At 36.5% G+C, this 812,085-nt stretch carries 686 protein-coding genes, 6 tRNA genes, 2 rRNA genes, 1 other RNA gene, 15 pseudogenes, 3 riboswitches and 5 other annotated features (2 of these 718 running past the window's edge); of the genes and pseudogenes, 210 read left to right on the forward strand and 500 right to left on the reverse strand.

The features are described 5' to 3' along the window. From Bccel_RS20705 to Bccel_RS20795, 20 genes and pseudogenes are all read right to left on the reverse strand, one after another. Positions 1 to 113, reverse strand: partial view of a phage tail tape measure protein gene (locus tag Bccel_RS20705; protein ID WP_050753688.1) — the start only. Its footprint begins 1,720 nt before the window's first position; only the first 113 of its 1,833 coding nucleotides appear in the window; the start codon lies at positions 111 to 113; the stop codon falls past the left edge of the window. 33 nt (positions 114 to 146) lie between these two features. Then, positions 147 to 410, reverse strand: a complete 264-nt coding sequence (locus Bccel_RS20710; RefSeq protein WP_036937285.1) for a phage tail assembly chaperone — start codon at positions 408 to 410, stop codon at positions 147 to 149. Positions 411 to 427: 17 nt separating this feature from the next. Then, positions 428 to 769 (reverse strand): hypothetical protein, encoded by a 342-nt coding sequence (locus tag Bccel_RS20715; protein ID WP_036937283.1) that lies wholly within the window; start codon positions 767 to 769, stop codon positions 428 to 430. Between the two features lie 5 nt (positions 770 to 774). Then, a complete protein-coding gene (locus tag Bccel_RS20720; RefSeq protein ID WP_036937279.1) occupies positions 775 to 1,392 on the reverse strand; it encodes a hypothetical protein in 618 nt (205 codons plus the stop codon). Then, positions 1,392 to 1,553 carry a hypothetical protein gene (locus Bccel_RS30405; RefSeq protein ID WP_154673423.1) on the reverse strand — a complete coding sequence of 54 codons (162 nt, stop codon included), beginning with the start codon at positions 1,551 to 1,553 and terminating at the stop codon, positions 1,392 to 1,394. Before Bccel_RS30405 ends, Bccel_RS20720 begins: the two co-directional genes overlap by 1 nt. 13 nt (positions 1,554 to 1,566) lie before the next feature. Then, the gene (locus tag Bccel_RS20725) at positions 1,567 to 1,953 is read right to left on the reverse strand and encodes a phage tail tube protein (protein ID WP_050753689.1); all 387 of its coding nucleotides are present in this window, start codon (positions 1,951 to 1,953) and stop codon (positions 1,567 to 1,569) included. Positions 1,954 to 1,958: 5 nt separating this feature from the next. Next, on the reverse strand, positions 1,959 to 2,360 hold the full coding sequence (gene gp17, locus Bccel_RS20730) for a tail completion protein gp17 (protein WP_036937276.1): 402 nt from the start codon (positions 2,358 to 2,360) through the stop codon (positions 1,959 to 1,961). A gap of 271 nt (positions 2,361 to 2,631) precedes the next feature. After that, a complete protein-coding gene (locus tag Bccel_RS20735) occupies positions 2,632 to 2,811 on the reverse strand; it encodes a hypothetical protein (RefSeq protein WP_036937274.1) in 180 nt (59 codons plus the stop codon). Then, positions 2,811 to 3,203 carry a phage head closure protein gene (locus Bccel_RS20740; RefSeq protein WP_050753690.1) on the reverse strand — a complete coding sequence of 131 codons (393 nt, stop codon included), beginning with the start codon at positions 3,201 to 3,203 and terminating at the stop codon, positions 2,811 to 2,813. The genes Bccel_RS20735 and Bccel_RS20740 overlap by 1 nt, the downstream gene beginning before the upstream one ends. Before the next feature lie 3 nt (positions 3,204 to 3,206). Then, positions 3,207 to 3,491, reverse strand: coding sequence for a head-tail connector protein (locus Bccel_RS20745; RefSeq protein ID WP_050753691.1), 285 nt, complete (start codon positions 3,489 to 3,491; stop codon positions 3,207 to 3,209). A 29-nt stretch (positions 3,492 to 3,520) separates the two neighbouring features. Beyond that, positions 3,521 to 3,745, reverse strand: coding sequence for a hypothetical protein (locus Bccel_RS20750; RefSeq protein ID WP_036937270.1), 225 nt, complete (start codon positions 3,743 to 3,745; stop codon positions 3,521 to 3,523). Between the two features lie 10 nt (positions 3,746 to 3,755). Further along, positions 3,756 to 4,931: a phage major capsid protein gene (locus tag Bccel_RS20755; protein WP_036937269.1), complete on the reverse strand. Its 1,176-nt coding sequence runs from the start codon at positions 4,929 to 4,931 to the stop codon at positions 3,756 to 3,758. A gap of 5 nt (positions 4,932 to 4,936) precedes the next feature. Next, positions 4,937 to 5,749, reverse strand: coding sequence for a head maturation protease, ClpP-related (locus tag Bccel_RS20760; protein WP_081926765.1), 813 nt, complete (start codon positions 5,747 to 5,749; stop codon positions 4,937 to 4,939). A gap of 95 nt (positions 5,750 to 5,844) precedes the next feature. Continuing rightward, positions 5,845 to 7,076 (reverse strand): annotated as a pseudogene (locus tag Bccel_RS20765) (phage portal protein). Between the two features lie 97 nt (positions 7,077 to 7,173). Beyond that, complete coding sequence (locus tag Bccel_RS20770) at positions 7,174 to 8,754, reverse strand: terminase large subunit (protein WP_036937267.1); 1,581 nt, start codon at positions 8,752 to 8,754, stop codon at positions 7,174 to 7,176. 118 nt (positions 8,755 to 8,872) lie between these two features. Continuing rightward, positions 8,873 to 9,094, reverse strand: a complete 222-nt coding sequence (locus tag Bccel_RS20775; RefSeq protein ID WP_036937265.1) for a DUF4314 domain-containing protein — start codon at positions 9,092 to 9,094, stop codon at positions 8,873 to 8,875. A 290-nt stretch (positions 9,095 to 9,384) separates the two neighbouring features. After that, positions 9,385 to 10,152 carry a hypothetical protein gene (locus Bccel_RS20780; RefSeq protein WP_036937263.1) on the reverse strand — a complete coding sequence of 256 codons (768 nt, stop codon included), beginning with the start codon at positions 10,150 to 10,152 and terminating at the stop codon, positions 9,385 to 9,387. 200 nt (positions 10,153 to 10,352) lie between these two features. Further along, positions 10,353 to 10,817 (reverse strand): hypothetical protein, encoded by a 465-nt coding sequence (locus tag Bccel_RS20785; RefSeq protein ID WP_036937261.1) that lies wholly within the window; start codon positions 10,815 to 10,817, stop codon positions 10,353 to 10,355. Between the two features lie 44 nt (positions 10,818 to 10,861). Then, positions 10,862 to 11,152, reverse strand: coding sequence for a hypothetical protein (locus Bccel_RS20790; protein WP_036937259.1), 291 nt, complete (start codon positions 11,150 to 11,152; stop codon positions 10,862 to 10,864). Between the two features lie 130 nt (positions 11,153 to 11,282). Continuing rightward, the gene (locus Bccel_RS20795) at positions 11,283 to 11,615 is read right to left on the reverse strand and encodes a DUF6329 domain-containing protein (protein WP_081926764.1); all 333 of its coding nucleotides are present in this window, start codon (positions 11,613 to 11,615) and stop codon (positions 11,283 to 11,285) included. A gap of 299 nt (positions 11,616 to 11,914) precedes the next feature. Between Bccel_RS20795 and Bccel_RS20800 the strand changes: the two genes are divergently transcribed. From Bccel_RS20800 to Bccel_RS20810, 3 genes are read left to right on the forward strand one after another with little or no spacing between them, the layout of a single operon-like run. Further along, positions 11,915 to 13,141 carry a tyrosine-type recombinase/integrase gene (locus Bccel_RS20800; protein WP_242853061.1) on the forward strand — a complete coding sequence of 409 codons (1,227 nt, stop codon included), beginning with the start codon at positions 11,915 to 11,917 and terminating at the stop codon, positions 13,139 to 13,141. Next, positions 13,138 to 14,118, forward strand: a complete 981-nt coding sequence (locus Bccel_RS20805; RefSeq protein ID WP_010244634.1) for a tyrosine-type recombinase/integrase — start codon at positions 13,138 to 13,140, stop codon at positions 14,116 to 14,118. The genes Bccel_RS20800 and Bccel_RS20805 overlap by 4 nt, the downstream gene beginning before the upstream one ends. Next, a complete protein-coding gene (locus Bccel_RS20810; RefSeq protein WP_010244636.1) occupies positions 14,115 to 15,137 on the forward strand; it encodes a site-specific integrase in 1,023 nt (340 codons plus the stop codon). Before Bccel_RS20805 ends, Bccel_RS20810 begins: the two co-directional genes overlap by 4 nt. A gap of 15 nt (positions 15,138 to 15,152) precedes the next feature. On the opposite strand, the pseudogene Bccel_RS20815 reads toward Bccel_RS20810, so the two are convergent. The 28 genes and pseudogenes from Bccel_RS20815 to Bccel_RS20945 form a co-directional block, all read right to left on the reverse strand. Next, positions 15,153 to 16,691, reverse strand: a pseudogene (locus tag Bccel_RS20815) (DNA cytosine methyltransferase); the annotation flags it as partial. Between the two features lie 96 nt (positions 16,692 to 16,787). Then, positions 16,788 to 17,801: a site-specific integrase gene (locus Bccel_RS20820; RefSeq protein ID WP_036937256.1), complete on the reverse strand. Its 1,014-nt coding sequence runs from the start codon at positions 17,799 to 17,801 to the stop codon at positions 16,788 to 16,790. Then, positions 17,788 to 18,765: a tyrosine-type recombinase/integrase gene (locus Bccel_RS20825; RefSeq protein ID WP_050753692.1), complete on the reverse strand. Its 978-nt coding sequence runs from the start codon at positions 18,763 to 18,765 to the stop codon at positions 17,788 to 17,790. The genes Bccel_RS20820 and Bccel_RS20825 overlap by 14 nt, the downstream gene beginning before the upstream one ends. Beyond that, positions 18,762 to 19,994 carry a site-specific integrase gene (locus tag Bccel_RS20830; RefSeq protein WP_050753693.1) on the reverse strand — a complete coding sequence of 411 codons (1,233 nt, stop codon included), beginning with the start codon at positions 19,992 to 19,994 and terminating at the stop codon, positions 18,762 to 18,764. The genes Bccel_RS20825 and Bccel_RS20830 overlap by 4 nt, the downstream gene beginning before the upstream one ends. 145 nt (positions 19,995 to 20,139) lie before the next feature. Further along, positions 20,140 to 20,508 (reverse strand): annotated as a pseudogene (locus tag Bccel_RS20835) (DNA cytosine methyltransferase); the annotation flags it as partial. Between the two features lie 15 nt (positions 20,509 to 20,523). After that, positions 20,524 to 21,783: a site-specific DNA-methyltransferase gene (locus tag Bccel_RS20840; protein WP_010244640.1), complete on the reverse strand. Its 1,260-nt coding sequence runs from the start codon at positions 21,781 to 21,783 to the stop codon at positions 20,524 to 20,526. 23 nt (positions 21,784 to 21,806) lie between these two features. After that, complete coding sequence (locus Bccel_RS20845) at positions 21,807 to 22,682, reverse strand: radical SAM protein (RefSeq protein ID WP_050753695.1); 876 nt, start codon at positions 22,680 to 22,682, stop codon at positions 21,807 to 21,809. A 175-nt stretch (positions 22,683 to 22,857) separates the two neighbouring features. Further along, entirely contained in the window at positions 22,858 to 24,219 is a 1,362-nt protein-coding gene (locus tag Bccel_RS20850) for a site-specific DNA-methyltransferase (RefSeq protein WP_010244643.1), read from the reverse strand. After that, positions 24,200 to 25,135, reverse strand: a complete 936-nt coding sequence (locus Bccel_RS20855; protein ID WP_010244645.1) for a phosphoadenosine phosphosulfate reductase family protein — start codon at positions 25,133 to 25,135, stop codon at positions 24,200 to 24,202. Before Bccel_RS20855 ends, Bccel_RS20850 begins: the two co-directional genes overlap by 20 nt. Before the next feature lie 31 nt (positions 25,136 to 25,166). Then, entirely contained in the window at positions 25,167 to 25,673 is a 507-nt protein-coding gene (locus Bccel_RS20860; protein ID WP_010244647.1) for a hypothetical protein, read from the reverse strand. 269 nt (positions 25,674 to 25,942) lie between these two features. After that, positions 25,943 to 26,713, reverse strand: coding sequence for a sigma-70 family RNA polymerase sigma factor (locus Bccel_RS20865; RefSeq protein WP_010244648.1), 771 nt, complete (start codon positions 26,711 to 26,713; stop codon positions 25,943 to 25,945). A 67-nt stretch (positions 26,714 to 26,780) separates the two neighbouring features. Beyond that, entirely contained in the window at positions 26,781 to 27,155 is a 375-nt protein-coding gene (locus Bccel_RS20870) for an HNH endonuclease (protein ID WP_085946246.1), read from the reverse strand. Further along, positions 27,133 to 27,594, reverse strand: a complete 462-nt coding sequence (locus Bccel_RS20875; RefSeq protein ID WP_010244652.1) for a hypothetical protein — start codon at positions 27,592 to 27,594, stop codon at positions 27,133 to 27,135. Before Bccel_RS20875 ends, Bccel_RS20870 begins: the two co-directional genes overlap by 23 nt. Positions 27,595 to 27,755: 161 nt before the next feature. Further along, entirely contained in the window at positions 27,756 to 28,256 is a 501-nt protein-coding gene (locus Bccel_RS20880; protein ID WP_010244654.1) for a helix-turn-helix domain-containing protein, read from the reverse strand. 13 nt (positions 28,257 to 28,269) lie between these two features. Next, positions 28,270 to 28,605: a hypothetical protein gene (locus Bccel_RS20885; protein ID WP_010244656.1), complete on the reverse strand. Its 336-nt coding sequence runs from the start codon at positions 28,603 to 28,605 to the stop codon at positions 28,270 to 28,272. After that, positions 28,602 to 29,960, reverse strand: a complete 1,359-nt coding sequence (locus Bccel_RS20890) for a DEAD/DEAH box helicase (RefSeq protein WP_010244658.1) — start codon at positions 29,958 to 29,960, stop codon at positions 28,602 to 28,604. The genes Bccel_RS20885 and Bccel_RS20890 overlap by 4 nt, the downstream gene beginning before the upstream one ends. Continuing rightward, positions 29,957 to 30,271: a VRR-NUC domain-containing protein gene (locus Bccel_RS20895; protein WP_409372119.1), complete on the reverse strand. Its 315-nt coding sequence runs from the start codon at positions 30,269 to 30,271 to the stop codon at positions 29,957 to 29,959. The genes Bccel_RS20890 and Bccel_RS20895 overlap by 4 nt, the downstream gene beginning before the upstream one ends. 202 nt (positions 30,272 to 30,473) lie before the next feature. Further along, complete coding sequence (locus Bccel_RS20900; RefSeq protein ID WP_010244662.1) at positions 30,474 to 32,846, reverse strand: virulence-associated E family protein; 2,373 nt, start codon at positions 32,844 to 32,846, stop codon at positions 30,474 to 30,476. Further along, positions 32,843 to 33,112, reverse strand: coding sequence for a sporulation transcriptional regulator SpoIIID (locus tag Bccel_RS20905; RefSeq protein WP_010244665.1), 270 nt, complete (start codon positions 33,110 to 33,112; stop codon positions 32,843 to 32,845). Before Bccel_RS20905 ends, Bccel_RS20900 begins: the two co-directional genes overlap by 4 nt. Continuing rightward, the gene (locus Bccel_RS20910; RefSeq protein ID WP_010244670.1) at positions 33,113 to 34,189 is read right to left on the reverse strand and encodes a DUF932 domain-containing protein; all 1,077 of its coding nucleotides are present in this window, start codon (positions 34,187 to 34,189) and stop codon (positions 33,113 to 33,115) included. A gap of 14 nt (positions 34,190 to 34,203) precedes the next feature. Next, positions 34,204 to 36,153 carry a DNA polymerase gene (locus Bccel_RS20915; protein WP_010244674.1) on the reverse strand — a complete coding sequence of 650 codons (1,950 nt, stop codon included), beginning with the start codon at positions 36,151 to 36,153 and terminating at the stop codon, positions 34,204 to 34,206. Next, a complete protein-coding gene (locus Bccel_RS20920) occupies positions 36,150 to 36,707 on the reverse strand; it encodes a DUF2815 family protein (RefSeq protein WP_333783856.1) in 558 nt (185 codons plus the stop codon). Before Bccel_RS20920 ends, Bccel_RS20915 begins: the two co-directional genes overlap by 4 nt. A gap of 15 nt (positions 36,708 to 36,722) precedes the next feature. Continuing rightward, entirely contained in the window at positions 36,723 to 37,847 is a 1,125-nt protein-coding gene (locus Bccel_RS20925; protein ID WP_010244678.1) for a DUF2800 domain-containing protein, read from the reverse strand. Further along, a complete protein-coding gene (locus Bccel_RS20930; protein ID WP_010244682.1) occupies positions 37,848 to 38,201 on the reverse strand; it encodes a hypothetical protein in 354 nt (117 codons plus the stop codon). Further along, positions 38,185 to 38,520, reverse strand: a complete 336-nt coding sequence (locus Bccel_RS20935) for a DUF7768 domain-containing protein (RefSeq protein ID WP_010244684.1) — start codon at positions 38,518 to 38,520, stop codon at positions 38,185 to 38,187. The genes Bccel_RS20930 and Bccel_RS20935 overlap by 17 nt, the downstream gene beginning before the upstream one ends. A gap of 76 nt (positions 38,521 to 38,596) precedes the next feature. Beyond that, entirely contained in the window at positions 38,597 to 38,761 is a 165-nt protein-coding gene (locus Bccel_RS30410; RefSeq protein ID WP_154673422.1) for a hypothetical protein, read from the reverse strand. Next, entirely contained in the window at positions 38,762 to 39,046 is a 285-nt protein-coding gene (locus tag Bccel_RS20940; protein WP_010244688.1) for a hypothetical protein, read from the reverse strand. A gap of 21 nt (positions 39,047 to 39,067) precedes the next feature. Beyond that, on the reverse strand, positions 39,068 to 39,271 hold the full coding sequence (locus Bccel_RS20945) for a helix-turn-helix domain-containing protein (protein ID WP_010244691.1): 204 nt from the start codon (positions 39,269 to 39,271) through the stop codon (positions 39,068 to 39,070). Positions 39,272 to 39,512: 241 nt separating this feature from the next. Here Bccel_RS20945 and Bccel_RS20950 point away from each other — a divergent pair, with 241 nt between their 5' ends. From Bccel_RS20950 to Bccel_RS20960, 3 genes are read left to right on the forward strand one after another with little or no spacing between them, the layout of a single operon-like run. After that, positions 39,513 to 39,971, forward strand: a complete 459-nt coding sequence (locus Bccel_RS20950; RefSeq protein ID WP_010244694.1) for a helix-turn-helix transcriptional regulator — start codon at positions 39,513 to 39,515, stop codon at positions 39,969 to 39,971. Positions 39,972 to 39,991: 20 nt separating this feature from the next. Then, on the forward strand, positions 39,992 to 40,351 hold the full coding sequence (locus tag Bccel_RS20955) for an ImmA/IrrE family metallo-endopeptidase (protein ID WP_010244697.1): 360 nt from the start codon (positions 39,992 to 39,994) through the stop codon (positions 40,349 to 40,351). Positions 40,352 to 40,383: 32 nt separating this feature from the next. Then, positions 40,384 to 40,737, forward strand: coding sequence for an MmcQ/YjbR family DNA-binding protein (locus tag Bccel_RS20960; RefSeq protein WP_010244700.1), 354 nt, complete (start codon positions 40,384 to 40,386; stop codon positions 40,735 to 40,737). A gap of 196 nt (positions 40,738 to 40,933) precedes the next feature. On the opposite strand, the gene Bccel_RS30415 is transcribed toward Bccel_RS20960, so the two are convergent. Continuing rightward, positions 40,934 to 41,077, reverse strand: a complete 144-nt coding sequence (locus Bccel_RS30415) for a hypothetical protein (protein WP_154673421.1) — start codon at positions 41,075 to 41,077, stop codon at positions 40,934 to 40,936. 75 nt (positions 41,078 to 41,152) lie between these two features. Further along, the gene (locus tag Bccel_RS20965; RefSeq protein WP_010244702.1) at positions 41,153 to 41,344 is read right to left on the reverse strand and encodes an aspartyl-phosphate phosphatase Spo0E family protein; all 192 of its coding nucleotides are present in this window, start codon (positions 41,342 to 41,344) and stop codon (positions 41,153 to 41,155) included. 200 nt (positions 41,345 to 41,544) lie between these two features. Between Bccel_RS20965 and Bccel_RS20970 the strand changes: the two genes are divergently transcribed. The 4 genes from Bccel_RS20970 (at position 41,545) to Bccel_RS20985 (ending at position 44,168) form a co-directional block, all read left to right on the forward strand. Further along, positions 41,545 to 41,799, forward strand: a complete 255-nt coding sequence (locus tag Bccel_RS20970; RefSeq protein ID WP_010244704.1) for a helix-turn-helix domain-containing protein — start codon at positions 41,545 to 41,547, stop codon at positions 41,797 to 41,799. A gap of 168 nt (positions 41,800 to 41,967) precedes the next feature. Continuing rightward, on the forward strand, positions 41,968 to 42,219 hold the full coding sequence (locus Bccel_RS20975; protein WP_010244708.1) for a helix-turn-helix domain-containing protein: 252 nt from the start codon (positions 41,968 to 41,970) through the stop codon (positions 42,217 to 42,219). A 193-nt stretch (positions 42,220 to 42,412) separates the two neighbouring features. Next, positions 42,413 to 42,856: a helix-turn-helix transcriptional regulator gene (locus tag Bccel_RS20980; RefSeq protein WP_010244710.1), complete on the forward strand. Its 444-nt coding sequence runs from the start codon at positions 42,413 to 42,415 to the stop codon at positions 42,854 to 42,856. A 151-nt stretch (positions 42,857 to 43,007) separates the two neighbouring features. Then, complete coding sequence (locus Bccel_RS20985; RefSeq protein ID WP_010244713.1) at positions 43,008 to 44,168, forward strand: HD domain-containing phosphohydrolase; 1,161 nt, start codon at positions 43,008 to 43,010, stop codon at positions 44,166 to 44,168. A 58-nt stretch (positions 44,169 to 44,226) separates the two neighbouring features. On the opposite strand, the gene Bccel_RS20990 is transcribed toward Bccel_RS20985, so the two are convergent. Both Bccel_RS20990 and Bccel_RS20995 read right to left on the reverse strand, forming a co-directional pair. Beyond that, positions 44,227 to 44,682, reverse strand: coding sequence for an Hsp20/alpha crystallin family protein (locus Bccel_RS20990; protein ID WP_010244715.1), 456 nt, complete (start codon positions 44,680 to 44,682; stop codon positions 44,227 to 44,229). Positions 44,683 to 44,723: 41 nt separating this feature from the next. Further along, positions 44,724 to 45,113: a hypothetical protein gene (locus tag Bccel_RS20995; RefSeq protein WP_010244718.1), complete on the reverse strand. Its 390-nt coding sequence runs from the start codon at positions 45,111 to 45,113 to the stop codon at positions 44,724 to 44,726. 254 nt (positions 45,114 to 45,367) lie between these two features. On the opposite strand from Bccel_RS20995, the gene Bccel_RS21000 reads away from it, so the two are divergent. From Bccel_RS21000 to Bccel_RS30420, 4 genes are read left to right on the forward strand one after another with little or no spacing between them, the layout of a single operon-like run. Next, positions 45,368 to 47,146, forward strand: coding sequence for a spore germination protein (locus tag Bccel_RS21000; RefSeq protein ID WP_036937249.1), 1,779 nt, complete (start codon positions 45,368 to 45,370; stop codon positions 47,144 to 47,146). Next, on the forward strand, positions 47,143 to 48,240 hold the full coding sequence (locus Bccel_RS21005; protein WP_010244723.1) for a GerAB/ArcD/ProY family transporter: 1,098 nt from the start codon (positions 47,143 to 47,145) through the stop codon (positions 48,238 to 48,240). The genes Bccel_RS21000 and Bccel_RS21005 overlap by 4 nt, the downstream gene beginning before the upstream one ends. Further along, the gene (locus Bccel_RS21010) at positions 48,231 to 49,499 is read left to right on the forward strand and encodes a Ger(x)C family spore germination protein (RefSeq protein ID WP_242853058.1); all 1,269 of its coding nucleotides are present in this window, start codon (positions 48,231 to 48,233) and stop codon (positions 49,497 to 49,499) included. Before Bccel_RS21005 ends, Bccel_RS21010 begins: the two co-directional genes overlap by 10 nt. After that, positions 49,499 to 49,660: a hypothetical protein gene (locus Bccel_RS30420; protein WP_154673420.1), complete on the forward strand. Its 162-nt coding sequence runs from the start codon at positions 49,499 to 49,501 to the stop codon at positions 49,658 to 49,660. Before Bccel_RS21010 ends, Bccel_RS30420 begins: the two co-directional genes overlap by 1 nt. A gap of 24 nt (positions 49,661 to 49,684) precedes the next feature. On the opposite strand, the gene Bccel_RS21015 is transcribed toward Bccel_RS30420, so the two are convergent. The 18 genes and pseudogenes from Bccel_RS21015 to Bccel_RS21100 all read right to left on the reverse strand — a co-directional run bounded on the left by Bccel_RS21015 (position 49,685) and on the right by Bccel_RS21100 (position 68,557). Beyond that, a complete protein-coding gene (locus Bccel_RS21015) occupies positions 49,685 to 50,260 on the reverse strand; it encodes a 50S ribosomal protein L25 (protein WP_010244729.1) in 576 nt (191 codons plus the stop codon). Positions 50,261 to 50,310: 50 nt separating this feature from the next. Continuing rightward, entirely contained in the window at positions 50,311 to 51,396 is a 1,086-nt protein-coding gene (locus Bccel_RS21020) for a type I phosphomannose isomerase catalytic subunit (protein WP_010244733.1), read from the reverse strand. Positions 51,397 to 51,442: 46 nt separating this feature from the next. Further along, positions 51,443 to 51,958, reverse strand: a complete 516-nt coding sequence (locus tag Bccel_RS21025; RefSeq protein ID WP_160317750.1) for a GlgC family sugar phosphate nucleotidyltransferase — start codon at positions 51,956 to 51,958, stop codon at positions 51,443 to 51,445. Positions 51,959 to 52,029: 71 nt separating this feature from the next. After that, the gene (locus Bccel_RS21030; protein ID WP_010244739.1) at positions 52,030 to 52,779 is read right to left on the reverse strand and encodes a hypothetical protein; all 750 of its coding nucleotides are present in this window, start codon (positions 52,777 to 52,779) and stop codon (positions 52,030 to 52,032) included. A 328-nt stretch (positions 52,780 to 53,107) separates the two neighbouring features. Beyond that, positions 53,108 to 55,698: pseudogene (gene clpB / locus Bccel_RS21035) on the reverse strand (ATP-dependent chaperone ClpB). 21 nt (positions 55,699 to 55,719) lie between these two features. Then, complete coding sequence (locus tag Bccel_RS21040; RefSeq protein ID WP_010244744.1) at positions 55,720 to 56,658, reverse strand: DnaJ C-terminal domain-containing protein; 939 nt, start codon at positions 56,656 to 56,658, stop codon at positions 55,720 to 55,722. Positions 56,659 to 56,724: 66 nt separating this feature from the next. Next, entirely contained in the window at positions 56,725 to 57,408 is a 684-nt protein-coding gene (locus tag Bccel_RS21045) for a zinc metallopeptidase (RefSeq protein WP_010244747.1), read from the reverse strand. Positions 57,409 to 57,516: 108 nt separating this feature from the next. Continuing rightward, the gene (locus Bccel_RS21050; protein WP_010244750.1) at positions 57,517 to 58,791 is read right to left on the reverse strand and encodes a S1C family serine protease; all 1,275 of its coding nucleotides are present in this window, start codon (positions 58,789 to 58,791) and stop codon (positions 57,517 to 57,519) included. Positions 58,792 to 58,893: 102 nt separating this feature from the next. After that, the gene (locus Bccel_RS21055) at positions 58,894 to 59,358 is read right to left on the reverse strand and encodes an Hsp20/alpha crystallin family protein (protein ID WP_010244753.1); all 465 of its coding nucleotides are present in this window, start codon (positions 59,356 to 59,358) and stop codon (positions 58,894 to 58,896) included. A 45-nt stretch (positions 59,359 to 59,403) separates the two neighbouring features. After that, the gene (locus Bccel_RS21060; RefSeq protein ID WP_010244757.1) at positions 59,404 to 59,859 is read right to left on the reverse strand and encodes an Hsp20/alpha crystallin family protein; all 456 of its coding nucleotides are present in this window, start codon (positions 59,857 to 59,859) and stop codon (positions 59,404 to 59,406) included. A gap of 215 nt (positions 59,860 to 60,074) precedes the next feature. Next, positions 60,075 to 60,659, reverse strand: a complete 585-nt coding sequence (locus tag Bccel_RS21065) for a putative ABC transporter permease (RefSeq protein WP_010244760.1) — start codon at positions 60,657 to 60,659, stop codon at positions 60,075 to 60,077. Positions 60,660 to 60,761: 102 nt separating this feature from the next. Beyond that, complete coding sequence (gene groL, locus Bccel_RS21070; RefSeq protein ID WP_010244763.1) at positions 60,762 to 62,384, reverse strand: chaperonin GroEL; 1,623 nt, start codon at positions 62,382 to 62,384, stop codon at positions 60,762 to 60,764. Between the two features lie 15 nt (positions 62,385 to 62,399). Next, positions 62,400 to 62,684, reverse strand: a complete 285-nt coding sequence (locus Bccel_RS21075; RefSeq protein ID WP_010244766.1) for a co-chaperone GroES — start codon at positions 62,682 to 62,684, stop codon at positions 62,400 to 62,402. 66 nt (positions 62,685 to 62,750) lie between these two features. Beyond that, entirely contained in the window at positions 62,751 to 64,115 is a 1,365-nt protein-coding gene (locus Bccel_RS21080; RefSeq protein WP_010244769.1) for a phosphomannomutase/phosphoglucomutase, read from the reverse strand. A gap of 18 nt (positions 64,116 to 64,133) precedes the next feature. Beyond that, the gene (locus tag Bccel_RS21085) at positions 64,134 to 65,168 is read right to left on the reverse strand and encodes a prenyltransferase/squalene oxidase repeat-containing protein (protein ID WP_010244773.1); all 1,035 of its coding nucleotides are present in this window, start codon (positions 65,166 to 65,168) and stop codon (positions 64,134 to 64,136) included. Continuing rightward, on the reverse strand, positions 65,165 to 66,340 hold the full coding sequence (locus Bccel_RS21090) for a glycosyltransferase family 4 protein (protein WP_010244776.1): 1,176 nt from the start codon (positions 66,338 to 66,340) through the stop codon (positions 65,165 to 65,167). Before Bccel_RS21090 ends, Bccel_RS21085 begins: the two co-directional genes overlap by 4 nt. Before the next feature lie 99 nt (positions 66,341 to 66,439). Next, the gene (locus Bccel_RS21095; protein ID WP_010244779.1) at positions 66,440 to 67,483 is read right to left on the reverse strand and encodes a nucleotidyltransferase family protein; all 1,044 of its coding nucleotides are present in this window, start codon (positions 67,481 to 67,483) and stop codon (positions 66,440 to 66,442) included. Positions 67,484 to 67,549: 66 nt separating this feature from the next. Next, complete coding sequence (locus Bccel_RS21100; RefSeq protein WP_476748365.1) at positions 67,550 to 68,557, reverse strand: glycoside hydrolase family 130 protein; 1,008 nt, start codon at positions 68,555 to 68,557, stop codon at positions 67,550 to 67,552. 376 nt (positions 68,558 to 68,933) lie between these two features. On the opposite strand from Bccel_RS21100, the gene Bccel_RS21105 reads away from it, so the two are divergent. After that, entirely contained in the window at positions 68,934 to 69,212 is a 279-nt protein-coding gene (locus Bccel_RS21105; RefSeq protein WP_010244785.1) for a hypothetical protein, read from the forward strand. A gap of 383 nt (positions 69,213 to 69,595) precedes the next feature. Here Bccel_RS21105 and ssrA read toward each other — a convergent pair. The 4 genes from ssrA to Bccel_RS21120 form a co-directional block, all read right to left on the reverse strand. Beyond that, positions 69,596 to 69,976, reverse strand: a transfer-messenger RNA (tmRNA) gene (gene ssrA, locus Bccel_RS29160). Positions 69,977 to 70,022: 46 nt separating this feature from the next. Beyond that, positions 70,023 to 70,487: an SsrA-binding protein SmpB gene (gene smpB / locus Bccel_RS21110; protein ID WP_036937233.1), complete on the reverse strand. Its 465-nt coding sequence runs from the start codon at positions 70,485 to 70,487 to the stop codon at positions 70,023 to 70,025. A gap of 109 nt (positions 70,488 to 70,596) precedes the next feature. Continuing rightward, positions 70,597 to 71,454 (reverse strand): PHP domain-containing protein, encoded by an 858-nt coding sequence (locus Bccel_RS21115; RefSeq protein ID WP_036937231.1) that lies wholly within the window; start codon positions 71,452 to 71,454, stop codon positions 70,597 to 70,599. A 76-nt stretch (positions 71,455 to 71,530) separates the two neighbouring features. Beyond that, a complete protein-coding gene (locus Bccel_RS21120; protein WP_036937228.1) occupies positions 71,531 to 72,013 on the reverse strand; it encodes a ribonuclease FAU-1 family protein in 483 nt (160 codons plus the stop codon). Between the two features lie 307 nt (positions 72,014 to 72,320). On the opposite strand from Bccel_RS21120, the gene Bccel_RS21125 reads away from it, so the two are divergent. Beyond that, positions 72,321 to 72,638, forward strand: coding sequence for a hypothetical protein (locus Bccel_RS21125; RefSeq protein ID WP_036937226.1), 318 nt, complete (start codon positions 72,321 to 72,323; stop codon positions 72,636 to 72,638). Positions 72,639 to 72,737: 99 nt separating this feature from the next. After that, positions 72,738 to 73,436, forward strand: a complete 699-nt coding sequence (locus Bccel_RS21130; RefSeq protein ID WP_036937224.1) for a lytic transglycosylase domain-containing protein — start codon at positions 72,738 to 72,740, stop codon at positions 73,434 to 73,436. A gap of 172 nt (positions 73,437 to 73,608) precedes the next feature. On the opposite strand, the pseudogene tsaD reads toward Bccel_RS21130, so the two are convergent. The 12 genes and pseudogenes from tsaD to Bccel_RS21190 form a co-directional block, all read right to left on the reverse strand. Continuing rightward, positions 73,609 to 74,636 (reverse strand): annotated as a pseudogene (gene tsaD / locus Bccel_RS21135) (tRNA (adenosine(37)-N6)-threonylcarbamoyltransferase complex transferase subunit TsaD). 51 nt (positions 74,637 to 74,687) lie between these two features. Further along, positions 74,688 to 75,476: an undecaprenyl-diphosphate phosphatase gene (locus Bccel_RS21140; RefSeq protein WP_036937221.1), complete on the reverse strand. Its 789-nt coding sequence runs from the start codon at positions 75,474 to 75,476 to the stop codon at positions 74,688 to 74,690. A 395-nt stretch (positions 75,477 to 75,871) separates the two neighbouring features. Continuing rightward, positions 75,872 to 77,551 carry an ATP-dependent protease LonB gene (gene lonB, locus Bccel_RS21145; RefSeq protein ID WP_036937219.1) on the reverse strand — a complete coding sequence of 560 codons (1,680 nt, stop codon included), beginning with the start codon at positions 77,549 to 77,551 and terminating at the stop codon, positions 75,872 to 75,874. Between the two features lie 224 nt (positions 77,552 to 77,775). After that, positions 77,776 to 79,071, reverse strand: coding sequence for an ATP-dependent Clp protease ATP-binding subunit ClpX (gene clpX, locus Bccel_RS21150; RefSeq protein ID WP_036937217.1), 1,296 nt, complete (start codon positions 79,069 to 79,071; stop codon positions 77,776 to 77,778). A gap of 16 nt (positions 79,072 to 79,087) precedes the next feature. Next, on the reverse strand, positions 79,088 to 79,669 hold the full coding sequence (clpP, locus tag Bccel_RS21155) for an ATP-dependent Clp endopeptidase proteolytic subunit ClpP (protein WP_036937215.1): 582 nt from the start codon (positions 79,667 to 79,669) through the stop codon (positions 79,088 to 79,090). Between the two features lie 107 nt (positions 79,670 to 79,776). Further along, complete coding sequence (gene tig, locus Bccel_RS21160) at positions 79,777 to 81,063, reverse strand: trigger factor (RefSeq protein ID WP_036937213.1); 1,287 nt, start codon at positions 81,061 to 81,063, stop codon at positions 79,777 to 79,779. A gap of 209 nt (positions 81,064 to 81,272) precedes the next feature. Then, positions 81,273 to 81,983: a metallophosphoesterase gene (locus tag Bccel_RS21165; RefSeq protein WP_036937211.1), complete on the reverse strand. Its 711-nt coding sequence runs from the start codon at positions 81,981 to 81,983 to the stop codon at positions 81,273 to 81,275. 85 nt (positions 81,984 to 82,068) lie between these two features. Then, the gene (uvrC, locus tag Bccel_RS21170) at positions 82,069 to 83,904 is read right to left on the reverse strand and encodes an excinuclease ABC subunit UvrC (protein WP_036937209.1); all 1,836 of its coding nucleotides are present in this window, start codon (positions 83,902 to 83,904) and stop codon (positions 82,069 to 82,071) included. A 47-nt stretch (positions 83,905 to 83,951) separates the two neighbouring features. Further along, complete coding sequence (gene ptsP, locus Bccel_RS21175) at positions 83,952 to 85,685, reverse strand: phosphoenolpyruvate--protein phosphotransferase (RefSeq protein ID WP_036937206.1); 1,734 nt, start codon at positions 85,683 to 85,685, stop codon at positions 83,952 to 83,954. Positions 85,686 to 85,687: 2 nt separating this feature from the next. Continuing rightward, positions 85,688 to 85,957, reverse strand: coding sequence for an HPr family phosphocarrier protein (locus tag Bccel_RS21180; protein WP_036937204.1), 270 nt, complete (start codon positions 85,955 to 85,957; stop codon positions 85,688 to 85,690). A 276-nt stretch (positions 85,958 to 86,233) separates the two neighbouring features. Further along, positions 86,234 to 86,797 (reverse strand): anti-sigma factor family protein, encoded by a 564-nt coding sequence (locus Bccel_RS21185; protein WP_036937200.1) that lies wholly within the window; start codon positions 86,795 to 86,797, stop codon positions 86,234 to 86,236. Further along, on the reverse strand, positions 86,794 to 87,354 hold the full coding sequence (locus Bccel_RS21190) for an RNA polymerase sigma factor (RefSeq protein WP_242853057.1): 561 nt from the start codon (positions 87,352 to 87,354) through the stop codon (positions 86,794 to 86,796). The genes Bccel_RS21185 and Bccel_RS21190 overlap by 4 nt, the downstream gene beginning before the upstream one ends. A gap of 233 nt (positions 87,355 to 87,587) precedes the next feature. On the opposite strand from Bccel_RS21190, the gene Bccel_RS21195 reads away from it, so the two are divergent. Then, positions 87,588 to 87,929 carry a DUF192 domain-containing protein gene (locus Bccel_RS21195; RefSeq protein ID WP_036937197.1) on the forward strand — a complete coding sequence of 114 codons (342 nt, stop codon included), beginning with the start codon at positions 87,588 to 87,590 and terminating at the stop codon, positions 87,927 to 87,929. A gap of 119 nt (positions 87,930 to 88,048) precedes the next feature. On the opposite strand, the gene tuf is transcribed toward Bccel_RS21195, so the two are convergent. The 24 genes from tuf to Bccel_RS21315 form a co-directional block, all read right to left on the reverse strand. Continuing rightward, positions 88,049 to 89,251, reverse strand: coding sequence for an elongation factor Tu (tuf, locus tag Bccel_RS21200; protein ID WP_036937194.1), 1,203 nt, complete (start codon positions 89,249 to 89,251; stop codon positions 88,049 to 88,051). A 93-nt stretch (positions 89,252 to 89,344) separates the two neighbouring features. Continuing rightward, positions 89,345 to 91,435, reverse strand: coding sequence for an elongation factor G (fusA, locus tag Bccel_RS21205; protein WP_036937192.1), 2,091 nt, complete (start codon positions 91,433 to 91,435; stop codon positions 89,345 to 89,347). 87 nt (positions 91,436 to 91,522) lie between these two features. Then, entirely contained in the window at positions 91,523 to 91,993 is a 471-nt protein-coding gene (gene rpsG / locus Bccel_RS21210; protein ID WP_036937189.1) for a 30S ribosomal protein S7, read from the reverse strand. A 149-nt stretch (positions 91,994 to 92,142) separates the two neighbouring features. Further along, positions 92,143 to 92,571, reverse strand: coding sequence for a 30S ribosomal protein S12 (rpsL, locus tag Bccel_RS21215; protein ID WP_036937186.1), 429 nt, complete (start codon positions 92,569 to 92,571; stop codon positions 92,143 to 92,145). Between the two features lie 57 nt (positions 92,572 to 92,628). Next, entirely contained in the window at positions 92,629 to 92,871 is a 243-nt protein-coding gene (locus Bccel_RS21220) for a ribosomal L7Ae/L30e/S12e/Gadd45 family protein (RefSeq protein ID WP_036937183.1), read from the reverse strand. 223 nt (positions 92,872 to 93,094) lie between these two features. Further along, on the reverse strand, positions 93,095 to 96,595 hold the full coding sequence (rpoC, locus tag Bccel_RS21225) for a DNA-directed RNA polymerase subunit beta' (protein ID WP_036937180.1): 3,501 nt from the start codon (positions 96,593 to 96,595) through the stop codon (positions 93,095 to 93,097). 17 nt (positions 96,596 to 96,612) lie between these two features. Next, complete coding sequence (rpoB, locus tag Bccel_RS21230; RefSeq protein WP_036937177.1) at positions 96,613 to 100,350, reverse strand: DNA-directed RNA polymerase subunit beta; 3,738 nt, start codon at positions 100,348 to 100,350, stop codon at positions 96,613 to 96,615. Positions 100,351 to 101,171: 821 nt separating this feature from the next. After that, positions 101,172 to 101,558: a 50S ribosomal protein L7/L12 gene (rplL, locus tag Bccel_RS21235; RefSeq protein ID WP_036937173.1), complete on the reverse strand. Its 387-nt coding sequence runs from the start codon at positions 101,556 to 101,558 to the stop codon at positions 101,172 to 101,174. Positions 101,559 to 101,629: 71 nt separating this feature from the next. Continuing rightward, positions 101,630 to 102,163 carry a 50S ribosomal protein L10 gene (rplJ, locus tag Bccel_RS21240; protein ID WP_036937170.1) on the reverse strand — a complete coding sequence of 178 codons (534 nt, stop codon included), beginning with the start codon at positions 102,161 to 102,163 and terminating at the stop codon, positions 101,630 to 101,632. A gap of 35 nt (positions 102,164 to 102,198) precedes the next feature. Further along, positions 102,199 to 102,332 (reverse strand) — a sequence feature (ribosomal protein L10 leader region). A gap of 122 nt (positions 102,333 to 102,454) precedes the next feature. Then, positions 102,455 to 103,150 (reverse strand): 50S ribosomal protein L1, encoded by a 696-nt coding sequence (rplA, locus tag Bccel_RS21245; protein ID WP_036937167.1) that lies wholly within the window; start codon positions 103,148 to 103,150, stop codon positions 102,455 to 102,457. A gap of 105 nt (positions 103,151 to 103,255) precedes the next feature. Further along, positions 103,256 to 103,681 (reverse strand): 50S ribosomal protein L11, encoded by a 426-nt coding sequence (gene rplK / locus Bccel_RS21250; RefSeq protein WP_036937164.1) that lies wholly within the window; start codon positions 103,679 to 103,681, stop codon positions 103,256 to 103,258. A 159-nt stretch (positions 103,682 to 103,840) separates the two neighbouring features. Continuing rightward, on the reverse strand, positions 103,841 to 104,359 hold the full coding sequence (nusG, locus tag Bccel_RS21255; RefSeq protein WP_036937161.1) for a transcription termination/antitermination protein NusG: 519 nt from the start codon (positions 104,357 to 104,359) through the stop codon (positions 103,841 to 103,843). A 38-nt stretch (positions 104,360 to 104,397) separates the two neighbouring features. Then, positions 104,398 to 104,631, reverse strand: coding sequence for a preprotein translocase subunit SecE (secE, locus tag Bccel_RS21260; protein WP_036937158.1), 234 nt, complete (start codon positions 104,629 to 104,631; stop codon positions 104,398 to 104,400). A 19-nt stretch (positions 104,632 to 104,650) separates the two neighbouring features. Continuing rightward, positions 104,651 to 104,800 (reverse strand): 50S ribosomal protein L33, encoded by a 150-nt coding sequence (gene rpmG / locus Bccel_RS21265; RefSeq protein ID WP_036937155.1) that lies wholly within the window; start codon positions 104,798 to 104,800, stop codon positions 104,651 to 104,653. A 261-nt stretch (positions 104,801 to 105,061) separates the two neighbouring features. Next, the gene (ilvB, locus tag Bccel_RS21270; RefSeq protein ID WP_036937152.1) at positions 105,062 to 106,729 is read right to left on the reverse strand and encodes a biosynthetic-type acetolactate synthase large subunit; all 1,668 of its coding nucleotides are present in this window, start codon (positions 106,727 to 106,729) and stop codon (positions 105,062 to 105,064) included. A gap of 38 nt (positions 106,730 to 106,767) precedes the next feature. Continuing rightward, positions 106,768 to 108,435 (reverse strand): dihydroxy-acid dehydratase, encoded by a 1,668-nt coding sequence (gene ilvD, locus Bccel_RS21275; RefSeq protein WP_036937149.1) that lies wholly within the window; start codon positions 108,433 to 108,435, stop codon positions 106,768 to 106,770. A 278-nt stretch (positions 108,436 to 108,713) separates the two neighbouring features. Continuing rightward, positions 108,714 to 109,400, reverse strand: a complete 687-nt coding sequence (locus tag Bccel_RS21280; RefSeq protein WP_036937146.1) for a CvpA family protein — start codon at positions 109,398 to 109,400, stop codon at positions 108,714 to 108,716. A gap of 262 nt (positions 109,401 to 109,662) precedes the next feature. Then, positions 109,663 to 110,784: a DUF5711 family protein gene (locus Bccel_RS21285; protein ID WP_050753698.1), complete on the reverse strand. Its 1,122-nt coding sequence runs from the start codon at positions 110,782 to 110,784 to the stop codon at positions 109,663 to 109,665. A gap of 68 nt (positions 110,785 to 110,852) precedes the next feature. Next, the gene (locus tag Bccel_RS21290; RefSeq protein WP_036937137.1) at positions 110,853 to 111,908 is read right to left on the reverse strand and encodes a YkvI family membrane protein; all 1,056 of its coding nucleotides are present in this window, start codon (positions 111,906 to 111,908) and stop codon (positions 110,853 to 110,855) included. A 263-nt stretch (positions 111,909 to 112,171) separates the two neighbouring features. Then, complete coding sequence (locus Bccel_RS21295; protein ID WP_036937134.1) at positions 112,172 to 113,569, reverse strand: DUF4340 domain-containing protein; 1,398 nt, start codon at positions 113,567 to 113,569, stop codon at positions 112,172 to 112,174. Then, positions 113,566 to 114,978 (reverse strand): GldG family protein, encoded by a 1,413-nt coding sequence (locus tag Bccel_RS21300; RefSeq protein ID WP_036937131.1) that lies wholly within the window; start codon positions 114,976 to 114,978, stop codon positions 113,566 to 113,568. The genes Bccel_RS21295 and Bccel_RS21300 overlap by 4 nt, the downstream gene beginning before the upstream one ends. 5 nt (positions 114,979 to 114,983) lie before the next feature. After that, positions 114,984 to 115,715, reverse strand: a complete 732-nt coding sequence (locus Bccel_RS21305; protein ID WP_036937128.1) for an ABC transporter permease — start codon at positions 115,713 to 115,715, stop codon at positions 114,984 to 114,986. A gap of 1 nt (position 115,716) precedes the next feature. Next, complete coding sequence (locus Bccel_RS21310; RefSeq protein ID WP_036937125.1) at positions 115,717 to 116,739, reverse strand: ABC transporter ATP-binding protein; 1,023 nt, start codon at positions 116,737 to 116,739, stop codon at positions 115,717 to 115,719. A gap of 387 nt (positions 116,740 to 117,126) precedes the next feature. Further along, positions 117,127 to 119,799, reverse strand: a complete 2,673-nt coding sequence (locus Bccel_RS21315) for a calcium-translocating P-type ATPase, SERCA-type (RefSeq protein ID WP_050754067.1) — start codon at positions 119,797 to 119,799, stop codon at positions 117,127 to 117,129. Between the two features lie 245 nt (positions 119,800 to 120,044). Here Bccel_RS21315 and Bccel_RS21320 point away from each other — a divergent pair, with 245 nt between their 5' ends. From Bccel_RS21320 to ytaF, 4 genes are all read left to right on the forward strand, one after another. Further along, positions 120,045 to 121,190 carry a copper amine oxidase N-terminal domain-containing protein gene (locus tag Bccel_RS21320; protein ID WP_036937123.1) on the forward strand — a complete coding sequence of 382 codons (1,146 nt, stop codon included), beginning with the start codon at positions 120,045 to 120,047 and terminating at the stop codon, positions 121,188 to 121,190. A gap of 152 nt (positions 121,191 to 121,342) precedes the next feature. Then, positions 121,343 to 122,191 (forward strand): class I SAM-dependent methyltransferase, encoded by an 849-nt coding sequence (locus Bccel_RS21325; protein ID WP_036937120.1) that lies wholly within the window; start codon positions 121,343 to 121,345, stop codon positions 122,189 to 122,191. A 421-nt stretch (positions 122,192 to 122,612) separates the two neighbouring features. Further along, positions 122,613 to 124,376, forward strand: coding sequence for a LamG-like jellyroll fold domain-containing protein (locus tag Bccel_RS21330; RefSeq protein WP_036937118.1), 1,764 nt, complete (start codon positions 122,613 to 122,615; stop codon positions 124,374 to 124,376). A 358-nt stretch (positions 124,377 to 124,734) separates the two neighbouring features. Further along, the gene (gene ytaF, locus Bccel_RS21335) at positions 124,735 to 125,382 is read left to right on the forward strand and encodes a sporulation membrane protein YtaF (RefSeq protein WP_050753700.1); all 648 of its coding nucleotides are present in this window, start codon (positions 124,735 to 124,737) and stop codon (positions 125,380 to 125,382) included. A gap of 218 nt (positions 125,383 to 125,600) precedes the next feature. Here the strand turns inward: ytaF and Bccel_RS21340 are convergent, their stop codons facing one another. Then, positions 125,601 to 127,058 carry an aminotransferase class I/II-fold pyridoxal phosphate-dependent enzyme gene (locus Bccel_RS21340; protein WP_036937115.1) on the reverse strand — a complete coding sequence of 486 codons (1,458 nt, stop codon included), beginning with the start codon at positions 127,056 to 127,058 and terminating at the stop codon, positions 125,601 to 125,603. A gap of 495 nt (positions 127,059 to 127,553) precedes the next feature. Then, entirely contained in the window at positions 127,554 to 129,731 is a 2,178-nt protein-coding gene (locus Bccel_RS29785; protein ID WP_050753701.1) for a dockerin type I domain-containing protein, read from the reverse strand. Between the two features lie 259 nt (positions 129,732 to 129,990). Here Bccel_RS29785 and Bccel_RS21350 point away from each other — a divergent pair, with 259 nt between their 5' ends. The 6 genes from Bccel_RS21350 (at position 129,991) to Bccel_RS21375 (ending at position 134,237) form a co-directional block, all read left to right on the forward strand. Continuing rightward, positions 129,991 to 130,212: a hypothetical protein gene (locus Bccel_RS21350; RefSeq protein WP_050753702.1), complete on the forward strand. Its 222-nt coding sequence runs from the start codon at positions 129,991 to 129,993 to the stop codon at positions 130,210 to 130,212. After that, positions 130,209 to 130,571, forward strand: a complete 363-nt coding sequence (locus Bccel_RS21355) for a spore coat protein (protein WP_036937112.1) — start codon at positions 130,209 to 130,211, stop codon at positions 130,569 to 130,571. Before Bccel_RS21350 ends, Bccel_RS21355 begins: the two co-directional genes overlap by 4 nt. Before the next feature lie 297 nt (positions 130,572 to 130,868). Then, positions 130,869 to 131,894 (forward strand): copper amine oxidase N-terminal domain-containing protein, encoded by a 1,026-nt coding sequence (locus Bccel_RS21360; RefSeq protein ID WP_050753703.1) that lies wholly within the window; start codon positions 130,869 to 130,871, stop codon positions 131,892 to 131,894. A gap of 83 nt (positions 131,895 to 131,977) precedes the next feature. Beyond that, complete coding sequence (locus Bccel_RS21365; protein WP_036937110.1) at positions 131,978 to 132,949, forward strand: AAA family ATPase; 972 nt, start codon at positions 131,978 to 131,980, stop codon at positions 132,947 to 132,949. A 3-nt stretch (positions 132,950 to 132,952) separates the two neighbouring features. Continuing rightward, entirely contained in the window at positions 132,953 to 134,020 is a 1,068-nt protein-coding gene (locus tag Bccel_RS21370; protein WP_050753704.1) for a DUF58 domain-containing protein, read from the forward strand. 37 nt (positions 134,021 to 134,057) lie between these two features. Then, a complete protein-coding gene (locus Bccel_RS21375; protein ID WP_036937108.1) occupies positions 134,058 to 134,237 on the forward strand; it encodes a hypothetical protein in 180 nt (59 codons plus the stop codon). Between the two features lie 42 nt (positions 134,238 to 134,279). Here Bccel_RS21375 and Bccel_RS21380 read toward each other — a convergent pair whose 3' ends face one another. The 4 genes from Bccel_RS21380 to Bccel_RS21395 form a co-directional block, all read right to left on the reverse strand. Next, positions 134,280 to 135,278 carry a hypothetical protein gene (locus Bccel_RS21380; RefSeq protein ID WP_050753705.1) on the reverse strand — a complete coding sequence of 333 codons (999 nt, stop codon included), beginning with the start codon at positions 135,276 to 135,278 and terminating at the stop codon, positions 134,280 to 134,282. Position 135,279: 1 nt separating this feature from the next. Further along, a complete protein-coding gene (locus Bccel_RS21385) occupies positions 135,280 to 136,170 on the reverse strand; it encodes a copper amine oxidase N-terminal domain-containing protein (protein ID WP_050753706.1) in 891 nt (296 codons plus the stop codon). 329 nt (positions 136,171 to 136,499) lie between these two features. After that, positions 136,500 to 137,495: a hypothetical protein gene (locus tag Bccel_RS21390; RefSeq protein WP_050753707.1), complete on the reverse strand. Its 996-nt coding sequence runs from the start codon at positions 137,493 to 137,495 to the stop codon at positions 136,500 to 136,502. A gap of 1 nt (position 137,496) precedes the next feature. Then, a complete protein-coding gene (locus Bccel_RS21395) occupies positions 137,497 to 138,387 on the reverse strand; it encodes a copper amine oxidase N-terminal domain-containing protein (RefSeq protein ID WP_050753708.1) in 891 nt (296 codons plus the stop codon). A gap of 247 nt (positions 138,388 to 138,634) precedes the next feature. Between Bccel_RS21395 and Bccel_RS30425 the strand changes: the two genes are divergently transcribed. Then, the gene (locus tag Bccel_RS30425; protein ID WP_154673503.1) at positions 138,635 to 138,790 is read left to right on the forward strand and encodes a virulence RhuM family protein; all 156 of its coding nucleotides are present in this window, start codon (positions 138,635 to 138,637) and stop codon (positions 138,788 to 138,790) included. Positions 138,791 to 138,875: 85 nt separating this feature from the next. Beyond that, a complete protein-coding gene (gene rhuM / locus Bccel_RS32645; protein WP_409372135.1) occupies positions 138,876 to 139,109 on the forward strand; it encodes a RhuM family protein in 234 nt (77 codons plus the stop codon). Here rhuM and Bccel_RS21400 read toward each other — a convergent pair. Then, positions 138,997 to 141,438 carry an EAL domain-containing protein gene (locus tag Bccel_RS21400; RefSeq protein ID WP_050753709.1) on the reverse strand — a complete coding sequence of 814 codons (2,442 nt, stop codon included), beginning with the start codon at positions 141,436 to 141,438 and terminating at the stop codon, positions 138,997 to 138,999. The genes rhuM and Bccel_RS21400 overlap by 113 nt on opposite strands. 341 nt (positions 141,439 to 141,779) lie before the next feature. Between Bccel_RS21400 and Bccel_RS21405 the strand changes: the two genes are divergently transcribed. Continuing rightward, entirely contained in the window at positions 141,780 to 143,039 is a 1,260-nt protein-coding gene (locus Bccel_RS21405) for a hypothetical protein (protein ID WP_036944854.1), read from the forward strand. A 90-nt stretch (positions 143,040 to 143,129) separates the two neighbouring features. Here Bccel_RS21405 and Bccel_RS21410 read toward each other — a convergent pair whose 3' ends face one another. The 4 genes and pseudogenes from Bccel_RS21410 to Bccel_RS31740 all read right to left on the reverse strand — a co-directional run. Then, entirely contained in the window at positions 143,130 to 144,011 is an 882-nt protein-coding gene (locus tag Bccel_RS21410; protein WP_050753710.1) for an alpha/beta fold hydrolase, read from the reverse strand. A gap of 55 nt (positions 144,012 to 144,066) precedes the next feature. Further along, a complete protein-coding gene (locus tag Bccel_RS21415) occupies positions 144,067 to 145,800 on the reverse strand; it encodes a MutS-related protein (RefSeq protein ID WP_036944855.1) in 1,734 nt (577 codons plus the stop codon). Positions 145,801 to 145,991: 191 nt separating this feature from the next. Continuing rightward, positions 145,992 to 146,474: an extracellular solute-binding protein gene (locus tag Bccel_RS21420; RefSeq protein ID WP_082225157.1), complete on the reverse strand. Its 483-nt coding sequence runs from the start codon at positions 146,472 to 146,474 to the stop codon at positions 145,992 to 145,994. 233 nt (positions 146,475 to 146,707) lie between these two features. After that, positions 146,708 to 147,355 (reverse strand): annotated as a pseudogene (locus tag Bccel_RS31740) (extracellular solute-binding protein); the annotation flags it as partial. A gap of 599 nt (positions 147,356 to 147,954) precedes the next feature. Here Bccel_RS31740 and Bccel_RS21430 point away from each other — a divergent pair. Further along, on the forward strand, positions 147,955 to 149,793 hold the full coding sequence (locus Bccel_RS21430; protein ID WP_036944858.1) for a YceG family protein: 1,839 nt from the start codon (positions 147,955 to 147,957) through the stop codon (positions 149,791 to 149,793). Between the two features lie 178 nt (positions 149,794 to 149,971). On the opposite strand, the gene Bccel_RS21435 is transcribed toward Bccel_RS21430, so the two are convergent. After that, positions 149,972 to 150,157 (reverse strand): H-type small acid-soluble spore protein, encoded by a 186-nt coding sequence (locus tag Bccel_RS21435; RefSeq protein WP_036944860.1) that lies wholly within the window; start codon positions 150,155 to 150,157, stop codon positions 149,972 to 149,974. Positions 150,158 to 150,441: 284 nt separating this feature from the next. Here Bccel_RS21435 and Bccel_RS21440 point away from each other — a divergent pair, with 284 nt between their 5' ends. Further along, positions 150,442 to 159,312 carry a glycoside hydrolase family 94 protein gene (locus Bccel_RS21440; protein ID WP_036944861.1) on the forward strand — a complete coding sequence of 2,957 codons (8,871 nt, stop codon included), beginning with the start codon at positions 150,442 to 150,444 and terminating at the stop codon, positions 159,310 to 159,312. Between the two features lie 195 nt (positions 159,313 to 159,507). Here the strand turns inward: Bccel_RS21440 and Bccel_RS21445 are convergent, their stop codons facing one another. After that, positions 159,508 to 160,347: a helix-turn-helix transcriptional regulator gene (locus Bccel_RS21445; RefSeq protein ID WP_036944862.1), complete on the reverse strand. Its 840-nt coding sequence runs from the start codon at positions 160,345 to 160,347 to the stop codon at positions 159,508 to 159,510. Between the two features lie 182 nt (positions 160,348 to 160,529). Between Bccel_RS21445 and Bccel_RS21450 the strand changes: the two genes are divergently transcribed. Continuing rightward, positions 160,530 to 160,898, forward strand: coding sequence for a VOC family protein (locus Bccel_RS21450; RefSeq protein ID WP_036944864.1), 369 nt, complete (start codon positions 160,530 to 160,532; stop codon positions 160,896 to 160,898). 131 nt (positions 160,899 to 161,029) lie between these two features. Here Bccel_RS21450 and Bccel_RS21455 read toward each other — a convergent pair whose 3' ends face one another. From Bccel_RS21455 to Bccel_RS21520, 14 genes are all read right to left on the reverse strand, one after another. Continuing rightward, positions 161,030 to 163,750, reverse strand: a complete 2,721-nt coding sequence (locus Bccel_RS21455) for a leucine-rich repeat protein (RefSeq protein WP_036944865.1) — start codon at positions 163,748 to 163,750, stop codon at positions 161,030 to 161,032. A 619-nt stretch (positions 163,751 to 164,369) separates the two neighbouring features. Further along, entirely contained in the window at positions 164,370 to 166,535 is a 2,166-nt protein-coding gene (locus tag Bccel_RS21460) for a substrate-binding domain-containing protein (protein ID WP_036944866.1), read from the reverse strand. Between the two features lie 211 nt (positions 166,536 to 166,746). Then, positions 166,747 to 167,817, reverse strand: coding sequence for a methyl-accepting chemotaxis protein (locus Bccel_RS21465; protein WP_036944867.1), 1,071 nt, complete (start codon positions 167,815 to 167,817; stop codon positions 166,747 to 166,749). Between the two features lie 34 nt (positions 167,818 to 167,851). Beyond that, positions 167,852 to 168,979, reverse strand: coding sequence for an FIST signal transduction protein (locus Bccel_RS21470; RefSeq protein ID WP_036944868.1), 1,128 nt, complete (start codon positions 168,977 to 168,979; stop codon positions 167,852 to 167,854). 200 nt (positions 168,980 to 169,179) lie between these two features. Next, on the reverse strand, positions 169,180 to 171,726 hold the full coding sequence (locus Bccel_RS21475; protein WP_036944870.1) for a tetratricopeptide repeat protein: 2,547 nt from the start codon (positions 171,724 to 171,726) through the stop codon (positions 169,180 to 169,182). A gap of 2 nt (positions 171,727 to 171,728) precedes the next feature. After that, positions 171,729 to 173,429 (reverse strand): molecular chaperone HscC, encoded by a 1,701-nt coding sequence (locus Bccel_RS21480; RefSeq protein ID WP_036944871.1) that lies wholly within the window; start codon positions 173,427 to 173,429, stop codon positions 171,729 to 171,731. 250 nt (positions 173,430 to 173,679) lie between these two features. Then, positions 173,680 to 174,453 (reverse strand): TatD family hydrolase, encoded by a 774-nt coding sequence (locus tag Bccel_RS21485; protein ID WP_036944872.1) that lies wholly within the window; start codon positions 174,451 to 174,453, stop codon positions 173,680 to 173,682. A 20-nt stretch (positions 174,454 to 174,473) separates the two neighbouring features. After that, positions 174,474 to 175,631, reverse strand: a complete 1,158-nt coding sequence (locus Bccel_RS21490; RefSeq protein WP_036944874.1) for an AAA family ATPase — start codon at positions 175,629 to 175,631, stop codon at positions 174,474 to 174,476. Then, positions 175,618 to 176,703 carry an RNA ligase family protein gene (locus tag Bccel_RS21495; protein ID WP_036944875.1) on the reverse strand — a complete coding sequence of 362 codons (1,086 nt, stop codon included), beginning with the start codon at positions 176,701 to 176,703 and terminating at the stop codon, positions 175,618 to 175,620. Before Bccel_RS21495 ends, Bccel_RS21490 begins: the two co-directional genes overlap by 14 nt. Positions 176,704 to 176,716: 13 nt before the next feature. Next, entirely contained in the window at positions 176,717 to 177,511 is a 795-nt protein-coding gene (locus tag Bccel_RS21500) for an RNA ligase family protein (protein ID WP_036944876.1), read from the reverse strand. A 352-nt stretch (positions 177,512 to 177,863) separates the two neighbouring features. Continuing rightward, positions 177,864 to 178,637, reverse strand: coding sequence for a tRNA(His) guanylyltransferase Thg1 family protein (locus tag Bccel_RS21505; protein WP_036944878.1), 774 nt, complete (start codon positions 178,635 to 178,637; stop codon positions 177,864 to 177,866). Beyond that, the gene (locus tag Bccel_RS21510) at positions 178,627 to 179,076 is read right to left on the reverse strand and encodes an AAA family ATPase (RefSeq protein ID WP_036944879.1); all 450 of its coding nucleotides are present in this window, start codon (positions 179,074 to 179,076) and stop codon (positions 178,627 to 178,629) included. Before Bccel_RS21510 ends, Bccel_RS21505 begins: the two co-directional genes overlap by 11 nt. Before the next feature lie 98 nt (positions 179,077 to 179,174). Further along, on the reverse strand, positions 179,175 to 180,242 hold the full coding sequence (locus Bccel_RS21515; RefSeq protein WP_036944880.1) for a DUF4419 domain-containing protein: 1,068 nt from the start codon (positions 180,240 to 180,242) through the stop codon (positions 179,175 to 179,177). Positions 180,243 to 180,358: 116 nt separating this feature from the next. Continuing rightward, positions 180,359 to 181,078, reverse strand: a complete 720-nt coding sequence (locus Bccel_RS21520) for an HAD family hydrolase (RefSeq protein WP_036944882.1) — start codon at positions 181,076 to 181,078, stop codon at positions 180,359 to 180,361. Positions 181,079 to 181,516: 438 nt separating this feature from the next. Here Bccel_RS21520 and Bccel_RS21525 point away from each other — a divergent pair, with 438 nt between their 5' ends. Further along, on the forward strand, positions 181,517 to 181,804 hold the full coding sequence (locus Bccel_RS21525) for a hypothetical protein (protein WP_036944883.1): 288 nt from the start codon (positions 181,517 to 181,519) through the stop codon (positions 181,802 to 181,804). A gap of 75 nt (positions 181,805 to 181,879) precedes the next feature. Here the strand turns inward: Bccel_RS21525 and Bccel_RS21530 are convergent, their stop codons facing one another. Then, entirely contained in the window at positions 181,880 to 182,128 is a 249-nt protein-coding gene (locus tag Bccel_RS21530) for a hypothetical protein (RefSeq protein ID WP_036944885.1), read from the reverse strand. A gap of 316 nt (positions 182,129 to 182,444) precedes the next feature. Here Bccel_RS21530 and Bccel_RS21535 point away from each other — a divergent pair, with 316 nt between their 5' ends. Then, complete coding sequence (locus Bccel_RS21535; RefSeq protein WP_036944886.1) at positions 182,445 to 183,314, forward strand: cation diffusion facilitator family transporter; 870 nt, start codon at positions 182,445 to 182,447, stop codon at positions 183,312 to 183,314. Positions 183,315 to 183,328: 14 nt separating this feature from the next. Here the strand turns inward: Bccel_RS21535 and Bccel_RS21540 are convergent, their stop codons facing one another. From Bccel_RS21540 to Bccel_RS21550, 3 genes are all read right to left on the reverse strand, one after another. Continuing rightward, positions 183,329 to 183,826, reverse strand: coding sequence for a hypothetical protein (locus Bccel_RS21540; protein ID WP_050753713.1), 498 nt, complete (start codon positions 183,824 to 183,826; stop codon positions 183,329 to 183,331). Between the two features lie 188 nt (positions 183,827 to 184,014). Then, positions 184,015 to 184,665: a peroxiredoxin gene (locus Bccel_RS21545; protein WP_242857040.1), complete on the reverse strand. Its 651-nt coding sequence runs from the start codon at positions 184,663 to 184,665 to the stop codon at positions 184,015 to 184,017. Positions 184,666 to 184,731: 66 nt separating this feature from the next. Then, entirely contained in the window at positions 184,732 to 185,163 is a 432-nt protein-coding gene (locus Bccel_RS21550) for an EamA family transporter (RefSeq protein WP_036944888.1), read from the reverse strand. Between the two features lie 389 nt (positions 185,164 to 185,552). On the opposite strand from Bccel_RS21550, the gene Bccel_RS21555 reads away from it, so the two are divergent. The 9 genes from Bccel_RS21555 to Bccel_RS21590 all read left to right on the forward strand — a co-directional run bounded on the left by Bccel_RS21555 (position 185,553) and on the right by Bccel_RS21590 (position 198,341). Then, a complete protein-coding gene (locus Bccel_RS21555) occupies positions 185,553 to 186,593 on the forward strand; it encodes a S8 family serine peptidase (RefSeq protein ID WP_050753714.1) in 1,041 nt (346 codons plus the stop codon). Continuing rightward, complete coding sequence (locus Bccel_RS32195; RefSeq protein WP_276326170.1) at positions 186,590 to 191,233, forward strand: S-layer homology domain-containing protein; 4,644 nt, start codon at positions 186,590 to 186,592, stop codon at positions 191,231 to 191,233. The genes Bccel_RS21555 and Bccel_RS32195 overlap by 4 nt, the downstream gene beginning before the upstream one ends. A 99-nt stretch (positions 191,234 to 191,332) precedes the next feature. Continuing rightward, positions 191,333 to 192,235, forward strand: coding sequence for an IS982 family transposase (locus tag Bccel_RS21565; RefSeq protein WP_050753351.1), 903 nt, complete (start codon positions 191,333 to 191,335; stop codon positions 192,233 to 192,235). 71 nt (positions 192,236 to 192,306) lie between these two features. Continuing rightward, entirely contained in the window at positions 192,307 to 192,513 is a 207-nt protein-coding gene (locus Bccel_RS21570) for an S-layer homology domain-containing protein (protein ID WP_036944450.1), read from the forward strand. Between the two features lie 333 nt (positions 192,514 to 192,846). After that, the gene (locus Bccel_RS21575; RefSeq protein WP_036944448.1) at positions 192,847 to 194,661 is read left to right on the forward strand and encodes a carbohydrate-binding domain-containing protein; all 1,815 of its coding nucleotides are present in this window, start codon (positions 192,847 to 192,849) and stop codon (positions 194,659 to 194,661) included. A gap of 33 nt (positions 194,662 to 194,694) precedes the next feature. Continuing rightward, positions 194,695 to 195,477, forward strand: a complete 783-nt coding sequence (locus Bccel_RS21580) for a phosphodiester glycosidase family protein (protein WP_276326231.1) — start codon at positions 194,695 to 194,697, stop codon at positions 195,475 to 195,477. 44 nt (positions 195,478 to 195,521) lie between these two features. Next, entirely contained in the window at positions 195,522 to 195,644 is a 123-nt protein-coding gene (locus Bccel_RS32200; protein ID WP_276326244.1) for a phosphodiester glycosidase family protein, read from the forward strand. Between the two features lie 15 nt (positions 195,645 to 195,659). Beyond that, entirely contained in the window at positions 195,660 to 196,703 is a 1,044-nt protein-coding gene (locus tag Bccel_RS21585) for a bifunctional glycosyltransferase family 2/GtrA family protein (protein ID WP_036944445.1), read from the forward strand. Between the two features lie 189 nt (positions 196,704 to 196,892). After that, positions 196,893 to 198,341 (forward strand): amino acid permease, encoded by a 1,449-nt coding sequence (locus Bccel_RS21590; RefSeq protein WP_036944444.1) that lies wholly within the window; start codon positions 196,893 to 196,895, stop codon positions 198,339 to 198,341. 196 nt (positions 198,342 to 198,537) lie between these two features. On the opposite strand, the gene Bccel_RS21595 is transcribed toward Bccel_RS21590, so the two are convergent. Together Bccel_RS21595 and Bccel_RS21600 are read right to left on the reverse strand one after the other, a co-directional pair. Continuing rightward, complete coding sequence (locus Bccel_RS21595; protein WP_036944441.1) at positions 198,538 to 200,388, reverse strand: AMP-dependent synthetase/ligase; 1,851 nt, start codon at positions 200,386 to 200,388, stop codon at positions 198,538 to 198,540. A 34-nt stretch (positions 200,389 to 200,422) separates the two neighbouring features. Next, positions 200,423 to 201,787, reverse strand: coding sequence for an MATE family efflux transporter (locus Bccel_RS21600; RefSeq protein WP_036944437.1), 1,365 nt, complete (start codon positions 201,785 to 201,787; stop codon positions 200,423 to 200,425). Between the two features lie 196 nt (positions 201,788 to 201,983). On the opposite strand from Bccel_RS21600, the gene Bccel_RS21605 reads away from it, so the two are divergent. Further along, positions 201,984 to 204,026 (forward strand): LTA synthase family protein, encoded by a 2,043-nt coding sequence (locus Bccel_RS21605; protein WP_081927110.1) that lies wholly within the window; start codon positions 201,984 to 201,986, stop codon positions 204,024 to 204,026. 145 nt (positions 204,027 to 204,171) lie between these two features. Here the strand turns inward: Bccel_RS21605 and Bccel_RS32860 are convergent. From Bccel_RS32860 to pflB, 7 genes and pseudogenes are all read right to left on the reverse strand, one after another. After that, positions 204,172 to 205,596 (reverse strand): annotated as a pseudogene (locus Bccel_RS32860) (DNA translocase FtsK); the annotation flags it as partial. A 1,206-nt stretch (positions 205,597 to 206,802) separates the two neighbouring features. After that, the gene (locus Bccel_RS21615; RefSeq protein WP_036944435.1) at positions 206,803 to 208,875 is read right to left on the reverse strand and encodes a beta-glucosidase; all 2,073 of its coding nucleotides are present in this window, start codon (positions 208,873 to 208,875) and stop codon (positions 206,803 to 206,805) included. Between the two features lie 28 nt (positions 208,876 to 208,903). Further along, complete coding sequence (locus Bccel_RS21620) at positions 208,904 to 209,671, reverse strand: SDR family oxidoreductase (protein ID WP_036944434.1); 768 nt, start codon at positions 209,669 to 209,671, stop codon at positions 208,904 to 208,906. 268 nt (positions 209,672 to 209,939) lie between these two features. Beyond that, complete coding sequence (locus tag Bccel_RS21625) at positions 209,940 to 211,970, reverse strand: carboxylesterase/lipase family protein (RefSeq protein WP_036944433.1); 2,031 nt, start codon at positions 211,968 to 211,970, stop codon at positions 209,940 to 209,942. Positions 211,971 to 212,184: 214 nt separating this feature from the next. Further along, positions 212,185 to 213,024, reverse strand: coding sequence for a formate/nitrite transporter family protein (locus tag Bccel_RS21630; RefSeq protein WP_036944430.1), 840 nt, complete (start codon positions 213,022 to 213,024; stop codon positions 212,185 to 212,187). A gap of 91 nt (positions 213,025 to 213,115) precedes the next feature. After that, positions 213,116 to 213,835: a pyruvate formate-lyase-activating protein gene (gene pflA, locus Bccel_RS21635; RefSeq protein ID WP_322787009.1), complete on the reverse strand. Its 720-nt coding sequence runs from the start codon at positions 213,833 to 213,835 to the stop codon at positions 213,116 to 213,118. A gap of 5 nt (positions 213,836 to 213,840) precedes the next feature. Beyond that, complete coding sequence (pflB, locus tag Bccel_RS21640) at positions 213,841 to 216,060, reverse strand: formate C-acetyltransferase (RefSeq protein ID WP_081927108.1); 2,220 nt, start codon at positions 216,058 to 216,060, stop codon at positions 213,841 to 213,843. 448 nt (positions 216,061 to 216,508) lie between these two features. On the opposite strand from pflB, the gene Bccel_RS21645 reads away from it, so the two are divergent. From Bccel_RS21645 to Bccel_RS21665, 5 genes are all read left to right on the forward strand, one after another. After that, complete coding sequence (locus Bccel_RS21645) at positions 216,509 to 217,291, forward strand: tryptophan-rich sensory protein (RefSeq protein ID WP_036944425.1); 783 nt, start codon at positions 216,509 to 216,511, stop codon at positions 217,289 to 217,291. A gap of 228 nt (positions 217,292 to 217,519) precedes the next feature. Then, positions 217,520 to 218,041, forward strand: coding sequence for a hypothetical protein (locus tag Bccel_RS21650; protein WP_036944423.1), 522 nt, complete (start codon positions 217,520 to 217,522; stop codon positions 218,039 to 218,041). 52 nt (positions 218,042 to 218,093) lie between these two features. After that, complete coding sequence (locus tag Bccel_RS21655; RefSeq protein WP_036944421.1) at positions 218,094 to 219,329, forward strand: glycosyltransferase; 1,236 nt, start codon at positions 218,094 to 218,096, stop codon at positions 219,327 to 219,329. A 107-nt stretch (positions 219,330 to 219,436) separates the two neighbouring features. Continuing rightward, positions 219,437 to 220,873 carry an SWIM zinc finger family protein gene (locus Bccel_RS21660; RefSeq protein ID WP_036944420.1) on the forward strand — a complete coding sequence of 479 codons (1,437 nt, stop codon included), beginning with the start codon at positions 219,437 to 219,439 and terminating at the stop codon, positions 220,871 to 220,873. A 90-nt stretch (positions 220,874 to 220,963) separates the two neighbouring features. Then, positions 220,964 to 222,832, forward strand: a complete 1,869-nt coding sequence (locus Bccel_RS21665; protein WP_036944417.1) for a HEAT repeat domain-containing protein — start codon at positions 220,964 to 220,966, stop codon at positions 222,830 to 222,832. Positions 222,833 to 222,902: 70 nt separating this feature from the next. Here Bccel_RS21665 and Bccel_RS29175 read toward each other — a convergent pair whose 3' ends face one another. Next, positions 222,903 to 225,623 (reverse strand): family 43 glycosylhydrolase, encoded by a 2,721-nt coding sequence (locus tag Bccel_RS29175; RefSeq protein ID WP_081927106.1) that lies wholly within the window; start codon positions 225,621 to 225,623, stop codon positions 222,903 to 222,905. A gap of 55 nt (positions 225,624 to 225,678) precedes the next feature. Continuing rightward, positions 225,679 to 228,369: a beta-L-arabinofuranosidase domain-containing protein gene (locus Bccel_RS21675; protein WP_081927104.1), complete on the reverse strand. Its 2,691-nt coding sequence runs from the start codon at positions 228,367 to 228,369 to the stop codon at positions 225,679 to 225,681. A 494-nt stretch (positions 228,370 to 228,863) separates the two neighbouring features. Here Bccel_RS21675 and Bccel_RS21680 point away from each other — a divergent pair, with 494 nt between their 5' ends. The 3 genes from Bccel_RS21680 to Bccel_RS21690 all read left to right on the forward strand — a co-directional run bounded on the left by Bccel_RS21680 (position 228,864) and on the right by Bccel_RS21690 (position 234,518). Further along, a complete protein-coding gene (locus tag Bccel_RS21680; RefSeq protein WP_036944416.1) occupies positions 228,864 to 229,892 on the forward strand; it encodes a glycoside hydrolase family 5 protein in 1,029 nt (342 codons plus the stop codon). Between the two features lie 523 nt (positions 229,893 to 230,415). After that, positions 230,416 to 233,100, forward strand: coding sequence for a putative bifunctional diguanylate cyclase/phosphodiesterase (locus Bccel_RS21685; protein WP_036944414.1), 2,685 nt, complete (start codon positions 230,416 to 230,418; stop codon positions 233,098 to 233,100). 98 nt (positions 233,101 to 233,198) lie between these two features. After that, entirely contained in the window at positions 233,199 to 234,518 is a 1,320-nt protein-coding gene (locus Bccel_RS21690; protein ID WP_036944413.1) for an ABC transporter substrate-binding protein, read from the forward strand. Between the two features lie 197 nt (positions 234,519 to 234,715). Here the strand turns inward: Bccel_RS21690 and Bccel_RS21695 are convergent, their stop codons facing one another. The 3 genes from Bccel_RS21695 to Bccel_RS21705 form a co-directional block, all read right to left on the reverse strand. Further along, positions 234,716 to 238,540: a carbohydrate binding domain-containing protein gene (locus Bccel_RS21695; protein WP_050753716.1), complete on the reverse strand. Its 3,825-nt coding sequence runs from the start codon at positions 238,538 to 238,540 to the stop codon at positions 234,716 to 234,718. Between the two features lie 1,275 nt (positions 238,541 to 239,815). Continuing rightward, positions 239,816 to 240,442 (reverse strand): type 1 glutamine amidotransferase family protein, encoded by a 627-nt coding sequence (locus Bccel_RS21700; protein ID WP_036944411.1) that lies wholly within the window; start codon positions 240,440 to 240,442, stop codon positions 239,816 to 239,818. Between the two features lie 119 nt (positions 240,443 to 240,561). Beyond that, positions 240,562 to 241,524 carry a helix-turn-helix transcriptional regulator gene (locus Bccel_RS21705; protein ID WP_036944410.1) on the reverse strand — a complete coding sequence of 321 codons (963 nt, stop codon included), beginning with the start codon at positions 241,522 to 241,524 and terminating at the stop codon, positions 240,562 to 240,564. A gap of 889 nt (positions 241,525 to 242,413) precedes the next feature. Between Bccel_RS21705 and Bccel_RS21710 the strand changes: the two genes are divergently transcribed. From Bccel_RS21710 to Bccel_RS32650, 4 genes are all read left to right on the forward strand, one after another. After that, positions 242,414 to 242,791, forward strand: coding sequence for a DUF1016 N-terminal domain-containing protein (locus Bccel_RS21710; RefSeq protein WP_036944408.1), 378 nt, complete (start codon positions 242,414 to 242,416; stop codon positions 242,789 to 242,791). A gap of 726 nt (positions 242,792 to 243,517) precedes the next feature. Then, a complete protein-coding gene (locus Bccel_RS21715) occupies positions 243,518 to 243,742 on the forward strand; it encodes a hypothetical protein (RefSeq protein ID WP_036944405.1) in 225 nt (74 codons plus the stop codon). Between the two features lie 54 nt (positions 243,743 to 243,796). Beyond that, complete coding sequence (locus tag Bccel_RS29790; RefSeq protein ID WP_050753717.1) at positions 243,797 to 244,942, forward strand: hypothetical protein; 1,146 nt, start codon at positions 243,797 to 243,799, stop codon at positions 244,940 to 244,942. Positions 244,943 to 245,596: 654 nt separating this feature from the next. After that, a complete protein-coding gene (locus Bccel_RS32650; RefSeq protein ID WP_081927100.1) occupies positions 245,597 to 245,869 on the forward strand; it encodes a tyrosine-type recombinase/integrase in 273 nt (90 codons plus the stop codon). Between the two features lie 269 nt (positions 245,870 to 246,138). Here the strand turns inward: Bccel_RS32650 and Bccel_RS21725 are convergent. Next, a pseudogene (locus Bccel_RS21725) lies at positions 246,139 to 246,570 on the reverse strand (tyrosine-type recombinase/integrase); the annotation flags it as partial. Between the two features lie 112 nt (positions 246,571 to 246,682). Here Bccel_RS21725 and Bccel_RS21730 point away from each other — a divergent pair. Continuing rightward, positions 246,683 to 248,401, forward strand: a complete 1,719-nt coding sequence (locus tag Bccel_RS21730; RefSeq protein ID WP_036944402.1) for an S-layer homology domain-containing protein — start codon at positions 246,683 to 246,685, stop codon at positions 248,399 to 248,401. Between the two features lie 175 nt (positions 248,402 to 248,576). Here Bccel_RS21730 and Bccel_RS21735 read toward each other — a convergent pair. The 10 genes and pseudogenes from Bccel_RS21735 to gltX all read right to left on the reverse strand — a co-directional run bounded on the left by Bccel_RS21735 (position 248,577) and on the right by gltX (position 256,553). After that, a tRNA-Thr gene (locus tag Bccel_RS21735) sits at positions 248,577 to 248,649 on the reverse strand. A 7-nt stretch (positions 248,650 to 248,656) separates the two neighbouring features. After that, a tRNA-Gly gene (locus Bccel_RS21740) sits at positions 248,657 to 248,727 on the reverse strand. A gap of 142 nt (positions 248,728 to 248,869) precedes the next feature. Next, positions 248,870 to 249,514 (reverse strand): RNA polymerase sporulation sigma factor SigH, encoded by a 645-nt coding sequence (gene sigH / locus Bccel_RS21745; RefSeq protein WP_036944400.1) that lies wholly within the window; start codon positions 249,512 to 249,514, stop codon positions 248,870 to 248,872. Between the two features lie 316 nt (positions 249,515 to 249,830). After that, positions 249,831 to 249,974 (reverse strand): annotated as a pseudogene (locus tag Bccel_RS32655) (hypothetical protein); the annotation flags it as partial. A gap of 112 nt (positions 249,975 to 250,086) precedes the next feature. Further along, positions 250,087 to 250,956: a 23S rRNA (guanosine(2251)-2'-O)-methyltransferase RlmB gene (rlmB, locus tag Bccel_RS21750; protein WP_081927097.1), complete on the reverse strand. Its 870-nt coding sequence runs from the start codon at positions 250,954 to 250,956 to the stop codon at positions 250,087 to 250,089. 81 nt (positions 250,957 to 251,037) lie between these two features. Beyond that, positions 251,038 to 251,457 carry a Mini-ribonuclease 3 gene (locus Bccel_RS21755; RefSeq protein WP_036944396.1) on the reverse strand — a complete coding sequence of 140 codons (420 nt, stop codon included), beginning with the start codon at positions 251,455 to 251,457 and terminating at the stop codon, positions 251,038 to 251,040. A gap of 199 nt (positions 251,458 to 251,656) precedes the next feature. Then, positions 251,657 to 252,019 (reverse strand): response regulator, encoded by a 363-nt coding sequence (locus Bccel_RS21760; RefSeq protein ID WP_050753719.1) that lies wholly within the window; start codon positions 252,017 to 252,019, stop codon positions 251,657 to 251,659. Positions 252,020 to 252,569: 550 nt separating this feature from the next. Continuing rightward, positions 252,570 to 253,973, reverse strand: a complete 1,404-nt coding sequence (gene cysS / locus Bccel_RS21765) for a cysteine--tRNA ligase (protein ID WP_036944393.1) — start codon at positions 253,971 to 253,973, stop codon at positions 252,570 to 252,572. A gap of 22 nt (positions 253,974 to 253,995) precedes the next feature. Beyond that, positions 253,996 to 254,700 carry a serine O-acetyltransferase EpsC gene (epsC, locus tag Bccel_RS21770; RefSeq protein WP_036944391.1) on the reverse strand — a complete coding sequence of 235 codons (705 nt, stop codon included), beginning with the start codon at positions 254,698 to 254,700 and terminating at the stop codon, positions 253,996 to 253,998. A gap of 112 nt (positions 254,701 to 254,812) precedes the next feature. Next, positions 254,813 to 255,042: a binding site (T-box leader), on the reverse strand. A gap of 50 nt (positions 255,043 to 255,092) precedes the next feature. After that, a complete protein-coding gene (gene gltX / locus Bccel_RS21775; protein WP_036944388.1) occupies positions 255,093 to 256,553 on the reverse strand; it encodes a glutamate--tRNA ligase in 1,461 nt (486 codons plus the stop codon). A 249-nt stretch (positions 256,554 to 256,802) separates the two neighbouring features. On the opposite strand from gltX, the gene Bccel_RS21780 reads away from it, so the two are divergent. From Bccel_RS21780 to Bccel_RS21805, 7 genes are all read left to right on the forward strand, one after another. Further along, the gene (locus Bccel_RS21780) at positions 256,803 to 257,165 is read left to right on the forward strand and encodes a phage holin family protein (protein WP_036944387.1); all 363 of its coding nucleotides are present in this window, start codon (positions 256,803 to 256,805) and stop codon (positions 257,163 to 257,165) included. A gap of 662 nt (positions 257,166 to 257,827) precedes the next feature. Then, positions 257,828 to 258,001, forward strand: coding sequence for a Spo0E family sporulation regulatory protein-aspartic acid phosphatase (locus Bccel_RS29795; protein WP_160317752.1), 174 nt, complete (start codon positions 257,828 to 257,830; stop codon positions 257,999 to 258,001). A 48-nt stretch (positions 258,002 to 258,049) separates the two neighbouring features. Continuing rightward, the gene (locus Bccel_RS21785) at positions 258,050 to 259,873 is read left to right on the forward strand and encodes a stalk domain-containing protein (RefSeq protein WP_050753720.1); all 1,824 of its coding nucleotides are present in this window, start codon (positions 258,050 to 258,052) and stop codon (positions 259,871 to 259,873) included. 199 nt (positions 259,874 to 260,072) lie between these two features. Beyond that, positions 260,073 to 260,453 (forward strand): GntR family transcriptional regulator, encoded by a 381-nt coding sequence (locus Bccel_RS21790; RefSeq protein WP_036944386.1) that lies wholly within the window; start codon positions 260,073 to 260,075, stop codon positions 260,451 to 260,453. Between the two features lie 5 nt (positions 260,454 to 260,458). Continuing rightward, complete coding sequence (locus Bccel_RS21795) at positions 260,459 to 261,367, forward strand: ABC transporter ATP-binding protein (protein ID WP_242853166.1); 909 nt, start codon at positions 260,459 to 260,461, stop codon at positions 261,365 to 261,367. Further along, positions 261,336 to 262,379 (forward strand): ABC transporter permease, encoded by a 1,044-nt coding sequence (locus Bccel_RS21800; RefSeq protein ID WP_036944385.1) that lies wholly within the window; start codon positions 261,336 to 261,338, stop codon positions 262,377 to 262,379. Before Bccel_RS21795 ends, Bccel_RS21800 begins: the two co-directional genes overlap by 32 nt. After that, positions 262,376 to 263,512 (forward strand): ankyrin repeat domain-containing protein, encoded by a 1,137-nt coding sequence (locus tag Bccel_RS21805; RefSeq protein WP_036944383.1) that lies wholly within the window; start codon positions 262,376 to 262,378, stop codon positions 263,510 to 263,512. Before Bccel_RS21800 ends, Bccel_RS21805 begins: the two co-directional genes overlap by 4 nt. Before the next feature lie 120 nt (positions 263,513 to 263,632). Here the strand turns inward: Bccel_RS21805 and Bccel_RS21810 are convergent, their stop codons facing one another. Next, on the reverse strand, positions 263,633 to 264,589 hold the full coding sequence (locus Bccel_RS21810; RefSeq protein WP_036944380.1) for a hypothetical protein: 957 nt from the start codon (positions 264,587 to 264,589) through the stop codon (positions 263,633 to 263,635). Then, the gene (locus Bccel_RS21815) at positions 264,540 to 265,178 is read right to left on the reverse strand and encodes an RNA polymerase sigma factor (protein WP_050753722.1); all 639 of its coding nucleotides are present in this window, start codon (positions 265,176 to 265,178) and stop codon (positions 264,540 to 264,542) included. The genes Bccel_RS21810 and Bccel_RS21815 overlap by 50 nt, the downstream gene beginning before the upstream one ends. Before the next feature lie 230 nt (positions 265,179 to 265,408). Between Bccel_RS21815 and Bccel_RS21820 the strand changes: the two genes are divergently transcribed. The 4 genes from Bccel_RS21820 (at position 265,409) to Bccel_RS21835 (ending at position 269,921) form a co-directional block, all read left to right on the forward strand. After that, complete coding sequence (locus Bccel_RS21820) at positions 265,409 to 266,134, forward strand: ABC transporter ATP-binding protein (RefSeq protein ID WP_036944377.1); 726 nt, start codon at positions 265,409 to 265,411, stop codon at positions 266,132 to 266,134. Then, positions 266,131 to 267,177: an ABC transporter permease gene (locus Bccel_RS21825; RefSeq protein ID WP_036944374.1), complete on the forward strand. Its 1,047-nt coding sequence runs from the start codon at positions 266,131 to 266,133 to the stop codon at positions 267,175 to 267,177. Before Bccel_RS21820 ends, Bccel_RS21825 begins: the two co-directional genes overlap by 4 nt. Before the next feature lie 113 nt (positions 267,178 to 267,290). Further along, complete coding sequence (locus Bccel_RS21830; RefSeq protein ID WP_036944373.1) at positions 267,291 to 267,944, forward strand: TetR/AcrR family transcriptional regulator; 654 nt, start codon at positions 267,291 to 267,293, stop codon at positions 267,942 to 267,944. A gap of 282 nt (positions 267,945 to 268,226) precedes the next feature. Then, positions 268,227 to 269,921, forward strand: coding sequence for a cellulose binding domain-containing protein (locus tag Bccel_RS21835; protein WP_036944371.1), 1,695 nt, complete (start codon positions 268,227 to 268,229; stop codon positions 269,919 to 269,921). Between the two features lie 18 nt (positions 269,922 to 269,939). Here the strand turns inward: Bccel_RS21835 and Bccel_RS21840 are convergent, their stop codons facing one another. Both Bccel_RS21840 and Bccel_RS21845 read right to left on the reverse strand, forming a co-directional pair. Beyond that, positions 269,940 to 271,382: an esterase/lipase family protein gene (locus Bccel_RS21840; protein WP_036944369.1), complete on the reverse strand. Its 1,443-nt coding sequence runs from the start codon at positions 271,380 to 271,382 to the stop codon at positions 269,940 to 269,942. Between the two features lie 231 nt (positions 271,383 to 271,613). Continuing rightward, on the reverse strand, positions 271,614 to 273,329 hold the full coding sequence (locus Bccel_RS21845) for a flavin monoamine oxidase family protein (protein WP_036944368.1): 1,716 nt from the start codon (positions 273,327 to 273,329) through the stop codon (positions 271,614 to 271,616). A gap of 640 nt (positions 273,330 to 273,969) precedes the next feature. Between Bccel_RS21845 and hpf the strand changes: the two genes are divergently transcribed. Next, complete coding sequence (gene hpf / locus Bccel_RS21850; protein ID WP_036944367.1) at positions 273,970 to 274,500, forward strand: ribosome hibernation-promoting factor, HPF/YfiA family; 531 nt, start codon at positions 273,970 to 273,972, stop codon at positions 274,498 to 274,500. A gap of 208 nt (positions 274,501 to 274,708) precedes the next feature. On the opposite strand, the gene Bccel_RS21855 is transcribed toward hpf, so the two are convergent. Beyond that, positions 274,709 to 276,331: an IS1182 family transposase gene (locus Bccel_RS21855; RefSeq protein ID WP_050753179.1), complete on the reverse strand. Its 1,623-nt coding sequence runs from the start codon at positions 276,329 to 276,331 to the stop codon at positions 274,709 to 274,711. 231 nt (positions 276,332 to 276,562) lie between these two features. Here Bccel_RS21855 and Bccel_RS21860 point away from each other — a divergent pair, with 231 nt between their 5' ends. Beyond that, positions 276,563 to 279,055 (forward strand): UvrD-helicase domain-containing protein, encoded by a 2,493-nt coding sequence (locus Bccel_RS21860; protein ID WP_081926714.1) that lies wholly within the window; start codon positions 276,563 to 276,565, stop codon positions 279,053 to 279,055. 120 nt (positions 279,056 to 279,175) lie between these two features. Here the strand turns inward: Bccel_RS21860 and Bccel_RS21865 are convergent, their stop codons facing one another. The 4 genes from Bccel_RS21865 to Bccel_RS21880 all read right to left on the reverse strand — a co-directional run bounded on the left by Bccel_RS21865 (position 279,176) and on the right by Bccel_RS21880 (position 284,272). Continuing rightward, positions 279,176 to 279,712, reverse strand: coding sequence for a tetratricopeptide repeat protein (locus Bccel_RS21865; RefSeq protein ID WP_036935848.1), 537 nt, complete (start codon positions 279,710 to 279,712; stop codon positions 279,176 to 279,178). Positions 279,713 to 279,750: 38 nt separating this feature from the next. Next, the gene (locus Bccel_RS21870) at positions 279,751 to 280,371 is read right to left on the reverse strand and encodes an HAD-IA family hydrolase (protein ID WP_036935846.1); all 621 of its coding nucleotides are present in this window, start codon (positions 280,369 to 280,371) and stop codon (positions 279,751 to 279,753) included. A 317-nt stretch (positions 280,372 to 280,688) separates the two neighbouring features. Further along, positions 280,689 to 283,535 carry a phosphodiester glycosidase family protein gene (locus Bccel_RS21875; RefSeq protein WP_036935844.1) on the reverse strand — a complete coding sequence of 949 codons (2,847 nt, stop codon included), beginning with the start codon at positions 283,533 to 283,535 and terminating at the stop codon, positions 280,689 to 280,691. Positions 283,536 to 283,552: 17 nt separating this feature from the next. Continuing rightward, a complete protein-coding gene (locus Bccel_RS21880; RefSeq protein WP_036935842.1) occupies positions 283,553 to 284,272 on the reverse strand; it encodes a tRNA 2-thiocytidine biosynthesis TtcA family protein in 720 nt (239 codons plus the stop codon). A 283-nt stretch (positions 284,273 to 284,555) separates the two neighbouring features. Here Bccel_RS21880 and Bccel_RS21885 point away from each other — a divergent pair. Continuing rightward, positions 284,556 to 284,628 (forward strand) — tRNA-Pro (locus tag Bccel_RS21885). A gap of 202 nt (positions 284,629 to 284,830) precedes the next feature. Beyond that, a complete protein-coding gene (locus Bccel_RS32865) occupies positions 284,831 to 287,074 on the forward strand; it encodes a copper amine oxidase N-terminal domain-containing protein (protein ID WP_050753724.1) in 2,244 nt (747 codons plus the stop codon). A 102-nt stretch (positions 287,075 to 287,176) separates the two neighbouring features. Here Bccel_RS32865 and Bccel_RS21895 read toward each other — a convergent pair whose 3' ends face one another. Continuing rightward, positions 287,177 to 288,922 (reverse strand): CotH kinase family protein, encoded by a 1,746-nt coding sequence (locus Bccel_RS21895; protein ID WP_050753725.1) that lies wholly within the window; start codon positions 288,920 to 288,922, stop codon positions 287,177 to 287,179. Between the two features lie 356 nt (positions 288,923 to 289,278). Here Bccel_RS21895 and Bccel_RS21900 point away from each other — a divergent pair, with 356 nt between their 5' ends. Further along, on the forward strand, positions 289,279 to 290,532 hold the full coding sequence (locus tag Bccel_RS21900; RefSeq protein WP_036935839.1) for a TerD family protein: 1,254 nt from the start codon (positions 289,279 to 289,281) through the stop codon (positions 290,530 to 290,532). 200 nt (positions 290,533 to 290,732) lie between these two features. On the opposite strand, the gene Bccel_RS21905 is transcribed toward Bccel_RS21900, so the two are convergent. From Bccel_RS21905 to Bccel_RS21935, 7 genes are all read right to left on the reverse strand, one after another. After that, a complete protein-coding gene (locus Bccel_RS21905) occupies positions 290,733 to 291,428 on the reverse strand; it encodes a response regulator transcription factor (RefSeq protein WP_036935837.1) in 696 nt (231 codons plus the stop codon). 37 nt (positions 291,429 to 291,465) lie between these two features. Beyond that, a complete protein-coding gene (locus Bccel_RS21910) occupies positions 291,466 to 292,902 on the reverse strand; it encodes a sensor histidine kinase (protein WP_036935834.1) in 1,437 nt (478 codons plus the stop codon). A gap of 11 nt (positions 292,903 to 292,913) precedes the next feature. Then, positions 292,914 to 293,666, reverse strand: coding sequence for an ABC transporter permease (locus tag Bccel_RS21915; RefSeq protein WP_036935832.1), 753 nt, complete (start codon positions 293,664 to 293,666; stop codon positions 292,914 to 292,916). Next, positions 293,653 to 294,378: an ABC transporter ATP-binding protein gene (locus tag Bccel_RS21920; RefSeq protein WP_036935830.1), complete on the reverse strand. Its 726-nt coding sequence runs from the start codon at positions 294,376 to 294,378 to the stop codon at positions 293,653 to 293,655. Before Bccel_RS21920 ends, Bccel_RS21915 begins: the two co-directional genes overlap by 14 nt. An 87-nt stretch (positions 294,379 to 294,465) precedes the next feature. Further along, positions 294,466 to 295,710, reverse strand: coding sequence for a hypothetical protein (locus tag Bccel_RS21925; protein ID WP_050753726.1), 1,245 nt, complete (start codon positions 295,708 to 295,710; stop codon positions 294,466 to 294,468). Positions 295,711 to 295,827: 117 nt separating this feature from the next. Further along, complete coding sequence (locus Bccel_RS21930; protein WP_036935827.1) at positions 295,828 to 296,466, reverse strand: cyclase family protein; 639 nt, start codon at positions 296,464 to 296,466, stop codon at positions 295,828 to 295,830. Positions 296,467 to 296,725: 259 nt separating this feature from the next. Further along, a complete protein-coding gene (locus tag Bccel_RS21935; protein ID WP_036935824.1) occupies positions 296,726 to 296,983 on the reverse strand; it encodes a hypothetical protein in 258 nt (85 codons plus the stop codon). A gap of 802 nt (positions 296,984 to 297,785) precedes the next feature. Between Bccel_RS21935 and Bccel_RS21945 the strand changes: the two genes are divergently transcribed. Further along, positions 297,786 to 299,423 carry an anti-sigma factor domain-containing protein gene (locus Bccel_RS21945; RefSeq protein ID WP_036935820.1) on the forward strand — a complete coding sequence of 546 codons (1,638 nt, stop codon included), beginning with the start codon at positions 297,786 to 297,788 and terminating at the stop codon, positions 299,421 to 299,423. Between the two features lie 84 nt (positions 299,424 to 299,507). Here Bccel_RS21945 and Bccel_RS21950 read toward each other — a convergent pair whose 3' ends face one another. The 3 genes from Bccel_RS21950 to ilvN form a co-directional block, all read right to left on the reverse strand. Beyond that, the gene (locus Bccel_RS21950) at positions 299,508 to 301,040 is read right to left on the reverse strand and encodes a 2-isopropylmalate synthase (RefSeq protein ID WP_036935818.1); all 1,533 of its coding nucleotides are present in this window, start codon (positions 301,038 to 301,040) and stop codon (positions 299,508 to 299,510) included. A 204-nt stretch (positions 301,041 to 301,244) separates the two neighbouring features. Then, on the reverse strand, positions 301,245 to 302,240 hold the full coding sequence (gene ilvC / locus Bccel_RS21955; protein ID WP_036935815.1) for a ketol-acid reductoisomerase: 996 nt from the start codon (positions 302,238 to 302,240) through the stop codon (positions 301,245 to 301,247). A gap of 6 nt (positions 302,241 to 302,246) precedes the next feature. Further along, positions 302,247 to 302,756 (reverse strand): acetolactate synthase small subunit, encoded by a 510-nt coding sequence (gene ilvN, locus Bccel_RS21960; RefSeq protein WP_036935813.1) that lies wholly within the window; start codon positions 302,754 to 302,756, stop codon positions 302,247 to 302,249. A gap of 159 nt (positions 302,757 to 302,915) precedes the next feature. Then, positions 302,916 to 303,161: a binding site (T-box leader), on the reverse strand. 652 nt (positions 303,162 to 303,813) lie between these two features. Between ilvN and Bccel_RS21970 the strand changes: the two genes are divergently transcribed. From Bccel_RS21970 to Bccel_RS30760, 3 genes are all read left to right on the forward strand, one after another. Beyond that, the gene (locus Bccel_RS21970; RefSeq protein ID WP_036935808.1) at positions 303,814 to 304,572 is read left to right on the forward strand and encodes an exodeoxyribonuclease III; all 759 of its coding nucleotides are present in this window, start codon (positions 303,814 to 303,816) and stop codon (positions 304,570 to 304,572) included. A 127-nt stretch (positions 304,573 to 304,699) separates the two neighbouring features. Next, complete coding sequence (locus Bccel_RS21975) at positions 304,700 to 307,918, forward strand: DEAD/DEAH box helicase (RefSeq protein ID WP_036935806.1); 3,219 nt, start codon at positions 304,700 to 304,702, stop codon at positions 307,916 to 307,918. A gap of 86 nt (positions 307,919 to 308,004) precedes the next feature. Then, a complete protein-coding gene (locus tag Bccel_RS30760; protein WP_162838936.1) occupies positions 308,005 to 308,142 on the forward strand; it encodes a hypothetical protein in 138 nt (45 codons plus the stop codon). Between the two features lie 190 nt (positions 308,143 to 308,332). Here the strand turns inward: Bccel_RS30760 and Bccel_RS21980 are convergent, their stop codons facing one another. Further along, a complete protein-coding gene (locus Bccel_RS21980) occupies positions 308,333 to 309,310 on the reverse strand; it encodes a hypothetical protein (protein WP_036935803.1) in 978 nt (325 codons plus the stop codon). Between the two features lie 303 nt (positions 309,311 to 309,613). On the opposite strand from Bccel_RS21980, the gene Bccel_RS30765 reads away from it, so the two are divergent. Beyond that, positions 309,614 to 309,754, forward strand: coding sequence for a hypothetical protein (locus Bccel_RS30765; RefSeq protein ID WP_154673412.1), 141 nt, complete (start codon positions 309,614 to 309,616; stop codon positions 309,752 to 309,754). 240 nt (positions 309,755 to 309,994) lie between these two features. Here Bccel_RS30765 and Bccel_RS30435 read toward each other — a convergent pair whose 3' ends face one another. The 4 genes from Bccel_RS30435 to Bccel_RS21995 form a co-directional block, all read right to left on the reverse strand. After that, positions 309,995 to 310,156, reverse strand: a complete 162-nt coding sequence (locus Bccel_RS30435) for a hypothetical protein (protein WP_154673411.1) — start codon at positions 310,154 to 310,156, stop codon at positions 309,995 to 309,997. A 157-nt stretch (positions 310,157 to 310,313) separates the two neighbouring features. Then, positions 310,314 to 311,420 (reverse strand): TMEM165/GDT1 family protein, encoded by a 1,107-nt coding sequence (locus Bccel_RS21985; RefSeq protein ID WP_050753727.1) that lies wholly within the window; start codon positions 311,418 to 311,420, stop codon positions 310,314 to 310,316. 45 nt (positions 311,421 to 311,465) lie between these two features. Then, on the reverse strand, positions 311,466 to 312,356 hold the full coding sequence (locus Bccel_RS21990; RefSeq protein WP_036935801.1) for an EamA family transporter: 891 nt from the start codon (positions 312,354 to 312,356) through the stop codon (positions 311,466 to 311,468). A 58-nt stretch (positions 312,357 to 312,414) separates the two neighbouring features. Beyond that, the gene (locus tag Bccel_RS21995) at positions 312,415 to 312,933 is read right to left on the reverse strand and encodes a nitroreductase family protein (protein ID WP_036935798.1); all 519 of its coding nucleotides are present in this window, start codon (positions 312,931 to 312,933) and stop codon (positions 312,415 to 312,417) included. 177 nt (positions 312,934 to 313,110) lie between these two features. On the opposite strand from Bccel_RS21995, the gene Bccel_RS22000 reads away from it, so the two are divergent. From Bccel_RS22000 to Bccel_RS22025, 6 genes are all read left to right on the forward strand, one after another. Continuing rightward, positions 313,111 to 313,185 (forward strand) — tRNA-Ala (locus Bccel_RS22000). A 264-nt stretch (positions 313,186 to 313,449) separates the two neighbouring features. Further along, positions 313,450 to 314,001: a MarR family winged helix-turn-helix transcriptional regulator gene (locus tag Bccel_RS22005; RefSeq protein ID WP_036935796.1), complete on the forward strand. Its 552-nt coding sequence runs from the start codon at positions 313,450 to 313,452 to the stop codon at positions 313,999 to 314,001. A 17-nt stretch (positions 314,002 to 314,018) separates the two neighbouring features. Continuing rightward, positions 314,019 to 315,296, forward strand: a complete 1,278-nt coding sequence (locus Bccel_RS22010; protein WP_036935794.1) for an acyl-CoA thioesterase/bile acid-CoA:amino acid N-acyltransferase family protein — start codon at positions 314,019 to 314,021, stop codon at positions 315,294 to 315,296. Positions 315,297 to 315,311: 15 nt separating this feature from the next. Beyond that, positions 315,312 to 315,986 carry a DNA alkylation repair protein gene (locus Bccel_RS22015; RefSeq protein ID WP_036935792.1) on the forward strand — a complete coding sequence of 225 codons (675 nt, stop codon included), beginning with the start codon at positions 315,312 to 315,314 and terminating at the stop codon, positions 315,984 to 315,986. A gap of 215 nt (positions 315,987 to 316,201) precedes the next feature. Then, on the forward strand, positions 316,202 to 316,684 hold the full coding sequence (locus tag Bccel_RS22020; protein WP_036935790.1) for a DUF6530 family protein: 483 nt from the start codon (positions 316,202 to 316,204) through the stop codon (positions 316,682 to 316,684). A 185-nt stretch (positions 316,685 to 316,869) separates the two neighbouring features. After that, entirely contained in the window at positions 316,870 to 317,226 is a 357-nt protein-coding gene (locus tag Bccel_RS22025) for a GIY-YIG nuclease family protein (protein ID WP_036935788.1), read from the forward strand. Between the two features lie 57 nt (positions 317,227 to 317,283). Here Bccel_RS22025 and Bccel_RS22030 read toward each other — a convergent pair whose 3' ends face one another. From Bccel_RS22030 to Bccel_RS22095, 14 genes and pseudogenes are all read right to left on the reverse strand, one after another. Continuing rightward, positions 317,284 to 317,850, reverse strand: a complete 567-nt coding sequence (locus Bccel_RS22030; RefSeq protein WP_036935786.1) for a spore coat protein — start codon at positions 317,848 to 317,850, stop codon at positions 317,284 to 317,286. Positions 317,851 to 317,920: 70 nt separating this feature from the next. Next, positions 317,921 to 318,327: pseudogene (locus tag Bccel_RS22035) on the reverse strand (DUF3842 family protein). 24 nt (positions 318,328 to 318,351) lie between these two features. Next, a complete protein-coding gene (locus Bccel_RS22040) occupies positions 318,352 to 318,783 on the reverse strand; it encodes a Fur family transcriptional regulator (RefSeq protein ID WP_050753728.1) in 432 nt (143 codons plus the stop codon). Between the two features lie 65 nt (positions 318,784 to 318,848). Then, positions 318,849 to 319,688 (reverse strand): metal ABC transporter permease, encoded by an 840-nt coding sequence (locus tag Bccel_RS22045; protein ID WP_036935782.1) that lies wholly within the window; start codon positions 319,686 to 319,688, stop codon positions 318,849 to 318,851. Between the two features lie 3 nt (positions 319,689 to 319,691). Next, on the reverse strand, positions 319,692 to 320,501 hold the full coding sequence (locus Bccel_RS22050; RefSeq protein WP_050754069.1) for a metal ABC transporter ATP-binding protein: 810 nt from the start codon (positions 320,499 to 320,501) through the stop codon (positions 319,692 to 319,694). 11 nt (positions 320,502 to 320,512) lie between these two features. Then, positions 320,513 to 321,424: a metal ABC transporter substrate-binding protein gene (locus tag Bccel_RS22055; protein WP_036935780.1), complete on the reverse strand. Its 912-nt coding sequence runs from the start codon at positions 321,422 to 321,424 to the stop codon at positions 320,513 to 320,515. A 184-nt stretch (positions 321,425 to 321,608) separates the two neighbouring features. Next, positions 321,609 to 322,544, reverse strand: a complete 936-nt coding sequence (locus Bccel_RS22060) for a magnesium transporter CorA family protein (protein ID WP_036935778.1) — start codon at positions 322,542 to 322,544, stop codon at positions 321,609 to 321,611. A 256-nt stretch (positions 322,545 to 322,800) separates the two neighbouring features. After that, positions 322,801 to 322,926: riboswitch (M-box (ykoK) riboswitch) on the reverse strand. 83 nt (positions 322,927 to 323,009) lie between these two features. Next, a complete protein-coding gene (locus Bccel_RS22065) occupies positions 323,010 to 323,414 on the reverse strand; it encodes an arsenate reductase ArsC (protein ID WP_036935775.1) in 405 nt (134 codons plus the stop codon). 27 nt (positions 323,415 to 323,441) lie between these two features. Further along, positions 323,442 to 324,209 (reverse strand): energy-coupling factor ABC transporter ATP-binding protein, encoded by a 768-nt coding sequence (locus Bccel_RS22070; RefSeq protein WP_036935772.1) that lies wholly within the window; start codon positions 324,207 to 324,209, stop codon positions 323,442 to 323,444. Beyond that, a complete protein-coding gene (gene cbiQ / locus Bccel_RS22075) occupies positions 324,210 to 325,019 on the reverse strand; it encodes a cobalt ECF transporter T component CbiQ (RefSeq protein WP_036935770.1) in 810 nt (269 codons plus the stop codon). Positions 325,020 to 325,027: 8 nt separating this feature from the next. Then, positions 325,028 to 326,107: an energy-coupling factor ABC transporter permease gene (locus Bccel_RS22080; RefSeq protein WP_036935768.1), complete on the reverse strand. Its 1,080-nt coding sequence runs from the start codon at positions 326,105 to 326,107 to the stop codon at positions 325,028 to 325,030. 248 nt (positions 326,108 to 326,355) lie between these two features. Then, a complete protein-coding gene (locus Bccel_RS22085; RefSeq protein WP_050753729.1) occupies positions 326,356 to 327,351 on the reverse strand; it encodes a M23 family metallopeptidase in 996 nt (331 codons plus the stop codon). A gap of 110 nt (positions 327,352 to 327,461) precedes the next feature. Next, complete coding sequence (locus tag Bccel_RS22090) at positions 327,462 to 328,238, reverse strand: ABC transporter permease (RefSeq protein WP_036935766.1); 777 nt, start codon at positions 328,236 to 328,238, stop codon at positions 327,462 to 327,464. Beyond that, positions 328,222 to 328,872, reverse strand: a complete 651-nt coding sequence (locus Bccel_RS22095; protein ID WP_036935765.1) for an ABC transporter ATP-binding protein — start codon at positions 328,870 to 328,872, stop codon at positions 328,222 to 328,224. Before Bccel_RS22095 ends, Bccel_RS22090 begins: the two co-directional genes overlap by 17 nt. A gap of 214 nt (positions 328,873 to 329,086) precedes the next feature. On the opposite strand from Bccel_RS22095, the gene Bccel_RS22100 reads away from it, so the two are divergent. Next, the gene (locus Bccel_RS22100) at positions 329,087 to 329,464 is read left to right on the forward strand and encodes a BPSL0067 family protein (protein ID WP_036935763.1); all 378 of its coding nucleotides are present in this window, start codon (positions 329,087 to 329,089) and stop codon (positions 329,462 to 329,464) included. A 47-nt stretch (positions 329,465 to 329,511) separates the two neighbouring features. On the opposite strand, the gene Bccel_RS22105 is transcribed toward Bccel_RS22100, so the two are convergent. Next, entirely contained in the window at positions 329,512 to 331,044 is a 1,533-nt protein-coding gene (locus tag Bccel_RS22105) for a serine hydrolase (protein ID WP_050753730.1), read from the reverse strand. A 213-nt stretch (positions 331,045 to 331,257) separates the two neighbouring features. Further along, on the reverse strand, positions 331,258 to 332,175 hold the full coding sequence (locus tag Bccel_RS22110) for a hypothetical protein (RefSeq protein ID WP_050753731.1): 918 nt from the start codon (positions 332,173 to 332,175) through the stop codon (positions 331,258 to 331,260). A 413-nt stretch (positions 332,176 to 332,588) separates the two neighbouring features. Between Bccel_RS22110 and Bccel_RS22115 the strand changes: the two genes are divergently transcribed. After that, positions 332,589 to 333,287, forward strand: a complete 699-nt coding sequence (locus tag Bccel_RS22115; RefSeq protein WP_036935762.1) for a response regulator transcription factor — start codon at positions 332,589 to 332,591, stop codon at positions 333,285 to 333,287. A gap of 4 nt (positions 333,288 to 333,291) precedes the next feature. Beyond that, positions 333,292 to 334,758, forward strand: a complete 1,467-nt coding sequence (locus tag Bccel_RS22120; RefSeq protein WP_036936061.1) for a HAMP domain-containing sensor histidine kinase — start codon at positions 333,292 to 333,294, stop codon at positions 334,756 to 334,758. A gap of 89 nt (positions 334,759 to 334,847) precedes the next feature. Here Bccel_RS22120 and Bccel_RS22125 read toward each other — a convergent pair whose 3' ends face one another. The 8 genes from Bccel_RS22125 to Bccel_RS22160 all read right to left on the reverse strand — a co-directional run bounded on the left by Bccel_RS22125 (position 334,848) and on the right by Bccel_RS22160 (position 342,652). Then, entirely contained in the window at positions 334,848 to 335,663 is an 816-nt protein-coding gene (locus Bccel_RS22125; protein WP_036936057.1) for a CheR family methyltransferase, read from the reverse strand. Positions 335,664 to 335,852: 189 nt separating this feature from the next. Next, the gene (locus Bccel_RS22130; protein ID WP_036935759.1) at positions 335,853 to 337,706 is read right to left on the reverse strand and encodes a methyl-accepting chemotaxis protein; all 1,854 of its coding nucleotides are present in this window, start codon (positions 337,704 to 337,706) and stop codon (positions 335,853 to 335,855) included. A gap of 46 nt (positions 337,707 to 337,752) precedes the next feature. Further along, a complete protein-coding gene (locus Bccel_RS22135; RefSeq protein WP_036935758.1) occupies positions 337,753 to 338,244 on the reverse strand; it encodes a chemotaxis protein CheW in 492 nt (163 codons plus the stop codon). Between the two features lie 304 nt (positions 338,245 to 338,548). Continuing rightward, on the reverse strand, positions 338,549 to 338,884 hold the full coding sequence (locus tag Bccel_RS22140; protein WP_036935756.1) for a hypothetical protein: 336 nt from the start codon (positions 338,882 to 338,884) through the stop codon (positions 338,549 to 338,551). A gap of 33 nt (positions 338,885 to 338,917) precedes the next feature. Beyond that, positions 338,918 to 339,328 (reverse strand): YjdF family protein, encoded by a 411-nt coding sequence (locus Bccel_RS22145; RefSeq protein ID WP_036935754.1) that lies wholly within the window; start codon positions 339,326 to 339,328, stop codon positions 338,918 to 338,920. 273 nt (positions 339,329 to 339,601) lie between these two features. Further along, positions 339,602 to 340,783, reverse strand: coding sequence for a macrolide family glycosyltransferase (locus Bccel_RS22150; RefSeq protein ID WP_036935752.1), 1,182 nt, complete (start codon positions 340,781 to 340,783; stop codon positions 339,602 to 339,604). A gap of 22 nt (positions 340,784 to 340,805) precedes the next feature. Then, positions 340,806 to 341,354 carry a PadR family transcriptional regulator gene (locus Bccel_RS22155; RefSeq protein WP_036935750.1) on the reverse strand — a complete coding sequence of 183 codons (549 nt, stop codon included), beginning with the start codon at positions 341,352 to 341,354 and terminating at the stop codon, positions 340,806 to 340,808. A 179-nt stretch (positions 341,355 to 341,533) separates the two neighbouring features. Continuing rightward, entirely contained in the window at positions 341,534 to 342,652 is a 1,119-nt protein-coding gene (locus Bccel_RS22160; protein ID WP_036935748.1) for a phosphoserine transaminase, read from the reverse strand. A 372-nt stretch (positions 342,653 to 343,024) separates the two neighbouring features. Between Bccel_RS22160 and Bccel_RS22165 the strand changes: the two genes are divergently transcribed. From Bccel_RS22165 to Bccel_RS31755, 5 genes are all read left to right on the forward strand, one after another. Beyond that, the gene (locus Bccel_RS22165) at positions 343,025 to 343,501 is read left to right on the forward strand and encodes a MarR family winged helix-turn-helix transcriptional regulator (RefSeq protein WP_036935746.1); all 477 of its coding nucleotides are present in this window, start codon (positions 343,025 to 343,027) and stop codon (positions 343,499 to 343,501) included. Then, positions 343,498 to 344,010, forward strand: a complete 513-nt coding sequence (locus Bccel_RS22170) for a flavodoxin domain-containing protein (protein WP_036935744.1) — start codon at positions 343,498 to 343,500, stop codon at positions 344,008 to 344,010. The genes Bccel_RS22165 and Bccel_RS22170 overlap by 4 nt, the downstream gene beginning before the upstream one ends. A gap of 84 nt (positions 344,011 to 344,094) precedes the next feature. Continuing rightward, entirely contained in the window at positions 344,095 to 344,976 is an 882-nt protein-coding gene (locus Bccel_RS22175; protein WP_036935742.1) for a hypothetical protein, read from the forward strand. Positions 344,977 to 345,004: 28 nt separating this feature from the next. Continuing rightward, on the forward strand, positions 345,005 to 345,541 hold the full coding sequence (locus Bccel_RS31750; protein ID WP_242857041.1) for a DUF6544 family protein: 537 nt from the start codon (positions 345,005 to 345,007) through the stop codon (positions 345,539 to 345,541). Continuing rightward, positions 345,517 to 345,873 carry a DUF6544 family protein gene (locus tag Bccel_RS31755; protein WP_242857042.1) on the forward strand — a complete coding sequence of 119 codons (357 nt, stop codon included), beginning with the start codon at positions 345,517 to 345,519 and terminating at the stop codon, positions 345,871 to 345,873. The genes Bccel_RS31750 and Bccel_RS31755 overlap by 25 nt, the downstream gene beginning before the upstream one ends. A gap of 21 nt (positions 345,874 to 345,894) precedes the next feature. Here the strand turns inward: Bccel_RS31755 and Bccel_RS22185 are convergent, their stop codons facing one another. From Bccel_RS22185 to Bccel_RS29195, 6 genes are all read right to left on the reverse strand, one after another. Continuing rightward, on the reverse strand, positions 345,895 to 346,170 hold the full coding sequence (locus Bccel_RS22185) for a TfoX/Sxy family protein (protein WP_036935738.1): 276 nt from the start codon (positions 346,168 to 346,170) through the stop codon (positions 345,895 to 345,897). 25 nt (positions 346,171 to 346,195) lie between these two features. Continuing rightward, positions 346,196 to 346,822 (reverse strand): hypothetical protein, encoded by a 627-nt coding sequence (locus Bccel_RS22190; protein ID WP_242853034.1) that lies wholly within the window; start codon positions 346,820 to 346,822, stop codon positions 346,196 to 346,198. Between the two features lie 165 nt (positions 346,823 to 346,987). After that, positions 346,988 to 347,290 (reverse strand): Dabb family protein, encoded by a 303-nt coding sequence (locus tag Bccel_RS22195; RefSeq protein ID WP_036935736.1) that lies wholly within the window; start codon positions 347,288 to 347,290, stop codon positions 346,988 to 346,990. A 133-nt stretch (positions 347,291 to 347,423) separates the two neighbouring features. After that, positions 347,424 to 348,107 carry a class I SAM-dependent methyltransferase gene (locus Bccel_RS22200; protein ID WP_036935734.1) on the reverse strand — a complete coding sequence of 228 codons (684 nt, stop codon included), beginning with the start codon at positions 348,105 to 348,107 and terminating at the stop codon, positions 347,424 to 347,426. Between the two features lie 32 nt (positions 348,108 to 348,139). After that, positions 348,140 to 348,601, reverse strand: a complete 462-nt coding sequence (locus Bccel_RS22205) for a pyridoxamine 5'-phosphate oxidase family protein (RefSeq protein WP_036935732.1) — start codon at positions 348,599 to 348,601, stop codon at positions 348,140 to 348,142. A gap of 48 nt (positions 348,602 to 348,649) precedes the next feature. Further along, positions 348,650 to 350,665 carry a sensor histidine kinase gene (locus Bccel_RS29195; RefSeq protein ID WP_081926710.1) on the reverse strand — a complete coding sequence of 672 codons (2,016 nt, stop codon included), beginning with the start codon at positions 350,663 to 350,665 and terminating at the stop codon, positions 348,650 to 348,652. 277 nt (positions 350,666 to 350,942) lie between these two features. Here Bccel_RS29195 and Bccel_RS22215 point away from each other — a divergent pair, with 277 nt between their 5' ends. Beyond that, positions 350,943 to 352,013 carry an HD-GYP domain-containing protein gene (locus Bccel_RS22215; RefSeq protein WP_036935729.1) on the forward strand — a complete coding sequence of 357 codons (1,071 nt, stop codon included), beginning with the start codon at positions 350,943 to 350,945 and terminating at the stop codon, positions 352,011 to 352,013. A 32-nt stretch (positions 352,014 to 352,045) separates the two neighbouring features. Here the strand turns inward: Bccel_RS22215 and Bccel_RS22220 are convergent, their stop codons facing one another. Next, positions 352,046 to 352,444 carry a hypothetical protein gene (locus Bccel_RS22220; protein WP_242853033.1) on the reverse strand — a complete coding sequence of 133 codons (399 nt, stop codon included), beginning with the start codon at positions 352,442 to 352,444 and terminating at the stop codon, positions 352,046 to 352,048. A 151-nt stretch (positions 352,445 to 352,595) separates the two neighbouring features. Between Bccel_RS22220 and Bccel_RS22225 the strand changes: the two genes are divergently transcribed. Beyond that, positions 352,596 to 353,729 carry a zinc-dependent alcohol dehydrogenase gene (locus Bccel_RS22225; RefSeq protein WP_036935725.1) on the forward strand — a complete coding sequence of 378 codons (1,134 nt, stop codon included), beginning with the start codon at positions 352,596 to 352,598 and terminating at the stop codon, positions 353,727 to 353,729. A 128-nt stretch (positions 353,730 to 353,857) separates the two neighbouring features. Then, complete coding sequence (locus Bccel_RS22230) at positions 353,858 to 354,076, forward strand: heavy-metal-associated domain-containing protein (protein WP_036935724.1); 219 nt, start codon at positions 353,858 to 353,860, stop codon at positions 354,074 to 354,076. Positions 354,077 to 354,138: 62 nt separating this feature from the next. Here Bccel_RS22230 and Bccel_RS22235 read toward each other — a convergent pair whose 3' ends face one another. Then, positions 354,139 to 357,681: a PAS domain S-box protein gene (locus Bccel_RS22235; RefSeq protein ID WP_050753733.1), complete on the reverse strand. Its 3,543-nt coding sequence runs from the start codon at positions 357,679 to 357,681 to the stop codon at positions 354,139 to 354,141. A 154-nt stretch (positions 357,682 to 357,835) separates the two neighbouring features. Then, positions 357,836 to 358,039, forward strand: a riboswitch (cobalamin riboswitch). A gap of 140 nt (positions 358,040 to 358,179) precedes the next feature. On the opposite strand from Bccel_RS22235, the gene Bccel_RS22240 reads away from it, so the two are divergent. The 3 genes from Bccel_RS22240 (at position 358,180) to Bccel_RS22250 (ending at position 361,065) form a co-directional block, all read left to right on the forward strand. Continuing rightward, positions 358,180 to 359,124, forward strand: a complete 945-nt coding sequence (locus Bccel_RS22240; protein WP_036936045.1) for an ABC transporter substrate-binding protein — start codon at positions 358,180 to 358,182, stop codon at positions 359,122 to 359,124. Positions 359,125 to 359,188: 64 nt separating this feature from the next. Further along, positions 359,189 to 360,244 (forward strand): FecCD family ABC transporter permease, encoded by a 1,056-nt coding sequence (locus tag Bccel_RS22245; protein ID WP_036935722.1) that lies wholly within the window; start codon positions 359,189 to 359,191, stop codon positions 360,242 to 360,244. Then, a complete protein-coding gene (locus Bccel_RS22250) occupies positions 360,244 to 361,065 on the forward strand; it encodes an ABC transporter ATP-binding protein (protein ID WP_036935720.1) in 822 nt (273 codons plus the stop codon). Before Bccel_RS22245 ends, Bccel_RS22250 begins: the two co-directional genes overlap by 1 nt. Here the strand turns inward: Bccel_RS22250 and Bccel_RS22255 are convergent. After that, on the reverse strand, positions 361,045 to 361,365 hold the full coding sequence (locus Bccel_RS22255; protein ID WP_050753734.1) for a BlaI/MecI/CopY family transcriptional regulator: 321 nt from the start codon (positions 361,363 to 361,365) through the stop codon (positions 361,045 to 361,047). The genes Bccel_RS22250 and Bccel_RS22255 overlap by 21 nt on opposite strands. Positions 361,366 to 361,438: 73 nt before the next feature. Between Bccel_RS22255 and Bccel_RS30440 the strand changes: the two genes are divergently transcribed. Continuing rightward, a complete protein-coding gene (locus Bccel_RS30440; RefSeq protein WP_154673410.1) occupies positions 361,439 to 361,582 on the forward strand; it encodes a hypothetical protein in 144 nt (47 codons plus the stop codon). Positions 361,583 to 361,908: 326 nt separating this feature from the next. On the opposite strand, the gene Bccel_RS22265 is transcribed toward Bccel_RS30440, so the two are convergent. Further along, a complete protein-coding gene (locus Bccel_RS22265; RefSeq protein WP_050753736.1) occupies positions 361,909 to 362,874 on the reverse strand; it encodes a polysaccharide deacetylase family protein in 966 nt (321 codons plus the stop codon). Between the two features lie 257 nt (positions 362,875 to 363,131). On the opposite strand from Bccel_RS22265, the gene Bccel_RS22270 reads away from it, so the two are divergent. Continuing rightward, positions 363,132 to 364,655 carry a DUF4153 domain-containing protein gene (locus Bccel_RS22270; protein WP_050753737.1) on the forward strand — a complete coding sequence of 508 codons (1,524 nt, stop codon included), beginning with the start codon at positions 363,132 to 363,134 and terminating at the stop codon, positions 364,653 to 364,655. 100 nt (positions 364,656 to 364,755) lie between these two features. Here the strand turns inward: Bccel_RS22270 and Bccel_RS22275 are convergent, their stop codons facing one another. Continuing rightward, the gene (locus Bccel_RS22275) at positions 364,756 to 365,232 is read right to left on the reverse strand and encodes a DUF5362 family protein (RefSeq protein ID WP_050753738.1); all 477 of its coding nucleotides are present in this window, start codon (positions 365,230 to 365,232) and stop codon (positions 364,756 to 364,758) included. 248 nt (positions 365,233 to 365,480) lie between these two features. Between Bccel_RS22275 and Bccel_RS22280 the strand changes: the two genes are divergently transcribed. Continuing rightward, positions 365,481 to 367,730: a WG repeat-containing protein gene (locus tag Bccel_RS22280; protein WP_036935716.1), complete on the forward strand. Its 2,250-nt coding sequence runs from the start codon at positions 365,481 to 365,483 to the stop codon at positions 367,728 to 367,730. A 183-nt stretch (positions 367,731 to 367,913) separates the two neighbouring features. On the opposite strand, the gene abc-f is transcribed toward Bccel_RS22280, so the two are convergent. The 3 genes from abc-f to Bccel_RS22295 form a co-directional block, all read right to left on the reverse strand. Continuing rightward, positions 367,914 to 369,413: a ribosomal protection-like ABC-F family protein gene (gene abc-f / locus Bccel_RS22285; protein WP_242857043.1), complete on the reverse strand. Its 1,500-nt coding sequence runs from the start codon at positions 369,411 to 369,413 to the stop codon at positions 367,914 to 367,916. A gap of 589 nt (positions 369,414 to 370,002) precedes the next feature. After that, a complete protein-coding gene (locus Bccel_RS22290; protein ID WP_036935712.1) occupies positions 370,003 to 370,377 on the reverse strand; it encodes a CoA-binding protein in 375 nt (124 codons plus the stop codon). Positions 370,378 to 370,483: 106 nt separating this feature from the next. Further along, positions 370,484 to 371,131 carry a CPBP family intramembrane glutamic endopeptidase gene (locus Bccel_RS22295; protein WP_050753739.1) on the reverse strand — a complete coding sequence of 216 codons (648 nt, stop codon included), beginning with the start codon at positions 371,129 to 371,131 and terminating at the stop codon, positions 370,484 to 370,486. 169 nt (positions 371,132 to 371,300) lie between these two features. On the opposite strand from Bccel_RS22295, the gene Bccel_RS22300 reads away from it, so the two are divergent. The 3 genes from Bccel_RS22300 (at position 371,301) to Bccel_RS22310 (ending at position 373,827) form a co-directional block, all read left to right on the forward strand. Further along, on the forward strand, positions 371,301 to 371,801 hold the full coding sequence (locus Bccel_RS22300; protein WP_036935711.1) for a DUF6323 family protein: 501 nt from the start codon (positions 371,301 to 371,303) through the stop codon (positions 371,799 to 371,801). Then, positions 371,798 to 373,180, forward strand: coding sequence for a DUF6179 domain-containing protein (locus Bccel_RS22305; RefSeq protein WP_036935709.1), 1,383 nt, complete (start codon positions 371,798 to 371,800; stop codon positions 373,178 to 373,180). The genes Bccel_RS22300 and Bccel_RS22305 overlap by 4 nt, the downstream gene beginning before the upstream one ends. A 71-nt stretch (positions 373,181 to 373,251) precedes the next feature. Next, complete coding sequence (locus Bccel_RS22310) at positions 373,252 to 373,827, forward strand: hypothetical protein (protein ID WP_081926706.1); 576 nt, start codon at positions 373,252 to 373,254, stop codon at positions 373,825 to 373,827. Between the two features lie 64 nt (positions 373,828 to 373,891). Here Bccel_RS22310 and Bccel_RS22315 read toward each other — a convergent pair whose 3' ends face one another. The 4 genes from Bccel_RS22315 to Bccel_RS22330 all read right to left on the reverse strand — a co-directional run bounded on the left by Bccel_RS22315 (position 373,892) and on the right by Bccel_RS22330 (position 375,546). Next, complete coding sequence (locus Bccel_RS22315; protein WP_036935705.1) at positions 373,892 to 374,191, reverse strand: spore coat protein; 300 nt, start codon at positions 374,189 to 374,191, stop codon at positions 373,892 to 373,894. Between the two features lie 41 nt (positions 374,192 to 374,232). After that, positions 374,233 to 374,499, reverse strand: a complete 267-nt coding sequence (locus tag Bccel_RS22320; protein WP_050753740.1) for a spore coat protein — start codon at positions 374,497 to 374,499, stop codon at positions 374,233 to 374,235. Between the two features lie 144 nt (positions 374,500 to 374,643). Further along, the gene (locus tag Bccel_RS22325; RefSeq protein ID WP_036935703.1) at positions 374,644 to 374,829 is read right to left on the reverse strand and encodes a type Z 30S ribosomal protein S14; all 186 of its coding nucleotides are present in this window, start codon (positions 374,827 to 374,829) and stop codon (positions 374,644 to 374,646) included. 27 nt (positions 374,830 to 374,856) lie between these two features. Continuing rightward, on the reverse strand, positions 374,857 to 375,546 hold the full coding sequence (locus Bccel_RS22330; RefSeq protein ID WP_036935701.1) for a manganese catalase family protein: 690 nt from the start codon (positions 375,544 to 375,546) through the stop codon (positions 374,857 to 374,859). Positions 375,547 to 375,992: 446 nt separating this feature from the next. Here Bccel_RS22330 and Bccel_RS22335 point away from each other — a divergent pair, with 446 nt between their 5' ends. Further along, positions 375,993 to 377,015 carry an S-layer homology domain-containing protein gene (locus Bccel_RS22335; protein ID WP_050753741.1) on the forward strand — a complete coding sequence of 341 codons (1,023 nt, stop codon included), beginning with the start codon at positions 375,993 to 375,995 and terminating at the stop codon, positions 377,013 to 377,015. A 68-nt stretch (positions 377,016 to 377,083) separates the two neighbouring features. Here the strand turns inward: Bccel_RS22335 and Bccel_RS22340 are convergent, their stop codons facing one another. The 3 genes from Bccel_RS22340 to rbr form a co-directional block, all read right to left on the reverse strand. Continuing rightward, positions 377,084 to 378,442 carry a TerD family protein gene (locus Bccel_RS22340; RefSeq protein WP_036935699.1) on the reverse strand — a complete coding sequence of 453 codons (1,359 nt, stop codon included), beginning with the start codon at positions 378,440 to 378,442 and terminating at the stop codon, positions 377,084 to 377,086. 118 nt (positions 378,443 to 378,560) lie between these two features. Further along, on the reverse strand, positions 378,561 to 379,379 hold the full coding sequence (locus Bccel_RS22345; RefSeq protein WP_160317753.1) for a sulfite exporter TauE/SafE family protein: 819 nt from the start codon (positions 379,377 to 379,379) through the stop codon (positions 378,561 to 378,563). Between the two features lie 153 nt (positions 379,380 to 379,532). Next, a complete protein-coding gene (rbr, locus tag Bccel_RS22350; protein ID WP_036935694.1) occupies positions 379,533 to 380,126 on the reverse strand; it encodes a rubrerythrin in 594 nt (197 codons plus the stop codon). A gap of 172 nt (positions 380,127 to 380,298) precedes the next feature. On the opposite strand from rbr, the gene Bccel_RS22355 reads away from it, so the two are divergent. The 3 genes from Bccel_RS22355 to Bccel_RS22365 all read left to right on the forward strand — a co-directional run bounded on the left by Bccel_RS22355 (position 380,299) and on the right by Bccel_RS22365 (position 381,699). Continuing rightward, positions 380,299 to 381,045 carry a YhcN/YlaJ family sporulation lipoprotein gene (locus Bccel_RS22355; RefSeq protein WP_036935692.1) on the forward strand — a complete coding sequence of 249 codons (747 nt, stop codon included), beginning with the start codon at positions 380,299 to 380,301 and terminating at the stop codon, positions 381,043 to 381,045. 12 nt (positions 381,046 to 381,057) lie between these two features. Further along, positions 381,058 to 381,312 (forward strand): hypothetical protein, encoded by a 255-nt coding sequence (locus Bccel_RS22360; RefSeq protein WP_036935690.1) that lies wholly within the window; start codon positions 381,058 to 381,060, stop codon positions 381,310 to 381,312. Between the two features lie 72 nt (positions 381,313 to 381,384). Continuing rightward, on the forward strand, positions 381,385 to 381,699 hold the full coding sequence (locus Bccel_RS22365) for a demethoxyubiquinone hydroxylase family protein (protein WP_036935688.1): 315 nt from the start codon (positions 381,385 to 381,387) through the stop codon (positions 381,697 to 381,699). 94 nt (positions 381,700 to 381,793) lie between these two features. Here the strand turns inward: Bccel_RS22365 and Bccel_RS22370 are convergent, their stop codons facing one another. The 6 genes from Bccel_RS22370 to thpR form a co-directional block, all read right to left on the reverse strand. Then, a complete protein-coding gene (locus tag Bccel_RS22370) occupies positions 381,794 to 382,453 on the reverse strand; it encodes a VTT domain-containing protein (RefSeq protein WP_036935686.1) in 660 nt (219 codons plus the stop codon). Positions 382,454 to 382,724: 271 nt separating this feature from the next. After that, positions 382,725 to 383,261: a carbonic anhydrase gene (locus Bccel_RS22375; RefSeq protein WP_036935684.1), complete on the reverse strand. Its 537-nt coding sequence runs from the start codon at positions 383,259 to 383,261 to the stop codon at positions 382,725 to 382,727. A 36-nt stretch (positions 383,262 to 383,297) separates the two neighbouring features. Continuing rightward, a complete protein-coding gene (locus tag Bccel_RS22380) occupies positions 383,298 to 385,178 on the reverse strand; it encodes a DUF4914 family protein (protein ID WP_036935682.1) in 1,881 nt (626 codons plus the stop codon). 173 nt (positions 385,179 to 385,351) lie between these two features. Next, the gene (locus Bccel_RS22385) at positions 385,352 to 385,726 is read right to left on the reverse strand and encodes a Na-translocating system protein MpsC family protein (RefSeq protein WP_036935680.1); all 375 of its coding nucleotides are present in this window, start codon (positions 385,724 to 385,726) and stop codon (positions 385,352 to 385,354) included. Between the two features lie 224 nt (positions 385,727 to 385,950). Further along, the gene (gene zupT / locus Bccel_RS22390) at positions 385,951 to 386,757 is read right to left on the reverse strand and encodes a zinc transporter ZupT (protein WP_201782035.1); all 807 of its coding nucleotides are present in this window, start codon (positions 386,755 to 386,757) and stop codon (positions 385,951 to 385,953) included. 259 nt (positions 386,758 to 387,016) lie between these two features. Beyond that, the gene (thpR, locus tag Bccel_RS22395; RefSeq protein ID WP_036935677.1) at positions 387,017 to 387,577 is read right to left on the reverse strand and encodes an RNA 2',3'-cyclic phosphodiesterase; all 561 of its coding nucleotides are present in this window, start codon (positions 387,575 to 387,577) and stop codon (positions 387,017 to 387,019) included. Between the two features lie 134 nt (positions 387,578 to 387,711). Between thpR and Bccel_RS22400 the strand changes: the two genes are divergently transcribed. Beyond that, positions 387,712 to 387,784: transfer RNA gene (locus Bccel_RS22400), tRNA-Thr, on the forward strand. A 169-nt stretch (positions 387,785 to 387,953) separates the two neighbouring features. Here the strand turns inward: Bccel_RS22400 and Bccel_RS22405 are convergent. Further along, a complete protein-coding gene (locus Bccel_RS22405) occupies positions 387,954 to 389,744 on the reverse strand; it encodes a phosphoenolpyruvate carboxykinase (GTP) (RefSeq protein WP_036935675.1) in 1,791 nt (596 codons plus the stop codon). Positions 389,745 to 390,197: 453 nt separating this feature from the next. On the opposite strand from Bccel_RS22405, the gene nfi reads away from it, so the two are divergent. Next, positions 390,198 to 390,872 (forward strand): deoxyribonuclease V, encoded by a 675-nt coding sequence (nfi, locus tag Bccel_RS22410; RefSeq protein ID WP_036935673.1) that lies wholly within the window; start codon positions 390,198 to 390,200, stop codon positions 390,870 to 390,872. 45 nt (positions 390,873 to 390,917) lie between these two features. Here the strand turns inward: nfi and Bccel_RS22415 are convergent, their stop codons facing one another. Together Bccel_RS22415 and Bccel_RS22420 are read right to left on the reverse strand one after the other, a co-directional pair. Beyond that, a complete protein-coding gene (locus Bccel_RS22415) occupies positions 390,918 to 391,352 on the reverse strand; it encodes a toxin-antitoxin system YwqK family antitoxin (RefSeq protein ID WP_036935671.1) in 435 nt (144 codons plus the stop codon). Positions 391,353 to 391,363: 11 nt separating this feature from the next. After that, positions 391,364 to 392,242, reverse strand: coding sequence for a YwqJ-related putative deaminase (locus tag Bccel_RS22420; RefSeq protein ID WP_036935669.1), 879 nt, complete (start codon positions 392,240 to 392,242; stop codon positions 391,364 to 391,366). Between the two features lie 236 nt (positions 392,243 to 392,478). Between Bccel_RS22420 and Bccel_RS22425 the strand changes: the two genes are divergently transcribed. After that, the gene (locus Bccel_RS22425; protein WP_036935667.1) at positions 392,479 to 393,915 is read left to right on the forward strand and encodes a sensor histidine kinase; all 1,437 of its coding nucleotides are present in this window, start codon (positions 392,479 to 392,481) and stop codon (positions 393,913 to 393,915) included. On the opposite strand, the gene Bccel_RS22430 is transcribed toward Bccel_RS22425, so the two are convergent. From Bccel_RS22430 to Bccel_RS22440, 3 genes are all read right to left on the reverse strand, one after another. Continuing rightward, complete coding sequence (locus Bccel_RS22430; protein ID WP_036935665.1) at positions 393,901 to 394,527, reverse strand: response regulator transcription factor; 627 nt, start codon at positions 394,525 to 394,527, stop codon at positions 393,901 to 393,903. The genes Bccel_RS22425 and Bccel_RS22430 overlap by 15 nt on opposite strands. Positions 394,528 to 394,894: 367 nt before the next feature. Beyond that, complete coding sequence (locus Bccel_RS22435) at positions 394,895 to 396,274, reverse strand: hypothetical protein (RefSeq protein WP_152966072.1); 1,380 nt, start codon at positions 396,272 to 396,274, stop codon at positions 394,895 to 394,897. A 166-nt stretch (positions 396,275 to 396,440) separates the two neighbouring features. Next, positions 396,441 to 397,079 (reverse strand): response regulator transcription factor, encoded by a 639-nt coding sequence (locus Bccel_RS22440; RefSeq protein WP_036935663.1) that lies wholly within the window; start codon positions 397,077 to 397,079, stop codon positions 396,441 to 396,443. Positions 397,080 to 397,309: 230 nt separating this feature from the next. Here Bccel_RS22440 and Bccel_RS22445 point away from each other — a divergent pair, with 230 nt between their 5' ends. The 4 genes from Bccel_RS22445 to Bccel_RS22460 all read left to right on the forward strand — a co-directional run bounded on the left by Bccel_RS22445 (position 397,310) and on the right by Bccel_RS22460 (position 403,461). After that, positions 397,310 to 397,792 carry a signal peptidase II gene (locus tag Bccel_RS22445; RefSeq protein ID WP_036935661.1) on the forward strand — a complete coding sequence of 161 codons (483 nt, stop codon included), beginning with the start codon at positions 397,310 to 397,312 and terminating at the stop codon, positions 397,790 to 397,792. Positions 397,793 to 397,822: 30 nt separating this feature from the next. Next, positions 397,823 to 399,298: a TraB/GumN family protein gene (locus tag Bccel_RS22450; RefSeq protein ID WP_036935659.1), complete on the forward strand. Its 1,476-nt coding sequence runs from the start codon at positions 397,823 to 397,825 to the stop codon at positions 399,296 to 399,298. 438 nt (positions 399,299 to 399,736) lie between these two features. Then, positions 399,737 to 401,176, forward strand: a complete 1,440-nt coding sequence (locus tag Bccel_RS22455) for a dockerin type I domain-containing protein (protein WP_036935657.1) — start codon at positions 399,737 to 399,739, stop codon at positions 401,174 to 401,176. Between the two features lie 344 nt (positions 401,177 to 401,520). Beyond that, entirely contained in the window at positions 401,521 to 403,461 is a 1,941-nt protein-coding gene (locus Bccel_RS22460; protein WP_036935655.1) for an ATP-binding protein, read from the forward strand. A gap of 586 nt (positions 403,462 to 404,047) precedes the next feature. Here Bccel_RS22460 and Bccel_RS32205 read toward each other — a convergent pair. The 3 genes from Bccel_RS32205 to Bccel_RS22470 form a co-directional block, all read right to left on the reverse strand. Further along, positions 404,048 to 404,170 carry a hypothetical protein gene (locus Bccel_RS32205; protein ID WP_276326123.1) on the reverse strand — a complete coding sequence of 41 codons (123 nt, stop codon included), beginning with the start codon at positions 404,168 to 404,170 and terminating at the stop codon, positions 404,048 to 404,050. 242 nt (positions 404,171 to 404,412) lie between these two features. Further along, entirely contained in the window at positions 404,413 to 405,657 is a 1,245-nt protein-coding gene (locus Bccel_RS22465; protein WP_050753744.1) for a hypothetical protein, read from the reverse strand. 224 nt (positions 405,658 to 405,881) lie between these two features. Continuing rightward, positions 405,882 to 407,048, reverse strand: coding sequence for an ammonium transporter (locus tag Bccel_RS22470; protein ID WP_036935653.1), 1,167 nt, complete (start codon positions 407,046 to 407,048; stop codon positions 405,882 to 405,884). 354 nt (positions 407,049 to 407,402) lie between these two features. Here Bccel_RS22470 and Bccel_RS22475 point away from each other — a divergent pair. Both Bccel_RS22475 and Bccel_RS22480 read left to right on the forward strand, forming a co-directional pair. Further along, positions 407,403 to 407,770: pseudogene (locus Bccel_RS22475) on the forward strand (ArsR/SmtB family transcription factor). 33 nt (positions 407,771 to 407,803) lie between these two features. Continuing rightward, positions 407,804 to 409,939, forward strand: coding sequence for a heavy metal translocating P-type ATPase (locus Bccel_RS22480; RefSeq protein WP_036935649.1), 2,136 nt, complete (start codon positions 407,804 to 407,806; stop codon positions 409,937 to 409,939). A gap of 168 nt (positions 409,940 to 410,107) precedes the next feature. Here the strand turns inward: Bccel_RS22480 and Bccel_RS22485 are convergent, their stop codons facing one another. From Bccel_RS22485 to Bccel_RS22500, 4 genes are all read right to left on the reverse strand, one after another. Continuing rightward, on the reverse strand, positions 410,108 to 412,153 hold the full coding sequence (locus Bccel_RS22485) for an MFS transporter (protein ID WP_036935647.1): 2,046 nt from the start codon (positions 412,151 to 412,153) through the stop codon (positions 410,108 to 410,110). Between the two features lie 96 nt (positions 412,154 to 412,249). Beyond that, positions 412,250 to 412,792: a TetR/AcrR family transcriptional regulator gene (locus Bccel_RS22490; RefSeq protein WP_050753745.1), complete on the reverse strand. Its 543-nt coding sequence runs from the start codon at positions 412,790 to 412,792 to the stop codon at positions 412,250 to 412,252. 209 nt (positions 412,793 to 413,001) lie between these two features. Then, positions 413,002 to 414,174, reverse strand: coding sequence for an NAD(P)-dependent malic enzyme (locus Bccel_RS22495; protein ID WP_036935645.1), 1,173 nt, complete (start codon positions 414,172 to 414,174; stop codon positions 413,002 to 413,004). 74 nt (positions 414,175 to 414,248) lie between these two features. Then, positions 414,249 to 415,199, reverse strand: coding sequence for an L-lactate dehydrogenase (locus Bccel_RS22500; protein WP_036935643.1), 951 nt, complete (start codon positions 415,197 to 415,199; stop codon positions 414,249 to 414,251). 365 nt (positions 415,200 to 415,564) lie between these two features. Here Bccel_RS22500 and Bccel_RS22505 point away from each other — a divergent pair, with 365 nt between their 5' ends. The 6 genes from Bccel_RS22505 (at position 415,565) to Bccel_RS22530 (ending at position 421,969) form a co-directional block, all read left to right on the forward strand. Next, positions 415,565 to 416,185 (forward strand): diguanylate cyclase, encoded by a 621-nt coding sequence (locus Bccel_RS22505; protein WP_036935641.1) that lies wholly within the window; start codon positions 415,565 to 415,567, stop codon positions 416,183 to 416,185. A gap of 26 nt (positions 416,186 to 416,211) precedes the next feature. Beyond that, positions 416,212 to 416,265: a sequence feature (sodium ion sensor (DUF1646 type); this cis-regulatory element may regulate processes involved in with the transportation of sodium ions), on the forward strand. A 122-nt stretch (positions 416,266 to 416,387) separates the two neighbouring features. Then, positions 416,388 to 416,520, forward strand: a riboswitch (cyclic di-AMP (ydaO/yuaA leader). Positions 416,521 to 416,675: 155 nt separating this feature from the next. Beyond that, positions 416,676 to 417,542, forward strand: coding sequence for a 4-hydroxy-tetrahydrodipicolinate reductase (gene dapB / locus Bccel_RS22510; RefSeq protein WP_036935640.1), 867 nt, complete (start codon positions 416,676 to 416,678; stop codon positions 417,540 to 417,542). A gap of 52 nt (positions 417,543 to 417,594) precedes the next feature. Continuing rightward, complete coding sequence (gene kamA / locus Bccel_RS22515) at positions 417,595 to 418,872, forward strand: lysine 2,3-aminomutase (protein ID WP_036935638.1); 1,278 nt, start codon at positions 417,595 to 417,597, stop codon at positions 418,870 to 418,872. 90 nt (positions 418,873 to 418,962) lie between these two features. Then, complete coding sequence (ablB, locus tag Bccel_RS22520) at positions 418,963 to 419,706, forward strand: putative beta-lysine N-acetyltransferase (protein ID WP_338053634.1); 744 nt, start codon at positions 418,963 to 418,965, stop codon at positions 419,704 to 419,706. Positions 419,707 to 419,873: 167 nt separating this feature from the next. Then, the gene (locus Bccel_RS22525) at positions 419,874 to 420,938 is read left to right on the forward strand and encodes an asparaginase (RefSeq protein ID WP_036935634.1); all 1,065 of its coding nucleotides are present in this window, start codon (positions 419,874 to 419,876) and stop codon (positions 420,936 to 420,938) included. Then, complete coding sequence (locus Bccel_RS22530; protein ID WP_036935631.1) at positions 420,926 to 421,969, forward strand: asparaginase; 1,044 nt, start codon at positions 420,926 to 420,928, stop codon at positions 421,967 to 421,969. Before Bccel_RS22525 ends, Bccel_RS22530 begins: the two co-directional genes overlap by 13 nt. Before the next feature lie 55 nt (positions 421,970 to 422,024). Here the strand turns inward: Bccel_RS22530 and Bccel_RS22535 are convergent, their stop codons facing one another. The 6 genes and pseudogenes from Bccel_RS22535 to Bccel_RS22560 all read right to left on the reverse strand — a co-directional run bounded on the left by Bccel_RS22535 (position 422,025) and on the right by Bccel_RS22560 (position 427,208). Further along, a complete protein-coding gene (locus Bccel_RS22535) occupies positions 422,025 to 423,488 on the reverse strand; it encodes a hypothetical protein (protein ID WP_036935629.1) in 1,464 nt (487 codons plus the stop codon). A gap of 121 nt (positions 423,489 to 423,609) precedes the next feature. After that, a complete protein-coding gene (locus Bccel_RS22540; protein WP_036935627.1) occupies positions 423,610 to 424,350 on the reverse strand; it encodes an NAD-dependent protein deacylase in 741 nt (246 codons plus the stop codon). Positions 424,351 to 424,509: 159 nt separating this feature from the next. Beyond that, positions 424,510 to 424,808 (reverse strand): annotated as a pseudogene (gene hgcB / locus Bccel_RS22545) (mercury methylation ferredoxin HgcB). Positions 424,809 to 424,818: 10 nt separating this feature from the next. After that, positions 424,819 to 425,955, reverse strand: a complete 1,137-nt coding sequence (hgcA, locus tag Bccel_RS22550; RefSeq protein WP_081926702.1) for a mercury methylation corrinoid protein HgcA — start codon at positions 425,953 to 425,955, stop codon at positions 424,819 to 424,821. Continuing rightward, positions 425,948 to 426,331 (reverse strand): ArsR/SmtB family transcription factor, encoded by a 384-nt coding sequence (locus Bccel_RS22555; protein WP_036935623.1) that lies wholly within the window; start codon positions 426,329 to 426,331, stop codon positions 425,948 to 425,950. The genes hgcA and Bccel_RS22555 overlap by 8 nt, the downstream gene beginning before the upstream one ends. A 103-nt stretch (positions 426,332 to 426,434) precedes the next feature. After that, entirely contained in the window at positions 426,435 to 427,208 is a 774-nt protein-coding gene (locus tag Bccel_RS22560) for an EFR1 family ferrodoxin (protein WP_036935621.1), read from the reverse strand. 192 nt (positions 427,209 to 427,400) lie between these two features. Here Bccel_RS22560 and Bccel_RS22565 point away from each other — a divergent pair, with 192 nt between their 5' ends. Both Bccel_RS22565 and Bccel_RS22570 read left to right on the forward strand, forming a co-directional pair. Further along, entirely contained in the window at positions 427,401 to 428,000 is a 600-nt protein-coding gene (locus tag Bccel_RS22565; protein WP_036935619.1) for an RNA polymerase sigma factor, read from the forward strand. Continuing rightward, positions 427,990 to 428,922, forward strand: coding sequence for a DUF4367 domain-containing protein (locus Bccel_RS22570; RefSeq protein ID WP_036935617.1), 933 nt, complete (start codon positions 427,990 to 427,992; stop codon positions 428,920 to 428,922). Before Bccel_RS22565 ends, Bccel_RS22570 begins: the two co-directional genes overlap by 11 nt. Before the next feature lie 78 nt (positions 428,923 to 429,000). Here the strand turns inward: Bccel_RS22570 and Bccel_RS22575 are convergent, their stop codons facing one another. Continuing rightward, entirely contained in the window at positions 429,001 to 430,080 is a 1,080-nt protein-coding gene (locus tag Bccel_RS22575) for a PRK06851 family protein (protein WP_036935615.1), read from the reverse strand. Between the two features lie 272 nt (positions 430,081 to 430,352). Between Bccel_RS22575 and Bccel_RS22580 the strand changes: the two genes are divergently transcribed. Next, entirely contained in the window at positions 430,353 to 430,568 is a 216-nt protein-coding gene (locus Bccel_RS22580) for a hypothetical protein (RefSeq protein WP_036935613.1), read from the forward strand. Positions 430,569 to 430,753: 185 nt separating this feature from the next. Next, a complete protein-coding gene (locus Bccel_RS22585) occupies positions 430,754 to 431,182 on the forward strand; it encodes a hypothetical protein (RefSeq protein ID WP_036935611.1) in 429 nt (142 codons plus the stop codon). 94 nt (positions 431,183 to 431,276) lie between these two features. On the opposite strand, the gene Bccel_RS22590 is transcribed toward Bccel_RS22585, so the two are convergent. Together Bccel_RS22590 and Bccel_RS22595 are read right to left on the reverse strand one after the other, a co-directional pair. Then, positions 431,277 to 433,808, reverse strand: a complete 2,532-nt coding sequence (locus Bccel_RS22590; protein WP_036935609.1) for an AMP-binding protein — start codon at positions 433,806 to 433,808, stop codon at positions 431,277 to 431,279. Positions 433,809 to 433,959: 151 nt separating this feature from the next. Next, positions 433,960 to 434,224, reverse strand: a binding site (T-box leader). Positions 434,225 to 434,333: 109 nt separating this feature from the next. Then, entirely contained in the window at positions 434,334 to 435,224 is an 891-nt protein-coding gene (locus Bccel_RS22595; RefSeq protein ID WP_036935607.1) for a site-2 protease family protein, read from the reverse strand. A 447-nt stretch (positions 435,225 to 435,671) separates the two neighbouring features. On the opposite strand from Bccel_RS22595, the gene Bccel_RS22600 reads away from it, so the two are divergent. After that, positions 435,672 to 440,375: a carbohydrate-binding protein gene (locus Bccel_RS22600; protein ID WP_036935605.1), complete on the forward strand. Its 4,704-nt coding sequence runs from the start codon at positions 435,672 to 435,674 to the stop codon at positions 440,373 to 440,375. 168 nt (positions 440,376 to 440,543) lie between these two features. Here Bccel_RS22600 and Bccel_RS22605 read toward each other — a convergent pair whose 3' ends face one another. Then, complete coding sequence (locus tag Bccel_RS22605; RefSeq protein ID WP_050753746.1) at positions 440,544 to 442,085, reverse strand: right-handed parallel beta-helix repeat-containing protein; 1,542 nt, start codon at positions 442,083 to 442,085, stop codon at positions 440,544 to 440,546. A 231-nt stretch (positions 442,086 to 442,316) separates the two neighbouring features. Between Bccel_RS22605 and Bccel_RS22610 the strand changes: the two genes are divergently transcribed. Then, positions 442,317 to 443,288, forward strand: a complete 972-nt coding sequence (locus tag Bccel_RS22610; protein WP_036935603.1) for a dockerin type I domain-containing protein — start codon at positions 442,317 to 442,319, stop codon at positions 443,286 to 443,288. Positions 443,289 to 443,429: 141 nt separating this feature from the next. Here Bccel_RS22610 and Bccel_RS22615 read toward each other — a convergent pair whose 3' ends face one another. The 5 genes from Bccel_RS22615 to Bccel_RS22635 form a co-directional block, all read right to left on the reverse strand. Then, positions 443,430 to 444,170, reverse strand: a complete 741-nt coding sequence (locus Bccel_RS22615; RefSeq protein ID WP_036935601.1) for an acyl-[acyl-carrier-protein] thioesterase — start codon at positions 444,168 to 444,170, stop codon at positions 443,430 to 443,432. Between the two features lie 126 nt (positions 444,171 to 444,296). Further along, positions 444,297 to 445,790, reverse strand: a complete 1,494-nt coding sequence (locus tag Bccel_RS22620) for a phytoene desaturase family protein (protein ID WP_036935598.1) — start codon at positions 445,788 to 445,790, stop codon at positions 444,297 to 444,299. A gap of 228 nt (positions 445,791 to 446,018) precedes the next feature. Then, positions 446,019 to 446,450: a hypothetical protein gene (locus Bccel_RS22625; protein WP_036935596.1), complete on the reverse strand. Its 432-nt coding sequence runs from the start codon at positions 446,448 to 446,450 to the stop codon at positions 446,019 to 446,021. A 188-nt stretch (positions 446,451 to 446,638) separates the two neighbouring features. Continuing rightward, positions 446,639 to 446,971 carry a L,D-transpeptidase gene (locus tag Bccel_RS22630; RefSeq protein WP_050753747.1) on the reverse strand — a complete coding sequence of 111 codons (333 nt, stop codon included), beginning with the start codon at positions 446,969 to 446,971 and terminating at the stop codon, positions 446,639 to 446,641. Positions 446,972 to 447,077: 106 nt separating this feature from the next. Beyond that, positions 447,078 to 447,983 carry a methyltransferase domain-containing protein gene (locus Bccel_RS22635; RefSeq protein WP_036935592.1) on the reverse strand — a complete coding sequence of 302 codons (906 nt, stop codon included), beginning with the start codon at positions 447,981 to 447,983 and terminating at the stop codon, positions 447,078 to 447,080. 196 nt (positions 447,984 to 448,179) lie between these two features. Here Bccel_RS22635 and Bccel_RS22640 point away from each other — a divergent pair, with 196 nt between their 5' ends. From Bccel_RS22640 to Bccel_RS22650, 3 genes are all read left to right on the forward strand, one after another. Next, positions 448,180 to 448,767 carry a flavodoxin family protein gene (locus Bccel_RS22640; protein ID WP_242853039.1) on the forward strand — a complete coding sequence of 196 codons (588 nt, stop codon included), beginning with the start codon at positions 448,180 to 448,182 and terminating at the stop codon, positions 448,765 to 448,767. Between the two features lie 606 nt (positions 448,768 to 449,373). Beyond that, positions 449,374 to 452,367 carry a cohesin domain-containing protein gene (locus Bccel_RS22645; protein ID WP_050753749.1) on the forward strand — a complete coding sequence of 998 codons (2,994 nt, stop codon included), beginning with the start codon at positions 449,374 to 449,376 and terminating at the stop codon, positions 452,365 to 452,367. A 214-nt stretch (positions 452,368 to 452,581) separates the two neighbouring features. Beyond that, positions 452,582 to 453,481 (forward strand): PLP-dependent cysteine synthase family protein, encoded by a 900-nt coding sequence (locus Bccel_RS22650; protein ID WP_036935588.1) that lies wholly within the window; start codon positions 452,582 to 452,584, stop codon positions 453,479 to 453,481. A gap of 96 nt (positions 453,482 to 453,577) precedes the next feature. On the opposite strand, the gene Bccel_RS22655 is transcribed toward Bccel_RS22650, so the two are convergent. After that, entirely contained in the window at positions 453,578 to 453,907 is a 330-nt protein-coding gene (locus Bccel_RS22655) for a late competence development ComFB family protein (protein ID WP_242853031.1), read from the reverse strand. A gap of 153 nt (positions 453,908 to 454,060) precedes the next feature. Here Bccel_RS22655 and Bccel_RS22660 point away from each other — a divergent pair, with 153 nt between their 5' ends. The 5 genes from Bccel_RS22660 to Bccel_RS22680 all read left to right on the forward strand — a co-directional run bounded on the left by Bccel_RS22660 (position 454,061) and on the right by Bccel_RS22680 (position 460,555). Beyond that, a complete protein-coding gene (locus Bccel_RS22660) occupies positions 454,061 to 455,578 on the forward strand; it encodes a DUF2167 domain-containing protein (RefSeq protein ID WP_036935586.1) in 1,518 nt (505 codons plus the stop codon). 453 nt (positions 455,579 to 456,031) lie between these two features. After that, positions 456,032 to 457,981: an endonuclease MutS2 gene (locus Bccel_RS22665; protein WP_036935584.1), complete on the forward strand. Its 1,950-nt coding sequence runs from the start codon at positions 456,032 to 456,034 to the stop codon at positions 457,979 to 457,981. A gap of 2 nt (positions 457,982 to 457,983) precedes the next feature. Continuing rightward, positions 457,984 to 458,970, forward strand: a complete 987-nt coding sequence (locus Bccel_RS22670; RefSeq protein WP_036935583.1) for an ABC transporter ATP-binding protein — start codon at positions 457,984 to 457,986, stop codon at positions 458,968 to 458,970. Beyond that, positions 458,967 to 459,761: an ABC transporter permease gene (locus Bccel_RS22675; protein WP_036935581.1), complete on the forward strand. Its 795-nt coding sequence runs from the start codon at positions 458,967 to 458,969 to the stop codon at positions 459,759 to 459,761. Before Bccel_RS22670 ends, Bccel_RS22675 begins: the two co-directional genes overlap by 4 nt. After that, on the forward strand, positions 459,758 to 460,555 hold the full coding sequence (locus Bccel_RS22680; protein ID WP_036935579.1) for an ABC transporter permease: 798 nt from the start codon (positions 459,758 to 459,760) through the stop codon (positions 460,553 to 460,555). Before Bccel_RS22675 ends, Bccel_RS22680 begins: the two co-directional genes overlap by 4 nt. 11 nt (positions 460,556 to 460,566) lie before the next feature. On the opposite strand, the gene Bccel_RS22685 is transcribed toward Bccel_RS22680, so the two are convergent. The 3 genes from Bccel_RS22685 to Bccel_RS22695 are packed head-to-tail and all read right to left on the reverse strand — an operon-like array spanning position 460,567 to position 465,711. Continuing rightward, the gene (locus Bccel_RS22685; RefSeq protein ID WP_050753751.1) at positions 460,567 to 462,516 is read right to left on the reverse strand and encodes an HlyD family efflux transporter periplasmic adaptor subunit; all 1,950 of its coding nucleotides are present in this window, start codon (positions 462,514 to 462,516) and stop codon (positions 460,567 to 460,569) included. 1 nt (position 462,517) lies between these two features. Next, positions 462,518 to 463,189, reverse strand: coding sequence for an ABC transporter ATP-binding protein (locus Bccel_RS22690; protein WP_036935577.1), 672 nt, complete (start codon positions 463,187 to 463,189; stop codon positions 462,518 to 462,520). A 14-nt stretch (positions 463,190 to 463,203) separates the two neighbouring features. Next, complete coding sequence (locus tag Bccel_RS22695; RefSeq protein WP_036935575.1) at positions 463,204 to 465,711, reverse strand: FtsX-like permease family protein; 2,508 nt, start codon at positions 465,709 to 465,711, stop codon at positions 463,204 to 463,206. A gap of 420 nt (positions 465,712 to 466,131) precedes the next feature. Between Bccel_RS22695 and Bccel_RS22700 the strand changes: the two genes are divergently transcribed. Together Bccel_RS22700 and Bccel_RS22705 are read left to right on the forward strand one after the other, a co-directional pair. Continuing rightward, the gene (locus tag Bccel_RS22700) at positions 466,132 to 466,845 is read left to right on the forward strand and encodes a DUF4652 domain-containing protein (RefSeq protein ID WP_050753752.1); all 714 of its coding nucleotides are present in this window, start codon (positions 466,132 to 466,134) and stop codon (positions 466,843 to 466,845) included. 80 nt (positions 466,846 to 466,925) lie between these two features. After that, on the forward strand, positions 466,926 to 468,356 hold the full coding sequence (locus Bccel_RS22705) for a PA2928 family protein (RefSeq protein ID WP_050753753.1): 1,431 nt from the start codon (positions 466,926 to 466,928) through the stop codon (positions 468,354 to 468,356). A gap of 75 nt (positions 468,357 to 468,431) precedes the next feature. Here Bccel_RS22705 and Bccel_RS22710 read toward each other — a convergent pair whose 3' ends face one another. The 10 genes from Bccel_RS22710 to Bccel_RS22755 all read right to left on the reverse strand — a co-directional run bounded on the left by Bccel_RS22710 (position 468,432) and on the right by Bccel_RS22755 (position 480,258). After that, the gene (locus tag Bccel_RS22710) at positions 468,432 to 468,773 is read right to left on the reverse strand and encodes a hypothetical protein (RefSeq protein WP_036935571.1); all 342 of its coding nucleotides are present in this window, start codon (positions 468,771 to 468,773) and stop codon (positions 468,432 to 468,434) included. A gap of 135 nt (positions 468,774 to 468,908) precedes the next feature. Beyond that, the gene (locus Bccel_RS22715; protein WP_050753754.1) at positions 468,909 to 473,228 is read right to left on the reverse strand and encodes a leucine-rich repeat protein; all 4,320 of its coding nucleotides are present in this window, start codon (positions 473,226 to 473,228) and stop codon (positions 468,909 to 468,911) included. Between the two features lie 991 nt (positions 473,229 to 474,219). After that, the gene (locus Bccel_RS22720; protein ID WP_036935569.1) at positions 474,220 to 474,549 is read right to left on the reverse strand and encodes a hypothetical protein; all 330 of its coding nucleotides are present in this window, start codon (positions 474,547 to 474,549) and stop codon (positions 474,220 to 474,222) included. A gap of 126 nt (positions 474,550 to 474,675) precedes the next feature. Continuing rightward, on the reverse strand, positions 474,676 to 474,864 hold the full coding sequence (locus Bccel_RS22725) for a VOC family protein (protein WP_050753755.1): 189 nt from the start codon (positions 474,862 to 474,864) through the stop codon (positions 474,676 to 474,678). A gap of 146 nt (positions 474,865 to 475,010) precedes the next feature. Next, a complete protein-coding gene (locus Bccel_RS22730) occupies positions 475,011 to 475,919 on the reverse strand; it encodes an AraC family transcriptional regulator (RefSeq protein ID WP_036935568.1) in 909 nt (302 codons plus the stop codon). A 107-nt stretch (positions 475,920 to 476,026) separates the two neighbouring features. Further along, positions 476,027 to 476,473 (reverse strand): histidine phosphatase family protein, encoded by a 447-nt coding sequence (locus Bccel_RS22735; protein WP_242853030.1) that lies wholly within the window; start codon positions 476,471 to 476,473, stop codon positions 476,027 to 476,029. A gap of 2 nt (positions 476,474 to 476,475) precedes the next feature. Continuing rightward, positions 476,476 to 477,225 carry an AAA family ATPase gene (locus Bccel_RS22740; protein WP_036935564.1) on the reverse strand — a complete coding sequence of 250 codons (750 nt, stop codon included), beginning with the start codon at positions 477,223 to 477,225 and terminating at the stop codon, positions 476,476 to 476,478. 12 nt (positions 477,226 to 477,237) lie between these two features. After that, positions 477,238 to 478,137 (reverse strand): GNAT family N-acetyltransferase, encoded by a 900-nt coding sequence (locus Bccel_RS31760; RefSeq protein ID WP_242853029.1) that lies wholly within the window; start codon positions 478,135 to 478,137, stop codon positions 477,238 to 477,240. Positions 478,138 to 478,576: 439 nt separating this feature from the next. Next, complete coding sequence (locus tag Bccel_RS22750; RefSeq protein WP_036935562.1) at positions 478,577 to 479,359, reverse strand: flavodoxin family protein; 783 nt, start codon at positions 479,357 to 479,359, stop codon at positions 478,577 to 478,579. Between the two features lie 17 nt (positions 479,360 to 479,376). Continuing rightward, positions 479,377 to 480,258, reverse strand: a complete 882-nt coding sequence (locus Bccel_RS22755; protein ID WP_050753757.1) for a hypothetical protein — start codon at positions 480,256 to 480,258, stop codon at positions 479,377 to 479,379. A 191-nt stretch (positions 480,259 to 480,449) separates the two neighbouring features. On the opposite strand from Bccel_RS22755, the gene Bccel_RS22760 reads away from it, so the two are divergent. Beyond that, positions 480,450 to 480,956, forward strand: coding sequence for an RDD family protein (locus Bccel_RS22760; protein WP_050753758.1), 507 nt, complete (start codon positions 480,450 to 480,452; stop codon positions 480,954 to 480,956). A gap of 49 nt (positions 480,957 to 481,005) precedes the next feature. Here the strand turns inward: Bccel_RS22760 and Bccel_RS22765 are convergent, their stop codons facing one another. After that, on the reverse strand, positions 481,006 to 483,783 hold the full coding sequence (locus tag Bccel_RS22765; protein WP_081926693.1) for a glycoside hydrolase family 9 protein: 2,778 nt from the start codon (positions 483,781 to 483,783) through the stop codon (positions 481,006 to 481,008). Between the two features lie 169 nt (positions 483,784 to 483,952). Beyond that, the gene (locus Bccel_RS22770) at positions 483,953 to 484,453 is read right to left on the reverse strand and encodes a DUF1648 domain-containing protein (protein ID WP_036935560.1); all 501 of its coding nucleotides are present in this window, start codon (positions 484,451 to 484,453) and stop codon (positions 483,953 to 483,955) included. 249 nt (positions 484,454 to 484,702) lie between these two features. Here Bccel_RS22770 and Bccel_RS22775 point away from each other — a divergent pair, with 249 nt between their 5' ends. Then, complete coding sequence (locus Bccel_RS22775; protein ID WP_036935558.1) at positions 484,703 to 485,176, forward strand: DinB family protein; 474 nt, start codon at positions 484,703 to 484,705, stop codon at positions 485,174 to 485,176. A 36-nt stretch (positions 485,177 to 485,212) separates the two neighbouring features. Here Bccel_RS22775 and Bccel_RS22780 read toward each other — a convergent pair whose 3' ends face one another. Further along, entirely contained in the window at positions 485,213 to 485,575 is a 363-nt protein-coding gene (locus tag Bccel_RS22780; protein ID WP_036935556.1) for a VOC family protein, read from the reverse strand. A 407-nt stretch (positions 485,576 to 485,982) separates the two neighbouring features. Between Bccel_RS22780 and Bccel_RS22785 the strand changes: the two genes are divergently transcribed. Beyond that, on the forward strand, positions 485,983 to 487,305 hold the full coding sequence (locus Bccel_RS22785; RefSeq protein WP_036935554.1) for a prolyl oligopeptidase family serine peptidase: 1,323 nt from the start codon (positions 485,983 to 485,985) through the stop codon (positions 487,303 to 487,305). A 48-nt stretch (positions 487,306 to 487,353) separates the two neighbouring features. Here the strand turns inward: Bccel_RS22785 and Bccel_RS22790 are convergent, their stop codons facing one another. The 41 genes and pseudogenes from Bccel_RS22790 to Bccel_RS22985 all read right to left on the reverse strand — a co-directional run bounded on the left by Bccel_RS22790 (position 487,354) and on the right by Bccel_RS22985 (position 522,800). Continuing rightward, the gene (locus Bccel_RS22790) at positions 487,354 to 488,598 is read right to left on the reverse strand and encodes an MFS transporter (RefSeq protein ID WP_152966075.1); all 1,245 of its coding nucleotides are present in this window, start codon (positions 488,596 to 488,598) and stop codon (positions 487,354 to 487,356) included. 390 nt (positions 488,599 to 488,988) lie between these two features. Further along, complete coding sequence (locus tag Bccel_RS22795; RefSeq protein ID WP_036935552.1) at positions 488,989 to 489,444, reverse strand: GyrI-like domain-containing protein; 456 nt, start codon at positions 489,442 to 489,444, stop codon at positions 488,989 to 488,991. Between the two features lie 76 nt (positions 489,445 to 489,520). Next, positions 489,521 to 490,114, reverse strand: a complete 594-nt coding sequence (locus Bccel_RS22800) for a DNA-3-methyladenine glycosylase I (RefSeq protein WP_036935550.1) — start codon at positions 490,112 to 490,114, stop codon at positions 489,521 to 489,523. 14 nt (positions 490,115 to 490,128) lie between these two features. Continuing rightward, entirely contained in the window at positions 490,129 to 491,487 is a 1,359-nt protein-coding gene (locus tag Bccel_RS22805; protein ID WP_081926691.1) for an alpha/beta fold hydrolase, read from the reverse strand. Between the two features lie 287 nt (positions 491,488 to 491,774). Next, positions 491,775 to 492,659, reverse strand: a complete 885-nt coding sequence (locus Bccel_RS22815; RefSeq protein ID WP_036935546.1) for an SPL family radical SAM protein — start codon at positions 492,657 to 492,659, stop codon at positions 491,775 to 491,777. Between the two features lie 15 nt (positions 492,660 to 492,674). After that, positions 492,675 to 493,460, reverse strand: a complete 786-nt coding sequence (locus tag Bccel_RS22820) for an N-acetyltransferase (protein ID WP_036935544.1) — start codon at positions 493,458 to 493,460, stop codon at positions 492,675 to 492,677. 51 nt (positions 493,461 to 493,511) lie between these two features. Then, a complete protein-coding gene (locus tag Bccel_RS22825; RefSeq protein WP_036935542.1) occupies positions 493,512 to 494,132 on the reverse strand; it encodes a GyrI-like domain-containing protein in 621 nt (206 codons plus the stop codon). Positions 494,133 to 494,395: 263 nt separating this feature from the next. Continuing rightward, positions 494,396 to 495,511: a copper amine oxidase N-terminal domain-containing protein gene (locus Bccel_RS22830; RefSeq protein WP_036935540.1), complete on the reverse strand. Its 1,116-nt coding sequence runs from the start codon at positions 495,509 to 495,511 to the stop codon at positions 494,396 to 494,398. 364 nt (positions 495,512 to 495,875) lie between these two features. Beyond that, positions 495,876 to 496,100: a hypothetical protein gene (locus Bccel_RS22835; RefSeq protein ID WP_036935538.1), complete on the reverse strand. Its 225-nt coding sequence runs from the start codon at positions 496,098 to 496,100 to the stop codon at positions 495,876 to 495,878. A gap of 119 nt (positions 496,101 to 496,219) precedes the next feature. Further along, positions 496,220 to 497,092 (reverse strand): AraC family transcriptional regulator, encoded by an 873-nt coding sequence (locus Bccel_RS22840; protein ID WP_036935536.1) that lies wholly within the window; start codon positions 497,090 to 497,092, stop codon positions 496,220 to 496,222. Positions 497,093 to 497,328: 236 nt separating this feature from the next. Further along, positions 497,329 to 497,505: pseudogene (locus tag Bccel_RS29810) on the reverse strand (nitroreductase family protein); the annotation flags it as partial. Between the two features lie 250 nt (positions 497,506 to 497,755). Continuing rightward, positions 497,756 to 498,583 (reverse strand): metal ABC transporter permease, encoded by an 828-nt coding sequence (locus Bccel_RS22850; protein ID WP_036935532.1) that lies wholly within the window; start codon positions 498,581 to 498,583, stop codon positions 497,756 to 497,758. Next, positions 498,576 to 499,346: a metal ABC transporter ATP-binding protein gene (locus tag Bccel_RS22855; RefSeq protein WP_036935530.1), complete on the reverse strand. Its 771-nt coding sequence runs from the start codon at positions 499,344 to 499,346 to the stop codon at positions 498,576 to 498,578. The genes Bccel_RS22850 and Bccel_RS22855 overlap by 8 nt, the downstream gene beginning before the upstream one ends. A gap of 8 nt (positions 499,347 to 499,354) precedes the next feature. Beyond that, positions 499,355 to 500,230, reverse strand: coding sequence for a metal ABC transporter solute-binding protein, Zn/Mn family (locus Bccel_RS22860; RefSeq protein ID WP_036935528.1), 876 nt, complete (start codon positions 500,228 to 500,230; stop codon positions 499,355 to 499,357). Positions 500,231 to 500,320: 90 nt separating this feature from the next. Further along, on the reverse strand, positions 500,321 to 501,175 hold the full coding sequence (locus tag Bccel_RS22865) for a damage-control phosphatase ARMT1 family protein (RefSeq protein WP_036935526.1): 855 nt from the start codon (positions 501,173 to 501,175) through the stop codon (positions 500,321 to 500,323). A gap of 88 nt (positions 501,176 to 501,263) precedes the next feature. Then, positions 501,264 to 501,755 carry a flavin reductase family protein gene (locus Bccel_RS22870; protein WP_036935524.1) on the reverse strand — a complete coding sequence of 164 codons (492 nt, stop codon included), beginning with the start codon at positions 501,753 to 501,755 and terminating at the stop codon, positions 501,264 to 501,266. 49 nt (positions 501,756 to 501,804) lie between these two features. After that, positions 501,805 to 502,224, reverse strand: a complete 420-nt coding sequence (locus tag Bccel_RS22875) for an acyl-CoA thioesterase (RefSeq protein ID WP_036935522.1) — start codon at positions 502,222 to 502,224, stop codon at positions 501,805 to 501,807. A gap of 464 nt (positions 502,225 to 502,688) precedes the next feature. After that, complete coding sequence (locus Bccel_RS22880) at positions 502,689 to 503,162, reverse strand: DUF134 domain-containing protein (RefSeq protein WP_036935520.1); 474 nt, start codon at positions 503,160 to 503,162, stop codon at positions 502,689 to 502,691. Positions 503,163 to 503,373: 211 nt separating this feature from the next. Then, entirely contained in the window at positions 503,374 to 503,694 is a 321-nt protein-coding gene (locus Bccel_RS22885) for a DUF5320 domain-containing protein (protein WP_036935518.1), read from the reverse strand. A 127-nt stretch (positions 503,695 to 503,821) separates the two neighbouring features. Next, positions 503,822 to 503,959 (reverse strand): P-loop NTPase, encoded by a 138-nt coding sequence (locus Bccel_RS31765; protein WP_242853027.1) that lies wholly within the window; start codon positions 503,957 to 503,959, stop codon positions 503,822 to 503,824. A gap of 30 nt (positions 503,960 to 503,989) precedes the next feature. Beyond that, the gene (locus Bccel_RS22890) at positions 503,990 to 504,379 is read right to left on the reverse strand and encodes an iron-sulfur cluster assembly scaffold protein (protein ID WP_036935516.1); all 390 of its coding nucleotides are present in this window, start codon (positions 504,377 to 504,379) and stop codon (positions 503,990 to 503,992) included. After that, entirely contained in the window at positions 504,372 to 504,860 is a 489-nt protein-coding gene (locus Bccel_RS22895) for a Fur family transcriptional regulator (protein WP_081926687.1), read from the reverse strand. The genes Bccel_RS22890 and Bccel_RS22895 overlap by 8 nt, the downstream gene beginning before the upstream one ends. A 189-nt stretch (positions 504,861 to 505,049) precedes the next feature. Beyond that, on the reverse strand, positions 505,050 to 505,436 hold the full coding sequence (locus Bccel_RS22900; protein WP_036935514.1) for a NifB/NifX family molybdenum-iron cluster-binding protein: 387 nt from the start codon (positions 505,434 to 505,436) through the stop codon (positions 505,050 to 505,052). Between the two features lie 41 nt (positions 505,437 to 505,477). After that, a complete protein-coding gene (locus Bccel_RS22905) occupies positions 505,478 to 506,332 on the reverse strand; it encodes an ATP-binding protein (protein ID WP_036935512.1) in 855 nt (284 codons plus the stop codon). Next, the gene (locus tag Bccel_RS22910) at positions 506,329 to 507,159 is read right to left on the reverse strand and encodes a nucleotide-binding protein (RefSeq protein ID WP_036935510.1); all 831 of its coding nucleotides are present in this window, start codon (positions 507,157 to 507,159) and stop codon (positions 506,329 to 506,331) included. The genes Bccel_RS22905 and Bccel_RS22910 overlap by 4 nt, the downstream gene beginning before the upstream one ends. Then, positions 507,156 to 507,530 (reverse strand): NifB/NifX family molybdenum-iron cluster-binding protein, encoded by a 375-nt coding sequence (locus Bccel_RS22915; protein WP_036935507.1) that lies wholly within the window; start codon positions 507,528 to 507,530, stop codon positions 507,156 to 507,158. The genes Bccel_RS22910 and Bccel_RS22915 overlap by 4 nt, the downstream gene beginning before the upstream one ends. A gap of 180 nt (positions 507,531 to 507,710) precedes the next feature. Further along, the gene (hydE, locus tag Bccel_RS22920) at positions 507,711 to 508,760 is read right to left on the reverse strand and encodes a [FeFe] hydrogenase H-cluster radical SAM maturase HydE (RefSeq protein ID WP_050754070.1); all 1,050 of its coding nucleotides are present in this window, start codon (positions 508,758 to 508,760) and stop codon (positions 507,711 to 507,713) included. Positions 508,761 to 508,828: 68 nt separating this feature from the next. Beyond that, complete coding sequence (locus tag Bccel_RS30450) at positions 508,829 to 508,969, reverse strand: hypothetical protein (protein ID WP_154673409.1); 141 nt, start codon at positions 508,967 to 508,969, stop codon at positions 508,829 to 508,831. 12 nt (positions 508,970 to 508,981) lie between these two features. After that, positions 508,982 to 510,355, reverse strand: coding sequence for a thioether cross-link-forming SCIFF peptide maturase (scfB, locus tag Bccel_RS22925; protein WP_201781976.1), 1,374 nt, complete (start codon positions 510,353 to 510,355; stop codon positions 508,982 to 508,984). 17 nt (positions 510,356 to 510,372) lie between these two features. Further along, positions 510,373 to 511,215, reverse strand: coding sequence for an MBL fold metallo-hydrolase (locus Bccel_RS22930; protein WP_050753759.1), 843 nt, complete (start codon positions 511,213 to 511,215; stop codon positions 510,373 to 510,375). Between the two features lie 85 nt (positions 511,216 to 511,300). Beyond that, entirely contained in the window at positions 511,301 to 512,419 is a 1,119-nt protein-coding gene (locus Bccel_RS22935) for an iron ABC transporter substrate-binding protein (protein ID WP_036935504.1), read from the reverse strand. A gap of 53 nt (positions 512,420 to 512,472) precedes the next feature. Next, entirely contained in the window at positions 512,473 to 513,225 is a 753-nt protein-coding gene (locus Bccel_RS22940; RefSeq protein ID WP_036935502.1) for an ABC transporter ATP-binding protein, read from the reverse strand. Continuing rightward, entirely contained in the window at positions 513,222 to 514,262 is a 1,041-nt protein-coding gene (locus tag Bccel_RS22945) for a FecCD family ABC transporter permease (RefSeq protein WP_036935967.1), read from the reverse strand. The genes Bccel_RS22940 and Bccel_RS22945 overlap by 4 nt, the downstream gene beginning before the upstream one ends. Before the next feature lie 70 nt (positions 514,263 to 514,332). Further along, positions 514,333 to 514,863 (reverse strand): FmdE family protein, encoded by a 531-nt coding sequence (locus tag Bccel_RS22950; protein ID WP_036935500.1) that lies wholly within the window; start codon positions 514,861 to 514,863, stop codon positions 514,333 to 514,335. Between the two features lie 194 nt (positions 514,864 to 515,057). Next, positions 515,058 to 515,882 (reverse strand): undecaprenyl-diphosphate phosphatase, encoded by an 825-nt coding sequence (locus Bccel_RS22955; protein WP_036935498.1) that lies wholly within the window; start codon positions 515,880 to 515,882, stop codon positions 515,058 to 515,060. A 198-nt stretch (positions 515,883 to 516,080) separates the two neighbouring features. Further along, a complete protein-coding gene (locus Bccel_RS22960) occupies positions 516,081 to 517,859 on the reverse strand; it encodes a recombinase family protein (RefSeq protein WP_050753760.1) in 1,779 nt (592 codons plus the stop codon). Between the two features lie 68 nt (positions 517,860 to 517,927). Continuing rightward, positions 517,928 to 518,065 carry an SHOCT domain-containing protein gene (locus Bccel_RS22965; protein WP_036935496.1) on the reverse strand — a complete coding sequence of 46 codons (138 nt, stop codon included), beginning with the start codon at positions 518,063 to 518,065 and terminating at the stop codon, positions 517,928 to 517,930. Positions 518,066 to 518,174: 109 nt separating this feature from the next. Beyond that, the gene (locus tag Bccel_RS22970; protein ID WP_036935494.1) at positions 518,175 to 518,633 is read right to left on the reverse strand and encodes a DNA N-6-adenine-methyltransferase; all 459 of its coding nucleotides are present in this window, start codon (positions 518,631 to 518,633) and stop codon (positions 518,175 to 518,177) included. A 34-nt stretch (positions 518,634 to 518,667) separates the two neighbouring features. Further along, complete coding sequence (locus Bccel_RS22975) at positions 518,668 to 520,953, reverse strand: ATP-dependent DNA helicase (protein WP_036935492.1); 2,286 nt, start codon at positions 520,951 to 520,953, stop codon at positions 518,668 to 518,670. A gap of 524 nt (positions 520,954 to 521,477) precedes the next feature. Next, complete coding sequence (locus Bccel_RS22980; protein WP_036935490.1) at positions 521,478 to 521,903, reverse strand: sigma factor-like helix-turn-helix DNA-binding protein; 426 nt, start codon at positions 521,901 to 521,903, stop codon at positions 521,478 to 521,480. 321 nt (positions 521,904 to 522,224) lie between these two features. Then, complete coding sequence (locus Bccel_RS22985; protein WP_036935488.1) at positions 522,225 to 522,800, reverse strand: hypothetical protein; 576 nt, start codon at positions 522,798 to 522,800, stop codon at positions 522,225 to 522,227. A 178-nt stretch (positions 522,801 to 522,978) separates the two neighbouring features. Between Bccel_RS22985 and Bccel_RS22990 the strand changes: the two genes are divergently transcribed. Further along, positions 522,979 to 523,395, forward strand: a complete 417-nt coding sequence (locus tag Bccel_RS22990; RefSeq protein ID WP_036935486.1) for a helix-turn-helix domain-containing protein — start codon at positions 522,979 to 522,981, stop codon at positions 523,393 to 523,395. Positions 523,396 to 523,461: 66 nt separating this feature from the next. Continuing rightward, a complete protein-coding gene (locus tag Bccel_RS22995) occupies positions 523,462 to 523,971 on the forward strand; it encodes an ImmA/IrrE family metallo-endopeptidase (protein ID WP_036935484.1) in 510 nt (169 codons plus the stop codon). Positions 523,972 to 524,032: 61 nt separating this feature from the next. Here the strand turns inward: Bccel_RS22995 and Bccel_RS23000 are convergent, their stop codons facing one another. From Bccel_RS23000 to Bccel_RS23145, 31 genes are all read right to left on the reverse strand, one after another. Beyond that, complete coding sequence (locus tag Bccel_RS23000; protein WP_036935482.1) at positions 524,033 to 526,801, reverse strand: phospholipase D-like domain-containing anti-phage protein; 2,769 nt, start codon at positions 526,799 to 526,801, stop codon at positions 524,033 to 524,035. A gap of 33 nt (positions 526,802 to 526,834) precedes the next feature. Then, positions 526,835 to 529,747 carry an anti-phage-associated DUF1156 domain-containing protein gene (locus tag Bccel_RS23005; protein ID WP_036935480.1) on the reverse strand — a complete coding sequence of 971 codons (2,913 nt, stop codon included), beginning with the start codon at positions 529,745 to 529,747 and terminating at the stop codon, positions 526,835 to 526,837. An 18-nt stretch (positions 529,748 to 529,765) separates the two neighbouring features. After that, positions 529,766 to 530,335: a DUF3780 domain-containing protein gene (locus Bccel_RS23010; RefSeq protein ID WP_036935478.1), complete on the reverse strand. Its 570-nt coding sequence runs from the start codon at positions 530,333 to 530,335 to the stop codon at positions 529,766 to 529,768. After that, complete coding sequence (locus Bccel_RS23015) at positions 530,332 to 533,442, reverse strand: DUF499 domain-containing protein (RefSeq protein WP_036935476.1); 3,111 nt, start codon at positions 533,440 to 533,442, stop codon at positions 530,332 to 530,334. Before Bccel_RS23015 ends, Bccel_RS23010 begins: the two co-directional genes overlap by 4 nt. 275 nt (positions 533,443 to 533,717) lie before the next feature. After that, positions 533,718 to 534,221: a helix-turn-helix domain-containing protein gene (locus tag Bccel_RS29210; RefSeq protein WP_081926683.1), complete on the reverse strand. Its 504-nt coding sequence runs from the start codon at positions 534,219 to 534,221 to the stop codon at positions 533,718 to 533,720. 41 nt (positions 534,222 to 534,262) lie between these two features. Continuing rightward, positions 534,263 to 535,306, reverse strand: a complete 1,044-nt coding sequence (locus Bccel_RS23025) for a hypothetical protein (protein WP_036935474.1) — start codon at positions 535,304 to 535,306, stop codon at positions 534,263 to 534,265. Then, positions 535,284 to 535,436: a hypothetical protein gene (locus Bccel_RS30770; protein WP_162838937.1), complete on the reverse strand. Its 153-nt coding sequence runs from the start codon at positions 535,434 to 535,436 to the stop codon at positions 535,284 to 535,286. Before Bccel_RS30770 ends, Bccel_RS23025 begins: the two co-directional genes overlap by 23 nt. After that, on the reverse strand, positions 535,429 to 536,277 hold the full coding sequence (locus Bccel_RS23030) for a C39 family peptidase (RefSeq protein WP_036935472.1): 849 nt from the start codon (positions 536,275 to 536,277) through the stop codon (positions 535,429 to 535,431). The genes Bccel_RS30770 and Bccel_RS23030 overlap by 8 nt, the downstream gene beginning before the upstream one ends. 65 nt (positions 536,278 to 536,342) lie before the next feature. Then, positions 536,343 to 538,181 (reverse strand): VirB4 family type IV secretion system protein, encoded by a 1,839-nt coding sequence (locus Bccel_RS23035; RefSeq protein ID WP_036935470.1) that lies wholly within the window; start codon positions 538,179 to 538,181, stop codon positions 536,343 to 536,345. Continuing rightward, entirely contained in the window at positions 538,178 to 538,861 is a 684-nt protein-coding gene (locus Bccel_RS23040; protein ID WP_036935468.1) for a hypothetical protein, read from the reverse strand. The genes Bccel_RS23035 and Bccel_RS23040 overlap by 4 nt, the downstream gene beginning before the upstream one ends. 163 nt (positions 538,862 to 539,024) lie before the next feature. Next, positions 539,025 to 539,342, reverse strand: a complete 318-nt coding sequence (locus Bccel_RS23045) for a DUF3846 domain-containing protein (RefSeq protein WP_036935957.1) — start codon at positions 539,340 to 539,342, stop codon at positions 539,025 to 539,027. 17 nt (positions 539,343 to 539,359) lie between these two features. Further along, a complete protein-coding gene (locus Bccel_RS23050) occupies positions 539,360 to 541,078 on the reverse strand; it encodes a DUF8193 domain-containing protein (RefSeq protein ID WP_036935466.1) in 1,719 nt (572 codons plus the stop codon). Positions 541,079 to 541,355: 277 nt separating this feature from the next. Next, on the reverse strand, positions 541,356 to 541,940 hold the full coding sequence (locus tag Bccel_RS23055) for a DUF6550 family protein (RefSeq protein ID WP_050753761.1): 585 nt from the start codon (positions 541,938 to 541,940) through the stop codon (positions 541,356 to 541,358). Positions 541,941 to 542,085: 145 nt separating this feature from the next. Further along, on the reverse strand, positions 542,086 to 542,631 hold the full coding sequence (locus Bccel_RS23060) for a hypothetical protein (protein WP_050753762.1): 546 nt from the start codon (positions 542,629 to 542,631) through the stop codon (positions 542,086 to 542,088). Further along, entirely contained in the window at positions 542,628 to 543,008 is a 381-nt protein-coding gene (locus Bccel_RS23065) for a DUF4320 family protein (RefSeq protein WP_242853026.1), read from the reverse strand. The genes Bccel_RS23060 and Bccel_RS23065 overlap by 4 nt, the downstream gene beginning before the upstream one ends. Before the next feature lie 31 nt (positions 543,009 to 543,039). After that, positions 543,040 to 543,927, reverse strand: coding sequence for a secretion protein F (locus Bccel_RS23070; RefSeq protein WP_081926681.1), 888 nt, complete (start codon positions 543,925 to 543,927; stop codon positions 543,040 to 543,042). Beyond that, positions 543,915 to 544,685 carry a JAB domain-containing protein gene (locus tag Bccel_RS23075; protein WP_036935464.1) on the reverse strand — a complete coding sequence of 257 codons (771 nt, stop codon included), beginning with the start codon at positions 544,683 to 544,685 and terminating at the stop codon, positions 543,915 to 543,917. The genes Bccel_RS23070 and Bccel_RS23075 overlap by 13 nt, the downstream gene beginning before the upstream one ends. Beyond that, positions 544,669 to 544,968, reverse strand: a complete 300-nt coding sequence (locus Bccel_RS23080) for a hypothetical protein (RefSeq protein WP_036935462.1) — start codon at positions 544,966 to 544,968, stop codon at positions 544,669 to 544,671. The genes Bccel_RS23075 and Bccel_RS23080 overlap by 17 nt, the downstream gene beginning before the upstream one ends. A 20-nt stretch (positions 544,969 to 544,988) precedes the next feature. After that, the gene (locus Bccel_RS23085; RefSeq protein WP_457920549.1) at positions 544,989 to 545,915 is read right to left on the reverse strand and encodes a type II secretion system F family protein; all 927 of its coding nucleotides are present in this window, start codon (positions 545,913 to 545,915) and stop codon (positions 544,989 to 544,991) included. Between the two features lie 3 nt (positions 545,916 to 545,918). Further along, positions 545,919 to 547,304 (reverse strand): CpaF/VirB11 family protein, encoded by a 1,386-nt coding sequence (locus tag Bccel_RS23090; RefSeq protein WP_036935458.1) that lies wholly within the window; start codon positions 547,302 to 547,304, stop codon positions 545,919 to 545,921. Beyond that, the gene (locus Bccel_RS23095) at positions 547,297 to 548,049 is read right to left on the reverse strand and encodes a ParA family protein (protein WP_036935456.1); all 753 of its coding nucleotides are present in this window, start codon (positions 548,047 to 548,049) and stop codon (positions 547,297 to 547,299) included. Before Bccel_RS23095 ends, Bccel_RS23090 begins: the two co-directional genes overlap by 8 nt. Before the next feature lie 11 nt (positions 548,050 to 548,060). Further along, the gene (cpaB, locus tag Bccel_RS23100; protein WP_050753763.1) at positions 548,061 to 548,831 is read right to left on the reverse strand and encodes a Flp pilus assembly protein CpaB; all 771 of its coding nucleotides are present in this window, start codon (positions 548,829 to 548,831) and stop codon (positions 548,061 to 548,063) included. Positions 548,832 to 548,845: 14 nt separating this feature from the next. Beyond that, positions 548,846 to 549,301, reverse strand: coding sequence for a prepilin peptidase (locus Bccel_RS23105; RefSeq protein ID WP_036935454.1), 456 nt, complete (start codon positions 549,299 to 549,301; stop codon positions 548,846 to 548,848). Positions 549,302 to 549,326: 25 nt separating this feature from the next. Next, complete coding sequence (locus Bccel_RS23110; RefSeq protein ID WP_338053613.1) at positions 549,327 to 549,662, reverse strand: hypothetical protein; 336 nt, start codon at positions 549,660 to 549,662, stop codon at positions 549,327 to 549,329. Between the two features lie 16 nt (positions 549,663 to 549,678). After that, positions 549,679 to 549,891: a hypothetical protein gene (locus Bccel_RS23115; protein WP_036935450.1), complete on the reverse strand. Its 213-nt coding sequence runs from the start codon at positions 549,889 to 549,891 to the stop codon at positions 549,679 to 549,681. Between the two features lie 50 nt (positions 549,892 to 549,941). Next, a complete protein-coding gene (locus Bccel_RS23120) occupies positions 549,942 to 550,775 on the reverse strand; it encodes a conjugal transfer protein TrbL family protein (protein ID WP_036935448.1) in 834 nt (277 codons plus the stop codon). Between the two features lie 32 nt (positions 550,776 to 550,807). Then, on the reverse strand, positions 550,808 to 551,062 hold the full coding sequence (locus tag Bccel_RS23125; RefSeq protein WP_036935446.1) for a SpoVG family protein: 255 nt from the start codon (positions 551,060 to 551,062) through the stop codon (positions 550,808 to 550,810). A 68-nt stretch (positions 551,063 to 551,130) separates the two neighbouring features. Then, a complete protein-coding gene (locus Bccel_RS23130; protein ID WP_036935444.1) occupies positions 551,131 to 551,394 on the reverse strand; it encodes a DUF6133 family protein in 264 nt (87 codons plus the stop codon). A 79-nt stretch (positions 551,395 to 551,473) separates the two neighbouring features. Further along, the gene (locus tag Bccel_RS23135; RefSeq protein WP_036935442.1) at positions 551,474 to 551,737 is read right to left on the reverse strand and encodes a DUF6133 family protein; all 264 of its coding nucleotides are present in this window, start codon (positions 551,735 to 551,737) and stop codon (positions 551,474 to 551,476) included. A 160-nt stretch (positions 551,738 to 551,897) separates the two neighbouring features. After that, positions 551,898 to 552,194: an Mbov_0395 family pilin-like conjugal transfer protein gene (locus Bccel_RS23140; RefSeq protein ID WP_050754071.1), complete on the reverse strand. Its 297-nt coding sequence runs from the start codon at positions 552,192 to 552,194 to the stop codon at positions 551,898 to 551,900. A 105-nt stretch (positions 552,195 to 552,299) separates the two neighbouring features. Beyond that, positions 552,300 to 553,829 (reverse strand): VirD4-like conjugal transfer protein, CD1115 family, encoded by a 1,530-nt coding sequence (locus Bccel_RS23145; RefSeq protein ID WP_036935438.1) that lies wholly within the window; start codon positions 553,827 to 553,829, stop codon positions 552,300 to 552,302. A gap of 106 nt (positions 553,830 to 553,935) precedes the next feature. Here Bccel_RS23145 and Bccel_RS23150 point away from each other — a divergent pair, with 106 nt between their 5' ends. Next, positions 553,936 to 554,235 (forward strand): hypothetical protein, encoded by a 300-nt coding sequence (locus Bccel_RS23150; protein WP_036935436.1) that lies wholly within the window; start codon positions 553,936 to 553,938, stop codon positions 554,233 to 554,235. A gap of 12 nt (positions 554,236 to 554,247) precedes the next feature. Further along, positions 554,248 to 554,388: a hypothetical protein gene (locus Bccel_RS30455; protein WP_154673408.1), complete on the forward strand. Its 141-nt coding sequence runs from the start codon at positions 554,248 to 554,250 to the stop codon at positions 554,386 to 554,388. A 120-nt stretch (positions 554,389 to 554,508) separates the two neighbouring features. On the opposite strand, the gene Bccel_RS23155 is transcribed toward Bccel_RS30455, so the two are convergent. The 19 genes from Bccel_RS23155 to Bccel_RS23250 all read right to left on the reverse strand — a co-directional run bounded on the left by Bccel_RS23155 (position 554,509) and on the right by Bccel_RS23250 (position 579,606). After that, entirely contained in the window at positions 554,509 to 556,536 is a 2,028-nt protein-coding gene (locus Bccel_RS23155; RefSeq protein WP_036935434.1) for an AAA family ATPase, read from the reverse strand. A gap of 235 nt (positions 556,537 to 556,771) precedes the next feature. Beyond that, positions 556,772 to 557,236 (reverse strand): MGMT family protein, encoded by a 465-nt coding sequence (locus Bccel_RS23160; RefSeq protein WP_036935432.1) that lies wholly within the window; start codon positions 557,234 to 557,236, stop codon positions 556,772 to 556,774. 59 nt (positions 557,237 to 557,295) lie between these two features. Then, on the reverse strand, positions 557,296 to 558,765 hold the full coding sequence (locus Bccel_RS23165; RefSeq protein ID WP_036935430.1) for a PIN-like domain-containing protein: 1,470 nt from the start codon (positions 558,763 to 558,765) through the stop codon (positions 557,296 to 557,298). A gap of 22 nt (positions 558,766 to 558,787) precedes the next feature. Further along, positions 558,788 to 559,252: a VOC family protein gene (locus tag Bccel_RS23170; RefSeq protein WP_036935428.1), complete on the reverse strand. Its 465-nt coding sequence runs from the start codon at positions 559,250 to 559,252 to the stop codon at positions 558,788 to 558,790. After that, positions 559,242 to 559,724 carry a DUF4365 domain-containing protein gene (locus tag Bccel_RS23175; RefSeq protein ID WP_338053614.1) on the reverse strand — a complete coding sequence of 161 codons (483 nt, stop codon included), beginning with the start codon at positions 559,722 to 559,724 and terminating at the stop codon, positions 559,242 to 559,244. Before Bccel_RS23175 ends, Bccel_RS23170 begins: the two co-directional genes overlap by 11 nt. A gap of 33 nt (positions 559,725 to 559,757) precedes the next feature. Next, positions 559,758 to 560,789, reverse strand: a complete 1,032-nt coding sequence (locus tag Bccel_RS23180; protein ID WP_036935426.1) for a hypothetical protein — start codon at positions 560,787 to 560,789, stop codon at positions 559,758 to 559,760. Between the two features lie 145 nt (positions 560,790 to 560,934). Then, positions 560,935 to 561,330 carry a hypothetical protein gene (locus Bccel_RS23185; RefSeq protein ID WP_036935424.1) on the reverse strand — a complete coding sequence of 132 codons (396 nt, stop codon included), beginning with the start codon at positions 561,328 to 561,330 and terminating at the stop codon, positions 560,935 to 560,937. After that, positions 561,327 to 561,707 carry a hypothetical protein gene (locus Bccel_RS23190; RefSeq protein ID WP_036935422.1) on the reverse strand — a complete coding sequence of 127 codons (381 nt, stop codon included), beginning with the start codon at positions 561,705 to 561,707 and terminating at the stop codon, positions 561,327 to 561,329. Before Bccel_RS23190 ends, Bccel_RS23185 begins: the two co-directional genes overlap by 4 nt. Continuing rightward, a complete protein-coding gene (locus Bccel_RS23195; RefSeq protein WP_036935420.1) occupies positions 561,697 to 561,981 on the reverse strand; it encodes a hypothetical protein in 285 nt (94 codons plus the stop codon). Before Bccel_RS23195 ends, Bccel_RS23190 begins: the two co-directional genes overlap by 11 nt. Before the next feature lie 3 nt (positions 561,982 to 561,984). Then, entirely contained in the window at positions 561,985 to 562,710 is a 726-nt protein-coding gene (locus Bccel_RS23200; RefSeq protein ID WP_036935418.1) for a hypothetical protein, read from the reverse strand. A gap of 239 nt (positions 562,711 to 562,949) precedes the next feature. After that, entirely contained in the window at positions 562,950 to 564,185 is a 1,236-nt protein-coding gene (gene mobP3 / locus Bccel_RS23210; RefSeq protein WP_036935414.1) for a MobP3 family relaxase, read from the reverse strand. Further along, positions 564,166 to 564,663 carry a hypothetical protein gene (locus Bccel_RS23215; protein ID WP_036935411.1) on the reverse strand — a complete coding sequence of 166 codons (498 nt, stop codon included), beginning with the start codon at positions 564,661 to 564,663 and terminating at the stop codon, positions 564,166 to 564,168. The genes mobP3 and Bccel_RS23215 overlap by 20 nt, the downstream gene beginning before the upstream one ends. A 288-nt stretch (positions 564,664 to 564,951) precedes the next feature. Next, positions 564,952 to 565,350 (reverse strand): hypothetical protein, encoded by a 399-nt coding sequence (locus Bccel_RS23220; protein WP_036935408.1) that lies wholly within the window; start codon positions 565,348 to 565,350, stop codon positions 564,952 to 564,954. Then, a complete protein-coding gene (locus Bccel_RS23225; RefSeq protein ID WP_036935403.1) occupies positions 565,319 to 566,074 on the reverse strand; it encodes a hypothetical protein in 756 nt (251 codons plus the stop codon). The genes Bccel_RS23220 and Bccel_RS23225 overlap by 32 nt, the downstream gene beginning before the upstream one ends. Before the next feature lie 133 nt (positions 566,075 to 566,207). Beyond that, positions 566,208 to 569,462, reverse strand: coding sequence for a DEAD/DEAH box helicase (locus Bccel_RS23230; RefSeq protein ID WP_036935401.1), 3,255 nt, complete (start codon positions 569,460 to 569,462; stop codon positions 566,208 to 566,210). Between the two features lie 629 nt (positions 569,463 to 570,091). Then, the gene (locus Bccel_RS23235; protein WP_036935398.1) at positions 570,092 to 571,144 is read right to left on the reverse strand and encodes a DUF3991 domain-containing protein; all 1,053 of its coding nucleotides are present in this window, start codon (positions 571,142 to 571,144) and stop codon (positions 570,092 to 570,094) included. A 20-nt stretch (positions 571,145 to 571,164) separates the two neighbouring features. Continuing rightward, positions 571,165 to 577,806: an Eco57I restriction-modification methylase domain-containing protein gene (locus Bccel_RS32375; RefSeq protein ID WP_036935395.1), complete on the reverse strand. Its 6,642-nt coding sequence runs from the start codon at positions 577,804 to 577,806 to the stop codon at positions 571,165 to 571,167. Further along, positions 577,803 to 578,831 (reverse strand): ParB N-terminal domain-containing protein, encoded by a 1,029-nt coding sequence (locus Bccel_RS23245; protein ID WP_036935392.1) that lies wholly within the window; start codon positions 578,829 to 578,831, stop codon positions 577,803 to 577,805. Before Bccel_RS23245 ends, Bccel_RS32375 begins: the two co-directional genes overlap by 4 nt. Next, positions 578,821 to 579,606, reverse strand: a complete 786-nt coding sequence (locus tag Bccel_RS23250) for a ParA family protein (RefSeq protein ID WP_036935389.1) — start codon at positions 579,604 to 579,606, stop codon at positions 578,821 to 578,823. Before Bccel_RS23250 ends, Bccel_RS23245 begins: the two co-directional genes overlap by 11 nt. A gap of 172 nt (positions 579,607 to 579,778) precedes the next feature. Between Bccel_RS23250 and Bccel_RS23255 the strand changes: the two genes are divergently transcribed. Beyond that, on the forward strand, positions 579,779 to 579,994 hold the full coding sequence (locus Bccel_RS23255) for a helix-turn-helix transcriptional regulator (protein ID WP_036935386.1): 216 nt from the start codon (positions 579,779 to 579,781) through the stop codon (positions 579,992 to 579,994). Positions 579,995 to 580,127: 133 nt separating this feature from the next. On the opposite strand, the gene Bccel_RS23260 is transcribed toward Bccel_RS23255, so the two are convergent. From Bccel_RS23260 to Bccel_RS23285, 6 genes are all read right to left on the reverse strand, one after another. Continuing rightward, complete coding sequence (locus Bccel_RS23260; RefSeq protein WP_036935383.1) at positions 580,128 to 581,003, reverse strand: hypothetical protein; 876 nt, start codon at positions 581,001 to 581,003, stop codon at positions 580,128 to 580,130. A 23-nt stretch (positions 581,004 to 581,026) separates the two neighbouring features. After that, complete coding sequence (locus Bccel_RS23265) at positions 581,027 to 581,953, reverse strand: hypothetical protein (protein ID WP_036935380.1); 927 nt, start codon at positions 581,951 to 581,953, stop codon at positions 581,027 to 581,029. Positions 581,954 to 582,219: 266 nt separating this feature from the next. Continuing rightward, complete coding sequence (gene rlmD, locus Bccel_RS23270) at positions 582,220 to 583,569, reverse strand: 23S rRNA (uracil(1939)-C(5))-methyltransferase RlmD (RefSeq protein WP_036935378.1); 1,350 nt, start codon at positions 583,567 to 583,569, stop codon at positions 582,220 to 582,222. A 29-nt stretch (positions 583,570 to 583,598) separates the two neighbouring features. Continuing rightward, positions 583,599 to 584,288 (reverse strand): class I SAM-dependent methyltransferase, encoded by a 690-nt coding sequence (locus Bccel_RS23275; protein WP_050753764.1) that lies wholly within the window; start codon positions 584,286 to 584,288, stop codon positions 583,599 to 583,601. Beyond that, complete coding sequence (gene helD, locus Bccel_RS23280) at positions 584,281 to 586,584, reverse strand: RNA polymerase recycling motor HelD (protein ID WP_036935373.1); 2,304 nt, start codon at positions 586,582 to 586,584, stop codon at positions 584,281 to 584,283. Before helD ends, Bccel_RS23275 begins: the two co-directional genes overlap by 8 nt. Before the next feature lie 192 nt (positions 586,585 to 586,776). Next, on the reverse strand, positions 586,777 to 588,108 hold the full coding sequence (locus tag Bccel_RS23285; RefSeq protein ID WP_036935370.1) for an FAD-dependent oxidoreductase: 1,332 nt from the start codon (positions 588,106 to 588,108) through the stop codon (positions 586,777 to 586,779). 358 nt (positions 588,109 to 588,466) lie between these two features. Here Bccel_RS23285 and Bccel_RS23290 point away from each other — a divergent pair, with 358 nt between their 5' ends. Continuing rightward, the gene (locus tag Bccel_RS23290; protein ID WP_050753765.1) at positions 588,467 to 589,195 is read left to right on the forward strand and encodes a lecithin retinol acyltransferase family protein; all 729 of its coding nucleotides are present in this window, start codon (positions 588,467 to 588,469) and stop codon (positions 589,193 to 589,195) included. A gap of 136 nt (positions 589,196 to 589,331) precedes the next feature. On the opposite strand, the gene Bccel_RS23295 is transcribed toward Bccel_RS23290, so the two are convergent. The 13 genes from Bccel_RS23295 to Bccel_RS23355 form a co-directional block, all read right to left on the reverse strand. Beyond that, positions 589,332 to 589,691 (reverse strand): response regulator, encoded by a 360-nt coding sequence (locus Bccel_RS23295; protein ID WP_036935368.1) that lies wholly within the window; start codon positions 589,689 to 589,691, stop codon positions 589,332 to 589,334. Between the two features lie 14 nt (positions 589,692 to 589,705). Continuing rightward, a complete protein-coding gene (locus Bccel_RS23300) occupies positions 589,706 to 590,179 on the reverse strand; it encodes a chemotaxis protein CheX (protein WP_036935365.1) in 474 nt (157 codons plus the stop codon). Continuing rightward, on the reverse strand, positions 590,179 to 590,556 hold the full coding sequence (locus Bccel_RS23305; protein WP_036935363.1) for a response regulator: 378 nt from the start codon (positions 590,554 to 590,556) through the stop codon (positions 590,179 to 590,181). The genes Bccel_RS23300 and Bccel_RS23305 overlap by 1 nt, the downstream gene beginning before the upstream one ends. Next, on the reverse strand, positions 590,553 to 591,410 hold the full coding sequence (locus tag Bccel_RS23310) for a CheR family methyltransferase (RefSeq protein WP_036935362.1): 858 nt from the start codon (positions 591,408 to 591,410) through the stop codon (positions 590,553 to 590,555). Before Bccel_RS23310 ends, Bccel_RS23305 begins: the two co-directional genes overlap by 4 nt. Before the next feature lie 6 nt (positions 591,411 to 591,416). Next, positions 591,417 to 592,493, reverse strand: coding sequence for a chemotaxis-specific protein-glutamate methyltransferase CheB (cheB, locus tag Bccel_RS23315; protein ID WP_036935361.1), 1,077 nt, complete (start codon positions 592,491 to 592,493; stop codon positions 591,417 to 591,419). A gap of 16 nt (positions 592,494 to 592,509) precedes the next feature. Continuing rightward, the gene (locus tag Bccel_RS23320) at positions 592,510 to 594,582 is read right to left on the reverse strand and encodes a methyl-accepting chemotaxis protein (RefSeq protein ID WP_036935359.1); all 2,073 of its coding nucleotides are present in this window, start codon (positions 594,580 to 594,582) and stop codon (positions 592,510 to 592,512) included. Between the two features lie 31 nt (positions 594,583 to 594,613). Beyond that, entirely contained in the window at positions 594,614 to 596,620 is a 2,007-nt protein-coding gene (locus Bccel_RS23325; protein WP_036935357.1) for a methyl-accepting chemotaxis protein, read from the reverse strand. A 72-nt stretch (positions 596,621 to 596,692) separates the two neighbouring features. Beyond that, positions 596,693 to 597,130 carry a chemotaxis protein CheW gene (locus tag Bccel_RS23330; RefSeq protein ID WP_036935355.1) on the reverse strand — a complete coding sequence of 146 codons (438 nt, stop codon included), beginning with the start codon at positions 597,128 to 597,130 and terminating at the stop codon, positions 596,693 to 596,695. A gap of 14 nt (positions 597,131 to 597,144) precedes the next feature. Continuing rightward, the gene (locus Bccel_RS23335) at positions 597,145 to 600,225 is read right to left on the reverse strand and encodes a hybrid sensor histidine kinase/response regulator (RefSeq protein ID WP_050753766.1); all 3,081 of its coding nucleotides are present in this window, start codon (positions 600,223 to 600,225) and stop codon (positions 597,145 to 597,147) included. Between the two features lie 11 nt (positions 600,226 to 600,236). Continuing rightward, entirely contained in the window at positions 600,237 to 600,983 is a 747-nt protein-coding gene (locus Bccel_RS23340; protein WP_036935353.1) for an STAS domain-containing protein, read from the reverse strand. Between the two features lie 257 nt (positions 600,984 to 601,240). Then, entirely contained in the window at positions 601,241 to 603,379 is a 2,139-nt protein-coding gene (locus Bccel_RS29815; RefSeq protein ID WP_036935350.1) for a DNRLRE domain-containing protein, read from the reverse strand. 207 nt (positions 603,380 to 603,586) lie between these two features. Then, complete coding sequence (locus Bccel_RS23350) at positions 603,587 to 606,349, reverse strand: S-layer homology domain-containing protein (protein WP_050753767.1); 2,763 nt, start codon at positions 606,347 to 606,349, stop codon at positions 603,587 to 603,589. A gap of 519 nt (positions 606,350 to 606,868) precedes the next feature. Then, positions 606,869 to 607,048, reverse strand: coding sequence for a hypothetical protein (locus tag Bccel_RS23355; RefSeq protein ID WP_036935347.1), 180 nt, complete (start codon positions 607,046 to 607,048; stop codon positions 606,869 to 606,871). Positions 607,049 to 607,172: 124 nt separating this feature from the next. On the opposite strand from Bccel_RS23355, the gene Bccel_RS32210 reads away from it, so the two are divergent. Then, on the forward strand, positions 607,173 to 607,307 hold the full coding sequence (locus Bccel_RS32210) for a hypothetical protein (RefSeq protein WP_276326121.1): 135 nt from the start codon (positions 607,173 to 607,175) through the stop codon (positions 607,305 to 607,307). 174 nt (positions 607,308 to 607,481) lie between these two features. Here Bccel_RS32210 and Bccel_RS23360 read toward each other — a convergent pair whose 3' ends face one another. Beyond that, on the reverse strand, positions 607,482 to 607,703 hold the full coding sequence (locus Bccel_RS23360) for a DUF378 domain-containing protein (RefSeq protein WP_036935344.1): 222 nt from the start codon (positions 607,701 to 607,703) through the stop codon (positions 607,482 to 607,484). 252 nt (positions 607,704 to 607,955) lie between these two features. Next, entirely contained in the window at positions 607,956 to 608,612 is a 657-nt protein-coding gene (locus tag Bccel_RS23365; RefSeq protein WP_081926671.1) for a hypothetical protein, read from the reverse strand. Between the two features lie 195 nt (positions 608,613 to 608,807). Between Bccel_RS23365 and Bccel_RS23370 the strand changes: the two genes are divergently transcribed. After that, on the forward strand, positions 608,808 to 609,452 hold the full coding sequence (locus Bccel_RS23370; RefSeq protein WP_036935341.1) for a response regulator: 645 nt from the start codon (positions 608,808 to 608,810) through the stop codon (positions 609,450 to 609,452). A gap of 177 nt (positions 609,453 to 609,629) precedes the next feature. Here Bccel_RS23370 and Bccel_RS23375 read toward each other — a convergent pair whose 3' ends face one another. From Bccel_RS23375 to Bccel_RS23405, 7 genes are all read right to left on the reverse strand, one after another. After that, positions 609,630 to 610,175 carry a cellulose binding domain-containing protein gene (locus tag Bccel_RS23375; RefSeq protein WP_050753768.1) on the reverse strand — a complete coding sequence of 182 codons (546 nt, stop codon included), beginning with the start codon at positions 610,173 to 610,175 and terminating at the stop codon, positions 609,630 to 609,632. Then, positions 610,172 to 611,530 (reverse strand): PA14 domain-containing protein, encoded by a 1,359-nt coding sequence (locus Bccel_RS23380; RefSeq protein ID WP_050753769.1) that lies wholly within the window; start codon positions 611,528 to 611,530, stop codon positions 610,172 to 610,174. Before Bccel_RS23380 ends, Bccel_RS23375 begins: the two co-directional genes overlap by 4 nt. Further along, positions 611,446 to 620,484: an IPT/TIG domain-containing protein gene (locus tag Bccel_RS23385; protein ID WP_036935335.1), complete on the reverse strand. Its 9,039-nt coding sequence runs from the start codon at positions 620,482 to 620,484 to the stop codon at positions 611,446 to 611,448. Before Bccel_RS23385 ends, Bccel_RS23380 begins: the two co-directional genes overlap by 85 nt. Before the next feature lie 36 nt (positions 620,485 to 620,520). After that, positions 620,521 to 624,102, reverse strand: coding sequence for a M6 family metalloprotease domain-containing protein (locus Bccel_RS23390; RefSeq protein ID WP_036935332.1), 3,582 nt, complete (start codon positions 624,100 to 624,102; stop codon positions 620,521 to 620,523). Between the two features lie 318 nt (positions 624,103 to 624,420). Next, positions 624,421 to 625,095 carry a P-loop NTPase family protein gene (locus Bccel_RS23395; protein WP_036935329.1) on the reverse strand — a complete coding sequence of 225 codons (675 nt, stop codon included), beginning with the start codon at positions 625,093 to 625,095 and terminating at the stop codon, positions 624,421 to 624,423. Between the two features lie 59 nt (positions 625,096 to 625,154). Then, positions 625,155 to 626,417, reverse strand: coding sequence for a GGDEF domain-containing protein (locus Bccel_RS23400; RefSeq protein ID WP_050753770.1), 1,263 nt, complete (start codon positions 626,415 to 626,417; stop codon positions 625,155 to 625,157). Positions 626,418 to 626,486: 69 nt separating this feature from the next. Beyond that, positions 626,487 to 627,677 carry an FIST signal transduction protein gene (locus Bccel_RS23405; protein ID WP_036935326.1) on the reverse strand — a complete coding sequence of 397 codons (1,191 nt, stop codon included), beginning with the start codon at positions 627,675 to 627,677 and terminating at the stop codon, positions 626,487 to 626,489. Between the two features lie 235 nt (positions 627,678 to 627,912). Here Bccel_RS23405 and Bccel_RS23410 point away from each other — a divergent pair, with 235 nt between their 5' ends. From Bccel_RS23410 to Bccel_RS23420, 4 genes and pseudogenes are all read left to right on the forward strand, one after another. Next, positions 627,913 to 630,039 (forward strand): dockerin type I domain-containing protein, encoded by a 2,127-nt coding sequence (locus tag Bccel_RS23410; RefSeq protein WP_036935323.1) that lies wholly within the window; start codon positions 627,913 to 627,915, stop codon positions 630,037 to 630,039. A gap of 55 nt (positions 630,040 to 630,094) precedes the next feature. Continuing rightward, positions 630,095 to 630,433 (forward strand): annotated as a pseudogene (locus tag Bccel_RS23415) (LamG domain-containing protein); the annotation flags it as partial. Between the two features lie 279 nt (positions 630,434 to 630,712). Beyond that, positions 630,713 to 630,856 (forward strand): hypothetical protein, encoded by a 144-nt coding sequence (locus Bccel_RS32870; RefSeq protein WP_476748377.1) that lies wholly within the window; start codon positions 630,713 to 630,715, stop codon positions 630,854 to 630,856. Positions 630,857 to 631,051: 195 nt separating this feature from the next. Then, on the forward strand, positions 631,052 to 631,276 hold the full coding sequence (locus Bccel_RS23420) for a transcriptional coactivator p15/PC4 family protein (protein ID WP_036935317.1): 225 nt from the start codon (positions 631,052 to 631,054) through the stop codon (positions 631,274 to 631,276). Between the two features lie 69 nt (positions 631,277 to 631,345). On the opposite strand, the gene Bccel_RS23425 is transcribed toward Bccel_RS23420, so the two are convergent. The 7 genes from Bccel_RS23425 to Bccel_RS23450 form a co-directional block, all read right to left on the reverse strand. Beyond that, on the reverse strand, positions 631,346 to 632,527 hold the full coding sequence (locus Bccel_RS23425) for a M20 metallopeptidase family protein (protein ID WP_050753771.1): 1,182 nt from the start codon (positions 632,525 to 632,527) through the stop codon (positions 631,346 to 631,348). Positions 632,528 to 632,589: 62 nt separating this feature from the next. After that, positions 632,590 to 632,754, reverse strand: coding sequence for a hypothetical protein (locus Bccel_RS30460; RefSeq protein ID WP_154673405.1), 165 nt, complete (start codon positions 632,752 to 632,754; stop codon positions 632,590 to 632,592). A gap of 543 nt (positions 632,755 to 633,297) precedes the next feature. Further along, complete coding sequence (locus Bccel_RS23430; RefSeq protein WP_036935314.1) at positions 633,298 to 633,990, reverse strand: response regulator transcription factor; 693 nt, start codon at positions 633,988 to 633,990, stop codon at positions 633,298 to 633,300. Continuing rightward, on the reverse strand, positions 633,965 to 635,449 hold the full coding sequence (locus tag Bccel_RS23435) for a sensor histidine kinase (protein ID WP_036935311.1): 1,485 nt from the start codon (positions 635,447 to 635,449) through the stop codon (positions 633,965 to 633,967). Before Bccel_RS23435 ends, Bccel_RS23430 begins: the two co-directional genes overlap by 26 nt. Before the next feature lie 66 nt (positions 635,450 to 635,515). Then, entirely contained in the window at positions 635,516 to 636,265 is a 750-nt protein-coding gene (locus tag Bccel_RS23440; RefSeq protein ID WP_036935308.1) for an ABC transporter permease subunit, read from the reverse strand. A gap of 14 nt (positions 636,266 to 636,279) precedes the next feature. Then, positions 636,280 to 637,020: an ABC transporter ATP-binding protein gene (locus tag Bccel_RS23445; protein WP_036935305.1), complete on the reverse strand. Its 741-nt coding sequence runs from the start codon at positions 637,018 to 637,020 to the stop codon at positions 636,280 to 636,282. A 104-nt stretch (positions 637,021 to 637,124) separates the two neighbouring features. Further along, a complete protein-coding gene (locus tag Bccel_RS23450; protein WP_036935302.1) occupies positions 637,125 to 638,039 on the reverse strand; it encodes a hypothetical protein in 915 nt (304 codons plus the stop codon). Between the two features lie 212 nt (positions 638,040 to 638,251). Here Bccel_RS23450 and Bccel_RS23455 point away from each other — a divergent pair, with 212 nt between their 5' ends. The 7 genes from Bccel_RS23455 to Bccel_RS23485 all read left to right on the forward strand — a co-directional run bounded on the left by Bccel_RS23455 (position 638,252) and on the right by Bccel_RS23485 (position 646,583). Continuing rightward, on the forward strand, positions 638,252 to 639,169 hold the full coding sequence (locus tag Bccel_RS23455; protein WP_036935300.1) for a PadR family transcriptional regulator: 918 nt from the start codon (positions 638,252 to 638,254) through the stop codon (positions 639,167 to 639,169). 175 nt (positions 639,170 to 639,344) lie between these two features. Next, the gene (locus tag Bccel_RS23460) at positions 639,345 to 640,655 is read left to right on the forward strand and encodes a S1C family serine protease (RefSeq protein ID WP_036935297.1); all 1,311 of its coding nucleotides are present in this window, start codon (positions 639,345 to 639,347) and stop codon (positions 640,653 to 640,655) included. A 180-nt stretch (positions 640,656 to 640,835) separates the two neighbouring features. After that, positions 640,836 to 641,531, forward strand: coding sequence for a response regulator transcription factor (locus tag Bccel_RS23465; protein WP_036935294.1), 696 nt, complete (start codon positions 640,836 to 640,838; stop codon positions 641,529 to 641,531). Continuing rightward, positions 641,522 to 642,937 (forward strand): sensor histidine kinase, encoded by a 1,416-nt coding sequence (locus tag Bccel_RS23470; protein ID WP_050753772.1) that lies wholly within the window; start codon positions 641,522 to 641,524, stop codon positions 642,935 to 642,937. Before Bccel_RS23465 ends, Bccel_RS23470 begins: the two co-directional genes overlap by 10 nt. Before the next feature lie 115 nt (positions 642,938 to 643,052). After that, complete coding sequence (locus Bccel_RS23475) at positions 643,053 to 643,658, forward strand: hypothetical protein (protein WP_036935291.1); 606 nt, start codon at positions 643,053 to 643,055, stop codon at positions 643,656 to 643,658. Positions 643,659 to 643,878: 220 nt separating this feature from the next. Further along, the gene (locus tag Bccel_RS23480; protein ID WP_036935289.1) at positions 643,879 to 644,643 is read left to right on the forward strand and encodes a DUF6873 family GME fold protein; all 765 of its coding nucleotides are present in this window, start codon (positions 643,879 to 643,881) and stop codon (positions 644,641 to 644,643) included. A 341-nt stretch (positions 644,644 to 644,984) separates the two neighbouring features. Next, positions 644,985 to 646,583 carry a bifunctional diguanylate cyclase/phosphohydrolase gene (locus tag Bccel_RS23485; protein WP_036935286.1) on the forward strand — a complete coding sequence of 533 codons (1,599 nt, stop codon included), beginning with the start codon at positions 644,985 to 644,987 and terminating at the stop codon, positions 646,581 to 646,583. A gap of 12 nt (positions 646,584 to 646,595) precedes the next feature. Here Bccel_RS23485 and Bccel_RS23490 read toward each other — a convergent pair whose 3' ends face one another. Both Bccel_RS23490 and Bccel_RS23495 read right to left on the reverse strand, forming a co-directional pair. After that, positions 646,596 to 647,096, reverse strand: a complete 501-nt coding sequence (locus tag Bccel_RS23490) for a hypothetical protein (protein WP_050753773.1) — start codon at positions 647,094 to 647,096, stop codon at positions 646,596 to 646,598. Between the two features lie 70 nt (positions 647,097 to 647,166). Next, a complete protein-coding gene (locus Bccel_RS23495) occupies positions 647,167 to 647,958 on the reverse strand; it encodes a DUF1287 domain-containing protein (RefSeq protein ID WP_050753774.1) in 792 nt (263 codons plus the stop codon). Positions 647,959 to 648,089: 131 nt separating this feature from the next. Between Bccel_RS23495 and Bccel_RS23500 the strand changes: the two genes are divergently transcribed. Next, positions 648,090 to 650,711: an RCC1 domain-containing protein gene (locus tag Bccel_RS23500; protein WP_050753775.1), complete on the forward strand. Its 2,622-nt coding sequence runs from the start codon at positions 648,090 to 648,092 to the stop codon at positions 650,709 to 650,711. 88 nt (positions 650,712 to 650,799) lie between these two features. Here the strand turns inward: Bccel_RS23500 and Bccel_RS23505 are convergent, their stop codons facing one another. Next, entirely contained in the window at positions 650,800 to 651,837 is a 1,038-nt protein-coding gene (locus Bccel_RS23505; protein ID WP_036935283.1) for a hypothetical protein, read from the reverse strand. A gap of 373 nt (positions 651,838 to 652,210) precedes the next feature. Here Bccel_RS23505 and Bccel_RS23510 point away from each other — a divergent pair, with 373 nt between their 5' ends. Further along, a complete protein-coding gene (locus Bccel_RS23510; protein WP_036935281.1) occupies positions 652,211 to 653,068 on the forward strand; it encodes a hypothetical protein in 858 nt (285 codons plus the stop codon). 137 nt (positions 653,069 to 653,205) lie between these two features. Then, entirely contained in the window at positions 653,206 to 653,961 is a 756-nt protein-coding gene (locus tag Bccel_RS23515) for a DUF1287 domain-containing protein (RefSeq protein ID WP_050753776.1), read from the forward strand. Positions 653,962 to 653,996: 35 nt separating this feature from the next. Here Bccel_RS23515 and pnpS read toward each other — a convergent pair whose 3' ends face one another. Genes pnpS through Bccel_RS23550 form a run of 7 tightly spaced genes read right to left on the reverse strand, consistent with a single transcriptional unit; the run spans position 653,997 to position 660,768 of the window. Continuing rightward, positions 653,997 to 655,787, reverse strand: a complete 1,791-nt coding sequence (pnpS, locus tag Bccel_RS23520) for a two-component system histidine kinase PnpS (RefSeq protein ID WP_036935278.1) — start codon at positions 655,785 to 655,787, stop codon at positions 653,997 to 653,999. Continuing rightward, complete coding sequence (locus tag Bccel_RS23525; protein ID WP_036935276.1) at positions 655,788 to 656,498, reverse strand: response regulator transcription factor; 711 nt, start codon at positions 656,496 to 656,498, stop codon at positions 655,788 to 655,790. Positions 656,499 to 656,542: 44 nt separating this feature from the next. Next, the gene (gene phoU, locus Bccel_RS23530; protein ID WP_036935274.1) at positions 656,543 to 657,220 is read right to left on the reverse strand and encodes a phosphate signaling complex protein PhoU; all 678 of its coding nucleotides are present in this window, start codon (positions 657,218 to 657,220) and stop codon (positions 656,543 to 656,545) included. Between the two features lie 35 nt (positions 657,221 to 657,255). Continuing rightward, a complete protein-coding gene (pstB, locus tag Bccel_RS23535) occupies positions 657,256 to 658,014 on the reverse strand; it encodes a phosphate ABC transporter ATP-binding protein PstB (RefSeq protein ID WP_036935272.1) in 759 nt (252 codons plus the stop codon). 18 nt (positions 658,015 to 658,032) lie between these two features. Then, positions 658,033 to 658,926: a phosphate ABC transporter permease PstA gene (gene pstA / locus Bccel_RS23540; protein WP_036935909.1), complete on the reverse strand. Its 894-nt coding sequence runs from the start codon at positions 658,924 to 658,926 to the stop codon at positions 658,033 to 658,035. Between the two features lie 2 nt (positions 658,927 to 658,928). Continuing rightward, the gene (gene pstC, locus Bccel_RS23545; RefSeq protein ID WP_036935270.1) at positions 658,929 to 659,876 is read right to left on the reverse strand and encodes a phosphate ABC transporter permease subunit PstC; all 948 of its coding nucleotides are present in this window, start codon (positions 659,874 to 659,876) and stop codon (positions 658,929 to 658,931) included. A 34-nt stretch (positions 659,877 to 659,910) separates the two neighbouring features. Continuing rightward, the gene (locus Bccel_RS23550; protein WP_201781977.1) at positions 659,911 to 660,768 is read right to left on the reverse strand and encodes a phosphate ABC transporter substrate-binding protein; all 858 of its coding nucleotides are present in this window, start codon (positions 660,766 to 660,768) and stop codon (positions 659,911 to 659,913) included. Positions 660,769 to 661,156: 388 nt separating this feature from the next. On the opposite strand from Bccel_RS23550, the gene Bccel_RS23555 reads away from it, so the two are divergent. From Bccel_RS23555 to Bccel_RS29225, 6 genes are all read left to right on the forward strand, one after another. After that, entirely contained in the window at positions 661,157 to 661,780 is a 624-nt protein-coding gene (locus tag Bccel_RS23555) for a DUF47 domain-containing protein (protein ID WP_036935268.1), read from the forward strand. Then, entirely contained in the window at positions 661,773 to 662,756 is a 984-nt protein-coding gene (locus tag Bccel_RS23560; protein ID WP_036935266.1) for an inorganic phosphate transporter, read from the forward strand. Before Bccel_RS23555 ends, Bccel_RS23560 begins: the two co-directional genes overlap by 8 nt. Before the next feature lie 492 nt (positions 662,757 to 663,248). After that, positions 663,249 to 665,243, forward strand: coding sequence for an NUDIX domain-containing protein (locus Bccel_RS23565; protein WP_081926667.1), 1,995 nt, complete (start codon positions 663,249 to 663,251; stop codon positions 665,241 to 665,243). Next, positions 665,240 to 666,106 carry an alpha/beta hydrolase gene (locus tag Bccel_RS23570; protein ID WP_050753777.1) on the forward strand — a complete coding sequence of 289 codons (867 nt, stop codon included), beginning with the start codon at positions 665,240 to 665,242 and terminating at the stop codon, positions 666,104 to 666,106. The genes Bccel_RS23565 and Bccel_RS23570 overlap by 4 nt, the downstream gene beginning before the upstream one ends. A 51-nt stretch (positions 666,107 to 666,157) precedes the next feature. Further along, entirely contained in the window at positions 666,158 to 666,595 is a 438-nt protein-coding gene (locus Bccel_RS23575; protein WP_036935264.1) for a hypothetical protein, read from the forward strand. Positions 666,596 to 666,607: 12 nt separating this feature from the next. Then, the gene (locus Bccel_RS29225) at positions 666,608 to 667,696 is read left to right on the forward strand and encodes a stalk domain-containing protein (protein WP_081926665.1); all 1,089 of its coding nucleotides are present in this window, start codon (positions 666,608 to 666,610) and stop codon (positions 667,694 to 667,696) included. Between the two features lie 14 nt (positions 667,697 to 667,710). Here Bccel_RS29225 and Bccel_RS23585 read toward each other — a convergent pair whose 3' ends face one another. Together Bccel_RS23585 and Bccel_RS23590 are read right to left on the reverse strand one after the other, a co-directional pair. Then, a complete protein-coding gene (locus tag Bccel_RS23585; RefSeq protein WP_050753778.1) occupies positions 667,711 to 669,885 on the reverse strand; it encodes a M56 family metallopeptidase in 2,175 nt (724 codons plus the stop codon). A gap of 2 nt (positions 669,886 to 669,887) precedes the next feature. After that, complete coding sequence (locus Bccel_RS23590; protein ID WP_036935261.1) at positions 669,888 to 670,256, reverse strand: BlaI/MecI/CopY family transcriptional regulator; 369 nt, start codon at positions 670,254 to 670,256, stop codon at positions 669,888 to 669,890. 367 nt (positions 670,257 to 670,623) lie between these two features. Here Bccel_RS23590 and Bccel_RS23595 point away from each other — a divergent pair, with 367 nt between their 5' ends. The 6 genes from Bccel_RS23595 to Bccel_RS23625 all read left to right on the forward strand — a co-directional run bounded on the left by Bccel_RS23595 (position 670,624) and on the right by Bccel_RS23625 (position 675,938). Next, positions 670,624 to 671,292, forward strand: a complete 669-nt coding sequence (locus Bccel_RS23595; RefSeq protein WP_050753779.1) for a phosphotransferase enzyme family protein — start codon at positions 670,624 to 670,626, stop codon at positions 671,290 to 671,292. Positions 671,293 to 671,384: 92 nt separating this feature from the next. Next, positions 671,385 to 671,981 (forward strand): hypothetical protein, encoded by a 597-nt coding sequence (locus Bccel_RS23600; RefSeq protein WP_036935259.1) that lies wholly within the window; start codon positions 671,385 to 671,387, stop codon positions 671,979 to 671,981. Positions 671,982 to 672,456: 475 nt separating this feature from the next. Beyond that, positions 672,457 to 672,816, forward strand: a complete 360-nt coding sequence (locus Bccel_RS32665) for a sensor histidine kinase (RefSeq protein ID WP_036935258.1) — start codon at positions 672,457 to 672,459, stop codon at positions 672,814 to 672,816. 157 nt (positions 672,817 to 672,973) lie between these two features. Continuing rightward, positions 672,974 to 673,921 (forward strand): putative sporulation protein YtxC, encoded by a 948-nt coding sequence (ytxC, locus tag Bccel_RS23610; RefSeq protein ID WP_036935255.1) that lies wholly within the window; start codon positions 672,974 to 672,976, stop codon positions 673,919 to 673,921. A gap of 346 nt (positions 673,922 to 674,267) precedes the next feature. Continuing rightward, complete coding sequence (locus tag Bccel_RS23620) at positions 674,268 to 674,999, forward strand: hypothetical protein (RefSeq protein ID WP_036935251.1); 732 nt, start codon at positions 674,268 to 674,270, stop codon at positions 674,997 to 674,999. 93 nt (positions 675,000 to 675,092) lie between these two features. Continuing rightward, entirely contained in the window at positions 675,093 to 675,938 is an 846-nt protein-coding gene (locus tag Bccel_RS23625) for an Asp23/Gls24 family envelope stress response protein (protein ID WP_036935248.1), read from the forward strand. 26 nt (positions 675,939 to 675,964) lie between these two features. On the opposite strand, the gene Bccel_RS23630 is transcribed toward Bccel_RS23625, so the two are convergent. Beyond that, positions 675,965 to 676,741, reverse strand: coding sequence for a DUF6062 family protein (locus Bccel_RS23630; protein WP_036935246.1), 777 nt, complete (start codon positions 676,739 to 676,741; stop codon positions 675,965 to 675,967). Positions 676,742 to 676,947: 206 nt separating this feature from the next. Between Bccel_RS23630 and Bccel_RS23635 the strand changes: the two genes are divergently transcribed. Continuing rightward, on the forward strand, positions 676,948 to 677,832 hold the full coding sequence (locus Bccel_RS23635) for a DNA-3-methyladenine glycosylase family protein (RefSeq protein WP_036935243.1): 885 nt from the start codon (positions 676,948 to 676,950) through the stop codon (positions 677,830 to 677,832). 124 nt (positions 677,833 to 677,956) lie between these two features. On the opposite strand, the gene Bccel_RS23640 is transcribed toward Bccel_RS23635, so the two are convergent. Beyond that, complete coding sequence (locus tag Bccel_RS23640) at positions 677,957 to 679,981, reverse strand: carboxylesterase/lipase family protein (RefSeq protein ID WP_036935240.1); 2,025 nt, start codon at positions 679,979 to 679,981, stop codon at positions 677,957 to 677,959. Between the two features lie 229 nt (positions 679,982 to 680,210). Between Bccel_RS23640 and Bccel_RS23645 the strand changes: the two genes are divergently transcribed. After that, positions 680,211 to 682,646 (forward strand): dockerin type I domain-containing protein, encoded by a 2,436-nt coding sequence (locus Bccel_RS23645; protein ID WP_036935236.1) that lies wholly within the window; start codon positions 680,211 to 680,213, stop codon positions 682,644 to 682,646. Between the two features lie 104 nt (positions 682,647 to 682,750). Here Bccel_RS23645 and Bccel_RS23650 read toward each other — a convergent pair whose 3' ends face one another. The 3 genes from Bccel_RS23650 to msrB all read right to left on the reverse strand — a co-directional run bounded on the left by Bccel_RS23650 (position 682,751) and on the right by msrB (position 685,722). Continuing rightward, entirely contained in the window at positions 682,751 to 683,800 is a 1,050-nt protein-coding gene (locus Bccel_RS23650; RefSeq protein WP_036935233.1) for an HD-GYP domain-containing protein, read from the reverse strand. Between the two features lie 210 nt (positions 683,801 to 684,010). Continuing rightward, on the reverse strand, positions 684,011 to 684,625 hold the full coding sequence (locus Bccel_RS23655) for a PH domain-containing protein (protein WP_036935230.1): 615 nt from the start codon (positions 684,623 to 684,625) through the stop codon (positions 684,011 to 684,013). A gap of 98 nt (positions 684,626 to 684,723) precedes the next feature. Then, a complete protein-coding gene (gene msrB, locus Bccel_RS23660) occupies positions 684,724 to 685,722 on the reverse strand; it encodes a peptide-methionine (R)-S-oxide reductase MsrB (protein ID WP_036935228.1) in 999 nt (332 codons plus the stop codon). 278 nt (positions 685,723 to 686,000) lie between these two features. Here msrB and Bccel_RS23665 point away from each other — a divergent pair, with 278 nt between their 5' ends. Then, positions 686,001 to 686,609, forward strand: a complete 609-nt coding sequence (locus Bccel_RS23665) for a class I SAM-dependent methyltransferase (protein WP_036935225.1) — start codon at positions 686,001 to 686,003, stop codon at positions 686,607 to 686,609. 76 nt (positions 686,610 to 686,685) lie between these two features. On the opposite strand, the gene Bccel_RS23670 is transcribed toward Bccel_RS23665, so the two are convergent. From Bccel_RS23670 to Bccel_RS23815, 30 genes are all read right to left on the reverse strand, one after another. Continuing rightward, positions 686,686 to 686,877 carry a helix-turn-helix transcriptional regulator gene (locus Bccel_RS23670; protein WP_036935222.1) on the reverse strand — a complete coding sequence of 64 codons (192 nt, stop codon included), beginning with the start codon at positions 686,875 to 686,877 and terminating at the stop codon, positions 686,686 to 686,688. 2 nt (positions 686,878 to 686,879) lie between these two features. Further along, positions 686,880 to 687,098 (reverse strand): hypothetical protein, encoded by a 219-nt coding sequence (locus Bccel_RS23675; protein WP_036935219.1) that lies wholly within the window; start codon positions 687,096 to 687,098, stop codon positions 686,880 to 686,882. 171 nt (positions 687,099 to 687,269) lie between these two features. After that, positions 687,270 to 687,749: a 23S rRNA (pseudouridine(1915)-N(3))-methyltransferase RlmH gene (gene rlmH / locus Bccel_RS23680; RefSeq protein ID WP_036935216.1), complete on the reverse strand. Its 480-nt coding sequence runs from the start codon at positions 687,747 to 687,749 to the stop codon at positions 687,270 to 687,272. Next, positions 687,746 to 688,537 (reverse strand): MBL fold metallo-hydrolase, encoded by a 792-nt coding sequence (locus Bccel_RS23685; protein WP_036935214.1) that lies wholly within the window; start codon positions 688,535 to 688,537, stop codon positions 687,746 to 687,748. Before Bccel_RS23685 ends, rlmH begins: the two co-directional genes overlap by 4 nt. 173 nt (positions 688,538 to 688,710) lie before the next feature. Further along, on the reverse strand, positions 688,711 to 689,976 hold the full coding sequence (locus Bccel_RS23690) for a UDP-N-acetylglucosamine 1-carboxyvinyltransferase (RefSeq protein ID WP_036935211.1): 1,266 nt from the start codon (positions 689,974 to 689,976) through the stop codon (positions 688,711 to 688,713). A 299-nt stretch (positions 689,977 to 690,275) separates the two neighbouring features. Beyond that, the gene (locus tag Bccel_RS23695) at positions 690,276 to 691,103 is read right to left on the reverse strand and encodes a two-component system regulatory protein YycI (RefSeq protein ID WP_036935208.1); all 828 of its coding nucleotides are present in this window, start codon (positions 691,101 to 691,103) and stop codon (positions 690,276 to 690,278) included. 10 nt (positions 691,104 to 691,113) lie between these two features. After that, positions 691,114 to 692,667, reverse strand: a complete 1,554-nt coding sequence (locus tag Bccel_RS23700; RefSeq protein ID WP_036935205.1) for a hypothetical protein — start codon at positions 692,665 to 692,667, stop codon at positions 691,114 to 691,116. Positions 692,668 to 692,691: 24 nt separating this feature from the next. Then, on the reverse strand, positions 692,692 to 693,252 hold the full coding sequence (locus tag Bccel_RS23705; RefSeq protein WP_036935202.1) for a hypothetical protein: 561 nt from the start codon (positions 693,250 to 693,252) through the stop codon (positions 692,692 to 692,694). A gap of 260 nt (positions 693,253 to 693,512) precedes the next feature. Next, a complete protein-coding gene (locus Bccel_RS23710; protein ID WP_036935199.1) occupies positions 693,513 to 695,366 on the reverse strand; it encodes an ATP-binding protein in 1,854 nt (617 codons plus the stop codon). Between the two features lies 1 nt (position 695,367). Continuing rightward, a complete protein-coding gene (locus Bccel_RS23715; protein ID WP_036935196.1) occupies positions 695,368 to 696,066 on the reverse strand; it encodes a response regulator in 699 nt (232 codons plus the stop codon). A 512-nt stretch (positions 696,067 to 696,578) separates the two neighbouring features. Then, complete coding sequence (locus Bccel_RS23720) at positions 696,579 to 698,447, reverse strand: polysaccharide biosynthesis protein (RefSeq protein ID WP_036935193.1); 1,869 nt, start codon at positions 698,445 to 698,447, stop codon at positions 696,579 to 696,581. 47 nt (positions 698,448 to 698,494) lie between these two features. Further along, positions 698,495 to 699,100, reverse strand: a complete 606-nt coding sequence (locus tag Bccel_RS23725; protein ID WP_036935191.1) for a sugar transferase — start codon at positions 699,098 to 699,100, stop codon at positions 698,495 to 698,497. A gap of 150 nt (positions 699,101 to 699,250) precedes the next feature. Beyond that, positions 699,251 to 700,423 (reverse strand): glycosyltransferase family 4 protein, encoded by a 1,173-nt coding sequence (locus Bccel_RS23730; protein ID WP_036935186.1) that lies wholly within the window; start codon positions 700,421 to 700,423, stop codon positions 699,251 to 699,253. A 100-nt stretch (positions 700,424 to 700,523) separates the two neighbouring features. Then, positions 700,524 to 702,398, reverse strand: a complete 1,875-nt coding sequence (asnB, locus tag Bccel_RS23735; RefSeq protein WP_036935182.1) for an asparagine synthase (glutamine-hydrolyzing) — start codon at positions 702,396 to 702,398, stop codon at positions 700,524 to 700,526. A gap of 57 nt (positions 702,399 to 702,455) precedes the next feature. Then, a complete protein-coding gene (locus tag Bccel_RS23740; protein ID WP_036935179.1) occupies positions 702,456 to 703,598 on the reverse strand; it encodes a glycosyltransferase in 1,143 nt (380 codons plus the stop codon). 28 nt (positions 703,599 to 703,626) lie between these two features. After that, positions 703,627 to 704,667, reverse strand: a complete 1,041-nt coding sequence (locus Bccel_RS23745; RefSeq protein ID WP_036935168.1) for a CgeB family protein — start codon at positions 704,665 to 704,667, stop codon at positions 703,627 to 703,629. Positions 704,668 to 704,716: 49 nt separating this feature from the next. After that, positions 704,717 to 705,601 carry a glycosyltransferase family 2 protein gene (locus Bccel_RS23750; RefSeq protein ID WP_050753780.1) on the reverse strand — a complete coding sequence of 295 codons (885 nt, stop codon included), beginning with the start codon at positions 705,599 to 705,601 and terminating at the stop codon, positions 704,717 to 704,719. Then, positions 705,573 to 706,484, reverse strand: coding sequence for a glycosyltransferase family 2 protein (locus Bccel_RS23755; protein ID WP_081926720.1), 912 nt, complete (start codon positions 706,482 to 706,484; stop codon positions 705,573 to 705,575). The genes Bccel_RS23750 and Bccel_RS23755 overlap by 29 nt, the downstream gene beginning before the upstream one ends. Positions 706,485 to 706,488: 4 nt before the next feature. After that, positions 706,489 to 707,148 carry a class I SAM-dependent methyltransferase gene (locus tag Bccel_RS23760; RefSeq protein WP_152966081.1) on the reverse strand — a complete coding sequence of 220 codons (660 nt, stop codon included), beginning with the start codon at positions 707,146 to 707,148 and terminating at the stop codon, positions 706,489 to 706,491. Between the two features lie 2 nt (positions 707,149 to 707,150). Further along, on the reverse strand, positions 707,151 to 708,431 hold the full coding sequence (locus tag Bccel_RS23765) for a flippase (protein WP_036935163.1): 1,281 nt from the start codon (positions 708,429 to 708,431) through the stop codon (positions 707,151 to 707,153). A 43-nt stretch (positions 708,432 to 708,474) separates the two neighbouring features. Next, entirely contained in the window at positions 708,475 to 709,923 is a 1,449-nt protein-coding gene (locus tag Bccel_RS23770) for a dockerin type I domain-containing protein (protein WP_050753782.1), read from the reverse strand. A gap of 5 nt (positions 709,924 to 709,928) precedes the next feature. Next, positions 709,929 to 711,260: an ArnT family glycosyltransferase gene (locus Bccel_RS23775; RefSeq protein ID WP_036935155.1), complete on the reverse strand. Its 1,332-nt coding sequence runs from the start codon at positions 711,258 to 711,260 to the stop codon at positions 709,929 to 709,931. Between the two features lie 42 nt (positions 711,261 to 711,302). Beyond that, a complete protein-coding gene (gene rfbC, locus Bccel_RS23780) occupies positions 711,303 to 711,839 on the reverse strand; it encodes a dTDP-4-dehydrorhamnose 3,5-epimerase (RefSeq protein ID WP_036935152.1) in 537 nt (178 codons plus the stop codon). Between the two features lie 2 nt (positions 711,840 to 711,841). Continuing rightward, positions 711,842 to 712,900 carry a dTDP-glucose 4,6-dehydratase gene (gene rfbB, locus Bccel_RS23785; RefSeq protein WP_036935151.1) on the reverse strand — a complete coding sequence of 353 codons (1,059 nt, stop codon included), beginning with the start codon at positions 712,898 to 712,900 and terminating at the stop codon, positions 711,842 to 711,844. A gap of 86 nt (positions 712,901 to 712,986) precedes the next feature. Continuing rightward, positions 712,987 to 713,709, reverse strand: coding sequence for a sugar phosphate nucleotidyltransferase (locus tag Bccel_RS23790; protein WP_036935149.1), 723 nt, complete (start codon positions 713,707 to 713,709; stop codon positions 712,987 to 712,989). 2 nt (positions 713,710 to 713,711) lie between these two features. Then, the gene (rfbD, locus tag Bccel_RS23795; RefSeq protein ID WP_036935146.1) at positions 713,712 to 714,557 is read right to left on the reverse strand and encodes a dTDP-4-dehydrorhamnose reductase; all 846 of its coding nucleotides are present in this window, start codon (positions 714,555 to 714,557) and stop codon (positions 713,712 to 713,714) included. Positions 714,558 to 714,597: 40 nt separating this feature from the next. Next, positions 714,598 to 715,515 carry a Wzz/FepE/Etk N-terminal domain-containing protein gene (locus Bccel_RS23800; protein WP_036935144.1) on the reverse strand — a complete coding sequence of 306 codons (918 nt, stop codon included), beginning with the start codon at positions 715,513 to 715,515 and terminating at the stop codon, positions 714,598 to 714,600. A gap of 16 nt (positions 715,516 to 715,531) precedes the next feature. Then, the gene (locus Bccel_RS23805) at positions 715,532 to 718,546 is read right to left on the reverse strand and encodes an O-antigen ligase family protein (RefSeq protein WP_081926661.1); all 3,015 of its coding nucleotides are present in this window, start codon (positions 718,544 to 718,546) and stop codon (positions 715,532 to 715,534) included. Between the two features lie 129 nt (positions 718,547 to 718,675). Further along, on the reverse strand, positions 718,676 to 722,326 hold the full coding sequence (locus Bccel_RS23810; protein ID WP_036935136.1) for a hypothetical protein: 3,651 nt from the start codon (positions 722,324 to 722,326) through the stop codon (positions 718,676 to 718,678). Between the two features lie 372 nt (positions 722,327 to 722,698). Then, positions 722,699 to 725,011 (reverse strand): dockerin type I domain-containing protein, encoded by a 2,313-nt coding sequence (locus Bccel_RS23815; RefSeq protein WP_036935133.1) that lies wholly within the window; start codon positions 725,009 to 725,011, stop codon positions 722,699 to 722,701. A gap of 212 nt (positions 725,012 to 725,223) precedes the next feature. Here Bccel_RS23815 and Bccel_RS23820 point away from each other — a divergent pair, with 212 nt between their 5' ends. Continuing rightward, complete coding sequence (locus Bccel_RS23820; protein ID WP_036935130.1) at positions 725,224 to 725,718, forward strand: hypothetical protein; 495 nt, start codon at positions 725,224 to 725,226, stop codon at positions 725,716 to 725,718. Between the two features lie 197 nt (positions 725,719 to 725,915). Here the strand turns inward: Bccel_RS23820 and Bccel_RS23825 are convergent, their stop codons facing one another. From Bccel_RS23825 to Bccel_RS23845, 5 genes are all read right to left on the reverse strand, one after another. Further along, positions 725,916 to 727,274: a cache domain-containing protein gene (locus tag Bccel_RS23825; protein ID WP_036935128.1), complete on the reverse strand. Its 1,359-nt coding sequence runs from the start codon at positions 727,272 to 727,274 to the stop codon at positions 725,916 to 725,918. 197 nt (positions 727,275 to 727,471) lie between these two features. Next, entirely contained in the window at positions 727,472 to 728,455 is a 984-nt protein-coding gene (locus Bccel_RS23830; protein WP_036935125.1) for a hypothetical protein, read from the reverse strand. Positions 728,456 to 728,460: 5 nt separating this feature from the next. Further along, positions 728,461 to 729,033, reverse strand: coding sequence for an RNA polymerase sigma factor (locus tag Bccel_RS23835; protein WP_036935122.1), 573 nt, complete (start codon positions 729,031 to 729,033; stop codon positions 728,461 to 728,463). 170 nt (positions 729,034 to 729,203) lie between these two features. Beyond that, complete coding sequence (locus tag Bccel_RS23840) at positions 729,204 to 730,655, reverse strand: glycosyl hydrolase (protein ID WP_050753783.1); 1,452 nt, start codon at positions 730,653 to 730,655, stop codon at positions 729,204 to 729,206. 275 nt (positions 730,656 to 730,930) lie between these two features. Next, on the reverse strand, positions 730,931 to 731,716 hold the full coding sequence (locus Bccel_RS23845; protein WP_036935119.1) for a hypothetical protein: 786 nt from the start codon (positions 731,714 to 731,716) through the stop codon (positions 730,931 to 730,933). Positions 731,717 to 732,461: 745 nt separating this feature from the next. Between Bccel_RS23845 and Bccel_RS23850 the strand changes: the two genes are divergently transcribed. Further along, positions 732,462 to 733,016, forward strand: coding sequence for a hypothetical protein (locus Bccel_RS23850; protein ID WP_036935116.1), 555 nt, complete (start codon positions 732,462 to 732,464; stop codon positions 733,014 to 733,016). A 227-nt stretch (positions 733,017 to 733,243) separates the two neighbouring features. Here Bccel_RS23850 and Bccel_RS23855 read toward each other — a convergent pair whose 3' ends face one another. Next, positions 733,244 to 734,668 (reverse strand): dockerin type I domain-containing protein, encoded by a 1,425-nt coding sequence (locus tag Bccel_RS23855; protein WP_036935113.1) that lies wholly within the window; start codon positions 734,666 to 734,668, stop codon positions 733,244 to 733,246. 519 nt (positions 734,669 to 735,187) lie between these two features. Between Bccel_RS23855 and Bccel_RS23860 the strand changes: the two genes are divergently transcribed. From Bccel_RS23860 to Bccel_RS23885, 6 genes are all read left to right on the forward strand, one after another. Then, on the forward strand, positions 735,188 to 736,636 hold the full coding sequence (locus tag Bccel_RS23860; RefSeq protein WP_036935110.1) for a Wadjet anti-phage system protein JetA family protein: 1,449 nt from the start codon (positions 735,188 to 735,190) through the stop codon (positions 736,634 to 736,636). Further along, a complete protein-coding gene (locus tag Bccel_RS23865; RefSeq protein WP_036935108.1) occupies positions 736,617 to 737,351 on the forward strand; it encodes a DUF4194 domain-containing protein in 735 nt (244 codons plus the stop codon). Before Bccel_RS23860 ends, Bccel_RS23865 begins: the two co-directional genes overlap by 20 nt. Then, complete coding sequence (locus tag Bccel_RS23870; RefSeq protein WP_036935105.1) at positions 737,348 to 740,755, forward strand: ATP-binding protein; 3,408 nt, start codon at positions 737,348 to 737,350, stop codon at positions 740,753 to 740,755. The genes Bccel_RS23865 and Bccel_RS23870 overlap by 4 nt, the downstream gene beginning before the upstream one ends. A gap of 108 nt (positions 740,756 to 740,863) precedes the next feature. Then, positions 740,864 to 741,943, forward strand: coding sequence for an ATP-dependent Clp protease proteolytic subunit (locus Bccel_RS23875; protein WP_201781978.1), 1,080 nt, complete (start codon positions 740,864 to 740,866; stop codon positions 741,941 to 741,943). Between the two features lie 71 nt (positions 741,944 to 742,014). After that, positions 742,015 to 743,799 carry a family 16 glycosylhydrolase gene (locus tag Bccel_RS23880; protein ID WP_050753784.1) on the forward strand — a complete coding sequence of 595 codons (1,785 nt, stop codon included), beginning with the start codon at positions 742,015 to 742,017 and terminating at the stop codon, positions 743,797 to 743,799. Between the two features lie 13 nt (positions 743,800 to 743,812). Further along, positions 743,813 to 744,841 carry a nucleoid-associated protein gene (locus Bccel_RS23885; RefSeq protein WP_036935102.1) on the forward strand — a complete coding sequence of 343 codons (1,029 nt, stop codon included), beginning with the start codon at positions 743,813 to 743,815 and terminating at the stop codon, positions 744,839 to 744,841. 64 nt (positions 744,842 to 744,905) lie between these two features. Here Bccel_RS23885 and Bccel_RS23890 read toward each other — a convergent pair whose 3' ends face one another. Continuing rightward, entirely contained in the window at positions 744,906 to 745,919 is a 1,014-nt protein-coding gene (locus Bccel_RS23890) for a phosphodiester glycosidase family protein (RefSeq protein ID WP_050753785.1), read from the reverse strand. 198 nt (positions 745,920 to 746,117) lie between these two features. On the opposite strand from Bccel_RS23890, the gene Bccel_RS23895 reads away from it, so the two are divergent. Next, positions 746,118 to 748,127: a methyl-accepting chemotaxis protein gene (locus tag Bccel_RS23895; RefSeq protein WP_050753786.1), complete on the forward strand. Its 2,010-nt coding sequence runs from the start codon at positions 746,118 to 746,120 to the stop codon at positions 748,125 to 748,127. 47 nt (positions 748,128 to 748,174) lie between these two features. On the opposite strand, the gene Bccel_RS23900 is transcribed toward Bccel_RS23895, so the two are convergent. Beyond that, on the reverse strand, positions 748,175 to 748,408 hold the full coding sequence (locus Bccel_RS23900; RefSeq protein WP_036935099.1) for a DUF896 domain-containing protein: 234 nt from the start codon (positions 748,406 to 748,408) through the stop codon (positions 748,175 to 748,177). A gap of 152 nt (positions 748,409 to 748,560) precedes the next feature. After that, entirely contained in the window at positions 748,561 to 749,148 is a 588-nt protein-coding gene (gene yyaC, locus Bccel_RS23905) for a spore protease YyaC (RefSeq protein WP_081926655.1), read from the reverse strand. 286 nt (positions 749,149 to 749,434) lie between these two features. Here yyaC and Bccel_RS23910 point away from each other — a divergent pair, with 286 nt between their 5' ends. After that, the gene (locus Bccel_RS23910; protein ID WP_036935093.1) at positions 749,435 to 750,559 is read left to right on the forward strand and encodes a PP2C family protein-serine/threonine phosphatase; all 1,125 of its coding nucleotides are present in this window, start codon (positions 749,435 to 749,437) and stop codon (positions 750,557 to 750,559) included. 59 nt (positions 750,560 to 750,618) lie between these two features. Here the strand turns inward: Bccel_RS23910 and Bccel_RS23915 are convergent, their stop codons facing one another. From Bccel_RS23915 to Bccel_RS23945, 7 genes are read right to left on the reverse strand one after another with little or no spacing between them, the layout of a single operon-like run. Continuing rightward, positions 750,619 to 750,960, reverse strand: coding sequence for a hydrogenase maturation nickel metallochaperone HypA/HybF (locus Bccel_RS23915; RefSeq protein WP_036935090.1), 342 nt, complete (start codon positions 750,958 to 750,960; stop codon positions 750,619 to 750,621). Positions 750,961 to 750,974: 14 nt separating this feature from the next. Then, positions 750,975 to 751,358, reverse strand: coding sequence for a 4Fe-4S dicluster domain-containing protein (locus tag Bccel_RS23920; protein WP_036935087.1), 384 nt, complete (start codon positions 751,356 to 751,358; stop codon positions 750,975 to 750,977). Between the two features lie 10 nt (positions 751,359 to 751,368). Continuing rightward, positions 751,369 to 752,445 (reverse strand): hydrogenase large subunit, encoded by a 1,077-nt coding sequence (locus tag Bccel_RS23925; protein WP_036935085.1) that lies wholly within the window; start codon positions 752,443 to 752,445, stop codon positions 751,369 to 751,371. Between the two features lies 1 nt (position 752,446). Beyond that, complete coding sequence (locus Bccel_RS23930) at positions 752,447 to 752,827, reverse strand: NADH-quinone oxidoreductase subunit C (RefSeq protein ID WP_036935082.1); 381 nt, start codon at positions 752,825 to 752,827, stop codon at positions 752,447 to 752,449. A gap of 47 nt (positions 752,828 to 752,874) precedes the next feature. Beyond that, positions 752,875 to 753,309 carry an NADH-quinone oxidoreductase subunit B family protein gene (locus Bccel_RS23935; protein ID WP_036935080.1) on the reverse strand — a complete coding sequence of 145 codons (435 nt, stop codon included), beginning with the start codon at positions 753,307 to 753,309 and terminating at the stop codon, positions 752,875 to 752,877. Between the two features lie 29 nt (positions 753,310 to 753,338). Then, on the reverse strand, positions 753,339 to 754,205 hold the full coding sequence (locus Bccel_RS23940) for a respiratory chain complex I subunit 1 family protein (protein ID WP_036935078.1): 867 nt from the start codon (positions 754,203 to 754,205) through the stop codon (positions 753,339 to 753,341). Then, the gene (locus Bccel_RS23945) at positions 754,205 to 756,178 is read right to left on the reverse strand and encodes an NADH-quinone oxidoreductase subunit 5 family protein (protein ID WP_036935075.1); all 1,974 of its coding nucleotides are present in this window, start codon (positions 756,176 to 756,178) and stop codon (positions 754,205 to 754,207) included. The genes Bccel_RS23940 and Bccel_RS23945 overlap by 1 nt, the downstream gene beginning before the upstream one ends. Positions 756,179 to 756,774: 596 nt before the next feature. On the opposite strand from Bccel_RS23945, the gene tadA reads away from it, so the two are divergent. Further along, the gene (gene tadA, locus Bccel_RS23950) at positions 756,775 to 757,281 is read left to right on the forward strand and encodes a tRNA adenosine(34) deaminase TadA (protein ID WP_276326120.1); all 507 of its coding nucleotides are present in this window, start codon (positions 756,775 to 756,777) and stop codon (positions 757,279 to 757,281) included. 12 nt (positions 757,282 to 757,293) lie between these two features. Here tadA and Bccel_RS23955 read toward each other — a convergent pair whose 3' ends face one another. Continuing rightward, positions 757,294 to 758,331: an acyltransferase gene (locus Bccel_RS23955; RefSeq protein WP_036935073.1), complete on the reverse strand. Its 1,038-nt coding sequence runs from the start codon at positions 758,329 to 758,331 to the stop codon at positions 757,294 to 757,296. Between the two features lie 149 nt (positions 758,332 to 758,480). After that, a complete protein-coding gene (locus Bccel_RS23960) occupies positions 758,481 to 759,815 on the reverse strand; it encodes a PTS transporter subunit IIC (RefSeq protein WP_036935071.1) in 1,335 nt (444 codons plus the stop codon). Between the two features lie 228 nt (positions 759,816 to 760,043). Here Bccel_RS23960 and Bccel_RS23965 point away from each other — a divergent pair, with 228 nt between their 5' ends. Next, positions 760,044 to 760,937, forward strand: coding sequence for a hypothetical protein (locus Bccel_RS23965; protein ID WP_036935069.1), 894 nt, complete (start codon positions 760,044 to 760,046; stop codon positions 760,935 to 760,937). A gap of 272 nt (positions 760,938 to 761,209) precedes the next feature. Then, a complete protein-coding gene (locus tag Bccel_RS23970; RefSeq protein WP_036935066.1) occupies positions 761,210 to 762,808 on the forward strand; it encodes a dockerin type I domain-containing protein in 1,599 nt (532 codons plus the stop codon). Positions 762,809 to 762,844: 36 nt separating this feature from the next. Here Bccel_RS23970 and Bccel_RS23975 read toward each other — a convergent pair whose 3' ends face one another. Then, positions 762,845 to 763,165: an S-layer homology domain-containing protein gene (locus tag Bccel_RS23975; protein ID WP_050753787.1), complete on the reverse strand. Its 321-nt coding sequence runs from the start codon at positions 763,163 to 763,165 to the stop codon at positions 762,845 to 762,847. After that, positions 763,165 to 766,818: a fibronectin type III domain-containing protein gene (locus tag Bccel_RS23980; protein ID WP_050753788.1), complete on the reverse strand. Its 3,654-nt coding sequence runs from the start codon at positions 766,816 to 766,818 to the stop codon at positions 763,165 to 763,167. Before Bccel_RS23980 ends, Bccel_RS23975 begins: the two co-directional genes overlap by 1 nt. A gap of 280 nt (positions 766,819 to 767,098) precedes the next feature. Between Bccel_RS23980 and Bccel_RS23985 the strand changes: the two genes are divergently transcribed. Then, entirely contained in the window at positions 767,099 to 768,217 is a 1,119-nt protein-coding gene (locus Bccel_RS23985; RefSeq protein ID WP_081926651.1) for a glycoside hydrolase family 43 protein, read from the forward strand. Between the two features lie 135 nt (positions 768,218 to 768,352). Here the strand turns inward: Bccel_RS23985 and Bccel_RS23990 are convergent, their stop codons facing one another. Beyond that, entirely contained in the window at positions 768,353 to 769,516 is a 1,164-nt protein-coding gene (locus Bccel_RS23990) for a hypothetical protein (RefSeq protein WP_050753789.1), read from the reverse strand. 601 nt (positions 769,517 to 770,117) lie between these two features. Between Bccel_RS23990 and Bccel_RS31780 the strand changes: the two genes are divergently transcribed. The 6 genes from Bccel_RS31780 to Bccel_RS24025 all read left to right on the forward strand — a co-directional run bounded on the left by Bccel_RS31780 (position 770,118) and on the right by Bccel_RS24025 (position 776,087). Beyond that, entirely contained in the window at positions 770,118 to 770,684 is a 567-nt protein-coding gene (locus tag Bccel_RS31780) for a hypothetical protein (protein ID WP_242857044.1), read from the forward strand. Between the two features lie 321 nt (positions 770,685 to 771,005). Then, positions 771,006 to 772,169 carry an MFS transporter gene (locus Bccel_RS24005; protein ID WP_036935060.1) on the forward strand — a complete coding sequence of 388 codons (1,164 nt, stop codon included), beginning with the start codon at positions 771,006 to 771,008 and terminating at the stop codon, positions 772,167 to 772,169. A gap of 73 nt (positions 772,170 to 772,242) precedes the next feature. Then, positions 772,243 to 773,415: a DUF4272 domain-containing protein gene (locus Bccel_RS24010; protein ID WP_036935058.1), complete on the forward strand. Its 1,173-nt coding sequence runs from the start codon at positions 772,243 to 772,245 to the stop codon at positions 773,413 to 773,415. An 88-nt stretch (positions 773,416 to 773,503) separates the two neighbouring features. Further along, a tRNA-Ser gene (locus Bccel_RS24015) sits at positions 773,504 to 773,594 on the forward strand. A gap of 399 nt (positions 773,595 to 773,993) precedes the next feature. Further along, positions 773,994 to 774,668: a DUF2726 domain-containing protein gene (locus tag Bccel_RS24020; RefSeq protein WP_050753791.1), complete on the forward strand. Its 675-nt coding sequence runs from the start codon at positions 773,994 to 773,996 to the stop codon at positions 774,666 to 774,668. Between the two features lie 222 nt (positions 774,669 to 774,890). Beyond that, positions 774,891 to 776,087, forward strand: coding sequence for a carboxypeptidase regulatory-like domain-containing protein (locus tag Bccel_RS24025; protein ID WP_036935054.1), 1,197 nt, complete (start codon positions 774,891 to 774,893; stop codon positions 776,085 to 776,087). Between the two features lie 138 nt (positions 776,088 to 776,225). On the opposite strand, the gene Bccel_RS24030 is transcribed toward Bccel_RS24025, so the two are convergent. The 3 genes from Bccel_RS24030 to Bccel_RS24040 all read right to left on the reverse strand — a co-directional run bounded on the left by Bccel_RS24030 (position 776,226) and on the right by Bccel_RS24040 (position 782,228). After that, the gene (locus Bccel_RS24030; protein ID WP_036935052.1) at positions 776,226 to 777,347 is read right to left on the reverse strand and encodes a dockerin type I domain-containing protein; all 1,122 of its coding nucleotides are present in this window, start codon (positions 777,345 to 777,347) and stop codon (positions 776,226 to 776,228) included. 59 nt (positions 777,348 to 777,406) lie between these two features. Continuing rightward, positions 777,407 to 781,762: a DNA polymerase III subunit alpha gene (gene polC, locus Bccel_RS24035; RefSeq protein WP_036935050.1), complete on the reverse strand. Its 4,356-nt coding sequence runs from the start codon at positions 781,760 to 781,762 to the stop codon at positions 777,407 to 777,409. Positions 781,763 to 781,967: 205 nt separating this feature from the next. Next, on the reverse strand, positions 781,968 to 782,228 hold the full coding sequence (locus Bccel_RS24040) for a hypothetical protein (RefSeq protein ID WP_036935048.1): 261 nt from the start codon (positions 782,226 to 782,228) through the stop codon (positions 781,968 to 781,970). A gap of 197 nt (positions 782,229 to 782,425) precedes the next feature. Here Bccel_RS24040 and Bccel_RS24045 point away from each other — a divergent pair, with 197 nt between their 5' ends. From Bccel_RS24045 to Bccel_RS24075, 7 genes are all read left to right on the forward strand, one after another. Then, the gene (locus tag Bccel_RS24045; protein WP_050753792.1) at positions 782,426 to 785,137 is read left to right on the forward strand and encodes a methyl-accepting chemotaxis protein; all 2,712 of its coding nucleotides are present in this window, start codon (positions 782,426 to 782,428) and stop codon (positions 785,135 to 785,137) included. A gap of 213 nt (positions 785,138 to 785,350) precedes the next feature. Beyond that, on the forward strand, positions 785,351 to 788,164 hold the full coding sequence (locus Bccel_RS24050) for a methyl-accepting chemotaxis protein (RefSeq protein WP_050753793.1): 2,814 nt from the start codon (positions 785,351 to 785,353) through the stop codon (positions 788,162 to 788,164). A 165-nt stretch (positions 788,165 to 788,329) separates the two neighbouring features. Continuing rightward, positions 788,330 to 788,752, forward strand: a complete 423-nt coding sequence (locus tag Bccel_RS24055) for a single-stranded DNA-binding protein (protein WP_036935046.1) — start codon at positions 788,330 to 788,332, stop codon at positions 788,750 to 788,752. Positions 788,753 to 789,250: 498 nt separating this feature from the next. Further along, entirely contained in the window at positions 789,251 to 789,520 is a 270-nt protein-coding gene (locus tag Bccel_RS24060; protein ID WP_050753794.1) for a pro-sigmaK processing inhibitor BofA family protein, read from the forward strand. 352 nt (positions 789,521 to 789,872) lie between these two features. Next, entirely contained in the window at positions 789,873 to 790,136 is a 264-nt protein-coding gene (locus Bccel_RS24065; protein ID WP_036935040.1) for a hypothetical protein, read from the forward strand. A 157-nt stretch (positions 790,137 to 790,293) separates the two neighbouring features. Next, positions 790,294 to 791,520 carry an ArnT family glycosyltransferase gene (locus Bccel_RS24070; protein WP_050753795.1) on the forward strand — a complete coding sequence of 409 codons (1,227 nt, stop codon included), beginning with the start codon at positions 790,294 to 790,296 and terminating at the stop codon, positions 791,518 to 791,520. A gap of 187 nt (positions 791,521 to 791,707) precedes the next feature. Further along, entirely contained in the window at positions 791,708 to 792,700 is a 993-nt protein-coding gene (locus Bccel_RS24075; protein WP_036935037.1) for a CotS family spore coat protein, read from the forward strand. A gap of 114 nt (positions 792,701 to 792,814) precedes the next feature. Here Bccel_RS24075 and Bccel_RS24080 read toward each other — a convergent pair whose 3' ends face one another. Further along, entirely contained in the window at positions 792,815 to 794,485 is a 1,671-nt protein-coding gene (locus Bccel_RS24080) for a formate--tetrahydrofolate ligase (RefSeq protein WP_036935035.1), read from the reverse strand. Between the two features lie 134 nt (positions 794,486 to 794,619). Between Bccel_RS24080 and Bccel_RS24085 the strand changes: the two genes are divergently transcribed. Continuing rightward, positions 794,620 to 794,835, forward strand: coding sequence for a sporulation peptidase YabG (locus Bccel_RS24085; protein WP_036935033.1), 216 nt, complete (start codon positions 794,620 to 794,622; stop codon positions 794,833 to 794,835). A 63-nt stretch (positions 794,836 to 794,898) separates the two neighbouring features. Here Bccel_RS24085 and Bccel_RS24090 read toward each other — a convergent pair whose 3' ends face one another. The 5 genes from Bccel_RS24090 to Bccel_RS24110 form a co-directional block, all read right to left on the reverse strand. Further along, positions 794,899 to 795,708 carry a hypothetical protein gene (locus Bccel_RS24090; protein WP_036935031.1) on the reverse strand — a complete coding sequence of 270 codons (810 nt, stop codon included), beginning with the start codon at positions 795,706 to 795,708 and terminating at the stop codon, positions 794,899 to 794,901. Positions 795,709 to 795,797: 89 nt separating this feature from the next. Beyond that, the gene (locus Bccel_RS24095; protein WP_036935028.1) at positions 795,798 to 796,526 is read right to left on the reverse strand and encodes a PspA/IM30 family protein; all 729 of its coding nucleotides are present in this window, start codon (positions 796,524 to 796,526) and stop codon (positions 795,798 to 795,800) included. A 232-nt stretch (positions 796,527 to 796,758) separates the two neighbouring features. Beyond that, complete coding sequence (locus Bccel_RS24100) at positions 796,759 to 798,393, reverse strand: ATP-binding protein (RefSeq protein WP_050753796.1); 1,635 nt, start codon at positions 798,391 to 798,393, stop codon at positions 796,759 to 796,761. A gap of 123 nt (positions 798,394 to 798,516) precedes the next feature. Continuing rightward, positions 798,517 to 798,978: a chemotaxis protein CheX gene (locus tag Bccel_RS24105; protein WP_036935026.1), complete on the reverse strand. Its 462-nt coding sequence runs from the start codon at positions 798,976 to 798,978 to the stop codon at positions 798,517 to 798,519. 2 nt (positions 798,979 to 798,980) lie between these two features. Then, a complete protein-coding gene (locus Bccel_RS24110; RefSeq protein WP_036935023.1) occupies positions 798,981 to 799,457 on the reverse strand; it encodes a chemotaxis protein CheX in 477 nt (158 codons plus the stop codon). Between the two features lie 195 nt (positions 799,458 to 799,652). Here Bccel_RS24110 and Bccel_RS24115 point away from each other — a divergent pair, with 195 nt between their 5' ends. Further along, entirely contained in the window at positions 799,653 to 799,859 is a 207-nt protein-coding gene (locus Bccel_RS24115) for a heavy-metal-associated domain-containing protein (RefSeq protein WP_036935020.1), read from the forward strand. A 112-nt stretch (positions 799,860 to 799,971) separates the two neighbouring features. Here Bccel_RS24115 and Bccel_RS24120 read toward each other — a convergent pair whose 3' ends face one another. From Bccel_RS24120 to Bccel_RS24165, 10 genes and pseudogenes are all read right to left on the reverse strand, one after another. Then, positions 799,972 to 800,649: a GntR family transcriptional regulator gene (locus tag Bccel_RS24120; protein WP_036935018.1), complete on the reverse strand. Its 678-nt coding sequence runs from the start codon at positions 800,647 to 800,649 to the stop codon at positions 799,972 to 799,974. Between the two features lies 1 nt (position 800,650). Beyond that, positions 800,651 to 801,517, reverse strand: coding sequence for a 4-(cytidine 5'-diphospho)-2-C-methyl-D-erythritol kinase (gene ispE, locus Bccel_RS24125; protein ID WP_036935851.1), 867 nt, complete (start codon positions 801,515 to 801,517; stop codon positions 800,651 to 800,653). A 197-nt stretch (positions 801,518 to 801,714) separates the two neighbouring features. Next, complete coding sequence (locus Bccel_RS24130; protein ID WP_036935016.1) at positions 801,715 to 803,289, reverse strand: DUF3794 and LysM peptidoglycan-binding domain-containing protein; 1,575 nt, start codon at positions 803,287 to 803,289, stop codon at positions 801,715 to 801,717. Between the two features lie 364 nt (positions 803,290 to 803,653). Continuing rightward, positions 803,654 to 803,920, reverse strand: coding sequence for a Veg family protein (locus Bccel_RS24135; protein ID WP_036935014.1), 267 nt, complete (start codon positions 803,918 to 803,920; stop codon positions 803,654 to 803,656). A 349-nt stretch (positions 803,921 to 804,269) separates the two neighbouring features. Beyond that, positions 804,270 to 805,103: a carboxylating nicotinate-nucleotide diphosphorylase gene (gene nadC / locus Bccel_RS24140; RefSeq protein WP_036935011.1), complete on the reverse strand. Its 834-nt coding sequence runs from the start codon at positions 805,101 to 805,103 to the stop codon at positions 804,270 to 804,272. 61 nt (positions 805,104 to 805,164) lie between these two features. Continuing rightward, positions 805,165 to 806,738 (reverse strand): annotated as a pseudogene (gene nadB / locus Bccel_RS24145) (L-aspartate oxidase). A gap of 50 nt (positions 806,739 to 806,788) precedes the next feature. Then, positions 806,789 to 807,700, reverse strand: a complete 912-nt coding sequence (nadA, locus tag Bccel_RS24150; protein WP_036935007.1) for a quinolinate synthase NadA — start codon at positions 807,698 to 807,700, stop codon at positions 806,789 to 806,791. A 523-nt stretch (positions 807,701 to 808,223) separates the two neighbouring features. Then, complete coding sequence (locus Bccel_RS24155; protein WP_036935005.1) at positions 808,224 to 808,877, reverse strand: accessory gene regulator ArgB-like protein; 654 nt, start codon at positions 808,875 to 808,877, stop codon at positions 808,224 to 808,226. A 180-nt stretch (positions 808,878 to 809,057) separates the two neighbouring features. Beyond that, positions 809,058 to 809,174: ribosomal RNA gene (gene rrf, locus Bccel_RS24160) — 5S ribosomal RNA — on the reverse strand. A gap of 339 nt (positions 809,175 to 809,513) precedes the next feature. Further along, positions 809,514 to 812,085, reverse strand: a 23S ribosomal RNA gene (locus tag Bccel_RS24165); it runs 478 nt beyond the window's last position.

Consider the following 812,085-nt stretch of genomic DNA (forward strand, 5'->3'; position numbering starts at 1 on the left):
CCCGACAGCTGGCTGCTTACATTCGCCATGGCATCCTGCGCCTCTTGGAGCCCTTTTTTCAAAGCACCGATGTCTGCCGTTATCTTGACTACCAGATTTCGTATGACTGCCATACCCACACCTCCCCACAGGCAGCAAAAAAGGCATTACCATGGTCCGGCAAGCCCTTTCTTCTTTGCAATAAATATTAACTGTTCTTTTGTTAATGTTTGATTTTGAGATTTTGGTTTCCGTTTTTTAAGCAAGGTCTGAAGCTTTGGCAGCCTCTTGGATCTTGCGAAAGCCTCCACATGCCATGCAAGATAGAGAATGTCATTAGTCTTCCGCTCCTCCCTTGCAAGGAAACCTTCAATCATAAGGTTAAACTCATAGGGGGTCAGCTTCCAGAATTCATCCGGTGAAAGCCCCATAATGCCGACAGCGGTTTTTAAGAGCCGGTCCCAGTCCCAGTCTTCTCCTTTCCCGCTGTCAGCTTTTTCCCGTTTTTTCTTCCGAATGCCTCCGTCATTGCCTCGCTCAGCTTTTCAGCAACCGTGTTTATGTCGCTGAAATCATCAATCAGCTCACCCACCTTTTCAGGGGTCAGGTTCTTGTCATCATAAAAAAGTCCAGCATAAATGATGGTTCTCATATCCTTTACACTGATGTTGTCAAGGTCAAGCCTGCTGATAGGCTTTCCTATCATTTCCTCTATACGGACCAGGGCATTAAGCCCGAAGCGAAGGCTTCTCGGTCTGTCCAGCTCCAATATTACGCTTTGTTTTGCCATTTAGTTCAACCCTCCCTATAATACAACGGTCCAACTCCCTGTATCTCTATTGAATCATTCACCACATCATCGGCTGCCGTTTCAATTCCATCCGAGCTAATAATCCCATAGCCCTCATACCGGGTCTTTGAGGCTGTGGTATCAATATATAGTGCAATGATTACCTCCTGACCCAGCCTTGAAAAGAATTCTTCATCGCCCCAGTAGCTCTCCGCTGATGCTGAGTATTCTTTGACAGATGAGATATATTCCTTCCAGCCGTTTGACATAAAGGTTGTGGTCTCAGGTGTCTCCATACCCAGTTCGGCAGACCAATTAAAGAACCCGCCGTGCTGCTCTACGACCAGAGCGCTTCCACTGATTAAAACCACATCATCTCCGTCCTTTGCCTCGTCAAACACAACCACTCCGCCGCAATGCTCCAGCTGATAGCCGGAAAACTGCACCTCCCCGTTTACCTTTACGGTAACAGGTAAGTTTTTATCCCAATAGCGCTTTGCACTATCACTGATTGTGTACCTTGTAAGGCTAAGGTCGGGTGCAGCAGCTTCATCAGTAAATACTTCCGGTGCATCCTCTGTCTGTACAAATACACCGCCAACCCTTCCCGCAACACTCCCCATCACCCATCACCTCCCAAAAGCTCCTTCAGTTTTAACTTGTATTCATCCCGCACATCCTTTGCAATGCGTTCATCCTCAAAAAGCCTTTTTAAAAGCTCTGCAATGTCATGAAACAAATCTGTATCCTTCAGCGAGACGCTTAGTTTAACTCCGTTCTGCATTCAACAGGCCTCCTTATGTGTATGCCAGAGCGCCATTCCCTTGAAACTCAATGGATATGGTTACAATGTCATCCACCGGGTCTTCAATAGACAGCCCTGAGATTAGTGCCTGGCCGCTGTAATAGTTGGTGTTGTTTACATATAGCTTCAAATCCACATCGGTGCCGTTCAGGAACGCATTCTGCAGCGCCGCCTGGCCGTTTGCATCGGTATGAACGTTATATGCGCCTTCTGCGCTTGCCGACCATTCCTTTAAGCCGGATATAAAGTTCTTCCAATCATCCCCGAACGCCGTGGTGTCCAGAGTGTCAATCCCAAGCTCCAGCGACCAGCTGTTCAATGCTGTCACTGAATTGGCTCCGATCATTACCTTTCCTTTCTTTCCTGCTGTCCCAGCCATCCGTGTCACATCCTTTCCTCATAATGAAATTTAAAATCCATATGGTTATACCAGCTGTTTGTATCCGGCTCGTAGCCTTCAACCTCTCCCATTAATAAAACAGCACCGATATCCACTCCATCGGTGCCGCCCATTATTCCTGTAAAATTCTGAAGGCTCAAGCGGATTTTATCTGCAAGCGCCTTGCACTGTGCATAGGTATCAGCCCTTGATGTAACCTGAAAAACAGGAGTTGTGTACCCTGTGTCCCCCTGCAGCGAATGCAGCCGGTCTCCTGAAATCTTTTGATAGGTCACTGCAGGAAGAGTACAGTTTTGGGGCAGCATAAGCGGGTAAACCCTGTCACCAGCCAGTTCATGAATACCCGCATTGTTTATTAAATAGCCGCACAGCACTTCTTCAAACATGGCTGTCACCTTGCCTTTCCCACTGCCTTGCTGATTTCCTCTGTTACAGTATCTGAAATTTTTTTAAGGTTTTCATCCACCGCAGGCCTTAGGTACGGAGTCGCAGGCCGTTCCTTGGTTCCAAGCTCGACAGGTGCAAAATGCCTCGCCTTTCCGCTTTCCCTCGTAACATAGTAAGCTCCCTTGATTTTACGGTTTATGTTCTCAATATCCCCGCCCTGCTTTTTTATACCGCTTTTGAGTATAAGGCTGTTCCGAAGCTCACCTGTGTCTACAGGCGCTTTCTCTTTGCTGCCGCCAATACAATCTCCGCACCCTTCCTGGCAGCCTGGTCAAGCACATTTACAGCGGCATCCCCCATATCCTGAAGCAAATCCATAATTTCTTCCGCTCCTTCAATGTCAATGCCGCCCTTCATTTTTTTTGCCCTTGCCGAATATGACCTTGCCATCAGACCACCTCCCCGTTCTCTTTGCAGAGCAGATATATGGCAATATTCCTTTCCTCCTTGTTTGAAACATGAAGGATGTCATAGATTTTATTGTTAAACAGAACCCTCATGCTGGTGTTTAACCCACCAAGGTACCGGAGGATAATCTGCGTTGTGGTTTCTGCATGAAGCTGCTGCGCCGTAAAAAGCTCCTTGCCCGACATCGGTTCAACACTTGCAGAAACAACAGCGTAGTCAGTCCATACCTTTACCTCTTCACCAAAGCTGTTTTTTATCGTTGAGTATGACTGGATAGTTATGCGATGTCTGAGCTTGCCGATAGAAAGCAGGGGCTTTACCATGTTTCCCTGTCCTGCATACTGCCTTCTTTGGTTGTTGTTCCTCCATGCCATTCATCACCACTCCTTCCTTCGATAAGATGTTAGGAGCAGGGATGCCGTTTCCGTCAGCTTTCTTATGTCCACATTTTCTCTGAATTCATAAAACTGTGAGACCACATACCACACCGTTGTTTTCACAAGCTCGGGAAGTGTACCGCCGTCAAGAAGAAAATCTGACAAGGGATAGCGGAGGACGCTCTCCACAATATCCTCCGCAGAAGTAATAAAGCTTGTGATAAGAGCATCCTCATGGCTTGAATCAATCCTTAGAAATGCTTTTGTTTCATTAAGTGAAACCAAATCCACCGCCTCCCCTTGTCTTGCGTCCTTTATTCATCGTCCAGCATCAAGCCTGCCGCCTTTAGTTTTGAAAGTAAAGCGTTAAAGTCGGTTTTCAAGTCAGCGATTGTGCTTGCTGTGCTATTGGTCTGGTTTGCCGCAGGCTTTAGTTCTATTCCGTCAAAGGTCACTTTCCCATCGTCAACAACCCTGATTTCGCCACCGACTACAAAAACATCGCCGCCATCCTTATGATAATTTTTAGTTATATTCATCAGGCTTCACCTACGCTTTCATCTGCAGTACCTTGACCGCTTCAGCAAGTGTCAGCTTTCCGTCAACCCTCTGTGTCGCCCTGAAGCCCACCTGACCGTTTACAGCATAAAGCTCATTGAGTCTTTGAAAGCTCCTGCCCTGCCTGTCGGCAATCCAGTAATATTTAAAATCACCAAAGGCAATCGTCTTGGCTGCTGCCTGAATTGTAGGAACAGAAGACGATGTTTTTACAGGCCTGTTTAAAATGGTATCGGGCTGACCTGCCTGTAATGCAGGCTGCCATAGGTACTGCCCGTTTCCATCCTTCAGCTTTCTTATAGCCTTTATGGTAGCATCGTTCATAAGCCATGCCGCATTATTCCTGTAAGGCTCACGCAGTGAGTAATAAAGGTCGATAACTTCATCTAAGGTAAGGACGGTGGAGGATGCGGCTGTTACTCCCACTTCTCCGCTTCCTATAACTCCAGTGGGTTTTGCTGTCCCGTTGCCGTTTATAAAAGCGGCTTCCTCTGCAGCTCCGATCCTTCTGGCAAACTCCTTGGAAATATAGCCCTCAAGGTTGAATACATTGTCATTCAAAAGCTCCTCCGACACCTTGATCATGGTAGCCAGCTTGTGCGCACCAAGGGTGATAAGCCCGAAGCTGTCATCACTTTCAGGGATTGCCCCTTCTTCAGCCACCCAGCTTGCGGTACCTCTGGATGCTACAACAGGAATCTGCTTGTCACCTGATGAGGTGTTAATGATGGTAGCAAGACCTCTCATTATGTTTACATCCTCAAGTGCTGAAACAAGGGTTTTCTCATACTCATCAGGCACGAGATAGCCGCCCTCCGAGTCGGTCCCAATATGCAATGCATTTAAAACATCATAGCTGTTTTTGCTTCTCATGTTCTTCCAGAAGGCGTCATTGTAACCTTTGGAAGCTCTGCCTGTTTTCTCCGACTCCTGCTGAACAATTTCCGGCTTTACGGCGCTCCTTACAGGCTTTGTAAGCTCCATCTCCATTTTCTGCTGGCGCTCCAGGGCTTCAATCTCCCTGCCCATCAGTACGATATCCTCCTCCATTTTCTCGTACTGGCTCAAATTTTCAGCGGTCATATTGCCTTCATGCTCATTTAAAAAAGCCTTGGCATCCTCCCAAAGCTTGCTTCGTTTTTCCCTCAGCTCTAAAATTTTCGACATTATTTTTACCTCCATATTTTTGTAGTTTTGTTTAACAGGTCAAGTCTTTTGCGCAGGCTTTCCACATCGACCTTCCCTTTGAGCTCCTCTGCGACTATCTCCCTCACTGCATTCAAAAGCCCTGCAACATCAAGCTGTTTTTCCGCTTGTATTGCAGGGCTTTTCTTTTCAGGCTTTACCTTTTCCAATTTGCTTGCAAGATTTAATGCCACCGTCCTTTTGTCAAACATATAGCTGTCCATAAGAATCGGCGGTTCCCCACCTCCCTGGTTTTCCACCTTTTCCTTCTGATACAGAATCTTGTCTGCAAAGCCGAGCTCAACAGCCTTTTTAGCATTGAACCAGGTTTCATCGTCCATCATGCGTGATATTTTCACCCTGGACAGTCCTGACTTAAGCTCATAGGCGTTGATAATGCTTTCCTTCACCTGGTTTAACATTTCAATGGCGCCTTCAAAGTCGCTTGCTTCACCGAACGCAATGGTCATGGGGTTATGGATCATCATGAGCGACGGGGGAGACATTTCTATTGTGTCTCCAGCCATGGCAATAACTGATGCAGCGCTTGCAGCAATACCGTCAATCCTTACTGTTACACTGCCGTTGTACTCCTTTAGCATGGTGTAAATTTGGGACGCTGCAAAAACATCCCCTCCAGGACTGTTAATCCAGAGGGTTATATCTCCCTTGCGGCTTACAAGCTCATCCTTGAACAGCTTTGGTGTCACCTCGTCACCAAACCAGCTCTCCTGTGCAATGTATCCGTCAAGGTACAGAGTGTTTTCATCCTCCATCCAGTTCCAGAACTTCCTTTTCATCGGTTTTCTCATCTCCTTCCTGCGTTAACATTTCATATATGTCTTTAAAATGCCTATAAGTGAATCACCACCCTTCATTTCTGTTATACCGTTTTCTATTGCTTCTTTTGAGTGCTGTATTTATCAGCCCATTTACCCACATCCTTCAAGTCAATCATGCTGCCGTTTATCATGTGCCGGTTGCCTCCAAGCTCGTCTGGAATAAGGTTCAAGTCCTCAAGCTCACGCACATCGTTGGGGCTTAAAAAGCCGTTCTGGATTCCAATGCTGTAGCCCTCCTGCCTTGTTTTGAAATCACCCCGGAGGAGTCCGTCAACATTGAAGCGGATAAAGTATTCCTTCTTCTCATCCGGCAGCAGCAATTGATTCTTCATGGCCTGCTCCCACCTCACCAACCACGGTCTTATGGTATGCACAACGAATTCTATGGACTGGTACTCAATATTGCTGAAGGTGGCCCTTTCCAAATCACCGACCATGTGTGGCGGCACCCTGAATATCCTGCAGATTTCATTGGTCTGGAACTTGCGGGTCTCTAAGAACTGCGCCTGCTCTGGAGGTATTGCAATGGGGCTGAATTTCATCCCCTCCTCAAGGACAGCTATCTTATGGGCATTGCTGCTTCCGCGGTAAACCGACTCCCAGCTTTCCCTGAGCCGCTTCGGGTCTTTTACAACACCGGGATGCTCAAGCACTCCGCCGGGATTTGCACCGTTGGCAAAGAAAGTGCTTCCATATTCCTCAGCCGCCAGCGACATCCCTATGGCATTTTTGGCATAGGATATGGGTGACTGGCCTGTAACCCCGTCAAAGGCAAGGCCCGGAACATGAAGCACTTCATCTCGTCTGAAGCTCTGTGTACCATCCTTCGTATCATAGCTGTAAAACAAATCCCGCCTTCAAGCCTGCCCACCTGCATCTTTTCAGGTCTTAACGGCCAGAGCTCAAGCACCTTCCCATTAGCGTCACGGACAACAAAGGCATAAGCGTTACCCCATATAAGGATTTGTGCCATCATAGCTTCAAAAAATGTGAAGGCTGATATCTCAGAATTGGGTTGGCTGTGAAGGAGCTCGTAAAGATAATGGTCATATGCTTTTTCCTTGCCCCCGGCGGTCCTTCTGTAGGTGTGCAGCGGAAGGCTTGCTATGGTTTCAGCCAGGATTTTAACGCAGGCATATACCGTAGCTGCCTGCATGGCTGTCTGTTCATTCACCTGCTTTCCGCTGGATGAACGTCCGAACAAAGCTCCCATTCCACTCTGGCTTCCGGTTTCCTGCGCAATTTTCCGTGGTATTTTATTGAATATTATCTGAAAAAGGTTCATATCCCGTTCACCGCCAATCGTACTGTTAATTTGATGATTATATCTTTTGGAGAATCCCTGCTCATTCTTTGCCTCCTTTCCATACTCCCATCTTTAGTTAGAGGATTAATAATCCTCTTTCGTTATACACACTCTCACCGCCGCCATCGCTCTTATGTCTGAGTGCCCTGTCAAGCGCCATGATGGCGGCAACCGCTCCGTCAATTCGTTCTGTGGACTTTTCCTTATCGGGCTTGATGTTCCCGGCAGGATCGGTTTTCACAGTTACATTGTCCATCATCCATGCAAGGGCGGGATGGCCGCCATGCGCAATTTTCTTTTCAAGCACCAGCTTCATAAGCTCCTTGGTAGGCGGTGACATTGACGCAAACCCCTGCCCGAATGGTACTACTGTGAATCCCAGCCCCTCAAGGTTCTGCGACATCTGTACCGCTCCCCAGCGGTCGAACGCAATCTCTTTGATGTTATACCGCGTCCCCAGTTCTTCAATAAAGGCTTCTATAAAGCCATAGTGGACTACGTTTCCTTCTGTGGTTTTCAAAAACCCCTTCTTTTCCCACACATCATACGGAACGTGGTCACACCGTACCCTTAGCTCCAGGTTGTCTTCGGGAATCCAGAAGAAGGGAAGCACAATATACTTATCTTCATCATCTAAAGGAGGAAATACCAGCACAAAGGCAGTAATATCAGTAGTGCTTGAAAGGTCAAGCCCGCCATAGCACTCCCTTCCCACAAGCGAGTCTGCATCCACATAAAAGGCACAGGCGTTCCATGCCTCCATTGGCATCCAGCGGACGGTCTGCTTCACCCACTGGTTGAGTCTCAGCTGACGGAATATGTTCTCCTCTGCCGGGTTTTCTCTTGCAGATAAAAAAGCATCCCTTATCCTGTCCAGCTCTATGGTGTATCCAAGGGATGGGTTTGCTTTTTTCCATACCGCTTCATCCGTCCAGTCATCATCATCTGCTGCACCATAAATAACCGGGTAGAAGGTGGGGTCAATCTTTTTGCCCGCAATAATATCAACGGCTTTCTGATGCACCTCCCAGCAGATGCTGTTCCTGTCGGTACCGGCAGTGGTGATTACAAAGTTTAAAGGCTGCTTTCTCGCATCCCCGGAGCCCTTGGTCATTACATCATAGAGCTTTCTATTTGGCTGGGCGTGGAGCTCGTCAAAGATACAACCATGCACGTTATATCCATGCTTTGATGCAACCTCGGAGGAAAGCACCTGATAGAAGCTGCTTAAGGGCTGGTACACCAGCCTTTTTGTTGCAATCAAAGGTTTTATCCTTTTCTTAAGCGGAGGGCACTGCTCAACCATGTCCACGGCGACATCAAAAACGATGGAGGCCTGCTGCCTGTCACAGGCACAGCCGTAAACCTCCGCACCCCATTCGTTGTCTCCGCAGGTGAGAAGCAGGGCAACCGCCGCTGCAATTTCACTTTTACCGGATTTCTTCGGAATTTCAATGTATGCCGTATTATACTGCCTGTAGCCGTTTGTCTTCATTGTTCCGAATACGTCCCTGATGATTTTGTCCTGCCAGGGAAGGAGGTCGAAGTCAACACCGTGCCAGGTACCTTTTGTATGCTTTAAAGAATTAATGAACCGAACCGCATGCTCAGCTTCCTTTTTATCAAAATATGGACCCTGTCTGCCTCCAATTGCCATCCCCTCCCTTCAGAAAAGCATAAAAAAAGAACCCCGTTTCCGAAGCTCTCAATATGTGAACTGTGAATTTTATATTTATTTTTTTGTCAGTGGATTTTGACTTTGTTATTTACCATCCCTATATTGGCCTGCACTTATCTTCTCCATATGCAATCCCAAGGCTTGAACCGCAATCCCAGCTCACATGAATGGTTCCAATATCATCGACCGACAATACCGTTCCCGTTGCACCCTTTGGCAGCTGCGTGTATGGGTCGTTCATGCTAACCAGCTCCACCCGTGTTCCTGAAGGATATTTTTTACGGAGTAAATCCAGTAGTTCCTTTGAAATCATTCTCATTGAAAACACCTCCTGTTTTTCGGGTTTGTTCCCGTAGTACATTAATCACTCTGAACGCACAGGAAAGCAAGTCAATTCTACACTTTAAAGGCACTTTTTCAAAAGCATCCCAGCCTCAAAACCCTTATAAACACAGAGTTTGAAGTCAGTCATCAACACACTTGGCTTTGTGTCCGCGTGTATGGCCCCACGTTCCGACAAAAGCTTTATTGCCTATAAATATGCGTTGAAATTTATATATGGGGCATTTAAGCCCCATATATAAAACATTTATTTCATCTAAAGTCTGTTCATGCGCCAACAGCCTCTTTTTCACCCTTTCCGTTACGGAACGCCGCATTTCCTTCAAGGGACTTCAACAGGGTCTTTCGCGCCTCCTTATATTCATAACCCACAAAACCAAGCCGTATCAGCCAAACCCTCATGGTAAACTTCATATTGTCATCGGCGGAAGGCTTAAAGGAAGCATGCTTTTGTTCCTTTGCGCTTTTATTCAAAAGCGCCACCAGCTTTGTGGCTGCATCCACCTTATCAGATTCTTCAGATCGTATTCCAAACTTGAAAGCTATTGTGTTTTCATCAAAATCAAAGCTTATGCCATGGCATTTGCCTGTGCCTATCCTTCCAGCAAGTTCCTTGAACTGCTCCAGGGTTTTAACGCCCTCAGCATTTAGTACTTCTACAAATTCCGTGCTTACAATATCCGTTTCAATTCCAAAAGCCTTTTTAAGATGCTCCTGCTTGCTGTATACCATGTTCACGATATTGCGGAGTGTTTGTCCTGTGTGGCCCTCCATGGGCACCGATATTTCAAGCAAAACATCCTCTTGGGTTTCTTCTGCGGTAAAGTTATCCTCCGGTATTCCCTCAACAGTCAGCTGGAGTACCGCTTCAAAATCAACCTCGTTTCCAACTCCGTCTTTCATTACACCGTTTTTTGCTATCCTGTAGGTTTCGCCTCTGATTTCAATCTGGTAGTCGAAGCTTGGCGCTCCCATATATTTAGCTTTTGTTCCGCTGTGAGCCTCAAGCAGCCTTATCATTTCTTTACGGTCCATATTGAATCCCTCCTGTACTTATTTGGGTTTCCCCTTAGTACATTAATCACTCTGAATGCACAGAAAAGCAAGTGAATTCTGATTCTTTTTTATACTCAAGACCCTTTATATCAAAGCATTTCAGCACATAATCAAAGGAGTCCTTTAGACCCCTTAATTATCCCAACTATTAATTATTCTGTTTTCAGAAATGCCGTTGGTCAGCTGTTTGAGATTGAAGGCTTCTTGCAGTTCATCAGCGCCCATTCAAACCAGAATTCGTACCATATAAGCCTTGCGTAGAACCAATCATATTGATTGCCTTCCCGTTCATCATTACGATTCAAAGTCGGCTCCTTATCTTTTGTCGGCAGTAATTCCTTGCAGTTCGGATGCCCTTCTTCCCATTTCTCCTTGGCTTTTCTGATGGACTCAAGGTGTTCCTGCCCAATAGGACAGCAACCGGGATGAGTACGCAGCAATCCAGTGTTTTTATCAAAGAATAGTTCATATAACCCTGTTGCTTTACAAAACTCGGTCATCTGAGAATACCCAGGATGCCTGCTGTTACCCCTGCCGCTGATATCTCCAAATCCAAATTCAGGAGCAGCAGCTTGTATAGCTCTTTTAATCCGTATTTCCCCATTTATTGTTTCCGCTTCGCCAATATAAATGTCATAGCCCACTTTCAAAACCCTCCTTTATTTCAACACTCCCGGTCCGTCAACATTCACTTTGCATGCACCGCATAAATAACCTCAGTGCCTGCGCTGTATTCCATATCCGTGAGCTTTATAAATTCCTGTTCATCATCAATGGGGGTAAGCCCGAAGTTAAAGTATTGGCCTTCATGCCTTCTTATGCCGTACACCACATGCTTGTGTCCTTCCTTGAGAAGCTTTTCAGCCTCTAACCTGAATTGCTCCTTTATCATGTTTACTTCCGTCATGGAAAGCCTTTCTGTATATAGCCGTCCCGGAAGCCCAACATCCACAATTTTAATATCAGCCGCTCCGCTCATAAGGCACCTCCAAAAGTTTATTTTGTAGTTACATTAATCACTCTAAAAGCACACAAAGTCAAGCGGTTCCTGCTGTTTATAAAGATGAAGGGAAGACCTTTTTCAGTCTCCCCTCCATCCAAGCCTTTTTTTATTTTTTTATTTCCTCAACGCTTTCTATGTAGCTGGTGTACCTCGGGTAGGAATATCCCTCTGCCTCAACCAATATTCCGTCTGCTCCGTCTTCGGCTTTTATAAGGATACAGTGCCATACTCTATATTCATCCACATACATTAGCGCTTTGTTTTCCTCTATAAAATCGAAGTCCCTGAGAAGGTTGTTTATAAAAAATTCGTATTGGTCTTTTGGCAGCTCCACAACCTTTTCAACCGTAAAGTCTACCTTGTCTCGTTCCAGCCCCGTCCTGTTCTTAAGCTCCTCGATGTTTACCGCTTTCCTTGTAATCAGAACCTTTTTTAACATTGAAACCCGCTCCTTTCATTTTCAGGTGATTCCCTGGTAGTACATTAATCACTCTGAACGCACAGAAAAGCAAGCTAATTATCGATGGAAATGTCTTTTTAAATTACCCATGCAATTCCTGCCAGAACAAAGCAAACACAAGGAAGCGCGACACCATTATGTTTTGCAACACATAATGGCGTTTGTGTAAACATAGTGATTATGGTAATGGCGGCTATAAAGTTCGCGGCAGAAGGCGGTTTTGAAGAAAAATAGCTTTCCATAATGTATAGATAATACCAATAGTGGGCAGTATCCTTTTGAAAGGAAGTGGTATATTGCCTACTATTGAAATTACCGATTTAATCGCCGAAGCGACTAAAACCCTTTATGACCTGGAATATTCGCCCAGAGTCATAGAATACACGGTCGCCACTTGGAAGCAATTTGAAAATTACTGCCTTCATATGCAAATTTCATATTACAGTTCTGCCATGAGCGAAGCGTTCTGTAATGATTTAAATTCACCTAATCCGCTTTTTAAACATAAAACTATTCTGCGGAAAATTTCATGCATGAAGAAATTTGATGCTTTTGCAAAAACCCGAGGATTTAAAAAAGGTATTGTAAAACAAAAAGAACCCTTGCCTGAAAATTTTACTGCCTTTCTCACTGCCCAAGATGAAATGTTTATAAAAAAAGCATATTCAGAAAGCACACGTGAGACAGCATATAAATTCTGCAATAGATTCATGGCTTTTTTGCTGAGTATGGGCTTAGACAAACTGTCTGGGGTTACTTGGGAACTGGTATCCAAGTACCTACTCACCCTAAACGGGCATGCTAAAAGTACTGTTCGCGGGGAACTAAGCCGTCTCAGGCAAACACTGAAGTACATGTATCTTTTACAATATAATTCCAAAGACTTCTCAAAAGAGGTTCCTTCGTACAATTTAGGGCAAGCAAACAGCATGTCAAAAATATGGGAATCCAAAGAGCTTGATCAGGTGCTCCAAACAATTGACAAGTCCAGCACTAAAGGCAAAAGAGATACAGCGTTTATTCTAATCGCCTCTGAATTGGGTGTTAGAAGCGCCGATATCCGAAACTTAAAACTAACAGACATTAATTGGGAAAGCTGCTCCATATCTTTTGTGCAGAGCAAAACTGGAAAACCCAATGTATTGCCATTAAGCGAGAAACTCGGTACAGCTATTATTGATTATCTTAGGGTACGCCCTGAAACAGATTCACCTTATATTTTTGTCAGCTTAATTCCTCCATATGGACAGATGGCTAAATTCAACTCATCCTTTCACAATTATGTCCATCGGGCAGGGATTGAAGTTAAACGTGAGGCTCATTATGGACTCCATTCGCTTAGGGCGACCGTTGCAACTAAACTTTTAGCTGCCGATGTTTCTCCAGATGTTATCGTCCCTTTCTTAGGACATTCGGGGAATCAAACGCTCCATGCCTACATTCGCATGGACATTGAAAACCTGCGCGAATGTGCACTTTCTTTTGAGGATGGTGCACTGATATGAACAAAATTTACAATTATCAGAGCAAACTGGCAAAACCAATACAAGAATATATTTCCACCAAGCGTGCACTCGGTCACAAATACGATAAGGAGAGTAAAACATTTTATGAATTTGATATGTTTCTACAAAAGCACTCTCTCCAAGATGCTGAACTCCCAAAAAGTATTGTCGAGGACTGGATAACGAAGCGACCAAACGAAAAACGTAAAAACCAGCGATACAGACTCAACTTCACCAAAAGGTTTATACTTTATCTCAATAAAAACGGATTTACTGCTTATTTTCCGAACTTAACAATCACTGCCCGTGATGATAGCGATTTTACCCCATATATCTTTAGCAATGATGAAATATGTAAATTGTTTTCATATTTCAACAATATGAAGCCCAGTCGACAATATCCTAATGGTCATCTTGTGATTCCACTGCTCTTCAGAACACTGGCTTGCTGTGGACTTCGGGTTTCTGAAGCAACTAATCTTAAGCTAAAAGATGTTGATTTTACAAAAGGTGTTCTGTTAATCCGTGAAGCCAAAAATGACAAAAAGAGGTATGTGCCGCTGTCTCCAAAATTGACAAATGACTTTTTGGACTTTTACGAAACAATCCACAAATGCAGTGAACAAGAAGACTACTTCTTTCCCAATGCAAGGAAAAGTGTATATGCCTCAAATCATTTTTACAATAGATTCCGAGAAGCCTTATGGCACTGCGGAATCGAACACAAGGGGCGTGGTTTCGGTCCCAGAGTCCATGATTTACGCCATACATTTGCGGTTCGCTGTATGCAGAAGTTTGATAAAAACAAAAAGGATATTGTACTGTCACTACCCTACCTTTCAGCATATTTAGGGCATTACGATATATCCAAGACACAGAAGTATCTGCATCTAATTGCAGAGCACTACCCGGAAATCATACAAAAGCAGTGCGAATATCTCGGTGACACAATCCCGGTTTGGGAGGTGGGTGTATGAAGTCTAAGGATTTTGCTGCATATTTAACAGAGTTTTTAAGCCAGTATCTGCCAGAACTAAAGAATGTCAGCAGCAATACCATTTCCTCCTATTGCGATACATTCCGATTGTTCCTTGAATACTGCAGAGACACTGAGGGAATGAAAATCCACAAAATGTCACTCTGTGATATTAAGCCAGAGCTTGTTGCCAGCTTTCTTGAATGGCTTGAAAACGAGAGGAAAAACAGCATCTCCACTCGTAATCAGAGATTGGCAGCAATACATTCTTTTGTTAGATTTGTCCAGACCCAAGACCCTAAGTTGCTTCTTAACTTTCAGAAGATACTGGATATCCCTATTAAAAAGAAGGCAAGTAAACCGCCACGGCATTTGACGAAGGAGGAAGTTGCTGTTATCCTTCGTCAACCCGATATTTTAACTCTCCATGGCAGGCGAGATGCTACAATACTGTGCGTTCTTTATGACACAGCAGCAAGAGCACAGGAATTATGCGATCTACGTGTCGCTGATGTTCGATTGGAACATCCTGCAAACGTTAGGATTACAGGCAAAGGGCGAAAAACCAGAGTGGTTCCTTTACTCCCGGCAACCATGCAGAATTTGAAAAATTATTTATCCGAAAATCGTCTGCTTGACCCCGAGAAAAATCATTGCCCCTTGTTCCCTAACCGTGAGGGAAACCACCTTACCCGTGCTGGATTAAGATATATCCTGACAAAATATGTTCAGCAGACAGAGGAAAATGGTGATGTGATATCTAAAAGGATATCTCCCCATGTTTTTCGTCATACCAAAGCCATGCATGTTTATGAATCAGGCAACAACCTAATCTATGTCCGTGATTTCTTAGGTCATGCCGATATCAGTACGACTGGGGTATATGCAAGAACAAGCCTTAACATGAAACGCCAAGCACTTGAAAAGGTATCGGATTCACCTGTGCCGGATCTCCCATCGTGGGTGCAGAACAATGATATGCTTTCATGGCTGAAAAACTTTGGTTCGCAGAAAAATTGATTTTATTATGGAAAGCTATTTTTCTTCAAACCCGCCCTCTGCCGCAAATTTTATTGCTGCCATTACCATAATCACTATGTTTACACAAACACCGTTGCCCCACATTTTATATTCAGCAGCATCCGAGTAAGGATTCCTAAGCCATTTAATGATCTGGCTTCTGCTTTTGGGCTTTGTACTTGTTCCCATAATTATACGGTGTTCTTCAAAGACCTTGCTCCACCAGTTTATTTCATCTTCTGTTGGATTTTTAGTTTCCAATCTTGAACACCAATCGGCAGGAAAGCCTTGGAGCAATGCACACTCAGTGGGTGTTAATCTTCTTACTGTATATTCAGTTCCTACAACTCCGTTATGGCAGCCGGGATTTGTGCCGTTAACAAGGGTGTTAGCTTTTCCGTCCTGACGAAAGCACTGGCTTTCCGCTTTCATTTGAGGATAAAAGCTGGCCGGCTCGGTTACAATCTGTGCATCCTTGTAATCCCTTGCCATCAGCGGTGCAACAACTTCCTCATTGACTTCTGCATAACAGCCAGTAGTCATGGCAAATGCCACGGCATGCCGGTCTATTGTATTTAAGGTGAAGCTTATATCCTCATTGATTCCATCACCCCGCGGGCCATTTTTATCTTCTCTGCCGATCATGTTCCCCTGCAGTGCAACCACTGCTATCCCTCCCTGGTTGCATGCCGGATTTCCACCCGTACCGTCAAGTGTCCTGCTGGTGTCCGCTTCATAGATACCGCTGTTCGGATTATCAGAAAGCATCGAATTGCTCTTGTCGGAGCAGATGCCGTAAGCTTTGACAATAAGTTCATTCGCCCTTTGCTCCCCTACATCAAAGGTATTTATTGTGTTTGCCTTTTTAGCATGATCCCATTTTTGTGCTTCTTCCTTATTATGAGGTCTTGTTCCTTTGCAGAATGGAATATTAACACACTGCTCATTGTGAATGGGAGGAGCAATTTTATCATTTTCCTTGCATTCATTCATGACAAGGGGAACATTCCCGCCTCCAGTTCCCATCCGTCCGGTCAGGGTTTGGATGGTTCCGCTGTCATCAATGCCTACTCTGCTATCAGAAGGATGATTTTCAATTGCAACAGCAAGCTGATTGTCACCCATTTGCGCCCGAAGGCTGCAGGTGGAATTATCCCAATAGTGTCCTCCTAATCTTGAGGCGGCTCCAGGTTCAAAGCTGACTGGCATTCCAATGCAATCCTCAGCATTTCGGGAAGCTGTTTCCCACGGGCAGACGCCCTTCGGAGAATACCCTGACAGGCCTTCGAACTCAAATAATATTTTTCCGGCACATCCTTCTGCAAAATCTGCGACAAGGTAGATTCTACGGCGTCTCTGGGCGACTCCCCAAAATTGGGCGTCAACAGTTCGCCATGCAATGGAAAAATCATCTCCCAAGACCTCTCCTGCGCACAGCCATTTATTTTTGTCAGGCAAAGGAACATGAGCGGCTTCATCCTTGATTTTTGCGATTTCGTCAAGGACTGCCCTAAAATCCTCTCCCTTTCCGCTTGAGAACGCGCCCGGCACGTTATGATCAGAAAAAAATTATGCACTCCACCTCCATAAAAACAGCGAAACAAGCAATAATTAGCCTGTTTCGCTGTTCATAATATTTTTGGATTTTGTTCAGCCAAGAGATGAGAGCCAATCAATAAGTTCTTCATCATGCTCCCATTTTGACGGCTTTGGTAACCCCAATTGTTCAGATGCCTTTTCTAAAGCGGACCGTTTTGCTTCGTTGTCTGCTCTTGCGTAAATTTCGGTGGTCGAAAGGTTGGCGTGGCCCAAATAATCCTTGATATAAATAGGATTCACGTTTGCCTGAACCAGATGCATTGCCTTGGTATGCCGAAAGATGTGAGGAGATATTTTAGGAGACTCTCCTGTAGCTCCAAGCTTTGCCTCATCCGCATATTTCTGCACAATATAGGTGATGCCGGAGCGTGTTAATTTTTGTCGGCGAGAATTCCAAAACAACGGCATATCAAAATGGATCTTGGGATCAATACGATTCTCTGCAAAATAATCCTTGAGCAGTGCCATGGTCTGTTTCATAATCGCCACAGTACGCTCCTTGTCGCCTTTACCATGAAGCGTTACGGTTGCTGGAAACTCCAAACGCACATCTCGGACACGGACATCGGCAAGCTCGCTGACCCGCGCACCGGTATCGTACAAGACAGTCAACAGTGTCAGATGCCTTCTCCCGCGCCTGGTAGAAGCATCCGGTGATAATAAAATACTCTTAAGGTCGGTCTCAGTCAAGTACCGTGCGGGCTTGTCAGGCGTTTCCATGCTTGTGATCTTAAGAATCCGTTGACAGTGTTCCATATATCCCGGTTCTTCCGTCATAACATAATCAAAAAAGGCATGGATCGCATAAAGACGCTGGTTATAGGTTGCTGGTGAGGCGTTTCGGGCGGTAGAAAGCCAGAGAAGGAAATCCTCGATACACTTTTTATCAAGCTGCTTTACGGTCAGTTTAGAAATGTTCAAGCATTTCTCGTCTCTGCAAAACATCAGCAGCAGTTTGAAGGTGTCCCGGTATGACCGGATGGTGTTGCCACTTAAGTTGCGTTGCACCGGCAAAAAATGTGTCAAATAGCGTGTCAGAAGGGCTGGGAAATCATTTTGCTTCATGTTGCACCTCCATAGATGGAATCAAGTTTCCGAATTTTTCTTCCAAGCGTGTTACAATATCTGGGTACATTTCTGCTGTAAGCTGAAGGTACTTTTGAGTGCCATTAATTCCTGAATGTCCCATATATCTTGATAAGACAGGAAGTGCCGCTGTCAAGTCAACATCGGATAGAACCCAATTGTTCAGGCAGTGTACTGCAAAAGTATGCCGCAAATCGTGTGGCCGCGGTCCGTGTCCATGCCCGCCGTGCGGGATGCCTGCTCTTCGGAGAATTTCACGAAAAAAAGCGTTGACCATATTGCCGCTGTACCTGTCTCCGGTTTTAGGGCTTCGGAAAAGCCAGTCGTTTTCATGTCGTGGCTTTACCTTGGATAAATACAGCTTCAATGCGTCGGCTACCGCATTGGAAAAGGGCACAAATCTGTTCTTATGAAATTTGGTATCCAGCACTGTAAAAGCATTTTCGTTCAAATCGACATCACACATTCGGAGATTAAGCAGCTCAGCGGTTCGAAGTCCACAATTAATCAGAATGCGAAACATGATAGGAATCTGATAAATCCTATCCAGATTTTGTATTATGAACGGTATGGAATCCGCAGCAGCCAACAGACGTGCTATTTCATCATCAGTGAAAATCCGTGCCTTAAAGTCCTTTTTCTCTTTAGGGAGAACTTTTACAGGGATAACATAAGCGCGAATACCCTTGCGAATTGCAAAGTTGAGGAAGCAGTTGACCGCTGAAACATAACGGCGAACAGTGTTAACGCTTTGGTTTGGCTGTCGGTGAATGTGTTCAAGCACATAATCCTTGGTGAATTCAGTGTTACCGTCAGCGGGCTCCTTAAAATCCCGAAGGAATCGCTTAATGGAGCATTCGCCGGATTTGTAGATAAAGCCTAACGCGTGCCTTTCGGCCATGAATGCTTCTAAAAGTTCCTGCGCAGTATACCTCATGTTCATTCAGCCAGCACCCCTCTTCCATATGATAGCGAACACTTTTTTAATGAGGCCAAATCGACCTTGATATATCCAACTGTCGTTGCTGGATTGTAATGCCCAAGAACATTAGAAATAGTCATGAGGGGCGTTCCCTCACGCAAAAGAGAGCTTGCCAGTGTGTGGCGAAGGGAGTGAGTTACCTTTCGATTTTGTACTTTCAGGCCAGCGTAACGCATATATCGCTTGATGTTTTCTGCAAGCGCCGAACTGGAAGTGATAGCTCCATACGGATGAATGTGTTTTACAAAAACATTATCACAATCCGTATCGATCCTGCCGTTCTTTAGGTAATCAATAATGGCATCCCCAATCTCCGGCAATATGGGTAGAGCGTTGCTCTTGCCAGTTTTCTGCTGAACGAAGGTAATGAGCTTAGCCTTCCAGTCAAGATTCATAAACTTCAATGCGCATATGTCACCAACCCTCATCCCAAGGATAACCGCCAGCAAAATCATCGCATAATCGCGTTTCCCAATATTACTTGTACGATCAATGGCTTTTAAAAGCTGTCGGACTTCTTTAGGCGTCCACGTCTTTGGGATGCTCTCCTCGGTATAAATTCTTGGCTTCGGGATGAGCGGTGACAAATCATCCTCCAGCGTGCCAACCTCTTGAAGATAACGCAGGAAGCAGCTAAGCACACTTGTAAAGATGTGAAGCGTTGGTCTGCTATAGCCGGCAAGCGTAACGATAAACTCAGAAATATCCTTCGGAGATATGTCAGACAAGTGGATGCCTTTGGCTTGAAGAAATTCAAAGAATCTCCGCAATTTTGTTCTTTTGACACGCAGTGTCCCCTCGGAAGCCTTGTTCTTGGAACAGTAGGATAGATAGGCATTCAGAACTGCTTGATATTCTCTTGGCATTTGATAGTCGTGGTGGCTGTTCCGTCTTGCATACCCGAATTCATAGATATCATCCAAGAATCGAAGAGAGCAACGTGTGTTTAACTGTGCTCTCGTTAGCTTATGGTCCAGCTCTCTAATATCTAAACCATACATGTCACGGAAGTATGCCTGACCGATTCCATCACGATAATGCATAATTTTATTGCTCTCGCAATACCTGGCAAACACCCTCATTTCTTTGTCATGAATGCCAATACGTGATCTTTTGTATTGCAGCCTGACAATTTCAGACTGTGCTGCATTGATCAACTCAGTAATTGTTGTAGAGTTATTGTTATCCATAATTTCCCTCCAATCTACTTACTCAGATTATTGGCAGATTATGTGCAGTCTAATCCGTTCATCTGCGGATAAATTCAAACATTCTGGGGAGGTCTGTTCATAAGTGCTTACAACTCATAATGTCCCTTATGAACTTCAATACATAAGGGACATTTTCCCACACGATGAATCTTGGATACATTCCATTGGTTTTACACCTCATTTCCTTGATGATTCTGATGGCTTCATGGAAAAGCACCGACTGCTTTCCGTCAAGCCCGGCTCTTTTCCCAGCTACCGACATATCGGTACAGGGTGAGCCGAAGGTTATAATGTCCACTGGCTCTATCTCCGCACCGTTTATTTTTCGTATATCACCATAGTGTTTGACAAACGGAAGTCTCTTTGTTGTCACCCTTATAGGAAATGGCTCAATTTCACTTGCCCATATGGGGACGATACCGTTTAGCAGTGCCCCTAGAGGAAAGCCTCCGCTTCCATCAAACAAACTACCCAGTGTCAGCTTATCACTCATATCCTCACCACCCACTTACTGTTTAATTGTCTGTTTTTCTTTTTCAACTTCATCCCATGAAAGCTTACTTCCATTCCTTAGTAGGAAAACATCATCGGTTCTCTCAGCTTGGTTGATAAATCTTTTTACAATTACATCGCAGTATTTCTCATCAAGCTCCATGGTGTTGCAGATACGCCCCAACTGCTCACTGGCAATCAGAGTTGAACCGCTACCTCCAAAGGGGTCCAGCACGATACAGTTTGAAAGGCTGCTGTTTTTTATAGGGTAAGCTACCAAGTTAACAGGCTTCATTGTCGGATGCTCCACATTCTTTGACGGTCTGTCAAAGTTCCAGATAGTGGTCTGCTTCCTGTCTGAATACCACTTATGGCTACCTGTCGGCTTCCAACCATACAACACAGGCTCATGCTGCCACTGGTAGTCGCTCCTACCGAGTACCATGGACTGCTTAACCCATATACATACATTGGCAAGGTGGAATCCAGCATCCTTGAAAGCCTTCCTGAAGTTCAAACCTTCGGTGTCCGCATGGAACACATAAATGCCTCCGCCGTTATCCAATACTTCAAATACATTTTTAAAAGCCGAAAGCAGAAATTCATAGAATTTTCCGTCCTCCAGCCTGTCGTTCTTTATTTTCAGAGCATCCTTGGTAGCCCCGGTGTAGTCTACATTGTACGGAGGATCGGTAACACAGGTATTAGCCTTTTTACCGTCCATCAGTGTAAGCACATCCTGTAAAATGGTGCTGTCTCCGCACATCAGCCTGTGCTTCCCGAGAAGCCAAATGTCTCCATTTCTTGTAACAGGGTTTGATATTTCCTCCGCAGCCTTATCCGCGTCAAAATCGTCCTCCTTGACTTCTTTGTCACCGCCTTTTCCGAACAGCTCGTCAATATCGGCGGCATCAAAGCCGGTAAGTGAAACATCAAACATTTCTTTGTCCAGAGAATCAATCAATTCTTTCAAAAGGGGTATGTCCCATTCGCCGGAAATCTTGTTGAGGGCAATGTTTAGCGCCTTCTCCTTTGTCTTGTCAAGCTCCACCACCACACAGTCAATTTCCTTGTATCCCAAGTCCTTGAGAACCTTCCAGCGCTGGTGGCCCCCTACAATTGTAAGGTCGCTGTTGACGATCACAGGGTCCAAATATCCGAACTCCTTTATACTGCGCTTTATCTGTTCATACTCCCTGTCTCCCGGTTTAAGGTCTTTTCTCGGATTGTATTCTGCAGGCTTTATTTTCAATGTTTCAATTTTCCGTATTTCCATATCACAAGTCACTTCCTTCGAATTTAAATATATAGCTCTATCAAATCTCTGTAGGCTTTTTCATTTTCTGGCCGTTTCAAAAAATCCTCAAAGCTGATTGCCTGAAACCAGCTGTGGTTATTCGCCCATCTTGCGATGGGAATATACACCCTTTCCCGTTTGTACCGCATGACATAGGCATTTTGCTTAAGCTCCCTCAATACCCTGAGCCGGTGCAAATCCTCTTGTATGGTTGTGTTATAGCCTACAAGGACATAAAAGGTGCTTCTTTTGATACCGTTTCCTATAAGAGTGGCTGTCTTTTCTCTGATTACCGGCTCAAGTCCTGGATAATCAAATGCAAAATGATACTCTTCATGTTTGATTGAGGCAAGCTCTCTCGTCATTTCCTTTGTTATGAGCCGAATATCCAGACCCTGGTTGTAGTCAACCTTGAGATTTTCCTTGCGTATCTGCCCGCATATTTTGTAAAACTGCTCGGGCAGTGCGGTGAGGTTGTTGTCTAAAATAATGATTTTCTTTGACACACCGTCCCAAAAATCGTAGATATCTCCCACCGCCCGAATTGCACCTTCCTTTTTCGGCACCACACAAAAACCACAATTCCGTATACAGCCCCGTGTGGTAAAACCAATATTCAGCTTTGGTTTCATCTCCTCAACCTCAGGAGGCAGCCTGCTTGTAATATCAAATCCCGTGCCGCCGCATACGGCATCCGTGGGAACTTGGGTTTTGTCGGTAAAGCTGAAAATGCTGCTGCAGTAAATTTTGTCATAACAGTCCCTGCTTTCCGGCATATAGTCCTCCACGCTGTCTCCGCTGCATTGATGGAACAGCCTCAGCTTTTCTATTGCAATATTGATGTACTGCGGCTCCATATTAATCAAGCCCACCCTCAAAGCATCCACCTCCCCCGGCGCAAAATAAAAAGAACCCACCAAATAAAAGTGAGTCCCCTTCATATGTCCGCAGGTCTTTTTGAGGACACAGTGGGAAAAGGAGTAAACCAGCACCCGCCCGGAGCGGTTGGCGGTGTGTTTGCACTGTGTCCCCAAAGAGACCTGCGGCGGTCTCCTATTTTAATTCTGAATACGGAATTTTATCATTGCCTCGAAGCAGAAATACTTCATCCTCCCCGCCGGTAAACTGTACCCAGCGCTTAACCGCAAGGTCGACATATAACGATTCCTTCTCCATGGCATGGCAGACCCTGTCGGTCTGCTCACAGGCAATAATTACCGTACCGTTACCTGAGAACGGCTCAAGCACTATTCCGCCCCTGTCACTGTGAAGCTTGATGCACCGCCATGGCAGCTCCACCGGAAATGTTGCAGGCTGACCCTCCCTCTTTTGCACAACAGCAATCTGCCATATCTTCTTAAAGCCCCAGGCTTTACGCTCATCCTTGGTCAGCCTTTTAACAAACCTGTATGCATGCCCGGCAAAGCCATAAACCCCGGCATACTCATCAACCGCACACTCCACTGTTTCGCCGTTCATGGTAAAGGCAATGATATCCTCGCTCTGCGGCTGCGGCTTATTGCTCACAGTATGGTAGGAAGGCATGCCTGACGATATACCCTGCTTCTGCCAGATACGCTTCCATATGGGACGAAACCCGTTTTCCCTAAACAGCTGTATGCTGTAGTCACTGGTCGGCTCTATGAACTGGCTTCCCGTCACCATTAAATCGTCAATGCTTATAACTGCGATATCCGAATGCCTACATATGTTGCCTATGGCTGGCCGCATTGCTTCAAACCAAGCATCAATACCTTTTTCCTCATAATCCTTTATACATCCCACTGGTGGAGAAGCCACACAAAGCTGTGCATGCTTTCCATCCATCAGCCTTATAACATCCTCCTGGCTGCCGCTGTATCCACACATCAATCTGTGCCTTCCAAGCATCCAAATATCACCCGGCTTTGTTTTAGCACCCTTTGCCTCTATTTCCGATTTGGCTTTCCCAGTGTCAAAGTCATCCTCCACTGCATGATCTGCAGAAGCACCGTTCAGCAAATCAAATATTTCCTCCTCCGAGAAGCCTGTCAGGGACACATCAAATCCCGTTTCTTCAAAGCCTGTAAACAGTTCAGCCAACAGCCCTTCATCCCAAAAGGTCTCATCCTGCAGGCGGTTGTCTGCAATCAGATATGCTGTAGCCCGTTCACCCTCCAGGTCTAAAAACAGCGCAGGAACCTCGGTGATTCCCATCCGCTGTGCAGCCTTTACCCTGGCATGACCTGCAAGAATGTATCCGTCCTTACTGACAAGGACGGGATTTGTCCAGCCGAACTGTGCAATTGACACCTCAAGCTTTTTTAGTGCCGAGTCGGGATGCACCCTTGGATTTTTGGGATGCTCTTTCAGTTCGGATATTTTTATTGTTTTTAATTCCATATCTCCAGCTCCTTTACAGCATATAGTTTTCATAGGGTACTCCCATATAGTCAAGCACCTGTCGAAGTCCAAGACCGCCGTCCTCCCAGTCCCGCATACAATAGCGCCATAGCTTTGGATGAGTTTTCTGCAATTTTTGAAAGCGGTTGGGCTGTTCCTCAAGGTGGACACCGAACATGCAAAAAACACATCCAGTCCTTAAATAGCCTCCGAATTCGGGTTTATATATTTTGCAGTACGGCACATCAAATATATTGATGTATTTCCATATGTCATCTTCCATCCAGAATGAAAGCGGCTTTGATGAAATTTTATTTCCGTCAAACACATTACATCCGGTTTGAAGCCAGGAGGTCTGCCTGAGCATACTCTCACATGCCATGGTCCCAATATAGGGAAATGTACCGCTTTCCTTGTAGAAGCTGTCCATAGGCATTTTTTTAGTTATCTTGCAGCATTGGCAGCTTATCTTAAATGGTGCCGACAGCAGGTACTTCCACTGCTCGGATATCTTGTACTTTGTGGGACTCCCATCCTCATTAAGCCCTGTTAATGCCTGCCGTATCTTTTTGCCTGTTGCCCCATTCCGTACCCTTTCAATAAGGTCGGCCTGTTCCTTGCTCACAACAGGGTAGCCATATTTCTCTATTACCTGCCGAAAGCTCATGTCAGGACGAACCCATGTTACATTTTCAATTGTCTTTACAAATTCTTTTATTTCTATAAATTCAAGCCCGGTATCCGAGAACACTGCACCCACCTCTGGATATATACTCCGCACCAGATGGAGGAGCACGGTGCTGTCTTTCCCGCCGCTGAAGCTTACCGTAACCTTGCCGTTGAAGTGTTCATAAAACTCCCGGATGCGGAGCCTACTCTTTTCTATCTTCACTTCCAAAGGCAGGCTCTGCATCTGCCGAAGTTCCCACAGTTCATGCCTGTTACCCATTGCATCGGCCTGCCTTTCAATATTTTTTTGGTTATGCCTTTTTCCTTGAGAGCAGGGCTTCCATTACACTGTCATTCGGTGTATAGCCGTCATATTGCTTAAGCTTGCTTTCCCTTACAACCGCATAAATTTTTGTCCACACCTCGTTGGTAAGCTTAAGGTACTGATGCGCCATCTGTACATATGGAGAGGTTGTTGCCTGGCCCGTTACAGGGTTTTTCACAAGAAAGCCGTGCTTGGTGTTCATTTGCTCCAAAGCCATCCATCTTGCCTTGAGGAATGCGTACTCTTCAAGATTGTACGGCAGTATCCCCTTGGTGCAGCCTATCTGCTTAAGCCACTCCAGCACCTTTGAATAAATCGCCTTTGCATCATCCGGCAGATAATCAGGCGGTGTTTCCGGCAGTTCCGGCAGCTCCGCCCCCTGACCGAAATCAAGTATATGTATAGGACGCTTGCCGCGATTCCCCTCCAGTATTTTTTCCGTAGCTGCCTTTTTAGGTCTCCCGGCACCGGGTCTGCTTCCTCCGCTCCCCATTTCTCTTCATCCTCTCTATGAAATCAAAAATAAATCAAATATTTTTGATTGTTTTGATTTTATTTTCAAAACTCCAATGTGTTTATGTCCTGCCAAATTACTCAAAACCTCTGCTATGCATCGCCCGAAGGTTTCATTTTGATTTTTCCTTTTTGATTTTTGATTTTGCGAATTTATTTGTTTGAGGGGCCGCCCGCCTTACAGGCTCAAAAGTTGTAGCTTTTTGACCCGGTGGGGGCTTATCAAAATATGCATAAATATTCCATTTATTAGCCAGCTTTTGGAATAGAATTCAATCCTCTTATATTCTTAAGACTCAAGCCTTTATCATAGCAATCCTTTACATACCGGCAGAGTTCCTTTATCTTTCTAATCCGTCTGCTTATATTCGCCTGGGACATTCCAAGCATTGTTTTCATTTGGGTTTGTGTTTTCTTTTGCAGATAAAGGTTGAATATTTTACGGTCTGACTCAGAAAGTATATTTTTTACATGCCTCAGTATTTCTTCAAGCTCCAACCAGTCCATAGCTTCTTCTTCAAGATTAAAATCATCGGCAGTGATATCCCCTCCGGTTAACGGAGTTCCGCTGTCATTGTCATATATAACTGCATCCAACGAATAGCCAGGCTCCATTGCATTTATCACCTTATTCAACTCCGCTGAATCCACCCCCAGCTCCCTGCATGCCTCAGCCTCAGCAACTCCTCTATTCCTTAACGCTTGGTACCTATAATATTTATCCTTGATATTCCTTGATGAATGGATGCCGCTTGCACAGTAGTCCCTTCTATACCGCATGATCTCACCCGCTATCAATGACACCGCATAGGTTGAAAAAGCCGTTCCGTATTCAGGCTTGAACCGTTTTGCCGCGTTGACAAGCCCGATGCATCCCGACTGGAAGTAATCCTCATATTCAGCTGTGTTGTATACATAGCTGAATTGCTTCCTGATAACCATACTAACCAGTCTCTGATTTTCCCTGATAAACTCCTCAAGAAGGCTTTCGTCCTTTTTCAAATCGTTAATTGTAATCATACTACAGCTCCCTTCTCCTCTTTCAAAGCATAAAAAAAAGCACTCGACCTTGTTTAAAGTCAAATGCTTATTTCCTGTTGAACCGCTCCATTGCACCTTTTCGTTCATGGCATGTCTTGCAAAGGCTCTGCATGTTCTCCAAATCCCAAACCTCTCCGCCGTCCTTGATGGGAATAATATGGTCAACAACGGTTGCTGCAGCCAGCCTTTCCTCTTTCATGCAAAGCTCACAAAGTGGGTTTATCATAAGCTTCCTTTCCCGCACCTTCCTCCATGCCCTGCTGCTATAAAACCTTTTACTGAACTCATCTCGATAAAACCTATTATATGTCTGCCATTCCTCCCGTTGATGCTCCTCGCAGAACCTCTCATGGGTAAGCCTTGGACATCCCTGCTTTGCACAGGGCTTCGGTGGTTTCTTAGGCATCCTTACCAACCCCATTAAAAAAGTCCCCTGAAATTTTCAGAAGACTCTTATCAAACAGCTTTTCATATGCTTTATCCAAATAATGTCCAACTTCCTTTTTTTCAGCCTCTTCAATCAAAGCACGGAACTGGTGTATGATTGCAATATACTGATCTCTCTTTTGAACTTCCTCATCGGCAAGCTTCTCCAATGCTTTGTTAAAATCCTCTAGCTCTCGCCGAATAAAGCTTTTCCTGGCAAATATGTAATGGCAGTCTCCTCCGCCTTTACTATAAGCAATATAGTCGGGGTCAACCCAGAAGGTAAAATTGTCAACAGATATTTTCACAGGACATTCCATGATTCTGTTCAGCCTGCGCCTTATCTTCGGTTCATTTATGTCTTTGCCCGCAAGCCCTTTTACAGCCTCACGCGTAATCAGCATCACATCATCATTTCCTATATGCCTCTTCATAAAATCCCCCCAAAAACAAAAACCCCTCGATTGTCAGTCGAAGGGCTGCTCTTTTTTGATTATAAAATTCGATACTAAAATCATATCACATTTAAAAGCTCATGAAAAGGCCGCAAAAAGACCGCAAAAAGTTCACAAAAAGACCACTTTTATTTTCCTCTTTATGTGGCATCGCCCCCGAATATAGCCACTTTCAAGGCATTTACCAGCCTGTTGCGATTCCTCTTGACAGTGCTTTCCCCACAGCCTAATTCCAATGCTATTTCCTCTACCGATAAAGGCTCAAATTCTGCCAGCCTTTGTGAAAGATTTTCTCCTTCCCAGTCAAAATTCTCGGGAGGTATGCCGTATTTTAGCTCTACAATCCGAAAGTACCTGTCGGAACGGAATCGATCAATGCCTCTTTCAATTTCCTTCACTCTTAGCTTTGTCCTTTCCATGCTGGCTCTGCGGCTTCTGTAATACTCCTCAGCCACCTGGTCTTCCGGCGGCTTTGCTCCTCCATTCCCGGAAAAACGAATAATGTCCTTTGATTTTTCCTTTAGACGGATTTCGCCCTCTTGTATATCCCTTTCATCTTCAATCACCTTCTGCTTTAAAACCGAGTATTTGTAAAGCAGGCTCTCGGTTTCCTTGTAGTAATCCCGACTTGCCTTGTTCACTGCAGAGGTCAGCTCAACAAGGACTCTTTTGAAGCTCCGGCTGCATCCTTTTTCTACGATTGTTTCCAGTGCTTTTTTGTCCACAGTGCTTCTCCTCCTTCCTGCTTTCAAATCCTGTAACTTCCCATTTCCTTTCATCCACCCGGTTCAGAAGTACAGTCCTTTTATAATCTAAGTTTAGTTTAAGACTATCGCCAAAAACTCTGCCTGCCTCTTCATGTTTTCGGATGAAATAGGTCAACTCGCACTCAATCTCCATTCTGGGAAGCCTGCCAAAAAGCTTCCTGCATTGCTTTACTGCCTCTTCGGATATTCTTATGCATACCGGGTATTCGCATCTTGGTATCATACAGCCACTCCTCCTTTCATCCTTGCCCTCACTGCATTTATCAAAGCCGTTTGCCCTGTCTCCTTTCGGTTTAAGGCCGCCATCACCTGTTCATCCATTGTTCCTGCCGTTATGATGTGGTTCACTATCACTGTCTCGGTCTGTCCCTGTCGGTGGATTCTCCCGTTGGCCTGCTGATATAATTCAAGACTCCATGTAAGCCCGAACCATATGATGGTGCTGCCGCCTGCCTGAAGGTTCAAACCGTGTCCGGCAGATGCCGGATGTGCAATTGCAATTCCGATCCTTCCATCATTCCAGTCGCTGATATCCTTTGGTGTATCTATATCCCTTGCCTTAAAAGCTTTTAGAATCCTTTCCCTGTCATGCTTATATGCATAATATACAAGCACGGGTTTTCCGTTTGCTGACTCTATCAAGTCCTCCAGCATTTCAAGCTTTCTTCTGTGAATGCTGCGTACCCCACCGTTTTCATCATATACCGCTCCATTTGACATCTGCAGAAGCTTTCCTGCCAGAACCGCCGCATTTACCGCATCAACATCACCGTCTACAAAAGGCAAGAGTGCTTCCCTTTCAAGCTTTCTATACAGTTCTTCCTCCTTCTCGGACATATGAACCGGTACAAAATTGTCTATCCGCTCCGGCATTTTCAAATGGTCACAGGCCTTCATGCTGATACAGATGTCGGATATCTTCCTGTAAATCTCCCTTTCTGCACCATCTTTGGGCTTGTAGCTGAATATTACGTTTTGACTCCGCTTGTCAGGAAGGAAGTACTTTTCACGGTAACCGCCCAGTGTTTTTTCAAGCCGCTCCCCTCTGTCAAGGAGATACACCTGTGACCACAGGTCGATTAATCCGTTGGGTGCCGGAGTTCCTGTAAGCCCCACAATCCTCTTGATATATGGCCGCACCTTCCGAAGCGCCCGGAATCTTTTTGCCGTTGCCGACTTGAAGCTTGAAAGCTCGTCTACCACAACCATATCATAAGGCCAGCTACCCTTGTACAAATCAACCAGCCATTCAACGTTTTCACGGTTGATAATATAGATGTCAGCTTTGGTGTTTACAGCCTTAATCCTCTTTTCTTCGTTTCCTAGAATTTTGGATATCCTAAGCTGCTTCAGATGGTCCCACTTTTGGCACTCCCTTCCCCATGTGTCCTGTGCCACCCGAAGGGGCGCGATTACCAATACTCTTTTCACCTCAAAGCTGTCATACAGAAGTTCGTTTATGGCAGTCAATGTTATTACTGTTTTTCCAAGCCCAAGGTCAAGCAGAAGCGCTGATGCCGGTTTGTCTATAATAAAATCGTGTGCGTATTTCTGGTAATCATGAGGTTCGTAAATCACAGTCCCACCTCCCGAAGGAAGCCTTCAAGGCTGCTTGCAGAATCAATACAGTAAACCTTGAAACCAAGCATCTCAAGCTGTTGCTTCCTCTTTTGCTGCAAAGGCCGCAGTTTCTCTCCATGCCTTTTCAATTCAGAGAAGTATATTCTACCGTTAGGCAGAAGCACCATTCTATCAGGTACCCCTGCCATACCGGGTGATACGAATTTAAGAGCCAGGCCTCCTATTGCTTTTACAGCTGTTCTCAATTTTTTCTCAAGTTCTTTTTCCAGCATGTTTATCACCTCGCATCTGGTAAAAAAACAGTTCATTTTCAGTTGCTGCTTAAATGCAGTATTTTCAGTGCTTTTATTCTTATTGCAACTGTTGAACTCAAAAATCCCTATTATATATATACGTGTATATGTGTGCATGCCCGTGTGCCTTATTCTTATAAATATACATATTTTATTTATATATATATTTGGTTTCGTTGGTTTCACACAACTGCTAAAGCACTACCGTTATTTACTTTCACGGTTTAATGCTTTTTGCTTCCGGTTGCGCCCGTTCAAACACCTTCTGCCTGCCATAGGGTCCACAGGTAACAATCCTTCCTTTGTATTCCCAGCCCTTCAGCTTCCTCATAATACCGAATATTTCATAGGAGTCTGTACGCTTTAAGGTTCCGGGAACATTCCCAAAGGCCTCGCACCATATTTCAAGGACACTTGCTGTCTTTCTTTCCGTTTTTCCCTTTGGCAGTACGGAGTCCTTCTCGTCATATTCACGGATATACTCCTTGCGCCTGTACATATCCCAATTCTGCCAGTTTTCAGGCAAAAGCTTGTCAAGGTACGCTTCGATCACACCCTCACGTTCATCTGTTTCCATAGCCTCACGCTGCATCTCTTCCGCATACCTTTCAGCTTCTCCCTTTAGGCACAAAAGTTCATTGGCTCTATACCTCACCATGACCTCGGCCCATACCTGCCTTACTTCCTCCAGCGTTATATCCCTGGGGTCCTTCTTTCCCATTTGAACCTTAACAGGCCAAAACCTCCTGTTTCCGGTGATATCCCGCAGGAATCCCCTGTCACTGTTGGTAGTACCGACAAATATACACTGTCTTGGGTGCGGTACCGCCCTTTTTCCGAAGGTGGCACGGTACACATCCTCCTGCCTTGTGATAAAGGCCTTCAGCGTTTCAATGTCGGTCTTTTTCATTCCCGCCATCTCGCTTACCTCAAGTATCCAGTATCCTTGGAGTTTCTCCGCAGCGGTCTTGTCATGGGTGTCCGAAAGCTGCAGGGAGTCGCAGAACCATGGACTGCCCAGCTTTCTAAAGAGCGTACTTTTCCCGATGCCCTGCTTGCCGTTCAAAACAAGCATATAGTCAAACTTTATCCCCGGTTCAAACACCCTTGCTACCGCTGCACAAAGGGTTTTTCTTGTAACCTCCCTGACATATTCGTTATCCTCTGCATCGAAATACTCTATGAGAAGGGTGTCCGCCCTCGGTACCCCATCCCATTCCGGCAGACCGTTTAAGAAATCCTTTATCGGATGGTACGAGCGATCATCACTAACCTTGGTAACCGCAATGTTATACTTGCCTTTTGAAAACAATCCGTAGGTTCTGTCAATGTAGCTTATTAGCTGGGCGTCATCAGCGTCCCTCCACCAGCGCTCTGGATGTTTCCAAGGAACCTCTCCCGTGATTTCCATGCCGTCAATATGCTGGTTGAACACGATGTTTTTCAGCATAGGATCGTGGCTTAGTATGAGGATGAGGTTGGTGAGAGAATCCACTACCGTTCCCTTTTTGTTAAGCTCCAATGCATCCTGCCAGTTCTCTTCGTCAAACTCATCCTTCGCTTCTTTGGTCCTTTCCTCCGCAAGCAGCTTTTTTACCTCGGCATCCTTTGAAGCAAACTCCTGCATGGCGATAAAAGAAGGCAGCTTGCCTATAGGAGTATCCTCCGAAGCTTTCTCGTCAAGCTCTCCAAACCGATGTATCCTTACCAGGTCGAATGAATTGCAAAGCTTTCCGCATGCAGGGTCGGAGGCATGGTGCGAGTATGCGAACTTCCCGTCATAGACCAGCACCCCGGCAGTACTGTCTGCTGGGATATAGCTGTACCTTCCGGGGAAATACCCACAAGGCTCATACACATCTTCAAGGAATTTTTCTATAACATCTTCAATACTGTAAGTACGGCAGAAGGCTCCGACAATACCCGGCTTCTCCAATGGGTCCGCTTGTTTATCAAGAGTGCTTTTTATAAGCTTCCTCTGGCGATCAGACACAGGCCATTGGGAGCTGTCCCGCCAGTCTTTATACATGGCCAGTATTTTGTCAGGGTCAAGAACTCCTGCATCGCTTTTTTCAAACACGAACTCCCCGTCACTTGATGTGGAAGGCCAGTACATCAGCCTTGAAGGCTCATAGGTGGTATCATCAAACATCTCAAGTCCGATATCCTTTGCCACCATTCTTGCCACCGCCGGATACTCTTCCTCAGACACAGCCCTCTTCAAAAGCACCACTAGCCTGAGTCGGGGCTTTTCTTCAGTATGCTTATGTGTACTGTAGATGCAGCAGGTGAATTTATCCTTAACGCAAGACCAGAAGTCGGAACTTGCGTAATCCGCATCAAGGGTTAAAATTGAACGCGACTCCACATGCCCCTTCTTGCGTCGGCCGTCTTTCAAGGCTCCTCCTACAAAACCACCGATGTCCTTTACGGCATCCTGCTGTGCTTTGGGCATATTCCGGTATTCCTGAACCGTTTCTCCAGTGCGGTAGGTGCTACTCAATCTATAAGTCAGCTCATCCCACGAAAGATCCCTGTTTCTCCAGAATTTCTCCATCCTGCTGTTTGCCACTGCTATTTTTATCTTCATACCATTAAAACCTCCCTGTCATTTATGCTCCGTTTCTTCTGCCAGACTGCAAGCCCGCCTCTTCTGGCCCGTGCCTCTCTGTTTTCCTGCAAAACTCCGCTTACCTCATGCGCCCTTCCAGTATCAATCTGCTTCAGTCTTAGGGTCACCGCTGAATGCACTCCTGACTTGGAAACTCCGAATTTTGCCGCAGCCTGTCTCACAGTAGCCCTATTTATAATCATATACTCTGCCAATAAAATCAAATCGTCATCTGACAGTACCATTCATACCACCTCCGAGTTAACCCTTGCCCACAGGTCCTTTGGCATATTGATGATCTGCCAGCCGATTCCCTCAAGCTCGGAAGCCCGGTCATAGCTTTCAACCTCCTGGCTTTGACGGGTTACTGCATTAGCAAATCCGTAAAGGCTCAAATCTCCGCCTTCTATGAGGTGCTGAAGTATCCCTTTTTCCTCGTTGGCAGTAATGCCAAATTCCCGGCTTGCAAGCTCCACCACCTGTGGAACATGCCCCGTTATTTTCACTTCCGTTGTTTCCTTCAGCCTGTCTACAACCACCTTGAATTTTACTTCATCCACTGCTGTCCTTACCAAGTCCTGCACCTTCAGCATGAAGACCTTGTCATCGGCTTTAAGGGTTTCATCGCTGAAAAGGGAATAATCCTCGTTGGCTTGGTTCATCCGTCCCGCATGATACCGTCTCTGTCCAAGGTCATTTACTGTCATGCCATTAAGGCAGACCAGACGATATACCAGCGGCTGTACTGAAACAGCACCCAAGCCGACCTCCGAATTGCTGATGACAATGCCGGCCTGTACAATATCACCCTTTTTAACCTCAGCCTCAAGCCTTGGGTTTACCACCTTCAGATACATACGGTTTTCGGTAAGCTCGCAGGATTCCACTCTTGCATCGGGCATCTCTCGGATTATGGGAAGTACCGCCTGTGCAATATCATAATTGTCTATTCTTCTGTATCTGTCACTTAGAAAAGCCCTGGCATGACCATCAAGGGTACGCACCATCCTTCTTGATGGTTGCTCTCTGAACCAGCTGTTGGTGTTATGGATGAGCAGCTCCGGGTTTTCCTCCAACATACGGTCATAATATTTTGCTGGTATTTCTAACGTCTCTCCGATCTGCCTATGGGCGAGACGGGTGATAGAAAACCCGTCATCAAATACTCCTGTCACAGGGTCCTCAAACCTGAGCCTTATCCTGTTGGTATCCTCCTCCACATCCATCAGAAGCTTTGGTGTATCCACTAAAAAGTCACGCTTTACGATGTTCTGCCAATTAAGCTCACGAGCTAGTTCATTTATGGTTTTTCCTGTTTTCATCGACTCATCACTCCTTACTCTTTTTTATAGAACATGGTTTCAAATCCGTCCGCCCTTAGCGGAAGCCCTAATGCCCAAGGTATCTCCTGTCCCATAATGCCACACAGCTCTTCAAGGGAGCCCTGACCTTTCCGCATCTCGGTGATTATTTCATCATGTACATGACCTACAATTTTATAGCCCTTTGCATCCACCCTCAGCATTGCCTCCGCAAGGCAGTCTCGGGCTGCTCCTTGCACTATATTTTCGACCAGGCGGCCTCCGTATGTCTTCTGCCTCCACCACTGCTTGTTAATCCCCAATCCTTCATATGTGAGTCCGTCCTTGTCAAAACGCAGGTCTTTTTCTATTTTGGGACGTATATATGCAAGCCTTCTTCCTGACGGAAGGGTTATAAAAAGTATGCCGTTCTCAACCTTAAACCTTAAAATACCTACCCTTTGAGGCTCTCTTTCCCGTACTGCGAGAACAGCAGCCTTTTCAACGTCATACCAGAACCTGACGATTCTTTGATTGGCGCTTCTCCAGGCCCGAACAATGTCATCCAGTTCAGTATCGCTTAAGCCCATCTTATCTGCACCCATCGCCTTTAAAGCATTAACTCCTCCTTGGTAACCGCATGCCAGAACCGCCACTTTGCCCTTTGCCCTCAGCTCATACTCGGGATTGCCCTTTGCAATTTTTTCAACCGGCACTCCGAACATACGGGAGGCTGTCTGTTCATATATCTTGCCGTGGCCTTTGAAGGTATCCAGCACCCATGCTTCGTTCGCAAGCCAGGCAAGCACCCTCGCTTCTATGGCAGAAAAGTCGGCTACGATGAACCTGCACCCTTGTTCTGGAATAAGAACTGTCCGTATAAGCTCCGACAGCACAATGGGGACGCTTTCATACAATAGCTCCAGTTCTTTAAACCTTCCTTGCTTAACAAGCATCCGTGCAATCTCCAAATCCTTCATATGGTTTTGGGGTAAATTTTGAATTTGAAAAATTCTACCGGCCCATCTGCCGGTTCTATTTGCCCCGTAGAATTGGAACAGCCCTCTTACTCTGCTGTCAGGACACACCGACCGCTGAACGGCTGCATACTTTGCAATGGATGACTTCGCCATTTCCTGTCTTAATGTGAGTAGCCTTTCAATTTCGCCATCTGCATCGGTGAGAAGATTCTGCACCGCCTGCTTTGACAGGCTCTCCACCTCCAGCCCCTGCTCCTTCAGCCATTCCTTCAGCTGTGCCACACTATTTGGATTATCAAGCTTTGTAAGTGTCTTTGCTTCAACCTCAAGCCTTGATGAATACTGTGTGTCACATTTTACCGCTTGATTTACAAGAGCCATATCCACAAGCACTCCTGTGTCATTTATTTTTTGGTCCAGAAGCCAAAGCTTCAGTTCCTTTTCAGGAATAGGGTAGCGTTCGATTTTTCTTCTGACCTCACGCTCTACCTCTACATCCCGGACACAATAATCCTTGAACTTCTGCCATTTCTCAGGTGCGTGGTGCGGAAGGTTTCTTGTTCTTCCTCCGTTTGACTTGGTTGATTTGCAGGGAATTGAAAAATATCGAATAAGGTCCTTACCCGCTCTGTCCTTTTGTACCTTAAGCTTTAATGCTGTGCCTACTCCATCAAGGTGAAGGGGCAGCCCAAGCATTGCCGCCTGGATCGCCGTACATCTCCACGAATCTGCTTTCAAATGTTTATTTAAATGCTTTGACAGGCATATCCGTTCAAACCCTGCATTGAAGGCTGTCTTTATAACCTCGGGGCTTTCAATAGCATTTACTATCGCATCCGGCAGCCGTTCTCCGCATGCAAGGTCTATGAGTTCTACCGGATCATCGTCCCAGGCATAGCCGAACAGTAATATCTGAAAGTCGGGGGCTGCGGTATATGTATATACACCGCAGCTTGTCAAATCAACACTGCTGAAGGTCTCAATGTCGATTGCCAGCGTTCTCATGACAATAAATCATCTTCATCGTCATATGGCAGATCGTCAAAATCATCTTCTGCCCTGCCTCTTCCGCTGAGCGGTTCACCGTCTGCCAGCTTCTGCAGATGGTTCAAGCCGCAGGCGATACCCTTGTTGCCGTTTGTATTAAACGGGTAGAAGGTGACGCTCGCCCTTCCGTAACAACCGCTGTACACCTCGGTCTGGTCGAGGATTTCTTCCTTCTGCCTGTTGATGATACCGGGAGCTGTTGTTGAATTCGCATTGATAAAATATGCGTTTTCATAGTTCTCATCGTCCGCCCTGTCGGTATCTCCGTCACGCAGCGGCAGCTTGAGGTTCCCTGACAGGAATTTCTGTCCGAACTTTTCAGCCCCGGCTTTCTTCGCTTCCTCAACCGCTTCATTAATCTTCCTGATGGTATCCTTGTCGGACTTGGGTATGATCAAGCTGACCGAGTATTTTTCTTCTCCGCCGTTGATGCTCTTTGGCTTCCATACATTTGCATATGAAAACCTTACCTTGCCGGTAGTAACTTTTTGTTTATTATCCATATCACTCATCCTCCATAATTTTTATTAATCAAAATCAGCTGCCGCACGGTTCCATTCCTGGCGCTTATCCGTCTCAGAAACAAGTGCAGGCTTCCCTGCGGGCTTTTCAATATAATCCTTCAATAGCTCTTCAAACCGCTTCTTCCCGGTCAGCTTTTCCATGTCTCCTATCCCCAGCAGCTTTTTGTTGAATATCTGCTTCTCGGTGTAGCCATTCACCAACAGTACTTCCGCCGCCTTTTCCTCATCGCTGTACCTTCTGTTGGACCGTCCAGCCACAACCTTGAAGCCGGGCCACTTCTTCCTTCCTGCGATTGCCTCTGCCTGTGCGTATTCCCATAGGTCCGACACCCATGCCTGCAGCTGCTCCGCCTTGGCGAGAATTTCACCCATTTCCTCATCCGACAAAAGTTCAGGGTCTGCAAAATCATACTTTGCAAGCTCAAGGTTAGCCTTGGCTCTTGCCCTGCAGACAGCCTTGGCTCTGCAGAACCGGCAGTGCTCTCCAGGCTTAAACTCCCCTTCACCCCTTGACGCCATTTCAGCTTTGGGTTTAAGTTCATTTTCCGCCCAGGACATAAGCTCATCTACAGTCATTTCGTAGGTGGAAACATTGTCAAGCCTTGGCTGGAATATAGTCATGCGCACTCTTTCGATCTCGTATATCTCCTCAAACAATCCGTATGCACCCAGGGCATACAGCTGCATCTGCGGATTGTGTTCTGCGGATACCGGCACACCGCGTCCATACTTAAGGTCGCATATATCCATAATTCCATCAGCCACAATCACCAGGTCTGCAGTTCCAAAGCCCTCCGGTACAAACCTGCTGAAATCAACCCTCTGCTCAATCAGGATAACGGCATCCTTTGTCCTTGCTCTGGCTTCAGCTATACACTCACAAGCAAAGGTAACATACTGGTCGGTATAGTCCTCAAGCTCCTGTGAATCATACTGGCTTACTGGCTTTTTGCCTGACTTGATTTTCAGAAGCCTTTTGAGCTTGTATTCCGATAAAGCGTGTGCTGCAGAGCCTTCATCCGCATATACACTGTTAGCTTCAGGGAAGGAGGCCTCAAGTTCAACACAAGGAGTACATTCCATCCAACGGTGGGAGGCTGATGCGCTTAGTTTAGCATGCTCTCCCATTTACACCGCCTCCGCATCCTTCATGAATGCCGGGTAGTCCTCCTCCTTCACTCCTGAAAGGTTGCTGGCTCCGTACTTGGTAAAAAGGTCTTTTAAAACCTTGTCCTGGAGTTTTTTCTCAATGAGCACCGCCCTTATCATTTCCTTGGTGACTTTAGGCTCGTCTTCTGGTTTTTCTATCTTTTCTGTTTTTTCATCCTTTACTGCTTTACCGCTGTCCTGTTTACTCTTTTTCTCTGCCTTTTCGGCAGGCGCAGTCATAACCGCAGTCTGCATCCTGTCCACTGAAAAGCCTTTGACTGCCTCAAACAGCTTTTCTCCTTCCTCCTGTGTCAGTTCAAGCCATATCCTCATGGATTTCTCCTCCTCTTTCCTTGAAATACCTGATTTTTATTCCGCTCTTCTCTGCAGCTTCAAGCTCAGCCTTCATACCCTCGCTGATCCTGTCTCCGAACACCCACAGCTCATCGCAGCGCTTTAAGAGCTCCGTCCCAAGGTGCATCGCTGTTTCCCTTTCTTCCGGGATGTCATCATCCAGGAACTGAGGGTATATCAGGTGCGGAGCAATGGGTACCACTCCCTCTCTACAGGCAAACCTGCAGTAGCCTCTGGCCTTGGCGGCATTGGATTCGGTATCTCCCCGGTACGGACTGCAAATATATATAAGCTTCAAATTAATCCTTCCTTCCGATTATTTAGTAACCTTTTCAGAAAACTTCATGGTATAATGTTGGTGGAAAAGTATTTTCCTAATGGACGGGCTGGCTTTCATCTTGGCGGGTGGAGCCGGCCTTTCTCATTGACTGTTCGTATTCCTTATGCATCTGCCAGCCGTGGGCTGCGCATGCAAGTCCGAACATGAGGATTTGTAATATTAGCTGTTCAGGAAGAAGCCTGAAAAATTGCCTTTGCATTTAGTTCACCTCCTTTTCATCAGGGTGTAGATGTTCGGCCGGGCATGCGGCCAAGGTTACTCCGTCAACGGCCTCTCCTGTGCCTGGATAGATAAGTCGTCCGTCTTTTTGCACCAGCTTGCTTTTGAACTCATCCCAGGCAACCCTTGTGGTAGTAATGACATACTCTCCAAGGTTTCTTTGCCTGAGCCAGTACAGGAGCCTTGCCTCATCATAAGCAATCTCTGTTGAAAGTTCTGTTCCAGTCTCTGGTGTATCTGGTTTTGAAGCATAGCCTACCGTCATGGGTGTTTCCCTCCCTTCCCCTCAACCTACCAGCCTCTTCACAGGACACTTCAAAGCCCCTGCGATATTGTACAGGAGGTCCATGCTTGGATTCCTTGTCCCGTTTTCAATCCTGCTGATGTACTCCTGCGTTGTTCCTGCCAATCCGGCAAGCTCTTCCTGGGACATCCGCTTTCTATCCCTTTCCTTTCTTATGTTTTGTCCAACTTCCTTCCTAATTGGCATAATTATTTCACCTCCTTGGTATAGATTTTATTCCAGCGGCTTGGCATAATACAAAGTCTCTTTTCTGCCATATATACCATTTAGGTTTAAATTTCTTCTGTTTTCAACGTATATTTTACAGTATTTTGGAAATACTTTTTATTTTTATGCCATATAGGCATATTGTGTTGTTATGCCATATTGGTATATAATAAGTGTGGAAAATATGCTATTTACCTGCATATGGATTGGAGACTTAAAAATGACCGTTGCAAACGGAAACGAACTGGCTGCAAGGCAAGGTGAAAAAGTCCGTGAATTGAGGGGTCAGCTTTCAAGGGAGGACTTTGTCGCCGGTATTGAAAACATCATCACCGCCCAAAGCCTTTACAGGATCGAAGCCGGTTTGAGGAGGGCGTCCGACAAGGTTCTTGCAAAAATAGGAGAGAAGTACGGCAAACCGCTTTCGTGGTTTTATGACGATGACGATACGAGTGAAAGCTTCAAGCTTCAGATTCATAACGAAATGGCAAGGCTCAAGATCATGGATGCGCTTCAGACCGATCCTGAATTGATTGGATTTTGGGAAAGCATGGTAGGACGTGAGGATCTGAAGCTTATGTTCAAACAAGTGAAAGACCTTTCCCCCGAATCAATCAGAAGGCTTATCCGGGTAATAAAGGCCATCGAGGATGAGGAATCGGGAGGGTCCGAGGTGTAGGTCAGAGGAGGATTCACGCTATGATGCTGCCTGATGAAAGCTACAAACTTATAAGGTCCTTGTATGATCCTGAATGTGATTTTGATGAGCTTTTGCGCGCCCACGGAATCAGGCTTCATGAGATTGCTTTCAAGCCTGATCTCTGGGGGGCCGTGTACATAAGCCGCAAGGGGATTTACCATGTGTTTATAAATTCGATACTGCCCCACGGCACAAAACAAAAAACCTTCCTCCATGAGCTGAAGCATATTATTTTTGATGCTCCCAAGGAGAATTACATTATTGGAATGGACATGCAGTATGATACAATGGAAACTGAAGCGGATGATTTTTATAAGATAGCTGAAAGCATGGCGAGCTATAATGATTCACCGCAGTGAATAATGCAGTGTATGGAGAGGTGGAATTATATTTGGATTCAAAAGCAGTAAAGGAATACTGCCTGTCAAAGCCGGGAGCTACGGAGGATTTTCCGTTTGGTCCCGATGTTCTTGTTATAAAGGTGGGTTCAAAAATGTTCGCCCTTGTTTCAGGAAGGGAAAACAGGATTAATTTATCATTAAAGTGCGACCCCTTTGTCGCGGAGGATTTAAGACAGAGGTACCCTGCAGTCACCGCTGGCTATCATCTTAATAAGAAGCACTGGAATACGGTTGTTATTGACGGCTCGGTGCCGGACAACGAGATGGCATGGATGATAGACCATTCCTATGAGCTTGTCATAAAAAGCCTATCACAAGCCGTGAAAGAATCACTCTTTGAATAACCTGTCTGTAGCTGCACATAGAAAATGAGCCTTCATCAAGTTCAGGATGAGACTCATTTTCTTTATTGTCACCTGCCATAGGCACCCTTCAACCATTCTCCCTGTAGTTTCAATCCGTTGTGCGTCTGTACAGGCGGCAAGCATGAATTGTAATTGAAGATTACATATTCGGGAAAGTATTACCAGTACCTTCCTTTTAGTTTTTCTTTCGTTCTTTCCACTTGATGTATATGACAATTGCTGCGATTGACAAAACGGCTGCTGCTGTCCAAAGAGTAGTCGCTACAGGATTCTTATGGATTTGCTCTATATATGCCTCGGCTAACTTATAGCTTTCCATATTGCTCCTCCTTCCTCCGCTTTTTTTATAAACTGTATCTCATGCATAAAGCAACCAAAGCAGAGATACTTGCATTCATAAACTTTCGCCAAACTTTGATTGATAATCCGAAGGCTTGTTTTTCAATAACGAACCAGAGTTTATCAGCTTAAGTATTTCTTCATCAAGCTCCCTGCTTTTTTGTAAAATCTCATCTGCATTTCCCTTATCTATTGCATTATGGAGTTCTTCACGCAAAGCCTCGATTCTCTTTAATATTTCCAACATCAAATCACCTTCTAAGTTTCATCATTTGCAGTTTGCCTAAACCATTATTTGATATACTCCCTGCTACATTGTCTATCCGGCATATCAACCCATTGACCTGCTCAATTTAAAATTTACCACACTTGCTCATTAAGCAAATTTTACCGTAGTACTTGCTTTATAATCAAGTTAATTATTTTGAAAGCAGGAGCGGTTAAATTTTGATTACAGACCCGGTAAATAAAGCAATCCGCAATTTAATAGGCCCAAGGGTCAAGCAAGCCAGGGAGAATGCAAAGCCCAAGATCACCCAGTCCGACCTGCTAGCCAGGCTTGCAGTGAGAGGCGTGGAGCTTGAAAAAACAACAATCTCCAAAATAGAGGCTCAAACACGCCCTGTTACCGATATTGAGCTGGTTGCCCTCTCCGATGCATTGGGTGTTAGCATACCGTGGCTTCTCAATATCGAAAAGTAGTTCTTTTTTCATAAATTTTATTCTCACAGCTCCTTTCCACTCCAAAAATCTTCTATTCTGTTTGCCAACCTATATAGTTAATGTAACTCTTTAGAACAATTATAATTAATTATCCCTGTATAATCAATATATAAAAGTTCTACTTTAGAACAACAAGGCGGTAGGAAAATGAAAATTTATTGGCATAATGGCTCTAAAAACATAATAGGCAAACGAGTGCGAGAAGCCCGTTTGAAGTCCAATCCTCAAATATCCCAGCAGGATTTGTCCGCCAGGCTTGACGTACTGGGTTATCATATAGATAGGGTGTCCATAACAAAAATCGAGTCAGGTGATAGGTTTGTAGCAGATTATGAAGTAGTCGCTCTTGCCAACGCACTCAATGTTTCCGTTGAATGGCTGCTTTATGGTAATCCCTAAGCTTTTAGCCGTTAAGGCTTTGTGATTGCATTTTAATATTTGCTCATTAAGCAACTTGACGATTTTTAAAGATATGCTTCATTATTTTAAGCTTTTATGGTATAAAATCTTTGTTTTCTGCTTTAATTAGTTTGTATACTTATTCCAAAAGGGTATATAATAAAGCTGAAATCAAAATGATTGAGGTTGCAAAATGAGTAAATGTGAAGACCAGGTTCTAGCCAAAAGAATAGGAGCCAAGATACGTGGTATAAGAGGAAATCTATCGCGCGAAGAGTTTGTCGAGGCTATTGACAGAATAGTCACCCCTCAAAGTCTTTACAGAGTTGAGAAGGGTCTTCGTAAAGCATCTGACAAGGTGCTTCAAAAGATATCTGAAAAATTCAACAAACCCCTGTCATGGTTCTACGAGCCAGATTGTGAAACAGAAGCTATTCAAGCTGAATTTTCCCGTTTAAAAATACTGGAGGCTATCCAAAACGATCCGTCTCTTCTTGAGTTTTTTGAAAAGCTTTCCCAAAGAAGCGATTTGAAAATAATGTTCAAACAGGTTAAAGATCTTTCTCCAGAATCTATTAAAAGACTGATAAGAATTATTAGAGCGATTGAGGACGAAGAGGATGAAAATCCAACCTAGCAATTTTATTCTTATTATACTTTCCCAATAGGGCTGTCATCCTATTTTCCTATGTAATTAGTAAAATAGTATTATTTTACCAAGTGCATGTTTTTGATATAATTATACTTTGAAGGAATCGTTTTTTGTTTTTTACAAAGGAGCAGTTGTCATGAGTCAATTTTTAAATCAAATTATTAGCCTTTACGAGCAGCTAAACACAGGTATTTCAATTAGCGAAGCGTTGACATATGTCTTTGACACATTCAGAAAGTATATACCCTTTGACAGGATTGGAATAACCCTTTTAGAAAGCGATGGTTCCATATATGCCTATGAGGTTCGTACAAACCATTCTCCCGTTTTGGACGAAGGATACTCTGAAAAATTATGCAAAACTTCTCTCAATACAATTGTAAAAATGAAAAAGCATAGGATTATAAACGATTATAAAGAGTATTTGAAACTTCATCCAAAATCGGCTCCAACCAAACTGATGGTGAGTGAGGGGATAATGTCAAGCCTGGCATGTCCTTTAGTCGTCAACAGCATATGTATCGGGGTATTATTGTTCTCTTGCAGGAGGAAGAACCGGTACAACGAAAGTCATGCGGCGATGGCAAAAATCATCAGCAGTAACATGGCAATAATTCTTGAACGAAACCTTCTTGTAGATGACTTGATATTGTCCTCTGTAACAGGCTTAGCCAAGCTTGTAGAGGCTAAAGACAGCGATACCGGCTTTCATCTTGAACGCATGCAAAGCTATTCAAAAATTATTGCTCAAGCATTGGCTTCAAAAGAAAAATATGCAAACATTATTGATAAGCACTTTATTGAGAATATTTTCAAGTTCAGTCCCCTTCATGATATTGGCAAAGCAGGCATTGCAGACGGGATTCTCCTGAAGCCGGCAAAGTATACTCCCGAAGAATTCGAGGTTATGAAAAAGCATACGGTGATCGGTGCTGAAATATTAAGAAAATCCAGTAGTAATCTATTAAGGAAAGGAAAGCATTTTTTTGATTTTGCCATTCAAATCGCTGAAGGACATCATGAAAAGTACAATGGCAAAGGCTACCCTTACGGTTTGTCTGGCGACAGCATTCCTCTTCCTGCCCGAATTGTTGCAATAGCTGATGTTTTTGATGCTGTGACTTCCAAGAGGGTGTACAAGAATGCCTATGATATAGAAACTACCCTGCAGATTATTGACAAAGAAAGTGGAAAAAGTTTTGACCCTGATGTTGTTGAAGCCTTAAATCACAATATAGAACAAATAGTGCAGGTATATAAGAAATACCATGAACAGATTGATTTGGAAATCCGTTAAACAGGAATAGCAAGTCTTGCATGTTTTCTATAATGTAGGACTTGCTATCTTGAGAACCTTACTGGATATCTATCTTTTTACCTTTTGCCTTAGCCTGCTCTACCTTTGGAACAGTTATGGACAAAATACCGTCTTTATATTCCGCTTTTGCCTGCTCCGATTTTATTTCCACAGGTAAAGGTATCGTCCTGGAGAAGCTCCCGTAGTACCTTTCCGTTCTATAAATGTTTTCATCCTTGTATTCATTGTCTCGTTTAGATTGTCCCGACAACCTTATGGAGTTTTCGTCAACATATACATTCAAATCCTCCTTGGTTATTCCGGGGATTTCCGCCTTAACCACTACATCAGTATCCGTCTGGAATACATCAACTCTCGGCGAGTTCATCCCACCAAAAAATCTGAAGGGTGAAAAATCAATCAAGCTGCTTATATCCTTGCTGAAATTATCCATTTCCCTGAATGGATTCCATGGCACAAGACTCATATCATCACTCCCAAATATATTATTCATGCCTATTTTTTCCCTTTGAGAGAATTTTATTCTTTACAGCTTTAGCAAATGGAATATTCCACTCCAATGTTGTGAAGCTCCTGTAAAAACTCTATGTATCTCTTCAGTGCCATGAACGTTTTTTGCTTTTTTCCCTCTCCGTTTTCTGAGTAAAACACCTTGAAATTATTAGCCGACTCAATTTCATGAAGTAGTCCGCACTCCAGCAAAAGACCGTATATTTCGTACAAAAAATCAAACTTCTTCTGAAGCACCCCATGGGCAATGGCACAGCTGCAAATTATGGTAAAAAACATTTTATTATCATGCATGCCTTCATTTTCCTTTTGCATGACTAATACTGCATTCAAAGCACCTTCAGGGCTATATCCGTATTTTTGTGAAATTGTGCACAATTTATGTATTAAATCATTATACTCCTCACATTTCATCCTCTGTTCAACACCTTCAAACAAAACTGTACATTAAAATTGTCAAAAGCTGTGAATGCCATACTGACAGATAGGCTTGTTAATGCAGCGGTCCTAGTCTGCCACCATAGGCATTCATAATAATTTTAAAATAAGAAAATTTCAATTTCAAGAAATAATTTTATAAAAGTGTAATTCTCAATCAGCAAGTATTTTTCTCGGTATACATGACATAAAATCAGTCAATAATTTTACAAGGAACGGAGGGGATTACATTGAGAAATCTGTTAACCAATATCAGAAAGCTGTTTACATATAGGAGACCTGTTGACACAGAAGGTGGATTTGAACTTCTTGAGGATGAATTCGAGAAGTCCGATACCGAAGAAGTACCTTCTGAAAAATACGGTGTGAATACCGGGAATCCATCTAATCAGGAAAAATCAAAAAAGGGGGCCACGGTTAAGCAACCTATAAAAGTTGAGCAATGGAACAAACAAAAAAACAATCAAGGTGGAAAGATACCAACTTCAAACATGAGACAAAATATCATTTCCACTGACCTAAATGTGAACAAGGAATACATCCGTCAGAGCTTTAGCATGCCAAAAAACCAGGATATAGTGATTCGTGAGTTCCGCATCGCCAGAAAGCTGAAAGCATTTATTGTTTTCATCGATGGAATGGTAGATAAAACCTCTATCAATCAATTTGTGCTGCCCCAGCTAATGAACCCCGAATGCTTGGCTGGCTTCAGCGGAGATTGCCCATTGGATTATATCATGGAAGATGTCCTGTCCATTACTCAATTAACAAAAACTGCAGATTTTAATATTACAAAGATACAAGCCCTCAATGGACTATCCATACTTTTTGTTGACGGATGTCCCGAGGCCTTGATGATTGAAACCAGCGGCTTTGAAAAACGCGGCATCGACAGGCCTATTACCGAGCAGGTGGTCAGGGGCTCCCAGGAGGGCTTCACGGAAAATCTGCGCACAAATTTGACACTGCTGCGAAGGATAATCAAGAATGAAAAGCTTATCACAGAGGTTATTCCTGTCGGCAAGCTGAACAAAATCAACTGTGCAATCCTTTACATTGAGGGTGTAACGAACCCCAAAATTGTCAGGGAGGTCCGGCGTAGAATAAAAGGCATCAATATAGATTTTATTGAAGGCAACGGGATGCTTGAGCAGCTTATTGAGGATAATCCCTTCATGCTTTTTCCCCAGGTTGTGACAACAGAAAGGCCGGACAGAGCATCCTCCTTCCTTGCCGAAGGACAGGTTGTAATCATTACCGAGGGCGACCCCTTTGCCATAGCCGTACCCATGTCCTTTTTCAGGTTATTCCATTCCTCGGAGGATTCCATGCTGCGCTGGGAATACGGCACATTTCTGCGCATGATCCGGCTTGTTGGTGTTCTTTCAGCGCTGATGATACCGGGCATGTACGTGGCGTTGGCATTGTATCACCATGAAATGATTCCTACACCCCTGCTGGAATCCATAGCCCGAATGCGTGAAAATGTCCCATTTCCTACAATTATTGAGCTTATATTAATGGAAATTTCCTTTGAGTTGATTCGTGAAGGCGGTGTACGCATACCCGGTGTTATCGGTCAAACGCTTGGTATTCTGGGCGCTCTCATATTAGGGCAGGTAGCGGTGGCTGCGGGATTGGCAAGCCCTCTCCTCATTGTTATAGTGGCGCTTACGGGACTTGGCAGCTTCACCATGCCCAATTTCTCCATGGCTATATCCATAAGGATTCTGCGTTTCTTCTTTATTTTCGCCGGAGGAATTGCAGGATTTTACGGTATTTCCCTTGCCTTTATCCTAGTTGCTGCGATTGCTTGCCATATGAAATCCTTTGGAGTCCCTTTTTTAACTCCTGTCGCCCCAAGGGTTAAAATAAATCCGGACGTCATCATCCGCCACCCCATATTCAGACAAAAAATGCGTTCCGATGGCTTTAACACCCCTAACAGGAAAAGAGCAGGGAATAACGCAATGGAGTGGACCAAGGAGAAAGGGGGAGATGACCAATGATAAAGGATGGAAAGTTCGGTGTACATGAAGCTGTATGGCTGTTAACCATTACCATTACTGCAAAGGTGTTTTTCTCAAGCCCTTCTCTGGTAGCTGTCGTGGCCGGAACCGCAGGCTGGTATATGACCCTGGTTTCTATGGGGGGAGCTTTTATAGCCCTTGCTCTGCTTTGTACTTTGTTGAAGCGCTTTCCGGGAAAAAACCTGTTGGATATATATGAAGCCATCCTTGGCAAACCAATAGGTGTGCTTTTTTCATTACTGCTGTTTGCCATTCTGTTTGTTACCGCAATAGCAAACCTGCGGGAGTTTATTGATGTGTTGAAGGTATATGTGCTTCCGGCAAGCCCTCCAAGCTATTTGCTTATTTTGTTTATATCCGTTGCTTCGGTGCTGGCTTTTCTGGGTCTGGAAACCCTCGCACGTTTTTCGAAGCTTATAGCTTATATATTGCTGGCCGGATTTGTTATTGTTTTAATCCTCGCCATACCCCTGTATGAGCCGCACCGCCTTTTCCCCATACTGGGGCATGGGCTACGGGATACAATTACCCATGGATTGCGAAGAAGCTCTGCCTATGGTGAAATCATCATTATCGGAATAATGGTCAACTCCCTCCAAGGTGCAAGGCATGCCAAACGAGCGGCATATATCGGTCTTGCTTTATCAGGACTGATTGTATCCTCCGCCCTGCTTGCATTTTCACTGGTGTTCCCCTATTATACCGGCCAGGAAATTACTGCACCCATATACCTTATGGCCTCACTCATTGAATATGGGAATTTCATTCAAAGGATTGAGCCTGTTTTCTTTTTCATCTGGAATATAAGTACAATTATCTCGGTGGCAGTCCTTTTTTACTTATCCCTGGTTGTATACTCTCATGTGTTCCGGCTTGATGATAAAAGGCCTCTTATAATTCCCTTTGCCATCATATTGCTTGTATTATGCATGCTTCCCATGAGTATAACACAGGTCACCGACATTATGGTTCAGTTTTTAAGGGAATACGGATGGCTTTTCTTCTATATCCCTCCTGCCATCACTTTGCTGGCAGCAAGCATACGAAAAAAAGGGAGGAATATATGCCAATGAAAAAAACAGGATTGCTGCTCATTTTTATTCTTTTCGCTGCTCTTTTAACCTCCTGTTATGATGCACGGGAGGTAACCGATACTGCATATGTTCAATTTATCGGTATAGACAGGGGCGTAAAGGACAAATGGCGCTTAACCTTAAAAATCGCTACTCATAGCTGCAGCAAGGATAGCAGCGGCAGTGGAGGGGCTCAGCCTGCTGAAAGCAAATCCGTCACTATCGATGCTCCTTCCTTTTACGGAGGAGTAAACCTGTTAAACACAAATGTGCCGCAAAAGCTTGAATTTGCGCATGCCAAGCTGCTGGTTATTTCTGAGGACCTCGCACAAAGCGGCCTGGTGGGCGAGTATATTGCTCCTTTAATTCGTTTCCGTGAAATCAGGCGAACGCTGGATGTGGTGGTTTCACAAGGCTCTGCCCAGGATTTTGTGGAAAAGACAGAGCCTTATCTGGGTGGAAGTCCCATTGCCGCAATTGAGGATTTAACCTTTGAAGCGGAGAATACCAGCTATTTCCCCCATGTAACGCTGAATGATTTCTACAATGCCGTAAAGTCCACCTATCGCCAGCCGGTTGTAACATTGGGCGGGCTGCATGACCCTGCCAATTTTCAGCAGAATGGAGAAAAATGGGGAAGCAAATTCAATCTAACAGGACGGTATTTTGCCGGAGAAGTCCCCAGAAAAGGCGGAAATTCCATTGAGTTTTTGGGAAGCGCTCTTTTTGACGGCGACAGGATGGTTGGCAAGCTGGATGGTCATGACACACGGATGATGCTGCTTGCAAGGGGTGACTTTCAAAGGGGTATATTTACAATACAGGACCCTAAGGCTCCAGAGCTTATCATCCCCATTGAGCTTCAGCTTTCACGCAAACCGCAAATAAAGGTCAGCTTTGAAGGAGCTGTTCCGCTTATTTCCCTTGCCCTTGATACAGAGGGAGATATTCTCGCCATACAAAGTCGGATTAATTATGAAAAGCCTGACATGCTGCCTCTCTTGGAAAAAGCTGTGGGAAACCATCTCAAGAAGAGTCTGGATGAGGTCATATCAAAATGCCAGGCCTTGAACTGCGATACCTTCTTTTTCGGGCGGACAGCAGTTAGACATTTTTGGACCATAGAGGAATGGGAGGCATATCACTGGAACAAGCATTTTAAGGAAGCAAAGGTTTCTACAAAAGTCAAATTTAAAATAAGGAGAACCGGCGGTCTTTTAAAAAGCTCTGAAATCGTCACATCGGAGGGGAAGGAATAATGAAAATCTTAATTATGCTGCTTGTTATTTGCCCTAATATATATACGTTCAGCTATGCCAGGTATGCCTGGGAAAGTAAAAACAAGGCAGGTGCTGCAGGCATCCTGATTCTGATGCTTGCAGCGCTCCTGCTTCCGTTTTTTATCATAGTGCTCAGATGATTGTATAATCAACACTTAACGCAATTAGACGACAAACTCGTTCTGAACAGGCAGGGTAGGTTGAGAGGCCTCTGATGCCCGTACCACTACCTCATCCTTTCTGGACAGAAGCCTTATGCCTTCAGGCAGGGCGATATCCTCCATCGTAATTACACTGCCGTCCTTCATTAATGAAACATTTATCTCAACAAATTCAGGCAGATCCTTCAATACCCCTTGAATTTCAATTTCATCCTCGAGAATATTCAAAACAAGCTTGTTACTGAATAGCTGCTCCTTTCCTTTAAACTTAAAAGGTACTTTTACTTTTACAAGCTTATCCTCTGAGGAAGCATAAAACTCGATATGCATAGGCTTGCTGCTTATTGGCTCATACTGTATGCTCTTTATGACACATGGCAGCTCGCTGGCATTAATTTTCACCTTAGCTTTTGCACCTATAGAATGGCTTTTCAAGAACCTGTTTATTTCCTTATCCTCAATCTGGATATCCATGTTGCGGTCGACTCCCGATCCGTAAATGCTGCAAGGAACATACCCCAGTTTCCTGATTCTTTTTGCACTTTCCTTCCGTTCCATAGCATCTAATAAAGTAATCATGAATAAACCCCTCCAATTTTATCAGTAGTTTTTATTTTGAGCTTTTCTTTTCAAACCGCTGTTTTCAATGGTACACAAAGGTTTTCTGCCCCTGCTATGCAATTAAATATTTCTTCACTAGAGAAGCCCTCCTCCATTAAAGAGGCATATACATCCATCACAGAGTCTGGTATGAAAATCTGAAGTGCAGAAAATTCACCATCAATTTTATAGCTTCCCATATATGCGGGAATAAAGACTGTTTCCAGCGCATCAACGTGTAATTTTTCAGTATCATACATTATTTCTGCTTCACCGGTTATAAACATGAAGGCTGAAAAGGAACCCTCTGCAAACAATTCTACCGGTGTACCATTACCCTCAAGCTGTCTGACACAGAAATATTCGCTTAAGGCTAAATACTTTGTCACTATTTTGTCATAGCATACCGTAAGGCCCTTGTACAAAGCCTTGCGGTTTTTATAGTCAAGTACATCAAGAGCCTTGTTTATATGGAGCGGTCTTTTCTTTCCGGCGGCATCCGTCCTGTCATAATCGAACAGCCTGTAGGTCAGGTCTGAGTGCTGTTGTATTTCAGCTACCACCAGCCCATCATTTAAGGCATGTACCGTGCCTGCTGGAACAAAAACCACGTCACCCTTTTTTACCTTGACCTCTCTATACAAGCCTCCATGCTTGTACTTTAGAATACAGTCACGAATCCTGCCTTTATCATAGCCTTCAGAAAAGCCATGGAAAACAGAAGCCTCCGGTTTTGCATCTATGATGTACCACATTTCGGTTTTCCCCATTTTGCCATGCTCACATTCTACAGCATATTCATCATCAGGATGAACCTGGATGGAAAGCCTGTCGTTTGCATCAATAAACTTTAATAGCACCGGCAGCCCTGCATTAATTTTTTCCGATGCGAACTTATCTCCAAGCACCAGCCTGCCGTATCTTCTTATTACCTCTGTCAGAACTTGTCCTTTTAGCGGACCGTTGGCTATTTTACTTTCACTTCCTGATATGCCCGACAACTCCCAGCTTTCTGCCACCTGTCCATCCGGTATGGATTTACCCAGCTTTCTTAGATTATGTCCTCCCCATATGTAGTCCTTGTATACGGGCATCATTTTATACGGATAAAGCATATAAACACCTCTTTTGCTGTTTATTAATTAATTGATTTTCATATGTTTAAATGGCGATATCTTTCAAATCATGACCTGTAAATATGACATTCTTATATTTATATCTTTTATCTACTCTGGCATTTGAGGTAACAATGGTATTGATAATTCTGGAGTCCCGCTCTACCATAACATTGTCCCATATAATGCTTCCTATGATCCGGCTGCCCATATTGATACGCACCTTGCTTCCAATAACGGTATCCGGTCCTATGGGCCCAATCTCAACATTATTGCCGATATAGACAGGGCCTGTAATTCTTGCATCGGGGTGTATCCTGCTGTTGACACCTTTTATTATGATATCTTGTGAGAGTGTAAGTCCTGGTATTTTATACAGGCCGCTCAGCATATCCCTATGAACCTTTATGTAATTTTCTATTGAGTTTATATCAATAAAGTAGTGCCCGCTTTTATAAAGCGCCACGTTGAAATTATTTTCAACAAGCCTTGGAATCACATCCTCTTCAAAGGACAAAATCCTTTTATCAGGCATTTTAGATATGACAGACGGGTTGACCACATAAATGCCGGCATTTATATACCGAAAGAATATATATTTTTTTATCTATCGTATGAATGGGCTTACGGTATTTAATGGGGCATAAGCTTGCCTTTTCCATATTTCCATATAACAAACGCAGCTACTGCCACCCCTGCAAGCAATAATATAGCTCCTGCTATAGGAACAGTATATTTATACTCGTTTATCATACCAAGTATTTTCTGCTTTGCAGCAGCCGGCTTTCCAACAGTCTCCACCCATGCCTCAAAGGCTTTTTGATCCTCCAAAGCCAACGGCTTTGTTGAGTACCCTGGAACATCAAACACAATATTTTTCCCGTTATTTGACATGGACATCCTTATTTCGGTGTCCCCCTCCTTGTAAGTAAACCTCCCATAAGGACCGCCGCTGAACTTTAGCTTGTATTCCTTTGCCTTAAAGTCAGGACGTGTTTCAGCATCCTTCTGAATAAGCGGGGGCTGAAGCTTCGGGCTGAGCTCCTTTGTACTGATTTTGCCGTTGCCTGTTGCAATGGTCTCAATCTTTAATGTGGCCTCAGAGTATTGCTCACCTTTTAAAGCACCTACGTTATAAAATTCAAGCGTATATTTCTTTTTATAGGGTATACTGGTTCTGGCTCCTTCAAAGAGCGGACCGGAAAGCTTTCCTCCAGTACCGTCAGGCAAAAGATCCAAAAAGCTGCCTGGATGCTCCTCTTCAAGAGTCGCAGTAAGCTTCCTTGGTTCTATACCATTAGGAATATCCTGGGCAAAAGCCTGTACAGAATTGAATATGAGAATGAAACACATAGTGGATATAAATATCACTTTTCTTAACATGATAATCATCTCCTTCCGTACACTACATAGATTTCAACAAACCAATCAATAATGCTTTAATTTTCTAATCATCTTTAGTTTTTATAGTGCTTACCTAAAACATTGGAACCACCTCCCCTGCCAGGATACAAAAAATGCCTTACTATTCCACACTTTTAAGGTTAATAGCGTTTTAGACCCCGCTGATAAGCTTAGTCAATGATAGAATATTAAAGCATCACTTAGCACTCACTCAATTAGAGTGCTAATAATATGATATAAAATCTCAAATTTACTGTCAAGGCTGCTCAAATTTTTTTTAAAATTTTTAATATTTTTCCTGAAAGCCTTAATCTATATGGATTTTCAGCGTATTGTCCAAAACGTCTATATGAATATTTTTACCCTCACTTACCTCGCCATTTATAATCCTTTTACCTATCTCGGTTTCAATGAATTTCTGCATGTACCGTTTTACAGGTCTTGCACCAAACACAGGATTATATGCATTTTGAGCCATGTACTGCTTTGCTGCCTCCGATACCTTAAGCCCTATGCGCCTGTCATCCAGCCTTCTTTGGATGTCCGCCAAGGCCAGGTCGATAATCTTAACAATTTCTGCCTTTCTTAAGGGCTTGAACAGCACAACCTCATCTACACGGTTTAAAAACTCAGGCTTGAAGTGCCTGTTCAATTCTCCCAGTACATACTCTCTTGTGTTTTCATCAATTTCTCCATCTGCTCCTATAGCATTCAATAGGTGCTGGCTTCCTATGTTGGAGGTCATGATGACAACCGTATTCTTGAAATCCACCGTCCTGCCCTGGCTGTCGGTAAGCCGGCCATCGTCCAGTAATTGAAGAAGCACATTGAATACTTCAGGATGTGCTTTTTCGATTTCATCAAAGAGAATCACACAGTAGGGCTTTCTCCTTACAGCCTCGGTTAGCTGTCCTCCCTCTTCATACCCTACATAACCAGGTGGTGCACCAATAAGCCTTGCAACCGCATGCTTTTCCATATACTCCGACATATCAATTCGCACTACATTCTCATCGCTGTCAAAGAGGGCCTGGGACAGTGCCTTGGCAAGCTCGGTTTTACCTACTCCGGTGGGGCCAAGGAATATGAAGGAGCCTATAGGCTTTCTCGGGTCCTTCAAGCCCGACCTTGCACGAATTACTGCATTGCTTACTGCTGTAACCGCTTCGTCCTGACCTACCACACGCTTGTGCAGAAGTTCTTCAAGGTTTAAAAGCTTATCCCGTTCATTCTCCACCAGTCTTGTTACAGGTATCCCTGTCCATCGTGAAACAATTTCAGCAATTTCCTCCTCGGTAACCTCTTCCTTCAGCAGTACACCTTCGTTCGATTTCTTACGCTGTTTTTCCTCCTCAAGGCTCCTCTGGAGTTCAGGAAGCCTTCCGTGCTTCAAGACTGCCAGCTTGTCAAGGTCGTAGGACCTTTCTGCTTCTTCTATCTGCCTTTTTACCTCCTCAATCTGCTCCTTTAATTCCTTCTCTCTTTTTATATTCTCTTTTTCCATCTCCCATTGTGCTTTCATGCCGTCAGATTTTTCCTTCAGGGATGAAATTTCCTTCTCCAGGGTTGAAAGTCTTTCCCTTGAAGCTTCGTCTTCTTCCTTTTTAAGCGCCTGTCGCTCAATTTCCAGCTGCATGATTCGCCTCTGTATTTCGTCCAGTTCAGTGGGCATGCTGTCAATTTCAGTCCTTATCATAGCCGCAGCTTCGTCCATCAAATCAATGGCCTTGTCGGGAAGGAAGCGGTCGCTGATATACCTGTTTGACAACACACTGCATGCAATGATGGCGCTGTCGGTAATTCTGACTCCATGATGGATTTCAAAGCGCTCCTTAAGGCCTCTTAATATGGAAATGGTGTCCTCTACTGTGGGCTGATCCACCACAATGGGCTGGAACCTTCTCTCAAGGGCTGCATCCTTTTCGATATACTTCCTGTATTCATCCAGCGTGGTTGCACCTATGCAGTGAAGCTCTCCTCTGGCCAGCATAGGCTTTAATATATTTCCTGCATCCATTGCCCCTTCCGCTTTTCCTGCTCCCACAATGTTGTGAAGCTCATCTATAAATAAAATGATCCGCCCATTTGACTTGTTGACATCATTGAGTACAGCCTTAAGCCTTTCTTCAAATTCACCCCTGTATTTCGCCCCTGCAATCAGTGCACCCATGTCAAGGGCGAAAATAGTCTTATCCTTTAAGCCCTCGGGGACATCCCCCTTCAATATCCTCTGAGCAAGTCCCTCCACTACGGCAGTCTTTCCGACACCCGGTTCGCCAATCAATACAGGGTTGTTCTTGGTTCTTCTGGAGAGTATCCTTATGGCCCGCCGGATTTCAGCATCCCTGCCGATAACAGGGTCAAGCTTTCCGCTTTTTGCAAGCTCCACCAGGTCACGTCCGAACCTTTTTAAAGCATCATAGGTTTCTTCCGGGTTTTTTGATGTAATTCTCTGGTTGCTCCGTACCTTGCCAAGAGCCGCCATAAATTTCTCCAGTGTAATCCCAAAACGTATGAATATGGTCTGTGAAGGAGTATTCTTTTCCTTCAGCAGCGCCATATAAATATGCTCCACGCTTGTATACTCATCCTTGAACCGCTTCGCCTCATCCTCCGCATGGATCAGGACTTCGTTGAAGCGCCTTGTGGCATACAGGCTTGAGGCTCCGCCACCGTATACCTTTGGTAGCTTTTCAAGCTCTATCTCAATATCCTTTATATATAGCTGGACATCCTGCCCATATATCCTAAGAGCTTTGGAATAAGGCCGTCCTCCTGGGCTGCCAGTGCAAGGTGGATGTGCTCTCCGTCCACCTGCTGGTGTCCCATTCTAACTGCTATGTCCTGAGCTGCTGAAACCGCAGCCTGGGCTTTTTCTGTGAATTTATCTATATTCATGGCTTACTCCCTCCTATTCTTTTACATAGCCCTGACCCTTGATGCCTGCCTGAGCTTTTCATAAAGCTCCTTCATTTCGTTGGTCAGATGGCTTGGGTTTACAATCCGTATTTTGAGGTATAGATCTCCTCTTCTGCCTGTTCTGTCCACATACCCTTTTCCTGAAACACGTATTTTGCTGTCGGTTTGTATTCCTGCCGGTATCTTTACTAAAATCCTGCCATCTATGGTATCAACCGCTGTTTCGCTGCCCAGGGCAGCATCCCACGGCATTATATTCACTGTCATTGTCAAATCGTTACCCTCAAGAGTAAAGCGTTCACTGGGCTTTATCCTGAGGGTAAGAAATAAATCTCCGTTTTGTCCTCCATTAAAGCCTGCCTCTCCTTGCCCTTGAAGTCTTACCCTTTCTCCGTCTCTCACACCCTTGGGGATTTTAAACGAAAGGCTTTTTGTTCCACCCTGTCCCCTGATAGATATCCTTTTTTCCACTCCTTGAAAACCTTCCTCGGGAATGATTTCCAATTCCGCCTCAATATCTTCCCCATGATATGAAGACCGTCTGCTCCTGTTATTTACACCTGCATGGTCAAAAAAGCTGTCAAAGCCAAAGCCTCCTCCTCCAAAAAACATATTGAAGAAGTCGCTGTGATCCATTCCCCCGCCTGTCCTGAACTCATACTTCACATTCTTTCCAAACCCGAACTGTGACGGGTCAAAATCATAGCCGTTCTGGAAATTGTATTCATTACCGAAATTATCGTATTTTTTTCTCTTCTCAGGGTCACTCAAGACCTCGTATGCCTCGTTGACATCCTTAAATTTTTCCTCTGCCTGCTTGTTTCCGGGATTGGTATCAGGGTGATATTTTTTTGCAAGCTTCCTGTAGGCCTTTTTTATATCCTCCTGGGAAGCATTTTTATCAAGTCCTAAGATGCTGTAGTAATCCTTGTACTGCATGAAGTACACCTCCTTCCGTTTTGTTTATGAACCATACCATATATATTTTGTATGCATCAATATATTTTATGCCTCCTCATCCCGGCTTCCTGCCAGAAGCACCAGCCTAATAAGGTTTGCCATTGCTACTGCGGCAGATGCAACATATGTCATTGCCGCGGCTCCCAGCACTATCTTTACCGGCTGTACTTCAGCATAATTCAATACATATTCACCCTTCAGCATTTGTATAGCCCTCTTGCTGGCATTGAACTCAACCGGAAGCGTTATGAGGTAAAAGGCTACAGCTCCAATAAAAAGAATGATCCCGAGCTGTAACAGATACGGCATGTTAAGCATCAGTCCAAACATAGCAAGATACGGTCCCACTGCCGAGCCTATGTTTGCAACAGGCACAAGGCTGCTCCTTAGTACCAGCGGCATATACCCTGCTGCATGCTGGACTGCATGTCCTGTTTCATGGGCGGCAACCCCGAGGGCTGCCAGAGACGTGCTGTAATATACACTCTCTGACAGCCTTACTGTCTTGGTCCTGGGGTCGTAATGGTCGGTCAGCTCTCCTGGGACAGGTTCCACACCAACATCGTAAAGACCGTGACGATCAAGGAGCATTCTAGAGGCCTGTGCTCCTGTCATATACCGGTTGTTGGGCATATCGCTGTATTTTCTAAATATACTTGTTACCTTGAACTGGGCAAACAACGAAAATATAAATGCCGACAATACAAGGATTATATAATACATATCCATAAGCATACCTCCCTCCTATCACATGCCTTTCTAATTATCCGGCTTTGTTCATCCCCTGGTGCATTAAAAGCAGTAATAGAGGATTTCTTTTGGTGAAGCCGTCCGTTATTAGCGTTCTTCTGAGAAGGTTAGCGAAAGCTTCACCTTACTGCCATTTCTGACCACCGTAACATCTACACTGTCTCCCGCTTTATAGTTCTTCTTGATATTGTCCACCTCTTTCATGGTGCGTACATCCTTGCCTGCTATTGAAACAAGAATATCTCCTTTTTGAATTCCTGCTTTAGCAGCACCGCTGTCAGGTGTAACCTCAAGAATGTAGATACCTACCGGAAGATCATACTGGCGTGCAATTGCATCTGTAATTTCTCTTCCTGATATACCTATAAACGGTCTGCCCTTGACATACCCGAACATCATCAATTGGTCGACAATGGGCTTCGCATCGTTGATGGGAATGGCAAATCCAAGTCCCTCAACACCTGAAACCGATATTTTCACTGTATTGATTCCAACAACCTGCCCTCTTGAATTGACAAGAGCACCGCCGCTGTTGCCAGGATTTATGGCAGCATCCGTCTGGATCAGGTTCAAGGTTTTGTCATCAACGCTCACAGTTCTGTTAAGAGCACTGATTACACCTGCAGTTACTGAACCCTGGAACTCAAGGCCTAATGGATTTCCGATTGCAACTGCCAGCTCGCCGACCTCAAGGGTTGCTGAGTCTCCGAGTTCTGCCGCCGTCAAATTATCCATATCGATTTTTATCACCGCAAGGTCATTTTTGGGATCGCCACCGATAAATTTTGCCTTTGCTTGCCGTTTATCAGCCAAAAATACTTCCAGTGTCGTATTTTTGCTTCTCGAATTCTTCGGGTCAGCATACTGAACAACATGGTAGTTAGTCATTATATATCCATCTGCGGTTATTACAATCCCCGAGCCTTCAGCCTTGGATTGAGCCATTTCATCATCAAAATACCAGCTTCGCGGGCTTTGTGTCAGCATTCTTATACCAACAATGGAAGGCCCGACCTTCTTTGCTATATTAGTAACAGAAGAGCCGCTATCTGATGCAAGCTTCAATGCACTCTCAAGGTTTACCGCTCTATTCCCTATAACCGTATCCGCTTTTGCCTGGTTTGCTGACAGCATGGTTAGCTCTTTTATATCGTTGGAAAGCTTCATATATAATCCGCCACCCACCATAAGACTTGTCAATATGCAGCATACCAGCACCAAAGCGACAGTCCTGTATACTCTTCTGCCATCCCTGCTCCGGTCATCATATTTACCATCCCTTCTGTAAGCAGAGTTAAAATTCATAAATTTTTCATAATTGTCATAGCCTCTTTTTAGGAGTCTTTTACTGAAAAACCTCATGCCTATCACCTCTCTTAACCTATGTATACTTTATATAGCTGCAAACCCCTTATCATGAAGATAAAGGGGCTTGCAGTCTTTCCAACATACATCGGGCAGTAATTATGAAATATCGATTTTCCTTCCCTTGGGTTTGGTTTCTTCCTTTTTTGGGAGTATCAGTGTGAGAATACCATTTTCATGCTTTGCCGTAATCTTGTCGCTGATAATATTCTCAATGGAAAAAGACCTGACCATGGAGCTTGTTCTTCTTTCCCTTCTTAAGTAATTATCCTTCTTTTCCTCTGCCTTTTCATCCTTCTTCACGCTGATTGTCAGTCTGTCGTCATGAACCTCCAGGTTGATTTCGTCCTTTTTAACCCCTGGCAGCTCTGCCTCAAGGATATATTCCCTGTCATTTTCACTGATGTCCACTCTCATCTGTCCGCTGTTATTGAAGTGAGATGGAAAAACCGTGTCGTTGAAGAAATTTTCAAATACCCTGTCCATATCAAAGAGATCGAACAGACTGCCATTTTTTCTTTGTACTCCATTGTTTTTCCTTTCAAACGGTATCAAGCTTGACATACATAACACCTCCATAATGATTGAATTAAAGTTTAGCTTGTGGTTTTATTTAATATCAATTTTCCTGGTTTTTTGCTGTACCTGCTCCACCTTGGGCAGTGTAACGGTGAGAATTCCATTCTCCATTTTGGCGGATATCTTATCCGTTGCAATATTTGAAATTGCAAAGCTTCTTTCCATTGCCAGCGCTTTTCTTTCCTTCCTTACATATACGTTTTCAGCTTCTCCCTTCTGTTCCTTTCCTTTAACCGAGATAGTAAGCCTGTCTTCTGTTGCATCTATATGGACATCTTCCTTGCAAAAGCCTGCAAGCTCTGCCTCGAGAATAAATTCCCTTTCGGTTTCCCTGATGTCCACTTTCATCTGGCTGCTGTTTCTGTAGAAGGAAGGAAGAACCGCATCGTTGAAGAAATTCTCAAAAATGCTGTCAATGTCAAAATAGTCACCGTTTCTCCTTTGAACACCTCTGCCCTTTCTTTCAAATGGAACCAATCCGAACATAAACAACACCTCCAATCATCTCAGTTCATTTTTATTCTTATTCGTTCCTTACACTATTAGTTATACAATTTTCATATTGCTTTTTCAACTTTCGACTTTGACTATCTTTGACTTTTATTTGCACTGAGTTTGATTTTTATAAGTTTATCTTCTGAAATCTCAAAATTTCTTAATTTTTTGGAATATTTTATCTTATAAAGGGTTAAGTATTAAAGCTACACTTTAAAGGACTTCTGTCTGTGAAAATACGCCGATATTTTAAAGTCACCAATGCTCTGCCTTACGGTATCCATTCTGACCAATGCTTTAGCGGTATGGATTATTATCATACCAAGCAACAGCACGGCAATAATCTGCTTGATTGGCTGAGCTGCTGCATTCACATATATCGAGAGCACAGGCTGCAGGACTGTCAACTGCACATATGCAAGAATTCCCCAGAACAAGGAAAACTTAAGGCAAATCCGGCCATGCAGGTTCAATACCTCTCCACTGTAATCCCAAGCCTTGATATCCAGGAGCTTTTCCATAACGTATCCTGTTACATACTCCAGAAAGGTTGTAATAACTACTGCTGAAGCTATACTCATGTAAAAAGGCATTGACCCGGACTTGATAAACCTATCAAGCCCCAAAATCAATAGAGCTCCAAATCCATAGATGGGACATATGGGTCCGGCCAGAAAACCCCTGTTTACAAACCGTTTTTCCTTGTAAGCAGCATAGGCAACCTCAACAACCCAGCCAACAAACGCATACAGCATAAAGTAGATGACAGTATCATAGAAGCCGCCCCACATATATCTTCCTCCTTCCGCTCCACCTTCATGGGAGGAAAGCCAGCCACCAGTACCTCCAGTACCTCCAGTGGCTGGCGTATATTTCCTATCCCACTATAAGTCTTAATAATCCATATCACCAGCAGGCATAGAAGGTGCTTTCTTCTTCTCAGGCTTTTCAGCTACAGCACTTTCGGTAGTCAGAATCATAGCTGCCACCGAAGCCGCATTCTGTAGCGCAGACCTTGTAACCTTGACAGGGTCTACAATACCGGCCTTGAACATATCCACATACTCTTCCTTAGCCGCATCAAAGCCTATTCCTTTATCGTTGTTCTTCACTTTTTCAACAATAACTGAGCCATCAATCCCGGCATTTATTGCAATCTGGCGGAGAGGCTCTTCAAGAGCCCTGAGTATGATGGACGCTCCAGTCTTCTCATCCCCATGGAGAGTGTTAACCAGCTCTTTGATGTCTGGAAGTGTATTGATATATGCTGTACCGCCGCCTGGAACAATACCTTCCTCCACAGCAGCCCTGGTTGCATTCAAGGCATCCTCCACCCTGTATTTCTTTTCCTTCATTTCTGTTTCGGTAGCTGCTCCCACTCTGATGACAGCTACACCTCCCGCAAGCTTAGCCAGTCTTTCGTTGAGCTTTTCCTTGTCGTAGCTTGAGGTGGTAAGCTCGATCTGCTTCTTGATGGATTCCACCCTGTCACGGATGGCCTTGGAATTTCCTGCACCATTTACAATAATGGTGTTTTCCTTTTGCACCTTGACAGATTTCGCCTTACCAAACCATTCTAGCTTGATTTCCTTTATGTTCATGCCAACCTCTTCTGATATGACTTCACCGCCTGTAAGGATAGCAATATCCCGAAGCATTTCCTTCCTTCTGTCACCAAAGCCCGGTGCTTTCACAGCCACACAGGTGAATGTGCCACGAAGCTTGTTGACCACAAGGGTTGCCAGTGCATCCCCTTCCACGTCCTCTGCGATCAGGAGCATTTTGCCGCCGTTTTTTACTACCAGCTCAAGGGCAGGAAGCAAATCCTGAACATTGTTTATCTTTTTGTCGGTAATGAGGATGTATGGGTCTTCCAGTAAAGCCTCCATTTTTTCATTGTCTGTAACCATATAGGGAGATACATAACCTTTGTCAAACTGCATTCCCTCGACAACTTCAATAATGGTGTCAGATGCCTTGTTCTCTTCAATGGTGATAACTCCCTCTGCTGTTACCTTTTCCATTGCATCTGCAATAAGCTGGCCAATTTTTTCATCCCCTGATGAGATGGTGGCTACAAAAGCCATGTCATCCTTGCCCTTCAGCTTCTGGCTGTTCTTTTTTATGCTTTCAACCGCTTTTTCAACTGCCTTTTCCATTCCCTTTTTCAATATAATGGGATTAGCCCCGGAGGCAACATTTTTAAGCCCCTCCCTCACAATAGCCTGTGCAAGAAGTGTAGCTGTGGTTGTTCCGTCACCGGCAATATCATTTGTTTTGCTGGCAACCTCCTTTACAAGCTGCGCCCCCATATTCTCATAAGGGTCTTCCAGCTCAATTTCCTTTGCTATGGTAACACCATCGTTGGTAATGGTAGGAGAACCGTATTTTTTCTCCAGCACCACATTTCTTCCTTTGGGTCCCAAGGTAACCTTGACGGCGTCTGCAAGCTTGTTTACACCTGCTTCAATGGATCTTCTCGCCTTTTCATCAAATGCAATTATTTTTGCAGCCATTATAAATCAACCTCCTTACTCGATTACTGCCAGGATATCATCCTGCTTCGCTAAAAGATATTTTTCGTTATCCAGCTTGACCTCTGTTCCGGCATATTTGCTGTAAAGAACCCGGTCACCTTTTTTCACAACCATTTTAATTTCCTTTCCATCCTTCACCTCACCCGGACCGATTTCAACCACCTCAGCCATATAGGGCTTTTCCTTGGCGTTGGACGGAAGCACAATTCCGCTTTTTGTTGTTTCTTCACTTTCAATTTCCTTCAAGAGTACCCTGGTACCCAGCGGTTTAATGTTCATAAATCAACCGACTCCTTTCGTATGCTTTTTATTTAAATTTAGTATATTGTTAAAAGCTTGATGCTTTTAAGCCACCTTCAACGGGCAGATTGAATCGGATATTTCCTTTTTTATCTGCTCAAGACGCTCGGGAGTTCTGGCCTCGCACCGCACGATAAGCTCAGGACCTGTATTTGACGCTCTGACCAACCCCCAGCCGTCACCAAACTGTACACGAACTCCATCTATATCAATGATGTTATTGCCTGAAGCCTTAAAATATGTTTTTGCCTTGCCCACATAAAAGAGCTTTTCTTCCTCTGTGCACTCAACCCTGATTTCAGGGGTTGCATAGGTTTTAGGCACATCTGCCAAAAGCTCGCTTAAGGACTTGCTGCTTCCAGACAGGATTCTTAATAGCCTTGCACATGCATAGAATGCATCATCATACCCGAAATACTCATCCGCAAAGAACATATGTCCGGACATTTCTCCGGTAAATACTGCATTAATTTCCTTCATTTTTGCCTTTATGAGAGAATGGCCGGTCTTGTAGAATATAGGCTGCCCTCCGAGTCTTTTTACCTCGTCCACCAGTGTTTCGGAGCACTTCACCTCAACAATGGCAGGAGTGCCTGGGTGCTTGGGCAGTATCTCCCTCCAGAAAAGGATCATCAGCATGTCTCCCCATATGATGTTACCCTGGTTGTCAACAACCCCAAGCCGGTCTCCATCCCCGTCAAAGCCTACCCCAAGATCTGCCTTGTTGGCCTTGACAGCCTTTATTAAATCCTTTAGGTTTTCCGGCTTTACCGGGTCGGGAAAATGGTTGGGGAAATCCGGGTTGGAATCGCAATAAAGGGGTATAGCCTCACAGCCCAACTCCTTAAGAAGCTTGGGTGCAAAAAGCCCCGCTGTACCATTGCCGCAGTCTACCACAACCTTGAGCCTACGTCCCGGAAGCTTGATTTTTTCCTTTACCATACTTATATAGTCCTTCACAGGAGATTGTACAGTCAGCTTTCCCTGTCCGCTATCAAAATCATCCTCTTGAATCATCCTTTTGATATCCTGTAGCTCTTCACCATATAATGTCCTGCCGTCATACTGCACCTTGAAGCCGTTATATTTTGCAGGGTTATGGCTTGCCGTAATCATAATGCCTGATTTTATGTTATATAGGTGTGTGGCGTAGTAGAATATGGGGGATACCACCACTCCGATATCCTTTACATTTATGCCTGTATCCAGAAGCCCCTTTACCAAGCTGTTGAAGAGCTCGGGAGAGGATTTCCTGTTATCCTTACCTACAACAGCTTCTATCTCCCCTTTTCTTTTGATATAGGTTCCAAAGGCTTTTCCGATAAGCTCTGCGTCCTTTGCCGTCAAATCTTCATTGTATATACCCCGTATATCGTATTGTCTGAAAATTCCTTCGTTTATACTGCTCATTTTGCCTCACTCCTTTTCTCACACATTAACCTCAGATATTTTCATATACGATATTACATACGAAACAAGGCTTTCCGCTCCCATATTCAGGTTTACACCCTGCTGGGTCAGTCCGTCATAGCAGCCTCCCGTTTCGCTGTCGACAAGGCTGATTCCCTTGGAGTTGACACCCTCGTACCATGCATGACAGCTTTTCGCCTTATGTAAATATTTCTTTTTTCCGGTTGCTTCATAAGCCTCCAGATAGGTTAAAACTCCTTCACAGGCTTCCACCGTCTGCTCATCGAACTCAGCCGGGTGCCCTCCCTTCAAAAGCCATCCATTACAGCCTACAGGCTTGAAATATCCATCCTTAAAGGTTACCCCGCCAAGAAACTCCAGGCTTTCCTCGGCTATATCAAGAAATCTCTTTTCTCCTGTAGCCCTGTAAGCAGATATGAGCGACCATGGAAGAACATTATTGCAATATGCTACAATATTCTCAAACCACTTCCAATCTCCGTCCCTGTACTCCTCATACTGGCGGCAAAGGGACTGAGCTGCTTCAAAAACAAGCCTTCTCGCATCTTCGCCTTCAAGGTGGGAAAGACCTATGATGGAATATGCCTTTGCCCTTGGTGAATTGAGAGAAGTCACATGAGGCATCGCATTTTTTAGTATATGTGCAAGCCCGTACTTAACCCCTTTAGGGGTATATTCATTGAAAAGCGCAAATCCCAACGCCCACAGACATCTACCAAAGCAATCCTCCGAGCCTTCCTCCTCAAGCCATTTCCTGTCATAGCTCATAAAGTTTTTAAATTTGCCCTCTTTATTTTGTGCGTTTAATATAAAGGATGCATACCTATAAACAAGATCAAGGTATTTCTTCTTTTCATATCTGCCATACAGCATCAGTGCCATAATCAATGCTCTGGCATTGTCATCAGTTGTATAGCCATGGTTCGGGTCTGGAATGGAATATTTTGAGTGCTGCAGCATTCCGGTATCATCGGTTAGCCGGAAGATGTGGTCGTCCTTCAAAACTTCACTAATATAAAGCCTTCCCATCATACCACCATGCTGCCCACAAGCTTCATTTCTTCAAGAGTATCTATAAAGAGCTTTGTATAATGATTTGCAACATTACCCCACATCATAGTCCTGCCAACACTCAAGGTCCGTCTTTCCATTTCCTTTTTAGCTTCTGGATTTTTTAATACATACTTGATATGTCTTGCCAGTGAATGGGCATCGTTAAACTCTGCCAGAAGTCCTCTGCCCTCTGAAAGCATTTCCTTTGCATAACTGTAAGGTGTGGATACTATGACCCTTCCATACCCGACAGCGTAAGCCAGGGTTCCGCTGACTGCTTGATCTTTTCCAAGGTACGGTGTCATGTAGATGTCCGACAACTGGAGATAGTGTATAATTTCATCCTTTGAAAGGTATTTATCTACAAACCATACATGCTCCTTTATTCCTAGCCTGTCTACCAATTCCATCAGCTTTTCCCTGTATTCTTCGCCCGACTCTTTTTTTACACATGGGTGTGTCTGTCCAAGAATCAGGTAGACAATGTCCTTATGCTCCTTAGCCACCTTTGCAATGGCTTCTATGCCATATTCCAGCCCTTTGCCTGGACTTAAAAGTCCGAAGGTGCTGACAACGCTACGACCCGAAAGACCTTGCTTTTCTTTCAGAGTATCTCTTGACTCGAGAATCCTGTAGGGTACACCATGGTGTATCACCTCTATTTTTGACGGGTCTATACCATAAACCTTCTCAAGGATAGGCTTTGTATTTTTTGCCATAGTGATAATCTTAGCACTTTTTTCGCCAAGCAGCTCCAGTATTTCCCTTTGCTTTTCAGAAGGTCTGGGAAGTACTGTGTGAAGTGTGGTGACAAATGGTATTTGCAGGTTGTCAACCAGGTCAAGTATGTATTCGCCTGCCTCTCCACCAAATATGCCGTACTCATGCTCTATTACAAGAAGCTCTATATTTGAATTGTTAATAGCCTCTGCTGTGTTGATATAGCTTTCCCTGTCATGCTGCCAAAGCTCCATGATAACCCTGTCGCTGTAGCTGTAATCATTATTACTCACGGCGATAACCTTTGGCTTATTTAAAAGACTAACGTTATCAAGCTCCCTTACAAGGTCCTGGGTAAAGGTTGCAAGTCCGCATTCCCTTGAAGGGTAAGTACTTAAAAATGCCACATTCCGTATTCTGTTTGAAACCATGCCCAAACCTCCTTTTTATTGTTGTAAGAGACACACCTCTCTGAAAGTATTCCTTTTACGTTGAGGAATGTCCACATTTTTTCGCTAAAGCTGTCTTTTCTACACTGCTATCGGATGACTGAAGTTTTCTGTCAAAACAGTATTATACTCTTCACTATTTCGATCAACTCTGCAATTGGACATAACCACTGAGTTTACAACCGATGCTCCGCCTCCGACATGAACATGATCCCAGACCACACTTCCTACAACCTTGGCACCCATGCCCACTGAAGAGTCATCGCACAAGGCAGTATCCGGGCCTATAACTGCAAAGGAGCCGATTTCAACATTATCCCCTATATACACTGGCCCGATTATCTTTGCGTTATGGCTTATCTTCGCCGTCTTGCTGATGCATTGCAGATTTTTGTTAAAGTCATGGTTACCAATCTGCAAATTCCCTTCAAGGATATCATTATGAGCCTTAAGGTATTTTTCGGGTGTACCCAGGTCAAGCCAATAGGAGCACCGGTTATAAACTGCTATCTTAAATCCTTTTTGAAGGAGCAGCGGATATGTTTCCCTTTCAATGGACACTGCCCTTCCAGAAGGAATTTCGTCCAAAAGCTGCGGTTCAAATATATACACACCTGCATTGATCAGGTTGGAGCTGCTTTCATGGGGCTGGGGCTTTTCCTTGAAGGCAGTAACGAATCCGTTTTTATCATGCTCAATCACTCCATAGGCTGAAGGATTGTCAACCTGCGTTACCGCAATGGTTGCAAGGGCTCCCTTTTCCTTGTGGAAACGTATCATTTCAGAGATATCAATGTCGCTTAGGATATCTGCATTAAATACCAGGAAGGTGTCATTGAAAAATCTCTGTGCATTTTTGATTGCACCAGCGGTGCCCAAAGGCACATCCTCGGAGATATAGCTGATTTTCACTCCCAGTTTTCTTCCGTCTTCAAAATACTTCTCAATTTTATGAGGCTTGTAGCAGGTGCTCAGTACAATCTCATCAACACCATGCTTTTTAAGGTTTTCAATATTCCTTTCTAAAAGAGGCTTGCCCATAATTGGCACCATTGGCTTAGGCAAGTCATCTGTAATTGGTTTTAATCGGGTTCCTAACCCACCTGCTAAAAATAATGCCTTCATATGTATTCCTCCCATCTTAGTCAGTTAGTATATAATTACATTATTGCATTATGTGTAATACAAGCTTTACATATTAGCTTTTGGCTCAGGACACTTTTTGATATATTCCAGCAAATCCTTCAGATTGGTGGTTGCCATGGCAATACAGGTGTCTGCTGCACCATAATACATCTTGATTTCCCCTGTTTTTTCGTCATATACCCACCCACAGGGGAACACTACATCATCTACGTCCCCTTCTCTTTCATAGAACTCATGGGGGCCAAATACCCACTCATCACTTCTCCGCAATACCCTGAAGGGGTTTTCAAGGTCCAAAAGGGCGAGTCCAAGCCTGTATATGGCTCCGGCTGCAGTCTGTCGTACTCCATGGTAAAGTATGAGCCAGCCTTCAGGAGTTTCAAGGGGAGGTGTGTTAAGTCCCACCTTGTTTGCATCCCACCATCCGCCTTGTCTTGCATCAATCAGTATCTGGTGTTCTCCCCAATATTTAAGGTCATCCGACCGTGACACCCATATATGAGCACCCGGTCCATGGTGTGCAGGAATGGGTCTATGTATAAGCAGCCATTTACCGTTAATTCTTTTCGGGAACAGTGCAGCATCCTTGTCCTCCGGCGGCATTACAGGTCCCAATCTCTCATAGCTTTCAAAATCCTTCGTTAAGGCCATTGAAACCAAGGGGCCGCCTTTTGAGTAGGCAGTATATACAACAGCATACTTCCTAAGCTCCTCCACCCAGGTAATCCTCGGGTCCTCAATACCCCATTCCTCCTCGGGATATCTCTCCGAATCAGGCTCGAGGGTGGGCTTTTCATCTATCACCCAATTGTTTATACCGTCATCGCTGACAGCCTTCGTTAGATGAGAAAATCCTCTCCTATCCTCAACCCTTGCCAGAAGCAGAACCTTGCCGTTATACATGGTTGCTGCAGGGTTAAATACTGTATTTGCAGCATAGGGCCAATCCTTTGATGAGAGAATTGGATTGCCGGGATTCCTTTTAAAAAGCTCCCTATAGGAATGCCTGTCAGAGCTGATAAGCTTTGTCTCAAACCTGTTTGTCATCAGCATTTCACTCCTCTGTACAACATCATCGTAATTGCGTTTTAAGTATTTCATGCGTTTTAATATTCCATAATCAAAAAAGCGCTTTAAAACCCCCTCTAGTTTTAAGATAAAATATCGATAACGAATTAACGCCATAAATATAAGTATCAAAAGTTAAAAGGAATATTAAAACGCTTTATTAGCACTCAACGCCATCGAGTGCTAATAATATTTTATTAAGTTCATTTTTTTCTGTCAAGATATTTTTAAAAAATTTTATAATTTTTTATGTCATTTTTTTTGCTAAGTTTGTTCTCCTTCAAAAATCACATAATAGAAGAAAAGATTTCACGAAATAAAATACTCGTTTTATGTACATACTGTATTCAGAGGTGATGTTATGACTTCACAATTTGAAGTTGACAAGTGGATAGATGAGTTAAAAAAGGATGCTAAGTTTAAAAGTCTTTGGGAATACTCTGAAAAATACGATAGCCCACAAATTGAAAAAATAAGAAGAAAACATATAAAAAAAAAATGGATAATCGGCTCTTCTCTGAATAAATGCTATTTTTTAACCATAGCAACTGATTTAGCTGGCTTTGGACATCTTGACTTAGCCAATTTTAATCATCTTTACAGCAAAATATATATATATTATAGGGAGGCTTTGGTGTAGTTATAAGATATGAAAGAAAGAGGTTATTCCATTAGAGAAATTGACTTTGCAGGAAAGGTATAGTGGTAAGGAGTTCAGTATTGTTGCTCCCGGAACAAGGCTTTCACAATTACCTTTTAAAGCTAAAAAGCTATATAAAAATCAACCTAAACAATTCATAAGGCCAGTTTCCAATGCTTTCGCAGCCCCAGTCCAGGTTCATTAAAGATAATGCATACCCCTATTCAAAATTTAAGATTTTTGAATAGGGGTATGCATTATCTTTAAAAAAAGACCTCAAACAAGAGCAAAACGAGCAAAATTTTGTTTAGAGATTGCCCATAAAACAACGAAAGCCACTGAAATCAGTGACTTTGCATTGTATTAAAAAGTTTGTTATTATTTGGTGGAGGCGAGGGGAGTCGAACCCCTGTCCGAAACCATATCCACAAAAGCTTCTACGAGTGTATCCCCCAATTTAGCATTCCTGACGAGCATCCCCCAAGGGCAGGGTCTACTCTACCGTAGCCTTTAAGTTCCGCTGCAGCTCAAGGCTACTACCGCAGCAGTTCTAGCATTTAACCTTCCTATGCAAAAGGCCTGACTTATCGACGCCTAGGCCCCCAGGTGCAGGAACCTGGGCTAGACGCACACGGCATTAAGCCGCGTAAGCTAAATTATCGTTTTTAGCGTTTAATTTTAAGTTCTCGTTTTTTAAGAGGCCTACGAGAATCCTCTACTCGCTACTTAAGTCTCAACAATCCCGTCGAAACCATTACGCCCCCATGTTACGGAATGGATTAAGAATTACTTCTTGAACATTCCAAAATTTTACCTGTTATTTTCCTTAAGCCTTCTGTCAATTTCCCTTTTTGCGTCTCTTTCAGCGATGTCATCACGCTTGTCATGGAGCTTTTTACCTTTAGCAACTCCCAGTTCAAGCTTAACCTTGCTGCCCTTAAAGTATAACTGAACCGGTACCAAAGTCAACCCTTTTTGCTGAACATAGCCTATAAGTCTTCTGATCTCATACTTGTGGAGCAAAAGCTTTCTGTCCCTAATCGGATCCTTATTAAATATATTTCCCTGTTCATAGGGACTTATATGCATGCCGCTTAAAATAACTTCCTCATCTTTTATGGAGGCATAGCTATCCTTAAGGTTTACCTTGCCCTGACGAATGGACTTAACCTCTGTTCCGGACAGAACTATTCCGGTTTCAATGGTTTGCTCTATAAAATAGTCATGTCTTGCTTTTTTATTTTGTGTTATTGGTTTTATTGATTCCTTATCCATTGTCCATTCACCTGCCAGTACGATAAAAATAACCCTTCTTTGTGAAGGGCATTTTTTACACAAAACCGATATCAATTACTTTATTATTATACCACGTTAAAATAACGTGTCAAGTGCCCGAAGAAAACTGGTAAACGGCCTTCATCTTCTCTAGAATATCATATGGAATCTTAAGATTGCCTCTTCCCTTACCGATTTCAATTGCAGGCTTTAAACTTCCATGATAATCACTGCCACCTGTGGCAAGGAGGTCATATTTTATAGCAAGTCTTAAAAGGTTTCCGGTATCGTCATTTGTATTATCAACATAATGAGCCTCAATTCCCTTTAAGCCATATGATACAAGCTCTTTTACCAGCTTATCCAGACGTTTCTGATTAAGGTACAGGTATATAGGATGTGCAAGAACAGGTATTCCTCCAGCACCAAGTATCTCTTTGATTCCTTCCTCCGGAGTGAACTTGGACTTTGGAAAAAATGCAGGTTTATCAGCTCCCAGAAACCTTTCAAATGCATCCTGAATGCTTTTTACATAACCTTTTTTCATAAGAACCCTTGCTATATGAGGCCTTGCAATAACCTTACCTCGTGCTTCACTTGTAACTTCCTCCATAGTTATATCAAACCCAAGCTCATTGAGCTTTTTTACAATCTTGGGGTTTCTTTCGTCTCTTTTCTTTATGAGCCCCTCAAGAACCTTGGTTATATTCTTGTATGTATCATTGAAGAAATACCCCAGCATATGCATTTCAGGATTGTATTCAACACTTATTTCCAACCCTGCTATAACTTCCAGCCCAACTTTTTTCCCTTCATCAAAGGCTTCTTCAATTCCATCTATTGTATCATGATCAGTAAGCGCTATAGCCGATAGCCCCATATTTTTTGCATGCCTTACAAGCTCCCGAGGTGTAAGGCTGCCGTCAGAGGCGGTTGAATGGGTATGTAAATCAATAAGTTTTCCCATCTACATTTCTCCTTTTGTTGTGCTTATTATCCTTAACTCACACTTATTATTCTCTTTAACTATTATAATTATGATGCTACACCTTCCAGTATTCCTGATCCCTGCATTCCTTTGGAGGAAATTCTCCACTGTAAATTAGCTCTAAAAGTTTATGTAGTTTTCGAAGTGAATCACATGCCTGTTCTTTTGTTATAATGTTTTCTTCAAGTGCATCGGCTACCTCATCAACATCCAATACTCTTATTTCCCCATTGGGCAAAATTTTTACATCCACAAGAAGATCTGTGAGAGTATATGTATCCTTAACACTGTCATATTCCACATCAATTATATCGCAATACCAATATACGAAGTTTCCTTCTGGATCATAAAACCTGCTTATCTTATAGCCATCCTTCAAGAAGGCAAAAGAAACACCTCTATCTATATCTTTCCTCGCCTTGATGACCTTCCACCTGGTAATAATGAGGGAATCATCCCTATAAAGCATTTCATCCCCGGAAATATCCACTGTTTCAAATGGTATGAACCGTTTTCTAAGTATCGTAGGTTTTTTCATGACTTATATTCTCCCAAATAATTATTTTTTACTTTAATGTGGTTAATCCTCTTATGTAGACTATATTATAACAAATTTAAACCATATAGGTAACAATTATATATTGAATTAAAAGAAAATAGAAAATCTAATATTTGTCTAAGTAATGGCTAAGAAATTACTAAGGAATTACTTATATCACAGTTCTCTCATGTATTATTATGACTGTTCTTGTCAAATAATATTATTACCCATTTTATTCCACTTCAACTTAAACAGTGTTATAATATACCTACCATTTCATTATTTTTATCAGAGGAGAAGAACATTGCTACAAAAGAGAACATGCAGTAACTGCATACGAGGAACAATTATTACTGTTAATAATGATGTATTATGCAGGGATAATGGTGCTGTTGCCCCAGATTATTGCTGCTCAAAACACAAATTTGCGCCTTCTATACTGGGAGAAACCAAAAGCCAGTTAAAGTGCATAAATTGTGAAAACTTCATATTGAATATAGCAAGTTCAAAGGATCACCCGTCAATTGGGGTATGCCAGCTTTTTACTGTTCGCCAGTTTGATGGTAAAACCAAAAACGCCTGCTCAAAGTTCGTTAAAAGAAAGAATCTTGAAGTATCATAATTCCAAGACATAAATAGGATGTAAAGTGTTTTTGCTAAAAATACGATATATATATAGTAAAACAACTTTATGACTTTCTATGGTTGGAGGAGAGAATATATGTCATTAAGTGTCAATGATATTTTCGCACAAAAATTAAATGATATTCAAAGTAGAGTCCCCTTAAGGATGAATATGCCTTCAACTAAAACCTCATTTCAAAAAGTCCTTGAAGAAGAAACAAATAAAGATGCTGCAGCTGATGTATCAGCATCTGATAATATCGCACCGGAAAAAAATACTTCTTCTGAAAAGATAACAGTGCCAAAAACAGCGGCTTATAACTCCATGAATACCAACAGGCTCAAAGCTGAGCTTTCAAGAGCAAATAGTTCCGCTTCAGTTCCAAAGGACAAGATAAAACAAATGGAGCTTATTAATACAGCAATCGAAGAAGCATCTCAAAAATACGGTGTTGATGCAAATCTTATAAAGGCTGTTATAAAACAGGAATCAAGCTTTAATCCCTATGCCCTTTCAAGTGCTGGGGCACAGGGACTTATGCAGCTTATGCCTGGGACTGCAGCAGGTCTGAACGTTACAAATCCCTGGGATATAGAACAAAATATTGATGGCGGAACCAGATATTTGAGAGATCAGATAAATGCGTTCGGCGGCGATTTAAAACTTGCTCTGGCTGCCTATAATGCAGGTCCGGGTAATGTAAAAAAATATAATGGCGTTCCACCGTTTAATGAAACACAACATTATGTTAAGGTAGTTATAAACAATTATAATGAATATAAAGACGAAAAATAAGTTATCAACAGGATTAATCCACATTATCCACATACTTATACACAGCTAAATATGTCATATTTTGCTGTAGTTCAAGATTATTTCCACATTATTCACACCTTTTAATTCAACATATTAACATTTTCATGTCATGAAATTATGTGTCGAATTATGTAAATAAAGAGAGGTTTTTCTACTTTTCTCCCAACCTCAATCCTGGAACAGCATTTAATCTTAAATCACAAAAAGTGCCTTTAATAAACCCATAATATGCAGCACATGCAACCATAGCTGCATTATCCGTGCATAACACCGGACTTGGGTACAAAACTTCAATACCCTTTGCCTTTGCATGTTCCTTCATTTGTTTTCTCAAACATCTGTTGGATGCTACACCTCCGGCAAGAGTTATTTTATTTACTTCCATTTTTACCGCAGCATTTACGGTATTTTTAACAAGTACATCCACAACGGCCTGCTGGAAGCTTGCAGATATATCATTAATGTCATATGCCTCACCTTTTTGTGAAAGGTTATGTAAGTGGTTTAGCACAGCAGTTTTAAGCCCGCTGAAACTGAAATCCAATGAACCTCCATCAAAATAAACCCTGGGGAAGTTAATGGCTTTAGGGTCTCCTTCACCTGCAGCTTTGTCAATAAGCGGCCTCCTGGGTATCCAAGTCCAATTGCCCTGGCAATTTTATCAAACGCCTCCCCAGCTGCATCGTCCCTGGTTTGTCCTAATATTTGGAATTTATCGTAAGACTCGACATAAACTATATGACTATGACCGCCTGAAGCAACAAGACAAATAAAAGGCGGCTCCAATTCCTCATGCTGAATATAATTCGCAGCGATATGCCCCTCAATGTGATGAACGCCTACAAGGGGCTTGTCTATGGCAAATGCAAGACCTTTTGCTGCTGAAAGTCCTACCAGCAGTGCACCAACAAGGCCTGGTCCATATGTAACTCCAATGGCATCCAAATCCTTTAACTTAATTCCCGCTTTATCCAACGCCTCATCTATAACAGGAATCATCAGTTCAACATGCTTCCTTGAAGCAATTTCAGGAACAACCCCGCCATACTTCTGATGAAGGCTTATTTGCGAAGATATTATATTTGAAACAACCTTCCTGCCGTTTAAAACTATTGATGCTGAAGTTTCATCACAACTCGTTTCAATTCCCATGATAAGTATATCTTTTTTTGTTTCCATGGCCTTAACTCCCTTATGCACATGTTCTGCTAAGTTATTTATTTAACACTACTAAAAATATATGTGGAAGAATAATTGATCCAGCACAACCAATCCACCTAATACAAACACATAATATGAAAATGATCTTAAATTACCCTTTGCTAGAATCTTCAGCATAAACTTTATTGCAAAATATCCCGAAATTGCAGCTGCTACCATTCCTAGAAACAAAGGCATCATTTCAATTTGTACCGAAGCCTTGTCTTTTATTAGATCCAATCCTTCATCAGCTGCTGCGGCAAGAATAATTGGGATTGACAACAGGAATGAAAACCTTGCAGCAAATTCCCTGTTGAGTCCTCTGAACAAAGCTCCCGCAATAGTGAGGCCAGATCTTGATATTGCAGGCATAATGGCTATTCCCTGGGCAATACCAATAAGCACTGCATCAGCCATAGTTGTTTCCTTTTCCCCTTTGTTCTTGGTTTTAATAGATTCAGCAAACCACAATATGAGTCCCGTAACTATAAATTCAATACCTAATGAAGCACCTGAATGCAAAAGATCCTCAATAATATTTTTAAGAGCAAATGCAATAGCCAGTGTAGGAATTGTTCCCACCACTATTAAAAGGGTAAGCTTGCTGAAGGGATTTTTTATAATTTCAATAATATCCTTACGAAATACTGCAACTACGGCAATAAGAGTAGCAAGATGGACAGCTATGTCAAATGTAGCAACACCTTCCTTAAGCCCAAAAATCTGCTGAAATAATACCAAATGCCCTGAACTGCTTATTGGTAAAAACTCCGTCAAACCTTGAATTATTCCCAGTATAATACCTTGTAAAATATCCATTATTCCCTCACCTCGTTGATTTTCTCTTTCTAAAATGAAATTACTTAATATATAAGATTTATAGCATTTTTAGTATATACTATAAATCTTACATTTCCCTTACAAATAACTTACAAAATTCAAAGCATTAATAATCTAATGATTAATAACCCCAATAAAATGAAATTCAACAACTATTTTATAGCAAATTATACTAAAATGCAAAATTTTATTGTATGTATAAATTATATGTCTATATTCTCTTCCATATTAAATATAATTGGAACTATATGTTTTGCAATAATCATTTTACGTTTTTAATTATTGCAAAACATTTTCCTTGATTCATATGTCGCGAAAATTTGATTTTTATCATGCAAATTTTCCATTCATGTATTAATATAGTTCCAAAATCATTATAGTCGTGCCTGTGCTGTCAATATGTTTAAAGACGGGCCCTGTATTATTACTTCATCAGTAACCTCTTCGTCCTTATTCGCCACATGCTCAATGACCTGATTTATATCCTCAACCGGAATAACTTCAATTCCTATGTCTTTATATATTTCCTGCCAATTTTCCTTTGGGATGAGCACTTTTTTAACTCCAGCCATCTTTGCAGCTTCAACTTTTGCAGTAACTCCACCTACTGGCTTTACCTTTCCCTTGATTGATATTTCCCCGGTCATGGCAATTTCGCTGCTTACAGGAATATTCTTTATTGCCGAATATATGGCTGCAAATACAGCTATTCCAGCAGATGGGCCATCAATCGGCATACCCCCGGGGAAATTTAAATGAATGTCATACTTTCTACATTCTATCCCAAGCACCTTTTTAAACACAGTTATAACATTGTCAACTGATGATTTTGCAGTCCCTGCCCTTTTTAATTTATGGCCTCTTCCATCCAGCTCTTCCTCTTCAATTATCCCTGTAACAGTTAGTTTACCCTTTTCATCTTCTGCCTCAATCGCAGTAGCTTCAATATCAATAACTACTCCTGTGCTGCTTCCTAGTACTGCAAGGCCGTTTATGCACCCAACAAACTCTCCCGCACTTACTTTCTTTTCTGTTCTCGGACTGTACCGTCCGAATTCAATCACCCATTCAACATCTTTTCTGGCAATTGTACTCCTTCCTTCAATCAATGCCGATCCGCCTGCTATCTGAATAATATTTACCGCATCCCTTCCATTTTGTGCGTATTTTGCTACTACTTCCTCTACGCCTTCCTCTGTCTTAAATCCACCTCTTATGGCAGCATTTTTTGCAATTTTTGACACTTCATCAAACTGCAGAGGCCTGAAATAAACTTCCACGCATCTAGACCTAATTGCTGCAGGTATTTCCTCAGCCTGCCTGGTAGTTGCTCCAACCAGTCTGAAATCAGCAGGAAGGCCTTTTTGGAATATATCATGTATATGTGAAGGAATGTTATTATCCTCCGAACTATAATAAGCACTCTCCATTATTACCTTTCTATCCTCAAGTATCTTTAAAAGCTTATTCATCTGTATGGGATGCAATTCTCCAATTTCATCTAAAAACAGCATGCCTCCATGTGCACGTGTTACCGCCCCTGGCTTCGGCTGTGGTACACCTGCTGCACCATAAGCACCTGCTCCTTGATATATCGGATCATGCACAGATCCTATAAGGGGGTCGGCTATACCTCTCTCATCAAATCTCAGAGTGGTTGCATCCATTTCAACAAATTTTGCTTCTTTTTTAAACGGTGAGATTGGGCTTTGTCTGGCTTCCTCAAGAATAACCCTCGCAGCAGCAGTTTTTCCTACACCAGGAGGTCCATAGATAATAACATGCTGCGGATTCGGACCGCACAATGCAGCCCTAAGTGCTTTTATACCTTGCTCCTGTCCTACGATATCATTGATTGAAGCAGGTCTGGTCTTTTCTGAAAGCGGTTCTGTAAGTTTTATTTCCCGAAGCCTTTTAAGCTTATCCAATTCCTTTTTTGACTCTTTCTCAATTGCACCTTTATTACTTTGTTGAGACTTTAGCAGGTTAAGAAAATACAGCCCAATAATCAAAGTAAAGAAAAATTGTATGAAAAATAAAATACCTGTAAGCATTAAATAACCTCCTTGGAAAATATAAATCCTTCCTAATGGATGATTAAAGAATTTATTTCTTTAACATTCCTAAAGTATTATTATTAGCATAGAAAGTCATTTTATGCTGTTTTAAACATTGTTAATATTTAGAGGACAAAATAAAAACGAACTGATTTATTTCACCAGTTCGCTCTCAGTAATCTATTATTTAGGGCTTTCAAAAATTCATTAATCGTTAATTTCTATGATACTGATTCCCTTTTCATTCGAGACTTCTTTCCTGTTGTTTTTTTTAGAGGCTTTTTATTCTCATTAATAACTATAGCCGGAGTTCCGCTATTTTCAACACAGTCTCTGTTAATGGTACATTTTTCAACATTTGTAGAGGATGGAATATCATACATGACATCCAGCATAATTTCTTCAAGAATTGCTCTTAATCCTCTTGCACCTGTATTCCTTGCAATAGCCTTTTCCGCTACAGCATCAAGGGCATCCGGTTCAAACTCAAGTATCACATCATCCATCTCAAAGAGCTTTTGGTATTGCTTGATAAGTGCATTCTTGGGCTCTGTGAGAATCTGTACCAGAGCTGCTTTATCAAGAGGATGCAGCTTTACAACAACAGGAAGCCTTCCTACAAACTCGGGTATTAATCCAAACTTTAAGAGATCCTGTGGCAAAATGTTCTGCAGGATATTACTAATATCCCTTTCCTTGGCAGTTTCGATTTTTGCTCCAAAACCTAAGGACTTCTTACCAATTCTATTTTGTATAATCTTATCGATACCGTCAAAAGCACCTCCACAAATAAAGAGTATATTCGTGGTATCAATCTGTATGAACTCCTGATGCGGATGCTTCCTTCCACCTTGAGGAGGTACCGATGCAACTGTACCTTCCAAAATTTTCAAAAGAGCCTGCTGAACTCCCTCACCGCTAACATCTCTTGTTATTGATGGGTTTTCAGACTTTCTGGCAATTTTGTCTATTTCATCAATATAAATTATACCCTTTTCAGCCTTTTCAATATCATAGTCTGCCGCTTGTATCAGCTTGAGAAGAATGTTTTCAACATCTTCCCCAACATAACCTGCTTCAGTCAAAGAAGTAGCATCTGCAATCGCAAAAGGTACATTCAGTATCCTTGCCAGAGTCTGAGCAAGAAGCGTTTTACCTGATCCTGTAGGACCAAGCATAACAATATTACTCTTCTGCAATTCGGTATCACTGCCCTTTATATCTGAGCCAATCCTTTTATAATGGTTATAAACAGCAACAGATAAGGATTTCTTCGCACCTTCCTGACCAATTACATACTGATCAAGAATGGCTTTTATATCCTTTGGTTTGGGTATTTCACTAAGGTCAGTATCAGCCTTTATATCTTCAAATTCTTCTTCGATAATTTCGGAGCATAATTCTATGCACTCATCGCAAATATATACCCCAGGACCTGCCACCAACCTCTTGACCTGTTCCTGAGTTTTGCCGCAGAATGAACATTTAAGCTGCTTCTTTTCATCATATCTGGACATCATTCCACCTCATTTATTATCTTCTATACATAACTTCGTCCACTAAGCCGTATGCTTTTGCATCTTCTGCCGACATGAAAAAGTCTCTCTCAACATCTTTTTCTATAATATCAAGAGGTTTGCCTGTGTTTTCACTTAAAATTCTGTTCAGCTTACTTTTTATTTTGAGCAGCCATTCAGTATGAATCTTTATATCAGTAGCTTGCCCGCGAACACCGCCTAGAGGCTGGTGTATCATTATTTCTGCATTTGGAAGTGCAAACCTTTTTCCCTTTGTTCCTGCCGATAATAAGAATGCTCCCATACTTGCCGCCATACCGACACATATAGTAGAAACATCAGGCCTAACATGCTGCATTGTATCGTAAATTGCAAACCCGGATGTAACTGATCCTCCTGGACTATTTATATAAAACTGTATATCCTTGTCCGGATCTTCCGCTTCTAAGAAAAGCATTTGTGCAACTATAAGACTTGCAGTAACATCATTAACTTCATCACTTAAAACTATTATCCTATCCTTTAGAAGTCTTGAATAAATATCATATGACCTCTCACCTCGGTTAGTTTGTTCTACAACTATTGGAACAAGACTCATTGCGTTGGCCTCCTTTTTTATTATATTATATTATTTCCCACTTATGGATCGATTAAAAACTAATTTCTGTTAAATTAAAAGCTATCAATATATTAATTTAGAAGTTATTAAACAACCTTTGCATTTTCCATAAGGAAATTGATTGTTTTTACAACTGCCAAATCTTTCTTAATATATTCTATATCGTCATCTTTTAAATGTTTCTTAAATTCTTCCTCATCTTGCTTATAATTTCCTGCAAGTTTTTTTATTTCCTCGTCAATTTCTTCTTGAGAAACTTCTATTTTCTCCAAATCAACGATTTTATCAATAATCAGTTGGTTTAAAACATCCTTCTCAGCTCTTGATCTAAATTGTTCTATGATAGCATCCTGGGAAATACCATAAGCACTCATATATCTGTTGATATCAAGTCCTTGATATCTAAGCCTCATATCAAAATCACGTATCAAAACATCTATTTGCTGGTTAATCATTACTTCTGGAATGTCCACTGTAGTGCTTTCAGCTATTTTATCCAGCAGTGCCGTTTCAGTTTCATGCTTTGCGTTTGCTTCAGCTCTTTCAACAAGCTTCTTCTTTAAATCTTCCTTATATTCAGCTAAAGTGTCGAACTCACTTATATCCTGTGCAAATTCATCATCTATTTCAGGGTATTCCTTAATTTTAACATCGTTGATCTTAACTTTGAAAAGTGCAGCCTTTCCATCTAACTCTTCTTTACCGTAGTTTTCAGGGAAAGAAACATTAACATCAACTTCATCTCCAGCTTTTGCACCGATGAGCTGCTCTTCAAATCCGGGTATAAACTGACCTGACCCTATCTTAAGGCTGTAATTTTCGCCCTTGCCGCCTTCAAATGCAACACCATCAATGAACCCCTCAAAATCGATAACCGCCATATCTCCATCTTCTATAACTCTATCTTCAGCAGATACTATTCTGGCACTTTTTTCAACTACTAATTTAAATTCATTTTCAACATCTTCATCTGTTACGTTTGCTTCAACTTTTTGAACTTCTACGCCTTTATATTCACCTAACTCAACCTCAGGCTTAACTGTAACCTTTGCAGTAAAAATGAGGTTTTGTCCACTTCCAATTTGCTTTATATCAACTTCCGGTTTGTCAACAGGATCGATATTATTTTCTGTAATTGCTTCTTCATATGCTTCAGGACAAATTATGTTAATTGCATCTTCATACAATACGCCCTCACCATAAGCTCTTTCAACTATATGTCTAGGTGCCTTTCCTTTTCTAAATCCCTGAACATTGAATTTTGATGCATTCTTCAAAAAGGATTTTTGCATTCCTTCTTCAAATTTGGCTGCATCCACCTCAATCTCCAATTGAATAACATTTTTTTCGATATTCTCAATTTTAACGTTCATCTTAACGCCAATCCTCCCATTATATGTAATATTTTATCTACACCAGTAAATTTGCAGATGTCTGCCATGAAAACCGGTAATAATCGTTATAGTCAGTATAATCAGTCAAACTCTAAAGGAATCCCTGCCATTTGTCTATAAAACAGTCATTCCATTATAACATAAAACATTCTCAAATTCCAATAATAACGCACGAAAATTTTAATATTTTAATCATTTTCGCATATTTTTATCGGTTTAAAATCAAGATAGTCAGCTGATATTAATTTGAACTCCAATCCGTTATTATTCCCAACTACTGCATTTTTATAACTTTCCCCATGCAAATGACCATATATACATAGACTAACATTATATTGGCACATCAATTCTACAAAGCCTGTAGGTTCTTTTTTAGAATTGAACGGTGGGTAATGCATTGCAACGACTATATATTTCCCATCCTCTACAGGTGCACTTTTAAGGGATAGCTCCAATCTCTGTATCTCTCTGTTGTATATCTTTCTGTCATCACTGCCAAAACCGTCATCACCGGGACTTATCCACCCTCTTGTACCACAAACAATCACACTACCCAGATTATAGCTGTTATTTTGCATAAACTCAATTGTTCTAAACCCATTAGCAGTAAGGAACTGCTGCAGCTTGCTGTGAGTTGTCCACCAATAGTCATGGTTGCCCTTGGAAATTATCTTCCTTCCCGGAAGGCTTTCAATAAACTCGAAGTCTGCTTTAGCCTGGTCAATATAGGTTGCCCATGATATATCGCCCGGAATAATTACAATATCATCGTCCTTTATTGTCTCCAGCCAATTGATTTTTAGCTTCTCCATATAATTGGACCATTTCCATCCAAACACATCCATCGGTTTATCTATGGATATGGCCAAATGAAGATCTGAAATAGCATAAATAGCCAAACTTATTTTCCCCTTTATACACGTTTATACTCAACATTATAAATTATGGTGTAAAATATACCATAACTTCTTAGACATCTAAAAACTAATGAAAAAATTCGTAAATTTTTAAGGCTATGGCATTGGTAATACCATCTACAGCTTCGAGGTCATCAATTCCTGCTTCCTTTATTTTACTTACTGATCCAAAATGCTTTATAAGTGCCTTCTTCCTTTTAGGCCCTATCCCAGGAACCTCATCCAATGCCGACTTTCTATATCTCATTTCTCTGAGCTTCCTATTGTAATCAACAGCAAATCTGTGTGCCTCATCCTGGATAGCTGTAACAAGCCTGAACGCATTAATATTCTTTTCAAAGCTTATTTCTCCCGCCTGAGACATCAATCCCCTGGTTCTGTGCTTATCATCCTTGACCATGCCATAGGCGGGTATACTCACACCCATGCTGTTCATAACCTCTTTTACTGCATTAATATGTCCAAGTCCTCCATCTATCAGAATAAGTTCGGGCATTTTTGAAAATTTGTTAATGCCTTTTGAATTCTCTTCTTCCCTGGGTTTAAATCTTCTGTAGATGGTCTCCTGCATACTTCCATAATCATTCTGGCCTTCTACCGATTTTATTTTAAACCTTCTATATTCTCTGTTTGCAGGAGAGCCGTTTTCAAATACAACCATTGAAGCAACTATTTCCGAAGTACCTGTATTTGATATATCATAAGCCTCTATTCTATGAGGGAATTCTTTTAGTTCTAGAAGCTGAGCCAGTTCACTAAGGCCATCTTTAGACATTGTTTGGTCCCTTTGAATTTTATCCCTGAATTGGTTCAACGCAAATACAGCATTCTGGGAAACCATCTCAATCAATTTATGCTTATCGCCCTTTCTTGGAACCTTTATATATACTTTTCCTGCTCTTTTATCTGTTAGCCATTTCTCAATAATGTTAAGCTCGTCAATATCCCCTTGCAAAAGAATTTCATGAGGAATAAACGATGTTGAACTATAAAACTGCTTTACAAATGAAGTTATAAGCTCTTTATCCTCTACTTCACCGACTCCTTCAAATATAAAGTGCTCCCTGCCTAAAAGCTTGCCTCCTCTTATAAAAAACACCTGAATACATGAATCAGTCTCATTTTTGGCATAGGCTATAACATCCTGATCCTCCATTGCAGTTGAAAGGACCTTCTGCTTCTCAGCAACATGCTTAAGTCCTCTGATTTTGTCCCTAAGGCTTGCAGCCTTCTCAAAGTTAAGGCTTTCCGCCAGCTCATTCATTTGATGCTCAAGCTTATCAATTACTTCTTCATGCTTACCTGCAAGAAAGCTACATATATCTTTCATTAGATTCCTGTATTCCTCTTTATTGACATTGCCCTGACATGGACCAAGACATTGATAAATATGGAAATTCAGGCAAGGCCTCTCTTTTCCCACATCTCTCGGAAACACCCTGTTACATGTCTTTATGGGAAAAAGCTTTTTCAAAAGATCTATAGTTTCCCTGACAGCAGTTACATTTGAATAAGGTCCGAAGTATTTGGCACCATCCTTCTCAAGTCTTCTTGTCATAAGGACCCTCGGGTATTCCTCGTTCATAGTTACCTTTATATATGGATAGGTCTTATCATCCTTAAGAAGAATATTAAACTTGGGTTTATGCTTTTTTATAAGATTACATTCCAGTATAAGTGCCTCAAGCTCAGAATGGGTTACAATATATTCAAACTCTGCAATCCTTGCTACCATTGCTTTTACCTTGGGCGTCATATTTGCAGACGATTGAAAATACTGCCTTACCCTGTTTTTAAGAACAACTGCCTTACCTATATATATAATCTGCCCATTCTCATCCTTCATAATATAAACGCCCGGTTTATCGGGCATTTTCTTTAACTCTTCCTGGATATTAAACATATATTCTCCCAGACTATGAATGAATTTAGTCATTTCTTAGTCACTTTTCATATAGATGTCTTCAGCCACTCATTCAGCATCTCTGTAACTTCACGTTCATCAAGCTTTCTAAGAGCTTCGTCTAAAATCTCTCTGCTTTCATGGTAACTAATTTTCCTTATTAACTCCTTATGTGAAGTTATTTTTGCCGGATGCATGCTTAATCCATCCACCCCCATACCAATAAGAAGTATTGCAGCCGGAATATCTGAAGCCATCTCTCCACAAACACTAACAGGTTTTCCTTTATCATGTGATTTCATACAGCAGTATTTAACTACTGTGAGAAAATCAGGATGCAGATAAAGTTTATGATTTTCTATTGAATGCTTACGGCTTGCTCCCTGCATTTCTTCAAGCAAGTCGTTGGTGCCTATACTGATAAAATCAACTTCTTCAAGTATGCTGTCTATATTTTCTATACCTTTTCTGTTTTCAATCACTGCACCAATTTTAAGGTTTAGTTTGGCCCGGATTTTATCATCCATACAATTAACTACATTATTAATGATGCCTTTAACCTTAAAAATATCGCTAACGTCATTTACCATAGGAAACATTATGCCAACCTGTCCAAATAGTGCAGAATGAACAATAGCACTGATCTGTGCAGTAAGCACATCCATCTGTGTGAATGAAAACCTTATTCCCTTTAATCCTTCTTTATTTATAGACATTTTAGATGTAAACCCTGAAAATATCTTGTCTTCCCCTGCATCCCATGTCCTTATAAATACAGGTTCAGGCTTCATCTTTTTTACTATTTTTGAATACGCGGCATACTGCTGTTTTTCATCAGGAATATCCTTTGAATTGATGAACAATATTTCAGTCCTTACCAACCCTATGCCATCTGCTAAATTGCTGACAGCAATATCACACTCATCAATATTGCTTATATTAGCCATAACAACTATCCGCTTCTTATCAATCGTCTCAGCATGAGTATTTTTCTTTCTGAAAAACCCGCCAAGGTCAAATATCCTGCTTTTATATAAATCCTTATATCTGGAAATCTCCTTTTTGTCAGGATCTATAATAAGAGTTCCATTATTGCAATCCAGAATAGCTGTCTGTCCATTGGATTTCAATATAAAATCATAAGAGACCTTATTCATAAGAGGTATTCCGAGGCCTCTCAATATAATGGCAGCATGGGAAAAATATGCTGCGCCCTCTTCAGAAATGACCCCTGTAACATTCTTTTTTCCAAAGGCAGCTGCCAGCCACGGAGTCAAACACTTGATACCTATAATGCATTTACTGTCAATATCGTCCAAATTCTGTTTGACTGTTTTTCCGCCTATAATATTTCTAATAATCCTGCTTCCAATCTCTTTTATATCAATAATACTTTGCTTGGCATAATCATTATCACTGATCTCAATAGCAGTTACATAACTGTTAATGCACATATCAACTGCATTCTCAGCAAAGATCTTTTTTACTATAATTAGATCCTTTATTTCACTGATAAAATATTTATCTTCAAGAATAGTCTTATAAGCCTCAAATATGAGACTGTTCTCCGCCTCCAACCTTTGCCGCAAGTCATTGCTAAGGTCGCATATCTCTAAAAGAGTCTTATCTATAGCTACTTCAAGCCTTAATATTTCCTCATCTATAAGGCTTTCTTTGATTTTACCCCTGTTAATTTCAATACTTGTCTGTTCAAATGCATATATTTTCCCAACACCTGCTCCGCTAGAAACAGGTGTTCCATTTAATATGAATTTTCCCATTATCAGGTCCCTTCGACCAAGCCAGCAGTTAAGTATTTCTCCAAATCGGATATAGCTGATTGCTCATCTTCTCCATCAGCTATAAGAATAATTTTTGTTCCACTGCCTATTCCCAAAGATAACATCCCTAATAAACTTTTTGCATTTGCCTTTCTTTCGCCTTTTTCAATCCATATCCCTGACTTAAAATTTGAAGCCTTTTGAATAAACATAGCCGCCTGCTTTGAGTCAAGGCCTGATTGATTCTTTATAGTAACTTCTTTAGATATCATATAGATATGACCTCCTAAAAATTCTTAAGTATTTTTTGCTGGCATTTTTATCCATTCATTACATATCTAACCTTGCAAATTACACATAACCTTACGTATATCAATCTTTACACTATTAGTCATTATTAATTATAGCAGAAATTTTAAAAATTCATATAATTAATTATAAAATTAAATTATTTGATAAAACACATTAAAACAGGAAAGCTATAGCAATATTATAAGCTAATACTTTCCTGTATATATCCTAAAACAAGATAATTCATTTTTGATTCCTTAATTTGGCTCAGTAGGTTGTGGAGCTTTTTTTACATTTGCTCTTTCAACAATACTTTTTTGAATAACAAGATAAAATATCAAGCAGATTGCAAATAGATAATAGCTTGCATAACTGCTTATGTTAGCCTTTATATAAAGATAAACATTTATCACCATGTTGTATGCAAAGAAAGCTACTCCCCAGAAAGCATCTTCTACACCACCGCTTTTAACAGGTGAACCCGGGAAGGCTCCATTTTTAAGAAACATAAGAACAATCATGGAAATTATCCCCATCACAACAAATGTAGCCCCATATACAATCATAAGATTTCTGTCTACTTTCTTTCTCTTAAGATCATCATACTCTTTAACCCTTTTCATCACGGAGGCTTCAAATCCTTCAGGGGGCTCTACAGTAATATCCTCCTCATAGCAGTTAAAGATCTCATTGAGACTGTTAAATTCAGCTCTGCATCCAGCACAGGAGTTTATGTGCTGTTTAAGGCATTCATCATCTTTGCTGCTTATGTTTCCATCGAAAAATTTCATTATCAGATCACTGAACTTTTCACAACTCATAGAGCTCCCTCCTTTCCTTCAGGTACCAATTTACCTTTCAGCATTAATCTGGCTCGATATAATCTGTTTTTTATTATAGTAATGGGTTCATTCATAATATTTGTCATCTCTTCGTATGATAAACCATTTTGATGAAAAAGTATAATGGGTATTCTGTACTTTTCAGGAAGTTCCGAAATCGCTTCCCTTATTTTCTCTACTTTTTCCTTCCTTATATAAAACTCCTCAGGAGTATCTTTTTTGTCAGAAACATCTATAGCATCGTCAATAGGTAGTGCATCAACTTTCTTTTTTCGTACAACATCCAGGCAGTGGTTTGTGGCTATCTTTACTATCCATGTGGAAAATTTATATTCAGGATTATATGCCTTTAGGTTCTTATAAACCTTTAAAAATACTTCCTGTGAAATATCATTTACTTCCTGTTCATTGTTTATAACATTATACACAACTTTAAACACAAGTCTCTTGTATCTGCTCACAAGCTCAGAGAATGCATCCTGATCCCCTTTAATACACTTATTGACCAGTTCAATATCACTAATTTCGGGGTCCACCAAACCACACCTCCTTTCAATTTGTCAATACTTTATATACCTATTATACGACAATTTCTCACCAATGTCTGATTTTTTTGATATAATTTAATTATAATCAAAAAATAACTTCTGCTATAAATTCCACTCATAAGCGGAAGTAATTTTTCATTCATACCTTAATTAATTTGTGTACAATAATTAGTATACAGCAATAATAATTTATCAATCATAGTGAAAGCGAGGATATATATATGAAACTTATAAATATAAGTAAGGGTACAATACTCGCAGAAAATCTCGCAGTAGCTGATAATTTTAAAAGCAGGTTTATTGGACTTATGAGCAGAAGCCAGTTATCCCCAGGAGATGGGCTGCTTCTTACAAAATGCAACTCAATCCATATGTGTTTTATGAAATTTGCGTTGGATATAGTGTTTATTGACGAATCAAATAAGGTAGTCCACTTAATAAAAGGTATACCACCATGGAAAGTGTCTGGAATTGTGAAAAGTGCGAAAAATACCGTTGAATTGCCTGTTGGTACCGTAGAGTTATCCAATACAGAAATTGGAGATTTACTGGATTATTATTAGTTTATTCTTTAAAAGTGTATTGACTTAACTTGTCAACACCTGCGTAGAAAGCAGAAATATTTTTAATATAGACATGAATAAAGCCGGGAAATTCATCCCGGCTTTTATTTTTATAGAAATTATTCTATAATCTTTGAAACTGTACCAGATCCTACTGTTCTACCACCTTCACGGATAGCGAATCTTAAGCCTTCTTCCATAGCTATAGGAGCGATGAGCTTAATTGTCATTGTGATGTGGTCACCAGGCATACACATTTCTGTTCCTGCTGGTAATTCAGCAACACCAGTAACGTCAGTAGTTCTGAAGTAGAACTGTGGTCTGTAACCGTTGAAGAAAGGAGTATGTCTTCCACCTTCTTCTTTTGTTAAAACGTAAACCTGTGATTCGAAATGAGTATGAGGTTTAACTGAACCTGGTTTAGCCAATACCTGACCTCTTTCGATTTCATTTCTCTGGATACCTCTTAAGAGAGCTCCGATGTTGTCACCAGCAACAGCTTGGTCAAGAAGCTTTCTGAACATTTCAACACCAGTTACGACAACCTTTTTGGATTCTTCAGCCAAACCGATAAGTTCAACTTCGTCACCAACCTTCAATATACCTCTTTCAACCCTACCAGTAGCAACTGTTCCACGACCTGTGATTGAGAAAACATCTTCTACAGGCATAAGGAAAGGCTTGTCAGTAGGTCTTTCAGGTGTAGGTATGAAGCTATCAACTTCAGCCATTAATTTCATTATTGGCTGGTATTCAGGTGCATTAACATCATTTGCAGTTGATTCAAGAGCAACTAATGCTGAACCTCTAACAATCGGAATATCATCACCTGGGAATTCATATGATGATAAGAGTTCTCTTAATTCCATTTCAACTAATTCGATAAGTTCTTCGTCATCAACCATATCACACTTGTTCAAGAAAACAACTATGTATGGTACACCAACCTGACGTGAGAGAAGAATGTGTTCTCTAGTCTGTGGCATAGGACCATCAGCAGCTGAAACAACGAGTATAGCACCGTCCATCTGAGCAGCACCAGTGATCATGTTTTTAACATAGTCAGCATGGCCTGGGCAGTCAACGTGAGCATAGTGTCTGTTATCAGTTTCATACTCAACGTGAGCAGTTGAAATTGTGATACCTCTTTCTCTTTCTTCTGGAGCTTTATCGATCTGATCGTAAGCTGTGTAGCTAGCTTTTCCCAAGAATCCTAATACCTTAGTTATTGCAGCTGTTAATGATGTCTTACCATGGTCAACGTGACCTATTGTTCCAATGTTAACATGGGGTTTCGTTCTTTCGTATTTAGCCTTTGCCATTGTAAAATCCTCCTTTAATTAATAAATTGCTTTAATTATTGGTATATCAACAGGGACTATTGTCCCTGAAGAAAATCATTTTTTCAGGAGCAATTATTCATTGCTGCTGTTTGCATTTCTAGTTTTTGAAATGCCTTCCTGTATATTCTTAGGAACTTCTTCATAGTGGTCGAACTGCATGGAGTAAACTCCTCTACCCTGTGTTCTTGAACGCAAAGTAGTTGCATAGCCGAACATTTCTGAAAGGGGAACAAATGATTTAACAACCTGTGCTCCACCTCTTGCTTCCATTCCTTCAATTCTTCCTCTTCTTGAGTTCAAGTCACCTATAACATCTCCCATGTACTCCTCAGGAACTGTTACGTCAACTCTCATCATTGGCTCGAGAAGCACTGGATTTGCCTTCTTACAACCATCTTTGAAGGCCATTGATCCTGCAATCTTAAACGCCATTTCAGAAGAGTCAACTTCGTGGTATGAACCGTCAATAAGAGTAACTTTAACGTCAAGAACTTGATATCCTGCAAGAACACCGTGGTTCATTGCTTCCTGAATACCTGCATCAATAGCTGGGATATATTCCTTTGGAATAGCTCCACCGACTATCTTATTAACAAATAAATATCCAGTACCTGGCTCCTGTGGTTCAAGTTCGATCCAGCAGTGACCGTATTGTCCTTTACCACCGGACTGACGAACAAATTTACCTTCAACCTTAACAGCTTTGCGGATTGTTTCCTTATATGCAACCTGTGGTTTACCAACGTTTGCCTCAACCTTAAATTCTCTCATCATACGGTCAACAATGATTTCAAGATGGAGTTCTCCCATACCTGCAATAATTGTTTGACCTGTTTCGGCATCTGTAAATGTCTTGAATGTTGGGTCTTCTTCTGCAAGCTTGGATAATGCAATACCCATTTTTTCCTGTCCAGCCTTTGTTTTAGGCTCGATAGCAACATGGATAACAGGCTCTGGGAATTCCATCGATTCAAGAATAATTGGAGCATCGTCAGAACAAAGGGTATCACCTGTAGTGGTATCCTTTAATCCGATAGCTGCTGCTATGTCACCAGAATAAACAGTATCTATTTCTTCCCTGTGATTAGCATGCATCTGAAGTATTCTTCCTATACGCTCTCTTTTATTTTTTGTTGAATTTAACACATATGAACCGGATCCCAATTTACCTGAGTAAACTCTGAAGAAGCAAAGCTTACCAACAAATGGGTCTGTCATTATTTTAAATGCCAATGCAGAGAAAGGACCTTCATCATTTGCAGGTCTTTCCATTTCCTGATCTCCATCAACTGATAGACCTTTTATAGCAGGAATATCTAATGGTGAAGGCATATAATCGATAACTGCATCCAAAAGCTGCTGAACACCCTTATTCTTATATGAAGATCCGCAAAGTACAGGAACTATTTTATTAGCAATAGTTGCCTTTCTTATACAGTCCTTAACTTCTTCCAAAGTAATCTCTTCACCTTCAAGATACTTCATCATAACATCTTCATCAAGATCTGCTACGTTTTCCATTAACATAGCATGATACTCTTCAGCAAGATCTTTCATATCTTCAGGTATTTCAACTTCATCAATAACTTTTCCCAAATCATCCTTGAAAATATATGCTTTCATTAAAACAAGATCAACTACTCCCTGGAAGTTATCTTCTTTTCCGATAGGAAGCTGAAGAGGCACTGCATTAGAGCCCAATCTTTCCTTCATCATCTTTATACAATTAAAGAAGTCTGCTCCCATTATATCCATCTTATTAACGTAAGCCATACGGGGAACTCTGTATTTGTCAGCCTGTCTCCAAACTGTTTCTGATTGTGGCTCAACGCCGCCTTTAGCACAGAACAATGTAACTGATCCGTCAAGAACACGCAATGATCTTTCAACTTCAACTGTAAAGTCAACGTGTCCCGGTGTATCAATAATATTTATCCTGTTGCCTTTCCATTGAGCTGTTGTAGCAGCAGAAGTAATTGTTATACCTCTTTCCTGCTCCTGCTCCATCCAGTCCATTGTTGCAGCACCTTCGTGAACTTCACCGATTTTATGAGTTCTACCAGTATAGAATAGAATTCTTTCAGTCGTTGTAGTCTTTCCAGCATCTATATGAGCCATTATACCAATGTTTCTAGTATTTTCTAGACTAAATTGCCTGGGCATCTTAACCTTCCTTTCAAATATCCATAGGGCCCAAATTTAGAATTTATCGAAAAAAATTTTGGACATTGAATACATTTTGAATTTCTCTTACCACCTATAATGTGCAAAAGCCTTGTTAGCTTCAGCCATTTTATGTGTATCTTCCTTCTTCTTGTATGCTGCACCTACGCTGTTGGTTGCATCCATTATTTCCCCTGCAAGTCTTTCTCTCATTGTTCTTTCGCCTCTTGCACGTGCATAATTTACCAACCATCTTAACCCCAAGGTTTGTCTTCTTTCAGGCCTTACTTCCATAGGAACCTGATAAGTCGCACCTCCGACCCTTCTCGCTTTAACTTCGAGTACAGGCATAATATTGTTAAGGGCCTGCTCAAAAACCTCCAATGGGTCTTTACCTGTTTTATTCTTAATTATTTCAAAAGCGTCATAGCATAATTTCTGTGCTACACCCTTTTTACCATCAAGCATTAAATTGTTTATAAGCTTTGTAACCACCTTATCGTTAAATAACGGATCAGGCAGAACATCTCTTTTCTGAATATGTCCTTTTCTTGGCACTTTGCTTCCCTCCTTCTTATGATAATATATCATAGGTACTCGCGGCAATTATTTGCCGTCGCCAGTGCTCGTACATGCAAATATATATATATATAAACAACGTACTCTGCACCATTTTTCATACTACGTGCCTGCACATTGTACGAATCTTATTTCTTAACAGCACCTGCTTTTGGTCTCTTAGCACCATACTTGGAACGTGACTGCATTCTTTTTGCTACTCCTGCAGTATCAAGAGTTCCTCTAACGATATGATACCTAACCCCTGGAAGGTCCTTAACCCTACCTCCCCTTATGAGAACAACACTGTGCTCTTGCAGGTTGTGGCCTATACCCGGAATATAAGCAGTTACTTCTATACCATTAGTCAAACGTACCCTTGCAACCTTTCTCAAAGCTGAGTTTGGCTTCTTAGGAGTAGTAGTTTTAACAACAGTACAAACACCACGTTTTTGAGGTGCACTCAAATCTGTAGGCTGCTTCTTCAAAGAGTTGAATCCTTTTTGAAGTGCGGGTGCAGTTGATTTCTTTTCCATAACCTGTCTTCCTTTTCTTACTAACTGGTTAAACGTTGGCATTACTTCACCTCCTCTCAATCCTTAATTATTATAATAAATAACTACTTTAGCAGTTTGCTATTTTAAAACACAAGCCACTGCAGCACCAACTTCTATGCCACATGCTTTACCAAGCTGCTTCATAGTATCAATATAAACAATTTCAATATCACTGCTCGAACATAATTCCTTAATACTTCTGACTACTTTTTCGTCTGCATCCTTAGCGATGTAAACAGTATCTGCAAGTCCATTTTCAACCGCTTTCATGGACTGTCTGATCCCTATGGTCTTCTTGCTGCTCTTAATACTCTCCAACACCTTTTACCCTCCAGGAAATCCACTAAATTATATAGTGTGCTTTGATTATATCCTTTCATTAAGAAAAAGTATTTCTTGGTTTGTAAATACATTATTTTACACAATTCATTACTAAAACGCACACTAAAATATTTTATATCTTAATGTTTATTTTGTCAAGGATTAAGGAGTCGGTATATTAACCAACTCCTTTTACCGTTTGTATAATGTTAAGTTTTATACCTTACTCTACTCCAACAGTACTGATATTTATATCCTTGTATCTGCTCATTCCTGTCCCGGCAGGTATCAACTTACCTATTATAACGTTTTCCTTAAGTCCTACCAGAGGATCAACCTTTCCTTTTATAGCAGCTTCTGTCAATACCCTTGTCGTTTCCTGGAAGGATGCTGCTGATAAGAATGACTCTGTAGCAAGTGAAGCCTTTGTTATACCAAGTAATGTCCTCTTTGCTTCAGCAGGTCTCTTACCCTCAGCCAATGCCTTGGCATTTTCTTCATCGAAATCAAATATATCTACGAGGCTACCTGGTAGAAGATTGGTGTCACCAGCCTCCTCAACCTTAACCTTACGAAGCATCTGCTTTACTATAACTTCTATATGTTTATCGTTGATGTCAACACCCTGCAGCCTGTAAACTCTTTGTACTTCAGACAGCAGATAAGACTGAACACCATTTATACCTTTTATCTTCAGTATGTCATGAGGGTTAACGGAACCTTCTGTCAACTCGTCACCGGCCTCAACCACATCACCGTCACTAACTTTAATCCTTGATCCATATGGAATGAGGTAATTCCTTGCCTCTCCATCCTCTGAAGTAATAATAACTTCTCTCTTTTTCTTTGTCTCACTTATTTTAACTGTACCCGGTATTTCGGATATGATAGCAAGACCCTTTGGCTTTCTTGCCTCAAATAACTCTTCGACACGAGGCAAACCCTGTGTGATGTCATCACCGGCAACACCACCTGTATGGAAGGTTCTCATTGTAAGCTGGGTACCCGGCTCACCGATTGACTGTGCTGCGATAATACCAACAGCTTCACCAACGTTACAATCTTCACCTGTAGCAAGGTTGGCTCCATAGCACTTGCCGCAAACCCCATACTCGGAGTGGCAGGTAAGTACCGATCTGATTTTAATCTTCTTATGACCAGCCTTAACGATCTTGCTTGCTGTATTTTCCTTTATCATCTTGCCGGCTTCTATTAATACTTCACCGGTTTCAGGATGTGTAATAGCTTCAGCTGCATATCTTCCTGTGATTCTCTCTTCCAAACCTTCAATTACTTCAGTACCATCTTTGATGTCAGAAACAACAATACCTTTTCTGGTACCGCAGTCCATTTCTCTTACTATAACATCCTGACTTACGTCAACTAGACGTCTTGTCAAATATCCGGAGTCGGCAGTTCTTAACGCTGTATCTGCAAGACCTTTTCTTGCACCGTGGGTTGAAATAAAGTACTCGAGAACGTTAAGACCCTCACGGAAGTTAGCTTTTATAGGTATTTCGATTGTCTTACCTGAAGTATCCGCCATAAGTCCTCTCATACCGGCCAGCTGTCTTATCTGGTTAACGTTACCTCTCGCTCCTGAGTGAGCCATCATGTAAACCGGATTAAATCTATCCAGGTTGGCCATCAATGCTTGAGTAATGTTTTCTACCGTTTCAGTCCATGCAGTAATGACAGAGTTATATCTTTCTTCATCAGATATAAGACCTCTCTTATACTGTTTTACTATATTTTCTATCCTGTCTTCAGTCTCTTTAAGATAGCGTTGCTTAACCTCAGGTATAACCATATCGGATACGCTGATAGTTATTGCACCTCTTGTTGAATACTTGAAGCCCAAAGCTTTTATCTTATCAAGAATTATTGCAGTTTCTGTAGTTCCATGGGTCCTTATGCTTTTATCAATTATACGTCCTAATGCTTTTCTATCAACAAGGAAAGTTATTTCCAAATCTGCTTCCTTCTCAGGGTCATTTCTGTCTACAAATCCAAGATCCTGTGGAATAGCTTCATTGAATATTATTCTACCTGCTGTGGCACTAATAATTCTATCGCACCATTCACCTTTAATAAGTCTTTTCATTCTTACCTTGATAGGCGCATGGAGCCCTAAGAATCCATTGTCATAAGCCATTATTGCTTCTTCAGGTGATCCGAACACCTTACCTTCACCAGGTTCACCAGGTTTTTCTATGGTAAGATAATAACTTCCCAAAACCATGTCCTGTGTAGGTACTGTAACAGGCTTACCATCCTGAGGCTTCAAAAGATTGTTCGCCGAGAGCATCAGGAATCTTGCTTCCGCTTGAGCTTCTGCTGAAAGCGGAACGTGAACAGCCATCTGGTCACCGTCAAAGTCAGCATTGTAAGCTGTACAAACCAATGGATGGAGCTTTAATGCTCTACCTTCAACAAGCACAGGCTCAAATGCCTGAATACCAAGTCTGTGAAGGGTTGGTGCACGGTTTAGAAGCACAGGATGTTCCTTGATTACTTCCTCCAATACATCCCATATTTCATTACGTACCCTTTCAACCATTCTCTTAGCACTCTTTATATTGTGTGCAAGCCCATCATTAACGAGCTTCTTCATAACAAATGGTTTAAATAGCTCAAGTGCCATTTCCTTAGGAAGACCGCACTGGAATATCTTAAGGTCAGGGCCGACAACTATAACTGAACGTCCTGAATAGTCAACACGCTTACCTAAGAGGTTCTGACGGAAACGTCCCTGCTTACCTTTTAACATATCTGAAAGGGACTTTAACGGTCTGTTACCAGGACCTGTTACAGGTCTTCCTCTTCTTCCGTTATCAATAAGTGCGTCAACTGCTTCCTGGAGCATCCTCTTTTCATTTCTTACAATGATATCAGGAGCACCCAGGTCTAAAAGTCTCTTTAATCGGTTATTTCTATTAATAACCCTTCTATATAAGTCGTTTAAGTCTGATGTTGCAAACCTTCCGCCATCCAACTGTACCATAGGCCTTAACTCAGGCGGTATTACAGGTACTACATCCATGACCATCCAATCCGGTCTGTTGGATGAGAGCCTGAAAGATTCTACAACTTCAAGTCTTTTAATTGTTCTTATCCTTTTTTGTCCGGTTGTTTCTTCCAGTTCAGCTCTTAGTTCTTTAGACAACTGTTCAAGATCAATTTCCATAAGAAGCTCTTTTATGGCTTCTGCACCCATTTCTGCACGAAACTTGGGACCGAATTTCTCCAAACTGTCTCTGTATTCCTTTTCAGTTAAAGGCTGCTTTTTTGAAAGCGGTGTCTGGCCTGGATCGATAACAACATATGATGCAAAGTATAATATTTTTTCAAGTACCCTTGGAGACATATCCAGGATTAGACCCATACGACTGGGTATACCCTTGAAATACCAAATATGGGAGACTGGAGCAGCTAATTCTATATGCCCCATTCTTTCCCTTCTTACCTTGGATCTTGTTACTTCAACACCACATCTGTCACATACTATACCTTTATATCTGATCCTTTTATACTTTCCACAGTGACATTCCCAGTCCTTCTGAGGTCCAAAAATCCTTTCACAGAAAAGACCATCCCTCTCAGGCTTTAATGTCCTATAATTGATGGTTTCGGGCTTTTTAACTTCGCCTCTTGACCATTCTCTTATCTTTTCCGGAGATGCTAGGCCTATTTTAATAGAATCAAAGTTATTTAGTTCAAACATCGGCTTCTCTCCCTTCCTTAGATAATATCGTCGTCATCAAATCCGCTTCCGAAATCCTCAGCATCGGCAAAAATGTCTTCTTCAATTACATCCTCAATTTTATCTCCGGTACTGATATCTCCGATTTCAAAATCGTCCATATCCATATCCTCATCCAAAACGTCTTCTCCGATATCATCGAAGTCGGCTAACGGAATTTCATCTTCTCTGCCTTCTATATTAACGTTAAGTTCTTCAAGTTCATCTTCTACTGACTCTTTAATTGCAATTTCTTCCTGTTCTTCAGAGTATACCTTCACATCAAGACACAAGCTCTGAAGCTCTTTTATCAATACCTTAAATGACTCAGGTATTCCAGGCTCTGGAACGTTTTCGCCCTTAACAATTGCCTCATATGTCTTAACCCTACCTACAACGTCATCAGACTTAACTGTAAGTATTTCCTGGAGCGTATATGCTGCACCATATGCTTCAAGTGCCCAAACTTCCATTTCCCCGAATCTCTGTCCACCGAACTGTGCTTTACCTCCCAAAGGCTGCTGAGTAACCAGTGAATATGGACCGGTCGAACGTGCGTGAATCTTGTCATCAACAAGGTGGGCGAGTTTCAGTATATACATGTAACCCACAGTTACCCTGTTATCAAAAGGCATTCCTGTTCTTCCGTCATATAAAACGGTTTTACCATCAGGATCCAGACCTGCCATCTTTAGAGTTTCAACTATGTCATCTTCTGTTGCTCCATCAAATACAGGTGTTGCAATCTTCCAGCCAAGTGCTTTTGCAGCAAAGCCCAAGTGAACTTCAAGCACCTGACCGATATTCATACGTGATGGAACCCCCAGTGGATTAAGAACTATCTGAAGGGGTGTACCATCAGGCAGGAACGGCATATCCTCTTCTGGGAGTATCCTCGAGATAACCCCTTTATTACCGTGTCTTCCGGCCATCTTGTCACCAACAGATATTTTTCTCTTTTGAGCTATATAACACCTTACCAATTGGTTAACTCCAGGAGGAAGCTCATCACCGTTTTCCCTTGTGAACACCTTAACATCAACTATGATACCTGATTCACCATGAGGAACACGCAGTGATGTATCTCTTACTTCTCTTGCCTTTTCACCAAATATTGCCCTTAAAAGTCTTTCTTCGGCGGTAAGCTCAGTTTCACCCTTTGGAGTAACTTTCCCAACAAGGATATCTCCTGATCTTACTTCAGCACCAACTCTGATTATTCCTCTATCGTCAAGGTCCTTTAATGACTCTTCACTTACATTAGGAATATCTCTTGTTATCTCTTCAGGACCAAGTTTCGTATCTCTTGATTCTGCCTCATACTCTTCAATATGGATTGATGTAAATACATCATCTTTAACAAGCTTTTCACTTATAAGGATAGCATCCTCATAGTTATAACCTTCCCAGGTCATGAATGCAATCAGTATATTCTTACCAAGTGCTATTTCACCAAGCTCAGTAGAAGGTCCATCAGCTATAACGTCACCTGGCTGGAGGACTTCACCCTTAGCAACTATCGGCCTCTGATTGATACATGTTCCCTGGTTTGATCTCATATATTTTAACAACTTGTGTACTTCTTTTTTACCGTCATTGTTCTTTATAACAATCTCATTAGCGGATACCTTATCAACTACACCGCCCTTTTCTGTAAGAACAACAACACCGGAGTCCTTTGCCGCTTTGTACTCAATTCCTGTACCTATAACAGGTGAATTTGCCTTAATAAGAGGCACTGCCTGACGCTGCATGTTTGATCCCATAAGAGCACGGTTTGCGTCATCGTTTTCAAGGAATGGAATCATAGCTGTCGCAACAGATACCAACTGTTTAGGCGAAACGTCCATAAAATCGACCTTTGAGTGTTCGATTTCAAGGATTTCCTCCCTGTATCTTGCAGCAACCTTCTTAGCTGCAAAAGTACCGTCTTCATTAAGGGGCTCATTTGCCTGAGCAACGAAGAATTTATCTTCCTCATCAGCCGTAAGATAAACAATCTCATCTGTTACACGGTCTGTCTCCTTATCAACCTTTCTGTAAGGAGCCTCAATAAAGCCATATTCATTAATCCTTGCAAAGGTACTTAATGAACCTATAAGACCTATGTTAGGACCTTCAGGTGTTTCTATAGGACACATACGACCATAGTGGGAGTGGTGAACGTCACGGACTTCGAAGCCCGCTCTTTCTCTGCTCAAACCACCAGGACCAAGTGCACTAAGCCTTCTCTTATGTGTCAACTCAGCTAATGGATTTGTCTGGTCCATGAACTGGGACAACTGACTGCTTCCAAAGAACTCTTTGATAGCTGCTGCAACAGGCCTGATGTTTATAAGAGCCTGAGGAGTAACTATGTCAATATCCTGAATAGTCATTCTTTCCCTTACAACCCTCTCCATCCTGGCCAAACCTATCCTGAACTGGTTTTGCAACAGTTCTCCAACCGAACGGAGCCTTCTATTTCCAAGATGGTCTATATCATCTACTGTTCCTATACCATAGGAAAGATTTACGATGTAATTTATAGATGCAACAATATCATCAATTGTAATATATTTAGGAATAAGTTCTCCCAAATTTTCTTTTAAGGCTTTTTTTATTTCAGCCTCAGTTTTGTTATCATTCAAAATTGATTGGAGAACATCTACCTTAACTTTTTCATTAACGCCTGTATCACTTATGTCAAATTCCACATAAGCCTTTATGTCCACCATTTTATTGCCTATGACTTTTACACTTTTGCCTTCAGCCAAAACATGTACAAAACTAATACCTGAGTTTTCTATTTCAATGGATTTCTCTCTTCCGATAACATCACCCTCAGCTGCCAATATTTCACCAGTCTCAGGATGAATAATATTTTCAGCGGCTTTAAATCCATATATTCTTGTAGCTAAAGAAAGCTTTTTGTTAAACTTAAATCTACCAAATCTCGCTAAATCATATCTTTTAGAATCGAAGAAAAGGCTGTTTAAAAGAGAACGTGCACTATCTACAGTAGGCGGCTCACCAGGTCTAAGCCTCTTGTATACCTCAAGTAAACCCTCATCAGTAGTTTTTGAGTTATCCTTCTGTATTGTTGCTAGAATACGTTCATCTTCACCTAAAAGCTGAGTTATTTCATAGTCCGTACCAAAACCCAAAGCTCTTAATAATACAGTAATAGGAAGCTTTCTTGTTCTGTCGATCCTGACGGAAATTATATCGTTAGAATCTGTTTCATACTCAAGCCATGCCCCTCTGTTTGGTATTACGGTATTTGAGTATAGCTTCTTTCCGGTTTTGTCAAATTTCATTGAATAATATATTCCAGGGGATCTTACCAATTGGCTGACAATAACTCTCTCCGCCCCATTAATTATAAAGGTACCGTTATTGGTCATGAGAGGAAAATCACCCATAAATATTTCCTGTTCTTTAACTTCACCGGTTTCCTTATTTATTAGCCTTACTTTAACTTTTAAGGGAGCTGAAAAAGTTGCATCTCTTTCCTTACATTCTTCAACACTATATTTGGGATTGTCATCAAGAGAATAATCTACAAAGTCCATTATTAGATTACCTGTGTAATCTGTAATGGGAGATACATCTCTAAACACTTCCCTAAGTCCCTCTTCGAGGAACCACTTGTAAGAATTCTTCTGAACTTCAATAAGATTTGGCATGTCTAGAACTTCATCGATTTTTGAGTAGCTCATCCTAGTAGTTTTACCCAGACTAACGGGATGTACCATTAAATATCACCTCATAATTATGACTTTTTAGGACTAAATTCTATAGCTTGAAAACCTGCCCCCTTCCAAAAATCCATATCGTTACAACTAAATGTATCAAACAATTCTATTGTTTTTAAATTAACAATTTCTTTTACCTTATATATAAAAATCATTTTAATCATAATATTAACTAAAGGTTATTAACCTTTCAATAAAGATTAATTAGTGTGATTAAATTGATTTTGTTTTCAAATTGTTTACATACAAACTAAAAGCTATTAAACAAATAGCAATTACCGAATAATCCCAAGTGCATACTTAACTCATTCAATACTCTTCTCCTAGTCAATGGTATGTAATGATCCAATATTTTTCAACAAACTATATAAATACGCAAAAACTATGGTAAATATTCCCTTTTGTAAATACCATATCAGCAACTAAGATATGCATTATGTCTTTTGAATATTTTTAAAAAAAGTACATAGACTAATATAATGCATGTTTAATCTATTAAAATATTATTAACAATTATTGTCTTATTTATTCTATCGTGTTATAATTTATTTGTATTAAGTATAAAATTTCAATAAAGCTGTATTTTACCATGAAATTATAACGCAGTATATAATACTACCATTGAAAGAACAACTTGTCAAGATTAATCTGTCAAATTTAATCTTTTTTTTATTTCTTCTAATAAAATCATTTTTCTACTTAAATTATAGAATCAATTAATTTTTTTACATTTGTCATTAAAATTTGACATTGACAAATTTTAATGCAAAAAGCTTCTTGGCTTTATTTTACTGTAGCCAAGAAGCTTTTTATAGATTAAATTATTTAATTTCGCAAGTTGCTCCAACTTCTTTGAACTTAGCTTCGATTGATGCAGCTTCATCCTTAGCAACATTTTCTTTGATTGGCTTTGGAGCTCCGTCAACGAGGTCTTTAGCTTCTTTTAAGCCTAAACCTGTAACTTCTCTAACAACTTTGATAACCTTTATTTTGTCTGCTCCAACATCCTTCAATATTACATTGAATTCAGTCTTTTCTTCTGCAGGAGCTGCTCCAGCACCAGCTGCAGGAGCTGCACCAACTGCCATTACAGGAGCTGCTGCTGATACTCCGAACTCTTCTTCCAATGCTTTAACTAAATCAGCCAATTCCAATACTGTTAATGCCTTAACATCTTCAATCATCTTTGTAACTTTTTCACTAGCCATTTTAATAACCCTCCGTTATTTTCATATACTTTAAATTTTTAATAGTTAATAGTTTTTAAATCAAGCACTTATTAAGCACTTTGCTTTTTTTCTGCAATAGCGTTCAATACTATTGCCAATCCTCTCAAGTTTCCGTTCAATACATTTACAAAACCGGAAATTGGAGCATTGAATCCACCGAGAACCTTTGCAATGAGAACTTCTTTTGATGGAAGCTCTGCAAGCTGCTTTATGCCGTTTACGTCAATTACCTTGCCGTCTACAACACCAACTTTTAATTCGAGCTTTTCAAATTTCTTTGCATACTCTGCCAATACCTTTGCAGGAGCAACAGGATCACTGCTGCACATAGCTATTGCAGTAGGACCGTTTAAGTGTTCATCAACACCTTCAATACCGTTTTCCTTTAAAGCAAATTTGGTCAATGTATTTTTAACAACCCTGTACTCAACTCCAGCTTTTCTCAAAGCATTTCTCAGTTCAGTGTCTTGCTCAACTGTAAGTCCTCTATAATCAGCGAGTACGATTGATTGAGCTTCCTTTACTTTTCCGGAAAGTTCTTTAACAACTTCCTTCTTGTGGGCTAATATGCTTTCACTTGGCACTTCTTTTACACCTCCTTTAAACTATCTTAAAACCATTATAAATAACTAAACCCTCGTACGGACATAGACATACGAGGGCATTAAATATCATTCATTTAAACCTCGGTAGGAAGGGTAACCTGTTATGCCTTACGGCTCCTACTGTCTATGGTACAGTATTCAGTTTAGGTGATTTCTAAAAAATAGTTGGTCAACTGGAGATTTCAAAAATATTGATTTTACTGATCTCCATCATAAAAATTGACCAAGGAAATTTTTGAAATCTCCTTATTTAAATTTAAAATAATTTTCTTAGTCAGAAACCTTTGCAGGATTAACCTTTATACCAGGTCCCATTGTTGATGTAACAACAACGCTCTTTAAATATTGTCCCTTAGCAGCTGCAGGTTTCGCTTTAACAACTGCATCCAATAATGTGCGGAAGTTGTCAGCCAGCTTATCAAGGCCGAATGACGCCTTACCTATTGGGCAGTGGATTATGTTTGTTTTATCCAGCCTGTATTCAATCTTACCAGCTTTGATATCAGCTATTGCCTTAGCAACATCCATGGAAACTGTTCCAGCTTTTGGGTTTGGCATAAGTCCTTTAGGACCGAGCACCTTACCGAGTCTACCAACAACACCCATCATATCAGGAGTTGCAACAACTACATCATATTCGAACCAGTTTTCATTTTGTATCTTTGGAATGAGCTCTTCTGCTCCAACAAAATCAGCTCCAGCTTGTTCTGCTTCCTTAGCTTTATCGCCTTTTGCAAAAACAAGAACTCTTACTTTTTTACCAGTACCGTGTGGAAGAACAACCGCTCCTCTAACCTGCTGGTCAGCATGTCTTGAGTCAACACCAAGCTTTATGTGAACTTCGACAGTTTCATCAAATTTAGCCTTTGAAGTCTGCTTAGTAAGATCCAATGCTTCAGATGGATCATAAAGTTTGAATCTGTCTACAAGCTTCGAACTTTCTTTGTATTTCTTTCCTCTCTTCATTATTATCCTCTCCTTCGTGGTAAATTTTCGGGAAATCTAGTTCCCTCCCACCTTGGACAATCAATGTCCAATTAAACCAAAACATGATCATATGAATAAATATTATTATTCTTCTACAACTATACCCATACTTCTAGCTGTACCGGCAATCATGCTCATAGCCGCTTCAACGCTTGCTGCATTGAGGTCAGGCATTTTCAATTCTGCTATCTTCCTTACTTCGTCCTTTGAAATCTTTGCAACTTTTTCCTTATTTGGCTTACCTGAACCGCTTTCAATTTTACAAGCTTTTTTCAATAGTACAGCCGCCGGCGGAGTCTTTGTAATAAATGAGAACGATCTATCTGCATATACTGTAATAACTACAGGAATTATCAATCCCATATCCTTTGCAGTTTTTTCGTTAAACTCTTTACAAAATCCCATAATGTTAACGCCATGCTGTCCTAATGCTGGTCCAACCGGTGGAGCCGGAGTCGCTTTACCCGCAGGAATCTGAAGTTTAATATAGCCAGTTATCTTTTTAGCCATATTATCCACCTCCCAATTATATTTTTGTGCATGCTTAGTAATGGCTAAGAACTAACATCCGATTCTCAGAGTTACTTCTAAGGCATTACTTATATAAGTGCTATCGCACTATCTAATAGCATCAAAGATCAATAAATCAACCAGTAACACTATTGGAAACTAAATTTTGCTGATTTGGACAAGTTCCAGTTCAACTGGAGTCTCTCTACCAAACATCGATACTGCCACGCGAACTTTTCTTTTTTCCATATTTATTTCTTCAACAAGACCAATAAAGTTCTCAAGTGGTCCCGAGACAACTCTGACGTTATCACCGACTTCGTAGTCTACTACAGGCATAAATTCTTCAACGCCCATAGCCTTAACTTCTTCATCTGTGAGCGGAACAGGCTTAGAACCCGGACCGACAAACCCGGTCACACCTCTGGTGTTTCTAACAACATAACAGGACTCGTCCGACATAATCATTTTTACCAATACATACCCTGGGAATACTTTTTTTAGAGTAGCTTTTTTCTTACCATCCTTGATTTCAATCTGTTCTTCCATCGGAACAACAATATCAAGAATATATTCCTGCATACTCCTGTTTTCGACAATTTTTTCCAAATTAGCCTTAACTTTATTTTCGTATCCAGAATAAGTATGAACTACATACCATTTAGCATCTTCTGACATATCGTTACGAAGCTAAAAGCTTCATACCCTCCTCAATATTATCTTGCTTTAAAGACTAGACCTGCCAAATTAAGCAAACCAAAATCTGCAAGCCAGATTATAATACCTACCACTAGACAAGCCAGTAAAACCGTAAGTGTATTATTGGTAAGCTGTTGTCTATTTGGCCAAATTACCTTTTTAAGTTCACTCTTTACGTCTTTGAAGAATCTGGTAAGGCTTTTTTGTAAATTTGACATTTTTGATTCTTTTTTTATTACCTCTTCAGCCATAAGTATATCTCCTAAAAAATTATTTTGTTTCTTTATGGTCTGTATGTTTTCTACAGAACCTGCAGTACTTTTTCATATCGAGTCTATCAGGATCATTCTTTTTATTCTTCATTGAATTATAATTTCTCTGTTTACACTCTGTACATGCCAATGTTATTTTTACTCTCATTCTTAAACACCTCCAGCCTCTAATAACGTATCTATGTAAAAATTTTAATGCATAAAAAAAAGACCTCTTTGCAGTGCAATCATTAATTTAACACATATTTCATTATAAGTCAAGGCTAAATTTAATATTTCATTTTTTATTTAGGCATGTTGAAAATATAACTTCCCGTATAATTTCGCTTTCTAAGTTAACTTAACTCGTGAACACACGCACAAAACGGTAAGTAATATTTCAATCATGCCTATCCTTGACTTATGCATTTTACTCCTCAATCAATTCGCTGATAGGAGCTCCTGGAGGAACTATAGGAAATACCTTGTCATCCCTGTCAATTTCAAAATTTATGACAACAGGCCTGTCTTTTGATTCTAAAGCCCTCTTTAATGCATCATCAACCTCCTCAGGCTTGGTTACATTAATACCTATGGCACCAAATGCCTCCGCCAATGCAACAAAGTTTGTACCCCTGTCTATGGTTGTTGATGAAAATCTGCTGTCATAGAAAAGCTCCTGCCACTGCCTCACCATACCTAAAACATGATTATTTAAAAGTGCAACAATTATAGGAACCTTATATTCAACTGCAGTTGCCAATTCTGTAAGGTTCATTCTGAAGCTTCCGTCCCCTGCAACATTTATTACCTTTTTTTCAGGCCTGCCGATTTGAGCTCCTATACAGGCACCTAATCCGAATCCCATTGTACCCAATCCGCCTGATGATATAAACTGCCTTTGGTTGGTGTACTTGTATATCTGAGCTGCCCATATCTGGTTCTGACCAACTTCAGTTGTTATTATTGCATCCCCTTTGGTAAGCTCGTAAATTCTCTCAAGAATATAATGAGGCCTTAATACGCCATCGTTTTGATATTTTAATGGGAATTCTTTCTTCCACGAAATAATTTTATCCGCCCATTCCGAACTCTTTCTTTTATCAATCTTTGATATAAGTTGTTTTAGTATCTTTTTAATGTTTCCGCTTAACGGGTAATGAACAACAATATTCTTGCCTATTTCTGCAGGATCGATGTCAATATGCATTATCTTTGCATCAGGTGCAAATTTCTTAACATTACTTATGACCCTGTCACTAAATCTTGCACCTATGGCAATAAACAAATCTGATTCAGATACAGCCAGGTTTGATGTTCTAGTTCCATGCATACCTGTCAGTCCTGTAAAAAGTTCATTTGTCCCTGGAAATGATCCAAGACCCATTAAAGTATTAGCCACTGGTATTTTACATTTTTCAGAAAGCTTTAGAAGCTCCTCATTGGCACCGGCTATGGTTACTCCGCCTCCAGCCAGTATAAAGGGACATTTTGAGCTGTTTATGACATCGGCAGCCCTGTCTATTTCCTCTTGAGTGACTCCTATAGGTCTATCAGGTACTGATTTAGGAGTTTTCTTTTCATATTCTGTGATAGCGGCAGTAACATCCTTACATATATCTACAAGAACAGGCCCGGGCCTTCCTTCTTTTGCTATATAAAATGCTTCCCTCAGTATGTCAGCAAGCTTTTCTACATCCTTAACTATATAATTATGCTTGGTTACAGGCATAGTTATTCCTGTAATGTCAACCTCCTGGAATGAATCCTTTCCCAAAAGTGCAGTAGTTACCTGCCCGGTTATTGCAACCATCGGAACTGAATCCATATATGCTGTTGCTATCCCTGTTACAAGGTTTGTTGCACCAGGACCTGACGTTGCCAAACACACGCCCACCTTGCCTGTAGCTCTGGCATATCCGTCAGCTGCGTGGGAAGCCCCTTGTTCATGAGATGTCAGTATATGCCTTATATCATCCTTTGCTTTGTACAAAGCATCGTATATATTTAAAACAGCACCGCCAGGAAACCCGAATATAGTATCTACATTATGCTCCTTTAAGCATTCAATCAATATTTGCGCCCCGGTTAATTTCATTTTATTCTCCTCCCATTCTACCGATATTAAAAGTGTTACTAAACATTCTTACTCAAAACAGCACCTGTGCTCGCCGAACTTACTAATTTTGAGTACCTTCCCAAATATCCTTTTGTTATTTTGGGAGCTGGAGCAGTCCATTCTTTAAGCCTTTTTGCAATTTCCTCATCGCTTAGCTCAACATTCAGCTTACCGTTTGTTATATCAATACTTATAATATCGCCTTCTCTAACAGCCGCAATTGGTCCACCTTCCATCGCTTCAGGTGATGCATGACCTATTGAGGCACCCCTTGTAGCACCTGAGAAACGTCCATCTGTAATAAGTGCTACATCCTTATCAAGGCCCATACCTGCAATTGCTGATGTAGGTCCAAGCATTTCTCTCATGCCGGGACCGCCCTTTGGCCCTTCGTACCTGATAATTACTACATCACCCTTAACAATCTTTCCGTTATATATTGCTTCAATGGCGGCGTCTTCTGAATCAAATACCCTTGCCGGCCCTTTGTGCACAAGCATTTCCTTTGCAACCCCTGCACGCTTTACAACAGCACCGTCCGGGACAATGTTTCCTCTCAGTACGGCTATCCCGCCTGTAGCACTATGTGGATTGTCAATATCCTTAATTACTTCGTTATCAAGAATTTTAGCCTTTTCTATATTTTCACCTACAGTTTTACCTGTAACTGTTATCAAATCAAGATTTAAAAGGTTTTTCTTTGTCAATTCCTTCATTACTGCCTGGACTCCTCCGGCAGCATAGAGATCCTGAATATGATACGGCCCTGATGGTGCAAGCTTGCAAAGATTAGGAACCTTATTGCTGATCTCGTTTATTATATCAAGATTTATTTCCACACCAGCTTCGTTTGCTATCGCAGGCAAATGAAGAACCGAGTTTGTGGAACATCCAAGAGCCATATCTACTGCCAATGCATTTTCAAATGCTTTTGGTGTCAGTATATCCGATGGCTTTATATCTTTCTCCACAAGCTCCATTATTTTCATACCTGCTGTTTTAGCAAGCCTGATTCTCTCTGCATATACTGCGGGTATTGTGCCATTTCCCGTAAGTCCCATACCAAGAACCTCAGTGAGACAGTTCATTGAGTTTGCAGTAAACATACCCGAGCATGACCCGCAGCCTGGACATGCACTATTTTCAATGTCACACAGCTCTTCTTCATTGATTGTACCTACCTTGAATGAGCCAACCGCTTCAAAAACACTGTTGAGGTTCAGCTGCTTTCCATTTTTATTCAATGAAAGCATCGGTCCTCCGCTTATAACTATAGCCGGTACATTTATTCTTGCTGCTGCCATCAGCATACCCGGGACAATCTTGTCACAATTCGGTATGAATACCATACCATCAAAGCTGTGTGCAAGTCCCATTGCCTCACAGGAATCAGCAATAAGCTCTCTTGTAGCCAGAGAATATTTCATTCCCATATGACCCATCGCAATACCGTCACATACTCCAATAGCACCGAATTCAACAGGTGTTCCGCCAGCCATCCTGATTCCGGCCTTAACTGCCTCGGCTATTTGGTCCAAATGGATGTGGCCCGGAACTATCTCACTCTTTGAGTTTACAACACCGATTAGTGGCCGCCTAATTTCCTCATCTGTATAGCCCATTGCTTTAAACAATGACCTGTGAGGTGCTCTCTCAATTCCTTTTTTTACTACATCACTTCTCATATTCATATTCCTCACTTTCTATCTTTTTATCTTTATACGATAAAAGTAATTGTATTTAGTTTTCTCTTTTGTTTTATACAATAAACATACCTATTAACCAGTTTTTTTTAGAAATCACCTAAAACAATAGCCGGGGGATAACCCGGCTATTTGTAAACCCAGTAGTAAACCTTTTATATAGTTAAAAACATTTTACTACGTTTTATATAAACCTGTCCAGTGTTTTTATGTGATTTATGTATATATATGTGGTAACATATATGGCAATGATAAAAATATTATTTACCGGATATTAAGTTAAAGATGAAGTTGTGTTCGAATATATATTTTGCAATAGTTGAGTTTTCCAGTGCACCAAACAAACCCTTGAAACTGGATACCGAGCTGAATACCATCAATATGGTAAATATAATATATATTGTAAGAAAGCCTTCAACACCGCCGAACGCAAAACCGCCTAACTTATCAACCTGCTTGAAAACAGGTAGTTTTGATACTTCACCAAGTACAAATTTTGCGAATATCAATAAGACTCTCACTACAATATATAAAACAATCATACTGATAACATAAATAACAATTTTGGTCATTTCTTCGCTTATCACGTTATTTATTTGCTGCAAGTCTATCAGTTTTGTCGGATCAGGAAATTTGCTTTTCAAAACATCCTTTAAAAAACCTGGAACGTTTAGATTCTCCACTACTTTATCTGCAACTGCATTTTTTGCTCCTGAAAAAACACCTGATTGCTGAAGCACCATACTATCAAGTATCTTCTCTTTTATTTTATCATGCAATGCAGTTCCCATTAAAAATTTAGAAACATATGGATAGAGCAGAAATGACAGAACAAGTGAAATTACGAAGGACAGCAATTTGAATACACTCATAATAAATCCCTTATACATGCCGAAGACTGCAAATCCCAAAATAATTCCTAAAACCACCAGATCACACCAGTTCATTTTTTCCTCCTGTAAAAAAATAATTAATTTTCAAGGCTTTGGCATGTTGAAAATATAACTTCCCGTATAATTTGGCTTTCGTGTGTTAAGCAATGGCTAAGGGATTACTAAATTAACTCGTGAACACACGCTCAAAACGGTAAGCAATATTTAATCATGCCTTAAATATTATTTATAATTAAACTGTTCTTACATACCAAAACAGTTTTTTGCCTACTTAAAAAATGCACCTCAGATATATTAGTCTTTGAATCGAACTTACCTAGAAGCTCGCCTTACTGTTTATATAGTAAACTGAAGTACCTGTATTAATTGCAATTATTCCGCTGGATACCTTGATATTTTTTACCTTTATGTCCATGGAATAAATTGTTTTCTTCTCTCCATCATCGTTTATAAGTGTTATGTCTGTTTTATTTCCAGTTATCTTTCCGGAACTGTCCATATCACTCATTGCAGCAACAATTGCATCTCCAGATAACAAATCTCCACACATAAAACTCTTATTGGTAAACTTTTGCATCCACTTTACCTTTCCTTCATTGTCATATAAATACACATTGGAATCTCCAACTGCCGCCAAATTCCCATTGCCCAGGAAATCCACAAAAGGAAATAATGAAGTATCTCCGGTTTCCAAGGCCACTCCACCTTTCTCACTGAAATCATGCAACTCAATAACAGCATCTGATTTAATGCCTGAAGCATCAAAGCTGTTAATGACAAATGTATCCCCTGATGGTGAGACTTTCGACATAAATACAAACTTTTTAGCAACTTTTGTATTTATAGCTTGAGCACCGTTTTTATTAATTACCGTTACCGCTCCTCTATAGCCTTTTTCCTGCCTTACAACAGAGACATAGCCTGCTTCGTTGACATCAGCATTTATTATATTACCCTCCATTTTCTTGCTCCACTTAATTGTTTTGCCAGATAGAAGATAAACATCCTTACCCTCTAAATCCGCTACCATAACATAGGAACCCGCAGCCTTTACAACAGGATTTGCAGCATATATGGGAACAACCCATTGCTCTTCTCCATCTCCATTCAATGCCTTGACCCTGTTCTTAACACATTCAATTATGAGGCCTTTGCTAACAGTAAAAACATGCTTTTCATTTGTCCCAATTTCTATCTCTTTAACAACTTTATTTCCACTTTTATTTCCCGATATATCCATCAGCTCATTGACAATATCCTTTAGGCTCATATTCTCCAAGTCCACGTTTTTGCTTTTCAAATACATGAATAGCGATGTGGCAATAACTGCTAATAATAGTATGGCAAAAATAATAAAATTCCTGAGCCTAAAGCTGCCACTGCTTTGCTGATCTTCATGTAAATCATTGCTAACTTTTTCTTTTTCGGAATATTTCATAATCAATTTCTCCGATTTTCTTTTGTGATTAGGGCATGATTTATTATTTTATCATATTTTTGTTATGATTAATTAATTTTTTTGTCATTTCTTAACTCTTGGATCAGTATGGCAAAAACCATAAATAAACCAATGTAGCCAAATAGTGTATATAGCGAAGCTATAAGGTTTGCAAAACCGAAACAGGACATTGGAATAATAAATAAACATGTCATTACTGTAATTATCTTTTTGTTTACTTTAATTTTACTGCCAATCCTGTCAACCAGACAATACCCTGATGTAACAGCCGACGAAAACATTGCCAGCCAAAGTATAAAAGTGTAGAAGCTAGTAAAGTAATTGCCGTATTTCTCCATAACACTTAATATTGGAAATTCCTTGCCGGAAACTTCCCAATAAAAAATATTGATAACTGTATTTAACAGCAGTGCAATAGCACATAATGATATACCGCCAATAATTCCCCCTAAAACCCCTGTCTTTCTAGTTTTCAAATAAGGAAGCATATTGGACATTACAACAACTGACATTATGCTATTATAGCTTACATATATGAGAGAGGATAAAAACCAATTATCTGTAATACCTTTTAAAGTACCTGCCATGTTAAATACCGATGTGTCTTTAAATATTATAACATAAAAGCCCGTAAAAACTATTCCAAGAATAAGGATGGGAGTAATCAAACTGCTTAAGGCAACCACACCTCTTATATCTGTAAGCATCAGCAACATGCATACAAAAGCCATAATTGCCACCCCAACCGGTAACTGGATATTTAGCTTATCTGACAAAATACTCCCTAGTCCGGCCACCATGATACTTAATACCGAGAACATAAAAAGGGTCACTACTGTATCCATTATCTTACCAAAAAACCATCCCACAGTAGGATATAAAAATTCCTCATAACTCTTAATTCTTCCTGTGTATACCTTGTCAAGAACCAGCCATCCTACTACGGCAAACAATATACCCGCAATCACTATACCATAGAATCCACCTTTATAATAGCCTGAAAAAAATCTTGCTATTTCCTGACCGGATGCAAACCCTGCTCCTATTATTGTTGTTACATAGATACTTGAAACTTTATAGATGTTTTTTATTTCCTCACTCAAAAAAACAACCCCAGTCATAACAAATATTTCAATATAATTCTATGTGGGACTGTTAAATTAATTCTTAATAATTTCTTATATGTTTTGCAATAATCATTTTACATTTTTATTTATTGCAAAACATTTTCCTTGATTCATATGTTACGAAAAATTCATTTTTATCCTGTAAAATCTTTTTCGTAACATATATGGACATTAAAAAAGCTAAAACACTTTTAATACATAGTGCTTTAGCTTTTATGAATCTTTGTTATCCGTAAATCTTACTTGCTTTCAATAGATTCAAGCAGCTTCCTGAGAGAATCCTTAACACCGCTTGGCATATCAAAATCTAACTTTGATACAATCTTGCCGGTGAATTTTCCGTTTATCACTGCGTAATATGTTGTTGAATCCTTTGGTATATACTCAATCTTAACCTGACCTGGTGCCTTCTTTATATTGTAGGTTATTGTAACTTCCGGTTTCAACGCAGGAACAGTTTTATTTTCAGTTTCAAGATCAACAAATCCGATTCCAATTAATGCTCTATAGAAAACCCTTACAAACACTTCACCACCGGAATTCTTTTTGTTTGCCTCTTTACCGTTAACTGTATACTTATCCTTATCAGTGTCCTTTTTCTCATCTAACTGAAGCTTGACATTAGTAGTCTTGCCTTCCATATCAAGTGTAAATTCAGTAACATCATATATATCAGGTGCATAGATCAATCCCTCTACCAAATCCTTCAATGGCATGTCAAGATAATCCAAGCTTCCAAGAGGAAGAACAAAAATAGTATCATTTCCTTCAAGCTTGCCGTATATCTCTTGACCTTTGATAACTTCAGACCCCAAGTAAAGCTTTTGAGTTCCCTGTTTCGTATCAAGGGTCATTACATATGCCGGTTTGTCAAGTCCGAATTCCGCCAAATCCTTCGGCTTATCCTCTTCGATTGAAGTTGCTGACAAGTTTGGCAATCCATCCAAACAAGGCTGAAGTTTTCCCGAATTTGCTACACCCTCCAATGGCTCCGTCAAATACCACTGCTTGCCATCGTCAAGTCTTACTTTAAAAGCTACTTTTCCTTGGCGTTCAAGAGTGAATGATTTGATATCATCTTTAGTAATATCAAATAACTCCTTTTTCCAGAAGAAGTACTTGGAAATCTTAAATGCACCAACACTATATTTATCTACAAGGTAAACTGTGTTTGATCCTTTTGTTTTTACATATGTGCTCTCATCTGTTGGAGTGTTAGAACCTATTTCAATAACCTGTTCCTTACCATCCTTTGTTTTAAATGAAACAACAGTTGGTTTGTCAAGACCGTATACCTTTAAATCAGCAGCATTTTCCTCTATAATCTTTGATGCACTTATTCCAGCGGCGTTATTAGCCATGTTCTCAGTTTCTATTTTGCTGTATTTAACCCCTGCCGGATAGGTCAGTTCCCATTCAGTTCCTTTATGAGTAACTGTAAACTTATTTCCATCGTTTTCTATGGTATATTCCGTTATATCATCTTTCTTGGCTTCCATTAAGGGTATTAACTTTACTGTAGGTTGTACGTTACCGCTCTCTTCATCTTCTTTTTTAAAGACATTAACAGCTACAAGAGCACCAACTAAAAGAACCATTACCACAGCAAGAATAATAACATTCTTGAACGTCCTCATAGATGCCTCCTCCTAAGCCATACGAAGGTGCCCAATCCAAATATCAGAAGCGGCACAGCACCTATCAAGATAATGGCAGTGATATTTGCGTTGGTCTCAGAAATGTTAATTGTCTCGAAGTTCAGGCTTTTTGGTGGTATACCCATATCATCCTTGTTCTGTATAAGCCAGCTCATACAAACTGCAAGTATCTGATATGTGTTTTGAGTCAATAATTTATCATTAAACATTGCAGCATTACCCCATACCAATATCCTGCTGTCTTGGGTGCCTCCGCTGTATTCTGCAGCAACCACCAGATCCAAAGGACCGTTTATGTCTTTTCCTTTAGATTGATCAACCTGCATTCCGACAGCTTTTTCCGATGTTCTTGCCAAAGATACTATTTCAAGAGCTTCCTTCTTTGCTTTTAATATATTGATACTTCTTGAATTTGGCATATTCAATGCAAACTGTCCTGCAGGAATTTCGCCGAAAATAGCATTTGATTCAAGTGCTACAAGAAGATTATTTGGATCTCCTGAGACATACCTGCTGTCATCGCCTTCCTTAACCTTATCATAGTTAAGGCTTAAGTTATATTCAGCCAATACCTTGTCAAACACTGGCATATTCTGGTTCGGAATAACCGGGTCAAATGCAAAGAATATTTTACCGCCCCTGTCAAGGTAATCCTGTATCTTTTTACCCTCATCATTAGATAAGTCTGATTTAGGTGCCATTATAAAAATTGTCTCACAATCATCCGGAACCTTAGGTTCTGTTTGAAGGTTCAAAGCTTTAGTATAATACCCCCCAGCCTCTACAGCTACCTTGATCTGATTGAACTCATCAACAAATATGCTCTCATTATGGCCTGTAGTATAATAAACTGTCGGTGTCTTTTCGTTTGAAACTCTCTTTATAGCTGTGGTCAGATAGTTCTCAACCATAAGGCTGGTATCCTGTCCGTATTGAGTAGATTGAGAATAAGTAATACTGTTTGCAGGTATTACATCCAATTTTTTACCGCAGGACACTAATATATCGCCCTTTGCAATTTGTTTTGTCTTTTCCGGATCAAGCTTGCTTATTATTGCCGGATCCTTATCCGGATCAACATATTTTACAATTATTTTATCTGATGCATTCTGATATTGCTTAAGAAGCTCATTTAATATAGCATTTTGATCCCCTACTTCAGCCTTTGTATTATCATAAAGTCCATATATTGTTACTTCTTTATTAAGCTTCTTGACAAAATCTACTGATGTTTTATTTAAACTGAATATCTTATTGGTTGTTAAATCCCACTGAATGTCAAGTTTGATAACAATGAGATTTACAACAACTGCAATTATGATAACGATTACAGCCGTCAATATCGCTGCTGCACCGTATTTAAAACCCTTTGAGTTTTTATTTGCCATTTTTATCACCCCTGACTCCAACGTCTTTTTTCAATTACAAGAAATGTTATAACAATCAATGATACCGTTACACTTGCAAAATAAACCATGGTATTCAATCTCAATATACCTGTTGATTGATCAGTAAACCTGTAAAAAAGCGAAACCCATCTTAAAACTTCAGTTACAACACCGCCAAAAATTGATGCAAAAGATCCTACTATAAATAGGAACAACATTATTATAAAGCTTATGATGGCAGCTATAATCTGGCTCTCAGTCAATGCCGAGCACAACATACCTATTGCAATAAGGCAAGAACCGAAAAGTAGAAGGCCTATATATCCCGCTAACATCTGTATTGTCAATGTACCTTTGAATATGACAATTACCAAAGGATAAGCCAAGGTAAGTGCTACCATAACAAAAAATACAAAGTACGCTGCCAAAAACTTTCCTATAACAATACTTGAAATTTTACTTGGCGTAGTAAAAAGCAGAACTTCAGTACCGTTTTTTCTTTCTTCCGCATATATTCTCATTGTCAATATTGCACAAAACATTATGAGTATTAACGCAAAAATAGGCTGTTGAAACATCCATACCAGTGTTCCAAGACTATTAGACAGATTAAAGAAATAAAACAAAAGTGATGACATAAACATAAAAAGACCTAGTATTATATATGCCATAGGGGAATTAAAATAAGACTTTGTCTCTTTTTTAAATACGCTTACTACACTTGAAAGATACCCCATCCTATTCAACCTCCTTATCTTCTACCGGATTTTCAATAACCTCTTCGTGAGCTGCTTTCTCTAAGTTGACAGCTTCGTTTTTCAATACTACATCATTTTTAGTAATCTCAAGGAAAACATCCTCAAGTGATTTATCCATTGCTTTAAGCTCCATAATAGGGTATCCTGCTTTTGCCAGTTCGAAGAACATAGGCTTTCTTATGTCCGCATCTCTTGTTGACTCAATAAGGAAACTACTTATGTCGCTGTCCTTGGTTGATTCTGATTCTACATTTATTACTCCATGCAATCCTTTTAAGATATCCTTTATAGAATTTTCAGGTCCTGCTATTGATACATTGTACCTATCATTGGAATCCATTGACTTTGATAGGTTTTCAGGAGTATCTACAGCAGAAATTCTTCCCTTGTTTATTATTACGACTCTTTCACAGACCGCACTTACTTCAGGCAAAATGTGTGAACTTAATATTATTGAATGATTTCTTCCAAGAGCCTTAATAAGATTTCTTATTTCAATTATCTGCTTTGGATCAAGGCCAACTGTAGGTTCGTCCAATATCAAAACTTCCGGTGAACCAACCAAAGCCTGTGCCAATCCAACCCTCTGTTTGTAACCCTTGGACAGGTTTTTTATGAGCCTTCCTCTTACATCGCCAATCTTAACCAAATCCATTACATCATCCAACTGATTTTTTCTAAGACTTCTCTTAACATGCTTCAAATCACATACATAGTTCAGATAGTCCTTAACTGTCATATCCGTATAAAGTGGCGGCTGTTCAGGTAAATACCCAATCCTTTTTTTCACTTCAATAGGATCTTCCATAACATCATAGCCGCATACCTTAATGGTTCCACTTGTTGGTGGCATGAATCCGGTTATAATATTCATGGTAGTACTCTTCCCTGCACCGTTTGGCCCAAGAAATCCCAGAATTTCTCCCTTTTCCAGGGTAAAACTCAGGTCTCTAACGGCATTAACATTACCGTACCGCTTAGACATGTTTTGAATTTCAATCATCTTAATGTATTCCCCCCTGTATATATAATAATATTAAGTTTTCCTTAAGAAAGCAAAGACGTAATATCACAATTATCTCAAAAGAATTTTAATAAATTGTGAACAAATTGTTACTATATTAAAAGTGAATAATCTATTACATTTGTCCTCCGCCAAATGTAAGATTATTAAAACTTAATATATATTATGAGCAATCAGATTTAACCTAATAACCCTTTTGCTCATACTTGTCCATTATATAGGTTTCTTATTGTTTTTTCAAGTGATTTTATAATGCTTAGAAATCGTGACATAATATTCATCATAATTTTCCAAACACAAAAAACATCCAGCTGCTGATTATGGCTTTTATGCCATCTGTTAGCCGGATGTTTAACATGTAAGAACTTATTTCATTCTCGGCTCTTTATTAAGTCTCAAGAAGCTTGATAGCACAGGACCTAATGATGAGAATCCTAAAATGAGCACCCAATCGTTAAAAGAAAGGGGTACTGTCTTGAATATACCTTGAAAAACAGGCATATATACCACACCAAGTATCATAATTACAGAACACAAAACCGATAGAACCAAAGGCACGTTGTTAAATAACGGTATCTCGAAAATATTTTTCCTCTCGGATTTACACTCAAACACATGGATAAGCTGTGTTATAACCAATGTCACGAAACTTGCAGTCCTTGCATCATCTATGCTTCCGGTAAAATGAAGTATGCTTACAAAAACTGCAAGGGTACTTATCCCTATAAGCGTTCCCCTGAAAAGAATCAGTTTGAGAAGACCGTTTGAGAAAATATTCTCTTTCGCCCCCCTTGGCCTTCTTTTCATAATTTCCCTTTCCGGCGGATCTAATCCCAGTGCTATGGCAGGTAGTCCATCTGTTACCAGGTTGACCCACAATATCTGAATGGGCAGCAGCGGAATAGGAAGACCTATAAGCATTCCCAAAAACATAGTAAGCACTTCCCCAAGATTACATGACAGCATATATCTGATAAATTTCCTTATATTATTGTATATTACACGTCCTTCCTCTACAGCTGCAACAATTGTTGCAAAGTTATCATCCATAAGTATCATTGCAGATGCTTCCTTTGTAACATCAGTTCCTGTTTTTCCCATGGAAACCCCTATATCAGCTTCCTTTACTGCAGGTGCATCATTAACTCCGTCACCGGTCATTGCAACAACATGGCCAAGCTTTTTAAGTGCTTTTACTACCATCAGCTTGTGCTTCGGAGATACTCTCGCATAGACCGACACCTTATCTGCTACTTTCATAAGGCCTACATCGCCTAACTCATCAAGCTCTGCTCCGGTAAGAACCATATCTCCTTCCTGAAGAATACCTATCTCCTTTGCTATAGCCGCAGCAGTTATTTTATGGTCTCCCGTTATCATAACAGTTTTTATTCCAGCCATCTTGCATTTGTTAACTGCATCCTTGGCTTCTTTCCTTGGAGGGTCTATCATTCCTATAAGTCCGGCAAATGTCAGATCCCTTTCAATCTCATTCTTATTTAATCTTCCCGAACCCAACTTTTTGAATGCAACTCCCAAAACCCTCAGTGCATCTGATGCCATAGTATCATTTGCACCCATTACTTCATTTTTTTGTGCAGAAGTTATCTTCTTAATTTCAGAAGCTGCGTTTATATTTGAACATTTATCAAGTATTATATCAGGTGCCCCTTTTGTAAATACATACCGCTCCCCATTCTTAAGCTCACATATAACCGACATGCACTTTCTGTCCGAATCAAAGGGCAGCTCATCAATCCTCTTATATGACACATTTAATGTATTTTCACTAATACCTGCATTAAGTGCTGCCTCTAAAAGAGCAATTTCAGTTGGATCCCCTCCGAACTGCACCTGATGCTTGGAAAAAATGCTCTTAATTTTCTTAAAACCCTTTTCCTTCTCCTCATGTGAGTTTATAATAACCGCATTGTTGCATACTCCTCCGATTTCAAGGGCAAACCTGGCAGTTTCATCAATTTTTGAACTGTCAAACTCAACTATTTCCTTTCTTCTTGTCTTTTCAGACCAAGTATATATTTTTCGCACAGTCATCCTGTTCTGAGTTAGAGTACCTGTTTTGTCTGAACATATGACGCTTGCACACCCTAAAGTCTCAACGGCAGGAAGTTTTCTTATGAGTGCATTCCTTTTGAGCATTTTCTGAACACCAAGTGCCAAAGCTATGGTTACTATGGCAGGCAGACCTTCAGGTACGGCAGCAACAGCAAGGCTTATTCCGGACAAAAGCATTGTGAAAAGTTGTTCTCCCCTTATAATACCTGTGATTGAAACGATGGCACAGATTATAATGCACCCGAATACTATGAACTTTCCAAGGCCGGCAAGTTTCTTCTGAAGCGGGGTTTCATCAGATTCTATGTTCTGAATCATATCCGCTATCTTTCCCATCTCAGTATTCATTCCTGTGGCTTCTACTATTGCCTTTCCTCTGCCTCTCGTTATAATTGTGCCCATATAAATAACGCTGTTCTTTCCAGCTGGATCAGATTTACTATCCTTAGATTTGTCTACAGGAACCGACTCACCCGTCAATAGCGACTCATCAACCTGCATGCTGTTAATCTGAATAAGCCGACAATCGGCAGGAATTCTGTCTCCTTCCTCCAAAACCAACAAGTCACCTGGCACAATCATATCTGCAGGTATGTTGTCCATAGTCCCGTCCCTTATTACCTTTGCTGTTGGTGCTGTAAGCTGTTTTAATGCACTCATGGTCTTTTCCGTTCTGAACTCCTGCAGAAAGCCTAAAACCGAGTTAAGCATAACAATAGCAATTATTGTAACCGCTTCTGTTATTTCACCCATAAAAGCAGAAATAATTGTTGCTGCTATGAGTATCAATACCATAAAATCGGTAAATTGCTCAAAAAACATCTTAACGGCCGAAACTTTCTTCTTTTCTGCCAGTGAATTAGGGCCATGTATTAAAAGAAGCTTCTCTGCTTGTTTACTGCTTATACCTTTATATGTTTCCTCAGGAATTGGATCTTCCTTTGACAATTTCTTTAACGGCAAACTCTCCGTATTTTGTTTTAACCGTGTTGTTTCCCTCAATACATAACACTCTCCTTAAATTCTGTTTATCAGTCCTATTTCTATGCATAAAAACGATTAATAGACCAAAATAATGAGCTATTAAGACACAAATCAACTCATTCCTATATAAATCTATATACAAACATTCTTTTATAAGTAATCGATGATTGACAACTTTATGAAAATAAATAATAATTATACTAATATAAAAAGGAGGATTTTTTATGAAAAAGAATATTTTGTTATTAGTATGCAGTATTTTCTTTGCATCACTGTTTGCATCTGCATCATTTGCCGCTGATAGTATCAAGGAATCACCAAAGATAAAGATTATAATCGATGGTAAGGTCAATAAATATTCAAAAGCTCCGATCAATTATAAAGGAAGAACAATGCTTCCCTTTAGAGAAGTATCGGTTAATTTGGGTGTTAAAAATGATAATGATCATATAGCATGGAACGGTAATGACCGCAGCATAGCTCTTAAAAAAGACGATGTTAATGTATCCCTCAAGATAGGAAGCAATAAAGCTACAGTCAACTCAGTTGAACAAACATTAGATGTTGAGCCTGTACTTTACAACGGTAACACTTACATACCTGCAAGGTTTGTTTCACAGGCTTTTGGAAAAAAAGTTGTATGGGATCAAGCCTCTAACTCTGTTATGATCAGAGAAGAAGAAGAATTTAACAAAGTAAAAAGTATTTTGGAAAAATCCAACGAAGCAACAAAAGACGCAAAAACAATGAAATGCAGTTATACTGCCGATATGAACATGACTATAGTGGGTCAGAAAAGCAATGTAAAGATGAGCGGCGATATGGAAATGGACGTTAAAAACTTTATTATGCATATGACAAGCACCGTGAATATGCTTGGTATGTCACTTCCTACAGAACAGTATATGGCAGACAATAAAGTATACACCAAAGATCCTATGTCCGGAAGTTGGATTTATCAAGAAATGGATATGGAGCAATTCCAAAAGCAATTGAGCCAGCAAGCCAGCATAGAGTTATCAGACAAAATGTATGCAGGCCTGACTGTTGATGATAGCTCAAAGGATGAAATAATTTTAAAGGGTAATATTTATATGGATTCCCTTATGAGTCAGTTGGGTGATAATGTTAAAGGAACAGGTATTGAGTATAATTCAGTTTACATGGAAATGTCACTTGACAAAACAACATATGTTCCAAAAAGTGCAAAAATGGATATGTCAATTACTATGAATCAGACCATTGAAGGAAGTACACAAAAGATAGATGCTGATATGAAAATGGAAATGAAGTATACTGACTTTAATGGAGATTATGAAATTAAGGTACCTGATGAAGTTATAAGTACTGCCAAAAAAGCTGAATTATAATTTGCATCATAAATTACATAAATAAAAAGCCGGCTCTCACCGGCTTTTTATTTATGTAATGATTTTGCAAGTTGTAAAAAAAACCGTATTGGTTTATTATATTAAAGGTGATTAAGTAAATTTATACTCTATTAATACAAGGAGATAATATAATGAGTCTTGGTAGTGCCTTATGCAAAAAAATGAACAAGCTTTTCCCCTTACCGGTGCATCCTTTCAACCTCCAAAACCAGGGTGTCAAAACCTATTCCCAGTGGCAATACGAAAAGGGGATTGAAACAATCAAATTTTATTTGGAAAAAGTAAGCACCGAAGAAATGTTTAAAGACAAGGTTGTTTTGGATATTGGGTGCGGTGCTGCCGGAAAAACCTTGTATTACGCTTCATTAGGAGCAAAAAAGGTCTATGGAATCGATGTTGTTCCCAGGTATGAAAAAGATGCATATTCCCTTGCTAAAGAAAAAGGCCTTGAAGACCGTTTTTGTTTTATTCTTGGCGATGCCTCAAACATGGACTTTGAAGACAACACCTTTGATGTAATAATAATTAACGATGCCATGGAACATGTATCAGAACCTCTGAAGGTTTTAAACGAATGCCATCGTGTGCTTAAAAAAGGTGGTAGGATATATCTCAATTTCCCCCCATATCATCACCCTTTCGGAGCCCATTTGAGTGATGCAATAGGCTTCCCTTGGGTACACTTGTTTTTTAGCCAGGCAACACTCATAGAAGTCTATAAGGATTTGGTAAAAGACCTGCCTGATGGAAAAGAGCGTATCGATTTTAGAATCTCAAAAGATGATAATGGTAAAGAATATTTTTCTTATATAAATAGGATGACTATAAAAAGATTTAACAGAATTCTCTCCCAAACCAGTTTTAATGTACTTTACCATAGAGAAGTACCCTTAAGAAATATTTTAAACCTTCCGGCAAAGCTGCCATTACTTAAGGAGTGCTTTGTAAAAATGGTAGTTTGTATTCTGGAAAAAAAATAATTAAAAATGTAAAATAGTTATTACAAAAATATATAGGCAACTAATAAATAATTAACTGGTAAAATAGGGCATTTAAAAATACTAGAATAATGTATTTTTTAAATGCCCTTAATTAGTTAAACCATCCATCATGATCTTTCAACATTTCATTTCGAATAAATAACATTTCATCGCCAATTTAGTCAAAAAAAATAGTTTAGCTATATTATATGTTTAAGTAATGATTAGAAATTAACATCCGCTATATATTTCCCTCATGTGCTGACTTGGCTCGTCAACACTCGCGTAGAAAGCGGAAATAATTTTTCATTCATGCTTAAAGAGATGCCAAACCTATATAAAACTTTACAGTTTGGTATCTACAGCCGGCTAAATTTAAGGAAATGATTATTTAATTTAATCTTCGAAAGGATGGTTTATTATGAAAAAATTTACAAGAGGTTTTATTTCACTACTAGTTATAGTCTCATTGATGATTGTTCAGATTTATGAAATATCTGCAGCAGTTGCAGCAGATGGCTCCGCACTTGTTCAAATAGCAAAGTATACCCTTAATAACACAGCAGTTGATTCAACAGGAATCCAAACCAACATAACACTAAAAAATGCACCACATCAGGCAGATGGAAGTGTTTATTCAAATGGTATATATCCTTATCCGGATGCATCGGTAGGCAGCACTATTCAAACTCCATGGCTGTCATCCTTTAACTTTAACAATTTTCGCATAAGTTTTGATTTTAAGGTAACTTCATTACCCTCATACAGAAAACCCATAATCATCGGCGGTTCTGCCTACCGCTGGATAGGTGCCAATATTGAACCGAACGGTACCATATCATTACTCTGGAACAATTCCAATTTTACATTTAGCACTAAAACTATTAGCCTTGGAGTATTTAATACTGCTGTAATTTCCTATAACGGTGCTGTAGCTGAGCTCTATCTCAACGGCACTCTGGCTTGTTCACAAGGCTTTACCCTGAACAATGGCGGTGACTCAAACTTCCTCAATATAAACTACTCAAACGGAAGTGCATTCCCCGGATATCTGCGGAATTTAGAGATATATAGTACACCTTCACTTTATACCATTGCAAAGTACACCCTTAACAATACTGCAGCTGATTCAACCAGTAGAAACTCAAATATAACCTTGACAAATGCATCTTTCATGTCTGATGGAAGCATATATTCAAACGGCATATATCCTTATTCCAGTACCTTAGGAAGTACTGTCAGGACGCCAAATCTTAAAGCTTTTAACTTTAATAATTTCCGTGTATCTTTTGAGTTTAAAATAAACTCATATCCAACTTCAAGAAAACCAATAATTGTCGGTGGTAACTCCTATCGCTGGATAGGTGCTAATATTGAATCAAACGGTACTATATCACTCCTTTGGAATAACTCCAACTACACATATAGTTCAAAAACTGTCACGCTTGGCACATACCACACTGCTATAATACAGTATAACGGATCGGTGGCCGAGCTTTACTTTGACGGAATTCTTGTCTGCTCACAATACTTCAAGCCTGTTAACGGCGGTGATGCAAACTTCCAGAATACAAATTATTCAAATGGCACAACTTTCCTTGGCTATCTTCGCAACTTGACTGTATACAGTGCACCTTCTACTCCTTTGGTAGCAAAATATACTCTCAACAATACTGCAGCTGATTTAACCGGTAAAAATTCCAACGTAACTTTGAACAATGCACCTTATCAATCTGACGGAAGTGTTTATTCAAATGGAATCTATCCTTATTCCAGCCCAACAGGAAGCGTTATTCAAACTCCGTACCTATCTTCCTTTAACTTTAACAAATTCTCAATTAGTTTTGAATTTAAAATAGATTCATTGCCTTCCTACAGAAGACCTATAATTATTGGGGGGTCATCATACAGGTGGATAGGTGCAAATGTTGAACCAAACGGTACTATATCAATGCTCTGGAACAATTCCAATATAACAAATAGTTCTAAAACTATACCTCTTGGTAAATTTAACACCGCTGTAATTCAATACAACGGCTCAGTAGCTGAACTTTATATTAACGGTACTTTAGCCTGCTCACAAAGCTTCAGCATCAATCACGGAAAAGATTCGAATATCCAGAATGTTAATTACTCAAACGGTACTGCATTTATAGGATACCTGCGGAATTTGACAGTAAACTAACCATTGATTTTGTAAATTTATTAGTATATCAAATATAAAATAGAACTAGATTCTTGAAAAATCAAGGCAAGCACTAAAAAGGACGGTTGAATCATTTCAATCCGTCCTTTTTACTTTCTCAAGACAATGTCATAGGAACAAAATCCCTTGCACTATTGCTTCTTTATTTTTTATGTCTATGAAATTATAGTGTCTTATTATGATAACAAATCTTTATGTATAATCATATAATGACTTTAGACGGCTAATTATTAGGCAATTCAACAGTATGTCACCATAATATTTCGAGCCTTCTGTAAATAACAGGAACTATATAAAAGTATTATAACAAAGATTATTGCACCGGGAGTTGGTAATAATGACTTTCACAATTATTTTGCTTGCCGTATCCCTAAGTACTGATGCATTGGGAGTAGGAACAGTTTATGGTTTGAGGCGGATAAGAATTCCTTTGGGTTCAAAGCTGTTTATATGTTTTTTTTCAATTATTTACTCGGCTGTTGCCCAAGCCTTGGGTAAAACTTTGAGCAGCGTTCTTTCAAAGGATTTGTCCAACTTTATAGGAGTGGGTATACTATTCTTCATGGGCATTTGGATTATCCTTCAATCAATTATGGGAAGTAATGAATCCCCCCGAAAAAAAGAACTTGTCAGAACAGGCACGCTTTTAGAAATCGCTATTAAGTCTTTGGGCATTACAATACAAATCATAAGAAACCCTATAGAAGTTGATTTTGACAAGTCAGGAACTATAGACCTGCGGGAGTCAATTTTGCTGGGTTTCGCCCTGTCCTTAGATGCTATCGGAGTGGGAATAGGAAGTTCTCTTGCAGGATGCCAATCAATTCTTATTCCATTTGCAGTTGGCTTTTTCCAACTGATTTTCCTATACATTGGCTTATTCATTGGTAACAGAATTACATCATACGGCCGGATTAACAAGAAGATTATATCTATAATCCCCGGCATATTACTTATAGCCTTGGGTATATCAAGACTTATCTAAGAAGTGCCTTAGAAATAACTTCATATTCTCAATGACAAAATCCATACTAATTTTACATACCGCCCAGACATTAAAAAATCCCGCTATAGGGGATTTTTTAATGTCTGGAAACTAAATCATTCCTTAGGAATAACAAAAAATATAACTTCCGCTATAATTTCGCTCATGTGTTGACTTAACTCGTCAACACCCGCTCAAAATCGGAAGTAATATTTTTGTCATTCCTTACCTAAAACTCTGATTTTATTGGCATAAGGATCGGCCGTTCCCTGAAGCTGACATTTTTCTTCCTTGAGGAGCTTAATATATTCAACTATGTCTTTTGATATTCTTTCTCCCATACACACAACAGGAATTCCTGGAGGATAAGCCATTACCATTTCCCCGGCAATTTCGCCGACAGAATCTTCTAAAGCTACAACCTTTTTATCTGAATAAAAAGCATCTCTAGGGGACACTATCATTTGGGGATTGTGAGGAAGCATAGTCGCTGCCTTATATTCCCGCACCCCCTGCTTTATCGCTATATCTTCCAGTGCATTTACAAGAGTATCCATGTCTTCCTTTCTATGTCCAATACTCACGATACATAATATATTGTAAAGGTCAGACATTTCAACTTGAATTTTGTATTCTTTCCTAAGCTTTTTTTCAATCTGGTATCCGGTCAATCCAAGCCCCATTACATTAATACCAAGCTTGGTCTCATCAAAGTCAAAACATCCAGGTGTTCCAACGAGGTCTTTTCCAAATGCGTATAATCCATCAATACTATTTATTTCATCCCTTGCCCACCTTGCCAATTGCAGGGCATCATCCAACAACTCACTTCCATTTGTAGCTAGCTGCTTTCTCGCAATATCCAAAGAAGACATAAGGACATATGATGAACTGGTAGTGTGAGTAAGATTCAGTATTTGCTTGACCCTGCCCGGTGCAATTAAATTGCTCCTCAATAGCAAAACGGAGCTCTGGGTCATTGAACCTCCTGTTTTATGCATGCTGGCAGCACTCATATCCGCACCAACTTCCATAGCAGTCAGCGGAAAATCATTGTGAAAAGACATATGTGCTCCATGGGCTTCATCTGCAATTACTGCCATACCATGTCTATGAGCTATTCTTGTTATTGATTTCATATCGGAAGCCACACCATAATAGGTTGGATTTATTATAAAAACAGCTTTGGCATCGGGATTATCTTTTATGGCTTTTTTCAAGCTTTCTTCGGTTATTCCCATTGCAATACCTAATCTCTCATTTATTTCAGGCTGTATGTATACAGGCATAGCCCCGCTTAGAATTACTCCTCCAATAGTTGATTTATGTGCATTTCTCGGCAATATAATCTTGTCACCGGGTTCACAGGCACTCATAATCATTGCTTGAACCCCTGCAGTTGTTCCATTGACAAGAAAATACCCATATTGTGCCCCAAACGCATTAGCTATTAGCCTTTCTGCCTCATATATCACTCCTGTAGGGTTGTTGGCAAAATCAAGCTCCTCCATTCCATTTGCATCCATTTGAAGAACGTGTTCGCCGACAAAGTCGCAAAATTCCTTTATGCCCCGGCCCTGCTTATGTCCCGGCACATGGAATTGTACAACATTATCCTGTATATACTTTTTTACCGCATCAAATAGTGGTGTTCTATCCTGGTTCAGACCTACCAAACCTCATCCCCCCAAAACAGGCATAAAGTCTTCTTATACATAACGACAAACAATATGCCTTTATCAACAACGGTTATAGTGAAAAAATTTGATAAGTTTACGATATCAGTCACTCTTAGTATTAAAATTTGTTTTTTATGTAGGCTTCTCAAAGACATAAAATGTATGTAATCAGCTTCTTTTCACATAATTATATTCACCTGTAACCGTAGTTAAAGCATGAATGAAAATTACTTCCCCTTTCTATGCAAGTGTTGACGAGTTAAGACAACACAGGAACCAAATTGATAGTGGAAGTTACTTTTATCATGACTAAATATGATATTTCCTGTATTAATATATTAAAAATAAATTATGATGGCTACATATTGTAAAAATTTTCTGTAAATTAAAAAGTGATTTTACTTATGGACCAAATCCAGTAAAATCACTCTTAAACAATATTAAAGGGACTAAATTTATAAATTAAGATAAATTAAGTAAAATTATATTTATTTAATTATTACCTGATAAGTAAAACGGAGCTATCTGGGGATAATTGCTTGAGGTAGCATTAAAATGTTTTGCAATAATTATTACATCAGTAATGTTTATAACACCGTCGGAATTCACATCATAAACTGAAGCATAATTCTGATCGGCTTTTGTAGTGTTAAATACCTTTGCCATTAAAAGCAAATCTGCCATATTTACAATACTATCCTGGACACCATTTGCAGGAAAATCCCCTGCCCATAGTAATACCGGAGCTTGTTGCGTACCTATTGACAAATCACCATTTATCAAAACATTTTCAATCTGTATTTCCAAAAATCCCTGCTTGGTTATTTTAATTAAGTACGTTCCTGCCGCAGGAATACTAATGTTAAAGTAACCATTACTATCTGTCATAGCATAACCGATATTTGTACCGATCAGCTCAACCTTGAATCCTGCCTTTACTATGGGTGCCGCATCAGGTGAATATGTAAAATCCGGTGCTATATACCCTGATAGTTTGAAAGTTTTAACTTGCGTAGGCGTAGGAGTTATAGTTGGCTTTAATGTTGGAGTATATGTAGGTTTTGGTGTTACCGTTGGAGTAAACGTTGGTTTTAAGGTTGCTGTTGGTGTAGATGTCGGTTTTGGTGTAATGGCATCTGATGTGCTGCTGAAGACAAAAGTCATATTGTCTCCTATAGCACTTACATTTGAAATATTAAAGCCGGAACTGGTTCCATTCCACCATTTTGAGTTCGGTGTTGTAACATCGTTAAACTTGTCCTTATAACCTGCTCGGAAAAAATCACCTGTATCACCAGTGTTAACGTTCTTTTCCATATCAAACTTTCCATCTGCCTGTTCTATTGATGTTATATAATGCTTTGTAGCAGTCATATCCTGATAATTATTGTTTCCCTTCCTGTCAATATGCCAGATAATCAGTCCTTCTCCGGGAAAAGTTGCCCAGTCACCTTTTTTCCGAATGTTTTCTACTATGAACATCTCATTATTGTTTTTAGTGTTTATGTATCCCAGTACATCCCTTGTCCCTGCAGGAACCGTCACAACTGACCCATCAGGAAGTCCGTTTAACCATTTAATATTGTAAAATTTACTTACAACGCATCTGCCATAAGGATTTACAAAGTTATTAAACTTGCCTATAACCTTGGAATCATTGTCGTAATCATAATAATCCGGCCATTTCAATATCATATGCTCACACTCATGATTTATGGTAGAGGTTTGGGGTTTGGATCCGATGTTTGAGAACTGATGGCTGTTAATTCTTACACCATTTTTAAAAACATAGCTAAACCCTCCTGAATGAGGCCAAAGCCCATTGGCCCAACCTGCATCAGGCGTTCCTGCATAAAGCAAAGTAAATGCCATTATTGATTTATCTGCATTCAAAGAAAGACCATCAGTAGTGAAATTTTGATTTGCATTAAGCCATGCACAAACTTCCTTCATAAGTTCAGTGGATCCGGCATATCCTGTGCCACTGTCATAATGGCCCTTTTCATACTTTGCTGTGTAAAACCCTATAAATTTATTGGTGAACTCCAATTTCTGTCCAGATATATTGTAAAAGTGATCGTACACAGAACCGGCACCAGCTTTGTTAAATAATTGCTCTATCACATTAGTCGCAACAGCACTCTTTACATCAGGAAAGTCAACCAGGACTACCAATCCGCTAACCTTTGAGGGTGTTGCAGTAGCTATTACAGGAACTCCTGACGGCAGAGGTGTTGGAGATGCTGCCAGCATTTCTTCCTCCAATGGTGCATTTAGCTGAATTTCACTACGCTTTTCCTTTACATGTTTTAATACAATATTTTTATCTTCATATATACCTTTATTGATTCCAATTGATTTAGCTTCATCTTCACTTAAAGCTTTACCATTATAAACTTTGTTTGTTGCTTCTAGCTTTCCACTGCTGTCAAGTTTCGCATAACATATGCTACCCTTTTTATTTCTCACCAAAGTGTAGCCGTCCTCACTTTCTACCCGTTGATAATATTCATCGCCAAAAACCTTAACTGCCACTCTGGTTCCATCAGGTTGCTTAAACTGGAATTTCTCACCGCTCATGGGATGTGCGGACAAAGATATGCTTAAAAGAAACATTATGACCGATGCACCCATGATGCTTAAAAAGAGCTTAAAAATTTGGTTTCTCATAAAATTCCCCTACAGATAAAAACTTTATTATAAGCTATTAATCAACATCAACAATAAGATTAACAACTTTTAATTCACTATATAGAAATTTAAAATAACATTAGAAAACTTTTCTATAATAATATTATTACATATTTCTGCCAAGATTTCAGTATAATAAATAAAAGTTTTACTATTAATAATAAAATAACATAATGCCAATACTAAAAATGTTGAATATACTTTTAATTCAATTATCTAGAAAGGAACGATAAACAATATGAAAAACCTATCTACAAAAGAACTGGCCTATATTAACGACATGCTTTCCTGGGAGCTATTAACCGCTAAAAAATGCTATCAATATGCCAACCAGGAAACTAACCCGGTATACAGGCAACTGTTTTTTGATACCTCAAGAATATCCCAGCAAAACTACACTAATCTGCTTGAATTTATTGGGCAGGCAAATAACTCACAAGGAGGTCAGGCTAAACAATGATAAACGAATCTGTAGTAACATCAAAATCAGGAGTGCAGAAAATCGGTAAGCCTGTTTCAAATGAACTTCCAAAGGTTAAGGATGCTAATGTAAACCTTAGAGACAGATTAAACGATATACTGCTAACAACAAAGCACAATCTCATAAGTTACCAGATAGCTATAAATGAGCTTATTAATGAGGAATTAAGACAATGTGCCATTGACAACCGAAATAGGAATCAGGACATACACAACAGAGTTTTCACAGAATTATTCAACCTTGGTGAATATCAAGCGGATCTTGCTACTCCACCGCAGGTTACCGATACCTTTGAGGTTTTCACCAATTACAAAACCCAATTACCATACAAGCAGTGATATTACATTAAAAACAAGGGAGAGCTGCAAGCTGCTTATAAACCAGGGAGCAGCCTCTTTTTTTAGATTAAATTTATAATATCATTATCGCATTATTTTAGCTGAAATAGCCAATTTTGTACATTTTAATACATTTCATTACATTGACATTGAGATAAACACTATGGTATTTTTAGAAAGTCGTAATGCTAGTTTTTTCTTTATTTCCATTAAATCGACATTTTTTCAATAACAATATTGAGCCTTTAATATTATTAAAAGCAATTCTACAATAATTACTTAGTCAGGAGACACTAAATGTTTAAACTTTTGAAGTATTCAATGCTTTATACAGTTACACTCTGTTTGCTTTTTACCATCCTAAGCGGTACAGGTCATACCGAATCCTTTTTTTGCAAGGTATTTCTTAATAAGAAAGAACTCACAAATATACAGCCAATAAACGTAAACGGTAGAATAATGGTACCTATACGTAAAATACTTGAATATATTGACGCTGATTTCGAATGGATACCGGACAAAAGAATGGTGAAAATTAACAAAGACAAAAATAATATTGATTTGATAATCAATACACCTTTCTGCTGGGTCAATGGAAAAAGCGTTAACATGGATGTTCCGGCTCTAATAAAGCAGGGAAGAACCTATGTGCCCATTAGATTTCTTGCAGAATCTTTAGATATGGATGTCCACTGGGACCAATCTATTAATGCAGCTATGATAAGCACGGAAGCACCTGCTTATTTAGTATCTGTTGACAAGACTGACTCAGAAAAAAAACAAGTATCTACACCTACTTCTACTCCTACTCCCACTCCTATTTCTACTTCTATTTCTACTCCGTTACCTACACCAAGTTCACAAAATATAACAACTGATGTACCTTCACAAACACCGACAACCGAACCTTCTAGCAATTATCAAAATGGAAATAATCTGCCTACCCCTTCACCAGCATCCCCAACTCTTACAGACGAAATCACCAACCACCCTACAAATATGGTTGAAGATATAAAATTGATTATAGATGGTGAAGAACTTGATTATAAGTTTATAGGCTGTCAGCTTATAGAAGAGGAAGGCATATTGTATGCAGACAATCTTCTTGCAAAATTGGTCCTTAGGGTATATAACGAATATGACTCCATATCAAATGGTTATCAGCTTAGATATTTTAGTGACGACGAGAATGAAGGAAGTTACACTGTCCTAAATACCAAACCTGCAGATAAAAATAGGGTGCCTATACTTGATGTGTGTAAAGAATTGAATTTACAGTATGAATATAAGGATCACGTACTTTATTTAACCTATACTATATAAAAAGTGGTATTAAGTAACAATAAACTTTATTCGATAAATTTATATATAATAATTTAATTTATAATACATATGGCGGTGCTTATATGAAAATTGAACAAATAAGAGAACTTGCTTTAAAGATAAAGCAAAATGTTAGCAGGGTTATTGTTGGAAAAGATGAGATAATCGACCTCTCATTAATCGCTTTGATTACATCCGGGCACATACTTTTAGAAGATGTTCCCGGTATGGGAAAGACTATACTTGCAAAGACTCTTGCCAGATCTTTAAACTGTTCCTTCAAAAGAATCCAATTTACCCCCGATTTGCTGCCCTCCGACTTAACCGGTATAAATTATTATAATCAAAAAAGCTGTGAATTCCAGTTCCGTCCTGGCCCGGTTTTTTCGAATATTCTTCTGGCTGATGAAATTAACAGGGCTACACCAAGAACTCAATCGAGCCTTTTGGAATGTATGGAGGAAAGGCAGGTTACAATAGACGGAGAGACTAGAGAACTTGGCAGAGCATTTTTGGTCATAGCAACCCAAAACCCTGTTGAGACGCAGGGAACATTTCCTTTACCTGAAGCACAGCTGGACAGATTCCTGTTTAAAATTTCAATGGGCTACCCGACAAATGATGAGGGAATTGAGATTTTAAAACGTTTTATTGTAAATAATCCAATAGAGGATATTAAACCTGTTGCATCCTCTGATGACATTATGGATGCACAAAGTGCCTACAGCAGTGTACATGCAAGCGATGATATTTTAAAATATATTCTTGATATCATAGAAAAGACTCGAAACCATCCTGATATTATTCTTGGCGCAAGTCCCAGAGCAAGCCAGGCTCTTCTAAAAGCTTGTCAGGTTCATGCAATACTAAAAGGCCGTAGTTTTATAATTCCTGATGACGTAAAATACCTTGTGAAGCCTGTACTTTGTCATAGGCTAATATTGAAAAGCTCCATTTTAGGAAGAAGCACAGGCAGCCAGAGTAATGTTCTGGATCAAATAATATCAGATACTACAGTGCCGTCAGAGGAAAAGTTATCGAAAGGATTCAGATAATTTATGAGTGCCGGTTTGTTGATCATATCAACATTGATTATAGTTTATATTCAGGCAGCTATTTATAAACGCTGGGGACTTAAGGGCGTTACATACTCAAGGTCATTTGGCTCCTCCAACGTCTTTGAAGGTGAGGATGTTCAGATGATTGAAATAATATCCAACCATAAACTAATTCCAATTCTCTGGCTTCAATTGGAGTCGGAAATCGACCCTCACCTCCAGTTCCAAAAACAGGCCAATCTAGACATAAAGCACCAACATCACAGAAGCTTTTTCAGCATCATGCCTTTTACAAGAATAACCCGCAAGCATACTCTAAAGTGCAGTAAACGCGGCTTCTATTCACTAAAATCTGCAGTGCTATCATGCAATGATGCGTTTAATATTGTTCAAACCTATGAAGAATTGACTTTAGATGCAAGCATATTGGTATACCCCAAAATAATACCTATAGATAATATAAAACTGTCGTGCCACAGCTGGATGGGGGATACCGTTGTACGACGCTGGATTATTGACGACCCTTTTATGATTTCAGGCATAAAGGATTACCAATATGGTGATTCCATGAACAGGATAGACTGGAAATCTACTGCCCGTACCGGCAGCATTAAGGTTTATAATAGGGACTACACATCAAATATGAAGATTATCATACTTCTGAATATTCAATCAAACGAAGACAGCTGGGACGATAATACCGATGTAGAACTTATGGAAAATGCAATATCTTATTGTGCATCAATCGCCAGCTACATGATGTCAAAAAGCATTGAAACAGGTTTTTGCTGTAACTGCCATTCATCAGAGAACGAGAAAGCACCTGTACTTATACCTGCCGGCTGTAGTGCCGGTCATATAAACCTATTACTGGAATCAATGGCCATGATGCAGCTTAAAAGGTCAGTTATGTTTCAATCATTTATGGATAATTTGCCTGATAATTTTATTAATAACGCTGATTTTTTAGTTGTAACCAATTATGTTGACGCACAGATTGAAAAAAGTATTCAAAGGATAAAAGATGTAGGCTGTGCTGTGGAAATACTCAGTTTGGAAGAAAAGTGATTATTAATCCTTTCAAACTATAAGGGAGGAATCGAACTTGGAAACGTATAATGCTTATATAATATATTTAGTGGTATCTTTATTACTATTTTTTATAGGCAAAAAGAAAAGTATTCGGAAATTAAAATTGTGTGGTATTATTGCTACAACTTTTTTGGCAAGTATACCTGTACTAGCATTTATTGCAGGCATTATAGATGGAGTTAGGGGAAGATAAATATAGAATTCCCTATAATATTTATTCTACGATACAAATTTCTTAATCAATCCAGCTCCCTCGTGGCGGATCACCTGATACCCATTTTGCAGTACCGGGCTTCCAACTGTATACACAAGCATTTAATTGTCCAATACCTTCTTTTGTCATGGTGACAGTTCCGCCGGCATCAATAATTTTATCACCGTCTAAGAGGGGACCTGTGACAAGTAATTTATCTATTGTCCAATCCTGTTCAACTCTCCAATAAGTACTGCCTGTCCTTGTTTCTGTTGTGGTTTCCAATGTGACAGGATCTGTTACCGTAACTGTGTACCTATACTGCCTTATATCCGAATCATACTGGGTTGTTGTTTTATTTCCATCAACATAAACCCTGACATTCTGGGGAAGATTCCGCCACTCGCATGACGGAGGGTCAAATTTTATTTTTCCTATTGGAGCCGCTGACGGTTTAGGTTTAAGTGTAGGAGTGGGAGTTGGAGTAACTATCGGATTTTTTATACTCAGTTTAGGGATCACTTCTGTTTTATAATCAGGTTCATGGGCTCCAAGAGTTGCCCACCAACCCTTTTGGTATTTACACTCCCTTTTATATTTTATATAACCATCTTCTTTATTTGTAGCTTCTAACCTCTCAATCTCAACCCATTCACCCCAATTATGATTATTGGCATCATATGTACTTAGAGGCATCTGATTGAATGTTATCATTGTTGCTACCTGTTCTGGCGGGCTGCCATCCTTAAATACCTTGTACCTTATCCACTCATCATGGCCTACATGTTGACATGTTGCATGCCACCATTTATAGAAACGAAGAACAATTTTATACGTACCATCTGTATCATCATAATCCTTTAAGATTTTTTCCGATTTATCAATTTCACTTTCACCGCTTACCACATTTATTGATGGATCATCTATGTAATATCTATTATCAGAGTAATCTATTATCATTTGAGCACAAACATATTGTGTCAAGTATACTACACATATTATTATTAAAATTATTTTTATTTTAAATTTTATCCTTTTCAAATTAATAACCCTCCTCGTATAAAAACGGTTCTGTATTCTTTACATTTATTGGTTCTATATCTATATACCATTTACCGTCTATTTTCACCAGGTATCTGGATTCATAATCCATTGCATAACTATCAGGCTTGGAATATCCATATAATCCGTATATAACTCTTACCTTGGTATCGCTTATTTTCTCAACTAAGCACTTGGTTTGACATTCCTTCAGATTATTCAATTTCATCAAATTATTATAGCTACCACTTAATTTTTCATACTTCTTTTCAAAACCCTCTTTGCTTGTTATACCTTTCTTTTTAAGAGAATCTGGTGATAAATAGTTATAAACCTTATCCCATTCTTTCGCCATCTCCAATTCAATCACCGTTCTTATCATATCTGCTATTTTTTTGTATTCGTCATTGACTATAGATGTTGCAGCTGGCGTCACTTTTGGTGCAATTGTAGGTGTTGCTTTGCCGGTGGTAATGTATACAGTCCTTGTGGCTCCGTTCCATTCCACATTTGCACCTAAAGCTTCACTGACAAAACGCAGCGGTACAAAAGTTCTATCCTCTTTTATAACTGCTTTTGCATCAAGGGATATTACCTTTCCGTCTGCTATAGCTTCCAAAACTCCTATTTTCAATTCTATTAATATTCCATTTTTGTTTATATATACAACCTTTAACTCACTGTTCCAGTCTACCTTACAGCCCAAATTTTCAGCTACAAACCGTACAGGTATCATAGTTCTATTACTTTTACTATCGATAAAAGGACGAGCATCAGGAAAAGCAATTGTTTTTCCATCGACTTTCACTGTAATATCTTGAGAGCTTGCAAAGCATGCAATACCAATAACTAATGTAATAACCGAAACTATAGCTATAATTATCCTTTTCATGTAAATTACCTCCTAAATTTTAAATATATATTATATAGTATCATCACTTACAGTTATTTCAATATATTATGTTGAGAGCATAGCAGAGTTTACCAGGCCTCCCTTTGATAAGCCCCAAAGCTTTATCAAATTATTTGATGAAGATAAGCGGAAGGAATTTGTTAATATAGTCAAAGAGGTTAAAGATAATGCCACAAAAATTATAAGCTAAGGCATGATTGAAAAATTACTTGCCGCTTTGAGCGCGTGTTCACGAGTTAAGTTAACACGGAAGCGAAATTATACGGGAAGTTATATTTTCAACTTGCCTAAGCTTTTGTTCTATCTCCTTAGAACCAGCTCCCTCGTGGCGGATCACCCGACACCCATTTTGCAGTACCGGGCTTCCAACTGTATACACAAGCATTTAATTGTCCAATACCTTCTTTTGTCATGGTAATAGTTCCGCCGGCATCAATAATTTTATCACCGTCTAAGAGGGGACCTGTGACAAGTAATTTATCTATTGTCCAATCCTGTTCAACTCTCCAATAAGTACTGCCTGTCCTTGTTTCTGTTGTGGTTTCCAATGTGACAGGATCTGTTACCGTAACTGTGTATCTATACTGCCTTATATCCGAATCATACTGGGTTGTTGTTTTATTTCCATCAACATAAACCCTGACATTCTGGGGAAGATTCCGCCACTCGCATGACGGAGGGTCAAATTTTATTTTTCCTATTGGAGCCGCTGACGGTTTAGGTTTAAGTGTAGGAGTGGGAGTAGGAGTAACTATCGGATTTTTTATACTCAGTTTAGGGATCACTTCTGTTTTATAATCAGGTTCATGGGCTCCAAGAGTTGCCCACCAACCCTTTTGGTATTTACACTCCCTTTTATATTTTACATACCCGTCATCCGTTTCTGTAGCTTCTAACCTCTCGATCTCAGCCCATTCACCCCAATTATGATTATTGGCATCGTATGTACTTAGAGGCAACTGATTTAATGTTATCATTGTTCCTTGCATTTCTGGCGGACTGCCATCCTTAAAAACCTTGTATTGTATCCACTCATCATGGCCTACATGGTGGCATGTTGCATGCCACCATGTATAGAAACGAAAAACAGTTTTATATGTACCATCTGTATCATCGTAATCCAGTATGATTTTTTCCGATTTATCTATTTCACTTTCACCGCTAACCACATTTATTAATGGATCGTCTATGTAATATCTATTATCATAATAATCTATTCTTATTTGAGCATAAACATATTGTGTCAAGTATACCACCAATATTATCAGTATAATTATTTTTGTTTTCAATTTGATCCTTTTCAAATTAATAACCCTCCTCGTATAAAAACGGTTCTGTGTTCTTTACAATTATTGGTTCTATATCTATGTACCATTTACTGTCTATTTTTACTAAGTTTCTGGAATCATAATACATTGCATAACCATCTGGCTTGGGATATCCATATACTCCGTATATAACTCTTACCTTGGTATCATTTATTTTCTCAATCAAGCATTTGGTATAACATTCCTTCAGATTTTTCAATTTCATCAAATTATTATAGCTACCGCTTAATTTTACATACTTCTTTTCAAAACCATCTTTGCTTGTTATTCCTTTCTTTTTAAGAGATTCTGGTGATAAATAGTTATAAACCTTATCCCATTCTTTTGCCATCTCCAATTCAATCACCGTTCTTATCATATCTGCTATCTTTTTGTATTCCTCATTGACTATAGATGTTGGGGCTGGCGTCACTTTTGGTGCCAATGTAGGTGATGTTTTGCCGGTGGTAATGTATACAGTCCTTGTGGATCCGTTCCATTCCACATTTGCACCTAAAGCTTCACTGACAAAACGCAGCGGTACAAAAGTTCTATCCTCTTTGATAACTGCCTTTGCATCAAGGGCTATTACCTTACCATCTGCAATAGCTTCTAAAACTCCTATTTTCAATTCTATTAATATTCCATTTTTGTTTATATACACAACCTTTAACTCACTATTCCAGTCAACTTTACAGCCCAAATTTTCAGCTACAAACCTGACAGGTATCATAGTTCTATTACTTTTACTATCAATAAAAGGACGAGCATCAGGAAAAGCAATTGTTTTTCCATCGACTTTCACTGTAATATCTTGAGAGCTTGCAAAGCTTGCAATACCGATAACTAATGTAATAACCGAAACTATAGCTATAATTATCCTTTTCATGTAAATTACCTCCTAAATTTTAAATATATATTATATAGTATCATCACTTACAGTTATTTCAATATAATTTCTATGTTAAAGCTTTTCATTTTCCCCTTAATAAAGTACTCTTATAATAAGTTTATCGGCTACTTTTTCATAAAAATTACATATTAGCTAAAGAGTACATTGATCTTTATTATTTTAAACTTTATGGAACAACGATATAATAAGGATTGGTAAATTAAATATTACCAGCAGGGACATCATGCAAGAAGAGAAAATCATTCTATATTCCATAGAACAAGGAACTCAGAATGTAGATTATTTTGCTGATGAAAATTTCTGGCTGACACAAAATTCTATGGCTGAACTTTTTGATGCTGAATCAAACACCATCACTTACCACTTGCAGGAGATATAAAAGCCGTGAGCTAGAAGAAAATCGAACTACTCGAAATTTTCGAGTAGTTCGATTAGAGGAAAAACGGCGGGTTGATTGGGAAATTATGTTCTATAATCTAGATGCGGTTATTTCTGAAGGATATAGAGTGAATTCCAAAAAAGCAACACAATTTAGAAAGTGGGCAACAAAGACCCCGCAGGAGTTTATACTTAAAGGTTTTGTGCTTAATGATAAAATGCTAAAAAACTTAATATTGATTCCACTTCACTTGCCGGCATGGGCTTGTAAAAGTAGAATCCTTGAATTATATCACACTGGTTGTCTCTCAAAAACTTGAACTGCTCCTCTGTTTCAACACCTTCTGCCAGTACATCAATTCCAAGATTTTTTGCAATCTGAATAATACTTCTAATAATTGCCATATCCTTCTGAGATCCTGAAGATATTCCACGAACAAAGTCAATATCAATTTTTATCAAATCAATTGGGAATGTTTTAAGCCGGGTAAAAGATGAAAAACCTGTGCCAAAATCATCTATAGATATTGAAACTCCAAGGTTTTTAATATCTTTTAGATGTTGCAAAACAGAATGATCTTCATTAAAAGCAATGCTTTCTGTTATCTCAATCTGGATGTTTTTAGCACCAGCTTCTGTGTCTTCCAATATTTTGCTGATTTTATCAGCGATACCGGTATCTTTCAACTGCTCCAATGATAAGTTTATAGACATGCAGATATCTTTATTATATATGCTCTGGAATGCTTTAAGCTGTTCACAGGCAGTTTTAAAAACCCACAATCCAATTGGCCTTATCAGTCCAGTTTGTTCTGCCATTGGTATAAAAACATCGGGAGAAACAATCCCATATTCTTCATTATTCCATCGTAAAAGTGCTTCAAATCCGATTATTTCTTGTGTTTCTGCTTTTATCTGAGGTTGGTAATACAGAAATAATTCATTTTTATCAAGTGCTCTGTACAAGTTATTCGTCAATTTCATCTTTTTAACAGTGCCGTTTTTAATATCTGATGAACAATAAATACATTGATTTTTCCCTTTATTTTTCGCTAAATACATGGCTATATCAGCATTCTTTATCAAAGTCTCAGAGTCCTCTCCGTCTATCGGATATACCGCCACACCGACGCTGGCTGTAACAAAATACTCCATATCCTGAACTAAGACCGAATCTTTAAAAGCACCCATAATTCTTTCGCATATTTTATAGAGATCTTCCGGTTTTTCAATATTGGAAACCATTATCAGGAATTCATCTCCGCCAAATCTGGCAAGAGTATCCTCTTCTCTCAAGCAGGAAGAAAGCCGACTTGCCATCAGCCCTAGAAGCATATCACCCGTTGTATGCCCCATTGTATCATTAACTGATTTAAAAGAGTCTAAATCAATAAATATTACGCCTATCAAGGAAACATTTCTTTTTGCTGCATGTATTGATTTGTTCAAATGTTCTACAAACCAGTCTTTATTATATAATCCTGTTAAGGAATCATAATAGGCCATTCGAAATAATTTTTTTTCAGATTCCTCAAGACTTTTCCTTTGGTTATTTATTTTTTCAATATTAGAGGCGGTTTCCTTTTTAAAAGTGGCTATAAGTACTACCAGTAAAATTACACCTATATTAGAAATGATCCCGGGCAGCGGCTCGGTTGTTTTGCTGTGAATTATGAAATTTATTGAATTTAATATACTGCCGACATTCAACAGAACGGCTGCTAAATATCCCGGTGTATCTTCTTTTAGTACTAGATATATTGATATAATCATCTGCAACTGCGTTACTATTCCTCTAAGGGTAGCTCCTCCGAAATAATCCGACCCAAATAAACTACTATTTGATGGTATATTAATATGCAAAAAAGCAAAAATCAAATACAGAATAACACTGATAATAATACGCATATAACTAGCTTTTTTGCCAAATGGCTTAGATACTATAAAACCATACTTTTTGATAGTGTGATATATTGTTACAATAGGAATCAGCAAAATTATCGGTGCCATTTGAGGTAATTTGGCCAAGGTATTACCAAACACCAAATCTGTTAATGATGCAAGTATCAAAGCTGCCATAAAAGAAAGAAATATAGCACGGGATTGCATCTTTATGCTATGCTCTACCGCTTTTCTGTTCCACAGCAACAAAATTACCAAACCGGTAATCGCATATCCTATATAGTAGACGAAAAATATCCAATCCCATATACTATACTCATTGATGCTGGCTACGTTAGTCCAGCCGAATTCTGTATGAAGTAGCTTATACGGTGCCGGATTTATACCGGATGGAATTGCATAAGCAAATACAGTAATAACGGCAGGCAGATATAGCAATAAATAGAACCACCATTTCTTAAGCAGGGTTTTATTTCCGACTATAATCAATATAAAGTGAAGGATAATACTGTAAGCCGTTCCCCAGCCAATGGCTGAAAACCGTCGCCAGATTTCGCATGTCACAGTATCAGGAGCAATGTTTGCAAGAGCCAGCCCTGCTGACCAGAAATTAATCGATATAATTATGGCAAAAAAGCACCGATTAGCAGGTGCCTTATGATTGTTTATTACGACTAGTATCCCGCTGACCAGTGAAATAATGCATACGGAAAAGAACAATATCGAAAAAAATGACGAATAAATCATTTTTCAGCCCCTTTTTATATATACTGATTAGCAGCTTTTCAACTCACAGGCTAACATATGTATCATAGCTTAATGAAAGTGATTGGGTGTACAAGGGTATTTTTTAAAATATCGGCGTTTTTTGTTGAAAAAATAACCCAAAAAATTTTGCATTTTGCATGCCCCTATTTAAACGAGTGCTGTCTTGTACGATTACATTATGCATAATTACGATATTATTTTTACTGCTTATGTGGTAATATATTAGGTGAGAGGTAAATTAATATTATTACATCTGATAAACAAATTTATTTGATTCATTATCTCTAAAAGATTGTCTTTCAGCTAAAAGGAAGGTCTATATGCCAAACTTTGTAAAACACGTTACAATTAAGCTAATGCAATCAGCCATTGAAATTTTATTTATTTTTCCCATACTGCTTGCCCTAACCATATATGCATATCCAAATGGCCAAGTTCTTACGGTTATTGCAGGGCTGGTTGGTTATTATTTGGTAGGTATACTATTAAGCAGGTTTCTTAGGAATAAATCCAATGCTATTTATGTGGTCATCAGCTCAATAATAGGGATAACTGCTTCATTCATCATTGGTTCATTTGAATCATTTTCCGTCATATATGCAATTATGGCATCATTTTCAATATTCAGAGGAATTCGCATAAACAAGAGCAATTGGATGAAACAATCCCCTATACCAGTCTTCAATTTACTCCTGGCCACATATTTTGTATTCAACGTGCTGTTTCTCATGTCAAAAAGCCTATATCCATACGTTGGCTTATTGAATATTGCCGGGCTTTTCATGATAGTTGTGTTTCTATCCCTTTGCAGTTTGGACCAACTGAAGGGAGCCTTTTTCAAATTAGGAGACAAAAACCATATCCCTTCCACAATTTTGAAGTTTAACATAACTTCATTAATCATTATATTGGTGTTAATTATTGCTTTATCAAGGTTCAAGCCTTTTTGGAATTCTGTAATAGTTCTTGCTAAATCTGTAGTTTTAGTGATCTATAGTTTTTTTAGCAATCTATCTTTCAATACAAATGGCAATGTCCAAACTGATGAAATACAGATGTTTGGCAAGAAATTTTCAAACAATATTTCTATTCTTGAAGTAATATCAAATATATTAAGAGTAGCAGCAATAATAGGTTTTGCAATCCTGACCATATATGTTATTTTTAAGTTCATACATAAAATAGCCATATGGCTTTCAAACAAGTCAGAAGAAAATATAGTTAAAGAAAATACACTTGGGTATGTGGATGAAAGAGAAATTTTACTAAAGTCTCCTTCAAATTATTGGCCTAATGTAAAAAGCTTTTTACACCTTTTCAGTAAAGAAAGGTCCTGGAAAGACCTTTTGACAAACAGAGATAAAGTCAGGTTTATATACAGGCAAAAAGTACTCAGCTTTATAAAAAAAGGCTTTGGGTTTAAAAATAGCCTTACACCAAATGAACTTGCCAAAGAGCTTGAAAGGGTTTATAAAGAGGACGTTTCAGATCTGACTTCTTCATACAACAAAGCACGCTACAGTTGTGAGGATATAGAAGACATTGAATTGGAAATGCTTATAAATAGACATAAAAGATAAAAAGACCAACAAACAATTTTCTGCTTGCTGGTCTATTTTTTTGCACACAATTTTCAGGTATTAGATTTTGTAATTTCTGTTGAATTTCACCTATCGATTATGGTTAGCAGATTTTAACCGTGCAAGCAGTTCATTGATGCCATCGATTACAAAGGACGGATTGTCCTGATGTAGATAATGCCCGTTGTTTGGATCTGTTTTATGGATAGAAAGGTTAGACAGGCTGGCTATATATGCTTGTCCTTCAGCCAAAATCACTTCAAAGTTTTCCGGAGCTCCGTGGTTTCCTCCTGACAATACTTCAATGGGAAGATTTCTCAGAGGGTCAGTTGCTTGAGCCGTATCAATTTGTTTGTAAGTGTTAATTAAGTCATTCGCACTCAATTCATACGGAATGCCGGTACCGCCTGACAGCCCAGCTGCAATCATTGCCAGTATTGTTTCATTATCAAGTTCTGGAAATGCGTTACTTTCTTGATATTCCACTGCAGAATCAATGAATACAATTCCTTTAAGCTGATCAGGATAAAGGTACTTATATTCACGGGCATACAGTCCACCAATGGAATGTGCCACCAAAACGATAGGTCCATTTACTCCAGCTTTCTTAAGAAGGGTGTGGAGCCGCTGTACTTCACCTGCCGCAGTGTAATTCACTTTGCTTCTATCGGGAGAATCCGATTGACCTATGCCAATTCTGTCATATGTAACAACACGGGTTTTCTTAGCTATTTCCGGTGCAACCTTGTCCCAAATTTCATGGCTGTCACCGTTACCGTTTTCAAATACTACAGTAGGCAGTCCATGCTGACGTTTACCTTCCACTTCGATATACATTGAATATCCGCCTACATTCAACTTCCCGCTGAAATTACCATCTCTTACTGAAGGTTTGTTACATGCAGCAGCTGCACTTGTTATACCAAAAATAAGTACTGTAGAAAGTGTCAAAGAAATGATTTTTTTAATCATATTATTCCCCCTCATATTTATTCCTGTAGATCTAGATCTATTAATTTTAATACCCCTATAACAATGTTGGAGGTACTTCTTCTATAATATCCCTATCCTTTAAAGTACATGCCAGCTTCTCAAAGCTTAGTCCATGTCTTGAAGCTATATCTTTTGCATAACTTTTCCCCTGGGGTAAACCCGGCACTATCCTGTAAGTTCTTTTTGCTGCTTCAAGATCGCTATCATCACTATTTTCTATGACACCCGAAATCAGACTGACTATTTTGCTGTCTCCCGGTAAATTTGAATTAAGGTTTTCCAGATCCTCCGCTAGTTCATGAAAGTGGGTTGCAAAAACTGAACGTGCTCCAAGAAGTTTTAATGCCATGGTAACCTCTTTTGATATGTAAAACCCTTCATAAGGACTGGTACTTTGTAGTGATTCATTTAATAAAATAAGGCTGTATCCAGTTGCTTTCTGAAATATATCATTAAGCCTCTTTGATTCCTCACCCAATCTTCCCAATCTGGAATCAGGCCTTTCTTCCACGGGAAAGTGGGTATATATCCTGTCTACCGGACTCATGGCCGCCTTATCGCATGGAACATATGAGCCTAACTGCAAAAGAATCTGGGTTAGCCCTATAGCCTGAGTATAGGTTGTTTTACCACCCTGGTTCGGTCCAGTCAGGATAAATATTCTGCCATTCTCATCAAAATTAACATCATTGGAAATAATTTTTGTGGTTAAATCCACTTGTGGATCTTTATAGTGCATGTTTAATGCCAGATTAATGTTATACATTCCTTTAATGCTGCACTGCCTCTTCTCCTTTTGCAGTACCTTGGGTTTACACATTCTAAGCCCTGATTTTTTCATATTTGATATCAACTTTTCCATTCCCAACAAAAACACCATATCAGTTCTTATATCAAGTAACAGCCTTGCATTTATTTTTATATATTTGGCTATAGCCTGTGCTATAGGTTTTGCAGCAGATTGAGTTATCTTGTCCAATTCTCTGAAAATAGCAACATGAAAAGGATTGGGCTCTTTTATGACCTGATTATACTTCAAAGTCTCTACAGCTTCAATTGTGACAATTGGTGAAATTCCAGTATATTGTTCAGATGATTTTTTATTAAATAAACGGTTTAGCAATGTGTTTTCTTTATATGGTTCTTCATTTATTGATACTATAGTAAATTCAATTGGATTGAGTTTCGCATTAAAATTTATTCCCAGTGTAACACTTGATATTTTTCTGAGACCCTTCAAAAGTTCAGGAAGCTCTTTTTCCATTGACCTGAATATATTATCTTCAGTTACACCTTTTACAGCTTTGTAAAGCTTCTTTAGTCCATCTGATTTCAGGTTTGTTCCTGCATCATCAAAAGCCTTTTTCAATTCCAGTATACAAGTAACATAAGTCTCAAGCTCACCAACTCGAGAAGCCGTTTCTTGCAAAAGGACTTCATGTGATATTTTCCGGGAACTTACAATTGCCATTTCATCCAATAATGGCAGTATCTTTTTAAAACACGAGACTATTATAGGATTTTGAAGTAAATCTTCAACAATGTCCAGCCTATAATTTATAACATCAATATCCTCACTAAAGTTAGTTAAGATATCTCTTATTGATACCAAATGTATTGAGTCCGGGCTTAGAGCCTTTGCAATCTCACTCAATTCAAGATTTGAAACCATACAATCATCTTCAGAAACGACTTGCTTTACCTCTTTTAATTTCCCCAAATCCGGCCAAAGCAAGCTCATAAATTCAGATAAATTACTTACCTCCATATGCATCCCCCCTATTTTTATTATATTAAAACTGATTATATTAAAAGTGTTAATGTAGATATTAATCTTTTATGCAGCATTTTCAAATTACCGTTTATTATGTTCTTAATGAAATATGAGAACCGGTCAAACAGTTCTCATATCTCGCTAATTTATGATCTGACTAATATAAGTTCTAGGGGGACTTATATTTAATCAACTTGAATATCTTTTAAGTTTGACTTTACCTTATCCTTGAAAGCCTTAAGCATATCATCCTTTGTCTTGTATTTTCCTGCAAGATATGATGTCATTACATCATCGAAGGTTCTCTCAATAATATCATCATATTGTGTAAGTACTTCACCGTTAATATCTTTAACGAAAGGTTGATAGAATTTGAAAAGATTTGTGCCTACAACCTTGCTGTCACTAGGTGCTCCTTCAGCAATTATATCCAGATTGTTTGGGAAATCCTGATTGTCTAAAGCCCACTTCTTCAATGTATCTTTATTAGCTGTAAAGAATTTGACAAATTCCCAAGCAAGATCCTGCTGCTGTGACTTTGCGTAGATACCCATCCATGTACCTCCCCAGAAGTAATTGAATGGTGCTGTTGTGATACCCCATCTGCCTCCATTTGCAGCTTTTGTGTCGTTTGAGTTAATAATCCACGGAACTCCCATGGCGGACATGCCCAAACCATTGCCTTTTCATCATTAGCTATAGCTGATGCCCAACCAGGCGTCCATTGGGTTAATGCTGCCTCATACTTATTATCTCTCAGTGTTTTTGCAAAATCAACCAGCTCCATAACTTTGTTGTCAATATTCAGCTTATTATCAACAACCCAGCCCTGGCTTCGTGCTCCCAAATACATTTTCTTGGGTTCTTCCCATGTTGGGAATAGCGAAACCTTTCCGCCGCTCTTCTCCTTAAGAGTTTTTGCCGTTTCAAGCATTTTTTCTTCTGAAGACAACATTTTAGCAATTTCATTAGGATCATCTGTTCCCAAATATTTTTTTGCAACCGGCTTCTTATATGCTATAGCTCCTGGGGCTGCCTGGTGAGATAATGCCTTTAACACTCCATTCTTATCTGTTCCTACCTGAACTGTAAATGGAATCATTTTTGATGCTACATCCTTTGCCCTTTGAGTAAGGTCTGCAAATGCATCGGGCATTTCAACAAGCCTTTTTGCAAATGCCGATTCAGCTACAAATACATCCGGTACTCCAGTGCCTGCTCTTATGGCAGATGTCAGCTTATTTTGATACTGGGAATCTCTGTCTGAAACAATGGTCAATTTAACCTTAATATTTGGATATAGCTTATTGAATGCCTCAACTATCTTTGGTCCCTCACTGCTGTTAAAGTGCCAAAATGCTATTTCTCCCTTGTAATCTGCCGGATCTTTAGTTCCTTTATTTGTATTTTCACCATTATTTGCCACAGGTGATGCTTCTTGGTTATTTCCTGAGTCACCGGCGTCTTTATCAGACAAACATGCTGTCAATGAACCGGCTGTCATAAAAATACATACAAGCAATGCCAATACTTTCTTTGATTTTTTCATTATCTTTCCCTCCCTCGGACGTTCTCTCTTTATTTAGGTATATATAAAGATAACCAATTTAAGATTTGTAGCCTTTTGAAAACTGAACTATATATCAATCTATGATTAAAAGTGTTATTAATCTTACATTTACGATAGGCAAATGTAAAGATTTATCACTTTTAATCTATATATAAATGCCGGTCACCCCCTCAAATCAGAACAACTAACAATACTGCTGTCTTAAATTGGTTATCTCATCTTTTATAATAATATGTTATTCCTTAAAGCCTCTGGTTTCAACCGATTATATTGCCTTGTTACAATGTGACATAATTTTGAATATTGTATTAAAACGAGTACATAAAATTACAGATAGGTTATATATTTTTGAAGTGAACCAACAAGAATTTGTAATTTTTTTATTTTTTCAGTTAACATTTCTGGTATCCATAGCAAAATTATGCAATATGACAGCAAAATTGTCACGTAAAGAAAATTGGACAAAATTGCGATTATTAATATAAAAAATCTTGCTGTTATGACTTTCTTTAATATACAATTATAATATAGCTTGTTTATTTATATATAAATTATTGATGGAAATGGAGCTTTATATTATGATCAATGTATCAAAGCCGATTAAAACTATCATGCTGCGTTCGGACAAGATAATGGATGACATCATGTCTCCACTGGCAAACAGAAAAGACTATACAAAAGGTGCTTCAACAACAATACCTGTATACTGCTGCCGGTTGATCGGCATAACAGAGCCAGTAAATAGCTACTATGACAATCTGGCTGACCTTGACTGTAAACTAATGGGCCTTGGAAATGTGTATCTTAAATTTACAGAAAACATACCAATATTGATTGACAATGATATATCACTAGAAATTAACAAACTATGGCAGGATAAGTTTTTAGAGTCAGCAACGGAAGAATTTATTTCCATATGCGATATACCAAGACTATTATTTGAAATCTCTGCAGGGCCGTTAACCAATACCCTTCAAAAGGCACTTGTAGATATTATAAATCTTTACAAAAAAAATTCACCCGCAATTACTTCCACCATATTTAAAAACTTCTGCATCAAAATGCTTTGCTGGGTAAAGAAATTTGCATCCCAAATATTCAGAAACATGGATTTTCAAACGGCCGTACATAATCCAAAGGTTCTTTTCTATGGAAATATTAAAGAGCATGAGGTCTACTTTCTATTAGTCCTTTCAAAGTTAGGTGCAGATGTGCTGTATATAAACACAATGACTGATGGTAAATTTGGTGAAATAGATAACAGCAATGTTCATTCCTATTTGGTAAAGCTTCCAAAGACTGAGGAATTTAAAAAATTTCCCGTTAAAGCTATGCAACAAAATAATACACCACCTGGGAGTTCATATAATCCTGGCTTACCCCCATCAGTCCAATCACCTGTTCAAAATCCTATTCAATCTCCGATTCAGCATCCGGTTCAACCTCCGCCTTCAATTACCATTACAGCACCACATACCGTTAGAAGGGATCATTCAGGAAACGGAAGGCGTGAAATGTCATTGGAAGAACTTGCTGCTCTCTCCACATCAACTGTTATGATACTGGCATTTAACGAAGCAGGAGAGTTTCTCCACAGGGGCTCTGGAGTGGTAATAGGCAACAATGGCCTTATAGTGACAAATTATCATGTACTGCAAGGTGCCTGCTTCTTTGGTGTTCTGTTCGAGGGTATGGATGAAGAAAGACCATATGTTACATATACAGTAATAAATGCCAATGTTCACAAGGATCTTGCACTTATAAAAATTAACTTCAGAACTCCTCCAATAGAGATTTCCAGAACTGGAGATCTTGTGAGAGGTCAAAGAGTTGTTGCTATCGGAAGCCCGTTTGGACTAATGAATACCTTTTCCGATGGAATTGTATCAGGTTTCAGACAATATGACAGGTTTGACTTTATTCAGATAACCACGCCAACCTCATCAGGAAGCTCGGGAGGAGCTCTTCTTAATATGTTCGGCGAGCTTGTGGGTATAACCACTGCAGGTTTTCACGAAGGTCAAAACCTGTCTCTTGCAGTTCCAAGCAAATACATCATTGAACTTCTGGAAAACAGATTTACAACTCTGAATATTGAAATTATGGATAAGTACTTCGCGTTCAGTTATGATAGATTCACCATCAATTTTGATGGATTCTTCAGCTATCTTTCAAATGAAAGAGATTATAAAATTGCCTTTCTGCAAAGCCGATATGATCAAACGGACCTTAGATCATATTCCAGGGACAGGCGTTTTATGGAATCTATAGAAAATTACTTTATTGAAAACATCAGAAACATGGCACTAAAACATCGTATTGAGAAATATGAGTTTGAGCTTATGGTATCAAACATGTTTTTTACTTATACATATGACAGAGGCAGGCTTATAAATAAGCGATGGGAGCATAGGTAATAAGCCTCTTGTTGATTAATAAAATAAAGATACCCAACTTAGGCATGTTGAAAATATAACTCCCCGTATAATTTCGCTTTCGTGTAAACCTAACTCGTGAACACACGCTATAAACGGGAATTAATATTCAATCATGCCTTTTATACAGTTTGGTATCTTTTTAATTCCACTAAAACACTTACACCAATTCTTTATCTTCTACCAGCAAATAAACCGGCACCTCAATTTTATCCTTCCTATCCAGCCTTGTAACCTCAGCTGTATTGTTATCCTTCACATTTTCCAACCATACAGGAGATCCCTGGTATAAAACCTGAATTAACTTTCCAGAGGAAATTATTTCTTTAGCTCTTATTGAGTCCAAGCTTTTACAACTCCTTTGTTTTTGTTATTTATTATGTCTCTTTTTGCTTTCTTCTATGTATAAGGGCATTTCAAAAAATACGGTTATCCAAGTATTTTGTACATAATATGATATATTCAGCTTTTTGAAATGCCCATTTGATCAATAAATTGTTTGATCAACTAATCATTTATTAATACCTTGGGTGTTTGTTTATGGCATATAATCCCACTTATTAAATTGTTGATTTTTGTAAATCATAAATAATACACTTTCATACCAGAAGCAAAGGAGATATTAACACAATGACTTTAAATATTAACCCTATAATACTGATTGGAATTGTTGCAGTCTTTACTGTCTTATTCTGGGTGAATATAAAGAGGTTCAGGCAGCTTCATATAATAAAGATGAATGACACCTCCCTAACCTGTGAAGAGCTTGAAGAGCACGCAAGGAAAATCGCCATAGACCACACAGTTTCAAAAAACATCAGATATAACAACTGGCCGGTCTTGAATATGAACGAAAACTATGACTTCATAAAATCTGTTTACAAGGAATTAAATAATGCTGCAAGCAGCAAAAACGCTGTTCCACCAGCTGCTGAATGGTTATTGGACAACTTTTACATACTGGATGAGCAGGCCAAGGTTGTAAGAAAGGATATTTCAGGAGAGACATATCTAAGGCTTCCAGTCTTAAAATGCGGACCATTAAAGGGTTATGCACGCATATATGCCATAGCTGCAGAGCTGGTATCCCATACAGGCGGCCAGATTAATGACAGAATTATTTTGAATTACCTCAAGGCATACCAGAGCCACAGCAGCCTGTCCGACAGGGAAATATGGGCTATGCCTGCCATGATAAGAATTTTGCTTATAGAGAGCATTAAAGTTATTTGTGAAAAACTGAATCTCACAATTAAGGAATGGCAATTAGCTGATGAACTAATAGAAAGTGTTTTAAAGAGTGAGGATATTAATACCCTCAAATTTATAAAAAGCATTGAGGCAAGACTCAAATCCACTGAGCAGATAAGCACATCCTTTATCGAGCACTTGTCTTATCGCTTAAGAAAGTCCGGAAGGGGCTATGCAAAGCTCTCCGGAACATTGGATGATATTCTTTCCAAATATGGCAGCAGCACATCAGATATGTGCCAAAAGGAACACAACATTCAAGCATCATACTCGGTATCAATAGGTAATTCTATATTGAGCCTTAAATTTCTATCCTCTTTTGACTGGTCAACTGTATTCGATGAAATCAGTAATGTTGAACAGGCATTAAGTGAGGATGAATCATACCGTTTGATGGATCCTTGTACCAGGAGTTTTTACAGGCAAAAGCTTGAGGAAATCGCTGCTGTATCAAGAACCACAGAGATTCGTATAGCAAAAGAGGCTGTAAAGCTTTCCAAATCCTATGCCCAAGGCTCACAAAATGATTATGATGAACGAAAAAAACATGTAGGCTATTATTTAGCAGGTGATGGAACAGCAGAGCTTCATAAGGCTATAAACTACAAGCCCACAATATTTAGAAGCTTTGCCTCAAATATTAAAAGGCATGCTGCATCACTGTACCTTGGATCAATAATATTGCCCACTATACTCATAACATATTTTTTAATGCACTACACCTATAGCCTCTCAATAAACAACGCTCTTTCCCTGTCCATTTTTACAGGCTTAATTGTTATTATCCCTGCATCGGAAATAGTAACCAGCCTAGTGAATTGGACTCTATGCAACACCACAAAGCCTTCAACTCTTCCCCGGCTTGAGCTCAAAGATGGATTAGAAGAAGAACACAGCACACTGGTAGTAATTCCGGCCCTTCTTCCTGATGAAAAGCGAGTTGAGGAGCTTGTAAGCAATTTGGAGCGGCATTATCTTTCCAACAAGGAAAACAACCTTTATTTCGCACTTGCTGGAGACTTCAAGGATTCTCCTGATGAAAAGAGCAAGCTGGATCAGATGATTGTTGATGCAGGCTTAAACGGCATGAGGAGGCTCAATAACAAGTATAAAAGAGATAACGGAGCTGATATATTTTATTATTTCCACAGGCACAGAAAATTCAATAATGTACAGAAAAAATGGATGGGATGGGAAAGAAAAAGAGGTGCTTTGGTAGAGCTTAACAGCCTTCTTACAGGCTCTGAAGATACCAGTTACAGCATCATGTCCTGCAGCAATAACTCCATACCAAAGGTCAACTATGTGCTGACGCTTGATGCAGATACAATTTTGCCCATAGGCAGTATAAAAAAGCTTATAGGAATCATGGCACATCCTCTCAACAAACCTGTTGTGGATGAAAAAAAGAATATAGTTGTTGATGGTTATGGACTTATCCAGCCACATATAGGGTTCGAGATCCAAAGTGCCAATAAAACACTTTTTTCCAGGATGTATACAGGCCAGGAGGGTATAAATCCTTATGCCTGTGCCATTTCCGACATCTATCAGGATGTATTCAATGAGGGCATATTTACAGGAAAGGGAATTTATGACCTTAAAGTATTTCAGAAGGTTCTTTATAATGCAATTCCTGAAAACAGAGTTTTAAGCCACGACCTGCTTGAAGGTTCCTATCTTAGAACCGGGCTTGCAACGGACATTGAACTTGTTGATTCATTTCCTGCAAGCTATGCATCTTATACTGAGAGAATGCACAGGTGGACAAGGGGCGATTGGCAGTTGCTGCCATGGTTAATGAAAAAAGTGAAGGATAAAAACGGAAACTCCATAAAAAATCCGCTCAATTTAATTTCCATCTGGAAGATATTTGACAATATGCGTAGAAGCCTTGTGGCACCTTCCATTCTTTTACTGATCGTGTCAGGTTTCTCCATTTTACCGGGATCAAGCCTGTTTTGGCTGGGGTTATCATTGTTTTTCGTTTTTTTCCCAATAATAACCTCAATTATCGATTATATTGCATCATTAAGGATGATTAAAAATAGGGTTAAACGGCATATGCCTGTAATTTCAGGAATTAAGGCAAGCTTATACCAACTCTTGCTTCAGTTTGCATTTTTGCCCTATCAGGGTTATTTGGTAACCGAGGCCATTATAACCACTCTTTACAGGGTATTTATCAGCAAAAAGAATATGCTGCTGTGGGTTACTGCCGCTGATGTTGAAAAGGATCAAAAAAATACAGTTCTGAGTTTTTGGAATAAAATGAACATAACAGCCCCAATATCATTGGGTGTATTGGGATTTGCAATTATAATAAAGCCAAATTCCGCTGTATTTACGCTGCCTCTTTTAATTATCTGGTCATCATCTCCATTTATTGCTTATTTTATAAGCCAAATAAGTTCGGATGAGTCCTTCCAACTTTCAGAAGACGACCTTAAGGATCTTAGACTTATTTCAAGAAAAACCTGGCGATATTTTGAAGAGTTCATCAATCATAAGAACAGCTACCTTCCCCCTGATAACTTCCAGGAAGATCCTCCTAACGGCGTGGCATATAGGACATCTCCAACAAACATCGGTCTTGGTCTTATGTCTTTTCTCGCTGCAAGGGACTTAGGGTATATCGGTACCCACGAGATGATTGAAAGAACCTCAAAAACGCTGTCTACAATTGATAAGCTGGAGCTTTGGAACAATCATCTTTATAATTGGTATGATACTCGCACTTTAAGGCCTTTAAGACCTCGTTATATATCCACTGTGGACAGCGGTAATCTTGTTTGCTATCTTATAGCATTCAGACAAGGTCTGTATGATTATCAAAAAAACCCTTTGGTCGACAGAAAATATATACAGGGTATTGATGACACTGCTTTTCTCGCATCACTTGAAAGCGGAATAGAGCTAAACAGATTAGATCCTATGGATGTATTTCCATCTGATGGCAATGGAAGCCTTTTTACCTGGAAAAGAACCCTTGAAGAAATAACAAAGAGTATTACAGGCCACAACATTAGAAAGTCTCCATGGCTTTACAAGCTTCAAAAAATGATTACTTCCTTAAGAGAAGAATTGGATTTGTATCATCCATGGATTGATGTTTTCCATAATGCATCCAGGATATTTGCCCGTGACCCTCATGAAAATCCTGGAGTTGTTTTGCATTCCGATATAAACGATGATTATAACAAAAATATATTTCTCAAAGATGCCTCCGATGGTATGGATATTCATGGCAACAAGTCTCCTTTGCCTGACTTAGGCCTTCACGGTTTAGGGTCAAATCCCGCTAAAGGTGCCGGATTAAGTAATAGAGATATACTAAGGCTTGCTGAAGATGCCACCGCAAAAATAAGAATAACTATGGGTCCTTTGGAATTAGCTGAAACCTATAATAAAGTACTTTATGAGGTTGAATGCATAATGGATGACTGCAAGGACAAGACAAACGGCAGCTACCAGTGGTTGCAAAGTTTGCATGCATCTATTTACAAAGCTTTGAATAACATAAATAATTTTAACAGCAAGTACGAGCATATAATAGAAAAAGTTAGCAGCATAATTGAAAAAACAACCTTCAATCCTCTTTATGATTCGAAGAAGCAGCTTTTTTCCATTGGATACAATCTGGAAGAAAACAGGCTGACCAACTCATATTATGATCTCCTTGCATCAGAAGCGAGGCAGACGAGCTATATAGCAGTTGCAAGAGGCGAAGTGCCGCCAAGACATTGGTCGAGGCTTAGCAGGAACATTACTGTTGTAGATTTCTACAGAGGATTGGTTTCATGGACCGGAACTATGTTCGAATATCTTATGCCCCTAATTCTTATGAAGAACTACAAAAATACATTGCTCGATGAGACCTACTCCTTTGTAGTGAGAAGCCAGAAAAAATACGGCAGACATAAACGTGTCCCATGGGGTGTATCAGAATCGGGGTTTTATGCCCTTGACATTGATCTCAACTATCAGTATAAAGCAGTTGGGGTTCCATGGCTCGGCCTTAAGCGCGGTCTTCTTGAAGACACCGTTGTGTCTCCATATTCTACCTTTCTTGCACTCCTTGTAGACCCAAAGAGTGCTGTAGATAATATTAAAAGGCTTCGCAGGGAGGGTCTTGACGGTGCATACGGGTTTTATGAAGCTATTGACTATACAGCAGAAAGACTTCCTTTCGGTTCGAGAAAAGCAGTTGTCAAAAGCTACATGGTTCACCATGAAGGTATGAGCCTTCTTTCCCTCAACAACTTTTTAAACAGGAACATAATGCAGGTGCGTTTTCATAACGATCCTGTTGTAAGGGCAGGGGAGCTTTTGCTTCAGGAAAAGGTTCCTGTTGACTTTACCTCTGCAATGGAAAACAAGGAAAAGGTAGTTCCATACAAAGATATGGTTTATAAAGGCAGAGTATCTTTGCGTAAATTTACTGCACCTGATTTTACACTGCCAAAGGCACACCTCCTTTCAAATGGAAGCTATTGTGTCATGATAACGGATAGGGGAACAGGTTACAGCAAAAACAATCTTACTGCCGTTACAAGGTGGCGGGAGGACATAACACTTGATACAAATGGCATGTTCTTTTATATAAGGAATATGGAAGACAATACATTATGGTCCTCAACCTACGATCCTATAAATAAGAGACCTGACAGATACGAAGTAGCATTTTCCTCAGATAAAGCCAGATTCAAAAGAATTGACGGCAATATTGAGACCGTAACCGAAGTAACAGTTGCATCAGAGGATAATGCTGAAATAAGACGATTATCTATAAAAAACATTGGTGAAAAATCTGTTGACTTGGAAATTACAAGCTATTTTGAAGTTGTTATGGCACCGCAAAATGCTGATATTGCTCACCCGGTTTTCAGCAATCTATTTGTAAAAACCGAGCTTGTACCTGATTTGAATACACTCCTTGCAGTAAGGCGTCCAAGATCAGAGTCGGATAAGATCTATTGGCTCTTTAACACTGTATTTGTTGAAGGTGAGACAATGGGAAGTCCTGAATACGAAACAGACAGGCTGGCGTTTATAGGAAGAGGCCATACCATATCAAATCCTGTTGTTTTAGAGCGTGCAAAACCTCTATCCGGTAGTGCCGGTTCTGTTCTTGACCCAATAATGAGCACAAGAGTCAGGGTAAGGATTCAGCCCAAGCAAATAGCAAAAATCTCCCTAATAACGGGAGTCAGCAAGGGTCGCGATACTGCTTTGGAGCTAGCACATAAATATTCTACACCGGAGGCTATTGAAGGCGGATTCAAGCTTGCACAAACTCGCAGCCAGGTTGAGGCCGGATATCTAAATATCAGCTATAAAGACCTGGAACTATACCAGGATATGATCTCCCATGTTTTATTCCTTAGCCCGTTAAGGAGAAACTATAGCGACTTCATAAAAGAAAACAACAGAGGACAATCTTCCCTTTGGCCTTACGGGATATCCGGAGATTTGCCGATTGTAACTGTGGCATTGAGCAAATCATTGGATACAGACATTGTTTATGATGTTTTAAAAGCACATGAATATTGGAAGCTTAAGGGGCTAAAAGTTGACCTTGTCATACTGAACGAAGAAGAAGGTGGATACAGTAATCCCCTTCGCTCAATACTCATGGATATTGTATCATCAAGCCATGCCCATGATATAATCAATAGGCCGGGCGGCGTATACCTTTTAAACCGAAACAGCATGTCCAGTGAGGGTATTGCACTCATTTATTCTGTATCAAGACTGGTGCTGAAAGGAAACCAGGGCTCATTATCCGACCAGGTGAAATATGCTTCTCTCTATAAAGAATATGATGCGAACATCACATCAAAAGCCTACACAGCAAGTTTGGCGAAAGGCATGTTGTCATCAGGGTTTAGCAAAATGGGCAATGAATTTGTTATAAGGCTTGAAAAAGGTGAATTTACTCCAATGCCCTGGACAAATATCATCTCAAATCCCGATTTCGGCTTCCTTGTAACTGAATCGGGTTCTGGATATACATGGAGTGAAAACAGCCGTGAAAACAAGCTTACACCATGGTCAAACGACCCAGTATCCGATACGCCAGGGGAAATATTTTACATGTGTCATAGGGACAGCGGCAAAATATGGTCTCTAACGCCATTACCGGTAAGACAGGATGCTGACTACAATGTAACCCACGGCTTCGGATATTCCGCTTTTGAGCATGAAAGCAACGGTATAATGCACAACCTTGTACAAATTGCAGCCAAAGATGCTGCTGTAAAAATAAATCTAATAAAACTGGTTAACACCACAGGAAACAGCCAGAGCCTCACTCTTACTTATTATGTAAGGCCTGTCATGGGTGTCAGCGATCAAACTACAGCAATGCATCTAAGAACCTGGCAGAATGATAATGGCACTCTCTTCATTGAAAACCCTTATAATGAAGAGTTTCATGGAAGGGTGGCATTTATAGATGTCACAGAAAGGGACAGAACAGTTACAGGTGACAGGAAGGAGTTTTTTGGAAACGGAAAACTATCCTATCCAACCGGACTATTACAAAACGGGCTATCCGGTAATCTAGGTACAGGCTTTGACCCGTGTGCTGCCATGCAAATAAGCATAGACCTTAAGCCTAATGGAGAAAAAGAGGTTGTGTTCCTCTTAGGCTCCGGCAAAAATGCTGAAGATGCCTATAATCTGGTATCAAAATATAGCAGTTTTGATGCAGCAAAGAAGTCATATGAAGAAGTAAGAAACTTCTGGAAGAGCAAGCTGGAAACAATACAGGTTGAAACGCCGGACAGCTCCATGAATATAATGCTGAACGGATGGCTGTTATACCAGGTAATAGCCTGCAGGCTATGGGCACGTTCAGGTTTTTATCAATCAGGGGGTGCCTTTGGCTTCAGGGATCAACTTCAGGATTGTCTTGCCCTCATAAGCATATGGCCTGAAATCGCACGTAATCAGATTTTGCTTCATGCCAGCCATCAGTTTGTTGAAGGAGATGTTCAGCATTGGTGGCATGAACCTTCCGGTAAAGGAACAAGGACACGCTTTTCCGATGACCTTCTCTGGCTGCCATATGTGACAGCTGAATATATAAGGGTAACCAATGACCATAAAATTCTGGATGAGATGGTTCCATATATTGAAGATGAGCCTTTAAAGGAGTTTGAGGATGAGAGATACTCAAGCCCTCGCCCATCCGAGCTTAAAGAGCCACTATATGAGCACTGCAAGAAAGCCATTGAAAGGTCTCTGGCATACGGTGAGCATGGTATTCCGCTCATGGGATCGGGAGACTGGAATGATGGAATGAATACTGTAGGAAATGGAGGAAAAGGCGAGAGCGTCTGGCTTGGCTGGTTTTTATACTCTGTTCTCAATGCATTTGCTCCGCTATGCCAACAAAAAGAGCAGCATGAAGAATCCAAAAGATATATAGAAGCTGCAAAAGCCATAGCTCAGGCAATAGAACTTAATGCATGGGATGGAAGCTGGTATAGGAGGGCATATTTTGACAACGGGCAGCCTTTAGGCTCAATTGAAAACAGCGAGTGTAAAATTGACTCAATCTCCCAGTCCTGGGCTATATTCTCCGAGGGCGGAGACAAGAATCGTGCTCGTGAAGCCATGAACTCCCTTGAAAATTATCTTATACAAAGAGATGAAGGACTTATAAAACTTCTGACACCTCCATTTGATGAAGGCGATTTAGAGCCTGGATATATAAAAAGCTACATTCCAGGGGTACGAGAAAACGGCGGCCAGTATACTCACGCTGCAGCATGGGTCATAATAGCATTTGCAAAACTTGGCGATGGTGACAAGGCTTTGGAACTATTTGATCTAATAAACCCCATTAATCATACCAGAACACAGATGGAAATATGCAAATATAAGGTAGAACCTTATGTTATGCCTGCAGATGTTTATGCTATTTCCCCTCACATAGGTAGAGGGGGCTGGACCTGGTACACCGGATCTGCCAGCTGGTATTATAAATCAGGAATTGAGTATATTCTTGGTTTTAAAAAGGATGGAAACTCTATTATTATGGACCCCTGTATTCCTAAGAAGTGGAAAGGATACTCAATAGATTACAGTTACGGCAGCTCAAGCTACAGGATAGAGGTTAGAAATCCTCAGGGAGTCAGCAGGGGTGTGCGTAAGATTGTAATGGACGGCAAGAAGCTTAATAACTCCATTCCCCTTGTCGATGATGGAAAGAATCATAAGGTGGAAGTTGTGTTGGGGTAAGCCAGTTTAATTTCACCTTGTACCACAATAAAATACTTCCCATTTTCTTTAGTTATGGTCCAAAAATAACTTCCGCTATAATTTTCGCTCATGTGTGGACTTTACTCGTCACACACGCGTGGAAAGCGGAAGTAATTTTTTATTCATGCCTTACCTGATAGTAAACTTCAAGAATGGGAAGTATTAAATTATTATTTACCCATCCAATAATAATTTAATTTTCGCAGCAGTATCCGTTCCTGATAAGGGAGTATGTACAATCATTTTTAAGCCGGAATTATCAGAAACATCAAAATTACTAACCTCAAAATCCAATATTCCTGCATTAGGATGGTTCAATTGCTTGTATTTTTCACTATTACTTTGGATCTCATATAAAGGCCACCATAAATTAAATTCTGTGCTTTGCATTTTAAGATCATCAATAAACTGTACAAGCCAAGGATCTTCAATGTATTGTCCACATGTTGAACGAAATCTGCCAACTAAACCCTTGGCATGCATATCCCAGTCAACAAATAAATGTTTATATTTATTATCTGTGAACATCGCCCACACAATATTTCGTTGGCGAACATTCATTTCATTAAAATCACCAAAGATTAAGCATGCTGCATCATTCCAAGCAATGACGTTCCAACGTTGATCCGTTACTAGTGATGGACATAACATTAAATTGTCTAGAACATGTTGAAGTATTGGACTTACTGTTCCTTGGTATCCCTTTATATCTACCGGAAGCGGCTGATTGGCTAAAAGATAAAGATGAATGCGTTCTTGTTTATCAAGTAATAAAATTTTAGATAAGCTATCTATTATTTGAGTTGAAACATGAATATTTCTTCCTTGCTCAAGCCAAGTATACCAAGTTAATCCAATACCAGCTAACTGGGCTACTTCCTCTCTTCTAAGTCCTGGAGTGCGCCGACGGGTTCCCGATGAAAGTCCTACTTGTGATGGCAAAATTTTTGCTCTTCTCGTTTTTAAAAAATCACCTAGTTCTTTATAACGATGTTTCTCATTGTTAAAAATCATAATCAATCCTGCCTATTACAATTTATACTAGTATAATTTCACTTCTATTAACATTATAAACTCTGTATTATTATACTTCTAGAAAAACTTTTTAGGTAATCAAAAATATAACAATATGTTTTAAAACTATAGAATTTTAAAAAACATTAAAACAATAATACAAAAATTGGGGAGGATGAACCATGAAGTTTTTATGGACAGCAATCTATGTAAGAAATTTGGATGAATCGATAGCTTTTTATTCCGAGCTGTTAGGACTTAAAGTGTTGAAGCGTTTTTCTGCTGGACCTGGTATGGAGATAGCTTTTATGGGAAACGACATTAGCAATGAAACTTTGATTGAACTATTAGCAGATAGCAACAATAGCACAGTCAATTACAGTGACTTTATATCCATTGGTTTTGCTGTCGATTCTGTTGATGCAATGCTGGAAATAGTAAAAAGTAAAAACATTCCTGTACACAATGGACCGTTTGAGACACCTGGATCAAGATTTTTCTGTATCAAAGATCCTAATGGCCTTAATGTTCAGTTTTTTCAACAAAAATAGTAGTTTTTAAAAATTTTATACAAAAAGAACTCAGACTGCTTATATAGCCTGAGTTCTTCTTAAGTTTAGCAATATCTATTTGCTATTTTAAATTTTTTGATTTTTTATTAATTCTTAGCTAAATCACACAATCAAAGCTCCTTATCAGCCACAACTACAGTATATTTGTACGGAGGATATAATCCCCAAATCCAGGAAAGCTCATTATTGTAGGGCTCAGGTTTTCCAAATCCCTTAGCTGTTGGCATAACTGTTATCTTGAAATCTTCTTTTGTACCTTCAAATACGTTTACAGAAAAATCTGCTGGTTGGTCACCCAAAAATATAGCATTACTCAACTCATTACAATTACTAAATGCCTTTGTCCATATTCTATCTACATTCTTTGGGATCGTTATACTTGTCAGTCCATTGCAATTTGAAAAAGCGTAATTTCCTATAAAAGACAGGCTTTCAGGCAGTGATATATCTGTCAGTTTATAACAATCAGAAAATGCGTTATTACCTATGCTTTCAAGGTTGTCAGGCAAGTTAATACCAGTCAGTTTGCTACAATCAGAGAATGCATGATCACCTATACTTTTTATGCTTTCAGGCAACCTAATACCTGACAAACTACATTCACTAAAAGCTCCACTGCCTATGTAAGTCAAACTGTTTGGCAATGTTATACTCGTCATATTACACTCGTGGAAAGCGTTGGAGCCTATACTGGTAACTCCTTCAGGTATTATTAAATTTCCAAAGCTGCATTCCTCATATGAATTATTTCCTATTCTTGTTACACTTTTTGGTATTGTAATGATTTTAAGCTCCCTACATCTGGAAAACACACTATCATCTATGTAAGTCAAACTATCGGGAATAGTAATTTCCCGCATATCACTGCATCTCTCAAAGGAACGTTTTCCAAGTATTTTCAAGCTTTGTGGTAATTCTACCTTTTCCAGACTTATGCATCCATAAAATGCACTATAATGTATGTTGGTAACACTCTGTGGTATTTGTATATTAGATAAATCATTTCTATAAAAAGCATAATCACCTATACTTGTAACGCTGACATCATTTATCTTGTCAGGTATTACTACATCTCCACCACCAGATCCATTATACTTTATAATTGTACCTGTCTTAGTGCCAAAAACAAAATTGCCTTCCTCTACTATTGATGTTTCAAGTATGAATACTCTGTACCTAAGATTGCCATACGGATTCCACTCCCAATAATTTTCATTATTATAGGGCTCAGGTTTTCCGAACCCAGTAGTGGTTGGCAAAACTGTAATTTTGAAATCTTCCTTAACTCCGTAAAATACACTCGATACGTTAAAGGTTGGTTCATTTCCCATAAATAAAGCATTACTTAATGGACATCTAGAAAATGCTGTATCTCCAATTTTTTTCAAATTGGCAGGAATAGTTATATCGGTTAGTCCACATTCCATAAATGCAGCAGCTCCAATACTTTGAAGACTATCAGGCAAATTTATGTTTTTAATAAACGGACAATTGCTGAACGCTGCATCACCTATACTGATAACACTATTTGGGATTGTTACGGTATTTAGATTTGGACATGATGCAAATGCACCTTGTTTTATTGTTGTGGCACTACCAGGTATTGATACACTTAAAATATTGGGAGACTCGAAGAACGCTGCATCACCTATAGTATTTACGCTGACTCCATCAATCTTATTAGGAATACTTATATTTACATTACTTCCCATGTATCCATAAATTGTTCCTGTTGAAGGATCAAAATCATATTCAGAATCAGAATTGCCAACAACAACTTTGTAAGTATCATTGTTAACAGGGCTCCAGCTCCAGTACTTTTCATTGTTGTAGGGATCAGGTTTGCCAAAACCTGTTGCAGTAGGTGAGACAATGATTCTGAAATATTCAGGTGCATTTGCAAATACATTTTCTCCTAAATTTGTTGGTTGGTTACCTGGAAATGTAACACAGCTCAAATTAATACAATCAATAAATGCATTGGTATCTATGAACTCAACACTTTTAGGCATACTTATATTTCTAAGTTTCTTGCATTCCGCAAAAGAATTTTTTCCAATACTGGTTACACTATCAGGAATGGTTATATTTGTAAGTGAAAAACATCTGTAAAAAGTAGAACTTTCAATACTTTTGATGCCATAAGGTATTTCAATGCTGGTTAAGTTAGAGCATGTCTCAAATGCAAGTGAACCTAAATATGTCAAATTTTTAGATAATTTTATACTGGTAAGGTTAAAGCATAATGCAAAAGCAGATCCGTCAATGCTGGTTACACTATCAGGTATTTCTATACTTTTTATCGAATCGCAGCCTAAGAATGCACATGCACCGATACTATTTACACTATCAGGTATTTTAATACTAGTTATATGTTCACGCTCATAGAATGCTTTTTTCCCAATACTGGTTACCTTTACTTCATTTATCATATCCGGTATAATAACATCTCCGTCTGGTCCTTTATACTTTAAAATTGTCCCAGTAGCCGAGTCAAAATCATAATCAGCATAAGGGGAAACGGTAGGTGTAGGAATAGGAACATTTTGATTAAAATATTTGGCAACAATAATTAGGTCACCCATATTTATTGTGCCGCTTTTATCCAAGTCAAGCCTTTCCGAATACAATGGATCTCCGATGCTTGAATTGAATGAAACAGCTACTACAATTACATCAGTCATGTTTACTATACCATTACCATTAACATCTGCCAAAAAAATTTCTGGATCTACTTCTGTTGATGCATTACAAGTCACATAAAATTGCACGAAGAAAATAGTAATGATGCTTATTACAATTGCATAAATAAATGTTTTTTTCGCTTTCATACGGGTATCCTCCTAATAGAATAAATGAAATAAACAAGATAAAATATATAACGATGTTATTTTACGATGCCTTATCTAAGTCTTCACCCCTTTCATTTTGTATATTTGGTGTTTTTCCAAGAATAATTATCATAAAAATAGTGTAAAGTATGTTTTGTCCCTTTTTGTATGATATATTTTACAGCCTATAATTACTTTATCAAAGTTATATTAAATTTACAACTGTGAATAAATGACACAAATATTTCCCATCATTACGTGATTTTAGCACTATGGAAAGTTAAAAGTAACTATATTCGCTATTTTTTAATATTGAGAAATTATGGTATCCGTTAAATTTGGAATACGTTACAGATTATAACTTCTGCGGAAAATGAGCAAGATTTACAAAATCACATGGGATTTTTTTCTTTGTTATATATATAAATTCTTCCATAAAAATTTAAACAAAAAAATCATCCATGGATATCACAGAAATGGTATCAATGAATGACTTTTGAGGCGTCAATGTGGAGAGTATATTTTTTAAATATCCTGGTGCTTTATCTTTAAGCTACATGAACCCTGCACTATTTTTTATAATTTACAGCTCCATTCTTCTTTTACTGATATAAATTTGTTATATAAGATCATCGACATTGTGTTTGTCAACTACATCAGTTCTTGTCCAAATCACGTCACTTTCAGGTTTTTCATTTGCTACAAGATAATTATAAATATATATAATAGGATCATGCCCCTGACCAAATGCGTCTTGCCCAATTGCCGCATATATTATATCATCTTTTATAAATTCGAAAACTTCTTTGTTAAAATCGAAGCATACAATTCTTGTCTTTCCAACTAAATTTAATTCCTTTATAGCTTTGGCTGCACCTGCTATTCCGCCACCTGTGGTAAAAATTCCATCTATGTTTTTATTTTCTCTTAAAAACTTTTTAACTTTGTCATAGACTACGTCATGATTGTCTGAAGCTTCTGTTTCAGCAACCAGTTTAATTTGGGGTTTACTTTTTAAACGTTCCTTTATTTTTTCTGTCCTTGCCTTATGAACCGATACTGAAAGAGAACCTCTGAATATTGCCACATTTCCCTTTCCCTCCAACGCCCTGATCATAAAATCAGCGGCTAAAGTTCCTGCTTCGTTTATATTTGGCCCAAAGTAAGCTGTCTTTTTTGAAGGTGTTGCTAAATCGCAGTTGAAAATCATAACAGGTATATTTTTTCGTGATGCTTTATCTATTAGTGGGACAAGCTCTTCAGAAAAACCAGGTGCAACAATTCCGTCACAGCCCTTATCAAGGTATTCTGCAAAAGCCTTTACTATCTTTTCAGGTGAATTTTCAGTAAAACCGGTATATTCTATGATTGCATTTTTTTCTGCCAGTTCTTTCTGTGCATACATTACACCTTGTTTTACACCAACCCAGAATTCATGATCCAATGGGCTTATAAACGCAATTTTTAGAGTCTTTTTACTAACTGCTTCTACTGGAGTTACAGCAGTTTTAAATCGCTTAACCAGCCTTTCAATTCCATTAAGCATATTCTTCAATGATAAAATATTCTCACTGATCAATTCTGTACCTGCAAGTTCTTCCTGCGTTACTGCAGCAACTTCCTGGGTTTCTGAAGAAATCTTGTTGGCAGAATTGAAAAGGTCTTGTCCCTTTTCCCTAACTTCATGTGTACTACCGGATATAACACTTGCTTCAGAATATACTTTTTTTGTATCCGAGCTTAATATATCTGTATTATTTTTTATAGAATCGAATGCTTCCTTGATGGAAGAAAATAATTCCTTGCTAACATCATAATTTTCAATACAGCTTACAATGCTGGTTTTTACATTATTGCTGCTAGCTGAAACATTATTTAAAAGTGTATTGATTTTTGTGATACTTTTTCTTGTTTCTTCAGAAAGCTTATTCATCTGGTCAGCCACAACAGAAAATCCCTTTCCCGCAGCTCCTGATCTTGCAGATTCAATGGACGCATTAAATGCAAGCATTTTCAACTGATCAGTTATATTAATTATTAATGCACCTAATTGATAAATTTCTTTTAATTCCATGTTCAAATGATCAATAAAACCTGATGTACTGCTAAGGTTATCAGTAATAACATTCATTTGTTGATTATAGTCATCTAAGTTTTTATTGCCAACATTAGTTGAATCTACTACAGAGTTAACAAAATTCTCTATACTTGCTATACTAGCTTCAATTGAATGTACTCTTTCATCCACATTATAAATGCTATCCAATGTGTCCTTTACAGTTTTTAACTGTTCATGAGCTTTTGCAGCTACATTGCCCATACTTGAAGCTATTTGCTCATTTCCTTTAAAACTGGATTCTATACTTTTCGATACCTTGTCAATGGCATCAGAAATAGTTACAATATTTGTTTTAGTTAATTCAGTGAAACTCAGCAGATTCGCTTTCATGTCATTAAATGCTATACATAATGTTTCAAGGCCTTTTGCTTTACTTACCAAAATATCACTGGTGTTGAGCTGTCCCTTAGATAGCAAATGTGCGTTATAATTAATAATGTCAATCCCTTTAAAAAATTTTAATAGAAGAATCTGGAGGGACCCTCCTAAGACTAAAGCCAGTAATCCACAAATGATTTGAGTTCTTTTATATGCTTCTTGATCTTTTATCCAAAAGCCAGATGTTATTAAAACCAGTAAAACACAAATTATTAAAACCGATAAAAAAATAATTATAGATCTGGTTCGATTTTTAGTCTTGATTCTTAATTTTCTTGTTTCTGGCATAAACCCATACCCCCATTATTAGTCGTTAGCACATTTGTTCAAATATATGGTACCTCTAAAACTCAGAACATACATTATATTTCGCCCGAGATATATTTCGGTATATTTGTTATAAAAATTCACCTGAATATTATGGATATAAAGTAGACATGCGTATTGACTAATAATACGATGAAATTGTTATTAGCAACAAAAAGCGAAAGAAGTGAGCCTACTCTCGTTTAATGAGCCCTAGCATGTTTTGACATATGGCAGTCATATTTGTTGTAGCACCTGTTTGTTGTTCTGTAAGCTTTGATACTTCAATTGCATTTATATAATTCTTTTCTACAGCATCCCTAACATTTTCTACTGATGAAATCATTTTAATAACACTTTCATTTGTGCTTTCAAGAAGGCTTTTTACAACATCAGTATCATCATTTAGCTTTTTATTGGACGCCTCTAATTGATTAAATACCATCAAGCTTGATGTTATTAATTCAAATGTTTTATAAACAACAATAAATAACTTGTCTATGTCATAAGAAAACTTCATTATTTCATTATTTATTCTTGATGTTGCAGTATCATTGTCTTTTGAAGTAATTATTGCAGATTCTGAAAGTTTTTGAAGCTCTCTATTAATTACACTTTGTCCTGAAAATCTGCTTTTATCAGCACTGGCAGATTGGACAAGTGCATTTAATGCTACAAGTTTTGTCTTGGATGATATTGATTTTATCTGTCTGTTATTGTTCGACAGATTAGTTATTTCTTTCTTTAGCAAACTATAGCTTTCCTTAAAATTCTCTAAAGATTTGCAGACAATATCCATCTGTTTTTTATACATGTTAACCTGGTCAGTGCCTCTCTTTACAAACTCAGACAGTGATGATATATTTTCAAACATATTTTTGATGGCTTCTGACATGTCATTTATATTATTTGTGGTTTCACACAGTATACTAAAAGTTTCATCTACTATTGAATTTTCATGTTTCGCATTTTCTGCTACTTCAATAACTCTCTTAACTATATTGTGCACCTGGTTATCAAATGAAATTATTTCATTTTGCTGATTAGATACCTCTTCTTCCAAAATCTCAAAGTATGTATTATATTCCTCAACTTTCGAATTCAACTCTTCACTTGAAGAAGAATTATCCTTGAGCTGACTTTCAAAGCTCTCTAATTTTACTTTTAACTCATTAATCTCCCTTGTGTTATTAAGTAGTTCCTCATACTCTGACTTACTTATTCTAATTGTATCCTTTTTCTTTGCGAGAAATTTCAGTATCATTATTCTCCCTACCTTCGAAAAACACAATATTATATCAATCACCAAATGCAATAAATGTTAATGATTGATTCATGTGCTGTCTTCCCAATTGCTCTCCATATGTATTAAAGCCACATATAGGTATATTAAGCTTAAGATACTTATCAGATACTTTTTCCACACTGCCTTCACTTTTAAATTGCGTAAGCCTGAAAATACAGTTTGACATAAATATTCCTCTGCAATCAGGTAAATTTTCCTTTAATATTTCAATAGACTTATCAATTTCCTGCATGGGATCAATCCATTCCAGTAAAGCTAAAGGAGTATTGGGGAGAACTGTACAATAAAATGAAACAGCTTTTCCGTCAGTACTTGATGGTGAAGTGATCCATACGTTATCTTGGAATATTCGGCCCATAGGATGGTGCATAAAATGCTTCGGCAAATCTTCAATCGTTACACCAATTGATTCAGCATAAACTTCTGCTGCAGGTCTGCCATCAAGTTCATAAACTGTTCTTGTTGCAACATCAGCTTTTGTTACCATGAATTTATGGTTTGTTGGTCTGTATATGTCTTCTTTATGCATAAAGAACTTGTGCTTGGTTTTTACAAACGTTAATACCGCAGCATTGGTAGATACTTCTCCATTTAGTGCCACCATATTTTTTGAAGCATCAAATGTCAGATCATCACCTGCACTACCACCTACAAGCGGAAGTGTTTTAAAAATACCTCCAAAAACAGATAATACTTTTTCTTCCGCAGCTGATAAACCATCAATATGCATTATTGCAAATGCTTCCTCTTCGTTGTCCGGAGAAATCCCCACTTTTTGAGCAGCCTTTAGAAGTGCAGGTTTACCTAAAAGAGCTTTTGACTTTACATCCTTTAAAAATGCTGAGGAAACTTCAAATTTATCTGATGAAAAACTCGTTGCACTAATGTGTCCCTCTACCAATCCCTTATTTCCAATTTCTCCTGCTGATGTACATCCAACAACATCACATTCAGGGAACACATTTTTAAATAATTGTGCTGCTTTAGAAAAATCATATTTTGTAGGACTAACGTAGAAAAGAACCAATTTCGTATTATCTGATTTTATCACTTTTACTATTTCTTCAACAGCCACGTCTAAATTAGGATTATTAGAACATTGATTTTTTATATCGAGCATACCAAAATCCTCCTTATAATTACTAATAATAAATCTTTTATATTTATCATCTATATAATATATCGGAGAAATTTTTGATTAAATTATATAAAACTGTATTATTTATATAATTTTCTACAATTAAAGTGCACATACTAATTAACATAATTCATTTTTTGTAAATCTAATGTTTCTATGGAAAATATGGTATATAATTGCATTTATCTTTTCCCAAACAATGAATCTAATAGCCCCTTCTTAGGACCTATCTTCCTTAAGAGCTCTTCCCTAACTCCAAGTATACCTTCATCTCCTGGATTTATTTCCAACAACCTGTCAGTAACTATAAGTGCCTCATTATAAAGACCTTTATCCTTTAAAATGAGGAGCTTAAGGTTTAACAAATTTTCATAATTTCCATCTATTTTAAGTCCATTATTACAGGATTCTTCTGCTTCATTTATCTGTCCCAATTTATACAATGCCCATGCTTTATTCTGATATGCCAACAAATAATTGGGATTTATATCCAATGCCAAATTGCATTGAGCAACACATTTCTGGTAATCTCCTATACAGTATAGTGTATGGCTCTTATCAATATAAGCATCTATCATTGATGGATCAAGCTCAATAGCTTTATTGAGATATAAAAGTGATTCCTGGTACTCTTTGGCATTATTGAGTGCCGATCCTGCAACATAATGATATAATGCATGGGATGGACTAAGCTTTATTGCCTTTTTGTACTCTTCAATTGCCATTTTGTAATTGTTCTGATTGGAGTATACATCTCCCTTAAGTTTGTGAAAACGGTCTGTAATCCTATGATTAAGTGCAATAGCTTTGTCAATTTCTTTAAGTGCTTCATTGTGCTCATTCATGTTAAGCAGACTTAGTGCCTTGTAATAATATGCAACTTCATATTTATTATCTAGCTCAATAACTTTATTCAAGCAGTTTATAGCATCCTGGTAGTTATCCTTGTTAAAGAAGCATACACCTTTGCTGTAATAAGCATCTGTACTGTTTTCATCCATTGCAATTGCTTGATCGCAAAGGCCTATTGCATCGTCAAACCTCTCATAAATCCTCATTACATTAGCCTTTTCAAGGAAAAGTCTGGAATCGGACAGTCCATATTCAGCTGCCCTTGAGAAAATGTTCAGTGCTTCCTCATACTGGCCAACCCTTGTAAGAAGCTTCATCTTAATAACATATATATCAATCAGATAGAGGTAAATATTTAATGCTTCTTCACAGGTTTCTATACATTCCTCGTAGAGTTCAAGCCCTAACAGGGCTTCAGCCTTATTTTTATATGCATGTGCCATTTTGGGATCAATGCTTATGGATTTTTGAGCACTCTCAAGAGCTTCTTTAAATCTCTCCAGCTTGTTTAGAGCAAAAGCTCTGTTATTATGAGTCAATGCATCATCAGGCTTTTTCTCAATTGCCTTGTCATAAAACTGCAGCGATTCCTCATACCTTCCAAACTCATCTATTATACATGCTTTATAAACTGTAAGATCATAGTCGTCCGGATAAATCTCCAATGCCCTGTTTACTACTGTATATGCCAGTTCCTTTTTCTCCATGGCCAGCAGAACTTTGCTGTACAAGAGATAGCTTTCATTATTCATTTTGTCACTCTGCTCAAGTTGGCTCAATACACCATAGCTGTCTTCTATCCTGTTGGAAGCCAGATAAGCTTCTGCAAGCTTTATCTTCACGTCAGTATCCTCAGGGTTTTCTTTCATAGAGACTTCCAACTGCTCAACCCGGAACTGGTATGCACAGCCTATAAGCACCCTGACCTCTCTATTGTATTGGAGCATATCCCTCAGTTTTTCCAGATGTTCTATTGCCTCTTCATATTTACCAATGCTAATGCAACACTTTCCAATTGAAAACAAAACATCAATGAAATCATCCTTTATTTCAATAGCCTTTTTATAATCCTCATATGCAGCCTGGAAATTTCCAAGCCTGAAGTGGAGATTTCCCCTGTAACTATGAGCATATAGGTCATCCGGTTCCTTATTTATAAGCTCGTCCAGCATTGATTTTGCCTCATCAAGCTTCCCATTTGTGGACAAATATCTGGACTTTAATATAACCAGATCGGGGTGATCCGGACATATTTCATTTGCCGCATCTATGGCTTTCATTGCCGCATACAGGTCATAGTCATCTATTGCATGGCATCCCTTGTTGTGTTCATTTATAAAGTTTTCCTGCGTTCCATCGGGACATCCCATGAGCTTTTCATACCTGAAATAATCCTTGCTGGTTATCTTGTAAATAACAAAATCAATAAAATTCTTAGGGTATTGTAAATAAAGTTTCTCCTTCTTTGCAACCCATGAGAAATAAGTGTTAAATAACACCCATACCTCATGCGGCAAACTGTAATTATCCATTAGAAATGCAAGAATTCTTTCGCTGATCTCCTTGCCAGTGTCTATATTGTAGCAGATATCACTCTCTAAAAGCTCTTTCCATGTAGAAGTATCAATTCTCTTCATAAAATTGTTGTAGTTATCTTCAAACCTTTTCATGAATTCTTCTACAGGGGTCATCGGCTTACCTGATTCCCCCTCTTCCTGGCTTGCCTTTTGAAGTGCCTCCTCGTAAGCTGCCCTTAAGACCTTGAATCCTTCAGGATCAGTCTCCGGTGAACATACCCTGAGCTTGGTAGAATAAGCTCTTTTAATAATTTTCACATCATTAGTAGGACTGATTTCTAAAACCTTGAAGCAATCCATAATTAAAAGCCTCCTTTGGTATCAATGGAATCAAATATATCAGTAAGCTTTTTTCTACATTCTTCAACTTTTTTGAGATCCTGCTTATCCAAAATTTCTTCAAACTCCATTAAAAGCTGGGCTATTTCCTGCCTTTCCCTGCCTATCTTTTCTTCATAGAGCCTTTCTCCTCTGGCAACCACAAGCTTATTCTCATGATTTTCCCTTGGATGAATCTTTAAGTGGGATATGCTCTTTATGCTTTCAACTATCTCTTCTGAAGTCATATGACCCGGTTCCTTTTCTATAATCATGTTCTTTTTAAGGCCCGTTGATACAACCGTTACCTCGACCTCCAGTATGCCGTTAATATCATAGGTAAACCTTACATCAATAGCCTCTTCACCGGCAGTCTTGGGAGGCACCGGAACATTCAACTCTCCTAGAAAAATATTATCCTTGGAAAGCCTTGATTCTCCCTGCAGAATGTCAACATTAATAATTTTCTGATTGTCATATATAGTATAAAGCCTCTCCACCTTGCTTACAGGAATGGTTGTGTTACGCTCAATTATAGGCAAAAAGTGTCCTGGCTCATGAAAGCCCTGTGACTTTCTCACAGTAACGCTTGTCCCTAAAGTATATGGGCAGACGTCTGTCAGAATAACCTCTTTTATTGAAGCATCCTTTCCTTTGAGGGCAGCCTGAACTCCTGCACCTAAAGCCACAACCTCATCGGGGTTAATGTTCGCATAGGCCAGTTTGCCAAACAATCTGCTAACAAATGACCTTATGAGGGGAAGCTTTGTTGCACCGCCTACTAAAAGTATAGAGTCGATATCACTAATCTTTAAGGATGCATCGCTTAACGCCCTTTCAACCGGCTCTCTGAGCCTTTGAAAAAGATGCTTTGTAGCAGCTTCATATTCATCAAGGGTTATTTCCAGTTTAAGTTCTTCTTCATTAATGAGGCAGGCTACTGTTGCCACCTTCTTCTCACTGAAATCACGTTTTGCCACCTCTGCCTGCTTTTTGAGCATTGCATGATCCTTCTCCCCTAATTGGGATGTGGTAAGTGAATGGTGTTTTAAAAACATATTAACCAATATTTCTGTAAAGTCTTCGCCTCCAAGGAAATTATCCCCTGCAACCGCACGAACTTCCATTATATTGTCGAACAACTCCAGTATGGAAACATCAAAGGTTCCCCCACCTAAGTCAAACACAAGAAACTTGTTCTCGGTATCCCGAAGATGAAGTCCGTAAGCTATTGCAGCAGCAGTTGGCTCGGTAATAAGCCTGTCTACTCTAAGACCTGCCAATTCACCGGCTCTTTTTGTCGCCTTTCTCTGTGCATCACTAAAATATGCAGGCACACTTATAACCGCCTCAGTAACCTTGGTACCTAAAAAGTGTTCTGCATCCTCCTTCAATGCCTTAAGTAAAATGGCAGAAAGCTCTTCAGGTATAAACTCTTTAGTTCCAAGAACATATTTTTTCTTTGTACCCATATTCCTTTTAAACACTGATGCACTTAGTTCCGGGTGTGCTATCTGCCTCTCCTTGGCAATTTGGCCTACAAGCACATCACCATTATTATCTATACTAATAACAGAAGGTGTAAGATTTTGACCTAACGAGTTTGGGATAATCACCGCACCATCCTCTGTCCAGTATGATACCAAGCTATTGGTTGTTCCCAAATCAATTCCGATTATTGCCATAAATCCCTCCGCAAAATATCTTTATCCGGATACTATTATACTTATATTATCCGCATTAATAAATAAACTAAGAATAAATTTTCTATGGGAAAATTATTTTTGATTAGACATAAATAAATTTTACCAAAGATGCGATTTTTCTTCAATCTAAACTTTGATTATAGGCATGTTGAAAATATAACTTACCGTATAATTTCGCTTTCGAGTTAACTTAACTCGTGAACACACGCTCAAAACGGTAAGTAATATTTCAATCATGCCATATCTTAAACAGCCTTTTCGCATTATTTGTGGTAATCTCTGCAATCTCATCAAAAGTTTTATCCTTGATTTCGGCTATCTTTTCTGCAACCAGCCTTACAAGACTTGAGTCATTCCTGTTGCCCCTGAAAGGTTCCGGTGTAAGGTATGGGCAATCCGTTTCAATCAAAAGCCTGTCAAGAGGCACATACTTTACTACATCAATAAGCTTCCCTGCATTTCTATATGTTACAGGTCCTCCCACCGATATATAAAAATTATTTTCCATAACCTCCCTGGCCATGTTTATATCACCGGAAAAGCTGTGTATAATTCCGCCTACCTCTCTGGCGTTTTCATCCTTCAATACCTTTAGGGCATCCTCATTGGCATCCCTGATATGAACAATTATGGGAAGCTTAATTTCCTTAGCCAGATCAATCTGCCTTACAAAGCAATCTTTCTGTACTTCTCTTGGTGACAGATCCCTGTAATAATCTAGCCCTATCTCACCTATCCCTACAACCTTATTGTTTTTTGCAAGACTTCGAACCTTTTCCAGCACTTCGTCATTCATCTCTTTTGAATAATGAGGGTGTATACCAACAGCAGCATATATGTAGCTATATTTTCTCGATAATGAAATCGATTGTTCTAATGACGGTATATTGTATGAGACATTCAGTATATAGGATACTCCGCTTTCATACGCCTTTTTTATAGCTTCATCCCTGTCATCCTTAAACCTTTTATCATTAAAATGTGCATGTGTATCAAACAACATATAAGTTCCTCCTATAATTTCTATTTTACAACCCATTCTACCTGATGTGCTTCTGTCATATCAGGCACCTCAAGCTTTGTCACCATTCTTCCAATTACATTCTCAGGCACACTCCTGGACCGTTCTCTGTTACGCTTCAAAATTTCATAATATGGAGCTTCCATGTATATTATTTTAACCTTTGCCCCGTAAGAATGGAACAGATCTATCAACTGCCTCCTAAGAGAACTTGTTAGGTTAGTCGCATTCCATACAAAATTTTGATTCTTACGCAAATAAGTCCTTGCCGTTTCTCTTGCCTTAAAAACAACTTCCCCCTGCTCATCTCTGGGTGATATATCCAGATCATCTCTAATATCATCAAGTGATATTACAGGATAATGTGAATAGTTGTTTTGAATCCAAGTATCCTTTCCTGCTGCGGGCAAGCCCGACATAAGTATAACTTCTGACTTTGTATCATCATAAGCTTCAAAATCCACAAAACCATTTTCCTTTTGGAAATATACAAACCGGCTTATGTGATTTGGAAAAGCCTTTGGTTTCTCCAAGCATCCCTGCTCTCTGCAAAAATCAGCAAAAAGCAATACTCTTTCCAATAAATCTGTTGAATCCCTACACTCTCTTCCTAAAACATCTGCCTTTGAAAGCATTGCAAGCCAATCCATCCTTGTAGTTTGACTGGCTCCTATTACTGCTTTAGCCGGATTGGGCTTTTCAAAAAAGAATAGGGGCAATCCATGGAATCTCACAAGCTTGGCTATTGTCTCACGCATACCAAATGGAGTGGATATTCCTAATCCCATATCCTTATATATGATTCTTCTTGCAGCCATCTCACCTTTAACAGCGTGCCCGGGTGAAATTATTGCTCCTTCATCTTCCCTCGTGCAATAAGGCTTTGCTACATCATGCAGAAGTGCTGCTGCAAAGATGACTGATTGCGAAACCTCATTAAGCTTCCTCCATTCCTTCATAGCTGCAAGTGCTTCACAAACCAGCTTAGTATGTGTTAGAACATCTCCTTCAGCATGATGTACCGGATTCTGCTGTACACCCTCCATTGCCCTGATCCACTCAAAGCTATCATATATTTTGTCCCAATCCACTTGAAAATCCGGTGCTTTTGGACATACAGGCAGGGACCAGTTATAATTATTAATTTCATCCAGATACAATTATATCAACTCCAACACTTAGCAATTTATCTATTTCTTCTTTAAGGGCATCCTGCAATTTTCCCACCTGTTTCTGATTTAACAAAGTCAAATAATTATCATATTTTGAATTGAAGCTTTCAAAAGCATCATCAAGAAGCTGCTTTGTTAATTCATTTTTATATTCACTCTTATGTATTCTCCCAACCTTAGAAATTACATTATTAAGCCTGTTTTTATTAATCATGCCCCTAATCTCACTGATTATTGATTCAAGCATCTCATCTGTACACACAGCATATCCGGAATACTTTGTGCTCCAGTTATTTGCTCCATGAAACCTGCTCTCTTCTTCAAATTCAGCAATCTTTTTCTTGATAATAGGCCTTGCAATTCCCTTAGCGGTTTTGATAAAAACAGGTTTTACAGGCTTTATTACTATTCCCTCTGCTTTATTTTCAAAATTCAAAGGCGGTAGTCCCAATAGCTGCGGTATATTTGACTCAAATCCAACAGGATAATCGGATGCCTTCTCAAAGCTTCCTTTGAATAGTGGCTTTGCATACATTAGCCCAGCCTTTTCAAATATGTTGACAGCGATATTATAATCCAAATATTTTCTTTCATTGCCTGATTCTACAGCAATATCAAAAGCACAAAACTCGATATCGGGTGAATAGTATACTCCCGTTTGCACTGCTTCAACCTCCCTATTTACAGCAACCTCAGCATGTGGGTAATATCCTCCGAAAAGCTCTCCATATATGGTTATTCTCTCAGTGCTTTTTTCCATGTTTAATATAGTTTCATAAACTTTTTCAACCTTACCAATAATTATATTTACTAGTACCCTGTGGTTAAAAAAGTTGTCATCCGAAAGCAGCATTTCTTTTCTTTTAGCATAACGGATATTGATACCATCCGTTATTACAGCAAAGTTCGAGCCGTGAATCTTCTCAGTCACAACCCATTCATACTTTTTTAAATATCTGTAATCCTCAACCGAAAGTTTAAGCCTGTCAATTCCCTCGGCTATCTTTTCATAACTAATAAATTTCCAGTCTGAGGTTTTATCAACATCTTCAATTAACATTTTCATCCTTCCCCTATACTTTGTATATATCAGCATCATCTCTCAGTATGTTAGGAATAATAGGCCTTTCCAGCCAATGGCTTTCGGAATTGAGTATACTGGTAAGAAAACTTGCCCTTACATATTTATATCGTTCCTTAACCTCACCGTCTTCCTCAACTTTGATATACAAGCCTTCCATCTGGTGGCTTATATCAGTTTCCTTCAAAATCTTCTCTGCATTTAAGCCTCTCTCATTGCAGTGTTCTATAAGCCTTTCCCTTGCATTGCCGGAAATGAAATGAGATCTCCCTAGAAGGCCGATAAGTTCCTTATGCAGATTCATTTTCCCTTCAAACAGCACCAGTACAGATGTTATAAAATCATAGCCCTTTAGCACCACTCTTCTGCTCTCAGTGCTTAAAAACCTTTGTTCCACTTTATCATAAATATCAAACTCCATAAAATAGTGAGGAAGCAAGTCATAAAAAACAGTGTGCTTGGCATAAAGCCATTCTCCATAGAGAATGTATCTATCCCCAAGGATATCCCAAAGCTTTGCAGAATGTGCATTAGCCCATGTTTTAAAGAGATTGAAATGCTTCTCTCTTCCCCCTCCGGTTAAATAATGCCCTCTACTTTGCAATAGCAGCTCTCCCTCTGGAGTAAAGCTTATTCCGCTATTTGCACCATCAACCTTTTCTTCAACAACTATAAATCGTTTTGCAATCTTACTAAACGGTACACTGCTAAGGTCCTCGTCCCCAGGCTGACACCTCGATCCTTCAATATGTGGCGTTCTGGGATATTTTAATATTTTATCTAACATAAATTATCACTCCAGTCTGTTACAAACTTTGCAAGTATGTATTTATATTTCAAAATAAATAAAGAGCCGCTAAATCCTTTTATTGGAATTAACCGCTCTCTTATACATAATTTTTATATGTAACAGCCTATTACTTGATGCTATTAAGGATATTACTATCCTTAACCTTATACAAGCGAGGATTAAACCAATGTATTTTATTTATTCTATTAGTTTTTTCAGAAAATTTAAAATTGTACATTAATAATCCTCCTTTCCACATAATAACTACAACATTTTTCAAAGTATAGTGTTTATATTGTATTACAGGACAACATCTACTGTCAAGGAATATTTTTCTTATTCAAATTGGTTATTCAGACTGGTTGCAGGGAAATATAAACTTTTCTATAAACCCACTATATTCATCCTTCATAGGAAGATCAAAGTCCGCCTTTATCCTACGCCTTTGGGCAGTTGCAATACTGCCTGTCTTAGGGTTTATGCAAGGTTTCTCATACTCCTCCCAATATAGTCCTATACCCCGCTTCTGCCAATTAGGCACCTCATTAAAATTGATGCCATTTTTAAATAGAAGCTCATTCTTATCACTAACAGACATACCACTCAAAAAATCCGTAGCTTCCTTTACAGAGCTGCCTTTTTTTCTTAGCATCCAATAACAGTGTGAATTTAAGGCATTCCTGTGTGCATCCTCATTTCTCCATCTGAAGTAATCAACTACTGCTTTAGGATTGGGAAGTTCAGATATTCTGCAGTCAAAGCATGCCACATCCCCAAGCAATAATGACAGCTTTGCACTAGCCTCACCAGCAAGCACTGAATTGTATTTACGTACCTTTCGACCATATGCACCTTCATTTATATGAAACATAAGTGATATTTCATCGCTTTGGGTATACCCATATACCACCCTGAATCCGCAATTCATAAGATGTTTAACGGTTTCAACCATATAATCCCTAAACCTTATATCATAGGGACTTTCAAATTTATGAACCTCTTTAGTAAGCCTTGTAAAGCTTCTTCCATCTATGCGTGCAACCATATAAACTTCAGGCAGGACGCAATAATCATGGGCAGTTTCGTAAACCCTCATTTTTGAGTCAAGTTCATCAAATTTCATCTTTCCACTCCTCTACCATGAAATTGTTCTCTTCACTAATACTAACATAATAGAGCTCGTCGAAGCCCTCTTCCATTCTTGGAATCTGCAGCTTGGCACTCGTACTTCTGATGCCTATTAGTGAAACACGCTCTTTTCCAGTCCTTTTATCATTTCTTAATATGGCTTCATTTACGCTTGAATGGAAATAGTACCCCACAACCTTAAACTTAGCCGCTTTAGCCATATCAATATACTTTTTCCTATCTTCCTGCGTGGGATTGGTATTGTCAACCACAAAAGGCTGTTTTGCCTTTATGCAAGCCTCAAGCATTATATTTTCCTTGTTCCTTGTCTTTAACATATCCAGGTTTATTCTAATATGTGTTTTATAAAACCTATCCTTATAAAAAGTGCTTTTGCCTGTTGCCTGCAACCCTGTGAATATAACTGCTTCCATAGATGACACCTCTATATTACATTTTAATTCCCATTCTAATCTATATATACTGCAAATTTCATCATGAAACTTGAATATAATAAGTTATATTTTATTCATTACTCAAGTTCAATTACACCAACACCCAGCTTGGGGCACAGAAATCCATCCCAGTCTATGCCCATTATGCCTGCCGCAAAATGCATAGGAATAATGGTGCCGATATAATCCCACTTAAAGGGTATCACACTGATGTTGGATGGAAAAGATGAATATGTAACACCACTGTACATGTTTCCATTTATTAATTTAACCCAATCAAAGTTGTCTCGCAGTTCCAATTCACCATTCCTATTCTTTTCATGTGCAAAAAAGACTGTAATCCAACCTGTTATGTAAGGCCCCCCTGAAGCATCTTCATATTTATAGATGGATGTCCAGAATGATTCATCGAATTCCAGGCCTGCTGCTGTTTTATAAAGTTTCTCCAAAACAGGAATCATGTCATCAAAATAATTCTTCAATGAATCAAATACCTTTGATAACCTTTTAGTACTGTCAATAAGTTTTTTCCAATCATCAACTTCCCCATCAAGGCGTACTTTAGGAATATGGCAACGCGTAACTACAGTAAAGTCGTAATACTTTTGTATTGCATCCATGAACGAAACCAAAACTGCTGTTTGAGTTTCTACTGTAGTAACACTGAAAGATGGAACAAACAGATCAATAACATCTCTAGAAATATGGTCCTCAAGAGGCTGTTTGAATGAGTTTATCGTCCTCAGCCAATTACTTTGGAAATTATATACCAGAGTATCATCAATAATTACAATTTCCTTTTTATTTTCTGGATCTCCATTAAAAACACCTGCATACTTTTTCGGGTTTTTCTTAATATGCTGTGCCACTTCGTAAGTTATCATATACCATATAACTTCAGGGTCTAAACTAATAGGTATATGATCGGCAAATGCCATATGTACCGACTGAAGCATAAGGCTGTTGGATTTTAAACCCCCGTATTTGCCAGGAACCATTAATCTGTTTCTTGACATAAACTGTATGGATATTGTTTCTCCTGTTATGCTTTCAATAAATTTCTGATTGTTATATTGTTTTATATCTATTTCAGCATCATAAATACTGTCTGATTTATCTCTAATAGGTATATCGATAATTATCATAAACTTAACCCCTTCCTGTCTTTGCTAAGGTATTCCTAACATCATAACATTATTTATTTCAATCTAAAATCAAATTATATTATATACTTAATGCGAAAATTTCATATAAATTGTGTCTACTGTTCCAAACCCTCCAATAACTCACTTACCGACCTCACAGTCCTGTCTGGAATTACTGTTGAGTCAACAGGCAATCCGTTATTCCTATAATCGTTCCAAATTCCCAGTATTCCAAGCTTTTGAGGCCCTTCCACATCCCATTCAAGGTTATCTCCTATCATCCAGGTATCCTCAGCCTTTACTCCAAGCCTTTCCAAAGCTAATAAATAAACTTCAGGCTCGGGCTTTCCAAAACCTGTTTCTCCTTCAACCAATATAGTATCAAAGAACTTTTCCAGCTGAAACTTCTCAATTTTTGCCCTCTGCTCACATATTCCTCCATTAGTTACCAGTGCTAGCCTGACTCCTCTTTTTCTCAGTTCAACCAAAGTATCCTGGGCTTTATCAAACATTTTCATACTTTCCAAGTGTCTCTTCTGAAATAACTGGGCCATTTCGTCAGAATAACCTTCATCCCTGCCGCCTAAGCCTTCTATTGTCATTTTTATAAGATTTCTTCTTGCCAGAAGCATATCCTGCCTGCCGATCTTATGACGCTGCTTCTCGCTCCAGTACCAATTTCTTATGCTATACAATTTACTTATAAAAACTTCATATTCAAAAAGATTATATTTATCTATGAAGTATCTGGAAACTTCATCCCATATTTCATTAGATATTCCGCCTGATAGTATTATAGTGTCGTCCATATCAAAAAGTATGGCTTTTGGTAACATTTTTTTACCCCATTTCTATTTTAGGCATGTTTAAAATAGAACTTCCTGTATAATTTCGCTTTCGTGTTAATTTAACTCGTGAACACACGCTCAAAACGGGAAGTGATTTTTCAATCATGCCTTAATTCTCTTTAAAATTATATCACAATAAGATTCTGAGTAAATTATACTATTGTAATGCAAAAAATAACAACATGTATCTCTGAACTGAATATACTTTTATAGCTTTACTTAAACAACACTATTTGTAATGTCCTAAAGAAATGGGTTATCTGGAGTTATACAAATGTAAATATAGTAGAGGAGAACATTGATATTACCGTGAAAAATTGTGGTGTAAGTATACACCATAATTTCCTAGACATTAAAAAAATTAATTTTGAAAACAATAATAATATTATAATTTAAATAAAAATTAAAAGAAAGCAGGTTAAATCAATGGAACCCAGTCAAATTGTATGTCCTTCATGCAAAAGCAATATCCTTACAGCAAAATACGAAGCAAAGTATGTATATTCATATATCATTGATTCCAATGCTCCCGGACTAAAAAACAAGGAGGAATTGCTTCCTTTTCTTTATGATAACCGTGAGCAGGTTGAAGCTAGGCAATACATAAAATGCGAGTCCTGCGGCAAGCAGTTCCCTTGCTTCTTTTCAACAAAAAGTAGCGGTATTGATTATAATGACCTGCAAAAAATTCTCAGTAATGATAACAACATCTAAGAGTATTTCAAAAATACATAATGCCCTTCTTAGTATCAATAAAGCCGCTGGTAAATGTAACCAGCAGCCCATTTTTTACTCATCAAGAAACTTTTCCTGTGCATCCTTCAACTCACCCGGGTTTAGGGTATCAACCGAATAGTTTTCAATTTCATTTTCTCCTTCACATCCTTTTTGGCAATACCAACTTTTAACCCTGGCTTCTATTTCGGCATCTGTACCTTCTACTTTGTATGGATATACTCGGATTAGCTCTCTGGTCTCATTATCCCTTAACCCAACCCTTCCAGCAGCTTCAAATTTCCCTTGAAATTTTCTTCCCATTTATAAATCTCCTCATAAAGAAATTACGTTTTATTTATTTTTTTACATATAGTTTAAGGAAATTAACTCGTTTTATACTTCCATGGAAATTAAAAGTTTTATTAATCTTTTGTATTTTACATATCCTAATTGGGAAGTAAAATTTTTAATCATTACTTAATTAACAATTATATATACCAGATAATAATAAAGGCATCTCAAAAATGCATTATTAAAGTATTCTTTTAACATCATTAATTCAGCTTTTTGAGATGTCCTATTGACCAAATTATTATCTGTTTATACCTAAATCATATACAACAAGGAGTAAAATAAAATGGAAAATCAATATGATAGAATTAAAATAGGTGAGCGTGGTGCACGTATCAGTATATTTGCTTATATTATTTTATCGGTATTTAAATTAATAACAGGCTATCTTTCAGAATCGGAGGCACTCACAGCAGATGGTCTTAATAACTCGACGGATATTATTGCTTCATTAGCAGTATTGATTGGGCTGAAGATATCTAGAAAACCGGCAGATGAAAACCATCACTATGGACATTGGAGGGCTGAGACTGTATCTTCACTAATTGCGTCATTGATCATGATTGGTGTCGGGCTAAATGTTCTATATAATGCCATAAGATCAATAATAAACTTCAAAGCTCCTACTCCTGACATAACTGCTGCTATTGTAGGAATTATTTGTGCTGGAGCAATTTATTTAGTATATCTCTATAATAAAAAGATAGCACTTTCCATTAAAAGCTCGGCACTTATGGCTGCAGCAAAGGATAATTTGTCTGATGCCTGGGTCAGTGTAGGTACATCAATCGGAATTATTGCATCTCAATTCGGGCTGGCATGGATTGACCCTGCAGCAGCTATAGTTGTAGGAATATTAATCTGTAAAACCGGATGGGATATTTTTCGCGAAGCGGCACATAACTTAACTGATGGGTTTGATAAAAAAAGCCTGGATAATATATTCAAAATAGTATGCCAAGTACCTGGAGTATTAAATGTAAAAAATGTTAGAGGTCGCGTATATGGAAATAACATTATGGTTGATGTGAGCATAATTGTTGATGCTTCTCTTAACATTTCACAGGGGCATAAAATCACTGAAGATATAGAAAGCCATCTTAAAAGTAAATTTGATGTTATTGATGCTGTTGTCCATATTGAACCTGACAAATAACAATCTTGGATGACTTATGATACAAATCTAATATATTCATCCAATACCCTAGAAAGAGTATATAAATAGTCTTTAATTTCTTTATCCTGTACAAGAATCCTAAAAACCTTTAGTATATCTCTTTTAAATTTTCTGCTTATTTTAATTTCAGCCTCATCAAACAATAATGGACATAAATACTTTGCTCTTGGATCTTCAATTATAGAAAGTCTTCCCACCGAATCAAGATATGGAGCAAAAGGGAAAATTCTACAAGCTAAGGGGCGAAGCTTTCTTTTGCACATACCTTGGCATATTGCAAAAAGAATATCTGAATTTCCAAAAGATTCACTTCTAATATTTAAGAATCCTGAATCAGTGTGAAGCACTTCTTCACCTGGATATAAATGCATGCCGTTGTTGCTGCCACCGGAACAACATTTTTTATCACACACAAGACCGCAGTCAAATCTTAATGGCGTGGAGTTTTCCAATATTCTGTATGTTTTTTTGTATAATATTTTTTTATTCATAAATGCACCTTCATCAAAAGAGACCAACCTTTCATTACTAGACTTAATTATAACATTATTAATTTTGCAGTCAATAAATAACACTTAAACATTTAGGATACAAAAGAATAACGAAAAACTTGATGGGGAACATACCGCGTCCCCCTCTTAATGACATGTACATAAGTCTGGCCTATTTTGAAAAGTGTTTATTCCTGTAAATCTTTAAAACACAGATACCAATCAATACACATTAAGCCTTGGGGATTTTGTACCCTTTCAATTAGCTCCTTATATGTTTTGGGATAGGGTACAATTACCGGCTGCCCAGGCATCCAGTTAGCTGGAGTAACGACCTTTTCCTTATCTGTAGTTTGTAGAGCATCAATTAGCCTTATAATTTCAGGTATGTTCCTGCCATTAGTTGATGGATATTGCAATATCGCCCTTATAATTCCTTTCGGATCAATAATAAATACACTTCTGACAGTCTCCGATTTGTTCAAATCTGGTGCAATCATACCATATAGCCGTGCAACTGATGCATCTCTGTCAGCTACAATCGGGAAGGGAATTTGTATTCCTGTATTTTGATAAATATTATAAACCCATGCCAGGTGTGACGGATTACTGTCAATACTCAAGCCTAAAAGGCAAGCATTTCTTTGTACAAAGTATGGATAATACCTTGCAAAAGCAATAAATTCGGTAGTGCACACAGGCGTAAAATCTCCAGGATGAGAAAAGAAAACTAGCCATTTTCCCTCATAATCAGATATCTTTAAAGGTCCAAAAGTTGTTGTTGCACTAAAATCAGGGGCCTTCATACCTATTTTTAAAGGTTCATTATCAGTCATCATATCACCCTTAAAATAAAACTCTTATATATATTATGAGTGGTTATGTTTATCTGTGTTATTATGTTACTATCTCTTATAACTTAATAGTAAAATACCTCCTATACAAAGTACCATGCCAATTACGTTTATGCTCGACAAACTCTCTTTGAAAAATGAAATGCCGATTGGAACAAGCAAAATAGTAACTGCTACATTAGAAAAAAGTGCACCTAAGCTGATATTCCACCCCGCCCTATATGCCAGCAAAAATCCCAGCTCTAATCCTATAACAGCAAATCCTAAGACAAAACTTGTCCAATTAAGCTTTCTAATGGAGTTCACCAGGCTTATCTCACTTGGATAGAACGGCAAAATAATCAGGCACACAACAATAGCAGTAATATACGTTGCAATAAGCGAAACAAAAGGATTAACATTATTGGGAATAGACTTCTGAAAAATATGGTAAAAAGTATTTGATACTATTGTTAAAGCAATTGCAATAAAATAAAACAGCATACACTTCCTCCTCTCGTGTTATGTAGGTTTATGTATTATAGCATTAACAGAATAATGGTTAACATAACATGGAACATAATTCTATGTTATTATGAAGAATTATTGAAATATACTTACAAATTATTTATAATGGTGTATATAAGTATGTGGGTTTTATTATAACATAACAATCAGGAATTGGTTTTTAATATTGAGAAATGTAAGTATGCGGTACGCTTGAAAACTCAATATGTATTGTAGAAAAAGCTTGACTGTTTATAATGTCAAGCTTTTTTAATCTCTAAGAAAAATCAATCTTGTTGGTTTCCTAAACCTGGACACAATAGCCGCTGTGCGGTTTTGTCAAATACTTATAAATATTTAAATAACTAATTTTATGGGGGGAGTATATGAATAATCAATTTTTGTACAAAGGAAAAAAAGTATTTATAATTTTAATGTGTATAATATTTATTTTTTCCAGCCTGGTCATGCCAGCAAATGCTAATAATTCGCCTGAGAAATCCGGTCCTGGTATTCTGCCTGATTACCATCCAACAAATTCTTCAGACAAAAGTATTATAGTCAAGTATAAGGATGAAAAGAAAATCAGCTTTGTCAAACAAACTATAAGTCAAAAGCTAAATAACTACAAAGTTAATATCAAAAGAAATTTAGGAAATATTGATATTATTGAAACATCAGATGAAGCAGAATATGAGATGGTCCTACATGAGTTAAAAAATAACCCGTATATAGAATATGCTCAGCCGGACTATAAACTAAAAAAATTAGATATAGGCTTGGAAGATTTATCTTCAAAACAATGGAGTATTGCTAACTCCGGACAATCCATAATAGATCAGACAGGTGTTTCAGGTATTGATATTAATGTACAACCAGTATGGAATTATCAAAAAGGAAATGAAAATGTAATCGTAGGAATTCTAGATTCAGGCATTGATATTGACCATCCTGAATTAAAGGATAGTATCTATGTCAATAAAAAGGAAATAGCTGGCAATAACGAGGATGATGACCATAACGGATACATAGACGACATTAATGGTTGGGATTTTATGAATTCGGATAGTTCAGTATATGATAATAGCGAAGAAGACTTTCATGCAACTCATATAGCTGGAATTATTGCTGGAAAACATGATGATAAAGGAATAAATGGTATAGCTCCAGGAGTAAAAATCCTTCCTTTAAAGTTTATGAACGTAAATGGTGGATTTACAAGCGATGCGATAGAAGCAATACGTTATGCAAAAAGTATGGGAGTAAAAGTAATCAACTGTTCTTTTGGTGACACAAACTATAATTATGCTTTGGAAAAAGAAATGAGGGATTCAGGCATATTATTTGTTTGTGGGAGTGGAAACGAAAACGAAAATCTAGACTCTAATTCTTTTTTCCTGCTTCTTTTAATATACCAAATAAAATAACCGTTGCAGCAGTTAATAATAAGGGTGAACTCTCCGGTTTTTCCAATTATGGCCGGATAGTTGATATCGCTGCACCCGGTGAAAATATTATAAGTACAATACCTGAAGGTAAATTTGACTATGCCAGCGGCACGTCTATGGCAACTCCTTTTGTAACGGCTACTGCAGCATTATTATGGAGTATTAATCCTTCATACAGCTTTTCTAAAGTGAAGGAAGTCATTAAAGTTAGTGCTAAAGAGATTGATTCTCTTAAAGAAAAAGTTGAAACAAGCGGTATGGTGAATGCTTTTAAAGCTTCACTGCCAGGTTTACTTCCTTATGATAACGGAGTATTGACCAGAACAACTGATAATATCATTGTTAATAATTTTACATCTGGTTCTTTAAGCGGGTATAGTTTTAACGATATGGTACCTCTTGTGGATGGATGGGTGATTATTGCTGATATTGTAAAAAACAAAGTTTCTATTTTGAACGTGTTTTCAGGAGAAGTCGCAGAAGAATACCATCTAAATTCATCACCTGATAGAATTGATTTTAATCCTGAAACAGGTAAAATTATTGCTACGCAAAGGTCTTCAAATTACATAGCATTAATTGACGCATATACTAATGAAATAAAATATATACCACTTACTGGTAGTTGTCCTGACGTTGTTTTTGCAAAAAATAATTATGCTGCTGCTATAATAGAAACAGGCACAGCTTGGTGGGACAAGAAAATTAGTATATTGGACTTGGAAAGCAGTATTGAAATAACCTCAGTGCCTGGTCAAAGTGAAGATTTCGGGTATTTAGCATATGATAGAAGTACAAATAATATTCTAGCAGGTGAATCTGGAAGCAGCTCATGTTCGCTTCATCAATTTGCATTTGATGAGAATACTAAAACAATTGAAAAAAAGAATACTATTAGGGATATGGCAGTATTCGCAAATGATCTTGCCATGTCACCTGATGGGCATCATGCTGTCTTTTTAGGTGGAGGAGGATACACTACTGCCGACATTGACGCAACGAATATAAACAATAAATTAGGCACATGGAACTTAAGTAGCTGCAGCTCAGCTGCTTTTACCAAGGATAGCAAATATGTATTATTATCAAGTAATTATATTCATATATTTGATGTTCAAACACATACACTTGTTGAAAAGCTATCAAATAAACCCGGTTTATCCAAAGTCAGCATATCAAACGGAAGCAAGATTGCTTTTGGTAAAGACGGAGACGGAAATCTATTTTATTACATAGTGAATTTACCTTCACCAACAACAGAAACCCCATCTGTTTCACCTTTAGCTACGCCAACTCCTACTTTATCACAAACATCAACACCAATCGCAGCTTCAACGGCAACACCTACACCAACGATAGTTCTAAATACAAGCATTCCCGAATTGACTAGAATGACAGATAATATTGATGTGAATAATCTTTCTTCTGGTAGCATAAGCGGATACAATATTTCCGATATGATTCCTGTTGCCGATGGATGGGCAATTTTGTCGGATATTTCTCAAAACAAAGTTTTAATTATTAATGCTTTAACAGGTGATACTAAAAAATCATTTCAATTAAATGAATCTCCTGGAAAAATTGATTTCAATCCTGAAAATGGAAAGATTATAGCCGCTCAGTATTCATCCAATAGCGTTGCATTAATTGATCCCTATACAGAAAATATAAAATATATACCCGTTTCCGGTAGTCCTCTGGATGTAGTTTTTGCAAAAAACAATTATGCAGTTGTTTTATTATCAACAGGTGAAGCATGGTATGATAAAAAGATCAGTGTTTTTGATTGGAATAGCGGTGTGGAAGCAGCTTCATTTTCTGCCCAAAGTGAAGCTTACAATTTTTTAGCATGTGATAGGGCTACAAATAATATTTTGGCAGGAGAATCCGGTACTAGTCCAAGTTCTCTAACCCAATTAGTTTTCAATGAAAACACAAACAAATTGGAAAAGAAGAATGATGTTTGGAACATGGGATCAAATGGTCAGGACCTTGCAATTTCACCTGATGGCCTTCATGCTGCTTTTGCTTGTGGTGGTGGAAATGGTTCAGGATATACTATTTTTGATATAGATGCGACGAATATAAACAATAAATTTGGTGAATGGTATACAGATGCTTATCCTAGATCTGCTTCATTTTCAAAGGATAATAAGTACATCATTACAACTAACGGATATTCTATTAAAATATTTAATGTTAAAACACATATTTTAGTTAAAACAATAGCTGATTCAGGTTACACATCCAGTTTTAGAAAAGTTGGCATATCCAATGGCGGAAAGATAGCTTATGCTATAAGCGAAGGTGGAAAACTATATTATTATCCAATCAATGAATCGTCAATAGCAATACCAACACCTATAGTTTTAAATAATTCAATTAAAGGAAAAGTACATTTACCAAATAATATGACAGCGGATGAGGATATACAAGTTGAAGTATATTTACAAAACGCAAAAGAAAAAGTTTATTCAACCTCTGTAGTCATAAAAAAAGGAACCAACTCTCAAGACTATACTCTATTGTCACCAAATGCATCAGTAAGTGACAAATTTAGGATAGGATACCTTACTTTAGAAGGCGGACAGTCATTTGCACAAGCAGGACTTTATTCATCATCCGGAATTGTCTTTGATGAGGAATATGCAGAGGACCTTACAATTGGAAGCAATTTAGGTAATATTAATATGGAATTACTTGCAAAAAGGAAAATCAGCGGTAAAGTCTCTCTTCCTGATGGCAAAGCTGCACCTAGTGGGGGCGTTGAGGTGAAAATTACAGCAGGATATAAGGAAAAACAGTATTATACTGGTTATGTTACTATTGCTGAAGGACAAAAAAGTTCAGATTTTGAACTCACCGCTTATCTTAATGACAGCGATAATAAATACATTTTGCAATATACTCTTCTAAAAGATATGGATGGCTATTTTAGCGATGGATTCTATAACGGGAAGGGTACGACTGTTAATATAGCAGATGCGACTCCTGTGGATATAAGACATAATGATGCATCAAATATCCAGATACAGATATTAAAAGGCAGGACCATATCAGGAACTATAAAACTTCCTGATTATCAAACTGCACCTGAAGGCGGAATACAGGTAGAGATTATGGCTTCTGACAGTGACCAGGATGCCTACTATTCAAGCATGGTTAAAATTGATCAGGGAAAAAATTCAGTTCAATATTCAATATCAGTTCCTGATGAAAACATATCATATTATGTCAATTATTTTACAATAGTAAGCGGATATGTGAGGTCTGGGTATTATCTAAGTGGAAATACTGTAGTAAATCCTGATGATGCTGGCGTAGTAGGTGTTTATGGCCAGCATGTTTATGGAATAAATCTCACATTAATGAAAGCTCAAACTTTAACCGGAACAATATCATTACCCTATGGAATAGTTGCTCCAAAGGAAGGTATTAGAGTAGCAGTCACTGCCAAATATAGCAGCGAAGATTTATCAATGTATACTTTTACCACAATTAAAGAAGGCGAAAATAGTGCTCAATATGCACTTCAAGTTCCCTTAAACCATGGGAAGTATACAATCATCCTCAATACCCTTGAAAAAGGCTACATGAAAGAGGTATATAGCATTAACTTTTCTTCAACTTCATCATATTATTCCAATGCAACAGAATATGATTCAAATACAAGTAGTGAAAATATAAGCCTGCAGTTGATTAGTGGTACAGATATAACAGGTGAAATCAGATTGTACTCTGGGATTGCTCCTTCAGGGGGTATATCGGTAATTGTATTCTTATATGACTATTCAAGTATTGCTGTTGCCGAGACTATATTAATTCCTGCTGGGAGTACAAAAACCAACTTTACTATAACTGCTCCCAAATACACTAGCTTTTATCTGGGATATATGCTCCCTTCTGTTGAATCCTTTGCTTTTTATAGCAATGGTCAAATGGTACAAGATATTGATTCAGCAAGTCCAATCTATGTGGCAAACGAAACAATAACCGGAAAAAATATGGTAATAAAATCTTCCTTTTCAGTTATCAATGATGGCAACTCTCAAAATCAGGACAATGCTGGTAATGTAATAGCTCCTCCAGTTTTGCGTCCGCCAGTTGCTACCGCTACAGCAACATCCAAAACACCAACAGTAACCCCAACTCCTACAGCGACATATACTGCACAACCCAAACCTACCAATATCGTAGAAAATCCTGTTAAAAAACCGGCTTTGGGAACTTATAAAGATATATCAGGTCATTGGGCTAAAGAATATGCCAATAAATTATTAGAGCTGGGAATAATATCAGGATATGAGGATAATACTATCCGCCCAAATAGAGAAATATCAAGAGCAGAAGCTGTAGTAATTATCTGTAAATCTGTCGGCCTCAAACCAGCTGAAAATGTTAAGCTCAAATTTACAGATAATAAAAGTATACCAAAGTGGGCAAGCGGTTATGTACAAGTCATTGTTGATAATGGCATACTAAAAGGTTACCCTGATAATACTTTTAAACCTAATGCAAAAATAACCAGAGCCGAAGTAATCTCACTGGTAATTAATGCTTTTAAACTTGGAGACCGTGCAAATTCCAATCATATATTTAACGTGAGTTCGATAATATGATTGTAATAAGAATGAAACAGAAATGAAAAATGAAGCTCCTGTCCGAATCTGTATAATCAATGTTGGCAAAACAAATTTAACAGAGGGAGATGGAGCTTCATGGAAGATTTACTTATTAAAATTTTCTGCGATACTGATGATTTTTGCATTAGGCTCAACAACTATTTAAAGCATCATTTGGTTACTGATAATAGACTGAAGGAACCTAACCTCTTTAACATTTCAAGAATGATGACACTAAGTGAAGTAATAACAATAACAATATATTTTCATCATTCGAGTTATAGAAACTTTAAGCATTATTATAAAGAATTTGTTTGTAAAAGATTAAGTGGGTACTTTACGAGCCTTGTAAGTTATACAAGGTTTGTAGAGTTAATGCAGCAAGCACTAATTCCATTAATATTATACACACAAAAGTTTAGACTAGGCAAGACAACAGGAATTTCCTTTATTGACTCTACGACATTAGATGTTTGTGATAACAGGAGGATTCACTCTCACAAAGTTTTTAAAGATATTGCTCAGAGAGGTAAATCTTCTACAGGTTGGTTCTACGGGTTTAAGCTGCACATTGTAGTAAATGAAATAGGAGAAATTTTATCGTTCTTTTTAACACCAGGTGATACAGACGATAGAGACTCAAAGGTGATAGATATACTTACAAAAGATCTATTTGGAAAACTTTTTGGAGATAAGGGCTATTTATCACAGCCTTTGTTTAAAAAGTTGTATGATCGAGGGATAAAGCTAATAACCAAGATAAAAAAGAACATGAAAAATAAGCTAATTGATATAGAAGAAAAGCTTCTACTCAGAAAGCGAGCTCTTATTGAGACAATAAATGATTTTCTGAAAAATACTTGCCAGATTGAACATACTAGGCATAGAAGCTTTACAAACTTTTTAACTAATGTTGTAGCTGGTATTGCTGCGTATAGCTTTTTGCCGAGCAAACCAAGCTTAAAGTTTAGTAAAAGCATTCTTGTTGCCACACTCTAAGGTTGCTTTTCATAATAAAAAGGCTTCAGAATTCAAGAAACTAAAGCCTTACTTAATTATAATCTATGAGTATGGTTAATTATGGCACTTATTTTATCGAACTCACGTTATTTAAGGACGGAAATTCTATTGCACCCTGGGCAAAAAATTATATACAGAAAGCATTTGAGCTGGGTATTATTACTGGTTATAAGGATAATACCATAAAACCTGCCAATAATATCAGCAGAGCAGAGATGTTTGTAATTATTGCGAAAAGCATAGATATTAAAAAATAAAGCAGTTTAAATTTAAATAAGCAATTAACATCTTAAAAGTGGCTTAACCTAAAAAGTTAGGCCGCTTTATTTTTTGCGACAAAGTATACTTACTTTTATTTTTTAACACAACTACATTTTAAATCGATAGTCCACATTTAATATTTTATTCTCTCATAAATTCAAAAACTCTGCGAAAATTCCGCCACAGTTTTGCGGAGATTAATACCCCTATTGTTTGTTAAAATGAATATGTAAATAAAAATTAATAGATTTTTATGTAGTAAGAAAACAAATATGACTAAGTGGAAAGATGCCTATAATTTTAACCAACAATCGAAAGGAGCCCCTATTATGAAATATAAAAACAGATTTTTTTTAGTACCGCTGCTTATTATAAGCATTGTAATGTTTGCAGCATGTTCTTCCAATGAAAGTACTGAAACAAAAGTTGCTGCAAGTAATTCAGATAATACTATAAAAGCTGTCAGCTCGACTGCAAGCAGCAGTACATCTCCAATAAAAGCAGTTTCGGTAAAGTATGAAAGCGAAGATTATTATGTGGATTGGAGAAGCCAAAGCTATCAAACCACCAACCTTAATAGTGGCTCTGCAAATATCACAAAAAGCGGAATTTATGAAGTTACAGGCACACTAAACGATGGAAGCCTCATAGTAAACGTAGACAAATCAATTGATAAAGGTATTGTGTATATTATACTTAATAATGCTAAAATATCTTCTTCAAAAAGTGCCCCAATAAATATCAAAGATGCGAAAAAAGTTGTACTACTACTGGAAAACGGTACACAAAACACTATTTATCAAGGAAGCGGTTCTGTTGCAGATCAAAATGGAGAGCCTTCTGCTGCAGTTTTCTCAAAGTCAGATCTGACCATAAGCGGAAGTGGTGTACTTAATGTTACAAGTGACTTTAACGATGGTATTACAAGCAAAGATAAGATAAAGATAACTGATGGAACACTGATTATCAAATCAAAAGGTGATGGTATTGTAGGTAAAGACCTGCTGGCAGTTCAAAAAGGTAACATCACCATAGATGCAGGTAAAGATGGTTTGCGTTCCACTAATGATACTGAAGCTGAAAAGGGCAATATCGCAATTGAAAACGGTACTTTTAAAATTACCTCTGCAAAGGATGCCATCGATGCATTTGCCGCTTTGCAAATTAATGACGGCATATTTAATTTAACTTCCGGCGGCGGTTATCCCGGTAAAAGTATAAAGAGCGGTGACAAATTTGGCTTTGGCGGCCCTGGAGGACATTTTGATCAAGCCTCCACACAAGATACAGCCTCAACAAACAAAGAAAGTATGAAAGGACTAAAAGCAGGCAGTATTGCAATAAAGAATGGTGCATTTACAGTTTCCTCATATGAAGATGCTATTAACAGCAATGGCAGTATTGAGATTGGCGGAGGTACCCTCACGCTTGAGTCAGGGGATGATGGTATTCACTCCAGTACCAATGTAACAATTGCTGGTAAGATCATCGAAATTAAAAACAGCTATGAAGCTATAGAAGGTCAAAACATAACCATCAATAGTGGAGAAATCAGACTAACGTCAAGCGACGATGGTTTTAATGTCAACAACGAATCTGGATTTTTGACTATCAACGGCGGTAATGTCCATATGAATGCAGGCGGCGATGGAACAGATTCAAATGGCTCAATCAACATGATAGGCGGAAGTGTTTATGTAGAAGGTCCCACAAATGATGGTAATGCAGCAATTGATTATAACGGCAACTTTTCCATAAGCACAGGCACAATCGTTGCATCAGGAAGCTCAGGAATGGCTCAAGTTCCTGATACCAGCTCAACACAAGCTTCAATTCTTATGTACTACAGTTCCATACAAGAAGCAGGAACAGCGATCACTTTGAAAGACAGTAATGGTAAAGTTATAGTAAGTACTACTCCTGCAAAGCAGTACGCTTCAGTCGCAATTTCTGCTCCCGGCCTTAAAACCGGTTCAACTTATACATTGTACAGCGGCAGCTCGAAAATCGTGACTTTTACGCCAAAAAATGCAGTAACCTATTTAAATGAATCCGGTGAAACCACTAATCAAAGCAGGGGTCCTGGCGGTTTTGGCGGCCGTGGTGGGAGAAAACCTGGAAGTCGAATGCAGCCGCCGCAGTAATGTGTTAAATTCAAAGCCAATGAGGTGAATGCAATGAAACTAAAGATCTCTAAAAAAAGAAAATGGATTACCTGTTCATTAGCAGTATTTTTCATCATCGCAGGAGTTACAGCTTACAAAGCAGCTGACCGCTATTTGATTGAGCATGTTGAGGTGGATTTGAGTACTTCCAATCTTACAGATATAGCAGTCAACAGCACAAGAAGCATTAACACAAGTTCGGAAACCTATACTACAACGGATATGAGCTACAAGAGTGATAATAAGGCAATAACCATTCAAAAGGTAGTTACGGGTTCCGGTTCAGATCAATTAGTGTATTTTATATCGGATATTCAGTTGGCAGATGCCACTTTGCTTAAATCAGCTTTCGCAAAAGATAAATTTGGCACAAACATCATTCAGGTTCCAACAGTGATCGCCTCAAATAACAATGCAGCTTTTGCCATTAACGGTGATTATTACGGGTTTCGAAATGATGGAATTATCATCCGAAATGGTGTGCTTTACCGAAATTCTCCAGCAAGGCAAGGTCTTGCACTCTATAAAGACGGCAGCATGAAGGTCTATGATGAAACCAGTACATCAGGCGAGCAGCTTCTTGCAGATAGCGTTTGGAACACTCTGTCTTTTGGGCCAGCACTTCTTGAGAATGGAAATATAATTTCCGGCATTAACAGTGTTGAAGTAGACACAAACTTTGGTAATCATTCCATACAAGGTGAACAGCCGAGAACCGGAATAGGGATTATTGATAAGAACCATTTTATCTTTATAGTAGCTGACGGAAGAAGTCGGGCTATTCAAAAGGTGTAACAATTACAGAATTCGCACAAATCTTTAAGAGTCTTGGGTGCACAATTGCTTATAACATCGATGGAGGAGGATCATCTGAAATGGTATTTATGGACAAGGTAGTCAACAATCCTCTTGGGAAGGGCCGTGAACGTGGTACAAGCGATATTTTGTATATATCAAAATAGAAAAGAGGGATTACAATGACTATTTTGATACCAGCATATGAACCTACTGAAAAACTGCTTAGTCTAGTTGTAAAACTCAAAGAGAAAACAGATTATAAGATTTTAATTATTGATGACGGAAGCGGAAAACACTTTCAACACATTTTTAAAAAAACAGAGTACTATGGATGCACAGTATTGCATCATATAAAAAACAGAGGTAAAGGAGAATCCTTGAGGACCGGCTTTGCCTACCAATTGTTAGATTCCGCTTCTGAGCCATTGGTTTGTGCTGATTCCGACGGTCAGCACTCAATAGACGATATCATCAAAATAGCCAATACAATTGATACTGAAAAAAATGAAATGGTATTGGGGATCAGACAATTTGATGGTAAGGTACCATTCAAAAGCAGATTAGGTAACAATGTATCTGCTTTTTTCTTCAAACTTGTAACTGGAATCGCCATAACCGATACGCAGACTGGCCTTCGAGGATATCCTTCCCGCCTTCTTTCATGGCTGGGCTCAGTAAAAGGCAGCCGATTTGAATATGAGCTCAATTTGCTTTTGAACGCAAAGGAAGATGGTATTACTATAAAACAGGTTCCAATATCAACAATTTATGATGATAACAATGGAACACACTTTAGGCCCATTAAGGATTCCATCCTTGTATTGATGCCACTTATAAGGTTTTGCAGTTCATCTTTAACCTCTGCTTTTCTTGATTTTATTTTACTGTTTGTATTTCAAGGGCTCACAGGCAACTTGTTTTGGAGCGTTGTAACAGCAAGGGTCATCAGTTCAGTTTTCAATTATTTAGTAAACAGATTTTTTGTTTTTCGAGCAAAGAATGTTTCAAATATGCAATCGGCATCTAAGTATTTCGGATTAGTGGCAGTTATAATGTTCCTGAACTATAGCCTTATAGCATTATTGATAAATGTATTATACGTATCGGATGTATTAGCAAAGCTTTTGACTGAAATAACACTCTTTATATTGAGTTATTCTGTGCAAAAATTATTTATCTTCAAGAAAAACAATATGTCAAAGCCAGCATACACTCCAGACTAATGTAAATTCATATAACGGTAAATTTGTATAATCTGATTCCAAAAGAAGTGTTTTGTTGCTCAAGCAACACTTCTTTTGGATTTTTTTCATATTTTCAGCAAGGCATTTTAATCATACACTAGTATAATACTTAAACAACTGAAAAACATAATAATGAACGATTTATATACAAAGAAAGAGGTAAAAACAATGGCAAAAAAACATGCTGGATTGTCATCTGTGCAGCTTACAATGATGGCGCTTGGAACTGTTATAGGAGGTTCATTTTTTCTTGGTTCAGCGGTATCCATACATTCAGCAGGACCTTCTATTCTAATATCATATATTCTGGGTGGCATATTGGTATACTTTATACTTACTGCTCTATCTGAGATGACAGTGGCAAATCCTGATGCAGGCTCCTTTCGAACCTATGCGACACAGACATTTGGAAATGGTGCAGGATTTGTAGTCGGATGGGTGTACTGGACCGGAATGGTCCTGGCTATGTCCAGTGAAGCTATTGCTGTTTCATTAATGGTTCGTGGATGGATACCCAATATATCCATAGCTCTTCTTGGAAGCTTGGTTATAATTGGTGTTACACTGCTAAATCTTTTGGGAGCTGATAAATTAAGTAAGCTTGAAAGCGGCCTCGCCTCAGTAAAGGTATTAGCATTAGTTTCTTTTATAATCTTGGCAATATTATTAATAACAGGAGTATTTCCGAAAACCCAAGTAATCGGTGCAGGAGAATTAGCTCGGGAATCTTTATTTCCGGCAGGCATAAAAGGCGTTGCAGGAAGCATGGTAATAGTCATACTATCTTATGCAGGTTTTGAAATAATTGGATTGGCTGCTTCAGAAGCATCAAACCCTATAAAAACAGTTCCCAAAGCAATAAAATATACAGTTATATCTCTGGTCGGATTATATATTTTTTCGATTTTTGCAATCCTTCCATTGGTTTCTACAGCAGAACTCAGTGAAAACGCAAGTCCTATGGTAACAGCACTTAATAAACATGGAATAGGATGGGCCGGTACAGTTATAAATATTGTACTGATTACAGCTATACTTTCTACCATGCTGGCAGCCATGTTCGGGCTGGGAAGAATGATACGCTCCCTTGCAGATGAAAACCATGCACCTAATTGGCTGAAAGACAACAGCAATGTTCCGTTTCACGGAATATTGTTTTCAGGTTTTGCCATGCTTGCAGGACTAGGTCTGGGCCTTATGCTGCCCAGAGTTTATTTATTCCTGGTAAGCTCCGGAGGCTTCGCTTTATTGTTTACCTATGGAGCTATAATGGCGACCCATATAAGGTTCCGTAAAATGAATGGGTGCCCGCCGGAAGGAAAATGCCAAATGCCTGGTTATCCATTTACCTCCTGGATTGGTTTGATAAGTATAATTATTGCAATTTTAAGCATGCCGTTTATACCTGGTCAAACATCAGGCTTAATTGCAGGGATAATTATAGTAGCTTTGTACTTATCAATCTACATGGCAATGAGATATTTTAGTTTACGTAAGAACAATAGTTCAGGCAATATCCTAAATCATGTAAGATACAAGCCCAGATTATCTGAAGAATTTTCCAAGGAGCTCAATGAGGAAATACCTGATAAACCTGAGGATAAAACCAAAGATTGAATTTGTTTACTGCTTGCTATGATAAAGCCGAATACTTTGTTGTATCCGGCTTTTTTTACGAAAAAACATCTGCTTCTGAGGTAGTATTAACTTGCGAGCCTTTTGCTATAGATACCGAACTGTAAAGTTATATGTATGGTTGGCATCTAAACATACTATTCTAAACTACTCCAAACTATTCAGGAGCCTTAAAATTTTAGGTATCCGAGTCTACCACAGGCAAGCTTTTATCAATAGCAAAACGAAGTATTTTTTTAGATGTATTCTTTTTAAATTCCTCCTGGCGAATTTTAACCATTTTAACAGCTTTATATGAAACCATTCTGCCGTTTACCTTCTTTATCTCCTCATTGAAATAACCGTTAACATCTTCTATTCCTCTTGTTTTCAATGCTTCAAAGTCAGGAAAAATCTCAGCAACAATAACCTCTTTCTGTGTCTTGCTTTCTCCTGCGTAAACAATAACCTCTGACACACCAAAGACTCTGGAGATTTCATTTTCAATTTCTTCAGGATATACATTTTTTCCGTTGCTTAAAATAATGAGATTTTTCATTCTTCCAGTAATGTAAATCCATCCCTCTTCATCCAGCTTTCCATAATCTCCTGTTTTAAAATATCCCTCTTCATCAAAGGCCTCAGCGGTTGCTTTAGGATCTTTGTAATAACCCAGCATAACATTAGGGCCTTTGACACATATTTCGCCTTCACCGTTTTCATCAGGGTCCTTGATTTTTACCAATTCACCGATGATGGGAATACCAACGCTTCCCCTTTTCTGATATTTGTTCCTGTTGCACGAAATCAGCGGAGCACATTCAGTGATACCATATCCGTTTAGGATAGTAATACCGATAGCATCAAAAGTATCGATAATATCCTGGTTCAGGCTGGCACCGCCGCATATAATCATTTCAAGCTTGCCTCCAAAGGAATCCAATATACTCTTAAAAAACTTACGACGCAGATCAATGCCAAACTTTCTTAAAAAGTTGCTTAGCTTCATCATTCTGCGTAAGGTTCTTGCCTTACCACTTTTTTCAGCACCCGCCCAAACTTTCTTAAACATATTTTCTACGAATAAAGGTACCAGTACCAAGTGTATTGGCTGCTGCTCCGTCATTTCGTTTGCAATGTACTTTAGACCACTGGAAATATAAATCTCAGAACCTTGTGAAAAATGCCCTACAAAATTTACAGTTGAACCAAAAGTATGATGCGGAGGAAGCACATTCATGGTTTTGGGGGAAATGGCAAAGTTATACATTCCCTGTGTCATATCTGTAACTATATTCTTCTGAGATAGCATAACTCCTTTTCCCTTGCCTGTGGTACCTGAAGTAAATACAATGGTAGCAAGCCGCTCACTGTCGATTTTGTAATCATAGTATGAGTTATCACCGCTTTTAAAACGTTCTCCTCCTTTTAGCACAACATCAGATAGGTTATAGACATCCACATTTTTTGACTCGCCCATGCAGATACAGGTTTTAAGGCATGGAATTTTCTCACGCAGCTCTTTAATTTTAGCTTCAATAGTCGTGCTGTAAAATAGAAATTCACATTCTGCTGTGTTCATGGTTCCTGCAATTTCATCAACAGGTAAGTTTATATCGATAGGTACAACTACTGCTCCAATAGCCATAAGGCTGAAGTAGGAACAAATCCAATCATATGAACTCTCTCCGATCAACGCAACATGCTTATCCCTGCATCCCATGAAAATCAGCTCTGTTCCCATATTTCGGATGTTATCTCTTGTTTCCAGGTAGGTTACCTTCGCAGTATCTTTATCCCGTGGATTTTTTTTATATGAAATAGCAATTCTGTCCGGATATTTCTTAGCAACATTTTCCGTCATTATCCTGAAATCTTCAAAGATAGTAGTTTCATATAACGGATAATTTCTATTTGCCATGATCTTCCTGACTCCTCCTTCAATAACCAACTTCTCCTGTAATATTATCATAGTTTTAATATTTCTGCTATAACCTGCTCTTCTGGAATAAGATCCACCTACTGAAGAATTTAATGATGCTGCATTCATATACATTACTTATGAATTTTATTATTTGAACAGCTTATGATAAATTTTCAGATATAACTAATGATTTATTTTCCCATTTACCTTGCTTATACCGTATAACACTTGCAACCGCTGTAATAACCCATGTCAGTCCGGTGGTGACCCATATACTCCAAACTCCAACAGCAGGAATCATAGCCAAGACACTTGAAAATCCGACTCTTCCTACAACTTCCACCATGCCGTTAATCATTGCATAAAATGCATCTCCTGTGCCATTCAACAGTCCTCTTGTAATATAAATCATTCCAAGGGTAAAGTACATGCAGCTGGTAATCTTAAGTGCCTTAGCTCCAAGTCCAATTACGGGTTCATCATTTACAAATATCTTCATAATGGCATGTCCTCCAAGCTGAGCTGCCAAAAGTGCCATAAGGCTAAATACAGCTACTATTAAAATACTTTTATGGTAACCCTTTCTCACCCGTTCCAGCTTATTAGCTCCCATATTCTGTCCTGCAAAAGTAGCCATGGCTGCACCTAATGAATTAAAGGGCTGCTGTATCAACTGTTCTATTCTGCTGGTCGCCGTATAGGCTGCAACTGCTACCTCTCCAAAGCCGTTTGCAACACGCTGCAGTGCTACTAACGATACGGCAATCATAGAGTTTTGTATTGCTACAGGTATGCCTATCTTTATACAATTAACAATAATTGGCCAGTTCACTTTCATATGTTCTTTCTTCAATCTGAAATATGGGTTATTCATAATAGCAAAAATGATACATCCCAATGCAGCCATCCCCTGGGAAATTACAGTGGCAAATGCCGTCCCTGCTACACCAAATCCAAACTTCAGGACAAACAATAGGTCTAATACAACATTAACTGCACAGGATAAAACTAAAAAAATCAGAGGCGTCTTTGAATCTCCTAAAGCCCTGAGTATGGATGCTACAGCATTATAAGCTGCAACTGCTATCATACCGCCGGATACTATTCTTAAAAATGTAGTGGCATCATCCAAAATTTCAGGCGGCGTGTGCATAATAAGTAAAATCGGACGTGCAAATAAAGAAGTCAATATACTCATAATTACTCCGGATATTGCTATAACATAAACTGAATTTCCAATAGCCCTTTTTACATCTTCTTCCTTCTTTGCACCAAAATACTGTGAAATAATTATTCCTATCCCAATTGACAATCCCAAGCATACGGAAAAAGTAAGAAAATTCAAGGAAGCTGTAGCACCCACTGCTGCTAATGCATTAGAACCTATATACTTTCCCACAACGATGGAGTCAATCAGATTATAAAATTGTTGAAATATATTTCCAATAAGCATCGGAAGTGAAAAACGTATGAGAAGTTTAACTTCATTTCCAGAAGTCATGTCTTGTACGTAATTTATTGACATATTTTACCCCTTACTTTATTGCAATTGATACTGCCCGATAACAATTATATCATATAATCTTATAAATAAAAGTTGCGGGTGAAATTAACCATGTCTGATTTTAGCATATTAATAAATATTTATGTCGATTTTTGTTTGAATACACGGTATAATAATTTTATTAGCCTTCACTCATACATATTGGAAGTAATTATTAATGAATTCGTTAATCATAAACAAGATTAAGGCAGCTCTTGCACTCTTCGCTAAATATTGGATTTTATTATTTTATATAATAACAATAAATTATCTCGAGCTTATTTTCAGCCTTTGGACATTTAGAGGCCTAAGCCCGGACTTTGCCTTCACGGTACTATTTTCTCTATCAGCCGGTACTGTGCTATTTATACTGTCAAGCTTATTCCCGACCAAGCCAAATAAAATAATAGCTCTGATACTTCTAACTCTTCTCATCCTTGTCTATAGTATTCAACTTATTTATTACGATGTATTTAAAACTCCTCTGTCACTTTTTTCGCTTACAGGGGCAGGAGATGTGCTTCAATTCAATGAAATTATTACAACTGCAATTTCAAAAAACATTATTGCTATAATACTGCTATTAATCCCCATGCTGGTTTTGTTCTTTACTCTTAGGAAGGCTTCTGTTGCAAGATTAAAGTTAAGTGCTTTTTGCTTTATATTGTTATTTCTAATCCTCAGTCGCGTCACTTCTGTAATTTGTATAAACTTAACCAAAGAAGATCCCTTTTCTCAATACACACTGTATTATGACTCTTACGTACCGGAGTTGTCCATAAAAAAATTAGGCCTCATGACAACAATGGAACTAGATATAAAAAGGCTTATTCCAAGTTTTGATAACAATGAGCCAAAAAATGTATTGGAATACAGCTTTATTGGAAAATCTGTTGCAAATGCTGTATATGAGATTGAAGCAACACCTGCACCTAGTATTGAAGTAAAATACACCGATATTACTCCAACCCCCGAACCACACTATGAAGCTAATATTTTGGATATTGATTTCAAATCCATAATTTCAAATGAGAAGAATAAAACTTTACTTGATATGCATAAATATTTTTCTTCAGTTGTACCTACAAAAAAGAACGAATATACTGGAATTTTCAAAGGATATAATTTAATTCTTATAACTGCAGAAGGCTTTTCTCCCTACGCCATTAGCCCAGAACTAACTCCAACCTTATATAAAATGTCAACAGAGGGGTTTGTTTTTAACAACTTCTACAATCCAATATGGAAAGTAAGCACTTCTGACGGTGAATTCGTTGCTTGTACAGGACTCATACCCAAATCAGGTATCTGGAGCTTCAGCCGTACCGGAAAAAACTACATGCCCTTTGTTATGGGCAACCAGTTTAAGAATCTGGGTTATACTTTGAAGGCTTACCATAACCATTCATATAAGTATTATGACAGGCATATTTCACATCCAAACATGGGTTATGATTACAAAGGAGTAGGCAATGGACTGAATATAAAAAAGACCTGGCCCGAATCCGATCTTGAAATGATAGATGTTACAGCCGCTGAATATATTGGCGATAAGCCATTTCACACTTACTACATGACTGTCAGCGGTCACTTGAATTACAGCTTCGGCGGTAACTACATAGCACGAAAAAACAAATCATATGTCAAGGATCTCCCCTATTCCGATACATCCAAAGCATACATCGCATGCAATCTAGAGCTTGAATTTGCCATGAAGTCACTTGTGAAAAAGCTTGAAGCTGCCGGTGTTGCCGACAAGACTGTAATTGCAATTAGTCCCGACCACTATCCCTATGGCCTTCCAAAAGAAAATATCGATGAACTTGCAGGCCATAAAGTCGAAGATAATTTTGAATTGTATAAAAGCACATTTATTCTCTGGAAAAAGGGAATGGATACCGTTATTATAGATAAACCATGCTCCAGCCTTGATATCATGCCCACTCTATCAAATTTATTCGGACTTGATTATGACTCACGCCTTCTTATGGGTACCGATATTTTGTCTGAATCTGATCCTCTGGTTATTTTTTCAAACAGAAGCTGGATCACCGACAAAGCCAGATATAATACAGCCTCAAATTCCATCGAATATACTAACGGTTCTAAAACTGACAGCAATTATATTAAAGAAGTAAACAGAATTGTCTCTGATAAATTTAAGTACTCTGCAAAAATTATTGAAACGGACTATTACAGAAAAATTATAGATTCTAAATAAAAACTGTGAGGAGTAATGTGTAAAAACAGAACTTCTCACAGTAGTATATTTTGTATTCATGGATCCTTCTACTTCTGCTTCTAATATTTTTTAAACCCTCTTAAAAAACTACTGGGGATATATCAAAAGTTCCACACTATAACCCTTATGCGTTCAACTCAATCCACTCCTGCCTGGTTATCAGGATTTGCCTTGGTTTGCCGCTGCCATCCGACGCACTAACTACTCCCCATGCCTCCATTTGATCCAAAATCCTCGCAGCTCTTGAATATCCGACTTTGAATTTTCGTTGTATCAATGATGCCGAAGCCTGTCCCAATTCCAAAACCATCAAGATAGCTTGCGGAAGCAATTCGTCATCTCCGCTTGAATCCGGTTTTAGCGTTTCAGTGGCTTGGTTCTCTATTTTTTGTAATATCTCCTCATCGTACTCTGCACTCTGCAGCGACTTGATATGTGTTACAAATTTTTCTACTTCCTTATCGGAAATAAAGCTTCCCTGTACTCTCAGAGGTTTAGGCTGACCTAGCGGATAAAACAGCATATCTCCCCTGCCAAGGAGTTTTTCTGCTCCAGCCATATCCAATATGGTTCTGGAGTCAATTTGCGAGGAAACGGCAAACGAAATTCTGGAAGGAATATTGGCTTTTATCACACCGGTAATTACGTTAACTGAAGGCCTCTGTGTTGCAATTACCAAATGCATACCTGCAGCCCTTGCCATTTGTGCCAATCGGCAAATGGAATCCTCCACCTCATTGGGTGCCACCATCATCAAATCTGCAAGTTCATCAATGATGATAACGATTTGAGGCAAAGTTTCCCCTTCTCCCCTCTCCTTTATCATACTATTATAGCCCTTTAAGTCTCTAACATTATTATCTGCAAAAAGCCGATAACGATTTGTCATTTCTGTTACTGCCCAGGTAAGTGCCCCTGATGCTTTTTTAGGATCAGTAACCACAGGAATAAGGAGATGAGGAATGCCGTTATAGATACCAAGTTCAACTACTTTTGGATCTACCATAAGAAGACGTACTTCTGCTGGGGATGCCTTATATAAAATACTGATAATCAGCGTATTAATACAAACGCTCTTCCCAGACCCGGTAGCACCTGCAATTAAGAGGTGCGGCATTTTTGCAATATCCCCAACCACAACATTTCCTGCGATATCCTTTCCCACTGCAAATGCAAGCTTGGAAGCATACTTCCGAAACGCTTCCGTCTCAATAACATCCCGAAGAAATACAGCCACATTTTTCTTATTAGGTATTTCAATTCCAATAGCTGCTTTACCTGGAATAGGTGCTTCTATTCTCACGCCTGTTGCCGCAAGATTTAGTGCAATATCATCGGCTAGATTTACTATTTTACTGACTTTAACCCCTGCATTGGGCTGCAGCTCATAGCGAGTGACTGTAGGTCCCTTGCTCACATTTAAAACTTTGGCACCAACCCCAAAACTTGCTAATGTATCAATTAGTTTATGTGAGTTATATTCAATATAAGCCTCGGTTTCTTCGTCATAATCCAATACTTCATTTTTTCTAAGGAGTTCAACCGGAGGTTCATATTGGTCCATATCCAGTCTCATTTTTCCAGACCGAACTGTGAAGCATGGCGAGCTCTGTTGAGAGTCTACACGACCAGTAGGGACACACGGCTGGCAGTGCTGAGGATCAACACGAACAACCGGGATGCATGGCGTGGAACGAAGTTCTACACTATGACCAGCCGGTTTGGAATCAGTTATTACTTTATTACCTACTTTAGTAAGTGTAATAGACCTTTTCTCTTCAAATCCCTCATTATCTTCCATGTTGCCATCTATGTTGTATTCTATAATGTCATCCATATCGGCTTCTATGTTGTCTTCTATGGTGTCATCCATATCGGCTTCTATGTTGTCTTCTATGATGTCTTCCATTTTCTCTTCTTTACATTCTGTAATTTCAACTTTGAACTCTTCAGTATCCTGCACCTCAGCTTGTATAAGTTCACTTGCTTTATCAGTCTCAGCCTCTTGTTCTTCTACCTTTGGGCGAATAGGTTCAAAAGGTGATCGATAAGGTACAAATTTTTTAATTTCTTCTCTAGATGCATATTTTTTTGAGTCTTTTACACAAGCACGCTCAGAATTAAGCAGGTTTGACGTTTCAGCATTTCTATTCGTTGTACTTGGAGAATAGCCGGAATAAGCTATAGCTTCCTGCTCCTGACTGTGATCTGAAATCTCCCAGTTAAAATTTTTACTCACTCTTCTTAATCCTTTGTTTTCATCTAATTCAACTATCTCCCTAGTGTTACTCTTTGCTTTTTTATATATTTCTTTCGAACATTTACTTTTTACCTTATTCTTTTTCTTGGCTTGCTTTGCTAGCAAATAATATACAAAAGCACAATATGCTGTCATTTCCAAAATAATAAAAATAATAAATTTTGTCCAAGAACCCCAAGTAAGATACAGCAAAAGCAATATCATAATACCTTGAAAAATAAAGAAGTTTCGATTGACCCTGACACTATTCTTTCTTACTTTTGAACTTTTCTTCATTCCTATAAACATACCCTTCATCATTAGAATTATCATTCAATTTAATATAGCACATTTTCGACATTTTTTGAATTAAACTTAACCTATTAAAATATAGAATTTTTATATTCACAAAAGAATAGAGGAGTCCAATTGATGAAAGCCAAAGAATCCAAGGACTTCTTTCACTTGGTTTCTTTGGCTTCAATATTTGGGCTGTGAGATTTATGAAACCAACCCTTAAAGTGTTATACTCCCCATGATGAGGTCTTCATCTGACGAGCTTGTTCCTACATACATCTGATATGTCATATGCTCAAGTTTCATGTGTCCGGTCATCTCATCAAAGTAATACAGCTTGCTTTTGGGGCAGGACAAAGTTATTTCCTTTTCCTCACCGGGAATAAGTTCCACACGGGTAAAACCACGAAGCAGCTTTACAGGCCGGTCTATGGATGAATTTTTGAATCCCACATACATCTGTATCACTTCTGTACCTTTCCGAGTACCTGTATTTTTAACTTTGCATTTGGCTGTCAGTTTTTCATCATCTGCTGAAAAAGCTGCTTCTGAAATATCGAAGGTAGTATATGAAAGTCCAAATCCGTATGGCAGGAGAGGCCTAACGCCTTCCTTTTCAAGCTTTGCGTAGCCATGATAGTAATCATAATGCTGTTTGGTGGCATTCCAGTCTACCTGCGGTAGATCACTTTCTTTATAAGGCAGCACGAATGGCAGCTTTCCGCTTGGATTCACATCTCCGAACAGTATTTCACCAAGTGCCCTTCCGCCTTCCATGCCGGGATAATACGCCATTAGTATGGCATTAACACTGTCCTTCCACTCTGTTATCATGATCATGTTTCCACCGATTAGAACTGCTGCAGAATTCCGGTTTACAGGTCCGACTGTTTTTATCAGATCAATTTCATTCTGATGTAATCCCAGCGAAAATCGGCGATCACCGCCCATAGAACCAGTATAACCTTCTGCCTCATCTGCTGATACGAATTCACCCTCATCAAGATGATTGTATCCTACAACAAAGACCACAGCATCCACTTCAGCAGCAAGTTTCCTTGCATGTTCCAAATCCTCTCCACGGTCATAGATCACTTCACACTGAGGTGCAGCCATCTGTATTCCCTTAATGGGCGAAACAACATATGGCGGTCGTACCCAACTAGAGCCATGGTCACCAATGGGTTCAAGCTCGCCGAGTTTACCCAACACAAGCAGCTTCTTTATCCTAGTTCTATCAAGCGGCAGCACATCAGATTTATTCTGAAGCAGCGTAATTCCCTTTTCGGCACTTTCCAGTGCAAGAGCAATATGCTCTTTGCATGCCAGTACAGATTCATCCAATGCCTGGTTCCTGTGCTGACTGGCAAATGCAAGCAAAGTGCGGATGATGCGAAGTGCAGCATCATTGATCTTTTCCTCCTGAACCAGCCCGTCCTTCACTGCCTTAACCAGTTTATCTCCAAAGTACTGGGTATGTGCCATTTCAATATTTTGACCGCCATTAGCTGCCTCAATGGTATCCTTCACACCCCAGTAGAAATCGCTCATTACAAATCCGTCAAAGTCCCATTCTTCTTTCAGTACTTTGTTTAGTAAATAGTCATGATGCCCGCAGTGTATACCTTTATAAAGATTATATGCACTCATCACACTTGCCGCACCTGCTTCGATGCAGTCCTTGAAATGAGAAAGATATACTTCCCGCTCAGTCCGCTTGTTGCACTCCACGCTGACCTTAAAGCGGGCATTTTCCATTTGATTGAAAGCATAATGCTTGACGCAGGCAATCACACCCTCTTCCTGCACTCCACGTACCATGGCAGAACCCATCTGACCCAAATGAAACGATTCCTCCCCATAGGTTTCCTGACTTCGTCCCCAGCCGGGGTTGTATGGTAGATTGATGCACACGCCGCCAAATAGGTTGCCTCCGAATGCACGAATCTCTTTGCCTATGGCATGCCCGATCTTCTCTTCCAGTTCAGTGTCAAAGCTAGCACCCCTCAACATTGAAACAGGGAAGCAGGTAGTCTTTCCGTTGCCGCAAACAACACCTCGAGGTCCATCGCAGAATAGCATGGGTGGAATCCCTGCGGCCTCATTTCCCCCAGCTGGATATGGAAAATAATTGTAATGCTTGTTATCCGGATCCTCCTCCATATTTTTCATTTCCTGCATAAGACTCATCTGTCCGCTCATCAGATAAACTTTTTCTTCCAAAGTCAGGTGCTCCATAATTTCTTTTGCCTTATCGGAAAAACCCAGACGATATGCCTTGTCATATTTCATACACAACTACTCCTTCGTCATGAACTTTTTATATAGTTGTCCAGCCGCCATCAATTGTTAACAACTGCCCTGTAGTATAACTTGAAGCATCTGAAGCAAAGTATACTATAGCTCCATCTAATTCGCCATCTCTTCCGGGTCTTTCCATTGGACAATTAGACTTTATAACTTTCATAAAATCTTCATTTGCAAGTACATCTTCAGTCATTTCACTTGGAAAATATCCAGGTCCGATTGAGTTGACTGTGATATTATATTTTGCCCATTCATTAGCCAGTGATTTTGTCAACATTTCCAGCCCGCCTTTAGTTGTACAATATGCAGTTAAAGGTAGGCCGGTCATTGCAACGGTACTGTGTATCGAACCAATATTTATTATTCTTCCATATTTTTTTTCAATCATAATTTTTCCAACTTCACGTGAAAAATAGTATGCCCCATTCAAATTAACGCTCATCATTGTTTCCCATAGTTCATCGGATTGCTCTTCTGCCGGTCCGAACAACCCTATACCTGCATTATTTACCAAGATATCAATGGTCCCAAAATACTCCTTAATTTTACTTACCGCACTTTTTATATCTTCAGTTTTTGATACATCGCACCTTAGTGATAAACACTTTACGCCTAGTTTTTCAATATCTGCTTTTACAGCTTCTAACTTTTCAACTCGCCTTGCAACTATTGCTATATTTGCTCCATGCTTAGCAAGAGCTTTTGCAAATTGAACACCTAACCCGGAAGATGCACCTGTTATAACAGCTACTTTGCCTCGTAGATCAAATAAATCCGACATAGTTTTTCCTCCTTGCATAATGTGAGTAAAGTTTATTTTAATACTATTCCAGTTTTTAGTTACCCTTTTTAGTCCTCTAAAAACATAGATATATTCTGTAATCTTATTATTTGTTATTATTAATAAATTAATGCCAACTCTTGTTATTTTAACTTTTATCTCTTCTATTTATTCGCCGAATTATTTGTTTAACGTGAATCAGTGAATTTACGGTGAGAAGCCATCATTCTTTTGTATTGAGTAGGAGTATGAAACTTGTCTAATCTTGTCACCATAATAATATTTTGACCAGGTTTCTTACAGTCTCGGGTAATGCGTCAATCTGTTTAAGTACATTTTCTTTCGTAATTTCTTCATTCATCATACTGATTTTAGCTTTCTTAAAGTCTGCTTCAAATACTATACTTTTTGGCCCTACATCATTGGACCATTTTGCCCATTCCGGAAGATTGCCGGCATTAGTATTGGGATCCCCGGATTTGACAAAAGCACCCATGTAAGACATTATAGCACTTTGAAGTTCCTTTCTTCCTGCTTCGTTTTCTTCTGAAAATGAAATGTTACCCCATGTATCGTAATTCCACCCAAAGAAAAAGGACAATTCAAAGGAATGCCCGCTTCCTATCAGGAAATCAAAAGGTTCAGCTCCAGAACCAATGCCTCCCCAATTAAAAACATAGCAATAAACATTATCCTGATGGCTTTTTAACATTCTGGCTATGGAATCTACTGTTGATGCTTTCCAATACATAGAAGGATATGTTCCACACGCATCATAAAGTTCTCTATCTGCCGTTTCCGGCATTAATTCATCAAGGCTTATTTTAGGCTCAGCAACTCCAATAGCATTATAAGCATTATGCCAAGTGTATCCACTGGATGTTTTAACGAAACCAAGCCAGGATGGAAGGAATGGTCTCATCTCATCCTTATCGCTGCCAAGGATGACCGGTACTTTGTTATAATTTCCCGATTCAAACACTAAGGCTTGGCTGCCTGGCAACACAACTTCATCTGCAAATGGAGCAACGGTGGTAATAGAGCCATATTGATCCATAACCGAACGCTCTATCTCCTTATCTGTTTTGCTTCTCAAGTAGGCAGCTATTTGTTCATTGGACATTAAGGCTCTATAATTTGCTGCCGCAGTTAAATCAGTGCAGGTTCCGTCTGCTACAAGAAGTTTGTCTATAGCTGCATTTGATCGTTCAATACCTGTTGAAAGCGGATAATTTACACCACTTGCTCCAGAGGCTATTACTTTATTAAATAGTCCTTTGGCAAGAGGCGAGATCATAAGGTTTAAACAATGATAACCGCCTGTAGATTCTCCGGCAACTGTTATATTATCTGGATTACCGCCAAAACCCTTAATATTTTGTTTTACCCATTTGAGGGCTTTAATCTGGTCAAGAGTACCATAATTGCCTGAATTGTCTTCATCTGTTCCTTCAGTATTGAGTGCAGGATTGTAAAACCATCCCAAAGGTCCTATCCTGAATTGGATGACAACAACGATTATGTTGGATATGTTTGCAAGGTTTGTAGCATCATAATGATCTGCTCCACTAAATACGTGACCCCCTCCATGAATCCATACACAGACCGGAAGATTCTTTTTATCTGTCTTTGGGCGGAACACATTCAAGTACAGACAGTCTTCCGAGCCTATAATTTCATTCAGTGGATTCCATTGGTTATCCAACGCAGGCTGAGTACAACTGGTAAAGTTATATGTAGAGTAGCGGACTTTTTTCCAGGGTTCGGGATCTTGAGGTGCTTTCCATCTTAGCTCTCCTACAGGAGGCTTTGCATAAGGTATGCCCATCCATACCCAGCTGTTATTTACAGCCTCAACACCTGCTACTTTTCCGAAAGTTGTTCTTACTGTAGTTTTAGAGGCATTTTTCAATGAACTTATTGCATTATCAATGGATTGTAATATGGGGAGCTTATGAGTTTTATAAATACAAGAATTGACTTTTTTTATTATATTGTATTTGAGCTTATTAATTGCAGAGAGATAATTTCCATTTTCGCTTTCCTTAATTATTTGACCAATCTCTTTTAAAAGTATCTTTCTATGATTCGCTCCATGCTTACTTATAAATTCTGAATCAGATAAATTTTCAAGCTGATTAATCAACGATTTTAATGATTCAATTGGGCCTGGTGTTTTAACAATAGGTTCCAATAGGTTATCGGGAACCTTATCAGCAGTTGAATCAGCCGCAAAAGTTAGATTTGCATTAGCGGTAAAACATATTATTACAAGCAATACTAATAAAACTTTTCTCATTCGATTATCCTCCCTTTGTCTAAGACTGTTATATTTACTAAATATCAGTACTTGAAATTTGTATTTTTTTATCCACCTCCCTCATAAAACAATAATTTTATGTTAACTCTTACAATTTTACCAAATTTGTGTGTAGAATACACTATAATTTCTTAGACAATAAAAAAAGCCAAAGATTATATTCATCCTTGGCCTCAAACTTTATAATAATTGATTACTTCCTAATACCCGGTAATTTTATGTTATTTACGGTATAGATAGTACTATAGGCTACACCAATAATTATTCCCCCTACAAAATTTCCAAGAAGGACAGGTATAAAATTATCCACAAGCCCGTTAATTGTTATATGGGATACAATATCACCAGATACCCCGGACATTTTGACATAGTCTGCATTCATGCATGCCAAAATACCTGCCGGAATATAGTACATATTTGCAACAATATGTTCATATCCACTTAGAATGAACAAAGTAATTGGAAAAAAACATGCCAAGACTTTTCCACTTGTATCTTTAGCAGAAGACATCATCCACACCGCCAGGCAAACAAGTATGTTACACAAAATACCTAGTAAAAAAGCTTTGGAAAATGGGTACTCTACTTTGTGAGCAGTTTTGGTAATTAGCTTCGCCAATATGGAACCATTGGCACCCTCCAATGCTCCTGAAAAGTGGATGATTACAACTGTAAAAAGTGCCCCTACGAGATTACCAATAAAAGATATCCCTAAATTAATAAACATACTAATCGTAGAAACCTTTTTTTGCAGAACCGAAATAATAATAAGTACATTACCTGTAAATAATGCCCCGCCTGCAATAACCACCATCATTAGTCCGGTTGAAAATACTATACCTGATATTAAAGCTGCCAGGCTGAAATTCTGTATGGTACATGTTGCAATTATGCTTCCCACAGATGCTAAAGCAATAAACATCCCCCCCATAAATGCAAGCATAAAACTGTTAAAAATACCTGTGCTGGTTTTTTTTATTCCAACTTCCTCAGTATATTTTGTTATTTGATCAGGACTTAAAAAGTTTGACATTATGACTCTCCTCCAGCAAATTCATCTAATGAATGACTAAAATATTACTTCCAATTTTTAAGCAGGTATTGGCGAGTTAAGATGTTAATGCCTAAACTACATTAAAGTTATATTTTTTAAAAATATTCTTTATCCTATTAATGGACTCCTTGGTGGGTTCCTTTGTATTAAGCAGTTCATAATCAAAGCCAAGGCTCTTCCACTTATACTCTCCCATTTTGTGAAATGGAAGCAATTCAATTTTACGTATAACAGTGTACCTAGACAGAAAATCAGCCATCTTTTCCAATACTACATACTCCTCAGAAAAACCGGGAACAATAACATGCCTTATCCATACATCCTTTTTCTTTTTCTCCAGATAGTCCAGCATTTTTATCGTATTCTCATTACCCATACCTGTAAGAGTTTTACACATATCAGTATCTATATGTTTTATATCCAACAGTACAAGATCAACCTCATCCAACGCCCCTGCACACAATGATAATGGCACACTACCCGAAGTATCAATGGCTGTATGAATCCCATATTTCCTACATTGCTTCAAAACCTCTTTAACAAATTCAGCCTGCAGAAGAGGCTCACCTCCAGAAAAGGTAACTCCTCCACTTTTTATAAATGATTTATATTTTAAAATATCCTCTATAACTTCTTCCGGAGTAAATTGTTTGCCACCGTTAAAATCCCAGGTGTCAGGATTATGACAGTATTTGCATCTTAACTGGCACCCTTGTAGAAAAATTACATATCTAAGCCCCGGTCCATCTAAAGTACCACATGTTTCAACCGAGTGAATATTTCCTGTCATTTTCATTAAAACCTTTCATGAAATGTTCTGTTTATAACATCTATTTGCTGCTCTCTAGTGAGCTTTATAAAATTGACCGCATATCCTGAAACCCTAATTGTGAGCTGCGGATACTCTTCAGGATGTTCCATTGCATCAATCAGAACTTCCTTATTTAGCACATTTACATTAATATGATGCCCGCTTTCATCAAAATATCCATCCATCAATGATACAAGATTATCAAGTTTATCATCATCAGTCTTTCCCAATGCACTAGGTACTATGGAAAATGTATAGGATATTCCATCTTCACTATAGTTGAATGGAATTTTCGATACAGATGCCATGGAAGCTATGCACCCTTTCGTATCCCTGTTATGCATAGGGTTCGCACCTGGTGCAAATGGTTCACCGAGTTTTCTGCCGTCAGGAGTGCTTCCGGTTTTTTTACCGTAAACAACATTTGACGTTATTGTAAGAATTGACATTGTGGGTTTACTATCTCTATAGGTTTTATGCTTGCTGAGTTTATTCATAAATGTCTTTACAAGATCAACCGCAATATCATCTACTACAGGATCGTTGTTACCAAACTTAGGATAATCACCCTCTATATCATAATCAGTTATCAATCCCTGTTCATTTCTTATAGCTCTGACTTTTGCATGTTTTATAGCCGAGAGAGAGTCAACAACAACAGATAGCCCGGCAAGTCCACATGCCGAAGTTCTTAATATTTCTTCATCATGCAACGCCATTTGAATTCTTTCATAACAATATTTATCATGCATATAGTGTATAATATTGAGTGTATTGATATAAAGTTTGGAGAGCCAGTCCATTGTCATATCAAATCTCTGCATTACCTCTTCATAGTCAAGGTATTCGGATGTTATAGGAGCTATAAGCGGACCTACCTGTTCTCCAGTTATTTCATCCTTACCGCCATTTATTGCATATAGTAAAGATTTTGCAAGATTTGCCCTTGCACCGAAAAACTGCATTTGTTTACCCAGTTTCATGGCAGAAACACAGCATGCAATCCCATAGTCATCACCAAACTTTTCCTTCATCAAATCATCATTCTCATATTGAATTGACGAAGTTTCAATTGACAGCTTGGCACAATATTTTTTAAAGTTCTGAGGAAGCTTACTTGACCATAGCACCGTCATATTAGGTTCAGGTGCCGGACCTAAGTTCACCAGAGTGTGTAAAAATCTATAGGACATTTTTGTTACCATATGCCTGCCATCCAACCCCATACCTGCAAACGCTTCAGTAATCCAAGTAGGATCTCCCGAGAAAAGTTCATCATAGGCTGGGGTACGCAAAAATCTGACCATTCTAAGTTTCATTACAAAATGATCGACTATTTCCTGTATTTGTTCTTCTGTAAACCTGCCCTCTTCCAAGTCCTTTTCAGAATATATATCAAGGAAAGTAGACACTCTTCCCAAGCTCATTGCAGCACCATTTTGCTCTTTTACAGCTGCCAAATATCCAAAATAAAGCCATTGTATTGCTTCCAGTGTATTTTGTGCAGGTCTGCCAATATCATATCCATAGCTTGCTGCCATAAATTTAAGTTCTTCCAACGCTCTTATCTGTTCGCTTATTTCTTCCCTTTGTCTTATAATAGGCGAGTTCATTATATCAAAAACATAATTTGATTTTGCTTCCTTCTTCTTTTGTATTAAATAATCGACTCCATAAAGGGCAACCCTTCTATAGTCACCGATAATCCTACCCCTTCCATATGAATCAGGCAGCCCTGTGATAATACCTGTATGACGAGCCTTTTTCATTTCATCAGTATATGCATCAAATACTCCATCATTATGTGTTTTCCTATATTTGAATACATTTTCAACATTGGGGTCCATTGGCCTGTCATAGGCTTTAAGAGATGAACGAACCATCCTTATTCCTCCAAATGGCATAATTGTCCTTTTAAGAGGTTCATCTGCCTGCAAACCAACTATTTTTTCAATTTCTTTATCAATATAACCAGGTTCATGAGAAATTATGGTAGATATAGTTTTTGTATCAATATCTATTATTCCTCCTCTTTCCCTTTCAATCTTCATCAATTCTTTTACTTTTGACCAAAGTTTTATCGTTGACTCAGTCGGTTGAGCTAAAAAACTTTCATCACCATCATAGGGTGTATAATTTTTCTGAATAAAATCTCTAACATCAATTCCTTTGCACCATTTTCCTTCTTTATATTTTGAATTCATATACATTCTCCTCAACATATTTTTTATTATATTTATATTTGTTTTGATGCATCCCTTTATTAGCAAGCTTTACAGCGATTATTATTGTATATTGTATACATGATAACATATTTTTAATGTCTTGACAAATGCTCATAAATAGTAAAAGTGTTCCATCCATTATGAATTTTCCCTGTTATATCCAAATTGTAGAAACTTTTTTGACCAGCATAAGTGCATCTGCCAGCTTTCTTCTGTTAAAGAGTTTTCTAACATATCACTTGATATCATCATAAAACAGGGAAATTCCTTACACAATGTTTTATAGCAATATAATTATCATATATATTTATATGGTTAACCCTGAGAAATTGTTTTTATGAAACGGATATAGTGGTATAAATATAAATAAATTGAATCACATAAGTAAAGAATATATATACATGTCATAAATAGCTGGAGGTTTAATATGGACAGAACAAAAAAGGTATGGATCAATGCAGTACTTTTAGTTATAACTTTGGTTATCAACTCACTAGGTGCACTTGGCTTTATTAATGGTACCTCGCAAAAAGAGGTTTCAGAAAGATACTTTACTCTGATTACTCCGTCGCCTGGAACTTTCAGCATCTGGAGTGTTATATATTTGTTATTGATATTATCAATTATCGTGATGATAGTGAAGAAAGAAGATGCTTATTACCAAAAATCCATAGACAAAATCACCATACTTTTCTGGATTTCCTGCATAATGAACATAGCTTGGATTATAAGTTTTTCATTCCTCCTCATTGGAATTTCGTTGATATTTATTTTCGGATTAGTGATCTCACTATCCCTTATTCTCCAGAAGCTTACCATGCTACATGATGGAAAACGCTTTTTGCTTCCATTGACTTTTGGACTGTACACAGGCTGGCTCTTTATTGCTACTATAGTTAATACTGCTGTGTGGTTAGTCAAATTACAATGGAATGGTTTTGGAATTCATAATGTTATTTGGGCAATCATCGTACTTATTATAGCTGTATTTATAATATTTTTAGTACTATTGAGAAACAAGAATGCTATATTCCCTTTGCCTGTGGCTTGGGCTTACCTTGGAATTTATCAGTCTCTGAAAACACTTGAAGGGTCTAGGACAGAATATATACCTATTCAGGTTGTTTCCCTTGCAGGTATGGCTATACTAATTGGAATGGCAGCAATTCAATTCTATCGAAACAAATACGCTTTACTGCCGAAATTTTAATATTAAAACCTACGTTAAATTCTTATGAAGTCCTATTAATTATATTTGAATCATATATTCTTAAATGATAAAATCTATATGTGGAAAATTACATAGTTGGATATATTAAACAACAATCTGAGGTATGGCTAAACACCACGCGTCTTGGGCATATCATGTTTTCTACTATCCAAAGGCAGAGTATTTTAAGGGTAAGGTTGTAGTTTATTAGGTACTTTGGAGGATTTGATGATTGTAGAGTATATAAAGTATACATTTAAAAAGAATTTATTTAAAACATATTCATGTGCTATTATTGAATTTATTGATGCGAAATATAGAGATATATTGGATATACCTGAATTTAAAGAAAAAGAGGCAAATGATGCTATTAAATTGTTCATTAGTAATTTTAGTAGATTAAAAGAATGTGACAAAATCTTGGTTTGTACCAAAAATAATAAAGGAAATTTTGTTGTTGAAAAATATCCTTTTGCAAATGAAGAAATGAATGATCACGATGATGTTTTTAAAGAAATTATTAGATATATTGCAAATAAGTACATTCGCAAAACAGAAAACATTAACATTATTTATGGTACTAGAAGTATAAATGTCAAGATTATGAGCAGAACAGAATTTTTAGATATGGAAAATGGCAAAAAATCAGAAATAATTAGTCCTGTTGGAAAAATGGAAAGTGGTCAAATTAAATCAGGCTATGGTCAGATTAATATTAAAAAGGATAACGGTCATGATAAAGTTAAATGAAACAGGTAAAAGTCGTAAGTAAAAATATGCTCTTAAGCGGATGTGATATTTCATGAAAATAATTATTGTAACATTAGGTAGTGTGGGCGATATCAAGCCGTTCATATGGATGGGCAGGGTATTGTCAAAAGTTGGTCAACATTTAGTATTTCTGACAAATCCATATTATGAAAAACAGATTACAACCGAAGGGTTTGAATTCCATCCCATAGGTACAATTGATGATTACTATATTGCAATTACTCCACCTGTAACAACAGGAAACAAGTTTAAAGATAAAGCTGAAGGAGTAAAAGCTGTAAAACGACTTTTTAATTATCTATATTTAAAGCCTTCAAAAGATATATATGATATTGTAACGAGACTAAAAACCCCTGACACTATAATATTAAACCATTTTTGTGTGTATGGGGCAAAAATTGCAGCAGAAAAACTAAATATTAAGAATATAAATATAAACCTTTCTCCTTATTGTCTTAGACCCTTCAAGGCAGTAGACAGTTTTTCGGCACTTATTGAAAATAGGATGGTAAAAGTAATATACAATTTTTTTGATAATCAACTTATAAAAAAAACAATAAATAATATCAGGGAAGAACTTGGGCTAAAGCCACTCAAAAAAAATAGTGCTGAATGGATGTTTGAGGGAATTAATTGGTACCTTTTCCCAAATTGGCTTTTAAATTTTAAATTGTCAAATGATTTAAATACCAACTTTGTTGGTTTTCCTGAATCGCTTAAAGGAGAAAACAACCTACCCGATAATATAATGGATTTTTTTAAAACACATGAGAAGCCAATTTTATTTACCCCTGGAACAGCTTTTCAAGATAATAAAAATTTCTTTAGCGAAGCGGTCATTACTCTGGAAAAGATGTCAAAACCAGGTATATTCCTTACAAAGTTTAAAGATGCATTACCTGAAAAATTGCCTGAAAATATTATTCATGCAGAATACTTACCGCTTGAACACTTGCTTGATAAATGCTGTGCTATTGTACATCATGGCGGAATAGGCACATGTTATGAAGCTTTAAAGGCAGGTATTCCCCAGTTGATCTGTTACAGGATTGATGAACAAAAAGGGAATTCACATGCAATAAAAGCTTTGGGAGTAAGCAATGAACTCACATTTAAGCGTGTCAGCAGTAAATTGCTTTTGGAAGGCCTTGAAATAATACATAATAATGATGTGTTAATTAAATGCAATGAAATAAGTAAAAAGCTTCACGTTGAACGCACTGAAATTAATTTATTGATGTATTTTGAAAAAGTTCAAGCAATCTAAGAAGTTTTATTAGAACCGGTCGTTATTTGCTCCGCCAAATGTAAGATTATTAACACTTTTAATATATATACTATAAATTGCATTGATATCTATGAAAGGGACTATATATGCCGAAAATATCTGTGGAGTTTATTAATCAATTAGCAATGAACCAAAAAGCTATATCCAATGGATGGGCTTTAGTCAAAAAAAAGAGCTTTATCAGGCTTAACATTTCTGAGGATGATAAAGTTATTTTTGGCGAATGTATGGAATATGGCTACGATAATTTTAAAGCATCAGCAGATTTTCTAAATCCTGAAAATCCTGTATTCAAATGCTCGTGCCCTAGCAGGCAGTACCCATGCAAACATGTACTGGGATTAATGTATTCATATATTGAAAATCAACAGTTTAATATTGATGTGATACCATTAGAAATATTGGAAGAACGCAAGAAGATTGATAAAAAAATTTCTAAGAAAAGAAATAAAGCTGTCAAAACTGGTGAAGCAAATGAATTGGATCTGCTGGTATTAAAAAAGAAAGTTCAGGCCCAGTTGGATGGACTTGAATTATTTAAGAAGTTGAGATGCAGCATTACAAGAGATGGCTTTAAGGCACTGAATAATCACAATCTGGATTTATTGGATAAACAAATAAAACAATTGGGAAACTATTATTTATCAGGACCTCAATATGAACTGATGAAGTTTACATACTTATTCAGAGATTGTAAGAACCATGAAAAAGTTTATACCGAAGCAATTACTTCAATAAGCCACATGTATGCTTTATACAAAAAGGGTAAAGAATACCTTTCAACAAAACTGGAAACCTGCGACTTTTCAATGAATACTTCTACTTCGATAGAAGACTGGCTTGGGCATTCATGGCAACTTAATGAATTGAGGACATTAGGGTGCGTTATAAAAAATGCCCAAATAATTCAGCTTTCCTTTGATTCAATTTGTAATAAAGGTAAAAAAGAATTTATCGATAACGGTATTTGGCTTAATCTATCTTCAGGCCAAATTTATAATACATATAACTTTCGTCCCTTAAAAGCAGCAAGACACATAAGAGAAGATGATTCAATATTTAAAATTTTGAAATTAGAAGAGCTATTTGTTTATCCTGGAACAGATCTGAATCCAAGGGTGCGTTGGGAAAAAAGTGAAATACGTGATGTAAATTCTGGTGATCTGGAAAAAGTCAAATCTTTTGCAAAGGATTCCTTTGATAATGTTATTAAGTTAATAAAGAATCAAATAAAAAATCCATTAGCTGATAAATGTCCCGTTGTGCTAGTAAAGTACGAAAAATTGGGTGTTATTGATGACACATTTATTATAGAGGACAAGTCAGGTCAAAGGCTGGTACTTGAAACATCGGAAAATAAAGCATTGCCGACTGGGGTAAGGGTATTGAAATTTTTAAATCCAGATAAACTTCAAAATGCAGTGATATTATTAAAATTCAAGCATGATTTTGATACAAAAAAACTATTTACAATACCTTTAAGCGTGATTATTGAAAATGAGATTGTACGACTATCCTTTTAAGTGATTTTATGGGTTTTAGATAGACAAATGCAAAAGTTATTATTCACATTAAATGAAATAATGATATTCTGAATTGCTGGAGTGATAAAAATGAGTATTGATTTACTTTATGATTTGCAGCAAGAAATAAGAAACCTATTTATTGCTGGCTCTGATATTGCAGTTGATAATATAAAACTTAAAAAACTGATCCCAAAGTTTCAAAATGCAGGTAAGGATATTCCTGTTTTTATAAGAATTTCAGAAATTTTAGAGAGCTTAATTGAGTCTGATAATAACTCTTCTGTAAAATTGCTTGAACTAAGCGGATTAATAAATGCAGTTTTATATACCCAGGGAGAAACAAGTCAAATTGGACAAATATCCGGTTTGAAAGGTTATGATCTTGAAGTCTCTACAAAAGTTTCATACAGAAGCCTTCAGTACGTGACAACGGCTCTTTTAGAACAGGTTCCGGATAGAGCGGATATCATACGTCAGGCTAAAGCAGATGGTATTTTTAAGGATTATAAACTTGTTTATCCTTTGATACTGGCACTTGATCAACAAAATTATGATGTTTATAATATGGCATATGAAATTTTAAGGGATTATGGAAACAGTATTGTTCAGGTACTAAAAGATTGTTTCCGCTTTGATGGAAAAAAGGGGAATCCAAAAATTCTGGATTTAATATGGGAAATATGCGGAAAAGAAGAAAAGGATTTTTTCCTTCTGGCAAATGCTAAAGGAAATACTTCTGTACGCATAAGAGCAATTAATATTCTTAAAAATTTCCCCGAAATGGAGGATATGCTTATAGGCCTAACTAAAGATAGAAAAAAGGAAATTAGGGAAACTGCATTTGAAATTCTATCTCATATAGATTCTGAGCTAGCCGCTAAAAGGCTTATTGAAGCTTTTAAAGGAAAAGACAGGGAACTGGCAAAGAATCCAATAAAAAGAAATCCTTCAAAAGTTATAACCAAGTACCTTTTAGAAGAGGCTGAAAAATGTCTGACCATAATTATTGAAAACTATGAAGAAATAAAGACAATAACCAGCGAGTCCCAATCTCCCTTTAAAGAAACAATCGAGCATATTTATAATGTTATGTACTGTATGGGAGAAAAGAAGGACCATGAAATTTATGAGTTTCTTTATAAATGTATAGTCAATACAATAAAGCTTCGCAAAGTTAAATTGAGCAAAATATTTTTTTGCGGATATACAACTTTGGCATATATGGTTGTGGATTTACTACTAAGCATGAAAACAGTTGAATCTTATGCACTTCTTGTAGTTTTAAAAGATAAGTTTGATAATATTTTTTTATCATATTCATTTAAGGCAGCAATATCATATTTGCCGCCTGCTAAAGTATTTGACGAATATTCCAAATATCTTAAATTGGAAAGAACTTCGATAGATCGAAGAACAATACTGGATGTCCTAAGAAATTTGCCTTTTAATCAAAAATTAATAGTCCTGGCTGATAACGAGATTGCTCCAGATATCATAAAACCTGATGCATTACGTTCAGATATAATTGATACCAGTACTATATACTTTGATCACAGATGGGCTTCCTTTTTTGTTGAAAATGAAGATGTTTATAATACGGCGAAATATATAAGCAGAAATGATGTTAATGCAATAAACTATTTGCTTGGTTATATAGAAAAGAATAAAGGCTTGGAAGCAATTGGTATATCAAGCATCTACAATGCACTTATCAGAATAGGTTATCCTAAGACAATAGATATTTTAATTGAATCTTTGGATTACTCTCTTAATATAGCAAATTGCCCTATAGCTTATTTATTACGTCACAGTTTAGGTTGGATTCTAAAAATGTTACCACCAGAAAGTGCAGAAGCAATTGAAGAATATAGTAAGAAATGTGACAGTCAGACTACATTAAAACTGCTTGAGGCTGCAGAAGCAATGCGTAAAAGAGCACCTATAAAAAATTTATAGGGCTCATATACTGCATTAAAAGTTAACTTATCCGTATTTTTTATTATTTAGTAGTACGACGGTATTAAAGTTATTCTCCTGAAGGTCTGGGGATAGGAATTTTCCTGCCGCAAGGTTTCCCCAAGTTTGGTGTTCCATCACTATTCCACGTAAATTGCTGTATGCACACATACCTGGCCTGATATTCATTTGATGGAATGATTGTAGCATGATAAACAAGCCAATCCTCTGTACCATCCTTTGATTTTGTGAAACTGCAGTGGCCTGTACCGTATAGTCCGTCTTCTGCCGAAGCCTGAAATAACGGAGTGGCAGACTTTTTCCAATTTGCTCGTACCATCGGATCGTCAGTGCTGGAACACGTAAGCATCCCCAGGCTATAATATTGGGTTGCACAGTAGCTTGCCGAGTAAATGCAATAGGTCTTGCCGTTACGCTGGAGTATCTCAGGCCCTTCATTTACTTTAAGACCATGGGTCTCCCATTCGTAGGTGGGTTCACTAAGTCTTACTGTGGGACCGGTCAGTGTTGTTGGGCTTGACATCTGGGTAATATTGATAACCTGTCCATTGTACTGGCCTGACCAAAGCATATACATCTTCCCGTTCTGTTTTAAAATGGTTCCGTCTATTGCCCATTCATCGGGACTAATTCTTCCCCTGTCCGTCCATGTTCCGGACATTGGATCAGGGCTGGAATTTGAAAGCACCCCTATCCTGAAATTTGCACTGTAGTATATATACCAGGTATTATCTATAAAATATAATTCTGGTGCCCAGATATCTTTGTTATTCCAACCTGTTGCAGGTGCATGCCATATAATTTTGTTAGTACCGTTTGTAAATAAATTAGACAAAGAAGTACTTTTATACATAATTATTTCAGGTATATAGCCATCTCTTTGCACTGTATGCATTCCATAATAGTATCCATCAGTGTGCTTATAAACCCAAGGGTCTGGCCTTTGCTCACGTGTATCTCTTGGATTATTGAAAGTATTGCTCTGAGTCTTAAGATTAAATGTAGCATCTGCCCTATCTGAATCAGTAGATATTGAAGTGATTTTGCACAAATAATTACTGTTTCTTATATACATTCCAGGGAAATTGTATGCCTCGTATGAAACACAGGATGAATCCGCAAGTCCGCTTACTTTTTTAAAGGTTGCATCCTGTTTGAATATATTAGTATTATCGTCTTTTACTATTTTTAATTCATAATTATAATGCCTCAAATAATACCCTGGAAAGTTTACAGATTCAAAGGATACACTATTTACATCAGCCAATCCCGGTCTTTCAACAAATTGGCTGTCATATATTGAATTGGGATTCAAATCAAATCTGGCAATATAGTCATAGTGTCTTAAAAAATAGCCTTCATGATTGTAGGATTCAATTCTAACAACAGTTTTAGCAGGAACCAGGCTTATTACTGCTTTAGTTGGTGTTGGAGTGAGTGTTGTCGGAGTTGGGACAGGGGTTCCTTTTTCTATTATTTTATTAAATTTCTTAGCAACTATAATGATATCACCCATGTTAATAACTCCATCATTATTTATGTCATATTTTTTGTCATAATTGCCGGAATATAATGTAGCATTAAAATGGGCTGCCATTAGAATAATATCAGACATGTTTATAACATAATCCCCGTTTATATCCTCCGGATTTTCAGAAGGAAGCATTGGTGTAGGAGTAGCATTTGATGTTGGAGTGACGGTTGACATAGCAGTAGGTGCAGCAGTAGAAATAACGTTTACACCATCAGCAACAGGTATCCCAAAATTCGGTGTACCGTCAGGGTTCCAATTCACTCTTTGTGCACGCATATGGCGGTTCGGATCATATAAAGGGTCTCCTGTAATATTCTTATAATTACGTGCATGATACACCATGATATCCACTGTTTCATCCTGGGATGTTGTAAAACAATTATGTCCAGGTCCATATTGGCTTGTTCCTGCATTTGTCTGAAATACAGGATTGGGTGACTTTTTCCATGAACCCGCATTTAATAAATCGCTTGAATCTGAAGCAGTCAATAAGCCTACACAATAATTGGAATCTGTGGCACTAGCAGAATATGTCATAAATATTTTTCCATTTTTCTTAAGTACCGAAGGCCCTTCATTAACTGAATAACCTATTTTTTCCCATGCATACTGAGGAGTTGCAATCATAATTTGAGTACCTGTGATTGAATAAGGTCCATTCATCTTAGCAATATAAACATTACTATTCGCTGCTATTTTAGGGTCACTTTGAGCCCAAACAAGATATCTGGTGCCATTATGCTCGAAGGAAGTGGCATCTAGTGTAAATGACTCCCAATTTGTCTTTATTTGCCCCTTCTCAGCCCACGAACCGGTAACAGGATTTGCATCTGAGCATTCTAAAGCATATAAACGAATATCAAATTTATTGGAGGATGTTCCTGCAGAGAAATAAATGTACCACTTACCATTTACAAAATGAATTTCAGGTGCCCAGATATGTCCTGCCATGATTCCGCTTGCATGCCTCTTCCATACTGTATTAGCCGTGGCTGTCGATAGCCCTTGAAGTGTTGTAGCCCTTCTTAATTCTATTCTGTCATATTCAGGTACTGACGCAGTCATATAATAATAACCGTCATTGTGCTTATAAACCCAAGGGTCCGCTCGTTGCTTTACAATTGGATTTGTAACCGTTATAGGTTCAGCAAAAGCCAATATGGATAAAGCAAATAAGCAGGTTAGGGTTATCATTATTGTAATAACCGTTTTTACAGAATGTTTACCTCTTGGCATAATTTTACCCCCAAATTTTATTTCATTAAATATATTTCTACTGACTATTATCGTACTAAATTCTGTTTACTATGGTATTAAACTTTGCAGCTATAAGTATAATATCCCTCATATTGATAGCTCCATCATTGTTAAGGTCATATGCCTGAACATATCTTAGGTCTCCACGGACAGAATTGAAGCTGATTGCCACAAGTATGGTGTCCGCCATGTTTATAGCCCCGTCATGGTTTAAATCCTCTGCAACAAGGTTAGGAGGAGTTGTGGGTGTTGGGGTGGCAGGAGGAATGGTAGGTGTAGGCGTAGGCATTACCTCATTGGGATCCTTTAAAATATAAAGGATCCCGAATACTCCTCCAACAATGCTTGCTCCCCTATTGGCAAATTTAACGGTTACCTTTGATTTTCCATTCAGCCATGCCGTTGGAATCTTGTACTGTACCTCATAAAAGCCAGTAGGATTTTTCGCCTGAATAGTTTCATCCTTTAACAACTGGCCATCTATATAGACGTTAAAGGTTCTTCCGGCATCACCACTGTAATATTTGGCTACAAGGTAATTTGTTATAGAAGGAATAACAGCCATATCATAGCTGAACCATCCTGCTCCTGTAACCGAGCTTGCTGCACCGTTTGTTGCAGGATTTACATTTGCATGACGGTACATAAGACCGTTGAAGCTTCCTCCCGTCGAATTCCCCTGAAGATTATGGAGCAGCTCATACTGATCATTTGTAATCGGCACCTCATCTATTGTCAATGCTGCCCTGGCTTCCCTCTCACGCAGTTCCCTAAGATAAGCTTCCAATGCCGTAGCATCCATCTTCATGAGAGTAAAGTAAATACCATATCTGTCCTTATATCTTTGATAGTGGGGAGTGAATTTTAAATTATTATCTTCATCTGTATTTCGTAAAGTAAACTCTACTCTACCGGGTGTCTTTACCATGTTGTTTTTAATATTGCCGATCCAGGTATTAACACTGTCGGTTATAAGAATGTAGTCCTTGATTGTCACATTTTTGGTTGCTTTCAATACCTGTACACCATGGGGAGCTGTAGTCATGCTGGTGGTTCCAAGGCCTGCACTTAAAACGTAAGGACCATATGTAAATGCAACACAATCTAGTTTATCGGTAAGCCTTGATACCTGTACTTCCATAGGTAAATATAACTCCACCTTGTCCCCTTCCTGCCATACTCTGTTGACACTGATGTAACCATTTACTTTTGACGCATTGACTGTAGCACCATTAACTGAAACGGTTATATTCTGCCCTGCTGCAACCCATACCGGAGATCTGAATTTTATATTGACTGCAGTGTAAGGTGCTGAGCTAATGGTAAATATCACCTTACCGGAACCAGGCAAATCGGCTGACTGAGTCAATGAAAGTCCTTTTTCACTCCAGTTCAGTGTTGAGCTTAAATACATGTTTACATACAAGTCTGTGCTGTTATGGTAATACAAGCTGTCATTGAGCTTAGTGAAGTTTTCCATTCCAGTTCCGGTACAACACCAGAAGTGATTTGTTTCTGAACCAAAAACCTTGAAGTACCCTGTAGACATTGGCTGAAAGTACATAGACATTCCAGTTTCAGGATTTTGTGATGCCATAATTGCATTTAAATACGTTTTTTCATAGTAATCGGCGTATTTTACATCTGCCGTCACCTTGAACAGTTCTCTGGAAAGCTTTAACATGTTATATGTATTGCATGTTTCATTGTTAACATTGGTCGCAGTAGCATATAGTTTACCAGGTTGCCCGAAATGCTCGTTATCACTGTTTCCCCCTGTTACATAGGTGTGATCTCTCAATACAATGGTGAAAAACTGCTGTGCAGCAGTCAAATAGGTGCTTTCAGTACTTCCCAATGTACGATAGCGGTTTAAAGCTCCGACAAACTTCGGAATGGTAGTATTGGCATGTCTGCCTGGTAAATTGTTGGTTCCGGCAGCAATGGTATTAAATAAATTGGTTTCATCAAATAGGTGGGCTGCAATTAAATGATTGCTGCTTTTTGTAATCTTGTATAATTCATAAAGACAGTCATTCATTCCGCCGTATTCTACGCCCAACACTCTTGAGCGTGTCCCACTGTCCCATTTTGATGCCCTGTTATATACCCAGTCTCCCAATTTTTGGGCTATATTTAATGCTTTTGGATTTCCTTCGTATATATAAACATCGATAAGACCCGACAAAATCTTGTGCATTGTATACCATGGCACCCAGCTATTACCTGTTGCTCTGCCTTCAATAACATTAAAATGTGTTTCAGGGGTTGCAAACAAGTACCCACTGCTAAATTTATTCTGACAAGCTTCCAGTTCGTTGATGATATAATCGGTTTTGTTTTTTAATTCGGTACTTAGTGCTGCATCACCTTTGGTATTTTTATAAGCCTTGGCAATAGCCGACAGGTAATGTCCCAATGTATGGCCCTGAATCATGGTATTTTCCCAACCGCCATATCTGTCTGCTTTTTTCGGCAATCCTGATACCTCTCTGAATCCAGCTACTAGACGATCAGCACTAAGCATTTTCAAGTATGCAACTTCTTTATTGAAGGCATTCACATAATACGGATCGGTTATCTTAACCTGTTCCATATCAAATTCCTGAAGCTGTTCCTCACTTGCGGCTGCGACTTCAGCTGGTGTCGGTACCACAATGATTTGTGACAAAGCCATTAAACATACCAATAATACACTGATAGACTTTTTTACGTTCTTAATCATAATCTCTCCTCCATTACCGTAATGCAATGTCTATAAAACAAGGCAAATATACAATTCATATACTTATTATATAAAATGAATTTTTTCTATAAATGGACTTTTTTTTGATATTTGTTAAAAATTTTAGTGAAACGGATTATTTTCTGCCTATATACCGGTAAAATTTTATGAATTCATTTTGAATTCAATATGATTTCTTTCGAAGCAAGCATTGAAAGCATAGAAAAATTTGTTAATTTGGTTGTTGATTCCACTAGTACAGGTAATAATAATTTGTGCAGCTATTGGACAAGAACCGATGTAATCAGCCAACGTCATGAATCTTAGCTAAGGCATGTTGAAAAATAAAAGCGTAAGTAATTTTTCTTTCATCAATAAATCAAAATGTACTAGTGTGGTAGAATTAAAGCAAAACCTTTTATATAATATAGTCAGAATAATCTGATCCACTTGATATAGTTCAAAATCAAAAATAAAAAGGAGGGTGTATTTCTATGAAACAATTTACAGGGTACATGAAAGGTATTAATCTAGGCGGATGGTTGTCCCAGTGCAAACACAGCAAACAGCATTATGATACATTTATCAGTGAAAAGGATATCGAACGAATTTCATCCTGGGGACTTGATCATATCAGGTTGCCTGTTGATTATGAGCTTCTTGAAACAGATAACGGAGAATATATTGAGGAGGGCTTCAAGTATATTGACGATTGCCTCGAATGGTGCAAAAAATATGGGCTTAACATGATACTTGATTTGCATAAAACAGCTGGTTACTCTTTTGATGAATCAGAAACATCAATGGGTTTTTTTGAAAGCGAACAACTCCAAAACAGGTTCATTGCTCTGTGGCATGAATTTGCCAAACGTTATGGAAAATATTCAGATCGCCTTACATTTGAATTATTAAATGAAATTGTTGACAAAAATGTTACCCAAATTTGGAACAGAATTGCTGAACGTGCTATAAAGACAATAAGACAATATGCACCTGATATAAATATTCTTATCGGTGGTGTAAATAATAACAGCATTAGCGTCCTAAAGAGCCTTGATATGCCATATGATGAACATATAGTTTATAATTTTCACTTTTACGAACCAACAGTATTTACACATCAGTCAGCATACTGGGTCAAAGATATGCCTTTAGACTTTACGATGCCATATCCCAACGAATTTACTGAGGTCGTTTCAAAAACAAAAGAGTTTTTCCCACCCATGCATAGTGATATATTTACCGATGTTTCTCTTGACAAGATGGATAAGAGTTTTTTTGAAAAGTTGTTTTCTGAAGCAGTGCAAATTGCAGAAGAAAGAAACACTTCACTTTACTGCGGCGAATATGGAGTAATCGCTAAAGCAGATGTTGACTCAACACTCAATTGGTATTCCGATATAAACAGTACTTTTGAAAAGTTTGGAATAGGAAGGTCTGCATGGACATATAAAGAAATGGATTTTGGAATTATAGATGAACACTATGCTCCAATTTTCGAGAAACTCATAAAATTGCTTTAAGGCAAAATTTTAACGGAAGTTTTTTCAACATGCCTAGTTTTGATATTTGCTTGGTCATTTTTATCATTATACCAATTATTGTTTTTATGACTTTGAGATGTCTGGTAAAGGTAGACCTTTGGAATTTTTGCACAGGCGTATGATGTCACTTACAGGGCGAGAGAAATATATGATAGAACTTCTATCGTATACTTTCTCTCGCCTGACTCTTCAAGACTACTACGAAGTAGATTTTCATCAGCTTTAAAGCTGCTAATACAATTGCTTTACTATTTTCAATTCTATTTCGACCTATAATAATACCAAGTATTTACGATCTCTTCTAAAATAGTGAGATTAGCCCAACCAGGCTTATTACCACCTTTAGTTCTGAGGTTCAAAGTTGCTTATCATTAGATATCGAATTTATTATTTATTAAACTAAAAGCCAAAAATGACGATAATCACAATACCTAAGAAAAAAGAAAACCGTGGAATACAGTGCCATATATTCTATATTTTGATAAGGAGATTAAACCGAAAGATGCAAAATTTAAGTCTTGGTAAGACTCCTCAATCTCCAAAATTGATTATTGGGTTTATATTATTAACTTGTATATGTATGATGGCCAGGATATATAAGGTGCCATTGTCTTATGGTGTATACATAAGTTTTGCTTCATTTTTTCTATTTGTTATATTAAGACTATATGGAACAGCTTTTGCCCTAATATCAAGTCTAATTGTAAATGTTTTTGCAATAGCTTTATTACATCCTGATAGAATTTCTTTATTTATCTCTTTGGAAATATTCTTTGTTGGAATGATTTATAAATATAAAATACGCAATTTATTTTTATCAGAAATGATTTACTGGATGATATTAGGTTGTCCTGCAACTTCTCTGTATTTTTTTATCACGGGTGAGGAATTTGGTATTGTAGGTATCGTTGCAATTTTAAATCAATTCATTTTAGGACTTATAAATGCTCTGCTGGCTGATATGGTAGTATCATACATAAATCCAAATAGATTATTAAGATCTAATTCCAGCTATACAATTGATTTTAGTTTATTGATTTTTCACTTCACACTAATCTCTGTTTTAGTCCCATTTACAATATATGTTTTTATAGATGGTTTAAATATTAATAGAGATACAAACACAGCTATAATTCAGACTATGGAAAATAAGAATTTCGAAATTTTTGAGCAACTTAAAAGCTTGAATATTATTGATCTGCGTAAAATCAAGATTAACTCCCCCATACAAATAAACAAGATAAGAAAAATTTTAGACACAGAGCCTGAAGGCAGTGTTGTTGGGTTAATGATTCAAGATGAGAATGGAAAAATCTATGTATCAAATAAACAAGCAAATAAATACCATAATAACACAAATTGGAGACTTGAAGGAAAAGTAATCCATTATAGTGATGATTTATATATATGGCGCCCTGAATTAACCGATTATTACACTGATGAAACAGCTTGGAAAAGTGCTTTCTTTATTAAAGAGACAAAATTTGAAGATATTGACTTAAAGCTTGTTATCCAAATACCTCTTTCCAAATACTCGGAAGATATATGGAACCGTTATTTAAATAAATTTTATATAATTATAATTGCATGTATTATTGCTACTATTTTGTCCATCATAATTAGCAGACTTTTGTCAGGAACGCTGTTAAAATTGGCTGAATTAACCACTGACATCCCTAATAAACTAAGCCGCCAGGAAAAAATAAATTGGCCAAATACTGCCATAAGTCAAATAAAGTCATTAGTCCTTAACTTTACTGAAATGTCAAATAAGCTTGAACACTTGTTTTTTAAAGAAAAAGAAATGAATAATCAACTTCTGATTCAAACAGCTGAATTGAAAAATTCTAAAGAAGAGCTTAGGCATTTAGCTTATTATGACGCCCTTACCGATCTCCCCAACAGGCTCTATTTTATGGAATATCTTAAAGAGACTATAGAATCAAATAAAGACAAATATTTGATTCTTGCTATCATGTTTATTGATCTAAACCGCTTTAAACAAATAAACGATACTTTCGGACATGAAGTGGGAGATATGCTTTTAAAAGAGGTAGCAAGAAGATTTAAGTCAATTAGTAACGATTACACATTCATTGCTCGACTTGGAGGCGATGAATTTGTTGTTATATTAAAAAATGCAGATAAGTTAAAAGCAGCCGAAACAGCCAGTTTTATTAACAAAATTTTGGCTGATAGGATACATATTTCTTACAATGGTAAAGGGATGGATTTGTTTACATCAGGAAGCATTGGTATATCAATGTACCCCATAGACTCAAATGATACTAATAATGTTTTAAAAAATGCCGATATTTCAATGTATGTTGCAAAAAAAGAAGGTGGCAATACTTTTCGTTTTTATGAAGAAATTAATAAGGATAACAAAGAAGAACAAATACATCTTGAGATGAAGCTGAAAAGTGCATTGGAGCAGAGGGAACTTGTTCTTTATTATCAACCCCAGTTTAATATTAAAAGCGGTAATATTACTGCAATTGAAGCTCTCCTCCGTTGGAATAATCCTGAATTAGGTTTGATCCTACCGTCAAAGTTTATTCCTATTGCTAATGATATCGGTTTGATGCAGGAAATTGGATCTTGGGTATTAAAGGAAGCTTGTTCCCAAATTAAATTATGGAGAGATATGGGGATTATAGACACACGTGTTACAGTAAATATATCCGGTGATAACTTTCAAAGTCAATATATTATCGATACCATCCAAAAAGTATTGGATGAAACAGGTTTAAATTCTGAACTTCTTGCGTTGGATATAACAGAATCCTATTTATTGAATAATTTTGTTAGTCTTGAAAAGACAGTAAGTGATATAAAGCAACTAGGCGTATATATTTCAATTGATGATTTTGGAGAAGGCGGATCTTCTTTTTCTTTGTTAAAGGATGTACAAGTAGATTGCGTAAAAATTGACAAAATACTTATTGAAAAGTTATCAACTGATAAGAAATCTCAACTGATAGTTAAGGCGTTGATTGACTTGGTTCATTCTATGGGTATTAAAGTAGTTGCAGAGGGCGTTGAGACTCCAGAAAATGTGGAAATTCTTAGAAATATGAACTGTGATGATATACACGGGTTTTTATTAAGTGCTCCTATGGATAAAAATAGTTTTGAAAAATGGGTTATAAATTATAATAGTAGAAAAGCATTATTTGAATTATAGTCAGATTAATACCAGCCACTTCTTTGCTGATTATATTTAAATTTAAACTTTTTGCTTTATAAATAAGATTTGTATAAATATAACAAGGAGGCATAAAAATGAAAGTGTTAAACGTTTTTCGTTTTTCTTTGTTACTCTGTGCTTTCATTATTTTTTGTAGTTGCAGGCAATCTTCATATAAACCACTTTCTAATACAAATCCAACGACACAAACTGCTGTTCCTCAAGAATCTCCCATAAATACCGAGATAAAAGTATGGGCAGCCAATAATGGATTAGATAGCATAAAGCTAGATTTCGAGGTAATGTATCCGAGGATTAAGATAGACATTACAAAGTTTGATTCTTTAGAAAAGTTTAATAATGAATGTCTTTCTGCATTATCATCGGGAACCGGGCCAGATATTTTCTTTTTTGATAGCTCATTCTTTGGTCAATATACTGTAAATGGCATTCTTGAAGATTTACTGAAAGAACCATATTTAGCTGGCAGATATGAAAAAGATTTTCCGGCGGATGTTTGGGAAAGCAATAAATCCATCGATGGAAAAAGTCTTTTGGCCATGACATTTTTAACATCTCCGTATGTTACTTTTTATCGTGAGGATGTAATGAAGGAAAATGGATTTCCATCGGAGCCGGAAGAGTTTGGTAAGTTTATAGAAAAACCGGAAAACCTTCTTGCTATAGCAAAGAAAATAAAACCCAAGGGTCAATATATTTTTCAGTGGCCTACAGACCTTCCAAACTTATTGGGATCATCCGTAGGGATATTTGACAATAATTTAAGGTTTTTGAGAAATACAGATGACTTTGTGAAAATGCTCGATATTGCGAAAGAATCACATAAAGCTGGTTTTGAACTTGAAGCCAGTTTTTGGGACACAGCAGGAGGAAAAGCTATAGCAGACAACAAGCTGGTTATGGTGTTTAATTTGGGATCTTGGGGTTCTGGATCCCTACAGAATTATGCACCGGATCAAGCTGGTAAATGGAAAGCAACCAAACCTCCCCTTGGGATATATGCCTGGCAGTCTGATACAAAATTAGCAATAAGCTCACAAAGTCAAAACAAGAAAAATGCCTGGAAGTTTGTTGAATACGTTTTTACTCAACAAAGTGGGGGAGTAAACTACGATATGGTAAATGGGTATAAACCATCAAGAAGAAATTCTAGGCAAATGGAAGCAAGGAATTCATTTTTGGAACAAGACGTTCAGCCACTATATGAAGAATTAGCTGATAAAATGAAACAATACAAATTAACACCATTGGACGATACAGCATCATTAATATTTGAGAAAGATATTTCTGACGCAACTGTCAGAAATCCCGACTCGAAAACAGCGATTAGAAATATAGTAGATAAAATTGAAAGTACACTTAATGAAGAACGCAAAGCATTATTGGAAAATTAACATACCTGGTAAAATCCCATCCCATAGCCTGATCGAAAAGATGTAGGAGTTAACACAGTGAAACTTTCGATGTACCTAAAAGGATTTTAATCATTCGATTATATATATCAATAACATAAAAATGACGTCAATCAAAATTGATTGACGTCATCATAATTTTTTGTTTTTTACTGCTGTCTACATAACAGGGCAATTTATTATAGATCCTCCCGGTTAAGGTAGCGATTATAAAGCGATCCATCGTTGTATATATCTGTAGTAGTAGCTTCCACCAGTTTAACATCATCGATGGACACCGCTGAAGTTACTGAAGTTGATTCATAACCTGCTATTGTACCCAGATTGAACTGAAGTTCTGCTGTTGTAGTTGTAGCTGGAGCAGTAAATGTTAGGAAATAATCAGTAGCGGAGTTTGATATAGCAAATTTATTGCCGCCAAAGTACTGATAATTATTGTTTGGATCCAGGATAGTAACTTCAACTGCTCTGCCCACGGTTGAAGATGCATTAAAGGTCAAAGTGTAGGTTTTATTTTGTATGAGGGAAAGGCTGCCTCGTTTTACCTGAGGCTTATAGTTTTGATCTCCAACTTTAGTAACATCAGCAACAAGTTTTCCGCTTGTAGCATCTAAAGTAATTGCTCCTGCCCCTGCATCGCTTGCTTCTCCTGCATATGATCCCCATGCACCTATTCCAGTTTCAAAGGTTCCATCGGTTATGATATCAGTTATAATTGCTGTAGTATCATCCTCAGTGGTAACTGGTGCTACAATGGACTGAAGGCTCTGACAGTAAAGATCAGCTACTTCAACCATTCTGACATTGTCCAAATAAATATCATGAGCCTCTGTTGCACCAGATACATTCCCAATTGAAAAAGTTAAGGTACAATTGGTATCAGTTGCACTCATTGGAAAATCAACAATATAATTTTTCATTTCACTTGTTATGTCCAAATCCAAATTAAAATATTTTGAATAGTCTGCTTTGTCAACAGACAATCTTATCTTTCTGCTGATGGTAGACTTAGCATCAAAGGATATACGGTATTGGCGTCCTTGTTCAAGACTAATATTTGACTGATTTACTCCGATGCTCCATGGGTTATCACCCACAGCAGCGATAGCTACTTTCAATTTGCCATCATCAACGGATTTTGTAGATGCAGCATTTTCTCCGCTTGTATTCCAGTAAATCCAATCTGCTGCTGGAGCAGTCATACTTCCGCCAACAACAAGGTCTTTGGATAACTCTAACCAGTCAACATTAACAGCATTACCATAGATCTTAATAACTTGTGCTCCTTTATTAAGATTCACTGAATTGGTTACATTAACCCAACTTGAATTTCCACCTGTATCAGGCAAGGTTTCTTTGTGATTTTCATCTCCTACACTGAGCCAACCGTTTGCATCGCTGGTGGATACTTTGTATGATATTACATATTTCCCTGCTTCAGGTACGGTAATGCTCTTTGAGATATATGAACCAGCTCCAAAGGTAACATAATCGCCATGGGCAGTTATTTCTCCATGAACATCAGCATCTTCTGCCTCAACATGGATTCCCTGGCTGGAAGCTTTCACATAAACATTGTCAACAAATACTTTCGAAGTATTTCCACCAAGTTTTAACCTTAATTGAGACCTGGCATCAGTATTTTGTGCCATTTTAAACTTAAATGAATATCTAGTCATATCAGTTGTGAGACTAAATGACTTTTCTGTTGAATAGATAACTGGAGTATCCGCAATACTGCATATATCTGCTTCTATAGTTCTGGCAGATTCTGCTTTTGCAAAGAAGCTGATAGTGTATTCTTTACCCTTTTCTATATTTAAGCCGCTTTGTGATAGGACTATCGAATCTGCTCCTGTTCCTCCGTTTGTTATAGCTGCCTGGAAATAACGGTCAAAAATATTATCGCTTACACTACCTGTTGCAACAGCACTGCCACTGGTTTTAAAATTCCAGAAACCCATGCACTTTGAGCCTTGATCGAAGGATCCGTTGTATATAAGGTTTCCGTTACTCAATGGTTCCCTGGAAGCATTAGGATCTCTTGGTAGTTTAATCATTTTGACATTATCAATATGAACAGTGTTTACTCCAGCTGCACCAACATTGAATTCAAGTCTTGCAGCAGGATTTGTATCTCCAGTCATCTTGAAATCAAAAGTGTATTCTTTTGATGATGTTGTAAGTGCTATGGTCTGATCACCAGAGTAGTTTGCCCAACCACAATCAGCTTCAGAACCAACCTTTACAGACATATTTCTATCTAGGGAAGCCCATGCATCAAAAGTCACACGGTATGTATCTGACTTTTCCACATTAATTGGTTTCTGATATACCTGTACAGAATAGGTGTTATTACCTGGAGTGGAAATATCAAGTTTTATAGCACCATTATCATTTGATGCTTCTGCGACACCATTATTTGCGTCAACATGAGAGAAGGTCCAATAGGAAGTCATAGTGATATCTATATTGCTACCGACATTTCTCATACCAGCAACATCATTATTCTGTTGATCAAAGCTGCCATTATATATGTAGTTTCCATCTGGCAAAGGTTGTCTTGCAATGGTATTGTTGATTTCTGGACGTTCGCCGGCAGGAGGGTAAACTCCATCTTTTCTTTCATATACTTTGACGTAATCAACAAACATTTTTGATGGAAAGACAGTTGTCTCATCAGGATTTCCAGGCCAATCTCCTCCCACTGCAAGGTTTAATATCAAATGAAAATCTCTATTGAAGGGTGCAGGATAGGTTATTGAGTCTGCCTCGTTAATATCTCTTGTATACCAACTTTTCTCGGTGTGGAATAAAGTACCATCAATATACCATCTCATTTCACCAGGGTCCCATTCAAATGCATAAATGTGATAGCTGTCAGAAAATTTGCCTGAATTAAGAGTATATTCTCCTTGTCCTGAAGCATGTGGATTCCCATAGTGGACTGTACCATAAATCTTGTTTGGTTGGTGGCCCAATAACTCCAGTATGTCAATTTCTCCACCTTGAGGCCAACCGCCATAAAGATTGTCATCTTCTGGCAACATCCATATTGCAGGCCAAATCCCTTGGGATTCAGGCATTTTTGCCTTTATTTCAAAGCGTCCATATGTCCATGCATGTTTTCCTTTTGTAACCACTTTGCCAGAGGTATAGTTTTTTCCAAGATAAGTTTCCTTTTTAGCTTCTAAAACCAAGCTGCCATCATGTACATAGGCATTAGCCGTCTTATAAGCTTCCAATTCATTGTTGTAAACAACATTTGTATCGGCTGCAGACCAGTTGTCGGAGTTTATTGAATCTCCATCGAAATCATCAGACCATACCAGTGTATAAGGCGCTAAAGAAGTAATGTTTGTAGGAGTTGGTGTTGGAACTGTTGTATTTGTTGGAGTAGGTGATTTTGCTGTAACAGGAATTATTGCAGGATATTCCGCAGTTGTTGCACTAAAATGCTTTGCCAATATTATAACATCCCACATGTCTATACTTTCATCCAGATTAAAGTCAGCAAATGGGCTATATCTTAGATCACTTGATGTTGCATTAAAGGCTGATGCTAAAACCATAGCATCAATAATATTTATCATACTATCTTGAACACCTTGTTTGGGAACATCCCCAGCATACATTAAAACAGGCTTATCAATAGTTGACAGGATACAATCAATATTACCTGCCAACTTTTGCACAGCTCTTGTGAGATACCCTGCTTTCGAAATCTCTAGATCGATTGTACCGTCTTTCTTTTTGATTTCAAATTTGAAAAATCCATTTGCATCGGTTAATTGACTAACTGTAGTACCAGTTACTAAAACTTTAAAACCGGATTTAACATTTACATTTGATGAAATCAAGTCAGGAGTGATATACCCCTGAACAATTATCTTTGAACCGTCATCTGCTGCACCTGCACTTATCGGTAATGACAACAATGTTATAAAGATTGTTATAAACATTGCAATGACCCCAAGTTGACTTATACTTCTTTTCGTAAACATTCTAATACCCCTCCTAAAATAATGTTATTTATTTCTTTCTATTTATACATTCACATTATAGTAGTACTATCAGGTAGTAATACTCCACGTGATGAAATAGTATGTTTACAAGGACCAATTCCTCAATATACGTTTTATTAGCCATTATTAACTAATCTTCGGGAGTAATTATCAGCTATAATAAAATCAATTAATCTTTTACATTTATCTATCGCAAAATACCGTTGGAGCGTTCGTTATTTTGCTCTGCTAAATGTAAGATTAAAAGTGACTTTAATATAATCAAAGGCAATTTACTAAAAATATCCTATTTATATTCTAAATTAATTGACTTTTCATTATCTATCTCAATAATTTTTGATTAATGGCGATTTTTTTTGATTAAAATATTCACTTTTATGGGTGGATTTGAAATAGCATTGAAAATGTTTTTTGATAAGAATTATCGTTTTATTAACCCATTTTAAAATTCGTAGTTAGGAGAGGAAGTATCGAGCAGAAAGAACGGTACTGAATTGGAACCTATTGATCGCTAATAATGAAGATAAAGATATTGGCATTTCAGAAGTTTATAGATTTGTATGATTAGTTTTTAAATGAATATGGAATATGATAATTTGTTCCAAAAGAAAAAATATTAAAGTATTTAATTGAGATGGTTTCTGAAATAGGATTAAAACAAGCGGAAGTAAATATTGAAAAAGAGAAAAGTGTTAAAAAACGGTAACAATGATTGGATTGAACTTAGAATTACTGATGTACCATGTAAATATGGTAGGAATAATTACTTGAGGGATTATTTTGAAGTTGAGTTTGTGTAGCAAATATTAATTTTCCCGCCATAAAGTATACCTGCAAAGCCCGCCGAGGTTTTATCGGCGGGCTTTTATGTAAAACGGAAGTGTCCCGAATTTTGTGTTTCAGTAATTTTTACAGGTTGACAAGGTTTGCATAAAGTTATTCTATCCTATTTAATAATTATCATAATAACGAAATTAAACATTAGTTAAAATATGAATTTGATTCGCTGATCGAAGTTTTAGGGCAGCGAGTCAAGCATTTGTTTACGTCGCCCTGCGAAATGTCTACAGCGGAGCATTTGTCGCTCATTATATTCAATTTTTGCATTGCTATGTTTCCAAGTGCAGGGTGACTTGAGTATACAACAAATATGCCGTCTTATGCTAGAAGCCCATTGCTGGTATAATAGCCTTTCAACAAAAGCTTAACATCAGCAAAGCAAGTTGCCAAAGGATAACATGCATTATACACTCGTTATTGGATCGAATTCATCAACTCATAAAAATATCCGGATTCATGAGTCCTATAAAGATTATACCAGGCATCTAATGTTTTTTCAGAAAATACATCTAAAGCTCTCAAGACATGTAAGGAAAATTCCAACGGAGCTATTCCAGAAGCAGTTATCAGTTTTCCGTCAGTTACGGCAGGCTCCTGCTTATAGTACTTTTCTCCTGCATAGTTCGGGCAGATCATCTTAAGATAGTTTAAGTCATTGCTTGTATGCCAGCTCGATTCAAGCAACCCTTTCCTAGCAAGACCTACTGTAGAGCCACAAATCGCTGCTACAATAAGACCTTCCATTAAACACTGCTCTGCCTTTGCCAATATAGGTTCATGAATTGTTTCTGTCCAAGTATTTCCGCCAGGTAAAATCAAAGCATCTGCGTTTTCGATGCTGCACCCGCCCAGGTTAACATCCGGTAATATTTTCAAGCCTCCCATTGTAGTGACAGGAGTTTTTTCAATACCCACAGTAACAATTTTTGATGGAGCTAATCCTTTCTTATAATATCTACCTGAGTTCAGTTCAGCAGTTAAATACCCTATTTCCCAATCTGCCATCGTATCAAACACATATAGATAAACAGTATTATTCATTTGCATGTCCTCCATTTTGATATTTATTGAGCGTTAATCAAACGTCCATACATGATAAAGAACCATGTTTATCTCCATGATAAAACAACTTCACTGACAACTACTGTCAGTGAAGCTATCTATAATTGATAATATTCCATTAATTCCGCTGCAACAGAAACAAGTTTTTTCTTCAAACTCTGGGGCTCAATCACTTGAATGGCCTTTCCGTAGGGTAGAAGAAAATTGGGTACATATGCATGAACTGCTCTTTCGTCAAGTAAAAAGGTCGCCTGATTCGAAGTCCTCTCTTTCAGATGATGACCTAAAAACCAATGGATGCATAGATCGTCCAAAGCTTCTGCTCTACCATTGATAATTATTAAAATCATTCCATCCTTGCTTTCTGGATCAGGTAAAAGATTTTGTAAAAAATATTCCCTAGCTGAAAAGGCTTCAGGACGCTTGAATATCATTTGTGTTTGCTTTATATGTAAAATCCGTTCAGCACGAAAGCTTCTAATTTCGTTTCGAAGATGACAAAATCCAACCGTATACCATTTATTATTCCAATAGAGCATTCCATAAGGGTCAATCACTCTTGGCCGGGGTTGTTCTTCATGGCTTGTACGGTATTCAATTTCTACAGAATATTCGTTTGCTACAGCTCGCTCCAGCCCTTCCAATATCAACTTAACAGATGGAGCAATATCACGATTTATCACTTCAAAACCAGCTAAGTGGCGATTGAGGATGTTTTCCTGTTCCCGGTTTGAATACATTTTTAATTTTTGTGCTGCATTGTTTAACGACTCACTGAAAGGGTATCCCGCTTCGTTTGCAAATACGGCAGCATGAAGCAGTGCTTTTTGTTCTTCAATATCGAAAAACAAAGGTGCTTGGATAAAATTGTTCAGTAAACTATATCCACCTTTTTGTCCTGTATCCGACACAATCGGTACTCCGCTTGCACAGAGTGAATCAATATAACGGTATACAGTTCGTATATTTATCTCTAATTTTTCCGCTATTTGCTTTGCAGTTATTTTTACACCTGAATTTAACATCCATAAAATTGCCAGCATATTATCGTTTTTTGCCATAAGCTCCCTCCCTTCATACCTTTATTCTACCGTACCCGATACCAATAGTCATCTATTAAATACCACAAATAATCAGGGTAAAAAATACAATTTTTCAACCCGGCTTTTGCTCACTTTTTGCTTTATAACCTTAAATATAGTGGTTGACATGCCTTTCTCTCTTAGAACCACTACCTTTGCAACTATGTTATTGGAAGCACGGGAAAAACCAAAGATTGTATCAGCTCTAATGGGCATGCTAAGACGAGCACCACGCTTGATATATAGTCACGTTGTATCTTCCTAGGTGTACAAAGAAACAGCAGCTACATTGGACGGAGTTTACTCCAAAATCTTCTTAAATGCTTAGTTGTAGTTGTGTAGCGAGTGTAGCAACTTCTGTAGCAAATATGTAGCAATTCGTGTAGCAACGCCGATAATTTTAGGCGGTTTTATGCACCAAATACTAGTATCTCAAGGTGGTGAATAACTATATAAATCAACAAGAAAAATCCCCAAAACACTGATTCCTCAACGTTTCAAGGATTCCTATTCATAAGCCCTCAACCAGAATCGAACTGGTGACCTCATCCTTACCATGGATTGTTTCAATGTTCCAAAGCCCTCTGTTTAAAGGTGTTATAGGCTATTAAAAACAACCCATCCACAAACCATTTAGTGAAAGTGGTAATTTTCGATTTTTAAGTTTCAGTTTTGTCTTTTGAGTTATGCCAATCCTCTTTATAAATATCAGTTATGTCTGATATAATAAATTTATGGTAAAACTTTAGGACAAAGTTTCAAAAAGGAAGGTAACAATTATGAAGTGGGAAGAAGTTAAAAGGCTTTATCCAAACCAAGTAGTAAATTTTTTATATAACAGATTTTAACCACCTTTTGGAGGATTTTAATGGATTACATTGTTGACTTTAACGAAATTATCGAACTTATTGAAACTGCTAGACAAAATGCCTTGCAAAAAGTCAATGAGGAACTTATAAATCTTTATTGGAATGTTGGCAAGTTCTTAAGCGATAGAATAGCAAATGCTAAATGGGGAGATTCTGTAATTGATGACCTATCAGAATTCATTAGCCAAAATCATCCTCAAATAAAGGGCTTTAATAGACGAGGATTATACCGAATGAGGCAATTTTATGAAACATATAAAGACAATGAATTTGTGACACCACTGGTGACACAAATTAGTTGGACTGCCTTCAACCTGTCTCTTTTTAATATTAATTCTCTCCTGTTCTGCAACATAAGCAAGTACCTGGAGTATTAAATCGCTTATAAATGTCCTAATCAAATCCTTATGAAGAGTGGTATCGAGAAGAGACATGTCCAGTATTTTTATATCTGCCTTAAGCTCTTGTGTTATAAATTGCCATTCTTTAATAATTTCCTTATAGTTCCTACCTCGCCTCATTTTTGTTATTTTTAAAATGGTGGACCAATAGATGCTTTTAGATTTACTAGCTCAGAATTACAAGAGAAGATAGGTATTTTAATCTTTTAGGAATTATTGTTAGTTTAATTTTTCTTTGTACATTATTTAAAACGTTTAGTCACAAAAATATATATGATAATGGAAGTGAATAAATTCAGGAGAATGACGAATACGTAGGTGTTTCGAATAATAAAGACCACGTTTTGTATGTTAATTTAATTGAACATTAGTATTTAAGACAATTTTGAGTTTAAAGGGCTTACGTCCTATAAGCCTCTGAACTTTGAAGGCGTGCGACTTTACATAACAACGCATACAAAGCTAGTAATGAATCACGGGTTGCTCAGCAAACCTTTTCGGTGACATAGGAACTATGTAACCCTCAGATCAAATAATATAAAGTGGATTTTGTGTAATACGCTTCTTAGCTTGAATTCTTTAGAAAGTAATTATTGGCGTTTATAATTAAATCCAGTAAATTCAGGGGTGATACTCTATATAGCAAAACTTAATAACAAATAGTACAGTGAGAGACAAAACTAATTAAAAGGGGTCAAGAAAATGAAGCGGCTTTCAGCATTTTTGTCTTTTGTAATTTTATTAACAAGCTTAATTGGCCATCAAGGAATATCAGAGCATCAGGCCTCGCACATTGATGTGGGTGAAAGGGCGACCATAGATGCAGCGTTTGAGACCTTAGAGATGGCCATTAAAAACACTGGACGCAATCCTTCCACTATCAATACCAACAGTAGAACACAACTCAAGGTCAGGTTTGGTAGTTGATAATAATTAATTATTATGGTAGTATAGTAATAAAATTCCATAAAGGGGATAAGTATGAAAAATAAAGTTTATTTAAAACGAGCAATAAGCATATTAATTTCATTAGCAGTGTTCTGTGTGACTATTGTTAGCAGCATACCTTTAAATGTATTTGCTTATGGTGAAACACAAATAATACGTTATGGTTCGGATATACCTTCAGGTTGGGTAATAATAGAGGATAACTCAATAATGGAAACCAAGGTAATCGAGAACCTTAACAATGGCCCTTACGGTGATGAAGTAGAAGTTGTTTACGGTTCAGCTATACCTTCAGGTTGGGTAATAATAGAGGACAGTTCAATAATGAAAACCAAGGTAATAATGAACCTCAATAAAGCCCCTTATGGTGCTGGAGTAAAGATTGTTTACGGTTCAGCTATACCTTCAGGTTGGGTAATAATAGAGGACAGTTCAATAATGAAAACCAAGGTAATAATGAACCTCAATAAAGCCCCTTATGGTGCTGAAGTAAAGATTGTTTACGGCTCAGCTATACCTTCAGGTTGGGTAATAATAGAGGACAGTTCAATAATGAAAACCAAGGTAATCAAAAATCTCAATGGTTCGCCTCCAACAGCAACAAAGAAACCAACAAAGAAACCAACGAGTACACCTACAAAGAAACCTACAAAGAAGCCTACGAGTACACCTACAAAAAAAACAACGAGTACACCTACAAATACACCTACAAATACACCCACAAGCATACCCAATTTCCAATTAGAAGGAAATAGGATAGCAGCTTTATTTCCAGATGGCAGATTGCTCGTGAAAGAACGTGAGCTTAGTGAAGATTGGGTAACTGAATGTACTGGCGCATGTGATTTCCAATTAGAAGGAGATAGAATAGCAGCTTTTTTTCCAGAAGGGAAACTACTTGTAAAGGAAGGCGAGCTTAACGCAGATTGGGTAACTGAATGTACTGGTGCATGTGATTTCCAATTAGAAGGAGATAGGATAGCAGTATTGTTTCCGGATGGGAAACTACTTGTAAAAGACGGTGGACTTAGTGCAGATTGGGTAATTTTATGTACTGGAGCATCTGATTTTCAATTAGAAGGAGATAGTATAGCAGCATTTTTTTCAGATGGGAAATTACTTGTAAAAGATGGTGAGCTTAGTACAGATTGGGTAACTGAATATGCCAGTATTTCTTAATATATATAATTCATGTGTTGCGAAAAATTCAGCTTTTTAGCTTGCAAATGAATATGCTTTAAATTCATTTGATTATTTAAATCTTTTTCGCGACATATTTAGCATTAATTAATTTTATATACTATACAGGTGCTTAACTAAACATTTCAATAAGAATCATAAACTAGATATAAGTTTAGAACTTGGGATATGGTAATTAATTAATAATTTATTGCCATATCCCTTTTCTGGTTGCTTCATTTACGAGGAGTGTGGATTGAAATTTGTATCGCTGGTGCCACCAGTTACTTATCTTGTTAATCATTACTGTACCTCTTAATCGGCATATGGATATGAAAAAACAACGGCAGTTTTCCTATAACTCATATATGAGTATACGAAAATTGGCAGTTGAGTCTCACTGTACCCCTTAATAGAATACCTATCGGCTGTATTTTTCAGCCATTATATATAAGGAAGATTTCCAGGGCACTTTGCCCTGATTTTGTTATTAGCATTTATAACCATTTCAGGGCTCTGCTTGATGTGTTGAAAGTCAGGTACAATTGGTTATATTCATAAGCTACCTTTATCAGTGTAATTTTATTTTTAGGCTAGATTAAAGTTAATAAAAAATATAAATAATTTAATATTTTGTACCAGGACAGGTAATTTATCAGCCCAAGGAATGTAGAAAGATCCTTTGTTCGAATTGGGGAAAAAGCCGGAATAAATAATTGTAACTTTCACTCTTTAAGACATACTTATGCAACAAGATTGTTTGAGCTTGGAGTGCCTGTAAATGTAGTATCAAAACTCCTTGGTCATGCAAAAACATCTATTACTTCAGACATATATATAAGCGTCATACCACAGCTAAAAACAGATGCAGTAAAAGTACTAGATTCATTCCATGAACTGACATCGAGCACAAACCATTTAGCATAATCTTAATCAATTTTAGACCGATTTTTACACCAAAATATGTAAAATTACAACCTAACAAGGCAAGGATAGAGGTAAATAAAAAATCCCCGAAACACTGATTTCTCAAGGTTTCAAGGATTCTTACTCATAAGCCCTCAACCAGAATCGAACTGGTGACCTCATCCTTACCATGGACACCTAATATAAATCATCTAGACCTATATAGTATTAAAACATGGTATTTTCAAGTGTTATAGTTCTCCTCACCCTTACCTTTAACTCATTTAAAATCATATAAAATAATCGTCATTGTTGTAAGAATTGTTGTATAAACTATCCTTTTGCAACAGTATATAATCAATCTTTTGTATTTCTTTAATTTTAGTATCTAGAAGAACATGTGTGTATATATCCGCTGTGTGTGAGATATTAGCATGACCAAGTAATTCACTTAAAGTTTTTAAATCTCGAGTATCTTCATAAAACCTAGTGGCAAAAGTATGACGAAGTGAATGAACAGTAGCACCTGTTATTCCTGCTTTATTTGCCAACCTGTAAAATGACCTTTGAACATTCCTAGGGATAAGCCTTCCCCCTAAAGCATTAGCAAAAACAATACCCTTGTCATCATACATACCTTCAGTGACCTTCTTTTCAGCTTCCTGAACACCCTTATATTGCTTTAGCATAGTAATTGCAGATTTTGTAATAGGAATTATTCTTCTACCACTTTTAGTTTTTGTTGTCTTTTCAAGAGGTTATAATGCTATTACAAGCATACTTACTGCAAAAGGCTATACCAATGTTACAGAAGCAGAACTATATAGAGACTTTATGTTTGCAACTCAATTTGACCGTGGTGATTTTACTATCTCATCATTTGATATGTGGAGTAAAACAAGGTATTTAACCTCTATGGATACAATTGTAACAGGGACTGCTACAGGATGGCAACCTAACTGGCATTATAGTCCACTTGGTCATGCCAAGAAAATCCAAATCACATTCACTGCTGGTGATCCTACAATGCAACTTGCGGTTGTACTTATGGATGGTTATGTAACAAATGGTAGAGTAGTACCTACAGGTAGTAGTGCAAAGTACTATACAGTACAATCTGGACAAGCACTTGAGGTAATAAATTCAAGTAACAGTGGTATGGTTTTTTTGAGTCCCTTGTATGCTCCTGCAAATACTGAACAAAAATCAGGACAATATATTACTTCAAACTGGAGAGTAGACACTCAAGTTCTAGAATTGCAAGCACCACCAACTCCAATAGCAACAAACACACCAACCACAGCACCTACAGCAACACCTACTCTTGCACCAACAAATACAGCAACACCAACTAATACACCAATTCCAGTGCCTGAGTGGACTGGAGAATTTAGAACACAAGATCCAAACACTCCAGCACCTGCACCTGAATGGATTGGAGAAGTTATAGATGGAGTTTATTATCCTTCTGCTAATTATACTACTGCTAAATTTCCAAACCATGTGATTTTCACTTACAATGGCACTGGTGAATTCGGTGTACCAGCAACTGATGTAAATCCAAATGCATTCACTGGAATGGACGCAATAGGAGCAGTAATGAAGTTTGATTACAATACAAATGGGAATTGCTATGGTGTAACATTTAAATTCCCTATAGATAACAAAGATATCGCAGACAATGTAATCTGCTATTTGAACGACAATAACCAATGGACAAAATTAAACACTGTAGTTGAAACTTTCAATAATAAACTTTATGCTGTTGCAACATTACCTACTAATTTAATTAGTCCCTATATGTTAAGTGTTAGTAAGTCATTCACAAGTGGTGTATTCAAAAACAGTACAGTTCCTACTCCTGTTTCAACACCAGTACCAACCCCAACAACAGCACCTGTAGTCCCTGTAGTACCAGTTGCACCTATAGTTCCAATAGCTTTACCTCCAGTAATAGAAGCACCAGTAGTAGCACTCTCCCCTACCCCAACTAATACACCAGTAAACACACCAGTAAACACACCAACAACCGTAGCAACCTCAACACCAGTATCTACACCCACTAATGTCCCTACAAGCACTCCTACAGCTACACCAACTATTGTTGCTGTAAATATTAGTGCAAATACTCAACCAGTAAAGGTTGAATTGAAACAGATTATTAATACAAACACTTTACCAGAAAATAATACTAAAACTGTAGAGAATATACAGAAAACTATCCAGACTGTAACAACTACGGACATTCAGAAAGCAACAGAAAAATTGCCGGATATAAAACAGCATTGGGGGCAGGATATCACAAGAGAACAAATGACAGCTATTATCGTTAGAGCAATAACTCTCAAAAATAAAACAGCCATAGAAATGAATAAACCTATAACCATTACAGACTATCAGAAAATTGACAGTCAGTATAAAGACAGTATAGTTTACGCTTACATGTTAGGCATTACAAGTGGGATGGGCAATGGCACTTTCGCTCCAAAGTCTACAGCAACAAGGGCACAGGCAAGTGTTTTAATAGTAAAATTGATTGATAAATTAAGATGAGTAAAAAAGTGAAATACATTTGTATACTATTGCAGATCATAACCTTTAAAAACTCTATTATATTCATAAAAAAGAGGGAACAGTATAACTGTCCCCAAAATTTGGTTGTTGTATTATTGTTGTACAAACAAAAAATGTTGTAAGCATAGATGCCTACAACACTTGATTTCACTGAAGCCCTCAACCAGAATCGAACTGGTGACCTCATCCTTACCATGGATGCGCTCTGCCGACTGAGCTATGAGGGCACGATTAAGCGGGTGAAGGGAATCGAACCCTCGCTGTCAGCTTGGGAAGCTGATGTTCTGCCATTGAACTACACCCGCAGTTTTATTTGATTGTCGCTCAAAAATAACATTCCCTGCCACGGAATGCTATCTTATGTACTCAATTATATTTTTGAGACGATTGAAATTATAACATAAATTCAATCGCTCGTCTAGCACCATATTATGCGAAATATGGCGATTATACCTTACCTTCTTCAAGATGTTTCTCCAATTTGCGTTTTACTCTTTGAAGTGCGTTATCTATTGATTTCACATGCCTGTCCAATTCCTCAGCAATTTCCTGATAGGATCTGCCCTGTAAATAAAGTGACAGAACTTCCCATTCCAAACCGCTTAGTATCTCACCCATTTTTTCTTCAATGCCATTAAACTCTTCCCTGTTTATAATCATTTCTTCAGGGTCAGAAACACTATCCTCACTTATTAAGTCCATAAGTGTACGATCAGACTCTTCATCAAATACAGGTCTGTTAAGTGAGACATACGAATTGAGCGGAATATGCTTTTGCCTGGTAGCTGTTTTAATCGCGGTAATAATTTGTCTAGTAATGCAAAGCTCGGCAAAGGCCCGGAATGAAGAGAGCTTATCCTCTCTAAAATCACGGATAGCTTTAAATAGACCGATCATTCCTTCCTGAATAATGTCTTCCCTGTCTGCACCAATTAGGAAATACGTTCTGGCTTTAGCACGAACAAAGCTCCTGTACTTGTTGATTAGATATTCCAGGGCTATACTGTCACCAGACCTTGCATCTAATATTACTTCCTCATCATGCATCGTACTAAAGGAATTGGGTATCCCGGTTTGTACATTTGTTTTCAAGTTGAAGCCCCCCTGTCTGACTTTATTGTTTGAATATTTCCCGAAAGATTAGCAGGATTAAGCAATAAAGTTCAATTTCAAATAACTGCAACTTAACTTTCGGAAAATAATATATCCTCAAATCTATAAATTTAACCGACCGGAGATTCTCCGGCGGGGTGTACCTTTTCATGAATATAACTAATACAAATAAAAGTAAGATTAAGTAAAACCCAATTTCATTAATATATGTCTTTAATTATCACAGTGGAAAATAACCAAAAATGTCAAGATAACATATAGTAAATTATAAGGAGCAAATTTACTATTGTCAAGCTTAAAACGAGTTATGCCTCATTTTTTCAAGCATATTACGAAGCACAAGGTTTAATATTTCAAGCCAAACTGATCCATTTTTATATACAAATCTTTCGATATAATTATCGGCAGTTTTATATTCTTTAGTAAATACCATTGTGAGATTATCAAAAAATTCTTTTTATTGCGACTTTTATTTACTATATAGCCGTGAAAACTAACAATAGTATTTATTAACATTGTGTCCATCAACCTGCAAATACTCCATTTTACTTCTACACGCCTCTTTGTTTTAATATTTCATACATTACGACAGCAGCAGCAACAGAAGCATTTAATGAGGAAATATTTCCCAACATAGGTATGCGAACAACAAAATCACATTTTTCCCTTACCAATCTGCCCATTCCTTCACCCTCACTGCCTATAACAAGTGCAACGGGGCCCTTTAAATCACTCTTGAAAAACTCATTGTCTCCTGTTTGATCAGTCCCGATTACCCAAATATTATTCTTTTTAAGATAATCAATAGTCTGGGCAATATTTGTAACCCTTGCAACAGGCACATATTCAATTGCCCCGGCAGATGCCTTCGCAACAACCGATGTAAGCCCTACCGCTCTTCTCTTGGGTATAACAACTCCATGTACACCCACAGCATCAGCAGTTCTCAAAATGGAACCCAAATTATGAGCATCGTTTATCTCATCAAGTATAAGAATAAACGGCGGTCTATCGCTATTCTCCGCTGCCTTTAATATATCGTCAACTTCAACATATTCCTTAACAGAAACATAAGCGATTACACCTTGATGAGATTTGGTAAGGGATATATTGTCAAGATTACGCCTGTCAACCTCTTGAATGGTTATTCCCATTTCCTTGGCCACTGCAGCTATTTGCCTTATTGAACCTTCTCTCTCACCCTTTGCAATGAGTATCTTATTTATAGTTCTTCCCGCTTTTAATGCTTCCAAAACAGGATTTCTGCCTTCCAATATATCAGAATTTCTATCTTCACTTTCATATACAACACTTTTTTCAGTTTTATCAAATCCTTCACCCCTCTTTTCGGGGTATGGTGCACGTGAACTTCTTGTACTTTTTTCCTGCCTTCTATTTTTATTTCCTTTAAAATCATTCATATATTTATCTTCTTCCAATTTATTTTGATGAATTTATTATTTATTACTTTTCATATCTATATTTTCTTACAGATAATATATTTATACGGATACAGACATTTTTAACACTTCTGTAAGTCTGTCAAAATCTTTCCTCAAGTACAAATAACCAAGCAGGGTTTCAAAGCCTGTTGCATACTTGTATTCTGTAACATCGGCATTTTTGGGAATAGTACCGGATTTTGCGTTTCTGCCCCTTCTTACAATCTCCTGTTCCTCTTCAGTTAAATTTTCTATTATACTGTGAATGATATCAGATTGGGCTTTTGCCTTAACAAAAGCAACTGATTGTTTATGAAGCTTGTATACAGGTGCATTACCCTTTGAAACCAATAGGGTACGTATAAAAACCTCATAGACCGAATCGCCTATATAGGCCAGCACAAGAGGAGAGTATTGATTAACATCCGTATGACTTACATTATTGTCCTTTAATATATTTTCAATAAATTCTATAAGCATTAGTCTTCTTTTACCCTACTTTACCAAATAGTTAATATGTTATATAGCATCTTACAATAATTAATTATTTGCATTATACCACATAAATAATACACATTACCACTGCAAATATAAAAGATTAATCACTTATACACTTATAATTAAGAAATGCATTAGCATTATTTAACTCTGGATTATTAATAGATATGTCTTTTTAATCTTATTCCTCCTGTGTACAAGTAAATTTATTGATAGTCTCCATTAGACGCTTGTCATTAACCGGTTTGACTATATAATCACTTGCACCAGCCTTAATCGCTTCAACAACTTTATTTTTATCACTTATAACTGAGCATATTATTATTTTACCTTTAATTTCATCTTTTATTAGTCTGGTAGCTGTAATGCCATCCATTTTAGGCATAACAACGTCCATAAATACCAAATCCGGCTGCTCTCTAATACATTTACGGACTGCATCTTCACCGTTTTCAGCCTCTATTACCTCATAACCAAACTTTGTTAGTTGATTAGACAATAGTTTTCTCATGAATAATACATCATCAGCTATAAGTACTTTCATATTTTTCTCCATTTTTGTAACTTTTTAATAGAATGAATAATCTTTTAAACCTGAACCTGAAATTATACTAAGTTATGTAAAATATTTTGAATAAAGATTTTTGAAATGACCTTTTTAAACAGAATCGGAATATAATCGCGAAGGATTTTCGCTTATAATAATTCTAGCATATTTCAAAACATATGTAAATAAACATAAAATAATAAAAAATAATAATAAAACTAAAAATTAATCATTCAATTTTTTATTTTTAGAATTACTACACGATAAATATAATGAAATTTGTGAAAATTGAATAAAAATTTTTTCTATATAATAACTTTTTATAAACAAATTGTACATTGACTAGATATTAATTAAATTCTATAATAATAGTGTACACTTATACTTTTACCTCCTATTTTTGATATAAATATAGAGGAATCTGCGGCGAGAGCAAAAAAGCCGCAGTTTTTTGTTTTTATAGGAACTTTATAGATTATTAAAGAAATAACTTCCCCCTGTTACAGTTCGATATCTATAACAAGGGGAAGTTATTTTTAATTAATCCTTATATACGTTTCCACTTAACTCCCTGAGGTGTATCCTCAAGTGCAATACCCATTTCCTTCAGCTTATCCCTTATTTCATCTGCCAGCTTCCAGTTTTTATCCTTTCTGGCCTGCTGCCTGCCGCTAATGAGTTCTTCAATTTCGCTGTCCAGCACCTTGTTGTTTTCCTTTTGCAATAGGCCAAGAACGCCTCCTAATTTCTTTAATAAGTCTTTTGAATATACAAGGCTGCCATAGGAAACATCCTTACCGGAATTTGCATAGGAGTTTATTTCTCTTACCATATCAAATAAAGCTGCCAATGCATCTGCTGTATTAAGATCATCATCCATCGCTTCAACAAATTTGTCTTTAAAGGCTGATAGTCGGCTCTTATATTCTTCATTTACCTCACCGGAATTTGATGCATCTTTATTCTCAATTAGGTAGTTTAAGTTGTCAAGGCATGTGTAAAGTCTATCCAGTCCTGCCTTTGCCTGTTCAAGCAGATCATCACTGAAGTTTATAGGGCTTCTGTAATGGGCAGATAACATGAAAAACCTAATCACCTCATAATCATATTTCTTTACTATGTCCCTCACTGTAAAAAAGTTATTCTCCGATTTTGACATCTTCCTGTCATTGACATTAATGAACCCATTGTGGAGCCAGTATAATGCAAAAGGCTTACCTGTAGCGGCTTCGCTTTGTGCAATTTCATTTTCGTGGTGCGGGAATGTCAGATCCAGCCCTCCGCTGTGAATATCGATAGTCTCACCAAGGTATCTCATGGACATTGCCGAGCATTCAATATGCCATCCAGGACGTCCCATACCCCACGGGCTCTCCCATGCAGGCTCATTGGGCTTTTGTGCCTTCCAAAGTGCAAAGTCCATAGGGTCACGTTTTCTCTCATCAACGCTTATTCTTGCCCCAGCTTCAAGGTCATCAAGGCTGTGCTGTGATAACTTTCCGTATTCCTTAAAGCTTTTGGTGTTAAAGTATACATCCCCATCAATATTATATGCAAAACCCTTTTCTTCCAGCTTTTTAATAAGTTCAATAATGGCATCAATATTTTCAGTAGCTTTCGGATGTACCGTAGCCTCGGCTATTCCAAGCCCTTTTGCATCTACAAAATATTCCGATATAAACCTGTCTGCCAATTCCTTTACTGTAATCCCTTCTTCGTTGGCTCTTTTTATCATTTTATCATCGATATCAGTAAAATTTTGAACAAACATAACATCATAGCCTTTGAATGTCAGGTACCTCCTTAATGTATCAAAAACAATAAAGGGTCTGGCATTTCCAAGATGAAAATAGTTATACACGGTTGGGCCGCAGGAATATATTTTTACCTTATTTGGCTCCAAAGATTTAAATTCTTCTTTTTTTCTTGTCATAGTATTATAAAGCTTCATGTATTAATTCTCCCCTCGTTATTTATTCTGTGTCACAGCTTTCAAATCTCTCATATGTCATCTTTTTAAGCTCTTTATTAAAATGGATATTATCCTTATCTTCATGGAGTTTTTCAAGGTATTCAATTCTTGCCCTCATCCTGCAAAGCTCCTGTGCTACCGGGTCACCAATATGAATCTGATCCAACTCAAAAGATGGAACAATCCTCAAATCCCCCCTTCTTACAGGCCTTCCCGGAACCCCAACAACCGTTGTATTAGGCTCAACCTCCCTCAACACTACAGCATTAGCCCCAATTCTTGAATTGTCACCAACGTTAAAGGGTCCTAATATTTTAACACCTGCACTAATAAGCACATTATTTCCTATAGTTGGATGACGCTTGCCCTTATCTTTTCCAGTTCCTCCAAGGGTAACTCCATGATATATAGTACAGTTGTCACCAATTTCAGCTGTTTCACCTATAACAATTCCCATTCCGTGATCAATGAATAGCCCTCTTCCGACTTTAGCACCAGGATGTATTTCTATCCCGGTAAAAAACCTTGAAACCTGTGAAATCAAGCGTGCAATAAAAAACAATTTTCTATTATAAAACCAGTGAGCTATTCTGTAATTAAATATGGCATGAAAACCCGGATAAAGCAAAACTACCTCCAGGATACTTTTGGCTGCCGGATCTCTATGTGCAATGCTTCTTGCATCATCGATCAAACCCTTAAACATAATCAAAACCTCACTTTAAGTATTGTTACATTAATACACCCGCACAGAAATTGTGGTTTTGAATACACAACAATTTCCTGGACAATCAAAAAACCCGCCTATATATAATATACATAGAGGCGAGTTTAGTCGCGGTTCCACTCTAAATTCAGGAATAAACCTATCTCAAAAGCATAACGGTGCTATTTCCGTGAAAGCTTAATCTTACTTCAGCTCCAAATTCATGGGTGCACTTCACAATAAAATAAACTAAAACTGTTTCAGCCTAACCTGGAGATACGACAGGTTATCAGTTTCTCTCTGCAGCTATTTTAGTGCTACTCTCCCAATCATCATTTTTAAAATATTTAATTCATCCGCATCCTTACATACATTTAATTTATTTTATCAAATTAATGCAGGTTTTGCAAAAATGATTTTATTCGTTTAATCATATTATCTTTTCCAAGTATGGCAATGATATCATAAAGCTCCGGTCCGTGCATTTGCCCGGTAAGTGCTATACGTATGGGCATAAACAGGTTTTTGCCCTTAATTCCCGTTTCTTTCTGTATAACTTTTAGAACACTTTTTCCGAATTCCTCATCAATATTGTCAGCTTCCTGTACCTTGGTCATAAAAACCTCAAGAAGCCCCGAAACCTGTTCGCCCTTCATTATATCCATAGTTTCTTCGTTCTCAGGCGTTACATCATCACTATAGAATATTTTAAGCTTTGCAGGCACTTCAGCCATGTAGGAGATACCGGATCTTATTGCTGCAACCATTTTGCTGATGCGGTCATGCTCATCCTTTGAAATATCATCATTAATATAACCTGCATTCTTCAAATGGGGTATGGCGAGATCTGTAAGATATTCAACGTGTGTTGTTTTAATATACTGGGAATTCACCCAGTTGAGCTTGCTTACATCAAAAACTGCAGGATTTTTTGATACCCTGTCCAGTGAAAACTGGGAAATCAATTGATCCATATTAAATATCTCTTCTTCAGTTTCAGGTGACCATCCAAGTAATGCAAGGAAATTTACAATAGCATCAGGTAAATAACCTTGATCCCTGTACTGCTCAACCCATGTGGAGCCATGTCTCTTACTCATTTTTGTATGGTCATGACCGAGTATCAGGGATACATGGGCAAACTCAGGCTTCTCAAATCCAAGTGCATCGTAAATAAGTATCTGTCTGGGAGTATTAGACAAATGCTCCTCTGCCCTTATGACATGAGTAATTTCCATCAGGTGGTCGTCGATAACCACCGCAAAATTATATACGGGAATTCCATCGGATTTCACAATTATGAAATCTCCAACACCATTGCTGTCAAACTCTACATTACCTCTTACCTTGTCGTTTACTGTAATTGTTTCATTCAGAGGAACCTTGAATCTTATTGTGAACTTTTTGCCCTCTGCAATGTTCTTCTGTATCTGCTCTTCGCTAAGATGACTGCATTTGCCCAGATATCTTGGAAGCTCGCCTTTTTCTTCAAGCATTTTTCTCTCAGCTTCTATTTCCTCCTGGGAACAAAAGCATCTGTAAGCTTTTCCGCTTTCTAAGAGCTTATCTATAAATTTATTATATACATCTTTACGCTCAGTTGATCTATACGGGCCATTTTCACCCCCAACATCTATTCCTTCGTCCCAATTTATCCCCAACCATCTCAAGTCGTTTATTATAACCTGCTCAGACTCATATGAAGAGCGAGCAAGGTCAGTATCTTCTATTCTCACAAGAAATTTACCGTTATTGTGCTTTGCATAAAGATAATTGAACAAAGCGGTCCTAGCCCCACCTATATGTAGATGCCCCGTTGGGCTTGGTGCAAATCTTACTTTTATCTGTTTCATTTGTTTTCTCCTCTCAAATATATGTTTTGCAATAATGCCTTCATATATTTATAACTGCTGCAAAACACATAATTTTATCTATATGAAATTGATTAGTAATGATTAAAATATTTGAATTATTCCTAATCTTTAATATTATATATAAAATTATAGTTTTATACAATTATATTGTATACCTTTTCATATTGAATAATATTTCAAGTAATTGTTAACACTATTTATGAATCTACTATGAAAGGATGTTGTATAATGGCTAATCAATACGCAAAGACAGGCGATGTAGGAATTATGCATCTAGTATTAAGGCTGGTATCGAGTATCGTAATACTCGGAATCACTGCCTTCCTTACTCCCGGATTTGCGATAAATGGAATGTGGCCGCTTGTGTTTGGAGCTGTTATTTTAGCAGTTCTGGATTATTTGGCACTACGTTTTTTAAATTTAAATGCATCTCCATTTGGAAGAGGAATATCAGGTTTTATACTTGCCGCAGTAATAATATATGTAACTCAATTTTTTGTACCAGGTTATAGTGTTTCATACTTTGGTGCTATAGTTGGTGCACTGGTTTATGGTATAGTTGATGCTGTTATTCCTGGAAAAGGAATGTAATTTCAAGGAAATTATATAAAGTATATTATTTCCTTGAAAAATTGCAGCAGACCTTATGCCCCTTTGTAATGTTAAAGAAATAACTTCCCCTGTTTGCTCGCTTTCGTGCCCACTCAACCCATGAAGCACACTCGCAAGGGGAAGTGTTCTTTAGCAATTGTTTTGCTAGAGCATATTTGCACGACAAACTTATTCTTGCAAATCTTTGGGGCATTAAGTCGCTGGTTCCTTTTACTTATTATGGTTGAAATTCACCCTATTCCTTATGAGATAATTTGCCGAAAAAATATATATGAAATTGTTTATCCTGCTCCAAAAGTAATACCAAGTCAAAATGTGTCGATTTATTTACATTACAGGAATGTATTGACATTTTGTGCAATAATATATATAATATTGGTTAGTATAGTTACATAGTTTTATATATTTCCATCCAAAAATGCTATCTTTTTTCATAAGGGATTCCAGTGAAAGGTCAAATATTATGACATCACATTTTATGTTTTAGCTATATTTATTGTGATACTCTGATTAAGTATTTCTATTACAAGTGTAAGCTGCTTCTTTATAATTCCAGCTTCACTTTAATTACATGTGCTATATCATATTAAATTTTAACAATTGCTAAAAATAAAAATTTACCGGACAAGGATGTGGAAATTTTGAAAAGAGGAAATACCCTGGAAAATAGGATAAGAAAAAAACAGGAAAAAGTAAACAGGTATATCAGCCTCCATGGTATAGGTAACACGGAAGAACTTTTGGAACTTAGCAGAGAATTGGATGTTTTAATCCTAAGCTGGTTGAAAAAGAAGCGAGTTTCGGATAAAATATAACTTAATACTGCTAAGCAACAAAGTTAACAGAAAAGAGGCTGCATGCATATGAAGAGTTTACAATCATTTTTTCTAGTTCTCGTTATTCTTTTATGCAACACATTTTTATCATCTGCCAGTTCAATTAACGTTTTTTACTGTATTGACAGCTCTGCAGAATTCAACAACATAAAAGAAGTCTTTTCAAAAAGCGAAAATAATATGTACTTTCAGTGGGCCAGACTTGCCAGGAATAAAGAAGACAAAATACAGTTTACCACTAAATTCTCATTTGGAATAAGCAAATTTGATAACAGGGTTGAATATGGAATTCCTTATAAAATCGGGAATGAAATAAGAGAAGAATACAGTATTGTTTCAGGGGATACATTATCCTCCATTGCTTTAAAATATGAGGTTCCTTATAAGCTTCTCGGTGAATTCAACAATATTAGTGACTTCAGCTCTGTTAGAGTTGGCCAAAAGATTAAAATTCCTTCACTTATACCTGATTTAAGCAGGAAGGATGATTACAAAGCCATTAATCAGAATGGAAAGGTATACCTGTCAGTTTTCTTTGATGCATCTGATTACAGCGATAAAAAAAATAGTGCTCTGGAATTTTTAAATATGGACGATAGCTCCTGGAAGCAGAACATATTGGATCCAATGTGCGAAGCATTGAACACATGGGATTTTGATGGCGTTGTACTTGATTTTGAAGGCTTTAGGGATAAAATAGAAAATATCAGTTACAGTACTGACAATAAAACCGGATTGAAAGAAAAATATATAAAATTTCTTACCCTCTTAAAAAATAGCCTTGGCAATAAAAAATTAATGGTAGTCATTCATCCTACCAATGTTTCAGGCTACTTTGACGGATATGATATTGCCAAAATAAACAAAATATCAGACATCATTATATTAATGGCATACGACTATCAAAGCTTTGAAAGATATGGAGCCTCAGACAGCACACCTGCAGATCTTGTGGGAAAAATCAAAAACATTGAAGCATCAGTATTGAGCCAGCCATATACACAGCCCTATGATAAAGTGGAAGGGGCAGTAAATGAAGCAATTGCCAAAGGAGCTGACGCCTCAAAAATGCTTCTTGGAGTTAATATTGTTCCTATAAAATGGGTCAGATATTCTAAAAACATAAACGGTAAGACTTATTACTACTATACATATAACAGAGCCTCTCTTGAAGAGGTGGAAAAGTTCAGCTCTGCTGAGGAAATCACAAATGGACATCTTGTTGCTAAAAAGCACATCCCTTCCGGTAAACTTTCAGCAGAAGAAAAGGCAAAATTAAAACTTGATGGCTCAGAAATCGATTCTGTGGAATATCATTATGAGTCACCTGAATCAGTAACTCTAAAGTATGAAAGGATAGTAAAAATTCATAATCTACAGGGTTTAACAGTGTGGAGGCTTGGAACAGGCAGCCTTAGAATCTGGGAAAGCTTGTTTTCCATATATGGATCTCCAGCACCAGCCGGCACAACTAAAATAGTACTCAAAATAGGAAGCTCAATGATGAAGGTGAATGATACCGATTCAGAAATTGATCCAGGCCGTGGAACAGCACCAATAATAAGCAACTCCCGCACGTTGGTGCCCATAAGAACAATTATTGAAGTATTGGGCGGGAAAGTTGACTGGGATGCGGAAAATGCGGCTACAAAACTTGCCTATAAGAATACAAATATATCCCTTACTGTTTCTAGTAAAACAATAGTTGTAAACGGAGTTTCAAAACAATCGGATACGGCACCTCAAATAGTTAACGGCAGAACTTACATGCCTTTAAGGTTTCTTCTTGAAAACCTGGGTCTAAAAGTGGATTGGAATGCACAAGCACAGACCATAACTATTGTGCCATAGAGCTAAATTTAATTAATATAGAAGAAAAAGCTTGACCTCTTAGAGAGAGTCAGGCTTTTTTAATGTCCATAATATTATATTATTTATCTTCGAAATTTCTTTTTTTAGATCAAATATTTACAAATACAACAATACATGTTATTATGATAGTGTACTATACATAATAGTACACTTAATACACGCTTTTGTGAGGTTCCAGATGTTAAATATTGATCCAAGAAGCAGCAAACCAATTTATGAGCAAATCGTAGATGAAATTAAAGCGAATATTGTGAAAGGAATTCTTAAACCTGGTGAAAAACTGCCTTCTGTAAGGGAGCTTTCCAAAATAATAACCGTAAATCCTAATACTGTCAGTAAGGCTTATTCTGAGCTTGAACGTCAGAAGGTCATAGATACAGTGTCAGGAAGAGGTACCTTTGTGTCTGCAAACTACAAGCCTAGGGACGATGATGACAGGCTTAATAAAATTAAAAGTTCCATAAAAGATGCAATTATTGAAGCTTACTACATCGGACTTGGAAAAGAAGACATTATCCATATTGTTGATGAAGCATATAAAGCTATGAAAGGAGAGTAATTAGTTTGATTGAAATTTGTAATGTAAGTAAAGCGATAGATGACAGTGATATATTAAAAGATGTTAGCTTTACTGTAAACAAGGGCAGCATCACTGCTCTCATTGGCCCTAACGGAGCAGGTAAAACATCCTTGATTAAAACAATCACTGGTATTTGGCTGCCTGATAAAGGCAATATCACTGTAGATAAAAAGCCTGTCTATGAGAATCCGGAAGTTAAGGCCAAGATAGGTTATGTACCCGACTCAAACCACTACTATGATTCATTCAAGGTTAAAGAAATAATAAATATGTACAAATATTTATATAAGGATTTCAATCTAAAAAGGTTTGAGGAGCTAAACAGCATCTTTCAAATAAGTATTTCCAAAAGAATTCGCGAACTGTCAAAGGGCAATAAAACAAGACTCTCTATAATGTTAAACCTGTGCATTATGCCCCAAGTACTTATACTTGACGAACCCACTTCGGGACTGGACCCTGTGGCGAAAAAACAGTTCTGGGATGTTCTCATAGATGAAGTAGCATCAAGACAGACTTCTGTGATAATCTCATCCCATAACCTTGTTGATATCGAGAAGGTTTGTGATTCAATAGTTCTCATGGATAGGGGCAGTATTACTTACAAAGGTGATCTGGATGATTTAAAGAGAAGAGTAAAAAAGCTGCAGATAGTCTTTATTGGCGAACCACCTGAAGCACTCATAAAAAGCAAGGAAGTCTGCTCTGTCAGTAAAATAGGCAGTATCTACTACATAACAGTAAAAGACTCTTCCAAAGCTTTTGAGGAACAGGTAAGATCCTTTGGCATTACTCTTATGGAAGAAATCGATATAACCCTTGAAGAAATATTTGTTAGTATATATGGAGGTGAAGGCACTTATGCAATCAGCGAACAAAGCATTACTATATAAAGACTGGAAATACGGCAAATGGTTTTTTCCCATATTGACATTGGAGCTTTTTATCCTTTTTGGAGCAAACCTGATTTATTTACTAGATATAGGTCAACCGAAAATAAAAATCTATTTGGATCAACTCCCCACACATATTGTGACACTGTTTATTATCACAGTTACATTGATTTTCATGTCGTCCATTCTTTTTAGATTTGAGAGAAAAACATCAACATATACCTTTGCATCCTCTCTTCCCTTTAAAAGAGAAGAAATTATCACATCCAAATGGATGGTTGGAATTTATAATATAATTCTTTCATACTTTTTGGTCTATTCCATCATGAACATCCAGCTAATTTTAAATTTCTGCTGGGATAAATATTTTGCTGACATAACTATATGGTTCATAGCATATACATCCTTATCCATTCTTATTTTCAGCTTTATTATGTTTATTCAATCCATGAACGGATCAATACTTTCAGGAAGTATACTGGTTATTATCTTCGGTGCTTTTCCCTTTACATTGGTGTTTTTAATAGCAAATTGCTATAATAATTATTCAACAAGCCTATTTTTATCAAATTTATTGGGAAGTAAAATATCTCCAAACTTTGATTTTATGATGCTTAATATTTATAGAGCCTATTCCCTCATAAGAGATTGGTCCGGCGGTTTATTGGGAATCCAATTTGCAATAATGGCATTATCCATAGTTCTTATAATGATTTCATATGTATTTTTCAGACTATCAAGAGTTATGTTTGTTAAAAATCACTTCGAGAGGGTGGGTAAAATCACTGTTGTCCCTAAATTCGAAAGGTTTATAAGGCCTATACTCTTTTATTATCTCGGTTTTATTATAACATTGATATCGGCCTTTGTTTTTAACAATACAAAATACTTTTTCAGAATTGATATTGTCATTGTGCTGTGTCTTATATTGCCCATAGTATTAAGTTTGTCGTACAACAAGTTATCAAAAATGGGTTTTAGAGTGTTTTTTAAAGGAGGTCATGCCGGATGAAGAAACTATCCATTACAATAATAGTACTGAACTTTATAATGATTTTGTCATCTGCCGTATATTCACAATTCCTTACAGATATTGTTGATTCAGCTAAGGCAGGTAATGTCAAAAGACTATCAAAGCAGCTTGATGAAAACTCCTATACTTCAACAAATATTAAAATTGCCCTTTTTGCCGCCATAGCAAACCATCGTACAGAGGCTGTATCGGTAATCATCAAGCATGTAGATTTAAAAGATAGGGACCTTACTCCAAATGATTTTACTCCTCTTATAGCCGCCCTTGAATATCCCGATATAGTAAAAATCCTTGTTGATGGCGGTGCAGACGTAAATGCTCCAAGTGATTCAAATCAATCTGCATTGGAATATGCCGTTATAAATAGAAATTACGATGTTGCGGAGTACCTTTTATTGAAAGGTTGCGACCCAAATATAAATAATTGGTTTTGCGATCCCCTCATTAACGAGAATATTTCAAAACAAAAAAAGTTAATACGCCTTTTGGTAGAAAAGGGTGTAGATTTGGAAAAAGAACTTGGTAAAAAAGTACTTGCCTCCGCAATAGAAATGGAAGATTATGAACTTATTGATTATCTTCTAAAAGGCGGTGCCAGATACCACCTTCCAAAGATTTTTTCCGTATCCATGATACCAAGCAGCAAGATGTACATATATCTCCTTGAAAAAGGTGTTCCTAAAGAGGATGCACATACGTTGTCAACTGCATTATATCTTGCCGCAGGTGGTAAAAACGAGGCCTTGAAATACTACCTTGATCATTGTTCAAAACTTGATGAATCACAGCTGAAAAGGATTTATACCAGTGCAGGTGTAAATAACAATTTTGAAATTATAAAAGCATTGTTATCTAAAGGTTATAAAATAGAAAAAGAAACATTTGTACGTATATTGGAAGATTCTATTTCAAGGAAACACTTCAGTATGTTTGAAGAAATCCTTAATTACAGCAAGGAGTCTAATGGTACAAAGAATGAAATCATCCTTGATAAAGACACCATAACCAAAATAAAAGCCAATGTGTTAAAACTCAAAAAAGAACAAGCCTGGTTTGATTTTTTAGAGAAGAAAAAATATGATGAAGCTTACGAACTCCTTGATAAGTATTAAAAACAGCAAAAGTAGGAAATTGTGGCACAGCATACACCATAATTTCCTACACCTTAATAAATGATTTTAACTGAATTTGCGATATGCAAATGTAAAAATTAGCCACTTCTCCTATAACTTCTATGGCTTCTTAATAATTGACTCTACAATCTTTACCAATTCGTCCACTCCAAGCCCTGAATAATCATCTATTCTGTAGAAGGCATCACCGTCTTTCCATTCTAATATCCGCTCTGATACTTTCTTGGTTTGGCTTTGTGATTCATTTTTCAGAATAACATCATTTTCATACAAAGTTGCTGTTCTATCTAATATACCGACCACTTTTCCCTGACTATTATGCATGTTTATAAATTGGCTGTCAGATACGGTAAGAAGGCATAACCCATCAAATTGATTTTTTGCATCATTTAATTTAATCTTTACCTGTCTTCCCCACCCGCTTGTAACATTTATTTTTCCTATATCTTTCATAAGTTCCTTAGCCATATTAGCATCAGTTACAACTGCAATATTATCAGAACTATCTTCAATTTCTTTTACTCCACTACTATAGTCCAGGACGGATACTCTGTCAGGTAGATTTAAAGAATCAGGTAGATATTCAGGTAATTTGACCTTGAACCCAGCTGTATTTTCAACTTCTTTTATATCAACCATAGGTACATCGTTTTCATATACCCTCTCTTCTATTGACACCTGAATCATTTCTTCTCCAACAGTAATAGTCTTTTCACTTGATTTAGTATAAGAACCATCACCCGGTAAAGTAATACTTATAGTATTTATAATGTCACTTGCTTTCTTTTCCGCCCAAGCCTTAACATGAGGGTTAAAACTATATACAGCTGCCATGCTAACGATTAAAAGAAGCATAGCTGCCATTGCAGCTTGTCTCTTTGAAAGCAGTCCAATTTCCGCAGTCCTCCTCATAAACCTTTGTACCGTGCTTTTCTTCATATCGGAATTAATATTCGTCTTAACCCTTTCTGACATATTATCCAACACATTAATTTCATGTGCTTTATTATCCAGGGATTTTCTTATCAATATATCCAATTGTGTTTGATTTTCCATCCAGCCCATCTCCTTTTCCTTCAATTATTTTTTTCTCATCTGAATACCTATCGCTTTTTGATAGAATTTGTTCAAGCTTTTTCCTTGCTTTATGTAGCCTTGACTTGACCGTATTCTCCTTGCAATCCAAGATTATAGAAATCTCATTAATTTGAAAGCCGTTGTAATAGTAAAGAACAACAACGGTTTTAAGCGTTGGACTTAATTTTTCAATAGCTATGGATATTTCCTTATCTCTAAACTTCGCTTCCACTATATCCGATGGATTATTTTCATCAGATGTTCCCAAAATGCATTCCATTTGAGATGTATCAACCAATACTTGATTTTTATGCTTTGCAGCCATTTTCCAACTTGTTCTTACAAGAATTCTATAAAACCAAGTGCTGAAAAACTCAATATTCTTCAGCTTTTTTAATGAATAAAAACACTGTATGAATGCCTCCTGAGCAATATCCTCTGCAATGTCACCTCGTCCTGTAACTAAAAAAGCTGTCCTTATGGCCATATCATTATACTTTTCAACAAGTGCTCCAAAGGCCTCAATATCTCCTTCCTTGCATCGGTTAATTAAATTATGGTCAATCAATTTATCAACTCCTTAAGACCTTTATTTTGTGGTATTGCCATTAGATTTAATCCGGATTAAGTCTGCTAAATAAAGGATGCTTTATATGTATTAGTGTCATCACACTAAAAAAAGGTTCTCTTATTTTCGATACTAATTATAATATTATAATACTTGTTATTGACATGAAAAACTATCTGCAGTACAATAAAAGTGAGTGATCACTCACTTTTATATGAGGAGGAGTTGTTATGGAACCTGTAGTAAAAATAAACAACGTCAGCAAAACTTACAGCAAAAAAACAGTTCTGGACAATATATCTATAAACATCGAGAATGGTCAGATCTACGGCTTGATCGGTCCTTCCGGAGCAGGCAAAACCACTCTTGTTAAAATAATGGTTGGCATGGAGAAAGCCGATACAGGAACTGCTCATGTACTGGATGTAAAGATGCCGAACCTTAATGTAATGCAGGATATTGGCTATATGGCCCAGTCTGATGCACTTTACTTAGACCTTACAGGGGAAGAAAACCTGCAATTTTTTGCTTCACTCTTTAGGATTAACAAAGCTGACCAGAAAAAGCGTATATCATACGTAGCAGAGCTGGTTAATCTCACAGATCATCTTAAGAAAAAGGTATCTGCCTACTCCGGAGGAATGAAGCGGCGTCTGTCTCTAGGTATAGCTTTGATTCAAAACCCCAGTGTACTTATACTTGATGAGCCTACAGTGGGAATCGACCCTGAACTGAGGCTTGGAATATGGAATGAGCTCTATCGCTTGAGAAACAGTGAAGGTAAAACCATCATTATTACCACTCATGTTATGGATGAAGCTTTAAAGTGCGATGTCCTGGCAATGATAAGAGATGGCAAGGTGCTTACAAGAGGTACACCAAAAGCTCTGATGCAATCTTATAATGTGACTAATCTGGAAGATGTATTCATAAAGGCAGGGGGTAATCTATCATGAGAACAAGAGCTTTAATAAAAAGAATAATTCTACAAATGCTTCGCGACAAAAGAACATTGGCACTGCTATTTATAGCCCCACTGCTGATTTTGACCCTTATGAATTTTTTATTTGCAGAAAATTCTGCAACCTATAATCTAGGCATTGTAAACATAGATAAAAATATTATCACCTCACTCGAAGCTAATAATATGACAGTAAAAGAATTTGAATCAGCCTCATATGAAACAGTTAAAAATGAAGGCCTTGACGGTTTATTGCATAATGACAGCGAAAAGCTGGTGCTTATCCTTCAAAATAACGACCCAACAGTATCCAAAGCCCTTCAGATGAAGGTAAGCCAGGCTATATCCTCTCAACTCCAGTCAAGAACAGGTTCCATGAATATGGAAAGCGTCTCCCCTTCAATAGAAACAAAATATGTATATGGAAGCAGTGAAACAACTTTTTTTGATATCCTTATTTCAATACTTGTTGGATTTTTTGTATTCTTTTTCGTTTTTCTCATTTCAGGAATAGGTTTGCTAAGGGAAAGAACCACCGGCACTTTGGAGCGGCTGATGTCAACACCTATAAAAAGGCCTGAAGTTATAACGGGATATCTGGCAGGATATGGCATATTTGCAGTTGTACAGACCCTTGTTGTCGTCATATTCGCTGTCAATGTTCTTGATGTAACTTTGGCAGGATCAATCTGGAATGTCATTATCATAAGCCTTATGATAGCTTTAACAGCACTGTCTTTAGGAATTTTGCTATCAACCTTTGCATCCTCCGAATTTCAGATGATTCAATTTATCCCTATCGTCATAGTTCCTCAGGTTTTCTTCTCAGGAATTATACCTGTTGAAGGTATGGCAGATTGGCTTCAGGCTTTAGCCAAGTTTATGCCTCTGTACTATGGTGCAGATGCACTAAAGGGTGTAATGTATAAAGGGTTGGATATAGGCGGCATCTATAAGGATTTGTTAATTTTAGCAGCATTTGCCGCAATATTCATATTCCTTAACATAATCGCTCTTAGAAAATACCGCAAGCAATAAGAGTTTGCTATATTTAAGTCTTTATTATATACTTTAACTATTATAGAATAATAAACTGGGTCAATGGGGCACTCGTGTTTTTTATAAATTAAGTTACTAAGGAATTGATTCTAATGTCTTCTGATAACATATTGGATAAAATATATGAAAAATCAAAATTATCAAATAAAGAAACTACAAAGCAGCAAAAGATTGTTGAGATAGCTATAAAAATGTTTGCAGAAAAAGGCTATGCCAACACCTCTACCAGTGAGATAGCAAAGGCTGCTGGGGTAGCAGAAGGAACCATATTCAGGCATTATGGAACCAAGGAAAATCTTTTGATGTGGGTTATTACACCTTTTTTAAAGGATTTAATTCCTGTGATTGCCAGGGAATTTATCGAAGGGATAGATAAAGATGCAAAAAGCCTTGAGGAATTTGTACGAATAGTTATTCAAAACAGATATGAATTTATAAATAAAAACCAGGATATCTTTTGCATCGTTGTAAAAGAGTTTTTATATAAAGATGTACTTATAAAAGAGTTCATACCATATATGAGCAATTATGTTCTTGACTTTATATACACTACTCTTGATAAATTTAAAGCAAGCGGAGAGATTATTGATTTACCCAATCCTGTTATTATAAGAATGATACTGACATCGGTATTCGGCTATTTCACTATGCGTTTCCTTCTTCTAAAAGAATATAATATAAGCGGTAAGGAAGAAGAAATAGAACTCTTAACTCGTTTTATAAGCAGGGGGTTAAAAGCCCCCTAATCCATCAAATTTAATATTTTTTATTCTCTTCTTTTATGGTATAATATAAATGAGGCTTAACTCAGTTCCTCATAGTATTACAAATCTTTATTGTTTGCCTGGTATTTCATACAATTATTAAGCAGTATTCTTATAAAACCATTCCTAAATGTTAGCTTGTATTAGGGCATTTCAAAAAATACATTATTCAAATATTTTATGCACAATATCATTAAATTCTGCTTTTAAAACGGCCAATAGCAATCCATAAGGATACCAAAGAGCGGAGGTTATAATTAAATTATGTCTATAAGAATTAATAGAAAATTCGCCAAGACTATCTATGCACTGGCACTCATTATTATTCTTTCAAGTAGTTTATACATAAAAGTATATCCTGCCGGTCCCTCTTTAAAAGTACAAATGTATAATGTTGAAACTAATGCCTCCACAGATTCGATTAAAATCAAGTTCAAGTTGGTAAATAACGGAGTCTCAGCAATAAACTTGCTTAATATGAAACTGAGGTATTATTATTCAGTTAATGGGTATATCAAGCAAAGCTTTAAATGCACTAACTACAGCGGAGGTTCTACTTCATCCGTAACCGGGACATTTATCCCTTTGACTACTGTTAGTTCAACAGCAGATTGCTATCTGGAAATAGGATTTAACAAATCTGACTCACTTGCTTCAGGACAGAACAGGGAATTGTCTATCACCATAAATAAAAATATTAATGAAAATTATTTACAAACAGATGACTATTCCTATAATCCTGTATCAAATTACACCGATTGGAATAAGTCCACTGCTTATATTAGCAACAGTCTTGTTTGGGGAAATGAACCTGTACTTACTACAGTTCTTCCTGATCACTCAATAAAGCTTCAAATGTATAACTTAGATAATGGTGATAGACTTATCTCATTTAATATAAAAATGATAAACAATGGAGCAAAATCTATTGATTTAAGAGATGTAAAATTAGAGTATTACTATACAGTAGATGGCGAGATGTATCAATTGAACCTCTGCTACTGGTATCCATCCGGAAATCCTCTAGGCATCGACATGAACTTGATCAAGTCACCAACCAAGTTAAACAATGTTGACTATATAGCCCAGATAAGATTCACTGCTCTTGCTGGTGAACTAGTACGAGGAGAACAGCGTGAGCTGCAATGTAATTTTTTTAAGCTTACTTTAGGCCGTTATAACACATCAAACGATTACTCTTATAACAATTCAGATTCTTATGTGGACTGGGATAAAATAACTTGCTCCATAGACAATACGAAAACTTGGGGAGTTGACCCATATACCGCATCCTCCTCTACTTCCACGCCCACACCTACTGGAACTTCCACACCAGCAGCATCACCAACTGCTACGAATACACCCGTTATAGCAAATGCTTTATGGCACAATGATGCAATGACCTCCACTGACAAATTTGCTGTGGGTGATAATATCCCAGCTTCATTAGCATTTAAAATAAGTAGAAACTTAAGGTCCCCCATTATTAGTTTGGATATGAACTTAAAAAATGCCACTACCGGACTAAATAGCGGCTTTAAGCTTAAAACATTAGGCAAAAGCTCAATAGATAAACAACATTTTAAAGTGTACGTAAATGACAATCCGAATCCAGTAAACCCCAATGATATTACTACCTCAGAAGTATCATCGGATAATGGGGAAGTACATAAACTTAGGATACAAGTTAATAGAGGTTTTACAGCTGGAGACATAATAAAAATTAATTACAGGGTAAAGCTATCAGCCACAAATACAGTTTATAACTATGGTTTAAGCAAATATATAAAGGACAATGACTATAGCAACAATTATTTAATTACTGATTTTGAGCTGACCGAGTGGACTGAGAACGGCATTACAAAAAAAATCCCTTACACCAAAGACTCGTGTCCTATTCTGGAAAAGCCTAAATTCATAATGAAGATAAGAGCAGAAGATAACTTGATACTATACTAATAATGTCTTAGTCATTCCTTAGTATCCTCTGCTTTTTAAATCTGCCACAATCTCAATGTACTTTTCCCTTACATCAAAGCCCTTGTAGCAATCTTTTCGCAGATCAATGATATCACCATGGGAAATACCCCTGTTATAATTGTTTTTAATAATTCCTTGGAATTCTCCCCATTTGGCGGACTCCACCTCTACTAATCCATCGTTATCCCCTCCTAATACTTTCAATATTAGATATGGGATAGTGAGAACATAATCGCTGAATAAGTTATTCATAACTACAGCATAGCTCTGATAGTATACCTTGTGGGAGTCCTTTATTTCTTCATTAAATTTCCTGCAGTAGTGAGTGGAAATCTGTCTGGTGGATGTAAAAAAGTCGGGGTTTTTATCCCCTATCATTCTGAAATACTTGTCTATAATTTTCCCGGCATTTTGGTGAAACCACTTTGGGAGCCAGTAAATAAAATCAATTATCTTTGACCCCTGATTTGGAACAGCAACTAAAGTCAAAGAAGCAACATGGTCTTCCATTCCCAGTTTACTGATCATATAACGAGCATCCAGGCCTCCCTTAGAATGTGCAATAATATTGACCTTCTCACATCCTGTTTCATCCATTATATCAAATATTTTGTTTTTAATATCCTGTGAATTATACTCTACTGTGCCAAAGGCTTCCTGGTTTCCATAATAAACCTTGGCACCATTTCTAATGAGCTCCTTTGGAATCCTGCCCCAGTAATTTATGTATTTGTAATCCTTGAACCCTATACCATGGATCATTACGAGAGGGTATTTTGTATTACAGACTTGAGATTCTATCCGCATATTGTGCTTGACAACCCTATAGCATTCATGTTCAATCTCTTCCTTTGCAGCACCACATGCATATAACATCACAGGGATATTTACTACAGGGATGAACATAGTGGAAACGGCAATGGTTTTCTTTATTATGTTAATTCTCTTTGAGACTAGTAAAATTCGTATCATTCCGTTTATGTAAAAAATAATCAATATCAAAATGGTGACTATAATATCCATTATCATTATACTCTTTGGTATTTCTGCTTTCTTTATAAAACCTGATGCAAACAAGTAAAATATAATTTGGACAAATCCTGTGTACAAGCTATATAAAACAAGCCGTCTTCCGCCAATTAAGATCCTAACTCTAAATTCATCTATTTCCTTTTTCATATGAGGAAAGAAGTTTGCCTTTAAAAAGATATATGTAAATAAAATAACAACACCAATAGGCAAGGTATTTTCAATAAATCCAAAGTCTATTTTATTGAGCAGTCTATTATCAATAAGGTGTATAATTATTGAAATGTGCGGCAAAAACAATAGAATAAAAGCCATAAAGCCCTTGTGGGTTATATTGATTTTATTGCAAATATCCATAAATATTACAGCTGCCAGTAGTACCGGTATTATGTAAAAAGTAATTAAAAGCATAATGGTCATCCTTGTACCAAGTAATGCCTTATAAATAACTTCATATTCTCAAGGACAAAATCCCAACGATTTAACGGGGTTATGAATAATGAGAATTGGATGTTATTTCTTAGCCATTACTAATCTTATAATATATTAACATAACCATTATAGAACAAGAAACCGTTAAACTGCAATATATATGAAAAGTATTAATGATATTCCATCAATACTTTTCATATTTACAGTTCTTCAAATTTTTGTGTGCCTTTTACATGCATTTGCAAGACAGTTGGCAGCGGCCATACCACTATGCAAGGCACCCTGCATCCATCTATGGACAGCTGATATATGCTCTCCTGCAAAAAACACCCTTTCATTATACTCCGGAATAACCATACCGCAAGAGAATAATTCCTTTTGCCCAGGTGCAAAAAAGCACAATGATCCTCTAAATGTCGGTTGCACATCCCAGTTAACAGTCTTACATTCCTCTACAATACTGTTCAGATAGCCGTTTGGCAACCCATGAACTAGTTCAAGTTGCCTTTTCAAATGATCCATACGTTTATCCTCCGGCAAGGCTGATAAACGAATAGCATCCATACCAATACTATAGGAGCCCGTCATAACCCCAGGCTGATTATAAGGTAGATTTCTTATACCTCCAGGCATGTTAATATACTTCAGATGATCTGATGGGTACCATATGGTACTTGCCGGTAAGTCGGTATAGGACGCACCTCCCACTATTCCCTCCCTTTCCCAAAAGCGTTCTTTGCATAATAACAGAGTCTTTTGTGCAGAAACGTAATTAACTTCCTTGATAGCCCTCATTTTAATGTTGCTGAACAAAGGATTTATATGTACATTTCTCAATGATGAGAACGGAATTGCACATACAATATAATCAAATGCTTCATTTACCTTTACCCCTGACTTTGATATCTCATAGCTAAGCCTTATTTTATTGAAAGACTTGTCATAATGTATACCGTCTACCCAACATCCCGGCTTTAATGTAAACTTACCAAGATAATTTGTATCAACTCCACTATGATCTCCAAAAGCATCTGCATTTGTGAGAGATTTGCAGAATGCATCCACAAGCCTTGCTGCTCCTCCTGGTATCTCATATAGATATGAAAGGTCTGCAGGATAGCCTTCTTGAATAAAATCAATATAACTGTTGTATATGTTTCCACTAAGAAGAGTTGAGAAATTTGTTACAATGCTTATAGCACCTTGACTTAGCCCCATTGATGCCATCATTTTTAGGTTATCCACATCACTAAATAATAGTGTTTTTTCACTATAAGCAGCTTTGACTTGAAGAATTTCCGATCTTACTTCAGGTGATGCCATTAAAAGCGGACTTTCAGTTCCTGTATAATAAAGCTTCTGCCAGCTTGTTGTCCGTTCCCATGGATATAACTCATATTTCGGGTATATATGCTTCATTACTCCAACTCCTCCAGGGTCATTCCTCACCCTGGTATCTCTTAGATAGACATATGCATTGTTATCCACCTGTAAAAATGTCCTTGTTGGAAGTCCAAATAAATTTATATAATGCCAAACAGTCTCATGAGAAACAGGAATTCTCATGGGTCCGAATTCTCCGTATAGATTTTTGTTCTTGTCAAAGTAATATGTATATACCCTTCCACCTATTCTATTATCCAGTGCCTCATATAGTGTTATATCAAATCCCAGCTTTAAAAGTTCAAATGCAGATGCAAGTCCAGCCAACCCCCCACCGATTATCCCCACCCTTACACCCTTGAATTGCCCTGGTCTTGCATAATTAGTTATGGATGGAGGAGGTTGCATAAGCTTCATTATATAACTGAAATCCTCAGGCCGTCCTTTTTCCTTGAGTGCATGATACGTTAGAAAATATCTTTCGGAATCGCTAGGATTATCAGGTTGCAAAGGATAGAATGAATATTGGCTGTTTAAGCTCATTTTAAGACCTCCCAATTTAATCAATTTCTTTATATCTATTCATGATATATTTTTTTTATATATGATTTTTTAATGGATTTTCACCCCTACTTATCCACAGGTAAAACAAGCCTATTTAAGTTATTCACAGATTTATACACATTATCCACAGTTTTTTCACATGCAAAACAAACATTTTGTGGGTTGAATGGCATCACCTTCACCATTTATTGGCAAACCCGTAACCCCTCTGGGACATGCACTATAGGCCTATTGTAAAAAAGTCAAGAGTGATTTGGAGGTTGGGTTTTATTACCATGGTGAAAATGTGGATAACTTTTATTAACATGTAGTTTTTTACAATTAACTTTTACAATTAATTTTTGTATTTTGTAATTAATTTTTAGGTTCAAAGCTTTAGTAGAAGGATTTATTGAGTAAGTGTAGAATATTAAATATATAGGATTTAATTTTAACCAATAAGTATCTACATCAAAGGGGGAGTTGCAAAATTCATTTAATCTTATTCAGCCATCAGGCTATCAAAAAACCGGACATATTTCTGTTTAAAATCAGTCAAAGTTGGTAATCTATATAATATTATATAAAAGATTTAATGTAGATATACCACAAATCCCAATATGAAAGGGGCTGCGTGTTTATGAAATTCATTATAAGTGGTAAAAATATCGAAGTAACTGCTGCTTTAAAAGAAATGGTAATCAAAAAAATCGGAAGACTTGAAAAGTTTTTTCATCCTAATACAGAGGTGCACGCTACAATGAGCGTGGAAAAAATGAGACATATTCTTGAAGTTACCATATCCTCCAATGGCCTTATTTTAAGGGCTGAAGAATCAACAGGTGATATGTATACTTCTATAGATAAAGTTGTAGATGTAATTGAAAGGCAAATAGTAAAAAATAAAACTAGGCTTGAAAAGAAACTGAAGGCTGAAGCTTTGAAAGCAGAAAATGTTCCATCTTTTGCTGAAGTTGAGGAAGAAAGTGACTATAAAGTATTGCGCTCCAAGAAATTTGCAATAAAGCCTATGGCTATTGAAGAGGCAATACTGCAAATGAATCTTTTAGGCCATGAGTTCTTTATGTTTTCAAATGCCGATACAAATCAGGTTAATGTTGTTTATAGAAGAAAAGATGGAAATTACGGCTTAATTGAGCCTGAGTTCTAAATTAAATGCTATTAATATTTTAACAATAAATTATTTTAAAGCAAAGGGGCTGTTGCAATTACGATTTATAATCGTAGTACAACGCCCCATTTCTATAATGATAGTGAAATATTTTAACCAAAATATTATATTCTTTTTCTTTCTTTTGAAAAAAGAGTATAGCAAATAAAGCTTACTGATTTATGCTCTTTATTATAAACATTTTTATCTAAGCTGTTTTTAATGGATGTAAATATGTAGAACATCGTTCTGACTGAATTTTGTTGTGCAGTTTGTTTACATTATGAGCTAAGCCAAGAAGAATACATTCTGCCAAGATATTCTTTTTCCCTTTACACAAAAAACGTCTGAATCCCATATCTTGTTTTATTTCTCCAAAAGCACCTTCAGACTGAATACTTCGGTTCATTCTGAGCTCTTTTCCCTCATCACTAAGGATTCTGGTTATCGCTGCCTCACGTTTTTGCTGAAATAGTTTTGAAACTTCAAGATGCTTGGTTCGTTCTTCCAATGGCTTTTTGCTGTTTCCCTTAATGCATTTTGATTTAATAGGGCATTGAGTGCAATCTTCACATGTATAACAGGTTTTCTCACTTCTATAGCCAGTCTTGCTTTTGCTGAATTTAATCCCTGTGGCTACAAGCTTTTTACCGCTGCTACATATATAAAAGTCGTTTTCTTTGTCATAGCTCATATTTTCCTTCCTACTGATATCAGTTTTATATTTCCGTGTCTTACTAATTTCATAATTGGAAGGTTTGATAAAAGCAAGCTGACCGTTCTCATCGAGATAGACGTAGTTTTCCTCACTTTCATAGCCTGAGTCTGCAACTATATTTCTGTAAGTATACTTCAAACGACTCTTTATGCTGTCTAAAAATGGTATTAGCGTGGTTGTATCTGTAGGCTGTGGTCCAGCACTAATCCATACTATATATTCAGCATCTACCCCAAACTGAATGTTGTAGCCGGGTTTTAGTTGCCCATTCTTCATAGCATCTTCTTTCATCCTCATGAAGGTTGCATCAGGGTCTGTCTTTGAATAGCTATTTCTATCCCCCATAAGATGCAGATGCTTATTATATTTCTTGAGCCTTGATATGTATTCATCCAGCTGTTCAAATGTTTTTTGGAGAGGAGATTTTCTTTTTCCTATACCAGAGACAAATTGAATATCTTCATCGTTTTTTATTTTGCAAAGTTTTCGTCTGAGCTTTTTCAAATGGTGCATCTTGATTTCTTCACCATATAAAATCTTAAATCCAAAATTCTCTTCTGTTTGTTTTAAAAAAGTTGGGAGCTTATCCATCAGTTTTTTCTGATTCTTAGTGACAGAACCTTTCCAGACAAAAGTATATTTATTTGATGCAGCTTCAAGCTTTGTCCCATCAATAAATAGATTTTTCATTGAAATTTCTTTGTTTTCAGCAAGCATCTGCGTAAACTGTGCCAAAAGATTTTCTGAAACAGGTGCAAAATGAATACTTCTGAATCTTGCAATTGTTGTATAATCCGGAGCAGGCGAGCCTTCAAGAAGGTACATATAATTAATGTCCCGCTTGCAGGCTCTTTCGATTTTCCTTGTAGAATAATTACTATTCATATAAGCATATAGCATGATCTTCAGCATCTGTGTTGGGGTTGCTTGTTTTTTCCTTAAACGGGAATAAGTCTTATATAATTCTGATAAATTCATCTCCTCTACAATTTGACCCAGCAACCTTACAGAATCATCATTCGGAATCATACATTCAACATTTAACGGCAATTTTAATTGATAGAAACCACCGTGCGTAGTATAATCTTTATGTGTTAAATTTTTTACTAGCATAAAAATATTTTACACCTTTTGCCGGACTTTGAATAGTCTGGCAATTGTTTTTTGCAAGTAAAAAGGGCTCCTACACTAATTTCTTAGTGCAACAGCCCCTTTTGCTTTAAGTAGAATAAAAACTATGTTATACTAAATGGGTTATCCATATTAAAAGTGACAAATGTAAGATTATTAATACTTTTAATAAATAATTTTTGTAAATCCATATATTGCGAAGGTGATTAAATAATGATATCCGGTGAGAACAACATAAAGGAATTCCTAACTATAAGAAATAAACTTATTGAGTCCCAGTACATTAATTTGAATGATAAGCAAAGAGAAGCCGTTTATACAATAAACGGCCCGGTTCTCATTTTAGCTGGTGCCGGTTCAGGAAAAACAACTGTCCTTGTCAATAGAATTGCACACATGATAAGGTTTGGAGATTCATTTAAGAGTGACCACATTCCGGCATATGCCGTAGATGATGATCTGGAGATGCTTAGGAACATTGTAAATAGCCTTGCCCCCAATAAAAAAGCAGAGCTTTCCGAAGATGCCGTCAGAGTGCTAAGAGGACGCACAGTACATCCCGCAAGCATTTTAGCTATTACATTTACCAATAAGGCTGCAAAAGAAATGCGGGAAAGAATTGAGAGGCTCATGGGCTCCATGGGTGAAGGCATGTGGATAGGAACCTTTCACTCAACATGTGTTAAAATTCTAAGAAGAAATATCAATAAACTAGGCTTTGACAATAGCTTTGTTATTTATGATACTGCCGATCAGTTAACAGTTATAAAGGACTGCTTAAAGGAGCTTAACCTTAATGAAAAGAACTTCCCACCAAAAGGCATGCTTGATGCTATAGGACGAGCAAAGGATGAGCTTATTGACAGCAGAACTTACAGCAAGATGTATCAGGCAGATTTTAGGATGAGTAAAATAGCATCAATTTATGAACTTTACCAGAAAAAGCTGTTTCAAAACAATGCTCTTGACTTTGATGACATAATAATAATGACAATTAAGCTTTTTGTAGAGCATGAAGATGTTCTGGATTATTACCAAAAGAAGTTCAGATATATTTTAGTGGACGAGTATCAGGATACAAATACGGCACAATACACCCTGATAAGCCTTTTGGCACAAGGCAACAGGAATCTGTGCGTAGTGGGTGATGATGACCAGTCAATTTATGGTTGGAGAGGTGCTAACATCAGAAATATACTGGACTTTGAAAAGGAGTTTAAAGATTGTAAGACCATTAAACTGGAGCAAAACTACAGATCAACCCAGTTGATACTGGATGCAGCAAACAATGTTATCAAAAACAACACCGGCAGAAAAAACAAAAGCCTTTGGACCGAAACCTTAGAAGGGCCTAAAATTCAATATTATCAAGGCTCCAACGAGTATCAGGAAGCTTCCTTTGTAGCTTCTGAGATTAAAAGGCTGTCTACAATTGAAAACACCAACTACAAAGACTTTGCAATCCTATACAGGGTAAATGCCCAATCCCGTATCATAGAAGAAATGCTTATGCGTGAATCCATACCTTATAAGATTTTTGGGGGCTTGAGATTCTATGACAGGAAAGAAATTAAGGACATACTTGCATATTTGAGGGTTATTCAAAATCCTTCGGATAACATAAGCCTTAAAAGAATTATAAATGTTCCTAAAAGAGGTATAGGAAACACCACTGTAGATACTGCGGAAGAAGCAGCAAACCAGAGAAGCTGCAGTATTTTCAGCGTAATTGATTCTGCTTCAAGCGTTCCCGAGCTTCAGAGAGCCGCTTCAAAACTGGAAGGCTTTGTAAGCCTTATTAGCCGTTTTAGGATATTGAAGGATGAAATAACCGTTTCTAAGCTAATTGAAGAAGTGATAAAACAGTCGGGTATAATGGATGAGCTAAAAGCTGAAAATACAGTTGAAGCACAAACCAGGATTGAAAATATACAGGAACTTATATCGGGTGCTATAGAATTTGAAGAAAGGGAAGAGGACAAGAGCCTTGGAGCCTATCTCTCCGGAATTTCTCTTGTTGCAGATATTGATAAGCTTGAAGAGGAGCAAAATAATGTTGTGCTTATGACACTTCACAGTGCAAAGGGTCTTGAATTCCCAGCGGTTTTTCTGGTAGGCATGGAAGAGGGCATATTCCCCGGTTATCGTGCCATAACGGATGAAAGTGAGCTGGAAGAAGAACGAAGACTTTGCTATGTTGGAATAACCAGATCTAAAAAGTGGCTTTACATGACAAGCACTTTAAGCCGTACATTATTTGGAAATACAACTTACAATAAGGCCTCCAGGTTTTTAAACGAAATTCCGGCGGAGCTTATAGAAGGCTATGGGAGACCTGCAAGCAGACAAGCTTCCACTTTGAAAACCAGTATCACAGGCAATAGCGTAAATTCAGGTTTTCCAAGACAGATCAATAGCATACAAAAAGATTCAGGTATTTTAAGGCAAATTAACAGTGTTCAAAAGGACTCCACCACCTCAAGCTTTAACAGAACCTATAATCCTAACACTGCAAGCCCTTCTAAGCCCACCGGCTCCAATTCAGCATTCAGTGTTGGGGACAAAGTTGAACATAAAAAGTTCGGTGTAGGTATTATTACCGGTGTGGAAAAAGAAAAGGATGATTTCAAATTGGAAATACACTTTAAGGGTGCTGGAATGAAAAGGCTTATGGCCGCATTCGCCAACCTCACAAAAATAAGTTAATATTAAGAAATTATGGTGAAGAATACACTATAATTTCTTAAACATTCAAAAGTGACTTTGCCGAAAACTTACGGCAAAGTCACTTTTTATGTGGAAAATCTTATTTGTAACTTATTTTAATTATTTTCTATCTCCTACAAGCTTTTCAAGCTCCTGGATTCGCTTATCTGCATCTTCCCTATACCTTGATCCTGTTGCACCTGCATATTTGAACTCATTTATAGCCTGCTCATATTTCTTCATATCAGTATATATAAGTCCCAACAAGAAATGCCCGCTAGGAGTGTTTATGGTAAGTATCTTATTTGCATAATCTATAGCTGCACCGAAATTTCTTTGATAGCACTCACTTATACCCATCTCCCAATATACATCCACTTCTGTTTCCTTATCAATTTTCATTGAAAGAATTTCATTGCCTATATTTTTAGCTTCTTGCCACTTTCTTTCATCAATAAATTTTTCCATCTTAGTCATTTTTTCATCGACCACTTCTTTATCAGCAGCATTGCCGTGCAGGTTTAAAATACCGGCAACTATTACAACAGCAACTATAATTACAAATATCATACCTGCTATAAATGCAGCCATCATAGGCGGTCTTTTCGAATCAGTCTTTTTACCTTTAGACTTTTTCCCATTAGTATTTTTTTTCATAGCCTACCTCTTCCCCAAATGTAAAATTATTAATACTCTCATAATAAATCCAATATTTCTTTTGGAGTATTTACCATAAAATCAGGGCTATGGGATTTTAAAACATCCCCAATATCAAACCCCCAAGTCACAGCGATTATTTTAACCAGACACTTTTTACAGGCCTGTATGTCCCTAACCTCATCACCAATATATAAGGTTTCAGTCTTATCCATTTTGCATTTACTTATATATCTTGAAATGGAAACGTCCTTGCCAAAAAGACCTTTAGCTGAGTGAATATCATCAAAAATTTTAATACCTGACTTGTGAAAGTATTCTCTAATAGTACTTTCCGAATTGGAAGAAATCACACTAAGCTTAATGTTTCTTTCCTTCAATTTGTAAAGCACTTCCTCCATCCCTTCAATTAATTCAAGGTTATTCAAATGACTTTTATATCTTTTTAGCACCCCGGCCATTAGCACTTGAATTTTGTAAAAAGGTATGCCCAGATATTTTGCCTTATCGATATATGAAAGCCTGCTTAAATGCTCCAAGTCATGCTCGGTTATGGGTTTAAATTTGTTTTTTTCTGCAATTTCATTGTACAAATTCATAGTAAGATTTTTGCTGTCTACTATTGTTCCATCAAAATCAAAAATTATATTCTTTATCATAAGCTGCCTTAACCTGATTGAATAATCCCAATCAATAAAATTATTATATCAACATTATATAATAACTACTGTACTAAGGCAAACAATATCTGTTAATAGTAATGCTGCTGTATACATCATGATTTTCCAGACATTTAAAAAAGAGGACAAGGCTCATTTCCCCATATTATATTTATTTTAAGCGATGGATATTTAGTCATGATAAAAAAAATAACTTCCACTATCAATTTCGCTCGCGTATTGACTTAAATCGTCAACACATGCGTAGAAAGCGGAAGTTATTTATCATTCATGCCTTAAATTATTCTCTTATCATCTTATACCGACGGTTTAAATTCGTAGCTTACATCTTTGCCATTAACTGTTATTAACAGGTATTTAGCTTTGGATGCCGCATTTGAAGAGTTTAATCCCGTTAATTCATAACCTGTTGTGGAGAAATACTTTACTCCATTTTCTGTTATAGTTGAGTTTGAGCCGTTTTTATATATTACCCAAACATTTTTTCCTTTAGTTTTATGATATTCTGAAAGTGTGTCCCTAAACAAGTTACCTTCCAATTTGTCTGAGAAATTCTTTGGGGAATCGGACATGAAAATAAATACATTATCACCTGTATAAGAATTTAATTTGTCCATAAACCATTTCCACTGCCCCGAATCACTTAGTCTAAGGCCTTTTTTTGATGTATCCAATTGTATAAGCCTGACACCCTTGTAGTCCATTGCCTTGTAATTCTTGCTTGTGGTTATTGTCTGTGCCTTTATTTTTTCAGTCATTTTGTGTGTCCCACTGCCAACTATAACAGCCATATCGGACATATCCTTGCTTACTGCCTGTGTAAATCTCTGAGTAATCAGCTTTTGCAGTATTGTCTTAGGTTCTGCTGATTGACCAAATACGCTTAAGCGGAAAGATTTTGATGATTTTTTAAATGCAACCGCCTTATTTGCAGGATCTTTATACTCGGTATTTTCAGGAATTTTAACTTGGTCAAGCAAAGGATAAGAAGATGTCACAGCGGTAAGATCATCAAGATATATAACCCCTGTGTCTGATACTGGATTTACCTGTGCAAGATATATCTTTGTAAGACGTGCCGGCATCTTTATACCTGCAAGGGATGTTTCAAGGTATTTCCAACCATCCCAGTTCATATCCTTTGTAAACTCCAGTATCTGCTTACTTCCAGCTGAGTCATATAATTCAGCTCTAAGCCAATTTGATACTGTGTGGTTATTATAAACCCATATACCCAATTTCTCTGCATTCTCAGCTAAAGCCATACCCTTGTCGGGATAAACCATATATGCCGCTCTGGTACCCTCTGTACTGGAGAAATCATAAGTAAGCCTTCCTGAATAAGAGCCTGTCTTGGCAAAATCACCTGAAGGCTCATAAGAACCTGGTAACCCTGCCGGGCTTGACAGGTATGTTCCATTGAACTGCTCAAAGTTATCAATAACCGTGCTGTTATTAGTAGCTACAGATACACCGCAGTAAGCATGCACACTTCCAACCGATGCATCTATATATCCTGCCCCCTGGGTGGAGGCATTAAAAACGCCTTCATTAAAGCTCCCTATACCTCCATTTACAGACCATTTCACATCAGCCGGATTGATTGTCGTTGTATATCCATCCTTGTCCATGCCTGTAACAGTGAATGTCCTGGTACCGTTTAGCGGTACTTTTACTGTATCTACATTCAAACTTATCTCAACAGGACTTTCAAGAACCTGAACTTCAAGGGTGGAGCTTATCTTTCCCATAGTTGCTTTAATAACTGCCTTACCCGATGATTTTGGGTAAAATGTGCTTCCGATAAAATCTCCCTTTACTCCTGTAACACTAAATGTAACCTGGCTTTTATCTATATCAATAGGATTTAAATATCTGTCATATCCCATTACGTTAATACTTCTGGATGTATTTACAAAAACATTTTTATCCGCAGCGTCTATAATAAGTCCATCAAGCTCAGCAGTCGGAGCAACAGAAAATACCCCTAACCCGGCTGCTATAGATCTTTGTGCACCATCCGAAGGACTGTTTACTAAGGAAACCTTTGTATCGCCCTGATGACGTGCAACCATGGTTGTTGAACCGCCTCCGTCAAAGTTCAATGCATTGTATGCTCCAAGCTCAAGCATAAGCTTTGCCAATTCAGTCTGGTCCATTCCAACTCCAAGATTTTGCCTTCCATCTAAAGCAACCATTATAAGCTGTTTCCCGTCTTTAGTGCAGCCAACAGCTGTTCTAGGCTGTTTACCTCCCATATTTATAGAAAATTTTGATGGAATCTTTCCGTCTTTTAAAAGAATTGCACTACCTGTCATAGCTACCGCCATAGAACTCCAGTCAGGTGTTGTGTTAATTGAAAGCTTCACTTCATCACCCATATTGAAATTGCTGGTTATGGCAGGCCCATTGCTGCCTGTAGTCACAATAACATACCCGTTTTGGGGAATTTCAACAGCAGGCTGTGCAAATCTCATATCTGCAATTTTTCCATCAACAACCACAACTTCGAACATTTCAGGATACTTTTCAGATGAACCTATAGACATCTTTCCCCATCGCCTGTCCAGCACAATTATATCCTTGTAGTTCAATCTGCTTGGCTTATTAAACTGTGCAACATTAACTTGTTTTCCATTTGGTGCAACAAGCTTTATATTAGTCTTCCAATAATCGAAAAATACTTTATTTGCATTATCTATGGATATTGATGCCATATTATTACCGGTGCTGTTATATCCGGTTTGAGCACTTATTACCTTGCCGGACTCAATAATTGTCCCGTCAACATATCCCTGGCCATTTCCCTCTCCCCAATTGAAGAAGCTTGAATTTATGGCTGCCACTGCTCCTCTTGCTTCCGCAAGGGTTTTTAACTGTGCCAGCTTCATTGCCGAATCAGTATTTGTCAAAGAATCTATTTTTATATTTGGGTTACCCAAATCAATTCTCAATACATTTATGGTCTGCCAACCATCGGTAGTAAACTTTGTAATCTTCTCCAAAGTAGCACCTGATGTGATATTTTCCTTTACAGATTTCTGGTATATAATAGCCGGATCTGCAGAAGCGTAATTTACAGGTATGAGAAATAATACAGCAATTGTTGTGTATAAAGCCACTAGCTTTCTTATGTAATTCATCTTGATTCCACTCCTTTTCATTCTTTCCAACCATCAATTCCCGATCTCTTAATAGCACCGAAAATATTTGATTTGATATCCCTTTTTTCTTTTGTCATTTCCTTTAACATGTTTTTTATGTCTTCCCTCTTGGTGTAGCCATCAATGTGACATGGACTTTTAACCGTTTTAATACCATATTCTTTAATAAATGCCTTTACTTCCTTTTCCTCAGTATAAATAAGGGGTCTTATCATATGAATATCCTTGCGGTCAAGATAGGTCACAGGCGAGAATGTGTGTAAACGGCCCTCATAAAAAGTACTGAGCAAAAGGGTTTCTATAACATCATCCCTATGGTGTGCCAATGCAATTTTGTTGCATTCAAGTGCCTTCGTAATATTGTGAAGAGCTCCACGCTTCATATTTGCACAAAGAGAGCATGGATTTTTTTCTTGTCGTTCTTCAAATATTATCTTTCCTATTAGAGTCTCTTCAATAGTATAATTAACCCCTATACTTTTGCACAATTCTCTAACAGGTGTAAGATCAAACTCACCAATTCCCATGGTAATAGTGATCGCTTCCAGGTGAAATTTTTCCGGATAAAACTCCTGTAGCCGCCTTAATGCAACAAGCAGGGTCAAACTATCCTTGCCACCCGATACTCCTACCGCTATTCTATCACCTTCCTTAATCATGTTATAATCTTGTATTGCTCGTCTTACCTGACCTAAAATCCTCTTAATATAGAACACCTCTTTAAAATTTGACTGTATAACAAATTAATTGTACAGGGGGGGGTGGAATCCCCCTCTATATTATAATTCATATGCTTGCACGGTTCAATTACGGTTATATTACAATTTGGGTGGTAATAATATGCAGAATTTTAAGAGAGTTATCTGTAACGAAAATTCTAGAAATAAGCCGCAATAATCAGCATTCATGCGAATAGTAGCCTTAACTTAACACAACAACTATATTTAGCTGTTGATAAACATCCGATGATGTAGTAAAATTCTTTTTGTCGCTTGACGACGGGGTGTAGCGCAGCTGGTAGCGCGCTTGGTTTGGGACCAAGATGCCGGGGGTTCAAGTCCTCTCACCCCGATTATAGACACAAAAAGAGATAGGAATTAAGTTCCTATCTCTTTTTTGTGTAGGTATCAGGTCCTATTTACTCCTTTATGTAAATTTGATAGAATAGTACATTATGAGATGTACAAAACTCAATAGATTATAATTTTACGAATCCGTGAGGATTCGTTTTCTATGACAAAATAACTTAATATAAAAAATGGAGGAGAACTATTTTGAAACTAAAAAGAAGAATATTAGTACTGACAATTATTTTCACATTATTATTAAGCTGCACAGCACATGGGGCCATTACATTTAAGAACATTGGAAATACATATGGGACTCTTAATGCTCTGGCATATGTTAACAATCATTTGATTTGCTTCTGCGAAAATGGAATGATCCTGACCTCAGATGATGAAGGAATGTCATTAAAAACCAATCAATTTGGGCAATATGATGATTATCGAAATTTTGTAATTTATAAGAATACTGTTATAGGATATAATCAGAGATATGGCAAAAACATTGCAGTATCTTCTGATAGTCTAAATTGGTCTGCATTCAATATGTCCGAAAATATAGCTCTTATTACATCAGGCGTAGATGGATTCATTCTGATTACAAATTCCGGAAAACTCTACACTTCAAAAACTGGCATGGAAAAAACCTGGAAGTTAGAATATACAGTCACTTTACCTGATGATACACGAAATATCTATTATTTGGATAAAACAGATACTTATTTAGTGGTAGCCTATCATAATCTATATACAACGAAGGATTTTAAAAATTACGTTCCCATAACCCTTTCTGATCAAAATGTAACACTTACTAGTGCTACCATCACTGATCAGTCCATTTATATCATAAACGGGAATACTTCATCAGTTCAAGTTTTTGATTATAACTTAAATCTAAAGGATACATATCAAGAATTATTTGTGAATGATATGAAGATTTACCCTGTAAGCCTTTATAATAATGCTGGAAATGTAGGATATATAACCTCAAACAAAGGAGTTTATAGAGGCGATAAGGTAGAAAACTCATACTTAGTTGATCATAATGGAGCAATCGTTGTAAATACCGGAATGATCCTTGGTGCTTATCTTGGCAATAGCGTTGTAATCAATAATAAAGTTTTTATAGGAGACCCTGAAAGTGGCTTAGTGCGTGTTGATTTGACAACTAAGAAAACTGACGTTATATTTAGTTCTACAAAATATCAAACGACTTTACAGTACATTAACGATAAAATAATATTAAATAATGGAGAGCAATTATATACCTTGAATTCAAATCTTCAAAAAGAGGTTATTATTGATTTTAAGTCATCTATATTAGGGGCTCACTATATCGGCCTATATGAAAGTGGTGAAACTTATACAATAGAATATGCTGATGGACGAAGATTTACATCAAGTGATCTCAAATCATGGACAGCCATTCAAAATGCACCTTATCCTTTTGGATTTAAAAAGGTTATTAATTTCAATAACCATCTCATGTATACTGCTGCGGGTACCATTTTTGTTGATTATAATGGCAGTGGGGATGATTTTCGTGTTGCATCAAACACAAAGGATATGTACTTTGAAAAACTAACATTAAATAGTAAGTCAGCATTAGTTTTTTTGGATACTAATTTTGCTGAGGGTGATGTAACATATACTGATAGCATTATATTCAATAACAATGCTTATTTGGCGGCAAGAAATGGAAAAGTAACAGTTGTTGATAAAAACCTGAATTGTAAGAGATATGATTTTGCAAGTACGAATTTACATAATGTACAAATGAAGGTTATTAATAATAAACTCTTCATAGTTGCGGATGGAGTGATCTATACCTCTGCGGATGGAGAAAAATGGACAAAACTAAAATCCAATGGATTAGGCCGGGCAATAGATATTGCATATGGAAAAGGAACCTACGTCATTGTTGGTGACTCAGGATCTATTATGGAATCAACAGATCTGGTTAGCTGGAAAAAAATCGATTCAGGTTATAAGTGCCAATTTGAGAAGGTTATGTTTGATGGGGAGAAATTTGTTATTGGCTCATTCGAAGGTATCATTCTTGTTTCAACAAGTATCACTGCAGAACAAACAACACAACAATCTGCTATTCATGTTACGGTTAATGGTTCTCCTATCCCTTTCCCTGATGTAATACCATTCTTGGATAAAAATAATCGTACACAAGTCCCAGTTCGCTTTGTTGCGGAAGCACTTGGTGGTAGTGTTAAGTGGATTAGTGACACCCAAACAGTTGTTATTGAGAAAAATGGTGATACTATATTATTTAAAATCAATGAAAATGCATATAGCATTAATGGAAAAAAAGTATCAGTGGATTCATCGTCAACACTAAAAGATAGCCGTACTTTTGTACCCCTACGTTTTGTTAGCGAAGCACTTGGTGCCACTGTTAAATGGAACGCAACGACAAATACTGTTGAGATATCAAAATAGAAAATGCTATATATGTTTTTAAAAAGACACTTCTTCTAAGATTGTTATTAGTTGTTTATTAAATTATAAGTAGCAATTTTAGAAGAAGTGTCCCTCATTTTTCTAATGTCTTACAATAACATTAAACTTTGTTGCTATTATAACTATATCAGACATATTTACGGTGCCGTCATTGTTCAAATCACATGATGAATTGTATATGGAGTCTCCTCTAACAGTATTAAATGCACCTGCCATAAGGATAACATCAGCCATATTTATTACACCGTCATTATTAATATCTTCGATTGAAGCTGCTGAATTTGCAGGGGTATTTGTAGCTGCTGTATTTGTGGGGGTATTTGTAGTTGGACTTTCGGTTGGTTTCGAAGTCGTAACAGGCGTCGGAGAAATTGTTACTGTTGAAAGATAATCGCTTACAGCTTTATGACGATCACTAACAAGAGTAATAATCTCAGCAAGCCCTTGGTCGAACTGAGTAGTCCCATTAGTCAAGAAACTATATTTGCTCGTTTCTCCTTCTGCTCCCACAACATATGGGCGGATTAGTTCATGCAGTTGGGTCATTCGATTAATTATTGTTGATTCATTAAAACAACCGCTCATTGCAGCCTTCATTTCATTATGGTAAATGTTTTTGTAAATTGGATCATCCATTAGGTAACGGATTAACGGCCAGCTATTACTAAGTTCATCTAGTGAAAGGCTGGCTACTTCAGTGCAAAAACCACCGTTGTTCCCGCCGTTGACACCGCCAAAGCCACCACCGAAACCGCCAAAGCCGCCAAAGCCGCCGCCCATGTCGTCTACCTCCAGTATACCTAATGGATCAGTTGTGAGCGACAGATTAAAATCCCATGGAACATAGACCATACGCCCATTGTCCGATAAATCCTGATATAGGTAATGATTCTTGGTTACCCATCCATAAGTATCAAAATTGGTAATGGCTGTATTAACCGCAAGCCACTTGAGAAATAAATTCACATTAAAAACCGATTCCAGATTTGCTCTCCATGTAGCAGCATCAGTTCGAGGTTCATTAAGTGCAGTAACCAGAGCCTGGAGGTCACTCCAATCGTCAGCATCCTCATTGGTTTTCTTTTCATAGCCCTGCTTGTTAAATGTCGTCAAATCAGCTCCAGTTGCTGTCTGTCCTTTGTACAAATTCCCGTCACCATTTGCAAACTGGGTATTTAGCATTTCATCGGAAGGGTCCTCAAACACAGTATATAATCCCCAGTACACAGGCCCGCTTCCTGTATCGATAAACACTCTGTAAAATGAACCACAAGCTGTTGGAATACCTGCCGACCTGAATATATCACTGGTAACTTTATCTCTAACAAAAGATGAGTCGAACCAATTATTGCTCAAAACAAGATGTTGGAATCCGTAAAATCTTTGATCCTTAATATCTGGATATTGACCCTCAAACTCATCAAATTTTAGATGAAGCGGATACTTATGGTCTCTGCTAAGCTGTGGCCTGAGTAATGAGCTTTGTCCTTTGTACCTTACGCCGACATTCGTCCATGTATTATCGTTGAATTTTACAGTTGCCGGTACATATATGGGATTTTCACCGTCTAATGTATTAACTTTTTTTAAATCACTCTCCATAGATTTGTAATTACTTGAGCTAATAGTAATATCGATACGATTTACCTTATCATCAGGGAAAGCTACTGAATAATTAGGGTCAGCTTTCTTCCCGTGAGTTTCTTCAGTCCAACCAGCCGGCCTAACCACTGATTCATCGGCTGCTTTTACTCCGATAGGGTTAACACAAACGAATGAAACCACTAGGCACATTGATATTGCAATCCCTTTAAAGAATTTTCGCATTTTTATACCTCCCCAACACAAATAAAGTATTTGTTCCTTCCTAGTATTTTCAAAAATCTCTTTCTGTTCATACTTTGCCTCCATTTATTTTTGTTTTTATGTACATATATATTATTCCATATTTACTCGTCCTTTTGGTGGGTACATATGGAATTTTATATTAATTTACAAGAAAATCTAGTGTATTCGTTGTATAATATTTCTTAAAATAGTACATCAATATTTTTATAATATTAACTTGCTATGAGATTTAAAATTTACTTTATTAAAAGTGTTAATAATCTTACATTTGGCAGAGCAAATAATGAACGGTTCAATACAATTCACTTTTAATATAAAATAAGGAGATTATCTTTATGGATCAATTGCTTCAACCTGGAGGAAATATTGTTATAAATTCTTTTAGCGGCACAGTTGCTGTGACTCATGATATTGATAATAATTTTGATATAAATTTAACTGCGTTTTTGCTTAATGATGCAGATAAGGTAAACGGCGATACAGGTATTGTGTTTTATAATCAACCTGAGGATCCTGACGGGGTATGTAGTTTGTTAACCGAAGACTTGGGAAACACAAGAAATCATAAAATTACTTTTCACCTAGACAAATTTCCATCAGGTATTTCTAAAATTTCTATTACCCTTACCGAAGATAATAACAGAGGTTTTTCGAAGGTTAAAAACTTAAGGGCAGTTGTAAATGCAGGAAACAATATAATAAGCTTATCACCAGGTATATTTAGTAACGAAAACGGAATTGTAGTTCTAGAACTTTATATAATAAATGGTCAACCTAAGGTTAAATCTGTTTGGAAAGGTTTCTCTAGTGGTCTAAACGGGCTTTGTAAAAATTTCGGAGTTGAAGTTCAGGAGGATTCTACAATTCCTTCTCCCAATGAAATAGAAGAAAAACATACAGAAATTTCAGCTCCTCAACCAGTTCTTATTAGCTTGAAAAAGAAAGAGGATGTTCATAAAATTTCATTGATAAAAAATGATAATGCTCCTGACAAAATATTAGTTAGTGCAACATGGATAGATAATGGTGATAGAAATGATAATAATGATGACCTTGACCTACGAGTTGGCATTTTATTGCCTGATGGTCGGATGAAAATTATTCAAGCACCTGATAAAGCTGGTGACTTTAATAAGGATCCTTACGTTTTTCATACAGGCGATATTACTAAAGCCAGTCAAAGTTGCCCTGGTAAAGAAACAGTCCATGTTAATCCTAAAATTTCAACTCTTATGGGTGGACGAGTGGTTTTAGTCTGTAGTGTATATTCTGCAGTAAGTAACGGTGCCGTATCCATAGCTTCACTTAAACCTAAAATGCGAATGGAATATGGCAGCCATGTTGTTGAGTGTTCGTATGAATTTGAGAAAAAGTTTGGCGGCAGCTTTATTTACACATATGTTATCGGACTTATTGAAATAGATCAGGATAATATTACATTAAAACCTTCGGGACAAACCTCTAAATTCATGAGTGAAGCTACTCCATGGCTGGAATGGCATAATGGTACATATAAGCTTACTATGGATGGTCCGCCTGTTTTTAAAGGAGTCCCAAGCCCTACAGGAGGTAAAAAATCCTATTCATAATATTAATAGATTTATACTTTAAAAATTAACTATTATTCAAGATCAAAAAAAGAAGAAGATTAATTTCTCTTCCTCTTTACTAAGGTATTAGCAAATAATTAACTGATCAATGGGACATTTCAAAAAGCTGAATTGATGATATTCCATAAAAAATACTTGAATAATGTATTTTTTGAAATGCCCTAAATAACACTCAAATCCTAGATTCTGAATCTGTATCCTGCTCCCCAGACAGTTTCTACATATTGAGGATTGGATGGATCCGCTTCAATCTTTTCCCTTATCCTCGCTATATGAACTGTAACAGTAGCTGTGTCTCCGAGCGAATCAAGCCCCCATATTTTCTCAAACAGTTCTTCCTTGCTAAATACCCTGTTAGGGTTCATAGCCATAAATAAAAGCAAGTCGAATTCCTTCTGAGCCAAGCTGACCTCTTTTTCATTTACACTGACAATACGGGAGTCTTTTTGAATCTCCAGACCTCTTACCTGCAAAACATTACTTGGGCTATTATTCCTGTATTTGTTTTTTAACCGCTCATATTTACCTAGATGGGCATTTACCCTTGCAACCAGTTCTCCAGGACTAAAGGGTTTGGTTATATAGTCATCTGCACCAAGGCCTAACCCTCTGATTTTATCTATCTCTTCCTTTTTAGCAGAAACTAATAATATGGGTATATCCTTTGTATCCCTTATTTTACGAAGTATTTCGAACCCATCCACACCTGGTAGCATTATATCTAAAATTATTAAATCACATTCTTTTTCCTCAATATATTTAAGACCACTTGTTCCATCTGAGCATACTTCAACTGAAAACCCGCTAATTTCAAGATAATCCTTTTGGAGTTCTGCTATACTTTGATCATCTTCAACAATTAAAATATTTTTCATATCAAACAAATCCTTTCAAACCCTACATATACAAATATTATAATTTCTTTAGTGAAAAAAGTATACTGGTTCCTTCATTTTCTTTGCTTATGCTCCATATTTTGCCTTGATGTCCCTCAATTATTTGCTTGGCTATAGCTAAACCAAGACCGCTTCCCGCCTTGGTGCTTCTTGCCGTATCAGCTCTATAAAACTTATCGAATATAAACGGCATGTCATTCTTAGGTATACCGGCACCATTATCTTTAATCTGTACTATTATGTTATTATCTTTTTCTCTTAAAGTTACCTCTATAGTGCCATTTTCCTTATTCATATATTTTTTTGAGTTATCCAGTATATTTAAAACAACTCTCCTAATTTGAGTCCTGTCTATAAACAGGAATCTATAGTCAGGCAGCATATTTATTAGCTCTATTTTTATATTTGCCTTTTCCAACTCAGGCTCAATTTCTTCTATGCAATGCCTGAAAAAGTTATAAACATCAGTTCTTTCAAAGTTAAAGGGCATCTGATTCAAATCCAACTTGGAATGAAATAGAAGATCGTCTATCATCGAATCAACCTGAACCGCTTTTGAATAAATTGTCTTCAGATACTTTTCAATCTTTTCAGGACTATTTGCAACACCATCTAATATACCCTCAACATAACCTTTTATTGAGGTTATAGGAGTCTTTAAATCATGGGATATGCTTGATATAAGCATCTTTCTGTTATCTTCAAATTTTGCCTGTGTATAAACCGATTCCTTAAGTTTCAATCTCATTTGTTCGAAGGATTGGCAAAGGTCCCTAATCTCACTGTCACCCTCTACAACAACTTCGTGGGCCAGATTACCGCAGCTTATCTCGCTGGCCGCATCTTTAAGGCGTAAAATAGGTTTTACCATACTTTTTGAAAATGAATAGGTCAATATAAGGTTAGTTATTATAAAGGTTAAAAAGAACATCACAATAACAAATATTATAAAATCTTTGGATGCAATAACATCCTTATCAATTTGTGCAAGCAATATAACATAGCCCACTGTAGTATCAGGAAATGTCTGATTTATCACTTTAACTATATAAGGAGTCCCATCCAAGTCGACAGTGCTCCGTAAATAATTGTGTTTTGAAAAGTCCAGGCACCTTTCAATAGCCATCTGACTGAAATCTTTGGAGGAATATACGGTCTTGCTATTTTTTATAATAACTATATCAGTATTTATACTGGATAATCTGATAGTAAGATTTTTTTGAAAATCCTTGTCCAATAAAAACTCAGGATTTTTCTGAAAAGTACCGCTGTTTGCTTTAAAAAGTTCATACTCAACATTAGTTAAATTTTTTATACTTTCAGAGCTTATACTTGTATCAAATATTGTAAATGAAACAAATATATATGCACTGGCAACTATGACAGTAATTAAAAGTGGAACTATCATTATAGCAATATTTGTTATTACAAGGTGTTTATGAAGTCGACTCATAGAATCTCCCTTTATAGTTCTTTTTTGTCAAACAGATAAAAACCGGCTGAAAATGCCATTAAAGAGCAAGCAAGCATTATAAGAAATTCCCTTAATAATACATCTACCCGAATTTCACTTCCTGTCCAATGACTGTACCATCCAAGTGTGGATGTTATAAAAACTATCTTATAAGAATTATTATATATTTCAAGTGCTTTCATTGCAACAAATAGAATTATCGAAACCAAAAATGCCATCGCTCCGTTTTTAAAAAGGTTTGCAAGAAAAATTATAATTAACACAACTGTTAAAACTGGAAAAATTGAAACAGTATATGCCAATAAAATTCTAAGTAATTCTCCAATTGTCATAGTCCCTGGATTAAAAAACATTCCGGCCAATGTAGATAAAGCCATGACCAAAAATAAATTGATAAAAACAAAAAAGGATATTGCTGAAAATTTTGATAAAAAGAGCTTTAACCTTGATATGGGACGCAATAATGCTATTTTCATAGTATTTTGCGAAAACTCCCCTGTAAACATATCAATTGCTACAAGTGCAGTAAAAAATGGAAGTATTGCATTTATGTATATGGATAAAACCAATAGCGGGAACTCTGCTCTATCAGCAGCCCTCGAACCTGTTCCAAACCTAAATCCTATAACAACAAGTTGACCTAATATTATAGACATAATGGAAACTATGGCTGTTATAAAGGCTTTTTTTTTCTTGAACAGCCTTTCAATTTCGTTAAAAGATGCTCCTCTAAGTTCTTCCATTACTGTCAACCTCACTTATAAAATAATTTTCTAAAGTAGAATAATCCCTTAATATATTAGATGTGTAATCCTCGTTTATAAGTTTTCCGTTAAAAATAACTCCAACCCTGTTGCATGTAAGCTCTACATCATGTATTAAATGGCTTGAAATAAGAAATGTAGTCCCTTCCTCATCAGAAAGTTTCCTTATAAGATTTCTCATAGCTACCATCCCGTCTACATCAAGACCATTTAGCGGCTCATCCAAAATTACCAGTTTGGGATTTGATAGTATGGCTGTAGCAATACCTAACCTTTGTTTCATTCCTAATGAGAAATTTTTTGTCTTCTCATTTTTGTATTTTAATATCCCTACAATATCTAACACTTCATCAATTCTTATGTTATCAATATAATCATAGTACCTGGAAATTTGTTTTAGATTTTCGTAAGCCGTAAGATATGGATAGGATTCAGGTGTTTCAATCATACATCCGACATTTTTCATAGCTTTCTCATATTGGGTGTTTATACTATGGCCGAATATTTTTACATCTCCGGAATCAGCCTTCATCAACCCTGTTATAACCTTCATGACAGTTGTCTTTCCTGAACCGTTTGCACCTAGCAAACCAAAAATATCGCCTCTGCAAATATTTAAACTGATATCTCTTATACCTAATCCATTTTTATAAATTTTATTCAATTCATTTATCTCAAGTACCACTTCCATAGTAATTCCTTTCATCATGTCATATCAATATCAAAAGTGTGATTAATAATAGATTAATAGCGATTAATATTTTTACTATTAAAAGCTTTATTCATCAAATACCCTGTAAAAATCGTTGTCAAATGAAAGGTCTTTATACCTGCTTCCATTGTTACTAAAGAATATTTTACCGTTTATGGTATCAAAATTTATGTAGCCAGATCTTTCTTTACTGCTTGAATCAAGATATGTATATTTTGCACTGGAAGACGAACCTATTAAGATCGCGTCAAAATCAAAAGACTCTTTACTCTCAAAATAATCTTCATAACCACTTATATATTCTTCTGTATAATTACCTTTAAAATGAGTATCGTCAAGCCTTGCCAGCTCAACTATCCTTTCTCCTATTTTTTCATATTTATTGTCCCTATGAATAACAATATCATTTTTAAATGTTCCTTCGAATTTTTCAGTGAGGTTACTTACTTCATTTCCCTCATTAGAGGTTTTTTCAATTTTCTTACCTGCAAGATCAGGTTTTATAACTTTTGTAGAATTTATGTTATGTATCTTTATAGTTATTTCTGCAGTAATATCATGGGCAATTCCATCAAAATCCTTACCTACCATTATACATGATGCCGATACATCTTCAATAAGCCCGTTCTTATCTGTGGTTGCACTTCCTTTTACCAGCTTTATGTATACATCATTCTTTAAATGAGGATATTTTGTGTCTATTCTGTCATATGTTCTGGAGGATATCTCCTGCCTGAATTCAAAAGATGTTAAAGCGTTGATGAGAGCCGGAATTTGACTCTGGCTGATAAACCCGCTGAATTTTTTAGAACCGTCCGGTTTATTTTCAAAGGTTACACAGTCCTTAAGATTACCAATAAATAAATCAAATATTTTTTCAAGTTCATTTGAAAATGGCTGGCCAAAAGGATCTACAGATGCCTTTTTGTAATCTCCGGAATTTTCATATAAATAATATGTATCATTGCTGGTATCATACGATATAGAGGTATCCTTATCATTGTAATAGTAGAATGACTGTCTTTGGGTATTACCGTTTAGATAAGTGTTGTGCTCCTCATTAGCCGTTTTACTTTGCTTTTTTATCTCTTCACTGGACATTATGAGCTTGCTATTATCTTTTATCACAGTACTTGTTGTTATGGTATAACTGCTTAAGTGTTTATCCATACTCTTAAATGTATATTTAATGCTATCTTTCAATTGCTGATAGCCTGACTTGCTTGATATATCTGCAAAGGCTGTTGAAACAAAAATTATCAGCCCTATAGAAAAGCAAAAAGCAATAAAAAACGTCTTATTCCTACTCATTATACCTCTCCTTAAACCATACTGCGGGTAAAGTCCCCCTAATTCTATTTTATAATATATATATTGAAATCCTATAAAGTAATTATAAACAATTTATTAACAATATTAAATATAATTTTATTCCATTTCAAGCAGAACTGCTCTCGCAGGGCTTCCATCCGCTCCATCTATATTTAACGGCAGGCATGAAAAGAAGTACTTCCCTGGTTTTATTCCTTTTAAATATAACCCCTCTATCACCCCTATACCATTTGAAAGAAGGGTGTAATGGGACAAATAATCTTCTGTAAAATATCCATCTATTGAAAGATAGTCAATGCCGACTGTTTTGACACCTCTTCCAATAAGGAACTCACATGCCGACTTGCCTATATAGACATAATCCTTTTTAAATTGTTCCGTAAGAGGTATTTCACTGTTGGAGGTTTTAAAGAATACAGCATCTCCTTCCTCTATGTGAAGATCCTTTATATCATCTTCAGCTATACACTCACTGACGTTCAATTCAAAAACTCTGACATACCCTATAAACATGGACAAGTCAAGCTTTGATATGTCTTCCATTCCATCGAAAAAGTGCAGTGGTGCATCAATGTGCGTTCCTGTATGAAGTCCCATATCTATGGATGAAACATTACATGGGTCTCCCCTCCTGATGGATGAATTTAAATGAATTTTTATACCGCTATCCCCAGGCCAGACAGCCATTCCAGTTTCTATCTTCCTGCTTATGTCAATAACTCTCTTAATTTTCATAAAAACTCCAATAAAATAATAATAATATAAGTATTAAATGTTCCGTTTTATAAGTCTCTTTAGGCCTTAGGTTTTTGCAATAGCCGAGAAAGGATATAACCTTGAAGGATTGTATAGATAATTAATGCAGTGCATAGAAAAATTATTCCCCGCTAAAGGCCACTCATGCCTCTAATGGAAAATAATCATTGTAGGAGTTATGATCTATTATATTTACCTGTATCACTAAGATATTTCACATAACTGCGATTGGTAATAATCATTCAAGCATTATTTCAAATCTATCAAAATTAACTTTCTCTACAAATTGTTCGTTTGTAAAAAAGGTCCTTCTAAAATAAGCAAACTCCTTTGTGTTCTTCTCAAGCCATATAGGAACCGGTATACCGATTTCCCTACATAAATCTATAAAACACTTCTCAAGTCTCTCCCTAAATTGCATAGTCAAATCTTCTTGTACAACAAAGGACTCCCTGAGAATTTTTGTATCCCTGATTATTTTACCATATAATTTCAAGCCTTACATCCTCTCAATTTAGGTATAAGCAAATACGGTCTAAAATATCACTTTTCGGATGCCTCTTTCGAAAAATAAATATACACACCACACATAATATTGCATTTGCCATCTAGACCTTCGCAGTATTCATAAGGTATTTTTCCAACCTGTTCATCTCTTTCGATAATACATTTTTGTAAATTGCAGTAACCCATACAACCCCGTAAACGTTTTAAAAAAGTAGCTTTTTTGTAATATGAGCAGTACACTTATAAGCCTCCCCTGCTTATTTTGCGTAATTAACTCTAAATACGTCCCCTACTAAAGCTAATTATTGAAATAAAACAACTGTATGCCATACTGCATATAGCTGTATAAACGATTTAGAAATTATAACAAATTTCAGTTAAATAATTACTGTATAAAGAATACATTGTATTGTATAATTAAATAATACTATAAATATAAAATAATGGGAAGACATATTTTTAAAATATCAAGTTTTTTAAATACCAAAATGTAAAGTTATATATAAGTTCCCTTGGAATTTACCTTTTTCGGTGATCCCGCTCAGCTCGTATAACCAGTATTACAGTTCGGTATCTATAAATATCTATAGCAAAAAATAAAAATTGCTATTGTCATTTTACAAAATATTATATAATATTAATTGCAAGAATTATCTTACAACTAGCAAATTATTTTCTCTTATGCTTGACTCAAAATGTACAGCTAAACCGCTCGCTATTATACTCAGCTTAATTTAACATTAATATACATACAATATATTTCCTTATAAATTTAAAGAAGGTATAAGCATATGGAATCTATTTACAATATTCTTAAAGAAGTTAAAAATGGTTCTCCTGAGCTGAGACAAAATTTTATTGAAAACAATAAGGACTTTATAATTAGAGTTGTAGGCAATGCTTTTGGCAAATCTGCAATTGTAAAAAACAGTGACGAATTCAATCTGGGGATATCAGCATTCAATTACTCCATTGATAATTTCAATATCGAAGCCCATGGCGATTTCTTTGAGTATGCCGAAAAGAATATTAAGAAATGGGCAAGAGATATGCTCATTAGAAATGCACAAGGCACTTCACAAAACAACTTTAGTTATAATGAAAGTTGTTATGACAAAAACTGTGAATTAAGCGAAGAACTCTCCATATTCAAAAATGCCCTTTGGAAATATGGAATAACCATGAAGGATTTAATAAGTTCTACACCTAAAAGCTCCTATTTAATTATGCGTGCAGTTAGATTGGCAAAGGACTTGTCAAAATCAAATGAATTCACCAGAAATTTGGTGTATTCAAGTAAAATTGAACTTAGTTATGTTGAAAAGGACAATACAGATAGAAAAATATTAAAACAAAATTACAAGTATATAGTAGCCTTATGTCTAATTATGAAAAGCAAGCTTGAAGTTACTAAAGGCTATATTAAAAATGTGGATTTGAGTTGGAACTTATCTGAATATGCGGGAGTAGTGCTGGAGATTAAAGGAAACAAAGCTATTATTATGACAGAGGACTGCAGATTTCTTTGCATCAAAAAACCATTTAACACAAGCATCGGCAATGAAGTAAACTATAAGAATTATTATACTCCCAAAAGCAAATTTTCGCACATCAAAAATAAAGCTTTAGCAGGATGTTTGGCAGCTGCAGCATTGTTTATGATCCTCGTCTTTATTATGTTTATCCAAAGCAGTGATAAAAAACAAAATATGGTTTTATCCGAAAACAGTTCAAGATCTGATTCCAGCTTGGATAATAATGACAATAACCAGCCTAAAGATATAAGTGACGAAAGCAGCAATTCATTATTGGCAGACTCAAGCTCCGGCACCGCAACATCATCTAAATCGGTTGGAAATGCTAAAAATGATAATTCTAAAAGCAATAAAAAAAGTAAAGCATCAACACCCAAACCAATTGATAAAATGTCTTTGCCCGCAGTCAATAGCCCTGGTGTCAAAAAGACTCCCGGCAATGCAAAGGATTATCCTACTAAAGGAATAAAGCCAGGGGCAAATAAATCTTCCCCAACAAAATCTACCGCTTCAACAAAGCCTACCAATTCTCCGGATAAATTAAGCATCGCTAGTCCGCCACACACCGAGCAATCAGATCATATAACAGTGATCAGAGCTACAGGAGAACCAGGAAATGTAACAATAAGCAGTGATAAACACACTGTAAAAGTTGGAGAAGACTTTACCATAATCTCAATAATGACAGGCGGTAATAACGGCACCGAGTGGCTTCTATTGGAAAACGGCAAAGTTATATCTACTTTGAAAAGAGTTGACAACACCCCTGATTCACAAACCGTAATGCGGATTATAACAGCAGAAAAAACCGGTACTTATACATATAGATGTGCATTTGTTAATTCATTCGGAAGGACTGAAAGTCCTTCAATCGAAGTTATTGTATCAAATTAAACATAATACGCCATAATTTCCCACACATTCAAAAATCAACGGATGGCTATATGTAGATATCCATCCGTTAGCTATTATACTTGATTATTGATTAATAATACTGTCCCCAAGCTCACTGATCACTCTATTGACTGCATTAAGATATGCTTTTATACTTGCTTCAACAATGTCAGTACTTACACCCCTGCCAATAAAGAACCTATCATTCTTTAATACCTTTACAGTAACTTCTCCAAGGGCATCTTTTCCTTCAGTAACAGCCTTCAAGGAATACTCCTCCAATTCCATACTGAATCCTATAAGCCTATCCATTGCATTAAACGCTGCATCTACAGGACCATCACCTGTAGCTGCTTCAGTTATTATATTACCATTTCTTTTAAGGCTTATGACAGAGTTGGCTATAACCTTATTTCCACTGCTGATCTGGAAGCTTTCCAATTCAAATACTTCCGGAATATCCGATACTTTATCCTTAACCAGAGCTTCTATATCTCTGTCAGTAACTTCCTTCTTCTTATCTGCAAGGCTCTTAAACTGCTCAAAAGCCTTTTGGACTTCGTCAGGACCTAAATTATAACCCAGCTCCTTAAGCCTTTCTTCAAATGCGTGACGCCCTGAAAGCTTACCTAGCACCATACGGTTTTGAGTGAGCCCGATTGATTCAGGTGTCATAATCTCATATGTGCTTTTTTCCGATAATACCCCATGCTGGTGTATTCCTGATTCATGGGCAAATGCATTGGCTCCTACAATCGCCTTATTTGGCTGCACATTTATACCTGTCATACTGCTGACCAGCTTACTTGTTCTATAAATCTGAATAGTATCAATTCTGTGTTCGAAGCTATTATAATAGTCCTTCCTGGTATTAATTCCCATTATAATCTCTTCCATCGATGCATTGCCGGCCCTCTCCCCTAGCCCGTTAACAGTACATTCGAGCTGAGTAGCACCATTTACCATAGCCGCAAGAGAATTGGCAACCGCAAGGCCTAAATCATTATGACAGTGAACGCTTATATCAACCTTATCTATATTAGAAACATTATTTTTTATACCTTTAATCAAATTCCCAAACTCTTCAGGAGTGGAATATCCTACTGTATCTGGAATATTTACTACAGTTGCACCGGCATTTATTACACCTTCAATAATCCTGTAAAGGAAATCCACTCTGGTTCTGCTTGCATCTTCTGCAGAAAATTCTATATCCTTACAGTATTTTTTTGCGTATTTAACCATTTCTACAGCTCTTGCAAAAACTTCTTCTTCCGTCATTTTAAGCTTATATTTCATGTGTATGTCAGAGGTTGCAAGAAACGTGTGAATTCTAGGATTAGCAGCATATTGAACCGCCTCCCATGCCCTGTCTATGTCTTTTTCTACAGCACGGCAAAGGCTGGCAACAGTTGAATTCTTAATGCTTTGGGCAACGGCTTTTACAGCCTCAAAATCACCTGGTGATGCAATTGCAAAGCCTGCTTCAATTACATCTACGCCCAACTTCTCCAATTGTTTAGCTATCTCCAATTTCTCATGTATATTTAAATTAACACCTGGGGTCTGTTCTCCATCTCTCAAAGTGGTATCAAATATTTTTATGCGGGTAGCCATACTGCCCCCTCCTTTCAATCAATCTCATATTCATAAATATCTTATTAAATAATTAAATGTAAAAGAATAGTTATTTATAATTGTTAAAACCGGTTAATCTTTGCATTTGTCTGTCGCAAATCCCATTAAAGCACTCGTTATTTGCTCCGCCAAATGCTAGATTAACGTCGATTTTAACTATATACTAGCTTGTTATCTCTTTTATTATTTCTTTAGCCAGCTCATCATTTTTCTAAGTTCTGCTCCAACTTTTTCTAATTGGTGTTCTGATTCATTCCTTCTTATTGCAAGTAATTCAGCTCTTCCACCTGCTTTATTCTCTGCAATCCACTTGGAAGCAAATGTTCCGTTCTGGATTTCAGTAAGTACCTTTTTCATTTCTTTTCTAGTTTCATCAGTAATGATTCTCTTACCTATCATGTAATCTCCATATTCAGCTGTATCACTGATGGAGTATCTCATGAATGAAAAACCTCCTTGATTGATAAGGTCTACAATCAGCTTCATTTCGTGGATACACTCGAAGTATGCTATTTCAGGCTGATATCCCGCTGCTACCAAAGTTTCGAAACCAGCTTTCATAAGCTCGGTAACACCGCCGCAAAGAACTGCCTGTTCGCCAAATAAATCAGTTTCTGTTTCTTCTCTGAATGTAGTTTCCAATATACCTGCCCTGCCTGCACCTATACCTGATGCATATGCAAGTGCATAATCCTTTGCCTTACCTGATGCATCCTGATGAACAGCTATTATTGAAGGAACGCCTCTTCCATCCTGGTACTGGTATCTTACAGTGTGCCCTGGTCCCTTTGGAGCAACCATAATAACATCCACAAAACTAGGTGGTACTATCTGGTTGAAAATGATGTTGAAACCGTGTGCAAACATCAAAACATCGCCTTCTTTAAGGTTTGCTTTAATGCTTTCTTCATAAACTGTTGACTGAATCTGGTCAGGAACAAGTATCATAATTACATCAGCAGCTTTTGCAGCTTCAGCAGTATTCATTACCTTTAAACCGTCATCTATAACCTGCTGTCTTCTCTGTGATCCTTCTGCCAAACCTACAACTACATTTACACCACTATCCTGTAAGTTCTGTGCATGTGCATGCCCCTGACTTCCGTAACCTATTATTGCTACAGTCTTTCCTTTCAATAAACCTAAGTTGCAATCACTATCATAATACATTTTTGCCATAGATTATCACTCCTCATTATAATTTACTTTTATATATTTGTTACCTCTTTCAATAGCTATAGTACCAGTTCTGACAATCTCTACGATACCATACTGCTTAAGCATATCCTCGAGAGCACTCACCTTATCCGAACTTCCTGATGCTTCTATTGTAAGAGTAGTTTTTGAAACATCGACTATCTTTGCCCTAAATATCTCAACAATCTGAATAATCTCAGCTCGTGTTTGGGTTGTTGCAGTAACCTTAATGAGTGCAAGCTCTCTGCTGACAGAATCAGACTTTTCCAATCGCTTTATTTTAAGCACATCAATAAGCTTATTAAGTTGCTTTGTCACCTGATCAACTGTATAATCGTCCCCATCAACAACTATAGTTATTCTTGAAATCTCAGGATCTTCAGTAACCCCTACTGCTAAACTGTCTATATTAAAACCCCTTCTACTGAACAATCCAGATACTCTTGAAAGCACACCTGCATGATTTTGAACCAGTACGGACAATAAGTGTTTTGCCATATTTACTCACTCCTTTCAGCACTTAACCATGATCAAAAAATAACTTCAGCTATAAGTTCCACCATGTGTTGACTTAACTCGTCAACACCCGCGTAGAAAGCGGAAGTAATTTTTCAATCATACCTTAGGACAATAAAAAACCTTTCACCCCTGCAGTCATGCAGGGACGAAAGGTCTAAACTCTTACGTGGTACCACCCTAATTCGATATGCCGCAACATTAAGACATATCCTTAGTGAGTATTATCAAATACTCTGACTATAACGTGGTCAACGTTGCATCTTACTTAAGATTTCAGTAGCAATACTCTGGACCGAGCTATACATACACCTCATGTATCGGTTCACACCAACCACCGACTCTCTTTTACAATCAAATGTATCTTGTATCCTTCATCGCAATTAATTGATTTAAGATTTTGTAGTATATCATATCAGATAAAATTGGCAATGTCAATAACTTATTGAAAATTCTGAAAACCCAAGTGATTTTTTCAACCTTCATCAATACCAAAAATATTTATCATGGGATTTCGGTCTATGCCCTTATGAAAGTTTTGCTCTTTTAATACATTGAAGTGTCCACAGTTTTCACAGAGATAATTTAACCCCTCCTTCTTTGAAATCTTTGACATTGGTAATTCAATTACCACAGATTCGCAATTGTAACACTTTAATTTCAAATTTACATTCATGGAAGCACCTCGATCATTATGGAAATATAGCATTCGATTTTATTTTTACTAATATATTTTATAAATATTCAGTTATTTTGTTACCTAAGGAATGGTTAAAATATTACTTCGGATTTTGTGAGTCTTAAGGAGTTAAGTCAACACATAAACGAAACTTACAATGAAAACTAAAACGAAAGTTATATTTTAGTTATTCCTATATTTTTTACAACTTTAATGTTTTCATGAGAAAAAAAAGACCCTTGTCTCCAAGGGGTTATAGGGGAGTAATTTTTTTGCTATAATATTTATCGGTTGGAATAAAGTTTAGTTAATAGTTTTTTGTAAAATTCTGATTAATAATTGTATTGAGGTGTATATATTATGATTAAAATGGTTTCATGGAATGTTAACGGTTTAAGAGCCTGCATGAATAAGGGATTCATGGTTTTTTTCAAACATGTCGATGCCGATATCTTTTGCATACAGGAAAGCAAACTTCAGGAAGGTCAACTGGACCTAATAACGGATGGTTATTACCAGTACTGGAATTATGCAGTTAAAAAGGGGTACTCAGGTACTGCAATATTTACAAAAAAGAAACCTATTTCCCAGGAAAACGGCATAGGGATTGATGAACATGACACTGAAGGAAGAACTATAACACTGGAGTTTGATAATTATTACCTGGTCAACGTTTATACCCCAAATGCAAAGAGGGCTTTGGAAAGACTCTCTTACAGAATGGTATGGGAAGATGCCTTCAGAAGCTATCTTAAAAAGCTGGATTCTCTAAAGCCTGTTATCGTATGCGGTGATATGAATGTGGCACATAAGGAAATCGACCTAAAAAACCCGGCTTCAAACCACAAAAGTGCAGGCTTTACCGATGAAGAACGCAATAAATTCAGCCAGCTTCTGGATTCAGGCTTTATTGACACATTCAGATATCTTTATCCAAATGAAAAAGATGCTTATACCTGGTGGTCATATATGTTCAATGCAAGGGCCAAGAATGTTGGCTGGCGTATTGATTACTTCTGCATATCCGAAAGAATTAAGGAAATGCTATTAGGTGCTGTAATACATAAGGACATAGAAGGTTCAGACCATTGCCCCGTTGAAATAACCCTGAACTTATAAGCACTTGTACAATTACACGTTTCTTATTGTATTACTATTAATGTATGGGGTAAAATAATATGATAAGATTTTATTTTGAGTTTAATTTTATAATTATCAAAAATTTTAAGTAAAAAAGGTGAAGTACTTGATTAATATAAATGATAATAATATTAAAAATATGGCAGCTCACGAAATGGCTTATGCACTTGGCTGCAGCATTGCAGATAACGTTAGGAATCTTGAGTATATAAAACATGATGATTGCATATCAGCAATTATTGAAGATGATTTTAATTATTATGCTATTGTAAAGATGAATAAGGATGGCAAAGTCCAATCATTTGCATGTCAATGCAGTGAGTTCTACAACTATGACGGTGCCTGCAGGCATATAGTTGCACTTCTAAAAAAGGCACAAGAAAAATATAGTGGTGACAGTTTTAAAAATAACAAGGATGTATTTATTCCCTTTACTTTCAATAAAGCTTCTTCCAAGCATATAAAAGCACAATTATGGCTTGAGCATGAGTTTACATCAATGGGTTATGACAAGGTAGCCCTGGAGCTTAAGTTAAAAGCCGGCGAAACAAAACCCTATGTAGTAAAAAATATAAAATCGTTTCTTGAAGCTTTAGAAGAAAACAGATTTTATCATTTTACAAAAAAATATGAAATAGACTTCAGGAATACTTTTTTTGATGGCACTGACAAAAAAGTATTGGATTTACTCACAGATATTCTAAGAAAAGAAAAGGTAATGGATGATTACTTAAGCTATCGTTCGTACTACCGTGAGAACAACAGTATATTTTTTGGAAATACCGTAAAGTTATTTGAAGATAATTTAAAAGCCTACCTTGAGATAGTAAAAAACAGTGAAAAGCCTTTAATTTACTCCGGTTCTTTCAATCAAAACCTTAAAATAGAAGACGATCTTGAGGTTAAGATCAAAGTTGAAGAAAAAAATGGCGATCTTTTAATGAATGCCAATTATGATGATAACATAAAGATTATGGCCCTTACGCAGAATTTTGAATATGCATTTGATCCATATAAACTAGTTGTTTATAGGATTCCTGAAGAAAAAAAACAATTATTGGATAAAATACACTCTACTCGCACTGAGAAGAAAAATCCTACATACAGAATACGCAAAGAAGACAGGGTTCATTTTTTAAAAGAGTTTATACCTTCCGTGAAAGAATCCTGCCATGTTGAAATAGACCCTGAGTTGGCACAAAAAGTTATAGAACAGGAGCTTCAATGTAAAATATACTTTGATATTACAGGGAAAGGTATATCAGCCAAAGTACGTTTCACATACGGGGATAAAACACTAAAACCTGGCATTTCTGAAAATACATCTGAATTAATACTTAGGGACCATGAAAAGGAAAAGAAAATTATAAGCCTTTTAAATTCCTGCGGCATGTATCAAAAGGGTGATCTGTTTTACAGCGAAACCGAGGATGATATTGCCGAGTTGATATCAGGAAAAATCGATATGCTTAAGGAAGCTGCCGAGTTATTTTATTCCGATGCATTTAAGGCCTTAAAGATAAAAAATGTAAACAGCGTACAAATGGGCATAAGGCTTAACACCAATTCAAACCTTTTGGAATTTGATTTTAATGTAGATGATTTTGGGGATGATGAAATATTAAATCTTTTGGACTCAGTAAGGGAAAAGAAGAAATATTACAGACTTAAGGACGGATCAATTCTCAAGCTGGATAACAAGCAGCTTATAGATTTATCCATGCTTTTCTCTGACCTTGATATAAACGAGAAAAAAATAAAGGGTTCAAAGATAAATCTCCCTTCAAACAAGGCATTGTTCCTTGATAATTATTTAGACGAAAAGGAATTTAAGCTGGTATCTAAAAATGCAGATTATGAAAAACTGGTAAGTGAAATATTAAATCCAAAGGACCTTAATATAAAGCTAACCTCGGATCTTGAAGGAGTATTAAGGGATTACCAGAAATTTGGATATAAGTGGCTTAAAACCCTTTCTCATTATGGTTTCGGCGGCATTTTGGCCGATGATATGGGCCTTGGAAAGACATTACAAGTACTCAGTTTTATAAAAAGCGAAAAGGCCGAAGATACTACACCCTGCCTTGTCGTTGCACCAACATCATTGGTTTTCAATTGGAAGGCTGAGGTCGAGAAATTTGTACCCGATTTATCTGCTGCTGTCATATCCGGTACAAAAACCGAAAGAGAAAGCCTTATAAAAGAAATTCAAAATTATGATTTGGCTATAACATCATATGGATCTTTGAAAAGAGATATAGAGCAATACGAAAATATTAATTTCAGTTATGTTTTTGTTGACGAGGCTCAGCACATTAAAAATCCAGCCACATTAAATGCAGGTTCCGTTAAGAGCCTTAGGGCAAAAGGATGCTTCGCCTTGACCGGCACTCCCATAGAAAACACACTGACTGAGCTGTGGTCTGTATTTGATTTTATAATGCCTGGGTATCTTATGAGTCATCATAAGTTTATTAAAAAATTTGAGTCACCCATTGTGAAAAATGATGATAAGGAAGCCTTAAAAAGGCTGTCCCAATTTATAAAGCCCTTTGTATTAAGGAGGCTTAAAAAGGATGTTCTAAAAGAACTTCCTGATAAAATAGAGAGCAAAACCATAGCAGAAATGACTGTTGACCAGAAAAAGCTTTATGCCGCCTATCTAAAAAAAGCACAGGGCGAAGTGGCATCAGAAATTAAAACCAACGGAATTGAAAAGAGCAAAATTAAGATACTAGCAATTTTGACCAGATTAAGACAGCTATGCTGCCATCCTGCCACATTTATTGATAATTATAAGGGTGGAAGCGGTAAGTTGGATACTCTTATGGAACTGGTGGAAAACTCCATCGAATCCGGCCATAGAATGCTTATTTTTTCACAATTTACATCCATGCTTCAAATTATAGGGGCAGAATTAAACAAACTGAAAATACCCTATTTTTACCTTGATGGAAGCACCAAGGCTGAAGACAGGCTAAAAATGGTAAACTCTTATAATTCATTGGAAAAACCGGTATTCCTGATATCGTTAAAAGCTGGTGGTACAGGTCTAAATCTTACCGCCGCAGATATTGTAATACATTTTGATCCATGGTGGAATCCTTCTGTAGAAGACCAGGCCACCGACAGAGCATATAGAATCGGGCAAACAAAAGTGGTACAAGTATTTAAGATCGTGGCAAAGGGCACTATTGAAGAAAGAATCCTTGAACTGCAGGAAAAGAAAAAGGATCTTATCAATAATGTTATCCATGCTGGTGAAAACCTTGTAACACAGCTTAGTGAAACCGAGATACGAAATCTCTTTCAAATGAATATATAATAATACATGCACTAAAATCCGGATATTGAATATTTTATATTAGGCTTAAATACTATTAATATTCATATTAGGATGGAGTGTTATAAATGAGCGAAAAAAGAGGTTTAGGCGGTTTGTTTGACAATTCAGAAATTTTATTCTTTATTATCCTGTTCTTATTGCTCTTCTGGGCTGTACAGGACCTGCATGCGATAATACAGTTTGCTAATTTCAGTGAATTCTAAACTTACATTGGCAGCTTTATTACGTATGATTTAAACCCTTGATATGTAAACAAAATCGCTTGCGATTTTGTTTACATTGGTGGTTGTCTTAAGAAATTGCAGTGTGGAATACACCATAATTTCTTAAGACATGAACATAAACAATAAACCCCCGCTTATCTTTTAACGGGGGTTTATTGTTTTTTATGTCTTAAGAAATTTGTCCTAACTTTTGCCTTATATTATGTTCCAATGCATCAAAGTCCCCTTTTACTTCTTTTGACAGTTTTAGCAGCCTGGCTTTTTTTATGATATACAAAGCATCTTTATTCAGTCCTGCATTCTCTAGTGCGACCGCAAGATGGTACCAATTGTATGGCTTTTCGGGGTTTCTCTTAAGCTTTTGTGCATAAAGAGGCAACACTCCACCCAATAAAATATCCTTATGCTTTTTTGGATTCTCAAGTCTACTACCATCCCACCTTTTCACCTCAAGATCATAGCTTCCTCTATCGTTCCTGTTCCAAAATACCAGATGATTATGGGACTCCCCTTTTGGTTTGTCAGGCATATTTAAAAGACTAAATTTATTGTATCTATGTGAAAACAACTTATTGGCATTATAGTTATCCAATGTATAGCACGACAATTCCTTATTGTCATCCTTATCCACATAACCTAAAAGCAGTTGCTTCCCTTTTCCGGCTACATTTGCAAGTGTCCTGTAATTCAACGACTTACATTCGGGGTTCTTAATTTCAGCAGCAATATTCCACAAATCATTTTGCTTTTTAATAACAATAGTAGTAATCTCATTGTTAAGAACGTAGCTGGTTATAAGCTCATTATCCCTATCTCCGTCAATATCCCAAAGCTCATATGCCTTTGATTTTCCCCGGTATGTAGGAGTTAACAGTATGGCTTCCTGGGGTATGGTATTTTTGATCACTGCCATATAGTCTTCATGAGTATTGCGGGCTTTAGCCTTAATTTTTGATGCAATAGCTTGTGAGATTGTATTGATTATACTAGGGACTGGAGTTTTACCAACTGCTAATGGCTTATAAAACTTTTTGTTTTTCACTGATTCATCAAGATTACATTTTAGAAAACAATTCCTCTTATTGCTGTATACCTGAACCGTTTTGCATGCAAGTGCAATCCCTGCAAGTTTTATTGGTATTATCATAAAGAGCACCTCTTATTTTATAACCTATTGGTATTATATATAATTGTGGGCAAAAAGTTCCTTTGTAATGTTTTTTAATTAAAATTGTTTTGAAAAATGCATTAACAAATGATCAAAAAATAGCTTACGCTATAAATTTGGCTTACATGTTGACCCAACCCGTCAACACCCGTGTAGAAAGCAGAAGTAATTTTTCATTCATACCTTTATAAGAATCAGTAATTAATAACACTTATAATATGGAACCTTTATAATAAGCTTTTCATACTATGGAATGTAATAGTATTGCAAGGAGTGAATTCAATGGAAAATGAAAGAGGATGCGGTTTTTTAGGCTTTGGTAATGACTTTATTTGGATCATTATAATCCTTATACTCGTTATATGCTTCTGCCCTGGAATTTTTGGGGGATTCGGGGGATATAACAACAACTGCAAATGTTAATTTGTAAATTACATAAGTAATACCTTAGAAATATCATCGTTTTCTATGTTATTTCTTAGCCATTACTAATTTGCCAAACATTAATAAAGCTATAGAGAAGCTCCAAACTCTCTATAGCTTTATTATATAATTCGTGTAACTCGGAGCTTTGTCGCCTAACAGCAATATGCTTTATTTTACGGCACAGCCATCTCAAATGATACGCAGAAATTGGGGTGCATTGTTCCTGTCATAATACCCTTATAAGAGTCTGTTTTTCCATTCTTTAAGAGTGCTTTGATTTGGTGTCGGAAGAGTTGTATCCATGTCAATGGCACTTGCATCAACAGGACAAAGTACCTCTGCAATAAGCACAGTTAATAAAAGCAACACACTGGTACTTTTTACAGAATTGTTTTTCATCCACATCACTCCCCATAATAAATCTTGCATTGGTCATTATTTAGGGCATTCCAAAAAATACATTATTCTAGTTTTTTTGTATAATATCATTAATTCAACTTTTTGAAATGCCTCATTGACCCGTTAATTATTTGTTAATACCTTACCAACAGTGCCATTAATTGATTCCTGCAATCAATTTCTCAGTAATATCTTTATCCACCGCTTCCAAATCCCTTACATATTGCTGCCAGTTACACATATTCTCAATATTTTGACCAAACAGTATTATCTCGAGGTTCTTCCTGATCTTGTGTAAGTTTCTGTAATTTATGTTGCCAGGATCATCCTTTAAAAGCACTAGAGTACTCCTTAAAGTTTCAAGTACCAGCTCCCTATCATAGTCCTTACCAAAATATTCGCCACCATCATCAAGCTCAACCGACTCTATACCTTCCATGCCGTTATCAATCAATAGTTTGGTATAGCCTATAACGCAACTCTGCCCCTGACATTTTCTGCATTTGTTTTCTCCCAGACATATATCCTCAACTTTTTCCCTTGCCTGGTGATAGTAATTGTAAAGCTCCCTTGATGTTTTTACTAACAAAGACTCCTTGCCCTCTCTTCTTCTTGCAAGGGAAGATTTCAACAGCAGAAAAACCGTTAATGATACCACAGCAGCAAGAATCAAAATATACTTCATTTCAAGATATTCTTTGGGCATAGTGTTATAAAGCTTGGTTATACCAAACAGCATAAATACTGAAGCTGCAATAATTTTTATGACAAATTCCGGTATCTTGTCCCCAAGTTTCTTACCCACAATGATACCCAGACCTCCTGTTACCACCATTCCAGTAACAGTTCCTACCAGTATAATAAGTGGATACATGGCATCAGTTGCCAGAGTAATAGCCGCAAGCTGGGTCTTGTCTCCCAGCTCCCCTATGAAAAAAGCTGTCGCAACAGTTATAACAGGCCCGAACTTGGATTTATTGCTCTCATCCTCGTCTTCATCTGATTCCGGCTTAATTGTCCACAGAGCAAAGACAACAAAAGCAAAGCCTGCAATAATTTGAACTGTATTTAGCGGTATCAATCTGGAAACTGAGCTTCCCAAAAGAACTGCCAACCCATGATTTAGCAAGCATCCTATAAATATCCCCGCTAATACCTTTTTGGCTGGGTATTTGGTTGCAAAAGCCATAGCAAGAATTTGTGTCTTATCCCCCATTTCAGCTATAAAAACAAGCAAAAACGCTTTTATTAGTTCCTGAATCATTTATTGCCTCCGAAAAATCATTACGAATTCTTTTCTTTATTACCCTTAGACATTCCTTTTTCCATACTTAATATAATGAAGCAGCACTACCGAACCAAGGGTTATTATCATGCATAGAACCATTGCAGGATTAATTTTTTCGTCTAAAATTACCACTCCCAATAAAACAGCGACAACAGGATTTACATAAGCTGATGTTATAGCCTTTGAAGCAGGCCATTTGCTAAGAACATACATATTACATGAATACCCTGCCACTGATCCGAAAATTACAAGGTAGGCCAATGCTAAAACTACATCTGTGCTTATGCTTACTTTTTGAACCTCGCCAAGTAAAACTCCCATTATAGTCAATCCCGCCCCTGCTGTCAGCATTTGTATTCCAATATGGGTTGCGATGTTTCCTGTATACTTTACCCTATTAGAATAAATAGACCCTAAAGACCATAAAAATGCTGCAGTTAACACCATCAAGCCGCCTTTAATGTCAATCGAACCTACTCCTGAACCTGAGACAACAAGCATGGCCGTACCCGTAAAGCCCATTATGAGGCAAATCCATCCCGTAAAGCCTATCTTAGTATCACGTAATACAATTACTTCAATTAAAGCAACAAACAAAGGTGTTACTGATAAAAGCAGAGATGTTATCCCCGAGTGAACCCACTGTTCTGCCCACATGACAAGGCCATTGCTTCCCATCAGCATCAAAACACCGGGAATTGCTGATTTAACCACATCTTTACCAGTACTGGGAAACGCCTTTTTAGTTACTACAGCATATGCCATTACTATAGTTCCTGCAAGCAAAAACCTCATTCCGGCAAACAACTCCGGCGGAAAGCTCCCTACTGCAATCCTCATTGCCAGATACGTAGATCCCCAAACAATGCATACTGTTATATATGCCAAAATTACTCCCTTTTCATTTTTCAAACCTTACCTCCTGCTAAGCCCATTTGATACCGTTGTAAAGATTTCTATTAAGGCATGACTAAAAAGAATTATTATGAATTTTTTTATATGGCAAATCATTTAAATCATATGCCTTCTTTTCTTCAGCCGGATATCCTATTGCTATTATGCACTCTACACTATACTTAGCCGGTATATTCAAAATTTCTTTAATATAACTTTCAGCCGTAACATTATCGGAATGATTTCTGTCTCTGACTTGGATCCAGCATGACCCCAAATGAAGGGATTGAGCAGACAGCTGAATAATTATAGATGCAATTGACGCATCCTCTATCCATATATCACAAGCCTCTGAGTCCGCAATAACAACTATCCCCAAAGGTGCTCCTTCTAAAAAGGCTGAGCTGTGATCCCTGCACTGGGAAAGTTTTCTTAAAAGCACCTTGTCCGTAACAACAATAAACTCCCAAGGCCTTCTTGATCTGGATGAAGGGGAAAGAAGTGCACTTTTTAATATGGTATCTACCTTTTCCTTCTCAATCTCTTTATCTTGAAATTTTCTTATACTTCTTCTAGATTTCAACAGTTCAAACATATATGTTCCTCCCAAACTATAGGTATACCCCTTTAGTAAAACAATTATGTTATTTTACCATTTTATTGTGATTTTGTCACCAAACATATGGAGTTTATCATACATCTTAAGCTTAATTAAATACTTTTACCAATTGCAAAACTTCCAGAAACAGTTTATAATAGTATTGATAATTATGGGGGTATAACTCAGTGGGAGAGTGCAACACTGGCAGTGTTGAAGTCGAGGGTTCAAGTCCCTCTATCTCCACCAAACGAAGACTCGTCGTAAAGCCGTCGAGTTTTTTGTTTTTCCAATTTTGGGCTATTTTCTTTATATTGCAATTGTAAATTATCCATCCTGTTTAATTCCAAACATTATACTATTTTATAATCATTTACTATTGTAACTTATTCACCGGAAAATAACTGCAATTATTTCGTCGATTAATAATTTTAGTAAACATGTTGACTAATAATACGCTCTTTACTATAATGGATTTAGACAATATATTGTCTTTTTGAAAGGAGAATTTATATGAAATACTTAAAGGAAATTAAAGAATATTCTTTGATGCAGCAGATATATGCAATACTATTTTCCCTTGCTAACAAACTTCAGATACAAGGCGATAACCAATTTAAGAATTTAACCTCAAGGCAGTTTATGGCAATATTAGCAGTACTACATCTTCCTGAAGATGAAACAACACTAAATAACATTGCCAGAAAGCTAGGTACTTCTAAGCAAAATACAAATGTTCTAATAACTAATATAGAAAAGAAAGGTTATATCATAACAATGCCAAGTGTCCGTGATAAACGTGCGATTAATGTCAAGGTCACAGAAAAAGGCAAGCAAATCATACTTGAATGTGGCAAAAAGGGAATTGAGTTTTTTGCCAAAGTTTTCCGCGATTTCACCGAAGCAGAATTAGAATTATTATGGAATTTATTAAAAAAGCTGCATGGTTATGATGGCGAAGAACATGATGGTTTCGAAGAAGATATTGATTATAAACTTGAAATAAAAGAGGATGAACAAATCAAAGCAATAGAAGAATTCGCTAAACTAAGAAATAAAATTTAAGATAGAGGTTTTATTATATGAAATTACATGTAGGACCAGTAGTCGGACTTTGCAACGATAAAATAATTATTAATATTTCAGGATTACCCCCTTTGGGGAAAGTAAAAATTAGTGCTTCTTTGTGTTTACCATGGGCAAAGAAAACTAAATTTGAATCTTATGCTTGGTTTACCGCTGATTCAGAAGGCAATGTAGATTTATCAAAACAAAAGCCTGATTCTGGGACATATGATTTTATCGATTCTATGGGACTCATTGTATCCATGAAGATGGTAACTGGAAAAATTAAAGATATTGTAGAAAATATATCCCCGGATAATAGTCTTTTCATTGAAATTGTAGCTGAATGCGAAAAATACAGTGTTCGCAAAAAAGTAGAACGACTATTTAAAAATCATGATGTTAAAACTGAAAAAGTAGCAGACGGGTTTGTTGGAGAACTATTTTATACCGAAAACTCTAGTAATAAGACAATAGTAGTACTAGGTGGCTCCGATGGTAATACGGCTGCTCTTTCGCTCATTTCTGCCCAGCTTGCTTCACATGGGTTTAATGCATTATCTGTGGCATATTTCAATTCTAAAGAATTACCTAAAAAGCTTGCAGAAATTCCACTTGATTATTTTGATAGAGTTTTTCAATGGCTTAACAAAAATCCTATAACAAGCGGTAATGATGTTTATGTTCATGGAACCTCAAAGGGCGGTGAGCTTGCACTTTTACTTGCTTCAAGGAATCCAATTATAAAAAAAGTAGTTGCATTTGCCCCACATGCATATTGCTTTCAAGGGCTTAATTATAAGAATGTTTCGTCATGGACATATGGTGGAAAGCCTTTACCTTTCATACGTTTGAAGTATAAAATTTTATTCCTGAATATGTTGGATTGTCTTATAAAAAACACGCCTTTTGGATACGCTTATACATATAAAACAGGTGTAGATACTGCGACAAATAAAGAAGCCGCTCGTATAAAAATAGAAAATGCGAACGCCAATATATTATTATTTGCAGGTGAGAATGATAACATATGGAATGCGTACGACGGATGTGTTGAAATAATGGATACTCTGTCAAAACACAATTACAAATACAATTACAACTTTTTTGCATATAAAGATAGCGGACACCCGTTTCCTTCACCTTACATCATACCATTAAGTGTAACACTCAGTATGAAATTAGCTCCAAGACTTGTTTTCGTTACTGGTGGAACAATAGAAGGAAATGCAAAAGCACAAGTAGATTCATGGAGTAAAACCATTGAGTTTTTTAAAAATTGTTTACCTTTGTAAAGGAGAGTGATAAAAATGACAAAAACCGAGATACTCGCAACACTTTGCGATTTAGGTAACGAAAAACGAAAACAGATGTATATAAAGAACGGTGCAAGTGAAAACACTTACGGCGTTTTACTGGGGGAACTGCGGAAACTGGCAAAGAAATTAGGTACAAATCATGAGTTGGCATTAGAGCTTTGGGAAAGTGGAAATACAGATACACAATGGCTTGCATGTATGATGCTGGATGCAAACAAACTTACGATAGATCAAGTACGAAGTATGGTTTCTCAATTAACCTATTCCGATATTATTGATAAATTCGTTGGTGAAATTGTATGCAATCACAAGGATGCAGATGTTCTTGCTGAAGAATGGTCAGCTTCGGACAAGGATAACTTAGGACGGGCAGGCTGGAAACTGATTGTTCATAAAGTATCCGGCGGTAAATTGACGAATAATGTGTTAGAGGATCTCCTTACAAAGATCGAAGCCGAATTGCAAACTGCTCCCCCAGCTAAACAATGGGCGATGAATCATGCTTTGTGTGAAATCGGGATAAGCTATCCCCAATTTACAGAGCGTTGCATAACACTTGGTGAAACTCTAGGTGTGTATAGGAACTTGAAAGTTCCGAAGGGCTGTACATCCGCCTACGCACCAAACTGGATTGCGGCAGGTATAAAGAAAAGAAAAAATGATTAATAAAATTATGAAGAACTTTCTAATAACAAAGGCTTGTCAGTAATGGCAAGTTTTTTGTTTTGCTTTTTTAGATATACCAAATGACCATTTAATTATTGGTTGATCCCTTATTGACATAGTCTATTGGAAGTATTATAATTTATTTAGTAGTTTACTAGTTTACTAGTTTACTAACTTACTAATTACTTAATAAAAAATTGTTAGGAGATAGATTTATGAAAATACCAACTTCTTTAAAACACAAACCAGTTATTGTTTGCGAAAATTATGAAAATGTAGATGGAAGATATGCTTATAACACAGACGCTAAAGGCCTTTCACTAGGATTAGCTCAATGGAATGATCGTGGTAAAGTAGATATTTCTGCTAAAGTGTGGAGGTACACTGGAGAAAAGTGGTCAAGGCAATCTGAGGAATTACCGCTTCACCGTGTGATAGACTTGGCAATTCTTATATGCAGGACAAAACTATATTTTCAAGAAGAATCTTATAAGCATGAAAAGTTATACGATACTGAAAAACCTAATGTTGACAGAATCGGAATGCAGGGTGATGCTATGACAGTTGCTGTGTGTACCGATAATGATAAGATTGATGAAGATATTAAGCTATTCAACCAGGCTCTTAGTAATGACAGCGAGCTTGTGGGTGAGCGTTTGCACACGTTGTCAAGAATATTAAAAGCTATGGGTTATTAGAAAAGTTCTTCCTTGGCCTATATATGTTACGAAAAAGAATTTACATTTGCAAATTCAGTTGAATCGTCTGCATTTGCAATATAAAAATGAATTTTTCGTAACATATGAATCAAGGAAAGTGTTTTGCAATAATTAAAAATATAAAATGATTTTTACAAAACATATAGAATCAGAAAGGAGAAAAAATGGATAAGAAAAACCGTAAAGAACTGCTTGAAAGATTTAAACAAATTAAGACTTATATGGGCGTAATTAAAATAACCAACACTTCCAACGGAAAAATATTCCTAGACTCTTATCCTAACCTAAAAAATAAATGGTTAAATATTCAGAGTCAATTGGATATAGGTAGGTTTCCTAATTTACAATTACAAAAGGAATGGAGCGAACTTGGGGCAGAGGCCTTTGCCTATGAAGTGCTGGAAGAAAAGGAAGCAGATGAAGTTACTGATGTGAAATGGGAGCTTAAGAAAATGAAAAAGCTGTGGTTGGAAAAATTAAAACCATTTGGAGATAAAGGATATAACAAGCCTATAGAGTGACCTCAAAGCATAAATAAAGACTCACCGTAAAAGGCGAGTCTTTCCTAAATATTTTGCCTATTGTATGACTGCACTTGACTCAGGAACAGCTTTGTATATACTTGCTATAGTGCCTAAAGTTTCGGCAGGAGCAGCTTCTAATGGATAATATCCTTTTGATACCATCCACTGCCAAACATCATAAGCATGGTGCGAGCTCATTTTAAATGCATCCTCAAGGAATGTACGAATCTCCGGGTTGCTGGCTTCCATAGCCGCCCATGCATATTCACGTCCAGCTCTTTTTAATGTTAATAGATAGGCTGTAGCAATTTCCCGGTCGTCCAGTTGCTGTACATCGGTTCTTGGGGTAATGGATTTTGCATTGGTTTTGGATTGAGTAAAATTGTCAATAATTTTAGTCATTTCCGGCACTGGAAGTCCTGTTTTAGCTCCGCTCGTCCTGCTCAGGTACTCAACTTTTGTATTATAGTCCTTGATATGATATGGAAAATGCTTTTCTATGAGGGACTTAAGCTGTGGGTCTTTTACCTGATTTAAAAAAAGTGCCATATTTGTAATTGAATTAACACAGCTTAAAGTAAGCTCGTGTAAGTCATGTGCTTCGTGTGCAGCAAGTTGCATGTTATTTACCTCCTAATTATTTTTCCTATTTATATTTTGTAAGACAAGAACCCTTTATTCAAAAAATATCTTAATTAAAACCTTTTAATATTTCAATTGCATCATCAATTTGCTGAAGTAAAGGTTCATTCCGAACGCAAGCAATCTGTATATTGCATTTGTTCATGGGAATAAGTATCTTTCTTGCCCGCTTTCTGCTATAGCCTTTGCCATATTAGGCGTAAGTTCGCCCAGCATTGAATTTGCGGCTATAATCCCTATTGGACCTATTATAACATCAACTTTTGAAGAGCAAAAAACAATAGAATTCTCTCCAGATGCACACTCATCTGCACCTGCCTTGAGCATGAGAGATGCCGCTAAAGCATTTGTACCCAATGCAAGAATTTCTATATGATTCTCAAATACAATCCTAAGCTTTTCTACAATGGCCTTTCCCATGCCGCCGCCCTGTCCGTCAATTACTGCAACTCTCATATTTATTCCTCCAACCGCTTAAGTTTACATATCGCAATTTTTACATTTATCACATAGCCCAAACATTTCAAGCTTGTGGCCTTTGATTGTAAAACCCAACCTTTCCTCCAACTCCCTTTCATATTCCTCAAGGGGACATCCATCTACGGAAAGCATCTTTCTGCATTTAATACATAAAAGGTGATGCTTGTGCTCCATGCTGTTAATTTCATAAAGTCCTTTATTCTCATCAGTTACACTGGTCTTAACCACTAAATTTTTTCCAATTAAAGTGTCCAGAACTCGATAAACAGTCGAAAGACTTATGGATACGCCCTGTTCCTTAAGCTTTAAATAGATTGTCTCTGCAGTCACAGGCTGTCCGCTCTCTTCAATAACCTCAAGAATTGAATTTCTATGTTTGGTATTCCTTAAATTTTCTTTTTTTAATAAATCCCTGTAATCCTTAATATCCAAAGCTCATACACCCTTCCTAAAGATACCTCACTGTAAAGATATGTATCAGTCCGTTAGTCATTACTTTAATCAAACCTTTTCCTGTAAATAAATGTCGCAAAGAATATCATTGCAGAAATCAATACAATAGTAGCACCAGAAGCTGTCTCAATATAGTAAGACGCAATTAATCCAGAAATTCCGGATAGTACGGAAATTACGATTGCCCATACATGGTATTGCCTCTGATTCTTCGCTATGTTTCTTGCAGCTGCTGCAGGTAAAACCAAAAATGAGTTTATTACCAAAAGCCCGATCCAGGACATTGATACCGTAACCACAACTGCAATAACCATGCTGAATATAAGCTCATTCCAAAAAGTATGTATTCCCCTGCTTCCTGCAAGAGATGGATTTACGCTTACAACCATGAGCTTATTGAATATTACAATCCATAATATAGCAATAAAAGCAAGAACTATCCAAAGTAATAATATTTCACTTGGAAGAATGCTTAATATGTCACCGACAAGATATGTCATTGCCTTTCCAAAACTTTTACCACCGGAGGTCTGTATGAAAATACCCAAAGCAATTGCTGTTGAAGAAAAAACCCCTATTACTGTATCACTTGCCATTCTGCTCCTGTGTTTTATAACTGCAATTCCTATTGAAAATAAAATAGAAAAAATAACTGCAGACCAAAGAGGCTGAACCAGGCCCATCATACCCCCAATGGCTACACCGGTAAATGCTCCATGCCCTAATGCATCAGAGAAAAATGCCATCCTGTTATTTACAACCATTGTTCCTAAAATACCAAACACAGGTGAAATGAGGATAACTGCCAGTAGGGCATTTTTCATAAATGCATGTCCAGTCCATTCTAATGGAAGTATTTCTATAATACTATACCAAATATCCATCAATTACTCCCCCCTTACCTGTGTATCAACGTTTTTCCATTTTAATGAAAACACATCATTGAAGTTCTCACTTTGGAAAACATCTTGCGGCTTCCCGTTTTCCAGGATTGTTTTTTTAAGGAGAACAACCCTGTCCGCATATTGATACACCAGATCAAGGTCATGGGAAATGAGTATTATGGACAGGTCATAATTCTTTCTAAGCTGTGAAACCGTTTCATAAAATATTGCCAGTCCATTATGGTCAATCCCTGAAACCGGCTCATCCAATAATAGCAAATCAGGAATAGGGTCAAGAGCAAGAGCCAGCAATACCCTTTGGAGCTCTCCGCCTGATAGTGCACCCAACCTTCTATTTATGAGATGATCAGCCTTTACCTTTGACAAACTTTCCTCTACATGCTTTATAATTCTCTTGGGAGTATACAGCCACACTGGAAATTTAAACCGGCATGCCATGAACAAATCCAGCACGCTGGTGGGTGAGCCGGCATCAAAATTTAAGTACTGTGGCACATATCCAATAAGAGGTTTCCCGTTACGTCTGCCTTTTGCATCAATGTACCTAAGCTCACCCGTAGCCTTCAAATCACCAAGCATAGCCTTTAGCAGTGTGCTTTTCCCTGCACCGTTAGGTCCTATTATAGCAGTTAATTCTCCGCAATGTATATGAAGGTTCACGTCTTTTAATATCTCAGTTTTTCCAATAGTTACACCAAAATCCTTTAGCCTGGTGCAGCAAAATCCGCAACAGGCATCTTTACAGCCTTTATCTTTTTGATGTGAACTTTTTTCTACATCCTTATGGAACATGTTTTCATCATTCATATTTTTAAAGCCTCTACCAGTGATTTAAGATTTTGCTCCATCTTTTTAATATACCCGTCAATATCACCATCCTGAGAACCAGTGACAATTGGGTCAAGGGTATAGACCTTTGCTCCTGTCTGACTTGCTATTGATTCTGCAGCCTTCTTAGAATACTGCGGCTCGGCAAACAAAGCTTTTACTTTAGCTTTTTTAATTTTCTCAATAGTGTCCGCTATTTCTCCGGCACTTGGTTCAGAACCTGGCTCACGCTCTATGACGGAAACAATATTAAGGTTAAACTCCTTTGCAAAGTACGGAAAAGACTCGTGGAAGGTTACGATATCTCTGTTTTTAATACTATCAAGCTCCTTATGCATTTTGTCCCTCAAAGCCTCTAGCTTTTTTATATAATCCTCGCCGTTTTTATTATACTTATCTGAATTATCCGGATTTACCAAGGCCAATTGCTCACTCATATTTTTGACCTGCTTAATAGCATCTGTTATGCTCACCCATACATGGGGGTTTTCCTCACCATCAGACGAATTCTTGATAAGCTCTATTCCCTTTGAAGCTTCAATGACCTTCAGGCTTGGCATCTGCCCTACTGCCTTGTCGATGAATGTTTCCATCCCCGCACCATTTACTACAAAGACATCAGCACTTTCAAGAGTCTTTAAATCTGAAGGAGACAATTGGTAATCATGAAGGCACCCTGTCTGGGGCTCAGTCATATTTACAACCCTTACACCTGGAATATCTTTTGCCACATTTATTGCAGATACGTACATTGGATAGAATGATGTAACTATTGTAAACTGCTTTGGATTATTAGTGCTGGCAGTCTCCGGAGACTTGCCGCATGAAGAAAACATAAAAATTCCGATAACAATAGCTATTAACAACCTTATATAATACTTATTCATAAATCACTTCTCCTAATGAAAATAATAATGATTTGCATTTGCATTTATATTATACACCTATTTTTTAGTTTCTATAACATTTTTTTATTTTTATTTTATAAAAGTCGCCAAGAATAATAAAAAACCTACATAGATTTTTATTCATGCAGGTTTTCTATACAATATATAAATAGAACATATAAATCTAAAACATTTTCTTTCTATATAGGAATATTCCAGTTATCGAACACATCGCAAATGCTACACCTGCAATTATCCAGAAAGAAAATTTTCCTGTTGCTGAAAGCGGCAGATTTACATTCATTCCAAAAAAGCTGGATATCATTGTAGGAATAGCCATAACAATGGTAACAGATGTCAAGAATTTCATGACTATATTTAAATTGTTCGAAATAATGGAAGCAAAAGCATCCATTGTCCCTGTTAATATGTTACTATATATGTTAGCCATTTCTATAGCCTGTTTGTTTTCAATTATTACATCCTCAAGAAGTTCAGTGTCTTCCGGATAGTTCTTAATATGTTCATATTTCATAAGCTTTTCAAGAACAACTTCGTTGGATTTAAGTGCTGTAGAGAAGTAAACAAGACTCTTTTCCAGCTTTAACATCTGAATGAGTTCCTTGTTCTTCATGGATTTGTGCAAATCCTGTTCTATTCTTGTAGTTGTCTTGTCAATATGTTTTAGGAACTGCAGATAACGTGTAGCGTTTTTATAGAGTATCTGCAAAACAAATCTTGTCTTGTACTGTGTGAAAAAAGTCTTGACCTTGTTGCTCATGAAATCTTTAAGCAGTGTATCCTCCTTCAAGCAAACAGTAATAATGATATGCTTGATAAGTATTATAGCAAGAGGGATGGTAGTGTAAACATTCATTTTGCCCTCTTTTTCAACAACAGGTATGTCAACAAGTATAAGTGTTTGTCCATTATCGCTTTCTATTCTGGCACGTTCTTCTTCGTCAAGTGCTGCTTTTAAAAAGTCTATTTCAACATTTAATGCACTTCTAACTTTTTCAATTTCTTCCTCACTGGGATTAACAAGATTTACCCATACACCTTCATCAAACGTAGTTGTATGAACTATCTCGTTATTAACTGATTTGAAGATTTCAACCATAAAATCACCCTCTTTTTTTAATAATCAAATAAAACCTGAGGGTTTATATGCCTGGATTAAGCCGTAATACTAGTTAACGGCATGGCAAATAAACCTTTAAACACTGGAAAATAGCTTATGTAATTACTACTATCAGGGTCATAGTCCATACCGTTCACCTCCATAAATTCAGCTTATAATTTTGTTAAGGCATGAATGAAAAATTACCTGGACATTAAAAAAACCGCCAACAAAGAGTGACGGAAAAACGCCTTTATTGCTCCTTCACTCGTTGAGCTTTAGCACTATACAACTTTGGAAAAATGCTCCAGCTACGTTAAGTAAAACCTTATTTCGGCAGTAGCGTATATTTGTATAGGAACCTCACCTAACGAATATTCTATTCGCATTCTTAATTATATACCTATATGCGACATAATTCAATATGTTATGCAGCTAAATATTACAGGTAAAACACCAATTTTTTCATACATAACTTCCATTACGTACCTTTTCCATTAGCTCAATAGTCTTTGACTTTATTATGTCCCTTATCTTTCTAAACTCATCAATAGGCTTACCTACCGGATCTTCAAGGCCCCAGTCCTCTTCATACTTGTTAGGGACAAATGGACACACAACCCCGCACCCCATCTTAATCAATATATCTATCTCAAATGGAATATCCTCAAGGGTCTTTGGATAATGACTGCTTAAATCAACTCCTGCCTCTTTCATCACTTCAACAGCATGTTCATTTACCCTATCCGTCGGGTGTGTACCTGCACTATACACTTCCAGCACATCACTTCCCAAATGCCTTGCCCATCCTTCAGCCATCTGGCTCCTGCATGAATTACCTGTACATACAAATGCAATTTTTAGTTTCATAAATAACACCTTCCAATTTCATTCTTTTTATTTCTCACTATTTTTAGCCATACCACATTTAGGGCAATTCTGTAGAGAAAGAGGAACTTCCAGCCCGCAGCTATCCAAAAGCCTGCTGTCAGTTAAAATGTCCACGGCCAGTCCATCAGCCAATACCTTCCCATCCTTAATAATAACAATCCGCTTGCATATATCCATCAACATATCCAGGTCATGGCTGGTAATAATCTTTGTATGCTCGAATCCCTTCAAAATACCCATGATCTTTTTTCTTGACCTATGATCGAGTGCAGAAGTAGGTTCATCCATAACCAGTATATCTGGTGTCATGGATAGTACCGTTGCTATAGCTGCAGCACGTTTTTCCCCACCTGACAGCTTGAAGGGTGCACGGTCTTTCAAATGTGTTATACCAACCAGGTCCAATGCATAAAGTACCCTTTTTTCCACATCCTTCTCATCAAGCTTATAATTCCGGGGTCCAAATGCCACATCATCATACACCGTAGGCATAAAAAGCTGATCCTCAGGATCTTGGAAGACCATACCTACTCTTTGCCTGATAAATGGCAGCGTCTTTTTATTTACAGGCACATCACCTACAATAATCTCTCCCTTATCGGGAAAGATTATTCCCATCAGCAGCATAAGCAAGGTGGATTTGCCTGCCCCATTTGCCCCTATAATCCCAACCGACTCTCCATGGCCGACACTGATTGATATGCCGTCTACAGCCTTATGCCCGTCAGGATAGGAAAAATGCAAATCTCTTATTTCAAGTTTATGATGACTCATCTAATAAATCACTCCTGTAATCATTGAACCTATAAGCACAGGTAAATCAAACATTCTCACCGCTGCAAAAAATATCACCCAACAAGCCCAATATATATAATCCCTTAATTTTATTTTTGAAACACTTCCAGTGTTATATTCCCCTGTAAATCCCCGGGTACACATTGCATGATAAACCCTCTGTGCCCTGTCAAAAGTCCTTATGAGAAGCTGTCCCGAAAATGAAGCCCATGCATTCCTATGTATGCCCTTCTGCTCTGGAGCACGCAGTGAGTAAGCCCTTAGCATCCTTCCAACCTCTTCGGACAAAACCGATATATACCTGTATGTCAACAACAACTGAAGTACAAATAATCTTGGAACCTTCAACATTCTTAATGCACCAGCCAGTTTGTCCATGCCTGTTGTAGCTATAAGCAGCAATGCAGCAGTAACAGTCAACAATGACTTTATAAAAATAGAGCCGAATGTGATCCATCCCTTTGATAACACAATCTCACCAATAACAAATGTTTGGCTGTCAAAAAGAGGATTTAATATACCAATACCTATAATAAAAGGTTCCACAATAAGAATTCTTTTAAATATAGGTGCTTTTGGAAGATCTGACACAGTAATAATTGTCACAGGATATAAAAAGAATGGCAGAAGCCTCCCTATTTCATACCTTCCAAAAGACATTACAACAGCTATAAAAATAACCGTAGTAATGAGCTTTACTAGAGGATGTATATTGTGTATGATAGATTCTCTGCGTGCCAGATCGTCCATATGCCTCATACTATATAAAGAATTCACAATGCTTGACATATATCTAATCAAATCCTTGATTTTAAATTTATTTTCCTTTTGTTTAAAATGCTTGCAACAAAGCCCACCAGTACCACAAATCCAAGGGTTACAGCACCGCCAACAATACCTGAAAAACTGGTGCCTGTGTTTACAGAGCCCCAATCACTGCTGTTTTGAGATTGGCTTTCATTTTTTGCAGCATTTTCATCAGCTGCCTTTTCATCTTTGGTTTTAAAACCATAATCGGGTAATACTGCAGTTTTACTTTGAACCTTAGACATGGTCTTGTGAATACCATCCGATGTTTCGATTTCCGGTTTGCCTGAAGTCTTAAAAATAGACCATTCAAGACCGTCCGGGTTGGATGAAGCAAACCACGAAAGACATCCCCCGATAATCAAAACCGAAACACAAAGTCCTATCAAGGTTTTCTTTAATGATACTGCACCCAGCTTTTCACCTGAAGCTGCTTTTTCCAAAATCTCCGGCCTGGAATTCCATATAAAGGTCACGACAGCTGCAGTAACAAAACCTTCAATTACTCCTATTGCAAGGTGTATCGGCTGCATAAACATCACAAAAGTTTTAAACGGCAGCTCTGTTTTACCAGATAAAACAGCCTCAAGAACAACGCTTAAGGAACCCATCTGCAGTCCCAGTACCGACGATATCAGTGATGCTATTAGTATTCGTCCGGAACTTACAGCCTTTTTAATAAAACTCTTATAAATAAGCGGGTATGCAATAAAGCAGGTATAAAAACCCAGATTAAATACATTACATCCGTACGCTAAAAGTCCTCCATCACCAAAAAGAAGGGCTTGAATTAGCAAAATGGATGCCATTGTGAGAAATCCCCCATAAGGCCCAAGCATTATTGCCAGAAGCAAACCTCCTCCAAGATGCCCGCTTGATCCTGTTCCGGGTATTGAGAAATTAATCATTTGTGCAGCAAATATAAATGCACCCATTACACCCATTAAGGGAATTTTCTTTTCATCCATCTCATTGTGTACTTTTTTAATTGAATAAGCTGCAGCTGTAGTAGTTGCAGCCATCATAGTTCCACCAACCAGCGGTGAAATCAATGCATCCGCCATATGCATGTTATCGACTCCTCTACAAAATAATAAACCCAAAAAGGGCGAATTTAAAATTTAGTCCCTTCATGGGTCTGCTCTGCAGTCAATTTGATAATCGGAATAACTAAGTAAGTCATTCCTTGATTATATAAAAATCAATTAATTTTACATAGTAACCTTGGGAACCTTCATAATTCCATTATTATGTTTTACTATATCACAGTTTATATAGTTTTTCAATTGTGCATAAGAACATAGGAATATATTGCTTTCTACTTGAAATAAACCTTATTTTTTACCGGGAAGCTGCCATTAAAGTGAATAGGCACCCCTATATAATTTGTACCATCATTTTTCCATACCTGAATATGCAGATGCGGTATAGTGGTGTTACCACTGTTACCAATCTCCCCTAAAAGCTGTCCCTGCTTTACCTTATCTCCTGCCGCAACCTTTATACTATCCCTTTTCAAATGATGCAATGCAACATAATAATTCTCATTAAATTTAATAACAACATTATTGCTTGGAGCATAAATTTCATTCTTTGAAGGTTTAAGATCCTCATTTCCATCCTCTACACTCCATACCTCTCCTTCACATGGGCTATATAAAGGTTCAGAAAACATCTCGTATTTGCTTAAGTCTTTTGGTAAATCATTATTAAACAAAAAACTCAGTGTATTAAAACAAAAACCCAATTTGTTCAGCTTAACAATATCTGTTGAAAACTTATTAAGTGTATCTTCTTCTGTTCCAAACCCCCAGGCATAATAATGGTAATTCGCCAGATAGCTTGAGGCTCCATTGCCTCCCTGTATTACAGCATAGGCCCCGTTTTTTAACGGAAACATCATCTCGATGGGTTTTTCATCATAGAAGAAACCACTTATTCCATTTATGCTTACATATCCCATAAACAATATCGAAATAATTCCAGGGACAACAATAGCTATGCCTTTTATAGTTATAACATCAAAAAATCTAACTCCTCTGACCTTCATAAACGCCATAACCGCAGCAGCCAAAAAAAGCATCAACAGAATATAATTTGTGTAATAGCCAATTGATGTTTCCCTGTAAGGTACCCAAAATAAAGCTAGAATAAAAGTTCCTATCCCCGCTGTCTTTATTAAGAGTCCAAATTTACTTCTGTTTTTGGATTTCCATAACCAAAGTGTGAGGAAAGCCGGTAAAACCAGATACAGAAACAGCTCTACATAAGTGCTTTTTAAACAATTACCTACAAATTCGAAGATACCATTCATTTTGATCCATCCCTAATTAATTAGATTAATTTTTTTAATAATTATAGCCATTCCCTATTAACTACACGTTCTGTATTACTCATTTTACATCTGATGACTTTTATTTACATTCAAAATAGTTGATCCTGTTTATTAAAGAAAGTACGATAGCCCAGCTGCAGCATTATTATAACAGAAAGAGCCACACTTCCTAAAATTCCAAGCATGATAGCAATCTGGTACGCAATAGCTGTAGTAGGTGAAGTTCCTGATAATATCTGACCTGTCATCATACCGGGCAGAAATATTATCCCCATCCCAACCATCTGGTTAATCGTAGGCATAATCGCTGAATCAAAAGTATTATCAATAATAGCTTTTGTAGCCGTTTTAGGCGTTGCACCAAGGACCAAAGCTTCCTCAACCAAGTCCCTCTGGATTGTCATACCTTCAATTAGGGATTTTACAGCCAGAGACACACCTGTCATTGAATTTCCAATAATCATTCCGGCTATCGGTATAAAGTATCTCGGGTTATACCAGGGCGAAATACGGACTACAACCAGCAAAAAGTATATGAGGCATGATAAAGTGCCTATTGACAATGAAAGGATAATAACTTTCTTTAAAGGAATTGATAGCTTGCCCTTATACCTTTTTAAAACCGTAAAAACTGCAAATGCTTCCATAAGCACAATTATTGCTCCAGTAGCAACGGGATTGGGGTTATCAAAGATGTATACCAGTATGTACCCTGTTAATATCAACTGAAGGCTCATTCTTACTGATGATATCAATATCTCCTTTTCCTTCTTTATACCTCTTATCCTGACAATTACAAGCACCATCAATATAAATATGTACGCTAAACCAACCTGTATGGCTGTAAGATTAATTATTCCGTCCATTATCAAACCTCCGTTTAACTCTCCCTTTGGATATCTCAATGATAACATGGGAATATTTTTCGGCAATTATTTTAGAATGGGTTACCATTATAATGGTCTTATTTTGACTTGCTGCATTTTGGACTACCAATTGAATAATTGCTTCCTCTGTTGCATCATCAAGTGCAGACGAAGGTTCATCCAAAAGATATACCTCAGGATTTAAAAGAAGCACCCTTCCAATGGCAAGCCTTTGCTTTTCCCCTCCTGATAGGACATTCGCCGGACTATCCAGATCCTTAGAAAGCTTCACCTGTTCCAATATCTTATAACAATTATCGTCTGTTGGCAGCTCCAACCCCTGAAATTTGAACCCCATAGAAAGATTATCCCTGACGTTCCCATCAAAAATGACAGGCTTTTGTGAAAGCATAATAACATTTCTTCTATGGGAAACTGAATTAATGTTGTTAAGGTTTGTGCCGTGATACAATATTTTCCCCTGGGTTGGAGATATCATTTTATTCAACATCTTTAGTGCAGTTGATTTACCGCTGCCGCTCTCACCAATTAGGGTTGTAATTTTACCAGATTCTATTGATAATTCAGGTATATCCAATATATCTCTATATTTCGCATCAATAAATTTAAACATCTTCGCAATCCTCTTTTCCTTAAGGATTTTGTGCTTTTTAACAATTATAATTCATCCATTACAAAAATCATAGCATTTTGATAAATAATACTTTTATTATAGATAAAAGCCATTATATATGCTCTGTTTGACAGCAAAAAAATTGTAGTATAAAATTGAAATAATTTAAAGTGAATGGACAAGCATTTATCCATAGAAAAGGAGAATACACGAAATGCCTTATATTTATAGTAGTGCTGAATCACTTGTAAACCATACAAAGGCAGGCAGCGGCCAATGTGTTGCGTTAGTCCAGATCTATGCTGGAGCACCGCATGGTGCAAGTGAAAATTGGAAGCAGGGAGTAAAAGTAAGAGATAATACAGATATAGCAGTCGGTACTGCCATAGCAACCTTCATTGATGGACGATATCCAAACCTTCGTACCGGAAACCATGCTGCATTATATTTAAGTCAGGATAACAGAGGAGTTTGGGTAGTCGACCAGAATATTCCCAAATATAATGGAAAGATAGGTAAGAGGTATATAAGATTTAAGGGAGGTGTAGGCTCAGCATCTAATGATGGTGATCAATATTATGTAATTGAATAATGCTAGCCTGTTCCTCCTCAACCCCAATATTTTAATTCATTTTGTTATTATGCAGCCTGCTGCAAAACTTGGCCTCCATCATCTTCAATCCTCTTTGCCTGAATACTGGCACCGTTTTGATTGATAATCAAACCTTCTAACCTATCATTAGTATCCTTAACGAAAGTAATCTGTGCATCAACAATCCTATAGAAAAATTTAGTATCAGACTCTGGGAATACTTCTATTTTTTCCTGCCCGGTAATTTGTGCATAGACATGATTTTCTTCCCTGGTTATAATACAATACAATCCCGGTGCTATTTCATAATTGCCAACAAGGCCATCTATTATTTCCGCATCTAAAGTTATTGCCTTCTTTTCAACTGGTAGGTCTACTTCTTTTCCTAGAAGTATGGAGTTTATGTCACTTTTAATTTTAAATATACCAGAACCGTTTGAATTATTATTTGTGAGTATTATAATACCTGTGTTTCTCTCAACATATCTGGAGATAATAGAGCTAAAACCTAGTAATGCCCCATCATGAAATATTTCCTTATCCTTTCCTTCCCCTTGTATAACCCAACCATATCCATAATATCCTATAGCTTTTGTATCAACTTGAGGAGAAAATATCATATCCATAGTCTTTTTGCTAGCCAGTTTGCATGTATAAAGAGCTCTGTCCCAAATAAACATATCACCTACAGTAGAATATAAACACCCTGCACCATATGTAGTTTTGAATGTCAATAAATCATCTATCGGCTGAATATCAAGATATCCTACATATCCAACAGTATCAATCATCTTTTTGCCCTTCTTATATAATATTCCAGTATTTTTCATTTTCAGGGGTTCAAAAATGTTCTTGTGCCAATAGCTATCAAGGCTTTTACCTGTAATTTTTTCTACAATGACCCCAAGCAAAAAGTATCCTGAATTACTGTAATTCCAATTCTCTCCCGGATTAAATTCCAAAGGTTTGTTTTTAAACAGGTTCAATATTATATCTTCGCTTACATTTTCCGGATCAAGAGCCCAATACTCAGCCAAATTTGTGTAGTTGGCAATACCTGATGTATGGGTTAGCAAATGATGAATAGTTATTTCCTCACCACGAGGAAAATCTGGGAAATACTTTATAAGCTTGTCATCAAGCTTCAGTTTTCCTCTTTCTAATAGCTGCATAATAGCCATAGCTGTAAACTGCTTTGTCATTGATCCTATCGCAAAACGAGTTGATGTTGTATTTGGAATACTATTTTCATAATTCGCCATGCCGTAGCCTTTTGCCAGTATAACCTTACCAGCCTTTTCTACTAAAACCGTACCATGAAAGTTACTGTTTTGGGCAGCAGCATTCAGATACTTCTCAATATTCATTTTTATTTCCCGTTCATCTTTTGATTTAGAATTCCGGCGCTTGTCCATAATCTTATTAAAACTGCTTATTCTAGCATATTCCTTAAAGCGTTCCGTTTCCGAAATATGAAATTTGCTGTTTTTGCCGGCCTTATTTCTAGAAGCACCAGCAGCAATGGGAATACCCAGTACCATGACACCTGCCACCAATAATGCTGTAAGTCTTTTAAACATATACCTCACCCTTTCAAAAAATTATAATCAGTATGAAAGTCATTGACCTTTTCATATAGCTTTTAACAATTATAATCTACTATTTACCAAAAAACAAATTCATTTTATATTAAACGCAAGAAATTCCATATAACAGAAAAACACCCGCATATTCTTGCAGGTGTTTTTCTAATATATAAATACATCGGAAGGAGTTATTATTAATTTACTTTATTATCGAGCCGGTGTTGCTTTAGGTGTTTCTTTAGGTGTGGTTTCAGTTGTTGAAGGTTTACCAAAAGATCTATTTTTATGCATTCCCATGTGCTTTCCTTTACCCTGTGGCATTGCTTTTATTACTGCATCTTCCTGTGCCTGGGTAATAGTTCCTGCCTTTACCAACGCATCCAACGCTTCTTTTATATCCTTCTTGGCTTCCCTTGCTGCTTTTATTGCATTTTCTATAGCTGTTTTCTGTTCACTTGTTATTGTTTTTGCTGTTACAAGCTCATCCAATTTGTTATTATGGAATCCCCTTGGACCTCCTTTACCTTGCAACATTGCCTTTATTACTGCATCTTCCTGTGTCTGTGTTATGGTTCCTGCCTTTACCAGTGTATCCAATGCTTCCTTTACGTCATTATTAGCTTCTCTTGCTGCCTTTATTGCATTTTCTATTGCTGTTTTCTGTTCACTTGTTATTGTTTTTGCTGTTACAAGCTCTACTAACTTGTTACTATGGAATCCTCTTGGACCTCCTTTACCTTGCGGCATTGCTTTTATTATTGCATCTTCCTGTGCCTGGGTAATAGTTCCTGCCTTTACCAGTGTATCCAATGCTTCCTTTATGTCCTTATTGGCTTCTCTTGCTGCCTTTATTGCATTTTCTATTGCTGTTTTCTGTTCACTTGTTATTGTTTTGTCTGTTACAAGGTTTGTAAGGCATTCTCCCTTCATCTTATAAAAATCTTGGGATCCTCTATGACCTTTTCTGTTCATGCCCTCTTTGTTAGGCAGTCTACCTTTTTGACTGCTTGGAGTTACTGTAGCTTTTGTTGGAGTTGGAGTACTTGTAGTATTAACCGCAAATACGCTCGTTGCTATTAAGCATGCTGCAACTGTTGAAGTTGCAATAATTCTTGAAATCTTCATAAACTTTAGCACCTCTTTCATTTAATATCATATTTTTTAAGTAATCACTGATATAGTAATTTATCAACTGGGTAAAACTTTTGATATGGAGTGAAATTTATTCTAAGACCTCCTTTGCTTTAATATTAATACTTTTAGAAATTAACAGGATTTAAATTTGAATCCTGCATCATGATATTATTGTACTTCAATCTTAAAAGATAAATCCCCGCTAAAATGAGGCAGAAGTTAGTCAAGAAATGTCAAACATAGAAATGAAGCTGAAAAAGAGTTATTAGAACCTCAACTTATTGAAGCTGTATGTTTTAGTAATTTTTCCAATACACAAATAGTGTGGCAAAAATAAGGCATAATTGACTAAGGCCTGTTATTTTGCCATGTTCATGATAAAATATATATAGAGGTGAATATACATGGCTGATAAAAAACTAATCTATATAGCTGATGATGAAGTTAATATTTGCAACATAATAAAATCCTTCTTGGTAAAAGAAGGATTCGAGGTAGAAACGTTCAATGACGGACGTACTATACTCGATGCATTTAATGAAAAACCTGCCGATATGCTGGTTATAGATGTTATGATGCCTGAATTGGACGGTTTCTCCCTTTGCTCGGCAATCAGGCAGAAAAGCACTGTACCTATAATAATTGTATCTGCAAAAGACACCGAGCCGGATAAAATAGCCGGTCTTACTTTGGGAAGTGATGATTATCTCACAAAGCCATTTAGTCCAATGGAGCTTATAGCAAGGATTAAAAGTATTTTTCGCAGAATTGAACTGGACAAGACAAAATCCACACAGTCAGGAATACTGTCAGTAGCTGATGTTGAAATAAATACAGATTTAAAACAGGCATTAGTCGGAGGAAAAAACATAGGACTCACAGGCATGGAATTTGCACTTCTTAATTATCTTACCGAAAACAAGAACAAAGCTGTAAGCAGAAGTGAACTTCTTGATAAAATATGGGGCTTCGAAAATGAAGTCGAGACAAGGGCAACAGATGATATGGTAAAAAGAATCCGCAAGAAACTTGCAGACAGTGGATCCAGTTTAAAAATAGAAACTGTATGGGGCTTTGGATTCAAAGTTGAAGAAAAGGATTGATCTTATGAAGAGAAACACCATAAAATGGAGGATTTTCAAATATAATATCGCTGTTATAGCTGTTCTGATAGCACTGACGACAATAGTATTCAATATAGCAATCCGGTTATATATTGAAAGCGATGTCAAAGAACAGTTAAATTCCATAGCTTCTCGAGCTGAATCAACAACCTTACGCAGAGGTCCAGACTTTTTTTCCAAAGAGGGTGATAAAAGGCCTCATCCAAAACTTCAAGGAAATCAAAATACAAACCGACTGGAAAAAAATGATCCATTCAGGTTCTACTTATCTTTAGACCGTTCATTACGTGAGCAGGCTTCTTTGTTAAATGCAGATTATATTTTGTTAGATAGCAATAACAACCCAATAATTTCTATTGATGGTGAATACTTCAAGATGCCTGACAATATATTAGATAAATTTACTAAAGCAGTAGAGGTACTGAATGATAAACCAATGCAACAATTTATGGATTTTAGTCTGGACGGCACTTCATATATAGCTATAATAAAACCTGTTCATAATAAAAACGATTTCGGTCTGGGTTGGATAGTTATCTATTCCAGCATGAAGAAGGTCAATCAATTACAATGGGTAATTAACACAATACTTTTAGCCATTCTCATTTTATCAGCACTAATAATAAGCATATTTTCGTCTCTTGTGGCAAGGAAAATATCCGCCCCATTTACTTCTTTAAACAAACATATTGGAGAAATTGCAGAACGTAATTTCGGAAAAAAAATTCATATGCCTGTAGACGATGAATTGCAGGATTTTGTCAACAACATAAATACCATGTCTGAAAAACTCGAGTCATATGATAAGGCACAGAAGACATTTCTTCAAAATGCTTCCCATGAGTTCAGGACTCCTCTGATGTCCATCCAAAGCTATGCAGAGGGCATCAAGTATGATGTTGTGGAGAAAAACAATGCCTCGGATATCATAATAGATGAAACAAAGAGAATGACCCATCTTGTAGAGGATTTGCTTTATTTGTCACGACTCGACACCATTGAGGAAAACTATCGCTTTGAGAGCCTGAATTTCGGTGAGCTAATTAACAGCTGCATTGAAAGGATGAGTGTTATAGCTATAAAAAACAATATAAATATTACTTCAGATACAAAAACAGGTGATTTAATAATAAACGGAGACTTTGAAAAACTCTCCAGAGCATTTACAAATATTATAGGCAACTGTATCAGGTATGCCAAATCCACAATACATGTAAGCTCCAAATTAGTTGAAGATGACATTATAGAAACCATAATAAGCGATGACGGACCTGGAATTGATAAGGACGAGCTACCCAATATTTTTGAGAGGTTTTATAAAGGAAAAAAAGGGCATTTCGGTTTGGGGCTGGCTATAAGCAAAAATGTGGTAGAAAAGCACAACGGTATAATTTCAGCAGAAAACTCCAGTAATGGTGCAATGTTTAAGGTCAGCCTCAGGGTATTGTAATTCAATAAAATTTGTGATATGAAGTCCGTTATTTATATTGAATTACAATTCTTACAGGAGTATCAGAATCACATCTATCGTTTTTTCATCTACCCCTTTCTGTAAACAGCAGGCAAAATATATTTAAATTTTGTTTCTTCACGGATCAACGACTCTGAGTGACCTATAAACAGGTAGCCTCCCGGTTCCAATAAATCATAAAATTTATTTACAAGATCAATTCTTGTTTTTAAGTCAAAATAAATCATTACATTTCTGCAAAATATAACATGGAATCTGTTTCTGAAAGGAAAAAACTCCTGCATAAGATTGAATTTTTTGAAAACAACCTCTTTTTTAAGCTTATCGGCTATACTACTATTTTCTTCATTAAACTTTATAAAATAATCCCTTTTCCATTTTTGCGGCAGTGCTTCAATCCCTTCATTTGAATAAATGCCATTAAAAGCTGTTTCAAGGACTTTTGTAGATATATCTGTTGCCAGTATTATTGTATCCCATAAGCCTTTTTCAGTTCCAAAATACTCATCTATAATCATGGCAATTGTATATGGCTCTTCGCCAGTTGAACATCCGGCACTCCATATACGCAAATCTTTTTTTGCAGATTCTGCTGCTTCCAAATATGGGAGTACTGTGTTTCGGAAAAAGTTAAAATGCTCCGGCTCCCTCATAAAATAAGTATGGTTTGTTGTTAACTTATTTATCAAGGTAGTTAGTGCACTTCCGGTTTTGTCAGACAGGACAAATTCCAAGTATTCAGAGAAGCTTTTAAAGCCGCTTTGCTCCGCATAATTCTGCAATCTTCCAATAACTAATGCTTTTTTGTTAGAAAGATTAACTCCGTATTTTGTTTTAATTAAATTCACCAGCTGGTTAAATTCTTTTTCTGTTATAGGCATCATATTTTTCACCAATCGATTGTTGGACAAGAGGATCACCTCTTATCCAACAAATTCTATATATTTAGCTCAATCATTACTTTAGTAATGTTGAAAATATAACTTCCGACAAATCTTCGCTTACGTGTTCACTTAACTCGTGAACACCCGCTCAGAATCGGAAGTAATATTTCAATCATTACTTAACATAGATCAATACTTCCCGAAGTTATTATCCTCTAGAGATATTGTTGCTTTTGGGGATATCTCCTTTGAATGGTTATCTCCTGCAGAAACACTACTTAATTGATCTAAATGACTGTTAACCTTCTTTTTTTCCACAATATTTTCTATCATACGAACCATATCGGAGTTTAATCCGCCGTCAAAACCTGAATTGGACTTTACTTTGCTAAGACGGAATCTGCTGACTGCACTTTTTAGAAGTTCTGCCTGACTGGATAACTCTTCACTTGCAGACGCACTTTCTTCAGCTGTTGCAGAATTGGTCTGAACAACCTGTGCTACCTGTGAAATTGCCTGGTTAATCTGTGCTATGCCTGATGCCTGCTCATTTGACGCAGCTGCAATATCTCCAACAAGTTCAGCAGCTGTGGTTACTCCATCAACAATCTTATTCAAAGCCTCTGCCGTATTATTTGCAATTTCTGTTCCTGTTTCAACTTTTTTGATTGAATTCTCTATCATCTCTGTAGTTTCCTTTGCCGCATTTGCACTTCTTGCTGCAAGATTTCTAACTTCCTCAGCCACTACAGCAAACCCTTTGCCGTGCTGTCCTGCCCTTGCTGCTTCGACAGCTGCATTTAGTGCAAGTATATTGGTCTGAAATGCTATCTCGTCTATCACTTTAATTATTTTGGATATATTAGCTGATGAATCGTTAATTTCCGCCATGGCCTTAACCATCCCCTGCATCTGGCTGTTTCCCTGTACCGCATTTTCTTTTGCAGTTAATGCAAGTTGGTTTGCCTGATTGGCATTTGCAGCATTTTGTTTGGTCTGTGATGCAACCTGAGTCATGGAAGAGGTTATTTCTTCAATGGAACTGGCCTGCTCGGTAGATCCCTGGGACAGCATCTGACTGGAAGCAGATACCTGTCTTGCTCCTGCAGCAACCTGATCCGAAGCCGAACTGATATTGGAAAGTATTTCATTGTTTGTCTCTATCATTTCACTAAGTTTTTTACCGAGCAGGTCATTTTCCGATTTAACCTTCACCTTAACTGTTAAGTCACCTGCTGCAATTTTCTCTGCTGCAAGTGCCTGTTCACGGATATTTTCCACCATTCTTCCAAAAGATTGCAAAAGGCTGCCGATTTCATCCTTAGAAGTTGCCTCAACATTCACATTTACATCACCAACTGCAAGCTTGTCAGCCGCTTCAACCATCTTTCTTATAGGGTTGCTTATAATACGTGATATGAAAAGTCCAAGCACTACAGCCAGCACCATTCCTACTCCTATGAATATAATCATCATTAAAACCGCTTGATTGGCAGTCGCTGAGTTTTCATCCGACCTCTTTGCGGCCTCATCAAGGTTTAACTCATACAGTTTGGTTATTGAATCATCAATTTTTGTAGACAATTCTCCAAATTCTCCTTTTGTCATTTCCAATGCTTCTTTGTCATTATTAAGCAATGCTAAATTAAGGCATTCAGCACGAAAACTTTTGTACTTTTCCATAGAAGTTCCAATGTTATCAAATTCCTTTTGCTCAGCATCAGTAGTTATAAGTTTTTTGCACTCAGCTAAATTGTCATCAACCTCCTTATCATATTTTTTTATATTTTCCATGTATGTATCAAACCCACTGTCATTAGCTATTATATATATAATAGTAAATCTTACTCTTTGGAATTGAACAGCCGCTTTTTCCAGATAACCAAGTGGCACAGTGTTTTGCTTATACATCTGAGTATAATCATTATCAATTGACTTAATATTAATAACACCTGTGACTCCAACAACACCAGCAATCATTGCTACAACAACAAATCCTATTACCAGCTTTAAAGATATTTTTAAGTTATAAAACCATTGCATGTTGGCATGCCTCCTAATATTTTATATTTAAATTGATGAATCATATTTATTCAATGCTATTTAATCCTGGCATTTCAAAATCACTCAGCAGTTTTTCACAATCCAGTATAAGCTTCACATTGCTATCAACCTTACCAATGCCTTTTATATATTTATTTTGCTCATTGGATATATTCGGAGGCGGAACAATGTTTTCTTCAGTGATTGACAAGACCTCAGCTACATTGTCTACGATTAATCCCACACAAATACCATTTACTTCAATCACTATTGTACAAGTCCTGTCATTATACTCCTTTGTCTCTTTATTAAATCTAAGTCTTACATCAATGACCGGGATAATCTTTCCTCTGAGATTGACAATCCCTTTTAAATAACCTGAGAACTCAGGCACCTCTGTAATTGCTTGCAATCCAATAATTTCAGTTACATACCTTATTTCTATCCCATACTCTTCCTTACCCAGTGCAAATGTCAGGTATTTATCCTTCTGGGTATTTTCACTAACTCCTAAAACTTCTTCCAATACTTGTGCCATTTAAATACTCCTTTCATTGGAATAATAGTTATAATTAGCCTTCTAAATAAGTTACAATAGTTTATCGTACACAAAGTCAAATCTTATAACACTTTTTTAATAATCATATAAATATATTTAAAACAGTAAGTGTTTACTAAGGTCTGTATTTGTATGTATTATAGCTAATCACTACTATCGGTGAATATAAAAGGATCAATTGACAGTCTCTATTATTATCGTGATAAAAAAGCAAAGCAATAATTAAGGGGTGCCGGTATTAAACTACTTAAACCCGGCACCCCTTAATTTCCAATCCCAATTGTTAATCTTCAATCTTTTTCATTTCCCAGACCGTTCCCTTAGGATCAGGACAATGCAGCTTAAAAATCCTTCTACCCTTGCCGTTCCAAGACGGAAACCCCAATGTTACCCTCCATATATACAGATCAAGCACATGTAAAAGAGCGGTACAAACACCTTCGGGCTTTTTATAGGGATTTTCATAAATAAAACTATCACCCAGACAATGCTTGCACTCTTCGTACTTTTCAACCATACGTATTTCAACCCTGCCTAGTTTTTTCCACATCTCCTTATACCCATTATGGTCCTTAATTTGATTTAAGTCCAAATTGAGATCCAACCTTTGACTATCCATTTAAATCGGCTCCTTTATATTAGATAAAAGTGATTAGTGTCCCTTTTTTTTCTCTTTCTTTTTTTCCTGTTTCATTTCAAACTTAATCTGTTTTAGTTCTTCCTTTTTTTCTTTGGAAGTCTGTTTTCTTTCCACTTTTTTAAGTTCATGCTCTAGTTTCATCACCTGCTGTGCCTTTGTACCCACACCAGTCTTTGCCATTTCCTTCTTAACTATGCGATGAAGCCTTTTAGGGTTAATCTTCTTTTCCTCCCTGCTATCAATCTCAATAGGTCTGCTAAAAACCAATTTTGAGTAGTTTTTAAGCAAATAGAAATAAACCTCATAATCTTTTGGTTCTGCACCAAAAACAACTTTGGAGGTTTCAAGCATCCCATCCTCGACTCTCTCAAAAACGCCAACCCAAAAAGGTTCTTCAAAGAACACTGTAAGTTTAATATGCATTTGTATTTCCTCCTGTTAAGGCATGATTGAAATATTACTTCCCGTTTTGAGCGTGTGTTCACAAGTTAAGTTAACTTAGAAAGCGAAATTATCCGGGAAGTTATGTTTTCAATATGCCTAGTTTGATTATAAAGAGAAGGGACAACCCCAGGAGGGCAGGTTACTGACAGGAATACTCCTGCATCCGGACTACCAACCGGATCGTGTTTTTATCTCTTAATATATATTATAAATTATTCCAATTAAGTACGTCAAAAATATTTTATCAAATGTTTATATTTGTTTTATAAAATCAAGTATATGTTTTGCTGCTGCCTTATAGCCTCCTGCCTCTACGAATGACCTACCTATCTTAGAACTGCTTGCTTTGTAGCTTGTATCCGATAAAACAGTTTTAACCGAATTCTTCAAAACCTTATAAGTTATATCTTCCATCTTGAGCTCCAATCCAGCCCCCAGCTTTACCAATTGTCTGCTGACCATATACTGGTCATTAACCTGCGGTATTGAAATGACCGGCACACCATAATATAATGCCTCACTCACACTATTAAGCCCACCATGACAAATAATCACATCAGCACTTTTTAAAACCTCCAACTGAGGTACATGATTCCTTACTACGAAGTTATCCGGTATCTCACCTAACAAACCTATATCAGTTTTATTTCCTACCGACATAATTACCATGCAGTTTTCACCCTTAAAAGCTTCTATTGACTTTTTATAAAAATCCATACACTGGTTAATTATTGTACCCATGGATATGTAAATAACCGGCTTATTCCCCACATCTTCAAGTCTGAAATCCAGCCTATCTTCCCTTTCTGCTATTGATGGGCCGACAAACCTGAAGCTGTCATCAAAGGTCTCCCATTCGGGCTGAAACATTTTTGATGTATAAACAATATTAAGAGTCTCCTTTTTAAAGAAGATATCCATTATATCAAGCTTTTCAACACCCCAGTCAGCAACTGTATCTTTCAGTTTTGTGTATATATTATCCAACTGAGGATTAAAACCTGGCTGGAACATATGGGATGGCAGCGGGATCCTGTTCATGGCAAAGGAAGTACAGGAGCATATTGCAGGAATATTCAGCAACTTTGATAATACATTTCCTGCCCCAAACATAGAATCATGTATTATGTAATCATAGGCTTCACCCTTGGTCTTTTCAATTACAATGGGTACAGCTGTCCTATCCATTTCCAGCATAAACTCTATCAATGTATAAAAAGGGTGATCTCCACTGGGTTTAAATCTCTGGAAAAACTCGTACATTCTGCTTCCATAATCTACAAAACGAGCCCCTGCAGCCTCAATCTTCTGCTTAAACTCCATTGTAGAAAAATAGCAAACCTCCTCACCATTGTTTACTAATTCTCTAACCACCGGCAGGGTGGGATTTATATGACCATGGACATTTCCATTTACAAAAAGCACTTTTGCCATATTGACCTCCATAATTAAAGCTTTATTCATGCCTTATAATATTCTCTATAGTCTCTTCGCACCACTTAAGTGCCGCTTCCGATGCGACAATTCCATAACGCAGCGGTGCCAACCAATACGCATATTGAGGATGTTTTTTGGCATTCTCATCATTTAAAAAGGACTCCTCCATTTGCTTATACTCCTTCAGCTTGGATTCGTGGATCTTCTTAACTTCTTTCATCATCTCAATAACATTTTCCTTAGGTATATAATTTCCGAAGGACAGCTTTAAAAGCAACTCTGAACGAGGCGGTTGAGGCTCAAAGGGTTGCATCAACCACTCACAAAATTCCTTTCTGCCTTTATCGGTAATTTCATATATCTTTCTCTTGCATCCCTCACTACTGTCACTCAAATTTATAAGACCTTCTTTTTCAAGCTGGCTTAACACCGGATAAATATGTCCGAAGTTCTCATTCCAGAAATGTGAAATTGTCTTGTCACAAAACTTTTTAATATCATACCCTGAACAAGGCTTCATACTTATAACGCCAAGGATTGCATATCTAGTTTTATTTTTTATTGCCATTAGTATTCCTCCAAATAATCAGGTTATATCAGTCTGATATAACCTGATTATATATCAAACTGATATACTTTTCAAGTTATTTACTTAATGATCTATTACACAAAGGAATTTTTCTTTATATAAAAATAAACCACCTCGAAAGGTGGTTTATTTTTATATTTTATTTATAATATTTTATATTAAGACTTTGTTACTTCACCATAAGCCCATTCAAGCCACTGAAGCATGCAAGCTACATCTTCCTTATTTACTGTAGCACCGCACCAGAAGCGCAATCCTGCAGGTGCATCCTTGTAAGACTTGCAATCGTAAGCCGCACCTTCTTTATCCAATAATTTAACAAGAGCATTTAACTGATCCTGATCAAGCTTTATTTTTAAGCAAACCGATGTGTTGGAGCGAATATCCTTGCTTACTGGAAGGAAATCAATCCAATCATGGGTTTCAACAAACTTTTCTATTTCATTTAAGTTCTCGTTGCTTTTTTTGATCAAGCCTTTGAGCCCGCCTATTGAATCTGCCCACTCCAAAGCTTTTATATAGTCTTCTACGCACAACATGGATGGAGTATTGATTGGAGAACCTTCAAATATATCCATCATAAGCTTATCTTTCTTCCTCAATTGGAGAACCTTAGGCATTGGCCATGGTGGCATATAAGACTCTATGCGTTCTACAGCACGAGGCGACATTACTAACATACCATGAGCTCCTTCGCCGCCTAAAACCTTTTGCCACGAAAAAGTCAAAACATCAACTTTGTTCCATGGAATTTCCATTGCAAAAACAGCTGAAGTTGCGTCAACTATAGTCAATCCTTTTCTGTCATCCGGAATCCAATCACCATTTGGTATTTTTACTCCACTTGTTGTCCCATTCCATGTCATTACAACATCATGATCAAAATTGACTTTTGAAAGATCCGGCAAGTATCCATAATCTGCAGAAATAGATTGCATATCCTCTATTTTAAGCTGGTTTTTAACATCATTTGCCCACGTTTTGCCAAAGGATTCAAAATTAACAACATCAACACCTCTTGGACCCAAAAGGTTCCACATTGCCATCTCTATAGCACCTGTATCTGACCCTGGAACCATGCCAACTATATAATCATCAGGAATTCCAAGTATTTCCTTTGTTTTTTTAAGGGAATAATTAAGCCTCTCTTTCGCAATTCCGCACCTGTGAGATCTGCCTAAAAGTGCACCATTCAAAATATCGAGCGTAAATCCCGGATACTTGGAACAAGGACCGGAAGAAAAGTTGGGATTTTGGGGTTTAACAGCAGGTTTCATATAAAATCATCCTCTCGTTTTATGTTGAAAATTAAGTAATTACATGAGAAGTTATTAATCTTTTCACATAATTACTGTTCTTTTAAATTATATTGCAGCAAAAGCTATATACATGCATTTCCCATTTGACCACACAGAATATAAAAGCTGTAAGCTGTATGTAACCATCTCTTACAGTATATTTAAGTTTTTTAATTAAATCAAGCACTTTTAATTTTTATAAATTGTTCCTCCCATTATCCTATCATAAAATACCATTTTATGCTATTCCAAATATAAATCAAAATCCTATTGACAATTATTCAAATACGTAATATATTACTTATATAAGGTAATATATTACGTATTTGAGTGAAAGGAGATCTGTTACATATGGATGCTCTTGATAAGCAAAAATTTATTTTCGGAAGTCTGTTTCTTCTTGCAAACAAGCTGCAAGTCATTGGTGATCAGCATTTGGAATCCGAAGACATGACCATAAAGCAATGGTTTCTAACTGTTATAATATCACAATTTGGAAGCAATTCTCCAACACTCAGTGAGGTTGCACAGCTTATGGGAAGCTCACGGCAGAATGTTAAGCAGCTAGCTCTCAAGCTCCAGGAAAAAGACTTCCTCAGTATAGAAAAGGATGATCAGGATGCACGGGCAACCAGGCTCAAACTAACACAAAAGAGTCAGGATTTCTGGGAAAATCGCGAGGACAAGGATCATAAGTTTTTAGGAGAACTTTTCCATGATTTTGACATGGAAGAACTTACATTAATGTATAAAGGATTTAATAAGCTTCTCAATCAAATTGAAAAAATGGAGAAGTCAGGTGTGAGAATACAGGAGGTAGAAAAATGAGTATATTGATAGTTTATGCAACCAAACACGGTACAACAGACAAATGTGCTTCCTTGCTAAAAGAAAAACTTAATGGAGAGGTTTCCCTTCATAATTTAAAGAATTCTTCAAAGCCCGACCTTTCCAAATATGATACAGTCATCATCGGCGGTTCAATATACGCAGGAAGGATTCAGAAGGCAGTAATCGAGTTATGTACACAAAATATTAGTTTACTAAAAGAAAAAAAGCTTGGTCTTTTTATATGCTGCATGTTTATGGACTCAGCTGAAGCACAACTTAAAAATGCTTTTCCCGAAGAGCTTCTGAATAATGCAACAGCCAAGGAAAGTTTCGGCGGAGAGATGATATTCAGCGATATGAATTTCTTTGAAAAGACATTAACCAAGATAGTGTCAAAAACACTTGCAAAAAACGACCCCAAACTTTCCGGTATAGACTCAAAGAAAGATGTATCAATGATTATGGACGATAACATCAGAAGGTTTGCACAACTTATAAACAGTTGATAATAAGATGATATTTTTTACACCTTTAGGTAATATATTACCCAAATGGACTAAACGCATTAAAAGTCAGAAAGGATGTTTTAAATGAAATACAGCAAATACATATCCATTCTTGTGATATTCATAGTCGCCTTATCGCTCCTAGCTTGCCTTTGGGGCATAATTACCAACAGCAATGAAAAGCTTGGTGAGTATGATTTCAAGAGCATACGAGGCGAAACAATAAAAATAAACGGCAGCGGGTTGTATCGCTATGAATCTGCTGATCAGAAGTTATCATTAAAGGTTCATGATCCCATTACATTGTTTTTGGGTGTTCCGCTTCTAATAATATCGCTAATCCTAGCCCTAAAAAGAAATATTAAAGGCAGGCTGTTGCTCACAGGCACCCTGGGATATTTCTTATACACTTATATTTCCTATGCCTTTTTAAGGATGTACAATGAGCTGTTCCTTGTCTATGTAATGCTGATGTCAGCCAGCACTATTGCATTTATACTATGCATGATGTCATTTGATATAGAAAAGTTTTGCTCTTATGTAAAACCCAAAATGCCGATAAGGTTTATTGGTGGCTACCAGATATTATTAGCAGCGGGCTTAATGACTACATGGCTTCCTGGCATTATGGATTCACTGGCTAATGGAAATCCTCCTATTGACCTTGATCATTATAATTCATTGGGGTATGAAGCTTTAGATCTTGGTTTCATTGTACCGGCATTGATAATATCAGCCATTTTGGTGCTAAAGAGAAAGCCTTTGGGCTACCTGTTATCTTCAGTTATCATAATGCTCTCAATATCGATGAATCTTTTGATATCAGTTCTTACAGTTTTTCAGGTACTCGATGGAATGGAGATGCCAATACTTTTAATGGTCATGTTCCCTATATTCACTGTGATTACAGGCATATGCCTTGGTATGCTTCTTAGAAACATCAAAGAGCCTTCAAATTCAATTTGAAATTTATAAATTTAAGGAGGAAACTTTTATGAGTAAAAAATATATTTTAATGGCATTGATTATATTGATTGCCGTAAGCATACCCTTTCTTATTTACAAATCCCAGGACCTTGCCAGAACCTATAAAAAAGAAGCACAAAGAGCTCTAGAGCGTACCTCGAGGCTAGATAAAAGCATATTAAAGGTATCGGATATTAAACATTTACCTGAGCCGGTACAAAAATATCTTAGGTATGTCGGTATTATAGGAAAGGAAAAAGTATATAACTTTAGAGCTGTTACTGACGGCCAAATGAAAATGAATCCCAATAAAGATGAGTGGTCCGATATAAATAGCGAACAGTATAATTTTTTTGATGATGAGCTAACAAGATTGTTTTATATGAAAGTCAATATGTTTCATATTCCCGTACTTGGTCTTCATTCATATAACCGCAAAGAAGCAAGAATGCACATTAAAGCTGCAGGCATTTTTACCGTTCTGGATGCTAAAGGTGAGGAAATGAGAATAGGTGATACCACAACACTTTTAAACGATATGTGCTTTTTTGCCCTGCTGCCCTGATAGACAACAGAATAAAATGGGAAACCGTAGACTCAAAGACTGTTAAGGCCATCTTTGAAAATGAAGGCTGTAAGATATCTGCGTTGTTATACTTTAATGATAAGGGTGAGCTGATAAACTTCGTTAGCCATGACAGATTCTTTACTCCCCTTGATGGATCACCCAGCAGAAAAGCTCAGTGGTCTACACCGGTAAAAAATTACAAGGAAATAAACGGTCTTATGCTTCCCGGTTATGGGGAAGCAGTGTGGAATTTCCCTGAAGGAGATTACTGTTATGCAAAATTTACCGACATAAAGGAAGTAAAATACAACTGTCAAAGCTTTGAATGAACGAGTAATTTCTTGTAATAATTAATTTTCGTTCTTTTTGAAAGAATCAAAAAATTTTTTTAGATCCTGTTTTGTTTCACTGCTTAAATGATGCCATCTGATACCTTGAATTGCACCCTCAAGGCCACAAAGAGAGGAAAAGCAGGTATCTCCTTCAAGCAAGTGAAGCTTTATAAAAGCTTCCTTGCTTCCGGTTTTCATAAAAGTTTCAACATCATAAATTCCAATGGAAGCAAGCCGTTTTTCCATTTCTTTTCCTATATTGGGCAGTTGGCTTAGTCTCTCAATTTTCTCCATAACCACACCTCTAGTATGTATTAGTCTATTCTCCTCTTAAAAGCTTCAACACCTGGCTTTTTGCTTTTTTATCTAAAATTCCGCTTGTCATTGCATTGCTGATATAAACATCTATTTCATTACTCTTATCGTATTTGTTAATCTCTGCAAGCACATTAATAATGTCCATAAGAAGGATTTTTCTCTGTGTCTCCTTGCGTTCTGAAATATCTATTGCCATAAGCTTGTCTGCAACTTTTCGGCAAAGCTTCTTTTTCCAAGGTATAATCTTGGCAAGACTCTGGACACATTGGCGTGCAGTTATAGGCTTTTCATCATCGCAAAACGAAAGATACAGGCCAATATCTTTTTCAAGCCTTCCGGCATCATCCCACCTTGCATTTTCAGCCATCAACATAATACCTAAACTTCTCTGATATGAGTTGGTACTGGACAGCTTCTCCAATAAAACATCCCAAAAGGGATAGACATCACTATACATGTTTGATCTTTGCTGCAAAAGCAAAAATGCATTGTACCTTATTTTATCATCCTTCTCGTCAAGCCATTTTATAAGCTGCGGTAAATCATTAGATCCAATGGATTCAGCAGCCTTCCCCATATTATTTTTGTCAAAAGACATCAGTTTCTCAACCGTTATAATTTCAGCCAACCCCCTTATTTTTCTTCAGGATGCCGTTAAAACTGTCTTTATGCTTTCATGCTCATTTCAAGTTCTCCTTAGTCATGATCAAAAAATAACCCTCCATATCATAACTCATATACAGATGATATCACGCCAAACATGACACAAGGATGTCATATTTAATAATACCTATTAAATTTCATAATCAACTACTCTTCGCTCAATTCTAGCCTCAAGAATAAACGGCATAACCGCCTTGTGCTCCGGGTGTGCCTGATAGTTTTCCAGATCAGCCCTAGTAGCAAATTCAGAATATAAAACAACATCTGAACTGCTATCAGTGAGGGAAAAATCTATCCCCACCTCAATATTAATCATTCCAGGTATTTTGCCACGTAAGTCTTCAAGCATGCCCTTTATTTTAATTGCATTTTCCTGTTTGGAACTACCATGGGCCGTTTCTTTCAAACGCCACATAACAATATGCTTTATCATAAAATCTTCCTCCCTGTTTCCTAAAATATCGTATTTTTCTTAAAATTACTTAAACTAAACTTCTTTACTATATGTTTTGCAATAATCATTTTACACTTTTAATTATTACAAAACATTTTAAACCCAAAATGTATTACTTAATCGCGTAGAAACCAGCCTGCATATAGGAAGTCCAAAGTACTTCAACAACTAAAAATCCTACCTCCCTCAACAAACTAAGGTGCTCCTCTATAGTGATAGGGTAATATTCCTGCCCAAACCTGTGAACATGTTTTTCTGCTTCCTCCATGCTCTTTCCACAAGACATCTGAAATCTCTTCCATCTATCCAAACCAACCTTGATACCTGAAGCAGTAAATGGGCTGATATTCTCATATGTAATAAATACCCCTCCAGCTTTTAACATCCTGAAGCAGTTCTTTACTGCTGCTTCTCTGCCGTCCTTATCAAGATAGTGATGAGCCTGTATAGCTGTTATTATGTCAAATTTCTCATCAGGAAACATCAAATTCTGAGATGACACAGCTTCTAATATTTCAACCCTATCATTCCCCTCAGATAAAAGCTTTTCACGGGCAATGTTAAGCATCTCCTTTGATGGATCTGCAAGAAAAAACCTGGTACTTTTAAAATCACCTAGTGCTGAAAGCACAAGCGTGCCTGTTCCGCACCCTGTGTCAAGCCATTTTTCAATCTTAGGTTTTATTGATTTAACAAGGTCTATTGTCTCTGCGTGAATTTGCTCATAATTTGGAATGGTAGCCCTTATCTTTCTGTCATATTCTCCTGCCATATGTGCAGTCTTATTATCATTCATTATACGTATACCCCTCCAAGCCCAATCAGTACTTAATACCCCGACTTTTTGCCAGTAATAGTATCAATTTCCAACTTAATAACAAGAGTCCTATCCATAACCTCATTAGGATAGTTAAAACCCGACCTTCCTGAATATCTCGTCATTATAGCATCTAAAGCTGCCCTTTTCCCTTCATAGTCACTAATAAAAAATGCAGACCCCGTCCCAAAAACACTCAAATATTTTGTTCCGCACCTGCAGGCCTCTTTATCAAGCAGCAGTTCAACATCTTTATCTACTTGGAAAGCCACTTTATTATTTTTCTTTAATATATCAATTTTTCTTCCTTCCTTTGCAGAGTGCATGTATATTGCCCCATCAGCATATGCATAATTCATGGCTACAAGGTAGGGCATGCCTCCATCAACCATGGCTATCCTTATAACTTCTGCTTCTTTTAGTATCTTTTCAATCATGCTAATGTCTGTTATTTCCTTATCTTTTCTTCTCATTTCTCCACCTCATTAAGGGTTAATCTTTTTAAAACTTGTTTATATAAATTAAAAATAGATATCTGAAAACTCAACATTTATAGCCTCAACCCGGCTATCAGCAAATCTGCTGGCTGTCACAGCAGCATCTTCAAATGAATTCTTACAGCATTCCTGATTTAATAAGGTTGGAAGGCTTATAATAAATTCGCTGCCTTTACCGTATTCACTTACAACTTTTATTGTTCCACCATGAAGTTCCACCAATGATTTTACAAGGGATAAGCCTATTCCACTTCCCTCATGGCTTCTTGTCAGGGATTTATCAACCTGACGAAACCTTTGAAAAATCAGATCCTGTTTATCGCTTTGAATTCCTATGCCATTATCCTTAACGGATATTATTATTTTATCTTCATAATCGTAAATATTCACATTGATTTTACCATTGTCTTTTGTAAACTTTACAGCATTTGAGAGCAGATTAAGCATTATTCTTTCAATTTTATCGGGATCACATTCCATAAACTTTTCTTCAATATTTGTATCAAACTTCAACTGCAGCCCTTTACTCCTAATAAAATCTGCAACCGAAAGAGTAACCTCCTCCACAATATTCACTATATTGTATTCCTTTTTATTCAGAGTATAGAACCCTGCATCTATACGTGATGTATCAATTAAATTGTTTATAAGGCGAATAAGCCTGCTGCAATTTTGCCTCATTGAGTTTAGAAGTTTTCTCATCTTGTCATCATTATCCTGATAATTTTTAACGTAAATATCACACAATTGAATGGAGTTTAAAATAATATTTAAAGGTGTTCTAAACTCATGTGATATGTTTGCAAAAAACTCAGATCTTAATTTGTCGTACTCAATAGTATCATAAGCTTCTTTAAGCTGAGTTATATCCTGGATCTGTCTTACAAAATAGATGGGATTGCTTTCACTGTCCCGAACTAATGAACAGCTTAGAAATACCCACACCGGATAACCATTTTTATGAATATACCGTCTTTCTATATGGTAATACTGTATTTCACCTTCTATAAGCTGCTTGGTGAGGTTAAGATTAGATTCCATGTCATCAGGATGGATTATATCCTCATATGTCATATTATGGAGCTCTTCAGGAAAATACCCTGTTATATCACATACAAAGCGATTAACTTTCAGCCACTTACCGTCAATTCCAACAATAGCCATACCAACGGCTGCATACTCAAAGGCATTCTCGAACCGCTCTTCGCTTATATTTAACTGTTCCACCTTTGTCCTGTAAGGATAAGTAACCGCACTTATGAATATGCCTTTAAAAAGCAGGCAGTAAGATATAATTTTAAGAATGTGTCCCAAAACATTGCAAAATGAAAATATGCTATCATATAGTGAGAATAATATTTCTACAGGTATTGCAAAAATTATTGCAGATAAAATATACTTGTATGTCAATACCTCTCTCTTATTTACTTCTTTTATCAAAGGATGAAGGCAAAAAGCAAATAATACAAGTATTATACATTCCGTAATAGCTCTATAAATAGTAGGTCCCTCAGCTGTTAACATCTTTGGAAACAAATTCGGAAATCGAAGAAGCATAAAAGTTATCACAAAAGAGCCAGCCAACGAAATGATTAACATAGCCCATCTATTGACCTTAACTCTAAAAAAACCATATATCAATGCTAATATAAAAATAGCTTCAATAAGTCTTCCTATCACACCAAACTTTGTAAATAAGTCTTCCTGACCAGCAGGTGCAAATCCTAGCGGAGTAAAATATAAAGCGTGAAGGCCAATAAAAATAGCTACACTGAGAAAAGCAAAACCAATTAACCTTATGTTTAGTGAGTTGTTATCATATGTGTACCAAATAATAACAAATATTGAAAGAGAAATAAACACACATAAAAGCTCAAATACTGTATGGAATAAGCCAATATTAGTCCTCCAGATGTCAAGTGTTAAAATATCGGCTGCTAACCATGCTGCAATTAGAAGCAGTATGTTTTTTATTATAAATCCAAACATATTTGACTTAGTTTGTCCAAAGTTAACTTTTAAATAATTGTTTAATTTCACTTTAAACCTCTACAATAATTAATAATATTTTTCGTTTAATATTAAAATTATACAACACCTTGCATTATATTACACTATCTGTTTTAAACTTACAATTAAGATATTTTTACTGCCTATATAAATATATTAATAATGACAAATCTATTAAATTTGCTCCGCTAGATGTAATAGATTATAAACACTTTTATTATAGATCCGTCATAATTATCCGGTCAGTGTTTTATAATAGAATGCCGATAATATTTATAAATACTTTTTTAATATTGGGAGATAGCATATGAGAGTTGTTAATGTTTCCAGCCTTAAAGGGGACGAAATACTCGGCAAGCAATTATTTGACGATACTGGCAAGATACTCATCAATTCAAATGTTAAGTTAAGCCGATTTTTTATTGATAAACTTACCAGTATGGGGGTTAAATCAGTTTATATTGATGATGAAATTTCGAAAGAAATTGTTATAGATGACACAGTATCAGAGAAAACACGTCAAATGAGCAAATATAACCTAAAGGAGGCTATTGAGAGGTATGGCAAAAATAGCAGGACTGATAATAGTGATATAGTCAAATCAGTCAATTCTATCATTGATGAAATGTTTTTAAACAGGGATGGTTTAATAGACATTACGGATATAAGAGTTGGCGGCAATACTGTATTCTCTCATTCTGTAAACGTCTGTATTTTATCTAGTTTTATTGGGATTCATTTAGGATATAACACGCTCAAACTAAAAGATATTTCTATTGGAGCAATTCTTCATGATATAGGTAAAATAATAATTCTAAATGACAAAAAAGCCTTATCTAACTTCACTTCCAAGGAAGATGCAGATATTTATATACAATCAATGCATCCTAGAATAGGATATGATTTTTTAGGCAAAGAGAACTTCTGCAATACTCACTCTAAGATTGCAGTATTAATGCACCACGAGAATATTGACGGAACAGGATACCCACTTAAATTAAAAGGTGATGAGATAAGTGATATCGCTAGGTTAGTTTCTGTTTGTGATGTTTTTGATAATTTAATTTCAGGAAACGGCAAAGAACCTCCAAAGCTAGTGTATGAAGCACTTAATGATATAAACCGGATGATCGGACATCGTTTTGATGAAGAAATTGTAAAAATTTTCACAATGAATATAGCCTCTTATCCATCAGGGACCGGTGTAATATTAAATTCCAATGAAAAATGCCTGGTAGTACGCCAAAACAAATCAATGCCAATGCGACCAATTGTAAAAGTACTGGTTGACAAATCTGGAAAGCCAGTGGTTGAGCCTTATGAAATCGACTTATTAAAGGAACCGGCAGTATTTATTAAAGGAGATTGCCAGTTCTAAAAAAGAAGAAATAATATGCCTGTTGCATATTATCAATTAGCAGCAGGCTTTTTAAAATTAGGACTTTCCAGCTCCCCTCCCATATCTTTTATAATTTGCTTTATCCTATCCTCTTGTCCTTCACCCGATTCCACAATTACTTTGCAATTTGTATCTGCTACCTCTTCAAATTTACCAAATCCGCTAACCATAGGACTAGCAGCCTCTAAAGGTGCCTTGTCCCTTATTTCACCATATGAACCTGACTCAAGTACCAACCCCGACAAACTTACAGATGTTTCAGTCCCAGGTAGGTTTGTCTCTACATTCCTATCATCACGGTAATGCTCATTCATGTCTATAAAAGCTTTAGCGAAGCCAGATTGTTTAAGCTTTGCAACAGTTTCATTCCCAGTTTTAATATTGCTGAAAAACCCTTCAATTTTCATCATCAAGCCTTCTTTCACAATAGTTTTTCTATAGTTTTACTTTTATATAAATAAATTATTCCTAAATAAAAAAGTACTTGTACTTAAGTTGCATAAATATCAATGATGCAGCAAAACATATAATTGATTGGCAAATATGTAATGGAGGAATCTGATGAAGGCAATAGTATATGAAGGCATAAAGGATGTACAAGTAAAAAATGTAGGCGATCCTGAAATAAAGAAGTCTGATGACATTATTGTGAAGGTTACTTCAACTGCAATATGTGGTTCCGATTTGCATCTCATTCACGGTATGGTACCAAACATGCCAAAAGGCTTTATACTTGGCCATGAAACTATGGGGATAGTCGAGGAAGTGGGCAAGGAAGTCCATAAAGTTAAAAAAGGTGACAGGGTTATAGTTCCCTTCCCTGTTTCCTGCGGCCACTGCTGGTATTGTGAGCACGACTTATGGAGCCAGTGTGACAATTCAAACACCAACGGAGAAGTCGGTGCAATCTTCGGGTATAGCAAAACCTACGGCGGCTATGACGGCGGGCAAGCGGAATACCTCAGAGTCCCATATGCCAATGTTGGACCAACTATTGTTCCTGAGGATTTAACAGATGAGCAGGTACTATTTCTTACCGATATACTACCCACTTCTTATTGGGGGGTAGAAAACGGCGGTGTAAAGAAGGATGACACCGTAGTAGTCCTTGGCTGTGGACCTGTAGGACTTTTAAGTATTAAGTGGGCAGCGTTCCATGGTGCTAAACGAATAATAGCTGTGGATTATGTCGGCTATAGACTGGAACATGCAAAAAGGTATGAAGGTGTTGAAGTCATAAACTTCGAACAGTATGATAATGCAGGTGAATATATAAAGGAAATTACCCACGGCGGTGCTGATGTAGTTATAGACTGTGTGGGTATGGATGGAAAAATGTCTGTTATTGAGCTGGTTGAGACTGCCTTAAAGCTCCAAGGCGGATCAAAATCAGCTATTGAGATAGCAACTCAAGCTGTAAGAAAAGGTGGAACAGTGTCCATGGTAGGTGTGTATGGTGCAAGATATAATAATTTCCCCTTAGGAGATTTCTTTGCAAGGAATGTTACTCTTAAAATGGGCCAGTGTCCGGCACACACATATGTTAATCGCATACTTAACCTAATTAAGGAAGGCAGGTTTGATGCAACAGATATTATAACACATAGGCTTTCACTCAATGATGGTGAACGTGCATATGAAATTTTCGATCAAAAAAAGGATAATTGTATTAAGGTAATATTAAAGCCCTCGTAATAAATAAGGTATTAACAAATAAATAACTGATCAATCGGGCATTTCCAAAAGCTGAATTGATGTTTTTGCAAAAAGACACTTGAATAACGTACTTTTTGAAATACCCTAAAAAGGAGGAAAATTAAAGGATGAAGGCAAACAAATTTGTAATTTCAGGCTTAAATGACCCTAATGATGTAAGAAACATTGAACAATCCATACTGCATTCACATGATGGTATAAATGCAGTACGTGTAGATATGGAAGCAAGCACTGTTACCGTTGATTATGATGAAGGCAGGTATACAGAGGACGATATCAAAGGCTTTGTAACGAAAACAGGATTTAATGTAGTAAAGGTTAAGTAATGTAAGCGGGAAAGGACGGCAAGCAAGCCGCCCTTTTTCGTCCTTTTAATATGTATCTTCATCTATAACATCAAGACCTTAAGCTCTGACAGAAGCACTTCACATTTCACCTTATTTTGCTCCAATGCTGCTTTATTAAGTTCTTTTGCCAACTCAAACACTGGATTTACCCTGAGATTTCCAGAAGAGCCTTTTAACTGATGTGCCCATCTGCTTAATTCTAAAAAGTCATTACTTCTAAATGTATTTTCCATACTTTTGTATACATCCGGTAATGTTTTTATGTACTCTTCAAATATTTCAAGGGCTGTCTCTTTATTAATACCGGTACTTTCAATAAACTTGTCTATGCTGTCATCAATCAGTCCTCTATGGTCATTAATGCTGCTCTTTATGTTATTTTCAATCATTTGCAGCATAAGACTAAAGTTTATAGGTTTAGATATATAGTCATCCATCCCTGCTTTGATACAAATTTCCCTATCGCCTTCCATGGCATTTGCGGTCATAGCTATTATTGCAGTATGCTTTCTATCACCTTCCATTTCCCTTATTTTGAAGGTTGCTTCATATCCATCCATAACAGGCATCTGGCAGTCCATAAACACAACATCATAATTTTTTTCAGCTACAGCTTTTACAGCCTCTGATCCATCAACAGCTATATCACAAGTCATGCCATGTGTTTTAAGCATTGTTACAACAATTTTTCTATTAATATCATTATCCTCTACAAGTAAAATTTTAGCTCTCGATACTTTAATATCATCTTTAACTCCTCTTATAGTTGCCTTATTATCCAGAATGCTTTCTTCCTTCTCATTTAAAACACCTATAATGCGCTCTATAAGTTCGTCCCTCCTCACAGGCCTAGTAATAATCTTTGAGAACTCATATTCCTTTTTAATACTCTCATCTCTATATCGGGCAACTGATGATATCAGAACCAGTTTGATATTATTTGCACGGCAGGCAGCTTTAATATTATTTAGCAACTCATAACCACCCTTAAAATCAAAGTCAAAAACAATCATTTTTATTTTACTTCCATCGGATAAGATTTTTTCAACATCACCAGTATTTTTTGCTTCTAGCACCTTAAAACCTGCTTCCTCAAGGTATCCTGTAACAATTCTATTGTTATTTGGATTATCTCCAATCAATAAAATATTAACCTTTCCATTCTCAATAATACTCCACCTATCTGTTGATTTCTTTGAAACCTTCAGGAACACGCTAAATCTAAATAAAGAACCTTGACCTGCCAGGCTTTCAACCTCCATATCCCCACCCATTAATCTGACAAGCTCTCTTGATATTGCAAGTCCCAGGCCGGTACCCCCAAACTTTCTGGTTGTTGAAGTATCAGCTTGTGTAAAAGGTCTGAATAACTTATCAATTACTTCATTTTTAATGCCTATTCCAGTGTCTCTGACCTCGAAAATCAGCTGTTGCTTTCCGTCTTTTTCAATACCACAACCCACCGTTACATTGATTTGGCCTTTTTCTGTAAATTTAACTGCATTGCTCAATAGATTATTCAGCACTTGCTTGAGCCTGGCTGGATCTCCTATCACTTCTTCCTGAATACAGGGTTTTATATAGCTATAGATATCAATGCCTTTTTCTGCTGCTTTAGGCACCATAACAGATACAGCATCCTCCACTGCTGTTCGGACTTTGAAACTTGTTTCTTCAATTGTAAGCTTTCCTGCCTCAATTTTTGAAATATCCAGTATATCATTTATAAGATACAAAAGTATTTCAGATGCTCTCCTTGCCTCCCTCAAATAATCTCTTTGCTCAAAAGACAGGTCTGTTGTTTGCAGCAACTCGAGAAATCCAAGAATACCATTCATCGGAGTTCTTATCTCATGGGACATATTTGCGAGGAACTGACCCTTCATAATATTAGCTGCTTCTGCTGCCTTTCTGGATTTTTCAAGTTCCTCCTCAATCATGCTCCTTTCTATAGCCTTTTCCAGTGAATTTACAAAAGCACCTAATGTAGAGAATTCTCCTTCCGTCCAAACCCTTTCATATTTGCATTCATCAAATCCAATGAAACCCCAGAAAATACCACGAGCAAATATTGGCATAATTACAACAGACAAAATGTTCTGAGACTCTAAATGTGCCTTTGTTGTAACTTCATCAATATCTTTGACAATTCCATGGTAAGCCTTTCCCTCTTTTAGATTGTCAATAATATACTTAATATCTGCAAATGGAATATTCTGAAGCATTTGGTTATCTATCTGAGGCTCATATGTACCGGAGTTCCATTCAATTTTCTGGCTGGCATATCCCGCACCGTTTTCATCATAAGTACTTTCAAACAGGTAAACCCGGTCAACCCCTGTTTCTTTGCCTATTATGGCAAAGCAATCGGATATGGCACTATAGTAATCCCTGTTATGTATAAGCTCCTTAATTGACATGGCAACAGCAGATAAAATCCTCTCTTTTCTGTGCATCTCCTCTTCAAATTTTCTGCGTTCAGATATATCCAGAATAAACCCCCTGAGTCCAACGGGAGTATCATTTTCCATCACAACTGAAGTGAACCCCATAGCTGGAAATGTAGTTCCATCTTTGCATACTGCATTAAATTCTATATATCCATTGTCTATACCTGATATTTTTTCCCTAATGCGAGATAAAGCAATCTCTCTTTCTTTTGGAGATATTAAGTTCATAATATTAACACCCTTTTGAACATCCTCAGGTGAAAACCCAAATCGATTAAACCCATGCTGGTTTGAATAAGTAATATTGCCACTAATGTCAGCTTCATATATGGTCTCAGGAAAAATTTCAGCCAGATGCCTGAACTTTTCCTCGCTGGCACACATCTGTTTTTCTATATTCTTTCTTATAGACATATCTCTTGATATACCGATAAGTCCAGCCAGATTATTGTTTTCATCATAAAATGGAGTCTTTAAAGTTTCTGCATATACAATGGTCTGGTCAGCCATTCTGATTTTCTCTTCACTGACTATTGTCTTCTCAGCTTGAAGAACATCATCATCAGTTTTAATAAAATGGTTAATAAGTTCTTCATCTTTAAACAACTCCAAATCTGACTTATTAATAATATCTTGTTCCCTAATGCCTATGAATCTTTCTGCAAAGGCTTTATTACATCCTAAATATCTACTTGAAATATCCTTATAAAATATGAGGTCCGGAATAGCATTAAGTATCTGCTGGAAAAAATTCTTCTGTTTCTCCAAGCTGTTTTCCATTTCCTTTCTTTCCGTTATATCTCTGGCTGCTGCATAAACGATATCTCCGTAAGGCCTGGAACACCATTCTATATATTTATAATTTCCATCCCTGCATCTATATCTATTTGTAAAATTTACCACCTGCTTATTTTCACTTAAATCAGATATTGATTTAAGCGTTGCCTCAATATCATCAGGATGGACAAAACGCATAAAGCTTTGCCCCTCCAATTCATTCAGGCTGTATCCTAGTACAGTTTCCCATGACTTGTTAAGCTTTATAAAGGTTCCTTCCAACTTTGCTATGCATAGAAGATCCAGGTTCAACGAAAAAAAATGCTGAAAATCTATATCATAATTTTGTTCTATCATATAACTATCCTCCAAATACATATAAAGGGTTTAATATCAAGGCTTCTAGCAGCTTGTTCAATATAATATCGTCTTAAAGACGACACTTTATAATCATTATTAGTGCCTTAAACTGTTTTGACAATACTGTTTAATTGTGGTATCGTAATAATAATTGAATAATGTTATCAAAGGTTCTTGAATAAGTTATTTTCAATATTCAAGACTAAGAGGGAAACAGGTGTAAATCCTGTACGGTCCCGCCGCTGTAATTGGTGAGGTTTCACATAAGACATGACTAATGCCACTGGATAAAATCCGGGAAGGCGTGAATCCAATGAACCTGAGTCAGAAGACCTGCCTTTGAATTAACACCAAAGACTCTACGAGTGATAGGGGGGTGTAGGAATGTTCTTTTATTATTACGGTAATTACCTTTCAGTCTCTTAACCCTTTGGTTGAGAGACTTTGTTTATGCCTAGAATAATAAATAAAAATTTTATATTTGGAGTGTTGATTATGTTTAAAAAAAGGTTACTAATACTAATTTCCATTATTATATTGGCGTTTTCAATTGTCGGGTGCACCGAAAGCCAATCCCCCGAAAACAGTGAGAAGCCTACAAACACCATGGCAAATGCCCCTGTTTATCCCTTGAAAATAAAAGACTCGTATGACAGGGAGATAAAGATAGACAGTGAGCCACAAAGAATAATATCCATTGCACCTAATATTACCGAAATAATATATGCAATAGGTAAGTCGTCAAAGCTTACAGGAAGATCTGAATACTGCGACTACCCTGAAGATGTTAAAAAAGTCACATCAGTAGGATCATTACAAGATCCAAGCATTGAAAAAATTGTTGAGCTAAAACCTGACTTGGTGCTGGTTTCAACTCACTTTAAAAAAGAGATAGTTCAAAAGCTGGAAAGTATGGGTATAAATATAGCAGCATTCTATGGTGATGAAAACTTTGAGGGTGTATATTCTACAATAGAAAAAGTAGGTGCGGTATTAAATTCAAAGGATAATGCAAATAAGCTTATAACTGATATGAAGGTCAAGGTTCAGAATGTTGCCGATAAGGTTAAGGACAAGCCCTGTCCAAGTGTATATTATGTAGTGTCCTATGGTAAAATGGGTGATTTTACTGCCGGAAAAGACACATTCATAGGCCAGATGATTCAAATGGCAGGCGGAAAAAATGCCGCTGATGACGCACAAGGGTGGTCATACAGCTTAGAAAAGCTGGTAGAAAAGAATCCTGAAATCCTTATCTGCTCGAAATTTCTTAATTCAAAGCAGGGCATAGAAAGCACCAACGGCTATAAGGATTTATCTGCTGTAAAAAACAAAAAGCTTTATGAAGTTGACAACAACATGCTTGACAGACAAGGTCCAAGACTGGCAGACGGACTTACAGAGCTTGCTAAAATTATACATCCGGAAGCTTTTAAGTAGGGCATGACTGAAATTCACAATACAGCAAATCACATTTATATGGTTAATACACGAGGTTACAATAATGACATATGTTGAAAAAAGACCACTTATAAAATTAATATTATGCATATCTATCCTGGCATTACTGGCTGCAGTTATTCTTTCAGCCACCTTTGGTGCTGCACATATATCATTTCTCGATGCTGTACGAATTATGTCCTCTAAAATTCCTCTTATAGGAAAATTTATACCGATAGATGATTTGGATACCTCACATGTTATGATTGTGTTAAACTTAAGGCTTCCCCGAATCATTCTATCAGCCCTTGTGGGTGCTGCACTTGCAGTGGTAGGTGCTGCACTTCAGGGGATGTTTAAAAATCCTATGGCAGACCCTTATGTAATGGGAATATCCTCCGGTGCATCCCTTGGGGCTGCAATTGCTATAATAGCTGGGATGGAGTATACATTTTCCGGAATAGGATTCATAACAATATTCGCATTTGCGGGTTCCATTCTGACAATTGTCTTAATTTACAATATAGCCAGGGTGGGAAGTAAAATTCCGCCAACGACTCTCCTGCTTGCGGGAATAGCAATAAACTTTATGCTGTTATCAATGGTTTCAGTCATTATGGTATTTAATCGTAATCAAGTGGAGAAAATAGTATTCTGGGTGATGGGAAGTGTTTCTGCTGCAAGCTGGAACCAGATTGCTTTTTTATTCCCTCTTGTATTTATAGGTATCGCAATCATATTGGCTTTTTCGAGGGATCTCAATCTAATGTCAACTGGTGAAGAAACTGCCAAAAGTTTGGGAACCGAAGTGGAAAAGGTAAAAAAGATTCTAATAGCAATTTGTTCATTGCTGGTGGCAGCCTCGGTGTCAGTAAGCGGGGCCATTGGTTTTGTAGGTCTTATTATCCCCCATTCCGTGAGATTGCTATCAGGGTCTGACCACAGGTCACTGCTTCCATTTTCGGCAGTTGGAGGTGCAGCATTTATGGTGATCTGTGATACCATAGCAAGAAGTGCTGCTGCACCTGCGGAAATTCCGGTAGGAGCAGTTACATCCATATTAGGATCACCATACTTTATATATCTATTGTATATGAATAAGAAGAAGGTGTTTAATTGATGAATAGAAAAGGGATAATCACCATAAATAAACTTGACTGGGCTTTTGGTCAGCACAAGATATTGCATGACATTAACCTTACAATATATGAAGGCGGAATATATGGAATCATTGGCCCTAATGGCTCGGGAAAAACAACTCTTTTAAAAAATATTGCCCGCTGCCTGATGCCTGAAAAAAACTCCATACAACTTGGTGATAAGGATCTGACCCAGTTTTCCAATAGATCCCTGGCAAAGGAAATATCATATGTTCCTCAAAATACCGATATGGAGTTTGAATTTTCGGTAATGGATATGGTTTTGATGGGAAGAAGCCCCTATATAAAAAGACTTCAATCAGAAAGCTCCAATGACATTGAAATAGCAAAAAGTGCCATGGAAATGACTAATACCTGGGACTTAAGAGACAAAAATATAAACATGATAAGCGGAGGCGAAAGACAGAGAACAGTAATTGCCCGTGCATTAGCTCAAAAGGCCAATATAATGCTCCTGGATGAGCCTGTATCTCAATTGGATTTACATCATCAACTTGAGATTATGGATATTTTGAAAAGACTTGCCGTAGAGAATAAAGTTACTGTTGTAATGAGTATTCATGATCTTAATATTGCTGCTCAGTTCTGTGACAGGCTTATACTTATGGACAAGGGAAAGATATTTAAGGAAGGCATCCCCAATGATATTATAAAGGAGGACATCGTGTACTCGGTATATGGTGTTAAAGCCATAGTTATGAAAAATCCTGTAACCGGAACCCCTCATTTAATACCATATGGCAATCAAAGTGATCTTCATCTAAAATCCGCTGGAGACTGACCCAGACCAGCAATAAACATTACAATTATTAAAAAAAGTCTTAAGTAGATTCTTTATAGCTTTTTTCTCAGCATTTTTCCTCGATCCTGCAGGATAATACAAATACTTTATACCTTGTTTTTCATGCTTTAGCTGACCCTTATCCTCGAGAATTTTCATTAATGCCCTTACTGTTGAGTAATTAATATCCTCGCCGATCTCATCCTGGACATCAGATACAGTTGCCTTTCCCAATCTCAATATAATATCCATAATCTGCTGCTCTCTTCTGCTTAGATAAATTAAGGATTCGTCAGACATTTTATCCTCTCCGTTTAATTAGTTGATGTTAAAATTTTTAGCACTTCCATGAAATAATATCAAGGATATACAGATGATTGTAATGCTACGAGAAATCTGTTCATATAAGCTGGAAGGCGAGCATACTATAGACGAAAACTTATCAGAATATATGACTGAGTATGACTACAAAAAGGCTGTTTTATGTCCTGACTGCGGTATAATTCTTATAAAATAAAAAGTAGCTAAAGATTTACCTTTTTACCTGGATCACTGTAATGCTTGCAATGGTGTATGGCTTAATAAAACCGAATGGGAAAACCTTGTCAAGAAAAACCTCCACTACCATATGAACAGCTTCTTTACAAAACCATGGCAAAGCAAATTGCAAGCTGAAATGACAAAAGAGCGATTAGATCAAAAATACTTAGAGTCCTTTGGGCCTGAAAGCTATGAAAAAATTAAGGATATCAGAAACTGGCTGTACAACCATCCCCAAAAAGACAAACTGATCCATTTTATTCTTGACTATGACCCTTATAAGATTTGAAGTTAGTAAAATGGCTATTCATGCTGATCCAATGTTTTAAATACATAACCCTTATCCTTTAATAGCCTTATAACCTCAGGAAGAGATTCAATGGTTGTCTCTTTTCCTGAGCTGTCATGCATCAGTACAATTACTTTATCTTTACCCTCTATTGACTTAACTATGTTTTCAACCAATCTCTTCGCAGGTACTTTTACACCTTCAGCATCACCATTTAAAGCATCCCAGTCATAGCTTATGTAGCCCTTCTTTTTTACTGCTTCCCTAAACGGTGCTAATTTTTTGCCAAATGATCCACCTGGAAACCTTATAATTTTATTGGCATTCCATTGAGTGCCCAGCACATTAACAATAGCCTCCTCACATTTAACCAATTCATTTACAAAAGCCTCTTTAGTGGAATATATTTTGTCATAGTCATGAGAATAAGTATGATTGCTAATCAAGTGGCCTGAGGCTTGTACATCCTTCAAAATCCCGGGATTTAAAGAACACATCTCACCCAGTACAAAGAATGTAGCCTTTATATCATGCTCCTTTAATATCCTTAAAACTTGAGGTGTTATTTTAGCTGTTGGGCCATCATCAAATGTCAGGTAGGCTACCTTTTCATCCTTCTTTAAAGCAGATTTATCCTTTGACAGATTTCTATCATCCATTGTTTTTATTTCCACAGCTTCAGCTGTATTTTGCTTTGAAGCAATAAAACATTTTTGTATAAAATCAAGCCTTGTGCAATCGGAATGATATAAGTTCCTAAATCCATCATTAGCTGCAGCACTTTTATCTAATTCATTTACACTCAAAGCATTAACATCACATAATCTTAATATAATAAGCACTATATTGGCAATTAAACTGGAAAACATTATAACCGTTTTAATTTCTATTTTGCATCTTCTTCTATAAACTTCCAAATTACAATTATATCTTTGGTTTAAGCTGCCGCTAACACTTTCTGCAGTAAATTTACAAATCATCTTTGCTCCCCCGTACAAACAAAATTACCTATGATTTTACAATATAACTTTATGAGCAAAAACAATTTAATAATTGGTTAAAAATAGTTACAAAAGCATTACAATGCAATGGCTTGTATGATAACCAATAAATTCTTATCGTTATTCAATATATTTTTATTGATTATCTTAACAAACTGTTTTATAATGAAAATGTAAAGATAAGAATGATAATGAATGATAGAAAGGTAAATTAATAATTTTAAGGATGTGATTCTATGGAAGAAATCTTCAGCTGGGAAGAAAAAACCAGTTCCGTCAAGGAACAAATATCAGTAAACAAGGAGACCGTCATTCTTTTGTTCTGCTGCATAGGTTTGGGCATAGCAGGAGACATACTGTTATTTGAAAAACCCTTTGGTATATCCTATCCGATTTTTATATTGGTTTTTTATGCCATATTTTTATGGAGGTTAAGAGGATTGCTAAAATTCAAACTTGACTTTGGTTGGCTTTTATGCGTTCCTGTTATTGGGCTGTCATCAACCTATGCCATATACTCAAATAATGTGTTCCGAGTTTTGAATTTTGCTGCCGTACCTATTCTAATTGTTGCCCAAACCATTATTTTAACAGGCTGCAATAAAAACAAATGGTCTTCATTAAGCTTTATATTGGATATTTTAGAAGGCATGTTTATCAAGGTATTTCGACATATGGGAAAACCATTTGTCATCATATCTAAAATTCCATTATTCAACACGCACAAAAATAAAAACATTGTTAAAATACTGGCCGGATTAGTTATCTCACTACCTGTAATACTAATTGTTATTCCTTTATTAGCATCTGCTGATAAAGTATTTCAGCATTACCTTAACAATTTACCTAACCTTTTCACAGGTTTAAGAATAGATGAGATTATATCAAGAATCATATTCATTGCATTGCTATCATTAGCATCCTTCAGCTATATTTGGAGCCTTCATAACAAAAAAAGCAAAGAACAGATTGAAAACTGCGATAAAAACAAAGACCAGTGGAAAATCCTGGACCCGGTTATAGTATCCACTATACTGGTTTGCGTAAACCTAATTTATGCAGTGTTTGTCACGATACAATTCACATACCTGTTAGGAGGTACAAAACCCTTGGGTTTTTCCTTCTCAGAATATGCAAGAAGAGGTTTTTTTGAATTGGTTGCTGTTTCACTCATTAATTTCAGTATTTTACTGCTAAACATTAACTTTACAAGAAACTCTGGCAAAAACTCACATTTGACAGTCAAGGTTTTAAATACATTTCTCATCATATGCACTCTTATTATGCTCTACTCAGCACATTATAGAATGTGGCTATATGAAGATGCATATGGATACACATATCTGAGGGTATTCACCCACAGCTTTATGGTATTTATATTTATTCTTCTGATAGTTTCAGCAATTAAAGTATGGAATACTAAGCTGCTCCTCTTCAAGTATTATGTGATTATCGGCCTCATTAGTTATATGGCAATTAATTTCATAAACGTAGATAATATAATAGCATCAAAAAACATTGACAGGCTTAAGGATGGTAAAGCATTGGACGTGGCTTATTTTAACAACCTATCCTATGATGCCGTAAAATATCTGGAAAAATATATTTATGATAAGGATTACAGTGTTAAGATCCAGCAGGTGTTTTGGAACAAGAAAAATGCATTGGAAAGGAAAACAGGATGGCAGAGTTTTAATGTATCTGAATACAACGCTTCCAACATATTGGCAAAATACAAATTAAATATAAACCAACCTTAGTGTTGTCATGAAAAATAGAAAAACTATTTACACCATATTATCCTGCTGATTGCATGGTAATTGGTTAAATAGTTTTTCTTAATTTTAATGCAAAATTTTACTAATAACGAAATCTGTAATCGTTCAACATCGAACCAAATGTCCCGATTGCTACAATTGCAAGTATGACAATAAGTATGGTGAAAGCAATACCAATAATCATCAATATACCGTTCATCTTAAAATAGCTTTTAAAATCCTGCAGTGAATTAGATAAACTATAATAATCACCGGTATCTATGAATCTTCTGATACTATTAGCTGCATTTAAAAGCTTCAATGCCATTATTATTATTACTGCTCCTATTCCAGGATAGATAATTGCAACCGGATTGATAATAATAGCAAGAACCCCCAAACACATTATTGCAGCACAAATTATTTGCACTATCGCAATAAATTTTGCCCACCCCGCAAGACTTCTCAAATCCGATTGACTAATACTTAACCCATTGTTGTTCTGACTGTTCTGATTGTTCTGATTGTACTGATTGTACTGATTGTACTGATCCTTTTGATACATGTCTAAATCTTCCATTTATGTCCCCCCAACATATTTTATATAATAATTATACTACAAATAGTATAAAATGTCGATTTATATCTTTTCGTGTCAATATTTGTAACAACACCTGAGCCTTAACTATTTCTTAACTATTCGGTAATTATTTTTGAGTCCTATTGTAATAGAATAAAAGAAGAGAATTGCGAAAGTCATTGTAGATATCGTACTTTGATCTTAGAAACGTAAGATTAATAATATTTTTTATACGAGGAGAAATTTATATGAAAAAAATAGTTAGCCTGATATTATGCTTATTATTTTCAATACCGTCATTATCTTTATACTCATCAGGCGAAGATAATGCAATCCTTCTTCCTGCAGTTACAGAACAGGATGGAAGCGATAAATGGGGTTTTATAAATCTTGCAGGTAAATTTATAATTCCTCCTAAATATGATACTGTAAGCAATTTTTCAGCCAAAGGAATTGCGGTTGTATCTGAGTACAATTCAAATACCCTCACCTCATATGATATTAGTTCATACTTCATAAACAAAGAAGGAAAAATAGTTTTAGGTCCTTTTAGTTGTTATATACCGGATTTTGACAATGGTTATACAGTTGTTTATGAAAAAGAAAAGGGAAGCAAATTGGTAAATGATGATGGAAAAGTTGTTATTACCAGCAAGTACAGACTTGAAAGTGTTTCGGAAGGAATTGTTTTATTCTCAGAAACCAAAAAAGACAATACCTTATATGGTTACATGGATATGAAAGGAAATATTATTATATCACCAAAGTATACTTATGCTCAGAACTTTAAAGACGGTATTGCAAAAGTAATGCCCACAACAGACAAATCCATCTGCATCGATCGTAAAGGTAATGTTATAAAGAATAGTGATGTGATATCTATTGGTAAAGAGGTTTTATGGCCTGTTCCTTTTATGGATCAAAAAACCAACAAATATGGTTATAAATTCTCAGACGGCGAAATAGCTATTAAGCCAAAGTTTACTGAAGCAGAAGAATTTATCAACGGTGCAGCAAAGGTAGCTATCCAAACGGGTAAGGAAGAATACGATACAAATCCTGCACTTATCGATATTAATGGCCAATACATTATAAAACCCCAATATTCAGGAATTCATTATATAGGTCAGGGACTTTATGGAGTTAACAAAAAAGGCTTTGGGTACGCCGGGTATTCCAATTATCCAAACGCAATATTTAACAGTGACGGAAAACAGTTATCAGACTTTTTATACTATAACCTTCAGGAATTTAATGGCAATTATGCTTCCGCGTGCAGTTCAACTCAGACATTTTTCATTGATAAAAGCGGTACTAAGGCCGCCGACCTCCCTGTCATAGATGGCGTTGGTACAGTTGAGTTTACTGGAGACATAATAAAAGCCAACTGTGATAATTATCTTTCATATTTCCGAAAAGATGGCTCCCTGATCTGGAAGCAAAACAAAGATTACGCATTTGATTCAGGTATTACAGTTAAAAGAAATAAATTCAGACCGGACTATTACACCTACATTGAGTGCCCGGAAATATCAGGATTATCTGATTCCGGCATGCAGGAGAAAATTAATAAAAAGTTGACCGATGTATTTCTTAAGGATAAAGAAAAAATTGCTCAGGATAATTTAGAGAATGAAAGTATTCAAGACGAAAGCTTTAAAGCCAAACAGAACAAAGACCTTTTGACAATACAGGCCAATGGATATATATACCCCATTGGAGCCGCCCATGGGATGCCTTACACCGAAGACTACCCATTAAATCTAAAAACAGGCGAAATATACAAGCTTAAGGATCTTTTCAAAGCAAACTCCAAATACAAGGAGAGACTTACAGCCATAATAAGAAATCAGATTGCTCTTAACAAAAAAATTACTGATTTTGAATATTTTCATTTTGTTGACTCAACTCCATCAGTCCAGGATACAATTGGGTTTACAGCAAAAAGGGATGCACTGGTGCTTACTTTTGCACCTTACGAAGTAGCTGCCTACGCAGCGGGGTTTGTATCCTTTGAAATACCTTACGGACAAATAATTGACATCATAGATACAAAAGGTTCCTTCTGGAGTTCATTTGACAAAGAAATTAAGAAAAGTGAAATTCATTACCTGAGTAATGTGGCTGCTGATACTTCTGCAACTATCCAAAATCAAATCAAAGCTTATGAAAATAAAATAATTGAGGCAATAAATACAAACGACTTCAAAAAGGTAGAACCCCTTCTTTATAAGGACAGCAGTCTATATAATGAACAAAAAGCCCTGATAAAGAACCTGAACAAAAATGGCATTAAGGAAAAGCTTGTAAGTTTTGAAATCTATGCAATGGGATATTTGAATAATCCCGATGAGGTTAAGGTTTATGTACTTGAAGACATAGGCATAAAGTACTCTACAAAGAAAAATTATGATTCACGCAAATATAGCTGGTGCTATACCGTGAAGTATGACAAGAGCACTAAGAGCTATAAACTGAGTAAAATAAGCAAATGGTAGAAAGGAAATAGGGGAGATGCATTTTTCATCATCCCCTATTTTTCAAATAACCTAAAGCTTAGGCTTTCTTTAATCATTCCTTAATCAAACGTTGGTACTCAGCTTCAAGAGCCTCCCTATCCGCTCCAGGCATTGAAAGTTTGGAGACTACCTCGGCAATTCTCAATTCCAGCACGACACGGTCTATATCATTTTTCTTATTTGAATGCCCTTGCGACTCCCGTTCATATAATCTTCCAGCATCCCATCAATCTCCGTGACAGCACCTTTTTCAAAAGCCAACATTTTTGTAGCAACCTTACTTACAAATGCAGTATCATGAGATACAAAAACAACGGTACCCTCATAATCACACAGCACATTTTCCAAGGCTTCTATAGATTCCATATCAAGAAAGTTTGTGGGCTCATCCAACAGAAGCACATTGGCACTTGATACAAAAAGCTTGGCAAAAGAAACTTTAACTCTTTCGCCGCCGCTTAATACGCCTACCTTCTTAAATACATCATCGCCTCCAATAAGAAGCCTGGCTAATATTGTCCTTGCAGCAGCCTGGTTCTGTACGCTGCCATCCATTACATTTTCCAAAACCGTTTTATTGTTATCAAGGTTTTCAAAACCCTGTCTAAAGTAGCCCAACCTGGCTTTAGGAACTACATATATGTTCCTATCGTTTTTTTCAAAGATGAGGTTTAACAATGTAGTCTTTCCTGTTCCGTTCTCTCCCCAAAGAGCAGTTTTAGAACCGTTATAGATATTGAATTTTACATCATCAAACAGCTTTCTGCTGCCGAAACTGCAGGCCAAATTGTTTGTTGATATTACTATTCTGTTTTCAGGCGGACTTGTCAAAGAAAAATCCAATTTAATTGTTGGCAGTTCATTTGGTTTTTCTTTTACCTCAAGCCTTTCAAGTCTGGTTTTCATACTATTTACAGCATTATTGAGCTTCTGCTGTATCTCAGTAGTTTCCCTTTTATGAAGCCTGGCCTCAGAATTTCCCATTCTTTTTGGAGTCTTTCTCATGGATTTTGCTCTGTTTTTCCTATCAATGATTGCTTCGGTAAGCTTTGACTTTTCCAAAATGTATTTTTCATATTGCTGTTCCTTATGCCTGAAATCCATCTCAAGCTGCTCTTTGTAAGAGGAATAATTACCACTGTATACAGCTATCTTACCATCCTTTACCTCAAGGATTTTGTTGCAAACACTATCTAAAAGTTCTCTGTCGTGGCTTATAAGTAGTAACGACTCCGCTTCAAAAAGCTTTTCCCTTAAAAGCCCTATTCCTTTATAATCCAGGTTTGCTGTCGGCTCGTCTGCTAAGAGAATCACCCTATCTTTGCTTACTGCATTGGCAATTTTAATTCTGGTTTTTTCCCCTCCGCTTAGCCCACTATATTGAGATATATTATTCAAACTAAATTCCTTCAGTGCTTTAGGATCTGCTTCCATTTTTTCATCCGAAAACTGCTTTATATAAGCAATCTCACTGTATTGCTTTACAAAACCCTCGTCTGGTTGGATACTTTTTGAAAGTATGTTTAGGAGTGTTGTTTTCCCTGAACCGTTTTGTCCTACAATCCCAATCTTGTCACCTCTATATATCTTTAAACTGTCAAAACCTACTATAAGCCTGTCTCTATAATATTTTTTTATATTTCCTGCTTCTAAAATAAGCATAAAAAAACTCTCCTTCCACATCCTGAGTAATGTGCTGGAAAGCTTAACCTGTAAATTTGCCCTTTAATATCCAAATATGAATATTATTAAAGCATTAAGTTTTTTATAAACTGAGCTTCATGAATAAACCTAATATAAAAGCACAATTTACAAAGACTTAATATATTAAAAGTGTTAACCACTTTTAATATGGCAGTCAATACCTGCCCATATTCTATTTACAGCTAATCCAGCACATACAAAATCGCTTGCGATTTTGCAACCTTGGCGTTATTGTGAGAAATTGCGGGTTAGAACAAACCATAATTCCCCATGAACAAACGTCAATATCAAATTGTTTTTGCCGAATTAGCCAATCCTCATCAGTCTATACCTTACCCTTTCTTAATGGTAACTATTTTAATTCCACCTGAGATCTAGTCATGTTGAAAATATAACTTACCGTATAATTTGGCGTTGGTGTTAACTTAACTCGAGAACACACGCTCAAAACGGTAAGTAATTTTACAATCATGCCTTACCTCATATAACCATTTTACTTTCCTATCAAATATTAGTCAATCAATAAATATTAACAATTTATCCCATTTCATATTGTGGCAACAAGAACACATGCCTGAACTGCTTTCAACCCAAGATCTTCTATCTGCTTCATGATTTCATCATCATGCGTTCCCGGCTGGAGCCATACATAATTTACTCCCAACCTGGCAGCCTCATCCAAAAAAGCCTTTCCTCTTTTAGGAGAAACAACCATATTAATGACTTCAGGAACTTTGGGCAGGGATGAGAGATCCTTGTAGCATTTATCTCCCTCTACCTCATCATATACCGGATTTACTGCGTATACTTCATACCCTTTATTCTTTAGCTTGCGGTAAATCATATTTCCGTATTTCTCTTGCCTCTGATTGGCACCAACAACCGCCCATACCTTTTTCTCAAGCATTGTTTCTTCCAGCATGATATCACTCCTTACTTGCAGCCATAGTTAAATTATTTTTTTAAATCTTAACAATTATTCCACCGATATAAGTTATTTTACTTTAATTTACCCTATCACCTTTGGCTTATACCATAAAAAACATAGTCATAAAGTTATTTACCGAATGAATAATCATACATGGCCATATTGATTTTGTTCTTTTTAAAACATAACCCTGCAGTAACGCAAAGCAAATTAAAAAAACAAATGATCCAATTGCTTCAGTATGCAGCAAGTTACCCTCTTTATACCACTTTGGAAAATGAATCAGCATAAACAGTACGGAGGATATTAAGTTTGCAGCCCAAAATTTTGTTATCTTATGTAGTTCCGTAAGTATGAAACCCCTGAATACTACTTCCTCAGTGAATCCTATAAGAATTACTGCACTAATCATTGCATATAGATCAAAAGAAGGGTTAAGACCTTTTTGGAAAAGTAAAATCCTTGCAATATGATAAAATGTGACCAGTATCCCAAATATGAATCCAGCTTTTAATCCGGCTTTAACATTTCCTGTCATTTGGAGATATGATAAAACATTTTCTTTGAATTTATATTTTATAATTAAAATAACCGGTAAAGTCCATACCAAAAATTTAATCCCCAATGATAGATATGGATTGATCTCTTTAACAGAATCTTTCAAATAGAGCTCAAAAACTGTCCAAGCGGTAAAAAACGCTATGCAATACAGAGTTAAAAAAACTTTACTTTTACTTTTTATATCCATTATATCCCCCAAATATCCCAAATATCAAAAAACCATTGAATTCTTTCCAATCCAATGGTATAATAAAAGTCTATATATTTATTATTATTTGCATAACTCTACATCTTAACTATATCACAAACAGAATTATTTGTCAATAGTTTTGGGAAATATTTTAAGGAGGTATATTATGGATAAAAAGTTTCTCATCTCTCCAATACTGGACTTAAGCCAATCTGCGGTAGATGAAATTATAAAGTGCAATGAAACTACATCCCGGTATGGGCTTGTTTTATCACCTGACGAGGCAAAAGAGCTTGTTGAAACGAGAAATGAAACCTTAAAAGGTTATGGGAGGATTGAATTGGGAGGAGGCATAATAAATAAGTTGATAGAAGCCTTTTGTGATTCGCCTTATATAATTCAAAAAGACTATTCAAGTATACTTCACGAATTGATCGAAACTTTTTATTACTATAAAAACGAGACTCTGGATCAACTAAGTGACGACGAACTCATTGACCTAATGAAGGATAACTTTAACAACAGGTGTCATGGTTCTTTAGAACTGCTGCAAAACAGGGATCTGGATAAAATAGCCAGAAACATCAGATACGGCGAAGATGACTTTGATGATCTTGATGAGGCTGATGGGGCTGATGAATACTTTTTCGGGGAGGATTATGAATGAGTACAGGCATAGAAAAACAATATTCAATAAGGAAAGAGAACTTAGACAAGTCAAATTATTTACAATCTCTGTTAAATGAAGCGGTAAGGCTTAAGCTTCTTACCATGGATGAAATCACAGGCATCCGACTGCAACTGGCAGATGTGCTTACTACAGAGACCAGATCATATACACAGGGGGACAGCAGCTCTGTGACGGTTGAAACTGCCCAAAGTCTTATGATGTCAATAATATATACAATAGATTTTTATCTAAAAAACCTGCCAAACACTGACGAATGTTTATATGCAATTAAATCTACAAAGCTAATGGCCGTTTACTCCAAGGGGAAAGAACTTATAAGAATTGAGATTGAAAAAACAAAAGAATTATTTCATTTGGTTCAAAAAAACAAAATTTCTACTGATAATATTGCATATAATGACACCATTGAGTCACTTGCCAGCTTTTTTAAGGATTATAACCCCATGTTTGCTGCTCATGATTCAGTTGTATCAATAGATTATCCATTATGTATAGACAGGATGGACACATGCGGAATTGAATATATCAGCTCTTACCTTCAAAAGCTATATTGTGAAAATGAATTCTGCAGACGTTTTTCAAAAGAAAGTATTGTTTATTTGCTAAACGGCTATAGCAAAGAGAATAAGGAACTGCTGATTAATATTTTTGAGATTGTTCTTGCCAATTCATTAGGTTCGGTTTTACTTAAAAGAAGTTCTAAAGATCTAAGAATTGATGGGAATGATTGCTTGTACCTGCAACGTACTTTAAGCTGCATGTGCCCAATTGACTATGAATCGGAAATATCCAGCTCCGCGGATAAAATAATAAGGGAGTTGGAAATTGAAAATGAATTTTTAACAAAATACATTTATGAAACTATTAATGATATGTCTGCAAGAATAAGAAAATTGCTGCAGTTAAATAAATTATCTACTATTTTTATTCAAATGAAAGAAAAAAATGAAGCGTCAGATTTCAGGTTTGAAGATGGTAATAAGATGGATGATGAATTATTTAGAAAGGTTACCGAAGAAATACGATCTTGCAGAAATGTTTCAGACAAATTGAAAATAATTTGGCAGGAAGTTCATAGCTTTGTTGATTTGGTGGATATCCTTGGTGCAGATTGTATATTTGAAAATGAGTATACCGAAATATTCTCATCTTTTGGAGACCTGGAACTGGCCATGCTTTTAAAGGAACTCCCATCCAATAAAATCCCAGACTATAGATACATAAATAGCAGGGATTTTGATTTGCATTTATCGGAAAGCGAAAAGGAATGGCAAACTGCATTGACAGCTTATATAAAAAACCTTGATAATACTCAGATGAAAAAAATCATTCAAATGTCGGATAAACTTGACTAAAATTTCTTAATTAAGCTCTATATTTAAAGGACAATGACTCACCTTTAATAAATGGCAGTGAAGTTACTTTTATTTATAGAGGGACAGCAGATAGTATTTACTTTGTAGGTGATTATAATGACTGGGAGCTCCAAGACAAAATGATCAAACTTCCAAATATGGACCTGTGGTATATAACAAAGGTGTTCCCGGAAAATTCACGTTTTGATTATAAATATGTTATTGATGGAAACTGGATTACCGATCCTTTGAACAAAAATGTTACCGCCGGTGGTGCAGGTAATAATTCTACTCTCATTATGCCAAAATACAAAAGCGAGTATGACGAAATAATAGCAGCGAATGTACCAAGAGGTAGACATGTTATACGCACTGGATGGATAAGATTATCTTACATAGGTGTTTCATGGGGAAGTTTAACATCTATCTACCTTGCAGTGTGTGCACCGGGCCAATTCAGCAGAGTTTTATCCCAATCAGGACCTTTTTGGCCAAAGAATTGGTTAATCTTCGATCTTGTGGGTGAAACAGTTACACCACAGATAAAATTTTGCCTGCAAACAGGAACAATACAAGATACTGAGGAAATAAACGATGCTATGGTAAATATTCTTACAGCAAAAGGTTATAAAGCAGATTATCTATGACGAAAAGCAGTAATTATATGGATACCGTATTGTGAAGCTTAACAAGTCCGGTATCCATCATGTATTATGGCTGCTGCATGTTTAGAACTGTATCTGCAGCCTTCATATCAACCTTTATCTGCTCATTTGGATTATATGCATGATAATATCCCTTATTCATCATATAATTTGTAATTCTTTCATGTGTACCGATTGCAACATCCATTTGTCTACGTAAAGTATCTCTTACTTCTGGTGTAGCAGTTTCAGCCAATGCAGCTGCATATCCTTTAATAGCACTTTTTGTGGCAAGCAAAAAATCAGTAGCAATAACCTGCTCTGTCATATCGCCCATACCTGCCAAATTCTGTATCATGTTTGCCATAATTCACCTACTTTCTTAAGTTTTCTTACATTCACTAAATTCTAATGGCTTGTTGTTCCCGTTGTTCCTGCAGTACCCATAGTTGTTCCCGACGTTCCTGTTGCCCAGGTTGCACCCTGCATCAAGTCCTGAAGCTCCCGTATGTGTCCCTGTGCAACGCTAAAGTCCTGCTCCAAAAGGCCTTTTAATTCCTGATCCTTAACAAGCCCAGCCATTGTTGCAGATTTTGTTGCACATACATTTTTGAATGTCAGAATTTCATGTAATTCAAATGCCTCATGTGGAGCTATAGTTTTCCCTGTTGCCAAAATAATCACCTCCAATTAATTCATAATCATTATTTATTATCCATAGAGCATTCAAAAAATATGCATGTTTACAAATGTTTTCTTTTTAATATTTGTAAATCAAAAAAATATTTGCATATTAGCATTGAACAACGGTATTAATTACTACCAGCTTGACTTTCTAATTCCCGGAATTTGACCTTTATATGCCAAACTCCTGAAGCATAATCTGCAAATCCCGAATTTTCTCATATATGCATGAGGTCTTCCACACAGCTTGCACCTGTTATACTTCCTAACTCTGTATTTAGGTGTTCGTAGCTGCTTGATTATCATCGCCTTTTTAGCCACTTGTATATCCCCCGTAATTTCATTTTATTAATGCTGGGATTGATTCTGCTGATCTGGATTGTTGAAGCTTGCAGGTTGAGGATTATTGACATCAAAATACTTACCTGGCGTAGACATATCAAAGTATATCTTTGAATCCTGTGTCACACCCCAATCCTTCAAAGAGCCTGTATCGTGAATTTTATTGAATGCTTCCCTGAATAAAGTATTATGTGCCTCCTCCCTATTTAATAAGAAGTCTATGGTTTCTCTTACTCCCTTGTCATTGATTTGCCTGTAAAGATACTCATATACCACTTTTGCTCTTTGTTCAGCAGCTATGTTGGATAGTATGTCAGCAGCAAGATCTCCTGTTTCATTGACATAAGCTGCTGTCCAAAGCTGCCCTGATGCATTGGTAAGCATTGGTGCTAGGCCGCTTAGCACATGTGCCTCAATATTTCCTATAGTAGCATTCTGAGCATCTAACTTGTGCCCATTGAGCATGTTTATTGTAGTTGCCACCATTTCCATATGACTTAGTTCCTCAGCTGCAATATCCAAAAACAGATCTTTTATGGCAGCATCCCTTATACGAAAACTCTGTGACAAGTACTGAAGTGCCGCCTTTAATTCTCCCTGCGGACCGCCTAACTGCTCCTGCAGCATGGCTGCATAATTTGGATTTGGGGCATCAACCCTTACATCCTTTAATAATTGTTTTTCATGTTTAAACATAGTATATCTCCTTCTTCTACAAACTTGCTTGCATATTATAGATAAAGAACTGTAAAACTAGTTATACTAGTTGAGCAGAATGGGCGAAAAAGGGCTATTCCAAGTGAACTGATATATAACTTTACAGTTTGGTATCTATAAATAACACTTTTTATTTATAGAAAAATCAATTTATTTTTATATAGTTATTAGCTTTTACAAATTTTCTATACCATATCAACAAACAAAGCCTATACCTCCATATTTTGAACGCCTAAACCGAAACAATACTTTAGATGATAAGTTTAGATGATAGCTTTAGAAATCTTATTATTATCAATAAGATAATTATTGACGATAACAATATAGCAAGAAGATAAAAAACTAGCTTAAGAATTCGGAGTAATCTTGCTTGAAGTAATATACCTCTATATTTTGAAAATTACTTTTATAAGGAGTGTAGAAACATGATTAAAAGATTTATTGCACTAACAGTATGTTTTTTGATAATTACGGTAAGTATGGTGTATACTACAGCTGTAAACATTGAACCTCCAGAAGACTTGAAAGTTGAAGTTAAAAGTTATGAAGATGGTATGCCTTATTTTGAACTCAAGTTTAGTGTACCAGAGGCAGTTAAAAACATCTTGGAAACCTCTTCGAAAGATGAAGAAGTAGTTTTTTATATGGCTGAATATCAGATCGGCAGCGGTGAATGGCAGCAAACTGGAGGAATGGATGCCTCTAACGGAAATACTATTATAATCAACCCAGAGGATATGGGGATTAACGGAGATATAGATATAAAAGCAAATATTTATAATTTCCGTGTTAAAGCCGACTATTTTCACTATGAAGTTAATGATGAACATGGGAATAGAATTACGACAGATACCAGCTCTTCTCCTTATTCAAACATAGCATCCACAGGTATCAAAGGATTTCAGAAAAGTTATAAAGATGCCAGCGAATGGGCAGTTCCTGAACTTGATAAGGCAGATGAATACGGATTCATTACTGATAAAATAAAGGATAAAATGAATGGGCCCATTACCCGTGAAGAGTTTGCAGAAGTTGCAATAAAGCTCTATGAGAAGATGTTTGGTAAAGAGGCTTCATATCAGGACACAACTGCTTTTAGCGATACCAAAAATCCAGAAATATACAAAGCTTTTGGACTTGGGATTGTTAACGGGGTTGGAAACAACAAGTTTGCTCCTAATGAATTGACAAATCGCGAGCAGGTTGCTGCTATGATGAACCGTGCCGTTAAAGTGGTTAAACCAAGTGCAGACTTTAGTACCAATGGTATTGAAAAATTTGCCGATGAGAAACAAATATCATCATGGGCATTGGATCCTGTAAAATTTATGAATAAAAACGGTTTTATAAAAGGTGTAGGAGGCGGTAATATAGCTCCTAAAGGTACAACCACAAGAGAGCAAGCAGTTATCATGGTTGTAAGAGTTTATGAAAAATACAGTAAATAAGAAACAATCAGCCATAGTAACCCGCAGAGTCAAATTTTTTGATTCTGCGGGTTATTGTTTTCAAGCTATTATTTGTAATCATTTCGAGGACCGGCATCCATAAGCACCTTAATCTTACCGTCATGTCCTCTTAAAAGCTTTGGCCGCCTCTCCGATCCCGGCTCACTGTACATTTCAACAGCATCTATCACAATTCCTTCAGGTGTATTTAGAATAACACCTGGAACACATGTATATATCAGATCATCATCATTAGCATTTTGAGATGAAATAGAAACAGTGGTTCCTTCATTATTATCGATTGTCATTGAAGCACGATAACGGTAAAAGGAACCTGTACCGTTGCTTTGGGCTGAGTAGACCACGGGGACTACTGCCAAAACATTATCATTGGGTCTTATTTTAATAATCTCAGTTTTACTGTCTTCCTTGGACTTTTTAGAGCGGAAGGAAAAAAATCCTCTTGCAGAACGCCCAACGTCCCCCATATGCTCAACAGTTCCATTATCAAAACTTTGCAACGGTTTTACACCATCAGCACCAAACATTGCCACATCAATTTGTCTTCCATCCTTTGTAAATACCAGTGCATATATATCATAGTCTGTTTTTGAATCCCAGGTTACATAAGCGGTTATTTCTGCAGTTTTATCAATAATGACAGGCTTCTGGCCCTTACTTAAATTGATCTTTCCAGTGACTTTCTGCAAATTGACCTTCGAGTTTCCTGCGGAAACGCCTGAATCGTCGTCCTGCTTTATATCATCACCCTGTTTTCCAGTTATATCCTGCTTTACAGATGCAATGTGCTGTTCAACTGCTGGACTTGTGCCAGCCTGACCTATGACTTCAACGACATTGACTCCATTTGCAGCACAATCTGCTTTAGCAGTACCTGTATCATCCTTTGCAACCTCAACACCGAAATGCCTGCAAAGGCCATCCAATCCTGATGAAAATCCCTGCCATACAGACTTCACTTTCGGCTGGCCATTACGAATATACAGCTCCAGAACAACAATTCCTTTTTCTTCAGTAAACTGTGCAGGTGTAAGTTCAATAACATCATTTCCAACATTAACACTTGCCTTAAGATTTTCAACTTTTGCAAATCCTTTACCTTTATCTTCAGTTAATGTTACAGCAATCCTTGTAATATCCGAACCCGCCTTTGATAAATCGAAGCTGATTTTGTGAGTCCTTACTCCCGATTCATCATGGGCAGGATAATAAATTGCCATACCTCCGGGTCCGTGAGGTTGGTTATAAAACACAATACCTTCGTCTCCTTGAACCTTACCATTATCAGTTAACAAAAATGCAGTCAAAGAAGTATCTATATCTTGTGAAAGTTTATGTGTAACTATTACAGTTCCTTGCATTAAACCTAGAGCAATATTTCCTCCAGGTTGAAGTGATTGGCTCATAAGTAGTTCTCCTTCAAATCTCGACATTTATATGATTCTGCAGCTTTATAGCTTGAAATTTATTTTATACATTTACATAATTATATCATATTAAATTCGCTGTATGAATGGAGTTTATTCAACGAGCGACCCCAGAAATAATTATTTTTAAGGCAGCAATCATTAATAAAACTGCAAATATTCTAATAATCCAAATATTTTTCATCCTTTTAGATATTGATGCACCAAAAAATGCTCCTGGAACTACTCCAAGACTAATTGTAATAGCAGTTATTACTCCTCCCTTTATTGCACCCGATATAATATTGGTTATTGTGCCTGAAAGGCAGCTGAATATTACTACAAACTGGGAAGTAGCTGCAGCTACTAGAACAGGAAAACCAAGTATGCGTATCATCAATGGAATATGGAATACTCCTCCCGCAAGTCCAACAAGGCTGGAGATAAATCCTGCTATTGCACTGCACACCACTCCTACTCTTATATCGTAAGACCATTCCTCTTTAGTTCCATCCCCTTTACTAAAATTCTTTTCCATAATGAATTTTGAACGAGTTTTTTTAACATTCTTTTCTTTCTTTCTATCTGTATTGCTTATAAACATGAGGACTGAAACCATGACCATAACGATTCCTAAAATTATCTGAAATAATGTAACAGGCAAGTATGTAGTTAAATAAGTTCCTAAAACGGAAGCCGGAACAGTAGCTGCCGCAAAAATAAACCCTGATTTAAAGTCAATTCTTCCTGATCCTCTATGTGCCAAAGCACCTGTTGATGAGTTAATAAATCCGATCACAAGGGTGATAGCAGTAAGAACTTCATGAGGCTTTTCGGGGTATATGGTCAACAAAACCGGAAGCAGGATAAATCCTCCGCCTACACCAACAAGCGTGCCTAATGTTCCAACAATAAATCCCAAGATAATTAAAATCAAATATTCAATAATTCATTCCCCTCTCTTACATTAAAAGTGTTAGTAAATACTGTTTCCATTTAATATTATAATTTCCCAGACATAAATAAACAATGCTGCAAGGGCATTTTTGTTTATGCCATTGCAGCACCACTCTCATTATATATCTATGCTTTAATAAGCTTCAGCCAATACCTCGAAATATGCTTTTGGATGAACACATGCAGGACACTTTTCAGGTGCTTCAGCACCTTCATGAATGTATCCACAATTTCCGCATTTCCATTTTATCTTCTCACCTTTTTTGAATACCGCATCATTCGCAATATTTTCAGCAAGCTTTTTGTATCTTTCTTCATGATGCTTTTCAACAGATGCAATAAGCTTAAAAGCTGCTGCAATTTCTGGGAACCCTTCTTCCTGGGCAACCTTTGCAAAAGCAGGATAAAGGTCTGACCATTCTTCATTTTCTCCATCTGCCGCAGCTTTCAGGTTCTCAATTGTTGTACCTTGTGCAACCGGATATGATGCATTGATTTCAATCATAGCTGGAAGCTCCCCCTGCAAGCCTTCAAGCAAAAACTTGTAAAATCTTTTCGCATGTTCCTTTTCATTATCTGCAGTCTCTATAAAAATATTTTTAATCTGTTTAAAACCTTCCTTATCTGCAACAGAGGCATAAAATGTATATCTATTACGTGCCTGTGATTCACCTGCAAAAGCTTTAAGTAAATTTTCTGCAGTTTTTGTTCCCTTCAAACTCTTCATATTTGACCTCCTTATAATAAACTGTATTTTTATTGAATTATCTCTATTATTCTACCACAGTTTATTATCATATTAACAATTTTATTTGTAAAATAATTATTACAAAGTTATCAGAAACTGGCTTAATAAAACATGCTAACTTCGATAAAAATAATTCTGGAGGTGGATTACTTTGAAAAGAAGATTTCCAGTTATTTTATCGATATTATTAGGAGTTGGTCTGCTGGGTGTACTATTGGCAGGCGGAAGTATTCTTGGAAGAAACACAAATCGAATAGCACGAAATAACACAACTCAACAAGGAAGGAACATTACAGGAACAGATATGAACGGCCCTAGCCCTATTCCAGGTCCCGATGCAAGAAACATTATACAAAACAATCAAAAAGTAGGAATAGGAAACAACTCACCATATATAGTGAATATTGGCAGAACACCAAGTCCAAACAACACTAACAATATTAATAACAACATTAACAATAATAACAATAATAACAATAACAACAATGTTAACAATATTGACAATACAAATGGCATTAATAATTTAAGGCTTAATAGAGAAGGAGAACAACTGGGATACAATGCACAAAAGGCAGATAACATATGTAAGCAGGTAGATAATCTCAATGGAATAGATAAGGTTAACGCTGTTGTTGCCGGCAATACTGCTCTTATTGGGTATGATTCTGCCAAAAAGAATGATGATATAGCTTCAACAAAAAATTTAATCTCCACAAAGGTAAAGCAACTTGATAACACTATAACAAATGTTGTAATAACAGACTCAAAAGATATAAACTCCAGAATAGGAAACCTGGCTGGCCATATTAAAAATAAAAAGCCTTTAAGCCAATTGAACTCTGAGTTTAATCAGATAATGCAAAGCCTTAATCCATCTGGAAAGCTGCTTACTCAGTAAGGAGGTATCGTTATGGATCGCAAGGAAGCATATGACTTAATTAATGGAATGCTGGAAGATACAGATTATCCTATAACCATAAAAAATATTGGGGACGTTGAAGATTTTCTACTTGATGACAGTAGTAGGAGATTTTCAGACCAATATGCTGCAATCGGAAGAATATACGATGAATTGAGCGGCAGCCCAGATATTGACAGATACCCTGAACCACCAATTGGAAAAGAAGAGGAAGAACACCGAAGTGCATCTAATGCAAATTTTTAACACTTTTAGAAGCACCGCTTTAGTCTAATCTATAAAAAAGAAGTTAATTATTAATGAAAAGGATGTGTTTAAATGGCACTGTTTGGAAACCCTTTTGTAGGCAATCCACCCAAGCTGATGTCAAACGAGGAGCTGGCACAAGCCTTACGTGTCGATATTGCAGGTGAGCTTGAAGCCATTGTCGGATATGAAGCCCATGCAATGGCAACTAACGATGAAAGAATAAAAAAGAATCTCTATCATATCGCTGATGAAGAAAGAAGGCATGTTGGAGAACTGCAGCAGCTTCTTTATATGATATGCCCGCGAGAGGCAGAATATACTGAGATAGGTAAGAAGAAGATAATAAATCAGCAGGAACAGAACTTTCAAGCACCCATTCAATAACAAAACCTCTTGCGGTATTGTCAACCTTAATCATTATTGTAATAAATTTAAAAAACCGGCCTATCGCCGGTTCTTTTTTATTTATACACATTGATTATTTACTTGCGGCAGCTCTTTTACTTTTTAGTATTCTTATAGTCCATGTGACAATTCCTGGTATTATACTTATAGCTACTACTGCAATCACTACCAGCAAAAAATTATTTTTAACCATTGGGATTTTACCAAAAAAGTACCCTAAAAAAACATTTACAGATACCCAGGCAACTCCACCCATAATATTGTAGTTAATAAACTTTTTGTTAGGCATTTTCCCCATACCAGCCGCAAAGGGTGCCACAGTCCTAACTAGCGGAAGAAACTTTGCCAAAATAATTGTCTTACCTCCATGCTTTTCATAAAAGGCATGAGCTTGATCCAAGTGTTTCCTGTTCAGCAGCCAAACATTTTGTTTTTTAAATATCTTTGGCCCAAAGTATTTTCCAAAGTTATAGTTTACAGCATCTCCTAATATAGCTGCCAAAATAAGAGAAAATGTCGCTATCCATATATTCATTGTTCCTGAAGCAGAAAGAGTCCCCACTACAAATAGCAGTGTTTCCCCTGGAAGAAAAGGTGCCATAAAAAGCCCGGTCTGACTGAAAACAATTAAAAACAGGAACATATAAGCAAAGGATCCAAACTTTTGGATCATTTCAATTATCTGTGTATCAAGATTTGATATAATATTTATAGACTGTAGTACTATTCCCATTAAACCTCCGTTTCAAGCACTAATTCCCAATGGTGTCAGGACATTTAAAAAAGACTTATAACATAACCTAAAACGCAGATTATATTATAAGTCTCGTTAACCCTTTAGGTAAATAAGCCAGATGCATAATATATATATACTTAAGTATACGCACCGTGATGCTGACTTAGTACTTAGTAACTGCTCCCTTTTAACAATATCATTGTATTATACCTCCTGCAGCATTGTCAATAAAATTCCATCTTGTAATGTAAAATTAGTTTGTTTATTATTATTCCAAAATCACACTTAGCATATTATCATCAATTGAGTAAAGAAGCGGCACAGCTTTTACTCCTGGATACTTTTGGGCCAACCTTTTTGATTCGTTTAAAACAAATTCAACTTGGTTATCAATTTCAAACATGGGGGCATAATTCATAAAATGTTCTTCAGCCCTTAACCGGTTCCAGTTGGCATTCTTACATAATCCTTCAATAAATTGTTCTCTTTTTGAAATTAAATTGACCATCCCACAATTGTCATGGGCTATTAATACAATATACTTGACTTCCCCGATAGCTATAGCATAAGACACTTTAAATTCGGAATACCTTAAGTTGGCACCGCCTGTTCTTATCATATAAGCAAAATTCTCCGGTATTCGCAATTGTTTCCTATTGTCCATGCACATCCCTATTAAAAGTTGTGCAGAATTATAAGTTTTAAACTCCGCTGCCAAGTTTTGGTATGCTATTAACTCCCAAACCGGTGTATTTTCAAAGTCGGAAGGGATTTTATTTTCTTCTGTAATCTTAATCAGCTGCATTTTATCGCCTCTTTAATATTAATCATAGTTCTAATATTACATCCTAATAGGAATAAGATCAATATATTCTTCAAGTTTGCCGTCATTCATACAACACTCAATAATTTCTCTTCCTAAGGGATTTAAATCCGGTGTTAAAAACTTTTCAAGCTCTTTTTTAAAGAAAGTGGTAAGTATTTTAGCACCTTCATCATAACCCTTGTTGCCTATTTCTGGCTGAAGGTTTGGTTGTAGGAACCCTTTGGCTAAAAATGTACCGTCTACTTTAAGTGTCTCCAATGAATATCCCATCAAGGAACATCTTGATTCAACAAGCTGATCTGCCCTGAATTTTGCGGTTCCCCTTCTGGCAAGATATTCTCTAGCCACCCATTGAGGCATAAATCCAACCTTATAGGCGCCTATATGCTGGTTAGGTATAATTATATACCTGGTTGCAGATGCAGAAATTATCTGGTCAAGCAAAAGATTGGCCTGATCAACCATTTTACCTGTTGCGAAAGGCCAGTAAGAGCCTACCCCTTCACTGCTCATGCCTTCCGAATCTGTAATACTTGGATTGTCATGTCCTCTTGGTGCAACCAGCCTCCATAACCATGCAAGGCTTGGCGGAAGAATATGAAAAACTCCCATTATACCATAGGACGGCTTTTCCTTTGTACATGGAGGCGTCCTGACACCAAAACTTCTCACATCAATTTCAACAGGTTCATCCACAATATCAGGAATAAACCTTCTAGGCATAATAACCCTTGGATTGGGGCACGGTTTTCCAGGTTCATCCATGGTATGTTCCCATATGAGACATGTAGATCCCGGTATTCCATGTATATTTAAAAATATAAGCGGTTCTTGAGGATGTATGCACAATTTCTCATAATGAGGATCAGTTCCGTATTTGTTGATATGGTTTATCCTTAAGAACCAACCAATTTCCGCATCCTTAACTGTAAGCTTTCTACTGCCATTCTGGATAGCTGGATGACAAAGTGCCATATCATCAGTAACAGGCTGCAATTGACATGTTTCCTTAAGCTCCAGGTATGTTTTTTCCTTGGTAATAGTATTTTGAGCAAGAATAATTCTGCCGTCCAATTCTTTATGAATTTGTTCCAACATCTCACTTTTCCCGCCGCCGCTAGCACCTTCATGCATGATGGTTATAATATTCTCATAAGGAGTTATAACCCTGACAGTAGAAGCATGGACAGTAACCCAGCCTTCAAGTTCCCCAATATGGAGCAGCACCCCGTATATGCCTTTTTTAGCACTAGGACCTGGATAGAGATTATATGAAAACAATTCATGCATATCGTCAAGTCTATTGTGTACCACAACCTGTTTACCTTCAAAGTGAGTATGTCTGTAAGGAGGGGCCAGATATATAACAGCTTTTGGCTTAAACCCTTCAGGTATTTGATTCTTTGGGATAAACCCTTGTAAATCGGCTAATCCTGCAGCAAAGAAACCTGCATTTGCAGGTGCTACCAATAAGGCCGGATACCCAAATTCAGCACCACCTGCCATAAATGGCATAATTATTAGCTCCTGATTTTTTAACCACTCAAATGTCAAACCACGAAGTGGCATAAAATCTTCGCCGTATACATCCCTATATCTGGGTTTATCTGTCTCACCATTATCTGCAACTACCATGCAGTCAGGGTCTCTCCTTCTCATATACATATCCATATAGTTTACAGCTGCACCATTTTTACATCTCACAACTGTTGCTTCAACTATATTTCCCTGCTCAGGCACATCATATTCAACCTCAAAAGTCATGTTTCCTTCATCACCTATAGCAAGGGATAAAAGATGGCTCCTATTTTCAGGGATAATGGTTTTGACACCACAATCAATAACTTGTTGCAGATCATACGGCAAAACTATTCTCTCTAAAAATTTATTGTTCATAATATTTTCCTCCTTAAATTTTTATATGCTTAGTCATAATCAAAAAAGCCAATACTTATAAACCTGTATTATCAGGTAATAAATATTGGCCTACACTACAACAAGTATGCTATACCCTTTGCTTGGTCAACCAGTTGTATAATTTATATTATCAATATAAATTGATTCTTATTTTATTTAGTTTCTGAATATTCGTTCTTTAATGAAATCACAATAACTTTTTCACCTGTCTTAGTACTGACATCGGAATGCATACTTATAACATCCATATCAATTATATCCCTTACAAGCTCCTTTAAATTATTGCCGGCAGTTTCGAACAAAGCTGTTCTCATATCCTTTATTAGCTTTATACCCTGTCCATTTTCAGCAAGCTTTTGCTCAGACTGGCTCAAAAAACCATCAATTATTATGAGAATGTGATTTTTTATAATTGTCGTCTTAATATCTCTAGGTCCACGACCCATATATTCCTTTTCAAATTTGCTGACTGCGTCACTTATTTGTGCCTCAATCTGCCCCTTCGTGAATTTATGTTTATCAGACATCAATTGCATCATCCTTACTTAGCTTTCGATAAATTAAGATTAAGACTTAATACAATAATACATTACAACAGTAAACATGTCAAACGATATTTTGAATATTACATTATATTATATTGCATTTTTTATTATATGTTCACGTTTTATATAAAAAAAGAAAGAATTTTTGCAATTTTTCTAGCGTCATCTTGCAAATATTAATTGACACCTTTTACTAACCCAAGTTTCTAAATAAAAAGTAGCAAACTTACAGCCATAACCATCATACCTGCCACAAGACCATAAATCGAAAGATGTGGCTCCCCATATTCCCTAGCTGTAGGCAAAAGCTCATCTAACGAAATAAATACCATTATACCTGCAACTGCTGCAAATAAAACGCCAAAAACAGCATCATTAAAGAATCTGAATAGCAATATGTAACCGATAATGGCTCCTACCGGTTCAGATAAGCCCGAAAGAAAAGAAAGCTTGAATGCCTTTTTCTTATCTTCTGTAGCATAATAAATAGGTATTGATACTGCTATTCCCTCAGGTATGTTGTGGATCGCTATAGCTACAGCAATTGCGACTCCCAACGAAGGGTCCTTTATGGCAGAAGTAAATGTTGCAAGCCCTTCAGGGAAGTTATGAATTGCTATTGCAAGGGCAGTAAATGTTCCCATTCTCATAAGTTTACCACGATCAACATCGGAACTACCTTTGTTTATATCTTCAACCCTGCGAAGTTCATGAGGGTTCTCAACAGAAGGCACAAACTTATCAATCGCTGCAATTATGAATATACCAAGGAAAAATGAGCCAACAGTAACCCATGATCCCATTGTTTCACCTAAATAACCTATCAAAGAAGTTTTAGCTTTAGAAAATATCTCCACCATTGATACATAGATCATAACTCCCGCGGAGAAACCCAGTGCAACAGAAAGAAATTTTGTGTTGGTTTTTTTCGTAAAAAAAGCTAACATACTGCCTATACCTGTTGATAATCCTGCAAAAAGCGTCAGCCCAAAAGCGATTAAAATATTATGCAAATCCATTAAATTTACCTCCTACATTATAACCCGCTTTAATATATACCCATTATTATACTAAGCATAACAATGAAATCAAACATCAACACCGTAGAAACCTGAATTAATATTTTTATTATTTCTTTGTACAGACATGTTTTGAAAATGATTTTACATTAGCAAATGCAGTTGAATCATCTGACTTTGCACTATAAACATGAATTTTTCGCAGCATATGAATCAAAGAAAATATTTTACAATAATTAATAATGTAAAATGGTTATTGCAAAACAAATAGATTATAGTCTGAAACCTTAGTATATACACGTTTATTTGCAATCTGCTCACTTTTAAAAAGATGGAGAGTGTTCACACTTACAGGACTAAAATCCAACTTTCCTATCGAATCCCGAATCTGCTGGAAATCACATTCAAAGACTATATCCTGCCCTATAGTGATGTGGGGCTTATAGCTTCTTTTTTCAGGTATAAGTCCTATTGGGGTTAATAACTCTTCCATCCTTCTATGCAATGCTCTCAATTCTTCAAGATCTCCACCAAGACCAATCCATAGAACTCGTATGGAATCCCTTCCTTCGAAAACACCAATATCCTTTATATTGAGGCTAAATGGCTTTACTGTTCTGCATATTTCCTTCACCACATTATCAATTTGTTTTTGCTGGCTCGGACTAATATCATCGAGAAACTTCAATGTCAGATGAAAATTATCAATATGTTTCCATCTTCCCCGTATCGCATAACGTCTCAACCTTTGTTGAAGCTCGTTTATCTTTCTCTTCTGTTCCTTGTCAAAATCAATCCCGATAAAAGCTCTCATTTCCCTCTCCTTAAACTCCCAATTACTTTTATTCCTATTATATCAAAATACTATTATAATTAAATTATAAATTACTTTTAATTTAGTATTTGAAAATTATGATTAAATATGATAATTTAATACTATAATTATTTGCTGGGGTAGCTCAGTTGGTAGAGCAATTGATTCGTAATCAATAGGTCGAGGGTTCGATCCCCTTCCTCAGCTTCTTTACTTCAATTCAAATTTTCCAATGTTTCAAACTTATATCTCATATATTATAATTGATTAATAAATGCTCTTTAATATATCATAATTTCCACAAATAAATAAAAACGGCTGACAAGTCATCATTCAATAACTTATCAACCGTTACTTTATATCAAATATTATGGAATTAACCCTTAAGTCTCTTTTCCAATGAATCTAACTGATCGAATAATTCTTTAGGCATTTTTTCGCCGTAATTAGCATAATGCTTTCTGATAGATTCAACTTCATTCAACCATTCATCCTTATTAACCTTGAGAAGTTCAGCCATATCATCTGCACTTATATCAAGACCGTTAGTGTCAATTGCATCAGCTGTAGGCATATAACCTATAGGCGTCTTAACTGCATTGCCTTCTCCTGATACTCTTTCACAGATCCATTTAAGAACACGGCTGTTTTCGCCATATCCTGGCCACAACCATTTACCGTCCTTATCTTTACGGAACCAGTTTACATAGAATATTTTTGGTAGTTTATTTTCATCAGCTTTTGCACCAACTTCCAACCAATGTTTCAAATAGTCACCAACATGGTAGCCTATGAATGGAAGCATAGCGAATGGATCACGACGAACCTGACCGATATTTGCTGATATAGCAGCAGCTGTAATTTCTGAACCCATTATTGAACCCATGAATACACCGTGCTCCCAGCTAAAGCTTTCATGAACCAGCGGAATAGTGCTTGGACGACGTCCACCAACCAAAATAGCTGAAATAGGCACACCATTAGGATCTTCCCATTCAGGAGCAATTACTGGACACTGACCTGCAGGTGCTGTAAAACGAGCATTTGGATGAGCTGCTGGAGCTTCACTTCCTGGTGCCCAATCTTTGCCTTTCCAATCGATAAGATGTGATGGAGCATCATAACCAATACCTTCCCACCAAACATCACCATCATCAGTTAAACCAACATTTGTGAATATAGTGTTCTTTTCTATACTGTGCATAGCACTTGGATTTGAATCCATGGAAGTACCAGGAGCAACACCAAAGAATCCTGCTTCAGGATTTATTGCATACAAGCGTCCATCTTTACCGAATTTCATCCAAGCTATATCATCACCTATAGTTTCAACTTTCCATCCAGGAATAGTTGGAACAAGCATTGCCAGGTTTGTCTTACCACAAGCACTTGGGAAAGCACCAGCTATATATTTTACATTACCCTTTGGATCTGTAAGACGGAGGATGAGCATATGCTCAGCAAGCCAACCTTCTTCACGAGCTATAGAAGAAGCAATACGAAGTGCGAAACATTTCTTACCTAAAAGAGCATTTCCGCCATATCCTGAACCGAAAGACCATATAGTCTTTTCTTCTGGGAAGTGGCTGATATATTTCTTTTCGATTGGTGCACAAGGCCATGGAACATCTTTTTCACCTTCAGCTAATGGAGCACCTACTGAATGTAAGCAAGGAACATATTCCCCGTCTCCGAGAGTTTCTAATACTTTGCTACCGATACGAGTCATAATACGCATATTAACAACAACGTATGGACTGTCTGTTAATTCTACACCAATTTTTGAAATAGGTGAACCTATAGGTCCCATTGAGAAAGGAATAACATACATTGTTCTACCCTTCATGCAACCTTTGTATAACTCTTTCATTGTAGCTTTGAGTTCATCAGGATTAACCCAGTTGTTTGTAGGACCGGAATCTTCTTGCTTCTTAGATGCAATATAAGTTCTGTCCTCAACACGTGCAACATCAGACGCATCACTGCGGAACAGATAACATCCAGGACGCTTTTCAGGATTAAGTGGCGTAGCTGAACCTGAATCTACCATTTCCTTTAATAAGCGATCATATTCTTCCTGCGAACCATCACACCAATAAACTTTGTCCGGCTGGCACATATCAGCCATTTCTTTTACCCAATCAAGCAATTTTTTATTCGTTGTCATTCAGAAATCTCCTCTCAAAATTTTTATTCTGGTATTCCCTAACGATTACCATCAGGTTTTATTTAGTTATATGAATACTTTTCAGTAGTCATCCTCTGTACTTTGATAATTTTATAACATTCTAACATATTAAAATGAAATTTTCAATAAATAATTATGCAAAATCATACTATTTATCTATTCTTTTTATCAGAAGAATAAATTATGAAAACTCTCTATTCATTAGAAAAGACACATCCTTATAAATAACATTCTTATAAAACTCATCACCATTTATTATGCTAATAATTGTGCTTTCTATTCCATCATGTCTTTTCGCATATTAACCTTATCACTATTTACAATTTTACTGCAAAATCAAATCTATCTTATCTTATTATCTTAATTAATATTTACATATATGGTATAATAAACAGCAATAGCAATAATAATCAGTAGAGGGGTATAAATCTTATGAAGCCTGTATTTGAACATCCATGGAATTTGAATGAAGCCGAGGCATTGGTTCTTCAGCAGCAATTAGCTAAGAAAGTAATAGCTCAAGATGCGTTAAGTGATATAAAATATATTGCTGGATGTGATGTTGCCTATGATGATAAAAATGATCTTCAAATTGCAGCTGTAGTCGTTCTGGATTCAGGAACTTTAGATGTTGTAGAAACTTCGGTAGTTCAAGATGTTTCTCATTTTCCATACATTCCAGGCCTGTTTTCCTTTAGAGAACTGCCATCCCTTGCAAAAGCTCTGGACGCAATTAAAACTATCCCAGACCTGATAGTTTGTGACGGGCAAGGAATTGCTCACCCTAGAAGATTTGGTCTTGCATGTCATTTAGGAGTGTTATTTGATATTCCTACAATCGGATGTGGAAAAACACGACTACATGGCCAATCAGTTGTCCCAGGATTAAAAAGAGGCGACCATGCACCCCTTATTGATAACGAAGAAATTATCGGTAATGTTTTAAGAACCCAAGGTAATGTAAAGCCAGTCTATGTATCAGTTGGACATAAAATATCGTTAAAGACTGCATGTGACTGGATTATTAAATTATCTCCAAATTATCGCCTGCCTGAAACAACACGGCATGCAGACCATGCAGTTAGAATGGCATTAAAACGGGAATAGTGCTCAAGAGCTTTAGGTTCAAACTAAAGTTCTTCATATTTAAGCTCACTTTTCGCCTTTTATTTTCATTATTTTATCTAAATCTTCTTTAGTGGGTTCCTTTTTTTCATCTATTAATTCACCTTGATCATTCCATTTCTTAAACTTTTTTTTGACATTAGCTTCAAATTCTGCCCAATAGGTTTTTATTCCTTCCTCATTCCATTCGATGAGTTCTCCATCAACTAACCCATTTTTGAAATCACAATATGCCTTTAACTTTCCATCAAAATAAAACTCCACGTTTTGAATATCTTGTATACCATTAACATAGAATGAGTATGTCTCAATTTCATTATTATCAAATAATGTATATCCTATTCCATTATATGGTGCTTCGGTGTCCATCTCAACAGTAAGCCCTACTAAAGGATCATATCCTAGTTCAGTTAATAAATTTTTTCCTTTTCTTAAAATTTCTTCTTTAGATAATATGTTCAATATATTCACCTCTATTTATCAAATTTTAAAAGTGGAAACCTTTTGCTATACATTTCTCTTTCTGCTTGCAAAACCTCATCAAGTACATCAGAATTCAATGTAATATGTTTGCAATGCGGACATCTAGGCATTGGCCTTCCAGCTTTTTCAAGATCAACTTTATTCAAAGGATATGAATTCACTACATTAATAACTGTATCACTTGGCTTTTGATTAAATGAATTTGGAGACTCTTTATATACCTTATCTATAAGTTCTTGCGTAAGAGCACTTCTCTCTATATTATTTTCCATACAGAATTGATCTAGCATAGATTCATTTAATGAAAGGCATTCTGCATGAGAGCCTGGTGCAATTGTCATGTCCTTATATGATTCATATATTTCCTTATCCATATTCAATGTTCTTTCTTTTACATAAGGATGATATATTATTTCTTCTTTAGCTACTTCTTCTTTAGTTAGGTTTCTTGCGTAATAGTATTTTCCTGTGATTACATTATAACTCGTTGAAAATGCTGGCCGTAATTTCGCCTTTGATAGGGTTTTATTCTTTGGATCATTAGCTATTTTCAACAATTCTTCTAGTTTTCTTTGAGTTTCTTCTCGTAAATTTTTATATATTTCAGTTCTAGCTCCACTTAATCCCACAGTATCTGCCAGATCAGCGACTAATGCTTCCATTTCTGCTTCCGGTAGTTTTTCAATTCCCTTAACATCTTTAAGTATTTCTCTGATTTGGGCAGTAGTTTTGCCCGCACATTTCTCCTTTATTTCCTCAGCCATCTTTTTATTTTTTTCTTCATCTTCACATTTACTAAGTTCTTTTACTACTATGTATATCTTACGACCCTTACCCGAGCTTGCACCTGTATACGCTATCTCCCCCATAATTCACCAACCTTATTCATCAAATTTGTCATTGCTGGTAATTATAATTTAACTATAATCTCTTTCTACAATCTAGCTTATAATGTAATATTTCCTATATAATATCATTTTGTTTAACTGATTTCAATAATAATCCAACTGTCACATAATTCAACGTTTTTTGACAAATTGTGGTTGCCAACAAATAGAAAAGATATATAATAATAATATATTTAATTTGAATGAGGTATTAAAAATTGCTTGCATTACTAATAATATTTTTTACATTGGCCTTTATAGTATTTGTAGCCGATCGAAAGACCGGATCTTCAAGGTGGATTATTGCAATCTCATTTCTGGCATTTTTAGCAGCTTTTAGTGTAGAATGGGACAATGTCATCCTTCCTTTAATAAAAAACAATATTTCCATAACACAAAAAACATATAACAATTTAAAACTGGTAAATGCCTTTTGCACATCTATACCCCAGTATGTAATTCCTTACTGTGTTGTAATGTACGCAATAAGTTTTCACGGTATGGCCAAACCCAAGCAACAGTTTATGGCCGGTTTACTGCTTGCAATACCTGTAATTTGTTCTTTTTTGTTTTTACCGATTACTCCTAACGACTGGAAAACAAGAGAAGAATTGATTAGTTATTTCAGGATACTTTCTATCTGGACAATACCTTATCTATTTGGAGCAGGTGGTATAATGATATATTCAACCTGCAAGGAAATACGCCCCAGGCTTAAGCTTCAAAAGAAATTTACTCTGGCCATAGTTATTCCGATTATTATCTCCTCTTCAATGAACTATATGCTTTTACGATCATTAGGATTTCTATGGGCATGGAAATTTAATTACCCTGTACTGATGGTTCTTTTTGGTTTTTTTCTCTACTTTGGAGTCAAGTATGGAGTAATGGGAGTAAAGCTTGTATTTTACAAGCAGCGTCTGGAAACTTCCATAAAAAGTATTTCTTCAGGAATAGAAATGCTTAATCATTCTTTGAAGAACGAAGTAATAAAAATTGCAATGTCATCATCTAACATAAGATCATCTGCAAACAATGAGCCCCCTGATATTGATGATATAAACAATAATCTGGAGGTTATAGACAACTCAGTCAGCTACCTTAAAAGCATGATAAAACGTATTCAGAGTTTTTCCAAAGAAATAACTTTGGAAGAGACCGGTAATGGTTTGATTTCACTGCTAGATGATGCTTTAAACAATTCCAACAGCAACATTAAAGAAAGAGATATCGGAATAATTAAAAACTACTGGTATGATGCGATTATTAAGTGTGATAGGTTCCATATGCTGGAGACCCTATCCAACATAATAAATAATGCATGTGAAGCTATAGTAAGTAACGGAGAAATTGCAATATCCATAGAAAGAAGCAAAAACGCAATCAATGTTAATATTGCCGATAACGGCCCAGGTATTGATAGCGACACTTTATCCCACATTTTCGAACCTTACTTTTCAACTAAGGACAAGCACCTTAACTTCGGCTTGGGTCTTTCATATTGCTATCTGGTAATGGGCAAACACAACGGCAGCCTAGATATAATAAGCAACGAAGGAAAAGGTACAACTGTTATTCTGTCCTTCCCTTCGTATAGAATTCTGGAATTAAAAGTTTTAAGCAAATTAAAGTCATTAAAATCAACCTATTCTTAAACCACCTGTTCTGACTTTCTTTATAGCTTCCTTATATGATTTCACATTCATTTTGGACAATATACTCCTAACTTGAGTTTTAATAGTATTGTGAGACTTAAAGAGTGTCTCCTGTATTTGTGTATATGTATAGCCTTTCTCAAGGTATGAAAATACTTCTCTCTCAGAACTGGTAAGATCCTTTAATTGTTCGTCCCTCTTAAATTTTTTATACTCTTCAAGAACTACTTCAATGGGTGTTTTATCTTTAAAGCATTTTCTTATTAGAGTAGGTATATCTTCATAGTTGTCCTTTAAAACAAAATTAATCGCACCAGCAGTAAATGAATCCCTGATTATTTCATCACTATTCAAAGATGTAAGCATGATTACCTTTAAAGGCTTTATATTAACGATTTCCGAAACAGCATATATACCATCGCACATATTTCCATTTAGATTTATGTCCATCAGCAGTACATCAATTTCAACACTTTTTACTATGTTTATAGCTTCAGACTTTGATTCAGCTGTTCCCACTATGTCTATATCCAGGTGCCTTTTCAAGAAACTTACCATTGCATTGATCCAACTGTGATCGTCATCAACAATTGCTACCTTTATCCTGCTCATTCTCATGCCCCCTTTAATAAGATTAATATATATATATATTATAAGTGATTTATCTTTTATAAACATAATATTATTCGCATAATTATGAAATTTTTAGGAGGGTTAATGAAACTAATACAGACACTTAACTCAGGAATATTGGGAACAAATGGCGTTTGTTCAAATCTGCTAAATATATTGCTTCCGCATATCCAATAATTTTACTCTTGTCGGTTTATCGAGCAAGTGAAAATAGTAGAGCCGCATCATATCTTTTTTATCCGGACATGTCAATTATTTAACAAACTCCAAAACTTTCCTTCTTTCAAACCAAATAAATTAAAAAAGGCCACATGAGCATAACCCGTGTGACCTTAATAAACTTTTCCTACATCATTCTTCCAAACCCGCATGAGAAGCTAAAGGCATAATAGGCAAGAAGTATGATTGATGCATAAGTCAGGACAAAATCCCATATTCTCTTCCTCGACAACCATGCAAATATAACAAACATCGGGAAAATACACATAAGGTATCTTGAGCCGCTTAGAAGCCACGTGGGCGAAAGAGCTATAGTAATGTATGCAAGCATGTACAAGGAATATGAGTTTCTTATTTTCCTTATGCCATAAATCACCAAAACAAAAACCAAGGCAATCGAAAATGCCTGAGGTACCCATAAGGAGATTCTATCAGCAGCTCCCCAGGTACTTACTCCAGGTATAGCATTTACAAAAGTAGATTTAATATTGTCATAAAACATGCCAAAAGATTGGCTCCAGTATTCCTTTTGATACCTTAAAAACGTAAACCAATCTCCTGATATTACTTTGTTAAGAAGCAGGTACAATGAAAATCCTGCTGGCAGAAAAAGTATATTCAATCCATTTAACATTCTTTTAACAAAATGCCCATCATTTTTGTTTTTATAGGCATTTCCAATATACAATAAGAACTCTGCAACCACAGGCACTAGAAGGATTATGCCAAAATTTCTCGAAACCGCTGCAAACATACCGCATAATCCCATTAAAAACCATTTATGCCGCCTCAAGTAGTAGACAGTCATAATTGAAAGGGTAAAGAATACACTTTCACTGAAATTTATAGATAAAAAGAAGGTTATGGGATATATGAGCATATATTTTACAGCCCTGAAAGCAAAAGCTTCTTCATGATCAAGTTTCACCAACTTGTAGAGATAAGTAGCTCCTACAAACAAACTGACATTTGAAACGATCATAGCCGACCAGAAATAATTTCTTACAAAGAAGTATACACCTTTTATCAAAACAGGATATAGTGGATAAAACACCAGATGAAACCTCTTATCAGTGGACATATCATTGGTATACCAGTGTTCCGCCATGTACAGATAGTGACCGCCATCCCATCTGTTCCACATCATTTCCATACTTGACCAGAAACCAATAGATTCATCTTTTGTAATCATCCAACCCATAAAAGCCATTAGAAACATGATTAATCTAGTTGCAACAACCATCAACAAAATAATGCACAGATCTTTAATAAATTTTGTTTCCCTAACCCATTGTGCTATACGGCCTAATCTGCTTCCAAACTTGTTAATTATACCGATCCTTCGCAATAAACTTACTCTTTCTGATTTTTCTACAACCCCCATGGATTCCAAAAATTCAAAAATGTAAGCTTTGAGCGATAAAACCAGTGCTACAAGAAAAGCTAATAGAAAACATATCTTAATGTAGTTATAATCACTAAAAAGATCTTTAAGAAGACTCATCATTCCTACCCCTTAATCCTAAATATTAAGTATTAATTGTTTTTTTATAATATTTTTGGGAATACTTTATTATTATAACCTCAGTTAAGATACTTTTCCAGATAATTTTGTGCTACAGAACAAAATCAATCCTGAAAGTTTTATTAGATTTATCACTTTCGATATAGGTTCAAGGATGGATAAGATTCAACTCTACTGCTTTTCGTATTGCATGCACCCTGGATGTCACATTCAATTTTTTATAAATATGACTTAGATGATACTCAACGCTCCTCTGTGCAAGATTTAATTCATCAGAAATTTCCTTGTTTGTTTTCCCTTTAGAAGCTAAGTATAGAACGTCTATCTCCTGCTGATTCAAACATTCAATCCTAGTATTTTCAACTGATTGCTGATTGCTTGTATTTGTTACCTGCAGGCTTTTTACCAGCTCAAGCGGCAGCACTACCATTTTTTCCAGAGCCATATTAATGGCAGCAATAAAATGCTTATCGCTGCAAGCCTTGTCAACAATGCCACTAACACCTGATTTTATAAGCACATTAAAGTTTGAAGAAATATCTTCACCTGAATAAATTAATACAACTTGATCAGGATAAATTTCCAATGTCTTTTTAGTTAACTTCAAACCATCCATATCCGGCATTTTTAAATCATAAATACAGATATCAAAGCTTTGCTTGGAAAGAACCTCCAAAGCATCGGCACCCGTAAAACAAGTGGCAACCTCCATGCCATGGCTCTCAAGCAGCAGTTTTGTTCCTGAAAGGATTGATTTATGATCGTCAACAAGTAAAACCGTAATCATTATAAGTCCTCATCTCAAAAATTTTGTTAATGGCTATGAAACTATTTTTTAATAAATTTATTATTTTAATATAGTTTAGCACAAGTTTCATTCAAAATCACCGCAAATATGTTTGCGGAACCACGCAAAAAATTACTGTTATTTTTGCGGAAAATAACACAGTTATTGCGGTGACTAATCCCATTATGTATGTTATATTTATAATAAAACAATAAAGGCTGAACAAATCTATGACGATAATATTACTGTTGGTTATCATTGATTTATCAATTAAAACCATAATGTATTTTAACTTTATAAATACACATATTAAGTTTTTGGGAGGTTATTTAGGAATTGCCCCTACAATAAACAGGGATCAGATCTCAGAATTTGAAACCCAATTCAATATTGGCATCAATACACCAACTCTTATTATACTCAATGTATTTATATTAACTATCCTGTTTTATATTTATTATCGTTTTATAAAAACAGGATATATGAATCTACATATAAGAGTTATCATTGCCATGTTCATTTCAGGTAGCATTTGTTCACTTATCGATAAGATAGTTTTAAGAGGCAGTATCAATTACTTCTATGTTAATACGTGGGCTTTTGATCTGAAAGATATTTATCTTTATACTTCACTATTATATTTGATATTCTATCTCTTAAAGCCAACAAACTTTACTGCCAAAGTGCAAATTAAAAAACTACCTAATGAATGATTATAATAATTAAAAGGAGATGTAGTTCAAATGAAAGGAATATTAAAAGTAAGATTTGTATTATTGTCACTGGTTATGGTTTTGACTCTGCAAATCAATGTTTTTGCAGCAGAGCAAATCCAACCGATGTCTGATACGGTTGAACAACCCAGCACATGGGCTGCTGAGGGAGTTAAATGGTCATCTTTATATGGTCTTGTAGATAAGAAATTTTTATCAAAATACCAGTCCAATGTAAACAAAGAGGAACTATTCGATATAGGTGTGAATCTATATGAAAAGCTTACCGGCAAAGCAATTGTGCCTGTAAAAAAGAGTCCTTTTACAGATGCAAACAGTGAGACAATTTTAAAAGCTTATTCAATCAAAATAGTTGAAGGAAAAGGCAAGCTTGAACCAAAGAAAGCAGCAACAAGACTGGATGTAACAACAGTTATTTATAAAGCTATAAGAGCCGCACAGCCAAGCTTCAATTTTAAAGCTGATATAAAACTTAACCATAGGGATGCCGGCAAATTAACCGCTTCATTATGTGATATGGTAAAGTATATTTATTCAAAGAATATTTTAAGAGGTAAAACAAATAGCTTATTAGGTCTCAATTTACCTTGTACAAGACAGGAAATCATGGTTATTGCCAGCAGGGCATATGAATTTTCCATATATGAAGCCGGTAAAGCCTCCAAAGGACCTTTCTGGAAAGTAAGTGATGAGGATAGTTCAATTTATTTACTTGGTTCAATACATATTGCTGATCCTTCATTATACCCTATGTCCAAAGATATACTAAATGCATTTGAAAAATCTGACTCACTTGTTCTTGAATTGGATTTGGTAAAATCCACCGAGGCTGATGCTATTGAGTACATGCAGCAAAAGATGGTGTATCAGGATGAAGATTCACTGGATAAAAATGTTTCAAAAGAAATATACGATAGCTTTATTGATTTGGCAAAATCTAATGGTATTCCAGAGGCAATAGCCAAAAAATACAAGCCCTGGGCTGCTGCACTTATTGCACAAAATTTAGTCCTGTCAGGCAGCAACATGGATTCATCCCTTGGAGTAGACCTGTTCTTTACATCAAAAGCCACAGGCAAAAAAGAAATACTTGAGATTGAAGGTCTCAAATTCCAGATAGATCTATTCGATTCTTTTTCAAAGGAACTCCAAATTCAATACTTAACTGGAATATTAGGTTCAGAAGAGTCAGCCGATGAGCAGGTAGATGTGTTAAAGGATATGTTGAAAGCATGGAAAGAAGGAAATATTTCAGATCTGGAAAAAATGCTGGAATTAGAAAATGATATTTCAGAAGAAATGAAGGAATTCAATGAAAAGCTCATAATTACCAGAAATGATAACATGACTAAAAAGGTAAAGGAATACCTCGCTGATCCTTCAAGAAAAACATATTTTGTAGTTGTAGGTGCGGCACATATGATTGGCGATAATGGTATAGCTACACAATTAAAGGATGGCTATAAAATAGAACAAATTAAATAATACGTTTTTAACATATAGTTCTCATCAAAAACAAGACTCCTGCCTTAATAAAAACAGGGGTCTTGTTTTATTTATGTCCATTAAATTATATTAAAATGGCATTATATGTAATTTTATTTTGTAAACTATTGATTTTTTTGCTTTTTATGCAAACTAAATAAAAATCACAGTACAATTTTGGCAAAAATTTGTTTATTTTGGCAATTTCATTTTTGTACAATATATGTTAGTATAATACCAATAGATTATTTGGTATTTAATCCATAATTTTCTATATTTGAAACTATAAAGCTTTAAGGAGGTGGAAATTTAGAATCATACATTTAGACTAATCTTTTAATATTGCATACCAGTCGCACATAAATTACAGCAAAAATTCGTAGCAATTGAACAGTATTTAAACACTACACTATACAACAAACCAAGGAGGAGTATGTCATGATTAAGCTAAGAAAAAAAATAATACCCGTTGCTTATTTGTTACTAATTACATCCCAATTTCTTCACCCTATCAATTTGCCAACATACAAACAAAATAACACAGTTTATTCTTTGAATGAACCGGCTACTCCAGCTACTACTCATCAAAACAACAGTACTACGTCTGCACCAAAATATATACCCGAAAATATTACACCAGTTTTAGCATCTGCTCCTGCTACACCAACAACAACCATATTATCTTCTGCAACATCTACTGCAGTATATACCGCAACATCTACAACATCTACTCCAACAATCACACCAACATACATACCTACATCTACACTTACTCCCACATCTACACCAACACCTACTTTTACACCATTATCTTCAGCCACTGTTCAACCTACCAATACACCTGAAAACTACAATGTAACAATTGAAGGCTGGTTTAAAGGTGATAGAAATGAAGCACGAAATGACTTCAAAATTGATGTGTATGAAGGATACAATTCAAACCCAGTCGTGGAAACTGCCACAAACCCAAAAGGATACTTTAAGCTGAGCTTTAACACAAATACCAAGTACACTTTAAAGGTTTATAAACCGGATAGCAAATATATGCCAAAGGTTTACAGGTTAAGCTTGATTGGGAACTTTAGTATTGGCTCTCTTTCAAAACCCGAAGTAATACACTGGGGAGATTTGAACAATGATGAAATAGTAAATATCGCTGATATTATTGTGGTATCGAGTAATTTCGGACGCACATCGTCCAGCACTTCTTATAATAAGGATGCTGACTTGAATTCAGACGGAGTTATTAATATGAATGATATTATGAAACTCAGCAATATATTTTCTGCTACACCTGAAAACCAAACTAAAGCAATTTATCTAGAAAGTGATGCCGAAACATGCTATGAACCAAGCGGCTGGTATAGCATGGAAGATACTTCGTTGGACCTGAAGGGCTATAGACTATACATAAACGGAAGCCTTGTATTTAAATCATCAACACTTATCAATAGTTCAGGAAGTTCGCTCAATATAAACGGCGGTACCCTGGAAATCTTGAATGATTTAAACTTCGGCCAGCCAGGTTATAACGATTCATTAATAATGACAAAGGAAGAAGGAAAGCTCATAGTAGGCAAAGGATTCATTTTTGCTACAGCTGTAGATCATGAAGGCATTTTAACAGCAGGTACCATCGTTATAAAAGGTGATTATTTTAATGTTAACGACGATTCCAACAACAAAGCATTCTATTGCACTAAAAATCACAAAATACAGCTTTCAGGATCTCACAAAAAAGTAATCAAGCTATCATCTGATGATCCTTTAAGGAATCGCAGGGCAAATATTATTATTGTTCCAAACAATTATGAATTTGAAATATGGCCCCGCAATGCTTATAACAGCATCACGAATCTTCCTGCTGATGCTATATGAAAAGTACTGAATCGCTTTTCATATAATCAGGAAAATTAGAATTAATTATAAATCAATCTGATAATAATGGCACAGTCCGGCATTATCAGATTGATTTTTTTATGCCTAGAAAACACTTCGTGATTTTGTTCTTTCATTTCTGTAACTGTTGATAACAAGTTAACCTTATGCTATATTAAATAAGATAAAATATCTAATACAGTTATTTTCTGTCATATACTATACAGTTTTTACATACTACTCAATGATATATTTAAAATGATATTATATTAAAAATGTAAAAGATAAATGATTTTTAATATAGTTGAAATATTTTGTTTTGTTGTTATAAAGGGGGGTATATTTTGAAATTCTTATTGAAGATGGTCATATCTTTTGCTGTTATAATGATGGTTTTCGGATCGGTTTTAGGGTATTTCCTATACTCAAACTCTGTAAAATTGGTATCTCAAACTATAGGAATTCAAGCAAAGAATGTAGCACAGTCTGCTGCAAACACATTGAATATGGACGAGATTGAAAAAGTAATAAACCGCACAAAGCTTATGAAGGACCCAAAAAGAGAATACTCTGACATTATAGAAATGCCGGAATACCAAAGTATTAGGACACAACTATTTAACTATAAAAAAACTTATGGAATTAAGTTTATATATATCATGACAAGAAATACTGAAGGAAAAAACATATATGTCATAGATGGTTTTCCTCTCAACTACAGCGGAAGCGATATTTCGTTGCCTGGAGAAATTGAAAATGTCTCCTACAAGTACTTAGATCAAGCCTTTGATCAGCATAAAATGTATGTGGGAGATCTGACTATTGATAAACAATGGGGAGCAAATGTTGCTACATATGTCCCTTTAAACAATAATTCCGGAAAATTTATAGGCCTTCTGGCAGTAGATATTGATGCTGAGGAAGTATATATTTTTATGCAAAATAGCAGGAATGAAATGGCCTTGTTCACTTTCGGTGCTATATTCATTGCAATAATTATTTCTTACTTAATATCTAGATTTCTGCTAAATCCCTTAAAAATACTTACAAAGACTGTTAAAAAGGTACAGGAAGGAGATTTGTCCGTCAGATCAGACATTGATTCGCACGATGAAATCGGTGACCTGAGCAGTGCATTTGACGACATGGTAAGCGTGTTTTATGATAATAAGTTTTCAATTGACAAGCTGATTACAGAATTATCAAAGGCCCAAACCATGGCTGAATTGGAACACTCTATAATTATGGAAGTAAAAAATATTTTAAAAATTAAATCTATAAGTATATTGGATTTTTGCGGATCCAAGCTGGACTTTTCCAATAACAAGGATATGGATGCATTCGCCATTGCTGCAACTAACAACTTTTTAAAGGACAAAACCTTAAAACTTCAATTAGGTGATATCCTTACTATGGAAAAAGGTTATATAGTATTTATCGGAAGGGCCAATAACATACATAAATTGCTTTGGTTTGATTTACATTCTTCAAAAATCAGCCAGCGTGAGAGATTATCTTTACAATTATTATCCAGGTATACTGCAATATATTATGAAAACCTTATTCTTATAGATGAAATGTCCAAAAAAATAATTGATTTCAAGGAAGAGAAAGATATTCCTATCTGGATCAGCAAGCTCTTCCTTCAAATATCCGAAAACGAGAGAAAAAGGCTTGCATCCGACCTGCACGATGAAGTATTGCAGGATATAATACGAACCAAAAAAACTGTCAGCAACCTTATTGACAGCGGAAAATTTGAAAAGGAACATTTAGTATCAACGCTTAAGAATCTTGAAAATGATATAAGCAATAACATATATTTAATAAGGCAAACCTGCAGCGAGCTGCTCCCTACTTTCTTATCCGAACAGGGAATTGCCAGTGCTTTGGAATCCTACTTTAGAAAAGTACAACTAAAGTCAAATATAAACATTAATTTTGAAGTGTTTAATCTAAACACCCAACTGGATTTTGAAGAAACACTTGCAATATACAGAGTCGTTCAAGAGCTGGTCAATAATGCAGTGTCCCATTCAAAAGCTTCAGACATTGATATTATGCTTAAGCAGGATCAGGGAAATTTTATCCTTTATTACAGTGACAATGGAATAGGAGTTGACCTGGACGAAAAAATTGACACATCAAAACATCTTGGATTCCAGGGAATTCAGGAAAGAATAAAACTTCTTAATGGCAATACAACTTTCCGATCAGAACCAGGTTATGGCCTGGAAGTTTCATTTCAGTTTCCAATTAAAAACATATTGGCACTTCAAATGTAAGATTAGCGTCACTTTTCGTATATATATGCGTGATACCGCAAAGATAAATTGCGGTATCACGCATATATACTTTGTTGGTTTTTTGCGGAAAATAGCACAAAGTTTTCGGTGACCAAAGAAGTTTTATATGTTATATTTTAATCATTGGAGATCTTCTTTTAATCAACACCACCTACAGCCATTTGATGAAATTATAGTAACTGCGATAAGCTTTGAAATAAAAATATGAAATTAATGATCACCTTTAATATGTATAAGATATTTTTAATTTTAAAAAACTTTGTGAAAACCTAGGTGGTGTTGTACTTAAACAATTAATCCATATTAATTTTCAATTTTAATCAGTCCTATGAATTGAAAATTATATTGAAGCCAAACATACTATTTACTCATGACCTGTTTTCCCCAGCTGCTCAAATAATTTGAAACAATATTTAGCAGCTGGTTTTTTCTATGCACAGGAAAGTGCTACCAATGCAAGCAGCAAAGTCCCGATAGTCTTTACAATGGACTTTCAATTATAGTTCCTCATACATCAAAACTTAAAGGAGGCCTTTCAGCCTCCCTAACTTTTATATGTATATTTTTAGCACTTAAAGCCATAACCGCCGAAAAATCCAGGGCACAGGCAAATAAAAACAATTATAAGAATAATAATCCATATCCATTCATTTCCACAGCCAAATCCAAAACTTCTATCATCAGACATTTTCAAGCACTCCTTTCAACATCAACTCTATTAGCAATTTTCTACAGGACTAACCGGACTATAACCCCACTTAGGTCTGCAGTAGAAGATAAGTAAGAAAAGAATTATAAACCAAAGTATTTCATCGTTATCAAAAATTCCTCCACAAAATTTACCATCTGACATTGAGTTATCTCCTTTCAAAATGAGATTTGATTCAGTTATATAATATTACTGAATCAAGATTTTTGTTACAATCTCATTTATTCCTTAAAGTTGTAACCAATCCTAAGATCACTTTTGTCTTTAGCCCAGTCAGCCATAGGTTTAGGCAGCTTTTGTGCATAATTGCTATCGTTTGTATAATATAAAATACTACTGTCATCAATTACAGCAGCATAGATATGCTTATCAGAGATAACATAAAAGCAGTATCCTGACATCCCCCTCAGAATTGAAGCACCTGCACTGACTTTCTTTCCGTCCAGTTCAACGTCAGAGTAATCGGCATATGCAGTATAGTTTATGAATGTTTCATACTTATTTCCAACAAGCTTTTTAAAAACATCATCCATTTCCTTTGTCTTTACAATTCCAACTTCTTGGGCTGTAGGCATTTTAATTTTTACTTTTTCCTTTGTATATTCCGAATCGAAGTTAACCCCAAATCCGCAATAATAACTATAATCATTGGATTTCAAGTGCAGTAAATTATTTTTATATGTAAATTCGTAAAATACATTTTCCTTTTTATCTTCTTGTGATGTCATATCAGAAAATACTGTTATGGCACTATTACCCTTTACCATAGCAACGCCTTCCAACTCTCCCGAGTTGGCACCGCTATTTGCATATATTTTATAGTATATCAAATCATCAAATAATGCCTTAATTTCTGCACCAGCACCGCTAAAATAGCTAGTTCCTTTTCCATTCCAATGCCCATCATAATTCTTAACTGCTTTACCCGGTAATTTTGGAGACGCTATATTTGCTCCTTCTCTTATAAGATAAAACGGTAAGACAGCTTTATCGGTTATAAAGCATCCCTGTAAATAATCTTCTGATCTTAATAAAACCTGGATTTCTCCTTTATTGGCTGTATCTTCTGTTAAGCGTAAAGTTTTTATGTCCTTTATATTATTATCAACTTCGCCACTTAGTTTAATGTTGGTTTTATACTTGTCGTAATAATAAACACCTGTAACTTTATCACCTAAAATATCAATTTTTGCATGAATTTTAGCATTACCAACAGAACCCCAGTACCATTCGCTTGCTGCTTCTGGACTCTTTGTTACAGCAGGCCGCTTGCTGGAAGCTTCATGTTTGTTATCAGCAGTTGGTTGACCCTGAGACTCAATTGTTGCAGTTGGTATCGAACCTACAGTTGCCAAGGTATTTTGCGGATTTTGGCTTGCTTGTTGTGATCCGCTATTTTCAGAGCAACCAGCAAACATTAATACGCTGCATATTAAAGTAATTATCAAACAATTTAACTTTTTCATCAAATACCTCACTATTAATTTAAGTGCTAATTTACTTAATCATAATATATGATAAATGGAGTAAAATCAAGGAAGTCAGTACTCAATACATATTCCAACTATTTTTATACACAAAAAATACACCCCATAGGATAAGCAGCAAAACACCTATCTATGAGGTATGTATTTTTATAAGTTTTATTTATATTAAAAGTGTAAAATCTATCAACTTTTAACTTTTTTGTTTACTCAACTATAAACTCATCTTTATCTTCATAAACCAGCTGTTTCTTACCTGTGGCTTTTATAATAAATCCTGCTATACTACCGCTTACAAAAGCGAGTACAACAGTAATCAATATTCCTGCCACTTGGGCTGTAATTATACCAGGCTTTATAAATATTGCCAGGGTACCTCCAAGAAGACCGGGCATACCATGCAGGTTGTGAACACCACAAGTATCAACACCTTTTAAGATAGCTTGCAGTTTGGGCTGAATAAATACATACCCAACAACACATAAAGTACCTGCCAATACACCTATTCCAAATGCACCTGGTGCCGATACAACATTACAGGTCGCACCAATAGCAACACCACCTGCTAGAGCAGCATTAGCAATATCTGCAATAGATGTCTTGCCTTTTCTGAATATTGTACTTGCAATATATGTAATAAGAGTCGCACCGCACAAAGATAATATTGTGTTTATAACTGTTTTGGGCATATCTTCATGAGGCACTATTGCACTACAGAAGCTTGGCCAGAAAACCCACAGAACCATAGAACCAAGCATTGAGAATCTATCTGAAGTTTCATCGCTTTCAATTGCTTTATCTCTGTCATTTGCAGCAGTTAGTGCAATTGTCAGGCCTAACCCAAAATAAGCACCGAAAGCATGAATTATTATTGAACCTGCAGAATCAAAAAATCCTTTTGTTATATCAAGACCACCATCTAGTACAAGCCATTCATTTATCATATAGACCGGTACAATTATAATAGCCAGGATAGCATATTGATAGACACGCAGTCTTCCAAGTACTGCTCCCATTGCAATTAAAGCCGCAGCACATGCAAACTCTGCCAAAAGAAGTGCATTGATACTATCTGCCGAAATAGGTTCCTTGGATATGACCCCAGTAGAACGGAGCAAAAGATATAACGGCAAACCCGCACCTACAACCAGGAATGTCCCGGTAGTTGCACTGTATCCGTACTTCTTTACAAACACCATTAAAAATCCAAAACCAATCAGTAACATTGCCAGAATGTTGATAGAAAAGTTGTATTGCTCTACCTGCCTCAATCCATCATTAACAACAGATCCATTCTCAGAGGCAAAAGCCTGCAACGGCATTAAAACTGCAGCACAGCAGCTTAATACATAAAGCCAGAATTTCTTTTTCAATTTTATCTCCCCTTCGGAATATATTACACCTGATATGCGACGCTGCATAAAAAGAAGTGCTATTGATTACTGACCCCATTGCCAGCACTACAGCATTATATTACAGCATCATATTTATTTCAATATTAAAATACTAGGATTAACGAAAATTCCCATAAATTTAGAGCATTGAAACGCCGGTAATAAATGATTATATTATTACATGAGCAACTGTTCATATATTGACTTTATCAATTTGACATAGTAAAATAATAATATAACATATGAATAATTATTCAAGTGTTCATGTTGCACATGGTACCTATGAAAATGATATTCACTAAAATACTTCATATTGTTGAGAGGAGTGGAAATATGGCTGATAATAAAAACTTTGCAGACAAATGCGATTGCAGTGTCATACACCAAGACATTGTGAATAAAGTAAAGGAAAAGATGCCAGGCGAAGAAAACCTTTACGACCTTGCAGAACTCTTTAAGGTTTTCGGTGATACAACCAGAATTAAGATACTCTGGGCATTGGCAGAGTCCGATATGTGTGTTTGTGATATTGCAGTGCTGCTGAACATGACACAATCTGCAATATCTCATCAGTTAAGAGTTCTGAAACAATCCAGGCTAGTAAAAAACAGAAAGGAAGGCAAGATTGTTTTTACTCACTTGATGATGAGCATGTAAAGCAAATATTTGACCAAGGTCTGGTTCATATTAATGAAAAATAGTTAATTTGGTTCTATGAAAGAGGGGGGGTAAACATGGGGGTTGCAAGTGAAAAAATACTAACTAACCGGAAGTACATATACTTTTCCGGTCTGCACTGTGCTGATTGTGCAGCAAAAATAGAAAACGAAGTAAACCGTATAAATGGTGTCAAATCTGCCAGCTTGGACTTCGTATCTCAAAAGCTTACCATAGATGCAATTGATAAAAACAACTTACATGATATAGTTCAGCAAGCAGCAGAAATTGCAGTAAGTATTGAGCCTGATATCCAAATTATTAACAATGAAAATACTAATGAAAATCCAAACGAAGCAAGAACTTTAAAAACCAAAAAGGAATGGCTGAAAAGAACCGCATTTGGTTTGGGTGCACTACTTTTTGCAGTTGCCGTTTTTATAGACTTTCCTTTCTGGGCCCAGTTAAGCCTTTACGTTGCAAGCTATCTCTTAGTGGGTAGTGAAGTAGTTCTAAGAGCATTTAAAAATATACTTAAAGGCCGGGTGTTTGATGAAAACTTTTTGATGAGCATTGCAACCATTGGTGCTTTTGCCATAGGTGAGTACCCTGAAGGTGTTGCAGTAATGCTTTTCTACCAGGTGGGTGAATTCTTCCAGGATGCAGCCGTTAACCGTTCAAGAAAATCCATAACTGCTTTAATGGATATCCGCCCTGACTTTGCCAATTTAAAGGTTGGCGATGAATTACAAAGGGTCTCACCCGAGCAAGTCAAAATAGGGGATAAAATTGTTGTCAAGGCGGGAGAAAAAATACCGCTTGATGGAGTAGTAATAGATGGCAGATCAACACTTGATACTTCCGCACTAACCGGTGAATCCCTTTTGAGGAATGCTGTACCCGGAGATGAGGTATTATCGGGCTCAATTAATAAAAACGGACTTCTAACTATCAATGTCACAAAAGCTTTCGGAGAATCTACCGTTTCAAAAATACTTGATCTTGTACAAAATGCAAGCAGCAAAAAGGCTGTTACTGAGAACTTTATTACAAAATTCGCAAGGTATTATACGCCTTTTGTAGTGTTTGCAGCGGCTGCCCTGGCAGTTATACCTCCACTCGTAATACCAGGCAGTTCATTTTCCGAATGGATAAACAGGGCTCTGGTTTTTCTGGTAGTCTCCTGCCCATGTGCATTGGTTGTATCCATACCCCTAAGCTTTTTCGGCGGTATTGGAGGTGCTTCCAAAAACGGTATCTTAATAAAGGGCGGCAATTTCCTTGAGGCTTTAAACAACGTAGACACCATCGTGTTTGACAAAACTGGTACATTAACAAAAGGTGTATTCAATGTAACAAACATAACAAGCAAAAGTTCCATAACAGAATCTAAAATCCTTGAATATGCCGCGTTGGCAGAAAGCTACTCAAACCATCCGATAGCTCTTTCCATACTTAAGGCCTATGAAAAGGAAGTTGATAAAACTAAGATTTCCAACTACGAAGAGGTAGCAGGAAACGGTATCAGGGCCAATATTGAAGGAAAAAACATCGTTATTGGAAATACCAAGTTGATGGCAAAGGAAAACATATCTTTTGAAGAAATAGATACCTTTGGTACAGTAATACACATGAGTATTGAAGGAAGTTACGCAGGATATATTATAATATCGGACGAAATAAAACCTGACAGCAAAAAAGCCTTAAAAGAATTAAAAAGCCTTGGTGTTAAAAGTCTGGTAATGCTCACAGGAGACAGTAAATCTGCAGGTGAAAAAATAGGTAATGAAATCGGGATGGATCAAATATATACAGAACTTCTGCCTCATGAGAAGGTAGAAAAGTTGGAAATGCTTGATATCAAAAAAACTACTGCCGGAAAACTAGTTTTCGTTGGAGACGGCATAAACGATGCTCCAGTGTTGGCCCGGGCTGATGTAGGAGTTGCAATGGGAGGATTAGGTTCTGATGCCGCTATAGAAGCAGCTGATATTGTACTGATGACAGATGAGCCCTTAAAACTTGTAAGTGCTGTCAAGATAGCTAGAAGAACTCGTAATATAGTGTGGCAAAACATAATATTTGCTATGGCTGTAAAAGGTATTATCCTTCTTTTAGGTGCAGGCGGTATAGCAACTATGTGGGAAGCTGTTTTTGGAGATGTTGGGGTCGCAGTAATTGCAATCTTAAATGCAATGCGTGTTTATAAGTAGAAGGTAACTTAGGATCAAAACTTTTGTCTATATGCTTACTTAGCAGACCTACACCTTAATAAATAAGACACTTTAATTTGGGGATACAAGATTAAAGCGGCCTCCGAGGCTTAAAACCTTTGAGGCCGTTTTAAAATTGATTTTACACAAAATTTATATATAAATAAGTCAACTCATCTCCACTTTCCCATTTTTCCTTCTATAAAAAGCCAATATAATAAGTGCAATAAATGAAGATATTGACACTGTTAGATAAACCTGCTTAAAACCTTCATTTAGAGTGGTTTGAAACTCACTTTCTAACTTTTCGCTTATTTTATCAATCTCCCTTAAGTAATCCTCATTTGCTGTCTTAAAAGCACCTGGAACAGCAGCTTTCATTGTATTTATCTTGAATATTGTATCTTCCATATCCTTTTTAGCAAGTTTCATAGAATCCATAGTTTTTAACATATTATTCATTTTTGCTTGATACTCTTCTTTTGCTTTAACATCCATAGCAGTCATTGCATTATACCCTTTTTCAATACCGTCCAATGCTTTCTCCATATCCGACAAGCTGCTGCTTAAGGCATCAATCCCCTTTTGTATCCCGCTTTGTATTTGTGTAATTATTTTGGGAGTCATTTGCTCAAACACCTTTTGGGCAAAGGTTTTACTGTTCTCGGTAATTGTAGTTACATCAGAAGATTTCATAAGTTCAAGAAGATCATCTGGAATTTTGTATTCGCTATTACCGCTCATATTAATCTTTACTTTTGTCATAGAATCCAGATCAGGTAACTCCACATCAGCAAGCTTACCCTTCATGTTCGGGTCTTTCTTTAGAGCATCCATTTTATCACTGATTTCTTTGGCATACGGAAGCGAAGGTGCTGTTATTTCCTTTGGAAGCAAAGTCATAACATTTGTCTGTATGTTTGCTCCTGCATGTGCCAGAAATCCTATCATAATAGCAGGCCCAATTACCGTTCCTACTGATCGAACAAGTGAAAGAGTTGCAAGTGCAGAAGTTGATTCCTCTTTTTTAGTATTATCAAGCATCATATAGTTTAGAGGTGCTCCGATTGTAAAGCCCATTCCAAGCCCTATAAGAAGAAGGCTTACAACAACATTAATGGTGTTTGGGTAGTTAGTCGAAACTAGAATAAGGAATAACGAACCCAATATTGAAATAGAAAAACCTGCTGTCAAAACTGCCTTGGCACCGAATTTGTCAATCAATCTTCCCGATAAGGGTGCTCCCACTCCCGCAAACAACCCTAAAATAATGACAAAATATCCTCCGCTTCCTGATGCAATTTTAAGTGAGTTTTCTGAAAACTGAGGCACAAAAATCATACCCATCATTACAATACCTACAACAAATGAAATAATCAATGTTACAAGTATTCTGCCATTTGTGAAATACCCCAGGTTCATAACCGGGTCTTCTGCTTTCTTTTCAACCAGAATAAAAATTGGAAGCAGCACAATAAAAATTAACAGAAAAGGATAAACCTCCAAGTCCCCAACAGTTGCCACAAAGTCAAAAAAGTCTATATTTTTCAGTCCATACATCAAAGACAATATCATTACTGTCAGCAGCAATATCCCAGAAATATCGGTCTTTTTAACATCCTGAAGGCGATTGTTGGAAAGGAACATAAAGCCTGCAATAAGAATAAAAAGAGTAATGGGAAGATTTATATAAAAAATAAACTGCCAGTTATTCTTACCGAATATGTCCATTATTGCACTACCCGCTGATGCACCGAATATATTTGCAATTCCATATACCCCTCCTATGAGTCCTAAAGCCATGCCCCGTTTTTCAGGAGGAAATGTTGTGCCAAACTCCGCAGTAGCAACAGGAACTATTCCTCCGCCGCCAAGTGCCTGTATAACTCTTCCTGCAAGCAGAACCGAAAAGTTTCCTATATCTTGAGACAGCCCGCATATCAGTGATCCAAGCCCAAATAAAAATATGCTGGTAAGATAGATATATTTTCTGCCATATTTATCAGCCATCTTCCCCATTATTGGAATGCTTGCTGCATAAGCCAGTGTATAGATGGTAATCATCCATATTCCAGTCTTGTCATCAACCATAAGGTTATTTTGAATTACTGTCCTGGCAGGGGTTACAATCCCAGTGTCAATTGCTCCCATAAATATGCCTGACAAGTAAACAGCCATAATCATACCTAGATTAGTTTTTTTAATTTTCTCCATATGTCACTGCTCCCTTTATAATTAAATATCTTTATTATTAAATATTAAGTAAGTAAGTTTATATATAGTTTTTTTTCAATAATATAATTATATAGATTATACCAACATTGATTTAATGATATCTTGCAGCCGTGCAAATTCAACTTTTCCTTCGTATCCGTACAAAACAAACAGCTTGCATATTACATCTGCAATCAATTCATAGTCCTTATTTCGCTCACTATCCTTTATAAGAATTAAAATTTTATCCGACAAGCCTTTTAAAAGCTCATCCTTGTGGCTTTTAATACTGTTTAATTCATTTTTACTCATATCAATATTCGAAGTATCAAACCAAACATTATGAACATTGTCCATCATCGTTCTTAATTCGTTGTAAATTATACCAAGCTTATCCATTAAGTGACCATCAGACTTTACAGCCTGGTCAACTCTGCGGACCATCATGCACCATTCCATCCTCATTATCTCTCCAACAATTTCCTGCTTGGACTTATAATAGTTATAAAGCGTTCCGGTTGCAATACCGCATTTTGCAGCAATTGTCCGTATATTCAGCCTCCCATAACCTTCTTCATGCAGCAATTGCCTTGCCACCATCAATATATCTTCTTTAATATTGATTAATGTTTTTGGCATAAAATCACCTTCTCTTAAATGAACTATGTTCATTATACACTAAAGTCAACCCTAATGTCAATTGAGCATAAAACAACAAAAAATTACGCAAGTTTAAATGCCCCATGGAATAAACTTTTATAGTCTATTCTATGGGGCATTTAAACTCATATAATGACATTAATTTAACAAACTAAATCACAACTTAACGAATTAAGTTATGATATTTATTATATTCTGTTAACTCCAGTTTTCTTAGCAGCCTCAGCTACAGCAGCTGCAACACTTTTACCTACTCTTGGATCAAAAGGAGCTGGAATAACATAATCAGGTCTTAATTCTTCATCAGATACCATAGAAGCAATAGCCTCTGCCGCAGCAATCTTCATTGCATCATTGATGTCACTTGCCCTTACATCTAATGCACCTCTGAAAATACCTGGGAATGCAAGAACGTTATTGATCTGGTTCGGGAAATCTGAACGACCTGTTCCCATAACCTTACAACCTGCTTCCATAGCTTCATCAGGCATTATCTCAGGCGTTGGGTTTGCCATAGCAAAGATAATAGGATCTTTAGCCATAGTCTTAACCATTTCCTTTGTAAGCATGCCAGCTGCAGATACTCCTATAAATACGTCAGCACCTACAATAACATCCTTCAAAAGCCCCTTCTTTTTGTGAAGGTTTGAAATTTTAGCCATTTCTGCCTTTTCTGTATTCAGGTTATCTCTTCCTTCATATATAGCACCCTTTGTATCGCAAAGGATAACCTTCTCAAGTCCCATTGCCATAAGAAGCTTTGTAATCGCTATACCAGCAGCTCCGGAACCGTTAACTACAACTTCTATATCCTTCATGCTCTTTTTAGTAAGCTTTAATGCATTTATCATAGCAGCCAATGTAACAATGGCAGTACCATGCTGGTCATCGTGGAAAATAGGAATATCGCATTCCTCTTTTAAACGTCTTTCAATTTCAAAGCACCTTGGTGCTGAAATATCTTCCAGGTTAATTCCGCCAAAGCTACCAGCAAGAAGTTTAACAACGTTTACGATTTCATCAACGCTCTTTGTACGTACGCAAAGCGGAAACGCATCTACATCTCCAAATGTTTTAAACAGTACGCATTTACCTTCCATAACAGGCATTCCTGCTTCAGGTCCTATGTCTCCCAATCCCAGAACTGCAGTACCATCAGTAACAACAGCAACAAGATTACCTCTTCTTGTATACTGGTATGAAAGATCTACATCCTTTGAAATTGCCAAACATGGCTCAGCAACACCTGGTGTATATGCAAGAGAAAGATCCTCTTTGTTTTTAACAGGTACAGTACTGATTACTTCAATTTTTCCCTTCCATTCTCCATGCAGTCTTAACGACTCTTTTCTGTAATCCATTTAATTCCTCTCCTTACAAATATGTTGATTGTGCCTATTAGGACTATAAAATTATAGCACACTTTATATATCCATTAAATATCTTTTACTTCATTTAAAACAATCCTCAATTGTTCAGCTGAATACTTTAACGCTTCAACTTCATCATCTGCCAACTTCAAATCAACAATACTCTTAACTCCATTTGAGTCAACTATTGATGGGAGACTTAGTGCAACGCCTTCTATACCATAATTGCCATTAATAACTGAGCTTACTGTTCTTATTGTATTCTGATCTTTAAGCAATGATTCAAGAATAGTGTTTATAGTAACCGCGATGGCATAATATGTAGCACCTTTTCTCTTGATAATTTCAGCACCTGCAGTTTTAACATCCTTCAAAATAGCATCCTTGTCAGCCTCATTAATGCCATATTTAGGATCAGCAAAATATTCGTTAATGTTCTTTCCTGCGATGTGAGTTGCACTCCAAAGAGGCAGCTGTGAATCGCCGTGTTCACCAATAATATATCCGTGAACATTTCTAACATCCACATCAAGCTTTTCACTCAGCAAATATCTGAATCTTGAACTATCAAGAACTGTACCTGTTCCCAATACTTTTCCTGCCGGCAATCCTGACCAGTTTTGTATCTTATAGGTAAGAATGTCTACAGGGTTTGCTACCACAAGGATAACTCCACGGGTATAGTACTTCATGATATTGCTTGTTATTTCCTTTGCGATTGCTACATTTTTCTTAGCAAGGTCAATACGCGTTTCACCTGGCTTACGATTTGCTCCTGCTGTAATAACTATTACATCACAATCTGCACAGTCGGAATAATCTCCGTCATAAACCTTCATCTGTCCTAAGAATGAAAGTCCATGATTAATATCCATAGCTTCGCCTGCAGCCTTATCTTTAGCCACGTCAATCAAAACCAATTCACTGACTATTTGATTAAGCGATAATGCGAATGCTGCTGATGCACCTACAAAGCCGGCACCAATAATTGCTACTTTTGATCTGTTCTTTCCCATTTTAAATCCTACTTTCTCTATTTTTATTTCACAGTAATTTTATTCATTATAACAACATATTTCGGAAACTACAATAATTCTACAAAAATTTTTTGTAAAAAAGTGCTGTTATTTTTTTAGTGGTTTATTATGTCTAGGAAGTTATGGTGTATTCTCACCACAATTCTCACGACAACAACCACGGTTGCAAAATCGCAAGCGATTTTTTTCTTACCTTTTTATTATAGTATTATATAAATCGTTAATACATATTCATGTTAATAAATAATATATATTCATATAAATAAATTTTATATACTCGCAAATATTTATATTGACATATATATATGAATTTGATACAATAATATATACGGGAGATAGTATATATGGAAAACATTTTGGTTACAAAGGAAGAGTTTATTGCAAGAGTTGAAGAATTAATTACTAATGGAGATGGGCCTTTTAGTATTGCAGTAGCAGATGTAGATAATTTTGAGAATATCAATAAAATATATGGTTACCCAATTGGCGACGAAGTAATTAAGAAATTGATATCAGTATTCAGGCAGAACCTTTCAAGCATTGACTTGATAACACGACATGGCGATGAGTTAAACATACTTCTTGTAAAAAAAGGTTCTGAAAGAAGTTTTATGGAAATGGAAGAAATACGGCGTTACCTATCTGATAACACATTTAGTCTTAGTGATAAAAACAAAACTGAGAATGTTTATATAACTGTTAGCTGTGGAATTGCAAGCTATCCAAGAGATTCAAAAAATCCAATAGAGTTGTTTAGGGTTGCCGATAGTGCCATGTTCAGAGCAAAAAAGTTGGGCAAGAATAAGGTTTGCTTGTCTGAAGTTGAAAGCATGGTATTAAAATCCAGTTATTTTACGAAAACACAGGTTGACAGACTTTCCGAATTATCTAAAGAAACAGAAAAAACCGAAGCCTTTTTGCTTCGTGAAGCATTGGACGATTTATTTAAAAAGTACAGCAAATAAAGTAATACTTTTATTATGAATTACACGGTTGGATGGCTAAAACGCCATTTCAAGATAACAGGCTTCTGGGGTGGGAAGCTTATATTAGCATAAATAGCGTATAAGTTTTTCACCCTTTTTATATACTATATATATGAATATAATTGAATATTTAGCTTCGCTGAATCCATGTTAAAAGTAATTAATCTTTTACAGTAGTAAGATTAATAGAACTTTTAATATAAAAATGGAGCGGGAGAACCAATTTATGGGGTGAGTCCGGCATGTCCGGTAGGGTTAAGCTCTTTCGACCCGAATCCGTCAGCTAATCTCGTAAGCGTTGGAAGAGAAGGTGATTGATATGCTTTAATCGTGCCCTGTATTTGGTAAACCCAATTTTAGCATACGCTATGGATACTTCTCCGTAGCGTTTTTTATTTTAACAATACTTATACTTACGCAGTTTATTCACTTTAGATTAGTTGAAAAATTATAACGGAGGTAAATAATTATGATTAGAGTTTGCATATCAGGACTTGGAAAAACAGGTAAGGAAATAGCCAAGGTTTTAATGGAACAACAAGATATAAAGCTTGTCTCAGCAATTTGCAGTCCAAACAGTGACAAAAAGGGTAGGGACTTAGGCGAAGTGACTGGCAGCAGCAGTACAGGAATTATCATAGAAAGCTCAGACAATCTGGAACAAGTGATTTTCAGGACTAGACCCGACGTAGTTGTTGACTTTTCAAGCCCGGAAGCAGCATTAAAAAACGCTAAGGTGTTTTCAAGAATGAAAGTAAATATCATAATCGGTACAACCGGTTTTTCCAAAATTGGGCTGAAAAAGCTCCTTGTACTTGCTACTAAACATAGGAATGCTATTGTTTATGCACCAAATATCACCTTGGGCGTAAACGTACTTATGCTTCTTGCAAATTTGGCATCCAACATATTAAATAGCTATGACTTTCAAATTACAGAAATTCACCACAAACACAAAAAGGATGCCCCATCGGGTACTGCAAAAAAAATTGCTGTTGAAATAGAAAAGGGCATAAAGGCTTCGGGAAATCTGAGCGAAAATATAGAAATACCCATCACAGCAGTAAGAGCCGGAGGAGTTGTTGGAAAGCATGAAGTAATGATAATCGGGGATGATGATAAGATAGAAATTTCTCATGAATCTTTCTCCAGAAAAGCTTTTGCCCTTGGTGCACTTCAAGCAGTCAGATTCGCTAAAGGAAAAGTTGGATACTTCGAAATGAGTGATGTGCTTAATCTAAAAAAAGTATTGGGAGACTATCTTGAAAATGAAAACAGCTCCTTTAAAGAACGCTATACAGTATTCCTAAATAAAAAAGAATTGCAGATCCTCTAGTTGCAAATGCAGCTATAATATTCTAAATATCTAGTGGGAAAGGAATTTTGCTATGAATAGACATTACCATCAAATTGGATTATGGAAGGACATAACCAAAGATCAATGGGAAGACTGGAGATGGCAGCTTTCTAATAGAATTACCACAGTAGAAGAATTGGAACAGGTTATTAACCTTACCGAAGAGGAACGTAACGGAGTAAAATTAAGTCTTGAGAAACTAAGGATGGCAATCACCCCATATTATGCAATGTTGATGGACCCTGACGACAGCAGTTGTCCTGTAAGGAAACAGGCGGTTCCTACAATACACGAAACAAAGGTATCAAAATGCGACAGCTGCGACCCGCTGCATGAATCAATCGATTCCCCTGTTCCTGGTTTGACACACCGTTACCCGGATCGTGCTCTGATCCTTGTTACAAACCAATGCTCCATGTACTGCCGTCACTGTACACGAAGAAGATTTGCAGGGCATGATGACAAGGAACTGTCATTGCATAATATAAAAAGAGCGATTGAATATATAAAAAATAACAATGAAATACGCGATGTACTACTCTCTGGAGGCGACGCCCTATGTATATCGGATAAGAGGCTTGAATACATCTTAGAGAGCCTTAGGGCTATCCCACATGTAGAGGTCATAAGACTTGGTACAAGGACGCCTGTTGTCATGCCTCAGAGAATAACACAAGAGCTTTGCGATATGCTAAAGAGGTTCCATCCAATTTGGATAAACACCCATTTCAATCATCCCAAGGAACTTACAAAGGAAGCACTTAAAGCATGTGCAATGCTTTCCGATGCAGGCATCCCATTAGGAAACCAGTCGGTGCTGTTAAAGAATATCAACGACTGTCCATATATAATGAAAACTCTTGTGCAGGGACTTGTGAAAAATAGGGTAAGGCCTTATTACCTTTATCAGTGTGATCTTTCTGAAGGAATTGAACATTTTAGAACACCTGTATCAGTGGGTATTGAAATAATTGAAATGCTTAGAGGGCATACCTCGGGATTCGCAGTGCCTACATTTGTAGTTGATGCTCCAGGTGGCGGCGGAAAAATCCCGGTAAACCCTCAGTATCTTATTTCCCAGTCATCGGAAAAAGTAATACTGAGAAACTTTGAAGGCGTCATATGCACCTATGCAGAACCGCAAGATAAATCACACCAATGCCACAATTGCGGACTTTGTGAAAAATATAAAAACAGAGAATATCGCGGCCTTGAAAAATTGTTCCGGGAAGAAAAAGTTTGCCTTATTCCCCGCAGCAATGTACGTGTGAATAGGAGGGAAAAGTATCATGAATTCAGCAGAGCTTAAAAGAAAAGATAATTATTATACCGTAATAAAAGGGTTAAGGTATATATTGATTATACTAATGAAAGGCTGAAAATTATTGATTATGCTACAATTTCCGATGATATTATATTATCTATTGTAAATCTTGCAAAATGTGAAAACCTCGGAAAGATTATCTCCAACAGCCGGATCAAAATTTTAAAAAACTTTAGAAACTGCGGTTTTAGTATAGAAGGTGTAATCAACGGTTATTTTAACGGAGAAGACGCATATTGTGTATCCTATTTTTTAGACAAGGACCGTGAAGTCCATATTAATAAAGAAGAGGAGGATAAAATCCTTTACCAATGTCTTTTTCAAAAGAAAAGAAATTCTGAAACAAAAAATTTAAAATATACTATAAGGAATGCGGAGCCAAATGATATTCCTCAAATGATACAGCTTTTTCTTAATGTGTTTGAAACATATCCCTCACCCGTATTTAACGGTGATTATTTAAAGACTGTTATGAACAAACAAATACTATTCAAGGTTGCTGTTGAGAATGGAAGAATAATCAGTATTGCTTCTGCTGATATGGATGCTAATAACATGAATGCTGAAGTTACAGACTGTGCCACATACCCTGAACATAGAGGTAGAGGAATATTAACCAATCTTATCCATAGTTTGGAATGTGACCTTAAAAAGAAAGGCTTCTTTACACTATACAGTCTTTCAAGGGCAATTAATCCTGGGATTAATAAGGCTTTATCAAACCTTAATTACAAGTACGGAGGAAGACTTGTGAACAACTGCCATATTTGTGGAGGTTTTGAGGATATGAACATCTGGGTTAAAAAACTCAGGAAGTAGTAACTTCCTAAGAAGCTTATAATTTGAAAGTGTAAACTTTTAGAAGCTGCTGAAAATTAATCGGCAGCTTTTTTGTTGTTATAAATACCACTCATGCATTTTAGTGTATATAATCGGTTATACTAAATTAAGTGTTAATGAAATGAATTGTAACCCTGAGGTGAAAAATGCATCCATTAGTGGTACTTACAAGGACAAATCGTGTTGAGAGCATACATAAAGGTTATGTCTGCATAACTGATTCACAGAAAAAGATTAAATATCACATAGGAAACCCTGATACTAAAGTGTATTTCCGATCATCAGCCAAGCCCATACAGGCGGTTGCCCTTGTAAACTCAGGTGCTATAGAAAAGTTTAGCATTACTCTCGAGGAGTTGGCAATAATATGCTCATCCCACAGCGGCGAAGACTTTCACAGAGAAGCCGTAAGCTCCATTTTAAACAAAGTGGGATTAAGTGAAGAAAATTTGAGCTGCGGTGTGGCTAATCCATATAACCAGGATATAATAAACCAGCTTATAAAAAACGGCGAACGCCCTTCACAGCTGTATAACTGCTGTTCCGGCAAACATGCCGGCATGCTGGCTCTGTGCAAACACTATAACTTTCCTATCGAAGGCTATACAGAACAAAACCATCCTGTACAACAGCTTATACTGAAAACTTTTGCAGAGCTTTTAGACTGCAATAAGGATGATATAACAACAGGTATAGATGGGTGCAATGTTCCTACCTATATGATTGCAATACACCAAATCTCTTTCTTATATTCACTCTTAGCTCAGGGCTCTAACGGTACAGGAAAATATAACGATGCATTCGGGGTTATTCAGAAAGCCATGTCCAGTTTTCCTCGTATGGTTAATGGCGATAAGGAATTCTGTACCGATCTGATTATGCATTCAGATGGCAAGGTAATAGGCAAGGTAGGTGCTGAGGGCATATATTGTGTTGCAGTGCCGGAAAAGCAGCTTGGGATTTGTATTAAAATTTCTGATGGAAACGAGCGTGGGGTCTACCCTGTTACTACACATATTTTGGACCAACTTGAAGTCTTAAATGATGAGGCTATGGGAAAACTTAGAATGTGGTCATATCCGCCTGTCAAAAATCATAAAGGCATAATTGTAGGGTATACTGTACCTGTATTTGACTTAACCAAAGAAGGCCGCACCTTTCAGATAGGTGATAAATTTGAATTCGAAGGTGAAAATCCATGGAACCATTAGCAATAGTTACAAGAGATGGTTATATTGAAAGCATACATTATGGGTATATATGTGTTGTAAACTCATCCAGTCATGTACTGTACAATTTAGGAGACCTTAACACTAAAATATTCCTGCGCTCATCCGCAAAACCTATTCAAGCAATACCACTCATACAGTCAGGTGCCGCACATGAATTTAACTTTTCAAACAAGGAAATCGCTATAGCATGTGCCTCACACAGCGGGCAAAAAATTCACCAGGAAACCGTGGAAGGCATCCTGAATAAACTGGATCTTAATGAATCAAACCTGCACTGCGGCATTATGACACCCTACAATGATGATGAGAATAAGAAGCTTATATCATCAGGGAAATCACCTTCAGTCTTTCACTGCAGCTGCTCAGGCAAACACTCTGCAATGCTGGCTCTGGCAAAATTTAGAGGTTTTAGTATTGATGATTATGAAAGTATTAAAAACCCGATCCAGCAGGAAATTATCAAAACAGTTGCCGCATTTACTGATGAAGACCCAAACTCCATCCCAACAGGTATTGATGGCTGTGGCGCACCAATATACCTCATGTCGATGAATAAAATCGCCCTGTCTTATGCAAGGCTGGTTATGCATTCACAAACCGAAGAAAGCCCTTATTATCACGCATGTAAAACTGTATTTGATTCCATGACACAATTTCCCGATATGGTTGCAGGAGACAATGAATTTTGCACTGAGCTGATGAAGATAACAAAGAATAAATTAATTGGTAAAGTAGGCTCTGAAGCAGTATATTGCATTGGGATAAAGGAAGGCAGCCTTGGTATTTGCATAAAGATAGCTGATGGGAATGAGAGAGCAATTTACCCTGTTGTTATACATACATTAAAAGAACTGGGTATACTGAGTAATCATGAATTTAATTCCTTAAAGCATTGGTATAATCCTGTGTTAAAAAATAATCTTAATGAAGTAGTGGGCAAAATATTACCAACATTTAGCCTTAATCTAAAAACACAAAAACCCCTGTCATTAGGTGCCAAGTATCAGTAATGACAAGCACAGCGATTATACAAGATTAACGTTTCGGATTAAAAGTGATTAATATTTAATCCAGGTAGCTCTTGGCATGCTTTATGAACTCCTGCAGCACTTTTATACGGGCATACTTCTTATCCTGTCCTTCTACTATGATCCACGGTGCGTATTCAGTATCGGTCCGCACAAGCATTTCATTCATAGCCTCTATATATGAATCCCATTTTTCCCTGTTACGCCAGTCCTCAGATGTAATTTTGTATGCTTTATCCGATTCTTTCTCCCTATCCTTAAAGCGTCTAAGCTGCTCATCTTTGTCTATATAAATTAAAAACTTTATAATAAATGTTCCGAAATTGTGCAAATGTTTTTCCATGTGATTAATTTCTTCATAAGCCCTATCCCATTCCCGAACATCTGCAAATCCTTCAATCCGTTCAACCAACACTCTTCCGTACCAGCTTCTATCGAATATTGTAATGTTGCCTTTGGCAGGAAAATCCCTGTAAAACCTCCAGAGATAGTGATATTGTCTCTCTGTTTCATCAGGTGCTGAAGTAGGTATAACACAATACCCTCTGGGATCCATGTATCCGGTAAGCCTTTGAATTGCTCCACCTTTGCCGCTGGCATCCATACCTTCAAAAACAATAAGACCGGGTATACCTTTTGTATATAATTTATATGCGACCTTTTGTGCCTCCTTCTGCAGCTTTTTTAATTTACTTTCGTAATAATCCTGCTTAATTGTAAGGCTCAAATCAACATTATTAAGCGGCCTGGCTTTTACTTCATATTTCCTTATATACTCGCGACAGTTATCACCTTTTGCCTCGAGCCTTTCCAATCCTTCCTGGATCAAATCAATAGTAGTGCCCAATATGGCTTTTGATGCAGTTTTCAGGTTCTCTCCCGAAATTATGTTCCACCTGCTGTATTTAAAGCTGGAAAGCTTTAATATATTATCAAAATGATTGCAAAAATCCTCATAATAATCATTTTGCTCTATATCCCTGTGTGTCACCATAAACTCGCTGTATTTGTGTTCTCTTAGCTCATGAATCCTATCTTTCTGAGTCTTTTCCTTAATGTGTAAAAAGTATTTAATTATTATTGTGCCATCATCAATTAATTGCTTTTCTATTGAACTTATGTCTTTTATATCTCTTTTAAGTTCATCCGGCTCTATATTAAGTTGACTCATGACCTTATAATAAAAACTTCGGTCATAAATAGCTATATCACCTTTCTTTGGTATTTTACTCCAAAACCTCCAGAGAAATGACCTTTCTTTTTCCTCATCTTTAGGCTTTTCAAATACACTAACCTTGTAGGATCTAGGGTCCAATTCTCTGATCAGGTCATTGAGCACATAGCCCTTGCCTGATGATTCCCACCCATCAATAATAATAAGCACAGGCACTTTTTTACTCTTCACCAATCTCTGAAGCTTCGCCAGACTCTCACCAAGCTCAGTTCTTTTTGCCTTTCCATAAGGGCTTTTGAATTTATCAAAATCAAACTTTTTTATCATATTAAATCGTTCTCCTTATAAAACTCTTTCAATCCTTTTCGCTTGGTTCTCATACCTGTTAGTGCCAAAGCTTTTTCACATGCATTTTTATTATGCCATAGTTCTTTGATAGCTATTCTTCTTATAATTTCAAACCTTCGACAACCTGTTTCATCACTTCCCCAGCCTTTTGCCGCAAAAGAATCATGGCACTTGCGTCAAACGGCGTGTCAGCCATATTAATTATCACAAGTTTGTCACCTTCAAAGTACTTGATAAGCTTTGCGGCAGGATAGACAACAAGACTTGTGCCGATTACAATGACCATGTCCGCATCTCTTATATGGCACTTGGCATTATAGAGCTTCTCCTGATCAAGCATCTCCTCATACAAGACAACATCAGGTCTTACAATATCACCACAGGAGTCACATTTGGGAACAGCTATGGAATTCAATACATACTGTGCATCATATTTTTTATTACACTTTACGCAATAATTCTTATTGGCATTTCCATGAAGTTCAATTACATTTTTTGATCCGGCAATTGTATGGAGATTATCTATATTTTGTGTTACCACAGCTTTCAGCTTTCCGGCATCCTCAAGCTTTGCTAGAGCTAAGTGGCATTGATTGGGTTTTACATCACTGTATACCATAAACTTTTTATAGAATTCAAAAAACTTATCGGGATATTTATCAAAAAAAGTCTTGCTTAAGATGACTTCCGGAGGAAATCCACCTCCATCCATTTGGAAAATTCCTGCCGATGACCTGAAATCAGGTATGCCGCTCTCGGTTGAAACACCAGCACCGGTAAAAGCAACAATGTTACTTGAGGATGATATTAAATCAATAAGTGTTTGTATATCTCTATTCAAACAAACCCCTCCATTCCCAGATATGTGAAAGTCTTGTATAAATATAATATTCCCTAATTTGTATTATTTCAAGAATATATTAAAACAAACATTCATTTTGACATATACCTGTCTTTATTGATTTCTGGTATGATAAAATCAATAATCAATACGAAAGGATTAGCAGCATCCACTGCTGCTGCCGCCAGAACAGTCACAGCTGGGCTCTGTACCGGTCAGCCAGCCCATAATTATAGCATATGCACAACCAACGCCCGGCTTTACATCTATTGCGTTAAAGGGCAATTCTTCGCACACGCACCGCACTCCATACAAGCATCCCTGTCGATAATATGGGACTTTCCATTTTCCAATTCAAATACTTCATGGGGACAGACCTCCAGGCATCTGCCGCAGCCAGTGCATTTATCAGTTTTTAATTTCAATGTTGATACATTTTTCAAATATCTATTTTTCATAATCTCCTCCTTAAAGCCCTATAAAGCTGTTGAGTAAAATCATTACAGCACCTAAAGCTATCATTGCAATTATGATGGGAATCGCCATCTTCATTTCTTTCAAAACCCCTGAAAATGAAGTGCATGTGGAAGAACCAGTAAAATTCATTGCATAAAATGAAGATACTGCCGGTAGAATCAACATATACCCTAAAGCCCTTACCAAGCTGTAGGAAGGTAACTGCGGCCATCCATTAATTATATTTACTGCAATAGCCCATAGAAATCCCAAAAGCCATCCCTTCCATGCAAATGCTTTTCCCGGAATCCATGGAAGCAGAACAGGAGCAAGTACGCAACCAGTGATTACAGCACCTGCATACCCATAAAAATCAACCATTCCAAAAGGTTTAGCTGCAATTAGATTCAGAAGAAATAGTATCCCAAAAACAATCATAGAAACCTTGAAAGTAGGTACCAATTCCATTGGTGTTAATACCAACCGGTCATAAGTGCTGAATTTGACTGTTCGCATTTCCCCAGTAGCCTTCATTCCTGAACGAATAAATTCTTTAATGTCAGTTGCCCTTACAGGCCCATAGACTATTTTAAACCCCGTACTTTTTGTAACCTCATGGGCACTAATGCCGGGTGCCCCCAATTGGGGCAATATCAACGTTCTGTGTGCCACAATATCATTTAGCCTGATCTTACCAATCCGTGTTATGAGCTCTTTTGTCCCAAATGTTCCCTTTCCGGCAGCACACCAGACATTAATACCTTTTGTATCAAGCACCATAATCCACGCACTAAGTCCTGACAGTTCCTTTCTCAATGCATCAAATGTCATTTTATAGTTTGCAGTAACCAAAACCGGTGAACTTTTATCAGGGTCCCCAACTGCGTAAATTCCAGGATTAACCTTATAATTCATCCTGTTAATTCCCCAGCGTGCTTTCCACCCACCTAATGTATCTTTGAATGTCAATTTTGTTGATACTTTTGTGATGGAATCTTTTATATCGTCTCCGCAGCAACATGATTTACTATTAAGAGGCGATGCTAAAGAGCCAAACTGGCCCGGAATGCTAATTTGAGTATTTATCTTTATAAACTCTTTAGCTTTTGAATCTCTGTCATCTGAGCCGCAGCAGCTTTTATTATCCATTCTTTTCACCTCCAGCCGTAACACATTGACAGCTCGAAAGCTTGTTTTTCATGGAGGGAATTTTATTAAGCATTGATTTATCATTATTGAACTCAGGATCATCGCTGAGCCATTCAGGCAAAAGGGAAATGATGCTCATTAGCTTCTTTGTATAGTCATTTTGGTCAATCCTGTAATAGATCCATTTTCCCTCACGTCTGTCTTTTATTATTTTTGACTGTTTAAGTATTGCCAGCTGCCTGGATACCCTGGGCTGTGACATATGAAGAGCTGCAAATATTTCACATACACACAGCTCTTTATCCATAAGCAGAAGCAAAATTCGCAGCCTTGTTTTATCCGACAAAATACCAAATAAGTTTAATAAATCATCCAATTCCGATACCTCCTTTATCAATACATTATCATATTAACATATGATTATATGATAATTGAATAAAAATGTAAATAAGGAGTATTGCTCTAATTGAAAATTTCGCCTAATTTGATTCTATAGGCTCATATATATCAATTTCTCTATCTTTATATATAAACGCATTTTCAGGACAGTTATTCATGCACTTCTGACACATGGTACAACCTTTAGAAATTGGAGGTTTATTATCTATCTTTAAACTATTGGTAGGGCAATTCTTTTCACATATCCTGCATTTCACACACTTTTCTTTATTAATGGATACTTTTCTTGCAACTGCTGGTATATAAAACTTACTACATAATATATAAGTTATCTTTGTAAGGTAGTACCTTATATTGGATACTTTCATAATATTCCTATCCCCTGATAAGAATTTATCCACTATTAATTCTACTTTCTCAGTTGCATTATTTCTTAAAGTTTCGTATTGAGAAATAGGTGTTTTGGTAAACAGAAAATTATAAAAATTATTTGGCATTCGGAAAAAATCTGTTTGAGTTATTTCAACTTCAGTGTTTTTAAAATAATTACATACTTCATTGAAGCTTGGAGTTAAGGATTTTGCAGCCTGTGTAGCAAAGAAAATAGATTTGATCTTCGTGCTTTTATCAATTTTCCCTTTTATGTTATCAATAAATATTTTTGGATAAAGTTCAATATATATTGGCGATCCTGCAACCAGATAGTCATATTTAATATTATTATCCTCATTATATTTTAAGATATCATAAACATCTGTCTGGATATTTCTGTTTTCAAAACATTTTTTAAACATTTCGGCAATATATTTAGTGTTATTAGTGCCTGAAAAATATAAAACAAGTGCTCTACTCATAAAATTACCCCCAAAACATGTATAATAATGATAAAATTAGGATGTTATTTTATTATTATCTCATAAATGTATAAATAATGCTATAATACATGAACCGTTTTAATATTTGATTGTCTCTTATATATAGAGCTCTACTATGGTGCAGAATACACCTTAGTTTCCTAGACACGAAAATCACAAGGAGATGATGGAATGGACCGTACGGACCAAAGGGAATTGATAAATCGCTGTCAGCTGGGTGATTTAGGCAGTTTTGAAAAGCTATATGAATTATATAGATATAAAGCCATGGGAACCGCCTATTTGATAGGAGGCAGCAGGAACATTGCAGAGGATATTGTTCAGGAGGCCTTTGTCATATGTTATTACCAAATCAAGAAACTTAAAAATCCGGATATTTTCAATATCTGGTTTTATAGAATTCTCGTGAGAGTAGGATGGAGAATGGCTACAAAGCATAAGAGCCATATTGATTTAAAGAATACAGACTCCGAGCAGAAAGATATTACCTGTGACTCTTCCAGGATTGAAAGCTTTGCTGATATCAGCCATGACCGTCTGATTGTGCGAGATGCTGTAAAAAAGCTTCCACCTACATTAAAAACTATTGTTATACTATACTATTTCAATGAGTTGACAACTAAGGAAATTGCAAAAATACTGGACCTGTTTCAAGGCACCGTTAAATCAAGGCTGCATAAGGCAAGAAAGCTTTTGGAAAAAGAGCTTGGAAATTCCTTTAAAAAAGAAACAGTAAATAACAGAAAGGAGTTGGGATTAAATGAAAAATAACATTGATAATATAATAAAAGATGTGCTTAATGATGAAGTAAAAGAAGTCTCAAATGCAGGTAACATCTTTAATAAAATTGCAGAAGATATTGAAGCCGTCTCAGTCCAAAGCATGAAAGACCATAAACAATATACACAGCTTGGTTTTAAAAAATATTTTTCTTTGGCAGCATGTCTTATTTTGATTTTTACCACACTGACATTTATTTCTTCTGCACAGGCAAGAGCACTAGCAGCAGAGGCTATACAATCTATAAAAACCATTTTTGGCATTCAAGTGGTAGATAATAAGCTGAAGATAGTTGAAGTTCCTGTAGATAAAGCATTTACCGGAGCAGCCGTTTCTAGAAATACCGATAAAAGCGATGGAGAAATCAGTAAAAAAATTGGATATACTGTGACTTTTCCGAAGTATTTAGGCGGTTTCTTCGAACTTGAGAACAAAAGCATGGGAGTTCAGCTTAAAAGTCCGGTAGATTACGGGACAGCACAAAAACTCCAAAAGGATATGTTTGACGCACTAGAAGATGATAACACTCTAAATAAACTAATGGGCTATGGTGCAGCAAGAAATGCATCCGGAGCGTATAAAAAATCAGATAAAGAAGTGTTATTTATTAATACATCTCAAACCTTTACACTATCTGAATTTAAAAAAATATATGACGGTGCTCAGTTTCAAAAAGTTAAAGTCGGCAGTATTGATGCACTTTGGGTAAAAACCCTATATCCGGAGTACCCTTTAAAATCAGATAGCAACATAGGTCAACCTGATCTGTCTGTTAAGCCCAAAATAAGTGAACGCAGCTTTTTGCTATGGGAAAAATCCAATATTGTATACACCCTCGATACATTCAGGGGCTATTACATGCCTATGGATGAGGCACTTAAATTAGCCGAGGAATTTATGCAGTCGAACTGATATACCATACTATCTTCGGACATGAATTTAGGGGACTTATTTTAAGGTAAGTCCCCTTTGGCATACATCATACTCTGCCTATGACTTAATTCTAGCTAATATTTTTTCGTAAAACTTATCAATTTCATCGAATCTTATATTAGGCACAAAATAAGTTTCAAGTTCATCGTGTAAAGCCTTTGCCCTCTTGATGGTTTGAAGGCCATTAGACAAAAGGTGCTCGAAATCCTTGAGATTTTGATCCAGATCACCCTTATAATGCATCAATATATCTTTGTCCATATAAGACAGTATATCAATGACAACAAACTTCTTCACTGATGAATCATGATAGCTGTTGGTTGTAGTAAATGCCAAGTTCATGTCCGGAATAACCAGATGGTCAAGCTTGTAAGGGTTTAATGCACAATAATAAGCTTCAACATAGTAACCTCTCTCTATTGCAGCCGTCTTGACCTTTTCAAGGATCTTATCCTCACCGGTTCCCAAATCACCTTTAATTTCATAAACCTTTTCAGTCGTCAATATAGTATCCAGATAATTACAAAGGCCATCAGGAGTCATAGCACTTGCAAACATGCTCCTAAGCTTTCCATTTCCCCCCACTGGAACGCCATTAAACAAGTCACTGATAAGCTTATCAGTTAATTTATTCACTTCTCCTTTATTAAGTGCCTCAGAATAAATCCCTGCACTTCCCTCATAAATTGAATAAGCAGCCTTTAAATACTTATATGCTCTTGAAAATATGTACCCTATCTCGTTATTGGTCCTGATAATTTTGTCCTTGTTTGCACGTATGCCCTCTTCATTCCAAAAATCCCCGAAATTCAGGATTTCATCCACTGCTCCAGGGTTTTTGGGATCTACTATGTGTGGTGCAGTACCGTCAACAAACACAATTTTGAGCTCAGGAATTTTAACTCCGTCCAATGAGTTATTGTCGGATGAACAATGCAAATATTCCACATCATAACCTCTGCTTTGCATTTGTGCCCCTATTTTTTTCATGAACGTGGATTTTCCAACACCAGGTCCACCCTTGATCACAAAAATTCTATTAGCCTCTTCCTGAGTCATAATGTTGCTGTAATAGCTAAAAAAACCAAGAGATGTATTCCCTCCCGGAAAAAGGTCCTTAGTTTTGCCCTGAGACATAATAATCCCCTCCATTAGGTTAATATTGCAGCCTCTTCACTGCAATATTAATATATGTATCAGTGTGCAATTTGGGAATTATTTAAGCTTTTGAGTTTTAACATATTTCGTTATATAAGGCAAGTATTAAAATTCTTCGTACTATTGTAAAAATTTTCTTAATGCTATACTAAAAATGTAAACAAGATCTTGTTCATACATTAGCACTAAATTTAGTCCTATTTATGAAATAATAGCCTACCATAATATTATTTATTGAAAGGATGATAATTATGATTACAAGAATCTTTAGCAAAAGAAATTTTGTTGTTTCACTTGCTTTAACAGCAGTTTTGTCTTCATTCAGTTTTAACTCTCATGCATTATACGAAAGCTACCCATATAATGACGGCACTCAGGTAAAACAATATGTCAGCACAGCCAAAATCAATGACATCGCAGCCACAGAAAGTTCTTTTATGAATATAACTCCGGCAGTTTCAGCTTAATAATAACAGGTAAGGTTAATGTTGCTGAAAACATTGATTACACAGGCAATGATTTTGGTGTAATTGCTTCTGATAATGATTCAAAAAGAATTTACTTTAACTGCATGAATGAAAGTTCCAATTATATTTCTTATCCAACAGGTGTTTCAACTGTTTATGCAATTAATGGAAGAATTAACTGAGAAATGGGCCCAAGCGGCAACTACGAACCAGCATTATATATTTATCTTAGCACACCAGGCAAAAATTATGGTTATAAAATAAAAGAATATAAATACTTTGCCAGCAACAAAAGCTTGAGTTTTATGAAAGAATATCAAACGTCATATACTGAAAGAGGAGGTTTTGCATATGTAAATAACTCCAAAATTGTTGGTATAGATTATTACCAACCATACTTTGAAACTAAAACAGAGATTGATGGAGCAACAACCTCCGATAAGAGCCTTCCTTCCGGTTATAACTGCCATGGATATGTGCCATCGGGAAGCAGCACTGTGGCTGTACTAGCACCAAAAAAACTGGCTTTTGGCAATGGCTACTATTATGCAATAGTAAATAGAAGTTCCAGTATTGATATCGTAAGACTCACTGAGGCTTCTCTAAGGTTTTAAGTCTCAGAATTCCTAAATAAGAACAAAATCACGAAGCGATATTGCAACCTAAATGAGCAGGGGAGCCAAGCTCCCCCGCTCATCTATTATTCCATCATGCAGTAACAATACTGCTATCTGCTTGTAGTCCAAGCTTTTCAACCGCTTGTTCACGCATTTTATACTTCATAATCTTACCTGCAGCATTCATCGGAAACTCTGTTACAAAATCAATGTACCGAGGTGTTTTATGCTTCGCCATGTGCGAGCGGATGTAATCCTTAAGCTCATCAACAGTGAGGTTTTCACCTTCCTTAAGTATGACGCATGCCATAATTTCTTCGCCATATTGCTTATCAGGCACCCCAATAACTTGAACGTCCTTAACTTTTGGATGTGTATATATGAAATCTTCAATCTCCTTGGGATAAATGTTCTCCCCGCCTCGAATAATCATATCCTTTATACGGCCGGTAATTTTGTAGTATCCATTTTCATCACATCTTGCCAAATCCCCGGTATGGAGCCATCCATCTTCATCAATTGCTGCTGCAGTTGCCTCGGGCATCTTGTAATAACCCTTCATAATATTGTAACCGCGGGCAACAAATTCGCCATCTGTGTTAGGCGGTAAATCTTTTCCTGTTTCAGGATCAACAATTTTACATTCAACTCCTGGAAGTGCACGTCCTACAGTATTGACTCGGAGCTCAATTGAGTCATGAACACGGCTCTGGGTACAGCCAGGTGAAGATTCTGTCTGTCCAAACACTATTGTAATCTCATTCATGTTCATTTTGTCAACTACATCCTGCATAACCTTTACTGGGCATGGGCTTCCTGCCATTATACCTGTTCTCATATTAGAGAAATCTGTCTTTGGAAAATCCTCATGCTCAAGCATTGCGATAAACATAGTTGGAACACCATGGAATGCAGTGATCTTTTCTTTATTAATACATTCAAGGGATTGCTTGGGAGAAAAATACGGTATAGGAGACATGGTAACACCATGGGTCATTGAAGCTGTCATTGCAAGCACCATACCGAAGCAGTGAAACATCGGTACATGGATCATCATACGGTCAGCAGTTGAAAGATCCATACAATCCCCAATATTCTTACCATTGTTTACAACATTATAATGGGTAAGCATAACACCCTTAGGGAACCCAGTGGTTCCTGAAGTGTACTGCATATTACACACATCGTGCCTGTTTATGGAAAGTGCACGGCGGTAGACCTCCTCAATGGGGACTCTTTCAGCCATAGCATTAGCTTCTTCCCATGTAAGGCAACCTTTCTGCCTTGAGTCTACAGTAATTATATTACGCAGGAAAGGCAATCTCTTTAAATATAGAGGTTTGCCTGCTTCAGCAGTTTCAAGCTCCGGACAAAGCTCCTTAATGATACCGACATAGTCTGAATCCTTGTAGCCATCAATCATAACAAGTGTATGGGTATCTGATTGACGAAGGAGGTATTCTGCCTCATATATCTTGTAAGCAGTATTTACAGTTACAAGCACAGCCCCTATCTTTGTAGCTGCCCAGAACGTAATAAACCATTGTGGAACATTGGTTGCCCAAATAGCAACATGATCTCCCTGCTTCACACCCAGTGCAATGAGGGTACGTGCAAACCTATCAACATCATCACGGAATTCTGAATAGGTTCTGGTATAATCCAATGTTGTATATCTGAATGCATACTGATCTGGAAACTCATCTACCATTCTATCAAGCACTTGTGGAAATGTGAGGTCAATAAGTGTGTCCTTTTCCCAAACATATTTTCCTGTCTTTGCATTATTGTCGAAAAGACGGCCTTTTACAGCACTTTCTTCAGTATAGCGACTCATATAGTTAGCAAAATTAGGGAACACAACACCGGCATCATCAAGATCAGCTGCCCAGCGTTTAACCCATTCAAGCGAAACATATCCTTCGTAGTTAATTGAACGCAATGCCCTCATCATTTCATCGATAGGTAAATCCCCTTCTCCCATCATGCGATATTTAGGTTTACCGTCTTCCATTACCGAATCCTTGATATGAACATACTTAATATAAGCACCAAGGTTTTGTACAGTCTTTCCAGGTTTCTCACCTGCAAACCTGTAAGGATGATGCATATCCCACAATGCGGCAACAGCGTCACTTGCCACCTGGTTTAGAAGTTTACAGAGGCGTTCAGTGTCCGAATATACTCCATTCGTTTCTACCAACAATGTCACACCATGTTCTTCCGCCGCTGGAATAAGTCTTTGCAGTGCAGCAAGAACAATACTATCATCAACTTCGCCGTTTGGTCCCGGCTCTGCATCAGCTAAAATACGGATATAAGGCGTACCAAGTTTGGAAGCCAACATGATGTAATGCATAATCTCTTCATGGTTTTTCTCGGCATTTTCAGCGTACTTCAAGCAGCATCCGGAAGATAAACATGGAATTTCAAGACGTAACTCAGAAAGCTTTTTCACAGTCTGTGGAAGCTGGGATTCAGTGAAAGGCTGTGCCTGTACAGCAAAAATCTCGTTACCTAGTCCACGGATTTCTATGCCATCAAAGCCAAGATCCTTAGCCATGGAATAGATATCGTTCCAACTAAAGTCGGGACAACCGAGGGTTGAAAACGCAAGTTTCATAAAAAAATTCCTCCTAAAAGTTTCTGGGCCCGTTAACTAATCCGGTCCGCATATTTTTCATATTTAATAAAGTTTAAAATTAAAAATTAAAAAATTTGAAAGACATAATAATTCCCTAGAAATCAAAAAAGCCTCCGTCACTAACACATTTGTTAGAGACGAAAGCATTAAACTCCCGTGGTACCACTCTTATTGGTATAGAAATACCCACTTTTTGACATCATGACTAATGTCCTCTCGTATAACGGCGAGAAACCCGTTCCCACTTACTCACTTCATCTGCCATAATGGCCTATGCAGCTTTAGGCTAACTGCTCAAGGGTGAGTTCACATTCTGCTCTGTGCACTGTTTTCCAGCATTCAACAGCTCTCTATAGCATCATAACGCAGCGTTTATTCCCTATCAACGCATTTAATAATATTTTTGTAAAGTTAATTTTACATTTTTATTATCTAATATTTAATATTTTTTTAGATATGTTATCAAATTTTTTAACTGTTGTCAATTTGGATTTTAGTCATGCCTTATCTTTTAAAATCATAAATTTGATATATTTCAAAGATACTTGCTCCTAAAAAGATCACAAGCCCAAAATATAAACCACCTATAAGCTTCCTCTTACTGGCATCTATATTGAAGTATGACTTATCTGGGTTTTTCCAATATGATATTATCTGAATTACCCCCAAAATAAGTATAAATATCATCATTGGACTTCTTGTAAAAATCGCAGCCAATCCCATTAGTGCCATACCTACAAACCATATTTTTGGTGATAAGCCTGAAATAATTCTGCCTCCATCCAATGGGGTAATCGGTATGAGATTGAATAGGTTGAGAATAAGACCAACATAGGCTAAAAACAACATTGATTTGCTTCCTGTCAGTGCATAAACTCCCAGACATAAGAACGCACCCAAACTTCCCAAGAGCGGTCCGCCAAAAGCAACCTTTACCTCAACTTCAACGTTCTTAGGCATTTCTTTCATTGAAATAAACGCACCTACAAATGGAATAAACACCGGTGCTGATACGTTTAATCCAGACTTTTTTGCTGTCAGGTAATGGCCCATTTCATGAACGAGTATAAGCATTACAATCCCAACCCCAACTAAAACCCCATATCTTTGAACCTCTACCACTATCATTAAGAGCATTGATCCAAATGTAGCAGCAAGCTTTCCAAGCTTTAAAAAAACGAGTAAAAATTTAAGTTTGCCTAGCAAAAACAGTAAAACCCATTTGAACTTCAATAAAATAAAGATCAATCCTCCTACACCTGCTAAGGCAGCACTTTTCTTAGCGGATGTATTCTTTACTGGTTTATCCAGTATATCATACATATTATCCGTTTCCTCAGGTTTGAAGGTATTGTAGCTTTTGTAAGCCTCATTATCGTTGTCATTATATCCCATAAAAAAAATCCTCCCTGAAAAGTTCATTAAAGTGCTCATTTATATTCATTATACCTGAGCTTAAACTAATTCACAATAAACTAAAAAGTACGCAAAAATGAATTCTATTTACATAGACATAATAAAATGATATAATTATTTTAGGAATGTATTATCTATTATTTTTTATTTTTTGGGAATATTTCACTTCAATAATATCAAAGAGATTGTTTTTCGATTAATTTAGGAGTTTACTTTTCTTCGTTTTCATTTTAGTTTTAATGCATAATCACCAATCATAGCTTTTTATATTAATATTCAGTTTGATTATACAATTACACATTAGCCCTATTCAATATCAAATTTATTTTATTTTTTTGTCTTATTGTTTTGTTTTATTTTATTATTTTTTGTGTTGCAATTAAGTGGTAATGTCTATAAATATTAAGTTCTTAGGAGGAATTAATTATGCTAAAAAGAAGTAAACTGTTTACATGGCTCCTATGCCTAATTTTCTTCTTTGTACAATTCGCGGTCCCCTTCAATTTGATTCCACTATTTAACGGCAATGTATATGCGGCAACTAATTCGCTGCAGGTACAATTTTTCAACAACAATAAAGGTGGTGCTTCAATAGTAGCATATCCTCAGTTCAAGATAACCAATACCGGTACAAATGCAATAAACTTTTCTGATATCAAATTAAGATATTACTATACTATAGACGGTGAGGCTCCACAGGTATTTTACTGTGATTGGTCAACATTATCAATAAGCAATATTATCGGAAAATTTGTAAAAATGCCTAATCCCCAGTCAGATGCCGACTATTATTTTGAAATAGGTTTTAACTCTTCAAACAGCTTTGAAGCAGGAAGCTCAATAGTTATCCAAACAAGGTTTAACAAAACAGACAATACTGGTTATAATCAAAACAATGATTACTCTTTTAATAACTATGCAACAAACTATGTTGACTGGACAAAAGTAACAGCCCATATTGGAAGCACTCTGGTTTGGGGTTCAATTCCGGGAGGTTCATCAAATATAGTTTCTACTGCTGTGCCTTCCTATACAAATACTCCAACAGCTACTCCAACCCCAATACCAGCTTCACAGGTACCAGTAAGAAGTGCTTTTTCAAGAATAGAAGCAGAAAGCTATAACATTTTAGGCTCTACTACTATGAAAAAAATAGATCTAGGCAATAATCAATATAGTATGGGATATATTTATGGCGGCAATTATATGGTATATCAAAATATAGACTTTGGAAATGGTGGAGTAGCATCATTCAAGGTACATGCTGCATTTAACTACCAATCAATCAGCTATATTGATATAAAATTAGACAGTCAATATGGTACCACAATAGGTACTGTGGCAATCGGTCCTACAGGTAACTGGAATATTTATCAGGATAGTTCTTGTAATTTATCAAATATCTCAGGAATACGCACTGTCTATCTGGTATTTACAGGAGGTATGGATGTTGACTGGTTTACATTTTCAACGACAGTTGCTCCAACTCCAACAGCAACCAAAACTCCTACTCCGACCAGAACATCAACTCCTACTCCGACCGCAACTTCTACATCTACACCCACTTACATATCAAATAATACTCCAACAACAGCACCAAGCAATTTCTCAACTCCAACTAAAGCACCAACCCCTACTCCGACCAAAACATTGGCTCCAACTAGTACTCCCACAGTAACAGCAACATCGACCCCAATTCCAACCCCAACTCCAACAGCAACTGTACAGGCATCCCAAAATAATGCCTTTTCAAGGTTAGAGGCTGAGAACTATAGCAGTTCCAATGTCACAAGCATTCAAAAAATTAGCACTATTAATGGCGGAAGCGGTGTTGGTTATATAAACAGCGGCAACTACCTTGTATTTAGAAATGTTAACTTCGGAAGCAATGCAGTATCATTCAAAGCTTTTGTTGCAAATGGGAATACCACTACAACTAATATTGATATAAAATTAAATAGTACAAGCGGTACAATTGTAGGTACCTTGTCTATATCTCCAACTGGAGGCTGGAATACATATGTAGAAAAAACCTGCAACACTACCATTTCTTCAGGCACTTATGATCTTTATCTTGTATTTTCAGGTTCAGTAAATATTGACTGGTTTATGTTTTATCCAGGCAGCACAGCCGCTCCTACTTATACTCCAACAGCAACTCGAGTAAATACTCCAACAAATGCACCTGCAAATACACCTACAAGTACTCCTACGAGCATCCCGACACCAACTAAGATCGCTTTGCCGACACCAACCATGCAAAATATTGCCTTGAATAAAATGGCAATATCAGATTCACAGTATTATAATTATAATACTGGATACAGTTACTACCCGACATATATGAACAATCCTATTAATCCTTTTAGTCCGAATTTAGGCTATAATGATAACCCTAACCCGGCTCCAAATAATTTCTTTGCAAACTATGCAGTTGACGGAAACACTTCTACAAGATGGTGTGCTGCAAATGATGATGGAGGCCATTATCTCCAGATAGACCTTGGTGGATTTTATAATATAGCAGGTACGGAAGTTAACTGGAAAAAGAATGCTGGCACAGTAAACAAGTACAAAATAGATGTATCATCAAACACTATTCAATGGGTTATGAAGGTTGACAGATTCAATAATACTGAGTCAGATGATATACAAACAGATAATTTTCTGGCAAATGGTGTACGTTATGTTCGAATTACAGTAACTGGATTGGAAGGTGGCTCATGGGCGAGCATAAATGAGTTTAAGATATTTAATAATAGTAATGTGAAGCCAGCCAATGCTCCTATACCTATACCTAAAGAAACCATAACTCCTACTCCTATACAAACAAATACTCCAAGTGTATCAAACAGCAGCCAGACTCCAAAACCTACCAGCACTATAGCAATTGCATCAGCTACTGCTACAGCTACTCCTACTGCTACAGCTACTCCTGCACCAACCGGTACAAGTGGGGATATCGTACTTCCTTCCCCTGAACCGCCGGATAGCGTAGTAGCCAACTTAGCACCTGTAGTTCCTGATGATATTAATTTATTGAATGTTTCACGTATAGCACCTGCAACTGCACTTCCCACTTTGAAACCTTTTGATACTCAAAGTCTGGACTACTCATTAGCAAGTAATGTTCAAATCCAGGCACAGAAGAAAAATAAGGAAATTATATTGGCACTGGATACCTCTGCAAGTATGGGAGCGACCAACGGCACTGAATCATTAAATGAAGATATCTTTAAATATACACTTTTTGCTGGAGAAACTGATACTTCATTAGATAAAAGAAAACAACTATATTTTGAATCTTCAGGTATAAACGTAAAAGGCCGCATTCATTCCAACAGTAAAATAAATATTGAAACTTCATGGGACTCATCAACTTTTGAGGGTGATATTGAAGCTGTATCATCGTTATTTGCAACGTATGGCAGTTCTAAATTTATAGGCGGAACCCTTTCAGGAAGTTCTGTTTCTACCGATGGTTGTACATTGATAAGCGGAGCATCTCATAAAGTCCCTGGTAATATTCCTGTAATAACAGGTATGGCTTCCCTTCCTCTGGATTCACTAAAGCAGGATGCTCAGGCACGTGGTGTGTATTACCCATCTCCCACCATGGCACCAACTGGTCAAACATTGAACTTTAATTCTCCGGTTTATGCAGAAAAAACCTTGTTAATCTCAGTTGACACGTATAAAGGAAATGGGTTAGTTGCAGCCAAGGAGAAGATTACCATTCAAGGTAAGGATGTATCTCAAGATGCAGGTTCATCCATGTGTATTTACTCAGGTGGTGACGTTGAGATACAATGTGAGAACGGAAGTATGAACGGAATTATATATGCACCTAACGGCAATGTATATCTAAGCGGTTCAAACTTTAAAATTAACGGAAAAATCATTGCAAAATCTATAACTTCTTGTACATATGGAATCACTATAATAGACCAAGGCCATGCTAATTTAGTTGATGGACTTAAAGAATACTTCGACTCCAGCCTCCTAGAAGAAAAAGATGCAGCTAAAGCTTTCATCGATAGATTCGCTGGTACCGATACCAGAATTGGTATTATAAGCTACGCAAAAACTGCTGTTGTTGCTATGGACTCATATAATAATGCATTGTTCTCTTTATCACGCCCGGCTAATGTTGCTTTTTTAAAGGCATACATCGACAAACTGCAGCCTAAGAGTGAATTCATTGAAGGAACAAGTACTCCTATGAGAAATATAGGCGATGGAATGAGAAGAGCTTATTACGTGCTTGACAATTCACCTGATATTAATGCATCAAAATTTGTTGTAGTCTTTGCAGACGGTGCAGCAAATGTAAGAACAATAGATGATCCTTTTACCAATAACCCGTTTATTATCGACGGTGACGCACAGTATGTAGCAGTTGACCTGCCGCCGCCTGCACCTTTATTGGGAACTGCTGGAGGTTATGCATCATATATTGGCGGAATGATGAGGAGTAATTATCAGAAAATATACTTTGTCAGCATGTCAGGTGCAGTTCCACAATTAGAGGACATATCTGTTGCAAGCGGATCAAGTATAGCATCAACTCCTAAGCATTACTATATCAATGCATCACCTGAAACTATATTAACCGTTACAAATTCAGCTGCTACAAGTATATATAATGATGTGCAATACTTTGAATATGCAGACGACCTGCAGTTTTCAATGGCTTCATTTAATGAAATCTTCCCTGTAGGAGTCACAGTAGTCTCAGTTGCTGCACCTTATGATTATTTTACAATTACCAAAATAGATTCAGGCCCTGATAAAGGAAGATATCAGGTCAGTGCAAATATCAACGGACTGGTACTTCATAAAGTCAGCCAAAATAGTGATGGCCTAGGCACATATAAGCTTATGGCTCAAAAAATAAGTATCGATGAAAATGGTGTTACATCCATTGCACTGGAGCCTGTTAAAAAGATTACCATTAAAGTGAAATTTTCAGCAAAAGGTACGATAAAAAAAGTTTCACCTAAATTGTTCTATTCAGAAGTCAATTTCAACGACAACAAGATAGATTACATTGACTATTTCGGTAATGATGGATCAATTGGTGCACAAAACTACCAGCAAAGGGTGTACTTCTCACCCGACGTCATGTAATTTATTAGCTACATGATGTATCATAAAAATCCGGGCTAATAAGACGTTTGTCAGAAGGCTGTTGCAAAGCAGTATTTAATCACATCATATTGTGCAATTTTTACATATGATGTAGTTATTAAATACATTTTGCAGCAGCCTCTTTAATTGTAATCTTACTTGGAAATGTTAAATATTAGGATCACTACTAAGCCAATCACTGAAGTTTATGCCTTTACCGACCTTGTCTCCGCTGCCAATCCAAGCTTGACTTGTCTCATCATATACGGATGGACCATCAGCAGAACCCCAATAGCTGCTACTCAAGTCATGTACTATTTCCGAAGGCTTATTATTGTATGCTCCATAGATTGTGTTGTTTACAAAAGAGTTGTAATAAAGAAATGATGGCTGGATAGTATCAAAATACAACCCATATCCGCAATTCGCAAGTTTACAGTTTGTCAGTGAAACTGTCCCGTACACTTCAATACCTTTCGAACAACGCTCAAAATTTACGGATGTTCCATAAAATGTGCCGGAACTTGCCACTATTATTCCAGGAGCAGAAATTCTGGGTGATCCAATATATTTTGCGGTAATTTCTGTATGTCCTTGTTTGTATTCCACATTTTCCAGAAAGAATTGGGGTAAGCCTGCAATTTTTACATCTTTTCTTCCATTGACCTTAAGGGATTCTGCCATAATTATGGTTATTATCCTTGGACAATCGGATTTATGATTCTCAAATGTGCAGTTATCGGTACATTTTTCTATGAGCGTATTTACTCCTCTTATAGTTGGATTCCTCATGTTTCCTGGTTCTGTTGTTACAAAGTCACCTATTTTCAGTGAATCGGAATATCCATTTATTATCTTATCCTCAAAGCTACTTGCACCTGTACCTCCAAGTGCCAATGCATCAAAATTTCCACAATACTGACCGCCTGCACCATATTTGAGAATGTATGATCTTCCTATAATCAAATCCTGTTTTTCTATCCCAAAAGGCCTTACACCAGAAGATAATCCTGAATCGGCTTCACAATCAGTTATGCTGCTATTTGCCAAAGCAACCTGTCCACTACTGTATATAGCGTTGGAGCAGTATTTTATTACCGAATCTGAACCACTGACAAAACCTGTGGCTTCCACATTGATTCCATTGAGGCTCCCATGGCTAATCTGAGTAAAATAAATATCCAATGTGCCCTGCACGTTAAAAATCTTTTTTCCATACATTAATTTTGTATAACTGGCAGTAAAATTTCCGGTTGCTGAAATATCTATCATATTCCAGTAACAGCCGGAACCGGTTATACCGCCTCCACCAAGATCAGGGTCGTCAATAGATGTAAAAACAACATTTTCCAGCTCTGTTCCCCGGGCACTTACACTTCCATCAACTTGTATAACAGCACCAGGATACATTTTTATAATAACCCCGCTGTTAATAGTTAGAGATACATCCTTATCTATTATTAGCTTATCTTTAATTATATATGGATTGCCCGATGAATCCCATATAGTATTGCTTGTTATTACAGCATTGGATAATTCTGTTGATAAGGAAACTGGTGTTAAAGGAACCTGTGAAGATAGAGGTGTTGTAGAAGGTACAGGAGTTGCAGTATCAGGTGACTTCTTTGCAATTACCACCTGGGTACAAAACAATAAAAACAAAAGTAAAAACAGCAAAATACTTGAAAGAACTTTACGCTTTTCTGACATAAAAACTTCCTCCTTTTTTATATTGCTGATTAAGTTGATTACAAAAATTATATTTCATTTTACTTCCTTGTTCAATACTTTTATTATATGTGCTGTTTTACTTCATTTAGATTTTTTCGGGATTATTTACAAGACACACTATACAAGTGCTATGATATCACTGAAAAATGTAGTAAAATGGATAATAGATAAACTATCTAAGTTAATGGTAGAAACGGGGGGTATCATTATATGAGATATAAGTGTACAATTAAAAAACTGGCAGTCTCAGTGATAACTGCAGTCGTTATCTTATCAACTAATTTTGCAACACCATTTATTCACACTGATTCAGACTATAAAGTGTTTGGATTTGTAAGCACTGATGTTAATTCTCTAAAGGGAGGAATTAAAGTTGATTTGGGGTCTACAGGGCTTTCTACTGTTACTGATCAAAGAGGTTACTTTGAATTTAACAAAGTGCCATATGGTGTGTATACTCTGAAAGCATCAAAAAAAGGCCTTATAAAAAGGAATGTCACTGTATATGCATATGAAGATGTTATGGTATCAAGCTCGGATTACCCTGTACGGCTATGGGTTGGAGATTTTAATCAAGACAGCAGTATCAATATGGCAGATGTTTTGGAGATATCTAAGTCCTTTAATTCAACCGTCGGTGATCCGCTTTATATTTCAGATAATGACCTTGACAGTGATGGAGTTATAAACTTGAAGGAAGTAATGCTGATTGCAAGAAGATTTAATATGACAAGTTTCGATTATGCTAATCAGACAGCCCAAAAAAACGAAATAACCCCCGAAGGCATATTTGAAGAAACAGGATGCCGCGTTTTTAAATTGACTGATCCTCATGACTGTGAATCATATGTTTTATGTGATGATGAATTTATACATATAGGAGTGGGTTTTGCGGGATTTGGAGTAACTGATATTGAGACATGTGATTTTGATGCTGCCGGAAAAAAGGACCTAATTTATGTATACTCCTTCGGATCAGGCATTCATAGGTCCCACATAGGAATACTCGACCTTGATGATAAAAAAGAAACAACTCTGGACTATGTTAATTTTGATGATGACATTATGCTTAAAAAAATATCGGATATATATTTTGAAGTCTATGATATGAATAATACTGATAGATTACTTGCCAAAGTAGGCCTGGTTGATGGAAAGATAATTGTGGAGAAAGTGATTTGAAATAACAAGAATGTATAGTTACGCTTAAAGGATGAGTTTAGATCATTGTAAAATCTATACACCACTGCCTGAAAACATTAATATCCTTTATTCCTTTAAGCATAACCTATTCATATGATAAATTATGCGTATCATAGTCTTCTATTTCATCTCAAACTCTATTTGTGACTTAAAAACTAATTTCCCGCTTTTTTCATTAATGCCCTCAATATATGACAGGCTTGTATTTGATGATACATCCTTATTTAGCACCAGCATATCTTCAGGCAAAGCCTCACTTATGTAGTTGATTTCGATTGATTTAACACCATATTTGCTGTGGCTTTCCACATCAAAGCAGTCCATGGCATAATCCACATATTTGGAATTGTTTATATGACCGTTCAAGTCTATATCGCTATAACCTATCCGCTTTTTATATACGATTTCCAATTCTCCTATTGCTTTTAACCTTCCAAATTTACAGTCAATGGCCCGTTCCTCTCTAATTGTAGAAGGATCATATGTTATAGAGTCGGCCTTTCTAATTTCTCTTGTTTTAATATCAAGAATAATCCATGTTGAAACAGCTGCCGCAATTACATTTCCATCAGAATCAAGTACACGGAAATCTCTTTCAAACTCCAATCTTTTATGCCCACGATGCCATGTCTCTATGGTAATTTCCTCGTTCAGTACAGGATTCCTGACAATCTCTACTCTAAAACGAGTTATAACCCATGTAATACCATATTTATCTATCAATGTATCAATTCCGATGCCAAGACTTTCCGCACCTATACTTGCAACATCCTGAAAATAATTGAACAGAGCACTCATTTTTAATGATTTTGTAAAATCAACATCGCTTATATTAATAGTATATTTCTTTTGACATATCATTTTTGCCACCTCAGGAGATTTTTATTATTTGAATTTACTTTCTGCATTCTTCCTAATATTAAAGAACCATATTCATTCACATAGGAATTATACCATATCAAATAAAAAAGTAGTAATTATGTTACACTATTTTGACGTTTTGAACTTATATTGCAGCTGGCTGCAAATTCTCTGTATAGTCCACCTGCCAGTCATTAGTGCAGTCGGGAGTCCTCCCGGAGCCATAGTCCACTGTCCTGTCATGAAGAAATTGTCCAATCCTTTTAAATTTCCAGGCATATACTTTATACTGTGCTTAGGTGTTATCATCCAAGACATCCATGAACCTCGCCAGGCATTACAATAGCGTACATATGTCAGCGGAGTTGCAACATCAACCTGCTCTATTTTCCCTTGGGTTTCAGGATATCGTTCTTCAATAGCTGTGCAGACCTCCTTAGCTATACGTTTTTTCTCGAAGTTGTAAGTCTCTTTGCTGCGATATGTTTGCTGCCACCAATCGAAGTCAGCATTCATTAATAAAGTGATAACCGATTTACCTTTTGGAGCAATAGACCTATCAAAGCAAAAATGCTTTACCCTTAATATTTCATTCCCAATACCGCCACCTGTATTTACTTTATTTGATGGCCTGAAGAATAAAAATTCAGGATATTTTGATAAATCACAATTAGCTCCTATGGATACCTGTATAGATGTATGAATTGGATATTCTTCACACACGGAATACAGCTTTTTAAGCCTTTCATCCATATATTTTCCATCAAGCATGTTCTGCAAGGTAGCATACCCGTCGGCAGCAGATATGACATAATCTGCTGACCTTCCACTTCCATCATCAAGTATAACTCCTGTGGCTTTTCCATTATCAACCTTAATTTTGTCTACCTTTGATTTATAATAAATTTTGCCACCAAGAGAATGGTATTTCTTTTCCATACGCAGAGCCATTCTCTTAGATCCTCCCATAGGCCAGCCGGAATCTCCCGAATTCATCGTTGAAAGCATTACAAGCATTGAAATAGCCTGGATATAAGGCGGCAACATATCCTTAAATGTATGCCGAATCAAGGGGTGTTTAAACTGTTCTGCAAATTCTTTTACTGTAATCGAAGTGTATTTTTTGAGTATCGGTACAAGCGGAAGTATTTTCATTATCTTTTTAATGTTATCTAGAATTGAATTCATATCACCGGGCTTATTAGGAGATATATCAAGCTTTCTCAGAACTCTAATGGCTTTGCATGTTTCAGAGATGGCTTTGCTGTCGCCTGGTGAAATCTCCAGTAAATATTTTTCCAGGCGGTCTGCATTCTTATATAAATTTAAAGTCTCACCACTTTCCTCAAAGCTACAATAACAATCATAGTTTACTATTTCAATGAAATCATCCAATGCACCTACTTCTCGCCACATTTTATTTAAATTTGTTTCAGGCTTGGTACCCATGAGCCAGTGGATGCATCCGTCAAAATGATACTCTCCCCTGTCCCATCCTGTGCATTCACCGCCTGGAATGGAATGCATCTCGTAAATTTCCGTCTCAAAACCATTTATCTGTCCGTAGATACCTGCTGTCATACCTGCAATTCCAGCCCCGATGATAATTATTTTCTTCATTTCGCACCTCCCAGCATAATTTTTTATTTATGTTATTCAATAGTTATTATGTAACCAGGTACATTTTGGTCATACAGATTATACCAAAAATTTTACACTAATACCATAATTTAATGCATTTATTGTTACATCATATTGAAATGAAAAAATAAAGGCACCGTTGTTTGCAGATGCCTTTATCCTCATGAATGCTTATTGAAGGTTTTTTGAGATATCTTTTAAAAATATTTATTGAAGATATTTTTTACATTCATCAACATTTCTTTGCTCAAATGTCAGCAGCCTATTAGCCAGATCAATTATTTCCTTATCTGCATTTGAGTACTCCTTCATCTTTTTTGTGATATCTACGATTCCCATTGTACTTCCTTGAATCATCATTTCTGATATATGCGAAGGAGATTTGTCTGTTAATGTCTTTAAATTTATTGCGATATGAGTTCTTGCTTTTGTAACAGCACCTATATCCTTAGGATCTTTACCAAGCCCATCCAGCTTCTCATTGGTTATATCATTTATCAGTCTGTACTCATCAAATTGTGACTTTAGCATATTTTTAAAGTCCTCATCCTTCACAATTCCAAGCAATTGCCGTATAGTATCCTGGCCCATTTCGGCATTCTGGTGAACATAATTTAAAAGTTCTACGTTTCCATCCATTAAAAGCACCTCTACCTAGTAGTATTTAGTCATTTCTTAGTATGCTCTTGAATTTTAAAATATATAACACTTTTCATCTATGGATACCGCTTGATAAGTGCATCCTTATGTGACAAGTTGTATTCATAAGCCAGAAGAAACATTCATGAGGCTTTAGATTTATTGCGTAAATAAACTAAATGTAGAATTTAATATATATATACAGGTGTTCCAATTGGAACCAGATTATAAAGCTCAGCCGCATCATTACTATACATTCGTACACATCCATGACTGACTGCTTGTGAAATGGACCACGGCTTATCGGTTCCATGAATTCCATAAATCCCCCATGGAACACTAAGCTGCATGAAGTGACCGCCAAACTGTGCACCCCATAATCCTTTTTTAGTTATAGTCCAGTTCCCGTGCGGAGTCGGCGTAGAGGGCTTTCCAACCGCAACAGGGTAATGCTTAATTAAATTATTGTCATTGAATAAAGATAGTATTCTTTTCTTTGTATTAATTTCTATCCTATACATAAAAACACTCCTCTCATTATAATTTATTCATAATGAGAAAGAGTGTTAATAACAAAATTGCTTGCAATTTTACAACCCCGATTGTTGTCGTGAGAAAAATTATAATTTATGCTATTAATGATAGCTTGTGCTTAACCTTATTTTTTCCAACTATCTCAACTTGTATGGAATTACCCAAGGCTTCAATGGGCTCCCCGGGATCGTAACTAAACTTCACTCGCATCACTTCTCCTGCTTTTAGTTCAAATGCTATACCAAAAGGTATTATCAGATACTGTGAGTGCCAATCAATTGTCTTACCTGTATACATATCCATGGATAATAGATTTTTAGTTATAAAACGCAATGCATTTACGTTTGTCTCTTCATTAAATGTAAAAGATAAATCTGCATTAATAGTTTCTACATAATCGTTATCGTAGTCAACAATTTTATATACTACAGGATCGCCACAGGGACTGCAGTCCTCAACAGTATAATAAGGCGACTGGAATAATGGCACTTGGGCAAAATAACCGTTAAAATCATAGTTCTGGAATACAGGCTGTACTCCAAGAAGAGTAGCATTAGGAAGAATACGGGGTGCTGATCCAAAGCGTGCAATATGAGCATCTCTGAATGCACTTACAACATGAAGCTGTTTCTCACGGAGCAAAGCACTGTGAAGCATTTCACAAATAACAAGGTCTACAGGCTCCGGGGGCAGCCATTTAGCTGCATCTCCCTGAAATATATGCACTTTATGGGATAATCCGTTCTCACTAATAAATCTCCTACTGGCTGAAACCAAAGCGGGATTAAATTCCACAGACCACACCGATGCACCTTTCCTGGCAGCGAAGGAGGATAAAACACCAGTACCGCTGCCTAACTCAGCCACCTTATGTTCAGGTTTGACTATGTGCTCAATAGCACTTTTAAATGCAGTCATTCGGGATGCATCAGACAGCATCTGATAGTGATAATGCAAAGGGATAAACTGGCCTATTTCATTAATTTCTGCGTTTAACATGACATGTCTCCTTGTATCAAATCCTTTTGTATTTTTAAGCATCCGTACTAGTTTTTCTATCGGCAGAAGTTGTCCAGTGCTTTATGTTAAATTTTAATGTATATCCATCATATTTACGTTTTAAGGAGTTTGATTTATAATTAATTATAGACAATAAATATTTAAAGGGGATGTTGTTATCAATAAAGTTTTAGGTATTTCTGGAAGTCCAAACAAAAATGGAAATACCGCCTATGCTGTCCAATATGCTTTAACAAAACTAAAGGATAGTGGATTCGAGATTAAATATATATCCTTGTCTCATAAGTTCATAGCTCCCTGTATAGGCTGTTTCAAATGTGCAGACGATAAAAGGTGCTGGCAAAAGGACGATATGCAGGATATAATAGATGCTTTTTTTTGGTGTGATGGAATTATCCTTGGCTCACCTGTTTATTTCGGGATGGTCAGCGGGCAGCTAAAGATTATGATGGATCGCTGTGTCTCTATTAGAGCCAATTATGGAGATACTATGCCCATGTCAGGGAAACTGGGTGGTGCAATAGCCTGTGCAAACTCCAGAAACGGAGGCCAGGAAACAACTCTTCAAAACCTTCAAACTTTCATGTTACAGCTTAACATACAGGTTATTAGCGATGGCCCCATTTTTTGTCACAGCGGCGGCACTATAGTGGGCGAAGCATCAAAGGATTCTTGGGGTCTTGAAACTGTAAATAACCTATCAAATAATATGGGAAACTTGATGATTAAAAATATGAATAAAGGTGCTTTACCTCCTTTGTAGATGCATATATATATCAATCTGTTAATCTATTGCTAAGTATTGACAAAGCCATGTAAGTTAACTATAATTATATTATTAAGAGGTCATTTTGTGTTAAATTAGTAATCGCATTCATTTCGAAGCAGTACTCTAATGTTTTTCTATAAATTTGACAAACCTTGTATCAATTGAAGAGGGTAGCAAACCCTTATACCTATATTATTCTCACATTAATTTTTAGCTGGTTTTCTTTTCATAAGCTTATAATAATTACAGAGATTCTACGGGCTTTGTAGTTACAATTAATTATTAACATCATGTTACTTATTCTAAATTAAAAGTGTTAATAATCTTACATTTGGCAGAGCAAAATAACGAATGTTTTAATGTTATTTTGTGAAATACAAATGCTCTTTTCCAAGCGTTATATAATAATAAGCCGACTATTTCCAACTCATTAGCAGTGTAGGAAGTAGTGTCAGACTGTTGGTTATATAAATTCATTTTAGTTGTTTATGTACTCCAAAAGGGTACAAGATTTATCAAAATTAAGGTAAGGAGGTATAAAATTTATAATGTTTATTATTAGAAAAGTTACAAGTAAGCAAGTATAGGGGGTATTTATTCATGAATTTAAAAAGACTTATGGCAGTTTTATTAACCGCATTGATGCTATTGGGTGGTCTATTCTCAAATGTTTCATTAGCAGCTGCACCTGGTAGTTTGAAGGTATTCTACAGCAATAACGGAGCAGGTACTAACTCAAATCAGCTTTACATCAACATCAAGCTGAGAAATTTAGGAACAAGCGATATCGATCTTTCCAAGCTGACTATACGGTATTACTTCACAAAGGACAGTAACAAAGAATTGAAGTATTATTCCGACTATGTTAGCATGGGCTCTGTTTCTACTGCATTTTATGATCTTTCACCGGCAGCAGCCAAGGCCGACAAGTATATTGAAATAAAACCATCTTCAGGCACTATTTCGACTGCCGGAGCACAATGGCCCAAACAGTCTGAGGTAAATATTCAAGGTAGAGTGGCAAGAAGTGACTGGTCAAACTTCGACCAATCCAATGACCACTCATATATGTCAGCTACCTCACAGTATGTTGAAAATCCATATATTGCTGTATTTGAATCAGGAACACTAATTGCAGGTACAGTTCCAGGCGGTGTTGTCTCAAATCCACCTACCGCAACAAAAGCAGCAACACCCACTAAATCAGCTGCAACACCTACCAGATTTGCACCTACACCTACCAAATCAGTACCTACACCTACCAAATCAACAGTATCGCATACACCAACACCGGTTACTGCAACATCAATTCCTTCAAAAGGCGAAGTGTTTGTAACAGTTGATAAAACAACCGCGGCTGTTGGAAATATTATAAAAGCAACGATTAACGTAAAAGACTTTGATGTTATAGCTGGGTATCAGGCAAGCCTTAAATATGACCCGACAGTATTACAACCTGTATACCTTGATGGAACTCAATACGACAATTCTTCAACCCCAGAATACGGAACACTATTACAGAAGAGATATAGCGGTACAGATATGGCAGCAAACGATCTTTCAAAAGGTATACTTACCTTTGGAAGAACATACATGGCATTGGATTCATACAAGGCTTCAGGTGTAAAAGAAAACAACGGATCATTGGCCATTATTGGATTTAAGGTTTTAAAGACCACTTCAACAAGGATTACATTGGAAAATACGCCAAGCCTCACAAATCCAGTTGTGGGAACTATGGTATTCGATTGGAACGGTACACAGCTTAACGGCTATACTGTAACTCAGGCGGCAGCCATCAATTCAGGTAATGTTGCTACGCCTACAAAATCAGTAACACCTACTAAAGCACCTACTCCTACTAAATCAGCAGCTCCTACACCTACAGCTGTAACATCAGTTCCTCCAGGGGCTGAAGTCTATGTTACTGTTGACAAAACAACTGCTGCTGTTGGGGATATCATTAAAACTACAATAAGTGTAAAAGGATTTGATGTTGTTGCCGGATACCAGGCAAATATCAAGTATGATCCTACAGTTTTACAGCCTGTATACCTTGATGGAACTCCTTATGACAATTCTTCATCACCAGAGTATGGAACATTATTGCAGAAAAGATATAGCGGTACAGACATGGCATCAAATGATATTACAAAAGGTATACTTACCTTTGGAAGAACATACATGGCATTGGAGTCATACAAAGCTTCAGGCGTAAAGGAAAATACCGGTTCATTGGCCATTATTGGATTTAAGGTTTTAAAAGTATCCTCTACCAAGATTATGTTAGAGAATGCGTCAAGCCTCACTAACCCAGTTTCGGGGACAATGGTATTCGATTGGAACGGTACACAGCTTAACGGCTATACTGTAACTCAGGCATCAACTATCAATTCAGGCAGTGTTGCTACACCTACAAGATCAGTAGCTCCTACTCCAACTAAATCAGCAGCTCCTACACCTACAGCTGTAACATCAGTTCCTCCAGGGGCCGAAGTCTATGTTACTGTTGACAAAACAACTGCTGCTGTTGGGGATATCATTAAAGCTACAATAAGTGTAAAGGGATTTGATGTTGTCGCCGGATATCAGGCAAATATCAAGTATGATACTACAGTTTTACAGCCTGTATACCTTGATGGAACTCCTTATGACAATTCTTCATCACCAGAGTATGGAACATTATTGCAGAAGAGATATAGCGGTACAGACATGGCATCAAATGATATTACAAAAGGTACACTTACCTTTGGAAGAACATACATGGCATTGGAGTCATACAAGGCTTCAGGTGTAAAGGAAAATGCCGGTTCATTGGCCATTATTGGATTTAAGGTTTTAAAAGTATCCTCTACCAAGATTATGTTAGAGAATGCATCAAGCCTCACTAACCCAGTTTCGGGAACAATGGTATTCGATTGGAACGGTACACAGTTATCAGGTTATGCTGTAACTCAGGCGGCAGCTATCAATTCAGGCAGTGTTGCTACACCTACAAGATCAGTAACACCTACTAAAGCACCTACTCCTACTCCAACAAGATCAGTAGCACCTACATCTACACCTACCAAATCAGCAACACCAACACCTACACCTGTACCTGGAAAAGGTGAAGTATATCTTACACTTGACAAAACAACCGCAGCTGTGGGAGATATAATTGCTGCAACACTGAATGTAAAGGGATTTGACGTTGTTTCAGGATATCAGGCGAATATTAAATATGACCCATCAGTATTACAGCCTGTATACCTTGATGGAACTCCGTATGATAGCTCATCAGCTCCAGACTATGGTACATTACTCCAGAAGAGATACAGCGGAACAGATATGGCAGCAAACGATCTTTCAAAGGGTTCACTTACCTTTGGAAGGACATACATGAATTTGGCTTCCTACAAAAACTCAGGAGTACCTGAAAACACTGGTTCATTGGCAGTTATAGGTTTTAAAGTATTGAAGGCTGCGTCAACCAAGATAACGCTTGAAAACTCACCAAGCCTGACAAGTCCGGTTAACGGAACTATGATATTTGACTGGGATGGATTGCAGTTATCAGGCTATAAAGTAACTCAAGCAGCGTCAATCAATTAGAAAATATAATAATTTTTTAAATCATGCTTTAACAACCACTCTCCTTCCCCGGCCAATACTAATCGTCGGGAAGGAGAGATTTTATATGTTTAAAAGAATTTTCCGACTCAAATACTCATACTTATATAATGGGCCAATTTAAGTTACTTACATATATTGTAGCTGCAATCAATACATGGTATAGTATTAGTAGTAGATTGGAAGGATGATGTACATGTATGATAACATTCTTGATACCATTGGTAATACTCCACTTGTAAAGATAAACAAATTGAATCCAAAGCCTCACATTCCCTTATATGCGAAGCTGGAAGGATTCAACCCTACAGGTAGCATCAAGGACCGCATAGCATTGAAAATGATTGAGCAGGCAGAAGAATGCGGTATGCTCACCAAAGGCAAAACAATAATTGAACCTACCTCCGGTAATACAGGAATTGGTCTGGCAATGATAGGTGCAGTTAAAGGATACTCGGTAGAAATAGTTATGAGTGAAGCAGTTTCTGTTGAACGCCGAAAAATGATAGAAGCTTTTGGCGGAAAGATTACACTGACAGATGCATCCCAGGGAACAGACGGAGCCATTAGAAAAGCACATGAGCTTATATCCACATACCCCGATAAATACTTTATGCCAAACCAGTTCTCCAATAAATACAATAAAATGGCACACTACCTTACTACTGCACACGAAATATGGGAGGGCACACAGGGCAAAGTCACTCATTTTGTTTCTGCCCTTGGTACCTCAGGAACCATAATGGGTGTAGGAATGGGGTTAAAAAGCCAAAACCCCGATATACAGGTAATTGAAGCACATCCTGTTCGGGGTCATTATATACAAGGTCTCAAAAATATGCAGGAAGCAATAGTTCCGGAAATCTACGATCCAACAAAGATTGACCGTACTGTTATGGTGGAATCTGAAGCTGCTTTTTCCATGTGCAGATCAATTGTTATGCACGAGGGTATATTTGTAGGCATGAGCAGCGGAGCAGCAATGCTTGCAGCACTTGAATGCATAAAAGAAATGGATGAAGGCTTCGTGGTTGTAGTGTTTGCCGATAGGGGAGAAAAATATCTAAGTACAGATTTATTTAATTCGCAAATATAGAGAGTTTACTAAACTCTCTTATTTTGCCGCTTGATTTTGGACATGTTAAAGCAATTGGACTTAAAGAATGTTAAAATAATATACTATGTATTTTAATCATTCCCTAGCCTCATGATGCGGATTCTTTTTAACCATTTCAAAGGCTTTGATAATCCTCTCATGAACTTCAGTCCTAAGTTTGGTAAAATACTCACTATTTTCATCTTTGTCTATAAAATTTGAACAATAATTGGGTTTAATATCGTTTAGAATAATAGCAGCAACATCAGCCAAACAAATCCAGCAGTCACAAAATCCTTTACCGCGTGTATTTTGGGTGTTTTCAACAAAATAATACAGCTCTTGCAATACGATATTTTCAGTGAGATTCTCCAGTCCGGCATATGTGTACAAATTATCCTTAAAGTTTTTCATTACAGTTTTCATCACCATTAGCTCCCATCATAAATTATTTAGGTATTTACAAATAATTGAAATGCCCTTATATAAAGAATATCGGAAAGATGCTTTGTATTTTTTATAGAATATTGAGTAAAGACATAACTAAATTAACATTAATTTATAGAGGAGTACAGTAATATGAAAAAGTTTTTACAATTATTGGCATTAACTTTTATACTGCTATTGCCTGGGATGTCATTAGCAGTAAACGAGCCCGCAGACAGCGACATTACGTGGAAAGAGCAGGATTCACCCGGCACATTTAATATAGGTGAAGATCTTGCAATTATCAAGCTGGATGCAGGCTTTAAGTTTATTGATAAAGAAAATTGTGCAAAATTTATGGAATCACTGCCGGAAATTCCAGATGACAGTGATCTTGCGATTATAAGATTTGAGAACGCTACGAGTAACGGGTATGTTAACTTTTCCTATGACAAGGTCGGATACATATTAGATGATACTTCATCAATTCGTGATGAAAAGTTATTATTAGATGAAATAATCAAAAGCAATGAGAAGTTTAATGAGGAAAGAATTAAAAAGAACATTCCTCCCCTTTATATAGTTGACTGGGATGAAAAACCTCACTATGAAAAAAACCTGAATACTCTTGTTTGGTCATATCTATGCCAAACAGACAAAGATACAAATGACCGTTTTATTAATTACGATTTCAGAATTCTAGGCAGATTTGGTTATATGAATGTTAAACTGGTCTGTAGTGTGGAAGAAAAAGAATGGGCTAAAACCATGCTTAATAAGATAATCAACGGGTTCGAGTATAGACCTGGTAAGAAATATAGTGATTATAACAAATCACAAGATAAAGTTTCCAACCTTAAGCTTGGAAGTTTAATAACCGGAAAAAATAATTTCAGACAGGACTGGAATGAAAAAAGAGGCCCTGGCCAGTTCAGCCTCGGTCCTAATATAGCTTCAATAACAATCGATGATGGGTATAGTTTTATAGAAAGCAGTAAATGTGATATTTTTAAAGATAGTATAGGGGATATTCCAACTCAAAGAGAAATCGGTATTGTAGTTCCTTTTGAAGAAAATAATGAAAATTGGTTTATAGAGTTTAACAACGATCCTGTTGGATATGTAGTTGAAGATACTGATTCCATTGAGGATGACGGCAAATTGCTGGATGAAATAAAAGCGGAGAATGAAAAGGCTGAAAAGTTAAGAAAATCAAGCAATTTAGCTGGCATAAAAATTATTGATTGGGACGAGAAAGTAAAATACGATAAGGTTAAAAAGGTTCTTACATGGTCACTTGTTATTGAAAGTAGCGGAAAAAAGATGGTAAGCTTCAATGCAAGATTTTTAAGCTATGATGGATATACATCAACTACCCTGGTAGCAGACTATGCCGGCAAGGACAAGCTTAAGCCAGTATTTAACAAAGTTGTCCAAAGTTTTAGCTATAATGAGTCTTACAATTATGACAATATAGAGCCATTGAAGAATAAGATTTCCGCCTACAACCTTTCTGGAGTAATTACCGGAAAAGAGTCGGGGCAAAGCCCATTTTTAAGGAAATTCATATTAATTGCAAAAGTGTATGGTCTGGTTATATTAGGAATTATTGCAGTTGTTGATATCTTAAGGAGGATAATCAAGCAATTTCTAAAAAGAAGAGTTGTTTAAAGAATTTTGCAATCTCAATTAATATTATGGGAGCATTTGATTGTTGACTTATTGAATTAAATATGATATTTTGTATATATCTTACAAACGAAAGGATGGTTTTGATGTCGGTAAGTTCTGTAAAGGTGATATTCAACTAAATAAAGTTGAAGGACATAAAATAAAACAGGTTATATGCCTGTCTATTAATTGTGTCCTAAAAAGGCATTACCTTACAGACTGCTTCAATAATCATTTTCGGATTATATTTGTCATAATTCGGCGATTGTAAATCATGGCACGACAAGGTGTGTTTGTCGGGCTTTTTTATTGTCGTCAGCGGTTTTATTATTTCCGATAAATACAATTGTTTAGTTTCCTTTACCCGCAGAAGCATTCTGCCTTTTATAAGGCGAGGTATGTCTTCTGCGGGTTTGTTTTATTAATGTCTATATCAATGGAGGAGCATAAACAATGAATAAAAAATATTACGAAACATTAGAATTTAATAAAGTACTTGATATTCTTGAAGAATGTGCATTATCTGATAAAGCCAAACATAGAATCAAAAAACTTGAACCTTACATGTCGGAGAGTGAAGTGTCCAGACATTTGAATGAAACAAGCGAGGCAAGGCTGATTATGGAGCACTACGGAACACCACCCCTTTCATGTATGGAGGATCTTGAAAAATCCTTAGTATTGCTAGGCAAGGGTTCGATGCTAATGCCTGAACAACTGGGTAACATCGCACAGTTTTTCACATCCTGCAGGCGATTGAAGTCATACCTCAAAAAGGCTGAGGCCTCATTTACTGCAGTAGCCTCATATGGAAATTCCATTTATGACCTTTCAGATATTGAAGATGAAATAAACAGGATTATACGCGGCTCTCAGGTTGTTGATAATGCTTCATCCGTACTTGCCGATATCAGAAGGAAGATTGCAAACGCCGAAACACAGGTAAAATCTAAGCTTGATTCACTTCTTAGGAATAATAAAATCTGGTTTTCCGAGAGCTTTGTATCTATCCGCAACGGGCATTATACCTTGCCTGTAAAAAAAGAATACAAAAACCAAGTCAAAGGCTCGGTTGTTGATATATCCCAAAGCGGAAGCACTTATTTCATCGAACCTTCTTCAGTTGGAAAATTCCAGGAAGAGGTAGGCATATTGCGTATTGAAGAAGAAAATGAAGTAAGGCGCATCTTGTATGTGTTAACCGCTCTTGTAGAAGAAAATTTGCCATACATTAATATAAATATCGAAGCCATGGAAACCCTTGATTTCATATTTGCCAAAGCAAAGCTCAGCATAGCAATGAAAGCATCTCCACTGCCTGTCAGCATTGAAAGAAAAGTAGAAATCAAGTCTGGACGGCATCCCCTGCTAAAAGCTGATACAATAGTTCCTCTCGATTTTCATATCGGCGGAAATTATAAAGGTGTAATCATTACAGGCCCTAACACCGGCGGAAAAACCGTTGCACTAAAAACCATAGGGCTTTTATCTGTAATGGCACAGTGCGGCCTTCATGTTCCTGCAGAGGGCGGATGCTTTACGATGAACAATTATGTTTTGTGTGATATTGGCGATGGGCAAAGCATTACAGAAAACCTTTCTACCTTTTCATCACATATGACTAATATCATCCAAATATTGAAGCTGGCAAACGATCAATCATTGGTTCTCCTAGATGAGCTGGGATCGGGAACCGATCCTGCTGAAGGCATGGGTCTTGCTATAGCTATTTTAGAAGAGCTTGCGGGCAAAAACTGCCTCTTTGTGGCAACTACTCATTACCCCGAAATAAAGGATTTTGCCAAATCAACACCCGGCCTCGTCAACGCAAGAATGGCCTTTGACCTTCAAAGTCTGCTTCCACTATATAAACTGGAAATAGGAGAAGCTGGAGAAAGTTGTGCCCTGTATATTGCAAGGCGTTTAGGACTCCCCCTTAGAATGATTGAGAGAGCAAGCATTGCTGCATATGGTAGTACAGTGCCTATGGCCTACACGGAAGATTCAGGAAGCACGGTTACGCCTTCAAAAGAAATTCAACAAATAAAAGTGCCAAATAAGATAGTCCGAAAACCGGATACCAAAAAGACTCCTGACACTCTTCAAAGCAATACTTTTAATATAGGTGACAGCGTTATGGTTTACCCTCAAAAAATGATCGGTATTGTATATCAAAAAGCAAATGAAAAAGGCGATGTTGGAGTGCAGGTAAAAGACAAAAAGCTTTTAATAAACCATAAGAGGTTAAAACTCCACGTTCCTGCTAGTGAGCTTTATCCAGAAAATTATGACTTTTCAATTATATTCGACTCGGTTGAAAACCGGAAGAAAAGACACAGCTTAGGACGCAAGCATGATCCCAGTATCATTATTGAAACATGGAATGAAGATGGAGGCCAATAAGCATGAATATTATACACACAAAAAACCTCTATAAATCCTACACCCGTTATGAAAAGGAAGAAGGCTTTCGCGGCAGCATTAAAAGCTTGTTTAATAGAAAGAAGATATCAAAAATCGCAGTAAATGATTTTAATCTGGATATCAATGAAGGCGAATTTGTCGGGTTAATCGGTCCAAATGGAGCAGGAAAGACTACCCTTATGAAAATGTTGACCGGAATAATCTCCCCCACCTCGGGGGAAATTTCGGTACTCGGGTTTATACCCAATGAACTAAAAAATGCATACAAAAAGCAGTTTGCCATTGTAATGGGGCAGAAAAGCCAGCTGTTTCAAGACATTTCTGCAGTTGATACCTTTCTGCTTCTTAAGGAGATCTACGATATTCCTGAAACAGAATACCGTAAAAACCTTAGTTATTTTACCGAGCTATTCGCCGTTGAATCCTATCTAAATGTTCAGGTCAGGACCCTGTCCCTCGGCGAAAGAATGAAAATGGAGCTTATTGCAGCCCTTTTACACAATCCAAAAATACTTTTTCTTGATGAGCCTACAATTGGTCTTGATGCTGTAGCCCAAAAGCAAATCAGATGCTTTTTAAAGGAGGTTAACCGCAGCAAAGGCACAACAATACTTCTTACAAGCCATTACATGGAAGACATAAAAAGCCTGTGTGAAAGATGTATTGTAGTAAATAGCGGCAGTAAAATTTATGACGGAAGCCTTGAAATGCTTTTTAACCATTATCAGACCCATAAGATGATAACAGTCACTTTTGATGAAGCGACATCATATATCCCTGATTTTGATGTGCAGATAATCGACAAAAACCCTTTCAAACTGTCTTTCATGGCACATAAAAAGGATGTACGCTTCATTGTAGGCAACATTTTCAATGAGTATGACGTAAATGACATATCCATCGAAGAGGAAGACATTGGTAATATTGTAGAAAGAATTTATTCTGATAAAGGTGGTATATATCGATGAAAAAATACTTTGAAACGTCAAAGGTTATGTTTAAAACTCAGCTGGCATACAGATTTGACGTCATTACAAGCGTGGTACTTACTGTCTCAAAAATCCTGCTTGCATATGTGCTATGGAGTGCCATATTCGGAACAAGAGATACTGTTTCGGGCTTTAATATGAGCTCCATGCTTTCATACTATATCATAAGTTCATTTTTAACCCAGCTAGACCAATCCTCTGTTATAGGATGGCAAATTTCTGAAGAGATAAGAAATGGCAGGTTCTCAAAATACATTATTAAGCCTATGGGAGTTTTCAGGTACTTCACTGCTCAGACAGCAGGCATATCGGCATTTCTTTTGCTGTTCAATTTAATTGCGGCAGTAACATGGATTTTCGTTTTCCGCATCGATTTTGCAATTACAACTAGCGGCTGGAGCATCTTTTCTGCTTTCATATTGATTCTTTTAGGTCTTTTATTCATGATGCAGATAAACTATTTTATAGGTATACTTGCCTTCAAATTCCTTGATACAAGTATTTTCATGATGATAAAAGATAATATTGTGCAATTCATAAATGGCTCACTTATACCTCTGACGCTTTTACCGTCAGAAATCACCAGGATAATGACGTTTTTCCCCTTTTACTATATTTCATATCTGCCTTCCTTGCTGCTTCTTGGCAGAAATAAAAATGAAATTGTCCCAGGCCTTATTATTCTTTCATTATGGAATATAATGTTCGGTATACTAAACTCAGTAACTTACAAAACGCTTAAATTCAAATATGATGGGGTGGGAATATGACTTTAAAAAGACAGTTAAAAATTATTTATATGCTGCTTAAGATGAAGCTCTCAAAAAATATGGCATTCAGGTTTTCATTTTTTGGCGTATTTTTTGTAGATGGATCATTGTTTCTGATACAGCTTTTAATGTTTTCAGCAATTTATTCACAGACTGAAACCATCGGAGGATGGGGCAAATCACAAATGCTTCTTTTTATCGGAACATTCTCACTTATTAATGCATTAAATATGGCTATATACTTTTTTGGGGTCTTATCTATTCCATGGAAAATCAAATCAGGTGAGCTGGATTTGTACATAACTAAACCCATTAACCCACTTTTGCACCTTTCCTTTGAAAGCATTGACTTGGGTTCAGTTCCCCTCGTGTTTGCAAGCATTGGTATAATCATCTATGCCGTTTCAGGAATGGATATACCCTTAACATTACTTACAGTTATAGGCTACACATTTTTGGTCCTTGTAATGCTGTTACTGTATTATGATATGATGGTAATTCTTCGTACCCTTTCCTTCTTCTTTATTCAAGCTTCGTCCATAGAACGCCTGGAGGGAGAGGTAATCACACTATGTATGAAAATTCCCGGGACTCTGTTTAAAGGTGCTTTCAAATTGATATTCTATCTAATTTTACCCTACGGAATCATGGCCACAGTTCCTTCTGAGTTTTTTGCCGGAACTCTCTCCCCTTTAGGCTTTGTTTATTCAGTTGGAATTGCTGGATTCTTTACAGTTTTTACAATTGTCTTCTGGAAAATTGGCCTTAGGAACTACAAAAGTACAAGCAGCTAGGGAATAAAATCCTACTTCTTTATCTTAACATCAACATTGTAATCGGGCACAATAAAACCATCTGCATTATCAATACCAATTATTACAGTGATGCTGGTATCCCCATTGTTTTGTTTAGCCAATCCGGCTATTTTCTCAACCTTTCCACTATAAGTCTTGGCTTTATTTGCAATGGGGATAATATCTACCTTAGCACCTATTTTTACATCTTTAATGAACTCTTCAGGTACCGATGCCTCCACATGCAAATTTTTAGAGTCTATTATAGTAGCAACCCTGTTAGCACTGCTCAGCACATCCCCTGTTTGGCACTCAATGGAGTATACAAGCCCGGAATCGAATTCGCTTATAACCTTGTCTCCATTTATATAGTTCTTCTTAAGCTTATCCTTAAGAATCCCCAAATCTTCAATCAAAAGCTCAATCTTTTTTTCCTGAGTTTCAATTTTAAGCCTGTCGATTTCACTCTTTAGATCAAGCTCTAAATTATCAAGCTGAACCTTTTTTTGAGCTATGTTTAAAACTATTTGTTCCAGCTCCTTTTTCCTATTTGCAGCAGCATTATCCATATCCTTCATCGTAGATTTTATGCTCAGTTCATTATTAGTAATGGAAAGACTTATTTGCTTCAATTCTTTTTCTTTATCAACCTTATAATCGGAAAATGATTGTTTTAAAGTTTCAAGCTGATCTTCCAGCTGTTTTATTTCCTTTTGCCTGTTTTTCTTAATAGCTTCCAATTCATACTTTGCATCATCTATACTCTTTTTAATCAGTTTTAATTCTTCCTGTTTTGCCTTTTTAACTTTATCAAGCTGTAAGCTTGCATCCTTTGAGGAAAGATTCTTTTTAAGATAATCCAGCTCCTTATTGGCATCTGCTACTGCTCCAAGCAGCTTGTTAATTTCATAGCTTTTAACTGACTTTACCTTTTCAATTGCTATGACGGCCTCTTCCTTTATTCTCTTCTGTTCCAAGTATTCAGGTGAATCATCGGCATATCCCTCTTTAATAAGATAGCTCATGTAATCATTTGCTTTGGTAATCTGCATCTGATAAAGTTTTATATCTGGGTCTGTTCCATTATCCAATTCAGCCTTTTTAGCCAGGTACTCTCCTTGAAGTCTGGATATCTCACTGCTCTTCCTTTCAATTTCACTAGTGCTTCTTTCTGTTCCAGCCTGGATTTGATTATTGGAAATTATAATATCTGAATCTGAGTTGTTATCCAAGGCAGCTTTTTTTGTATCATAATCCCCCTGTAACTCTGCAATTTTCCTATTCTTATTAACCAATTCTTCGTCAACAGGTGTGCCTGGTTCCATGGCTTTTCCTGCTATCAGGCTCAATGCATTATCATACTCATTCTTCTTCTCGTCTAACTCATCCTCCAGCTTTTTTATCTCATTCTCTTTTCTTTTACTATGTATACCTATTAAATTCTTATTATCTTCAACCTGTGTATTTAAGCTTTGCAATTCATTCTGTAGCTTTTTAAGCTGCTCATCATTTACTTCTCCAATCTCAGTCTTTTTAATTCCCATTTCATCATAGAGCCTATCTATTTCCTTTTGCAGAACGGCTTTATTATTTCTGGCCTTACTGCTCTCAAGGCCTGATGTAATCTTCATATTCTTAAGTTCAAGCACTGCCAGATCAATTTCGTTCTCCTTTGCCTTAATCTGGCTTTTGGCATTCTTTAAGTCAAGAGTAATGATAGAATCTCCTTTTTTAAGAACCTGCCCTGAAAAAACATCTATAGATGCAACAACTGCCGGGAAATCGATATATATACTCTTAGATGTCTTGTATTTAACCTGACCGAATACATCAATTGTATCTTTAACTGGTTTTGCAGTCGGCATCTGGTTTTGACTTGCAGATTGGCTATTATCAGAGGCACAAGCAGCCGCCGTGAACAAAAATGTACCAACCAAAATAGCTCCTATTACCTTCTTCATATCAATACACCCTTCCATCCTTTAAATTGATTGCTCTGTTCCCATAGTTTGCAGATTCCATTGAATGGGTAACCTGCACTATTGTCTTTCCTTTTTCAATGTTTATTTTTTTGAAGAGTCCCATTATCTCTGTTCCAGTTTTAGAATCCAGGTTTCCTATAGGCTCATCGGCGAGAATCACATCCGGGTCATTTATAAGTGCTCTGGCAATGGCAACCCTCTGCTGCTGACCACCTGAGAGTTCTCGAGGAGTATGCTTTCGCCGTTCAGTTAAGCCTACGTCATTTAAAATCCTCTCCAACCGCTCTTTATATTTTCCAGGCCTTTTCCCATCCAAGGTCAACGGAAGCAATATATTTTCCTCAACTGTAAGGTTTGGAATCAAATTGTAAAATTGAAACACAAAACCAATCTGCCGCCTCCTTAATATACTTTCTTCCTTATCTTTCATTCCAGCCAGCTCACGGCCATTTATCCTTATGCTGCCTGATGTTGGTTTGTCAAGACTTCCTATAAGATATAACAAGGTGCTTTTACCTGAACCAGATGGTCCCATAATTGAAACAAATTCTCCCTTTTCTATGTTTACATTTATGTCCTTAAGCACCTCAACATCCATGCTGCCCAGCTTGAAAGTCTTATATAAATTTATTGTTTCTATAATCGACCCCATATTCCAACTCCCCTTTACTCGTACTTTATTGCCTGAACAATACTCAGTTTTGAAGACTTTAATGCAGGCACCAAAGACGCTATCAGCATCACAACCACAGCTACTATGAAATTTATTATTACACTCTGCACTGATATTGAAATTCCCATTTCAATACCTATTATTACTTTAAGCAAGCTTGGAACTATACGTAGAATCATTATACACGTCATTATTCCAAGGATACCTCCGATAACCCCACTTGAAAATGATTCAAGTGCAATCATTTTAATTATTTGCCTCTTGCTCATTCCTATGGACCTTAAAACAGCTATTATCCTTCTTCTTTCCATAAACGAAATAATAAGATTGTTTACAATTCCAAAAATCCCTATAACTACAGCAAGTGCTGCAAATCCCTGCATAATTGCAAAGGTTTGGGCGTTGCCCTCCATCGATTGATTCTTCATGTCTTCAACAGTCCTAATATTCAAATACCTTCTCTCAAATTTCTTTCTAATATTCTCCTTCACATTCGAAGGCTTTATTGACGTTTTTATATAAACACTGCTATAAAAGGAGCTTCTTGTATCCAGCTTAAAGTATCTTTCAGGAATCATGGCCATATCGCCGTTATCTACCAGTGTGTTGAACAGTCCCGCAACCATGTATTTCTTTTTTGTCTCTCCCATTGTCAATTCAATGTAATTTCCAACATCTACTTTAAACCGCTCCTTTAAGGTATTTGATATGTATATGTTCCTGTCTTCATCAAAATTGAATGAACTATCTTCAATTTTCTTATATAATTCAATTTTCCAGTAATCAAAGTATTTTTTCTGATCAATTCCAACAAGACTGCCAATTCTGCTTTCTCCGTCACCAACCTTTATTCCCCGTGTTTCATAACAAGGATATGAATCCGCTACACCTTCGGTGGAATTTAATAGACTGATGAAATTTTTGTCAAGTTCCATTCCATACAGCGAAATATCAAAGTTCATACTTTTCACGAATATGCTCAAAACATCCTTTGCCACACTGCCGCTTATAATATTGATGGTGAGAATTATTGACATGCCTATTGCAATAAGGGAAATATTATTAAGAAGATTTTTATTGTCCTTAATATTTTTGGCAGCCATAATTCCTTCATTTCCAAACAACGCACCATACACGATGGAGATGACTTTTACTATAGCAGCCACTAGGACAGGAAGCATAACTATAATTGAAAAAGCTATAGAGAGAATACAAAGAACATTAATTGGAAGTGCAACACCATAATCGGTTTCTGCAGCTAAAAAACCTGGTACAATCATAGAAACAATCAGTAATAAAGGGCCAAGAATTATAGCTTTCTTGCGTTTTTTTACATCCCAATGTATTGAGTTTAGTATTATGTCCTTTAGTGACACGCCTGTCACTTTTATAATTGGAAAAATTGAGCTTCCCAAACTCAGTATTACGGCAAAAACAAATGCTGCAATACATTGTGAACCTGTATAATTTAAACTTGCCTGCAAACCTCGTTCACTGGCCAGCATGATCTTCAGCATGGCATAAAGTATTAGTATCCCCAGCCCACAGCCTATAGCTCCTGCAACAATACCATAAAACCCGCTTTCCATAAACAGAATGGCGTTAGTAGCTTTTCTTGTAGCACCAATGCTCCTTAATGTTCCTATAACAGGCAGTCTTTCAAAGGCTATAACCTTAAAGGATGTATAAATAATAAATATGCTCATAAACGAAACCAACAAAGATACTATTAAAAATGGTGCCGATACCCTGTTTAATGCATCCTTAAGCTCTTCAATCGGGATAGTTTCATAAAACGCATTTTTGTTAAATTCCTGATTTAAGGCTTCCACCAGGACTTTCGTATTAATCCCTTTCTTGGTTTTTAAAAATACCTGAGTGACTTTGCCCTTGGCATTATAGTAGCCGCCAACGGTAGATATGGGCATTACTGCGAAGCTGCCGGTGCTTTCATCGGCAAATATACCGGTTCGCTTACTGATTGCACAAACAGTCAATCTCCTTACTTTATCAGATATGGTAAGATCAACGGTGTCGCCAATATCTACATTCATTTTTTTAGCTGTTTCAGGTCCTATTATGATTTTATTACCTTCAAATGGCTGCATCTTATAATCTTTGTCAATGGATACAGTGCCCATCTTAATCATATCTTCATAAGTCATGCCAAATATACTGATATTTATGTACTCGTTTCGATTTTTTTTGTATGTTCCTCCTATTTGTATTGATCCAACCCCATACTCTATGTTTTCTTCGTACTTCCCCAGATTATCATAATAAAAGAATGACGACTTGCTTTTTTCTGAAGCTGTCATAATTATATCTGTATCACCATAGTATTTTTTTATCTGCTTTGAGATAATTCCCTCCAGCGTATCAGCAATAGCAAGTGATGCAAAAAACAAGGCTGCAGAGATTGCAACGGATATTACTATTAAAAAAGTTCTGAATTTTTTCTCAAGTATACTCTTAACCAAAAACTTAAGCATCATCAACATCTATAGCAACCCTCTCTACACCTTTTCACATTAGGATCAAATATTTGTTATATTGCTCCATTTCTATAATAACAGCTAAAAATTAAAATATAATGAAAAATGAATTAAAAATCTATTAATTTATACCAATATATTATTCAATAAACCCCTTTATATAAAGAGATTATATTGTTCAATTACTTTATAACATAATTTCGAATATTGGATTTTTATGCACACAAAAATTTACACCCTATAATTATAAGACTAATCCCACTAGCTTCCAACTAGTTATTTATATATAGTCTTTTGGCTTATATTAAAAGTGTTATTAATTCCAGCCATAGAACTTTAAGTAAAAAGATGATAAAATAAACTAAGTTAAAAGTGGCTAATCTTTTAATATAATAATATAAATCTATTAGGTGAGGTGAATATTTTTTGAAGAGATTATTGATTTTAGCAATAGCATTGATTATCTTAGTTTCAGGATGCTATAACAACAAAAGCGAAATACAGGAAAGTCCTGATATCCAAATAAAACAAGAGCCAAGCAATACCAAGAAGCCATTAAGTTTACCTGATGAAAGCCAGGCAAGCACAGTATTAAAACACAATGATAAATCATATACCAAGCTCTTTGAATTGCCAAATAAAAAGCAGATTTATTATAGTGAAGAGAAGGTTATTTTGCTTAAATCCGGTGAAAAACATACACTGCTTAACGACATATATATAGATGAGTTTGCATCCTCGCCCGTTCTGTCACCGGACAAAAAAAATATTGCATACATTTCGCCCTACGAATTTGAATTGAACGGAAATGTCTATGTTTTTGATACAATTACCGAAACCTCCAAAAAAGTTATTCAGGTTGATGTCAAGAAAGAAGACTCGGCAAAGGTTGTTAAATGGCTGGATAATGATAGGTTACTCGTAATTATCGGCTTTGGTAAGGGTACGGTCAGTAGAGGAGGAAATTTATATTTGTATAACCTTAAAACAGGCGAATTAAAAGCCATAAAAGAAGTAAATGAAATGGAAGAGATAGTTGATATAAATGTGGGTACAGAAGGTCCGGTAATAGATATAATTACTTGGAATGAAGAATATACAGAGTATAAAACTAAAAAGGTCCTAATAAAGACCCAATAATTACCTATTTTATATCCTAATAAAATTCTAAACAATAGAATTTTCGAAGTACAATTTAACATTAAAATGGGGTAAATGCTATGAAAGATTTAAGCTTGATGGACAAAATACTGTTCGCTTTACGTTATAAGGACAGTATTCTTCATAATGTTTTTTTAACAATTATATTTATAGTAGCGGGCATATTCATCCTTTTCCTGTTTGCTTACATATTTAAAAGAATATCGCACTCCAGTAATTTTGAAAACAGCCCAAAAAGCCGGTTCAAATCTCTAATTCCATTGACCATAGCAGGATTCTGGATGCTGGTTTTTCCAGTCGGCCTATTTCTACTAATTGAAGTTAACCTTACGGATGCAAGCAGTGCTGCCGCACTGGATCAGGCTATCGTCTATGAATTGGATGGAAATCCGGTTGCCTCCATGGTTGTCAAAGTGTTTAGTGCAAGTGAGACAGGGTCTGAGGGAACTAGTGGAAGCAACTATTATAAAATACAGGCAATCGACCTAAAAAAGGGCACCCTAATATTTGACAAGAAGATGAAAGGATCTTATAGCACCTATCATGATCCAAAAATATTAGGTTCTTTAAAAGATAACTTGTTTATATTTCATGATGGCCGGATTCTGGTTATAGATAAATTCTCGGGTAAAACTGTCCATTCTATAAATTCTGTAGGCGATTCCGATGAGGTTTCGCTGCTTCCGGAACCTGAAATGTGTAAATTTGATAACACAACTAAATCTATTGTATTTAAAGCAAATAATGGCCTGGTTTATTCTTTGAATATGCAGGACCTTGGAATATCTGAGAAAAAGTCTATTGATATTGACAAATATTTTACTAAAGAAAAGAACACCTTTACAACCAAGTATCTTGGAAAAGGAATGTCAATAATTAAAGCTTCAGAAAAAGGTATGTTCAACATATTTCTGACAGACTCCGACATCAACAATCTCAAGGAAGGCCTGGAAGTATCCAGTTCTGTGGAAAACACCGAAAGAAGATACCTATACAATGGAAGCCTTGATAATGTTATGGGATTGAAAAAACTGACTCAGGAAGTATTTTTGCTGGGAGGATTTCTATTTAATCAGGTTTCAAATGATAAATATTTTTATGACAATATCGGCATAGATCCACAAAACAAGAATTTTAAGAATTATGTAAACTTATCTGGCAGGGGTGAATCAAAGGCATTGGAGCCATTTAAAACTGAAGGATCAAACCTTTCTCTTATTGTTCACAAAAAAAGCCTGGATTCCGGAGCCAATACCCTTTTAACAGCGATAAATTTACAGGAAGGAAAATCAACATGGTCTATTGATACAGGTGCCAGCGAGATTCATGAATGCTACAACATTGATAAGGACCACATCATGTTATTCTGCCAAGACGGATATAACACTATGGGACAAAACTTTAGTACAAACTTCATACTTTATGTTTCGCTGAAAGATGGAACATGTACCGGTTTTGACGTAAAATATAGCAGGAGCTTTAAGTTTTGAGTTATATGATACACAAATAGCAATGCCATTATATGAGCATAAGCCCGTATAATGGCATCATCTTTTCCAATAGAATTAACGGTTTTTTTGGGGAGGAATCAAACGTGTATAATCTACAAATGCAAATATGGAAGTACGTTTTACCTTATCTCCCCATACTTTATCGTAAATGCGTCTTATATCATCTCCAATTACCTCAGCAGCATTCTCTATCCCACGTTTATCTTTATATGAAGCTACAACAAAAAACTTGGTAGATTTTTTCTTGTTTTTATACAATTCCAGCCCTATATAATATTCACCGTATTTTGCCTTTAAATATTCATTAAGCTTATGTGAAAATTTCGCATAGGAGTTTTCCAATCCAGGTTGAACATTAATTTCATTTACATTATACAAAGGTGCGTTACAGCTCATAAAAATACCCCTGCTTATATGTTACTACAATTATATTATGTAAATTATCTGTTTTAGGTTCCGTAATTCTTTTATCAGCTAAACAATCTCTGTCTTAAACATTCTTTATTTGTCAATTTGGCTTTAATCTAATATTTACCTTTGTTTTAATGCATTAACTAAAATTACAGCAGCTTCAGCTCTGGTAACACTTTTAGCTGGCTTAAAAGTGCCATCCTCATACCCTTTTATAATTTTAAGATTTATAGCCTTTGATACATAACCCTTTGCCCAGCTCTGAATAGCTACAGCATCTTTTAGATTTGTACTGTCAGCTGAAGTCCCCAATTTCATTGCCCTCATTATCATTGTTACTATTTCTTCACGAGAGCATGATTTATTGGCTTTAAATGTATTATCTGTATAACCTGATAATATTCCCGCTTCAACAGCTGTCTTTATGTAGGCTTTTGACCAGTATGGTATATCTTTATCATCTTTGAATTTTGTTGTTCCTTCAGACTGCTTAAGTCCGAGAACCTTCACAATAATTACAGCCAACTCTGCACGACTTATTATATTATTAGGTTTAAACGTACCATCCTCATATCCGCTTATTGCATTTTTATTAACCAACTCAATAATTTGTCCGACTGCCCAATGATTTTGTATGTCTTTAAAAGCAACGACTGCAGGTTTTTTATCCAAAGGTTCATTCACCTGAGATGGTTTTGCTGTTGGTGTTGCAGATACAAGTGTAGGTTTAGATGTTGCTGGTGTTACAGTTGCTGGTGTCTGTGTGGGTGCAGGCGTTGCTGTAGGGGTTTCTGTAGATGTTGCTGCAGGCACACCTGATATAGGATTGGGATTATTAACTGGTGGCTGTACAATTAATGTTGGAGTTGGCGTAGGGCTTGGAAAAGGGCCATCCTCAAAAGTTTCAGCGGCAAATCCGTTCCAAGGATTTGTAAAACCTTCACTACCTTCTTTATAATATATTTTACTCTTACCATTAACTGAATTAAAGGAAAGAGGGGATACATCCGGAGCATCACCATAGAAATACACTCCTGTCAAATTACTGCATGCCCAAAACGCAAAATTTCCTACATTTTTTACAGTGCCTGGCACATTGACTCTTTCCAGATAATCTGCACTGACAAAAGCATTTTCTATTACATTTTCTGCCCCTAAAGGTATTGAATAGACTTTATCGTTCTTATCCTCCGGATATTTGATCAGCGTATGTTTATCCTTATCAAACAAAACTCCATCCTGGCTGGAATATTTAAGATTATTTTTGTCTACATCAATAATTTGTAGTTTATAGCAGGAATTAAAATTATTTGAAGATATATTGTATACGTTTTCTGAAACTGTTATTTTTTTCAGATTAGCCGAGCGGATTGCATAACTTTCAATACTCCTTACATACGATGGTATAATAAATTCAGCACCACTTTTGTTTGCAGGATATGCTATTAACTTGAACTTATCTTTGCTGTAAAGAACACCCTCGCTGCTTGTAAAAAACGGGTTACTAATAGATGCATTTATGGCTTCTAAAGATGATGTGTTATAAACTGCATTTGATGGAATTTCAATAACATTCTCATGAATATTAAATATTTTTAAATACCTGTTTCCAATTGAATAAGATTCAATTTTAGTTACACTAAGCGGTATTGAATAGCTTGTATCTTTTTTACCTGCAGGATAATATATCAGTAAGCTCTTGTCCTTATTGAGTAATACACCATCTTCGCTGGAATAATTTTTGTTGCCCACTGAAACATTTATCGATTCCAAATTATCGTTGGAAAGAAACGTCATTCGAGGGTTCTTGATCTCAACAACAGTGCTCGGAATATCAACACTTTTTAGATTAGGGCAATCACTAAATATGTTACCTACGATTCTAACATTTTCTGGTATTATTATTTTGTTAACTACATCTCCAGATTTGGAAAATATGTAATCTGCAATTGCTGTGACCGGCTTTCCATCAATATTTTCTGGAATAGAAATTTCACTGGCACCTGAGCCTATGTATTTAGTTATGGTTATTTCACCATTAGACTCTTCATAATTGAAATCTTGGCTGCTTACCTTACTAATAATCTTTATTGCACCATAAAGGTTATCCTTTTTATAGAATAATACCCCATCATCAATACAATTTACTGTAAAATCAAGCTGCTCTTTAAATTCACCCAAATAATCTCCGTTTTTATTTATCCAGTACCGCTTGTGATTTTTTTCCGCTAACGCCAAACCATTTGAAAAGGTTGTTAAACTATCATACACTGGTTTAACTATCAGCTCACCTTTTGTGTTAACAACTCCCCATTTATTATCCTTTTTCACAGGAGCTACGCCATCGGTAAAGAAATACATCTCATCCCATATAGGGTTAATTACAAATTTTCCTGTTTTATCAATTGCTCCCCACTTACTATCAATCGCTACTACTGCAAGTCCATCAAAAAATGCTTTATAACCATATTTAACAAAAACATCATCAAATTTTGGCGGTATGGCATAGGAACCTGATTTATCAACAAAACCACATTTAGGTACTCCATTTGAATCCATTTCTCCTGCCAATGCCAAACTCTGGTTAAAGGTCGGTGATTTAAACCATGCGTTGTTTGATGTATAAGTTATTTTGCCCGTTTTATCAATAAAGCCAGCTTTAGTTGTATTATCTTTGATATTGTAGAACCACCCACAGGAAACTTCTTCTGAAAATGCATTAAGCCACATAGCCGTATCTTCAGTGTTTCCTACAATAAAATTTTTGTTTATATCATAAAAATCGGTACATCCTCCAATACTATAATTAAAACCGATAAGGCCTTCCGAGCAATATGTTGCAGAGCTATAGTAAACACTTCCACTTACACTTTCAGGAATAAGGTCCTTCGAATCTAAAACAACTTTTCCGGTTTTATCTATTATTTTAGCTTCATTACTGTAAGTATCCTTTACATATGCTACACCTTCATGAAAATCTCCCGCTTCCCTATACTGAGGCTCAATTACTATTTTACCGGTTGTGTCCATATAACCCCTGAGTTTTCCTAATCTTGTATCCTTTGTATCAACTAAAACTGAAGCCATACCTTCTGAAAATATATTTACATTTTCAAATTTAGGTTCGGATATGACATCATACTTTATCCCCTCAATAGCTTTAGTTGGGTATCCACACCAAGTTTCTCCAAATCCATTGCATCCTTTCAGATAATAATATTTAAATGGACTGCCAACATACGAACTGCATGGATTATTTGCTGCAGGTGCGTCACCGTAGAAATACACAGCCTCTAATCTATCACATGCAGCAAATGCCATATCTTCCATCGCTTTTACAGTACCCGGTACATTGACCCTCACTAATTTGAATGCACCTGCAAAAGCATATTTTAATACCTTTTCTACTCCTATCGGTATTGAGAAAACACTATTATCTTTAGCTGACGGATACTTAATAAGCTTTGTTTTTTCTTTATCAAATAATATGCCGTTTTCGCTCGAAAACTTGGGATTATTTATATCAACATCAATAGTTTGCAATTGCATACTTATAAAATTATTTTCTAAAATTTCTGACACACTTTCAGAGATTGTTATTTTTTTAAGATTATATGAGTTTATTGCAGCAGACTCAATAATAGATACATTAGATGGTATAACAAATTCTGTATCACTTTTTCCAGAAGGGTATAAAATTAGTCTGGATCTGTCCTTGCTGTAAAGAATCCCATCACTACAGGTAAAAAACGGGTTTTCATCATATACATTTATAGATTCTAATGAATTAGAAGAATTTATACTATAAGGCTGAATATCGTATACATTCTCATGAATATCAATTGTTTTTAAATTATTACATGCAATTGAATGAGAAGTAATTGCCGTTACACTAAGCGGTACTGTGTAATGAGTGTCTTTTTTGCTCCTAGGGTAATATAGCAATATGCTCTTGTCCTTACTAAACAATACACCATCTTCGCTGGAATACGCATTATTCTTTTCAGAAACATTAATTGATTCCAATTTCCCATTATTTATGAATTTAAAGGGCAGGTTCTGTATTTCATTTAATGTACTTGGTATATCTATAGTTTTTAAATTTGGACAATATGCAAACATGTTTCCTATTGTTCTAACATTTTCAGGTATGATTATTTTTCTGATCTCAAGATTATCAGGAGAAGTTTCAGAATTAGAACTTGCAGGATTTCCACCTTTTGAAAATATATAATCTGCAATTGCCATGACTGGCTTCCCATCAATAGTTCCTGGAATTGTTACATCGCTGACACCTAAACCAGTATATTTAGTTATGGTAATTTCACCATTTGCCTCTGTGTAGGTAAAATTTTGCCAGCTACTTGCTAATACAGGAATATACAACTGGTTTATGCATAGCACTAATACCAAAAATAAAACAGTTAATTTTTTATTCATTTAATTTCCCCCTAGTTTAAGTTAAATAAATATAAATTGAAGACTTGTAAAGACTCATACTATATTTTGTCTATTATTATATAATAAAAATTAAATTTATGTAAGCCAAGTGCAATAATTTAGCATTATAGGCTATTATAGTTAATAAATAAATTATCAGCTTACCTTGCCCATTTCTAAAGCATAATGTTTCCAGATGAAAACAGCTAATAATCTTTTATTTGTTAAAACAAATGTAAAAGACTTTTCATTTAGACATTTAATCTCATTTTTTACCGCGAAAGTCTTATAAGGTACATACAAGCTTTCCTTCTTAATAGCTTAAATCCTTAATAGTACTTTGAAATTAAGGATTTAAGCTGAGTTTATATTAAGTTATGGAACTGTTTTCACTTTTATATAAGGAAAAATTTTAAAAATATTGTTTAAGAATTAATATAGATGGTAAATAAATAATACAATCATTAAATGATTGGCAAACAAATTACCAGGAAAGGAATGGGTCCAATGAACTAGGGCAAAACCATAAAAGGTAATAGAAAATAAGAGGACAAGTAGTTGATTAAGAATCAATACCAGTTAAATGTAGTAAATTAAAGGGTTAGATATGAGTTATAGGTATCTGACCTTTTAATTTACCATTCAATCTAAAAGTCTTCATTCCACAAGAGACGTTGCAAAAACTGGTACCTTGTAGAGCATACCCACTGTTTGCTTCATGCATATTTTTATATTCCCTTCTACTGTAAATGTAATCCTCGATATATTCAACCATCCATACGAAGTATATGTATCTTTTGAAAGAAGATTTTTCGCCACTATATAACCTGTACATAGCAGAATTGCAAAATGGTAATCAATACTATTGATTTTCTATTTATAATTTTATTCATACATTTCACAATCCCTTATAAATTTTCATATTACAAATGATAGTGTTCTTAGGCATAATTTCTTGCAACTTTTTGTAAACAATTTCATCAAAAACAATTCATTTAACAGGAGCAATAGTGCTATCATTTATAACTGGAGGATTCATAAAAATATCATCCTTCATATCTGGTGCCGGCAGTATTATCAGAAACTGCTTTGTTCCATCAGCATTTTCTACGCAATATTTAACTTCTTTATTTTGAGAATCACCAAGCGTAGGATTAGCAGTGGGGCTAGGGGTAGGAATTGGGATAGATAAATTAGTAGATTGCAGTGAGTTCCCTAATCTGTACTTATGCTGCTTATCCTCTTTAGCAATATTTGTTCCAGGTATTATAATTACGGAAGTTACAACAAACACAGCTAGCAAAGCTTTATATATTTTCATATTTATTCCCCTCGTCAAATAAGGTTTATAATATTTGACGAGAGAGTCTTCAATTATGTTCCATATAATCAATATAATCCTGGTCAAAGTTATCACTTTCTAGACAAAAATGGAATCCCTGATTTGTTATATCAGTGGCATGTGTATCAACTCTAAAACGTTATCACCCAATTTAAGATAAACTATCTTTTCTATTGTAGGTACAGGAACATCGTTTTCATAATATTTTTTGAAGCCAAAGTGCTCTTCATAAAAATTTATAGATTTAAAACGGTCCTTAACAGTAAATGCTATATGGTCTATTGGCTTAAACATATTTTGCCTCCAAATGTTGTCGTATATATAACAATCAATTATTGTTATTGATATAGTTATTATCCCACATTATTTTCATAATTAAAATATAGTAAAAAGCAAAAAAACACACCCTATATAGATGTGTTTTTTAACCAAAATATTTTCTATTTATTTAACTCCCTGACCGGTCTTGCTTCTATATATCCCCTATAGCCTTCCGGTGCAAGCTGAAATCTTGGAGCCTCATCATCAGCCCAATCAAAGCCATAAATTTGAGGGTTGTATTTTTTCATTACTTCCCATAAATCTTCAATTGCTTCTTCAAACTTTTCATCATCATACGGTTCACCCTGGAAAACCATCATTTTACAAGGCGGCAACTCTATAATCTCAAACCCCTCAGGTATTTTTCCTGCATAATCCTGAGGTATTTCTACTCCTTGCACATATTTGGATGTTCCTGGCTTAATCATGTTATCAGGCAGCCACATGCCCACAGGCTCATACATTGCCTCCTTTATGCTGCACAGCATCCCCCAGATATCACACCCAACCTCTTCACAATACTCAAAATAGTGTGTAGCCTTGATTCCTCTTTTCAGTATCAATTTCCTCGCAGGCCTCTCAACCACCTGCACAAAAACTGTGCTTGTTGCTTTTTTCTCAGACATTTTCATCTCTCCTTTATGCAGAGTAAGGTAATAATCACGTATACGATAGGGCATGAATAGTTGTATTGGCTCAGGACTATCACTGTATCTTTTGGGAGATACTCCAAACTGTTTAATGAAAGCTCTTGTAAACCCTTCATGTGAGTCAAATACAAAGTCAAACGCCACATCAATAACTTTTATCTGATTGTCCCTCAGCAATAAGGCGGCTTTGCTTAGCCTTAAAGCTCTGATATATTCAAATGGTGTCTTACCTATAAGCTCTTTAAAGATTCTTGCACAATGCCACTGTGAATATCCTGCTGCCTTAGCCAACTGGCTTAATGTTATTGGTGAATTTATATTGTCATTAATATAGTCCTGCATTCGCTGCACTGCATCAACCAATTCCCATCGTTCCATGCTATCACCTCCTTGACTATAGGATATCATTCCAGTGTCTGTTTTTCTTGACCTCGCTTGCTAATAATAGATGATGTCCTTTTCTAAAGGGTTCCAGCCCATTATGATCAACCTTCAAACACCTTCTGAACAATTAACAATTCCTCTTTACCTGTGCAATTTATTCCTTCAAAATCAAGACGGATTATGTAAGGCATATAATCAATAATTCTTAAAAAATCATCATAACAATATGCCGGATTGAAATAATTGAAAATGGAGCTAAGTGCAGTGCCATGAGTTCCAATAACTATACTTTTACCGTTATGATTATTCAATACCTCCAATAGTGCCTCAATATTACGCTTTTGCACCATGCGAATTGATTCTCCGCCTTCTTCATGATAATCAAAATCGCTCCACCGCTTCCGGATCATATCAAGTCCATTGCCATTTATGCCTTTTTCCCGCTCTCTAAACCTCTCATCTGTAACAATATCCATTCCGTGTGCCCTTGCACTTTCTTCTATTGTATCAAAGCTTCTTTTATAAGGGCTTGATAAATAGCAATCCACTTTTAATCTAATAATATATCAATCATTTTTTGTGTATTATTGAGAAATGCTTTAGTAACCTGATAATGTTCAGTTTCTTCATATTTTACAACCTTTAGTTCTTCCTTTATTTCATATATTATAGAGTTAGGGTATGCCATTATTATTGGTGAGTGAGTAGCAATTAAAAACTGTGAGCCCTTTTCTACCAATTCATGCATCCTGCTAATCATAGTCATTTGCCTGGTAGGAGACAAAGCCGCTTCAGGTTCGTCCAATATATATAATCCATTTCCAGTGAATTTGTTCATGAAAATTGCAAGAAAGGATTCCCCATGGGATTGTTCGTGTAAAGAACGGCCTCCATATGAATCAATTATTTTAGGGCCACTAAATTCTTTATCCAACTTGTCAATATTTGATGCCACATTGTACAAACTTTCCGCCCGAAGAAAAAACCCGTTCCTTGGCCTTTTCACTCCTTTTACAATTCTGATAAAGTCGTATAGATCAGAGTGAGTGCTTGCTGTGGAAAAATTAAAATTTTTTGTTCCCCCTTCAGGATTGAATCCATACGCTACTGCAATGGCTTCAAGTATTGTTGACTTTCCGCTCCCGTTTTCACCAACTATAAAAGTGACATTTGGATGGAACTTCATTTCTTTTAGGCTTTTGACCATAGGGAGACAAAACGGATACCTGTCAAAGGATGTTATTTTGTCATTTCGCAGCTCTGCACTTCTTATATATTGATTAATATTTTCTAATCCCATCGGCTTATCACCTCATTTCACTTCAATCCAATATACATTCATTTGTTTACCATCAACATACTGCTTTGATTCAGTAAGTTTGCCGCCACATTTAACAATTGTCTTGATGGATGCTATATTATCCGCGTAGCACCCAAGCATTACCCTATTTAAGGATAAGGATTTTGCATATTCAAGTGCCATTTTCAGCATAGATGTTGCATAACCCTTTCTCCTTTCACTCGGTCGTACAGCATAACCAATATGGCCACCATAGTCCGCTAAAAATTTATTGTTCAGATTGTGCCTTACATCTATCATCCCAATAATTTTATTATCACTTTTCCTTACAGCAAAAAACGTACTAGCTGCAACCCAGTCATTGCTGACAGTTGCAGGGTTTCTATTTCTCTCATTATTATCAAACCACTTCTTATAATCCATTTGATCAAAAAGAGCACTTCCGTTTATAACCCTCTCATTGTTCTCAAAGAATTCATCTTTGAATTGGTTAGCCATAGATTCATGCTCAATTGTTGGTAACTCTAAAGTAATATCTGTCATATTATCACCTTCCAATTCCAATTCCTTTTGCAACTTTTTGGGCAATTTTCTAACTACAGTTGAATAAGAATGATCTATCATTGCTTTCAATTCATCACCAGAAACCATGCCGTTAAGGTGGATTGTATTAAAATACGGCTGTAAATTCCTAGGACAATGATAACCCCGTACAACTGTATCTGGGTATGAATTGCGGTAAAACTCTCCAGTCATCCTATCACAGTTAAGTGTAATTTTACAGTCATCTTTATGTGGATACATTTGAGCAAACAACCTCTTTTGAACCTTTACACAAATAGGTATGCTCCCAAAAGGAAAATCAATATAAGCCCCTGGCTTTGACAAGCAATAGTTTATTATTTCATCCATTGTCATAACACCTATTCACTCCAATTCAATATTTTCATTTTTTTATGGCTGCTATTCATATTTTAAACTTATAATCCGGTACTTGCCTGCTTAATTTATATTTATCATATGGAAAGCAAAGTACCAAGTTTTCCATCCATTGTAAGATTCTACACTTATACAATATACATTATCAAAAGTCCTATGAATTTTCAATGAATAGAATCGAGCTTTAAAATTCATTTCAGAAATGAAGCAAACATCTTTATTTATGTGTTATGATAGGAGACACATAATGTATTCTTTTGAATATGACTTTTATCCGAAGTTGATAAATATCGATGTTAATGATTTTATAAATAATAAACTATCATTCTTTTTAGGTTCTTTAATGAGAAATGGACAAATTGTTTATCAGGATTGGAACATTGTACAAATAAATAATATAAAAGGATCTCTTTTACTTCCCTTTAGTTATCATCCGTTTTGCAAATTTATCACAAAGCACCCCAATCGTATATTTGAATGGGTTTAGTTTAACATCATAGTAATAGTTGGATTCCCCCCAACCCATCCTGCTATAATACTCTTTATCGGGTAGAAGTGCGTCATTACTATATTTCATGGCTGCTCTTGTCATTCTGAAGATTATTAGTTTGAATAATGACGGGCTTTTTATCTTAGCTTTATCAGTTTGGGCCAGGAATTTTTCAACAGTCGATCTAATCAGTTGCTTATCCTTTTGCAACAACTGAGATGGATTAGCTTTATTAGCATAAACCCCTCCGGTAACAGCTATACCTTTTATCCCCCGCATACCCCAAAATTCCATAACTTCATTAACATAATCTGCGATTTTCTTTCCTCCATAAACTCCCTGTACAATTATAGGTAAACAAACTTTATGAAATAACCTGGGTCTATGAAATACATATGAAAGCCTGTCAAAAAGATTTTTTAGATTTGCCGGTACACTTAGAGCATAGTTTGGAATCACATATATTATACCGTCAGCCCATATAAATTTTTCTAAAGCTTTTACAGCATCATCACTTCTCAGAGGACATTTTGAACTCCCTGCAATAAGGCAAGCTGCACAGCCTTTGCACAAATTAATAGTAAGATTCCTCAAGGTAAGGACTTCATATTCATACTTTCCGGCAAGATCCTTTACAATGTCATCACTAATAGATTTGCAAAAACCATTCCTTGGACTAGCCTCAATAATTAATATTTTTTTCATTTTAATCATTCCTATTCTTAGCCCAACCGATTTTCGGAAGGAACCTTTATATTTTTCATCAATAGAACCAATGCAAAAACAGCTAATATGTCAAAAAACGAAAAAACACCAACCTCGACCATATTCACACTAACATTATCCATTGCTAAATATACCATTCCAGCCGTAATCGAAGCTAATAAAGTAATGCCCTTAATTATGACGATGGATGACAATAAATAACCCAGCGGCTTTTTTTTAATAATCAATACCCCTGATAAAACAGCAGTGGGAACTACAAACCCCAAATCCATTCCTTGAATTACCAAGGTAGTGTAATGTTCAAGGCCAACTGGCACAGCATCGGAAAAAATTGACGGAGCGATTTTCCCCAACCATAACATACCTACTGCAAAAGCAATAAATATTTGGAACCCACCTAAGAATTTTATCGGTAGCCTTTTATCAAAATATAAGCTAATGTTTTCCATATCAAATGACATCATTAATAGAATAAATATAAACAGGCTGCTCGACATTAAAAAAACATAAACGATAAAAAGAGGATTATACATCCATAAGAATGTGTATGACATGTAGGTATAAAGGAAATAACCTATTGTTCCCGTCAGAATTAACCTTCCTCGAAAAGATCTTCTATTTGCAAAGTATAGGGAAATCAAAAGTACCGGTATGCCCAAGACCAATGTAACTATATCAATTGCTTTACCTTGAGCTGTAATTGATACAGAATCATTTTTATAAATGCCCGAGCCTGTAATTTTTATAATTTCGTTGTTAATGGATTTAAACTCATATTGACCATTTCCACCTTTCCAAAACAAGCCCGCTAAGCTGCAAACTAAAGACCCTATCACTATCAACAAAACAAGAATATTAATTAAATTCTTATTTTTCATAGGACACCTCTCTTTTCGTATATTGCTGATATTTTATAGAAGCTGATTACTGAAATGCCTATTTTTAGTATAGCATTATTACCAGCATAGGCATAGCTGTATTCTGTTACTGTATAAATCCATTCTATAGAAAATTTAGTTTTATAGTGATAAAATAGGTAATAAAGTGATTTGACAAATAGGAGGAAGCAATGCACTGTCCAAAATGTGGGTGTAAGTATCAAGATGGCTTTAAAATATGCAATGATTGTAATATCGCTTTGGAAAATAACAAGCCAAAATTCATTGTTGAAGAAGAAAAAAATGTTGATTCATTTACAAGGCTCTTGGCATCATTACTAGATTTATTAATTATTTGCGGGGTTATTGGAGCTTTATATTATTTAAATAATTTCTTTGTAAAGTTTGAACTTGACGAAGTAACAACATATCAAATAATATTCTTATTTCTCTCACTATGGTTATATAATGCATTATTTGAAAGTTCAAAATTTAAAGGAACTATTGGAAAAATTATCTGTAAAACTTGTGTAGTAGATAAGAATTGCAATAGAATTTCATTTTCAAGAGCAACAGTTCGTTTTATTTTGAGGGCCATTCTTGGATTGTCTATTATAAAACAAATGTTTAGCCATACGGGAAGCAGAAACTTCTGGTATGATTCCATATCAGATACGAGAATAGTTTATAAGAAGTAAAAACCCACAAAGGTAATGTCTCATCCCTTTGTGGGTTTCTTATACTTGTTTATTCTACAATAATTTCAGGATATTCTTCTGATACGGCACCAAAATTAACAGCTAGTTGAATAACATCTTTAATATTTATCGAATCATCCATATCAAAATCACATACAGGATTATATTGCTCTTCACCCTTTACTGTGTTGAAGACTTTTGCAATTTCCACAACATCCTTCATGTTTATTGCACCATCCTGCATGCCGCTTGAATTTGGAATATCTCCGGCCAGCATTACAACGGGTGAAGAAGCACTTCCTATAATATGATTTTTGCTTCCCAATAAATCTTTTATATTTCTTGTTAGATATCCGGGCTTTGATATGCTCAAGTTGTAAAATCCTCTTATCATATTTACGTTTTCCAACTTAAAAAATCCATTTGTACCTGATGTTGTTGCAGTAAAACTGTAACCGCCGCTTGATTTCAATTCAACCTTAAACCCTTCATTTATATAACTGTTCACAGACTCTACACTGGACTTCACATAACCTGAAACTGTTATTTTATCTGCTGCAGGTGCGGTGTTATTAGCAAACGCTGCCATAAATACCAATGCTGAATTCCAGTAAACTGTGTGTTCATTTGCCACCCAGTCATTTGAACTTCTTGCATAGCACTTTGCAGCAAACCTTGATAATCCTGCACCTTCAAAAGCATTAGGTCCGCCAGGCATATATCCGTCAGGTATTCCAGCCTTACCATCGTTGTTGTATATGTTACTGAAAACACCTTTTGTGGAGTCTTCACCATAACCTGAAACAAAGCTATATCTAAGAGGGTTTGTACCAAGCAGCCAGTTAAGTGAACCAAATCCCATTGTGCTTATGGATTCATTCGATTTTCCCAGCAGCTTTGCACCGATAATTGCATCCATTGGAGTATTCATAACCTGCATATTTATACCCCAGAAGTAATTTCCAGGAACAATAGCATTTTTCCATGGGTTATCATTATATCTTGTTACGATTTTATTTATCCATTTGTCATATTGAGTATTGATCCAGCCCTCAACCTGAGTATCTTTTGAATCTGCTTTGAGATAGCACATAAATGCTGTGTACCACATATCTCCCCAAGTATGCCCATAGCCATATGAATCTGTAAACTTTGATTCAAATTTTGTGTAGTTGTTTTTAAAATATGAGTGATATTTTTCATCAGATGTTGATCTGTACAGCGATGCTGCAGCCCAGAGCCTGTCACTGCTGTCATTGCTTACATTGTATGGACCAGGCGGTGATACTATGTTTGAAGGATTCTTCTCTAAAAACTCCCATGCCTTTTTAGCTGAATCAAGACATTGATCAGCAAATGTTTTGTCGTAATCCTTGTATAAAAGGTAGGACTGTGCCAAAATAGCCGCTGCACAAGCAGTATCGTCAGTTGTGCATCCATTTTGGTCCCTGATTATTCTTGCCTTAACATTTTCGTCACTATCTGACTGAACTCTTGGATAAAACCCACCGCTTGCAGCATCCTGCATTTTAAGCATCCATTCCAGTTCCCACCTGCATTCATCTAAAATATCAGGTATACTGTTTGTGCTTTCAGGTATGTTAAACTGATTGTCGGAAAACTGTGAAGGAAACATTTCATAAGCCCAGAAAAGATCTGAAAGTCCTGATGCCCCTGCATTTACATATTTCCCATAGTCACCGGCATCGTGCCATCCCTTTGAAACATCTACAGGTGATTTTTTGCCGGAAGCAAAGGATGCTATTGAATCCTGAGGAGTTTTATCACTTCTTGGGAACCCATCTGCATAAGGCTCTTCAAGCTCAATCCCCTGACGCTGATAGTAGAAATACCTTGCTGAGTCTGTTATGAGTTCCTTATAAATATCTTGTCCTATTTTAAACTTCGGCGAAGCATCAATGCCTGAAGCCGAAACAGTTATGTAATATTCACCGGGTGTTTTGAATTCGCTGAAATCGGCCTTTAATACCTTTTCACCTGAATCCACAGCTTCAAATTCTGAAACAAGGGTTAGATTTTTCTTAAATACAACAGTATTGTCAGATACTTTCTTCACCTGAAATTCTGTATCTTGGGAAGCAGTAAGATCTTCCGGAAACCCTGTAACCAGAGCATACTTCTCGCTTTCGGGTATGAAGCCCAACTGGTTGACCTTAATGGCAGGTGCTGCTTTCTCATTATCAGGAGAAGTTATTTTTATATCATTTAGCCAAACTGTAAATGGGCTGATATTAACCTTGTCTATAACCAGACATGTAACTGAGGATGGATCAAATTTTTCGTTAAGTGCTGTAATATCCTTAAGAGGTATTTTAACATGCTGCCAATCAGTTGTAGTCTCGATATATTTGGATACTGCAATTTTCACATCAACTTCAAGGCCTCCTGCACGTTCATAAACCTTATCCCTGAAGCCGATAACAAAATCTTCTCCTCCTTCTTTACCCTTTATGTTAAATTCTAAGTATCCATTTTGAACATATTGTGAAATGTCGTGAGAATTCCATCCCCTAAGTGTTAAAAGAGATACCCACCATCCTGAATTGACAGGCTTTGATATGTTAAGTCTCAGTGATGGTAGATCATTATAGGTTTCTGTAGTATCAAGCGGCAAGGTGCTGTCCACTGTTTCAATTTCCCCAGCTCCGCTTCCGGTCCAGCCTCCGACAGCAGTATTTTTAAATATCTGCACATCAAGCAATCTTCTGTAACCATCAGGTGGATTCGCTGCATTTGAATACACCGGAGGCACAATCATGGCAAAAATCAAAACAATTGCCAGTAAAAGTGTTAATTTTTTTCCCATCTTATCATTCCCCTTTATAAAATTATAAAATGAATTGCATATTGTAGATAACATATTTTCTGTCATCTACAATATATAAATAATTTTACCATCCTTTAAAGGTAATTTAAAGAAATCTTTATCAAATTATAGCAATTTGTGTAAGACGGGAAAAATTATAACTTCTGACCTATTTGCCCCTTATCATCCTGAAAGTAAAAAACGCAACCGTTCCGAAAAGAACAATAAGAACTACCGGTAAAAATGCAACACCTACTCCTTCCATTTTGCCTTCAGCTACCCAGACAGAAACCCACAACATATAGGAAAACAGTACTGTTATTTCTGTTTTAATAAATCTAATTAGGGTTCTTGAATTGGTATACTGGAATTTAGCATTGTCTTCAGTTATCTCACATAAATAATTAAAAATATGAGGAAATCTTCCTAATATAGTTAATAACGTATACAAAGCTAAATTCACAATAAACAGAGCATTCAAACCGCCTTTTCCGCCCCATCCGTCCGGCCTACCGCAAATTCCAAAATGTGTCGGAATTTTTTCCGGTAAGTCATTAAGCTTTAACATCATAAATATTGCTGTTCCAATAAAGACCATGGCACATATGCCTTCAATTATGATCTCCGGGATAGTTAAAGGAATTTTAAGTTTTGGTCTTGAACTCTTCATATGAATACCACCTGCTTTTTATATTTGTTATATTAGCACATTTATTATAATATCAATTATAACAATCTAATTAATGAGTATCAATTGCCGCATCCCCATATATCTTATATAAGAATACAAAAAATGAAAATCCATTTTATAGCATTCCGAGTAAAAAAGTGATATAATAAAAAATTGAGGAAAAATAGTTTGCTGTAAATACAAAAGAAAATAACAGATAAAAAACAGATACTTTGTGGAGGGATAGTTATGAAAATGTTAGCACAGCAAATGGAAGAATTAATAGAAAAATTTAAAAACGATTTTTATAATCTAGATGAAGAGATAACAACTGTTAAGATTTCTAGGGATAAGTGGTCCATTAAAGAAATAATCGGTCATTTAATCGACTCCGCATCAAATAATCATCAAAGATTCGTCAGAATGAAAATCTCAGAGGAAATAAGCTTTCCAGATTATAATAATGAAGAATGGCTTAAAGCACAGCACCATCAAAATATGAGATTTAATGAGTTAATGAATTTGTTTTATTTCTTTAATAAGCTTCTCATTGGAATTATTGAAGAAGTTGATGATAATCAATTAACACATAAATGGAAAGTAAAATGGTTTGAAGATAAAGATTTTATAACATTAGAAGAATTAATGATTCATTATGTCGACCATCTGAAGGGTCATTACCATCATGTGCATGAAAGGGTAGATGAACTAATTAATTTATAATTATGATGGAATCCCCTTCAAATAGCTTTACTAAGATTACATGCTTTGAACAAATTGTATTTTAATGTTGTTCGGATCCCTTACATAGAAAAATTTGATAGTGGGATTTGGCTGAAAAGGTCCGCTATCAATTTTTAATCCTTTCTCTTTTATAAACTCCATCATGTTATCAACAGAATCTACTTCAAAACCCAGCGTAATGCTGTTACATTCATTTAATACTTCGTTTTTTGCATTGCAAATAAGTTCAACTTTTGTTTCTCCATCACCCAAGAAACAAATCTCAGTTTCCGAACCGGCTGTAAACCTTTTATTAATAGGCAGTCCCACAATTTCTTGATAAAACCTTAAAGAGTCCTCCATATTTTTAACCGTAAGTGTACACCAACAAAATTTCATAATTCAATCGCTCCTCATGCAATTTTGAACAAAATCACGAATGATTTTGCAACCTTGATTTGTTGTCATAAGAAATTGTGGTGTAGAATATACCATAGTTTCCCAGACATTAAGAAAATTAATATTTGATGCTATATATATTTTTTACAATGATTCAGAACGACATTCATCTTATTTGTGTAAAAAACCACTACTCCGGTTAAATATATCAAAATTTTACATAAACTATTTATATAACATAATCTATGGATTATAATTAAGGCATGAATGAAAAATTATTCCGCTTTCTACGCGAGTGTTGACGAGCTAAGTCAACACAAAAGCCAAAATAATAGCGGAAGTTATTTTTTTGTTCGCAGCTATATACACAATGCTACAAGTACACTAAATTAAAGGGGGTAGAAGAAATGTCAAAAAGAATTAAAAACCCTGTTAGAATTGTAATGTTACTTATTCTAACAGCTGCTGTTACTCTATCTTTTAACATGAATGCGGCTGCCAGGCAAACACCGGTACGCCAAACTAACTATCGTACTGTTACAGAAATTTTTGATTGGGGTGCTGCATCTACAAAAGTAATTATTGATTTAGGTAAACCGGTAGTACAAGGTTCCGTAAGCAAGGACACTTTCACAGTATTTGTTTCAAGAAGTGATGCCAGAATTGCAACTCCATTATTGGAAGAAGGTTACAGGACAATAACAAAAGCTTATGTTTCCGATAGAAATGGAACCCCGGCTCTAGTGGGAAAATATGCAGTGTTAGAGATGGAAATTGGACCAAATGTGTCATTAAGTTCACCTATCAACTATTATGAAGGGTTTAATTCATGGATTGATTATAATTATAAAATTACTCAGGTAAAAGATATTGGTTTTGGTCCATGTAAAATTAAAGGTTTAGTAGTCAGTAAACATGCTGGAGAAACGAGAAAACTTGTTGATGATTTCTCAATAGGAAAATCATCTTATGATGATATCACTTTTACATATGCAGATTATAAACCCTCAAAAGACCATAAAAAGAATCCGTTAATTATATGGCTGCATGGCTGGGGAGAAGGCGGTACAGATGCAACCCTACCTCTTTCCGCTAACAAATCCGTAAACTTATCTTCAAAAGAAATTCAATCCTATTTTGGAGGAGCTTATGTCTTGGTTCCTCAGGCAAACACTTACTGGATGGATGGTTTTACAGGAATTGCAGATGGAACATCCAAATATGAAAAAGCACTTATGGCCTTTATAAAAGATTATGTTTCTAAAAACAAAGACATTGATCCAAACAGAGTTTATATTGGCGGATGCTCCAGCGGCGGGTATATGACAATGCTGATGATTCGCGATTATCCTGAATACTTTGCAGCTGCATTTCCAGTATGTGAAGGTTTAATAGATGTTTTAATCACCGATGAACAAATCCTGAAAATGAAAGATGTTCCAATATGGTTTACTGCTGCCAAGACAGACCCTACATTACCACCAGCGGAGTTTACAACACCTACTTACGAACGCTTAATCGATGTTGGGGCAAAAAATGTTTGCTATACTTTATTTGAAGATGTACACGATACTTCCGGCTTATATAAAAATGCCGATGGTACGGCCTTTGAATACGATGGACATTTTTCATGGATATATGTTTACAACAACGAATGTGAAACAACAATTAACGGTAAGACAACAACAATAATGGAATGGCTGGCATCAATGACATTAGATAATAGATGAAAGTCTAAAAGAGGTTGAGGGGTATCCCACAACCTCTTTTTATATAACTTATATTGGCTTTCCAGCATCGATCAGCACCTTGTCAACAAACATAAAAAACGACTCAATAAGCATTAGTATACCTGTACCAATTAATAACCATTCTATTTTTATAAAATCGGATACCGGTCCAAATACCAACATCCCTAATGGCATCATAATACTTGATATCATACTCAAAACACCAAATACCCTGCCTAGAAAATTCTCTTCTACTTTTTGCTGCAATAAAACAGTAAATGGTGTATTAAACATAGGCATGACAATTCCCACTAATCCCATGAAACTTAAATAAATCCAAAAAATCGGAGCAACTCCAAGGGCAAAAGTACCAAGTCCTGTTATTAGTGTAGATAGAACCATTGTGTGAATCTTATTCTTAAATCCACCCCAGAATGCCATAACGATACCGCCAAGCATCATACCCCCGGAAAATACAATCTCAATTGCTGTTAACCTCCAAACATCGCTGCCAAAACTTCGTGTCACCTGTAATGGCGTCAGAAATGCAATGGGAGCTGCTAATATAAAAAAGATTCCGCAATACATGAATATCTTCTTCACAAATCCATGATTTCTTATATACCTGTAGCCTTCATACATATCACTGAAATAGCTGGTCGTTTGCTTTTCCAATGCTTTTGCATGTGTAGGCACATGTAAAAACAAGAGCAATACCAAAACTGCCGAAGCTGCAGTAAAAACATCTATAAAAAATATAGTTTCCATGGTAGCTATTGTTAGTAATACACCGCTAAGCATGGGAGAAACCAGCATAATCATTGACTGTATACTGCTGTTTGCTGCATTCACCTTAGTAAGCTTATCCTCAGGTACAAGTTGAGGAATAAAAGCTCCTACAGCCGGCGTCTGAACAGCAGTTCCAAGAGCTCTTACTGCAGATACTACAAACAGTAACCAAGGTGCATCATATCCCATCATAAATAAAATAGCGATACCAAAGGTGGATAAAGCGATCATAGAATCGGACAAAATGATAAGTATTTTACGGTTATAACGGTCCGCCCACACCCCTGCAAACGGTGATAGGAAAAATGTCGGCAAAAATCCGCAAATAATTGATATTGTCATCATAACACCCGATTGTGTTTTCAATGTTATATACCATCCAATTGCGTATTGAACCAATGATGAGCCAAAAAGTGATATTGTCTGACTGGCCAAAAAGAGTATTATTTTTTTCTTCCAATCGGCATTTACTACATCTTGACCAATACTTTTTTCTTTAGACATATTTTTATTCCTCCTCAAAAGGCTGTAATTTCAAGCACATTACAAATTATTAATATCTATTATAGCCAGCTTCTATTTTAAAACATACAAAAAGAGGGTAGATTTTGTCTCACCCTCTATAACAATCCTTCAAGTGCATACCTATATGGCATATGCAATTATGAATTTTCCATTGTTAATAAAGTTTATCTTAAAAATAGGCAGACCAATCCTGATTACTCCACACACATGCAGAGTCTTTAAGAACTATTAAATTAGTTGCATAAAGTATTAAACCGGAATCTCATATAAATAGCACCCATTTTTAAGAAACCTCCATTCATGATATTCATCTATATAATACCACATATGTTTACGTTTTACAATTGCTGTGGGACTTTATTTCTCCTCTTAATTCAAAGAAATGTATATATGTATTTCCGCATTTTCCATATCGCTGCCTTGATATTCTTCAAAATCACAGCTATATTTTCTATCTAAGTCCATATTCCAAAGCTTAGTCCAAAATTCTGCAACCGCTTTTTGTGCATGTCCATAAATAATAAACTTTGCGTATTTCCCTGCAGGAATGATTTCGGATTGCACATTATCAGGCAGGGTTGAATTTTTATGTACTTCACAACAAACCATTACATCATATGCTCCATTGGTACCATTTTCATAATTTGTATAAAGCCCTATGCTTTTATTATTTTTCTTGCTGTCTATTGATTGATAAATTCCAGCTGCAAAAAACTTTTGCCATATCATACCAATATCATCACACATGTTTTTATCACTGTTACTGGTTCTAATTCTTAACCCTGCTACTACTTTTTCTTCAATCTGTACTAACTCGTAATTCATTATCATATACCTCTTTTCATATTTAATGAAGTCAGTATACTACTCTTAAGTTGACAACTGCATGTCATAAATATAATCATTTTTTTGATGTACCATCTATATCTATTTTATTATACAAAAAGCAGTCTGTTGTGTGGTCATTAACCATACCTATCGCTTGCATAAAAGCATATATAATGGTAGAACCGATAAACTTAAACCCAAGCTTTTTCATATCTTTGCTTATTTTATCAGAAAGGTTTGTAGAAGCAGGAATACTGGATATTTTATCCCACGAATTTACAATCTGATTATTTCCAACATAATTCCATATAAAAGCATCAAAGCTTCCATGCATGCTCTGCACCTTTTTAAAGCAAATTGCATTTTGTTTGACTGATTGAATTTTTAATCTATTTCTAATAATATCTTTATTTTGCATAAGAGCATCCATTTTGCAGTCATCATATTTAATTATCTTTTCTATATCGAAGTTATCAAATGCCTTCCTAAAGGCTTCCCTCTTTTTCAGAATAGTCAGCCAGCTAAGGCCTGCCTGCATACCCTCAAGAATAAGCATTTCAAAAAGCCTGTTATCGTCATGAAGCGGTCTCCCCCACTCCAAGTCGTGATATTTTTGATATATTTCATCATTTGTACACCATGCACATCGAACAATATTCTGATCCATTTTATACCTCACCCTTACTTGTTTTTTAAACTAATATTTATTAATGACTGAACAAATTTATCCGATTCATTTCTCCAGGGGTCATGGCCTGAATGTTCAAACCAAACCAGCTCTTTAAATGGAGCCATCAATTTATTATAATAATCCTCTGCTAAAACAGTAGGAGCGTTAATATCATGTCTGCCAATTAAAAAGTGTACAGGTACATCTATTTTAACTGCCTCATTTCGTAAATCCTTATTGTATAACTGAGGGTAAACATGGTTAAACGTAGTAACAACCCCTCTGAAATAGTTAATCTTATCGTAGATTCCATACTCAGGAGCACCAACTTCAGAAAATGTATTGTATCCTGCATTTGATATCTTAGGATTTCTAGCCATCTCGTTGCTCAAATACATTAAATAAGAGGCTGCCTTCCATGTAACATCACTTCCGTAATAGGGCGGCGGACCTTGCTTATTAAGTTTCTCAACAACATCCAAATCCCCGTTTTCCTTTGCCCGCTTTTTTGCTAGTTCATAATCCATCTTTTCTGTTTCCAGAAAATTTACCATCTGCCCTGTTCCAATAAATCCATAATAAAGTTCTGGGCGTTCTTTTACTAAAAATAATCCTAATGCACTTCCCCAAGACTCTCCTACCACATATACCTTATCTTTATTAAATCTCTTTTCTAAATATTTAGTAAGCTCTATTCCATCATTTATATAACGTTGAACTGTCAGTTCTTTTTTGTTAACAGCATTGAATGATTTCCCTGAACCCGGCTGGTCCCAATTTACAACAATAAAATGTTTCTCCAACTCTTTTAACTCGATTCTAGTTGCAGCTAATTGACTTCCCCCAGGCCCCCCTGCTAAAAATAACAATATAGGTTTTTGGGTGCTGTTTCCCCTAATTGTTATCCATTGTTTACTTCCATTGATGTCTATTTGACTAAGTTCAGCAATACTTCCTTCCAGTACTTTTCCTGAGTTGTCAAGAATAGGCGGTGTATAACTCATCTTTTGAGATAATGCTATTAAAATTAGAAGATTTATTACTAAAGTTACCGTCCAAGTTCCCAGCCGTCTTAATCTTAATATCAGTGAAGTTAAATTTCGTTTTCTTCTAAAAAATATCCAAATAAAAAATGTAAATAAACCAACTGCAATGAACATTACCAAAAATAAGACTAAAGCCAGAAAAATAATCCCGGAAAAAATCAACTCCGGGTTAACCGTCGCTGCTGTTCTCATTAAGTAAGGTCTAATGACCAATGTATAAACAGCCATTATAATTTGGATTGTCAAAGTGAATACCAAATTATGGCGTAGTATACACCATAACTTCCTAGACATTAAAAAAATTCTATTTTCATTAGATTTCATAATTCTCACCCCAGACCATATTGTAAGGTATATTATATACAAACACAACTATGATGGTAGGAATATTTAAAAAACTACTTTCATAAAATCCTCTTTGACTAATTATTTGCTTAAATATTTTCAACTTAATGCCTTCTATATGTTTTGCAATAATCATTTTACACTTTTTTATTGCAAAACATTTTCCTTGGTTCATATGTTGCGAAAAATTCTTTTTTATAATGCAAATGCAGACGATCCAACTGCATTTGCTTATGTAAAATCTTTTTCATAACATATATACATTATCAAAATAATGAAATTTGGGCCGTTTGGTAGGATTTCTTATATTCCATTATTATATCATTCATTTTGTAAAGAATCCCATATTCATTGCATCTATTCTGAAACAGATTCCATAGTTTCTTTGCTTCAAGTGAACGGCATTCATATGAATTCCCATAATTTTTTATATATTTCTCTTTAACCTTAGGAAATAGTTCATCCAGTTTTTTATAATACCAATCTCTTTGATTCTGCCTTAGAGTTACACCCAAGGCAGGGAAAATAAATTTTGCTCCGCTTTTTTGTGCAAGTTCTATGATGCTTTTAATATTATCATCAGTATCTTCTATAAATGGAAGTATGGGCATCATTAATACTCCTGTAAAAATACCTTCACGAGAAAGTTCTCTAATTGCTTCAAACCTTTGGGAGGAAGGGGCTACATGAGGTTCAATCGTCTTACATAAGGTATCATCAGCCGCTGTAACCGTAATTTTTATCAATACAGGAGAATGTTTTGATATTTCCTTTATAATGTCAATATCCCGAATAATTAAATCGCTTTTTGTAGCAATTGATACACCAAACCCGAAGCGGTTAATAAGTTCCAAAGCACCTCTTGTAAGTTTGTATTCTTTTTCAAATGGATTGTATGGATCACTCATGGCTCCTGTTCCAACAACACCCTTCTTTCGCTTTGATTTTAGTTCACGCTCAATTAGGGCAAGAGCATTTTCCTTCGCTCTTACATTATCAAAATTATCGACTCTGTAGCACTCACTTCTGCTGTCACAGTAAATGCAACCATGGCTGCAGCCTTTATAGATATTCATATTATAGTTATTGCCAAACCAGGAGTTGTTTTCCGAATAGCCGGATATTATTGTTTTTGCTGTTATGAATTCCATCTACAACCCCTTTTCCTAAACAAAATCGCCTGAGATTTTGCCACTCTTAATGGTTGTGGTAAGAAATTTCAAAAATTTACTTTCTGAGAATATCTCATTAGTTACAAACATACCATCATAGAAAAAGCTGTATGTTGTAAATGGAGCCGGAGCATTTTGTGCCTGCTCCTTTGATTCCATCTTTATTAACTTTATGCTTTGTCCTTTTGATTTTGCAATCTCAGCTATTAATGGAGCATATTTATCAGTATGTGGGCACTGATTTGTATAGTATAAAACCATTCCTTTTTCATTAACTGAAGCATGCTTACAGCAATCCTTAAATTTGGGCTCTTTTGCGTCTCCATTAAACGGAAGATACAAAAGTTCATAATAGGGCTTCGCTGTATCACAAACTTTAAATCCCTTATATTTTAAATATTTCGGGTCTGACAAAAATGGCATCTTCTTTGTTGAAGAAAGAATAACAAGCCCTTTTTTGTTCTGGGCCTTAGCATCAGCAGTGCATTCCTCCAATAGCTTGTTTGCATATCCCTGACCTTTAAACTGCCCGGAAACCCAAAAGCAGTTTATAAAAATATAACCCTCAGCTTCAATGGGACACCATGCATTTTCAGCAGGAATATACTCAATAAAAGCCTTTCCTCTTGCATCAAGCCGTTTGAAAACCAGTCCATTTTCAAATTGACTTTTCATCCATACTTTCTTGGATGATACACAAGTTTCACCCTTTTTATCAGAAATGGCACAGCAAATATGTTCCTTATCAATATTATTTCTATCAACGCTAATGATATTCATAGCTTTTTAACCTTTCTCAACAAAACTTTTATATATCAACGCACAATTTTTTTATTTTTGCCTTACTTCAAACCTCAGTACCGTTTTTAACTTGCTAACTTCAGTCTTGCGAGGGTCTGAAATATATATTTCCCGATGCTTTAAGGAGCTTCTCTCATATCCATTGTCTATACAAAACTGCTCCATTATTTCAAAGCTCCCGGGCTCATCGTCATAGCTTCCTAAATGAAGAATCTGACAACACATTCCCTCGGTTATGTTTATATACTTTATTTTATCAAGATAATCATTACGCTTTTTCTTTTTTGTTTCGGTAATAAAATGCTCAAATAATTCATCGCATAAAAAATCCGGCTGCCGAATCATAATGGAGTATGCATAGTTGGTTTTGTCAGATATTGGTTTGGCCTTATCCACTAAATCCCACACACCCTCAAGTGGAAAAACAGTATAACCATAAAATCCTTTGGGAATTTCCTTACTTTTATAAGACATTTTTACCGCATAGCTGAAGCTATAGAGTGCAGCAGTCGCCAAGACAAACTCTTCACCATTGGGATCTCCTTTGCCGTCAATCGCTGCAAACCTAATTGATGGTACTTCTATTATACAAGGACTATTCTTTGGCAGGTATAAATCCTTCAAATCCTTTTTATAATCCAGTTTGTCCATTGTTTTTCTCCATCATTACATTATTATATTAAGATATGTTATTAATCTTGCATCTGTCAGAGCAAATAACGAACGGTTTTACTATATAGTTCGTAATTCATCTTAATATACCTCTTTTTATATTCTTCTTATAAAATTAGTATATTACTCTTAACCTGACAACTGCATGTCATATTATAAATATTTCTAAATGAATAATGTACTTTTTTGGAATGCTTGCCATCCTTATCATACAACTCTGATAAGTTATAGTTTGTATCGATTTAGTTAGGCAGATTATTAGGAAGCTGAATTTCAAAGTTTTCGCTTACATCTAAATACTTTGTGTTATATTCTAAATTATATTTTTCTTCTGGATGTTCATAATGTGCACTATTTTTTCCAATTTGCCTAATATTAATCTCTTTGTATATTTTGCTTTTTTTATCAATTGTTATAGTAATTTCTATTCTTGAATTAGAATCTGGAGATTCGTGTCCTTCTATTGGGTTACCTGTAAAACCTTTCAGCATATATTCCTCTTCATTTTCTGTTATATTTAGGCCATAAAAATATACTTGGCTTAATTTGGATAATAATTGTCTTGTTTTATCTTGTGTTTGTTTCTCCTGACTTGTTATATTCCGCTTCTCCCAATGGGTTTCACTCATTGAGCTATTGTTATTATCCTTAGTTTTTATATAATAATTATCCCCAACCAAATAAATTTCATTAAATTCCATCCAATCCTTATCTCCTTTTTTCATGTAAACTTCAAGTATACTATGATTTATGTTTTTAAGTTTGTCGACTTCATAGCGGTTAACCCAGTAACCCCATTTGCTATTTGAATTTAAAGTTTCTATATATTTATACTTGCTTAAAGATTGCAATTTATCTTCTGCTTCATTAACTACTTTTTTTGCTTTATTTACCTTAGCCTCATCATATATAAATATTGACTTTGATTTATTATCCCAAGTTATCTGTTTATTAAAAGATTTTGCAATAAATCTAATTGGAATATAAGTCTTGCCGTTATATATAACTGGTGCTGCATCAAGATCCGTCTTAACATTATTTATGTACCCAATTAGGCTATTTGTTTTAATATAAACTTTTGTTTTATCATTACTTGCTGTAACACTGCGTTCTGATGAATTCCATATAATATGTTTGTCATCATTTTGAATACCTAGAGATGTTAATGCCTGCCTTAAAGGTAACAATGTTTTACCATTTTTTATAATAGGCACATCGGAGAAATCAATAATATTACCATGAATTATAACCTTTAAATTGGGTTCTTCTATTATATTGTCTTTCGCATAAGATTTTTCAACAATAATAAATACAAAAACAATTAACAATGCAAATGATATTCTTTTGAATATGTTCATGAACTTTCCTCCCTGGCTCATATCTTAGGCAATTTGTGTGCTTTTTATTTAGCACAATAAAACTTCCAATAACCTTTACTTAACGAATATTCTTAGTTATCATATTATTTAATTTACCTTTATTGTTATATTTTTCATAACCTATTTTATCATTTGAACAACTGTTATTCAATGACTGCATATATTTGTAAATATAAAAGCACCTTCAAAATACAAAAGTGCTTTTCATGAAAGTTTTTCACATATTCAAGTATCAGTCTCTTTAAACTGCTCACAAATTTTCCTTCCACTATACATAATACTGATTACATAAAATCTCTTATCCTCAGTTTTGGCAATATACAACACAATGAAATTATCATGTCTATAATTTGTATCCAATTGTCTCAAGCCAATTTGTAACTTCTTCTGATGAAACAACTCCATTTACAGCAATACCAGGTAGAATAATGGATTTTGGGCACTCTCTGGCTATATCATTTTGAATCTGGCAAAATCCACCACTTCCATCTGTCTGTATAGCTATTTCCAATACTAAATTCGCTGTGTTTTGGAAAAGCGAATAATACACAATCAGTATTTTGTTCATGTATACTATTTCCTTTCGCTAAGATCCGATTTAGGGAGTCGTTTCCACAAAAATCATCTCCCATTTCATACATAATCTTTAATCGAAAGATTTTTGTCTATATAATATATAACTAAATATTATTTTCTTAAAATCGGTATCCATATTTGGCTTTTAAAGTTTGGTGAAGTTACATCTTTATTCTCATTCCACAGGATTTCCGGGCCTTCTGCTTGCTCATAGTTTGAAGATGGGAACCATTCGGAATAGATGCGTCCCCATATATTTTGAAGTGTATCCGGGAATGGGCCCACTGTTTCAAACACTGCCCATGTTAAAGCAGGAACTTCAAGTTGGGTCAGATTATCCGGGCACTCACTTGTTGTTGCCACTCCTACATAATGGTCAAGCTCCCCCTTTTCCTCCATTCTTCCTTCCGAGAAGTTTATTGATGCACTTATTAACCCTAATGGTTCCACATTAGAAAGTCCCTTAAGCTCAAAGATCATTTCCTCGTTTAAGCTTTTCCACATAGCTGCAATTTCCGGATTAACCCCATTGAAAACTATAGGCACTCTTTTTTTAATACCTACTACACGGAATGCATTTTTTTCTACTATACGATAATTCATTTCACTTCCTCCTTTTATCGATAATTGAAAGGTCATTCGTGGATAAGCTTTTAGCGGTTTACTGGTATTTCTGGCTTCTGACGGTGTTATACCATGCAAGTTTTGAAAAGCCCTCGTAAACGAATCCGGGGAATTGTACCCGAATTTGACTGCAATATCAATTATCCTGATGTTGCTGTTACTAAGTTCAAAGGCTGCGAGTGTAAGTCGCCTGCGGCGAATATATTCCGACAGTGTAACACCTGCAAGAAAAGAAAACATCCTTTGAAAATGATACTCTGAGCAAAGAGCCAGTCGTGCTACTTCTTTTAAGTTGATATCCCCGTCAAGGTTTTCTTCAATATAACTTAATGCATCATTCATATTTTTAAGCAAATCCATTTTATGACCTCCTCTCACCAATAGAATACTAGAAGTTATGTGTGCCTACCCGACTTTTCCTGCATGAATATGTGGGATCATTTTTTTAAGCACGAAAAAGTTTATTTAGGTGTATATCTATTCTTTTTTTCTCCGCTGGGTTGTCTTGTGCTTTGCTCCTTTGCTATCATAGGTAATCCACTCACCGATGGGTTCTCCCTTTTCAAAATACCCTGAACGTTTAATCGTGCCATCTCCTTTTTAATTTTAGCGGCATTTTGTATGGCAGTAAATTTCCAGTTCTGCTCTCCCATCCCGTTCGGGGCATAGCTTCCTGCCACAAGAATAGTATTTAATTCCTCCTCCGATATCTGATCCTCTTTGAAAGCACGTATACTTCTTCTTGTTAATATGTTTTTTATTATATCATTCATTGTCAGTCTCCTTCGTTAGAAATGTGATTTTTCCTTCCGTGGTCTATTTATATTTACCACATAACCAACATTTTTTGTGTAAGCACTATCAAGTGAACTTCGACTTCATATTTATTATAATCTAATTTTTAAATAATAAATATTACATGGTAATGTTTACCAAGCACACAGGAAACTGATTACGTTCTTATACTATGTTTTATAAAGAATGTAATTTGATTTACTAATAATGATTTTATTCCCAAGAACTTTATATAATAAATCCAATTCTCAAAACAAATTTTTTACCAATTGATACAGCAATTAAGTATGATATCCCGCATACCATTATAATAGCAGCACCAGAAGCAATTCTCATTTCATACGATATCCACAAACCTGTAATGCTGAATACCATCCCCAGTATACATGACAAAATCATTATAGTCTTTAAATCTTTTGTAAAAAGTTTTGCAATTGCAGCTGGAGCTGTAAGCAAAGCAAGTATAAGAATAATTCCTACTACCCTAATAAGAAGAACTACTGTTACAGCAATCATGGCAAAGACTAAATAATCAAAATACTGAATTTTTATTCCATTTGCCTTAAGAAATTCCTCATCAAACATATACGCTCTTAATGCATTAAATAAGAGCACCGTCAATAAAATAACAATATTATCTAAGATGAGCATCAATAACAAATCAAATCTTGTGACTGTTAAAATATCACCAAAAAGGTATGATGACATATCCGGCGGATAGCCAGGTGTAAAGGCGATAAAAAGAATTCCTGCTGCCATGCCGACTGACCAGAATAATCCCATAAGAATATCTGTTTGCGTATTTGATTTTCTATGAAGTTTCGCAATACCTAATGAAGATAAAAGTGAGAAAATCAATGCTCCTATAATAGGTTCTATTTTTAGAAAGTATCCCATTCCAACACCGCCGAATGCTGTGTGAGCAATACCACCGCTCATCATAACCAACTTCTTTTCTATGATTATTGTTCCAATAATCCCACAAGCGATACTTGAAAGGATAGATGCTACAAACGCATTTTGAATAAAGCCATATTCTAAAATTGATTTAAACATTTTGTTCATCTCCATGTTCTTTCAGGACTCTATGTGGAATTCCATGTGCCAGAAGTTCTATAGGACATCCATAAACCTGCTCAACAACAGCCTCATCCAAAGCAGGCTCGCCATGATAAAACAGCTTTTTGTTCAGGCACGCTATAGTTTTTATGTAGGATGAAATAAAACTTGTATCATGAGTAACGGTAACTATAGTAATTTCTTTGTTTAAGGCTTTTATGATTTCATATATTCTTGTTCTTGATGCATTATCCATACTTGCAGTCGGCTCATCCAAAAGTATCAAATCTGGTTTTTGCAATAGTGTGCGGGATAATAATACTTTTTGCATCTGTCCGCCTGAAAGTTGCCCTATCTGTCTGTTCTTCAGTTCACTGATACCAACTTGTTCCATCACGCATAAAGCTGCTTCTTTTTCTTTGACTGAAAATCTTCTTAAAAACAGGTTTTTATTATTTAACAGGCCCATTAGTATTACATCGAGCACCCTTATAGGGAAATTGCGGTCAAAGACTGTATGCTGCGGAACATATCCTATCTTAATTTTCGAATGAAAATTACTATTACCCTGTATACTAATTGAACCTTCTGACGGAGCTATAAAACCTAATATGGTCTTAAGAAGAGTAGTTTTACCTCCTCCGTTTGGTCCAATAATACCTAGGAAGTCTCCTTCATTTATGTTAAGGTTTATATTTTCCAATACACATATATCTTCATAAAACACACTTAAATCTTTAATCTGAACAATAGTATCCATAGATAACCTCATTGTTTATTAAGAACTCTAACGAAAGTATCAGCGGTTTTTCTCAAATTTTCAATATAATCCGGAGCAAGAGGAGATATCTGCTCTGTACTCCCATTTAATTCTTCTGCAAAAGCCTTAGATTGCTTGCTGTCTATTTCAGCTTGATAAAATATAACCTTTATTCCCTGCTTTTTAGCTTCACTTATTTTTTGCTCGAAATCCTTTGCAGTAGCATCCTTGCCTTCCTCTTCAAGTGAAAGCATCCTTAATCCATATTCATCAGCAAAGTACCCCAAAGCCGGATGATATACTATAAAAGTTTTATTTTTCAAGTTAGAAAGTGACTCTTTTATCTGTTTGTTCAGTTCATCAAGTTTATTACAGTATTCTTGTGCATTTTTTTCATAGAGTGATTTATTCTTTGAATCAATTTTTGAAAGCTCATTTGATATAATTTCCACCATAACTTTTACTCTTTTTGGAGACATCCATATATGAGGATCTCTGCTGCCTGGATAAAACTCTCTTTCCGGATATGCTTTTCTTACCTCATCATTTAATTTGATTATCTTTAAATGTTTATTTAACTCTCTGGCTTTGGGCAGTATATTTGCAATTTCCGTTGGAACACCAACAGCAAAATATAAGGAAGAATTGCTGAATTTTTCAATTTCCTGAGGTGTTGGAGCATAATTTTCAGTACTTTTTCCTGACGGAATCATTGTTACGACATCAACAAGATCTCCCCCGACAGCCTTTACAAACTCCGCTTGCGGGACTATAGACACCGCAACTTGTATTTTGGAAGATTCAGTTTGTGTTGCGGACTGCTCTTTACATCCAGAGAGTGCAATGCATACAAATAGCAAAACTGTAAATACAATTTTTTTCATTTCATATTCCTCTCTTTAGCATCTACTCTACTTCTTCGGAATAACAATAAACTGCATAAGATTTATTGCATCCCAAATAACTTCTATGACCTATTCTCCATGATTATTAGACTTCAGTACATAATCCCCAACATACACCCCAAGCCTGTCTGCTACAATTGGGCACTTGGCTTTCAATAAAAAGAATATCTCCCTTTTCTGCTCAGACAAAGTTTCAAAATTACCTTGGCCTTTGCTTATAACTATATCTGCATTGTTGTATATCTCAAGAAACTCATCGCTGCATTCTTCAATAATTGTTCCCGGAGCATTACATCCTGAAGAAACTACCTTAACACTACGGTTGAAATCTGAAGCATATACGTCTTCAGCAGTAGCATCGTTAATAATAGGCTCGCTTCTGACGGCATATATAATGTTCAGATAAAGTAACTCTTCAATAAGAACCCGGTCAAATACCGTTTCTCCCGCATTGTCTGCGATAATTAACAATGTCTTGCAGTTTTTCAGCAGCTTTTCAAATCTATCTATATCGCAAACCGCAAACTCTCTGTCAAGTTCTTTTCCAACCCTACTCTCCACATCAATATCATTATAAATGGCTGAATCTATAATATTTCCAGTGGCAGCTATTTTTAAAGCCCAATACAGCCTATCCTTCGTTTTGAATAAAAAATACTTAAGAGAAGGGTAAATGCTCAAGGCCGTTTTGATATTCCTAACTTTTACGTCTTTATATGGGTCTGAAACTCCGGTATACTTTTTTACAATACTATGCATTTCTCTGCCAACAGATGGAGAGTACCTATATTCTTCATAGTTTTGTATCAGCTTTGCCGTCTCGATAATTATCGCTTTCTGAATATCAAGCTGATGGGTTGCCATTCTGGAGGCATCAAGCACCTGCCTAAGAAAACAAGGTAAGCAGTCAAGTTGTATTTCCATTTTGATCCTCTTTCAAATAATTCTATAATTTTAATATTCATTTCAAGTATTTATAACAAAGCAATGATAAACCATAATCCCCTAAGCATTATAAAAAATCAATTAAGGAAAAATCAATATCTCCTTTGCTGTCAATAAGCTTATCGTAAGCGTGTACATACTCGATTTTTCCTACAAACATTTCATGAGAACCTGTTAATATCGAATCAACAATTTTACATTCAATACTTACAGGACAACCATCAAGAACCGGAGCATTAACTTTTACGCCTTCACTAAGACTGACATTCATTTCTGCAATCTTATCCCCATCATATTTACTGTGACTTCCAAGATAATCAAAGGTTTCCTTGTATTCTTTGCCAACCAGATTCACCACAAAGCAGCCCGATTCCTTGATAAGCTTGTAAGAATATCGGGACGGAACTATTCCAACCATAACCATTGGCGGATCATAGCTGCAATTGCAACAATATGCAACTGCTAATACATTGTTTTCTCCATTTAGCCCTCTACATGATACCAATACCTTCGGTGCCGGCTGTAGGCACGACTTCATATTTGCTTGTTTTTTAATCATCTTTATCCCCCTAGTTGATTTATTATTGTTCTTAAGCTATATTCTTATTTTAGTCTTTCAAAGCCTCAACCAAAGCTTGATACAATTCCGGTATCCTTTTTTGTATATTTAGAGGCTTAAGGCTTTTATCAGTCCATGCATGCGAAGTTGCACCTGTTGCAATAAGCTTCCCACTATCTTTATTTAAACCCTCATAGTGAAATATCAGCCTTACACAACTCATCTCTACAAGCTTAGTTTTAATAACTATTTCATCTTCATATCTGGCGGGGCTTATATAACTGCAGCTCAAGTCTGTCAATGGGAGCAGCACTCCCTTTTCTTCTATTTTCGAATACCATACACCTATTTTCTTAAAAAATCCTGTCCTCCCAGCTTCAAACCATACTGGATAGTTTGAGTGGTGTATAATGCCCATCTGGTCAGTTTCTCCATATCTTGCAGTAAATTCAGTTTCTGATATAATCACGATTTCACCTCTTCAATCTTTAAATGTTATGAGCTATTGCCCAATACTATTTATATTAACACCCTTATGGGCATATGTCAATTATGTCATCAATTCCAAAGGAAGTATTTAAATACCAAACCTTTTATTGTAGCTGCATAAACACTTCAAAACGTGTCAAAATACACATTTTCAAGAGTACTGTTAGGTGTTTTTGCCCTTCCACAACAATTCATTTTGGAGTGTAATATCTGGGCAATTGTTTTTTTATTGGGCATAATACTAAAAAGACAAAAGATTTAATAATTAGAGGAGAATACAAATAGTAAATTTTATATTATGCTGAAAGTCTGACAAAACAAATTTGGCGGGAAAAAGATATACTTAAAACGTGAAGACCTGAACCACATGGGTGTACACAAAATAACTAATACCACTAAAAAAATGCATTGGTATAAGGGGAACTACCCTGTACCAATGCATTTCTAGACAGTCCTGCCTTTTCTCCAGCAATTACGTTTACAGAATTTTTGTCCATTAGTATTTTGGCAAACTATTTTTTTCGATTGACAATCAGGACAGGAATAATCACCTTTTAATATTTTCTCGAAATTTTCATAGCTTTCTTTCCATTCCTTGTTGCAATCAAGACATTTAACAGAACAAATATTACGGGTAAAATTTCCTCCCTCAATCCGTATGGCCTTCCCATTAATAATACTGTCAGCAATTTTTTCTCTTCCTGTATTAAGAATTCTCTGAAAAGTCTGTCTAGAAACCTCCATCCGTTCAGCACATTCTTCCTGTTCTAATTTTTCAACATCTTTCAAGCGTATAGCTTCAATTTCCTCAATTCTAAGAATGTTCTCTTCCATGTCTGCTGTCTGCAAATCCAAAGGAACAAAATACTGTATATTAGGAATAAACTCAACTTTTCTCCATTTTGGCGGTCTTGACAATTTGTGGTTCCCCTTTCATTAATCTTACATATATCTTATTCTACCATCTTTATAGTCAATTAAAAAGAGGTATTGTTTTGAACCTATTAGTATTATATCTATATAGCCATTATTTTAGCATGTAATATCCTTTATATATTCTTTAACTATTTCATCAGCATCAAAAAGCAGGTAACAAAATAGTAACCTGCTTTTTAACAGAAGAGGATAATTACTTTTGTTCGTCAAAATCCTTTAAGCGTTCCTTAACCTGTTGAAGCTGCTTTTCGAGAAAATCTTCCTGATTCTTTAATGCAGTTTTCTCGTCTATCGCTTGTGCACCAGGCATTGCCGGTGAATAACCAGTTCTTGCCCATCCAGGCATCCCCGTAAGACAGAACATTCTCCTAAATCCTCTACCGCTACCTATACCTCTACCAAATCCAACTCCTCTATTGGCAGATCCGACTGATGCATAACCTACACAATTACCAGCACCTCTTCCTGTCATCGGCCCTATTCCCATTGGTCCTGTACCGTCTCCTCTTGGCATAACAAATCACTCCTTGTTTTATTTTGGGCATATGCTCATTATTATTATATGATTATTTTGGGCATATGTCAATAATTTATTCATAAGGAGAGAATTAATTCAAGCTCAATTACCTCGCAGCAACCAATCACATTGCTTGTGCGTTTTCCAATCCAAATTCGCTTGTATCAACCTTGTAATCGTCTGCACCAAACATCTTTGGTATTGACGGACCTGTAATATCCGCATCAAGTATTCCAACATTACGTCCCTTTCTTTTCATCATTACATTCGAATAATAAATTATATCCGCAAATTACTCTTTGTGAGCATTCTTCTTATAATAATCCTCAATCGCCTTTTTTAGTGTCTGTACACCAAGGTTTGAACAGTGCTTCTTATGTTCCGGCAGACCTCCCAATGCTTCAATCACATCTTCATCAGTAATTTTTAATACCTCTTCAATCGTTTTACCCTTAGCAAGTTCTGTCGCCATACTGCTTGTCGCAATTGCAGCTGCACAACCGAATACAAGAAAACTTATTTCAACTATTACATTATTCTGCACCTTAATGTATATTGTTAAAGAATCTCCACATCCAGGCTCTCCGCAAGTACCTTCTCCATCAGCATCATTCATACTTCCAACATTTCTCGGACACATGAAATGCTCCAAAACTATATCTGAATAATCCTCTCTAAACATTGAACCCACTTCCTATTTTCATTTTAAAATCATCTATTGAATTGCATTTCTGGCTGCATCCATCACAATAGCCAAATATCTTAATAGGTTTTGCAGTTACCACAAAATTCTTGTTTTCTAAAATAATTTTCTTAAATTCTTCTGTTAAGACATCATCAAGCTCCTGTACTCTGCCACACTTTAAACAAATCAAGTGATGATGGTTTATTTCCTGCGGCAATACCAGTTCATATCTTGAGGGAGAATCCTCCATTGATAACCTTGAAACCAATCCTACTTTTTCAAACATTTCCATGGTACGGTATACAGTTGCAATACCTGCTTTACGTTTCTTATCCGGGCCGATAGAAAGAAGTTGATAAATATTTTCCGTTTCAAGATGATGTCCTCTGCAATTGTATAAAATCTCAAGAATTGCTTTACGTTGAGGCGTCATCCTTAAATCATATTGCTTTAGCAAATCATAAATTTGGTCAAGCAATTCTAATCAATCCTTTCACAGAACAAAATCACGTGCAATTTTGTCAACCTTGATAGTTGTCGCGGGAAATTGTGGTGTATGTAACCATGCTATATCTGTATTTCAATCTTTGAAAGACACAATTATTTGCTAAGCATTGAAAAAGGCAGGTCTTTATAACCTGCTTCCGGCAGAATATTTCAAAATTAATTAATCTTCATGTGGGTGATCGCATACTGTCTTTTCAACGCCATATCCTCTTCCAGCCCCCGGCTTGCAAAGACTCTCACCACCCACAAGAGTTCCCTTTTCCAATTTAGATATAATATCATTTATATTACCGCTTACTCCTGCTATTGTTTCAATCCCCAGTTCTTCGAACATACCTGATGCTCTAGCTCCCATTCCTCCACATATAATGAGATTTATACCTCTTTCATTCATAAACTGTGGAATAAATCCAGGAGAGTGCCCAGGATTATCTATTGATTTTCTTTCAATAACTTTGCCTTTTTCCAAATTCAGAATAGTAAAGTTTGGACACCTTCCAAAGTGTTCTGAGACATACTCTCCATCAGTTGAAATTGCTATTCGCATTAAAATACCTCCTTTAAAATGAACCTGCAACACCATATATTTTACAAACCATTACACATCAGCTGTTCCCAAATATTTTTAATTTCTTCAGTAACAATTTCATTTCCTGCCTCTACAGGAGTTTGAAATTGTTGAAGAGCTTTTACAATCGTTGGATCAAAGGGTATTTTCCCTATTACCGGGAAACCGTTCCCAATGCAATATTCTTCAATTTGTGCCGTTATTTCAGGATTCAGATCGTACTTGTTAATACATACAAACGCAGGAATCTGAAAATGCTGTACTACACTCAAGACTCGTTTTAAATCACTAAGTCCCGACAATGTAGGCTCTGAAACTGCCACCACAGCATCCGCTCCGGTAATAGACGCTATGACAACGCATCCAATCCCTGGTGAGCCATCGATAAGCACCCATTTTTCATTATTCTTATAATTATAAATATTCTTTCTGACTTCGGTTACAAGTTTTCCAGAACCTTCAGCTCCAATGTCAAGAAGTGCATGGGAAAAAGTACCCCTATCAGTTTTTGCCACATAAGTCTGACCTGTTTTTACTTCTTCAAGGCATATGGCCCCAACCGGGCATACCAGTGTACAAGCACCACACCCTTCACACTTTACCGGCAGTACTTCAAGTTTCTCACTTATTGCATCAAACCTGCACGTTCTTTTACACAAACCGCATTTTATACAAACAGATGAATTAATAACTGCTTCTTTTGCACCAAAATAATCTTCCTGCTTTACAATATCACCATTTAGTAATATATGAAGATTTGGTGCATCTACATCACAGTCTGCCAGCATTTTATCCTTCACAAGTATGCTCAAAGATGATACCAGGGTGCTTTTTCCTGTCCCGCCTTTACCGCTTACAAAAGCTATTTGCTTCATTTGTCGGCACCCCTTTCTATCTTTTGATATATTTCCTTAAACTTACTCTTCCAATCTCCATTATTCTCTACGGGAAGAATACCGTTTGAATACGCCCCAGCGATTTCCTGTGAATATGGTATTTCCATAAGAACCTCAATATGATTTCCCTTACAATACTCTTGGACACTTTGATTATCCTTCGATGCCTTATTCACCACTACACCAAAAGGAATTCCCATCTTTCTTATGAGCTGTACGGCGATTTTCAAATCATGAAGTCCGAAAGGTGTTGGTTCTGTAACAAGAATACAATAATCACAGCCGTCAACAGACTGTACAACCGTACAGGATGCACCTGGAGAACAATCTAAAATAACCGTCATATCGTTTCTTAATCTTTTTTTTAATTCACGTATAACTGGTATACTAATAGGTTCTCCGATATTCAATCTCCCTTGAAGAAAGGTATTATTGCCGTTTATCTCTATAACCCCGGTTTCTCTGTACACTTCCCTGATTGCTTCATGAGGACAGGCAATCAGGCATGCACCGCAGTGATGGCAAATTTCCGGAAAAACCAGAACCTTTCCTTTTACTACAGCAATAGCATGGAATTGGCACGCTTTACCGCAGTTACCGCAACCATTGCACTTCAATGTATCAGCTTCAGGGACAAGAACATTAACGGGAATTGTATCCTTTATTTCCGGTCTCAGAAAAACCCATCCGTTTGGTTCTTCTACATCACAATCCACATATTGGCATCTGTCAATTGATAATGCAAGACTTGCAGATACGGTTGTCTTTCCCGTTCCTCCTTTACCGCTTAAGACCGCAATCTTCATTTCCGGCCTCCCTGCATTCCGTAATGTTCAGGAACGGTTGTATCAATTTTATCAAGCAATCCTTTATTTAATTTCTCCAAATTTTCCTTTAGGGAAACTGCCGTTCCCCTATATATATCAATCTCGGCAGTCTTTAATACATTCATGGCATTTGGCCCCACATTTCCCGTAATAACAGCCTTTACCCCTTTATCAACCATCAACTGTGCTGAAGTAATTCCCGCTCCGCCTCCGGAATCAGCCGCAGAGTTTTCAATAATTTCAAACTTCATTGTTTCAGTATCTGCAATTGCAAAATATGCAGCCCTTCCAAACCTAGGGTCCATTATGCTATCTGATGAATTTCCATTTGAAGATAAACATATTTTCATTATAACAACATCTCCTTTTGTAATATCCAATTTTAATTATAAGCCTATGCCCATAATAAATTTTATTCTTATTTTGGGCATATGTCAATTATTTTATGACAAAAAAAATGCACTCTGAATTGTAGAGTGCACTAAAATATCCAAAAGAAGTACTGAAATTCTTTCTCGTAATTCATATAATTATATTTTAACCGTCCTAATACGCCCTCCAAAATGTTTCCCTACTACTCTGCCCTCCTTTGATATCAAACACTTTATCACATTAATCTGATTTTCAAGAGTTTCTACTTTGTCTCCTTTTCCAGGATATATAGCATAAAGCTTTTTATAATCATCTATCCCCATATTTGGCATAATAACATTTGCACCACAGCCTAATCCTTTTCTGTAACCATCATCCGCCTTAACTCCAAGAGCTGTTGTTACAGGCATATTTATATCTGGCATAAGCAGTCTTGCCAATGCCATCATCTTTAATACAGTTTCAACATTGCCTTCTGCTTCATATTCAAGGGGTGTGCCTTTGCATGGAATAAAAGGCCCCATCCCGATCATGTCGGCATCAATTTTCTTAAAAAACAAAAGGTCTTCTGCTAACATTTCAGGTGTCTGACCCGGAAGCCCTATCAAGCAACCTGTACCTGTCTCATAGCCAAGTTCTTTTAAGTCATAGAGACATCTTACCCTGTTTTTATAACTCATCCGCGGATGCAAGCTCTCATACAGTTTTTCATTACTTGTTTCGATACGTAAAAGATACCTGTCTGCCCCAGCATGTTTAAGGGCTGTATAGTCATTTCTGGATAGTTCACCTACACTCAGAGTTACTGCTGTACCCATATCTTTAATTTTATCAACTATTTTGCATAGGTCATTTACTGTAAAGAACTTATCCTCACCACTCTGAAGCACTATTGTTTTCAATCCGTATTTTACCGCATTTGCTGCACATTCAATAACCTCCCCAGGCTCCATCCTGTATCTCTTTATTCCACTGTTTGCTGCCCTAAGGCCACAGTAAAAACAAGTCCTGCAGCAGAAGTTGCTGAATTCAATCAAGCCTCTTAAGTATACATCATCACCTACAAACTTCTTTCTTACCCGGTCTGCAGCAGTATAAAGTATAGGGACATCTTTACATTCCAAAAGTTCAGCCAGACTGTTTTTATCAAGTTCATGCTCATTTTCAAGTGTATTTACGAGCATATCTAATTTCAATATATCCTTCATATTTTCTAACCCCTTATATCCCTTTCTCCTTGCTCCATACTGTTTATGTATCATTTAAGCAAAAAACCCTAATCACGAGCACAGATTGGCTCTTGTTTAAGGTTTCTCTTCCATAAAATCAAAGCTTCCTCTGTATTGGAAATATCCTCAACATTAGAACACTCATAGCTCCATCTTCTTCCTCTCAACAAGTCTGGCCTTGAGGTCAAAGCATTATCCTTCTATTTGTTGTTATATTCATTTTGAATCGATTTACATGCTTCAATCATGATTGCACATTCAATCCGTTTTCTTTGCATCTCGCAAGCAGTTTCCTCCGGCTTCAAAATATCACCATTAGAATAGTAAGAGTTTGCATGGCAGCCTCCGGAGCAGTATAGCTTTGCCCAGCATTTACGGCACTCATCCTTTATAAATATATTGGCTTCTCCGAACCGTTTTCGCACGCCCTCATTGTTTAAACCAGAATTAATGTTACCCACTTTAAATTCAGGCTGTCCGACGAACTGGTGACACGGATATAAATCCCCCTCCGGTGTAACTGCAAAGTATTCATTACCTGCACCACAGGCTGTAATCCTTTTATACAGGCATGGACCATCATACAGGTTTATATTGAAGTGATAGAATCGAAAGGGCTTTCCTTGTTTTATCCTCTCAATGTATGTACTTGCCAACTCCTCATATTCTTTTTGTATATCCTTTAAATGCTCCTTACGGATATGAAAATCCTCTCCAGCACCTACAACCGGCTCTACTGATATTTCATCAAAGCCAAGGTCGGCTAAATGAAAAACATCCTTTGAGAAATCAAGATTCTTTGCAGTAAATGTGCCCCGGATAAAATAGCTTTTGCCATTTCTTTCTTGCACAAGCTTATGTGCACCTTCCAATATTCTATCATAAGTACCGTTTCTTGCTGCATCGTATCTAATAGCATCATGTACTTCTTTTCTGCCGTCAATGCTTATAACCACATTGTCCATATTGTCATTTATATACTTAATTTTTTCATCATCAAGAAGCACACCATTTGTGGTTATTGTAAAATGAATACTTTTACCTGTAAGCTCTTCAACCTTTCTTCCGTACTCCACTGTTTTCTCAATTACATCAAAATTGAGCAGCGGTTCTCCTCCAAAAAAATCGATCTCAACATTCTTTCTTTTACCGGAGTTGCTTATTAGAAAGTCTACAGCTTTAAAAGCAACATCTGCAGGCATTAAATTTTTTGCTACTTTATAGCTTCCTTTGGATGCAAAACAATACTCACACATAAGATTGCAATCATGTGCTACATGAAGGCATACAGCCTTAATTCCATTATTTGAATCAGCCTTTTTTAGGATTGTGTCCTTTTCCATTTCAGGTGCATATAAAACCCCTGTTTCAACAAGTTCATTAATTTCATTCCATGCTTCCTTAATACTTTCGCCTGAATATTTATCCTGCAGCTTATTTATTGCTTGCTGATATTTAAATGGTTCATTAAATACGGATATTAACTCATAAGAAATATTATCCAATAAATGAACACTGCCGCTATTTCCATCAACAGCAATATTGATGCCGTTCATAGAGTATGTATGTACCATTATTCTTCCCTCACTTATTATTCTTCAAGTATAAATTCATCCCCAACTGTCAGCATCTTGCAATGTTCTTTCAAAAATCGCTTAATTTCCCATATAGGCAGCAATCCTGTACAATGCAGAGGAATTACTGTATGTATACCCATATCCAAAAAATGCTGAATTGTCAATTGAAGCCTTATGTCCGATACTCCTTCCAGATGCATTCCACCTATAACTCCGGCAATCTTATCATCTGGAAACAGCTTTTTGGCATATTTAATACAGTTTATTATTCCTGCATGGCTGCATCCTACAAAAACATAAACTCCAGCATTGCCTTTAATTAGCAGCATTTGCTCATCAATAATCATATCCTGAGATAGGTTCCCGTTTCCGTCATCAATAAAAAAGTTATGGGGTACACCTTCAAAATCCACAGTACTGGGTATTTCACCGGATATTACTATGTCTTCATCAATATTTACAGGGCCTTTGTTAACGACAAGCCTTTCATCAGGAATGTCTATATCATATCTCCCATTTTCTGTCCAGGGTATCCCAATATTTCTGTTTGATTCTTTTTTGCCATAGTACCGTTTTTGAAAAGCATCCTTGTGTATATACACGGGTGCATGATGATTTGCCCTGCAAAACTCCGCTACTCCTCCGGTGTGATCATAGTGTCCATGGCTCAACACCAGCAGTTCTGCTTTTGAAATATCAACACCAGCCTGTTCTGCATTAAGCGAAAATATATCCGATTGTCCAGTATCAAACAGGATGCGTTTCTTATCTTTTTCAATCCATATTGAAAGGCCATGCTCAGCAAGCATATGCCTTTTTCTCGCATAGTTTTCAGCCAATAACCGTATTTTTATCATTTCAATACCCCTAATCGCATCATTCGGGCATAGGCCCATTATAATAATACTCTATTAGTAAAGCATTGTCAATAATTTGGCACCATCAGTAGTTTTTCTGTAATGCCAGCTTCTTAAATCCCTCATATGCTTTAGCCATCTCAGAATATAGCTCCTTGCCCAAGAGAGTTTTATATATCTCATCAGCCTTTTTCTCAGGGTCCACATCTTTGAATTGGTCCGGATAAAGCACTTTTCCCATGTAGTATGCATCCGCTATCGCCGTATCTACGTTCGTAGCATAGAAATTATACGGCAGTTGTATATAAATTTCACCATTTTTTATTGCCGATAGTGTATTGTAATAATCTTTATTTTTCTGATAATCCTGCTGAAACAGCTGGAATCCACTGCCATCAATAAAGATTTTATCCGGATTCCACTGGATAAGTTTTTCCTTATCTATCATCAACGAGCCTGTTTTTCCTGTTTCATCTACCACATTCTTGGCATTTACAGCATTAAACAAGGAATAGTTCCCCTGCGTACTTTCAATCCCATGTGTTCCTCTCATCCCCAAGCCACCGACATAGGCACTTGGTTTTTTATCATCAGGAATATCATTCGTCCTGGTGTCCAGATCATTTTTGCATTTCTTCATGTAGTCTTCGATTTCTTGAGCTTTTAGTTCTTTTCCGACAATCTTTCCGATTAGTTTTATCGAAGTATAAACTGCCGGATCAAAGGCAGAGGTCTTGCCATAGCTAATTACAACTACAGGAATCCCTGTTTTTGATTGCAGATTATCTGCAGAAGCTTTATCTGCTGCATAGGTGCTGAAAATAATCTCAGGCCTAACTGCAAGTATTTTTTCCGGGTCAGGGGCATTATTCGGACCGCCCGGACCTATTAGAGGCAGGTTTGAAAGTGAAGGATTTGCTATGACGTAGGGCTTGCCGGTAGTGTCGTCTTTGTCTATCCGTTCAACTCCAGCAATCATATCAATACTGTTGAAATAGCAGCACAATCTTAAAGCACCGGGACCAATAGCTACTACTTTTTTTGCCTGTGCATCGATTTCAACATGTCTTCCAAGTGTATCTGTCACTGTAATTTTCTGCGAATTTGAAGCTGTATCCCGGAAAGTCTTTGAAGCACATCCCCCAAAAATCAATGAAATATAAAGAAGTATAGCAATCTTTAAAGAAAAATTTCTCTTATTCATATCCTATACACCCCCAATTTTACATATTAAGTTTATATTAAAATACAATCATGCTATACAGGTATTACAATGGGAACATCCCCGATTTTACTTATACTTACGGTCACAGAATAAACATTTTCTATGTTTTCAGGTGTCATTACCTCAATTCCACCTGCCGCATAAATTTCCCCGTCTTTTATGAGCAGGAATTTATCGGCAAAGCGTATAGCCAAATTCAGATCATGCATTGTTACTATTGCTGCCATTTGCTGCTCTTTGACAACTTTTTTTATTATTTTGGCAACCTCAAGTTGATTTTTTAAATCCAGGCTGCTTGTCGGTTCATCCAACAGGAGCAGTTCTGGTTTTTGTGCCAATGCTCTTGCAATCACTACTTTTTGCTGTTCTCCCCCGCTCAGTTCATTCAGATACCTGAGAGCATACTCCGTAAGGTCAAGTGCCTGCAGTACACCATGTGCAATCTCCAGGTCATTTTTTGATGCCTCCCATTGGATGTATGGTTTTCTCCCAAGCAGCACTGCATCAAATACAGTAGTTCTGGTGTTTTCATTGTTCTGAGCAACATAACCGATTCTTTTTGCAAGTTCCCTCCTGCTGAGCTTGAAAGCTTCATAGTTTTCTATATATACAGCACCCTTATGCGGTTTTAATACTCTGTTTATGCACTTTAAAAGAGTCGATTTTCCAGCACCGTTAACGCCAAGTACTGCAAGAAAATCCCCTTTTTCAATTGAAAAGCCTATATTTTTTATTACTGAACGGCTCGGATAATCGAATGCCAAGTCTTTGACCGATAGAATCATTTTTTCTTATACCCCCTTACCAGCAGATAGAGAAACAATGGTGCACCAAAAAACGAAGTTATCGCTCCTACTGGAAGCACCACAGGGGAAACCACGCTCCTTGCAAGAGTATCTGAAACCAATAGCAGCAGCGATCCGGTAAGTGCTGATGCTGGAATCAGAAAACGATAATCTACACCTACAATCCTTCTAATAATTTGAGGACCAATCAGCCCGATAAAACCTATTATGCCGAGGAATGAAACCGCTACGGCAGTGATAAGTGATGAAATAAACATTCCTCCCATTCTAACATTTTCAACATGAACTCCGAGGCTTTTTGCTGTTTCTTCACCACTATCCAGTGCGTTATAATCCCATCTTCTCAATATGAAATATACGATTGCCAAAAATATAACACTTGCTAGAATTGCAACTTCCCTCCATGATGCCCTTCCAAGGTCTCCAAAAGTCCAGAAAACCGCTGCCGCAATTTGAATATCCTGGGCAAAATACTGGATGAGTATGGTTCCTGCAGAAAACAAAGAGCTTAGGGCAACACCCGCCAATACCATAGCCTCAGGAGAAAAGCCTCTAAACCTCCCTAACATCAAAATTATGACAGTACCTATCATAGCCCAGACAAATGCAGAAACCGTCACTAGATATGGATTATTGATAATAACAGCATCAGTCCCTGTACTCTGAATGCTTCCTGTCCCGAATACGATGATTGCCAGGTTTGCTCCAAAGGCTGCTGCATTGGATATACCCAATGTTGATGGTGATGCCAGCGGATTTCTGAGATTGTTCTGCATTATACACCCTGCCACTGATAAACCAGCACCGGCAATAATTGCAGCTAAGACTCTTGGCAACCGAATCTGCCATATAACAACATCAGACACTTCTGTCCCATTACCCATGAATGCCTGTATTACCTGAAACACGTTCAAATTTGTCGATCCTGCATTTATTGCAAATATTGAAGCTATTATAATAAGAATAAAAAGCATTATTACTACGCCTCTTTTTCTTAATGTATATTTATTGTACATAACAGTCCGGCCATTCCCGTTTACTGTTGTTTTCTCATGATTCACAAATTATCCAATCCTCCTTAATTGTCTACCAACCTCTAAAATAGTCTTTAAAGCAGTCAAGACATACTTTTTTCCCATCGTTAATTCTCATCTTGTGCTCAGGTGCACCCTCGCCGCAAATTTCACATACAATAGTAGTAAACAGCCTTCCTTTTTCAGGCAATTCGAAGGTTGGTTTGCTGAAATTGAAGACTTCATTCACTGACGAATTCAATATATAATTCTGACGTTGCTGGCGATCCATTTCACCCGTAAAAGGCTTTACAATCATTCTAAGGCTTTCCCCATCTTTACGGTTAAAAAAACTGAATGCCATTTTTCCTGTTCCTTTGTAAAGAAGATTTCCCTTACCGAAGGTACATCCTGTCAATACCTGTACTGCATCTACGCCGCAGGCGTCATTTTCTGTGACACATACAACCTCCTCATCCTTCGAAAATGTAAGCCCCATTTTTTCCATAGCAGCCTCACAGGCTTTAAAGCCCATTGCAAGTCCAGGACACTCATGTCCATGAAATTCAACACATCTTTCCCAATTTGTAAGTGGTTTGCACATATTCTCTTCCCCTTTTGATTAAAAAATAAAAAACCACGAAAAGAGCCGTTCCTTACGGCATCCCTTCGTGGTTTGATTTTGTGTTTAATAGCAGCTTAATTATAAAGCCTTCATGGCTTTGTTTTCCGTTGTATACTTTATCATATTGTGGTAAACAAGTCAATTTTTAATCCATTCCTAAGTGATTTTTATTTTCACTTTATAATTAAGAAATATAATAAAATGAGGATGCCTAGAACAATTCTGTACCAGCCAAAAGCTTTAAAATCATTATTTCTAATATATCGCATTAAAAATTTAATTGCTATTATAGAAACCACAAAAGCCACTATCATTCCACTTAACAATACAGCTACTTCCATTCCGGTAAAATTAAACCCGAATTTTATAATCTTTAATGTGCTGGCACCAAACATTATAGGAATAGACATAAAGAATGAGTACTCCGCAGCAATATGTCTAGAGGACCCCAACAATATACCTCCAAGAATAGTTGCTCCCGAACGTGAAGTTCCCGGTATTAAGCTCAACACTTGAAATACGCCTATTCCAAACGAAGCTTTATAAGACAAGTCTGAAAAATCCGTTACTGTTGTTGTTTTATTTTTATTTCTATTTTCAATAAGAATAAAAAGTATTCCATATATAATTAACGTGATCGAAACTGTACCATAATTGTAAAAATGCTCATCCAGCCAATCATCAAATACTACACCCAATACACCGGCGGGGATTACACCAATTAATACCTTGAGCCAAATTGAAACTGTATCTTTCTTTTCTTTTATAGTCTTTTTAGTTGAAAACGGATTTAATTTGTTGAAATATAGAAGAACTACAGCCATAATTGCTCCAAGTTGAATTACTACCAAAAACATTTCTTTAAAAGCATCGTTAACATTTAGCTTTATAAATTCATCTGCTAAAATCATATGTCCTGTGCTGCTGATAGGAAGCCACTCTGTAATACCTTCTACAATTCCTAAAATAATCGCTTTTATAATTTCTATAAATTCCATTCTGCTCTTTCTCCTTTATTTAGACTTTACCTCCATTACATTCCTGTTATACAAATGCAATATTCTCCATAAAAATTATTTTTGGTAGGGGGGAACAGCACCCTCTCCCCATTTTTCTGGTAAAATATCTGTTCCCACGAAGTAAAAAAATCACATTTTTAATATTCCTATTTTCAAACGCAAAAACACACAAAAGGCTTATATCAAGCCTTTCCAGACACCCCATTCTAAACCCTTGTTATCAATGCCACGCACTCCACGTGTGTCGTCTGCGGAATAAGAACACATATTCTCACTATTTGTTTCAGAAGGAACACCAGACTTTTTACCTTTTGAATTTTCTTTTTTCTTTTGACCATCTGCTTCTATTTTAAATCCTGTTTTGAATACAAAAGTAATAAAATAGGGTTTCTTATTTCCTTTTTCATCAACTTTACCTAAAATAACTTCCTCAACTACGCTTTCAAAAACATGTCTATCAAATTCAGTTAATTGTTCATTTTTTTCATATAATTCTCTAAAAGCCTTCATCCTTTTCTTGAGGTCAGTTTTTTCATCTACAGATACTTGAAGATCAACTCTTTCACTTTTCAACTTTTCCAATTTACCGGAAAGCTCTATATATTTTGCTTCATAAGTATCCTTATCAATAACCTCATCAACTCTCATATCAACAATCTTACTTAATTTATTCTCAATTGAATCAATTTCTCTTTGTACACGTTTCAATTCTTTTGCAATATCCAAGTTACTTAAAGACTCTTCCATTTCAACCAAGAATTCTTCTATTACATTTCTATTTTTGCTGCATAACATATTAAAGGAATCTATAAATGCTTTTTCAATTTCTTTTTCATCTATCCCTTTACTGTCAGGGCAGTATTTTTTCCCTTCCTTCACAGATGTCATACAACTCCACACATGCTTTTCATGAATTGACTTGCTATGCCAGGTTCTCCTAACAGCAGTTTTTCCGCAGAAGCCACATTTTATTATACTACTAAATGAATACTTTTTGCTAAACTTATCTGTTCTACCTTTATTATTATGCTTGCTGCTTCGAACCTGCAATATTTTTTGTGCTTCTTCAAATAATTCTTCAGAAATTATAGGTTCATGATTTTTGCTTATGTAGTACTTTTCTTCTTCCCCCATATTTTCTAATCTTCTATGTGTTAAAGGGTCAACAGTAAATGTCTTTCCAAGTAATATGTCACCCTTATATTTTTCGTTCTTAATAATTCCTCTCACGGCACTTTCATTCCATTTGGTATTACCCTTTTTGGTTTTATAATTAAGTTTTGTAAGTTCTTTGGCTATTACAAAAGCCCCGGCACCTTCAACATATCTTCTAAAAATGTATCTTACAATTTCTGCTTCTTCCTCATTAACAGAGAGTGTTTTATCAATCGGATTATAGTCATATCCCAGACATCCATGAAAACCAACCAGCTCTCCTCTTTTCATTTTCATCTTCAAACCCATTTTTACATTGGCAGAAATGGATTCACTTTCTTGTTGTGCTAATGAGCTTAATATCACCAATAGCATTTCACCATTCATAGTCAATGTATTAATGTTTTCCTTTTCAAAAAGAATGGCTACATTATAGTCCTTTAATAACCGTACATATTTTAATGTGTCCAATGTATTACGTGCAAACCTTGATATAGATTTGGTTATGATTAAATCAATTCTTCCCGCAACTGCATCATTAATCATTCTTTGAAACTCTACTCTTTTATCAGTCTGAGTTCCACTGATGCCTTCATCTGCATATATATCAACGAGCTCCCATTCCGGCTCAGACTCAACCATGGATTTATAGTGCATTACTTGTGAATTATAACTTGTTAACTGTTCTTCAGAATCTGTGCTTACTCTACAATAAGCAGCCACACGAATTCTCTCAATAATTTTTGAGGTATTTCTATTTATTCTATTTGGATTTGCTTGTATCACTTTTACTTCTGCCATTTTAAGTTCCCCTTTTTGTATTCTTATTCAGTACTAATTATACTAAAGTTTAGAATACATTTCAACAACTATTGCTCGGATACAATTTTATGTTTCTTCATCAAATCTGATTTAATAACATTGTACTCTTTATCAGTAATTAGCTTTTTACCATATAGTTGGTTTAAAAATGCTAATTTCATTGCATATTTTAATGTATTGTCCATAAGAGACCTCCTCACAATAAAACCAGGACATATCGTTTCAACAAAAAAAGGAGACGGACAAATTCTTCTTTGTCTATCTCCCTGTGTTATATAAGATTTATTCATTTCTTTAATATGATGAAACCTTCAGTTGTTTTAAAGTAGGCTTAAATACTACAATAGCTGACGGAAATGGTGCACAGTCCTTTGAATTACTGAATTTCAGCCTACCTTTTACAAATCTTATTTCATGTGCTTTCATACAGTATGTATGCCAATATTTTGTATCTGTTCTTGCTGGAATAAGACAAACTACGGTTGCACCTTCTTGTGATTCATCAAAGGCTTTTTTTATCCATTTATCTATATTTCTGCCGTATGGCGGATTCATCCAACATCGCTGTGCCCAATGATGCCAAGATTGTGATAATCCATCATCAATTTTGGTATAATACTTGTCACACTTAGCATTTTCAGCAGTAGCACAAACATCTAGTTGAAAATTGAACTCTTTGTGAAGCTTGTCAAAAAACTGCTGTGGAGTTTCCCACTCATCTGATTTACTGCTAAACATGATTTCAGTGTTCATATTGACTCCTTTCCAAATAATGCAATTTTAAAAATCATTTTTTGAAATAATCTTCTTCCTTCACTTTTCTAATAAAAGCCCTCACATCATCAATTGAATCTGTTACTTCATACTGAGCTAAAGCTTTCAAAACTCTTTTTCTGTACTTGCCATTTTTACTAATCCTAAAATCAAGGATTGCTATAACCCCGGTATCTGTTTCACATCGAATCAATCTTCCCATGCCCTGCTTCAATTTGATTAGCATTTCTGGAAACACTATGGCATCAATAAATTCTTCAATAGAATCAGACTGTTCTTTTTTGTACTCTCCAATTGGATTAGGTGTAGGAAACGGTAAATTCACAATAATCAGAGATGATAAAATATCACCAGGACAATCCACTCCTTCCCAAAAAGAGCCTGTAGCAAAAAGAACACCGTTTCCGCTATTTTTAAAAGCTTCTACGATGTTCTTCTGACTTTTGTCCATTTTTAAAAGAGGGTATTTAATTTTACTCCGGGCCAACTCATAAACCTTTGATAGCAATGTATATGATGTAAATAAAATAACAGTATGTCCCCATGTTGCATTAATAAGGTTTGTGATTTCCTCTGCTACAGCTTTTATGTATTCTTCACATTGTTTGTTCGGGAACGGCACTCTTTCACTTATATATAGCAATGCATTTTTATTATAATTAAATGGTGATAAATAACTTATTTCACTTGTACTGCTTGATGTTATTAAATTTATCCCGGTATTACGTTTAAAATAATCAAATCCAATATCATCAGACAATGTTCCTGATGTAACAATTTTAGGAATCCCATTTTTCCATAACACTTGATATAACTGATACTCCAAATCAATGGGAATCCCACAAATTGCTACAAGATTTTCACTTCTGGGATTCTCAAGCCAATATAAGATATCATTTGTTTTTAATATCTTGTCAAGCTGCTGCTCTATTTCTAAAACCATCATTTCCAATTCCCTGCTTTTAGAAATAAAGGAATAGCAATAGCCTTTTATATTGCTTATTTGTAAAAGCATTTCAACTAGGATTTCTTTTTCATTATGGCCTATTGTAACTCCTATTTTAGATACGTCATCATTGATAAGTTCTCTATTAATGTTTGAAAGCAGGCTTCTAAAAAATCTTGTCCTCAATACGCATAATCTTTCCAGCTTGAGTTTTGCTGAGTTTAAAAATGCTTTTTTACCTTTCAGATTACTCCGAATCATATTCGTCATTATTGTTATATCTTCACCTGAAAAGCTTTTACCAAGGATTTGTATGGCTGCATCCATCAACTTATGGGCTTCATCTATAATTTCAATTGAATGTTCAGGAATCAGAGTGTGCCTTCCTTTTGATCTTTTGACTGCATCAGCTAGATAATAATTGTGGTTACATACCTGAAAATCATGAAAAGATGCTTTTACATATTCCATGTATTTAATGTACTCACATTCCTTAAATCTAGGACAGCTTTTTTCACAATTTTTTGGAACATTAATTTTCTGTACAATATGGTTTTTTAATCCTTTTCTTTCATCCAAGTCAATTGAGTTCCCAAGATCAGGTGCATTAAGCTTTTCTAACAAATCTCTATCAACGGCCTTTTTACTACTATTTAAGTATTCTACCAGCCGTTCATACCTAATTTTACAAAAGTAATGCTCTTTACCTTTTCTTAATACTGCACTTAGCGGACGATTTATAACTCTGTTTTTATATAATATTTCTGATAAAGTCGGAACGTAATTATTGATAATGGCATTCTGTAAATCAATACTGGATGTAGAGATTACACATGGTATGGAATCTTCTTTGCCTGTACATTCTTTACTTTGCCTTTCATATAATGCATAGACTACAGCAGCTACAATATACGCATAAGTTTTCCCAGTTCCAACTTCTGCTTCACATATTGAAATACAGTTGTTTTTAATTCCTGCATACATATTTATAGAAAGTTCAATTTGCTCTTCCCTTATTTTAAAGCCATTTTCCGGCAATAATTTCCTGAAAATATATTCAATCAAGGTATTGGGGTTTTCCGGAAGTGTTACTTGATAGTCTGATGTTGCAATAAATTTATATATCAATTTATCTTTATACTCATCTGTATAAACCTTTTTACTTTTTAGTAATGGAACCATCGAATCCTTATCCATGCAGATGACAAAATAATTGTTAATACTTTTGTTCTCTTTAACTACGAATATATAGCTTGTGTCAAATGTAAAAAGGTATCTATAAACCTTTTTATCTCTGTGATTTTCAAAGTATGATAGCATTAATGCTTCATCACTTGTATTTATTTCAAACATCCTTATTCTCTCCTTCGTTTCTAACACTTGACAGCACATTGCTGTGGTGGGCCATAATCTTTATAAGTCCACCACAGTATCTGCTGTCAAATATATAAATTTAACATTAGAATTTTTGTATCATATTTGTTCTCAACATCCCTGATAACTAAGGGGGTATATCAAGTTGCTATTGGAAATAGCATCATATAAGCTGACATGGTTATAAGTTCTCAAACCAAATGAGCGTTATCCTGTCATTCATTGCAGGCTGCCCAATGCGGTGAGGCGTTCAAGGCAGAAGTATCATTATCTATCCCTTTACCTGTCATCGCAATTAGTCCTTCCAAAGACTATTTTTAGCCGGATGATTTCGCTCTCTTTTAATAAAGGTCATGGCGATCCGCTTTTTGTTGCTTCCCTTATGGTGGCAAAGGTAGTTGTCCTGATATACAGTGTCTTCAGTTTTCAAGGAGCATAAGAAGGACAAAAAATCCCCCTCACTTTTAAGCCGAAAAAGTGAGGGGGGTGTACGAAATAATTTATTAATTTTCCAAATGTTTTTTGAGTTTTTTTAAAATGCAATCCTTTCTACTGTTTATTGTCATCAACGGAATACCAATTTCCCTTGATAATTGACGTTGGCTTTTTTCTTTATAGAACAAGTCAATTATTAATTCCAGTTCTTCATCATTAAGAAGCTTCAGGCTTTTTCTTAGTTTTTCTATCATTACCTTTGTAACAACGGAATCACAAACATCTTCTTTAGTACTGTCTTTCAGCAGTTCTTCACCTAAAATGTCTTCATAAACATTGTCAAACTGTGAATATAAGAACTGCCCATGTGCTATATCCCGCTCTTCCAGATATCGCTCTCTCCTTCTCATTTTGTAGTACTCTTTATAAATCTCCTCTGAAACCTCTTCTGCATTTTGACCTACCCTTAAATAAAATTTCTTTTCATTATCCATCTTAAAACCTCCAAATTTTTGTCTTGATAGCTCTAAACAAAATTTGGAAATCACGGATAATGGGTGTTGTATGGCTCCCATCTTTTCATACTGCCGACTCCTGATTTCGGGCATAAAAAAAGCCGGAAGTGAAATCAATCACATCCAGCCTCATTAGCCTTATATTTACTTTGAATTAATGCATAAAAAAATCCCCAAACACCCTTATAGAGTTTGAGGATACTGATATCATTAAATTTATGACATAATCCACCAGCATAGCCAGTATATCAGCTTGTAAGTTTGGAAACAGTAGGAATATGCTCGGGGCTTAGTTGGAATTTAGTCGGGGTCCACGGATTGATAGAAAAAACTTGGTATGCCTTCACCTTCTTGACCAACAATGATTCCTTTTAATGTCGGAATGGTATAACCCCATAAGCAAATTGCAAAAAGGTCAATCGCTTCTCTTTTTTTATCATAATAAGTACTACGCTCCATATTTAATAGTTCCAACATTTCCTGCTCTGAATACTTTATAACTGTCATGTACTGCTTAACCAGTATTTCATGGTACAGCTTGCCATTATCAGGATACTCATAAATTTTGCTCATTGCTGAATCTATCATCGATATCAGCCAATGTGTTTCAAACAAAGAGTGCACCTTCTGATTAAACTTATCTCTTTCGATTTCGGGTGCAAAATTTTCAAGATAGTCTAATGCATGTTCTAAATTTTTGCTCCAATAACATGCAGTAGTCTCACATACTTCATTAAGTCTGTTTTGTGTTGACCACACAACAGGACGGTATATTTCCAAAAGCAATTTTGTCTTATGTAATACTGCCAAACGATCAATATTCAATCCTTTATATAAAAGTGTACATTGTTTCATTACTCTGCTTTCCTTACGCATATCTTGTCCTCCTCGAGATTCTTATTGACATTCGTTTCGTAAAAATGTTATATTTAATACGAACGTTGTTGCATATATCATATACCATATTATACATGAACGTTTGTTCGTCTGTCAATATGGTTTTTGTGTACGATATTGCATATTAAAAGTTATATCTTAGGAAGGAGCCAATATTATGTTGTTTGGTGATAAAATTAAAGAATTGAGGACCTTGGCAGGAATGAGCCAACAAGAGTTAGCAAGTAATGCTGGATTATCTTTGCGTTCTATTCAAAACTATGAAAGTAATAAACGTTATCCAAAAGATGTAGCTATATTAAATAAACTTTGCAAGGCTTTAGATACAACAATTGAAGATTTAATGTCTGATAAGGACAATTTTGTCCAAGAAGCTACAGCCAAGTACGGTACCCGTGGAAAGAAAGATGCAAAGAAATTGGTTGAAGAAGTTGGTGGGTTATTTGCAGGTGGAGAATTAAATGAGGAAGATAAGGATAAGGTTTTTCGAGCGATTACAGAAATGTATTGGAGGGCTAAAGATAATAACAAGAAATATTCACCTAAAAAAAATTCTCATAAAACAAAGGAATGATTTATTTTATTTTTCATGGTACACTTTATTGGTGAGAATATTGGCATTGCATCAGGGGGTGAGAACATGACCAACAAAGAGAATATTCAGGCTATGGCAAGTAATATTATAAAAAGGTTTGATACACGAGATCCATTTGAATTGTGTAAATCTACCGGAGTCGAAGTTTTTTTCGCTGATTTAGGAAGCCTCAAAGGTATGTATAAATATATTAAGCGTAACCGTTTTGCAGTAATTAATGAAAGTCTTGATGAACGCACAAGAAGGCTGGTATGTGCACATGAATTAGGTCATGACCTCCTACATAGAGATTTAGCAAAAAATATTTGCTTGCAGGAATTTGTTTTATATGACATGAAAAGCCGACCTGAATATGAAGCCAACTTATTTGCAGCAGAGATACTTCTTCCAGATGATGAAGTTTTTTCCTATGCAAAAGAGGGGTATGATATACACCAGATTGCTCAGGTTTTTTGTACGGATATAAACCTGGTGGCTTTGAAAGTGGCTTCTATGAACGCTAAGGGGTATGAACTTAAGAATGTGGTTGATGTTAAATCGGGGTTTTTGAGATAAAAAACATCCAAAAACCCCGATCTCCATGCCTCTTAGTAAATCATAATAAAAATAACTTATTTTATTTCCAACTTTCCAATAATGTTTTATATTTTTCTCTTTCACTTAATACCATAGTACAGCTTTCCCAGTCAATATTGCCAATTGCCTGCCGCTCATAACGAATCTCAAAAGGATGCTGTTTAGGGATTTCATCAATAATTCTTTCAGCCTCAGCTTTGTTGTTCAACGCTATTTGCACCCACACATCTTCGAGCACATCCGGCAGCTGCCCGAAAATACTGCTTATATTCTGAAGCCTCTGTGACAGCATGTCATGAACTCTATCTTCAACCGAATCTTTATATCTCATGTTATAAATAAACACTTTATCATTTTCCTGTCCAATACGCTGTATACGACCTTTTCTTTGCTCAAGCCTTGTAGGGTTCCATGGCAAGTCAAGATTAATTAAGGTTCCGAGTGTTTGTAGATTTAATCCTTCCGATGCAGCATCAGTACCAATAAGGATTTTTATTTCACGTGAGCGTACTTTGCGTTTTATATCCTCTTTAGTACACTTTTTAAATATTCCATCAGTTATTATTCTTGATTTGTCACCGCCTGCATAGAGTCCAATAGCAGTATTTTTCAACACATTTGATAACTCTGTTGCAACCCATAATGCTGAATCATAGTATTGAGAAAAAATGATGCATCCTTTTTCTGCGAATTTCTTCTCCTTTAGAAGTGAGAGCAGTAGTTCATATTTTGGATCTTTATCTTTGTTAGCATCAAGCTTATTTACAAACCTACGTAAGCATTCTCGTTCAGGCTCAGTTAAATCCTTAACCTCGCTATACTTTTCATCTTCTGCTGATTGCTTTTTTCTTCCTCTCTTCGGAGTTTCTTCTTCAAATTCATCATCGTCTTCATCAAATATGGATTCAGACTCTATGCCCCAATTGAGCATCTTTTGAGCAGTAGAAAGCCCGGCAACCATAGTACTTCCAACTCTTTTTAGGAGCAATGTTTTAATAAAGCCTCCACCTTTAACTCTTTTACTTAGAAGTTCACAAAACTCCTCCGCACACTCATATGCCTCTTTCAAATAAGGTGTTAGCTTAATTGCTTCTTTTTCATCTTCTCCCATCAAAACAACTTCAATCTTTTTTAAATATGGTTCACCTGTTTCCGGGTTATTGTTATTTTCCAAGAACTCCCTTGTTCTCCTAATGATATGACGAATAAATGGATTATGGTTTTGCATAAACCCATTTTCTAATATTCTTCCAACCCGGCGACTATCTGGACTTCTGCCCGTTATAATTTCTCTAAATACATCTGGTTTAATAACAAAAGTATCATCCGATAGACCTAAATTTCTTCTTAAGACACCAAAATTCATAGGGTCTTCGGATGCTGGCGGGAACGGATTGCGAAGCCACTCACACTGTTCAAGAAGCCCATCAATATTTGAATTAATACGCTCTCTATCCATTATTAAATTTAATGCTTTTTCTGGATTTGTACGCCACTTTGATAACTCGCTACCAAGTACGCCATCATTTTTTTGCGACAAAATATAGAGCAAATCCCATGCCTCTATAGGATACATCTGAACTGGTGTCGCAGTTGCAAGCAACATACTGTGTGTATTTTTTGAAATCTTTAAAAGAAAGTCCATCAGATTATTAGGCTGTGGCTTATCATTTTCTTTCCCTTCGCCTAAATTTTTACGTCTTGCTCTGTGCGATTCATCAACTATTACACATTCATACTGCATTGATAAAAGTTGTTCTATGTATTCATCACGTCCATTTACAATAAGACCTTGTGAAATAATTCCAACCTTTCTAGGACACTTCCTTATATCCTCTATTGGCGGATATTTTATTTCATTTTCATCTTGCCACTCTCTGCCTGTCCAAACAGCTGAAGGCATACCAAGTAGATTTTTCATCTCATCTTGCCATTGCCAAATCAATGTCTTTGGAACAATAATCAAAATGGGGTTACTGCCGCTCAAAGCCATAAGTTGGGCAGATAGAGCAAGCTGAATTGTCTTCCCAAGCCCCACTTGGTCTGCCAAAACATATCTTGCTCCATAGCTTTTTTGATGGTCACGGAATACAGTATCTACAAAAAACTTTTGATGCTCCCAAAGACCAAGTTCCTTACGGTACACCGGCGATTCAACAACCACCTGTGCTGGCTCTGGAGCAGCTTTCCATTTTGTTATATCATCAATAACTTCACGTCCAGAGATACGTCCTATGTCTTCAACTACAAAATCAGAGAGTGGAATTGCGGATGGATGATGCCAAAAATAATCAAACTCATCCTGCACCCACTTAATGGCTTCATCACTATCGTCTTCCCATAACATTTCATAGTTTAATCTCCAACCAGAATATGTCTCATTAACACTTCCGATAAAAGCTGTTTTATGATTATCTGCCAGAGTAATCACACCTGCTTTTCCATGAATTAAACCAAATACATCGTTTGGTAAGACCCTTACAATAAGCTTCTTACTTCTTAGTAAATCATAGAGTTTTTTTAGTCTCGGTGAATTACTGGAATATTCTTGTTCTGGCTCGTTTGCACACCATTCCTTACGTAAAGCATTTGCCGCAGCGGTTGCAGTTACTACATCATCTTTTTCAAGGCATGCATTGCAAATGAGTCTAACCGTACCAGAAATAGACTCTATTTCCTCTCCAGCAATTTCAAGAATGGAAGAGCTAAAGAATCCGGCAATACGATCATAACTTTTTGCATTTTTTAATTTTTCATTTAAAAAAACTCTGTCAAGCCTTTTTACTCTTGAAGAAAATCTATTTATCAAAACCTCACCCACTTGTAAGTTTCTATATTATCCTTAAATCATATCATTCGCCACAAGTTCTTTGAGTATTGAAGCGGCTTTTGCAGAACTATTCCAGTGTTCCATGTTATAAATCGGCTCAAATGTGGATATGTAATTTAAAAATTCGCATATCCTTTCTCTATTGTTCCAATAATCTTCCACTTCATTTTTAAGCCAGTTTTTACCTGCCTGAACATTATCCTCTTTGTCTATTAAATACAACGCCATCATAACATTCCTTAATAGTGATGAAGCAAAACCACTCTCTGCACCAATATTTCGGTTTGCCCACTCATTAGGTGTTTTTAGTCTTGCAGCATTTGCTCTGGTATTTTCCATGAAGTCCTTATATTCAGCAACTCCAAAACCTCGAGCAAGCTCCTGATAATTGGATAGTTGATAAATATTGTTCTTTTCAATTTCTAAACCTTTTATATATAGCCTTTCATCGGGCGAAAGAGAACGCCAAATAAAATTATCAAATTCAAACGGTATTAATTGATCATAAGCAATTTTTTTTGCTGATTCGATTAATTTTGCTACAGATGACAATTCACCCTTTTTCCGCTCTTGAGTAAGTTCATATGTTACATCAATATCCTCTATACGCTTTACAGAAGTTAAAACTTTTAGTGCTGCTGCATAAGCAGCTAAAATATAATCTGCATCTGAGAAATTTGGCTCCTCTTTATTATCCAATAAATGCATGCTATTTATTTGATTTTTAACTTCTATCTCAATGTCTGGATAAAGTTCATCTAAATAAGCTGTTTCAGTAGATTGCTGTTTTCTTAAAACAAGTAAAACTGTTCCTTTAACATAGTTGCCTTCTTTTAGACCTCCACTTTCAGTTTCAGTTGCTATATTCCATGCCGCAACAACTTGCAATCCAGCTGACCAGACAATGAGTGCTAAATCTGCCCAAACACTAACATCTTGATGTGTAAACATTATAATTTGCATCCCATTATCTGGCATGTTGTCAGCAAGATTTTTATAAATCTCAACCATGGCATTTTTAAAGGATTCACCCTGACCACGAACTGTAAGAACTCTTTTACTATCAACATACCAGTCAGGAAATGCTTTTTTTAACAAATGTTTATCCCATGCTAAAAAAAACTCAGATAATTCATGATAGTTTACTGCGTCAGCATATGGTGGATCTGTTATCCATAAATCGGATTTGTCTTGTATCAATCTTGCATCATTCAACGTTACTTTTGACTTATTAAGGATTTCAAAATTATTTATATTAAAAAACCAAGAGGTAGAAATTGAACTCAAACCTCTTGTTCCATAATTAAATGGAGTATTAAACGCTTGGTTCATAAATGTATTCTTGATTATTTCACATCCTGCATAGCTATCCCAAATACTAAGCTTAGAATCCCAATCAGATATTTTATTAACCCCTAACATTCCTATGACCAATTCTTCATTTGACTTTGCAAGTTCAAATATATTCTGCATAAACAACCCATGCGTAAGAAGTTGTCGGGAATTAAAAAGATGATGCCAATGAGTCCATCCTTTTTCATATGTTAATTGATTTGTATTCCAGCCAGCTTCAATTGGTGTTGATGGAATTATTCCATTCTCCTGCCATTTGGTAAAATGAAGACTTAATATCTCTTGAACTTTTTCTTCACGTTTTATATCTTGCTCTGTTGGTGCAGTGTAATATCTGTTCGATTTTGTTGAGGTTTTTTCTATGCTTTCGTATCGTATGCAATATAACCTTTCGGTAAAAACATCAGTCATTTCATAAGCAAAATCTTCTTTTTTCCATTTTCTCAAACTATTTGGGGTATTATATCTGAATGGTCGTTTAATTCCATCATCCATGTCTCTACGGATACTTGGAATGGGTGTTTCTTTATCACAATGTGGACAGCATAATTTGTAATTAGCAATAGTTTTTCTTTTACTTGCCTTTTCCAATTCCTCTTTTGACACATTTTGTATTATTTTAAAATTGTAATTTTTCTGACTACTGTTTTCAATTAACTCAACTATTGTTTTTGTCCCTTTACCAATAATAAATGACTGTAAAATTGGAACTCTATATCCGCATTCTGGACAAAGCGTTTCATAACAATATAAATATGAGTTTGCCCTATCTCCATTCTCATTTGTTTCAATTCCCCATTCTAATATCTGTTTATCAACTGCATCAAATACTTTTTGTTGAAATTCTCGCAAGTTACTAATTATTTGTTCACTTGCTCCAGCTATATTCAGATTTGACCAAGTCAAAAGCCCTGCTATTGGGTTTAAGTCAGATGCAAAAACATCATTTCCCATACGTGCTGCCTCAAAAGGAATCGAACCACCTCCGCAAAAGCAGTCTCCAATGACTGCCTTATGTCCAAATCTCTTAATTCCTAACTGCTCAACCAATTCATTCAAATTGGTAGCAGTAGTACCTAAATGAGAATTAATTTCCTTCCATTCAGATATGTCAATATTCGATACTTCCTCCGGGCGAACACAATAGGTAATCTTTTTATCATATGTAAATCGATTCCATGCCTTATTTGTAATTTCCAATTTTTCTTCGGCTGTTAAGCCATTTTTCCATTTTAGACTGGTATTACTAGCAAAGTAAGTTTCCTTTTCTCTATTTGTAAGAACTTCAAAAATATCAGCTACAGATATCGGTTTCCTCTTTCGATGCAATAATCCTTTTTTGTCCATGGTCATGATTTTAAGAAATATATCCATGTCTTTTTTAGCATCATTTGAAGCGGGCATTAAAAGTCCAAGAATCGCTGCTCTAACTAGTACGAGCGGTTTTCTTCCCCACCATTTACCCAAACCTGTAAGAGTCTGTCCTAAATTTGCTTTTCTTTCCTTATAGCTTTCCTTTGATACTTTTGAAACTGGAAATTGTACTTCTATGAAAGATTTATCTTGTGCCATATATTCACACTCCTCAAATTATTCCTCTTCACCCTTTTTAATCATCATATCAAAAAGAGAGTACTGCCTTTGCTCTTCAATCGGATTTTCTGTTAATGCATATCGAAGAGCTTTTCTCCATCCTGTGCGGTCATTTAACCCACCTGTAGCAGCATTTGTCATTGTATACAGCCACCAGCGTTCTTCCGGGGCAAGACCTAACCAGTTTCGAGTAGCAGTTGGTATAACAGCCGGATCACAATCCTCAACCGCCCACACCAGAAGAAGCATCTCTTTCCCCAGCAGCCTTTCTACAGGAGTTTGCCCTATTATAAACTTGCCTTGCGGCTTTTTTGCTTTTTTTAATCTTGCATTAAATTCTGTCTGCATTACCTCCATCAAGAGCTTCCACTTGTGTTTTGAGATCTCAGCCTTCGCCTTATCCTCATCATACATATTAATTTTTTGTTCCCGCACATCATATTGCCATGAAAACCGCTCATATATCGTAACGGTAGCCTCTGCTTTTGCGGGTACGTGAACTAAAAAGTGGTGCAAGCTCTCCTCAGGACGAAATCCAAACCCCAAGGTTCTTAGCTTCTCACTCATTTTATTTTTATCTCCTCTTGTCTAAACTGAGACAAACTAATTTGTTTTTCATTAACAAAGTCATAAAATGCTTGACCTGTTTTAAATGAAACACTTCCACATTCAAATTCAATATTTGCCCTACCATTAGTAATGAATGAATTCTTAAGATTGTCAATAGCAATTTCAACCATTTCAGCAGTAGTAGCAATTTTTGTATCAATATTCAATTCAATATATCCACTGTCACTACCTTTATCATCTAATTTAAATAAAACAATCCGCACATCACAAAGAACATCTGCATATTTCTTGAAAACTGCCAAGTTATCATAACTCTCTTTGGTATCTTTTGCTTTGAAACTGTGCATCAATAAAAGCGGTCTTTCTTTATCTATCACAAGTTCTTTTTTCTTGTTAATATCAACACGGATTGTTTGTGAGTCATAAAAACTGTCATCATATTCTGCAACAACCTGTACAAATTTAGTGTTTGAAGGTATAAGAACCTCTCCTTCATAAACACCACCATTTTCCTTTGGATCGGAGCCATCGGTTGTATATTTTATCTTTACTCCCGGTTGGGCTTTCAAATGCAACGTCTGTCCATTACCAGTATCAACAAATTTATGCCTTACTTTAATATCTCTAGTCCATAGAGTAGGTTCACCTGATGGATGTTCACCTGAGCTATCAACACAAAGAAAAGACACTTTTAATTCTGTCGTTTCAAAATTATTAGGATCTTCCACTTGAAGTGAGCTTGTTGTTGCTGGTGCTCCTACTTCATAATAAATCTTATCCCCAAACTTAGGCATCAATCGGAGAGTAACTTTCCCTGTCTCCTCGTTTTCACCCTTTTGAGACACAGTTACACTTGTAGGTTCTTTAGCAAAGGGTCCCTTTTCAATATACTCTCCATGAGCACGCCATAAATCCTTTTCAACGCAACTTGAAAGTAACGCATCCAGTGCCTTAGGATGGTGCCATTGCCAAGAAGTTTCTGTAGCTGCTCTACTTTTTATTTCAGAGAATCTCATTTCTTTTCTAGTAAAGAGCCTGTCCTCACACTTACGTCTCATTGTGTCGTCAACTGTTTTATCTGTTAGCTTTTGTTTTTCAATCAAGAGTTTTCTTATTTGGTCTTCACCATTATAATTATTACCTTTAAACTCCATCGAGAAATCAGCACTCTGTATTCCGTTTTTATTTGGGTAATAAAGCACACCAAATGTCTGCTGTGCGGCACTTAACACAGCAGTAATTTTTTTAATCTTAGTATCCTGAGCTAGTTGGAACTGTTGATTGTCTTCGGGCACCTTTTCATCAATCATATTTTTAATAATACGCTCAATTGCTTTTAATTCCTTGGCAGCAGCATAAAGCCTATTCATTGTGTCTCTGCCCCCGGATAAAAACATCACACGATTCTTATAAAGAGCATTATCATAGAATTTTTGCAATTCAGGATGTAAGCCTATTCCTGTGTATGGTTCAAATAATACTAAAGATACTTTGTCTTGAGACAGATTAATCTCGTCAACAGCAGGAAATATTAATAAGTCCTGATAGCAATCTCCTGTATTAGGCTTAAATTTCTCAGTTAAAAATTTTTTTAGTGTTGTAGATTTCACTCCGTCATTATCATATGATTCAACAAGCGAATGAAGCTCAGCGATCATATTTTTTGTATTCTTAAAAAATAGCTTTCCATCTTTATCATGCTCCAAATACCAAGCTCTCATCTGAAACTCATCTAAGGCTCTTTTGAGTCCTGCAATATCTCTATTAGGTTCACAGAGATTTGCAATTACTTCACTCAGTGTAAGTCCTAACAATGCATTTGGAACATTTGCAAGGGATGCTACAAGTATAAGTTTACTAACATCACTTACAAGGTTCTGCTGATACTGTGAATCGATTTCCTCTGCTACAGCTTTTCCATTTGAAGCAATATCATGAGCAATTGCATTAGAAAGTTCAGGCTTGATTTGTGATACTGTAGTAAGCATATTGCGATCGTTCAGGTCAAAATCAAAAACATTAATAAGATACTTATTTTTTGCGTGTTTCCCATTGTCTGCATACAGCCCGGTTACAATTTGGCGCATAAGTCTAATCAATCCTCTGGTTTGCTGGAAACCGGGATTTTCTTTGAACCTTGCATACAAATCTCTGATTGAAGGGTGAAATGGATAACTATCTTTAATTCCTGTGTAAATATGTTCAGGTGTTACAGTTGTAAAACTCATCTTCTTAGCATTCGAAACTGCTTCTTGGTAGCCAAGAGCAACCTGATTAATTTCATTAGCTTCAGGCATATTTTCAAACAATCTTTTTCTCAATATGTAATAAACCTCATCGGACGTACTTCCAACAGGCTCAATATTCAATGCACTTCTATTAACTTCATTTTCAAGATTTTTAAAGGAAGACCGTATCAGTTCACTTCCGCTTTCATATGTTGCCTTTAAATCAGACACCACCAAACACACATTTGAAAGCTGTCCTTTCCCAAGTGCTGAAAAGAGGTTTGCAAGAGCTGTTGATGTTACAGTACACAAATCTGAATTTCCAATAGTCTTTGATTTGGCATTTTCCAAATAAGGTGGAAGCTCATCAAGTAGAATTAATAAAGGTTCACCTTCTAACAACTTAATCCATGCCGTTTCTCCCGGTGCAGAAAGCGGACTATAATATTGGTTAAACATATCTTTTTTGCCAAGCTGTTCTGCAATTGCCCCCCAAATACCAAAAGGTGCATCACTCTCACGACCAGTAAATGCTACCATTCTAACTTTACCTATCTTTGTATATTTCTCGTCGGGTAGGAATTTCAAACGATAATCTGGATTAGTTGCAATTAATCCAAGTGCTAACATATTATGCGTTTTCCCTCCACCCATAGCTTGGGTTAGTTTAATAACACCTGAAGCTCCTTCACCTAGAAATCGCTTAAAAGCAGCATCAAATAATACTGTCATACCATTAGTAAGGTAGTTTTCCTCAAAGAAAGATGCAGGATCAATATTGCCTTCTAATAAATCAGATAAGTTTAGGACATCCTCACGCTTTTTCTCATCAAAAACACTTTCTCTTGGTTTACAAAGTTCAAATATAGTTCTCATGCAATACCCCCAAATTCGATTTTTTATTTTAACAGTAATACAGTAATGCTACAATCCCTATCTTCCATTCTAAAGTTTTTGTTTGCTTAATGTACGTTTTATTATTATCAATATAAATGTTTCCATCATCCAATTATATCCCTATTTCCGACATTTTACAATAATTAAGCACCATCTAAACATCTTACCTTCTATTTTTATATAACATCCTAAACCATATCTTATATCAATACTTCTTTTCTCATAAGTACATTATTTTATTTCAACTGTACATTTCAAGGGGATGCACCTTTGGGCTGCTCCCCAGCCCATGTAAATTCATAGCTGCTGTATCTTTTTTCTCCTCTTTTAATCTCACGAAAATCATCATTACACAAATGAGTTTCCCCCAGCCCACTATTCACATTATCCTTTTTAACGGCTACCTTTTTCAAACTACCTTCCTTCTCGTTATTTTTGCCCTTCTCCTCATTGACTCCCTGTTTTTCATCCTTCTTTGTCTCCACAATATTCAGTGTATACAAATTTGAAGTCTGTCCTCCATGTTTACGCTCCTTATCAAATCTTGCTTCCTTAACAACAAACCCAGCCTTAACTAAATCATCCAATGCTCGCTTTACAGTATTAACACTATATCCGCATTCTCTGGCTATTGTTCTAATTGAAGGAAAGCATTGCCCATCTTTATTGCAATGAAGAGCAAGACAATTAAGAACAAGCCTTGCCCTTGGCTTTAAATCTGATTGAAAAGCATTTGTCATAAATTCAATTTTTGCCATGATATCCTCCTCGTTAGTGTATCAGGGAGATTTTCATCTCCCTAACCCTTTTTATCCATTAAAATATACTCCTCAATAATAGGCTGGTAGATATGCTCATTTACATTGTCACTAAATAAATCATGTGAAGCTTCCGCAATCAGCAGCTCTTCTCCAAAGGTTGTTTTGCAATCTTCTTGAAACTCTTTGGGCACACATAGACCCATTTTATTAACCGTTAAATTTCCACATAGTTTTAAAAGTTTCGAGTAGTTCTTTTCCTCATAAGGCAGAAGACTTCCACAAACTAGCCTTTTATCTGCATTTTTAAAAGTACTTGTCATTTCCTTCAAAACACCACAATCATAGATAATAAAGTTATATTCCTTATCAACTTCATTAATCAAAAAGCAATCCACATCACCTATTGGATAATGTTCACCTACTTTTTCATAGGTGTATCTCTCAATCAAGTAATGCAAATCCCTATTCATGTTCATTTCAACATAGCAAGCTGTGGCTCCACGGGCTATCAGCCAGTTTGCAAAGTTAAAAGCCGTTACCGTTACACCGTTTCTTCGGTCGGCTCCTGCGATTGCAATTTTAACATTTTGAGCTTTCCACTTATATTTTGGTATCTCTATCTCATCTGGTTTGTTATCAATGGGTTTTATAATTTCATGCTTTTCAGGTTGTACAAGCTGCTTATATCTTTGCATCCCATCCTTACTCAAGCATTCTCTAATCTCATCTTTTAGCTCTTCCCCAGAAGTAGCTGTTATAATGTCAGTAACTTTCAGTTCCAATAGCTTTTCAATATGTCTATTATCACTTGTGCCTGATAAAACCACTATAATACGGCTATTAAACATCATTTGAAAAGACTGGACTGCTATTATAAAATCTTCCAGAGTATCTTCAATACAAGCTATATCAACCATAAACCATTTATAGTTATGATAATTTCTCATATCCTTCACTACAAATTGTTTTAACGAAAACCTGCCTACCAGTTTTTTTACCAGCAAATCCGATTTCTGCTCATTTTCTACTTCCAAAAAGTCTAAAAGTTCACTCTTTCCGCTACTGGACAGATATAATAGCATGTCCTGCACCTCCATTATGTAAATCATTCTTTTTATTGAGTGTATTTGTATTTGAGGTAAAAAGTAAAATAAGTCCCACAATAACAACAACTGCATATATAATCAATTCAATCATAATTTTTCTATTCATTTTGAGCCCCCTTGCTTTCGATTATCCAGAATGGTCCCCCTGCACCTGCATGTTTACTTGCTTCATTTAATATGATTGATAAATCCCATTCCTCTTTACTTCTTTTATTACTTGCCGGATCTGCGACAAGTATCTTTCCTTCTTTTGTTACTCCTCTAAGTACAATAAAATGTCCGCTTGAAGTAAAATGTCCTTTTGACATAATAGCAACTACAAGCTTGCCTGATGATAAAGCGTCCACAATACGCTGAGATTCACTCGCTGAACAGCCATAGACATTCAATCCATAAGCTTTTGCTGCCCCTGGAATCAGTGTATGATATGAACCACTATTCTCACACCAATAGCCCTTTTCATATGCCCATTTTGCCATTTGAATAGGATCTATTGTAGTTTCTGTAAGGCTCGATACAACCATAGCCATTGAAGTGGGCCCACACGCATATCCCCCAATATCATCTGTTCCATAGGGTTTATCCGCCCATCTACTATCAAGCTGATTATAATAAACAACTGGGGTTTCACCTTCATTGGATATAGTTACTCCCTCAAAACTTTGTCCATAGCTTTCAACATAATCTGTATCAGTCTCCAATATACTTTGATACATTCCAAAATCATTTTGTAGTTGTTCTACCTGAGTCAAGGAATCGCTGTCAAAGAACTGCCCCAAAAATTCCAGTGGATTGGTAAGAATATAAAAGAACATTGTAATAATGAGCAAAACAGATAATATAGGAGCAAGGATAAGTATCAAGAGTCTTTTCCTTGTTTCTGCATCAGTAGCTGCTTTAATAGCCAACTGTGCAACTATCTTTGCTACAACAGGATTAACTGCCATATAAACACCTCTCTTAAACGATAAAAGGTGCAAACCATTAAAGTCTGCACCCAATCACACTATTTTTATCTTCCGCCAGCTTTCCCCATATAATTAAACTTATATTCTGGAATCTCAAAATTTACATGTAGCCGTTTGGAACCTATGACAAACAAAGCATGCCCACGTCGTTTACTCTCCAAAAGTTCTTCCTCTGCTTCTGTCAGATTGTAGAGTTCTTTGGTTTCTTTTAAATTCTGACCGTCACATCCCATAATCAGCTTAATACATGGAATATCCAAAAGGGCTTGTCCATACATTTTAATTTCTGGAGAAAGAAAGTCTACTACACTATGAGAAATAATTATGAGTCCTGCTTCGTATTTTCTTGCTCTCTTTTCTACATTTCTAAGGAAAACAAGACTTTGTGGCACTTGAGGATCAATCATTAGATATGCTTCGTCACATATTAAAAGTACTCTTTCTGTTCTGTCCTTGCTCATTTCTTCCCAGCACCAACCTAAAAGGTTAAAATACTGCGTCCTTTTAATATTGTCACTTGTATTTTGCAGGCTATGTGTATCCAGGCAAATACATCTTGTATGTGTTTCGATGGTACTTTTCCCATTCCACAAAAAGCTGTCGCTGCCATTTGCAATATCATATAAAAGCAATGACAAATCCTTATAGCACTGATTGTTTTTATTTGCTTTCACTTTTTCTTCTATCAGCATATACAAATCACTAAAGGTAGGAAATTTATCACTTGAAATTCCTTTAATATCTGTATCCCAATAGATATCAAATCTGTTATAAAGCTCTACAATACTTTGTTTTAGTATTGCTTTTTGCATATCACTCAGGCTTGGAAGATATAATTGAAAAAAGATTTCGAGGTTCTTGACATGAAGTGCCATATCACTCATCCCATCCACATCACCATAAAGCTTACCACCCTTTTCATCAGGCTCATCATCACTGTCACAAGGTGCTGGACGAATCTGCAAAGGGTTTATTCTTCCGTTAGTTCCACCTCCAGCGTTAATCCAGTCTCCACCGAGATTAAGGCACAGATCTTTGTACTCGGATTCCGGGTCAATAATTAATAACTTTGTACCTTTCATGTATTCAGATAGCATAATATGCTTTATTGCTGTAGACTTACCAACTCCAGCCACTCCCATGACAACCATATTGGTATTGGTTCTATCATTGCCTCGTTTCCATGTATCTACAATAACCAAGCCCCCATTGTTATCCTTGGCAAAGTAATAGCCGTTGCCATCATTAAAGCCTGAACTTGCAAAAGGAAACCCGCCTACAAATGTGCTCATGGGGATGATGCGTTGTACTATGTTTTCAATGACAGGACTTGTCGGATAGGTTGGAGAAATGGTTTGTAATCCCTCTTTTTGAAGATTCGCTAGAGTTCTGACTTTACACTTCATCACATTCATCACACTTTCTACTCTTCTGCCCACTTTTATAAAATTCTTTTCATCATATGCTATAGACATTATTGAGAGACTCATCAATGCCACTGTTTCACCATTTTGATCAATCTGAAGCATTATTCTTTCACCATCTTCTGCTGATTTTTCAGCCCTTTGACGTGTTAATGGGTCTTTTGCACTTTCTGCAGTTCCTCGATTTTGAATAATACTTTTACTAATGGCAGAAATTAAAGCACCATTGTCTACCGGTTTTATGCCAATAGATACAATGGTGCTTGGAATATTTGTTATTTTTGAAAGCCATCCAACATCAACTTTTTGGGGATACCTCACAACTCCATAAACTTTTCCGGTATTTTCACCAATAACCACGCTATTTCTTTTTATCTCAAGACCCATTGGAGTTATTACATTTAACAGTGCTTCATTTACAGGAACAAACTCCGTCTTTTGCTTTTTAATCCCAATCATAACGAAACGCCTCCTTTGATAATAGGGATGCTTGGCTCAAAATTTGAATCTTCTAAATGCATGTATGCAGGATTATTTATAAGATTACATAGTCTAACAATATCCTGTTGCTCTAAAATATCGCAGCCAATACCATTATCAATAAAATTATTTGATAAATCTTTGGCTCTTACAAGTAAATCCTTCTGGGCTCCTTCATCATCTTTTTCCCATAGTATTATGTAAAATTGTCGTTCCACCACTTCTCCAGATAAGGCAAAAGTACTCATTTCAAGTATCTCCTGTTTCAAAAGTTCCTTTTGCTTTAAATCACTTGTTGCAAGCAGTTCAGACAATTCCGTAATAAGTGGTGAAATATCTACAGGTCTTGAAACAGCAATGAATTTAAATGGGTGCTGGATACCTGATATATCCGCTGTCAATTGCTTAATGATTAAGTTCTTTTCACTCTTACTGAACAGATCAATACTAATGGGGTTGATTTTCAGAAAACACAAAACCATACTATCTCTTGTATACAGAAATTTGTCTTTGATATCTTTAACATTTACAAACTCATTCGCTGTTTTTAGCTGTTCATCTACTTGCAGCGATTTCTTACTATCGGCTTTCTTAATATAGAGGTATGCTCCACCCCCCATAGCCGCACAAAGCAAAATCATAATGATTGGTACCACCATATAGCTTTTCCTCCAATTATTTTTATCGTTGATAGCCCCAAAACTATCTCTCAAAATCTTCATCTTCTTGAAGCAAGCCTATTTTGTTTAGGAATTCTTTAACACTATAGGCTGATTCGATAACAACGGATTCTGCTTGTTCATTAATTTCCAAATAGGAGAACTATTCTGGTTCTTTAAACCTCTCTGTATATTTTTCAATTTGTTCATCCGTTAGTGAAATGTCATCTCCATATCCATCGTCACTGCATATAAAAAAGGTTCCTGCAATTATATCTCTGTCCTCAAGCCTTCGATTACCCTCAAGCCCTAAAAGCTTTCCCTCAGCATTGCAATAAATGTGTGCATCATCTGAAAGATATGCATATTCAATAGAACCACCCACTATCTTCTGCATCGCTCTGTAATCCTTTTCAACTTCCATAACATAAGGCTGTTTTTGTGGTTCTACTACAAGAACCCTGATTTTATTTTTATCCATGCTAATCCTCCTCGTTATTATTTAGGTGCAATATGCCAATCATCATATAATGAGCCAGAAATATTCACATAATCATTAAGATTTATTGATAACATTCCAGCAGGCGTCCAAGCATCTAATGTATAGGTATAGACCTGGTACTGTCCATTTGGATACCAGACAGGTGTAAAATGGCATTTCTGACCATACGTGCTATATGGATTTGATTTGAATTCAAACTTTGCATAGTAGCCACTTTGTGTACATTGAAGAAGTCTCCAATAAGTTCTATATTCAAACTCAGGAAAGTAACTGACTACTGTTTGAGCTCCCGTTATATGGCTGGTTGGTGCAGAAGATATTAGATTTGTTTGCACTACATTATTGATACCATATCCACTTTTCATATTTTTATATGATGCAGTTGGAGATTTAATATCCGGCATGATTTTACTCGTTGCTGTTAGATTTGCCTCATATACATTGGTATAAAAATCATACCAGCCTTTATCTACCCAATATCCATTGTCTACCCAATGTCCCCAATCACCATGGTCACACCATTGCCAATTTGAAACCCAGACCCAATACGTATGCCATTTAGCCCACCATACGCTCCATGTAGCATATGTTTTCTGACTTTTACGTGGCATACTCACAGGTTTAAATCCATTATTTTTATCATTGGCAGTAGGGTTTGGGGGAGGGTTTTTATCCAAGTCAACAATCTTTGCTTTTATGACATTTTCACTTAGGTATCCTTTCGTTGCACTTACTGTTATCGTGACATTCTGTTCAGTTGAAGGAGTTGTCCATTTACACCAAACCACTTGACTTTCACTTTTAGGAATCACTATGTTACTCATTGTGTAGACTTTACCACCCACATTAAAAGTCACCGTTGCTGGGCTATCTGGGTTAATTTCATAAGATGAGCTTAAGGTAACGGCAGTAATAACTTCAGTATTTATACGATATTCTATAGCTGTATCTACCGGTTCTGATGATGGAGCATCCTTATAGCTTACAATACCAACACCTAAATATGTGAGAATTGTACTATTTGACTGCTTTCCTGATGTTGAACCTGTCCATGCTTGAAATCCTAGATCTGACTTTTCCAAAAACATCGCTAGTGGCAAGTTTTGATGCGTCAGGCTTACCATTTTACTTCTTAAGGCTCCACTTCGCAGTTGATCATAAAGTGCAGCTTCATGTGCTGTCATACCCATTTGAATTCCTTGATATTTAAAATATGCAATCGGCTCTAAAAGCAGCTTATAGTTCCCATTAACAAGCTGGTCAAAATTAATCCCAACATCATTGGCAATCATTTTGGCTGCACCATCAGAGCAAAAGTACTTTTTTATTGTTTCAATACTTGCGCTTCCACTACCACTGCTTATTATTTTAGGCAGAGGATTTGTTGGATTCTTATAATAATAACCGCCTTTTACAGGGGATAAAGATGTCCCATTATTGTATTGAATTTTGGATACCTTCCCAAAGTGAATAATGCTTGAAGCTGGAGTTTTATTTGTATAATCGATACTACTACCAACTGTTTTTCCTGTTTTTGCATCAACAACTGTTACCCTTACACCATCATTGCCCGGAGTCCATGAGTTTTGGTTTGTACCACTTCCCATTCCACCAGAGCCATTATCAATGTTCCCATCTCCTTCAGCATATATGGCAGTTATTGAGGATAACACAACCATACAAATAAATATGACTGTAAATATTTTTCTTCTCATCCTGTTCTCCTTTCTATATTAAAATCACTATTAATCTTACATTTAGCAGAGCAAAATAACGAACGCTCTAACGGTATATTGCGATAGATAAATGTAAAGAATTAATTGATTTTAATATCAGCAAATAAAAAAGAGGCAAATCCTAATGACTCACCTCTAATTCATTCGTTTATTAATAATGGATAGTCATGAAATAACAGTCGATTCTCATCGTCCAAAACCCGTTAAATCACCGGGTTTTGTCCTTGAGAATACGAAGTTATTTCTATGACGATCCTTAATTCATATCTCCTATTTGTTTATTCCAATCTCCATCTGAATTACTTTTTTCGCCAACGTTTGCTCCACTATCTTTTACCCATCCAAAGCCAGGCACATATGTTTCACCCTTGTCGTTTGTTTCTCCGCCTTGATGAGTTTTATCTTTTGGTTTGTCAGGTTCAACAGGTTTCACCGTCGTTTGTGGCTTTTTATCTGGATTGGTCAATTCTTTATCCTTTGGCTTTTCATGTGGCTTCTCCGTAGTCAATGCCGCTTCCGGCTTTTCTGGTGGTTCTGGTTTTTCTGATACTTCTGTTAATTGAATATTATTTGGTTTTGTTGTAGCTTCAACTGCTGTGCCACTCTCAATGATAGTGGGGGCAACTTCTGTAACAGTGGGCTGAATAGGAACAGGTGTTGCAGTATCCTTGATTTCATCCACATATGCAGCACTATCTGTTGGCTGAGTGGCTATAGGAACTTCAGAAATATTTTTATCCTTACCAATGAATGAAAATATCCCTACACCAATTGCTACACAAAGTAATAACAATCCAGATACAATTAATCCCTTTTGTTTTCTGGGAGACATCTTTTCCATTTTCATGTACCTCCTTAATTAAAGGCTAAAATAAACTACTATCTGAAAACAAACTCTAAAAATCAATCAAAATCTTCCAACTACTTCATATTATATCACCTAACTTTCGTAATGTCTACAGTAATTATACGCACTATGTTTCATATTAAAACTTGGGTACATATCCTGCCTCCAGCTTTAATTTAAACTTCAAATTGGGTAAATGTTCCCATCCAAAAGATAGTGGTACAGTAATATCAACAGTCCCTTCAACAGTAAATTGATTGGTTCCACTTACATTCGTAGGTGCTAAAGGAGCATTCTTCACATCAACACATAGATTTGAAATGGCATACTCCAAATCACTTCCTGCATACTTTACATATTTATCGCCTTCTTGTACCAAGCTTAGGTTTTCTTTGAGCCTTTCATAAATGTTCCCCGTACTGATATTCTCACTCCAACTTGAGCCAGTTAAGGTATATCCTCCTGAATATCCTTCCCTAAGGCCATTATAAACCTCATCCCAATTCTCAGTAGCCACATCAATCACTGAAGATTGTACAGCATCCCTTATACCCATTGCTACAATCATAAGTCTCATATATTCAAAAGCTGCACTGGATAGAATAATGATTACAAGAACAATGGCCACTATTAGCGGTGTAGAACTGCCTCCTTTATTTAGAAGAATTTTTCTGAATTTAATCATTTGTGATATACCTCCGATACACCTGTTGCTTTAGAAGTCAAAGTTATAGGAAATGATGCAAACTCTCCAAATAGACCGATATTAACAGTTGTTGTTAAAGTAACCGTAAACTCTTGGTTAAGCTGAATATCACCCGTCTTTGACCATATGATTGTCGGTTTTAATCCTGTATCCTGGGAAAGTTGTTCTGATTTTACCGTTGTATTACTTCCTATATTACCGGATATTTCAGCAGTCCTGCATAGCTCACTTGCATATGTATCTAGCTGCTGCTTTGCTATAAATACAGGCATTACCTTGATTACAACAGCAATAAGCATTGCAATTACCAATACAACAACACATGCATCCACAAAGCTGTTTCCCTTTTTATTCATTAGCATCCTCAAATAGCAACCGTCCTTTCCACTAAAACATATTTCCAAAAGCTCTCATAATCTCGTATCCAAGAATTCCTAAATACATTATCAAAAAGCATCCTAACATCATAAAAGAATACTTCTTGATTTTTCCCGGTTGTTTCATAGCAAGGAGTTTCAGCTTTTGGATTTCCAACTGCTTAAAATCATGATTAAGCATTTCAAAGTAAATTACACCATTATCTCCTCTCTTGACTGAAATAAGCCCTCTCACCACATCTGATAACATAGCACTGCCTATTCTTGCTTCAAGTCTGGTCAGTGCTGTTTCCTCATTTCCTGATTTCATATCTGCAATGGTTATTTCAATCTCTTGTTTGAACTTCTCTCCTGCACTTTTTTGGTAGGACTTTAATATGGCCGGCACATCTCTGGTAGCCTTTAGAGATTGAGTTAAATTTGATACAAACCTTGGCAATTCATACTCAATTTCTTCACGTTTTTGTCTGACAATTTCATCTGCAGCACGCATATCCTTAAACAGCATGGCTATGGAAAGCAATATAATTACAGGTGTAAGAATTGGCAACAAAGGAAGTACCGGTATAATCAATAACGTTATTAGCCCTGATTTTATCCATGCTTTTGCTATGTATGTCTCTGGTGTCATCTTAAGTCCTGCCGATTTAAGAGTTGCTGTCAATTTTCTTTTTTTATAATCATCCAGTCTTATAAGTTTTGATAACTTTGTTGCTGCCTCAAATATAAGGGCTTCTATATTTTTTGTTTTCTTTTTATCCTGCCTTGCAACACTAATTACTGCCTTTGTAGTCGCAATCTTCGGCAAATGAAACAGATGTGCTGATATGTTGAATAATCCAATCGACAGGAAAAATGCAAATAATCCAATCAAGAAAAATATCATCATCTCTCCCATTCACATTCCTCCTCTAAGTCTTGCTCTATTAGGTCAATGTTCAAGGTAGAATCATTCAAAGAAGCGTGAAAATCTTTTTCATCTTCATTTGCAACCGAAATATTGCCAGACTGAATCGGATCATAGCAAATACTCTCTATTGCCTTTGGAATCATGCCTTTTTCAGCCATTGATAGATAACTGTTATTTGCAACAATGATGTGATCAAGAACATTTATCTGAAGAGGAGTAAAAATAGAGACCAAATTCTGCGTAAGCTGTTTATCTTGTAGAGAAGGAACCATGCTTCCCCCAGGATGGTTATGAGCAATAATCATTGATTTACAATCACAATCAAGTGCTGCTTTTAATACTACCCTTGGATACACAACTGCTTCACCGATAGTTCCTTCTGACAAAACCTTTGCTTCAATTACGTTATTTCCGCTGTCTAAAAAAGCAACCATAAATTTCTCTTTATCCTTGATACCTCCTAGAATTGATACAAAATATTCACCGGCAGTTGCTGCTGAATTGAGTGTTATTTTATTATCTTTTTCATACAATTTCAGAAGTCTGTAGGATGATATAAATTCATTCAGTATATTTATTTTATCCAGTTGCTGTTTATTGGGATCAATGATACCCGGATGTTCCAATACATTGAATGGATTATTCTCTGAAGCATATTGTCTTACTTTTCTTTCTGAAAGTCCTGTCAGACTTGTAAGTCCTTTGATAAAGCTGGTAAGATGTGATTCATCATAATTTTGCTTCAAACCCTGCACCACCTTCCACGGCTTTCGATTTTATATCTACAGATTCTGGATTCAAAACATCTTCTCCAAGACCAAAAAGAACAAGCCTGACAGCATTCAATTTTTCATAAATATCTGCTGAAAAATCAAAGGATTCGAGCTTTTTAAAAAAGCCCTCCACTCCGTTTATTTGAATACACTTGTTGATTTCATCTGTAATGTCTGAATCAAATGCGAAGAGCTTCCCTAATAGACTGGAAGCCCTTTCGTAATCTCTCTGTTTAATTGTAGTATTATTTATCATTTTGAAAACCCCTTTCCTAATTATCTTTTATACTCTATTGGTTTTGTAATTCTGATAACTGCTGCCAAGGAAACAAAAATGGCCAATGTACATACTGCCAGTATTCCTTTTCCCATTACGGTATCCACAAGCACCCTAAACCAATCTTTATTCAGGAAGTAGATGAGTGGAATATTCAAAACTAATAACAGTGCCATGGTAATAAACTCCTTCAACGGTTCATACATCAGATAATCCAATTCAGCCGATACAATTCTTACATCCGAAAGTTTTGATATAATGGGTGTAAGCGTAGTCTTAAGAGTTTTATCTTCTTGACATGCAATCATTGCATCTACCCATTCACTAAATACATGATGGTTGAGCTTTGGCTTCATATCGCTAAGTGCCTGCTTCACATTTACATTAATCATATTTGCCTGTGTTAAAAATGTCTTAAATGCATTGGATATTGGAGGATTGAGATATGCTATGTTCTCTTGAACAGCAGTAATTATACTTTCATTTCTAAAATAGCTTGATGTAATAATCGATAAAGCAGTTTCCAATTCTGCATTTACCTGTTTTTTGAAAGAATGCGATATAAATATCAGATACCAAAAAGGGATAAGGGATAAACCTATTGCGGCAACAGGAATCATGAGAATATTGTCCATAAGAATTGAAGTAAAAATACCTGCCACCATAAAGATAAATGAGAGAGCAAATACCGTTCCAAACTTTGCTCCTTTTCCCATTAAGGTTAATACGTCCCCTGCTTCTTTTACCGTTTTTCGAATTCCCCTTAAAGGCTTCGGATTTTTTACTTCTTCTATCCTTTTACTTATAGTTTTTTTACGGCTTTGAAATGGCTTGAAAAGATTTTCTACAAACTCAAAAATTGATAGATTTAATGTTAGAAAAGAACCCAATATTAAACCAACTAGTGCAATCAGTATCAGAAACATCACCTATACATCAACTCCTCCCATTATGCATTCAAGCAAACTCACTGGCATCCCATTTTCAAGAAGTCTTTTTTGCATACTCTTTGATATATTATGTACTTTCTGATATTCTCCTTTAATGGATAATTTGCCACCTACAACCGTGTTTTCAATAACATTGTAGCGAAATAAGGTATGGATTTTTCTAGTCCCATCCTCTAATATTTCACATTCTGTTATCTCCATCACTTTACGGCTGCCATCTTCAAGTTTTTTTACAAACAACACTATGGGAAAAGCCTCAGTTACAAGATTATACAAAGTCTTATCTGCAATATCATACTTTTGAGTACATAAAGTAACCATTCGATTGTAAGTAGCTATACAGCTATTGGCATGAGTAGTTGTAATAACTGCATGCCCTGTTCTTGCAGCCTCTTGTGCTGCAAAAGCTTCTGCTGACTTCATCTCTCCCACACAGATAATATCTGGGTTACATGTAAGAGCATACTCGAGCAATTTTTCCTGGTCTATATTTTGCTTTTTATCTTCAGAGTATCTGGTAACAGTATGTACAATATTATTTGTTACATTACCATTTTCATCTTCCCTCACAAGATCAAACTCACGGCATCCATTTTCGATTGTAAAAATACGCTTTTCATTTGGGACACTGGATAATATCCAGCTCATAAGAGTGGTTTTCCCTGAACCTGTACTCCCTGTAACACACATGGATAAGCCATATCTTAAGCATATACTTAGAAAATCAAGCATTGGGGCTGTAGCTGTATTGTTATTGATAAAGTCTTCTTTTGATAGTTTTTGAGGATTGATGATACGAATGGAGGCTGCTACTCCTTTATCCGAATCAGTAATGGGATTACCCAAAACAGTAATACGGATTTTGTTTGAAAGATGGCCTACAACTCCTGGCTGTGAGTTATCAAGAATCATCCCCGATTTATGCAAAAGCCTTCTAACCACATCGACAGCATGTGCCGGACTGTTAAACCTCTCTATGGCTGGAACAACTCTTCCATCTGAATAGGTAATCTTAACATCTTTCCAGCTATTAATATTGATTTCTTCAATATTTGTTACAAACAGATACTGGGTGAGAAAAGAAAATTCAGCCATCTCAGTATATAACCGTTCAATGAGCTCATCAGCACTCATTCCCTCAACGCTCAGGCTATAATCAGCAAGATATTTGGCAATGTAAGCGGTAATTTGTTGTTTTTGCTCTCCTAGCTGGTTATCTCCCTTTGAACCTACTGTACTTCCCGGATTATTTACAATTATCGTGGCATATTTGCTTGAAAGGTATTCTTGTAATTCATTTAAAACTTCAGTAAATTCTTTTTTGTTCTTTGCCATATTATAAAACAGGCCAAGGTTTCTACTCATTCCCAAAGACCTCCTTTACTATAGCTTTAATTGAGTAATCAAAATCTTTTGCCGATTTTCCTTTGATTTCATCAAATAAAGTAATCGAAGCCGCTTGTTCTTCGATATCCTGCACATGAGGTAATATATGGGATATACCGCCATAAGCATTCTTATACTCTTCTATATCCTGCATAGGTTTGGCATTGGATAATACTTTTATATGGCTTTCAGACTTAAACTTCTGCTCTCCCAATAATGGCAGCATGGACATAAAATAAGAGATGCTTTTCAAATCACATCTCCCAAGCCTTAATACGTTATCTGCAACTTCCAAAGCCACTGTAGATAAAACACTTTCTGTTAATATACTGGAACAATCAATTACCACATAATCAACAATGTGCCGTAGAAGTACAAAAAAATCTACTGCTCTGTCCTTTCCATACTCGGCATAGAAATAGGGGTTTTCACAAGCTTTATAGCCTAATAAACTCAAATATGGATTGCCATTTATAGCAACACAGTTTTTTAAGATTACTTCTTGCGTAATGTTAGAAGCTGCTAAAACATCTCCGATTGAAGCTTCTATAGGTTCTTTTGATTTATAGATGGTTGGTAATGCAGGACAAATATCATCACACAGGATGAGCAAAACATTCTTCTTTTTACTGCTGAGTTCCTTGGCAAGCTTTATTGAAGCAATTGTCTTGCCACTATTTGGGCTTCCCCATACTGCCAGCATTTGTTTTCCCTTGCTACTCATCGCACTTCCTCCTATTTCGTTTGTTTTATCGTATTTTCTGTACCACTTTTGCCTTTAAAGTAGTTATCCTGCTCATTCAGGAATTTCTTTGCATTTTCACTAGAGCCTCTGTAAACCAAGGTAGCATGAATATTACCCTTTTGCTCCAAATCAGCAAGCACCTTTGCTTGTTCAGTATTTACAAGTAAAGTCAGTGTTGAAGGCAATTCCGTTTCCTTGTCTTCTTTCTTTGTTTCTACTTGTGCTTGTTGCTTATCCAATCCACTTTCTGTAGTTGCAGCCAATACCTTTACATATTTAAGCTCCGGTGGAATAGTCGCAGATCCCATATTGTCGTAATTTGATGAAATTAGAGTCACGATATCACCTGATTCCAATTTACCCGATAAACCAGCTGCAAAGGATTTTATTGTGATAGACATTGCCAATTTAGTTCCATCCAAATCATTAAGGTACTCAAACTCAACCATAGGCTTGTCTGTTACCTTTGAAGCCAAAATATAATCACCTTTCATGAGATCAGAACTAAGATATTTCCCAATAACATCATCTTTTCTCTTAATAATATTCTGCGGAAGATTATATGCTCCAACCTTTACAACTTCCAGCTTATCGTCAGTAATTATCTCTCCTTTTTTCATATCAGATGATATCCTGATTATTTCTGTGTGTGCTTTTAGTCCACTGTTAAACATAGGTGTAAGTATAAAGCATATAAAAAGCGAAAGAACAATACATATAAGACCAATAACTGTTCGGCTCTTCATAAAATTCAATTTCATAACCAATTGCCTCCTCAATTTTTAATTGTCATCAAATAATATGTTATATAAGAAAAAATACCTCCTGCACAGAAAAACGGTGCAAGAGGTAGTGTCATAGTATTAATTCTTTTATTACTATCATGACATCTTAAGCATAATCCAAAAATCAAAGCCATTGTAAGTGAAATGATACTATGTAATGTACCAAAGGTAATCCCCAGCACAAACCCACAAGCTGCCATCAGCTTTATATCACCGCCGCCCATTGAAAAACCACTGTCTTTTTTAATAAAGACTGCTGCAAGCAGATACGGCAATCCTGTCATAATAAAACCCATAACTGCATTCCATGGATGTATGGCTAAAAACCCAGTTGATAATATAAGCACTACAATCGTGTCAGGTATTTCTCTTTTTTTTAAGTCCCATAAAGCAGCGAATATAAGCAATACTGCAAATAAGCACCCCTTTAATATCAACACATTCATTCCTAAGATTTGCTCCTTCCTTTTGTCATTTATTCTTTCTGTAAGTCATGCCCCATTCATCGCCATAAGCATATGGATAATACTTCTGACTTCTTGCAAAACGGATCATATTCTGAACCTGGTCTACAACAGATAGATTGGTCTGATCCTTGGTTGTCATCATCACCGAACCAATGATACCAGCTAAAATACATACCATTGTTGGTGCTGCACTTTGTGAAAATAGCCATATAATAAAAGCAAGCATTCCGGCTGCCAGTGAACCTATTACAGACTGCAGGAGTTGCTTCCTTCCAAAACCAGAAAAGATTTCTGTTTCGGTTTTTACTCCCATTGGGATATAAAGCTTTTCTTCCATCATATCCTCCTTTACATCACTAACTTTTGTAGTAATACAGTATTAAATCTTTGATCTGCCAGATACTTTCGGCAATAATATAGAAAATCACTGTGTTCTTAGCTCGTTTTCTATATTGAGTTGACTCTTCTTCGGCAGCAGATAATCGAACCGTACAATAAATAAATCTTGCAACAGCTCCAATTCTAATAAGACTGATTACAGCAATGGAAATGTCGTCAATAGTCACCACTGCCTATGCACCACCTTTTCAATAAAATTCATTTCATCAAAGCACATCCTTTATTTTGCAAGATTCTTAGCCATCCCTACCAGTCTTACACTATGATAGATATTATTTATAGCTCCGGTACCGCCACCACCAGTTGTAATAAGAAATTCCTGTAAGAATTTTGGTGTTTTTATTGCTAGAACCATACAGGCTACTCCCCAAAAAATATGCATATTTAACATGAGTCCAACACCTAATTTTGCCAGAGAAATCTGAATGACAATTGCTAAAGTTGATTGAAAAAACTTATTGATATATGACTTAAAAACTCCCTTGTCATTATCTAAAAGACCCACACAAGCCATAGGGATTCCAATTCTAAGGATCAAAATTTCCAGACCTCTCATTAAGAATTGAAAGTATAGCATAAAGTAGCATATTAAAAATATCAGACCAAATATTGCCGTTACCAGTCCTAAAGATGAAATGCCCGTTACCCATGCCTGCCAATCAAAATCTGTAGCTACTCCAATGGTTGTGAGAAGTTGATCTGTCATATCTTCAACAATGCCCCCAAGCCACCCATAAAGTGTTGGGAAACATATAGCTACTGCTAAAGCTCTTAGAAAATTGGTCAAAAGATATAAAGGTTCTTCGTCGGCATCCCCATCAGTCCACATGACATAGATTTCAAATCCCTTTTTTAGAAACTTCAAAATTATCATAGATACCCCAAATCCAAATGTCACATCAAATAAGGTCTCTGCCAGATCTACACCGGATACAACTGTCATATACTTTTCAGAATATAAGGTCATAGGCACTATATCCGTCAAGAAGCTGTCAATAAATACAATAGAGCCATTAAGCAGGGCAACAATGAGCACTATTAAAATTGCTTCCAAACTTCCTCCACCCCTTTCAATGGGAAATCAACTTAAGAAATTGATGATTTGTAAGCCTCAATGACACTGCCTTCAATCTTTTTCCTTGCCTCTTGACATATCGGATGGCAGGTTTCAATGTATTTATCTCCAATCTTGTTACTTGGCATAGATACAAACAAACCCTTTTTACCTACAATCAACCGTATGTTTTTAATTACAAAGCAATCCTCAATTATCAGATTTGCAATAGCCATAAGCCTGCCCTTATTATCAAAAGTTTTCCTAATTTCAGTTTTTATGTTCATGAAATTCCTCCTGAATTTTTATAAAATTTTTAAGGCGATGCATAAACACACCGCCTTTTGAAAGAAGCCTATCCCTTGAAATTAAACATATCCTTGATCTTCTGAGTAATTGTCGGAAGTACTGTTCCATTAAGCACAAGATATAATCCTGCAAGTATCAATGCTCCAAGCACAATTGAAATAAGTACAGTGACAGCCACATCAAGTGCTCCTTGTCCATCACGATTAGTTACTGCTCCCCTAGCTTTGTTTAAAGACCCACAAAATGCTTCTTTTGCATTACAAACAGTCTCTAACACTTTGAATTCAACCTTTTTAATAATACCTATCATTTAATTCTTCCTCCCATATTATATTTGAAGATGTAATTGTAAAGGCGATGAATCACCATCGCCAATTTCATATAATTGTTTAACCTTTGTAATTAAACATGTCTTTAATTTTCTGTGTAATGGTTGGCAGTACCGTGCCGTTAAGAACCAGATACAGTCCTGCAAGAATCAGAGCTCCAAGCACAATAGAAATTAATACAGTTACAGCAACATCAAGTGTACCTTGTCCATCTTTGTTATAAATTGCTTTCCTCGTTCTTTCAAACATATTAGATGCTTTACATCTTGCATCAAGTGCTAATAACATTGATTTGTTTTTGGCATTTTTCATAAATTTACTCATTTTGAGCCTCCTGAAAATAATATTTTTAGTGGTGCTAAGAACAAAGTGTGCCTCAAGCACACGTTTTGCGTAGCAAATTGTTCAGCTGTTCGACGGAAAGTCCTTTCATGGACTTTCCTAGTCAATAATAAAAGCCATGGTATAAACATGACTTTTTGAACTATTTGTAGTACCCGATAATCAGATTTAGTGTTGCAGAACCAATAACTGCACCAAGACACGAAACAATTGCAACCACAATTCGGTTATTCCACTTTTTCTGGTCCATTTCATCAGCTGCCGATCTGCGTATACAAAAATAAATAATAAGCAGCCCTGAAACTACTGGTGCAAGAACCATAAGCCAAGTGGTCACGTCTCCAATCAGCTTTTCTGTTCCTGTTACTACCTTACTGTCTTTAATGCCATCAGCATATACTGGCATATTGCTAAGAATTAAAAAAGCAAGTGCAGTCATTCCCACACTTGCCTTTTTCCAAAGACTTGTAACTTTTGTTTTCAATTTTTCGGTATTCACAAAATTACCCTCCTGTCAGATTTTTTTCACTTTTTTCATAATACTCTATTCAAAATCACCCTCAATACTCACATAAGAACCACCTCCTTTATCTGCTGTTTGTTGTATTTTTCTGATAATGTCTTTTTGATAGTAAATCCATATATTCCATAGTGTTATTTCTTCATGGATATCCGTTATTACCTGACGACTTTTCTCCCTCTCTTCCCTTAACTTACGATTATGTTCCTTATCCCCAAGTCCAAGCATTTTATTAAAGCACCATTCCGATAAGTCAGGAGAATACATAATTGCAGGATGTGTTCTTGAGGTTACAATTTGATAGGGTCTTCTTATACGCCTTACCTCATCAACATTTAAGAGTTTGCGTTCAATCAAACTAATACTGTGAGAACTAGACGGTGTAGTAAACTTGGCATGATTTGCTGAAAGCTGATAGCTAGAAACAGTGTATGTGCCAAGCTTTTCTGATATCTCTCTTAAAGTATCCATATCATCTGCCTGTAAATAGACCCAGGTCTGGCAATTGGCTTTAATGGTATCTGAAGTATTTTCATCATACTTCTCTTTCAATTGGGAAAATGACTGAATAAAGAGATTAAACCTTATTCCCCTGCCTCCACCTACGGTTAACTTATTTGTAAAATCAGTGATCGTTGTAAAATTCCCAAACTCATCAAGCATGAAATTTACTCTCTGCAATAACCTTCCACCCCTGTTATCCGCTAAGTTTGCCAATAATTCATACTGTTGTGAAACTACAAGGGATGCAACTGGATAAAATGTAGTTTTTTCATCAGGCAGGATTATAAAAAGTGCTTGCTTCTTTTGACCGATATCCTGCAACTGAAAGTCACTTTTATGGGTTATGGCATAGATTGATTTACTGGTAAACAATCGAAGTGTAGTTAACGCAGAAGTATAAAAGCTTCCCCTTGTCCTGCTTGGAGCCACGTCTGAAATGGAAAGAAGTGCTTTTGCAGGATGTGAAGATGGAAGCTTTTTAACATATTCAAGGAGTGGCATTTTATTACCAATTGTCTTTACCATTTCAGCAATAAACCAATAAACATTGGTCAGATTCTGATATTCTGGACGATGCTTATTATCACAAACGACACAAAGAATGGAGGCTGCAATTATTGAGCATTCCCCATTTGTCCAGATTTTTTCCCCTTCTGGTTTGCCGACAAGATTATTGGTAAGATCCCATGCAAGCATTTCTGCTTTGTCAGTATCACCATCATTTACTGCGTTTATAATGGGTTGTAGTAGATTATACCTCTGGCTCTTGGAAGGATTTTTGAAGTCCAAGGTCAGCACTTCATAGCCCAGCTTTTCAAGAAATGTAGCTGTGTAGTGAAAAAGTTCTGCTTTAGGATCACTGATTACAATAGATTCTCCTGCAAGTCCCAATGCACAAATGGATTGAATAACCAAACATCGGGTTTTACCAGAGCGGGTGGCTCCAATACATAGTAAATGACTGTCTTCACCAACATAATAGATGCGTTCCTTATTTCCTTCTTTCTTTAGACCAATGACAACACCTCCTTGTGAGGTAATAGTGGACATAGGGCATCAACTCCTTTCATAGGTTGTGATTCTTTAATTGAAGTGGTAATCGTATTTTGGTAAAATACTGATATAAAGTATCTATCGCTAAGAAGGTGTATTTATTTTGAAAGTGTTTAAAAAGAAAATCCGTGAGATTACTGTTAATGGAATACAGTTTTATTTTATAGTTATCGAAAATTCCCATGATGTAACTTTTCGCTCTTATCCTAAAAGTCTGAAGTCATCATGCTTTGAAGCATATTTCGACTGGAAAGATACATGGGATATTACACTATATAAGCCTAGCGTAGCTTCAAAACTAATAAAATATGCCTTGGATAATGGATGGCATTGCCTTGAACCTAATCAACATCTAAAAATTCATTATGACTGTACACTTACAAATTTAGATATAAAGGACTAGGAGAGTTTGTTTATGGCTGCTAATAGAGTTATACGAAAAGTACTTGAGCATGTGGGAATTGAAAAGATTCTTAATACAAAAGGTCAGCTAGACTTAGGACACATAGAGAATATATATGATATAAATAACGCTTTAAGAATGCAGTATAAATGATTAAAAAAATTAAAAGTTATAAAATACTTTTTATAGCCTAAATACATATGAAAAATAAAATACCGCCAATTATATTATCCGATATAACTGGCAGTAGGGGTTATAACATATCATGATTTTTTATTTTAACGACTTATTAATTTTGTCAACAAGTAGTTCACATTGCTCTTTTTCTATTGATGTTAAATCTGAAAAGGAATGATCTCTAGACCATCTTAGAAAAGCCTTTGCCAGTTTGTACTTTGAAAAGTCATTTCCTACCTCTTTTACAAAAATATCTATAATTGGTCTTGATATTTGAGCAAATGATAATTCCACAATATCCCATCCAAGAATATCTTTAGCAATTTTAACCAATGTATCTCTTAATAAATCTTCAATTTCTGATTTTAATACTTTCCCTTTATAAAAATCCTTTGTTCTCAATATCCTTTTATTACCTAATGTACTTACTAATGTGTCTTGTGTTGCAGCTTGATCTCCCGATGCATCTGAATCAAGTAAAGCAGCTACCTTTAAATTTTGTGCATGCAATATTGTTGCAAAATATGTTACTTTACTAGCTGAAGAAGCAGGAATTAATGCAATATTCTTATCAATTCCAGTTTTATTCTCTTCTTCGAGTAAGTTTGAGATAGCTTCTAGATACCAATAATCTGTAAGTCCCTCAAGTACAAGGTTTTTTTGATGAACAAATAAACTCTGCGCCAAATCATACCCTAATGCTTCTTGCAATGGTAGCATTGCTGCTGCATCATTTGCAGTAATTGAAGTATGAACTATTGTCCCTTCTTCTCTACTGTTCATTTCTATAACCCTTACTAGATCTAATTCATTTGCACCAACCAAAAACGGAGAGTGAGTTGTAAAAATAGTTTGATTTTTTTCACTCAATCTTGTTATAGTTTCTCTAAACTCTGCTTGTTTTAATCCATGCAAGCTCATTCCTGGCTCATCAAGTAAAAGAATTGCATTTTTATGTTTATCTTCAGATTCGGCAAAAAATACAACAAAAAATGAAACTAACCATTGAAATCCCTCTGAACGTTGATCTAATTCAACTTCAACACCCAATTCATCTTCAACAACAACTTTTAAATATTGATTATCTGCTTTAATTACCAATTTACTTGCCTCAGCTCTTTTAGAACTTGGATTCCATACTTTTCTTATTTCATTTGTAAGTCTAACACTTGCTGCATTTAATCTATAACTTCTATTATCCAGTTGATCTTTATATTTTTGTAACGAATTACTATCATTAGGGTTAGCAACATTAGCTTTGCCTGCATCAGATAATTCTCTTGCAGTAAATCCCAATAGTTTCAACAGACAATTATTGCCATAATCATATTGTTCATCATCAAGAATGTTTTGCTCAGTTCTTTGAGCTAGAAGCTCAAGATGTATTGAAGGCTTCACTCTAAAATAATTATTAAATAATATAAATTTTGGTAATTGACTACGACACTTCTTTAACACTTCACTTCTTACACTAACTAACGCTAACATATTTTTAATTTTATCAAATCTTTGCTCTTCCGTTTTATTATTCTCATCAATATATACAAAATTATCATCCAGCCAGGCTGATAAAGCATTTGATTGTGTTTCACTTAGTGCAGATTTATCATTAAAAGCATCCGTAATTGTTTTTAACTTTTCACTAGGTTTTGAAACAGTTTGCTCAGAACCATTATTTTCAAATGTCTTATCAATATGTGCAGTTAATCTCATTAAGTCTTTACTTATATTTCCATAGGTCAACATTTCAATTCCGTTATCAATTCTGTGCCACGTAGAATTATCTAGATTTCTACCAAAAACATATATTATATTTCCATAACCATCCGGAATAATCTCCTTTTCTTCCTCAGTTAATGTAAAATGCCCTTCCACCACAGTATAACTTGAAGGATCTATTTTACCGGAAATAATATGCTCGTCATGGAGTGACCTTGGATAGTCTCTTAAAGGATTAAATAACGGAACCCCTTCTGGTGGATTCAATTTCTGTAGAGCTTGTAAAATAGCTGTCTTTCCAGCTTCATTTGGGCCAACAAAAATTGTCTTTAAATTTTCAATTTCAAAATACCCCGTGTCTTTTATACTTCTATATCCTTTAACTCTTGCTTTAACTAATCTCATTATAACCACCTCAATTATTCTATATATGTGTAAGGCCTACAAAGTTTATAATTCGACAAACACTCACTCATATTGGTATGTAATTACAATCTTATATGGTTATTTTATCAAACCTTGTCCTTTAAAGTCCACATATACTTTCATATATTATCAAATCTTATATATTAAGGCATCTATGACAAATCAATATATTCTTTTTATTAAAGCAGCTTCAATGAATATATGAATATATCCTTTACTCTTCCAATTTATAAAACTTATCCTTGTAATCCTTCACAAAATACCTTTTACCCTTTTGAATGATGTTGTGACCTTCTATCTCAAGATGCAGTTTTTGTCCATCAATGCCTTCTGGATATTTTTCGTTCAGCTCACCGTCTTTCTTCAGTGTTCTCCAGTAGGGTGTCTGATCAACACCACGCTCAACCGATGCCTTGGCTGCAATGTTTATGAATATTCCTGCCGTTAAAGGGCAGGTATTATCGGCACCATGCTTCTTTGCCAAATAGTTTCTTATGTAATCAGATGTTATGACTTTTCCCACTGGAACCTTTTTCATAATTTCATCGTAGGCAATTGGAGGGGCAATAAGAAGTTTTGTCCCTCCATACATCGATATAGCTTTAGAATCAGTGATTTCAGATATTTTAGGCATATCTTTGCTGTCCTGCAGTTGTTGGTTAAAAGATCTCTTTGCCATAACAATTCAACTCCAGTCTTAATTAAATTAGCAATCTCAAACTATCTCAATAATAATGTTCAATGATTCCAAGCACAATCATTACAAAAACCATTCCCACCATCTTCATCAATACTATATCTGCGCCCACAATCTGGACATTCATATTCACCATCTTCAATCATACTTTCATCAAAATCATAATCATTAAAATTCAACTTTAAAATCTTGAATTGGTTAATGCTGTATTCATAGAGTGAATATGATTTTTCTGGAGCTTGAGTGTAATCAATCGTAAGTATAACCTCAAACTTTCCTGTACTTTTTATTTCAACACTCCCACTTGTACCGCTTTCCTTGTTCCAGTATACAGATATATTTGAGTCTGCAGAAATTTCCACATCAAATTCTATAATCATCTGAAACTCATCATCATCAAAACTAAATTTTTCTTTGGTAGATTTTATGTCAGAAATCTCTATTTCATCAACTTCATCAACATTTCCACCTGCAATATACTCACCAAGTATGTCTTCATTTATCTGATCAATAATTCTTTCTTGCACTTCATCTTGATTTGTGAAATCAATTATTATCTGAGATAATTTTTCATTAAAGTACTTGTTCAAATCAGATATAAAGCTTATTCGTTCTGTTATTTCAAGAATAGCATGTATTGGGACATTTAATTCTTCTCCGCAATGATTAATAAATTCATCAAAGGTTAACATAGTAAACTGATAATTCCCGTTGGTTTTACTCATGAATTCTTCTGTAAGAACTGTTGGAATTCTGTTCTTATTTATTATATCTGGAACCCACCAATCCATTTTTTTCTCATTATTAATAAAAATAACATCTTTCTGAGAATCGCTAAGCAAATTCAAAATTTCTTTCCATATAATTAAATCTCCATATTTACGTTCAGGAATTTCAGAAGACTCATTATCCTTTTTTTTGATATCAGTAAATCCTGGAGCAATTTTATATTTGTATCTTTTTTCGCCTTCTTCATAAATTCTTAGCAGTTCAATAGTTGAATATCTTTTTGCATTACTCTTTTTATGGAGTTCATCAATGTATTGCTCTATGCAGTCTGAAGACTTACTAATACCATTTGAAACCATACTTTTTGTGTGATTTGATTGTATTTCTTTAAGTTTTTGACTTGCTTCATTTTGAATCTTTATAATCTCATTTTTTATGTATTCATTCTGTTCTAATATTTCAGGTAGTTTAAATCTATTGAAAGTATTAAAAACAGAATTGATCTTATTCTGATTATCTGATAAATGCTTACATATTTCTTCTTTTAATCTCTGATACCTATTAATGTTTTCATCTCTTTTTTCTTTCACATGCCTCTTAAATTCAGAATATACTTGATTGGGTAGCCAAAATAAATTCGACTCAGAAAGTGCTTCAACAATTGAGCCAATTGTGTCAGGCGATAATGAATACAAATCTAACCAAACATTGGTATCCATGATGATTATTGGCTTTTTCTTTAAAATTTCACAAATATCGCTTTTCATATAAATATAAGCCATTAATAAATTTCTCCTTAATTATTCATACCATGCAGTCTTTTACAAATTCAACTGGATGCTGTGTCTGCTTAGCAGTTTGTTCAATCGTCAGTCCTTGAGTAATAAACCTTTTCACAACATTCACCATACTTTCGCCAACTTCAATTATATGCATATCGGGATCATAAAAGCGAATTACTCTTTGTCCCCATGAATATTGTACCACATCATGCACATATTGAACTTTAAAGGATTTTAGCCGCTCTATAAATTTATCAAACTGCTCTTCTTCAAAATAAAGTTCAAAATTATCAGGTTTTGATAAAATCTCATTTTCAGTTTTACGAATTAAGTCAACCCATGACTCCTTTGACTGAAGCGAGAAATCTCCTGTAAAAGTAATATTTGCACCAAAGTCCAGAATTACTTTTTGGTTTAAAACATCTTCATAGAACTTCCTTGAAGTATTTATATCATCCACAACTATTAAAGGTAATTTAAATCTCATTTTCAGATCCCCCACTATTCAAAAGTGATACTATCACTTTTTCTATTTTATAAGGTACCAGAAGTGGCATATTTTTCTTTGATAAGTTCAATCCATATTCAGGCTTACTTTTCAAGCCTTCATAATCCTTATCACAGAAGAGTTCGTTTGGATTCCTCCATGCTGTAGCTGAAATCAAGAAAACCTCTGGCATTTTTCCATCCTCAAAAATTAGCAATATAAGATAAGTATGAAAATTGTTTATATTCCATTTTTCTTTCTGTATAAAAACATAGTTCGTTTGACGAATTGATTTCACTTGCAATTCCAGAAAGTTTCCTTTTTTATTTTTTGCAATAAAATCTATGCCATGATCATCAACCTCTGATGTATACACCTCAAAACCATAAGAAGCAAACTCCATTTTTGCGTAGTATTCTGCGTACTTTCCAAGCTGTAAGTGGTTCAAATTTGACCAATTTGTGCATGGCATTTTCTCAGCTCCTTTATGTCAATTTAATTATCATCAAATATCCCATTCCTTGCCCTTTAATAGTCCCGCAATTTCAGAAGCCTTCATTTCTTTATTGAAGCCATCAACATCATCTAAATTGATATATCTTGTTCCCATTAATGCTCCTTTTGATGGCTTTAAATAATCAGTTTCAAAATACTTATGTACAAAGAAAAACCTACGTCCTTCATCAACTGAGTAACCATACTTTTCTTTAGCTTCAATAGTAACCAGTTTGATTATTTCTTTCTGAGCATCGGTCAAAGTTCCCTGAATCACTCCTAGTACCTCTAATTTATTTTTTTCAATGTTGAACCTTACATCTGCAATACATGAAGTTTCTCCGATAGCTCTAACCGCTTTATTTTTATATAACCCAATATATTTGGTATTCTGATACCCACGTTCACTTGGATTGTAATATATGTTATATTTGAGATTTTGCTCTAATGTCTGTCCTGTTAGAACCACTCTAACCTTCAAATCAGCGTTATCAATTAATTCTGATTCATTACAAAACGCCTCATAATCATCAATCAAAGTTTTCATTTCAAGGTCATACTCCTGAAGAATATCATTAAAACATCTACAGATATCCTTAAAAGTAGTATAAGCAAATCCGATTTCACTCTTGTTTGAATCATTATATATATTCAAAGCCTCAATGATTTGTTGATAATACCCTTTTGATATAGGTTCCTTATTAATCCACAGGAAAATCTGTTTATCCTCATTTCTAAAGGCTTTCCAATGTCCCTTTATTTGGTCAATGTGTTCTTGTCCATAAAGTTTAGTTTCAATTACCACCTTAAAGCTTTCTTGTTCAATCAGACCGTCAGGTATTCTACCACTTGAAATTTTTTCCTGTTGTTTAAACCTTACAGTTGTATCAAGTTCAATACCACTATCCTCAAGAATAGCGTTAATTAATCTTCTGAATTTATCAGGACTGTTATTATATAGTCGACTAAACAATAGTAGGGTATTGTTTGTTACCATGTTTTCTTTTTGTGAATAGCGTGGAAAATAATGAATGTTGGACATTTAATTTCTCCTTTCTTAACCTTGCACAAAAACTTCAATCTTTTTAGTTTTTCATCCCTTTTTAATCAACAATCATTTTATAACAACAAATATTAACCCCATAAACCTATTTTATCACAATATCCATTTTCGTCCACAAGAACTCTTATTGCATTGCATTTTTATCCAAAACAAAACTGTCAAAAACTTTATTTTTCTCCTCATCCTTAAGCCATCTTGCCGACCCATGCTGATACTGGCCTACCGAAACTGGTGTCTTTATGTCCGGAGTAATCTCTACTAAATTAGACTGATATGGCCTTAAATTAGTGAAAAAAAACATTACGGCCATCACAATCACAAGCCCTTGAAAACATAGAAACAGCATCAGGTGTTGCTTACTATTTGCCATACCCCTTAAGCACTCTATTACAGAAAACAACTGTAGAACTGTGCTTTGTCCTGATAGTACCGAATGCACAGAAGTTGTAAAAAAAATATTAGCAAGTCCACCAATGGTAAAAATCAGTGAGCAGATTATTAGTTTCGCCTTGGTCTTCATCTCTCAAAGTCCTCACTTTTATCAATCTCAAGTTCAAAGTCAATCTCATTAAATGTTTCAAATCCTGTATCAATATCTGCATCATCTAATTGCTTTAATGCATCCTGCCTAGCAATAAATTCTGGGTCAGTAACAATTCCCTGTTCTATCAGTTCATCAGCAACAATTGAGGAGGAAAAGTCATCTACAAAGCATAGATTTTCACCATCTTTTTCTGCCATATCAATAACATTTTGGGGTAACACTTCTTCTGCCATTTTCTTTGGCATCATTATTCCTTTGTGATTGGTACCAACAATTTCATAGATACCAATAGCAATTTCTGCACAGGTAATTATGTTACCCCAAATATTAGCATTTGGTCTGCTATCTTGCATTTATTTCACCCCCATCTGCAAATTCCATATTTGCTATAAGGCTAAGGTATTCTACACCCAGTCTTTCAATCATTTTATTCTGGTTTTTCAAAACAATATCTACAGTCTGCTCTGGACAATATTTCATCATATCTTGAATGTAACTACCCACTTCTAATCCAACAGGCTTCTTATAGTATTGTTCCTCAGTCATATTCTCCAGTTGCTTATTAAGATTGCTTTTATAAGCCAAAAACCTCGCTATAGCAATAACTTGATTACTTTTATTACTCATAAGTCAGCCTCCAATCTCTGCATCTATGTCTTGCATGAACTCTTCCTCAAAATCAAAGTCATAATCCCTTCCTTGAAGTTCCGGAACAATTTCTTCAATCTTTTCAATCATCCGACCAACTGAAAGCATATCATCATTAGAAATGTTATTATCCAGCAAAGTAAGTTTTACAAGGTTTGAATGTAAAACCATAAGCTCAGTTTCTGAAAATAAAGCCTTCTCATCCACTAAACCTGACCTTATGGCAAAGTCCTGGGTAGCTGATTCTTTATTATAGAAAAACTGTCTTTGAAGAGGCTGGTCATTTCGCTGCACTGCATTGCTCGCCATGCATCCACGCTGGTCGGTTTCTGGTGCTATGCGAAAAGTTGAAAATACATATCCAAATAAATGGTGCTGCTTACATGCCAGTATGACATTATTATACTGAGTCAGTTTAACCGCTCCATTTTTAAGTCTTTCCTCATTATCAGTATAAGGACACTCTGTGCATATACCAACTTCTACAGCTGTTTTTCTGGCTGTCTCATCAATAAGGTTCAATACTTTCTCTTTTACAGATACAAACGGATTTCTTTCAATGGTATCTGCCTTTGTATAAAACGCTATGAGTTGGTTTTTATAGTAAATATCTGCAAGATAATCTGAAGAAGTCGACCTTTTAACATCAAAGCCTCTTCTTGCAAGTTGTTCAAAAAAACTTTTATAAAAGTCCATTTTAGTACGCATTGAATTACCTCCTGTTTAAAACGGTATTATTTAGGTTCATGGCCTTCATTTTGTTTTTCTTTCTCTCTAATTCTTTTTGCATAAAGCACTTATCGCCTGTTTGTGGAAACATACAGCTTGGCTTTGTTAATTCCAAAATAAAAGGACACCCACGGCAAGGATGTCCCTCAGGATACTGATATATTGTTGTATATGACATTTTTCTCTTTTCCTTTCTAAAATATAAAAAGCATGGCAACTTATTTCTCCATACCTTTGTCTCTATTTCTTAAATATAATTCTTTCTTTGCTCGTTTTGAGAGCTCTGTACTTTCAGATTTTTGTCTATCATTATAATCCAGATTTAAATCATCAATATTCTGCTCTATCATTATTAAAATCTCACAAATCATTTGCTGTGTCTTGTAAGATTTATACTCCTTGGAATATTCCAGTTTTGAAAGTTCAAATTCCTTATTTGCCAGTGTTTTAATTACAGCAATTAAACGGTTTGCAATCAGCTTGTCCATCTCTTTTATCGCTTTATCTTTATGCCTTTCCACACTTTCCGGGTCTGCATCATATAACATTGCCATTTTTGACTTTGTATCTGCATACTCATCAATCAGCTGTTTTATGTGTGGAATTCCTTGCTTTAAATCTTCTACAAGTCTATCCACCTGTTCTTTTGCTTCTTCTGGTAGCAGTTGATAATAAAACCTCCCCTTTTTCGGCAAAATATCTTTGAGTTGAAATAGCCGAATTGATATGGGTGATAAATCAATCCCTTTCAAAATACTGTCAATTGGGATATCTTTCAACTCTTCATCATCAATCCTTCCAGCCACTTCCTTTAATTTTTTATATTCTTTTGGATAAATAGTCTTCATATAATTATCAAAATCTTTTACCAAATCATCAGTAACTTCCTTCAGCTCTAATTTATGCTTCTCCTTAGCCCTGCAATAATCAGCTATTTTTTCAGCAAAGGTCTCTTTTATCAATTGAATCCTTATACTGTCAGCGACTTTTGGACTAACAAAATTTTTCATTGTCTTTTGATTTTTATCCCAGAATACAATATGAATATGAGGGTGGCTAGGTTCATTATGGTGAGCACATACCCAAGAAAGATTTCTCCGGCTTATTCCATTCTTACTTGCTAAAATGTGAATATGTTTTTCAATGTAATTTTCCCATGCACTATGATCTTTTAATCCAAGTTCTGCGGCCGTTTCAGGAGTGAATGATATTACACTTCTAAAAATGTTTGTTTTCTTATAAGACAGTTCTCGTACCTCTTTCGCTACTTCCTGCCAGGTTTTAAATTCAGTTAAATTTCCCGGCTGAAGTTTACCAAATAGTCCGTGGCTCATTCCTTCATTTTTTGATGCACCGGGTCTTGTTGCAATATACCTTATATGAGCATAATTACATTTTGGAGTTTTACTGAAATTAGGAGGTTTGAACCTCTGCTTATACATCAAAATCGACATAGGAAGCATCTCCCCCTTTTATCTCTGCAACTGCTTTTTTAACTTCTTCATCATCCATAAATTTTGCAATAGCATCTCCGCTTTTCATATTTGCATAGGATAATGCCCTTTTTCTTGCAGCCTTTTCTATCTTCTCAAATGATGAATACCTGTCCTTATCAATCAAATCCGAAATAATGGTGATATTGGCATAATAGGCTGCTGCCGAGATGATTGTAAGTCTGTTTATCATACCTGCTAGCCGGTTTGCCAATGATTTTATCGAAGCTTCAATTTCTTGATGAATGATGTCAGTAATCATATCTATATTTTCTTCATATCCATTTACTGCTAAGCCTTTTTCAATAAACTCTCTGATTATTTCAGAAGCATAAACATTCTTTTTTATTGCCAGTTTATCAATCTGCTCCAAAGTCTCAATCGGAAAAACCACTGACCTTTTTTGAGTCTTGGGGATGTTATCGACTTTCTCTTTCACAAAATTCCTCCTCGATATACCTATTTAATAAATAATCACATTCTTTTCGGTCAAAACAAAAGAAGCCAATTCAAGGCTTCTTGTTATTAGCTTTTAGGCGAAGTTCAGTGTTCTACACAGTATATGGATAACCAGAAATTGCTATTAAACTTCTTTTACCTTGTTATATGGATAATGAAGTTCAGGACTCGGCAGAATTAGCTTGCTATAAAAACATAATGAGAAGTTCCGCTTGCAGGGCAAAGTCAACCAATATAAATGTGACACTTCCAATATACACATAATTAATTATAAGAGTAGTTTTATTGCAGCTTCCTTAGTTTTAACTATTGGAATATCAAAGCTCAAATTGCTTAAACCATGTGGATTTATCAAAACAATCTTGTATCCCCACTTTTCGAACATATACAAGCTTTCGTTCTTGGTGAATTTATCCATTTCCAATAAATTGCTTGATATTATCTCTGTCTCTACAATAACTTTTTTGCATTCTGGTTCAAAGCACATGATAGAAACTATCATTTCAAGAATGGTTTGATCATCTTTTAAAATTTCCTCATTTCCACTAATTAAAATGATTTGTTCTTCTACAATTTTAATGATCTTTGACTTATATCTTTCAAGTTTACTTTTTATACAATTAAGATATTTTTCTTCACCTATAATTTCTTGATATTCCTCCGACATAGATAAAGCGCCGAGAAAAATTCTCTTTATATAAAACCAACGCAAGTCTTGGCGATAAAATGAACCTTGCAAATTCATCATTTGGAACAAAATGCTGGGGAGTAAGCAAAAACGTGGAATCTATTTCATTTGGAATATAGCAAATATAAGGGATAAATTCTTTATATGTCTTTTTTATTGCCTCATTTGGCTGTCCCAATATGTTTTGTGAACAATATCGAACCTGATCAATATTATTGTTAAATAGACTTTGTTTATTAATTAAAAAATCTTGTGGTATTCTACCACTTCTGAAAAAATGGGCACTCGACGACTCATATCGCTTTTTTCCTTGTTCTATATATTGTGTTAATAATTTTTTATCAGCCAAAACAGAACGATGAAATTGTATAGTGATCAACTCAATTATGTCTTGTTTGAGTTCATCACTACGATTAGTAATCAAAAACTCAATAGTAGTATTATTAATCGCATCCATTATAGTCTTATACCATTTTCCAATTAATGTTTCATAGCGTTTTACGATATCATCAAATTCTGGATTGTAAAAATTGGGTTCAGTGTGAAAAGATTTAGGATAATGATTAGTTATCGTAATTTTGTCTGAATCGCTTAATTTAAGGCAATATATTCTTTGTGTTTTATCGTCAACAAAACGTCGCAAAGTGGATTTCGGAATAATAATATGGTCATTTTGTTGAATTATATTCTTCTTTTTATACATTATCAATTCTCCTAACTAGATTCTTATTCGCATGTTTTTATAAACACATTACCCATCATTGCTCTTTTAAAAAGTCTCCATTATCGTTAATGCTATCTGCCAGTTATTAGCCTAATTGGCAGTCTATTTTTTACTACTTAGAATTTTCATTTCCTATAACTTTCATGTTTATTGCGGCAAATTCTTTTATATAATTATCTGCTACCCCAAGTAGCGTAAGTTGATCATCAGTTGCAATATCAGGACATAGTCCAGGTTGAACTATATATATTTCATATTCGACAGGATATTTTCTTTTTGTGATTTGAGAGAAGTAAACAAGCTTTTGAATATCACCTTTTTCTAACCTTGAACATGAATTCCCATTTTCAAATTTGGTTTCTCTTCTCATTAAATGCTCAAAAAATTCATTTCCATCTTTATGTTTCCAATGAATTGACTTTTGAGCTTGTCCACAGACCTCATAAAGATTATCAATCCTTTTACTTACTACTCCCTTTTTAGCATATTTTAGATGATAAAGTTCTATCTTAATTTTCTTTTCTAACTCTTTGATTGTGATAACATCTGCAATTTCTCCTGAATTATCATCATCATAAATGATATCATAGTCACCTTTCATCAATTCTTGAATGACATAGTACTGTATCGAGTCTACAATTTTAGGTAATACGCCTTGGGACTCTTTTCTTATATCTACCCCATCCCAATTCCAGCATTGTATCAGTTGTTTAGGATATGGTAAAATCATTTGTTTTAACTCAACATATTCATTTCCATTTAAAGCTGCACCGTCAGCAAACCAAATTGTCGGTTCATACTTTGTAAAAAAGTCTATAATATTAGATTCCCTAGAACCATACATAACTTTCATATTTTTATATGGGGATTGAATAATCCTAAACTCATAGTTCGGAACTCCTCCTTCCTCATATAATAACATTTCAAATTCAACCTCAATCTTAGGTTGAGAAATTAAAGAAAACTGTATATTACCCATAGGGCAATCAATATTCATGTTTAAATCAAAGTTATAGAAATCATAACCTACTTCATCAAATACGAATTTAATTTTGGTCTCTTGTTCCATATATAATTGCTCATTCCAGTCTATCCAAACCGCTTGCTTTTTTGGTATATTTGAAATAAGTTTTGGAATTAAGGTCTCCCTTAATAGCAAATTAGGATCAATAATAGGATTGATTATTTTACTTGATATTTTTTTACACCAACTTGTGAATTGTTTCAAATCACCATTAAGTCTTGTCCAAATCCTTCCTTTGTATGAACACCCAAGAGAAATTTTGTTTCCATTTTCATATCCAATTCCATAAACAAAAGCCTTTTGTGCTCTTTGCTTTTCTGCTAAGCTTAAGGCTTCTTCAACATCAGTTCCAACGCTCATTCTGAATCTAATGTTCTTACCTAAAAACTCCTTAAGCCCAACGTTTTGCAGCTTAACGCGGTTAATATTATGAAATGCCTTAAAAACATCTAACTTATCAACTATTTCGGCTCTGTCACCGATTATTGCACGAGCTAAATCAGAATAAAGAGAACTTTTATCACTTCCATGAATAAAAAGCAGATTATTATCCGTGTCTAAGTATGCAACTATAAGATTCCACTCTATATTTTGAATATCTTTAAAATTTCCCCACTCTATATTTCTTTTAATTGCTGTCACGATTATAAGTACATTTTCTTTTGAGTTAACATCATATATTAATTTATCATCATTCGATAAATGTATACCCTTTTTAAAATTATGTGGATTCCACCTTTTATCTTTATTTCTATAAATTACAGTGCTCAATGCTGGTCTTATATTTTGTAATGATATTTTCCTGCCCTCAAAACTATTAAACCCACTGAGGAAATCTTCAAATTCAATTTCTTGTTCTATTTGACTTGTGCTTAACTGAGGTAAGAGTAAATTCCAATCAGCATCTTGGGCATATAATTCTTCTAATTCTTCTTTTGCATCAATATCTGCTAAATTTGCAACAAAAGTAGCTTCTCCTAATTTTTCATCGTGTTTTGTTCTAGTAAATCGACCTGCAAGTTGAAGAGTTATAGGTAAGCTTTTTTTAATATCATGAAAGGCTGCTACTTTAAGCTCTGGTAAATCGAATCCTTCCCCTAACATATCAACACAAACAATGATTTTGGCCTCTTTATTTAAGATTTTATCTATTATATTTTTTCTTTCTGTAGTATTAATTCCACTGTAAATTTTTACAGGATTAAGTTCACAATATTTCTGATAATAAGCAAAGATCTCATCAGCTCTTTGCTTATCTTTACATCTCGCCATAAGAATATGATTATAGTCTCGCTCAATATCTCTTTTTAAAATTGCTACAGCTTCGTCAGCTATTCTTTCATCCGCTTTATCCGAGGAATATTCCCATATGGGATTAAAATTAATCTTTTTAAAATAGCCTTCTTCCTGGGCTTTCTTCAAAGGATAATTAAAAATTATTTTTCCGTCTAATCTCTGACCATCATTTCTGAATGGAGTAGCAGTAAACTGAACCACTTTACGTGGCACAAAGAATTGTAAAAACCCATTCCAAGAATTTGCCTTTACATGATGAGCCTCGTCAATGAAATAATGAGAACATTTTTTTGATATTTCTTTTTGAATTTCAGGATCACTTCCGGTTACAATACTCATTGTCGTAATAATTACATTACATTGTTCTATAAATTCTAATAATTCACTTTTATCAGAAAATCTTTCATAAATAACACCAACAATTGGATATTGAACCTCATTTGATATCACTCCAAATTCTTCAAGTACACCTAAACTTAAGAATTTCTTTGATAATTGCTCTCTTAATGAATCTGTAGGCACCGTAACCAATAACTTTTCACACTTATTAGCTACTAATAATGACATCATTGTCTCAGTTTTCCCGGTTCCAGTAGGCATAACTACTGTACCTATGTCATCTGTAATCTTCCAATGAGCCAATACAGAATATATTGCTCCTATCTGTGGTATTCTTAATCCAGGCTGACAACTTAAAGAGTTTTCTTCTTTGAAATAAAAACAATTATCCCATGTTTCTAAAACTTTATCTGGATTAAATTCATTATTGAGTTTTGGATGCTTAATCCATTTTATTTTCAGTTCACCATTTAATAGTCTTTCAATCGTTGGTACTTTATCACTTTGAAGAACATACCTATTGTTATCGTTTATGTTCCAGCCTTTCTTATATACAAATATTTGATTATTTCTGTCATCAATTAAAACCAAAATATTACCTAGGTAAGAATGAGATTGAATACAAATTTCTCTGCAAATTAACTGTTTAATACTATTGCTTCCAAATCTTTTTTCTACTATAAATGGTGGTAATTTAGTCAGATTCATATTTGACTATCCTCCCTTTCACATAAAAACCAAAAAAGATTTTTTGTTCACCAATCCATAAAAGCATTTTACTAGTACCTATATTTCAAGATATTGTTACTTCTTGCTTTTATAAATCTTGTTGCCTTCAGAGAATTATCCCATTCTCAACTTTCCATTTAGACATTTTATTTTCTTTTAATATTTTATCATATTCGACTACAATTTCCCATCTATTTAAACAAAAAAACATTGAGTGTTAGCATACCCACACATATATAAATTAAAAAGGATATGTAATATACCCTAAACGGACATCTTGAATGAGTGCGGTATAACATATTGAATTTGAAAGTTGAAAGTCTTTACTTTGTGCTAATCCATCATGTTTACATTGTTCATAGTTTCGATCTGTTCGTCTGTAAATTGGGCTTCTCAAAAGTCACTAAATCATTATCTCATAGCATCACCCCTGTAGGTGATATAAAAATATTGAATAACCCGTTGCCGACACTGTCGGAAAGCTGTATCTCCGTGGGGTGAGAACCCCACTATTCCTGCCTTACCTTAAAAGATAGAGGTCCACATGACCTCTATCTTTCTGGTTCGGGTCTTCCTTAAGGAAGGTTTTTTACTAATGAGAAAAAAGTTCATGGTTCCAGTCCCTCCAGTGAATTTTCATCTACGGCATCTTTTTCAAATTCCGCTCTTAGTTCATTTTCTCTGATATTATCTAAGTCTGCTGGTGATTTGCCTTCTCTTATTCCAAGTAAATCCTGATTGAAATCCTTCAGGTGTGGTCTATGAATTGCAACATCATAGCCCATTTCACTATATTTATCACACCATTTTCTCGCTGCTAACTGACCCCAATTTTTATAATAACCATCTTTATCCTTCGCAAGATAATCATTATCCAGTGCAAATATAATTTTATTTATTTCAGGGTGCCAACTTAAATATCTTTCAAGGGCTCCATCCCAAGTACAACCAAGAGAAATCCTATGGTTATCCTTCCAATCTTTTTCATACATCCCAGCAAGTGTAGCATGACTCATAGCATCAATAGGGCTTTCACATACAAACATAAGATTCCCTTTTCCCTCTATAACAAAAGGGTAACTTTTATCAGAATTAACTGCATCCATTTTAAATGGTTTGCTACCATATGTACCTCGCATAGAACAGTATTTTGCATTTCCCGTCTCATCATATCCAACAAAAACACAGTTTCCATACTTTGCTTCCTGATAAATTTTCTTCTCATTCATTAATGATGATACAATTTGAGGATCAATGCCCCTTATAGAAATCAAATACCAATAAACCCTTTTGAAGTTTTCTGCTTTATCCGGAAGAAGTACTGCCCCCTTATCTTCTTTAACATAAGCTACGCTCTCACGAGTATAGCTCTCATAACGTTCTCCTAGCAGCATTGCTACAGCCTCCTGATAAGATGCATTCCCATATTTCATCACAAAATCAATTGGACCACCTTTTTCGTCGGCAGTCCAATGATAAAAACGATTACTATCTTTAAATATATATAGTCCTCCTGATTTTTTAGCATGCATTGCTTTACGCCCGCCTTTTTCAAGCTGGAATCCATATTGTCGAGCCAAGTCCAGTAGATTTACACTGTTAGCACGTTGGATTTCTTCATCAGTAAAATGGCGATATAATTTTCTTGTTTTTGTGGTCATTATGTGCACCTCCATTTCTGCTATCTTTCAGCAATTGCCATTTCACATTTCACTTCCTCTGCCTGATACTCGCTTTCATTTCCTTGCCCATTTTCATCAACAATAACCGTTTCCTGTTCCCTTAACTCTTTAAACTCCAATTTGGTGTTTATCTCTGCTTGGCGAGCTGAAAATTCATTCAGACGCACTTCAAATTCAAAAGGCTTATCTACTTCTGCCTTTGCTTCTTCAAGCTGTACTTTTGCATCCTCCAATTTCCTAACATTATCATTAAGAACACCATCAATTCTTTCTACAGCATTTTCTATTCTTGTTATACAACCAAGTTCAGAATTACTAAGGTCTACACGATAAGCTAATGCCCCTTTGATCTGCACCTCTATCTGTTCAAAGCATGTTCGAGCAAGTAAAATCTTAAAGCCACGATAAGTTCCAACTTCAAGGGGAGCACCATTTATAGCAATATCATTAATCTTACTCATCACTAGAAGTCTTTCTCCTGCTTTTACCCTTTCATCAAATGATTTTCCATCAATATTCATGATGAAATCTTGGGAAGCAGATTTATCCCTCAAACTAATATCCTTTTTTAATGCTTCAATCTTTTGCTCACAATGGGCTATTAAGCCGGGATATTTGCTTTCAACATTACGCTTTAAAAATATCCTTTCATTATTCCAATTGGCTTTTAAAAGCTTTAACCTTGTAACTTCATTATCCACTTCCATTTTCTCAGCTAGCAAAGGATTTGAGGTTGCAATAGCCTTTACCTCAGCTGCCGATAAGACGGTCTCATCCATATCCTCACAAGAACGTGAAATACTTTTCCCTGTCATTACCTGACTTATATATTTCAGTTTTTGCTCTTGAATCTGCCACAAGTAGGCATCAAAGGTGCCTTTAGTAACATATCTAAAAATGTTTACTACCGAATTTTCATTCCCCTGCCTTAGGATTCTGCCATCCCGCTGCTCAATATCACTTGGCCTCCATGGACAATCAAGGTGATGTACGGCAATGAGTTTATTTTGAACATTAGTACCAGTTCCAAGTTTCGATGTACTTCCAAGCAAGATTCTAACATCACCAGCTCTTACCCTTTCAAATAATGCTTCTCTTTGTTCATCCGTCTTTGCATCGTGAATAAAAGCTATCTCTCCAGCATGAATGCCTTTTTCAATAAGGCACTCCTTGATTTCATCATAAACGTTGAACTGTCCCGGCTTTGGAGTACCTGAGTCACAAAATATGATTTGCGTTGAACGAGATTCTTGTGTAACTTTCCATACTTCAGAAACCTTTTGAATAGCAATATTTAGTTTACTTTCCTCATCATTTGGAGCTTCTCCAATGACCAATCGAGGGTCGATGGACATGAGCTTAGCTTCATTTGTAAGTTTCAGCATATTATCTACACATGCATCCACTTGCCCTGTACGAATTTTCTCAGCTCGCTCTACAAAGGTTTCCATAAGCATTTTCTGAAATGGGGTCGCTTCTATTGCAATAATAGTTGCTTTACCACCATCAATATCAGGCGTTGGAAGTCTTAGCATATCTGCCGTCTGTATATCTGCCACAAGCCCAAACATATTCATAAGTTCAGGCAGGTTATGAAATTTTGCAAAACGATTTCTCATTCGATATCCAGAGCCTTCAGGAGTGATTTCCAAGGAGGATACCACTTCTCCAAAGGTAGCTGCCCAACTGTCAAAATAGTTTAGTCCCATTTTTTGAAGCAACTGCGGTTGTAAGAATTTTTGCACCACATACATCTCACTCATACTATTTGAAATAGGAGTTCCTGTAGCGAATACAACCCCTTTTCCATTATTAATTTCTTGGAGATATTGACACTTCAAAAGCATATCTGAAGCTCTTTGGCTGGATGATTTCCCAATCCCTGCAACATTCCTCATTTTTGTATAACTAAAACAATTCTTATAAACATGAGCTTCATCCACAAACATGTAATCCACACCTAATTGTTCAAATGTTAAAAGGTCATCTTTCTTCCCCTCTGCCAAAAGCTTTGTCAGCCTGTTTTTAAGGTTATTCTGAAAGATGACCATTTGTTTTATTGACCAATTATCTCCCTTTTCATCACGAATCTTTTTTATAACATGAGAGATTTGATTAATCTCATCATTAAGCTGCCTTTCCTGACGCTCTTTTGATATCGGTATTCTTTCAAACTGGCTGTGACCAATAATAATTGCATCATACTCACCCATGGCAATACGAGATACAAATTTATTTCGATTGGATTTCTCAAAATCTTTCTTGGTTGTCACCAGTATTTTAGCCTGTGGAAAGAACCGATAAAATTCTTTTGCCCATTGTTCTGTCAAATGGTTTGGGACTACAAACATTGGTTTCTTGATTGCACCAATACTTTTTTGATACATTCCCGAAGCGATAAGTGCTGCTGTTTTACCTGCACCAACTACATGTCCTGCTAATCCTGTGCCAGAATATATTACCCTAGCTGCAAAGTTCATTTGGTGAGGACGTAGCTTTATTTCATCACTCATTCCGGGAAAAACCAAGTGTGAACCATCATAAACTCTTGGTCTTATGGTATTGAATTTATCATTATAGATTTTTAGGAGTATCTCTGCTCTGTCTTTTTCATTAAACAACCATCCTGCAAAAGCTTCCTTTATCTGATTTTGTTTGGCTCTTGCTATCATGGTCTCATTTGCATTAATGACATATTTGATTTGGTCCTTACCATTAGCATCTATATATGGAACAGGGTCTCTTACTGTTGTGCTTTGGAGATTTAGGCAGTCCTCAAAAATCTGATAAGCATTTACTCTTTTTGTCCCATAGGTATTGTTAACTTTAACTGAGCTTGAATCTCTTGTCTTATTTAGCACACGCCATTGTGTTGTAAATTCCATATACTCCATATCTATAGCATCTTTTAAATAATAGGGAGTTCCAAAGGTTTCATGCATAAACTGACGATAATACTCTATGGGTATCCAAGGTGAGCCAATTCTAAAGTCGATTTCTCCAGGTAATAGTTTTTGAGGTTGCACTGATTCTAAAGCTTTTACATTCCTTGAGAATAGTTCAGGATATTCCTCTGCTTTCATTTTTGCATACAAAAGCTTATCCTTTACCTGTCCACTTAAGTATTCCTCATTAAGCTCCCATCCTTCATAGTAGTTCCCATAATACTTTTGAGGGTTTAAATAAATCCTATCTCCAAGTTCTTCAATTAATGTATCAGCACTTTTATTTGTTAATGCTTCCATATAGGATAAATCTATTTTCATTTTTACATTTAGGCTTATCTCAAGAGCTTCCTTTGCTGTTTGTGCATGTTGAGGCAAACGATATGATTTAATGGTTGCCTTATAAAATATTGGTGCCTTTGTCCATGTTTTTTTATCATGGCTCTGGTCTTCAATTGAACGAAGCAACGGGAATTGGTCATCATCTGAAAACACTGCTATATTTGCTTTATCATTTATAAAACCACACTCTTTAACAAAACTATCATAAATATCATTTAATTTGTTCTGTGCATCTTTAAGCTCGCTAGGCACATATTCCCTTGTTTGTACATCAATAACCTCTAATAGAGCTTCCCTTATTTCACAGAGTCCTTTAATCCTATCTGCCCTTTTACCAGTGTAATCCTGTGGAATTAACTTATTGTGTTCACAGTAATAAATCTTATCTTCCATAACAACATAAGTATAATTCTTTGTTCCGGTAGTGGCATCAATCTCTATGGATTCATTTTCAGGTTCCACTACCTCTTCTACTGGTATATCTGCTTCAGCATAGAATGTAGCCTTAAGTTTATTAATAGCTTTATTTAGTTCTTCATATAAGTCCTGTCCATCTGTTGCAATACAAGCTGTTCCATCTTCATTTCCATACATATTCCTGCTATACTGCATTTTCCCCAGTATCATATCCGGATTATCAATAAAATATTGATTCATATGAATATAATCAGACTCTCTGGTATCCGTGAAAACCCAATCAGGCAGAGAAAACTTGTCGAGACTCCTTGGGCTGCTATACTTTTGGAAAAATAGAATATCAGCTGTAACCTCAGTTCCCGCAAGAGCCTTAAAAGCATTATTAGGAAGCCTGATAGCCCCTATTAAATCTGCTCTTTCTGCTATATATTTACGGACTTTTGTATCTTTCTTATCCATGGTGCCTTTACTTGTTATAAATCCGATAATTCCGCCAGGCTTAAGTAAATCCAAGGACTTTGCAATGAAATAATCATGAATCAAAAAATTTTCATCAGCGTATCTTTTGTCATAAAGCTTAATATTGTTAAAAGGGATATTCCCAAGTATGATATCAAAAGAGTTGTCATCATAATTTGAAGTTTCATAGCCTTGTACACTGATTTCAGCCTTCTGATAGAGCTGCTTTGCTATTCTCCCGGTGATACTGTCAATTTCAATACCGTAAATAGCTGTGTCTTTAAAACCATCTGGAATAACCGAAAAGAAATTCCCTGTTCCCATAGCTGGGTCAAGTATCTTTCTATCTTTTCCACCTGTAAATCCAAACTGCCTAATTGCATTGTACATATGCTTTATTAAGTCAGGTTCAGTATAATATGCTGTTATTGTTGAATTTCTTGCATCCTCATACTCTTTTTCATAAAGTAAATGTTTCAGCTCCTGATATTCATTCTCCCAGCCTGTTACTGTATCAGAAAAAGCATTAGCGAGACCACCCCAGCCTACATAACGTGCTAAAACTATCTGCTCATCATGATTTGCAAGGCGATTTTCACTCTCAATCCTTTTTAACAACTTAATGGCTTCAATATTGTTTTTATATTTTGTTTTCGCTCCGTTTGGATAGAGACTATAGCTTTCTGAATACTGGAAGTTTATTTTACTTGGTGGCTCTTCATTAAATTTGTCATCAGCTTTGGGTTTTACTTCTTCTTGATTTTCTTTGGCTTCCAAGCTATTATTATCATTTTTCAAATCAACAGGATTCTTCAATTCTTCAATTGGCATGCCTAAAAATGCAGTATTAACATCATTCAGAGCATCTTCATTTACATCAACACGATCAGGTATTAAAACTGCCGATTCTTCATTTTGAAGATTTTTTATTTCATTGGTGATATATCTTTCTTCATCAATAAGATTTTGAATAATGATTGCAGCTTTTAACCATGTTATCGTAGTATTGCGTTTCTCGCTGTTTTCATCAACCCAATCAAATGAAATTCCTTTGCTGTCATGGTTCTCAAAATGAATTCCATTTTTATTGACTGAATGACCACCAATTCCATATTCATTTTTTAAGAAAGCTGCAAATGCTGAACCTGTTGGATTTGTTTGTGAATACTCATAAATCCGTTTCTTACCACCTTCTATTAGGCTACCTTCTAGAAGAACAATCTCCATCAATTGCTCCTCGTGAGTTTTATCTTTTTTTGAGAATAATGACAACTGCTCGCTTTTCTTAATATTTTCTTGCATTAAAAATGAGCCACTGTCAGGTGACTCATCATGGGTTGGATTATAAATTTCGTTATTAAGTTGGTTTATCTCACTTTGTATACCAGTTCCTTCAAGACTATTTCCTCCGCTGCTGCCTTTAGACTGTTCATATGTCTTGTCTTCTCCATTATGTCCTCTGTATTTGGCATCTTGTCTTTCATTAGCATCTGTTGTAATATGTTCTCTATTTTCTCTACTGCTTCTTCCTGAACTTTGTGCATTATCTCCATCAGTGTGCCATCCATTTTCAAAATCATATATCGCTGTGGCTTTTCTTCCTGTAGGTATTCCATTGCCATTCTGCCGTATTTGCCTAGTGGTTGGTCGTAATTGCTGTCGTTGGATACTTGAATGTTGGGAATATTCATTCCATCCTTCTCGGTATAATCCATCTTTAATATGCTCATCTGTAGTACTCCTTTCTCTATCAAGAGTTTTGATACTTCTTTCAATTTCTATTAAAATACCTTTTGAAACAGATGTAACCAAATGACCAAGCTTTGCAATTAAAGGCAGTGTATTATAATGTGCAATGGTTACCATGCCATCTCCAATACCTATTTCTTCATCGGATAGCCCACATCTTTTCCCTACAAAGTATGAAATACTATCACTTAGCAGTTCTTGAAGCTGCAACTGCAATCCATCTTCAGGAAGACTTTCAAATATGCTATTTTCGACCCCATCCTGAAAACTCTGTAATTGCATATATTGATTTTCCATAACAGCTTTATGTGATATTTGCTTGATGCATTCAGAGAAATTCTCTGTGTTTAAATTATATCCTTGTGAAAAATGTATAACAATATGTTTTTTGAGCTCATCATCAAACTTCCAGTTAGTAGCGACAACTTCTTTCCCATGGGTCTGGGAGACATCAAATAAATGTTTTATAGTAAGCCTCGCATTCTCATATTCACATACTGCAATGCCTGTAGAACCTTTATTTACATACCTTCCAACCCTATTCCATATAGCTGTTGGTGCAAGCATTGTTACATTTGGATTTTGAGCAAATATAAGCAGTGTGTTATCGAAGCTATATTTATAAAATGTTGATGCAAACCTTAGATAATCTCGCCAGCTGCTTTCATTTCTTGTTATATGTGGAGCAATAGTTTCATAGATTGTCTTTAACTTTTCATCTTTTCTCAAGCGGAATTAACCTCCTTCCTTTCGGGATGCATTTCAAAAAACAGTTCTAGTGCTTCTTCCACCACCTTCTCAATTTCATTTGATTTAACATCTGGAGAAAAAAACTTTGAATACACCTTATGTTTGATTTTAATTGATGGATTTGTTGATTTTGGCTTTTTATTTATCTCACCGGATAAAATCTGATATATAACTTTTTCATTTAATTTGCCATCATTTGAATAACTTCTTAACATTTGTGTCTTCTTCATATCCACTTTAAACTCATTTTGAGAAAGCACCTGCTCAATTTCTTTTTGCTCAGTTTCTTTTAAATATGATATATCAACGGCACATCTGATGGATATTTCATTGTTGTCAACTCTATCTTTAAGAGCATTAATAACCTTATCAATTCGTAATAGCCTGGCAACTGTATTCTTTGAAAGTCCATACTCATTGCCTACTTTTTCCCTTGTCGTTAACTTCTGCCCCACTGGGGCAGAAGTTTCATTTCCCCTTATGTATTCAGGGTTTTCAAGTCTTTTAAGCTCATCAATTATGTCATTTCTTTTGCCTTGGGAGAACATTTTCGAGTGACTTAGAGAAAGTACTGTTGATTTTTCTGATGGAAGCATATCTGTGAATGACCGCTGAATCACATTAGTTTCTACTACATACATAAGTGCTTCTTCATCTGTTAAGTACTCCTTTACTATACATGGGCCCTCAGTAAGTCCTGCAAACTTTGCCCCATTCATTCGATTGTGCCCGGCTAGCATTTCATACTCAAATCCATCTTCACCACATTCAATCTTTCTAACTATCATAGGAACCAAAACGCCATTTGCCTTTATGCTTTCAACTAAGTCATCAAGCCGTTCATCACTATATAGCCTAAATGGATGATTTTGATAGGGGCGAATTTTGTCGAACGCTATAGTCATAAATACTTTATCATTTGCTTGAATTGGTAATGTTGGTTCATCTGCCATTAATAATTCATCAAGGGATTTTACTTTCTTTGCGGTTGGTCTAGTTACCATTCATTATCAACTCCTTTGCTACTTCGTTATAAGCAATTCCAGCTTTTGATTTCCTGTCAAAATCAACAATACTCATACCATATCTGTTGGCTTCTCCAACTCTTATGGAACGTGGAATATGTACTTTAAAAATCTTCATTCCATTTTTATATGCTTCTGTTACCTCTTCACAGACTTCCTTATGAAGATTTGTCTGCATATCACACATAGTCAGAAGGATTCCCTCAAATTGAATTTTCGGATTGATTCTTTTTCTTATCTTCAAGATAGTCTTTGTTAAATCTGTGAGTCCCATTGTAGCATAATACTCCGGATTGATTGGAATAATCACACTATCAGCAGCTGATAAAGCATTGATAGTAAGCGGTCCTAAAGATGGATTTGTATCAATGAGAATATAATCATAATCCTTTCTGAGTGGTTCCAGGATATTGGCAAGTAGCTTCTCGCTTCCCATTTCCATACGCAAATTGGCTTCAACTACCGATAAATGAATACTACTTGGAATAAAGTCCACGTTTCCATGGGTATAAATATATTCCTTTGGATATGGAAGCTGTTCCTCATCCATAGCCTTGTACATTATCTCGGCGATTGTGGTTGTTATTTTAGTATTCTCATCTGCGAATGATGAAGTGAGATTAGATTGCGGGTCGAAATCTAAAGCTAGTACCTTCTTTCCCTGCTCCCCAAGGGAAAATGCCATATTCCTTACACTAGTGGTTTTGGCTACACCACCTTTTTGGTTTGCAACTGCTATAATCTTTGCATTCATAGACACCCTTCTTTCTTTTAATCTTCATTTGTGCTATACACTTAATAATTTTATACTACACTATATAGTGTGAATATGCAATAACAATTAAATTTTAAAATGTGTATTTTATTGTTTTTATTGATAATACACACGATTAAGTGTATATTATTTATGAGGATGGTGATTAATAATGCCTTTCACTATGGGTGAAAAAATTCGTATATTGGCAAAAAGAAAAAAAGTAACCATTTCAGAACTGGCTACTTTAATTGGTACTACTAATCAAAATTTATCTAATAAATTGACTCGGGATAATTTCTCAGAAAAAGAGCTTAAGCAGATTGCCGAAGCTCTAGGTTGCAGGTTTGAGGGATATTTTGTTTTTGAGGATGGGGATCGAGTATAAAGTTTCTAAAAATGCTTATCCCGCTTGGCAAAAGTGCTGGAAATTTTTCGTTGCAATACTATGGAATTTTTTCTTGCAACAAACACTTATAGCAAATCCAAAATAACAGTTTTCCATACTCTTATCAGATTTACTATACTATTCTTTTTAAAATATTCACTATTTTATCTGTTATAAATTTTGAAGGAATCTTCTTCTGACCGAACTCCCAATTACACCACACCCTATAAACCGATTCTGCCTTATACTTACCATTATCATCTGCTTTATTTTTTATAATATCTACCATATCCAATAACCTTCTATCTTTATGTAACCACTTGAATTTTGATAATACATCCACCACATGAAGAATATCATACCAAATCAATGGGGATTTTAATTTCTGGAATCCGCTTCCCATAGCAAACATATATGGCCTTCTTTCTTTTCTTTGTTCCCATAATGTAAGTAATGCTTCTGCACCATTTTTAGTTTGTGGTAAATCATGATATTCTTCAAACAAAGATATCAATTTTAACATTAAAAGTGTCGCATACGGGCATGGATCATTTTTTCTTCCGGGTCCTCTAAATTTGCCTAAATCTGAAGATACTGTACATGTCCAAGTATTATCTTTTTGCAAGTTAATCAAGAATTCAATACCTTCTTTAATTTTATTATTATCTGAATATCCAAACCTTTTCAGCAAATAAAGAACAAGAGGTGCATCACAAAGCATCCAAGACCATTGTTCTTGTCCCGTCCCTCCAAAATGTTTAGGAATATTTATCTTAATCTGATACAAATTTTCAGTAGATATATGTTCTATTATTTTTTGTACGGTTTTGGCAATTTCCGGTGTACTACTATCAAAGCCAATGTCAGCAAGGAAAGAAAGTTTATGTATTAAGTGACTTGAATCATTATGCGATTTTAATACTTCTCCTGGCCAGTTTGTTACTTGTTCTAGCAATCTATCTACAAGTTCAATGTTCAAACCTAGTTTTTCATATTCAATAGCTTTCATTTAAATAATCACCTCCGTAGGAATCAGCTAATTCTTTTTAATATTCTATAAATCAAAAATGTTATCCATCTGCTTGGTGACTTAGTTTGTCCGAAATCAAACTCTGCATAGGAACGTGAAACAGATTCAGCATAAAACTTACCATCAAGAGATTTTTTTATAACCAATTCAATCATTTCATTAAATTCTGGCTTCTTAGATGCGTATGGATATATTGATAGAACGTCAAGAACTCTAAGAATGCCATATTTCACAGCAGGGTACTTCAGCTTAATATAATCATTCCCTATTCCAAATCCATATGGGCGCCATGGTTCCTCTCTTTTTTTCCAATGTGTAAGTAGTAAATCAATAGCTCCGTTAAGCCTTATATCATTTCTATACATATCATATTGACCTAAAAGCATTAATATATTCAAATTGTCCATTGGACATGATTCTGAATTTTGAAGTTTCTTTCCAGTGGCACGGTTCAACGCACAATGCCAGCCTCCGTCTAAACGTTGTGAATTAATTATGATATCAATATACTTTACTATATGTGGATTATCTTTATATCCCATCTTAACAAGCGATGCTAGAATTATAGTAGGAATACAAAGATAATTTGATTTTGTTCCATCTTGAAGAATAAATGTACCATCGTCTTGTTGTAATTTAAAAAAATCATCGATTTCATCATGAATATTAATATCTTCAGCTTTTAGTCCTATATCGGATAGAAAAAATAAATCCCAAAAAACATTTCCTGTACTTGAGTATCTTACTTTACCAGTTTTTAAAGCAGTAATTCCAACATCCAAATCTTTAAGACGCTCTATAATTTTTTGTATTTTCACATCATTAGTTGCAATCGCTGGTTCAGCTTTTTTATCAAATAACTGTGTTTCAACTGCAAAATTCATCCATGAATTTTCTTCTATTAACCAATTGATGACTTTAGTATCCATTATTTATCACCTACGCCTAATATTTTTCTCATGACAAATAAAATTAATAATCAGAAGCATGAGCAAGAATTTTTTATATACTTTACAGCATTTTTAGAATTACACACTGTAAGAATTTCATTCTACCGGTTGACATGTCTCCTCATACTATATCCTAACCGCAATACACACTTCAAGCTCATTTACCTGCTCTTTATTTTTAAAATCTTCCCCACCTGTATTAAACGAAATAACCCTTGCAGCCCGCTTAAATACTAGGATTCCTACTAATTCTTTCTTTGTATTCTTACCACGCACTCCACATGTGCCGTATGCGGGAACATATCCACCGGCTGCACCTCACGCACCTCAAACCCATTCTCCGCCAGGTACTTCAAATCCCTTGCCAGTGTAGAGGGATTACATGACACATACACAATCCTTTTTGGTCCCATATCTACCAGCGTAGCAAGCAGTTTTTCATCACAGCCCTTCCTCGGCGGGTCCAGAACCACAACATCAGCTTTTTGGGTCAGCTCCACATTCTCAGCCTCACCTACGATAAACTCTGCATTCTTTATCCCGTTAATTTCTGCATTCTTCACCGCATCCTTGATTGCATCTGCTACTATCTCGATTCCATATACTCTCTTTGCCTTTCTTGCTAAAAAGAGTGATATGGTCCCTGTTCCACAGTATAGGTCATATACCACTTCATTTCCTGTAAGCTTTGCGTACTGGAGTGCTTTTCCATAAAGCACTCCAGTCTGTACAGGGTTTACCTGGAAAAATGCCAGAGGGGATATTCTGAATTTCAGATCCTCTATGTATTCGGTTATAAAGTCTTCCCCATATATTTTAACATTCTCTTCACCCATAATAATGTTGGTGTTTTTTCTATTAATATTCAAATAAATACTCTTTACCGAAGGCTCCTTGTGGACTAGCTCTTGAACCAACTTGTCCTTATGTGGAAAATCTTTGCCGTTTATAACAATAACAACCATGGTTTCACCGGTTTTGAAGCCTTCCCTGGTCATTATATGCCTTACAAGTCCTGTACCTTTGGTTTCATCATATGGTACAATTTTATTTCTATATATAAATTCACTTATAATATCCTTGATTCTATCACTTGTTTTATTCTGTATTCCACAGCCTTTACACTCAATAATCTCATGGGAACGGCGGGCATAAAAACCCGCTATAGGCTTGTTTAGACTAATTCCTACAGGGTATTGTGCCTTGTTTCTATAATATAACGAATCCTTCATACCAATGGTATCATGTATTACTACATTTTCCAGCTTCCCAATCCTTTTTACGCTTTCCTTTACAAGATTAGTTTTAAATCTAAGCTGGGCATCCATGCTCATATGCTGCAGGCTGCAGCCCCCGCACTTTTCAAAGGACGTACAAAATGGCTGGGTACGGTTATCCGATGGATTTATGATCTCTACCAGCCGTCCTACAGAGTATGACTTGTTAACCTTGGTAATTTTCACAAGCACCTCTTCGCCTTCTAAAGCATCGTCAACAAACACAGTAAAACCGTCTACTCTGCCAACTCCCTGGCCTTCATGGTTCATTCCTGTTATAGTAATACGGTATTCCTTATTTATTTCAACAATCGGCATTAGTATCCTCCCAAATCAAAACTTCTTTATTATTTCATTGCAAGATAAACTGCCAGGTTATAGTATTTCCAAACTATATCCATTGTATTAAATCCCGCTTCCTTAAGCATCTCAAGGTGCTTCATCATCGATATGGGGCTGTCTTCCCTGTAATGGAGGGGCATCCATGATTTTTCAATCTCATCCATGGGAACAGATTTTGACATATATTCCTTCCATTTTTCAATATACATATCATGAAGCCATTGATAAGATGCCAGAACAACGTCACCATTTACAAATATTCCGCCTGGCTTTACACTGTCGGATATTTTCCGGTAAAATTCCAGCTTGTCTTCATCTGTTACCAGGTGATGAAGTGCAAGGGATGACACAACGACATCATATTTTTTATCAAACTCAAATTGATAAAAGTCACAATTTATATACCTTGCCCCCTTGGCATCCCACAGTTTTCTCTCAGCCATCTTCAGCATATTGGGAGCCATATCCACACATGTAAATTTGGCATTTGGATATAAATCCAATATTGCCCTGGAAATTGTACCTGTACCGCAGCCAAGATCTATAACCTCAATTTCATCATCCCTCTTAAACGGTATACAATTTGCAATTGTCCCAACCATATGGGTATAATAGGGCATGAGCTTTCTTATTATTCCGTCGTATTGTTCCGCTTCCTCATCAAAATGAGCCTTAATGCCATCCATTTTATCCATAAACACTCTCCAATACTTTGGTCAATTCACCTGTATAATAAATATCCATTTTATGCAGTGCCCTGGTCATAGCCACATATAAAAGCTTAATATCCAGCTCTCCGTCAGAGTAGTTCTCCCCTCCTGCAATTAAAACTGCATCAAACTCAAGACCCTTTGAAAGATAGGAAGGCACAATAACCATGCCGCCCTGATACTTATCTTCCTTACCAGTTATGAGCTGCAGCTCGGGAACACTCTTTTTCATAAACCCTTGAATCTCCTTACACTGATCCAGTGTTTTGCATATAACGGCTATGGAATTAACCCCTTTATTTTTAAGCTCTTCTATTGAATCTGCCATTGCCTGTGCCATTTCCTTAAGGCTTTCGCTTCTTATCAGCCTTACCGGATCGCCATGTCTGAAAACAGGCCTGGCTAATATAATCTCATCATCATCTAAAAGGCTTATAACCTTATTGGCTGCATCCATTATTTCTATGGATGTACGATAACTCTGCTGCAGGGTCAGGTATTCAGGCTTTTTATCCCTGTATACCTCCTCTTTTACTTCTTTCCAGTTTTTTATGCCCCTGTAGGAATGTATCCCCTGGCACAAGTCTCCTAACAGTGTAAAAGAGCTGTCCTTTATAATCATCTTTAATGCATAGAGCTGAAATACGCTGAAATCCTGCACCTCGTCAATTACAATCTGCCGCACGGGTATCTTTTCATCTATACCATGGATTAGAAATTTAAGATAAATCAAAGGAGCAAAGTCTTCAATCTCAATAAAGCCTGAATGGATAATTTCTGCAGAATATTTTCTTAAGTATGACACAATCTCTCTCTCTGCAAGGCCTTCAGAAAGCTTTTGAAGCAAATCTTCATTATCCATAAGCTCGTTATAGTATTCCCATGGGCTGAACTTAGATATTCTTTTTACATATTCACTGACAGCCTTTTTAGAATTGGCTTCAACCCTGCTTATCCTTTCGTTCCTTGTGTCAATCGCTTCAATTATAAGCTTTTGCCTATCTTCTCCCGGCTCCATGGTCAGCTTGAGCCGTTCTACCTCCATATCAGACTTGGTATGAAGTGCATTGATGATCTTTTCTTTCATAACTTTCAGCCTGGTATTAAGATGCTTCTTAATCTCATCTATCCTTTTTACCAAAGGCCATCTTTTATAATCCCTTAAGAACAGTCTGTTTATTTCATCATAAGGATACACAACAATGCCCTCAATTTTGAAATCTTCCTTTGGAAGGAAAACGGTTTCCACGTACTCAACATACCTTTCCATGATTGTTTTAAAAGCCATGGATGTTTTAAGAACTGTTGCTTTATATAGAAGCATTCTATCATTATTATCAATGCCTTTTTTGATATCTGTCCCCTTTTTGTCCTCTATAAAACTAATAAGTTTTTCATTGCCGTCCCTCACCTTGAATTTCTTACCCAAAAGGTTCATAGCAAAACTCTCAAAGGTTGTCTGACTTACCCTCTCAACACCAAGTTCAGGTAAAACCTCCGAAATATAATTAAGAAAAAGCTTGTTGGGTGCTATAATCATAAAGCTTTCCGGCTTTAATGTTTTCTCATGGGTATAAAGAAGATATGCTATCCTGTGGAGTGCAATGGTGGTTTTACCGCTTCCCGCAGCTCCCTGAACAATCATTGGTTTCCAGATGTCCGCCCTTATGATTCTGTTTTGTTCTACTTGAATGGTCGATACAATTTCCTTTAGCCTGTTATCTGCACTTGCTCCTAAATATGACTGAAGGAAATCATCATTTGTGGTTATATCTATGTCAAAGATCTCCCGTAGTTCTCCCTCCTCAATGGAAAACTGCCTTTTTAATGTCAGGCTGCCATTTATATTGCCGTCCGGGCAAACATAATGAGCGTCACCAAGCCTTTCTTCATAATAAAGGTTTGCAACGGGGGCTCTCCAGTCAACTATTATGACCTCCTGGTCTTCATCTCTCATTAGAGACATCTTACCAATATACAAATTTTCCTTTGTACTTTTTCCCTCTTCGGTAAAATCAACCCTTGCAAAATAAGGCTTTCCTGTTGCGGTATACAGATTACGGAGCTTTAGCTCCATACTTCCCTGAAGCAGCGAATTAATCATCAATTCAACATAGCTCTGACTGCTATCGCCGCTTTGATGCCTTTTAAGCTGTTCCACATCGTTATCAAGCTTTTTCTTTCGATTCAATGTGGCATCAAGGGTTTTATTGACATAATCCAGTGTATACCTGCACCTTTCCAGCTCAGCTTTATAATCCGGATGGTTTGCAGCTGGCATGATTTAAACACCTCCAATTGTAATTTAAGTATGAAATATTTTTTCATATTATTCCACTAATGTCAAGCTTATTAAGCCAACAAAAACTGTAAACACATCACAATTTCCCGCAAATAAATAAAGGGATGCAGATCATGCCCGCTATCCCTTTATAAAATTTATTTTTATTCTATTATATTTCCAATTCAGGTCTTATTTCAATGCATTCAACCCCACAGAATTAAGGTAATTCCACGGCTTATTAAAATGAGGCTGGAAGAAAAAGTCCACAAAGGCTAATTCATCTATAGTCATCTTGTTCTGTATACAAACTGATAGTGTATTTATGGACTGGGTAAGATCATGCTTGGATAATATCTGTGCACCTATTATAACCCTCGATTTCTTCTCAAAAACAACCTTGAGCTGTAAGGATTCATATTGGGGCATGAACTCCGGTCTGTAGTTATCAACAATTGTAGATGTCTCAACCTCTATACCCGCTGCTTTTGCAGACTCTTCAGTTAATCCAGTGGAAGCTATATTATAATCAATAATCTTTATACCTGAAGTCCCCTGAGTTCCCATATACTTTAATGCTGGGCAATTGATATTTTTAGCAATGAGAGTCCCCATACGCACAGCATTTGTAGCCAACGGAATATATTCATGTTTGCCTGTAGGATTATACATAACTGAACAACTGTCCCCTGCAGCAAATACGCCTTCTCTGCTGGTTCTCATATATTCGTCTACAATAATAGCCCCATTTGGAAGCATTTCAAGTTTCCCTTTAAATAACGCTGTATTGGGTCTAAAGCCTATGGAGAGAATAACGAGGTCTGCATCATATGCTCCCCTTTCGGTTAATACTTTTGAGACCCTTCCATCCTGGCCTTCAAAACCTACAATCTTTTCATTCAGTATTATATCGATACCATGCTCCTTAAGAGCCTTTTCTGCTATATCGGTAAACTCTTTATCCAGATATCTGCTGAGTATACGGTCCATTCCATCTATCAATGAAACGTTTTTTCCAAGTGCCTTAAAAGCCTCTACAAGTTCCACTCCTATATATCCTGCCCCTACTACTACTATATTCCTTGCGGTCTTAGCTTTTTCAATTATCATATTGGAGTGATCATAGTTCTTTGATAGCAGTATGTTTTCAAGGTTAATTCCCTGTATGTCAGGTACAATGGGCCATGACCCGGTTGTTATAATCAGCTTGTCATAGGTATCCTCAAACTCTTCTCCTGCATCCATATTGTAAACTGTTACAGACTTTTTATCAAAGTCCACATTTTTAACATCATGCCTCATTTTAGTTACTACACCCAAATCCTCAAGCATTTCTGGAGAGCAATAAAACAAGCCTTTTGGATCACTTACTACACCGCCTACATAAAGTGCTATACCACATGAAAGAAATGAAATAGTGCTGTTTCTTTCATAAACAGTAATTTCCGTTTTCGGGTCAGCCTTTTTAAGATTCAGTATTGAAGCAGTACCTGCATGGGTACATCCTATAACAATAACTTTCATAAGCTTAATCTCCTCCGCTTGTATATTATATATATTAAGGCTACTTACTTAATTTTACCAAAGTATCACTTATTTATAAAGGCAAACTCACTTAGTAATGACTAAAATATAACTTCCGCTATAAATTTCGCTTACGTGTTGCCTTAACTCGTCAACACACGCTCAAAAGCGGAATTATTATCTTAATCATTACTTAATTAATTCCCTTATTTTATTAACCCAAACAACTTAATGACAAAAAATTGTCAAAACAATAATATCATATTTATATTGATGAAATAGCTGATTTATTATTATAATTGTTATAGCTGCTTGTTTACAATTACTATTCAAAAATTATTAGGGAGGTAGGAATCAAATGATTAAAAAGGATTTTATTAAAGGTCTAATCAGCGGAGCACTTTTGACATGTCTAATAACAACAGCTGTATTTGCAACTGACATTCAAAAAAATGTTACTGCTGCATACAAAAACATTAAAATATTTATCAACGGAACTGAGATAGCTCCCGCAGATGCCAACGGAAAACCCGTTGAGCCCTTTATAGTTGATGGAACTATTTATCTTCCACTTCGCTCAGTTGGAAAAGCTTTTGAAAAGAGCGTTAAATGGGATGGAAGCACTTATACTGCTTACCTGGACGAAGTACCCCAAAAAGTAAAAAAGGATCTTGAACCAGGTGACATCATAGGCGATCCAAGAAGTCTGGCAGGCTATGATTATGAGCATTACGGAGTTTACATAGGAGACAATAAGGTAATACACTACATGACGCCTAACAATTCAGGCAAAGCAGCTGATGGTGAAGTTTGTGAAACAACCCTTGATGGCCACTTTGACAAGAGTAAAGTCTTTGTTCTCAAGTTTGACAAAGAAAAGATTTTCTCCCCTGAGGAAACTGTTAAACGTGCAAAATCACTAATTGGAGAAAAGAATTATAACCTTCTTTCAAACAATTGCGAGCACTTTGCACTTTGGTGTAAGACAAATATACGCAAATCTTATCAAATAGATAGCCTGACGTCAGATCAGTTAGGCCAGTTAAAAAGTCTTTCTGAAATGATGGGCATTGGCGTTGGTTTATAATATATTACCTTTTATATATGTATGAATTATGGTATAGCAGACGCTACAATTTGTCAAACATAAGAAAATGAACTGATAATCTTACGGTTCATTTTCTTTTATGTATCAATCGTCATACTTAACCATGCATCCGGGTTTAAACAAGCTTTGCTATGGCACTCACTATTTTATAATCATCAAATGGTTTTTTCAAAAATATATCTACCCCGACATCCTTGGCTTGGGAGATTATCTCATCATCCCCCATCGCTGTAAGCATAATAATTCTTGCTGCAGGATGCTTTTCCTTAATCCTTTTTGTTGCTTCAATCCCATCCATTATGGGCATTGTAACATCCATAAAAACAAGATCAGGCATAAGGTTCATATACATATCAACACCCTCACTGCCGTTTTTTGCATCACCGCAGACCTCATACCCATTATTTTCAAGTGTCTTCCTTAACAAATTATGAATCATAGGCGAGTCATCCACCAAAAGAATTCTTTTTATCATAAAATAATCCTCCTCTAGAAGTAGAATATTCCAATACCAAGAACTACATCTTCACAACCAATTGTATATTCATATCTTTCAATGTGTTTTTTTACCGTTATTCTTATATTATCTCCTGTTACAGCAAAAGGAGATGATAAATTAAATTTCTTATCACTATCTAAAAGCTTAATCTTTGCAATACCTGCAGCCATATTAACCAACTCTGAAATGCCATCTGATAGTTCCTCTTCGGATAGGTGGTCAGCATCCTCACCCACCATAAAAGATATAAGATTTAAGGCCGTTTTCCTTGAGACACTTACAACAAAGAGAGCATTCCTTTCACCGGATAAGATCATGGCACCCGATATATCGGTAGATTTAATTTCACAATCTTTACTGGTTTCACATACACAAAAGCCTGTCATTTTTTCAACTGCCTCACATAATGCCTCTACAAAGCAATGGTGCAACACAGTCATGCTGGTTTTAGCTTCTGCCCTCATTATATGGCCCCCTTTCCCATACATTCTAATATCCTCTTAATAAGATCCTCCATTGCAAAGGGTTTGGTCATATAATGGGCAGCACCAGCCTTTACAGCCATTACTATATTTTCCTTCTGCCCTTCGGTAGTAACCATCATAACAGGTATATTTTTATATTTTGGGGTGGACTTAATCTTTTGAAGCAGTTCATAGCCATTCATTCCAGGCATATTCCAGTCAAGCAGAATCAAGTCTATCTGTCCATCAAACTTTTCAAGGATTTCCAAGGCTTCCAAACCACTTTCAGCTTCCTCCAGTTCATATTCCAGTACCCCAGATGCAGCCCTTATAATTTTGCGTACAACACTGGAGTCATCCACTGTCATCATTCTCATAACCGCTGCTCCCTTCTTCTATAGTATACTGCATTATCAACATGCATCATTTCAAAGTACTTGTCAGTTTTATCATAAAGCTCTGATGAACCAAGAAATAACATTCCATCATTTTCCATAACTCCATAAAGTTTAGAAAAGACGCTTTCTTTAAGGCTGTCTGAAAAATAGATAAGGACATATCTGCAAAACACAATATCAAACTTCCCTAATAGCAGATAATTATTTTGCAAATTAAACTGCTGAAATTTCACATGGGATTTTATCCTGTTATCAATTTCCCATACAGTTCCCTCTTTTTTAAAATACCTGTCCCTTATAACCGGATCAAGTCCTCTCATTACCGAAATAGCATCATATCTTCCGTTACGTGCCATATCAATAACCGTATGTGATATGTCAGTCGCCAGAATTTCAAAATTTGAAAGGGTTACATCATTTATACCATTCCTAGCAAGCCATGAATCAATGCACATGGCAGTTGAGTATGCTTCTTGCCCTGTCGATGCTGCAGCACTCCATAACCTTATTTTTCTCCGCTGACCCTTCCTCAGCATCTCAACAAAACGAGGGAGAAGGACCTTTTCCAACATAAGCCATGGTGCTTTATCCCGAAACCATAGGGTTTCATTAGTTGTAATGGCATCAATAACTCTTTCAGCCAGGCTCAGATCATTTGCCCTCATTATCAGGTTGTACAATTCCTCAAAGCTGGTTAGACCGGAATCCACCAAGAGTCTGTATAACCTGGTTTCTATCAGGTATGACTTACCCTCTGAAATTTCAATTCCGCACTTGTCCTCAATATATTTTTTAAAAAGCTTGAACTCATTATCAGTTAGAGTCGCATTCAACCAGAATCAGCTCCCATGCTCAGAAATTCTAACTATTCTTTCTGCTATTCTATCAATATCCAGCACCTCGTCAGAAAGACCTGCTTCCTTAATACTCCTTGGCATGCCATAGACAACGCAGCTTTCCTCACTCTGTGTTATACAGTAGCAAAGACATTTTTGCTTCAATTCCCTCACTCCTTCAAGCCCATCACTGCCCATTCCCGTCAGTATGACTGTCAATATCCTTGCCCCTTGATACTCCTTGGCAACCGACTTGAATAAAACATCTGCCGCCGGTCGAACTCCATTAACATAGCTTCCTGAGGTAATACATATCTTTTTTACAGCCTCACTTCCTTTGGCAATTTCCATATGGTATCCCCCAGGTGCTAGTATTGCCTGACCTGCTCTGATACCATCCCCATCTTTACCTTCAATAAATTTCATTTCACTCTTTTTATCTAAAGATTCAGCCAATACCCTTGTAAAATCAGGAGGCATATGCTGCACAATTAGCATGGGCTTATAAAAGTTCCTGCCAAACCCATTAAATATCCTCTCAAGTGCAGAAGGTCCGCCTGTCGATGAAGCTACCAACACCATATCCACGCCATTAATTCCTATCTTCCCATGGTTTATAGTATTTACAGGCGTAACGGTTGACTCAGTTTTTGCAGTTTTTGCAGCTCCTGCCCTTTTAACCTGAATCTGAGTAAATAACCCTTTCAGAAATCTGGCTACAATCTCCATATTTTTTTCATAATCCTGTTCAAGGGGCTTTATAATAAAGTCCAAAGCACCGCATCCAAGGGCTTCTATGGTAGTTTTGGCATTTTTTCCTCCAGTACTGCTGACCATTATCACATGAGTTTCCGGCCATCTTTCACTAATTATTTTCAGAGTTTGGATACCATCAAGCTCAGGCATGTTCACATCCATAATTACAACATCGTATTTGCCATGTTGGAGCCTTTCAATTGCCAGAGTCCCGTTTGATGCAGTGTGTTCAGCCAAAGCCAGTCCCGTTTTTTCAACAGCCATGGATAATATCTTCCTGTAAACTGCAGAATCATCAACTACCAAGACCTTGAGTATATCCAATATTACCATTCCTCTCTCAATTTACATTCTGTATTTTAAACTGTCCGACCAGCTCCTCCAGTTTTCCAGCTATTTCTGTAAGGCCTTTTGCTGAATTGTTGGTTTTAATTGCACCGTCTGAAATATCATTTGATGAACTACTAATTTCCTGAACATTTTTAGCAATATTTACAGCTTCCTTTGAAAAAGCCTGCGTGTCCTTGCTTAGATCAATTATACTTACAGATACCCGTTCTGTATTCATGGCAACATCCGTTGATGCTTTAGAAAGTTCAGAAGCAGACTTGGCAATTTCCAAGACCCTGTTACTTGATTCTTCAACATTTCTTGCGACATTTTGGGATTTTCCTTCAACTTCGAAAATTTGGCGAGTTATAAAAGCTACTTTTTCCGCAGAACGTGAAGCTGCATTGGAAATCTCACTTGTAACAGCACTCTGTTCTGTGACTGCTGTTGCAATGGTACCGGTTATACCGGTTATTTCACTAATTACAGCAGTAATAGCTGCTACAGCATTTACAGCATCATTCATATTTGCCTGCATACTTTCTATCTGTGCACCAATTTCCTCCGTAGCTTCAGCAGTTTGTTTTGCAAGGTCTTTGACCTCATTTGCAACCACCGCAAAACCTTTTCCTGCTTCACCAGCTCCTGCTGCTTCAATTGCTGCATTCAGTGCCAACATATTTGTCTGGTCTGCAATATCATTAATAACCTGTATAACTTTACCTATTTGCCTTGAGGATTCAGTAAGCTTTGATATGATATGATTTGTGTCCCTTGCCTTAATACCTGCATCCGATGCAATATCCATGGATTTTTCACAACTTTTGCTTACCTCTGTTAATGATATATTAATTTCCTTTACAGATGTAACAACATTATCAACTGATGTTGTTACATCTCTTGCTGAATCTGATACCATGCTTATGTTATTTGTTATACCGCTCACTAAATCGCTAACTTCTTTTACTCCCGATGAAACCTGTTCTGAAGCTAATGCAAGATTTCTTATTGTTCCACTCATCTCCTCGACAGCTGAGGCCACCATGCTTATATTTGAGACTGTATTATCAAGGGTTTGGGATGTATGTAACATTCCTGAAGATATTTCGTCTACTGATGTACTTGCAATCTGAGTTTTTGAGCTTGTTTTTTCACTGCTGTCGGCCATATCCTGTGCTATAATTGAAAAGCTTCCGGCTGAACTATTTAAACTATTTGCTGTTTCGCCTATCTTCTTTATAGCATCAGATGTTTTCTCCATAAGCATATTAAAGGATCTTGCCAGATCCCCCAGCTCATCCCTGGAATCAATGCTGCTTCTAACCAAAAGATTACCTTTTTCAGCTTCACTCATATTCTGCCTTATCATGAGGATTCTGTTAACCAACTGTGACGATATGTAAAGTGCAAGGCCTATAGATAATAAAGTTATCAATACCGTCACAATAATTGTCATCATATTGGAGCCGTTTTTTGTAGACTTTGCGGCTTCTCCTGCAAGTGATATATCTCCTTGTACATCCGATATAATATCCTCCAACTGCCTCAACATAGTTGTAAAATTTACATATAATACTTTGAACTGTGCAAACATCTTGTCATCCAGAGCTGTTATCTTTGCATCATTTAAACTTACCCCCTGGGAGTATAGTTTGGACTTTTCTTCAAATATGGCATTGAAGGTATCAAAGCCTTTCCTCCAGGTAACTGCCCCGGCATAATAATTATCCCATAACTTCTTTTCTACTTCATCCCTATTGACACTTTCATTAAAATCCTTAAGAGCCTTATCCCATTCTTCCATACCGCTCTTCATAAGTGCTTCATGGGACTTTCTCAAATTATCGTCTGCAAATATCCTCCTGTTTAATAAGCCCCTTAAAGCTAATCCCATAGTTTTCTGAGAATCAGACAATCTGCTGAGGTTATCAATCTTTGGTATTTGCTCAGTGGAGATATAACTTGATTTTGTCCAAATACTATTCATTCCTAATATTCCTGTTAACGCCACAATCAGTGTCATAGCTACAATAATGCCAAAAGCTGCCATAAGCTTCCATCTGACCCTAAGATTCTTAAACATATAGACTTCCCCCTGATATATTCTTAATTACCTATACCTTGAACTGCTTTACCAGTTCTTCTAATCTCACAGCCAGGCTTGAAAGGTTTTTGGCTGCATTGCTTGTTTCAGATGCTCCGTTGTTGACTTTCTCAGAGGAATTGTTGATTTCCTGAACATTTTTGGATATATCTACAGCACTTTTCGTTATCTCATTGGTATTCCTGCTAATTTCATGAAGGCTTACCGCAGCCCTTTCAGAATTCATTGCAACATCACTAGATGCCTTTGATAACTCTGATGCAGAATGGGCTATCTCTACAACTCCTTTGCTTGATTCCTCAACACTCCTTGCTACATTCTTGGAATTGCTGGCAACTTCAGCTATTTCCCTGGATATCATCCCAACCTTTTCCGCCGAACGCACCGCCGCATTGGATATTTCTCCTGTTGTGGCACTTTGCTCGGTTACTGCCGCTGCAATAGTATTTGTTATTCCAGTTATCTCTCTAATTACCTCAGTTATTTCTGCTACAGCACCTACTGCACTATTCATATTAAATTGCATGCTTTCTATCTGGGTACTGATTTCTTCTGTGGCCTCAGATGTCTGCTTCGCAAGCTCCTTAACCTCATTTGCAACAACAGCAAATCCCTTTCCGGCTTCACCAGCTCCAGCTGCTTCTATGGCAGCATTTAACGCAAGCATATTGGTCTGATCAGCAATATCATTAATAACCTCGATTATCTTACCAATTTGTTTTGATGATTCATTAAGCTTTTCAATTATACTATTTGTATCCTTGGCCTTTGCTCCTGCATCCGAGGCAATCTGCATTGACTTAGCACAGTTCCTGCTTACTTCGTTTAGAGAAATGTTTATCTCTTTAACCGCTGTTACAACATTATTCACTGAATCAGAAACATCCTTAGTGGAATCCGATACCTTGGTTATACTTCCTGTTATTTCTCCCACCAAGCCACTTACCTGTCCTACCCCTGCCGATACCTGCTCAGATGCCGAGGCCAGATTTCTTATTGTTCCGCTCATTTCCTCAACGGCAGATGCAATCATACTTATATTGGATGTTGTATTACTAAGGTTTGCCGACGTCTGAGTCATACCTGCAGATATCTCTTCAACAGAGGCACTTGCCATTGATGTTTTGGTGCTGGTTACACCGCTGCTATCTGCCATATCTTCTGATATATTTAATAGACTTCTAGACGAATCGGCCAGCACTTTTGTAGTTTCATCAATTTTTTTGATAGCATCTGAAGTCTTTTTCATAAAGGCATTAAAGGATTTGGACAAATCCCCAAATTCGTCATTGGAATCATCCTGGACCAGTACTGTCAAATCACCTTTCTCAGCCACTGCCATAGCTTCCTTGATCTTTTTAATTGAACGGCTTATATAGTTACTCATATACATACCAATGGCAACAGCAACAGCCGCACCAATAACTATGAAGATTGACATAATTATTATAGTCATATATGCACTTCTTGTATTAGTATCAGATTTATCTTTTGCATCTTTAACTTTCTTGTCCACCATTGCTTCCAATTTTTGCTGAGTTTCCTTGGATGCTTTCCCTGCTTCTCCATTTGCTGAAATGTTGGCAATAGCTAAACTTTTCATGTTGTTTTTATTTAAGTCAACCACATTATCGTATAAGATAATGTATTGTGCATAGTGCTTTTCGAAATCCTCATACATCTCCATCATTTCATCACTTAGTATTCTAGCTTTAAATTCTTTCAATAAATTATTTATATTTTCTCTTCGCTGGTTAACATCATTCATAATACTCTGAGCTTGGCTCTGGTCTGTTGAAAGAATAATATCACGAATAGCAGTTCTGTTCCTATGAAAATCATTTGTTATATTTGCGAGTTCCTGAATAGGCACTGTCATTTTTTCGTACAATTCGGTATCTGAGTTATCCAACTGCAAAATATTAAAACCTGCAACTGCACTTAATGCCACCATTATCGCAACGATAGCCATAAAGGAACCCATCAATTTAGTTCTTACCTTCAAACTCTTCAGCATATTATATACCCCATTTCTTTTCTGCTTTGAATTTTTATTTTTTACATATTTTGCATTTCTAACAAAAGCTTATCAACTTAATATTAGTTCACTAAAAACAAGATCAGTATCAATTATCCTCAACAAATCATTTTCCAGCCGCACAACATCCTTGATATATTTCTTCCCCACACTGTCTATATTTGCAGGCGGCGGCTCACACATATCCTCAGTGACATCAATTACGTCACCCGTTCGTTCTATTATAATCCCTCTATAATTTGAATTCCCCGACTCTGACTTCAATATAATACAAGTAACCCTGTCAGAATATATGTCATCATTGTAACCGATGATGCCTGCTAAATTAAAAATAGTAACAATCTGACCTCTCATGTTAAAGATCCCCGCTATGTTCTTCTGAGATCTGGGAACTGCAGTATACTCAATATTCCTGTTAATTTCCTTAACATTATTAATCTCTATCCCAAAAAGCTCACCAGAAAGTCTGAAACTTAAAACTTTAAGCAATGAATCTTCCCTCCTTATACCAAAAGAATATCCTTCTTATTCAACGCCTTGTGAACTGCTTCAAGAAGCCTGTCCCTGTCAAGTTTTAACTCATAATAGTTAAACCCCGATTCATAAGCCTTTGTTTTTGCATCTTCACCAGACATTGATGTAACTGCAATAACCGGCAAATCCGTAAGCCTTTTATCTTCCCTTATTTTTTTGACAAGTTCAAACCCATCCATCTCGGGCATCTGTATATCACTGACAACCACATCCACCTTGTTGTTTTCCAAAAGCTCCATGGCAATTCTTCCGTTAGCAGCCTGTATAACCTCATATCCTGCCATTTCCAGATATTCTTTCTCCATTTTCATAAAAAATGGTGTATCTTCTACGAGTAATATGGTTTTTGCTTCTTGAGAAATATAAGCATTTACGGAATAATGTTCAGGATCTGCAAGCTGAAGAATCTCATAAAGATTTAGTATCAAAATAATTCTGTCTTCAAAAATAGTGCTTCCCAATATACCGTTTACCTTTATATTTTCAGTATTTAATGCAATCTTGGCATTAACATTGTCAATGATTTTTTCAACAATTATTCCAATAGGCCTTTTTACATACTTTGGAATGAGAACCTGCTTAACATCACTGCTGTATGTGTCTTTTGATACAGGCAAGAAGTCTTCAGGCCGTATGACCCTCATCGAATCTCCCCTGAACTTTATGTATTCCCTATTTCCTATTCTCTCAATATCTTTGCTCCTAACCTCCTCAACCCTGGATACCATTGACAGGTCTATTGCAAAAGTCTCAGTGCCTGAGCATTTGAACAGCAATATGTTCTGAACCTCAGCATTATATTCGTTTACACCTTTATTACCAATGTCCTTTTCCTCAGTATCATCAGCAAATTTAAGGTTGGAAATTCTGATAAGACCTTCTACATCAAGTATCATTGCCGTTTTCCCATCACCCATTATAGTAACCCCGGAGTAGCAATCACAATTCTTAAAATATACAGGCAGCTGCTTAACAAGTGTCTCCTCGCTTGAATAAATGTAATCCACTGCCAGACCAAAAGATCTATGTCCTACCTGAAGTACCAGTACCCTTGTAACTTCATCCCCATTGCCTCTCCTGTCGGAAGCATCATCTAAATCTTGGTTTTCCAGTCTGGTATCTGAAAAGTTTCTTCTTCTGTCATACCTTTTTTCACCACTAACTTCATCTATATAGGTCCTTTTTATTCCTAGCATATCTGCAAGATGTACTATTGGTAATAGCTTTCCTCTAAGCCTGATAACCTCTGCGTCATGCAAATACTCTATATGCCTGTTCTTATCTTTTGCCTTTATCCTTACAATTTCCTTCAGATTCGCCTGAGGTAAGGCAAATTTATGTCCCTCAACACCTACAATAAGTGTCTGTATAATTGCTAGAGTCAATGGCAGCATCAAACGTATTGTGGTACCTGTACCCTTCCTGCTGAATATCTCAATACTTCCTCCAAGCTTTTCTATATTGGTTCTGACAACATCCATGCCAACACCACGTCCAGATACATCACTTACCTTTTCTGCTGTTGAAAAACCTGGCTTAAAGATAAGCTTGAAAATTTCCTGCTCACTCATCCTGTCTGCCGCTTCTTTTGTAATAATTCCCTTATCAACTGCCTTTTCAACAATCTTCACACAGTCTATACCTGCACCATTATCTATAACCTCAATGTTGACATATCCACCCTCCTGGTATGCGTTCAACTTAATGAGTCCAATCCTGCTCTTATTAGATTTCTCCCTGGCATCGGGGTCTTCCAGTCCATGATCCGCAGAATTGCGAACAAGATGAGTAAGTGGATCTGTAAGAGCTTCTAAAACCGACTTGTCCAGTTCAACCTCGGTTCCTTCCAGTTCTAAGTCAATCTCTTTCCCAAGTGATTTTGCCAGATCTCTTATTATCCGTGGAAATTTATTAAATATATTGGCAATTGGCTGCATCCTGGTTTGCATTATTTTTTCCTGCATACCGCTTGTCAGCCTGTCTATATTCTGCAGAATGGCCGAAAGCCCTGGAATTGATTTTCTATATTCCTCAAGAGTACGAAGAAGCTGGTTTCTTCCTAAAACCATTTCACTTGCCATATTCAGCAAATCATTTAAAACAGTGACATTTACTCTTATATTATCTTCCACCTTAAGCTGTTTAACCTGCTTTAAGGCTTTATCCTGATTATCCATTACTTCATTCGTCATTTCTTCTTTTGATTCTTCACCTTTAGATCCATTTAGTTGTTCCTTTTCTCGGATCTCAAAATGATTATCACTTTCTTTTGTTCTATCAATAATATATTCAAAAATATTATCCTTTGAAACCCCTATGGCATCTGAGAACATATCCATATCTAAAACTGTAGTAACAAATATACCGAGGTATACATCCTTGCTGCCTTCAACCACTGCTTCAATTACATCATCAAAAGAATTAATCTCACTATGATCTGTAATTGTATCTATGACCATTCCAACTGACTGTATTCTATTAAAAAGCTGCACCGGACCTTCAGTATAGCTCAAAAGATCTTTGTTCAATCTCAACCTTAATTCATAAATTCTGTGCCCATGTTTTATGCCATCAGCCAGCAGTTCTTTGTTGCAGCCTTTAAGGACAAATCCTCTCTTGTCATTGCCCGCAACAAAAATAACATCCTCCTTATCACCGCTTTCTCCTGTTTGTGAACCCATTAGGATGTTTCCAAGCTTTTGTAGGTCTTCACTTATATCAACATCTTCACTGTTTAATACATCTTCGATCATATTCTTCAATTGATCATTTGAAGAGAGTATTACATCTACCGATGCAACGTTCAGCTTGATTTTCCCATTCCTAACCTCTGCAAATATGTTTTCCATCGCATGGGCAAGACTAACAATCTTTTTAAGACCAAAAAACCCTGCCGTACCTTTTATGCTGTGAACAGCCCTAAATATTTCATTTATTGCCTCACTGTCATCAACGAGCTTCTCCTTCTTAATCAACAGTGCCTCTACCTTTTCCAGATGGGTTCTCGCCTCATCAATGAATTCCTGAATAAATTCCTGATTTTGAATCATCTTCTCTCTCCTCACTCAACTTCAAAAATCTCATCAAGTTTCATAATTCTAAATAAGTTTATCATTGCAGGAGATGCACCTTTTATAATAACCTTCTTTTCCTTCTGTACAGCAGTTTTGTAAACACCTATTAAAAAGGTTATTCCCATTGAATCAATGTTTTCTGAAGATGACAGATCGATAATGATTTCATCATAATCAGCCTGCTCCTCCAGTTTGCTTTTGGTAAACTCCATCAGATCTTTTACATTCACCGCTATAAGATCGGTATCAGGAGTTAGGATCAGTGTTTTCCCCTCAAGCATAGTATTCATTTTCTCATCATTCCTTCCATATCTTACTGTATATTTATTTAAATACAGCTCTGCATTGATGCAGCTGTCACATACATTAATCATAAAACCCATATCTATCAGTGATGATAAGCCTCTGTTTCTATCTCTTGTAAGAGAATCCTCATGTTCTCTTTCAATGACACATCCTAAGTCGAATCCTTTCCCACCATCGGTAACAGAAATCCTGAGCATATCTTCCCTTATATCCACTTTATAAGCTATTTTCTTTTGAACATTAAAATTGTTTCCGTGCTCAACAGCATTATTAAAAAGTTCCCTTAATGCAAACTGTAAAATAAAATTCAGCTCATCATCTATTTTTATTCCGCCTGATTTTATAGATGCAAATATATCCTCTACAGCTTTATCTGCATCCTGAAATGTGGAATTGAAGTTTGATTTACAGCAATATATGGTAATCACCTTCTTTTATATAATAAGTAATAACTAAAATATAACTTCCGCTATAATTTCCGCTCATGTGTTGACTTAACTCGTCAACACCCGCGTAAAAATCGGAAGTAATATTTTAGTCATTCCTTACCTAATACAATATCGGAATATTCTTTGAATCTCTAAATGGGATAATATAAAAATGCGAGATAACCATTATTTGGTCATCTCACATTTTCTATGCATTAGACATTAATAAAAAATCAACTGATCAATGATTAATATACTCAATAGGCAGTATAATCAGTTGAACTTCTGCCAAAGTTTTTTGCAATAATCATAATATCCTTAATATTGATTACATCATCCTTGTTCAAATCGCAGTTGTCACTAAAGCCCATATCTCCTTTGGCTAAATTAAAGGCTTTAGCCGCACTAATTACATCCAACATGTTTATGGTATTGTCGCCTAAACTATTCTCCCCAATGTCCCCTGCCAAAAGAACTATAGGTTTATCAGCAGTCCCCACCTGAGCCTTGGACCCTTTAAAAGCTATACTCCTCAATTCTCTGGTAATATACGATGGTTTGATTATCTTCAGCGAATATTCACTCAAACCGGCAGGTATATCGTTAATACTGAAATACCCATCGCTGTCGGTAATTCCAAATTTATTTGTGCCTTTAAGCTCCACCTTAAATCCGGACTTTAACTTACCAGGATTTGTGACTGATTCAACATCAGAAGATATATAGCCTTCTACGGTATACTGAGGTAATTCATCAGTATATTCTACCGATATATATGGGGTCATTCCCATATTGTATTCCGATGCTTTAAGTCCAATATCGGTAAGACCTTCATTCACCAGTATCAATCCCATTTTTTTATTAGGTGAAACTGCCCATTTTTTCACTGTCTCAGTAATATCCACTGCAGGATAATATACATGATTCCAGTTGGTCTCCCCTTCAAGATGCGGTATAACAGCTATCGGTAAATTCCTATCGAAGTCACCCCCTGGTGTTGTCCAGCTTACCCCCTGTGCTGCTTGATTCCATGTAACAGCCGCTTCATCAAAGCTTTTTGTAAGCTCATAGAGATACATATTTTGATTTGGTTTGTAATTTCCTTGATTCCATACATAGAATGCTATGGAAGCCTTAAGAATTCTTTTTCCAGAAAGACTTTCAGGCAGCCCAAACTCGATTACAAATCTATCAAAATTATCTACATACGGATGCTCACCAAAATTTGTATTGGGTTCTTGCATTCTTATGAATGAATCCTTTACATAATCCGGCCCCTCAATCCTGACTCTCTTTACAGCTGATGATGGTGTCGGTGTAACCGCAGGTGTGAGCGTTGGTGTACATGTTGGTGTACTTGTTGGTATGTTTGTTGGTGTATATGTAGGTCTGATTGTCGCTGTGTTAGTCGGTGTTACTGTAGCCTTAGGTGTCGGTGTTACTGTATTTGTCGGCGTATATGTAGGTCTGACTGTTGCTGTATTGGTCGGTGTTACTGTGCTTGCTGGTGTTGCTGTGATTCCTTTGTTTCCAGCCCATCCTGCCAGCCTAGCCCACAAATGCCATGCAGCATAGCCTTTCAAGTTTCCATTTACAGCTTGGGTATGAGCCGGTGAACAGTCAAACCAGTCTTTGCCCTCAACATGGGTATTCTGCCACTCCTGTGCCCAGTTACGGCTAACACCATTTAAATGATAATTGCATTCATCGGTTGTGTTTTTATCTCCAAAATAAGTACCATCGGGATTATATGATTCAATATCCTCAAAATCATATAATACTTTATTGTTTTTAATACAATAATCACGGATCCTTTGATTGTTAATATGAAGTTTACCCGTAAGACCTGTACCGTCCGTATGGCCTGTCATATAAACAAATCTTACATTTGGAAAATCTCTCTCAAGGCCAGACATAAGTGAAAGGTAGCTGTCAATGTCACTCTCGCTGGCCCAACTCACCTGACCGCACCAAGACCACATTACCACATTGATAACAGGGTTAGTTTCCAAATAGCTTCTGGTTGCCTTTTCCCATTGTTTCATATCGGGATTTCCCAAGTCATATGCACCGCTAAATGGAGTATCTCTCAGTTCCAACGCACCGCCGCTGCCATTTGAATTATAACTGTAATCGCTTCTTATTCTGTCCTGTATAACATGCATACCTGTAATAAGCTGACTTCCATGGGAAGTATGTCCATATGCAATATGTAGGCTTGACTTAGCTGCATTGATCCATTCCATAGGAATATCGCTTAGTTTTGTACTCAGATGATCCACAATAATTGGAGAGACATTTCCTGCCCCATAGGCTTTAGTACCAAAACCCAAACTATTAAATAACAGCAAAAAACAAATAGTTAGAACAATACTCGTACAACTTCTTTTTTTCATAGTAATCCTCCTCTTCTTAAATAACTTCTATATTGTTCGAAGTTGCCAATTTTTTTAATAGGGAGGTATGGAATTTTTTACATAAAAAACAAGCCCTTATTTAATATTTCATGCATAAATAAAAGAGCTGGCCTCATGATTTACCCACGAGACAGCCCTTTATTCCACATTATAATTTAAGCTTAGTCATGATCAAAAAATTACTTCCTATTTAATTTCCTTATTTACAAGAGTTTCGCTACTAAGTGAATCGTTATTTCTTGTAAAGTAATGATCTATGCTGCATTCTGCAATATGTCCGTATGCCCAGTAATCCTTTTTCACATCCTTGAAGGATACAACCGCACCATTAAGAGGTCCTCTATAAAGCATCCTGTTTATTATGGTTACAGTCTCAACACGTTTAATCTTGGCGTCAGGGAGGAATGTTCCGTCCTGATAACCTGCAATAAGCTTAAGTCTATATATTTCTTCTATATAATTCCTTGCCCAGTGTTTTGAAATATCCTTAAAGTGAAATTGTGAAGGGGCAATATTTTTAAGCTTTAAGTATCTTGCAAGTGCTGTACTCAATTCAGCTCTTGTTATATACGCATCGGGCTTAAATGTATTGTCTATATAACCTTCAAAAAGTCCGCTCTTGGTTGCTGCATATATGTATCCATATGCCCAGTGTTGCTGAGGTATGTCAGCATATACTTTATCTCCGGGTTTTCCCTCAGGTATGTTAAGAACTCTTGTAATCATGGCAGCAACTTCAGCCCTTGTGATACTGCTTTCAGGCAGGAAAGTATTGTCCTTGTATCCTACAACATATTTCTTGTGCTGATTGTCACCAAACCTGTTGGAGTAAAGTAAAATTGGGTAAACAGAACTATCATCGAGGTCATACACGTTTTTCCCACTGGCTGATATGCTGGCGGTAACGCTGGAGTTAACCTCTGCCTTATCCAATAATCCAACCTTTAATTTGTATACCACCTTGCCATCTCCATTACCTTTAACCGTTTTCAAATCCCAGATAATCTGGCTGCCTGATACTACACCGCCTGCTGCATCTTCAACAGTTGTATACTGTGGAATCTGTGCTTTTAATACAGCATCATCAGCACCGGTATCCTTTTTATTCTTATAACTAATTGTAAATAGTATTATTTCATTTTCGCCAAATGCCCTTTTATCTGATGTAAGAAATACCGACAGGTCATATTCTATGGCAACAGCCGGTACTTTACTAACAGGTGCAGTCACAACGGGTGTAGCTGGTGCTGGTGTACCCAATGAACCGTTTGTTGAAGGTGAACTTACAGGTGTAATTGTTGGCACATTCTGAGATGGGTTAATCGGTACTACCGGGTTTCCTGAGTTAGTAGATGGTGAAGGTACAGGTGTCGGCGTTGGTGTTGGTTTTTTTATACTTGCTGGTTTTTGAGCAACATCCGAAAGATTTCCAGCCTCATCAACAGTTTTAGCCCAAACTATATATTTACCTTCATTTATAATTTCAAATTCACCTTTGTATTTAACAAATTCTTTATCATCAGGTGTTGTAACATCATCTGTAACAGCGTATACCACTTCACATACAGCAGAACGGTTATCTGTTCCAGGCTTTATACTCACTTTAATAGGTTCGCCCTCTGAATTTTCCGGATTCGCAGTTATTATAGGCTGTAACGGCTTAACCTTATCTATATTACCGATATCAATAAAACTCTCATCGCTGCAATTTCCTGCGGCGTCAGTTCCTCTTCCATATACAGCTGTATTAACCGCTACCGGTATTGGGTTTGTGTATATTTCCCAAGCACCATCCGGCCCTATTTTATACTCTCTTTTAACAACATCTTCCGGAAATGTAATTGTGACTTTTACATCGTCTTTTGTTATGCCTTTTGGGTCTTGAACTAAAGTAGGTGAATCCGGATGTTTAGTGTCAAAATTGAATGTAATGCTGTTAACATTAGTAAGAGGTGATCTTTTATTTTTTGCATCCACTGCCCATATATAAAGAGTATGATTAGTATTTTGTTCCAATAGGTCATAATCGGGAATTTTCTTTATATCTATGCTACCCGTGAAAGTCTGACTGTTTCCATCAGCCTCAATTATATCTTCATTTAGAAATTCTCCCTCAATAGAATCACCATACTTATCTATGGAATATTTAATTCGCAGCTTATCACCAATATTTTTATCACTGACTTTTCCTTGGATATTGATTATGCTGTTTTGCTCATCATTATACGATTTATTCCTCAAAGGATTTTTAATTTCTGTTATTATAGGTGCTTCATTATATGCATACTCAATTTTGATTTCATGGCTATAATTATATAGCTTCTTGACATATGCATATGTCTGCAGCCCTGCTTGGGTAGGCTCTCCAGTCTTATATAGCCTGATTGTGCCATTTTCATAGGCAACGTCTATGAAATCGGGATATATACCGATCTCCGAAATTTTTCTGGTAATTTTATAATTATTATATTCATAGGTCTGATTATTACCAACTGGGTTTCCCACTTTTCTGTACTTTACTAATTGTCCATTATACAAATCTTCTATTTCATAAGGAATTGATGCAATTTCTGCACCTTTTGTTTTGTATATTAAATCTGAGCCAGCCTCAATAGGTATGCCTCCATATACAGTGAATTCCACACTGTTGCTATATACTGAATATGTAACAGTTTCCTTATATACTTCATCAATAACACTTGGATGTATGACACTGCATGAAACACCAAAGACATCCTTCTCTTTCATGGGATTTTCATTTTTATCAACAAGCACAAACTTTCCATTCCATGGATAATCTCTGACCTCCCCCGATGATAAAACCCAGCTAAACTCCCCTGTTCTGTCTGCCATATAGCCATATGCCGGTACAACACTTTGCATAAGACAAGTAAGAACAACTACTATGCAAAGCATAGCCGATAATAGCTTTCTAATTCCCCATTTCATTTAATTTCATCTCCCTTTTATTTATCTATAGCTGACACCAAATATATGAATATATCTGATAGTTAAGCCCTGAATAAGAACAAAATTGCTTGTGGTTTTATCAACCTTGATCTTTGTCATGAGAAATCGAAGTGTTCGATAGGCCATAATCTCCCACACATTAAAAACATATCCACTTATATTATGAAATTCTCGAAATTGTGTGATTAAAGATCTTTTGTATGAAAAAGTATATTCCCACCATAAAAATACATTAAACAAAATAAATTCAATGATGATAATCAAAGTGGAAATTTATCCAGTATTATATACTAAAATAGATAATTATTCAATATATAAGTCAATTTTTTATGATATTTTTTTGGATGTTTTATTAATTCTTTTGAATTCTTAGCATTATTTTAGATTATTTGATAATCTTTTGTGATTATTATAGCATTATTGAAATTAATAACACGAAGTGTACAACAAACCATAATATACATACACAATAAGGGAGCAATGCTCCCTTTATTGTTTTTATCTTTCAGATAGTTCTATAATTTTATCTCGGGTATTTCTGTCAATCCCACCATCATCGTCAAACCCCAACCCTTTTAGTATCAGAGAACTTTCATCAATTGCTGTCTCTTTGGCCATTTCGTATTTCAAAGCATTATACTTACCTCTTGCACCACTAAGCAAAGAATTCTTTGGCATAAAAAATACCTCCGTTAGATGTATTCTTCTTTATTGGTTTTTTATACTTATAGATATAGTTGTTTAATCATGGACGAGGAGGGTAATATATAAATAATTAATTTAAGGCAAGGGGGTAATAACAATGAATTCAAATGGTAAAGTTTTAAAATTATCAGAAAAGGATAAAAATATAATTACTAAAAACGAAAACATCTGCACTGACTCACATGGGTTTAACTGTACAATTCAGAAGCCCCATGACACTACTAATCAGTAACTAGTAACTATATTAAAAATTAATAGATCTTTATAAATTAAAAAATTAATATACTACTTTTAATAAATTTCATAAATAGATTTATCGTATGCTCGCCGAATACTTAATTAAATTCTTAATCTTAAGTTTCAGCGAGCATACGATAAATATTACTATTCTTTATGCTTTTTCAAATTAAGCCTGATCCCTTGCTGGTGCACTTTCCCTGAAGAGCAAGCTAATGCAGTACAATCCTGCAAGGCCTACTATTGTATATACTACCCTGCTTGGTATAGTTGTTGGATTTGTAAACATGGATGCAACAAGGTCAATCCTGAATAAACCTATTGATAACCAGTTTAACGCTCCAATTATAACTATAATTAATGACAATCTGTCAAGTGGTGTCCTATTCATAATCACAGCTCCTTTTCACACTAACATTTATTCTTTAATTTTTAATAATATTATCTTCTTAAAAGCATAAAAAAATTCATACAGTTAAATTTATATAAAAAGTGCTTAATATCCTTGTAAAAATTTGTAACATAATTTTCTAAATAAAAAAGGCATACCAGTGATTCTGATACGCCTTTTTTATACAATATTATGATTTTATTATAAATATGACTTTCCTTAAAATATGACTTTCCTTAAAATATTAATTTCTTAACCGAAAAACTCCTTATCCAGCTTTTCAAGCTCTTCTGCACCAAGCAAATCATGAAAATATGAATATATTCCGGTATCATCCTCAGCTAGTGTTTCCTTTTCATCTATGTATGCCTTAAGCCTTACTTTCGCCTCTTCTATCAAAGCCTCAAGTTCCTTAATCCTCTTTTGGTTAAACCTTATTTTGTAGTACACAACATTTACAGTTGCTTCTAATAGCTCTAAATTAGCCTCTTTAATACGGTCAGGAATATTTTCAAGTTCCTCCTCTATTGCAGGAAGCCTTACATTTATATGTTTAATCTCCTTTTCACAACAAACCATTTCTTTTTTCGCTTCTTCGTTGTTTTTGTCAAAAACCTCCGGTGTAAGCTGAATAATCCTGTCCATTCTGTCTTTTTTATTAGCTGATATCTCCTTTGTCTCAACCATAAGCCTAGACTGCAGCTTCAAAAGTTCTTTGAGTTTTTCTTCTTTTTCTATGATTTCTGGAGTTCTTTCAATGTTTTTGAAAAGACTGTTCCATCTTTCATCAAGTATCAGCAAAGAAATATTATTCTTTCTAAGAATCTTTTTATCTAACTTATTTTTAGTGTTGCCTTTTTTAATAATTCCTCTTACAGAATCGGCTTTTCCTTTTAAAAACTCAAACATAAAAAGCCTCCTTTTGTTTCTTATAATATTTATCGGCAGTTTTGTCCATAATGAAAAGATATTCTGTTATGGTGAAATTTTTTCACTCTATACATTTTCTACAATAATGCTATTATAGTAATAAAATGGTATTTTACCGTATAACAAAGTTTACATAGCTATTCTCTCAAGTTGACGAAAGCAGGTGTATAATATATGATAAAATTGCTGATTTTAGAGAGCCAAAGACTGATCGGCGAGGGTTTCAAGTCCATTGTAGAAAGTAATTGTAGTGGTGAAATTGAAGTTGTGGAACTTGCCACCGATTGCAGTAAGGCTTTTGAATTGTGCAAAAAACATTCCCCTGATATTTTGCTTATGGATTTACAGGCTCAAATACAGGATGCAATCGAGGCAATCAGGCTGGTAAAATCCTTCTTTAATAATATAAAGGTGGTTATTCTTACTACTTTCTATGACTACAATAGTGTATACCAGGCTCTAAAACACGGTGCTGACGGATATTTGTTAAAAGATATTGCTACCGATAATCTTGTTTCCGCAATTAGAAATACTATGCTGGGACTAACTATAATTGATGATAAGGTGTATCGCTTCATTATGGATAACTCTTATATCACACATAGAAATGAAAGATTCCAGTTAACAGAACGGGAGAAAACGGTTTTAGAACTTGTGGCCAATGGAAAGAGCAATAAACTCATTGCATCTGATCTTTGTATAACAGAAGGCAGGGTAAAGAATATTATAACAAGCATTCTTCGTAAGTTGAACCTTTCCGATAGAACCTCATTGGCTGTATTCGCCATGAAAAATGATCTTTTAAAGCAAATAGTTTGATGAACCTTATACTAATGTTATATGGAAATAAAATACTCTAAAAACAAAGCACATCAGTAATTTAATATAACATCCCCAAAAAACAGGGTGAACATAGTTACGGCTATACGTTACTATTTTCACCCTTAAAATCTTAACATGCTATTTATCAATGGTTAAGGCATTACTCATCTATTGTTACGGTTCCTGTCCCCAGATTAATTGATCCTTGTAGTAGCAGGTAATTTTCCCGTTATCCACATAGTTTCCATTACCGGTTGCAATAAATGAATAATCATCAGCTTGATTGTATGTTCCATAATCCTGGCTTGTGACTACAGAATTTATAACCAACGAAGTAGAGGGTGCAAGGATTCCGGCACTTTCCTTAAAGCTTAACTCATAGTAGGAATTGTTTCCTGTTGTATTTACAATGGATGTATTTACATTGGCAGCTCCGCAATCCGCATAATACAAAGTTGCACTTTGGGTTCTTCCAGACTCATTTGTAAAGTAATATCTAATCTTCACCTTTGACAGGTCCACACCTTTTTCATCAATATTTACCAACTTCAAAGCAGGTGCAATCTGATTAGAAGTTAGTGCAGTAGTTTCAGTGGCATACTGGACTTTCATATCTGGTGCAACCTCAGGAATCCCCGTGTTATCCAATATCTCAGGTTCAGTACCCCAAATGAGTTTTTCCTTTGAATAGATTGTCATTTTTGAGTTGGTTATCATCATCTGTGCTGCCTCATCAAAAGTATAGTCGTCACCCTGATGATAATTTGCCAATTGTTACAGTGGAGACCCAATTTCAGATTTATTATACCATCAGGTTCAATAAATCCAACACCTGATTTAAAGCTAATTTCAAGATATTGCTCGGAATTTGCATTGTTTTCATCAACTTTGACAAACTTTGCAATTACATTCGGTGAACCGCAGCTTGCATAATAAAGCTCTGCACTTTGAGGCCTTCCGCTTTCATTTGTAAACCAGTACCTCAGTGTAATATTAGTCAGATCTACCTTTTCCGGTCCAATGTTTGAAATCTCAATGTTTGGAATTATCAATGGAGTTATTGCGTCACCAATCTCGTAATTGTACCTTGCAAATAACATTGCATTTTTGTAATCATCCGACTCTTTGGCAAACACTCGTCCTTTTGGCACAACCTGTCTTGTCTGTTTTGCACTGGACCATTCAAGCTTAACAGAAGCATTACCGGTGTTTTCAAAATATTCAACACATATTTTATGCATCTGTCCTGCTTTCAATACAGCTTTTCCGGTTACTGTCCCAGCTGCCGTTTTGTTTGTCCATGAATCGATAATCAGCTTATCATCGATGTAAAGCCTTGCTCCATCGTCTACAGTAAGATAGAATGTGTATTCTTCCGAATACTTTGGCTGCAACAGACCTTTCCAACGAATTGAGAATGTATCATCTCCTATATCTTCACTAGGTGTACCACTTCCATAATTATAATCGATATTGGGATCTATTCTGGTCATTTTGATGTCTGAAAGCTCTTTGTTCTTAAAGTATTCAGCTATTAATCCAAATCTGTAGTCAATGTAAGGAGCATCCTTGTAAACATCCATTTTCCATTCAGACATATAAAGCTTGCTGCCCTCAACCAGCTTCAACTGATAGTAAACCTCGCTCATGGAAGATAACGGCCCCAAATCAACAGTATATCCACCAGTTACTGCAGTAGCAGTTTTTTCCGACTCTTCTCCATCTATGAATACCTTTACCTTCAAGCTTTGTACAGTGAATGTTTTATCTTCACTCTTAATCGGAGTGGCAATTTTCATCACTACATTTCCACTTGTATTGCGTTCCATGGATGTTTCAAAAGTCATATCCAAAACCGGTATTTTATAGGTAAGGGTGTGTTCATTTGACTCTATGGTGTCAACACCTGTTCCGTAGAGGACTTTAACCTTTATTTCAGTGCCCTCAGTCATGGTTCCGATAGCTGCCGTCCATCTGCCTGACCCAAAAGTCATATCAACTGTTTTAGTAGTTGTGCCAATCTGAACATTGCTTTCACAGAAGAAGGTACAAATCCGTTTTTGGGAATCAGACACAGGCTGACAGGTCCGCTGCCTCCATTGTCGGTAAGATCCAGATCAAATATGGTGCTGTCGTCATCTGCGTCTTTGTAAGATACTCTGTATTCAAACTTGTCAGTGGTAGTTTCCGCATTTGACACAGTATATTTGAACCTGTAGCTGATAATCGATTCATTTGTGAGCATTCCTATCTTGAATTCCCATCTTCCATTGTTTTGAATCATCTGAACGGTATTTTCAGTTCCTCCGCGAATACTGTACAAGAGGCTTACATTTCCCTGTATAGTAACGTTATTGGGTTTAAACCACAGGGATACGCTTCTTCCATTAGTATCTACTCCTCTTGTGTATTCATCAGTTGATTGAGACGGATCTGCTATTAGGACCTTTATCTCTTCCATCACAGAAAAACCTGACTCTGAAGCCGTAATATATGCAACTACAGTCCTCCTTGGTGCATCAGGAGATACCGAAATCCTAAGTTTTTTATCAGTACCTGCAATAATACCGGTATCAACATTTATGCTATCTGATGAACTTGTCAATTCCAATCCGCTTCCTGCACCTTTGACTTCAAAAGGCATGTATGCTGTTTCTCCAGGGTACAGAATTATGCTGGTTTTCTTAGGCACAATCCTTAATGCTTTACCAATTACGTTTATAGTTTTGGTATTTGACTCTACTCCATTGTTTTTGACACTCAATGCACCTGTTGATGCACTGGATGAAATAGCAGCCTTAAGCATTGAACTGCCATAAGAAGTAACTGCAAGGCTCACATTGGTATTATTTCTGCTGGTAAGTATGCTTGCAGTAGGACTTCCGCCAAGACCTTCACCATAAACGGTTATGCTGTCTCCAACACCCACTGTACCAGGTGAAATATAGGATATATATGGTGTGATTGCATTATTTGTTACTGTTATCTTGAGCATTCCAACCTCAATACCCTTCCACATTATCTTAATCTGATGAACCCCTTGGGCAATCTGTGATGTAAGTGTAGCTGTGATCTTTGCCAAGGCATTCATTTCATAAGAAGCTTTGTCAAGGCTTAAGCTTAATCCCTGAGGTAATGTGCCAAATGTAAATGATGCCTTACCGGTATACCCATCCAGAGACTTAACCCCAAAATAGAAGCTGGCAGTACTTGATGGATTGGCATGTCCTGAAAGCTTGTAATCAATAATACCAACCATTGGTTTTACAATATCAAGCTGTTCACCATATGTAGCTTCACTAACTGTGGTTTTTACCTTTATATTGTATTTTCCCCCAGCCAGTCCAGCCGGTACATTGCATTTAATAAATTCTTCCGCTGATTTATTAATATCTGTAAGCTCGGTGGAAGTTCCGCTTTGATTTACCAGATATACCTTTGTACCTTCTATAAACCCTGTTCCATTGATGTCAATATTTCCGCCCGTCATATTGTTTATAGAAAGAGGCAATATGCTGTTTATTGAAAGCGTCGGAATAGTGAGACGAACCTTGAGTATTACTTCCTTATACCCTTCAACATTTGCAGCATCACTTAAACGTATTTTTATGTCATGAACCTTGCCAAACTCTTCACTACTCATTTTTAATGCATTTTCATCAGCAACCAGCCTCAAACCGAAAACTGCCTCACCACTTGCAACCTTGGCATTAGTCTTATCAAGAATTGCTGTTATTACCGGAACGTTAGTACTCTTTCCATCTTGTACCAAAGTAACCTTGGGAACCCCGATCACCTCTGCCCTTACCATATCTCCAGTTGCATATGCAGTAAGCTTTATAACATCAGATTCAGCTTTCGGGAAAGTTCCCCCTACTTCAAGTGCAATTTCAGATGGTGCATTCTGGATATCAACTGAAGTAACAGTAGTAGTTACAGGCAGATCTTCTCCTATGACTACATATTTTACCAGAAGACTTCCTGTACTTCCAATTTCCTGGTATCTGTCATTTTCATCTACAGCAGTTTTATCAATCCTGTATGGTTTTACATAAACCTTAAGCTTGTCTGGAACTTGAGTTACATCAATTACAGGATTACCGCTTGCATCAAGAACAGGGTTACCACTTGCATCAAGCTGTGGTGTGTAAACAAACCTCTTTTTGAATCCCTTAAGATTTATACTCTTTAGTGCACCCAGATTTTGTTTTTCTTCAGAAATCACTTCACCTGCATCCCCAAGATGCTCAATATGCAGCATATAACCATCGTTTAATGCCTCATTGTCATCTTCGAACTCTACAGCCAATCCATAGCCTTTTATTTTATTACCGCTTTCATCCACAGCATATCCATTTTTATCCGAATCATACCTGTAATATGCAAATGGTGATACCGACAATTCCTTCACATGCTCCATTGACTTGCTCTTATTATCAATACTAACAATAAGTCCCGGATATGGATCTGTAGACAAGTATACCGGATTGCCATTTGATCCTTCCCATTCCAATCTTACAAAAACATCATACTGTCCGTCTGGAAGAGATGGAAGATTTACTATGCTGTCAAAGGTGCTTGCCGTAAGAGGAACGTCAACTTCTTTCTCATAGCTGCCATCCTTGCTCTGGAAAACAAGCTTCAATGTGCTGCCATCCTTCATGTTTGTTACAGTTCCATTTACTGATGCCTTGTTTGTTGTCATATCAACACTGATATTTCCAACATTAATTTCCGGTACATAGTTTTTGCATGCGATGAATACTTCTTCCCTGGATATGCCGGAAGCTCTTATCTTCCATTCACCAGCTCCATAGGAATCCAGGTTTGTAACAGCCATAATGAGCTCATTGTTTTCAACATAGTACTCAATATTATCATTTCCAAACTCAAGAATACTTCCATCAGGTGCTATTACCTGCATATCGGGAAGCACTTCTTCAAAGGTCATACCGAAAAGTATACGCTCTCCCTCTGCATTGAATTTATATATGCTTACAGGTCTGCCAATGCTATCGGTTTGTGTTTCAAAGGAATAGTTCCTATCGGCTCCCTCAGCATATAAAATACTGCCTCCTGCATAAGCTGTATCTGCCATGGCCATAGTGCCGAGCATTGCAACTGCATTAAAGCTTCCGCTCCTTGCTGCTGTCCCTCTTTCCTTGATAGGATTGTATATTTTATAATCACTATCCAATACAAGTCCGCCTGTTCCGACAAATGCACTTATACTTCCCAAAAGTTTGACATCGATCCAGCCCTGTACTCCTTTTTTACCGTTCTTGAAAAGCCCAAAATCCACGCCGACACTGCCTAAAGAAAGATTCCATGGCGGAATTGCAGGAAGTATTGTTACTCCCCACTTCTTATACCCTCCATACCATGCACCTTTATTAACCCTTATGGTGCATTTGCCTTCTCCGCTTACCTGCGTCTTCCCCTTGAGACTAAAAACATAGAAATCAACTTTTCCTTCTGCAAATGTCATATTTACTGTTGCTCCTGCTGCAAATATCTTGTTTGCATAAGCAGCTCTTACTTCACCATCAATTACTCCGGATAATACACTTCCATTTCCCTTGAATGCCCACTCAAAGTCTTTGAGCTCAACAAATATATGTGCTTTTGCCTCTAAAAGTTTTCCACCCGATGCATCCTGCACACCTATTCCAAGAGACATCAGCTTCCAGTCACCTGCAAACATGCCCTTGTACTCTTTTGGAAATTCATCAGGCATTGTTCCCCTGTACAATCCTCCGGACAGGTAATGCATCTCCAGCCCTGTGTTTCCCAGTGGAATACCATGTTCAAGCTCAAGCTTAAAGCTGGCTTCCTTAATATTATCCCCAAAGAAGTTACCTGGACGTTTCTGAACAATTAATGTACATCCTACTTCACCCAGACCAGGAATGGCAACACTTCCGCCGCCTCCAAAATATCTGTAGGATTTATTACCATCAACATCCTTTCCAAAACTTACAAAGAGGTCCTTGAGTCCCAATCCTCCAATTTTGAAAGAAGGTAAACCGATTTTAGCCTTATCAAATTCAAAATCACCGGTTGAGTGTAATGTAAGACCTCCTACTTCAACTCCTGCAGATTTAAAGACTGTTAGTTTAACTTTTTCAAACCTTAATACAATTTCATCCAGAGTGGTTATTGCCAGCGAAGGATTCCTCAATAACAGCTCACAACCAGCCACATCATAAACAATATCCTTGTTTATTTTTAAAGCAGCTCCGCCAAGTTCTATTTTTCCATTAAGACCAATGTAGCAATCCTTTAAAGTTAATGATCCCAGACCCTCGGGAAGTATAAGTTCGGCTTCTTTGAACTCTACCTTGTTGGTAGTAATTGAAAGATCCGATACTTTAAGTTTGAATCCTCCTATTTTAAATTCAAGATTTCCCGAATATGATGCATCAATTTCGACTTTGGGTATATCCGGATAATAATTAAGTTTCAGATTAACTGTGATACTATTATTATCAGCATTAACTTTTATATATCCCCCAAAGCCTAATAAAACTGAATCCCCGGTGTTGCTGAAACTCAAACTGTTTATTGAGCCTGTTACAACATCACCAAAAAGATTTATCTGCTTTGAATTTGGCAGTGACATATCACATTTTACAATTTTACCGTTAATCATTTCGAACTCATTGATATTAAAAGTCACACCCTCCAAAGACTTCAACCTTGATACACTTGTACTTTTTAATGTAAATGTTGCAGGTTGACCATTATTACCTGCTATTGTAGCCTTAATTGTTTTTCCGCTTTTTATATAGCTTATGGTCAAATTGCCATTGAATTCATAATCATTGGATTTGGTAAGACTAGACTTAAATGGAACAGTAATGCTGAAATCATTGACATTTCCGCTGTCATCAAAGCTCAGGTTGTTGACTGTGTATTTACCAAGCCCGGTTATGGCAGCTTGAACATCAGTAGCCCCAATGCTAAAACCGCCATTACTGTATGAGATGGTAATACTGCCAATATCTACTCTGAGCATATCTGATACAGTTATATTTTGATTGGTTGTCGATAAAGTGAACTCTTCTATACCACCGTTTTCATTTATCGAAAGATCTGCAAGCTTGAATTTAATTGATTTACCTTGCAAATTCACATCTAAAACAGCATTGTATAATTGTACCGAAATCTTACCATCCACATACGCAATGTTTGCCAATGCTTTTCCACCTGCAACCTCAGGTTTTTCAGCTTTCAGTTTGAAGCTTCCTATGCCAACTCCTGTTACATCAATGTCATATGCATAAAAACTGATATTTCCTTCATCATCAATGCTAAACTTGATGTTCTCAGTGGCTCTTCCTCCAAGTGATTCTGGAAGCACTATGCCGCCTGAAACCTCGAACATAATTCTGCCATCAATTTTTTCAAAATTCATTATGGTTCCCTGAGTAAATTTCATACCGCAAATAAGGGTCTTACCTGAAACATCCATACCCTTTATTCCGCTTGTACCATATACCTTGAACTTTTTAATGGCATCTATTACATCGAAAAAGTCCTTTGAAAATGATGCATCAAAGTTGTATTGGTCATTAGCCATTCTTGTTATGGGGAATTTCTGCCCAAGTTTAAACCTTCCACCATTTACGTCAAAATCGTCTTTTGATATGGCAAGCTCCTCAAAGGATATCTCTGCCACTTCCTTTAATCCTGCGTAAAACTGTGCTCCATTTATGGTATTGAGGTACACGCAATAATCATAAAGTACTCCTGAACTAAACCTGTATTCCAATATACCTCTGACAAACAATACATCCAAAATGGTTGTATCAATATTGACCTCAATGCTTTCATCATTGATTTTAATACCATTTACTGAGAAATATGCTGCTTCTCCAAGAGAAAAATCCATGAAATTGTCGGTTTCAAAAAATGTATTTCCAGTTGCAGGTTTTAATGTACCATCTGAATTTATCAGAACGCCATCATTAACGGTATATGTCTTATCGCTAATGCTTATGGTTGTTCTTCCTGCCTTTAAACCTGATTCATTGCAGCTTAGTCCCTCAAAGGATACTCCACCTGCATCATATGGAAAATTAATATTAACAGTATCTGTTGAATTAAAAACTGGGTATATCTTGCCATCAGCACTCAAACCTACAGTAACTTCCGGCAGAGACAAACCATCCTCCTGTGGTCCAAACGGCAATACGAGACTGATGTTTTCAAACTTGATGCTTCCATTTGGATTTGAGGAAATATCGTAGTCAAGTATCATTTTGGATGTATCACCGCAATTGAATGTAAATTCTCCAATTTTGGCCCCACCATTGATATTGATATCCATGTTTATTGACTGAACCACTCCTCCAAGCATCTCAATGGATACATCCTCAATTTCCATACTTCCCACAAGAGAAAGATCTGATGGCATGCTTACTATCTTAAATGTGCTGAGAATAGCTTCTTCAGTGGACTCATTATATCTGCCTGTTATCTGTACCCCTTTTATGTTTTGGTTGACTTTCACAACCCTCTGTCTTCCGGTTATACCACTCATTGCAAAGGATACAACACTGGTATATGCAGAATTGCCCGCCATGTCACGGACTTCCAACTGTACTTTGTACTCTTTGGTCGGATCAAGTCCCTTTATTGTATAAGTTCCTTGATGTGAAGAAGGTGCCGGATAAAGGTTGTTAATATATTTCCATTCATTACCTGCTGTTTTCCATTGATCTACCGGTGCAATCCTGTAATTAATGAGATCAATACCTGATACAGGGTCCATTACATCCCAGGACAAATCCACCGAATTGGTTTCTGGATGAAGTGTAAGGGTTAAATCTTCAGTGCCGTTAAATGTAGGTTCTTCAGAATCAACATTAACCACTCTTCCTATACTGCCTACGTTTCCAGCATTGTCTTTTGCAAATACGTAAAGGTAGTTGGTACCACCTGGAAGCATAATGCTTGATGGGAGAAAAATTTGTCCCCTGACGCTTAATGGTGTAACATTGCTTAATGTATCAAATTGGCCTTCCTTTACTTTTACATCATCCTCAGACAACTGGGAGCTACTTATAAAATATTTGTAATTGGGGTTTCCTGTATTTTCAGTAATTGTCCATCCAATTCCCGAATTACCAGATGAAATCCATTTACCTAAATTTGTTTCATTCCATTCCATAAATGGTGCCCTGGTGTCAACTCTGAAGTAGAAAATTGCCGGGCTGCTTAACAGGCCGTTCTTACTCTTTGTTTGTACCTGAACCTTATAAAATTCAGCTTTATCATTATCTTCAAAAATGACATCACTGATCTTGGTATATACCCTTTCATAAGATGACCCACTCTTTACAGTGGTAATTTTCCCTGACTCCAAAAACTCAGTAGATACACCTGAATTAAGTGAATATTTGCTTATTGAATACTCAATTGAAGAAACAGAGTTCATGTTCTGACTATCCGGAATTGTTACTTTGAACTCAAACTGTTGCTTATTCCCTGCCATATCTGACTTTGGAATCAACGCACCATTCACCTTTGATGCAGCCTCTGGATGGCTCAAACTGGTAACTATCGGTGTTTCAGGAGCATCTGTATCAAATACCACACTCATCTTTTGCATATCGCTGTAATTATTTGCATTATCGGCTGCAAAGTAATAGATATCATAAGACTTGCCTTTTGATAAAGTACTTACTTCCAGATCTGCAGTATCACTTCCTTCAAATTCCACTACACCTGCATTGGGATCTGACTTTTTAACAGCTTCAATGATCTGCTCCTGTGTTGGAGCGGGGTTTGCAGAATTGGAATCACTCCTTATGAGATACAATTTCCCCAGACCCGATAAATTGTCAGTTCCTGTTACCCTGAGTTTTATTTTATCCGAAAGGGACAGGTAAACTCCGTCATCGCTTTTGATATCAACCAATGTATCATCAGACACATTATAAAACTCAGATTTATCTATACTTGGCTTTGTTGCATCAAATTTGATTTGAAAATCCTGGGTGGCACTGTTTCCGGCATTGTCCACCACATAGACAGCAATTGTTTTTATGCCGTCCCCACTAACTGTGATTGGTTCAGTGTAAAACGGAATTTTAACATAACAGTTATTTACCGTGTCGCGATCAGGCATACCTGCCATTTTTGCCGTTTCCCATTTTGTAATTTCTCCGCTTTCATTTCTTAGGGAGTAGACAATATTAGCGTCTCTTATACCTGATTTGCATGCACCGACTTCCAATACATCAAATCTGAATCTATCACCGTTTTTTCTGAACATATCGAGTTCATCACTTTTGACATTAATGGCCGGAACGGTCCTATCCACTTTAATAACATGGGTAAACGTTTTGATCTGAGTATAAGAGTATTTTACCGCAACTGTAAATTTGTGATATCCTTCTTCCAATGGCTCACTCATGTTAAAGGTCTCAGGATAAAACCTTTTCGCATTACCGTCATTATAACTCTTTATCACCTTTGAGGTTGGAACGCTTGACTCTATAAGTTCATGTGTGACATCTATGTAATTAATGCTTTTGCGAATTGTATTTTTCCCTATGTACAAGGTTGCGTTATCACTGCTGTTTATATATCCTGAAGGCTTGATACTTACCTCGGGAATTTTCCCTGTATAATTAAACGAAATCTTGTATGTTTTTACTGTGTTACTGCTATATGTTACTTTTATTTCAGATGTATATTTGTCTTCCCCCGGCTCAAAATCAAACAAAGCTTTTTGTATATATCCACCTGATTGACTGTTGCTAAGATTGATGCCTATAAATGCCGGTGCACTACCTGATGTTTTATACGTCCTAATCCCTATGCTTTTAAAATCAATGGGATCACCTTTTATTTTTGCATATAGGGCACCTTTAACATAGCTGCCATCAGTAACAGATATCTCTGTTCCCATACTGTAGACACATATGCTGATATCGTCTGCTGCAAAAGCTGTATTACAGACCCCAAAACACAGACTAAGCATAATGCACAGCATTAATCCTGTTAGAATTTTTCGCATTCAATTCATCTCCTTTTCCTATCTTGTATAGACTGCTTACTTGATATAGAAATTGTTGGCCAAATCAAAAAACTTCAACAACAGCTTTTCTCCGTTCTGGTCCGCCTGCTTCTTGATATTGGCAGCATTAACCATAGCCGGTACATCAAGCCATTCGTTAAAATATGAACTCCTCAGCTCAGGTTGGAACTGTGTTGTATATAACACATGGTTACTTACAGGTTCATTGCCATACATCTGGAAATGTGTTCTTTCTGTTACACCCACTATAGAATGATTCGCCATGGAAGATTTGGCCTGCAAAGCAGGTTCCAGTCCATAAGAGGCATAAGGAACAATTGAAGCCGGTAACATATCCGGTAATTCATCATAATGGTTTTGGGCAAAATAGTATGATTTATTTGTATTTCCAGGTGCCAAAAATGCCTTAAGAAGAGGATCATTCTTATGACCGGCAATATTCATTTCTATGGGGAATATGCCTACTTCTCCACGCCTTGGATTAGGTATTTTAGGATTTACCTTTATAACTTTATCATCCTTGTCTTTTTCCAATTCATCTTCAATAGTAACAGCAGTATCTCCATCTTTCTCCATATGGTTTATAGATTTAAATTTGCTCAGACCATCAAGATACATGCTGTTAAGTAATTGGTGGCAACCGCCCGTTCCAAAGAAAGGTACTCTGGTAATTGTAATATTATTGGCAATCATTTTCTTTAAATTATTAAACTTGCTTTCTTCCGTGGTGTCCGGAAAGTATTCATACCATTCCTTAAATTTGTATCCACCATACGCACACAAAACATGTGGATCCTTAAACATTTCAGGATATGTGTCATTGATCCACCAGTCATCTACATAAAGCTGTACCGTCTTCCATTTTGAAGCAATTTCCTTTAGGCCATTTAAATACGGAGTATGATCAAGAACCATTTCTCCTTTTTCATTCCTGTGATTTATAGGATCAATAGTAATATAAACAATAACATTTCTTTTTGGCTTTTCAGAAAGCCCCTTCATTGCCTTTGGAAAAGCATCATAAAGAGATGTGATATTTCCTGTCACACTTCCACTGTTCCAATCATAGGAAATACATTTTCCTTGTTTGATAAAAAATGTTTTACCAAGATCGCTTCCTTGTCCATCTGCTGCTGCATCAATTCCCTTACCAAAAAGCTCCGGCAGTCCAAGTTCACTGATATTTTTCGCACTGCCCACAGAATGAGTATTCCAATCATATGCTATAAACTGATTGCCTTTAAAGAAAAGTGTTTTACCCTCATATGCTCCTTTTCCATTAACAGCAGCATCAACACCGCTGCTAAAAGGTGCCGGCAATTTCCATTTATACCCTATAGCGCCTCTTGTATCTGAATATGAAGTAACCCTCTCTGTTACAAAATCATAAGTTACATAACGATCGCCCTTTATAAAGAATGCAGAGTTGTAGAACCCTCCTCCACCTTGAAAGGCTGTGTCGAAATCTATGAAGTCCTTTGGAAGGTGCCAAACAAATGTAGGAAGTGACCCTTTGTCCTCAAACTCCTTTGTAGCCCAGTTATATCTTCTGAATTTATCCCACTGGAAGAAAAAGGACTTTCCGGCATATTTCCCGCCACCTGATACAACTGCTCGTATAAGCTTGTTTTCACATGGTGTAATATACCATTTATGGCTGTATTGTATTGTCGCAGCACTCGAAGTAAATATAACATTTCCATTTCTAACAATTATAAATGGTATTTTTGGTGCTTTGGCAACCTGCTTTTTTACAACCATCTTATCCCCGTCAAATGTCAAAAACATGTTATTTTTCTTGTTTACTATTTTATAGCTGTCATCCTCCTTAACCAAATACCACTTTTCTCGATCATCAACAACTGCCGAATCAGCAATGCTCATGATTTCCTCTCCTTCGTTACCCATTAAAACCCCGATAATCTCATTTGTTGATGCATTCCTTATTTTATAATATCCATCTCCAGTTGCTACAAAAAACCACTTTTGACTCAAACTATCATTATCTTCGTTTAAATAAACTGAATTAGGGTCAGTTGTATTCTCATCCTCCAAAACATCGGGTAGCATTTTATTGATAATTTTGAATTCATACATTTCACCCCATTGTGCATCTAGTTCTGGAACAGGATTTGACCCGATTTGAATATCAATCCACATGTCCGGTTTACTATCATTCATATTGGTTATGGTTATTTTTTTATCAGATGAAGGGATTGACCCAGATGTAAAGTAAGTCTTGGTTTGGCTGCTAAAGTAGTGCTCGCCGCTATAAAAAGTCTGGCCATCAAGCTCCTTTAATCCCAATCTGTTTTGATTTGACTGTACAAGCTCAACAGCTCTGTACCATTTACTATTATTTGGAGCTATTGATGAATTGTACTGACTGGGATTTACACACCAAATTGCTATACCGGGTTTTGTACTGAATTTATTTATTCCAGCATCAAATCCGGTAAGCTGTTTGTTTTCAATGAAATAACATTTATTAGTTCCGGGTATGTTGATTTTAATAACACTATATTCATTGTTAGGGGAATCAAAGGAAGAAACCAGATATTTACCCGAAATTTTGGCCTCAATGGGATTCACAAAATTAAGCTTGGTCTTACTGTAAGGATCAAGGTGTGCTGGACGCTCACCCCTATCAATATGTCTATTCGCAATGAATTCCTCCATTGTTACAGCTCCATTTTCATTTCCACTACTCATAAGTGTGTGCCATCCGGTAGCTGCCAGTTCGTTGCTATTTTTATTTGTATTATACAGATCAGGCAGTCCCAGCAAATGACCAATCTCGTGGCATGCCGTACCAATTCCTGCTATTTTTTCTTTTGTAGCAGTAGTTATAGCCCCAGTTTTTGAATCAGTTACTGAAACCTGATAAGCTTTTTTTTCAGCTATTCCTGCTGCATAGTTTATGTTGATTTTATAGGATTTTGAACTTCCTGCAGTTTTATAATTATCAGTAAGATATAAATCAGCAAAAGCCCAGGCCCTTTGAACAGGTGTTTTGTCATAATGATAATTGATTTCAAATCCTGCAGAAACAACAACTATAGTTAACTCATTCCTGTCAATGGATTTGTTTTTGTTTTTATCATATTGGGAAAAATCGACAACCTTTGTACCTGAATTGTCGCCCATTTGCTTAATTGTATTGAGTGCCTTTTTAATAACCGATCTTACACCTTCAGAATCATCTAAGATTTTATCATCAGTCTTTCCAGTGTATGGATGATTCATATCCAAATCCAAAGTAATTATTCCATCATTTGCAACACCTTCATTTTCTTTTGCAGGATTGAAATAAAACTTGCCCTCTGAGTTTTCCTTGTAGTAGTCGTTAACTGAAGGAAAATATAGCTCCATTTTCCTGTCTTCATCATATACTGACTCATTCATGCCAAAAAATCTTTTCTTCCACTGTTCCAAAGTGGTGTCCATTTTTGTGTCCTTAAAATTTACCAATACCACAAGAAGGTCCTGTGGTTGCCTGGGTTCCCATGAATCAGCAGCATGCACATTAATGAAACTAAATGAAGCAATTGCAGTAACAATTACTATCAGCATAAAAAGCCTGCTTAAAAATTTCACATAAACTCCCCCTTTTGTTAAATTTGTTATATTTTCTTATGTGATTTAAAATATCATTACAAATCGTTCACCCCCAGTATAAAGCATATTTTTTGCAAATCCTGTATTCTTATTGAAAACAAGGTACTTACTGGTGATTCTACCTTTTATCATATAAAAATACAGCAAAAAAAACAGAGTGAAAATAGTCACGGTCATACCCGTTACTTTTTTCACCCCTACGGCTTCAGATGCTGATTTATTGCATTTTAATCATGATTGATAAAACTCAGTTTAAATTTGATTTTCATTATTAAAATAAGCATATCCTGCTTTTGCCTAAAGATAGAGAAATTCCCTGACTTTGTCCTCACATTTTTCAAAGTCAAAATCAGAATTATCTATTTGTAATTTTTTATAAGGATACGTCAAAAATAATCTATCTTCAATAGTCTGCCTTTCACTAAAGTATTTAACCATTCCATCAAACCCTTTCAGGCATTTTTCTTTACCATATGGAGAATTACAAATATATTTGATTACAAAGTCTCCCCATTCCCTTGGCCTTGAGTTATAGACTCTGCTGATTGTTAAATATACATCATTTTGCCTAAGATAAATTAAATATGGGTTACATATATGAAATATTTTGTAAAGTCTTTTATAAAAGTATCTAATAGTTTTAAAATTCTCATTTAAAAGTAGTATAAATGCATTTAGGGGAGTTTGCATCAGACTGGAATCAAAAATAGAAATATTATCACTATTCACTAAATTAGTTATATGCTCCTGCCACTTTGCATAGTTTAATTGCCTGTATCTATATAAACTTGATTGTTTATCTTCATTAAGCCATACATCATCCTCACCACATATAGGATGATTTTCTGCCCATTCGAAATATGTATTGTGATCAATATTATGCTGAGTCAATAGATTTGATATGAAATCTGTTATTGTGCTCTTTCCTGATCCAGATATTCCTTCAATAAATATTAATTTCGTATCAAGCATAAGTTTTTACCTGCCGAAAGCATATTGTATATTAAATATATATATGAAGTACAGTATCCTTATATTAATCTGGGCTCCAATTTCGTTTCGTGTTTTTTCTTTCTTTTTTCAGAATAAAGCTTTTCATCAGCTATTTGAATTAATTCTTCAAAAGTTTTTATCTGGAAAAGCTCTGTATTGAAACAGGCATATCCGATACTAATAGATAAATTATATTCTTTACCTGAGCTCTGGTTAAATTCTTTAAAATGACATTCCAGGCGGTTTTTAATTTCAAAAACAGATTTCTCAGTGTTATTTGTAAGGAGTATAACATATTCATCCCCTCCAAACCTGCTGATTACATCGGACTTACGAAAAGTCTTTTTAAGTAGTTCCGCTGTTTGTTTGATTGCATAATCTCCTTCCTTATGGCCAAAAGTATCATTTATTTTTTTCAAGCCATCCAGATCGCAATAAACTATAAGTAATGTTTCCTTGTTTTCCTTTGCTGATTTAAATTGCTTTTTTCCTATGACAAGAAAACCTCTCCTGTTGTATAGGCCTGTTAATTCGTCATTCATAGAATTGAAATGCAGCTTTTTGTTCAATTTCTGCAGCTCTTTCAATGCATTATTCAAGTCTTTTGTTCGTTCTTCCACAGTTTTTTCAAGCAGCTCTCTTTCTCTCATCAATTCCTGGTAATGATAAATATTATTTAATGCATTCATAGCAAAACTGACTAAATTTCCAACACTAATAATAACTAAATCATTATCTGTTATATCTGAGAAAAATTCATTATTTTCAGGATTGCCTACGATTAAGAAATACTTCGGCATAGCTTCATCTTTTATGTCAAGATTAAAAATTACAAAATTATCCATTCCAAACGCTTTAGCAAATTCAGCACAAGAATAGTTGGAGCAATAAAATCTTTCATCATTAATAGTTAAATGGCAGAACATATTTTTAATAAAGCTTAACTCATACTTATCACTGAATTCATCAGGACTTTTGTCAAAATCGCCGCCCTTATTGATAATAGTATAATCATTGTTTTTACTTCCCATAATAATATAGGATCCATAATTTAATTTCTCTAGTATAAATAATCCCATCTGATAAAACAATTCTTCTATATCTAATATATTAGTAAATTTCTTTCCTATGGAATACAATGATTTATAAAGCTCAATTTGATTGTCAAGATATATTTGGGTATTATAAAGCTTATACTCCGTCTTGACGAGGAGCTTAACCTGATCCGCCAATTTATTATTTTCTTCTTTTAGTTTTAATATTTCAGTTTCAGAAGTTATGTACTTTTCGTATTCCTTCACGTCTATTCCCCTTTTATAACATATATAAGCTTTATAATTATTAATTATTTGGCAGCATTAAGTTAATAATCAGCAAAAGGCAGCAACAATTACTGTAAAGTTGTGGTAATAATTTTTCATTCCAACTGGTCCAATTTCTCCTGTACAATAAAGTCCTATCCATGGAATTTTCTCATCAACAAATGATTGTAATTTTTTTTGAAGATTAATTTTTTCCTCTGCTCTTAAGACTTTTCCTCTTCCGGCACAATCTATTTGAAGAACAAACTTTGGTTTTTTCCCATTTAATTTTGTTCTTAAATTATTCGCCATTAATTCTGCATATGGCAATAATTTCTCTGGATTCCTGCTAATCATCCATATTTTTGTCCCTTCTTTTAATTCCGTTGCTATCTTGGCTGAACCTTCATTAAAATCTACTACCGGCATTGCCCTTATAATGTATTCATCAAAATTTTCACAAAGCTCGCTAGGTGCTTTAAGTCCTATACACAAACATCTCACACCCAATTTATGCCAGTTCTCTATATCCTCTTCAGGTATATATTCTTTTAAAACCTCAGTAACTTTCATATTATCAATTTCATAAATCTTATTATTTTCGGATTTTGTTATCTCTCTTTCATTTCCTATAGGAATGCAACCATGTGTTATTTCGGAAAATACATTTAAATCACCGTTCATTACTGCACAAACAACGCTATCGGTCAATACTTCATTGTTATAATATTGATATGTCCTTTTAAACTGCCAATTGTCTGCTGAAAGCCCTCCAAATATAGGGATAAACTTATCTGATTTTAATTTGCTTTCAAACGCGTTGGAAAATCTTTCGTAGTTTATTGATAAATTATCAATAAATAGCCATATACTTGAGGTTTTATCATTTATATATTTTTGTATTTTATCTGCCAAATTGCTTCCTGCAACAGCACAATCCTCCTTAAGATTTGATATTTTTTCAACATTAAAATCGATCTCATCTGATTTAATAACCATTACAACAAGAGAATTATTTGAATCATTTATAAAGTCATATGAAATAACTCCAACTCCTGAACAGCCTATAAGGCATTTTGTACCTGTTATTTCATTAACTGTATTTAATATTTCTTTCTGGTCATATCCAACTGTTGAAAACAAAATTACAAAATCACAGGATTCTATATTTGCCGACTTTAATGCTTCATATGCAGCTTCCTTAGCAGCTTCTAGGCCGAACCTTTTACTACTGTATCCTACTCCTGTATAAGTCGCCATTTTTACGTCCTCCTTAATTAGTTTTTATTTTATTTATCGGAAAATATATGCAATTTGTTAAGACCTTTCTTGTACATTTGTTTACACATCTCATTATTATTGAGAGAATTGGAATAATTCTAACAATTTTTCAATTTTTAATGGAAATTTTATTTTTATCAGTTATAATTTATAGGTGATTTATATCAGAAATAAACATTACAACTAATTATTTACAACAGAAGGAATGACTAATATGAAAAAAATGAAATTAGCAGTTTGTGCAGTAACTGCATCAATGCTCCTGGGTGCAGGTTTTCTCTCTTCCAAGGCAGCTTCCGAATTACCAGATAGGGTGGATAACAGTACACTTCCTTGTTTTCCCCCGATTATTGACCAAGGCAATGCATCTTCATGTCAGAGTATATCCACTACATATTACATGATGACTCATATGACAGGATTAAAAAGAAACCTGGATGCAAAAAACAATGAAGCAAGCAGGCTTTCCCCAATGTGGACATTTAACTTTTTAAATAAAGGATGTAATGAATTCGGATCATTTAGCCAATTTGCTTTACGTATTTTATATCACCATGGTGCACCTTCTTTGACTCAATTACCCTATAAAGATGATATTAAATCCTCAAGTGGGTGGCCTTATGATGCAAATACATGGCTAAATGCAATTAAAAACAGAATTGATCAATACGGTACCATTTCTATAGGAAGCACTGGAGATGAGACACCTGTAAAGAATACAGATGATATTACAGAGCTTAAGAACTATCTCAGTAAAGGTTATATATTTTCTTTCGATTGCAGTTCATTGGGCGGATGGCAGTTTAAAGATATAGAAGATAATCCTGCTACTATTGCTGATAACTTAAGATCACCAATTGGTAAAAAAATTGCATATGCTGTTACCGGAACAGGTGAAAGCGGAGGACATGTCATGACTTTAGTCGGTTATGATGATAATGTGTGGACTGATATAAACGGCAATGGAGATGTAGACAATGGTGAAAAAGGGGCTCTCAAGATCGCTAATTCCTGGGGAGATGGTCAGACTGTACATGAATTTACCAATGGAGACGGCGGCTTTATTTGGTTGGCTTATGATGCACTCAACAGAATTTCAGCAGTAGACGGTGCTCAAAATTTTGCAGGCAGGCAATATGCTTTTAACGGAAACGGGTATCACTATAAAAATATACTCTATTGGCTTACAGCAAAAAAATATTATACACCGGACCTCATCGGCAAGTTCACAATTAATGACAACAGAAGATGTGACCTTATAGTTTCTTTAGGATACTCCGATTTAAACTCATCAGTTCCAACCAATGAATTTCAATTTGCAATATTCGATGAAGGTAAAGATGTATTATTCACTTCGGACATTACATCTTTTTTTGATAGAGCAGGATGGATGAATTTTAATGGTGTTTTCAATAAATATACAGATGGCACATTTTACTTTGACTTTAATGATTTGATAAAAAAATATAGTCTTGCAGATGGAAAACTTAGAAGATGGTATCTGATAGTTAAAGATACTGGAATAGAAAAAGCATCTACAATTAAAAATTTTGAGCTCCTTGGCCACTCATTAAATGTAATAGCTGCTACCGGACCAATTAACAAGATTATTAAATCTACCGATGCCAATCCTTTGTACCTTGATGCTGCCGTAAAGCCTATGGAGTCACCTAAAAATCTTAAAGTATATTTCAAAGGACAGCATATTAACTTCACTTGGGATAAAGTTGACATTGAATGTGAATATGAAGTTAGTGTAAACAATGGACCTTTTATTGAAGTTGGCTCTAATAATTTTTATACACATATGGCTAGTCCCCAAAATAAAAACTATACATTTAAGGTAAGAGCTGTTAATCCAACAAGCGGCAGAACAAGTTCGGAGTCTCCAGCTTTAACTGTAAAATCCATATTAAGGGGAGATGTTAACGGTGATGGTTCAATCGACAATAATGACCATATTTTGCTATATTCTTCTGTAAATAATCCGGAAACTACTTCAATGAGCTTCAATCAAAAGGCTGCTGCAGATATAAATGGAGATAGTATGATTGATGAGAATGATGTTTCATACTTAAAGAAATTTTTATCAGGAACTTTTACTATGTTACCATCATCAGTAAAATTAATCAATTGCGGAGATATTAACCAAGATGGTGCTATAGATAATAGTGATTTTAATTTATTATATTCTCACATATATGATGTGGAAAGCACTCCACTAAACATTATTCAAGAAGTTGCATCAGATTTAAATGGGGATGGAAGAATTGTCCTAACTGATGCATCTATTATAAAAAAATATACAACAGGGAGTATGAATAAACTTCCAATTGAATAGGCGATGGATATTGTATTTTACCATCCTTATTTAGGACACAGCTGCACAGAGTTTTTCCATCTCAGCATGGATCTACATACCAACAACAGCCAATAAGTGGCAGGGTGTTATTACAAAAGGAACAAACACTAATAAATGGTATGGATTGTGGATTTCGTCGGATAACAAATGGGTATACGGGGGAAATGGTTCCAATATAACAGGGTCATCTGTAAAACCTAATCAATGGCAGCATATTGCATTGGTTCAAAACGGATATTCAAAAAAGAGATATTTATACAATGGAGAAAACACATCAATGCTTATGTTCGGGGGTGCCCAGTCTGTCAGCGAATATTTCTCCGGTAGAATAGATGAAGTAATAATATATAACTATTCTTTATCAACCAGCTGAATAGTCATCTTAAGCAAAAAACCTACTTCTGTAAATGTATTACCATATTCCCAGTAGCCATATGACAATCTCTGTTGGGCTACCTGTGCATCAATGGTGACCTCGTATTTTAAAGATGACTATGTTGACAGAAAGCTTAATTATGCAAAATTCTGGTTTCCAAGCCCTTTATATCCTTCTTTCAATCAACCAGGTACTGATATTCAAATTAGTGCATCTATCTTTGCCGATACGGGTATAGTGGGAAAATCAACCTATTCCTGATTATCCTTTAATGACATAATGGCAGCTATTGATGCCGGCAAACCAATTATTGCTTTTATTGACTGGAATGGAGCACATATAGGGCATTTTCTAGTAATCCGCGTATACAGATGTCAAACTTCTCCATATATAAGAGAAATAGAAATAAACGATCCATGAGATGGTAAAGTTTATACTTATGATTATGATTATTTCTTATCAAATATAATTTCAAACTGGTCTGCTAGTATAAGGTTTTAATTATATTATTAATCAATTTCCAAACGAATAGGTAATCTAATTTTTCCAAACACTATTCCAAAAGGAAAATACCCTTGGTATAATGGTATAAATTACAATAACGGAGGTATTATAATGGCAGACTTTTGGGATAAGGAAGAATTGATTGGCAAACTAGGCAAAAACAGCCGTGAGGAAATTCAAATAAAGGTTGTCGAGAAAAAGGACAAAAAATATATTGACATTAGAACATTCTGGTTTGATAGCAATGCCGATGAATTCAAACCTAGTCAAAAAGGGGTTGCAATACCATATGACAGCCTTGATGATTTAAAGAACCTAATTAACTCCATCGGATAAAAATCACAGAGTGATTTTTCAACCTTGATGTTGTCGTGTGAAATTGTGGTGTGAATACACCATAATTTCCTAGGCATTAATAAAATCAAACGCAAACTGAGACATGATCTCAACGCCTATTTTTATGCAGTTTTCATCCAGGTTAAATTTGCTGCTGTGTAGATTAATCACTTCACTATTCATTTGGCTCCTGCAGCCCAAGTGAAAGTATGTGCCTGACACCACCTTGGAATAATAGGAGAAATCCTCAGCAAGCATGGAAGGTTCTTGGTTTGTAATTATATTTTTTGCATTAATAATTTTTTCAGCAGAACCTATAAATCTATCTACTAAAAGATCATCATTTATTACAGGAGGATATCCATCATTGGCCTGGAATTTGTATAGTGCCCCGGCCTTTTGGGTTTCCTCCTTCAATATCTCTTCCATACTATCCTTAATATATTTACATATATCTGCATCAAAAGTTCTAATGGTACCCTTCAAAGTAACACTATCAGGAATAATATTGAAAGCACTTCCGGCATTAAAGCATGTAACAGTCAAAATTGCCTGTTTCAAGGAATTGTGGTTTGGTTTTACAATATTCCTAAACCTATCTACTATAGCCGCCCCAATGGTTATGGGATTTACAGCATTCTCCGGCTGAGCCGCATGGCCGCTCTTTCCGACTATCTCAATCTCAAATTCAGATGGTGACGCCATTACAGGTCCTTTTCTGACAGATATAAAGCCTGTGTTGATCAGCGGGCTCACATGAGCTCCAATTATAGCATCAACTTTGGGATTATCCAATACTCCTTCATTTACCATAACTTCTGCTCCTCCGAGCCCCTCTTCCGCTGGTTGGAATATCAGCTTGACATTGCCGTTCAAAAAATCCCTAAGCCTCACTAAAACATGTGCTGCTCCCAGTACAATTGCCGTATGCCCATCATGACCGCAGGCATGCATTTTCCCCACATTTCTTGAAACAAATTCAAACATGTTTTCTTCCTTAATTGGAAGTGCATCAATATCTGCTCTTATGGCAACCGTCTTTCCATTATCTTTCCCGTTAATAGTTGCAGCAAGGCCTGTTCCGGCAAACCCATAAACATCAAGCCCTAATTCTTCAAGAAAAGATCTTATGAGCCCGGAGGTCTTTATCTCATTAAACCCCAACTCAGGATATTTATGAATTTCCCTTCTTATTGAGACCAACCTATCGAAAACCTCTTCTGAATAACTTTTAATTTTATCTGTCAGCAATTTTATCACCCATTTATTATAAAATAATTGCTTAATTCAGTATAACAAATGCAATGAAAAAATCAAATATAAATTTCCAAGATATCAATGCTAGGAACCTTAGTCTCTTTTTCCTGATAATATACGCATTCGGGGTTTGTAGAAATTGACGACATAGTGGTGTTCTCGAGGTTGCACATTCCATCTGCCTGATAAATACAGTTTAATGAACAGTTGATAGTAGTCATAATAACACCTCCAAAAATATTGTTTCGGTTTTATTATGATAATATACAAACTCCATGCTTCATAATTTTTCCTAAAAGTTTCATTTCATATTTTAATCACACCTTAATATGCTATAATCTTTGCCATTTTCTCCGTTTACGGCAAATAAGCCGATATAGTAAAAGTACTATATCGGGACCATAATTCCATGGCTATAAAAAAACATGAAACATTTTGATATTTTTACATAATATATATTAGAATTGACTTCCGACTACTTACCTCTTTGATAAATATTGGCCCTTCATTTTTAACAAAGAATGGAAAAAGTGTTTTCTGGACTTCCTGAACATTAACAAAATCTCTTGGGATTTTGTCAACTTTGATGGTTGTCCTGAGAAATTGCGGTGTAATATACACCATAATTCTCCAGACATCAAAAAAGCTTGTTTATGCAACAAAATTTCATTGTAATTTTGCAGCTGCAAAACAAACTTCAGAAAATAATTCATTGTAGTCGGCAGTTGTTTATATAAACCGCATCCCTTAACGGGGATGCGGCATTATACCTTAAATCGATATCCTATGCCCCAGATAGTTTCAATATACTGGGGTTTTGAGGTATCCATCTCAATCTTCTCCCTGACCTTCTTTATATGAACTGTAACTGTAGAGATATCTCCGCAAGCATCCATACCCCAAATTTTATCAAAAAGCTCATCCCTGGAAAAAACCCTGTTGGGGTTTTCTGCGAGGAATAAAAGCAAGTCAAACTCCTTGCCGGTAAAAACAAGTTCGTTGTTCTCAAGCCATACCCTGCGGGAGTCCTTTTCTATAACAAGATTTCTTATATTAATAGTAGTGCTTTTATTTTCTTTACTGCCTACAAGCCTTTCATAGCGTGCAATATGAGCTTTCACCCTTGCAACAAGTTCACTGGGGCTGAAAGGCTTTGTTATATAGTCATCTGCCCCCAGTCCCAGCCCTCTTATTTTGTCTATGTCTTCTTTTCTTGCTGAAACCATAAGTACAGGAATATTCTTAACCTCTCTGATTTTACGGCATATTTCAAAACCATCGATATTGGGAAGCATTAGATCCAGTATGATTAAATCAAATTCTTCGTTCTTTGCCCTGGCAAGTCCCCCATCACCAGTCTTTTCAATAAGCACTTCATAACCGTCAATAGTTAGATAATCTCTTTGAAGCTCGGCTATGGTCACCTCATCCTCAATTATCAGAATCCTTTTTTTCATTGCCCTCACCTATCTTTTCCAATTCAAAATATATGCCGGTACCCTTGCCAAATTCGCTCTCAGCCCAGATTTTTCCGCCATGCTCTTCTATTATCTGGCTTGCTATTGCAAGCCCAAGGCCGCTTCCGCCTTTTGATGTATTTCTTGATGGATCTGCCCTGTAGAATCTATTAAAAATATTTGGAAGGTACTCTTCTTTAATACCTTCTCCATTGTCCTGTATTCCTATTAAAACTTTATTACCCTTATCCTGAACATCTATATTTATATGACCTTCTTCTTTATCCATGTATTTTATAGAATTTTCAAATATATTTGCGATAACCCGTTTAAGTTTTTCCACATCAGCCTTTACCATTGTATTATCATCTAAATCGTAGCTGCTTGCAATACTTATTCCCAACTTTTCCAACTCAATTTGATATTCATCCATCATGTCCTCAATAAAAATTTTTAAGTTGGCCTTGGAAAAATTAAAGGGTATCTTTTTTAGTGCCTGGTTTGAGTAAAATGTGAGATCATTAATAAGCCTATCCATATCAACTGCCTTTTTATAGACAATATCCAGGTATTTATCATTTTTCTCAGGTGTATCGGCAATACCATCACGCAAGCCCTCTACATGGCCTTTGATGGAGGTTATGGGCGTTTTGAGATCATGGGTGATACTGGCTATAAATTCATTTCGCTCTTCATCGTACCTTAATTGCTGCTCAAGGGCGTCTTTGAGCCTTTGTCTCATTTCTTCAAATGCACGACAAACTGCTCCAACTTCATCTTTAGATTTCTCTGAAATTTCAAAAGAAAGGTTTCCGTCCTTTATCTGTTCTACACCATATTTTAGCTTCCTAAGTGGTTTTACTATGCTTTGTGATACAATAAACGTCAGAACTCCATTAGTAAATAATACAATCAATAAAAAGTATTTCATAAAATCCGACATGAAACTTGAAACAAATTTTCTTATAGGGCTTATATCAAAGAATATATAAAGGGTACACTGCTCACCGGTGGATAATTTGAAATCATGGTTGAAATATTGTATGTTATCATGATCTTTGGCGTGTTTTTCCTTATAGCTTTTATCTTCGGAACGGCTTTCTGTACTAATCTTATTTTGAAATTTAAGACGGTCGATCTTTTCCGAGAGATAGTATATGTTATTGTTGACCACAAAGCCTATACCTGAATTTAACGATTTCAGTTTATCATCAACACTTTTAAGGTAAGCCAGATCTTTCAGTTTATCAGGATTGTTTAATGTATCGTTGGATATGGTTATAAACTCCTTAAATATTTCCTGTGCCACCTTGTCAAACTGGTCCCCTGTTTTATGGTGCTCAAATCCAGTCTTGTCAAAGTTAACACCAATCAAAATAACGGCCAGTATCAGTGATGAAATAAGTGGAATCATTATCATTAATATATTTGACAACAGTAGCTTTATCTTTATAGACATTTATAAAAATCCTCCCCGATACATTAGGAATGACTCAAATATAGCATTTAAGTCATTCTTTATCTTCTATATGTCCTTTTGCTCAAAAAGGTAGGTTCCGGCAAACATAAATATTATACCATAAGCAAGTATATATAAAAATTCATTTATAACAAGTGTAAGGTCAACCCCGCTGTAAAAATTCTGATACCATGTCATGTAAGTTGTCGGTAAAAAAGATACTGCCTGAGGGACAAAAACCGCTACTACCGACATGAGAACTGAAGCAAGTATCATTATCACAACCGTTAAACTGCCGCTCCTTGTAAATTGCGCTGCAAATGCTGTTATTATCGCAACAAGCATCAGCGGTACTACTGCAAAAATATATGACATCAAGTTGTCAGGCAGTCTGGATATTATATCGTTAAAATTACCTCCAAAAAAACTTGCAATTAGGGATGCAACAAAAGTAGCCATTAATAGAGCCAGTATGCTGATTGCAATTGCCAGCATTTTTGAAATATATATTTTAATCCTTGAAATGGGTCTTACCATTGACATTACAATTGAATTGTCGGCCAGTTCACCCGAAAACAAGTCACTTGTCAATAAAAGTACAAATAACGGCAGAAGTATTGATGACATTAAATTTAATATAGTCACTGGAAGAGTTGAATTTTTAAAAAGTGAAACTCCAAAGTTACTGCCTGTGACCATATTAATAATGGATGCTGTTATTGCTACAAGCATTGAAATGGAAAATAAAAATATAATCTTCTTTCTTTTAACAATTTTGTAGGTTTCGTTCGTAGTTCCAGCCATAATTGTGTTCATTCAAATCAGCCTCCTTATATCGAGTCAATGGATTTTTTATTTGCACCATTAACCCTATCGATAAAATAATCTTCCAGTGAAACACCTATGTCCTTTACGTCTTGTACTATGCATGTATCCACAATACTTCCATCTTTAATTATGAGGATCTTGTCACATAACATCTCTATCTCGTGAATCAGGTGACTCGAAATAAGGAAGCTTATCATAAATTCCTTTGATAGTTCTGAAATAATTCGTCTTAGTTCCTTTGAACCCTCTATGTCAAGACCGTTTGCTGGTTCGTCAAGTATTACCAGTTTGGGATTTTGATATATGGCCATAGCAATTGCAAGCCTTTGCTTCATACCCAGGGAAAAGTTTCTCACCTTATCTTTCCTATACTTTTCAAGCCCTGTGATCTGGAGTACAACATCAATCCTTTCGGGGTCAATATCATTATAAAACCTTGATATAAGCTTCAGGTTGTCATAGCAGCTCATATTGCCTATTACTGAAGGTGTCTCTATAAGACAGCCTACACCCCTTATGGCTTTTTCAAAATTTTCCGAAAGATCATGTCCGCAAATTCTTACTGTCCCCTTATCAATCCTCACAAGACCTGTTATGGACTTCATTATTGTAGTTTTGCCCGATCCGTTGGGTCCAAGCAATCCAACCACTTCCCCAGGATATATGTCAAAATTGATATTACCAATCCCTCTGCCATTTCTATATTTCTTATGAAGATCTTTCACTTCCAATATTTTTTCCATAATAATATTCACCCCGTATTATATGTTTTACTCCAGGTATTTGGCAGTAGGTGATGCTTTAGATTACTGCCAAATACATAAATCCGTCATTATAGTAAAATCATTTATCTTTTATGACAATCAAATTCATCACTGGAAATTTCCTTAACTGTTTTACCTTCCAAACTAACTGTATCCACTTTGGTTGAGCCAACTTCAGAAACAGTCATACTTAACTTCATCTCCTGCTCATGAACTATGTTGGCCTCATCTTTTCCGCTAACACCAAACTCAACATCCAGCCCTTTAATGGTGTTGTCTTTGTCTACAGTTATTTTTACATCTACCTTTTCAGCCTTGATATCATTTGCAAGTTCCGGCATTGTGCAATCATCAGTATTTACACCAAAAATTTCATGTATTTTATCCTGCTTGTCAGCTTCATGTGATTTATCTTCTTTTACTGCCAATAATAAGTTTACAAGGGAAGGTATTTCATCTTTATCAAGGTCAATTCCAATCTGTTTTTCTCCATTATCCATTTCTTTTAGTGTAACCTGCTTCTTAAGGTCCCCAACCAGAGTATCCATTATCTTTTCTCCTATGGCTTCCAGCTGCGGATTTTCATGTACATTATTATGTCGGCGACTTTGGTGTCTTTTTCCCTCATACTCATCGTTGCATTCAAGCTTATTGTAAACATTTGATGCAGTATCTTTAAAAACAACCTGATTCTTACTTCCATACAATGTATAGCTCTTATTCACCTTATCCGAATTGATTGCTATTGTTCCGCTGTATAGGTGCTCCTCTTCATCTGCTTTAAACGTTGAGCTGATCTTTACCATATCCTTGCTATTATCACTAACTGAGCCCGAAACAGTAAATGTGGCATTTTCTATGTTCCGTGAATTCCTAAATGCAGCCTTTAGCGTATCATAACCGCTAGGACCATCAGCTATGCTCATAAATGTTGATGTAATGAGCAGAGAGCCTCCAACAACCAATCCAATTCCTGTTCTAACTAATTTTTTATTCATTTTTTGTCCTCCTCGCTAATTTAATTTTTATTTACTACATTTTTATATTAACAACCGAAAATTAAATGGCTATAAAAGAAAAATTAAAAGAAAATTAAAAAGTATTAAAAAAGTATTAACTTAGCAACCAATAAAACATTACTTTCAGTTGACAACATTCCTAACATATGTTACTATTAACATAGTCAATATAATAAAAACGAGGTGTTACTATGTCAATTAAGTATGCAATACTGGGGTTACTAAGCTGGAAGCCATTTAGTGGATATGATATGAAGAAAGTGTTTGAAGAGTCTTCAACCATGTACTGGTCGGGCAACAACAACCAAATATATAAGTCACTGGTTCAGCTGACTGAGGAAGGTCTTGTAACAAATGAAGTTCAGCATCAGGAAAATTCCCCTTCAAAAAAGCTTTATTTCATAACCGAAGATGGGTTGGCAGAATTGAAAGAATGGGTTCTATCTTCTCCAGAATTACCGGAATTGAAGAATACTTTCCTAATACAATTGTCATGGGCCTATCAATTGGATGATGGTGAGTTGAAAAAAATTATTGCAAATTATGAGAACAGTGTAAAAATGCAGCTTGTGCTTCAACAGGAAAAAATACGCCGCGGAATAAATTCACCAAATAGAAACCATCGTGAAACCCTTTTATGGGACATGATTAATGAAAATACACTATCATTTTACAGAAATGAAATTGCATGGATTCAAAATTTGCATAAAGAACTTTTCGGCAAAGAAAAAGGTGGGGAGGGAAGTAACATGGAATGGAAATGTGTTGTTAATAGTGACAAAAAATATGTTGAATGCATCAGTGCAGCAAATCCTTTAGGCAGCGAACAGGATGCTCTAGATATAATTGCTTTATGCGGTGATAACGATACTAACCTGCTTATGCTTCATGAAAGGGCACTCTCAGAAGACTTCTTCAAGCTTAAAACAAAAATTGCAGGTGCCATGCTGCAAAAATTCGCTAACTACCGTATGAAGGTTGCTCTTGTTATTTCTAAGGATATAATAGGTAAGAGTAAATTTAAGGAGATGGCATCTGAAGCGAACAGAGGAAGCCAATTCAGAGTTTTTAACACTAAGGAAGATGCTGAAGTATGGCTTGTTGGTTAGAAGAATAATATTCTCCTCTGCTGTTTATTTTTTTACAAACAGTTCATAATTGTGTAAAAAATCTATTCTATAATAAAATTATCAACAATGACGATAACTATATTAAAGGTGTTGCAAAAGCTCACTTTATAAACATTGAAAATAATAGAATAAACACAGGAGAGGAGAATATATTATGACTTATAATGATAACAATAATAATAATGAACTTTATAAAAATCCTACATACCATACTGCTGATAATACTTACTTTAATGAGAATATCTCTAAACCTAAATCAAAAAAGCCCGGACTTTTATCACAAATGATTATAGTGTCCGTAGTATCCTCAATAATTAGCGGTGCGTTAGTAGGATCATATTTTCAACTTATTTCCCCTGCTGTAAATTCAGCAAATAAACAGGAACAAACCAGTACTCAAAGTATTCAAAGCTATGATTCTTCATCAAAAGCTAAAATGATACTGGCTGCGGAATCCTCCGATTCTTCTATAACAGATATAGCAGAAAAAGTAAGTCCCTCAATTGTCGGAATTAGGGTAACAGTTCCTTCAACCAGAAAAAACAACATTTTCGGTAATTACTTTTTCAATGGTCAGGAACAGTCACAAACGCCAAAAGCCGGTGAAGGTTCAGGTATAATTATTAAAAACGACGGCTATATAATGACTAATGATCATGTAATTGCTGATGCTATTAACAGCAAGACAGGAAAGCTTATTGATGGTGCAAAGATTGAAGTATACCTGTCAAGTAAAAACGACGTACCTTATACTGCTCAAGTTGTAGGACGTGACTCATTGACAGACCTGGCAGTAATTAAAATAGATGCAAAAAATCTTCCTGCTGCAAAGCTAGGCAATTCAGATAATATTAAAGTTGGAGAACTTGCAATAGCTATAGGTAACCCTGGTGGTCTTGAGTATATGGGATCGGTTACTGTAGGTGTAATTAGCGGTATTAACAGAAAAGTTGAAGGTACGGAAACCACAGGATTTAAGCTTATTCAAACTGATGCAGCAATCAACCCTGGAAACAGCGGCGGTGCATTGGTTAATTCCAGAGGTGAAATAATTGGTATTAACAGTGTCAAAATTGTTGCACAGGGATTTGAAAGTCTTGGCTTTGCAATACCTGTAAATAAAGCCATGGAAATAGTAAACAGCCTAATTCAATACAAATATGTTAAAGGAAGAATCCAGTTGGGAATTACAGGCGATATTAATTATACCGAAGAAATAGCTAAACAATATGATATGCCTGCAGGTGTATATGTTTCAGACGTGCAAATGTTCAGCAGTGCATATAAAGCCGGTATAAGAAAAGGAGATATAATAACTAAGTTTGATGGCGTTTCGGTTAAATCAGTGAATGATATAAACGACATAAAGTTAAAGCATAAAGTAGGCGATGTTGTTTCTGTAGAAATCTATCGTGATAACGAAACCCTTACACTTAAAGTTACATTAGCTGAAAGTAAAAATTAGTGAATATTATATATACATCTTAAGAACAAATTGTAAAATTACCCTGACTTTATTGACGTCAGGGTAATTTTTAATTAATTATAGATTAAATTTCTGTATACAGCAGTTTCATCCCTTACCCATTTATTATCTTGATAATATATTTTATAATATCTTTATCAGACCTAAGGAGTTTGTATAATGAATAACAAATTAATTTATGTAGTTGATGACGAACAAAACATACGGGATCTCATATGTGCCTACCTAAAAAAAGAATCCTTTGAAACCCGGTCATTTCAGGATGGAGAAAGTGCATTGGAGGCATTTAAATCCGGTGCTTCCGATATGCTGATTATTGACATAATGATGCCTGGAATGGATGGTTATTCTTTATGCCGAAAGATCAGGGAGACCAGTGATGTCCCTATTATAATGGTTTCAGCAAGAGATGAGGAAATTGATCGAATCCTGGGTCTTGAACTTGGCAGCGATGACTACATTTCCAAACCTTTCAGCCCCAGGGAGCTTGTTGCAAGAGTCAAAACTGTTTTCAGAAGATTTAAACCGGACCAGGCCACTGCCACTGAACAATCACCCAATAAAATAATATGTGCAGACCTTGTAATTTTTCCTGATGAAAGAAAGATTTTGACAGGACAGTCAGAAATAGAGCTTACAAATAAAGAGTATGAATTGCTTACTTTTATGGTAATGAATAAAAACAAGGCTTTTACACGGGAACAATTGATCAGCAGTATATGGGGATACGACTATATAGGAGACAATAGAGCTATAGATGACCTTGTAAAAAAAGTGAGAAAGAAACTTTCTTCTAAAGGATCAAACCTTGAGATAACCACTGTTTGGGGATATGGGTATAAGATATGCGGATAGATAAACTTAGGACTAATAGATCAATAACTAAAAAAATCATTTTTTCATATATTTTGATTATCCTATTTGCTTTATTAATAGTTGGGCTTTTATTCAGCTTTCTTGCCAGGTTTTATACTGAAAGGCAGGCAAAAAACCAGTTAATCAGAGATGCTACATCAATTTACAATGTCATAGCAACTGAACAGTTTAGCGGCAAAATCCTTTCTGATTCCAAAGTAAGACAGGCTATCCGTCAAAATATTTTACCGGAGCTTAGGAATCTGGAAAGTAATTTTACTCTTATTTCAAGAGACTATAAAATAATTTATCCAAGAGATGAAGAAGCTGAGATATTTAAAAATCTGGTACTTCCCAAGATTCAATACAAGCTTAATCCAAAAACTAAAAAGACTATAGTTATGAAACTTAAAATCAACAATACCGAAAACTTTTTAGCCATTCTACCATCCAATTCAAATGCTCCCATTGGTCTTCGGGGTTGGTTTGTGCTGTATAGCCCGGTAGGCCCGGTACAAAAGCTTATTCGAAGCCTTTTGTTTGTTCTTGCCGTATCTCTTGTAATTACTGCTATAATTGCAGTTCTTGCAGGTGTCCTGGTTGCCGGTGCAATTGCAAAACCCATAATTAAACTCAAAGCAAGGGCAGAGGCTATTTCCAAACGGAAATTTGATGGAGTTGTTGAAATACACACCAGAGATGAGCTGGAAGACTTGGCTGTTGCAATAGAAAAAATGGCTGTTGAACTTAAGGAATATGATTTGACACAAAAAAGGTTTTTCCAGAATGCATCCCATGAACTAAAAACCCCCCTTATGTCAATACAGGGCTATGCTGAGGGAATAAAGGACGGTGTATTTGAAAATAATGAGGAGGCACTGGAAGTAATAGCACAGGAAAGCAGCCGGCTTAAAGGAGTGGTTGAAGAACTTATATTTCTTTCAAAACTTGAATCTCAAGATGGATTATATGTATTTTCAGAGACTCCCATAAATAAAGTTATTGAAAAAAGCATTGAAAAACTAACTGGAATTGCTATTAAAGAAAATATAAAAATCAGTCTAACCTCCTGCGATAATGTTTATCTAAATATAGATAGCGATAAAATAATCCAAGCCTTAATCAATGTTATCGGTAACTGCTTAAGATATGCCAAAAGTGAAATAAAAATAATTTGCCAAAATCGTCCTGATTGGCTTGAAATTAAGATCAATGATGATGGGAATGGATTTGATGAAAGCGAAATATCCAAATTATTCGAAAGGTTTTACAAGGGAAAGAAAGGCAAGTCCGGTCTTGGCCTTGCTATAACCAGGATTATTTTAGAAAAACATGGAGGATCAATAAATGCTTCAAATGCTTCCAACGGTGGGGCAGAATTTACAATAAAGCTTCCTAGGGAATAACCGAAATTTCTTTTAAATTTACACAAAATCTCCACAATTAATACATCATTAGTATAAAATTGGCTCCTATAATGAAAATATCGGTTAACCGAAAAAAATAAAAGGAGACGATTTCATGAAGAAATTTATTGGTTTTTTGGCAACAATGTCTATGACAGTAGCCTTGTCGGCAGTATTATCTGTAACATCCTTTGCGACAGACACACAACAGGTAATGGATACTAACTTTGCAAAGGATGTTACATTAGATTCAGCAATGGCCGCAACAGCGGTTGTTGAGGACAGCATATCAAAAGTTGATTTAAAAAGTTTTAAAAACAAATTTTCAGCAAAACTTACAGAGCTCAATCAATTAAGAGGAGAATGCAAAGACCTGTGGTCACAAATAAAAACCTCAAACCAAGATATAAAAAACCAGTGGAAAGATTTTAAAGCTTCTTTATCAACCAAGGATAAGGAAGAGAAAAAGACGGTTCTCGATGATCTAAAAGCAAAAATCGAACCGGTTAGAGCTAAGGCTAAAACCATACATTCAGAAATTAAAACTCTTCGTGAACAAAAAGCTGCTGAGTGGGTTAATTTCAGAGCAGCATTAAAATCAATGGATGAGGCCAAGGCATCAACTGCACTGAATAATATAATCAGCCTTAAAAAACAGGTTATTGAAAAGCAAAAGTCACTTCTTGGTTTAAAGCAGGAAATAACCAACATAATAGACTAAGTTTATTCCAAACCTTTAAAAATGGGTTTTCTGGTACCGAACTGTAAAATTTTATGGTTCGGTACCATGTATATTAACACCCCTAGAACCAATAAAGTACCTGTTCACCAGTTAATATAATTTACCACTTTGAACATTCCGTGTATTTATATATAATATCTTTATGAACTATATGAAAAGTTGTCATAAGTATTATTATTGATGTCAAAGGGGTAACCGTATGAACCACATTAAGCTTCCAAACCTTCCAGAAGGAAAAGTAAAAGGTATCCTGATTGATGGAAGGATAAGCAAAAAAATCACAGATAGCCTTATGAAAATGGAAATAACGCCTTTAAAGACAGAATGTCTTTCAGAAATGTATGAGGCTGTATCATGCCACACTGATATAATGCTTCATCATATAGGCGGTAACAGGATTGTACACGCACCAGGTATTAACAGCAATCTTCTAGATAGGTTAACAAGCCTTGGTTTCCAGATGATAAAGGGCGAAACCGTTCTATCCACTAAGTACCCTGCAAATATCGCATATAATGCAGCAAGGGTAGGCAATTATATAATTCATAATCTCAAATATACCGATAAAATTCTAAAGAAGGAACTGGAAAATGAGGGTGTGGAGTTCATAGATGTTAAGCAGGGATATTCCAAGTGTTCTGTATGTGTGGTTGACAAAAATGCAATAATAACTTCCGATAAGGGCATTGGAGAAGCTGCCTCGAAAAAAGGAATTGATGTTTTACTTATTGAGCCTGATGAGAATATTGTTTTGCCAGGCCTCAACATGGGATTCATTGGAGGATGTACCGGTAAAATAGCTAGGGACAAGATGGTTGTTTCAGGAGATCTCACCAAGCTTAAATCCTTTGTGGATATTGTAAAGTTTGCCAATAGCCATGGCGTAAAAGTGGTAAGTCTTTCAGATGAAAAGCCCATTGATGTAGGTTCCATAATTCCTGTGTTGGAAAGTTCTGTTATGTAAAAACATTCTTGATTGTTTTCGTGAGAAATTGTGGTCTCTGTAGTGCATTTTGTGACTATATTTCAATCATGCCTTAAAAAGAGACCATAATTTCCTTCACTTAATGAAAATAGTACTACTCATTGCTATAAATATGTCATCTCCCATATTTACAAATCTCAAATCCCATTTATTTCCTCACCACATTTCAAAATATCTTTCACTACCATATCATTTTATTGATAACAAATAGATGAAAATTTAATTTTACATTCTAAGAAAATATGCGTATAATGGAAATGGCCATAAATGTAATATTATGGTGAATAGCTTGTTAATGCTATAGTTTCCAGGGGGAAGAAATGACGCAAATTTCCAATAATATATTAACCAGACTATCTAGTTTTTATAAAAAATATATGAGTGAAATTATTTATATATCAATACTTGTTGTAACCTCTATTTTAACATTACTTGAAGTTAAAAAGATTTCTCTTGTTTTCCTTCAAATTTTATTTATTGCCATCATGATATTCGCTAAAATTATTACTAAAAAAAAGAGTTCAAGAAGAATCCTAAGCCTTTTTGCTTTTTCATTATATGCATGTATTGCTCATATGTATGGACTGGATTATTCCTTCGACTTATCAATAAACAAATGGAGCTTTCTAACTGCTGCATTTATAATACTTGATGAGGGGTATCTTATTTCCATCCTGGTAGGATTTTATCCTGCAGCAAGATTATTAATGATGCTTTTCCACCCAAACCCAAGCATTATTAATGTGGGCAAAATTATTGGAGTAGCGAATGGGCAAATTTCTTTCACAATTACAGCCGTAATAACTTACCACTTATTTCGCAAGCTCCTTGGCCAGCGTAATCTATATCTTAACTTAAGCAATACCGATCCCTTGACAGGCCTTGCCAACCTTTCCCATACTATTGATAGTGCAAAGAAAATGCTGCGTGAAGGTAACATTTCCCTTCTATTAACTGATATGGACAGATTCAAGCAAATAAACGACACTTACGGGCATATGGCCGGTAATAAAGTATTGATAGATGTTTCACAGTTTATTTTAAAAGAAACTGAAGGTTTAGATAGAATTGTGGGAAGGCTTGGAGGAGATGAGTTTATTATTGTTGTAAAAAATGATGGTAGTAAAAAGATTCTGGATCTTGGAGAAAAGCTTATGAATTCTCTAAAAAATAAATACTTTTCAATTGATCCTGATATTGATCCAATTACTCTTTCTTTTTCTGTTGGGCAGGCAAATTCTACAGATGCAGATATAGATATAGAAAAACTTATGCACAAAGCAGATGTTAATATGTTTTATAATAAATACAAGAATCACAGGTCAAATATGTTAGTTGATAAACATAAGCCCTCACTTTCAAAGGAGGGTTCCGAGCTTTTAAATGTGCTGGCGGAGAAGGATATGTATACATATATACATAGTGCATATACTGCTCAATACGCTGCTGCCCTGGGCAAGGAATTAGGTTTTTCCAATGACAAGGTTGAAATATTATTCACAGCAGGATGGCTTCACGACGTAGGTAAAGTGTTAATTTCCAATGACATTATAAGAAAAAGCAGTTCTCTGACGGATGATGAATATGGCTTAATTAAAAAGCATGTGAGTTATGGTATCAATATTTTGCATGATTTAAGTCTGCCTGAAGAAGTTATGACATGTATCAAATATCACCATGAACATTGGGATGGATCAGGGTATCCAAAAAAATTGAGCCAAAAAAATATCCCTCCAGAAGCAAGGGTACTTCAAATTGCTGATTCATATTCGGCTATGATTATAAAAAGGGTTTATAGAAACGTTCTAACACCTGAAGAAGCCCTGGAGGAAATCAAGAAAAATAGCGGAAAGCAATTTGATCCGGAGTATGTTAATGCTTTTGAAAGTCTTGTACGTGGCATAAGCAAAGCTGTATAGATCCGGCATAGTCTACACAACTTCTACAGCAGGCACCTCAAGTAGTTTTGCCAATCTGCCTTCATACCTAAATACCATATCTTCTTCCTGTACGTCTTCCCCTGCGAAAGCCCTTAATACAAAAGGCATCAATAATGCATCAATGCACTTGAAGTCATATCCGACTTTATTTACAAAACGCCTAATATATCCATCTGAATTCGGTATAACTCTTAACAAAAATACCTCCTGCCTTAAGTTGATGCCTTCTTTTTCTTTAGCATCCAATACAGCCTGCACTTTTTCCGAAGCCAATTTTCTTTCTTCTTCCGACACCATACAAGAGAGATCCAATACAATCTCATCATTTGAGAAAAAGACTACAGATTCTTTAGGTACAAACTTAAGAAGCTCAGTCAACACTCCATCCATAAGAAACTTCTCATATGTCACCTGCCTCTTGGGATTAAGATTGCCAAATACCACCTGTCGAATATACTTGCTGGATTTAAAGTATTCATATTCAGTAAACATTCCAATGAATTCATTATATGTAGATTTACAGCCTACAATAGCAGGATCATAATGTTTAAGTGCTGCTTCCTTACTGCTTCGGAAACCTGAAATGCCCTGTTATTCCTGGCATCATGGTTACCAACGTATCAATTTCCATTGTATATGGTCCGCCATTATGTATTAAATAAGGTATTCCGTCAGGCCTTCTTTTATTTGACACAATGGCTATATGATTGGGATTTTTAAATGTTACAATATCGCCGCCCTGCCATTCTCTAAGGTTATCTATATCATAGGGCTTCAGTTTTGTAGTAAGATTTTTTGAATACTTCTTGAAAAAAACAAAGAGATTGCTTACCCGTCTAAAGTCTATATTTGGATCAGACTTTCTCTTACTACTAAAATAGTCCCTCCTATGGGCTTTTATATCTTTATCAATCATTTGCTTCAGATTATATCCTGCGTTTTTCAAAGCCCTCCATATTACATCGGTACAAACCCCTTCATTATAAGGCGGATACCCCCCAACATAATATTTGCTCCTATAAACAGGCTTATTTTTTGCATCCTTTTTAGCACCTTGAATAATATCATCCAGATCATTTATTCCATCTCTATCCTTATCACTTTTGCACAGTATCTTGGGAATTTTAATTGGTATCGATGTATTGGCAATTAAATGAACAGCAATAATTGACGAAGTATTTGGTGGAACAGCAATTGATGAAAAAGCAATATTTAAAGTATTATCTGCAGCCAATAATGTTTTGCTGCTATTAAATTCAACTTGATTTGCACTGATCATCTCACGGGAAATACTATTTATATTAACTAAGAGAAAAATAAAGATTATTAACAAGGTAAAGATGGCTTTATTCATTATTAACACCTCGCTATTCCATTCAAGCATTTATTTATATCAACATAATATTTATTTTTACTGATGACAATTCATGCTTTGAATTATATAATTATAATAACAATAATTTACATTGCAGGGAGGGTTATTCTATGAAAGATAGGATTTTAATGGTTTTCCTGCTTTTTTCTTTATCAGTCACATTTCTATTTCCTCTAGAATCTTCAGCTGTTGCCAACACCAAGGATGTATGGTTAAAGGTTGAATCAAGCAATAATCACAGTTTGGCTATCAGGTCGGATGGAAGCCTTTGGGCATGGGGCGACAATACTTCAGGACAACTTGGTGATGGCACAAAATCACTAAAAAGCAGCCCTGTTAAAATCATGGATAATGTCTCTTCGGCCGCAGCAGGTTATAACTACAGCTTTGCGATCAAAACAGATGGAACTCTATGGGCTTGGGGTAACAATTCTTATGGACAGCTTGGTGATGGAACAACAATAGATAAAATAACTCCTTCTAAAATAATGAATAATGTCTCTTTCATTTCAGCTGGTTACGACCACAGTATGGCTATAAAGACAGATGGAAGTCTTTGGGCTTGGGGCAACAATGCTTATGGACAGCTTGGTGATAGGTCAACAGCATATAAAATCGAACCTGTATGGATTATGGATGATGTGTCTTCAATCTCTGCAGGTAATAGTTTTAGTTTAGCTGTTAAGACAGACGGCAGTATGTGGGCTTGGGGCAATAATGAGTATGGTCAACTCTGTGATGGGACAATAACAGATAAAAAAAGGCCGGTTAAAATCATGGACAATGTACTGTCAGTTTGTACCGGCTGCAATCACAGTCTATTCATAAAAACTGACGGAAGTCTCTGGGCATGTGGGTGGAATTATGACGGTCAACTTGGTGACAGGACAACAGAAGATAGAACAACTCCCGTCAAAATTATGGATGATGTAAGATCAGTGGCTGGAGGCTTTGTCCACAGTGCGGCTATCAAGCAGGATGGAAGTCTGTGGGCTTGGGGTGATAATTCCAGCGGGCAGCTTGGTGATGGAACAAGAAAAAATAGAACGCGGCCTGTCAAAATTATGGATAATGCATATTCAGTCACTGCAGGTTATGCTCACAGTCTGGCCGTCAAATCAGATGGTTGCCTTTTTACCTGGGGTGATAATTCCGAGGCACAGCTTGGCAATGGTACGGTATCATGCAAGTTCACTCCAACCAAGATAATGGATAAAGCATATTCTGCTGCTGCAGGCAGTATGCACAGTCTAGCAATCAAGTGGGACGGAAGTTTGTGGGCTTGGGGTGATAATTCCAGCAAGCAGCTTGGTGACGGTTCTGAATCAAGTCAAACAATGCCTGTAAAGGTTATGGACGATACATCTTTTGTAACTGCCGGCAAAAACCACAGTCTAGCTATCAAGACGGACGGAAGTCTATGGGCTTGGGGTGATAATAACAACTATCAGCTTGGCGATGGAACATTAATAGATAAACCAACACCTGTAATGATTATGAATAATGTTTCATCAGCCATTGCAGGAGATAGCCACAGTTTGGCTGTCAAGCAGGATGGAACTCTGTGGTCATGGGGTTCTGGGTCTCAAGGTAAGCTTGGCAATGGAACAATGTCATATGAAAAAGAACCGGTTAAAATCATGAGCCATGTATCTTCAGCAGCAGCAGGCTATATTCACAGCCTAGCAGTAAGAGAAGACGGCAGTTTGTGGGCTTGGGGTGACAACTCCAGCGGGCAGCTTGGTGATGGATCTTCAATAGATAAAGCAATGCCTGTCAGGATCATGGATGATGTAACATCAGTCTCTGCAGGTTATGATCATACTCTGGCTATAAAGTCAGATGGCAGTCTGTGGGCTTGGGGCGATAACTCCAGCGGACAGCTGTGTGACGGAACAACAATACAAAAATTGACCCCATCCAAGGTCATGGATAATGTATCTTCAGCCTTTGCAGGTTATGGTTACAGCTTATTTATCAAAACAGACAGAAGCCTCTGGGCTTGTGGGTGCAATCTCGACGGACAGATTGGTGATGGAACAAAAAAAGATAAAACAATACCTGTCAAAATAATGGATAATGTATCATCAGTTGTTGCAAACAGAAGTCACAGTATAGCCATAAAAACTGATGGAAGTCTCTGGACATGGGGCAGTAATACAGAGGGTCAGCTTGGTGACGGAACTGCATGGAAAGAAACACCTTCTTCAATTAATTTTGAAGCAACTTATTCACACATTGCTACCCCCTATAAGGAGGCCCCTACCACTTACTCAATAACCGGTTTTATATCCCCTGAATTTAATATTTTTCACAATGGATCGCCATCAAAAGAAAACTTCACAGTTGAAATTCCAGGAACTAATCTGAGTGCTGTTACCAGCCTTGATGGCTATTTCAAAATATCCAATGTCCCTGCTAATCCCAACGGTTATAAAATCAGAATCAGCAGACCTGGATTTTTATGCAGAGATATAAAAAATGTAAAAGTTGAAAATTCGGATGTAAATATATCATCCGTTAACTCACCGGTTATACTCTGGGGCGGTGATGTTAACGGTGATAATTCAATAAACATGGCTGACATTGTAAATATAGTAAAAGAGTTTAATACTACTTTAACAAGTACAATATTCAAGCATGACTATGATTTTAATAAAGATAACACCATAAATACATATGATGTTGTAATTATGGCAAGACACTTTAATCAAACTACTGAAGATTATTAAGGCATGAATGAAAATATCTATAATACCGTAATAAAGATAACGGACTGTTAATTTTTACAGTTCGTTATCTTTACTATCATAAAGTTTATTAAATAGCCAGGTCTATGTGTTGGACTGTGCCTACACTATTATCCTCTTTAACAAATATTCCTGTTTTTTTGATCTGGCCGTTGGAGGTACCTGCAGAATTTTTCAAGTCATATTGTGTAGAGATGTTGCCCAGGTATATAGCCCCAACTCCTTTTTCACCCAGAGCAAAAAGCACATCATTCCCATTATCATCCTTCGTCCAGATTCTAAGTTTATCAAATATGGGATCATTCTCATCAATCCAGCCGTTGTTATCTTCATCATACTTTGAAAGGTCCTTAAAACCATCACCGCTCTTAGTGCCAAATAGCTCACTGCCATTATTTATAGTTCCGTCATTATTTATATCAAGAGCTAAAAAACCGCTTCCCTTAGTCAAAAATGAAATTTGATCAGATTTGCCATCAGAATCAATATCAAAACTGAACTTACGGTCTGTCAAATTAGGTGAAGAGCCAGCATAGTTTATAACTAGAGGATCAACCATTCGTGCACCTGAACTTACCTTAATGCTTCTGCTTTGTGAAAATTCTCTGCTCATGGATAGTGAGACTTGAAAGTTTATTTCTTTTCCGTCTGAAGTTTTTATCGTTCCACTGGACTTAAACTCCATTTTTTCCTGCTCTGAATAAGTTTCATTGAGCCTATACTCCATTCCCAAATCTGGGCTTCTCTGGATAGAAATATTAGGCACAGGATGAGTATTTTCTTTGTAATCCGGTATTTTAAATTTGATCCTTTTACCTGTAAGTATTTCAAGCATTTTCTCTACCAGTTGAATTTTTTGCTTGTCTTTTTCGCTTAAGACAGAAGACAAATCATCATCCACATTCATCTTCCCATTAGTTCCATTTATAGAAGCTTCCGTGCCTTCTTTGGATATTTGAACAGTAATTCCCGATAAATCCTTTATTAAATTTTGAGGATTTGAAGTATTTTTAGCACTACTTGAAGTGTTTAAGGTTTCTTCTTTTGTATATGACTGTACAACAGTATGTGTACTGGACATGGAAATACTTGAATTTCCAATTTTCATAATAAACCGCCTCCTTGCAACCTTGGCATTGTCGTAAGAAATCATAGTGTATACACTAGAATCTCATAGACAAAAATAAAACTCCAGGCAAGCTCAAATCCCTGATCTCGCCACGTTAATAAACTTATTCCGTTAAGTTATCATTGGTAAAAGAATTCTCGAAAATAGAATGTATAAAGAATTCCTGCAACAAAGTAATTTAAGATATGCTTTGAGTTGTTAATCACCTTTCATATGGTATATCGGTATAATATGGATAAAACTTTAGATACAGTTCCCATAAATCAATTGAAAATTGTAATATATTAGTGAAAATGATAGAATTGACGTATAGACACTGAACTAAAGTAGCATATGGACAGGAGGTATATTAGTGAATACAATACTTAACAAAAAAATCTTATATGCGTTAGCAGCAGTTGCTTTAATAGTTACTGCCTGTGTAATCTTATTTAAAAGCTCCCCTATATCACCTGCCTCAGGTAATATAAACAATAAGGCTATGGATTACTACCGCTCATTATTAGAGAGCAAACATTTAACATTTGATGAAGAGCCAGTGAAGAGGCTTGAGAATTTAAGTCCTGATAGCAGATGGAAACTTGAAAAGGAATTTGATATTAACAATGTCATAAAGGATAAAAAAATAAGGTTAGAGATATATAATAATACCATATCCGATAATTTACCTACGGGCTCAAAGGAAGCTACTCCTTCTGTAATAGAAATTGAAAACATGGCTGAGCTTAATGGTTTTATTGTGGATGGAAAAGAGACCTTTGATATAGGTCTTTTGGGTTTTACAGATGTACACAGTATAAGCGTCTCAGAAAGAGATATAAATTATGATGGTACAAATGAAATAGTAATAACTTCAGGCTTGTTTCATCCCAGGAGCAAAATTATTGGATTTAACCGAGAAACACAGAAGTGGGAAATATGGTTACAAACCGGAAATATAGACTATGTGGACTTTGAAAATAACGGGGTGAAAACACTTACAACAGTTGGAACAGGGTCAATTGCACCTTTAGTCAATATCCATATATGGAATAAAAACCACTTCGACACAATACATGTAGACCAAATGCTAGGGTATGAGCGAATGCAGCTTTTAAAAAAGGATAACAAAGTTTATTTCTGTCCTGATATGATATCTTCCAAAGAAGAAAGAAAAGCTTTTGAGCTAAAGGATGGCATGATTAAGGAAGCTCAAGACTACAAATTATAAATCAATCCAGTTATCACCTGCTACTTTAAAATTTACAAATTCGTTACACCATGTTTAATACTATGTTATACAAGCATATTATAATGTTGCTATGATTCATGAGAATCCTTATTTCTCTAGTTGTTATGGAGGTAATTATGAGAATAGCAACATTATTTGTACTGAGTATAATATCCTTTTCATTTGTTGTCCAAGGATGTAATCAATATAATAGTTTTTCACCGGAAATTAGCCCTATAAAATCCGGCCAAATAGTGTCAGAATCAGAAGTTACACCCAGACCGTCTGTTACTAATTTGCCTTACTCTTCCACACCTACTCCGCTTAACATTCCTAAGGTAGAATGCTCTAATGATAAAGATGATGATGGTATAAACGATTTGGCTGACATAGTCGAAGGTGCAAAGAAAGATGCCGAAAATAAGCCTGTCTATAGAAGTGAATACTATAGTGGAGGTTATCCGCCTGATAGTGAGGGAGTATGCACCGATGTAATATGGCGGGCCTTTAGGAATGCAGGCTATGAATTAAAGGATATGGTTGATAAGGATATAAAATCTAATAAAAAGCAGTATCCTGCTGTTGAAGGGAAGCCCGATCCCAATATTGATTTCAGGAGGGTGCGGAATCTAAAGGTATTTTTTAGCAAATATGCAAAAAAGCTTACTACAGAAATTAAACCCAATGACATTCAGAGCTTGCAGGAATGGCAGGGTGGAGATATAGTTACTTTTTCCAGTCCTGAACACATTGCAATAGTTTCGGATAAGAGAAATTCCCATGGAATTCCCTATCTGATTCATAATGCAGGGCCTTACACAATGGAAGTAGATAACCTAATGACTTGGATATCGGGAATTTCAGGACATTTCAGGTTTCCAAATGTTAGGTAGGCAACGACTAAAATATTAATAGCCAAGACCATATACTATGCAGGTAGTTGAATAATAAATTCCGTTCCCTTTCCAGGCTTACTTGTAATATTGATATTCCCATTATATGAATTGACAATATGCTTGACAATGGATAGACCAAGGCCTGTCCCACCCATGTTTCTGGACCTTCCCTTATCAACCCTGTAAAACCTTTCGAAAATCCTGGGAATGTGCTGATCATCAATTCCAATTCCATTATCTTTAACAATAAAAAATATTTTTGCTTCTTTCTTGTACACCCTAATTTCTACGGTACCATTTTCGAAATTATACTTTATTGCGTTGTCGATAAGGTTTATTAGCATCTGTTTAATCCTGTTCCTATTTGCATTGACTTTTATGTCTTCCTCCACTTCAACATCCAGCTTAACGCCCTTTTTTGCTGAGACTCCCTGAAGCATATCCAGTACTTCCTTAACAATATCCTTGATATTATGGCATGCTATATCTGAATCCCTTTGCCTGCTTTCAATTTCCGACAGCTGCAATATATCATTAATAAGTATCGAAAGCCTCTCAGCTTCGATATCTATAATATCAAGGAACTTAACTGCAACATTTTTATCCTCAATAGCACCGCTCTTTAAAGTTTCTATAAACCCTCTTATTGAAGTAAGCGGGGTTTTTAGCTCATGAGTAACATTAGATACGAATTCTGTCCTTATCTGTTCAAGCTTTTTGAGATTTGTTACATCATGTATTGTGACAATACCTCCGGAATTAATTTGTTTGGGACTATTGGTCTTTATTGGAGTCGCATATACTTTATAGGTTTTATCAATAGGCGGTCCTATGGATATTTCAGCATTATAGGGTATATTGTTTTTAATAGTATCTTTTAGCATATTATTGACCTTATTGTTTCTTACAATCTCGATAATATTCATTCCTATTACTCCAGGGCCGTTCTTTATTCCAAACATACCGCATGATATTGTGTTGATAAGCATTATCCGTAGATTATTATCAACAGCAATAACACCACTATACATACTGTTGATTATTGATTCAACCTTAATGTTCTTGTCAGTCATTTCAGCTAGGGTGTATTCTAGTTTTTCGGCCATTATGTTAAATGTCCTGGAAAGTTCACCAATTTCATCATCCAAATTAATATCCGATCTTCTGGAAAAGTTCCCATCGGATATATCCTTTGTCACTTTAATCAGTTCATTTACAGGTTTTGTAATCCTGTTTGAAAACCAAAATGCTATAATAGCAGTCAGTATGATACTTGCAAACACACCTATGCCTGTATATATAAAAATAATCTCTTCTATATTTCTTAACTGGATTAACGGCACAGATACCCTTGTAATAACCCCTTCCGGAGTTGAAGGAACAGCAATATATAATAAATTAAGCTTTAGTTCCCTACTAAACCTGGTATCCTTGCCTATCTCACCATTCAGTGCCTGTTGAACCTCTTTTCGGTTTATATGATTATCCATTGTTTGATAATCCTTTTGTGATTCCCCTAGCACTTTACCGCTTTTATCAATAAATGTTACCCTTAGGTAATTGGATTGATCCTTTAATGGTGTGGAGTTTCCTTCAGGATATAAAACAGACGAATACTGTTTTGCACTTTTGTTGTAATCCACTGAAATTCCCAGCCTTCTGTACTCAGATAATTGTAATTGAATTAGCTTTGCATTATTTTTCAGCTTTTCCTCCAACTCAGCCTTATAATATTTCTGCGAAATCTCCGATATCATTAACCCTGCTATAAAGACTCCTATAACTGTTAGAATCAAATAGTACAGAAATATTTTTTTCTTCATTTATTGATTTGCTCCTTTATCGTTAAATCTATAACCAATTCCGCGTATAGTCTCAATAAAAACAGGATTACTGTCATCATTTTCAAGTTTCTGCCTCAAATATCTTATATGCACATCAACAGTTCTTGTCTCTCCATAGTAGTCATACCCCCAGACCTTTTCAAGCAGCATATCTCTAGAAAGCACTTTACCTTTATTCATAACTAATAGCTTCAATAATTCAAATTCCTTAAACGGCAAGTCCACAATTTTGTCGTCCTTAATTACCTCTCTTCTGGAACAATCAATCTTTATGTTTCCATAGCTTAAAACATCTGTATCACTCTGGTTTGACAGGCTGACCCTTCTGAAAACAGCTTTAACACGTGCCACCAACTCCCTTACGCTAAAAGGTTTGGTCATATAATCATCTGCCCCGAGTTCGAGACCCAAAACCTTGTCAAACTCATCACTTTTCGCAGTAAGCATTATTACCGGGACTGTTTTAGTGAGTACGTTCTGTTTTAGCTGCCTGCAAACATCAAACCCATCAATCCCCGGCAGCATGACATCGAGTAAAAAAATATCGGGAACAGTTGTTTTACATTCATCAAGAAGCTTCTCTCCCGTATCAAATGTCTTTACCTTATAGCCATTAGCTTCCAGGTTATACTTTATAAGTTGTTGAATGTTTTCCTCATCCTCAACTGCAAAAACTAATCCTTTTGACATAAATCTATCTGCCTCCATCTCTATCTATCTTACATTTATCACTTTTAATCTCTTTTTATATGTCTTGAAAGATGCTCATGCTCACCTGTTATTATAAAGGCAACCCATTCACCTATGTTAGTAGCATGATCCGCCATTCTTTCAAGGTATTTTGCTATAAACATAAAATCAATAGCCTGCTCAATTGTCTTTGGATCATTCTTCATTAAATTAATCAATTCAAGAATAATCTTAAAGAATAAATCATCAACAGCATCATCACTTTTACAAACAGATAAGGCAAGCTCAAGGTCAAGTCTTACATAAGCATCTATGGACTTATTGACCATTTCCTTTGCAAGCTCAGCCATTTTGGGTATATCTATCAGAGGCTTGATATATTTCTGATTTGACATCCTGACTGTTATTTCAGCAATATCCGATGAATGGTCAGCAATCCTTTCCATATCTGTAATTATCTTTAGTGCTGTGCTTATAACCCTCAAATCCTTTGCTAAAGGCTGCTGTCTTGCAATAAGGTTCATGCACTTTCTTTCTATGGATCTTTCCATATCATCAATGACATCATCGTTTTTAAATATATCTCTTGCCATGTCGATATCCTGCTTTTTAAGAGCAACAATTGTCTTTTCAATTGATTCTTCAACAAGACTACCCATTTTAATAAGATCATGGTGCAATCCTTCAAGTTCTCTATCAAAAAAATGTCTTGTAGTTACCATATTATTTACCTCACCAATAAAATTTTAACCACTAATTAACCGAATCTTCCTGTAATATAGTCTTCTGTCCTTTTATCCGAAGGCATACTAAATATTTTCTCCGTTTCATCATATTCAACTATTTGGCCGTGGAGAAAAAATGCAGTATTATCGGAAATCCTTCCTGCCTGCTGCATATTATGTGTAACAATTACAATGGTGTAACTCTCTTTTAGTTCATCAATCAAATCCTCTATCTTCAGAGTGGATAAGGGATCAAGGGCTGATGTGGGTTCATCCATCAGTACAACTTCAGGCTCAACAGCAAGAACCCTTGCTATACATAAACGCTGCTGCTGTCCACCGGAAAGTCCTAAAGCACTTTGTTTGAGACGGTCCTTTACCTCGTCCCAGAGGGCAGATCCAATCAAGCTTTTTTCAACTATCTCATCAAGCCTAGATTTTGATTTTATTCCATGTATCTTGGGACCATAGGCAATATTCTCATATATTGACATGGGAAAAGGGTTGGGCTTTTGAAAAACCATACCCACCTTTTTCCTCAAATCCACTACATCAAGCTGATCATAAACATTTAAACCGTCTAGGTAAACCTTACCTGTGATTTTAACATTGTTAACAAGATCATTCATTCTATTAAGGGTTTTAAGAAAAGTTGACTTTCCACAACCTGACGGCCCGATAAGTGCTGTTACCTTATTCTTCTCTATATCAACCGTAACATTTTTTAATGCTTGAGTGCTTCCGTAAAAAAGATTCAGATCTTTTGTATAAAGCTTTAATTTCTTCTCCATTCAAATCAATCCCTCATATTAAATATTAGTTTTTCCGGCAAATCTCTTATTTAGTAATCCCCCAAAAATTCTCGATAGGATATTAAAGGCAAATACACATATAATCAGTACTGCCGCAGCCCCATCTGCAACCATCCTTGCATCAGGTGCGGTACCTTCCGAGTTGACTTTCCATATGAAAACCGCCAATGTTTCAGCAGGCCTGAATGGATTTAGGGGCGAAGATGAATCCAATGGGTTAAAGTTGGTAAAATCCAAAGGATAGCCGCTTACTCCCGATGTAAATATAAGTGCAGCCGCCTCTCCAAAAACCCTTCCTGATGTTATGATCAATCCCGTTACAAGCCCTGGAATTGCACAGGGTATTAAAACCTTTACAATCGTCTGCCAATGGGTAGCTCCTAATGCCAGACTTGCCTCCTTTACAGAAAGGGGAACATTTCTTATGGCATCTTCACTTATCCTTGTTATAACAGGAAGATTCAATACCGATACAGCTAGTGCACCTGATAGTAGGTTGAAGCTCCAGCCTGTCATTTGAACAAAAACAAGAAACCCAAAGAGACCTATTACTATTGACGGCAAGGATGCTAATGCTTCAATACAAAACCTTATCATTCTAGTCATCTTTGTTGGTCTAGCATACTCAGCCATATAAATCCCTGCTGAAAGTCCGATTGGCAGCGACATCATCATGGATAAAACCACCATATATATTGAATTGAACAATGGTGGACCTATGCCGCCTCCAGCCTCTATTGACTTTGGTTCAGAAGTAAGAAAGTTCAGATTCAGCTTGCTTCTTCCCTGATAAATCAAATAACCTGCAAAAAGCACAAGTAATAGTACCAGTATTCCGGCTATAATAATAAAAATTGTTGTTGCTATTTTATCAGCAATCTGAGGTTTGATTCTCATTTAACAAAACTCCTTTTTGCCCCTATTTTGTGTATTACCACAATAAACAAAAATGATATTATGAGAAGAAGAAACGCCAAAGACCATAATGCATTGCTCTCAAGTGTTCCCGAGACTGCATTTCCCATTTCCATTGTAATTACACTTGTCATGGTATTTGCCCTGTCAAAAATCGATTTAGGGAATAATATATTGTTTCCAATTACCATCTGTACGGCAAGTGCTTCACCAAAAGCTCTTGCAAGGCCTAATACAACCCCAGTAAGTATGCCTGGAAGTGCTGCAGGAACCAGGACACGTCTTATGGTTTGCCAACGAGTTGCTCCCAGTGCAAAGGAGGCTTCCTTATAGTCCCTTGGTAATGCTTTAAGTGCATCAACAGAAACACTCGCAATGGTAGGAAAAATCATTATGGACAGAACAAGTGCCCCTGTAAGAAGACTTTTACCTGTTGTGTTGATGGATCCATCAAAAAATGGCATCATTAGTGTAAATTTGCTTATAAAAGGCACTAGTACAGTCAGGCCTACCCAACCATATACAACCGACGGAATCCCCACAAATATTTCAATTACCGGCTGCAGCAGCTTTTTACCCAACTTGGGAGAGATTTCAGTCATAAAGATTGAAATTGCAATGCTAAATGGAGTACTTATCATCAGTGCAAGCATAGATATGGAAACGGAACCAAAGATAAAAACAAGAGCTCCCACTGCCGGTCCCCCTCTGCTATCCCCTACAGTATCCCATCTATCCGAAAACAGGAATTGAATTGGTGACTGTTTATCTTGGATAAAAGTTGCCATGCCTTTTGACGCAATGAAGAAGACTAGACTTATAGTCAGTATTATTAAAAATATTCCGAAGAATGTAACTATCGATCTACCAAATAATTCTTTTTTTATATAATGAACACTCTTTTTTATTTTACTGTTAGTTGACATTTGTCTGACCCCCCATTGCGTTTAAATGATAAAACTAGCGTTTAACTTTCATATCTTTAATTGGAATAAACTTAAGCTTTGTTACAAGATTATTTTGAACTTCATCGCTCAAAATATAATCGATAAAAGACTTGGTAAGGCCAGTTGCTTCGCCTTTAGTGTACATGTGCTCATATGCCCATACAGGGTAAGTACCGTTTGCAACGTTTTCTGAAGTAGGCACTACACCATCAATCTTAAGAGGCTTTGTTTTTTCATCCAGATAAGAGAAAGCAAGATAAGAAATTGAGCCTTCCGTTTGGGATACTGTCTGCTTCACTGTACCGGATTGGTCTTCTTTTAATGCCATTCCCTCTGCTTCGTCAGCTCCCTTTAACGCATATTTCTTAAAGGTGGCCCTTGTTCCTGAGTTGCTAGGTCTGTTGATTATAGTAATTTTCATATCATCCCCGCCAACATCCTTCCAGTTGGTTATCTTACCTGTAAATATGTCTATAAGCTGCTGGGAAGTAAGATTATCTACTTTAACATTAGTATTTACAACAGCTGCAATACCTACTGCACAAACCACATGGTCCTTTAATTCTTTAGCCTCTTCAGGCTTTAATTTTTCTTCCGCATACACGTCTGAATTACCTATGTTTACCGCACCCTGATAAACCTGAGTCAAGCCCTGGCCGCTTCCTCCTGCCTGTACTGAGATCTTTGAGCCTGCGTTTTTTGCCATGTAATCTTTGGCAGCATTATCTGCAAGGGGTAGTAGTGCTGATGAACCGGAAATTGATATTGAGTCTTCTTTTGAAGATGGCCCGCATGCTGTCAGTGTTAGCAAAAAGGTAATTGATAAAACTGCAAAAAGCATTATTGATTTAATCATTAAATTCTTTTTCATTATTAACATCCTCCAAAAAATATTATTATTTGCAATATGAAAATGTAAAAGATCAATCACTTTTCATGTTCTCTAAGATAAATACTATAGGTCTTTATTTAAGAGAAGATTAAGCGATTGTTAATTGGATGTTAATATTTTTAGGCAAGGAATGACTAATAACTATCCAACATTTAAAGGAAATCTATAATAGGGAGTTTTATTTCTTGCCTTCTGGGAATACTTAGGCTTGTATATGTTTTTGATGTTAATTCTATGTAAAGTAAGTTAATTCTATGTTAACTCGATTGTAGTAAATGTTTTGCTGATATTATAATTAGTGTGTAGATATATAATATGAAATTATTAGAAATTGTTTGTTTATAAAATTTTCATAAGGGGAAAAATAATGTTTAAAACATCAAAGAAAGAAGAGATTTTTTTTAATATGTTTTCAGAAACTGCTGAAACCACTTTAAAAGCTGCAAGGGCTTTGGATGAATTGGTGAAAAACTATGTAAATGTTGATAAGAAGATCAATGCTATTGAGGAAATTGAACATGAATGCGATAATCATATACATAAAATTATGCAACAAATTAACAAGTCCTTCATCACACCCATTGACAGAGAAGATATATGTGAAATAGCCAAGGAAATGGATAATATAACTGATGCTATAGAATCTACTGCACATCGTTTCAAGATGTTCAATGTTAAAAGCATCAAAGAGGATGCAATTAAAATGGTAAAACTTATTGTTGATTGTACCTTAGAACTTAAAGGTGTCATGGCTGAATTGAAGAACATGAAAACAAGCAAGACACTTCAGGATATGATTATAGAAGTAAACAGAATTGAAGATGAAGGCGACACAATCTTCAGGAACGCAATAACAAAACTGTTTGTCGTTGAAACTGATCCAGTTGAAATAACCAAATGGAAAGAAATTTATGAATACCTTGAAAATACTCTGGATGCTTGTGAAGATGTAGCCAATATAGTGGAGGGAGTCGTGATGAAACATGCTTAGTCTGGCAGTGGTTATCATTCTGGCATTGAGTTTTGATTTTATAAACGGTTTTCATGATACTGCAAATTCAATCGCTACATCAGTCTCTACCAGAGTTCTTTCACCCAGGCAGGCAATAATAATGGCTGCATTTTTAAATTTCGTTGGTGCTATGGTAAGCAGCAAAGTAGCTAAAACCATATCAGGCGGTTTAGTAAATGTATCCCTGCCACAATATGTAATAATTGCAGCTTTACTTGCAGCAATTATTTGGAATCTGATTACTTGGTATTTTGGAATTCCCAGCAGTTCATCCCATGCTTTGATCGGCGGACTGATAGGAGCATCAATTGCTTTTGCCTCCAGTACAAAAGCAATTATTTGGGGTGGAGTCATGCAAAAAGTTGTAATTCCGCTGTTTACTTCGCCTATTCTCGGTTTTGTACTTGGTTTGATTGTTATGAAGTTATTATTTAAATTCTTAAAGCCTTTTTCTAACCGTTTTGTTAATAAGTGGTTTTCAAAGCTTCAGATTGCTTCAGCAGCTTGGATGGCTTTTTCACACGGAAAAAATGATGCTCAGAAATCAATGGGTATCATAACATTAGCATTAATCAGTGACGGTGCACTGAACAAAGGTGCAGACGTTCCTTGGGAGGTAATGATTGCTTGTGCTGTGGCAATGGCTTTTGGCACATCATTCGGGGGATGGAAAATCATCAAAACAATGGGTGTTAATATGATACGACTTCAACCAATAGGTGGATTTGCAGCAGAAACATCAGCAGCCCTGGTTATTGAAACTGCTTCTTCCCTAGGTGCTCCTGTCAGTACAACACATGTTATTTCCTCTTCCATCATGGGCGTAGGTTCTGCAAAACGTTTATCAGCAGTTAGATGGGCACTTGCACGTAATATTGTTGGGGCATGGGTTCTTACAATACCTGTTACAGCTCTGATCGGTGCAGTTATTACCTTGATTATAAAACTGTTCTAAGGATTAATTGAAATATTATTGAAAATCTTATTTCAGGAGACAGTTTAATGTTTAAGTTAAGATGTGCAAAAAAGGAAGAATATGATTTTCTGTATAATCTACTTGACTCTACCATCAAAAAGTACTATGTGGAGACCTTCGGCAGTTGGGATTAAAAAATTGAAAGAGGTTACTTTGACGAGAGCTTCAATAATTGGAAAGCACAGGATTTTTATAAAAGAATAGGCTTTATTAAAATCGGAGAAACAGAAACTCATCTTGTTATGAGCCGAAGTCCTGATTTGTGAAATAATAATCTATAGCAATATTAAAATAATTTGCACAAGAAAGAATTTAAATGGGGGTATGCCCCATTTTTTATTATCTGTGGAGTTTGTTATATACAGGCATTGTATGGTAAAATTGTATGTATATTAAAAGTGACAAATGTAAGATTATTAGCACTTTTAATGTATATCAGTTTGAAATAAACTATAAAGAAGGTAATTTATTATGGAACCAAAACAAACATATGAAACCGGATTATTATATCACCATTATGCAAATACAGCATATCCTCTCACACCAAAATCATTTATGCAGTATCGTATTAATGACCAGTCACAGATACAGAATTTTTTATCATCAGAATGGGCAAAGACCGATGAATTAAGCCTTTATGTACATATACCCTTTTGCAAGGTAAGATGCAAATTCTGTGAATATGTTGTTCTGGAGGATGTAGGTACATGTACTGAAGATCTATATGTTTCACTGCTGCTTAAAGAAATCCAGATGTACAAAGCCATATTGAAAGATAAAAAAATTGTTGGATATGATATTGGCGGCGGAACTCCTACAAAATTGTCTGTTGAAAACTTGATAAGAATCACAGACGCCGTTACCAACTCATTCAATATTCAGGATAATGTTGTTTTCAGTATCGAAACAACCCCTATAATAGCCGCTAAAGAGCCTGAAAAAATATTAGCCGCTTATAATATGGGGTATAAAAGAATAAGTATGGGTGTACAAACCGTTTCCGAAAAGCTGTTAAACGAGCTGGGCAGAGAGGGAACAGTCCATATATATGAGGAAGCCACCCAAAATATAAGAAAAGCAGGGTTTAAGCAATTCAACATAGATCTTATGTACGGTTTTTTACACCAGAGCAATGAGGAGTTTGAGACTACCATTCGTTACGCCATATCATTAAATCCTGAATATATAACACTTTACCGCAATCGCTACAAGGGAACCAAACTGGAGAAAGAGGCTGAAGGTGTTTCGCTGTATAAGATAATATGTCAGTATCGTCTTGCATACAAATTACTTTTGGAAAACGGTTATATGGCAAACGCAGGTAAGAATACATTCAGTAAAGTACAGGATGATTATGGAACAAGCGATTATCTCACAAAGCGTGTAATATATGGAACCCCTTATGTAGGAATGGGGCTTGGTGCACAATCCTTTGGAATGGATTATCTGGCATACAATGAAGGTGCAGCAAGCAAACAGCTTCATAAATACCAGGAAAAAATAGAAAACAATCAATTCCCCATACAGGACATTTACAGCTTGCCTATGGAAGAATCCATAGCAAAGATGGTATCTGTAGCTTTTTATTTTGGGTTTGTGGATTCTGAAGCCTTCAGCCAAAGATTAGGCATATCATTTTGGGAGCACTTCGAGAATGAAGTTGAATTCGTTATTCAAAAGGGATTGATGGAAATTAAGGGAACCAGACTTTATCTGACAGAACGGGGTGCAGATTATATCAACGGTATAATCCCTCTCTTTTATTCAGGTAGATCCAAATTGGAGTTGTCTGAGCTTTTCAACAAGTCAGCCAAACGTTCTGTTGGTGAAGAGGAATTTTTGAAGGCATACAAGATAGAGAATTATGAAAGGCCATCTCTTGCTGCAGATATAGTCGTCTTTTCACTAAATGGCGATGTAAAAGATTTCGGAAAGCTACCCCCAAAGCAACTCTCCGTCCTTATGATAAGACGTGGTGAACACCCATATATGAGTGAATGGGCCTTGCCCGGTGGGTTTGTAAAGCCCGGGGAATCTGCAGAGCAGGCAGCATATCGCGAGCTCAAGGAAGAAACAGGATTATCTGATGTCACAATGTCACAGCTTCATTTATTCAGTGAACCCAAACGCGACCCCAGAGGCTGGATTGTATCCTGCTCTTTCATCGCATTGGCATATAGAAAGAACTTTCCACTGCAATTTGGTGAGGATGCTATAGATGCACAGTGGTTTGAGGTTCAGTACGATAAGCTAAATTCATCTACAGAAGAGAATAAAGTCATAGATATATATGACCTGGTGCTTTCAAATGAGGTCATAGCCCTTACTGCAAGGGTAGAAGCGGTAACCGCCGTTTCACAGCTTGGTAGAAACATAGAATGCCATATTGTAGAATCTAATGGTATTGCTTTTGACCATGCAAAAATACTTGCACACGCAATAAATAGAATACAGGAGTTTATATGAGGAAAAACAATGTTCTATCAGATAAACCTAAGGGAAAACCGATAATACGACTAATAAAGAAATTATTAATAGCAATAGTACTTATATATACAGTATTTTGCCTTGGCGTGCATCTTTTTCTTGAAGAGTTGATTTTGTGGCCCCACAAGATATCTGGCGATGTAACTGCCATATCAAAACAAGCAAACAATGTTGAAAGTGTTGAAATCACAACAAAGGATGGTAATATTTTAAGGGGCTGGCTTGTAAAGAATTCAAATACCCCAAAGTCAAATCTGCTCATATATTTTGGAGGGAATGCCGAGGAGTTATCTTATGTTATTCCAAAGATGTCGAAGTTAGACGAATGGTCGGTGGCATTAATCAACTATAGAGGCTACGGAATGAGTGAAGGATCCGCCAACGAAACAACACTGTTCAGCGATTCTCTTGAGATATTCGATTATTTTGCTTCCAGAAGTGATATCAATAAAAGTAATATCGTTGTGATGGGAAGAAGTATTGGTACTGGTGTAGCAGCATATTTGGCTCAAAACAGAAATGCCTCGGCCGTAATTCTGACTTCACCCTATGATTCTATTATTAGCGTAGTACAGGATATATGTCCCATTGTACCCGCAGACCTGCTGCTAAAGCACAAATTTGATTCCTTAAGCCGTGCACCTTTAATAAAACAGCCTGTTCTAATTCTTGTGGGAACTGAAGATACTTTAATACCGCCGTGGCATTCAAAAAAGCTTAAAGATGCGTGGGGTGGTAAGGCTTACTACGAGGAATTGGCCAGTGAAAATCACAACTCAATTGATGATGCAGATATTTACTGGAGCAGGATCAGAGATTTTTTATCTCAGCAAATTAAATAATATCATAAATGATTGTAATTACTAAAACATATCACAGGAGGGAGCAATTATATGTCAGACACAAAAATATTTGAGATTAAAAAAGATCGTTATCTATATGGTATATTCAACATACTGATTGGATTAATCTATGCGGCTGTTATGGTTTTTTATGGAATTAATAGCCTTAATAAAGGTGATGTTCTATGGTCGGTTATCAAGTTTGCAACAGCTGGTATCCTAGGCTTTTTCTTTATTTATATGGGTATTGACAGAATAAAGAAAATATCCTCTACAAGGTATATAAAAATATCAAAAGAAGAAATATGCATAGATGAAGAAGTTGCAAGAAGAGAAGACATAAAAGAGCTATATATTCCAAAATACGATGATTATGTTGAAATTAGAAAAATAAACGGAAAGAAAATACGCATTTTGGAAAACATGCTTGAGAAGGATTCTTTCGCACAATTAAAAGAGTTTCTGTCCACCTATCAAATTTCAAGGTAGAGGAATTTAACAATGAAAAGGTTATTTGCTTTCATATTAGCTTCATATATATTGATAACCGGAACAATAACATACGGAAGAGAAGCTGGGACTAATAACAGCCTGACTTCTCTTTTTAACGAGTTAAACGCAGTAAATGGTTCAAGTCAAATTATTGTAGTATCCAATGAAAAAGAGAGCCAATTTAATGCTACTGTCCAGGCTTATGAGAAGACATCTGCCGGTTGGATAAATAGTTTACCCTCAATGGGTGCTGTAATCGGAAAAAACGGTTTTTCCCTGATGAAGAGGGAAGGCGACCTTAAGGCACCTGCAGGAATATTCCGTATTGGAACAGCTTTTGGAATGCCTGGTACGCCTGGGATTACAAAGCTGCCCTATATAAGTACAACAACAAGGGATTACTGGATAGATGATGCTTCTTCTCTGGATTACAACAAGTGGATAAAATACAACGGTGACCCATATACCAAATGGAAATCCTTTGAAAAGCTTAGAATAACCAGGTATAAATATGCATTTGTAATTGAATACAACATGAACCCAATAGTAAAAGGAAATGGAAGTGCTATTTTCTTTCATATCTGGAAAGGATCGAATATCAGTACAAGCGGGTGTACGGCTGTATCTGAAGCAAATATTCTTAAGCTTTTAGGATGGCTTAAACCTGACAAAAATCCGATAATTATACAAGGAACCCAAACCATGATATCAAATATGCTGAAAAGTGCTGGAGATAAAGCACTTTACCCAATAAAAGCAATAGTTAATAATAATGAAGTACCTTTGGACGTGCCTCCTCGGATTGTGAACGGAAGAGTCCTTATACCTGTAAGGTCTATTTTTGAAAATCTAGGTGCTAAAGTAGCTTGGGAACAATCCACAGGCACAATCACTATTTCAAAGGATTCAACCATAATTAAATTAACTGTGGGAAGCAACATGGCATTTGCAGGTACAAATCAGGTGCCTCTTGATGTTCCTGCAACAATTGTATCAGGCCGGACCATTGTTCCTCTAAGGTTCATTGCTGAAAATCTGGGCCTTTCTGTCTCATGGAACCAAATCAAAAGGATTGTATCTGTTGATGGTATAATATAACAAACTGCTCCATCCTATCCGGTTGCATACCTGTCTACACGCCAAGTTCCATTACTGTCTTTAACAAGTATAACAAAGAAGTATGTACTGGTAGATGGATACTGGGACGAAGTTTTTACTGTTTCCATATCAACCGATACCCCATATGCCAATGTTGATTCAGGGTTTTCGCTAGTCAAGTGTTCGGGTTTATCAACAAGTTTTATCTCTTTTGCCCTTGCCCATTTCATCCCCCACACATCACCATCATGAACCAGGTTTTTGTTATGGTATTCTGTTGCCAAAGCCATCATACTCTTAAAGTCGGAATTCTCAAAAGCCATAAAGTACTTCTGAATAACATTAAATGCTTTTCTCTTCTTATCAGGCAATCTTAGAATATATGGCTTACTGTTCTCATCATAAAAAACCTTATATTCATTATCGGCAGTTTTCTCAATTGAAACTATTTTCTTTCCTATAGCTGCCTTATCCCATATTTCAGGCTTTGACACCCAATCAAGCTTTAGCCTGTAAATACTCCCATTAAGATAATATGCATAACCGTTATAAACAGTAATAAATGAGCCATCTATATCAGCCATTTTTATGTTTTTCGTAAGTTTAGTATCTAATCTGCATACAGGACGGGGGAATGTTCCATCATTTGTCCATCCCTCAAAATACAGAAATCCATTGTCATAACATAAATGCCTCCCACCGTTAAATTCAGTATTGAAGGTCTTCCTCTCGCTTCCATCCTCCCTTATACTGACAATAACATTGGTCTTAAAGTCCATTACATCTGTCCCTGCAAACCCCATAAAAACTATCCTGTCACCAGCTGGGAAAATTACAGCACTGCCATTTCTATAGGCTACCAGTTCATCAAGTGTTTCTGTATTACCATCACTATTCTGACGATAAAAACGCCCAACATAGTTATCCAGTGGAACTACACCTCCACGGGAAATTTGTTCAAGATAATAGGTCCACCCGCCTTTTTCCCATAACCTATTATTGATTGAAGGAACAGAATTATCCTTTTTTGTATTTGTTGCAATCGCATCGGATTTCAAAGATATTTTACCTTCTTGTTCCTCAAAACGACTGTCGGCACTAAAATTATTATCAGATTTTAAATTTTGACCTTTACTGCTGGTATCATTATGTTGACCGTTAGTCAGAAGTACTGCACCAATAACAATAAGGATTATAATGCTTACGATGCCCATAAAAAATCCATATTTTTTAAACCTCATTATCCCTTTGATCCTGCTCTTTATGCTGCTTTCTCCAAATGCCAACAATCCCCCATTTAAAATTATATCCTTCTTAACCGAAAGCTTGATTAATGACGATGCATATTCACTTCTGATATCAGTATCAAATACCGAAAGAACCTTCTCATCACATGCCATTTCCATATCCTTATGAGATAATATAAAGCTAAACCATATTATAGGATTAAACCAATGGAGACATAAAGCAAAAACAGATAATGGCTTAAGAATATGGTCAAATCTTTTAATATGAACAAGTTCATGTGTGATAAAATACCTAAGTTCCAGCTCAGTACTGTTTTCTGTAATACTTAAAGGTAGTATGACCCGTGGTTTGATCAGTCCGTATACAATAGGTGTATGTACCCTATCTGAGGTATAAATTGGGACTTTCCGGTTCAATTTTATCTTCTGCCTACACTGGAAAACCAAATTATCATTTTTGTAAAGAACTGCCTCATTAAATCTTGCTGATGCACGTAAATATGCAAATACGCTAAAGGTAAATAAACCTACTGCACCAAAAAGCCATAACATTGGCAAAATAAATATCTGTACCTGTATTGGATCAACAGATGCTTCAGGATTTGGAGGAGGGACAAAGCTGTTGATGCTATTCATAAGATTACCGCCAGGTTTTTCCATTGATATACTCCCGTGTATTGTGTCAGGTAAAATATTATTTGTTTTGTAATCATACTGACTTTGAGAAATTGTTGAACTTAAATGTATTGTATTGAAAATGCTGAACATTGATGGAAGTGAAAACGGAATAAGGAGCCTTATGAGTACTATTGCCCACAAGACATAGCTAAAGGTTTTGGGAAGACGGCTGCCAAGGACCCATCGCAATAATACTATCAAAACAGCAGCAATTGATGCTGTAACACTCATATTAATCAGTAAATTAAAAGCATCAACAAGCATGGTTATTCCTCCTTATCCCCATATTGCTCAATTATCTTCTTTAATTCCTCAACTTCATCCTTGCTTAATTTTTCCTTTTGAAGAAAGGCCGTAAAGAAAAGCTTTAAAGATCCGTCATAGACCTTACCTAAATGCTCTTCTGTTTCTGCATGCATAACCTGTTCATGGTTTATCAATGCATAGACAATAGAATTTTCATTCTTTATCACTCCACGTTCACACAACCTGCGAATGACAGTATAGGTAGTGGATTTTTTCCAGCCAAGCTCCTGGTTCGCAAGTTTAACCAGCTCTGTACTCGATATAGGTGAATGCTCCCATATGATATTCATAAACTTATATTCCGCATCAAATATTTTAATTCTCTCCATAAATAACACTCCTTAGTCTAACACATTAAACCTACAACTAGTTTAACGCATTAAACCAATAATGTCAATGTTTATAAAATAACTCTACCTGGATAACAACACTATACAATGAAAGAATTAATTAGGGATTTTAAAGAAAATGTGTTAATATTATTATATATCAAACTTGATTCTTGAAAGGAGTGAGCGACATGAAACGTCGATTAATACAAATTAAGGTGATTCTTAATTAAATTGAAACAGTAAAAAACTAACAGAAACACCACGCCAGATTTACTGATGTTATTTTACTGTTTCAATAAATAGTTTAAAGTCTTATTGATTTTAAAAACTAAAATATCTTTTTGATAATAGAGATCTATGCAAAATGGTGTTGGAAAATTGGGAGTATGATCCCTCTTCGCTGGATTTGCTCAACTATTATAGGATTTCGTCAAACGCAGTTTATCCATTTATGTACAACGGGCAAGTAAGGATTTTACGATTTTGTCCCTGCAACGAAAAGGATAAAAGCAATATAATTGGTGAACTGGAGTTTATCCGTTATCTGTATTCTAAAGGGTATCCCGCACTACATACTGTAAAATCAAAAAATAACCAGGAGCTTCTGCAAGTACATACGCCCTGGGGTGACTATTTCGCATTTGTATTTGAAAGAGTTGCCGGAATTCAATTGGGAGAAACGGATTATACCTGTGATATTTGCAGAAAACATGGTAAATATCTTGGCAGATTGCATAAGTTATCATCAGAATACAAGCCACCTAACACAATGAGACATTCATATGAGGATGTTCTTATATGGGCGGAAAGAGAGTTATTAAACTTTAATATTTTTTATGACAATACTGCTGATACATTAAATATTATTGATTTTGATGACGCAATGTATCATTGGTACATAATGGACATTTGCCAGGCATTAGACAGCATAATGAATGATGGATGCTGTGCAGATTTTTCCTCAATGAACGCTTGCTTTTTTGAGGGCTACAGAGAAGAATTTGATGTTTCTGATGATATCGTGGCTAATTGATCTAAGAAATGATCTGGCAATTATAAAGACCCAACGCTCAAAGCAATTTGGTAAATCTTTATTATAAAAAAACAAAATTCGGAGGACTTAGTATGAATACGGAAGTTATTAGACCTGGAAAAGTTTTTTATTTAATTTCAGGTGCAGTTTTTATTATTGGAATCATCCTGTTTGTGGTTTTACTTTTAACCGGTATTACTTCAACTGTAAATCGGTTGGATACCCGCATTGTTGTTCCTGGAACAAACACAATTGAATTAAAGGAAACAGGCAAGTATAGTATATATTTTGAGTACAGAAGTGTTTTGGATGGAAAAGTATATGAGACGGAAAGTATAGTCGGGTTGATGTGTTCTCTAAAAAACACTGAAACAGGCGAATCCGTTAATCTTTCCAATTCTATAGCCAATTCAAACTACTCTATATCCGGACGTCAGGGTAAAAGTATATTCGATTTTGATATTGATAAACCTGGAAAATATGAGTTTAAAGCCTGGTATAAATCCGAAAGAGGCGAAGAGGCTGTTCTGGCAATTGGAAAAGGATTTGGAGGATCATTGGTCCGCACAATACTGCTTTGTATAGGTGCTCTTATCATAAGCTTGGGTGCATCGATAACCATATTTGTAGTCACGTTAGTTAGAAGAAATAGGGCAAAAAAATCTATGCAGATGAATAATTTATTGTAATACTTGTAATGTCATATAAAATAGATTAGCATTCCAGACAATTACCACTGCTGATGCTAATCTATTTTTTATAATAAAGAATTACTTAATTTTTATCTGACAATATTGACTTTTATTAAGTATCAGAATATTAATGCCGAATGTAAATAAAACAGCTGCCTTTTTGATGCTGTCACAATATGCAAAAATTAGCACATCAATAATCTTTAACAAAATGCCTATTTTGAGGATGAATGCGATGGCAAAACATTGAATATCGGTGTAATAACCTGGCTAGCTGAAAGCAATTATCATGGTGCTCTCATAAATTCCATATATAAAACTGCAAAAATTTATTGATTATAAAATACATTTATGATCACCAGATTTTGCTCAATAAGAGGAGAAAATCCTAATTTTTTTTAGATTATCCTTTAATCATATTGACGGATGGATAATCTTTGACAACAGCATCAGCGATTCCTATATAAATACTTTGCTGGCCAGCGGTATCTTTAAAATCATAACAAATCTTGTTGAAAACTCAATAATACATGGTTATAGCAACGGTGAAAAGGGGCCAATTTCTATTGATATAAAAGCAAATGAAAGCACTTTGAATATACTTGACGGTAAAGGCATCGAAACGTCGGATTTGGATAAAATTTTCCATCCCTTTTATACCACAAAAAGAGGCGATGGTTGTATAGGTCTTTGGCGTCATTTTGCTGGAATTATTTTTGCTTTTCCCACAATATGTAACAAGCAATTGCTGGCTAGTAATTTCATCCAAACTAATTCGTTATATCATACATTTACCAAATTGGCGTTCCAGACAGGTAAATATTGCTGCTGACGCCAATCTATTTTTTTGTAACTCAATCAATCATATATCATATAATAATGTGAGAATGATTATTTCACAGGTATAATATGGTAGTTATTGCAAGTACCTAGTGCTGCATACAACATATTTCTTAGACATATACTACACATGAAGGGATGTGAAGTTGATGCAGTTTCTCAGTATTGGAGTTAACAAAGATACAGAAGATGTAATTGAAGGAATAAAAAACGAGTTGGAAAAAAACAAAACAAACCATTTTAAGTACTCCATTCAAAACGAAGTTAATTCCAATGGCTCAAATTATATAGTTTGTAGTTATAATAGCGATAGAAATGCAGATAATGCGGATAACCCGGATACCATTAAGAAAACCCTTGTTTTAAACATTTCAAATGCACTGGCAGATTATATAATAAAAAAATATGAAGAGAAATTAATAATTAGAACAATCACCAGCAATTATTGTTATTTCAATTCTGTTGAAAAGAAAGAAATATTAGCATTGGCAAAAAAAATTATTAAATCTGATGATAAGGATCTTTTAAGCAGCTTATTTCATATAAGACGGCATAATCTTATAGTTAAAAAGCTTCTGGATTACTTTGACAACTCCAACAGCATCATACTTGACGGCTTTGTTAATTTCAGGCTTAAGGACTATATAAAAGATCTGGAGGAAGTTGTTGATAAGGCTGTAGATGACTATCTTATGGTTCGTGAATATAATGAGTTCATAAGGCTTTTAAGGTATTTCGTAGATATTCAGAATCCTAAGTTCAACTTGATTCATGTGGTTACCAGCTTTGATAACAAATATATGCTTCTGGATGAAAATAAAAGAGAAATAACCAACGAATGCATACGTGAATTTGTAAATGAGATCTCGATGGGTGAAATAAATTATGATGATTTGCTTGTCAGCTCACTTATTACACTAGCACCAAGGAAAATAGTATTACATGGTACCAGACATTTTAAAAATAAGGAACTTTTAGAAACAATAAAAAATGTTTTTTATGGAAAAGTTACTATATGCAGCGAATGCGAAATTTGCGAAGTAAACATGGCAAAATCCAACAATAAAAGCGGCACTATAAACATTGAAAATAAATAAAAGACAAAAAGACAAAAATTTCATCATTTATTTTATATATATATATTGACAAGTTAAAATCTAATGATACAATATATTGTGTAATGTTATTTAAATTGAAAACATTACCCGTTATTCCAGTTTTATATTTATTTTTATAGATTTTGTACAAAAGATAATATTTTGGAATTACAAAGGACGAAGTTGTTAAAATAACAAATGAAGAATTATCCGGGGGAAGAAAAGAGAGTTGGTACTCTCTTTTTCCCATTTATAGAGATTTATTATTCCCTAATGATTTTTAGTATGAAATATTATATAATATACATTGCTATTTATTTTAATACATATTGTAAGGAGGATACCTATGAGCATAGGTATAGAAGCAGCACGCCAAAAACTGATTACAAGCTATGGAGTTGACGTGGACAAATATTCTAGTGATGAAATTGTAGATGAGCTCTCAGAAAAGATTGAAGGAATCCTGTCTTTTAGTTTTACGGCAATACTTCCTATAATAATAACCGGTGTAATTTCGATTATATTTACTGTCGCTTTATGGTTGAACCATAATTCACTAATTTTTTGCATACTATTTTTTATTTTTTCAATCCCTATTTTCTTTTTTGGTACAGGAGCATTGGGACTTTCTAAAGCAAGTAATGATATATATACCGGAATAAGCTTTATATTGGGTTTTGCAACTAATATTACAAATGACATTCGCAAAGGAATGAACAATGCAAGTAATACCAATTCAAAAGATTTAACAATCCTTGTGCTGTATGGAATTGTTTTCCCAATTGTAAAAAAAATTATAAGAAATAGATTTTTAGGCGGAATACTTTATTTTATTATTGAGAAAGCTGTAAATAGAGGCTCCCAGTCAATTGCAATTGAAAACACATTGGAAGCACCTGGTGCTAATGCATCAAGCGGCAATACAAATAGCTTGTTTATCATTACCGATAAGGTAAGAAATGTTTCAAAGCTTGCACTTAAATCCACTATTGGATTTCTTAAGGTATTAGGTATTGTATTTATTGTGATAGGCTTAGTTCTTATTGGTTTGCTGTTTTTGGTGAATTACATATTATAATAATGTAAATTTCATAACATTTATGATATACTTAAGGCATTTCAAAAAATACATTTTTAGAATAATATATGCAGGAATGTTCGGAGGTACAAGTTGAGAGTTGTAGGTTTTATTGGACCAAGCGGTACAGGAAAAAGCCACAGGGCAACCTGGGTTGCTAAGGAACGTGGCATTGATTTTATAATAGATGATGGTATTTTGATCCGCGGTAACAGAATTGTTGCAGGTCGTTCTGCCAAGAGGGAAGCCACTAAGATAGCCTCCGTCAAGTGTGCCCTTTTTCAGAGTGATGATCACGCCTATGATGTAAAGCGTGCAATAGAACTATACAAGCCCTCAGCAATGCTTATTTTAGGTACATCCGAAGGTATGGTGGAAAAAATAGCAAGCAGGCTTGAGGTAGGTCCCATTAATGAGAAAGTTTTTATAACCGATGTAGCCAGTGAATTCGAAATAAATCAGGCCAGATCAACAAGAATGCAGCAGGGAAAGCATGTTATCCCTGTTCCGACGTTTGAGATAAAGAAGGACTTTTCAGGTTATTTTCTTGATCCGCTGCAGATTTTCAAAAGAAAAGGTAAAGGCAGCTATCAGCTTGTAGGCGAAAAATCCGTTGTTCGCCCTACATTCAGCTATCTTGGCAAATATACCATATCGGATTACACAGTTTATCAAATAATTGAGCACGTGGTATCGAAGATAGAGGGAGTTAGCAGGATTTCAAGATTCCGTGCCGAAAACCATCCTGACGGTATATATATAGAAATGGATCTTATACTCATTTATGGGTACGTTATAAGGCCGCTTTTGCGAAAGGTTCAGCAAGATGTCGGTGAGGAAGTTGAAAAACTGACTGCGTTAAATATAAAAGCTCTTAACCTTGTAGCCAAGAGCCTTGTCATTGATCCGCAAAAAGTAAAATCCAAAATGGAGAATTAAAGCGGAAGTAATATTTAATTTATTCCTTAACTAAAATCGCAAAAACCTACAATCTTCTGAATGCTCCTTGGAACTGCATCCTTGGAATTTCCCCATGGGGCATCATTGTTTCTATAGTCAAACTTTTTCGTAAACCAGCTTACTTCCTCCCTGATTCTTTCAAGGTTTTCCAACTGAATTTCCATAAGGTTTGATACAAATATGGCTGTTTCCTTTGCATTCAAAAACTTTTTAGTTCCTTCCAAAAGGTCTTTCAGGTGCTTTAAACAAAAACCCTTCTTGCTGTTAAAAAGTGTCTTAAAATCGTTTTCCTTAAACCATAAATAAAGTATGACATCAATATACCTCTCCATAGTATGATCTAGCTTTCCGCAAACAGTGCACTTTCCTTCAAGTTCCTTTAATATCTCCAAAAGGTTATCCACCATTTTGTCTGTATCGGATTTCTTCATTGAGACTTTGCTGGAAAGGTTCTTCATCATTGACATTTCAGCATCTTTTTTTACTGCATCCTTCTTACTTTCATATAACTTTCCGATATTATAATTCTGCTGAGTCAGATGTGTTTCCAAAATCAATCCCAAACCAAGCCTGTTCTGCTGTCTATTGTAAAGCTTCTCAAAATGCTTTTTGCAAAAACCCTTTTCGTTGGTTTCAATACGCCCCTCCGGCTCCATAAGTGAAGGACCCAATATATAGTCGATACATTCATCCTCCAGCTTTTTTTCCAACACACACATAGGGCACTCACATTCAACTCCGAAAGCTTCAGTAACAGGTATTGTATAAATTTTTTCTTTCATATAGTCCACCTTTATATGAATATTTGGTTAATTGCAAATTAATTTATTTGTTATTTCCGATAGAATTATGTGATACCATGTTATTATATCAGATAAGTATGGGAAAATATATAATGACATTTTTGCAACTTGATTGTTGTCATGAAAAATTGTGTGTAGAATACACCATGATTTCCTGGACATAGAAAAGAACTGGAGACAAATATATGGATTATAAGGGTTACACTGTTTATGAAAATAATAATGGCATTGAAATTGAAGGAGTTCGTGACTTTGACCTTGGTCACATCTTCGACTGCGGACAAAGCTTCAGATGGCTTAAGCAACAAGACGGGAGCTATATTGGCGTTGTGAAGGATAAGGTATCCCGTATCAGATTTGAAAATGGAAAGCTTTATATCTCAAATTCCAACTTTGATGATTTTGTTAAGATATGGTATGACTACTTCGACCTTGGAACAGACTATGGAGAAATAAAAAAAATCCTTTGCCAAAAGGATGAAGTCATGTCACAGGCAATACCCTTCGGCCAGGGTATAAGGCTTTTAAGACAGGATATATGGGAGCTTATAATTTCCTTTATCATCTCAGCCAACAATAGAATTCCCCGTATCATGAAATCTGTTGAAACCCTGTCACAAAACTTTGGAAGAAAAATCAGCTCGGAGGAAGGGGATTTTTATTCATTCCCCAGCCCTGAAGCCCTTTCATCCTGCCCACTTGACCAAATTGAAATCTGTAAAGCCGGGTTTAGATGCAAATATATTTCCAATACCTCCAATATGATCCGCAAAGGAATTGTAAACTTAAGTACACTAAAAGAAATGACTACCGATGAGGCACGCAATGAACTCATAAAACTCTCAGGCGTGGGCCGCAAGGTTGCTGACTGCATTTTGCTGTTTTCCGGTACGAATTTTGACGTATTTCCAACTGATGTATGGATAAAAAGAATAATGGAGGTTTTATATTTTAAAAGGGAGGCAACCCTCAAGGAAATTGATCAATATGCAAAAGATCATTTTGGCAGCTTGTCAGGCTATGCCCAGCAATACCTGTTCTTCTTTGCTCGTGAGACCCGAATAAGCTGATCAATTATATTGCAACATAATAGGTGCTGCAGATAGGTTCATAACCTGTCTACAGCACCATACTAATCAGGGCTTACTTAATTATGTATTTTGTTAGTTCTATCCAATTATACATCATATTGCTTTAGAACCATATAATATTGAAAATAACATTCTTTTGCCATTCAGTAAGATTGTTTACCTCCATCATTATATCTTCCTTTTTAAACTCCTCATTCATCATACTTATCTTGCTCTCATTTAAATCAGCATCAAAGATGATACTTTTGGGTTCATTGGGGATATTAGACCACTTCTCCCAATTAGGCAAGCTGCTGTTTCCTTTATTAGGATTTCCTGTAGAAGCAAATGATGACACATATGACATTATGGCATCTTGTAATGCAATTCTCCCTTTTTCATTTTCTTCTGTGTAAGAAATATTCCATAAATCCTTATCCCAACCAAAGAAGAAGGGTAGTTCAAATGAATGCCCTGCACCTACTAAAAAGTCAAAAGGTACTTTAGCTCCTTTTCCCTTCCATTTAAAATAATAACAATACACATCATCCTGGTGCTTTTTTAGACTACCAGCAAGAGAATCCACCATTGTAGCCTTCCAGTTCATAGACGGATATTTAGCTAATAATTCAAAAAATTGTCTGTCTTGGCTATCGGCAGGCATGACCTCTTCTAATGTCATGGATTTTCCATTTACCCCAAGCACACTTTGTATGTCTGACCACTTATGCCCGGTGTATGTAGGAAAATCAGCAATCATAAGGGGTAGGAAAGGCTTGTATTCATCCTCGTTACTTCCAATAATTATAGGAACTTTATTATAATTTCCTGATTCAAAAGCAGAAGCAACTGTATCTGTAATAACGTTCCCATCTATAATAGGTTCTGCTGAAGTTGGATATGCTTTTGTTATCTCAACTGCTGATTTGCTTCTTAAATAAGCTTCTATTTCTTTGTTTGTCATTATTTTACGGTGAGCAGCTGCTGATTCTAAATCAGCACAAGTATTATCTGCCACCAGGAGCTTATCAATAATATTATTGGTTTTTTCAACTCCTTTTTCTACAGAAATATTTACAAGGCCTGAACTTTCAACGACTGCCTTATGAAAAAGGTCTTTAGCAAGAGGTGAAACCATAAGACTCAACACATTTGTTCCTCCTGCTGATTGTCCCGCTACTGTGACGTTTTTGGGATTACCGCCAAATTGGCGGATATTGCCCTGTACCCATTTAAGTGCTTTAATAATATCGAGAGTTCCAAAATTTCCTGACTTATCTTCAACTGTTCCGTTTGAGGTCAGTGCAGGATGGGTAAGCCATCCCATTGCCCCTAAACGATACTCAACAACTACAACTACCACATTGTATTTTTGGGCAAGAAACTGTGCAAAGAAAAAATCCTCAGCACCTCCTGTTACATTGCCACCCCCATGAATCCAGAAATATACCGGTAGATTTTTTTCTTTCGTTTTAGGTCTGCATACATTCAGGTACAGGCAATCTTCTGAACCAATAACCTGACCTGTAGGTGACCAATATAAAGTTTGCTCATTCTGGATACTTCGTGATAGATCAAATGTGGAAAAGCGAATACCTTTCCATGGTTTAGGCTCTCTTGGAGCTTTCCACCTGAGCTTACCTACAGGAGGTTTTGCATAAGGTATTCCAACCCAGGTCCAGCAGTCAGGCTCTAAACTAAGACCTGCAACTTTTCCCGAGCTTATCTTAACAGTAGTTTCACATGCATGTTCAATAGATACTAAAATAGTATCTATTTTAGCCAAAAGAAGTGCATGTTCTTGCAATACAATCGATTTTTCCATATCTTTTTTGAAGTTTTCACTTAAATACTTTCTTGCAGATTCATAATTTCCATCTTTTAGCTTTTTAATGATATCTTCAAGCTTTTTATCCAAATGGCTTTTGCTATGTTTCGTTTTTTTGACATCAATAAATGCATTATCCGGTAACTTGGCAATTTGATCACGAAGCTCCTTTATTACATCTAATGGACTTGCAATAGGAAAATAGTTTCCATGTGAATACTTTGAAGCATTACTGCTGTTTGATTCAGCTGAAAATGCACTTCCTCCAGCTAAAGTTAATATCAAAACCCCAACTACAAAATACGATAAAAATTTTTTCACTTATAAATCCCTCCTCATAAATTATTACAATTAAATTATATTCTATCTTTTTATAGTTTAAAAGTAAAATTTTGTTGTTTAATGTCAAAAAAGTAAAAAGCAACAACTGGTTACTTTGCTATAATGACAAAAAGTCGTAATACAATGTTTGTTTGTAAAACATAATTGACGCCATCTTCCCTTTGTTATACAATTTATATATTAAAATATCTTTTATAGGAGGGATTTTATGAGAAATGCAGCCAATAATACTAAATTAGTACTGCTGTTTGCAATGACTCTAGTATTTGTTTATTCATCGGCACTTTTTGCATCTGCTTATACACCACCAGCAGCACCAGAGTCAGTTACAATTGATCCTGGCAAGTTTTTATTCATTGATACCCATACAAACCGTAACGGTATTGGAGAAGTTGACGGATATATGTATATTGATTTCCCAACCTACAGCTATAATTCCAATACCAATACCTTATCATCTTGGTTCAATGTGAATGGCTTTAATGATACTACCAAATTGGTAATCGGCGGCGGAATGAGTCTGAGCGGAACAGCTGGAAGCGGCGCCGGAACAGGACTTACTCCATACAGTACAACCTTTAAGGAAAATGAATTTTACGTAGATGCAGACTATACAATACATATTTTCTATAACAGCGATTGGAGAACCGTAAAGGTTGGCGAAACCTGGACAAATGTAGTTGAAACAAAGCCTATGAAGGGTACCGGTAAATATGTAAACACTTATACAGTAAAAAACTATGGTCTTCTTGATAAATCACAGCTTCATCAGCCTACTCCAAGACCAACGCAAACAAACATTCCCTCACCAACATCAACGCCAACCCCGGTAGTATCTCCTACCCAAATGATTACAAGAAACCTTTCAGGCTTTGCAGGCTCCGATACAAACGGAATTAAAGACTACTCAGGCTTCAAAGTAGAAGTTGAGAATCGCTTTGGATCAGCATATACCAATATAAATGGTTATTTCTCACTTGATGTCTCAATGTTTGATACACCATCTGATGTACATACAGCAATAATAAGCAAACCTGGTTATCTTACAAGAAAAATTCCTCTAAACCTTGTACGTAATAATATTGAGCTTGGTTCGGCAAAAGTTCCGTTAGTAATGTTGAGCGGTGATGCCAATAATGATAATGCAATAAATATGTCCGATGCAATTTTGATTGCAAAGCTATTCAACAAAACTACAGCAGATAAGGATTTTAACCCAGCAGCAGACTTCAATACGGATGCAGTAATTAATGTTGCTGATGTTGTTTGTGTAGCAAAAAACTTCAACACCACCGGCGACTCCTATAAAAGACCTGCGGTATACAACATCCACAATACATATGCAAATATTGATCAAATATTTAATATTTCCATGCCTGAAGGCGGTTTCGCAGGTATAACCTATAAGTATTCCATTGAAAGCGAAGAAATGATAAAATTCGTATCCAAAACCAGTTCACCAGCCCCATACCCTGATGGATTCGGTAAAACCACTTGGACATTTGAGGCCTTACGTCCCGGTAAAACATCTATTACTTTTACATGCAGGGATGATTCGGAAAAATATTATATTGATATATTGGGAATGCCTCCACCACCTACGACTCCAACACCTCCATCAACCCCAACACCATCAGATAATACCGGAATAGATTCCGCGTTACTAAGCAAGACAACTATCAGCACGAATTCAGAGGAGAAGATTGTTGTAGGAAAGAATATCATATACTGCCCAACATTCCAGATGGCATGGGACGGGTTGAAGGGTATAATCGGTGGAGATGTGAAACTGTCCGCAAATCCTCCTATAGCAGATATACTTAATAAAGGCTTTCCAATGGAAAATTCTCTGAATCCTAAAAGCTATTTATCAATGGCAGGATATGGTCAGAAGACAATTGATAATATCAATACATCACTGAAGGAAAAGTTTGGTGAATCCGCACCTCAGCTGAACAATAAAATTGCTGCTGATTCAATAATAGCATACTCATACCTAAGCAAAAATTCGAATTTTGCAAAAGAATTTGACAATTTTGATTCTATGGGTTTTTCTACAGGTAGTGAATATTCCCTGGTAAAAGGATTTGGGATAGAACAAAATTCCGAGAACACTGATGATCTATCCAAACAGGTGCAAATATACGATTACAAAAGTGATGATGATTTTATTGTAAAGCTTATACCTGAAGACAAAACTGAAGAGATTATCCTGGCCAAAGTTGCACCAGACGAAAACCTTTATAAAACATATACTTCAGTTATGAAAAGAATTGACGGCAATTCGCCTGAACAATTCGAATTTAAAGACAAACTATTCGTTCCTAATATTAACTTTAATATCACCCATTCATATAATGACCTTAAAGGTCAAATTTCAAACCCAGGTTTTGAACAGTATAACATTGATACTGCACTACAAAATACAAAATTTGTGCTAAATAGAAAGGGTTCCATACTATCGTCCTACGGAATTATAATACTTGCAGGTTCAGGGCCAAAGCCCGATTATTCAAAGAAGCTTATATTTGACGGACCATTTATGGTCATCTTAAAGGAAAAGGGTGCTCCAAACCCCTATTTAACGCTTTGGGTGGATAATTACGAGATCCTTGAAAGAGCCATTGTTCCCGCGAATAATTGACACATATTCCCAAAGTGACTATAATACTAAATTTTACTAGACATTAAGAAACCTTCACTTTATGCTTTGCAGCCCGTGAAGGTTTCTTGTGTTTTTAATCTCCTTTATAAAATTTCCACAATTTTTACATTCCTATTAGACCTGAGATCGAAAGTGTTTCCATCTTTTAGCTTTATTAAAGGTCTTGAAACAAATTCATTATCAATATAAAATATCTGTCCTTCCATGCCATTACTTAGTCTAACATTATCACCTATAAAATACATGGCTACATTGGATATAAGGGTAAAAACAGTCAGAGTATCAAACTTTTGTGATGCAGAGGACTCAAATATTTCAAAAACACTGAAGGGGGTATCCGTTCTTTTATACACCCTGTCCAAAGTTATTATACTGTACAAATCAGCTACAGAAATAATTTTGGCTATGAGGTTTATTTTATCACCTTTTACTCCATTAGGGTATCCGCTGCCATCTTCTCTCTCATGATGCATAAGTACACCCTTACATAATTCTTCCGAAAAACCCGTCTTATCCTTCAATATTTCATATCCATATTGAGTATGCTTTTTAATTTCAATGATATCATTATTAGTCAAATCAGCTTTCTTATTAAGAATTTCCTTTGGGACCTTCGCCTTACCGATATCATGCAGCAGGCCGGCTACAGTGATTTCTTCAACCTCTTTGGCCCCAAGCTTCATCCAGTTTCCAATGAGACAACAAACACTTGCCACGTTTAAGCTATGGGTATACATGTAATCCCCTATGGATTTTAAGCTTCTTATGCACCTCAAAAGATCCCCTGTTGTTTTATCAGAATTTATTATGGATGCAGAAATTTCAGTAACTTTTTGCTCTATGGCATCATCTAAAAGAACATTTTCGAATAGAGTCTTTATTTTTTCAATTCTTTTTACATACTCCTTTTTTGTTTCCTTCACAGAGGGTGAGTCATTGGGTGATTCATCTTCTTCAGCCTGTTCCCTGGTTACCCACAGCATTTCAATGCTGTTTATAACCAGCTTGTCTATTATAAAATCAGTAAGAACAGTGCCTTGCTTCATAAAAATTGCACCTTTATCGTTATAGACATCTTTGGCAATGACCATACCTGGCTTACATTCAGCAATTCTGATATTATATTTATCCATAACACACCTCCGTGCATATAATCTAATATAAAAAACACATTTTCCTATTTATCGGCAATATTTGATAAACGCATTATCATAATTTCCCAGACATACAAAAACTTCAGAAATTTCTACTGTATTAGTAATCCTTTAATCATTACTTAAAAGCAGAACCCCTGAAGCTTTTTCGTCTTAACATTTCGTTAAAGTTTATTTCCCGTATTGGACTTAATTATTAATATATTTTAAAAATACATCACTAAAGTCTTCCACTACATACTTATTTCTGTTGGTTACTAACCACTCAAATGAGTAATCAGTAATGTCCTTGAAATTTTGTACAACATCTTTAGACTCAGCTCTAAGTCCACTAAATGCAGATACGGCTAATTTTATGCTTTCTGCTGAATAATCCAATCCTATTTTGTTTTCATATGTAATAATAGAAATTTGAAATAATGCTTTATATAAGTCCTTCAACTTCTCAACTTGCTTTTTATCTACATCAATGGAAAATTGCACCTCTCCCATTGTAAATTTAATTTCCACGTCCAAATCTACAGTACCGGCCGTTTCCAGAAATACATTTCTAATGGGATACAAAAAGTATTCATATCTTCTAAGCATTCTTTTTTTACTAATTGCATTTTTACCATCAACATGAATCAATGCTCTATTTGTAAAGCAATACTCATCTGCCTTTGATTTAATTAAGAAGAATATTTTCTCCTCATCTTCATGAAAAACATAATCATCCGCTTCTACCTTATCATAATCTTTTGGATCTATTATTTTCCCAATGTCACTTAATCCTAATGCCTCGGATGCTATCCTTCCAAACATTTTTGCTACCCCCTATTTATATAAATTTATTTATGCTGTTCAAACAATATTTTAGCATTAGTAAGGCATATAATCAACAAAGTGTTGTTTAGATATAGTCAGGATTTATCGGTAATAAATAGATTTAAGTACTCCCCATAACCCGCATCTTCCATTTCTTCCAGTGGAATAAACCTAAGGGAAGCTGAGTTAATGCAATACCTGAGCCCAGTTGAGTTGGCAGGACCATCGTTAAAAACATGGCCTAAATGAGAGTCCCCATCCTTGCTCCTCACCTCGGTTCTGATCATAAAATGGCTCGTATCTATATTTTTAGTTATTCTTTCATCCGATATGGGCTTTGTAAAGCTTGGCCAACCACAGCCAGAATCAAACTTGTCCCTTGAACTAAAAAGAGGTTCTCCTGAGACAATATCCACATAAATCCCATCATGGAAATTGTTATAGTACTCATTCTCAAATGGAGGTTCTGTTCCATTTTCCTGCGTTACTTTATATTGCATCGGTGTTAACTTCCTCTTTATGTCATCAAAGGATTTTTTAGATCCTGCTCCCGAAATAAACCCAATATTTCCCCATAGCTTCTTAACAGCAGCATCACGCCCAGATGCCAGTTTATAACCTTTGTATTGCTCAGGGTTCTTCTTATGATAAGCCTGATGGTATTCTTCTGCTTCATAAAATTTTTGAAATTTTATTATATCCGTTGCTATTGGCTCTGAAAAAACACCCATTTTATTAAGCATGTTCTTTGACTCTTCAGCAGCTCTTTTCTGCTCATCATCATGATAAAAGATCGCTGTTCTGTATTGAGGGCCTCTGTCATAAAATTGTCCGCCTTCATCCAAAGGATCGATTTGCTTCCAAAAGACTTCTAAAAGTTCCTCATAACTTATCACACTTGGATTATACTCTACTTGGACAGCTTCATAATGGCCTGTATCTCCTCTACAAACGCTTTTATAGGAAGGATTTTCAGATTCTCCTCCTGTATAGCCTGTTCTAACCTGATTAATACCCCGTAAGCTTTCAAATGGTTGAACCATACACCAGAAACATCCCCCTGCAAATGTTGCCTTTTTATTGCTACTAGCCATTATCCATCACATCCTGTTTGATTAAAATTATTATAATCGTATTATTATATTTATTCCACCAAATCAGAATATTATTGCAATTACAAACTATTTTTTCTGCTTGTAAATCCCTAAAAAACTAAACTAAATAAAACCATTTAAAATACTATTTGTTGGTGTAAAATAATTATTGATAAAAATGATTTTTTCGCAACATATGAATTAAGGAAAATTTTTTACAATAATTGAAAATGTAAAATGCTTATTGCAAAACAAACAGAAAGGGTACTAAGGAAAATATGAGCAAAATAGAGATGATCAAGCAGTATTATGAGCCTAACTTGGGAAAAGGCTTGCCAGACTTTAAGGTTCTAGGCTGGGAAAGCAGAGAAGCTCAATATATGAGATTTGAGATGTTTGGAAAAAATATTGAAATTGAAAATAAAAAGCTTCTGGATGTGGGCTGTGGATTGGGCAATCTAATTGAATACTTAAGTGAAAAAGGTGTCTCTTTTGACTACACTGGCGTAGACATTTCGCAAAAAATGATAGACTATGCTAAAAAAAGAAACCCCACGTTTAGGTTTTTGTGCCTTGATATATTCAATGACAATACCTTTTCTCCACATGACTTTGATATTGTCTATACCTCAGGAATTTTTAACCTTAATTTAGGAAATAATAATGAGTTCGTGGAAATTGCATTGAAAAGGTTGTTCTATTTAGCTCGCAGTGTAGTTGCATTTAACCTTCTTCATCATAAATCACCCGATAAGGATGATAGGTATTTTTATTTTTCTCCAGAAGAGATTGTGGAAACAATTAAGCATTTTAAATGCGATCTAAGTGATATACAAGTTATAGAAGGCTATCTCAAAAATGACTTTATGATAATTTGCAAAAAGTAGTTGAACTTTGTGATTTAGCCATGATCAATAAATTACTTACTCTATAAACCTTTGTATCAATTGTATATATGCTGATTTACTCTAATACAAATAACTCTTCAACAGGAACACATAAAAACCTTGCCATTTTAATTGCCAATTCAAGTGTAGGGTTATATTTATTATTTTCAATAGCATTGATTGTTTGTCTAGTTACAGAAAGTTTTAGGGCTAATTCTTCTTGTGTTAAATTTGCTGCTTTTCTATACACTTTAACTTTATTTCTCATGTTCATTCGCCTAATTTTCTTTTAAAATATTTGTCAAAAAATACAAGGATTATATTCTGAAGAGCCAGTAAAACTAAGGGAATACTATAAGCATTCTTCTTTATTGCTATGTCGACAATAGTCCATACTGCCAAAAAAGCAACAGTAAACCAATATGCTATCTTAAGACTTTTTAAAGCAATATATTGCTCCATTTCATCGAGTTCTTTAACAATCTTCATTTACATTACCTCTTTTCAAAAATGTCAAATAGTTTTTACATTCATTACACTATAATATTACCAAATCAACCCAACAATGTCAAAAGGTTTTTACATTTTTATTTAAATTAATACCTACGAATTTATTATTCTTGCTTAATAATGTTCACATGTTAATATTACTGCCTTATTCTATTTGTGATACGTCTCACCTTTTATAATCTTAAAACACCTGAATAACTGCTCTAACAATATCAGCCTTGCCAGTTGGTGGGGAAATGTGAGCTCCGACAGGCATAGCCTGTAGTTAGCAGTCTTTACAAGCTCATCATCCAGGCCTAATGATCCGCCAATAATAAACGACATTGTAGATACGCCTGAAATAAAAAAAGCTTCCAACTTTTTGGCAAAGCGAACTGAATCCGGCTTTTCTCCATTCAAGTCAAGAACTACGACAAATGAACCTTCTTTTATTCTCTTTTTAATTTTTTCTGCTTCCTTTTTTTTAATTTGTACTTCCTGGGCAGGGCTTATGTTGTCAGGTGCTTGTTCATCCTCAACCTCAATTATTTCCAGATCACAAAACCTTGAAAGCCTTTTACTGTATTCTGCGATACCTTCCTTGAGGTATTTTTCCTTAAGCCTGCCCACTGCAATAATGCTTATTTTCACAGCTCTATTACCTTTCCCACCCGGTCTCTTAACGCTACACTCAGCTCAATATCCTCACCCGGGCATATTTGATTTTCACTCAGAACATTGTATACCGTCTGGTATGCAAGCTCCGGAAAATTGTTTTCCCTGCTAAGATGCCCAAGGAGAAATTTTTTGGTGCCCTTCTTTGCCATATAGGCTATAACTTTGCCTGCCATTTCGTTGGATAAATGGCCGTTATCCCCTAATATTCGTTTCTTAAGGCTCCAAGGATATGGGCCTACTTTGAGCATCTCCACATCATGGTTTGATTCTAAGAGTATGAGATCGCTTGAATCAAAGTGCTCTAAAAGCTTTTTGTTTATATGTCCTATATCTGTTGCAGTAGTAATTTTTCTATTGTCCGCCGTAAAGTTAAACCCAACAGGATCAGAGGCATCATGAGGGATACTGAAGGTATTTACACATATGTCCCCTATTACAAGCTCCTCACCTGTATTGAAAAATCTTTTATTCTCAACCTTTACAGGACCTATACTGTGCTCCATTGAACCCCACGTGCTTACATTGGCATATATAGGCACATCAAGCTTTCTGGATATAATTCCTGCACTTCTTATATGGTCGGAGTGTTCATGAGAAATTAAAACAGCACTTATATCCGAAGGGTTTTCCCCAATGGAACAAAGTGCTTCAATTATTCTTTTTCCGCTAATGCCTGCATCTATTAATATTTTTGTCCTATCTGTACCAACAAATAAGCAGTTGCCACTACTGCCGCTAAATAAGCTGCAGAATCTTATCATTTGTAAACTCCTCGCATCACTATTACTCTTAGGCATGACCCAAAAATAACTTCCGCTATAGATTTCGCTCTTGTGTTGACTTAACTCGTCAACACCCAGGATGCATGGCAAGCAGTTTAGCGAAGCTAAACGACCAGCCGCGTAGAAAGCGGAAGTAATTTTTCATTCATGCCTTATTCAGGTTCACTTACCCTAATTATATCAGCACCCAAGCTTCTAAGCTTTATATCAAATTTCTCATAACCTCTATCGATAAGTCTTATGTTATGTACTTCCGTAACACCTTGCGCAGTAAGTGCAGCTATTACCATTGCCGCTCCGCCTCTTAAATCAGTTGCTTTAACTGGTGCTCCTGTCAAGGATTCCGGCCCTTCAACAAGTGCCATCCTTCCTTCAACCTTTATTTTTGCCCCCATTCTTTTAAGTTCATCCACATACTGAAAACGAGAATCCCAAACCCCTTCGGTAACTGTGCTGGTACCATCTGCCAGACACAAAAGAATAGTGGCTAAAGGATGCAAATCTGTAGGGAAGCCTGGATATGGCAATGTCTTTATGTTGGCTTTAGTTATATGATCAGTGCCCTGAACCCTTATCCAATCCTCACCCTCAATGACTTTTACATTCATTTCTATTAGTTTGGCAGTAAGAGATTCAACATGCTTTGGTATTATGTTTTTAACAACAACATCACCTTTAGTGGCTGCACCTGCAACCATAAAGGTTCCTGCTTCAATCATATCAGGTATGATTGAATGAGTCAGTCCGCCGCTTAAAACTTCTACTCCCTTTATCTTTATTACATCTGTTCCTGCACCTTTAACATTTGCTCCCATGGCATTTAAAAAGTTTGCAACGTCTACAACATAAGGCTCTTTCGCTGCGTTTTCTATTATAGTGGTGCCTTCAGCCTTAACTGCTGCAAGCATAAGGTTAATTGTAGCTCCAAGGCTTACTACGTCAAGATATATCTGTGCTCCTACCAGCTTATCTGCGTAAACCTTTACGATACCATGCTCTATAACAACATTAGCACCTAAAGCTTCAAAACCTTTTATATGTTGGTCTATAGGCCTAAATCCGAAATCACAACCTCCCGGCAGTGCAACTTCCGCCTTTTTAAACCTTCCTAAAAGAGCCCCAATTAGATAATATGATGCTCTAATACTTTTTACCATTTCATATGGTGCCGAATAACAACTCAAATACTGTGTATTCACGCTTATAGAATTCTCATCATCAAATTTAACTTCTGCACCAAGCTTTGAAATAATATCAATTAAAACTCTGACATCACTGATATCAGGTATATTTTCTATTTTACAAGGGCCATCCACCAGCAATGCTGCTGGAATAATAGCTACTGCAGCGTTTTTGGCACCGCTTATGTTAACCTCTCCATTTAATGCCCTTTGACTTCGAATAACGAACTTATCCAAAACCATCCCTCAACTTTCAATAAACAAAATTAAAATTACCCGGTAAAATTGATTTACTAAACTATGCACTTTATAATCTATATATTTTTTACACATACAGCTGCAGCTTTTATAGCACAGCCCGGTATGCATCCACTTATACCCAAGTTTTAAAAACAACTCACTTCGTTTAATATTGTACTAAACAACACGTTTCAATTATAGCACTTATAAAAATATTTTACAAAACAAAATATAAAATTTTGTGCAGTTATATCTATCCACTTGATCCCCCATCCTTTAACAGGGAAATATTATCTTCAATCTGGCTTCAACTTTTGACCTGTAAATGCACTATAAAACTTCTCACTTTCGTCACTAAGCTTAACACGCCACGAAAGCACATCAGTAAAACCTATTCCACCATCTGAGTAGTTGCCATAGCCTATGTCTATATCATTAATATTAACATTCTTAACATCTGTCATCTTAAGCAACACCTGGTATGCATCAATAGTTTTTTGCTTAACATTCATTTTAACGCCTCTAACATTCTTGTATTTAAACTCTAAGCTCAAAATACCCGTTGCTCCAATTTCAGCTTTTATGTAATTATTGTAAAATATGTAATCCTCATATACCTGCTTGTATTCAATCCTATATATGTTACCTTCCAGCTCATTTTCTCTGTCCAATTTAAAGTCCTTGTAGGGGACGCCCATTTTGTCAAAGACGTCTTCCAAAAGCTGCTTCGCCTGTTCCATCCCATCGATCTTCTTTTCTTTGCCGGGACTTTTATCTTTAAAATAAAAGTAGTTATTATCGAACTTCAGATGTTTTGTACCCTCCCTGATTTCCTTACCATCCTCCATATTGTCTCTTTCATTAGGGCCTAACAGAACATCGGAAATTTTCTGCCTGTCTTCAAAATACGGCCCATAGATTACTGTAGCAGCTTTTGCAGAGTGTGGTATTTCACAATTCAAACTAATTCCCCTGCTTGTCAAAACAGCTAAGGTATTAGAGCTCATTTCATCAGAAAGAATACTTCCTCCACCAGAAAAGGATACATAATTATTATAAAGCAGTATACAGTTTAGAACTATAAAAAGTACAAGCAAAATATTTTTTGCTTTTGACCAATCCATACGGCCTCCTTTATTTTGGGTTCATCTTTTCTGTAAATGACTCTACTTTTACAGGTAATGACTTTTCTTTATCAGGTTCTATCAGCCATAATGGCTCAAGCACCTTTGTCCCTTCCTCCGAGCGAACCTCATAACATGAATAAATATTTTTTATGGATTTAATATCAGGTCTAGTCTTGGATAAGTTATCCATTACATCGGTAAATACCAAATTATATGTCTTATCTCCTATTGGAGTAAACTCTTTTATTATCCAATAGCAGTTTAATACCCTTTTACCGGTAGCTTCAATTTCTATTGCACTATTTAATATTCTTTTACCCTTATCATTTATTGCAAAATTGAAGAATACAGGTACGTTATTCAACCGGTAATCAAATGTAAATTTATACTTGTCATTTTTCTCTTCAAAGCTTGATAGATATATTTCAATATCAGAAAACTCATTATTTTTGTCATCATTCTTAGGCTTAACAATCAGGTGTAGCTTTGATCCTATAAACTCGGTAATCTTCTCGAAAGCATCCTCAAGCTTACCCTTGTTGTCATTTTCCTCAGCCTGGAGGTAGTGATATTCCAAAAGTCCATTGCTGTGCACCTTATAAGTGTTACCTACATTCTTAAATGTGGCCATTGTAGCTGTACCATTTAAATCAACAGATGACAAAAAGCTTTCTGCATCATTTCCTAAAATCTTTTCAGCCAACTTTTTCTGCTTATCAGAAAGGCTGGTATTTTCATCTTTAACTATAAATTCACCCGGCGAAGCACATGTGTAGTTTCTAAATAAACTGAACTCACCCATCTGGGGAACCAAAAAAAGCATATCCTTTGGAATTGTAATCCCACTATTGCTGTTAATGCCGCTTATTTTGCCTGTCAAAAGACTGTAACTTGAATCAGGCGAATGCGTGCCTAAATCATCCATCATTCGACGATACCAATCTTTTCCCATGCCAGTTCTATCCTTAAATCCCCGATTGTATTCAAATACTTTTTTGCTCGCCTCGTCTATAATTTCAATAGTGCATGAATCCTTCTCATTTAAAAGATTAGGAATTATAATTACCTTTTTTATGCTGGATATCTCTTTGTTTACAATATTAACACCTGAAAAATCAAGTAACCACGGAAGCATTCTTGAATTGATGTTTGTGCTAAATTCAAATGTTATAGAGGGTTCTGCCATAAATTTTAATGTAGTATCTTCCTTAAGCGGTATTACTCTATCGTATTTAATTTCGCCCTTTGTTAGAATATCTGCAAGATAAAGCTTCATATCTGCATAGAGCTTGGGAAAATCTTCATCCTCTTTGTCAACCAGCCAATTATTTGAATAAATATCTTTTGATACAATAACTCTGGAAGGCAAGAACAAATTTTCCTTAAATTCAATCAAATCTCTTTGTGCAGCTATGTTCTTCTTATTGAAAAACTCACTAAAAAAATAATGAGGAGCCCCGTATTTTTTAAAACTCCACAGGATTCCTACTTGTATTACACTTGTAAATATCAATATTAATAATATAAAAAATTTAAATCTTTCCCATTTAGCCAGGTTCATAAAAACCCCAAATTTCATTTTAGTTTATTTGAATATCCCTTTGAAAAAGTCTGTTATTTTTATAATGCCGTTTTTAATCTTTTCAGTAATATCGTCTTTCTTTACTGAAACTGAGTAATCAGTAATCTGAAGGTTTTCGCCGCGAATAAGATGAAATTTTCCTGAACTTTTCTTGTAGGCAGCAATCCTTATTTTGTTAACACCGTCTTTAGGAAATTCTATTTCCTTTATTAAAACTCCAAACCTTCCAAGCTCCCATTTTGTATCGCCTTCAGAATCAGGAAAATCTATGTACGTATTTGTTTCTTCATCATACCTCAGTAACCTAACAACTATACTTTCAGGTTCCTTATCCTTTGAAACACCGCAAATTACATAAGACTTTTCTCCCTCGACTTTTTCTTTCTCAGGAGTCGTTATAGTAACTAGAAACTGTTTGGCCGTTGGTTTGGTATCCTTGCTGTAAATTATTTCATCATCAATTACATCATCAGAACCATCCATTTGGTAGGAAAATGAAACAGTTGATAGCATTAAGACCGACACAATAAAAATTGTCAAAAAACTACAAATTCTTTTATACATTGTACAACACCTCAAAATGATTAAACATAAAATCAAATTATTTTTTATAAACTTCTATATATATGACTCTAAATTAATTATACTACATTTTATGTTACAAATCTATTACATTGAATTTAAAATTAAATTACAACCGCATAGAAAGCGTAAGTAATTTTTCATTCATGCCTTAGTCATGATCAAAAATAACTTACGCTATAAATTTCGCTCATGTGTTGACTTAACTCGTCAACACCCGCGTAGAAAGCGTAAGTAATTTTTCATTCATGCCTTACCTCATATAGCATCTTTAAGTTAACAACAACCACAGTACCAGCACCAAGTTCACTCGAAATTGAAATAGTACCTCCATGAGCTTCTACAATTTCCTTTGCGATTGCCAATCCAAGGCCTGTACCGCCCATCTCCCTTGAACGTGCCTTATCAACCCTGTAAAATCTTTCAAACACCCTCTTAAGATCCTCCTGCGATATACCAATTCCTGTGTCAGCTACCTTTATAAATGCCATGTTTTCATTTACCCCCACACTTACTGTTATAATTCCTTTCGCGGGAGTGTACTTTATAGCATTACTTATTATGTTAATCACTACTTGCTCTATACGGTCTCTGTCGGCATACAATTCTCCAGGATCTTCCTCAACAAAAAACTCCAGTGATTGCTCCTTGTTTTTTGCATCGATGGACATTTTATTTACACAATTCTTTACAATTTCTATCAATTTGATATTTTTCATGTTCCAGTGCACTTTTTGGTTATCGAGACTTGACAATTGAAGCAGATCTTTAACAAGTCTTGTCATTCTGTCTGCCTCTGAATTAATTACACCCAGGAATTTCTCAGCTATCTCACCATTTTTATATTCACCGTCTAAAAGAGTTTCTGCATAGCTCTTTATAGATGTAAGAGGCGTTCTTAGCTCGTGAGAAACATTCGCAACAAATTCCTTCCGCATTTCTTCAAGTCTTTGCTGCTCTGTAATATCCTGAAGCACAATAATAATCCCCTCTGCTTTGTTTTCCTCATCGGTAAACAAAGCAAAGTAGATTTTTATAATTTTGTTCATGGTTCTTATATTGGTTTCCCTAGTCGTAGATGACTCTGCTTCAAGAAGACCCTCTATACTTATATCCAGTGAATAGCTCTTTGCAAACTCGTAAAATGTAAAGCTTGCATCCTTTATACCCAGCATCCTTAAAGAAGCCGGATTGGAATGTATTACTTCACCTGACATATTAAATGCAATAACACCATCTGCCATATATTTTAAAATAGTCTCTATCTTGCTTTTTTCGCTGGATATACCAATTATCTTCTGTTTTAACTCTTTAGCCATAAAGTTAAATGTCTTTGTCAACTTTCCAATCTCATCGTCGGATTTTACATCAACCAGTTGGTCAAAATCTCCTCCAGCAACCTTTTGTGCCTTATGCATTACTTTTATAATCGGAATGGTAATGGTTTTTGAAAGAAGATATCCGATAAGCAACGAAAGAATTATTGCTATTATTGAACTTTTTAAGAGATCAATATTGAGATTATCAATAGTATTACCCAAATCCTGCCTGTAATACCTAAAATATAGTATATAATTACCATTAGTCCAGGCATAGTCATAAAAAGCAGTCCCATCACCTGTATGCATCAAAATTTCCTTGTCACCTGTCTCACCAGATAACGCAGTGACAAAATTCTTTGATTTGAGCAAATCCTCCAGATAGGCACTTCTTCTATTATTGTCCTTGTACCTAGAATCATAAAAAACAATATCCTCTGGTTCCAGATTATCGCTATCAACAATAGCATAAGTTCTGTCTTCCCCAGCATAGAAAATGAGAATTGCACTATTTCTATTGACAAGATCCTCTGTAACTTGCTCTTTCCCTGCACTTGGGTTGTTTTTATACTCCCATTTGTTCAATCCTGATTCTATGCTTGTCTTAAAACTCTGGAAATAAGTAGATTCTATTGAGTCAATTAAAAATAGCCACATTATAATCATAAGGGCTAAAGTTATTGATATAAAGATTGAAACCAACTTCCACTGCAGGCTTCGTGAAAATCTCCAAAAAAACCTCTTTATAAACTTCCAACGCAACTCCCGAAAATGCATCTTATCCTACCTTTTTGAAGAAGTAACCTACTCCTCTTTTTGTTATTATATACTCAGGCTCACTTGGGTTCTTCTCCAGCTTTTCTCTTATTCTTCTTACAGTTACATCAACTGTGCGCACATCCCCATAATATTCATAACCCCAGACCTTTTCCAAAAGAACTTCCCTGGAAAATACCTGACCTTGGGAAATGGCCAGAAACTTAACAAGTTCAAATTCTCTTAAAGTTAGTTCTACCGTATTATTGTCATTTTTAATCTCATAACGTTCAAAATCAATAACAAGGTTGCCTACCTTCATAACACCATCAGCACCCGAAGATGGTGCTTCCGAGAGAGCAGTTCTTCTGATATTGGCCTTTACCCTTGCCATTAACTCTCTTGGGCTGAATGGCTTTGTGATATAATCATCAGCCCCCAGCTCAAGACCCAATACTTTGTCCACTTCCTCTTCCTTAGCTGTAAGCATTAATATAGGTGTGGAAAGACTTTGCCTAATCTTGCGACATACTGTAAATCCGTCCATTTTTGGCAGCATAATATCTAGAAGAACCAAATCCGGCTTTTGATTTAATGCCAGCTCCAACCCTTGTTCTCCATCATGTGCTTCTATTGTATCGAATCCCTCCTTATTAAGGTTAAACTTCAAGATGTCAACAATATTTTTCTCATCTTCCACTATCAATATTTTTTTATTCACAAAACACACTCCTAACAGAAAATGATAATATATATAATTAATTGTGCATTATTCTTAATACATTATAACATTTATAAGCAAAAATAAAATCACAAATTTATGGTTTATAAATTTTAATAATTTCCATTGATAAATTTCCATAATATGTTATAATTAGAATCAAGTAGGTTGTCCCTGTTTGATTTGAATATATAGAAAATAACGTTAAATGTATTATTAAATTAAAATCAACATTATCTTACATTGATTTTAATTTAATATTTATTTCAGTTCATTTTACATTTATGCTGTTATTCTGAAATAAAGTCAGTTGATTTATCAAGTCAATTAAAGGAGGCTATTATTTCATGTCAAAAGAACTCATATATTCGGTGATTGCCCGTATGCACGTCCGTCTTAACAAGCTCATTGAAACCAACAACTTCGATCTACAGAGCTACTCCGTCCAACATTACAGCAGAAGGCTTGATAGAGTTCTAACCTTCTATAACAGAAAAGTATAAAGTTCTATGCTATTGAGCTTTTTTATAAGTAGGAACAATCATTTGAACATATTCCATGACTTCATTGGCATCAGTCATTATTATCTCCTTCAGGCGATCTAGCTCACGCTTTAACAATACTAAATCGGTAAAAACAGGTTTTGCTACAAATATTTTTTTATTAGCTGTGGATTTAAGACCCTCTTCATCCATTAGAAGCTCCTCATATAATTTTTCACCGGGTCTTAATCCTGAAATTTCTATTTTTATATCCTCATCAGGCTCGAAACCTGATAGCTTTATCAGGTTTCTGGCTAAGTCATATATCTTAACCGGATTTCCCATGTCAAGCACGAATATTTCCCCTCCCTTTGCCATAGCACCGGCCTGAATAACCAGCTGCACAGCTTCAGGAATGGTCATGAAAAACCTTGTTACCTCAGGATGAGTAACCGTAACAGGTCCTCCCTGTTCAATTTGCTTTTTAAATAAAGGGATAACACTGCCGTTGCTTCCTAAAACGTTACCGAATCTTACCGCTACAAACTCAGTTTTGCTCTGTGTATTTATTGCCTGAATTATCATTTCAGCAATTCTTTTTGTAGCACCCATTATATTTGTCGGGTTTACAGCTTTGTCTGTTGAAATAAGCACAAACTTTTTCGCACCATACCTGTCCGCACACTCAGCTACATTCATGGTACCGAAAACATTGTTCTTTATAGCCTCCGTAGGGTTTGCTTCCATTAAAGGCACATGTTTGTGTGCTGCTGCATGGAATACAACATTAGGTCTATATTTTTTAAATATACTTTCTATTCTGTGTTTTTCCCTTATGTTGGCGATAATGGTTACCAAATTTAGCTCAGGGTGATTATATATAAGCTCATTTTGAATATCATATGCATTATTTTCATAATTATCTAATATAATCAGCTGCTTTGGTTTAAATGATGCTATCTGCCTGCATAATTCCGATCCGATTGATCCGCCTCCGCCCGTAACAATAATGACCTGCCCTTCTATATAGGATGTTATTGTTTCAATGTCCAGATTAACCGGTTCTCTTCCAAGAAGGTCCTCTATGTTAACATCCCTTATCTTTTGTATCATAACCGTTTCGTCAATGAGCTGTGCCATTGATGGAAGAATCTTTACCTTACAATCCGTCTTTGAGCATTCATTATATATCTCGTTTATTACCTGGTTAGAGGCACCCGGTATGGTAATAATAACCTCATCAATCTTTTTGCGTATTATTATATCCAATATATCTTTATTTTGACCTATTATTGGTACCCCATTTATTTCCTTGCCGATTTTATAGGGATCTTCATCTATTATTGCAACAGGCACACTGTTTAATTCAGTATGTCGTCTAAGTTCCCTTATAAGTACGGCACCGAGATTTCCACCGCCTGCAATTAATACCCTTTTTGAATTTTTCAATTGGATCTTTTCGCCTTTTACAATCCTTCTGAATACCCTATAGGCAAACCTTGTACCACCAAGCATAAAGATGTCAACCAAAAAACAAATGGCAAAAATACTTGCAGGTATAGTTACCTTAAATATAAATATATCCTTTTCAACAAATATACGCTCTACAAAAACCAAACACTGCATAATAACATTTCCAATAAATGCAGCCTTTACTATATTTAACATCTCATATATTCCTGCATATCTCCAAAGGCTGCTGTAAAGCTTGAACAATCCATTTGACAAAACCTTTATGAGAGTTGCAGCAATAAATATATATACTATATTCTTTTTTACTTCAGGAGGCATACTGTTCAAATCACCGTCAAACCTTAGCAAATATGAAAACAGTATGGCAATATTTATTAGAAATATATCTAAAAGCACCAGAAGCTTCGATCTAATTTTTCTTCTCATATCATTGTCCCCCATACTTATATTTGTAACAGACAAACTCAAGAGACTTAAACGTTAATGTGCTCTTTCTCTTTAACTTCTTCCTGCTTACCCTCTACAACACCTTTTGACAAAAGTACACTGGTAAATGTCTTTAGGATTATTTTAACATCCAGAAACAATGACATTTTTTCAACATAATACCTATCATATTCAACCTTAACAGGTATTGGAAGCTCATCTCTGCCATTAATCTGTGCCCATCCTGTTATTCCCGGCCTGATACTATTTGCCTTCACATTGTCCCTGAGTTCTACAAGGTCATATTGGTTATATAACGCTGGCCTGGGACCTACAAAGCTCATCTCGCCCTTTAATATGTTAAAGAGCTGCGGCAGCTCGTCAAGGCTTGTTTTCCTTAAAAACTTACCTACAGGAGTTATAAAAGCATCCGGCTTATCCAAAAGATGGGTAGGCACATCCTTAGGTGTATCAACGTACATACTCCTGAATTTGTATATGTCAAACTCCTTTTTATCCTTACCAATTCGCCGTTGACTGAATATTACAGGACCTTTGGATGTAAACTTCACTATAAGAGCTAAAACCAATAGTATCGGTGACAGCACTACAATAGCTGCTATAGAAAATAAAAAGTCAAAAATTCTCTTCATTTGCCTCACTCTTTCTAAAAAATGCCTTAAATCTTTAATATATTTATCGGTGTGCATATATACCAAGTATATAAAACAGTTGTTAGTAAATCAACCCTTAAATATAGAATAACCGCTGTCAATTAAAGTATAATCAAAAAATAATTTCCGTTATAATTTTTGCTCACTTACGAGTTTTTGAATTATTTCCCGTTGGCGGATGAGAACCTTTTTCTCATCAAACTCCTCTAATGCCTTCTTCCTTGCGTTAACCCCCATCCTTGTCCTTTCATCGGGATTATCAATTAAAAATTTTATTTTTTCTGCCAATGCATTATAATCTGCTACTGGAACCAAAAAGCCGGTATTACCTTCATCAACCTCTTCCCTGCAGCCCCTTATATCAGTAGCTACAGCAGGCTTGCACATACACATGGCCTCTATAAGGGATCTTGGCATCCCTTCCCTGTAAGACGGAAGTGTAAATATGTCTGTAATAGCAAGAAGCTCCGGAATATCAGATCTTGATCCTGCAAATATAACTTTTCCCTTTAGGTTGTTTTCACTTATAAAGTTGTCAAGATCAGCTTTTATCCCATCCCTGTCCGATTCAAGGGTACTGCCGATTGCAAGAAACTTAACATTGCCATAAATTTCAGTGATCTCTTTTGCTGCTCTCACCCATTCCATATAACCCTTTTCTCTGACAACCCTTCCAAGTATTGTCACAACAACATCATCCTTTTGGATTCCCAGTTCAATTTTAAGGTTTTCTACAGCAATGCTGTCTTTTAAACGGGCAGGATCAAACCGCTCAACATCCACTCCATTGCCGATTGTAAGAATTTTAGATTTATCAATGATCTTTTTTTCAATGGCAGTCTTGCAGTCTTCGCTGCTCTGAGTAAATATATAGTCGGAAAGCCATCCCCCGAGCTTTTCCACGCCGATAAATATGTTCTTTTTAATTGGGCTCATATTGTCATGGAAATAAAAGCCATGGGCCGTATATATGATTATAGGCACCCTTGCCAGCTTTGCAGCTATTCTGCCTAGAATTCCAGCCACGGGTGTGTGAACATGTACTATTTGAAATCTACCAGCTTTCATGTATTTATAAAGCTGCCATACAGTTCTTAAATTCCTCACAGGGCTTATCTTGCGGTCAATATTTATGTTGTCAATTTTATAGCCTTTAGCCTTAAGCTTATCGGAAATATCATCTCTGGTACAAACCGTAGTCACATCATAATTCTTGCTCATCTCCTCAATAAGCGGCATCAGCAGCTTTTCAACTGTAAACCCAACCGCACATATCTGGAGCATTTTAAGCTTATTATCCATTTAATTTCCAACCTTACTAATTATTTATTAATTGAATTTACTGCAAAATGACAGCAAAATTCACGTAAATGTTAATTTGTTATTGTAGTAAATCAATTTCTCAATTAAAATATTTCCTATACCAATTTTGGAAAACAAACAAAGCCCAAAGAGGATATGCATTATTAACCCTTTCAGCAAAGTGGTCTTCCAGAAGATTTGCAATATATTCATACTCGAATAATCCCTGCTCTAAAATAAACTCCTTTGAAAGGAGCTCTATAAGCATACCTTTAAGAGGGCCCTTAAACCATTCTCCAATAGGAACAGCAAAGCCCCTCTTGGATTTACCCAGAATTTCATGCGGAATCAAATCCTTAAAGGTATCCTTAAGAATAAACTTTTGATTCCTCCCTCTTATTTTAAAATCCGACGGCATACTAAAAGCCAGCTCAATAACATTTTTATCAAGCATGGGAACCCTGGTTTCAATGGAATTTAACATGCTCATCCTGTCAACCTTGACAAGCATATCCCCTTCAAGCACAATCTTAAAGTCTGTATAAAGTGTTCTTGTAAGTTCATCAAATTCCAAATTTCTGTTATATGTCTTTTCAATTATATCATATGATTCACTGGAAATATTTCCAGCTTTTAAAAGTTTCCCAAGTCTAGTGCCATTAAACCCCAGAAACATAAGCTCTCTGCGTTTTTCAAACATATCCTTTTCAGAGCTTTCAATAACCTTCCTGACTTTTCTTGAAATAGAGCTCCTATCCGGCATCTTGTATACAAATGGCTCAATCAAGCTCTTTCTGAGGACCCTGGGCACTTTATTATACATGTCGCTATAATAATTTACCATGTATTTACTATAGCCTGCAAAAAGCTCATCTCCTGCGTCCCCTGTCAATACCACCTTGACATGCTGGCCTGCAAACTTTGATACAAAATAGGTAGGTATGGATGACGAATCTGCAAAGGGCTCATCAAAGGTTTCCAATATGTTTTCCAGCTCCTCCACAGCATGGGTGTAATCAAGAATGTGTACATGATGGTTTGTTTTGTTATTTTGGGAAACTATTTGTGCCCTGTCGCTTTCATCGAATTCCTTAAGCTTAAACCCTATGGTGAATGTTTCAACAGGCCTTGAAGAAAGCTTTGACATTATTCCTACCATTATGGAGGAATCAATTCCCCCGCTTAAAAATGCACCCAAAGGCACATCACTAATCATCTTTTGCTCTACAGAAGTAAACAAGGCCTCCCTAAGCCTTCTTTTACACTCATCATAGCTGTAAATTGTATTTACTTCCTGGCTGTCAATATTCCAGTACCTTTCAATTCTTAAGCTGCCTTCCTTATAAATAATAAAGGAACCTGCTTCTAGCTTGTATATGTTTTCAAATATGGTAAGAGGTGCGGGAATATAGGTTAACGAAAAATACTGATTTAATGCTGTTTTATTTATTTCCTTTTTTATATCAAAAGCTTTGATTATGCTTTTAAGCTCTGAAGCAAATACAAATCTCTCATTGTCCCTGTAATAGTATAGAGGCTTTTCACCAGCCCTGTCCCTTGCTATAAATATTTCCCTGCTTAAAAGATCGTAGATAGCAAAGGCAAACATTCCGTTAAGTTTATCCAGGCACTTTGTACCATATTCCTCATATGAATGGAGTATAACCTCGGTATCGCTTTTAGTCTTAAACTTGTGCCCCTTATTGATAAGGTCATCTCGAAGTCCTTTAAAATTGTATATCTCTCCGTTAAACACAATTACCTTTGTACCATCTTCATTATAGATAGGCTGTTTTCCTGTACACAGGTCAATAATGGCAAGCCGTCTCATTCCAAGTGCCACTTTGTCATCGGCATATATACCGTCACTGTCGGGTCCGCGGTAAATGATAAGGGAATTCATTTTATTTATGATGTTTATATTTTCATCAGCAGAGGCTTTTTTTTTCAGTACAAATCCATTTATTCCACACATTGTTTACTCCCTTTTTATACAAAAAAATACTTAAATAATGTATTTTTTGAAATGCCCTTAACTCATTAGTCTTAAATAAATATCTTCTACGGATTTTATATATTTATTGATACAAAATTCATTTTCAATATGCTGTTTTGCAGCCAATCCCAACCTATTAAGCTCGTTCTTGTCACTTTTAACCTTATTCATAATTTCAAAAAATGCAGCATAGTCCTGTGGCTTTACCAGATAGCCTGTCTCCCGATCCTTCACAACCTCAGACAACGACCCGACATCAAACACAAGTGCGGGCTTTCCAATTGACATTGCCTCAAGTATCACCATAGGCAAACCTTCAACAATTGACGGAAGTATAAATAGGTCAAAATGAATCAAATACTTATAAATATCATCTTGATGCCCTAAAAATAGTATCTTTTCAGCTAACATACTTTCTCCCACTATTTTTTCGAGCTCTTCTCTTTGGTCTCCATCACCTACTATGACTATTTTTGCTCCATCTAAAATCTCTTTTCTCTCAGAAAGCTTTTGAAGAAAAGAAATTAAACCCTTTCTATATGCCAAACAGCCGATAAAGCCAAATATAAACTCATTTCCCTGCCGGATTTTTGCTTCACTCATGTCAATCTTTTCCGGATCAATAATTTCAATAGCATTTGACAATACCCTAATATTTGACTTATCTATATAGCTTCCATATTTAGTATAATGTTCCAGAACCTTTTGTCCACACATCAAATTTATTGAATAGGAATTTCTGATAACCCTGTCAACTCCTCTGACCCATGTTTTTCTCATAAGCCATTCACTACATTCATGAATATGTGAAATAATCTTTAGTTTTCGTAAAAAAAGCTTTTTTACAACAAGTGCAAACATTGATGCTCTAAAGCCATGGGCGTGAACAATATCTATCCTGTTTAAGATACAAACTTTCTTAAACTCAATAAGGTTCTTAATATTTATTTTGTTTACATTAATATGAACTGTATTAATACCTTCAGCTTTATATTTCTCAATTAATGTTCCACCGTTACAGATCATGACCACATTAAATTTATTCCGGTCAACATTCAAACATATCTGTTCAGCTACCTTTTCAGCACCACTGAACTTATCAGTTGGCAATACATGCAGTATATTTAACACATAATCAGTACCTTTCGTTACAGATTCCAAACTTATATAAATCTTCACAGTTGGTATCCTTAATTGTAATTTAAGATTAAGTTTCTATTCCCGCTATATCCAATATTTCTTTTATTCTATCAGTATACTTATGATTATTAAATACCTTATTATGTCCTATCTCGGCAATTATTTCCCTTTCATTGGGGTTATTTAAATAATACCTCAGTTTTTTAGCTAGATCCTCATAGTTTTTAAAAGTTACCACTGCATCACTAAAATTATCTTTTATATAATCATTTTCATCAACAATATGAAAAGCTCCACTGCCAAGTGTTTCATAAACCCTTGGATTGCACCCGAAGTTTGATTGATTGTGATGAATATTTAATGTGATTTTTGATCCTGAATTAAGCTTATTTATCTCTGAAGGCTCTATATTCCTGTCCATGAAGTATTTCCTATATCCTAATAAATAGTATCGTATATATCTTAAAGGATATCTCCACACCAGATAATGTCCGTAAAACTTCATTTTTATGTCCTTGAATTCCTTGATTAAACGAAGCATTATCTTTTCTCTTACAGGATATATCAATCCTGTCATAAAAAGGTCGATATCTTTAACTGCATTTTTTTCAGGATAATATATTGTTTCGTCATAGGCCATTGGCATAAAGTATGCCTTAACGCCTTCCTTTTCAAAATTGACTACATCAGTATACTCAAACATAAATCTGAAATCATAATTAAGAATGCTTTTGTACGTGTAAAATTTTTTACCGTAGCGATTAAAAATAGAGTCCATCATCCACAATATTGTTTTTGATTTTTTCATAGCCATAAGAGTACTTTCCATAACCTTATGCCCCTTTATTACAAATACTAATCCCGGCTTGAACTCATTATATTCTTTTAGCATAACTGAATTTATATAGTTATCATACTTTGTAGCAAAGTGTTTTACCCCAATAAGAGGCAAAAGCCCATACAAAAATCTGTTTTTATATGTAATAGGATGATAACTTTCATAAAAATCCACTACCTTGGTTTCCCAGCCCAGCTTTTTAAAGGCTTTTTCAACACTTTGATTATAACCGTGAAAATATGGGCCAATAATTAGTACCTTTTTCTCCATTTCAACCTGCCTCTTCTTATATATCAAATTTCATAGTAATGATACCGTATCAGCATCTGTTTTTCAAATTAATTACCGCAAATATAAGTCCCTTCACAAAAAGCTTTTTATTAATCTTTAAAACCTGATATAGCTTTTCCATTGCATTATTATTCTTGAGCCTGTATAGTCTTTGAAACATCCCATAGGTGATTAAATCCTGCAATTGTTTTATTTTTTCTCCACTCATATTTTCGGACCCATAATCTGCTTCAGTCTTTTCCAGGACCTTAAGCTCACCAATAAGCATCAATCTTTTATTATGGGATGTGTTTGAGCCATGCCAACGTACATAACATACACTCTGTTCCATATATGCAAATTTTCGGCCTTTAAGGCTTAGCTTCAGCCAATAATCCCAATCCTCTGCAGTATTGAGACTTTCATCAAAATAAATATCGTCTCTCCTGCTGACTACTGCATTGATAGTTATAAAATTCCACTTTATAAGTTCATGAGAAATATCACCAATAAGTTCTTTAGGTTTAATTAATACAAAATCTCCCGGATGCTCTTTAAATTGCTTGGAAACACCATAAACAGCAAAAATTTCAGGATGCAAATTTAAAAAATCCACCTGCATTTTAATTTTTTCCTTATCAAGCAAATCATCAGAGTCCAAAAATTGCAAAAACTCACCTTGAGCTGCTCTTATGCCGTTATTTCTAGCAGCTGAGCGCTCACTGTTAGCCTGATATATATATTTAATAACACCTTCCTTTATAAAGGGCATCATTATTTCTTTTGTATTATCTGTTGAGCCGTCATCTACTACTATTATTTCTATATCTTTATAGCTCTGGGTAAGACATGAGTTGACAGCTTCCTTAATATATGCTCCCTGATTATAGGTAGGTATTATAATACTAACCAATCCTTTTGTATATTCCTTCATAGCCCTTTTTATATTTCATCCCATCTATAAATGCCTTTATGGCATTTTTGTTAATTTTTCCTTTTAATACGCCAATCATGGAGTTGTAAGCCATTCTCAGCATTCTCCTTGATATAAACAACTTATATGTCAACCATGGAGCATTTCGCTTAACAAATATGATATTATTTCTGATCATATAATACTCTTTTATTCCAGAAATTTTATCAATTGTACTTGACCCCTTATGGTATATTTCGCTATTACAAATGCATTTGACTTTATATCCGGCCCTCCAGGCCCTAAGGCACCATTCATTTTCTTCGTAGAATAAAAAATAAACTTCCGGTATTAAGCCCACATTCTCTAAAAGTTTTCTCCTGGCAACAAGACAAGAACCGCTTATATAATCGACTTCCAAATCCTCAGTAACCTGGGAAGAGTAAGCACCAGTATTAATCTGGTACACATTGCCTCTTGATAAATGCAAAATGGAACCTGTTGATTGTATTTTTGTCCGATCGGAATATTCGCAAACCTTTGATCCTGCAATACCAATGGTTTTATCACTCTCCATCTTGCTGATAATAGGTTCGAGGAACGATTGCTCCACAACCACATCATTATTAATTATGCAAATATAGTCTGCATTGTTATCCATAGCATGTTTTATACCTATGTTATTGCCTCCGGCATAACCCAGATTCTCCTTTGTTTTTATAAAAATAACATCGGGAAATTTGCCGGTAAGAACCTCTTCCGAACCGTCTGTTGAGGCATTATCCACCACTATGACTTTATAATTCTTATATGAAATTTGTTCCAGGCTTTTGATACATTCAATTGTATCTTTTAACCCATTATAGTTTAGTACAATAATAAAAACCAATGGATTATTATTCATCTTTTCAATTTTCCTTTTTATATTTTGCAAGGCATATATATTGAATTACCAAAAACTCTTCCAGTTTTCTAAACGTAAGTCTGTTTAAGAGGGCCTTCTTACCTATTTTTAGTTCTGGAAATGTCTCAACTCTCTCAATATCGTAGTCCTTGCTCAATAATTCCATAATATTTTTTTTACAGAAAAACCTTAAATGAGTTTTATCCATAATTCCAGCTTCCTCGTACCTGAAATCCCCCTTTAGGAAGATAGTCTTCATTGTACTGAACTCCCTAATATTGGGCACACTGGTAACAATATACCCGCTTTTACTCAAGTACCTTTTTACCTTTTTAAGAACCTCCCAAGGATTAACAAGATGCTCCAAGACATCTGCCATAATTATTATATCAAAATAATTCTCAGGAAATTCAAGCTCCATTGTTTCTATATTTCCAACAATTGTTTTATCCAATAAAGCTTCATTATGTCTAATGGTATGGGGGTTTATCTCAATACCCACAACCTCTGAAGCTATTCCGGTTTTCTTTAATTCGATTAGTGTTGCACCACAACCACAGCCTATTTCCAGAATCTTATGGCCTGTACCTGGTATCATGCATATTATATCGTTACGAACATGTGCGTAATAACTTTTATCTTTGCTATCATAAAGATTCGCCATCGTCAACTCCTAAACAATGAATATTTTGGATGCTTTAGCTCTAAAACTATATATAAACCAACAGTAATATACAATTCTGTAATTAAAACCGATACTGCAGTTCCATAACTTGAAAACATATTAACCAATACTAAATTCAAAATTATATTTAATACTGACCCTGTAAACAACACAGATGTATAACTCTTTTTAAAGTCATATGCAAGCATGGTCTGATATGCAGGAATGTTTGAGACAACAATAAAAGGAACAAAACTCAATATCTTGAGAATCACCTCTGACTCAATCACTTGTTCCCCAGCCATCAATCTTATTATTAGTCCCGAGAAGACCAGCAGAATCAAACATCCGCTTAAGAACACAATGACCGCCGGTATAAATACTTTCCTGTAAAAATCTTTTAATTTCTCTTTTGACTCTAATGCCTTACTGCATACATAGGGATAAATAGCTTGAAAAATTACACTTGCCAAGCTTCTAACCGCTGTAATAATTTTTTCTGCCATGGAATAATATCCCACAACAGTATCATTAGTAAAAGCCCTCAAAATAAGTGTATTTGAGTTAATGTACATGTTTACAGAAAAAGTGGAAATAAAAATGTACCACCCCTCCAAGAAATACCCCTTTAACACTGAAAACCTCGGTATCATATACTTTACTCTAAAATTAACAACCACAATCCATACACTTACTATACCTATTATTATTGATGCTATCGAGTTTAATAGTACAACTTTAAAATAGTCATTTTCAACCTTAATAACTATAAAAATTAAAACTGTAAATGCTAGCCTGGAGAAAAAGTTAAAATATGTTATATACTTCATTCTTTCTATCCCCTGAAAGAACCAAACCGGGAAAAAAGCATTGCCAATTAAACCTATAAAAGCAATATAATAAATGGTTTGATAATCTCTAAATGCTGTTATTACGTTTATCAATATTACCATAATAATCAAACTAACTGCCAATAGACCGCACTTTATTGTCATTACAGAGCTAAAAATTTCCGATACTTTATTTTTATCATCCCTATTTACCGATATATTCTTGGTCGCCGATAGATTGAACCCGTAATCTACCAGCAATTGAAAATACGAAAACGTTGCCGTTTGTATTGCAATTATCCCAAACTTCTCTGCCCCGATGACCCTTAATAAATAGGGCATGGTAATTATCGGAAACAAGTAATTCAAAATCTGCAAAACAGCTAATGAAAAGAAATTTGAAATCAGCCGTTTGCCAGAGCCTGAAATATTTTTTATCGAACTTATCTGCATTTATTACTTCTCCAGTCAAATTCTATGAGGCCTATAATCATTCTTAAAGCTCTATATATGAAAGATCATTTTCAGTAAAATAGTCTTCGGAACATTTATTAAAATGCTTGGCTATAATCAAAAAATCTTCTATATTTATTACACCATTCCTGTCTAAATCACATCTATAATTTTCCGAACCTTCAAATGTATTAAATAAACTGGCAATTTCTATAACATCCATCATATTAATGGCATTATCCTGAACTATATCCCCTGGGCAAATTTTAATAGGTGCTTCTTTAGTACTAAGCTGTGTATCTTTACTAACTGAAAGTATGTCAATTGTTCTTTTTAAATAACTTTCCTTTGAAATAACAAGTGTCCTGCTCGCTACGGAAACAGGTACATTGTATATCTCAAAATATCCGTTTTCCCTTGTTTTAACCCACACATTCAGTTCAGGTATTTCTACTTTAAATCCCTCATTTGTATGCTCTGGTCCATTAATTGATCCTGCAACATCACTCTTCACATAACCACAAATCTTAATTCCATCATTGGAAGGAGTAACAGAAGGATTTTGATTTTCATAGTCATCATAATATATTCTACTTTTATAATCCCCGTTTATTTCTTCACCATTAAAATAAGTTATATTAAGGCCAGTGCTATTTAGATGCTTCCAAACTCCAACTGTTTCATCCCCGTTGCTAAGAACCCATAAATAGTATCCCGCCTGCTGGCTGTCAAAATTCAATGTTAACCATGAGTTATCCTGAAAATTCACAAATGCTTTGGATGCTATCGGTTCAGAATTTATAGTGGTATAATAATCGGAACTCCATTTATACAATTTTAATGTTAAGTTTCCGATTGCATTATTCCAACTCGGACAAAACACCTCAACACTCTTGAATTTATCAGTCGCAAATATCTTAGAAGCTGCCGTATTTTTCCCACCTGTTAATTCTACCGGGGTAAATGTACTATTTGGGTCATATAAGTCTGTTGCCTTTGTAGTGAAATATATCCTTGCCTTGTATTCACCCTCTGTTTCTTTACCGTTTAAGTATGCGGTATTATTGCCTAAATTACCATTCTTTCTCCATACACCCACAATTTCAGTTGGATTACTTAATTCCCATAAATATTCTCCGGAATTCTGAGTTGATAATTTCAACGATAACCATTCATTATCCTTGAAATCAATAAAATACTTTACTTCTATTGGTGCAGAGTTTATAGTTGTGCTATAATCTTTATTCCATCTGTAAAGCTTTAACGTCAAATTTCCTGTATTATTGCTCCAACTGGGACATTGAACCTCAATACAATTAAAATCCTTATATGAAGTAAACTTTTGGCTTGCTGTATCAGAACCTGTAAGTTGTAGAGCGGTTTCTTCAAAATCATCGTTGTATAACAAATATGGTGCATCTGCATATGCCAAATTTACTATAATTATTGTAAATAGCATGCCTAATAACATTATCTTAATACACTTTTTCATTATAATCACTCCCCACTTTTTTCATTAACATGAAATTTATCTTTTTTGTTTATTCTAATTTGCATCCCATATCTGCCAACTGAAGCTAAAGCAATAAGGAGGCATACAATCTTCTGCCGATGTCTTATTGCTGTTCCATAATTGGAAGTGCCCCAGGCAAATGTTAAAATCTCAATCAACATTATTGCAAATAGAGCTATAAAAAGAATTTTGTTTTCACATCCTGCTTTTCTAATGCTTTTTAAACAAAAAAATATCAATACCGCATAAAAGGCGGCATCTACAAAACCTATTATATCAAACACTCCAGAAACTTTCCATAAAAATGGCATAAGCAAAAAATATATGATCCTTATAGGAGTATGTATTACAATGTCTATAATAGATGCAGGATAAAATCCTTGGAGATAAGCGGTTCTTCCAACTGCTAAAGGTATCAATCTGCTTTTTAGATATTCCGGCGAAAAAATTAAACTGATGTCTGCAGGCAGCTTATTAAGAAGCCTAGACCTAAAAAACACCATTACCACAAGAGTCAAAACAATTGCAATAACAACCTCTTTATTAATGAGTTTCCATTGCTTGGTTGCAGGCTTATAAAAAGAGAAAAAGAATAGATATACTCCTCCAACAAAAATCATTGCACCATGTACCGAACTTGCAGCTGTGAGTAGAATTACTGAAAGGACAATATGATATAATAATCCTCCTTTTACCCATTTTATAAAATAGTATACAGATATAAGGCTTAAAAGGGTTATTACATTTTCTCTTAAAATAACAGCCGAATACAGGTTAAGCGTTGGAAATAATGCTGCAACAAGGCTTCCTGTCAATGCTGCTTTTTTGGAACCGCCTATTTCAACTACCAGTTTATAAACAAAATACACAGTAAAAAATCCAAAAATAACATTGAAAAACTGTGCAACAAAGGGCGATCTTCCTGTTAAGAAATAAATTAATCCTACAAATTTGGAATATAAATACGCTCCCGGAGTATCGGGTGGTACGGCACCATTTTCCCAAGCTTGGGCAACTTTCCATCCCAAGTCTTCAAATGCCACTGCATCCGTACCACTATCCGGCAGATGTATATAAAACGAATTAAGAATTGCAAGTACCAAACGTGTGATAAAGGCAAGGTATAAAACTATAACAAGCCCTGTTTCTTTGCTTTTTATTAGTCCCATAGAAATAAAAACTATACTTGAGAGCACAATCAACGCACTAACCATCTCGGTTCCACGCATAGAAGAAGCAAAACCTATAAAAATGGCCACAGGTAGCAGCAATAAAACTGATATTACTTTCATATCAATTGTAGTTTCCTTAACCATCTGAATTTCTTCTCCTATTACTAAACATCTTTACTTTCATTCTCATAAAGTCCCAAGCTTTTTGTCCTTCTCGGAAAGAACAATTTCATTAATACCCTCTAAAGGCCATTCTATACCGATGGAAGGGTCGTTCCACATAATTCCGCTTTCATCTTCAGGATGATAAAACTCTGTACACTTGTATGCAAACTCGGCCTCATCGGATAAAACCAAAAAACCGTGTGCAAACCCAGGCGGAACATAGAACTGCTTTTTATTCTCTGCTGAAAGGACAACTCCAAACCACTTTTTATAGGTAGGAGAATCTTTCCTCATATCCACACCTACATCAAAAACCTCCCCGGACAACACCCTCACCAGCTTTCCCTGAGGGAAATTCACTTGAAAATGGAGTCCTCTTAAGACTCCTTTAAAGGATTTTGACTGGTTATCCTGGACAAAAGCCATATCCAATCCAGCTTCCTTGAAATCATTATAATTATATGTTTCCATGAAATACCCTCTGTTATCACCAAATACCTTTGGCTCAATAACATAAAGGTCTTTAATTCCCGTATCAATAAAATTGAATTTGCCCAAAATTACACACCCTTTTCATACATACTTTTGTAATAATTCTGGTAATCTCCCGAGGTTATGTTATTCATCCATTCCTTGTTATCGAGATACCATTTGATTGTCTTTTCTATTCCAACTTCAAAGGTTGTAACAGGATACCATCCAAGCTCCCTTTTAATTTTTTCGGGATCAATACCGTATCTTCTGTCGTGGCCTTTCCTGTCTTCTACATATTTGATAAGGCTTTCATCTATTGTGCTGTCCACATGTTCCCTGAGATAGCCTATAATAGTCTTAACTATATGGATGTTTTCCCTTTCATTATGCCCCCCTACATTATACACCTCTCCAGGTTTACCGTTATGCAGTACCATATCAATTGCACTGCAGTGGTCTTCAACATAAAGCCAGTCACGGATGTTCTTTCCATCACCGTATACCGGAAGGGACTTTTTTGTAAGTGCATTGTTTATCATAAGAGGTATGAGCTTTTCAGGGAACTGATAAGGCCCATAATTATTACTGCACCTGGTGATATTTACAGGCATGCCGTAAGTGTCTGCATAAGCCTTGACGATAAGGTCTCCTCCTGCCTTGCTTGCAGAGTAGGGACTATGAGGATCCAATGGAGTTGTCTCCATAAAGAAGCCAGTATCACCAAGTGATCCATATACTTCATCTGTAGAAACCTGCAGATACTTGACGCCTTCCTTGTATTTCCCATCTACTTCCCAGTATTTCCTGGCAATATTTAAGAGGTTAGCAGTGCCTCCAACATTTGTTTTGATAAATATGTCAGGATCGGTAATGCTCCTGTCAACATGGCTTTCTGCTGCAAAATTTATTACATGGGATATATCGTACTCCCTAAATAATTTATCTATCAGCTCACTGTCACAAATATCCCCCTGAACAAATACATAATTCTTATTATCTTGGACGCATTTTAAGTTCTCCAGGTTCCCTGCATATGTTAATTTGTCTAAATTAATTATTTTTATATCATTATATTTATTAAGCATGTAAATTACAAAATTACTTCCAATAAATCCGGCTCCACCGGTAACTATCATGGTTTTCATAGTTTCCTCCAAATTGCGTATATGTAATAATTATAGTTCGTTATTTTGCTCCGCCAAATATAGATTATTACTGATTTTAATGTAGTTTAGAGACATATCTCCACATTTTCAACAAGCTTACTTGCATAAGCCAGACTATCAAAGGTCCCGGCGTCGGTCCACCAGCCCTTTAATACATCACTTGTCATAGTGCCTCTCCTGATATACTCGTTATTTACATCGGTAATCTCCAGTTCTCCTCTACCGGAAGGCTTAAGTGTCTTAATTATCTCAAAAACACTGCTGTCATACATGTAAATTCCGGTTACGCTATAGTTTGACTTGGGATTTTTGGGTTTTTCTTCAATTGAAATAACCTTATCACCGGAGAGCTCTGCAACTCCATACCTTTGCGGGTCTTCAACCTCTTTTATAAGAATCTTTGCACCCTCAGGCTGCTTATTGAATTTTTCAACACAATCTTTAATATTATCTTCAAAAATGTTATCCCCTAAAATTACTACACATTTGTCGTCTCCTACAAATTCCTCTGCAAGTCCTAAAGCTTGTGCAATTCCTCCTGCTTGATCCTGTATCCGGTAAGTGAACTTCAAGTCCATTTCATAACCACTGCCCAGTAGATTTACTATTGACCCGGCATGTTCCTTTCCCGTTACTACAAAAATGTCCTTAAGTCCTGCTGATTTAAGCTTTGATATAGGATGATAAATCATTGGACATCTGCCAACAGGCAGAAGATGCTTATTTGTTACCTTTGTAAGCGGGTTCAACCTTGAGCCTGTGCCTCCTGCTAAAATAATGCCTTTCATAATTAAACCTCTCCCTTCAAGTAATCTGTTAATGCCTCTTCCCAACTTCTGAATTCATTTATACCTACAAGCTTTAGCATAAAATTATCAAGAACTGAATATTTAGGTCTTTCTGCGGGTCGGTTCAATTCCTCCGTAGTCATCTCACTAACTTTTATATTTATTCCCTTAATTTCAAAAATCTTTTTTGCAAACTGATTCCAGCTGCAACTTCCTTCACAGGTCCCATGGTAAGTTCCATAGCTTTCTGAATTTATAAGCTTAATTATGCACCTAGCCAAATCCTTTGTGCTGGTAGGTGACCCAAATTGGTCGTTAACCACCTTTACCTCATCTTTTTCCTTCGCCAACTTAAGCATTGTCCTAACAAAATTGTTTCCTTCTCCGTAAAGCCATGCTGTTCTAACTATAAAATGCCTTGGATTTGTATCCTTTACAAGTATTTCACCCATAGCCTTGCTTTTTCCGTAAACACTTCTGGGGTTCATCGGGTCAGTTTCAACTTTTGGAGTATTGCCTGTTCCGTCAAAGACGTAGTCCGTTGATACCTGTACCATCTTTGCACCTACTGATAATGCTGCCGCTGAAAGGTTTTGGGGGCCAATTGCATTAACCCTGTAGGCATTCAATTCGTCGCTCTCGCATCCGTCAACATTTGTATATGCAGCACAATTAATTATTACATCAGGTTTTTGAGCCTTAACCAGTTCAAAAACCATTACCTGATTTGTTATATCAAGGTTATGGACATCAGTCTCAATCAAATTATAAACACCATTAAATTCATTAAACTGCCTTGCCAATTCCAATCCAAGTTGGCCTCTACAGCCCGTTATTAGAACTTTCATAGCCATTCCTCCATTATAGTATTATAAAATAATTAACTGGTTAGGACTGCTTTTTATACCAAAATTCAAAAACTGTGAGGAAAAACAATATAAACATAAACCCTGCAACAAATGCAAGGATTAAATTCACCTTTATTTTAGGAGAAATTTTAACAGGTGCACTATCTTCATAAGATAACTGAAGATTCAACATACTTTCGATTGAACCCGTCTTTATAAGAGACATTTCTTTCTCAATAATTTTGTATGAGTCATATGCCTGAGCAGCAAGTACATAATTGTTTTCAATGTCCCTATACCTTACTGCGGCTTCACTTGAAAGGTTTTCAACCTTTCCGCCATCTCTAGCTATAAATTCTGATATTTCTTTTTTATACTTATTAAGGTTTTCATTCTCGATTTTTAGTCCGTCCTTTACAAGCATTGCTGACTTTTCAACTGATTTTGCAGCTTGGCCCGATATATAACCGGGAAGAAAATCCTTTACTGCTTTTCCAACCTTTAAAAGCTCCTCAGGGAATTGAGATAGGGATACTATTGTAATCTGATTTAAGTCCTTGTTGCCGGAAACCTGCATTGATACTTTGCTACCCAAGTCGTTTCCGCTAAACACCCTATCTTTAAATTCAGCACTTCCAATCATGGAAGCAACAGAATCTGCATCATATCTTGGATATGACATTTTATTTAAAATAGCTCCAAGCATTCTATTTGCATGCTTGTTGTACGTCTCGTTGCTGCCCGGTACTCCAGCTGAAATAATTGTTTCCTGCTGTTCCAGTCCAGTTTTCAAATCAACAGGACTTATATTGAATATTGTCCTGTGGCTGTACGAAGGCGTAACAAAATACATGCTGACTACTGCACTAACTATTACACAGCATGCTGTAAAACCTAAAATGATCCATTTTCTCTTAATAATTAATTTAATTATATCTCTTAAGTTAATTTGATCCATTAAAAAACTCCCCCAGCTACATTTCTACAACCCTTATATTCTTTATTTCAAGTTTTTCAGGAACTCCAACCCTTAATGCGTTATCAGCAGGCTTGAAATCCTTGGGAATGGTAATCTGCCCAGAGTATACCTTACCCAAAGGTACCAGGCTTCCCTGCAGCTCATTAATACCTTTTACAGCATATGGAATACCTTTTGAGGTTATATCATTAGCCAGCTCAACCTCAATACGATAACTCTTTCCTGCTGCCAAATTAAGCTTTCGTGTCTCTATATAGCCATCATTTTTTTCAGTTTTGCTTTGTACCTCTAAAATACCGTTATCCTTTTCATTCATAACAGCACTTTCTCCACTTGATCCAAGCTGGTCTGGACTACTGTCCATATCGAAATCTATTCCGCTGATATAATTAAACAACAGCTTATCAGCATTAATATTTTCCAGCTTGTCCTGATTTTCCTTTATATACTTTGTTTTTTCATATAATTCCATTGTTGCAGAGTTAAAGACAAAAGGATTCATATTGTTTTTATTTGCCTCAACAGCATCATCTTTAACTTTTAATGCTTTATCCAAATATATTATAGCTTTGTTTTTGTCCTTGCTCTGTATATAGTAATTGACGACGCTGTAATATGCACTAAGCTTTTGCTGCCATTCTTCCGGCCTCAATGGGCGGAGCTTTGCAGCCCTGTCAAACAAGTCCAAACCTTTGTCTATTTCTCCCATATTCAAATAGAATGAACCAACCTTCGGCAAGAATTCAACGCTGTTCCATGCCAGCTTTTCAGAAGTCTTTAGTGCATCCTTTGCACTGTCGATGTCCTTCTGGGTCTTCTGCTGCTTTGAAAGTGTAAGTTTTACATAATCTAGCTTGTATTCTACCATCCATGGATCAAAACCAGCCGCACTCTTCATTACTGATATTGCCTTTTCAGTATCGGAAGGACTAACACTCACTGCTTCCCTGCCCTTTGCATTAGCCGACTTGATAAACACAGGAACAAACAATACCACTATAGAAAGAGTCAACATTACAAATGCGTGGAGATTAACAGTTTTTATTTTTACCAATTTATTCAAATATCCAATCACTGCATTTTTTGTTTCAATCTCTTCCTCAACAGGCGTGTTTCTATATCTTGAATTAAATATACCTAGCAACTGCCAGAAAAGCAGGAACACTGCCGACAATGAAAAATCAAAATCTACAGCTGAGTGCATCATCATTCCCAACAATGCAGCAAACAAAGCAGCTTGCAGGATACGCTCCTCTACTCCTGATTTTCTCTTATATTTAAGCTCCGAAGCAAACATGGCTATTATAGATATTATAAGGAATAGCAGTATAATTATTCCTACAACACCACATTCCACAGCTATCTGGGAAAAATAATTGTGAGCCTGGGTACTCCAATAGAGGAAGGACTGATATGAAAAATTCAACGCTGCCCAGGTTCCTCCACCGCCGCCCAAAAACCAGCGATCTTTGAACATATTCATGGCATCCCTGTTAAAAATGGAACGCTCTACCAAACTTCTTGAAATCAAATTCATCTGTACAAGCTCAGGTATATTACCCAATGAGTATTTATATTTCAATGCAATATTCTTTGCAACCTTTCCCGAACCTGCTTCAATAACCTTAACATTATCAAATACAGAACTTGTACCACTGAAATCATTTCTAAATGTGATATTTACAACTTTGCTATCAGACGGAAGCTTAAATGGAAGCTCCCTATTTTCAATGCCCTTTGTTGCAGAGCCGTTGTATTGGGTAATATGAACCTCTCTGTCATTTACGACAAGGTCTCTTTCCCTTTTATAGTTTATTATAATGGAATAAGCAATAGGCTTATCACCCTTTATTTTCGCATCAACATCATAAACCAGCTTATAATCCTTGCCCGGTTCCAATACAACACTCTTTACACTTCTTACAATTTTGTCCTCGGGGCCTTCGGGATAAACCAGTTCAAGTTTTTCTGTAGAATTCATTGATACAACAACCGCAACTATAGCGGTAGCAGCACCTAATGCAAACAGTGCAGCATATATCTTCCAGTTCAATTTTTCTAAAAATGGAGATACAAATGAAACAACAATGTTTATTATAGCAGAAATTACAATTCCTGCAAACAGCAAAATCCAAATTTTAGATTCATTACCTGTATTATTCATCATATACTTATACAACATAGCAGATATAACACCTGCAGGTATTATGGAAGAAAATCCATAAATAATACCTTTAATCCTGCTTCCTTTTGGAAGAGCAATAAGGTAAATGACAGCTGCAACAGGCACAACTGCAATCATACCACGGCTTTGTGTAAATACAAAGGTAGTAAGGAAAATGAATGAGCATACGGCTGGAATTATTTTCAACCACCTGTTTTTAGTTATCATTGAAAGAGTAAGGGATACCAGGAATACCGCCACAAGATAAGACGCAAGTGCATTGGGGTATTGTAATGTAGAGTAAATTCTCTGTGTAACAAAGGTACCAAATATAGTCTCGCTTCCGGTGATTGAATTTATGAGCTTTGCTATATTCTGACCTGCCGCCCCATCAAAGCCAATTATACAAATACATACAGATGTTCCTAATATGACCCACAATACTGCCAGCTTTGATTTCATAGTTGTAATAAGGTCCGAAAGCATGATAAACACAGCAATATACATGCAATATTTTAGCCACTCGATAACAGCAAACCTTGGTGCAACTGCCAAACGAATACCTACTATATATAAAAGCACCGATATGAAATAGACAATGGTAAATGCCAATGCAGCATAATCTATTGGTGTGACGAGTAAACGTTTGTCACGGATGAGAAACTTATATGCCCAAAAGGCTGTGAATATGATAAAGATAAATATCTCTGCAGGAATTTGCTCTGCTTCAAAATACATCCCGCGTAGAAACGGAGGAAAGAACATGAATATGCAGAGGACAGTGATCAGGATGATACGAAATGGTTTGTATTTCTCTATGTTCAAAGGTAATTTCTTTTGTTTCAATGTGTGCTACCTGCCTTTCTGTAGATGGTACAATAAACAAAAGTATTTTACCCTATATTTTGCTTTGTGTCAAATAAAAAAGAAAGGATAGACCGTTTGGTCTACCCTTATCTTTTTTATTAATTAGACTTAAGGAGCAACATATAATACTTTTACGTCTGTGTTAACTCCTGTGCTACCAGTATTCTTGAGGTTAGCATTTGGAGTGAACAATGTAACTCCATCATCCGCAGTAGCTGCAGTAAGAGTAATTACTATTGTTTTTCCTACAACCTCTACAGAATTAGCAGTTGCATCTGCACTAGCCAATGATGTAATTTCTCCTACATCTGCAATTGTTATTTTATTAGCTACTGGTTCAGTTACAGTAGGTGAATCAGGAAGTTTTGGTACCTGATTGAATGTTATAGTTATTGTATTTGCTGCTACTTCTAATTTCTCAGCCATAAATCCTTTTGAACCAGTTTTACCAGTTGTATCTGTTACGATATACTGCTTATTAACGTCTTTTGCAACTATATCAGCAGTTGGCTTAGTTTTCAATAAAACTGAAGCAGTTTCATCAATGTTACCATTTGTTTCTAACTTAACAACATTACTCTTTGTTGCTGATCCTACAAGCGTACCTTTTGTAACAGGTAAGTTTGTTGTAGTAGTTCCTATAGTCTGTGATAAAAGAACACTGCTAGCAAATGATGCAGCATCGTCTATATTACCTTCAAGGATAACAATTACTTCATTATTATCGAGTATGGATACTGATTTTATTGAAGTAGTGAATGAAGTTGCTGATGCAGCTACTGATTCAACACTACCGTCAATTGCTGTTCCTACAGAAGTTTTTGTTCCTGTCGGGCTTGCTATTGTTCTAACTTTAACTTGAGTTATATCTGTGCTACTAGTAAATGCATCAGCAGCTGTAGTAAGTTCTACATATTGCGTTCCATCTACATCAACAAGCTTTGCTGATGAAGAAACTGCATAGGCAACTTTATCAGTCTTATACTCAAAGTCTGAATATGATACTGAATTAAGTTTAGTACCTAATACTTTAACTCTTAAAGTATTTCCTGAAGTAATCTTCACTTCTTCTCCAGTTCCAGCGATAGTAGTATCACCATCTACTATTGCTGATGAAGTCTGTTCATTTCCAATTGATAGAACGTTACCAGCTACGTCAGAAACTGCCTTTATAGTACTTCCAGAGATATAACCAAATTTAACTTTTGTATCGCCAGCTTTAGTCTTCTTATCAGTTGGAAGAGTTATAACTATAGCTTTTGAATCTTCTGATGAAACTGCAATGGTTGTTCCTGAAGGAAGATCTCCAAAAGAAGTATCGCTAGTATTCATCCATTTGTAGTTTGCTGCATTAAGAGCTGAGTATGTTCCAGTTGTAGCCATCTTTTCACTGAATACTACATATATTTTATTTGAATCATCTTTCACAGTTACGCTAGTAACAGTTGGTGCAGTTACATCTGTAAATGTTATTGCACTTGATGAAACAGCTTGCATTTCTTGACCAACTACATCTTTAACACCGCTTATGCTTATTGTGCAAGCACCGGATTGTTTTTCTTTTAATGTAAGAGTAGTAGTCTTAACAGCAGCAACATACTTAGCTTCTGTGATTTCTACTGCTGTTCCGTCAGCTTTTTTAATTGTGTAATGATCTTTTCTAGCTGCATTTCCTGTAGTACCTGAGTTTGTTTCTACTCCACTAGTAAGAGTAGCTGCCATATCTTTTGAGAACTTAACTTTTACTGTCTGTTCATTCTCTACAGTAATAGTAGTAGTAGCTATTGCATCTGAACCTACAGTAACTTCAAATTTCTTTGTTGGAACTGCATTTCCGTATGCATCAACAATACCTTTTACGAAGAAGTATACTTTACCAGTTGGTATTACATTTGTAGTGAATGAGAAAGTATATTTTGTATCAGTTGTTTTAGCTACAGCATTTGCTGTTTTAGCAGTATTTGTATCAACTCCGTCTGTATTCCAGAATACCATAGATGTTGAAGGAGCTGAAATTGCAGCTGTGAAATCAACAGCAACTTCTGATCTGCTGTTTACAGTCAATTTGTCTGCAGCAGCAGCAGTTAATGACAATGATACAGTAAACTTTGCACTTGTCAAAGGAACTTCATAACCAGCATAGTCCTTAACGTTAGTGTCTGCACCATTCTTTAACATTGATAAAGTATATTCACCAGTTGCAAGAGCATTGTTCAATACAAAATCAACACTTGTCAAATCATCTGATACAACGATATCTTCGTCAGTTGTTGAACCTACTTTATTAGCTAATTGCTTAGCTGATGCTGTATCAGCTGGCATATCAGCAACATCTGGATCTTCTGTTCCTTTAATTACAGCATCACCAATTTTAAAATTGTATGAGAATGTTGAATCAGCACCACCATCATCTTTAAATGCAGCAGCATTTTGAACTGGCTCAGAGAATGTAACTCTGATCTTTTTGTTACCGATAGCTTCAGCCTTAACAATCTGTGGAACTGCTGAATCAGCAGCTACTTTAAATGCTTTAGTGTAATCTTTGCCATCTCTTGTCATTTTTACAGTGTAATCAACATCTGCTTCATATGTTCCAGTTGCGATTACTAATACCTGTTTTGAATTTCCAGTAACAGCCTTAACAGTCTGTGCTACAGTAGCAGCAGTGTCTGAAGTCTTGTAAACTGTGAAAGTATCTTTTGCTGAATCATAATCTTTGTTTAAGTTAACTTTTATTAACTTTAAGCTTGGTTCAACAACATCTTTAATTCCAAAAGAAGCACCTACAACAACTGCAGGAGCAGTTACAGCTGTAGTGTCTTTATATTTTACTGAGTAAACAACGCTCTGTTCAGCTGATGCTTCAGCAACAACTGGAACATTGATAACTGCAGTCTTTGTAGCATAAGTGTAACCATAAACAGTACCTGTTACTGTAGTAGCAGCAGCACCGTTGATAGCTTGAGTTACTGTGAAGTCAGCATCAGCTGGAGTAGCTCCAACGTCTTCTGACATAACAACTGTTAACTGACCGTTAGTAGCAGTTACGCTGTAAACAGCTGTAGTAACAGTCTTAGGTAATTCTAGTGCACTTGGCATAAATTCTTTAGCAACTTCTTCTTTAATAGCACCTGATTCAACTATTGTCTTAAGAAGAGTTTTACCAGTACCGTTCTTTTCAAGTGGCAAAACTTCCAAAACAGCTGTTATTAAATCAGCATTTGTGAATTTTGATACGTTAGCAACTTTTGTTAATCCTTTTGAAGCAGCAAAAGTTATTGTATCAGCGTAGTCGAAATCACCTTTTACATCGCCTACTGTACATTTGTAACCCAATCCTTCAAGCAATACTTTGTAGAATGCTTGAGCTGAAGTAGCTGAAGTAGGATCGAATTTACCGTTACCTGATCCAATCCATCCATATTGAGGATTAGCTTTGAGGTAACCAAGATATTTCTGCATATCTGCAGCTAATAATTTTGCATCAGTAAAGTTATCTTTACCGTCAAAAACTTTAGCTGTAGATTCGAGACCTAACAACCTGAGGAAAATAATTGCTGATTGGTACCTTTGTGTTGATGCCTTCAAATAATCTTCTGTAATTCCACCGTTTCCACCGATAACAACTCCCAAACCTTGTGCTATTTCAGCATCAGTTTTTGGAGCAGCAGCTGTATCAGCAGCGAATGCTGGTATCATAGTAGTAGCAAGCATTGCAATAACTACGATAACCGATAACATCTTCTTGAGATTCTTCATACTCTCAATTCCTCCTTGTAATTTTTGTGATTTGGAATAAGGCTTTATAAAATACGGTCGAGATACGCCTTTTCCGTCTATTTTATAGCCCGACCTAAAATTATTTACTCAAGATATCTGGCATGTATCACCTATCTTGATTCAAGACAAATTATATCAGAGCAATATTTTAGAGTCAACACATTGAAAATAAGTGTAAAGAAAATGTAATAGAACTGAAATAATTGATAATGTATTATGTAATATTTCAACAAATACAATTAAGGTGCCTCTTGTATTATACTACATAAGAGGCACCTTATAAAGAAGATTATTTGTTACTCATTTAAGTAAAAAACCGTAAGATACTACACTTGTGTATATCAAAGGTTTTTAGAATATTGGTGTTACTCCAACATCAACAGGCTCACTTGCTATATTAGTAAAAGTGGGATCGGGAACAAATTTCATTGTATTAACTGCACCAAACCCAAGGCTGTTTCCCTCAGACGGAACATTAAATGTTATAACAATTTGCCTTTCTTTAATAATAACATTCGCAGTTATACCTGAATCATAATCATTACAAGTAAATCCTGTTATGGTTCCAACTCCTGCGATTACTAATTTAGCCTTTCCTGATACGTCAGGCTCAACAACGGCTGTTGAAACTTTTTGGGGAGCCATGTTAAGACTTATAGTAATAGTGTCACCGTTTTTAACCTTTTTTCCCATTGCTCCAGTTGTAGAAATATTCCCTGCTACAAAAACCGATCTTCCTGAAACTCCTGTTGTATTGCCTTTAATACATAATCCATTAAAGTCTTTTACTGTTACAAATACATCCGGTAAAGTCTTTAAAGTTACAGTTCCTGTAACATCTATCGCACCAGTATTAAGCAAAATTGTGTTTGAGCATGTGTCTGAACCTATTAGTGATGCACCATTAATTGCAATTGAGTTCATACCTTGAAAAAGTATAACACTATATATAAAGTTATTTAATTCCGATGCAAAAATCTTCCCTTCAAGCTTTACAATAACACTGTAATAATCATAAATTGACACTGATTTGATAGAAGTCCTAAACGTAGAATAATTGGCAACAGCTGAAGCGGCATTACCGGTAATAGCTGTGCCTAGTGCTGATATTGTAGCTTTTGGGTTCACCACTGTTTTCATTTGGACATTTGACAAATCCGTGTATGCATTAAATGTATCTTGAGGAACAGTAAATTCAATGTATTGTATACCTTCTTTATCAACAAGCTTAGCTGATAACGGCGTTAAATAACTTGGGGCAGCAGAATTATATGTTAATGTATATGCGAAGTCTTCCTGTGATACTTGCACAAGATTTACGCCGGTTACTCTTACTCTTAATGTGCTTCCTGATGTTATTTCCAGTGGTTGATCGGCTATTGTTACCCTTGGTTCTAAATCGGCATTTCGGGTCATTCCAGGAATCATTAAATTTCCCGCTTTATCTGACACGGCATATATTACACTACCAGAAATACTACCAAACTTAAGAGATGTATTGGATGTTGTCTCTCTTCCCTGTCCCAAGCTTATAACCACTACTTTACTGTCTGTTGGTAAAACAGCAACTGTCGAACCCGCTGGGAGAACTTCATAATTGGTTCCATTAGATATATCATTATCCCATCTATAGTTTTCAGGCAAGAGTACTGAATAAAGCCCAGAAGTAGCCATTTCTTCATCATATACTACTATAATTTTATTTTTTGAAGTATCACTATAATATACATTTTTAACAGTTGGTGCTGTCATGTCATAAATATTAATGATTCTATACACAGGCTCCACTTCCTGCCCCAACTTGTCCTTTAATCCAATAATGCTTATCGAGCAGTCCCCTGACTGTTTTCCTGACAATACAAGAGTTACAGACCTGTCAGCTGCGGAATAAATAGCATTACTAATTGTAATAATTACACCATCACTATTCTTTATAGTATATTGTGCTACATTTTCAACATCTCCATACAAAGGCGATGACAATCCTGAGTTAGACTGCATATCTTTTGAAAATGTTATTTTTATAGTATCTTCTCTAACAGCCTCAATATTTTTAACTATAGACTGCTCAATCGCAGGATAACTGCCTGTATTAGTGTTAAAATGCTTTGCCATTATGAGAATATCGGACATATTAATAGCATTATCTCCATTTAAGTCCTTATATTCAGCGTAGCTTGGATCTTCATATGTAACGTTGAACGACTTAGCCATTGCCATTATATCCTTCATATTAATAATATCATCCTGCACACCATCATTAGGAATGTCTCCAGCCCACATTTCAATATTTGTTTGTGTCTTATCGTAGCTGTTCAACAGCTTAACTTCCCTTGCAAGGTATCCAGCTTTAGAAATTCTAATAGTAAACTCTTCAACGTTTTGAGGAACATTATTAATTTCAAAGTATCCTCTGCTATCACTTGTTGCAGTCAGGTCTGTTCCCAATATCTCTAATTGAAAGCCGGATTTTATTATTGCTGAAGATGTCCAGTTGTAATTAAAGTCAAACACAATAAATCCTGTAACCTTATTCTGGTTCATATCTTTGGGTAGTATAATATTTCCTTCACCTATTGCAACTGTTGTAAAGATTAGCTGTAATAATAGCAGCATACCAATAGATATAACTATTTTATATAACTTTTTCGTTTGTATAGCCATTATCTTTTTCCCCTCCTATGTCATTAATTATTGGTAAATATATCATATATTATGGATTTTGTCACTGCAAGGTTTGTGATATTTTCCGCAAAATTAAGTTGATTTTTGCGTGACACCCCACCCCAAAATGTCATAGGATAATATTTCTATTGAAACATAAGAGTGTTATAATTAGATTACCAATTTTGAGAAAGCTAGGGAGGGTGAATTAGTTGAAACAACTTGATGATAAAAATCCGGTATATAATATAGTAAAAATCCTTCCTATTATATTAATACTAGTGCTTTCATTTTTATTTTTCAGAAACTCCGGTAATAAAGCACTTGCCAAAACTGATGAAATAAACGCAAAAATGATTGCGAACAACACCGCAAATGCAATAGAACGTGGTTACATTACAAAAAGCATTACTGATCAGAAGCTATATGTTCCGTCACAAATTCCAGCCCAAACCCCTGATCCCTCTGATATAGGAAGTATATTGGCTTATTACAGAGTATTACCTGTTGGCAAGATCAAAAATCCTTCGCCCAAAGGTTCAAAATATTATATTTATTATCCCAGACAGAATAGACGCTATAATTTTTATATAACATGCGATGTGGAAAGCGGAAACGTTATAGTAAAAATAGGTAAGGATAAAGCGACAGCAGTTGAAATAGCCAGTGACAATATTATAATGTGGGGTAACCATAATTCAAAGTAAGATTTGTACCATTTAACATAGAATCATGTTTAACCATAGCCATTAGGCAATCGTGAGCCATATTTTAAAACTGTCATAAGTAATGGCTAAGAAATAAGTTCGTTTTCTCAAGGACAAAATCCCGACGATTAATGGGGTTTTGGACGATAAGAATCGGATGTTATCTCTTAGCCATTCATAAAGGTCATGTCAGATATTTAGGCTGAAAGTTTGATATCATAGTTATCCACATCATAAACCATCCTTCTGGACAGGAATAAAAATGTCATAAATGCAATTATAATGGCCATTATACTAATCTGGGTAATGGGTTTCCTCAGATCGGTTATCTGGTCACTAATAGACTTTTTGTCGATACCTACAAACCACATGCCAATAGTTTTGCCGGTGCTATCAATAAGCGGCATATATCTCGCAACACATATCTTTTCCACGTCTGTGGTTTCTCCTGTAAATTCCTTGCCCTCTTTTAAAACAGTATTTATAACTTCATTAGATGCTTTAGTTCCTATAGCCCTTGTGCCATCAGCTTGTAAAATATTTGTTGAAATCCTTGTATCGTTCATAAAAATAGTTGAACGGGATTCCGTAATAGAACCGATTGTGTCTACTATTTCAGCGTTACCATTAAAAGAATTTGTACCCTTGTACAACTTGTCATCTACAATTGACCAATCTCCCTTATATTTTTCCTCAATAAGCATATACCCCAATTCTGAAGCGGCATTCAACTTATCTTTTACATTACTGTCTACAATTTTATTAACAACATTCCCAATTGTAAAGCCCTGTATAACAAACCAAATCACAATAAATGTTCCTATAAGCAGTAATGACATCCTCAAAACCTTTTGCTGTGTTTTATTGCTGTTTGAACTTGACCCAAGGAATGAAACCTTAAGTGTATCTATATCTTTAAGGTATTTTTTTGAATAAAACATCAATATTATGCAACCTAGTAAACCACATAACACTGAAATAACAACAATGGAAGTCCTCATTTGCTTTATTTTCCCATCCTGGCTGCCAACATCTATTTTCTGCACACCTACAAACCATGCTCCAATCGCTTTGCCCATATTGTCTTTTAAAGGTACATATTTAACATTATATTTTTGACCAAGTATCTCTTCCGTTCCTTCATAGGTAATACCATTATTTAAAACACTTTGAGCTGCTTCATTGGACAGCTTGGATCCTACTGTTCTTTTACCATCCCCATCAACTATGTTTGTAGCCACACTTTCGTCATTAACATAAATAGCTGCAAATGCATCTGTTTTTTCTTTAATTGCATCCACAACCTCGAAATTATCGTTTATCAGATTTTCCCCTATAAAAAGCTTTCCGCTCTTTACATTCCAATCACCATAATATTTACTTTTGATGATATCCATCCCCAGATATGATACACTGTCCAATTTTGCCGAGATGTTATTCTCCACTAAATTATTAACATTGGTATTGGTGATAAAAAAGATTGTTGCTGTAAACAGTGCGATGAGAAGGATAGAAACCCTCATCAGCTTTCCTTTTAACATTACTTTTTTTTTCATGCTCAGATCTCCCCCTAAATTTTTTCCAATTAGAAATACATAAATAGGACAAACTCAAAGCTATTATATGGAAAAACTAACACTATACTACGATATTTAACAAAAATTTGCAACCTTTTTTGTAAAATTCTTAAAATTTTACAAAAAAGGTTGCAAATATGTTAAAGAATGAATGGAAAATAACTTCCACATTTGAGCTATTTACTTTTCCACTTCTTCAATTCTTTAATGTACACACCAACAAATTCTTTTGCATCATCATAATCGGATTCATTTTCAAGCCTCACTGTATAGTCCACATTATTGTATGTCCACTTAATATAATAGTATTTACCGATATAGTAAGGTTCCTTTGACATATCTTCTCCTGATCCCTTTATTGTTCGGTCATCAGATGTAACAGTAGAATATTGCTTTGTTTGGTATTCTGCATAAGGTCTTAAAGTATACCTGCACTGGACACCTTCTATATCAATCTTCTCGAGCATTTTACCCGTTTCAGCAGGCTTTTGGGCTGCACTCTCCATATAAATCCAGAAGTTTTTATAAGACTTATTATCAAAATACACACAACCCAACGTGTTTTTCTTTTTATTTTTTAGTGAAACAAATAGTGCATCCTGGTCTCCGGTAAGGAGTTTACTTGCCAGATCTTCCGATTCTCTGTAACTAATTTGGTAAACGGTCGTTATGCAGGAGCTTATTATCTTGGTACATCTGCCTCCAAATTCATTAGGGAAAAACAGATCAACACCGAACTTCTTTTTTACTTCCTCGCTGGTAATGTTCCTATCATCTAGTTGTCCACTAAATGATTGATCCATAAGAATTGTATCAGGAACTTCAGAAATGTTTATCCCATCTTTGGTTTCTTTAACTATAAAAATTGAAATTACACTATTATACGCATCTTTTACAAGATTTCTTGCTTCAGCAGATACCATAACTGTCAGCCCCATTGACATAACAACAAAACAAATAACAATTAGAGCCACTCTCTTCATATTCAATCCAAAGAAATTTTTATATGGATTATTGTTTCTTGAATGTCCAGCCTTGCCTTCACTATTCTTAATTCCTTCTTCGATCTGTTTAAGCATTTCAGGTTCACAATCAATTTTTTCTGATATGTCACCTAAGTAGTCCTTCATTAAATTATCGAATTTTTTATTAGTATCCATAATTTCTACACTCCTTTCGCTTGCTGGAAATATAAACCCTTTGCAATATCATCATTCCTTAATTCCTTCTCAAGAAACTTTCTTGCGTTATGAAGCCGGGATTTTACGGTTCCTTCAAAACAGTTTAGTACTCCGGCTATCTCTTTAACAGTCAGTTCATTAAAATAGTACAGCACTACAACTGTCTTAAGGGGTGTGCTGAGCTTTGAAACCGCTTCATGCAATACGCGTTTCATCTCATATTGCTCTAAAATTTCAGCCGTATTAATAGATTCCGACTCCATCGTGAAACTAACTTCCTCAAAGGGCACTTTACCCTTTTCCTTAGAAGAATACTGCCAACTTAACCTTACAAGTATTCTATAAAACCATGACCGAAACTTTTCAGGATCCCTAAGCTTTTTAATGTTGTTATAAGATTGTATGAATGCATCCTGTACAACATCCTCAGCAATATCCCTCCTGCCAGTAATGAGGAAAGCTGTGCGGATAGCAGGAGAACTATAACATTCATACAATGCCCGGAAGGAATCCATATCTCCATTTTGCCAGCACTTTATCAGATCAATCTCGCTCATATATGTTTCTCCTTTCTTGGTGCACCATAAATAAGAGAGAATTTTATCATTCAAGGTTCATTTCTGCAAAATTTTTTAATTCCCTAAGTTTCTCAAACAATAAAAAATCCCACCCTTTTATTATAACAATTAAGGTGGGAATCTTTTGATATTAAATTAGCCTCTATAACCTATTCAACCTTAACAAACTTCCACTGCTGGTTTGTTCCGCCGGTGTACCCCCACTGAATAACTTTTCCTCCATTTACTTTGGACCCGCCGCTGACATCAAGACACTTTCCACTATATCGGTTTACCAGCTTGAAATATTCCCCTTCAACTTTTGTATATTTCCACTGCTGGTTATGACCTCCTATATCCCTCCATTGGACAACCCTTGCACCATTTAGTATTGATTTTTGTGAAACGTCCAGAAGCAAATCACTGTAGCGATTAACCAGTTTATAGTACCCATCATTTGTTTTGACGAATCTCCACTGCTGGTTATAACCGTTTCTATCAGCCCACTGTATGACATCTGCCCCATTTACACCTGATACATCTTTTACATCCAGCAGTTTACCGCTTTTTCTATTCGCCAATTTGTAATAGGTATAATGATTGCTACCGGCCTTGCTGTTTGGATCCTTCAAGTTCGGGAGTTCATCAAGGGTTATAATGAAATCATGATTGTAGACCTTCGTTACATAGCTTGCAGAATTCTCTTTCTTAATGAACGATGTGTGCCAGGTCAAAAACCAGGACCAATTTGTATTACAGGATTTCATCTCATCCGGATCAGGGATATTCCCGCATTCGTGATAAGCGATAGGCATTTTATCACCATATATGTTTAGAAGTGCCTTGTACATTCCATGCTGAATATCGGCATTGTATGTATCTGAACCAACTATATCAACATATTGGTCTCCCGGGTACCATGCTGGATCAGGCTTTTCCGCATAACCCAATACCCATATCAGATTATTTAGTTCATAGGTATTGGTATAACAGTCATACATAAGCTTCCACAGGCTTTTAAAGGCTTCCGGCCCTCCTTTGCTCCACCAGAACCAGTGGCCGTTCAGTTCATGAAAAGGTCTCCACAATACAGGAACCTTTGCATCCCTGAGCCTTGTCAGTTCTTGTGCTACCCTTGCCATATCATCCATCATTGCCTTGTTTAAGGCTGTTCCCGGAGTTAATGCCTGATTTATATCTATTGTACCCTTGCTGGCCTCGTAACCTATACCAACTGTTGGTGCACCCCAATGCCAGCAAATTGAAGGAATTCCGCCTTGGTTCCACCATTTGACAGCACGGTTTGTTACTCCGTCTAGATCATTGTTTATAAAGTCCAATCCCCGGATTGCAGGCAGCTTACCGCTTATTTTTTTAATGTAATCCATTTCATAGTCAGGATTATTATTTACCCATGTAGACTCCTGTTGTCCGGACAAAACTCCTCTTCCCTTTAGACTGTATATATACGAATAAACATTTTCTACTTCCTGGGAGGCATTTGAATTGGACAAACCCTTTGATGGATTCTTAAATCCGGGTGCAACCGCAATACTGCTTATTGTACCAAGAACCACCCAGAGTACTAATATTACAGATATAATTTTTATGCCCTTTAACATGCGACCCCCCTCATTACTAAATTTATAATTATGTATCGGTTGATTGAGGTGTATTATTAAGCTTTTCATACATTCATTATTCATTAATTGACATAATAAAATCATTATGTGTTTTTGCAGACCTGATTTTTCATATGCTATCCCATATTTTAAGATAAAAAGAAATCATAGTTTCATAGACAAAAAAAGAAGGCTTTGCAGGTATTAACCTAAAAGCCTTCATTCAATAATCATCACTAGAATTAGCAATGACACTCATATCAATATTATTATGATTATTCAAACTTCATTGAGTCCAGCATACCTTGAATAATTTTTGCGTTTTCATCATTTGTTGAGGTACCTATAAATACAAGTGCATAACCCTTCATAACATATGCATAATATTTTTGTGTAAGCTTTAACTGTTCAGACTCCATTACTGCATCTAAAACAGCAAATTCCTTGCCCCCGATTTTTTCTGAATATATAGGCTTATCAAGCTTGTAAGGCATTTGGGCTTTTACATCCTGCAATCCCTTTTTTACATGCTCCAAATATTGGCTTCCCTTGTTTATACCCTGCAAAAAACTGAGTTTCTCAGCCATAATCATAAAATTGCCGTTATCATATGACTGCTGGTTCATCCCTATCTTTGAAACCATAAGCAGGTATACTGATTTTGCTTCTGCCAATTCCACTTCGGCTTGCTTGGCTTTGTCGTCACCAGCCACTACTTGTTTACCCATATTTAAAACTTGTTTCTTTTCCTCGTCGCTTGCAACCTTCCAGCCTTTTGGAAGCTTTACAGATAACCCAAAATAGTCGTTCTTATATGTGTCCCCTTCATTTTTACCTAAATCCAACTTTTTATCTGTCTTTTCACTTGGCTCTTCACTAGGTTTCTCACTTGGCTTGTCGCTTGGCTTTTCGCTAGCTTCACTAGGCTTTTCACTAGATTTCTCGTTGCTGATAATTTCACCTTTGCTAACTTCTTCCTTATCTATACCGCCACATCCAACAGAAGAAAATGCCAGGATTGCTACCAGCAATATAATACCTGCAATTTTAAATTTTTTCATATAGGTCCCCCTAATAAATTAATAATATTAAAAGTGATTAATCTTTTAATATCTAGACTAACCATTAATCATTAATACAACTATAAATGAATCTTATTGCTTTGTCAAATTAAGCAGAACCAAAAGCCATAAAGAGGTTTGTTTCACTTTTTGTAACTTTAATGTCATTTCCCTATTAATAATGTATTGCTTTTACAGCCACTCTTTTTTGAAAACAAGTATATGGCAAGTGACAAGGTCAAACGGAATTTCTTTGATTAATATATGGAGGATACCAACTAAATTATTGTTTACATAAATAACTAATAATTTAGGTTGATATCCTCCATATACTTTATGTTTAAATTATAATTAAGTATGTATCATATTATTTCAATGTTACCCGTATTTCACCAAGGCACCTGTAGTTGCCTTCATTATCCCAAGAATATACATGCATAATATACTCTCCTTTTTCATTTTTGTGACCATCTTGTTAACAATAAATCTGATGCCATCATGAAGGCATTTATAAATAGCGAAACATTCTAGAAGCACTTGCTCGGTTTATATGAGTCTTTCAATCTTTTCCTTCAATTATCTATGTCGTTAAAAGCCTTCACAACCGCCGTTAGAAGCTGGTTTACAAATATACACCGCTTTACTTGAGAGTCCAGACAAGGTATAATAATTATAGAACACGTGTTCGCAATGTAGGATAAAGCAAGCTTTATGACCATAAAATAATAATACGGAGGAATTTAACATGGAAAATTTAAAACTAAATACCCAGACGCAATATGGGCGTAAAGGTAAGGCATCCTTAATGACATGCTTCCTGTCACTCCTGCTTGTATTCATATTTATAGTAAACACCACTCCCGGAACAGCATTTGCTGCCGGAGGATCAGTAGGAACTTTATATGTGGACTCACTCTGCCCACTGCAGCAGGAGTTGAGGTTATCAAATCCGACAGCGGCAGCACCGGGTGGGCGTGGGTTTATGATTCCCCAAAAGGTAGTAGCAATAGCCCCTTCAGGTGGTCCTCTTATTGGTATTCCCATCACATTCGAAGTACTTCCAAACCCCATTATAACAGTTGTTATGAGAGGAGATTATAAAAGTAAAATCACGGTTTATACAGACTCTAGCGGAATTGCCACAGCAGCAAGTACATATCCAAAATTCCTGGGAGAGGGATTTCAAGTATATTCCAACTATAGTGGAATCAAGCAGACGCTGCAGGTAAAGGCAAGTGCTCCAGGCATGAATTCAATAACGTTTGATGTTATAGTAAAAACCTACAAATATCCTTATTAAAATAATGACCCCTTGAAGAAAACAGCAAGTCGGCTTTGGTTACCTTTAATAACCCGTCAAGAAATATAAAAATAGGTGGTTTATGTAAGCACAAAATTCTGGTAAAAAGCAATTAATTATTATATATTAAGCCCTGACTGTGAAGATGCAGAACAGGGCTTCTTTTTAATCTAATTAGATTGCTGGAAACCAGCAGGAATAGCTGATTTGCAAAAATACACCAGTATTTAATTGAGATAATCTGTCGAAGCCATATTAAAATTTTTTGCTATCATAATAATATCTGCCATATTTATTACATTATCTCTATTCAAATCATAGGCATATCTATACCAAGAATCGCCATCAACACTATTAAAACTATTTGTCATTTGTATAATATCTGCTATGTTTATTACACCATTATTATCAATATCTCCAATTAACATGGTCAGTGGTTTATCTTTCTGTGATAAACTCACATCTGATTCAATAGATATATTATTCAATTCTCTCTGCAAATAGTTTTGTTTGCTTATTTTTATTGAGTAAACAGCATTAGCAGCTATTTGATTATCCGGCACAAATATTTCAAAGTATCCATCAAAATCTGTTTTAGCATGATAATCGGTTCCAACAATCTCGATATTAAAATCAAGCAAGTAATAAGGATTTACAAAAATCTTATTTTGAATAAAATCAGGCGTAATATAGCCTGAAATTTTTCTACATAATAAATTCTTAACGGAATAATCAATCCTATTCCATACGTCTCCATCCTCTGATGTTAAAATGAATTTTTCACTTTCCGATTCACCTAAGATATACAGTTTTCCATTTAAACTAATTATTTTATTCAAAAAGTATGTTGAATCTAACTGTCGAGCACCCCAATTCTTCCCATCTGATGAAGCGTAAACTATTCCATTACCTGCAATTGCTATAAATCTATTATTAAACGAAACTATGTCATAAATTGATTTACTTGTTTTATAAACACTTGATCCCCCTTTTAAATCATCTGATATAAAAAGGTATTGAAATGATGTCTGAAACAAATAGCTTTTGCCATTCCAGCATAGTTTATTAAACGAATCATCCCCATATTCCTCCATTAATCCATACCACTCAGACCAATTATAGCCGTCCGTTGACTTCATTACTCTACCTGACCCCATATAACCTCCTGCAGCAATATACTCGGTACCAGTATAAATAATTGAATTAAGATATGTAGCCCCTTTAGAATCTTGTTCTTTCCAATTAAGACCATCTGTAGAAGTGATAATCGAACGATAACCTACACCAATATATTTTTCTCCATCCCATATAATATCGTCAACAGCAACGGTATCTTCACGATTTCCAAACTTAAAGGAAGACCATTTATATCCATCTGGGGAAGTAAGTATTTTTGTAGAAGTTAGCACCAAATATTGATTATTCCCCCAAATAACTTTAAGCAAACGACTATATTGCTCAATATATGTTTGAGTCCACCGAACACAATCACTTGATAATTCAATCCCGCCTTTATCATCAATAGCTATAAAAGAACCATTTCCATAAGCGATTCCAACAAAGTTTGGAGCATCATCTTGTGCAAATCCAAAACTCTGCAGAAGTCCTACAATTAGTAAGACTGTGGTAATTATTAATAAAATTCTTTTCAATCATGTACCCCCTTTTCACAAATTCCGTTTTAATTATAGTATAAAAATACAAAGTTTGCTACAAGCATATAGGATTATGATCGTGTCAATTCTATTAAAAAGCTTATTTTTATATTAATATTTTAAGGAAAAGAGTAATCTATCAATATTTCCAAAATGATTACCATTAAAAGTATCAAAAGTCACATAAATGTCATGAGAATTACTATAAAGATTTTTTGCACATTCTTGGTAAACACTTAACCTGTGTTCTTGAAATCCATCAACAATATATCTACCGTACTCTCATTCACTTGGCCAGCTAATGCAAATCAGCTTCCTATAAACTTCGGTGATCAGAGCGGTAAAAAACCTTTATTACCATATGAGTTTGGGTTGAAAACTACTAACAGCTGCAATTTATAAACAGTTGCAAATAACAATTTCTTCCTTGCCGCCCGGATACAATATATATTATAATAATGTATTGCTTGGGATAACCAATCGGTATCCCATGACAAACCAAAAGCCGGAGGTTACATGAAAGTCTTTGATGTTATACCGGGTCAGTTTTTCAGGATACTGACAGGAAAAAACCGCAATGTTTATGTAGAAATACTTCTGTCCCTGAGAAAAGCCTTCAAGAACGAACTTTACATAGATAAGGAAAGCCTTGTTAATATATTTGCAGAATGTCTTGGGGATCTAATGATCCCCATTGACATTGAAGCAGAACTGGAAGAAGCCCTATCCGACTTATCGGACATAAATATAGAAGGGCCCCAATCCATCACATGGTCCTCTATGGCTCATCTAATATTACGCAGGCTTCGTGATACAAACTGGATCGAAATTGAGTACAAACAGCGATCCTATGATGAAATAGTCACTATACCTCCGTATTCCGTGAGCATGATTGAATTCCTGCATTCAATTACACAGGAGAACACTCAAAGCTACAAGTCATATGCTTTTAACACCTATTCATCCTTAAAGACAGTTTTAAGTGATGATTCGGAGGATTACCTGTTTACTGCATTGGAGTCCGCGTACACCAACTGCAATTTGCTTCGGGACTCCCTAAAGGTGTTACTAAACAACATACGAAGGTACCATCAAATTTTAAACAATTCCGCAGCTGCCAATGATATTTTGAAGAACCACTTTGAAGGTTACCAGGTGCTGGTGAATGAGAGAATATTCCACCCTCTGGTAACAAGGGACTCTGTGCTGCGATTCAAAGTGCCCATAATGACCATGATAGACAAAATCCGTTCCAATGAAGAGCTTAGAAAACGCATAGTAGCTCTTGGTATCAAGGAAAGGCAATACAATGATCCGGAAAGCGGTATGGAAGAGTTATCCCAGAAGTTATATGAGATTTACGATACCTTCGAGGGGATAGACAGGCTGATGCAGGAGATACAAAACAAGAACTCGGCCTATACCAAGGCCTCCATAGATAAAATGATATATCTTTTAAACTATGACCAGAGCGTAAAAACAAAGCTTGCAGACATATTGATGAAATATTCCGATCTGGATGAAGACAAAAAAGAGGTTGTTTCATCATCTTTAAAACTCTTTAAGCAGAGCTATATTGATGAAAAATCCCCATATTGCAGATCAAATAGGAAGATACGGTCCTTTGAGCCGCCTGAGAAAATTAAAATCACTAAAACAGAGCATCCGGAAAATGAGCTGAGTGATTTCCTGAAAAGCGTTAAAAGCCTATATAGCCAGCAGCAGGTCGCTGAGTATATGGAAAAGGAATTTGGAAGCCGAAAGGTGCTTAATAGCCGGGACCTTTACATAAAGGATGACAGGAGCTTTGTCATGATGCTTCTGGCTGCAATGAGGTCAGGAGAAAAAAGGATCTTTTATGATGTGGAATTTTTAGAAGGATATATTGAAAATAAGGGATACCGATACCCAAATATGAGATTCATAAGGAAAGATGAGGAAAACAATGACAAACCTTTGGATTGAAGAATTCGAAAAGCTTAGCATATCAGAGCAAAACATGTTCCGAAAATGTGTGAACAGTATTCTGGCAAAAACTTTTACCATAAGTGAAACATATGATGAAGATACAGGTATGATGAAATCCAACCCGGAGTATCGTTTTATTGACCGTAACTTTGAAATTATAAATACATATTTGTCATATGCAGGCTGGAACCTATTAAAGGACAGAAACCTGGGAGTTATATATATTGAAAGCGAGTATGAGTATAACAGATTGCATCTTAACAGCATTACAACTCTTTTTATATACACATTGCGGCTTTTGTACGATGAAGAGCGTGAAAAGCTTACATTAAGATCTACTATACCAGTTACCACATATGATGTGGTTTCACGCCTCATGACCTTCAATACACTGAAAAGAAAACCTTCGGACAAGGATTTAAGCGATACCTTCAAGCTTTTATCCCGGTTCAATATCATACAAAAACTGAGCGGTGACTGGACAGAGCCTGATTGCAAGCTCATTATATTTCCATCAATACTCATGGTTCTCCCAAATGACTCAATTGGAAGGATATTTAGCAGTCTTCAGGAAGACCTTGCTTCAGATTTGCAGCCCAATGGAGATGAACGTAATGAGATAGATGAGACTTATGAGATAGGTGAGACTTATGAAAATGATGACGTTGATGACATTGACCCTGATGTTATACGTGGAGAGGAAAACCAATGAAAAAACTGACACGCCTTCTGCTGGTTAACTGGCATTATTATTCTCTAGAGGTTATTGAATTTGATGATATAAACTTCCTTACCGGAAAAACCGGTGCAGGTAAAACTACAATCATAGATGCAATGCAGTTGGTTCTTTTAGGAGATACAAATGGGCAGCATTTTTTCAATAAAGCTGCCAACGACCGTTCACGTAGAACGCTTAAAGGGTACCTTCGCGGTGAATACGGTGATGACGGCCAGACAGGTTTTTTGTCTTTAAGGGAAGGTCCATTTTCCAGCTATATTGTTTGTGAATTTTTTGATACCGAAAAAGATCGCTATTTGACCTTGGGAGTTGTATTTGACTGCAATTTCTCTGTTCAGGATGAAAGCACCTATTTTATACTGAAGGAGCCTATTCCTGAAAACTACTTCATAGTAGATGAAAGTCCTCTTTCCATAAAGGATCTGAAGGCTTACCTCAGGAAGAATTACGATAAGAACCTTTTTGAGTTCAGTGAAAGCGGAAGAGCCTATCAATCTAAAATAAAGAGCCTTTTTGGAGGGCTTCGTGACAACTACTTCAGTCTCCTAAAAAAAGCCGTATCCTTTTCACCCATTGTAGACATTGAGGAGTTCATCACCAGTAATATATGTGATGCAAAGGATAATGTGGATATAACTGCAATGCAGGAAAACTTGAGGCATTACAGGAAGCTTGAACAGGAAGCCAACCTTATGAAATCCAGAATTACAGACCTGGAGAATATAAGCAGGAACTACAAGGCTTTGCAGGATGAAAGACAAAAGCTTGATATATATCAATATCTAATCGACAGATCGGAATTGGAAAAAAACCTGCTGGAAATTAATAAGATTAAGGATAATATAGAAAACCTGGAAAACCAATATGCTGAAAAAGCTGGAAACCAGGCCAAACTAGCAGCTGAAATCATGGAAAAGTCCACTTCCCGTGACAGCCTTATTGAGCAGCGGGGGAAGGATAACCTTTACCAAAACCAACAAGCCCTTGAGAGTGAGAAGAAAACAATAGAAGAAAAGATAAGATCTTTTGAAAGCACTATCAATGAACTGGTAAACCGCTTCCATATATACGGTCTTAACTGGAGTTCTGCGGCAGAAGATACTGAGAACCTCATAGGACATGTTGGGAGACTAAGTAACAAAGACTCTATTAATGATGAGCTCAACGAGCTCTATACAAGTCTTACTAGCTTTAAGCATGGAATAGGAAAGCTGCTTGATATAAGGGATTACAACCTATCAAGCTTAAGCAGTGACCAGTACCATAAGCTGATGGAATCAGGAGATTCTTTTAAAACCTCTCTTTCCAATCTTGGGCATATGCTTAGTAAGCTTTTGGATTCAAAGTCCCTTGTCCTTAAAGAATGTGAAGAAAAAATAATTGCTCTTAAGAGGAATATCAAGCCTTTTGACCGTACAGTGCAGACTCTGAAGGAAGAACTTCAGCTTCGTCTCTCATTGAAGTATAAAAAGGACATTGCTGTAAATATACTGGCGGACCTTCTGGAAATTCCCGATGCAAGATGGGTCAACACCATTGAAGGATATATGAACAGACAGAAGCAGTATATACTGGTAGCTCCAGAATACTATCCTGAAGCCCTTAAGTGTTATGAGCAAATAAAGCTTGATAAAGGTATTTATGATATCGGGCTTATTGACGGAGAAAAAGCACTTTCCTCTAACCCGGTATGTTTAAAGGGAAGCCTTGCTGAGGAAGTTTTCACTGATGATCCATATGCCCGTGCGTACGTTGACTTTTTACTTGGCAGGGTTATAAAGTGCGATAGTGTTACCGACCTTAGAAAAAACGACCGCTCTGTAACGGATACTGGAATGCTCTATCAAGGCTATGTTGCAAGCCAAATAAGTCCTTCTCTTTGGCAAAAACCTCTTATAGGTAAAAAGTCCATTCAGGAGCAAATTGCAAGGCTGGAACTGGAAAAAAACGAGCTGGAAGAAGATTATAAGCTCATCAAGTCTTCTTTTGATATGTTTAAGAAAATAAGGCATATAGATACAATGAACCAGAATGAAGCACAGGATAACGACAGAAAGCTTCAGGAATCAATGGCCATACCCAATCTGCAGTCAAGGAAGCAGGAAATATTAGACAAGCTCTCACAACTAGACCTTGCGTGGATTCATGACATAAGCAATGAAATCAATGCTCTTGGAATAGAGATTGAGGAACTTAAATCCCTTGAGAGGGATTGCATATCAAAATGCGGGGTACTTAAAGAACGCATAGACAATTTACGTGATGTTCAGCTTCCTAATGAAATAGCACAGTCTGAGATTAAAAACAAGCAAATTACGGCAAACTATTCAAAGGAATGGATATCGGAAACAGGTGAACCAAGGTTTATAGAAGAACTGTCAAATAAGAAGAATCCAAATTCAATAATAGCAGACCATAGGTCTTCATTAGGTGCTCGTAGAAATCAGCTGGAAAAGCATTTGGAGCTCCTTTTAAACCTCCGCTCTGAGTATAACCGCAAATATGGCTACAGCTACGACATCGGTGCACGTGACAATCAAAAATACGATAAGACCCTTTTAGAGCTTCGGGAAGAAAAACTGCCTCAGTATCTGGAGAAAATAACTGGAGCCAAATCAATGGCCTATGAGCAGTTTGTGAGTCATTTCCTTGCAGAGCTTAAGGCCAATATAGATGATGTTACCGAGAGGATTGCAGAACTTAATAATTCACTTAAAAAGCATAGATGGGGTTCAGAGCAATTCAGTTTTTCCGTTGTACCCAATCCTGATTACAAGCCGTTTTACGATATGATTACCGACCCGATGCTAATGAGCGGTTATAATATTACATCCCATGTTTTTATTGAAAAGCACGGCCCGGTAATTGATGAGCTGTTCTCAAAAATTATGGATTACGGCAGCGGCATGGACGCAGATTCCAGGCTGGAAATGGAGAAAAACATCAAACTCTACACCGATTATAAAACCTATTTGAGATTTGACATGTACTCCTATGACCAGGATAACAACAGGCAGAGGCTCTCCAAGACATTGCTCAAAAAATCCGGCGGCGAAACCCAGACACCGTTTTACATTGCAATGCTGGCTTCCTTCGCCCAGCTTTACCATGTTAATGATCGGAACTGGAACTGCATAAGGCTTATTATTTTTGATGAGGCCTTCAGCAAAATGGATGGGGAAAGAATAAGAGAAAGTATATTGCTTCTCCGAAGTATCGGCTTTCAGTGCATATTATCTGCCCCGCCTGAAAAAATAGGAGACATAGCACCTTTGGTGGATAGGAACATTGTTGCTATTAAAAAAGGCCGCCAATCATTTACAAGATTTTTTGCCGGAAGTAAGCTGTCTCAGGAGTTTGCAAGCAGCCTGGAATAGTAGTTTATAACATGCACTTTATTTTATTTAATTATTTAATTGGTAAAAAATTATATATTTCATGTTATAATTTTATTATAGTGAACAACATAATGGGGAGGGATAGTTTTGAAATTTAGCAAAAAAAGTTTTGCTGATGCATCTGAAAACACTGAAGAAACTATGGATATAAACAATGAAAACTCAAGCAATACCTTTAAAATAAAGGAACCACCGGTTCTTTTCGACAAAACCCAAAAGTTGGTGCAAAAAACAGAAAACATTCTAGGACACAAGATGCTTGTTTATTGGATGTCTCATAGGGGAAGTGTTTGTCAAAACGATATTATCGCTCTTTATGAAATATTCAAAAAAATGGGGAGACAAGAGAAAATCTCCATATTCATAAAATCAAACGGTGGTGATGTAGAAGCTGCCTTGAGGATAGTAAACCTTATAAGAAGTTACTGCAGTAATGTCAATGTGCTGATACCTCTTGAATGTGCTTCTGCTGCCACAATGATAGCAATGGGTGCAAGTGAAATATTTATGGGCCCTCTTTCCCATCTCACAGCTATAGATTCTTCCATACGCCATGATCTCTCACCTATTGATGAACGGGAAAACAGAAGAATCCGCGTAAGCCAGGACGAACTCCAGAGAATAATAACCCTTTGGGAAAACCGTGCCCATGAGCATCACGGCAACCCGTACGCAGAAGTTTTCAAGTATATACATCCATTGGTGATTGGTGCCCTTGACAGATCAAGCTCCCTCTCCATTAAGGTATGTAAGGAGATTTTATCCTATCATCTTACTGAAGAGAGTGAATGCGACAGAATCAGCAAGCACCTTAATTCCGAATACCCCTCCCACGGTTATCCTATTACTGCCAGGGAAGCATCCCGAATCGGACTTAATGTAACCATGCTGGATGATGAGCTCAACAATGCATTATTGGAACTCAACCAGATTTACTCTGAAATGGCACAAAGAGCTCTTACAGATTATGATGAGTACAATTACCATGACAATGAAATCTTGAATATACTTGAAGCAGAAGGTATCCAGATTTACTATCAGAATGACAAGGACTGGAACTATATAAAAGAAGAAAGAAGATATCAAATACTAAATGACGAAAGCTCATGGAGGAAAATACAAATGCAAGGAAGCAAGAAGACCAAGAGCATTCTGCATATAGGATGATTTAAATAGACATAAATTTACAGCCTGGTTCAATTTGATTTTATCTTATTTTATTTTGAGGAGGAGTTTTAATGTTTTTAAGTAAGAAAGCAAAATATATTTCCTGCCTTGCTCTAGCCTTGTTAGCAGCTTTATCTTTTAGCTGTTCCCAGGCTTTTGCATCTGATCCTGCGAAATTATTAGGTTATGTGAAACCCTGTATTTCTAATGTTCCGGATGATATCAACTCAGGCTTCAAGGTTGAGCTTACAGGCTGCTCAAGTATTACAACAAATTCTTCGGGCTCCTTTGAATTAACTCTTTCAACCGGATCACAAAGCCGAATATTGAAAATATCAAAGGAAGGCTATGTTTCAAGAACAATACAACTATCCACTATTGCTGAAGATGTAATATTAAAACTAAATGATTTAGATATGTTTGCAGGTGATATTAATGGTGATAGCAGCATAAATATGTCTGACATTATAAAGCTTGCATTATCCTTCAACGCTTTAAAAGGAAGTCCGGGGTATAATGGTGTTTGTGACTTCAATCTTGACGGCAACATAAATATGTCCGACATAATAATAATGGCTGTTAACTTTAATAAAACTCCAGCAGATTACCCTGAACTTATTATAGACGAAATACCTTTAAATGGACCTAATCTTCTTTCAAACGGCGATTTTTCCACAAGTTCAACCAGCTGGTCTAACTGGATTGAAGCAGGTGCAACAGCCTCAATTTCCGCTGCAAGCGGTGAATATACCCTAGACATATCAAATACAGGCCCTAATCCTCATTCAATACATTTCTATCAAGGTCCTGTTAAATTGACAAAGGGAAAGGTATATGAATTATCCTTTGATGCAAGATCCACTATAGACAGAGAAATACGGCCAACTGTGGAAAACTCAACTACATATGCAGCCTATTTGTTTACAACAGCTAGTCTTACCAACAAGATGACTAGGCACACCTTTAAGTTTACAGCCTCTGCAGATGACGCCAATGCAAGGATTCTTTTCAGCGTTGGAAGCATATTTGAAAACATAAACCAACATCATACCATTTATATGGATAATATATCCTTTAAGGATCTATCAGGCGTAAATCTTACTCCAACTCCATTACCAACTCCATATCCTTCATCAGGTCAATGGAAACTGGTATGGAAAGATGAATTTGACAGTGCCAACGGCTCCAAGCCCGACTCTACCAAATGGACTTACGATATAGGCGGCTCCGGTTGGGGAAACAATGAACTCCAATATTATACAAGCAATGTTAAAAACGCTTACATAGATAACGGCAACCTAATAATAAAGGCAATAACTGAAAGCTATAATGGAAAGAACTACACCTCAGCCCGTCTTAAGACCCTTGGCAAATTTGAAGCACAGTATGGAAAGTTTGAAGCAAGAATGAAGCTTCCCTATGGTCAAGGTATATGGCCTGCATTCTGGATGCTTGGAAATGATATTGACTCGACTTCCTGGCCTGTATGCGGCGAAATAGACATCATGGAGTTTATCGGCAAAGAACCTCCAAACGTATATGGTACAATTCACGGCCCCGGATACTGCGGTGGAGAAGGAAAATCTGCTAAAATCACAGTGCCAAAGCTTTCTGACGAATATCATACTTTTACAATAGAATGGGAACCCGATGTAATTAGATGGTATGTGGATGGAACTTTATATCATACCGAAACAACAAGCCGTGTAAGTCCAAACAAATGGGCTTACGATCATCCATTCTTTATGATACTTAATCTTGCTATTGGCGGAAACTGGCCTGGAAGTCCAGATGCCACTACTGTGTTCCCCCAAACCCTTACGGTTGACTATGTGAGGGTGTACCAAAGACAATAAGGAGGTTTATATAGTGTCAATTTCTATAAACAGGGCTATTATTCACGTTCTGGATAAAGAATCTGAAGAACCCTTACTAAATTCTCACGAACTACATTTGGATGAAGATTTGGAACAGTACCTTGAAAAACACATAACAAAATCCTTATCCGATGAGGAGGCTAGAAAAGGCCGCTTTAAAGAGGGTATGAATATCGTGAGGGAAACGGCATTCAGGATGATCCATGAAACAGATTATTTCCTGGAAGGCTCCAAAGAAATAGCCCGTCAGTTGTTTAAAGCAATGAAGACCAACAACAGTATATCATCAACAGATCTTATAGTTGCAAGCTATTTTAATGAGGATGAGCCATTCATAGCTATATTGAAAATGGATTATACAACTTCATACATCCATGAAATAGAAATGGACGGCAGCGATTTTAAAATTTATATAAAAAAACAGGAAATAAGCCTTCCGGCCCCAAACCAGAAAATACAGAAATGTGCCTTTATCAGAGACTGTTTTTCCAATGATGAACATGACCTGATCATTTTGGATAATCAGATTTACGCTAAAGGTGACAAAGAGCCAGTAGCCCAATTTTTTCTCCATACTTTTTTAGGTGCCGATCTTATGATGGACAGCAGGGCATATACAAAGCTTTTCAAAAAGGAGACAGAAAACTGGATAAGGGAAAAGGTTAAAGAAGGTGAGGATCATATTGAAGATATCCGTGAACTGGTAATTAATACAATACGTCAGGAAGATGAAATCGATTTAGTGTCCTTCTCTCAAAATGCTTTCGGTACCAAGCAATACCTCCATGAGGATTTTCAAACTGCAATGCAGGAAAAGGGTCTTGATGTGGAAAAGTTTGAAGTGGACAAGGATTGGGTTGAAAAGAAACTCTGCAAGGTGAAGCTTAAAATTGACAGCGGTATTGAGGTTGTAGTAGACTACGAAGTTTTCAACGAAAAGGAAAGGTTTGAAATTTTAAGAAACCCTGATGGTACAAGAACTATAATTATTAAAAACATAAATAATATTTTTGAAAGATAATAGACATTTAAACCCTGGCCACACCATATCTTATCATTGGTGCAGCCGGGGTTTTTTATTTTAGTCATTCCTTAATTATAAATGCATCAGGTAAATACCTCTCTCCTGCTGGACTGCAAGGCTTATTCATTCGTTCATCCATATAATACATGACTGTCGATGAACCTCCATCAAGGTTAGCTGCATTGTACGCACCATATTCCAACATTATGTCCTGAACTTTCTTTAAAGTAGCACCAATACTGGAAATTTGCCTACCGTCTATTACCAGCATCAAGACTTTTCCTTCCTTAGTCTGACCGATAGCTGTTCTAGGCTGGATACCCCATCCTCCATTTCCCGTTTTAATCTGAGGTTCACCATTCACAATTAAAAATGGAGTAAAAGAAACTGCATCTCTTAAGTTTAGTGATCCAATCTCACTCTTCTTATATCTTCCCACTAAAAGAATATTATCTTTGTTAAATCCTATGATTGGAAAGGTCGCGGAATTGTCACTGTGTACTATTTGGCCGTCTTTAATTACAATGCCCATAGGAACTCCGCCGTTTCCATGGCCTTCAGCATCCACAAAACCACTGGCATTTATGCCTCCGATGCCGGATTCAGACTTTATAAGAACATTTAGCTTCTCACCTATCTTTTTTAACTTGCTTGTAACTGCAAGCTTGACTCTGGATGGATCTTTAACTATAAGCATCTTACCTTTGAATGTAGACTCAGATATGTCCACTACCTCAATCTCCGGCTCACTGGGTATTTTACTTTCTTCATCATTTACTTCGTCATCCGGCAACTTTATTTCATTAATGTTAGACTTTACCGTCTGTATGGGAACAGTATTTTTCTTCATAATTCTATCTATTTCTTCTTCACTAATAAAAGCTGTAGCAAGGTATTGATGAGTAAATGTTGACATGGCAGTACCGACGTACAATTCCCTGAGTTCTCTAAATAAGCCAAAATTGCTGTAAAACATCAAAGTTAAAAATATACTGAACAACAGCATAAAAGTTCCAATGGACAGAAAAGCAATTTTAATTACCTTTTTAAATATCCTTATAATGCCACCTCCCACAAATTCTTACTAGGAAATCGTATTATTTTTAATATAAGTATACCTTTAAAGCCAGCCTATTGCAATGATTTTAAATTGGAATGACTTTTATTGTGGTTGATAAAATTTAGATAAATTATCTATAGTATTTTCCGATATACAACATAACAACATAATAAAAGTTGAATACAAATATAACTCAAAGGTGAGGGTTTCATTATGAATATATCCCTAAAGTTAAAGTCAAAACTGCTTATTAGCTTGATTCTATTAAGTATTTTTGTTTTTTCAACTGTAATATTGACTACATACTTTTTAGTTAAAGATAAGCTTTATACTAACATTGAAATCAGCTCCATAAAATCTGCCGAAAGCTATGCAAGACAGATAAGCGACATGTTCGAAATAAGAAAGACTGAGCTTGCTGTCTATTCTACAATGCCTCTTATCCAAAGCCTGGACTGGGACAAGATTGAGCCTTTTCTGAAAAAGGAGTTTGAAAAGAAAAAAGATTTCTATGACATATTATTTGTAGCAGACAGCAAAGGCGATTACAATACAGTACTTAAAAGGAATGCCGGAAACCTGCAAGACAGAGCCTATTGGAAACCAGTCATGGAGGGTAATACCGTTATATCAGAGCCTGTAATATCAAAATCAACAGGTAACCTTGTGTCTGTTATTTCAGTTCCAATAAAGGATGATAATGGTAAAGTAATTGGTGTTATTGCCGGAAACTTAAAAATGAGCAATTTTTATGAAAAAATAAAAAACAACACAGTATCTCATAAGGATTCATACTGCTATGTAATTAACAAAAGCGGCAAATTCCTTGCTTACTCCGACAAGGAATATATTTTAACTGAGAGTATTGCTGCCAAAAGTAAAAACATACCCGATACCTTTGTTGCCGCATCTAAAGACATTCTGTCCTTGGAAAAAGGCTCTGTACAGTTTGAGTATAAAAAATCTGATCAATATGTTTTTTTCTCAGCAATACCAAACCTAAATGGATGGAAATTCTGTTTAAGCGTACCTGTTAACTATATAAGCCAGCCTGTAAATGAAGTTTTGTTAATATTGCAGATAATTTCAATTATTTTTATTGTTATAATATCAATCGCAGCAATAATTATTGGCAACATGATAGCACATCCAATTACAGCTGTAACTGATTTTATACATAATATGGCATCAGGTAATTTTACAGGAAACATAAAGAAGTCCTATATGGAAAGAAAGGATGAAATCGGTATTCTATCCAGAGCAGCAATAAAGCTTAAAGAAAGCATGACCGAAATCATCAATAAAATAAGTGATAATGCAAAAAATCTTATTGAATCAAGCGATACCTTGTCTTATACAGCTGAAGAAATGTCCAGAGAACTTGAATCAATAAACAAATCAGTAAATGAAATAAGCTTTGGTATAACAAATACAAGTGCTACAACACAAGAAGTATCAGCATCCACTCAGGAAGTAAATGACAGTGTACAGTATATTTCACAAAGAGCACTTGAGAGCTGTAATAATGCCAATGTTATTAAAGAAAAGGCTTTTCTTGTCCAGAATGATGCAAATAACTCTTTTATAGAAGTTGACAAAACTTACAAAGAAAAAGCCGATAATATAATAAAGGCAATTGAGAAAGGCAAGGTTTTTGATGAAGTAAGAATTATGGTTGATACTATTACCGGAATAGCCGAACAGACTAATCTTTTAGCCTTAAACGCAGCCATTGAAGCAGCCAGAGCAGGCGAGCAGGGAAAAGGTTTTGCAATAGTGTCGGACGAAATTCGGAAGCTGGCTACAGAATCCTCTATCGCAGCCTCTAACGTTAAGTCTACAATAAAAAGCGTACAGGAAGCTTATACGAGTTTATCACAAGAAAGCAATAACATACTGGAATTTATGCAAAATTCGATTAAAGATAAATTCATAAAGTTTAAAGACGCCGGTGAACAGTATTATGCTGACTCGGAACAAATAACAATCTTTTCAAACGATCTTGCAACAATGACAAAAAATATAACCAATACATTAAAAATGGTTAATGAAGCTATTCAAAATGTTGCTGAAAACTCAAGCAAGGGAACAGAAGATGCTTCTTCCATTGTAGACTCTGTTTCTCAATCAGTTAATGATATGGAAAAAGTCTATACGGTCATTAAAAAACAGGTTGAGCTTTCAAATTCTCTAAACGAGCTTATTAAAAAGTTTATTATATAATAAAAAATGCTTAATAAATAAAGTATTAGTAATATTTTAGTCATTCGTTAATTAATAAGATTATCCTTGTTCTTTTGCCTTAATTGTTTTCTGTTTCCATTCTTATCAACTACGGTAACTGAATCAAGGGTTTTCTTCATATTGTTTCTGAATGCATTTATATATTCTTTCCGAAGGCTTTGCTGTTCTATTTTCTCAGTGTCGGAAAGTCCAGAGGTTTTAGATTTTTTAGCAAGTTCATTAATCCTATTTATTAAATTATCAAGTTTTTCTCTTTCCATTGTGCCCTTACTACCTTTCTAATTATTGCTTTTTTATTTGAAGCAAATATTCTTTAATAGCTTTGTCAAAAGTATTATTTTAAATTTTATAATAAAGCTAGCACTTTATCAAGTAAAAGGTAGTTCCAATATTTTCTATATAAAAGCCAATATTAATCCTGCATTTTTATATATTCATTATTTAGCTTCCACATGACATACTTTATTCCACTTGAGATGATATCTGCCATATCCATAACAATACATAGCCTTGTATTCTGCAAAACCAGAAAGTCCATAAATCCTCCGTAATTTACTATGCCCGTAATAAACATATTCCCAACAGGCGGTAACTCCTTGTTTACACCAGCCCCAGGCTTAATCGAGCCCTCACCGATAGATATATACCCCACATGATCGGTCTGGCCTAGACAGGCATCAATAGCAACAACATAAGGGTTTTCATATTTTGTTTCAATAAGCTTTATAGTATCCGTGAGATTCTTTGCATGTACAGGATTCTTAAGGGTTCCATGAAAATAAAAATTATTATAATTATTATTTTCCAGCTTATAGCCAACTAGAGGTCCAAGACTGTCGCCTGTTGAGCGATCAGTTCCTATACAAACAAACACTATTGACTTAAACCCTTCAGCAAGCCCTTTTTTTATATACGTTAAAAGTGTTTCGCTGAAAAATTGAAGTGCCTTTTGACTTTTTATATCCACAAACTCCTGTTTTAACCCTGTTTCTACCGACATTTTTTTACTCCATAAATTCATGTAATTTTTACTGAATAATAGTATTATTACCATAATCTTATAAAGTATTACAGATAAATATAGATATGCATTAGGATAAAATTTATTATTAATTTTACATTTGGTGGACTTTGAACAAATAATAATGTTTGCTAAGGATATAATGTTTTGTTATTATAATAATAATCATTGATGCAAATTATATTTTATTAATTATTATTAAATAATTAACTGGTCAATAGGTCCTTAATTACTTTAATATATTCTGGATGGGTATGAGGTTAAAATGGATAAAAGTGAAGAAAAACGTGGAATAATGATTGAAGATATAATAAACGGAATGCTGGATTGGGTGCGGGTTGTAGACAGGGAAAATAAAGTAATTTTTGTTAATAAGGCTATGGCACAGGGCATAAAGGATTGCAAGACCGACGAGCTCTGTTACAAGCTTTTAGGCCGTGAAGCTCCCTGTGAAAATTGTATTTCAAGGAATGCGATTTTCAATGGCACATCATATTGCAAGCAGGAGATAATAGATGACCGCATATTTTCAGTTATGAGTTCACCTGTAAAAAATCAGAATGGTGAGATTGTTGCTGCTGTAGAAGTATTAAGAGATGTAACAGAGCTTCATATGCTGCAGGAAAAGGTCATGTTACAGAACAAGAAGCTAATGGATGATCTATCTTTAGCAAAAAAGCTTCAGTGTAATCTTTTACCAAAAGCTCTTCCCGATAATAAGATTAAATTTTCATTTATATATCAACCCTGCGAGGAATTAGGCGGCGATTTCCTGGATATCTTTGAAGTGGATAATGATCATCTTGGTGTTTATATCGCTGATGTATCAGGCCATGGATTACCCGCTTCAATGCTTACCGTGTTTCTGCGTTCTGCCATAGATAAGAAAACTTTATCTCCATCCCTTGCATTATCGAAGCTTTACACAGACTTTAGCAACAGTAATTTTGACCAGGATGCCTATATAACAGTTTTTTATGCAGTAATCAATTTGAAGGACCGCAGTATAAAATACTCAAATGCCGGTCATAACGTATCCCCAATCATTTTTAACCTGGAAGATCCGGATCGTTTTGAACTGTTGATGATTCCAGGTACCCCAATAAGTAACTGGTTTGAAAAGGCAGAGTACAATGAAAAAGAATTGTTACTTATGAAGAGTGACAGACTGTTTTTGTGCACTGATGGTGTAATAGAATTGAAAAATAAAAAAGGCTATCAGTTCGGGGAGGATAGAATTCGTAATGTACTATTTACCGACAAATCGGAGCCGAGTAGTACTTTAAGCAGGATTATTGAAGAGGCAATGGATTTTGCTCAAATTGACGATTTTTCTATGATAAAGGATGATATAACAATGGCTCTAATTGAGATTAATGAAGATAAATAAAATTTACGTGACTCTTAAATAAAAAGCCACGTAAATTTTTATAGTCTATTAAAACCACTTTATTCTATTTCCATACTCTCAATGTAAAACTCCTTGCCTGAGTCAGTCAGCATACCCATTTTACCGCATTTAGGACAATCGAACCCAATCTTGGGTTTTTCAAACTCAATTCCGCAGTCCTTGCAGTGAAACCTGGCAGATACCCTTCTAAACTCAAGCTTGGAACCATGAGCAACTGTTCCCTCGCTCAACATATCAAAATACATCTGAACTGATTCATCAATAACTGTGGACAAATCCCCAATTACAAGTCTAATGAGCGTAATTTTTGAGGCTCCGGCTTTTCGTGCCTCTTCCACAGCTATAGCTATCAGTCCTTTGGTTACGGCATACTCATGCATTAATTAATACCTCTCTATTGACCCTCTTTTGGTGCCGGAGGCTGTGGAGCTGCCTGTGGGGCTGCCTTTTGAACCGCTTTATATTTCTCCTTGTTATAAGCAGAGGTTTTATGCTCATCTTCCATTATTATACACTTCTTGGGACATAACTCAACACACGCACCGCATATTATGCATCTGAACTGATCTATTTCCCATGACTTTTCCGCCTTGCTCACAGCCAGTGCATCTGCCGGGCACTTCCTTTGGCATATTCCGCAGAAAATACATTGATCTATGTCAATCCCGCTGATTTGTCCCCTTGAGTTCTTAAATGCCGGTCTCTTCTCAAGAGGATATTTTCTTGTAGCAGGTTTTGAACTTAGATTCTTAAATATACTGCCAATCATATCGAACATGTTTTACACCTTACCTTTCCGTACAGCTAATGCAAGGATCTATTGTTAAAATCAATATAGGAACATCTGCAAGTTGGCTTCCCGGAAGCATTTTAAGCAGTGTTGGAATGTTTGCAAAGGTTGGAGTCCTAATCCTGAGCCTGTCGAGATTTTTTGTACCGTTTGCCTTGAGGTAATACAAAACTTCTCCTCTTGGCTGCTCAACCCTTGAAATTACCTCACCATTAGGCATACCTTTTACAGGAACACTTATTTCACCATCAGGTATTTTTCCAATTGCCTGCTTGATAAGGTCAACTGACTGGTAAACCTCTCTAAGCCTTACCATTGTTCTTGCATAGCTGTCACCATCGGTTTCAACAACAGGCTCAAAATCCAATTCTCCATAAGCAGAATAACCTGTAGTTCTGAAGTCCTGCTTGATTCCGCTGGCTCTTGCCATAGGTCCTACCGCACCAAGTTCATAGGCAATAGCAGGGTCCAAGACACCGACGCCAACAAGTCTGTGCTTTACAGTGTAATCAGCCATAAACACTTTTTCAAGCTGTATCATGTCTTCCTTAATTTCATCTACAATAACCGCTACCTTTCTCAGTGCCTCAGGAGACATGTCCCTCCTGGTACCCCCGATAGCATTAACGGATATTATAACTCTGCCTCCAGCAGTCTCTTCCATAATATCCATTACCTTTTCCCTGTTTCTCCATACCTGCATGAAAAGGCTTTCGAAGCCGAACGCATCAGCTAAAAGTCCCAACCACAGCAAATGGCTGTGTAACCTATGAAGCTCTGCCCATATAACACGCAAATACTTAGCTCTATCAGGAACCTGAAGATTCATCAGAGTTTCTACCCCCTGACAGTAAGCCATGGCATGCATCATGCTGCAGATACCGCATATTCTTTCCACAATAAAAACATTCTGGGTAAATTCTTTTACCTCAGTGAGCTTTTCAAGCCCTCTATGAACATATCCAATAGCTGGAATGGCTTCTACTATTACTTCATCCTCCATGACCAGCTTTAAATGAAGCGGTTCCGGGAGAACAGGATGCTGAGGCCCAAAAGGTATTACTGTTTTGCTCATTTTATTTATCCCCCTTCCGCTGCTCTATTACTATTTGCTGTTTAGCCATTGGGGAATTAAGCTCTTCGTCTGAAAGGAGCATATGTCCGCCGTAGTCTATAGCAATATTTTTAATGTTTATTCCAAACAATTCTTTCATTTCATTTTCTACCAGTATTGCAGAAAAATAAATGTTTGATATGCTGGGAATTTCATCTTCTTTTTTTACATTTACCCTGTAATTTTTTAATTCAAGGTCCTTGTCAAAATGGTAAATAATATCAAATGTACCATTACCCAAATCGACGCAGGTCGCGGTTACAAATCTGTATCCGTTAATTTTAGAGTCCTGTACTTCAATTTGAAGCAACTCTTTTGATATATCAAAAGCATTCTCTATCATAAAATCCTCCAAAGGCCGAATCTAGTTTAAATCTTATAAACTATATATTATTTCTTCTTCGCTTTATCATTTATTTTTTCCAATGCCATAACAATCCCATCCATTATTGCTTCTGGTCTTGGACAGCATCCTGGCACAAAAACGTCGACGGGCAAAACATTTTCTACACCGCCTAAAACGTTATAACATTCCTTGAATACTCCACCTGTACATGCACATGCACCTACAGCTACGACAGCCTTGGGATCAGGCATCTGCTCGTATATGTTTCTTAGTACACGAACATTTCTTTTATTGACGGAACCCGTAACAACAAGAACATCCGCATGCTTTGGGTTACCTACGTTGACTATCCCAAAACGCTCAACATCATACAGTGGTGTAAGGCACGCAAGCGTTTCTATATCGCATCCGTTGCAGCTTGTGCAATCGTAATGAATAATCCAAGGTGATTTTTTACGTGATTTTTCTATTATTCCCATTGTTCCACTCCTCTAATGGATACTCTTCCTTATTTTAAGTAAAGCCATATAATATTGGTCATTGCCGCACCGACTCCTACGATTCCTGTAAGCTTGAGCATAAATCTCCAGGTAACCCTGGCACTGATGTTATCGATAAGCATTTCAAGGAAATAGCAAACAAGTGCTATAATTATACCTACCCATAAAGGATTCGCAAAAAACAGGCTAATTAATGCAAGTAACAATACTAAATCATACCAGTGTGCTAATTCTATTATTGCCAATTGAGGTCCTGAAAATTCTGTTGTAAGACCCTTAATAAGTTCCTGATGCCCATGATGTGAAGTTGAAAAGTCGAATGGTGATTTCCTCAGCTTTATTGTCAGCACGTATAAGAATGCTGCAAAAACAAGAGGCAAGTTAAACAGCAAAGGCTTTTCATTCTCCAGTATACTGGATATCATAAAGCTTTTATTTGTGAGATATATACCAACAACCATAAGGAGCAATACAGGCTCATAAGCCATCATTTGCATAAGCTCTCTCTGGGCTCCGATTTTACTGTATGGAGAACGAACGCTCATAGCTCCCATAATAAGGGATACACTTGAAAATGCAAGTACAAATATGATCATCAAAAGGTCCTGCTTTAATACCAGCATAACTATGCATACTATCGAAAAGAACAGGTGCCCGAGGACATAAACCATTTGAGTCTGGTTAACGGTTATCCTCTCTTTACCCATGAGCTTGAAGAAGTCATAAAAGGGCTGCAGTAACGGCGGACCGTATCTGTTCTGCATCCTGGCACTTATTATCCTGTCTACACCGGATAGTATACCTCCGATTATTGGTGCCCCGATTAAGGCAACGATAATCGCTATAATATTTTGTAAAGTAAATATATCACTCATTAGATTACCACCCCGAACATAATCAGAATAATAGCTCCTGCAATAAGATTGACCCATAATGTAAGATTCTTTTCACCAAAGAAACCTTCTAAATAATAGTTATGAACTATAACTTGATCAATTTTATCTCCAGGGCTCATAAAATCGATACCCCTAGTATCGGTTGTGTTCTCACCGCAAAGGTAAGGTGTCTTCATGGTTTCAGGCTTTGCTCTACGCATAAATACCGGCACAAGGAACATAACCAGTAAAACCACTATAAAGAAATATACTATGCCGAAACCACCCATGGTTCCGCCATTTAACCATGCACTTTTTATATCTAAACCGCCATTTATACCCAATATAACACTATTTCCGCCTATTTGGAACATTTGTAATTGCGGCAGTATCAAATTGTTGTATAACGGTGCAATGCCTATGCTACATGCCAGTACTCCAACAAAAAGTATTGACAATGCACTTCTTATAGAAATCGACAACTTTTCGCCAACCATCTTCGCCTTATATGACATTGTAAGAACAATTCCTATCCATTTTGCCCAGAATACTACTGTAAATGCACTGCCAAGAACAACCAGTATCAGAACAATCGGTGATTTATCTACTGCTGCTTCTATTGTAAGCCACTTTGATATAAGCACACCGAAAGGCGGCAGCAGCATTGATATCATACCAATAACAGTTATAACCGCTGTGAAAGGCATTCTCTTCATAAGTCCCTGCATGTCCTCTATATCCCTGCTTCCTATACCCTGCTCTATTGTACCTACGCAGAGGAACAACAAACCTTTAGATACGGCATGGAATATTATAAGGAGTATCGCAGCACCTAATGCTACCGGATTACCAAGCCCTGCACAGCAAACTATAAGACCCAGGTTGGCAATTGTCGAATACGCAAGAACTCTTTTTCCATTGCTCTGGCTTATGGCAATTGCAGAACCGGCAACAAAAGTAAAGCCACCAACTACAGCTATTAACTTCGCAAGGTTTGTCCCGTAATAAGCAGGTGCAAGCCTTACTATCAAATATACACCGGCTTTAACCATAGTACTTGAGTGCAGCATTGCCGATACAGGTGTAGGTGCAACCATGGCCCCCAATAACCAGCTTTGGAATGGGAACTGTGCTGACTTTGTAAAACCTGCAAAGCACAGAAGTCCAAGGCCTAAAGGTAGTATAGTTCCAACATCTGCCAATGACTCAACACTTGCGATTTTATCGATGGCAAGGGTATTTTTCACTTGATATATTGCAATTATTCCCAAAATAAATGCAACACCGCCAACCATATTTATAATAAGGGCTCTTGTTGCATTCTTGATTGATTGCTCGTTACCGTCATGTGATATGAGCAGGAATGAGCAAAGAGTCGTAACTTCCCAGAAGAAGTATAACCACATGATATTGTTTGTCATTACAAGACCGTTCATTGCTCCTAGGAAAACAAAAAGTATTAAAAAGAATCTATGTTGTCTTGATTTCTTAAGATGTAAATGATGTTCATGTTCCTTCATATATCCTATTGCAAATATTGTTATAATAGGTCCTATTATTGATACAAGTAAAATCAATATTAATGAAAGATAGTCAATTACAAATGCCTGTTCAAGTTCGTGGGGACGAACTATAAACTCAAAAATAAGAACAGGTATAAGCTGTAGGAATGTTAGCCCTACAATCAAAGGCTTTTTGAGCTTAACCCCAATATACATAATATAAATGAAAAGTAATAAATCAAGTATTTTTATAGCCAACTCGGTAGCCATTGCTGCAAAATCATGCAGTTCAATTGTTATTTTGCCACCATTATCAAACAATAATTTGAAAAATCCTCCTGCAACAGCAAACATGATAAGTGCCGTAACAACTACTATAACATTCCTTATAGGAGCTTTACGAAAAAGATAACATAGCACGGCACTGACTGCAGGTAATAAAATCGCTACAGCAAGCAGTTTTGGTTCCACTGCATCCACTCCTTTCAAATTTGTGACAAGAATTTATATCAACAAAACAAACGTGCATACACATTAAGCGAATAAAATATAAATAAACGGTTATACTATTTTATAACTTTAATGCTCGGTGGCATTACGCATAACTAGTTCAGGCAATTTCGCTATGTCAGCCCCATCGCATGACAATACCATTTTGCCAACCTCGTTGTCGGTATACTTACCAGAATCATCCCAATAAGTTAAATTATTGGGTTATTTACCGATTTCGCACAGCCTATTTTGATATAAAGTTAAGAAGCTTTTTGCACAGCAAAAAAACCCCAACCTCCATTATAGTTACTAGCTGGTCCTAAGTCAAATACAGATTTTATAATTATGCTGATGTATTTCTTATTTTAAGAGGAATTTGCTATAAACCCTTTATATTTCTCAACGTAGTGACATTCTTCGTGACTTATACTATGCAATTATTATATAAGTACTTTATATTTTGGTTATTTGGTTATTCCTAAATAGACAAACTGTGATAAAATATAATACATAAGTTGACCAGTTAACTATTTGATAATATATAATGTATAAATATGAAATAAGGAACTACGCTAGTGAAAAAAAAAGATATCTCTTCGGAAAAAACAATTCATGAAAAATATATGAACGAGGCTTACAAAGAAGGACTTAAAGCGTATGGCAAGCTTGAAACCCCTGTAGGAGCTGTTATTGTTTTTAATGGAAAAATCATTGCTCGTGGACATAACACAAGGGAACAAAAGCAAGACCCAACACTTCATGCAGAAATAATTGCCATAAAAAAAGCAGCAAAAAAGCTGGGTTCATGGCGCCTTATAGACTGTGACCTTTATGTAACGCTAGAGCCTTGTCCAATGTGTGCCGGTGCACTCATTCAGTCCAGGATCAGAAATCTTTACTATGGTGCTAAAGACCCAAAGGCCGGGGCCGTTGGGTCGGTTCTTGACATACTTGCTATTGAAAAATTTAATCACAAGGTTAATGTATATAGCGGTATTATGGAAAATAAGTGCTCAGATATTTTGAAAAATTTCTTCAGGGAGCTTCGAAAATCAAAAGGCAACAATAGCAATAATGTATAAATTTCTTCACAATTATGCTTTTTGTACAGGTATAAGCCTGGTAACCTTATGTCTAAGGTATGAAACGGTAAAAGCAATTGTAAATGAAATCATGACTATAAAAATAAAATAGTATAATATTTGCTGCTGAGATTTATACAAATTTTTCAGAAAATAGGTGTAGACCAGCTTGTCACTGATATATGAACACATGTATATATCCAAAGACAATATGGATATGATCCCTAAAATTTTACTAATATGATTATTATTAATTTTGATATCATAAAAAATAAGAAAAAACAATACAGCTTCTATCATAATGATTATCGAACCATATTCACCAATCCCATCCAAGAATAGTTTACCTCTGGAAAATGTGGTGTTTATAATGGTTTCAAACATAATAATCAATATTAATAATACCGCAGAAAGCTTTTTGTTAAATTTAGGCTTGTATTCTCTAATAAAAGCACCTAGAAAATAATATGTAATAGGATATATGCTTAACCAATAGTCGAATAATGATAGATATATGAAGTATGACCGATAATGGGATAAGGCTTTAAAAAATACTGGGAGTCCTGTTAATATAACCAAAATCAATAAAAATCGTTTATAGTTCTTCCCATCATTCTTTAGATTGTTATGTATCATATTTAAAAATGGGGTTATAAGGAACAGTCCTATATACATGTTGATGTACCATGAATACTTATCTGCATTAAATACAAGTATTTCTGCAACCCATCTGAGAAGGCTTTTGTCCTCGTTAAGATAGTAAACTCTCATAAAAATTGATAACACAGAGTAAAACAAATAAACAGCTAAAATTGGTATAATTTTTTTAAAATATTTAATTTCAGGCTTCTTTTCTATCTGTAGATACCCTGTAAGCATTAAAAACAATGGTACGCATATCATAAATAAACTTCTTAATGCGACCTGAAGCGTCATGTTTCCACCTGATATAGGCACTTCATAGAAATTTGATTGTAAAAAAAAATGCACTCCTATCACAAAAAAAATTGCAAAGGTTCTCAGCAAATCTAATCCCGATTCTCTCTTCACTTTCATTAACTCCAATTTAAAAAACTAAATTCTTTACTTTCTATTTATTTCCAAATTCTATTTCATCATGCATTATAACATTAGTTGTTATACGTGTAAATAATAACCTTACACAATCATCTACTTATAACAAATAAAAGCAGTGCCACTTATCCATTCCTTGCAATTTTCCTGGTTAAGTAGAATATAAGTATAAAAGCAGGAATTAGCAATATGGCATAAAAATTTCCCATGAAAAGTTTGAAAATCCACACCCTAATTACATTTCCTCCATCAAGAAAGCTGGTAAATGTACCTGTGTAATTCGGGAGCTTGTAATTAACGCTACCCGCAAGTTTTGTATACACGACAGCCATATTAGAGGCTGTGTAAAGATGTATTGCCACAATTGGAATTCCTATTAAAAAGGAGCGGATAACGTTTCCTTTTGTTGCAGCACAAACAAGTGCAACAGACCCCATTATATTGACCAAATCTCCTAGTGGAATAAATTTGACACCTGGCAGAACGAAAGACAATATCAATGCCACAGGCATTAATAGAATGGCAGTTACAACCACTGATGGAATACCCACAAGAACCGCAACATCAAGGGCAATATAAGTTCCTCCTATACCTGGAAACCGTCTTTTAATAAATTCCTTCATACCATCAGATATAGGTATCAGTGAAGTACCTACAATATTGGCCATTTTAGGCAGAATATAAATTACAGCCGCAATACCGAAAGCCAGCTCAGCTATTTTCCTAAATTCATAACCCCCACCCAAGCCAAGTAGAACACCTATTACGAATCCGATTATCATAGGCTCTCCTGCAAGGCCAATCTTTTCTTTCATTTTTTCAGGGTTTGCATCTATTTTATTAATAAATGGCACTTTATCAATAAGCTTGTTTCCTAAAACACCGAAAGGAAAATATGTTGCAGCTGAAAGTGTAGGTATGGATATGCCATCCATGCCCGAAAATTTATTGACTAATGGTGCACTCCAGTCAGCTATTTTAAGGGTTATAATACAAATTAAAATTGTGGCCAGGGAAGAAAGAAAAACATTTTGTGTTACATTATAAACCAAGGCACCTGCAAATATAAAATGCCAGTAATTCCAGATGTCTATATTCACCGTTTTTGTTAGCTTTGTTACCAGTAAAATTACATTTACCACCATAACAAGAAGTATGAATACTGGTGCAAGCCCGAAGGACCAGGTAATAGCAGCTAAAGGCGGCCAGCCTGCATCAAGTATGTTAAGTTGGAGGCCTGTCCTTTTAATCAAAGCTTGTATTATAGGATTTATTATTGCTACGAAATAATCGAATACAATAAATATTCCTATGAATCCTATTCCTATCGTAAAGGCTGATGTTACAGCAGTTTTCAGCTTTATCCTAAATATAAGGGCAAGGCTGAATATTATGATCGGCAACATGACATAAGGTTTAAAGCCGAGAAAGTACATTGCTGCTTGTTTAAAAATTTCCATTTTTATTCTCCATTTTTTTAATCTGTATATCAATATGGTATATACATAAATATTTTTATAACACAGATGCTTTATTAATGTCCAGATAATTTTGCTTTTAATCCTATTTGCTATGCAGCACTGATAGATCTAGCTGCGTAAATTGAGATTGACATATTATAACAAGTATAGTATGATTGACACATAGAATCATCAATCATAATTTACAAAACTAAGGAGGAATATTAAGTGTATAGGAAATTTTTAAGCATTATATTTATAGTAATCCTTATGACAGCCTGCATACCCAACACTTTGTTTGCAGCAGAACAATCTGAGTCTAAAGTTATGGTGGTGGGCCAGAGCTTTGAGGTAGGAATTGACCATATGTGGTATAGCCAAAACCCGGACATTGTGGAAATAGAGTATAGGCCATGCCCTGCGTTTCAAGGCTGTACACATGATTATGCCATTGCAGTGGCACCTGGTACAGCAATATTAAAGTCCTCTAATGGATACGAGATTATGGAGATAAAGGTTATACCCAAAGACACCGATGTGTTTAAAATTTGTGGATATATCGTTCCGGATTTTACATATCCGGATGAAGTTGCAAATGAAATAAGAGAAAACTTTAGGGTTGAAGTAGTTGGTACTGGTAAAAGTACTCTCACTAACTCAAAGGGATATTTTGAAATAAGTGATATATCAAAAAAATCAGCAAATTACGTTGTAAGAATAGACAACGTCGGCTATCTGGACAGAGAAATAATCATTTCATCAGCATTTGGGGACTGTCAGATGTCTTCAATCGATTCACCTATTAAAATGTGGGCAGGAGATTTCGCTGTAAATAGTGCACCTGATAATGTAATTAATATGAATGATGTTATAGGATTGATAAACTCAGAATACTTTAACACCTACAGTGAGATTCATAGATACAGACCTATATGTGACTTAAACTTGGACAATGTACTTAATATGGGAGATGTTATAATTTTGGCAAAATACTTTGGTAAAACCTCCGAAGATTATCCGAAACCGGAATTAAAATATTCTTCAAATTCAGCAGAAACTCCTTTGCCGGAACATACTCCAACAGTTGTACCATCACCTACACCTGTTGTTAAAGAACCATAGTATGAAGTAGGTTCCAGGCTGGCAAATAATCACAGGAGCTATCCTAGATATTAGGATAGTTCTTTTTATTATAAAAGAACTATCCTCCGCAAAAATGTATATAGTTGTATTGGTCACTTTTCAATAACAAAATATTTAGTAAATAATTATTTACGTTTTTATGTTATACATGGTTGAATCAGGAGTCAATTAGATATAAAATAATATATATCAAAGTATATTAAAAAGAAGATATTATTTATGTAAATTGATTTTTTATTGGGAGGGTAGTAATGAGAAAAAATTTCTGTTTACCAAAGTTATTTGTTGTTCTTGCTTTAATTCTGGTATTTTCAGTATTGGGAGGAGCCAACAGTTTTGCTGTTTTGCCGGCTGAAACAATTGGGGAAGATGAGTTTCTATTTATTCACACTCATACTTATACCGAAGGTATAGGAGATGTTGGTGAGTATAAGGTTATTGATTCTCCTACATATTTTTATTGGGCTGATCAAAGAAAATTAACAAGCTATGATGAAGTGCCTGGCTATAATGCCAAAATAAAAGTTATAGTGGGCTCGGAAAGAAGAATTGCCGGCACAGCTGGTATAGGTTCAGCTTCAGAGCTGGCTGTATATGACACATTAACTGTAAAAGATAAGTTTTCTATAGATTATGATTTGTCAGTAAACTTTTATATGAATAACGAATGGAGAAAGGTTAAACTTGGCGATACATGGACTCAAACAGTTGAAAGTGCTCCTGAAACAGGTAACGGCAAGATTCGCACAACATACACAATAACAAACTTTGGTATTCACAAAAAATCAGACATTATAGCACCCGGAATTACAACCCCAACACCCCAGCCCACACCTACACCCAAACCATCTCCTAAAAATTATAGTATAAGCGGCTATTTGAGTTCTGAATCATTACAACTTGCTCAAGATTGCCATGATAATTTTAAGATTGAGATACAAGGACTAGGGCTGTCTGCATTAACAGATAAGAGCGGATATTTTAAGATTGATTCAATCCCTGAAACCAGCTCACCTGGCAGCTTATATTTGGTAACAATAAGTAAAGCCGGTTACCTAAAGAGATCATTATTAACCCAATTATCAGAGAATATTGAGATAGGTTCCCCTTTGCAGCCAATACCAATGATTCCTGGAGACATAAATACCGACAGCGTTATTAATATGTCAGATATTGTTTTACTGGCTAAGTCATTTAACACCATACCATCAGACGTAGGATTCAATTCTGCAGCGGATTTTAACTATGACAAAGTAATAAACATGGGTGATGTAGTTATAATCGCTAAAAACTTCAACGCAACTTCTGCAGATTACGTTAATCCAACAATAACTGGTATAAATAATATAAAGCTATATAAAGATGATTATACGGCTATTATTCTTAGAGAAGGTCAAGGTTTAACATGGGATTACTCCATAAGCAATGAAAATGTAATTAAATTTCAATTAAAGCAAACCGGAACTTTACAATATTCTGAAGGATTACCTGGAAGTACATGGTCGTTCAAGGCAATTAATGAGGGAACTGCTACGATTACTTTCACTTCTTCCGCTGGAAAAGTTCAAAAGTATAATATTACTGTAACTGATGATAAATATGATATTACTGTTAAGAAAGATGAGACCTTTGACATACCCCTTCGAGAAGGCGGAATTGCAAGCACAAAATGGGATTATGTTATTGGTGACGAAAATATAGTTAAGCTTGAATCCAAAAATGTAATATATCGCGGGATAGATTTTGCGGATATAAAATGGACTTTTAAAGGAATTTCAAAAGGAACTACTTCTATAACTTTCACTACCAATAGAGGAGATACAATAACATTTCCCATTACAGTAACTTAAATTTTACTAATTTGACACATCTTTTCCGAGTAAACTTCAGCGATCCGCAATCCTGCTTAAAAGAACTGCAGCTTCTGCTCTTGTTGTATAAGCCTTTGGTGCAAGAGCATCCGATTCTTTTCCTGCCAGGATCTTTTCACTGTACAGGGAGGCAATGCTGGGAACTGCATAGGATGATACCTTTGATACATCGTTAAAAACTTTCAAAACATCTGGTTTACTGCTTTTTAAAGGTTTATCCATTGCCATTAGTGTCTTGGCTATCATGACTGCAGCATCCTCCCTGGTTATGGGCTTATTTGGATAAAAATAGTTACTCGGGCTGCCCGATATAATCCCAAGGTTTTTGGCAGTCATTACCTCCCTATAATACCAGTCACTTCCCTTACATCGGCAAATGAGCCTGCAACAACCTCCTCAGGTTTAAACATCCTGATTAGAACGGAAACGAACTCAGCACGGGTTATTTTATCATTGGGATAAAACTTATTCTTAGCTTTTCCCTTTATTATTCCCCTTTCAGATAGGCTTTCTATAGCTGATTTTGCCCAGCTTACTTTACCAAGGTCATTGTATATGGTACGGCTTTTGGTTGATACAGATTTGGAACTGCTGTAACTGCTGTATCCGTTTTCGTTATAAGAACGTATCCTATAGAAAAACTGCTGATTGGGACTTAGTCCTTTATCAATATAGCTGATTGTATTGGAGGGCAGCTTTACTATTTCTGCAAACTCACTGCCGTTTTTCCTTCTTTCTACAGTAAATCCCATCTCCGTACCTGAGTTGTCACTCCAGTCTATCCTGATTTCAGATGATGAAAGTGCAGTAACAGCAATATTTGATGGGATCTCCGGTTTTTTCAAAGAAACGGTTATTTCCGTGCTATAGGAATAGCTGTTGTTAGTCGAATTGAAAGCCTTTATCCTGTAAGTATATGAAGTACTGATGCTTAAATTTCCTATTGTATGACTTGTAACATTCTGTGAGAGAGAAGCAATTTCAGTCCACTTTCCGCTTGATTTATCCATTCTCTCCACCTTAAACCCACTCTCATTATTTGAGTTGTCCTTCCATGTCAGTTTGATAGAAGTAGCAGTTACACCTAAATATGTCAAATTGTCTGGTGGAGCAGGTATGCTTGCTACAACAGATGCCACAGACGAATATGGAGAATAGATCTCATCATCTCCAAGAAACGCCCTCACCATATATGAATATTTTTTACCTTCAATAATTCCTGTATCATTAAAATTTCTAGTATTGCTTTCAACTATAACAAGAAGTTCCCACTGCATGCTATCGGCAAGCCTCCAAACTTCAAAGCCCGATTCATTCAAAGTATTATCAACCCAGCTTAATTCAATTCCCTCCGAGCCTGCAGCCTGAGCTGTAAGCCCTGTCGGTGCCGCTAAGTTGGTACACATGATGCCTGCCTCCTCAGAATAATCCGATTCATTGTATGCTGTTTTAGCCTTTATCCTGTATGTGTACTTCAAATTGGGAACAAGATTTATATCGGACCATGATGTAGCATTAACTGCAGTCTTTCCAGCTTCATAATAATTTCCGTCCTTGGTTTTCCTTTCAATTACAAAGTATGAATCCGTTGAATTGGAATACCATGAAAGGTTTATCTGGGTGGATGAAACCGCACTTCCTATAAGATTTGATGGAGAAATAATTTTTGTATAAGCACCAGTTCCCGTATCATCATTTGGATAGGTTTGGGAATAAACATTGGAAGAATAATACACCTTGACCCTGTAAAAATACTGAGTATTGCTGCTTAATGCAGCATTCTCATAACTCAGCTTACCTTCAAGGGAAGCAATTTCTGCCCAGGTCCCTGTATCTCCGGTCTTTCTCTCTATGACAGTTCTGTAAGTTCCAGGTGCCGAAAGAGACCATGCAAGATTAATCTGATAGGGTGAAATTACATCAACATCCAGTGAAATTGGCTTAACTATTGTGTTAATTGTTGTGGACACCTCATTGGAATAAACCGTTAGATTCGTTGCTGAATTCATAAGAAGAATTCTATAGGTATATACGTGGCCGCTTGTAACATTATAATCCGAATAGCTCGTCTTATTAGCTTCAACAACGCTTATCCTCTCAAAACTTCCTGAGTCTGTCTTCCTCTCTAGAGCAAATCCTACCTCTCCTGTGGCAGTATCAGTCCATGAAAGGTCTATTCTGGATGAATTAACAAGGCTTAAATTCAGGGTAGAAAATACTGTGTAGGCTTCCTTTCCTGTATTATTAGGATATGCAGCGGAATAAATGTACGATCCTGACTTTGCCCTGATCCTGTAAAAGTAACGAGTGTTTGGCTGAACTGTGTAGTCGTTGTAGCTTAAAACCCCGGAAGCCGCCTCATATATTTTTATCCAAGTTCCGGATTCCCCTGTCTTTCGCTCTATAACAGTAGCATAAGTATTTGACACCGAATAGGTCCATGTAAGCTTAACGGTATTAGCAGAAATAACCCCAGCATCAAAAGAATTAGGAGCTCTTACTGTATTTGGAACAATTGTTACTTCATTGGATGATGCTGCGGAATTTCCAAGATGGCTATTTGCCCATACCCTGTATGTATATGTATAATCGCTTGATACTGTATTGTCCTCATAGGAGACAGCATTTGCAGCAACAGTCCCTAATAAAACATAGCTTCCTGTATCGGTCTTCCTTTCAATGCTGAACCCCGTTTCATTAGTTGATTGATCAATCCAACTTAGTATAATTTGCGTATTAGATTCAAGAGATAGTGAAAGAGATGCCGGTGCCTGTGGCAGTACAGCGGTTATTTGGCACTCGGTACCTACATCCTTATTGTTTTCCGAATCAAATGCCGTTATTCTGTAGTAATAATTTTCATTTGAAGTAACAATAAAATTGTCGGTATACGATGTTGAATCCTTTGGAAGCAATGCAATCTCTGAATAGCTTCCGCTTCCTGTCCTTTTTTCTATTTTAAGCTGGGAATCATTCCCCTCTATATTTGTCCAGCTCAAGCTGATGCTGGTATTGCTGGAGAATTGTGCTGCCAGATTTCTAGGTGCAGCAGGTTTTGCTACAGATTCCGATATGTTGCTGTATCCAGTATATTGGCTGGTACTCTTTGCTGCAAGTCTATATCTGTAAACCCCGGCTGTTGGAAGGACATCTACCGCAGAGGTACTTCCGGCTAAAAGCTGGGTGGAAAGCGTTTGCCATTCTCCCCATGAAGTTGTGTATTTGGATCTTTGCAGCTCAAAATTGGATATGTAGCCAAAGTTTCCCCATGATATAGCTGCTGTTCCATTATTTACAGAGGCAATTATAACAGGCGGGTCAATGGGAACTATGCTCACAGCGTCTCCATCCAGGGAGCTATGACCGTTTGAATCTATTGAAACCACTGTATATTGATTTTGCAGGTCCAAAATAAGATCGGGATCAATAAAAGAACTTGTGTATACCGATCCGGCAACAGAAACCAGGCTTCCTGTGCCACCAATCCTTTTAATACTGCTTCCAGTAAGAGCCTTCGAATTATTCCTCCATGTGATTGTAACTTGATTTGTATTTATATTAAAGCTTGCAGCAATATTACTGGGCTTAAGCATCTTATCTGTTGTAACGACAGCACTGGCAGATACCAGTTCATCCGTCATTTCCTGGTCTGAATAAGCCTTTATAGTGTAAATGTAGCTGGTTTCAGGGGTAAGGCCTTCTCCACCAGTTCCCGTATCTGAATAACTTGTAAAATACCTATCGCTGTTAATATCTACAGTTTTTATCAATACATCACCATCACCACTGTTCCTGAGTATCTTATAATATATACCACCATTGACCATATCCCAGTTCAAATTGATCTCTGTGTCAGGGTTAGCTGCAGATACTGCCGCTCTTACACCAAAATCTGCGTAGGATATGGTACCAGTCAAAAATAAAATTGCTGCTGTAAATGTGGTCAATATTCCCAGCTTTATTGTATATTTAATCGAATTATTCATCATGGCATACCCCCAAATACACGTATATATAATTATTTCGGCTTTTTGTGCCTATTTGATTATGGTTATTGCTAAGGTATTTTTGATCCTGCTAAAATTAAAAGTGTATATGGACTTAATTTTATAAGGAATAATTTCCCGTAAAGCATTCACTTATATGGGAGTACAATTATTAAGGAATATATGGTACTATATAGTAGAGAACATTAATTCTGATTTTAATAAGCATACCTATTAATAAGGGCATATCAAAAAATACCTAATTCAAGGGAGGCATTTCTAAATGAGTTTTTCGAAAAAGGCAGTTGGAATTATTCTGTTAACATCATTACTAACTCTTTCATTTAGTTCTTGCAACGACAATTCAAAAGCACCTGAAAATACTGAAGTTACATCTGATGCTGACAAAAGCAGCGAATCTCCCGAAGTTGAAAAGCCAAAGGCAATTGAGCCAAATAAACCATTATTTACAGACGTGTTTTTTGCTGATCCGTCCGCTCATGTATTTAACGATAAGCTCTACATTTATCCGTCCCATGATATAGACAGTGGAATACAACCAAATAACGATGGTGACCAGTATGCGATGGAAGACTATCATGTACTTTCCATTGATGATTTTAATTCATCTTGCGTTGACAATGGCCAGGCACTTCACTTAAAAGATGTTTCATGGGTAAAAAGACAAATGTGGGCACCTGATGCTGCATATAAGAACAATACATATTATTTATATTTCCCTGCAAAGGACAAGAAGGATATTTTCAGAATCGGAGTTGCCACCAGTACCAGCCCTACAGGTCCTTTCAAACCCGAAAAAAACTATATACAGGGAAGCTTCAGCATGGACCCTGCTGTATTTACCGATAATGATAATAAATCATACATGTATTTTGGCGGTTTATGGGGCGGTCAGCTGGAAAAATGGAAGACTGGCAAATATGACAGCAATGGAGCAGCACCCCAGGGCTCGGAGCCTGCACTTGGGCCAAAAGTAGCTTTAATGAACGATGACATGCTAACCTTTAAAGAATCACCTCAAGAGGTTTCAATTGTTGATGAAAACGGAAACCCCATACTTGCAAGCGATGAGGATAGAAGGTTTTTTGAAGGTGCCTGGGTTCATAAATACAATGATAACTATTATCTCTCATATTCAACAGGAACTACTCATTACATAGTTTATGCCATGAGTAAAAATCCAAAAGGGCCGTTCACCTATAAAGGCAAGATTTTAAACCCAGTAAAGGGCTGGACTACCCACCATTCAATCGTCCAATTCAAGGATAAATGGTATATGTTCTATCATGATGCCTCAGTATCAGGCGTTGACCATAAAAGGTCTATTATGTATACAGAATTGTCATATAACAGCGATGGTACCATAAAGCCAATAAATTAGGAAGTTTGCTATTATTTGTGCCAGCTGTATCAAAATGAATTTGATATGGCTGGCATTATTATTTTAATTTGAACTAACTGATATGAAATCAAACTGTTGTAAACAATAAGTGTTTTTATTTATGTACTAAATTCTTTAATTTATATCAACTTTGGTAGTATACTCAATAATTTTCTGAGATTCTACATCTACATAAAACTCCCTGGATCCTAAACCATTTACATTTTGGCTGCCGTCAGGAAAAACATCAATAGACAGTATGACTTTATACCTGCCTTTTTTATCAGTACCTGTACAGGAAAGATAGATCTGGCCTAGAGATGATTTATAAACCGGCATAAACCAATCATTTTTAGAGTCTATAACTGCATTGAATTTTCTGGCAACCAAATCAATGGCTTTTTGCTCCAAGTTGTCGGAAGAATCAGCTCTTCTTAAATCCAAAACAACTTTGTCATTCTTTGCATCTTTTATAAGCAACTTTTGACCTAACAAATAATATGAATATCTGGCTATTTCCTTTCTATCGGCACCATAAGCCACAATAAAGGGCTTGGAACCCTCATCATTCTTTAATATTGAGAATCTAAAGGATTTCTTGCCAGACCATAGTGCCCTCCCTTCTTCTCTGAAGGAATATATCTTATCATTGATATCTAAATACTTCCCTGACAAACGTTGAAGCTCTATACTTTTAGCCAATTCACTTGAGTATTTGACAAACTTAACCTCCTTATCAAAATACTCTTTATTAATATTAATTGTAGCTGTCATGCTTTTATAGTCACTGCTTAAATCAAGTTTAAATTCCATAGGTGATCCTGTATTATCACCCGTACTCTTAAGAGTATATTTATTCTGTCCATCTTTAATAACCTCTGTTATTTTAATGCCTACCCCTGTATCCGGAAAATTTCTGCTAACTATATAATCATTTTTGACTTTAGTAACACTTATAAAACTTTTAACACCATATAACCTTACAGATTCCTTATCCCTTAAATCATACCATTTACCCTCCAGCTTGGATAAAAGGTTAATATCCTCAGCATCCAACAAACTTGATTGTTGATTTGTATCAGATGCATTTGCATTATTTTGAATTGATTCTTTTATTGTATTTGAAGGCTCAGTACTTGTGCCCTCCTTCTTTTCATATGGAGTTACATTACTAGCAGGCTTATCGGTATTTGAAGCATCCGTCCCTTTTTCACCTTTAATCTCATTATTGGAGCAAGCAGCAAATGAAAATACCTGTGCAGTTAGCAATAATAATAAAAATACTTTTTCATATAACATTTCCTCCCACACTTTTAATATAGCACCAATATCCACTTGTGTGTAGATGTTGGAAGAATTATATTTCCTAAGACAATTTCAAATTTAGACTAATTTTACTTTTTCTTGGAACAAATTGCGTTTGTTTTCGTCTAATATATATGTTTAGGAAAATGTTATGCAATAATTAAAAATGTAAAATGCTTATTACATAACTTATAGTTAATAAAAAACAGCTAACGAAGGGAGCGTTTAACTTGAAGAAGGCACATATTATTTTATTATCATTAGTCTTTATTATATCAGGGTTGGCAGTATATTTTCTAATGATACAAAAGTTACCAAACACAGATGCTTCATTCCCTGAATCCTCAAACAATGGGATAAGTCCAGTAGTCAAGGTAACCCCAGGGACATCAGATATACCAGTTATAGGCAGCATCTTAAATGAAACAGAAGATATGGAAAGCAATCAAATTGACGAAGCTACAAAAAAAGAAATGGATAAGAGATTAGAATCAATTGTAAGTATAAAATCAACTTCATCCAATCCCTATGACTATATTAAAAACAATAAGGATTTTGACTATCTGGTTCAACAAAAAAATGCCGGCTTAAATATATGCTCCAAAAGTTTAAGGCTTCCAAAGAAAACGGACTTAGAGAATATATTATGGCAATTGCATGTTCAAAGATACTTAATGAAAATCCTGATGAAAAGAAATGGGACACGGGTAAAGGATGGTATGAACAATATGCCTCAAAAGAATTCATTATAAAAAGTAAATCTCTTAAGGAAATATATATTCTGGCCCTGGATTCCATGATGCCTGTCGATGAAGGTTTAAATAGTGAAATGAAGTATATATCGATTGATGGTACAAAATTAGAATACATAAATGAGAGTGAAAAAGCCGAAATACTAACATACTTTAATAAAAAGTACAATATAAAGACAATGGATGCATCTTTTGAAAAACTTCAAGAAATGGGTATGGTTAAAGACATAAATAGCATTGAAGGAATATTATTAACTATAAGTAAGGTTGAAATTGCAGACAAAAACAGTGTTATTGTTAATGGTTATAAATTTAAGTCCGGTTTAGGTGCTGTAGGAGTTCAGAGTAAAATTATTAATAAAGATGGCAAATGGAAAGTAGAAAGTAAAGGTATGACTTGGATAAGTTAATCTTTATATCCTGTTTATTGCATGGTTAGTATTTACATGACTGCCAATACAACTTATAATAATATATAAGAGTTTACGAAAAGGAGGAAGTGGCCTAAAATGTGTCGTTATGTTATCCTCACAACTGATTTGAGCCTATCTGAAGGGGTATTCTGCCTTTTTTCAGGTTGTCAAATCAATTGCATACGGGATAATTAATGAGTTTGAAAACCACTTTTTCAAAATAGGATATTAATACTTTGTTATAAGATTTGCAAAAAAAAGGAAAAGGTTTTACAGACCTATTTCCTTTTTTTATTTTTTTTTTTAAGGAGAAAAATCATGAAAGATTATTTAAAACAGATAATAAAATTACCGACAATAGTAAAATTCTTTCTTTTATCAGAGCTGGTTATGGGCCTTGGTATGGGTATCTGGAATTTGAACTTAAATTTCTTTCTATCTTCAAAGGGCTTGGGATCGGCGGAAATTGGTAAAATAGTTTCTATTGGAACATTTTCCACTGCCTTGTTTGCAATATTTTGCGGGTACTTTTGCGACAGGGCAGGATACAAAATAAGCATGATTTCAGGATGTGCCATAAAAATATTATCCATGCTCCTTACTGCAGCTGCTGCATCACATACTCTTCTTTACACAGGAAGGGTACTAAACGGACTTGGTGATTGCCTCATAATGGTATGCATATATCCCTACATAACATCTCTAGTGTCGGAAAAATCCAGAAATATTGTGTATACTCTACTTTTTTCTATAACTATGCTATCACCCTTTTTTGGAAGCATAGCCTCAGGAGTATTGTATAAACATATAAACTCCTATGGTTCATTAATAATTATAAGTACATTTATAGCAGGTACAGCATCATTACTAAGGCTAATTCTTCCAGGACATTTAAAGGGAAATCCAGCCCCTTTAAAACTCTACTTGCCTAAAAGCAAATTCATAATATTTTACCTTATATATGAATTTTTAGGGTATAGCAGTTACTTTCTTGCATACTCCATGCTAAACCTTATATTCATGGACTTTATAAAAATCTCGTATGAATTTACTGGATTTATATTAGGTTTAATGAAACTGACATCTGGAGTTGCTATTTTCTTAGTTCCGGTTATTGCACAAAGGTTTAACAGGTTTAATACAAACACTGCTGTAATTTTACTTCTCAGCTTCCTATACTTTATCATGGTCTTCTCAACAGGCAACGTTTTCCTGTTGCTGGTAATCATCACTGAGATGATGCAATGCACTATGGCAGGCCTGATTGACGGACCTGTTTTAGATAAAGTACCGGTTGAAGAAAAAGGCAGTTTCTCGGGATTAAGATTGCTGCTTATAAACGTAGGTACCAGTATTGGAATTTTAGGTGCCGTATGGCTAATTGATTTTAGTCACGGATATTGGATTATCTATATTGCAGCTGTTTTTCTTTCATTAGCTCAGCTATTTCTATTTGTGTTTGGAATCAAGGATGAACTCTGATAAAATATATATTAATACATAGTAAAGGCTCAAGGAATGCTATCATCCCCAAAGGTATTGGAAGGAGAAGAAAATGAAAAACGTTACCATTTATTCTGCATCTAAAGATGTTACTAAAATTGTTAATGAAATAAAGGAGGCTTTTAAAGATAAAAAACTGGAGTTATACGATAACCCATTAAAGGTCAAAGTCACATATAAAAGCCTATTTTCCAGCTTTAGTATCAACTTTAATTTCATGTCCAGAGATACTGAAAAATCAAAATTTGAGGACATGCTAAATGGAATGTTTGGCTTTTACCAAAGGGTCGCAACACAACATGAACAAATTAAATCTATGTTTTTAAAACAAATTCTGTTTTTCAATACATGTGTAGGAATAGTATGTGATAAGGATATAAATGACGATATCTTTCAGAGAATTTTGAGTACACTAGACAGCAATGATATGGTATTCCTGCCATCAGGCGATATGTTGAACCGGGATGGAAATATTATTTTTAACCTGAATGGTGAGTCGGATATAAAAGAATTAAGGGTAACTGCAAGTGCAGATATCTTGGATTCACATATCAAGGAAACCCAATCCGCACTTGATAGAAGATCCAGATCACAAGAGATACTAAAACAAAGAAACATACCGTTTATAACCCATCTTCCGGTAATCGTTGGCGATGAGGATGTACAAATACGTTCAAAGGAAGAAGTCGCAAAAAGAGCAATTGCATTAGCTATTATATCTACATATGCGGCGGATCTTGCAAATAAAACCCCTAAAGACAAATGCAAGGAACTTCTTGACTCGTTAACCGAAAGATTTTCTGCTAAGGGCTTTTTTACAGAAGAAGAGAAAGAATTTATCAATGGAGATCCGGATGAACTCACTATAATACAATTTGCATGGAAATATGAGTGCCTATGGGTACTTCTATGGGCTTTAGGCTTTATAAAAGAACTCAGTTATCCTGATAAAATATGTGATGTATCTGAGGCTGTAAGCTGTTTAAAAGACGAACACAGTTTTGAATCATTTTTAAACAAATCAAGTTTAATACCTGCAAGCCAGATCTTGGATCAGGCAGATTTAATATACCGATATGACTGGGCATGCGTAGATTCCAGGGTTAAAAACTCATCACCTCCCGGCGGATTGGACAGTGGAGTAGTTCTTGAACGTCACAGGGCTCTTAACTGGCTAATCTCATATATGAATTTCGAGTGGGACGATGTGAGAACTGATACATAGAAAGTCTCACCAAACAAAATTTACTATATTGACATAGCATGGGTGATATTGTAACATATAATAATGTACGATTAAACTTTATGCTAATGGAGAGATGGTTGAGCTGGTCGAAGGCACCTGACTCGAAATCAGGAGAACGGGTAACCGTTCCGTGGGTTCGAATCCCACTCTCTCCGCCAATAGATAAAAGCCAGGTATTTCAAGGTTCTTGAGATATCTGGCTTTTTCGTTATGTTACATTTTAGTACACCTGACTTTTTAATGTTTTTTGCCTAATAAGGTGTACTAAATTTATAGTGACACCTTAACCCTAATGAAAGAAATTGAGGTGTTTTTATTGGTGCTAATAGTCTACTTTTTTATTCTGAAAATATTTCTCCAAAGCCTTTTGTATTTCAATTTGCCATTCAAAAATTGTAACTTGACACTTAACCTACTTGCAGGATAAACATAAAGAACTGTATCATAAATAAAGTATGAAATTTGCAAATTTATATCAAAAGATGATAAACATATATAGAGTTATTTGGTAAGCAATGATACAATTAAGACAAACTTCACATAAAGGAGGAACACAAATGAATTTAGTTATAATCTTGTTAATCATATTAATTGTAATATCTGTTGTTAACTTACTAATGAAGAAGAAAAATACTGAGATTGATATCTTACCTTTTAACACTAATCTCCCTTATAAGGTCAAAGATAATATCCTTACAAGTACAGAGCTTTCCTTTTACCATACATTACAACTATATATAAGCGATAAAGCAGTAATATGCCCCAAAGTTGGACTTAAGGATATATTTTTCATAATCAAAGAAATAGATAATAGTTCCTACTTGAAATACTTCTCAAAGATATCTCAAAAACATGTCGACTTTCTAATATGTGAACCCGGATCTATGAAACCCATCTGTGGAATCGAATTAGATGACTCAAGCCATACAAGCAAAAAAAGCTACGAACGGGATAACTTTCTAAAAAAGCTTTATGGTGATGCAAAGCTTGAACTCATTAGATTTTCTTCCAAGTCTGGTTATTCACTTTCAGAAATTGAAGTCACACTTAACCACTTATTTAATAAAGAAAAAGCTTCTACTATTGTTAATACTGAAAAATCATTAAATCACATCTGTCCAAAATGTAATATACAAATGGTTCATAGAAAAGCCAGTAAAGGAAAGAACATAGGTAAAGAATTTTATGGTTGCCCTAACTACCCAAATTGTAAAGAAATCATTGAATTGTGATGAAATAATATATTCTGAAATAGCTTTGACATAGAATAAATCCCAATGGATATAAAAAGTTTATCATAAAGGATTCACTTTTCATATATTTTAGGCCAACTTTCTTTTCCCTTCAAATAATAAAAAAGTTTTTCGGTTTAAAGTAAAAAACAGTGAAAAATAATATAATTTATTATAAAATGTAGATAGAGTTTTACATTATTTTTATTGGGGGGTAAAATTATGAGAAAGAAAATGTTGATCCTATTAACCTTACTGACAATGTTGACTTCTTTTTTTACTGTGTTGCCGGTTTTTGCAGATGAAGGGTCAAATACTATTAATTATCCAGAGTTAAGATATGATATAAAGAAAGAGACTTACAAAATATATGGGTATATTTCACCTAATTGTGATTTCAATAAAGACAATGAGCAGGATTTACTGCAGGGTTATAATATCCAACTTGTAGGTACTGGAAGAACTGTAACTACAGGAAAAAACGGATATTTTGAAATAAGTGAGCTTGCAAATGGTACATACACTTTAAAGATTACTAAAAACAGTTGCCTTACAAAAATCCTCGCAAACGTAGTTATAAAAGATGGGGATGTTAGTATTTCAGGTAAATCTTCACCTATAGAAACATATATAGGTGATGTAAATATAGATAATGTGATTAATGTTTCTGATGTAATGATGATTGCAGGTGTATTTAATTGTAAATATGGTGACAGTAAATATAATACAATATATGATTTAAATGGTGATGGTGTCGTTAATATGATGGATGTAATAATTTTAGCCAAAAATTTCAGTAAATTTGGTGACCAGGATTTATCTGGTATAACACCTACACCAACTTTAGCATCAACACCTGTACCGACACCAGTAAATGATTATTCCGTTAAACTTACATATGGAACTATTACAAGGGATTATGTCTATACCCCTTCAGCCGGGTTTGAAAAAATCGACCAGTATGGCCCTGGTGAAGTAGGTTATTATATTATTGTATTTTCTGGTCCAATATATGATAGCATGAAAAGCGATGCAGAAAAGGCTGGAGCAAAACTTTATTCATATTTACCGCAAAATGGCTTTTTAGCAGCAATAACAACAGAAGATGTTGAAAAGGTAAAAAGTCTTCCTTGTGTTCTTGATGTGATAGTGTTCCAAAATGAATACAAAGTAATAGATAGAACATTATTAGGTGAGTATTCAGGCGAAGTAATTGTTGGCTTTTTTGACACATCTGAAGGTATTTACGATTTTGCACGGAAAATAGGTGGCGTAACGGTAAAAAGTGTATGGGGTTCAGGAACTTCTCAGGGTGCATTGCTTCAAATAGATAAAGGAAAAATATATGAGCTTTGTAAATTTCCTCAAATACATTATATTCAAAAGAACTATGTGTATACCTTGTTTACAGGCATATAAGTCAAATTTCAACAGTTGGTTTTTTAATAAGTAACCTTAAAAATAGAATAGATTAAGGTAAAAAGGGCTGCACATTAGCGGTTATTAAACCGCTAATGTGCAGCCCGCATTTGTTTTATAATTAAGTGGTATCAAACTTTAATCTGAAATAATAGTATTGAAATTTTTAGCTATGACTATAATATCATTCATATTTATTGCTCCATCACTATTTAAGTCATAAGATTCAATATATACGCCATCACCTTTTGAACTGTTAAAAACTGAGGCCATAATTATCACATCCGACATATTTACTACTTTATCAGCATTTACATCTGCTATTTTGCTGGTAGACATTGGTGTTGGTGTAGGTGATGGGATATAAAATGTTGTAAAAATATCTTTAGGCTTATTGTCTGTTGGGGCTGTTATTTTAATTCTATTACAATTTAATGATATAGTATCAGCAATAATATATCCTGTAAAATCTAATTCGTTGCCAATGAGTCGAACATCACCTTTAAGTGCATAAAAATTGGCATTTAATTTGTTAGTTAAATAATCACAAATTATGTTTCCATTTGAGGAATATACAGACGCATAACCACTTGAAGTATCAAAACCATATCGTATATCAATATCTCCAGTAGCAAATATATTTCCATTTCCAAGAAACTTAACACCATTTGAAATTATAACATTCCCATGAAAAAAATAAATTTCATCATTGTCAACTGTAAAAACCTGGCTTCCACCTATTTTGAAACTTGAATTTGCATCAAAATATAAATCAATATTTGGCTGTGTAATTTTATTTTTGTAGTCATTGGGGTATATATGAATAACTTTTTTGCCATATACAAAAGCGGCATCTATCATTTCATTGCTTATATCAGGAATTTTTATTACTGATCCATTATCAATAAAATTGCATGTATCTGTAGGTTTTGCTAGACTATATATTTCATGACCTTTAACTGAATCACATATACCATTCATATTAAAGCGATCTGCACCTATTTTTATGCCTGCATTAGAATGTATGTTACCAGAAATAGATACTTCCTGCCCTCTCAAATATAGGTCTGTGGTTTGAGAACCGCTGAAAAGAACATAATCTATTGGCATTGGAGCATCGATTTGCTGTTTGTCCAAGCTGGCGTATACACTATCTGTTAATGTTCGGGTTTGAGCTATTGTATAGCTGCTACATAAACTAATAATTAAAAATAAAACCAGTCCTATTGAAGTTTTTTTGTGCCATTGTCTTTCTGTCATGTAAAATCCCCCCCATTATATTCTGTATAAATAATATAATTATTTACAATATAATGCAACTACATCATATCAAAAAAACTCAATTGGTTACTTTTTGGAATACCTTTTAAGCAGCCAAACTTTTCAAGGGACTCTATAGTGGAGTTTCCAATTTTAGCACGTATCTTTAAATCATCTACTGAAATGAAAGATCCTCCTTCTTTGACAGCTGCATATATTCCTTCTGCCGCAACATTTCCCATACCTGATATACTGTTTAAAGGTGGTCTGATGCTGTCATCCTCTATGAGAAAATTAGTAGCATGAGATTTATACAAATCAATAGGCAGGAATTTAAAGCCTCTTTCATACATTTCCAAAACCAATTCCAAATCATCGTACATGTCCTTATCTTTATTGGCAGCCTGATTACCCTGCATTTCAATTTCCTTCATCTTCTGCTTAACAACTTCTTTTCCATTTATCATAAATTCTGCATCAAAAGCTTTTGCCCTAATGGAAAAATAAGCTGCATAATAAGCCAAAGGTATATGCACCTTAAACCAGGCTATTCTGAAGGCCATCATAATATAAGCTGCAGCGTGAGCCTTAGGGAACATGTATTTTATCTTTTTACAGGAATCTATATACCATTCAGGTACTTCATGCTCTCTCATCATCTCCTCATATTGAGGCCATTTGGGTTCCTTCAAGGCCTTTCCTTTACGAACCGTCTCCATTATCTTAAAGGCAGCACCTGGGGGCAGACCTTTTTTCATGAGGTAAACCATGATATCATCTCTCGTACATACCGCTTCACTTAAAGTAACCGTTCCGGCATCAATCAAGTCCTTTGCATTTCCAAGCCACACATCTGTACCATGGGAAAGACCTGATATACAAATAAGGTCTGCAAATTGTTTCGGCATTGTATCTAAGAGCATCCCTCTTACAAACTTGGTACCGAATTCAGGAACGCCAAAGGTTCCAACCTTTGAATTAATCTGCTCTGGAGAAACACCCAAAGCTTCGGTAGATGAAAATAAAGACATGGTCTTCTTATCGTCCATAGGTATGATTTTAGGATCCACACCTGTAATATCCTGAAGCATTCTGATCATTGTCGGGTCATCATGCCCTAGTATATCAAGCTTTAGTAGATTCTGGTCTATTGAGTGATAGTCAAAATGCGTTGTTATAATGTCCGAATCGGGATCATCCGCAGGGTGCTGTACCGGGCAAAACTCAAATATTTCCCTTCCCTTGGGCACAACTATAATTCCCCCAGGGTGCTGTCCTGTAGTTCTTTTTATGCCCGTACAGCCCTTTGCAATTCTCTCGATTTCAGCTTTATTTATATGGATATTTCGTTCCTCATAATACTTCTTTACATAGCCAAAGGCTGTTTTATCCGCAATGGTACCTACAGTCCCAGCCTTAAATGTCGTACCCTTTCCAAATATAACTTCTGTATATTTATGTGCTTTTGCCTGATATTCCCCGGAAAAGTTCAAGTCTATATCAGGCTCCTTATCTCCATCGAAGCCCAAGAACGTTTCAAAGGGGATGTCTATCCCATCCTTGGCAAGATTTTCGCCGCAAACTGGGCAAGGCTTGTCCGGCAAGTCAAAACCGTTATTATAACCGTAATCTGTGAAATCGGAATATTTGCAGCTTGGGCATCTGTAATGGGGCGGCAAGGCATTTACTTCGGTAATCCCTGTCATATATGCTACTACTGAGGACCCGACAGATCCCCTCGAACCTACCAGATAGCCGTCCTCATTTGATTTCCACACCAGCTTTTGAGCGATTATATACATTACCGAGAAGCCATTCTTTATGATAGAATCCAGCTCCCTATCAAGCCTTACCTGAACAATTTCAGGCAACGGATCTCCATATAGTTCATGAGCTTTACCAAAAGTAATATCCTTTATAGTCTGCTCGCAGCCTTCAATATGCGGAGGACATTTCTCAGGGGAAATGGGGCTTATCTGTTCACACATATCGGCTATTTTATTGGTGTTTGTAACAACCACCTCATAGGCCTTTTCCTCCCCTAAATAAGAAAACTCCTCAAGCATCTCATCCGTGGTTTTTAAATATAATGGAGCCTGTTTATCTGCATCATCATAGCCCTGACCAGCCTCAAGTATACGCCTGTATATTTCATCTTCAGGATCTAAAAAGTGAACATCACCGGTAGCAACCACAGGCTTGTTTAACTTTTCACCTAGAGCAACAATTTTTCTGTTGATTTCCTTTAGGTAGTCCTTGTCCGGAACCTCCTCTTTTCTTACCAAATAATCATTATTCCCTATAGGCTGGATTTCCAGATAATCGTAATCCTTTGCAATGGATTCAATTTCTTCATCTGATTTTCCAAGTAGTATTGCCTGGTAAAGCTCACCTTCACTACAGGCACTTCCTAAAATTAATCCTTCTGAATATTTTTTATATAAGCTCTTTAATATACGTGGTTTTTTATAAAAATAATCCAAGTGAGAATAGGATACCAACTTATACAAATTCTTTAATCCCACATAATCCTTTGCTAGTATTATTGCATGGTAAGTTTTAACTTTTTTATACTCTGACTTCTTAGCTTCTTCGTCAGAACTACATGCATCTATATCCAGAAGAGTTTTGACTCCTTTTTCCTTTAGTCTTTCAAGCATAATATTAAATACCTTGACGGTAGTATTTACGTCATCTAAAGCCCTGTGTGCAACCTCGACCTTAATTCCGAGGTTTTTAGCAATTCTTCCTAATTTATAGGTTTTATAATCAGGGAAGAGCTCCTTAGCTAAGGATAAGGTATCTACATAAGTAAAATCGAAATCATAACCTAAAACCTTGGCATTATGCTTTAAGAAACCAATATCAAAATCAGCATTATGAGCTACCAAAATGCTTCCTTCAATAAACTCCAGTATTTTAGGGAAAACCTTATCAATAGTTTCTGCATCCTGTACCATGTAATCAGTTATGCCTGTAACCTCTATGACTCTTGCCGGAATGGGTTTTTCAGGATTTACAAAGCAGCTGAATTCATCAATTACCTTTCCATCCTTAAGCTTCATAATACCTATTTCAGTAATTTTTTCTGTTATCGGTGAAAAACCTGTAGTTTCCAAGTCCAGTACACAATATGTATCATCAATGCTTTGTCCTTTAGGGTTTGTAACAGATGACTTTTTATCCGGTGCCAAATAAGCTTCTACCCCATATATAACCTTCATATCGGGATTATTCCTTCCCAAGAGTTTATGTGCCTCAGGAAAGGACTGCACCACTCCATGATCCGTGATAGCAATAGATTTCATTCCCCAACTCATAGCTCTTTTGATTAAACTACTCGCACTTGCCATAGCATCCATTTGACTCATCTGTGTATGCATATGCAGCTCTACTCTCTTAACATCTGAATTATCCTGTCTCTTAGCCTTCTTTATACCATCTGTTTCTATTATGGTATTTGCTATAAACTCAATTTCTCCGGAAAATGTGCTATGACTTGCACTTCCGGCAAGTTTAACTCCCTTGGCTTTTTTGAGTCTGGATAAGACCTCACCATCTTCACCCGGCTTTATAAAAGCCTTACAAGTCATGGAAGTTGAGCCGTCATATAAAGCAAAGGAAATTAAGGTTTTTCCGCTTCTTAATTCCTTAGATTCAATATTGGATATTTCACCAGCTATAGCAACCCTTCCCTCATCGGGTATAATTTCAGTAATTTTAATTACAGGTTCCTTTATTTTTTCGTTCCTACCTAATATCAAAGGTGTATTTTCTTTCTTTTCATCATTTTCCTTATTTTTTTCCTGATTTGTTTGTGGAGGTTCTTTAGACGATTGTGGAGAATTATTACTTAATGCAGCCTTAGTTTGTTCCTCTAAAAGCTGCATTTCCTTTTCTCGTGTATCCTCTTTAACCTTTTTTAATTCTTCGCTGTTTACTTTATCAATAAAATTTATTTTATATTCTGTTCCATACAGGTTTTTTATGGCTTTACTGATTTTTTTATCACAACCCATAGATCTTAAAAGATCTGATACCATAATCTTAAAATTAAAATTTATTATATTATTAGCCACTTCAAATTCAGTATCTTTTATAACTGCTTTTAAAACGGGGTGTTTATCTGATATAGAAAATACAATATTTCTAAGTTCCATCTCTACCGGCTTTTTATATGTTCCCTCAGCATATTGTATACTAATTTCAGAATCATTTAATGAAAACCTTTTCCTTAGAAAGGAATTAAAGCCTACAATTTCTTTTATATCAATATATTTATCACAACTGATTCTCATCTCTAGGATTTTACTTTTTTTCTTTAGGACTGCTGCTTCTACAATTGCTGTACCTATATTGCCCTCTGTATTATAATCACTAAAAATTTCGTTTATTCTTTTTAAGTTGCTTTCCAACGTTCTTCCCCCAAAATTTTAGTATTATAAATATTATATAAGACAGGCTTCTGTTTGTCATGCATATTAATGAAATCACGACGTGATTTTATTTCATTACTTTCGTTTTCAATTGTGGCCAATACCTCTTGTGTTGCTTCATCAACAAGATCTCTACCCCATCTAGTTAAAAAGTATAGAAAAGTTATAATTCCGTTAAAAATTATTAAACAAGTATAAACAAAGCAATTATAACTATACCGGGAATTAAACTGAAAAAAAGACCTTTAATATATCTGCTGATAGGTAAGAAATAGTTTATTACAGCGAGTAAAACTATTCCCAAGCCTTCAAAAATATTAACCAATGCTCTGTCAGAGTCCTTTGTAAAAACAGACTGTGCACTAAATAATGCTACTATTGCGATAGTTACCAGTATGTTTACTTTATGTACTCTGTCTCTATTGTATGCATCGTGATTCAACACGATAAGCACCTCCCGATATTAAATGATTTTCTTGTATATGTTTTGATTGGGTAATAAGGAAAAACCCAACATCCATAAATTCAATATCCTGCCACACCGTAGAAACACAATTATTGTTTAGTTTTACCATTATTAATACGATATAAATTTATGATTATTTAGCTTGTAAGTATTTCTCAAATAAGGAGGCACGACCTATGTCATTTATTAGAAATATGAAAATTGGTACAAAAATAACTCTGGCTGTTACATCTATTATGCTATTTGCTTTTATTATTATTGGTATTGTATCCTATTCCAGTTCCTCTAAAAGCATATATGAAGCTTTGGAATCTAATCTTAAGAGCAGGGCTTTAGACGGTGCGGAAATTGTTGCTTCTGAAGTTAAAGCTATGGTAAGGGATGTTGATGGGGTTATATATGATCCTGAAATACAATCTATGAACTGGGCAGAACAAAAAAGTATACTTATGGATACTGCAAAAAGAAAAGGCTTCCTCAGAATGGGAGTAACCGATCTAACCGGTAAGAGTAATTTCACAGATGGAAGTACTCCTGATCTATCTAACGCCGATTATATAAAGAAAGCCTTTCAGGGCTCAACTATCATTACTGATCCTATAATAAGCCAAATTGATAACAAGATGGTGATTATAATTTCTGTACCTATAAAGGATATGAACGGCGAAATTGTTGGTGTACTTGTTGCAACACATGAAAACTCAGTATTTAGTAAAATAATAAGTAGGATAAAAGTAGGAAATGCAGGCTACTCGTTTGCTATTAACAAGAAGGGGACTACAATAGCACATCCTAAGAATGAGCTAGTTGTTAAACAAGATAATATCTTCGAGAATGCAAAGAATGATAAGAACCTAGAACCTCTTGCCGAAATTGAAAGAAAAATGGTAAACGGTGAAAAAGGGTTTGGCGAATACTCTTACGGCGGTGTTCATAAACTTTTAGCTTATGCACCCATACCAAATTCAGAATGTTCAATTGGTTTGACAGTTCCAGAAGATGAGTTTTATGCTGGTCTATATGATCTAAGAACAAAAGTTATAGTTATTACCATCATTTTCATACTGCTTGGTATCGCTGCAAGTATGCTTATTTCATGGCTTATTGTCACTAAACCTATTAGAAAGCTTATTAATATATCCGATAGATTATCAGTGGGGGATACCGAAATAAGCATAGATTCTGTTAGTAATGACGAAATCGGGACCCTTATGGCTTCTTTCTCCAATATAATTAACAACACAAGAGAACAATCTAACAATGCACGTAGAATTGCTGAGGGAAATCTTGATATAGTAATTAACGAGAGATCTGAGAAAGATATTCTTGCGGCTAGTATGAAACAGGTTGTTCATACTTTAAAGGACCTCATAAATGAAACAAGTATACTTTCTAAAGCAGCCTCTCAAGGAGAATTATCTGTCAGAGGCGATATTAGCAAGCTTCAGGGAGGATACGCTGAAATTGTTAATGGCATAAATAATACATTAGATGCTGTTATTGAACCAATAAATGAAGCATCCACAATTCTTGGTAATATGGTTGTAAATGATTATTCTGTAGAAATGACTGGTAAGTATCAGGGAATGCTTAAAGAGTTTTCCGACAAAATAAATTTGGTAAAAAGCCGCCTTTTAAGCGTACAGGATATTGCTGTTCGCGTATCTAAAGGAGACATTAGCAGGCTGGATGAATTCACAAAAATCGGTAAGCGTTCTGATAATGATAAACTTATACCTTCATTCACAGAAATGATGAAGACTATACAAGATCTTATGAATGAAGTTGAAAGGATTACAAATGCCGCTTCAGAAGGTAATCTTGAAATTCGCGGTGATATATCAAAATTTGAAGGCGGCTATAAAACTATAATTGGAGGGGTTAACAATACCCTTAATGCTATTTCAGATCCACTTAATTCAGCTCTTACGGTACTAGCCAAGATGGCTCAGAACGACTACACTAATGACATTTCAGGGAACTACAAAGGTTCCTTTAAAGAGCTTGTAAGTGCAATAAATTATGTGCAGTTAACTTTAAACCATGTTCTGAATGAAATAAATGATGCAGCAAAACAAGTAGCATCAGGTTCAAGACAAGTATCTGATTCTGCACAAACATTGTCACAAGGCTCTACAGAGCAAGCCAGCTCTATTGAGGAGCTTACTGCTTCTTTAGAAGAAATCTCAGCCCAGACAAAGGAAAATGCTGCAAGTGCTAATCAAGCAAATGAACTGGCGTTGGATGTAAAAGGAAATGCTATTCAAGGAAATACTCAAATGAAAGAAATGGTTCAAGCTATGGACGACATCAATGAGGCATCAAGCAATATCTCAAAGATTATTAAAGTTATTGATGAAATTGCATTTCAAACAAACATACTTGCACTTAATGCTGCTGTAGAAGCTGCAAGAGCAGGGCAGCACGGAAAAGGGTTTGCCGTGGTAGCAGAAGAGGTAAGAAATTTGGCCGGAAGATCTGCAAACGCAGCAAAGGAAACAACTGTCCTTATTGAAGGAACTATTAAAAAAGTTGAGAATGGTACCAAAATCGCAAATGACACAGCTGATGCATTGAATGATATAGTGGAAGGTGTATCCAAGGCCGCTGAGTTGGTTGGTCAAATTGCTAAAGCTTCAAATGAACAGGCAACGGGCATAACTCAGATTAATATGGGCATAACACAAGTATCTCAGGTTACCCAGGTCAATTCTGCTACCTCGGAGGAAAGTGCAGCAGCTAGCGAGGAATTATCCAGCCAAGCTGATTTGCTTAAAGAGATGGTAGGAAAATTCAAACTGAATAAGATGAGCAGCCGTAATAGCCACATAGATTATCCGAGCACTGAAACACTTGAAATTAAGGATAATATTTCAGAAAAAAATTAAAGATTAAATAAAAAGCCAAACTAATCGCCAAACTAATCTATATTAAGAAATGTAAAATGATTATTGCAAGCCATTTAACAGTATTCATAATCATGGTAATATGCGTCATCGCCTTTGTTAGTAGTTGCTATTTAGTTTAATGATTATTCTTACGATAAATATATATGAATATTTAACCAATAATAATTTCACAAATAATAGGAGGTTCATTCTATGATATTTATTAAAAATATGAAAATTGGTGCAAAAATCACCATGGCGGTAACATTTATTATTCTCATTGCTTCTATTACTATTGGACTTTTATCCTATTCCAGTTCTTCTAAAAGCTTGCACGAAGCTTTGGAAAGCAATCTTAAGAGTAGAGCTTTAGATGGTGCAGAAATTGTTGCATCTGAAGTTAAGTCTTTGTTAAAAGATGTTGAAAGCATTACATATAATACTGAAATTCAATCTATGAACTGGGCAATCCAAAAAAACATACTTATTGAAGCAGTAAAAAGATTGGGATGTATTAGGATGGGTATAACCGACCTAACCGGAAAAGGCACATTCACAGACGGAAGTACTCCCGATCTATCTAGCATGAATTATATAAAACAGGCTTTGCAGGGTATAACAAACATTACAGATCCGTCACTCAGTAAAATTGATAATAAAATGGTTATTGTGATAGCTTCACCTATAAAAGATATGGATGGCAAGATACTTGGGATACTTGTAGCAACCCATGAAAACTCAGTATTTAGTCAAATAATTGACAGAATTAAAATTGGAAATGCGGGCTACTCATTTGCTATTAACAAGCAGGGAATTAAAGTAGCACATGTCAAAAATGAGCTTGTTATAAACCGGGATAATGACTTTGATAATGTAAAAAATGATCCGGGTTTACAACCACTCGTTGAACTTGAAAGAAAAATGGTAACTGGTGAAAAGGGATTTGGTGAATACTTTTACGGAGGCATTAACAAACTCATGGCCTTTGCACCTATACCAAACTCAGAATGGTCAATCGGTTTGACAGTTCCAAGAGATGAGTTTTATTCTGGTCTATACGATCTAAGAACAAAAGTAATAGTTATTACCATCTTTTTTATACTGCTTGGTATTGCTGGAAGTATATTTATTTCAAGGCTCCTTGTTACCAAACCCATTCGAGAACTTGTAAACATATCCAACAGGTTAGCTGTAGGTGATACCGATATAAACATAAAATCTGATAGTAATGACGAAATCGGAACTCTTATGGCCTCTTTCTCCAATATAGTAAATAACACAAGGGAGCAGTCTGATAATGCACATAAAATTGCTGAGGGAAATCTAGATATAGTAATAAACCAGAGATCGGATAAAGATATACTTGCAGCAAGTATGAAGCGAGTTGTACATACTTTAAAAGATCTCATTCACGAAACAAGTATACTTTCTTCGGCAGCAACTAAAGGTGAATTGTCTGTTAGGGGCGATGCCAGCAAACTCCAAGGAGGATATGCCGAGATTGTTAAAGGTATAAATAATACACTGGATGCTGTTATTGATCCGATAAATGAAGCATCCATAGTTCTTGGTAGTATGGCTGTAAATGATTATACCATTGAAATGACTGGCAAGTATCAAGGAATGCTTAAAGAGTTTTCCGACAAAATAAATCTGGTAAAAAGCCGTCTATTAAGCGTACAGGATATTGCTATTCGCGTATCTAAAGGAGACATAAGTAGGCTGGATGAATTCACAAAAATCGGTAAGCGTTCTGATAATGATAAACTTATACCTTCATTCACAGAAATGATGAAGACTATACAAGATCTTATGAATGAAGTTGAAAGGATTACAAATGCCGCTTCAGAAGGCAATCTTGAAATTCGCGGTGATATATCAAAATTTGAAGGCGGCTATAAAACAATAATTTCAGGAATTAACAATACCATGAATGCTATAGCAATTCCCCTTAATGCTGCACTTAAGGTTCTTGGAAAGATGGCTCAGAATGACTACACTAATAATATTCCGGGGGACTACAAAGGTTCCTTTAATGAGCTTGTAAGTGCAATAAATTATGTTCAGTCTACATTAAACAATGTTCTCAATGAAATAAATGACGCAGCAAAACAAGTAGCTTCTGGCTCAAAACAAGTATCCGATTCTGCACAGGCATTGTCCCAAGGCTCTACTGAACAGGCCAGTGCTATTGAAGAGTTATCCGCCTCAATGGAAGAAATTTCAACCCAGACAAAACAAAATGCAGTAAGTGCAAATCAAGCAAATGATCTGGCATTGGCAGTTAAAGAAAATGCAATTCTGGGAAATGCTCAAATGCGAGAAATGGTTCAATCTATGAATGGTATAAATGAGGCATCAAGCAATATTTCAAAGATTATTAAAGTTATTGATGAAATTGCATTTCAAACAAACATACTTGCACTTAATGCTGCTGTAGAAGCCGCAAGAGCAGGTCAGCACGGAAAAGGGTTTGCCGTGGTAGCAGAAGAGGTAAGAAATTTGGCTGGAAGGTCTGCAAATGCAGCAAAGGAAACAACAGTTCTTATTGAAGGTACTATTAAAAAAGTTGAGGATGGCTCAAAAATTGCAAATGATACAGCAAGTGCATTGAATAATATAGTAGATGGTGTGACCAAAGCCACTGAACTGATTGGTCAAATAGCTACAGCTTCAAATGAACAGGCAACGGGCATCACACAGATAAATCAGGGTATAACACAAGTATCTCAGGTTACCCAGGTCAATTCTGCTACCTCGGAGGAAAGTGCAGCAGCAAGCGAGGAATTATCCAGCCAAGCTGATTTGCTTAAAGAGATGGTAGGAAAATTCAAACTGGATAAGATGAGTAGCCGTAATAATGACATTGATTATTTATACTCTGATACATTTGAAATTCAGAATCATATATCACCCCCTAAAAAAACATCAAAGGGCGATATAAAGAATCAATCTAAAGACAAATCACGGGATTCCGGTACCAGATCAAAAATTGTATTAAGCGATAATGAATTCGGCAAATATTAAAATAAAAATTTTATATTAAGCCGCTAAATTACCGTTAAAAATAGTACTTTTTATGCATTATTGCTTAAAGAGTACTATTTTTTATAAATTAAAACAATTTATTTGACATCCGAACATGTGTTTGGTATAATAAAAATGTAATATTTACGAAAGTAGGTTGGTTTTATGAACAAAGTAGTGCTTTTAGGCAGATTAACAAATGACCCGGAGATGAGATTCACTCCATCAAACAAATCCGTTTGTAACTTCAAACTTGCAGTAAACAGAAGGTTTGCAAGACAAGGTGAAGAGCAGCAAGCTGATTTTTTCCCCATTGTATGCTGGGAAAAGACAGCAGAGTTTTGCAATAATTATTTCAAGAAAGGCCAACAAGTTGCCTTAATTGGAAGGTTGCAGACGAGGAGCTGGGATGATGCTGACGGAAAAAGGCATTACATCACTGAAGTAGTAGCAGATGAAGTATTTTTTGCAGACAGCAAAAAAGATTCAAATACACTTGCAGCCACAGTTTATGATAATCCTTCAGGGCAGCTGAGTAATGATAATAACTTCTATTCAGTGTCAGAGGATTTTGATTTACCATTTTAGAGACTTTTTAAATTTGCAATAATCGTTTAACTTTCGATATAGCAGTATGCACTGACCCGACAAACTTTGCACTATTAAAATCATTATTAATCTTACATTTGCAAAGACAAATTCATTAGATTATTTGATTTTAATAAATATGCTTAGCAATAATTATTGATTTAATTTTGCCAGGCATTTTTCTTTAATTTAATAAATTGCATCTGTTACAACTGCCAATATATCAGTGCAATTTATACACAGTCAACATCCAGGTAATGATAAACTATGATTTTATACAGTTTATCATATAAGAAGTATCTAAAAGCTTAAAATTATTAATTTGTCCTCCACACTTTGAGGTGTTGACTGTACTATTTTTTTACATACCTATTCATTCAGGAAATACTCTTGTCCATTTTCCAATACACTTTAAATATATATTGCATATTTCTTTTATTTTCAGAATAGAATTGTACCAGTGGACAACATCCGTTTTGGATGCAGGAGGTGCCTCCTTTGGAATTAAGCTACGAAATAATTTTAGCTTATATGGTAGGTATTATATTTTTGTTCTTCATAGGAAGACTGTTTTTGGTTCCGTTAAAGATACTTTTGAAGCTGGTATACAATTGTATATTAGGGGCAATATTGCTCATCGTTGTCAATTATATAGGACGGACTTTTGGTTTTTCCATACCTTTAAATATTTTTTCTGCAGCTCTCGTAGGATTTCTTGGTATACCCGGAATGCTTCTCCTAGTGGCTTTGAAGGTACTTTATTTTTAATTCTTTTGATAAATTTGTTAATTTTGGTTTATAAGATTATACATGTTTAACATTACCATATATTGACATAGCATCAAATGTATATTAACATAGTCTATGAATTAAGGAATGACTAAATGATTTATAACTACTCACTCAAATGATAAAAATGTTAAAGGCAGACCTATTCATAGTCAAATCAAAATTAATCGCAGCTTAGGCATGAACGAAAAATTAATTTCGCTTTTTTACGCATATGTTAACGAGTTAAGTCAACACATGAGCGAAATTTATAGCGGAAGTTATTTTTTGATCATGACTTAAATTTAAAAAGTTTTTCTTTAACATAAAAATGTAAAAAAGGATGATCAATATGAATAACTTAAGCATTACAATTTTAAGAGAAGCAGTTTTTTTCCTGGAAATATGCCAGGAACAAGTTTTTAATGGAAAAATCCCAGCTAGCATCTATTTTTCCCTCTCTGATTTAAAGCTTAAATTTATTAAAAACATCCTGGAGGACACAAATAAATCTGCTCTTGTTGATAATGAGCTTGATTTAAGACTTGAACATGTTTTTTATAATGATACGTATATCCATAATTACATTGTAAAAAACAAATTGAATATGGCCTGAATATTTTTATTAAATTTAACAAACCCTTATAATATATTAGTAATGATCAAAATGTAACTTCCACTATAATTTTTGTTCATGTATTAGCTTGACTCTTTAACTCACATGGAAATCGGAAGTATTATTTTAATCATTCCTTATTTAAGGGGAATTGTATATGAAGGCTAAATTATCATCAAAGCAAAGTTTATGGTTGATGCTAATCATCTGTATATCTTTTATATTAAAACTATTTCTGATATTTATATATAAAAATCGTTTAACTTTATCAAGCGATGATTTAAATTACATAAAAAGTGCCGTAGCTTTATTGAAATCAGGAATTTTTACATTTCACAACTATAATGAGCCGACTGTATTTGTTATGCCTATTTATCCATTTTTTCTAGCTGTGTTATTCAAGGTATTCGGCTATGGGCTTATAGGGTTGCAGGCCGTAAGAGTTGTTCAGGCGATCATTAGCTGTGCTTCAATACTTATAGTTTTTCTTACTGCAAAAAAGCTTTTTAATGAAAAAGCAGCTTTTATAGCAGCAATTTTTTACGCTTTTTATATCCCCAACATTGTTACCTCAGGTTATTTTCTAACAGAAACACTATTCACGTTTCTTCTAATAACCATGATCTACCTCTCAGTTGTCTTTGTTGAAGCACCCGGCAAACTAAAATTCGCAGGTCTGGGTCTATTATTTACAATGGCTGCCTTGTGCAGGCCAACAGCAGCACTCTTTCCTGCTCTTCTTCTAATTTATTGCCTCTTGAGAAACTTAAAGTTTAAGGACCTTATAGGTCCATTTGCAGCTTTTTCATTAGTTTTTGTTCTTATAATGACTCCTTGGTGGGTAAGGAATTATAAGGAGTACGGAGAATTTATACCATTGTCCGCTGCGAGCGGAAACCCAATGCTTCAAGGGACATATGTCGATTACAAGCAAACCCCGGAAAACACCGTTTATTATAAACTTGGGAACAATGCATTTGAAACAAATAAGATAGAAGTTAGCGTGGCAAAAACACGAATGAAAACTGAGTTTAAAAAAGATTTCTGGGGGTATTTAAACTGGTATACTATAAAGAAAACAATTTATCTTTGGTATAGTGCCTTTTATTGGAAACACTTTTTTGGTATTGGCAGTACTATAGTTCTCGGCATGCACTACATCCTTCTTTTAGGTATACCAGTTCTGATTTATTGTCTGTTTAAAAATTTTCGTTATCATTTTTTACCAGCAGCATTAATTATTTATTTTAACATAGCACATTGCTATTATATGACATTTGACAGGTATGCATTTCCCCTAATTACTATATTATCATTTTATTCAGCTTATCTTTTTTCAGGATTATTTTCTAAAACGCCCAAAACCAAAATACATACCATTTAATTATTAGGACTCTGTGTTTTATTCATTCCTCGTAATATATTGAATCATTTTTTTCGCTGATTGGAAATTTTAAAAATAACCATTCTACATCCATATCCCCATGCATATACTTTAGATGATAGTCCTAAAAAACACCCTGTAAATTAAACAATCAACGATAATCTTTTCCAAGGAGGCTGTAAACAAAATGCTGGATACTGAGATAGAAAAGGAAATAGCTTCTAAATACAACCTTACAGTTAAAAATATAGCACCTTTAAGAGATGCTCATATATTAAATACATCTAAAGGCAAAAAGATTATAAGGAAAACAAAATTACCCCCGGAAAGGATTATTTTCATCCATGCTGCAAAAGAATACCTGTACAGAAACAACTTTACAAATCTTGACAGATATATTTGCACTAATGATAACCTGCCATACTTTATTTTTGACAATAATATATACACTATAACCGACTTATTTGACGGTAGGGAATGTAACTTCGATGATTCCAGGGATGTGGTTAATGCTTCTTTACTTTTAGCTTCAATGCATAAAACTTCAAAGGGTTTTGTTAAGCCCTCTGATTGCACTCCAAGAGATGAACTTGGAAAGCTTCCGGTTTATTTTACAAAACGTCTGGAGGATATTAAGCGGCTCAGAAATATTGCAAAAAAGGAAGGCAGTAAATTTGATTATTTGTACCTTAAGCATTTCGACTTTTTTTACAACTTGGGTCAAAGCGGTTTAGCCCAAATTCAGTCATCCAAGTATAATGAGCTTGTTGATAAGGCCAGAAAAGAGGGTTCTCTGTGCCATCATGATTTTACATACCACAATATAATTTGCAGCGAAAGCAAGACATATGCTATAAACTTTGATTACTGCTGTTTTGAACTCTGCATATACGATCTAGCCAACTTTTTAAGAAGAAAGATGCGAAAATGTAAATGGAATCATAATGAAGCAAGAATAATACTTGACAAGTACTGTTCAGTTAATGATTTAGATAAATCCGAATTTGAGGTTTTAAAGATAATTTTGCAGTTTCCTCAAAAATTCTGGAGAGTAGCTAATAAATATTATAACAGCAAACGCAGTTGGTCGGAAAAAAGCTATCTGTCAAAGCTACAGGAAGTAATTGATGAAATGGAATATCATAAAAAATTTATAGATAAATTTGATACTTTCTATTAACTTTTTTCATATACTCATACCTTACCCTTTTATATAAAAAAGGCTTGCAGATAAATTATGCAGGCCTTTTTTTGTATTATTCCTTAATCCAAAAAATTAATGACTTAAATAGAATTAAAACAACCCAACTATTTTACCACTATCATCTATATCTATTCTCTCAGCAGCAGGTACCTTCGGAAGGCCTGGCATGGTCATTATTTCCCCGGTAATTGCAACAATAAACCCGGCTCCTGCAGATATCCTTACCTCTCTGACTGTTATGTCAAATCCCTGAGGTCTGCCTAAAAGGGCAGGGTTATCCGATAATGAATACTGTGTTTTCGCCATACATATTGGAAGCCTGTCAAGCCCCATTTCCTCTATCTTTTTAATTGATTTTTCTGCAGCTTGTGTATAAACTACTCCCTTACCTCCGTATATCTCTCTTGTAATTACATCTATTTTTTCCTTTATCGGAAGCTTTTCATCGTATATAGGTTTAAAATCAGATGTGGTGCTGTCTATTAGCTTAACAAGCTTTTCTGCTAATTCCCGGCCACCTTCCCCACCTTTTGAAAACACCTGCGAGAAGGCAACTTCAACATTCAGCTTGAGACATTGATTTCTTACATACTCAACTTCTTTATCCGAATCAGTATCAAAATGGTTAATAGTAACCATGACAGGCACATTAAACTTCCTTAGGTTTTCAACATGCTTTTCCACGTTTACAAACCCTTTTTCGAGTGCTTCCAGATCTTCTTCCTTAAGCTGGTCCTTCTTTAAACCTCCGTTATACTTCAACGCCCTTATAGTAGCAACCAGAACAATGGCATCAGGTTTTAACCCTGCATATCTGCACTTTATATCAAGAAATTTTTCTGCACCTAAATCAGCACCAAATCCTGCCTCAGTTATAACATAATCTCCAAGCTTCAATGCCAGCTTTGTTGCCATTATGCTGTTGCATCCATGTGCAATATTTGCAAATGGTCCCCCATGCATAAGGCAAGGTGTGTTTTCCAGCGTCTGTACCAGGTTGGGCTTTATAGCATCCTTTAAAAGAAGGGTCATTGCTCCGTCTACATTAAGGTCTTTTGCGGTTACAGGCTGTCCGCTGTAATTATAGCCAATTATAATTCTACCAAGGCGTTCCTTAAGATCCATCAGGTCAGAAGAAAGGCACAATATAGCCATAATTTCCGAGGCAACGGTTATTACAAAACCATCCTCTCTTGGAAAACCATTTACCTTACCCCCAAGTCCTACAACAACTTCCCTAAGTGCCCTGTCATTCATATCCAGAGCTCTTTTCCATACTATTTGTCTTAAATCTATTCCAAGTGAATTTCCCTGATGGATATGATTGTCTATTGCAGCAGATAAAAGGTTATTTGCAGTTGTAATAGCATGCATGTCTCCTGTAAAATGAAGATTTATATCTTCCATCGGAACTACCTGTGCATAGCCTCCTCCTGCTGCTCCGCCTTTAACCCCCATAACTGGTCCAAGAGATGGTTCCCTCAGTGCAATTATAGCTTTCTTTCCTATTTTTTTCATAGCTTGTCCAAGGCCAACTGTAGTGGTGGTCTTTCCTTCACCTGCCGGAGTAGGATTAATAGCGGTTACCAGCACAAGCTTTCCATCTTTTTTATCTTTAAGTCTTTCCCAAACATCTTCAGTAAGCTTGGCTTTATATTTACCATACAGCTCAATTTCTTCAGCTGTTAACCCTATTTCTTCAGCAATCTTTGTTATAGGCAGCATGGAACATTGCTGTGCTATTTCTATGTCAGTCAACATATACCTTACCTCCGTTTATAATTCTGTTATATAATTATACCTTTTTAAATTTAATCATTTCAATATATTTTCACAATATAAACAATAAAACCATATTATAATATTGTAAATCTATTTTATGTTAAGTGATTTTTATGGCAAATGTAAAGATTGGTGATTTAGTTCTGCGAAAGTCTTATGGATGTGATATATTATTTAGAGTATCAGATAGTATTATAGTTGACGGCAAAGAAATTTTTATACTTAACGGCATCCATTACAGAATTCAAGCAGACTCACAGGAAGATGACCTTGTAATTCATAAAAAAACAAGCGATGTTGATAATTTCCATATTGCTGTCAATACTTAAATTTTAAAAGGGCCATTATGGCCCCTGCTTTTACTTATAGACTTTTTCATTTATCTATATATCTTATGCATTATACCGTCTCTTATTTCTCTCTTCAAGTACGGTATCAAGAGCATCTGCCTCGTTTATGACGGTTTCAATTCTCTCGAGCATCTCTTCAGACTCCAAGCTGGATATTATCTGCTGCCTGTACATAGCAACCATGCTCTCCATATAGTCAAGCTTGGCACTTATTTTTTCCAGCTCAAGCCTTTCGTTTTTTATTTTATCAATCATTTTTTGATCCATTTCGATGGCTCGTTTTATATCTTCTGCAACACTTGTATTTGCATTGAATGTAAGCTTTCGGTTATTGGCATTAACCCTGTTAACTATATCTGATATATTAACATTTGAAAGCTCTTTGCTTCTTATAGCAAAATTTATCAAAAGTTTTAAATAGGTAAGTAAAAGGTTTAATGTCTGCTCAACAATTTTGCCCTTAAGATAACTTTTTTCTCCATTCTTATATGAATTGAGAATGTCAGTTCTCTGATCCATTACCTTTTTAAGTCTTGCATAATAGGCAGAGTTTAAATGCCTTTTTGCTTCGTATGCCAACTGGACACATTTCTCGTTTAATTCTCTAAGGAGTCTTTTTTTCTCCTGTGCACTTACCTTATCAAAGAATGTTTTACTGTTTAGACTCTGCAGCACCAACGCTATGTAAATGACTGCAGAGGCACCTAATCCGGCAGGTATAGCAATATTCTCTCCAATACCCGTCAAATGATTAAATTCCCCATATCCAGCAAATGTAGCAAATGCTAAAAGTACAGGGATACTTATATTCCTAAAATTAAACAATGCCTTGGTAAATAGCTTACGTTTCATAATAATTTTATGCTTATACTCCTATCCCGGAAAATAAACTTCAAACATATTGTTTGCAAAATACAATCCTGCAATTCAACATATACGCATTAATTGGATGTTTTGTTTTCATTCTTTTCCTTGACTTCAAATCCCTGATCCCCTGCAAGCATGGCTTCTGCTCTGGCTTTTGCCCTTTCTCTGGCAGAGTTCATATCCAATCTCTTTATCTTCATTTCTGTATTGTCAGAATTTAAGGATTCTACTGCATTGGCTCTTGCAGTCTTCTTATTAACGATTTCCCTTGCTCTATCCATGCTGTCATTAATGCTTCCTACCCTAGTATTTCTTGAAGAGTACTTTGCATTAACTGAGTTTATATTTTCTCTTAAAGTAGCCATTTTTGCCTGTGACTTCAATGTCTTGAGCTCATTAAGCTTCACAGACATTTCTGATTCGAATATCTTGAAATCTTCCCTAATACGTGCTACTTCAACCATCGCATTATCATAGGTAGCCTTATGTGTTTCATAGGTAGTCTGAAGCTCTTCTTCCTGTACCAGGAGTTCAACTAAAATGTCCATATCCCCTTGCCTTTGAGCTGCTTCTACCCTTGCTTTAACAGCATTAAGATTTTTCTCTGAATTTTTCATTTCTATTTTTATAAGTTCTGCATTTGTCTGAATTTCAATTATCTGTTGTTCTGCTTCTTTCCTTGCCTTATCCACCTGGTTCTTTATATCTTCAAATAGTAACTCCGGATTTCTTTCTTCCATGTTTCCTACAAACATTCCGAAAAAACCTCTAACCATAGCCCCAAGCCTACTGAACAATCCCATATTTTATTGCCTCCTTAAAATTCTTATATAATATTAATTTATAACAAATTACAGCGATTGTAAACCCTAATTAAGATACGATATTTATAGCGTTTTGTTTGATAATTTTGAAAAAAATTTTTATTAATCATCACTTAGTGATACTTCAAATATAACTTCCGCTATAAATTTCGCTCATGTATTGACTTAACTCGTCAACACCCGCTCAAAAGCGTAAGTAATATTTTAATCATCACTTACCTAATGCAATACCTTCGTCAATGACCTCTTCATTATCCAGCATATCCTTATATTTATCAGACAAAAGATCTTTGTCATCGCATTCCTTGATAGCTAAAAGTGTCATAAATTCAACCTGTTGAGTACTTGGTCTGCACCTTTGGAGAGCCTCGAACAGTATATCGCTTGTTATTACGGTGTCTTCCTTTTCATCTTCATTTGCCAGTTCATAAGCCTTTCTCACTACCGCCTCTATTTCAGCACCAGTATAGTTCTCCGCCTTCTTTGCGTAAGGAACAAAATCCTCAATGTCTGTTTCAAACTTGTACTTCATCATCATTATCTTAAAAATTTCAGCCCGTTCATTATCTTCTGGAAGGAGAATTGGTATCTTTTTATCAAACCTTCCTGCCCTTTTAAGTGCAGCATCCAATAGGTCAGGCCTGTTGGTAGCAGCTATAAATATTACTTTTCCTCTATTATTTGTATTACTGGTGAACTGCAAAAATTCACTAAATATATTTCTGCTTACACCATTTTCTTCGTTATCTCCTCTTCGAAACGCCGTATCAATTTCATCCACAAATACTATAACTGGCTGCTGTGACTGTGCACCAAGAAGGCTCTTTTTGAAGTTCTTTTCACTCTCACCCACATATTGGCCTAAAATTCTGGACATATCAATTTTAACACAGTTAAACCCGCTCGCCTTCGCCAATGCATTTACGAGAAGTGTCTTTCCCGTACCGGAAGGACCACATAGAAGTATCCCCATGGGAACTCTTCTTAAGTCACCCTTCTTTATTGGATTTATAATATTTTTTAGAAGGTAATTCTTGGCCTTTTCCATACCGCCAATATCCTCAAATCCGATCTCCGGATAAATAAACTCAAGAACATCACCATATTCCTTTTTAAGGACAGAGTGCTTCTTTTCCTTGATAAACTCAAAGCTAACCGGCACATCTTCTGCCTCAGCCTTAAGCTTTATATCTTTAATGGATTTCTTATTTAATCCTGATGACAGCTTGGCAAACTCATCCATGGTAACATCACATTTAACCGCATCTTCTTTAAGAAGGTACTCTATATATTCCTTTCTTTCCTGTTCTCCCGGCAGCTCCACAATAATAGGCTCAACTCTGTACGAAGACTTGAATATCTCTTTGCTAACATCTGCCAGATTGTCTGCCATCATAAATACCGATGACCCCACGCTGGAAATTTTAGAGTCTACTGACCAGCCGCTAATCCATATCAAAGCTGAACGCTCTTCAAAAGAAAGGCTGCCTACATCTCCAGAAGGTATTATCTTCTCTACATGATCAATAAAAATAGCCATTTTCGTATTTTTAAGAGCTTTATCTATATAGGGAAACAGCTTGGATGGCATCAACCTGTATTGGCCTGCCAACTCGTTTGAAGTAATTTTATTAAATTCCCTCTCCATTCCCGGGTCAAAAAATGTAAGACCTCTTGAAATATCATAAAAGGCAATAATTCCAAAATTTCTCTGCTTCAAAAACTCCTCATAGAGGTACCTTTCAATATTCCTATAATTATCTACAATATCCCTGACATTGAAATAAAAAAGGAATTCGTGCGAAATTCCTGCTTTATATCTGCTCAAAAACTCTTTATACCACATAATTCTATCGGCCCCTGTAATGTTGTTTTATTTGATATTAATACTACCATATAAAAGTGTTAACTGCAACGAAATAATGGTGCAGCCTCAACCATTATTTCGTTATTTTGAGCCAAATTACCACTACATTTCCAAACCTATATTTATCTCAACCTTACCGCATCCGGTGTTCATTTCCAAGCAAATTGTTTCAACTGAGCTTATTATGAAATAAATATCCTTTCCAAATATGAGAGAAGGTGGTGTTAGGTCAATTGTCAAGCCATTCTCAGATAGAATACCACATGCAGTTCCCGTTACCATATTTGTTAATTCGCTAATGGCACTTCTTGAAAGTGCATCCATTGTCTCCACTGGCTCTCCCATCATCATTGCAGATGCAATTTTCTTAGCCGTCTCCTCCGAAAAGGAATATGCAATATTTCCCCTTGCTCCTCCAATAAGTCCAATAACCGATGTTATGTCCATATCAACATGCATCTTTTCTTTCTTTTTGAGTCCGCTCTTAGTTACATCGCTTATCCCGAATTCTCCAAGTACTTTAACCAATGCCTGCAAAAACGGATTAATATATTTTATGTCCATAACTATCTACTCCTTTCGAAGGCAATATTGAACTTAAGCTTGCCATATTGTGTTGTACAGTTTATCGACTGGGACGAAATCTTTGGGATGCATATAACAGGGTTATTACCTGCAAAAACTATAGGTGGAGCTAATCTAAGTTTCAGTTTCATACTGTTGTTTAACTGGGTAATTCCATCCCCAGCTATAATATTATTGAGCTCAGAAATAGTGGCAAGAACCATATCGTCCTTTACAGATGCAAAAGAATCTCCATTTATGTTTTGTGCAATTGTAAGGGCAAGCCCAGGCTCCATATCAATAAGCAGTCTCCCTACAAATAATCCTGAAAAAGTAATTATTGAAGAAACACCATAGGAGACAATATCATCATTTTCTCCATAAAACTCACCATCATAGCTTACTGATACGCTACTCATCTGGTAAAAGATATTTTTGATACTGCTTAAAAAGGGTGCAGTCAATTCCGTTATATTCATGAGTTAAGCCTCCTGTATTATAACTTATTATCACAATATAATAATTATCGTCTTTTTATGTATTTTTATTTAATGGTTAATATAACAACTGTACCATGGCTTGAAATGAATATTTTTTCATTATTAAAGGCAAAATAAAAGGAGATTACTAAACATAATATTACAATTCTTTGTATACGATAAAGGAGATTATAAATGGAAACCGTAAACTTTAATGTTCCGTCATTATCATGTAGTGCATGCACCGGTAAAATAACTGAAGATTTAAAAACCTTAAAAGGAATAAAAAATGTTGACACCGATCTAAAGTCACAGATGGTTAAAATAGATTACAATCCAGATGAAATAAAGCCACAGGATATCAAGAGCCAGATATACCAAATGGGATTTGAAGTTTTCTAATAACAAAATCACTTGCGATTTTGCAACCTTGATTGATGTCGTAAAAGATTGCAGCATGTGTACATCATAATTTCCTAAACATTAACAATGAGGTGATTTCGGTTATCAGAAATCACCTCATGTTTTTCATTGATTTAACAATTGCTTCTTTTTGGTTTTCTATGTGTGCATATGCAGCCTTTTGTGCTTTTTCTCCATCTCTTGAAGTTATAGCTTCAAATATCTCAATATGCTCCTTAACCAGGTTACCGGGAGTACTGAAATCCTTTGTATACATAATTCTGAATCTGTGGACCTGTTCTCTTAAATTGCTTACCAGCTGCATGAGTTTATCATTCCTTGATGACCTATAAATAGCCTCATGAAACTCTACATCTTTTTTTATCATATCCTGGAAATTGCCCTTTTCTACGTTTTTGGCAAACTGGGCTTCTATTGTTTTAAGATCTTTAAGTTCATCATCTTTTATTCTCGAAGCAGCCAAAAATGCTGCCTCACCGTCCAATGCCGCCCTTACCTCTAAAACATCCATTATGTCCTTCATAGAAAGGCCAGAAACACTTGCACCTTTTCTAGCGGTCATTAGTACCCATCCTTCAAGTTCAAGCTTTCTGATTGCTTCCCTTACAGGCGTTCTGCTAACCCCCATTTTTTCTGCCAGCTGAACCTCCATGAGCCTCTCTCCAGGCTTCAATTCACCCGTTATGATTGCTTCTCTCAATGTATCAAAAATCACATCTCTGAGTGGCTTATAATTATTTAAATTTATTTTAGATAATTTGCCCTGCATATTATTGCATCTCCTCATTAATTGTTTGTGTAAGAATACAATCCCACCTGTTATTTTTCATGGATTCATATGCTTTCTGTGCCTTTAGCTTGTCCTCAAATATTCCAAAAACAGTAGGTCCGCTTCCGCTCATCATGCTTCCAATAGCTCCATTTTGAAGAAGCCTTTTTTTAATCTCTGATATAATAGTATATTTTACTTCAGTTACTGTTTCCAATACATTCTTCATATTGGCTGCTACAGCCTTCAAATTTTTATTTCCTACAGCTTGGATAATAAGCTCTGTATCAGGTCTATCCACAACCTTTTCAAGCTTTAAATTGTTATACACAAAGGCTGTTGATACACCAATATTAGGTTTAACCAATATGATGTCCACACCATCAAATGGAGAAAGCCTGGTTAAAGTGTCCCCTATTCCCTCTGCAAGCATGGTCCCTCCAAATATGCAATACGGAACATCCGCACCAATTTTCTTACCCAGTCTGGCAAGGTCATCCAAAGATGCACCCAAATCATATAAGCTGTTTATACCCTTTAATACAGCAGCGGCATCTGAACTTCCACCTGCCAGACCTGCTGCAACAGGAATCATTTTTTTTATATTTATATTTATACCGGTTTTTATGCCATACTCATCCATTATAAGCTTGGCTGCTTTATATGCAATATTGCCTTCTCCCTCAGGTATATAAGCACTATTACAATCAATCTTTATCTGGCTGTCTGTCTTCTCAATACTAACCAGATCATGAAGCCCAAGTGTCTGCATAACCATCTTTAAGTCATGATAACCATCTTCTCTTTTTCTTAAGACATCAAGAGAAAGATTAATTTTAGCCCTGGCTTTATACTCAACTCTTTCCATTTTGACCTCAATATAGGAACGAATTCCTTTATAAAAATTTAACAAGCAAATAATATTATATACAAAATACAATCTTATTTCAACAAAAAGTGCCTGATTCAATATATTCAGGCACTTTCCCCTTTTATTATGCATAAACTATTTGAATAAGAGCTTTTCAAAAAATACATTATTCAAGTATTTTTTGTATAATATCATTAATTGCAAACAATCATTTGAGGAATAATTATTTGTTGACCCGGAAGTATTGTATCCTTCTCTCCGATATTATTAAACCGTTTAATTTCTTCTATAGTTGTAAAATATCTTTTTGCAATTTTCCAGAGGTTATCACCCTGCTGAGTGTAATAGATAGTCATACTGGGTCTGCGGCTTTTCTTGTTTTCTTCAATGCTATTCTCTGATGCCGATACCATAAACGGTACTGTCTGCTTATTCAAGCCTATAATATTTAAACCTATCGCCATCCTTATTTCCACTTCACTCACAGATACAACACTATAGTTATAGTGTTCAACATCCATTGTCACATCACACTTCATATCAGGCTTCATGCCTTTTATATCCAGATTCTGTCTAAACGGTATTTCCTGCTGAAAACATGATACAGGATCTTCAGTATTATTGGATACATAAAGCATATTAACCTTTATAAATCCTTCAACAACTGCCTTATCTTCCAATATTCTAAACTCACTTAAGATAGGGCTGCACATAACATTGAATACTTCAGATATATCCGGACTTTCCTCATTTATTGCGATAGTGTCCTTTAGAATAATTTGACTTTTATTTTCCATTACTGAATCTTCAACCATTAACGATTCCTTTTCAAATTCAATAATAGTTTGAGGCGTATAAGCATCCGAAATAACCGACATGCTTTTTCTCTCATAGCATCGTCCGCTTACTTCGAGAGATACTTCCCCATTTATGTATCTTAGCTCTCCATCGCTGTCTTCTCCAGCTTCAAACCTATAGTCGATTATATCATAATCCACGACACAGCTTGAGTTTTCTCCGGCACCTTCAATATCAATTTGCTTTGAGAAGGGAACCTCATGCTCCATGGATTGGAAACTTCCCAGCTCATCATCAGCAATGTAAAGTGTTGAAATATTAAGCTCGCCTTTAACGTTTATTTTATTTTCAGAAACCTTATAATCCTTATTGCTTATTTTTATGTCATTCCTTAAAATTTCTTTAATTGCCGGTTTTCCAGACGGAACTTCAAGACTGTCTTCAACAAGGATATCTGCTTTATTATATCCAATATAATTATTTATGTTTACATTTTCCTTTAAAACCTGAATGTCTTCATACCCTTTTAAATCGCATATAACCTCTTTATCTGCCTCATTAAGGAGTTTTACATCAATCTTCAAAATCGATTTCAAATTGGCTTTTCTGCCGTTTAAAAGCGTATATTCGATGTGCTCAATCTCTCCCTTTACTAAAGGTATCATTCCTGCTCTTGCATTAGATATGCTGATGTCACTATTAAAAGGTGCATTGGTATTAATGCTCTTTATGCTTGAGTTCTCATCGTCTGAAATGTACAGTATCTTGTACTTAATAGTTCCAGATATATTTATTCTGTCGTTTGATATATCTGTGCTGGTAATAGAAATTTCACCGTCTAATAACAAAATTCTCATTATATCCGGTTTTACATCGGGTACTATCACGTCATTTTCTACAACGGTTTGTATCGATTCCTCATTAACCGAATCAATAACCCTAAAAGATTCCTTTACAGTATCAAGAGACATAATTTAATCCTCCTCAAAGCTTAATATATAATAACAGCCAACCATAAGTCACTTAAGGCTTGATTGAAATATTACTTCACGTTTTGAGCGTGTGTTAACGAGTTAAGTTAACACGAAAGCGAAATTATACGGGAAGTTATAATTTCAAAATGACTAATCAAATTTGGAATGTGCTTAAGAATAACTAAAATAATTTAGTCATTTCTGATTAATGTATATTAAAACTTTTGAGAATATATGATAATTTTTTTATTCTTATATTACTAATGGATTAATTTTTTCAAGAATATAAAAAGGCCGGATTGATCCGGCCTTTTTATATTCTTGAAAAGTAATTGCAATTATTTTAATACCTATAGCAACATCAGCTGACTTGAATTCTCTTGTTGTCCTTGCAAACTACCAACTCAACTGCTTTTGTCAATATATCCGTATAACTGTATGATACTCTTCTGGTAGCTTCGTATTCATTTTCAAACTTTACTATGAAGATGCTGGAATAGGTGTTTTCAAGTACGCCTTCTCTTATAAACGTCTTTTTTCTTCCTTTGTTCGCTTTTAATTGAACTTTTTCGCCTATGCAGGTTTCAATATCCCTTTTAATCTGAAACAAATCACCCTTCTCAATCATTTAATCACCTCATCTTCTGTTTGATATAATTATATCACAAATAAAAAATTTTGTCAAAAAAATATATATTATAACAGGGATTTTTTATTTGTGTCAAGTACTTTTTTAAAACAGAACATTTATTCTAATTTTATCAAACACATTTGTATCCTTTTGTTCTGTTTCTATGGATACCTATGTTGATTATCCTATTGTTTATATAACAACGCTTATCGCGACAATCTCCTGTGTATGTGTATAAATATATACAAAAAGACACCTTGAACTCTTATCTAGGCATGATTGAAATATTACTTCCTGCTTTGAGCATACCTAAAAAGTCCAAAGTGTCTTTATATATTACGCAGTATTAAACGAACCGCATTGATATATCAAATGCCTTAACAGTATGTGTCAACTCTCCTACAGATATTATATCTACTCCGGTTTCTGCTATTTGTCGTATAAAATCCAGGCTTACATTTCCCGACGCCTCAACAGTTGCTCTTCTGTCAATTAACTGAACAGCGTCCTTCATCTGATCCAGACTCATATTGTCAAGCATAATTATATCTGCTTTTGCACTTATAGCTTCTCTTACCTGCTCAATTGTCTCTGTCTCAACTTCAATCTTTATGGTGTGAGGAATATTTTGCCTTACCTTTTCTATTGCTTGTTTTACCCCGCCGGCTGCTTTAATGTGATTATCCTTTATCAAAACACCATCGGAGAGGCAAAATCTATGGTTTGAGCCGCCTCCCATTTTAACAGCATATTTCTCAAGTGCTCTAAGACCTGGAGTGGTTTTCCTTGTGTCCACTACCTTGGTATTAAGACCCTCCAATTTTTCAGCAAACATACCAGTTTTAGTTGCTATTCCTGAAAGATGCTGTAAGTAGTTTAAAGAAGTTCTTTCTGCTTTTAATAATGCAGATGTGCTGCCTTTTATTTGAGCAATTATATCCCCTTTTTTGACCCTATCACCGTCATTAACCTTTTTCATAAACTCAATTTCTTCATCTAGTATTTTAAATACCCTTTCAGACACAAACAAACCTGCTATGATACCGTCATCCTTTGCTATATAAACAGCTGTAGAAGTTGATGCTTTGTCAATAAGGCTGTCGGTGGTAATATCACCTAAAGCTATATCCTCCTTCAAAGCTGCTTTTATAAAATCATCAAGTTCAAATTTATTTAACATTTAACCACTCTCCACAATTTCATATAAATGAATCAAATAAATGATTAATAGACAAACCATATTATTTTTTAACTATAATATTTTTTTGCCAGTTTTGATCATCTGTTTTACTATAGTCAGATCTGAAATGTGCTCCTCTGCTTTCCTTTCTTTCTAATGCGGATTCTACTACAAGCTTTGATAAAAGCACAATATTATGCAGTTCAAAATCCTCAATGGTGCTATATTCCATATTACTTATAGTTTCATAATAACCATTTATTAAATTTGATGCATGCAAAAGACCTTTTTCATCTCTGATAATACCCACATACTTAGTCATAATTTCCTGAACTTTATTCCTTATCTCTTTTTTATCCAGTTGGACCTTTTTCCTTAGAACAGAATAATTCATGGATAAACGGACCGTTCTTCTATCTTTATCATTCAGTTCTTCCTTTACAAGATCACTTATCTTATGTCCGAATACAAGGCCTTCAAGTAGAGAATTGCTAGCCAAACGATTAGCTCCGTGTATACCTGTACAAGCTGCCTCACCACAGGAGTAAAAACCTTTTATATTAGTCCTTCCGAATACATCCGTCCGTATCCCCCCATACAGTAATGCTCTGCAGGAGATACGGGGATTGTATCTTTAGTTATATCTATTCCATAGCTAAGACAGGTCTTAAGAATATTTGGAAATCGGTTTTCAAGATACTCCTTGTCCTTAAAAGAAATATCAAGATAAACATTGGTGGAATCGGTTTTTGTCATTTCAGCAAAAATTGCCCGTGAAACTATATCTCTTGGAGCTAATTCACGCAATTCATGGTAATCAGGCATGAACCTCTGCCCTTTGTTATTAAGAAGCATAGCCCCTTCACCTCTAACAGCTTCAGAAATAAGAAAGGTTTTGTTCTCAGGATGATACAGAACAGTAGGATGAAACTGAATGAACTCCATGTCCATAAGCTCCGCTCCCGCTCTATAAGCAAGGGAAATTCCATCTCCTGTAGCAACCTCCGGATTAGTTGTATTTGTATAAATCTGTCCAAAGCCTCCGGTAGCACATATAACAAAATTAGATAAGTATAATTTAAACGCACTGGTATCCTCATCATATACCAGAATACCCTTACATTCGTTATTTTCTGTTATAAGGTCAATGGCGAAAACCCTTTCCTTAATAACAACATTTTTACGCGTTTTAACCTCAGCAATAAGCTTGTCACAAACTTCCTTACCTGTTGTATCGCCTGCATGGATAATCCTGTTTTTACTATGGGCACCCTCTCTTGTTAACGCCAGATCATCACCCTTTTTATCAAAGTTGACTCCATACTTGCAAATACACTCTATATTTGATGCAGCTTCTTTAACAAGCACCCAAACACTTTCCTCATCACACAAACCAGCACCCGCTACAATAGTATCTTTAAAATGAAGCTCGGGCGAATCTTCCTTATCAAGAGAAACAGCTATACCGCCTTGTGCTAAAACCGAGTTGCTAATATCAATAGTCTCTTTTGTCACAATAGCAACATCAAACTCTTCAGGAATTTCAAGAGCTGTGTATACTCCTGCAATCCCACTGCCTATAATAATAACATCATGATATTCTGTTTCTATTTCCTCGGAATTAAAATTTATCAAATACCTTAAATCATTCAATTCAATCAGCCCTTTACAAATTTGAAATAATTTTAACTTAATTCAAGCATCCTATCAAGGGCATTCTTAGCCCTTACTCTTATATCTTCATCAACATTAATTTCATATTTCATATCATTAAGTGAATTATAGACGCTTTGAAGAGATGTTTTTTTCATGTTTGGACATAGCAACCCTTGGGACATAAGATAGAATGTTTTATTAGGGTTTTGTTTTTTAAGCTTAAATAAAACACCCATTTCTGTACCGATAATAAAATTTTCATGCTTTGATTCTGTAGCATAATCAATTATTTGCTTGGTACTTCCTGCAAAATCTGCCAATTCTACTATTTCAGGTTTACACTCAGGATGGACAAGTAGAAGACTGTCTTTGTAAATTTCTTTAATCTTCAATACATCTTCTGCTTTTATTTTATGGTGCGTTATACAAAAGCCGTTCCATGGTATAATATTCTTATCAGGAACCTGCTTTGCAACGAAATTAGCCAGATTTTGATCAGGAGCAAAAATAATATCCTTCTCCTTAATCTTCTTAACAATATCAATTGCATTAGAAGATGTACAGCATATATCACTCTCAGCCTTTACCTCTGCAGAAGAATTTATATAGCAAACCACCACCGCACCAGGATGCCTCTTCCTCATTTCAATTAGGCCTTCTGCAGTAACCATATCTGCCATTGGACACCCTGCATCAATTTCAGGAAGAAGTACTGTTTTTTCTGGACTCAGTATTTTGGCACTTTCAGCCATAAAGTGTACCCCGCAAAATACTATTGTATTGATATCAACAGATGCACAATACTTGCTTAGTGCAAAGGAATCCCCTACAACATCTGCTATCTCTTGGACCTCATCTACCTGATAATTATGTGCCACAATAACAGCATTTCTTTTTTCTTTTAACTCAATGATTTTTTTCTTTAACTCATTGTTATCCATTTATTGTCCCTACCTTAAATCTTTTATAAAAAATCACAAGGTGATTTTTCAAACTTGGTTATTATCGTGAGAAATTGTGGTGTAGTATACATCATAATTTCCTAGACATCAACAAAATCACTAAGTTGATAATACAATTTTTGTATTACTATAAGAAATTACTGTATATACCATATTGATTCAACATAAAGTCATAAATATTGCTAAACTTTTAACAAAATATATTATAAAATAAGAATTCGTTTTAAACAAATAACTTCACATATCAGTTTCGCAAAGCAGTCTGTTAGGTCTTAAGTCTTGCGAAATGTGTGAAGCAATCTTTAAAAGAATCCTTCTTACATTAATAAAAAGTTTGTATAATGTCTATTTTAATACTATAATGCTTTTTTGTAAAGAAACAATTATGGATAAATCAATATTAATGTAATTATGTTGCAAAAAAGATTTTACAATAGCAAATGCAGTTGATTCGTCTACATTTGTATATTAAAAATAAATTTCTCAACATTTAAAATGTATACTAAAATTTGACTTTTGTCTTTTTACCGCTAATAAAGCTAAAAAATTTGTACCCAGCTGGACTTATAGCAAATATGGCCAGTAGGAAGGTAAAGCATGCCGCAATAATATAAATCTTTGATGAATCTGAAAAATTTCCAGTGATATTGAGAATTGATGCAGAGAAAATTACCAAAAGCCATAGTATGGCATATATAATTGATAGGTTTCTAAATTTCTTTATTTCTTTCTCATTGGTTATTGGCCTGTTTGGAGAATCAGAAGGTGCCCACTTAAGTATCCCTGCAAAAGCTATTGTAAAAGTTATAATAACAAATGCAACTATACTTGTACCGCTCCAATAACTGAATGTATATTTTGACGTTATACTGATTAGGATAAAGAAAGAAAGGGATGTAAATATGCATCTCCAATATTTATCTAGATGACTACCTCCAACAATCATCCTTACCGATCCAAACATTAAGACGATAAAAAAAGTAGGCAGCAGTACTCCTAAAAGATATGAAACAGATACAATTATCAGCCCCTTTAAAATTGCTCCAAAGACAACCGTAAAACCGTAGTAGTATACTCTTCTTTTTTCATGATTTTCTTTTAGCTGCTTCATTAATAAATTTGCACAACGAAAAGCTAAGACGCTTATTAATTTCATTCTTGCTCCCCCTCATGAATAGAGTATTATTGGTTCATTCTATTTAATTTACATAATTTATTATACTATTTATTTAATTAGTTTTCCATAAATAATTGTATTGTCATATATGGTTTTTGCTACAAGCACTTTGTAAATACAAACAGAGCCTTATGCTATTAACATAAGGCTCTGATATAAATCTGGCGACTACCTATTTTACCAAGACGCAACCGTCTAAGTATCGTCGGCACTAAGAAGCTTAACTGCCGTGTTCGGGATGGGAACGGGTGTGACCTTCTCGTAATCATCACCAGAAAATTTAATTGATAAGGCTTTTGCCTATCAACTTTTGACTATTTAATTATCAGGTGAAATCTCTTATCCTAACTTCTGCTAATCTCGCTCATGTGTTGACTTAGTTTCGTCAACACCCGCTCGAATCGGAAGTAATGTCTAAATGATTTCTTGAAATCTCTTATCCTAACTTCCGCTAATCTCGCTCATGTGTTGACTTAGTTTCGTCAACACCCACTCGAATCGGAAGTAGCGTCTAAGTGATTTCTTATATACCCTCAAAACTATATAATGAAGTAATATTGACAAGAATTGATGATTTAACTATGATAAAGACTCTCTTTATAAATACCTGTATAATTGGTCAAGCCCTCGACCTATTAGTATCAGTCAGCTTAATGCATTACTGCACTTACACTCCTGACCTATCAACCATGTAGTCTACATGGGGTCTTACCCTTACGGTGGGATATCTCATCTTAGGGTGGGTTTCACGCTTAGATGCCTTCAGCGTTTATCCCTGCCGAACTTGGCTACCCAGCTGTGCCACTGGTGTGACAACTGGTGCACTAGAGGTTCGTCCATCCCGGTCCTCTCGTACTAAGGACAGATCCCTTCAAATATCCTGCGCCCGCGACAGATAGGGACCGAACTGTCTCACGACGTTCTGAACCCAGCTCGCGTACCGCTTTAATTGGCGAACAGCCAAACCCTTGGAACCTACTACAGCTCCAGGATGCGATGAGCCGACATCGAGGTGCCAAACCTCCCCGTCGATGTGGACTCTTGGGGGAGATAAGCCTGTTATCCCCAGGGTAGCTTTTATCCGTTGAGCGATGGCAATTCCACTTTCATACCACCGGATCACTAAGCCCTACTTTCGTACCTGCTCGACTTGTTTGTCTCGCAGTCAGGCTACCTTATGCCTTTGCACTCGATGCACGATTTCCAACCGTGCTGAGGTAACCTTTGGACGCCTCCGTTACCTTTTGGGAGGCGACCGCCCCAGTCAAACTGCCCACCTGACATTGTCCCAAGTCCGGATTACGGACTCTGGTTAGAGTTCCAGTACTCTTAGAGTGGTATCCCAACATTGGCTCCATAATGGCTAGCGCCACTACTTCCAAGCCTCCCACCTATCCTGTACAAAGAATACCGAAACCCAGTATCAGGCTACAGTAAAGCTCCATGGGGTCTTTCCGTCTAGTCGCGGGTAACTTGCATCTTCACAAGTACTACAATTTCGCCGGGTACGTTGTTGAGACAGTGCCCAAGTCATTACGCCATTCGTGCGGGTCAGAACTTACCTGACAAGGAATTTCGCTACCTTAGGACCGTTATAGTTACGGCCGCCGTTTACTGGGGCTTAAGTTCACTGCTTCGCCTTGCGACTTACAGATTCCCGTAACCTTCCAGCACCGGGCAGGCGTCAGCCCCTATACTTCATCTTTCGATTTAGCAGAGACCTGTGTTTTTGATAAACAGTTGCTTGGGCCTATTCTCTGCGACCTCATTGCTGAGGCACCCCTTATTGCGAACTTACGGGGTCAATTTGCCGAGTTCCTTAACAACGCTTCTCCCGATCGTCTTAGGATTCTCTCCTCACCTACCTGTGTCGGTTTGCGGTACGGGTACCATCATCCTCGATAGTGGCTTTTCTCGTCAGCGTGGAATCTGTCACTTCGGTACTCTAATTTCCCTCCTCATAAGATATTCGAACCGTCTGGCGGATTTGCCTACCAAACTGTCTACCTTCTTTGAACGAGCTCTTCCAGTCACTCGCTTGACTTATCCTCCTGCGTCCCCACTTCTCTAATAGCGGCTAACGGTAGTACAGGAATTTCAACCTGTTGTCCATCGCCTACGCCTCTCGGCCTCAGCTTAGGTCCCGACTTACCCTGGGCGGACGAACCTTCCCCAGGAAACCTTAGGTTTTCGACGGTAAAGATTCTCACTTTACTCTCGCTACTTATTCCGGCATTCTCACTACTGCTTCGTCCACATGTCCTTACGATCATGCTTCAGCCTACAACAGTAAGCTCCCCTACCCCTCGTGTGTGCTCAATGCTGCTCCCTAATTCACAGCTTTAGCTTGAGGACAATTTAACGAAAAATATCTTATTTGTTTCACAAGGATATTTTTCGTGAAGCTTCCCTTCACTTTACTGCTTATTAAAGTAACACCATTGAACACACACAAAGCCATAGCTTCGGTACACAGTTTTAGCCCCGGTAATTTTCGGCGCAGGCTCACTCGACTAGTGAGCTATTACGCACTCTTTGAATGAGTGGCTGCTTCTAAGCCAACATCCTAGTTGTCTTAGCAAACCCACATCCTTTTCCACTTAACTGTGATTTTGGGACCTTAGCTGATGGTCTGGGCTGTTTCCCTTTTGACAACGAAACTTATCTCACGCTGTCTGACTCCCAAGGAGCATCTATACGGCATTCAGAGTTTGATAGGGTTCGGTAACCCGGTAAGGCCCCTAGCCCATTCAGTGCTTTACCTCCGTTAGACTCCCTTGAGGCTAGCCCTAAAGCTATTTCGGGGAGAACCAGCTATCTCCGAGTTCGATTGGAATTTCTCCGCCATCCACAGCTCATCCCAGACCTTTTCAACGGTCATGTGGTTCGGTCCTCCACGAGATTTTACTCCCGCTTCAACCTGTCCATGGATAGGTCACCCGGTTTCGGGTCTATTACACGTAACTTATCGCCCTATTAAGACTCGGTTTCCCTTCGGCTCCGTACCTTTAAGTACTTAACCTTGCTACGTACAATAACTCGCCGGACCGTTCTACAAAAAGTACGCTGTCGAGCCTTAATGCTCTACAACTGCTTGTAAACATAGGGTTTCAGGTTCTATTTCACTCCCCTCCCGGGGTTCTTTTCACCTTTCCCTCACGGTACTGCTTCACTATCGGTCACCAGT

The organism is Pseudobacteroides cellulosolvens ATCC 35603 = DSM 2933 (assembly GCF_001262605.1).
Taxonomy (GTDB): Bacteria; Bacillota; Clostridia; order Acetivibrionales; family DSM-2933; genus Pseudobacteroides; species Pseudobacteroides cellulosolvens.

What these genes read in the sequence shown, in the direction of transcription:
- Bccel_RS23830 (WP_036935125.1), bottom strand. Translation starts at nt 728,455, where the DNA reads ATGGATACTAATAAAAAATTCGATAATTTAATGAAGGACTACTTAGGT.
- Bccel_RS24135 (WP_036935014.1), bottom strand. Translation starts at nt 803,920, where the DNA reads ATGATTGAGAAGGGTGATTTGTTTCAGATTAAAAGGGATATTGAAACC.
- Bccel_RS22175 (WP_036935742.1), top strand. Translation starts at nt 344,095, where the DNA reads ATGAAATACAGCAAATACATATCCATTCTTGTGATATTCATAGTCGCC.
- Bccel_RS22600 (WP_036935605.1), top strand. Translation starts at nt 435,672, where the DNA reads ATGCTAAAAAGAAGTAAACTGTTTACATGGCTCCTATGCCTAATTTTC.
- Bccel_RS21575 (WP_036944448.1), top strand. Translation starts at nt 192,847, where the DNA reads ATGAAATATAAAAACAGATTTTTTTTAGTACCGCTGCTTATTATAAGC.
- Bccel_RS21430 (WP_036944858.1), top strand. Translation starts at nt 147,955, where the DNA reads ATGATCAATGTATCAAAGCCGATTAAAACTATCATGCTGCGTTCGGAC.
- Bccel_RS22625 (WP_036935596.1), bottom strand. Translation starts at nt 446,450, where the DNA reads ATGGATGGAAACGTAGAACTTTTAAATTATGTTCACCAGAATGCCGAA.
- epsC (WP_036944391.1), bottom strand. Translation starts at nt 254,700, where the DNA reads ATGTTTAAGGGTTTGATCGATGATGCAAGAAGCATTGCACATAGAGAT.
- Bccel_RS21580 (WP_276326231.1), top strand. Translation starts at nt 194,695, where the DNA reads ATGAAACTAAAGATCTCTAAAAAAAGAAAATGGATTACCTGTTCATTA.
- Bccel_RS20895 (WP_409372119.1), bottom strand. Translation starts at nt 30,271, where the DNA reads ATGAACTGTTTTTTTACCAGATGCGAGGTGATAAACATGCTGGAAAAA.
- Bccel_RS22650 (WP_036935588.1), top strand. Translation starts at nt 452,582, where the DNA reads ATGTATGATAACATTCTTGATACCATTGGTAATACTCCACTTGTAAAG.
- Bccel_RS21550 (WP_036944888.1), bottom strand. Translation starts at nt 185,163, where the DNA reads ATGCTGTTTTATTTTATTGCAATTGCTTTAACAATAGTATCAAATACT.
- Bccel_RS21130 (WP_036937224.1), top strand. Translation starts at nt 72,738, where the DNA reads ATGTCATTAAGTGTCAATGATATTTTCGCACAAAAATTAAATGATATT.
- Bccel_RS23495 (WP_050753774.1), bottom strand. Translation starts at nt 647,958, where the DNA reads ATGAATAAAGCCATCTTTACCTTGTTAATAATCTTTATTTTTCTCTTA.
- Bccel_RS23455 (WP_036935300.1), top strand. Translation starts at nt 638,252, where the DNA reads ATGTCAATTAAGTATGCAATACTGGGGTTACTAAGCTGGAAGCCATTT.
- Bccel_RS23960 (WP_036935071.1), bottom strand. Translation starts at nt 759,815, where the DNA reads ATGGAAATTTTTAAACAAGCAGCAATGTACTTTCTCGGCTTTAAACCT.
- Bccel_RS23175 (WP_338053614.1), bottom strand. Translation starts at nt 559,724, where the DNA reads ATGCCATGCACAAATTGGTCAAATTTGAACCACTTACAGCTTGGAAAG.
- Bccel_RS21665 (WP_036944417.1), top strand. Translation starts at nt 220,964, where the DNA reads ATGAGTATTGATTTACTTTATGATTTGCAGCAAGAAATAAGAAACCTA.
- Bccel_RS23620 (WP_036935251.1), top strand. Translation starts at nt 674,268, where the DNA reads ATGAGCATAGGTATAGAAGCAGCACGCCAAAAACTGATTACAAGCTAT.
- Bccel_RS21505 (WP_036944878.1), bottom strand. Translation starts at nt 178,637, where the DNA reads ATGAAATTTGATGAACTTGACTCAAAAATGAGGGTTTACGAAACTGCC.
- Bccel_RS22080 (WP_036935768.1), bottom strand. Translation starts at nt 326,107, where the DNA reads ATGCATATGGCGGATGCATTGATTTCACCGCTGGTTGGTGGAACTATG.
- Bccel_RS20710 (WP_036937285.1), bottom strand. Translation starts at nt 410, where the DNA reads ATGGGGCTTTCACCGGATGAATTCTGGAAGCTGACCCCCTATGAGTTT.
- Bccel_RS23255 (WP_036935386.1), top strand. Translation starts at nt 579,779, where the DNA reads ATGCCTTTCACTATGGGTGAAAAAATTCGTATATTGGCAAAAAGAAAA.
- Bccel_RS23200 (WP_036935418.1), bottom strand. Translation starts at nt 562,710, where the DNA reads ATGCGTACTAAAATGGACTTTTATAAAAGTTTTTTTGAACAACTTGCA.
- Bccel_RS23570 (WP_050753777.1), top strand. Translation starts at nt 665,240, where the DNA reads ATGAGGAAAAACAATGTTCTATCAGATAAACCTAAGGGAAAACCGATA.
- Bccel_RS21760 (WP_050753719.1), bottom strand. Translation starts at nt 252,019, where the DNA reads ATGAAAGTACTTATAGCTGATGATGTATTATTCATGAGAAAACTATTG.
- Bccel_RS21980 (WP_036935803.1), bottom strand. Translation starts at nt 309,310, where the DNA reads ATGATAATACCAATAAAACTTGCAGGGATTGCACTTGCATGCAAAACG.
- Bccel_RS22085 (WP_050753729.1), bottom strand. Translation starts at nt 327,351, where the DNA reads ATGAATGGTATCTTCGAATTTGTAGGTAATTGTTTAAAAAGCACTTAT.
- Bccel_RS20905 (WP_010244665.1), bottom strand. Translation starts at nt 33,112, where the DNA reads ATGGTACTGTCAGATGACGATTTGATTTTATTGGCAGAGTATATGATT.
- Bccel_RS23125 (WP_036935446.1), bottom strand. Translation starts at nt 551,062, where the DNA reads ATGAACATAAAAACTGAAATTAGGAAAACTTTTGATAATAAGGGCAGG.
- Bccel_RS22485 (WP_036935647.1), bottom strand. Translation starts at nt 412,153, where the DNA reads ATGGAGAAAATTAAAAAAACTAATCTAGGTATGATTATGGCTGTTTAC.
- Bccel_RS22480 (WP_036935649.1), top strand. Translation starts at nt 407,804, where the DNA reads ATGGGGGTTGCAAGTGAAAAAATACTAACTAACCGGAAGTACATATAC.
- tuf (WP_036937194.1), bottom strand. Translation starts at nt 89,251, where the DNA reads ATGGCAAAGGCTAAATACGAAAGAACGAAACCCCATGTTAACATTGGA.
- Bccel_RS22315 (WP_036935705.1), bottom strand. Translation starts at nt 374,191, where the DNA reads ATGGCAAACATGATACAGAATTTGGCAGGTATGGGCGATATGACAGAG.
- Bccel_RS23915 (WP_036935090.1), bottom strand. Translation starts at nt 750,960, where the DNA reads ATGCATGAGTATGCCGTAACCAAAGGACTGATAGCTATAGCTGTGGAA.
- Bccel_RS23070 (WP_081926681.1), bottom strand. Translation starts at nt 543,927, where the DNA reads ATGGGAGAGATGATGATATTTTTCTTGATTGGATTATTTGCATTTTTC.
- Bccel_RS22215 (WP_036935729.1), top strand. Translation starts at nt 350,943, where the DNA reads ATGAGAGTTGTTAATGTTTCCAGCCTTAAAGGGGACGAAATACTCGGC.
- Bccel_RS21685 (WP_036944414.1), top strand. Translation starts at nt 230,416, where the DNA reads ATGCAAAATTTAAGTCTTGGTAAGACTCCTCAATCTCCAAAATTGATT.
- Bccel_RS23195 (WP_036935420.1), bottom strand. Translation starts at nt 561,981, where the DNA reads ATGAGTAATAAAAGTAATCAAGTTATTGCTATAGCGAGGTTTTTGGCT.
- Bccel_RS20860 (WP_010244647.1), bottom strand. Translation starts at nt 25,673, where the DNA reads ATGGGGAGCGGAGGAAGCAGACCCGGTGCCGGGAGACCTAAAAAGGCA.
- Bccel_RS22980 (WP_036935490.1), bottom strand. Translation starts at nt 521,903, where the DNA reads ATGGATAATGAAAAGAAATTTTATTTAAGGGTAGGTCAAAATGCAGAA.
- Bccel_RS21500 (WP_036944876.1), bottom strand. Translation starts at nt 177,511, where the DNA reads ATGTTAGATAAAATATTAAAATATCCCAGAACGCCACATATTGAAGGA.
- cpaB (WP_050753763.1), bottom strand. Translation starts at nt 548,831, where the DNA reads ATGAAATTGAATTTTATGAAGAGCCGAACAGTTATTGGTCTTATATGT.
- Bccel_RS22535 (WP_036935629.1), bottom strand. Translation starts at nt 423,488, where the DNA reads ATGATAAAAAAGTTTGATTTTGATAAATTCAAAAGCCCTTATGGAAAG.
- Bccel_RS23365 (WP_081926671.1), bottom strand. Translation starts at nt 608,612, where the DNA reads ATGTTTGAGTTTTTAAAAGGAAAAGCCGATTCTGTAAGAGGAATTATT.
- rpoC (WP_036937180.1), bottom strand. Translation starts at nt 96,595, where the DNA reads ATGTTTGAACTAAATAACTTTGATTCTATTAAAATAGGCCTAGCATCT.
- Bccel_RS22665 (WP_036935584.1), top strand. Translation starts at nt 456,032, where the DNA reads ATGAATAAAAAATATTACGAAACATTAGAATTTAATAAAGTACTTGAT.
- Bccel_RS21370 (WP_050753704.1), top strand. Translation starts at nt 132,953, where the DNA reads ATGAGTGCCGGTTTGTTGATCATATCAACATTGATTATAGTTTATATT.
- Bccel_RS30440 (WP_154673410.1), top strand. Translation starts at nt 361,439, where the DNA reads ATGATTGTAATGCTACGAGAAATCTGTTCATATAAGCTGGAAGGCGAG.
- Bccel_RS22270 (WP_050753737.1), top strand. Translation starts at nt 363,132, where the DNA reads ATGGAAGAAATCTTCAGCTGGGAAGAAAAAACCAGTTCCGTCAAGGAA.
- Bccel_RS23515 (WP_050753776.1), top strand. Translation starts at nt 653,206, where the DNA reads ATGAGAATAGCAACATTATTTGTACTGAGTATAATATCCTTTTCATTT.
- Bccel_RS20920 (WP_333783856.1), bottom strand. Translation starts at nt 36,707, where the DNA reads ATGAGTGATATGGATAATAAACAAAAAGTTACTACCGGCAAGGTAAGG.
- Bccel_RS20950 (WP_010244694.1), top strand. Translation starts at nt 39,513, where the DNA reads ATGACCGTTGCAAACGGAAACGAACTGGCTGCAAGGCAAGGTGAAAAA.
- Bccel_RS23745 (WP_036935168.1), bottom strand. Translation starts at nt 704,667, where the DNA reads ATGGAGAAAAAGGTACTAATTATTGGCCCATATTTTCACGGTTATAAT.
- Bccel_RS32205 (WP_276326123.1), bottom strand. Translation starts at nt 404,170, where the DNA reads ATGTCTGATGATAGAAGTTTTGGATTTGGCTGTGGAAATGAATGGATA.
- Bccel_RS22025 (WP_036935788.1), top strand. Translation starts at nt 316,870, where the DNA reads ATGGATAAGAAAAACCGTAAAGAACTGCTTGAAAGATTTAAACAAATT.
- Bccel_RS22990 (WP_036935486.1), top strand. Translation starts at nt 522,979, where the DNA reads ATGTTGTTTGGTGATAAAATTAAAGAATTGAGGACCTTGGCAGGAATG.
- Bccel_RS22905 (WP_036935512.1), bottom strand. Translation starts at nt 506,332, where the DNA reads ATGAAGCAAATAGCTTTTGTAAGCGGTAAAGGCGGGACAGGAAAAAGC.
- Bccel_RS24020 (WP_050753791.1), top strand. Translation starts at nt 773,994, where the DNA reads ATGAATTTAGTTATAATCTTGTTAATCATATTAATTGTAATATCTGTT.
- Bccel_RS31780 (WP_242857044.1), top strand. Translation starts at nt 770,118, where the DNA reads ATGCTCCAAAAGTTTAAGGCTTCCAAAGAAAACGGACTTAGAGAATAT.
- Bccel_RS23450 (WP_036935302.1), bottom strand. Translation starts at nt 638,039, where the DNA reads ATGAATAAAAAATTAGTTAGAACAGGAATTGGATTGGTTGTTGGAGGC.
- Bccel_RS23220 (WP_036935408.1), bottom strand. Translation starts at nt 565,350, where the DNA reads ATGTCGGAGGAATATCAAGAAATTATAGGTGAAGAAAAATATCTTAAT.
- Bccel_RS22585 (WP_036935611.1), top strand. Translation starts at nt 430,754, where the DNA reads ATGGGCCCAAGCGGCAACTACGAACCAGCATTATATATTTATCTTAGC.
- Bccel_RS23500 (WP_050753775.1), top strand. Translation starts at nt 648,090, where the DNA reads ATGAAAGATAGGATTTTAATGGTTTTCCTGCTTTTTTCTTTATCAGTC.
- Bccel_RS23015 (WP_036935476.1), bottom strand. Translation starts at nt 533,442, where the DNA reads ATGAGAACTATATTTGAACTTTGTAAACCAAGAGAAAGTGTTTTTGAT.
- yyaC (WP_081926655.1), bottom strand. Translation starts at nt 749,148, where the DNA reads ATGTCGGTAGAAACAGGGTTAAAACAGGAGTTTGTGGATATAAAAAGT.
- Bccel_RS20955 (WP_010244697.1), top strand. Translation starts at nt 39,992, where the DNA reads ATGATGCTGCCTGATGAAAGCTACAAACTTATAAGGTCCTTGTATGAT.
- Bccel_RS21585 (WP_036944445.1), top strand. Translation starts at nt 195,660, where the DNA reads ATGACTATTTTGATACCAGCATATGAACCTACTGAAAAACTGCTTAGT.
- Bccel_RS21285 (WP_050753698.1), bottom strand. Translation starts at nt 110,784, where the DNA reads ATGAAATATTCCGAAAAAGAAAAAGTTAGCAATGATTTACATGAAGAT.
- Bccel_RS22275 (WP_050753738.1), bottom strand. Translation starts at nt 365,232, where the DNA reads ATGGAAGATTTAGACATGTATCAAAAGGATCAGTACAATCAGTACAAT.
- Bccel_RS20965 (WP_010244702.1), bottom strand. Translation starts at nt 41,344, where the DNA reads ATGTTGGAAATATTAAAGAGAATCGAGGCTTTGCGTGAAGAACTCCAT.
- Bccel_RS22985 (WP_036935488.1), bottom strand. Translation starts at nt 522,800, where the DNA reads ATGCGTAAGGAAAGCAGAGTAATGAAACAATGTACACTTTTATATAAA.
- Bccel_RS22680 (WP_036935579.1), top strand. Translation starts at nt 459,758, where the DNA reads ATGACTTTAAAAAGACAGTTAAAAATTATTTATATGCTGCTTAAGATG.
- Bccel_RS23825 (WP_036935128.1), bottom strand. Translation starts at nt 727,274, where the DNA reads ATGAAAAAAAAAGTAATGTTAAAAGGAAAGCTGATGAGGGTTTCTATC.
- Bccel_RS22580 (WP_036935613.1), top strand. Translation starts at nt 430,353, where the DNA reads ATGATTACAAGAATCTTTAGCAAAAGAAATTTTGTTGTTTCACTTGCT.
- Bccel_RS30415 (WP_154673421.1), bottom strand. Translation starts at nt 41,077, where the DNA reads ATGGAAAGCTATAAGTTAGCCGAGGCATATATAGAGCAAATCCATAAG.
- pflB (WP_081927108.1), bottom strand. Translation starts at nt 216,060, where the DNA reads ATGAATTCAAAATATAAAGAAGGAAAATGGTGCAAAGGAATTGATGTT.
- Bccel_RS21325 (WP_036937120.1), top strand. Translation starts at nt 121,343, where the DNA reads ATGAGTCTTGGTAGTGCCTTATGCAAAAAAATGAACAAGCTTTTCCCC.
- Bccel_RS21920 (WP_036935830.1), bottom strand. Translation starts at nt 294,378, where the DNA reads ATGGAAGTGGTACTTGAGATAAATGAATTGAATAAAATTTATAAAAAT.
- Bccel_RS24120 (WP_036935018.1), bottom strand. Translation starts at nt 800,649, where the DNA reads ATGCAGGGCAAATTATCTAAAATAAATTTAAATAATTATAAGCCACTC.
- Bccel_RS21470 (WP_036944868.1), bottom strand. Translation starts at nt 168,979, where the DNA reads ATGCTCGATATAAAAAATCAATGTTCTAATAATCCTAATTTAGACGTG.
- Bccel_RS22800 (WP_036935550.1), bottom strand. Translation starts at nt 490,114, where the DNA reads ATGGATCAGAATATTGTTCGATGTGCATGGTGTACAAATGATGAAATA.
- Bccel_RS22785 (WP_036935554.1), top strand. Translation starts at nt 485,983, where the DNA reads ATGTCAAAAAGAATTAAAAACCCTGTTAGAATTGTAATGTTACTTATT.
- Bccel_RS22095 (WP_036935765.1), bottom strand. Translation starts at nt 328,872, where the DNA reads ATGTTTAAATTTATTGATGCGAAATATAGAGATATATTGGATATACCT.
- Bccel_RS23470 (WP_050753772.1), top strand. Translation starts at nt 641,522, where the DNA reads ATGCGGATAGATAAACTTAGGACTAATAGATCAATAACTAAAAAAATC.
- rplL (WP_036937173.1), bottom strand. Translation starts at nt 101,558, where the DNA reads ATGGCTAGTGAAAAAGTTACAAAGATGATTGAAGATGTTAAGGCATTA.
- Bccel_RS23260 (WP_036935383.1), bottom strand. Translation starts at nt 581,003, where the DNA reads ATGAAAGCTATTGAATATGAAAAACTAGGTTTGAACATTGAACTTGTA.
- Bccel_RS29225 (WP_081926665.1), top strand. Translation starts at nt 666,608, where the DNA reads ATGAAAAGGTTATTTGCTTTCATATTAGCTTCATATATATTGATAACC.
- Bccel_RS21785 (WP_050753720.1), top strand. Translation starts at nt 258,050, where the DNA reads ATGAAGAGTTTACAATCATTTTTTCTAGTTCTCGTTATTCTTTTATGC.
- Bccel_RS20760 (WP_081926765.1), bottom strand. Translation starts at nt 5,749, where the DNA reads ATGAAAAGGAAGTTCTGGAACTGGATGGAGGATGAAAACACTCTGTAC.
- Bccel_RS23335 (WP_050753766.1), bottom strand. Translation starts at nt 600,225, where the DNA reads ATGATTCAAAATCAGGAATTTATTCAGGAATTCATTGATGAGGCGAGA.
- Bccel_RS21475 (WP_036944870.1), bottom strand. Translation starts at nt 171,726, where the DNA reads ATGGATTGCTTCAAGGTTTTAGAAATCAGTCCTACTAATGATGTGAAA.
- Bccel_RS21495 (WP_036944875.1), bottom strand. Translation starts at nt 176,703, where the DNA reads ATGTTAATTGAAGATGTTGATAAAACCTCAGACTGGAAATTTATTAGT.
- uvrC (WP_036937209.1), bottom strand. Translation starts at nt 83,904, where the DNA reads ATGTTTAATATCCAGGAAGAGTTAAAGAAAATGCCCGATAAACCGGGC.
- Bccel_RS22565 (WP_036935619.1), top strand. Translation starts at nt 427,401, where the DNA reads ATGGACCGTACGGACCAAAGGGAATTGATAAATCGCTGTCAGCTGGGT.
- Bccel_RS21030 (WP_010244739.1), bottom strand. Translation starts at nt 52,779, where the DNA reads ATGTTAAGAAAAGTGATATTTATATCCACTATGTGTTTCATTCTCATA.
- Bccel_RS22055 (WP_036935780.1), bottom strand. Translation starts at nt 321,424, where the DNA reads ATGAATAAGTATTATATAAGGTTGTTAATAGCTATTGTTATCGGAATT.
- Bccel_RS23895 (WP_050753786.1), top strand. Translation starts at nt 746,118, where the DNA reads ATGAATATATCCCTAAAGTTAAAGTCAAAACTGCTTATTAGCTTGATT.
- Bccel_RS23590 (WP_036935261.1), bottom strand. Translation starts at nt 670,256, where the DNA reads ATGGAGAGAATTAAAATATTTGATGCGGAATATAAGTTTATGAATATC.
- Bccel_RS22430 (WP_036935665.1), bottom strand. Translation starts at nt 394,527, where the DNA reads ATGAGCAGGATAAAGGTAGCAATTGTTGATGACGATCACAGTTGGATC.
- Bccel_RS20825 (WP_050753692.1), bottom strand. Translation starts at nt 18,765, where the DNA reads ATGAACATGAGGTATACTGCGCAGGAACTTTTAGAAGCATTCATGGCC.
- Bccel_RS31750 (WP_242857041.1), top strand. Translation starts at nt 345,005, where the DNA reads ATGAGTAAAAAATATATTTTAATGGCATTGATTATATTGATTGCCGTA.
- Bccel_RS22240 (WP_036936045.1), top strand. Translation starts at nt 358,180, where the DNA reads ATGTTTAAAAAAAGGTTACTAATACTAATTTCCATTATTATATTGGCG.
- Bccel_RS29790 (WP_050753717.1), top strand. Translation starts at nt 243,797, where the DNA reads ATGAAAAATAAAGTTTATTTAAAACGAGCAATAAGCATATTAATTTCA.
- Bccel_RS23565 (WP_081926667.1), top strand. Translation starts at nt 663,249, where the DNA reads ATGGAACCAAAACAAACATATGAAACCGGATTATTATATCACCATTAT.
- Bccel_RS23840 (WP_050753783.1), bottom strand. Translation starts at nt 730,655, where the DNA reads ATGTTAAAGGGCATAAAAATTATATCTGTAATATTAGTACTCTGGGTG.
- Bccel_RS22750 (WP_036935562.1), bottom strand. Translation starts at nt 479,359, where the DNA reads ATGAAAAAAATATTAATTATTGAGGCTAGTCCAAGGAATGGTTTTTGC.
- Bccel_RS22155 (WP_036935750.1), bottom strand. Translation starts at nt 341,354, where the DNA reads ATGGCAATAAAAAATAAAACTAGATATGCAATCCTTGGCGTTATAAGT.
- Bccel_RS23810 (WP_036935136.1), bottom strand. Translation starts at nt 722,326, where the DNA reads ATGAAGAATCTCAAGAAGATGTTATCGGTTATCGTAGTTATTGCAATG.
- Bccel_RS21895 (WP_050753725.1), bottom strand. Translation starts at nt 288,922, where the DNA reads ATGCGAAAATTCTTTAAAGGGATTGCAATATCAATGTGCCTAGTGGTT.
- Bccel_RS30435 (WP_154673411.1), bottom strand. Translation starts at nt 310,156, where the DNA reads ATGAAAAACAATTCTGTAAAAAGTACCAGTGTGTTGCTTTTATTAACT.
- Bccel_RS23420 (WP_036935317.1), top strand. Translation starts at nt 631,052, where the DNA reads ATGGCAGACTTTTGGGATAAGGAAGAATTGATTGGCAAACTAGGCAAA.
- Bccel_RS23085 (WP_457920549.1), bottom strand. Translation starts at nt 545,915, where the DNA reads ATGTTTCTGATACTGATTGCACTAGTTGGTTTAATATTGGGTTCTTTT.
- Bccel_RS22615 (WP_036935601.1), bottom strand. Translation starts at nt 444,170, where the DNA reads ATGATATGTCAAAAGAAATATACTATTAATATAAGCGATGTTGATTTT.
- Bccel_RS30425 (WP_154673503.1), top strand. Translation starts at nt 138,635, where the DNA reads ATGCAAGAAGAGAAAATCATTCTATATTCCATAGAACAAGGAACTCAG.
- Bccel_RS22975 (WP_036935492.1), bottom strand. Translation starts at nt 520,953, where the DNA reads ATGTTTGAAATAAATACAAGTGATGAAGCATTAATGCTATCATACTTT.
- Bccel_RS22775 (WP_036935558.1), top strand. Translation starts at nt 484,703, where the DNA reads ATGAAAATGTTAGCACAGCAAATGGAAGAATTAATAGAAAAATTTAAA.
- Bccel_RS22335 (WP_050753741.1), top strand. Translation starts at nt 375,993, where the DNA reads ATGATTAAAAGATTTATTGCACTAACAGTATGTTTTTTGATAATTACG.
- Bccel_RS20840 (WP_010244640.1), bottom strand. Translation starts at nt 21,783, where the DNA reads ATGGAAATACGGAAAATTGAAACATTGAAAATAAAGCCTGCAGAATAC.
- Bccel_RS23445 (WP_036935305.1), bottom strand. Translation starts at nt 637,020, where the DNA reads ATGGAAAAAATATTGGAAGTGAAAGATCTTCATAAGAAATATAGAAAT.
- Bccel_RS21080 (WP_010244769.1), bottom strand. Translation starts at nt 64,115, where the DNA reads ATGAGCAGTATAAACGAAGGAATTTTCAGACAATACGATATACGGGGT.
- Bccel_RS23480 (WP_036935289.1), top strand. Translation starts at nt 643,879, where the DNA reads ATGAACCACATTAAGCTTCCAAACCTTCCAGAAGGAAAAGTAAAAGGT.
- Bccel_RS21995 (WP_036935798.1), bottom strand. Translation starts at nt 312,933, where the DNA reads ATGTTTGAACTGTTGAAATCTAGAAGAAGTATAAGAAAATTTCAAGAT.
- Bccel_RS23710 (WP_036935199.1), bottom strand. Translation starts at nt 695,366, where the DNA reads ATGCATTTTCGGGAGTTGCGTTGGAAGTTTATAAAGAGGTTTTTTTGG.
- Bccel_RS23030 (WP_036935472.1), bottom strand. Translation starts at nt 536,277, where the DNA reads ATGGCAGTTAATCCTGTTGTAGCAAAGATAGTTGCACAGTTGGCTATT.
- Bccel_RS23010 (WP_036935478.1), bottom strand. Translation starts at nt 530,335, where the DNA reads ATGAGTGAGAAGCTAAGAACCTTGGGGTTTGGATTTCGTCCTGAGGAG.
- Bccel_RS21455 (WP_036944865.1), bottom strand. Translation starts at nt 163,750, where the DNA reads ATGAAAGCGAAAAAAACATTTATTTATGCAATTGTAATAAGCATCATT.
- Bccel_RS23435 (WP_036935311.1), bottom strand. Translation starts at nt 635,449, where the DNA reads ATGTCTATAAAGATAAAGCTACTGTTGTCAAATATATTAATGATAATG.
- Bccel_RS22860 (WP_036935528.1), bottom strand. Translation starts at nt 500,230, where the DNA reads ATGAAAAAAATTGTATTTACAGTTTTGCTATTTGTATGCATTGCACTC.
- Bccel_RS23560 (WP_036935266.1), top strand. Translation starts at nt 661,773, where the DNA reads ATGCTTAGTCTGGCAGTGGTTATCATTCTGGCATTGAGTTTTGATTTT.
- Bccel_RS23130 (WP_036935444.1), bottom strand. Translation starts at nt 551,394, where the DNA reads ATGATAGGTATTATTAAAAAGGTTGAATTCAAAGTGTTAGAGACTGTT.
- fusA (WP_036937192.1), bottom strand. Translation starts at nt 91,435, where the DNA reads ATGCCCAGGCAATTTAGTCTAGAAAATACTAGAAACATTGGTATAATG.
- Bccel_RS22465 (WP_050753744.1), bottom strand. Translation starts at nt 405,657, where the DNA reads ATGAAAAAGTTAAATTGTTTGATAATTACTTTAATATGCAGCGTATTA.
- Bccel_RS23375 (WP_050753768.1), bottom strand. Translation starts at nt 610,175, where the DNA reads ATGATGATAACCAACTCAAAAATGACAATCTATTCAAAGGAAAAACTC.
- Bccel_RS22930 (WP_050753759.1), bottom strand. Translation starts at nt 511,215, where the DNA reads ATGATAAAAATACGGTTATTGGCTGAAAACTATGCGAGAAAAAGGCAT.
- Bccel_RS21690 (WP_036944413.1), top strand. Translation starts at nt 233,199, where the DNA reads ATGAAAGTGTTAAACGTTTTTCGTTTTTCTTTGTTACTCTGTGCTTTC.
- Bccel_RS22560 (WP_036935621.1), bottom strand. Translation starts at nt 427,208, where the DNA reads ATGAGTAGAGCACTTGTTTTATATTTTTCAGGCACTAATAACACTAAA.
- Bccel_RS22685 (WP_050753751.1), bottom strand. Translation starts at nt 462,516, where the DNA reads ATGAAGAAGGTAATAGGAGCTATTTTGGTTGGTACATTTTTGTTCACG.
- groL (WP_010244763.1), bottom strand. Translation starts at nt 62,384, where the DNA reads ATGGCTGCAAAAATAATTGCATTTGATGAAAAGGCGAGAAGATCCATT.
- Bccel_RS23790 (WP_036935149.1), bottom strand. Translation starts at nt 713,709, where the DNA reads ATGAAAGGCATTATTTTAGCAGGAGGCACAGGCTCAAGGTTGAACCCG.
- Bccel_RS23225 (WP_036935403.1), bottom strand. Translation starts at nt 566,074, where the DNA reads ATGTATAAAAAGAAGAATATAATTCAACAAAATGACCATATTATTATT.
- Bccel_RS21195 (WP_036937197.1), top strand. Translation starts at nt 87,588, where the DNA reads ATGAAACTTATAAATATAAGTAAGGGTACAATACTCGCAGAAAATCTC.
- Bccel_RS23930 (WP_036935082.1), bottom strand. Translation starts at nt 752,827, where the DNA reads ATGATAGAGAATGCTTTTGATATATCAAAAGAGTTGCTTCAAATTGAA.
- mobP3 (WP_036935414.1), bottom strand. Translation starts at nt 564,185, where the DNA reads ATGTCGATTTTGATGTATAAGCAGAGGTTCAAACCTCCTAATTTCAGT.
- Bccel_RS24105 (WP_036935026.1), bottom strand. Translation starts at nt 798,978, where the DNA reads ATGGACATAAAATATATTAATCCGTTTTTGCAGGCATTGGTTAAAGTA.
- Bccel_RS22135 (WP_036935758.1), bottom strand. Translation starts at nt 338,244, where the DNA reads ATGGCACAAGTATTGGAAGAAGTTTTAGGAGTTAGTGAAAATACCCAG.
- Bccel_RS22130 (WP_036935759.1), bottom strand. Translation starts at nt 337,706, where the DNA reads ATGCAATGGTTTTATAACTTAAAAATATCTTTAAAGCTGGTAATAGGA.
- Bccel_RS21810 (WP_036944380.1), bottom strand. Translation starts at nt 264,589, where the DNA reads ATGGAAAATCAAACACAATTGGATATATTGATAAGAAAATCCCTGGAT.
- Bccel_RS22365 (WP_036935688.1), top strand. Translation starts at nt 381,385, where the DNA reads ATGGCACTGTTTGGAAACCCTTTTGTAGGCAATCCACCCAAGCTGATG.
- Bccel_RS21525 (WP_036944883.1), top strand. Translation starts at nt 181,517, where the DNA reads ATGGAACCCAGTCAAATTGTATGTCCTTCATGCAAAAGCAATATCCTT.
- Bccel_RS22630 (WP_050753747.1), bottom strand. Translation starts at nt 446,971, where the DNA reads ATGTATAGGATAGAAATTAATACAAAGAAAAGAATACTATCTTTATTC.
- Bccel_RS23170 (WP_036935428.1), bottom strand. Translation starts at nt 559,252, where the DNA reads ATGAGATTTAAATTACCTTTAATAGTTGTGGATGATATAAATACTTCA.
- Bccel_RS22970 (WP_036935494.1), bottom strand. Translation starts at nt 518,633, where the DNA reads ATGAACACTGAAATCATGTTTAGCAGTAAATCAGATGAGTGGGAAACT.
- Bccel_RS21040 (WP_010244744.1), bottom strand. Translation starts at nt 56,658, where the DNA reads ATGCAGTACAAGGATTACTACAGCATCTTAGGACTTGATAAAAATGCT.
- rpsL (WP_036937186.1), bottom strand. Translation starts at nt 92,571, where the DNA reads ATGCCAACGTTTAACCAGTTAGTAAGAAAAGGAAGACAGGTTATGGAA.
- Bccel_RS22145 (WP_036935754.1), bottom strand. Translation starts at nt 339,328, where the DNA reads ATGCATATTAAACTTACAGTGTTCTTTGAAGAACCTTTTTGGGTTGGC.
- Bccel_RS22230 (WP_036935724.1), top strand. Translation starts at nt 353,858, where the DNA reads ATGAAGGCAAACAAATTTGTAATTTCAGGCTTAAATGACCCTAATGAT.
- Bccel_RS23595 (WP_050753779.1), top strand. Translation starts at nt 670,624, where the DNA reads ATGGTGTTGGAAAATTGGGAGTATGATCCCTCTTCGCTGGATTTGCTC.
- Bccel_RS23275 (WP_050753764.1), bottom strand. Translation starts at nt 584,288, where the DNA reads ATGGATAAAATGGATGGCATTAAGGCTCATTTTGATGAGGAAGCGGAA.
- Bccel_RS21050 (WP_010244750.1), bottom strand. Translation starts at nt 58,791, where the DNA reads ATGAGGTTTTTCAGTAAAAGACTCCTAAAAAGAGGCTATGACAATTAT.
- Bccel_RS20975 (WP_010244708.1), top strand. Translation starts at nt 41,968, where the DNA reads ATGAAAATTTATTGGCATAATGGCTCTAAAAACATAATAGGCAAACGA.
- Bccel_RS23485 (WP_036935286.1), top strand. Translation starts at nt 644,985, where the DNA reads ATGACGCAAATTTCCAATAATATATTAACCAGACTATCTAGTTTTTAT.
- Bccel_RS23295 (WP_036935368.1), bottom strand. Translation starts at nt 589,691, where the DNA reads ATGATAAAAAGAATTCTTTTGGTGGATGACTCGCCTATGATTCATAAT.
- Bccel_RS22820 (WP_036935544.1), bottom strand. Translation starts at nt 493,460, where the DNA reads ATGAATATCATTAGCGTTGATAGAAATAATATTGATAAGGAACATATT.
- Bccel_RS21095 (WP_010244779.1), bottom strand. Translation starts at nt 67,483, where the DNA reads ATGAAGGCATTATTTTTAGCAGGTGGGTTAGGAACCCGATTAAAACCA.
- Bccel_RS22825 (WP_036935542.1), bottom strand. Translation starts at nt 494,132, where the DNA reads ATGGACAAACTGGATTATAAAAAGGATTTGAAGGATTTATACCTGCCA.
- Bccel_RS23135 (WP_036935442.1), bottom strand. Translation starts at nt 551,737, where the DNA reads ATGAGTAAATTTATGAAAAATGCCAAAAACAAATCAATGTTATTAGCA.
- Bccel_RS24130 (WP_036935016.1), bottom strand. Translation starts at nt 803,289, where the DNA reads ATGTCTCTTGATACTGTAAAGGAATCTTTTAGGGTTATTGATTCGGTT.
- Bccel_RS22885 (WP_036935518.1), bottom strand. Translation starts at nt 503,694, where the DNA reads ATGCCAAGAGGAGACGGTACAGGACCAATGGGAATAGGGCCGATGACA.
- Bccel_RS22670 (WP_036935583.1), top strand. Translation starts at nt 457,984, where the DNA reads ATGAATATTATACACACAAAAAACCTCTATAAATCCTACACCCGTTAT.
- Bccel_RS23140 (WP_050754071.1), bottom strand. Translation starts at nt 552,194, where the DNA reads ATGACTGCACTTGCTTTTTTAATTCTTAGCAATATGCCAGTATATGCT.
- cbiQ (WP_036935770.1), bottom strand. Translation starts at nt 325,019, where the DNA reads ATGTCAAGCATTGTGAATTCTTTATATAGTATGAGGCATATGGACGAT.
- Bccel_RS20830 (WP_050753693.1), bottom strand. Translation starts at nt 19,994, where the DNA reads ATGGATAACAATAACTCTACAACAATTACTGAGTTGATCAATGCAGCA.
- Bccel_RS22695 (WP_036935575.1), bottom strand. Translation starts at nt 465,711, where the DNA reads ATGTTGATGATGCTTAAGTTTTTGGTTAAGAGTATACTTGAGAAAAAA.
- Bccel_RS20725 (WP_050753689.1), bottom strand. Translation starts at nt 1,953, where the DNA reads ATGGCTGGGACAGCAGGAAAGAAAGGAAAGGTAATGATCGGAGCCAAT.
- Bccel_RS23385 (WP_036935335.1), bottom strand. Translation starts at nt 620,484, where the DNA reads ATGCGAAAAATTCTAACAGGATTAATGCTGTGCATTATGCTTAGTCTG.
- Bccel_RS20740 (WP_050753690.1), bottom strand. Translation starts at nt 3,203, where the DNA reads ATGGCATGGAGGAACAACAACCAAAGAAGGCAGTATGCAGGACAGGGA.
- Bccel_RS21365 (WP_036937110.1), top strand. Translation starts at nt 131,978, where the DNA reads ATGAAAATTGAACAAATAAGAGAACTTGCTTTAAAGATAAAGCAAAAT.
- Bccel_RS22445 (WP_036935661.1), top strand. Translation starts at nt 397,310, where the DNA reads ATGACGATAATATTACTGTTGGTTATCATTGATTTATCAATTAAAACC.
- Bccel_RS22205 (WP_036935732.1), bottom strand. Translation starts at nt 348,601, where the DNA reads ATGAGAAGAAAAGATAAGGAAATAACAGACATTAGCATGATTGAAAAG.
- Bccel_RS23870 (WP_036935105.1), top strand. Translation starts at nt 737,348, where the DNA reads ATGAAAAAACTGACACGCCTTCTGCTGGTTAACTGGCATTATTATTCT.
- Bccel_RS22065 (WP_036935775.1), bottom strand. Translation starts at nt 323,414, where the DNA reads ATGAAACTAAAAATTGCATTTGTATGTACAGGTAATTCATGCAGGAGC.
- Bccel_RS23045 (WP_036935957.1), bottom strand. Translation starts at nt 539,342, where the DNA reads ATGGATAAAAATAAAATCAGGGTTCTTGTAGTAGAACCACAAAAACAG.
- Bccel_RS21755 (WP_036944396.1), bottom strand. Translation starts at nt 251,457, where the DNA reads ATGCTTATAGAATTTATTGAAAATATATTAAAGGACAATAATGTAAGT.
- Bccel_RS22405 (WP_036935675.1), bottom strand. Translation starts at nt 389,744, where the DNA reads ATGACAACGAATAAAAAATTGCTTGATTGGGTAAAAGAAATGGCTGAT.
- Bccel_RS23920 (WP_036935087.1), bottom strand. Translation starts at nt 751,358, where the DNA reads ATGTTCGATATGATTGGCAGTATATTTAAGAATCTAAGTTCAAAACCT.
- Bccel_RS23800 (WP_036935144.1), bottom strand. Translation starts at nt 715,515, where the DNA reads ATGGATCAAATTAACTTAAGAGATATAATTAAATTAATTATTAAGAGA.
- Bccel_RS21320 (WP_036937123.1), top strand. Translation starts at nt 120,045, where the DNA reads ATGAAAAAGAATATTTTGTTATTAGTATGCAGTATTTTCTTTGCATCA.
- Bccel_RS21930 (WP_036935827.1), bottom strand. Translation starts at nt 296,466, where the DNA reads ATGAAAATTAAGAGAGTTATTGACATAAGCAGGAAGATAGAAACTGGA.
- Bccel_RS23350 (WP_050753767.1), bottom strand. Translation starts at nt 606,349, where the DNA reads ATGAAATGGGGAATTAGAAAGCTATTATCGGCTATGCTTTGCATAGTA.
- Bccel_RS24045 (WP_050753792.1), top strand. Translation starts at nt 782,426, where the DNA reads ATGTCATTTATTAGAAATATGAAAATTGGTACAAAAATAACTCTGGCT.
- Bccel_RS21105 (WP_010244785.1), top strand. Translation starts at nt 68,934, where the DNA reads ATGACTTCACAATTTGAAGTTGACAAGTGGATAGATGAGTTAAAAAAG.
- Bccel_RS23880 (WP_050753784.1), top strand. Translation starts at nt 742,015, where the DNA reads ATGTTTTTAAGTAAGAAAGCAAAATATATTTCCTGCCTTGCTCTAGCC.
- Bccel_RS23285 (WP_036935370.1), bottom strand. Translation starts at nt 588,108, where the DNA reads ATGAAAGTTATTGTTATAGGATGTACCCATGCAGGTACTGCTTCAATA.
- rplA (WP_036937167.1), bottom strand. Translation starts at nt 103,150, where the DNA reads ATGAAGAGAGGAAAGAAATACAAAGAAAGTTCGAAGCTTGTAGACAGA.
- Bccel_RS21015 (WP_010244729.1), bottom strand. Translation starts at nt 50,260, where the DNA reads ATGATTACTTTATTAGATGCTATGGAACGGAAGGAAAGTGCAAAAAGA.
- Bccel_RS21730 (WP_036944402.1), top strand. Translation starts at nt 246,683, where the DNA reads ATGTTTGCAACTCAATTTGACCGTGGTGATTTTACTATCTCATCATTT.
- Bccel_RS22120 (WP_036936061.1), top strand. Translation starts at nt 333,292, where the DNA reads ATGAAGAGAAACACCATAAAATGGAGGATTTTCAAATATAATATCGCT.
- pflA (WP_322787009.1), bottom strand. Translation starts at nt 213,835, where the DNA reads ATGACAGGAAATATTCACTCGGTTGAAACATGTGGTACTTTAGATGGA.
- Bccel_RS23050 (WP_036935466.1), bottom strand. Translation starts at nt 541,078, where the DNA reads ATGAGAAGAAAAATATTTACAGTCATATTTATTTGTATGGTTGTGTTA.
- Bccel_RS31760 (WP_242853029.1), bottom strand. Translation starts at nt 478,137, where the DNA reads ATGGATGAAATAATAAACTATTGCTTGTCAAAGCCAGGGGCTTATATT.
- Bccel_RS21925 (WP_050753726.1), bottom strand. Translation starts at nt 295,710, where the DNA reads ATGAGTAGGAATAAGACGTTTTTTATTGCTTTTTGCTTTTCTATAGGG.
- Bccel_RS22635 (WP_036935592.1), bottom strand. Translation starts at nt 447,983, where the DNA reads ATGTTAAACGCAGAAATTAATGAAATAGGCCAGTTTATCCCTTTGCAT.
- rpmG (WP_036937155.1), bottom strand. Translation starts at nt 104,800, where the DNA reads ATGAGAGTAAAAATAACATTGGCATGTACAGAGTGTAAACAGAGAAAT.
- Bccel_RS20850 (WP_010244643.1), bottom strand. Translation starts at nt 24,219, where the DNA reads ATGAAAACTATATGCTGTAAAGGAGCTGGAGATATGGAATTAAAAACA.
- Bccel_RS23685 (WP_036935214.1), bottom strand. Translation starts at nt 688,537, where the DNA reads ATGATAAGATTCTGCAGCTTATTTAGCGGCAGTAGTGGCAACTGCTTA.
- rfbD (WP_036935146.1), bottom strand. Translation starts at nt 714,557, where the DNA reads ATGAAAGTTCTAATAACGGGCTGTAGAGGCCAACTTGGATTGGAATTG.
- Bccel_RS22440 (WP_036935663.1), bottom strand. Translation starts at nt 397,079, where the DNA reads ATGATTACGGTTTTACTTGTTGACGATCATAAATCAATCCTTTCAGGA.
- Bccel_RS22140 (WP_036935756.1), bottom strand. Translation starts at nt 338,884, where the DNA reads ATGGATAGTCAAAGGTTGGATCTCAATTTGGACTTAAATCAAATTAAG.
- Bccel_RS23230 (WP_036935401.1), bottom strand. Translation starts at nt 569,462, where the DNA reads ATGAATCTGACTAAATTACCACCATTTATAGTAGAAAAAAGATTTGGA.
- Bccel_RS29175 (WP_081927106.1), bottom strand. Translation starts at nt 225,623, where the DNA reads ATGCCAAGAGGTAAACATTCTGTAAAAACGGTTATTACAATAATGATA.
- Bccel_RS20925 (WP_010244678.1), bottom strand. Translation starts at nt 37,847, where the DNA reads ATGGGAGAGCATGCTAAACTAAGCGCATCAGCCTCCCACCGTTGGATG.
- Bccel_RS23755 (WP_081926720.1), bottom strand. Translation starts at nt 706,484, where the DNA reads ATGAATAATAATCCATTGGTTTTTATTATTGTACTAAACTATAATGGG.
- Bccel_RS22490 (WP_050753745.1), bottom strand. Translation starts at nt 412,792, where the DNA reads ATGCCAAAAACATTAATCAATATTAAAGAAGATATATTGATGGTGGCA.
- Bccel_RS22730 (WP_036935568.1), bottom strand. Translation starts at nt 475,919, where the DNA reads ATGGAACGATGGGAATTGGTTGATGCAGTGCAGCGAATGCAGGACTAT.
- Bccel_RS22960 (WP_050753760.1), bottom strand. Translation starts at nt 517,859, where the DNA reads ATGGCAGAAGTAAAAGTGATACAAGCAAATCCAAATAGAATAAATAGA.
- rlmD (WP_036935378.1), bottom strand. Translation starts at nt 583,569, where the DNA reads ATGCCGATTGTTGAAATAAATAAGGAATACCGTATTACTATAACAGGA.
- Bccel_RS23675 (WP_036935219.1), bottom strand. Translation starts at nt 687,098, where the DNA reads ATGAAGATTGTTAAAGAACTCGATGAAATGGAGCAATATATTGCTTTA.
- Bccel_RS23815 (WP_036935133.1), bottom strand. Translation starts at nt 725,011, where the DNA reads ATGGCTATACAAACGAAAAAGTTATATAAAATAGTTATATCTATTGGT.
- Bccel_RS22805 (WP_081926691.1), bottom strand. Translation starts at nt 491,487, where the DNA reads ATGAAATCTAATGAAAATAGAATTTTTTTAATGTCTAGGAAGTTATGG.
- Bccel_RS23575 (WP_036935264.1), top strand. Translation starts at nt 666,158, where the DNA reads ATGTCAGACACAAAAATATTTGAGATTAAAAAAGATCGTTATCTATAT.
- Bccel_RS23725 (WP_036935191.1), bottom strand. Translation starts at nt 699,100, where the DNA reads ATGAAGAGAATTTTTGACTTTTTATTTTCTATAGCAGCTATTGTAGTG.
- rfbB (WP_036935151.1), bottom strand. Translation starts at nt 712,900, where the DNA reads ATGAAAACCATGATAGTTACCGGTGGAGCCGGATTTATTGGAAGTAAT.
- Bccel_RS31765 (WP_242853027.1), bottom strand. Translation starts at nt 503,959, where the DNA reads ATGATGAAAAGAAAGGGACGTAATGTTGGAATACTTGATGCGGATATT.
- Bccel_RS24065 (WP_036935040.1), top strand. Translation starts at nt 789,873, where the DNA reads ATGAATAACTTAAGCATTACAATTTTAAGAGAAGCAGTTTTTTTCCTG.
- Bccel_RS20990 (WP_010244715.1), bottom strand. Translation starts at nt 44,682, where the DNA reads ATGAATAATATATTTGGGAGTGATGATATGAGTCTTGTGCCATGGAAT.
- Bccel_RS30405 (WP_154673423.1), bottom strand. Translation starts at nt 1,553, where the DNA reads ATGCAGAACGGAGTTAAACTAAGCGTCTCGCTGAAGGATACAGATTTG.
- Bccel_RS22090 (WP_036935766.1), bottom strand. Translation starts at nt 328,238, where the DNA reads ATGGACGGAATAATTAATCTTACAGCCATACAGGTTGGTTTAGCGTAC.
- nadA (WP_036935007.1), bottom strand. Translation starts at nt 807,700, where the DNA reads ATGGATAACAATGAGTTAAAGAAAAAAATCATTGAGTTAAAAGAAAAA.
- Bccel_RS21465 (WP_036944867.1), bottom strand. Translation starts at nt 167,817, where the DNA reads ATGATACTGAAATTTCTCGCAAAGAAAAAGGATACAATTAGAATAAGT.
- Bccel_RS20980 (WP_010244710.1), top strand. Translation starts at nt 42,413, where the DNA reads ATGAGTAAATGTGAAGACCAGGTTCTAGCCAAAAGAATAGGAGCCAAG.
- Bccel_RS21615 (WP_036944435.1), bottom strand. Translation starts at nt 208,875, where the DNA reads ATGAAATATGACAAGGCATATCGTCTGGGTTTTTCCGATAAGGCAAAA.
- Bccel_RS32210 (WP_276326121.1), top strand. Translation starts at nt 607,173, where the DNA reads ATGAATTCAAATGGTAAAGTTTTAAAATTATCAGAAAAGGATAAAAAT.
- Bccel_RS21445 (WP_036944862.1), bottom strand. Translation starts at nt 160,347, where the DNA reads ATGATTTTTAACAATGAGAAACATCGTTATAAAGAACTAGGTGATTTT.
- Bccel_RS21865 (WP_036935848.1), bottom strand. Translation starts at nt 279,712, where the DNA reads ATGAAAAAAAATACTAATGGGAAAAAGTCTAAAGGTAAAAAGACTGAT.
- Bccel_RS22840 (WP_036935536.1), bottom strand. Translation starts at nt 497,092, where the DNA reads ATGGATTTGCTTAAAAATATGAATGATGCATTAAGTTATATTGAAGAA.
- Bccel_RS22265 (WP_050753736.1), bottom strand. Translation starts at nt 362,874, where the DNA reads ATGATTTGTAAATTTACTGCAGAAAGTGTTAGCGGCAGCTTAAACCAA.
- Bccel_RS20780 (WP_036937263.1), bottom strand. Translation starts at nt 10,152, where the DNA reads ATGGACCGTAAAGAAATGATAAGGCTGCTTGAGGCTCACAGCGGAACA.
- Bccel_RS23475 (WP_036935291.1), top strand. Translation starts at nt 643,053, where the DNA reads ATGAAGAAATTTATTGGTTTTTTGGCAACAATGTCTATGACAGTAGCC.
- Bccel_RS23460 (WP_036935297.1), top strand. Translation starts at nt 639,345, where the DNA reads ATGACTTATAATGATAACAATAATAATAATGAACTTTATAAAAATCCT.
- kamA (WP_036935638.1), top strand. Translation starts at nt 417,595, where the DNA reads ATGAATAGACATTACCATCAAATTGGATTATGGAAGGACATAACCAAA.
- Bccel_RS21605 (WP_081927110.1), top strand. Translation starts at nt 201,984, where the DNA reads ATGAATTCGTTAATCATAAACAAGATTAAGGCAGCTCTTGCACTCTTC.
- Bccel_RS21830 (WP_036944373.1), top strand. Translation starts at nt 267,291, where the DNA reads ATGTCTTCTGATAACATATTGGATAAAATATATGAAAAATCAAAATTA.
- Bccel_RS22300 (WP_036935711.1), top strand. Translation starts at nt 371,301, where the DNA reads ATGGATAAAAAGTTTCTCATCTCTCCAATACTGGACTTAAGCCAATCT.
- Bccel_RS22290 (WP_036935712.1), bottom strand. Translation starts at nt 370,377, where the DNA reads ATGCTGGAAGAAACAATGCTTGAGAAAAAGGTATGGGCGGTTGTTGGT.
- Bccel_RS23645 (WP_036935236.1), top strand. Translation starts at nt 680,211, where the DNA reads ATGAGAAATGCAGCCAATAATACTAAATTAGTACTGCTGTTTGCAATG.
- Bccel_RS22045 (WP_036935782.1), bottom strand. Translation starts at nt 319,688, where the DNA reads ATGGATATTTGGTATAGTATTATAGAAATACTTCCATTAGAATGGACT.
- ilvD (WP_036937149.1), bottom strand. Translation starts at nt 108,435, where the DNA reads ATGAGAAGTGATGTAGTAAAAAAAGGAATTGAGAGAGCACCTCACAGG.
- Bccel_RS23305 (WP_036935363.1), bottom strand. Translation starts at nt 590,556, where the DNA reads ATGAGAATGATGACAGTGGATGACTCCAGTGTTGTACGCAAAATTATA.
- Bccel_RS21545 (WP_242857040.1), bottom strand. Translation starts at nt 184,665, where the DNA reads ATGATGACTGATAATGAACCTTTAAAAATAGGTATGAAGGCCCCTGAT.
- Bccel_RS21180 (WP_036937204.1), bottom strand. Translation starts at nt 85,957, where the DNA reads ATGATATCTAAAGAAGTTACTATAAAGAATCAATCAGGCCTTGACTCA.
- Bccel_RS23065 (WP_242853026.1), bottom strand. Translation starts at nt 543,008, where the DNA reads ATGAATAAAAAGGGAAACAGCTTTGTGGATGCATGTGTTGTTGTATTG.
- Bccel_RS22525 (WP_036935634.1), top strand. Translation starts at nt 419,874, where the DNA reads ATGCATCCATTAGTGGTACTTACAAGGACAAATCGTGTTGAGAGCATA.
- rlmB (WP_081927097.1), bottom strand. Translation starts at nt 250,956, where the DNA reads ATGAATGATTTTAAAGGAAATAAAAATAGAAGGCAGGAAAAAAGTACA.
- Bccel_RS23670 (WP_036935222.1), bottom strand. Translation starts at nt 686,877, where the DNA reads ATGAGAAATAAAGTTAAAGTGTATAGAAAAGCAGCAAATTTAACACAA.
- Bccel_RS21065 (WP_010244760.1), bottom strand. Translation starts at nt 60,659, where the DNA reads ATGTGGGGCGGCTTCTATGATACTGTCATCTACTTTATGCTGTATGCG.
- Bccel_RS22495 (WP_036935645.1), bottom strand. Translation starts at nt 414,174, where the DNA reads ATGGATTACAGAAAAGAGTCGTTAAGACTGCATGGAGAATGGAAGGGA.
- Bccel_RS22935 (WP_036935504.1), bottom strand. Translation starts at nt 512,419, where the DNA reads ATGAATAAGAGAAATTTTTCTTTAAAGATTGCTATACTTCTTTATATT.
- nfi (WP_036935673.1), top strand. Translation starts at nt 390,198, where the DNA reads ATGAAGCCTGTATTTGAACATCCATGGAATTTGAATGAAGCCGAGGCA.
- Bccel_RS22710 (WP_036935571.1), bottom strand. Translation starts at nt 468,773, where the DNA reads ATGAGCTGTAACGCACCTTTGTATAATGTAAATGAAATTAATGTTCAA.
- Bccel_RS20885 (WP_010244656.1), bottom strand. Translation starts at nt 28,605, where the DNA reads ATGATACCAAGATGCGAATACCCGGTATGCATAAGAATATCCGAAGAG.
- Bccel_RS21800 (WP_036944385.1), top strand. Translation starts at nt 261,336, where the DNA reads ATGCAATCAGCGAACAAAGCATTACTATATAAAGACTGGAAATACGGC.
- Bccel_RS22360 (WP_036935690.1), top strand. Translation starts at nt 381,058, where the DNA reads ATGGATCGCAAGGAAGCATATGACTTAATTAATGGAATGCTGGAAGAT.
- Bccel_RS22500 (WP_036935643.1), bottom strand. Translation starts at nt 415,199, where the DNA reads ATGGGAAAGAACAGATCAAAAGTAGCAATTATTGGTGCCGGCTTTGTA.
- Bccel_RS22870 (WP_036935524.1), bottom strand. Translation starts at nt 501,755, where the DNA reads ATGATTAAAAAACAAGCAAATATGAAGTCGTGCCTACAGCCGGCACCG.
- Bccel_RS21385 (WP_050753706.1), bottom strand. Translation starts at nt 136,170, where the DNA reads ATGAAAAGGATAATTATAGCTATAGTTTCGGTTATTACATTAGTTATT.
- Bccel_RS22170 (WP_036935744.1), top strand. Translation starts at nt 343,498, where the DNA reads ATGAGTATATTGATAGTTTATGCAACCAAACACGGTACAACAGACAAA.
- Bccel_RS22380 (WP_036935682.1), bottom strand. Translation starts at nt 385,178, where the DNA reads ATGAACAATAAATTTTTAGAGAGAATAGTTTTGCCGTATGATCTGCAA.
- Bccel_RS22250 (WP_036935720.1), top strand. Translation starts at nt 360,244, where the DNA reads ATGAATAGAAAAGGGATAATCACCATAAATAAACTTGACTGGGCTTTT.
- Bccel_RS24010 (WP_036935058.1), top strand. Translation starts at nt 772,243, where the DNA reads ATGAAAAACGTTACCATTTATTCTGCATCTAAAGATGTTACTAAAATT.
- Bccel_RS20795 (WP_081926764.1), bottom strand. Translation starts at nt 11,615, where the DNA reads ATGTTAAAAAAGGTTCTGATTACAAGGAAAGCGGTAAACATCGAGGAG.
- ilvC (WP_036935815.1), bottom strand. Translation starts at nt 302,240, where the DNA reads ATGGCAAAAATGTATTATGATAGTGATTGCAACTTAGGTTTATTGAAA.
- Bccel_RS23440 (WP_036935308.1), bottom strand. Translation starts at nt 636,265, where the DNA reads ATGAACACAATTATGGCTGGAACTACGAACGAAACCTACAAAATTGTT.
- Bccel_RS30765 (WP_154673412.1), top strand. Translation starts at nt 309,614, where the DNA reads ATGGAAAATGAAAGAGGATGCGGTTTTTTAGGCTTTGGTAATGACTTT.
- Bccel_RS23990 (WP_050753789.1), bottom strand. Translation starts at nt 769,516, where the DNA reads ATGTTATATGAAAAAGTATTTTTATTATTATTGCTAACTGCACAGGTA.
- Bccel_RS21675 (WP_081927104.1), bottom strand. Translation starts at nt 228,369, where the DNA reads ATGATTAAGAACGTAAAAAAGTCTATCAGTGTATTATTGGTATGTTTA.
- Bccel_RS24055 (WP_036935046.1), top strand. Translation starts at nt 788,330, where the DNA reads ATGAACAAAGTAGTGCTTTTAGGCAGATTAACAAATGACCCGGAGATG.
- Bccel_RS22100 (WP_036935763.1), top strand. Translation starts at nt 329,087, where the DNA reads ATGCCTTATATTTATAGTAGTGCTGAATCACTTGTAAACCATACAAAG.
- Bccel_RS24085 (WP_036935033.1), top strand. Translation starts at nt 794,620, where the DNA reads ATGGCAAATGTAAAGATTGGTGATTTAGTTCTGCGAAAGTCTTATGGA.
- Bccel_RS22725 (WP_050753755.1), bottom strand. Translation starts at nt 474,864, where the DNA reads ATGTTTAAGCCAATAGACCATATAGCATTTACTGTTAAGGACCGTTTT.
- Bccel_RS21330 (WP_036937118.1), top strand. Translation starts at nt 122,613, where the DNA reads ATGAAAAAATTTACAAGAGGTTTTATTTCACTACTAGTTATAGTCTCA.
- Bccel_RS22890 (WP_036935516.1), bottom strand. Translation starts at nt 504,379, where the DNA reads ATGTTTAGAGAGGATTATTCAGATATAGTTTTGGAGCATTTCATGTGT.
- rbr (WP_036935694.1), bottom strand. Translation starts at nt 380,126, where the DNA reads ATGAAGAGTTTGAAGGGAACAAAAACTGCAGAAAATTTACTTAAAGCT.
- Bccel_RS21780 (WP_036944387.1), top strand. Translation starts at nt 256,803, where the DNA reads ATGGCTAATCAATACGCAAAGACAGGCGATGTAGGAATTATGCATCTA.
- Bccel_RS30420 (WP_154673420.1), top strand. Translation starts at nt 49,499, where the DNA reads ATGAAAATCTTAATTATGCTGCTTGTTATTTGCCCTAATATATATACG.
- Bccel_RS29815 (WP_036935350.1), bottom strand. Translation starts at nt 603,379, where the DNA reads ATGAAAAAAAGAAGTTGTACGAGTATTGTTCTAACTATTTGTTTTTTG.
- Bccel_RS21680 (WP_036944416.1), top strand. Translation starts at nt 228,864, where the DNA reads ATGAAACAATTTACAGGGTACATGAAAGGTATTAATCTAGGCGGATGG.
- Bccel_RS21405 (WP_036944854.1), top strand. Translation starts at nt 141,780, where the DNA reads ATGCCAAACTTTGTAAAACACGTTACAATTAAGCTAATGCAATCAGCC.
- Bccel_RS21055 (WP_010244753.1), bottom strand. Translation starts at nt 59,358, where the DNA reads ATGTCAAGCTTGATACCGTTTGAAAGGAAAAACAATGGAGTACAAAGA.
- Bccel_RS30770 (WP_162838937.1), bottom strand. Translation starts at nt 535,436, where the DNA reads ATGAATAGAAAAATTATGATTGAATTGATTATATATGCAGTTGTTGTT.
- Bccel_RS20805 (WP_010244634.1), top strand. Translation starts at nt 13,138, where the DNA reads ATGAACAAAATTTACAATTATCAGAGCAAACTGGCAAAACCAATACAA.
- Bccel_RS21625 (WP_036944433.1), bottom strand. Translation starts at nt 211,970, where the DNA reads ATGAGAAAAGTTTTATTAGTATTGCTTGTAATAATATGTTTTACCGCT.
- Bccel_RS22950 (WP_036935500.1), bottom strand. Translation starts at nt 514,863, where the DNA reads ATGTGCAAACCACTTACAAATTGGGAAAGATGTGTTGAATTTCATGGA.
- Bccel_RS21540 (WP_050753713.1), bottom strand. Translation starts at nt 183,826, where the DNA reads ATGAATAAAAAAATATTATACAAAAAAACATACAGAATATTGGAAAAC.
- Bccel_RS23850 (WP_036935116.1), top strand. Translation starts at nt 732,462, where the DNA reads ATGGAAAATTTAAAACTAAATACCCAGACGCAATATGGGCGTAAAGGT.
- Bccel_RS22755 (WP_050753757.1), bottom strand. Translation starts at nt 480,258, where the DNA reads ATGAAAAATAAGAATTTAATTAATATTCTTGTTTTGTTGATAGTGATA.
- Bccel_RS22015 (WP_036935792.1), top strand. Translation starts at nt 315,312, where the DNA reads ATGACAAAAACCGAGATACTCGCAACACTTTGCGATTTAGGTAACGAA.
- pstB (WP_036935272.1), bottom strand. Translation starts at nt 658,014, where the DNA reads ATGGAGAAGAAATTAAAGCTTTATACAAAAGATCTGAATCTTTTTTAC.
- Bccel_RS22245 (WP_036935722.1), top strand. Translation starts at nt 359,189, where the DNA reads ATGACATATGTTGAAAAAAGACCACTTATAAAATTAATATTATGCATA.
- Bccel_RS24050 (WP_050753793.1), top strand. Translation starts at nt 785,351, where the DNA reads ATGATATTTATTAAAAATATGAAAATTGGTGCAAAAATCACCATGGCG.
- Bccel_RS21945 (WP_036935820.1), top strand. Translation starts at nt 297,786, where the DNA reads ATGGAATCTATTTACAATATTCTTAAAGAAGTTAAAAATGGTTCTCCT.
- Bccel_RS22740 (WP_036935564.1), bottom strand. Translation starts at nt 477,225, where the DNA reads ATGGGATTAGAAAATATTAATCAATATATAAGAAGTGCAGAGCTGCGA.
- Bccel_RS23555 (WP_036935268.1), top strand. Translation starts at nt 661,157, where the DNA reads ATGTTTAAAACATCAAAGAAAGAAGAGATTTTTTTTAATATGTTTTCA.
- Bccel_RS22010 (WP_036935794.1), top strand. Translation starts at nt 314,019, where the DNA reads ATGAAATTACATGTAGGACCAGTAGTCGGACTTTGCAACGATAAAATA.
- Bccel_RS21825 (WP_036944374.1), top strand. Translation starts at nt 266,131, where the DNA reads ATGAGAACAAGAGCTTTAATAAAAAGAATAATTCTACAAATGCTTCGC.
- Bccel_RS22235 (WP_050753733.1), bottom strand. Translation starts at nt 357,681, where the DNA reads ATGATAGAACAAAATTATGATATAGATTTTCAGCATTTTTTTTCGTTG.
- Bccel_RS30760 (WP_162838936.1), top strand. Translation starts at nt 308,005, where the DNA reads ATGAGCGAAAAAAGAGGTTTAGGCGGTTTGTTTGACAATTCAGAAATT.
- Bccel_RS21395 (WP_050753708.1), bottom strand. Translation starts at nt 138,387, where the DNA reads ATGAAAAGGATAATTATAGCTATAGTTTCGGTTATTACATTAGTTATC.
- Bccel_RS20790 (WP_036937259.1), bottom strand. Translation starts at nt 11,152, where the DNA reads ATGAGCGGAGCGGCTGATATTAAAATTGTGGATGTTGGGCTTCCGGGA.
- Bccel_RS23320 (WP_036935359.1), bottom strand. Translation starts at nt 594,582, where the DNA reads ATGTTTAAGAATCTTAGGGTCAGATGGAAGCTTATGGCAGCTTTTGGC.
- Bccel_RS21600 (WP_036944437.1), bottom strand. Translation starts at nt 201,787, where the DNA reads ATGTCAATAAATTACGTACAAGACATGACTTCTGGAAATGAAGTTAAA.
- Bccel_RS21355 (WP_036937112.1), top strand. Translation starts at nt 130,209, where the DNA reads ATGATAAACGAATCTGTAGTAACATCAAAATCAGGAGTGCAGAAAATC.
- Bccel_RS23985 (WP_081926651.1), top strand. Translation starts at nt 767,099, where the DNA reads ATGAGTTTTTCGAAAAAGGCAGTTGGAATTATTCTGTTAACATCATTA.
- Bccel_RS20720 (WP_036937279.1), bottom strand. Translation starts at nt 1,392, where the DNA reads ATGGGGAGTGTTGCGGGAAGGGTTGGCGGTGTATTTGTACAGACAGAG.
- Bccel_RS21400 (WP_050753709.1), bottom strand. Translation starts at nt 141,438, where the DNA reads ATGATTTATTCGTCATTTTTTTCGATATTGTTCTTTTCCGTATGCATT.
- Bccel_RS21705 (WP_036944410.1), bottom strand. Translation starts at nt 241,524, where the DNA reads ATGGCAAAAAACGATAATATGCTGGCAATTTTATGGATGTTAAATTCA.
- Bccel_RS24155 (WP_036935005.1), bottom strand. Translation starts at nt 808,877, where the DNA reads ATGAAATTAATAAGCGTCTTAGCTTTTCGTTGTGCAAATTTATTAATG.
- Bccel_RS23005 (WP_036935480.1), bottom strand. Translation starts at nt 529,747, where the DNA reads ATGGCACAAGATAAATCTTTCATAGAAGTACAATTTCCAGTTTCAAAA.
- Bccel_RS22940 (WP_036935502.1), bottom strand. Translation starts at nt 513,225, where the DNA reads ATGATTCTATCGGTCAAAGACTTGGCATTCGATTATCCGAGCCGTTCA.
- Bccel_RS30460 (WP_154673405.1), bottom strand. Translation starts at nt 632,754, where the DNA reads ATGACTACTATCAACTGTTCATTAAACTGTATTTATCAGGCAGATGGA.
- Bccel_RS21645 (WP_036944425.1), top strand. Translation starts at nt 216,509, where the DNA reads ATGGACAGAACAAAAAAGGTATGGATCAATGCAGTACTTTTAGTTATA.
- Bccel_RS22200 (WP_036935734.1), bottom strand. Translation starts at nt 348,107, where the DNA reads ATGAATGATAATAAGACTGCACATATGGCAGGAGAATATGACAGAAAG.
- Bccel_RS23970 (WP_036935066.1), top strand. Translation starts at nt 761,210, where the DNA reads ATGAGAAAAAATTTCTGTTTACCAAAGTTATTTGTTGTTCTTGCTTTA.
- hydE (WP_050754070.1), bottom strand. Translation starts at nt 508,760, where the DNA reads ATGAAGGATATATTGAAATTAGATATGCTCGTAAATACACTTGAAAAT.
- abc-f (WP_242857043.1), bottom strand. Translation starts at nt 369,413, where the DNA reads ATGCTTATTTTAGAAGCAGGAAATATAAAAAAATATTATAGAGACAGG.
- Bccel_RS22660 (WP_036935586.1), top strand. Translation starts at nt 454,061, where the DNA reads ATGAAAAAGTTTTTACAATTATTGGCATTAACTTTTATACTGCTATTG.
- Bccel_RS20735 (WP_036937274.1), bottom strand. Translation starts at nt 2,811, where the DNA reads ATGGCAAGGTCATATTCGGCAAGGGCAAAAAAAATGAAGGGCGGCATT.
- Bccel_RS23650 (WP_036935233.1), bottom strand. Translation starts at nt 683,800, where the DNA reads ATGGATAAATATAATATCAGAATTGCTGAATGTAAGCCAGGTATGGTC.
- Bccel_RS22590 (WP_036935609.1), bottom strand. Translation starts at nt 433,808, where the DNA reads ATGAAACTTGCGTTTTCAACCCTCGGTTGTCCCGACTTTAGTTGGAAC.
- Bccel_RS21860 (WP_081926714.1), top strand. Translation starts at nt 276,563, where the DNA reads ATGATATCCGGTGAGAACAACATAAAGGAATTCCTAACTATAAGAAAT.
- Bccel_RS23465 (WP_036935294.1), top strand. Translation starts at nt 640,836, where the DNA reads ATGAATAACAAATTAATTTATGTAGTTGATGACGAACAAAACATACGG.
- Bccel_RS21100 (WP_476748365.1), bottom strand. Translation starts at nt 68,557, where the DNA reads ATGCTGATGACAAACAGGTTTGAGACAAAGCTTATCAGCTCTGACAGG.
- Bccel_RS21515 (WP_036944880.1), bottom strand. Translation starts at nt 180,242, where the DNA reads ATGATAATTATCGATATACCTATTAGAGATAAATCAGACAGTATTTAT.
- Bccel_RS23835 (WP_036935122.1), bottom strand. Translation starts at nt 729,033, where the DNA reads ATGAGCGAGATTGATCTGATAAAGTGCTGGCAAAATGGAGATATGGAT.
- nadC (WP_036935011.1), bottom strand. Translation starts at nt 805,103, where the DNA reads ATGTTAAATAAATTTGAACTTGATGATTTTATAAAAGCAGCTTTGAAG.
- Bccel_RS23635 (WP_036935243.1), top strand. Translation starts at nt 676,948, where the DNA reads ATGGATTATAAGGGTTACACTGTTTATGAAAATAATAATGGCATTGAA.
- Bccel_RS22765 (WP_081926693.1), bottom strand. Translation starts at nt 483,783, where the DNA reads ATGGGAAAAAAATTAACACTTTTACTGGCAATTGTTTTGATTTTTGCC.
- Bccel_RS23325 (WP_036935357.1), bottom strand. Translation starts at nt 596,620, where the DNA reads ATGCTGAAGAGTTTGAAGGTAAGAACTAAATTGATGGGTTCCTTTATG.
- Bccel_RS23245 (WP_036935392.1), bottom strand. Translation starts at nt 578,831, where the DNA reads ATGGTAACTAGACCAACCGCAAAGAAAGTAAAATCCCTTGATGAATTA.
- Bccel_RS23035 (WP_036935470.1), bottom strand. Translation starts at nt 538,181, where the DNA reads ATGATTGGGATTAAAAAGCAAAAGACGGAGTTTGTTCCTGTAAATGAA.
- Bccel_RS23180 (WP_036935426.1), bottom strand. Translation starts at nt 560,789, where the DNA reads ATGTCCAACATTCATTATTTTCCACGCTATTCACAAAAAGAAAACATG.
- Bccel_RS22385 (WP_036935680.1), bottom strand. Translation starts at nt 385,726, where the DNA reads ATGTCTGATAAACATAAATTCACGAAGGGGCAGATTGAGGCACAAATA.
- Bccel_RS21115 (WP_036937231.1), bottom strand. Translation starts at nt 71,454, where the DNA reads ATGGGAAAACTTATTGATTTACATACCCATTCAACCGCCTCTGACGGC.
- Bccel_RS22160 (WP_036935748.1), bottom strand. Translation starts at nt 342,652, where the DNA reads ATGAAACCTGCTGTTAAACCCCAAAATCCCAACTTTTCTTCCGGTCCT.
- Bccel_RS20915 (WP_010244674.1), bottom strand. Translation starts at nt 36,153, where the DNA reads ATGAGAACGCTGGCAATCGACATTGAGACCTTCAGCAGTGTTGATTTG.
- Bccel_RS23700 (WP_036935205.1), bottom strand. Translation starts at nt 692,667, where the DNA reads ATGAACCTGGCTAAATGGGAAAGATTTAAATTTTTTATATTATTAATA.
- Bccel_RS24100 (WP_050753796.1), bottom strand. Translation starts at nt 798,393, where the DNA reads ATGTGGTATAAAGAGTTTTTGAGCAGATATAAAGCAGGAATTTCGCAC.
- Bccel_RS23265 (WP_036935380.1), bottom strand. Translation starts at nt 581,953, where the DNA reads ATGGATACTAAAGTCATCAATTGGTTAATAGAAGAAAATTCATGGATG.
- ilvN (WP_036935813.1), bottom strand. Translation starts at nt 302,756, where the DNA reads ATGGCAAAACACTTATTGTCCGTACTGGTTCAAAATCATGCAGGTGTG.
- Bccel_RS21805 (WP_036944383.1), top strand. Translation starts at nt 262,376, where the DNA reads ATGAAGAAACTATCCATTACAATAATAGTACTGAACTTTATAATGATT.
- Bccel_RS22945 (WP_036935967.1), bottom strand. Translation starts at nt 514,262, where the DNA reads ATGTACAATAAATATACATTAAGAAAAAGAGGCGTAGTAATAATGCTT.
- Bccel_RS20855 (WP_010244645.1), bottom strand. Translation starts at nt 25,135, where the DNA reads ATGGGTAACAGGCATGAACTGTGGGAACTTCGGCAGATGCAGAGCCTG.
- Bccel_RS23860 (WP_036935110.1), top strand. Translation starts at nt 735,188, where the DNA reads ATGAAAGTCTTTGATGTTATACCGGGTCAGTTTTTCAGGATACTGACA.
- Bccel_RS20875 (WP_010244652.1), bottom strand. Translation starts at nt 27,594, where the DNA reads ATGAAGAGGCATATAGGAAATGATGATGTGATGCTGATTACGCGTGAG.
- Bccel_RS21415 (WP_036944855.1), bottom strand. Translation starts at nt 145,800, where the DNA reads ATGGAGGTAAGTAATTTATCTGAATTTATGAGCTTGCTTTGGCCGGAT.
- Bccel_RS22225 (WP_036935725.1), top strand. Translation starts at nt 352,596, where the DNA reads ATGAAGGCAATAGTATATGAAGGCATAAAGGATGTACAAGTAAAAAAT.
- Bccel_RS23750 (WP_050753780.1), bottom strand. Translation starts at nt 705,601, where the DNA reads ATGAAGGAATATACAAAAGGATTGGTTAGTATTATAATACCTACCTAT.
- Bccel_RS23110 (WP_338053613.1), bottom strand. Translation starts at nt 549,662, where the DNA reads ATGATGGAAGAAAAGCTTTATATCCCAATGGGAGTAAAAACCGAAACA.
- Bccel_RS21910 (WP_036935834.1), bottom strand. Translation starts at nt 292,902, where the DNA reads ATGAGTCGACTTCATAAACACCTTGTAATAACAAATATTGCTATAATG.
- Bccel_RS20820 (WP_036937256.1), bottom strand. Translation starts at nt 17,801, where the DNA reads ATGAAGCAAAATGATTTCCCAGCCCTTCTGACACGCTATTTGACACAT.
- Bccel_RS22375 (WP_036935684.1), bottom strand. Translation starts at nt 383,261, where the DNA reads ATGCAGCTGATTAAGATTACAGAAGAAAATAAAATCCCTTCCGACTTT.
- Bccel_RS23550 (WP_201781977.1), bottom strand. Translation starts at nt 660,768, where the DNA reads ATGAAAAAGAATTTAATGATTAAATCAATAATGCTTTTTGCAGTTTTA.
- Bccel_RS22030 (WP_036935786.1), bottom strand. Translation starts at nt 317,850, where the DNA reads ATGCAACTTGCTGCACACGAAGCACATGACTTACACGAGCTTACTTTA.
- Bccel_RS22005 (WP_036935796.1), top strand. Translation starts at nt 313,450, where the DNA reads ATGAAATACTTAAAGGAAATTAAAGAATATTCTTTGATGCAGCAGATA.
- Bccel_RS21120 (WP_036937228.1), bottom strand. Translation starts at nt 72,013, where the DNA reads ATGAAAAAACCTACGATACTTAGAAAACGGTTCATACCATTTGAAACA.
- Bccel_RS22435 (WP_152966072.1), bottom strand. Translation starts at nt 396,274, where the DNA reads ATGATGAGTCTTCTTAAAGATCTTTTTAGTGATTATAACTACATTAAG.
- Bccel_RS22060 (WP_036935778.1), bottom strand. Translation starts at nt 322,544, where the DNA reads ATGGTTGAAATCTTCAAATCAGTTAATAACGAGATAGTTCATACAACT.
- Bccel_RS22280 (WP_036935716.1), top strand. Translation starts at nt 365,481, where the DNA reads ATGAAAAAAATAGTTAGCCTGATATTATGCTTATTATTTTCAATACCG.
- Bccel_RS23655 (WP_036935230.1), bottom strand. Translation starts at nt 684,625, where the DNA reads ATGTTTGGAAGGATAGCATCCGAGGCATTAGGATTAAGTGACATTGGG.
- asnB (WP_036935182.1), bottom strand. Translation starts at nt 702,398, where the DNA reads ATGTGTGGAATAAATGGATTTGTACTGAAAAAAAAAGCCTCTGCTGAT.
- Bccel_RS29785 (WP_050753701.1), bottom strand. Translation starts at nt 129,731, where the DNA reads ATGAGAAACCAAATTTTTAAGCTCTTTTTAAGCATCATGGGTGCATCG.
- Bccel_RS23405 (WP_036935326.1), bottom strand. Translation starts at nt 627,677, where the DNA reads ATGGCGACTTATACAGGAGTAGGATACAGTAGTAAAAGGTTCGGCCTA.
- Bccel_RS21535 (WP_036944886.1), top strand. Translation starts at nt 182,445, where the DNA reads ATGGAAAATCAATATGATAGAATTAAAATAGGTGAGCGTGGTGCACGT.
- Bccel_RS21915 (WP_036935832.1), bottom strand. Translation starts at nt 293,666, where the DNA reads ATGGAAGAACTTAGAGGAGCATCTTTTAACGAAATTGAAAGGCTGTTC.
- Bccel_RS23490 (WP_050753773.1), bottom strand. Translation starts at nt 647,096, where the DNA reads ATGTTTACTGAATATGAATACTTTAAATCCAGCAAGTATATTCGACAG.
- ispE (WP_036935851.1), bottom strand. Translation starts at nt 801,517, where the DNA reads ATGGAAAGAGTTGAGTATAAAGCCAGGGCTAAAATTAATCTTTCTCTT.
- Bccel_RS21460 (WP_036944866.1), bottom strand. Translation starts at nt 166,535, where the DNA reads ATGCCAGAAACAAGAAAATTAAGAATCAAGACTAAAAATCGAACCAGA.
- Bccel_RS23155 (WP_036935434.1), bottom strand. Translation starts at nt 556,536, where the DNA reads ATGAGATTAGTTAAAGCAAGAGTTAAAGGATATAGAAGTATAAAAGAC.
- Bccel_RS22620 (WP_036935598.1), bottom strand. Translation starts at nt 445,790, where the DNA reads ATGAAGAAAATAATTATCATCGGGGCTGGAATTGCAGGTATGACAGCA.
- Bccel_RS23025 (WP_036935474.1), bottom strand. Translation starts at nt 535,306, where the DNA reads ATGCTATTATATCTGTCCAGTAGCGGAAAGAGTGAACTTTTAGACTTT.
- Bccel_RS22455 (WP_036935657.1), top strand. Translation starts at nt 399,737, where the DNA reads ATGATTAAGCTAAGAAAAAAAATAATACCCGTTGCTTATTTGTTACTA.
- Bccel_RS22570 (WP_036935617.1), top strand. Translation starts at nt 427,990, where the DNA reads ATGAAAAATAACATTGATAATATAATAAAAGATGTGCTTAATGATGAA.
- Bccel_RS21510 (WP_036944879.1), bottom strand. Translation starts at nt 179,076, where the DNA reads ATGGAAGCAGTTATATTCACAGGGTTGCAGGCAACAGGCAAAAGCACT.
- Bccel_RS21650 (WP_036944423.1), top strand. Translation starts at nt 217,520, where the DNA reads ATGATTGTAGAGTATATAAAGTATACATTTAAAAAGAATTTATTTAAA.
- hgcA (WP_081926702.1), bottom strand. Translation starts at nt 425,955, where the DNA reads ATGGATAATAAAAGCTGCTGCGGCTCAGATGACAGAGATTCAAAAGCT.
- Bccel_RS23775 (WP_036935155.1), bottom strand. Translation starts at nt 711,260, where the DNA reads ATGGTTAAGGAAACTACAATTGATATGAAAGTAATATCAGTTTTATTG.
- Bccel_RS22965 (WP_036935496.1), bottom strand. Translation starts at nt 518,065, where the DNA reads ATGGACAATACATTAAAATATGCAATGAAATTAGCATTTTTAAACCAA.
- Bccel_RS21305 (WP_036937128.1), bottom strand. Translation starts at nt 115,715, where the DNA reads ATGGGGTATCTTTCAAGTGTAGTAAGCGTATTTAAAAAAGAGACAAAG.
- Bccel_RS23360 (WP_036935344.1), bottom strand. Translation starts at nt 607,703, where the DNA reads ATGAATAGGACACCACTTGACAGATTGTCATTAATTATAGTTATAATT.
- Bccel_RS23370 (WP_036935341.1), top strand. Translation starts at nt 608,808, where the DNA reads ATGATAAAATTGCTGATTTTAGAGAGCCAAAGACTGATCGGCGAGGGT.
- Bccel_RS23585 (WP_050753778.1), bottom strand. Translation starts at nt 669,885, where the DNA reads ATGCTTGTTGATGCTTTTAATTTACTGATTAATATGAGTGTTACAGCA.
- Bccel_RS22165 (WP_036935746.1), top strand. Translation starts at nt 343,025, where the DNA reads ATGGATGCTCTTGATAAGCAAAAATTTATTTTCGGAAGTCTGTTTCTT.
- Bccel_RS22770 (WP_036935560.1), bottom strand. Translation starts at nt 484,453, where the DNA reads ATGAAGAGTTCAAGACCAAAACTTAAAATTCCTTTAACTATCCCGGAG.
- Bccel_RS20945 (WP_010244691.1), bottom strand. Translation starts at nt 39,271, where the DNA reads ATGCCAATTAGGAAGGAAGTTGGACAAAACATAAGAAAGGAAAGGGAT.
- helD (WP_036935373.1), bottom strand. Translation starts at nt 586,584, where the DNA reads ATGCCAGCTGCAAACCATCCGGATTATAAAGCTGAGCTGGAAAGGTGC.
- Bccel_RS21870 (WP_036935846.1), bottom strand. Translation starts at nt 280,371, where the DNA reads ATGATAAAGAATATAATTTTTGATTTTGATGGAACAATAGTAGACAGC.
- scfB (WP_201781976.1), bottom strand. Translation starts at nt 510,355, where the DNA reads ATGGTACATACATACTCTATGAACGGCATCAATATTGCTGTTGATGGA.
- Bccel_RS22790 (WP_152966075.1), bottom strand. Translation starts at nt 488,598, where the DNA reads ATGTCTAAAGAAAAAAGTATTGGTCAAGATGTAGTAAATGCCGATTGG.
- Bccel_RS22150 (WP_036935752.1), bottom strand. Translation starts at nt 340,783, where the DNA reads ATGGCAAAAGTGCTTTTTGTAAATGGAAATGTCCATGGTCATATAAAT.
- clpP (WP_036937215.1), bottom strand. Translation starts at nt 79,669, where the DNA reads ATGAGTCTTGTTCCAATAGTTGTAGAACAAACTAACCGAGGTGAGAGG.
- Bccel_RS21660 (WP_036944420.1), top strand. Translation starts at nt 219,437, where the DNA reads ATGCCGAAAATATCTGTGGAGTTTATTAATCAATTAGCAATGAACCAA.
- Bccel_RS24115 (WP_036935020.1), top strand. Translation starts at nt 799,653, where the DNA reads ATGGAAACCGTAAACTTTAATGTTCCGTCATTATCATGTAGTGCATGC.
- Bccel_RS20930 (WP_010244682.1), bottom strand. Translation starts at nt 38,201, where the DNA reads ATGAGGATATGGCTTGAACTGACACAGGAGGAAGGAGAAAAGCTGTTT.
- Bccel_RS22195 (WP_036935736.1), bottom strand. Translation starts at nt 347,290, where the DNA reads ATGATAAAGCATATTGTTATGTGGCGTTTGAAAGAAACGGCCCATGGT.
- Bccel_RS22575 (WP_036935615.1), bottom strand. Translation starts at nt 430,080, where the DNA reads ATGTCTCAGGGCAAAACTAAGGACCTTTTTCCGGGAGGGAATACATCT.
- Bccel_RS23160 (WP_036935432.1), bottom strand. Translation starts at nt 557,236, where the DNA reads ATGGCAAAGAGATCTTTTAACCAACAACTGCAGGACAGCAAAGATATG.
- Bccel_RS22855 (WP_036935530.1), bottom strand. Translation starts at nt 499,346, where the DNA reads ATGGATACTATTGTTCAGATTAAAGATTTAAGTGTGTTTTATGAAGAT.
- Bccel_RS21090 (WP_010244776.1), bottom strand. Translation starts at nt 66,340, where the DNA reads ATGGTTTCAAACAGAATACGGAATGTGGCATTTTTAAGTACTTACCCT.
- Bccel_RS21790 (WP_036944386.1), top strand. Translation starts at nt 260,073, where the DNA reads ATGTTAAATATTGATCCAAGAAGCAGCAAACCAATTTATGAGCAAATC.
- Bccel_RS30410 (WP_154673422.1), bottom strand. Translation starts at nt 38,761, where the DNA reads ATGCAAAGGCAATTTTTCAGGCTTCTTCCTGAACAGCTAATATTACAA.
- Bccel_RS22125 (WP_036936057.1), bottom strand. Translation starts at nt 335,663, where the DNA reads ATGATGCCTATAACAGAAAAAGAATTTAACCAGCTGGTGAATTTAATT.
- pnpS (WP_036935278.1), bottom strand. Translation starts at nt 655,787, where the DNA reads ATGAAGAAAAAAATATTTCTGTACTATTTGATTCTAACAGTTATAGGA.
- Bccel_RS22900 (WP_036935514.1), bottom strand. Translation starts at nt 505,436, where the DNA reads ATGCGAATAGCAATTTCAACTGATGGAGAGTATGTCTCAGAACACTTT.
- Bccel_RS23630 (WP_036935246.1), bottom strand. Translation starts at nt 676,741, where the DNA reads ATGAAAGAAAAAATTTATACAATACCTGTTACTGAAGCTTTCGGAGTT.
- Bccel_RS23300 (WP_036935365.1), bottom strand. Translation starts at nt 590,179, where the DNA reads ATGAGGGCAGAAGCTAAAACCAGCATGACTGTGTTGCACCATTGCTTT.
- Bccel_RS24025 (WP_036935054.1), top strand. Translation starts at nt 774,891, where the DNA reads ATGAGAAAGAAAATGTTGATCCTATTAACCTTACTGACAATGTTGACT.
- Bccel_RS23925 (WP_036935085.1), bottom strand. Translation starts at nt 752,445, where the DNA reads ATGAGCAAAACAGTAATACCTTTTGGGCCTCAGCATCCTGTTCTCCCG.
- cysS (WP_036944393.1), bottom strand. Translation starts at nt 253,973, where the DNA reads ATGAAGCTTTATAATACTATGACAAGAAAAAAAGAAGAATTTAAATCT.
- Bccel_RS22780 (WP_036935556.1), bottom strand. Translation starts at nt 485,575, where the DNA reads ATGAAATTTTGTTGGTGTACACTTACGGTTAAAAATATGGAGGACTCT.
- Bccel_RS24090 (WP_036935031.1), bottom strand. Translation starts at nt 795,708, where the DNA reads ATGAAACGTAAGCTATTTACCAAGGCATTGTTTAATTTTAGGAATATA.
- Bccel_RS22020 (WP_036935790.1), top strand. Translation starts at nt 316,202, where the DNA reads ATGAAAATACCAACTTCTTTAAAACACAAACCAGTTATTGTTTGCGAA.
- dapB (WP_036935640.1), top strand. Translation starts at nt 416,676, where the DNA reads ATGATTAGAGTTTGCATATCAGGACTTGGAAAAACAGGTAAGGAAATA.
- Bccel_RS23145 (WP_036935438.1), bottom strand. Translation starts at nt 553,829, where the DNA reads ATGTCCACTATTACCTCACAAGGAGGTGTTGTCATTGGTCTAAAGAAA.
- Bccel_RS21715 (WP_036944405.1), top strand. Translation starts at nt 243,518, where the DNA reads ATGAAGCGGCTTTCAGCATTTTTGTCTTTTGTAATTTTATTAACAAGC.
- Bccel_RS23355 (WP_036935347.1), bottom strand. Translation starts at nt 607,048, where the DNA reads ATGCCAAAGAATTCTTTGCTTAGTGGTGCAAGAGGTAAGTATAATGCT.
- hpf (WP_036944367.1), top strand. Translation starts at nt 273,970, where the DNA reads ATGAAATTCATTATAAGTGGTAAAAATATCGAAGTAACTGCTGCTTTA.
- Bccel_RS21950 (WP_036935818.1), bottom strand. Translation starts at nt 301,040, where the DNA reads ATGGCTACCCGCATAAAAATATTTGATACCACTTTGAGAGATGGAGAA.
- Bccel_RS22530 (WP_036935631.1), top strand. Translation starts at nt 420,926, where the DNA reads ATGGAACCATTAGCAATAGTTACAAGAGATGGTTATATTGAAAGCATA.
- Bccel_RS23190 (WP_036935422.1), bottom strand. Translation starts at nt 561,707, where the DNA reads ATGCAAGATAGCAGACCAAATGCTAATATTTGGGGTAACATAATTACC.
- Bccel_RS23250 (WP_036935389.1), bottom strand. Translation starts at nt 579,606, where the DNA reads ATGAATGCAAAGATTATAGCAGTTGCAAACCAAAAAGGTGGTGTAGCC.
- Bccel_RS23910 (WP_036935093.1), top strand. Translation starts at nt 749,435, where the DNA reads ATGGATAAAAGTGAAGAAAAACGTGGAATAATGATTGAAGATATAATA.
- Bccel_RS20770 (WP_036937267.1), bottom strand. Translation starts at nt 8,754, where the DNA reads ATGGCAATTGGAGGCAGACAGGGTCCATATTTTGATAAAAAGGAAGCT.
- Bccel_RS22995 (WP_036935484.1), top strand. Translation starts at nt 523,462, where the DNA reads ATGACCAACAAAGAGAATATTCAGGCTATGGCAAGTAATATTATAAAA.
- Bccel_RS21590 (WP_036944444.1), top strand. Translation starts at nt 196,893, where the DNA reads ATGGCAAAAAAACATGCTGGATTGTCATCTGTGCAGCTTACAATGATG.
- Bccel_RS21075 (WP_010244766.1), bottom strand. Translation starts at nt 62,684, where the DNA reads ATGAACATTAAACCGCTGGGTACCAGGGTACTCTTGAAGGAAATTGAA.
- Bccel_RS21295 (WP_036937134.1), bottom strand. Translation starts at nt 113,569, where the DNA reads ATGAGGACGTTCAAGAATGTTATTATTCTTGCTGTGGTAATGGTTCTT.
- Bccel_RS20870 (WP_085946246.1), bottom strand. Translation starts at nt 27,155, where the DNA reads ATGGGGTTGGTAAGGATGCCTAAGAAACCACCGAAGCCCTGTGCAAAG.
- nusG (WP_036937161.1), bottom strand. Translation starts at nt 104,359, where the DNA reads ATGTCAGAAGATGCTAAATGGTATGTAGTTCATACTTATTCTGGATAC.
- Bccel_RS20995 (WP_010244718.1), bottom strand. Translation starts at nt 45,113, where the DNA reads ATGAAATGTGAGGAGTATAATGATTTAATACATAAATTGTGCACAATT.
- Bccel_RS23765 (WP_036935163.1), bottom strand. Translation starts at nt 708,431, where the DNA reads ATGCAGATAAGTTCGATAAAAAATATTTCAGGCTCTGGCAAACGGCTG.
- Bccel_RS22645 (WP_050753749.1), top strand. Translation starts at nt 449,374, where the DNA reads ATGAATTTAAAAAGACTTATGGCAGTTTTATTAACCGCATTGATGCTA.
- Bccel_RS21005 (WP_010244723.1), top strand. Translation starts at nt 47,143, where the DNA reads ATGATAAAGGATGGAAAGTTCGGTGTACATGAAGCTGTATGGCTGTTA.
- pstC (WP_036935270.1), bottom strand. Translation starts at nt 659,876, where the DNA reads ATGTCAACTAACAGTAAAATAAAAAAGAGTGTTCATTATATAAAAAAA.
- gltX (WP_036944388.1), bottom strand. Translation starts at nt 256,553, where the DNA reads ATGAAACAGATAAAAGTAAGATTTGCACCAAGCCCAACGGGGCATCTA.
- Bccel_RS22815 (WP_036935546.1), bottom strand. Translation starts at nt 492,659, where the DNA reads ATGGAATTCATAACAGCAAAAACAATAATATCCGGCTATTCGGAAAAC.
- Bccel_RS21020 (WP_010244733.1), bottom strand. Translation starts at nt 51,396, where the DNA reads ATGCTTTATCCGTATAAAATGATGCCCGTATACAAGGACTACATATGG.
- Bccel_RS21900 (WP_036935839.1), top strand. Translation starts at nt 289,279, where the DNA reads ATGGATCAATTGCTTCAACCTGGAGGAAATATTGTTATAAATTCTTTT.
- Bccel_RS22910 (WP_036935510.1), bottom strand. Translation starts at nt 507,159, where the DNA reads ATGAAGATTGCGGTCTTAAGCGGTAAAGGAGGAACGGGAAAGACAACC.
- Bccel_RS22955 (WP_036935498.1), bottom strand. Translation starts at nt 515,882, where the DNA reads ATGGAATTTATAGAAATTATAAAAGCGATTATTTTAGGAATTGTAGAA.
- Bccel_RS21310 (WP_036937125.1), bottom strand. Translation starts at nt 116,739, where the DNA reads ATGATTGAAATTCAAAACATGTCTAAGCGGTACGGTAATGTTAATGCC.
- Bccel_RS23395 (WP_036935329.1), bottom strand. Translation starts at nt 625,095, where the DNA reads ATGCTTGATACGAAATTAATATTTATTGAAGGAATATCTGGATCAGGA.
- Bccel_RS20910 (WP_010244670.1), bottom strand. Translation starts at nt 34,189, where the DNA reads ATGAAAACAGGAAAAACCATAAATGAACTAGCTCGTGAGCTTAATTGG.
- Bccel_RS22420 (WP_036935669.1), bottom strand. Translation starts at nt 392,242, where the DNA reads ATGGGGGAGATAGCGTATACAGGTGCAAGCTCGGGTAAGGGTCGTAAG.
- Bccel_RS23980 (WP_050753788.1), bottom strand. Translation starts at nt 766,818, where the DNA reads ATGATGAATAATTCGATTAAATATACAATAAAGCTGGGAATATTGACC.
- Bccel_RS21835 (WP_036944371.1), top strand. Translation starts at nt 268,227, where the DNA reads ATGTCTATAAGAATTAATAGAAAATTCGCCAAGACTATCTATGCACTG.
- clpX (WP_036937217.1), bottom strand. Translation starts at nt 79,071, where the DNA reads ATGTCCAGATATGATGAAAAGAAGCAGCTTAAATGTTCATTCTGCGGC.
- Bccel_RS21820 (WP_036944377.1), top strand. Translation starts at nt 265,409, where the DNA reads ATGGAACCTGTAGTAAAAATAAACAACGTCAGCAAAACTTACAGCAAA.
- Bccel_RS21060 (WP_010244757.1), bottom strand. Translation starts at nt 59,859, where the DNA reads ATGTTCGGATTGGTTCCATTTGAAAGAAAGGGCAGAGGTGTTCAAAGG.
- smpB (WP_036937233.1), bottom strand. Translation starts at nt 70,487, where the DNA reads ATGGATAAGGAATCAATAAAACCAATAACACAAAATAAAAAAGCAAGA.
- thpR (WP_036935677.1), bottom strand. Translation starts at nt 387,577, where the DNA reads ATGAGAGCTTTTATCGGGATTGATTTTGACAAGGAACAGAAGAGAAAG.
- Bccel_RS23665 (WP_036935225.1), top strand. Translation starts at nt 686,001, where the DNA reads ATGAGCAAAATAGAGATGATCAAGCAGTATTATGAGCCTAACTTGGGA.
- tig (WP_036937213.1), bottom strand. Translation starts at nt 81,063, where the DNA reads ATGAACGTTAAAATTGAGAATATCGAAAAAAATGTTATTCAATTGGAG.
- Bccel_RS23705 (WP_036935202.1), bottom strand. Translation starts at nt 693,252, where the DNA reads ATGTATAAAAGAATTTGTAGTTTTTTGACAATTTTTATTGTGTCGGTC.
- Bccel_RS21700 (WP_036944411.1), bottom strand. Translation starts at nt 240,442, where the DNA reads ATGAATAATACTGTTTATCTATATGTGTTTGATACGATGGCAGATTGG.
- Bccel_RS21440 (WP_036944861.1), top strand. Translation starts at nt 150,442, where the DNA reads ATGACTTTAAATATTAACCCTATAATACTGATTGGAATTGTTGCAGTC.
- Bccel_RS23090 (WP_036935458.1), bottom strand. Translation starts at nt 547,304, where the DNA reads ATGAGTAGAAACCTTGGCCTGTTTTATAATATGGCAAAGAACAAAAAA.
- Bccel_RS23770 (WP_050753782.1), bottom strand. Translation starts at nt 709,923, where the DNA reads ATGAAAAAGTGTATTAAGATAATGTTATTAGGCATGCTATTTACAATA.
- Bccel_RS24095 (WP_036935028.1), bottom strand. Translation starts at nt 796,526, where the DNA reads ATGGGATTGTTCAGTAGGCTTGGGGCTATGGTTAGAGGTTTTTTCGGA.
- Bccel_RS22070 (WP_036935772.1), bottom strand. Translation starts at nt 324,209, where the DNA reads ATGAGTCATCATAAACTTGAAATAAGAGATTTGCATTTTTCCTATCCT.
- Bccel_RS22715 (WP_050753754.1), bottom strand. Translation starts at nt 473,228, where the DNA reads ATGAATAAAAAATTAACTGTTTTATTTTTGGTATTAGTGCTATGCATA.
- Bccel_RS24110 (WP_036935023.1), bottom strand. Translation starts at nt 799,457, where the DNA reads ATGAATATAACGGAATTGACTGCACCCTTTTTAAGCAGTATCAAAAAT.
- Bccel_RS21985 (WP_050753727.1), bottom strand. Translation starts at nt 311,420, where the DNA reads ATGATTCAGGAACTAATAAAAGCGTTTTTGCTTGTTTTTATAGCTGAA.
- Bccel_RS23105 (WP_036935454.1), bottom strand. Translation starts at nt 549,301, where the DNA reads ATGAATGTGTTGATATTAAAGGGGTGCTTATTTGCAGTATTGCTTATA.
- Bccel_RS23095 (WP_036935456.1), bottom strand. Translation starts at nt 548,049, where the DNA reads ATGAGTAGCAAGGGAAAACAAATGCTGGCAGTATGGGGAAGCCCAAAT.
- Bccel_RS22865 (WP_036935526.1), bottom strand. Translation starts at nt 501,175, where the DNA reads ATGGAAATACAACTTGACTGCTTACCTTGTTTTCTTAGGCAGGTGCTT.
- Bccel_RS22340 (WP_036935699.1), bottom strand. Translation starts at nt 378,442, where the DNA reads ATGAGCCAATCACTTCAACCTGGAGGAAATATTGCTCTAGGTTTAATG.
- Bccel_RS22505 (WP_036935641.1), top strand. Translation starts at nt 415,565, where the DNA reads ATGGAAAACATTTTGGTTACAAAGGAAGAGTTTATTGCAAGAGTTGAA.
- Bccel_RS20755 (WP_036937269.1), bottom strand. Translation starts at nt 4,931, where the DNA reads ATGTCGAAAATTTTAGAGCTGAGGGAAAAACGAAGCAAGCTTTGGGAG.
- Bccel_RS23185 (WP_036935424.1), bottom strand. Translation starts at nt 561,330, where the DNA reads ATGAAGACCAAGGCGAAACTAATAATCTGCTCACTGATTTTTACCATT.
- Bccel_RS23940 (WP_036935078.1), bottom strand. Translation starts at nt 754,205, where the DNA reads ATGAGTGATATATTTACTTTACAAAATATTATAGCGATTATCGTTGCC.
- Bccel_RS20715 (WP_036937283.1), bottom strand. Translation starts at nt 769, where the DNA reads ATGGCAAAACAAAGCGTAATATTGGAGCTGGACAGACCGAGAAGCCTT.
- Bccel_RS21140 (WP_036937221.1), bottom strand. Translation starts at nt 75,476, where the DNA reads ATGGATATTTTACAAGGTATTATACTGGGAATAATTCAAGGTTTGACG.
- Bccel_RS22595 (WP_036935607.1), bottom strand. Translation starts at nt 435,224, where the DNA reads ATGGGATATAATGACAACGATAATGAGGCTTACAAAAGCTACAATACC.
- ilvB (WP_036937152.1), bottom strand. Translation starts at nt 106,729, where the DNA reads ATGAAATTAACCGGGGCGCAAATATTGATTGAATGCTTAAAGGAGCAT.
- Bccel_RS21350 (WP_050753702.1), top strand. Translation starts at nt 129,991, where the DNA reads ATGAAAAACCTATCTACAAAAGAACTGGCCTATATTAACGACATGCTT.
- Bccel_RS21530 (WP_036944885.1), bottom strand. Translation starts at nt 182,128, where the DNA reads ATGGGAAGAAAATTTCAAGGGAAATTTGAAGCTGCTGGAAGGGTTGGG.
- Bccel_RS21970 (WP_036935808.1), top strand. Translation starts at nt 303,814, where the DNA reads ATGATTAAAATGGTTTCATGGAATGTTAACGGTTTAAGAGCCTGCATG.
- Bccel_RS22675 (WP_036935581.1), top strand. Translation starts at nt 458,967, where the DNA reads ATGAAAAAATACTTTGAAACGTCAAAGGTTATGTTTAAAACTCAGCTG.
- Bccel_RS21710 (WP_036944408.1), top strand. Translation starts at nt 242,414, where the DNA reads ATGGATTACATTGTTGACTTTAACGAAATTATCGAACTTATTGAAACT.
- Bccel_RS22450 (WP_036935659.1), top strand. Translation starts at nt 397,823, where the DNA reads ATGAAAGGAATATTAAAAGTAAGATTTGTATTATTGTCACTGGTTATG.
- secE (WP_036937158.1), bottom strand. Translation starts at nt 104,631, where the DNA reads ATGGCTGAAGAGGTAATAAAAAAAGAATCAAAAATGTCAAATTTACAA.
- Bccel_RS21630 (WP_036944430.1), bottom strand. Translation starts at nt 213,024, where the DNA reads ATGTCAAACTTTTTAAGTCCTGATCAAATAACAAAATATACTGAGGAA.
- Bccel_RS23600 (WP_036935259.1), top strand. Translation starts at nt 671,385, where the DNA reads ATGAATACGGAAGTTATTAGACCTGGAAAAGTTTTTTATTTAATTTCA.
- Bccel_RS29210 (WP_081926683.1), bottom strand. Translation starts at nt 534,221, where the DNA reads ATGGCAAAAATTGAATTTATGACAAATGCTTTTCAATCAGATTTAAAG.
- ytaF (WP_050753700.1), top strand. Translation starts at nt 124,735, where the DNA reads ATGACTTTCACAATTATTTTGCTTGCCGTATCCCTAAGTACTGATGCA.
- Bccel_RS20750 (WP_036937270.1), bottom strand. Translation starts at nt 3,745, where the DNA reads ATGAATATAACTAAAAATTATCATAAGGATGGCGGCGATGTTTTTGTA.
- Bccel_RS22655 (WP_242853031.1), bottom strand. Translation starts at nt 453,907, where the DNA reads ATGAAAACTGTAATGAAAAACTTTAAGGATAATTTGTACACATATGCC.
- Bccel_RS21420 (WP_082225157.1), bottom strand. Translation starts at nt 146,474, where the DNA reads ATGTCCGCCATGGGAGTTCCGTGGATTATTAACTCAAACGACACAAAA.
- Bccel_RS21450 (WP_036944864.1), top strand. Translation starts at nt 160,530, where the DNA reads ATGAAGTTTTTATGGACAGCAATCTATGTAAGAAATTTGGATGAATCG.
- Bccel_RS23165 (WP_036935430.1), bottom strand. Translation starts at nt 558,765, where the DNA reads ATGGCTTATATTTATATGAAAAGCGATATTTGTGAAATTTTAAAGAAA.
- Bccel_RS22760 (WP_050753758.1), top strand. Translation starts at nt 480,450, where the DNA reads ATGCACTGTCCAAAATGTGGGTGTAAGTATCAAGATGGCTTTAAAATA.
- Bccel_RS22830 (WP_036935540.1), bottom strand. Translation starts at nt 495,511, where the DNA reads ATGAACATATTCAAAAGAATATCATTTGCATTGTTAATTGTTTTTGTA.
- Bccel_RS22835 (WP_036935538.1), bottom strand. Translation starts at nt 496,100, where the DNA reads ATGAACAAAATACTGATTGTGTATTATTCGCTTTTCCAAAACACAGCG.
- Bccel_RS22295 (WP_050753739.1), bottom strand. Translation starts at nt 371,131, where the DNA reads ATGGATATAAAAAGTAAAAGTAAAGTTTTTTTAACTCTGTATTGCATA.
- Bccel_RS21300 (WP_036937131.1), bottom strand. Translation starts at nt 114,978, where the DNA reads ATGGCAAATAAAAACTCAAAGGGTTTTAAATACGGTGCAGCAGCGATA.
- Bccel_RS23235 (WP_036935398.1), bottom strand. Translation starts at nt 571,144, where the DNA reads ATGACCACAAAAACAAGAAAATTATATCGCCATTTTACTGATGAAGAA.
- Bccel_RS23695 (WP_036935208.1), bottom strand. Translation starts at nt 691,103, where the DNA reads ATGGATTGGTCAAAAGCAAAAAATATTTTGCTTGTACTTTTTATAGTT.
- Bccel_RS23055 (WP_050753761.1), bottom strand. Translation starts at nt 541,940, where the DNA reads ATGGAAAAGATGTCTCCCAGAAAACAAAAGGGATTAATTGTATCTGGA.
- Bccel_RS22370 (WP_036935686.1), bottom strand. Translation starts at nt 382,453, where the DNA reads ATGGGAATAGTACTACAGTCTATAAATATTATATCAAATCTTGATACA.
- Bccel_RS21520 (WP_036944882.1), bottom strand. Translation starts at nt 181,078, where the DNA reads ATGTTACCAAAAGCCATACTTTTTGATATGGACGACACTATAATACTA.
- Bccel_RS23935 (WP_036935080.1), bottom strand. Translation starts at nt 753,309, where the DNA reads ATGGGAATAATAGAAAAATCACGTAAAAAATCACCTTGGATTATTCAT.
- Bccel_RS24075 (WP_036935037.1), top strand. Translation starts at nt 791,708, where the DNA reads ATGCTGGATACTGAGATAGAAAAGGAAATAGCTTCTAAATACAACCTT.
- Bccel_RS21595 (WP_036944441.1), bottom strand. Translation starts at nt 200,388, where the DNA reads ATGAATGCAGCATCATTAAATTCTTCAGTAGGTGGATCTTATTCCAGA.
- Bccel_RS21085 (WP_010244773.1), bottom strand. Translation starts at nt 65,168, where the DNA reads ATGATGGGAAGGCTTTATATTAGTGAAGTTTTGAAGGACGACCACATC.
- rplK (WP_036937164.1), bottom strand. Translation starts at nt 103,681, where the DNA reads ATGGCTAAAAAGATAACTGGCTATATTAAACTTCAGATTCCTGCGGGT.
- Bccel_RS21360 (WP_050753703.1), top strand. Translation starts at nt 130,869, where the DNA reads ATGTTTAAACTTTTGAAGTATTCAATGCTTTATACAGTTACACTCTGT.
- Bccel_RS22185 (WP_036935738.1), bottom strand. Translation starts at nt 346,170, where the DNA reads ATGGAGAAAATTGAGAGACTAAGCCAACTGCCCAATATAGGAAAAGAA.
- Bccel_RS21570 (WP_036944450.1), top strand. Translation starts at nt 192,307, where the DNA reads ATGGTTAATTATGGCACTTATTTTATCGAACTCACGTTATTTAAGGAC.
- Bccel_RS22115 (WP_036935762.1), top strand. Translation starts at nt 332,589, where the DNA reads ATGGCTGATAAAAAACTAATCTATATAGCTGATGATGAAGTTAATATT.
- Bccel_RS23720 (WP_036935193.1), bottom strand. Translation starts at nt 698,447, where the DNA reads ATGAGAAGAAAAATTAGATCGAAGCTTCTGGTGCTTTTAGATATATTT.
- Bccel_RS23730 (WP_036935186.1), bottom strand. Translation starts at nt 700,423, where the DNA reads ATGGATAATAAGCTTAAAATGCTCCAGATATGTGCGGTTGGGTTTACA.
- Bccel_RS21875 (WP_036935844.1), bottom strand. Translation starts at nt 283,535, where the DNA reads ATGAATTACATAAGAAAGCTAGTGGCTTTATACACAACAATTGCTGTA.
- Bccel_RS22220 (WP_242853033.1), bottom strand. Translation starts at nt 352,444, where the DNA reads ATGATGAAAATTGAAGGGTTTTTCAGCAATATTAAAACTGGGAATGAA.
- Bccel_RS21620 (WP_036944434.1), bottom strand. Translation starts at nt 209,671, where the DNA reads ATGTCGGATTTATTTGATCTACGAGGCAAAGTAGCTGTTATAACAGGT.
- Bccel_RS24080 (WP_036935035.1), bottom strand. Translation starts at nt 794,485, where the DNA reads ATGTTGACTGACATAGAAATAGCACAGCAATGTTCCATGCTGCCTATA.
- Bccel_RS21905 (WP_036935837.1), bottom strand. Translation starts at nt 291,428, where the DNA reads ATGAAAAATATTTTAATTGTTGAAGATGATCAAAGTATAGCAGAACTC.
- Bccel_RS24070 (WP_050753795.1), top strand. Translation starts at nt 790,294, where the DNA reads ATGAAGGCTAAATTATCATCAAAGCAAAGTTTATGGTTGATGCTAATC.
- Bccel_RS23505 (WP_036935283.1), bottom strand. Translation starts at nt 651,837, where the DNA reads ATGAAAATTGGAAATTCAAGTATTTCCATGTCCAGTACACATACTGTT.
- Bccel_RS21410 (WP_050753710.1), bottom strand. Translation starts at nt 144,011, where the DNA reads ATGATTAAAAAAATCATTTCTTTGACACTTTCTACAGTACTTATTTTT.
- Bccel_RS21480 (WP_036944871.1), bottom strand. Translation starts at nt 173,429, where the DNA reads ATGGCAATAATCGGAATTGATTTGGGAACAACCAATAGCTTGGTATCA.
- Bccel_RS20985 (WP_010244713.1), top strand. Translation starts at nt 43,008, where the DNA reads ATGAGTCAATTTTTAAATCAAATTATTAGCCTTTACGAGCAGCTAAAC.
- Bccel_RS22255 (WP_050753734.1), bottom strand. Translation starts at nt 361,365, where the DNA reads ATGTCTGACGAATCCTTAATTTATCTAAGCAGAAGAGAGCAGCAGATT.
- Bccel_RS21280 (WP_036937146.1), bottom strand. Translation starts at nt 109,400, where the DNA reads ATGAACTGGTGTGATCTGGTGGTTTTAGGAATTATTTTGGGATTTGCA.
- Bccel_RS23975 (WP_050753787.1), bottom strand. Translation starts at nt 763,165, where the DNA reads ATGACTGCCAAAAACCTTGGGATTATATCGGGCAGCCCGAGTAACTAT.
- Bccel_RS22605 (WP_050753746.1), bottom strand. Translation starts at nt 442,085, where the DNA reads ATGTCAGAAAAGCGTAAAGTTCTTTCAAGTATTTTGCTGTTTTTACTT.
- Bccel_RS23525 (WP_036935276.1), bottom strand. Translation starts at nt 656,498, where the DNA reads ATGTCAAAAGGATTAGTTTTTGCAGTTGAGGATGAGGAAAACATTCAA.
- phoU (WP_036935274.1), bottom strand. Translation starts at nt 657,220, where the DNA reads ATGGTAACTACAAGACATTTTTTTGATAGAGAACTTGAAGGATTGCAC.
- Bccel_RS21045 (WP_010244747.1), bottom strand. Translation starts at nt 57,408, where the DNA reads ATGGATATGTATTATATAATCCTTGTATTGTCGGCATTTATATTTTCG.
- Bccel_RS21010 (WP_242853058.1), top strand. Translation starts at nt 48,231, where the DNA reads ATGCCAATGAAAAAAACAGGATTGCTGCTCATTTTTATTCTTTTCGCT.
- Bccel_RS21185 (WP_036937200.1), bottom strand. Translation starts at nt 86,797, where the DNA reads ATGAGTTGTGAAAAGTTCAGTGATCTGATAATGAAATTTTTCGATGGA.
- Bccel_RS21845 (WP_036944368.1), bottom strand. Translation starts at nt 273,329, where the DNA reads ATGAGCTTAAACAGCCAATATTCATTCTATCCTTTGCAACCTGATAAT.
- Bccel_RS20940 (WP_010244688.1), bottom strand. Translation starts at nt 39,046, where the DNA reads ATGACGGTAGGCTATGCTTCAAAACCAGATACACCAGAGACTGGAACA.
- Bccel_RS24005 (WP_036935060.1), top strand. Translation starts at nt 771,006, where the DNA reads ATGAAAGATTATTTAAAACAGATAATAAAATTACCGACAATAGTAAAA.
- Bccel_RS24030 (WP_036935052.1), bottom strand. Translation starts at nt 777,347, where the DNA reads ATGACAGAAAGACAATGGCACAAAAAAACTTCAATAGGACTGGTTTTA.
- Bccel_RS23410 (WP_036935323.1), top strand. Translation starts at nt 627,913, where the DNA reads ATGAAAAAAATGAAATTAGCAGTTTGTGCAGTAACTGCATCAATGCTC.
- Bccel_RS22105 (WP_050753730.1), bottom strand. Translation starts at nt 331,044, where the DNA reads ATGTTTAAAAGACTTACAGCATTATTGGTGGCAGGTGTCATGGTACTG.
- Bccel_RS21655 (WP_036944421.1), top strand. Translation starts at nt 218,094, where the DNA reads ATGAAAATAATTATTGTAACATTAGGTAGTGTGGGCGATATCAAGCCG.
- Bccel_RS22305 (WP_036935709.1), top strand. Translation starts at nt 371,798, where the DNA reads ATGAGTACAGGCATAGAAAAACAATATTCAATAAGGAAAGAGAACTTA.
- ptsP (WP_036937206.1), bottom strand. Translation starts at nt 85,685, where the DNA reads ATGGGAAAATTCATATTAAATGGAACACCTGTTTCTAGCGGAGCAGGT.
- Bccel_RS23060 (WP_050753762.1), bottom strand. Translation starts at nt 542,631, where the DNA reads ATGATTAAATTCAGAAAAATTCTTCTAAATAAAGGAGGCAGTTCTACA.
- Bccel_RS21555 (WP_050753714.1), top strand. Translation starts at nt 185,553, where the DNA reads ATGAATAATCAATTTTTGTACAAAGGAAAAAAAGTATTTATAATTTTA.
- Bccel_RS22330 (WP_036935701.1), bottom strand. Translation starts at nt 375,546, where the DNA reads ATGTTTAAACATGAAAAACAATTATTAAAGGATGTAAGGGTTGATGCC.
- Bccel_RS23845 (WP_036935119.1), bottom strand. Translation starts at nt 731,716, where the DNA reads ATGAAAAAATTTAAAATTGCAGGTATTATATTGCTGGTAGCAATCCTG.
- Bccel_RS22850 (WP_036935532.1), bottom strand. Translation starts at nt 498,583, where the DNA reads ATGTTTAAATCAATTTTAGAATATGGCTTTATTCAAAATGCGTTTGTA.
- lonB (WP_036937219.1), bottom strand. Translation starts at nt 77,551, where the DNA reads ATGCTTACAGGTATTTTATTTTTCATACAATTTTTCTTTACTTTGATT.
- Bccel_RS22050 (WP_050754069.1), bottom strand. Translation starts at nt 320,501, where the DNA reads ATGTTCCATAAGGATGTAGAAAAAAGTTCACATCAAAAAGATAAAGGC.
- Bccel_RS21485 (WP_036944872.1), bottom strand. Translation starts at nt 174,453, where the DNA reads ATGTTGTTTGATACACATGCACATTTTAATGATAAAAGGTTTAAGGAT.
- Bccel_RS22690 (WP_036935577.1), bottom strand. Translation starts at nt 463,189, where the DNA reads ATGGGGTCGATTATAGAAACAATAAATTTATATAAGACTTTCAAGCTG.
- Bccel_RS23760 (WP_152966081.1), bottom strand. Translation starts at nt 707,148, where the DNA reads ATGGCGAATCTTTATGATAGCAAAGATAAAAGTTATTACGCACATGTT.
- Bccel_RS22110 (WP_050753731.1), bottom strand. Translation starts at nt 332,175, where the DNA reads ATGAAGATTTCAAGAATTATTGCAACTTCAACAGTTGCAGCATGCTTA.
- ytxC (WP_036935255.1), top strand. Translation starts at nt 672,974, where the DNA reads ATGCAGTTTCTCAGTATTGGAGTTAACAAAGATACAGAAGATGTAATT.
- Bccel_RS22610 (WP_036935603.1), top strand. Translation starts at nt 442,317, where the DNA reads ATGAGATATAAGTGTACAATTAAAAAACTGGCAGTCTCAGTGATAACT.
- Bccel_RS20900 (WP_010244662.1), bottom strand. Translation starts at nt 32,846, where the DNA reads ATGAAGATAAAAATAGCAGTGGCAAACAGCAGGATGGAGAAATTCTGG.
- Bccel_RS22720 (WP_036935569.1), bottom strand. Translation starts at nt 474,549, where the DNA reads ATGAAAATATATAAAGCTTTGCTAGCTGTGTTTGTTGTAACTTCCGTA.
- Bccel_RS20810 (WP_010244636.1), top strand. Translation starts at nt 14,115, where the DNA reads ATGAAGTCTAAGGATTTTGCTGCATATTTAACAGAGTTTTTAAGCCAG.
- gp17 (WP_036937276.1), bottom strand. Translation starts at nt 2,360, where the DNA reads ATGTTTGAAGAAGTGCTGTGCGGCTATTTAATAAACAATGCGGGTATT.
- Bccel_RS22915 (WP_036935507.1), bottom strand. Translation starts at nt 507,530, where the DNA reads ATGAAAATATGTTTATCTTCAAATGGAAATTCATCAGATAGCATAATG.
- rhuM (WP_409372135.1), top strand. Translation starts at nt 138,876, where the DNA reads ATGTTCTATAATCTAGATGCGGTTATTTCTGAAGGATATAGAGTGAAT.
- Bccel_RS23865 (WP_036935108.1), top strand. Translation starts at nt 736,617, where the DNA reads ATGACAAACCTTTGGATTGAAGAATTCGAAAAGCTTAGCATATCAGAG.
- Bccel_RS21840 (WP_036944369.1), bottom strand. Translation starts at nt 271,382, where the DNA reads ATGCTTTTAATTACTTTTTACATAATACCGGTACTACTGGCAGCTGTA.
- Bccel_RS21855 (WP_050753179.1), bottom strand. Translation starts at nt 276,331, where the DNA reads ATGCTAGTAAAAAATTTAACACATAAAGATTATACTACGCACGGTGGT.
- Bccel_RS23430 (WP_036935314.1), bottom strand. Translation starts at nt 633,990, where the DNA reads ATGAAAAAAAGGATTCTGATAATTGAGGATGAGGTGACCATAGCCGAG.
- Bccel_RS22795 (WP_036935552.1), bottom strand. Translation starts at nt 489,444, where the DNA reads ATGAATTACGAGTTAGTACAGATTGAAGAAAAAGTAGTAGCAGGGTTA.
- Bccel_RS20865 (WP_010244648.1), bottom strand. Translation starts at nt 26,713, where the DNA reads ATGATTACAATTAACGATTTGAAAAAGGACGAAAGCCTTCTTGAGGAG.
- Bccel_RS23080 (WP_036935462.1), bottom strand. Translation starts at nt 544,968, where the DNA reads ATGATAAATAATACTACAATTAAACAGAGAGATTACGAAAGGGCTTCC.
- Bccel_RS23900 (WP_036935099.1), bottom strand. Translation starts at nt 748,408, where the DNA reads ATGGAAAGAGAAAAACTTGATAATTTAATAAATAGGATTAATGAACTT.
- Bccel_RS21695 (WP_050753716.1), bottom strand. Translation starts at nt 238,540, where the DNA reads ATGTTTACGAAAAGAAGTATAAGTCAACTTGGGGTCATTGCAATGTTT.
- Bccel_RS23290 (WP_050753765.1), top strand. Translation starts at nt 588,467, where the DNA reads ATGATTAAAAAGGATTTTATTAAAGGTCTAATCAGCGGAGCACTTTTG.
- Bccel_RS30455 (WP_154673408.1), top strand. Translation starts at nt 554,248, where the DNA reads ATGGCTGCTAATAGAGTTATACGAAAAGTACTTGAGCATGTGGGAATT.
- Bccel_RS21565 (WP_050753351.1), top strand. Translation starts at nt 191,333, where the DNA reads ATGGAAGATTTACTTATTAAAATTTTCTGCGATACTGATGATTTTTGC.
- Bccel_RS22705 (WP_050753753.1), top strand. Translation starts at nt 466,926, where the DNA reads ATGAAAGATTTAAGCTTGATGGACAAAATACTGTTCGCTTTACGTTAT.
- msrB (WP_036935228.1), bottom strand. Translation starts at nt 685,722, where the DNA reads ATGGCTAGTAGCAATAAAAAGGCAACATTTGCAGGGGGATGTTTCTGG.
- Bccel_RS20775 (WP_036937265.1), bottom strand. Translation starts at nt 9,094, where the DNA reads ATGAGAATGATTTCAAAGGAACTACTGGATTTACTCCGTAAAAAATAT.
- Bccel_RS23040 (WP_036935468.1), bottom strand. Translation starts at nt 538,861, where the DNA reads ATGGTGGTACCAATCATTATGATTTTGCTTTGTGCGGCTATGGGGGGT.
- rpoB (WP_036937177.1), bottom strand. Translation starts at nt 100,350, where the DNA reads ATGGTACATCCCGTTAGTCTGGGTAAAACTACTAGGATGAGCTACTCA.